We start from the raw sequence: 910,114 nt of genomic DNA, 5'->3' as shown, positions 1-910,114 counted from the left end.
TCTTGAGGTCGTACAGCCCGGCCGCGGAGGTGCCGATCAGCACCAGCTTGCCGGCGATCTTGCTCGGCGAGATGCTGTTGTCGAGCACGTCGGCGGCCGACACATAGATTGAAGGGTCCTGGCGGGCATAGTGCACCCAGAGCTGGCCGTTCTTGTCGGTCGGGATCTCCATGCCTTTGAGGCGGATCGCCCGAATCCCGGTCTTATCGGTCCTCACCAGCAGCGTCGGCGTGCCGGTGATGACCCGCAGGATCTCGAGGCTGAGCGAGGGCATGATGTTGCCCTGGGCACGCATGATCATCGGCACACGGCGGATAAAGCCGTCGCGCTCGGTCTTGATGGAGAACAGGCCACGACCGGCGGCGACCTTCTCGATGACGGGCACGTTGCGCAGCAGGCCGGGGAATTCGAACAGAAACTTTTCGGCGTTCTCTTCGCCGACCGTCGCGACGCCGGTGAAGGGAAGCGTCTTGTCGAGCTCGGAGCCGACCTTCGGCTGCCCGGTTTCGCCCAGCACCACGAGCGAGCGCTTGATCGCATCCGAGAGGATCTGGTCGTTGCTCGGCAACTCGCGCAGCCTTGTGCGGGTGGCGTCGTCAAGATAGCGCATTTGGCTCGCGACCAAATCCGGATTGAGCCGGTCGGGCTCTGAAAACACCACGTCGAAGCCGATCGCCACCGCACCGTTGTTGGTGAGGTTGATGATCATGTCCGCGATCCGTGTCCGCGACCACGGCCATTGGCCAAACTTGGCGAGGCTCCTGTCGTCGATGTCGACGATGGTGACCGGCCGCACCCCCTTCTTGTCGCGCGGGTCGATCAGCTGGAACATGTCGAAAGTGCGCAGCCGTATTTCCTGGACCGGCGGCGGATCCCAGAGGCGCAAGCCGGCGAAGACGACGAGCAGCCCGAGGCAGACCATCCGCGCAAAGCCGAACTTTCGCGCAAACCACCGGCGCAGGATTTTGAGACGTTTCATTCAGATCGGATATCACGCTTTGACGATGAATGGCAGTTCCGGCCGGGTATGCAGGCGACCGGTAACGTCCAAAATCCTCAGGTATGAACGATGAAGTCGCTCGCGTGGAGACTGCTGGCGGTGACACCCTTCAGGAGGATGGTGTCTGCCGCATCAATCGTGATCAGGGTATCCGCCGAATTCATCGGCGAGGCCGCCACGTGCTGACTCATCCAGACGGAAACGTCGTGGGTCGTGACGACTGCCGACAGGTCGATATGGTCGTGACCGGGCCCGAAGTTCACGATCGTGTCGCGGTTCGAGTTGGCTGCGAACACAAACTGGTCGCGCCCAACCGTTCCGAAGAACACGTCCTTTCCGGTCGTCCCGGTAAGGGCGACATTGTTCTCCTGCCCCTCTTCACGGAGATTGAAGATCAAATTGAGCGTGTCGGTCGCACCGTGACCATCGGCCACCGTCAGCGTGACCTTGTCGGTCGAAGGTTCCCCGCGGCCTTCATTGTAGGTCAGGGTGCCCAGCTTCGTATTGATGTTGGCAAGAGAACCCGCACCCGACGACGGGCTGACATTGCTGCCCCAAGCCGCGGTGGCCGCGTGAAGCGTGAAGGTTTCACCCGCAGCAGCGTCGGCATCGGTGATCTTGAGGCCGTGAACGACGATTTGCTCGTCGTCACGCTGGATCACGCTGATATTGTCGACATTGAGCACGGGCGCATCGTCCGCACCGGTCACGCCCACCGTGAGCGTCGCCGTGCCCACGGCGCCGTGGACGTCCGTGGTCTGGACGGTAAAGGTGTCCGAATAGTTGCCTGCCGGCAGCGCGTCGATGGCTTCGGCATCCGCAGCGTAGCTGTAGGTGCCGTCGGAGTTGACCGTCAGCGAGCCATACTGGCCCGCAACCGTCGTTACCGCATGGTGCGCCGTATTGACCGCGGCGTAGGTCAACGTCGCCGTCTCGCCGGCGTCGGCATCAGTTCCGGCCAGCTTTCCGGTGAGAGCGGCGAAATGATCGGGCGCCGCCGTGTCCGTGAGCGTGCCCGCGTCGACATTGGTCAAGGTCGGGGCGTCGTTGGCGCCGTGGATCGTGACGGTGACGTCCTGCGTGACCGACGCATGGTGATTGTCGGTGAAGGTGACCGTGTAGATTTCAGTGATGGACTGGCCCTGAGCCAGCGATTGCAGCACGGGATTGCTGTTGTCGAGGCTGAAGTGCCAGCCCAGCGTCGCACCGTTGTTGGAGTCGGTGTTGACCTCGGTCACCGCCGAATCAATCGTGAAGGTGCCGAGAGACGTGCCGTCGGTGAACCCGGGCAGATGCGCAGTCGATGTCGACGACTTGAAGACCGATGTTGCCGTGTGCGTGTCGATCAGATCGAGATCCTTGATCGCCAGCGTGCCGCCGGTCGACAATGTCGGCGTGGCCGCATCCTCGGTCACCCCGCCCTTCGCGGCCGCTGCATCGCTCGTGACGGTCGGTGCGTCGTTGGCGCCGTTGATGGTGACCGTGACGTCCTGCGACACCTGTGCACCGTGATTGTCGGTGAAGGTGACGGTGTAGACCTCGGTGATGGACTGGCCGTAGGCCAGCGATTGCAGCACCGGATTGCTATTGTCGAGGCTGAAATGCCAGCCGAGCGTCGCACCATTGCCCGTGTCGGTGTTCAGCTCGGTCACTGCCGGGTCGATCGTAAAGGTCCCCAGCGGCGTATTGTCGTCGAAGCCGGGCAGATGTGCGCTCGAGGCCGACGACTTGAACACCGCCGCGGCCGTGTGCGTGTCGATCAGATCGATATCCTTGATCGCCAGCGTGCCGCCGGTCGACAATGTCGGCGTGGCCGTATCCTCGGTCACCCCGCCCTTCGCGGCCGCTGCATCGCTCGTGACGGTCGGTGCGTCGTTGGCGCCGTTGATGGTGACCGTGACGTCCTGCGACACCTGTGCACCGTGGTTGTCGGTGAAGGTGACGGTGTAGACCTCGGTAATGGACTGGCCGTAGGCCAGCGATTGCAGCACGGGATTGCTGTTGTCGAGGCTGAAATGCCAGCTGAGCGTCGCACCATTGCCCGTGTCGGTGTTCAGCTCCGTCACTGCCGGGTCGATCGTGAAGGTCCCGAGCGCCGTACCGTCGCTGAAGCCAGGCAGATGCGCGGCCGACGTCGACGACTTGAACACCGCCGCGGCGGTGTGAGTATCGATCAGATCGAGGTCCTGGATCGCCAGCGTGCCGCCGGTCGACAATGTCGGCGTGGCCGCATCCTCGGTCACCCCGCCCTTCGCGGCCGCTGCATCGCTCGTGACGGTCGGTGCGTCGTTGGCGCCGTTGATGGTGACCGTGACGTCCTGCGACACCTGTGCACCGTGGTTGTCGGTGAAGGTGACGGTGTAGACCTCGGTAATGGACTGGCCGTAGGCCAGCGATTGCAGCACGGGATTGCTGTTGTCGAGGCTGAAATGCCAGCCCAGCGTGGCACCGGTGTTGGTGTCGGCGTTCAACTCGGTCACGGCCGGGTCGATCGTGAAGGTCCCGAGCGCCGTACCGTCGCTGAAGCCAGGCAGATGCGCGGCCGACGTCGACGACTTGAACACCGCCGCGGCGGTGTGAGTGTCGATCAGGTCGAGGTCCTGGATAACCAGCATACCACCGACCAGCAGCGTCAGCCCCGCATCCTCGGTCACCCCGCCCTTGGCGGCGGCTGCATCGCTTGTGATCGTCGGGGCGTCGTTGGTGCCGGTGATGACGACCGTGACGTCCTGGGTGACCTGCGCGCCGTGATTGTCGGTGAAGGTGACGGTGTAGATCTGGGTGATGGTCTGGCCTTCGGCCAGCGACTGCAGCACCGGGTCGTTGTCGTCGAGGCTGAAGTGCCAGCCCAGCGTCGCGCCATTGTCGGTGTCGCTGTTCGATTCCATCACCGACGGATCGATCGTGAAGCTGCCGATATGGCCCGTGCCCTCGCTGAAACCGGGCAGATGCGCGCTCGAGGCCGACGACTTGAACACCGCCGCGGCAGTGTGGGTGTCGATCAGGTCAAGGTCCTGAATGGTCAGCGTGCCGCTGGTCGACAGCGTCGGCGTGGCCGCATCCTCGGTCACCCCGCCCTTGGCGGCCGCTGCATCGCTCGTGATCGTCGGCGCATCATTGGTGCCGGTGATGACGACCGTGACGTCCTGGGTGACCGTCGCGCCATTGTTGTCGGTGAAGGTCACGGTGTAGACCTGGGTGATGGTTTGGCCTTCGGCCAGCGACTGCAGCACCGGGTCGTTGTCGTCGAGAGTAAAGTGCCAGCCCAGCGTCGCACCGTTGTCGGTGTCGCTGTTCGATTCCGTCACCGACGGATCGATCGTGAAGCTGCCGATATGGCCCGTGCCCTCGCTGAAGCCGGGCAAATGCGCGCTTGATGTAGAGGATTTGAACACCGCCGCGGCGTTGTGAGTGTCGATCAGGTCGAGATCCTGAATGGCCAGCGTGCCGCCGGTCGACAGCGTCGGCGTGGCCGCATCCTCGGTCACCCCGCCCTTGGCGGCGGCCGCATCGCTCGTGATGGTCGGCGCATCATTGGTGCCGGTGATGACGACCGTGACGTCCTGGGTCACCTGCGCACCGTGATTGTCGGTGAAGGTGACGGTGTAGATCTGGGTGATGGTCTGGCCTTCGGCCAGCGACTGCAGCACCGGGTCGTTGTCGTCGAGGGTAAAGTGCCAGCCCAGCGTCGCACCGTTGTCGGTGTCGCTGTTCGATTCCGTCACCGACGGATCGATCGTGAAGCTGCCGATATGGCCCGTGCCCTCGCTGAAGCCGGGCAGATGCGCGCTCGAGGCCGACGACTTGAACACCGCCGCGGCGGTGTGGGTGTCGATCAGGTCAAGGTCCTGGATCGCCAGCGTGCCGCCGGTCGACAGCGTCGGCGTGGCCGCATCCTCGGTCACCCCGCCCTTGGCGGCGGCTGCATCGCTGGTGATGGTCGGGGCGTCGTTGGTGCCGGTGATCGTGACCGTGACGTCCTGGGTGACTGTGCCGCCATGATGATCGTCGATCGTGACGGTGTAGATCTGGGTGATGGTCTGGCCTTCGGCCAGTGACTGCAGCGCCGGATCCTTGTCGTCGAGCGTAAAGCTCCAGCCAACCGACCCGACTGTGCTGACGCCGGGATTCTCGCGCACCGCCGCGAGCGCGAACGTGCCAATTTGAGAAGCGTTGTCGTTGAAGCCGGGCAGATGCGCGCTCGAGGCCGTCGATTTCAGAGCGAAGCTCGCGGTGTGAGTGTCCGTCAGATCGGGATCGTTGAAAGTGATGGTGCCGCCAGCCGACAAGGTCGCCGCCGCGTCCTCCTTGACTGCGCCGGTCGGAGTGGTCGACGTCGCCACAATCGTCGGCACGTCGTTGGTGCCCTTGACGCTGACATCGGCACCATTGATGGACACTGTGATCGGCGTGCTGACGACGCCGCCGTGCCCGTCGTCGACCTGAACCACGTAATTGAGGACCAGCGTCTCACCGTCGGCGAGGAAATCGAACAAGTGGTCGGGAACACTGTATGTCCAGGTCGCGGAACCATTGTTGCTGTTTCCCGCGCCCTGCACCACCGTCAAGGGCACCTCGACGGCGACGACTGCGGCAAGCTGCTCCGGCGTCAGCGATGCCGTGATATCGTGGCCATGCGCATCGAGATATTTGAACGGCTGGGTGGTCGAAAGCGCCGCGCCGACGATCGGGCGATCTGTCAGGTCGACGTCGGTGAAGGTGACTGCACCGGTAATGGTGTCCAGCGCAGTGTTGCCGGTCCCGATCTTCTCGATGACGGTGCCGCCCGACGTCGCCAGGGTGGGCTTGTCGTTGGTACCCGCGATCGTAATCGTGATCGGAATGTCGGTCGATTCGGGGTGGACTGCGAAATTGTCGTTGACGTGGACCATGTAAGTCAACGTCAGCGTCTCGCCCGCCGCGAGAAAGTCGAAGGTGTGATCGGGGATCGTGTAGGTCAGGGTCGCAGAGCCGTTATTGTTGTTGCCTCCGTCGGCGGCCACGTTGATCTGGATCTGCGTTGCCGCGATGTCCTGTTTCTGGAGAGCGCTGAGCGAGCCGGTGACGTCGTGATGGCCGGCGTCCATGTAGACGTAGTTCGGTGCGTCAGCGAGGTTCACCGACACCGTCGGCCGGTCGCCCAGGTTTTGGTCGACGAAGTTGATCCGGAAGATGAGGATGTCGGGCCCGACGGTGTCGCCGGTTGCATCCAAGTGATCGGCGGTCGCGTTCGCATGCTCGGTCAGCTTGAACGACGACGTCACATTGCCGTCGGCATCGAGGCTACGCGCCTGCGGCGGGCCGGGAAAGCGGTCGCCCCCCTTGTCCGTCCCACCTTGCCCAGGACCGGTGCCATTGTTGACGGTGTTGGTAAAGGTCGCGGTCGCTGTGGCACCGGTGTCGGTCTTGATAAAGACGATGTTGCCGTTCTGCGTGATGGTGTCGGTGAAGTTCGTGGTCAACTTGGTGTTGGTGTTGTTGTCCGTGAACTTCAGCGTGAACACGTCGGTGATCAGCTTCTGCACGTCCGGCGACAGCAGCGCATTGGTGACCGAGACGTTGCCGCCGCTGATCTGGATCATCTGGCCGGCCTGGTTGACCGTCGCGATCGGCAGCAGCGTCAGCTTGTCGAACAGGATGTAGGAGCCGGTGGTGCCGTTCGGCTCGACCAGCACCTGGAAGTTCGCCTGCGGCTGCGGATCGCCGCCGCCGGAGGGAACGACGAAATTGATCTCGGTCAGCACCGCTGTGCCGCGAATGCCCATGGTGGCGACCGGCGTGTCGATCTTCATGTCGCCGTGCTTGGCGGTCTCGCCGGCGACGAAGGTGATGGTGCCCGCGACCAGGCTGAGCAGCGAGGAATTGTTCGACCCGTTGGGGTCGTAGACCATCTCGTTCAGCACCATCCGCGCGTTGGAGGACAGGCCGAACACGGTGCCGTCGATGAAGGTGACGCCGAGCGTCGAATCCGAGCCGGTCGAGACCACGTCGCCCTTCTCGACATTGTCGCCGTTGTTCAGGATGACCGAGACGCCGTTGCGGATCGCGGTCGCGCTGCCGGTCAGCTTGGTGACGTGGCCAATCACCTGCGCCGCGGCAGCGCCGGGCGCGGCCTGCGCGTATTGAACATAACCCGTGAGCGCGCTGACGATATCGCCGGTGAGATGGGCGCCATCAGGCGAGGCGATCGCCGCGCGCTTGTCGCCCCTGAAATAGTCGTGAACGACGACCTCATGGCCGTCGTGCGACAGCACGAGATCGACACCCGTGCGCTTGAACTCACCGTGAAAGATCAGATTGGGGTCGGCAACGACGACCGCGCCGTCGGGCACGTGGCCATGCGCCTTGGCGGTAAAGGAATCGACATGGTCTGAGGCAGCCGGGCGGGAACCCGGGCCAACCAAAGAGAGCGCGGCGTCAAATTTGCCAGCGTAATTCAATCAAGCACCGAAAAAGGTTAATTATTAAGAAGTAATCCACCGCCTAAGCTTGCATATCATTACCAAGTCCTTAGCGAAACCATCTATTGCTTGTGTGATTTCGCATCACTTGGCCGCCCATGACTATGCCTATAGCGACATCCATAGATAAGCTCAGGTATTTTTCCGAATATTTTGGGGTCAAATCCGGCTTATTGCGCACATTTTCAGTCGTCTAAAGTAATCAGCCGCACTGATCTGGCGACAGATACTTGCGTCATCTTTCCTTCGTGGTTCCCCGCAGCATCCTGCGGCAAATACGGAGTTAAATCTGTGATCCAGCTAACAGAACCCGTGAAATAGCCGGTCGTTAGCCATAGACGTAGAATCGGCGCGCCCACAACTTCTGCCTCCAATTGGCGCCATTTCGCGGCGGCGCGGCCTCTCCTAGCCAGCGAATCGTAAAATTTTACGCAATTTGCGCAGGCCCGGTTCAGCCTGCCCAGCGGTTTTGGCGCCCCGCCCAAGCGCGTTAAGCAGAACAAAACGGCCCACCTCGCACTATCTCCGCGAAAGCAACAAGCCCGGCACGTCAAGGTCGAAGGGGACCTGGCGAAGCCGGATAAGGGGATGTCAGATGGAGACCGCTGCTCGCTCGCGCGCCTGGCGCGCTGTCCTTGTCCTGTGCGGATTGATCCTGGTCGGATCGGCCGCCGACCTTCGTGCCGGCACATTGCTGTCGCCGGGCGCTGGCGTGCTCGTGCGCAAATCGGCCGAGCCGTTCGGCGTGTTCGCCTTCGCCATTTCCACCGGCGGCCTGCGGCAGAAATGGTTCGCGCTGAAAGAGAGGCTCGACGGCGACATGGTGCAGCTGGCGCTGTGCGATGGCGACCGCGACAATTGCGCCTCGCCTGCGGCGCTGAAACTGCTCGCCATCGTCGACCAGGCCCGCAGCCACGACGGCCGTGCGCTGCTCGGCGAAACCAACCGTGCCATCAACCTCGCCATCCGCGCCGAAAATGACGGTGCCGAAGACATCTGGAGCTCGCCGCTCGAGACCTTCCAGCGCGGCGCCGGCGATTGCGAAGATTACGCCATCGCCAAGCTGGCCGCGTTGCGGCTTGCCGGTGTCGCCGCGGAGGACCTTCGCCTCGTCGTGGTGCGCGATACCCGCAACGGCGAAGGCCATGCGGTTGCCTCGGCAAAGCTCGACGGCCACTGGCTGATGCTGGATAACCGCCGCATGGCGATGGTCGAGGATGACGACGCGCGCAACTACCAGCCGCTGTACGTGCTCTACCAATCCGCCGTGCTGAAATATGTCGGCGAACCCGTGCGCGGCGAAAGCCAGCGGGTGTCGATGGTGTCGGCCGAGGCCGAGGCGCGCTGACCTCGCCGCAACCACCCGCCACAAACCCATTTCGCCGCACGATCCGGGACGCTAGCATGGCCATGGCCATGCTGGGGGCAATTGGAATGCGGTTGATCGTGCTGACTGTGCTTGCGCTGCTGGCGTTACCGGTAGTGCTGGGTTGGCCTGCGGCACCAGGCTTCGCGCAATCCGGCACATCCGATCGCTCCGTGGCCGACAGGCTGCCGCTGTTCGCCGGGAACAACTGCCAACAGATCCGCGACCCCGGCAATCAATTGTTCTGCGGTGATCCCGAGCTGTCTGTCGCCGCCGAAAAGCTCAGCACCGCTGTCGAGGCGCGGCTCGCCCGGCTGCCGGATCGCCTGCCTGGCATCGAAGAGAACGCGATCTGGATCCGCCAACGCAATCTCGGCTGCGGCATCGTCGGCCAGACCGCGATCCGCGCTGAGGATTTTGACCGGGTGAAGGCCTGCCTTCTCAAGGTGACCGAGGATCGCGCCGCGATCGTGCGCGATCCGGATTTCGACTGTCTCGCGGCCAACACCGCGGCCGGCGCGCTGATCTGCGCAGACCCGTCGCTGGCGCTCACCGAGACCGAGCTCAACAGCCAGGTGCTCGGCCTGATCGGCAAGCTGGACCCGACCGCGGCGCGCTTTGCCTTCGCCGAATACGGCCGCTGGACGCGAGAGCGCGATCGCAAGTGCAATCTGGTCGGCAAGGAGAACGTGCCGCTTCAGGAGCTTGGCTCCGCGGAAGATTGCCTCGCCGATTATCTGAAGCGCAAGACCGACGAGATCGCGGCCGCCAAGGGCGATCCGAAGAAAGTGTTCGGCCGGCAGGTCGCGGCCAAGGAGCCCGACACCGATGCCGTCGACTTCTGCGCCGCGCGCATCCACGCCGCCAATTCGTGCGGCAATTTCCTCCGCATCAACCGCGTCTACGCGCTCGACAGCCAGGTGACGGATCAGGAGGCGCAGGTCACCGGCGAGATCGAGATGGTCGTGCTGGCACCGTTCACCGCCTGCAGCAAGGTCGCCTCGACCTGCACCGGCACCTGCTGGGACCCCAGCACCGGCCGGCCGCAACCGGGAGCCGGCAACAAGGAGCGCGCCGCAGCCGCCTTCAACGTCACGCGCCGCCTGCGGATCCAGCGGACCTTTGCTTTCGTGAAAGCCGCCGACGGCTGGCGTTGCCGCGAAGACGCGCTGGCGCCGGTGAACTCGGGCACCGCTGGCGGGGGGTCGTGAGGTTCTTCTTCCTTCTCCCCTTGTGGGAGAAGGTGGCGCGCGTGAGCGCGCCGGATGAGGGGTTCTTTCCATTCGCTCTACTGCTCGTGAGGATAGAGACCTCTCACCCGGCTTCGCTATGGCGAAGCCACCCTCTCCCACAACAAGGGGAGAGGGTACACTGAGCAGGCGGCGAGAGCCGCGAAGCCATCAAAACATCAGATTGTCCTTCACCAGCACCCAGCGGCCGCCCTTGACCTGCTGCACCTGGGTGATGGTGTTGGCGAGGTGGTCGGTCTTGGAGAATTTGGTCGGCGGCGAGTTGAAGATGTCGAGGAATTTCTCGCCTGCCTCGAGCGAGTCCAGCATCTTCTGCCCGGTCAGATCCTTGCCGGCCTTGTCCGCGTAGAACGCAAACGTCATCACCGCGTTGTAGCCGATGATCGCCTGCGTGTTGGCGTCGGTGTTGAACATCTTCTTGTAGTTGATCAGCCAGTCGTGGACCTTGCCCTTGGCGGTGTCCTCGTAAGGAATCTCGAAGCCTGATGCCGCATAGAGACCCTCGACCGCCTCCTTGCCCAGCGTCGGCACCTCCAGCACATTGGTCGGCGTGGCGCCGAGGAAGGTGACCTCCCAGCCGAGCTTCTTCGCCTCGCCCATCGCGCCGATGGTCTCGCGGATCACGGTGCCGAGCACGACCAGATCGCAGCCGTCGGACTTCATCTTGGCCACTTGCGCGCTGAAATCGGATGCGCCGCGCTTGTAGCTCGTGATCGAGGCGGGCTGCACCTTCATCGCGGCAAGCTGCTGGTTGAAGCCGTCGAGCACGTTCTTTCCGTACTCGTCGTCCTGATGCATGATGCAGGGCTTCTGAAAACCTTTCCACTCCATCATGTATTTCAGCGCGGCACGGGTGCTTTCGACGTAGGGCAGCAAATTGTTGAACTTCAGCCGCTCCTGCGGCTTGGCCGGGTCGAACTTGAAGGTGAACTCGGCCGCCGTCAGCGGAAACAGCTGGAGCACGCCGGCGTCGAACAGGATATCCTGGGCGGCAAGCACCGTGGGCGAACCCATTGGTCCGATCATCGCGAAGATCTTGTCGCGCTCGACCATCTTCTGCGAGGCCAGCACCGCCCTCTTCGGATCGTAGCCATTGTCCTCCAGGATCATCCTGATCTTGCGCCCCTGGATGCCGCCGGCCGCATTGATCTCCTCGACCGCCATCTTCATGCCGTTGGAAACCGGCACGCCCCAGACCTTGATCGGACCCGACAGATCCTGATGGGTGCCGATGACGATCTCGCTGGCCGAGATGCCTTCATTGGTGACCTTGGTTTGCGCTAGGGACGGCTGACAGGTGAGCGCCACCGCACCCACAGCAAGGCCGAACGCTCTCAACGATCTCGACATTGACGTCTCCTCTCCTTGGGGCCCGTATGATGCGAAGGGCGGGGCCGTCACCGCTTCGCTGTTTGCTTGCGCCTCACGCCACCGCGCGCGCGAGATACATCGCATCGATCTCCGCCGCGTAGCGCTTGTTCACGAAATTGCGCTTCAGCTTCATGGTCGGCGTCAGCTCCTCGTCCTCCGGGGTGAGCTGGCGCTCGATCAGGTAGAATTTCTTGATGGTCTCGACGCGGGCGAAGTTGGCGTTGACGCCTTCGATCTCGCGCCAGATCAGGTCCTGGATCTCCCTGGCCCGGCACAGGCTGGCGTAATTGGTGAAGGGGATGTCGTGGTCCTGGGCGAATTTCTCGACATTCTCCTGATCGATCATCACGAGACAGGTGAGATAGGGCCGCTTGTCGCCGATCACGACGGCATCCGAAATATAGGGCGAGAATTTGAGCTGGTTCTCGATCTCCGACGGCGTGATGTTCTTGCCGCCGGAGGTAATGATGATGTCCTTCATCCGGTCGGTGACGCGGACGAACCCCTCATTGTCGATGGTGCCGACGTCGCCGGTTCGCAGCCAGCCGCGAGGATCGATGGTCTCCGCCGTCTTCTCGGGCTGGTTCAGATAGCCCATGAACAGGAAGTCGCCCTTGATCAGGATCTCGCCGTCGGGCGAGAGCGCGACCTCGCCCCAGGGCACCGCCCTGCCGACCGAGCCGAGCTTGATGCGCGACGCGGGCATCATGGTCGCGACGCCACAGTTCTCGGTCTGGCCGTAGACCTCGTGAATGTCGATGCCGAGCGCGAGATACCAGCGGATCAGGTCCGGCGCGATCGGCGCCGCGCCGGTGAAGGCAATGCGACAGCGGTCGAGCCCGATCATGCGGCGGATGTTGCGGAAGGCCAACTGATAGGCGACGCGGTTGGCGATACGCAATGCCAGCGACGGCGCCTTGCCCTCGATCCGGCAGTCGACCATGCGATAACCGATCTTGATTGCATGGCGGTAGACCCATTGCTGAAGCGGCGTCGCATCCTTCAGCGCGATCGTGATGCCGGAATAGAATTTTTCCCAGATGCGCGGCACCGCGAGGAACACGGTCGGCTGGACCTCGCGCAGATTGTCCGGCACGGTCTCGGGACTCTCGGCAAAGTTCATCACCGAGCCGAGCGCGACCGAGATGTAGTAGCCGCCGACGCGCTCGGCGACATGACAGAGCGGCAGGAAGATCAGCCGGTCCTCGTCCTCCCGCGCCGGGATGAAGTCGTTGGCGTGCCCCATCTGGTGCGTGACGCTGCGGTTGGCATGCATGGCTCCCTTGGGCGGGCCTGTGGTGCCGGAGGTATAGACGAGAATTGCGAGATCACCGGCGCTGCGGCTGTTGATCATCTCCTGCCACAGTGCTTGGCGGCCGACCATATGGTTGCGGCCGAGCGCGCGAAACTCGTCCAGCGACATCACCATGTCGTCGGAGAAGCCAGAGAGGCCCTCCATGTCGAACACGACGATCCGTTGCAGGCTGGCACAGCGCGCGCGGCAAGCCAGGATCTTGTCGAGCTGCTCCTCGTCCTCGGCGAAGACCACCCGTGTCGCGGAATCATTGATGAGATATTCGACCTGGGCCGACGCGTCGGTCGGATAGATGCCGGACGAGACGCCTCCGGCGCACAGGATACCCATGTCGGAGAAGATCCATTCGGGCACGGCGTTGGCGATGATGGACGCGACGTCGCCGGGCACGAAGCCGGTGGCACGAAGACCGTAGGCGATCTCCTTCGAGATTTGCAGCCAGTCGCGCCAGCTCGTGGGCTGCCAGATGCCGAACTTCTTCTCGCGGATCGCAGGCCTGTCGCCGCGCACCTCTGCGGCGCGCAGGAAACTTCTCGCGATCGTGTCGGCGACCGTCAACACCGCCGGTCGGGCCATGCGTGTCTCCTCGTTGCCGCTTCGCGCCAACTCTTCATCGCCAAGTCTTCATCGCCACGTCTTCTTCTTTTTCCAGCGCCGCTCGCCTCGCGCGCCGGCTTCCTTGGCGCCAAGGTAAAATTCCTGGATGTCCTGCGAATGCATCAAGCGAGCGCAGCTATCGTTCATCACGACACGGCCGATCTCGAGCACATAGCCATAATGCGCGGTCTCCAGCGCCACGCGCGCATTTTGCTCGACCAGCAGGATCGACATGCCCTGCTCCTCGTTGACCCGGCGGATGATCGTAAAGATCTCCTTCACCAGGATTGGCGACAGGCCGAGTGAGGGCTCGTCGAGCAGCAGCAGCGTCGGCCGGTTCATCAGCGCGCGGCCGATCGCGAGCATCTGCTGCTCGCCACCGGAGAGCTGGCCGGCCGGCTGATTGATGCGCTCCTTCAATCGCGGGAAATAGCCGTAGACGCGCTCCAGATCGTCCGCGACACCGACGCGGTCGCTGCGCGGATAGGCGCCCATCATCAGGTTTTCGCGCACCGAGAGGAACGGGAACACCTCGCGTCCCTCCGGCACATGGCTGAGGCCCAGCCGCACGATGCGGTCGGCCTCCATGCGCTGAATCGGCTTGCCCATGAACTCGATCGCGCCCTTTTGCGGATCGAGAATGCCCGAGATGGTCTTCAGCACCGTGGTCTTGCCGGCACCGTTGGCGCCCAGCAGCGTGACGATGCGGCCGCGCGGCACCTCCAGCGAGATGCCGCGGATCGCCATGATCGGCCCGTAATAGCTCTCGATGTTGGAGAGTTTCAAGATCATCTCGGGCGCCGGGGTCGCATCCATGTATCACGCTCCCAGATACGCGGCGACGACATCGGGGTGCTGCTGCACTTCGGCCGGCGAGCCCACGGCGAGCACGCGGCCATAGTTCAGCGCGATGACACGGTCCGAGACGCGATTGACCAGCGACATGTCGTGCTCGACCATCAGCACGGTGACACCGAGCTCGCTCTTCATGTCGCGGATCCAGAACGACATGTCGTCGGTCTCCTCGACGTTGAGGCCGGAGGACGGCTCGTCGAGCAGGATCAGCTTCGGCTCCGAGCAGAGCGCGCGCGCGAGCTCGATCACCTTGCGCACGCCGTAGGGCAGGCCCGAGATCAATTTATCACGATACGGCTCGAGATCGAGGAACTCGATCACCTGCTCGACCCGGCGTCGATGCACCTTCTCGTTGGCGCGCACGCTCGGCAGAAACAGCAATTCCTGCCAGAGCTGCGTGGTGGAATGCCGATGGCGCCCGACCAGGAGGTTGGACAGCACCGTCGCATTCTCGAACAGCTCGATGTTCTGGAAGGTGCGGGCGATGCCGAGCCTGGCGATGTCGTAAGGCGGCTCTTCCGTGATGTCCTGGTCCTCGAAGAAGATGCGGCCCGAGGTCGGCCGGTAGATGCGCGAGATCAGATTGAAGATCGAGCTCTTGCCCGCGCCGTTCGGCCCGATGATCGAGAGGATCTCGCCCTTCTCGACCGCAAAGGACACCGCATCGACGGCCTTGAGGCCCCCAAAATGCAGTGACAGGTTCTCGGCGCGGAAATAGCTCATCGGTTCCGCTCCGACTTGACATAGATCTTCTGCCGCTTGAAGGTCGCGCGCTTGTAGAGCGGGAACAGCTGGAAAAAGAGCTTGATCTTCAGCCAGCGGCCGTAGATGCCGCGCGGCTCGAACAGCACGAACAGCATGATGATGATTCCGTAGATCGCGCCCTTCAGCCCGTTCAGCGAGGCAAAGGCCGCGACCTTGGACTGGATGTTTGCCGCGGTCGCCGTGCCCGCGCCGAACGTCGCGGCGATACCGGCGATGATGCCGGGCATGTCGTCCTTGAGATACGTCAGGAACGGATCGATCATCACGATGAAGATCGCGCCCAGCACGGCGCCGTGCAGGCTGAATGTGCCGCCGATCAGGATCACGATGATGAACTCGATCGAGAGCTGCAGCGTGAACATCTCCGGCGAGATGAAGGAGAGCTTGTGCGCGAACAGCACACCGGCAAAGCCGGTGATCGCGGCCGAGATCGCAAAGGATTTCACCTTGTAGAGCGCGACATTGACGCCCATGCTGCGCGCCGCGGTCTCCGAGTCCCGGATCGCGACGAAGGCGCGGCCCGTCGGCGAGCGCAACAGATTGAGCGTGCCGACGATGGTCAGCACCAGCACGGCAAGGCAGAGGAAATAGAAAGTCGGGCTGTCGCGCGAGACCGTCACGCCAAGCAGCGACAGCGCCTTGACCCGCAGGCCCTCGTTGCCGTTGGTGACGCTCTCCCAGCGCGCCAGAATCTCCTCGACGATGAAGGCGAACGCGATCGTGGCGATGACGAGATAGATGCCCTGCAGCCGCAGAGCCGGAAAGCCGACCAGCGCGCCGATGCAGCCGGTCAGGACGCCGGCGGCAAGGAAGTAGACCGGGAACGGGACATTGTATTTTTGCAAGTAGGCGGCCGTGTAGGCGCCGATCGCGAGGAACGCGGCGTGCCCGAGCGAGGCCTGTCCCGTAAAGCCGGTCAGGATCATCAGCGCCACGCCGACGGTGGCATAGATGCAGACGAAGACCAGCTGGCTCATCAGATAGCTGGAGAGCACGTAAGGCGCGATCAGCAGCACCGCGAGCAAGAGGCCATAGGAGACGACATGGCCTGAATGCGGGAAGAGCTTGATGTCGTCCTCATAGTCGGTCTTGAACAGGAAGCGCATGCGCTCAGACCTTCTTGCGGGCGTGCAGGCCGAACAGGCCTTCGGGCTTCAGCAGCAGCACGGCCAGCAGCACGATATAGGGCGCGACGTCCTTCCAGCCTTCCGCCAGATAGAACCCGGCCATGCTCTCGATCACGCCGATCAGCACGCCGCCGACGACGGCGCCCGGGATCGAGCCGAAGCCGCCGAGCACGGCGGCCGGAAACGCCTTCAAGCCGAGCACGAGGCCGACATTGGAGTGGATGAAAGTGATCGGCGCCAGCAGCACACCGGCGCAGGTCGCGACCGCTGCGCTGATGGCCCAGACGATCGACACCACGCGCTTGACCGGAATGCCCATGTAGTAGGCCGCCAGCATGTTCTCGGAACTGGCGCGCATCGCGGTGCCGAGCGTGGTCTTGTTGAAGAACAGCCAGAGCAGCGCGCAGAGAATGACGGTCGCCGCGATCACCGAGAGCTTGTCATGGGCGAGCACCAGCGATCCGATGCGCAGCACGCCCTGGCTGAACGGCGTCTCGATCTTGAAATCGTCGGTGCCCCAGATCATGCCGGCGACCGAGCGCAGGAAATAGCCGAGGCCGATGGTGGCCATGATGATGGAGAATTGCGGATAACCGAGGATCGGCCGCACCACGATCCGCTCCGCCAGCATGCCGAACAGCGCCATCGCGGCCACCGCACCGGCAAAGCCGATCCAGTAGTTCAGGCCCATCATGCCGATGAAGGTGAAGGCGAAGAAGCCGCCGAGCATCATCAGATCGCCCTGGGCGAAATTGACGACCTCGGTGGCCTTGTAGACGAGCACGAAGCCGAGTGCGATCAGGCCGTAGACACAGCCGAGCGCAACACCGCTGACCAGCTGCTGAACGAAATCCAGCATCGCCGCGTCCTCCGGATGCAACCTGCGGTTCTTGACGACCGCCTTGCCGCATCTTGTGTCCAGCCCCTACGCGGTCGTTTCACCGCGTGAGCTGCCCTTTGTCCCGGCGCCAATTCAGCCTGAACCGCCAAGCCCTGTCAACAAACGGTGACTTGCCTTTAGTCCAAGGCGCAGTCGAAGTCGGAAGCGGAATTTGCGGCAGCGCGATTCACGGTGCCGAAACATCTTCAAGTCATGGTCGCGACCGATGCAAAACCGGATGGTGTGGCCGTCATGAAGCCGGACAGCTCGGCGCTGGAAGTCCGAGGGTTAACGAAGCGTTTTGACCGTTTGGCGGTCGACAGCCTCGATCTCACCATCCATGCCGGCGAATTCTATGCGCTGGTCGGCCCCAATGGCGCCGGCAAGACCACCACTTTGCGCATGGTTGCAGGCCTGCTGCGACCCGACGATGGCGGCGTTTCGATCTTCGGCATCGACGCGCTTCAAAATCCGGTCGCCGCCAAGCAGGTGATGGCGTGGGTCTCCGACGAGCCCATGATCTATGACAAGCTCACTCCGCTCGAATATCTCGAATTCGTCGCCGGCCTCTGGGGCATCGCACCGTCCGCTTCGAAACCGGTCGCCGAGGAGCTCCTGAGCTCGCTCGGGCTTGAATCGCACCGCCACGAACGCTGCGAAGGGTTCTCCAAGGGCATGCGCCAGAAGGTGGCGCTTGCCGGCGCGCTGGTGCACGATCCCCGCCTCATCATTCTCGACGAGCCGCTGACCGGGCTCGACGCCATCTCCGCCCGCCATGTGAAGGGCCTGCTGAGCGAGCGCGTTCAGGCCGGCTGCACGATTATCATGACCACGCATATTCTCGAGGTGGCCGAGCGCATGGCCGACCGCATCGGCGTGATCGCCTCGGGCCGTCTGGTCGCGGAGGGCACGCTGAGCGAGCTGCGTCAGCAGAACGGCCATGCCGACACCAGCCTGGAAGATCTCTTCATCGCATTGGTGACGCTCCAGGAAGCTGCATGAGTTCGGCGACCGCGCTCTCCTGGTTTGCACGTCACGAGCTTCGGCTCGCCTGGCGCGAATGGTTCGCCATGATGACGGGCGGCCGGCGCAGGCGCGCCCGTGCCGCTGTGATCGGCCTGCTGTTTTTCGCCGCGCTGCTGCATGTGCCGGCCTGGGCCGTGATCGGCCGTTTCGCCAATCTGCAACTGCCGCTCGACAAATCCTCGCTGATCGTGATCTCGGCGACGATCTTTCTCGCCTGGACCTTGATGCTGTCGCAAGCGATCGAATCCGTAACGCGGGTGTTCTATGCCCGCGCCGATCTCGACCTCATCATGTCCTCGCCGGCGCGGCTCGCCAATCTGTTCTCGGTGCGCATCGCCGCGATCGCGCTTACCGTTACCGTGATGGCGCTGCTGTTCTCGACGCCCTTCATCGACGTGCTGGTGATCGGCGGCGGCGCGCGGTGGCTTGCCGCCTTCGGCGTCGTCATTGCGATGGGCCTGTCGGCCGCGGCGATCGCGATTGCCGTCACCATCCTGCTGTTTGGCCTGATCGGTCCGGCGCGCACGCGGTTCGTGGCTCAGATCCTGGCCGCGATCATCGGCGCGGGCTTCGTGATCGCGCTCCAGGTCGCCGCGATCATCTCCTACGGCACGCTGTCGCGCTTCACCATCCTGACGTCAGGCACCCTCGCCGCCCATGCACCCGACGTCGACAGCATCTGGTGGTGGCCGGCGCGGGCGACCATGGGTGACAGCGAGGCGCTGCTGCTGCTGCTCGCGCTCGGGCTTGTGCTGCTCGGATGCGTCATGGCGATCTTCTCGGGCCGCTTCGCCGACACCGCGATCGACGCCGCCGCCTATGGCACGTCCGGCCGCAAGCGCGCGAAGGAACGTCCGTTCCGCGGCGGGTCGCGGCAGCAGGCGTTGCGGCGCAAGGAATTCGTGCTGCTCTGTCGCGATCCCTGGCTGATCTCGCAGACCCTGATGCAGCTGCTCTATCTGGTGCCGCCGGCGCTGCTGCTGTGGCGCAGCTTTGCCGACAGCTCTGCCGCGCTGACGCTGATCTCGCCGGTCATCGTGATGGCCGCGGGCCAGCTCGCCGGCGGGCTCGCCTGGCTGACGATCTCCGGCGAAGACGCGCCTGATCTGGTCGCGACAGCGCCGCTGACGCCCACGAGCGTCATCCGCGCCAAGATCGAGGTGGTGCTGATCGCGATCGCCATCATCTTCAGCCCGCTGGTGGCCGCGCTGGCTTTCGCCTCGCCATTCCAGGCTGCGGTTACGGCAGCCATGATCATCATCAGCGCCGCCTCAGCCACAGCGATCCAGCTCTGGTTCCGGGTCCAGGCCCGGCGCAGCCAATTCCGCCGCCGCCAGACCTCGTCACGGCTTGCCACCTTCGCCGAAGCCTTCTCCTCGATTGGCTGGGCCGCCACCGCTGCCTTGCTGCTCACGCTCCCGATCGCCGGCATCGTCAGCGGCCTGATCACCGCGGGCCTGGTTGCCATCACCTGGAGGTTCAGCCCAAGACGGGAATGAGGGCAGCGCTCATTTGTCTCTTTAAGGCCAGTCCATTCTGCGTTATTGATGGGAAATGCAGACATTCAAGGTGACCGCTGAAGGGCAGGTGACGCTGACCGCCGAGTTGCTCAAGCACCTTGGTGTGCAGCCGGGCGATATGCTCGTCGCAAGTGAACTTCCGAACGGAAGCGTTGAATTGAGAGCGCCATCAAAGGGCAAGATTTCAGACGCTTTTGGCTTCTTGCGCACGCAGAGGAAAGGCCCTCCTCTCTCGATCGAGGAAATGAATGAAATCGTCGCTGCGGCTTGGGCAGGCGAACGGTAGACCTGCGGCACTGACGCGCTGTTGATCGCGTCCTGTTGGCCACGCGCGGCATTGCACGCTAGACTTTCCCTGACGTCATCGGGGACTGGACATGTGGCGATTAGTTTCGGCGGCATTTGCGCTGTTGAGCGCATGTCTCTCCCCTGCCCTCGCCCAACAGCCGCCACAGCGCAGCGAATGCCTGGCGATGGCGAATGCGGCGCCCCGCGCCATGCCGGTCGCGTTCCGGCAGGCGGCGGTCGCGGCCGAGGTCGAGATCACCTATGCCGGTCACTCCACCTATTTCATCGACACGCCGGGCGGTGTGCGCATCGCGACCGATTACAGCGGCGCCTATCAGGTCGGCCGGCTGCCCGATGTCGTCACCATGAACCGGGCCCACAGCACCCACTATTCTCTCAATCCCGACAAGCGCATTCCCCATGTGCTGCACGGCTGGGCGAGGACGGCAAGCCGGCTATCGTGTCGGAACGCATCGGCGACACTTTCATCCGCAACGTCACCACCGACATCCGCCGCTACTTTGGTGACGATTCCGGCGCCGACATGATCCGCGACGGCAATTCGATCTTCATCTTCGAGGTTGCGGGCCTCTGCATCGGCCATCTCGGCCATTTGCATCATAAGCTCGACGAGAGCCATTTCGCCCAGATCGGGCGGCTCGACATCGTGATGGTGCCGATCGACGGCACCTACACCATGTCGCTCGACGGCGTCTCGGAGATCACCAAGCGCTTACGCGCCTCGGTGGTGCTGCCGATGCACCGCTTCGCCGCCCCGCTCGACGAGTTCATGCGCCGCATCGGCCAGCAGTTCGAGATCGACCGCCGCACCGAGCGCTCTCTGCTGATATCGCGGGATACGCTCCCGTCGACGCCGACGGTGATCATTCTCGACGGGGTTTGACGCGCAATTTTCTCCAAGTCAGCCGCCGACCGGTCGTGCTGATCTCCGGACAACAGGAGATCGACATGACCGACTTTGCGAGATTACTGCACGCGAACGGACCCAACCCCGAGCATGCGGCGGCGCTTCAGCTCTATGGCCGCTTCGTCGGCGATTGGGATGCCGAGATCACCGCCCACGGCGCTGACGGAACGAAGCACACCGCACCCGGCGAAATCCATTTCGGCTGGGTGCTGGAAGGGCGCGCCATCCAGGACGTCTGGATCATTCCCCGTCCCGCCGGCGCGCCCGCCTTCCCGATCGCCGGCAATTGGTACGGCACGACGTTGCGGGTTTACGATTCCTCCATGTCCGCGTGGCGGATTTCCTGGTTCGACCCTGGGCGCGCGGTGTTCCGTCAGCAGATCGGCCGTCCGCGCGGCGACGACATCGTGCAGGAAGGCACGACCGAAGCCGGCGACCTGACGCGCTGGAGTTTCGTTGAAATCACAGACGATTCCTTTCACTGGCTTGGCGAGGTCAAGCCGGCGACGGCCGCCGATTGGCGGCTGGTGGTGGATGTCAGGGCAAAGCGACGCAAAGGCTGACGAGAACGTCGCCAGAGAGCGAACGACCATCATGACGCGAAAGAGGGGCCGGGATATTGGTCCCGCCCCCTCTTCCGTCGTGGCCGCTGGGAAGCGTCCTTGAAAAAGATTAGCCGGCACCCATGAGGGTGCGGGACGGCCGCTCGCCGGGCGAGACGAACATCCGCTTGAGCTTGTTGACGACGCGGATCATGAAGCCGATGACGGCCGGGTTGGTCTTGCGGCAGAAGGCGATCTTCTTGACGTGGCCTTCGACATGCCATTTGGCATGCGCGCCATCGCGGAAGAAAATGACGTCGCCGATACCGTAGCGCTTCGGCGGCATGCCGTCGCTCTCCAACACGATCGATCCTTCGAGGATCATGATCGTCTCGTCGAAATCATAGTACCAGTTGAAGCGGCCTTCGGTGCAGGACCAAATGATGGTCGAGGAGGTGCCATCCGAGCTGGTCGACAGGATGTGCGAACGCGAGACCGGGTTTCCCTCGATGATCCAGGCCGGCTCGATCGGCCGCAGCTCCAGATCCACGTTACAACTACCGATTTCAATCAATGCCGGCGACATCTGCTTCCCCAGAAGGTACAATGTGATTAACCGGGCTTAATCCCGGATTGCTTCGAAAGATGTTGAGAACGCTAGTGACCGGTTTTTAATTCTTCCTTACGCCGGCCCCCGACAATCAGCCGCAAGTTGCAGATGCGAAGCGGTTAACGTCGAGATTTCGCTGCAAATTCGTGCACATGAACCGATCTTTTCCGGGGTGCGACAAAGTGCGCGGAACGACTAGAAGGAGCCCCGTCGATGCCCCTGACCCCAGAGGTCCTGATAGCCCAAGGCGAGGTCGTGGCATGGCTTGGCAGCCTCGACGTCTCGTTCGCGCCGGACGAGGAGCCCTGGTTCACCATCGACGGCGTCGAAAGCCCACGGCAGATCGGTAGTGACGGCTCAGGCGGCGCTTTCGTACTGCTGCCGTCGCAGAATGTGCTCTATGTCTCACCGGATGGACGCGCGGGCATTATCGCCGAGAGCTTCGAAGCATTCATCCAGATCGTGGTCGCCCGCCCCTATTGGCTCGACATCCTCAAATTCTCCGCCGGCGGCGACCTCCAGGAGATGCGGCGCGCGGCGGATGCGCTGGAGGCGACGCTCGACGACGAGGACGACGTCAACGAGGCGAGAGAGGAGATCCGCACGCAGCTCGACCTGTCGGAGGGGGACGATCCGGTCGGCGCGCTCTATGAGGCGGTCGCGGCTTCAGACGCCATCGTGCGGGCCACCGACGGCAGCCCGTTCACGACACTGTTCAATCGCTTCAGCATCGACAACAACCCGATGCTGCGCAACGCGGCGGCGTGAGACACAAGAAAGACTGTCGCGAGGGACGTTCACCTCTCCCCAGCGGGGAGAGCTGAAGAACTCGCGGGCACGATCGTGGGTTACTTCGCCCACTCGCCCTTGCGGAATACCGGCACCTTGCTGCCGTCGGCCAGAATGCCGTCGATGTCAGTCTCGGCCGAGCCGATCATCCAGTCGATATGAATCAGGCTCTGGTTGCCGCCCTGCGCGGCGATCTGCTGCGGGGTGAGCTGCGCGCCGTTGATGAAGCACTTCGAGTAGCACTGGCCGAGCGCGATGTGGGACGCTGCGTTCTCGTCGAACAGCGTGTTGTAGAACAACAGCCCGCTCTGCGAGATCGGCGAGGAATGCGGCACCAGCGCCACCTCGCCGAGCCGGCGCGCGCCCTCGTCGGTGTCGAGCACCTTGTTCAGCACCTCCGCGCCGCGCGAAGCCTTGGCATCGACGATCCTGCCGTCCTCGAAACGCACCGCGATGTCGTCGATCAGTGTGCCCTGGTAGGACAGCGGCTTCGAGCTCACGACATGGCCATAGACCCGCCGGCAATGCGGCGTGGTGAAGACCTCTTCGGTCGGGATGTTGGCATTGCAGCTGATGCCGTTCTTGGAGAGCGAGGCGCCGCCTTCCCATTCATGGCCATCAGCCAAGCCGATGGTGAGGTCGGTGCCGGGACCTGAATATTGCAGCGCGCGGAAGCGCTGGCCGTTGAGCCAGTTGGTGCGCTCGCGCAGCACCGCATTGTGGCTCGCCCAATTGGCCGTGGCGTCCTCGCGATCGACGCGGGACGCGGCGAAGATCGCGTCCGCGAGCTTGCCGACCGCGACATCTTCGGGATCATTCGGGAAGACCTGCTTCGCCCAGGACGCGCTCGGATAGGCAATGATGTTCCAGTTGGTGTCGAAATTGACGATCTTTTCCAGCGCCGGCTGATAGGCCATGGAATTGGCCTTGCTGGCGCGCGCCACCTTGGAAGCATCTTCGCCCGACAGCAGCATCGGATTGTCGCCAACGATGGCGAGACGCGCGGTGTTGTTCGAGAACGCCTTCGCCATGCCCTCGTAGAGCCAGTTGGCGGCGCGATCAAAGCTGTTGTCGTGGCCGTGGCGATAGCGCGCCAGCGTCATCTCCTCGTCGGAGAGGATCGGCGTCACGATGCCGGCACCGGCTTTATAGGCGTGGACGGCGATCCGCCGCACCAGCGGCAGCGCCATCGCCGGCGCCGTCAGAAGAAGGTCCTGTCCCGGCCGCAAGCCCAATCCCACCTTCACCGCCACCTCGGCCAATCGGTCGAGCTTCACGGGATCGATGGACGTAGCGGAATTGCGTTGATCGGTCATGCCGGGTCCTCTGTCGGAATCTCTCGTTCAATCTAAGTCTAGCATCACGAGACACAAGTGCGCGAGCGTCTTGCGGGACGTGAAGATACGGAGTTTCACGCAGTTTGGTTTTCAGCGCGTTGCCGATTTCAGCACCCGGTCGACCATGGCGGGCGCAAGACCGAGGTAATTTTTCGGTGAAGTGAGGGCCTCGATGGTAGCGCGATCGATTTGGGCCGCGACGCGCGGATCGGCCGACAGCGCGTCGGCGAGGCTGATGCCTTTCTCGTTGGCGAGCCGGCAGGCGTCGTAGACCACGTCGTGCGCATCCTGCCGGCCGATCTGCGCCGCGAGCCCCATCATGACCGCTTCGGCCACAATCAGACCGCGACTAAGGGCGAGGTTGTCGTTCATCTTGTTCTCGTTCACGATGAGGCCCGCGAGCGCGAACTTCGCCTGGTGCAGGGAGCCTGCGGTCAGCACGAAACTCTCGGGGATCGCCATCCATTCGGCGTGCCACGGACCGGTGGCGCGCTCGAAATCCTGCACCATGGCATCGAGCATCAGGCCCGCCTGCTGGCGCACCGCCTTGGATGCTGCGAGCATCAGCTCGGACGAGATCGGGTTGCGCTTCTGCGGCATGGTCGAGGAGGCGCCGCGCCCCTTGACGAAGGGCTCGTAAACCTCGGCGAATTCGGTCGAGGCCATGAGCATGATGTCGAGCGCGATCTTGCCGAGCGAGCCGGTGACGAGGGCGAGGAAGTTGACGGCTTCGGCAAAGCCGTCGCGCGCGACGTGCCAGGTGGAAACGGGAACGCCCAGCTTCAACTCGGCGCAGAGCGCCTCCTGCACCTCGAAACCCTTGTCGCCGAGCGAGGCCAGTGTGCCGGCGGCGCCGGCAAACTGCCCGACGAGAACCCGCGGCTTCAGTTGCTCAAGACGCTCGGCATGGCGGTCGAACATCGCAAGCCAGATCGCAGTCTTGTAGCCGAAGGTCACCGGCAGCGCCTGCTGGAGATGGGTGCGGCCGGCCATCGGCGTGTCGCGATGACGCTGCGAGAGATCGGCGAGGATTTTTCGAAGCTCGGCGATATCGCGCTCGATGATCTCGAAGCCGGCGCGCAGCTGCAGCACCACGGCGGTGTCCATGATGTCCTGCGTGGTTGCGCCCCAATGCACGTAGCGGCCGGCCTCGCCGCACTGCTTCACCATCTGATGCACCAGCGGCAAAATCGGGTAGCCGACAATGTCGGTCTCCTGCCGCAGCAGATCGAAATCGAGCGCAGCGATGTCGGTCCGCGCCGCGATCTGGTCGGCGGCTGCCAGCGGGATCACGCCGCATCGCGCCTCCGCTTTCGCCAGCGCCACCTCGATTTCGGCATAGCGCGCAAGCAGCGCGACGTCGGAAAACACCTCGCGCATCGCAGGCGTGCCGAAGGCATCGCGAAACAGCAGGGAGTCGAGCACCGTGGTCGAGGCGGAAAAGGCGGGCATGGGCGTTTCTTTGCGGCCGTTGTTATGTGTGGGAGGGAACTTACGCGGGTTATTGAGCCGAACAATCAACATTCACTGTCGACACACAGCCAATGTCGCGCGCTCTCAGCCCCGTCGTCACGCGGCAGGGCGCATCCGGATATCTGCCCGGATGCCGCGACAATGTATTCCCCCCGCAAATGACATAGCAGCCATCCAGTGGTTCCAGTGAACCGGACAGACCTCCCGCCGGACTCACTAAGCTCAAGGCGAAATCCATTTTTTGATTTCATCATTGCCTGAAGTCGTTGTGAGGTCCGAGTTTTCGACGTGCAGTTTCTGTTCCGGGACCACCTTCTCGACACCGACCTGCGCGAGCTGAGCCGCGAGCAGGTTCCCGTGTCCGTGGAACCGCAAGTTTTCGACCTCGTCGTCCATCTCATGGAAAACCGCGACCGGGTCGTCAGCAAGGACGAGCTGATCGACAAGATCTGGCACGGCCGCAGCGTCTCCGAATCGACCTTGACCAGCCGGATCAATGCCGCGCGCAAGGCGATCGGCGACAGTGGCGCGAACCAGGCCCTGATCCGCACCATCGCGCGCAAAGGCTTTCGCTTCGTCGGCAACGTCGAGGCCAAGTCCGGGCCGGCGACGGCGGCGGAACCGGGCCGCAGCGTCACAACGCCGCACGCTTTGCTCGCCCTGCCCGACCGGCCCGCGATCGCCGTGCTGCCCTTCACCAATATGAGCGGCGACCGCGAGCAGGATTATTTCTCCGATGGCATCAGCGAAGACATCATCACCGCATTGTCGAAGCTGCGCTGGTTCTTCGTGATCGCGCGCAACTCCTCCTTTGTCTACAAGGGCCGCGCCGTGCATCTCAACGAGATCGCGCGCGAGCTCGGCGTCCGCTATGTGCTCGAAGGCAGCGTGCGGCGAAGCGGCGATCGCGTCCGCATCTCGGCCCAGCTCAACGACGTCTCGACCGGCGGCCACCTCTGGGCCGAGCGCTACGACCGCGAACTGGCCGATATCTTCGCCGTGCAGGACGAGATCACCGAAGCCATCGTCGCTGCGATCGAGCCGCAGCTCTACGCAGCCGAGAGTTTTCGCGCCCAGCAGAAGCCGCCGGGCAGCCTCGATGCCTGGGATTTCCTGATGCGCGCGCTGTCGCATTACTGGCGTATCACACGCGAGGACAATGCGTCGGCGCAGACGCTGCTCGAGCAGGCGATCACGATCGACCCCGCCTATGGCAAGGCGCTGGGCCTGCTCGCCACCAGCCACATCTTCGGCGCTCACATGGGCTGGGCTGATATGGCCGCGACCGTTCCCGTCGCAGAAGCCGCAGCACTTGCCGCCGTAGAGGCCGATCGCGACGATGCGTGGGCCCATCACGGCCTCGCCTATACTTACCTGTTTCGCCGCCGCTTCGACGACGCGCTGGCGGAGTTCAAGCTGGCTTTGAAGCTCAATCCGAATTTTGCAATGGCGCACGCCTTCTATGGTGTCACGCTGTGCTATACCGGACGATGGCAGGACGGCGATGCGGCTGCACGCCGCGCGCTGCAGCTCAGCCCGCGCGATCCGCTCGCGGCGATCTATTGCGGTGTTGCCGGCTACGCCCAGTTCATCGGCCGCAATTACGAGGACGCCATGCAGATGGCACGGGAATCGATGCGGCAGCGAGCCGATTTCGTTGGCGCGCACCGCGTGCTCACGGCGGCCGCCGGCATGTCCGGCGATCCCACACTTGCCGCTTCCGCGCTGGAAGGATTGCGACGCACTCAGCCCGGCATCTCCCTCGCCTGGATCACGCAGGAGCTACCGATGCTGCGCGAAGAGGACCGCGCGCATTATCTCGAAGGATTTCGGCGCGCGGGGATGAGGTAACCTCGCCACGTTGTCGGTGCACCCTCTCGCCTTGTGGAAGCCGGGTGAGGGGTTTCTGTCCTCACGAACGGTCTCGCGAGTGGATAGAACCCCTCATCCGGCGCTTCGCGCGACCTTCTCCCACAAGGGGAGAAGGAAGAGCAGTGCCTCTTACTCCTGCATCATCTCGCCGCTGCCGCCGAACTCGGCGGGAAAATCCTTCAGCTTGGGCAGGCCGTCGCGCATCGGCAGCACCGTCTCGGAATAGTTGACGTGGACGCCGGGGGTGAAAGCGAGCGTCGGGATGGTGGCGGTGAAGACGTCGATCAGATCGAGCGGCGGGTGATTGGTCATGAGATGACCGCCGCACTTCTTGCAGTATTTGCGCTGGCTGAGTGGCGTCTTGACAAAGGTCTCGACGTGCTGCGCGCCCTCGGTGATGCGGACGGCCTCCGGCTTCCACAGGCTGAAGGCGTTCACGGGTCCGCCCGACCACGAGCGGCAGGAACGGCAATGGCAATAGCCCATCGCCGCTGGTTCGCCCGTGACCTCGATCGTGACCGCGCCGCAGAAGCAGTGTCCGACATGTTTCATCTTGGTAGTCTCCTGAGATGGAAATTGGGATTGAAATCCTTGGATTACAAATGAAGTCCGGCTGCGCGTCCTCCGATTGGCGGACGCGCGAGCGAACACGCGGCGGCTAGACTGACCGGCGCCAGGGAATAAGCATCGACACCCGTTGTTTGTACTGCTGGTATTCGTCGCCGAAGAGGTCGACGAGATCGTGCTCCTCCAGCGCGATGCCGACGAAGATGTAGGCCGTGGTCACGGCCGCAAACAGCAGATGGCCTGCGGTCATGGTCGGCGCCGCCCAGAAGGCGATGATGAAGCCGAGATAGATCGGATGACGAATGAATTTGTAGAGCAGCGGCGTCTTGAACTGCGGCGGCGAGGCCTCTTTGCCGACGAGATGGTTGGTCACCTGATGCAATCCGAACAATTCGAAATGATTGATGATGAAGGTCGAGGTGAGCACCAGCACCCAGCCCGCGAACGACAGCGTGACCAGGGTCACTGCAAGATCCGGATTGGCGACGTCCCATATGACCGACGGCAACGGGCGCCACTGCCAGAACAGGAGGAGCAATGACAGGCTCGCGAACAGCACATAGGTCGAGCGCTCGACCGGCTTGGGGACGAATTGCGTCCACCACGCCTTGAAGCGCTGGCGCGCCATCACGCTGTGTTGAACGGCGAACAGCGTCATCAGCAGCAGATTGATGATCACGGCTTCGGCGGTCGGCGTGTCGGGCCCGGTGTCGATGGTCTTCGGCACCACCAGCCCCATCACAAAGCCGATCGCGTAGACAATCGTAACGAAAAAAACGAGATACGCCGCAATTCCGTAAAGAAAGGCGATGAACTTGAAAATGCGTGAGCCCGCAACCTCCGGGCCAATGGAATGAACCTGATGATCGAGTTGGGTCATAGAAAGCTCCGTTGTGCCGAGGCATCGACACCGTTTGGTCTCTGCACCATGCCGGACCGGACGGCGGAAGACTTTCGCGGACGGTTGATTTTCGCCTGAGACGACTTTGATTTTTGCTTGAGACGACAGAAACGTGCGATTTCTCTTTGAAAACAACGTGCTCGACGGCGACCTGCGCGAACTGACCTGCGCCGGGACGACCGTGCCGCTGCAGCCGCAGGTGTTCGACCTGCTGCTTTATCTCGTCGCGGAGCGCGCCCGTGTGGTCAGCAAGGATGACCTGATCAGCCAGATCTGGAGCGATCGCATCGTCTCGGATTCCGCGCTGAACAGCCGGATCAACGCCGCGCGCAAGGCCCTCGGCGACGACGGCGCGACGCAGCGGATGATCAAGACGATTCCGCGCAAGGGCTTTCGCTTCGTCGGCGAAGTCCGGGAAGACGTGACAGCCAAGACTGTTCCGGCCGAGGTCGCACGGGGTTCCCCGCGCGCCGCAACCGACCGGCCGGGCATCGCGGTGCTCGCCTTCGAGAACATGAGCGGCGATCCCGCCCAGGAATATTTCGGCGACGGGATCAGCGAGGACATCCTCACCGCGCTGTCGAAGCAGCGCTGGTTCATCGTGATCGCCCGCAACTCGTCCTTCACCTACAAGGGACGCGCGGTCCACCTCAAGCAGATCGCCGAGGAGCTCGGCGTCCGCTACGTCGTCGAGGGCAGCGTGCGCAAGGTGGACAACCGCGTGCGCATCACCGCGCAGCTCAACGACGCCACCACCGGCGGTCATCTCTGGGCCGAGCGCTACGACCGCGAGCTGGTCGACGTCTTCGCCGTACAGGACGAGATCACCGAGCGCATCGTCGCGGCGATCGAGCCGCAGATCCACGCCGCGGAGAATTTTCGCACGCATCGCAAGCCACCGTCGAGCCTGGATGCCTGGGACCTATTGATGCAGGCGCTGTCGCATTACTGGCGGATCACGCCGCAGGACCACGCCGCGGCGCAGAAACTGCTCGAGCGCGCCATCGCGATCGATCCGGATTACGGCCAGGCGCTGGCGGTGCTGGCGGCAAGCCACATGTTCGGCGTGCATCTGGGCTGGGCCGAGCTCGCCACGACGGCGCCGATCGCGGAGAGCGCCGCGCTCGCCGCAATGCGCTGCGATCACGAGAATGCCTGGGCCCATGCCGCGCTCGGCAGCGTCTGCTTCTCGACCAGCCGGCTTGCGGACGCGCTGTCCGAATTCGAGCAGGCGCTCGCGCTCAATCCGAACTTTTCGCTGGCGCAGGGCTATTACGCACTGGCGCTGTCCTATGCCGGGCGCCCCGGCGATTCGTTCGAGGCGGCGCAAAAGGCGATCAGGCTCTCACCGCGCGATCCGTCGCTGGCGATCTATTACGGCATCGCCGGCTATGCGCGCTTCACCGAGCGGCAATATGACGAGGCCGTCGCGCTGGCGCGCGAGGCAATCCGCCATCGCGGCGATCTCACCGGCGCCTATCGCGTGCTCGCCGTCTCCGCCGGCATGACCGGCGACAGCGCGCTTGCGGACATGGCGCTGGGAGAGCTCCGCCGCACCCAGCCCAATATCTCACTGGACTGGATCGCAACGCAGCTGCCATGGGCCAATGACGCGGACCGCGAGCACTATCTGGAAGGATTTCGGCGCGCTGGCCTGAGATGAAGGAATTCGGCGTGGCGCCCCTATTTCGCCTTGGCCTGGATCGCCTTCGGCGGCGGCACTTGCGCCCATTCCTTGTCGGCGCGGGGACCATTGAGATCGCCGGTGAGGCCGATGAGCTGGCCGGGCTGGGCGTCAAGGGTCTGGTGCCAGGTCTGGGTCTGGCACAACAGCTTGATCAGACAACCCTTGAGCTTGAGGCGGTCGGCGGATTCGCGCCACAGCGAGACCGAATAGAACTTGCCGTCCTCGGCATTGTAGATATCGCCGGCGAACCGACCATCGGTCGTCGCCTGCAGGCCCATGATCAACTGGTGGCCGAGCAGGGCGCGGGCGCGCTTGTCGGGGTCGGGATTTTCCTTGTCGCGATGAGGCTGGCCGCGCTTGTCGGCCGGCTCCTTCATCCAGACGATGAAGCCGCAGATGCGGTCGCGCGTCGGCCCGCAGCGCTCGAGCCGAATGCGTGCGCGGCCGTCCTCGACGAGCCAGGTGCCGCTCGGATCGTTGGGCGTGACGGCGCCGGCGCGGCCACCCAAAATCATCATCACGACGGTGATGGCGACGCGCAGCACGAAGCGAAGGACAAAGTTCATCAGCGGCTCCTTTCGTTGGGAGGATTGCGGCGTCAGTTCAGTTGCGCCATCAGCGCATCGGCGCCCTTATCGACGCCGGCATTGGCGGCCGCGAGCGCGCCGACGCTGGCCTTGATGTCGTAGGCGCCGGGGTATTGCTTGGTGACGTAGGCGGAGAGCAGGCGCGCGGTCGCAGCGTCGAAGATCTCGACGCCGTAAATGACCGAGCCGGTCAAGGTGCCCTCGCCGTCGCGCGCGGCCTGCACGCCGTTGTAGACGGCGCCCGCCATGTCGAAGCGGGAGAGCGTGCCGAGCACCGGGGTATTGGTGACGGCACCGGTCAGCGTCAGCCTGATCCGCAGCGTCTCCGGTCCGCGCTCGCGCACGAGTGCGAAGCGTCCGCGCAGCCGCTCGGCAAAACGGGTTTGCATATAAGCGGCCAGCGTCGCCTTGTCCTTGTCGGACATGTCGCCGAACTGGTGATCCTTGCCGCGGTAGACCACGACCGGATCGAGGATCACTTTATTATAGGCGCGCCAGTCGACTGGCGTGGAATAGCGGTAGGGCACGCGGCCGGAGGCATCCGACTTGTCGGGCACCATGTAGGCGGACGACGCCATCTCCGAATAGGGCACGGGCACAACCGAGGCGCAGCCGGCCACGGCCGTGCCAAGCATCAGCGTTCCCAGACCGCGCAGAGCGATCGAGCGATCCATTTCAGAACTCCTCTTGCGACTTGTCGAACGGCAAGGGCGGCCGCAGCCGCGTTTGGGACCAGACGCGGCTGCGGCGTTCACCTTTGCCAGCCCAAGGCTTCGTCCGGGGCCATGTCAGTTGCCTTGGGCCGCCTCAGTGTTTCCGTTTATAAACCGACCAGGCGGTTTGTAAAGTGCAAAATTGACCGCTGGCGCATTTGGCCGCAGACGCGGTTTTAGGCAGCGATTGGTTGGAGGTTGTTAACGTTGAATCAGGCGCGCTTGCGCGGCGTTGCGGCCTTTGCCGCCGGCGCCGCCTTGACGGCACGCTGCCTGACGGGCTTCTCCAGCGTATTCCACTGGCTGTCGTCCATTAGACGCTTGAACAGCCGCTGATGCTCGTCCTTGCCAAGCGGCGACATCCCGAACAGTCCGCTCAACAGCAATCCCCTCGCCGCCGCCCAGCGCAACAAGGCGAGATCCGGATCACTCGCCTCGGCCTTGATGGCCTTGATGATCTCGACATCAGCCGCACGCGGCAGTTCCATCAGGCTGGGATCCTCGACCATCGCCGCGAGCACGCCAAGCGCTGCCGAATTCGGCTGGACGCTCGCCTCACGCACTGTCGCGAGTTGCGCAGCCAGCTCGGGCTGTTCCGAAACTTCGCGTGCCGTCGCCATGTAGCGACTAGTGAACTCCGCGAAATGCGTCATCTGCCGCTCCAGCAGCGCCTTCAGCACCGCCTGCTTGGTGCGGAATTGATGCATCACGCCGCCCTTGCTTAGGCCGCTCTCGCGCGCGATCGCGTCGAGCGTTAGCCGGCCGGGTCCGTCGCGCGCAATGATCGCAAGCGCCGCATCGAGTGCAGCATTGCGGGATCGTTCGGAGCGTGTGGCGTTGTCCATGAGCCGACTTGTCTCCGTGACAAGACAATGAATCAAGTGAAAACAGGACGCGCTGTACATTTTTTGTGCGAACACTGTCGAGACTTTCATCTTGCGGCGCGGAATGGGACTGTGTGAGCCTCAATGGTGGATGGGGACTGGGATGAGCCGGCCGCCGCTTCGCGCGCGAGAACGTTGCGAAGCGCTGACGGCTGGTCTCGCTTGAGAAAGATACGAGATGTCGAAACGAGTGTTGCTTGGTCTCCTCCTGGCTTGCGGCCTCACGGCCTCGGCGCTGGCGCAAGAGCCGAAGACAGGGGGTGTGATCAATGCGGTGATCCAGCCCGAGCCGCCCGGCCTGATGCTTGCGATGATCCAGAACGGTCCGACCCAGATGGTGTCGGGCAACATCTTCGAGGGCTTGCTGCGTTATAGCCCCAAGCTCGAGCCGCTTCCGGAGCTCGCCGAGAGCTGGAACGTCAGCGAGGACGCCAAGACCTACACCTTCAAGCTCAGGAAGGGCGTCACCTGGCATGACGGCAAGCCCTTCACCGCGGCTGACGTGCTGTTCTCGGTCGAGATGCTGAAGCAGACCCATGCGCGTGCCCGCAACAACCTCGCGCAGGTCGACAAGGTCGAGGCGCCCGACGATTACACTGTTGTCTTCACGCTGAAGCAGCCGTTCGGCCCGTTCCTGGGCATCTTCGAGGTCGGCTCGATGCCGATGGTGCCGAAGCATCTCTATGACGGCACCGACTGGAAGACCAACCCCTACAACAACGCGCCTGTCGGCACCGGCCCCTTCATGTTCAAGGAATGGCAGAAGGGCTCGTTCATCCGGCTGGTCAAGAACCCGAACTATTACGAGAAGGGCAAACCCTATATCGACGAGATCTACTGGCAGATCATCCCCGACGCCGCAGCGCGTTCGGTGGCCTATGAGACCGGCAAGGTCGACGTGCTGCCCGGCGGCTCGGTCGAGAATTTCGACGTGCCGCGGCTGTCCAAGCTGAAGGACACCTGCGTCACCGGTGCCGGCTGGGAGTTCTTCTCGCCGCTGGCCTGGCTGTGGCTGAACAACCGCCAGGGGCCGCTCGCGGACAAGCGGGTGCGGCAGGCGGTGATGTATGCGATCGACCGCGACTTCGCCAAGGACGTGATCTGGAACGGGCTCGGCAAGGTCGCAACCGGTCCGTCGGCCTCGACCATCAAGTACTACACCGACGACGTGCCGAAATACGCTTACGATCCGGCCAAGGCCAAAGCGCTGCTGAAGGAAGCCGGCTACAAGGGCGAGAAGATCCGCATCCTGCCGCTCGCCTATGGCGAGACCTGGCAGCGCTGGGGTGAAGCCGTGAAGCAGAACCTCGTGGACGTCGGCATGAACATCGAGACGATCTCGACCGACGTCGCCGGCGGCAACCAGAAGATCGGCGACTGGGATTACGACATCGCCTTCACCTATCTCTACCAGTACGGCGATCCCGCGCTCGGGGTGGGGCGCAACTACGTCTCCAGCGCCATCGCCAAGGGCCAGGTGTTCAACAACGTCGAGGGCTACTCCAACCCCGAGATCGACAAGCTGTTTGCCGACGGCGCGGTCGCAACGCCGGACTCCAAGCGCAAGGAGATCTACGAGAAGGCGCAGAAGATCCTGGTCGAGGACGTGCCGGTGGCCTGGATGCTCGAGCTGCAATTCCCGACCATCACCCGCTGCAAGGTCAAGAACCTGATCACCACGGGGATCGGGGTCAATGACGGCTTCAAGGACGCATGGCTCGACAAGTGACCGCGGGCGCCGCTGACCTCTCCCGCTTGCGGGAGAGGTCGGTACGCGCGAAGCGCGTAGCGGGTGAGGGCTCTCTCCTCTTGGCGTCCTCTCTGCGGAAATACCCTCTCCCCTGCCCTCTCCCGCAAGCGGGAGAGGGAGCGCACCGCGATTGTCGCTGCGTTCAACCTGATCTGATCGCCATCTAAAATGCTCTCCTTCATCTCCCAGCGTGTCGTGAAGGGCGTGATCGTCCTGCTTGCGATCGTCGTCCTCAATTTCTTCCTGATCCGGCTTGCGCCCGGCGATCCCGCCGTCGTGATGGCGGGCGAGGCCGGCGCCAGCGACCAGGTCTTCGTCCAGCAGCTGCGTGAAAAATTCGGCCTCGACAAGCCGCTGCCCGAGCAGCTGTTCATCTACGTCAAGGGCATCGCGACCTTCGACCTTGGCTTCTCCTTCCGTCAGCAGGCACCGGTGTCGAAGCTGATCCTCGAACGGCTGCCGGCGACGCTGCTGCTGACGCTGACGGCATTCGCGATCTCGCTCGCGCTCGGTGTCCTGTTCGGCACCTTCGCCGCGCGCTTTGCCGGAACTTTCCTCGACACGGCCATCACCGTCTTGGTGCTGATCTTCTACGCCATGCCGATCTTCTGGGTGGCGCTGATGGGAATCCTGCTGTTCTCGGTCACGGTCGACTGGCTGCCGAGCTTCGGCTACGAGACGGTCGGCGCCAACCTCACCGGCTTTGCCCATGTGGTCGACGTCGCCAAGCACCTGATCATGCCGGCGATGACGCTCGGCCTGTTCTTCATGGCGACCTACACCCGCATGACGCGCGCCTCGATGCTGGAGGTGAAGCGGCTCGACTTCGTCAAGACCGCACGCGCCAAGGGCCTCTCGGACGCCGTGATCCAGCGCCGCCATGTGCTGCGCAACGCGCTGCTGCCGGTCGTGACGCTCGCCGGCGTGCATGCCGGCACGCTGATCGGCGGCGCCGTCATCACCGAGACCGTGTTCGCCTGGCCCGGCATCGGGCGGTTGATGTACGACGCGCTGCTGCAGCGCGACTACAATCTGCTGCTCGGCGTCTTCGTGACCTGCTCGGTCATGGTGCTGATCTTCAACCTCATCACCGACCTCGTCTATCGCCTGGTCGACCCACGCATCGAATTCGCCGCATGAAACAGTTCTGGACATCGATGCTGAAGAGCCCGAGCGGCGTCGTCGGGCTCGTCATCCTTCTGCTTGCCATCTCGGTTGCAGTGTTCGGGCCGTTGCTGTTCCCGAATTCGCCCTGGCGCATGGTGCAGCGGCCGTTCCTGCCGCCCTTCACGCTCTCGACCGTACCGCTCGGCACCGACGCACTCGGCCGCGACGTGTTCGCCGGCATGATTTTTGGCGCACGCGTCTCGCTGCTGGTCGGCCTCGTCTCGACGCTGGTCGCACTTGTCGTCGGCGTTCCGATCGGCGCCATGGCCGGCTATTTCGGCGGCAAGGTCGACGACGCCCTGATGCGCTTCACCGAATTCTTCCAGACCATTCCAAGTTTTGCGCTCGCGATCGTGCTGGTGGCGATCCTGCAGCCGTCGATCTATTCGATCGTGGCATCAATTGCAGTGGTGAGCTGGCCGCCGGTCGCGCGCCTCGTCCGCGGCGAGGTGCTGTCGCTACGCACGCGCGAATATGTCCAGGCCGCCGTCGTCACCGGACAGAGCAACACCTGGATCATCCTGCGGGAGATCCTGCCCAACGCGCTGTCGCCAGTGATCGTGCTGGCCTCGCTGATGGTCGCAACCGCGATCCTGCTGGAATCCTCGCTGTCCTTCCTCGGCCTCGGCGATCCCAATCTGATCTCCTGGGGCTACATGGTCGGCGCCGGCCGCACTGTGATCCGCCAGGCCTGGTGGATCACGGTGTTTCCCGGCGTCGCGATCCTGATCTCGGTGCTCGGACTGAACCTGATCGGCGAGGGCCTCAACGACGCGCTCAATCCGCGCCTCTCGCGGGAGGGACGCTGATGATGACCGCCCCGCCCGCCGTCTCCATCAAGGACTTGCGGATCGCGCTGCCCAAGGGCGCCGAGCGCCCCTTCGCCGTCGATGGCGTCTCGCTCGAGTTGCGGCCCGGCAAGATCGTCTGCGTCGTCGGCGAATCCGGCTCCGGCAAATCGATGTGCGCGCATGCGCTGATGGGCCTGTTGCCCGATACGGTGTCGGTCACATCAGGCGAGATCCAGTTCGACGGCCACGATCTGCTCAAGCTCGATGACGACGGCTGGCGCGATTTGCGCGGCCGCCGTCTCGCGATGATCTTCCAGGAGCCGATGACCGCGCTCAATCCGTTGATGCGGATCGGCGACCAGATGGCGGAGATGTTCGAGGCCCACGGCCTGCTCACGCCCAGGGAGCGGCGCGCGAAAGCGCTGTCGCTGGCGCGCGAGGTCGGCCTGCCCGACCCTGAACGCATCGTGCGCGCCTATCCGCACCAGCTCTCGGGCGGCCAGCGCCAGCGCGCCATGATCGCGATGGCGCTCGCGCTCGAGCCGGCCGTGCTGGTCGCCGACGAGCCGACCACCGCGCTCGACGTCACCACGCAGGCGCAGATCCTGAAGCTGATCCGCAACCTCCAGCGCAATCGCAACATGGCGGTGATGTTCATCACCCATGACTTTGGTGTCGTCGCAGATATCGCCGACCAGGTCGTGGTGCTCAGGCACGGCAAGGTCGTCGAGGAAGGCCCCGCTAGCTCCGTCTTCAACGCGCCGCAGCACGATTACACCAAGGCGCTGCTCGCCGCCGTGCCGTCGATGCACCCGCCGGCGCGCGCGCCGCTGGACGATCAGGCCAGAGCCGTCGAGGTGATCGGGCTGGACAAGACCTACGTCACCTCGGGCGGCTGGTTTCGCGAGGACCGCCGCGTCGATGCCGCGCGCGCGGTCAATTTCAACATCCGCAAGGGCGAGACGCTCGGCCTCGTTGGCGAATCCGGCTCCGGCAAATCGTCGGTGGCGCGGCTGGTGATGCGGCTGATCGAGGCCGATCGCGGCACGGTACGGATCGGCGACACCGATCTCACACAGCTCTCAGGCAAGGCGCTGCGCGTCGAGCGTCATCGCATCCAGATGATCTTTCAGGATCCGTTCGCCTCGCTCAATCCGCGCCGCAAGATCGGCCATATCATCGCCGATGGCCCGATCGCGGCCGGCACCGAGCCGAAAGTGGCATTCGACCGCGCCCGCGATCTCCTGAAGATGGTCGGACTCGACGCTGGCGCGCTCGAACGCTATCCGCATGAATTCTCCGGCGGTCAGCGTCAGCGCATCGGCATTGCGCGCGCGCTCGCGCTCGAGCCCGAGATCATCGTCGCCGACGAAGCCGTCTCCGCGCTCGACGTCTCCGTGCAGGCACAGGTGCTGAGATTGCTTGAAGACCTCAAGGCGCGCCTTGGCTTGTCGATGCTGTTCATCACCCATGACCTGCGCGTCGCCGCGCAAATCTGCGACCGTATCGCGGTGATGCAGCGTGGCGCCATCGTCGAGCTGCAGCCGACCGCGCAGCTCTTCGCCGCGCCGGAACATCCCTACACGCGCGAATTGCTCGCGGCCGTGCCGGGACAGAAGGAACGTGCGCCGGCGGCGTGAGGTCGTCGAGCGGTTACTGCTTGGCCGGAGGATTCGTGTTTTTCCAGGTGGGGACTGAGTTGGTCACACCGACGGAGGGCTGGTTGGATGTTCCGATCGACGGCGCGGTAACCGTCCCGGCAGTCTGTCCGGAACTTCCATATGTGCCTTGCTGTGCCGGTACTCCGGGGCGCACGCTCGTGCTGCTTTGTGGACCCGTCCCGGACGACTGTGCGCTCACAGCTCTCACAGCTAATGGCGTTGCCGCAAATCCGAGAGCGACAAGTGCGACAATGGAGCGTCTCGTTCTCGTCATGGCTGATCCTTTTGGTCGCTATCCCTAAAGCCGCGTCGACCGTCGCTGGTCGAACCGCCCGTGAACTGAGCCAACTGACAACGCCACGCGCGCGAAAATGTGCCGTAACACGCACATACTGCAGGTCCTGACAATTCATCACGATGCTGCGACGAGCGGCTCGGGCCGGGCACCGGTGAGCGCGCCGGCGGCATGAAGCGGGACGCTTCACTCCGGCATCCCGTTCCGCCCCGCAACGGAGCAGTCACGGGCTTTTTATCCCGCGTGACTGAGCTCCTGGCTTCAAACCTGAATTCTGCCCCCCACATCCGGATGGAATGATTGTTATCATCTGATGACGGATCACCGATCCAGCGGAGCCGACATGGGCCAGGTTATTCAGTTTGTCTCGAAGTCCGAGCGCGAGCGCGTTCGCCTCATCCAGGAGGCGCGCGCGATCTATGACAGCATCTTCCCGCCGGCTGATCCGGCTGGCGAGCGGCACGACAAGGCTGCCACTGCCCGCGGCGACGTGGGAAATCTGGCGTGATCAAGATCATCGCCGTGCTCTGCAGTCTCTCGTCTCCGGGAAATTGCCACGAGCAGATCGTCACCACATCGGACTTCGCCGAGGTCTCGATGCAGTCCTGCATGATGGGCGCGCCGCAGCTTGCCGAATGGATGAACCAGCATCCGGCCGAGCGGCTGGCCGGGTGGCGCTGCGTGATCGGCCAACAGACCGGCCGGGGCGCCTGAGACCACGGGTCGCCTGATCGGGGGCGGCGCGGTCCGGTTGAACCGTGACGAGCATGCATCGCCAAGCTAGGATGGCGAGGCTGCTTGGCACAGGGGGACGCCGGATGGAGATCGCCAGTCTCGTTCTTCCCGTATTCGCGATCATCGTCACCGGCTGGCTCGCCGGCGAGTTCGGTTATCTCTCCCGCTCGCTCGCCGACGCGCTGGTGCATTTCGCCTACAACGTCGCGATGCCGGCGCTGCTGATCGTCACGATCGCGCAGGAGCCGGCACGCAATCTGCTGGAATGGCGCTTCCTGCTCGCCTTCGGCGGCGGCTCACTTATCTGTTTCGCGCTGGTCTTCCTGGCGGTTCGCGCCGGCGGAAAACACGATCTCGCCAGCAGCACGATCCACGGCATGGCGGCGGCGATGACCAATACCGGCTTCGTGGCACTGCCAATCCTGCATGCGATCTACGGCCAGCCCGCGGTCTTGCCCGCGGCGGTCGCGACGGTGTTCGTGGCCGCCGTGATGTTTCCGATCACGGTCATCCTACTGGAACGGGATGCACGCGGGCCTGTGCAGTCGGCGAGACTGGCGAAGCAGATCCTGCTCAATCCGATGGTCCTGTCGACGCTCATTGGCCTCGTCTGGGCGATCACGGGCCTGCCGATTCCCGCGGCCGTCGCGGCCTATCTGAACATGATCGCCGCGGCGCTCACGCCTTGCGCGCTGTTTGCCATCGGCCTGTCGGTCGAAGGCCTGAGGTCAAACTTTGGGGCATCGTTAGCGCTCGCGGCCGTGAAGCTGGTGGTGATGCCGCTGATCGTCTACGGACTTTGCGTGGTCACGGGCCTCAATCCGCTCTACACGGTCGCCGCGGTCATCTGCGCAGCGGTGCCGACAGCGAAAACCGTCTACGTGCTCGCGCACGAACACAAGGTCGAGGAGAGGCTTGTTGCGGCCACGGTCTCAATCACGACGATGCTATCGGTCGCGACCTTGCTGGTTGCGCTCTATCTGCTGTCGGGACTGGCGACCGGGGCGCGTTGAAGCGCACGTCAGATTGATCCCTATTTCGGGTTGGTGTTGCTCCAGGTCGGGACCGAATTGGTCACGCCGACCGAGGGCCAATTATACGTTCCGATCGACGGCGCCGTGACCGTGCCGACCGTCTGCCCGGACGTCCCGTAAGACGGCCCCGGCTGCGTCGCGGTCACTCCGGCGCCACTATAGGTCGGAGCCACCACACCCGTGCTGTAATGTCGGCTCGCCCGGACCTTCTTCGCCTCAGCCGCGAACGGCGCGGCAAGCAGTCCGGTCGTGATGAGTGCGGCAAGAGCGAGTTTGATGGTTGTCATGGCTGATCCCTTCGTCGCTAGGGCCCCTTACGCCATCTGTTCATTGATCAGGAGATTTCCATAGGCATGAGTTCATAACTCCGTGCACAAGCGAATGTGCCGGACCGCGATTGCGGCCCAGATCGATGCCGAACGTCCTGCGCAAGCCAATTTGCCCGGCCGGCGTGACGCGCACGACCCGGGTTTCGGGGTCGCGCCTCAGCCAGCCTCGCTTCAGACAGCACCGCTGAATCTCTGCGCCGACGTGCCCCGCGATGTGATAGCGGCGTTCGCTCCAATCCAGGCACGGGCGGCAAAAGAAGCGCCTGCTTCCGGATATTGGCGTCAGCTCGGCGCCAAAATTGGACAGGAACCGCGCGCCCGATGGCGTCACCTCGCCGCCGTCATCCGTGAGGACGACGTGTCCCTTGGCGATGAGAGCGTCGGCGATGGCGACACCGAGACAGCCCGCCAGATGATCGTAGCAGGTGCGCGCAAAACGAAGCCGGTCATCGGCAATCGAGCGCGGCTGGTGGCGTTGCGGAACCTCGATCGCGGCGACCGCCTTGATGCTTTCAAGCATTCGGGCAACCAGGGGCGACGCGATACGGTAATAGCGGTTGCGACGCTTCTGCGTCACACTGAGCAGCCGCGCACCGACCAGCTTGCCGAGATGTCCACTTGCCGTCGATCTGGTGATCCGTGCGCGCGACGCGAGCTCGCTCGCGGTCAGCGCCTGTCCGCCCATCAGCGCCGCCAGCATCGTGGCCCGCGCAGTGTCGCCGACCAGCGCCGCGACTTCGACCATGTTTGCCGCTGCGACCATGGTGCAATCCTATCGCCGCCAACACGGTCCGACAACATCAATGGTTTGGCGACGGCCGAACCATCGGATGCCGACCGTGCTCTACCGTGGACTCCACAAACCCGGGAGCAGCCCCATGAAAAGAATCCGCGTGGAGCCGATATCGAGCTATCTGGAACGTCGTCGCAAAGGCCCGATCTATCCGGTGATCGTCGCTAGAGGCCTCGTCTATCTGTCCGGTCTGCCGCCATTCGATCCCGATACAGGCGAGGTCAGGCCGATGCCCTTCGAACGGCAAGCCGAGATCGTGCTGGACCAGATGAAACGATGCCTGGAAGCGGCGGGATCATCACTGGCAGAGGTGATCAAGTGCAATGTCTATTGCACGCCCGATCCCGCGCATTTTGCCGCGTTCAACGAGGTCTACGCCCGCTACTTCGGGGATGAATCGCCTGCGCGCATCTTCCTGCACGTTCCATCATGGCCCGGACCGTTTGACGTCGAGGTCGATTGCGTCGCACTCACGGGGCACCGCGGATGAGATGGGAGTCCGGACAGCACTGCCTTCGGATGGACCCGAATCAGCGCTAGTGCATTGCTCCAGTGCCCCCTGGACGCAAGCAGCATGACCGGCCCCGAACTGAAGCAACTCCGCGCCGACCTCTCCGACGCCATCGAGCGCAAGCTCACCGCGGCCGACATGGCGAAACTGTGTGCATTGCCGGAGCAGGGCGGTGCCGACACGATCCGGCGCTGGGAGGTGAGCGGGCCGACGCTGGCCGCGACCAAGGTGCTGCGCGTGCTCGCGATGGCGAGCGAGCGCTATCCGATCCTGGAGAAGTTCGACATCTTCGATCGCCACGACGTGCGCGTGGAGGACCGGCCAGCGAGGCGCGCGGCCTTCCGCGCGCAGATGCGCGACGAGGTGCTGCGGCGTCTTGGTTAACGAAACGCGCGCGCAGGTTACCGGACGGCGCTCGAATTAAGCCTTCCTTCACCACTTCTTAAGCCGGCATTAATCACGAAAATCATTTAGCGCCCAATAAGTTAGGTTGGGCGCCGCTGTGCCACGCATGTGACAGCATTTTCGTCAAAAGCGAGCTATCTGCAAAACCAACGCGGCGCGGACAGCGCGCTTGCTGGGGACCTTAGTGTTGGAGTTAGGACTATGAAGAAGATTCTGTTTGCGACCGTTGCGCTGCTCGCGGTGAGCGCGGCTGCGCCGGCCCTCGGTGCCGATCTCGGCGCCCGCCCCTATTACAACAAGGCGCCGGCCTATGCCGCGCCGATCTACAACTGGACCGGCTTCTATATCGGCGCACATCTCGGCGGCGCGTTCTCGAGCGACAACAATTTCAACGGCCTCTCCACCGGCAACAACGGCAACGGCCGTTTCCTCGGTGGTCTGCAGGCTGGCGCAGACTGGCAGTTCCACCCGAACTTCTTGGTCGGTGCTGAAGCTCAGTATTCCTGGCTCTCCGGCAGTGTCGGCGCGGTATTCCCGGGCGGTGTGGCCTACACCAACGACCAGCGCGGCCTCGGCTCGATCACCGGTCGCGTCGGCTACACCTGGGGCCCGGGCCTGGTCTATGTGAAGGGCGGCTACGCCTATTCCGACAACAACGAGAAGGTGACGGTCGGCGGCGTGCCGACCGGCTTCATCATCACCGGCGATCACCGCAACGGCTACACCGTCGGCGCCGGCCTCGAGTACATGTTCGCGCCGAACTGGTCGGCCAAGGCCGAGTACCAGTACTACAATTTCGGCGACGCGCACTTCACCGCGGGTCCGCTGGTCGGCACCGGCAACTTCACCACCGACGACCACACCTTCAAGGCGGGCCTCAACTACCGCTTCAACTGGGCGAGCCCGATGGCCGCGCGCTACTGATCGCGTCTGACAAGTCCCTTCGCTATCAAGGGCCGGCAGCACTGCCGGCCCTTTCTTTTTCGCTCTGCGGAACTGGCCAAGCAATTGTGCAACTTGCGATTTTTTAACCCGCGCCAAGGATACTCCGTAGCGAAAATATAAGATTACGGGTGTGGGGGAATTTCGATGGCGATCCGTCTCAGTGTCGGCCGTTTCAAACCTCGTTTCAAAATGCCGAAATGGGGCCTGCGCGGCAGCCTGTTTGCGGCGTTCGCGGTGATCGCAGGCATGGGCCTCGTGATCGCCGGCGGCGCCGGCTTCGTGTTCAAGCATCTCGGCTCGACCATGATGGACCTGAGCGGCCGCGACATCCCGCGCCTGTCCGCCAGCCTGCAGCTCTCCTCGCAGAGCGCGACACTGGCAGCGCAAGGACCCGGCCTGCTCGCCTCGTCCTCAGACGAGGCGCTGGCTGAGCGCACCAAGAAGGTTCAGGAAATCCAGCAACAGGCCATGGCAAAGCTCGGCGAGATCATCGAGCTCGGCGCCGACAAGCAGGTCGCCAGCGCGCTCGGCGAGACCGTCAAGAGCATCGATGAAGCCACCAAGAGCCTGGTGTCGGCGGCGAAGGAGCGCCTCGACACGATTGCGCTGCATGACAAGCAGTACGAGGCGCTGCGCAAGGCGCAGCTCGCCTTCGTCGGCGCAGCCAACCCTGCAATGCTGGATACCCAGACACGGCTGAGCGCAATCATGGCATCGACGAACGTGTCGCCAGACGACGCCATGGAGGCGGTCCGCTCCGTTGGTCAGATCAGCACGGTGCTTGCCAACGGAAATTTGATGGCCGCAGACATGATGGCCGCGTTGTCCGCCAATTCCAGCGATACCCTGGAGACAATCGAACACGAATTCAAGGCGGTCCGCGACCGCGTCAAGTGGAACCTGGAGGACCTGCCCGACAATCCCGCAACCACTGCGGTGAAGGACGCAATGCAGAAATTGCAGACGTTCGGCGAAGGCAAGATGGGCGTCTTCAAGATCCGCCAGAAGGAGCTCGACGCGATCGACTACGGCCAGACCATCCTGGACGAAACGCGCAAGCTCAACGTCGGTCTCGGCATCAGCGTGCAGGCGCTCGTCGACGGCGTGCAGAAGGAGACCAACGCGTCGACCTTCCAGGCGCGCCAGGAGATCTCGTTCGCCACCACCGCAATGCTGGCGCTCGGCGGGCTCACCTTGATCGGCTCGGCGCTGTTCGTCTGGCTTTATGTCGGCCGCAACATCCTGCGCCGCATCCGTGAGCTTCAGCGCGCCATGCAGCTGCTCTCGGCCGGCGATCTCGACACCGAGATCGTCCGCTCCCGTCAAAACGACGAGATCGGCGCAATGAAGGAAACGCTGACGGTGTTCCGCGACAGCATGATCGAAGCCCGCGCGCTTGCGAGCGAGCAGGACAAGGATCGTATCGTCAAGGCCGAGCGTGCGGCGCATATGGAAGCCAAGATCGCGGAGTTCGAGGGCACGGTGCGCACCGCGCTCGACAATCTCGCGCAATCGGCCAATTCGATGCAGACGACGGCGCAAAGCATGTCGACCACCGCGGACCAGTCCAGTGCGCTGGTGAACGCGGTCGCTTCCGCCGCGGAGGAGACTTCGGTCAACGTGCAGACCGTGTCGTCAGGCACCGAACAACTGTCGTCCTCGATCGAGGAGATCAGCAGGCAGGTGGTCACCTCGGCCGCGATCGCCAAGAAGGCGGTGGACGAGGCCGGCGCCACCGACACCACCGTGCAGAGCCTCGCCGACAGCGCGAGCCGCATCAGCGTCGTGGTCGATCTGATCCAGACGATTGCGTCGCAGACCAATCTGCTCGCGCTCAACGCCACCATCGAGGCGGCGCGCGCGGGCGAAGCCGGCCGCGGCTTTGCGGTGGTCGCCTCCGAGGTGAAGAGCCTCGCCAGCCAGACCGCGAAGGCGACGGAGGAGATCCGAACCCAGATCGCCAGCATGCAGCAGATCACGACCTCGGCCGTCGGCGCCATCCAGGGCATCGGCCGGATCATCGGCGAGATCGACAACGTCACGACGACGATCGCGGCGGCAGTCGAGGAGCAGGGCGCGGCCACCCGCGAGATCGCCCGCAACATCCAGCATGCGGCCGGCGGCACCAGCGAGGTCTCCAGCAACATCGTCGGCGTTTCCACGGCTTCGGCCGAAGCCGGTGCTGCAGCGACCGAAGTTCTGAGTGCGTCGGATTCCCTCCGCCGCGAGGCCGACATGCTGCGCGGAGAGATCGACGCGTTCCTCAACAACATGCGGGCGGCCTGATTGTCATTCCGGGGCGGCGCATCGCGCCGAACCCGTAATCTCGCACTACAATCTCGGGATTCCGGGTTCGCGCTCACGCGCGCCCCGGAATGACGCTGTTTTTGACAGAGGCCAACCGTGACACGGAAAAACACCGCCCGGAATGACCGCCATGCGGGCCGGCCGCGCGTCCTTTTTCGGCTGGCGCCCTGCCCGCGCTGGGTTTAAGCCGGTAGCATGAACGCAAAAACCGACACCGTGCAGTCCTCCGCCGAGGCCCTGCGCTATCCCTGGGACCAGCATCCCGGCCCCGAAGAGGTCGTGGAGATCAGGCCCGGCGTGTTGTGGGCGCGGCTGAAGCTGCCGTTCCGCCTCAACCATGTGAACGTCTATCTGCTCGCCGATGGCGACGGCTATGCGATGGTCGATGCCGGCTTCGGCAACGAGGAGACGATCGAGGCCTGGACAAAGCTGTTCGAAGGGCCGCTGAAGGGCGTCAACATCACGCGCCTGATCGTCACCCATTCGCACCCCGATCATGTCGGCCTTGCCGGCTGGATCGTCGAGCGGTTCAGCTGTCCGCTTGTGATGTCGCAGGTCGAATATCTGCAATCGGTCTATCATCAGAACCGCGGCACCGAGGAGCGGCGCGAGGCGCAGCGGCTGTTCTTCCGCCGCCACGGCATGGACGAGTCGCTCACCGAAAAGCTGCTCGGCCGCGGCCAGGATTATCTCAAGCGCGTCTCGGTCCTGCCGCCGTCCTACCGCCGCATCTCGCATGGCGACGAGGTCGTGATCGGCCCGCGCCGCTTCAAGGTGATCACCGGCGGCGGCCATGCGCTCGACCAGGTGATGCTCTATTGCGCCGACGACAAGCTGTTCCTGTCCGCCGACCAGGTCCTGAGCAAGATCTCGCCGAACGTCAGCGTGTGGGCGGTCGAGCCCGACCAGAACTCGCTCGGCGAATATCTGGCTTCGCTCGCGAGCCTCACCACCACCCTGCCCTACGATCTCCTGGTGCTGCCCGGCCACGGCGTACCGTTCTACGGCCTGAAGACCCGCATCAAGCAGCTCGCCGACCATCACGAGGAGCGCTGCCGCCTGATCGCGGAAGCCTGCCGCGAGGTGCCGCAGACCTCGCGCGCGCTCGTGCCGGTCGTGTTCAACAAGCACGTGCTGGACGAGCACCAGATGGGTTTTGCCGCCGGCGAACTCGTGGCCCACGTCAACTACATGATTGTCGAGGGACGGCTGACCGCCGAAACCAAGGACGGCGTGCTCCAGTTCAGTACGACGTGAGGCGTTGTCTTCGCCTCGCCCCATTTGGGGAGCGAGGGAGCGGATAGATGGTGCAGAGCAGCATTAAGAGTCGCGCGGACTTGATCGGGATCAAGTTTCAAATCGCACGATAGGGCATTTTGCCCAAATGCCCCTCACGGCCAAATGTGGGATAGCGCATAGACATTAGAGCTGGAAACGCTCTAAAACGAACGCCCTTTTGGTCAGTTCCGTCTCAGGTTGCACCGATGGATTACGCCCAGTTCTTCAATTCAGCCCTCGATCGCCTCCATGCCGAGCGCCGCTATCGCGTGTTCGCCGATCTGGAGCGCACGGCCGGCCGGTTCCCGCATGCGGTCTGGCACTCGCCGAAGGGCAAGCGCGACGTCGTGATCTGGTGCTCCAACGATTATCTCGGCATGGGCCAGCACCCCAAGGTGGTCGGCGCCATGGTCGAGACCGCGACCCGCGTCGGCACCGGCGCGGGCGGCACCCGCAACATCGCCGGCACGCATCATCCGCTGGTGCAGCTCGAGGCCGAGCTCGCCGACCTCCACGGCAAGGAATCCGCGCTGCTGTTCACCTCGGGTTACGTCTCGAACCAGACCGGCATCGCCACCATCGCAAAGCTCGTTCCGAACTGTCTGATCCTGTCGGACGAGCTCAACCACAATTCGATGATCGAGGGCATCCGGCAGTCCGGCTGCGAGCGGCAAGTGTTCCGCCACAACGATCTCGCCGATCTCGAAGCGCTGTTGAAGGCTGCCGGTCCGACGCGGCCGAAGCTGATCGCGTGCGAGAGCCTCTATTCGATGGACGGCGACGTCGCCCCGCTCGCCAGGATCTGCGACCTCGCCGAAAAATATAATGCGATGACCTATGTCGACGAGGTTCATGCCGTCGGCATGTACGGCCCGCGCGGCGGCGGCATTGCCGAGCGTGACGGCGTCATGCATCGCATCGATATCCTCGAAGGCACGCTGGCGAAGGCGTTCGGCTGCCTCGGCGGCTATATCGCCGCCAATGGCCAGATCATCGATGCCGTGCGCTCCTATGCCCCGGGCTTCATCTTCACCACCGCGCTGCCGCCGGCGATCTGCTCGGCCGCGACCGCCGCGATCAAGCATCTGAAGACCTCGAGCTGGGAGCGCGAGCGCCACCAGGACCGCGCCGCCCGCGTCAAGGCGATCCTCAACGCCGCCGGCCTCCCGGTGATGTCGAACGACACGCACATCGTGCCGCTGTTCGTCGGCAATCCCGAGAAGTGCAAGCAGGCTTCGGACATGCTGCTCGAGGATCACGGCATCTACATCCAGCCGATCAACTACCCGACCGTCGCCAAGGGCACCGAGCGCCTGCGCATCACGCCCTCGCCCTATCACGACGACGGCCTGATCGATCAGCTCGCCGAAGCGCTGCTGCAAGTGTGGGATCGTTTGGGTCTGCCGCTGCGGGAAAAGTCGCTGGCGGCGGAGTAGGTCACGGCCGTCGTCCTGGCGAAAGCCAGGACCCATTACCCCAACTGCGAGTTGTTGCGGCATGCTGTGGCCACGGCGTGCCCTTAACCACGTCCTGTGGCTATAGGTCCTGGCTTTCGCCAGGACGACGCTGGGCCTGCACCTTAACGACAACCCCAGTTCCCGCCCCGGCCCGGCATTTCGCTGTCGCCTCCACCCGCCCAACGCGCTAGATTTGCAGCGAAAATGAGATCGGGCGCTACCGCGCCTTGGGAAGATCGGGCGCTACCGCGCCATGGGAGAAGCACGCTCGCCATGCTGCACGACTGGGGCGTGATCGCTGCCGCCTTCGGCTATATCGGCTTCCTGTTCCTGGTGGCGAGCCATGGCGACCGCCGCTCGCCGGCCGGGCGCGGCCGCGCGTCCGGGCTGATCTACCCGCTGTCGCTGGCAATCTACTGCACGTCCTGGACCTTCTTCGGCTCGGTCGGCTTTGCCACCCGCACCTCGACCGACTTCCTCGCGATCTATGTCGGCCCGATCCTGATGATCGGCCTTGGCGCAGGCGTGCTCCGCCGCGTGATCCAGCTCGCGAAAGCGCACAACATCACCTCGATCGCCGACTTCATCGGCGCGCGCTACGGCAAGAGCCAGGCGGTGGCGGCAACCGTGGCGCTGATCGCGATCATCGGCTCGGTGCCCTACATCGCCCTGCAGCTGAAGGCGGTCGCCTCCTCGCTCGAGGTCATCCTGAGCGAGGACCAGGCGTTCTCCCACATCCCGATCCTCGGCGACATGGCGCTGATGGTGACGCTGGCGATGGCCGCCTTCGCGGTGCTGTTCGGCACGCGACAGACCGACGCCACCGAGCATCAGCACGGCCTGATGCTGGCGGTCGCGACCGAATCCATCGTCAAGCTGGTCGCGTTCCTCACTGCCGGCATCTTCGTCACCTTCTGGATGTTCTCGCCGCATGAATTGATCGAGCGCGCGATGAAGACGCCGGAGGCGGTGCGCGCCATCGATTATTCGCCGTCGATCGGCAACTTTCTCACGATGACGCTGCTGTCGCTGTGCGCGATCATGCTGCTGCCGCGCCAGTTTCATGTCAGCGTGGTGGAGAATTCCTCGGATGCCGAGGTCAGCCGCGCGCGCTGGCTGTTCCCGCTCTATCTCGTCGCCATCAACGTGTTCGTGATCCCGATCGCGCTCGCCGGCCTCGTCATTTTCCCGTTCGGCGCGGTCGACCCCGATATGTACGTGCTGGCTCTGCCAATGGAGGGCGGTGCGGGACTTCTGAGTGTCGTCGTCTTCGTCGGCGGCCTGTCGGCGGCCACCGCGATGGTGATCGTCGAATGCGTCGCACTCTCCATCATGGTCTCGAACGACCTCGTGATGCCGCTGGTGCTGCAACGGTGCCCGGACGGCCGCGCCGGCGCCACCGATTTCGGCGATTTCCTGCTGCGCTCGCGGCGGCTTGCGATCTTCGCCATCATGGTGATGGCCTATTTCTACTACCGTGCGCTCGGCAACACCCAGCTCGCGGCGATCGGCCTGTTGTCCTTTGCTGCCATCGCGCAGCTCGCGCCCGCCTTCTTCGGCGGCCTGTTGTGGCGGCGCGCCACCGCGCGCGGCGCCATCGGCGGCATGATGGTCGGCTTCGCCGTATGGCTCTATACGCTGTTCATCCCGAGCTTCATGGATTCCTCGACCACGGGGATCCTGCTGCTCCAGCACGGCCCGTTCGGCATCGAGGCGCTGCGGCCGCAGGCACTGTTCGGTGCCGACCTGCCGCCGCTGATGCACGGCGTGGTCTGGTCGCTCTCGCTCAACATCCTCACTTACGTGCTGCTGTCGCTGGCGCGGCGGCCCTCGTCGATCGAGCTGGTGCAGGCCGATCTGTTTGTGCCCAACACGCTCGCGCCCATTGCCCCGAATTTCCGCCGCTGGCGCACCACCATCACGGTGCAGGACATCCAGACCACGGTCGCACAATATCTCGGGCCCGATCGCGCCCGGCATTCGTTCGAAGCCTTCTCGGCGCGGCGCAACATGCGGCTGGAGTCCGGAGCTCCCGCCGATTTCGAGCTGCTGCAGCACGCCGAGCACCTGATCGCCTCGTCGATCGGGGCTGCGTCCTCACGCCTCGTGATGTCGCTGCTGCTGCGCAAGCGTACGGTTTCCGCGAGGGCCGCGCTGAAGCTGCTCGACGATTCTCATGCAGCACTGCATTTCAACCGCGAGATCCTTCAGACCGCGCTCAACCATGTGCGCCAGGGCATCGCGGTGTTCGACGCCGATTTGCAGCTGATCTGCTCCAATCGGCAGTTCGGCGATCTGCTCAACGTGCCGCCGCATTTCATCCAGTTCGGCACGCCGCTCCGCGAGATCTTGGAGTTCATGGGCGTCAGCGATCCAGCCGGTGAGGCTGACCGCGAGGCGATGATCGAGCAGCGCCTCGTGGCCTACACCACCGACAGCGAGCCCTATCTCGAACGCCTGCCGGAACGGCACATGGTGATCGAGGTGCTCACCAACCGCATGCCCGGCGGCGGCTTCGTCATCACCTTCACCGACGTCACGCCGACCTTCGAGGCGGCGGAAGCGTTGGAGCGCGCCAATGCGACGCTGGAGAAGCGCGTGCGCGATCGTACCGAGGAGCTGACCCGGCTGAACTCCGAGCTGGCCCTGGCCAAGAGCAGCGCAGAGGACGCCAGCATTTCCAAGACGCGCTTCCTCGCAGCCGCCAGCCACGACATTCTGCAGCCGCTCAACGCGGCGCGGCTCTACGTTACGAGCCTGGTCGAGCGCCAGCACAATGGCGAGGAGACGCGGCTGGTCGAGAACATCGACGAATCGCTGCAAGCCATCGAGGAAATCCTCGGCGCGCTGCTCGACATCTCCAGGCTCGATGCCGGCGCGATGACGACTTCGATCTCGAGCTTCAAGATGGCCGATCTGATGCGTTCGCTGGAGATCGAGTTTGCACCGATCGCACGCGCCAAGGGTCTCGACCTCACCTTCGTGCCCTGCTCGCTGCCGGTCGAGTCGGACCGGCTGCTGCTGCGGCGGCTGTTGCAGAACCTGATCTCGAACGCAATCAAATACACTCCGCGCGGACGCGTGCTGGTCGGTTGCCGCCGCCGCGGCGCCGCGCTCAAGATCTGCGTCTACGACACCGGTGTCGGCATCCCCACGGTCAAACGCAGCGAGATCTTCAAGGAATTCCACCGCCTCGAGCAGGGCGCGCGGATCGCGCGCGGCCTGGGGCTCGGACTCTCGATCGTCGAGCGGCTGGCGCGCGTGCTCAACCACGGCATCGCCATCGACGCCAACGCCGGCGGCGGCTCGCTGTTCTCCGTGACGGTTCCGACGGCGAAGGCCGTGACGCTCACCGCGGCGGTGACGAGTGCAACGCCACTCGCGCGTGCGCCGATTTCCGGCGCGCTGATCGTCTGCATCGAGAACGACGCCGCAATCCTCGACGGCATGCGCACGCTGTTGAAGGCCTGGGGCGCCGAGGTGATCGCGGTCGCCGATCCCGAAGGCGCGATATCAGCGATCGAAGCCGCCGGTCGACGCGTCACCGGCCTGCTCGTCGACTATCACCTCGACCGCGGCAACGGCATCGCCGCCATCCGCGAGATCCGCCGCCGCTTCGGCGACACCATTCCCGCGATCCTGATTACCGCAGATCGCAGCCCCGCCGTGCAGATGGCGGCCCGCGACGAGAAGATCGCGGTGCTGAACAAGCCGGTGAAGCCGGCGTCATTGCGCGCCTTGCTCGGGCAATGGCGGACGCAGCAGATGGTGGCCGCGGAGTGAAGCGGCCTTGCTGGCGAAGGCCGGGTCGGTCTTCGGAGCTCAGGGCGCAAGCCGCGTGAAGACGTAGTCGTGGGCCTTGGCACGGGCCTCATGGCAGGCAAAGCAGGTGCGGTGCTGCGCCTCGTCCACCGGCTTGCCGTTGACGAAACGGCCAAAGCCCCAGCCGCCGGTGGCCGCATATTTCTTGGAATCCTTGACCATGACCTGGACTGTGGTGGCAGCGCCCGGAATGGTCGCCGATGCGAAGTCGGGAGACTGCGTACGCTTCCAGGCGCGCTTCACCAGAATGGTGCCGTCAGGGAATGGCAGCTTGCCGTCCTGATAGGCATCGATTGCGGCCTGGTTGCCGATGACCGCGCGCAGCTCGTTCAGGGGCGCCGCCTCCTCGGCCGGCGCGATCAGCTCCCACTGCTTGTAGCCTGCGGGAATCGTGACGCCGAAGATCGGCGAGGCCGTTGCTGCCGTCGCAGGACCTTCCGCAAGCGCGATCGAGATCAGATAGGGCACGCACGTCAGTAGGACGACGAGCAGGAGCACGGCCAGCGTGATGACCGCGATAGTGGAGGATTTTTGCTTTTGGGATTCGATGGGCGTCATGACGTTTCATCAAGCGGGGATCGCGGCGTAGCCCTCGGTCCGCATGCGCCGGACCGAGGTCTTGAACGAGCGCTCAGGCGCCGCCCTCGGCCTCGATGACGGCCTTGGCAAAGGCTTGCGGCGCCTCCTGCGGCAAATTGTGACCGATGCCGCCGGTGATCAGACGATAGTCGTAGCGGCCGGAGAATCTCTTGGCGTAGGCGCTGGGATCGGGATGCGGCGCGCCGTTGGCGTCGCCTTCCATCGTGATGGTCGGCACGTCGATGACCGGCGTTGCCGCGAGCTTCTTCTCGATCTCCTCGTATTTCGCCTCGCCCTTTGCGAGGCCGAGCCGCCAGCGATAATTGTGGATCGTGATCGCGACATGATCCTTGTTCTCGAAGGCCTTGGCACTGCGATCGAAAGTGGCGTCGTCGAACTTCCACTGCGGCGAGGCCAGCTTCCAGATCAGCTTTGCGAAATCATGCGTGTACTTCTCGTAGCCGGCGCGGCCGCGCTCGGTCGCGAAATAGAACTGGTACCACCATTGCAGCTCGGCCGCCGGCGGCAGCGGCGCGTTGCCGGCAGCCTGGCTGGAGATCAGATAGCCGCTGACCGACACCAGGGCGCGGCAGCGCTCCGGCCACAGCGCCGCGATGATATCGGCGGTGCGCGCGCCCCAGTCGAAGCCGGCAATCACGGCCTTCTTGATGTCGAGCGCATCCATCAGCGCGATGATATCGGTCGCCAGCGCGGCCGGCTCACCGTTGCGCAGCGTTTCGCTGGAGAGGAAGTGCGTCGAGCCATAGCCGCGCAAATAGGGGATGATGACGCGGTAGCCGGCCTGCGCCAGGATCGGCGCGACGTCGACGAAGCTATGGATGTCGTAGGGCCAGCCGTGGAGGAGGATTGCCACCGGGCCGGTCGCGGGGCCGACTTCGGCGTAGCCGACATTCAGCACACCGGCATCGATCTGCTTGATCGTGCCGAACGACGCATTGGTTGCGGACGATCGCGGCGTCTCTGTTTCGCCGCGCACGAGGCCGGTCACGCCGAGCCCGACGGCGACGGTCCCGGCTGCGACACCGAGAAATTGGCGGCGATGCTGGTCGAGAATCTGTTTCATGATCTTGGTACCTTGTTGATGGTTGTCGAAGTTGTCAGATCAGATCGATGGTGACGTCGATGTTGCCGCGAACGGCCCTGGAATAGGGGCAGGTCTGGTGCGCCTCATCGATGAGATCGCGCGCGACGTCGCGATCGAGGCCGGGCAGGCTGACACCGAGGCGCGCTCTGAGCGCGTAGGCTCCCGCATCGAGGACAAGATCGATTTCTGCGTCGATCGCGCTTTTGCTTGGAAGCACGATTTTCCGCTTGCGGGCTGCGATTTCCATCGCGCCTTCGAAGCAGGCGGACCAGCCAGCCGCGAACAATTGCTCGGGATTGGTGCCGATGCCCGCGCCGCCCGGTGGCGACAGTCGCACGTCGAGGCGGCCGTCAGAACTGCGGGACATGCCGTCCTGGCGCCCACCGGTGGTGTGGGTCCGCGCCGTGTAGAGCAATTCTTCCGTATGGCTCATGAGAGTCTCCTTGCCGTTACGCAACTGAATATCAGCGTGCTACTCAGGGCACCCGTTTAGTGTTGTGAGAAGTTGTGAGGCCCGCCGGGAACCGTGTTACGAGGCCTGCAAACGCGGCTTGATGCCGCTGCAAGGGCGGACTTGCCGGATCGCCGCGCGCTGGTTATCCGGTTCTGCAAATGAGCAAGATTTCGTGATGACCGAGCCTGCAGCAACAACACTCTCGTTCGGACCATTCACCGTGACGCCGCATGAAAGATTGGTGACGCGCGACGGCGTCGCGCTGCCGATGGGCGCCAAGAGCTTCGATACGCTGATCGCGCTGATGTCGCGACCGAACGAAGTCATCAGCAAATGGGATTTGATGGGCCTGGTCTGGCCCGGCATGCGCGTCGAAGAGACCAATCTGCGCTTCCATATCGCAGCGCTACGAAAAGCGCTCGGCGACGGCAAGGACGGCGCCCGCTACATCACCACGCTGTCGGGCCGTGGCTATTGCTTCGTGGCGCCGATCTCGCAGATCGGTATCCGAACAGAGCGCCGTCTCGCGCCCCAGGTGGAATTGCCGCCCGTCAAGCTGCCCAACCGATTGCAGCGGATGGTCGGACGTGCCGACACGATCGCCAATGTGTCGGACAAGCTCGTCACATCCCGCTTCGTCACGATCGTGGGGCCGGGCGGCGTCGGCAAGACGGCCGTTGCGGTCGCCATCGCGCACGATCTGCTCGCGACATTCGACGATGCTGCGCACTTTGTTGATCTTGCCGCCCTCAGCGATCCCGATCTCGTGATCACCTCGCTTCTGTTGATGCTCGGACTGCCGGCCCAGGCCGACGATCCGATGCCCGCCTTGCTCGCGCATCTGCAAGACAAGCGCATGCTGCTGGTTCTGGACAATTGCGAACATGTGATCGCGGCGGCAGCGCCGCTCGCCGCCGAGATCTTTCAGGCCGCGCCGCAGGTCCACATCCTGGCGACGAGCCGCGAGGCGCTGCGCGTCGAGGGCGAGCAGGTCTATCGGCTGGCCCCGCTTGCCGTTCCGCCCGATGGGTCCGGGCTGACGGCCGCCGTTGCCCGGACCTATCCGGCCCTCGAGCTCTTCCTCGAACGCGCAACCGCTGGAGGCGCCCGGATCGCGCTCGACGATTCCAATGCCGCCATCGCCGCCAGAATCTGCCGCAAGCTCAACGGCATGGCGCTCGCGATCGAGCTCGCCGCCGCGCGGGTCGAAGCCTACGGCCTGGAGCAGACGGCAACGCTGCTCGACGAGCGTCTCAATCTGCTCTGGCAGGGGCAGCGGACCGCACCGCCGCGGCAGAAGACGCTGCAGGCGACGCTGGACTGGAGCTACGGGCTGCTGTCCGAGCTTGAACGCCTCGTGCTGCGCAGGCTTGCGGTTTTCGCCGGTCATTTCACCATCGACGCCGCGCTCGAGGTCGTGCCCGACCAGCAGGTCGACCGCTCGCTTCTGTTCGAGGCCATCGACAGCCTCGTCGCCAAATCGATGGTCGTACCGCGCCCGATCGGCGCAATGATGCGCTACCGTCTGCTCGACACCACGCGCGCCTATCTGCTTGGGATCGAGGACGACGGATCGGCCCTCGCCGCCTGCCATGCCACCTATTACCGGCGCTGGCTCGGGCAGGCGGGCACCAAATGGGCGACGCTACCGAGCGCCGACGAGCGCGCGATCCATTTCTCGGCGCTTCACAACGTGCGCGCCGCGCTCGACTGGAGCTTTGGCCCAAGCGGCAATGTCGGCATCGGCATTGCGCTCGCCGCTGCGGCAGCCCCTATCTTCCTGGCGATGTCGCTGCTGACCGAATGCCGGCGGTGGTCCGAGCGGGCGCTGCTGGCGATCGATCCCGCCTCGCGCGGCAGCACCGACGAGATGCACCTCCAGGCCGCGCTCGGATTGACCTTGATGTTCACGCGCGGCGGCAGCGAAGCCGCGCGCAGCGCCCTGACCCGGGCCCTTGCCATCGCGGGAGCGCTCGGCGATGCGCCGAACCAGCTCCAATTGTTCGGCCGCATGCACATCTTCCATGAGCGGATCGGTCAGTTCGAGGCCGCGCTTGGTTACGCGCAACAGAGCCTCATCGTCGCCGAAGCACTTGGCGATCCTGCCTCGCTCGCACTCGCGCAGTCCCTGCTCGGCGTCTCGCTGCACCTCGGTGGCGAGCATCGCGATGCGCTGAAGATGCTGGAGGCCGCCTGGCGTGGTCCCGGCACGGAGCGGATCAGCACGGTCTATGGCTTCGACCATCGCAATCGGGCCGGCATCTCGCTGGCGCGCGAACTGTGGTTGCAGGGCCGCCCCGAGCAGGCGCGGCAGCTGGCGCAGCAGACGGTCGGTGAGGCCGCGCAGATGGATCATCCGATCACGCTGTGCATCGCCCTGATCTGGGCGGTCTCGATCGATCTCTGGAGCGGCGACCTCGATGCCGCGGAAGCGAACATCGACCGCTTCATCGCTCACGCCGAGTCACGCTCGATGGGGCCTTATCTCGCCGTCGGCCGAGGCGTCAAAGGCGAGCTCGCGATCCGGCGCGGGGACGCGGCGAGCGGCGTCGCGACGATCGAGCGCTGCCTGCAGGAGCTCCACGATTCCGGCTACGAGCTGCTCACCACCACGTTCAACATCGCGCTGGTTCAGGGGCATCTGGCGCTTGGACAGGTCGAGCGAAGCGCGCAGTTGATCGACGATGCGATCCGTCTCGTCGAGCAAAGTGGCGATCGTCTGTACATGCCCGAGCTGCTGCGGATGAAGGGCAAGGTGCTGTTGTCGCTTCCCGAGCCGAACATCGAGCATGCGGAGGCCAGTCTTTTGCAATCGCTGGAGCTGGGCCGCCGCACGGGGGCGAAAGCCTGGGAATTGCGCACCGCGATCGATCTGGCAAGACTCGTTGCCGACCGCGGGGAAGCGAAGCAATTGCTCCAATCGGCGCTCGAGAGTTTTGCCGATGGCTCCGAGACGGAGTATATCGAGGCGGCCAATGAGTTGTTGGAAGGCCTCGAAAGGCGGCGGGGATAGAGTGGGGCTCGGCGACATCGCCATCCTCCATGGATATTTCAACCGCAGACACGCGTTCTCACTCTCGCGGCTTATTCCGCCCGAGTTTTGCTCTCCTCATCACGCCCTCAACAGAAAGGGCGCGGGGAAGGCCGGGTGCCGGCTGGCACCCACGGTCCGCTGTGCGCATGTAGCGCAAAAAGAACTGCACAGCGGCATACAGGTGTAGCCGAACACACGGCCTTCCCTGCGCAATGGTTGGACGGCTTATGCCGTGCTCTCCCGGGAGCCGAATTCCTTCTGGCCTCCCTCGCCTCGCGAAATTCGCCGACACCGCGCCGGTTGGCGCCAATGCCGCATTCGCAAAGAGCTTGACCGTAGCGACGACGGCCAGGACCACACGGTTTTGCCGTACGCAGGCTTCCGGCTTCGCCAAAAGGCTTCGCCGGACATGCCCTGCTCCGCCCAAGGGCGTCACAGGCATTGAGCGCCGTTCGTACAACGCGGCTTGCAAGTCGCTCACGGGGCTCGGCTCAATCCACTGCCCCACCCTGCCACTCACATCCGCGACGGCGCCGCTCGCGTCCACCGCAGCCCGATCCGCGGCTCGTGACGACGTACGACCGCCCCTTTTCGCCGGATCAGGATGGGCGATACATACGACAAAACCGAATTTCGGTAAAGTGGAATATTTTTATGCGGGTTGATTGACCCAGCCGCTGCTGTTTTGCCCAAGGTGCAACACAAGAGCTTGGGGTGGCCCGGGGCCCGAACTCATAAAAGCAGTTGTTTTGAAGAACGCGAATTTCTCGATGTCAGCTTGTCAACCAACAGCGGCGCAAAAGGCGACATCGTTGAACTTCCGGAATGGGCCAAAACCGGACTCATGCATCGCAACAAATTGCGGCGTGTTCGATCAGTTCGTCGGGCACAAGGCGCGCCGGGCTCACTCGGGCAGTCTCGCTTTCCGAAGGCCCTCAATTAGCAGCTTCGAGTGTGATTGCCCGCCACGAGCGATGAACGCAGATATCGAGCCATGTGCTGTCGTCGCTCGAAAGGCGCCGCGCCGCCAAGAGCGTCGCGCCGATCGAGCAGGTTGCAAAATTCGTCTTGCAGACGTCAGGGCCAAGGGGCCGAAGCCTTGACGGGCGGCTCCGGAGTCCGATGCGGCCGGTCAGCGCTTCGTGGTCACCCAGGCCATGAACGCACCGGTCGCGTCCGCCCCGTTGGCAATGCGCCCGAAATCGGGGACGTCGAACGGCTGCCGGACGATCCTGCCGCCATTTCTCTCGATCTCGGCAACGCGCCGGTCGACATCGTCGACTTCGAGATAGCTCAGCCAGTGCGGCGGATCGCCATCGGGAACGATTCCGCGCATGTCGAGGATGCCGGCCACCGGCTTGCCCTCCGCCTTGGCGATCCAGTAGGTGCGGTCCCGGTCCGGCATCGGCATGCCCTCGAACGTCCAGCCGACAGTCGCGGCATAGAACCCCTTGGCCGCCTCGACATCCCGCGTATAGAGCTCATTCCAGACGAAGATTCCGTGAGTCATGGCGTCCTCCGTGTCATTGGGCTTGACCAGCGCCGCCGGCGAAATCGACCCGGAGCCAACTCGGCAGCGCCCACCCAGAGGACGAACGAGACCTCGCAAGCCCGACAGCGGGCGTCAAAATCTTGCCCTTCGCCCAAGCTCTATCTAATCGCGCAGGCGAGCGCGGCAATAAGCGCCAGGTCAGCTCTGGGTCAAAACCGGCAGTGCTCTTTACGAGCGAAATCATTCCGCTCAGCCCTCAAGGCCGGACATCTGCGACTTCTAGAGCAAGCCGTCTCACCCCGTCGGCGTGCCTTGCTTCCATTGGCCGCCGGCGATCTTCGCGGCCGCGATCACCGCCTGGGTCCGGCTCTCGACGCCGAGCTTTTGCAGGATGGCCGAGACATGCGCCTTGATGGTCGCCTCGGAGACGCCGAGCTCGTAGGCGATCTGCTTGTTCAGCAATCCCTCCGACAGCATCATCAGCACCCGCACCTGCTGCGGCGTCAGCGTCACCAGACGGTCGCGCAGCCGCGTCATGTCGGGATCGGCGGCGGCCGACAGGTCGGTGTCGGCGGGAACCCAGACGTCGCCCTCCATGACCTTGAGGATGGCGTCGCGCAGCGTCTCGACACCGAATCGCTTGGGGATGAAGCCGGAGGCGCCGAAATCGAGCGAGCGGCGGATCGTGGCATTGTCGTCGGAGGCCGAGACGATCACCACCGGGATCGCCGGGTATTGCGCGCGCAAATAAATCAGGCCGGAGAAGCCGGAGATGCCGGGCATCGAGAGGTCGAGCAGGACCAGGTCGACGTCGGAGGTCTGCTCCAGGAGTTTCGTCAGATCCTCGAACGACCCGGCCTCGTCGATTTTCGCCGTGCTCAGGACGCCGGCCACCGCCTGCCGCAGCGCATCGCGGAACAGCGGATGGTCATCGGCAATGACGAGATGGGGGGGAGGAGCGCTCATCGATCTCTTGCTGTCATTCACGTCAGGGCCAGTAGTCCGGACCGGCGCAATGGTCAATTCTTCCCCGACCGGCCGTGGCATGCAAGGGCACATTATTCCTTTGCGGAAAAGGGGTTAATCCACAAGCCGTCTGCTGCGCCGCGGCACTATAGATCCACACCGTCAGTTGCGCGTCAGTGCGAAAGGCCGAAAGTCGTATTGGGGCAGGTTTCACGCCGATGTTACCTTGGGGGCAAGACCTGGGTTGATCCGGCAGGGCCGGACAGCCGGGACGTGAGGAAACGAAATTCGGGGAGCGAACGCAACATGTCGACAATGGCTGTCTCTCAGACACGCGCAGGAGGTATGACGAAGGACGAACGTTTCGTCATTCTGGCCTCCTCGCTCGGTACCGTCTTCGAATGGTACGACTTCTATCTCTACGGATCGCTTGCCTCGATCATCGGCGCGCAGTTCTTCTCAGCTTATCCGCCGGCCACGCGCGACATCTTCGCGTTGCTGGCATTCGCGGCGGGCTTCCTGGTGCGTCCGTTCGGCGCCATCGTGTTCGGCCGCATCGGCGACATCGTGGGCCGAAAATACACCTTCCTCGTCACCATCCTGATTATGGGTCTTTCGACCTTCATCGTCGGCTTGCTGCCGAGTGCCGCGACGATCGGCTTCGCCGCGCCCGTCATCCTGATCGCGCTGCGTCTCGCGCAGGGCCTTGCGCTCGGCGGTGAGTATGGCGGTGCGGCGACCTACGTCGCCGAGCATGCGCCCAACGGCAAGCGCGGCTACTACACGTCCTTCATCCAGACCACGGCGACGCTGGGCCTGTTCCTGTCGCTGCTGGTGATCCTGTTCACCCGCACCGCGACCGGCGAAGCTGACTTCGCGGCATGGGGCTGGCGTATCCCGTTCCTGGTCTCGGTGCTCCTGCTCGGCGTCTCGGTCTGGATCCGGCTGCGCCTCAATGAATCGCCGATCTTCCAGAAGATGAAGGACGAGGGAAAGAGCTCCAAGGCGCCCCTGACGGAAGCCTTCGCCAACTGGCAGAACGGCAAGCTGGTGCTGCTGGCCCTGCTCGGCGGCACCATGGGCCAGGGCGTGGTCTGGTACACCGGCCAGTTCTACGCGCTGTTCTTCCTGCAATCGATCCTGAAGGTCGACGGCTACACCGCCAACCTGCTGATCGCCTGGTCACTGTTGTTTGGAACCGGCTTCTTCATCGTGTTCGGCATCCTGTCCGACAGGATCGGCCGCAAGCCGATCATCCTCGGCGGCTGCCTGATCGCGGCGCTGACCTTCTTCCCGATCTTCAAGATGATCACCAGCAACGCCAATCCGGCGCTGGAGAAGGCGATCGAGCAGACCAAGGTCGAGGTGGTGGCCGATCCCGCAGGCTGCGGCGATCTGTTCAACCCGGTCGGCACCCGCGTCTTCACCTCGCCTTGCGACACCGCACGCGCGTTCCTGTCGCAGTCGTCGGTCAAGTACTCGACCGCCAGCGGCCCGGCCGGCTCGGGCGTCAAGGTCGTCGTCAACGGCAAGGAGGTGGCCTACGCCACCGCCAAGGACAGCAACCCGGCGTTACTCGCCGCGGTGCAGGCGGCCGGCTATCCGAAGGCGGGTGACACCGGGATTGTGAAGATGTCGAATCCGTTCGACATCTTCCGCCCACAAGTCGCGGCGATCATCGGCCTGCTGTTCATCCTGGTGATCTTCGTCACCATGGTCTACGGGCCGATCGCGGCGATGCTGGTCGAACTGTTCCCGACCAAGATCCGCTACACCTCGATGTCGCTGCCCTATCACATCGGCAACGGCTGGTTCGGTGGCCTGCTGCCGGCGACCGCATTCGCGATCGTGGCATCGACCGGCGATATCTATGCCGGTCTCTGGTATCCGATCATCTTCGCGGTGATCACCGCCGTGGTCGGCTTCCTGTTCCTGCCCGAGACCAAGGACGTCGACATCAAGTCGACCTGATCGGAAGCAACGATCCGTCATCACGAACGGCCGCGGATTCCCGCGGCCGTTTTGTTTATGACGTCGCGCCGATGAATTGCAGCACGATCTCGCGCCGGTGCGGACGCTCACGGTGCTCGACCAGATAGATCGCCTGCCAGGTGCCGAGCGCGAGCTTGCCGTTGAGCACCGGCACGTGCAGCGACGTCTGCGTCAGCATGGTCTTGACGTGCGCCGGCATGTCGTCGGGTCCTTCGGTATCATGCGTCCACGGCACATTTTCCGGCGCGAGCCGTGACAGCGCCGTGGTGAGATCGACGAGGACGGAGGGATCGGCGTTTTCCTGGATCGTCAGCGAGGCCGAGGTGTGGCGGACGAACAGCGTCAACGCGCCGTCGCCCGCGTGGGCCTCGTTGATAAACTTGGCGGCTTCGCTGGTGAGATCGGTGAAGCCACGACCTGATGTCTGCACGGTCAGCAGCGACGATACGATCGTGGTGGCTTGCACGGACGATGGCGCCGAGCGCGTGACGGATTTGGCCGATGTCATGAAAACTCTCTCAACTCCGAAGCCGCCGTAGGGTGGGCAAAGGAACGAAGCGACGTGCCCACCATCTCGGTCCCGATGCGTGAATTGGTGGGCACGCTTCGCTTTGCCCACCCTACGGCAGCTCAACGCGTGGATAAGGCGAACGGGTCCTCAAATCCTCCCCGACACGTCCTTTTGCACGCGATTGGCCATGTCGATCAGCCGGCGCCACGCCTTTTCCAGGAAGGACATCACGCGGTCCAGGTCCTGGTCGCTGGGCAGCGGGATCTCGAGCTTGCGGTCGCCTTCGGCGGCCTTTGGCTCGCCCTTCTTCAGGGAATCGGATTTCGGCAGCGCCTCGTCGATCTTGCCGGAGACGGGCGGACCGGCGGCGACCTGCCCCTTCAGCGTCTCGACCTCGGCCCGGAGCCGGCCGATCTCGGCGTCGAGCGCGGAGCGCTCGTCGGGCACGGCGTAGCAGGCCCAGCCGGCGCCATTCCTGGTGCAGGTCGAGACCGTGCCGGTGCGGGTATCGAGCCGCAGCACGCCCTCGGGGATCGGCGTCATGCTGTAGCGGCCGTTGTCGCCGTCGGGCGCGGATTGCGCGGCAACCAACGTGCCGCTGACCGTCGTCACCGCAACGATCGCCGCAGCACACCATGATGTCGTGAATGATTTCGCCGGTCTCATCGCGCTCTCCGCCACGCCGCGAAAGCTGGCACATCCCGCAATTCTACACCCGGGCGGACGACGGCGCACCGCTTGCTCGCACGAATCCGCCGCCAAAAACCGCATCTGCAAAATCAACGATGGCGGCGGCCTGTTTGATCCCGGGAGCCGCGGCGAAATGTCGGCCATATCTGCAGATCGCGCGGAGAGCTGCTGCGGTGCGGCGTCACGCTGTGTGCAGCGCTGGCGTACAAGGCGATATCATCAATTAAATCAAACGCATAACCGAACACGACGCGATCGTGACTTGGCTTGACTTGATTATGTGCGGTCAGTATGGTCCGCGCGGCTTTTGAGGGTGGCGGGCGTAGTTTCCATTCAACCGCAGCGTTTCGGGTCTTCGTGGCATGGCTCAGGACACGGGACACGGCGAGAATGGAGATCGCGATAGATCGCCCGAGGAAGCTGCGCTTTCCGAACGGCTCGGAAAACTTGATCAGCGGTTGTCCGAACTTCGCGGCCGCCACGTCAAGACCGAGCAACCCGCAGGTGACGGAGAAGACAGAGCGGCCAGAGCCTCGGCGATGGCGCTTGGTTTCCGATTATCCTCCGAGTTGGTCGCCGGGGTCGTTGTCGGAGCGGGGATTGGCTGGGGTTTCGACCGCTTGCTGTCGACGTCGCCTTTCGGATTTATCGTGTTCCTGCTGCTGGGCTTCGTGGCCGGCGTGGTGAATGTGGTGAGAACGGCGGGCGCGGGTCAAAGGCGCGGTGGTTCGTAGGCTGATCCGACACGATGACAGGAATTTTCGCGCCGGCTTCGCCGGTGCGGGCCGGCCCGGCCGGCAGACCGAGACCAGCCGGCATCGCCCGGCAGACCAAGAGATGCCGCGCCGATGAAAATCGATCCGATCCACCAGTTCAACATCGAGCCTCTCTTCACGATCGGCCATATCGGCAATCACACGATCGCCTTCACCAATTCATCGCTCTACATGCTGGTGGCGGTTGCGATCATCTCGATCCTGATGCTTGCCAGCGGCACGCAGCTGGTTCCCGGGCGCCTCCAGTCGGTCGCCGAGATCTCCTACGAATTCGTCGCCTCGACCATTCGTTCGACGGCCGGCTCGGAAGGCATGAAGTTCTTCCCGCTGATCTTCTCGCTGTTCATGTTCCTGTGCGTTTCGAACCTGGTCGGCATCATTCCTTACACGTTCACGATCTCGAGCCACCTGATCGTGACGGCAGCGCTTGCGCTCCTGGTCTTCTTCACCGTGCTGATCTACGGCGTCGCCAAGAACGGCCTGAAATTCTTCTCGATCTTCGTGCCCCACGGCGTCCCCGGCTACATCCTGCCGCTGGTGATGTTCATCGAGATCCTGTCGTTCTTCCTGCGGCCGGTCTCCCACAGCGTCCGTCTGTTCGCCAACATGCTGGCCGGCCACATCGCGCTGAAGGTGTTCGCGGGCTTCGTCGCCATGCTCGGCTTCTCGCTCGGCGCCCTCGGCTGGGTCGGCGGCGTGCTGCCGCTGGCGCTCACGATCGCGCTGTACGCTCTCGAGATTCTGGTCGCGTTCCTGCAAGCCTATGTGTTTGCGATCCTGACCTGCATCTACCTCAACGACGCCATTCATCCGGGACACTAACCGGTCCGGGGAATTTCCACCCAAAACCCAATCTTTCCTCCAAGGAGTCTAAAATGGATCCGGCAGCAGCAAAACTTATCGGCGCGGGCATCGCATGCATCGGCATGGGCGGCGCGGGCGTCGGCGTGGGCGTGATCTTCGGCAACTACCTCGCCGCAGCCGTCCGCAACCCGTCGGCTGCTCAGGGCCAGTTCGGCAACCTGATCTTCGGCTTCGCCGTGACCGAAGCGCTCGGCATTTTCTCGCTGCTGATCGCGCTGCTGCTGCTGTTCGTTCCGCTCTGAGGACGACGTTTCGCGCCGCTTCAACCGAAGCGGCGCGCATGACAGCAACAGGAGATCTCCATGGCTGAGAGTCATGGCGGCGCAAAAGGTCCCGCGGCGGGCGCCCATACCGAGACCGAAGGTGGTCACGGTGGCGGCTTTCCGCCGTTCGAGAGCAGCACCTTCGCTTCACAGCTGGTGTCGCTCGCGATCTTCTTCGTCGTTCTTTACGTGATCGTGTCCAAGCTCGCTCTGCCGAAGGTCGGCGGTGCGATCGAAGCGCGTCAGAACAAGATCGAGGGTGACCTCGCCGAGGCGCAGAAGCTGAAGGACCAGTCCGACGCGGCGCTGAAGGCCTATGAAGGCGAGCTCGCTTCGGCACGTTCGCGGGCGCAGGCGATCGGCAACGAATCCCGCGACAAGGCGAATGCGCAGGCGGAAGCCGAGCGCAAGGCGCTGGAAGAGCAGCTGGCGGCCAAGCTCGCCGAGGCGGAAAAGACCATCGCCTCGACCCGTGCGACCGCCATGACCAACGTCCGCGGTATCGCAGCCGATGCGGCAGGCACCATCGTGCAGCGGCTCACCGGCGTCGTTCCGGACGGCGCAGCGGTCAATGCCGCCGTTGACGCGTCCTTGAAGGGTTAGTCGATATGTTCTTCGATCCTGAAACTTGGGTCGCCGTCGCCTTCGTGATTCTGATGGTCGTGTTCGGCTATCTCGGGGTCTTCAACAAGGCGATGGCTGCGCTCGACCATCGCGCCGACCGCATCAAGGCCGAGCTCGACGACGCGACGCGCCTCAAGCAGGAAGCCGCCAAGGTGCTCGCCGACTACAAGGCGCGCAGTGCCACGGCCGAACGCGAGGCCGCCGACATCATCGCCAACGCCAAGTCCGAAGCCGAGCGCATCGCGACCGAGGCCAAGGCGAAGATGGAAGACTTCGTCGCCCGCCGCACCAAGACCGCGGAGAGCAAGATCGCGCTCGCCGAGGCCCAGGCGCTGGCCGATGTCCGCGCCGCAGCCGCGGAAGCTGCCGTCCAGGCCGCCTCCACGATCCTGTCGCAGTCGGTCAAGGGCCAGGTCGCCGACGATCTGCTCGCCAAGGGCATCACCGAGGTTCGCCAGAAGCTGAACTGAGGGCAGACGCCTCACCAATCAAAAAGCCGGCGCGATGAGCGCCGGCTTTTTTGTTTGGGGTCGGTAGTGCAACCACGATTGAAACTGCGGCGCCTTACTTCTTCTTCCGCGCCTTCGGCTCGGGCGACAGCGCCTGCGGGTCGAAGCCGACATAGAAGATGTAGGAGTCGGCGACTGCGGCTGACGGCACCGGATAGGACAGGTCCTCGGCGACGAAGGTAAAGGGCACGCTGCCGCCTTCGGACATCTCGACCGTGGTCCGGTAGGCCTTCGAGGCGATCACCTTCTCGCCGACGCCGCCCTGCACCACGGCGACGCGCAGGGGGACCTCGACCGTGTTGGGCGCGCCGGCAGGGCCTGCGATGACGCGGCCCTGGATGCCGATGCGCGCGGTGATCTCGCCGCCGTTGCGGACGCATTCGCGCGCCATCTTGGTGATCGAGGCCTGGAAGCGCACGTCGTTGCCGACGGCCGGCTTGCCTGTCGCCCCGACCCCGTAGGTGGAGGCTCCGGCGCGCACCGTGACCTGCGGGCAATCGATGTCGTCATCGGCCGCCGGCTGGCCCGGCGCGGGCGCCGGCTTGGGCTGGGTGGGCTCGTCGGACTTGCCGCCGAACAGGCTCTTGAAACGGTCAGTCAGCGACTGCGCCGCGACCGGTGACACGGAAGCAAATGACACCGTCAGCGCCAGCGCGATCACCGGACCCCGCCGCAGCGCATTCCGCAATGATCGAAGCTCGTTCATCAACGCCCGTACTCCATGACAAATCCCGGCCGATCGCCGGTTGGCCTGCGGGTTATATCGCCAAAATCGGCGATCCCAAGGCGAGAAAACAAGGCAGGAAAAATGCTGAGCTCTGTGCGCGAGATCACCCGGCTCAGCCGCGGAAATCCTCGTGCAGCAGGCCGAACAGCAGATGGTCCTGCCAGATCCCGTTGATGCAGAGATAGCGGCGCGCCAGTCCCTCGCGCGAGAAGCCGCACTTCTCCAGCACCCGGATCGACGGCGCATTGGTGGGGATGCAGGCGGCCTCGACCCGGTGCAGGTTGAGCTCGCCGAACAGCGTCGGTAGCAGTACCCGCAGCGCCGCGGTCATGTAGCCGCGATGGGCGTGGGGCTGGCCGACCCAATAGCCGATGGTGCCGGCCTGGACGATGCCGCGCCGGACATTGGCGAGCGTGATGCCGCCAACCATAGCGCCGTCGAGCTCGCGGAAGATCAGAAAGGGATAGGAGCGGTCGGCGGCGATATCCTCGGAATAGCGGCGCAGGCGGCGGCGGAAGCCAGACCGGGACAAATCGTCCGATGGCCAGATCGGCTCCCACGGCGTCAGGTAATCGCGGCTGGTCTCGCGTAAGTGCGCCCATTGCAGGAAATCCGACATCTGCGGCGCGCGCAGCAACAGGCCGTTGCCGCGGGGGGCGAGAGCAGCAGGTCCACTGGATGGCAGGCGAAACAGGGCCATGGTGATGCTTCCCGAAGCGGGGCGCCCCTGCGCGGCTCCTAATGCAGCCGGGCCTTGGCGCGCGCCTTGGTCAATCCTTCCGCAAAAGACACCGCCGTGTCCAGACCCCTGCCGCTGCCCAATGCAACGACCGCAGGGCGGCTGCGCGAAAGCAGTGCACGCGCTGCATCGCGGGTTGATTCGACGCTGACGGCGTCGATCCGGGCCACCAGCTCCTGCGCCGTCTGCGGCCGGCCATAGGCCAGCACGTGCCGGGCGAGCTGCTCGGCACGCGACGAGCAGCTTTCCAACGCCATCAGGAGGCCCGCCTTCATCTGCGCCTTGGCGCGGGCGATCTCCGCCTCGGTCAGGGTCTCGACCGAATCATTCATGATGTCGACCACGACCTCCATCATCTCCGGCGCGTCGGCGGGATCGGTGCCGGTATAGAGGCCGAAGAAACCGGTGTCGGTATAGGGGGCATGAAAGGTATAGATTGAGTAGCAGAGGCCGCGCTTTTCGCGCACCTCCTGGAACAGCCGCGACGACATTCCGCCGCCGAGGATGTTGGTGAAGACCTGGAGCGAGAACAGCGACAGGTCCGTCTGCGGCACGCCCTCCAGCGCCAGCGTCAGATGCGCCTGCTCGAGCTCGCGATGCACCACCTTGGCGCCGCCCTTGCCGAACATCGCTGCCTGCGGCTTCGGCCCCGGCGTCGCCTCAAAGCTTGCAAAGCGCTTCTCGGCCTCGGCGACGACCTGCTTGTGATCGACGGCGCCGGCCGCCGCCACCACCATGTCGGGCCCGCGATAATGTGTCGACAGATAGCCGCGCAATGAATCGCGGTTGAACGCGCGCAAGGTCTTGGCGGTGCCGAGCAGCGAACGGCCCATCGGCTGGTCGGGATAGCAGAGCTCGTTGAGATGCTCGAACACGACGTCGTCGGGCGTGTCCTGGGCCGCGCCGATCTCCTGCACGATGACGTTCTTCTCGCGCTCGAGCTCGTCGGGCTCGAAGGCGGGATTGGCCAGGATGTCGGCGAGCACGTCGAGCGCCAGCGGCACGTCGGCCTTCATCACCCGGGCATAATAGGACGTGGTCTCGGTCGAGGTGCCGGCATTGAGATCGCCGCCGACCGCCTCGATCTCCTCGACGATCTCGCGCGAGGAGCGCCCGGTCGTGCCCTTGAACGCCATGTGCTCGAGCAGATGCGAGATGCCATGCTCGTTCGGCTTCTCGTCGCGGCCGCCGACGCCGGCCCAGACGCCGAGCGCGGCGGTCTCGAGGTGAGGCATGTTGTCGGTGACGACGGTCAGGCCGGAGGCAAGCTTGGATATCTCGACGCTCATCCGGCAACTCCCTGTTTTGCGGCACGGCTGACCGACAGCACGAACCGCTCGACCTCGGCCTGATCGTTCTTCATGACCTTCATATGTTCGGATTTGGTCATCAGACCGTCGAGCCAAGCCGGCAGTTGCGGCCGCTGGCCGCAGGCCGCATCCACGGCATCAGGGAATTTGGCGGGATGCGCGGTCGAGAGCACGATGTTGGGCACGGTCGTATCGGTGGTGTCGCGATCGGCGACCGCGAGCGCGACGGCGGTGTGGGGATCGACGAGCTCGCCGGCCTCGCGCCAGGCAGCGCGGATCGCAGCCGCAGTTTCGGTCTCGTCGGCGCGGCCGGCGTCGAATTCTTCGCGGATCGCAGCCAGCGTGGCGTCGGGCAGGACGAAGCGGCCCGACTGTTTCAGCGAATCCATCAGCCGGCGCACGCCGGCCGCATCGCGCTTGCCGGCTTCGAACAGCAACCGCTCGAAATTCGAGGAGATCTGGATGTCCATCGATGGCGAGGCGGTGGCGTGCACCTCGCGCACCTCGTAGATGCCGGTCTTGAGCGTGCGGGCGAGGATGTCGTTGACGTTGGCGGCGATGCGCAGGGTCCGCACGGGAAGCCCCATGCGCTTGGCGACATAGCCTGCAAAAATATCGCCGAAATTTCCGGTCGGCACGATGAAATCCACCGCGCGCGCCGGCGCGCCGGCGGCGACTGCGGAGGTGAAATAATAGACCACCTGCGCAACGATGCGGGCCCAGTTGATGGAATTGACGCCGGACAACGAGGTGGCATCGCGGAAGCGATGGTTGTTGAACATCCCTTTCACGAGCGCCTGGCAGTCGTCGAAATTGCCCTCGATGGCGAGCGCGTGGACGTTGGCGGCGCCCGTCGTCGTCATCATGCGCTGCTGCACCTCGGAGATGCGCTTGTGCGGGAACAGCACGATGAGATCGACATTCTCCAGACCCGCGAAGGCCTCGACCGCGGCACCGCCGGTGTCGCCGGAGGTCGCGACCACGATGGTGGTGCGCTGGCCGCGCTTGGCGAGCACATGGTCCATCAGCCGCGAGATCAGCTGCATCGCCACGTCCTTGAAGGCGAGCGTCGGACCGTGGAACAGCTCCAGCACGAATTGATGCGGCGACAGCTGGCGCAGCGGCACCACCGCCGGATGACGGAAGGTGGCGTAGGCCTCGTTCGCCATGCGGCCGAGCTCGGCGTCCGAAATCTCGCCGCCGACGAACGGATGGATGACGTCGACCGCGACCTCCCAATAGGGCCGGCCAAAGAAACCCGCGATGGTCTCGACCGAGAGCTGCGGCCAGGTCACCGGCACATACAGCCCGCCGTCGCGGGCAAGCCCGGTCAGCATCACGTCGCAGAAGCCAAGCTCAGGGGCCTCGCCCCGGGTCGAGATATAACGAGTCAAACTGCCCTCCAAAGGCCGGCCCGATTTGAATCCGGGCCTTAAGCCTTTGATTTCACGATGTTCCTAGTTCACAGCCAGAGGCTTTGCGGCACCATAGAGCGTTTTGAAGGGCCGCACCATGCCCAACGAAAAAGGGCTGCGGCGATGCCGCAGCCCTTCTCTTGGAAGGTCTGTCGTTGATGTGTGCAGACCCGGTTTTCCGCGTTGGGACGCCTGCCCCAAAAAACGTTCGTTCGAGCTATCGTCACCTGTCACGAGATCGTCAAGGAGAAAAACGGCGCGCAACGCCGAATGTTCCTGTTTTTCCCGATACGCCCCGGCGAAGCCGGCGAGCGGACTGCGCGGAGCCAGATCCTGCTGCCACTTTTTCCCGACGCGATGCGCCGGATAAGGAACGAACGCCTGATCGGTCCATTGTGTCGGCGGATGGTGTCAGCCGTCGTCCACGCATTGCCCGGACGCGCGGCGGTCCCGATCCGTCGGCCGAGCCGGCTGCATCCTGGTGCAGCCGGTTCGGTCCCTGGGGGTGTCAGTTCATCCCGATTTCCACCGCGATCCGGATCAGGTCGGAGTGGTTCTTGGCCCCGAGCTTCTGCTTGAGCAGGGACGTGGTGTTGGCGACGGTCTTGTAGGAGATGCCGAGCGCCTCGGCGACCTCGACAATCTTGTTGCCGCGCCCGAGCAGGCGGAGAATCTCGAGCTCCCGCGGCGTCATCTGCGAGGCCGGGTTGGCCTTGATCGCCGCGCCGGAGAACGTCACGGCCTCCGCGAGCTGCGGCGAAATGAAGTTGTCGCCCGCGACCACTTTGCGCACGGCCTTGAGCAGGATCCGGGGGTCGTCGCCTTTGGAGACATAACCCTGCGCCCCGAGCTCCACGGCGCGCACCACAAAGGCTGGATCATCGTTCATGCTAAACATGATGATCTTGGCGTCCGGGTCGTCCTTGCGGATCCGGCGCATCAGCTCGAAGCCGGAGACATCGGGCAGGCTGATGTCGATCACGGTCACGTCGGGCCGCTTGCTGACATAGGCGCGATGGCCTGATTTCGCGTCGGTCGCCTCATCAATCCGGATCGAGTGGTCCGACGCAAAAAGGGTGCGACATCCTGACAGCACCACAGGATGGTCGTCGACGATCAGGACCCTGGTCGCCGGCTTGGCGGTATCTTGCATCGCGCGCTCTCTTGTTTTCTGGACTCATAGACCGGCGGGAACAAATGGAAAGAGAAAATCCCGCCAATGCGCGTTAGAATTGACCTAATGTGGCAACGACTCTCGTTCAGGACCCAGCTGTTTCTCCCGCTCGGCTTGAGCTTTCTCGCCGCGCTGGCAATGGGTGGTTTGCTGCTCCAGACCTTCGCGACCGGCCAACTGGCTGACGAGAATGAGCCCGGTCGACGCTCGACCCGGATCGTCGCTTTCGCACTCAACAGCGCTCTCGGCGCCACGGACAATCCACGGAAGGTGCTTGACGCATTTGTCAATTCTTTGGGCACCTCCTCTGATATTCAATTCCGCCCCGTGGAGGCGGGTCCTTTGCCCCCTGGGAAGGACGGTCTGCGGGACCTGCATGGCGTGCCGCGATGGTTCGCGGATCTGATCGCCATCCCGGACATGGACGCGGCATCCCCTGTCATCATCGACGGCAGGCACATTGGCGACATCCTGTTCACGCCCGACCTCTCGGCCGATCTGTTCGAAAAGTGGATTGGCTTTCTGGCACTGATGAGCCTCATTGCGGTGCTGATGGTATTGACCGGAACGATCGCCTATCTCTTCGCAAGATCGGCGCTGCGGCCTCTGCAAGATCTCGGCGCAGGCCTGACACGAATGCGGCGCGGCGACTATGCGACGCCGATCCCGGTCGGGGGACCGCCGGAAATCCGGCAGAGCTGCGAGGAAGCCAATGCCCTTGCAGCGACCCTCGCGCAATTGAGCCAGGACAATCGCGATCTCTTGCACCGCCTGGTGTCGCTCCAGGACAATGAGCGGCGCGATCTCGCCCGCGAGCTGCATGACGAGCTGGGCCCGCTGCTCTTCAGCATCCGCGCCGCCGCGATCGCGCTGAGCGAGGCCGCCCCGCAGGCGGGAAATCTCGGAAACTCCGTGCAGGAGGTCATGAGGTCCGTCGAGGCGCTTCAGCAGACCAACCGCCGCATCCTCGACCGGTTGCGGCCGCTCTACATCGAGGAATTGGGGCTCGAGGCCAGCGTGCAGACGCTGCTCCGGAATTTTCGCAGGCAGGCGCCGCATATCGGCCTCACCGCAACGATCGATCCTGATCTCAACGACCTCGACGGGCCGCTGGCCCAAACCGTCTATCGCGTCATCCAGGAAGCGCTGACCAACGTGCTGCGGCACGCCGGAGCCCGCAATGCGCATGTCCAGGCGGCGATTGCCGGCGACGCGCTCGCGGTCGAGGTCTCCGATGACGGCGGCGGCTTTCCCGCCGAGAATGTTTTCGGCCGCGGCCTGACCGGCATGCACGAGCGCGTGCGCGCACTCAGCGGATCGCTGTCACTGCTGCGCGCGGACGACCGAACCTATGTGCGCTGCCGCCTTCCGCTGGGCGAAGTTCGCGACGCCCCGATCTCCGCCTAGCACGCGGCGCAATCGTGCGCGCCCTGCTGCGCCGGCTCGCACAGGGTGCTGTGGATCTTGCCTTCGGCACTGAAGCGAAACGAGGCACGGACGCGGAGCGCGCCCGCGATGGAATATTCGAGATCGATGCCGTTCTGCCCGGGATGGATTTCCTCCAGGCCGAAGCCCGCCGAGGAGAACGCGCTGAGCTTCGGCCCCCAATAGGTTTCCAGTTCGTGCCGGCCGCGATAGAGATGGGTGCCATTGCAGCTACATTCCACCTTGCCATCGTCGGCATAGAGATCGAGCAGCGTCGCGAGGTCGCCCTTGCGACAGGCATCCATCCAATCGACGATTATTCCCATCTGATCGAAATCGCGCACGCCAAGAATCCTGTTTGCCGCGAAAAAACTTTCAGTGCGGCTTACGGCCACCCTCGTGAATATGCGCTGAATAATAAAGCCCGGGCGATTCCGGGTTCCCACCGGGAACCTACGGGTTTGCTCCGCTCTGCCGTCGTCCCCGCAGCCAGACCGCGAATGCGATCAGCACGGCCCCGGCAAGCGCGAACCAGGTGACGGCGTATTGCAGATGGTCGTCCTTTAGATGCACGTCGAGCGGACCGGGACGCGGAATGCCGTTCTCGGGCGCCGGCTGTTCGAGATCGATATAGAACGGCGCGACCGTGCCCCAGCCGAGCGCGCTCGCGATCGCCAGATGATCACGCGCGAACCACAGCCGCTTGTCGTGCTCTGCGTCAGGCATGAGCACGCTGGCCGCTTCGGGGAAACGGATGTAGCCGGTCAACATCGCCGGCTTGTTGGTAACGAGCCGCTCGACCGCCTGATCCTGCAGGGCGCGGTCCTGTTTGGTGTTCGGCACGAAGCCCGCGTTGACCGCGACGATATCGCCGCCGGCCAGCCGTGCAGGAAGGAAAGCCCAAGTGCCGGGACCGGAAACGTCGGGGCGGATGGCGGAGCCGGAACTGTAGACCATCGCATCCAGACGGGACTCGTAGGTCGCCGCAAAAGTGACCCGGCGGAATTCGTCCCGCTCCGGCGTCAGCGTGCTCCATTGCGACGGCGGCAGCAACGCAACAGGTGCCGCAGCGAGGCGCTCGGTCAATGCTGCGATCAACTGATGTTTCGCGACACGGCGCTGCAATTGCCAGACGCCGAGGGCAACGAAGACGGCCGTCAGGAGGAGCGTGAACAGCGCGAAGCCGGCCACGCGGGGCTTGCGGATAGTCTCGTTCATTTCGCGCGGTCGACCAGCCGGCCAGGTGCTGCCTTGTGGTGAAATTGCAGCCCGATCAGCAGCGATTTCATCGCGCGGAGCGGCAGAAGCGTGGTGGCAAGGATCAATGGCAGCCAGAGCACCGCATGCACCCAGTACGGCGGCTGGTATTTGACCTCGACGATGAGCGCGCAGCCGACCACGATCGCGCCGGCCAGCATGATGATGAAGATCGCCGGACCGTCGCCGGAGTCGATGAAGGCATAGTCGAGGCCGCATTTCTCGCAAGCCGGCGCCAGCGTGAGGAAGCCCGCATAGAGCTTGCCTTGGCCGCAGCGCGGGCATTTGCACGCGAGCCCGCGCAGTGCGCTTTGCAGGACGGTGGGCTGGGACTCAGGAGTACCGACAGGTTCGTTCATGACGCGCAAGTCTATCACAGTTTGAGCCGAAGCCTGGCCGGTGGAAAGCGAAAGGGCGGCCCTACGGCCGCCCTTTCCCAGTTGATCTGTCGCGGCTCAGTGCGCGCCGTGGGCCATGGTCTCGGCGCCGTGTCCCCAGACATAGATGCAGAGGAACAGGAACAGCCACACCACGTCGACGAAGTGCCAGTACCAGGCGGCGAACTCGAAGCCGAGATGCTGCGTCGGCGAGAAATGGCCGGCATAGGCGCGCGCCAGGCAGACGATCAGGAAGATGGTGCCGACCAGCACGTGGAAGCCGTGGAAGCCCGTCGCCATGAAGAAGGTTGCGCCATAGACGTTGCCGCCGAACGAGAACGCCGCATGGCTATACTCATAGGCCTGCACGCAGGTAAAGGTCGCACCCAAGAGGACGGTGAGGATCAGGCCATACTTCAGGCCCTGGCGATCGTTCTCCAGCAGCGCATGGTGCGCCCAGGTCACGGTGGTGCCGGAGGTGAGCAGGATCAGCGTGTTGAGCAGCGGCAGATGCCAGGGATCGAAGGTCTCGATGCCATGGGGCGGCCAGGTGCCCGGCACCGAGCAGGCGCCGGCGGCGGTGCCGAGGCCGCAGCCGAACACGGCGTCGCGGGTGGCATGGACGGCGTCGGCCGGGAACAGCGCCGCGTTGAAATAGGCCCAGAACCAGGCGACGAAGAACATCACCTCGGAGGCGATGAACAGGATCATGCCATAGCGATGGCTGATCTGCACGACGCGGGTGTGGTCGCCCTTGTACTGCGCTTCCTTGATCACGTCGCCCCACCAGCTCGCCATGGTGTAGAGCACGCCGACGGTGCCGATACCGAAGATGATCGGCGCCGCAGAGAGCATGTGGTGCATCCAGGTGATCGCGCCGACCGCCATGATGAAGGCCGAGATGGACCCGACCACCGGCCACGGAGAAGGATCGACCAGATGGTAGTCGTGGTGCTTGCCTTGCGCGGTTGCCATTTGCGGTCTCTCTCCTCAATCCCGTGCCTGTCCGGCACTTATCCCCTTATTCCAACCCCTGAGCGTCAACCCGGCGGCTGGAGATTTCTCTTGCGTTTGTCGTCCTCGCCGGATGCGATCGGCTTTACCACCGGATCGCGCACCGGATAGAACGTGTAGGACAGCGTGATCGTGCCGAGCCCGTCATTGTCGTGATCATTGACGATCGACGGATCGACGTAGAACACCACGGGCATCTCGCGCTTCTCGCCGGGCGCCATGGTCTGCTCGGTGAAGCAGAAGCAGTTGATCTTCTGGAAATAGGACCCGACCGTCAGCGGTGCGACGTTGTAGGCGGCTTGCCCTGAGGTCGTGCGCGCGGCCTGGTTGGTCACAGTGTAATAGATGGTGGTGACCTGGCCGATATTGACCTCGACCTCGGTCTGCTCCGGCTCGAACTTCCAGGGCAGGCCGGGCGCGACGTTGGAATCGAAACGCACCGTGATCTTGCGTGCGATCGGGCCGGTGGCGGGCGCCGAGGTCGCGACCTGGGTCGTGCCGTTGAAGCCGGTGGCGCGGCAGAACCAGTTGTAGAACGGCACCGCCGCGTAGGACGCGCCGACCATCAGCGCAACCACGCCGCCGCAGATCGAGGCGACCAGCACATCACGCCCCAAGCCCCCTGAACGGCCTTTCCTGGCCGTTCGGCTCTGATCCCGCGATATGGTCGGCTCTCGATCCATCTCTCTCACATTGGGCGAACTAGAACCGCCGGTCCCTTGACCATGGTGACGGCGAAAAACAGCACGACGAGGACACCGAGCGCGAGCGCGATCGCAATCGAGCGCTGACGACGGCTCTTCTTCTGCGCCTCGGTGAGGACGATTCCATCTGGCTCGGGTTTGTCAGCCATTCCTGCCTCATGCGCTCCCAACCATCGGAGCAAGCGCCCGATAGACGACCTCGGCCAGCAGGGTCGCGAACAGCGCGAACAGATACAGGATCGAGAAGGCAAACAGCTTGCGGGTCGCACGCAGGGACGCAGCTCGCGTCCGACGCACATAGACGTTGATGGCGAGCACCAGCATGCCGGCGCCGAGCACCAGCGAGGTGACACCATAGATGGCGTCGAAATAGCCGAGCGCCCAGGGCGCTGCGGCCACTGCGATCAGCACGATGGTGTAGAGCAGGATCTGGAGACGGGTCGCGTCGGGGCCGGCGACATTGGGCAGCATCGGAATGCCGGCGCGGGCATAGTCGTCGGAACGGAACAGCGCCAGCGCCCAGAAGTGCGGCGGCGTCCAGAAGAAGATAATGGCAAACAGCAGCAGCGGCTCGACGTCGACCGTCCCGGTCACGGAAGCCCAGGCCACCACCGGCGGCAGCGCGCCGGCGGCACCGCCGATCACGATGTTCTGCGCGGTCCAGCGCTTCAGGACCATCGTGTAGATCACGACGTAGAAAAAGATGGTGAAGGCAAGCAGCGCGCCCGCGATCCAGTTGACGAGTATGCCGAGCGTCATCACCGAGAAGAAGGCGAGCGTCATGCCGAACGCCATCGCCTCGGGCCGGGTGATGCGGCCGCGCGGAATCGGGCGGTTCGCGGTGCGCGACATCTTGGCGTCGATGTCGCCCTCGAGCGCCATGTTGAGCGCGCCGGAAGCGCCGGCGCCGACTGCGATGCAGAGCAGCGAGGTGATCGCGAGCACCCAGTGGAAGTGTCCCGGCGCCATCGCCATCCCGACCAGCGCGGTGAAGATCACGAGCGACATCACCCGCGGCTTGAGCAGCGCGAGATAGTCGGCAACCTCCGCCTCGGAGATGCGGGGATTGATGTCGACGGCGTTGTGGTCGAGGACGGACACTAATTTAACTCGCTTCGTTCTAAAGCCGCGGCGCCCGTCTCGGGCGCCGCGGGAGTTGGCTTACTGCACGCGGGGCAGCACTTCGAACTGGTGGAAGGGCGGCGGCGAGGGCAGCGTCCACTCCAGCGTGGTGGCGCCTGCACCCCAGGGATTGTCACCCGCCGGGACCTTCTTCATGAAGGCGTCGAGCACGCAGTACAGGAAGATCAGCACGCCGAAGCCGGAGATGTAGGAGCCGATCGACGAGATCAGGTTCCAGCCGGCGAACGCATCCGGGTAGTCGACGTAGCGGCGCGGCATGCCCGACAGGCCGAGGAAGTGCTGCGGGAAGAACACCAGGTTGACGCCGACGAAGGTGAACCAGAAGTGCGCTTTCGCCAGCGTCTCGTTGTACATGTAGCCCGACATCTTCGGGAACCAGTAGTACCAGCCGGCGAAGATCGCGAACACCGCGCCGAGCGACAGCACGTAGTGGAAGTGCGCGACGACGTAGTAGGTCTCCTGCAGCACGCGGTCGACGCCCGCATTCGCCAGCACGACGCCGGTAACGCCACCGACCGTGAACAGGAAGATGAAGCCCACCGCCCAGATCATCGGGGCGCGGAATTCGATCGAGCCGCCCCACATCGTGGCGATCCAGGAGAAGATTTTTACGCCGGTCGGAACCGCGATCACCATGGTCGCGGCAACGAAATAGGCCTGCGTCGCCGAGGACATGCCGACCGTGTACATGTGGTGCGCCCACACCACGAAGCCGATGCCGCCGATCGCAACCATGGCGTAGGCCATGCCGAGATAGCCGAACACCGGCTTGCGCGAGAAGGTCGAGACGATCTGGCTGATCATGCCGAAGCCGGGCAGGATCAGGATGTACACCTCGGGGTGACCAAAGAACCAGAACAGGTGCTGGAACAGCACGGGATCGCCACCGCCGTCGGGCGCGAAGAACGTCGTGCCGAAATTGCGGTCGGTCAGCAGCATGGTGATCGCGCCGGCGAGCACCGGCAGCGACAACAGCAGCAGGAACACCGTCACCAGGATCGACCACACGAACAACGGCATCTTGTGCAGGGTCATGCCCGGCGCGCGCATGTTGAAGATCGTGGTGATGAAGTTGATGGCGCCGAGGATCGACGAGGCGCCCGCCAGATGAAGCGAGAGGATCGCGAAGTCGACGGCCGGGCCCGGGTGACCGGTGCTCGACAGCGGCACATACATGGTCCAGCCGGCGCCGACGCCGTTGGCGCCGGGCTCGCCCTCGACGAAGGTCGACATCAAGAGCAAGGCGAAGGAGGCCGGCAGCAGCCAGAACGAAATGTTGTTCATGCGCGGGAACGCCATATCAGGCGCACCGATCATCAGCGGCACGAACCAGTTGCCGAAGCCGCCGATCATCGCGGGCATGACCATGAAGAAGATCATGATCAGGCCGTGCGAGGTCACGAAGACGTTATAGGTGTGCGTTTCGTGGAATATCTGCACGCCCGGATACATCAACTCGGCACGGATCGCGATCGACATCGCGGCACCGATGATGCCGGCGATGACCGCGAAGATCAGGTACATCGTGCCGATGTCCTTGTGGTTGGTCGAATAGACGTAGCGCCGCCATCCGGTCGGATGGGCGTGCTCGCCATGTCCGTGGTCTTGCGCGTGATCGCCGTGTGCCGCTGCGCTGGTTGCCATTTTCAAATCCTGCCTTGCGTCCCATTCGGACCTTTGGAGGTCCCGCCCTTTATGTCGCTTTCAGTCCCTCAAGCCGTCGCCCGGCGCTTACTGCGTCGGGCCGGCTGCGGAGGCGAAGGTGCTGGTGCCGCCGCTCGCATATTTCTTCTTCGCCGTTTCAACCCAGGAGGCGAACTCCTGGTCGTTCACGACGCGAATCGCGATCGGCATGAAGGCGTGGTCCTTGCCGCACAATTCCGAGCACTGGCCGTAGAACATGCCGGTCTTGGTGGCCTTGAACCAGGTCTCGTTCAGCCGGCCCGGAATGGCGTCGATCTTGACGCCGAACGCCGGCAGCGCAAAGGCGTGGATGACGTCTGCGCCGGTGACCTGAACGCGAATCACCTTGTTGATGGGCACCACCATCTCGTTGTCGACGCCGAGCAGCCGGGGCTGCTTGTCCTGGGCCATCAGCGAATCGAACTCGAACTTGCCGTTATCGGGATAGGCGTAGGACCAGTACCACTGCTTGCCGGTGGCCTTGATGGTCAGATCGGCCTTCGGCACGTCGAGCTCGAGGAACAGCAGGCGGAACGACGGCACCGCGATGGCGACCAGGATCAGCACCGGGACCAGGGTCCACACCACCTCGATCAGCGTGTTGTGGGTGGTCCGCGATGGCACCGGATTGGCCTTCGAATTGAACTTCACCACCACGACCACGAGCAGCGCCAGCACGAACAACGTGATCACGATGATCAGCACGGACAGGAAGTCGTGGAACCAGACGATATTGTCCATCACCGGAGACCCGGAGGCCTGGAGGTGCCATTCCCACGGCGCCGGCTGTCCGAGCTCGGCAAATGCCGCGCCGCCCGTCGCCAGCGTGATGCCAGCCGCCACCAAGGCGATGGTGGCCAATCCCAGCAAATGCCGGCCCACCCGACTCTTGGACATCCTCATGCCGCTCGCGCTCCCCTTACGAAATCACCCCAAGTGCATTCCCCTATTTCCGGGAAATGCTTATTCGACCCGCCCGTCCGACAAACCGCCGCGCAAGAATACCTCTAAGAGGAATTGGGGCCAGATCGCTCAAACGCCGAAATCAAGCCTCTCAAACCATAATTCTTGATCTATCGCAATGCAGTCTTGAGCCCCCTCTGTCAGCCATCACCCGCAAGATATTTCCCAGCAACATCAGACAAAAATACCGTTTCCCGGGATGCCGCGGCTTGACAGCTGAATTGCCCGCGGTAGGCACTGGCGGACAGTTGCGCAGGAACCTGATTCGTGCCGGCGATGGCAGGCTAAGGCGGCGCGGGATTTGCTTGGGAATTGCCTTCAAGACGCCGTCATTGCCGTATCAGTCCACCAGCGCGAGCGACCCAAGCGAGCAGAGGGACCCACCCCGATGGGGCATTCGAGATGCATGGCAAGATCGGCTATTTGGCCGGCTGATGGCCTCAAGGCGCTGATCGGCCTCCTGGCCGCGGCCCTCTTCCTTGCATTGCCGAGCCTTTTCCTGCCCAGCCTCGCCCATGCGCAGGGCGCGGTGCGCTCCGTCCATGGCGACTGGCAGATTCGCTGCGACACCCCGCCGGGCGCCCAGGCCGAGCAATGCGCCCTGATCCAGAGCGTGGTGGCGGAAGACCGCTCCAATGCCGGCCTCACCGTAATCGTGCTCAAGACCGCCGACCAGAAGAGCCGCCTGATGCGCGTGGTCGCCCCCCTGGGCGTGCTGCTGCCCTCCGGCCTCGGGCTCAAGCTCGACAACCAGGACGTCGGCCGCGCCGGCTTCGTCCGCTGCCTCCCCAATGGCTGCGTCGCCGAGGTCGTCATGGACGACAAGCTGCTCGGCCAGCTTCGCAGCGCCAAGACCGCGACCTTCATCATCTTCGAGACGCCCGAAGAAGGCATCGGCTTCCCGCTCAGCCTGAACGGGCTCGGCGAGGGCTATGACAAGCTGCCGTAGGGGCGCTCAAGCCCCATCGACGCGATAAAGCTCGGTCTCGCACCAGCCGCAGCGATAGATGCGGCCTCGGCCGGCCACGGGCCCTTCCAGCGCTCTCTGCCGGCACGTCGCGCAAACGATGCCGTCAGCGGTCTCGCAGCCAGGATGTGCGGCGAGATAGGCCTCGCGAGTGGGATAGGATGTCCAGAAGCGGCGATAGATCAGCTGATTGGCGAGCAGCACCAGCGCCAAGACGGCGAAGCCAATGATCAGGCCGTGATACTGATCCCAGAACACAAGCAAGGAATTCCACATGCTTTTGCCGCGGCTCTCGCCCAGAGTGACGCTGTCATACCCGCAAAGCTTGAAAGCCGGCTTAAAGCAGAGTCGCACCTATCGTTTCTGTAATGTGACGGCCCGCCCCTCGCGGAACCGTTCCGAAACCATTATCTTGCCCCACATCCCCCGGTAATGGACGGACGCATGACCAACCCTGCCACAAGCTCCCTGCTCGACCGTGCCAATCTCGACCGCGACCAGGTTCGCCACGAGGTCGCGCGCGGCCTTGCCGGTGCCGACGACGGCGAATTGTTCCTGGAATACAGCCAGACCGAAGCGCTGATGTTCGACAATGGGCGGCTGAAGCAGGCGACCTACGACACCTCGCAGGGATTCGGCCTGCGCGCGGTGAAGGACGATGCGGTCGGCTATGCGCATTCCTCCGACGTGTCGCTGCCGGCGCTGATTCGGGCCGCCGACGCGGTGGCCGCCGTCCGCGGCGGCTATTCCGGCAGCTTTGCCGCCCCACCGGCGCATACCAACGTGCGGCTGTACTCCGACGACAATCCGCTGGACGCGCCGGGCTTCGAGATCAAGGTCAAGCTGCTGGCCGAAATCGACGCCTACTTGCGCGACAAGGATCCGCGGGTGCGGCAGGTCAGCGTCAGCCTGGGTGCGACATGGCAGGTCGTCGAGATCCTGCGGCCGGACGGCGAGAGCTATCGCGACATCCGTCCGCTGGTGCGCGTCAACGTCTCCGTCGTCGCCGGCCAGGGCGATCGCCAGGAAAGCGGCAGCAAGGGTTATGGCGGCCGCGCCGGCTATGCCGAATTCATCGAGACTCAGTCCTGGCGCGACGCCGCCGACGGCGCGCTGCGCGAGGCGCTGGTCAATCTGGAATCGATTCCCGCCCCCGCCGGCGAGATGGACGTGGTGCTCGGCGCCGGCTGGCCCGGCGTGATGCTGCATGAAGCGGTCGGTCATGGCCTCGAGGGCGACTTCAACCGCAAGAAGACGTCTGCATTTGCCGGTCTGATGGGCCAGCAGGTCGCGGCCAAGGGCGTCACCGTGGTCGACGACGGCACCATCGCCTCAAGGCGTGGCTCGCTCTCGATCGACGACGAAGGCACGCCGACCAATCGCACCGTGCTGATCGAGGACGGCATCCTGGTCGGCTACATGCAGGACCGCCAGAACGCGCGGCTGATGAACATGAAGCCGACCGGCAACGGCCGCCGCCAGGGCTATGCCCATGTGCCAATGCCGCGCATGACCAACACCTACATGCTCGCGGGCGACCGCGACCCGGCCGAGATTCTCGCGTCGGTGAAGAACGGCGTGTTCGCCGCGAATTTCGGCGGCGGGCAGGTCGACATCACCTCGGGCAAATACGTCTTCCAGTGCACCGAGGCCTACAAGATCGAGAACGGCAAGATCGGCGCGCCGCTGAAGGGCGCCATGCTGATCGGCAACGGGCCGACCGACCTGCATCGCATCCGCATGATCGGCAACGATCTCGCGCTCGATACCGGCATCGGCACCTGCGGCAAGAACGGCCAAGGCGTGCCTGTCGGCGTCGGCCAGCCGTCGCTGCTGATGGAACGCATTACGGTGGGTGGAACGGGCGCATGAGCGTTGAAAAAGTAACTGTCAGCACCAAGCGGAAGAGCAGCGGCTGGGGCGGCCAGCTCGTGCAGCTCGCCGGCATCGTCGCCGCCGTCTTCATCGCCAAGGGCGCGCTGGCCGAGCCGTTCTACGTGCCGTCGGGCTCGATGGAGCCGACGCTCTTGATCGGCGACGCGCTGCTCGCCTCGAAATTCCCCTATGGCTACGGCACCTCGTCGCTGCCGATCCAGATCAACCTGCCGGAAACCGGCCGCGTGTTCGCGGAGACGCCCAAGGCAGGCGATGTCGTGGTGTTCCGCTGGCCCGGCGACCGCTCGCAGGCCTGGGTCAAGCGCGTAGTCGGTCTGCCCGGCGACCGCATCCAGATGCGACAGGGTCAGCTCTTCATCAACGATCGCCCCGCCGAGCTCAAGCCTGATGGCGTCGGTGCCGCCGAGGACGACAATGGCGGCAGCGAGCCCGCCTATCGCTACGTCGAGACGCTGCCGAACGGCGTCAAGCACCTGATCTTCAAGATGCGCGACAACGGTCCGCTCGACAACACGCAGGAAGTGACGGTTCCGCCCGGACATCTGTTCGTGCTCGGCGACAACCGCGACAATTCGGCCGACAGCCGCGTGCCGCTGCGCTCTGGCGGCGTCGGCCTGCTGCCGATCGACAATCTGGTCGGCCGTGCCGATGCCGTGCTCGGCTCCTGGGATCTCGGCATGCGCGGCCAGCCGGTCTGGACCTGGCTCTCCGGCTTCCGCCTCGCGCGGTTCTTCACCGCCGTGCACTGATTGATCGCAGGGTGGGCAAGGACGAATTTCTTGCCCTCGCGCTGCAGAATCCAGTCAACGGTGCGATCCTCGATGAACTACCTCGGCTCGCGCTGCCGGATGCATGGCTGGTGGCGGGCTGCCTGGCTCAGACGGTCTGGAACGTGCTGACGGGCCGTGCGATCGATCACGGCATCTCCGATTATGACGCGTTCTATTTTGACCCCGATACGTCGTGGGAAGCCGAGGACACCGTGATCCGCACGCTGCACGAACGGCTCGGGCATCTCGGCGCCAAGATCGAGATCCGCAATCAGGCCCGCGTGCATCTTTGGTATCCGGCCAAGCACGGCCTGCCCTATCCGCCCTTGACGCGCGCGACTGACGGCATCGACCGCTTCCTCACGCAGAACACGCAAATCGGCGTGAGGCGCTTGGATAATGGTCATGAGGTCTACGCACCGCATGGGTTCGACGACGTCGAGAGATTGATCGTGCGGCCCAACCCAGCCCTGAATTTTTCTGCGGCGAACTACGCGACCAAGGCAGCGCGATGGAAAGCGCTATGGCCGGAGCTTACGGTGATAGCAGCGGAGTAATCCGAGCCTATCTCACCACGCCCGACGTGAACCCGGCCTTTCGCCGCGGCGGCTTGATGTCCTTTTTCAGGAAGCAGCGCGCTTCGCGGCCCGTATAGCCGGGACGGGCATAGGTGAAGGCGCGGCATTTGTTGTCGGCAGTGCAGGCGGCCTTGCAGACGTCCTCCCCTTCGCCGTCCTTGAGCTCGAAATTGCGCAAATCGCCGCCGGGGCGGTCGATCGAGGTCTCCACGCCCTCGACGCGCGGCTCGATCACGCCGGCGCCGCGCACGCCGGAGATGCAGCAATTGGCGGGCTGCCGCGGCGGCACCGTATTCTTGAGCCAGCACACCGCCGCGGCGCCGTCGATGTCGGGATAGCTGAAGCTCCAGGAGCGACAGCGGCGATCGCGCTCACAGAGCAGCGCGCAATCTTCGGGATCGCCCGACGGCATCGGCGTGCTGGAATAATCGCCGCCGGGCCGATCGAACGCCGTCTGGGCGCGCGCGGGCCCACTCGCAGGCACGAGCAACAGCAGCGTGATGCAGGCCACGACGCTTGCCAAAACCTTTGCCAAGACCTTTGCCATGACGGCAGGCAGGCGGCCCTTCCCCATCAGATCAGCTTTCGAGTTATTGACGGCGCTCAGGTTTTTCGGCCGGTCATTTGATCGCCGCAAACCTGTATGGGCGATGAACAGGCTAAATCCTGCTCGTAGCCCTAACGCATGATCCGGCCCCGAAGGGCCGCGTTCGCGCAAAGTGTGACGCGGTTTTCCGAGCTCTAGAACGCGTATTCCGTGTAGGCCGGTTCCACCGAGCCTTTCCAGGCGCCGTTGAACTTCTCGAGCATCTCCTCGGCCGGGGTGCGGCCGGAATCGATGATGCGGTCGAGCGGCTCCAGATGCCGCGTTTCGTCGCGGCCGATCGCATCGATGCGGCCGCGGCGACGCAGGCCCGCATGGGCCAGGACGAGGCACTCCTTGGCGATCTCAAAGAGATAGCGGTCCTTGATCCGCGCCTTGAAGCCGAAGCGCGGCACGTCGTCGCGCAGGGCCTGACGCTCAGGCGTGGTCCAGTGCTTCACGAGGTCCCAGGCGGCGTCGAGCGACACATCGTCATAGAGCAGCCCGGCCCAGAACGCCGACAGCGCCGGCAGACGGCCCCACGGGCCGCCATCGGAGCCCCGCATCTCGAGATAGCGCTTGAGCCGCACTTCCGGGAAGATCGTCGAGAGATGGTTGGCCCAGTCCGACAGGGTCGGACGCTCGCCGGGCAGATTGTTGTTGCGGCCGTCGAAGAAGGCGCGGAACGAGGAGCCCGACACGTCGATGTAATCTTCGCCGCGCTTGACGAAATACATGGGCACGTCGAGCGCATAGTCGACATAGCGCTCAAAACCCATGCCGTCCTCGAACGCCCACGGCATCATGCCGGCGCGCGCATTGTCGGTGTCACGCCAGATCTCGGAGCGGAAGGAGAGGAAGCCGTTCGGTTTGCCTTCGGTGAACGGCGAATTGGCGAACAGAGCGGTCGCGACCGGCTGCAGCGCCAGCGAGACGCGCAGCTTCTTGACCATGTCGGCTTCCGACGAGAAGTCGAGATTGGTCTGCACCGTGCAGGTCCGGTACATCATGTCGAGGCCGTACTGTCCGACCTTCGGCATGTAATTGGTCATGATCTTGTAGCGACCCTTGGGCATCACCGGAATGTCGGCGCGCGACCAGGACGGCGTCATGCCGAGACCGAGAAAGCCGATGCCGAGCGGGGTCGCAATCTCGCGCACCTGCGCCAGATGCGCCATCAGCTCGCTCTGGGTCTGGTGCACATTCTCGACCGGTGCGCCGGAGAGCTCGAACTGTCCGCCGGGCTCGAGTGAGATCGCGCCGCCGCCGGTGACGTCGTAGAGACCGATGATGCTGCCCTTCTCCATGATCGGCTCCCAGCCGAGCAGGAGCTTCATGCCTTCGAGCAGCGCGCCGATGCCGCGCGCGCCCTCATAAGGCACCGGACGATGGCCTTCGAGCGTGAACGGCGTCTTCTCGTGCTCGGTGCCCATGCGGAATTCGGACGGGTCCTTGCAGCCGGCCTCGAACCACGCAACGAGCTCGTCGCGCGATTGCAGCGGCGTCATATCGATCTGGTCTCGCGCCATATCAAACTCTAATCAGAAGCGCTTCGATCGAATGCGCGCGGGGTGACGGGGATGGTCCGCGAACCCACCGGGCGCGCGGACTGTTGGTTTGCCGCGCGGTCATCGCGACGGCGAAGTTTCGTTGACGTTGACGACGGGCGGCAGCTTCATCTCGCCGCACGAGCAGCCTAACCGGTCGAGCAGACCGCTGAGCTTGACGGCATCGGCATCGGACAATTTCGAGCCGACATATTTCTCGATCGCAGCCGAGTAGGCGCCCCACATCCGCTTCTGCAATTCGCGGCCGGCCTCCGTGATCTCGACGAATTGGCCGCGCTTGTCGATCTTGCATTCGCGCCGGGAGGCGAGGCCTTCGTCGACCAGGCGGTCGATCAGCCGCGAGGTGGAGTATTGCGGGATCAGCATCTGCCGCTCGAGTTCCACCGGGCGCAGCTCTCCGCTCGGCGCGCGCGACAATTCGAGCAGCGCGTCGTACCATGCCAGCGGTGGGAAACCGGCCTTCTTCAGGTCCTGCTCGACGCAGTCGAGCACACGGCTCTGCACCCGCATCAGGCGGATCCAGGCACTGGTTGCCTCGGTCGATGGTTTGCGTTTCATGGTCCCGCTCAAACTCGTCGTCCGCTTCTTACCCCACTCGATGCACCTGCATCAATCTTGACTATTGCATGCAGGTGCATGTAGGCGTTCCTTCGCCCCAACCAAGCGTCAAGAGGAGGAAATTCCATGAAACTGTATTACTCGCCCGGCGCCTGCTCGCTGTCCCCCCATATCGCGCTCCTGGAGGCCGACCTGCCCTATGAGCTGGTCAAGGTCGATATCCGGGCCAAGAAGCTCGAGAACGGTGAAGACTATCTGAAGGTCAATCCGAAGGGTCAGGTCCCCGCGCTGGGCCTCGACAGCGGCGAGATCGTGACCGAAGGGCCGGTCATTGTCCAGATGATCGCCGACAAGGTCCCGGCCAAGGCGCTGGCGCCCGCGCGCGACAGTTCCGAGCGCTACAAGCTGCTCGAATGGCTGAACTTCCTCACCTCCGAGGTGCACAAGAGCTTTGGCCCGCTGTTCGCACCGGCGCTGAATGACGACGCCAAGGCGTTCTTCAAGGACCGCGTCATGGGCAAGCTGAAGCACATCGACAGCGAGCTCGCCGGCCGCGACTACCTCATGGGCAAGCAGTTCTCGGTCGCCGACGGCTATCTCTTCACGATGCTGACCTGGGGCGATCGGATGAAGTTCGACCTCTCGGCGATGCCGAACCTCGCCGCCTACAAGGCCCGCGTCGCGGCGCGGCCGAAGGTGCAGGAGGCCTTGAAGAAGGAAGGGCTGATCCAGGCCGCCTGAGCCGCGAGGGCGATCAATCTCCCAGGGGCCGGGTCGACGATCCGGCCCCTTTATATTTGCCGCTGGATCGGCATCGGCGCGAACCCGCTTCGCCGGATCATCGTACCTTAGTTAGACTTATGAACTACTGTTCGCCGAATGTAAGTAGTGCTGTCTTGTCAGTACCCGCGAAGAGGGCGAACTTGGCAGAATTGTTGAAGATTATTTCGGAGTCTCATCGGAGTTGAACTTGACGATTGCCTTCGTCCTGATCGTGGCAAGTGCGTTGGTGGGAATAGCGACAGGTTACCTTTTCCGGATCTGGGCGCTGGTTATAATCTCGCCGCTAATCGCAGTTCTCTCGGCGATCATTCTTCGCACCTATGAATTCGGGATGATGGCCGGTGTGATCGTCATCGCCATCTGTCTCGTCGTCTGCCAGCTCGCCTATCTTGCCGCAGCCTATTTTCTACACGCGCGCGATGTCTCAGCCCATGACGAAGTCGACGGCGAGCCAGGCAAGGCGAGCGAGCAAAAGATCCGCCGAGAGCACAAGTAGCGCCAAAGCGACCCAGACCACCGGCCCCTTGCGACGCAGACGCGCCGGCTTTGACGCCGGCGAGACGCGGCCCAGCGCAGGCGTAACAGCGTATTTCGCAGCGAGATCGCGACCAAGCGCGGTCTTCCGCAACACCAAAGAGTTCATCAAGGATACTTTCTTATTTCGTCTTCAACTTGCCGATGGAGCGGCAAGTGTCCCACCAGGGTTCGTACCCGACTGGTCAAGAGTGATGCCAAGGCCGAGCAAAAGAACGGCGCTGTTTTGACGCGCCTATGACAATTGCGCGACAGAAGGGCCCCGCAATTCTGGCACGGTTCCTACGCGGAATCTGTGCCGGGTTCCACAAGTGGGGAACGTCTTGACGTAACCGTGATGATCGGGCGCGAACGTGAAAAAGGCCGGATCGATGATCCGGCCTTTGTATTCTCCATTCCCGGCTACGAGATCACACGATCAGGCAGCAGCCGCCTTCTTCGGCGCGAAGCGGCCGTAGAAAGTTTCACCCTTCGCCGCCATCTCCTCGAGAAGCTTCGGTGGGGTGAAGCGCGAGCCGTATTTCGCCTCCAGCTTGTGGCAGAGCTCGACGAATGTCTTCGTGCCCATGAAGTCGATGTAGGACAGCGTGCCGCCGGTGAACGGCGCAAAGCCGAAGCCGAGGATCGAGCCGACATCCGCCTCGCGCGGATCGGTGATGACGTGATCCTCCACCGTGCGCGCGGCCTCCACCGCCTGCACCACCAGGAAGCGCTGCTTCAGCTCCTCGACATCGAGCGTGTCAGGATCGAGCTGCTTCGGCTGCAGCGCGGACAGGCCCGGCCACAGGCTCTTCTGACCCTTGCCCTTCTCGGGATAGTCGTAGAAGCCCTTGCTGTTCTTGCGGCCGAGGCGGCCCTGGTTCTCGACCATCTCGACCATCAGCTTCTTCTGATCGGGGTTGATGGCGTTGGGGCCGAGATCGGCTTCGGTCGCCTTCATGATCTTGAGGCCGAGGTCGAGCGCGACTTCGTCCGAGAGCGAGAGCGGGCCGACCGGCATGCCGGCCATCTTGGCGCAGTTCTCGATCATCGCCGGCGGCACGCCTTCGAGGAACATCTCGTTGCCTTCGGCGACGTAGCGGCCGACGCAGCGATTGGCGAAGAAGCCGCGGCTGTCGTTGACGACGATCGGCGTCTTGCCGATCTGGCGGACGTAGTCGAGCGCGGTCGCGAGCGCGAGATCGCCAGTGTTCTTGCCCTTGATGATCTCGACCAGCATCATCTTCTCGACCGGCGAGAAGAAGTGGATGCCGACGAACTTGCCCTGGTCCTTGAAGCTCTCGGCCAGCGAGGTGATCGGCAGCGTCGAGGTGTTGGACGCGAAGATTACATCGGGCTTCATGTGCTCCTGCGCCTTGGCAAAGGTATCAGCCTTGACCTTGCGGTCTTCGAACACGGCCTCGATGACAAGGTCGACGTCCTTCAGGGCGGCGTAGTCGGCGGTCGGCGTGATGCGCGCGAGCATCGCTTCGGCGTCGGTCGGCTTGGCGCGGCCCTTCTTGATCTGGTCCTCGATCGCCTTCTGCGCATGCGCCTTGCCCTTGTCGGCGCTTTCCTGGTCGCGATCGATCAGGACGACGTCGAGGCCGGCGCGGGCCGAGACGTAGCCGACGCTCGCGCCCATGAAGCCGGCTCCGATCACGGCGATCCTCTTCACCTTGGTCGCGGGCACGTCCTTCGGACGGCGCGCGCCCTTGTTCAGCTCCTGCATCGAGAGGAACAGGCTGCGGATCATCGCGGCCGCTTCCTTCGAGCGCAGCACCGAGGTGAAGTAGCGCGATTCCACACGAAGCGCCGCGTCGATCGGCAGCTGCAGGCCCTCATAGACGCAGCTCATGATCGCGCGCGCGGCCGGATAGTTGTCGTAGGTCTCGCGACGATAGATCGCGTTGCCGGCCGGGAACATCATCATCCCGGCCTTGGAGAACACCGGACCGCCGGGCAGCTTGAAGCCCTTCTCATCCCAGGGCGCCACAGCCTTGCCGCCGCCCTTGATCCAGTCCTTCGCGGCCTTGACGAGGTCGGCAACGGGCACGATGGCGTGAATCAAATTCAGCGCCTTCGCCTTGTCGACCGTGACCGGATCGCCCTTGAGCAGAATGGTCATCGCGTCCTGCGGCGGCACCAGACGCGGCACGCGCTGCGTGCCGCCGGCGCCGGGGAACAGGCCGACCTTGACCTCGGGCAGGCCGAGGCGAGTCTTGGGATTCTCCGCCGCCACGCGATAGTGACAGCACAGCGTGATCTCGAAGCCACCGCCGAGTGCGAGGCCGTTGATCGCAGCAGCCCACGGCTTGCCGGAGGTCTCGATCGAGCGCAGCACCTGCGAGAAGCGGCGGCTCTGCTCGAACAGCATCTGGTTCGCGGCGGTCTCGCCCTGCTCCTTCAGAACTTTCGCGTAGGCCTGGTTCATGCCTTCGAGCATGGAGAGATCAGCGCCGGCGCAGAACGCTTCCTTGGCGGAGGTGATGACGACGCCCTTCACCGCGGCGTCAGCCGTGGTTGCCTTGACGATCGCGTCGAGCTCGCTGGTCGAGGTCTCGTCGAGCACGTTCATCGAGCGGCTCGGGATGTCCCAGGTGACGAGCGCGATGCCGTCGGAATCGGTCTCAACCCTGAAGTTCTTGTAAGCCATGTTGGTTGCTCCCCTACCCTTAGACGCGCTCGATGATGGTCGCGGTGCCCATGCCGCCGCCGATGCACAGCGTGACGAGAGCGGTGGACTTGTTGGTACGCTCGAGCTCGTCGAGCACGGTGCCCAAAATCATCGCGCCGGTGGCACCGAGCGGATGGCCGAGCGCGATTGCGCCGCCATTGACGTTGATCTTGGCGTTGTCGATGTCGAAAGCCTGGATGTAGCGCAGCACCACCGAGGCGAAGGCCTCGTTGAGTTCGAACAGATCGATGTCCGACTTCTTCATGCCGGAGCGCGCGAACAGCTTTTCGGTGACGTCGACCGGGCCGGTCAGCATCATCGCCGGCTCGGAGCCGATATTCGCAAAGGCGCGGATTTTTGCGCGCGGCTTGAGGCCGTACTTCGCGCCCGCGTCCTTGCTGCCGAGCAGCACGGCGCCGGCGCCGTCGACGATGCCCGACGAGTTGCCGGCGTGGTGCACGTAATTGACGCGCTCGATCTCGGGATGCGACTGCACCGCGACGCCATCGAAGCCGCCCATCTGCGCCATCATCGTGAACGACGGCTGCAGCTGCGCGAGCGACTGCATCGTCGTCGTCGGACGCATGTGCTCGTCCTTGGCGAGAATGGTGAGGCCGTTGATGTCCTTCACCGGCACCACGGACTTGTCGAAGCGGCCTTCTTCCCAGGACTTCGCCGCGCGCTGCTGGCTCTGCACCGCATAGGCATCGACGTCGTCGCGCGAGAAGCCGTACTTCGTGGCGATCAGATCGGCCGAGACGCCTTGCGGCATGAAATAGGCCGGCACGGCCATCGACGGATCCATCGGCCAGGCACCGCCGGAGGCGCCGATGCCGACGCGGCTCATCGATTCGGCGCCACCACCGATCACGAGCTCGTGCTGGCCGGCCATGATCTGCGCGGCCGCGAAATTCACGGCGTCGAGGCCGGAGGCACAGAAGCGGCTGATCTGCACGCCGGGCACGGCTTCGCCGAGACCTGCCTTCAGTGCGGCAAAGCGCGCGATGTCGCTGCCGGCTTCGCCGACCGGATCGACCACGCCGAGCACGACGTCGTCGACGGAATCTTCCGGCAGGTTGTTGCGGTCCTTCAGCGCCTTCAGCGGCACGGTGGCGAGCGCCAGCGCGGTGACTTCGTGCAGCGCGCCGTCTGCCTTGCCGCGGCCGCGGGGGGTGCGAACGTGATCGTAGATGAATGCCTCAGGCATGACGCCCTCCTGATCTGGTGTTCGAGTTTTGATCGCGCGGAAGCAGGCTCAGAACGCTTCCGCCGGCAGTTCCATGATGGTGGCGCAACCGGACTGGATGCGCGCGAGATTGGCCGCGGTCTCCGGCAACATCCGCTCCATGAAGAAGCGGCCGGTCACGAGCTTAGTCGAGAGATAGGGCGTCGCCCCGCTGGCGGCAATCTTGGCCTGCGTGACCTTGGCCATCTTCGCCCACATGTAGCCGAGCGCGACGAAGCCGAAGAGATGAAGATAGTCGGTTGCGGCTGCTCCCGCATTGTCGGGCTTCGCCATCGCGTTCTGCATCAGCCACGTGGTGGCCTGCTGGAGATGGCCGAGCGAGGCCGAGAGCGGGTTGATGAAAGGCTTGAGCGCCTCGTCGCCGCCGTTCTCCTTGGCGAAGGCCATGACCTCGCCGAAGAACGCCATGATGGCGCGGCCGCCGTCGCGCGGCAGCTTGCGGCCGACGAGGTCGAGCGCCTGGATGCCGTTGGCGCCTTCATAGATCATGGCGATGCGGGCATCGCGCACGAACTGCTCCATGCCCTGCTCGGCGATGTAGCCGTGGCCGCCATACATCTGCTGCGCCTGCACCGCGTTGGCAAAACCGTAGTCGGTGAGGAAGCCCTTCAGCACCGGCGTCATCAGGCCCATGTGATCATCGGCGGCCTGACGGTCCTTCGGGTCTTCGGAGCGATGGGCGACGTCGCTCTTCAGCGCGGTCCACATCACGAAAGCGCGCGCGGCCTCATTGAAGGCGCGGATCGACAGCAGCGTGCGGCGGACGTCGGGATGCACGATGATCGGGTCGGCCGGCTTGTCCGGCGCCTTCACGCCGGTGAGCGAACGGCCCTGGATGCGCTCGCGCGCGTAAGCGACCGCGTTCTGATAGGCGACCTCGGACTGCGCGAGGCCCTGAACGGCGACGCCGAGGCGGGCCTCGTTCATCATCACGAACATGCCCTGCATGCCCTTGTTCTCTTCGCCGATCAGCCAGCCGGTGGCGCTGTCGTAATTCATCACGCAGGTGGAATTGCCGTGGATGCCCATCTTGTGCTCGATCGAGCCGCAGACCACGCCGTTGCGGGCGCCGACCGAACCATCGGCATTCACCAGGAATTTCGGCACCACGAACAGCGAGACGCCCTTGATGCCGGCGGGTGCGCCCTCGATCCGGGCGAGCACGAGGTGGATGATGTTGGGAGCGAGGTCATGCTCACCGGCCGAGATGAAGATCTTGGTGCCGGTGATCTTGAAGCTGCCGTCGGCCTGGCGCACCGCCTTGGTGCGGAGCATGCCGAGATCGGTGCCGCAATGCGGCTCGGTCAGGTTCATGGTGCCGGTCCATTCGCCGGCGACCATCTTCGGCACATAGGTCTGCTTCTGCTCCGGCGTGCCGTGAACGATCAGCGCGGCGGTCGCGCCCATGGTGAGGCCGCCATACATCGAGAACGCCATGTTGGCGGAGATCTGGAATTCGTTGACCGCTTGCGAGAGCGTCACCGGCAGGCCCTGGCCGCCGAACTCGGTCGGTGCCGACAGGCCGAGCCAGCCGCCCTCGGCGACCTGCTTGAAGGCGTCCTTAAAACCCTTCGGCGTGGTGACGCTGCCGTCCTCAGTGCGCTTGCAGCCTTCGAGATCGCCGACGCGATTGAGCGGCTGCAGCACCTCTTCGGCGAGCTTGGCGGCTTCGCCCAGGATCGCCTCGCGCACGTCGCTCGATGCATCGGAGAAGCCGGCGAGATTGTCGTAGCGATCGATCTGGAAGACGTCGTTGAGCAGGAAGTTCACGTCTTCGACGGGGGCTTTGTAGATCGGCATGGTGGTCTCCCGGCAAGCCTTGAAGTGATGAGCCTTGAAGTGATGGATTCCCTACGATTGGGCGGCGAGCTGCTCCGCCATCAGGCGGTGCAGCATGTTGATGGCCTTGAGCGGGCGCACCATCACCTTGAAATGTGTGATGCGACCCTCGGCATCGAAGCCGATGATGTCGACGCCGTTGATCTCGATGCCGTCGATCATAGTCTTGAATTCGAGCACGGCGCCGTCAGCGCTGGTCCACTCGCCGACATAGCTGAAGCCGGGACCGCCCAGCACCTTCTCGGCGCTGGCAAGATATTTGAAGGTGATGTCGCGCCCGCGCTGCGAGGAGTGCACGACCGGGCTTTCGAACACGGCGTCAGGATGGAGCAGGTCCCACAGCGCCTCGTGATCGTGGGACTTCATGAAGCTGTACCAGGAATCGAGGCCGGTCATGGTCAGGATGCCTCCCTTGATCGAACGTTTTGAATCGAACGCCTTGAATCCAACGTCTTGGCAAAGACGCGAAAACAACCCCATGCACAGTAGCGTGGGGTTGATTTCGCTGGGCTTTCCGGTCGGTTCTGAGCCCCGAACCGGGTCGCCTCATATGCACATTGACGCATATGCGCCGATACGCATAAAGTCAAGCTGCTTGGTTAAGGTCACAGGGAGGCAGGTCACATGGCGCTGGGCGACGCGATCCTCGCATGCCTGACGGAACGTCCGATGACGGGCTATGAGCTCGCCAAGACATTCGACTCCTCGGTCGGCTTCTTCTGGAAGGCCGACCACCAGCAGATCTACCGTGAGCTCTCCAAGCTGCGCGACCGTGGCTACATCCAGGGCCGCGAGGTCGTGCAATCCGGCAAGCCCAATAAGCTCATCTATACGCTGACTCCGGAAGGCCGAACAGCGCTGCGGCACTGGGCCGCGCGACCGAGCACCCCGCCCTCGATCAAGGACGACCTGCTGGTCCGGCTGCATGCCCTCGACAGCATCGACATCGAGCCCATCCGTACCGACCTGATGGACCGCCTGGAGCATCACCGCGACCGGCACGAGAACTACGAACGGATTCTGAAAAAGCGTTTTCCTGAAGGGACGGCATCTGATGTGCTCGACCTCGGCAATCTGCTGCTGCTCCGCCTCGGCGCGCGGCACGAGCAGATGGTGGCCGATTTCTGCGAGGAAGCGCTCGAGGCGCTGTCGGCGATGAGCGGCAAGGCCACAGTGGTCCCGCTGGACGACGGCAAGCGCGAGGGCAAGGGTTAGGCGCCGCCTCGACACCTAGAACTTCGTCACGACGGGCTTATCACCCCAATTGAACCGGACGTTGATACCAGCGCGGACGATATCGTCGGTGAGCCTGACATCGCGCGTGGCAACCGCTGCTGGCCCGAGAAGAGGCCGCGTCTCGAAATATCGCTTACTGCCGAAATCGGTGTGAACATATTCGAGCTTGAAGCTCACGGCGCCCCAAGTGTCGGTCCAGGCTGCCCACTCGCCGCCCAGTCCGGCCGCAAGACCGGTTCGCGTTCTGGATTCGGTCACGGCCCCGGCAGGATCGGACACAGTGACGGCGGTGCCGGCGAAGGCAATGCCAGCAGTGCCATAGATCAGAAACTGATCGAGCGCGTAGCCGACGCGGCCGCGGAACATATCGATCCATCTCTCGCGCGTGGTGCTCGTCGCCGTGACGTTGAACGGCGGCATGTCGGGCGCGGAGCCGTGCTTGTTGGTCCATGAGGCGTCGTTCTCGAAGCCGAGCACCGTGTTCTCGATCTGGAAATCACAGCCGAATGCCCCGCCCGCGACGCCGCCGGTGAGATTGAAGGTGCCGGAAATCGTGGGGCCGACAGCGTCGCCGGCACGCGCGACGTCCTCGCTCTTGCCCCAGGAGCCGCCACCCTGGACGCCGACATAGCAACTCGTCCAGTTGAAGCCTGCGGGTACTGGCGCCTTGACCACGGGCCTTGCCGCCGGGGCATCGGCGGCAAAGGCGGGCGACGTCAGTCCGGCCGCCAGCGCGGCCACGAGCAACCATTTCATGTCGGCAACAATCTGCTCAGGCAGAGCACCGACCGCGGCGCTCTCTATCCCTGAGACGGGTCGGGCGGGCCTGCCGCGAAATTTTTCGTCGGCGGGGGCGCATTCCGCTTTCATCGCCCGCCTTGTGCGCACCTGCGCACTGGAGCGGGCGATCCAGTATTCCAGAGGTTGCGCGGCTAGAATCGAGAAGCCGCGGCGTACTGGATGCCCCGCCTTCGCGGAGCATGACACCGGTTCGGGCGGGCTCTTCGATCCAATGAACACGCCCCCGGTTCCCGCCGCCCAACTTTAAGACACCGGCGCCGCATTCCTTAACCCGTTATTTACCGTAACAGGAAAAAGTCGGATTTCGAGGCAGACGACCCGCGCCGAATTCGATTGTCTTGCAACCGGCACGCGTGGGGAGACTGGAGGCGCCGGGTGGGGCGCCGGAGTCGGAACCGGACAGAGTCATGAATTCGCGCGTATCGTGGAGTGTTGACGGTATCGATCCATCCGTCAGGGAGCGGGCCGAAGCTGCTGCGCGTCGCGCCGGCATGTCACTCAACGATTGGCTGAACTCCACGCTCGGCGAGACTGCCCCGCCGAACTTTCGCGGATCTTACGAACAACGTCAGGAGTTGCGTCCCGATCCGCGCGCTCCGCAAATGCCGAGTCAGGGACTAAGTCAGGAAAGTCGCGAGGTCGCCGACATCCATCAGCGGCTCGACGCGATCACCCAGCAAATCGAGCGGATTTCAAAGCCCGCCGCACCGCGCCAAGACGCTTCTCGTGAAAGGGACGTCTCGCGCGAGCAGGGCGTTGCCCGCCAGCTCAACGACGCGATCTCGCGGCTCGATGCCCGCCTGTCGCAGATCTCGCGGCCCCAGCAACCTCAAGCACCGCAGCAGCCGCAGGCACAGCGCCCCGCGCCGGTCGAGACGCGCCAGCGCCAGGCCGATGCGGTCGAGCGTGCGGCCGCGCAAGTCTATCGCAACTCGCCTCCCCTGAGCCCCGCGTCGTTCGACGTTGCCGTCGCCGAGATCACCGCACGTCAGAGCGAGCTCGACGGATTCGCACCGCGGCAGGTGCCGCCGCGCGCCGCGCCGTCGATCGCGCCCTCGGCAGCTCCCTATGCTCCCCCGATGGCGCCGCCCGCGCCTGCCTACGCCGCGCCGCCACCGCAGCCGGGGCCGGATTTCTCGTCGCTCGAACGCCATCTGCTCAAGATCACGAGCCAGATCGAGTCGCTCCAGCGTCCTGACCATACCGAGCAGGCGATCAACGGCTTCCGCGCCGAGCTCGCCGAGATCCGCAACGCCATCACCGAGGCGATGCCGCGCCGCGCGATCGAGTCGATCGAGAACGAGATCCGCTCGCTGCACCGTCGCATCGACGAGACCCGCTCCAATGGCACCGACGGCCAGGTGCTCTCAGGCATCGAGCGCGCGCTGGCCGACATCAAGCAGGTGCTGCGCACGCTGACGCCGGCCGAGCAGCTCGCCGGCTATGACGAGGCGATCCGCAATCTCGGCGCCAAGCTCGATCTGATCCTGCGCGCCAATGACGACCCCTCGACCGTGCGCCAGCTCGAAGGCGCGATCTCGGCATTGCGGGGCATCGTCTCGAACGTCGCCTCCAACGAAGCGCTGGCACGGCTCTCCGAGGACGTGCAGCTGCTGTCGTCCAAGGTCGACCAGGTCAACCGCTCGACAGACCGCGGCGACAGCTTCGCCGTGCTGGAGCAGCGCATCGCCGCGCTCACCGCTGCGCTGGAAACGCGCGAGCGGCCGCAACCGGCCGAGAGCACCGAACATCTGGAAAGCGCAATCCGCGCGCTGTCCGACCGTTTCGATCGCATGCAGGTCGGCAACGATTCGGCCTCGACCTTTGCGCATCTCGAGCAGCGGGTCTCCTATCTCTTGGAGCGGATCGAAGCCGCCTCCGATTCGCGCGGTGGCAATTTCAGCCGCGTCGAGGACGGGCTGCACGACATCCTGCGGCATCTGGAGCGCCAGCAGGCGACCTATTCCGCGCTCGCCGAGAGCCGGAGCTCGGCGCCATCTCCCGATTCCGGAATGGTCGATCTGGTCAAGCGCGAGCTGTCCGACATCCGGTACAGCCAGGCCGAGACCAACCGCAGCACGCAGGATTCGCTGGAGGCCGTGCACAACACGCTCGGCCATGTCGTCGATCGTCTCTCCATGATCGAGGGCGATCTGCGCGCCGTGCGTACCGCTCCGCCGGCCCCTGCGCCGATGCCGATGGCTGCACCCATGCCGCCGGTCGAGCCGGCGCCGATGGCGCGCGAGCAACGGCCGCCGCCGCCTCAGCAACCGAAATACGACCCGAAGCCCGAGCTGCCGAATCCGGCCGCCGCGCAACAGTCGGCGCACTCCGCCTTCGTGGCCGCGCCGCGCGAATTTCATGCTGCCGCGCCCGCAGCGCCGCCCCCGGTGCCAACGGCGCCGGTTCCGCCGCGTGCGATCAGCGAGATTCTCGAGCCGCACACGGCGCCCGCCCGCGCCGCGATCGCGCCCGAACTGCCGCCGGATCACCCGCTCGAGCCCGGCACGCGTCCGAACGGCCGCCCCGCCACGCCGTCGGAGCGCATTGCCGCGTCCGAAAGCGCGATCAGCGAAATCCCCGCCGCTCCGAAGGAGCCGGTGTCGTCGTCGAGCTTCATCGCGGCCGCGCGCCGTGCCGCGCAAGCGGCCGCCGCGCAACCGCCGGAGAAGCCCGCCCGCGGCGTCAAGGCCGCGCTCGCGGCCCGCACCAAGGACAAGGGCCAGGCACAGGGGCAGCAAGCCGCCTCGACCATCACCTCGAAGATCCGCTCGTTGCTGGTCGGCGCGAGCGTGGTCGTGATCGTGCTCGGCACCTTCAAGATGGCCATGAACCTGCTCGATGGCGGCAGCGCACCGCCGGCGCCGCAGGCGATGGAAAATACGTCGAGCCAGCCCACACCGCTGGCGCCGCCGCCGGTCGAGAACAAGCCCGCCGCGCCCGAGCAGGTCACGCCGTCGATGACCTCGCCGACGCCGATCGGCAAGCAGTCGCTGAACAATGCCGCACCGGCGCCCGCGACGAGCTCCGGCAACACGGCGTCGGTCGAAATTGCGCCCGCGCCGCCCGCGGCCTCCAGCGACGTGACCGGTGCGCTGACGGGCACGAGCCGCGCACGACTCGGCATGGTCCAGGTGCCGCCGAGCGAGAAACTGCCTGACGGCATCGGCGGTCCGGGCTTGCGCACCGCCGCGATGAGGGGCGATGCGACCGCGGCCTACGAGATCGGCGTGCGCTTTGCCGAAGGCAAGGGCGTGGCTGCCAATTACGACGAAGCGGCAAAGTGGTACGACCGCGCGGCGCAGGCCGGCGTAGTGCCCGCGACCTTCCGCCTCGGCACGCTCTACGAAAAGGGCCTCGGCGTGAAGAAGGACGCCGACATCGCCCGCCGCTACTACACGCAGGCCGCCGAGCGCGGCAACGCCAAGGCGATGCACAATCTTGCGGTGCTCGACGCCGACGGCGGCGGACGCGGCGCTAACTACAAGAGCGCGGCACAGTGGTTCCGAAAGGCGGCCGATCGCGGCGTCGCCGACAGCCAGTTCAATCTCGGCATCCTCTATGCCCGCGGCATCGGCGTCGAACAGAACCTCGCCGAATCCTACAAATGGTTCACCCTCGCGGCCGGACAGGGCGACGCGGACGCCGCGACCAAGCGCGACGACGTCGCCAAGCGTCTCGATCCGCAATCGCTCGCCGCCGCCAAGCTCGCGATCCAGACCTTCAGCGCCGAGCCGCAGCCCGACGACGCCGTCAACGTCCAGGCCCCCGCCGGCGGCTGGGACAGCGCACCGCAGGCGACCGTCAAGCCCGCACCGAAGCCGGTTGCGACGAAGAAGTCGGCGTCGGCGGCGCATTAGAGCGGTCGCTCAGCAGGCTCTGACGGCAAATCTCTCCGAGTCGTCCTGGCGAAAGCCAGGACCCATTACCACAAGCACTCGTTGTTGAAGGACGCTGTGGCCAAAGCTTGCCGCGATAACAAGCAGTCGGGATAATGGGTCCTGGCTTTTCGCCAGGACGACGTTGGAGAGCTAGCGCGCCTCGACCACCCTCGTCACGTTCATTCACCACGCCCAAATTTCCTGATCCGCCCCGCACCAAATTCCGCTATTGAAGGACGCGGCAATCGTTCTGCGCCTCCTGCGAGCATTCCGCGAAATCGATCCGTCTCGCCGGAGCGTGGGTCCGATGCAGCTCTACCTTCCGATCGCCGATCTTCCGGTCAACGTGTTCCTGGTGCTGGCGATGGGCGCGGCCGTCGGCTTCGTCTCCGGCATGTTCGGGATCGGCGGCGGCTTCCTGATGACGCCGCTGTTGATCTTCATCGGCATCACGCCGGCGGTCGCGGTTGCCTCTGTCGCGAGCCATATCGCGGCCTCGTCGTTTTCCGGCGCCCTCACCTATTGGCGACGGCGCGCGATCGATCCGACACTGGCGAGCGTGTTGTTGTGCGGCGGCGTGACCGGAACGTCGCTGGGCGTGTGGACTTTCACGCAGCTCCGTGCGCTCGGCCAACTCGATCTGATGATCGCGCTCTCTTACGTGGTGTTGCTCACCACGGTCGGCAGCCTGATGTTCTCCGAGGGCCTGCGCGCACTGATGCGGACCCGGCGCGGCGCCGTGCCGCCACGGCGCATGCACAACTGGATTCACGGCCTGCCGCTGAAAATGCGGTTCAAGCGCTCGAAGATCTATCTGTCAGTCATCCCGGTGGTCGTCATCGGCATCATGATCGGCTTCATCGGCGCGGTCATGGGCATCGGCGGCGGCTTCATCCTGGTGCCGATCATGATTTACATCCTGAGGGTGCCGACCTCGACGGTGATCGGGACCTCGATGGTGCTGACGCTGGTCACCATGTTGTTCGCGACCATGCTGCATGCAGTGACCAATCACCTCGTCGACGCCGTGCTGGCGCTGATCCTGATGGTTGGCGGCGTCACCGGTGCGCAATTCGGCGCCCGTGCCGGCCAGAAGATCCGCGGCGAGCAGCTGCGGCTGCTGCTGGGCTTGCTGATCCTTTCGGTCGGCGTTCGCTTCGCGGTCGAGCTGGTGATCCGTCCCGAAGACCTCTTCACCATCCGTGAGCTCGGAGTGAGCGGATGATACGCGCGCTTGTTGCGGCTCTCCTCGTCCTGCTATTCGGTGCGTCCGCGCGGGCGGAGCGGTTGATCGTGTCGGTCTCCAACCATCGCGTCACGGTGACGCCGAACTATTCCGGCGAGGAGTTGGTGCTGTTCGGCTCGGTGGAGAAGGACGCGACCACGCCCGCCGAGCGCACGGCTTACGACCTCGTGGTCACCGTGATGGGCCCGCGCGCCGATATGGTGACGCGGCGCAAGGAACGCAAATTCGGCATCTGGATCAACACCGACTACCGGCAGTTCCTGCAGGTGCCGAGCTATCTGGCGCTGTTCGCCAATCGCCCGTTCGACCGCATCACCTCGCCCGAGATTGCACGGCGGCAGCAGATCGGGCTCAACAACGTGCTGTTGACCCAACGCGTCGGCGGCGATTACGCCGACGTGGTGCCGAACGACGCGTTCCGCTCCGCCTTCATTCGCCTGCGCACCGAGCGCGGGCTCTATCGCGAGGATGCGAGCGCGGTGACATTCCTGACGGCGACGCTGTTCCGCACCGGCATCCCGCTGCCGGCGGAGGTGCCGATCGGCACCTATGAGGTCGAGATCAAATTGTTCGCGAATGGCGCCTTCATCGGCAAGACCGAGACCGCGTTCGAGATCGTCAAGGTCGGCTTCGAGCAGTTCGTCGCGACGAACGCGCGGCAGAACGGGCTGGTGTACGGCCTCGTCACCGCGGTGATGGCGCTGATGACGGGATGGATGGCGTCGATCGTGTTTCGGAAGGACTAGCCGCGTACTCCGTCATTGCGAGCGCAGCGAAGCAATCCAGACTGCCTCCGCGGAACGATTCTGGATTGCTTCGTCGCAAGAGCTCCTCGCAATGACGGCTGCAGCAGCTACGGCGCCTCAATCACCGTCGGCACACCGGGCTCCAGCAGCCGCAGCCGCGTCCCGAAGCCCAGCGTATCAAACGTCTTGCGCAAATCCTCGCTGTTCTGGCGGAAATGCGCCCAGCCTTCGGTGTGCACGGGGACGATCATCGCATCGGGGAAGGCGCGCGCGGTCTCGATGGTGTCGTTGGTGTCCATGGTGAGGTGGAACGGCCCGCGCGTCTGCGCGGCGCCGGCGAAGGGCAGCACCACGCCGCATTTGAAGCGGCGCGCGACTTCGGCAACGCCGTCGAACCAGGTGGTGTCGCCGCTGATATAGATGGGGCGCGTATCCTTGCGGCTCGACTGCACCACGAAGCCGATGACATCGCCGGACAGCGGCTCGATGCCGGCCGGGCCGTGACGCGCGGGCGTCGCGGTAATCGTCAGCGCGTTGCCGTCATCGTCCTTCAGATGCGCGGTCGCCCAGGGCGCGAGGCCCTCGACATGGCCGCCGAGGCGTTTTGCGCCGGCCTCCGTCGTCAGCGCGCGCGGCGCTTTCAGTACAAAGTCGCGACCGGAATTGTCGAGATTGTCCGAATGCTGGTCATGGCTGAGCAGCACGGCATCGATCGGACCGATGGCGTCGGCCTTCACTGCCGGACCGATGGTCTTCTCGAGCTTCACATGCGGCAGCTGATAGGCACCGGGGGCATCGAAGGTCGGATCGGTGAGCAGGCGAAAGCCGTCGATCTCGATCAGCGCGGTGGGGCCGCCGATCAGGGTGATGAAAACAGGCATGAGGGGAACTCCTCTTACACGACGGGCTTTGCGGGGCGCGTCACCAGGTAAATGCCGAGCGCCACCGGAATGATCCCCAGCAAGTCACGCGCTTCGACGTGTTCGCCGAGCACGAGATACGCGAACAGCATGCCGAGCGGCGGCATCAGGAAATGATAGGCACTCGCAGCCGTCGCGCCACACACTTTCAGGAGATGAAACCAGAGCCAGTAAGCCAGGATCGAGCCGCCGAGCACGAGGAAGGCGAAGGCGCCGATCAGGCTTGGGGTGAAATCGATCGCATGAATGTCGGCGAAGGTCAGCGCGACCGGCGTCAGCACGATGCCGGCGGCGAGGTTCTGCACGCCGTTGCCGATCCACAGCGAACCCCTGGGCGAGAGCAGCTTGAACAGGATGGTGCCGGCGACGATCGAAGCGAGCGAGGCCAGCGTGAAGATGATGCCGTGCAGGCTATCGGTGCCGACCGAGAGACGGTGCCAGACGATCAGGGTGACGCCGATGATTCCCAGCAGGAGGCCGCTCGCCTTGCGCCAGGTCATGCCCTCGCCAAGGAGTAACGCGGCGAGCGCGGCCGTGAACACCGGATTGGCCGAGACGATCAGGCCACCGAGGCCGGCGGACACCGATTGCAGGCCGGTGTAGCCGAGCCCGAGATAGAGCGCGTTGTTGGCGATGCCGAGCACGGCAAAGATCATGACATCGCGCCATGACAACGACCAGTCGCCGCGGACCAAGGTGGCACCGAGGATCAAAATGCCGGCGAGCGAAAAGCGCGCGGCGAGCAGGATTAGCGGCGGACAGTGGGTGACGCCGATCTTGCCAGCGACGAAGGCGTAGCTCCAGAGCAGGCAAAACAGGCCGATGGCAAAGGGCAGCGCGTTGAAGCGGCTGCGGGGGACGGACATCGAGGCGGCGAGCGACATGAGGGCATTCTCCTGAGCCCTCGATCTAGGGACTGGCCTTGTCATTTGGAAATTAAATGATTAACTGCCAATCAGTGGATTTTCGAATGGAGGCAGGCATGCTCGACCTGGAGCTTCTGCGCAGTTTCGTCTCGGTGGTCGAGGCCGGCGGCTTTACCCGCGCGAGCAAGCGCGTCCATCGCACGCAATCGACCGTCAGCCAGCAGATCAAGCGGCTGGAAGAGGATGTTGGCCAGGTGCTGCTGCACCGTGACGGCAAGGACGTGCGCCCGACCGAGGCCGGCGAGCGGCTGCTGTCCTATGCGCGGCGGCTGCTGACGCTTGCGGAAGAGGCGCGCGACGTGCTGCGCGAGCCCGATGGCGACGGCGCGATCCGGCTCGGCATCCCCGAGGATTTTGCCGCCTATCGTCTGGCAAAATTGCTGGGCGCCTTCTCGCGCTCGCATCCGAGCCTGCGGCTCGACGTGCGTGCCGACCAGAGCAAGAACCTCAGCCGCGACCTCGAACGCGGCGAGCTCGACCTTGCGCTGTTCAAGCGCGAGGCCGGCGCGAAAGGTGCGATCGCGGTGTGGCCGGAGCGGGTGCACTGGGTCACCAGCAAGAGCCATCCGATCGATGTCAACGCGTCGTCGGTGCCGCTGATCGGATTTCCGCCCGGCTGCCTCTATCGCGCCGGCGCCATTCACGCGCTGGAAAGCGCCGGCCGCACCTGGCACATGTCGTACTCGTCATCGAGCCTCGCCGGCATCCAGGCCGCGGTTGCCGCCGGCATGGGCCTGAGCATTCTGTCGGAAATGTCGATCCAGTCCGACCATCGCGTGCTGACAGCGAAGGACGGCTTTGCGCCGATCAACCGCACCGAGGTGGCGCTGATGGCCGCGCCCAACGCGACGTCCGCGACGCTGCGGCTCGCCGATCGGCTCGCGGAGTTTTGCGAGAACGTGCAGGCGAAGGCGGCTTAATAGCACCGCGACGCTGCGATCGCATGCACCCTGCGGTCGCCGAGCAGATGCGCGACAAAGCCGTTCGTCGGAAAAATCTTTGCGAACGCCGCATCGCGGATGCTGAGACCGCCGGCATAGGCGCCAAACGCCGGCATCACGGCGCGCATGCCGTCGCTGGCGAAACAACGTCGCTCCATCGAGCGGCCGCGCGCGGAGACGCGCGCCTTGGGATGGAGATGGCCGGCGATCTCGCCATGCGCGCCGGTCGGCTCGTGACGGAAGGTGATCGGGCCGATCGCGATTTCATCGGCGACGGTGCCGCCGAGATCGCGCGGCAACATCGGATCGTGATTGCCCGAGATCCAGATCCAGTCGCGGCCGGTCCGGAGCGCCGCAACGGTGTCGCGGTCGTCCGCGGACAGGCGCTCATGCGCGGAGCGATCGTGAAAGCTGTCGCCGAGCGCGATGACGATTTTGGGGTTATGGCGGGAGATGACAGCAGCGAGCCGGCTCAGCGTTGCCAGCGTGTCGTAGGGCGGCAGCAGCACGCCGCGCGTGGCGAAGCTGGAACCCTTTTCGAGATGCAGATCGGAAACGACGAGCAGGCGCTGCTCTTCCCAGAACAGGGCGCCGGAGAGATCGGCGGCGAAGGTCACATCGCTGATGGTGACATTCGAAACGCGCATGTCCTCGACATCCCCTGAAACCAGCGCGCCCAACGTCACGTCAAAACCTTGCTTCTATCCCATCGCCTCTTTGACCAGCTCGTCGGCGGCCTCGGCCAACAGCTCGTCTCCAGCTTCGCCATAAACTGACTCGCGGCCGATTTCCAGCATCACGGGGACGGCGAGCGGGGAGACGTGGTCGAGTTCCCGGTGGGTGATGCGGCCCTGGATGCGGATGAGCATGTCGCTGAGACGGCGCAAATCGAGCAGGCCGGTGGCGGCATCGGCGCGCGCGGCGCGCAGCAGCACGTGATCGGCCTGGTGTTTCCGCAAGACATCGTAGACGAGGTCGGTCGAGAACAGCACCTGACGGCGGCTCTTCTCTTCGCCGGTGTGGCGGCGCGCGATCAGGCCGGAGATGATCGCGCAATTGCGGAAGGTGCGCTTCATCAAGGCGGATTCGGCGAGCCAAGCCTCAAGGTCGTCGCCGAGCATGTCTGGATCGAACAGCGCGTTGAGGTCGAGCTTGCCGTTTCGGATCATGAACGACATGTCGCCAAGCGCCCAGATCGCCACCGCATATTCGTTGGCGACGAAGCCGAGCGGCCTTGCGCGGGCGCGCTCCAGCCGGCGCGTCAGCAGCATGCCGAGCGTCTGGTGTGCGAGGCGGCCTTCGAAGGGATAGCAGACGATGTAATGCTTGTTGGCGCGCGGAAAACTTTCCACCAGCAGCTCACGCACCGCGGGCACGCGCGACACGTCCTTTTGCAGCGACAGCCAGTCGCGCACCTGTTCTGGCAGGCCACCCCATGCGCGGCCGTCATCGAGCAGCCGGCGGACGCGCTCGGCGAGATAGGTCGAGAGCGGGAACTTGCCGCCCATATAGGACGGCACTTTCGGGTCCTTGTCATGCGCGCGCGACACGTAGACCTGGTCCTCGACCAGGGTTTCGTATCGCACCACCTCACCGCTGAACACAAAAGTGTCGCCGGGGCTCAGGCCCTCGATGAAGGCCTCTTCGATCTCGCCGAGCAAGCGGCCGCCGCGCGCGATCACGCCGGTCGATCCGCTTGCTTTTCCTTGGCCGCCGCCGCGCGAGCGCACCAGCCGCACCTTCAGCATGTCGTCCTCGACAATGGTGCCGACATTCATCCGGTAGCTCTGCCGCACCTTGGGATTGGCGACGCGCCAGCGGCCCTCCTTGTCCTGCTTGATGCGGGCGAAGCGCTCATAGGTTTTTAGCGCATAGCCGCCCGAGGCGACGAAATCGACGACGTCGTCGAAATCCTGCCGCGACAGATCCGCGTAGGGCGCGGCGGTGCGGACTTCGGCATAGAGTTCGTCCGAGAGAAACGGCTCGCCGCAGGCGCAGCCGAGCACGTGCTGGGCCAGCACGTCGAGCGCCCCTAGGCGCAGGGGCGGCGTGTCCTGCGCATTCTCGGCAATCGCATCGATCGCGACGCGACATTCCAGCACCTCGAAACGATTGGCCGGCACCAGCACGGCGCGCGAGGCTTCATCGAGGCGGTGGTTGGCGCGGCCGATGCGCTGCATCAGCCGCGACGATCCCTTGGGCGCGCCGATATTGACGACGAGGTCGACGTCGCCCCAGTCGACGCCGAGGTCGAGCGAGGAGGTGCAGACCACGCCGCGCAGTTTTCCCGCCGACATGGCGTCCTCGACCTTGCGCCGCTGCGCGACGTCGAGCGAGCCGTGATGCAGTGCGATCGAAAGGTTGTCGTCGTTCATGCTCCAGAGGTTCTGGAACAGCATCTCGGCCTGGCTGCGGGTGTTGACGAAGACCAGCGTGGTCTTATTCGCCTTGATCAGCTGGTAGATTTCGGGAAGCGCGTGGCGAGCGCTATGGCCGGCCCAGGGCAGCCGTTCGCGCGTGTCGAGCATCTCGACCTGCGGCGGCGCCGCGCCGCCGGCGATGACGATGTCGGCCGCCGCTTCCCGGCCGCCGGGCTGAGGCACCAGGAAGCGCGCGAGTTGCTCCGGCTCCGCCACCGTCGCCGACAGGCCGATTGCGCGCATCTGCGGCGCCAGCCGCCATAGCCGCGCGAGGCCCAGCGACAAGAGATCGCCGCGCTTGGACGTCACCAGCGCGTGCAGCTCGTCAAGCACGATGCGCTTGAGCGAGGAAAACAAGAACGGCGCGTCGTCGGAGGAGAGCAGCAGCGCGAGCTGCTCGGGCGTCGTCAGCAGAATGTCCGGCGGATAGCGCCGCTGCCGCTGCCGCCGCGACACCGGCGTATCGCCGGTGCGGGTCTCGACCTTGATCGGCAGGCTCATCTCGGCGATCGGCCGTTCGAGGTTGCGTGCGATGTCGACCGCGAGCGCCTTGAGCGGCGAGATGTAGAGCGTGTGCAGGCCGGCGCTGCGTTGGACAGTACGGCCGGTGGACACGACGGATTTCGTCGGAGTCGCCGGTGCCGAGCTCAGCTCCACCAGCGTCGGCAGAAACCCCGCCAGCGTCTTGCCGGCGCCGGTCGGCGCGATCAGCAAGGCGCTAGCGTCCGCGCGCGCCTTCTCCAGCAGCGCGAGCTGATGCTCGCGCGGCGACCAGCCGCGGGCCGCGAACCACCCCTGGAAGCGGTCGGGCAGCAGCGCGGCCGGCTCGGCCGGAATTTTGAGGATGCGGGGCGGCACGGCATCACAGGTAAGCCGTGGCGATGGGTTCGTCGAGGGGTGAAGGTCTCGTAGGCTGGGCAAAGCGAAGCGTGCCCACCGCAGTCGTCGTCAGGGAAAATGGTGGGCACGGCGCAAGAGCGCCTTTGCCCACCCTACGGCAGCTCGATCGCGGAGAGACCGCCTACTCCGACATCGGCTTGTCGGAGATGTCCCAGTCCTTGCCGCTGAAGATCGAGATGAACAGCGTCTTCATCGGCGTGTAGTCCTCGGGCGTGTAGTCGTAGGTGACGCCGTCGAGGAAATAGGGCGAGTGGAAGCCTTTGAGCGTGGACGCCTGCTTCAGCACATTGGCACGGGTGAGCTCGTCGCCGCAGCGGCGCAGGATCTCGCCCATGGTCACGGCCTGGCCGTAGCCGGCAAGGGCGATGGTGTTGTCGGGGTCGATGGTCGGGATGTACTTCTTGCGCAGCTCCTCGAACGCCATCACATCCGGGTCCTTCTCCCATTTCGGCAGGCCGACCTCCTTGTTGTAGCGGATGGCGACGATGCCGGCGGCGTTCTCGAGGCCCGCGGCGTTGAGGATCGAGCGGCCGGTCGAGCCCGCCGACAACAGCTGCAGCGGCTTCCAGCCGAGCTCGGCGACTTTGCGGATCGACTGCGACGACGCCTTGCCGGTGGAGATGTTGTAGAACACGTCGGCGCCCGACTTGGAGAGATTGATGAGCTGGGAATCGACCGTGGGATCGGTGAGATCGTAGGTCTGCTCCATGATGACAGATGCGGTGCCACCGGCGTCGGCCAGCACCTTCTTGAACGGACCCAGGAAGTCGCGGCCGAAATCGTCGTTCTGGTAGAGGATGCCGACTTTGGCGTTCGGCTTCACGCTGACGACGTGCCGCGCCAGGATGCGCGCCTCGGTCGGATAGAGCGGCAGGCCCGCCATCGTCCACTTGAACTCCTTCGGGTTATTCCATTTCGACGCGCCGGTGTTGAGCAGCAACTGCGGCACGCCCTTGGAGTTCAGGTATTTGTGCACGGCGGTCTGCGGCGCGGTGCCGAGCGAGCCGTAGAGCGCGAGCACCTCTTCCTGCTCGACGAGGCGCCGCGTCGCCTCGACGCATTTCGGCGCGCTGTAGGCGTCGTCCATGGTGAGAAACTTGATCTTGCGCCCGTTGATGCCGCCCTTCTCGTTCAGCATCTGGAAATAGGCCTCGCCGATCCGCCCGAGCACGCCGTAGAGCGAGCCGGGGCCGGAATGCGGCACGGTCTGCCCGATCTTGATCTCGGTGTCGCTGGCGCCGGCATCGTATTTCTTCTCCGCGGCCCAGACATAGGGCGCGGGCAAGACGGATGCGGCCATAGTGGCGAGCGCGGCGGCGCTGACATCGCGCCGCGAAGGATTCTTCGTCATCGTGGTTTCTCTCCCTGCTGCGCGCATTGTGCTGGCTTCACACCACGTGTCGCAAGTAGGAAGTTCGTCGCTGAGCGACACAATGACGCGCAAATTGCCGGTGTTTAGCGCCTAGACTCAAGATTTCTCGGCAACGACGACGAGACCGCGCACCGGCTCGTTGTTCTCGATGCGCGGAGACGCCGGCTCGAGAGTCAGCAGCTCCAGTCCGGCCTTGGCGATCGCGCCGCGCACATATTCCGCCGCGTGGGCATAGCGCAGGCCTTCACCGAGAACGATGCCGCTGCCGTCATGCGTCTCCAGCGTGAAGGCGAGCACGCCGCCTGATACGAGCACGCGCCTGGCCTCGATCAGCACAGGCGCGAGATCGGAGAGATAGACGAACGCATCCGCAGCGACGACGAGGTTCGCACTCGCGTCCGCCTTGCCGCGCAGGCCCTCGATCATGTCGGCGACCTCGAGCTCGGCGTAGAGCTCGGTGGCGCGCGCCTCCTTGATCATCCCTGGCGACAGATCGATGCCGATGAAGTGGTCGACCTGCTTGGCGAAGGCGGCTGCCGCGAGGCCGGTGCCGCAGCCGAGATCGATGGTGCGCTTGAAGAACGCCGGCTTCTTCGCCGCGACGCGCGCGGCCAGCACCGCCTTGAAGATCAGCGCGGGGGCGCGATAGCCGAGATCGTTGATCAGCGCGTGCTCGAAGCGCGGCGCGTATTGATCGAACAGCGCCTGCACATAGGCTTTTGGCATCTCCGCCATCTCAGTGTCGCCAAGCCGCATCAGATGCAGGCCGGCGCCGTGCTGGTCCCCAGGATCGGACTCGCGCGCTTTGCGAAACGCCGCGATCGCCTTGTCGCGCTCGCCGAGCTGCTGACGGATTTCGCCGAGCGTGAACCAGGCCGAGGTAAAATTCGGTGCAAGCTCGATCGCCTGTTCGATGAGATCGGCGGCGGCGGGCAGATCGCCCTTGAGCTGGAGGTCGCGTGCGAACTCGAAACGGCGGTCAGCCATGAGATCGCCGGAGGTCAGAAACAGGCGGAGCGGCATTGGGAACCAGGAAGCGAAGCGTGTGAAGCGGGTGGTGACTCGAAGACGCGGTGGAGCGACCTATATATCAGGCATGCGCCCGCAAGACATCCTGTTGCCAACTGCTGACGGCCTGTGCTGCAAGCCCGGCGGCTTCCATATCGATCCTATCCGACCGGTCGACCGGGCCGTGATCACCCACGGGCATTCCGACCACGCCCGCGCCGGCCATGGCGCCGTGCTGGCGACGCAGGAAACGCTGGACATGATGCGGCTACGCTACGGCGAGAACTTTGCCGGCTCGACGCAAGTCATCAGCTATGGCGAGGAGATCCGGCTCGGCGACGTCAAGGTCAAGTTTCACCCGGCCGGCCACGTGCTGGGCTCGGCGCAGATCGCGGTCACAGCCGAGGACACCTGCATCGTCGCCTCCGGCGATTACAAGGACGCGCCCGACCCGACCTGCGTCCCGTTCGAACTCGTGCCCTGCGATGTCTTCATCACCGAGGCGACGTTTGGCCTGCCGGTGTTTCGCCACGGCGATGCGGCCTTCGAGGTGAAGAAGCTGCTGGCCTCGGTCGCGCTGTTTCCCGAGCGCGCGCATCTCGTCGGCGCCTATTCGCTCGGCAAGGCGCAGCGCGTGATCGCGTTGCTGCGCCAGACCGGCTATGACGCGCCGATCTACCTGCATGGCGCGATGGAAGCGATCACGCACTACTACCAGAGCCGCGGCATCGACCTCGGCGAGCTCAGGCCGGCAATGGGCGTGAAGAAGGCGGCGCTTGCCGGCACCATCACGCTCGCACCGCCCTCGGCGACCTCCGATCTCTGGACGCGGCGCTTTCCTGATCCCGTCACCGCCTTCGCATCGGGATGGGTGCGCGTGCGCGCCCGCGCGCGGCAGCGCGGCATCGAATTGCCACTGGTGATCTCCGACCACGCCGATTGGGACGGCCTCACCGCAACGATCGCTGCTACCGGCGCCGGCGAGATCTGGGTCACCCACGGCCAGGAAGATGCACTGGTGCATTGGTGCAGGTCGCGTGGCTTGCGAGCGCAACCGCTGGATCTCGTCGGCTATGGCGAGGAGGAGGAGAGCGAGCCGCCGGTTCAAGACGAGGCCGAGGCATGAACCGCTTCGCCGAACTCTTGGACCGCCTCGCCTACGAGCCCGGCCGCAACAACAAGCTGCGGCTGCTCATCAGCTATTTTCGCGAGGTCGGCGATCCCGACCGCGGCTACGCACTGGCCGCGCTCACCGGCGCGCTGAGCTTCAAGCATGCAAAACCGGCGCTGATCCGCGATCTCATTGCGTCGCGCACCGATGAGGTGCTGTTCGGGCTGAGCTACGATTATGTTGGCGATCTCTCGGAGACGGTGGCGCTGATGTGGCCGAAGGCGGCCATGGCGGCCCACAACAACCCGCCGCCCCCAACGCTGACCGAAGTCGTCACCACGCTGCGCATGCTCGGCAAGACCGAGCTGCCAAAGCAGCTCGAACGCTGGCTCGACGAGCTCGACGAGACCGGCCGCTGGGCACTGTTGAAGCTCGTCACCGGCGCGTTGCGCATCGGCATCTCCGCGCGGCTGGCGAAGACCGCAGCCGCGACGCTCGGCGATAAGGACCCGCACGAGGTCGAGCTGATCTGGCCGGGCTTGGCGCCACCCTATCTCGACCTGTTCGCCTGGCTGGAAGGCCGCGCCGAAAAACCGGTCAATCGCGATCCCGCACCGTTCCGCCCGGTGATGCTGGCGCATGCGATCGAGGACACCGATTTCGCCGCGCTCGATCCTGCCGACTACGTCGCCGAATGGAAATGGGACGGCATCCGCGTGCAGGCGGTAGCGGGCCGCGACGAACTCGGACAGATCACCGCGCGGCTCTATTCGCGCACCGGCGAGGACATCACGGGAAGCTTTCCGGACCTCGTGCCGGCGCTGAGCCTCCCCGGCGCCATCGACGGCGAGCTTCTGATCCTGCGCGAGGGCCGCGTGCAAAGCTTCAACGTCCTGCAACAGCGCCTCAACCGCAAGGTGGTCTCGCCGAAGCTGATCAAGGAGTTTCCGATCCACCTCCGCGCCTACGATCTGCTTGGCGACGACGAGAACGATCTTCGCGAGCTGCCGTTCGCGGAGCGGCGCGAGCGACTGGAGACGTTCATCACCAAGCTAGGTGATCCCCGGATCGATTTATCGCCCACAGTTCCCTTCGCGAGCTGGGAGGCACTCACCGCCGCGCGCGCCGATCCCGCGAGTGCCGGCGCGGGCGAAGATGCCGACGCCGTCGAGGGCGTGATGCTGAAGCGGCGCGATGCGCCTTATCTGCCAGGACGGCCAAAGGGCCAATGGTGGAAGTGGAAGCGCGATCCGCACATCATCGACGCCGTGCTGATGTATGCGCAGCGCGGCCACGGCAAGCGCTCGTCCTATTATTCCGACTACACCTTTGGCGTCTGGACCGAGAGCGAGAACGGCGACGAGCTGGTGCCGGTCGGAAAGGCCTATTTCGGCTTCACCGACGAGGAGCTGTTGCAGATCGACCGCTTCGTGCGCCGCAACACCACGGAAAAGTTCGGCCCCGTCCGTCACGTCATACATGAGGGCGACAAGGGACTGGTGCTGGAGGTCGCCTTCGAGGGCCTGCAGCGCTCGCCGCGGCACAAATCCGGCGTCGCCATGCGCTTCCCCCGCATCAGCCGGCTCCGCTGGGACAAGCCGCCGCGGGAGGCCGACCGGCTGGAAACGCTGGAAAAGATGCTGAAAGCGGAGGCGGCGGAGATTGAGGTATGAATTGCCGCCACGAAGGTAGTGCGCTCCCTCTCCCGCTTTCGGGAGAGGGTTGGGGAGAGAGGGTACTCCGCATCGGGATTCCCCCAGAGGAAAGAACCCTCACCCGGCGCTCCGCGCCGACCTCTCCCGCAAGCGGGAGAGGTGACCGAGCTCGCTGCCGGCAGCGGACCCAAATCTGAGGCCGCTCCCGCCTGCCCGAATTAAAATGCGGTAAGCTGATTGACGGCCCATTGCGGGTTCCCCATGTCCCCCGCCGTGACCTATAATCCGGGCGAATCCGCCCAAGGAGTTTGAGATGGCCCACGACGTCAGAGATTTGCCGGCCGGCCGCAGCGATGGCCTGCACCGCTTTCTCGGCGGCTCGCCGCTGGCGGTCGCGTTTCGCCTGGTGCTGCTCTCGATCCTGGTCGGCGTGGTTCTGGCCGCGATCGGCTTTGATCCCTGGAATATCCTCATCAGCATTCGTCTGCTGTTCCAGCGTCTCTGGGATCTTGGCTTCGATGCCGTGAACTGGCTGTGGCGCTACTTCCTGCTCGGCGCGGTCATCGTGATCCCGATCTGGCTGTTGTCGCGCCTGTTCGGCTCCCCGCGCCGCTAGAGTCTTTCCCGTTCCGATGAAGTCGGAACGGGGCTCTAGATTCTTGCTTTGACGCGTTTTCTTGACGCGAACCGGTATCCACTTCGCTCGAAAACGCTCTAACGCCTTCCGGACTGCGCGGCCGGTGCAGGCACGCCATGCCGGCCGCGATGGTGCATTCGGCGCAGGGCTCAGATACACGCACCTGACATGAACGCACCGCTTCATCCCAGGATCGGCAGCCGCCAGGTGTTCGCCATCGCAGGCCCCGCGATGGTCGCGAACCTCACCACGCCGCTGATCGGCGTGGTCTCGACCACCGCGATCGGACGGCTCGACGATGCCGCCCTGCTCGGCGGCGTCGCAATGGCCTCGGTGATCTTCGACTGCCTGTTCTGGCTGTTCGGCTTCCTGCGGATGAGCACGCTCGCCTTCACTGCGCAGGCGCTCGGCGCGGGCGAGACGCGCGAGCAGACCGTAATCCTGGTGCGCGGCTTCATCGTCGCCGGCCTGATCGGCGCCGCGCTGATTGCGCTGCAATTGCCGCTCGCAGGCGCGCTGTTCGACCTGATGGGCGGCAGCGAGGGCGTGACGCGCGCGGCAAAGACCTATTTCATGATCCGGATCTGGTCGGCGCCGCTGGCGCTGGCCAATTACGTGATCCTTGGCTGGCTGGTGGGCCAGGCCCGCGCCAGTTCGGCGCTATGGCTCCAGATTGCGATCAACCTCATCAACACCGCGGCGACCCTGTTGCTGGTGCTGGTTTACGACACCGGTATCGCGGGAGCGGCGATCGCGGCGCTGCTGTCGGAGGCTGTCGGCTTCGTCCTCGGCGTGATCGTCTGCCGGCGCTACGCGGACGGCGGCTTTGCCGTTCCCCGCGCGCGCCTGTTCGACCGGACGAAGCTGATGCGGCTGCTGTCGGTGAACTCCGACATCCTGATCCGCACCGCGGCGCTGATCGCCGTGTTCCTGTTCTTCACCGCCAAGGGCGCGCGCGCCGGCGACGTGACGCTGGCGGCAAACTCCGTGCTCAACAACTTCCTGCTGGTCAGCGCCTTCTTCCTCGACGGCCTTGCCAACGCCGCGCAGCAGCTTTGTGGCCGTACCTTTGGCGCGCGCGATGCCAAAGGCTTTTCCGATTCGACCCGGCTCGTGCTGCTGTGGGGCCTTGGCTTTGCAATGGTCGTCGCGACGCTGTTCGCCCTGTTCGGTCCGGCCCTGATCGATGTCATGACGGCGAGCGAAGACGTGCGCCGTGCGGCGCGCGATTTCCTGCCGTTCGTGGTGATGGCGCCGATCCCTGGCGTGTTCGCCTTCGGCTTCGATGGGATCTATGTCGGCGCGACCTGGGCGCGCGAGATGCGCAATCTGATGCTGGTTTCGCTCGCGATCTTCCTGGTTACCTGGTGGGCGCTGCAATCGCTCGGCAATGCCGGGCTGTGGTGGGCGCTGATCGCCTCCTACGTCGCGCGCGGAGGCTTGCAGGGCGCGCGCTACCCGGCGCAGTTCAGGGCGACGTTTTCAAAGCCGTAGTAGATCGTAGCCCGGATGGAGCGAAGCGCAATCCGGGGCCTTTGAGCACGCGGATAGAATCCCGGATTACGCTGCGCTTCATCCGGGCTACGGGCGGTGGCTACATCCCCGGCCAGTCTTCCGCCGTGAGCGTGGCAGCATCGGCGCCGACGATCTCGGAGAGCGAGTCCCGGCCCGTGCGCAGCAGCGTCGAGGTGAGGTCGCGCTTGATCTCGTCGACGAGGCTGAGGCCCTTGTAGACCAGCGACGAATAGAGCTGGATCAGGCTCGCACCGGCGCGGATTTTTGTCAGCGCCGCGCCGCCTGAGTCCACACCGCCGACACCGATCAGCGGGAATGCGCCCTCGACGCGCACATAGGTCTCCGCGACCATGCGCGTCGACAAGCGAAACAGCGGCCGGCCGGACAGGCCGCCTTGCTCCTTCGACCGCATCTCCTCGCGCAGCGTGCTCGGCCGCGCGATGGTCGTGTTCGACACGATCATGCCGTCGACTTTGCGCGCGCGCGCGACCTGCACGACGTCGTCGAGCTGGGCGAGGCTGAGGTCGGGCGCGATCTTCAGCAGCACCGGCGTGTCGCCCGCCTTCTGCCGCACCCGCTCGCGCGCATCGATCACGCGTCCGAGCAGATCGTCGAGCAGCGCGCCCTCCTGAAGGTTGCGCAGTCCCGGGGTGTTGGGCGAGGAGACGTTGATGGTGAAATAGCTCGCGACCGGCGCAAAGGTCTCGATCAGCTTGACGTAGTCGGCGACGCGATCCGGCGAATCCTTGTTGGCACCGACATTGACGCCGACGATGCCGCCATTCGCCGCACGCGCCGCGAGCCGGCGCAGCGCGACCTCGGCACCGTCATTGTTAAAGCCCATGCGGTTGATGACGGCTTCGTCGCGCTCGAGACGAAACAGCCGCGGCCGCGGATTGCCGGCTTGCGGCTTCGGTGTCACCGAGCCGATCTCGGCGAAGCCGAAGCCGAGCCGCAGTAGTGCATCGGGCACCTCCGCGCTCTTGTCGAAGCCGGCGGCCATGCCGATCGGGTTGGGAAAGTTGAGTCCAAAGGCGCGCACGGCGAGCTTGGGATCGTCCGGCCGCGGCTTCACCGGCGGCAGGAAGCGCAGGCCCTGGATCGCAAGGCGGTGCGCGTCCTCGGGATCGAGCCAGCGCAACACCGGCAGCGAGAATGCATCGAAAGCGCGGATCACGGGGTAAGCTCCGGGGTGTCGTGGCCGCCATCGGAGCGTATGTTGAGGTTCATCACCGAGAGCACCGCGCCGAGATCGAGCTCGCCATAGAGATGCGGAAACAGCTCGTCGTTGCGCGAGCGCTCCCAACGCAGCTCGGGGCCGAGTGCCTCGTCGTCGACCTCGACCAGGAACAGCGCACGCTGCCCGACATAATGCTTGCGCAAGGTCTCGGGAACCTGAGCGGCGGTCGAGAAATGGATGAATCCGTCGCGCGCATCATCTGCGCTGCCCCGGTACACGCCCTGCCGTTCCGCCTCGCGCCAGGCCGAGGCTGGACAGATTTTGTAGATCTTGACCACCTGTTGCGGCGCCCTGTTTGCCCTTCGACTCAGCTCTTTGAGTCTCTTGGGTTTTTCGTCTCTTGTGGGCCCTTAAAACCCGGGCGCGACCGTAAAGGCCACACCTCCTGAACTCAAGAGTGAGAGCCTATTCCGTTCCGATTTCATCGGGACGGGGCTCTAGATTCTTGTTTTGACGCGTTTTCTTGACGCGAACCGGTACCCACTTCGCTTGAAAACGCTTTGCTCACCACCCCTTGCGCGAAAAACGGAAAACCGGTTGATTTGAGGATAGTTTTCCTGAGTTGCGACGGGCTGGACCTTCCATGGTCAAACAGGCCAAAGCGCAGAGGATGCTGACCCACGACCAGATCTGGGCCGCGCTGGACCGACTGGCCGCGCGCGCCGGGCTGTCATCGTCCGGCCTTGCCAAGCGGGCCGGGCTCGACCCCACCACCTTCAACAAGTCCAAGCGCGTCACCTCCGACGGCCGCGAACGCTGGCCCTCGACCGAATCGATCGCAAAGGCGCTGGCGGCCGCGGAGTCCTCGATCGAGATTTTTGCCAGGCTGATCGGCGACGATCCCGGCGACGGCCGCGCCGTGCCGCTGCTCGGCTTCGCGCAGGCCGGCTTGAGCGGCGCGTTCGACGACTCCGGCTTTCCATCCGGCAAGGACTGGAGGGAGATCGCATTACCGAGCGCCGAGGACGACCGCGCCTTTGCGCTGGAGATTTCCGGCGACGCGCTGATGCCGGCCTATCGCGACGGCGACGTCATCCTGGTCTTGCCCAGCGCGCCGATCCGCAAGGGCGATCGCGTGGTGGTGAAGGCGAAGGCGGGCGAGGTGACGGTCGCGATGCTCAAGCGCCGCACGGCGAAGGCGCTGGAATTACAGCCCCTCAATGCGACGCAGGCGGAGCGGACGATGGCGGCTGGCGAGGTGGCGTGGATTGCAAGGATTGTGTGGGCGAGCCAGTGAAACTTGCTCTGCTGTCATTCCCCGCGAAAGCGGGGAATCCAGTACGCCGCAGCGTCTCGGCTCTATAACGCCTGGCCTCTGGAATACTGGATCGTCCGCTCCAGTGCGCAATTGCGCACAAGGCGGACGATGACACTGAGGGTGCGGCTACGCACTCCGTGCCAGCGCGCCGTCGATCATGTTGACCGCGTTCTGCACGCCGTACACGGCGACGAACGAGCCGAAGCGCGGGCCTTTCTCCTGGCCGAGCAGCACCTGGTAGAGCATGTTGAACCAGTCGAGCGTGACGCCGGGGCGACCATCCTTGCCCTTCTTGACCTGGTCGAGGAACGGCTCGCGGCGGCCGATCTCGTAGACGACGTTCTGGATGTCTTCGGCCGAGGCGTCCTGCGGCAGCTGCGACAGCGCGTCGCGCAGATCCTGCAGCGCGGCCCGCTCCGTGTCGGTGGGCACGCGGAACTGCTTCGTCGGCGCGACGAAATCGCGGTAGTAGTTGATGGCGTAGCCGACCATCGCGTCGAGCTTCGGATGCGTCTGCGGACTCACGCCGGGACGATAGCGACCGATAAATCCCCACAGCGTCTCGGCGTTTTCCGCATTCGACGACGACACCAGCGTGAGCAGAAGCTGGAACGTCACGGGCATATCGCCCTTCGGCGGATGGCCGTAGTGGATGTGCCAGACGGGATTGCCGAGCTGCTGCTTGTCATCCTGCCTGGCAAAGCCGTCGCTGAATTGCTGGTAGTCGTCGACATTGCGCGGGATGACGTCGAAATACAGCCGCTTCGCCGCTTTCGGCTCGCGATACATGAACAGCGTCAGCGATTCCGGCGAGGCATAGCGCAGCCATTCGTCGATGGTGAGGCCGTTGCCCTTCGACTTCGAGATCTTCTGGCCCTTCTCGTCGAGGAAGAGCTCGTAGTTGAAGCCTTCGGGCGGCGTGCCGCCGAGCGCCTTGGCGATGGCGCCGGAGAGCTTCACGGAATCGATCAGATCCTTGCCGGCCATCTCATAGTCGACGCCGAGCGCGACCCAGCGCATCGCCCAGTCGGCCTTCCACTGACATTTTACATTTCCGCCGGTCACCGGCGTCTCAACTTCCTCGTTCGTATCGGGATCGACATAAGTCACCGTGCCGGCCGCGACGTCGCGGCGGACCATCGGCACCTGGAGCACGATTCCGGTGGTCTTGCTGATCGGCAGGAACGGCGAATAGGTCGCGCGGCGATCGGGCCCGAGCGTCGGCAGGATGATCGCCATGACCTGGTCGTAGGCAGCGAGCATCTTGAGCAGCGTCGCGTCGAAGCGGCCTTCTGTGTAGTAGTCGGTCGAGCTCGCGAACTCGTAGTCGAAGCCGAAATGATCGAGGAAAGCACGCAGCCGCGCGTTGTTGTGCGCGCCAAAACTGTCATGCGTGCCGAACGGATCGGGCACGCGCGTCAGCGGCTTGCCAAGATTGGCTTCGAGCGGCGCCCTGTTCTTCACGTTGTCCGGCACCTTGCGCAGGCCGTCCATGTCGTCGGAGAAGGCGAGCAGGCGCGTCTTGATCTTGTCCTCGGTCAGCACACGGAAGGCATGGCGCACCATCGAGGTGCGCGCGACCTCGCCGAACGTGCCGATATGCGGCAGGCCGGACGGCCCGTAGCCGGTCTCGAACAGGACCTCGTCCTTCGGACTTTTCTTCAGCCGCGCGACAATGGCCTTCGCCTGCTCGAACGGCCAGGCGTTGGATTGTTCGGCGAGCTCGCGAAGATCGCTCGGGCTCATGTTGGGATCGATAACGGACATCAAGGGGCCTCCGGGCCGCGGAAAATAGCGATTTCCGGGCAGAATGCAATTTTGCGGGGCGGTGCCACTGCACACGCCGTCATTGCGAGGAGCGTAGCGACGAAGCAATCCAGACTGCTTCCGCAGAGAAAGTCTGGATTGCTTCGCTTCGCTCGCAATGACGGCTGAGGGAGTAGCGACCGGGTCAGAACGGGCTCACCGAAAAATACCGCAGCCACAAATCCGTGTAGCGGCCTTTTTCCCAGACGCGGAACAGGGCCCAATTCAGGGCCTGGCGCAGCACGTCGTTGCCCTTGCGCACGGCGATGCCGATGCCCTCGCCGAAGAAGCGGCTCTCGACGAACGGGCCGCCGGAGAAGGCGCAGCAATCGCCGGAATCGGTGCCGTTGATCCAGAACGCCAGCGAGATGGCGTCGCCGAAGATGAAATCGACCTCGCCCTTGCGGAGCGCGGCACGCAAGCTCTCGTCATTGGGATAGCCGTGCAGCTCGGCGTCGGTGAACATCGCCTTGAGATAGGCCTCATGCGCGGAGCCCGCGATGACGCCGACCTTCTTGCCTTCGAGATATTCGGGCCGGATCTCCGGCATCACCGCATCCTTGCGCGAGGCGAAACGCGCCGGCACGCGGTAATAGGGATCGGTGAAATCGACACGCGCGCGCAACTGCGGGCTCACCGCCATAGACGCAATGATCGCATCGCCCCGGTTTGAGGTGAGCGCGTCGACCAGCGTCTCGAAGCGGCGCATCTGCACGGTGCAGGTGACCTTGATCTCTTCACAAAGCGAACGCGCGAGATCGACGTTGAAGCCGGCCGGATTGCCGTCGGCGCCGGTATAGTTGAACGGCGGATAGTCGGTTTCGGTCAGGAAGCGGATCACAGTCAGGCGCGACAGGTCCGGCCGCTCCGGGCGCCGCCGCGGGTCCCAGAAGCCGGGCACCGCCTGCGGGGCCGCCTGGGCCGTCGTTTGCGGCGTGGCTTGAGGCGCCGCTGGAGGCTGCTTGGCCGGAGCCTGCGCCCATGCGCCGGACAGACCCTCCAGCAGGCACGCAGCGATCGCCAGCCCCGTCAGCAAGCCTCGGGCAGATTTGGACGATTTCGCCTGTTGCGATGGAGCCATCGGCCGGAAATGAACGAATTTCATCGGGATCGGAAGGCCTTATAGACCATCCGGCCGGGAACGCGAGCGCCGATTGTGGCTACAGTGAAAGCGCGCCCCCTCTCCCGCTTGCGGGAGAGGGTGTCTCCGCTGGGCGAGAGCCGCAACGAGGAGAGAGCCCTCACCCGCGCCTGCGGCGCGACCTCTCCCGCAAGCGGGAGAGGTGAACATCAAAGATACCGCTTCAGCTCGGTCGCGGCCTCTTCCGGGCTCCGCTTCAGGTTGAACGGCGAGACGAAACGGCCCTCGCGGTCCATCAGGTAGATCAGCGCAGTGTGGTCCATGGTGTAGTCGCCGTCCTTGGTCGGCACCTTCTTGGCATAGACCCGGTAGGAGGTGATCACCTTGGCGGTCTCGGCAGGATCGCCGCTCAGCCCCTCGAGATGCGGATCGAAGCTCGAGAGATAGTCCTTCATGGTCGCGGGCGTGTCGCGCTCGGGATCGACCGAGATGAAGACGGCGTTGACCTTGTCGGCATCCTTGCCCATCGCGCGCAGCACTTCCGACATCTCGAACAGCGAGGTCGGGCAGACATCGGGGCAATGGGTGTAGCCGAAGAAGATCAGGGTCGGCTTGCCCTTGAGGTTTTTGTCGGTGACGGCCTTGCCGTTCTGGTCGGTGAGCTGGAACGGGCCGCCGATCGCGGCCGGTTGCGCCACCTTGCTGACCCCCCCCATGGCCCAGAACAGCACCAGCAGACCGACGACGAGGCTTGAAGCGAAGGCGGTCGCGATCACCAGCGGACGGGCAGTTGAGCTCATGAGCGGAAAACTTCCTGTCGCGGATCAGAAGCAGGCGGCAAAGCCGGTCCTGATCATTTCGAAGAACACTTGGCTGCCGTAATGGAACCAGAGCACGAGCGCGCCAAGCACGACCAGCCCGCCGACGCCAGCACCGGCCAACAGCAGCACGGATGGCAGCCGACCGGGAGTGGGCGAATTGTCCGATACAGGATGTGCCGGGTGCACGGGTTGAGCCATGGCAATGATCTGGGCAATGATCGGGGCGAAGGTGCCGGTTCCTAGGCCTCCAGATAAGCTTTGGCCCGCCTGCGGGCAAGACGCCGCCGACGGGCCAGGACGATCCGGTCAGGACGATCCGGTCAGGCCGAGGATGTCAGTGCAGGAGCTGGCCCCGGGCGGATTCGAGCTGGTCCGACTGCGGCAGAGACCGGCGCGACGGCTTGCTGGTCGAAGCCTGCGCGTCCAGGTAGCAGGGCTTGTACATCGCCTGGAGCTGCCTGCCCCTCAGAAACAGCATGTGCGGGGTGAGGCCGCCGCGCTGGTTGATCCAGCGCTTCACCTGCGAGGGATACATCGCATAGAGCATCTGGGTCGCTTCGGCATTGGTGACGGCGCGGCCATTGGCGCCGAAATCCCAGGCGGCGTGGAAGCCGAGCGTCGCGCTGGAGGTCACGCAGATGCGGTTGTGCGGGATGGCGCCAAGGACGATGGTGCAGGCGGAGGCACAGAGGCCGTCGATAATGACGGTATCGCCGGACTGGCGCAGGTCCTGGTACCTGTCGACGTAGGTTCCGATCCGGCCGCCGCGGTCATCCGCGATCCGAACCACCGCGTGAGACGCCCCCATGCAAGCGATCAGGAGAACCGCCGCAAGCAACCCCGTCAGAAACTTCATTGGCCCCCGCCCCAGTCGTTTTCGAATCTGTGTGTCAGGTGGTGATGCGCGCTCAGCGTCTGTCGACTCTGCGGCTTTGTCTAGGCACACCGGCTCACTCAAAACAAATTCAAATCCAGTGTTGCGTCCGCGCTGCACTCAGGCCCGCCCTCAATCCCAAAGTGGAACAAGTTAATGTTGTCTTACGCGACAAGCCCTTGATCTCAGTTGCTACCGCTGGCTTCAATCCCGGACAACTACAGGGGGGAACTCATGGCCGAGCATTCGACCGAGCAGGCTGACGTCATTGTCGTCGGCGGAGGACTATCGGGACTGGTCGCGGCTACCGAGGTTGCCGACGCCGGCAAGCGCGTGATCGTGGTCGACCAGGAAGGCGAGCAGTCGCTCGGCGGCCAGGCGTTCTGGTCGTTCGGCGGATTGTTCCTGGTCGATTCGCCGGAACAGCGCCGGCTCGGCATCAAGGACTCCTTCGACCTCGCGATGCAGGACTGGCTCGGCACCGCCGGCTTCGACCGCGACGAGGACTTTTGGCCGCGCCAATGGGCCGAGGCTTATGTGGCGTTCGCGGCCGGCGAGAAGCGCGACTGGCTGCGCGCGATGGGGCATCGCATCTTCCCCGTGGTCGGCTGGGCCGAGCGCGGCGGCTATGACGCGATGGGCCACGGCAATTCGGTGCCGCGCTTTCACGTCACCTGGGGCACCGGCCCCGGCATCGTCGAGCCGTTCGAGCGCCGCGCGCGCGAGGCGACGAAGAGCGGCCGGCTGATCTTCAGGTTCCGTCATCGCGTCGATGCACTCTCCATCACCAATGGCACGGTGGACGGCGTCAGCGGCGCCATCCTCGCACCCGACACGATCGAACGCGGCAAGAGCTCGTCGCGCACTATCGTCGGCGAGTTTGCGCTGAAGGCACAGGCCGTGATCGTCGCCTCCGGCGGCATCGGTGGCAATCATGATCTGGTGCGCGCAAACTGGCCGACGCGGCTCGGCGAGCCGCCAAAATTCATGATCTCCGGCGTGCCCGAGCATGTCGACGGCCGCATGATCGGCATTACGGAAAAGACCGGCGCGCGGCTGATCAACCGCGACCGCATGTGGCATTATGTCGAGGGCATCCAGAACTGGTCACCGATCTGGCCGCGCCACGGCATCCGCATCCTGCCCGGCCCGTCCTCGATGTGGTTCGACGCAACGGGCACGCGGCTGCCGGCGCCGCTGTTCCCGGGGTCCGACACGCTCGGCCAGCTCAAATACATCATGTCGACCGGCTATGATTATTCCTGGTTCATTCTGACCCAGAGCATCATCAAGAAGGAATTTGCGCTGTCGGGCTCGGAGCAGAATCCGGATCTCACGGGCAAGAGCTGGCGCATGACCTTGCGCCGCGCCATCAACAAAGGCGCGCCGGCGCCGGTCGAGGCGTTCAAGAAACATGGTGTCGACTTCATCGTGCGCGACAAGATCGAGGACCTCGTCGCAGCCATGAACAAGCTTGCCGGCAACGATTTGCTCAAGCTCGACGAGATCAGGATGCAGATCGAGGCGCGCGACCGCGAGATTGCCAATCCCTACGTCAAGGATGCGCAGGTGATGAACATCCACAATGCGCGACGCTATATCGGTGACAAGCTGATTCGCACGGCGTCGCCGCACCGCATCCTCGATCCGGCGCAGGGGCCGCTGATCGCGGTCAAGCTCAACATTCTCACCCGCAAGACGCTCGGCGGCTTCGAGACCGATCTCGACTCACGCGTGTTCGGCAGCGAGGGGCAGATCATTCCCGGCCTCTATGCGGTCGGCGAAGCCGCCGGCTTCGGCGGCGGCGGCGTGCACGGCTATCGCTCGCTGGAGGGCACTTTCCTCGGCGGCTGCCTGTTCTCGGGCCGCAATGCCGGCCGCGCCGCGGCGAAAGCGGTGGGATAATGCGACGGTGGATATGCATCGGGACGTTCGTTGCGCTGCTCGCCGCCGCCCCGGCTGCGTCCGCGGATACCAGCCGGTTTCGTTGAACGAACGCATGCGTTGCTGGCAACACATGCGTGCCCGGGGTGGCTCGACCCAAGCCTCTGCGCTAGACAGGGCCGCCATTCCCACCAGGAGATCCCCCAATGAGCATTCAGCGTTTTGAAACCGGCCCGCGCATGAGCCAGGTCGTCGTGCACGGCAACACCGTCTATCTTGCCGGAGTCGTCGCCAACAATGCCGCCGGCGAAAGCGTGACCAAGCAGACCCAGGACATCCTGAAGACCATCGACGGCCATCTCGCCAAGGCCGGCACCGACAAGTCGAAGCTGCTGTCGGCCACGATCTACATCACCGACATGAAGACGTTCCAGGAAATGAACGCCGTGTGGGACGGCTGGGTGTCGGCCGGCAACACACCGGCCCGCGCCACCGTCGAAGCCAAGCTGGCCGCGCCGCAGTACACCGTCGAGATCATGGTCACCGCTGCGAAGTAAACTCGAAAAAACTTCACGCGCGCTGATGACCTCCGAGGTAATCGATCAGCGCGCGTGAACCTTCGATAGTGACGGTCAGCCGAACCACGGCGCCATCGAAGGAGAAGATCATGACCGACCACATCACCATCGCCCGCCGCTACATCGATCTCTGGAACGAGCGCGCACAACATCGCCGCAGCGAATTGCTCAACGAGAACTGGACGGCGGATGCGAGCTATGTGGATCCGATAATGAAGGGTGACGGCCGGGACGGCATCGATGCCCTGATCGCCGGCGTCCAGCAGCGCTTTCCCGACTTCAAATTCACATTGATAGGCGAGCCCAACGGCTACGGCGACCATGTCCGCTTCAGCTGGGGTCTCGGTCCCGACGGCGTCGACAGCCCGATCAAGGGAACTGATTTCGCCGTGCTCAAGGATGGACGGATCAAGAGCATCACGGGATTTCTGGATCAGGTGCCCGCGGGCGCGTGAGGGATGTTAATTGCTGCACCTTCTCCGACAAGGGGAGAAGGTGCAGCGAGTTCCCGGCTCAGCCAATCGCCAGTCGATACGCGGCCTTCGCATTCACCCCGAACGCCTTATCGCGGACGCTCGCACCCAGCTTCGCCAGGCACGCGTCCAGCGCGCCCTTGATCTCGCCGTAGCTCCCCGCCAGCAGACACACAGGCCAGTCCGAGCCGAAGATCAGGCGGTCCTCGCCAAAGCAAGTCGCGACGTGCTGGACGAACGGAAACAGCCGCTCCGCATCCCAATCGGTCCATTTCGCCTCCGTCGCGAGACCCGAGACCTTGCACCAGACGTTGCCGCAAGTCGCAAGCGCAGCGATGTGGTCGGACCATTCGGCGCTGCCGCCATCGGCGATCGGAGGTTTTGCGGCGTGATCGAGCACGAAGCGTGCCTGCGGAAAGGCTTTTGCGGTCGCGATTGCGGCGGGAAGCTCGCGGGTGCGGACGAGCAAGTCGTAGCCGAGATCGTGGGCGAACACGGCCGCAAGTCCGCGCTGGACGTCGGCGCGCAACAGCCAGTCGGGATCGGCCTCGTCGTGGACCTGGTGGCGGATACCAATCAGCTTTGCGCCGCCCGGCAGCGCGCGTAGCCGATCAAGCGTGTCGCCGAGCGCGGCATCGGTCAGATCGGCCCAGCCAACGACACCGATGACGGAGGGCGTGGCATGCGCGACCCGCAAGAATTCCTCGGTCTCCTCCAGCGCGGAGCGGCATTGCACCACGACGCTTGCGTCGATGCCGTTCGCCTTCAGCAGCGGTGAGAGATCGGCCGGCCCGAAGGCGCGGCGAATCGGCGTGAGCTCAGGCGCGTTCATCCAGGGATAGTCGGCGCGCGCGGGATCCCAGAAATGCTGATGCGCATCGATGAGCATGTCTCACGCTCCGCCCGGCAGCGGCGCCCGCGCGTCGACCAGGTTTTTCGCGCGTAGCTCCTGCCAGAAAGCCGGCGGTACCGCGCGTTCCGACATCGCGATGTTGTCGGCGACCTCCGCGGCGTTGCGCGCGCCCATCACGGCGACCGTCACGGCCGGATGGGCCATGCAGAACTGGAGCGCGGCAGCCTTCAGCTCGGTGCCGTGCTTGCGGCAGAGCGCGTCGAGCGCAAGCGCGCGCCCCACGAGCGCTGCGTCGGCGTCCTGATAATTGAACTTCGCGCCGGTGTGCGGATTGGCCAGAATGCCGCTGTTGTAGATGCCGCCGAGCAGGATGCCGATGTTCTTCGCAGCACAGACCGGAAACAGCGCATCCAGCGCGTCCTGGTCGAGCAGCGTGTAACGGCCGGCGAGCAGGAAGCAGTCGACCGGCACGGCTTCGGCGAAACGCGTGAGCATCTCGGACTGGTTCATGCCGGAACCGATCGCCTTGACCGTGCCGTCATCGCGCAGGCGCATCAGCGCGCGGAAGGCACCGTTAACGGCTGCGTCATAGTGATCGTCGGGATCGTGCACGAGCAGAACATCGACGCGGTCGAGCCCGAGGCGAACGAGGCTCTCTTCGACCGAACGCATCACACCGTCATAGCTGAAATCGAATTGCGGCCGCAACGCAGGCACGCCCTTGTAATGGTCGTCCTCAGCCGAATTGGCCTCGGGGCGCAGCAACCGGCCGACCTTGGTCGAGATCGCGAACGAGTCGCGCTTCTGCTGTCGCAGGAAGCCGCCGACACGGCGCTCGGCCAGGCCAAAGCCGTAGAGCGGCGCGGTGTCGTAGAAACGGATGCCGGCGGACCACCCGGCCGCAAGAGTCGCCTCCGCATCTGCATCGCTGACCGCCGAGAACAATCCGCCGAGCGGCGCCGATCCAAGGCCAATCGAAGTGACGTCGAGGCCGTCAGCAAGCCGGGTACGCTTCATTGCAATTTCCTTCCAAAGCAGCACTCCCTCCCCCGCGGATGGGAGAGGGAGTGTAGCGCAGGAACGTCGGGGCTGGGAGACGTTCCTACTTGACGTCCCTACTTCAAGAGTTGAGCGACGTTGTCCTTGGTCACGAGATCGAGGCCGGTGTAGATCACTTCCGGCACCTTCCCGCCCTTCTTGATCGCGAGCAGGGCGTCCATCGACTTTTCACCCATCTCGAACGGACGCTGACCGGTGAGTGCGTTGGAGTAGCCGTCGCGCAGCAGCTCAAGCTGCATTTTGAGCGTGTCGGCGACAACGAGCGTCAGCTTGCCGGAGTCGATGTCCTTCTTGTTCTTGTTGACGAAAGCCTTGAAGCCTTCGGGTGCAAACATCGGCCAGCCGCCGACCGGCACGATCGCCGCGAGGTCCGGTGTCGCGGTGCGCAGGTCCGTCATCTGCTGGATCGCGAGCGTGGAATCGTCATTGCAGAAGGTCGGCGAACCCTGGACCTCGACCCATTTCGAGCCTTTGAGCGCTTCGCGGACACCGTCGACACGTTCGGCAAGGTTCTTCGCACCCGGGCCGCCGGAGACCATGGCATATTTGCCGCCATCGGGCCGGAGCTGGAGCAACTGCTTGCCGAGCGCGAGGCCGAAGTCCTTGTTGTTGGTGCCGATATAGGCAAGCCGCTTGGAACCCGGCGCGTCCGCGTCAAACGTGATGACGGGGATGCCGGCTGCAGTCGCTGCGTCGATCGACTTGGTCATCGCCGCGACGTCGGCAACCGAGATTGCCAGTCCATCCACCTTCTGGGTGATGAAGTCCTGGATGATCTGCGCCTGCGTCGCCGGTTCGTGCTCGATCGGCCCCTTGTAGATGCACTCGACATTGCCGAGCTCCTTGGCGCGCTTCATGCAGCCGTCACGCGCCACGTCGAAGAACGGATTGTTCATCGCCTTGGGCACGACGGCGAATTTGTAGGTCTGGGCAAATGCCGGGGTTGCCATCATGGCGATGGTGACGCCGGCCAACAGAAGCTTCTTCATTTCTTCCCTCCAAACTTTGTTGCCTATCCATTTGTGATGTGATGCCCCGGCAGGCGGATAGACGATCTTTCGTTGTCCTTCCGGAGTAACAGGTTAAGTCATGCGCGAGCGGATACGGTCGACCAGCACGGCAAGGATGATGATCACGCCCACCAGCGTCTGCTGCCAGTAGGAGTTGACCTGCGCGAGCACGAGGCCGTTGCGGATCACCTCGAGCAACACACAGCCGACGATGGCACCGAGCGGACCGCCGATGCCGCCGGCCAGATTGGCGCCACCGATCACGGCGGCCGCAATCACGTTGAGCTCGTAGGAGGTCGCCATGTTGGCCGGCGCCGAGCCGAGCCAACCGGAGATGATGATGCCCTGGAGCCCCGCGGCGAGCGCGCAGATCACATAGACCTCGATCTTCACCCGCACCACCGGGATGCCGGTCAGCTCCGCCGCCTTCTCGTTGCCGCCGAGCGCGAAGACGTGGCGGCCGAAGGCGCTGTGGTGCAGGACCACGGCCATGGCGAGAGCGAGGATCACCAGATAGATGAACGGCGCGGGCACGCCGAGCACGTCACCCGATGTCAGCGCATAGAAATAATCGGCGTCTGGCCCGCCGGGAAAGCTGCCGCGGCCGTTGGAGACGACATAGGCGAGCCCACGCACGATCGAGAGCATGCCGAGCGTGGTGACGAAGGGCGACAGCCCGAGCACCGCAATGCAGAAGCCGTTGATGAGCCCGACGATCAACGCGGCGCACAGTCCTGCAAGCACCGAGATCAGAAAGATCAATCCCGGCACATTGGCGACGACGGTCTTGCCGTCGGCGGCCAGATGGACGAACGCCGATCCCGGCGCCGACAGCTCGACCATGACCATCGAGGTGATCATCGCAGAAAAACACATCATAGAGCCGACGGAGAGATCAATGCCGCCGGTGATGATGACGAAGGTGATTCCGAGCGTGGCAATGGCGATGAAGGAGAAGTTCTTCGCCACGTTCTGCATATTGCCCTCCGTGAAGAAATACGGGCTGGCAAACTGCATCACGACCATCAGCGCCAGGAGCGCCAGGATGACGTAGCCGGTCTGGGACGCGAAGATGCCGCGCCGCCACCATTTGACCTTGCCGACGTTCGAGAACGTGACGGGAGATTCCAGGGGCATAGCCATTACGCCGCCTCCTTCGCGCCGGTGATGAGGGCGGTGACTTCCTCGGGGGAGGTCTCGTGGATCGGCTTGTCGGCCCGCTTCTCGCCGCGGCGCATGACGATGACGCGGTCGCACACCGCGAAGACGTCGGGCATGCGGTGCGAGATCAGCATCACGGCGACGCCCTGCTCCTTCAGCCGGTGGATCAGGCCCAGCACCTGCTCGACCTGACGGACCGAGATCGCGGCCGTCGGCTCATCCATCATGACGAGCCTCGCATTTGAGAGCCGCGTCCGCGCGATCGCGACTGCCTGGCGCTGGCCGCCCGACATCTGCTTGACGAGATCGTAGGGGCGCGTCTCCGAGCGCAGCTCGCCGAACAGCTCCAGCGCACGCGACGCCATCGCCTTGTGGTCGAGCAAAGCGATGGGGCCGAACTTGCGCTTGAGCTCGCGGCCGAGAAACACGTTGGCGGCAGCGGTCAGATTGTCGGCGAGCGCGAGGTCCTGATAGACAACCTCGATCCCGACCGCGCGGGCATCGACCGGGCGGCCAAAGTGGACTGCACTGCCGCCAAAGCGGATCTCGCCATGGCTGGGGCGGAAATTGCCGGCGATGATCTTGACCAGCGTCGACTTGCCGGCACCGTTGTCGCCCATCAGGCCGACCACTTCGCCCGGGTGGACATGCATATCGACATCATGCAGCGCGCGGATGGCGCCGAACTCCTTGCCGATGCCGGTCAGTTCGAGGACCGGTGTTGTGTCAGCACTTGCCATCAGCGACCTCAGACGTAACGGTTGACGAGAGATTCCAGATATTCCTGCCGTCCCGAGCGCGGCTGCGGGTCGAAGCCCGCACCCAGTGCGCGATCGGAGAGATCGGCGAGCGAACGCTGGCCGCCGAGAATGGCACGTCCCTCGGCTCCCGCCCAGCCGCCGTAGCGATCGGCGAGCGGCGTCGTGAGGGCACCGGCATCGAGCATGTCGGCAGCGGCGAGAAGCGCCCGCGCGCACGCATCCATCGAGCCGACATGGGCATGGATGAGATCGTCGGGATCGATCGACTGGCGGCGGATCTTGGCGTCGAAATTGAGCCCGCCCGAGGTGAAGCCGCCACGGTTCAGGATCTCGTGGAACACCAGCGCCAGCTCACCCACATTCATCGCGAACTGGTCGGTGTCCCAGCCGAGCAGATCGTCGCCGCGGTTGATGTCGAGCGAGCCGAACACGCCGAGCGCCTCAGCCAGCGCGACCTCGTGATGGAAGGAATGGCCGGCGAGGATGGCGTGATTCTGCTCGATGTTGAGCTTGACGTCCTTGAGCAGATCGTAGCGCGCGAGGAAGCCGTAACAGGTGGCGACGTCGAAATCATATTGATGCTTGGTCGGCTCCTTCGGCTTCGGCTCGATCAGGATCGGGCCCTTGAAGCCGATTTTGTGCTTGTGCTCGACCACCAGCGAAACGAAGCGGCCGAGCTGGTCGAGCTCGCGCTTGAGATCGGTGTTGAGCAGCGTCTCGTAGCCCTCGCGGCCGCCCCACAGCACATAATTCTGGCCGCCAAGCCGGTGCGTTACCTCCAGCGCGGCGCGGACCTGGCCGGCGGCATAGGTGAAGATTTCGGGGTCCGGATTGGTCGCTGCGCCCGCCATGTAGCGGCGATGCGTGAACAGGTTTGCGGTGCCCCAGAGCAGGCGGACCTTGCTTGATGCCATCTTCGCTTCGAACAGATCGGCGATGGCGTTGAGGTTGGCGACCGATTCGCTGAGCGAGGCGCCTTCCGGCGCCGCATCGACGTCGTGGAAGGTGAAGAAGGGCACGTCCAGCAGGCGGAACAGCTCGAAGGCGACATCGGCCTTGGCGCGCGCCATCGCCATCGCATCGCTGCCGTGGTGCCAGGGCCGCAAAAACGTCTCGCCGCCGAAGGGATCGGCGCCCGGCCAGCAGAACGAATGCCAGTAGCAGACCGCAAAGCGCAAATGATCTTCCAGCCTGCGGCCGTGAACCATGCGATCCTTGTCGTACCAGCGGAAGGCGGGCGCATTTCCCGCATCCTTGCCGGCAAAGGCGACGGGTGCGCTGGCATCGAAGAACTTGGCTGACGCGTTCACTTAAGTGGTCTCCTTCAACGCAGGATAAAGTTCACGCCAGCGGCGATAGGCCTCATCATAGGCGGACGCTGCGGAGGCGCGGGGCACGAAACTGGCGAGCCGTCGCGGACGGGTGCAGATTTGCATGGGATCGTCGCCGGTGGCCGCGAGACGTCCGAGCCGCGCGGCGCCGAGCGCCGCACCGACCTCGCCCTCCTCGACGCGGTGCACGGCAATGCCGAGCACGTCGGCGCAGATCTGCGCCCACAACGGAGAGCGCGAGCCGCCGCCGACCAGATCGAGCTCGGTGATCGCGCCGCCCGCCGCGCTCAGCGCCGCCAGATTATCGCGCGCGGCAAAGGCGACGCCTTCGAGCACGGCCTGGACGACCTGGCTGCGGCCGGTCGCAGCGCGTAGGCCCACGAAGGCGCCGCTCGCGGCGGCATCGTTGTGCGGGGTGCGCTCGCCGTCGAGATAGGGCAGGAATTTGACCGGGCTTGGCCCGTCGACGCGCTCGCCGAGCGGCGCCAACAGGACCGCTGCAGGAGTTTCCATCACTCCGGCAAGCCAGGCGAGCGAGGCGGCCGCCGACAGCATCACGCCCATCTGGTGCCAGAGACCGGGCAGCGCGTGGCAGAACGCATGCACCGCCGAGGCCGGCGCCGGCGCAAAGCGATCGGTGACGCGGAACACCACACCTGAGGTTCCCAGTGACAGAAACGCGTCGCCAGGCGCGATCGCGCCGAGCCCGATCGCGCTGGCGGCATTGTCACCGGCGCCGCCGGCGACCACGACGTCCTTCGCCATGCCCCAACGCTGTGCGAATTCGGGCGCAAGCACCGCACTCGCCGCGCTGCCTTCGACGAGGCGCGGCATGTGATGCAGGTCGAGCCCGGTGGCATGCAGCAGCAGGGGGGACCAGCGGCGCAAACCAACGTCGAGCCACAGCGTGCCGGCCGCGTCGGACATCTCCTCGACCATCTCGCCGGTGAGGCGGTAGCGGACATAGGCTTTCGGGAGCAGCACCTTTGCCACGCGATCGAAGATGTCTGGCTCATGCCGTGCGACCCAGAGCAGCTTCGGTGCCGTGAAGCCGGGCATCGCGAGATTACCCGCGATCCCGTGGAGGGACGGGCAGCGCCGCTCCAGCACGGTGCATTCGGCATGCGAGCGGCCGTCGTTCCAGAGAATGGCCGGGCGCAGCGGCCGGCCGTCGCCATCCAGCAGCGTCGCGCCATGCATCTGGCCTGACAGCCCAATGCCCGCTACCCGCGCGACCTCGCGCGGATGCTGGCGCGCGAGATCGTCGACCGCGCCGATCGCCGCATCGACCCAGGCGTCGGGATCCTGCTCGGACCACAACGGCGCGGGGTGCGACAGCGCAAGCTCGCGCGCTGCCGTCGCGACGACCGCGCCGGCTTCGCTCACGAGCACCGCCTTCACGCCGGACGTGCCGATGTCAATTCCGAGATACAAGCTCGTCCCTCCCTCTTCGTTTGGGCGCGATCTGTTCTGAAAACCGATGCACGCTTTTCCGGATCACACTGCCGCGGTGCACGAACTGACGTCGCGCTTTCCGCACTCACTCACTTCAAAACACACAGCACCGCGCGCCTTGCGGCTACGGCAGATTGTCCCGCATCAAGATGTCGATGCGGATATTCTCCTGTTCACTCAAGATCGGCTCGTTACGCGCAAGCGACAGCAGCACACGCACCGCGGCGCGCGCCTCGTGCCCCGGGTTCTGCGAGATCGCGACATCCAGCGTGCCTTGCAGCAACAGCTTTCGCGTCATCGCCGTGAGATCATGGGCGATGAACAAGATCTGCTTCTCGCGGCCCCCCTCGGTCAGGGCCTTGGCCACGCCTTGCGTGCCGGCGCCCACGTTGTAGAGGCCGATGATGTCAGGATGCTTGCCGAGCAGCCGCGATATCAGCTGCTCGGAGCGGTCGTCCTCGTCGCGCCCCTCGAGCAGAGGCAATATGTCGAGGTGCGAAAATTCCGACGCCATCACCTGATTGAAGCCAAAAATGCGCTCGGCATGGTCGCGCAGGCCCTGCGATCCCGCGATGATGGCGATCTTGCCTGACTTTTGGCCGACCAGCCGCCCGACCAGCGCGCCGGCGGTGCGGCCCGCGGCGATGTTGTCGATGCCGACATAATGGTGGCGGCGCGACGACGGCACATCCGAGACCAGCGTCACCACCTTGGTGCCGGCATCGACGAGATCGTTGATCGCAGCGCGAACGCCGGGATGATCCAGCGCCACCACGGCAACGCCGTCGTAGTCGCCCGAGAGCGTCTCGAGCGATGCAGCGAGCACAGATGGATCGAACACATCCGTACTGACCATCTCGACGCTGAGACGGCGGGCCGAAAGCCAAGCCGACATCTCGCCGAGATAGGCCTCGATCTGTTGCATGAACGGGTTCGCCCCCGACGGCATGACGAAGGCAAACCGGCGGGTGCGGCCACGGGCGAGCTCGGCTGCGGCCACATGCGGCTGAAAGGCATTGCGCGCGATCGTCTCCTGGACGCGCCGGACCGTATCCGGCCGCACACCGGGGCGCTTGTGCAGGACGCGATCGACCGTCGCGAGGCTGACACCCGCCTCGCGCGCGATGTCCTTCAGCGTCAGCGCGGCGGAGACGGTGTCCTCACTCATGACTGAAGGCTAGCAGAGGTGTTTTGAGGTACGCAACTCATTTTGAGGGGCAAGCCGATATTTTCGAGCCCCGGTCGCGCCCGGCCTTAGCGGCGGCTCAGATCGAGTGTCAGAAACAGGCTGTTGGGGTCCTCGACATAGCCCTCGAACGGGCCACACGGCACGAAGCCGTGCGCCTGATAGAGCGCATGCGCCGGCTTGAAATAGTCCCACGAGCCGGTCTCGAGGCTCAGGCGCTTGAAGTCGCGCTTGCGCGCCTCGGCGATGATGTGGCGGAGCATCAGACCGCCGAAGCCGCGGCGGCGCGTGGTCTGGAGCGTGTGCATCGACTTCACCTCGCCGTGGTCAACCGAGAGCGTCTTCAGCGCGCCGGTCGCAACCAGCGTCTCGCCGTCCCAGCCGGTCCAGAACGCGACGTCGCCGGCGCGAAGGCCTGCGAGATCGAGCGCATGCGCGCTGCCCGGTGCGGTCTGCGCCCGCGCCGCCGTGACGTGGTGATCGAGCAACGCGACGACGCGCGGATCGAAGGTGTCGCCGGTGCGGATCTGCATCGTCACGGCCTCACGCTACCTGCAAGCTGCTTCTGCATGAAGACGAGATCGAGCCAGCGGCCGAACTTGCAGCCGACCTCCGGCATGCGGGCGACCTCGATGAAGCCGAGCGAGGCGTGCAGGCCGATCGAGCCGGCATTGAGGGCCTCGATGCCGGCGATCATGGCATGCTTGTTGAGCGCCGTGGCGCGCTCGATCAGCGCGGCCACCAGGCTGCGGCCGATGCCCGCGCGATGATGCCGCTCGTCGACATAGACCGAATTCTCCACGGTGTGGCGATAGCCGGGAAAGGGACGGAAATCGCCGAACGAGGCGAAGCCGACGACGTCCCTGCCCTTCATCGCGACCAGCACGGGATAGCCCGCCTGCTGCCGCGCGCGAATCCAGTCGCGCCGCGAGGCGAGATCGGCCGGCCCGTCGGTCCAGACCGCCGTGGTGTTGATCGCGGCGAAATTGTAGATGGCGAGGATGTCATCGGCATCCTCGAGCGTTGCGTCCCGTACGATCAGCGACATCACATTTTCCCGTAAGAGGCGCCGCGCCTGATGATGATGACGTAGCGGGCATCCTGTTTGGTTTCGTTCTCGAAGGTCACCGCGCGCATCACGTCGAAATCGAGACAGTCGCCGTCGCGCAGGCGCACCGTCTTGGCGTCGATATGCACGCAGACCGCCCCCTCCAGCATCAGGAGTTGCTGGGTGAAGGCGTTGCGGCCCCAGGGGCTGTAGGACACGCGCGCGCCGGCCGGCAGATCGACGACGATGATCTCGATACCGCTTGCCGCATCGGCCGGCGAGGCGTGACGCCGCCGGTAGCCGCTGTCGGGATCGCGCCATTGCGGCTGGTCGGCGAGCCGCGTCAGCCGCTCCGGCGGCTTCTCCGAGAGCGCGACCACGTCGCTGAGCGAGACGTCGAGCGCCGCGCAGAGCTTGTTGAGCAGCGCCGCCGTGGCACTGCTCTGCGCCCGCTCCACCCGCCCGATCATGGCCCGGCTGACGCCGGAGCGGCTAGCGAGTTCGTTCAAGGTCATGCCGGCCTGCGTCCTCAGAATCTTCAAGCGGCGACCGATCGCCCTGTCGAGTTTTTGCTGGTCCATGGCCTCTGATCCGAGCATCGCCCGGCACGTGGACCGCATCCGCCGGGCGGGAAGAGCTTAGGCCGGAGGAGCGGCGCGTGCCGGGAGCGAGGGGCTAATATATTGGAATCTTTGCGTGGCGCGCGAGCACGCGATTGGGCAGATCAAATGGAAATGCGATCTCTGGTAGCCAGCCGGACGCTCCGCTAGCTGCCCTCGTCATCGAAAAAAATCGCCTCGATATCCTGCCTGCCATCCAGCACCCGCACGATCTCGGGCCGATCATCCTTCAACCGATAGAACACAATCTGTGGAGCAGCCGCCAGCGAACGCAGACCGGTCCGGATTTCGTCGCGTGCCCGACCGGCGAAGGGAAAGTCGTCAATGACCGCGACGGCCTTCGCGATCTCGCGCAGGATTCTGTCAGCCGTTCCAGCTCCAGCCGCTTTGGTGTAGTGGTCCCAAAGGCGGTCGACATCGTCGAGAGCTTCCGGCGACCAAATAACCGGAGGCTTATGCTCCGCCACGTCGCGAATTCTTCTCGCGAAGAAAATCTTCTATATTCAGGGTGTCGCCCCTGCCCGCATCAAGCGAATGGATGCCCCTGTCTATTTCAGTACGAAGCGCGTTGAGCCTTTCGATATGCGAGAGCAATTTCCGACCGATCTCTTCCTGATCGGCGTCCGGCAGGCGGGAAATTTGCGCAATGGCTTGTTCGAGCGTTCTGACCATGAACCCAGTCTAGCACATTCGCTACGTAGCAAGATTCAAATACTTGGAGCGGGCGAAGGGAATCGAACCCTCGTATGCAGCTTGGGAAGCTGCCGTTCTACCATTGAACTACGCCCGCGGAGCGCGTGTCCTGCGCCCGTCCTGATTAGCCGAGACGGTGTCCGGCGCCAAGCGCTTTGGCGCGTCAGGCCGGACGGTTATTAACGTCTCGGTAAGATTCCAGGTGCGCCGAATTGTGGCGGTGTTATGATCTCATGTCTGGGGAGAGACGTGCACTGAGTGGGGCGTGTGCATGGTGGGGCGTGGCTACGCGATATTCGACACGACGATAGGGCGCTGCGGCATCATCTGGAGCAGCACCGGCGTGGTGGCCGTGCAATTGCCCGAAGCGCGGGAGATCGACACCCGCCGCCGGATTTTTCAAGCCCATCCCGAGGCGCGCGAGCAGGCGGTGCCGCTCAACACCGAGCTGGCGATCGAGGGCATCGTCACCTTGCTGCAGGGCAGCGATCCCGATTTCTCCGGCGTCAGCCTCGACGCCGGCGACGTGCCCGCCTTCAACCGGCGGGTCTACGAATATGCCTGCACCATCCCGCGTGGGGAGACGCGCACCGATCACGACATCGCCAAGGCGCTAGGCGCATCCGGCGCCGCACATTCGGTGGCGCAGGCGATCTCGCGAAATCCCTACATGATCATCGTGCCTTGCCACCGGGCGCTGGAGGCCGGCGGCTATGCCGACCGGATCTCGCCTTACGGCGGGGTGATCTCCAAGCGGCGGCTGCTGGCGCTCGAGGGCGCCCATCCGATCGCCAGCAAGACGCTGTTCGAGGTGCTGCTGCCCGTTGCCCCGCCGCGCTCGGGCTAGAGCGCGATCAAGATCGCGCTCTAGCCTTGTATTTTTGTGCATGATCTTTTCGGAGAACCGCTACACACTTCTCCGGATCATGCCTAAATATCCGGGATGGATGCGACCACGCTGCTGACGTCACAAGCGATGACGGTCTCCGAGTTTCGCTGCGACGCGGGCCCCGGCGACAAGCCGTTTGCCGAGTGCCGCAGCGGTCATTCCATCGCCTATGTCCGCTCGGGCAGCTTTGGCTGCCATTGCCGCGCCGGCTTCTTCGAGCTGGTGGCGGGCTCGCTGCTGGTCGGCGCGCCCGGCGACGAATACACCTGCACGCATGAGCATGTCTGCGGCGACGTCTGCCTGTCGTTCTTCCTCAGCGAGGACCTGGTCGAGGCGCTCGGCGGGCGGCGCGAGACGTGGCAGGTCGGCGCGACGCCGCCGCTGCCCGAGCTGATGGTGCTGGGCGAGCTCGCCCAGACGGCGGCAGATGGCAACAGCGATCTGGGTCTCGACGAGGTCGGTCAGATCTTCGCGAGCCGCTTCGTCGATGTGGTCTCGGGCAAGCCGCGCAAGCCAGCTATGCCGACGGCGCGCGACCGCCGCCGCGCGGTCGAGGCCGCGTTGTGGATCGACGACAATTCGCACGCCGAGATCGACCTTGAACAGGCCGCACGTCTGGCGGGTTTGAGCCCGTTCCATTTCCTGCGGCTGTTTTCCAACGTGCTCGGCGTCACCCCGCATCAATATCTGGTGCGCTCACGGCTGCGACACGCCGCGCGCCTGCTCACTGACGACGACATCGCGGTCACCGACGTCGCCTATGACGTCGGCTTCGGCGACCTCTCCAACTTCGTCCGCACCTTCCACCGCGCCGCCGGCATGTCGCCAACGAAGTTCCGGCAGGCCTCGAAGGGCGAGCGCAAGATTCTCCAAGAGCAGCCCGCCCTCAACTGAGTAGGGTCGGCTCCGGCGCGCGCCTCGCGTGGTGCGCTTTGCAACGGAGACGACCATGTATGACCATATCGGATTGCGTGTTGGCGACCTCGACGCTGCCACGCGTTTCTACACCGCGGCGCTGGCGCCGCTCGGTTACGTCCTGTGCTCGAGCGGCGACGGCTATTCCGGCTTCGGCCCGAAGGGCGAGCCGGCGCTCTGGCTGCATCTCAACAAGGGCCGCAAGGCGGACGGCGCGCACATCGCGTTTCGCGCCAAGGACCACGACGCGGTGAGGGCGTTTCACAGCGAGGGGCTGAAGAGCGGCGGCCATGACAATGGCGGTGCCGGGCCACGCAAGGATTACAGCCCGACGTATTTTGCGGCGTTTTTGATCGATCCCGACGGCAACAATGTCGAGGCGGTTTGTACGTAAGCTTTAGCCGCCGACTCCGTCATTGCGAGGAGCCCGCGGTGCTTGTGGTGACGACCTGACCTAATCAAGGATACCTTCATGGCCTCCATCCACAACGACGTCTCCCTCCCCGCCCCGGCCCGCGACGTCTGGGACGCGGTGCGGGATTTCGGCGCGCTGCATCAGCGGCTGGTGCCGGGCTTCGTCACCGCATGCCAGCTCGACGGCGACGCACGCATCGTCACCTTCGCCAATGGCTCGGTGGCGCGCGAAATCCTGGTCGATTGCGACGACGCGCGGCAGCGGCTGGTCTACGCGATCAACAACGAGCGGCTGACGCATTACAGCGCCTCGGTGCAGGTGATCGCCGACGGCGAAGCGAAATGCCACCTGGTCTGGATCATCGACATGCTGCCGAACGAGCTTGCGGCTTATGTGCAAGAGCAGACGAAGTCGGCCGTGATTGCGCTGCACAGGGCCTTCCCGCCTCCTTCGTGATCTTTCTCACAGAGCGCTGCCCCCATCGGCCGTAACCGTGGCCGCGTGCGTCCGGTTGGCGTCGCTCCTCCGGCGGCGCCACGCACGCGAGGAGCATGCCATGAGAGGTGCGGACAAGGTGATCTGCCAGGCAGCCGCCGTGCTGCTGCTGTTTTCGATTTCGAGCGTACCGGCCAAGGCGCAGTTCGCGGGCCTCGGTGGTGCCGGCGGCGAGGACATAATTACCCAGATGGCGCCGATGCTGGAGATGATGAAGGCGAAGATGGGCAAGCGCCGCTTCGCCATGCTGATGCAGACCATGGGCCCGATGATGAGCCGCATGATGGAAAATGGCGGCGGCGGTATGGGCGGCCTCGCCGGCGGCAATTACGGTGGCTATGCGCCGATGGGCGGCGGCAACATCCCGACCGGGATTGGCGGCATGGGCGGCGGCGATATCATGGGCATGCTCGGCGGCGCCGGCGGCGGCGACATGATGGCGATGATCCCGCAATTGATGCGGCTCGCCAATGTCGGCGGCGGTGGCCGTCGCCGCCACAGGCATCGCTAGTCCGCAACTGAAAGCGCCGGACGGACCGCCGGCTTCGTCTCCCGCGGCCCCCAGCGTGTCAGCACCACGCTGGAGCATGACAGCAGGCCGAGCACGACCATCGAGCTCGCGGCGAGCCAGAAGAAGTTTTGCGCCGTCGCATCGTGCGTCGACAGCCACCAGCCGCAGCTCGCGATGTAGATCAGTCGCGCGGTCTGCGCCAGCACCGGGCCGATCACCTTGGCCGCGCCTTGCGACGAGAAGTACATCGTCGAGGCGAGGCCGATGAAGGCGTAGAACGGCGCCACCGTCGAGAGATATTGGTGGCTGGTCGCGCGCACCGTGGCGCTGTCGGTGAAGATGTTGACCCAGAGGTCGGGGAACAGCGCGACGAGGCAGGCCGGCGCACCAACGGCAACAAAAGCACTCGCGCCTGCGATCCAGGCGACGCGCCGCGCGCGGGCGATGCGACCGGCGCCCACCGCCATGCCGATCATTGGCACCGACGCGATGCCGAACGAGAATGCGATCGAGGTCAGCAGGAATTCGAGCCGCGCGCCGATACCGTAGCCGGCCAGGATCGCGGTGCCGAACTTCGCCAGCATGTGGGTGAAGATCGAGATCGTCAGCACCGATTGCAGCGGCGAGAAGCAGGCGATCGCGCCGACCTTCAGGATGTCGAAGAACATCGCCCATTGGATGCGCAGGCCGCGCAGTTTTGGGACGACCCGCGCGCGGCCCGAAAATAGATACCAACCCATCACGCAGATGTTCATGGAGTAGGCGATCAGCGCGCCGGCGGCGACGCCGCGCATGCCGAGTTGCGGCATGGGCCCGAGCCCGAGACCGAGCGAGCCACCGAGCACGATCTGCCAGACCGCGGAGTTGAGAATGAGAAGCGACGGCAGCTTCATGTTGCCGGTGCCGCGCAGCACGCCCGCCATGGTGTTGAGCAACCAGGGCAGCACCGCGCCGCCGAAAAACACCTGCGTATAGGCGATCGCATGCGCCAGCACATCGCCGCGGCCGCCGAGCATCGTGAGCACCTGGGGCCCGAAGATCAGCATGCCCAGCATGAACACGAGGCCGAAGGTGATGCCGATCAGGAGCGCATGCGCGGCGAGCGTCCCGGCGCGCTCGCGATCGCCGGCGCCGAGCGCACGGGCGATGGCCGAGGCCACGGCGCCACCCATGGCGCCGCCCGACATGGTCATGGTCAGGATCACTGTCGGAAACACCAGCGCTATCGCAGCCAGCGCTTCCACGCCGAGACGCCCGATATAGGAGGTCTCCGCGATCACCACGCAGGTGCCGGCGGACAGCGCGACCACGTTCGGCCAGGCAAGGGAGAGCAGGGTGCGCAGGATCGGCCCGTCGGTCAGCGCGCTCCGTGCGGGGCGCGGCGGCGGCGGCAGCGGACGTTCCTGCTCATCGACCGGGATCTCGGCGATGTCCGTCATTTCCTCTCCCGGGCAACAGCGCCATTTGCGGCGCGGCAATGCATACGTGTGTTAATCAATTTCCTCGCGCGGAAAGCGCGGTGAGCCTTGTTAGCACGGCAGGCCCCGATTCCTCCTGCGCTAGCTGCAGGCGTGCATTGCGGCAGCGCATTTCAAGCGGTGGAATTACCCAACCGTCCAGACCAGCGGCGGTCGGCCGCCCGCCGTCGGGCGCAGGTGCACGCCGATGTGCCGGCCGCATCCGGCAGCGAGCCCTTCGAACAGCCCCTCCAGCACCTTGGCGCAAGCGCGGTGAGAGTCGGCGACGTCATCCATCAGCTTCCAACTCTGCTGACGGATTTCGAACGTGCCTTCGGATTGCGTGGTCTCGGCCGCATCGTCCTGCGCGGCGAACAGCGCGTTGAGGAAGGACGCGAATTCGTTGGCGCCACCGCGTGTCGTCAACAGTGCGGCTGCGACCTCATCGTAATACTGCATGCCGATCAGCTTGCCGGTGAGGTGCAGCAGATAGCCGGCATCTTCCGGCCCGAACAGCTGCACCATCACCGGTGCCGCCGTGCGCACGTACTCCATCGCGTAGTTGCGATAGGCCTTTTCGAGGCGCGGTTTCGGCCAGCTCGACACCGGCAAAGCCGGTGCGGTCTTCGCGTCGAACGTAGGGGCTTCGAGATGCCGCGCGAACACCAGGCGCTGGTCGAGCTCGAGCGGATGGTCGTATTGATGGTAATAGCCTTCGAGCCCGTCCTGGCCATCAACGCTCTGCTTGGTGCAGACGAAGCCGAGGCGGAGATCGCCGAGCGCGACGCCGTTATTGGCGTGCCAGCCGCGCAGCATCGCACGCGAGACCTCGCCGGGCACGCCGCAGATCGCGGCGCCCTTCCAGATCCAGCGCGGCGGCGGATAGCGGATCCAGGCCTTGGTGTCGCTCTCATACATGTATTCGACATGCACGCCGCCGATCCAGTTGGAGAGGTAGTGATATTGCGCCGCCGCCACCGCCGGCGGCAGATGGCTGAGGCCGAGCTTTTGCAAGCCCGGCAGGAAGCGCTCCTGCTGCTGTCGGCGGAACACGCGAAAGACGAACTCAGCGGCACCCGCCGTGCCGCGCCGCGTGACCACGGTGAGGATGAGGCCGGTGAAGTAAGCGTGATAGAGGTCGGCGACCGCGCGCCAGCGTTTCCATTGCACGTCCTGCGCGGTGTCCGCTGCGGTCATGTTCGCTCCCCGGCTTGTTGTTTTGCGGGAGTGTGTCATCGGCCGTGAGGCGACGCAACGGGGCACTCATTCGCTGTCATCGCCCGGCGAAGACCGGGCGATCCAGTATTCCAGAGACGATCGTGATCGAATCGAGAAGCCGCGGCGTACCGGACTCCCCGCCTTCGCGGGGAATGACAGCTTGGGGTGTGGCGGCTACCTACACCCGGAAATGCTTGCTCAGCTTCAACCCCTGCGCCTGGTAGTTGGAGCCGATGCGCTGGCCGTACATGGCGTCGGGGCGGGCGAGCATCTTCTCATAGACGAGACGGCCGACGATCTGGCCGTGCTCGAGGATGAACGGCACCTCGCGCGAGCGCACCTCCAGCACGGCGCGCGCGCCTTGGCCGCCGGCGCCGGCATAGCCGAAGCCGGGATCGAAGAATCCGGCATAGTGCACGCGGAATTCGCCGACCAAGGGATCGAACGGCACCATCTCCGCGGCGTAATCGGGCGGCACCTGCACGGCTTCCTTGGAGGCGAGGATATAGAACTCACCGGGATCGAGGATCAGGCTGCCGTCGGGACGGGCCGAGATCGGCTCCCAGAAATCTTCCACCGCATAGCCGGAGCGGCGATCGACATCGACCACACCTGTGTGGCGCTTGGCGCGGTAGCCGACGAAGCCCGAGCCCTTCTCGCCGGAGAGATCGACGGAGACGGCGACGCCGCCGGCGAGATCGGCATCGTCGATATCGACGAGACGCTCGGCGCCATGCAGCGCATCGAGTTCGTCGGCATTGAGGATGGCATCACCGGTGCGGAAGCGCACCTGCGACAGGCGCGAGCCTTCGCGCACCAGCACCGGAAATGTCTTCGGGCTGATCTCGGCATAGAGCGGGCCGTGATAGCCGGCACCGATCATGTCGAAGCGGCGGGTGCCGTCGGCGATCACGCGGGTGAAGACGTCGAGCCGACCGGTCGAGCTTTTCGGATTGGCTGCCGCGACGATCTCCGGCGGCAGCGCGAGGCTTTCCAGCAGCGGCACGATATAGACGCAGTTGGTCTCCAGCACCGCGCCGTCGGCGAGGCTGAACTCGTGCAGCTTCAACTGGTCGATGCGCTCGGCGACGGTGGCGCCAGGGCCCGGCAGGAAGCTCGCGCGTACGCGATAGGCGATGTCGCCGAGGCGCAAATCGAGGCTCGCCGGCTGGATCTGACTTTCGACGAAATCGTATGCGGGCAGGATGAGGCCTGCCTCCGCCATCGCCGCGATCATGCGGTCGGGCAGGATACCATTGGCGTCGGCGGCGATCGTGAAACTCAACCGGGGGTCCTCATCAGGGGGCAAGCGCATCCGGACATGCCGGAAATACGAGCCTTTTACGGCTATCCGATGGACGCCTTGACGGAAAGGCCATTGCGGAATATGAGCATCACTTATCCCGTGGTGATTTGAGCCGGCCGGCTTGCAGCCACGTTAAATAAGTCGCTAAACAGGCCGGGGACCTCTGTGATCCCGGCCCGTGGATATTTCCAGGCCGGTTTTTTTGTGACCATTTTCGATGGTCACGCAGAGGAGATCCTATGTCGAAGTCCCCGGCGTCCACCACGCACTACCGTCCCGAAACCCGCCTGGTCCATTCCGGCACCCTGCGCTCGCAATATGGCGAGACGTCGGAGGCGCTGTTTCTGACCCAGGGCTATGTCTACAACAGCGCCGAGGAGTGCGAGGCGCGGTTCAAGGGCGAGGACCCCGGCTTCATCTACTCGCGCTACTCGAACCCGACGATCGCGATGTTCGAGCGCCGCATGATCGAACTCGAAGGCGCCGAAGCCGCACGCTCGGCGGCGACCGGCATGGCCGCGGTGACGACCGCGATCCTGGCGCCGCTGAAGGCCGGCGATCACGTCGTCGCGTCTCGCGCGCTGTTCGGCTCGTGCCTCTATGTCATTCAGGACCTGCTGCCGCGCTACGGCATCGAGACCACGCTGGTTGACGGAGCCGATCTCGACCAGTGGCAGCGTGCGCTCAAGCCCAACACCAAGACGTTCTTCCTGGAGAGCCCGACCAATCCGACGCTCGACGTGCTCGACATTCCCGGGATCGCCGAGATCGCGCACGGCGGCGGCGCACGGCTCGTCGTCGACAACGTGTTCGCAACCCCGATCTGGCAGAGTCCGCTCGCCCTCGGCGCCGACGTCGTGGTGTATTCCGCGACCAAGCACATCGACGGCCAGGGCCGCTGCCTCGGCGGCATCATCCTGTCCTCGGAAGCCTTCATCGCCGAGCACATCCACAATTTCATGCGCCAGACCGGCCCGTCGATCTCGCCGTTCAACGCCTGGGTCCTGCTCAAGGGCCTGGAGACGCTCGGCGTGCGCGTGCGTGCGCAGACCGACACCGCGGCGCGCATCGCCGACGTGCTGGCGAGCCATCCCAAGATTGCGCGACTGGTCTATCCCGGCCGCGCCGATCATCCGCAGGCGGCGCTGGTGAAGAAGCAGATGCGCGGCGGCTCGACGCTGGTCGGCTTCGAGGTCAAGGGCGGCAAGGCGGCTGCGTTCCGCGTGCTCAACGAGCTCAAGCTTGCAAAAATCTCGAACAATCTCGGCGATGCCAAGAGCCTGGTGACGCATCCGGCCACGACGACGCATCAGCGCCTGAAGCCGGAGGACCGTGCCGCGCTCGGGATCGGCGAAGGCTTTATCCGCTTCTCGGCCGGGCTCGAGCATGCCGATGATCTGCTCGAGGATCTGACCGCGGCGTTGGAGAAGGCGTAACAGGCGAATGGCGAATAGTGAGTGGCGAATAGATCGAGCCCTATTCGCCTACTCGCCATTCCCTATTCGCTTCTACATCGGCCGGTACGTCCGCACGTCCGCGGGCACGTTCACGCCGAGCTTGACCTGGCCGACGGAGCGGATGATGTCGTCGCCGAGCAGCTGGGCGAAGCAGGCATAGCCCCAATCGTTCATGTGCAGGCCGTCGGCGATGACAAAGCTCTCGACCGGGAGCGACTGCTTCTCGTGCCAGTCGCGCATCACCTCGAAACGCGGGAAGATGCCGACGTGACGAAGCTCGGCGACCTTGCCGAGCAGCTTCACCATCTTGCTTGCGCTTTCGGGACGCTCGGTGACGCGCGGTGAATATTGCGGGTCGACCAGCACGATGTCGGCATCGCCGGCGGCCTGGATGCGGGTGATGCCGTCCTCGACTATCCTGGCGGTCTCGCCGGGATCGAGATTGCGCAGCACGGCGTTGGTGCCGACCTGCCAGATCACGAGATCCGGATGCACGTCGATCACCTCCGTCTGGAGGCGCTTCATCATCTCGGGCGCGTCCTCGCCGCCGACACCGGCATTGATGACGGTGATGTTGGCGGTGGGATACTGCCGGCGCAGCTGCGCGGCGAGACGGTTCGGATAGTTGAAGTCCGGCGAGCTCGCGCCGTAGCCCGCCGTCGACGACGAGCCGAATGCGACGATCACGACGGGCTGGCCGGCGACGAGCTTGTTGGCGACATGCGGCAGCGAGCCCATCGCCTTCGAGCCGCCCTTCGGCGCGTGACACGGCACGCGGCTGAAAATGTCGGTGGCGGATTTCGCGACCTGCTTCACCTTGTCGATGGCGCGCGAGGTGAGCCCGCGCTGTTCGGCGGGCGACGTCGCGGCGACGGTCGTCTGGGATGGTGATGCCGGTGCGGGATTAGCGGCCTGCGGCGGGGCGGGTGTCGCTTGGGCGGCTTGAGCGTGAGCAGGTGCCTGCACCACAGGCGTCAGCATCAGCAGCGCCGCCGCTGCGGGCACGACCAGCCATGTCGACAGGCCAAAAGGGCGGAGAGAACTCATTAACGCTAGACCTCAATTTTGCTGCTGGCCCGGCCCCAGATGGGCAGCGTCGATCACGAACTGCGCCAACGCCCGGCCGATGCAATCATGGACCTGTTTCGCGAGCTCAGGGCCGCGGGAGGGGCTGAACAGGTCGAACTGACCCTGATCATTCCACTGCCGCATCATTGCGAAACGGTCGAACAGCGGGATGTCATGCTCCTGCGCCACCACCCGCATATTATCGAGATAAGGCGGTGCCGAGATCATGGTTTCGGTACGCGGGCTGTACTGCAAATTCATCAAGACGACGTCGGCCCCTGCATTTTGCAGCGCAGCGACCCCTTCGGTCACGGCGCCGCGGAAATCATCGGGATCGATGGAGCGGATAGCATCCACGGTCCCGGTCTGCCAGATGACCAAAGTAGGTGTTTTTGCTTCCATCAGCTTAACGAAGGTTCCGGCGGCTTCCCCCGCAGTCTTCTTGCTCTGTATTTCTACGGATACGTGCACGGTCTCGGAAGGCGGCAGCTTTTCCTTCAAAATGGCCTGCATGCGCGCCGGATAAGAGCTGTCCTCCGAGGATGGAATGGTGGTGGAGCGGCTGCCGATGACGAGGATCTCGAGCGGCTTGCCTGATTTGACGGTCTCCGCGACCTTGTGGAGCTGGCTGTCGGTGGCGAGCAGATAGGGCGGTAATTCGCAGGCTGCGGGCGCGGCAGGCACGGCATCGTCCGCGCGCGCCAAAGGCGCGGCGAGGCTACCGCATAGCAGGATCAGGCTCAGGAGAACCTTCGCCTTCATCAGCCCCCTCCCGCCAGATCGGCGTTGCCGACGGCGTTTTTGGTTTTCGCACCGCTCTTGTCAGCTACGCGCTTGTACCACGAAATCACCCAGGCAACGCCCCACATGATCAGGATTCCGGAGAGACTAATTAGCGCATGCATGCCGGGGCCGCCGGAGACCTCGGCCAGGATGAAATGGCCGGCAAAGGCCAGGAAGACGCCGAGGCAGAAGATCTCCAGGGAGTGCTGCCCGCACAGGATCAGCGGCCGCAACCACGGCGATTTCAGGCCCGGCCACTCCCGCGGCAGGAAGCGCACAGTGAGCGCGGCCAGTGCCAGGAAATGCGTGAAGCGCAGCACGTCGAGGTCGGTCTTGTCGATCGGATACATCCACTGCTCGATCCGCTTCGGCATGAATTGCGAGAGCTGCGGCACGTACCAGGTCAGCGTCACGTAGAACGCAGCGACGAGATAGGCGATCGAGATCCACATCGTCACCGGTGATGCCAGAATGCGCGACATGCGTCGCGCACCTCCGAGCGCGCACCAGGCCCCGAACACGAAGAGCAATTGCCAGGCCAGCGGATTGAACGCCCAGAAGCCGTTCGGATAGGCCGAGAAGTAGAGATCGAAATCCCAGGTCACCGCATAGAGGATGGTCGAGAGCGCGAGCGTGACGTCGGGCCGCCACTTCATCGACCACAGGATCAGCGGCAGCGCCAGCATCAAGACGATATACAGCGGCAGCACGTCCATGTTGACGGGCCGGAAGCGCAAGAGCAGCGCCTGCACAATGGTGACGTCGGGCTGCTTGAGGAAATCCATGATCCCCATCTCTTCGGTGTAGAGCGGGTTCTCGAAGCTGGTCGCGACGTAGGAGATCTCGGCAAGGAAGATCGTGAACAGGAAGACGTGGGCGACATAGATCTGCCAGACCCGGCGCAGGATGCGCGCGGTGGCAATGACGAAGCCGCTCTCCAGCATGGCGCGGCCATAGACGAAGGCGGCGGTGTATCCGGAGATGAAGATGAATATCTCAGTGGCGTCGCTGAAGCCGTAATTGCGGATCGTGAACCAGGTCAGAAGATTCGGCGGCAAATGGTCGATGAAGATCAGCCACAGCGCCAGCCCGCGGAACAGGTCGAGCCTGAGCTCGCGCTCGCCGATGGCGGGCAGCGTGATCGCCGGCGCACGCGGCTTCGCTGCCACGGCTTTGGCCTCCGCAGGTTTGGCCCCCGCGGTTCCCGCGATCGTCGATCCCGTCACTTGATCGGCAATGGTCATCGGGGCCCAAAAACCCTTCCGCAAATCGCGACGTTCAAAGGAGTGTATCGGTCCAGTCGCCGCCTCGCAAAGCGGCCGGATCACATTGGGGTCTACTTCTTCGTGAATTCTGGCGGGACGATGTCGCCAGGGCCACCTGCGGCGTTTGGTTCCCGGCGGGGTTTTCGTTATGATGACGGCCATGTACCGCGCCGTGACCCGCCAGATCGAAGTGACCGTCGAGCCGAACTTTGTTCCGGAGCAGTCGTCGGCCGACCGCTCGCGCTATTTCTGGTCCTACACCATCGTCATCACCAATTCGGGTGACGAGACCGTGCAGCTCAAGACGCGGCACTGGATCATCACCGACGCCTCCGGCCGGCAGCAGGAGGTCAAGGGCGAAGGCGTGGTCGGCGAGCAGCCGACCCTGGCCCCCGGCGAGCGCTTCGAATACACCTCCGGCGTGCCCCTCTCGACGGCCTCCGGCTTCATGACCGGCCGCTACCAGATGGTCAGCGCAAGCGGCGAACGTTTCGAGATCGACGTGCCGACGTTCTCGCTCGACAGCCCGGATAACAAGCGGGTGCTGAATTAGCGCGGGTTATGGCGGTGCTACGCGTCCTCCACTCCCGCCTCATCCGGCGTGAACTCGTACACCGATGAGCAGAACTCGCAGGTCACGACGACCTTGTCGTCCTTGACCATCGCCGAACGATCGTCCGGCGAGAAGCTCTTCAGCATCGACGCAACCGCGTCGCGCGAGCAGGAGCATTGCGCTTTCAGGACAAGCGGATTGAACACGCGCACGCCGCGCTCGTGGAAGAGGCGATAGAGCAGCCGCTCGCCGGAGAGATCGGGATCAATCAGCTCGACGTCCTCGACCGTCTCGATCAACGAGCGCGCCTCGACCCAGGCATCGTCTTCAGCAACACTGTGCACCTCGACGCCATCGGGCGCGTCACCGGGATGCAGATCGGCCTGCCGCGCGCGCTCCGGCGCCTTCGGCAAAAACTGCATCAGCATGCCACCGGCGCGCCAGCGATGCTTGCCACCGTCGCTACTGCGCCACTCCTCGCCGACCGCGAGGCGCACGCGCGTCGGGATCTGCTCGGAGCGCTGGAAATATTCGTGGGCGGCGTCTTCCAGGCTGCCGCCGTCGAGCGCGACCAGACCCTGGTAGCGGCTCATATCGGGCCCCTGATCGATGGTCATGGCGAGATGGCCGCGGCCGAGCAACGCACCCGAATGCATGCCAGCATCCTTGGCGTCACCGAGGCGCTCGGCGTCAAAGCGTGCATAGGCGCGCAGGCGATCCGGCGCCTGATAGTCCACCACCAGAAACGACACCGGCCCGTCGGTCTGGGCCTGCAGGATGAAGCGGCCCTCGAATTTCAGCGCCGAGCCGAGCAGCGTCGTCAGCACGATGGCCTCGCCGAGCAGCTTGCCCACGGGCGCGGGATAATCGTGCTTGGTCAGGATCTCATCGAGTGCGGGGCCGAGCCGCACCAGCCGCCCGCGCACATCGAGCGCGTCGACCTCGTAAGGCAGCACGGCGTCGTCAATGGGAACCGCGGATGGCGCGCGAACCGGGCCTTCGGGCCCGGTTTTCATGTCAGGGGATTGGAAAACCATGGCGCTTTATCTGGGGTCGGAGAGTGGAAATGGAAGGGGGTACGAGGGCACCTCGGACGTGCGTTAGACCGCACGAATGAAGCACAAACTCAGTGTCGTCCTGGCGGAAAGCCAGGACGACACCAACACCGTGCCGAACCTACTTCACCGCGTCAAAACACCAGGCCAAAATGCCCTTCTGCGCGTGCAGGCGATTTTCGGCCTCGTCGAACACGACCGATTGCGGGCCGTCGATCACGTCGTCGGTGACCTCCTCGCCGCGATGGGCCGGCAGGCAGTGCATGAACAGCGCGTCGGGCTTCGCCAGCGACATCAGCTTCGAATTGACCTGGTAGGGCTTGAGCACGTTGTGACGGTGCTCGCCTTCCTTGTCGCCCATCGACACCCAGGTGTCGGTGACGACGCAATCGGCACCCTTCACGGCGGCCTCGGGATCGGTGCCGAGCATGATCGGCGCGCCGTTGGCCTTGATGAAATCGCGCATCACCTTCTTCGGAGCGAGCTCCGGCGGGGTTGCGACATTGAGCTGGAACTTGAAGCGCTCGGCCGCGTGCGCCCAGGACGCCAGCACGTTGTTGTCGTCGCCGGTCCAGGCCACCGTCTTGCCCTCGATCGGGCCGCGATGTTCCTCAAAGGTCATGAGGTCGGCCATCACCTGGCAGGGATGCGACCGCCGCGTCAGGCCATTGATGACGGGCACGGTCGCGTTCGCCGCGAGCTCCAGCAGCGCCTCGTGATTGAGGATGCGGATCATGATGGCGTCAACATAGCGCGACAGCACGCGCGCGGTATCAGCAATGGTCTCGCCGCGGCCGAGCTGCATCTCGGCGCCGGTAAGCATGATGGGCTCGCCGCCGAGCTGGCGCATGGCGACATCGAACGACACGCGGGTTCGGGTCGACGGACGCTCGAAGATCATCGCCAGCGTCTTGCCTTCGAGCGGCCTGACCGGCTGATGCGCCTTCTGCTTCGCCTTCATGGCGGAGGAGGCCGCGAGCATGTTCTTGAGCTCCGACAGCGGCAGCTCGTTGATATCGAGAAAGTGCTTGGGACCCTTGCTCATCAGCTTGCCGCCCGCTTGCTACCGGACAGCGCAGCGCAGGCGCGTTCGAGCCGTCCGACGCTGTCCTCGATCTCGGCTTCGGTGACGATCAAGGGCGGCAGGAAGCGCACGACATTGTCGCCGGCGCCGACGGTGAGCAGCTTTTCGTTGCGCAGCGCTGCGACCAGGTCACCCGACGGCACCACGGCCTTGATGCCGATCAGGAGCCCCTCGCCGCGGACCTCGCTGACGACATCGGAATGGCGGTCGATCACCGAGGCGAGCTTCTGCTTGAGCAGCAGCGACATCTTTTGCACGTGGTCGAAGAAGCCGGGCTTGAGCATGACGTCGAGCACGGCGTTCGCAGCCGAGATCGCCAGCGGATTGCCGCCAAAGGTCGAGCCGTGCGAGCCGGGCCCCATGCCGGAGGCCGCGTCCGCGGTCGCCAGCACCGCGCCGATCGGGAAGCCGCCGCCGAGCGCCTTCGCCAGCGACATCACGTCAGGCGTGACGCCGGTGCGGCGATGGGCGAAGAGATCGCCGGTGCGGCCCATGCCGGTCTGCACCTCGTCGAAGGCGAGCAGCAGGCCCTTCTCGTCGCAGAGCTGGCGCAACGCCTTGAGGAAAGAAGGCGTCGCCGAGCGCACGCCGCCTTCGCCCTGGATCGGCTCGATCAGGATGCCGGCGGTCTGCGGACCGATCGCCTTCTTCACGGCCTCGATGTCGCCATGCGGGATCTGGTCGAAGCCGTCCATCGGCGGACCAAAGCCTTCGAGATATTTTGCAGAGCCAGTCGCAGCCAGCGTCGCCAGCGTGCGGCCGTGGAAGGCACCTTCGAAGGTGATGATGCGATAGCGCTCCGGATGCCCCTTGGAGAAGTGATGGTGGCGGACCAGCTTGATCACGCCCTCCAGCGCCTCGGCGCCGGAATTGCAGAAGAACACCAAGTCCGCAAAACTCTCGTTGCACAGGCGCGCGGCAAGCTTCTCGCCGTCCGGGCTCTGGAACAGGTTCGACATGTGCCAGAGTTTTGTGGCCTGCTCCTGAAGGGCTTTCACCAGCGCGGGATGGGCATGGCCGAGCGCATTCACCGCCACGCCCGAAGTGAAATCGAGATAGCGATCGCCATTGGTTGCGATCAACCAGACGCCTTCACCGCGCTCAAAACCGATGTCGGTCCTGGCGAAAACGGGGAGCAAATGCGGCGCTACGCTGTTGGCCATGATGATCTCTTTGGATGTTTCGGACGGCCTGAACGTGCGTTGCGCAGCGCATCATTGGTCCGGAAAACGAAACGTGCCGCCTTTTAAGGGCGGCACGCGTGACTATCTTATGCTTGGCGCCACGAGTGTCAATGCCGCCCGGAAAGCCCCGCGAAACGCTGATTCCGTAGTCTTGCGGTGCCAGATTTGCGGAGTTTTGGCCACGGAACATGTGGAAGCGAGTCGGCGGACTCTTGCGCGTGACTCACGCCATATTGTAGCGTTTGGCTTGTCAGATACGACATCTCGTGCAGCGGTTCTGATCCCAAGAGTCCTCATGTACCGGCGTAAACGTTCGGGCGTCTCATTGCGCCCGGCGAGCCTTAAGGGATTCTGGCGGCACGGGTTTTTCGAGGCTTAGGCATTCGTTGTGCGGCCCCAGGATGGTAGGCGCGCGACGAAGGAAAGGGTGCAATGACCGTTTTGACCTGGTCGGATGATCGCGTCGAGCAGCTGAAAAAGCTCTGGGAGGCCGGACTTTCGGCCAGCCAGATCGCCGCTGAGCTTGGAAATGTCACCCGCAACGCCGTGATCGGCAAGGTGCACAGGCTCGGCCTGTCCGGCCGCGCCAAGAGCCCGTCTTCGGCAGCTCCGCGGCCGCGCAAGGCACGTCCCGCGCAGCACATGATGCGGGTGAGCAGGCCCATCGCGCGCGGCAACACCGCGCTGGCGCAGGCCTTCGAGGTCGAGGTCGAGGCTGAACCGGTCACCTACGACAACGTGGTGCCGATGAGCCAGCGGCTGTCGCTGCTCGAATTGAACGAGGCGACCTGCCACTGGCCGGTCGGCGATCCCTCGAGCCCGGATTTCTTCTTCTGCGGCGGCAAGGCGCTCTCCGGGCTGCCCTACTGCGCGCAGCACTCACGGGTGGCGTATCAGCCGGCAGCGGATCGCAGGCGTGCGCCGGCGAAGCCGGGCCCGCGCTGAGTTAGCTGATCTGGCTGATTGCATCCGTTACATGATGACGGCTCAACACGTCCGATGTCGTCCCGGACAAGCGCGCCAACAGCGCGCGCAGATCCGGGACCCACAACCGCCGCAAGATGTGGTTACGGGGACTCGGAGCTACCTTTTTCACGCAACAAGTCCTGTGGTTATGGGTCCCGGATCTACGCTTACGCTTGTCCGGGACGACACCGATGTTGCGGCAATAGCTCGCTAAATCAACTACGCCTGCTCGGCCTTCGCGAATCGATCATCGAGCGCATAACCCGCGCCGCGGACGGTGCGGATCGGGTCCTGCTCGCGGCCGAGATTGAGCAGCTTGCGCAAACGGCCGATATGGACGTCGACAGTGCGCTCGTCGATATAGATGTCGCGGCCCCAGACGCTGTCGAGCAGCTGCTCACGCGAGAACACGCGGCCGGGGTGCTCCAGGAAGAACTCCAGCAGGCGATATTCGGTCGGGCCGAGATCGATCGGCCGGCCCGAGCGCGCCACGCGGCGCTTTTCGCGGTCGAGCTCGATGTCGCCGAAAGCCAAAACGGTAGCGAGCCGCTCGGGGCTCGCCCGCCGCAGCAGGCCCTTCACGCGCGCCAGCAGCTCGGGCACCGAGAACGGCTTGACGATGTAATCGTCGGCGCCGGTCGCAAGGCCCCGCACCCGCTCGCTCTCCTCGCCACGCGCGGTGAGCATGATGATCGGCAGCTGCTTGGTGTCGGACCTCGCGCGCAGCCGGCGACACAGCTCGATGCCTGACAGGCCCGGCAGCATCCAGTCGAGCACGATCAGATCGGGGATGTGCTCCTTGAGGCGGGTGTCGGCGTCGTCGCCGCGCATCACCGTCTCGACGTCATAGCCGTCGCCTTCGAGGTTGTAGCGGAGAAGCTCGGTCAGAGCTTCCTCGTCCTCAACCACCATAATGCGTGCGCCCATGGGGTCGTCGCTCCTTAAGGATTCAAGTATTTCAAGTATTGGGGACCGTCGTAGCGAAGGTCGTCATGTCGCCCTTCGGTCGCTTGTCGGTGATGGCCTGGCCTTCGATCATGTAGAACACGGTCTCGGCAATGTTGGTGGCGTGGTCGCCGATCCGCTCGATGTTCTTGGCGCAGAACATCAGATGGATGCAGAACGAGATGTTGCGCGGATCCTCCATCATGTAGGTGAGGAGTTCGCGGAACAGCGAGGTGCAGATGGCGTCGACTTCCTCGTCGCCCTTCCACACCGCCATCGCCGCCGGCAGATCATGCGCGGCATAGGCGTCCAGCACCGACTTGACCTGCTGCTGTACGAGGTCGGTCATGTGCTCGAGGCCGCGGAACAGCTTGAGCGGATGGAAATCCGTCTCCAGCGCCGCGACGCGCTTGCCCATGTTCTTGGCGAGGTCGCCGATGCGCTCGAGATCGGTCGCGACGCGCATGGCGCCGACGATTTCGCGCAAGTCCACCGCCATCGGCTGGCGGCGGGCGATCGTGAGCACGGCGCGCTCCTCGATCTTCTTCTGGAGCGCGTCGAGCTCGGCGTCGATGGTGACGACGCGCTGGCCGAGCGCGACGTCGCGGCGGATCAGCGCGTCGACGGAATCGACGATCATGCGCTCGGCGATGCCGCCCATCTCGGCGACCAGGCGAGTGAGTTCCTGGAGGTCGGTGTCGAAGGCCTTTGCGGTATGTTCAGAACCCATGTCCCGTCTCCTCAGCCGAACCGGCCGGTAATGTAATCCTGCGTACGCCGGTCGGTCGGCGACGTGAAGATCTTGCTGGTGTCGTCGAACTCGATCAACTCGCCGAGATACATAAAGGCGGTCTTGTCGGAGACGCGCGCCGCCTGCTGCATGTTGTGGGTCACGATCGCGATCGTGTAGTTCTCGGACAGCTCCTGGATCAGCTCCTCAACCTTGGCGGTCGAGATCGGGTCCAGCGCCGAGCAGGGCTCGTCGAACAGGATCACCTCGGGCCGCACCGCGACCGTGCGGGCGATGCAGAGGCGTTGCTGCTGGCCGCCGGAGAGCGACAGGCCGGAGGCGTTGAGCTTGTCCTTGACCTCGTTCCACAGCGCGCCGCCGCGCAGCGCCTTCTCGACGCGGTCGTCCATCTCCGATTTCGAGATCTTCTCGTAGAGACGGATGCCGAACGCGATATTCTCGTAGATCGTCATCGGGAACGGCGTCGGCTTCTGGAACACCATGCCGACGCGGGCGCGCAGCAAATTGAGGTCGAGCCTGGGGTCGAGGATGTTGGTCTGGTCGAGCATCAGCTGACCGGTGACGCGCTGGCCCGGATAGAGGTCGTACATCCGGTTGAAGATACGCAGCAGGGTCGACTTGCCGCAGCCCGACGGGCCGATGAAGGCCGTAACGCGGTTGGTGCCGAGCGCCAGATTGATGTTCTTCAGCGCGTGGTGCTCGCCGTAATAGAAGTTGAGGTTGCGCACCGTCACCTTGGCGGGCGCCTCCGGCAGAACCGGCGCCTGCGGCAGTCCACCGGCCGCGCTCATCGATACGGAAAGATCACTCATTTTGCGGTCCTCTCGGCGCCAAGAATGCGCGCGCCAATGTTCAGGGCAAGCACGGTCAGCGTAATCAGCAGCGCGCCGCTCCAGGCGAGCTGCTTCCAATAAGCATAGGGGCTCTGGACGAAGTTGTTGATGGTGACCGGCAGGTTCGCCATAGTCTTGTTCAGGCCGAGGCTGAAAAACTGGTTCGACAGCGCGGTGAAGAGCAGCGGCGCGGTTTCGCCGGCGACGCGGGCGGTGGCGAGCAGCACGCCGGTGATGAGACCGGAGCGCGCGGCACGATAGGCGATCCGCTTGATCACCAACGAGCGCGGCAGGCCAAGGGCGGACGCCGCCTCACGCAGCGCGTTCGGCACCAGCAGCAGCATGTCCTCGGTCGTGCGCAGCACCACCGGGATCACGATGACGGCGAGCGCGAGCGAGCCTGCGATCGCCGAGAAGCCGCGCATCGGCACCACCACCGCGCCGTAGATGAAGAGGCCGATGATGATCGAGGGCGCCGACAGCAGGATGTCGTTGATGAAGCGGATCACCGAGGTCAGCTTGTCGTTGCGGCCGTACTCGGCGAGGTAGGTGCCGGCGAACAGGCCGAGCGGCGCGCCGATGCCGACGCCGATCACGGTCATGATCAGCGAGCCGACGATGGCGTTGCGCAGGCCGCCTTCAGTCGAGCCCGGAGGCGGCGTGTCCGTGACGAACAGATCGAGGTTGAGACCTGCCACGCCGTTGTAGAGCAGCGTGATCAGGATCAGCGCGAGCCAGGTGACGCCGAAGGCGGCGGCACCAAAGCAAAGCCCGCGGATCACGATGTCCTTGCGGCGGCGGCGTGCGTAAATCGGGTTCATGTCAGTTCCCCGCCTTCTTTTCCAGACGCATCAGCATCAGCCTGGCGCCTGCGAGCACGAAGAACGTCAGCACGAACAGCAGCAGGCCGAGCAGGATCAGGCCGGATTGGTGCAGGCCGTCGCTCTCGGCGAATTCGGATGCGATCGCCGCCGAGATCGTAGTGCCCGGCGAGAAGATCGATGACGAGATGCGGAACGAGTTGCCGATGATGAAGGTCACCGCCATGGTCTCGCCGAGCGCGCGGCCCAGCGCCAGCATGACGCCGCCGATGATGCCGACGCGGGTGTAGGGGATCACCACGCTGCGAACGACCTCCCAGGTGGTGCAGCCGACGCCATAGGCGGCCTCTTTCAGCACCGGCGGCACAGTCTTGAACACGTCGACCGAGATTGAGGTGATGAAGGGCAGCACCATGATCGCGAGGATCAGTGCGGCGTTGAACAGGCTGAGATAGGACGGCGGACCAGCGAAGATCGCGCCCAGCACGGGAACGCCGTCAAAAATCTTGATCATGAAGGGCTGGAAGGTGTTGGCCAGGAACGGACCCAACACGAAGAAGCCCCACATGCCGTAGATGATCGAGGGAATGCCGGCGAGGAGCTCGATCGCCATGCCGATCGGCCGGCGCAGCCATTGCGGGCAGAGCTCGGTGAGGAAGATCGCAATGCCGAGACCGACCGGAATGGCGATCAGCATCGCGATGAAGGAGGTGACGAGCGTGCCGTACATCGGTCCGAGCGCACCGAGCACGGGCGGATCGGCCGACGGCGCCCAACGCTGGGTCCACAGGAACGCGAAGCCGTATTCCTTCATCGCCGGGAAGGCGCCGACGATCAGCGACAGAATGATGCCGCCGAGAATGAGGAGCACCGAGATCGCGCTGAGCCGCGTGATCCAGTAGAAGGTGACATCGCCGAGCTTGAACGCGCTCAAGGCCTTGGCGCGATCATATGGTCCGGCGTCGTCGACGATATCGCTCTGAACGGCCATCTCTGCCACGCCGATCCCCTGTACCCGTTTGTATACGCTTGTTGTCGGTTTCGCGCCCCGGACGCAGCGCGATGCTGATCCGGGCCGAAAAGTCGTGCGGTCCGCGATGCGGCCGTTGGAGGCCGCAGCGCGTCCGGAGAGAAAGAGCTTAGCTCTTGATCTCGGCAGCCCAGGTCTTCTCGATCAGCTGGACGACGCTGTCGGGCATCGGGATGTAGTCGAGCTCTTCAGCCGCCTTGCCGCCGTTCTTGAAGGCCCAGCGGAAGAACTTGATGGCTTCCTGCGAGGCCGCCTTGTCGGTGGCTTCCTTGTGCATGAGGATGAAGGTCGCAGCCGTGATCGGCCAGGACTTGTCGCCGGGCTGGTCGGTCAAGATGACGTAGTAGCCGGGAGCCTTGGCCCAGTCGGCGTTGGAAGCGGCCGCCTGGAAGGCTTCGACGGTCGGCTGCACCGACTTGCCAGCCTTGTTGATGAGGCCGGTGTAGGTCAGCTTGTTCTGCTTGGCATAGGCGTACTCGACGTAACCGATCGAGTTCTTGGTCTGGCTGATGTTGCCCGACACGCCTTCGTTGCCCTTGGCGCCGACGCCAACCGGCCACTCGACGGCGGTGCCCTCGCCGACCTTGCTCTTCCAGTCCGCGCTGGCCTTGGAGAGGTAGTTGGTGAAGTTGAAGGTGGTGCCCGAACCGTCCGAGCGGCGGACCACGGTAATCGCGTCCGACGGCAGCTTCACGTTCGGATTGAGCTTCTTGATCGCGGCGTCGTCCCACTTGGTGATCTTGCCGAGATAGATGTTGGCAAGGGTCTCGCCGTTGAACACCAACTCGCCGGGCTTGACGCCCTCAAGGTTGACGACGGGAACGATGGCGCCCATCACCATCGGCCACTGCGCGAGGCCGTCCTTCTCGAGCTGCTCGGCCTTGAGCGGCGCATCGCTGGCGCCGAAGGTCACGGTCTTGGCCTGGATCTGCTTGATGCCGCCGCCGGACCCGATCGACTGGTAGTTCAGGCCGTTGCCGGTCTCCTTCTTGTAGGCGTCAGCCCACTTCGAATAGATCGGGAACGGGAAGGTCGCGCCGGCACCGGTAATGTCGGCAGCAAAGGCCGCCGTCGTCGTTGCGGCGACCAAGCCAGCAGCGACGATCGTTTTGATGAAATTCATGCTGGTCTCCATACAGGGGAGCGAAGCGCCATCAGCGCCCGATCGCGCTCCCCGCGCCGCCCCTTTAGGAGCGGTCGGCTGTGCTTTTACGAAGGTTTCGTGACAGTCGGATGACACCGTCAAGCGACTGAAATCGCTTGGTTTTTTGGTCTAAACTAAAGTCTTAGCCTGGGGAAAACAGGCGGTAAAAGTGGCGCCCTGCTTGGGCACGCTTTCGATCAAAAGACGGCCGCGGTGACGGTTAAGAATATGTTTCACCAGCGATAATCCCAATCCGGTTCCACCCTGCGAGCGGCTGTCGCCGACGTCCACCCGGTAGAACCGCTCGGTCAGGCGCGGCAGATGCTCGGGCGCGATGCCGGGGCCGAAATCGCGCACCATGACCCGGATTTCCTGAGTTCCATCAATCGCCGGCGTCGCGTTCAGCGACACGATGACGCGGCCACCGGAGGCGCCGTATTTGAGCGCGTTCTCGATCAGGTTTTCGAACAGGCGCAGCAGCTCCTCGCGGTCGCCCGCGATCATCACCGGGGTCTCAGGCAGATGGGTCTCGACCTCGACCTGGCGTTCCCGGGCCAGCGGCTCCAGCCCGTCGGCGACCTGGAAGATGATCGGCAGCAGGTCGACCAGGGTATCCGGCCTGACATGGGCCGACAATTCCACCCGCGACAGCGACAGCAAATCGTCGATCAGGCGCGCCATGCGGGTGGCCTGATTGTGCATGATGCCGAGGAAGCGCTCACGGGCCTTGGGATCGTCCTTGGCCTGGCCCTGCAGCGTGTCGATGAAGCCGGAGAGCGCGGCCAGCGGCGTGCGCAATTCGTGGCTGGCATTGGCGACGAAGTCGGCGCGCATCTCCTCGACCCGGCGCAGCGGCGTCTGGTCGTGGAAGGTCATCAGCATGCATTTGTCGGCGCCGCCGAAATTGGTCGGCACCGGCACCGGCGTGATCATCAGCTCCATCCAGCGATCGACCGGGACATGATCGAGATAGGTCGCGCGCCGCGGCTCGGTGGTCGCAATGGACTCGCGCAGCGCCGTGATGATCTCCGGCGAGCGCAGCGCGAACTGGGCGAGCTCGTTCTTGCGCAGCGCCGGCGCGAGCTGGGCGGCGGCGGCATTGAGATGGATGACGCGGCCGGCGCGGTCGAGCAGCACGGCCGGATCCGGCATGCCGGCGACGACCGCGGCCACTGCCGCGCTCTCGACCGGATTGACGCGGCGGGTGTCCTCGCGGGAGGCTGCGGTATCATGCAGCCGCCAGGGGATCAGCGCGGCGGCTGCGATGCACAGGAACACCGTCGCGGCCCGCATCACCGACAATTCGCCGAGCGAGACCACGACCGACAGCGCCAGCGCGGCGGCGATCAGGATGATGGTCGAGTGCCGCAACCGGTCGGACCAGGGCTGCACCGTGGGAGACGAGGGAGCGTCGATCGCCATCGGGGCGGGCTTCTCCTTTTTGCCTTTGCGTTCGCCTTCGCGTTCGCCTTTGCGGTCCCTTGGCGCCGATCAGGCGCCGCTGTCGCTGCGCTTTCTCACATAAGCGGCTTCAGGCGGTGGGCCTGGATCGAGCTTGAGCGCCGCCTGTTGCAGGCGCTTGGATCGAGCGCCGATGATAACCTCGCGAAACGTCAGCAAGATTACAGAGATGACGAAGGGCGAGAGATAATACAGGACCCGGAACAGCAGCATGCCGCCGAGCAGTTCCTCGCGGTCCATCTGCCAGAGGCCGACCAGCATGGCGGCGTCGAACACCCCGAGCCCACCAGGCGAATGGCTGGCGAAGCCGAGCAACGTCGCCGAGACGAAGATGACCGCGACCACGACGAAGCCGAGATTGGGTTCGTCGGGGACCAGCACGTACATCGCGAGCGCGCAGAAGCCGAGATCGATGATGCCGATGGCGATCTGCAGCAGCGTCAGCGGGCCGCCCGGCAGCACCACGGTCCAGGGGCCGCGCCCGACCGCCCGCGGCTGGGTCCAGACCCAGACCACGTAGCCGACCAGTGCGGCGAGGATCATCATCGCAAACGTCCGGTTCAGCCAGGGCGGAAGCTGGTCGATCGAGGCGGCTGCCTCCGGATGATAGGAGATGCCGAGGCCGAGCACGGCGGCATTGCCGAGCCAGAAGGTGAGACCGGCGAGGAAGCAGATTTTTGCGACGTCGATCGCGTTCAGGCCATGAGCCGAATAGATGCGGTAGCGCACCGCGCCGCCGGTGAAGACGCTCGCGCCGACATTGTGGCCGATCGAATAGCTGGTGAAAGCCGCGAGCGCATTGATGCGATAGGGCACGTGGGAATGGCCGATCGCGCGCACGGCGAACAGATCGTAGAACGTCAGTGTGAAATAGCCCGCGGCGACGAACAGCGCGGCCATCGCAATCTGCCGCGGCTCGGTGCTCTTGATCGCCTCGATCACCTCGTTCGTGTCGATGCCGCGCAGCATGTGGTAGAGCACATAGCAAGCGATGCCGATGACCGCGACGCTGATCACAACTCCAAGCTTATGCAGGATTTGCTTCTGGCGCAGCAACGTCATCGCCCTGCGTATGGCTTCCAGCATCTAGACCTCGAACAACGCTTCAGCGGCCAGGGTGGCCGGCGAACAGGCGGACGACGCACAGGCACTCAACGAACCCTCACCGCCGGCTCCGGTCTCGCGCATGCCCCCCACCCCTCCACTAGCGCGTTTTGAGGCGGAGTGGAATTCGCCAATGTGAACAAAATCACGTGCCTTCAATATTTTAGGCAGGTTTGCGGGTTCAGGGTGCACGGTTTGGCGCTTTCGGCGGCAAGCTAGAGGCGAATCTCCATGGCAATCCTGCGCAGGGGCCGTGAAGTTTTGATGATTTCGACCGGACAATGTTCCGCCACGCCTTAAGTCGAAATCAATCTATGGACCGCACCCGCCTGTTGTAAGAGGGGGACGCGCCGGCGCTGGCCGCGGCCAAGAGGAGGCCCAAGGGCAGTCAACGGGCAGCTAAGGATCACCTAAGGTGCGGTCAGGTAGCCGCGCTGATACGCGCTGGCCTGGTCGTCGAAAATCGCCATGGCCGTCGTCATATGCCGGAATCCGAGGCGTTCGTAGAAGCGCTCCTTGCCCGGCACCGCATAGAGGATGATCTTGCGACGTCCGCGGCATCGCGCCAGCAGCCGCGCGACGAGTTCGCGGCCGAGGCCTTGCCCCTGATAGTCAGGGTGCACCGCGACATCACAGAGATGAGCGCAGTCGCGGCCATCGGCCAGCGCTCGGCCGGCACCGACAAGGCGGCCTTCGTCATGGGCGAAGGCGAGAAACATGCTGTTGCCGAACACGAGCGCGAGATCGGCCGGCGCCTTGTTGCCGAGCGGGGCAATGCGGTAGAGCGCGGAGAGCTCGTCCCAGCTGACGCCGACGGGATCGTCGGTCCAGACAATTGACATCGGCAACCTCTCCCGCCTCAGCGCCGCGCAGCGGTGACGGCAGCCACGATTTCGTCGCTGTCCGGGAAGTGGCCCTTGCTGCGGCTTGCGACAATCCGCTCGCCAAGCTTGACCTGGAAGACGCCCCCCTTGCCCGGCACGAGATCCGACTCCAATGCCAATTGCCGGCGTATCGCCGCGGCCGCGTCTTTTGCACGCTTCTCGTAGCCGCACGGGCGGCAATAGATGATAGTCACATCAGACATCTCGTCCTCCTTCAAGCTGCAAGCTGCGGGCGCACTGCTTCGATGCCGGCGATCCAGCCCGCGACGGAGCGGCCGATCGCTTCGGGATGATCTTCCTGGAGAAAGTGCAGCCCGGGTCCAAGATGCAGCAGCGCGCAATGCGTCAGCGAGGCTGCGAACCCCTCGGCGAACTCGGGCGAGACGACAGCGCCCGGCGAACCCGAGAACAGCAGCTTGGGATAGGACGACGCGGCGAGCGCTGCATGCGCCGATTGAAGCGCCGCGTAAACATCGGCGGGCTCACCCGCGATCGGCAATTCGCGGGGAAGGGCCAGGACCGGACGACGGCTTTCCGGTGTCGGAAACGGCGCGCGATAGGGCGCTATCTCGTCGTCGCTGAGTTTGCGCACGATGCCACCGGGCAGTATGCGCTCGACGAAGGCATTGGCCTCGAGGATCATGGCCTCGCCCACGCTCGGCGTCCTGAATTTCTTGAAGGTCTCGCGCGCGGCGTCGGCTTGATGAAAATCCTGCCAGGTCGGCATCGGACGGATGAACTCCATGAAGGCAAGACCGCGCACGAGATCCGGCCGGCGCGCGGCGAGATGAAACGCGAGCGCGGTGCCCCAGTCCTGCGCGACGAGATAGGCGCTCGTAATGCCGCACTGTTCGATGAAGGCATCCAGATAGCGCACGTGGTCGAGAAAGCGATAGGCGATGTCGGGCTTGTCGGACTGACCGAAGCCGATCAGGTCGGGCGCGATGCAATGGGCGACCGGCGACACCAGCGGCAATATGTTGCGCCAGATGTGCGACGAGGTGGGATTGCCGTGCAGGAACAGCGCGACGGGCGCGCCCTCCGCGCCTGTCTCGCGATAGGCCATGCTGCTTCCGAGGACGGACGCTTTGCGGATCTCGATCTGCTTGGTCATGTCAGCTCCTTGAACACGGTTTGGAATGCGATGGTCTTGAAACGCTCGAGCGCTTTGGGATTGCGGTCGACCTTCATGCGCAGGATCGCGCCCTGCCAGCACGCGAGGAGGAAGTCGGCAAGCTCATCGGGCTCGAAGTCGGATGCGATCTCGCCGCAGGTCTGGGCGTCCCTGATGCAGGCGGCGAACGGCGTGCGCCATTCGGCAAAGATCTGCGCGAGGCGCGCGCGCAACAGCTCGCTGCTTCCGCTCGCCTCCAGGCTGAGATCGCCGATCAGGCAGCCGCGGCCGTAGCCGTCGGCTTCGAGCCGACCGGTGATGATGTCGAGATAGCGCCTGAGCCGCGCCCGCGGCGTCAGCGACGCGTCGTCGAGGGCCTCGGCGACCAGCCCTCTGGTGAGGTCGAAATAGCGGTCGAGCACCTCGGACGCGAACGCCTCCTTGGAGCGGAAATGGTTGGTGAAGGACCCCTGTGGCGCACCCGCCGCAGCGGTGACGTCGCGCACGCTGGTGCCGTGATAGCCGGTCCTGAACATGACCTTGAGGCCGGCGTCGAGAATGGCGTCTTTGAGTGAGGGCTTTGGCATGGACATCATAATACGTACGTACGTATTATTGTCAAGCGCCGATTTGTTGCTTCGGCAATCTCCTTGCCGATCAGTTCGTTATGGCGATTTGCGACGACAGATCGCCTGACCGGCGATGGCAAGTCCGGCGATGGGGAGTCAGGCCGCGGGCTGGCTGCGCGAGACCACCCAATAGCGCAGCCACGCACCGATGGTGCAGCCGACGAGATAGCAGGCGAACATGACCAGCCCGAGGTCGAGCCAGTAGCCGAAGCGGCCCGGGACCACATGCGCGAGCGAGGCCGCGACCAGGCCCGCGACCAGCGCGGCAAGCCAGCGCGCGGTCACCTTCGAGGTGCCGTTGCCACGCTGGACCACCGAGATCCAGCCCATGCAGAAGCCCAGCAGCACCGAGCCGATCAGCCAGCCCATATGGAACGAGACGAGATAGGGCATCGTCACCTCACCAGAAATTCGATGCGGCGGTTTTGCGCCTTGCCGTCGTCGGTGTTGTTGCCGGCGACGGGCTGTGTGCTGCCATAGCCGACCGCGGTGAAGCGGTCAGCGGGAAGCCCGGCCTTGACCAGAAAATCGATCACCATCTGTGCGCGTTTCTCGGAGAGCGCCTGGTTGAAGGCATCCTCGCCGTCGGAATCGGTGTGGCCTGCGACTTCGATATTGGTGGTCGGACAACGCAGCGCCGTCTCGATCAGATGATCGAGAATGCCTGCCGAATCAGGATCGATGTCGGCGCGCTTGGCTGCGAAGCGGATCTTGCCCTTGGTCAGTAGCTCCGAGAACAACTGCTGGCAGACGGTGCCGTCGACCGGCCCCGCCGCGGGCTTCACCGTGATTTCGGGCTTGTATTGCCAGTTTTTTGGAAAGTCCTTGCCGAGCCCTGTGCGAATGTCGTTGGCCGCACCTTCGTACAGCGCGTCACCCGACAGCTTCACCTCGCGATCGGACACGACGAGCGTGCCGGTCGACAGCCGCGACAGCGCGCCGAGCGCTGCGACCACGGCGGTGTTGAAGGAGCCGGGCGCACCGACGCTGGCCTTGAGATTGTCGACGACCTTCTCGGTGAAGAATTTTCGCGACGCGCTGGTCGCGATCGCGGCGTGCACGTTGTTGTCGGGCACGTAGCCGGTCAGCGTCACGGTGGCCGCGACTGGATCCTTGTAGGCCTGGAAGATGTAGGGCGGCGCCTGGATCTCGTTGGCGGCGATCGCAAAGCCTTCGGGCAGGTTCTTCAGCGCGGCGGCGATGGCCTCGCGGCCGCCGAGGTCGCGCGCCATGCCTGACAGATTGACCTTGGTGTCGGAGATCGTGATCTTGCCGTCCTTCAGCTTGCCGATCTGGTCGAGCAGCAGCATCGCGGCCGCCTCGAACCGCAGCGGCGCGCCACGGGCGAGCCCCATCTGATCGGCGACCTCGGTCCCGTTGACCTCCTTGCGCGCGGCCTCGGTCAGGCGCGCTTTCATCGACGGCAGCGGCGCGGAGCCCGACAGCGTCACGCGCACGACGTCGCGTTCGGCGTTCCAGACGAAGGGTTTGGCTTCGGGAGCCAGGCGGGTCTGGTCGTCGACCAGCCGTACGCCGGGAGCCATCTCGACCGAGGTCACGGCGTCGCGGCGCCCCTCCTCGGAGAAGGCATCTGCGGCCAGTCTGACGTCACGGCCGTCCACCGCGATCCGGGTCTTGTCCAGGACGGTGTCCTTGAGCGCGGCCGAGGTGCGGGCCGACAAATCGGCCTCGACCGGCAAGGTGTTATTCCAGGCCGCAAATCCCCACATGACGGCCAGGGGAATCAGCCCCGGCCACCATTTGCTGGCCCACCTGAAAAGCATCTGCATTCGACGACCCGAACTCTGGAACCGGAGACAAAACAAACCCTTGGCAGGCTGTCAAACCGGAAATGGGGCCCTTTCGGGGACCACGCGTGGACAATTGGAATAACTTTTTCTTCAAGGGTCACACCCTAAGTTGTAGGCGGAATGCCCAGGGGCGGCCTGCCGGTCATGAAACAACTCCGTAACAACGTCATTCGCGCCGGACTGGGAGCGCTCTATTTCAGCGGCGCGCACCATCTGCTGCGCCCGCTGCTGTCGGGCGTCGGCGCCATTTTCATGCTGCACCATGTGCGGCCGGCCCGTGAGGGCGCGTTCCAGCCGAACCGGCATCTTGAGGTCACCCCCGATTTCCTGCGTGCGACGCTGTGCCATTTGCGCTCGCGCGAGATCGACATCGTCAGCATGGACGAGCTGCACGAACGGCTGGTTCAGGGCCGCTTCGACCGCCGCATCGCCGCCTTCACCCTCGACGACGGCTATCGCGACAACCGGGAGCACGCCCTGCCGGTGCTGCGCGAATTTGACGCGCCCGCGACCATCTATGTCACCAGCAACTTCGCCGAGGGCACCGGACGGCTGTGGTGGGTTGCGCTCGAGGCCGTCATCGCCAAGGCGGAGCAGGTCGACGTGCAGATCGGCCATTCCGCGCTTCGGCTCGATGCGAGCACGCCTGCCGCGAAGCGGGCGGCGTTCGATCGCCTGCACGGCTGGCTGCGCGCATTGCCGGACGAGCCCGATTTGAAGCGCGAGATCGAAGCGCTCTGCACGGCGCATGGTGTCGACATGGAAGCGTTGTGCCGCAGCCTCTGCTTGTCCTGGGACGAGGTGAAACGGCTCGCGGCCGACCCGCTGGTCACGATCGGCGCCCACACCGTCAGCCATTGCAATCTCGCCAAGCAGAGCGAGGAGATCGCCGCGCAGGAGATGGCCGTAAGCCGGGAGCAGATCGAGAATGCGCTGGAGCGCCCGGTGCGGCATCTCGCCTACCCCTATGGCGACCGCGAGGCGGCGGGGATGCGCGAATTCGCGCTGGCCGCATCCGCAGGCTTCAAGACCGCGGTGACGACACGTCCCGGCATGCTGTTCGCAGAGAATGCCGGCCACATGACCGCGCTGCCGCGCGTCTCGCTCAACGGCAACTACCAGGACGCGCGAATCTTGCCGGTGCTGACATCGGGCGCCGCGACCGCGATGTGGAACGGCTTTCGCCGCTTTGCTGCGGCGTGAGTGTTGTCCCGGCCTTCGCCGGAACAACACTGAGTTGACTCCCCTCCCCGCGGCGCTCAAAACGGCGCCAACCCAAGGGAGGCACCATGTCCAACGATCTGTTTTCGCTCAAAGGCCGCATCGCTCTCGTGACCGGCGGCTCACGCGGCATCGGCAAGATGATCGCGGCCGGTTATCTCGGTGCGGGAGCTGCGAAGGTCTACATCACCGCGCGCAAGGCCGGTCCGTGCGAAGCCACGGCGAAAGAGCTCTCGGCGCAATATGACGGCGAATGCATCGCGCTGCCGATCGACATCTCGACCGTCGAAGGCTGCAACAAGCTGGCTTCCGAAATCATCAAGCTCGAGCCGAAGCTCGACATCCTCGTCAACAATGCGGGTGCGGCCTGGGGCGCGGAGTTCGACGAATTCCCCGAAAGCGGCTGGGACAAGGTGATGGACCTCAACGTCAAATCGCTGTTCTTCCTGACCAAGGCGCTGGCCACGCCGCTGCGCGCGGCGGCCTCGCACGAGCGGCCCGCCAAGGTCATCAACATCGCCTCCGTCGACGGCATCTTCGTCAATCCGAGCGAGACCTATTCCTACGCTGCGAGCAAGGCTGCGGTGATCCATCTGACGCGGCGCATGGCGACGAAGCTGATCAAGGACAACATCAACGTCACCGCGATCGCGCCGGGCGCCTTCAAGTCCGATATGAACCGCGCCGCGCGAGACCACTCGGATGAAGTTGCCAAGCGCATTCCGTCGCGGCGCATCGGCACCGACGAGGACATGGCGGGCGTTGCGATCTACCTCGCCTCGCGTGCGGGCGACTATGTGGTCGGCAACACCATCGCGGTCGATGGCGGCGTGGTGTATGCGAATGCGGGACTGGAGATTGCGGGGTAGGCGGCGCGGTTCGGTAAAGACCGCACCTCACACTCCGCTGTCATGCCCCGCGGAGGCGGGCATCCAGTACGCCGCGGCCCTTCGGCTTAATCACTACTGCCTCGGAGTACTGGATCACCCGCTTTCGCGGGTGATGACAGTCTTCGTAAGGCGCGGCCGTCGCGTCTCGCGAGCAGCCCTTACGACTCGATCTTCACGTATTCAAAATCACCCGGCTTGTTGTCGATACCGACTTTCGGCGGCGAAATCCACGAGGCGAATTTGCCGGTCTCGGTGACGGGCTGCATCAGCGAGGTAATGAAGTCGCCGTCGGCGGTCGAGGGCAGCCATTCGTCCTTGCGCTTGGCCCAGGTGGCATCGTCGATCAGAATGCCGTCGGGCGTCGCGTGCACGTCCTTGAACTCACCGATGTGGCGGTGGAAGGCGACGTTGGGCAGCGTCAGCTTGAAGTCGTAGCCCGCGGTCGAGATCACCTTGTTCCAGCGCAGCATGCCCTTGACGCAATCCTGGCTGTAGTCGTCGCGCAGGCGCATGTTGAGCGCGGTCAGCGCCGGCTCGTCGACCAGCTTGATCTCGCCGTTGATGAACTTCAGCACCGGATAGGTGGCGTTCTTGAGCTGATGATCGTCGTCGATCTGGGTCTCGTGATAGCGGCCCTTGATGCCGGTGTTGAAGGCGTTGGCCGCGTTGGTCGAGACCTCCGAGCCGAACAGATCAAGCGACAGCGTGTAGTGCAGGTTCAGCTTCTTCTGGATGGTCGGAAGGTCGATCACGCCGAGCGCGCGGACCTTTGCGATCTCGGTCGGATCGGTGATGCCGGCTTCCCTCATCGCGTCGCAAGTGCGCTGCACGACGCGGGTGATGCCGGTCTCGCCGACGAACATGTGGTGCGCTTCTTCGGTCAGCATGAAGCGGCAGGTGCGCGACAGCGGATCGAAGCCCGATTGCGCGAGGCTGTGCAGCTGCATCTTGCCGTCGCGGTCGGTGAAATAGGTGAACATGAAGAAGGACAGCCAGTCCGGCGTCGCCTCGTTGAAGGCGCCGAGCATGCGTGGGCTATCGGCATCGCCGGAGCGGCGGCGGAGCAAATCGTCGGCTTCCTCGCGACCGTCGCGGCCAAAGTACTTCTGCAGCAAGTAGACCATCGCCCAGAGGTGGCGGCCTTCCTCGACGTTGACCTGGAACAGATTGCGCATGTCGTAGAGCGAGGGCGCGGTCTTGCCGAGATGGCGCTGCTGCTCGACCGAGGCCGGCTCGGTGTCGCCCTGAATGACGATCAGGCGGCGCAGCATGGCGCGATATTCGCCAGGGACTTCCTGCCACGCCGGTTCGCCAAAATGCTCACCGAAGGGAACGACGCGGTTCTCTTCCTGCGGCGCGAGCAAGATGCCCCAGCGATAGTCGGGCATGCGGACGTAATCGAACTTGGCCCAGCCGCGCGGATCGACCGAATAGGCGGTGCGGAGATACACCAGCGATTCCTGGAAACCTTCCGGCCCCATGTCGCTCCACCAATCCATATAGCCGGGATGCCAGCCTTCGAGCGCCTTCAACACCTGACGGTCTTCGGCGAGATTCACGTTGTTCGGAATCTTGGTCGAGTAGTCGACGTTCATGATGTTCATGGTGGACCTCCCGTGGGGCACTTACTCGTTTGAAGGGTCACGAATGGCGAATGGCGAGTAGCGAATGAGATCCCTGTTCGCCATTCGCCACTCCCTATTCGCTACACTCTCGTCATATCGAATTTCGGCTTCTGGCCGCTGCCGTAGCGGCGGAGCGCGCCTTCTTCGCCGACGGCGTTCGGACGTTGGAAGATCCAGTTCTGCCACGCGGTGAGCCGCGAGAAGATTTTCGATTCCATCGTCTCCGGGCCGACGAAGCGCAGGCTCGCTTCCATGCCGGTGAGGCTGTCGGGCGAGAAGCTCGCGCGTTCCTCCAGGAAGACGCGAACCTCGTCGTCCCAATCGATGTCGTCGAGTGCGAAGGTGACGAGGCCGAGCTCCTCGGCCTGCTCGGCGTCGAGCGCGGTGCCGAGCGTGGCTTCCGCTCGCTCCACATCCGCCGGATCGGCCTGGAAGCGCGACTCCAGCCGCGTCAGGCCGTGGCTCATCGGATACGGACCGAAATTCATCGCCGACAGCTCGATCGACGGCGGCGGCTGGTTGTCGCCCTGGCGCGTGCCGATCAGCATGTAGGAGCGGTCGGCGGCGAAGACGAGCTCGGCGAGCGTGCCGGCGAAGCAGGAGCCGGGCTCGACCAGCGTCACCAGCGTGCGCGAGGTCACGTCGATGCGCTTGAGCACGCGCTTCCAGTAATGGCGGATCTCGTTGACCAGCCAGTGCGCCTTGTGAGTTTCGAGGAAAGCATCGGATGCGAGCACCTGGGCGCGATCGCCATGGCTCTTGAACACCAGCATGGCGATCTCGAGCTCGTTGATGCGCAGATGCAGGATGGCATCGTCGAGCTCGCGCGCGACCTGCAGCGGCCAGAACGACGCGCCCTGTGCCATCATGCCGTCGATGTCGGCAGGCGGCGCCGTCTCCGGCGCCTTGATCGAGATGGAGGCGATGCGCGCGGCGCGGTCGACATCGACCATGACGAAGCCGTAGCGGATGCTGGTTTGGTCGATGACGCGCTTGAGCGGCGTCAGCGCAACGCCCTTGCCGCTGCCCTTGCGCTTGGAAGCTGCCGCGAATTCCTTGGCGCGCTCGGCGATCTTTGATTCCAACTTGGAGTTCGGCGCGATCTCGTCAACGAGACGCCACTGCACGGCGCGCTTGCCCTTGACGCCTTCCTCGATGGTGCAGAAGAAATCGGCGTGGTCGCGGCGCACCTTGCGCTTGTCGACGACGCGGGTGAGACCGCCGGTGCCGGGCAGCACTGCGAGCAGCGGCACTTCGGGCAGCGCGACAGCAGAGGCGCCATCGTCGGCGAGGATGATGTGATCGGTCGCGAGCGCCAGCTCATAGCCGCCGCCGGCGGCGGAGCCGTTCACCACGGTGATGAAGCGCTGGCCGGAATTCTCGCTGGAATCCTCCATGCCGTTGCGGGTCTCGTTGGTGAACTTGCAAAAGTTCACCTTGTGGGCGTGGGTCGAGCCCGCGAGCATGCGGATGTTGGCGCCGGCGCAGAACACACGGTTCTTGGCCGAGCGCATCACCACGACCTTCACCTCGGGATGCTCGAAGCGCAGCCGCTGGACCACGTCCGCGAGCTCGATGTCGACGCCGAGATCGTAGGAATTGAGCTTGAGCAGATAGCCCTCGAACAGGCCGCCATTCTCGTCGACGTCCATGGTCAGCGTCGCGACGTCCCCGTCGACCGCCAGCTTCCAGTGCTTGTAGCGGGACGGTTCGGTCTGGAAATCGATGAATGTCGCGCCGCCTGCGAGGCGCCGATCTTCCCCGGCCATGGGCCACCCTTGAGCTTGTCTTGGTTTTACCGTTAGATGCACAATAGTGCATATTTTTGGGCGCGTCTAGTCATTAACGGATGCGGTATGCACTTTGTTTCATGAAGATTGGGACGGCCGCAAGCTCACGCGGCGCGTCCCTGCAGCCCTTGATCGTCGCGCAGAGCCGCCCTTGCGAATTGCTCGATCGCGTCAAGCGTCGCTGCGGGCGCGTCACGATGCGGGGAATGCCCCGCGCCTGAAATGACTTCCACGTCGACTGGGCAGTAACATTCCTCCCGCGCAATCTCGACCTGACGCAGAGTGCCATATTGGTCGTCCACGCCTTGCACGACCATGACGGGGACGCGGATATAGGCGAGGTATTCGGAGATGTCCCAGTCTCGGAATTTTGGATCGAGCCAGGCGCCGTTCCAGCCGTAGAAGGCGTTGTCGACGTCCTTGTGCCAGCGCGCGAGCTTTGGCTTGAGGTCGGTGGTCTCATACGTCGTTTTGATCGCGGCGATCGATGTCACCGAGATGTCCTCGACGATGAAATGCGGCGCGATCAGCGCGATGCCTTGCAGGCGATGATCCTGATGCGCGCCGGCATAGATCGCAGCGATCGAGCCGCCGTCGGAATGGCCGAGCAGGAGGCCGCGCTTGAAGCCAATCGCATCCAGCACTTTCGGCAGCACGTCGAGCGCCTCGCGCTGCATGTAGTCGAGCGGCCGCGGCAGCGCGACCGGGCTCGACTGGCCATAACCTGCGCGCGAATAGACGAAGATGCCGGTGCCGGTGGCCTGCTGCAGTTTCTCCGGAAAGTCGTTCCACAGACCGACGGAGCCGAGGCCTTCATGCAACATGACGATGGTCGGCGCGTCGGGGACTAGCGGCGCCAGCCATTTGTATTCGAGGCTGGCCGTGCCAATGCTGAGGAAGCCGGTGGGGGCGAGGTTGGTCATGCTGTCATTTCCATCCATTCCGTCATTCCGGACAGCTCGCAACGCGAGCTGATCCGGAATCTCGACATTGCAGTCTTTAGCTCGAGATTCCGGGTTCGCGCTTCGCGCGCCCCGGAATGACGGATCCGCTCAATTCGCCCCTTCCCGCAGCTTGAACCGCTGGATCTTCCCCGTCGCGGTCTTCGGCAGCGACTCCACCACGTCGATCCAGCGCGGATATTTCCACGGGCCGATCTTCTGCTTGACGTGCTCCTTCAGCATCTCCTGCAGATTCGCCGTCTTCACGCCCGGACGAAGCACGACGAACGCTTTCGGCTTCAGCAACCCTTCCGGATCGGCCTCGGGCACGACGGCGGCTTCCAGCACGGCCGGATGCGTGATCAGCGCGCTCTCGACCTCGAAGGGCGAGACCCAGATGCCGGAGACCTTGAACATGTCGTCGGCGCGACCGCAGAAGGTGTAACGGCCGTCAGCGTCGCGGACATATTTGTCGCCGGTGCGGGTCCACGGTCCCTCAAAGGTGCGGCGGCTCTTATGGCGCTGGTTCCAGTAACCTTCGCCGGCCGAGGGCGCATCGACCAGGAGCTCGCCGACCTCCCCGTCGGCCACATCCTGCCCAGCCTCGTTGACGAGCCGCACCGCATAGCCCGGCACCGGCTTGCCGGACGAGCCGTATTTGATGTCGCCCGGCGCATTCGAGAGAAAGATGTGCAGCAGTTCAGTCGACCCGACGCCGTCGAGAATGTCGACGCCGAAGCGTGATTTCCAACTATTGCCGACGGACTCCGGCAGCGCCTCGCCGGCCGAGGTGCAGATGCGCAAGGCGCCGCCGCCACGCTCGCTCTTCATCGCCTCGTCGTTGAGCATCGCCGCAAACAGCGTCGGCACGCCGTAAAAGATCGACGGCTTGTACTTGTTCATCAGGTCGAACATGCGCGCCGGGGTCGGCCGCTCGCTGTTCAGGATCGTGGTGGCGCCGACCGACATCGGGAAGGTCAGCGCATTGCCAAGGCCATAGGCGAAGAACAGCTTTGCCGCGGAGAGGCCGATGTCGTTCTCGCGGATGCCGAGCACCTGCTTCGCATAAGTGTCCGCCGTCGCCTGCAGATTCGAATGGATGTGGCGCACGCCTTTGGGCATGCCGGTCGAGCCGGACGAATAGAGCCAGAACGCCGGCTCGTCCGGATGCGTGGCAGCGGTGGCGAACTGATCGCTCTCGCCCGAGATCTCCTCGGCGAGCTGCCTGTGGCCGTTCTGCTTGGCGCCGGACACGACGACATGCTCGAGATCCGGCATGCGGCCAACCACGTCCTTGATGACGGGATAGAGCGCTTCCGAGACGAACAGCACGCGCGCGCGGCAGTCGGCGAGGATGTAGGCGTACTGGTCCGCAGTCAGCAGCGTGTTGAGAGGCACCGGCACGATGCCGGCGCGGATCGCGCCCAGAAACACGATCGGGAAATCGACCGTATCCAGCATGATCATCGCCACGCGCTCTTCGCGGCGGACGCCGAGACGGCGCAGCATGTTGGCGGCGCGGCGGGTCTCACGCTGGAGCTCGCCATAGGTGAGCCGCGAGACGGTGTCGTCGAACACGATCTTGTTGCCACGGCCCTCCTCGACGTTACGGTCGAGCAGCCAGGTCACCGCGTTATAGGATCCCTCGCTCACGGTCGTCTCCCCCGAATTTAGAATTATAATTCATAGAAAGACACTGTGACAGCTTGCTGTCAATGCCAGCAGGCATTATGTTTCATTAAAACGCGCCGCAGGACCTCCTTTAAAGAAGGCATCCGCTAAAGAAGGCTCATGACCGACAGTCCCGACGCCGAATCCCGCTTTCTCGAACAGCTCGGCCAGCGCGTGCGCACCATGCGCGCGCTGCGCGGCATGTCGCGCAAGGTGCTCGCCAAGGTATCAGGAATTTCGGAGCGCTACATCGCGCAACTCGAGAGCGGCAAGGGCAACGTCTCGATCGTGCTGCTGCGCCGCGTCTCCGACGCGATGGGCGCGCATCTGGAAGACCTGCTTCCCTCCGCCGATCCGACGCCGGACTGGCAGATGTTTCGCGACCTGCTGCGCAAGGCAACGCCGGCGCAAATCGCGCAAGCCAAGGATCTGCTTGCCGGGGGCAGTGCCTCCGCGCCCCGACGCGCCCCGTTCTGCGGTATCGCACTGATCGGCCTGCGCGGCGCCGGCAAATCGACGCTGGGAAGAATGCTGGCGAAAAAGATCGGCTGGAGCTTTGTCGAGCTCAACAAGGAGGTCGAGCAGCAGAACGGCCTCTCGGTCGCCGAGATCATCGCACTCTACGGCCAGGAAGGCTTTCGCCGCATGGAGCAGGCCGCGCTGCAACAGCTGCTCGCACGCAACGAGCTGATGGTGCTCGCAACCGGCGGCGGCATCGTCTCCGAGCCGCTGACCTTCGACCAGATCCTGTCGTCGTTCTACACGATCTGGCTGAAGGCCGAGCCCGAAGAGCACATGGCCCGCGTCCGCCGCCAGGGCGATCTCCGCCCGATGGCGGATGACCGCTCCGCGATGGCCGAGCTGCGCAACATCTTGCTCAGCCGCGAGCCGCTCTATGCACGCGCGACGGCGGTGGTAGATACGGCGGGGCTGTCGGTCGACGCAGCAGCAGCCCGGCTGATCGACGCGGTGCGCCCGGTGCTGCAGAACGAGGCCCGCAGCTTCGGCTTGCGCAGCGTGGCGCTGTAGTGCAATTGCTCTCGCCTCGTCGGGATCGCTGAAGCAGCGTTGCGCTGCGTGCCCTTGGTCACGCGCGCCCGCATCGCTATGTTACGCGCCAAAGCAGTGAGACATGCGATGGACGCAAGCGTAGTTCCCGATGTCATCCGCCGGCCGGCCACGCCGGACCTTGCGCATCTGGTGTCCAGCATATCGTTCTACCGCGAACGTGGACTTGGCTTGGCCGGCTTCCGGCACGCGGCGCCGCTCGCGTTGCCCTTACTCGTGAACCTGGGAACACCATTCCGCATTGCGCTTGGCCGCCGGCCGAAGAGTGAAGACGGTCGACCGAGCTTTGCGGCCGGGCTTTTTCCCGGACCCGTCCTGATCGAGTCGGACGGCCGCGCCGAGTGCGTCCAGGTTGATTTCACTCCGCTCGGCGCCTACCGCTTCTATGGCGGAGCGGTGCCCGATCTGACCGCGCGCATCGTCGGCCTCGACGACGTCCTGGGGCGTGCTGGAGAAAGCCTTGCCGCCCAGGTGGCCGAGGCTGCGGGATGGCAGCGGCGATTCGAGATCGTGGAAGACTTCGTGCTGCGTCGGGCCGTGCATGAGCCGTCGCCGGCAATTGCCTCGGCGCTCGACATGTTGTGGCGGAGCGCGGGCTCGACGCGGATCGCTGACATCGCCGCCGACATCGGCTGGAGCCGCAAGCATTTCACCCGCCGCTTTCACAACGAGATCGGCGTGGCGCCCAAGATGCTGGCGCAGATGCTGCGCTTTCACCGCGCCTGCCGGCTCGCCCGCTCCGAGGCCGTGGACGGCTGGGCCGCCATCGCCGCGGACGCAGGCTATGCCGACCAGGCGCATCTTGCCCGCGACTTCCGCGTGTTTTGTGGCGAAACCCCGACCGGATGGGCGGCGCGGCTGGAACGCGCAGACCCACGACTGCTGCGCGACGCCGGCGGATAGAGCGTTTTCGAGCGAAGTGGACGCTGGTTCGCGTGAAGAAAACGCGTCAAAACAAAAAAATCTAGAGGTTCGGTTCTGATTTAATCAGAACCGAAGCTCTAGGTCCCATTTGTTCAAGCCGGCCGATGCGAACGGGACTAGCTTGGTCGCGCAAACGATCTGGAGAGTTTCATGAACCAGCAGAATGGCAACGAACCGCCGCGCCTCTACCACACCATGCGTTGCAGGGACGCCGAGGCCATGATCACCTGGCTGAAGGACGTGCTCGGCTTCACCGAGCGCGTGATCTATCGGAGGGACGGCAAGGTCATCCACGGCGAGCTGATGTTCGGCTCGTCGATCCTCATGCTCGGCCAGGATCGGGACAACGAGTACACCAAGCTCGTGGGCGATCTCGGCGGGCGACGGACCGATGCAGTCTATCTTGCGGTCGACGATCCCGACGCGCTCCACGACAAGGTCAAAGCCTCCGGCGCTCGGATCGAGATGGAATTGCGCAACACCGAGTATGGCAGCCGCGATTTCGCGGCCCGCGATCCCGAGGGCGGACTTTGGAGTTTTGGCACCTATTGGCCCAAGGTCGCCGAAGAGCCGCTGCCGGGCTGAGCCGCACCCCCGACTAGACCGACCAGTAGTTCGGATGCGGGTAGGGCTGCGAGCGGTCGCCCCAGTCGAATGCGTCGCCGTCGAACTCGCACGGGCCGCTGCTGAGTTCCTCCAGCGTCAGCGCGACCTGGAAGGCCTGATGGCTGGGGTCGTATTTCAGCGCACCCCACTGCACCGGATAATGATGGCGAGTGCCGAGCAGCCCGCCGGTCTTGATGACCGCGTAAGTGACCGTTCCGCTCACCTTGTCGAGCATCAATCGCTCGATCGTGCCGAGCTTGCTGCCGTCGCGTCCGTAAACGGCGACGCGCTCGACGCGATCACTGGGAACCATGGTGTGTTGCATGGCGTCCTCCTCGATTTCTGGTATTTTCCGCATTATAGCGCTTTCGCTCGGATCAGCGAAGCCGGTTGTAGGGTGAGCTACAGCAATTGCGACCGCACCGCCTCGGCGCCCTCGCGCAGCAGCGGCAGGAAGCGATCGAGCAGTTCCTGCGCCGGCACGCGATCGACATGGGCGCCCATGTTGATGGCGGCGACGATCACGTCGTCATAGCGGCGCACCGGCACCGAGATCGAGCGGAAATGCGGCTCAGCCTCGCGGTCGACCAGCGAATAGCCCTGCGCGCGGTCGGCGGCGATGCGCGCGAGCAGCGTCTTGGCATCGGTCACGGTCTCCAGCGTCAGCGCCTCGCGCTTCATCTTCTTCAGGCGCGCGAGACAATCGGCGTCACCGAGCTGGCCGAGCATAGCGCGGCCGACCGAGGTGCAGAACGCCGGCAGCCGATAGCCGATTTCCAATCCGCCGGCGAACATCCGGGCCGGGCTGCTGCGGGCGACGAACACGACGTCGTCGCCGTCGAGCACCGCGAGCGAGGAGATCTCGTTGGCCGCAATCGCGACGCGATCGAGCACTGGCTGCAGCACCGTGACCAGCTGGTTGGAGCGCAGATAGGACGCCGCCAGGGTCAGCACATGCGGCGTCAGCGAGAACAGTTTGCCGTCGCCACTGACGAAGCCGCCGCGCTGGAGCGTGAACAGCATGCGCCGCGCGGTGGCGCGCGGCAGCTCGGCGGCGCGAGCGAGATCGCTCAATGTCATCGGACCCGCGTTGGTGCCGAAGCATTGCAGCAGCCGCAGGCCGCGATCGAGGGCTTCGACGAAATCTGTCTTGCGCTCGTCAGTCTCGCTCGGCTTCAGCTTGGGCATGGCGTCGGGGTTCCTGCAAAATAGTGCTTGCTGCCGGTCCAAGGCATGTCATAATTCGCCCATTCGTTCAATAGGCGAACAAAACGCCCCTCGAGAAAAAGGACGCGACCGCCATGATGAGCCAGGAGCAGAACGACCTGATCACCCGCACCGGGCCGAAAGATCCGTGCGGCAAGCTGATGCGGAGCTACTGGCAGCCGGCAGCCCTGGTCGACGAGCTCGAGGGCGAGCGGCCGATCCGTCCCGTCAAATTGCTCGGCGAGAACCTGGTGCTGTTTCGCGACGAGACCGGACGCTACGGCCTGATCGATCGCCACTGCGCCCATCGCGGCGCCGACCTCGCCTTCGGACGGCTCGAGCATGGCGGCCTGCGCTGCGCCTTCCATGGCTGGCTGTTCGACGCCACCGGCCAGTGCATCGAGACGCCGGCCGAGCCGAAAGATTCAAAACTCTGCCAGAACATCCGCCAGCGCTCGTATCCCGTGGTGGAGAAGAGCGGCATCCTCTGGGCCTATCTCGGCGAGGGCGAGCCGCCGGCATTCCCGGAGCTCGACTGCTTCGTCGCGCCGGGCACGCACACTTTTGCCTTCAAGGGCCACATGGCCTGCAACTGGCTGCAGGCGCTCGAGGTCGGCATCGACCCCGCGCATGCCTCCTATCTGCATCGTTTCTTCGAGGACGAGGACACGTCAACGGCCTACGGCAAGCAGTTCCGCGGTGCCTCCGCAGGAAGCGACCTGCCGATGACGAAGATCCTGCGCGAATACGACAGCCCCATCATCAATGTCGAGCACACCGAATACGGCCTCCGGCTGATCGCGCTGCGCGAGATCGACGAGGAGCGGACGCATGTGCGCGTCACCAACCAGCTTTTTCCGCATGGCTTCGTTATCCCCATGAGCACGGAGATGACGATCACGCAGTGGCACGTGCCGGTCGACGACGAGAACTGCTACTGGTACGCGATCTTCACCAGCTATTCGAACCCGGTCGACAAGAAGAAAATGCGCGACCAGCGGCTCGAGCTCTACGAGCTGCCCGACTACGTCTCGCGCAAGAACCGCAGCAACGATTACGGCTTCGATCCGCACGAGCAGCAGACCGCGACCTTTACCGGCATGGGCAACGACATCAACGTCCACGACCAGTGGGCGGTGGAATCGATGGGCGCGATCCAGGACCGCACCAGGGAGCATCTCGGCTCGAGCGACAAGGCGATCGTGCAGTACCGCCGCCTGCTGCGGCAGGAGATCGAAAAGGTCGGCGGCGGCGAGAAGCCGATGCTGTTTTTGGACGAGGCCAATGCACGCAGCATCCAGGGCCCGGCGACGATGGACGGCATCGGGCCGACGCGCGGCTGGGAGAACTACTGGATGGAAGTCGACGTCAAGCGCCGCCGCGGCGCGCCGTGGACCGCGCCGGTGCCGAAAGAGATCGCCGACAACGTGCACCGGCTGACGGCGGCGGAGTGATTTTGGGACATCGTCATTCCGGGGCGATGCGATAGCATCGAGCCCGGAATCTCGAGGTTCCGGGTCTGGTCCTTCGGACCATCCCGGAACGACAGCTATCGGGGAGTAGCACAGTGACTTTCGTCGCGCGTCATGCGCTGTGGTCGGATGAACAGAACGACGCCGCGGCGCGCATGCGCCGTGTCGTCGAGGACAAGAACCTCGAGGTCATCCGCCTCGCCTTCCCGGACCAGCACGGCATTTTGCGCGGCAAGACCATCATCGCCTCCGAGGCGATCGCCTCGCTGGAGAACGGCTGCTCCATCACCACCACCATGCTCGCCAAGGACACCTCGCACCGCACGGTGTTTCCGGTGTTCACATCAGGCGGCGGCTTCGGCATGAAGGAGATGGAGGGCGCGGCCGACGTGCTGATGGTCGCCGATCCTACCACGTTCCGCGTGCTGCCCTGGGCGCCCGCCACGGGTTGGGTGTTGTGCGATCTCTACTTCAATGACGGCCGCCCGGTGCCGTTCGCGACGCGTGTGCTCTATCGCAAGGTGCTCGACGAGCTCGGCCGCCGCGGCCACGATTTTGTCGCGGGGCTCGAAGTTGAATTCCACATCTTCAGGCTCGACGACCCGCACATGCGCCCGGAAGACGCGGGACAGCCGGGCACGCCGCCGTCGGTGAGCCTGCTCTCTCACGGCTATCAATACCTCACCGAGCAGCGCTTCGATCAGATGGAGCCCGTGCTGGAGATCCTGCGCCGCGACATCGTCGCGCTCGGGCTGCCGTTGCGCTCGGTCGAGGTCGAGTTCGGGCCGAGCCAGTGCGAATTCACCTTCGCGCCGAAGAAGGGCCTGGAGCCGGCCGACAACATGGTGCTGTTTCGCAGTGCCGTGAAGCAGATCGCACGCCGGCACGGCTATCACGCCACCTTCATGTGCCGGCCAAAGCTCCCGAACCTGTTTGCGAGCGGCTGGCACCTGCATCAATCGGTCGTGTCGCGCGCAAGCGGCGAAAACCAGTTCATGGCCAAGCAAACAGCAAAGGACGGCGAGCCGCTCAGCGCCTTTGGCAAGGCCTGGCTCGCCGGCCTGCTCGACCACGCCCGTGCGGCCACCGTGTTCACCACGCCGACCATCAACGGCTACAAGCGCTACCGCTCCTATTCGCTGGCGCCGGACCGCGCGATCTGGGGCCGTGACAACCGCGGCGTGATGATCCGCGTGCTCGGCGGCGCCGGCGATGCCGCGACGCGCCTGGAAAATCGCGTCGGCGAGCCCGCCGCCAATCCCTATCTCTACATGGCCGCCCAGATCCTCGCAGGCCTCGACGGCGTCGACCGCAAGCTCGATCCCGGCCCTTCCGCCGACATGCCCTACGAGACCAAGGCGCCGCTGCTGCCGAAGAGTCTGCGCGATGCGGTCTCCGCGCTGAAGGATGATCCGTTCTTCCGCGAAAAGTTCGGCGCCGAGTTCGTGGATTATTACACCCACATCAAGAACGCCGAGATCGACCGCTTCCTGTCGGAGGTGACCGACTGGGAACACCGCGAATATTTCGAGATGTTTTGAGGGGAGAACCGCCTCACGGCCCCGTGAGGCGATTTCGTCCCGTCTGTTCCGACGACACCACTCCGTGCTGCGACGAAGCCGTTTTCCCTGCGCCGCGACAATCGCGTGAAATGCACAAGGTCTATTGTTGCGTTGGTGTTCAACACTGGAGTGCGACCATGTTGAGTCAATTGTTCAGCCTGATCTATCGCCTGTCCTGCCGGACCACCCTGATCGAAATCGGCGTGCATCATCTCGCCCGCTAAGCACGCGAGCAAGTCAGGTCAGACGAGTTGACCAATTCAAGGAGGCTTCCATGCGCAAGCTGATCCTGATTGCGACGATGTCGCTCCTGGTGACCCAAGCCTATGCTGGCGGTTCCCGGAGCCTCAGTCTGGCTGCGACCAACGCGAGCCAGGCGACCGAGCAGCCGGCAACTCAGCCACAGGCCAACCAGGCCCCGACAGCAACGCCGCCAGCGAGTGTGCAGACGGCGACGACGACACCAGCTTCAACTTCGCCGGCCGCACCGGCGCAGACCGTGACAGCGGCACAACCAGCTGCTGCGCCCGTTGCCGAGACGGCCAAGCCGAAGCACCGCCAGCCGTCCACCGAAGCGCGCGTGATCCGCGAATTGCATCGGCACGGGATTTATTGGTGAGGGCTCTCGCCCGCTCCTCCGTCATTGCGAGGAGCCCTTGCGACGATGCTGGTCCCAACTCGCAATGACGGCGAGAGAACGGGGCTAAATCCCCAAATACTTGTGCTGCAGATCCGGCTCGGCCATCAGCTCGTCCGACGTGCCGCTCCATACAGTCTTGCCGCGCTCGATGATGAAGTGGCGGTCGCAGATGCGGGCGAGGTGGTCGACGTTCTTGTCGACGACCAGGATCGACTGGCCACGGCTCTTCAGCAGCGACAGGCAGTTCCAGATCTCTTCGCGGATCAGCGGCGCCAGCCCCTCGGTCGCTTCGTCCAGGATCAGGAGTTTTGGATTGGTCATCAGCGCACGGCCGATCGCGAGCATCTGCTGCTCGCCGCCGGAGAGCTGGTTGCCCATGTTGGCGGCGCGCTCGGCGAGCCGCGGGAACAGCACGTAGATCGCGGCGAGCGTCCAGGGATTGGCGCTGTTGAAGCGATCAGCTGCGGCAGCAACCAGGTTTTCGCGCACGGTGAGGTTCGGGAAGATCTGGCGTCCCTCAGGCACCAGCCCGATGCCGAGCTTGGCGATCCGGTACGACGGAAGCTGCCGGACTTCGGTACCCGCAAAGCGGATTGCGCCCGATCGCGCCGGCGTCAGGCCCATGATCGCTCGGATCGTCGTGGTTTTGCCCATGCCGTTGCGGCCCATCAGCGAGACCATCTCGCCGGGCTTGATCGACAGCGACAGGCCGAACAGCACTTGGCTGAGGCCGTAGCAGGTCTCGATGCCGTCGACGTCGAGTAGCGCGTCAGCCATGGTGCGTCACCACATGCTGGTCGCCGAGATAGGCGCGCTTGACGTCCTCGTTGGCGCGGATCGCGGCGGGATCGCCGGAGGCGATGACGCGACCATAGACCAGCACCGAGATGCGGTCGGCAAGCGCGAACACAGCGGGCATGTCGTGCTCGACCAGCACGATCGAGACCTCTTTGCGCAACTCCTGGAGCAGCTGCACCATGCGCTGGGATTCGGTGACGCCAAGACCCGCCATCGGCTCGTCGAGCAACAAAAGCTTTGGCTTGCTCGCAAGTGCGACTGCAAACTCGATCTGGCGCCGCTCGCCATGGCTGAGCCTGGACACCACGACATCGGCGCGATGCAATAGGCCGACGCGGTCGAGCGCGGCATGCGCGGCATCGCGCAGGCCCTTCTCTTTGCGCGCATTGGCGAAGAAGCGGAACGAATGGCCGGCCTGCGCCTGGGCTGCCAGCGCCACATTGTCGGCAGCGGTGAAGTCGAGCAGCAGCGAGGTGATCTGGAACGAACGCGCGAGGCCCAGCGCGCAGCGGCGATAGGCCGGTAGAAAAGTGATGTCGCGGCCACCGAGCGAGACGCTGCCGGAATGGGGTTCGAGATGCCCGGTGAGCTGGCTGATCAGCGTGGTCTTGCCAGCGCCGTTCGGGCCGATGATGGCGTGCAGCTCGCCGCTCGCAACGTCGAGCGAGACGTTGTCCGTCGCGGTGATGCCGCCGAAGCGGCGCACCAGCTTTTCGACGCGGAGCAGCGGTTCAGCCACGATTGAGCCTCCCCAGCAGGCCCATGATGCCGCCACGACCGAACAGCACGATCAGCAGCAGCAGCGGGCCCATGATCAGCGCCCAATATTCGGTGAGCTGCGACAGAAACTCTTCCAGCAGCAGATAGACCACCGCGCCCATGACAGGGCCGAACAGCGTGCCCATGCCGCCCAGGATCACCATCACCATGAGATCGCCGGAGCGAGTCCAGTACATCACGGCCGGGCTGACGAAATCGGTGTTGTTGGCGAGCAGCGCGCCGGCGAGCCCGCACATGGTGCCGGAGATGACGAAGCAGACCAGCTGGTAGCGCTTTGCCGGGAAGCCGATCGCCTGCATGCGCTGCTCGTTGGAACGCAGGCCCTGCACGACGAGACCGAAGCGCGAATTGACGATGCGCCAGATCAGGAAGATGACGCCGAACAGGCAGGCAAGGCAGAGATAATAGAACTGCGTGCGGTTCGACAGGTTGATCAGGCCGGAGAAGTCGCTGCGTTTGTAGACGGTGAGGCCGTCATCGCCGCCGTAGCGCGCGAGGCCCGAGGCGACGTAATAGGCCATCTGCGCGAAGGCGAGCGTGATCATAATGAAATAGACGCCGCGGGTGCGCAAAGAGAGCGCGCCGATCACCAGCGCATAGATCGCAGACGCTGCAAGCGCGACGGGAAGCTGGATGAAGCCGGAGCCGACACCCTCTTGCGCCAGCATGCCGACGGCGTAGCCGCCGATGCCGAGATAGGCGGCGTGACCAAAGCTCATCATGCCGCCAAACCCCATGATGAGGTTGAGGCTTGCCGCCGCCAGCGCCAGGATGACGATGCGGGTGAAAAGCGTCAGGATGAAGATGTTGCCGGACAGATACGAATAGAGCGGCAGCAGCACGAGTCCCGCCAGCATCAGGGCCGTGACGGCCTTGCTCGCCGAGAAAGTCTTCATCGACGGTTGGCCGGAAACAGCCCCTCCGGCCGCACCACCAGCACGATCGCCATCAGCAGATAGATCAGCATGGACGACAGCGCGGGCGCGGCGGTGGAGGCGGCGGCGCCGCTCAGCACCTGCCGCAGCAGATTGGGCAGGAAGGCGCGGCCGAGCGTGTCGACCATGCCGACGAAGATCGCAGCGAGGAACGCACCACGGATCGAGCCGATGCCGCCGATCACGATGATGACGAAGGCGAGGATGAGGATGTTCTCACCCATGCCGATCTGCACCGTGAGGATCGGCGCCTGCATCATGCCGGCCAACCCTGCGAGCGCCGCACCGAGCCCGAACACCAGCGTGTAGAGCAGCTTGATGTTGATGCCGAGCGCGCCGATCATCTCGCGGTTGGAGGCGCCGGCGCGGATCAGCATGCCGACACGGGTGCGCATCACGCCAAGATAAAGCAGCAGCGCCACCAGCAGCGCGACGACGATGATGGCGAGGCGGTACGCAGGATAGTGAATGCCGGGCAGGATCGGCACCGGCACCGTGAGCCAGGCCGGCAGCGGCAGCGCGAGGCCCGCCGGGCCCCAGATCAGCCGCACGGCCTCGTTGAAGAACAGAATCAGGCCGAAGGTCGCGAGCACATGGTCGAGATGGTCGCGCCCATAGAGATGCCGCAGTGCGCTCATTTCCAGCACGATACCGAGCACAAGTGTCGCGCCGAGCGCCAGCAACGCGCCGAGCAGGAAGCTGCCGGTCCACGCCGCGAAGGTCGCGGCGAAATAGGCGCCCATCATGTAGAGCGAGCCGTGCGCGAGGTTGACGAGATCCATGATCCCGAACACCAGCGTCAGGCCGGCGGCGAGCAGGAACAGCAGCAGGCCGAACTGCAATCCGTTCAAGAACTGTTCGACGACGAGCAGCATCAAAACTCTTTCAGACGCATACGGACGCGCGCCGATGTTCGGACACAGTCGCCATCAGTGAAAGAGCTCCCCCTGCCTCTACAAGGCGGAAAAATGGGTAATGGCAGTATCGTTCCGAGGCAAGAGCGATTCGACACCAAACATGCACTTTGTTGCATGCCGATGCATGCGATCCAAATCTACCTTGCAGAAATCTGCCCTGCAAAAAGGCTGCCGCGCTGGGTGGGTCAGCCTGCCGCACCCAAACGATCACCCTCCCCCCCGGCCTGAACATTGCCGGGGAGAGGGTGCGATTGAGATCGGAATAAGAGAGTGACGTCTAGTGCGACGTGACCTGGCGAGGAAGATCGTCCGTGTCGTTGAGCTCGCTGTTGGCCGTCGAGGCCTCCAGCGCCGCCATGCGGAACAAATAGGCCAGCGTCGCCAGCCCGGTGTCTTCGGCCATCTGCGCCAGCTCGAACGCCATGTCGGACATGTAGCCGAGATTCTCGTCCTTGGTTTGCGCCATGATCTGGCTATCTCGTATCATATTCGACATCTCAGGCGCTCTTTCGTTGGGCGGCGGTGCGGCCGCAGAGGTTGGCACGGGCGACAGCGTCCAGACGCGGGCCGTCCTGTTGAACGATCGAAGTCATGCCGATGCGACCATGCAGGGCATCGACCGTCTGCTGACGAATGTCGATGGTTGCTGCCATAGTCCAGGCGTTCTCCACCAGCGCCGGCAGGCCGAGCGGAGTCACGACGAAGCCGGACTCGTGAAAGCGCGGCAGCCACCAGGTTTCCATGATTGCGCTGACTTGTGCGATGCCCTGGCCGAGACAAAACTCCTGTACCGCCGCCATCAGTTGAAGGTTGAGCGCGCCGTCGCGGCGATCACGGACGACGAAGTAACGCGACCATTCCCAGATCAGCGGATCCGAAGGGCAACCGCGAACCGACGCCAGATGCGGGAAGACCTCGCTCATCATCGAGGGCTTGGTGGTGGGGTAGAGACGGTGGCCGCCGACGACGCGCCGGCCCTCCAGCGCAAGGAGATAGACGGTATCCTCGTCATCGTAGGAATCGATCTCGCGGCAATCAGCCCTGCGCAAGGTCTCCCAGTGCCGCTCCTCGACGAAGACGTCGTGGCGCAGCCGGAAGTGCTGTTCGAGTACGTCTTCGTAAAGGTGACGATTGACGGCGGAAATTGCGTGAATCATGCCCCCCCATTCAGCCTCAATGGAGGTCAGCCTCTGCGAAAAGAGGCGGGTTCGATATTGGGAAATTTCCCAATACGTCGCCTAGGGATTGATGATCTTGTGCCTGATCGCCAGCGCGACCGCATGCGTACGGTTGACGGCGCCGAGCTTGCGCGCGGCAGTTGCAAGATGCTCTTCGGCCGTGCGCTGCGTGATGTGCAGGATTTCGCCAATCTCCCAGGCTGACTTGCCCTGCGAAGCCCAGGAGATCACCTCGCGCTCGCGCGGGGTGAGACGCGTCGCTGAATAAGGTGTCGGCGCGAGCAGGCGGCGAATTTGGTCAAAGCCGTACATCGCCATCAGGTGCAACGCCGGCTTGCTGCGAGGATTGAGGTCCAAATGAACGCCACCGAGTGACACCGCGGCTTCATAGCCCGTGAGTCCGTGGATCGGCACGATGAAACCGCGCGACATGCGAAAATCAGTGGCGCGGTTCATCACCTCGGCTGCGGTCGGCTCGAGCTCGGCATTGTAGGGCGCTTCCGACCACTCGAACGGGTTAACCGATTGCCGGCACAGCCGCACCACGGGATCGGCGCGATCGTAGTTATTCTGGGTGTAGAGGCTGAACCATCCCGCCGGCCAGCGCTTGGCGAGTACCATCTGCGCAAACCGCTGATCGGGATTCGGCAAGCCGGTCACGATGATGGTCTCGAAGCCGAAACGACCGAAGGCCGTTTCAAGCGCATTCATAGCGTCCGGGACCCTGCCATAGGCTCCCAGCCCTTCGATGAAGTCCAGCGCTTCCCGGCCATAATCCACGGCGGACATCGGTGCGTTTCCTGACGCTCGCCGGTCCGTATAGCACGTCTTTGGGGGCTGCCTCTATTTACCGCTTCCGTAGTTCTCCGGTGAGTCCTTAACGCGAAGATTTAATCTACTTGTGGAGAAGTGACGCCAAGTTACACCTAAGGCGTCTAAAGCGGGAAAGCCACGATGGAAGACGAGAACATTGCCCTCAACAGCGTGCTCGGCCTGGAATTGAACCGCGTGTTTTTCGCCGTGCGCGATACGGCCAACAAGCAGAAGATCATCGAGTTCGCGCGCGACGTGCTGCAAAGCGAGCGTCCCAAGCTCGTCGACAGCGCTTCGCCGGAGAGTCCGGCGGGCTAGGACACAGGTCGCATCAGACCGCGCCGATGCAACAGATCGCGCGACGATGCCCTTCGATTTGAACGCGCGGATTTTGGTCGACACACCCTGACTGCGAAGTCATCCGGCCTTCTGCTCCCACTAAAGCCCCGCTTGAAAGCCCTACTTGCCGCTGGATGACGTCACGGCTCTCGTGAGATGATCGCCGCCGCGATCTCTTTCGGATGCCAGGGACATTTCAAGACCATGATGACGCTGCGCCAGGTTGAAGTGATCCGTGCCGTGATGGTGACGGGCACCATTGGCGGCGCGGCGAAGCTGTTGAACGTGTCGGCGCCGGGGATCAGCCGGCTGGTCAAATACACCGAGCGCTCGCTCGGCATCCGCTTCTTCCAGCGCCAGAACGGCCGCTACTTCCCGACGCCCGAAGCCGAGAACATTTTCGAGCAGATCAACGGCGTCTACAAGAAGGTTGACGATCTCTCCGAGATCATCTCCAAGATCGGCCGCGGCGGATTGTCGGAACTGCGCATCGGCTCGGTGCCGAGCATCTCGCAGGTGATGGTGCCGCGCGCGATCGAGCGCGTCCGCCGCCGCTATCCCGATCTCGGCATCGACATCAACATCCTCAAGATCGAGGAAGCGATCGACTATCTCATGCTCGGCCGCGGCGAGTGCGTGGCGATGAGCTACCGGCTGGAACACTCCGGCCTCGACTTCATGCCGCTCGCCTCGGGCGAGCTCTATTGCATCGTGCCGCCCGGCCACGAGCTTGCCGGCCGCAAGCAGGTCTCCGCCGCCGAGATCACCCGCTATCCGCTGATCGGCATCGATCCCAACGACCCTTACGGCCGGATCATGGCCGAGATTTTTGCGCGCAACCGGCTGGAGTACAACATCACCATCCGCGCGCGGTTCGGCACCACGGTCTGCGCGCTGGTGAAGGCCGGCCTCGGCATCGCCATCATCGACCAGTTCACGGTCGCCCATGGCGGCTATCCCGGCATCGAGCTGTTGAAGATCACCGAGCCGACCCGGTTCGACACCTACATCGCAGTCAAGCGCGGCGCGCCGCTGTCGCTCCACGTCGAGCATTTCATCGAGTCCCTGCGCGCCGAGATGCGCGCGGTCGAGCCGTCCCGCGGCAACGGCAAGGCCGGCTCGGCGCGTGGACGCAAAAAATAACATAATGTTAGGTTTGCCGGATAAATGGGTAATTGTGTTAGGCAAGGGAAAGACTATCGTCCCTCTTGGAATGGCGCGGATTTCCCCGCTAATGGCCGGACATCAACGCGCCCTCAAGACGATAATGGATCATGTCTAGCCGCGGACCTGCTGCCCCCAAAAAACTGCTGACGGGCCTGATCGGCGCGCCGATCGCCCATTCCGCCTCCCCTGCCATGCATGAGTGCGCCGCCGAGGCACGCGGCCTGCGCGGCCATTACCAGCTCATCGAAGTCGCCGGCGCGGATGCGAGCGGTCTCAGCATGATGCTCGAGGGCGTGCGGCGGCTCGGCTTTGCAGGCGTCAACGTCACCTTTCCCTACAAGGAGGCGGTGGTCCCGCTGCTCGACGAGCTGGCCACGACTGCGGCCACGATGGCGGCGGTCAACACCGTCGTCGTCAAGGACGGCCGCCTGATCGGCCACAATACCGACACCACCGGCTTCGCGCGCGCCGTCAAGCCGCTGCTGGCTCCTGCCGGGAATGCAGTGGCCGTCATCGGCACCGGCGGCGTCGGCAAGGCGATTGCCTTTGCGCTGGCAAGCCTTGATGTGGCTGAGCTTCGCATCTTCGATAGCGAGCCGGCGCGGGCCGAAAAACTCGCCGCGCTGCTGGCCGGGCATGGCGGCGCGCGGGTGGCCAAGAGCGTCGAGGACGCGCTCGACGGCGCAACCGGCCTCGTCAACGGCACGCCGGTCGGCATGCTGCCGAACCGGGACACCCCGGTCGCGCCGGCGCTGCTGCGCCAGAGCCTGTGGGTCGCCGACGCCGTCTATTCGCCGCTGATCACGCCGCTCCTTGCCGCAGCGCAAGCGATGGGCGCGCGAATCATGACCGGGCGCGAGCTTGCGATCTACCAGGCTGCCGACGCCTTCGAACTGTTCACAGGCCTTGCCCCGTCGACCGAAGTCATGGGAGAGGCTTTTGACGCCGTGATGGCCGCGCGCAGCGCCGCCTATCAGGCAGCTTGAGGCGAAGCGGCCGGACACAAGGCCGCTTGCGAAATTGAAACGGGAGGAGAGGACGATGAAATCAACGCTACTGGTGGGCGCGCTGCTCACCGCAATCACGACATCGGGCGCCTTGGCACAGGCGATCAAGCTTGCCGACGTCGCCGAACTCTCCGGCGGCGGCGCCACCGTCGGCACTAACTGGAAGAACGGCATCGACCTCGCGATCGAGGAGATCAACGCCAAGGGCGGCGTGCTCGGACGCAAACTTGAAGTCAGCCATGCCGACTCGCAGTCCAACCCCGGCGTGGCGCGCGCGCAGGTGCAGAAGGCGCTCGACGCCGAGCCCTATGTGCTGCTCGGACCCGGCTATTCCGGCTCGGTGAAGGTCACCGCCCCGCTCGCCGCAGAAGCCGGCATCGCGCAGATCATGGGCGGTGAAGCCGCCGAGCTGACGCAGGCCGGCAACAAGTTCCTGTTCCGCACCTCGTTCGGCCAGCAGTCCTCGATGCCGAAGGTCGCAAAGTACATCCACGACGACATGAAGGCGAAGTCGGTCGCGGTGATCTGGGTCAACAATGACTTCGGCCGCGGCGGACGCGACGTCGTGGTCAAGGAGCTGGAGCGGCTCGGCTCCAAGGTCGTCGCCGATCTCTCCACCGAAGCTGGGCAGGCCGATTTCGCCGCCGACGTCGGCAAGATCAAGGCCGCCAATCCCGACGCCGTGTTCGTCTATCTGAACGAGGAAGAGAGCGCGCGTATTCTCAAGGAGCTCAAGCGCCAGGGCGTCACCGCACCGCTGATGGGCGAGACCACGCTGATCGGCCAGAAGGTGATCGAGCTCGCCGGCGATGCCGCCAACGGCGCGCGCGGCCATGTCGGCCTCACCACCGATGCCCCGGTCGATTTGATCAAGGGATTCCGCGATCGCTTCTCGAAGAAGTACAATTACGTTCCTGACCATAACGGCCTGAAGGGCTACCTCGCCGTCTACATGGTGAAGGCAACCACCGAGAAGATGGGCAAGGTCGATTCCAAGGCCTTCGCCGACACGCTGCATGGCTTGACCATCAAGGCCACGGACGAGCCGGGCATTTTGATGGACGTCACCTTCAACGAGACCGGCGACATCGACCGGCAGAGTTTTCTGGTCGAGGTGGTCGAAGGCAAGCAGGTCGTGAAGCAGGTGCTGCCGAAGGTGAAGTGAGGTTCTTCGCCTCTCCCGCTTGCGGGGAGAGGCCGGAATTTGCGCAGCAAATTCCGGGTGAGGGGAGCCTCCGCGAGTCCAACTGTCACCATTCTCGCGGAGGCTTCCCCTCACCCAACCTCTCCCCGAGCGGGGCGAGGGAGAGGAGAGAGGGGAAAATGTCCAATCTGTTCGATCTTCTGGTCGCGGGACTTGCCACTGGCGCGATCTATGCGCTGGTCGCGGTCGGGTTCACGCTGCTGTGGCAGACGTCGCAGACCATCAATTTCGCGCAAGGCGAGTTCGTCATGCTGCCCGCGTTTTTGATGCTGGCGGCGATGCATGCCGGCGCGCCGTTCTGGCTCGCGATCATCCTTGGCATCCTGCTCTCGATGATCCTGCTTGGGCTGGGCTTCAAGATGCTGCTGGTCGATCCGATGATGCGCCATGGCGTGCTGCCGCTCGCCATCGCGACCATGGCGCTGGCGATCGGCATCAAGGAGGCCGTCAAGCAATTCTTCAGCGCGGAGGCTTCGCCGTTTCCGTCGATCGTGCCGACCGGCGACATCTACATCCTCGGCCACGCCGTCTCGCTGCAAAGCATCGGCGTGCTCGTCGTCGCCATTGTTGCCGTGTTTGGCCTGACCACGCTGCTCAACCGCACTTCGCTCGGCCACCAGATGCAGGCGGCTGCCCAAAACCCGACGGTTGCGCGCATCATCGGCGTGCCCGTCGAGCGCATGATCCTGCTGACCTTCCTGATCAACGCTTTCCTGGTCGCGCTGGCCTCGCTGCTGATCACGCCGATCTATCTCGCCAAGTTCTCGTCCGGAGAGGTGCTCGGCCAGGCTGCCTTCGTCGCTGCGATCGTCGGCGGCTTCAACCAGGTGCGCGGCGCCATCGCCGGCGGCCTCCTGATCGGCGTGCTCGACAATCTCGCGGCCGCCTATGTCTCGACGCAGTACCGCGCCGCCGTGCCGATGATCTTCCTGATCGTCGTCATCCTGTTCCGGCCGCAAGGACTGCTCGGCCGCGCCGAGGAGCGCACGGTATGAGCAGCTTCGCCAAACCCCTGAAGATCGCGCTCGGCCTCATCGTCATTGCCGGCCTGATCGTCATTCCCATGAACTTCAACCGCTACGGCCTGTTCATCCTGAGCCAGTGGGCCGTGATGACGATCGCCGCGATGGGGCTCAACCTCACGCTCGGCTATGCCGGCCAGGTGTCGCTGGCGCAGGGCGCCTTCGTCGGCATCGGCGCCTATGCTTCTGCGATCATGACGAGCCATGGCTGGCCGCTGCCGGCCGCCATCGTGGTCGCGGTCGTGCTCGCCTTCGCGGTCGGCTGGGTGCTTGGCTATCCCGCATTGCGCGTGCAGCACCACTACCTTGCCTTCGTCACGCTCGCCTTCTCGACGCTGGCGTTCCTGGTGTTTCGCAACGAGAGCTGGCTCACCGGCGGCATCTACGGCATTTCCAATATTCCGCGGCCGCACTTCTTCGGCATCGCGACCAACAAGCCGCTCCCTTTCTATTATGTCTGCCTAGGCTCGCTCGCGATCGTGTCCGTCGCGGTCTGGTGGCTGATCCGCTCGCCCTGGGGACGGGCCTTCATGGCGCTGCGCGAGAACCCGCTGCGCGCCCAGTCGCTCGGCATCGATACCCGCCGCTACACGCTGATGGCCTTCGCGATCGGCTCGGCTCTCGGCGGCGTGGCTGGCGCGCTCTATGCGCCGCTGACGCAATATATCGATCCCGTGCCGTTCAACCTGTCGCTCTCGCTCGATCTCCTGATGATGGTGATCGTCGGCGGCGCCGGCTTTTACTTCGGTCCTTTCCTGGGGGCGATGATCGCGGTGCTGCTGCCGGAATGGCTGCGCTTCACGGAAGGCTATTATCTGATGCTCTACGCGATCGCGGTGATGGGGCTTCTGATCTGGTCGCCGACGGGCATCTTGGGAATCCTCGACCGTTATATGGCCGCGCGGCGCACCAAGGCGGCCTCCGCGCTGCGCGCCGTCGCAAAATCCCGACTGGAGACGGCGCAATGAGTGCGGTCCTCGAAGTCACCGACATCAAGAAGAGCTTTGGCGGCATCACCGCGGTCGACGGCGTCTCGTTCGATGTGCGTGAGGGCGAGATCCTCGGCCTGATCGGCCCGAACGGCTGCGGCAAGTCGACCTTGTTCAACTGCATTCTCGGCCAGCTCACGCCATCAGGCGGCGAGGTCAAGCTCGACGGCAAGGTCGTCACCGGCCTACGTCCCTCCGAGCTCAACAAGCTCGGCGTCAGCCGCACCTTCCAGCTCCTGCAGGTGTTTCCAAAACTCTCGGTGCGCGAGAATTTGATCCTCGCAGGCCAGGAGCATCAGGGCAACATGGCCTCGCGCTTGGCCGGCCGCTCCGATGCCGGACTGACGGATACCGCCAACCAGATGATCGGCTTCTTCAAGCTCGATCATCTCGCAGCGGAACCCGCCGGCGGTCTCTCCTACGGCCAGCAAAAGCTGCTCGATGCCGCCATGGCGTTCATGGGCGGCCCGCGGCTGGTACTGCTCGACGAGCCCGCCGGCGGCGTCAATCCGACGATGCTGTCGGATTTGAAGGAACGGCTGGTTGCGATCAACCGCGAGAAGAACGCGACCTTCGTCGTGATCGAGCACAACATGGAGTTCGTGATGTCGCTGTGCTCACGGGTGATGGTGATGGCGGAAGGCAAGGTGCTGGCGATGGGGCGGCCCGACGAGGTCCGGAAAAACCCCGCCGTGATCGAAGCCTATCTCGGACATTAGGGAAAGCGAGCCATGAGCGATCCGATCCTCTCGGTTCAAAATCTCGTCGGCGGCTACGGCAAGATGACGATCCTGAACGGCACGACATTCTCGGTGCCGCCGGCGACCATTACCACCATCATCGGCCCGAACGGCGCCGGCAAGTCCACCGTGTTCAAGGCGATCTTCGGCCTGCTGAAGCTGCGCGAGGGCAAGATCAGTTTTGCCGGTCGCGACGTCACCAGCTTGGGCCAGCGCGCGCTGCTCAATGCCGGCATCTGCTACGTGCCGCAGGGCCGTAACATCTTTCCCGAGCTCTCAGTCCGCAGCAACGTCGAGCTCGGCGGAGTCTCAGCCGGAAAAGGCATCGACCTGCCCACGCGGATCGAAGCGGCGCTCGACCTGTTTCCCGCGCTGCGCCGCAAGTCGACGCAGCAGGCCTCGACCCTCTCGGGCGGCGAGCAGAAGCAACTCGAGATCGCCCGCTCGCTGCTGCTCGAGCCAAAGCTCGTGCTGATCGACGAGCCCTCGATCGGCCTATCGCCGCTGATGGTGCAGCAGACTTTCGACATCCTCAAAAGCCTGCGCGACCGCGGCGTCACCATCCTGATGATCGAGCAGAACGCGCGCTCGGCGCTGGAGATATCGGATATCGGCGTCGTGCTCGAACTCGGCCAGACCCGCATGGTCGACAAGGCGGAACCCATTTTGAATGATCCGCGCATCGGACAATTGTTCCTTGGGGGCGCGATGGAGGACAACGCAGCATGAACAAGCGCTCGATCGCGACCGTTTCCCTCTCAGGCGCACTCGACGAAAAGCTTCGCGCCATCGCATCCGCCGGCTTCGAGGCGGTCGAGATCTTCGAGAACGACCTGCTGTCGTTCGGTTCGAGCCCGCGCGACATCGCAAATCTCTGCAAGGACCTCAATCTCGAGATCTGCGCATTCCAGCCGTTCCGCGACTTCGAGGGCATGCCGGAGCCGCAGCGCTCGCGCAATTTTGCCCGCGCCGAGCGCAAGTTCGATCTGATGCAGGAGCTCGGCACCGATCTGCTGCTGATCTGCTCCAACGTCTCGCCGGCCTCGCTCGGCGGCATCGATCGCGCCGCCGATGATTTCCGCGAGCTCGGCGACCGCGCCGCCGAGCGGTCTTTGCGCGTCGGCTACGAGGCGCTGGCCTGGGGGCGGCATGTCAACGACTATCGCGATGCCTGGGAGATCGTGCGCCGCGCCGATCATTCCGCGATCGGCGTCATCCTCGACAGCTTTCACGCGCTGGCGCCCGGCTTCCCGGTCCGCGCGATGGCCTCGATCCCCGGCGACAAGATCTTTCTGGTGCAGTTGGCCGACGCACCGAAGCTCGAGCTCGACATCCTGTCGTGGAGCCGACACTTCCGCTCCTTTCCCGGCCAGGGCGACCTGCCGGTCGTCGAGTTCATGCAGGCGATCGCGGCGACCGGCTATTCCGGTCCGTGGTCGCTGGAGATCTTCAACGACCAGTTCCGCGCCGGCTCGGCGGCGCAGACAGCCGTCGATGGCCTGCGCTCGCTGATCCTGTTGCAGGACCAGCTCGCCCCGGATTGGCCAAAGCTCGTCGGCGAGCCCTTGGCACCGAAGGCCAAGAGCAGCGGCACGGGCTTCATCGAGTTTGCCGTCAACGAGACCAAGGCCGGTGAGCTCGCGCATCTATTCTCGCGGCTCGGCTTCCGCAAGACCGGCAAGCACCGCAGCAAGGCGGTGGAGCGCTGGTCGCAGGGCGAGGTCGAGCTCGTGATCAACTCAGAGACCGACGGCTTTGCGCATTCGCACTATGTCACGCATGGCCCGGGCGTCTGCGCCATCGCGCTCGACGTCGACAATGCCGGCCTCGCCATGCAGCGAGCCGAAACGCTGAAGGCACGCACCTTCTATCAGCCGGTCGGGCCGGGCGAGCTGGAGATCCCCGCGATCCACGGCGTCGGCGGCAGCCTGCTTTATTTCCTCGACCAGGCCGGCAAGAACTGGGACACGGATTTTGCGCCGGTTGCGAGCGAAGCAAGCGCGGATGCGCTGCTCGCCATCGACCACATCGCGCAGTCGATGCCTTATGACGAGATGCTGTCCTGGCTGCTGTTTTACACCGGCATCCTCGACCTCAAGCGCCTGCCGCAGATGGAGATCGCCGACCCCCGAGGCCTCGTGCAGAGCCAGGCCGTCATCAACGGTGACCAGAGCCTGTGCTTCGTGCTCAACGGCTCCTCGGCCAACCGCACGCTGCCGGCGCGCTTCATCTCGGAATTTTTCGGCTCAGGCGTGCAGCACGTCGCGTTTGCGTGCAAAGACATCTTCGCGACCGTCGCCGTGATGCGCGCCCGCGGCGCGGATTTTCTCGATATCCCTGACAACTATTACGACGACATCGAAGCCAAGTACGACCTCGCGCCCGACATCATGGCAAAACTCCGCGCCAACCACATCCTCTACGACCACGAGGGCGACGGCGAGTTCTTCCAGGTCTACACCCACATCTTTGATGAGCGCTTCTTCTTTGAGATCGTGGAGCGACGGAGCTACCAGGGATTTGGCGCCGCAAACGCAGGGATCAGGCTCGCAGCGCAGGCTCGTGAGGTGCGCCCCGCGAGCATGCCAAGGGTGTAGGCTCCATCCACGCCGTCATTGCGAGCGGAGCGAAGCAACCCCGAGTATTTCCACGGAGGGATTCTGGATTGCTTCGCTACGCTCGCGATGACGGAGGAGAGTGCTGAGAGCTCCCTCCCCGCATCCGCCTTCGCTAAAGCTTCGGCGGGACAAGCGCGGGGAGAGAGGCAAAGCCTCACTTCATCTTACACTTGTCGTGGAAGCGATCCTGGTCGTTCTCGACGATGGTGGCAACCGTCTTCAGCGAGAGCTGGCCGTCGCCGTCCTTGACGACGTCCTGCAGATAGAAGCTCTGCACCGGGATATGGTTGTTGCCGTATTTGAACGAGCCGCGCAGCGACTTGATGTTGGCCTTCTCCATCTCGGCCTTCATCGCGTCCTTCTTGCTGGTATCGCCTTTCACCGCGACCACAGCGCTGTTGATCAGCTGGGCCGCGTCATAGGCTTGCGCACCGTAATAGGTCGGGCGCAGGCCGGTGTACTTCTTGCGATAGTCGGCGACGAAGCGCTTGTTCTGCTCGTTGGGGAGGTCGTTGACCCATTCCTGCGCCCCGGGAACGCCGAGCGCGTTCTCCTTCTGCAGCGGCAGCGAGAGCTCGTCGACGGTGAACGCCGTGTAGAGCGGCATCGTGCTCTTCAGGCCCGCCTGCGCATATTGATTGAGGAACTGCACGCCGGCCGGACCGGGATAGAATACGAAGATCGATTCCGCGCCCGAGGCGCGCGCCTTGGAGAGTTCGGCAGAGAAGTCGAGCTGGCTCGGCCAGACCGTGTATTCCTCGCCTTTGACCTCACCCTTGAACGTGCTCTTCACGCCCGCGAGCATGTCCTTGCCGGCCGCGTAGTTCGGCCCGATCAGGAACACGCTCTTGACGCCCTTCTGGTTCATGTAGAGGCCCATCGCGGCCGGCGTCTGGTCGTTCTGCCAGGAGGTCGAGAACACGTAAGGGCTGCACAGCTCGCCCGCGAGCTGCGACGGGCCGGCGTTGGCCGAGATCAGGAAGGTCTGCGAGTCCACCGCGGTCTTGAGCGAGGCGAGCAGCACGTTCGACCAGATGTAGCCGGCGAGGAAATCGACCTTGTCGGACTGCACCAGCTTTTCGGTCTTCTGCTTGCCAACATCGGGCTTCTGGCCGTCGTCCTCGTAGATCACCTCGACTGGCTTGCCGTCCATCTTGCGGCCCATGTGATCGAGCGCGAGCTCGAAGGAGTTGCGCATGTCGTTGCCGATCACGGCGCCCGGGCCGCTGAAGGTCGAAACGAAACCGATCTTGATGGTGTCGCCGGCGAATGCTGGGCTCGCCAGCGCGAGCGCAGCCGCACCCGCCAGCCAGAATGCTGTCTTCATAACCACTCCCCTCCTTATTATTGATCCCGGAAACATTATTGATCCCGGAAACGGGGTGATCGCCGCCCCGGGTCTGTCGCTATTGAACGCAAAATCTGTCGCGCCGCCAATGGCTCAGCGCCCGCCCCTGCACCATATTTCGCCCCAATCGGGGATGGCAAGAAATATAATTCTACTCACTTCGACCAAGGCTGCGGCGCTTTTTCGCGGGATCGATACATCAGGCCTATCCTCCGATTGATAACGGCTATTGGACCACGGAGGCCAATCCGCACTTAAATGAGAGAGTAGAGCAGCGAGATTCGAGGGTACATCATGACCACGACACCGCATCGCGTCGTCATCGTCGGCGCCGGCTTCGGCGGACTGGAGACGACCTACCGGCTGGCGGGCGCGCCGGTCGAGATCACGCTGATTGACCGCCGCAACCATCATTTGTTTCAGCCGCTGCTCTACCAGGTCGCGACCGCCTCGCTCTCGACCAGCGAGATCGCTTGGCCGGTTCGCCACCTGATGCGCGACCGGCGCGAAGTGACGACGCTGTTTGCGACCGTCAGCGGCGTCGATGCCAGCAGGCGCTGCGTGCTGATCGACGACGGCAGCGAGGTGCCCTACGACACGCTGGTGCTCGCCACCGGCGCGCGCCACGCCTATTTCGGCCACGACGAGTGGGAGACGTGGGCGCCCGGCCTGAAGACGCTGGAAGACGCGACCACACTGCGCCGTCACATCCTGGTGGCGTTCGAGCGCGCCGAGCGCGAGACCGATCCGGCGAAGCGCGCGGCGCGGCTGACCTTCGTCATCGTCGGCGCCGGCCCGACCGGCGTCGAGCTCGCGGGCACCATCGCCGAGATGGCGCACCACACCCTGCCCGCCGATTTCCGTAACATCGACACGACCAAGGCGCGCGTCGTGCTGATCGAGGCCGGCCCGCGCGTGCTCGCGGGCTTTCCAGACGACCTCTCGGCCTATGCGCAAGCCTCGCTGGAGAAGATCGGCGTCGAGGTCGTGCTCGGGCAGGCCGTCACCGAGATCAACCGCGACGGCGTGGTGTTCGGCGGCGAGCTGCTCGAGGCCAAGACCAGGATCTGGGCCGCCGGCGTGCGGGCCTCGCCCGCTGCGGAGTGGCTGGGCGCCCCGGCCGATCGCGCCGGACGCGTGCAGGTCGAGGACGACCTGACCATTCCCGGCCATCCCGAAATCTTCGCGATCGGCGACACCATCAACATCAATGCCTGGGAGGGCAAGCCGGTGCCTGGCATCGCACCGGCGGCGAAGCAGCAGGGCCGCCATGTCGCCGAGACGATCAAGGCCCGCCTGCGCGGCGAGAGCAAGGGAGCGTTCCGCTACAAGCATTCCGGCAGCCTTGCGCAAATCGGCAAGCGGCTCGCGGTGATCGACTTCGGCAGGATAAAACTGCGCGGCACCATCGCCTGGTGGATCTGGGGCATCGCCCACATCTACTTCCTGATCGGCCTCCGCCACCGCCTCAGCGTCGCGCTGAGCTGGCTCTGGATCTACGCCCGCGACCAGCGCGCGGCACGGTTGATCACACAGGGGAGCAGCAAGGTGGTGTAGCTTCTTTCTTCCTTCTCCCCTTGCGGGAGAAAGTGGCATAGGCGGCCTTCGGCCGCCGTCCTTAAGAACGCCGAAGCTTAGCTTCGGCTATGGCGCCGGATGAGGGGTTCTCTCCACTAGCAAGACCATTCGTGAGGAGAGGACGCTCACCCGGCTTCGCTTCGCGAAGCTGAGCAACCGCCGACATAGGTGACGGTTCAGACCGACGACGTGGATAACACAATTCTCGTTTCGTTCAGGTCGGTTGCCGCCGGCAGCGTCAGGCCGGCGTGATTGTCACCGGCAGGGTGTCGGCGACAGCACCTTTGACAGCACCGCGCGGGTGCGGGTGTGCTCGGGCGGATCGGCCTCGAGGATCAGGCTCGGCGGCCGCCACGGCGTCTCCTTCTTGAAGTCGGACAGGCCGACGCCGCGGCTGGAGCAGAACGTCGCGGGATCGTTCAGAACCGCATGAACCTCGGCATAGCGCGCCACACCATAAAGCTTCCATTTGTCGAGATAGACGACCGGCCCTGTCTCGCGCAGCAGCTCATGCGTGGGATAGGGGTCGGCAAAAAAATTCAAATCGAAGGGGTCGACGTCGAGATGCGGGACGCCTGATGCGGTCGAGCCGGGTGCGCTCATAAAGATCCTCCCTCATTTTGATCTTGTGAAAGGGCGGCGCTTGCCCTTAGGTCGTTGGGCCCGCCGCGAGACAGATTCCCGATATGCCGCCTTCGACCAGATCCCGCCAAAAACCTGCGCCCGCCGACGTCGGGCCGACGCTCGATCTCGATCGTTACGTCCCGGCGTTCATCACCTTTATCGCCAACAAGCTCTCGAACAGCGCGACTGCGCGTTATCAACGGCAGTTCGGCGTCAACGTCACGGAATGGCGGATCATGTCGCTGCTGGCGATCGAGCCCGGCATCCCCGCCTCGCGCATCTGCCACGTCATCGGCTTCGACAAGGGCCCGGTGAGCCGCACGCTCGCCGGCCTCGAGAAGCGCGGGCATGTGTCGATCCGCACCGATCCGAACGACGGCCGGACTCATTCGATCTCGCTGACCGCGAAGGGCCGCGCCACCCATGACAAGGTGATCGTTGCTGCGTTCGAACGGGAGCGGCGCCTGCTGTCCTGTCTGAGCAAGGACGAGCGCGAGGTGCTGATCGACCTGCTGCGCCGGTTGCACGAAAATCTCGGCGCAGTGACCGGCGGCAGCGGGGCCTGACGGGCCACGCGCCGGGCGCAATTCGCCTCCAGGCATGCGCTGGCATTTGCCCGCGGCACCCTCTCTGCCGAGCATCGTTTCCTCCGATCAGACGCAGCGGTTCCTGCGCCGTCATCCCTGTCCGGAACGGTTCGCACGAAATAGTTGCTTCGGCAACAAAAGAAGCATGCAGGATATTGCCGCAGAATGGCTGGCGTGTTTGGGCGAGCTGCTGCTCCATCCCCCGTCATTGCGAGCGAAGCGAAGCAATCCAGAGTCTTTCCGCGGCGGGATTCTGGATTGCTTCGCTGCGCTCGCAATGACGATGGGGGACGAGCCTGCCTAACACCGGGTTGATCAGCAACTAGCTACAACCCGATCCACTCACCCGACGCGTCATCATTCAACCGCGCCACGGCATCCGCGCGCCGCGTCAACACCGCGCGCTGGTTGATGTAGCCCTTGTCGGTGATCTCGCCGCCATCGACCGACGGCGGCTCGGCGAGCAGCAGCGCGCGCGTGGCGTGGCCGGAGGAATTGGCCCCCTGCTGCTTCAGTCTTGAGAGCCCCCGCACGATGGCAGTCCTGACCTTGTCATGGGCCAACACATCACTGACGCCTGCCGCCTCCGGCAGACCGGAATGAGCGCGACAGGCGCCGATGTTCGGAAACACCAGAAACCGCACCTCGTCGCCGCCGTGACCGGTGACGACGATGTCCTGCGCCAGAGGCGCAAGGGCTGCGATGCCCGCGACACGCAAGGTGCCGACGCTGACCCAGGTGCCGGAATTGAGCTTGAAATCCTCCGCAACACGGCCGTCGAAGAACAGGCCGCGCTCGGGCCGGCCGACGTCCGCAAGCTTCACGGCATCGCCGATGAGATAAAAGCCTTCCTCATCAAAAGCCTGCCTGGTCAGCTCGGGCGCCTTCCAGTAGCCGGGCGTGACATTGGGGCCGCGCACGCGCACCTCCAGCTTGTCGCCGGAGGTAACGAGCTTGAGCTCCGTTCCGGGAATCGGCACGCCGATATTGCCGGAACGCTCAGCAAGGAAATGGCAGTCGGTCGCCAGCGGCGAAGTCTCGGTCGAGCCCCAGGCCGAGACCATCGGCAGCGCACGGCCGACAGTCTCGATCGAAAGCTCTGCGAGTGCGTCCCACAGATTTTGCGGCAGCGCGGCGCCGGCATAGAAGGCAAACTTCACCTCGCCGAAGAAACGCCGGCGCAGCTCCTCGTCGGCACGGAGCGCGGCAATCAGCATGTCGAAGCCACGCGGCACGTTGAAATAGACCGTCGGCATCACGCTTTTCAGGTTCGCAAGCGACGTCGCAAACAGTCCGGGCGCGGGCTTGCCGCCGTCGATATAGAGTGCGCCGCCGTTGCGCAGCACCAGATTGAAATTGTGGTTGGCGCCGAAGGTGTGGCTCCAGGGCAGCCAGTCGAGGATGACGAGATCGCCGCGCCCCTGTTCCAGAAAGGTCCAGGTCTGCGCCTTGGCCTGCTGGCTCGAGGTCAGCATGCGCTGGGTGTTGATGACCGCCTTGGGCGTGCCGGTCGAGCCCGAGGTGAACAGGAATTTTGCGACCGTGTCAGGCGTGACTGTGGCAAAGGCCGTTGCGACATCGGGAGTTTCGGGCGTTGCCGCGACGGTGCGGAAGGCGAGCGCATCGACGTCGCCAGCATTTCCGCTGATGATCTGCGCCTTGTGCAGCGGCTTGATCGCGGCCAGCGCCGCCGCAAACGGCTTTGTCGCGGAAACATAGATCGCGCCCGGCTCCAGCAGCGCGATCATGCTCTTGAGCTTGTCGAAATCCTTCGACATCAGCGAATAGGCCGGCGATATCGCGGCCGTGGGAACGCCGACGTGCTGGGCGGCCAGCGCGAGCAACGCATGATCGATACTGTTGTCGGAGAGGATGACAATGGGGCGCTCGACGCTGAGCCCTTGCGCCAGAATCCAGGTTGCCGCCGCGCGTACCCGCCGTAGGGCACCCGCGTAGGTCACGGTGGCCCACGGCGTATCGGCGCTGTCACGCTCGGCGAGGAAGATCTTGTCTGGCGTCTGCCGCGCAAAATGCTCCAGCCAGTCGCCGATGCAGCGCGCGCAGTCGCCCAAGGGCTCCGGCGAGCGCAGCACGATACTGCCGTCGGCGCGATGCTCGGCGACGGTCTTTGGCATTGCGAACAGGCTCGAAGCGTCACCGCGAGTGGCTGACGTCATGGTTTCCTCCTCGCCCCGGGAAACGTCCGGCTCGGCGACAGCCTCGTTCCGGGCTGCTTTGGCCATAATGTTGGGTACGGCAATTGTTGTCGTCAACAACAATCTTCCGCTGGCACCGTCGAGGCGCTAAGGTCGCCCGGCAGGAGACACGATGTGACAGCCAGCGCAGTCCAGACTTCTTTCCGCAAGCACACCGGCAACGGCACGACGCCGCGGATCGACGCGGACGAGATCGGCCTTGATGCGCTGCTCGGTCACGCCGGGTACGCGGTGCGGCGCTTCCAGATCTGGATTTTTCAGGATTTCATCAAGACGCTCGGCGACGTCGACATCCGGCCGACGCAATATTCGGTGCTGACGGTGATCGGCGCCAACCCCGGGCTTTCGCAGATGGCAGTGGCAAAACGCCTCGGGATAGAGCGGGCCCGTTTGGTGCATCTGCTCGACAGCCTCGAACAGCGCAAGCTGGTGAAGCGGATCAAGTCGAAATCGGACCGGCGCGCGCACGCGCTGCATCTCACGGGCCAGGGTGAGACGGCGCTGGCCAAATTCAAGCGGCTCGCCGCCGAGCACGAGCGGCATGTCGAGGAGAAGATCGGGAAGGCGAACCGGGAGCGGCTGCTCCAGATTCTCGCTGGCTTCACCTGATCCGGACTGCTCATGATTTGGGCAAATGCCCGCAACAGGGCCTTGGCATGCCCGCCCAATCGATCATCGAGACATCCCACAAGCTGCTGATCTTTCGATAATATCCGGAGCGACCGCGCTGCCCGGATAATGTACACAATGGCACATCGCTTGCTTCATTCCGGGTGAAGACAAGTTGCCGGAGTTTTATCGCCATGGGGGCTGAATTGGGGGCTGAGCAGCCTGAAACGATCGCCGCGATTGTGGCCGCGCATCGCGCTGGCACGGTCACGCCGGCGCAGACGGTCGCGCGGACCTATCAGCGCATCCGCGACCACAACGACCCCGCCATCTTCATCAGCCTGCGCGACGAGAAGGACGCGATCGCGGATGCAGAGAAGCTCGCCTCGAAGGATGCCGGCAGCCTGCCGCTCTACGGCGTGCCGGTCGCCGTGAAGGACAATATCGACGCGCTGGGCTTTCCGACCACGGCGGCCTGCCCGGCCTTCTCCTATACGCCCACGCACGACTCGACTGCGGTGGAGCGGCTGCGCGCGGCCGGCGCCATCATCATCGGAAAAACCAATCTCGACCAGTTCGCAACCGGCCTGGTCGGCGTGCGCTCGCCCTATGGCATTCCCAAAAATGCGATTCGTGAGGACCTCATTCCCGGCGGATCGAGCTCGGGCTCGGCTGTGGCGGTCGGCGCTGGCCTCGTGCCGCTATCGCTCGGCACCGACACGGCCGGCAGCGGGCGCGTGCCGGCGATGCTCAACAACATCGTCGGGCTGAAGCCGAGCCTCGGCATGATCTCGACCGCGGGCCTGGTTCCGGCCTGTCGCACGCTCGACTGCATCTCGGTGTTTGCGCTGACGGTGGATGATGCCGCGCTCGCGCTGTCGGTGATGACGGGGCCTGATCAGGCCGATCCGTTCTCACGCGACCGGCCGCTGGGCACGATCACGCCGTTCCCTATAAATCTGCGCTTGGGCGTGCCGCGCAACGGGCAGCTGATCTTTTTCGGCGACAAGAAGGCGGAGGCCGCTTACGGCGAAGCCTTGAAGCGCTGGACCGCACTCGGCGCCGAGCTGGTCGAGTTCGACCTCGAGCCTTTCTACGAGACGGCGCGGCTGCTCTATGAGGGGCCGTGGGTTGCCGAGCGCTATCTCGTGATCAAGAATCTGCTGGCCTCAGCGCCTGATTCGATTCATCCGGTGACGCGCGAGATCACCGCGGCGGGCGCACGGCTGACGGCGGCGGAGACCTTCTCTGCACTCTATCGCTTGCAGGGCCTGCGCAAGATCGCCGAGCGGACGTTTGCGAATATCGACGCATTGGTGCTACCGACGGCACCGACGGCCTATACGACCGCGCAGGTGATGGCCAATCCGATCGAGCTCAACAGCCGGCTCGGGACCTACACCAACTTTGTGAACTTGCTCGATCTCTGCGGTCTCGCCGTGCCGGCGGCGATGCGCGCGGACGGCATTCCGTTCGGCATCACGCTGCTGGCGCCGACGGGACGCGATGCGCAGCTCGCGAGCATCGGCCGCGTGTTCCATGCGGATACGAAGCTCACTGTCGGCGCCAAGGGTGTTGCGCAAGCACCGCTCGCGCCGCTTCCCGCAAACAGCGGCGACGAGATCCCGATCGCCGTGGTCGGCGCGCATCTCTCCGGCATGGCGCTGAACGGCGAGTTGAAGACGCTGAACGCAACGCTGATCGAGGCGACCAGGACCGCGCCGGACTACAAGCTCTACGCGCTGAAGACTACGCCGCCGAAGCCTGGCCTGCTGCGCGTCGAAGCCGGCACGGGTGCGCCGATCGAGCTGGAGATCTGGTCGCTGTCGTCATCGGCCTTCGGCAAGTTCGTCAACGCGATTCCCGCGCCGATGGCGATTGGCACGATCCGGCTTGCGGATGGCCGCAGCGTGAAGGGGTTTCTCGTCGAGCCGGAAGTGCTGGGCGAAGCGCGGGATATCACGGCGTATGGCGGCTGGCGCGCGTATATGAAGGAAGCCGCGACAGCATAGGCCGTATCACACCGACACCGCGTAGATCTCATACTCCCCGCGCACCAGCTCGATATGCGCGCGCATCGCCGCCGTAGCGCCCTGCTTGTCGCCGCGCATGATGGCGACGACGACGCGGTCGTGCTCGGCCTGCGATTTTGCGAGACGGCCGAGATTGCGGAACTGGGCGCGGCGGAACGGCTGCACGCGGACCCGCGTCGCCAGCGTGATCTCGGCGATGTAGCCGTTCTGCGATCCCGCATAGATCGCGTTGTGGAAACGCTCGTTGACCTCGTGGAAGCGGTCGGGATTGCCGGCGTAGCTGAGCACGCGCAGCTCTTCGTGGATGGCTTCGAGACCGTGACGCTCGGCAGCCGACATGCGCTCGGCGGCAAGACCGGCGCACAGCGCCTCCAGCTCCGCCATCGCCTCGAACATGCTTGTCAGCCGCTCGACCGAGGGTTGCGCCACCACCGCACCGCGATGGGCCCGCGATTCGACGAGGCCGCTCGCGACGAGCTGGCGCAAGGCTTCGCGCACGGGCGTGCGGGAAACGCTGAAGCGCCGCGCGATGTCGGTCTCGTCCAGCGGCGCGCCGGGTGCGAGAGTTCCACGCACGATCTCGTCGGCAAGCTGGAGACGCAGTTCCTCGGCGCGCGTGACCTTCTGCACCGATGGCGAGGCACGGTCGACGCGCGGCACCACCGGCTCGGCCGGCAGTGTCCCGGGCGGAAAATCGTCAAGCGTCATACGGTCAGGTCTCTTTCGACTCGTCGATGATGCTGACATGGGCCGCGACGACGCGCCAGCCCTCCGGGAAGCGAATCCAGGTCTGCATCTGCCGGCCGACCCTGCCGGGAGCCGTGTCGCGATAGAACAGAGTGGAGGCAACGGCCGTGTCGCGACCATAACTCGAAATCACGGTCTTGGCGGTGCGTCGGTTGAGGCCGACCGGCGAGCGGCCCGCGCGGAAGCCGGAGATCGCCTCATAGCCGTAGAGGTTCTCGCCGATGCCGTAGCGCAGCGTGCGGGGATCGTTGCGAAGCAGCTCGCCGAGCACGGCGACGTCATTGCTGACGAGGGCCTGCTCATAGCGCTCGAACGCGGCTTTGACTTCCGCGATCACGTCGGGGAGATCGATCTCCATCTCAAATTCCTCTTAAAGTCCCCTTGGCGACGGCGCGGCGGCAACGCCCATCTTTTCCAAAGCGTAGGCGACGCGCAGCGCGATGTCCTCGCGCCAGGGCGCAGCAATGATCTGCACGCCGATCGGCAGTGGCTCGAGCGGCACCGGCACGGCAACCACGGGCAAGCCGATGAACGAGATCGGCTGGGTGTGGATGCCGATATTGGCGCGCACCGGCAACTCGACGCCGTCGAGGTTGAAGTTGACCTGGCCGAGTTTTGGCGCGGTGCAGGGCGTCGCCGGTGCGATCAGCACGTCGACGGACTTGAAGATCTCTGCGAATTGCGCGCGATACCAGCGGCGGAATTTTTGCGCGCGATCGACCAGCGGCGCGGGCACCATGGCGCCGGCGATCAGCCGGTCGCGCACGGCCGGATCGAAATCGTTCGGGCGCCTGCGCAGGCGATCAAGATGCAGCGAGGCACCTTCCGTGGTGGTGATGACGTAGGCTGCTGCGCGGGCGCGCGCGGCTTCGGGCACATCGACCACTTTCGTCGCGCCAAGCGCCTTGGCGATACGGCCGATGGCTTCGACAGCTTCCGGAAACACGTTCTTCTGAAAATAGCCCCCGGCGATTGCGATGCGCAAATCCGAAACCGGATTGGCGATCAGCGGCAGCGTCGGTTCCAGGCCACGCGTGGTGCAGGCGGCATCGTCGGCATCCGGGCCCTGCATCGCGTCATAGGCGAGCGCGAGATCGGTGACGGATCGGGCGAACGGGCCGAGATGATCGAGGCTTGCCACGAACGGGAACGAGCGCGCCCGCGACAGCCGCCCATAGGTCGGCTTCAGGCCGAAGATGCCGCAGAACGAGGACGGCACGCGGATCGAACCGTTGGTGTCCGAGCCGAGCGCGATCGGCACCAGCGCGCCGCCGACGGCGCTCCCCGAGCCGCCGGAGGAGCCACCGGTCATGCGCGTGGTGTCATGCGGGTTGCACGAGGGACCGTCATGGACGTTCTCGCCGGTGAAGTCGTAGGCGTATTCGCCCATGTTGAGCGCACCGACCAACACGGCGCCGGCGGCTTCCATGCGCTCGATCAGCGTGGCGTCGCGCTTGGCGGGCGCAAGATCGCGGTTGATCTTCGAGCCGGCCCGCGTGGGCAGACCCGCGACGTCGAACAGGTTCTTCACGGCAAAAGGCACGCCGGCGAGCGGGCCGACGGTCTTTTCGGCCGCGATATCGGCATCGATCGCGCGCGCCTTCGCACGCGCGCGGTCGGCGGTGACGTCGGTGAAGGAATTGAGAATGCCGTCGTGCTGCTTGATGCGCGCGAGCGCCGCTTCAGTGGCATCGAGCGCCGACATCTTGCCGCCCGCAACCGCGGTCGCAATCTCGGAGGCCGTCATCTCTGGCTTGGTGGTCATGGCAGCGTCAGACCGTGAAGATCGGCGCCGGCTCGGTCTCGTCCGGCAGCACGAATTCGTCGACCATGCGGCCAAGCCGCAGCGACACTTCGAGATTGGCGCGCACCGCGGGCCGCCAGGCCTCCTTGACCGGCAGCGCCAGCGCTTTCGATACGGCGTCGATATAATCGTCCAGCGGCTCGGCCATCACGCTCCCAAACAATCAGTGCACTCTCAGTGTACCTGCAACGGCGGATGCGGGATCGCCGTCAGCAGCTCCTTGGTGTAGTCGTCCTGCGGATCGCTCAAGACCTTCTCGGAACAGCCCTCTTCGACGATCCGCCCCGTCCGCATCACAATGACACGATCGCACAACAAGCGCACTACATTCAAATCATGCGAGACGAACAGATAGCTCATACCTAGCCGCGCCTTCAGGTCCTGAAGCAGATTCAGGACGACAGCCTGCACCGAGACGTCGAGCGCCGCCGTCGGCTCGTCCAGGATGACGAGCTTTGGATGCAGCGCGATGGCGCGGGCGATGCCGACGCGGGCCTTCTGGCCGCCGGAGAGCTGGTGCGGGAAGCGATCGAGCAGATTGTGCGGCAGGCCGACCATGGTGGCCAGGTCCTCGCAGCGGGTGCGGAGCCCGTCGCGGCCCCTGATGCCGCCGAGCTGCATGATCGGATCGACAATGGCGCGCGCGGCGGTGAAGCGCGGGTTGAGGCTGTCGGTCGGATCCTGGAACACCATCTGGATGCGGCTGCGCTGCGGCAGCCGGGCAAACGAAGTTGGCGCGATGCCGCCGATGTCCTCGCCGTCGAACTGGATCAGGCCGGAGGTCTGGTCCAGGAGCCGCATCAGCATCATCGACGTGGTCGATTTGCCGCAGCCGGATTCGCCGACCAGGCCGACGCTCTCGCCATGGCCGATCGCGAAGCTGATGCCGTCGACGGCACGGAACACATCCGGCTCCACAGGCGGCTTGCGGCCGAACAGTTTTCCGAGCGTGGCGGTGGCGCCCTGGCGGGGGTATTCCTTGACGAGCTTTTCGATGCGCAGGAGGGGTGTCTTCTCCCTCGCCCCGCTTTGCGCGTCGGCCTCTTCCCGCACGCGGGGAGAGGCGAAGGCAGCGCCCTCCTCTTCGGGCAGCAAATCCCGCAACGACACACCAAGCCGCGGTGTCGCGCGCATGAGCTTCTTGGTGTAGGGGTGCTGCGGATTGGCAAAAATGTCGGCGGCCTTGGCGGTCTCGACCACCCGGCCCTTCTCCATCACCACGACGCGGTCGCAATAGGCAGCGGCGAGGCCAAGATCGTGGGTGATCAGGATGGTCGACATCGCCTTGCGCTTGGTCAGCTCGACGATCAGATCCATCACCGCCTTCTGGGTGGTGACGTCGAGGCCGGTGGTCGGCTCGTCCGCGATCAGCAATTGCGGATTGCAGGCGAGCGCGAGCGCGATGACGACGCGCTGGCACATGCCGCCGGACAGCTCGAACGGATAGGCGTGATAGCGCTCGCGCGGGCGGGCGATCTTGACCTGCTCCAGCGCCTCGATCGCCTTCTCGCCGCGATCTGTGACCTGGGCCTGCTGCACATGGGTGCGCAGCACGTCCTCGATCTGGTCGCCGACCTTGCGGATCGGGTTGAGCGCCGCGCGCGGGTTCTGGAAGATCATCGAGACTTCACGGCCGCGCAGGTCGCGCATCTGGTCTTCGGTCGCGGCCTTGACGTCGATGCCGGAAAACATCACCGAGCCCTCGGCGATCCTGCCGGCGCGGTCGAGGATGCGCATCACCGCGTAAGACGTCACCGACTTGCCGGAGCCGGACTCGCCGACGATGGCAAGCGTCTCGCCCTTGGCCACGGAGATGTTGACGTGCTGCACGGCCTTGACGATGCCGCGGCGGGTGGTGAATTCGACCGTGAGGTCCTGGACGTCGAGCAGTGGCTGGGCGGTCATGGATACCTCCCCTCGCCCAAGACGCTCAAAAACAACCCCATGCACAGTAGAGCGGCATTGGAATCATTGAAGAATCTTCGCGGAAAATCGACCATCACGTCCTCCGCTGGGGATCGACGATATCGCGCAGGCCGTCGCCGAGGAGATTGAAGCAGAACACGGCGATCATCAGCGCGAGGCCGGGGAACAGCGCGATCCACCATTCACCGGAGACCATGAAGCCCGCCCCTTCCGCGACCATGATGCCCCATTCGGCGGTCGGCGGCCGGACACCGAGGCCGATGAAAGACAGGCCGGCGGCATTCAAAATGGCGTAACCCATGGTCAGCGACATCTGCACGATCATGATCGGCATGATGTTCGGCAGGATATGCACCAGCAGGATGCGGAATTCGCCGTTGCCCGACAGCCGCGCGGCTTGCACAAAGCCGGCATTGCGGCGGACGTTGGCTTCGGCGCGCGCGACGCGGGCATAGAGCGGGAAGTTGACGATGGCCGTGGCCAGAATGATGTTCTGCACAGTGTTGCCGAGCGCCGCGACGATGCCCATCGCCAGCACGAACAGCGGGAACGCCATGATGGTGTCGGCGATGCGGCCGACGATACGGTCGGTCCAGCCGCCGAAATAGCCCGCCGCGATGCCGGCAAGCCCGCCCATCAGGAACACCAGCACGACGGAGGCGACCGCGATGAAGGTATCGAGCCGCGTCGCCACCACGACACGGCTGAAGATGTCGCGGCCGAGCTGATCGGTGCCGAACCAGTGCGCGGCCGACGGTGCTTTCAGCGCCGCCGCCGTGTCCGAGGCGAGCGGATCGTACGGCACGACATACGGGCCGAAGACCGCGGCAAGCAGAATCACGATCAGCAGGGCGAAGGAAAAGCCCGTGACCTTGTTCTCGCCGAGAACGTAGCGGGTCTGGTCGAGGATCGCGACCAGACCCGAAGTTCGCGCGGGACCGGCGGGTTCGACGGCGGGTGCAACAGAGCTCATGGTTCAGCCCTCAAGCCTGACGCGTGGATCGATCACGCCATAGAGAATGTCGATCACGAGATTGAGCAGCACGTACATCACCGCCATGGTCAGCACGAAGCCCTGCACCGGCGCGAAGTCCGACGAGATCAGCGCTTCCACCGCGTAGGAGCCGATGCCGGGCCAGGCGAAGACTTTTTCCACCAGCACGTTGGCGCCAAGCAGGAAGGAGAACACCATGCTGAGCGTGGTGATCACAGGCAGCATTGCGTTGCGGAACGCGTAGGTGACGATGACGGTCGCCGGCGACAGGCCGCTGGCGCGCGCGGTGCGGACGAATTCGGATGACAGCACCGCCAGCATCGAGGCGCGCGTCATGCGCGCGATCGGCGCCAGCGAGAAGATCGCAAGCGTCGTCGCCGGCAGGATGAGCTGGCTCAGCGCCGAGCGGAACGCCTCGAGGTCACGCGCGATCAGCGTGTCGATCAGATAGAAGCCGGTGACCGTCGACGGCGCGCTGTAGAATACATCGAGCCGGCCGAGCGGCGCGGGCGACCAGCCGAGCTGGAAGTAAAAGACATAGACCAGCACCAGGCCGGTGAAGAACACCGGCAACGACACGCCGGCCGTTGTCGTGACGCGACATAAATGGTCGATCCATGACCCCGGCCGCGTTGCTGCGAGCACGCCAAGCGGGATGGCGATGACAATCGAGACGATCAGGCCGAGCAGCGTCAGCTCGGCGGAAGCCGGAAGGCGGTTGCGAATTTCGGCAGCGACGGGCTGGCCTGTCGTGAGCGAGTTGCCGAAATCGCCATGCGCGAGGTCGTTGGTGTAGCGGAAGAACTGCTCGATCAGCGGCTTGTCGAGGCCGAGCTTCTTGCGGATCTGCTCGACCGCTTCCTTGGTCGCGGCAGGCCCCGCAAAATACGCGGCCGGATCACCCGGCAGCGCGCGCGTCAGCAGGAAGGTGACGATGACGACGCCGATGAGCGAGGGGATCGCGAACATCAGGCGCTTGCCGATCATGGTGAGCATGGGGCTCGCTCCGCTCGCGCGAATAGCGAATGGCGAATGGCGAGTAGGCGCTGGTGGCGGCTCCTGATCACTGTTCGCTACTCCCTATTCGCCATTCGCTATTCGCCCCTCTCACCCCTTCGCCATCGCGCGATAGTCGAGGCGGCGGTGGAACCAGTATTGGTAGCCCGAGATGTTCTTCTGCATCGCGACGTTGACGAAGGGCTGGTACAGCGGGATGCGCGGGATGTCGGTGTAGGCGAGATCGACGAAGCCTTTCACGTCGGTGTCGTAGGTCGCGATGTCGCCGATCGCGGCGGCGTTGCGCGCGCCGTCGATGAGCTTGTCCATCTCCGCCGACTTGTAGCTCATGGTGTTGAAGACGGAATTGTTGCCGTGATAGCACCAATAGAAGAAGTATTCGGGGTAATCGAGCCAGCCCGAGAACACGTTGGTGAAGAGCGGCATCTCCTTCTTGTTCAACTCGGTGCGCCAGTTGGCGCCGGGCACCTTGTTGATGGTGGTCTTGATGCCGATCTGCGCGAGACTCTCCTGCACCAGCACGCAAAGCGGCTCGTTGACGCCGCCGAAATTGAGGTCGAACGAGATCGTGGTCTCGAAGCCGCCCGCGAGGCCGGCTTCCGCCATCAGTGCCTTCGCCTTCTCGATGTCGGTGTTGTATTTGTGCGGCTGCGGCCAGGCGACTTCGGTCGGCTTGTCCTTTGCCGCGCCGAACATCGGGTTCGCCAGCCCGAACATCACGGCGTCCATGATCTTCTGATAGGGCAGCGCGTAGGCGACTGCCTGACGAACTTTTGGATTGTCGAAGGGCGGCTTGGTGACGTTCATGCCGATATACTGGATCCCGTTGGAGAACGGCAGCGACACCACGTTGAGCTTGCCGCTGGCCTTCATCTCCTGGAAATCCTTGTTCGGGAGCTCGTAGGAGATATCGGCGTCACCGCGCTCGAGCAGCGCGCGGCGGTTGCCGGCCTGCGGCACCATGCGCCAGATCACGCGCTTGATCTTCGGCAGCGGACCGCAGACCCAATCCTCGTTGCGCTCCATGATCACTTCGGTGCCGGCCGTCCACTTCGTCACCTTGTAGGCGCCGGAGCCCGCGGTCTGCTGTTTGGTAAATTCGAGACCCCAGGGATCCTTCTCGTTGGCGTTCTTCTTCACCAGCTCGGAGTTGACGATGCAGGGCACGATCACGGCGAGATCGGGGATCGTCAGCCTGTCCTTCTTCAGGAAATCGACGCGCACGGTATAGTCGTCGATCACGACGAACTGCTCAGGCTTGGTCAGCGAGCCCGCACTCATCTGGAAGGTCGGGAAGCCGCCGACGCTGACCGCGCGATCGAGCGACCACTTCACGTCCTTGGCGGTAACCGGCGTGCCGTCGTGGAATTTGGCGTTCTTGCGCAGCTTGAAGGTGACCGACATCTCGTCGATCTTGAACTCCTCGGCGAGCTCGCCCTTGAACTTGTCGCGGTCGTAATAGGGCACCCCGCCGGGGCCGACCTTCATCTCGTGGCTGATCAGCCGGTCGTAGCAATTCCAGGACACTTCATAGCCGGGCACGTTGGTGCCGACGCCGTGGATGTCGAGATTGTTCGGGCCGCCTTCCGAGACGATCAGCAGCGTCTCCGAGCGCGCGTCGGCATAGGCCGAGGACATGACCTGCGGCATCGCCGGAAGCGCCGCGCCGGCGGCCAATCCGGACACGGACTTGAGAAAATCGCGACGCTTCATGAAACGGCTCCAACTCAAAGTTTTTGGTTGGAACCGGATTCGCAAGGTTCGTGCCAAGGCTTAATGGGATCTTAAGCCTGATATAACGCATTGATATTATGCAGTTAATGGCGGATTTGCGGCATGATGCCTCGACACCCAAGCCTTTCTTCTTGCATACAAAGAGGATCAGAGTGCTCAAAAATTAGGCTCAAATCTACATCGGCTTATTTGATAGGCGACATATCTCACTCCGCCCAGATCAAATCCTGCAGCGCGACCAGATCGTCCGCCTTGTCTTGCCAGCCCTCGATGCAGATGTGGCTGTTGAGGTCGCTGGCCGAGTGCAGCAGCATCAGGGCCATCAGGCGCCGCTTGAGCGCGTAGTCCGGCTTCGCATAGCCAAAACCTTCGAGCAGGCTGCGGACCCTCCCCGGCCAGCCCGCCGACATGAACGCGCTCGGGCCGAGCAGATCGTAATCGCGCCAGCCCGCCCGGACGTCGCCGAAGTCGAACAGGCCGGCGAGCGACCAATCGCCATTGTGGCAGGCGAGCAGAAAGTTCTCCGGAATGTATTCGCCGATCAGGATCACCGGCGGCGCGTCCTTCGGAATCAGCGTCGCGGCGTCGCGCAGCAGATCGTCGAGGCCTTCAAGGAATTTCGGGGCAAGGCCGAGACGGGTGTGCCGCGCGCGACAGCCCTGCATCTGCGTGTGCATGAACGCATCCCACCGCGGCTCGATGTGCGCGAGCGGGCCGAGCGGCGCGCGCTGCACGGCAACAATGGTCTCGCCGATCTGGCGCAACACGCGCTCCTTTTGCGCTTCCGGCAGTTGCTGCCAGACTTCCGAGCCGAGCGTGCCGGCGAGGCGCGTGATGATCAGATAGGGCCAGCCGTCGCGCTCGCCCTCCGCGACGATCTCGGGGATTGACAGATGAAGCCGGCCCCTCAGCTGCATCAGCGAGCCGCGTTCCGAGACGAATTGCGCGCGCAGCAGCGGCGGGAAGATCTTCAGGATCAGCTTCTCGCCGAAGCCGACCACGAGATTGGTGCCGGTCGCGAACACATGTGGCGAGCTGGTATCGATGCCATGGCTGCGCGCGATATCGAGCGCGATCGGCAGCCATTGCGGGGGCTGGGAGCGCCAGACGCGAAAGCCCTTCGCGTCGGCGAAAGCTGGTAGCGACGGAACGTTGATCATCCGCCCTGGCTCATCCGAACAAGCTTCGTGGAGTCGATGCAAGCCGAGCAGACAGTGCACCTCTCCCGCTTGCGGGAGAGGTCGTGCCGAAGGCACGGGGGAGGGAGCGCACCTCGTTCGTGGCTACAACGAGTTCTAATCCCACGGCCACTACCGCTCCGGGCTGGCGCGCTCGAACTGGCGCAGCAGCTTGTTGCCGCGCTCGACCGCGGCATCCAGCGCGGCTGGCGCGCTCTTCTGGCCGGCGAAGGCCTGCTCCAGCTCCTCCTCGATCGCGCCGCGGATCAGGTTGAAGGAGCCAAGCCTTATGCCCTTCGAATTCTCGGTCGGTGGATGCAGCGTGATCTCCTCGAACGAGATCGCCGAGCCCGGATTGCGCTCGTAAAAACCCTGCGCGCGCGTCAGCTCGAAGGCAGCGCGGGTGATCGGCAGGTAGCCGGTGTTCTGGTGCCAGGCCGCCTGCACGCCGGGCTGCGACAGATAGGCGAAGAACCGCGCTACGCCCTTGTATTCCTCGCGCGGGCGGTCGCGCAGCACCCACAGCGTGGCGCCGCCAATGATGGAATTCTGCGGCGCGCCGTTCACGTCGGGCCAGTACGGCATCATGCCGTAGCCGATCTCGAACTTCGAATTGGCCTTGATGTCGGCGCGCGTCGCCGAGGAGCCGATGAAGATGCCGCACTCGCCGTTCTGGAAGCGCGGCTCGGCCGCTTGCCCGCGGCCGCTATAGTCGAACAGTTTTGTCTTCTGCCATTCGGCAAGCTGGGCGATGTGCTTGACCACGACCGGATTGTTGATGGTCAGCTCGGCATCCAGGCCGGCAAAGCCATTGGCGCGCGTAGCCAACGGCAGATTGTGAAATGCCGAAAGATTCTCGACATGGATCCAGGACGGCCAGGACGTGGTGAAGCCGCAGACGGCACCGCGGTCACGCAGGCGCTTTGCAGCGGCGCCCAGCTCGGGCCACGTCTTCGGCGGCGTCTCGGGATCGAGGCCGGCGTCGCGAAACATGGTCTTGTTGTAATAGAGGATCGGCGTCGACGAGTTGAACGGGAACGACAGCAAATTGCCGCTCGCATCGGTGTAATAGCCGGAGACCGCCGGAAGATAGTCGTTGAGCGAGAACGGCTCGCCCATGTCGCGCATCATGCTGTAGACCGGATAGATCGCGCCCTTGGCCGCGGTCATGGTCGCCGTGGCGACCTCGTTGACCTGGACGATCGCGGGCTGGCTGCGCGAGCGGAAGGCGAAGATCGCGGCCGTCACCGTCTCGGTGTAGCTGCCCTTGTAGCTCGGCACGATGCGGTAGTCCGACTGCGAGGCGTTGAAGTCGGAGGTGAGCTTTTCGAGCTGCTTGCCGAGCTCACCCGACATGGCGTGCCACAGCGCGATGTCGGTGGCGGCATGCGCCTGCGAACTCAGGATGAGAGCCAGGGTGGCGGCGGCGACCTGCAAAAAGCGCAATGCTGAAGTCACGATGGCTCTTCCCGGATCAAGCGCCAAAAGGCGACCGCACCCTGCTTAAGGCGCGCGACCATCGGTTTCAACCGGGAATGAAAGCGGGCCGCAGCGCACAATCGCCCCGGCGACCCTGCCCGGGATGGCCTTCCCTCTACCATCTGCTAGATTGCATTGAACCTTTTGCTCCCGCCATAGACTCCACCACTGAGGGGCTGAGTGTGCCAGTGTTGAGCCGTGCCGAACTCTCGCGGACCGGGGTGATCTTCGTCGCGCTTCTATTCGCCATTTGCGCGACGAGCGCCGCTGCGCGCGAATTCCGCGCCGCCGACACCCAGACCGAGGATTACCCAACCGTGCAGGCGCTGCGCTACATGAGCGCCCTGATCGCGGAGCGCACCGGCGGACGCCACGAGATCAAGGTATTTCACTCCCGCCAGCTCGGCGAGGAGAAGGAGACGATCGAGCAGACCCGCGCCGGCGCGATCGACCTCAACCGGACCAATGTGGCTCTGATCGGCAATTTCGTCCCGGCGATGAACGTGCTGGCGATGCCGTTCCTGTTCCGGTCCATCGAGCACATGCAGAAGGTGCTGGACGGGCCGATCGGCAACGAAATCCTCGGCAGCTTCGAGCCCTACGGCTTCGTCGGGCTCGCCTTCTACGATTCCGGGGCACGCTCGATCTACAATGCGATCCGCCCCGTGAAGAGCATCGCGGATCTCAGGGGATTGCGGATCCGGGTGCAGCAATCGGAGTTGATGAGCCAGATGATCCGCTCGCTCGGTGCCGAGCCGGTCGAATTGCCCTATGCGCAGGTGCTCACGGGGCTTGCGACCCATCTGATCGACGGCGCTGAAAACAACTGGCCATCCTTCGTGACCACAGACCATTACAAATATGCCGGCTACCTTGCGCTGACCGAGCACACGATGAGCCCGGAGGTGCTGGTGATCTCGCTCAAGGCCTGGCGCAGCCTGTCGACCGACGACCAGATCATCTTCAGGGAGGCCGCGGTGCGCTCCAGCCAGTTCATGCGCGAGAAGTGGCGTGACCTCGAGGAGCAGTCGCAGCTCAAAGCGGAGGCCGCCGGCATCACCGTCATCAAGGATATCGACCGCAAGCCGTTCGAGGATGCGATGGCGCCGATCTACGCCAAGGCCGCGAAGGATCCCGCCGCCGCCGCGCTGATCGACCGCATTCGCAAGGTGGAGTGACCCTTCTGGCCGCGCCAGGACACAGCGAACTCGCAGAGCGGCCACCGGGCCCGATCGGGCGGCTGCGCGCGCGCCTTGTCGGCGCGCTGCGGGCGGTGCCGATCCGCTGGCGCATCCTGTCGATCGCGGCGCTGAACTCCGCCGTCGTGATCGTGCTGGTGGCGATGATCTGGAACGGCGCGCAGGTGCTGTCCTCGGCCTGGGACGACGTCCGCCAGGTCCGCGAATCCGACCGGATCCTGGCGCTGCTCGAAAGCGAGACCGGGCGCCTCCAGAACCTGATCCACCGCTACATCAATCAGCCGAGCCCGGACCTGTTCGCCGAGATCCTGCTGCTGCGCGAGGCCGTGCTGGGCACGCTGACCGACCGCGCCGCCAAGGACCCGATGCTGTCGGGCTCGGTCGAGGAGCTGGAGCGCACCACCGACCGCTTCCTCAACGGCTTTGGCGAGCTGCGCAGCGTGCAGTCCACCATCGCCAGGACCTATGAGGAGCAGGTACAGGGCCCGGCCAGGGACATGGCGGGCCTGTACTCCATCATCGAGGGCGCCACCGGCCATCGCGACGCGCTGATCTGGCCCTCGCTCGGCAAGTCGCGCGAGGCCTTCACCGCGATGCTGGTCGCGGCCAATTCCTATTACCTGTCGCTGTCGCCCGGCGCCGCCGACGATGCGCGCCGCAACACCGAGACGATCGAGAAGACCATTCCGGTCATGATCGATCTGGCCGACAACGATCTCCAGCGCATGGCGCTGCAAAAGCTCGGCGCCCGCACCACGGCGCTGCGCGAGGGCTTTGCAAAGCTGTCCGAGCAGCTGACCAGCCGCACTGAACTCCTGCGCAACACCATCGATGCCAGCCAGGCCGAGGCGATCGGCGCCATCGACGATCTCTCGACAAAGATGCGCCAGCGCGAGCAGAAGGCCCAGGCGACGTTTGACCGCACGCTGGCGGATATCTCGCGCCGTGTGCTGTCGATCGCCGTGATCTTCCTCGGCATCATCCTCAGCGCCGGCGTGCTGATCGCGCTGTCGATCCGGCTGCCGCTGCAGCAGATCATGGCGGCGATGCGCGCGATCACGCTCGGCGATCTCGGCCGCGAGGTGCAGGGCACCAAGGCCCGCGACGAGGTCGGCGCCATGGCGCGCGCGGTGGAGGTGTTCCGCGAGAACGCGATCGCGAAACGCGAGACCGAGGACGAGCTGCGGGCGTCGAAGGAAAAGGCCGAGAGCGCGCTGCTCGAGCTCAACACGGCGCAGCAGAATCTGATCGACGCAGAGCGGCTCGCTGCACTCGGCGGCCTCGTCGCCGGCGTCGCGCATGAGGTCAACAACCCGATCGGCATCAGCCTGACGGTTGCCTCCAGCTTTGCCCGGCGCAGCGAGATCTTTGAGGCCCAGCTCAAGGGCGATGGGGGCTTGCGCCGCTCGCAGCTGGAAGAGTTCGTGCAGTCCTCGCGCGACGCCTCGCAGCAGCTGGTCGCCAACCTCACCCGCGCCGGCGAGCTGATCCAGTCGTTCAAGCAGGTTGCGGTCGACCGTTCGCACGCCGAGCGGCGGCAATTCTCATTGAGCGAAGCCACCGACCAGATCATCGCGAGCCTGCGCCCGGTACTGAAGCGCTCGCCGATCACGCTCCAGGTCGACGTGCCCGAGGGGCTCTTGCTCGACGGCTATCCCGGCTCCTACGGCCAGATCCTGACCAATCTGTTCCTCAACGCCGCCAACCACGCCTTTGCCGACGGCCGCGCCGGCACCATCACGATCTCGGCGCGGCCGCGCGGCACCGATGATATCGAGATCATCTTCGCCGATGACGGGGCCGGCATGACCCCCGACGTGCAGCGCCAGGCCTTTGATCCATTCTTTACCACCCGGCGCAATGAAGGTGGCACGGGACTGGGCTTGCATATCGTCTATAACCTTGTCACCCAGCAGCTCGGTGGGCGGATGATGCTGGAATCCAAGCTGGGACAAGGCACTACTTTTCGGATTATCATGCCGCGGATCGCCAAGGGCGGCGCGGAAAGCACAGAAAGCGACGGGACTTCTCAATGGCCGAACAGGACGATGTCCTCCACCTGATCGACGACACCGGTACCGCGTCGGAGGATATGGACGCGCGGAAATGGAAGATCGCCGTGATCGACGACGATCCGGCCGTGCATGACGGCACCCGCTTCGCGCTGTCCGACTACAGCCTGAACGGCCAGGGGCTGGAAATCCTCTCCGCCCATTCCGCGGCGGAAGGTCGCAAGCTGATGGCCGCGCACAACGACATCGCCGCCGTGCTGCTCGATGTCATCATGGAGACCGACGTCGCCGGCCTCGACCTGGTCGAATACATCCGCAACGAGCTCAAGAACGAGACCGTGCGTATCATCTTGCGCACCGGCCAGCCCGGCCAAGCGCCGGAGCGCCGCGTAATCGTGCAGTACGACATCAACGACTACAAGGCCAAGACCGAGCTCACGGCCGACAAGCTGTTCACCTCGCTGACCGCGGCGCTGCGCTCCTACCAGCAGCTCGAGCGCATGGTGCAGACCAGGCGCGGGCTCGAGATCATCATCGATGCGGCGTCGACGCTGTACGACTTCAAGTCGATGCAGCGGCTCGCCGAGGGCGTGCTGACCCAGCTTGCCTCGCTGCTCAATGTCGATTGCGCCGGCATCCTGGTTTTGCGCGACAATGGCGGCGTCGATCCCGAGCTCTCGGTGCTCGCCGGCAGCGGCTGCTACAGCCGCTTCATCGGCACGACCTCGTCGAAGGCGCTCGACCCCGATCTGCGTCAGATGGTGGAGGACGCCTTCCAGCGTCGCAAGAACGAGTTCGCCGACCACCGCAGCGTGATCTATCTGCGCACCGGATCTGGCCGCGAGGTCGTGGTGCTGCTGCAGGCCGAGCGCGAGCTGTCGGAGACCGACCGCTCGCTGGTCGAGATCTTCTCCAGCCGGCTCTCGATCGCGTTCGACAACGTCATCCTCTACCAGCAGCTCCAGGACGCCAACACCCAGCTGGAAGACCGCGTCGCCCAGCGCACCCGCGCGCTGATGCAGGCCAACCGGCGGCTGTCGGCACAATGGCTGCGGCTGCAGCGCGCCAACGGCTTCAAGAACGAGATCCTGGGCACGGTCGCGCACGATCTGAAGAACCCGCTCGGCGTCATTCTCGGCCGCACCGAGATGCTGAAGGAGCTGATCTCGACCGGCGCCTCGTCGAGCGGCGTGGTCGCCCAGGTCGATCACATCCGCGATGCCACCAAGCGCCTGACCACGATGGTCGACCATCTGATCTCGGACGCGATGGCTGACGCCTTCGACATCACCATCCGCCGCGAGCCGGTCGACGTCGCAGCCCTGGTGAAGGAGGTCGCCGAGGCCAACCAGCCGCTCGCGGTCAACAAGCAGCAGGCCATCCACCTCACGGCGCCGGCCAATATCGTCACCATGTGCGACACCGACCGCATCCGCGAGGCGATCGACAATCTCATCAGCAACGCCATCAAATACTCACCGATCGGCGGCAAGATCACGGTTGCGGTCAGCCATGAAGGCCACGACACCATCATTCGCGTCAGCGACGAGGGCGCCGGCCTGTCGCCGGAGGATCTCGGCCGCCTGTTCGGCCGGTTCCAGCGGCTATCCGCAAAACCGACGGCAGGTGAGAGCTCGACGGGGCTTGGGTTGTCCATCGTCAAGCGTATTATCGACATGCATGGCGGCGAGGTCACCGCCGAGAGCGACGGCCCGGGCAAGGGTTCGACCTTCACCATCACCCTGCCCGCGACCGAGATGGCGTGATTTGAGCACCGAGATCTGCAAGATTCCGAAGTGACATGACACAAAGCCAGCACATCATGATCGTCGACGATGAGGCCCCGGCCCGGGAGATGGTCGGCGATTACCTCAAGATGCACGGCTTCACCGTGACGCTGTGCGACGGCGGAAAGTCGCTCCGCGCCGCGATCGACGGCGGCATGCCCGACCTCGTCGTGCTCGACCTCAACATGCCCGAGGAAGACGGCCTCTCGATCATCCGCGACCTCAAGAGCCGCATCAACGTTCCCGTCATCATGCTCACGGCGACGGCGAGCCCGATCGACCGCGTCGTCGGTCTCGAGCTCGGCGCCGACGATTACGTGGCAAAACCCTGCGAGCTGCGCGAGCTGATGGCGCGCATCCGCTCGGTGCTGCGGCGAAGCACGCCGGCGAAAGCCGCTGGCGCCGACGCGACGCCCGCGAAATCGGACAAGGACCAATTGGTGCGCTTCGGCACCAAATGGCTCGACCTCGAAGCCCAGGCCCTGCGCGATGACGAAGGCAACGAGCATCCGCTGACCGCGTCCGAATTCGGGCTCTTAAAAGTGTTCGCGGCGAATCCGAAGCGCGTGCTGTCGCGCGAGCGCCTGCTGGAGCTGGCCAATGCGCGCGACGCCGAAGCGTTCGACCGCGCCGTCGACCTCCGCATCATGCGCATCCGCCGCAAGATCGAGCCCGACCCGACCAAGCCTGCCGTGATCCGCACCATCCGCGGCGGCGGCTATCTGTTCTCGCCGGCGGGCGAGAAGGCGTAAGGGGCGAGCGGCACCAAACGCAAGCCCCAAAAATTCGTTCCCCCCAGTCCAACTCCGCAGTACCGCATTTTCCAACCGTTGAAATTGCACGCTTTTTTGGTCCGAATGTTTCGTCGCGATTTGTTTGACGAAACAATTTGACGGCGCACGAAACCATTTTCCGCTTTTCGTGCAGACGTCCCGAAACGTTGGCTCATTAACACTTTGGTCCAAGGAAACGCCGCTCGGTTGCGGCGCACCGGGGAGCCAAGTCAATGCCGAACGTCATCGCCATCAACGCCCAAGCCAGCCAGAGCATCATTGCCGCTCAGGCGACCTCGGACGATATGCTTCTCGAAAGCATTGCCGACGGCAACCGGACGTCCATGCACATCCTTTATTGCCGTCACAATGTGCGTGTGTACCGCTTCATTCTGCGCATCGTCCGCGACGCCACCACGGCGGAAGATCTGGTCAGTCAGGTATTTCTGGACGTGTGGCGGACCGCCGGCCAGTTCCAGGGCCGCTCGCAGGTCTCGACCTGGCTGCTGTCGATCGCCCGCTTCAAGGCGCTGACCGCGATGCGCCAGCGCCGGTTCGAGGACATCGACCAGGAAGACGTGCGCCAGATCCCAGATGGTTGCGACACGCCCGAGACTTCGCTCGACCGCAGCGACACCAGCGCCATCCTGCGCGCCTGCGTCGCAAAGCTGTCGCCCGCACATCGCGAGATCATCACCCTCGTCTACTACCATGAGAAGTCGGTGGAGGAGGTCGGGCAGATCATCGGCATCCCCCAGAGCACGGTGAAGACCCGGATGTTCTACGCCCGCAAGCAGCTCGCCGATTTGCTTAAGGGTTGCGGCGTCGACCGTTTCGCCGCCTAAGGTCAAGGATTTCAATCGGATAGGGCCGGATTTCCAGCCCCGTCCCGGGACACGAAAGCGTTACCGCCGACGAAACAAATGAAACAAAGCACAACATCAGGCGGAAAAACTTGGTCCCTATAAAGACCAATACGGTTTTGCTTAAGCCTCCCAAGACCTCCAACGACCCGGACGGGATGCCCCCCTCCGGGTCGTTTTTATTTGGGGGCTGTCGCCGCGGGCCCCCGCCCGCCCCCTGTCACGAGCGCGTGACATCGCGTAACGACCGCAGCCTCCATCCCGAACTGCCCTCGTGAACTCCATCACGAGTGCCCCATGCTCGAACTCCTCTTCGCCATCCTCGCCGGTGTCCTTACCATCGCCGCGCCCTGCACGCTGCCGATGTTGCCGATCCTGCTCGGCGCCTCGATCGGGCGCTCCTCGCATCTGCGCCCCGCGATGATCGCGCTCGGTTTCGTCGCCTCTTTCTCTGCGGTCGCGCTGCTGCTCGGCGCGCTGACGCGGCTGTTCGATTTCGATCCGAATGTGCTGCGCGAGGCGGCGGCGATCCTGCTGCTCGGCTTTGGCCTGTTGATGCTGTGGCCGGCGCCGTTCGAGTGGCTGTCGATCCGGCTCAATGGCTGGCTCAATCTCGGCGCTGCCGGCGGCGTGCAGCACGAGGGCGCGCTCGGCGGCCTCGTGCTCGGCACCACGCTCGGCCTGGTCTGGACGCCATGCGCCGGCCCCGTGCTCGGCTCGATCCTGACACTGGTCGCGACCTCGAAGAACCTGGCCTGGGCCGGCACGCTGCTGGTCGCCTACGCGATCGGTGCGGCGATCCCGATGCTGGCGATCGCCTATGGCGGGCAGGCCGCGACCACGCGCGTGCGCAGCCTCGCCCGCATCTCGCCGCGGCTGCAGCAGGGCTTCGGCGTGATCGTGATCGCCTTCGCGCTCGCCGCCTACTTCCAATACGACACGCTGATCGTGGCGTGGCTCACCGGCTTCTATCCCACCGGCCAGGTCGGCCTGTGATCGCTTCATATCTCAACGGAGGACGCTTCCATGACTTTCAAACTGCTCGCCGTCTCCGCCGCACTGATTGGCTTCGCCGCGACCGGCGCCGTCATCCCCGGCATCTGCGACGAGGCCACGCCCGCGGCGCCGGTCAAGGTTGCGGCCGCCAGCCAAGCGGCGACCGCACCCGACTTCGCCGGTATCAGCAACTGGTTCAACTCGAAGCCACTCAACATCGCCGATTTGCGCGGCAAGGTCGTGCTGGTCGACTTCTGGACCTATGGCTGCGTCAACTGCGTCAACACGCTGCCGCACGTCACCGACCTCTATGCCAAGTACAAGGATAAGGGCCTCGTCGTGGTCGGCGTGCACACGCCGGAATTCCCGTTCGAGCGCTCGGCGTCCAACGTGCAGGCCGCGCTGAAGCGGCACGGCATCACCTATCCGGTGGCGCAGGACAATGATTCCAAGACCTGGAACGCCTACCGCAACCAATATTGGCCGGCGCAATACATCATCGACCAGAGCGGCAAGATCGTGTTCCAGCACGAAGGCGAAGGCCGCTACGACGAGATCGACCGCACCGTGGCCAAGCTGCTGAACGCCAACAGTTGATTGCACATCCGGCGGCGTTACCGTTGTTGCTTGACTCCACGGACCCGTCCGTGGAGTTTCGCAGCCTCGAAATCAGCCGCCGCAATGGACGACGCGACCACCAGCAACGACATCCGCCTTCGCGAAGGCTCCTCGATCGCGCAGCGGCTCGTCGTGGCCGGCTCTGCGGCGGCCGTCGCGCTTTGCTTCACGCCGGGCCTGTTCACGCACGATGCGCTGGAGGTGATGATCTCCGTGGTCGCGCTGCTGGCGGGCGCAGCGTTCGTCGGCGTCGTCATGCTGACCCCGGCCGTGGTGTGGATCATCACGCCCGACGAAATCTTGATCGGACGGCAACGTCCGTTCGGGAAGCTCCAGACCAGGATCGTCGCGAAAGACGACATCACAGGACTTCAGGTTCCCGGCAGCAAAACCGCAAAAGCCCGCTTCCAGCTGGCCTTCACGCTCGCCTCAGGCGAGCGCCTGATCTCCCCGCCCCTCGCAGACGTCACGCATGTTCGCGACACCGTGGCGCGGATCGCCGCGCAATTCGACGTTCCCGACGTCGAGGCGCCGGTCAATCCGCTCGATGCCAGCAATCCCGAGATGCGTCTTGGCGAACCGGTCGAGCCGTTTTCGCAGCGAGACATCCGGATCGCGGCCCTGATCGCCGTCGCGCTGAGTGTCGCACCCTATGCCTACAAGCTCTGGCGGGGATTGCCGCCCAATCTGATCGACATCATGCTGCTGCCGCTTGGCGTGATCGCAGCTTTCGCGGTCTACCGATTCGCCAATCTCGTGACCGGCGCCTTCTGGATCATTCGCGAGGGCGATATCCGCGTCGAGCGCCTGTGGGGCAACGGCCAGCCGCGCGCGGACCATATCGAGGGGCACGACGTGAAGGCGATCGCGGTCGAACGCCGCGGCCGGTCCGAGGATGAGCACTGCATCGTGACGATCCGATTGCAGTCCGGACGCCGGTTTGGCAGCCCCCGGATCGGCTCGCGCAACGAAGCCCGCGCCGTGGGCGCCGAAATCGTCCGGCGGCTCGGGATCGGGCCGAAGGCCAGCCAGATCTGATATCGGTGCATGTTGACACGAGTGGTCTGGCCGCGGGCTCGATCACCTCTCCCGCAGGCGACCGTCAGAACGGAGAGAGGGACTAGAGCCATTTCCGTTCCGATGGAATCGGAACGGGGCTCTAGATTCTTGTTTTGACGCGTTTTCTTGACGCGAACCGGTATCCACTTCGCTCGAAAACGCTCTAGATCAACCGCACACCTGAGATCGCCGACTTCAGCCAGCGCAGGGCTTGCGGTGGCTGCGCGGCGAGCGGGGCGGTCGCAACCTTCTCAGTACGGCACTTCTCCAGCCCCGCGACGAAATCCGACGACCATTGCTGGATAGTGTGGCCGCGCAACGTCTTCATCATCGCGTCCCAGCGCATCTTGCGCTCGGTGAGCGGCATCGCGGCGGCGACCGCAATGGCGCGGGCCATGCCGTCGATGTCGTGCGGATTGACCAGCAGCGCGGTCTCGAGCTCGTTGGCGGCACCGGCGAATTTCGACAGCACCAGCACGCCGGGATCGGCCGGGTTTTGCGCGGCGATATATTCCTTGGCGACAAGGTTCATGCCGTCATGCAGCGGCGTCACCACGCCGACCTGCGCGGTGCGATAGAGGCCTGCCAGCACGGTCTGGCTAAAACCCTTGTTGAGATAGCGGATCGGCGTCCAGTCGACCTCGCCGTGGCGGCCGTTGACGTCGGTGACGAGGCGCGCGACCTCGTTCTGGAGATTGCCATACGCTTCGATCGCGCCACGCGACGGGTTGGCGATCTGCAGCAGCGAGATGCTGCGCGCAAACTGCGGCTGGTCGGTCCAGAGACGGTCGAACGCGCTGATGCGGTTGACGAGGCCCTTGGAATAGTCGAGCCGGTCGACGCCGATCGCGAGCCGCTCGCCGTTGAGGCTGCGGCGCAGGCGCGAGACGTCCGGATGCGACGCCGACTTCGCGGCATAGGCTGCGAACTTCTCCGCATCGATGCCGATCGGGAACACTTCGCAGCGCGTTCGTCCGTGCTGCGAGAGCACGATGCCGTCCTCGACGATGAGGCCGAGCTCGCCACCGGCATAGCCGAGAAAGTTCTGGCAATCTTCGTCGGTCTGAAAACCGATCAAGTCATAAGCCAGCATCGCGGTGATCAACTCGCGATGATTGGGCACGCCCTGCATCACCGCAGCGACCGGCCACGGCGTGTGCAGGAAGAAGCCGATCGGATCATCGACGCCGAGATCGCGCAGCTCCGCGCCGAGCGCGACGAAATGATAATCTTGCACCCAGAATGCGGTTCGCGGCTTGCGGAATCGCATCAAGGCACGCGCCATGAACGCGTTGACCTCGCGATAGCTGACATAGTCGTCGCGCGAGACGCGGATCAGGTCGCTGCGCGAATGCAGTGCCGGCCACAGCGCCGAATTGGCGAAGCCTTCATAGTAACCGCCGTAATGCGCCGCCGGCAGATCCAGCGTCGCAATTGCACCCGATCCCAGCGCCTCGATCTCGGCGAACGGTTCCTTCTGATGGCCGTCGCGCACGCGGCCGGAGGAACCCACCCAGATGGCACCCGAATGCTCCACGACAGGAAGCAATGCCGCAGCAAGGCCGCCCGTCATGGGCTCGTTGGGTTTACCGCGCGCAACTCGATTCGAAACGACGACTAAATTCACAGGTCGTCCCCTCCTGTTCATTCCACCCCGTTTAACTGCCGTTCATCAATATGGTTCCTGTCATCATTTCTACGAAATGAAACCAAAGTCAGGCGCGCGCGTTGGAACTCGTTTTCTTCGAGGGAACCCGGCGTTTTTCACTTGGGAAAGAAAGTCTTGGCGTCAGTTCACGAAGCACAAGCTACGCCCGCAATGGGACTGCGCGCGCGTAACAATGTGGCTCTGCGATGACGGTGCCTTATTCCAACCTTGTATCGTCTTCCAACCTTGGATCGTCTTCCAGCCTTGTATCGTCGAGCAGGCGCGCGAGGAACGCACGCACGTCGTTCGGCGCATCAAAGTGACCGTTGACGCCGATGGCGCGACGGCCGACCGAGAAGGAAAGCCCGTTCATGTCGGGCATGATCGCGAACACGGTTTCGTCGGTGACGTCGTCGCCGATGAAGATCGGACGGCGCCCCTTGAAGGGCTCATGCTTCATCAGCTCGCGCACGCCGGTCGCCTTGGTGAAACCGGAATGCTTGATCTCGCAGACGAACTTGCCGGGCAGCACCTCGATCGGCGCATTGGGCAGATCGGCGCGGATCAGCGAAACGGCTTCGTAGATCGCCTTCTCCGCATGCGGCGCGAGGCGGTAATGCAGCGCCAGCGAATAGCCCTTGTCCTCGAGCAGAATGCCGGGGCTGAGCTTTGCGATTGCGGCCAGGCGCCGCTTCAGCTCCTTATCCATCGGCGGCGCGTGCACGTCGTCGGCTTCATTGCCGATCGACAGCCGCATTTCCGCACCGTGACCAGCGACGGCGCGAAACACATCGGGCGCAAAGATCAAATCGATGTCGTTGAGCGAGCGGCCGCTGACCATGGCCAACGCGCCCGAGGTGCGCTCGGTCAACCGGTTCAGCGTTTCCGACAAGCCCGGCGGCACCCACACCTCGCGCGGCGTCGGCATCAAATCGAGCAGCGTGCCGTCGATATCGAGCAGGATCGCGGTCTCGTCGAGATGCGGCACGAGTGCATGCGGCACTGGCACGGCGTCGGGCGTTTCATCGACGGACATGGTGTGTTTCTGGTCCAGTTCAGCGAGTTCCGAGTTCATAGTCTACTCCATAAAGGCGAGCGGCCGCGCGACTTGTTCGAGCGATTGACGCTCCGCGGAGATGGCATAGCGCCACGCCACGATCGCAGCCGCGATCATCAGGAAGGCCCCCAGCAAATAGCCGGCGAACACGCTGTTGCGTGATCCCGTGTCGATCAGGACGCCGAACAGCGCCGGGCCTACGACGCCGCCGATGCCGGTGCCCACCGCATAAAACACGGCGATCGCCAGCGCGCGAACTTCGAGCGGGAATGTTTCGCTCACCGTGAGATAGGCGGCACTCGCCGCAGGCGAGGCAAAGAAGAAGATCACCATCCAGGCGATGGTCTGCCCCTGCGCGCTCAGCGCGCCGATCGAGAACAGATAACCCGACACCGCCAGCAGCAGGCCCGAGACGCCATAGGTGAACATGATCATGGCGCGGCGGCCCAACGTGTCGAACAGACGGCCGAGCAGCAGCGGCCCGAGGAAGTTTCCGGCCGCGAACGGCAGTAGGTACCAGCCGACATGATCGGCGCTGATGCCGTAGAAATCGGTCAGCACCAGCGCGAAAGTGAAGAAGATCGCGTTGTAGAAGAAGGCCTGCGCGACCATCAGCACGAGGCCGACCAGCGCGCGCTGACGATAGGTGAAGAACAGCGTGTGCACGACCTCGCTGATCGGGGTGTGATCGCGCATCTTCAGGCGCACCTTGGGGAATCGAGTGCCGCCCACGTCCTGGTCGTGTCCGATCACAGAGCGCTCAATGTCGTCGACGATCTTGTGGGCCTGGTCCGGGCGGCCATGGATCATCAGCCAGCGCGGGCTTTCCGGGATCCACATCCGCATCAAAAGCACGACGAGACCGATGGTTGCGCCGATGAGATAGGCAAGACGCCAGCCGAGGTCGGGGTCGATCACCGCGGGGTCAAGCAGCACGATGGCTGCGACCGCGCCCATCGCCGCGCCGATCCAGAAACTGCCGTTAATGACCAAATCAGTCCAGCCGCGGTAGCGTGCGGGTACCAGTTCCTGGATGGTCGAGTTGATCGCGGTGTATTCGCCGCCGATGCCGGCACCCGTCAGGAATCGGAACAGCGCATAGCTTGCGATATCCCAGGACAGTGCGGTCGCAGCCGTCGCGGAGAGATAGAGTGCGAGCGTGATGAAGAACAGTTTTTTGCGGCCGATGCGATCGGTCAGCCAGCCAAAGCCGAGCGCGCCAAGGACGGCGCCTGCAAGGTAGGCGGAGTTGGCGATACCGAGATCCAGATTGGAAAAGTGCAGCGTCGGGCTCTGCTTCAGCGCGCCCGAGAGCGCCCCGGCCAACGTCACCTCAAGCCCGTCGAGAATCCAGGTGATCCCAAGCGCCAGCACCACACGGGTGTGAAAGCCGCTCCAGGACAGCGCGTCGAGCCGCGCGGGGATGCTGGTCTCGACGATGCGATCGGTCGCAGCCGCCGGCGAGACTGCAGGTCCATCATTCAGCGCTGGGCTCTGCTGCAATTCCATTGCGTTGCTGGGTCATGGGGTGCGGCATTCCGCCTGCCACCTGCGACAACGTCCGCGGCAAGGGCTGGTTCCCTTAGGAACGGCGCCGAATGCCGGCCGTTTCTGCTGGAGCCGCAAGGAGTTGACGCATGGCTCATGTCAGAAAGACGACACATTCGCGCAAAACCGCGAGCCGCAAGAAGACCAGCGCAAGGCGCAGCACCACACGCAAGAGCACAAAGCGCGCCACGCCAAAACGCTGGTCGCAGCGTGTGACAAAGGAGAGCGACGCGCTCGACCTCAAGCGCGGCGTGTTCAAGCTTACGAGCCCGAAACGGATCGCGGCCTCGCTGAAGCGCTCCGCCGAGCACAGCACGCGCCGCAAGACCGGCGCCTATCGCTCGGCGCTGTCGATGCTGACGTTCTATATCAATCGCGCCGGCAAGACGTTGCCGAAGACGCAGCGTGAGCGGCTGGAGAAGGCGAAGGTGGAGTTGAAGCGGGCGTTCGGGAGGGAGTGAGACGATCCGTTCGCCAGGACGACAATGGAGAGAACCTACGCCGCCCGGATGTTCGCCATGAAGCGGTCGAGTTCGGCACGCAACCGGGTACTTTCGCTCGACAGCGTCTTCGCCGAGTTCAGCACCTCTTCCGAGGCCGAGCCGGTTTCGGCGGCGCCGCGGTTGACTTGGCCGATGTCGGTGGCAGCGGTCTGGGTGCCCAGGGCGACGGTCTGGACGCTGCGGGCGATCTCCTGCGTCGCGGCGCCCTGCTGCTCGACGGCACTCGCAATCGAGGTCGAGATCGACGAGATCTGGCCGATGGTGGCGCCGATCTCCTTGATCGCGGCGACCGATTCGGCAGTGGCGCCCTGCATCCCTGTGATGTGCGACGAAATCTCGTCGGTGGCTTTCGCCGTCTGGCTCGCCAGCGACTTCACTTCGCTCGCGACCACCGCAAAGCCGCGGCCGGCTTCACCAGCGCGGGCCGCTTCGATGGTGGCGTTGAGTGCCAGAAGATTGGTCTGCTCGGCGATCGCCGTGATCAACTTGACCACCTCGCCGATCTGCTGGGCGGCATGCGACAGTTTGCCGATGCGGCTGTCGGTTTCCTTGGCCTGCGTGACGGCGGCTTCGGCGATCCGGCTGGAATCGCGGACCTGACGACCGATCTCCTCGACCGAGGCCGAGAGCTCTTCCGTGGCGGTTGCCACCGACTGCATGTTGCTCGAGGCCTGCTCGGAGACGCCGGCGACCTGGCTCGACAGCGTCTGCGTGGTCTCAGCGGTGCGGGTCAGCGTGGAAGCCGAAGATTCGAGCTGCACGGCGGAGGCCGAGACATTCGACACGATGGCACCGACGGCGCTCTCGAAATCATCGGCAAAGCGGATCAGCTCGCCGCGGCGGCTGGCTGCCTGCTCCTTGTTCTGGGCTTCGCTGGCGGCGGCATCGCGCTCGGCCTTGGCCACGGCCTGAACCTTGAACTCCTCGACCGCACCGGCCATTTCGCCGATCTCGTCCTTGCGGCCGAGGCCCGGCAGCACGACGTCGAAATTGCCCGAGGCCAGCTCGCGCATCGCCTTGCACATCGCGATCATCGGCCGCGAGATGCCATTGCCGAGCATCAGGGCCAGCACCGCGCCGACAGCAAGACCACCCAGCGCCAGCATCAGCATCAGCCGCTCGGTCTCCCCGATCGTCACGTTGGCGCTCGCCTCGATGCGCTGCTGATCGGCCGACAGGTCCGACCGCAACTCGCCCGAGAGCTTGAGGATGGACGCGGCCGTCTTGGTCATCTCGCCGTTCGACTTGACGATGATTTTCACGTTGTCTGAGAGCTTTGCAAACGACGTGCGATATTGCTTCAGCAGACCACCGATCTCGGTGACACGGTCGGTAATCTTCTGGTCGTTGGCATAGATCGAGACCAGCAGCGTCTCCAGGAACTTGATGCGGGCGACCACGCCGTCGGCGGTTTTCGGCTCCGGCTTGGCGACGAAGGAGCTGACCGAGGTGGAGACCGCGAGATATTGCGAGGTGATGTCCTTGGCCGTGGTCTGGACCGATGCGAGCCCGGCAAGCGCCGCGGTATCCGCGAGGTCGTCGAACTTGAAGCGGATCTTGTTGCCGACGCTGTTGAGCTCGTCGGTCGCAATTTTGTTGTTCTCACGCGTCAGCGTGATGATCTCGCCGAAAACCTTTGCGAAGCGCTGGAACTCGGCCTCGAGCTTGCTGACCTGCTCGCGACGCGCCGCGCCTGTCGTGGCCGACATCGACTTGGCGATCGCTGCCTTGAGATTCTCCTCGGCCGTTTTCGCCGCCGTTTCGTCGTCTGCGGCGCCGGTCAGCGTGTAGGCCCGGGTCAGCCCCTGATAGCCGATCAATTCGCGATCGATGGTCCGCGCCAGGTCTGCTTCCGCCACGCTGGTCCGGTAGGAGGCGACGGCGCCTGCGATTCGCTCGAAGCCGAAATAGGCAAATGCCATGCTGACGGCGAGGATGGCCAGCACCGCCACGAAGCCGAGGATGATTTTTGCACGAAAACGCAAGGTGAAGAGCTTCGATGAGCTCGGCTTCGACGTCACGGACATTCCCCCACCCCATTCCATTCGCGGAAAACCAGGCGCAGCCGGGAAGCAGCCCGCTCCCCGACTCAAATGCACGGTAAATGGCAAAGGATAAGCTGCGGTAAATTTACCGCGCCGCAACTTGCGGGCCCGACCCGGTCCCTATGCCGCCCGGATATTCGCCATGAACCGATCGAGCTCGGCGCGGAGACGGGTGCTTTCGCTGGAGAGCGTCTTCGCCGAGTTCAGCACCTCTTCCGAGGCCGAGCCGGTTTCGGCGGCGCCGCGGTTGACCTGGCCGATGTCGGTGGCGGCGGTCTGGGTACCCTGGGCGACGTTCTGGACGCTGCGGGCGATCTCCTGGGTCGCGGCGCCCTGCTCTTCCACCGCGCTGGCGATGGAGGTCGAGATCGACGAGATCTTGCCGATGGTCGCGCCGATCTCCTTGATCGCGGCAACCGACTCGGCGGTCGCGCCCTGCATGCCTGTGATGTGCGAGGAAATCTCGTCCGTCGCTTTGGCGGTCTGGCTCGCCAACGACTTCACTTCGCTCGCGACCACGGCAAAGCCGCGGCCGGCTTCACCAGCGCGCGCCGCCTCGATGGTGGCGTTGAGTGCCAGAAGATTGGTCTGCTCAGCGATCGCCGTGATCAGCTTGACGACCTCGCCGATCTGCTGGGCGGCATGCGACAATTTTCCGATGCGGCCATCAGTCTCCTTGGCCTGCACCACGGCGGCTTCGGCGATCCGGCTGGAATCGCGGACCTGACGACCGATCTCTTCGACCGAGGCCGAGAGCTCTTCCGTGGCGGTTGCGACCGACTGCATGTTGCTCGAGGCCTGCTCGGAGACGCCGGCGACCTGGCTCGACAGCGTCTGCGTGGTCTCAGCGGTACGGGTCAGCGTGGAGGCCGAGGATTCGAGCTGCACGGCGGAGGCCGAGACGTTCGAGACGATGGCACCGACGGCGCTCTCGAAATCATCGGCAAAGCGGATCAGCTCGCCGCGGCGGGCAGAGCTCGCCTCCCTGTTCTGGGCTTCGCTGGCGGCGGCATCCCGCTCGGCCTTGGCGACCGCCTGAACCTTGAACTCCTCGACCGCACCGGCCATCTCGCCGATCTCGTCCTTGCGGCCGAGGCCCGGCAGCACGACGTCGAAATTGCCCGAGGCCAGTTCACGCATCGCCTTGCACATCGCGATCATCGGCCGTGAGATGCCGGTGCCGAGCAGGAAAGCGAGGATCGCGCCGAGCAGCGTGCCGCCGACGGCGAGCATCAGCACCAGTTGCTCGGTCTTCCCGATGGTCGCTTCCGACTCCGAATCCAGCCGCTGCTGTTCGGCGACCAGGTCCGCCTTCATGGCAGAGGCGCCCCGAAGGATCGCGCCCGCCGAGCCGCTCATCTCGGTGACGAGGTCATCGACCAACTTGGCGTTGGCGATCAGCTTTTCAAGCGCGTCGCGATAGGCGACGAGGATGGTCTTGGCGTCCTTCAGGCCGGCGACGATCTTGTCGTCCATGGAATAGACCGCGCCGAGCGAATTCTCGACGAATTTCAGCCGCGCCAGTGCGCTGGTCGCGGTCGCCTGGTCGGACGTCAGCACGAAATTGGTCGCCGCCGCGCTTGCGGTCTGGAACTGGGCGTTGACCTGCTTGGTGCCGAATTCGATGGCCTGGGCCTCGGAGTCGGAGGCGTTGTTGCCGATATCGTCGAGCTTGTATTTCAGGAGATTGGCGTTGCGCGACAGCTGGTTCTGCACCAGCAGCGTGCTGTCGCGCTTGGCCTGGAGGACCTTGGCGAAGGTCGCGGAGAAATTCGCAAACTCCTTGGCGAGCTTGTCGAGGCTGTCCTGCCGTGCCGGGGCCTTGGCGCTCTTGACGGCCTGGTCGATCGCGCTCTTCAGGCTGGCTTCGGCATCGAGCGCCGCCTTGGCGTCATCTTCCTTGCCGGTGACGACGAAATATTTGACGGCCGAACGGTAGCCGAGCAGCTCGCGGTCGATGTTGCGGGCGAGATCGGCCTCCGAGACGCTCGAGCGATAGGACCCGACGTCGGATGAGACCCGCTCGAAGCCGAAATAGGCGAAGGCCATGCTGCCGGCGGAGATCACCAGCACGGCGGCAAAGCCGAGGACGATCTTGGCACGGAACCGGAGGGTCGGAAACATGCTGCGCTTGGACGGCGACGCGATACGCCCGGACATTCCCAACCCCCATTTATGCTCTTCAGCCGCAATCCGGAGGCGCCCCGCCCCCAGATCCGGATGCGTAAAACTAAGGCACAATGGATAAAGGGCGGTAAATTCGTCGCGCTGGCGCAATCCAGGGCGTTGTCGGCCAAAGGCCGACCGGACCGGCCGGGGCGGCCAAAATCCTAGTTGCCAAGTCCGGGGGGCGCGGTCTCTAATTAGAAACAATCAAAATCAATCCCGGGAGGTACTTTCTGTGTCTACAGTCAAACTGACGGTGAACGGCAAGGCCGTTGCTGTCGACGTCGAGGACCGCACGCTGCTGGTCCATCTCCTGCGCGACCATCTTAACCTCACCGGAACCCATGTCGGCTGCGACACCAGCCAGTGCGGCGCTTGCGTCGTGCATATGGACGGCAAGGCGGTGAAGTCCTGCACCATGCTGGCGGGTCAGGCTGACGGCGCCAACGTCACCACGATCGAAGGCATCGCCAAGGGCGACGAGTTGCATCCGATGCAGGCTGCCTTCCGCGACAATCACGGCCTGCAGTGCGGCTATTGCACGCCGGGCATGATCATGTCGGCGATCGACATCGTGCACCGCCATGGTGGCGAGCTCGACGAGACCACGGTCCGCCACGAGCTCGAAGGCAATATCTGCCGCTGCACCGGCTACCACAACATCGTCAAAGCCGTGCTGGACGCAGCCGGACGCATGAAGGTCTCGCAGGCGGCCGAGTAAAACGGCGCGCCTCGAAAGACGAACCACCGCTGCAGCTTTCGAGGGAAAGCGCAGTCAAAGCAATTCCGGTCGGGAGGACCAGACATGGGTGTTGAAGGCATCGGCGCGCGCGTCGTGCGCAAGGAAGACAAGCGTTTCATTACCGGCAAGGGCCGGTACGTCGACGACATCAAATTGCTGGGCATGACCCATGCCCATTTCATCCGCAGCCCGCACGCGCACGCCAAGGTGAAGAAGATCGACTCTTCCGCCGCGCTGAAGATGCCGGGCGTGGTCGCGGTGCTCACCGGGCAAGAGCTGGTCGACGACAAGGTCGGCAACCTCATCTGCGGCTGGGCCATCACCTCCAAGGACGGCAGCCCGATGAAGATGGGCGCATGGCCGGCGATGGCGCCGGAGACCGTGCGCTTCGTCGGCCAGGCCGTCGCGGTCGTGATCGCCGACAGCAAAAATCTCGCGCGCGACGCGGCCGAGGCCGTGGTCGTGGATTATGAAGAGCTTCCGGTGGTCGCCGACATTCACGCTGCGATCAAGGCCGGCGCGCCGCAGCTCCATCCCGAAGCCCCCGGCAACCAGGTTTATGACTGGGTGATCGGCGACGAGGGTGCAACGGACGCCGCCTTCGCCAAGGCCGCCAACGTCGTGAAGCTCGACGTCACCAACAACCGTCTCGCGCCGAACGCGATGGAGCCGCGCGCGGCGATTGCCGATTACGACGCGGCGGAAGAGCACTTCACGCTCTATACGACGTCGCAGAACCCGCACGTCGCCCGTCTCGTGCTGTCGGCGTTCTACAACATCGCCCCCGAGCACAAGCTGCGCGTGATCGCGCCCGACGTCGGCGGCGGCTTCGGCTCGAAGATCTTCATCTATCCGGAAGAGATGGTGGCCCTGTGGGCCTCGAAGAAAGTCGGCCGCCCCGTGAAATGGACCGGCGACCGCACCGAAGCCTTCCTCACCGACGCACATGGCCGCGACCACGTGACCCATGCCGAGATGGCGTTCGACGCCAACAACAAGATCACCGGCTTGAAGGTGAAGACCTACGCGAATTTCGGCGCCTATATGTCGCTGTTCTCGTCGTCGGTGCCGACCTATCTCTACGCAACGCTGCTGTCGGGCCAGTACAACATCCCGGCGATCCATGCCGAGGTGGTCGGGGTCTACACCAACACCACGCCGGTCGACGCCTATCGCGGCGCGGGCCGCCCCGAGGCGAGCTATCTGATCGAACGGTTGATGGAGACGGCGGCGCGGCAGCTCAAGGTCGATCCGGCCCAGCTGCGCCGGACCAACTTCATCACCCAGTTCCCGCACCAGACGCCGGTGATCATGGCCTATGACACCGGCGACTTTAATGCCTCTCTCGACGCCGTGATGAAGGCGATCGACTATGCCGGCTTCGCCGCCCGCAAGGCGCAAGCCAAGTCGCAAGGCAAGCTGCGCGGCATCGGCGTATCCTGCTACATCGAGGCCTGCGGCATCGCGCCGTCAAAGGCCGTCGGTAGTCTCGGCGCCGGCGTCGGCCTGTGGGAATCGGCCGAAGTGCGCGTCAACCCGGTCGGTACCATCGAGATCCTCACGGGCTCGCACAGCCACGGCCAGGGTCACGAGACCACCTTCTGCCAGCTCGTTGCGGAGCGCTTGGGCGTTCCCATCAGCCAGATCTCGATCGTCCATGGCGACACCGACAAGGTGCAGTTCGGCATGGGCACCTACGGCTCGCGCTCCGCGGCCGTCGGTCTCACCGCGATTCTGAAGGCCATGGAGAAGATGGAATCCAAGGCCAAGAAGATCGCCGCGCATGCGCTGGAGGCCTCCGAGGCCGACATCGTCATCGAGAACGGCGAGTTCAAGGTGACGGGCACCGACAAGGCGATCGCCCTGCCGATGGTCGCGCTCGCAGCCTACACCGCGCACAATCTGCCTGACGGGATGGAGCCGGGCCTGAAGGAGAGCGCCTTCTACGACCCCTCCAACTTCACCTTCCCCGCCGGCGCCTATATCTGCGAGCTCGAGGTCGATCCCGGCACGGGCAAGACCTCCTTCGTCAACTTCGTCGCAGCCGACGATTTCGGCCGGCTGATCAACCCGATGATCGTCGAAGGCCAGGTCCATGGCGGCCTTGCCCAGGGCATCGGACAAGCACTGCTCGAGCACGCCATCTACGATGCCAACGGCCAGCCGGTCACGGCTTCGTTCATGGACTACTCCATGCCGCGCGCCGACGACCTGCCCTCGTTCAACCTCTCGCACACCACGACGCTGTGCCCGGGCAATCCGCTCGGCATCAAGGGTTGCGGTGAGGCCGGCGCAATCGGCGCCTCCGCGGCCGTGATCAACGCGATCACGGACGCGATCGGCAAGAACAACCTGGAAATGCCCGCAACCCCGGATCGGGTGTGGCGCACGATCCACGCGGCTTGAGAGGAGAGAAAGATGTATCAGACCACTTATCATCGCGCCTCGTCAGTCGATGAGGCTGCCTCTCTCTTCGCAAAGGGCAGCGAAGCACAGTTCATCGCTGGCGGCCAGACGCTGCTGCCGGTGATGAAGCAGCGGCTCGCGAGCCCCTCCGACGTCATCGACCTCGGCAACATCAAGGAACTGATCGGCGTCGAGGCCTCCGGCGATACGCTGACCATCAAGGCCGCCACGCCGCATTACGACGTCGCGACCAGCGAGGCCGCGAAGAAGGCGATCCCCGCGCTCGCCTATCTGGCATCGCTGATCGGCGATCCCGCCGTGCGCTACCGCGGCACGATCGGCGGCTCGATCGCCAACAACGATCCGGCCGCGGATTATCCGGCCGCGCTGCTCGCGCTCGGCGCCACCGTGAAGACCAACAAGCGGTCGATCTTGGCCGAGGACTTCTTCAAGGGCCTGTTCACGACGGCGCTTGAAGACGGCGAGATCATCACCGCCGTGTCGTTCCCGGTTCCGGCGAAAGCGGGCTATGCCAAGATGCGGCATCCCGCTTCGCGCTTCGCGCTGACCGCCGTGTTCGTCGCGCAGACGAAGTCGGGCGAGATCCGCGTCGCCGCGACCGGCGCTTCGCAGAGCGGCGTGATGCGCGTGGGCGCCATTGAGGCTGCGTTGAAAGCGAATTGGTCGCCGTCGGCACTGGACAACGTCAGCATTCCCGCAAGTGGATTGCTGGCCGACATCCACGGCACGGCCGAGTACCGCGCCAACCTCGTCAAGGTAATGGCGCAGCGCGCGGTGGCTGCCGCCGGCTGACATCGCAGCGCCTCAACACAAATCTTCCGCGGCGCGCAGCAATGCGCGCCGCTTTTTTGATGCGCCGATGCATGAAAACCGCTTGCCTCGCCGGCGCGAAGGCGAGAAAAGTTAATCAGCCAATTAACTCGCTCCAGAGAGGAACGTCCGACGCGCCTGCCGAACCGTCGGCATCCGCCCGCGACCCGAGGAACAACAACGTGCTCGACAAACCAGCCCAGAACACGTCCGTCCGCACCACCGGCCCGCTCGCGGGCTTCCGCGTCGTCGAATTCGCCGGCATCGGACCGGGCCCGTTCGCCTGCATGATGCTGGCCGACATGGGCGCCGATGTCGTCACGCTCGACCGCGTCGGCGCGAAGAAGAGCATGAAGTCGGTGGCGGGCCGCGGTCGCAAGGTGATCGAGCTCGATCTCAAGGACAAGACCGCAATCGCGCAGGTGCTCGACCTGCTCGCCAGCGCCGACGCGCTGGTCGAAGGTTTTCGTCCCGGCGTGATGGAACGCCTCGGCCTCGGCCCCGATGTCGTGCTCGCGCGCAATCCAAAGCTCGTCTACGGCCGCATGACCGGCTGGGGCCAGGAAGGCCCGCTGGCGAATGCCGCCGGCCATGACATCAACTACATCTCGATCACCGGTGCGCTCGCCGCGATCGGACCTAAGGAAGCGCCAGTGCCGCCGCTCAATCTGGTCGGCGACTTCGGCGGCGGCGCGCTCTATCTCGTCGTCGGCGTGCTCGCTGCACTGCTGGAAGCATCAAAGTCCGGCAAGGGCCAGGTGGTCGACGCCGCGATGTGCGACGGCGCGGCATCGCTGATGTCGTTCTTCTTCGACATGAAAACGATCGGCCGCTGGACCGAGGGCCGCAACCGGAATTTCCTCGACGGCGGCGCCCACTTCTACGGCGTCTATGAATGCGCCTGCGGCCATTTCGTCTCGATCGGCTCGATCGAACCGCAGTTCTACGCGCTGCTGCGCGAGCACGCGGGCCTGCTAGATGCCGACTTCGACGCGCAGATGGACCCCAGTGCCTGGCCCGCGCTGAAGGAGAAGCTCAAGGCCGTGTTCAAGCGCAAGACGCGCGAGGACTGGTGCAAGATCATGGAAGGCAGCGACATCTGCTTCGCGCCGGTGCTGACCATGTCGGAAGCAACCGAGCATCCGCACATGGTCGCCCGCGATGTCTTCATCGAGCGCCACGGCGTGAAACAGCCCGCGCCGGCGCCGCGCTTCTCGCGTACGCCGTCAGCGGTGCGCGAGCCGGAAGGCGCGGAGATCGGCGCGGTGATGAACGCGTGGAAGCGCTGATGTCATTCCGGGGCGCTCGCGACGCGAGCGAACCCGGAATCTGGAGATTGCGAGGTCGAGATTCCGGGTTCGCGCTGGCGCGCGCCCGGAATGACGGTTCAGGCCGCATCCTCCACCTTCAACACCCCGCGCCGGATCTGGTCTTCCTCGATCGACTCGAACAGGGCCTTGAAGTTGCCCTCGCCAAAGCCGTCGTCACCCTTGCGCTGGATGAACTCGAAGAAGATCGGGCCGATCGCATTGGCCGAGAAGATCTGCAGCAGCACCTTGGTCTGACCGCCGTCAACGACGCCTTCACCGTCGATCAGGATGCCGTTCTTCTGCAAGCGCGCGACGTCCTCGCCGTGCTTGGGCAGGCGCGCGTCGATCCGCTCGAAATAGGTGTTCGGCGGCGACGGCATGAAGGGCAGCCCGGCCTCGCGCAGGCCCTCGATGGTGCGGTGGATGTCGCGGCAGCCGCAGGCGATGTGCTGAATGCCCTCGCCGCGATAGATCGTCAGATATTCCTCGATCTGGCCGGAATCGCCGGCGTCCTCGTTGATGGGAATCCGGATCTTGCCGTCCGGGCTCGTCAGCGCGCGCGAAAATAGGCCGGAGGCGCGGCCCTCGATGTCGAAGAAGCGGATCTGCCGGAAGTTGAAGAGCTTCTCGTAAAAGCCGGTCCAGACATCCATGCGGCCGCGATGGACGTTGTGGGTGAGGTGATCGAGATAGAACAGACCGGCGCCGGCAGGACACGGATCACGCGCGCCGAGCCATTCGAACTCGGCATCATAGGCCGAGCCCTTGGCCCCATAGCGATCGACGAAATAGAGCAGGCTGCCGCCGATTCCCTTGATCGCGGGGACATCGAGCGTCTTCTGTGCGGATAACGCCTCCGCAGGCTCCGCACCGAGCGAGATCGCCCGGTCATAGGCCACCTTCGCATCGACCACGCGGAACGCCATCGACGGCGCGCAGGGACCGTGCGCGGCAACGAAGTCGTAGCCGTGGGTGCCGGGCTCCTCGTTGACGAGATAGTTGATGTCGCCCTGACGATAGACCGTGATCTTCTTAGTTCTGTGGCGCGCGACGGGCGCATAGCCCATCAGCTTGAACAGGTCATGCAGCTCTTGCGGATTGGGATGGGCATATTCGACGAACTCGAAGCCGTCGGTGCCCATCGGATTGTCGGCGGTGATCGTGGCCGGCGGTGCATCGTGCGGAAACGGACCCATGGTGCTCTCCCAAGTTTGCTGCTGGGATGAACTATCCTTCAGGGGACGCACAATGAGCGTGCAAATAGGACGCGTTTTGACTATCCTATGCACGATCCGTGCATGGAATGGGCAAATAGCGCATGATTTCTCTGGATGCCTTCGACCTCAAGATCCTGGGCGCACTCCAGGACGACGGTCGCCTCACCAACCAGGAGCTTGCCGAGCTGGCCGGCCTCTCGGCCTCGCAATGCTCGCGCCGGCGAATGCGGCTGGAGGAAGAGCAGGTCATCGCCGGCTATCACGCCGACCTCTCCAGCGAGGCGCTCGGCTTCGGCGTGATCGCTTTCATCCAGGTCGGGCTTGCGACCCACTCGCCGGACAACTCAAAACGCTTTCGCGCGCTGGTGAACCGGATCGACGAGATCCAGGAAGCCTATTCGCTCACGGGCGACGCCGACTACGTGCTGAAGGCCGTGCTGCGCGACCTCAAGGGGCTCTCCAACCTCGTCAACGACGTGCTGATGCCGCACCAGAGCGTGGCGCATGTGCGCTCCTCGATCGTGCTCGACCGGCTCAAGGAAAGCTCGCGGCTACCGCTCAAGGAAATCAAGGCTGGCTGAAATCGAGGGAACTACGCCATTCGCGCTGTGCACACGGTCTGCGATGATCCCGGCCAGCTTTCGGAGATTCAACCATGGCCCTCCAGCTTCGACCGAACTGCGAATATTGCGACCGCGACCTGCCGCCTCATGCGACGGATGCGCGGATCTGCTCCTATGAATGCACGTTCTGTGCGGACTGCGTGGAGACAAAACTCTTCAACGTCTGCCCGAATTGCGGCGGCGGTTTTGCCCCACGCCCGATCAGGCCAGCGCAGGAATGGAGACCGGGCGTGTGCACGAGCAAGCAGGCGCCGTCCGACAAGCGGGTACATTTGAAATACAGCGTCGAAGACGTCGCTGCACATTGCGCGAGGGTCAGGGACGTGCCGCCGGAGAGGCGGTAGGCTCTCTCCACACCGTCATTGCGAGGAGCCCTTGCGACGAAGCAATCCAGCATCCCTCCGTGGAGAGATTCTGGATTGCTTCGCTGCGCTAAGAAGAAAGTGGGTGAGTTCCAGCCGACTCCGTCAGGAGCAATCACCCATTTTCATCCAGAGGGGTCGGCCGTCTGGCCGGTGCTCAACTCGCAATGACGGAGTATGTGGCAGCGACGGAGCCTACTCCGCCGCCAAAATCGTCCCCTCGACCTCGCCGAACCCGACGCGGTAGCCGTTGCCCTGGCACCAGCCACGCATGACAAGGCTGTCGCCATCTTCCACGAATGAGCGCTTTACCCCACCGGGCAGCTCGACCGGCTCAGTGCCGTTCCAGCTGATCTCCAGCAAACTGCCGCGCTGGTTCTTCTGCGGACCGGAGATGGTGCCGCTCCCCAAGAGATCGCCGACATTCATCGCGCATCCTGAGGAAGCGTGGTGGATCAGCTGCTGCACCGACGACCAGTACATGTATTTGAAGTTGGTCCGGCTGATGCCGGCGGGCGCGTTGACGCCGGCGCTGCGCAAGGAGACGTCGAGCTCGACATCGTAGTTATGCGGCCTCGCCTGCTTGAGATAATCCAGCGGCACCGGCTCCTGCTCCGGCCCGTTCAAGCGGAACGGCTCCAGCGCCTCGCGCGTCACCACCCAGGGACTGATCGAGGTCGCGAACGCTTTCGCCAGGAACGGGCCGAGCGGCACATATTCCCATTGCTGGATGTCGCGCGCGCTCCAGTCGTTGAGCAGCACGAAGCCGAAGATCATCTCTTCGGCCTGGCTCTCCGTCAGCATGCCGCCCATCGGCGAGGGCTGGCCGACCACCACACCCATCTCCAGCTCGAAATCGAGCCGCTTGCACGGTCCGAAGCTCGGCACGTCCACATTCGGCGGCTTCAACTGCCCGCGTGGACGCTTCACTTTCGTACCCGAGACCACGACGGTGGAGGCACGGCCGTTATAGGCGATCGGCATATGCAGCCAGTTCGGCTGCAGCGCGTTGTCCTTGCCGCGGAACATCACGCCGACATTGGTGGCGTGCTCCCTAGACGAATAGAAGTCGGTGTAGCCGGAAACCGCGAACGGCAGATGCAGCTTGGCGTCGCGCACCGGCACCAGCGCCTGCTTGCGCAGCTCCTCATTGTCGCGCAGCTCCGGATGATCGTGGCGCAGCAGCTCGCTGATCCGCGCCCGCGTCCTGGTCCAGACTTTCGGCCCGAGCGCCATGAAGGGATTGAGCGAGGGGCCGGAGAACACGCCGAGCGGGCCGACATCGAGCCGGGAGTCCTGCTCAAGCTCCCAGAGATCGAGCACGTAATTGCCGATCGCAACGCCGACCCGCGGCGTCGGATCGGCCGCGGTCGAGAACACGCCATAGGGCAGGTTCTGGATCGGGAAGTCGGAGGCAGGATCGATGTCGATGAAGGAGCGGAGGCTGGGGTCGTTGGGGTGCGTTGACACTTTCGGCTCGATTCTTTCTTCCTTCTCCCCCTGCGGGAGAAGGTGGCGCGAAGCGCCGGATGAGGGGTTTGCATCTGCGAGTCGTACTGCGAGAGGCTCTCGCGGGGAGAGAAACCCCTCACCCGTCTCGCCGCTACACGGCGAGCCACCCTCTCCCACAAGAAGGGGAGAGGGAAAGAACATTACGGCCTGTTCGGATCGAACCGCTTCTCCAGTCCCTTCCAGCAATCCGCGTAATCGTCCTGCAGCGTCGACGCATTCGCCGCATGCGCTGTCACGCGCTGCGGGTAGCGGGTCTCGAACATGAAGGCCATGGTGCCGGTCAGCTTCACCGGCTTCAGCTCGCCGTTGCTGGCGTGCTCGAAGGCATCGCGATCGGGGCCGTGCGGCAGCATGCAATTGTGCAGGCTGATGCCACCGGGGACAAAGCCCTGCGGCTTGGCGTCGTAGACGCCGTAGATCAGCCCCATGAACTCGCTCATGATGTTCATGTGATACCAGGGCGGCCGGAAGGTATTGTCGGCCACCAGCCAGCGCTCGGGGAAGATGACGAAGTCGATATTCGCGGTGCCCGCGGTCTCCGAGGGCGAGGTCAGCACCGTGAAGATCGAGGGATCGGGATGGTCGAACCCGATCGCGCCGACCGGCGAGAAGGTGCGCAGATCGTATTTGTAAGGCGCGTAATTGCCGTGCCAGGCGACGACGTCGATCGGCGAATGGCCGAGCTGCGTCTTGAACAATGACCCGCCCCATTTCACGAACAACTCGGTCGGCGTGTCCTTGTCCTCGTAGCAAGCAACGGGCGTCAGGAAGTCCCGCGCGTTGGCAAGGCAGTTGGCGCCGATCGGCCCGCGCTCCGGCAGCGTGAAGGCGCCGCCATAGTTTTCGCAGAGATAGCCGCGCGCCGGACCATTTGAAATCTCGACACGGAATTTCACGCCACGCGGGATCACAACGATCTCGCCGGGCTCGGCGTCGATGCGGCCGAACTCAGTGACGACGCGCAGATTGCCCTGCTGCAGCACGAAGATCATCTCGCCGTCGGCATTGTAGAAGTGCTGGTCCACCATCGACTTGGTGATGAGATAGACATGCGCGGCCATGCCGGCCTGGGTGTTGACGTCACCCGCCGTCGTCATGGTCTGCACGCCCTGCAGGAAAGTCATGTCCTCCTTCGGGATCGGCGCCGGATCCCAGCGCAGCTGCGCGATGGGGAGATCGGATTCATGGCACGGCGCCGAGCGCCACAGGCCGGCATCCGCCTTCTCGAAGCGACCGGAATGCTTCACCGAGGGACGAATACGATAGAGCCAGGAACGCTCATTGGTCCCGCGCGGCGCGGTGAAGGGCGAGCCCGAGAGCTGCTCGGCATAAAGCCCGTAGGCGCAGCGCTGCGGCGAGTTGCGGCCGATCGGCAACGCGCCGGGCAGCGCTTCGGTCTCAAAGCTGTTGCCGAAGCCGGACATGTAGCCTGGCGTCACCTGGGCCGTACTTCGGATGATCTGATCAGGCGAGGTATTGATGTTCATGACTATCCTCCTCCTTGCAGGGCCGCCCACATTTCCTGGTCGCGCTTGTCGGTCCAGATCACGGGATCGTCGATCCCCGATGCCTCGTCATAGGCACGCGACACGTTGAACGGCAGGCAGTGCTCGTAGATGGCGAAGCTGTGGAATTTCGGATCCATCACCTCGCGCGTCGCGGCCATCGATTCCTTCAGCGTGCGGCCCCTGGCGACGGAGACCTCAGCCGCGCCATAGAGCGACGTGACGAAGTCGCGCGTCATCGCGATGGCTTCGCGCACGGTGGCTGTGCCCTTGAGCGCATCGCCGCGACCCGGCGCGATCGCCTTGGGGTTGAAGTTGCGAATCTCGTTCAGCGTCAGCGGCCATTCGCGCAAATGCGCGTCGCCGCAATAGCAGGCCGAGTGGTATTCGATGAGATCGCCGGAAAACATGACTTCGGCATCCGGCACCCAGGCGACGATATCGCCGGAGGTGTGGCCGGCGCCGAGTTGCATCAGCCGCACCTCACGCTTGCCGAGATAGATCGACATCTCGCCTTCGAAGGTCAGCGTCGGCCAGGTCAGACCGGGAATGCTTTGGGCATCCTGGAACAGGCGAGGAAAACGGCCATACTCGGAATCCCAGTCCTGCTGGCCGCGCTCCTCGATCAGACGATAGGTCTCCTGCGAGGCAACGATGCCTTGCGCCTTGTAGGCGGAGGCGCCGAGCACGCGCACGGCGTGATAATGCGACAGCACCACATATTTGATCGGCTTGTCGGTGACGGCTTTGACGCGCTCGATCACCTTGTTCGCCATCGCCGGCGTCGCCTGCGCGTCGAACACGAGGCAGCCGTCGTCGCCGACGATGATGGCCGTGTTCGGATCGCCCTCGGCGGTGAAGGCGTAGAGATCGGTGCCGATCTCGGAGAAGGTGATCTTCTTCTCGGAGAGATCGCCGGTGGATGCGAAGTTCTTCGCCATCTGTTCATCCTTATTGTTGTTGCTGTTGTTGCTGCTGGGCATCGACCATGCGGCGCTTCGCCAGCACGAGCGCTTCCCGCAGCACGTCGGTATCGCCGATATGGTTGGCGAGGATCAGCACCAGCGCCGCGTCGAAATCGGCGCTCTGCTCGTCGGTGAGGCCGCGGTGCGCTTCGACGATGGCGCGAAAGGCATCGTCGGGCCGCGCGAAGTTGGAGCTGGTGGAAAGCGGCATACGAAACCTCAATTTAAGCCTTGAGCCCGCGACAGCGCGGCCGCGATCGCCCCACGCGTCGGATGGCGGAAGCGCGCCGCGACGTAGCCGTCTGGCCTGAGTAGATAGGCGGAGCCCGGCTCGGCGTCATAGCGCTTGGCGACGAGGCCCTGGGGATCGGCAAGCCCGCTCTCGCCGCCGATACGGATATCCTTCACACCATCGGGCATATCGACCGCCGCGCCATTGCCGAACGACAGCAGGGTAAAATCCGTTCCACCCTTGCGGAAGGCATCTGTCAGATAGGCCTGCTCGCCCGCGCGCGTCGCAACCGGCGCATCGAGCATGGAGCAGCCCGGCGATGGTCCACCGCGCCAGGCATCCGCATCGCGCGATGACAGCGCCGAATCATAGCTGCATGGCACCGACAGCCTTCCGCCATTGACCATGCGCTTGCCGAACTCGGTCTCCTTGGCGAGCGACAGCACCGCCTGGCGCAGCCGGGCTTCCTGATGCGAGTTCGGCGCCATGAAATCGGTCGAGCGGGTGGATTCGCGGATATTCTCGTCCGCCGCCGCGCTGCGCTCGACCTGATAGCTTTCGAGCAGGCTCGCGGGCGAGGTGCCGCGCAGCACGCGGTCAAGTTTCCACGAGAGATTTTCGGCGTCTTCGAGCCCGGAATTGGCGCCACGCGCGCCGAAGGGCGAGACCTGGTGGGCGGAATCGCCCGCAAAGATCACGCGGCCGTGGATGAAGCGATCCATGCGCCGGCACTGGAATTTGTAGAGCGAGATCCATTCGAACTCGAACTTGTCATGGCCGAGCATCCGCGCGATCCGCGGCCGCACATTTTCGGGCTTCTTCTCGACCACGGGATCGGCGTAACGATTGAGCTGGAGATCGATGCGCCAAACGTCATCAGGCTGCCGGTGCAGCAGCGCCGAACGTCCCGCATGAAACGGCGGGTCGAACCAGAACCACCGCTCGGTCGGGAATTCCGCGGTCATCTTGACGTCGGCGATCAGGAACTGGTCCTCGAACACCTGGCCAGCGAATTCAGCGCCGACCATCTGTCGCAGCGAAGAGCGCGCGCCGTCGCAGGCAACGATATATTGCGCATGCAGGCGGTAGGCGCCCTCAGGCGTCTCGATCGTCAGCGCAACGGAATCATTGCGTTGCTCCAGCGCCGTCACCTTGTTCCGCCAGCGCAAGTCGATCGCGGTCAGGTCGCTGATGCGATCGACCAGATAGGCCTCGGCGTAATATTGCTGGATGTTGATAAAGGCCGGCCGCTTGTGGCCCTCCTCCGGCAGTAGATTGAACTGGTAGAGCTGGGACTCGCCGTGAAAAATGCGGCCAACGCTCCACACCACGCCCTTGTCGACCATGCGGTCGGCAACGCCGAGCCGGTCCCAATATTCCAGCGAGCGCTTCGAGAAGCAGATCGCGCGCGAGCCTTCGCCGATGCGGTCGGCATCATCCAGAAGGACGACGCGCTGGCCGCGCTGAGCGAGATCGATCGCCAGCGAGAGCCCGACGGGCCCTGCGCCGACGACCACGACCGGGTGCTCGGCCGGACTTTGCCCGGGGCGATCCTGGTCGGCGTGGCGGCGATAGCCGAACTGGGTTTTGGCCTGATGGGTATTGGCGCCCGCCATACACTAACCTCGGCTCTGGTCAGGAGAGGACTGATCTGCTAGATAGTCTCACGTGCAACTATTTTGGACCGGAGCCGGCCGGCCGTCAACTGGAATTCGGAGCGCTCTCCTTGGCGAGGACATCCAGCGACATCGCGCTGAAGACACGCGAAGCCGATGAGGCTTCACCGCGGCCCAAATCGCGGCTCGATCTGTTCAAGTTCGTGCCGTTCCGGCTCAACCGGCTCGCGGCGGAGGTCAGTTCCGCGCTCGCGGTCGAATATCAGGAACGTCACGGCCTCGACATTCCGGCCTGGCGCGTCATTGCCACGCTCGGCTTCCGTAACGATGCCTGCAGCGCGCAGTACATCTCGCAATGCACCCGCACGCACAAATCCACCATCAGCCGCGCGGTGACGACGCTGCTGCATGATGGCCGGATCGAGCGGGTCGAGAACGAGGCCGACCGCCGCGAATTCCGCCTGCAACTGACCGACAAGGGCCGCGCGCTTTACGAGGAGTTGTTCCCACAATTGCTGCGGCGGGAAGACGAGATCCTCACCTGCCTGTCCGCACAGGAGCGCAAGCAGCTGTCGGCTTTGCTCGGCAAGATCGAGGGCAGTCTCGACCTGATCCAGACCAGCGAAGAGGCCGACGCCAAGCAGGCGTATTAGCTCCTCTGTCATTCCGGGGCGCGCGTAGCGCGAACCCGGAATGACGGCTTCGCCGTCACTTCGCAAACGACCGCGTCGGCGGCAAATGCAGCGCCCAGGCGTCGACCTTGTCGCTCGCACGCGGATAGATCTCGGTCACAACAGGATCGTGTCCGGGAATATAGCGATCGGGGTGGCCGGCGAGACGTTCGATCGTCTCCCAGCCCACGGCCATGTCGCCGACATTGTAGACGATCGGAAATGGACTCCTGCGCTGGAGATTGGCGTAGTAATGCGCGGCGTCGGACGCCAGCACCACCGGACCGCGCGCGGTCTCGACCTTGACCACCTGCAAGCCGTCCGAATGGCCGCCGACACGGTGCACGGTGACACCGGGCGCGACCTCGCCGTCGCCGGAATAGAAATTGACGCGCTCGCCATAGACATGGCGCACCATCTGGGTGACGTGCTCGACCGAGAATGGATGTCGCAGCAGTCCGTTGCACATGCAGCGGCCCGTGGCATAAGCCATCTCGCGCTCCTGGAGATGGAAGCGCGCATTCGGGAAGCGATCGAGATTGCCCGCGTGATCGTAATGCAGATGCGTCACGATAATGTCGCGAATGCTCGATGCAGCGACGCCAAAGCGCTCCAGCGCATCGACGGGATTGAGCGTCAGCTTGCGCGCACGCGAGGTGGCCTCCTCGGCATTGAAGCCGGTATCGACCAGAATATCGCGGCCCTGGCCTCGGATCAGCCAAACGAAGTAGTCGAGATCCTGCGCGGCGCTGTCATGCGGGTCGGGCGCCAGAAAATTCATGCTGGGGGTGCGCGGCGACATCGTCGCATAGCGCAGGGCGTAGATTTCGTAGGCGTTTCCCATGGCTTCGATCCCGGCTCTTGCTTTTTCTGGTTGGACCTGCCGCGCACCAAGCCATCGCCCATCGCAAAGGTCAAACGGCTGAGCCTGCAGCGGACGCAAGGCGCAATGTGAGACCAATCACATTTTCGTCGCTTGTGCCGGCCTAACATGACCGCCGGAACCGCAAACGAGAACGCGTCGAGTAAAGCCGTGACCGCCAAATTATTCCCCTCGCAGCCAGCCTGTGCGTCGCGGTCAATTGTCGCGATTGCGCCGAATCTCCAAGCGGTTGACGCCCCCACTCCCGGGTTTGATAATGCACATTGCGTAAGTTAAGGTCGCCGCGGCGCAAGCTGGGAACGGCGCCTTTTTGGCTGGACCGCGCTGATTATGAAAATTCGCTTCCTTTTTCTTCTGCCCTTGCTTGCCTCGTTGATCCCGACCGCGCCGTCGCATGCGGCCGGCGACCGCTTCGCGCTGGTCATCGGCAATGCCAAATATCCGGACGCGGACAGCCCGCTGAAAGAGCCGATCAACGACACCCGCGACGTCGCCGACGAGCTCAAGCGCGACGGCTTTTCGGTCGAGGTCGGCGAGAACCTGACCGGCGATGCGATGCGCCGTGCCTTCGACAAGCTCTACGGCAAGATCAAGCCGGGCTCCGTGGCGCTGGTGTTCTACAGCGGGTTCGGTATCCAGTCGGCACGCCAGAGCTACATGATCCCGGTCGACGCGCAGATCTGGACCGAGTCCGACGTCCGCCGCGACGGTTTCAGCATCGAAGCGATTCTCGGCGAGCTCAACACCCGCGGCGCCGGCGTCAAGATCGCGCTGATCGATGCGAGCAGGCGCAATCCCTTCGAACGGCGGTTCCGGAGCTTCTCGGCGGGTCTGACCCCGGTCATCGCGCCGAACGGCACGCTGGTGATGTATTCGGCGGCGCTGGCATCGGTGGTGTCGGACGCCGGCGGCGACCATAGCCTGTTCGTCCAGGAACTGCTGAAGGAAATCCGTGTCCCCGACCTGATGGCGGAGGAAACGCTGAACCGCACCAAGATGGGCGTCACCCGCGCCTCGCGCGGCGAGCAGGTGCCGTGGATATCGTCCTCGCTCGCCGAGGATTTCTCGTTCATTCCAGGTGCCGCTGGATCGCGCCCGACGGCGACGACCCCGCCGGCACCTCCCGCACCGCCGCCGGCGGTCGCCACCAACAACCCGCCTCCGGCTCCGCCCGCCCCGCCAGCACCACCTGTAGCTGCGAACAATCCTCCGGCGCCGCCCGCACCTCCGTCACCGCCCCCGCCGGCACCGAAGCCGCAGGTTGAGGCCGTGCTGCCTCCGCCGCAACCGCCGGTCAAATCGGCCGAGCCGGCGCCGAACGCGGATGGCGGGCCGAGCGCGGCCGCGCTGGCTGAGGATCCCACCATCAAGGGCCTGACGGCCAAGATCGCCGCCAATCCGGACGACGTGAACGCGCTGTACCGGCGTGGCCAGGTCTATGCCAGCAAGGGGGCCTACAGCCTCGCCATCAAGGATTTTGACGACACGCTCCGGATCAATGCGAAGGACGTCGAGGCCCTGAACAACCGCTGCTGGACCCGTGCCGTGGTCGGCGACCTCCAGGCCGCGCTGAAGGATTGCAACGAGGCGCTGCGGCTGCGGCCGAACTTCGTCGATGCGCTGGACAGCCGTGGGCTGGTGAACCTCAAATCCGGGACGGTGAAGAACGCCATCGCCGATTTCGACGCGGCGCTGAGGATCAACCCGCGACTGACCTCCTCGCTCTTTGGGCGGGGGATCGCGAAGCAGCGCAATGGCTCGGCGCAGGAGGGCGCGCTCGACATCGCCAATGCCAAGGCGATGGACCCGAACATCGTGCAGGAATTCGCAAGTTACGGAGTGCGTTGATATTTTTTGATTTGAGGCCCGCCGCCTCGAACCCATGGCGGCCCGGCCAAGACTAACGAACGGATGCCGCAGGCGGCCTTGCCGTCGGGCCTATCGCAGGAATTTTGGAACGGCGCGGGCGCGCGCGCAGGAGGGACTGGCAATGAGATTGGCTGCAAAGGGACTGACCGCAATCCTGTCCATCATCACCATCAGTGCCGCGCTGTCACTGACGCTCCCGCCCGCCTTTGCCGGCGATGACGGCAACAGCAAGAACGTCACCGAGGACGAGATCCTCCGCGCGCTGGCACCGCCGCCGAAGAAGCCCCTGACCCGCGGCCTCTCGATCGCTCCGCAGGCCGATCCGGCGCCGAACCCGGCGGAAACCAAGCTGATCCAGTCCGTCCGCGGCCGCGCCACCCGCTCGCTATCATCGACCGAGCGCGAGGAGATCGCCTCCGCCGCCAAGGACAAGCCGAACATCGATCTCGAGATCACCTTCGACTACAACTCGGCCGACATCAGCACCAAGTCGCTGCCTTCGGTGCAGGCGCTGGGCCGCGCCCTGACCAGCCCCGACCTGAAGGGCTCGACCTTCGTGGTCGCCGGCCACACCGACGCCGCCGGCAGCGAGGGCTACAATCAGGAGCTGTCGGAACGCCGCGCGGATTCGATCAAGCGCTACCTCGTCGAGAAGTACAGCATTGCCGCGACCGACCTCGTCACCGTCGGCTACGGCAAGAGCAAGCTGAAGGATCCGAACCAGCCGATGGCGGAAGTGAACCGCCGCGTGCAGGTCGTGAATATGGAAAACAAGACCACCGCATCGAAGTGACCACGACGTAATCCTTTGCAGTGACACGTCGTGATGTGGTGTAAAGTCTTGCTCCCGGCGCGCGTCCCGCAGCCCTGCGGGACGCCGCTTCGTTTCAGGGAAACGTTCCCAGCAACCCCGAGCCAGGCCAGGATGATCCGGCGATGAACATCTCCGAATATCTCAAGCCTGCGGGAACCGTGGCGTTCATCGTTGCGCTCGGCATCGGCTATTACTGGTTCGAGCATCGGCATCGCCCCGAAGCGAAGGAGACGCCGGGCGAGGCGCTCGTCATCGTGACGAAGTCCACCAATGCCTGCTTCTCCGATCTGGTGCGGGTCACCGGCTTCTTCGTGCCGCGGCGCGAGGCCGTGGTCATGGCCGACCAGGAAGGATCGAAGGTCACTGATCTCTTCGTCACCGAAGGCGCCGTCGTCACTGACAACCAGGAGCTCGCGCGCCTGACGGCGCCGCCGCAGATCCCGGGCCAGCCGCAACGGCCCGGCCCGCAGGGTCCGATCTCGCTGAAGGCGCCCGCGCCGGGTCTCATCACGGAAGTGCGCACCATTGTCGGCGCGCCGGCCTCGCCGCAGGCGGGACCGATGTTCCGCATCGCCGTCAACAACGAGATCGAGCTGGATGCGCAGGTCCCGGCCGTGCACATGCCGAAGCTGAGCCCCGGCGCGACGGTACGGATCAGCCGCGATGACGCCGCCGATTTGATCGGCCGGGTCCGGCTGGTTGCGCCCGAGATCGACCGCGCCACGCAGCTCGGCCGCGTCCGCATCAGCGTCACCAACAATCCATCGCTGAAGGTCGGCGTATTTGCCCGCGCCTCGATCGACGCCAAGCGAAGCTGCGGCGTCGCGGTGCCCAAGACCGCGATCGACCATCTCACCGTGCAGGTGGTTAAAGGCAACACCGTCGAGACACGCCGGGTGCGCGTCGGGCTGACGTCCGACAGCCAAACCGAAATCCTTGAGGGGGTCGACGTCGGCGAAATCGTCGTGGCCGACGCCGGCTCTTCGCTGCATGACGGCGACCAGATCAAGACCATGTTCGCCGATGAACTCGATCGCACGCGGGTACGCTAATGGCTCTCAATATCTCGGCATGGTCGATCCGTAATCCACTGCCGTCGGTGGTGTTTTCGATCATCCTCCTGATCCTCGGCTGGACCTCCTTCAACAAGCTCGCGATCACGCGACTGCCCTCTGCGGACATTCCCGTGATCTCGGTCGCGGTGGCGCAGTTCGGCGCCGCGCCAGCGGAGCTCGAATCCCAGGTCACCAAGACGGTTGAAGACGCCGTCTCGGGTGTGGAGGGCGTGCGGCACATCACGTCCTCGATTACCGACGGCGTGTCGGTCACCACCATCCAGTTCGCGCTGGAGACCAACACCGACCGCGCACTCAATGACGTCAAGGACGCGGTGACGCGCGTGCGCTCGAACCTGCCGCAGAACGTCACCGAGCCGCTGATCCAGCGCGTCGACGTGATCGGCCTGCCGATCGTCACCTATGCCGCGATCTCGCCCGGCAAGACGCCGGAGCAGCTCTCCTATTTCGTCGACGACGTGGTCAAGCGCGCACTGCAAGGCGTGCGCGGCGTCGCCCAGGTCGAGCGCATCGGCGGTGTCGAGCGCGAGATCCTGGTCTCGCTCGATCCCGACCGCCTGCAGGCGATGGGGCTGACCGCCGTCAATGTGAGCCAGAGCCTGCGCGGCACCAATGTCGACGTCGCCGGCGGCCGCGCCGAGATCGGCAAGAACGACCAGGCGATCCGGACGCTGGCCGGCGCCAAGACGCTGAGCGATCTCGCCGGCACCATGGTCCCGCTGTTCGGCGGCGGCGAGGTCCGGCTCGACGATCTCGGCACCGTGACCGACACCATCGCCGACCGGCGCACCTTCGCACGCTTCAACGGTGAGCCGGTGGTCGCGCTCGGCATCAAGCGCTCCAAGGGCGCCAGCGACGTGAAGGTCGCCGAAGCCGTGCAGAAGCGCATCGACGCGCTCAAGGCCGCCTATCCCGACGTCGACCTCAAGCTGATCGACACCTCCGTCGAATACACCAACGGCAATTACGAAGCGGCGATCTCGACCCTGTTCGAGGGCGCCATCCTCGCCGTCGTCATCGTTCTGTTGTTCCTGCGCGACCTGCGCGCCACCGTCATTGCCGCAGTCTCGCTGCCGCTGTCGATCTTCCCGGCGTTCTGGGCGATGGACATTCTCGGTTTCTCGCTCAACCTCGTCAGCTTCCTCGCCATCACGCTGTCGACAGGTATTCTGGTCGACGACGCCATCGTCGAGATCGAGAACATCGTACGGCACATGAACATGGGCAAATCGCCCTATCGTGCCGCGCTCGAAGCCGCCGACGAGATCGGCCTCGCCGTGATCGCGATCTCGCTGACCATCATCGCGATCTTCGCGCCCGCGAGCTTCATGTCGGGCATCGCCGGACAGTTCTTCAAGCAGTTCGGCATCACCGTCTCGGTGCAGGTGTTCTTCTCGCTGCTCGCGGCACGGTTCGTGACGCCGATGCTGGCCGCCTACTTCCTCAAGCACGGCAATCACGAAGAGCCGCCGCCGGGCCGCATTCTGCGGAGCTACCACAGAATCGTATCTTGGTCGGTGAAACACTATTTCATCACCGTGCTGATCGGCTTCGGCATCTTCGCGGCCTCGATCTGGAGCATCACGCTGCTGCCGCAGGGCTTCCTGCCGGCGCAGGACAGCGCCCGCTCGCTGCTGGCCCTCGAGCTGCCCCCGGGTACGCAGCTCGCCTACACCGAAAAGGTCACCGAGGACATCGTCGCGCGCCTGCGCAAGCGGCCCGAGGTGAAGAGCATCTTCGTCGACGGCGGGCGCGTTCCTCCGGGCACCCAGGAAGTCCGGCGTGCCGCCCTGATCATCAATTACACGCCCAAGAACGACCGCAGCATCACCCAGCGTGAGCTCGAATTCTCGATCAGCCAGGAGCTGGAGAACGTTCCCGATATCCGCTTCTGGTTCCTGGACGAGAACGGACTGCGGGCGATCTCGCTGGTCGTGACCGGCGTCGATGCCAACATCGTCAACAACGTCGCCAGCGAGCTCGCGACGCAGATGAAGCGGATTCCGACCATCGCCAACGTCATCTCGGAAACCTCGCTGGAACGGCCCGAGCTGCGCATCGAGCCGCGCGCCGATCTCGCCGCGCGGCTGGGCGTCTCGACCGAAAGCCTGTCGCAGACCATCCGTGTCGCGACGATTGGCGACGTCGGTCCGGCGCTTGCCAAATTCGACGTCGGCGACCGCCTGGTTCCGATCCGCGTGCAGCTCGAGGATGCCGCGCGCGGCAATCTCAAGACGCTGGAGCAGCTGCGCGTGCCGCTCGGCGAGCACGGCGAGAAGGGCGGCGTGCCGCTCTCGGTCATCGCCGACGTCAAGCTCGATCAGGGCCCGACCAGCATCAACCGCTACGACCGCGAGCGGCAGGCTACCGTCGCCGCCGACCTCGTCGGCTCCGCTGCGCTCGGCGACGCGACCAAGAAGATCTACGACCTGCCTGTCATGAAGAGCCTGCCGAAGGGCGTGAAGGTCTCACCCTCGGGCGATGCCGAAAGCCTCAACGAGCTCTCCGACGGCTTCGCCACCGCGATCACGGCCGGCCTGATGATGGTCTATGCGGTGCTGGTGCTGCTGTTCGGCACCTTCCTGCAGCCGATCACCATCCTGTTCTCGCTGCCGCTCTCGATCGGCGGCGCGATCGCGGCCCTGCTCATCACCGGCAAGCAGCTCACCACGCCGGTGTGGATCGGCATCCTGATGCTGATGGGTATCGTCACCAAGAATGCGATCATGCTGGTGGAATTCGCGATCGAGGCAATTCACGCCGGCAAGCCGCGCGACGAGGCGATGATCGACGCAGGCATGAAACGCGCCCGCCCGATCGTGATGACCACGATCGCGATGGCCGCAGGCATGATGCCGAGCGCGCTCGCGGTCGGCGCCGGCGGCGAGTTCCGCTCGCCGATGGCGCTCGCGGTGATCGGCGGCCTGATCTTCTCGACCATCCTGTCGCTGGTGTTCGTGCCCGCGATGTTCATGGTGATGGACGATTTCGGCGCCCTGATCTGGCGCTTCGGCAAGCGGCTGATCGTGCACAGCGAGGATACCGAGACCGGCGATCATCATGAGGCTGCGGATGCGGGACCAGCGCCGAAGAGAGTCGTGCACCCTGCGGCGGAGTAATCTCCCTCAGTCTCGGCTCAGGCAAACACACAGGCGGAAGCCGTCGCAGCGACGTGAAATACCTCGCCGCGATCGCCTGATCCTACTCGTTCCGCGCGATCGCCGTCAGCTTGGTCATGTTCCTCAGCAGGATGCGGCCACGCTGGAGATCGAGGATCGCCTCTTTCCGCCAGGCCTGAAGCTGGCGGTTGACGCTCTCGCGGGCGGCGCCGACGAAGACGCCGAGCTGCTCCTGCGAGATGTGCACCTCGGAGCCGAAATCGGCAGCGAGTGCGCAGAGCCGCCGCGCCAGCCGCACCGGCAGCGGCTGCAGCATGGATTCCTCCATGCGCTCGCTCTGCCAGCGGATGCGCTGGCACAGAAGCGCGATGATCTTGATGGCGACCTTCGGCTCACGCTCGAGGAAGGCGAGGAAGTCTTCGCGCCGCAGCACGAACAATTCGCTCACCTCGCCGGCGGTCGCGTCTGCGGTGCGGCTCTGGCCGTCCAGCACCGCGACCTCGCCGAACAGATCGCCCGGCCCCATGAAGTTGAGCGTCAGCCGGCTGCCGTCGGAGGCGCCGGTCTCGATGCGGACCTGGCCGCGGCGCACGCCGAACAGTGCGTCGCCCGGATCCCCTTTCTGGAACAGCACCTCGCCGTTCCCGAGATGCTGGGTGTGGCAGAGATTGGACAAACGCTGGAGTTCGTCCGCACCAAGATCGGCGAACATGGCATTCATTTTCAGAATGACCGCAAATTCGGCCTGCTTGCTCATTTCAACGTCCTTGTGAATTCTTTGGCAAATCGCTTGGAAGCATCAACGTCAGAATCGCGTAAAACCGCGCCGGAGAAGTGTGTCATAAGTCACATAACTTTGCAGCACCTCCCGACTATTTTTAGTCGCTTGGAGCGGCTTCCCGTCCCGGGATAAACTCAGGCGTGAAGGACGGGCGCAAAGGACGGGCAATCTGCCGGATCCGACACCGCTCGTCCGTCGTTGGAAAGTCGACATGAGAGCAGTGAAATTCGCCGGCGCGGCGGTGGCCGCAATCATCGTCGTGATCGCCCTCCTGCTGGTGATCGGGATCCCTTCGGGCTTCCTGACCGCGACGATCGCCTCGCGCGTCGAGCAGGCGAGCGGCTATCGCCTGACGATCGACGGCACCACCAAGATCAGCCTGTGGCCGACGCTGAACGTCACGCTGAACGACCTCACGCTCCAGGACCCCAAGGACCGCAGCGGCATCACGCGCCTGACGATCGACAGCGTGCAGGCCGACATGTCGCTCGCAAGCGTGTGGTCGGGCCGCCCTGACATCAGCGAGATCGTCGTCACCCATCCCGTGATGTACCAGCCGCTGCTGCGTGAGCGCCGGCCCAACGCCGATGCATCGCCGAAGCCGCTCGCGCTCGACATGGATGGCGCGAGCATCGACCGCGTCAAGATCACCAACGGCGAAATCGCATTCTCGCGCCTGCGCGATCGCATCGACGGCCGCATCAGCGCGATCAATGCCGAAGCGATCATGGGCCGCGACCGCAAGGTCAATATCGCCGGCACCGCGCGCGTTGGCGAGCACCCGACCAAGTTCGACATCAAGGCGACCACGCCGGCGCCGCCGATCGAGCGGCAGGCCATGCCGGTGGATTTCACCATCGACATGCCTGACGTGCTGAAGTCTCAGCTCGCCGGCCACGCGGAGCTGCGGCTCAATGGCGCGGTCGTGATGGTCAACGGCGTCAACGGCACGCTCGGCGATGGCGCCTTCAACGGCTGGGCCTCGGTCGACATCGCGAGCAAGCCGCTGGTGAAGGTCGATCTCGACTTCCAGCGGCTCGCAATCCCGCTGGCGAAATCGCCTGACGGCACGACCGGGCGGCCTTGGAGCGATGCGCCGATCGACGTGTCCGGGCTCAACTATGTCGACGCGCAGATCAGGATCTCGGCGAACGAAGCCGTCATCGGCGATGCCCGTCTTGCGCCGCTGGCGCTCGATGCGAAACTCGCCGGCGGCATCTTGAAGGCGGGCACCGCCAATCTCGGCGCCTATGGCGGCCAGGTCTCGGGCGAGGTGATCCTCGATGCGACCAGCGGCGCGCCGAGCTTTGCGATGCATTCCGACCTCGTCGGTGTGCGTGCGCTGCCGCTGCTGCAGGGCCTTGCCGAATTCGACCGGATCGACGGCAAGCTGCAAGCCAAGCTCGCGCTGCGCAGCGCCGGCACCAGCCAGCGTGCGCTGATGGCGAACATGCAGGGCACGGCCTTCGTCAGTTTCCAGGACGGCGCCATCCGCGGCATCAATGTCGCGCAGATGATCCGCTCGCTGACGTCGGGCACGCTGTCGGGCTGGCAGGACAACCAGAACAACAGCCAGGAGCAGAGCACCGACCTGTCGCAGCTCTCGGCGTCCTTCCGCATCGACAAGGGCCAGGCGGTGACGACCGATCTCAATCTGATCGGGCCGCTGGTGCGCGTCACCGGCGCCGGCACCATCGCGCTCGACACCAAGATGATGGGCTTTCGCGTCGAGCCGAAACTGGTGATGACGACCGAAGGCCAGGGCCGCGCCTCCGATCCGGTCGGCTTCGGCATTCCCGTGATGATTACCGGCGCGTGGTCGCAACCGCGGATCTATCCTGATATGGCCGGCGTGCTCGACAATCCGGATGCCGCCTATGCCAGGCTGCGTGAGATGGGCAAGGGCCTGTTCGGCCCCGATGGTGCCGGGCTCGGCAACATCCTGAACAGCTTCGGCCTCGGCGGCGCCGCCACACCGGGTGGCGGCAACGCGGCGGGCAATGCCAATCCGCAGACGCAGCAGCAGGGCCAAGGACAGGGGCAAGGGCAGAACAATCCGCTCGGCGGCCAGCTGGGGGAAGCGATCGGCAATCTGATCCAGCAGGGGCTCTCGAGCGGCGCGGGAAACAACGGCACCGGCCGAAGCCGCAGCCTGCCCGGCGCGCCGACCACCCCGGCACCCCAGGCTTCGCCGACCCCTCCGACCCAGGACGCGCCTGAGGCGCAGCAGGATAGCCAGCCGATGAACGACGTGATGCGGCAGCTGTTTAATCGGTGATTGGCGGACCAAGGCGTCGAGCTCCGCGCGCAGCCTTACGCCGCCTCGTCACACAGTTCTTCCTCCGAACGGAGGAGACGGCCTGTCGGCTCCGGCAATTCACCGCCCCGCCAGCCGTCCCGGCATTCCCCGGCGGTAACCACACCCGCCCTTGACTGGCCCCTTACCGGCCCCTTGCTAGTCCCTTGCCGGTCCAAAAGCCCAAATTGTGGTAGAACGGCCGTGGGGCCTGTACGGCCCATAGCGCCGGCGTCGGTCGCGGCGCGAGAGGATCCGGATGGCGGGAGCGAAAGACAAGACCTGGTTTCTGCGCGAGGGCCTGTTCGCCAAATATGTCGTCTCCCTCGTCGGCCTCGTCGTGTTCGTGCTCGCCGTCAACGGCGCGATGGAGACCTGGATCTCCTATCGCGCCATCAAGGCCTCGCTGACCGACGGGCTCGAGGACAAGGCGCAGGCCGCGGCCCGGCGCATCGAGCAATCCGTCTCCGAGCTCGAGCGCCAGATCAGCTGGGTGACGACGGCGAGCCGGGACACGCTGGAGAAACGTCGCGCCGACTACGCCCAGCTGCTGCAGCAGGTCTCGGTCGTCTCCCAGCTGTTCCAGCTCAATGGCGAGGGCCGCGAGGTGCTGCGCGTCTCGCGCCAGTCGACCACGACCGGCAGCAATGCCGACCTCTCCCGCGACATGCGCTTCACCGACACGGTTGCCCGTGGCGTCAGCTACTCGGCCGTCAATTTCGTCGATGAGAAGCCCGTGATGTCGATCTCGGTGGCGCATTCCGGCTTCAACGCCGGCGTCACCGTGGCCGAGATCGATCTCGGCTTCCTCTCCGACTTCCTGTCCGACGCCCAGGTCGGCAAGGCGGCGTTTGCCTATGTGGTCGACGCACGCGGCCGCGTGCTGGCGGCCTCGTCGAAGGGACCCGATGTCGGCAAGGATTTGTCGAAACTGCCGCAGGTCGCGGCTGCGATCGCACCCGGCCGTGAGCCGGATACGTCAGGCACCGACTTCAACGGCCATGCGGTGCTATCGGCCGCGAGCACGGTGCCGAAGCTCGGCTGGAGCGTGTTGTTCGAGCAGCCGACCGTGCAAGCGCTGACGCCGATCCGCGACCAGCTCGTGCGCATCGCGCTATTGATCGGCATGGGCCTCCTAGTCGCGATCCTCGCCGGCACGCTGCTCGCACGCCGCATGATCATCCCGATCACGGCGCTGCGCGACGGCGCGCACAAGCTCGGCGAAGGCGATTTCAGCCACCGCATCGACGTGCACACCTCCGACGAGCTGGAAGAGCTCGCCGGCCAGTTCAACCGTATGGCCGGCCAGCTCCAGGAGACCTATTCGGATCTCGAAACAAAGGTCGAAGAGCGCACCCGCGACCTCGCGCAGTCGATCAACGAGCTGAAGGTGCTGGAAGAGGTCGGCCGCGCGGTCGCCTCCTCGCTCGACCTCAACGCCGTGCTGCCGACCATCGCCGCCCGCGCGCTGGAGATCAGCCACGCCGACGCGGTGGTGATCTACGGCTATGATGCGCAGCGACGGCGCTTCAATCTGGTCGAGGCCGACGGCATCGACCAATCGGCTGACGGCGCCCATGTCACGATCGACGAAGGCGAGAACATTTTGAGCGATGCCGCCAGGAGCGGCGAGCCGATCGCGATTGCCGATCTCGATCACGCCGCCGCGCAGCCGCTGCGCGATGTCGCGATCAATGCCGGCTTCCACGCGGTGCTGGTGGTGCCACTGGTCGACCAGCAGGGCACGCTCGGCTCGCTGGTGGTGCTGCGGCGCTTAAGCGGCGCGTTCGAGGGCAGCCTCACCGGCTTGATGCGCACCTTCGCCAACCAGGCGGTGCTGGCGATGCGCAACGCGCGCCTGTTCACCGAGGTCGACCACAAGAGCCACGCGCTGGAGACGGCGAACGAGACCGTGCGCGCCCAGGCCGACAAGCTGCGCGAGCAGACCGAGCAGCTCAAGAACTGGAACAAGTCGCTGGAGGAGCGCGTCGAGACCCAGCTCGGCGAGATCGAGCGCATCCGCAAGCTCGAGCGTTTCCTGGCGCCGCAGGTGGCGCAGCTGATCGCCTCCTCCGACAGTCCCGAGGGGCTGCTCACCAGCCAGCGCCGCGAGGTGACGGTGGTGTTCTGCGACCTGCGCGGCTTCACCGCGTTCACGGAAGCGACCGAGCCGGAAGAGGCGATGAACGTGCTGCGCGAATATCACGCGGCGCTCGGCAAGCTGATCTTCAAATATGAGGGTACGCTCGACAAATATGCCGGCGACGGCGTGATGATCCTGTTCAACGCGCCGATCCAGTTCGAGGACCACACCACACGCGCCGTGAAGATGGCGGTGGAGATGCGCGACACGATCGGCCCGCTGACCGAGCGCTGGCGCAACCGCGGCCACAGCCTCGGCTTCGGCATCGGCATCGCGCTCGGCTATGCCACGCTCGGCCAGGTCGGCTTCGAGCAGCGGCTGGAATATGCCGCGATCGGCAGCGTCACCAACCTCGCCTCCCGCCTCTGCGGCGAGGCCCTGGCCAACCAGATCGTGGTGAGCCGCCGCGTCTACGGCATGGTCGAGCAATCCGTCGAAGCCCGCGCGCTCGACGATCTCCAGCTCAAGGGGTTTAACCACCCCGTGCTGGCGATGGAGATTCTTGGCTGGCGCGAGGACGAGGAGAGTGTCGTGGACGCCTCGGCTGCGCGGCGGAGAGGGTAACCTCCAACACAAAAGTCGAAAACAACCCCATGCACAGTAGACGGGGGCTGAGGGATCAATGGGTTACGCGGGTGCCAGGGCGCTTGTGGCTAGGGGACGCACCGACGAACAAAACTCCGGGTGCCAGGCCCTTTGACACGTCGGGCAAAACACCGGCATGATGGCATCATCGGGCGGTTGCGCCGAATTCACCTCACATGGTCTATCTGGCCGGCGGATCAGCTGATCCGGCTGGACGCTATCCTGTTATGATCTAAGCAAAAAAGATAGTGCGCAAGGGTTTCCTCGTAGCGTAATACTGGACGCACGTTTGACGGGAAAAGACTGGAAGACATGGCACGAGGTCCGGGGAAGAGCCGAGGGACAAAAGTCGATCGCAGCACTGAGGCCAATGGCAATGGCGCCTTCGAGGCGAAGCTATGGGCGGCGGCGGACGCCTTGCGCAACAACATGGATGCGGCCGAGTACAAGCATGTGGTGCTCGGGCTGATCTTCCTCAAATACATCTCCGACGCCTTCGAGGCGAAGCACGCGGAACTCGACGCGCAGCGCGCCCAGGGCGCCGATCCCGAGGATCCCGACGAGTATCGCGCCCGGAATATCTTCTGGGTTCCACCCGAAGCGCGCTGGAGCTACCTCAAGTCGATGGCGCCGCAGCCGACCATCGGCCAGCTCGTCGACGACGCCATGACCGCGATTGAGCGGGACAACACCTCGCTCAAGAGCGTGCTGCCGAAGGACTTTGCTCGGCCCGGCCTCGACAAGCAGCGGCTCAGTCAGATCATCAACCTCGTCAGCGACATCGCGCTCGGCGCACCCGCCGACCGTTCCAAGGACACGCTCGGCCGTGTCTACGAATATTTCCTATCGCGCTTCGCGAGCGCGGAAGGCAAGAGCGGCGGCCAGTTCTATACGCCGTCCCATGTCGTCCGCGTGCTGGTCGAGATGCTCGCGCCCTACAAGGGCCGCGTCTACGATCCCTGCTGCGGCTCCGGCGGCATGTTCGTGCAGAGCGAAAAGTTCATCGAGGCTCATGCCGGCAAGCTCGGCGACATCTCGATCTATGGTCAGGAATCGAACTATACGACCTGGCGCCTCGCCAAGATGAATCTCGCCATCCGCGGCATCGACGCCCAGATCGGTCATGGCGACACTTTCCACAATGACCGCCATCCTGACCTCAAGGCCGACTATGTGCTGGCCAATCCACCGTTCAATGATTCCGACTGGCGCGGCGATCTGTTGAAGGACGACAAGCGCTGGGCCTATGGCACGCCTCCCGCCGGCAACGCCAACTTCGCCTGGGTGCAGCATTTCATTCATCATCTCAGTCCCACAGGGCTTGCGGGCTTCGTGCTCGCCAACGGCTCGATGTCGTCGAATACGTCGGGCGAGGGAGAGATTCGCAAAGCGATCATCGAAGCCGATCTGGTCGACTGCATGGTGGCGCTGCCGGGACAGCTGTTCTACTCGACGCAAATTCCGGTCTGCCTCTGGTTCCTGGCGCGTAACAAGAAGAACGGCCGCTTCCGCGACCGTCGCGGCGAGACGCTGTTCATCGACGCGCGCAAGATGGGCACGTTGACTGACCGCGTGCATCGCGAGTTGACTGACGAAGACATTGCGAAGATCGCCGGCACCTACCACGCGTGGCGCGGCGACAAAGACGCCGGCGACTACGCCGACGTGCCGAGCTTCTGCAAGGCCACAGCGCTGGAAGACATCCGCAAACACGGCCACGTGCTCACGCCGGGGCGCTATGTCGGCGCGGCAGCAGCCGAGGAAGACGACGAGCCCTTCGAAGACAAAATGGCTAGGCTAGCCGCAACGCTATGGGAGCAGCAAAAAGAAGCGGCGAAGCTGGACCTTGCTATTGCGGCAAACCTGAGGGAGCTCGGGCATGGCGGCTGATTGGCAAATTAGTTCGTTGGGGGAGCTAATCGAGGTAAAGCATGGCTTTGCGTTCAGTGGTGCGTTTATTCAGGAAGATGCTCGCGGCGACATCCTCTTAACTCCTGGCAACTTCGCTATCGGTGGTGGATTTAAAGGCGACAAGCTGAAGTACTACGACGGCCCAGTTTCGAAGGATTTCGTTCTGCGGCAGGGCGACCTTTTGGTCTCAATGACTGATCTCAGCAAGCAAGCTGACACACTTGGCTACCCGGCCATTGTGCCTCAATGCCGATCTGGCAGTCGGTATCTACACAATCAACGGCTTGGCAAGGTTCAGATCAAGGCCCCGGACGCGATTGATCTAAAGTTTCTAAATTATCTCTTCCGTACCAGTGAGTACCGTCACGAAGTACTGGCAAGCGCGACGGGGACAACGGTAAAGCACACATCTCCAGAACGGATAAAGCGGTTCAAGTTCTTCCGTCCACCCTTGGATGAGCAGCGCGCGATCGCCCACATTCTCGGTACCCTTGACGACAAAATCGAACTCAATTGGCGAATGAACGAGACGCTGGCGGCAATGTCGCGAGCGCTGTTTAAATCGTGGTTCGTGGACTTCGATCCTGTTCGGGTGAAGGTAGAAGGTCGTAATGGTCCGTTGCCAGAGACCATAGGAGCGCACTTCCCGCATCGATTCAGCAAGGGAAAGGAGGGGCGTATCCCGGAAGGATGGTTCAACAGGGAGCTAGGCGAACTCGTCGACCTGCAACGAGGAACAACATATAAGAGCGGTCTCAAGCACCTGCCGGGGCCAGTCTTGCTTGGCCTAGCCTCCATCGAGAGAAACGGAGGATTTAGAGACCGGAATTTGTCAACTTACGGCGGACCATCTCCAGCCAATTTGATTCTTAGGCCAGGCGATATGTACGCTTCCCTAAAGGACGTGACCCAATCTGCCGATTTGCTTGGCGCCGTTGCCAAGGTTCCGCCATACATTGAGCAGGGTCGTCTCACCCAGGACACCGTCAAGTTGATCTTCAAGTCGGCTAAGACGTCCCGGCACATTGTCTATCAGACATTGCTGTCAGATGACTATCGAGTCTACTGCAGGGCACATGCTACAGGGACGACCAATCTCGGATTAAGCCGAGACGATTTCTTGGCTTTTCCCATTCTGCAGCCAAGCGAGAAAGTCCAACGCTTGTTCGATGATGCGATTGAACAGTTAGAATGTCGGATGGCGATCGCTGTTGGGGAATCCCGTACCCTCGCCGCTCTCCGCGACACCCTCCTCCCCAAGCTCATCTCCGGCGAACTCCGGGTGAAAGCCGCCGAGAAAATGCTCGAGGCCGTTGCGTGAGCGACGCCCCGTCCCGCGGCGAGTTGATCCTCTACCGCACCGAGGATGGGCGGGACACGATCCGGCTGCGAGCGGTGGACGGCACGGTTTGGGGGACTTCAACTGAGAGCGAGATTTCCTATGGCTCAGTTGTCAAGGAATCCTTGACGACTGTCGGCGAACAGGACGAACTCGCAACCTGTAAGGATTTCTTACAAGTTCAACCCAAACGCCTGACCAGGCCGGAGGCGGACCCATGACCGCCTTCACCGAATCCATCGTCGAGGAGGCTGCGCTCGATTGGTTGGCGCGGCTCGGCTATGCCGTGCTGCACGGCCCGGATATCGCCGATGGCGGAGCAGCCGCGGAACGGGTCGGGTCCGGATATCGCGATGTGATTCTGGACCGGCGATTGCGCTCAGCGTTGGCTCGGATCAATCCCGACTTGCCGGCCGAAGCGCTGGAGGACGCCCACCGCAAGCTGGCGCGGCTCGATGCGCCGTCGCTGATCGAGCGCAACCGCTCTGTCCACCGCATGCTGGTCGACGGAATCAATGTCGAGTTTCGTCGCAAGGATGGCTCGATCGGTGGCGCGCAGGCGCGCCTGATCGATTTCGACGATCCCGCGCAGAATGACTGGCTCGCCGTCAACCAGTTCACGATGGCGGAGGGGCAGCACCTTCGCCGGCCCGACGTCGTGCTGTTCGTCAACGGCCTGCCGCTCGCCGTGATCGAATTGAAGAACGCCGCCGACGAGGGCGCGGACGTCTGGGCGGCATTCCGCCAGCTCCAGACCTACCAGGCGCAAATTCCGGCGCTGTTTTCGACCAATGTGGCTCTGCTCGCGTCTGACGGCGCGCAGGCCCGGATTGGCTCGATCGGCGCTGGGCGGGAATGGTTCAAGCCCTGGCGCACCATCACCGGACGCGACGAAGCGATCAAGCTCGCCGAGTTGCAGGTGGTGCTGGAGGGTGTGTTCGAGCACCGGCGCTTCCTCGATCTGATCCGCTACTTCGTCGTGTTCGAGGCGCTTGAGGGCGGCAAGCTGGTCAAGAAGATGGCCGGCTATCACCAGTTCCACGCCGTCAACGTTGCGCTGGAGGAAACCTTGCGCGCGGCGATCCCGGCGGAGAGCTGGCACAAGTCGCAGGGCTTTACCGACGAGGAAGGCCGCTATGACGCCGGGCCGATGGCGGGTGGCGAGGATGGCGATCGACGCGTCGGCGTCGTCTGGCATACGCAAGGCTCAGGCAAGAGCCTGACCATGGCGTTCTATGCCGGCCGGGTGATCCTGGCGCCCGAGATGGGAAATCCTACCATCGTGGTGCTGACCGACCGCAACGATCTCGACGACCAGTTGTTCGGCACCTTCGCACGGTGCCGCGACCTGCTGCGCCAACCGCCGGTGCAGGCGGAGGACCGCGCCGACCTGCGCGCAAAACTGTCGGTCGCGGGCGGCGGCGTGGTGTTCACCACCATCCAGAAATTCTTTCCGGAGGAGCGTGGCGACCGCCATCCCGTTCTGTCGGAGCGACGCAACATCGTCGTGATCGCCGACGAAGCGCATCGCAGCCAATACGATTTCATCGACGGCTTTGCGCGACACATGCGCGACGCGATGCCGCGGGCGTCGTTCATCGGCTTCACGGGAACACCGATCGAGCAGACTGATGCCAATACGCGAGCCGTGTTCGGCGATTACATCAGCGTCTACGACATCCAGCGCGCGGTGATCGATGGCGCCACGGTGCCGATCTATTACGAGAGCCGGCTAGCCAAACTGGAATTGAAGGCGTCCGAGCGACCGAACATCGACCCCGACTTCGAGGATGCGACCGAAGGCGAGGAGGTCGAGCGCAAGGAAAAGCTCAAGAGCAAATGGGCGCAACTCGAAGCGGTGGTCGGCTCCGACAGCCGGATCACGCTGATCGCGCGCGATATGGTCGAGCATTTCGAGACCCGGCTCGGCGCTATGGACGGCAAAGCGATGGTGGTGGTTATGAGCCGGCGTATCGCCGTCGCGCTCTACGACGAGATCGTCAAGCTGCGGCCGGCCTGGCACGGCGAGGATGACGACAAAGGCACGCTCAAGATCATCATGACGGGCTCGGCGTCTGATCCACTGGAATGGCAGCCGCACATTCGCAGCAAGTCGCGCCGCGAAGACATGGCCGAGCGGTTCCGCGACGCCAAGGACCCGTTCAAGATCGTGATCGTGCGCGACATGTGGTTGACCGGCTTTGACGCACCCAGCCTTTCGACCATGTATGTCGACAAACCGATGCGCGGCCATGGGCTGATGCAGGCGATCGCGCGGGTCAATCGCGTGTTCAGGGATAAGCCGGGCGGACTGGTGGTCGACTATCTCGGCCTCGCCGACGAGCTGCGGCAAGCGCTCGTGACCTACACTGAAGCCGGCGGCACGGGGCGGACTGCGCTTGACCAGGCAGAAGCGGTTGCCGTGATGCTGGAGAAATACGAGGTCTGCCGTGGCTTGTTTCATGGCTTCGACTGGTCGCATTGGTTGACGGGGACCGCTGGGCAGAAGGTCTCGCTCTTGCCCGAAGCCCAGGAGCACATCCTCGCACAGGAGGATGGAAAGAGCCGCCTGATGCAGGCGGTCAACGAGTTGTCGAAGGCGTTCGCTTTGGCCGTCCCGCACGCCGAGGCGTTACGAATCCGTGACGACGTGGGTTTCTTCCAGGCGGTGAGAGCCGTGCTGGCCAAGAACGAGCCAGGCGAGCGCAAGAGCAGCGAAGACCTCGACCACGCCATTCGACAGATCATCTCGAATGCCATGGTCTCGGACGAGGTGGTCGATATCTTCGCTGCTGCAGGGCTGAAGAAGCCGGACATCTCGATCCTTTCTGACGAATTCCTGGCCGAGGTCCGCGGCATGCCGCAGCGGAATCTGGCCGTCGAGCTGCTGCAGAAGCTGCTGAAGGGTGAGATCAAGGTCCGTTCACGCCGCAATGTCGTGCAGGCGCGGGCTTTCTCCGAGATGCTTGAGCAGGCGCTTCGTCGCTATCAGAACCGTGCGATCGAGACGGCGAAGGTGATCGAGGAGCTCATCCAACTCGCCAAAGATATGCGTCAGGCCGCGCAACGCGGTGAAGACCTCGGGTTGAGCGATGATGAAGTCGCCTTCTATGACGCGCTAGAGACCAACGACAGTGCGGTGAAGGTTCTGGGGGATGACGCGCTTCGGACTATTGCTCGCGAGCTGGTCGCTACGGTTCGCGCCAACGTCACGATCGACTGGACCGTGCGCGACAACGTTCGCGCACAGCTCCGCGTGCTGGTGAAGCGGATCCTCCGTAAATATGGCTATCCGCCGGACCTTCAGGAGAAAGCGACCCAAACGGTGCTCGAACAAGCCGAAGCGCTTTCGGAGGGATGGGCTACGATTTGATCTCTCCTCCTGGTCATCCCGGCGAAGGCCGGGACGACCATGGATTTTGTGGCGACGGCGTCCGTCAAAAACAATATTGTCGAAATTGACCTTGTCGCCGATGAGCAGGATTGCGAGCGTTTGGGCCTCACGGCACGCTTCCCAGAAATGGATTGACGATGGCGAGCCCGCCGATGCTGCGGCCGTGCTGCATGTCCTCGCTATAGAGTGTGTCACAGCCGGCATCGATCGCGCAGGTAACGATCAGAGCATCATAGAAGGCGAGACCGTGATCCCGAGCGAGCACGAGCGCCGCGGCGTGCGTGTCTGATGTCAGCGGCACGATATCCGGAAAACGAAAACGGATGGACTGTACCGCCGCCTCGATGATGGACCAGTCCTGCTTCTGCTTCTTGCGCAGCACATTGGTGAATTCGTTCAGCACCTGCGCGCTGATGACGCCGCCGCCGGCAATCGTGGTCAGCGCACGCTGGCGCCGGATGTCGGTCGAATAGGCATAGATCAGGATATTGCTGTCGAAGAACGCGCTCACCGCTCATTCGCCTCGTCGCGGTCGAACTTGTAGCCGTCGGGCAGCGGAAACCGGAACTGCTCCACCTGCCTGAGAAACTCGGCCCGCTTGTCAACCTTCTCGACCGCGATCCGACCCTTCGAGGCCTCGACCACGTCGAGCTCATCGCCGGGCGAGAGTTTCAAGGCTTCTACCAGCGCCTTGGGCAGGCGCACAGCGAGGCTGTTACCCCATTTGGAGACCTGCATTGGAACCTCCATGATATACATTATATCTGTATATCATAGTGAGGATATCATGGCCGTTCAACCTGTTTTTCGAACCGCCGGGCACCTCCGAGTGGAGGGAACACACCTCCGGGGCGCTAGGCGAGGCTCATCCTCGGCGTAGGGCTCATGCCCTCCGCTCACATCCCCCGCTTCGGTCCGATCGCCTCGAACCCTGCCTTCTGCTCGTCGCTCAGATCCGCCTCGAAATCGTCGAGCGCATCGCCGACGCCGCCCACCGCCTGCAGCATCGTCTGCAGCCGTGCCTTCACGGCGGCGAGGCGGGCTTGCGGTGTGGCGGCTGCTTTTGTCAGGCAGGGACTGAGCGTCTCCATGGTGCGCAGCGTGGTGTCCTGGAGCACGTCGAGCCGGGCGCGGCCGGTGTCGTCGAGCTTGAGCGTATTGGCAATATCCTCGGCGGGCCATTGCTGTTGCACGAGCTGCTCGTATTGACGCTGCGCCTGCACATCGTAGCGGGGATCGTAGTTCGGATCGCAGGCCGAAGCCGCCTGCGCGTCCTTGTGCTGGGCTGAGGCGAGCGCCGCGCGGCGTTCGTTGGCCAGCGAATCGAGCTTTGCTTTCTGGCTGTCATCGAGGAGGTCGACAAATTTTGCCAGCGGCGCCGCGATGGCGTCGGTGGCCTTGATCATCGCATCGAGTCGGCTCTGCATCACGCCGAGGCGCTCCGGCGCCGTCATCGGCGCCTGCGCCGGACACGAGGCGCGGATGGTATCGCGCGCCGAGGCCCAGGCGGCGCTGAGCTCGTCGAGCGCGGTGCGCTGCACCTCGTTCGGCTGCACGGCGGCAGCGATGCGGTCGACCGGCAACCCGCCGGTGTCGCTGCCGTCACAGACCGCCTCCACCGACGGCACGCGTCGCGCACGACGCCCTTGCGGCGCGGTGTAGGCAGCGAGCTCCGGTGCCGCATAGGGCGCGAAGATCGCCGCATAGATATCGCCATAGCCATAGAGCGAGAGGCTGGTCGTATCACCGAGGATGATTGCCGTGGTGAGATCGTCATGGGCGAACGGCCAGAACACGGGACCGATCCAGCCATAGCTGCCGTCGGGATGCCGCCACCAACCCTGCGGACGGCGGCCGCCGTGCCAGCCGGACAGTGCGGCCTGCGCTGTGAGCGCCGCGCGAATGACGTAGGGGTTGGCGGGCTGGCCGCGCTCGGCTGCGTTTGGACTCTGGCGCGGATCCTGCGACCTCAGCGCAGCGGAGCGATAACGGCTGCCCCGCACCGCCATGCGGGCATGGCGCAACCGCGACAGGCCGATGACGTGGCCGACGGCGAAGCGCGCAACACCGAGCGGTCCGCCGCGCAATCCAAACTGCGCTTCCGCGCGATTCGGCAACAGCACGGTCAGGATTGCGAGCACCGCGCCGGCCAGCGCTGGTCCCATGCGGGATCTCGACATGATCACCGAGCCGACCACTGAGCCGACCACTTCCTGGCCCTCCTCCAGCGCCAAGCGCACATCGCGCCGCAGGGAGAAGACGCGCCGGGGAACCAAATGTTCCGCTTACAGTCTGTCATTCCGGGGCGCGCCTCTTAGCGCGAGCCCGGAATGACGGCCGGGGGATTAGCCAAGCTGTTCGAACTTCAGCGCGCCCTTTGCGGCAGCACGACGGTCTGGCCGGGGTAGATCAGATTGGGATTGTGGATCTTTTCGCGGTTGGCGTTGAAGATCACCGCGTAGCGGTTGCCGTCGCCGTAAGCGAGACGGCTCAGCGCCCAGAGGCTGTCGCCGCGCGAAATCACCCGGCTGCCGCCGGCCTCAGCCGGCGCGGTGTTGAAGACCTCCGCGGGCGAGGCCGATGCGACCGTTGCACCCGCCGCCGGCACCCGTGCCATGGCCTTGGGCTTGGGCGTGCCCATCAATCTCGGCCGAGCCGCGGACGTCGAGGCCAGACGCGACGCCGGCAGCGACGCGACGACGTCCGATCTGTCGTCGGTTTTTTCAGGCGACTTGGCCTCCGGCTTCGCTGCCGCCGTGACGCGCGCGGGCGGCGGCGCGGTTTCGGCGATCGTCACCGGCATGGTGCGGCTGGATTGCGTGACGGTGCCATCGGGCGCCTTGGCGCGCAGCGCCAGCTCGTAGCTGCCGGCGGGAAGTTTTGGCGGGGTCATCACGAACTGGCCCGACGCATCGGCGACCACACTGTCGAGCGGCTGGCCATCGCGCATCAGCTCGACCTTCGAACCCGGTGCGGCCTGGCCCGCGATCACCGCCGCCTCGCCGTGATCGTCGACGCGGGCGACGTCGAAACGGGGACCGTTATCCGCAACGGCCGGCTGCGACTTGGTCGGCGGCGCGATATCGGCCAGCGCCGTGACCTGCTTCTCCGTCTCGGCCAAGGCGCCCGCCTTCGGCGCATCGGCCGGTGCCGGCGACGCGGACAGTTCGTCAGCCTTCGGCTCGGTCTTGGATTCGACCTTGGCTTGGGCTTGGGCCTCAGCCTTCACCTCAGGCTTGACCTCAGGTTTGGCGGCGACCGCGACCCCGGTGCTCGCCCCGCCCGGCAGCAGCCGGCGCAGCTCGGTCGGGCCGATCACCAGCACGGTACCGGCCACCGCGAGCAGACAGAATGCGATAAAGGCCTTGGATGCGGTGATCATCAGTTTTCAAACCTTACGTCGCAAATCGACCCCGGCAAATTGCGCCGTTTTGGCTACGGCAGCAAGACGTTCAAAGGGATGAACCCGCACGCCCCCTCCGCGTCAAATGAGCGAGGCCGCACTGCGGCAATTTTTTTAGGGTTCCACCGTGACCGCATTTTATCGCGCCGCGCCATGGCTGGCGCTTGCCCTGACGCTCGCTGCCGCCCCCGCGCTCGCCGCCTCCGGCCCGCCGGCGGGCTTCGTCCTCACCAGCAATGCCGATCTCGCCTTCACCTCGCCCGACGGCGCCACCAGGCTCGAGCAATATATGAAGGACAGCGAAGACCTTTTCGGCGTCAAATGGCAGGTCTGGGCGCGGCACGGCGATCGGGTGACGGAGCTGAAGCCTGAGCAGGGCTTTGCCGCCTTCTTCCGCTTCACCGCGGACTAAGAAGAAAGTGGGTGAGTTCCAGCCGACTCCGTCAGGAGCAATCACCCATTTTCATCCAGCGGGGTCGGCCGTCTGGCCGGTGCTCAACTCGCAATGGCTGGTGCGGATGCAGAAGACCGGCTCGGGCGAGCAGGAACTGTTTCTCTATCATGTCGAGAACGGCGTCTTCGTCAACGCGACCAGGAAATCGCTCGGCGATCTCGCCTGGGCTTATTTCTACAGCCGGCCGGAAACCAGGCACTTCGCCAAGCTCGACTTCCACATCACGGCCAATCTCTTGAAGGGCACGGATGAGGCCTATCAGGAGCTGGGCATGAACTGGCCCAACAACCGCTACCTCGTCATCGGGCTCGGCGGCGAATACGACAAGCACCCGAAAAACACCATCATGAAGGGGCTGGGCGGCTGGCGATGCCGCTATGACCTCCAGACCGGCAAGTTCGACGTGCCTGATATTTTCGCCAAGAAGAATGCCGAAGCGCTGAAATGGGAAGTGAAGCGGGAGTGAGACGGCTCCCGGAACCGCATCCGGTTTTGTGCCCCTCAGGTGTCGCGCCAACTCCCTGATTTTGTTCCGATTCATACTTCCCTAACCCTCGCTGGTAACGGGGTCTTGTCGGTTTTGGTGCATCTTGCATCCCACGGGAGGGCTGGATGGGCGCATCAATTCGATGGACCGCGCGACTGCGCGCGCTGCTTCGCCAATGGCGGGGCGCGCCGTTGACGTGGCTGATCGTCGGCGGCTTCGTGTTGATGGCGGCGATGGCCATCGGCACCGGGCTCACCGTCGACCGCTTTCGCCAGAACGCGATCGAGAGCGGCCGCGACAGCCTGGAAAGCTCTGTCCGTCTGCTCGCCCGCCATTTCGACCGCGAGTTCGAGGATTTTACGGTACTCCAGAAGAGCGTCACCGCGGAACTCGAAGGTCATGGCATCGATTCCGCCGACGTGTTCCGCAGCGAGATGGCGACGCTTGCCATGCACGAGGTGCTGCGCACCAAGGCCAGCGGCTGGTCCGACGTTGCCGGCGCCAACGTGTTCGATTCCAACGGCGTGCTGATCAACTCGTCGAAGCGTTGGCCGGTCGCCGATATCTCGGTGTCCGATCGCTTCTATTTCAACCGGCTCAAGAACGATCCTTCCTTGCAGGAGGAGATCGAGGTCGTGCCCGGCCGGCTCGGCAATGGTCCGGCGATCGTGTTCGCGCGGCGCGTGTCGGGCCCGCATGGCGAATTCCTCGGCCTGGTGTCGCGGGCCATTACGCCGGAGCAGCTTGAATCCTTCTTTGCCTCGACCGGACTTGGCGAAGAATCCTCGATCGCGATGCACCACCGGAACGGCCAGCTGCTGGCGCGCGTTCCGCATGTCGACGCCATGATCGGGCAAAACTACCGCACCGGCTCGCCCGAGCAGAAGGCCGTGTTCGAGCGCAGCTTCGTCACGACCGAGCTCACCAGCCCGATCGACGGCAAGGACCGCATCGTTTCTTCGCGCATGCTGACCGGCGAACCGCTGGTCGTGGTTGCCACCAAATCGCTGGACGCGACGCTCGCAACCTGGCGCACGCAAACCAAGTTCTTCGTCACTGTCGCTGTGCTGTCGATCGGCCTGCTCGTGCTCACGCTGTTCCTGATCTTCCGCCAGGTCACGCACCGCGTCTCGCTCGAGAAGCAGCGGCTCGACACCGCGATGAACACGATGACGCAGGGCCTGCTCATGTTCGACCAGGACGAGCGGCTCATCGTCTGCAACCGCCGCTACATCGACATGTACAAGCTCTCGACCGCGGTGGTGAAACCCGGCGCCTATTTCCGCGACGTGATCCAGCATCGCGCCGACACCGGCTCGTTCGACGGCGACGTCGATTCCTATTGCGACGACATCCTGAACAGCGTCGGGCGCATCCAGAGCACCATCGTCGAGACCTCCGACGGCCGCCTGATCGAGATCAAGAACCAGCCCGGCGCGGCCGGCGGCTGGCTTGCCACGCATGACGACGTCACCGAGCGCATCCGCGCCGACGAGCGCATCGCGCATATGGCGCATTACGACGCGCTGACCGACCTGCCCAACCGCGTCCTGATGCGCGGGCATCTGGAACGGCGCGTGGCGGAGCTCAGCCAGGGCAAGCCCTTTGCGATCCTCTATATCGACGTCGACGAGTTCAAGGGCGTCAACGATTCGCTCGGGCACGAGGTCGGCGACGAGTTGCTGCGCCAGGTCGCCAACCGCCTGCGCGCCTGCGTCAGCGGCAATGATCTGGTGGCGCGGCTCGGCGGCGACGAGTTCGCGATCATCAAGGCCGGGACCTGCGACCAGGCCGAGCTGGCGACGCTGGCCGAACAGATTCTGACGTCGCTGCGCCTGCCGGTGGACTGCAAGGGCCAGGAGATCCCGACCGATGCCAGCATCGGCATCGCGATCGCGCCCGACCATGGCGACAATCTCGACGACCTGCTCAAGCGCGCCGATCTGGCGATGTACGCCGCGAAATCGGAGGGACGCGGCACTTTCCGCATCTTCGTGAGCGAATACGACGCCAAGGCCAGGCTGCGCCGCCAGCTCGAGCTCGATTTGCGCCAGGCGCTCGCCCGCGGCGAATTCGAGGTGCACTATCAGCCGCTGGTCGATCTGTCCGCCAATGTCGTCACCGGCTGCGAGGCGCTGCTCCGCTGGCGCCATCCCGAGCGCGGCATGGTCTCGCCCGCGGACTTCATTCCGGTCGCGGAAGACACCGGCCTGATCGGCGAGATCGGCGAATGGGTGCTGAAGCAGGCCTGCACCGAGGCCGCCACCTGGCCCGGCGACATCCACATCGCGGTCAACGTCTCGCCGGTGCAGTTCCGATCCAAGACGCTGGCGCTGAAGGTCGCAGCCGCGCTGGCCGAGTCAGGCCTGGCGCCCGGACGGCTCGAGCTCGAGATCACCGAAACCGTGCTGATCCGCGACGACGCGGAGGCGCTGACCATCCTGCAGCAGCTGCGCGAGCTCGGCGTGCGCATCGCGCTCGACGATTTCGGCACCGGCTATTCATCGCTGAGCTATCTGCACCGCTTCCCCTTCGACAAGATCAAGATCGACCGCAGCTTCATCAGCGACATCGGCCAGTCCGACGATTCCTCGCCGATCGTCCAGGCCGTGGTGCACATGGCCGCCGCCCGCCACATGGCGACGACGGCGGAAGGCGTCGAGACCGAGGCCCAGCGCGACGTGCTGCGAGCGCTCGGATGCAGCCAGATGCAGGGCTGGCTGTTCAGCCCGGCGGTGCCGGCGGCGAAGCTGAAGCAATTGCTGTCGAAGCAGGCGGCCGCGGCGTAAGCCGCGCGCATAGGCGGATCAGGACATCCAGCCAAACGCGCTCATTCCGGGAGGCTCGTTCAGCGTCCGCTCAGACAGGTGCTGTTACGTTCGTCTCGAACTTCTGCACCTTGTATTCGCGCGGCGTTTCCATATCTCATCGGCATGATGAAGCTCTCACTCATTCAGGACCAGGCGATCCAGGCGCTGATGGCAGGTGCCGTCGGCGCCGAGACGTTCGATCGCCTCTTTGCGGGCATCCGTTTCGACAAGCTCGACGGCACCATGCTCTACGCCTTCGCCAAGGACGAGGAGATCGCCTCCGACATCGAGGACGGCTATTCGATCTATATCGCCGCCGTCGCATCGCGTGTGCTGAAGCGACAGGTCGATGTCGTCGTCGTCATGCCAAAGGTTCTGCAATAGGTGCGACGATCTCCTGGGCTCAGTCGATGAAGGCGGCAAGCTCTTCGGGTGTTCCGGAGGGAAACGCCTCCTTGAGACAGTCGAGGAAGGCGGATACGCGCGCACTCAGCAGCCGGCGGGATGGATAGAGCGTCCAGAGAGCGATCTCGGGTCCATCGACATCACCCCAGTGCACGAGCTTGCCGGCCGCCAGGTCGTGAATCACGAGCGACACCGGAAGCCGAGCGGCGCCGACGCCGGCTCGGACCGCATCGCGGACCATGATCAGCGATGATAGGCAAAGCACTGGTTCGGCCGTGATCCGCAGGTTTCCACCCGGCGCGACCACATCCCAGCTGGTCGTCGGATCACCCGTCTCGCGCACCACGGCTGAAACGGCACGATCGCCGGTAGGACGACCCAGGCTCGGGCTCGCCACGACCACCAGCCGATCGCGCAGAAAGATTCGTCCGACCAGACTTTCGTCCGGATCCGGATTGACGCGGATCACCAGGTCATAGCCTTCCTCGATCATGTCGACGGCACGATCTTCCGTCGTGACCTCGAGCCGGACCTCCGGATATTTCAGCGCGAATTTTGCGGCCAGCTTTCCCATCGCGGTTTGCGAGAACAGGAGCGGAGCGCTGATCCGCAGCCTGCCGCGCGGCCTGTCGCCGCCAGAAGTGATTGCGGCTGCGGCCTCCTCGAGCTCGGCGAGCAACGTCCCCGTCCGCTCATACAGCGCCCTCCCTTCCTGGGTGAGCTTCAGCATGCGCGTCCCCCGCTCGAACAGGCGCAGTTCGAGGCTGCTCTCCAGGTCAGCGACCCGGCGGGACAGCGTCGCTTTGGGGCGGCCGGTGGCCCGGGCGGCCCGTCCAAAACCGCCGTGACGGGCAACCAGATTGAAATCGGCGAGAGCAAGCAGGTCCATTCGTTCCACCAGCAAGACAGTATGTCTAGATATACCGCCTATCGGCTCGAATATGGATCACTATTTTGCGGGGTGTCTCTTAACCCCCAAACAGGAGTGACCCCATGACTATCCTCGTTACCGGCGCCACCGGCCGTGTCGGCCGCCACGTCGTCCAGCAGCTCGTCAAGCGCGGCGCCGACGTACGCGTGCTGTCCCGCGATCCCGCAAAGGCGGATTTCCAAAGCGGTGTGAAGGTCGCGAAAGGCGACCTGCTCGATATCGACTCGCTGCGCGCCGCGTTCAGCGGCGTCAACACGCTGTTCCTGCTCAATGCGGTGACGGGCGAGGAATTCACCCAGGCGCTCATTACCTTGAACATCGCGCGCGAGTCGGGCGTCGATCGGGTCGTCTATCTCTCGGTGATCAACGCCGATCGCTTCGTGAACGTGCCGCACTTCGCGGTGAAGTTCGGCGCCGAGCGGATGATCGAACAGATGGGCTTCAACGCCACGATCCTGCGTCCGTCCTACTTCATCGACAATGATCTCACGATCAAGGAGGTCATCCTCAACCACGGCGTCTACCCGATGCCTATCGGCAGCAAGGGTGTCGCCATGGTCGATACCCTCGACATCGCCGAGATCGCGGCGATCGAGTTGATCCGGCGGGAGCAGGCTCCGGGCAAGCTGCCGATCGAAACCATCAATCTGGTCGGCCCCGACACGCTGACCGGTCCGGACGTGGCCGCGATCTGGTCGGACGTCCTGGGTCGCCCGATCGCCTATGGCGGCGATGATCCCACCGGCTTCGAGCAGAATCTCGCGGGTTTCATGCCGAAGTGGATGGCCTACGAAATGCGGCTCATGGTCGAGCGTTTTGTCAGCGACGGAATGATCCCTGAGGATGGCGACGTTGCGCGTCTGACCAAGATGCTGGGACGTCCGCTGCACTCCTACCGTAGCTTCGCGACCCGGATCGCGGCGAGTGCCGCGAAGCCGGTCTGACAGTAACGGCAGTCCGAACCCACGCCGCTTTGAATCGCTCCCGGACGTCGCCGCGACGCGACGTCCGGATCGAACGGCGGCGGCTTGGCATGTCCACATCAAAGCCCGCGATGCTGCAGTGGTTTCGTCAGCTTCGTAGGGTGGGTTAGCACCGTGGCGCGCGCAGCGCAGTCCACGGGGCGTAACCCACCACTTCTGTTTCTGCGGATAGAGCCAGCGGTGGGTTACGCCTAGCGAATCGCGCTTCGCGCAATTCGCGGGGCTAACCCAACCTACCGACTTCAATCACGCCGCCCTGAGATCGCCCACGAAGCGGTCGACGTCGCGCTTGAGATCGTCCGACAGGCGCGCCAGCATCTTGGCGGAATCCAGCACTTCACCGGCGGCTGCACCGGTCTGACCTGCAGCCTGCGACACGCCCGAAATGTGCCGCGAGACTTCGTTGGTGCCTTGCGAGGCCTGCTGCACGTTGCGCGCGATCTCGCGCGTTGCGGCGCCCTGCTCCTCGACGGCGGCCGCGATCGCCGCCGCGATCTCGTTGACGCGCTGGATGGTGGTGCCGATCGACTGGATTGCGGTCACCGACGACTTGGTCGCGCCCTGGATCGCGGCGACCTGACCGGTGATTTCTTCGGTCGCCTTCGCGGTCTGCGTGGCGAGGTTCTTCACTTCGGAAGCGACCACCGCAAAGCCACGGCCGGCTTCGCCCGCGCGCGCCGCCTCGATGGTGGCGTTGAGCGCGAGCAGATTGGTCTGCTCGGCAATGCCGGTGATGAGCGCGACGACGTCGCCGATGCGCTGGGCGGCATCAGCCAGCGCCTGCACCTCGGCGTTGGTGCGGTCGGCTTCGCCGGCGGCGGCACCCGCAATGCTGGAGGATTCCGCGACCTGACGGCTGATCTCGCTGATCGAGGCCGAGAGCTCTTCCGTGGCCGCCGCAACCGTCTGCACATTGGAGGAGGCATCGCCGGACAAGCTCGCGACCGAAGCCGCCTTGGACGAGCCCTGCTCGGCGGTCGACGACATCGACTGCGCGGTAGCGTTGAGCTCGCCGGAAGCCGAGGCCAACGTGTGCAGCGATTCCGTGACGGTCTTCTCGAACTGTTCGATAAGGCCATCGACGGCAAGCTGGCGCCGCTCTTTCCGGCCCTGCTCCGCCGACTGCTCCTCGGCGAGGCGATCGCCCGTGATCATGTTCTCCCTGAACACGGACACCGCACGCGACATTTCCCCGATCTCGTCGCCGCGCTCGATGCCCGCGAGCTCGATCGCATAGTTGCGCTCGGCAAGCGATCGCATCGCCTGCGTCAGCTTGCGGATCGGCGCGCTGACGCGGCGGTTCACCAGGATGAAGCCGAACAATGTAATGGCGAGCGCGACCAGCATCATCCCGCCGTGGAGCGCGAGGCTCCATGTCGCCGCCGTCATCTGCCGACCGGCACGGGAGACCATTTCGGCCAGCGCGACCTGGCCGGCCTCGACGCTGTAGTTGAGGATCGCGGTGTTGAGCTTGGAGAGATCCTCGACCTTGATGTCGATGGTCTGGTTGTTGCTCAGCGCCTTGATGAAGCCCTGCTGGCGCTCGGTCATGGCGGCGGCCTCGCCCTGCTTCGAGCGCGCGATCACGTCGGTGAGACTTGCCGGCGCATCAGGACGGCCGGCGACATCCAGCACCTGGCTCCAGGCCTGCTTGGAACGGCCGGTATCTTCGGCAGCGCCGACCATGTCGGCGGCGCTCCAGGGCTTGCCCGCTGCAGCCGCGGCTTCGAGACGGATGGCGACCAGACCACCGAAATTGCGCGCGGACCAGGCCGATTGCTTCACGCCGAGGACATGATCGACCACGGGGTCGGTGAGCTTGAGCGCGTTCTCGAGCTCACCGGTCAGCGCCAGGATGGCGTCGAGATAATCCTGCGCGGCCTTGCGGAATTCGTCGCCGACCTTGGGGTCACGCTGCGCCTTGGCTTGATGGATGGCACTTTCCGCCTTGGACCGCATCGGCACGAGCGCATCGTGGATCGCGACCAACTTGCTGGTGGCGGCGGCCAGACGGGTGTCGCTCACGCCCGCGAGACGTTCGAGCACGTTCTTGTAAGCGGCTTCCGACAATCCCCTGTTGGTGGCGATGCGGTCGTCGGCATTGGCGTTGGCCGGGGCGTCCGCGACCAGCGCCGAGAGGAAGGTGCCGCGCTCGAGCCGGAAGCCGAGCAAGGTCGCAAACAGCTGCTGGTCGGTGCTGGCGAAGCGCTCGACCTTCTGCGCGGCGCTGTTGCGCTCGATGGCGCCAAACAGCCCGGTCGAGAGCTGCCCGACCAGGAACAGGCCGAGGACGCCGATGATGGCGCCGAGAACCGAACGAATGGAGGGATTGCCGAACAATGCCATAGGGAGCGCCGGATCTCTGAATCAGAAAAAGATGCAGAAAACTACCGGCCCGCCCCTAAGATTTGGTTCACCACATGCGCCCACGCCCGCGGGCACACGCGAACCAGGCCCAATTTGGAGCTGGGGAGGTTTAGCTACCTCAGGTCGCGCGGCTCATTTCGCCCGTCTAGCGGCCTGGATCTCGACGAACTCGGCGTCCGGATGGGTGACGATGGTGGTGAACATGATGCCGCTGATGATGAGCGACCAGGCGGTGTCCCAATAAATCCAAAACACTTTCCAGCCTCCGTTTTGCCAGCCTCCGTTCTGCCAGCCTCGGTTTTCGGCGTCCTCCGCCCGCGAGACCGAGGTAACGGCGGGCCGCGGCTGCCGTTCCCACGCGATCATGCGGCCCGGGTGCCTGCGGCTTGAGCAGGCAAAGTGCAAACGTCTCCTGAGTTTGTCAGCGAGACCTTGCGATCGGTTTAACCAGTGTGGCGCTTTGCCACGACATTGCCATACCGAAGGTCCCTGTGAACGAGTTCATAGGGTCGTCGCCGTTTGCAGTGCACGATGGCCGAACCTTCGGCGGACGGATCTGGCCTGATGCGCAAACAACTGGTCGCCTGGACCATCCTGACCTCGGCTTTGCTGGCCGTCGCCGTGTGGACCGTGCTTGGTCCGCCCGACCATCCGGCCGGCCCGCATCTGCCCTCGCGCGACCTGACGGCGTCGGTGAGGTAGATTCTTGTTTTGACGCGTTTTCTTGACGCGAACCGGCATCCCCTTCGCTCGAAAACGCTTTGGTCCAATCGATACAATTTCGGTATCAATCAATCCCCATTGGAATTTGGTGCAACGGAACACGAGCGGCTATCCTCTGGCGCAAAACGACAACGCCATACCGGCAGGAGGACGCCCATGATCAGACCGACACGCACCGCATCCCGCGCTGCGATTGCCGCCACCCTCTTCACCTGTCTTGCCCTCGTTTCCGGAGTCCGTGCCGGCATGGCCGAAACCTTCGCCTATGTCGGCAATGCCGACTCCAACGACATCAGCGTGTTCAAGATCGCCGAAAGCGGCGAGATGATGCCGGTGCAGACCGCCGCGTTCACCGGCGTCGAAAAGGCCGGCGCCTCGACGCCACTCGCGATCACGCCCGATCATCGCGTGCTGATCGCAGGCGTCCGCTCGCAGCCGTTCCTCGCGGTGAGCTTTGCGATCGACCCCAAGACCGGCCTCCTCAGCCATATCGGCAACGGACCGCTCGCCGACAGCATGGCCAACATCGCTATCGACCGCGGCGGCAAGGTGCTGTTCAGCGCCTCCTATGGCGGCAACAAGGTCGCGCTGAATCCGCTTCAAGCCAACGGCGTCGTCGCCGAGCCGAAGCAGGTGATCCCGACCGGGCTGAACGCACACGCCTTCCTGCCCTCACCCGACAACCGTTTTGTCTTCGCGACCAATCTCGGCTCCGACCAGGTGCTGAGCTTTGCGTTCGACGCCGCCGCCGCCACGCTGACGCCGAGCGATCCGCCTTCGATCAAGACGCCGGAGAAATCCGGGCCGCGGCACTTCGTGTTCCATCCCAACGGCAAGTTCGTCTATCTCATCCACGAGCTGAACGGCGACGTCGCGGCGTACAGCTATGAAGCCAAGAGCGGGGCCTGGGGCGAGATCCAGCGCACCACCGCGCTGCCGGAAGGCTTCAACGGCAAACCTTGGGCCGCCGACATCCACATTACCCCGGATGGCCGCTTCCTCTACGCCTCCGAGCGCACCACCAACACGCTCACCGCCTACAAGGTCGATGCGACCAGCGGCAAGCTGACCACAGTCGGCAGCGTGCCGACCGAGAAGCAGCCGCGCGGCTTCAACATCGATCCGACCGGCCGCTACCTCGCCGCGGTCGGCGAGCTGTCCGACGGCATGACGGTCTACGCCATCGACCAGACCAGCGGTGCGCTCAGCAAGCTGAAATCCTACGCCACCGGCAAGAAGCCGAACTGGGTGGAGTTTTTGAAGCTGCAGTGAAGGCTTCCTCTTACCCTCCCCTGGAGGCCCCCCAGGGGAGGGTGAAAGACGGCGAACCTTAGCTCCGGTCCGAAAGACTAAATCAACAGGCGGCATCGCGCCGCCTGCGCTGCGGCATTTCTCATGCGGTCAGCCCATGGCCCGCTGTTGCCGCTTCTGCTATCCATCGAAGCCTTATCGATGAAGCCTTGCGACCAACCGGAATGACCGATGCGTTCATTGCCTGCGCGTTCCTTTTCCAAGTCTCTCATCGCCCTGAGCGGACTGCTGTTGCTGTCCCAGCCCGTGCTCGCGGCCGATGACGACGCGCCCAAGGGGCCGGCGGTCACGGTGCTGAAGGCGGCAAAATCCTGCTTCTCCGACATCGTCGAGGCCACCGGCTCGATCGTCGCGCGCGAGGAGACCTCGGTGCGACCCGAACGTCCGGGGCTGAAGGTGACCGAGGTGCTGGCCGAAGCCGGCGACACCACGACAGCCGGCCAGGTCATGGCGCGGCTGGCGCTGCCCGAAGGCGGCACGCTGCAGGTCACCGCCCCCGTCGCCGGCGTCATTGCCACCTCGACCGCGCAGATCGGTGCGCCCGCCTCGGCCAAGGGCGAGGCGCTGTTCACCATCGTGGCGCGCAGCGAATACGACCTCGTCGGCCTGGTCGCGACCAACGATGTCAGGAAGCTTGCGGTCAATCAGCCGGCCACCGTGCGGATTGCCGGTGCCGGCGATCTCGATGGCAAGGTGCGTCGCATCGGTCCGACCGTCGAGCCGAACATCCAGCAGGGCATGGTCTATATCGGCATCTCCTCGCAGAAGCGGCTGCTGCTGAATGCGAGCGGGCGCGCGCTGATCAAGACCGGGCAGAGCTGCAACGTCGCGGTGCCGCTGACGTCGGTGCAATATTCATCCGCAGGCACCGTGGTGCAGGTGATCCGCCGCAATCGCGTCGAGACCAAGCGCGTCGAGACCGGCTTGATGTCGGGCGGCAATATCGAGGTCCGCGACGGCCTCAGCGAAGGCGATATCGTCGTCGCCCGCGCCGGTGCGCTCTTGCGCGAAGGCGATCCCGTGCGTCCGGTGATGGCGAGCGAAGCGGCGAAGTAGCAGACGGTGTCGTAGGGTGGGTTAGCCGAAGGCGTAACCCACCTTTTTTAGTTTCCGCGGATGCAGACGTGGTGGGTTACGCTGCGCTAACCCACCCTACGAAGCTGTCGCGTGAAACTAGCCGCCGGCTTCGTTGAGGCGGACGTCCTCGAGCAGCGAGGAGGAGACGGTCGGGACCTGGTCGCCTTCGGAGGCGCGGGAGATGGCGACGCGGGTCTTGTTGAAGACGCTTTCGGCGCTGCTACCCTGCTGCGCATTGAGATTGTTGAGGAGCTCGCTGACCAGCGTAGAGTGCTCGCCCTTGCCGTCGTCGACGACCTTGCCGGGCGAGGCCGAGGACAGGATCAGCGCGTTGTCAGGCGTGCCGATCGGCGCGAGACCGTGCGAGTAGGAGCGGAAGCGGCGCTCATAGGGATTGCGGCGGGACGCATCGACGACGACGAGCTTGGCCTTGGCGCCCTGCTCCTTCATCATGTTGAGCACGCCCTCGATCGAGACGCCCTGGCGGCGGACGTCGCTTTCCTTCCAGATCACGGCATCGACCGGCAGCATGTAGCTCTCGCGGCCGGCTTGCACGCCGTAGCCGCCGAAGAACAGCATGACGACGGTGTCGTGCTTGATGCGGGACTTGAGGCGGTTGACGGCGCGGACCATGTCGTCCTTGCTCGCGTCTTCCACCATGTCGACGTCAAAACCGTTCTTGCGCAGCGTCGAGGATAGCGCGCGCGCGTCGTTGATCGACTGCGTCAGCGGGGCGCTGGCGTCGGGATAATGACCATTCCCGATGACGAGCGCGAGACGTGAGGTCTGGCCCACCGAGCCCGTGACCTGGTCGGTCGTGACGGCCTTGGCGGCGTCGAGCGCGCGCATGTTGAGGGCAGCATGGGCGCCGATCACCAGCGACACCGTGCCGATGAGGGCTGCGGCGAGCGCAATCGAGCGTCGGGAAATGTCGAGCTGCCGTACATTCATCTCGGTTCATTCCTGTCAGTGCCAAAGACCGGCCAAGCGCGCGCACACTGTTTGAGTAGCGCGATGGCGTCTTTAGGTTTGAGGGATTGGCCGGGGGAGTGCCCCCGAATTGCGCGCAATTTGCGGCACCGCACCAAACAAACCCTTAACCGGATATCTCCGGCTCGGCAATAGATCGCTCTAAATTCGATCTAAGCCACTGAATATATTGGTTAATTATACAGCCCTCATTCCTCCATTCTTTGGCTCCCCCGTAGCCTTCCGGGGGTCGATCATGCAGCCCTTGTGCCGGATTTTTCCGTGACGTCAGTCACATTTGTATTTGCCGCGAATCCGGGTAGCTTTTTCAAAGACTTGCGGGGGCCAGGTCGCCGCCTGGCCCCCGCGAAAGTCCCCCGCCACCAGGTATTTCATGAGCTTTCATTATTTTGCAGGTGCCGCGTGCCGGGCGCTGACGGCGCGGAAAGACGGCCCGTCCCTTTATGACGTCTGCGATCCCGTATTGTCAGGTCCTTCCAGCGGCGATCCGCATCTGGCCAAATTCTACAAGACCGCGCTCGGCAATCCGGCGTTGCGGGTGCTGCTGCGCCGGGCCGGCTTGAGCGAGCTGCGTGACGAGGCCAGGCTCGCCCGGCTGCGCGAGGCTTTGGTCCGCGCCCGCGACGATGCCGAGCCCGACTGGGCGGCGGTCGGCCAACCCATCGCCGAACTGGTCGACACCATCAAGCTCGACCATCCCAGGCCACCGCCGGCCATGTTCGCCGGCGCCATGCCGGAGCAAACACAAATCGACGGCGCGATCCGCGATTGCGCGCAGCATCTGCTCGGCTCGTATCGCAAGAACGGTTTCCTGCCAACCTATGCCGCGTTCAACCTGATCGGCGATCCAGACTTGCGCGGGCGCGAGCTGATCATGGCGCTCACCGGGCTGAATGCGCGCGGCTACAAGAATTCGTCGCTGCTGTTCAACCTCGCCCGCGTCTTCATCGCGCGCTCGGAGGCCCGCGCCGTGGTCAATCCGCCCTGGCGCGGGATTGCCGAGCCGATGTGGGAGCCGGTGCAGATCCGACACCGCTCGGCCTATTACGACGCGTTCTTCATCGAAGCATTGCTCAGCTATGTCGAGACCGGGCTCGCCTCGCCGGCAGACAAGACCGCAGCCGAGCGCGCGATCGCCGACATGGTCGATTTCTGTGTCAACATCAGCCGCGAGGAGGCCGAGGGCATCGGCGGTCAGCGCTTCAACGTCATCACCGCGCTCGCACCCCCGCCGCATCCGCGCTTCTCCCACTATTTTGCGCAGATCAAGCAGGACCTCGGCTTCGGCGTCTATGTGCCGGATTGCGACACCACGGCGTGCTCGATTTCCGCGGCGACGCAGGCCGGCTGCACCGATCCGATCATCGACCAGCCGCTGCTGGATTTCTACGCGGGCTACCAGGTGCATGCCGGCGTCAACGAGCCGCGCGTGACGGTCCCGATCAACGACAATATCGATTACGAGGGCGGCGTTGCGACCTGGATCGACAACCTCAAAGGCGAACGGCCCTACGGCAACGATCTCGATCCGACGCTCAATCTCGACATTCTCGAGGTGAGCTTTCGCAACCTGGCGCGTTGGAAGATTCTGGAGACGCCGGCGCGGCTTGCGACCGTGCACCGGATCATCGGCTTCCAGAAGCGCTTGGCGGCAAGCGGCGCCTTCGCCAATCCGCGCTCGCACATCTATTATCTGCCGGAGCTCTACAGCGCCTATTTCGGCCGCTGCTACGCGGCCTTCCTGGCGTTGCCGCTGGCAGCCCAGGCCGCGGTCGATCCCGACGGCGATTTCGACTTCATCCGTCATCGCGTGCTCGCCTACGTCAAGGGCGAGCTGATGGCCGCCGAGATGAACGTGTTCGACGCCGCGCTGGCGCTGATTGCGCTCGGTCATCTCGGCGCCGACCCGCGCGCCTTTGCACCCGCGCTCAACGTGATCGTCGATGCCATCGGTGAGGGCGGCCGCCGCGGCCCATTCCGCGCCTATGAATGGAACAAGATGAAGACCCCGACGCGGATTCTGGTCGGCGGCCCGGAGGTGACGTCGGCGTTTGTGTTGATGGGGCTGGCGGTGGCGCGCAGGCGAATTGTGAATGGCGAATAGTGCAGTGCGCGCACTATTCGCCGCTCCCCACTCGCCGCTCGCCCGGTAATGACGGGAAGTTGAAAGCCTATCCGTTAGGCATAAGCTGGCCGCGCGGCCCAAAGCCGACCACAATTGCGCGGCTTATCAAGGTGTTCCCAAGTCAATGCAGATAAGGCAATGCGGACGACAATGCGGACCGGCATGTTGCGAAAACTCCTGATTGTGCTGTCTTTGCTCGGCTTACCCTTGCTCGGCTTGCCATCGCTGGCGCAGGCGGCCGACGTCACCGGCATCGCCAAGGTCCGCGATGGCGATTCCGTCCTGATCGGCAGCACGCGGATCCGGCTTGGCGGCATCGACGCGCCCTCCGCCGACCAGCTCTGCCTCAACACCAAGGCCGAGCGCTGGACCTGCGGCGCTGCGGCGCGTGACGAGCTCGCCAAATACACCGAGGGCAAGAGCTGGGTGTGCCATGCCCGCGCGATCGACCGGCGCGGCCGCACCGTGGCGCACTGCGAGGTCGGCGGCGAGGACATCCAGAAATGGCTGGTGCGCAACGGCTGGGCGCTGGCCTACACCCGCATGTCCCACGATTACGATGCCGACGAGGCTGCCGCGCGTGAGGCAAAAGCCGGGATGTGGCAGGGCGCCTTCATCGCCCCCTGGGACTGGCGCGTGCGCAACAAGAAGACGGCGATCCTGGGCGCGACCAAGCCGCCCGAAGGGGCGCATTCGGTGCTGCTCGCCTCGGCCTCGGGGCCGGTCGCGCCGTCGCCGGACTGTACCATCAAGGGCAACGTCAACACCGCCGGCGAATGCATTTACCACACCCCGACCAGCCGCTGGTACACCCAGATCAAGATGAAGATCAGCAAGGGCACCCGCTGGTTCTGTTCGGTCGAGGAGGCCGAGGCCGCCGGCTGCCGCGAGACCAAGCGATAGGCGCATCTGGCGTGCGTTTTACGTGCTTTTCTCGGGCCGCCCCGCCGCGTAAGACTATGAATCAGCGACCCACCAGACAATCTTCACGACACAAGGAAGATAGCAATGACCGTTCGCGCGGGCCGGGAATTTCTGGCCATCCCCGGGCCCACCACGATACCCGACGCTGTGCTGCAGGCAATGCATCGTCCGGCGATCGACATCTACTCCAAGGAGATGCTCGACCTGACTGAAAGCCTGCTCCGCGACATCTCGAATCTGTTTGCGACCAAGGGCAAGTCCTACATCTACATCGCCAACGGCCACGGTGCCTGGGAAGCCGCGCTGAGCAACGTGCTGTCGCGCGGCGACAAGGTGCTGGTGCTGGAGAGCGGACGGTTTGCGATCGGCTGGGGCAATGCGGCGGCGCTGATGGGCGCCGAGGTCGAGGTGCTCAAAGGCGACTGGCGCCGCGCGGTGCGGCCGCACGAGGTCGAGGAGCGGCTGCGCCGCGACACCGAGCACAAGATCAAGGCCGTGGTCGTCGTCCAGATCGATACGGCCTCGGGCGTGCAGAACGACATCGAGGCGATCGGCAAGGCCATCAAGGCGGCCGACCATCCCGCGCTGTACATGGTCGATACCGTCGCCTCGCTCGGCTGCATGCCGTTCGAGATGGACAAATGGGGTGTCGACGTCGCGATGTCGGGCTCGCAGAAGGGCCTGATGACACCGCCCGGTCTTGGCTTCGTGTCGGCCAGCGCACGCGCGCAGGACGCGCACAGGCGCGCCAACATGGCGACGCCCTATTGGAGCTGGAGCGAGCGCGAGGGCACCGAGAACTATCGCAAATATGCCGGCACCGCCCCGGTGCATCTGTTGTTCGCGCTGCGCCAGGCGATCGACCTTATTCACGAGGAAGGCCTGGAGAACGCGTTCCGCCGCCACGCGCTGCTCGCCGAAGCCGCCCGGCGTGCGGTCGGCGCTTGGACGGAGGGCCAGGTGCTCGGCTTCAACGTTGCCGAACCCCACGAGCGCTCCAACACCGTGACCACGGTGACCATGACCACCGGCCATGATCCCGCGGTGCTGCAGCGCTATTGCAAGGAAAAGTGCGGCGTCGTGCTCGGCACCGGCATCGGCGACCTCTCGGGCCAAGCCTTCCGCATCGCCCATATGGGCCATGTCAATGCGCCGATGCTGCTCGGCACGCTCGGGGTCATCGAGGTCGGATTGAACGCGCTGAAGATCCCACATGGCAAGGGCGGGCTGGAGGCGGCGGTCGCATATCTGGGTGAGCAGGTGGCGGTGTAAGCTTCGCCTCTCCCCGCGTGCGGGGAGAGGGAGCCAACCGCCGGCGCAAGCGGCCTTCTTTAAATCCCCCACATTCGATCTGATATAGGGACGAGACACATCTCTTCCCCGAGGATCGATTTGCCCAAATCCGCCAGCACGACCCCGACCGCTCCCGTCGCTCCGCGCCGGCCGCATTCCTTTGGCCATCACGGCATCACCGTGACCGACGACTATGCCTGGCTGAAGGACGCGAAATGGCAGGAGGTGCTGCGCGATCCAAAGGTGCTCGATCCCGACATCCGCAAATATCTGGATGAAGAGAACGGCTACACCGAGAGCCTGCTCGGCCACACCGCGAGCCTGCAGAAAATGCTGGTGCGCGAGATGCGCGGCCGCATCAAGGAGGACGATTCCAGCGTGCCGTCGCCGGACGGACCGTTCGCGTACTTCCGCAAATTCCGCGAGGGCGGCCAGCACGAGCTGTTCGGCCGCATGCCCCGCGACGGCGGCGAGGGCCATATCGTGCTCGACGGCGATGCGCTCGCCAAGGACCACAAATATTTCAAGTTCGGCGGCAGCCGGCACTCGGACGATCACAAGCTGCAGGCCTGGAGCGCCGACACCAAGGGGTCGGAATATTTTACGATCCGCGTGCGCGACTGGGCGAGTGGCAAAGACGTCGACGACGTCGTCGAGGAGACCGACGGCGGCGTGGTCTGGAGCAAGGATGCGAAGTCGTTCTTCTATGTGAAGCTCGACGACAATCACCGGCCGATGCAGGTGTGGCGGCACAAGCTCGGCACCAAACAGGCCGACGACACGCTGGTCTACGAGGAGCAGGATTCCGGCTGGTTCACCCATCTGCATGAGAGCACCAGCGGCCGTTTCTGCGTGATCGCCGGCGGCGACCACGAAACCTCCGAGCAGCGGCTGATCGATCTGACCCATCCGGAAGCGCCGCCGCGTCTCGTCGCGGCGCGCGAGGAGGGCGTGCAATATTCGCTCGCCGATCGCGGCGACGAGCTCTTCATCCTTACCAATGCCGATGATGCCATCGACTTCAAGATCGTCACCGCGCCGCTGAGCCAGCCCGAGCGCAAGAACTGGCGCGACCTGATCCCCTATCGTCCCGGCATCTACATCATCGACCTCGATCTCTATGCCGGCCATCTGGTGCGGCTGGAGCGTGCCAACGCGCTGCCGGCGATCGTGATCCGCGACCTCACGACCAGGGAGGAGCACGCGATCGCCTTCGACGAGGCCGCGTATTCGCTGGACACGATGGGCTCCTACGAATTCGACACGACGAATTTGCGCTTTGCCTATTCGTCGATGACGACGCCGTCGGAAGTCTACGACTACGACATGACCAAGCGCACGCGCACCTTGCGCAAGCGCCAGGAGATTCCGTCTGGCCACAATGCGGCCGATTACGTCACCACCCGCATCATGGCGAAAGCCCATGACGGCGCCGAGGTACCGGTGTCGATCCTCTATCGCCGCGGACTGAAGCTGGACGGCGCGGCGCCGCTGTTGCTCTACGGTTATGGCTCCTACGGCATGGCGATGCCGGCCTCGTTCAACGCCAACCGCCTGTCGCTGGTCGACCGCGGCTTCGTCTACGCCATCGCCCATATCCGCGGCGGCTCCGACAAGGGCTGGGGCTGGTATCTCGACGGCAAGCGCGAGAAGAAGACCAATTCGTTCGACGATTTTGCGGCCAGCGCCCGCGCGCTGATCGATGCGAAATACACGAGCCGCAAGCGTATCGTCGGCCATGGCGGCTCGGCCGGCGGCATGCTGATGGGCGCGGTCGCAAACCGTGCCGGCGAATTGTTCGCCGGCATCGTCGCCGAAGTGCCGTTCGTCGACGTGCTCAACACCATGCTCGACGACACGCTGCCGCTGACGCCACCGGAATGGCCGGAATGGGGCAACCCAATCGAGAGCGAAAAGGATTTTCGCACCATCCTGTCGTACTCGCCCTACGACAATGTCGCGGCCAAGGACTATCCGGCAATCCTGGCGATGGGCGGCTTGACCGATCCGCGCGTGACTTATTGGGAGCCCGCCAAATGGATCGCCCGCCTGCGCGCGACCATGACGGGCGGCGGTCCGGTCCTGCTCCGCACCAACATGGGCGCCGGCCACGGCGGCGCCTCGGGACGCTTTGACCGGCTCGATGAAATCGCGATCGTCTATGCGTTTGCGCTATGGGCGGCCGGGATGGCGGAGGCGTAATCTTCTCCCTCTCCCCGCAAGCGGCCGCAAGCGGGGAGAGGCGAAGACTCACACCGCGCCGTGCGCCTCCACATAGAGCGCGTAGATGGAATGGCAGCTCGCCATATAAAGGCGGTTGTTCTTTGGCCCGCCGAAGCAGAGATTTTCGCAGCGTTCGGGCAGCTTGATGAACGCGAGCGGCTTGCCTTCGGGGTTGAACACCATGACGCCGTCGAGATCTTCCGACTTGCCCTTGAGCTGATAGACCTTGCGGCCGCCGACGTCGGTTGGCTCGGACTGCAATGCGCCGTTCGAGCCCCAGCCGCACCAGAGATTGCCGTCGCGATCGACGCGAAAGCCGTCGAGCGAGCCTTGGTCGGCGGCATCGATCAGCTTGGTCTTGCCGCTGAGGCTACCGTCGTCGCCGACATTGTAGCTCCAGATGCTGCGATTGGGCGTGCCCTTCCACTCGACGACATAGAGCTTCTTCTCGTCCGGCGAGAAGGCGATGCCGTTCGGATTGACGAGGTCGGTGAGCACGGCGGTGAGCTTGCCGTCCTTGGCGATGCGATAGACGTTGGTGGTGGCCTGTTCGGGCTTCTCCTTCTTGCCTTCCCATTCGCCGTTGATGCCGAACACGGGATCGGTAAACCAGATGCTGTCGTCGGACTTGACCACGATGTCGTTCGGCGCGTTCAACCGCTTGCCCTCGAACTTGTCGGCGAGCACGGTGATCTTGCCGTCCTTCTCGGTGCGCGTGATGCGGCGCGTGACCGAGTGCTCGCAGGTGACGAGGCGGCCCTGACGGTCGCGCGCATTGCCGTTGGCGTAGTTGGCGTTGGCGCGGAACACGCTGGTTTGCCCGGTCTTCTCGTCGAACTTCATGATCCGGTTGTTGGGAATGTCGGAGAACAGCAGATAGCCGCCTTCCGGGAAATAGACCGGACCTTCGGCCCAGCGCAGGCCGGTCGCGACCTGTTCGAGCGTCGAGGAATAGAGGCGGTATTTTGCAAAGCTCGGATCCAGGATCTGGACGGCCGGGTCCGGATAGCGCTGGGCCGGCGTGAACGGAAACGACTGTGCGCCGGACGCGCGGGCCAGCAGCGTCGAAGCCGCCGCCGCGCCGGCGCCGGACAAGAGATTGCGTCGGGTGAAAGTCATAAGAGTCCTCTCTGCTTGATCAAAGGCCGGCACTTGATGTGGCCGGCCTGTTTCTTGAAGTGGTCGTGATGCGTAACCTTACCGGCCGTTCTTCTTCCGCCATTCCGCAAAATCGGTGAGCGTGTGCGGATCGGTCGCCGGATAGAGGCCAAAGATACCGCGGCCTTTGCCGACTTCCTCGGTGACGAAATCCTCGAAGGCGGTCATCTCGAAGGTCTCGTTCGCGATCTCATCCGCGAGGTGTGCGGGGATGACGATGACGCCGTCGGCATCACCCAGAATGACGTCGCCGGGAAACACCGGCGCATCGCCGCAACCGATGGGAACGTTGATCTCGATGGCCTGATGCAGCGTCAAATTGGTCGGCGCTGAGGGACGATGGTGATAAGCGGGAATGCCGAGCTTTGCGATCTCGGCAGAATCGCGAAAACCGCCGTCAGTGACGACGCCGGCGACGCCGCGCTTCATCAACCGCGTCACCAGGATCGCGCCGGCCGAGGCCGCGCGCGCGTCCTTGCGGCTGTCCATCACCAGCACGCTGCCAGCCGGGCAATCCTCGACCGCCTTGCGCTGCGGATGCGAGCGATCCCTGAACACGTCGATGGTGTTGAGGTCCTCGCGCGCCGGCATGTAGCGCAGCGTGAAGGCCTCGCCGACCATGGTCGGCTGGTCGGCGCCGAGGGGATGCACATCCTGGATCATCTGGATGCGCAGGCCGCGCTTGAACAGCGCGGTCGCGACGGTGGCCGTGGAGACGGACTTGAGCTTGTTGCGGGTGGCTTCGCTGAGTTTTGACATGGGGCTATCACTCTCTCTTTCGTCATTCCGGGGCGCGCGCAGCGCGAACTACGGTGCGCAATTGCGCACCTGAGAATCTCGAGGTTCCGGGTTCGCCTCTTCGAGGCGCCCAGGAACGACGGGGGTGGGGTCAGTAAATCGACGGCTCGCCGATCGGCGCACCAAAGTCGGTCTCGAGGAAGTCGAAGTCGCAGCCGTCATTGGCCTGCTTGATGTGCTTGGTGAACATCCACCCATAGCCACGCTCGAAGCGGCGCTCGGGCTGCTTCCAGGCGGCGCGGCGCTTTGCGAGCTCGGCCTCGGGGACATCGAGATTGATGGTACGCGCGGCGACGTCGAGCGTGATGCGATCGCCGTTCTGCACCAGCGCCAGCGGACCGCCGATGTAGGACTCCGGTGAAACGTGCAGGATGCAGGCGCCGTAGCTGGTGCCGCTCATGCGCGCATCCGAGATGCGCACCATGTCGCGCACGCCCTGCTTCACGAGCTTGGTCGGGATCGGCAGCATGCCCCATTCTGGCATGCCCGGTCCGCCCTGCGGCCCCGCATTGCGCAGGATCAGAATGTGATCCTCAGTGACATCGAGATTGGGATCGTCGACCGCCTTCTTCATCGAGGGATAGTCGTCGAACACCAGCGCAGGCCCGGTGTGCTTGAGGAAGCGCGGCGCGCAGGCCGAGGGTTTGATGACGGAGCCGTCGGGCGCGAGATTGCCCTTGAGCACGGCGAGCGCGCCCTCCTTGTAGATGGGATTGTCCACGCCGCGGATGACATCGGCATTGTGAACCTCGGCGCCGTCGATGTTCTCGCCGAGGGTCTTGCCGCTCACCGTGATGCAGTCGAGGTGCAGATGCTGCCTGATCTGGCCCATCAGCGCCGGCAGGCCGCCGGCATAGAAGAAATCTTCCATCAGATAGGTATCGCCGCTCGGACGGACATTCGCGATCACGGGCACCTTGCGGCTCGCGATCTCGAAATCGTCGAGGCCGATATCCTGGCCGGCGCGGCGGGCCTGCGCGATCAGATGGATGATCGCGTTGGTCGAGCAGCCCATCGCCATCGCCACCGCAATCGCGTTCTCGAACGCTCTGCGGGTCTGGACGATCTTCGGCGTCAGATCCTCCCACACCATCTCGACGATGCGGCGGCCGCATTCACTGGCCATGCGGATGTGGTTGGCGTCGGCTGCGGGAATCGAGGAGGCGCCCGGCAGCGTCATGCCGATCGCTTCCGCGATCGCGGTCATGGTCGAGGCCGTCCCCATGGTCATGCAGGTGCCGTAGCTGCGCGCGATGCCGGCTTCGATGTCGAGCCAGTCCTTGTCGGAGATTTTGCCGGCGCGGCGCTCGTCCCAATATTTCCAGCCGTCGGAGCCGGAGCCGAGCGTCTTGCCCTTCCAGTTGCCGCGCAGCATCGGGCCGGCCGGCAGATAGATCGCCGGAATGTTCATCGAGGTCGCACCCAAGAGCAGCGCCGGCGTGGTCTTGTCGCAACCGCCCATCAGCACCGCGCCATCAACGGGATGGCTGCGCAACAGCTCTTCGGCCTCCATCGCCAGCAGATTGCGATAGAGCATCGTGGTCGGCTTCAGCAGCGATTCCGACAGCGACAGCGCCGGCAATTCCACCGGCAGGCCGCCGGCCATCAGGATGCCGCGCTTGACGTCGTCGACGCGCGACTTGAAGTGCATGTGGCACGGCTGCGCATCCGACCAGGTGTTGATGATCGCGATGCACGGACGGTCCTTCCACTCCTCCGGAGCGTAGCCCATCTGCATGGCGCGGGAGCGGTGGCCGAACGAGCGGAGATCGTCGGGCGCGAACCAGCGCGCACTGCGGAGCTGGTCGGGTGTTTTCTTCTTGGTCATGATTGGGTGCCCCATTTCTGGACCGTGTTCCGCTCGATGGCGCGGAAGATCAGGTTCTCGACAAAGAGCCCGATGATAATCACCGTCAAGAGGCCCGCGAACACTGCGGGTATGTCGAGCAGGTTGCGGTTCTCGAAGATGAACCAACCGAGCCCGCCCTGGCCCGAGGACACGCCGAACACCAGCTCGGCCGCGATCAGCGTACGCCAGGCAAAGGCCCAGCCGATCTTGAGGCCGGTCAGGATCGAGCCGAAGGCCGCCGGGATCAGGATCTTTGCCACATAGGGCAGTCCGCGCAGGCCGTAATTGCGGCCGACCATGCGCAGCGTGTTGGACACGCTCTTGAAGCCGGAATGGGTGTTGAGCGCGACCGGCCACAGCACCGAATGGATCAGCACGAAGACGAGGCTGCCATTGCCGAGGCCGAACCAGATCAGCGCCAACGGCAGCAGAGCGATCGCCGGCAACGGGTTGAACATCGCCGTCACCGTCTCCAGGAAATCCGTGCCGATGCGGGTGGAAATCGCGAGCACGGTGAAGATCGCGGCCAGCACGATGCCGGCCGAATAGCCCATGAACAGCACCTTTAGCGAGGTCCACGCCCGCATCGGAATGGTGCCGTCCTTGACGCGATCGTACATCGTGAGGAGCGTGTCGTGCAGCGTGGGAAACAGGAGGGGATTGTCGAGTGAGAGGCCGTAGGCTTCCCAAACTGCCGCCAAAAACAGGATGATGACGGTCTTGCGAACAAAGCCGTCGTTCCATAACAGCTCAAGCACGCTCAGCTTGCGCTCGACCTCGTCCGCACCGCCGGTGGCGGCGACCGGCGCGTCGCGCAACAGGATTCTCGCTTCGCCCATGAGCGGCTCCTTCAATGCGCCGTGGCTTCGCGGGCGAACAGGAGATCGTGGATCTCATTCTCCAGCCGGCCGGCGCTGCCGTCGTCATTGCTGACCTTGTCGACGTCGACCACCTCGGCCTTGACCCGGCCGGGATGCGGCGACAGCAACAGAATGCGGTTGCCGATGCGGATGGCTTCCGCGATCGAATGCGTCACGAACAGCACGGTGAACTTGGTTTCGCTCCAGAGCTGCAGCAGCTCGTCCTGACAGGTCCGGCGCGTCAGCGCGTCGAGTGCTGCGAACGGCTCGTCCATCAGCAGGATGTCGGGCTCCATCGCCATGCCGCGCGCGATCGCGACGCGCTGCTTCATGCCGCCGGAGAGCGTGTGCGGATAGGCGTCGACGACGCGGGTGAGGCCGACCTTCTCGATATAGGCCCGCGCGCGTGCCTCGGCGTCCTTGCGCGACAGCTTTCGCGCGGTCAGCAGCGGGAACATTACATTGGCGAGCACGCTTTTCCAGGGCAGGAGCTGGTCGAATTCCTGGAAGATCATCATGCGGCCGGCGCCGGGGCCGCGGATCTCGCGATCGCCGATGGTCATGCGGCCTTCGCTCGGTGACATGTAGCCGCCGACGGCCTTGAGCAGGGTCGACTTGCCGCAGCCGGACGGTCCGAGCAACACGAAGCGATCGGACTTGTCGACCGCAAAACTCACCCTCTCGGTGGCGGTGACGACGGCGCTGGAGGTCTTGTAGCGCAGCGTCACCCCACTGACGTCGAGCAGCGCCATCAGTTGCCCTTCAGATCGTGCGCGACGGGGAGATAGTAATCGGTCCACGCCTTGGGCTGGGTCTTCAGCGTGCCGGTCCTGTAGAGGTGGGCGGCGAACTTCATTGTGCCCTGCGGCTCGAGATTCCATTCCATCATGCCGGGCTGCTTGAGCAGATCGAGCAGCTCTTCCACCGAGGTCTTGTCGCCGGTGATCTCCTTGTAGATCTCGACCGCCTGCTTGGTGTCGCTGCGGATCAGATCCTGCGCTTCCTTGGTGGCATCGCGCACCGCCTGGATGATCTTTGGATTGGCGTCGGCAAATTTGGTCGTGGTGAAGAACTGCGCCTGGCTGAGCGGGCCACCCATGACGTCGGGCGAGTTCAGCACGACGTGCGCGCCCGGCACGTTCTTCAGCTCCAGGAACGTGAACGGTGGGATCGAGAAATGGGTGTGCACCTCGTGCTTGGGATTGGACAGCGCCGCATAGGCGTCGGGATGACCAAGCTGCACGGTGTTGGCGTCGAGCTTCGACCATTGGTCGGCGCCGAAGGCTTCCGCCGCCGCAATCTGGAGTACGATCGCTTGCGTCGAGACTTTCACCGTCGGCACCGCGATCTTGTCGCTCGGGCCAAAATCCTTGATCGACTTGATGTTGGCGTCGCGGCTGATCAGCGTCATCGGCTGCGCCGAGGTCGCGACGATGCCCTTCACGCCGCCGCGGGTCCGGTCCCACAGCAACAGAAGATTGCCGGTGCCGGTGTTGAGAATGTCGACACCACCCGCGAGCAGCGCATCAGTCTGCGCGCCACCGCCGGAGAAGGTCACCCATTTGGTGGTGACGCCGGGCGCGCCGAGCGCGGCCGCATGCTTCTCGATCAGCTTCTGCTTCTCCATGATGTGGCTCGGCATGTAGAAAATGCCGGGCTGCCGCGACAGGGAGATCTCGGATTTCTGCTGCGCCTGCGCGGGCGAGGCCGACAGGACGGCCGCGGCGATCAGGGCGAGGACTGCACAGCCACGCTGGAATTGCTTGATCATTGTTGTTCGTTTCCTCCGGTCGGCATTGACGCGCGGCCGCGCTGATGCACTAATGCATTAGTGCATCAAAGGCAAGCCGGCCGGAGCAGCCGCCATGGAATCAGCCCATCCCGCGCCGCGCGCGGCCGCCCGGCTCGACCGAGCCCGGCAGGCCGCGCCGCAGGTGTTCGAGCGGCTGCGCAACGCGATCATTGCGTTGGAATTGCCGCCGGGCGCGCCGCTGTCGCGGGCAGAGCTGGCCGGCCAGTTCGGCGTCAGCTCGACGCCGGTGCGCGACGCGCTGATGCGGCTCGAGGAAGAAGGCCTGGTCGACGTATTTCCGCAGCATGCGACCGTGGTCAGCCAGATCGACGTCGACCGGGCGCAACAGGCGCATTTCCTGCGGCAGGCGCTGGAGCTGGAGATCGTCCGGCTCCTCGCAGAGGATCCCGATCCGGCCCTGATCATTCGGCTGGATCACGCCATCGCGCTGCAACAGCAATTCACGAAGGCCGGCGACTTCGAGGCCTTCATCGCCGCTGACAACGACTTCCATGCCGAGCTCTATACCGCCGCCGGAAAGCAGGACCTCTGGATGCTGGTGCGCAGCCGCAGCGGACATATCGACCGGCTGCGCCGGCTGCATCTGCCCTCGCCCGGCAAGGCCCAGAACATCGTGCGCCACCACAAGCTGATCACGCGCGCGATCGAGGCGAAAGACGCCGAAGCTGCGCAGCAGCATCTGCGCAAACATCTGTCAGGCACGCTGAGCGAGCTGGATCGGATCCGGCAGCACTATCCCGAATATCTCTCCGATTAGGCGCGGCCACCGCGGTCATCTGCACGCAAACATGCATATGGCCTGCACTCAACTAATGGCCCGGCGACCCACTTCGCCGCAGCCGCGAAGCCTTGCAGACAGGGCACAATCCGCGCAACAATTTCGCATTTGTTGCTTTGATTTGGGTCGCAGGGAACCCACCTGCCCGATCCGGAGGTCTTTGACGTGGCCAACATCCTGATCGTGGATGACGACCCGGCCGTCCAGCTAACGATCCGGCTGCTCCTGGAGCGGGCCGGTCATCACGTGACGGTCGCAGGCGACGGCCGCAAGGGGCTCGCCCTGTTCGGGGGCAGCCGGTTCGACATGCTATTCCTCGACATCTTCATGCCCGGCATGGACGGGCTGGAAACAATGCGCCACGTCCGGGCGCTGCAGCCGAAGATCCCGATCGTCGTGATTTCGGGCCGGTCGACCACGCCGGACGCCCATGCCGACCCGGACTTCCTGAAGATGGCGACCAGGCTTGGCGCGGTCGCGAGCCTGCAGAAGCCGTTCCGGGCCGACGCGCTGCTGGCGGCGGTCGACGGCTGCCTGAAGACGGGCGAGTCGGAGGAGCCCGATGTCAGCACCGGCCGCCGATGACAAGGATCTTCGTTCCGTTCCGGGCCAGACCAGGCGCGGCCGTTCGGGACGCGGTGCGAATGTTCCCATGACGCTCGCAACTCGGCTCACGATCGCGATGATCCTGCTGGTGGCGGTGACCGTGGCCGCAGTCGGTTGGTTGGGCTATCGCAACACCACCCAAGCCGTCATTCCGCGGGTCCTGGAACGCGTCGAAGCCCAGTCACGCCTGCTGGCGACCAATCTTGAATCCTACGTTGCCGGAGCCCGCGGCGATCTGCTCGGCTATCGCTCCGCCGCAGCCATCAATGGCCTGATCCGCGCCCACATCGGAGGCGGCGTCGACGCTCTCGACGGCGTTTCGGAGCAGACCTGGCGCGAGCGCATCGCAGCGCGGCTCGCGGCCGAGATCGACGCCAAACCCGGCTACGGGCAGTTTCGAATCATCGGCGTTGACGACGGCCAGCGCGAGCTGGTCCGCGTCGAGCGTTCCGGCCCGACTGGAGCAGCACGGATCGTCCCCAATAGCGAACTGGAGCGCAGGAGCGAGCGAACCTACTTTCAGGACACGATTCGACTGGCGCCGGGCGAGATCTATGTTTCTCCGATCGATCTCGCCAGCCGCCAAGGGGGGACCACGGACCTTCACATTCCGACGTTGCGGGTCGCGACGCCGCTGTTCACGCCGGACGGCAAGCCGTTCGGCATCATCATCGCCAATATCGACATGCGCGCGGCACTGGACGGCGTCCGCTCGACCGCGGGCGCCGGGAGCGAAATCTACGTCGTAAATGCGCGCGGCGACTATCTCGTCCATCCCGATCGCGCGCAGGAATTCGGCTCATTGCACGGCCACGCCACCGACTGGCGCCAGGACTTTCCATTTTTTGCAGCCCTGGCCGGCAAGCTCGAAGGGTCCACGCATCTGACGGCCGACAAGTCGGGCCGGCCGAGCGGCGCGGCGATCGCGCCGGCGCTGCTTGCGGGCAAGGAGTGGTTCGCGATCATCGAAACGATCCCCCCGCCCGTGTTCGGCCGCGTGCCGGCGGCCATTCAAAGGACCTCCTTGCTCGTCGGCTTACTTGCCGTGTTCGCCGCGGCTGCGCTCGCGGTGCTGCTGGCGCGCTCTTTGACGCGCCCGATCGGGCGCCTGACCAAAGCCGTGGAGGCTATCGGCAGCGGACGGCCGGCGGACATACCCGTCGATGCCAGTGGCGAGACCGGCGCGCTGGCGCGGGCCTTTGCCCGGATGGTCGAAGAAACGCGATCGAAAGCCGCCGCGCTCGAACGCGAGGTGCAGGAGCATCGTCGCACCGAAGCCGCGCGAAGCCATCATGCGGCGCGCGAGCTCTTGTTCAGCGCCGCCGTCGAATCATCCGACGATGCGATCGTGATGCAGTCCCTCGACGCCATCATCACGGGCTGGAATCCGGCCGCCGAGCGCCTTTATGGCTATTCGGCGAATGAAGCGATCGGGAAATCCACCTCGATCATTGTCCCGCCCGAGCGCCGCGAGCAGGGCAAGGACTATTTGAAGAGGATCGCCCGGAGCGAGCCGATCGAACGCTTCGAGACGGTGCGGCTGCGCAAGGACGGCACGCCGGTCGAAATCTCGCTCAGCCTGTCGCCGATCAGGGGGCCTTCGGGCGAGATCATCGGCGCCTCCGGTTCCGCGCGCAGTCTGACCGAAGCGCGACGCGCGGAGCGGGCGCTACAGCAGCAATTGGAGGAGCGGCGGCAGCTTTTCGACACCTCGCAGGATCTGATCATGATCATGAGCTCGCACGGCGAGATCGCGCAGATCAGTCCGAGCAGCGAGACCATTCTCGGCTACAAGCCGGACGAAATGATCGGCCGCAGCGGCGTCGATTTCATCCATCCCGCTCACCTCGATCAATCCCGCGAGGAGATGCGCGCGCTCCGGCGCGGCGGACATCCGAAGCTCGCCGATACCCGCTGCTTACACAAGGACGGCCGCGAAGTCTGGCTGTCCTGGCTCGGCAACTGGTCGGATCAGGCCAAGCGCTTCTTCTTCGTCGGGCGCGACATGACCGAGGCGAGGCACGCCGCCGAATCCTTGCGTGACAGCGAGCAGCTTGCGCGCAACATCGTCGAGACCGCGCTCGACGCCTTCGTCCAGACCGACGATCGCAGCACCATCCAGAACTGGAGCTCGCGGGCCGAGGAGCTGTTCGGCTGGCGGCGCGACGAGGCGTTGGGCAAGAACGCGGTCGACCTGATCGTTGCGGAAAGCGAGCGCGACAGGGTCAAGGCCGGCCTCGCCCGCTTCCTCGAATCCGCGGACGGCCGGACCCTCAACCGCCGCCGCGAACTCATGGTTCGCCGCCGCGACGGCAAGGAGTTCAAGGCTGAACTCAGCGTCACGGCGCTGAGGCGCCGCGAGGGCATCCTGTTCAACGTGTTCTACCGCGACCTCACCGACAAGATCGCCTCCGAGGAGCGCATCCGCCACGCCGAGAAGATGGAGGCGGTGGGCCAGCTCACCGGCGGCGTGGCGCACGATTTCAACAACATCCTCACCGTCATCACCGGAACGATCGAGATCCTCGCAGAGGCCGTGGCCAAGGATCCGGGGCTTGCCGCGATCACGAAGATGATCGACGAGGCCGCCGGCCGCGGCGCCGAGCTGACCCAGCATCTGCTCGCCTTCGCACGCAAGCAGCCGCTCCAGCCGCGCGAGATCGACATCAATTCGCTGATCGTCGACACGGCAAAGCTGTTGCGGCCGACGCTGGGCGAGCAGATCCAGATCGAATCCGTGTTCGAGGACGAAAGCTGCGTCGCGGTCGTCGATCCAAACCAGCTCACCACGGCGATCCTCAACCTCGCGCTCAACGCGCGCGACGCGATGCCGGGCGGCGGCAAGCTGATCGTGGAGACGGGCGGCGCCTATCTCGACGAGGTCTATGCCAGCGTCAACGACGTCCGGCCGGGGCACTACATGCTGATCGCGGTGAGCGACACCGGCACCGGCATTCCAGCCAACATGCTGGCGCGGGTGTTTGACCCCTTCTTCACCTCGAAGGGCCCGGGCAAGGGCACCGGCCTCGGTCTCTCGATGGTCTACGGCTTCATCAAGCAGTCCGCGGGCCACATCAAGATCTACAGCGAGGAAGGCCACGGCACCACGATCAAGATGTATCTGCCGCCTGGCAAGACACCGACGGCCGTCGCCGATGGCGTGATGCCGGCCTCGATCGAGGGCGGACACGAGACCATCCTCGTGGTCGAGGACGACCGGCTGGTGCGCGACTACGTGCTGGCCCAGCTGCATTCACTCGGCTACGTCACCCTGCAGGCCGCCAATGCCGCGGAGGCGCTCACCATCGTCGCGAGCGACAAGCCGTTCGACCTGCTGTTCACCGACGTGATCATGCCCGGCAAGATGAACGGACGGCAGCTTGCCGACGAGGTGTTGAAGTCACGCCCCGATCTCAGGGTGGTCTACACCTCAGGCTATACCGAGAACGCGATCATCCACCACGGCCGGCTGGATACAGGCGTGCTGCTGCTGGCGAAGCCCTATCGCAAGTCCGATCTGGCGCGGATCATCCGCAAGGCGCTGAACGGGTGACATTTGGGAGTCATTCCGGACGCACCTAGTGCGATCCGGAATCTCGAGATTCTCAGGTGCGCAATCGCGCACCATAGTTCGATGCTCCGCATCGCCCAGGAATGACGAAAGAAATGTCCGCGATGCAACCGAGCCTTACGACGCGCGCTGGGCCGCGGTCATCACGATCCGGATCAGGTCGGCGGCATTGCGGGCGCCGAGCTTCTTCATGATGTTGGCGCGGTGATCCTCGATGGTGCGCGGGCTGATGCCGAGGGTACGACCGGCCTCCTTGTTGGAGGCACCGGCAGCGAACTGCTCGAGCACCTCGCGCTCCCTGCGGGTCAGCGGCTCACGTCCGGGGAAATGCAGCGAGCCGAATTTCGGCGACGCATTCTCCGACTGCCGGCGTGCATAAGCGCCGATCGCCTCGTCCAGCCGGCCGACGATCTCGCTGCCGCGGAACGGCTTCTCGATGAAATCGAGCGCGCCGCTCTTGATGGCGCCCACCGCCATCGCAATGTCGCCCTGGCCGGAGATCATGAAGATCGGCGCAGGATAGTCTTCGCCGTGCAGCTCCTTGAGAATATCGAGGCCCGACTTTCCCGGAATGTGCACGTCGAGCAGAACGGCGGCCGGCGTGCGGCTTCGCGCAACGGAGAGCAGTGCTGCGCCGTCCGCAAAACAGATCACCTCATAACCCGCCGCCTTCAACACCATCGACAGGGTGTCGCGAACAGCCGGGTCGTCATCGACCACGAAGATCTCACCACGGGAGGTTTGTTCGACCATGTGCCATGTCCATTCGCCAAGTCGATTGCCAAGTACGTCCGGCATTCAAGGACTCGCGTCCGCGCCTAACGTTATGGCTTTCGGCCCACCGCATTTGTACGGGACATGAACTTAACGCACAAGTAGCGCTGAGGTGCCTTATTGCGGGGGAGGGAAAATATCCATGCTAAATTATGCCGGCACACCCCCACTCGCCGCGATGGCTGAAACCGACAGCCGTCAGCTGATCGCAGCCGAACTTCGTTCCCTGATCGCGCGCATCGAGATCAGTGTACGTCTGATCGACGCTGCCATGACCTCGAAAGATATGGAGCCGGACGACGATAGCGCTATCTTGAGTGCTATCTCGGGTTCCACCGAGATCGTCGTGCTCGACGACGTCACGCCCCGTTATGCCATGGCGAGTGCTGCCCTCAACACCTGCCGGGCGGAGCTCGGCCACGCCCTTCAAAAGCTGTCGGAATCTGGCGACGCCGCGTAGGCCGCAATCGGCGCGGCCGATTTGCCTCAGCCGATTGCATGGCAGCTCCGCGCCTCAGGCGCGGTGCCGCTCCACGATCGCGTCAGTCGCGACGCCGCCCCAGGTATGGATCGTCGGCAGGCCCATCGCCGTCTTGCCGAGATTGGCGAGGCTGATGCGCAGCGCAGCAAGATCCAGCGGCTTCGGCAGGCTCTGAAGTTCGATCCCGACGGAGCGGGCGAAGCTGCGGGCGGCACTGCGGCGCTTGCCGTCCATGCCGCTGATCACGATCACGGAGCCGGTGAATTTCGCCGCCGCCATCTCGCGCAGCACGTCGACGCCGTCGCCATCCTCCAGCACGAGATCGAGCGTCACGCAGTCGAAACGCGCCGCGCGCAGCTTTTCGATGGCTTCCGCAACCGATGGTGCGACGGCGACTTCGTGGCCGGCCTGCTTGGCGGCAACCGTGATCAGGCTGCGCTGCGTGGCGTCGTCATCGACCACCAGGAGCTGAAGCGCGCGCCGCTCGGCGACGTCGGGCAGGTTTGACGGGATGGGGGAGAGAGAGCTTCTTGGCATGGCCGGACCCTGAAATTGCGACCGGCCATTGATACACGGTACGCGCTTAGGCCACGTAAAGCGGCTGAAGCAAATTCACCCGGTTGTTTCAGCAAATATAAAGCAACGCGTCCGGAGCGGCGATCGCAGCTGCGCGCGGATCAGGCCGCGGCATCATGGCCGCCGGCCGCGCCGCGCTTCTTGCGGTTCTTGCCGCGCAGGAACTGGATGTCCATCTCGGCGCCGTTGACGCGCACCAGCTCGCAGCGGCGATAGGCAAGGCCGGTGGACGACAGCAGCAGGAAGAACTCCTTGAGGTTCAACCCCTGGATCGAGCCTTCCACCGTGAGGATGGCATCGGTGTCGGAAATCGCATTGAGGGTGCAGTCGCGCCGCCACGTGCCGTCGATGGCCATGATGCAGACATCATAACCCCGACTGAATGTGACGCGCTCTGCGCCCTTGCCATCCTCGGCCATTCTTATCGTCCTGCCATCGCCGCCAACCGCGGCGCCGGGGCGACGGCCGCCGCCGCACGTGGATCGTTCGGCTTGTAGAGGCCACGGCGATCCACAATCGGCTTGAACGTATCTGTCAGTCCGACCACGGTTTCGGCCGCGCCGAGCACCAGGAAGCCGTCGGGCTCGATCTGGCGGGCCAAGCGGTTGAAGATGTTGATCTTGGTTTCCTGGTCGAAATAGATCAACACGTTGCGGCAGAAGATGACGTCGAACGTGCCGAGGTGGGAGAAATCCTGCAGCAGATTGAGCTGCCGGTGCTGGATCATCGCCCTCAGCTCGGGGTTGATCTGCCAGGTTTCGCCATTCGGCTTGAAGTACTTCACCAGATGCTGAATCGGCAGGCCGCGCTGCACCTCGAACTGGCTGTAGACGCCGGCCTTTGCCTTCTCCAGCACTTCCTGTGAGAGATCGGTCGCGATGATCTCGACGCGCCAGCCGGTCAGCGCCGCGCCCATCTCCTTCAGGGTCATCGCAAGCGAATAGGGCTCCTGCCCGGTCGAGCCTGCGGCGCACCAGATCCGCACGCTGCGGCGGCCGGCACGGGCCTTGAGGACTTCCGGCATGATGGTGTCGCGGAAATGGTCGAACGGGACCTTGTCGCGGAAGAAGAAGGTCTCGTTCGTGGTCATGGCTTCGACCACGCTGGTGATCAGCGCGATCGAGCCGCCTTGCAGCTTCTGCACGAGCTCGGGGATACCGGACAGCCCGGCCTTGCGCGCCAGCGGCAGCAGGCGGCTTTCGATCAGATATTGCTTGTCGGAGGACAGGTCGAGACCGGAGCGCTCTTTCAACAACTTACGCAGATACTCGTAGTCGGGCGAATTCACAGGGTACCTCTTGACGCTACTGGCAGGTGTATTTTCAGACAGCTGTCTCTTCTTCGCGTTCGATCAGCCCGACTTCCTGGAATTTCGCCATCACGATGTCCTTGTCGAATGGCTTCATGATGTACTCGTTGGCACCGCCGCCCATCGCCTTGGTGATGTGGTCGATGCCGGTCTCGGTGGTGCAGAACACGACCTTGGGCTCTTCGCCGCCGGGCATGCGGCGCAGCGTGCCCAGGAACTGGAAGCCGTCCATGACAGGCATGTTCCAGTCGAGCAGGATGGCTTCCGGCATTGCCTTCTTGCAATGGACCAGCGCCTCGACGCCGTCTTCCGCTTCAATGACTTGAAAGCCCAGCGACTCGACGATGCGACGGGCGACCTTGCGAACGATGCTGGAATCGTCAACCACCAAACAGGTCTTCATCTTGGTTCTCCGGCTTTAAATCTCTTTCGTGGAAGTTCAGGCCGCCATCATCTCGGGCGCGAGCTCGAGGACGCGATCGACATCGAGGACGACCATGAGCTGACCGTCGAGACGGTGGACGCCGCCGGCGAGCTTGGCCATGCGGGGGTCGAGGTTGACCGGGTTGTCTTCCTTGCCGTCTTCGGACAGGCGCAGCACTTCGCCGATCTGGTCGATCAGGAGGCCATAGGATTCACCGCGCATGTCGACGCCGACCGCCATCGCCGTCTTGCCGTCTTCCGGCTTGGGCAGGCCGAGCCGGGCGCGCATGTCGACCACGGTGACGATGCGGCCGCGCAGGTTCAACACGCCCGCGATCTCGCGCGAGGACAGGGGGACGCGGGTGACGCGCTCGGGCATGAACACGTCCTGGACGCGGGAGATCGGCAGGCCGAACAGCTGGCCGCCGATCATCGCGGTGACGTACTCGACCATGGCGCCTTCGCCGGTTTGCATCTTCTTGCTCATATCGTGTCTCCTCAGGTCCGGCTCAGGCCGCTGCCCGGCTCAGATCGGAGGCGCCGGCGGCGCCCGCGGTCTGTTCCTTCAGCGCCGCGATCAGACCGGGACGGTCGAACTTGGCGACATAGTCGTGGAAGCCGGCCTGACGGCCGCGCTCGATCGCGGCCGGCGACACCAGCGCCGAGAGGCCGATGATCGGCATCGCGCCCAGATTGCTGTCGGAGCGGATCACTTCCGCAAACTCGAACCCGTTCATGTCGGGCATCTCGATGTCGGTCAGGACCACGTCGAAGCTCTGGGCGCGGAGCGCTGCCAGGCCCTCCTGCGCGGTCGGCGCGGTGCGGACGCGGTAGCCGGCGGCCTTGAGCACCGGCGCCAGCATGTTGCGGAAGAAGGCTGAGTCGTCGACCAGCAGCACCGCCTGCGAGTGCATCGACGGCTTCATCTCCTTGCGGGTGAACCAGTCGGCGAACGCCATCGGCAGGAAGTGGCCGACGTCGATCACCTCGGTGGCCTGGCCCTTGATCACGGCCGAGCCCAGGATGCCGCTAGCCGAGCCGCCGACCTCGATGTTGAGCCGCTCCTCGACGATGTCGATGATCTCGTCGACGACGAGACCCATGGAGCGGCCGTCATCGGCGAACACCAGGATCGGTTGCGCGCCCTGGGACGCGATGGTGACGCTCTCCATCGCCACCAGCGGCATCAGCTGCTCGCGGTACTGCACCATGTAGCGGCCGTTGGAGAACTCGATCTTGTCGGCCGGAAGCTCTTCCAGACGGGTGACGAGCCCGAGCGGAACCGCCTTGGGCTGGGACGAGCCGGCGCGGAACACCAGCAGCGAGGTGGTCTGCTCGCCACTTCCGATGTGGTGCGCACCATTGTCGTCGGCCATGTCATGGGCCGAGGAGCCGGCGGCGCCGAGCGCCTTGGCAATGCCGTTGGGGTCGATGATCATGATGACCGCGCCATCGCCCAAAATGGTATTGCCCGAGAACATGTCGATGTGACGGAGCTTCGTCGACATCGGCTTGACCACGATCTCTTCGGTGTGGAACACGCCGTCGACGACGATGCCAAAAGTCTGGCTGCCGACCTGCGTGACCACGATGAAGCCGTTCTCGGGATCGGAGGCGGCACCGTCGTCGATCTTGAGGAGCTTCTTCAGATGGATCAGCGGCAAGAGCTTGTTGCGCAACCTGAGGACGGCCGTGTCCTTGATCCGCTCGATGCGGTGCTCCGAGTTGGCGCGGGCGCGCACCAGCTCGACCACCGAGAGCTGCGGGATCGCAAAACGGTCGCCGGCGGCCTCCACGATCAGCGCCGAGACGATCGCCAAGGTCAGCGGGATCTTGATGGTGACGGAGGAGCCCTCGCCGGCGACCGACTTGATGTCGATGGTGCCGCCGATCTGGTCGATATTGGTGCGGACCACGTCCATGCCGACGCCGCGCCCCGACACCGAGGTGATGGCGGCCGCGGTCGAGAAGCCCGGGGCGAAGATGAACTTGTGGATCTGGGCTTCCGACATCTTCTCCAGCTCAGCCTCGGTGACGAGACCTGAGGAGATCGCCTTGGCCTTGATCCTCTCGGTGTTGAGGCCGCGGCCGTTGTCGGCGATGCAGATGATGATGTGGCCGCCCTCGTGATAGGCGGAGAGACGGATGGTGCCCTGCTCGCCCTTGCCGGAGGCCAGACGCTCGGCGGGGGTCTCCAGGCCATGATCGGCGGAGTTGCGCACCATGTGGGTGAGCGGGTCCTTGATCAGATCGAGCACCTGGCGGTCGAGCTCGGTGTCGGCGCCGTGCATCTCCAGATCGATCTGCTTGCCGAGCTCGCTCGAGAGGTCGCGGACGATGCGGGGCAGCTTCTGCCAGGCATTGCCGATCGGCTGCATGCGCGTCTTCATGACGCCTTCCTGCAGCTCGGCGGTGACGTTGGAGAGACGCTGCAACGGCACCTTGAACTCGGTGTCCTCGTTGCGCCGTGAGATCTCCAGCAGCTGGTTGCGGGTCAGCACCAGCTCGGAGACCATGGTCATCAGATGCTCCAGCGTATCCACGTTGACGCGGATCGACTGGTTGGCGACGCGGTCGCCTTCGGCGGCCCCCTCGTCGGCCATCGACTTCTTCGGCGCGGCCTTCTCCTTGGGCGCCTTCGCAGCTTCCTTGGCAGTTTCCTTCACAGCTTCCTTGGCAGCGGGGGCCGGCGCTTCAGCAGCCGGCGCGGGCTGAGCCTTCACTTCAACCTTGGCGACCGGCGCGGGCACCGGCGCTTCGATCGCGGTCTCGCGGAAGGCGCGCTCGAGATCGTCGAGCGAGACCTCGCCCGGACGCAGCGGACGCTCCAGGGTCTGGTCGATCAGCGTGCCCGTGCTCATCGCTTTGGCGGGCGCGGGCGCCGCGGCGGCGGGCGCTTCCGGCACCAGCGGCGGCGCTTCCGCAACGGGCGCGGCGGCACCGGCTGAGGCGATCGGCTGCGCCGAGCCTGAGGCGATCGGCTGCGCCGACGCTGACGGCATCGGCTGCGCCGAGCCTGACGGCATCGGCTGCGCCGAGCCTGAGGCGATCGGCTGCGCCGACGCTGACATAGCCGCCATGCCCTGCTCGACCATCGCTTCGAGCTTGTCGATGAGATCGCGGTCGTTGCCTTCGGGCTCGGCTTCGGTCGCCTCGAGCCCTGCGAGAATTTCCTTGATGCGGTCGATCGAGGACAGGATCAGCGTCACCGCCGGTCCCGTCACCGGCATGCCGTCGCGGAACTTGCCCATCAGCGTCTCGCCGGCATGCGCCAGCGCTTCAAGCCGCGGCAGCCCGAGGAAGCCGCACGTACCCTTGATGGTGTGGACCAGGCGGAAGATGTTATCCAGGATCTTGGCGTTGTTCGGCTCCTGCTCGAACTTCACCAGCTGATTGTCGACGGTGTCCAGGCTCTCGCTGGTCTCCGTCAGAAACTCCCGCAACAGATCATCCATGAACTACGCCTTGACTGAGCTGGACCTCGACGCCTGCGCCGCGCTTGGAGTCGGCGGAAGTCCGCTCCCTAGATCGTTAGACAACCCATTTCACGGTCCCGTTAATTTCATCCTCCGTGCTAATACGGATATTGAAGCGAAGTTTGCTGTTCGACCGCGCGAGGCTGCGGTTGTCGGCAAATCCCGCGCGCGGCATCGGGCCGGATTCGCAACAGGTAAACGCGCCGATAACAGCGGCATGACATGCGCAAAAAAATCCCGCCAAAATGGGGAGATATGCACGGTTCGCGCGAATTGACTCAAATCACGCGCGATCGGAATCGCGTGTGCGACCGTCTCTCGATGTTGTGCTGAGGCTCACAAGGACTGCGCTCGCGGTAAACGGACTCTTACCTCACGAGCGTCGCGGACAATAACGCCGTGTTCGTACGAATTTCTCGTTTCCGCGATTCCGCGCGCACAGTCGGCCGTGCGAACGGGACGAACGCAAGATCTGCGGCCAGGCTACGCAATGGCGCGAAGCGATTGCTGATGGCTGAAAAGGATCGACGAAGAAGCAAAATGATGCGGATCGGCGGACGACCGACGGACATGCGGATGCAATGTCTGCGATCGATTGCGCGCTTCCAGCTCATGAAGTCCCCCTTGCCGCTCATTCCCGGCCAATGACACAGGACTGGCACGCCGGTCGCACGCACGAATCAGCACGCAGTTCCTTTTTCTATTTCCGCCGCAAATGCGGCAAGCTGTCTGCCCCTCAACGGGTATATGGACAACAACACAACCATTAAGATAGATTTATTTTGGCGGGCAAACCAGATGTCGGCGCCGACGTCCCGTCGAACGCTGGATGATCCTGCATGATCGCAAGCGGACCACCGCCCAACCGATTGCTGCAAATGCTCGACGCTGCCGACTTCGACATGTTGCGTCCTCATCTCATCACGATTGAATTGGTCAGAGAGGCTGTCTTGGGTGAAGCAGGCGCAGCGCTGCGACACGTCTACTTTCCGCACGATGTTACTTTCCGCACGATGTGCCGACTGCATGCCGGTGTGCACACCAATCGGCATCAAGCGATGGGGGGACCGCAGCCGTGACCAATGAACCAATTGCCAAAATATCCCGCCGCGAACATGATGGAACTTACCCGTGCAGGAAATAGCGGATTCGGTGGCGGGCGTTCCACCGGCGGGATGAGACGGGAGGCAGATTTGGAAACGATGGTACGCCCATCCAACGGTTTCCTGTCGGCACTGTCGGCAGACGATTATGAATTGATCCATGCACATCTGCGCACGGTCGACCTGCCGCACGACGCCGTGCTGGTCGAAACCGGTGAGACGCTCGAGCGCGCCTATTTCCCGCACCGTGGCGTGATCTCGCTGGTCGTGAAACTTGCCAAGGGCGAGCATGTGCAGGTGGCCATGGTCGGCCGCGGCAGCCTGCTCGGGACACTCTCGACCATGGGCGATGCCGAAGCGCTGAACACCGCGGTCGTGCTGGTTCCCGGCGTCGCGTCGGTAATGGACCTCGACCGGCTGCGCATCGCGGCCGAACAGAGCTCCACCCTGCGGACGCTGCTGACGCGCCACGGGCTCGCGGTCTACGCGCAGGTGCAGCAGACGGCGGGCTGCAACGCGGCGCATCCGGTGGAGGCGCGGCTGTCACGCTGCCTGCTGCACACCCATGATCTGTCGGGCGACTACCGGTTGCTGCTGACCCAGGAGGCCATGGCGCAGATGATCGGGGCGCGGCGCAACAGCGTGTCGCTGGTCGCCAATACCTTGCAGCAAGCCGATTTCATCCACTACAGCCGCGGACACATCCAGATCCTCAATCTGGATGGGCTGCGCCAGACGGCGTGCGAATGCTATGCCACGGTCAAGGCCCAGTACGACCGGCTGCTTGGGCCCTGAGGCGCGCGCGGGCGGTCGGATGGTAAAGCAAGTGCTTAATCCCGCCTGCAAACACCGCACATCTCGTGACCAGAACCGAAATCGAAATGGCGTAGGTGTCCCGGACGCCTCGCACCCGCGACGCGCAGCACGGGGACCGGAACGCCATGTTCGACGCCGCTTTCGCGCCCGCGCAGGGCGCGCTCGATACCGCGCCCCTGCGCGAGCCCGGCGCGTTCAACGTGCTGGTGCGCGAGATCGGCGAGGACGGCGCCCGTGAAGTGCGCGCGGTGTTCTGGAGCGAGACGAGCGCGCGGCTCGAGCTGTTTCATACGCTCGGGCTCGGCCAGCATCGTGGCCGGATCGCGCGCGAGGCGCATTCGCTGAAGAGCACGGCCACGACGTTCGGCTATGTCAGGCTCGCGACGCTGGCGCTGCGGCTCGAGAGCACCGCCGACACCCTCGACGACGCCGAATTCAGCGATCTGCTGCGGCAGATGGATGAGGCCTTCACCGCCGCGAAGGCGCAGGAATCGCTGGGCTGACCATCCCCACCTGCACCCCGCCGTACTTATACGGTTTGCAATTTTCACCGATGACTAATCATAGGTGGCGATAGTCGCCGGAAACCAGGAGGGTTTCCATGTTCACCTATGAGACTGCGGATCAGAAAGAGGTCCGTCGCTTCCGCATCGCACAGTTCAACGGCCGGATGGCCACGGTGAAGGCGGGCGAATCCACGGTGACGGGTTTTGTCCGCTCGGTGCTGGAGCAGGATTCGACGATCCCGCCGCGCTGGACCATCACCATCATCCCGAATGCGCCGAAGGAAGAGCCGAAGGCATTGCGGCCCAATTCGCGCGTGCGCCCCTTTGCCGAAGACTATTTTTAGGCACGACCGCGCCGCCGCGAAGGCGCCGCGAGACCACAGCCTCAATCGATCGAATGCAGCAGCGCCGCGCGGACGAGGTCCGCGGTGTTGCGCGCGCCGAGCTTGCGCATCGCTTCGGCCCGATGACTCTCGAAGGTGCGCGGGCTGATCTGCATCCGCAGCGCCCCCTGCTTGTTCGAAAAACCTTCGCTGATCAGCCGCAGCACTTCACGCTCACGCCTGGTCAGCCGCTTGCCCGACAGGCTCGACAGTTCGGAGCCCGTCCCGCGCGGCGCCGGCAGCGCGCGGCCGGCCTTCATCTCGGCATCCTCGGTCGTGGGCGGCGCAGGCAACGCGCCCTTGTGGGAGCCGGCGAGCTGCTTGACCAGGCCGCAGACGCGCTCGGTCTGCGCCAGTGCATTCTGCACCACCTGCTGCAAATAGGCGCGGTCAGCCGAAACAGGCGCGAGCTGGTCGCTGTGGTGCTTGATCTCGCCCATGTAGAGCAGGAGTGCGGTCAGCGGACCGTTGAGCTCGCGGGCGATGGCCGCGGCCATCTCGTCGGCCGCCTTGGCACGGGCGGCGTTCAGCCGGACGAAATCCAGCTCTTCGGCCGGAGCAGTGCTGCTTTCGAACCATTCCGACGGCCGCGAATCAGCAACCGTATCGTTCTGTGACCCCATGTGACTCGTTTAGCGGAACCGGGGGCGATCTGTGATTAACTTTCTGCTCCGTAAGACTACGGTAATTTTGTCAGTTCTGTGCCGAAAAGCCGGCATCGGCACAATTTGTGCTTGCATCCCCGCATGGTTGGCTCTGTCAGGGTTGATATTCCTGCCTAAATCGCAGGCAGAACGGCAAACGCCTTCTTAACGATCGCTGCCGCGCCCGCCCGCGGCGCCCCCGGATTTTACCGATAAATTAACGGCGACCTGCTTCTCTTTGTCACAATTGAGAGCGCGCAAATGCCTCCATGCATTGGGCCGGAAGGCCTGCTGGAATCGTTGCGAGAGATTGCGTGCCATGGACGAGGTCGACGAGCTTTCGGAGTTCCTGCAGAAGCTGACGCCGCTGTCGCGCAGCTGTCTGCTCAGCGAACTCGAGCGCCTCGAACTGTGCGGCATCGACATGCCGGGCTCGGCCAGCGTCCAGGCCAAGCTGCGCGCCGAGTTCCGCAAGGACGGATCGGCCCAGGCGCGCGCCACCAGCCCTTCGCGCTACTTCTTCGCACCGCTCGAGCTGCTGCTGATCGACGGCGCGCCCGAGCACGCCAATGCGGGACGCATCTCGCGCAACACGCTCACCCCGATCTGGGAATGGATCTGCCGTGATCTGCTGCCGACCATGGCCCGCGACTACGTCAAGGCGATCAACGACCAGGTCACCGCCAACAATCCCAAGGAAGCGCTGAAGATCGCGACGACCTTTCAGGTCAAGGTCGTCAAGGTGCTCGAGAACACGCTCGCTTCGGCCGAGAGCACCGAATTCGCGCGCGGCAAGCTCGCGCAATACACGGCTTCGCGCACCGCCTTCGACGACGTGAAGAAGATGCAGCAAGTGCTGCGCGCCGGCAGCGCGCTGCCCAAGTTCAACGAGAAGCTGCCCGAGACCATCACGAAATTCGACGACGGCCAGGTCGCCCAGATCACCGCGCAGCTCGACGCCTTCAGGAGGGCCAATGCCGATGCGCTGCCCTTTGCACTGACGCTGGTGGCGAGGCGCCTGAAGACATTCTGGCAACTCATATACCTTGCGACCAAGGCGGCCGCGAGCAAGAGCGCTGCCGAGGTTGCCGCGGCGCCCTATGCCTGCGTCGTTCCCATGGTGCTCGACCGGCTCGACGACAAGCGCATCGCCCTGCGGATCGCACTCCGCCACAACCGTTTCCTCGTCGCACGCGACCTGCTCACCGAAATCTACGACGCCGAACATGCGCTCAAGCTTCGCATCGACGGCATCGAGCAGAGCCAATGGGGCGTCCGGCTTCAGCAACTGATGGACGCCATTGCGGCGCTCGTGTCGGCCGAGGTCAGCCGCTTCCCCGCCAATGTCGGTCACATCCTGGGATCACGCCGGCTGCGCAGCCAAGAGACGCTGGGCGGCAAGCTGAGCTATCTGGCCTGGAAGGGCCGCGACGCCGTGCAGGACGGCGCGGCGGCGCTCCGCAAATTGATCGGGGCCACCTGATTCTCCTTGGGGCTATTCGGGCGCGTGCGGCAGGCACAGGAAGCGATCGAGAAATCGCCCTGACATGACGAACCTGAACCACCAATAGATCATCCGCCGCGTCGTCATAGCTGCAATCCCTAACAGCCCACCACCGGCTAGTCGGACCAATAGCGCAGGTGTCGCAATACGCATGTGAGGTGCTTCACACTTGTCGGCTCGGCAGCCGGGCGAGTTGTCGCATAACTGTCACGCGCGACGCCGGAACATGCGCGCATCGCGCGAAAATGAATTCGTGGACGGAACCTGTCGCCCCTATTCTCCGATGCATCGCATGCTGCATTGAAAAAGGACACTGGCGATGGGATCGATCCGACTGATGTTGACGGTGATGGCGTGGCTCATGGGAGCGTACGTGCTCACTTCGCCAGCGATGGCGCAGACGGCGCCGCCTCCGGGCAACGCCGCGCCGACCGCCGACAATGCCGTCCTGCTCACCGTATTCTTCAAGCACGACCAGTCGCGTCCGCTCAGTGAGCTGAATGCGCAACTCGACAAGCAGGGCTTCCGCAAAGCCTTTCCACCGGCGGGCGTAGAGGTCGTAAGCTGGTACGTGATGATGGGCATCGGCCAGGTGGTCACGCTGCGGCTGCCGGCCTCGCGGCTGCGCGAGGTCAACCGCATCATCGAGGACACGGCGTGGGGCCCGTACCGCACCGAGTTCTATCCGACCTATGACTACAAGCCGGTCGGCATGGCCGAGCACGACAAAGCCGCAGCCAATTGAGGCGTCCATTATTCAATTGGGCGAAGCGCGCGCAGCTTCGTCCAATTACAGGACACGGCCGCGCCCGCTGCCGAACTTCACGTTCGGGAAAATCTTGCATGATTGTCGCACGCGGATGCGCAGTGCGCCGACAGACGTAAAAACTTCTCGAACGAGATCCGAACAATTTTAGAAATGATGGGGGCTTTAACGTTACCCAGATAATTCAACAATCGACCGAAGCCCTCCTTATTTGAAACTGCTCCCATCGCTAACACCGGTCGCGGAACGGGAGTGGTTTGCGATGAACGATGAAATTGTAGAGCTCGCCGGACGAAGGCCCAAAACCTTCGGACGGCGAAAAGTAACGCCGCGCGCATGTGTCGCCGACGGCAAGCGCCATCTGCGCGCGTTTCTCGCCGAGGTGCTGGAGGATCTTGGCTTCGTCACCAGCGAATGTGCCAGCGCCGACGAGCTGAAGACCGTGCTCGCCGGCGAGCTGCCGGATCTGATTCTTTTCGGAGTCGCCGCAGACGGCATCGAGCCCGGCACATTTCTGGAAACGCTGGTGCGCGAGGCCTTCGACGGCAAGGTCCTGACCGTCGGCGCCCGCGAGTCGATCATCGTGAAGGCCGTGCAGCAGGTCGGGGAGGAATATGGCCTCGCGATGCTGCCGCCGCTCACCACGCCCTTTGCCGCGGAGACGCTGCGCGATCGCGTCGCGATGCTGCTGCCGGACGAGCCGGCGCCGAGCCCGGCCGTGCACGTCGGCGAGGCCCTGCATGCCGGCTGGCTCGAGCTCTGGTACCAGCCCAAGATCGACGCGCGCACGCTGATCCGCTGCGGCGCCGAGGCACTGGTGCGGATGCGCCATCCGACCTGGGGCGTGGTGCCGCCGGCCTATTTCATCCCCGAAGAGCACGATCCGCATCTGCGCGATCTCTCGGAGTTCGTGATCGAACGCGCGGTGCAGGACTGGCACTATCTGCTGGAGCGGCAAAGCCAGGTCGATCTCTCGATCCACCTGCCCACATCGTATCTGAAGGAACCGCAGGCCGTGCGCGACCTCTGCCGCCGCGTGCCGACGCATCCTGCGTTCGGCGGATTGACGATCGAGATCAACAGCGAGGAAGCGATCCGCGATCTCGAGCTCCTGACCGAAATCTCGCGCGAGATGCGCCTGCACAATATTGGCCTGTCGATCGACAATCTCGGCGCCAATTGGCCGTCGCTGATGGATCTCGACAAGATCCCCTTTATCAAGCTGAAGGCCGACCGCCACTTCGTGACCGGCAGCGCCAACGACCGTCTCAAGCGCACGGTGTGCCGTCACATCGTCGAGCTCGCTCAAGGCTATGGCGCACGCGCTGCCGCCCAGGGCATCGAGAGCCGCGCCGACCTCGTCGCAGCGAATGAGCTCGGCTTCGATCTTGTGCAAGGCTTCCTGTTCGGAAAGCCGATGCCGCTCAAGAAATTTGCGCGGAGCTCGCTGACGCGGACGGTGATGGATCAGGCGTGATGCGCGAAAGCCTCAGGCATACCGCCGCGCGAAGAAGACGCAGACGACCACGAGCGCGGTCGCGACGATCATGCTCCATGCGACCGGCTCGTGCAGCAGGAAGCCGGCCAGTGCGAGGCCGAAGAAGGGCTGCAGCTGTTGCAACTGGCCGACGCGCGCGATGCCGCCGATTGCGAGGCCGCGATACCAGAAGATGAACCCGACGAACATGCTGAAGATCGAGACATAAGCGAGCCCGATCCAGGCCGGCGCACCGACGCTGCTCCATGTCGACGGCCAGGACCAGATCATGACGGGCAGCATCAGCGGCAGCGCCAGCAGCAACGCCCAGGAGATCACCTGCCAGCCGCCGATCCGGCGCGACAGCGCAGCACCCTCGGCATAGCCGAGCCCGCACAGCACGATCGCGGCCACCATCAGGAGATCGCCGGTGACTGATGCGGTGCCGTCATTCGAGAGGGCAAAGCCTGCCACCGTGGCGCTGCCGAGAATTGCGAACAGCCAGAACAGCGGCTGCGGCCGTTCGCCGCCACGCAGCACGGCGAAGACCGCGGTCGACAGCGGCAGCAGGCCGATGAACACGATCGAATGCGCCGAGGTGATGTGCTGGAGCGCCAGCGCCGTCAGCAAGGGGAAGCCGACCACGACGCCGATGGAGACGATGGTCAGCGAGGCGAGATGCCTGCGTTCCGGCCAAGCCTGGCGCAGCAGGCCGAGCACGGCCGCGCCGATCAGCGCCGCAATGATTGCTCGCGCCGACGTCAAGAACAGCGCCGAGAAGCCGCCGACCGCGACGCGCGTCGCCGGTAGCGATCCGCTGAAGATGATGACGCCAAGAAGCCCGTTGCCCCAGCCGCTGCCCGCAGGTTGCATGTCCGTCCCACTTCCTTGAGTTGCGATCTTCGGGCTCCGGCGGTGGCGAGACCAGTGACAATCCAGTACAATCTGGCGAAACTGTATGGGTTCAGAAGGTCGTACACTTTGGACAGCGAGGCGCATTCGAAGGGTCGCGGCGGCACCCGGACCATCGACGTGATGAGCGCGATCCGCGCCAAGATCGCCGGACGCGCGCTCGGTGCCGGCGACCGCCTGCCGTCGATCCGCAGCCTTGCCGCCGTGATGGGGGTCTCGCCGTCCACGGTGGTGGAAGCCTATGATCGCCTCGCCGCCGAGGGGCTGATCCGCGCTCGCCGCGGTTCCGGCTTCTATGTGTCACCGACGGTCACGCCGCCGTTCGCCTTGACCGAGGTCGAGCCGCGCCGCGACCGGGCGGTCGATCCGTTCTGGGTCTCCAGGCAATCGCTTGATGCTGACGCGGCCGTGCCCAAACCCGGTTGCGGCTGGCTGCCACCGGAGTGGATGCCGGAAGCGGCGCTGCGGCGCGGCACCCGCGCGCTTGCCCGCACCGACGCGAGCGTGCTGACCAATTACGGCTCGACATCCGGCTCGCTCGCGCTGCGCCGGCTGCTGCTCGCGCGCCTCGCCGAAGACGAGATCGAGGCCTCGATCAGCCAGCTGATGCTGACGGGTTCGGGCACGCAGGCAAGCGACCTGATTTGCCGCTTCCTGCTTCGTCCCGGCGACACCGTGCTGGTCGACGATCCCTGCTACTTCAATTTCCGTGCGCTGCTGCGCGCGCATCAGGCGAAAATCGTAAGCGTACCCTACACGCCGTCGGGCCCCGATGTCGCGCGCTTCGAGCAGATTCTTGGCAGCGAGCGGCCACGGCTCTACATCACCAATTCAGCGCTGCACAATCCGACCGGCGCGACGCTCTCGCTTCAGACCGCGCACCGGCTGTTGACCGCGGCCGCCGCGCACGATCTCACCATCATCGAGGACGACATTTTTGGCGACTTCGAGCCGGAGCGATCGCCGCGCTTGGCCGCGCTGGATGGACTGAACCGCGTGATCCGGATCGGCAGCTTCTCCAAGACGCTGTCGGCCTCGGTGCGCTGCGGCTACATCGCCGCGCGCGCCGATTGGGTCGAGCATCTCGTCGATCTCCAGGTCGCGACCAGTTTTGGTGGCCCGAGCCCGGTCGCAACCGAGATCATCGCGAAAGTCCTGGCCGGCGGCGGCTACCGCAAGCACATGGACGAGCTCAGGCAAAAGCTCACGCGGACTCGTCGAGAGATCGCGCGAAAACTCGGGGCGTTGGGCATCGAGCCATGGCTGATACCGCGCGGCGGCTTCTTCCTCTGGTGCCGCCTCGCCGACGGGCAGGATGCCACAGCGGTTGCGCGCGCCGCGCTCGAACAGGACGTGGTACTCGCGCCGGGCAATGTGTTCAGCGTGTCGCAATCGGCGTCGAATGCCATGCGGTTCAACGTGGCGCATATGAGCGATCCGCGGATGTGGGACGTGCTGCGACGGGCGTTGAAGGCGCGGCCCAGCCGCTAGTACCACGGCTCTTCATAGACCGGCTCGCCGTCGAGCAGCAACCGCTTGATGGCGGCGCGGCCCGAGGGCAGCACGGCGGCGACGACGCGCAGCTTCTGCTGGTTGCGGGCCTGCTCGAGCTTCTTGCCCTCGCCTTCCGGCACGAAATAGCTTTCGAGGCCGTATCTGATCTGCAGCTTGTCGCAGAAGGTGCGGCTGGTCGAGCCGCAGGAGTAAACGATGCGGCCCCGGATCAGCACCTCAGGCGCCGTGACCGTCACAGGCTCCGCATGCACGGAAACGGCCTGATAGAGGCCGTTGGCATCAGGCGCGAGCTTGACGAACATGACGGGATTGCGCTCGGCCGTCGGCTGCCCCGCGAGCGCACCTGCCGCCACTTGCGAAATGTCGTAGCCGAGCACGACATAGTCGCCGCGCAAGAGATCGCGGGGATCGACGGGCCGGGTCTGCAAGGTCACCTCGGTACCCTCGCGCAGGATCCGTACGCGATCGGCGACCATCAGAACCAATATCGCGCATTGAAGCAGGATGGCGGCACCGAACAGCACGGCTTTCGGGAGGCGGGCCCAGAATTTTGTGATCGACCCGATCATCGCGTGGCCCTCGGCAGCGCGCGATTGAGCGCGGTTGCGAATGCGACGGCGACGACGCCAGTCACCGCCAGGAAGGCCGAGCGGCGCAGCAGCGAGCCCTTCACCGCCCAGGTGATCGCAGCGATGACGCCGGCGATCCCGAGCCAGCCAGCAACGATCCTTGGACGCACATCATCGAGCACGCCGGAGACGACGAGGCACAGCATGGCGCAGAGCAGCGCGGCATAAGCGAACCATGGATCACCGGTTCGGCCTGCAGGCCAGAGCGGAGCCGCGAGCAGCACGAGCCCGATCGCACATGCGGCCAGGACTTCGCCGGGACGCCTGGTGATGCCGGCGGACGCGAGCGCAAGCATCACGCCTGCGATCCCGCACAGAATTGCCCATAGCGGCTGAGCCGGCGCCGTGCCGGTCCGAAACCGGAAGAGGTCAACGACCGTTGTCACCTCCAGGAAGGCGACGACGGCCAGCGAGAACGCGCCGTAGGCCGCCAGGACGGACCCAAGCCGGAGCGCCCGCGGCGACGGCGCCGCGGCGATCGCGAGCCCGGCGCCGAACAGCAGGGCCGCGCCGTTCGCCAGCACGAAGGTTGGCTGGGCAGCGTCGAAGTCGTAGCGAAGCGACGTCGCGATCCACCATGGAAGCACCGCGATCGCAACGAGGTGAGCGGCGACCCGAGAATTCCACGCGAACGCGACAGCGGCGGCAATGAGCCAGAGCACCGCGAACTGAAGGTGAAGGGCGTCCGGCGCATCATAGACGCGCATGCAGGTCCAAATGCAGGCGGCGGCAAGCCCGACTGCGAGTGCGCCGCGCGAGCCGGTCAGCAGCGCTGCGGCGAAGGCGCCGATCGACCACAACAGCATGCCGCCGGCAAAATCGTCGCCGAGATGATACATCTGGCCGACCAGAGCGATGCCCGCGCCGAAGATGATGGCGCCGATGCTCGCGCAGAGATCGGCGAGAACAATCCGGCCTGTCGCGGCGAACCACGCGCCAAGACCGCCGGCGACGATCATGCCGGCAAGCAGAATCGCAAAGCGCAGCAGCCGCGCAATCTCGGTCCAGTGCGCCGCGACGAAGGCGAGGAATGCGGCCGCGATCAACAGGCCGCCGACGATGGCAACGACAACCGCGATGTTGATGCCCGGCGAAAGCGGCGGCAGCGCATTGCGAATGGACGCGGCGGCCGCCGGCGCAATCACGCCATCGGCCTCCCACTGCGCAAGATCAGTTTCGAGGCGCTGTCGGTAAGTTTTATCGAACATCGTCGTTGAATCACTGGCTCCCTGCCGGCCGCGGAAGATTGGTCGGACCGCGCCGGTGACAGGTTCAACCTATCACCGCTCCGGTACATATCCACAATTCCAGGAATATTCCGCCAGGATCTGAGGCGATCTGGAGAAGCCGGATTGACGTGAGCTCGGGGCTAGTTCGCCTTGATGCCGGCCTCGCTGATGAGCTTGCCCCATTTCGTGCTTTCGCTCTGAATGAAGCGGCCGAACTCTTCCGGCGATGTCGGTGCGGGCTCTGCGCCGAGGGTCCGGATCTTCTCGGCCACCGACGGGTCCTTCAGGGCCTTTACGAAGGCCTCATTCAACCTGGCAACGATGCCGGGAGGCGTGCCTGAAGGAGCGACCAGCCCGAACCAACCGACGGATTCGAAGCCGGCAATGCCGCTCTCGGCGAGCGTCGGCACCTTGGGCAGGGATGGAACGCGGCGTGCCGACGACACGCCGATCGCGTTGAGCTTGCCGTCTAGGATCAATTGCATTGACGCGGGGATATCCAGCACCGCGAAGGGCACGTGCCCGGCGAGAACGTCGACCGTCGCCGGCGCCGTCCCGCGATACGGCACCAGCTCCATGTCGATGCCAGCCTTCTGCGTGAACAGGGCGGCCGTCAGATGCATCGCGGTCGAGTTGCCGCCATGGCCGATCGACAGCGCGCCGGGCTTTGCCTTGGCAAGCGCGATCGCCTCCGCAACATTGTGCGCTGGAATGTCGGCCGACGAGACGAGCACGAAGGGAATTTCCGCAAGCAGCGTGATCGGCGCGAGATCCTTCGGATCGAACGGCATCGACGAATTGAGGTGCGGGTTCACCGTCAGCGCGCCCGCCGGCGCAATGCCGAGCGTGTAACCATCCGGCTTGGCCTGCGCGACAGCGGCCATGCCGATGTTGCCCCCGGCGCCGGCGCGGTTCTCGATCACCAGGCTCTGCTTGAGCTCGGCGGTAACCAGCGGCTCGAGCGCGCGGATGACGATGTCGGCGCTGCCGCCGGGCGGAAAGGTCACGATGATCTTGATCAACTGCTCGGGATAGGCCGCATCGACTGCCTGCAGCGGGAACGCCACGAGAACCGCAACGGACAGCACGGCCAGAATGCAGCGGCTTGCAACGTGAAACACATTCTCCTCCTGGGTTCTTTTTATGAGTTGCTTACGCCGCCACGCCGGAGAGACGCGCCAACAATGCCTGCGGATTTTCAGGCGCCGCCTGCCCGCGCCAAGCGATGTGCTGGTCGGGCCGCACCAGCACGAGCTTCTCGGCATAGGCGCCGTCGGCCTCGTCCGGCGCGATGTCGATCAGTGCGAGCGGAACGCCACGCGCTTCCGCGGCGGACTGCAATCGCGCCACATCGATCGCCGGATCGAACCGCAGCAGATTGTATCCCGCCCCGAATGCGTCATAGAGCGATCGCCCGTCGCGCAAGAAAACGTGCGGCGCGCGGGCGCCCGGCACGGTGGAGGGCGTGAAGCTGCCCATCGCATAAGCCGGCGGCGTCTCGCCATCATAGGCGATGATCGGCGAAGCGTCGTAGTAATAGCCGAAGTTCAATCCGGCGCAGCAATATTGCTGCACGTTGAGATCATAGGCCGCTCTCGCCAGCGCCGCGCGCGCCGCGTGGCCACGCGGCGTGTCGTCCTCGATCTCCGCCGACACACCGCCGCGCTGCGCCATCATCTTCATCGCGTGGTCCATCGCAAAGCGCGACACCTGGTCGGTGATGGGTTGGCGCTCCGCCTCGTAGGCGTCGAGGATCGACGCCTGCGCCCAGCCGTTCAGATGCGCCGCCAGTTGCCAGCAGAGATCGACGGCGTCGGCGATGCCGGCATTCATGCCATAGCCCGCATATGGCATCCACAGATGCGCGGCGTCGCCGCAGATGAACACCCTGCGGTCGCGGAAGCGATCGGCCACCAGCCGGCGCCCGACCCAGTCTTCCTTGCTGAGGACTTTGTACTCGAAACGCTCGTCAACGCCGAGGATGGCGCGGATCGACCAGTCGCGATCGACCGAATCGAACTCCGGCTCGTCGGGTTTGAGATGATTATGGATCAGCCAGCGGTCGTGACCGTCGATCGCCACCGTCGTGCCCGAGCGTCGCGGGTTGAGCGAGAGCACCATCCAGGCCGGCTTGTGCGCGCCCATCAACTCCTTCAATTGCGGCGCTTCGATAAAGGTCGATTGCACACGCTGGATCACCGGCGTTCCGGACAGGCTTGCCCCGATCGACCTGCGAACAAGCGAACGGCTGCCGTCGCACCCGATGACAAAACTGGCTTCGATGCGAAGCGTCTCTCCACTGCCGAGATTGCGCGCACGCGCGACGACGTGGTCATCGTCCTGCTCGATCTCGGTGATTTCCGTGCGCGCCAGAATGGTGATACGCGGCTGGGTGGCGGCATGAGCGAACAGGATCGGCTCGAGATAGACCTGATTGATCCGGTGCGGCGGTTCGGGCGTCGGCCACCAGGTGTCGGGGCCGCCGGTGGCGCTGTAGCGGCGCGCGCGGGAGGGGATGTCGATGCGGCAGAGCTCGATGCCGGTCGCCGTGGTCCGGTAGGAGCAATCGTTCGGGAAGTCCGCGGGCAGACCCGCGTCGCGCAGCTTTGCCGCGACGCCGAGCCTTCGGAAGACCTCCATCGAGCGCGCCGACACGTGATTGCATTTGACGTTGGGCGGATCGCCGGCGTGGCGGATCTCCGCGACGACGACGTCGACCCCGCGCGAGGCCAGATCCATGGCCGCGGTCAATCCAACGGGGCCGGCGCCCACGATCAGGACCTGTGTCCTCATGCTCATCTCCATCCCAAGGCCGCGGACTTTGCCCGCTTGCGCAGCATGCATTTTATTGCAGGCCCGCTTATAAGATTAGCCGGAAAGAACTCATCAATTCATGAGGTTTGCCTATGAACGTCACCTTGCGGCAACTGCGGGCCTTCACCGGCGTATATCGCACGCGCAGCATCACGCGGGCGGCGCGCGAGCTGGGAATTACGCAATCCGCCGCGAGCCTCCTGATCCAGCAGCTCGAGGTCCAGCTCGGCGTCAGACTGTTTGACCGCTCCACGCGCTCGGTGCAGCCGACGCCGGCGGCCGACGAGGCTTATCACGCCGCCGAACGAATGCTGGGCGATGCGCTGGGCCTGCTACGGCGCATGCGCGACCTCGCACAGGCGCGCGCGGGCCGCGTCGCGTTTCTGGCGTCGGCCGGCACCGCATCGGCGCTGCTGCCGCCGGTACTGGCAAAATTCCGCGCAAGCTTTCCCGACATCGAAATCAACATGCGCGACATGGCGGCCGACGATCTCGTTCCACGCATGATGTCGACGGACGCAGAATTCGCGATCGGCAGTGTGGAAGGTGAATTCGCCGAGATGACGATCGAGACCCTGACCCGCGGGCGCTTAAGCGCCATCGGCCGGCGCACGGCCGACTTCGCCGCGCGGCGTTCCCTGACATGGGACGAGCTTGCGGCGTGGCCGACGATCGCGATGCGGCGCGAGACACGTATCCGCATGCAGATCGATCAGGCGCTGAGCGCGCAGGGCAAGCGCCTCACACCCACCCATGAAGTCACGCTGATCAACACCGCGCTCGCCATGACGGCGCAGGGACTGGGACTTGCCATACTTCCCGCAACGATGCTGCCGGCCGATCAGTTTCCGACCCTGATCGCGAGGCCTCTGGTGCGGCCGGCGATCACGCGACCCGTGTCGCTGCTGCAGCGGCAGGGCCGATCACTGTCGCCGGCGGCACAGGCGTTCGTGGCTACGGCACGGAGGGTGCTGGCGGCGCGAGCGGCATCAGGCTGATTTTACGGAAGTTTCTGAGCGGCCCGAGACATAGGTGACAAAACGTACCGGACACATGGGTTACACTTTCCGCTTTTGTTCTGCGGGAGGTGTGGATGCCGTGGAAAGCGAGTTCGGTGATGGAGGAGCGCCTGCGGTTTGTTGCCCGGCTGTTGGATGGCGAGGCAATGACGGACGTATGCCGGGATTTCGGCATATCGCGGAAGACCGGCTACAAGATCTTTGGTCGGTACAAGGAGCACGGGCTTGAGGCCCTGACGGACCGGTCGCGGCGGCCGGTCCGCTACGCCAACCAGCTGCCGCAGCAGCTCGAAAGCCTGATCGTACGCCTGAAAACCGAGAAGCCACATTGGGGAGCCCGCAAAATCCGCGAGCTCCTGGTCCGGCGGCTGGATGGTGACGTCAGGGTGCCGGCCAAGAGCACCATCCATGCCGTGCTCGACCGCCAGGGCCTGGTCAAGCGCGCCCGTGAACGGAAGACCCCGGCGCAGGGCACGCGGTTGTCGGCCGCGGTTGCGCCCAATGACCTCTGGTGCGCCGACTTCAAGGGCGAGTTCAAGCTCGGCAATGGGCGCTATTGCTACCCACTCACCGTGACCGATCAGGCTTCGCGGTTCTTGCTCATGTGCGAAGCTCTGGAGTCGACGCGAGAGGAACTGGCAGTTACGGCGTTCGAGCGGCTGTTTGCCGAACGCGGGCTGCCGCTGTCGATCCGCTCCGACAATGGCGTACCGTTCGCCAGCCCCAATGCGCTGTTCAACCTGTCAAGGCTCTCGGTCTGGTGGCTTCGTCTCGGCATCGCCATCGAACGCATCAAGCCTGGCCATCCGCAGCAGAATGGCCGTCACGAGCGCATGCACCTGACGCTGAAGAAGGAGGCGACCCGGCCGCCAGGCTCGAATATTCTGCAACAACAAGACCGCTTCGATGCCTTCGTTCACGAATTCAACACGGAAAGACCGCACGAGGCGCTCGACATGAAGTGTCCGGCGGAATTGTATGCGGCTTCACCGCGCCACTATGACGGCTTGCCCGAACTGTCCTATCCATTCCATGACCGCGACGTCCTCGTCACGGCCTGCGGACGGCTCTGCCTGCATCGCAAGAGGATCAACATCTCGAGCGTGCTGGCCGGCCAGAAGCTCGGCATCAAGGAAGTCGACGATGGCATTTGGCTCGTCAGCTTCATGCACTACGATCTGGGATACTTCGACCTCGAGCAAAAGACCTTGCAACCCCTCGACAATCCATTCGGCCCGAAGCCCGTCACCGATGTTCCCGGTACGACATTGTCGCTCTGACCGAGATGCACTCTTGCTCATTCTTGGCATGGCAGCCACCGGCTTGGCCGCGCTGAGCCGTCAACCCCCGAAGCCCCGTAGGGGGCGCGCCCTTGGCGCGCGGGCTTGACGGCGAAAGTGCGGGCCGAGCAATAATGGCCATGCCAACGAATGCGTGGAGTGAGTGACCCTGCAACCCTTCGACAACCCGTTCGGCACGAGGTTGTCACCCATGTCTTAGGTACGACCTGTTACCTATGTCTCCGGGCTGGACATTCGAGATTTGGCGGAGAGGGAGGGATTCGAACCCCCGATAGGCTTGCACCTATGCCGCATTTCGAGTGCGGTGCATTCAACCACTCTGCCACCTCTCCTGAAGGCGCCATAGTAGGAGCAGGGCCCCTGTGGTTGGGGGCGTTAATAGGCGAGGATGGCGGGCCAGACAAGGCGCGAAAGGGGAAAATCCGCTGCCTCTTTCATCCACCCCTCCTCGAGTCCCGTTCCGATAGAATCGGAACGGCACTGGGGATTCTTGTTTTGACGCGTTTTCTTGACGCGAACCGGCGTCCACTTCGCTTGAAAACGCTCTCAATTTGGGAAGGAACTGCCATGGAGCACCTGACGATCTCCGCCAATGGCGCCAAATTCCATGTGGTCCGCGCCGGGGCCGGAAAACCGCTGCTTTTGCTGCATGGTTGGCCGGAATTCTGGTTGACCTGGGAGCCGGTGATCTCCAGGCTTTCGGACCGTTTCATGCTGATCGCGCCGGATCTGCGCGGCTTTGGCGACAGCGACAAGCCGGACGGGGCTTTTGGGCCGGACGGCCATGCGGCCGACATGCTGGGACTGATGGACGGGCTCGGCATCGACCGATTCGCCGTGGTTGGCCACGACGTCGGCGGCGCGGCGATGCAGCCGCTGGCCCGGCGGGCGCCGGAGCGGCTCGCGGGGCTGTTCTTCTTCGATTTCGTCTATCCCGGCATCGGGCCGCGGATGGCGGCGCCGGACCGGCTCAACCACATCTGGTATCAATCCTTTCACCAGATGGAGATGGCGCCCGCGCTCGTCGGCGCGAGCCGCGAGAGCTGCCGGCTCTATATCGCGCACTTCCTGCAGAATTGGGCCCACCGCAAGAACGTGTTCGACGACGTCCTTGACCTCTTCGGCGACAATTTCTTTAGGGATGGCAACCTTGCCGGCGGCTTTGCGCATTATCGGGCGTCGCATTCGGCGCGCGTCGCGATGATGAAGGGCGAAGCGCCGCTTTTGCCGCCGATCGATGTGCCGACTTGCGTGCGCTGGGCCGAGCACGATCCGCTGTTTCCCTATGCCTGGACCGACCGACTGGGAGAGACGTTTGCCGAACTCGATCTCGCGATGTTCCCGGGCGTCGGACACTTCCCCCACCGTGAGGATCCGGATCGCGCGGCGACGGAGATCGCGGCGTTCTTTCAGCGCATCGGCTGGAGTTGAATCCTAGAAGCCCAGGAGAACGGGTGGGACCGCCAGACGCGGTAAACACTGGCGGTCCCGTGCCGCTTCATCGAAATGCTGGTCAGGAAGGGCGGCTTCGCAGACCTGCGTGAGGCGACGATTCGACCCTAGCGTGCAGGCAGCTTCCCGCAACGCAATCCATCCCTTAACCTAACCAGTCAAGGTTACTCCTTGTCGGCCTTCTAGCCGTTCTTGTTGTTTTCCTTGGCTTTCTTCTTCCCATTGTCCGTAGTATCGCGGTCCTTGCCGTTGCCACCATTCTTGTCGTTGCGGCGATTGGTGAAGCGCGCATTGCCGAGGCCGGTGCCGATGGTGAGCACGCCCCAGCGCTCGACATGCTGCATGAACGGCACCTCGGAGAGGCCCTGAACCACGCCGTCATTGTGCATCACGACCGCGGTGTCGTGCTCGCCGATCCGCGGGATAGCCGCGACCAGGCTCGCCGGCAGGTTGAATTTGCTGCTCTCCCAATTGCCCGGCAGGTTCTGCGCGCCTTTTTCGATGGAGCCGTCCTCGTTGATCACGCCGGGACAGGCGATGCCGATGAAGGGCGCGAGCTTGAAGCCCTCGGCTTCGGCGTCCTCGATGAGGCCTTCGAGCATCTTGACCAGCCGCTTCACCGCGGCCTCGCGGCTCGGCTCATCGCTGGCATGGCGCCACAGATCGGATTTGAAGACGATCGCCTTGGACAGATCCGGCGCCTTCTTCCAGCGGGTCTCGACGATCCCGCAGCGGATGTTGGTTCCGCCGATATCGACCGCGAGGATGCTGTCATAGGCCTCGAAAATCCAGGACGGCGCGAGATGCACGGCTCCGATCAGGCCGGCATCATCCGGATCGGTGCGGATCGGCACCAGATCGACCTTGAAGCCCTCCGATTTGAGGATGATCTCGGCCCGGGCAATGGCAATTTCGCCGAGCCGGCTGGCGCGAAAGCCGCCGCCGACCACGATGCACTCGGTTTTGGCCCATGCCTTGGTCTTGAGGAATCGCCGTGTGACGTAAGCGAGCTCCTGCGCGAAGTCTTCGATCGCGCTGTGCACGACGGCCGTGGCCTCCGTATCGTCGCCGACCAGAACGGCGTCGAGCGCCTTCTTGCTGATCTTGTCGGATGGCTCGTCGCCGAAGGGGTCCTCGCCGCTCTTGCGGAGCGGCTTGCGCCACTCTTCGAGGATTTCGCGAAACGCGCCCTTGCTGGCGCGGTCGCCGAGAAAGCCCTCGTCGTCCTTGATCTCGATGTTGAAGCTGTCGACATCGACCGACGGCAGCCGGCTCGCCCCGTGCTGGGCGATGCCCGTCGTCTTGACCAATTCGTCCGTTGCCATGGAAAACCCTTGCCCGAATGCGAATTCGCGAGGACAACGGCGGGGGAACCTGTTGGTTGCTGCGCGGAGCGAGATTCATGGCTCGCGTGGAAATGGCCCAAATCCTTCAAATCCGGGCCTTTTCGCCCGCTTTTCCTTGACTCCCAGCGGCTGGCGGCTATAAGTCCCACAACCGGCGCGGGGCGTTTCTCGCGCCGCCTGTTTTTGCGTGGGTTTTCAAAGGGATAACTCCCGCCCGCACAAAACGCGCATAAACCCATAGCGACTGACAAAAAGCCGGCCCCGACGATCTCGTCGCGAGGCCGGGATTGAACACGAAGGAAAACAACGATGTTCGCAGTCATCAAAACCGGCGGCCGGCAGTATCGCGTCGTTCCGGATGATGTTCTGGAAGTAGGCAAGATCGAAGGCGAAGTCGGCACGATCGTGCAGCTGAGCGAAGTCCTGGTGGTCGGCGGTGATACGCCGGTGCTGGGTCTGCCCACGGTTGCCGGCGCATCCGTCGCCGTCGAGGTGCTCGACCACAAGCGCGGGCCGAAGGTCATCGCCTTCAAAAAGCGCCGCCGCAAGAATTCGCGCCGCAAGCGCGGCTACCGCGACGAGATCACGGTCGTGCGCGTCAGCGAGATCCTGACTGACAACGCCAAGCCCACCAAGGGCCCGCGTCCGAAGAGGGAAAAGGTCGCAAAGGAAGCGGCCAAGGAAGCCGACGCCGCATAAACCGATCACGCCAATTCACGAATTGATGCGTGAGACGTTTTGAAATGATTCCGTCAAGGAATTGACCTAGACATACGCAGGATTTCGGAGACGAGCCATGGCTCACAAAAAAGCAGGCGGTTCATCGCGCAACGGTCGCGATTCAAAGGGTAAGCGCCTTGGCGTCAAGGTGTTCGGCGGGGAGCACGTGATTCCCGGCAACATTATTGCACGTCAGCGCGGCACCACCTGGCATCCCGGCCTTAATGTCGGCATGGGCACTGACCACACTCTGTTCGCCAAGATCGAGGGTCGTGTTGAATTCCAGGCCAAAGCCAACGGACGCACCTTTGTAGCGGTGCTCCCGCTCGCAGAGGCTGCTGAATAGACGGTGGATCATTTGGAGTCCGCCGGGTCCTTGACCGAACCGGCGGAGTCCAGAGATCAAAAGAGATCGAAGGCTCCAGGGGAGGCAGGGAAACCGGCCTCCCCTTTCGTTTGTCGCGTTCACTTTCCACTTAGTGACTTTGACGGAGCCGGACATGTTGCAGGATTTCTCGAGCGTGACCTTGCGAGAGGCGAGACCCAGCGTCGTCGCCACCGAGCGGCTGACCTTGCGGCGGCCGACCCTCGCCGACGTCAGGACCATCGCCCGCCTCGCCAACGACCGCCGAGTCGCGGAAAATACCCGCCGCCTCCCGCATCCCTATTCGCAGGACGACGCCGTCGAATTCATCCGCGCCACGTCCGCGCTCGGCAGCGAGACCGTGTTCCTGATCGAGCACGACAGCGGCCCGGTCGGCATGGTCGGTATCGACCGCTCCACGCCCGACAATGCCGAGCTCGGCTACTGGCTCGGCGTCGAGCATTGGGGCCAGGGCTTTGCCACCGAGGCCGCGCGCGGCGCCATCGACTTCTTCTTCGAGGAGTTCGAGGACGACCATCTCTATGCGGGCGCGCGCGTCACCAATCCGGCCTCGCGCAACGTGCTGGAGAAGTGCGGCTTCCAGTGGAGCGGCGTGCAGCTGCACCGCTTCCTGGCGCTGGGCTCGTCGACGCCGGTCGACTGCTTCCGCTTGTCGCGCGGGGTGTGGTCGTCGCTGAAGAGCTGGAGCAGTGCGCGGCGGATGAGGTAGGGGCGGAAGACGTCGCTACACCGGCGGATTCACCTCTTCGCCGGCACGGCCGAGATCGCGCTCTCGAAGATAAATGTAGAACCCGGCGCCGATGATGATCACGGCACCGACAATCGTCGCCACCTGTGGCACATCGCCAAACACTGCGAAGCCGAAGATCACGGCCCAGACGATCATCGAATATTGGTAGGGCACCACCACGCTCGCCGGCGCGAGCTTCAGCGACCGGTTGACGCAGAACAGCGCCGTCACCGAGATGCATCCCGCCAGCGCGAAGAACACGAGGCTGCCAGGGGTCGGCGGCACCCAGTGGTAGGCCGACAGCACCGCGCCCAGCGAAAACGTGCCGATGAATTGCGAGGACGCCATCACGATATCGGGCGTCTTGCGCAGGCTGCGCGTGATCAGCATCAGGGTTGCAAACGACAGGCTGCCGCCGAGCGCGATCAGCGCCGGCAGGCTCACCGTCTGCGCCGATGGGCGCAGCGCGATCAGCACGCCGGAGAAGCCGATCAGAATCGCCGTCCACCGCCGCCAGCCGACCTTCTCGCCCAGAAAGATCGCCGACATCGCGGTGACGAAGATGGGGCCGGCGAGGTAATAGGTGATGACGTCGGCGAGCGGCAGATAGACCGTCGCGAGGAAGAAGGCGGCCACTTCCAGCGTTGACAGCACGACGCGAAACAGCTGCAGGCGCGGCCGCTCCAGCTGCAGGAACTGATGACGCTGCCGCCAGATCAGCGGCGACAACAGCAGCAGCGCCGCGCAGGCGCGCAGGAACAAGAGCTGCCCCACCGAATAGGTGCCCACCAGGAACTTGCCCATGGCATCGCCGAACGAGAACATGAAGATCGACAGCACCATGAGGGCGATGCCGGCCAGCCGTGCCGAACGGTCGTCATAGGCGGAGAGATTCTTGAAGAAGGGCATTGGCGCCGTTTTAATGAAGCAGGCGCGCGCGACAAGCCCGCGGCAGCCGAATTGAACGGATTGTCGCACGCTTCGCGCCGCGGTAGCGATGGGCGGTAACACTCAAGAACACCGTGTTCAACCAGCGCAAGGAGCTGGTGCTGGAAGGCATGCAGAAATTCCTGATCCGGTGCCGGCCGACTGGTTAAGCAAGGGGCCAAAATCGCGGAAATTCGGCCGATTTGCGGGTCAATCCGGGTTGCCGCGGGGGACCGGCTGGCCTACCTATGGCCCATGAAATTCCTCGACGAAGCAAAGGTCTATATCCGCTCCGGTGACGGCGGGAACGGCTGCGTGGCGTTCCGCCGCGAGAAGTTCATTGAATTCGGCGGTCCCTCCGGCGGCAATGGCGGCCGCGGCGGCAACGTCATCCTCGAGGTCGCCGACGGCCTCAACACGCTGATCGACTACCGCTACCAGCAGCACTTCAAGGCCCAGAAGGGCGAGAACGGCTCTGGCTCCGACCGCCATGGCGCCAACGGCAAGAACATCGTGCTGAAGGTCCCCGTGGGTACGCAGATCTTCGACGAAGATCGCGAGACCCTGATCCACGACTTCACCAATGTCGGCGAAAAGTTCGTGCTGGCCGAGGGCGGCAATGGCGGCTTCGGCAACGCGCATTTCAAGACCTCGACCAACCGCGCGCCGCGCAACGCCAATCCCGGCCAGACCGGCGAGGAACGCTGGATCTGGCTGCGGCTGAAGCTGATCGCCGATGCCGGTCTCGTCGGCATGCCCAATGCCGGCAAGTCGACCTTCCTCTCCAAGGTCAGTGCGGCGCGGCCGAAGATCGCCGACTATCCCTTCACCACGCTGCATCCGCAGCTCGGCGTCGTGAACGCCGACGGCCGCGAATTCGTGCTCGCCGACATTCCCGGCCTGATCGAAGGCGCCCATGAAGGTACCGGCCTCGGCGACCGCTTCCTTGGCCATGTCGAGCGCTGCCGCGTGCTGTTGCATCTGATCGACGCGACCTGCGAGCATGCCGGCAAGGCGTACAAGACCGTGCGCAAGGAGCTCGACGCCTATGGCGGGCTGCTCACCGACAAGATCGAGATCGTCGCGCTGAACAAGATCGATGCAGTCGAGCCGGACGAGCTGAAGAAGCAGAAGGACCGGCTGAAGCGTGCCGCGAAGAAGACACCGCTGCTGCTCTCCGGCATCACCGGCGACGGCGTCAAGGAAGCGTTGCGCGCACTTGTGGATGTGATCGGCGAGGCCCCGGTGTCAGCCAAGGCCAAGAGCGCGGCCGAAGCGGAGCCGTGGTCGGCTTAATCCCGTCCCGCTTATCTTCGCGCCCTCGATAGCGCAGCATCCAGCAATCAAGAAGCGGCAGGGATGACGCATGGCGCGCGCAAAAAACGTTCTCTGGATCATGTGCGACCAGCTTCGCTATGATTATCTCGGCTGCACCGGCCATCCCACGCTGAAGACGCCGAACATCGACGCCATGGCCAGGCGTGGCGTGCTGTTCTCGAAGGCTTATGTGCAGTCGCCGATCTGCGGCCCGTCGCGGATGTCGTTCTACACCGGCCGCTACATGCGCTCGCACGGCTCGCACTGGAACGGCTGGCCGCTGCGCGTCGGTGAGCCCACGCTCGGCGATCACCTCAAGACAATCGGCGTGCGCAACGTGCTGGTCGGCAAGACCCACATGGCGCCCGACCTCGAAGGCATGAAGGCGCTCGGCATCCCGCCGGAATCGATGATCGGCGTGCATGTCGCCGAGTGCGGCTTCGAGCCTTATGAGCGCGACGACGGCCTGCACCCGACCGGCCGGCCGCGCCCGAAATACGACGAATATCTGCGCCAGCAGGGTTTTGAAGCCACGAACCCGTGGGAGCACTGGGCCAATTCAGGCGCAGCCGAAGACGGCTCGTTGCAGAACGGCTGGCTGCTGGTGCATGCCGACAAGCCCGCGCGCGTGCCGGACGAGCATTCCGAGACGCCCTACATGACGCGGCGCGCGATGGACTTCATCAGCGAGGCCGAGACCGACGGCCGGCCGTGGTGCCTGCATCTGTCTTACATCAAGCCGCACTGGCCCTACATCGCGCCAGAACCCTATGCGAGCATGTACTCGACATCAGACATGATCCCGGTGATCCGCTCCGAGCGCGAGCGGCAGAATCCGCATCCGGTGTTCGGCGCCTACATGGACATGCGCTACTCCCGCAACATGGCCCGCGATGATGCCCGCGAGAAGGTGATCCCGACCTATATGGGCCTGATCACGCAGATCGACGACCAGATGGGCGTGCTGATGAAGTTCCTGGAGGAACGCGACCTGCTGGAAACGACGATGATCGTGTTCACCTCCGATCACGGCGATTATCTCGGCGATCACTGGATGGGCGAGAAGGATCTGTTCCACGAGCAGTCGGCAAAGATCCCGCTGATCATCATCGATCCCTCCAAGGAAGCCGACGCGACGCGCGGCACGCGCAGCGACGCGCTGGTGGAAAGCATCGATCTCGCGCCGACCTTCGTCGATTATTTCGGCGGCAAGGTGCCGGGCCACATCCTGGAAGGGCGCTCGCTGCTGCCGCTGATGCGCGGCCCGACGCCGGGCGATTGGCGCAAGGTCGCATTCTCCGAATACGACTACGCCATGCAGGATGTCCGGCTGAAGCTGAACCAGCCGATCGAGCGCTGCCGCCTGTTCATGGTGTTCGACGGTCGCTGGAAATATATCCACGCCTCCGGCTTCCGCCCGATGCTGTACGACCTCGAAACCGATCCGGAAGAGTTTTTGGATCGCGGCGACGACCCCGAATGCGCCGGCATCATCGCGCGGTTGCAGGCCGAGCTATTCGACTGGGTCCTGCATCCGAACGACCACATCACCACGCCGCGCGAGAAGATCGCGAATTATGCCGATAGCCAGCTCCAGGTGAAGGGCGGGATTTTGATCGGCGTTTGGGATGAGAAAGAGCTGGCGTCGATCAAGGACGGCATCGCCCAGCGCGCGAAGATGTGAGGCGCTCCTTCTCCCTCTCCCCGCGCGCGGGGAGAGGGAGAAGACCTCAATTCTCGATCTTGTACCCCGTCGCCTTCACGATCGGTTGCCACAACGCGATGTTCGCTGCGAGCTCCTTGGTCAGTCCATCTGCGTTGCTGCCGACTGGAATCAGTCCGATCGCGGTGAGCTTCTCCTTCACCTCGGCCTTGGCCAACGCTGCGCTCGCGGCCGCGCCGAGCTTGCTTGCGAATTCCGGCGGACTGCCGGCGGGAAGCCACATGCCGTACCAGGCATCCGCAACGAGATCGATGCCGCTCTCCTTGAGCGTCGGAACGTCGGGAGCGAACGGCGACCGCTCGGCGCTCGCGACCGCAATGATCTTCACGCCCTTGGCGCGATGCTGCGGCAGCGCATCCGCCAGCGTGGTGATCCCAAAGGAAATGTGGCCGCCAATGATATCGTTGAGGATCGGCGCGCTGCCGCGATAAGGCACGCGCGTCAGCGGAATGCCGAGATCCTTCTCGAGCTTGGAGCCCATGAAATGCGGAATGGTGCCGTTGCTCGGCACTCCGAACGACGTCTTGTCAGCATGTGCTTTCAGCCATGCGACGAATCCCTTGAAATCGGAGGCATCGATCCCCGGACCGATCACGAGCGCGAACTCGAACCGCGCCAGCAGGGACACCGGCATGAAATCCTTCGCCGTATCGAAGCTCGGCGTCGTCTCCACCATCGGCAGCAGATACATGGTCGGCCCCGTCGTCACCAGCACCATGCTGCCGTCGGGGCTTGCCCCTTTCACCGATTTGATGCCGATCAGGCCGTCGCCGCCGGTGCGGTTCTCGACCACGACGGTCCGTTGCAACACCGGCGCGATCTCCTGCGCGATCAACCGGCACAGCGTGTCGCCGCCCGCTCCCGCCGCGAACGGGAAGATAACTTTGCTCAGCCCGGCCTGCGCCCGGGCCTCACCGACCTGTGCCAGCAGCGGCAACCCAAGACCTCCTCCAAGCCCTCCTGCAAGACATCTGGCCATGAATTTGCGGCGATCCATTCGCTTCCTCTTTCAGCCCGTTATTGGTTGGCGGCATTAGAACCAGGCTGGCCGGCAAGACAAGGCCGACCTTCGCGTTTACCATCGCGCCCGCCTTGCGCCGGCCATCGTCCTGCTGCAAAAGCAGGCCTCAAGCGGCGGCGCTCTCCGCTCCGCCGTTTCCAAAGCAATTCGCAGCAACGCGCCAGAACATACACACATGGCCAGCCCCGAACTCAGTCAATTCCGCCGCATCGTCGTCAAGGTCGGCTCCGCGCTGCTGGTCGATTCCGACAGGGGTGAAGTGCGTGCATCCTGGCTCGCCGCGCTCGCGGACGACATGGCTAAGCTGCACCAGGAAGGGCGTGACGTCCTCGTCGTCTCCTCCGGCTCGATCGCGCTCGGCCGCAGCCGGCTCAAGCTGCCGCGCGGGCCGCTGAAGCTGGAGGAGAGTCAGGCCGCCGCGGCCGTCGGCCAGATCGCGCTGGCGCGGATCTGGTCCGAGGTCCTTGGCGCGCACGGCATCGGCGCCGGCCAGATTTTGGTGACGCTGCAGGACACCGAGGAGCGCCGCCGCTATCTCAACGCCCGCTCCACCATCGGCAAGCTCCTGGAGTGGCGCGCGATCCCTGTGATCAACGAGAACGACACGGTCGCCACCAACGAAATCCGTTACGGTGACAACGACCGTCTCGCCGCCCGCGTCGCCACCATGGCGAGCGCCGATTTGCTGGTGCTGTTGTCCGACATCGACGGGCTCTACGACGCGCCGCCGAAGAACAATCCGAACGCCAGGCTCATTCCTGTCGTCGACAGCATCTCCTCGGAGATCGAGGCGGTGGCGGGAGACGCCGAGTCCGAACTGTCGCGTGGCGGCATGCGCACCAAGGTCGAGGCGGCCAAGATCGCCACCACCGGCGGCACGCATATGCTGATTGCGTCCGGCAAGATCGAGCATCCGCTGCAGGCGATCGCCAATGGCGGCCGCTGCACCTGGTTCCTGACGCCGGCCAATCCCATCACCTCGCGCAAGCGCTGGATCGCGGGCACGCTGGAACCGAAGGGCACGCTGACCATCGACGCCGGTGCGGTAACGGCGCTGCGCGCCGGCGCCAGCCTGCTGCCGGCCGGCGTGATCAAGGTCGAGGGCCAGTTCGCCCGCGGTGACGCCGTGATCGTCCGCGGCCCCGACGCCAGCGAGGTCGGCCGCGGCCTGATCGCCTATGACGCCGAGGTCGCCGAGCGGATCAAGGGCCGCTCGTCCCCGGACGTGATGGCCATCCTTGGCATCAGCGGGAGATCGGAGATGATCCACCGCGACGATCTCGTGGTGGGTGGGTAAGGGTCAGCCGAGCGTCGGCTACTGCATGTCGTCGGCGCCGATATCCTGACGGCCGTGCATGACGCGGACGACCTCGACACCGTCTGGTGTTGGAACGTAGAAAATCACGTAGTTGCCGACCGGAAAGCTGCGCAACCCTGTTCGCAATTCGCTTCGTTCGCGACCGGCAAACGGCGTCTCGGCAAGCATGTCGAATGTTGCTTCGACACGGACGAGCAGCGTATCGGCCGCTCTCGGACTATCTGCGGCGATGTAGTCCCAGATCGTCGTAAGGTCGATCTCGGTCCGCGGACTCTTAAGCGGTCTTTTTGCCATTTTTGGCCGCCAGTCGCTTCCGACCTTCTGACTTGATCCGCTCGAACATGTCGCCGACCTCTTCCATCGGCCCGCTGTCAAAGCCCTTCTGGATTTCCTCTCGCAGCGCCTCCAACTTGACCTGACGCCGCTCCTCGCGCTCCTCGACCAGGCGAAGGCCTTCGCGCATGACCTCGCTCGCGGTGGCGTAGCGGCCGCTCTCGACCAGATTGTCGATCAGGTCCTCGAAATGCTTGCCAATGCTGTAACTGCTCGCCATGGGGAAGCTCCGTATCAAATAATGATATTTATTGATATTTGGGCAATCCGCAAGGATTCAGCCGACGCTGGCAAGACCATTGGCGGACCTAGGACGCAACCCGGGGTACCTGCCATACCCTCCCCGCGCTTCGCAAAAGCGGGATTTCCGTGCTAGGACACTGCCTTAGCAGAAGGTTGAACTCCCCATGGCCGCCTCCCTCAAAGCCGTCGACGGCAATGCCGATCTTCAGGCGCTGATGTCCGATCTCGCCGCCCGTGCCCGCGCCGCGGCGCGCGTGCTGGCGCTGGCGCCGCCGGAGCAGAAGAACCGGGCGCTGGAAGCCATGGAGCGGGCGATCCGCGCGCATGCTGCAGCGATCCTCGCCGCCAATGCCGAGGACGTCGCGGAGGCGCGCGCCTCCGGCAATGCCACGTCCTCCTTCATCGACCGCCTGACGCTGACGCCGGCGCGGGTCGAAGGCATCGCCGAAGGCATCGCCGTCGTGCGCGGGATCGCCGATCCCATCGGCATCGTCACCGAGAGCTGGCAGCGGCCGAACGGCATGACCATCGAGCGCGTGCGCGTGCCACTCGGCGTCGTCGGCGTGATTTTTGAAAGCCGGCCGAATGTTGCGGCGGACGCCGGCGTGCTCTGTTTGAAGTCCGGCAATGTCGTGATCCTGCGCGGCGGCTCCGACAGTTTCCGCTCGTGCCGCGCCATCCATGAGTGCCTGGTGCAGGGCCTGCGCGAAGCCGGTCTGCCCGAAGCCGCGATCACGCTGGTGCCGACGCGCGACCGCGCGGCGGTCGGCATGATGCTGTCCGGCCTCAACGGCGCCGTTGACGTGATCGTGCCGCGCGGCGGCAAGAGCCTCGTCGCGCGTGTCGAGCAGGAAGCGCGCGTGCCGGTGTTCGCGCATCTCGAAGGCGTCAATCACGTCTACATCGACGGCAGCGCCGATCTCGCGATGGCGAAGTCGATCGTCCTCAATGCCAAGATGCGCCGCACCGGCGTCTGCGGCGCGGCCGAGACGCTGCTGGTCGATCGCGCCGCTGTGGCATCGAGCCTGAAGCCGCTGGTCGAGATGCTGCTCGAGGCCGGCTGCGAGGTGCGCGGTGACGAGATGGTGCAAGGGACCCATGCGCGCGTAAAACCGGCCAGCGAGGACGATTGGGACACCGAATATCTCGACGCGATCATCGCGGCGAAGGTGGTCGACGGCGTCGACGGCGCGATCGCGCACATCCAGAACCACGGCTCGCACCACACCGATGCGATCGTGAGCGAGAACGATTTGGCTGCGAAGAAATTCCTGAGCGAAGTCGATTCCGCGATCGTGCTGCACAACGCCTCGACGCAGTTCGCCGATGGCGGCGAGTTCGGCTTCGGCGCCGAGATCGGCATCGCCACCGGCCGCTTCCATGCCCGTGGTCCTGTTGGTGCCGAGCAGCTGACCAGCTTCAAATATCGCGTTCACGGCACAGGGCAGACGCGGCCGTAAGGCATGGCGCGAGGCGTGGAGCATTGAGTAACAATTTCGTCGCGCCACGTTTCTTCGCGCAGGCCATACCGCCCTACACCGAAGGCATGCGCATCGGCCTGCTCGGAGGCTCGTTCAATCCGCCGCACCAGGCCCATCGCACGATCAGCCAGTTCGCGCTGAAGCGCCTTCAGCTCGATCGCGTGTGGTGGCTGGTCACGCCGGGCAATCCGCTGAAGGAGAACGGCAATTTGCATGAGCTCGGCAAGCGCATGCAGGCGGCGCGCGAGGTCGCCAACGACTCCAGGATCGAAGTGAGCTGTCTCGAATCCGTCATTCGCACCCGCTATACTATCGACACGATCAACACCTTGCGCCGCCGTCTCAGTGGCTTGCGCTTTGTCTGGATTATGGGCGCCGACAACCTCGCTCAATTCCATCGTTGGCAGCACTGGCGGCGCATCGCCGACCTGGTGCCGATGGCGGTCATCGATCGCCCGCCGCAGAGTTTTCGTGCCCTTGCCTCACCCGCCGCCCAGGCGCTTGCGCGCTATCGCCTGCCCGAGAATAAGGCAGCCTTACTTGCGGATCAGCCGGCGCCAGCCTGGGTCTTCCTGACCGGATTGAAGCTCAACGTCTCCTCGACCCGGTTACGGAACCCGGATGGGAGCTGGAAAGGTACGAAGTGAGACAAAGGTACAAAGTGAGACAGAGTGTGCGATTGAGGGGCTCTCTGGCATATTGAAACCCTTAACCCCACATGATGTAGTGTAACCCGTGAGGGGCGGATTCGGCCCTCGCGATACAGTGAAAGGAATGGTCCCTGGCCACGTCTGTATTGTCCAAGTCAGCTTCAACGAAGTCTGTTTTACCCAAGGCTACGAAACCGACGCGTAAAACATCGACCAAAGCTGCAGCCTTGAAGGCGCAACCCGACGCCGACAAGACGCTGAACCTGATCCTCTCCCGCCTCGACGACATGAAGGCGGAAGAGACGGTCACCATCGACCTTCGCGGCAAATCGGCATACTCCGACTACATGATCGTCACCACGGGCCGTGTGAACCGGCACGTTGGCGCGATCGCGGAGAACGTCGCAAAGAGCCTCAAGGAAACCGGCATCAGGAACATCCACGTCGAGGGTTTGCCCAATTGCGACTGGGTGCTGATCGATTCCGGCGATGTGATCGTACACGTGTTCAGACCCGAGGTCCGTGAGTTCTACAATCTCGAGAGATTGTACACGCAAGGCCCAGGGGCGGCGAAGGCGATCTAAACGACCTGGCCGATTTCGAATCGGCTGACGCGCATGGTAGCGTCGTGCGCGCGCGGATTGCGCGCGGTCTGGAAACGCGACCCTAAAACCTCATGCGTGTTGCTGTCATTGCTGTGGGCCGGCTGAAGCAAGGCCCCGAGCGGGAGCTTGCCGACCGCTATTTCGAGCGGTTCGACGAGGCCGGCCGCAAGCTCGGATTCCGCGAGCTCGTCATCCACGAAATTCCTGAGAGCCGCGCGCGCGACACCGCGACGCGAATGACCGAGGAGGCCGCGGCGATCGCCGCACATATTTCCGAAAAATCGATTCTGGTGGCGATGGACGAGCGCGGACAAAACCTCGATTCCACCGTATTCGCACGGCATCTCGGGCGCTGGCGCGACGATGGCGCCGGTCATACTATCTTCGTGATCGGAGGGGCGGACGGACTTTCGCCCGAATTGCGCCGTAAGGCCAAGCTCGCGATCGCGTTCGGCTCTGCGACCTGGCCGCATCAAATGGTCCGCGTCATGCTTCTGGAACAGCTGTATCGGGCCGCCACCATTCTGGCCGGCCACCCCTATCACCGCGCGTGATTCGCGCCACAACGAGCACATTGCCGACGAGATGCGCGCGCCGATCCTCAATCTCCTGCTGATTGCGAGTTGCGCCGGCGCAAGCCTCTTCGCTGGAGAAAGCCTCGCGCAAGCCCAGACGGCGGCACCGGCGCCACAGACCGCAGCCATCTCGCCCGACGCCATCAAGCAGCGTGAGCAGGAGCTGGAAGCCGCGCGCGCAAGCAAGAAGAGCGCGGAAGAGGCGCAGGCCAAGCTGAAGGCCGAGATCACCTCGCTCGGCCAGGACCGCACCCAGCTCAATCAGCAATTGATCGACACCGCCGCCAATGTCCGAACCGTCGAGACCAAGATCGACGAGGCCGAAGCGCGGCTAAGGACGCTGAACGGCCGCGAGCAGCAGGCGCGCACCTCGCTGGATTCGCGCCGCGCCGATATTGTCGAGGTGCTGGCGGCCCTGCAGCGCGCCGGACGACGCACCCCGCCGGCGCTGCTGGTGCGGCCCGAAGACGCGCTGCAATCGCTGCGCACGGCGATGCTGCTCGGCGCCGTCGTGCCGGAATTGCGCGGCCGCGCCGAGAAGATCGCGAGCGAGCTCGGCGAGCTCGTGGCCCTGCGCAAGAGCATCGCGAGCGAGCGCGACCAGCTCGCCTCCGACCGCGACAAGATCCGCAACGACCAGACCCGGCTCGCGGCCCTGGTCGACGAACGGCAGCGCCAGCAGTCCTCGCGCGAAAAGGACCTCGACGCCGAGAATTCGCGCGCCATCACGCTGTCGAAGCAGGTCGGCGATCTCCAGGGGCTGATCGCCAAGATGGAGCAGGATCTGCAAAGCGCGGCCAAGGCGGCTGAGAAGGCGGCCGAGGCCGCCAAGCAGGCCGAGGCCAAGGAGGCCAAAGCAGCTGCGGCAAACGCGGCCGCCAACGCCAAACCCGGCCCGGCCGTGTTCAAGGATCGCTCCCGGACCAGCCCGGCCATCCTGTTCGCCTCAGCCAAGGGGCTCCTGCCGTTGCCGGTTAACGGTAACAAGATCAGGGACTTTGGCGGTTCCGACGGGGTCGGCGGGGTCCAGAAGGGCATTTCGCTGGCAACCAAGCCCGGTTCGCAAATCACAACGCCGTGCGACGGCTGGGTGGTTTATGCCGGTCCGTTCCGCAGCTATGGACAACTCTTGATCCTCAACGCCGGTGGCGGGTATCATGTCCTGATCGCCGGGATGGAGCGCATTTCGGTCAACATCGGCCAGTTTGTGCTCACGGGGGAGCCGGTCGCGACGATGGGGTCGACCTCTCAAGTCGCCTCCATTCTCGCCACGAACGCGAGTCAACCTGTGCTGTATGTCGAGTTCCGCAAAGACGGCACTCCAATCGATCCAGGCCCATGGTGGGCCGCAAATGAAGGCGAGAAGGTTCGCGGATGATGCGCAAGACTTCAGTTATCCTCCTCAGCGCGGCCACCGGCGCGGCGCTGACGCTGTTCGTGACCCAGCCGCGCGCGGTGTTCATGGGCTCCAGCGCGCGAGCCGCGACCGCCGACACCTATCGCCAGCTCAATCTGTTCGGCGACGTCTTCGAGCGCGTGCGCTCCGACTATGTCGAGAAGCCCGACGACACCAAGCTGATCGAATCCGCCATCAGCGGCATGCTCACGGGTCTCGATCCGCATTCGAGCTACATGGACGCCAAGAGCTTCCGTGACATGCAGGTGCAGACCCGCGGCGAGTTCGGCGGCCTGGGCATCGAGGTCACGATGGAAGACGGCCTGATCAAGGTGGTCTCTCCGATCGACGATACGCCCGCCTCGCGTGCCGGCGTCATGGCCAACGACATCATCACCAATCTCGACGATGAAGCGGTGCAGGGCCTGACCCTGAACCAGGCGGTCGAGAAAATGCGCGGCCCCGTCAACACCAAGATCAAGATCAAGATCATTCGCAAGGGCCAGGACAATCCGATCGACGTCACGCTGGTGCGCGACAACATCCGTGTCCGTTCGGTGCGCGCGCGCGTCGAGGCCGACGACATCGCCTATATCCGCATCACCACCTTCAACGAGCAGACTACCGAGGGCCTGAAGAAGGAGGTCGCCAACCTCTCGACCCAGATCGGCGACAAGCTCAAGGGCTACGTTATCGACCTCCGCAACAATCCGGGCGGCCTGCTCGAGGAGGCCGTCACCGTCTCCGACTCGTTCCTGGAGAAGGGCGAGATCGTCTCGACCCGCGGCCGCAATGCCGAGGAGACCCAGCGCCGCACCGCGCATGCGGGCGACCTCACCAAGGGCAAGCCGGTCATCGTGCTCGTCAACGGCGGTTCGGCCTCGGCGTCTGAAATCGTCGCCGGCGCGCTGCAGGACCACAAGCGCGCGACCATCGTCGGCACGCGCTCGTTCGGCAAGGGTTCGGTGCAGACCATCATCCCGCTCGGCTCGGGCAATGGCGCGCTGCGTCTGACCACTGCGCGCTACTACACGCCGTCGGGCAAGTCGATCCAGGCCAAGGGCATCGTGCCCGACATCGAAGTGCTGCAGGACGTGCCGGACGAGTTGAAGTCCCGCACCGACACCAAGGGCGAAGCTTCGCTGCGCGGCCATCTCAAGAACGACGGCGACGAGAAGACCGGCTCGCAGTCCTACGTTCCGCCGGATGCCAAGGACGACAAGGCGCTCAAGCTCGCCGACGACCTGCTCCACGGCATCAAGAACAGCGCCTCCGCGGCGCCGACGCCGGGCAGCGACAACAAGGGTACGCCGACGGCCGACAGGCCCAAAGCGGCGAACTAGGCGCGATCAACGAGATCTCACGAAAGGGCGGCTCCGGGAGCCGCCCTTTTTGCTTGGATCTCCTGACATCCCGGGCCTATCCCGACCTGCCGCCGCTTGACCTCGGCGTGGTATCGTCGGTGGAGTGATTCGGGATCTCGCATGACTGAAACGGCCGATGATCTGAGCGCCCCGCTCGGACAGGACCAGCCGCGCCGGAAACGGCGGTTGCGGCTGCCGTTCACGGCCATGCAGCTACTGGCGGTCATGCTCGGCCTGTTCCTGGTCGCCTTTGCCGGCTTCGCCATTTTCAACAAGGATCCGCTCGGCGGCGAGCCGATGACGCGGATCGCGATCCGCGATCCGAAAGCTGCCGAGGAGAAGCCCGCGGCCGGCCATGGCGAGCAGCCCCCTCAGGAGAGCAAGCCCGCGACCAAGGAGGCGCCGAAAGAGGCCGCCTCCAGCGAGCACAAGACTGTCACCATGATCGACGGCTCAACCGGCGCGCGCCACGACGTGGTGATCGGCGCAGGCGACGTCGCCGACAAGGGCGAGGCGGCTTCCGCGCCGCCGCCCGTCATGGCCGGGATCGATCCAAAACTGCTGGAGAAATCCCGCTACGGCATGATTCCCGTGATGTCAGGCGATCTCAAGCCGTTCAACGTCTACGCCGCCGAGGCCGACCGCGCCAAGGCCGCGAAAATGCCTGTGGTGGCGATCGTGATCGGCGGCCTCGGCGTTGGCGCCGCCAAGACCACCGATGCGATCATGAAGCTGCCGGGCGCGGTGACGCTGGCCTTCACGCCCTATGGCGCCGACCCCGGCAAGCTCGCCGAACGCGCCCGCGCCCAGCGCCACGAGATCTTCCTGCAGATCCCGATGGAGCCCTACGACTTCCCGGACAACGATCCCGGGCCGCAGACGCTGCTGACCTCGCTCACCGCCGACCAGAACACCGACCGCCTGTACTGGCACCTGAGCCGGATGCAGGGCTATGTCGGCATCACCAATTTCATGGGCGCCCGCTTCGTCGCGACGGAGCCGGCGATGCAGCCGATCATCCGCGAGGCCTCCAAGCGCGGCCTCGGCTTCTTCGACGACGGTTCCTCGCCCCGCAGCATCGCGCCGCAGGCCGCAGGAAGCCTGGGTGTTCCCTTCGGCAAGGGCGACATCGCGCTCGACGCGGTGCCAACGCCGACCGAGATCGACCGTGCCCTGAACAAGCTGGAAGCGGTCGCCCGGGAACGCGGCGTCGCCGTCGGCACCGCCTCTGCGCTACCCGTCTCGATCGAGCGGGTCGGCGTCTGGATCAAGACATTGAGTGACCGGGGTATCCTTTTGGTGCCATTGACAACCGCGATGCTGAAATCAAAATCCAGCTAAATCAACAAATTGGTACGCTACGGGCCCGAGCGCCCAAAGGGCGTTCCGGCAGCACGCGAGGGGTTTGGCGGAATGGCGCGTTATGAGGATCTGCCCTACCGAACCTGCGTCGGAGTGATGCTGATCAATGCGAAGGGTCTGGTGTTCATCGGTCGTCGTGCCGGCGGCATCGAGCATGTCGACGACAGCCACGTCTGGCAGATGCCCCAAGGCGGCGTCGATCCCGGCGAGGACAATTGGGCCGCCGCGAAGCGCGAGCTCTATGAAGAGACAAGCGTGCGCTCGATCGAGCGGCTCGGCGAGGTTGCGGACTGGCTGATCTACGACATCCCGCGCACGGTGGCGGGGCGCGCCTGGAAAGGCCGGTTCCGCGGCCAGCGCCAGAAATGGTTCGCGGTACGCTTCACCGGCAAGGACAGCGAGATCAACGTCGAGAAGCCCGGCGGCGGCGGCCACAAGGCCGAGTTCGTCAGCTGGCGCTGGGAACCGATGAAAAACCTCCCGCAGCTGATCATCCCGTTCAAGCGCCCGGTCTACGAGCGCGTGGTGAAGGAATTTTCCGCACTCGCCGATGACTAAATCAAATTGTCATCCCGGCTTTGGTGCTAAGGCATCGCCGGACTGACAATGAAAGATCCCCGCGTGACGAACGAAAAACCCTACCGCCCCAACGTGGGCATCGCGCTGTTCAATGCCGACGGCCGTGTGCTGATCGGGCACCGCTTCAAGGGCGATGGCCCCGAGATCATTTTGCCGGGGCTCGACTGGCAGATGCCGCAGGGCGGTGTCGACGAGGGCGAGGTCTTGCGCGATGCCGCCATGCGCGAGCTCTGGGAGGAGACCAGCGTCGTCAGCGCCGACTATCTCGGCGAGACCGACTGGCTCACCTACGAATTCCCGCCCTATGACGGCCCGCAGACGCATCGGCTGGCCAAATTTCGCGGCCAGCGCCAAAAATGGTTCGCACTGCGTTTCACCGGCAAGGATGACGAGATCGATCCGCTGACGCCGCGCAACGACCAGCCTGCGGAATTCGACGCCTGGCGCTGGGAGCGGCTCGACCGTGTCGCCGAGATCGTGGTGCCGTTCCGCCGCGAGGTCTATCGCGCCGTGGCCGAGCGGTTTGCGCCCTTCGCAAACTGAAACCGCGAAAACAACCCCATGCACAGTAGCCGGCGGTTGCCGGCGTGATCCGCGGTGGTCTTTACGAAGCAACTGATAGGTCAGCCGAAATCAGCGAAAGCGCGCAACGATCGCCCTAGTTCGTCGGCCCGACCGTGAACGGGCCGATCGCGATCACGTGGCAGTCGCTGTCGTGTTTGACGCAATCGGCCAGCGCGCCGTTGACGGCGGTTTGCTCGTCCGCGGCCTTCAGGCCGAGGCCGGGACGGCCCGCGGTGCCGACGGCGACCGCGTTCCAGCCCATGCCGTCGCCGAGCTTGCGCGCGACGTCGTCGCGCGCATCGGCCACGATCGAGGAATTGGTCGCGGCGTGGAAGAAGCCGTTGGGCTTGAGCAAGGTCGGGATCGGCACGACGAAATTGTCGTCGACCGCCACGATCATGCAGGCCGTGTTGGCGATCGCGCCGCAGGACTCCAGCGAGCGCCGCGTCGTTTCGTCGACCGAGGCCGCGCCCAGCACCATGAAATATTGTCCGTTCGGCCCGAGCGCGACCGAACGCGATTTTGCCGCCGGCGCGTAGATGTTCTCGACGCGAGTTCTGGCCTGATCGCGCAGCATCGGAAAGTCTTTCGACACGAACGGGCGCTCGGTCATGGCGTCGTGCCGCACCCAGGGCTGCTGCGGCATCGGCGGACTGCCGTGGCTGTACACGACCTTGTTGCCGACCGCATAGAGCTCGCAGCGCCGCGGCGATTGCGCGGCGTCCGCGCGCTTCTGGCACTGGTCGAGCGCCGCATTGCGCGCGGCCTCCTCGTTCGGCTGATTGAGCGCGGAGCCATTGAAGCCGCCGATGTTCAGGGCGAAGGCCTTGTAATCGCCGCCGGCGGCATATTCGTTGCTGAGATAGGCACGCTGGCGCTCGCCGATGAACGGCACCGCGTCCACGGCGATCTTGCCGCCTGATGCAGCCGGCGGCGACAAGCTCGGCGTCGCGCCCGCCGCGGCAATCTGCGTCGGCGTCGGCGAGGGCTCCGGCGCCTTTGTCGCGATCGTCGGGGTCGGGCTCGGCGCGGGCGCTGTGACCGGGCTCGACGAAGGCGCAGCCGCAGTCGACGACAGCTGCGTGGTCTCGAGCTTGGTGAAATAGAGGAAGCCGCCGACGCCGATGGCGACGACGGAGACCACGCCGACCACCAGCGGCCACATCCAGTTCGGCGCGGGCTCCGCCTTGGCGGCCTTCTTCAGCTGCGGCGTCGCATAAGTCCCGTCCTCGCGCCGCATCGCCACCATATAGGCGTGCACCGGCGTCGGGATGTTCTTCACTTCCTGCGCGCCGATGTCGGCGAACTGCACCGACAGCTTGTTGGCGACCTGCTCATGCACGGCACGGGAGACGCAGATGCCACCGACCTCGGCCAGCCCTTCGAGCCGGGCTGCGATGTTGACGCCGTCGCCGAGGAGATCACCGTCGCGCTCGACCACGTCGCCGATGGTGATGCCGATGCGGAACGACATCTGCCGGCTCGGAGGATAGGCCATGTTGCGGGTTCGCAAGCTTTCCTGGATGTCGATCGCGCAGCGCACCGCGTCGACCGCGCTCGGGAATTCCGCGAGCACGGCATCGCCTGCGGTGTTGAAGATCCGGCCGTTCGCTTTTGCGATGAAATCGTCAACGACAGAGCGATAGGACGCCAGACGCCGCAGCGTCTCTTCCTCGTCTTCGGCGACCAGCCTCGAGTAACCGGCAATATCGGCTGCAAAGATCGCTGCGATCTTGCGTTTCATCTGCTACCCGCCCCGGAACAAAATTCGCTGGCGCAGAATGCCGCCATCTCCGGCGCAGTGCAACAAAGTTTCAGCGCCCGCCACTTTCGTGACGAGCGCTGAACTTGTTCAGGAATTTCTGGTGAGCCCCGAAGCGGTGCCCCGGGGCTTAGTGCATAGCCGTCGTGTTGAGCTGCTGCTGGATGCTCTTGAAGTGATCGAGCCGCTCGATGGCCTGATCGAGCTCGCTGCCTTCGTGCTCCTTCAGCCCCTCTTCCATCTCCGAGATGGTCTCGGCGAACCGGGCGCGGTCGAGCTCAGCCAGCGACGTCGCGACGTCGGCGAGCACGGTCAGGCCCTTCTCGGAGACTTCGGCAAGACCGCCGAGCACGATGATCTTCTCGTGCCTGCCGCCGGAGGTGACGGTGAGAATGCCGGGGCGGATCGCTGCCACAACCGGCGCATGACCCGCCAGCACACCGAAATCACCCTCGACGCCGGGAATGTCGACCTGATCGACTTCGCCGGAGAACGCGAGCTTTTCCGGAGAGACGAGATCGAAGTGGAAGGTGGCCATGGTGTACCTGCGAGTAGCGAATAGCGAATGGCGAGTAGCGAACTGAGTGGGAGCGCGTGTCTATTCGCTACTCCCTATTCGCCATTCGCCCCTCAGGCGGCTTCCGCCGCCAGCTTCTTGCCCTTCTCGACCGCCTCTTCGATGGTGCCGACCATGTAGAAGGCGGCTTCCGGCAGGTGGTCATACTTGCCTTCGCAGAGGCCACGGAAGCCCTTGATGGTGTCCGCGAGGTCGACGAACTTGCCGGGCGAGCCGGTGAAGACTTCGGCGACGTGGAACGGCTGCGACAGGAAGCGCTCGATCTTGCGGGCGCGGGCCACCGTCAGCTTGTCCTCTTCCGAAAGCTCGTCCATGCCGAGAATGGCGATGATGTCCTGCAACGACTTGTAGCGCTGCAGCACCTGCTGGACCTGACGCGCGGTGTCGTAGTGCTCCTGACCGACGACGAGCGGCGAAAGCATGCGCGAGGTCGAGTCGAGCGGGTCCACCGCGGGGTAGATGCCCTTTTCCGAGATCGCACGGTTCAGCACGGTGGTGGCGTCCAAATGCGCGAACGAGGTCGCGGGCGCCGGGTCGGTCAAGTCGTCGGCCGGAACGTAGATGGCCTGCACCGAGGTGATCGAGCCCTTCTGCGTGGTGGTGATGCGCTCCTGCAGCGCGCCCATGTCGGTGGCGAGCGTCGGCTGATAACCCACCGCCGACGGAATACGGCCGAGCAGCGCCGACACTTCCGAGCCGGCCTGCGTGAAGCGGAAGATGTTGTCGACGAAGAACAGCACGTCCTGGCCCTGGTCGCGGAAGTGCTCGGCGACGGTCAGGCCGGTGAGGCCGACACGGGCGCGCGCACCCGGCGGCTCGTTCATCTGGCCGAACACCAGCGCGCACTTCGATTTCACGCTCGGATCCGGATTGTGCGGATCGGCGTTGACCTTGGACTCGATGAACTCGTGATAGAGGTCGTTGCCCTCGCGGGTACGCTCGCCGACGCCGGCGAACACGGAATAACCGCCGTGCGCCTTGGCGACGTTGTTGATCAGCTCCTGAATCAGCACGGTCTTGCCGACGCCGGCGCCACCGAACAGGCCGATCTTGCCGCCCTTCGCATACGGGGCAAGAAGATCGACGACCTTGATGCCGGTGACGAGAATTTCAGCTTCGGTCGACTGGTCGGTGTAGGTCGGCGCTTCCTGGTGGATGGCGCGGTTGCCTTCGGACTGGATCGGACCCGCTTCGTCGATCGGCTCGCCGATGACGTTCATGATGCGGCCGAGCGTACCGGCGCCGACCGGAACCGAGATCGGCTGACCGGTGTCGGTCACTTCCTGGCCGCGCACCAGACCCTCAGTCACATCCATCGCGATCGTGCGCACGGTGGACTCACCGAGATGCTGCGCAACTTCCAGCACGAGGCGGATATTGCCGTTCTTGGTTTCCAGCGAATTGAGAATGGCCGGAAGATGGCCCTCGAACTGAACGTCGACGACGGCGCCCATGACCTGGGTGACGCGACCGACCGGGTTAGCTGCTGTAGCCATGAAGCTCTCCTTCGAAATTCTGTACTTGAACGACCGTCGTTTGGTTCGTGCGTCAGACCGCCTCGGCGCCGGAGATGATCTCGATCAGCTCCTTGGTGATCTGGGCTTGACGGGTTCGGTTGTAGATCTGGGTTTGCTTGCGGATCATTTCGCCGGCGTTGCGGGTGGCGTTGTCCATCGAGCTCATCTGCGCGCCGTAGAACGAGGCGTTGTTTTCCAGCAGCGCGCGGAAGATCTGGACCGCGAGGTTGCGCGGCAGCAGGCCGGCGAGAATCTCGTCCTCTTCCGGCTCGTATTCGTAGGACGTGATGTTGGCGGCGGCGCCCGCCTCGACGACCAGCGGGATGACCTGCTGGGCGGTCGGGATCTGCGCGATCACCGAGCGGAAGCGCGAATAGAACAGCGTGCAGACGTCGAACTCGCCGGCGTCGAAGCGCGCCAGAACCTTCTTGGCAATGTCCTCGGCGTTGACGAAGCCGAGCTGGCGAACGCCGCGCAGGTCGAGGTGCTCGACGATCTGCTTGTCGAACAGGCGGCGGAGCTGCTCATAACCCTTGCGGCCGACGCAGAAGAATTTCACTTCCTTGCCCTGCGCGATCAGCGCCTGCGCGCGCTCGCGGGCGAGACGCACGATCGAGGAGTTGAAAGCGCCGGACAGGCCGCGCTCGCCGGTGCAGACCAGCAGCAGGTGAACCTGGTCGCGGCCGGTGCCGGCCAGCAGCGGCGGCGCGCCGGGCGAGCCCGCAGCAGCGCTGGCGATATTGGAAATCACCGCGCTCATCTTGTCGGCATAGGGCCGCGCCGCCTCGGCCGCCTGCTGCGCGCGGCGCAATCTGGACGCCGCGACCATCTGCATGGCCTTGGTGATCTTCTGCGTCGCCTTGGTCGAGGCGATGCGAACCCGCATGTCTTTAAGTGACGCCATTCTTCGTTCACCCCGGCGATCAGCCTGTGGCTGGACCGCGACCCTATCCTGTCGTCATGTCCGGGCTCGTCCCGGGCATCCACGTCTTTGTCATCCACGCACTAAGGCGTGGATGGCCGGGACATCAAATGCGAAGACGCGCTTCGCGCTTTAGCCCGGCCATGACGCTTCTTTATTACACGAAGCTCTTCGCGAAGCCTTCGACCACCGACTTCAGCTTGGCGGCACTGTCGTCGGAGAGGTCACGGCTGTCGCGGATCGCATTGAGGATCTCGACGTTCTTGCCGCGCAGCAGCGACAACAGACCGTCTTCGAACGCGCGCACCTTGTTGACGGGCAGCGGATCGAGATAGCCGTTGGTGCCAGCCCAGATCACGCAGACCTGCTCTTCCATCTTCAGCGGCGAGAATTGCGGCTGCTTCAGCAGCTCGGTGAGGCGCGAGCCGCGATTGAGCAGGCGCTGCGTCGAGGCGTCGAGGTCGGAGCCGAACTGCGCGAACGCCGCCATTTCGCGGTACTGCGCCAGCTCGCCCTTGATCTTGCCGGCGACCTTCTTGGTGGCCTTGGTCTGCGCCGAGGAGCCGACGCGCGACACCGACAGACCGACGTTCACCGCGGGACGGATGCCCTGGAAGAACAGGTCGGTTTCCAGGAAGATCTGGCCGTCGGTGATCGAGATGACGTTGGTCGGGATGTAGGCCGACACGTCGTTGGCCTGGGTTTCGATGACCGGCAGCGCCGTCAGCGAGCCCGAGCCCTGGTCCTTGTTCAGCTTCGCCGCGCGCTCGAGCAGGCGGGAGTGCAGATAGAACACGTCGCCGGGATAAGCTTCGCGGCCCGGCGGGCGGCGCAGCAGCAGCGACATCTGGCGGTAGGCGACGGCCTGCTTGGACAGATCGTCATAGATGATGACGGCGTGCATGCCGTTGTCGCGGAAATACTCGCCCATGGTGCAGCCGGTGAAGGGCGCGATGTACTGCATCGGCGCGGGATCCGACGCGGTCGCGGCGACGATGATCGAATATTCCAGCGCGCCCTGCTCTTCCAGCACCTTGACGAACTGGGCAACGGTCGAACGCTTCTGGCCGATCGCGACATAGACGCAGTACAGCTTGATGTTCTCGTCGGGCTGCGCGTTGAGCGGCTTCTGGTTCAGGATGGTGTCGAGCGCGATCGCGGTCTTGCCGGTCTGGCGGTCGCCGATGATCAGCTCGCGCTGACCGCGGCCGATCGGGATCAGGGCGTCGATCGCCTTGAGGCCGGTCGCCATCGGCTCGTTCACCGACTTGCGCGGGATGATGCCGGGCGCCTTGACGTCGACGCGCATGCGCTTGTCGGCCTGGATCGGGCCCTTGCCGTCGATCGGGTTGCCGAGCGCGTCGACGACGCGGCCGAGCAGGCCCTTGCCGACCGGCGCGTCCACGATGGCGCGGGTGCGCTTGACGGTCTGGCCTTCCTTGATCTCGCGGTCGGCACCGAAAATAACGACGCCGACGTTGTCGGTTTCGAGGTTCAGCGCCATGCCGCGGGTGCCGTTCTCGAACTCGACCATTTCACCGGCCTGGACGTTGTCCAGACCGTAGACGCGGGCGATACCGTCGCCGACGGACAGCACCTGTCCGACTTCGGAGACTTCAGCTTCCTGGCCGAAATTCTTGATCTGGTCCTTGAGGATCGCGGAAATTTCCGCGGCGCGGATGTCCATCAGCCTGCCTCTTTCATCGCGTGCTTGATCGAATTGAGTTTGGTGCGAAGCGAACTATCGATCATGCGGCTGCCAAGCTTCACGACGAGGCCACCGATGATCGAGGGATCGATCTTCACGTTGAGCGCGACGTCCTTGCCGGTCACCGACTTCAGGGCAACCTTGAGGGCGTCGAGATTCTTGTCCGAGAGCGCTTCCGCGACCGTGACATCCGCCGTCGCCTCGCCCTTGAACCTGGCGACAAGGGCGCGGTAGGCGCGGATGACGTCACCCACCACGAACAGGCGGCGGTTGGCGGTCAGCACTTTCAGGAAATTGGCGGAGATGCCGGCGATGCCCGCCTTGTCCAGGACGGCCGAGAGGGCCTTGGACTGGGCGTCAGCCGCGAAAACCGGACTGCGGACGAGGCGCTTGAGATCAGCGCTTTCGTTCAGCAGCCCCTCGAACTTGTCGAGATCGGCTTTGACCTCGTCGACCACCTTCTGGTCGCGGGCCAGTTCAAACAAGGCCGTTGCATAACGGCCGGACACACCTGAAACGGACGTATCTTCTGCAGCCACAGACGCGCTCTTTTAGCTGTCAAATTCGCAAGGGAAAAACCGTCGCCACAACGCGGCGCCTAGCGATCCAAGCCCTTGGAATTCAAGCGGGACTTTGATTCTCGGCCGACACGGGACGTGCCGGGTCCGTTAAAATCGCGGCTTTGCTAACATAGCAGGCGCGCACGTGCAACATGACGGCAACTTAAAGGCTCGGCTGTTGCTCGCCAGTTCGTCGCACGCCGGGATGATCAATGGCTGACCTGCCGGGGACTGCCAAAACTTGCAAGGCACGCTATCGAGCGGAGCGTCCCCCTTGGGCGATAGCGTGTGACTATCGTTTGGGGCTCCTGCCACGTCACGGAATTGCCGCGAGTGTTACGGCCCTAACACGGCCATTCGTTCCTGCCCTCAGCGCATAGCGGCCATGAACACGGCTCGCTGAGCCGTGACCTTGAGCTCGCCGACCACGTCCCCCGAATACTTACCGAATTCTAAACAGCGAGAAAAACGACTTCGTTTTACAGTATTCGAAAATAATAACTTCGTTAACAAATCGTTAAAGCGAAAGATTACGAGATATCCCGGGAATATCCCCACGGGTCACAAGATATTTCAACGCGACACATAGCGGAACTACTGCCCAATTCATGCCTCATTGCGAAAGGAAACGCCAACCCGCTCACAAACTGATGGGGGCTCCACTAGCCACATATGTGGCAATACTAGCGTAGGGACCACTAAATGCTGTCTTTGAAGACGCTGGGCACTGTGACCCGGCCGCGTACGGCGATTGCTTTCGTCGCCGCAACTCTCGTCATCGGTGGAACTGCCACCGAAGCTTCCGCAAAATCCAGGCATCACCACCGCTATTCTCACCATCACCGCCACCACACCCAGGAGGATGCCAACGCGACCTCCGATTGGCGCAATGCCAATGCGTCGATGACGCCGTCGTCGGGCACCGGCCGCTCCTTCTCCGGCATGGCCTCGTTCTATGGCAACGAGTCCGGCAGCCGCACCGCGTCGGGCCAGCGCTTCAACCAGAACGCCATGACCGCGGCGCACCGTTCGCTGCCGTTCGGCACCAAGCTGCGCGTCACCCATGGCGGCTCGAGCGTCATCGTCACCATCAATGACCGTGGCCCGTTCGTGCGCGGCCGCGTGCTCGACCTCTCCACCGGCGCTGCCCGCGCCATCGGCCTCACCGGTGCCGGCGTCGGCCGTGTCACCGCGGAAGTCGTCTCCTAACGGCGTTCGACGCGCCTTATCCCGCACGCGCAGTTTTCATCATCGTCCGCAGGGACATGAGCAGTTTGATGCGCGCGTGAAACAGGCCCGTGGTCTTGGGGGACCACGGGCTTTTTGCGTTCTGTCATTCCGGGGCACGCCAAGCGTGAACCCGGAATCTCGAGATTCTCTGGTGCGCAAGTGCGCACCACAGTTCGATGCTGCGCATCGCCCCGGAATGACAGCGGAGGCCTACAAAAAACTCTGCGGATCGACGTCGACCTCGAGCTTCTGATTCCCCTTCGGCTTCGGGCATACCGCGAGCCAGTTCCGCAGATAATCCGACAGGTCGAAACCGCGCGCCGATTTCACCAGGATGCGGAAGCGGTAGCGGCCCTTGATCACGGCGAGCGGGGCTTCCGCCGGGCCCAGCACCACCACACGCTCGTCGCGCGGCGCCAGCGCAACGAGACGGCGGCCCAGGCCCTCCGCGCTCGGACGATCGCCCGCGGAAATGATCAGGCTCGCAAGGCGCCCGAATGGCGGATAGAGCGTGCGCTCGCGCAGGTCGATCTCGCTGTCGTAGAAGGCCTCGCGGTCGCAGGCGATCAGCGCCTTCATCACGGGATGATCCGGCTGATGGGTCTGGAGATAGCCGACGCCGCGGCCCTGCTCGCGTCCGGCGCGGCCGATCACCTGGTTGAGCAATTGCCAGGTGCGTTCCGCCGCGCGCGGATCGCCATTGCTTAAGCCCAGATCCGCATCGACCACGCCAACCAGATTGAGCCGCGGGAAATTGTGGCCCTTGGCGACGAGCTGCGTGCCGATGATGATATCGACACGGCCCTCCGCGATCTCGGCTAGCTCGCTGCGCATCGTCTCGATCGAGGTGATGAGGTCGCTCGACAGCACCATGGTGCGCGCGTCCGGGAACAGCGCGGCCGCCTCCTCCTGCAAGCGCTCGACGCCGGGGCCGACCGCAACCAGCGATTCCTCCGCCGCGCAATGCGGGCACGTGTGCGGACGCGGCATCGAGAAGCCGCAATGATGGCAGACCAGGCGCTGGCGAAAGCGATGATCCACCAGCCAGGCGTCGCAGATGGTGCAGGCGAAGCGATGGCCGCAGGCGCGGCAGAGTGTCAGCGGCGCATAGCCGCGGCGATTGAGGAACAGCAGCGCCTGCTCGCGCTTTTCGATCGCCTTTCTGATCTCGCCGGCCAACCGCGGCGAGATGAACCGGCCGCGCGCCGGCGGCTCGCGGCGCATGTCGATCGCCTCGATATGCGGCATGTGCTGACCGCCGAAGCGCGACGGCAGCGCGATGCGCTGATAGCGGTTCTTGCGCGCATTGACCTCGGACTCGACCGACGGCGTTGCGGACGCCAGCACGATCGGGATCTTGGCGATATGCGCGCGCACCACCGCCATGTCGCGGGCGTGATAATGCACGCCTTCGTCCTGCTTGTAGGCTTGGTCGTGCTCTTCATCGACCACGATGAGGCCGAGATTGGCATAGGGCAGAAACAGCGCCGAACGCGCGCCGACCACGACCGGCGCGGTGCCTTCCGAGATCGCCGCCCAATTGCGCGCGCGGGTGCGCGGCGTGAGCTCTGAGTGCCACTCGATCGGCCGCACGCCAAAACGCTGCGCGAAGCGGTCGAGGAACTGGCCGGTCAGCGCGATCTCCGGCATCAGGATCAGCGTCTGCTTGCCGCGGCGGATCGATTCCGCAATCGCCTCGAAATAGACCTCGGTCTTGCCTGAGCCGGTGACACCGTCGAGCAACGCGACGTGGAAGCTGCCGTTGGCCGCGAGCGCGCGCATCGCATCGACGCCGGCACGCTGCTGCGGCGAAAAATCCGGCCGGCCGAAATCCGGATCGGGCGCCGGTGGCGGAGGCGGCGGCGGCATCGGCTCGACCGTCAGCGTGCCTTCATCGACGAGGCCGTCGATCACGCCGGCCGAGACGCCCGCTTCCTTAGCGGCCTCCGATTTGCCGTGCAGCAGCCGATCCGACAGCACCTCCATCAGGCGCTGGCGCGCCGGCGTCAGTCGTTTCGGGGGATCTCCGACCAGGCGCACACCGGCACGGACCCGCTCGGGACCGAGGTTCTCGCCCATGCGCAGGCACATGCGCAGCACCATGCCGCGCGGGCTCAGCGTGTAATTGGCGACCCAGTCCACGACCGCGCGCAGCTCATCCTTCAGCGGCGGAAGATCGAGCTTTTCGTTGACCTCCTTGAGGCGGTTGTGCAGGCGCGGATCGGGATTGGCGTTTTCCGCCCAGACCACGGCGAGCACCTCGCGGGGCCCGAGCGGCACGCCGACGAGATCGCCGGCCTTCAGCTCCATGCCGCGCGGCACCTTGTAGGAATAGGTCTGGTCGAGCGCGACCGGCACCAGCACGTCGACCATGCGGGTCGCGTTGGCGAGGGCGGTCGTGGTGCGCGACGAATGATCCATGAGGGGAGAATCGGAACCTTGGGGCTTTGAGGCTAGCGCCCCGGGGCGGCCTTAGCGAACAGTAAACCGGTGTGATGCGATATACTGTGCGGAATCATTACGTCCAGAGCGCATGAGCAAAGCGGCCGCCCCTCCAATCGAGCTCGCCAGCGCCGATCCCTCGATCGCGCAGGAGATGGCGCGCTGGCTGGCGCATCTCGGCGCCGAGCGGCGGCTGTCGCCGAAGACTCTGGAGGCCTATGGCCGCGACTTGCGGCAGTGCCTAGATTTCCTCTGCCGTCATTGGGGCGAACGCGTCACGCTAGCCCGTTTTGCGTCACTGGAAGCCACCGATGTCCGCGCCTTCATGGCGATGCGCCGTGCCGACGATATTGCCGGCCGTTCCCTGATGCGCGCGCTGGCGGGCCTGCGCTCGTTCGGCCGCTTCCTCGAGCGCGAAGGCAAAGGCAAGGTCGGAGCACTCTCCGCAATCCGCGCGCCGAAAGTCGCAAAAACCTTGCCGAAGCCGTTGCCGATGGCATCGGCAAAACGCCTGGCCGACGCCGACGAGCGCGCCGGTGAAGACCGCGAGACCTGGATTTTGGCACGCGACGCCGCCGTGATGGCCCTGCTCTATGGCTCGGGCTTGCGCATCTCCGAGGCCCTCGGCCTGAAGCGCCGCGAGGTGCCGAAGGCAGGCGAAGGCGACGTGCTCATCGTCACCGGCAAAGGCAACAAGACGCGCATGGTGCCGGTGCTGCAAAACGTGCTCGCGCTGGTGCAGGAATATGTCGCGATGTGCCCGCACGCGCTGCCGCCGGAAGGACCGATCTTCGTCGGCGCGCGCGGCGGTCCGCTCAGCCCGCGCATCATCCAGCTCGCAATGGAGCGTCTGCGCGGCGCGCTCGGGCTACCCGACAGCGCTACGCCGCATGCGCTGCGACACTCTTTCGCCACGCATCTGCTGTCGCGCGGCGGCGATCTGCGCGCGATCCAGGAATTGCTCGGCCATTCCTCACTCTCGACCACGCAGATCTATACCGGCATCGATTCCGAACGGCTGCTGGAAGTCTATGCAAGCGCGCATCCGCGCCGTTGATTCCTGACATCAAGCTGTCATAGCCGGCTCCTGCCCCGCATGCCTCTTGCGTAGGCCGCGCGGTTCGGTCAAATCGTTGCGGAACCGACACAGGAGGGGACTCATGAGCGCACACGAAAGCATGGAGCACGCCGAGCATGCCGAGCATGCATCCGGCGAGAACAAGAAGATCGCCCTTCTGATCGCGGTGCTGGCGCTGTTCCTGGCGATCTCGGAAACGCTCGGCAAGGGCGCCCAGACCGAGTCGATCAGCAAGAACGTCGAGGCCTCCAATCTCTGGGCATTCTTCCAGGCCAAGAGCATTCGCCGCACGGTGGTCCAGACCGCCGCCGACCAGGGCAAGCTGACATTGGGCGCCGCCACCGACGACGCCATGAAGGCCGCCGTGCAGAAGCAGATCGACGACTGGCAGAAGACGGCGGCGCGCTACCGCTCCGAGCCCGAGACCGGCGAAGGCACCGAGCAGCTCGCCGAGAAGGCCAAGGAAGCCGAGCACGTGCGCGACGAGGCGACCGCGAAATATCATCACTTCGAGCTGGCGTCGGCCGCGTTCCAGATCGGCATCGTGCTGGCGTCGGCCACCATCATCACCGGCATGCTGCCGCTCGCCTGGGTCGCCGGCCTGTTGACGCTCGCCGGACTCGGCATGACCGTGCTCGGCGCATGGTGGCCGCATTTGTTGCATCTGCACGGGTAGGTGAGTTCGGCATCCATTTCAATTCCGTCATCCTGAGGTGCAAGGAGCGCAGTGCGTTAGCACTGTGCTCGGAGCCTCGAAGGATGAACGGCCGAGATGCAGCCGGGCCGTCGCCCTTCGAGGCTCGCCGAAGGGGCGAGCACCTCAGGATGACGGTGAGACATAATCACCGCGCCTCGTGCACGCTTTTGCGAAAGCGCTGGATCAGACGCAGCGTGCGCGAGGACCAGCCTTCGCCGTTGCCCGTGATCAGCTCGCGAATGCGCCGCTTGACAGGCTCGACCAGCTCGGTCGCCTTGGCGCGCACTTTCAGCACCAGCTCGTAGAGCCGCTCGAACCAGCGCATCTCCAGCAGCTTGTCGCGCGTGACGTCGAACACGAAGGCGGTGACACCGACGCCGAGCATCTTTGCGAACAGGATCGTGAAGAGCGCGCTGGTCCAGTATTCATGTGTGAGCAGCCACAGGCCGACCAGCTTGAGCGGAAACAGCGGGATGATCGGGACGGCGAAGACGATCAACGTCATCGCCGGAGAAAGTGCGTCGACGCGCTCCGACAGCCATGACTTGAACCGGGCAAGCGGGATCAGTGCGACCACCCGCGCGACGATCGGTTCGAGGTGGTCCCACAGCCAGGCTTCGATCAGAAAGATGATCGCCAGCAGGACCCAGACCGGTTGAAGAAGGCGGCGCAGCATATGTTTCCCGCCCGATTCGGCCCTGGGCAAACCTACATATGGATGGCCCGCTTGCCGACTGCAAGCGCGGCTTCCTTGATCGCTTCCGAGCGGGTCGGATGCGCATGGCAGGTGCGGGCGAGATCTTCCGCACTGCCCCCGAACTCCATGAGAACGCAGGCTTCATGGATCATTTCGCCGGCCTCAACGCCGATAATGTGCACTCCGAGCACGCGATCGGTCTTCGCATCTGCGAGAATCTTCACGAAGCCATCGGTGGTCTGGTTGACCTTGGAGCGGCCGTTGGCGGTAAAGGGAAACTTCCCGACGGTATAAGCGATGCCCGCCTGCTTCAGCTCCTCCTCGGTCTTGCCGACGGAGGACACTTCCGGGGTGGTATACACCACGCCTGGGATAACGTCGTAATTCACGTGGCCGGCCTGGCCCGCGATGATCTCCGCAACGGCCACGCCTTCATCCTCGGCCTTGTGCGCGAGCATCGGGCCCGCGACGACGTCGCCGATGGCATAAACGCCCTTGAGGCTGGTGGCGAAATGCGGATCGATCTGCACACGACCACGGGGATCGAGCGCGACGCCGGCTTCCTTCAGACCCAGGCCATCGGTGTACGGCACGCGGCCGATGCAGACGAGCACGACGTCGGCTTCGATGGTCTCGGCCGCACCGCCCGCAGCCGGTTCGATTTTCGCAAGCAGTGCCTTGCCGTTCGCTTCGACGCCGGTGACCTTCGAACCAAGCTTGAACGCAAATCCCTGCTTTTCGAGGATGCGCTGGAACTGCTTCGCGATCTCGCCGTCCATGCCGGGCAGGATGCGATCGAGGAATTCGACGACCATGACTTCGGACCCGAGTCTGCGCCACACCGAGCCAAGCTCGAGGCCGATCACACCGGCGCCGATGACCAGCAATCTGCCTGGCACCTTGTCCAGCGACAGCGCGCCGGTCGACGACACGATGCGCTTCTCGTCGATCTCGATGCCTTTGAGGCGCGCGATGTCCGAGCCCGTGGCAATCACGATGTTCCTGGTCTCGATCACCTGCGACTTGCCGTCGGCGGAGACTTCGACCTTGCCGGTGCCGAGAATCTTGCCGGTACCCTTGAGCACGTCGACCTTGTTCTTCTTCATCAGGAACTCGACGCCCTTGACGTTGCCGTCGATGCCCTGCTGCTTGAAGTTCATCATCGCCGGCAATTCGAGCTTCGGCGCGGAGACGCTGACGCCCATCTTGGCGAAGGAGTGGCCGGCTTCCTCGAACATCTCGGAGGCGTGCAGCAGCGCCTTCGACGGCATGCAGCCGACATTGAGGCAGGTGCCGCCGAGCGTGGCGTTCTTTTCGACCACGGCGACTTTCATGCCGAGCTGGCTTGCGCGCACCGCGCAGACATAACCGCCAGGTCCGGTGCCGATGACGACGAGATCGTAGGTAGCCATGAGAGAAAGTCCCGTAAGTTTAGCGTGGTGAGGATGTGTCAGCGTCCGCGCGGCGCGTCAGCGTCCGCCGGACACATCGAGAATGGCTGAGGTGACGTAAGAGGCATCGTCCGACATCAGCCAGACGATGGCATTGGCGATTTCATCCGCAGTGCCGACGCGCTTCATCGGCACCAGATGGGCCAGGCGATGGTGCCGGTCGGGCTCACCACCGGAGGCGTGGATTTCGGTGTCGATCAGGCCGGGGCGGATGCCCGCGACGCGAATGCCCTCGCCGGCAACCTCGTAACCGAGGCCGATGGTGAAGGAATCGATCGCGCCCTTGGACGCGGCATAGTCGACATAGGTGTTCGGTGCGCCGAGCTTGGCAGCAACCGATGACAGATTGACGATGACGCCGCCTTGGCCGCCGTGCTTGGTCGACATCCGCTTGACGGCTTCGCGCGCGCAGAGAATGGAGCCGGTGACGTTGACTGCCATCACGCGCTGGATGCGCTCGGCCGACATCTCGTCGACGCGCACGCCGCTTTTGCCGACGATGCCGCCATTGTTGACGAGCGCGCCGAGCGTGCCGAACTTGTCGGCTTGCTTGAACAGGTCGATGATGTCGCTTTCCTCGGCGACGTCGCACTTCACCGCGATCGCCTTGCCATTGCTGGCCTCGATCTCGGCGACAGCCTCGTCGGCGGCCGTCTTGTTGCTGGCATAGCCGACGACGACACGGTAGCCGCGCGCGGCCGCCGCAATCGCGGTCGCACGACCAATGCCGCGACTGCCGCCGGTGATGACAACGACCTTATCCGTCACGCGCGCCTCCATGGTTCGACACGCGCCGTCGCGCGAGAGGGCGACAGCGCTCGCAAAGCATCGGGGATCAGAGATCGAGCACCAGGCGCGCCGGATCTTCCAGGCTCTCCTTGACGCGAACCAGGAAAGTGACGGCTTCCTTGCCGTCGATCACGCGGTGATCGTAGGACAGCGCCAGATACATCATCGGGCGCACCTCGACCTTGCCGCCGACCACCATCGGCCGCTCCTGGATCTTGTGCATGCCGAGGATGCCGGACTGTGGCGCATTCAGGATCGGGGTCGACATCAGCGAGCCGTAGATGCCGCCATTGGTGATGGTGAAGGTGCCGCCCTGCATCTCGTCGATCTTGAGCTGGCCGTCACGGGCGCGGCGACCGAAATCGGCGATGCCCTTCTCGATGTCGGCGATCGACTTGTTGTCGCAGTCGCGCACCACGGGCACGACGAGGCCCTTGTCGGTGCCGACGGCGACGCCGATGTGGTAGTAGTTCTTGTAGATCAGGTCGGTGCCGTCGATCTCGGCGTTGACGGCGGGGATGTCCTTCAGCGCCTGCACCACGGCCTTGGTGAAGAAGCCCATGAAGCCGAGCTTCGAGCCGTGCTTCTTCTCGAACGCGTCCTTGTAGTGCGCCCGCAACGCCATGACGTTGGTCATGTCGACCTCGTTGAAGGTCGTGAGCATGGCCGCGGTGTTCTGCACGTCCTTGAGGCGGCGCGCGATGGTCTGGCGCAGGCGGGTCATCTTGACGCGCTCTTCGCGGGCGGCGTCATCGGCCGGCGAGGGCGCGCGAACCTGGACGGCGGCGGCGGGCTGGTTGACCGGGGTCGGGGCAGAGGCCGCGCGCTCGATCGCGGCGAGCATGTCGCCCTTGGTGACGCGGCCGTCCTTGCCGGAGCCCGGAACGGTCGAGGCGTCGATGCCGGTCTCGGCGGAAAGTTTTCGCACGGAAGGCGCGAGCGGTGCGTCGGCCGGCGGCGCCTTCGGCGCGGCGGGAGCAGCAGCCGGAGCCGCGGCGGCAGGCGCCGGCGCAGCAGCAGCGGGCTTGGCGGCCGGCTTGGCGCCGGCGGCACCGTCGGTGATCTGGCCGAGCAGCGCACCAACGGCAACCGTCGTGCCATCGGCGGCGATGATTTCGCTCAGCGTGCCCGCGGACGGCGCCGGGACTTCGATGGTGACCTTGTCGGTCTCGAGCTCCACCAAGGGCTCGTCGACGGCGACGGCGTCGCCAGCCTTCTTGAACCAGCGGCCGATGGTGGCCTCGGTGACGGATTCGCCGAGCGTCGGCACACGAATTTCAGTCATGGTCTTTTCCTTAATCGTTTTTTGGCCGTCATCGTCCGCCTTGTGCGCAGTTGCGCACTGGGGCGGACGATCCAGTACTCCGTGACGATCGTGGATCAGAACGGACGCCGCGGCGTACTGGATGCCCCGCCCTTGTGCGCGATTGCGCACTGGGCGGGGCATGACAATTGGAATTTCGGTTAGCTCAGTGCTTCGTCCAGGAACGCCTTCAACTGCGCCTGATGCTTGGACATCAGACCAGTGGCGGTCGCGGCGGAAGCGGCGCGGCCGACATAACGCGGACGCCGGCTCACGCCGTTCACCTGGTTCAGCACCCATTCCAGATAGGGCTCGATGAAGTGCCAGGCACCCATGTTGCGGGGCTCTTCCTGGCACCAGATCACTTCCGCCTTCTTGAAGCGGGACAGCTCGGCCACCAGCGCCTTCAGCGGCACCGGATAGAGCTGCTCGACGCGCATCAGGTAGATGTCGTCGATGCCGCGCTTCTCGCGCTCCTCGTAGAGGTCGTAATAGACCTTGCCCGAGCACAGCACGATGCGGCGGATCTTGTCGTCCGGAACGAGCTTGATCGCCTCGTTCGGCAGCATCTGGGCATCATCATAGAGGATGCGGTGGAAGGTCGTATCCTTGGCGAGCTCCTCCAGACGCGACACGGCCCGCTTGTGACGCAGCAGCGATTTCGGCGTCATCACGATCAGCGGCTTGCGGATCTCGCGATGCAGCTGGCGGCGCAGCACGTGGAAGTAGTTCGCCGGCGTGGTCGGGTAGACCACCTGCATGTTGTCTTCCGCGCACATCTGCAGGTAACGCTCCAGACGCGCCGAAGAGTGCTCCGGTCCCTGGCCCTCATAGCCGTGTGGCAGCAGGCAGACGAGGCCGGACATGCGCAGCCATTTGCGCTCGCCTGAGGAGATGAACTGGTCGAACACGACCTGCGCGCCGTTGGCGAAGTCGCCGAACTGGGCTTCCCACAGGGTCAGCGTGTTCGGCTCGGCGAGCGAGTAGCCGTATTCGAAGCCGAGCACGGCCTCTTCCGACAGCAACGAGTTGATGACCTCGTAGTGGCCCTGCTCGTGGCCGAGATGGTTGAACGGCGTGTAGCGGCTCTCGTCCTCCTGGTCGATCAGGACCGAGTGACGCTGCGAGAAGGTGCCGCGCTCCGAATCCTGTCCGGACAGACGGACGTGATGGTTCTCGTTCAGCAGCGTGCAGAACGCCAGCGCCTCGCCGGTCGCCCAGTCGATGCCCACGCCGGTGTCGATCGCCTTGGCGCGGTTGTCGAGGAAGCGCTGGATGGTGCGGTGAACGCGGAAACCGTCCGGGACCTTGGTGATCTTGCGGCCGATTTCCTTGAGCTCAGCCGTGCCGACCCCGGTGACGCCGCGCCGTGCATCTTCTTCCTGATCGGCGATCTTGAAGCCAGACCACTTGCCGTCGAGCCAGTCAGCCTTGTTCGGCTTGTAGGAGGTGCCGGCCTCGAACTCGGCATCGAGCCGCGCGCGCCAGTCGGCCTTGGCCTTGTCGACCTCGCCCTCGGTCATCACGCCTTCGCTGATCAGGCGGCGGGCGTAGAGCTCGAGCGTCGTCGGATGAGCCGCGATCCTCTTGTACATCACCGGCTGGGTGAAGGCCGGCTCGTCGCCCTCGTTATGGCCATGCCTGCGGTAGCAGAACATGTCGATGACGACGGGCTTGTGGAATTTCTGCCGGAATTCGGTCGCGACCTTGGCCGCGAACACCACGGCTTCCGGATCGTCGCCGTTCACGTGGAAAATCGGCGCGTCGATCATCTTCGCCACGTCAGACGGATAGGGCGAGGAGCGCGAGTAGCGCGGATAGGTGGTGAAGCCGATCTGGTTGTTGACGATGAAGTGCACGGAGCCGCCGGTGCGGTAGCCCTTCAGGTCCGACAGACCGAAGCATTCCGCGACCACGCCCTGGCCGGCGAACGCCGCGTCGCCATGCATGAGCAGCGGCATCACCGAGATGCGCTGGTCCGGCGGATCGCCATGCTGGTCCTGCTTGGCGCGGACTTTTCCGAGCACGACGGGATCGACGATCTCGAGATGCGAGGGGTTCGCGGTCAGCGACAGATGGATACGATTGCCGTCGAACTCGCGGTCCGAGGACGCACCGAGGTGATATTTGACGTCGCCCGAGCCTTCGACCGCGTCGGGATTGGCCGAGCCACCCTTGAATTCGTGGAACAGCGCCCGATGCGCCTTGCCCATCACCTGCGTCAGCACGTTGAGGCGGCCGCGATGCGGCATGCCGACCACGACTTCCTTCACGCCGAGATTGCCGCCGCGCTTGATGATCTGCTCGAGCGCCGGGATCAGCGATTCACCGCCATCGAGGCCGAAGCGCTTCGTGCCGGTGAACTTGGTGTCGCAGAACTTCTCGAAGCCTTCGGCTTCGACCAGCTTCATCAGGATCGCGCGCCGGCCTTCGCGGGTGAACGAGATCTCCTTGTCCGGACCCTCGATGCGCTCCTGGATCCAGGCCTTCTGCGCGGCGTTGCTGATGTGCATGAATTCGACGCCGAGCGTCTGGCAGTAGGTGCGCTCGCAGATCGCGGTGATTTCGCGCAAGTTGGCGTATTCAAGCCCGAGCACGTGATCGAGGAAGATCTTGCGGTCGAAATCGGCTTCGCCGAAGCCGTAGGTGCGCGGGTCGAGCTCTTCGCGGTTGCGCGGGGCTTCGATGCCGAGCGGATCGAGCTTGGCGTGGAAGTGGCCGCGCATGCGATAGGAGCGGATCAGCATCAGGGCGCGGACGGAGTCGCGCGTGGCCTGGAGCACGTCGGCTGAGGAAATGTCAGCGCCCTTGTCGCCGCCCTTGGCCTGCGCCTTGGCGGCGATTTTGGCACCGACCGCCTTCTCCACCTCGGCCCAGTTGCCGTCGAGGGCGGAGGTCAGATCGTCCGTCGGGGCCAGCGGCCAGTTGGCGCGCTCCCAGGACGGGCCCTCGGCGTTCTTCCGGACGTCGGCGGGCTGGTCGTTGAGGCTCTTGAAGAACTCCTGCCACTCGGCGTCGACCGAGGACGGGTCCTTCTCGTAGCGGGCGTAGATTTCGTCGATGTAGGTGGCGTTGATGCCCTGCAAAAAGGAGGAGAGGGCAAAGGCTGCGTTCGCGTCTTGGCGAGACATACTTGAGTTCCTGGCGATTTTGGTTCGCGCATAACAAACGGCGCTGGCGCTGAGCTCCCGGCAGAGGCTCAGCGCGACAGGCACCATTTATCCTATTTGCTGCGAAACTTCGCCCGGAAAAGTACGAAGGAGTGAATTAGCCCTTCAATTTTTCGGCAAGCGTATGGCCGAGGCGGGCGGGAGACGGCGACACTGTAATCCCTGCGGATTTCATGGCGTCGGTCTTGGAACCGGCGTCGCCCTTGCCACCCGAAATGATCGCACCGGCGTGGCCCATGCGGCGGCCGGGAGGTGCGGTGACGCCGGCGATGAAACCGACCATCGGCTTCTTGCGGCCGCGCTTGGCCTCGTCCTTGAGGAACTGGGCGGCGTCTTCCTCGGCGGAACCGCCGATCTCGCCGATCATGATGATCGATTCGGTCTTGCGGTCGGCCAACAGCATTTCCAGCACGTCGATGAACTCGGTGCCCTTGACCGGATCGCCGCCGATGCCGACCGCGGTGGTCTGGCCGAGGCCTTCCTGGGAGGTCTGGAACACGGCTTCGTAAGTGAGCGTGCCGGAGCGGGAGACGATGCCGACGGAGCCGGTCTTGAAGATGTTGGCCGGCATGATGCCGATCTTGCACTCGCCGGCGGTCATGACGCCCGGGCAGTTCGGTCCGATCAGGCGCGACTTGGAGGCGGCGAGCGAGCGCTTCACGCGCACCATGTCGATAACGGGGATGCCTTCGGTGATGCAGACGATTAGCGGGACCTCGGCGTCGATGGCTTCGCAGATCGCATCGGCCGCGCCCGGCGGCGGCACATAGATCACCGACGCATCGGCGCCGGTCTTCTCGCGCGCCTCGCGCACGGTGTCGAACACCGGCAGGCCCAGATGCGTCGCGCCGCCTTTGCCCGGCGAGGTGCCGCCGACCATCTTGGTGCCATAGGCAATCGCGGCCTCCGAATGGAAGGTGCCGTTCTTGCCGGTAAAGCCCTGGCAGATGACCTTGGTGTTCTTGTCGATCAGGATGGACATGGAGGTCTGCTTTCGCGAAACTAACGAGTGAGAGGTCAGTGGATGCGGCGGTAGACGCCGGTGAGCACGTCAGCCCAGCCTTCCGCGTCCGGCGAGAACTGGATCTTCAACGAGTAGGAATTGTCGTCGATGATCTCGTAGACGTGGCGCGCATTGCCGCGGAGCGAGCCGCGCACCAGCGTCAGGGTCTTGCCGACCCAGCCGCCGGAGGCGGGCGAGGGCGGCGTGTAGCCAAGCGAGTCGTACCAGAACAATTTGTAGGTCCGGTCGTCGCGGTCGTAGGTGAAGATGCCGTGGGTGGCGAAGATCTGCTTGCCGTCGCGCATCTGCACCGAATCCTGGATCAGGTAGAAGCCGTTGAGATCCATGCGCGCGACAACGTGCGAGGTGGCCGGCCCGCCCGCGGTCCAGCGCGACGGGAAGACCACCTCTTCGCCATCCCATTCGCCGGCGAACGCGGCGAGGCGCGTGTGCTCTACAAGCGGAGATGATGCGGCGAGATGGTCCTGGGCCATGGCGTTAGCCTCCCTTGACGGCCTTCACGATCTTCTGCGCGGCGTCGTCGAGATTGTCGGCGGGCACCACGTTCAGCCCGGATTCACGGATGATCTTCTTGCCGAGCTCGACATTGGTGCCTTCGAGGCGAACCACCAGCGGCACGCTGAGGCCGACCTCGCGCACGGCGGCGGTGACGCCCTCGGCGATCACGTCGCACTTCATGATACCACCGAAGATGTTGACCAGGATGCCCTTCACGTTGGGATCGGCGGTGATGATCTTGAACGCGGCCGCGACCTTTTCCTTGCTGGCGCTGCCGCCGACGTCGAGGAAGTTCGCTGGCGCCATGCCGTAGAGCTTGATGATGTCCATCGTCGCCATGGCGAGACCGGCGCCATTGACCATGCAGCCGATATTGCCGTCGAGGGTGACGTAGTTGAGATCGTATTTCGACGCTTCGATTTCCTTGGCGTCTTCCTCGGTCTCGTCGCGCAGCGCGAGCACCTCGGGATGACGGAACAGCGCGTTGTCATCGAACGACACCTTGGCGTCGAGCACGCGGAGCTGACCCTGCTTGGTCGCGACCAGCGGGTTGATCTCCAGCATCGACATGTCCTTGGCGACAAAGGCCGCGTAGAGCTGCGCGGTGAGCTTCTCGGCCTGCTTGGCGAGATCACCGGAGAGCTTTAGCGCGTTGGCGACGGTGCGGCCGTGATGACCCATGATGCCGGTCGCCGGATCGACCGAGAAGGTCACGATCTTCTCTGGGCTGTTGTGCGCGACGTCCTCGATGTTCACGCCGCCTTCGGTCGAGACGACGAAGGAGACGCGGGAGGTCTCGCGATCGACCAGGATCGAGAGGTAGAATTCCTTGTCGATGTCGGAGCCGTCCTCGATGTAGAGGCGGTTGACCTGCTTGCCGGCGGGACCGGTCTGGATCGTCACGAGGGTGGCACCGAGCATCTGCTTGGCGAATTCGGACACCTCAGCGGCCGACTTGGCGATGCGGACGCCGCCCTTGTCGCCGGCACTGGCTTCCTTGAACTTGCCCTTGCCGCGGCCGCCGGCGTGGATCTGGCTCTTCACCACCCAGACCGGGCCGGGCAGCGCCATGGCCGCCGCGTCTGCGTCGGTGGCACTCAGGACCGGAACGCCCTTGGAGATCGCTACGCCGAACTCGCTCAGCAGCGCTTTGGCCTGATATTCGTGGATATTCATATGGTCGCTCCCTGAACCCGCGGGCGGTGACCTCTAAAGGCCCACCTCAGTCTTGTGGCTGGCATACCATATACCACAGGAACTGCAACCCGGATTCTTTGACATCAAAATCGCTGATCCGGAACCCGCCCAGCCTTCAAAAAGGGTTGCAGCCGGGGTCCGGAAATGAAACCGCCGAAGACCGGGTTTCGATCTTCGGCGAGGATTGTTTTTCTTAACGGCCGAGAAGATCGGGTGCGATCTTCTTGCAGGCATCGACGAGGCCCTGCACCGCGCCGACCGACTTGTCGAAGGCCTCGCGGTCCTTGCCGGCGAGCTCGATCTCGACGACGCGCTCGACGCCCTTGGAGCCGATCACGACGGGCACGCCGACATACATGTCCTTCACGCCGTATTCGCCGTTGAGGTAGGCCGCGCTGGCCAGCACGCGCTTCTTGTCGCGCAGATAGCTCTCGGCCATCGCGATCGCCGACGCCGCCGGCGCGTAGAAGGCCGAGCCGGTCTTGAGCAAATTGACGATCTCGGCGCCGCCGTTGCGGGTGCGGTCGACGATCTCGTCGAGGCGCGCCTGCGAGGTCCAGCCCATCTTGACGAGGTCGGGCAGCGGGATGCCGGCGACGGTGGAGTACTTCACCAGCGGCACCATGGTATCGCCATGGCCGCCGAGCACGAAGGCGGTGACGTCTTCAACGGAGACATTGAACTCGTCGGCCAGGAAGTAGCGGAAGCGCGACGAATCCAGCACGCCGGCCATGCCGACGACCTTCTTGTGCGGCAGGCCGGAGGCCTTCTGCAGCGCCCAGACCATCGCGTCGAGCGGGTTGGTGATGCAGATGACGAACGCATCGGGCGCGTACTTCTTGATGCCGGCGCCGACCTGCTCCATGACCTTGAGGTTGATGGAGAGGAGGTCGTCGCGGCTCATGCCGGGCTTGCGCGGCACGCCGGCGGTGACGATGCAGACCTTGGCGTTGTCGAGGGCTTCGTAGGAGTTCGCGCCGGTGTAGTGCGCATCAAAACCGTCGACTGGCGAGGACTGTGCGATGTCGAGCGCCTTACCCTGCGGCACGCCCTCGGCGATGTCGAACATCACGACGTCGCCCAGTTCTTTCAGGCCGATGAGGTGAGCCAGCGTTCCGCCGATCTGGCCGGAGCCAATCAAAGCAATCTTGTCGCGCGCCATGTGAACCTGTCCTTTAGACACGTGAGGAGGGAAAAACTGAATGGGTGGTTATCCCTTTCGCTTCCCCCGTTCAAGTCGGTGGATGCCCAATTGTCGGGCTCGCCGCGATTCCGGCCAGCAAACCCCAAGCCGTCATTCCGGGGCGTCCGCGCCATTGCGCGGGTGGATGCGGAAGCTCGAAACTCGCGCGCGAGATTCCGGGTTCGCGCTGACGCGCGCCCCGGAATGACGACTTGGCAGCAAATAGGACTTAAGTCTCCACCAGCCCCTTGGTGGAGCCGCTGGCGGTGGAATCCTTGCGGCCGTGAGGCAGCGCCAGATAGGATTTCGAACTCATCTCGATCAGGCGCGACGAGGTCCGCTTGAACTCCATGGCCTCGCTGCCCTCATCGGCGAGGTAGAGCGAGATCGGGTTGGCATCGGCCGAGGCCATCAGCTTCACGGCATTGTCATAGAGCGTGTCGATCAACGTGATGAAGCGCTTGGCGGCGTTGCGCTGGGAGAGGTCCATCACTGGAATATGGTCGACCAGGATGGTGTGATAGTCGTGCGCCAGCCTGAGATAGTCGGATGCGCCGAGCGGCTTCTCGCAAAGATCGGCGAAGGCGAAGCGCGCGACGCCATGCGCCGAGCACGGCACGTGCAGGGTGCGGCCCTTGATCGAAATGTCGCGCGACTTGCATTTGGCGCCACCGGTCATCTTCGACCACGCGCGGCCGAGCGCGGCGTCGGCATCGCCGTCCGCCGGCGTCAGCCACATCGGCACGCCCTGAAGTTTTTCCAGCCGGAAGTCGGTGCGCGCATCGAGCCGCCGCACATCCATGTGGTCGGTGATCTGCTTGATGAAGGGCACGAACAGCGCGCGGTTCAAGCCGCCTTTGTAGAGATCGTCGGGCGCGACGTTGGAGGTCGCGACCACGACGGTGCCGAGATCGAACAGCTTTGCGAACAGGCGGCCGAGGATCATTGCGTCGGCGATATCGGTGACGTGGAATTCGTCGAAGCAGAGCAGCCAGCTCTCCTCGAAGATCGCATGCGCGGTCAGCGCGATGACGTCGCCGTCGGCGGTCTCGCCGCGCGCGATGCTCTGGCGGTAGTCGTAGATGCGCTCGTGTACATCCGCCATGAATTCGTGGAAATGCGCGCGCCGTTTGTGCTCGACGGTGGAGTGCTGGAAGAACAGATCCATCAGCATGGTCTTGCCGCGGCCGACCTCGCCATGGACATAGAGCCCGCGCGGCGCCTCGTCCTTGTCGCCACCGTTGAACAGGCGGCTGAGCAGCCCCTGCTTGCGCTGCGGCTTGTAGTTGGCAAGCCGCAGGTCGAGCGCGGCATAGGCCTCGGCGATTTCGGCTTGCGCGGCATCGGGCTCGATCGCGCCGGAGGCGATCTGGGCCTGATACGCTTCGCTGAAGGAGGAGTTTGGAGTGGAGAGCATCGCTCTTTACCGCCAGAGACCGGCGGAAATTGCAAGCCGTCAATTGGTGGACGGGGTATGCGGATTCGTGCCCCCCGACGCTGCAGAGCCGGGGCACGAGAGCTACACTACTCACACAGCTCGTAGGCGTCCTCGACCACATACGGCCCACCACCGGTGGACGCGCGCGACGAGAACAAGACAAAACGCTCCGCCATGAAGGCCTTGCTCGGGAAGTAGCCGCGCAGCGAGAGATAGTCGGCGACGTCGCGGTCGGTGGCGTCGTGCAGACGGGCCAGCGTGACATGCGGGATGAATTTGCGCCCCTCCGGATCGAGGCCGATCCGCTGCATCATACGTTCGAGCTCGGCCTGCAAATCCATCAGCGGCTTGCTCGGCGCGATGGTGGCGACCACCGCGCGCGGCTTGCGGCCGCCGAAGCTTGTGAGCCCCTGCACCTTCACCTCGAATGGTTTGCGGTCGACACGAAACAGCATCGATGCGATCTCGTTAGCGGAGATGCCGTCGATGTCGCCGATGAAGCGCAGCGTGACGTGATAATTTTCGGGATCGATCCACCGGGCGCCGGGAAGGCCACCTCTCAAATTGGAAAGCGTCTGGCTGACTTCAGCCGGGATTTCCAGACCAGTGAACAAACGCGGCATCGTTTCGCACTCCCGATGCTTGGGTATGATCCCTTAGGAAAGATCATATCCAAATTTTAGAGCCAGCGACGAATCACCGGTACCCTGATTCCTATCGCAGTTGTGTGACTCTGCGAAGAGTGCCCAGGCTACCCAGGGGAAAACCCTGGGTGTTAGGGTTAGCGCTGCCTGCTTTTCAACGGCGTTGCTCGCCGATCGTGCGCAGGAATGCCTCTGCCGTGGGCAGCATGTTGTTGACGATGATGTTGACGCCTTCAGCGGTCGGGTGAATGCCGTCGGCCTGGTTGAGCTTCGCATCGGCGGCGACACCGTCGAGGAAAAACGGATAGAGCGGCACGTCGAACTGTTTCGCCAGATCCGGATAAATCGAATTGAAGCGCGCGCCATAGTCCGCGCCGAAGTTCGGCGGCGCCAGCATGCCACACAGCATCACGGCGATCTTGCGCGCCCTGAGACGTCGAACGATGTCGGTCAGCGCCGCGCGCGTCAAGTCGGGATCGATGCCGCGCATCGCGTCGTTGGCGCCGAGCTCGAGAACGACGCCCTCGGTTCCCTCGGGCACCGACCAATCGAGCCGGTCGCGCCCCCCCGATGAGGTGTCGCCGGACACGCCGGCGTTGGTCATGTCCACCGCTATACCTTTGGCCTGCAAGGCTTTTTGCAGCTTGGTCGGAAACGCGTCCTGGGCCGGAAGGCCGAGACCGGCACTCAACGAATCGCCTAAAATGACAAGCTTGATCGGCTTTGTCGCGTCCGCCCAAGCCGGATTGGCGACCGTCATCAAAGCGAGCATCAACACGGCTATGTGCATGAAGAATCCGTAACGCCTCTCGACCGCGCGTGCGGAGTTGCCATATGACCGGACCATGGACAGTCGCATCTATCCCTCTTCGCTCGCCGGCACTGCGCCGGACACCATCGCCATCTCCAACGTCAATCTCTCATTGGGGTCGGGGGCGGCACGCGTTCACATCCTCAAGGATATCAGCTTGCGCGTCGGCTCGGGGGAGACGATCGGCCTGATCGGCCCGTCAGGCTCGGGCAAATCCACGCTGCTGATGGTGATGGCGGGGCTGGAGCGTCCTGATAGCGGAGAGGTGGTGGTGTCAGGCACGCCTTTCAATGCCCTCGACGAGGACGCGCTGGCCCGCTTCCGCGGCCGCCAGGTCGGCATCGTCTTCCAGTCCTTCCATCTGATCCCGACCATGACGGCGCTGGAGAATGTCGCCGTGCCGCTCGAGCTCGCCGGCAATCCCGATGCGAACAAGCGCGCAGCCGAGGAGCTGCAATCGGTCGGACTCGGCGACCGCCTGCATCATTATCCGACGCAGCTCTCCGGCGGCGAGCAGCAGCGCGTGGCGCTGGCGCGCGCGCTGGCACCCGATCCCGCCATTCTCGTCGCTGACGAGCCGACCGGCAATCTCGACGAGACCACCGGCAAGCAGATCGTCGACCTGCTGTTCAACAAGCATTCCGAGCGCGGGATGACGCTGGTGCTGGTGACGCACGATTCCTCGCTCGCGCATCGCTGCGATCGCGTGATCCGCCTGCGCTCGGGCCGCATCGACACGCAGACGACCAAAGCATGAGCACAGCTGTCGAACCGTTTGCGAAGCCCAACGGCGTCGCATTATCGCTGCGCTATGCGCTGCGCGAATTGCGCGGGGGCCTGCGCGGTTTCTACGTCTTCATCGCCTGCATCGCGCTCGGCGTGATGGCGATCGCCGGCGTCGGCTCGGTGTCGGCGAGCCTGAGCGACGGCCTCGCGCGCGAGGGGCGCACGCTGCTCGGCGGCGACGTCTCCTTCGTGCTGTTCCAGCGCGAAGCGAAGCCCGAGGAAGTTGCCTTCCTGCGCTCGCGCGGCACCGTCTCCGTTGCCTCGACCTTGCGCGGCATGGCGCGCTCGGCCGACGGTAAGCTGGCGCTGGTCGAGATGAAGGCGGTCGACGACACCTATCCGATGCTCGGCCAACTCACGCTGGCGCCGCAGCTGCCGCTGACCGATCTGCTCGCGGAGCGCGACGGTGCATTCGGCGCCGCCGCCGATCCGACGCTGCTGGCACGGCTCTCCCTCAAGATCGGCGACCGCGTCACCATTGGCTCTGCGACCTTCCAGATCCGCAGCAGCGTCGAGGCCGAGCCCGACAAGCTCGCCGGCGGCATCGGGTTTGGTCCGCGCTTCCTGATCAGCGAGGCGGCCCTGCGCGCCACCAACCTGATCCAGCCCGGCAGCCTGGTGCGCTGGGTCTATCGCGTAAAACTGCCTGACGCCGCCAACAGCGACCGTGCCACCGATGCCTTCATCGCGGATGCGCGCAACGCCGCGCCGCAGGCCGGCTGGGAAGTCCGTAGCCGTTCCAATGCCTCGCCGCAGCTCGAGCGCAATATCGGCCGCTTCACGCAGTTCCTGACCTTGGTCGGCCTCGCCGCACTGCTGGTCGGCGGCGTCGGCGTCGCCAACGCCGTGAAGAGCCATATCGACCGCAGGCTCGAGGTGATCGCGGCCTTCAAGGCGGTCGGCGCCACGGGGCGCGACGTATTCGGGATTTATCTGGCGCAAGTCGTCCTGCTCGCCGGGATCGGCTCGGTGATCGGGCTCGCGCTCGGCGCGGCGATGCCGTTTGCCATCGTCGGCCTGTTTGGAAAATTGTTGCCGCTGCCGGTGGTGCCGGCCGTGCACGCCGACGAGCTCGCGCTATCTTTTGTCTACGGTCTTTTGACCGCGCTCGCCTTCGGCCTGTGGCCGCTCGGCCGCGTGCACGATGTGCCGGTCGCAGCGCTGTTCCGCGACACCATCAGCTCGGAATGGCACCGGCCGCGCTGGAGCTATCTCGTGTTCATGGCCGTGGTCGTCGCCCTGCTGGTCGCGGTGGTGATCGGCCTGTCGTTCGACAAGCGCATCGCCGCGGTGTTCGTGGTCTCCTCGGTCGTCGTATTCGCAGTGCTGCGCGGCGTCGCCGCCGTGCTGATGGCGATCGCGCGCCGGCTGCCACGCACGCGCTTCACCATGCTGCGGCTGGCGATCGCCAACATCCACCGGCCGGGCGCGCTGACGCCCTCCGTCGTGCTCTCGCTCGGGCTCGGCCTCGCCGTGCTGGTCACCATCACCCAGATCGACGGCAATCTGCGCCGACAGTTCCTGGCAGCGTTGCCCGATCGCGCGCCGGCGTTCTACTTCATCGACATTCCGAGCACCCAGGCCGCCCCATTCGACGATTATTTGCGCCAGATCGCGCCGGGCGCGAAGGTCGAGGACGTGCCGATGCTGCGGGGGCGCATCGTCGGCGCCCGCGGCGTCCGCGCCGAGGACCTCAAGCCCACCACCGATTCCGAATGGGTGCTGCAGAGCGACCGCGGCCTGACCTATACCGGCGAGTTGCCGAAGGGCTCCAAGGTGGTCGACGGCGAATGGTGGGGCGCCGACTATTCCGGCCCGCCGCTGGTCTCGATGGAGAAGAAGATCGCCGACGGACTGGGCCTCAAGCTCGGCGATGAAGTCGTGGTCAACGTGCTCGGCCGCGACATCCCGGCGAAAATCGGCAATCTGCGCACCATCGACTGGCAGGGGCTTGGCATCAATTTCGTGCTGGTGTTCTCGCCGAACGCCTTCAAGGGCGCCCCACATACCCATATCGCCACGCTGACGGAAGCCGGCGGCGACGCGACCGGCGACGGCAAGGTCATCAAGCAGGTGGCAGATGCCTATCCGATGGTGACGAGCGTGCGCGTGCGCGAGGTGATGGAGACAGTCGGCGCGGTCGTGACCAATCTCGCGCTCGCGATCCGCGGCGCCAGCGCCGTGACGCTGATCTCGGCGATCCTGGTGCTGGGCGGCGCCCTGGCCGCCGGCCATCGCCATCGGGTCTACGATGCCGTGATCCTGAAGACGCTCGGCGCCACGCGGCTGCGGCTGCTCGGCGCCTATGCGCTCGAATATCTCCTGATCGGACTCGCCACCGCGGTGTTCGGCGTGATCGCCGGCACCATCGCCGCCTGGATGATCGTGACGCGGCTGATGACGCTGACCTTCGTCTGGCAGGCCGGCAGTGCGGCCGGCGTGGTCGTGGCCGCCCTGGTCGTCACCGTCGGGCTCGGGCTCGCCGGCACGCTCTTGGCGTTGAACAAAAAGCCCGCCACGGTGTTGCGCAATTTGTGACAAAAGGTAGCGGGTGGCCGCGTGGGAGCCAAATCGCACGATTCCTGCGATTAACCACGTCCGCTCGTCAGGTTCACGTCAGGTTGCGCGCCAAGGGCGACATTCAGCCGCGCGTGAACGGTTGCAGCGAATGTGTTAGTTTCCCACATATCGAATGGGTTCGGAGCCCCGATTGTTAGCCAAATTTAATGTCGGCAGACATCGGTATCCGAGATAGAAAGTGACGAACCGGCGGCATGGCGACCCTCATGCCGGACCGGCCAACCAACGGGAATTCGACCATGTCGGACCTAGACCGCAATTACGCTTCTCCTTTCGGCAGGGCCGCCGGGCGTGTTGACGCCGCGACGGTCGACGCCGGCCTGCGCGCCTACATGCTGCGCATCTACAATTACATGAGCATTGGCCTCGCCATCACCGGCCTGGCCGCGCTCGGCGTTTACATGGCTGCCGTGACTGACGTTCCGACCGCGGAAGCGGTCCGCGTCGGCAAGCTGTTCCTGACGCCGTTCGGCTACGCGATGTTCGTGAGCCCGCTGAAGTATCTGTTCATGCTGGCGCCGCTCGCCATGGTGTTCGTGATCTCGGCCGGCATCAACCGTCTCGCCCCCTCGACCGCCCAGATCCTGTTCTGGGTGTTCTCGGCGCTGATGGGCATCTCGCTGTCCTCGATCTTCCTGGTGTACACGCACACCTCGATCGTGCGGGTGTTCTTCATCACCGCGGCGACCTTCGGCGCGCTGAGCCTCTACGGCTACACCACCAAGCGTGACATGAGCGGCATGGGCTCGTTCCTGTTCATGGGCCTGATCGGCCTCATCATCGCGAGCCTGGTGAACTTGTTCCTGGCCAGCACGGCGCTGCAGTTCATCGTGTCGGTGGTCGGCGTGCTGGTGTTTGCGGGCCTCACCGCCTGGGACACCCAGCGGCTGAAGAACGATTACATCTACGGCTATGCCTCGGCAGGCGGTGACATCGCCGAGCGTGCGGCGATCTCCGGTGCGCTGTCGCTGTACTTGAACTTCATCAACCTGTTCACCCTGCTGCTGCAGCTCCTCGGCCAGCGCGACTAAGCGCCAGACCTGAGGGAACTGACACGAACCCCGGCCGCGAGGCCGGGGTTTTTGTTTGGCCCCACTCACCGTCATTCCGGGTTCGATGCTTCGCATCGCCCCGGAATGACGGTGATGTGTTCGGGACTAGCCCAGCCATGACGCATGCGGAAACGCCGTTGCTCATAGCAACGCCCCTGCTATCTTCCTCCCATGTCCGCACCCGAAATCAGGCCCACCCTTGAGGCCGACCTCCCCGACATCACCGCCATCTACCAGCAGGCCGTCCGCGAGGGCACCGCGACGTTCGAGATCGAGCCGCCCGACCTCGCCGAGATGACGCGCCGCTATCGAACGCTGGTCGATGGCGGCTATCCCTATTTCGTCGCCATGCTCGATGGCCGCGTCGCCGGATACGCCTATGCCGGCGCCTACCGGCCCCGCCCCGCCTACCGCTTCACGGTCGAGAACTCGATCTATCTCGATCCCAGCTTCCACCGCCGCGGCATCGGCTCGCTGCTGCTGGAGCGGCTGATCACTGAATGCGAGGCGCGCGGCTTCCGGCAGATGATCGCGGTAATCGGCGATTCCGCCAATGCCGGCTCGATCGGCGTGCACACCCGCGGCGGCTTCAAGATGATCGGCACGCATCCGAATGTCGGCCTGAAATTCGGCCGCTGGCTGGATACGGTGATGATGCAGCGCGACCTCGGCGAGGGCGCGAAGAGCGTGCCGACAAGGTAAGGTCTCGTAGGGTGGGCAAAGGCGCAAAGCGCCGTGCCCACCGCCTCTCCTCATTGCCGACCATGGTGGGCACGCTTCGCTTTGCCCATCCTACGGCACCGTTGGTGCCCCTACACCACCGCCAGTTTCCGGTCGATCACCAGCAGCACGCGGTCGAGCTCGTGGCCGCGGCGCAGGATCAGGCCGGTCGCCGAGATCACGCTGTACATGCCCTGCTTGCGGGCCAGCCGCGGATCCTTCTCGATGCGGTAGATCGGCACTTCGGAGGCGCGGCGATAGACCGAGAACACCGCGCGGTCCTTCAGGAAATCGATCGCGTAGTCCCGCCACTCGCCGTCGGCGACCATGCGGCCATAGAGGTTGAGAATTCGGTTCAGCTCGAGCCGGTTGAACGTCACCCGGCTCAGCTGGGCATTCGCAGCGGCGGGGCGCGCCACCGCGCGCTGCTCGCTCGGATCGGCATCCTCCGGCGTCAAACTCACCCAGCGCCTCCTGTCGCATCAGCACGACCCACCTCCGCGAAGACCGTCCCCGGAGCCGCGGATCATGACAATTGCATGATTGCGCCAACCGTTCCCGGCCGCAAGGGGCTCTTGGAGGGCTCCGGTTCACCTCGCCAAATGGTTGCGAATCATGACACACGCAACGGTGGAACTTCTCAGCGGCAAACCGTCACGGGATCGTTAGCAGGAATCACAGGATCGCCGCTTTTCCGCCAACCGCCCGCCGCCCTGCACTGCGAAAAGATGCGTGTGCGTTGACCCGGTCCTTTCGGTTCCGGATTCCTCAGCCCCCAGCCCCCCGGGGTCGAACAGGATCGGGTCTGTACGCGCGACAAGGAGGGCCAACGCAAGTTGGTCCTTTTTTGTTTGTGTCGGGGTGTTGCTGCCGCGCAGTCATTCCGGAGCCCGCGAAGCGCGAGCTATGGTGCGCAATTGCGCATCATAGCTCGCGCCCAAGGGGCGCGCCCCGGAATGACAAGCACTAAATTTTGAGAGACGATCTACGCGCTCAGTGCAGCGACGTGTACGCCGCGCCCAGCATGGGGCCGGGCTTCTCGCGGCTGCCGTCCTGGACATAGACCACCGCGCCGTCGACGCCGTCGCGCGTGAGATTTTCGAGCGGGACGGTCCAGCTTTCCGGATGTCCGTTCCAGTCACCGACCTTGAGCAGATTGCGCACGACGTTGTGGTAGGTGATCTGCTGTCCGCGATTCTCGCCGCGGCTGATTTCGATCGGCACCGATTTCGCGATCGAGCAGATCCAGACCTCGCCATGCGAGATCGCCGGCTCCTTGCTCTCGGCGACCGACACGCTGATCTGCTTGCCCGCGAGCGACATCGTCACCGGCACGCTCATCACGCCGGTGCCCGTGTCGGTCTTGTCGATTGCGTTTTCGATGCCGGACCGGTCGCTGCCGATGACATGCACGGCGCCATTGACCACGACCTGCGGCGTATAAACTTCGCGGTCACCGCGCATGCGCGAATAGGCGCGCTGCCGCGCCGAGAAACGCGAATCTGCCAGCGTGTCCTTCCAGCCGAGATAATCCCAATAGTCGATCGGCATGCTCAGCGCGATGATCGAGGGATCCTTGGCGAGATCGCCGATGACCTTGTCGGCGGGCGGGCAGGAGGAGCAGCCCTGCGAGGTGAAGAGCTCGACCACGGCGCGGGGATCAGCCTCGGCAGGACGGATAACGGCGACGATCGCGCAGATGCCGAGTGCTCCCGACCAGAGTGCCCCGGACCAGCGCGAAACGAGATTAGAAGCCATCATTCCAGTCATGTCGGACGTCACACACGGTCATTCGTTGAGGGAGATCTTATCGCCTGATGGTCACCGTAGTCTTACGGGCGCAGCACATTCAACCGTCCGGGACGCGTTTCTGCCGGACGGCCCATCCAAAGCCTTAACGCAACAAAGGCGGCCCTGTGATAGGCCGCCTTTGTTTAACCTTCTACTCACGTCGCAGTGAGCCACCGTTCACAAATTCGCGCTTAGGCCGCGAGCTTGCGCAGCACATAGTGCAGAATGCCGCCATTCCGGTAGTAATCGAGCTCGTCCAGCGTATCGATGCGGCAAAGCAGCGAAACGCGCTGCAACGAACCGTCGCCGGACACGATCTCCGCAGTCAGCTTCTGGCGCGGCTTGAGATCGCCGACCAGGCCACGCAGCGTGACCTTCTCGTCGCCCTTCAGACCAAGCGATGACCACGAGGTGCCGTCCTCGAAGGTCAGCGGCAGCACGCCCATGCCGACCAGGTTGGAGCGATGGATGCGCTCGAAGCTCTGGCAGATCACGGCGCGCACGCCGAGCAGCCGGGTGCCCTTCGCAGCCCAGTCGCGTGAGGAGCCGTTGCCGTACTCGGCGCCGGCGAACACGACGAGCGGTACCTGCTCCTGCTGGTACTTCATCGCGGCGTCGTAGATCGACATCTGCTCGCCGTCGGGCCAGTGCTTGGTCAGACCGCCCTCGGGGATATTTCCATCCGCGCCCTTGAGCATGAAGTTCTTGATGCGGATGTTGGCGAAGGTGCCGCGCATCATGACCTCATGGTTGCCGCGACGCGTGCCGTACTGGTTGAAGTCGGCGGGACGCACCTGGTGCTCGCTGAGATATTTGCCAGCGGGCGAGGTGAGCTTGATCGAGCCGGCCGGCGAGATGTGGTCGGTGGTGATCTTGTCGCCGAACATGGCGAGGATGCGCGCCTCGACGATATCGGTGACCGGCTCCGGCTCCTTCTTCATGCCGTCGAAATAGGGCGGGTTCTGCACATAGGTCGAAGACATGTTCCAGCGATAGGTTTCGCTCTCGACCGTCTTGATCTTGCGCCAGTTGGTGTCGCCCTTGAACACGTCGGCATACTTCTTCTTGAAGATCGACGCGGTCACGAACTTCTTCATGAAGGCATTGATCTCCTTCGTCGTCGGCCAGATGTCCTTGAGGTACACTGGCTTGCCGTCCTTGCCTTCGCCGAGCGGCTCGACGGCGAGGTTCTTGGTGACGCTGCCGGCGAGCGCATGCGCGACGACAAGCGGCGGCGAGGCGAGATAGTTCGCCTGCACGTCCGGCGAGACGCGGCCTTCGAAGTTGCGGTTACCGGAGAGCACGGCGGCGGCGACGATGCCGTTGTCGTTGATCGACTTCGAAATCTCCTCAGGCAGCGGGCCGGAATTGCCGATGCAGGTGGTGCAGCCGAAGCCGACGAGGTTGAAGCCGACCTTGTCGAGATCAGCCTGCAGACCGGAATCGGCGAGATAGCCCGCGACCACCTGGCTGCCCGGAGCGAGCGAGGTCTTCACCCACGGCTTTGCCTTGAGACCCTTGGCCGCGGCGTTGCGCGCGAGCAGACCGGCGCCGATCAAGACGCTCGGGTTCGAGGTGTTGGTGCAGGAGGTGATGGCGGCGATGACGACGTCGCCATGGCCGATCTCGTAGTTCTTGCCTTCGACGGCGAAACGCTTCGTCGGATCTTCAGCCTTCTTGTACTCGGTACCGAGTGCGAGTGAAAATCCTTCGGCGACCGACGGCAGCGCGATGCGGCCTTCGGGACGCTTCGGGCCGGCCATCGACGGCACGACGTCGGCGAGATCGAGCGTCAGCGTTTCCGTGAACACCGGATCGGCCGACTTGGCGGTGCGGAACAGGCCCTGCGCCTTGGCATAGGCCTGCACCAGCGCGACGCGCGGTGCGGCGCGGCCGGAGGTCTTGAGGTAATCGATCGCGGCAGCGTCGACCGGGAAGAAGCCGCAGGTGGCGCCATATTCCGGCGCCATGTTGGCGATGGTCGCCTTGTCGGCAACGGAGAGATTGTCGAGGCCGGGTCCGAAGAACTCGACGAACTTGCCGACCACGCCGAGCTTGCGCAGCATCTGCGTGACGGTGAGCACGAGGTCGGTCGCGGTGACGCCTTCCTTCATCGCGCCCTTCAGCTTGAAGCCGACGACGTTGGGCAGCAGCATCGACAGCGGCTGGCCGAGCATGCAAGCCTCCGCCTCGATGCCGCCGACGCCCCAGCCGAGCACGGCGAGACCGTTGACCATGGTGGTGTGGGAGTCGGTGCCGACGAGCGAGTCGGGATAGGCGACCTCGAAGGTGCCGGTCTTCTTGCCGACCGTCATCTTCTCCTTCTTGGTCCAGACCGTCTGGGAGAGATATTCGAGATTGACCTGGTGGCAGATGCCGGTGCCGGGCGGCACGACGGAGAAGTTCGAGAACGCCTTCTGGCCCCACTTCAGGAACTCGTAGCGCTCCTGGTTCTGCTTGTACTCCTCGGTGACGTTCTTGCCGAAAGCCTTGTTGTCACCGAAGAAGTTCACGATCACGGAGTGGTCGATGACGAGATCGACCGGCACCAGCGGGTTGATCTTCTCGGCATTGCCGCCGAGCTTCTGCATCGCGTTGCGCATTGCGGCGAGGTCGACCACCGCCGGCACGCCGGTGAAATCCTGCATCAGCACGCGGGCCGGGCGGAACGCGATCTCATGCTCCAGCGACTTCTTGCGCAGCCACTTCGAGACCGCGACGATGTCTTCCTTCTTGACCGAGCGGCCGTCCTCGTTGCGGAGGAGGTTCTCGAGCAGGACTTTCATCGAATAGGGAAGTTTCGAAATTCCCTTCAGACCATTCTTCTCGGCGGTGGGCAGGCTGTAATACACATAGGTCTTGGAGCCGACCATGAGGGTCTTTTTGCATTTGAAGCTGTCGAGCGAGGTCATGTAGGAAATCCCAATTGTTAGTTATACCCGGCAAGGGGTATTTTAACACCGTCAGCGTAGCAGGCTGGGTCGCTTGCAGGGGCAGGTTGAGTTGCTGCATCAAGTAGTTCCGGGCTTATAGAAGCTTTCTAACCGCGCCGCCACCGCCACAATCGAACCCAGCAAGTCGCGAGCCAAAAATTCTGATGCGCTACCCCAAGATTTCCTGAGGCCCGGCTTTGAACGGGTTGATAGCAAGCCAGATGCAGCTGTCCGGACGCGGGGTGATTTGCGTGCGGGGCGGCCGCGAGGTGTTTTCCGGGCTCGATTTCGAGGCGGTCTCCGGCGAAGCCGTGGCGGTCGTCGGCCGCAACGGCTCGGGCAAAACCTCACTGCTGCGGCTGATCGCCGGCCTGCTCATTCCGGCTGGCGGCACAATCGTACTGGACGGGGGCGACGCCGACATGACGCTGCCCGAGCAATGCCACTATCTCGGCCATCGCGATGCCCTGAAGCCAGCACTGAGCGTGGCGGAAAACCTGGCATTCTGGGCTGATTTTCTGGGCGGCGAGCGCGGCGACGCCGCTGAAAGCCTTGCCACCGTCGGCCTCGACCACGCCACCCATCTGCCCGCGGCCTTCCTGTCGGCCGGTCAGCGCCGCCGACTATCGCTGGCCCGGCTGCTGATGGTCCGTCGCCCGGTCTGGCTGCTGGACGAGCCGACCAATGCGCTGGATGTCGCCGGCCAGGACATGTTCGGCAGCCTGATGCGCGACCATCTGGCACGCGGCGGCCTGATCATCGCGGCGACCCATGCGCCGCTCGGCATCGAATCGCGCGAGCTGCAGATCGGGGGGACGACATGAAGCGGCCCGACCCTCAGCTTTTGTCGCGGGGAGCCCCATGACCGCCCTGTCCGCCCTCATTCGCCGGGACATCCGGATCGCGCTCCGCGTTGGCGGCGGGGCCTTGATTGGCGTGCTGTTTTTCCTGACCGTCGTTGTCCTGATGCCGTTCGCGGTGGGGCCGGACCTGGCGCTGCTATCGCGGCTCGGGCCCGCCATCCTCTGGCTCGGCGCCCTGCTGGCGAGCCTGCTGACGCTGGACCGGCTGTTCATGGCCGACCATGAGGACGGCTCGCTCGATTTAATCACGATGAGCCGGACCCCGCTGGAACTGGCCTGCGCCGCCAAGGCGCTGGCGCATTGGCTGGCCGCGGGCCTGCCGCTGATTGTCGCAACCCCGGTGCTGGGCCTGCTGCTCAACCTCGACATGGTCGCGACCAGTGCGGTGGCGCTGACGCTGCTGGCGGGCACGCCTGCGCTGACCTTTACAGGCATGATCGGCGCGGCGCTGGCGGTGACGCTGCATCGGGGCGGGCTGCTGATGGCCGTGCTGGTGCTGCCGCTGTCGATCCCGGTGCTGATCTTCGGGGTTGCGGCCTCGCAGGCCGCGATCACCGGGCCGTTGTCATTCGGCGCGCCGTTCTCGATCCTTTGCGCACTGTCGCTGGTCAGCCTCGTGATCGGCCCGTTTGCGGCAGCCGCGAGCCTGAAACATGGACTGGATTGACCTTGACCCCGATCAACTTTCGCTGCGTGCTTTCATGCTGATTGCATGAGCGCTGCCCTGTGATTATCACGATACCATGTCGCTGATCGACCTCGCCAATCCCACAAGGTTCCTCGCGCTCTCGGCGCGGGTGCTGCCGTGGCTCGCGGCCGCGACCGTCATCCTGCTCACGATCGGCCTTTATCAATCGGCCACCGCGCCCGACGATTATCAGCAGGGCGCGACCGTGAAGATCATGTTCATCCACGTGCCGAATGCGTGGCTGTCGATGTTCGTGTGGGGCGTGATGAGTGTCGCCTCGCTCGGCACGCTGGTGTGGCGGCATCCGCTCGCCGACGTCGCCGCCAAAGCCGCCGCACCGATCGGTGCCAGCTTCACCTTCCTGGCGTTGCTCACGGGCTCGCTGTGGGGGCGTCCGATGTGGGGCACCTATTGGGAATGGGACGCGCGGCTGACGTCGGTGCTGATCCTGTTCCTGATGTATCTCGGCCTGATGGCGCTGTGGCGCGCGGTGGAAGATCCCTCGCGCGCGGCACGCGCCGCGGCCGTGCTGACGCTGGTCGGCGCAATCAATCTTCCCATCATCAAGTTCTCGGTCGACTGGTGGAACACGCTGCACCAGCCAGCCTCGGTGATGCGCATAGGCGGCTCGACGCTCGACAAATCGTTCCTGATTCCGCTGCTGGTGATGGCCATCGCATTCACGCTGCTGTTCGTCACGCTGCACTTGGCTGCGATGCGCAACGAGATTTTGCGCCGGCGCGTGCGCGCGCTGCAGATGATGCAGGCGAGCCGCGTCGCGTTTTCAAGCGAAGTGAGCACCGGTTCGCGTCAAGAAAACGCGTCAAAAGGGGCAGCATGACAATGTCACTCGGTCCCTATGCATCCTTCATCGTGACGTCCTATGCGGCGGCGGCTGTCGTGGTCGCGATCCTGATCGGCTGGGTCGTGCTCGACTATCGCAACCAGACGCAGCGTCTGCGCGAGCTCGACCGCGGTGGCGTCACGCGCCGCTCGGGCCGCAGTGCTTTGGACACACCATGAGCGGGCAATCGACCTCGGCACCGCCGCAGCGCCGCACCTTCCTGATGGTGCTGCCGCTGCTCGCCTTCGCCGCGCTTGCCGTGCTGTTCTGGCTTCGGCTCGGCAGCGGCGACCCTTCGCGAATTCCCTCCGCGCTGATCGGCCGGCCCGCGCCCCAGACCACGCTGCCGCCGCTCGAGGGATTGCAGGCCGACAATGCTCAGGTGCCAGGCTTCGATCCGTCCGCCTTCAAGGGCAAGGTCAGCCTCGTCAATGTCTGGGCCTCCTGGTGCGTGCCCTGTCACGACGAGGCGCCGTTGCTGACGGAGCTTGCCAAGGACAAGCGCTTCCAGCTCGTCGGCATCAACTACAAGGATGCGCCCGACAACGCGCGGCGCTTCCTCGGGCGCTACGGCAACCCGTTCGGCCGCGTCGGCACCGACGCCAACGGCCGCGCCTCGATCGAATGGGGCGTCTATGGCGTGCCCGAGAGTTTCGTCGTCGGCCGCGAAGGCACCATCGTCTACAAGCTGGTCGGCCCGATCACGCCGGAGAATTTTCGGAGCGTGTTGCTGCCGCAGATGGAGAAGGCGCTGCGGGCGGGGAGCTGATCGCGATCGTCAGTGTGAGCGAGCAAGACAGCCACAAGCATCGCTGTCATGCCCCTGGCTTGACCGGGGCATCAGTACGCCGCGGCTTCTCCGTATCTCACAACTTTCTCTGGAATACTGATCGCCCGGTCAAGCCGGACGATGACAGTTGCGTGTGTGGCTGCCCCTCAGTTCGCAATGACGAATTGAGGGAGCGCTACCCCTTCCGCACGTCCCCGGCCTCGGCCTCGCTGGTCTCCAGCGAGACCGGATCAACGCCGTAGCGTTTGGTCAGCGGCATCTGGGCGATGGCGAAGACCATGGTCAGCGGGGTGACGCCAAAGACCTTGAAGTTCACCCAGAAGTCGGTGCTCTGGGTGCGCCAGACGATCTCGTTCAGCACGGCCATGCCCGCAAAGAACAGCGCCCAGCGCAGCGTCAGAATGCGCCAGCCGTGCGGCGTCAGGTTGAACATCTGATCGAACATCACGGCGATGAAGGAGCGGCCGAACAGCAGGCCGCCGCCAAGGATCGCAGCGAACAGGCCGTAGATGATGGTCGGCTTGACCTTGATGAAGGTCTCGTCGTGCAGCACCAGGGTCAGCGTGCCGAACACCAGCACGATCACGCCTGTGACGATCGCCATGATCGGGATGTGGCGCGTCACCACATAGGAGGCGATCATTGCCGCCACGATCGCGACCATGAAGGCGCCGGTTGCGGCGAACAGATTGAACTTCGCATTGACGAAGAAGAACACGAGCAGCGGACCGAGCTCGGTCGCAAGCTTGAACAGCGGATGCGGCTGAGTCTTGTCCATTCTCTAGCTTTCGATTCCGGCGATCGCGCGGGCGAAATCGCGCGCGGTGAACGGCGCAAGATCGTCGACGCTTTCGCCGACGCCGATGAAATGCACCGGCAGTTTGAATTTTTCCGCGAGCGCGACCAGAATGCCTCCGCGCGCGGTGCCGTCGAGCTTGGTCATCACCAGGCCCGTCACCCCTGCGGTGCGGTGGAAGGCCTCGACCTGCGACAGCGCGTTCTGGCCGACGGTGGCGTCGAGCACGAGCAGCACCGCATGCGGCGCCGAGGCGTCAATCTTTCGGATGACGCGCACGACCTTCTCGAGCTCGTTCATCAGCTCGGCCTTGTTCTGCAGGCGGCCGGCGGTGTCGATCAGGAGCACATCGACGGTCTGCTCCTTCGCCGCCGTCAGTGCATTGAAGGCGAGGCTCGCCGAATCCGAGCCCTGCGCGCCTGATATGACCGGCGTCTTGGTGCGCTCGCCCCAGATCTTGAGCTGCTCAATGGCCGCCGCGCGAAACGTGTCGCCGGCGGCCAGCATCACCTTGCGGCCTTCGGACGCAAACTTTTGCGAGAGCTTGCCGATGGTGGTGGTCTTGCCGGAGCCGTTGACGCCGACCACGAGGATCACGAACGGCTTGTGGGCGGCATCGATCTCGAGTGGCTTCGCGACCGGCGCCAGCACCTTCTCGACCTCGGTCGCGACCACGTCCTTGACCTCGTCGGCCGAGATCGCCTTGTCATAGCGCCCGGTGCCGACCGCATCCGCAATCCGCACCGCGACCGAGGTGCCGAGATCGGCGCGCAGCAGCACGTCCTCGATGTCGTCGAGCATGGCGCGGTCGAGCTTGCGCTTGGTGACGAGGTCGGCGACCGCGGTCCCGAGCGAGGACGAGGTGCGCTTCAGCCCGTTGGACAGGCGGCGCCACCAGCTCAGCTTGGGGGTCTCGGAGGTGGTATCGTTCATGGTGGCGGTGTGTTAGCCGTTCCGGCCCATAAACGAAAGTCTTGCAATTGCTCGATGTTCCCGAATTGACCGCTGACGAGATCCAGTCGCGCGTGCTCCATCGCGACGGGCTGATGCTGGTCATCGACAAGCCCTCGGGCCTGCCGGTGCATCGCGGCCCCAAGGGCGGCGCCAATCTGGAAGCCTCATTCGACGCGCTCTGTTTCGGCCTGCCGCGACCGCCGGTGCTGGCCCACCGGCTGGACAAGGACACCTCCGGCTGCCTCGTGCTCGGCCGCCATCGCAAGGCGACCGCCTCGCTCGGCCTGCTGTTCAAGCACGGCAAGATCGGCAAGACCTATTGGACCGTGGTCGAGGGCGGCCCTGCCGAGGGCGAAGGCACCATCGACATGCCGCTCGGCCGGCTCAATGCCGAGCGCGGCTGGTGGCAGAAGCCCGATCCGGAGGGGCAGAAGGCGGTCACGAACTGGAAGGTGATGGGCCGCGGCGACGGGCTGACCTGGCTCGCCATGGAACCCGTCACCGGGCGGACCCATCAATTGCGGGTGCATTCGTCCGCGACCGGCTGGCCGATCTTCGGCGATAACATTTACGGCAACGGCCCGCGCTTCGGCGAGCCGCGGCTGCACCTGCATTCCCGCGAGATCGTGGTGCCGATCTCCCGGAACAAGGAGCCGGTCCGCGTGGTCGCGCCGGCCCCGCCCCACATGCATGAGAAGCTCCGCGCCTGCGGCTGGAACGGGGAATGACGCCTTCTCCGAGGCATGGTTTACGAAACGTTCAGTGCTCGTCTCTAATGATAGCGGTTGCTTAGAACAAGCTTCCGTCATCCGCTCAGGACGAGCAACGCGTCATGTCCACGGCCGAACTATCGATCATCGACGAGGTCGAATCCGCGATTCGACTAGGCTCAGCGGAAAAGGGCCTCGAAACAGCCCGGCGCGTCACCGACCTGTTCCTGTCCTCCGCCGGAAGTTTTGACGACGAGCAGATCGCGCTGTTCGATGACGTGCTCGAGCGCCTGATCGGCACCATCGAGCTGCGCGCCATCGCCGACATTGGCGCGCGCGTTGCGCTCGCCGAAATCAGCGCCCAGCTTGCGCCGATCGCGCAGGCACCGCCCTCCGTCATCCGGCGCCTCGCCAACAATGACGAGATCCGCATCGCCGGTCCCGTGCTGCAGGAATCCGCGCGCCTCGACGATGGCGACTTGGTGAAGATCGCATCGTCCAAAGGCGAGCCGCATCTGCTCGCGGTCGCCGGCCGCTGGTGGCTGAAGGAGATCGTCACCGACGCACTGCTGGCGCGCCGCTATCCCAGCGTCAGCCGGCGTCTCGCCGCCAATCCCGGTGCGCGCGTCTCGGGTAACGGCTTTGCCGTCATCGTCGGACAGGCCGAGTCCGATCCCGAGCTCGCCGTCAGCGTCGGCGTCCGCGTCGACCTGCCGTCGGCCCTGCGCCGCCAGTTGCTGCGCTCGGCGACGGACACGGTTCGCACGCGCTTGCTGTCGCGCGCGCCGCCCGATCTGTTCGAGGAGATCCAGAACGCGATCGCCGCCGTCACCGTCGGCGTCGAGCGCGAGATGTCGGGTGTCCGCGATTTCGAGGGCGCCAAGCGGGCGATTGCGAATCTCAAAGCGTCCGGCCAGCTCAATGAGGCGACGCTGCTCGGCTTCGCCAGGCAGCGGCGCTACGAAGAGGCCGTGGCCGCGCTGGCGGTGCTGTCCGGATCGACGGTCGAGGTCATTCGTCCGCTGATGCAGAGCCTGCGTGAGGACGGTCTGCTGGTACCGTGCAAGGCGGCGCAGCTGAGCTGGGAAACGACTGCCGCCGTCCTCGAAAGCCGCTTTGCGACAGGTGCGATGAAGCCGGCGGATGTTGCGAGGGCGCAGAGCAATTTTGCGCGCATGTCGCCGGAGAATGCACGACGCACGCTGCGCTTCTGGCAGGTGCGGGCGTCGTAGTTTCCCTCTCCCCTTGTGGGACCCACAAGGGGAGAGGGTGGCTCGCCGCGTAGCGCCGAGACGGGTGAGGGGTCTCTCTCCGCGCGTGAGTCTCTCGCAATCGAGCTTGCTGAAGCAACCCCTCATCCGGCGCTTCGCGCCACCTTCTCCCGCAGGGGGAGAAGGAAGAAGGTTGCGGATTATGGTGTCAGCCGTTCGCCATCGTTGCCGGCGATCCTGAGCGGCACGACACTGCCGACGCGCTCGCCCGCGATCGCCACCGGCAGGTAGTGCTCGGTGCGCCCCTGCCCCTCGCTCTCGATCAGCACGTCGCGCGTTGCGCCGATCTCGGCTTGCAGCCGCCGGCGCAACGCTGCCTCGCCGGCCGCACGAAGCTGCTTTGCACGCGCCTTGACCGCACCACCCGCGACCTGCGGCATCCGCGCGGCCGGGGTGCCGGGGCGTGGGGAATACGGGAAGACATGGAGAAACGTCAGGCCGCATTCCTCGACCAGATCGAGTGAGCGCGAGAACATCTCGTTGGTCTCGGTCGGAAAACCCGCGATGATGTCGGCGCCAAAGACGATGTCGGGGCGCAAGCGGCGCACCTGATCGCAGAATGCAATCGCATCCTGCCGCGAATGCCGCCGCTTCATGCGCTTCAGGATCATGTCGTCGCCGGATTGCAGCGACAGATGCAGATGCGGCATCAGCCGCGCATCGTCGGCGATGGCATCAAGCAGATCGCGATCTGCCTCGATCGAATCGATCGAGGAGATGCGCAGCCGCTTCAGCTCCGGCACATGGCGCAGGATCTGCCTGGTCAGCATCCCGAGTTTTGGCGCGCCCGGCAGATCGGCGCCGTAGCTGGTGAGATCGACGCCGGTCAGCACGATCTCGGCATGGCCGCGCGCGACCAGCGCCCGCACCTGATCGATCACCGCGCCCATCGGCACCGAGCGTGAATTGCCTCGGCCGTAAGGGATGATGCAGAAGGTGCAGCGATGGTCGCAGCCGTTCTGCACCTGCACGAACACGCGCGGCAGGCCGCTCGCATAGCCGTCGATCAGATGCGGCGCCATCTCCTTCACGGCCATGATGTCGCTGACCGCGATCTTCTCGCTGGCGCCGATATCGAAGGCGTCGCGCGCCTGGCGCCACGCATCGCCGCGCATCTTGTCGTCATTGCCGACGACGCGATCGACCTCAGTCATCTCGGCGAACATGCCGCTCTGCGTTTGCGCCGCGCAGCCGGTGACGACGATGCGCGCGCCGGGCCGCTCGCGCTTCAACTTGCGGATCGACTGCCGCGCCTGCGCCACCGCCTCGTTGGTGACAGCGCAGCTGTTGATGACGATGGTATCGGACAGGCCGGCACTCTCCGCCTCACGGCGGATCACCTCGGCCTCGAAAGCGTTGAGGCGGCAGCCGAAGGTGACGACGTCGACGGCCATCAGCCGACCGGCGCGAACAGCGCCGGATCGAAATTGCCTTCGTATTCGAAGGTCGCCGTGCCCGTCATCAGCACGTGGTCGTCGCGCTCGCGCCATTCGATGCCGAGCTTGCCACCGGGCAGCGTCATCTCAACCTTGCGCTCGGTGCGCTTCAGGCGCGCGGCCGCAACCGCGGTCGCGCAGGCCGCCGAGCCGCAGGCCCTGGTCAGCCCTGCGCCGCGCTCCCAGGTGCGCATGGTGATGTGCTCGCGATCGACGATATGCGCGAGCGTGATGTTGGCGCGGTCGGGGAAGATCGGGTGATTTTCCAGCAGCGGCCCAAAGCGCTCGAGATCATAGGCATTGACGTCGTCGACCCAGAAGATCGCGTGCGGATTGCCCATGCTGACCACCGACGGCGAATGCAGGATCGGCTTGTCGATCGGGCCGATCTGCAATTCGATGTAGCGGGTGTCGCGAAACTCTTCCGCCAGCGGAATGTCCTGCCATCCGAACTTCGGCGCACCCATGTCGACGGTGTAGAGATCGGGCGCCGGGCCCTGCCAGGCGTTGAGCAGGCCGGCCGCGGTCTCGAAGGTCGCCGTGGTCTGTCCACTCTTCTCGAAGATGCGGCGCACCACGCAGCGCATGCCGTTGCCGCAGGCGCCGGCTTCCGAGCCGTCATTGTTGTAGATGCTGATGAAGGCCTCGGTGCCGTCGAGCCGCGGCTTCTGCAGCACCATGAGCTGGTCATAGGGCACGCCGCCGTCCGCGGCGGCCACCGCGCGGGCGTCATCCGGCGTGATCCGGCCGGCGGAATCGCGCATGTCGACAACGACGATCTCGTTGCCGATGCCGTTCATCTTGGCAAATGCGTGGTTGGCCAGCGCGCTCATGAAAATTCCCGAATTTCGCCTGCCTTATATGGCGATCCTTGCCGGCTTGGCCAGTGATTTGGCTTCGGCAGCCAAGGTGGACCCATGACGCATCTGTCATGGGACGAATTTGGCGCTCGCGTGTTAGAACGGCGCAATTCGCGCGAACCGGGATGCGCGCCCGGGCGCAAAGCCGGATTTGGGCCTTGGTGGGCAAGGCCTTGGGGAGATTAGAATGATTAGGTTTCGTCGTCTCGCTCTGGCCGCGCTGATCCCGGCAGCGGCCTTGTCGCTTGGCCTGTCCGGCGCTCTCGCGCAGGCCCCGAGCCCGGCACCCGCCGCGTCGGCAAGCCCCTCGCCGGCGTCGCCAGCCGCCCCCTCCTCGGCCGCGAGCGCTTCGCCCGCGCCAGTAGCAACGCCGTCTCCGGCGGCCAGTGCCTCGCCCTCCCCTGCAGCATCGCCGTCCCCCGCAGCCAGCGCCTCACCGAGCCCGGCGGCACCGCCGCCAGCCGCGGCCGTCGCCCCCGCCCCGGTTCAGACCGCCGATCCCTTCGGTCTGGAGACCACGCTCGAGCCCAAGAAGGTCGTGATGGTCAAGGGCACTGCCAATTGGGACTCGGCCTTCGACACCCTGGTCGACGCCTTCAAGGCGCTGAACGCGCTGCTCGACAAGCAGGGGATCAAGCACGCCGGCAATTCGATGATCGTCTACACCTCGACCGACGACACCGGCTTCACCTTCCTCGCCGAAATCCCGGTCGAGCAGGATCCGAAGAACCTGACCAAGGACATGAGCATCGGCAAATCGCCCGAGGGCAAGGCGCTGAAATTCGTCCATCGCGGCTCCTACGACAACATGGACAACACCTATGAGGCGATCACCAATCACCTCGACGACAAGAAGCTCGAAGCCAAGGACACGTTCATCGAGGAGTACCTCACCGATCCCCTGAAGACGGCTGAGGACAAGCTCGTGATCAATGTGTTCGTGCCGCTGAAGTGAGACCGATGAAAAAGCCTGTCGCCCTCGCCGCCATTTTCGCCGCCACGCTGCTGGCAGCGCCCGCGCTTGCCGACGATTTTCCGTCCGCCATCACCGTGAGCGGCGAGGCGACCGTCTCGGCGGCGCCCGATCTCGCGCAGATCGATGCAGGCGTTGCCAATGACGCCAAGACGGCGAAGGAAGCGTCCGACGTCAACAACGCCGCGATGGGCAAGGTGCTGCTGGCCCTGAAGGGCGCCGGCATTGACGAGAAGGATTATCAGACCTCGCGGCTGTCCTTGCAGCCGCAATATGGCCAGAACAAATCCACCGGCACCTCCCCCGTGGTCGGCTTCCGTGCCTCTAACCGCGTCACCGTCAAAATTCGCGACGTGACCAAGGTCGCCGGCATCATCGACACGCTGGTCACCGCGGGCGCGAACGACATCGGCAATATTTCCTTCGAGGTGACGCAGGCCTCTAAGCTGCTCGACAGTGCGCGGGAGCAGGCGGTCGCCGATGCCCGCCGCAAGGCCGAGATCTACGCCAAGGCGACCGGCGTCACGCTGGGAGCACCGCTCAGCGTCTCCGAAGGCAGCGCCCCGGTGCCGCTGTTCAAGGGCCGCATGGCCACTGCCCCGATGGCCGCACCAGCTGCCGTTGCGCCGGGCGAGGAAAAGCTGTCGGTGACGGTGAATGTGAGCTGGGCGATCAAGCCGAAAGAGCAATAGGTCTCGTGTCCCGGACGCGCTGCAGCGCGTAGCGATGCTGCGCAGAGCCGGGACCCAGCAAGCAGCACGGCGCTGCGTCCGGGGCACGAGCGGTGCGCCTGGAGATAGCTAAATCTCCACCACCTGCCCCGGCTTCATCGCCACGAACCGCTCCTGAGGAATCTTCGCTGCATCCAGCGCCTCGACCAGCGCCTTGGCCGGCGCGTCGATGGCTTCATCCGTCAGCTGGAACGTGCCGTGATGATGCCCGAGCGCGGCTTGCGCGCCGCAATCATCGAGCGCCTTCACGGCGTCTTCCGGGTTCATGTGCTGGTCGCGCATGAACCAGCGCGGCTCGTAAGCACCGATGGGAAGGATCGCGAGACGCAGCGGCCCGTGCTTGTCGGCGACGCGGCGGAAGTGCCCGCCATCGCCATAGCCGGAATCGCAGACGACGTAGATTTTTCCCGCCGGCGTCTCCAGCACAAAACTCGCCCACAGCGCCTTGTTGCGATCGAACATGCCGCGTGCCGACCAGTGCCGGGTCGGCACCAGCGTGACGGCGATGCCGTTGCCGAGCTCGACGCGATCATGCCAGTCGAAGCCCTCGGCCTTGATCGTGGAATCAGCGCTCCGCATCGTCACGTCGTTGCCGAGCGGGGTGACCACGCGCGGGGCAAAATTCTTGGCGAGCCGCGATAGTGTCGCGACGTCGAGATGATCGTAGTGCCCGTGCGAGACCAGCACGACGTCGATCTTCGGCAGCTTCTCGAAGGCGATGCCGGGATCGTTGTGCCGCTTCGGCCCGGCCCACCCCACCGGCGAGACCCGCATCGACCAGACGGGATCGACGAGAATGTTGAGGCCGCCGGTCTGGATCAGCCAGCTGGCATGGCCGACGAAGGAGAGCCGCAGCTTGTCGTCGACGCGCGCCGGCGGGGTGTCGGCATGGGAGTTCGGCACCCAGTCCGGCCAGGTCTCGCGCTTCCGCCCGCCGCCGAACTGCCAGCGGAACACCTCGCCGAGCGATCTCGGCGGCGCGCCATCGGGATCAAAGAAGTGCAGACCGTCGAAATGGTCTGAGGCGGGTCCGTCGTAGGTTTTCATGCGGGCGATCCAAAGGGACGGGACACCGGCCAATGCGGCTCCGCCTGCGAGCAGTCCAAAGATGCGGCGGCGGGTGATCGACACGAGCGGGCTTCAGCGATGGGCGGGCGGCAAGGCATCACCGCCTATATGGGCGGCACGATGAGAAAAGGAACCCGTCGCCGAAAATGTCGTGCTTTCAAGGCTTTGCCTTTAGAAGTGGTCGCGGCCACCCTAACTTTCCTTGACTTTCGGGCGCCAGCGGCGTTTAACCCGGCCACTTTCTCGGAAAGGCTTTCTTTTCGACCCGCCCACTGGCCCTGGAGGCCAGAGGCCAACGCCCGACAGCGCTGTGCGCCCTCGGGCGTAAAGGTGTTTGGAAGATCGCTTCCCGAAGGAAGTGGAACGCGGCAACCCTGCGCGAGCAGGACAAGGGACAACGGCATTGTTCGACAATCTGTCGGAACGGCTTGGCGGCATTCTCGATCGTCTGACGGGGCGCGGTGCGCTGACCGAAAAGGACGTCGACGCCGCGATGCGCGAGGTGCGCCGCGCGCTGCTCGAAGCCGACGTCGCGCTCGAGGTCGTGAGCAGCTTCACCGAACGCGTCCGCGAGCAGGCGATCGGCGCCACCGTCGTCAAGTCGGTCACCCCCGGCCAGATGGTGGTCAAGATCGTCCATGACGAGCTGATCAACACGCTCGGCGCGGAAAGCCAGACCATCGACGTCAATTCCGTGCCGCCCGTGCCGATCATGATGGTCGGCCTGCAAGGCTCGGGTAAGACGACCACCACCGCAAAGCTCGCCCGCCGCCTGGTCCAGCGCGACAAGCGCAAGGTGCTGATGGCCTCGCTCGACGTCTATCGCCCGGCGGCGATGGAGCAACTGGCCGTGCTCGGCCGCGATCTCGACATTCCGACGCTGCCGATCGTCGCCGGCCAGCAGCCGCCGCAGATCGCAAAGCGCGCGCTCGAAGCCGGCAAGCTTGGCGGCTACGACATCGTGCTGCTCGACACCGCCGGCCGCACCACGCTCGACGAAGAGATGATGGCGGAAGCAGCCGCGATCAAAGCGGCTGCGAACCCGCATGAAGTGTTGCTGGTCGCGGACAGCCTCACCGGCCAGGACGCCGTCAATCTGGCGCGCGCGTTCGATCAGCGCGTCGGCCTCACCGGCATCGTGCTGACACGCGTCGACGGCGACGGCCGCGGTGGCGCTGCATTGTCGATGCGCGCGGTCACCGGGAAGCCGATCAAGCTGATCGGCACCGGTGAAAAGACCGACGCACTGGAAGATTTCCATCCCGATCGTATCGCCGGCCGCATCCTCGGCATGGGCGACGTCGTCTCCCTGGTCGAACGTGCCGCCGCCAATATCGACGCCGAAAAGGCCGCGCGCACCGCCGAGCGTATGCGCAAGGGTCAGTTCGACCTCAACGACATGCGCGAGCAGCTGCTGCAGATGGCGAACATGGGCGGCATCAGCGGCCTGATGGGCATGATGCCGGGCATCGCCAAGATGAAGAACCAGATCGCGGCCGCCGGGATCGACGACAAGATCCTGAAGCGCCAGGTCGCGGTGATCGATTCCATGACGCGCGATGAGCGCCGTCACCCGGACCTGCTCAAGGCCAGCCGCAAGAAGCGCATTGCCGCGGGCTCCGGCCAGAGCGTCGAGCAGGTCAACAAGCTGCTCAAGATGCACCGGAACATGGCCGACGTGATGAAGGCGATGGGCTCGGGCAAGCGCGGCCCGCTTGCCGGCATCGCGCAGGCGATGGGCTTTGGCGGCGGCATGAAGATGCCGTCTCCGGACGAGATGAAGGCGCTGCAAGAGAAGATGCAGGGCGGCGGCGGACAGGGTCTGCCCAGCCTGCCGAAGGATTTGCCGGCCGGCCTGCGCACCGGTCTGCCGAACGTTCCCGGACTGACCGGGCTGAGCGGCAAGCCGACGCTGCCGGGCCTCGGCGGTTTTCCAGGCAAGAAGAAATGAGGAATTCGTCGCGAGGGATCGCATCGGTCTCGCGCAACGCGGAATACCAATCAACCGAACAAAACGTATTTTGAAGGAGAACTGAATGTCCGTCGTTATCCGCCTCGCCCGCGCAGGCACCAAGAAGCGTCCCGTCTATCACGTCGTCGTCGCCGACTCGCGCTTCCCCCGCGATGGCCGCTTCATCGAGCGTCTCGGCTATTTCAATCCGCTGCTGCCGAAGGACAACGAGACCCGCCTGAAGCTCGACATGGACAAGGTGAAGGCCTGGCTCGCCAAGGGCGCGCAGCCGTCGGACCGCGTGTCCCGCTTCCTCGACGCCGCCGGCGTCAAGAAGCGCGAACCGCGCAACAACCCCGAGAAGGCCGTGCCGCGCAAGGAGCGCAAGGCGCAGGCCGAAGCCGCTGCGAAGGGCTAAGGCTCATCCATGTCGGCGCTGATCTGCGTCGCGCGGATCGGCGCCGCGCATGGTGTGCGCGGCGCGGTCAAATTGTGGACCTTCACCGAAGATCCCTTTGCCGTGAAGCGCTACGGTCCGCTTCTCTCCAAGGACGGCAAGCGCCAGTTCGAGCTGGCGCAGGCCCGCGAAGCCAAGGACCATCTGGTCGCGACCTTCAAGGGCGTCACGACCCGCGATGAGGCCGAGCGCCTCAACGGAATCGAACTCTATGTCGCGCGCGAAAAACTGCCCGCGACCGATGAGGACGAATATTACCACGCCGATCTGATCGGGCTCGCCGCCGTCACCGCTGATGGCGATGCGCTCGGTCGCGTGCTCGCGATCCATAATTTCGGTGCCGGCGACATCATCGAGATCGCGCCCCTCAAGGGCACGACCATGCTGCTGCCGTTTACCAACGCAGTTGTGCCGGAAGTTGACGTTGCCGGCGGCCGCGTCGTGATCGCGCTGCCGCAGGAGATCGAGGGCGATGACGAGGCCTCGTCATCATGACAGAGCGGTAACGGCTCGCTCATAAATCTCGCGAAATCTTCACTTGCATTGGGCATCCGGCTGGATCACGCTTGGGTTGTATCGCCCTCCATGCGTCTTCCAAACACCGGAGCTTCAGATGTTGTGCCGCTGTCTTCTGGCAACGATCGGCCTGCTCATGTCTGCGACTGTGCTAGCGGCGCAGACGCCGCCGAGCCAACCGCCCGCGACCACGGAGACGCCGGAGCAGCAAGAGCCGCAGACGGGCGATCGCTGGACCTTCGAAGTTCGCGACGAGATCACGGGCGAGCTGAAATCTACGGTCACCCAAACAATAACCGATGTATCCCCCACCGAAATCGGCATCCGCCTGACCTTTCTCGGAAAGCCGGGCGTGGGATTCCAGACGTTCGATCATTCGTGGAATGTCGTCGACAATGGTACGTGGAAATTTACCCCAAACGACGGCTCGGGCATCAAGGCCCCACTTCAGGTCGGCAAGTCCTGGTCAGCCAGCTCGAGTGACTTCAATAGCAGTAGCGGTGCCAGTCTGAAGCGCTCGGTCAAATCGAAAGTTATCAGTCAAGAAAGCATCACGACGCGCGCCGGCACGTTCGAGACGTACAAGATTGAGACGTCGCTCGAGATGCGAAACGCGAATGATCCGACCAAGAAGTTTCAGACCGAGCAGCAGACGTGGTACGCGCCGGCACTCAATCATTGGGTAAAGCGCGCTTGGGTCAACAAGTCGGCTGGCAAGGTCAACGACAAGGGCTCGGTCGAGCTGATCGAATATGGCCGCCGCTAGTCGCTGGTCGACGGATTCCGATCACTATGGATCCCGCTGGAGGCACCTAATGTCTCGTTGCGCCACCGCGGCGATGATTTGCCTGCTCGCGGGCGTCCCCGCGGCACAAGCCGCCGAGAGAGACGCCCTGCCTGGTGCTTCAAGTGGGGTCGAAACAAAGTCGCCCGCTTCAATGGAAGAGCCGATGCCGGGCGACTTCTGGACATACGAGGTGCGAGACGAAATCGGCGGGAGCACTGAAGTCCGCAAATCGATCGTCACCGAAGTGAACCCTGGCGACATCCGCGTTGATATCACTGGAGGCAAGAGCGGTGATCGGCTCAATATCTATGACCGGTCATGGAACTTGAAGAGCACAGGCCCATGGAAATATCAGCCGATTGATGGGTCGGGCATTCGTATGCCGCTGAAGGTTGGCGCCGCCTGGAATGTCACCGCAGACGATGTCAACTCGCAGAACGGCAACATTTTCAGACGGTCCGTCAATTCAAAAGTTGTCGGTCAGGAAACCATCACCACCAAGGCCGGCAGGTTCGACACATTCAAGATCCGAAACGATCGTCTCCAGACACTCGATCAACGATCCGTCCAAGAAGGGAGAGATCACGGCGCAGACTTGGTATGCACCAGCGATCGATCATTGGGTCAAGCGCAGCTTCGTGTCTCGGGCCGACAATCATTTGGTGAACAGCAGCACAAGCGAGCTCGTCGAATACGGTCGTAAGAAATAGGCTGCGCACTACGAATGACCTGGCCTAGAAGGCCGCGGCCCGTTCAGGCCTCGACCTCCCGGCCGCAATGCCCTAACCAGCGGCCATGACCGATCCCTCACCCTGGCGCGCGACGGTGCTGACGCTGTTTCCGGAGATGTTTCCGGGACCGCTCGGCGTGAGCCTGGCCGGCCGGGCGCTGGCATCCGGGCTCTGGGAAATCGAGGCGCGGGACATCCGTGCCTCCGCCACGGACCGTCATCGCAGCGTCGACGACACCCCCGCCGGCGGCGGCCCGGGCATGGTGCTGCGGGCGGATGTTCTCGCGGCGGCGATCGATGCCGCCGCGATCAAACCGGACCGGCCGAAACTGCTGATGAGCCCGCGCGGTCGGCCATTGACCCAGGCCCGTGTCGCCGAGCTCGCCCAGGGCCCCGGCCCCCTGATCGTCTGCGGGCGGTTCGAGGGGATCGACCAGCGGGTGATTGACGGGCGCGACCTGGAGGAGGTTTCGATCGGCGATTACGTGCTGTCCGGGGGCGAAATCGCCGCGTTAGCCCTGATCGACGCCTGCGTTCGTCTGTTGCCGGGCGTCATGGGAAAGGAAGCCTCGGGAACCGAGGAGAGTTTTTCGGACGGCCTGCTCGAATACCCCCAGTACACCCGCCCACAGCTGTTCGAGGGGGTCCCGATTCCGGACATTCTGACCTCGGGCGACCATGCCAAGGTTGCGGCCTGGCGGCGGGCGCAATCCGAGGCCCTGACGGCGGCACGGCGGCCCGATTTATGGGCCCAAATCCCGCCCAAAGCCCCGAATCGGCCCCGGCGCCAAAAAACGCCAAAAACCAAGACAGACGGGTGACAAACGCTCCGGCTTGCCTTATAGGAGCGGCCACATCCGCAATGGCTGGATAAACGAATTTCGCGCAGCCCCCGTTTCGCAAGGCTGGGCGCGCCGATGGAGATTTACCCATGAACCTGATCCAACAGCTCGAAAAAGAGCAATTCGACAAGCTGTCCGCCGGCAAGGACATTCCGGAATTCGGTCCCGGCGACACCGTGATCGTCAACGTGAAGGTCGTCGAAGGCGACCGCACCCGCGTGCAGGCCTATGAAGGCGTCTGCATCGGCCGTTCCGGCGCTGGCCTCAACGAGAGCTTCACCGTGCGCAAGATTTCGTACGGCGAAGGTGTCGAGCGCGTGTTCCCGGTGATGTCGCCGATGATCGACTCGATCAAGGTGGTGCGCCGCGGCAAGGTGCGTCGCGCCAAGCTCTATTACCTCCGCAACCTCCGCGGCAAGTCGGCCCGCATCGTCGAGAAGACTGAGCACGCCAAGGCCGTCAACGAGTAAGCTCCGCTTACAGACGAATTCCAGTGAGCGCGGGGCCAAACGCCCCGCGCTTTTTTGTTGCGTCAGCCGTGCGCGTCAAAGCCCTCGCGCTTCCAAATCTCCCTGCTATATATTCTTGGAATGTTTCCAGATCTGACCAGCCTCGTAACCCCCCAGCGCGTCGTCATCGACGATCGCTCGCGGTTGCCTGGCCGGTTCTTCGGACGCTTCGCGACCTCGGCAACGTCAGAGCTTAGTCCCGCAGCTTAAAGCTGCGCTGAAGACTGCCCTGTTGCCCGCGCGTGACCGCGCATATCCGCCGACACAACATTCCCGGAGCTGAAGCTCATGTCCAAGCCGACCACATTGTACGACAAGATCTGGAACGACCATCTGGTGCACGAAGCCGACGACGGCACCTGCCTGCTCTATATCGACCGCCATCTGGTGCACGAGGTGACCTCGCCGCAGGCGTTCGAAGGTCTGCGCGCCACCGGCCGCAAGGTCCACGCGCCCGAGAAGACGCTCGCCGTCGTCGACCACAACGTGCCGACCACCGATCGCACCAAGCCGAATCCGGATCCTGAAAGCATCGAGCAGATCAAGGCGCTCGCCGACAACGCCAAGGAATTCGGCATCGAATATTACAACGAATTCGACAAGCGCCAGGGCATCGTCCACGTCATCGGCCCGGAGCAGGGCTTTACCCTGCCCGGCACCACGATCGTCTGCGGTGACAGCCACACCTCGACGCATGGCGCATTCGGCGCGCTCGCGCACGGCATCGGCACTAGCGAGGTCGAGCACGTGCTGGCGACGCAGACGCTGATCCAGAAGAAGGCAAAGAACATGCGCGTCACCGTCGACGGCAAATTGCCGGACGGCGTGACGGGCAAGGACATCATCCTGGCCATCATCGGCGAGATCGGCACCGCCGGTGGCACCGGCTACGTGCTGGAATACGCCGGCGACGCGATCCGTTCGCTCTCGATGGAAGGTCGCATGACGGTCTGCAACATGTCGATCGAAGGCGGCGCCCGCGCCGGCCTCGTTGCGCCCGACCAGAAGGCCTACGATTTCCTGCGTGACCGTCCGAAGTCGCCGAAGGGCGCGGCCTGGGACGCAGCGATGCGCTACTGGGAGAACCTGCGTTCTGATGAAGGCGCGCATTTCGACCACGAACTGCGCCTCGACGCCGCAAAACTGCCGCCGATCGTGACGTGGGGCACGAGCCCTGAGGACGTGATCTCCGTGACGGGCATCGTGCCCGATCCCGACAAGATCGCGGACGAGGCCAAGCGTCTCTCCAAGCATCGCGCGCTGAAGTATATGGGGCTGACTGCGGGAACGAAGATCACCGACATCAAGCTCGACCGCGTCTTTATCGGCTCCTGCACCAATGGCCGCATCGAAGACTTGCGCGCTGCCGCGAAGATCGCGGAAGGCAAGCAGGTCGCAGGCAGCGTCAACGCCATGGTCGTGCCGGGCTCCGGCATCGTGAAGGAGCAGGCCGAAGCTGAGGGCCTCGACAAGATCTTCATCAAGGCCGGCTTCGAATGGCGCGAGCCCGGTTGCTCGATGTGCCTCGCGATGAACCCGGACAAGCTGGCCCCGGAAGAGCGCTGCGCCTCGACCTCGAACCGCAACTTCGAGGGACGCCAGGGTTTCAAGGGCCGCACCCATCTGGTGTCGCCCGCGATGGCGGCGGCGGCTGCAATCGCTGGTCACTTCGTCGACGTCAGGGAGTGGCGCTGAGCCACTCGCTGCAATTGTAGCGATCGCGGCAAACGGCCGTTAAGCGGCTCGCCCACATTCTCGTCCTCGCGGCGGTTTCGCGAGGACGCCTCATGGCCAACAAGCCCGAATATGTCGACCTGATCAGCGAGGCGACCCGCCAGCACCGGCGGCGCGCAACGCGGCTGCGCATCGTCGCCAAGCCCGAGGTCGAGGAGACCTCAAGGCTCAGCCGCTGGCCGCCGGCGATATTTCGGCAGTGGAAACTCGAGAACCTGTTGCCATGGAAGTCCGCGTCGTGGAGGCCGAAGGATTAGCTTTGAGCCAAAGGGCTTTCGTTACCCGCCGTCATTCCGGGCGCCGCAGGGCGAACCCGGAAGCTCGAGATTCCGGGCTCTCGCTTCGCGAGCCCCGGAATGACGGTGGCTGGCGTTACCAATAGCGGTACGGATAGTGCCAGCGGTGCCAATGATGCCAGCGGCAGATGCGGCGCGGGGGACGGCGACGTGAACGCGTCATGAATGAACGAATTGCTGGCGTCACCAAAACGGCCCGTAGCCGAACGCGAAGGGCGCGGGCACGGCGTAGGGATAGGGACGGTAATAGACGGGCCGCGCATAATAGTGCGGATCGGGACGCGGAGAGTACCGCGCGATGTTGTCGTATCGCAGATGTCGTCGCGCATCGAACACCGCGCGCCCGGCGGAGGCATCCGGCAGCTTCGTCACTCTCTGAGTCGCGGAAGCCTGAGGCAGGCCAGCGGTGAGCGCAACAACAACAGCGAGAGCAATCCATTTCGCCATGACGACCGCGGCCCTCAACACTCGGCTCAGCCGCGACGCCAGTAGCAGCTCATATGCGGCACGATCACCGTGCCGCTCGGCCGGAATTCCTGCACATAGGTGGCGTTGCACTCGCGGACCGCATCCGGGCCCGGGTAGTAGCGCGGATAGACGCCGTCCGGGGTGTAATAGGGCGTGACGCGCAAGCGGGTCTGGGGCCGCCTGCGCGGCGGCGGGACGTCATCGGGCGAGACCGCCTGGGCCACACGGACTTCGGTGCCGGCCGTCTGGGCAAGGGGCTGGGCCTCTGCGCCAACGCAAAACGGCGAAAACAACCCCATGCACAGTAGCGTCAGCGCTGTTTTTGCTCGCATTTTGCTGCCCACCTGAACCATCCCCATCGAGGCCCCAAGCTCCCCGTTTTGGCGGCGCCCGTCAACCTCACGCGCTTATAAAGCCGGATGCATCGCCGCGGAACCCACGCTAAGAGAGACGCATGTGGATCGACCTGAAAGCGCCCTCGCTGGCCGAGATGGAAGTGACGGCGCACGACATTTTCGAGCGCCTGCCGGCGGAATTCCGCGGCCTCTGCGAAGGCCTGATCATCCGCGTCGACGACTTTCCCACCGAGGAGGTCCTGGACGAGATGGAATGCGAGAGCGAATTCGACCTGCTCGGCCTGTTCCAGGGCGTCGGCCTGCCCCAGCAGAGCTTTGGCGACGTGGCGCGGCTGCCCAACATGGTCTGGCTCTACCGCCGGCCGATCCTGGACTACTGGGCCGAGCACGACGAGAGCCTCGGCCATATCGTCCGCCACGTCCTGATTCACGAGATCGGCCACCATTTCGGCCTGTCGGACGACGATATGGCGGCGATTGAGGCCAAGGCAGACTAGATCTGCCGAAATCGGCCTAGGATTCGCCCGCCGATCGCGATAAATACGCGGTCCCTAACCACCCTCGGGAAGCGCAACCATGGACAAGTTCACTACGCTGGAAGGCGTCGCGGCGCCGCTGAAGATCATCAATGTCGACACCGACATGATCATTCCGAAGCAGTACCTCAAGACCATCAAGCGCACCGGGCTTGGCAAGGGGCTTTTCTCCGAGCAGCGTTACCAGGACGACGGTAGCGAGAACCGGGATTTCGTCCTCAACCAGTCCGCCTATCGCAATGCGAAGGTGCTGGTCGCCGGCGACAATTTCGGCTGCGGCTCGAGCCGCGAGCACGCGCCCTGGGCGCTGCTCGACTTCGGCATCCGCTGCGTGATCTCGACCTCGTTCGGCGACATCTTCTACAACAACTGCTTCAAGAACGGCATTCTGCCGATCCGCGTGTCGCAGGAAGACCTCGACAAGCTGTTCGACGACGCCGAGCGCGGCGCCAACGCGACACTGACGATCGACCTGCCGAACCAGGAGATCCGCGGTCCTGATGGCGGCAAGGTCAAGTTCGAGATCGACCCGTTCCGCAAGCACTGCCTGATCAACGGCCTCGACGACATCGGTCTCACGATGGAGAAGAAGTCCTCGATCGACACCTACGAGGATAAGCTCAAGCGCGAACGCGCCTGGGCCTGATCTCATATTTTTGAGCATGATCTTTTCGGAAAACCGCTGCACACTTTTCCGGATCATGCTCAGATTTTCGTTCGAGCCCCGGCGCGTCATCCGCGCCGGGGCTTTTTCTTTGCCTTCGTTATCCCGTATAGCTTTGCCTCATGCTGCCCGAGATCGTCACCTTCTGGCATGGCCCGATGGACGCGCTGCGCCAGACCTGTCTGCGCTCGCAGCTTGCGGCCGGCCACAAGGTCACGGTCTACAGCTTTGACACCATTCCTGGTCTTCCCGCCGGCGTCGGCAATGCCGATGCCGAAGCGATCCTGCCGCATGCGTTCTCCGAACGGCTGCGGCCGCCGCAGCCGGACGGCAGCTGGCGCGACTGGACCACGCTGCAGTTCAGCGACTTCTTCCGCATGAAGCTGATGGCGAAGGGTCTTGGCCTCTGGCTCGATGCCGACGTGCTGCTGCTCAAGCCCGCCACGATCGATCCGGCAAAACCTTATTTCGCCTGGGAGCGGCCGCGCCAGCTCGGCAACTCCGTGCTCTATCTGCCGCCCGAGCACGGCATCGTCGCCGCGTTCGAGGAGCTGATGGAGCAGGAGGAGCTGACGCCGAACTGGTTGTCGGTGCGCCACCGCATCACCTTCCTGATGCGCCGCCTGCGCGGCGGCTCGAACCGTCTTTCCGATATTCGCGTCGCGATCTTCGGACCGGCGGCGCTGACCGCGCTCGCCCGCCGCACCGACGCGTTGCAGAATGCGCTGCCGAAGCAGTCGTTCTACGCCGTGCACGCCGAACCCAAACTGTTCTTCGATCCCTCGAGCTATCTCGGCCTCGTCACCAACCCCGAGATCATCGGCCTGCACATCTCGCCCAAGGGCCGCGGTGGCGAGAATCCGATCCCCGGCAGCCTGTATGCGTGGGCGGCGGAGCGGTTTAGATAACTGCCCCGCGAAAGGTGCGCTCCCTCTCCCGTTTGCGGGAGAGGTTAGGGAGCCCGATCTTCCAATTTGATCCAGCGCAACGCGCCTCTACACCATTGTGCCTAGTCTCGCTCCCATCGCCCAATGGAGCTTCGCAATGAGCACCGCAAGCAGGCCCTATCCCATCGTCCAGGACCTCATCGAGTCCTTCGCGAATTGGCTGAAGCATCGCCGCGAGCTGAACGAGTTGCGGCAGCTCGATCGCTCCGATTTCGACCGGATCGCGAACGATCTCAGGATCGCCCCGGACGACCTCGAAGACCTCGTCCGTCACGGCCACCACGCCGCTGACGAGCTGCCGAAAATGCTGGAGCAGCTCGGCATCAGCGAAGAGCGGCTCGGCCGCGCCCAGCCGCTGTTGTTGCGCGACATGGAGCGGGTGTGCGCGCTCTGCAATCACAAAGCGCAGTGCGACCGCGATCTCGCCAGCGGCACCGCCGCGGAGAACTACCCCGGCTATTGCGGCAACGCCTCGACGCTGGAGTCGCTCGATCGCGCCGACCTCGCGCCGCGCTAACACGCGCGGATAATTCCACTCGCCGCGCACCTCATCAACCCTGTCTTGGATGGGCATGGATCTCCGCTCTACCGCTGATAGCGGCGGTTGGCAGATATCCCTCGGAGGTACGCGCCAGCACCAAGGAAAGACTCACGCGCTGCATCAACCGTCACCGGTCGATCACCTCGTGCACAGCTCGCCGAGCGGCAAAAATCGTAAATAGTATGATGTATGCAAGGTCCTGTTTGCGCAGCGAGGATGCCGGTCAGGTTTCCGCAATAGTCCGTGCTTGATCTCAACCTATGGCTCTGTTTGGATGATTGCCGTTCGGCAATTCGAATTTCGGATGATCATGATAAATGAAACAGATGGATTCCGTGGTTCATCGGGTGCCCGTTCACAAGCAGGCATCGTGACCGCCCACCGCGCTGGTATCGGAAATCGGCTGCTGGCAGCGTTGCCGCCGGCGGACCTCGGCCTGCTCACGCCCTACTTCCAGAAAGTCGCGTTCGAGCCCGATGCCGTCCTGGTGCGATCGGGCGATGAGCTCGACCCGGTTTATTTTCCCCATAGCGGCGCGATCGCCTTCATGCTCGATATGCCGGACGGGCAAACGGTCGCAACCACCTTGATGGGACGGGAAGGCGCTTTGGCCTCATTCTCCGTGCTCGGCCCGTCGCTTTCGTCCGTGACCGCGATTGCTCGCATGGCCGGCACAGCATCGCTGATCTCCGCCGCCAAATTTCGGGCTGCCTTTGCGCAAAGCGCAGCCATCAGGAACGTCGTGCAGGTCCACGCCCGCTCGGTGTTATTGCAGCTCCAGCATGTCGCCGCTTGCAACGCGCTGCACCGGGTGGATGGCCGCATGGCGCGGTGGCTCCTGCAGCTTCACGACCGCGTTCCCGATAACCTGCTTCCCGTGACGCACGAGGTGCTTGCGCAATTGCTCGGAGTGCGACGGACGACAGTGACCCTGACGATGAGCAAGCTACGCGAGGCCGGCGCCATTCCGTCCGACCGGCGCGGGGTTGTAGAGATCGATCGGGCGCGGCTCGAGAAGGTCGCATGCGATTGTTATGCGCTCATGCAGCGCAAGATCGATCGGATGTATTGTGAGGAATTGGTGGCGCCGCAGCCGACCCATGCAACGTTCAGGGAAAGCGCCATCGTCGCCTCCGACGGAGTGGTGGTGAATCCAGAGCCGTTTCGCCGGCGGGAAAATAAAAAGCAAAGCCTGGAATCGCGGTGACGATTGCCGCTCGGCGCGGAAAAGCGGATATCGCTTTTCCGCGTTGATGCCTCAGCCCTTGCTCATCGCTGCAATCGCATCCGCGATCTCGATCGTGCGCTTTGCCATGTCGGCGTGCAGCCGCTCCACCATCGCACCATCGAGACGGATCGCGCCGCGCGAGACGTTCTCCGGCAGCTCGAACGCGGCGATGATCTTGCGGGCGCGGGCGATCTCTTCCTCGGGTGGCGTGAAGATCGCGTTGCAGGCTTCGATCTGCGAGGGATGGATCAGCGTCTTGCCGTCGAAACCGAGGTCGCGCGCCTGCGCGCACTCGGTGGCAAAGCCGTCGGCATTGGCGATATCACTATAGGGACCGTCGAGGATCTCGAGACCGTGGGCGCGCGTCGCCAGGATGCAATGGGTGATCATCGGGATCATCGCGGCGCGGCCGGGCATCATCTTGATCCGCGTCTCGCGCGAGATGTCGTTCGGGCCGAACACGAAACCTGACAGGCGGCTCGATGAATCGCGGCCGGCCGCGGCAAGCTCCTCGGCATGCAGCACCGCGCGCGCAGTCTCGATCATGGCCCAGACCTTCACCGTCGGCGCGGCGCCGAGCTCGGCGAGGTGGCGCCCGATGGTCTGCAGATCCTCGATGCTCGACACCTTCGGAACCAGGATGCCATCAGGCGATGCCTTGGCGGCCATCGCAACGTCATCGGCCCACCATTGCGTGTCGAGGCCGTTGGTCCGGATCAGGATCTCGCGCTTGCCGAACCCTTTTGCAGCGATCGCGGCGGCGATGCCGTCGCGCGCCACGGCCTTGGCGTCGGGGGCGACGGAATCCTCGAGATCGAGGATCAGGCCGTCGGCGGCGAGATTCCGCGCCTTTTCCAGGGCGCGAGGATTGGAGCCGGGCATGAACAGATGGCTGCGGCGCGGACGGGTCATGCTGGCATTCCTTCCAGTTTCCTCGGGCGAGCGATAGCACTTGGCCTGCCTATTCGAAAGGCTTGTTCGCGTTACCGGTATATGATTAGGCATAGGCCATGATCACATTCCCGAAGCATTTGCTGGAAGGCTACAACGCCTTCGCCACCCAGCGGCTGCCGGCCGAGCAGAACCGCTATCGCGAGCTGTCGGTGAAGGGACAGTTCCCGGAAGTGATGGTGATCGGCTGCTGCGATAGCCGTGTCGCACCGGAAACCATTTTTGACGTCGGCCCCGGCGCATTGTTCGTGGTCCGCAACATCGCCAACCTGGTGCCGGTGTATCAGCCCGACGGCAACGCGCACGGCGTTTCGGCCGCGCTCGAATATGCCGTCACCGTGCTGAAGGTGAAGCACATCGTCGTGCTCGGCCACGCGCAATGCGGCGGCATCCGCGCCTTCGTCGACAAGATCGAGCCGCTGACGCCGGGCGATTTCATCGGCAAATGGATGCAGATGTTCATCAAGCCGGGCGAAGTGGTCGAACAGCGCACCCACGAGACCATGGCGCAATTCGTCGAGCGCATCGAGAAGGCGGCGGTGTTCCGCAGCCTCGAAAACCTGATGACGTTCCCGTTCGTGCGCAAGGCGGTGGAAGCCGGCCAGATGCAATTGCACGGCGCCTATTTCGGCGTCGCGGAGGGAACGCTGTTCGTGCTGGACCAGGGCAGCAAGGAATTCAAGAGCGCGCGGAGCGTGGTCTGAATCGTAGGGTGGGTTAGTACTACTGAGTCAGTTGGTCGCGGCGATTTGGTCTGAGAATCAAGTATCTGTTGAGATTCATATATTGGCGCGCGGAGAGCCAGATGAGTGTCAACAATCACCGGGAAGCCGAAGAGCGTTTTGGGGCTTACGTAGACGGTCTTTCGAGCGTGATCGGTCATCCGAGACGTAGGCGACAGTTGCGCGATTATTGCACTGGGTTGGTGCTCCCCGGCGAACGCAAGAGCGTGGAACCGTTGGCGGCGCGAACGGATCCGGCGCGGACGGCTGCTCAGCACCAGTCGTTGCTGCACTTTGTGGGGAATGCATGCTGGTCCGACGAGGACGTGCTGGCGAAGGTCCGCCAGATGGTGCTGCCGGCGCTGGAGAAGGACGGGCCAATCGAGGCCTGGATCATCGACGACACCTCGTTTCCCAAGCAGGGCAAGCATTCGGTCGGCGTGCATCACCAATATTGCGGTCAACTCGGCAAGCAGGCCAACTGCCAGGTGGCGGTGTCGCTGTCGATCGCCAGTCGTACCGGCAGCCTTCCGGTCGACTACCGGCTGTACCTTCCGGAGACCTGGGCCAAGGATCGTGCACGGCGAAAGAAGGCAGGCATTCCGAAGGAGATCAAGTTCAAGACCAAGCCGGAGATCGCACTCGATCAGATACGACGGGCATGCGAGGCCAGCCTGCCGCGCGGCGTTGCCTTGATGGATGCCGCTTACGGCAGGGACGCGCGGCTGCGTGCAGGCATGTCGGAGTTGAACGTGTCTTACGTGGCCGGCATTGTGCCAACTATTTTGATGTGGGGGCCTGGCGCCGGCCCGCGGCGCATGGACAAGCCGATGAACAATACCGGCCGGCGCGACGAGCCTGAGTTGGTCACGGCCAAGACACTGGCCCTCGGTCTGCCCAAGCTTGAATGGTGCACGGTGAAGTGGCGGGAGGGCTCGGCCGAGCAGCTCACCTCGCGCTTTGCTCGTGTTCGCGTGCGTGTTGGGTCCAACAAGCTCATCCCGGAGAAATCGTCGGCGGAGTGGCTGTTGATCGAATGGCCGAAGAGCGAAGCTGAGCCGACCAGATACTGGCTCTCCACGCTGCCGGAGACCATCAGCTTCACGCGGCTCGTCGATCTGGCGAAACTGCGCTGGCGCATCGAGCGCGATTACCAGGAGCTCAAGCAAGAGGTCGGGCTGGGTCACTACGAGGGGCGCGGCTGGCGGGGCTTCCATCATCACGCGACCCTGTGCATCGCCGCTTACGGCTTCCTGGTCGCCGAGCGGGCGACGATTCCCCCCTCAGGACCTCGTTGCGCCCCGCCGCTCCCGGCACCTCGCTTACCCGACGACTATCGACCCCGCGGATCCGCCCTGGCGGCCTGAGCGCCACGTCCCAAACTCGATTGCAACTGTGCGCGCGCGCTTGATCCGGGCGCTGAGCAGAATAATCATGCGATGCCCGTGCTGTGGCGCCGTCCGTCGAGACCGCCCAAAACTCCTCTTGTGACGCAGTAAAATTAGCCCGCGGATTGCGCGAAGCGCAAACCGCTCGGCGTAACCCACCACTGTAAATCTCCGCGGTGAAAGAGCTGGTGGGTTACGCCGAGCGGTTTGCGCTTCGCGCAATCCGCGGGGCTAACCCACCCTACGGCAGCTCGGCTTACGCCGCCTTCTTCTTCGCGGCTATCAGCTTGCGGTTGATCAGCACTTCCGCGATCTGGATCGCGTTGAGGGCTGCGCCCTTGCGCAGATTGTCCGACACGCACCAGAGCACGAGGCCGTTCTCCACCGTCGCGTCCTCGCGGATGCGGCTGACGTAGGTGGCGTCCTCGCCGGCCGCTTCGTACGGCGTGGCGTAGCCGCCGGGCTCCTGCTTGTCGATGACGAGGCAGCCGGGCGACTTGCGCAGGATCTCGCGCGCTTCATCCGCGCTGATCGGATTCTCGAACTCGATGTTGACGGCCTCGGAATGGCCGACGAACACCGGCACGCGCACGCAGGTCGCGGAGAGCTTGATCTTGGGATCAAGAATCTTCTTGGTCTCCGCCATCATCTTCCACTCTTCCTTGGTGTAGCCGTCCTCCATGAAGACGTCGATGTGGGGAATGACGTTGAAGGCGATGCGCTTGGGGAATTTCTTCGCGATCAGCTCGCTATTGGTATAGACGGCCTTGGTCTGCGAGAACAATTCATCCATGCCGTCCTTGCCGGCACCCGACACCGATTGATAGGTCGACACCACGACGCGCTTGATGTTGGCCTTGTCATGCAGCGGCTTGAGCGCGACCACGAGCTGCGCGGTCGAGCAATTCGGGTTGGCGATGATGTTCTTGCTCTTGAAGCCGGCGGTCGCATCCGCATTCACCTCCGGCACGATCAGCGGCACGTCCGGATCCATGCGCCAGGCCGAGGAATTGTCGATCACGACCGCGCCGGCCGCGCCGATCTTCGGCGACCATTCCTTCGACACCTCGCCGCCCGCCGACATCAGGCAGATGTCGACATCGGAGAAATCATAGTGCTCGAGCGCCTTGCACTTCAGGGTGCGGTCGCCATAGGAGACCTCGACGCCGACGCTGCGGCGTGACGCCAGGGCCACGACCTCATCCGCGGGGAATTTGCGCTCATCCAGAATGCTGAGCATTTCCCGTCCGACATTGCCGGTCGCGCCGACGACTGCGACTTTGTAACCCATCGTTCACTCTCCGATGAAAAAGCCCGTTCCTGAAGCTGACGCTTAAACAGGAAGAGCAGCGCTTCTATGCGAGAACCGGCCTCAAGACAACGTTGGACCCTGCCTGAAGGCCGTGGATGCAGTCGCCTGAGGCCGGCACGGCCGCAACCCCCACCCAGATCCATCTGGCGCTCGCCAATTTCGCCGACGAGGTCGTCGGCACGCTGGCGCGCCTGTTCGCCTATGTGGGGGCGCTCGCGCTGTTTGCCATCCTTGCGCTTGCCGGGCTCGGCCAGTTGCCGGATTTGCGCGTCGACGAGCCCGCGGAGAAGCCCACTTGGTCCGATGCCTCCCGCTCGCATCCGGCCTTCGCCCTCAGCAAGCTCGATTCATCAGAGAAACCAGCCTCTTACACCATTTTTAGGCACCCCGAAGGCGGCCGCAGGGACGTGATGCGCTGGACCGGCGACGCCGACAAGCCCGTGGCCGAGCTCGAGATCTACCGGGAAGGCAGCGAATTCGACGTGACGCGGCCGGCGACCGCGGGCCTGGCCGTCCAGATGGGCCTGGGTGCAGCCTCCACGCTCGAGCAGGCCGGGCTGATCGACACCAAATTCGGTCCCGTCGCCCTGTTCCGGCCAACCGGTACAGCGGATGGGACGCAATCCTGCCTGGGCTACCTCAAGCGCAACGAGGAGCCCGGCTTGCAGATCTCCGGCTTCTCTTGCCAGGGCGACACCATGCCGGCCCGGCGCGCGGCGATCGCCTGCACCCTGAACCGGCTGACGCAGCTCGCCTCCGGCAACGAGCCGAAGCTGGCGGAATTCTTCGCCCATGCGGAGCTGAAGCGCCGCTCCTGCGACGCCGGCGGCCCGGCGGACTGGCTGCTGGGCGCCGCGAACGCGCAATTGCGCGGCGCGCTTTGACCGGCATCAAGCTCAAGTAGCTGGTATCCATGCAACTTTTGCCGGCGCGCACGATTATTCCGGCGCGGTGTGACTGAATTGACCTAGTTGCCGCCACCCCGGCCGGGCTAGTATGGGCGTGAAATCGACTGGCGGCCTGCCGCCTGAAGGGGACGTGATGAGCTCGAATTTTTTTGCCGCGAACAAACTGGCTGCGTGGCTTGCGGCGGGCGCCGTGGTTGCCGTGGCCTTCGCTGCGCCGGCATCGGCCGACACCAAGACCAAGCAGCGCTATGACGATCGCGGCCGGCCCGTCTACGGCCCGAGCGGCCCCAATGCGGTCTACCAGCAGGGCCGCACCCGTATTTACGTGAGCAAGCGCTCCTGGCTCGACGGGGGCACCGAGGTCAATCCGGGCGACCGCAAGTTTTCCGACTACGCCTTCCCGCCGGCGGTGGGCTATCCGTCCTTCGCGCGCGAAAACCTCAACCGCCCGATCGATCGCCAGCCGCTCTCGACGCCGGCCGACGTCGGCGGCTATCCGCAGAATTTCCCGCTGTACTGAGCGGATGTGACGACCGAATCAAAAGGCCGGGCTCACGCCCGGCTTTTTTGTTGATGCGAGACGCGTCCGCTTCACGCGTTGGCCGCGGGGTCGTAGCGCCTGCAAAATTCGTCGATCGCCTCGGAGCGGAAATCGGCGAGGCGTTCGAAGATGAGCTCATCCGGCCAGTCCCACCAGGCGATGCGGCGCAGGCTTTCCGCGACGGAATCCTCAAATCGCTTGCGGATGGGACGCGCGGGGACGCCACCGACGATGGTGTAGGGCGCGACATCGCGGCTGACGACCGCGCCCGCGGCGATCACCGCGCCGTCGCCGACGGTCACGCCAGGCAGCAAGATCGCGGCGTGACCGATCCAGACATCATTGCCGACGATGACGCGATCTCCGCGCCGGTCCGCGAAGAAGTCGCGGTCGCGGCTCGCCGTCGCGTCGTAATATTCGGGGCAATAGGTGAAGCGATGCTGCGACGGCCGGCCCATCGGATGGTTCGGCGCGCCGATCCGCACCGAATTGGCGATGGCGGTGAACTTGCCGATCACGGCATCGGCGACGTCGCAATTCTCGCCGAGATAGGAGTAGTCGCCGAGCACGGCATATTCGATGCGCGTATGGCTGAGGATCTCGCAGCGCCGCCCGATCTGCGCCTCGCGCTGGCGCACCGTTTCATGGATGATGGTTTCCGCGATCTTCGGACGGGGTGATGCATCCATGAGGTCACTCCGAGCAGGTGCGTAGGGTGGGTTAGTACTACTGAGTCAGTTGGTCGCGGCGATTTGGTCTGAGAATCAAGTATCTGTTGAGATTCATATATTGGCGCGCGGAGAGCCAGATGAGTGTCAACAATCACCGGGAAGCCGAAGAGCGTTTTGGGGCTTACGTAGACGGTCTTTCGAGCGTGATCGGTCATCCGAGACGTAGGCGACAGTTGCGCGATTATTGCACTGGGTTGGTGCTCCCCGGCGAACGCAAGAGCGTGGAACCGTTGGCGGCGCGAACGGATCCGGCGCGGACGGCTGCTCAGCACCAGTCGTTGCTGCACTTTGTGGGGAATGCATGCTGGTCCGACGAGGACGTGCTGGCGAAGGTCCGCCAGATGGTGCTGCCGGCGCTGGAGAAGGACGGGCCAATCGAGGCCTGGATCATCGACGACACCTCGTTTCCCAAGCAGGGCAAGCATTCGGTCGGCGTGCATCACCAATATTGCGGTCAACTCGGCAAGCAGGCCAACTGCCAGGTGGCGGTGTCGCTGTCGATCGCCAGTCGTACCGGCAGCCTTCCGGTCGACTACCGGCTGTACCTTCCGGAGACCTGGGCCAAGGATCGTGCACGGCGAAAGAAGGCAGGCATTCCGAAGGAGATCAAGTTCAAGACCAAGCCGGAGATCGCACTCGATCAGATACGACGGGCATGCGAGGCCAGCCTGCCGCGCGGCGTTGCCTTGATGGATGCCGCTTACGGCAGGGACGCGCGGCTGCGTGCAGGCATGTCGGAGTTGAACGTGTCTTACGTGGCCGGCATTGTGCCAACTATTTTGATGTGGGGGCCTGGCGCCGGCCCGCGGCGCATGGACAAGCCGATGAACAATACCGGCCGGCGCGACGAGCCTGAGTTGGTCACGGCCAAGACACTGGCCCTCGGTCTGCCCAAGCTTGAATGGTGCACGGTGAAGTGGCGGGAGGGCTCGGCCGAGCAGCTCACCTCGCGCTTTGCTCGTGTTCGCGTGCGTGTTGGGTCCAACAAGCTCATCCCGGAGAAATCGTCGGCGGAGTGGCTGTTGATCGAATGGCCGAAGAGCGAAGCTGAGCCGACCAGATACTGGCTCTCCACGCTGCCGGAGACCATCAGCTTCACGCGGCTCGTCGATCTGGCGAAACTGCGCTGGCGCATCGAGCGCGATTACCAGGAGCTCAAGCAAGAGGTCGGGCTGGGTCACTACGAGGGGCGCGGCTGGCGGGGCTTCCATCATCACGCGACCCTGTGCATCGCCGCTTACGGCTTCCTGGTCGCCGAGCGGGCGACGATTCCCCCCTCAGGACCTCGTTGCGCCCCGCCGCTCCCGGCACCTCGCTTACCCGACGACTATCGACCCCGCGGATCCGCCCTGGCGGCCTGAGCGCCACGTCCCAAACTCGATTGCAACTGTGCGCGCGCGCTTGATCCGGGCGCTGAGCAGAATAATCATGCGATGCCCGTGCTGTGGCGCCGTCCGTCGAGACCGCCCAAAACTCCTCTTGTGACGCAGTAAAATTAGCCGAAGGCGTAACCCACCACTTTGGTTTCCGCGGAGACAGAAGCGGTGGGTTACGCCCAGCGAACCGCGCTTCGCGCGGTCCGCAGGGCTAACCCACCCTACGAGTGCTGTGCTTGTCGTCAGGCGTGCAGCTTCTGCAGTTCCTTCAGGATCGCTTCGCCCATCTGCGTGGTCGAGGCGGCGGTGGTGCCTTCCGACTTGATGTCGGCGGTGCGCAGGCCACTGGCGAGCACCGCGGCGATCGCGGCGTCGACCTTGTCGGCGAGCGCGCCCATGTCGAAGGAATAACGCAGCGCCATGCCGAAGGACGAGATCATCGCGATCGGATTGGCGAGACCCTGGCCTGCGATATCAGGCGCCGAACCGTGCACGGGCTCGTACAGGGCCTTGCGCTTCTTGGTCTTGACGTCGACCTCGCCGAGCGAGGCCGAGGGCAGCATGCCGAGCGAGCCGGTGAGCATCGCGGCGATGTCGGACAGCATGTCGCCGAACAGATTGTCGGTAACGATGACGTCGAACTGCTTCGGCCATTTCACCAGCATCATGCCGCCGGAATCAGCAAGCTGGTGCTCGAGCATGACATCGGGATATTCGCGCTTGTGGACCTGGGTCGTGACCTCGTTCCAGAGCACGCCCGACTTCATGACGTTGCGTTTCTCCATCGACGTCACCTTGTTCTTGCGCTTCCTGGCAAGCTCGAAGGCGACGCGGCCGATGCGCTCGATCTCATAGGTGTCGTAGACCTGGGTATCGATGGCGCGCTTCTGGCCGTTGCCGAGATCGGTGATGGTCTTGGGCTCGCCGAAATAGACGCCACCGGTGAGCTCGCGCACGATGACGATGTCGAGACCCTCGACCGCCTCGCGCTTCAGGCTGGAAGCATCGGCCAGCGCCGGATAGCAGACCGCCGGGCGGAGGTTGGCGAACAAAGCGAGATCCTTGCGCAGGCGCAACAAGCCGGCTTCGGGGCGCACCTCGTAAGGAACGGCATCCCACTTCGGGCCGCCGACCGCGCCGAAGATGATGGCGTCGGCTTCCATCGCCTTGGCCATGTCGCCCTCGGAGATCGACACCTTGTGGGCGTCATAGGCGGAGCCGCCGACCAGGCCGGTATCGGTCTCGAATTTGGCGATCCCGGCCGAATTGAGCCAATCGATCAGCCGCTTCACCTCGCCCATCACCTCGGGGCCGATACCGTCGCCGGGGAGCAGCAGCAATTTGTGGGTCGCCATGGTCGTTTCCTCTGAGATCGATTTCGGCCGGAGTGCTAGAGCGGCGTTGCGCGCTTGGCAAGACACCATTGCCGCCGCGCGGCTGTGCAAGGCGGGCAGGGCCTGCCACACTGCGGGACGCCGGAGTACCCCTTGCACGCCCCAGACCGTCTCCCACCCGACGCACATCCCGCGCGGCTGATCTTGACCCTGTCGCTGGCCGCCACCGTCGGGCTCGGCATCGGCCGCTTTGCCTATGCGCTGGTGCTGCCTGACATGCGGGAGGACCTCGGCTGGTCTTACTCGGCGGCGGGTTTCATGAACACCATCAACGCCGTCGGCTACCTCGTGGGCGCGCTGGTGGCGTCCCGACTGATCCAGCGTGTCGGCTGGTCGGCGGCGATCCGCGGCGGAACCGTGGCCTGCGTCGCCGCGCTCGCCACCTGCGCGCTGACAGGCAATTTCATCGCGCTCAGCCTGGCGCGCCTCGTGCTGGGCCTCGGGGCCGCGGCCGGCTTCGTTGCCGGCGGCGCGCTGGCCGCAACCATCGCGCAATCGCGCCCGGAGCGGGCCAATTTCCTGCTCAGCCTGTTCTATGCCGGCCCGGGTGTCGGCATTCTCTCCTCGGGGCTGATCGCACCGTTCACGCTGCAGCATTTCGGCCCCGGCTCGTGGTGGATGGTGTGGTGGGCGATGACACTGCTCTCGGCCGCGATGACGGTGCCGCTGTTTTTGGTGCGCATCGAGAGCGGCGCGCGCTTCACCGAAGGCGGCCACGCCGCCTTCGCGATCCGTCCCGTGCTGATCTATCTCGCCTCCTACTTCCTGTTCGGCGCCGGCTACATCGCCTACATGACCTTCATGATCGCCTATGTGCGCGACGGCGGTGGCGGGGCTGCGGCGCAGGCGAGATTCTGGGGCTTGATCGGCGTGAGTGCGTTCGTGACGCCCTGGGTCTGGCGTCGCGTGCTCGCGCTCGATCGCGGCGGTCTCGCCACCGCCATCATCCTCGGCACCAACGCGATCGGCGCCAGCCTGCCGATGCTGGGACATTCGACCGCGTGGCTTGGGACCTCGGCGGTGGTGTTCGGCGTCGCCTTCTTCGCCGTCGTCGGCTCGACCACGGCCTTCGTGCGCTTCAACTATCCGCATGAGGAGTGGCCGACCGCGATCGCGGCGATGACGATCTCGTTCGGCATCGGCCAGACGCTCGGCCCGATCGTGGTCGGCGCGATCACGGATGCGCTGGGGAGCTTGAGCTACGCGCTGAATGTCTCGGCGGCGCTGCTGGCGCTGGGCGCGGTGGCGGCGTTGTGTCAGCGGAAGGTGGGGCCAAAAGCTGCGAATGGCGAGTAGCGAGTGGCGAATTGTGAGCCGCAAGCGCGGTTACGACTCGCTATTCGCCCTCTCAGCTCCCGCTGAACGAATTATACCCCTGGTCTTCCCAATAGCCGCCTTTGTAGTCGTTGGTGACTTCCATCGAGACGACGTATTTCGGGTTCTTGAAGCCGAGTTTTGTCGGCACGCGGATCTTCATCGGGAAGCCGTAGGCGCGCGGCAGAATCTCGTTGGCGTATTTGAACGTCATCTGGGTCTGCGGATGCAGCGCGGAGCGCATGTCCAACGGCGAGTTGTAGCCGTCCTTGTCGGCGCACTGGAACCAGACGTATTTCGCGCGCGTGTCGGCGCCGACGAGTTTCAGGAAATCGCGCAAGGGCGTGCCGGTCCAGCTGCCGATCGCGCTCCAGCCTTCGACGCAGATGTGGCGAGTGATTTGCGTGACCTGCGGCAGCTTGTAGAGCTCCGGCAGCGTCCACGACTTCTTGTTGTCGACGAGGCCGCGCACCTCGAGCTTCCAGTCGTCGGCCGCGATCTCCGGCGCGTCGTCGAGATCGTAATAGGCGTTGAACGGGAACGGCTTTGTAATCGCGCTCTCGGGAAACGTCGGGGCCAGTGCGTCGGGATTAAAAATGAAATCCTGCACGGCGTCGTTGAATTTCGAGACTTTTGTCAGAAACGCCTCGGCCGACGAGGAGTCGACCACGTCGCAGCCGGTGAGCAGCGTCAGCGCGCCGAGGCTGGCGCCGCCTGCGATGAAGCGGCGGCGGGTGACATCGGGCATCGTCTTGAGGGAGTCCTTGATCAGCAGCCGCTTGTCGACGCCGGGGATCAGGAATGAACGCTTGGCCATCATCTCCTCCCTTAGCGACCGATGATCATGGCGCGCAGGCTCTTCGGCACCAGCAGCGCAAGCAGGACGTGAATGACGAGGAAAGCGCAGATCGCGGACATGCAGAAGAAATGGACATAGCGCGCGGTCGGATAATCGCCGAACAGCATCACCAGCCAGTGCAATTGCACCGGCTTCCACATCGACAGGCCCGACAGCACGATCAGCACGCCGACGACGATGATGCCGGCATAGAGCGTGCGCTGCACGTAATTGTAGACGGTGAGATCGTCGTGGCCGAGCTTGAAGGTCAGCGCTGCCCTGACGTCGTGGAGCACGCCCGACGGCGTGATGGGCAGTAGCTTTTTGCGGAAGCGACCGGTGGCGAACCCGGTGACGAGATAGGCGAGTCCGTTGATCATCAGCAGCCACATCGCCGCAAAATGCCAAAGCAGGCCGCCACCGAGCCAGCCGCCGAGCGTGTAGTCGCGCGGGAAACTGAAACTGAACAGCGGCGAAGCATTGTAGATCTGCCAGCCCGACAGGATCATCAGGATCATGGCGACGGCGTTGGTCCAGTGCATCACGCGGACCCAGACCGGCTGGATCACCTTGGCGGGCTTGGCGCTGACATGCTCGTCGGTGACTGTGAGGCTCGACATGGTGGTTCCGTCCTGGAAATCGTGTCAGCGATTATACGCCGATCGGGCCGCCTTCGTTACGCCAGACCGCGAATCGAATCGCTGGCTGTGGTGGTCACAATAAAGCGAGCCGGATCTCCCCGGCTCGCCGTTTCGCCGCACCCTGTAGGGGATGAAACAGGGTTGCGCGGTGTTACGTTGCCGGCATCAGCACGGTATCGACCACATGGATCACGCCATTCGACTGGTTGACGTTGGAAATCGTCACCATCGAGGTGCCGCCCTTGGCGTCGACGATCCAGACCTTGCCGTCCTGCTTCTTCACTGTGAGTTCCTCACCCTCGACGGTCTTCAGCTTCTTGCCGTCGGTGAGGTCGGAGGCTTCGAGCTTGCCCGCCACCACATGGTAGGTGAGGATCTTGGTCAGCGCCGCCTTGTTCTCGGGCTTGACCAGGGTGTCGACGGTGCCGGCCGGCAGCTTGCCGAAGGCGGTGTTGGTCGGCGCGAACACCGTGAACGGACCCTTGCCTTCCAGCGTCGGGACGAGGCCGGCCGCCTTCACCGCCGCCACCAGCGTGGTGTGATCCTTCGAGTTGACGGCATTCTGGACGATGTTCTTCGACGGGAACATCGCGGCGCCGCCGACCATGACGGTCTTTTCCTCGGCGCGGGCAGGCGCGATGACGGTCGCGGTGATGGCCAGCGCGCTGAAGGCAGCGGCGGTGAGATAGGAAATGCGCTTCGACATGGAGAAACTCCCGTTTGGATTGTGACCGGCAATGCGCCGGCGTTTGCGTTGGGGCAACAACGGCGGCTGCGACAGTTTGACGTGAGGCAGTAGCGCGTCGTTGGTCCGAACTACGGGAGGGTTTGCGAAGTGGTTTCGAACAATAATTTATCGTGATGCATGAAACTAAGGGGCGTTGAGCCCGTGTGGTCGATCCACCGTCATTGCGAGGAGCCCGCGACAAAATTGCGTAGCAATTTTGCGCTGGTGCGACGAAGCAATCCGGACTGTCTCTGCGGACGCATTCCTGGATTGCTTCGCTTCGCTCGCAATGACGGGCACCTCAATCCCTGTTGTGCGGCGTCTGAATGAACCCGCGATTATGCGTCGGGCTGATCAGGAGCTCGTTGATGCAGACGCGCGGTGGCATCGATGCGATGAACGCGATGGTGCGGCCGAGATCTTCCGACTGCAGCATCTTCGCCTGCTCCTCCTCGCTCGGCACCACCGGGCGCAGCTTCAGGATCGGAGTCGCCACCTCGCCCGGCATCAGGCAGCAGGCGCGCAAGCCATTGACGCATTCGTCCATGTTGAAGGAATGGGTCAGCGCCAGCACCGCATGCTTGGTCGTGGTGTAGGCTGGGCCCGGCATCTTCGAGACGTGGCGGCCGGCCCAGGACGAGACGTTGATGATCGAGCCGTCCTGTTGCTTGCGCATCGTCGGCAGCACCGCGCGCATGCAATAGAGCACGCCGTTGAGATTGACCTGGACCAGCCGGTCCCAGCCCTCCAGTTCCATGTCCTTCCAGTTGCGCTTGGGGACATTGATGCCGGCATTGTTCACGAGCAGGTCGATCCGGCCGTGCTTCGCGACGATGAGATCGGCCGCCTTCTGGGTGTCAGCCGCGACCGCCACGTCCAGCGCGAGCGCCTCGGCGGTCCCGCCGGCCTTGGCGATCTTCGCGACCACGGTCTCCAGGGCGTCCTTGCGGCGGCCGGAGACCACGACGGTCCAGCCGTCGGCCGCGAGCGCCTCGGCGCCGGCCTCACCGATCCCGCTGCCGCCGCCCGTGACCCAGGCCACGCGTTTCCCGTTTTTTGCCATGCCAACTGTCTCCGTTGCTTCATTGGGGCGGTTTTTGCTAATCCAGCCCTCGGTTTTGACCGGCCTTGTCAGTCTTGCGGTCGAGGAAATCTTGCATGAAGCACGCAGCCAACGCCAACCTGTTTTCCCGCCTGTTCGACGGCCTCGATACCCCTGCGCGTCTCGCGATCGAAACGCAGGACGGCGTCCATATCAGCTATGGCGAATTGATCGCGCGGGCCGGGCAAATGGCGAATGTGCTGGTCGCGCGCGGCGTGAGGCCCGGCGACCGCGTCGCGGTGCAGGTGGAAAAATCCGTCGCCAACATCGTGCTGTACCTCGCCACGGTGCGGGCCGGGGCGGTCTATCTGCCGCTCAACACCGCCTATACGCTGAACGAGCTCGATTACTTCATCGGCGATGCCGAGCCGTCGCTGGTGGTCTGTGATCCCGCCAAAGCCGAAGGCCTCGCCCCGATCGCAGCCAAGGTGAGGGCCAAGGTCGAGACGCTCGGAGCTGACGGCAAGGGTTCGCTGACCGACGCAGCCGAGACGGCCAGCAGCGAATTCACGACGGTCCCGCGGACGAACGACGATCTCGCCGCGATCCTCTACACGTCGGGCACCACCGGCCGCTCCAAGGGTGCGATGCTGACGCATGACAATCTCGCGTCGAACTCGCTCTCGCTGGTCGCCTACTGGCGTTTCACCGACAAGGACGTGCTGATCCACGCGCTGCCGATCTACCATACCCACGGCCTGTTCGTGGCGACCAACGTGACGCTGTTCTCGCGGGCATCGATGATCTTCCTGCCGAAGCTCGATCCTGATCTCATCATCAAGCTGATGGCGCGCGCGACCGTGCTGATGGGCGTGCCGACCTTCTATACCCGCCTGCTCCAGAATTCCGCGCTGTCGCGCGAAACCACGAAACATATGCGGCTGTTCATTTCGGGCTCGGCGCCGCTGCTGGCCGAGACCCATCGCGAATGGTCGGCGCGCACGGGCCATGCGGTGCTCGAGCGCTACGGCATGACCGAGACCAACATGAACACGTCGAACCCCTATGACGGCGAGCGCGTGCCTGGCGCGGTCGGCTTTCCCTTGCCCGGCGTCTCCGTGCGCGTGACCGAGCCTGAGACCGGCAAGGAACTGCCGCGCGAGGAGATCGGCATGATCGAGGTCAAGGGCCCGAACGTCTTCAAGGGCTATTGGCGCATGCCGGAGAAGACCAAGTCGGAATTCCGTCCCGACGGTTTCTTCATCACCGGCGACCTCGGCAAGATCGACGACAAGGGCTACGTCCACATTCTCGGCCGCGGCAAGGACCTCGTGATCTCCGGCGGCTTCAACGTCTATCCGAAGGAAATCGAGAGCGAGATCGACGCCATGCCCGGCGTGATCGAATCCGCCGTGATCGGCGTGCCCCATGCCGATTTCGGCGAGGGTGTCACGGCCGTGCTGGTTTGCAACAAGGGCGCCGATATCACCGAAGGCGCGGTGCTGAAGGCGCTCGACGGAAGGCTCGCCAAATTCAAGATGCCCAAGCGCGTCTTCGTCGTCGACGAACTACCGCGCAACACCATGGGCAAGGTGCAAAAGAACGTGCTGCGGGATACGTACAAGGATATTTACGCGAAGAAGTGAGGGGCGCCGCTCTCTCGCTCCGTCATTGCGAGGAGCCCTTGCGACGAAGCAATCCAGGCTGCCTCCGCGGAGATTCTGGATTGCTTCGCTTCGCTCGCAATGACGGAGTTTGTGGCCGCTACTGGCCGCCCAACAGGCTCATCACGAACCTGCTGCCGACGATGAACAGATAACAGCCGAATGCCACTTCGAGGGTGCGCTTCGACATCGCATGCGCGGCTGTTACACCGAGCGGCGCAGTGACAAGGCTCATCGGCATCACCAGCACGGCACCGATCAGTGAGACGTAACCAAGCGCGAACGGGATTTGCAGCGCCGCGACGCTCGGATAAGTCGCAGCCGCGGGCCAGCCCGCATAGATGTAGCCGAGCGCGCCGGGGATCGAGATCAGCACGGCGAGCGCGGATGACGTCGCCACCGCCTGATGGATCGGCCGGCCGTAGAAGGTCATCAGCAGGTTCGAGAACAATCCGCCGCCGATGCCCATCAAGGTCGAGAGAATGCCGACGCAGAAGCCGTAGATGCGCATCAACGGGCCTTCCGGCAGGTCGTCGCCGAGCTTCCAGGTTTCGCGTGCGAAGATGAGACGCGTTGCGGCCGAATAGGCGACGCAGACGAACACGATCTTGAACAGCCGCTCCGGCGCGTAGCGCGCGGCCACGCTGCCGGCGACGACGCCGATCAGGATCGGCAGCCACCACACGCGCAGGATCGACATGTCGACGGCGCCGCGCTTGTAATGTGCCTGGAACGAACGGATCGAGGTCGGGATGATCACCGCAAGCGAGGTGCCGACGCACAGCGGCATGCGCACCTCGAGCGGCACACCGGCAATGCGGAAGCATTCGTAAAACACCGGCACGAGGATCGCGCCGCCGCCGATGCCGAACACGCCGGCGAGGATTCCCGAGAGCGCGCCGACCGCGATCAGCAGCAGCGCGAGCTCGACCAGCTCCTTGATATCAAGACCTGCAATCACCCCTGACCTGCCCCGGCGACTGGTCGCAACATCTCCGAGATGCACGTTCGGATTCGGCTGCGCGCCAAGCTGTAGGCGATCTGATTCCCGCGGTCGACACGCTGCCTCTTCCGGCTGGGGTGGGATGCAGGCTGCGCATATCCGCCGTCGCGCGGAAAATCGATGCGCATGACGAAAATTGGTAACGGGGCATCGGCCAATCGCGCCGACATCGGCGTCATGAACTGACTGGTTCGTACCGTGATTGTCGACCGGCGGGTTAGAGCCGTTCCAATAGTAATTTCAATGCGTCTCGGCGCCGCTCCAAGAGGTGAATGTTCGTTCCGATCTTGGTCGGTGCGCCACCGCGCTGGTATACCAAGCCCCTGATTGGGCTTGGTTCATCAACGCCGTAGCGCTGAACCCCGGTTCGATTTATGGCGATTTGGTGATTGCGCGGGCCAAATCGACTACGTAAATAGAGCCGAACCTTCGCGATCCCCGCGCGCCCCCTGCTGGGCCGCCTAAACATCAAAAGCCCATGACCGCACGGATCGAACGACCGCTTTCACCACACATGCAAGTGTACCGCTGGACGCTCACGATGGCGCTGTCCATCGTCCATCGCGCCACCGGTATCGCCCTCTATGTCGGAACCCTGCTGCTGGCCTGGTGGCTGGTTGCGGCGGCCTCGGGCCCGGCCGCTTACGCCAACGTCCAGGCCTTCACTGGCAGCATCATCGGCCGCCTCATCGTGTTCGGCTACACCTGGGCGTTGATGCACCATATGCTGAGCGGCATCCGGCACCTAGTGTGGGACCTCGGCTACGGCTTCAAGGCCAATGAGCGCGAGGCCCTGACCTGGGGCGCGCTGATCGGCGGTATCGCGCTGACGGTGCTGATCTGGATCATCGCCTACGCGACCGGAGGTGGACGATGAGCACATCCGATACGCCGAAGCGCAGCATGCGCACCCCACTCGGCCGCGTCCGCAATCTGGGCGCTGCGCATTCCGGCACATCCGACTTCTGGCGCCAGCGCCTCACCGCCGTCGCCATGACGCTGCTGATGATCCCGGTGCTGGTGATCATCATGATGCTGCTCGGCCGCAACCAGGCCGGCGCCAAGCAGATCCTCGGCTCGCTGCCGGTCGCCATCATCATGGTGCTCTTCATCGTCGCCAGCGCCTGGCACATGAAGATCGGCATGCAGGTCGTGATCGAGGACTACGTCCACAACGAGAAGCTGAAGCTGGTCTCGATCATGCTCAACAATTTCTTCGCGGCCGCGGTTGCGCTCGCCTCGATCTACGCGATTCTCCAACTTTCATCCGGAGTGTAAGCCATGGCCCCTGAGACGAATGGCAAGGGCAACGGCGCTCCCGCCACCAACGGCAAAGCCTATCCGATCGAAGACCACACCTATGACGTCGTCGTGGTCGGCGCCGGCGGCGCGGGCCTGCGCGCCGTGGTCGGCTGCAGCGAGGCCGGTCTTCGCACCGCCTGCATCACCAAAGTGTTTCCGACCCGCTCGCACACGGTTGCGGCGCAGGGCGGCATCTCCGCTTCGCTCGGCAACATGCACAAGGACGACTGGCGCTGGCACATGTACGACACCGTGAAGGGGTCGGACTGGCTCGGCGACCAGGACGCGATCGAATACATGGTGCGCAACGCGCCCGACGCGGTCTACGAGCTCGAGCATTGGGGCGTGCCGTTCTCGCGCACCGAGGACGGCAAGATCTATCAACGCCCGTTCGGCGGCATGACCATGGACTACGGCAAGGGCCAGGCGCAGCGCACCTGCGCCGCCGCCGACCGCACCGGCCACGCCATGCTGCACACGATGTACGGCCAGTCGCTGCGCCACGCGGCCGAGTTCTTCATCGAGTTCTTCGCGATCGACCTGATCATGGACGACCAGGGCACCTGCCGCGGCGTCATCGCGCTCAAGCTCGACGACGGCACACTGCACCGCTTCCGCGCCCAGACCGTGATCCTCGCGACCGGCGGCTACGGCCGCGCCTACGCCTCCTGCACCTCGGCGCACACCTGCACCGGCGACGGCGGCGGCATGGTGCTGCGCGCCGGCCTGCCGATGCAGGACATGGAGTTCGTTCAGTTCCACCCGACCGGCATCTACGGTTCGGGCTGCCTCGTCACCGAAGGTGCGCGCGGCGAAGGCGGCTATCTCGTCAACTCCGAGGGCGAGCGCTTCATGGAGCGCTACGCACCGTCCGCAAAGGATCTGGCGTCACGCGACGTCGTCTCGCGCGCGATGACCATCGAGATCCGGGAGGGGCGCGGCGTCGGCAAGAAGAAGGACCACATCTTCCTTCATCTCGACCATCTCGATCCCGCGGTGCTCGCCGAGCGCTTGCCGGGCATCTCCGAATCCGCAAAGATCTTCGCCAATGTCGACGTGACGCGCGAACCGATCCCGATCGTGCCGACCGTGCACTACAACATGGGCGGCATCCCCACGAACTATCACGGCGAAGTCCTGACCAAGAAGGACGGCGACGACAACGCCATCATCCCCGGCCTGATGGCGATCGGCGAAGCCGCGTGCGTCTCCGTGCACGGCGCCAACCGCCTCGGCTCCAACTCGCTGATCGACCTCGTCGTGTTCGGCCGCGCCGCGGCGCTACGCCTCGCCGACAAGCTGACGCCGAACGCCAAGCAGCCCGAGCTGCCGGCGAACTCGGCCGAGCTCGCGCTCGGCCGTCTCGACCATTACCGCTACGCCTCAGGCGGCACGCCGACCGCAAAGCTGCGCGAAGGCATGCAGCACGTGATGCAGAACAACTGCGCGGTGTTCCGCACCGGCGATATCCTGAGCGAAGGCCAGAACCTGATCGAGAAGGTCCACAACGGCATCACCGACATCGCGGTGTCCGATCGTTCGCTGGTGTGGAATTCGGATCTCGTCGAGACGCTGGAGTTCGACAACCTGATCTCGCAGGCGGTGGTGACGATGAATTCGGCCGCCAACCGCACCGAGAGCCGCGGCGCCCATGCCCGCGAGGACTTCTCCGCGCGCGACGACAAGAACTGGATGAAGCACACGCTGGCCTGGCTGGACGATTCCGGCAAGGTCAAGATCGAGTACCGTCCGGTTCACGACTACACCATGACCAACGACGTGCAGTATATCCCGCCCAAAGCTCGCGTGTACTAAACGGCGCGCGTGTACTGAGCGAACAGCGAAAGCCTTAATCGAATGGTTGAATTCGCACTTCCGAAGAACTCGAAGATCACCGGCGGCAAGACCTGGCCGAAGCCCGCGGGCGCGACCGACGTTCGCGAATTCCGCGTCTATCGCTGGAATCCGGACGACGGCAAGAATCCGAGCGTCGACACCTATTACGTCGACACCAACGACTGCGGTCCGATGGTGCTGGACGGCCTGATCTGGATCAAGAACCACATCGATCCGTCGCTGACCTTCCGCCGCTCCTGCCGCGAAGGCGTCTGCGGTTCCTGCGCGATGAACATCGACGGCCAGAACACGCTGGCCTGCACACGTTCGATGCATGACGTGAAGGACGGCGCGGTGAAGATCAATCCGCTGCCCCACCAGCCGGTGGTGAAGGACCTGGTCCCCGACCTCACCAATTTCTATGCGCAGTACGCCTCCATCGAACCGTGGCTGAAGACGACCTCGCCGACGCCGCAGAAGGAATGGCGCCAGAGCCACGAGGACCGCGAGAAGCTCGACGGTCTTTACGAGTGCATTCTCTGCGCCTGCTGCTCGACCTCGTGCCCGAGCTATTGGTGGAACAGCGACCGCTATCTCGGTCCTGCGGCCCTGCTCCAGGCCAACCGCTGGGTGTCCGATTCGCGCGACGAGGCCACCGGCGAACGGCTCGACAATCTCGAGGATCCGTTCCGACTCTACCGCTGCCACACCATCATGAACTGCGCCAAGGCCTGCCCGAAGGGCCTGAACCCGGCCGAAGCCATCGCCGAGCTCAAGCTCAAGATGGTCGAGCGCCAGATCTAGGCGCGGCTCACACTGTACCCCGGCCGAGACGGCCGGGGCATTCTACAACCGGGGCTATTTTGGGTAAAATTGACCCCATCCCGCGCCGCGGGCGAATCAGCGAACTACAACCTCCGGTTCCAACTACAAGTCGCTTCCTTCTCAGCGTAAGATTCAAGTAAGCTCTCCGGTCGGGGGACCGGAGCGACCGTGCAGGGCGCGCAACGCAATTCGCTGAGACTCTTGCAGTGGATGATGGCCGCATCCCTGGCGCTGCCGATTGCGCTGTTCGCCATCGCCTCAACGATTTCCCACAATTCGACGCTCGACATCGCCGACCGTGAGATCGAGCGCACGCTCGATGTGGCGCATGAGCATGCGCTCAAGGTGTTCGAGACCATCGATCGCAGCCTGGCCGAGATCAACGAAGTCGTACGCGACCTTCCCGATAACATCATCCGGGCGCGGGAACCTGCGCTGCACCGGCGCCTGAAGCAGCTGACCGACGCCCTTCCGCAACTCAAATCGGCCTGGATCTTCGACACGAACGGAAAACCGCTGGTCAACAGTCTGGTATCACCGCCGTCGGATCAGAGCTTTGCGGACCGCGATTACTTCTATGCCCATGTCGACCAGAGCATCGGCACCTTCATCGGCGCCTCGCTGACGCCGCGGCCTCCCTACCAGGGCGCGCGCTTCTTCGGCGTCAGCCGCCGCCGCTCCTCCGACGACGGCAGCTTCATCGGCGTGATCCAGGCGTCCGTGCTGCCGGAATATTTCGAGAGTTTTTACGCCCGGATCGGCACCGATCCCGGCAGCTTCTTTGCGATGGGGCGCGCCGACGGCGTGCTGCTGACGCATTTCCCGCGACTCGATCGCGATTTCCGGCTCGACCCCAGCGGTCCGGTCGGCCGGCACATCGCAACCCATCCCGATCACGGGCTGATGACCATCGCCTGGCCCTCGGACGGGATTGAGCGGCGCATCGGCTACCGGCGTGTCGCCGAATATCCGATCTATGTCAGCGCCGGCCTCGAAACGTCGGCGATCCGCGCGCGCTGGCTCGCCACCATGAGCCAGCATCTGGTGTTCGGCGCGCCCGCGACCGCGCTGCTGTTCATTCTGCTGGCCTTCGCCTTCCGCCGCACCCAGCATCTCCAGACCGAAGCTGCCAAGCGGCGCGAAGCCGAGGAGGCGCTCAAGCACAGCCAGCGACTGGAGGCACTGGGCCAGCTCACCGGCGGCGTCGCGCACGACTTCAACAACCTCCTGACCGTGATCCGTGCCTCCGTCGATCTCTTGAACCGCCCGCAACTGAGCGAGGAGCGGCGGCAGCGCTACATCACGGCGATTGCGGAGGCGGTCGCGCGCGCGGCCAAGCTGACCTCGCAGCTCCTGGCCTTCGCGCGGCGCCAGACCTTGAAGCCCGAAGTGTTCGACATCGGCGATCGCATGCAGTTGCTGCGCGACATGCTCGCCACGCTGCTCGGACCAGGCATCGAAATCGTCACGAAGCTGCCGGCCGAGCCCTGCCTCGTCAACGCCGATGCCGGGCAGTTCGAGACGGCCATCATCAACATGGCGACCAACGCGCGCGACGCCATGCTGGGCAAGGGCCGTATCGTCTTCACGGTCAACGCGGCCACGACCGTTCCCGATACACTGGCGCACCTTTCGGGCAGCCAGACCTCAAAAAATATTGGATTCGTCTGCATCACTGTCAGCGATACCGGCATCGGCATTCCCGCTGCGCAACTGGGGCGCATCTTCGAGCCGTTCTTCACCACCAAGCAGGTCGGCCAGGGCACCGGCCTCGGCCTGTCGCAGGTGTTCGGCTTCGCCCGCCAATCCGGCGGCGAGGTGACGGTCATGAGCGAGGTCGGCCAGGGCAGCACGTTCTCGCTCTATCTACCGCGCGTACCGGCGGCTCTGCTGCCCCGGAGCCAGGCGCCGACCACCGCACCGGCCGTCGCCGGCAGCGGCATGTCGGTGCTGGTCGTCGAGGACAATATCGAGCTTGGCAATTTCGCCGCCGACGGGCTGACCGGGCTCGGCTACAGCATCACGCTGGTGGACAACGCCGCCGACGCGCTCACCGAGCTGGTCGGCGACCCCGATCGCTTCGACGTCGTGTTCTCCGACGTCGTCATGCCGGGGATGACCGGGCTCGATCTCGCGCAGGCAATCCGCGATCACTGCATCGGCGTGCCGATCGTGCTGACCACAGGCTACAGCCACGCTTTGTCCCAGGACGGCGTCGTCGGCTTCGAGCTCGTGCAAAAGCCCTATTCGATCGAGGAATTGTCTCGGGTCCTGCACAACGCGGCGCGGCTGAAACGGGTGCGCGACGGCGCCGCCGAGTGATCGGGCCGGCGGAACCCAAGGGAACCGACTGATTTCTCTTGCGTTATCCGGCCATGCAAAGGCCAGCCGCAAAGCGCGACCAGGGCAAGAAGCCGCCCATCATCGACCCCGAGGGCGAGGGCGGCGACGAGATCGCGCCGCCGCCGCCCGAAGTGCTCGAGCCTGATCCGGACCTCTCGCCCGAGGAGATCGAGCAGGCGCGCAAGGATTATCTGCTGACGCGGTTCTGGATCAGCGCGCGCGGCTTCTGGAGCCGCACGGGCGACCGCCTCGCCTGGCCGTTCTCGATTGGTCTCGTCGTCCTCATTGTCCTGACCGTCGGCTTCCAATACGGCATCAACGTCTGGAATCGCGCGATCTTCGACGCCATCGAGACGCGCGACGCGACCACGGTCTTTCACCTCACCGCATTGTTCTTCCCGCTCGCGATCGGCAGCATCGTGCTCGGCGTCGCGCAGGTATTTGCGCGCATGGGCATCCAGCGGCGCTGGCGCGCCTGGCTCACCAACAGCGTGCTGACGCGCTGGCTCGCCAACGGGCGCTACTACCAGCTCAATCTCGTTGGCGGCGATCACAAGAATCCGGAATACCGGATCGCCGAAGACTTGCGCGTCGCAACGGATTCGCCGGTCGACTTCCTCGCCGGCGTAACCTCCGCCCTGCTGTCGGCCGCCACATTCATCGTCGTGCTCTGGACCATCGGGGGCGCGCTCACCGTCACGCTCGGAGGATCGAGCATCACGATTCCCGCTTTCCTCGTGGTCGCCGCGATGCTTTATGCGGGAATCGCTTCGGGCTCGATCGTGGTGATCGGCCGTCAATTCGTGCAGGTCTCCGAGGACAAGAACCAGGCCGAAGCCGATTTCCGCTACACGCTGACGCGCGTGCGCGAGAATGGCGAGAGCATCGCGCTGCTCGGCGGTGAAGAAGAAGAACGCAGCGGCCTCGACCGCAATTTTAGCAGCGTGCTCAGGCAGTGGGCGCGGCTCGCAGGGCAGCACATGCGGACCACGCTGGTGTCGCAGGGCTCGAGCCTCGTTGCCCCCGTGGTGCCGCTTTTGCTCTGCGCACCAAAGTTTCTCGACGGCAGCATGACGCTCGGACAGGTGATGCAGGCGGCCTCCGCCTTCACCATCGTGCAGAGCGCGTTCGGCTGGCTGGTTGACAATTATCCGCGGCTGGCCGACTGGAATGCCTGCGCCCACCGCATCGCCTCGCTGATGATGTCGCTCGACGGCCTCGAGCGCGCCGAGCAGGGCGACGGCCTCGGCCGCATCAAGCGCGGCGAGACCGGCAATGACGCCATGCTGGAGCTGAAGGATCTCTCCGTCACGCTCGACGACGGCACTGCCGTGGTCGGCGAGACCGAGGTCGTGATCGAGCCCGGCGAGCGGCTGCTGGTCGCCGGCGAATCCGGCACCGGCAAGAGCACGCTGGTGCGCGCCATCGCCGGCCTCTGGCCATGGGGCGGCGGCAGCGTCAATTTCCATCCCGACCGGCGGCTGTTCATGCTGCCGCAGCGGCCCTACGTGCCCTCAGGCAGCTTGCGCCGCGCGGTCGCCTATCCCGGCGCCGAGGACGACTGGACCCTCGAGGAGATCGGCGAAGCCCTGCACAAGGTCGGCCTCGATCATCTCAAGGAGAAGATCGAGGAAGAGGGGCCGTGGGATCAGACGTTGTCAGGTGGCGAGAAGCAGCGCCTCGCCTTCGCGCGGCTCTTGCTGCACAGCCCCGATATCGTCGTGCTCGATGAAGCGACTTCCGCGCTCGACGAGAAGAGCCAGGACAAGATGATGAAGATGGTCACCGACGAGCTGCCGAAGGCGACCATCGTCAGCGTCGCGCATCGCGTCGAGCTGGAGGCCTTCCACAGCCGCAAGATCGTGCTGGAGCGCCGCAAGGGCGGCGCGAAACTCGTCAGCGACATCGACCTGATCCCGCGCAAGGGCAGGCGCAAGCTGCTCGGCCGCCTCCTGCGCCAGCGCAAGCCGACGGTGAAAAAGGCGGCCTAAGCGCCGTTGGAGTCCCCGGCAAAACCGGCTATGCATGCGCCGCCTGCAACGAGGATCGCCTGCTTGACGCCCGACAATGCCCTTTCATCCGCGCCGTTCGGCGCGTTTGCGCCGAACGCTGCGCAGGCCACAATCATTCGCCTCGTGCAAGGATCGGGGCTGAAGCGCGGCGCGTTTCGGCCCTGGATGTCGCGGCTGGTCAATCTGCTGCGCAGCGGCCCGATCGACGTGCAATATCAGGGCGCCTCGTTCCGCTTCTATCACCAGGGCAGCGCGACCGAACGCGGCGCGTTGTTCAATCCCGACTACAATCTCGACGAGCTCGATTTCCTGCGCCAGCACACGCAGGCCGGCGGCACGTTCGTCGATGTCGGCGCCAATGTCGGCACCTTCGCATTGGTGATGGCGCGGCATGTCGGCACCAATGGCAAGGTGATCGCGATCGAGCCGCATCCGCTGACCTTTGGCCGGCTCTCGTTCAACCATGCCGCATCGGACGCGATGCAGGTGCGCCTGGTGCAGGCCGCCGCGGGCGACAGCGACGGCGAGCTGATGATCGAGAGCGGCGGCGGCAATCTCGGCGCCACCCACGTCGTCACCGGTGCGGCCAGCGCCGAGGCGATCAAGGTGCCGTCGCTGCGGCTGACTCGCATTCTGGATGAAGCCGGCGTCACCCAGGTCGACACGCTCAAGATCGACGTCGAGGGTTTTGAGGACCGCGTGCTGATCGGCTTCTTCCGCGACGCGCCGCAAGCGCTGTGGCCCCGCGCGGTCGTGATCGAGCATCTGTCACAAAACGAATGGCAGCAGGATTGTATCGCCGACATGGTCGCGCGCGGCTTTACCATCGCGCGCAAAACACGGAGCAACACGCTCCTGTCACGCTGACGACGAACCACGGAGGTTGCGATGATCGATCACTTGGGCCTCTCCGTCTCCGATTACGAGGCCGCGAAAGCATTCTACAGCAAGGCACTGGCGCCGCTCGACTACAGCCTGATCATGGAAGTCACGGCAGAGCAGACCGGTCACGCCGCGGCAGCCGGATTCGGCGCCGGCGGCAAGCCCGACTTCTGGATCGGCGGCGAGGGCGCGATGAACAAGCCGGTGCATGTCGCGATCCTCGCCAAGGACCGCGCGACGGTCGACGCGTTCTACAAGGCTGCGATGGCCGCCGGTGGCCGCGACAACGGGCCGCCCGGCCTTCGCCTGCATTATCACGCGAACTATTATGGCGCCTTCGTGCTGGACCCCGACGGCCACAACATCGAGGCGGTCTGTCACGCACCGGAATAGCGCGGCGCGCCGGGGAACATCGGCGCGGCATTATCGTTGTCGTTTTCCGATAACTGATCTTTGTGATGCCGATGCCGATTGAACCGCCCGAGATACCGCCATCGACACCCGGCACGCCGACCGAGCCGCCGCCCGGAATTCCGCCGGGCAATCCGCAGCCTGAAATCACGCCGCCGGTGCACGAGCCCGGCGAGTCACCGCGGCCCGATGAATTGCCGGGTCGCATGCCTGAAGAGATTCCATCGCGCGGACCGAACGGTCCGCTCGCGCCGAATCCCGCGACGGATGCCAATTCGTCGCAGGGGCACATGTGAGACGAGAGCGATCACATGTGAGGCGATTGCAACCAGCGTCTGAATGCGCAATGAACGTCGCCATAGTGACGTGATTTGCGTGCAGAAATAAATCGGGCCGCGACCACTTCGCCCGCCACAATGCGGCCTAACGCGTAGCCGTTCATTCCAACACTTCGTTGAACCAAGACTTCAAACCAACGCTTCGTCAAAGAACCTTCCGGGGAAGTTGAACCACATGACCAGCCTTCGTTTCGTGCTGCTTGCCACGACCGCTCTGACCGCGATGCAATTTGCAAGCTCCGCATCGCATGCGCAAAGCGCGCCGCCGCTCGTGGTCGCCCAGGCCCAGCCAGAATTGGGCCCTGACGGAAAACCGAAGCAGCCTCCGAAGGAAGCGCCAAAGGCACCGCCGCCCGCTGCGCGCCCGGCAGCGCCGCCTCCGCCGCCACCTGCTGCGCCGCCACCTGCCGCGCCCAAGGCACCGGCCGCACCGCCGCCGGCGGCTGCACCGCCACATCCCCCCGCCGCGCCTCCGCCGGCTGCCGCACCGGCCCGCCCGACGCCGCCGCCACCGCCGGCTGCGCCGCCCGCGACCCGTCAGGCTCCTCCGCCACCCCCGCCGCCGCCGGCTGCACCCAAGGCGCCGACACCGCCTCCGGCCGCGGCTCCGCAGCAACATGCCCCGACACCGCCGCCTCCGGCAGCAGCCCCACAGCAGCACGCACCGACACCGACTCCGCCACCGCCCGCGGCAGCACCGGCGCGTCCGACTCCTCCGCCACCTCCGCCTGCTGCAGCCACGCCACCTTCTGCGGCACGGCCTGCGCCGGCGGCGACGCCCGCTCCGACCGCAACGCCCACTCCGTCGCCCGCAGCACCGGCAGCTCGCCCGGCCACGACACCTGCTGCCCCGACAACCACGCCCACACCCACCCCCTCCGCGACGCCATCGCCTGGCAGCACGCCGCCCGGACGCCCCGGTGCTCCCCCGGCTGCAGGGTCACCGGCTCCGGGCGCCACGCCAGCGCCAGGTGGCACCCCGACGACGCCGCCCGGACGTCCCGGCGCTCCTCCCGCTGCAGGAACACCGGCTCCAGGCGCCACGCCGACGCCAAATGTCACCCCAACGACGCCGCCCGGACGTCCCGGTGCCCCTCCGGCTGCAGGAACACCGGCTCCAGGTGCCACCCCGGCGCCAAGTGGCACCCCGACGACGCCGCCCGGACGTCCCGGCGCGCCTCCGGCTGCGGGAACACCGGCTCCAGGTGCCACCCCGGCCCCGACAGCAACGCCGGCTCCCGGTGGCGCGGTGACGACCCCGCCCGGACGTCAGGGTGGGACGCCGCCTGCCGGCGCGCCGGCTGCCGGAACTCCGCCTGCGGCACCGCAGGCGGGCGTCCCGACCCGACCCGCGCCGCCCGCCGGCGCCGCAGCGCCGTCTGTCGTCCCTGGTTCGGCGGCGGCCACGGCACCGCCCGACAGGGCGCAGAACGCGCCGCCGACAGTTACTCCGGCCTTCCGCGCCGCGCCGACGGTCGCGGCACCCTTGCCGCCGGCGCCGCGTCCGCAGCAGCGTGACCTGACGCCGCTGGCGTTCGGCGCGGGCGTGGTGGCCGGTGCCGTGATCGGCGCCACCATCGCCGACTATGCCAATCAGCGCCAGGAGGTCGTCGAAGGCGGCCGCACCATCTACACCGAGCCGGATCGCATCATCATCCGCGACCCCGGCGGGCAGGAATATGTCCGCGGCAACGATCTCTATCGCTTCCGCTATGGCGCCCGCGACATCCGCACCGAGACCTTCGGCGGCGAAACCCGCACCGTCGTGATCCGCCCTGATGGCAGCGAGGTGATCACCGTGGTCGGCCCGGACGGCTCGCTGCTGCGTCGAATCCGCAGGGACCCCCGCGGGCAAGAGCTCGTCATCATCGACAACAGCTATCGCGATCCGCGCGCGGTCGGCGGCTTCTATGTCGACGTGCCGCCGCCGGTAGTGAACATTCCCTACGATCGCTACATCGTCGATGCCCAGGAAGCGACGCCGGACGTGATCTACGAGACCATGGAGGCACCGCCGGTCCAACGGATCGAACGGCGCTATTCGCTCGACGAGATTCGCTACTCGCCGAACGTCCGCATGGCGATGCCGAGCATCGACGTCAACACGATCAACTTCGAAACCGGATCGTGGGTCATCCCGCCGGACCAGGCGGCGCGGTTGCAGACGATTGCCGACGGCCTCAACCGTGCGATTCAGCGCAACCCGCGCGAGGTGTTCCTGATCGAGGGACACACCGACGCGGTCGGCAACGACGTCGACAATCTGTCGCTGTCGGATCGCCGCGCGCAGTCCGCAGCCGAATTGCTGACCCAGCAGTTCGGTGTGCCGGCGGAGAACCTGACGTCGCAGGGCTACGGCAAGCAGTACCTGAAGGAGCAGACCGACGGTCCGAGTCGCATCAACCGGCGCGTCACCGTGCGTCGCATCACGCCGCTGCTCAACGGCGGTCAGGCCTCGCTGCCGCCGCCCCCGCCCGGCACCACGCCGCCGCGCTAAGGCGAAGCACAAACGCAAAAATGGCCGGGAGCGATCCCGGCCATTTTATTTTGGTCATTGCGAGGAGCACTTGCGACGAAGCAATCCAGACTGTCACCGTCGAAAGATTCTGGATTGCTTCGCTTCGCTCGCAATGACCAGTGAAGTCCCCGGCGACAACTAACCCTTGTCGCTCTCCAGCCGGAAAATCTGCGAGCCTTCGCTGCCAGACAGCAGGCCGGTCTTCGAATAGAGACCGAGCTTCGTCCGCGTGTCCGCGATGTCGAGATTGCGCATGGTGAGCTGGCCGATGCGATGCTCCGGCGTGAACGCGGCGTCCTCGACCTTCTCCATGCTGAGCCTTTCAGGCGCATAGGTGAGGTTCGGACTTTCCGTGTTCAAAATCGAATAGTCGTTGCCGCGACGCAGCTCCAGCGTGACCTCGCCGGTGACGGCGCGCGCGACCCAGCGCTGCGCGGTCTCGCGCAGCATCAGCGCCTGCGAGTCGAACCAGCGGCCCTGATAGAGCAGGCGTCCCAAGCGCATGCCGCTGATGCGGTACTGCTCGATCGTATCCTCGTTGTGGATGCCGGTGACGAGACGCTCGTAGGCGATGTGCAGCAGCGCCATGCCGGGCGCCTCGTAGATGCCGCGGCTCTTGGCCTCGATGATGCGGTTCTCGATCTGATCGCTCATGCCGAGGCCGTGGCGGCCGCCGATGGCATTGGCTTCGAGGAACAGCGCGACGGGATCGCCAAAAGTCTGGCCGTTCAGCGCGACCGGCTGGCCTTCCTCAAAACGCACGACGACCTTCTCGGCCTTGACGTTGCAGTCGTCGCGCCAGAACGGCACGCCCATGATCGGGTTGACGATCTTGATGCCGCTGTCGAGGCTTTCGAGATCCTTCGCCTCGTGCGTGGCGCCGAGCAGATTGCTGTCGGTCGAATACGCCTTCTCGGCGCTCATCTTGTAGGCAAAGCCCTGGGCGGTCATGAACGCCGACATCTCGGCACGGCCGCCGAGCTCGTCGATGAACTGCTGGTCGAGCCAGGGCTTGTAGATGCGCAGGCTCGGATTGGTCAGAAGGCCGTAACGATAGAAGCGCTCGATGTCGTTGCCCTTGAAGGTCGAACCGTCGCCCCAGATGTTGACGCCGTCCTCCTTCATCGCCGCGACCAGCATCGTGCCGGTGACCGCGCGCCCGAGCGGCGTGGTGTTGAAATAGGCGGTGCCCCCGGTCGAGATGTGGAACGCGCCCGATTGGATCGCGGCGATGCCTTCGTGGACGAGCTGCGTGCGGCAATCAACCAGCACGGCCTTCTCGGCGCCGAACGCTTCCGCCTTGCGTGGGATCTCGTTGTAGTCGGCTTCGTCTGGCTGGCCGAGGTTGGCGGTATAGGCGTAGCAGCGCGCGCCCTTCTGCTTCATCCAGAGCAGCGCCGCTGACGTGTCGAGGCCGCCCGAAAACGCGATGCCGACTTTCTCACCCTTGGGCAGGCTTTTCAGGATCGTGGTCATGGCGCTTCCAATCGGGGCTTCAGGGGCTGATGGCAAGGGGCTGATGGCTAGTGGTTTGACCGCGCGAATATCAAATTTCGCTGACCTGGGCACGCATTTAATGGCTCAAATCGACGGTGCGGGGCCCGCCTTGCCGCCGAACAGGCGCTTGCGGAGCCGGTAGAGGGGCATGTTCAGCCGGGTCAGGGCGGCATCGACCGCCTCGTCCGAAAACCGGGTCCGCGGCCAGCGGTAGATCAGCGCGTAGCCGAACCAGATCACGATGAAGGTGACGAGGCCGGCGGTCGCGACATCGGTGAAGAAGTGGCCGCCGAAGGCCATGCGGAGACCGCTGGTCGTGGCGCCGAACACCACCGCGCCGGCATAAGCGAGCGGCCGCCATGCCGGTGGTGCGAGCGCAGCCGGCGCCAACGTCCAGAATGCTGTCGCCCCCTCGCCCGAGAAGAACGAGCAATTGCGCGCGCAATCGCCGCGCGGATCCCACCACGCCACGAACTGCTGATCGCCGGCGAACTCGGTCACCACCACCGGCCGCGGCCGGCCCCAATAGGTCTTGAAGGTGAGGTTGGCGAGAAGGACGGCCGACAGGATGATCGTGACCAGCAGGAACACGATCGCACGCCCCGACACCATCAAGGGACGATCGGGCCTGATCATCTTGACCACGAGTGCGACCAGCGCAGGCAGTACGAAGGCCCAGGAGACCCACATCGCAGCGTCTCGCGCGATGCCGGCCCAGCCGTTCAGCTTGAGCGGAAATGTCTTTGTCTCAGGGTCAAAGAACAGCGCGGCGAGCTTGAGATCGAGCTCGGGGTAGAGGCCGAAAACGACGCCGATCACAAGCCACAGCGCCAGGGCGATGAAGAGTCCAGTCCGGTTCATGGCGCGCGGTTTAGCGGAGTGGGGCGGGGATGAAAACCCTTGCGGAAGGGCCCATCCTCCACTGGAGGGTCACTGGAGGGGGAGGATCGGTTCGCATGTAGCAAAGCGAAATGCGAACCGAGGTGGGGTGAAGCCACACGCACCGCCGTCCCGGATAGTCTGTCACCCCACCCCGGATCGCATCTAGCGATGCGATCCGGGGTTGCCCCTCCAGGGGAGGGTAAGAAACTCACCGCGTATCCGGCCTTGAATTCAACGGCAGCGGCGGAGGCGGCTTGCGTGGGGCCGGCGGGATGCGCCAGGCGCCGGCGTTGCGGCCGGCGATCAGCCAGTAGACGACGCCGGCGACGATGCCCGCACCGGTCATGATCTCCAGATGCCGGCGCACGATGCCTTCGAACTCCAACGTGTCAGAGTGGAAGGGAACGAGGCCGAGATAGCAGGCGAGTCCGACCAGGCCGCCGCCGACGGCATAGGCCAGCGCGCTGCGGATATAGAGCGCTTCGGTGATCGTGACGATCACGGCCGCCGGAACCAGAGCAAAACCCGAGACGAAGATGAAGCCGAAACCGAGCAGGATGTCGATCGTGCCCTGGTCGACCGGACCGGCGCCGAGATCGGAAAATTCCGGAAACAGGAGCGCGCCGACGACGATCATGCCGCCGACGAAACAGGCGGCGAGAAAGCCGATGAAGATGACGATGAGGCGGCCGATCAGGGACATGCGAGAAAAGCCACCGTAGTCGTCATTGCGAGCAGAGCGAAGCAATCCAGAAATGCGTCCGCGGAGACAGTTTGGATTGCTTCGTCGCTGCGCTCCTCGCAATGACGAGGAAGCAAGAGCGCGCACATATCCGACTAGTCCGTCATCGCCATGGCGCGCAACGCCTGGCGTTCGCGGGCGGAGAGTTTTTCGGTCTCCGACTTGAGCTGGCCGCAAGCAGCGAGGATGTCGCGGCCGCGCGGGGTGCGCACCGGCGAGGAATAGCCGGCGTTGAAAATATATTCGGAGAACTTTTCGATCTGGTCCCAGTCCGAGCATTCATAGGCCGTGCCGGGCCAGGGATTGAACGGGATCAGATTGATTTTTGCGTGAATGCCCTTGAGCAGCTTCACCAGCAGTTTTGCATCGTCGAGCGAATCGTTGACGCCCTTGAGCATCACATATTCGAAGGTGATGCGGCGCGCATTCGAGGCGCCGGGATAGTCGCGGCAGGCCTGCAGCAGCTCCTTGATCGGATATTTGCGGTTGAGCGGCACCAGCTCGTTGCGCAACTCGTCACGCACCGCATGCAGCGAAATCGCGAGCATCACGCCGATCTCTTCGCCGGCGCGCACGATGTTCGGCACCACGCCTGACGTCGACAGCGTGATGCGGCGGCGGGAGATGCCGATGCCTTCATTGTCGCCGACGATGAGGAGCGCATCGCGGACCGCATCGAAATTGTACAGCGGCTCGCCCATGCCCATCATCACGATGTTGGTGACGCGGCGCGTGCCGTCCTCGCGATCGGCCCAATCATTCAGGCGATCGCGCGCGACCATGATCTGGCCCACGATCTCGCCGGCGGTGAGGTTGCGCACCAGGCGCTGCGTGCCGGTGTGGCAGAACGAGCAGTTCAAGGTGCAGCCGACCTGCGAGGAGACGCAGAGCGTGCCGCGATCGGTCTCGGGGATGTAGACGCACTCGACTTCATGCGCCTTCTCGACATTGTCGCCGCTCGGCAGACGCAGCAGCCATTTGCGGGTGCCATCGTTGGAGATCTGCTCGGCCACGACGTCGGGCCGGTCGACGGTGAAGTGTTGCGCGAGCTCGGCGCGAATGCCCTTCGAGACCGAGGTCATGTCGTCGAAGCTTTGAGCGCCGCGGAAATACATCCAGTGCCACAGCTGCTGCACGCGCATCTTGCGCTGCGAAGGCTGAACGCCGATCTCGCCGAGGCGATCGGCAAGCTCAGTGCGCGACAGACCAATCAGCGATGGCTTCGCCGGCGGCACATAGGTTTCGAGTGGAGTCTTCTCCACCAGGATTGCGTCGCGCGGCTCGGTCGTCGGTTGCATCGGTTGCCTGATATCTCTCGTCATGCCCGGGCATCCACGTTCTTTTTCGCCCGTTGCCAGCGCGTGGATGGCCGGGACAAGCCCGGCCATGACGGCAGCACCTTTGGGATACCCCTATATAGCAACCGGAACCGCCGATTGCGACCGTGGCTATTGCTTAGCCCTAAAGGCCTAAGCCCGCAGCCTTAACGCCTGCAGTCCTGCGAAATCCGGTCGAGCGCCTGGGCGAGGCCCTTCAGCGAGAACGTGTCGGTCGTCTCCGTCCCCTTGGCCGAGACGCCCTTGACCACGAGATCGGCGGATTTGCGCATGGCTTCCACCATCCGCTCCTCCTCGGCCGCGTTCTTGATCCAGAGGCCGTCGCCCTGCGTGTACATCGCAAACGCAGCGCCGCCGACCTCGACCGAGGATTCCGAGCCCGGCTTCAGCGCATAGCCGATCATGACCGAGACTTCATTGTTCACCTTCTCGGCCGGGCGGGTCGCGACGAAGGCATAGGCGGGATCGCGGGGCCGGTTCGGCGGATTGGTCTTCGACGACGAGGGTTTTGCCAGCGCAAAGCAGACCTTCTTGCCGTTGGGTGTCGCCGAATAGGCACCCCAGGTGCCGAACTGCCCGATCAGGGTCGGCTCCGCACCACCCGCAGCCGCCGCGGGAGGGGCGACCGGCTTGCTCTCGGGCTTGGCCGCCGTCTTGGCGGCAGCGGCTGGCTTGGCCGCAGCCTTCGGCGCCGGTTGCGCCGTCTGCGCCCGCGCGGAATCGGCGATCCCACCGGCCGTCACGCCCGTCATCAAAGCTAAAATCAGCACCCGCCACATGCTGGAGTGGTTCCCTCAATATTGTGACTGGAAGATGGCCCGGCCGCGCTTTGTCCCCGTCGCAGGGATAACCGGAAAAGTCCAATTTGGGAAGGCAGTTAGCGGGTGACTGGCCTAGCTCTTGGTGCGTGCCGCACGCTGGTCCGCCCATTGCGCATCAGTCCATCGCAACAGGTCCTCGACGCCGGAACTGCGCAAATGCGCACCGCCGTCGATCACCACCATCTCCCCGTTGATGTAGCCGGCGCGGTCCGAGACCAGGAAGCTGGCGAGATCGGCGAGCTCACTGTGCTCGCCGGTGCGTCCCATCGGGTTTCGCGAGGTCCAGTCGTCGTCACGGCCCTCGGGGCGGAGCTGGCCCGATGCGCCAGCGGTCGGGAACGGCCCCGGCGCGATCGCAACAGCGCGAATGCCTTTCGGGCCCCACTCCACCGCGAGGCTTTTGGTCATCGCCAGCACCGCCGATTTCGCCATCGCGGAGGGAACCGTGAAGGCGCGGCCGGTGATGGTCGAGGTCGAGAGGATCGAAAGCACGACGCCATTGTGCTCGCCATCGATCCAGCGCTTGCCGGCGGCGAGCGTGCAGTACATCGCGCCATGCAGCGTCGGTGCCAGAACCGCGTCCGCCGCACGGAACGACAAATGCTCGCTCTGCGCGATGAAGGTCGCGGCAGCATTGTTGACGAGGATGTCGAGCGGCGCCTCGCGCCAGATTGCATTCATCATGTCGTCGACGGCCGCACCGTCGCGAATGTCGCATGCGATTGTCGTGACCTTGCCGCCAGTTTGCGCGCGCATTTCCGTCGCGGTTGCTTCGAGACGGTCAAGCTTGCGGCCGCAGATCACGAGCTCGGCGCCGAGTGCGAGAAAGCGGCGTCCCATCGCGGCGCCGAGGCCCGAGCCGCCACCGGTGACGAGAATGCGCTTTCGCCTAAGCAGACCTGTTTCAAACATCGTTTGAATCCCTTCTCCGCGGATTTCGTCATTGCGAGCGAAGCGAAGCAATCCAGACTATTTCCGCGGCACGGTTTCTGGATTGCTTCGCTTCGCTCGCAATGACGCAAGGATAGGCCTTCGTGCTGCTCTGGACAAAGAAATCAGATTGTCGGACCACGTTAAATCCGGCAGAAACAGCCAACTGTAATTCTGCCTCGAAACGCTTAGGTGTCGCCATGAAAGCCATCCTCTGCTCGCAATATTGCCAGCCCGACGATCTCGTGCTCGCCGATGTGCCGGATCCGGTGGCTGGTCCCGGCGAAGCCGTGATCGCGATCAAGGCGGCGGCGCTGAACTTCTTCGACATCCTGATGATTCAGGGCAAGTACCAGATCAAGCCGCCGTTCCCGTTCTCGCCGGCTGCCGAAGTCTCGGGCGTGATCGAGAGCATCGGCCCTGGTGTCACTGACCTCAAGGTCGGCGATCGTGTGGTCGCCTCCTGCGGCCACAACGGCGCGCGCGAAAAGATCGCGCTGCCGGCGGCAGCGATCGTGAAGATTCCCGACAATCTCGACTATGACCGCGCGGCCGGCATTATCATCATCTACGGCACCGCGCTGCATGCGCTGGAGGATCGCGCGAGCCCGAAGCCGGGCGAGACGCTCGCGGTGCTCGGTGCGGCCGGCGGCACAGGCTTAGCGGCCTGCGAGCTCGGCAAGCTGATGGGCTTGAAGGTAATCGCCTGCGCGTCGTCAGACGAGAAGCTCGAATTCGCCAAAGCGCATGGCGCCGAGCTGACGCTGAACTACGGCAAGGAAGATTTGAAGGAGGGCCTGCGCAAGCTCACCGGTGGCAATGGCGTCGACATCATCTTCGATCCCGTGGGTGGTGCGTATGCGGAAGCCGCGCTGCGCTCGATCGCCTGGGAAGGTCGCTTCCTCGTGATCGGCTTTGCCGCCGGCGACATTCCGAAGATGCCGCTGAACCTCGCGCTCTTGAAGGGCTGCGACATTCGGGGCGTGTTCTGGGGCGCCTGGACCCGGCAGAATCCGGAGAAGAATCGCGCCAATCTCGAGAAGCTCGTGAAGTGGACGGCGGAAGGAAAGATTTCTTCGCATGTCGACCGTATCTTCCCCTTGGCGCAGACCGCCGACGCATTGAAGGTGCTCGCGGGTCGTCAGGCCATGGGCAAGGTGATCTTGCATCCGTGAGGGTGCTGGCGCCGCTGTCGCCACATACGCAACCGTCATCGCGCGAATCGCCGGCGTCGCTGAAGCTGCGCCGGCTTTTCGTGCGGCGCCGTCTGGTTGAACCTTCCTCAACCATCACCGCTGAAATTGCGGTGCATTCCCTCGGCTCGCCCTAATCAAACCCAACTATTTCCCAATTCGCACAAACCGCGGTCGTTTTTTGGGCGGATTCAAACGGCGTTTTACCGGTTCCATTTGCGGGACACTTCTGGACAAAAGCAAGAAGACTGAAGCCGGGAATGCCCCTGCGTTGCGTTAGTATGGGGAGCATCACCATGGAGACGACGGCGCATCGCCCGTCGACGGAGTCGAGGGCGCTCGACTCCAATCGAGCAGCATCACATTCGCCGACCGCGTCCTTTATCCGTGCGCGCGCCGCACGGGCCGATCTATCGCAGGACGATCCAATTCCGCTCTTCCTGTCCGATCCGCTCGGTGCGCCGGACCCGCACGAATATGCGCCGGTGGAAGTGCGCTCCAGAATTATCCCGCGTGTTCTCGCGGGAGTTCTGGCGGCATCCACGCTGGCTGTTCTGGCCGCGCTGTTGCAGTCCGACCTTCGCGGCCTCTTTGCCGCCAACGCCGGTAGCTGGATGAGCATCGCGGCGGACCAGGCCATGGCATCGACCAATACGCCGGCCGTACCGCAGGCTCCGCGCAAGGATCCGGCGCTCGTGACCGACGCGAGGCTGGCGAGTGCCGACACGCAGGATCTCGCTGCACCGTCAACGCCGAGCCGCGAGGCGATCGCAACTGCCTATCAGAGTGCGCTACAGGCGCAGGCACCAGCACCTGTACCGGCAGCCGTAGCGACACCGCCCGAGCCACCACCTCCGCCCGCCAAACCGCTTCCGCCCGCCAAGACGCTCGACGCGGACACGCTGGCGGGGCTGATGGCGCGCGCCAGGAGCCTGATGACCGTCGGCGACATCGCCGCGGCGCGGCTCCTGCTCGAACGCGCGGCCAATGCACAAGACGCGACAGCGGCGTTCGTGCTGGCGCAGACCTATGATCCAGCCGTGCTGGGCACCAAGGACACGCGGAGCATCACTGCGGACGCCGCAGCCGCGCGCGACTGGTACCGGAAAGCCGCGCAGCTTGGATCGGCGGAGGCGCAGCAGCGCCTCACCCAACTCCAGAACTAGAGCCAGCAGGGAACATCATGCGTTACGCTTTGAAAATGGCGCTCGTCGCCATAATGACGGTCTTTGGCCTATCGGCACGGGCCGAGCAGACCGAATACGATCCAGCCAAGGTCTCGGACGGCCTGAAGGCTATCTTCCAGTTCGGCTCGACCTCGACCAAACAGGCACTGAACGCCAACACCGTCACGCTGATCACCGGCACGATCGGCGGCACCTATGTGCAGTTCGGCGCCGACCTCGCCTCCGTGCTCGATGACGGCAACAAGATCCGCGTGCTGCCGATCGTCGGCCGCGGTTCGGTGCAGAGCGTCGCCGACATCCTGTTCCTGCAAGGCGTCGATCTCGGCGTCGTGCGGGCCGACACGCTCGACTATCTCGAGCGCAAGAGCTTCGCCAAGGACATCAAGAAGCAGTTCACCTATGTGACCAAGCTCTACAATGAAGAGATGCAGGTGATCGCGCCGAAATCGATCGCGACCCTCAAAGACCTCGAAGGCAAGACGGTGAGCGTCGACTTGCCCAACGGCGGCACCTTCGTCACCGCACTCACCGTGTTCGAGCGGCTCGGCATCAAGGCGAAGTTCGTCTATGTCGAGCAGCGCATCGCGATGGAGAAGCTGAAAGCGGGTGAGATCGACGCCGTCGTCGTGGTCGGCGGCAAGCCGTACAAGTCGGTCTCGGCCTTCGGCAATGACGGCCGCTTCCATCTCGCGACCGTCGACTATGCAAAACCCTTGCAGAGCGACTATCTGCCGGCGACGCTGACGGCTAAGGACTATCCGAACCTGATCAAGGACGGCGAGAGCGTGGACACAATCGCGGTGCCCGCGGTGCTCGCGGCCTACAACTGGGCGCCGAACACCGAGCGCTATCGCAAGCTCGCGCTGTTCGTCGATGCGTTCTTCACGAAATTCCCCGCACTGCAGAACCCGCCGTTCCATCCCAAGTGGAAGGAGGTTTCGCTCGCGGCGCCCCTGGCGGGTTGGAACAGGTTGCCGGTGGCGCAGCAATGGCTCGACCGGCACGGCGTCGAGCCGGTGACGCGGCAGCGCTTCGAGGCCTTTTTGAAACAGAACCCTGCGGCTGCGAAAGTGTCCGACGCGGACAAGGAGACGCTGTTTAGGCAATTCCAGGCGTGGGATGCGGAGAAGGCGCGCGCAGAGAAGAAGTAGCAAGCGGCCACACACTCGCTGTCATCGCCCGGCTCAACCGGGCGATCCAGTACGCCGTGACGCCAGTGATTGAACCGAGAAGCCGCGGCGTACTGATTCTCCGCCTTCGCGGGGAATGACAGCAGTGTGTGCGGCTGAACCGCCCCTAAACCGCCTCCGCCTCGTCCACGCCGCGTTTCAGCGCGGCGCGGGCGGCTTCACGGTGGTCATTCGTGATGTGGCTGGCGACCATGCGAATCGCGGTGGCGAGAATGGCGGCGTCATCGGTGAAGCCGAGGACCGGCATCACGTCGGGGATGAAGTCGAACGGCAGGATGAAATAGGCGATCGCACCCAGCAGCGACGCCTGGACATGGCGCGGTGTCTGCCGGTCGAACGCGCAGTAATAGGCGGCGAGCAGATCTTCGGCGAACGGCAGATGGGCGACGACGCGTTTCAGCTTGCGCCAGAAGCGGCGGCGCACGCTTTCACGATCTTCCGCGAGCCGGTCGGCCGGCTCGAAGCCGACGCTGTGTTCGGCAGCCATGTTCGACGAACTCCCGCTCAGCCCGACGCGGCGGATGGCCGCATTCCGTGCTAATCACAACATGGGGATGCGGATCCTGCCTGCAAGATGTCAGCCCGGCGTCAGCTTTGCGATGGCGTTCATCGCCGCAGCGAGCTCGACGTCGAGCTTGGTGACGCCGCCGGCGTCGTGGGTCGACAGCGCCACCTCGACCGTCTTGTAGACATTGCGCCATTCGGGGTGGTGATCCATCTTCTCGGCGACCAGCGCCGCGCGGGTCATGAAGCCGAAGGCCTCGTTGAAATCCTTGAAGACAAAGGTCTTCCCGATGGCCTCCCGCCCCTGGACCTCGGTCCAGCCCGGGATAGCGCCCAGCGCCTGCTTACGTGCGTCCGCCGATAGCCGTTCTGCCATGATGACCTCCGTTTTCAGGGGAACTTTACCCTAACACCGTGCCGACGGCCGGGTTCATACGGGATTTGGCCGATCCGCTAACCATGACGGAGATGTAACCCCGCCGGACAAGAAATTTGCTACAATTGCGGGCGTAAATCGCCGGCCAAGATGAAACTGAGCCTGAAGCGCTTGTTTGGGAGATCGATGACCGGGGACTCCGACCTGGCCGAAACGCCCTCTCCGCCTTCGCCGCGATCCGCGGCGCGGAAGACTGCTCTCGTGTCTCTGGCACTGGTGCTGGCCATCGTCGGTGCGCTCGCCGGCGGCTACTATTTCGCGATGCGACCGGTGACGCTGAAGATCGCGGTCGGTCCCGCCAACAGCGATGACGTCAAGGTGGTGCAGACACTGACGCAGGCCTTTGCGCAGAGCAAAGGCATTGTGCGGTTGCGCCCGATCCAGACCGACGGCGCCACTGCCAGCGCGGATCTGCTCGCTGAGGGCAAGGCCGATCTCGCCATCGTGCGCGGCGATCTCAATGTCCCCAAGAACGCGCAAGCCGTCGCCACGCTGCGCAAGAACGTCGTGGTGCTGTGGTCCGTGCCCGGCAAGGGCAAGAAGAAGGGCGCGAAGATCACCAAGATCGCGCAGCTGGCCGGCCATCGTGTCGGCGTGGTCGGCAAGACGCAGGCCAACGTCAATCTGCTCAAGGTGATCCTGCAGCAATACGGCGTCGATCCGGCCAAGGTCGAGATCGTGCAATTCCCGGCGAGCGAAGTCGCCGAAGCGATCAAGGCTCAGAAAGCCGACGTCTATCTTGCGGCGGGCCCCGTCAACAGCAAGATCACGTCGGATGCGATCGCCGCCTCCGCTAGGGATGGCGGCACGCCGACCTTCCTCGCAATCGATTCGGCGGACGCGATCGCGCAGAACCATCCGGTCTACGAGGCGTCCGAGATTCCCGCCGGCACCTATGGCGGGTCGCCCGACCGTCCCGAGGACGAGGTCAAGACCATCAGCTTCTCGCACCACATCGTGGCGCGCAAAGGTCTGTCGGATACTACCGTCGCGGCCTTCACGCGGCAGCTGTTCGCCGTGCGCCAGCAACTGGTGACGGAATTCCCGCTGGCCGCGAAGATCGAAACGCCCGATACCGACAAGGACGCAGTGATCCCCGTGCATCCGGGCGCGGCCGCCTTCGTCGACGGCGAGGAGAAGACCTTCCTCGACAAGTACAGCGATTACATCTGGTGGAGCCTGATGGCACTCTCGGCCACGGGCTCGCTCGGCGCGTGGTTCGCGGGCTACCTGAAAAAGGACGAGCGCAACAACAACAGCCATCTGCGCGAGCGCCTGCTCGACATGCTTGCCGCCGCGCGCAAGAGCGAGACGGCCGACGAGCTCGACCAGATGCAGGCCGAGGCCGATGAGATCTTGCGCGACACGCTACGCTGCTTCGATCACGGCGCGATCGAGGAAGGTGCGCTGACCGCCTTCAACATCGCACTCGACCAATTCCACGCCGCGGTTGCCGACCGCAAGGCTGTGCTGTTCGCGTTGCCGCAGAATCTGCAACGCACCGGCGCGCAGTTCCGCGCCGCCGGCAACGCATAAACGCTTGCGCGCGTAATCGCCGCGTCACATTGTCTCAATATAGCTCCTGCTGTCATTCCGAAGCGCGCGAAGCGCGAATCCGAAATCTCGAGATTCCGGGTCTGGTCCTCCGGACCATCCCGGAATGACGGCGCAAGTTGCGCGCAAGATAGCTAGCTAGCGAGCCATCCCATGAAGATCAAGTTCTCCCGCCGCAACTTCCTGACCACCAGCGCTGGTGCGCTCGGCGCGATCGCGATGCCCCATCTGTCGCGCGCGGCCGACCGGCCTGCGGTCACCCACGGCGTGCAGTCCGGCGACGTCACCGTCGACGGTGGCGTGGTCTGGGCGCGTACCGACCGGCCCGCGCAGATGCTGGTCGAGGTGGCAACGACGGAATCGTTCAAGGACGCCCGCGCGCTGCCGCCGATCGCGGCGCTGCCCGAGAGCGACTTCACCGCGAAGATGCTGGTGGACAATCTCCCTGCTAGCCAGGACATCTTCTACCGAATCCGCTTCCGCGATCTCTCCCACACCGCGATCGAAGGCGAGCCGGTGGTCGGCCGCTTCCGCACCGCGCCCGCCGACCGCCGCGACGTCAGCTTCGTCTGGGGCGGCGACGTCGCAGGCCAGGGCTGGGGCATCAACCCGGACGATGGCGGCATGTTGACCTTCTCGGCCATGCGAAAACACCGGCCGGATTTCCTGCTACATTCCGGCGACACCATCTACGCCGACGGCGTGATCCCCGCCGAGGTCAAGCTTGCCGACGGCAAGATCTGGAAGAACGTCACGATCCCCGAAAAGGCCAAGGTCGCCGAGACGCTGGACGAGTACCGCGCCGCGCACAAATACAATTTCACCGACGACAACGTTCGCGCCTTCAATGCAGAGGTGCCGATCTTCGTGCAGTGGGACGATCACGAGGTGACCAACAACTGGTCGCTGTCGAAGGATCTGCCGGCGACCTACAAGGTGCGCGACATCTCGCTGCTCGCAGCGCGCGCGGGCCGTGCCTTCCATGAGATGTATCCGATGCGCGAGAGCATCGTCGAGCCGGGCCGGGTCTATCGCCAGATCTCCTACGGCCCGCATCTCGACGTGTTCGTGCTCGACGAGCGCAGCTATCGCGGCCCGAACGGTGCCAATCTCGAGACGGAGTACGGCCCGGCCAGCTATTTCCTCGGGCCGGAGCAGATGGCCTGGTTGAAGCGTGGCCTGCTCAACTCGCGCGCGACATGGAAGGTGATTGCCTCCGACATGCCGCTCAGCCTGATCGTCTATGACGATGCGACCAACAAGAAGGGTTCGGAAGCTTTCGCGCAAGGCGACGGCCCGGCGCGCGGCCGCGAGCTCGAGATCGCCGACATCCTACGCTTCATCAAGATGGCGCCGATCAAGAATACGGTGTGGCTGACGGCGGACGTGCATTACGCCGCTGCGCATTATTACGATCCGAACAAGGCGCAATTCCAGGATTTCGAGCCGTTCTGGGAATTCGTCTCGGGTCCGCTGCACGCGGGAACATTCGGTCCGAACGAGCTGGACAACACGTTCGGCCCCGATGTGCGCTTCATCAAAGCGCCGGGCAGCGACAAGCAGAACCTGCCGCCGTCCGCCGGCATGCAGTTCTTCGGTCACGTCAAGATCGATGGCGCCTCGGGCCAGATGACGGTGACGTTGCGCGACCGTGCCGACGTCGCGCTGTGGTCGACCACGCTCGATCCGAAATTCGCCTGAAGCTGACGCGGACGGGGGGTCTATCCGACCGAGGAAGCGGACCGAAGCTCGGCGCGGGGCCAGTTGGGGCGGCCGTCCCGCGAATAAAGGGGCCGGTTTGGCCCGGGATCGCTTAAACTCCGGGGATTCCCGGACAAAATTCAGTCCACCAACCTCGAAAGAACGCATTGTTTTTTGGCGTTTTTTCCCTATATTGCGCCGCAAACGTGTAAGGCGCCCGGTCGATATGGCCGGGTTTCCTTTTTGGGCGTAGCAGGCCCCGTTTTTCACGTTTCCAGCGTTATCCGTGAAGAGGTCCCGGCTTGACCGGCGAGATCGCGCTTAACCCATTGTCCGACCGCAAAGAAGCTCACTCATGAATCTTCGTAACGTCGCCATCATCGCCCACGTCGACCACGGCAAGACGACCCTTGTCGACAAACTCCTCCAGCAATCCGGCACGTTCCGCGAGAACCAGAAGGTGACGGATCGCGCCATGGACTCCAACGACCTGGAGCGTGAGCGCGGCATTACCATTCTGGCCAAGGCGGCCTCGGTGCAGTGGAAGGATACCCGCGTCAACATCGTCGACACCCCCGGCCACGCCGATTTCGGCGGTGAGGTCGAGCGCATCCTGAACATGGTGGACGGCGCGCTGGTGCTGGTCGACGCGGCCGAAGGCCCGCTGCCGCAGACCAAGTTCGTGGTCTCCAAGGCGCTCAAGGTCGGCCTCAAGCCGATCGTCGTCATCAACAAGGTCGACCGTCCCGACGCGCGCCCGACCGAAGTCATCAACGAAGTGTTCGACCTGTTCGCGGCGCTCGACGCCAGCGAGGAGCAGCTCGACTTCCCGATCCTGTACGGGTCGGCCAAGCAGGGCTGGATGGCCGAAAGCCCCGAGGGTCCGCAGGACAAGGGCATGGAGCCGCTGTTCGACCTGATCCTGCGCCACGTCGCGCCGCCGACGGTCGAGGAAGGTCCGTTCAAGATGATCGGCACCATCCTGGAGGCCAACCCCTATCTCGGCCGCATCATCACCGGCCGCATCTCGTCAGGCGTTCTCAAGCCGAACCAGCAGGTCAAGGTGCTGCATGCCGACGGCAAGCTGGTTGAGACCGGGCGCATCACCAAGATCCTGGCATTCCGCGGTCTCGAGCGCACCCCGCTCGATGAAGCCGAAGCCGGCGACATCGTCGCCATCGCCGGCCTGACCAAGGGCACCGTCGCCGATACATTCTGCGATCCGAGCGTCGAGGTGCCGCTCCCGGCGCAGCCGATCGACCCGCCGACCGTGTCGATGTCGTTCATCGTCAACAACTCCCCGCTCGCCGGCACTGAAGGCGACAAGGTGACGAGCCGCATGATCCGCGACCGTCTGCTGCGCGAAGCCGAGGGTAATGTCGCGTTGCGCGTTGTCGAGGCCACCGACAAGGATGCGATGGAAGTGTCCGGCCGCGGCGAATTGCAGCTCGCGATCCTGATCGAGACCATGCGCCGCGAAGGCTTTGAGCTCTCGGTGTCGCGCCCGCGCGTCGTGTACCAGAAGGACGAAGCCACCGGCGCCACCATGGAGCCGATCGAGGAAGTCGTGATCGACGTCGACGAGGAGCATTCCGGCGTCGTCGTGCAGAAGATGAGCGAGCGCAAGTCCGAGTTGATCGAGATGAAGCCGTCCGGCGGCAACCGCCAGCGCCTGGTGTTCTACTCGCCGACCCGTGGCCTGATCGGCTACCAGGGCGAACTGCTCACCGACACCCGCGGCACCGCGATCATGAACCGCCTGTTCCACGGCTATGCCCCGTACAAGGGCGAGATCCAGGGCCGCCGCAACGGCGTCCTGATCTCCAACGACCAGGGCGAGGCCGTGGCTTACGCCATGTTCAAGCTGGAAGACCGCGGCCCCATGATGATCGAGCCGGGCTGGAAGGTCTACAAGGGCATGATCGTCGGTGAGCACACCCGCGACAACGATCTCGAGATCAACGTGCTCAAGGGCAAGCAGCTCACCAACATCCGCACGACGTCGAAGGACGAAGCCGTGCGCCTGACCCCGCCGATCCGCATGACACTCGAAAAGGCGCTCGCCTATATCGAGGACGACGAGCTCGTCGAGGTCACCCCGAAGTCGATCCGCCTGCGCAAGAAGCACCTCGACCCGAACGAGCGCAAGCGCGCGGAAAAGTCCAAGGAGGCGGTGGCGTAAGCCGTCGCTCTCGTTCGCTGTCATGCCCCGGCTTGACCGGGGCATCCAGGGCGCGGCTTCTCGGTTCTAGCCTCGGCGTCTCTGGAATACGATCACCCGCTCCAGTGCGCAATTGCGCACAAGGCGGGTGATGACACCTCACCTTGTGGTGCCTTTAGCGCGTACCAGAGACGTGCTAGAGCCCACCCATGTCCTTCCCCTCTCCCGTCGATGTCGCGATCATCGGTGCCGGCGCAGCCGGCCTCGGCGCGGCGCACGCACTGGCAGGCTCCGGCCTCTCCGTGATCGTGCTGGAGGCGCGCAACCGGCTCGGCGGCCGCGCCTGGACCGTGCAGGCCTCGCCTGAAGTCACCTTCGACGTCGGCTGCGGCTGGCTGCACTCGGCCGACACGAACTCGTTCGTTCCCATTGCACGCGCGCTCGCATTCGAGCTCAACAAGGATCTGCCGCCCTGGCGCGAGCGCGCCTATGGCAATGCCTTTCCGCAAGGCGAGCGCAACGATTTCGTGCGCGCGATGGACGCATTCTACGAGCGCCTCTGGCAAGCCGCGCAGAACGGCAAGGACGAGCCGGCGAGCCTGAGCCTCGAGCCCGGCAATCGCTGGAATCCCATGATCGACGCGATCTCGACCTACATCAACGGCTGCGAACTCAAGGACATGTCGACGCTCGACTGGGACGCCTATGAGGACAGCGAGCTCAACTGGCGCGTCCGCCGTGGCTATGGCGCGCTCATCGCGGCCTATGGCGCGCCCTGCCCGGTGGCGCTGAACTGCAACGTCACGCTGATCGATCATTCCGGCAAGCGCGTCCGCATCGAGACGTCACAGAGCGCGCTGACGGCGGACAGGGTGATCATCACCGTGCCGACGAACCTGATCGCCGATGAAGCAATCCGCTTCTCGCCGCCGTTGCCAGCCAAAGTCGACGCCGCGCGCGGCCTGCCGCTCGGTGTCAACGACAAGGTGACGCTGGCGCTTGAAGGTGCAGAAGCTTTTCCGAAGGAAGGAAACCTGCGCGGCGCCAGCATGCGCACCGAAATGGGCACCTATCACATCCGCCCGTTCGGCCAGCCGTGCATCGAAGGTTTTTTCGGCGGCAGCTTTGCATGCCAGCTGGAAGATGCCGGCGAAGGCGCCATCGCCGCACACAGCATCGACGAGATCGCGAGCTTCCTCGGCAACGATATCCGCCGCAAGCTGAAGCCGCTGTACGAGTCGCGCTGGGGGCACGATCCGTTTGCGAGAGGGTCCTATTCGCACGCGCTGCCGGGGCACGCCGGCGACCGTGCCGTGCTGGCAGCGCCGGTGGATGGGCGGTTGTTCTTCGCAGGCGAAGCGACGTCGCCGACGTTTTTCACGACGGCCCACGGGGCGAAGGACAGCGGAGAGCGCGCGGCGAAGGAAGTGCTGGCGGTTCGGGGCAAGCCGTAACCGAGCACTCCGTCATTGCGAGCGCAGCGAAGCAATCCAGAATTTGTCCGTAGAGGCAGGCTGGATTGACGAGGAGTTACTCCTCAATCACGCGCGCCCTCAAATCCGCATCCGGCACGAAGCACGCATCGTACTTGCCGAAAATGCGATAGCGGTTGTGCGCGATGAGATTGTAGATGGGGTCGCGCAGCAGCTTCGGCACGGCGAACAACGCGCGCACCCAGCCCCAGCCGGGAAGCAGCGAGAGTACGGTCAGCGCGGCGTCGGACTTCATAAAGACCTCGCCGCCATGGACCACCGCATTGGTATCTGGACCATCCGGGTCGATGCCGAAGGTCCGCGCGAGCCTGGCGCCATAATCCGACTGGATCGGCGTGAAGCGAAATCGCTTCGCCGTATCGCGCTGCGCGACGAAGCGCACCCAGCGTGAGCAGAAGATGCAGACGCCGTCGAACAGGATCACGTCGTCATCCGGCCATTTACTCATCAACGATTATCCAGCATCAGAAGCGCCACCAGCATCAGCACGATCGCCGGTCCTGTTTTGACCAGCGCGCCGAGCGGCTCGATCCAGAGGTCGGGCGTCAGGATCGCCGCGCCGAACATGTAGCCGAGTGAGGCGACAATACCCGCAACGAGCCCGATCGCTGTCGTGCGGCGGAAGGCGATCAGCACGCCGATGCTCATGTCCATCAGGCTGGTGCCGATGGTGATCGGATCGACCAGCGCGGGCGGCAGGTTGTGGGCGGTCAAGATGCCGGCGGCGGCGCGGTAGGACACGAACAGCGCAATGTAGCCGGAGACGAGCCAGAACGCGACCAGACTCGCGACAATCAGCGCCTTGATCAGGAACAGCCGCGCGAACCATTTGTCCTGGATGGTGGCGGGATGACGCCCGATCGTCTCAGCCAGCGTCTTCGGCGCGATGCCGGTGGCCGCGATCCACGCCGAGGGATCACCGCTCACGCCGCGGCGGAGCTCGGCGATGGCGGTGGAGCGCATCGGCGGCATCCAGCCGAGAGTGTTGGCGAGATCGCCGATTTTCGCGCCGAGATCGAGCGTGAAGGACGGCATCGCGACATGCGGCCATCCAGCGGTGCCGAATGCAAGGCGAAACTTCTTGATGACACCGGCGATCGTGATCGGCTCGAATTGCATCAGGTCCCAGCTCACCGCTTTCACGGATGCATCGTCGATATCGCGTGCGGCGAGCCAGGCGATGGTCGCGGAGATATCCTCGACCGCGACGGGCTGGAATGGCCTTGCCATCTCCTCTGCCGGAAGATCAAGCGGAAAGGCGGCGAGCGCGCGCAGCATGGCGCTGCCGCCATAGGCTGATGGTGCGACCACGAAGCCGGGCCGCAGGATGGCGTGGGGAATGTCGGAGGCCGCGATCAGCCGTTCCGCCTCGCGCTTGGTCGTGGCGAAGGCGGTGCGATCGGCTTGCGCCGTCCCCGGAATCGAGATGTGCACCAGCCGGATCGCACGTCCGCTGCTGGCAATCGCCTGAAGCAGGCGCGCGACAAAATCGCGATGCACGGCATTGGTGTCGCTGCCGGGGCCATCCTGGAGCACGCCGAGGCAGTTCACGACGACGTCCACGGCATGCTCGCTCAGCAAGCCTGTCAGCGCGAGCGTATCGAGCGACAGGATCGGCAGCTCGATATCGAGCGCGCTCATCGTCTGCGCCGGCGACAGGCTGCGCGCGAGACCGACCACGTCAAAACCTCGCGCGCGCAGGTCGTCGGTGACAAAGCGGCCGATCAGGCCGGAGGCGCCGAGCACCAAAATGGTTCGCCAGTTCATCGCGTCCTTCAAAACGGTTTTGCGATCATCAACCAGAGGATCAGCATCGTGGCGCCGAAGCCGGGGAAGCCGAACGCGAACCAGCGGCGGAACAGAGTGAAGTAGCGCTCCGGCAGCGCGACGCGCTGCTCGGCGGCCTTGCGCGCGATGTCGCGCATCTCGATCTGGATGAAGACGACAGGGACCCAGAACAGGCCCGCAAGGACGTACAGCCCGAGCGAGGCCAACAGCCAACGTTCGGTGATTGGCGTCGCCGAGAGCATCATCAGCAGGCCGCCGGTGAGCGGCTGCAGGATCACGGCTGACAGCGTGAAGATCGCATCCGCAATCACTACCACAGACGCCGTGCGCGCGATGAACACCGCGTCGTGCGTGCGATGTGCCATCAGCATGAAGAAGGCGATGCCGGTTCCGGTGCCGAGGATGACGGCGGCACCGAGCACGTGCAGATATTTGACCAGGAAGTACAGCGTCATGGCCTCTTGGTCGCCACAGGTTTTGGCAGGTACAGCGCACGCGCGAGCTCTCCGCTTGCGGCCTGGACCCCAGCCTCGGTCTCGATCATCCAATGGCCCTCGCTGCCGACGGCCGGCAGCGTCCGAAAATCGTCCTTGCCGCCGCCACTGCGAAACGCATCCGCCAAGCCCAGCGAGAACGCCGGTGCAAAATAGCTGTCATTGGCTGCGACCAGTGAAGTCACGGGAATGCGCGCCGCCTTGCCGAATTCGGCCGCGGCCACGAGAAGCGTATGTGGCGCGCAGACCTTGTTCGGTTCGTCATTGGCGTGGCCGCCACGTCCGGGCGCAAATACTGTGATCGCGGAGATCTGTTTCGGATCGGCGTTCGCAAGCGCCAGTGCACCCCAGCCGCCTGCGGAGTGTCCGATCACGACCGCGGCATCCTTGCGGATAAAATCCTGCTTTTGCAGATAGTCCAGCGCGAGCGAAATTTCCTCCGCGGTGGCGCGCCCCGCGCGTGCGTAGTCCGCTTCGTCGCAGCCGCCCTGATCCTCGACATAGCGGCCACCAGTCGCACCATGGCCGAGCCGCTCCGGCACCAGCACGGCAAAGCCGCGCGCGACGAGAAACGCTGCGAGTGCGCGGTATTCCGGCTGCGGCATTTGCGCGCGACGCAACACGTTCTGCGTCGACGCATGCGCAATCACCGCAAGCCGAAACGGCCCGGCGCCGGCGGGGCGAAACAGCAGCGCACGCGCGGCAATGTCGGTATCCGGCGACGGCACGCGCCATTCCTGGCGGCGCAACGGCTCGCTCTCTGCGCCCGATGCCCCGAACGTGACCTGAGCGCACAGAGGCTGCGCCGCCAGCAGGGACAGCAGGAGCAGAAGGGCAAGGGTGTCGAGGAGCCGCATGAATGGCCGAGGGCGAACACGGATAGCGCAGGCCAGATTAGTCGGAACGAATCACTCTGGGCGGACTTTCTGCGTTGCCATCCGCGTTCATTCGTTGAGACCGCGGAGTTTTGCACCGGCGCATGGCACACCACTGCCGCTCGAAATGGCGTCTTGTCTTTTTTCGGTACAACATGGTTAAAATACTGATGCAGAAAGTCCACAGGTTAACCGATAATTAACGATAGGTCTTGCCGCCGACGCGGCGACTTGGTTTGATCGCCTCCATGAGCACAACCCTGATCGAGGTCCGGCCGGCCAAAGCTGCAGATGCAACTGCGGTGGCGTCCACCCATGACGAAGCCTGGCGTTCCGCCTATCAGGGCATCATTCCCGGCGCCGAGCTGGAGAAGCTGATCAATCGTCGCGGTCCGCAGTGGTGGGACAGCGCGATCCGCAAGGGCAGCCGCGTCAGCGTGCTGGTGTTCGGCGACAAGATCGCAGGCTATGCCAACTACGGCCGCAACCGCGCCCGCAGCCTGCATTTCGACGGCGAGATCTACGAGCTGTACCTGCGCCCCGAGTTTCAAGGCCTCGGCTTCGGCCGCCGCCTGTTCACCGCCGCCCGCCGCGACCTCATGCAGAGCAATCTGAAGAGCATGGTGGTGTGGGCGCTCTCGGACAACGATCCGGCGACCGAGTTCTATCGTGCCTTGGGCGGCCGCATGGTGGCGCGCTCCTCGGAGCGGTTCGGGCCGAAGTCGCTCGACAAGGTTGCCTTCGCTTGGACCAATTGAGCTGCTGAAAGCTTAATCGGCAGCGCTTCCTATCCGTCGATACCGTTGCTTTTTGCGCCGGTGATCGCTGGATTCATTATTTCACAAAAACACCATGGATCGGCGGGCCAAGCCCGCGTATGACAGCGCCAAAATCGCTGCCGGGCGAGATTTAACTTCGGCAATAACGGAGCCTTTCTAATGCGTATCGATGCGGTCTCGATCGGAAAAAACGTCCCTGAGGACGTCAACGTCATCATTGAAGTCCCCGTGGGCGGCGAACCGATCAAATACGAGATGGATAAGGAAGCCGGCACGCTGGTGGTTGACCGCTTCCTCTACACGCCGATGCGTTACCCCGGTAACTACGGTTTCATCCCGCACACCCTGTCCGATGACGGCGATCCCTGCGACGTGCTGATCATCAACACCCGCGCCATCATCCCCGGCGCCGTCATGAGCGTGCGCCCGGTTGGCGTGTTGTTCATGGAGGACGAGGCCGGCGGCGACGAGAAGATTCTGGCGGTGCCGTCGTCCAAGCTGACGCAGCGCTACGACAAGGTGAGGTCGTATTCCGACCTGCCCGATATCACGCTGCAGCAGATCCAGCACTTCTTTGAGCACTACAAGGATCTCGAGAAGGGCAAGTGGGTGAAGATCACGCGCTGGGGCGGTCCCGAGGAAGCGCAGAAGCTGATCCTCGAAGGCATCGAGCGCGAGAAGAAAAACAAGGCGTAATCGTCATTCCGGGGCGCGCCTTGGCGCGAACCCGGAATCCAGAGATTATGGCGCTAGATTCCGGGTTCGATGCTCGGCATCGCTCCGGAATGACGACCAATTACACCGCGGGCTTCGGCAAACCTGCGATCGCACAAGCCGCGCGCAGCGTGTTCACGAGCAGGCAGGCGACCGTCATCTGGCCGACGCCACCGGGCACCGGCGTTACCGCACCGGCAACGCCGAGCGCTTCCTGATAGGCGACATCGCCGACGAGGCGGGTCTTGCCGTCATCCTTCGGAATGCGATTGATACCGACGTCGATCACGGTCGCACCCGGCTTCAGCCAGTCACCACGCACCATCTCAGCTCTGCCGACCGCGGCAAAGACGAGGTCGGCCTGCTTCACGAGCCCGGGCAGGTCGCGCGAGCGCGAATGCGCGATCGTCACCGTGGCGTTCTCGTTCAGCAGCAATTGCACCAGCGGGCGGCCGACCAGATTGGAGCGGCCGATCACGATGGCGTTCATGCCCTCGAGGGAAGGGTGCACGGTCTTGGTCAGGATGATGCAGCCGAGCGGCGTGCAGGGCGACAGCGCCGCGAAACCACCGGCAAGCCGGCCGGCATTGTTCGGATGCAGGCCGTCAACATCCTTGGCAGCATCGATGGCATTGATCACGGCCTCCGTGTCGAGGCCCTTGGGCAGCGGCAGCTGCACGAGAATGCCGTGCACGGCGGGATCGCGATTGAGCTTTGCGATCACCGCCAGCAGATCGGCTTGCGAGACGTCGGCCGGCAGCTTGTGCTCGAACGAGGCCATGCCAGCAGCTTGCGTCTGCGTATGCTTGGAGCGGACATAGACTTCGCTGGCGGGATCATGGCCTACCAGAACCACCGCAAGACCGGGCACCAGATTGTGCTCGCGCTTGACGCGGGCGACCTCGTCCGCGACGCGGGCACGAAGGTCCGCCGCGATGACTTTTCCATCGATAATCTTGGCCGTCATGTCAGTTCCTTATGCCTGTCGATTTGACTGAAGCGAGCTCGCGCAACGCCTCGGTAAGCCGCGCCGGATCGCCCGCAATGGCGACCTGCTTCAGCCGCGACGTCGCCCCCGACAGGAGACTGACGCTGGCCTTGGGCACCCCAAGCGATTTCGCCAGCAGCACCAGCACCGCGCGATTGGCCTCGCCGCCATCGGCGATGGCACGCACCCGCACCTTCAAGACGCTGCGGCCGTCGGAGAGCTGCTCGATCCCGTCGACGCCGTCGCGTCCGCCACGCGGCGTCACGCGCAACGCGATGCTAACGCCCGTGGTCGAGGTGCGCCAAGGAACCATCAAGGCTCCGTCAGCCTACGGCACGTTCGGATAGACGTACTCGGCAAGATAGAGCTGGATCAACCACAACACGAAGAAGGCGACGATCGGAGACAGATCGAGACCGCCCATCGCCGGCAGCCTGCGCCTGATGGGGCCGAGGACCGGCTCGGTAATCCGATAGAGAAACTCCCACACCGCGCCGACGAACCCGTTGCGGGTATTCACGACGTTGAACGCGATCAACCAGGACAGGATTGCCGATGCGATCAGCAGGTAGATGTAGAGATTGATGATCTGGATCAGAATGAAGACTATCGGGCGCATCAGCGAAACACTCTCTGGGCCTGTGTCATTGGGGCAGCGTTTGGGGCGGTCATGGCTAGATATCGGTTCCCCCCGACCCAAACAAGGGAAGTCGGCGTCCGGATGGCTAAAACCGGGTTACACCTGTCCTTGACTTGACCTTTGCGGGGACTTAAATGGCGCCCGGTTGTCGGCCGCGTTTACCAGAGCGGCCAGCAAAGGGGCCATAGCTCAGCTGGGAGAGCGCGTCGTTCGCAATGACGAGGTCGGCGGTTCGATCCCGCCTGGCTCCACCAGCCTTCGCAGGCTGCGCCTGCTTCGGCTCGGCAAGCCGCTTCATAGCGAAGGCTGCCGCGCCATAGCCGAAGGGCGACGGCGGGCTTCCTCCACAAAGTCTCCCCTACTTCCCCGTAAACCGCGGCGGCCGCTTCTCCATGAAGCTCGCGACGCACGGCCCGCACCGGTGAGCACGATGACGCGGACATTGTCATCGGCACTGGACGCTTCCATCGCGTCGCGCACCATGACCGGCGTCCACGCGTTCATGCGATCGGGGCGATTGAGCGTGATGGTCGCGATCCGGTCGCTCACCTCATAGAGAATATGCTCATAGGCCATCACGCTCTCCCTTTGTTGGCCGGCACGCGTTCGCGCGCGCTCGTTGGCAACGAGCCTAGCATATTCAGGATTGCGGCACGGACCTGCGCCGATCACTCGGCGGCTTGCGCCAGCACCGGCCGGCGCGCCAGCCAGCCACTGATGAAATGATCGAGCCAGGCACGTTCCGCGGCGTCATAAACCGCGCGGTCCGCAAAGTGATGATGCCGCTCGCGCGCGCCAGGCGCGCTGAGACCGTCATAGCCGCGCGTGGTCCAGCAATGCATCATTGCGTAGGTCACGTCGGGATGAAACTGCACGCCGAAGGCATTGCCGGTGCGGAACGCCTGGATCGGAAAATCATCGCCCTCGGCAAGCAGTTGAGCGCCGACCGGCAGTTCAAAACCTTCGCGATGCCAGTGATACACCTGCGCCGGCCAATCCGGGTAGAGCACGTGGCCCGCCGCGGTCGGGCGAATCGGATAGTAGCCGATCTGGGTCAGTGCCTGCGCATGCGGCGCGACGCGTGCACCTAACTGCTTCGCCAGCATCTGCGCGCCCAGGCAGATGCCGAGGAACGGCCGCTGTTCGCGGAGCGGAATTTCGATCCAATCGATCTCGCGACGGACGTAGTCGTCGGCATCATTGGCGCTCATCGGGCCGCCGAAGACCACGGCGCCGGCATGCTGGTCGAGCGTGTCGGGCAGGGGATCGCCGAAGCGCGGCCTGCGAATGTCGAGACGATGGCCGAGCGCGCGCAGCGCATTGCCGACGCGGCCGGGCGTCGAGGATTCCTGGTGCAGGACGATCAGAACCGGCAGAAGGTGTTCGGAGGCGGCCGCGCTCGGCGTCCTTCTGGGGAAGGGCACCACCTCTGCTCCACCAAACCTGTCCGTCCGAAACGACATGGCCTCTGCGAGTGCTATCGGTTCAAGCCCCCAGCATAGCTAAGCTGTGGTTAACATCGTGTGAGTTTGCGCACACGCGCCCCGATATTGAAGCAAGCTCCGGGCCACTACGGGTGCTTCGAGCGTTCGTTAGTGCCTTTGTCGCTGGAACCGGCTGGTGGCGGACAGGATGAAGCCGCGCGGGAAGAAGCGCAGTGCGAATGGCACAATCTTGATGCCGAGCCCGGGCAGCACTGCCCGTTTGTTCGCCATCAGGCCACGATAGGCCTGTCGTGCAACGTCGGCGGCAGAAACATTGAGAAGGGCCGTATCATGCCCGGAGCCAACACCCGCGCGCCCCTGGAATTCGGTTGGCACCGGACCCGGGCAGAGCACCGTGACGCGAACACCGCGTGGCGCGAGCTCCGCCCGCAAGGCCTCGGTGAGCGAAATCACATAGGCCTTGGACGCGTAGTAGACGGCCATGCCGGGGCCCGGCAGGAAGCCCGCGACGGAGCCGACATTGAGCAGGCCGCCCTTGTTCCTGATGAGCTGGTCGGCAAAGCGCAGCGACAGATCGGTCAGCGCCCGCACGTTGACGTCGACAATGCCGACCTGCTCGTCGCGGTCGCGCTCGATGGCATCGCCAAACACGCCGAAGCCGGCATTGTTGACGAGATTGTCGAGCTCGACCGCTTCGGCAGCGAGCGCGGCGGCGATTCTTTCGCCGGCATCGGCTTGCTGCAGATCGCAGGCGATCACGATCGGCTTCTTGCCGCACGTGGAGGTGAGCTCGTTCGCGAGCGCCTCGAGTCGGTCCGCACGTCGCGCCGTCAGCGCGAGCCGGTGTCCGTTCGCAGCAAACACACGCGCCAGCTCCGTGCCGATGCCCGCCGAGGCACCGGTGATCAACGTTACCCGCTCAGTCACGATCGCAGTCTCTTGAATTGAAGTTTTTTGGCCCCTAATGGCGGAACTGGAGCATAGGCCACCCGCGACAGGCAAGCGGCGCTGGCAGCATGGCGGCCTGAGCCGCCAACAGGGAAAGCGGAAAACCGCGGATTTGCAGAGGAATCCGGACCTCGGGGGCGGCGCGACGCTACATTAAAGTTTCGTCATGTGAGCCGCACAACCGGAAATCATGCCGCGATAGCTCAGCCGCCGACAGCGTTGTCCTTGACCTGATCGCCGGCGCGGTCCGCGACGGCGTGCTTGAGATCGATCCGGTCGCGCTGGGAAATCCCGAGCAGGTCGGAGGCACGCCAGACGACGTTGTCCTCGAACTCGGTGACCTGGCCATCGGCATAGACCAGCTCCCACATCATCTGGACGATGCGCTTGCGGCCCTCTTCGTCGAGCGAACGCATGATGACGCTGGTAAAGTGATAAAGATCGACCGCCTCGCCCTCGACCTGGGTCGCATCCGCAATCAGCCGGTCCGCCGTGCCCCGGTCGAGCCCGAAATGGCTTTCGATCAAGGTGTGCAGCTTGCCCTGCTCGGCCGGCGTCGGCTGGCCGTCCAGCGAAACCACGTGGACCAGTAGCGCGGTGGCAGCCAGCCGATAATCGCTCTCGCCGAAGGCGCGGTCCTGGGCATGAGGAGCAACAATGTCGGCGATGAATTGGCGCAGGCCGTCGAGCATAAGATCCTACCGAAATCGATGACGCCGCGAAGGCGCGGCGTTACCAGCCTTATATGAGCGGGAAACTCAGCCGGCGCAACGTGCGTCAGTTCCGCGCGCTGATTACGTTTCGGCAATCTGTTCACTGTCATTCCGGGGCGCGCAAAGCGCGAACCCGAAATCTCGCGCAATCATCTCGAGATTCCGGGTCTGGCCCTACGGGCCATCCCGGAATGACGAATGACGCCTCACGGTATCTCGTACACCACCATCTTGTCGGCGATGCCGCGCAGCGCCGCCTGCTTCTGGATCGGCTTGATCTCGCGCTGCTTGAGGACTTCGGCGACCGCGGGTGCGTCGAGCACCGGGCCGGTGATATGGATCTCCCGTTCGGTCGACAGGCTCTGAACACGCGCGGCAATGTTGACGGTCTGGCCGAAATAATCCTGCCGCTCGTTGAGCATCACCGCAAGGCACGGCCCCTCGTGGATGCCGATCTTGACGATGAGATCGTCCGTGCCGCGCTGCTTGTTGAGCTCGTCCATCGCCGCGCGCATCCGCAGGCCTGCGACGATCGCATGCTCGGGACGGACGAAGGTCGCCATCACGGCATCGCCGATGGTCTTCACCACCGCGCCCTTCTCGGACGAGATGATCTCCAGCAGCGCGTGGAAATGCGCGCGCACGAGATCGAAAGCGGCGAGATCGCCGACGCGCTCGTAGAGCGCTGTCGAGCCCTTCAGATCGGTGAACAGGAAGGTCAGCGAGGTGATCTGGAGTCGCTGGTCGAGGCTGAGATTGTCCGCCTTGAAGACATCGCGAAACGTTTGGTTCGACAGCATGCGCTTGGCGGTAAGGAACGGCTTGCGCTTGCCGATGAGGTGATGAAGCGCTTCGGCCGCGATGAACACCGACGGAAGCACCCGCACGCCGGCCTGGTTCTCAAGCGACAGCCGCAGCGGCCCCGGCCGCATCGTCGTGGTCCCCGTCGGCGCCTGCACCTTGTTGTACATGATGGCGAGCTGCTGGCGGTCCTTGGTCGGCTCGCCCTGGACGTCGATGAATTGGGCGGCGTGCGTCACCGGCTCGAAGATGATGATGAAGTCGTTCGGGAGTTGCAGCGACATCGTCGCCTTCTCGCCGGCCGGCAGCTCCATCGTATCCAGCGTCACCTCGTTGGCCAGCGTCGCAAACGATTCCTTGTTGAAGTCGACCCCGGAACTCCAGAACACTTGCTTGAAATACTCCCACACCGGAAGCGTATCGGGATCGTGCGCGGCGATCCGCCGGACGCGCGGATTCACGGTGAAGGAGACCTCGACCTGATCGTCGACCGACGCCTTGTAGCCGCAGGCGCAGAGCGCGCAGTGATAATCGTCCGGCTTGAGCGCCTTCAGCGTCGAATGGGCGCCAAGCACGCCGCCGCAGCCGGGGCACAGCACGTTCCAGCCGAGATCGAACAACCCGAGCCGCGCCGAATGCAGAAAGGCTGAGATCGCGTGCTCTTCATCGACGCCGTGCTGTCTGGCGAAGTCGAGGACATTGACGCGGTTGAGTTCATGATCCTCGCCGTCCTTGATGAGACACGCGATCGCATCGACTACCTTCGCGTCGGCGGTCTGCTTCAGAACGGAAAACTGGGCCTGGGTGTCGCTCATGACGCAACTCTATCTAGGGCGGATCACGCCGACGGCCAGAGCCTGTCACCGGCGCGTGATGCGGAACAGGGGTGAGTGGTCCGGCTGGGTCGTGACGACGCCGCACGGAATGACTGGCGTCGCATCCGCCAGCTCGACGCGGAACGCGCCGATCAGCCGGGCCAGCGCCAGCACGGACTCGGCCTGCGCGAACGCGGCGCCGACGCAGACACGCGGGCCCGCGCCGAACGGCAGATAGGCGAAGCGATCGGGCGCCTCTTTCGACATGAAGCGCTTTGGAATGAACGCGTTCGGTTGATCCCACAGCTTCTCGTGCCGGTGCAGCAGCCAGGGTGCGATCATGATGATGTCGCCCTTGCTGACCTCAGCACCGGCCACAATGTCCTTGTCGCGCGCGGCCCGGGCGACAAGGAAGGCCGGCGGATAAAGCCGCATGGTCTCGTCAACCACGGCGCGGGTGAATTTTTGCCGGTCAATATCGGCCATGCTGTCGAGATGCTCGCCGCGTGTCTCGGAGGCGACCTCCTCCTGCGTATCAGGATCGAGCGCCAGCAGATAGAGCGCCCAGAACAGCGCAGTCGCGGTCGTCTCATGACCCGCCAGGATCATGGTCGCGACCTCGTCGACGAGCTGCTCGTCTGAAAAGCCCTTGCCCGTTTCAGGATCGCGGGCGTCGTCCATGAGATCGAACAGATCGCGCGGCGGCGCGCCGTCCTTCTTGCCCGCGGCCCGCCGCTCGGCGATCAGCATCGCCACGAACTCGGTCCAGCGCGTGCGGAAGCGGGCACGGGCCCGATCCATGGGCGTCCGCCAGGACACCGGCAGCACCATGTCGAGGAAGTAGGCCCGCCCGAGCCGCTCGGCATATTCCATGACGAAACTCCGCAAGGTCGGACCGTGCCGGTCCATCCCGAACGAGAACATCGTGCGCCCGGCGATCTCGAGCGTCATGCGCTGCATGACCTCGCGCAGATCGATCGGCTCGTTCGTGCGCGCATCCAGCTTCGCGATGGTCTCGTCGAGCACCGCCGTCATGTGCGGGACGAGATTGGCGGTAGCGCGTGGCGTGAAGGCGGGTGCGAGCGTCCGGCGCTGATGCGTCCAGGCATGACCCTCGGCGAGCAGGAGGCCTTCGCCGAGCACGGGACGTAGCATGCGGATCCCCGCCGGCGTCCGCGTGTAGTTCTCGTAGTTGCTGAGCAGGACGTGCCGGATCGCATCCGGCTGGTTCAGGATGAAGCTCTTGTGCAGCAAGAAGCGGCCCTGGATGATTTCTTCCTCATAGGCGCGCTGTCCCCAGGTCGCGATCATATTCTGCCTGATGACCGCAAGCCGGCCGAAGAACGACAAATTGTCCGGCGCGCGCGGCGGGGTCGGGGGGATGATGGGCCGACGCACGCTGGCGATGTTCATGGCTCTCTCCCGCAGATCTCGTCGCAGTAAAGGCTTGCGCAGGCAATTAGCTAGTAAGTCAGTTCGGCAACCGCAATCCTGTTCTCGGAGGCGGGCCAGGCACGTGCCACAATTCGCTCTTCGTTGAACTGGGCCACGATTTTACGCCCGATCTCGCTGGCCGGAAGGCGCAGGGTTGCTGCCGCATCCGTGGGCACGCCCGAATGGACGTCGGCGGGCTCCTGGCCGTCGAACAGGACGGTGTCGCGCGGCAGGCCGAAATAGCCGCGCGGGCGCGACATGATCACCACCGCACCGGCATCCTTGTCCGCGGGAATGAACGGGCGCGCGGCGCGCAAATGCACGACGTCGGAGGAGCGCGGGAAGGGCGAGCGGTAGAAATGCGTCGTCGGGGCGTCGGGTGAGGTCAGGACGAGCTCGAGCGGCAAGGTGGAATCGACCGCGGCCGGCCCCCAACGGCCGTCGGCGCCCGTCGTCGAGCGATGCACCACGCCCCTGCGCTCTCCGCTCTCGCCGTCGACATAGTTGACCTCTACCACCGCCCCGGCCACCGGGCGATTGGTCGGCATGCCATCCACCGCGCCTGTGACCAATCCGCTGAGGCGGACGGTGCGCTCCGGCGTGATCGCGATGCGCGCAGGCTCGCGGCCGGCGATGAACTTGTAGATCTCACGGAAAGCTCGCGGGTGATACGCCGTCTCCCGATGGTCGATCGTGCCGAGCACGAGATTGGTCGCACCCTTCAGCTCCGGTCCCTCGGCGGTGACATTGGTCGGCACGCCCGGCTTGCCTATGAAGCGTCCATCGGGTTGCGCATATTTGTCCATGCCGTCGCTGCGCAGGGTGAGGAAGGCTGTGCCCGGCGTCACCTCGCTGTCGCCGTCGTTCAGGCCGCGCAGGAAGGTGCCGCGTCCGTTGAACTCGCTGCCGAGCAGATCATCGAGCGCAAACACGCCATGATTGGGCGTGCCGCACAGGACCGCGTGACTGACATCGCCGGCGCCGCCGTTCTTGATGACGTTGCGGATGGAGTTACCGCCGCGCGAGTTGCCGACCAGCGCCACGCGCGCCGCGCCCGTGCGGCGCTTCAGCTCGGCGATGGCAGTGGCCAGTTCGCGGCGCTGATCCTCGGTCGAGGAGCGGTTGGCCTCCTCGACCGTATCGTCGGCGCGCGCTGTTGGATTGGTGAAATTGATCGCCATCATGCGGTCGCGCGCGATGCCATTGGACTCCATCCGCCACAGCGTCGTCATCCAGAGCGCGTCGTAGTCGCCATTGCCATGGACGAACAGGATCGGCGACACCTCAGTGCTCTGGGCCGCTGACGGCGCTTGCGCCAGCGCATCGGTGCGGAAGTTCGCAACCGCGAACGCCAGGCTACCCGCACCCTGCAAGATCGTCCGTCGCGACAGCTTCATCTGCTCCTCCCCCGGGCAAAACGATGTCTTTGCACTGCTTATAGCGGCCTAACCACTGGACAGCGAAGGACTTTCGCGGGCATCACTGAAGATGCCGGAATCATTGGAGCCATTTCTGCCAGACGATTTGGAAGAGGATATGACCGAGCAGACGAACCACCAGAGACGTCCCGCCGACGGCATTACGGCTCCCCTGCGGTATACCGTGTTCCGGCGCATCTGGCTCGCGAGCCTGCTCTCCAATCTCGGCCTCCTGATCCAGGGCGTGGGCGCGGCGTGGGCGATGACGCAAATGGCGGCCTCCGCCGACAAGGTGGCGCTGGTGCAGACCGCCCTGATGCTGCCGATCATGTTGATCTCGATGCCGGCCGGCGCCATCGCCGACATGTATGACCGCCGCATCGTGACGCTGGTCGCACTCTTGATCGCACTGGCGGGCGCAGCAGCGCTCACGATCCTCGCCGGGCTGCAGCTCATCGCCCCGGAATCGCTGCTGGCCTTCTGCTTCGTCGTCGGCAGCGGCAATGCGCTGTTCGGTCCCGCCTGGCAGTCCTCGGTCAGCGAGCAGGTGCCGCCGGAGGCGCTGCCGTCGGCGGTGGCGCTGAACGGCATCAGCTACAATATCGCACGCAGCTTCGGTCCCGCTGTGGGCGGCGTCATCGTGGCCGCCCTTGGCGCGGTCGCAGCGTTTGCATGCAATGCGATCCTCTATCTGCCGCTGCTGGTGGTGCTGCTGCTCTGGCGGCGGACCACCGAGCCATCGCGGCTGCCGCGGGAGAAGCTCAACCGCGCCATGGTCTCGGGCTTCCGCTACATCACCAACTCGCCACCGATCAAGATCGTGCTGCTGCGCACGCTGGTGATGGGCCTGATCGGCGGCGCCGTGATGGCGCTGATGCCGCTGGTCGCACGCGACCTGCTGCACGGCGGCGCGCAGACCTACGGCATCATGCTGGGCGCCTTCGGCATGGGCGCCGTGGTCGGCGCGCTCAACATCCACGAGCTGCGCAAGCGCATGAGCGGCGACTCCGCGATCCGCGTCTGCACGATCTCGATGGCCTTTGCGATGGCGGCCCTTGCGCTCTCGAGCGAGCCGGTGCTGACCGCGGCCGCGCTGGTGCTGGCGGGAGCTGTCTGGATGGCGGCTGTCGCGCTCTTCAACATCGGCGTGCAACTCTCCGCGCCGCGCTGGGTCGCGGGGCGATCGCTCGCGGCGTTCCAGGCCTCGATCTCCGGCGGCATCGCAATCGGCGCCTGGGGCTGGGGTCATCTCACCGACTATGCCGGGGTCGAGGTCGCGCTGCTGACTGCCGCCGGGTTGATGCTGATCTCGCCCGTTCTCGGCATCTGGCTTGCGATGCCGCGCGTCGGCGCCCGCAACGAGGACGCCGATGTGCTGGCCGATCCCGAAGTGAAGCTGTCGCTGACCGGGCGCAGCGGACCGCTGGTGGTCGAGATCGAATATCGCGTCGCCCAAGAGAACGCCCGCGCCTTCCACAATGTGATGCAGGATGTGCAGCTCTCAAGGCAGCGCAACGGCGCCTATGGCTGGTCGATCGCGCGCGACATCGCAGACCCGGAATTGTGGACCGAGCGCTATCACTGTCCGACCTGGTTCGACTATCTGCGCCAGCGCAACCGATCGACGCAATCCGAACGCGCGCTGCACCAGCAGGCGATCGATTTTCACGTCGGCCCCGAGCCGGTGCGGATCCGCCGTATGCTGGAGCGGCCGTTCGGCTCGGTGCGTTGGAACGAGGCGACGCCGGACCGCGCGAGTGCCGAGGTGTTGCCGGTGGTCGCGACCGCGGCGGGCAGCAGCACGTAGTCCTTACTGCCCGTGCTCCGTCAGCACCTTGTCGCAGGCTTTGCTCAGCTTGGCGCGATTTTGCTTCAGGCAGGCGAGCACGGCGCTATCGCCATTATTCATCACGGCGCGGCAATGACGCGTGACGTCGCGCGCGCAGGCGTCGTGGCCGGGCTGCTGCTGCGCTGACGCGCCAGATCCGCACAGAACCAAAGAAACAATGAAAAAGAATCTGGTCATCGCGTAATGCCTCGTACCCCGAAGATGTGCGGGCGAAGCTAGTGCGACGATCCCTTAGCCGCAACGGCTTTATTGGCAGGCTGACTTTGCATTCTGATTGGCGCCGCCGCGTGGCCCCGGCTCGACGCCGGGGCACATCGCGAGGGGAGCTCACCGACGCAACGATGCACTCGCTGCGCTCTTATTGACCGTCCTGGGCGTCAGCGACCTTGCGTGAGGCGCCCTTGGCGAGGTCCTTGTCCATCACCGCGCGACAGCCGGCGCTCAGATCCGAGCGATGCTTCATCATGCACGTGGTGATCTTCGGGATGTTGGGGATCTCCGACGAGCACAGGCGGAAGGCATCGCCGGTGCACATCTGCTGCGCTTCGGCCGAGAAGGCGAAGCTCGAGGTCGTCGAGATGATCGAGACGATGGCGGCAAAGCCCAGAGCCAGGCTTGTGTCGCGGATCTTGGCGGTCAAGGACTTGGTGTTCAGAGAGGTGGTCATTTGAAGCTCCCATTGGCGCCGCGGGAAGCGGGCCCGTTGTTGATGGGAATGACCATGCTCCGCCAAAATCCTTTCCACTGTGATCACCGTCACGGGCGGCCTAGCTTTTGTGACATCGGTCACTTTGGCGCAGCCAGCTGAAATTCCACCACAACCGCTGTCGTGTTGGTGTCACGTTAACTGTTCCTTCGCATTAATGGCCGGGCACGCGGGAAATTCCGCTGGTTTGGTTGCGTATTTGGAAAGATTAGCGATGCGTAATGCGTTGGGCCTGATGCTGGCCAGTGTCCTTGCGGCGGTCGTGATCGCCGGAGGTTGGTACTTTTATTCCTCGCGCGCCGACCAGGGCGCCCCCAAGACAACGGCCGCCCGCGCCGCCGATCCTCTGCCGGCGCCGGCCAAGCTTGCCGCCAAGGATGACGTCGAGACCACTGCGGCGCTCGCGGGCAAGCCCGCCGCTCCTGCCGCCGCGCCCGCGCCTGCACCGGCGCCGGTTCAGCAGACGGCGACCTGCACCAATCCGAATGCTTTGGGCGTCTCCCGCGTGGTCGAGATCGACACCACCGGCGGCCCCGGCTTCGGCTTCGATCATTTCAAGCAGTTCGACTTCCTCACCGACAAGGAGGTCGTGTTGACCTTCGACGACGGTCCCTGGCCGGTGAACACGCCCGCAGTGCTGAAGGCGCTCGCGGATGAATGCACCAAGGGCCTGTTCTTCTCGGTCGGCAAGCATGCGACCTATCATCCGGAAATCCTGCGCCAGGTGCTGGCCCAGGGCCACACGGTCGGCACGCACACCTGGTCGCACGTCAACCTGAACGGCAAGAAGATGACCGAGCAGATGGCGAAGGACGAGGTCGAAAAGGGCATTAGCGCGGTGAAATGGGCGCTCGGCACCAATCCGTCGCCGTTCTTCCGCTTCCCGCAGCTTCAGCACAATCCGGCGATCGTGAGCTATTTCGGCACCCGCAACGTCGCGATGTTCTCGACCGACATCGACTCCTTCGATTTCCGGAAGGGCGCGACGCCGGAGAAGATCATCGAGACGGTGATGACGCGACTCGACAAGCTCGGCAAGGGCATCATCCTGATGCACGATTTCCAGAAGCACACCGGCGAAGCAATGCCGGCGCTGCTCGCGCGGCTCAAGGCCGGCGGCTACAAGGTCGTGCAGATGAAAGCGAAGACGACGCTTCAGACGCTGCCGGAATATGACGAAGCGCTGATGAAGGACATGAAGGTGCCGACCGCCAGCACGACCACGCGTCCGATCTCGAGCGTGGTGCAGACAGTCTCGCAGCGCTAAGCGCCTCAGGTTTCGGCAAGCATGATGGCCGGGCTCAGCAGCCCGGCCATTTTCATTTTGGGAGCGACACGCCGCCGCTTACCAATAGACGCCGTGACTGTGCAGCTCGGCGATGATGCGGCCTTCGGTCCACCGCTTGTGCCTGGGCTTGTCGGCCTTCGCCGTCGTCTTTGCTACAGGCCTGGTCGCGACGGGCGCTGACGTCGTTGCCGCAGCCGGCGCGGTGGCCGAAACCGCCGGCGGCCGGTCGACATATTTCGGCGCGTCGGGGACTGGTGCGACTTCACTCACCTGAATCGTTGCGGTGGTCGGCGCAGCCGCTTGCGCAGCCGGTACCCGCTCATTGGCCGTGGCCAGCGAAAGACTGCGTGAGCCACCTGCCTGGGCAGATGCGGAAGCCAGAACCATGGCGGCGACCAAAATGATCTTGCGCATGTGAAATCTCCCCGTGTTTGCGTGACCGGGACACTAGGCGAGAGGTGCGCGAGGTTATGTGATGGAAATCACGCAGATGGATGGCACGAGATCAGCCAGTTGACCTCGTGCGGCAAAGCGCAGTCCAAATGTCAGATGATAGTGCTTGGCTGGACATTTTTGAGCGGCCCGAGACATAGGTGACAAAACGTACCGGACACATGGGTTACACTTTCCGCTTTTGTTCTGCGGGAGGTGTGGATGCCGTGGAAAGCGAGTTCGGTGATGGAGGAGCGCCTGCGGTTTGTTGCCCGGCTGTTGGATGGCGAGGCAATGACGGACGTATGCCGGGATTTCGGCATATCGCGGAAGACCGGCTACAAGATCTTTGGTCGGTACAAGGAGCACGGGCTTGAGGCCCTGACGGACCGGTCGCGGCGGCCGGTCCGCTACGCCAACCAGCTGCCGCAGCAGCTCGAAAGCCTGATCGTACGCCTGAAAACCGAGAAGCCACATTGGGGAGCCCGCAAAATCCGCGAGCTCCTGGTCCGGCGGCTGGATGGTGACGTCAGGGTGCCGGCCAAGAGCACCATCCATGCCGTGCTCGACCGCCAGGGCCTGGTCAAGCGCGCCCGTGAACGGAAGACCCCGGCGCAGGGCACGCGGTTGTCGGCCGCGGTTGCGCCCAATGACCTCTGGTGCGCCGACTTCAAGGGCGAGTTCAAGCTCGGCAATGGGCGCTATTGCTACCCACTCACCGTGACCGATCAGGCTTCGCGGTTCTTGCTCATGTGCGAAGCTCTGGAGTCGACGCGAGAGGAACTGGCAGTTACGGCGTTCGAGCGGCTGTTTGCCGAACGCGGGCTGCCGCTGTCGATCCGCTCCGACAATGGCGTACCGTTCGCCAGCCCCAATGCGCTGTTCAACCTGTCAAGGCTCTCGGTCTGGTGGCTTCGTCTCGGCATCGCCATCGAACGCATCAAGCCTGGCCATCCGCAGCAGAATGGCCGTCACGAGCGCATGCACCTGACGCTGAAGAAGGAGGCGACCCGGCCGCCAGGCTCGAATATTCTGCAACAACAAGACCGCTTCGATGCCTTCGTTCACGAATTCAACACGGAAAGACCGCACGAGGCGCTCGACATGAAGTGTCCGGCGGAATTGTATGCGGCTTCACCGCGCCACTATGACGGCTTGCCCGAACTGTCCTATCCATTCCATGACCGCGACGTCCTCGTCACGGCCTGCGGACGGCTCTGCCTGCATCGCAAGAGGATCAACATCTCGAGCGTGCTGGCCGGCCAGAAGCTCGGCATCAAGGAAGTCGACGATGGCATTTGGCTCGTCAGCTTCATGCACTACGATCTGGGATACTTCGACCTCGAGCAAAAGACCTTGCAACCCCTCGACAATCCATTCGGCCCGAAGCCCGTCACCGATGTTCCCGGTACGACATTGTCGCTCTGACCGAGATGCACTCTTGCTCATTCTTGGCATGGCAGCCACCGGCTTGGCCGCGCTGAGCCGTCAACCCCCGAAGCCCCGTAGGGGGCGCGCCCTTGGCGCGCGGGCTTGACGGCGAAAGTGCGGGCCGAGCAATAATGGCCATGCCAACGAATGCGTGGAGTGAGTGACCCTGCAACCCTTCGACAACCCGTTCGGCACGAGGTTGTCACCCATGTCTTAGGTACGACCTGTTACCTATGTCTCCGGGCTGGACATTTTGAGCGCTGGTGCCGCAAGAGGGACTCGAACCCCCGACCCCGTCATTACGAATTGTGTGTTCTAGCCTACCGCGCGGTTCCGCCGACTTCCGCTTCAGACCAGCGGTGCTGCTTTCCGTTGATATATTAACAATTTCTGCTTCCGCTTGTTTCCCTTCGTTTCTGTACCTATTCTCTACGAGTGCTGACCCGGTGCTGACCCGAGGAGCGCCAGCGGACGGTGGGAATCGAATCCGAATTCCGCACTTCCTCCCTTAAGCTACTCCCCGCGTCAAAAACGGCCCCCGTCGTGTACGAGCGAGCAAAAAAACGACTTGGCCGCGCGGGACGGGCTCCGCTGGTACGTTTTGAAGCCGGGCCGCCCTGAGACGGTTTTGGATGAAGCAAACGCATGCGCCAGAAGCTGACACCCGCGTTCGTGACCGAAGCCACCGCTACGCCCGGCGCCGGACGAACCACCTATTGGGACGAGGGGCTACCCGGCTTCGGCCTGATGGTCACGCGCAATGGCCACCGCAGCTACGTAGTGCAGTATCGTGCTGGCGGGCGCTCCAGACGCATGCACCTTAAGAACGGCCTGACGCTGACTGCGGCCCGCAAAGAAGCGAGGGCGATCCTCGGTGACGTTGCCAGAAACCGCGACCCGCTTGGCGAGCGGCGCAAGGCCGAGCGTGCCGAGAGCAGCACGGTCAAGGCGATTGTCGAGGAATATCTAACACGCGAGGGTAAGCGGCTGCGCAGCATCAACGAGCGCCGGGCGACGCTGCAACGCCACGTGTTGCCGAGACTCGGCGCCCGGCTGATCGGCGACATCACACGGACCGACATCGTCCGCCTGCTCGATCGCGTCGCTGACACGGCTGGCGCGCCCATGGCAGATCACGTGCTGGCACATCTGCGCCGCGTGATGAGTTGGCATGCCTCGCGCAGCGATGATTTTCGCAGTCCGATCGTGCGCGGCATGGCCCGGACCAGCCCGAGCCAGAGGCGGCGGCAACGCATCCTGACCGATGCCGAATTGCGGGCGGTGTGGCAGGCCGCAGAAGCCCCAGAGACAGCGTTTGGCTACCTCGTGCAGTTCTTAATCCTGACCGCTGCGCGGCGCAATGAGGCGGCTTCTATGCAACGCAGCGAGGTCTCCGGCGACGAATGGACCATCCCGCAAGAGCGCTACAAGACGGGGCTCGAATTGGTAGTTCCACTGTCGTCAGCCGCTCAAGCCATCCTTACCGCCGTGCCGAAGATCGGCAAAAGCGGACTGGTGTTCACCACTGACGGCAAGCACCCACTCAGCGGCTTTTCCAAGTTCAAGCGTGCCTTCGATGACAAGGTACTTGCGAAATTACGCGAGCACGACCTCGACGCGACGCTGCCGCGCTGGACGCTGCACGATCTGCGGCGCACCGCGCGGTCGCTGATGTCGCGCGCTGGCGTACCGAGCGACCATGCCGAGCGCTGCTTAGGCCACGTGATTGGCGGCGTGCGCGGTGTATACGACCGACACCAATACTTGCCCGAAAAGCGCCGTGCGTTCGAGGCTCTCGCGGCGCTAGTCGAGCGCATCCTCAATCCGCCGGCCGACAATGTCGTGCTGCTGGCTAGGGCCGAGCCGTGACACCCCCCAGATACTCTAGGGCGGCAAAACGTGGGCGGCCCCCTCGGCGATGTACCGGCAAAAATTTCATGCCCCCCTATGACATCAGATAAACTGTGCGGTGGAGGACCAAATGAGCAGTATGTTGACCGACGATAGGATCAAAGAGATTGCGAGCGAAGCTGCGCGGGAAAACCACATCGGCTTTACCAATGTAACAACCGCACCCGCGATCGACTCCAAGGGCGGTGAGGCGATCGAAATCACCATCGAACTTACGGCCGGATCGTCAGCGGCGATCATGGGAAAGCCTTCGGCGCTCACGGTATCCGAGGTTATCCGGCGACTGGCGGACGCCGGTGAGGGCCGCTTTCCCATCGTACGTTACATCGAAGCGCGTCCCTGACGATGTCGCCTCCTGATCCTTTTGCGTTTGTTCGATCAGGCAGATGCGTTGCTAGCCACAGGCCAGCCCCTGCAAACCGACCTACGCCGCGCGATCTCCGCAGCATATTACGGATTGTACCATTTCACGCTGACGGCTGCGGCCGACATGGTTGTTCCATCGAGCAATCGGGCAACGCCACGGTATAGCTTGGTGTATCGGAGCGTTGATCACGCTCGCTTGATGACGCTTTGCGGACAGTTGAGTCGCCCCGCTGCCTCCCGTGGCACCATATGTGCCGTCGGGCGGCGTTGGTCCGGTCGCCGACTTTGCACGGATACTGTGCGAACTCCACGAGCTGAGAAATATCGCGGCTATGATCCGTCGCGTGATTTCACCATTGATGAGGCAAAAATTACGGTTCGCAATGCGCGCGAGGCTGTCGAATTTTTCATGAACGGTACTGACGCCCAACGCGAAGCATTCTTGACCTTGGTGCTTTTTAAGCCGCGCGGTTAATATCGCCAAGCGGCAGCTAGGCTAACGGGCCGAACGCGTGCCGCCGTTCCTCTTCTTTGCGGAGGCGCGATGCCTAACAAGACGCGACGGCGTAGGCCACGACAGAGCACCGCTCAGCGGCGCCGACAGGCCTCTGCGCCGAAGAGCCAACCAACCACCATCGCGTGGTTTCAACCTTTGTCGGAGCCTGTGCGTCCTCCCACACGCGAGGACGTGGACAAGATACGGCGTGACGAACGGCACAAGGCCCTAGCCGATCAAGCCGGACGTGCGCGGGCCGCGAAAGATCGAGACAAAAGACGCCTACTCGCTCTAATCCATGAGGAGGCGCGCGCTGGTGATCCGGCGAAAGTCCGGCTGGGTTGGGTGAACGATCGTCTGCGCGAGCTTGGGCGTCCAACTATATCGCTCTCGACGCTCTATCGCTGGCTCAACGAGCCAATGAAGTAAACCACCAGTAGAATTTCTCGCATTCTTGAAGAATGCGAATCTAGCCCCCTCCCCAGTATCCGCTCACCTGTTCTAGCGTTCGGCATCGTGATCAAACGTCAGAGGACGTGGTGCCATGGACATAGACGAGAAACTCATCGTCGGATACGCGCCGCTCGCGAGTTTTCTGACAGAGGCCGGATTTCAGATATCGAAAAGCACGGTCTCGAAGTACTGCTCCCCAGCCATCAATATCGGTCCGCCGGTCGAGGGTTACTGGGGAAGACTTCCGGCGTTCAAGCCGAGTCAGGCAATCGCATGGGCCAGAGCCAGACTTAAGCCGGTGGGCGCCGTGCGAACGAGGTCACGGCCGGAACAGGTTGAGGCCCGCTCATGATCGCCACCGCCGAGCGCCGCATCCCGGCGGACAAGATCATCAAGGCGCGCGGGGTGCCGATTGCGGACGAACTCGAACGCCACGGCATCGAGCTGCGCCGCGTCGGGCGTGAACTTATCGGTCCATGTCCGGTGTGCGGCGGCTGCGATCGGTTTGGCGTGAACGTCGCGAAGGGCGTCTGGAATTGCCGCCGTTGTCAGCGCGGCGGCGATGTGATCGGCCTTCTTCAACACCTCGATGGCTGCGACTTTACTGAGGCAGTGCAGCGACTTGCAGGCGACGGGGGGAGACCTGCGCCCCCGATTAGGATACGAGATGCAGTAAGACCAGATCGCGCCGACGAAGATCGCAAATGCGCGGAAAACCGAGATAGTGCCTTCGCGATCTGGTTCGAGGCGCGGCCTATCAGGGGCACGCTTGCTGCGCGCTATCTCACCGCTACTCGCTGTCTCGAATTGCCGCCACGGGTCGATGAGGTCCTACGCTTTCATCCATTGTGCCCTTTCGGCCCCGGTGTCCGACACCCGTGTTTGTTGGCCTTGTATCGGTGCGTGATCACCAATGAGCCCCGCGCAATTCATCGGACGGCCCTGACCCCTACTGGCTCCAAAATTAATCGCCTCACACTCGGGCCCACGAGTGGTGCCGCGATCAAGCTTTCGGCCGACGATGAGATTGAGCACGGGCTTTTTGTTGGCGAGGGCGTTGAAACTACTCTGAGCGCAATGACATTTGGCCTACGCCCGGCATGGGCGCTCGGCTGCGCGGGCGCTATCAAGAAATTCCCCGTCCTTACTGGCATCGAGGTACTAACAATTCTCGCCGATAACGATGCGAACAGTACCGGCCAAGACGCGGCGCGTCACTGCGCAAAAACATGGAGTGCGGCGGGCCGTGAGGTGCGGCTGATCACGCCGAACCTCGAAGACACCGACATCGCCGACATTTTGAGCGAGAGGGCGCGATGAGTAATTTCCGCAGTCAGGCGTTTTCCGATTCGGTCGCTCGCGACGCTGCGTGGAAGAAGGTCGTGGGGCACTGGCAAGCGACTGGCGAATGGAGCGAGGCCAACGGCCCACGGCCCGGCGAATCCGATTGTCGCGTGCCAGCCTATCTGTTGACGAATGGAGTGCGTGTCGCCGATGCGCACAGTATCGCCCCGGACTTCCCGCCGGGAGTAGCCACCGTGGAAACCATCGCGCCGCGATCATCAACAGACGACGCGCCCCACGAGGACAACGCCGCGCGTACCACCGAGGCAAAATCCGAAGCGCCGCGAGCACTCATGCGCGAGCCGCCGGCGGCTGATCCGTTCCCTGTCGATGCGCTTGGCCCACTTCTTGGGTCAGCGGCCCGTGCGATCAATGACCGCGTGCAGGCGCCGATCGCAATTTGCGGGCAGGCTGTGCTCGCCGCAGCCACCCTCACCGTTCAAGGTCACGCTGATGTCGAATTGCCGACGGGGCACGCAAGGCCAACGTCTGGATTCTTCATCAGCATTGCTGCCACTGGCGAGCGCAAGAGTGCTGTTGACCGCGAGGCGTTATGGCCCATTCACAAGCGTGAGGCCGCCCTGCGTGCGGCGTTTGTTGACGAAATGCTGCAATTCGAGAACGCGGAGGCCGCATGGAAGAAGGCCCGTGAAGTTGCGATGAAAAGTGCGCGCGGCGACCGCGCGCGCATCAAAACGGCGCTGGATGCGCTTGGCGCCGCACCCATCCGGCCGTTGACGCCGGTGCTCACCTGCAACGAGCCCACATTCGAGGGTCTCTGCAAGCTGCTGGCCGTGGGGCAGCCGAGCGTTGGAATTTTCGCAGCCGAAGGCGGTCAATTTATCGGCGGGCACGGGATGAGCGACGATGCCAAGCTGCGGACCGCCACTGGTCTATCCGCTGTATGGGATGGCGAACCACTCAAGCGCGTGCGCGCGCTAGACGGCGTGACGATATTGCCCGGAAGGCGGGTGGCTTTGCATTTGATGGCGCAGCCGGATGTCGGCAGCATCTGGCTCGGGGATCGACTGCTTCTCGAGCAAGGCCTTCTGTCGCGAGTCCTGCTAACCGCGCCTGAACCAGCGAGCGGCACCCGCATCTGGCGCGAGGCATCGGCAAAAAGTGACAGCTCAATGTTGGCATATGGGCGAGCGCTCCTCGACATCTTGGAGTCGCCGATGGCAATGGCTGACGGAAGGCAAAACGAGTTGACCCCCCGCAGTGTGCCGCTGTCAATGACCGCGCGGCGTTTATGGATTGCCTTCCATGATCACATAGAAGCGCGATTGGGAATTGGCGGCGAACTCGAGCCGATACGCGGGCTTGCTAACAAATTGCCCGAACACGCTGCGCGAATCGCCGCTGTACTGACGTTGTTCGGCAACATTGACGCAAGTGAGGTCGGCTCGACCGAGATGGAGGCTGGAATAGCGCTCGCGCAACACTACGCGGCCGAGGCAATCCGGCTCTTTGGTGCAAGTCGCGCGAGTAGCGATCTGCATGAGGCGCAGGCCCTTCTGACTTGGCTCCGCACGGTCTGGCTAAAGCAAAGCACGCTCGTGTCCCTGCCTGACATCTACCAGCGCGGCCCGAACTCCATCCGCGATAAGGCCCATGCTCGCCGTGCAGTTAACCTGCTCATCGGCCATGGCTGGCTTGTCGCCGCTCCAGCCGGAGAGGTTGCAGGCTCCTTCCGTCGGGAGGTTTGGGAAATCGTGGGGGGCTGACGGCCATGACTTTCGCCTTCACCAAGTTTGATCCCCACGCCTTTCTTGAAAATGCGATTCAAGAGGCGGGCCCATCTAAACCCGCTAAACCTGCTAAAGCGCTGGAACGGCAACCCGAAACTTTAGCAACTCTAGCTGGTTTTAGCGGGTGGGCACCCTTACGCGCGCATTTTTGCTGCGCTCTGCGAACGCTGCCCCGACTACATCGAAGCCGATCGTTGGCAGCAAGCCGTCCACGACAGCCGCTGTTTTCTGGCCAAGTGGGGTGACAAAGCCGCCGCGCTCGGCTGGACGCCGCAGGACCTATTCGGCCTGCACACCCCGCCAGAGCAACCGCATCCATCTTATGACCGGCTGGGCCGTTACGACCAAATTGGCCTTGTCTGGTTGCTAAACGGCCGGTTGGTAGTCGCACTCACCGAGACGAGTGCGGCCGTCCAAACCAGCGGTGGCACCAGTCTCGTCTATCGGAGGGCCAGATGAGCGCCCTCACACGCAACAGCGACGGTACGCCGCAATCAATCGATGGGCGTTGTACTCGATGAGATGTGTAAAACAACCGTTGGGGCTTATTGCCAATGACAAAGGGCCGACAAATGGCTGACAGATACTACGACGAGCCGTGCTTTTGTAACATCGTGCACGACTCGCTTGAGCGCGAACTCAAGCGCTCAGTGCCGAAATATTCTGAGGATAAAGGTCCCACGGTGATATTGGAAAGCCGTTACGGCGAGCCGGATGAACTCCAATGCATGGCCACGGTTCTCGATGCGCTTGGGATGCCGCTACGGCCCGCGGTTGAACAGATGTACTGCGATTCCCAGTGCGGGCATATCAGGGTAACCATATGTTTCGAGTGACATCCTTCTGGCCAAGATTATCGCCGGCCGACTTGGTCATATGCTGGATGCCTACACCGTCGCACACCATGGTCTGAAGCGCCATGCCGGACTGCGTGTGACTTACGGCGACAAGCATTTGGCCTGCGTGTAGGGGAAAAGTGAGCGCCTTAGTCGCTCGCCAGGTTGCAGGCAGTGCTACCTCGTGTGGACTACCCCTGTGATAGTCACGAGCACAATTGAACGGTTCGATACAATTTATCGATACAGCGGCGGTCGGCGGACACTTCGTCGAGATCATGGCAGGATCGCCCGCTGTGCGATAAAGTCGCACAATGCGAAGGCAGGCTTTCCGCCGGGGCGGAGCGCCCAAGACTCAGAGAGTCTCGTCAGAGGAAGCAACCATGAAACGGTTGATCCTAGCTCTCATATTGCTGGCCACCCCGGTACATGCATCCCAAATTACCGCGAGTAACGGCATTGTCTACCTGACTGGCAAGATCGATTCCGGAGATGAGAGAATCTTTGATGCTCGCACGGCGAACATGCCGGCAGGCACCATCGTCAAGCTCGGAAGCAACGGCGGGAACCTCTTGAGCGCCATGAAGATCGGCACCATCGTAAGCAACCGTGGGTTTGATACGTGGGCGAGCACTTGGGCACCATGTGCATCGGCCTGCACATTGATTTGGTTTTCTGGTCGGCACGCGATTGTCCAGCGCAACACGCTGCTTGTGTTCCATATGCCCTACGACTCTAGAACTGGGGTTGCTTCGCCAGAAGGCGCCGTGTTGATGAGCGCCTATTTGCAGAGCCTCGGCCTTACTCAGACACAAGCAGACTTTCTGGCTACGACGCCATCAGAGGGTTGGCCGGCAACGGAGGCGGCTGCCCGACGGCTCGGATTCCGGTGGCAGTTGATTGTGAACATCTTGGGTAACGGTCTGCACTCCTGCCAACAGAAGATTTGCCTGACCATTCCATAACGAAGTTCTAGTGGTCTGCACCAAGCAAGTGATTACCAGATTCGACCGCATGGCTTTGGTGCTTGCATAGCTGGTCAGTGGTTGCGGTCATCCGATCGAGCATCGAATTTGCGATCCTGACGCAAAGCCGCTGCTTGAAACGGAGATGAATCGGATCAATCACCAACAGGGCCTGCGGCCTCGACGGTGCATGCACGAACATGGTTGAGGATCAGCTCCTATCGCCGGCTGACCGCCCCGCTCTTGCGGTGAGACCTGTAACCAGCCGCGAGAGGGCCCCAGCCGACTTGCAGGGGGCGCGCCCGCCATTAAGATTCACAGACAGTTTTCGGGTGGTCAGGAGAGGACGGTTAGAACAGTCACTTAGGCTACATACACTTGGACATACACCCTGCGAGCGTTCAGTCGATGCGGGGTGGACTGATCTCTTGAAGACTACCCAGATGTACGCTCGCTTCCAGAATGAGGGCGGGATATCGCTCAAGGCCCATATGGTCTTCCAATATTCAGCCAGTTGCTTTGGAGTTCTCATATTTCCCCAACCGCGATGCTGGCGTCACTCAGGAGCCTGCCAACCATCCTCCCCTACTCTCGTGCGGCACATACCTTCATCTCCGTGTCGCCCGAATTGCCTCCCGCAGCAGCAAATCGCTTGATCCAAGGCGCATCGTTCTTCTTGAGATAATCATCGTCGCCTGAATTCGGCGTGTATTGCATGGCGCTTGTGATCTCAAACGCGCCGATCTTCCGTTTCAATTGTCGTTCGTTGGCGAAAGTCTGGAAGACTTTGACCATTGCAATCGGAACGTTCTCGTCAAACGCTATTTTCAAGCAGCCTTGCGCAACTCTTGCTCAAATTTCACAGCTTCGCGGACCTGTCGCTCCGGCACAGGGCCCCGTTTTTTGACCTCATAGCCGAGGGGGTGGCCACCTTTTTTTTCGGCGGTAGGTGGACCCAAGGGGAGGTACAGAAAAAATAGCAGTCTTTGCGCTGCGCTTCGATGCCCAAGCCGCTCTTGCCTTGGCGAGATCGGTTGTTACGCGATATTAGGCAGACGCCTTCTGCCGCGCCTCAACGGCTCGAAACCCCGCCCTGCACAACTGCGCAATGGCCGCCTCGATCGCCCTATCATTGGTGCGCTGATCCTCCGCGAGCACGCCGATCTTTATGAACGCGTCGAGCGCCTCGGCCCAATCCACGACCTCGATGCGCACACAGCGCGCACCAGCCTGCTTGCGCTTCCGGCACCGCTGCACCCGCTGCACGTTCTGCCGCTTCCGTTTGGCGATGCGCTCGACGAGCAGCTCGTTCGGTGTCGCATCCATCTCAGTCACCGGATCGCATCTTCCGCACCAAGCCGATCATGAGGCGCAGATATGTGGCCGGGTCCTCCTGGCAGACTTGTCGGAGCGCCCGCCGACCATGCCGCTTCCAAGCTGCGAACAAGTCGTCGACATAAGCTTCCCGCAAGAGGTCGCGCGACGGCCGACCTGGACCACCAACCCAGCCTTTGAGAAAACGACCGTAGCTATCGCGCAAGGCAACCGGCCGCTCAGACGACGGAGCCACCCGCTCGCTGGCGGCATCACTCGGTGCCGCAATACGCCGCCTGATCCGAGCCTTGCCGGCGATCTCCAGCGCTCGAGTGAGCTTCACGCTGGCCTCCATGGCCTTCCTGGTTAATGCATTAATGGAAACAGGCTGAGAACCCGGATGCAAAATCCCATCTCAGCGACAGCCACTCTAACATTTCCAAAGCCTTAGCGCTAACTGGCGTCGATTTAGGGGGCGCTGCGGGGACTCAAGCACAGGGCCCCGCTTTTTTGACCTCATAGCCGAGGGGGTGGCCACCTTTTTTTTCGGCGGTAGGTGGACCCAAGGGGAGGTACAGAAAAAATAGCAGTCTTTGCGCTGCGCTTCGATGCCCAAGCCGCTCTTGCCTTGGCGAGATCGGTTGTTACGCGATATTAGGCAGACGCCTTCTGCCGCGCCTCAACGGCTCGACTCAAGGACCAAGGTGTCTACCGGCTACGCTCGCGGGCGGCTCCCAGAGGCTCGAGAACACAAGGATGGAGCAGATGGCTGATGTGACCTACTACGTCGCTCTACCGTTCGTTTTCTCCGACGACGGCCTAGCCGCCGGTGAGGCGGCGGAATGCCTCAGCGCCAACGCCGCCGTCATGCGAGCCGAGGCGCTGTCGCGCAAACCCGGCTGCGCCGGCGCGCTGGCCTTCAGCCGAACCGGAGATCCTGCCACCGGCGACTTCGGCGACGCCAAGCTGATCCGGAAGTTCGGGGACGTGCCGGACGACCTGAGCGCGCTGTGACAGGGCAAACTAAGTTCACTCGTCGCTCGGACTGGCGGCCTCTCCCGGTTCGAGCAGACTCAGCGCGGTCTCGATCTTCGCGAGCAGTCTTTCGATTTCAGCGCGCTCGTTCGGCCCGGGATCGCTCTCAAGCTGCTCCATGAGCCGTTCCTTCCGCGCAAGCAAATTCGCGACCGTCGACATCGACTTCCCCCGGGGTTTTGAGCGGCATCTTCCAGAGACTTGGTACGCCGGTGACGATCCCGCCAGTCCTGTCGTCCCGACCGGCGGCCCATGCCGAGCGCTACTTCGCCGGCGGCCGCAGCGGGCTCTCGACCCACTTCAAGGCGGCGGGGTCGTGCAGCGGGTCCTCCTCGCAGGCGTGGCAGACGTATCGCTCGTCGCCCCGGCCCGTCGGCTCGGGCACAAGCTTCATCGCTCTCCCGCAGTGCGGACACCGCTTTCGGATCAGGCGCAGCTCGGACATCTGGATTTCCCCCTGCCGCGAACAGCTTAGTTCCGCAACGGTCGCTCGCTCAATAGGAATCGCAGAGCACACCGCAGCGAGCGGATGGCACTTGACGTCACCGGCCGATTTACTCAACTTCTCGCTTCGGTAGCGTTGGTGGGGTGACGGGTCATGGCGCTGGAGCAGGAATTCTACCGGACGATGGCGCATCGCGTGCGCGAACTCGCCGGAAGGGCCGACCCATTTACCCGAAGACGATTGCTGGCGCTGGCGGAGCGATACGACGCCAACGGCGGCAAGCCTTCACCGGTTTCCCGCTCCACCGAGCGTCCACTACCGCCGCTGCGTGTCGTCCCACCGGTCGCGGCCCTATCCGCGTCGGGCGAGGCCTGACGGAAGAGCTCACCCGTTCCGGCCCTTTGCGGTTGCGAAGCGTTGGCACGCCGTTCGTATTCGTCGGCCAGCGCATTGAGCCGCGCGATGTTCGGATCGTTGATCGAGGCCGCCAGGCGCCGGCACCTCTGGGCCTCATCGAGCAATCGAGTCCTCTCGTCTTCCATGGCAACTCAGCCCGCTTCTCGCGGCGGCGAGGAGTTCGCGCTGCTGCTGCCGAACACGGACGCGGAGGGCTGCGAGCTCGTCGGCGAGAATGTCCGCCGGGCGCTGCGCGACCTCGGCATGCTGCACGCGCTGAACCTGCCGTCCAAGATCGTCACGGTGAGTCTCGGTGGCGCGACCAACATGCCCTCGCAGGGTGCGCTGGAATGCGGCTCCCTGGTGGCGGCGGCCGACCGCGCGCTCTATGCCGCCAAGGACGGCGGCCGCGACCGTCTCGTCATGTCGGGACAAGTGGTCGCATGGCCCGGCGCCAAGAGCGCCTGAGCCCGCGTTTGGGCACCTCGAGAGCGCGATCGAAAGGATGGCGGCGAGATCAGTGACTGGACCTTGCGTTCGTTGGCCACCGCCGCGCGCGTTGCGAAACCTACCGAAGAGGAACTCATTCTCCGCGGTGCGATTGAATTCCGCGGAGGAATTCGATGGTCAAGATGCCGGAGCCGGATACCCGGCGTACGGAGCGCGGCGGGTGGAGCCTCGCGGCAGCACTGGGACTTCTTGCGGTCGCCTTCCTGTGGGATCGCCTGTCTCCGCCTGAGAACGTGGCCCGGTCCGACAAAGAAGAAGCTCTTCCCCGCAAGGAGGCGCCCGATCGCGACGCCTCGGCGATCGGTCTGGCGACCGAAGGCGCCGATCGGGGCCGGGAGGCGGAATCGCCGTCCGAGATTCCGGCGAAGGGATGGAAGGATATCCTGCTGCGGGTCTACGGCAACATCTCCGAGCACCGCGTCCTCGCGCTCGCCGCCGGCATGACCTACTACAGCCTGCTCGCGATCTTCCCGGCGCTGGCAGCCCTCGTCGCGATCTACGGCCTCTTCTCGGATCCGGGCAGCATCGCCAAGCATCTCGACCAGGTCTCCGGATTCATTCCGGGCGGCGCGATCGATGTCGCCAGAGATCAGCTCACGCGCGTCGCCTCGAAGGGCAACCAGACGCTCGGTCTCACCTTCACGATCGGCTTGGGGGTCTCGCTCTGGAGCGCGAACGCGGCGATGAAGTCGCTGTTCGACACGCTCAACATCGTCTACGGCGAGAAGGAGAAGCGCGGCTTCGTGAAGTTGAACGCGGCGTCGCTCTCCTTCACGCTCGCCGGCATCGTCTTCGTCCTGATCGCGCTCGGCGCCGTCGTCGTGCTGCCGGTGGTGCTGAACTTCGTCGGGCTTTCGGACGCCGCCGATCTCCTCATTCGCCTCGCCCGATGGCCCGCGATGTTCGTCGCGGTCGCATTGGGGCTCGCGCTCATCTATCGCTTCGGCCCCAGCCGCGAGGCGCCGCGCTGGCGCTGGATCACCTGGGGCAGCGTGGTTGCGACCGTGCTGTGGCTTGGCGCCTCCGCGTTGTTCTCATGGTATGCCGCCAGTTTCGGCAAGTTCAACGAGACCTACGGCTCGCTCGGCGCCGCGATCGGCTTCATGACCTGGCTCTGGATCTCAGCGATCGTGATCCTGCTCGGAGCCGAGCTCGACGCCGAGATGGAGCACCAGACAGTGCGCGACACGACAACTGGATCCGAGAAGCCGATGGGCGCGCGTGGTGCGAGGATGGCCGATACGGTGGGCGCGGCCCGCAGCGGCTGATCCTCCGGCCCCGTCGACAACAGCGATCCGCCGCATTCCGGGGGCCGCATGCAAAATGGCCGCAGACGAACCGCCTGCGGCCCACCGGCAAAAATATCAATAGCGATGAAAACGCCAGCCCCGGTGCTGTGGAATACATAAGGCCATCCGCCGCGCATTTTGGATTCTGTGAGTCTACGGACAGCCAGCAGGCACGATGGCCCAGCTACCCAGGCGGGTTTCGGTCCACTTTTAATACTTCTACGGGAACCCGAATGGGCCCCGCTGCGTAGAATCGCCGGTACTTCGCAAGGGGGCATCGAGTTGACCGACTCTCTCACCGTGCTGGTCGCGGAGGACGACTACCAGATCCAGGAGATGCTGGAGGAGGCATTGAGCGAAGCCGGCTTCCGGCCGCAAATCCTGTCCTCGGCCGAGGAGGCGGCGACCGTCCTGCGGAGCGGTATCTATGAGTTTCGCGCGCTTGTGACGGACGTCGGCCTGAAGGGTGCGACGACCGGCTGGGATCTCGCTCGCCTGGTCAGAGAGCGCGCCGCCGACTTCCCCGTCGTCTACGTGACCGGGACCCCCCCCGGCGACTGGGCCAGGCTCGGAGTGCCGAACAGCATCCTTCTCACCAAACCATTCGCGCCGGCGCAACTCGTCACCGCGGTCGCGCAGCTTCTCAATACTGGCGGCGCCAAAGGATAAAGGATGACGCCGTCCCGCGTCCTGATCGCGCGCGCAGATGGCGTTTCACTACAGGTTCCGTAGGACTGGTCCGCAACCTTCCGCCGATCGGTGAATTGACCTCTCAAGGCTTCGGGGCTTCGCAATGCGCGAGGCATTTCATGAATTCCTTGTCGACAGGCGACGCGATCGTCACGGTTGCCATCATGACCAGCGCCTTCCTGATCGAGGTCGCCGTCTTCGCCTTGGTCGGCATGTTCTGAGGCTATTCCACGCACAACGAAAATCGCGAACGGCTCGCGACGCGGCGAAGTGCTTCGGACCGGCGCGATCACCCTTGCTTCAGCGCGTTCTTGACCTCACGCACGGGCCAGCTTTCGCCGGCTGGTATGACGCGGACCTTTACGCCGCCGCCGACCAGCGCGTGCGAGGCCACCTCGTCGTCGGCCACGGCGACCGCTAAATCGGTTTCGGGTTTCCAGGCGAGCGTGAGATCCAGATCGCCTGGAAACACCTGCCATTTCGAGCCGTCTTCGAGCTCGACGATGTGGCTTTCAGAATGGGACCGGATCTTCATCTTTAGGCCGCGTCCAGATTCTGCTCCGGGCCGCGCTGCACGAACGGGCGACGCAGCCGGCCCGCCTCGTCACTATGGCATCTTGGACACCTGAACCGGATATCCGGCTGCGCGGATGACGTCCGCTGCAGGTTCGCGGCCATGGGCCAGGCGCCGCAGCGGGGACATTTCTCCCAAAAGCGTATCGGTTTCGATCATCTGATGGCTCCTTCCAGGCAAGTCCCATGGCTGCGAACGGCTTGAACTTGCGGAGGTTCCGTCTCGGCACCTTCCAGACCTGGACGCCGTCGACGTGGCGCCAGGCAAGGATCTGCGCCCGAACCAACGACTGCTCTTCCCGTTATGTCCGTTATGTGCTGCATCGTGACGCCGCCACCACGTGCGCCAGAGGAAATCCATGAGAACCGACTCGCCCCAGCATCTCGATCCCGGCAGCGAGGGGGACCCGAGCTATCTCGAGTCGCTGATCCGCGACGATTACGGGCAATGCCATCCGGGCGAGACCTTGGACGATCTCAAGCGGCGCGCGTCCTTTTCGAAAGAGGACAGAGGACTGCTGCGGGACTGGATGGCCGTAGCGGCCGCTCGGGCGACCATGGGGCGTCCTCGATGAAGCTGCAGATCGGAGCTTCATCCTTTACTACCAGCACACGAACGGCCTTGCCGATTTCCCTATCCCTCGCGTTGCGCCGAGGCCGCTTGAGCCCTCCAGTCCCGCTCACGCCAGGAACGACGACGCAATTGGGCAGTTCGACATGCGTTGCGAACGCTATCCCAAGTGAGCCGCCAGTGAGCGTACTTCTCGTCGAGGACGACCCCCTTATCCGTGAATTCGTTGTCGAAGCGCTGCGCGATGCGGGCTACCACGTCATCCACGCGAGCAACGGGGAAGAGGCGCTGGACTGGTGCAAGCGCCACGTCGCGGACGTGCTGGTCACCGACGTCAGGCTGCCCGGGAACATCGACGGCTGGCAGATCGCGGAGCGCTGCCGCGAAAGCGATCCGGAATTGCCGGTCATCTACGCGACGGGCTTTTCGCCCGCCACACCACGCCCCGTCCCGGGCAGCCGGATCGTCCAGAAGCCCTTCCATCCGGAGGAGATCGTCCGCATGATCAAGGAGCTCGGCGAGGAAAAGGAAGCGCCGCCGGGTTAGCTGCTCTCGCGGCCGAGCCTTGCGATCGCCGTAGCCTGGACCGCCGTCGGATCCGTCGCTTGGGTGCACCACGCCCTTCCCGCGGAATCAACCTTTTGGCAGCGTAATTTCGTCAGGCCCAAGATGCGAGTTTTGAAGTATTCGGTAGATGTTCGACCCGGGCCCGTCTCCGATGTGCTGGCGATGGTTCGTCGGCGTGCTTGCGGGCATCGAAGGCTTCGCGCTACCGGCTCGCGCGATCAACCTTGCTTCAGCGCGTGCTTGCCCTTCTGAGCTCCCGCGCGGTCGCCTTGAAATCTCCAGTATCGAAGAAGCGGCGCGCCAAGGTCTAAAGCTACCTATCGTCTTTCGCGAAAGCCTTTGCCGCATCCTTGATGGCCTGCACCGCAGCCTTAGGTCCCTTCCAGCCGATGATGTTGAGCTTCTTGTCTTCAAGTTCGTCGGTCGCCTTGAAGAACTTTTCAAGCTCCTCACGGATCGGCTTCGTTAGATCATCGATGTCCTTCAAAGCCTGCTCGGAGTGCGAGCGCCGTGGCACGGCAAAGAGACGGTCATTGCGCTCGGCTTTGCTTTTGCTCTTCTGCGCGATCTGGAGGATTCCGATGACCCGGCAGGTAACGACCAGGCCGGGGAAGGTCGCCGCATCATGGATCACCATGACGTCCAGCGGGTCGCCATCATCGGCTTTGGTCGAGGGCACGAAGCCCCAGTCGTGTGGATACGTAAGGCCGGTCAGCAGCGATTTGCTGAGCGCGAAGCATTCAAGCTTCGGGTCGTACGCGAACTTGGTGCGGCTGCCGCGCGGTGTTTCGACGACGACGTGCACGTCGCCGTCTTCTGTGAAGGGTGGCAGGTTGAAGAAATTGGGCATAGCGCACTGTTTCTCGGATAGATGAGATGCAAGCAACCAGGCGTTGGATTCCAATTGTAGAGACCGGGGCGGCCCCGCCGCCCACTCACGGCAACGGGGCCAGACGGGGATGAGCCTTTCTTCAAGCCGCTTGGGCGTGTTGATTGACCTCACTCTCGGCGAGCTTCGTCAAGGTCTCATCCGTCTTCTTTTCTTCGGCAAGGGTTGCTTCCAGCAGCTTCACGGACTGTTTCAGCCCTAGCTCGGCGGCCCAGGTCTTCAGCGTCCCATAGCGGGCGATCTCATAATGTTCGACCGCCTGCGCCGCCGCAAGGAGACCGGCATCGAGGGCGGGCGCGCCCTTGAATTCCTTCATAACCTCTTGGCCCTCCTCGATGATGCCCATGATGGCATCGCAAGTCTTGCCTCGCGGCGTTTCGCCGATTTCCTCAAACACCTGTTCGAGTCGAGCCACGTGCTCTTCGGTCTCGGTCTCATGTTTTTGGAAGGCGGCGTTGAGATCCTTGGACTGGGCCGCCTTCGCCATTTTCGGCAAGGTCGACAGGATCTTCTTTTCCGCAAAATAGATGTCTTTCAGCGTGTCATGAAACAGCTCCTTCAAATTCTTCCCGCTTGCCATGGGATCGCTCCTCTCTTGAATTGGTACGGGCGAGAAACCGGCCAGCAAAATGTTGGTTCCAAGCCCGCCGGGGGGCTTTGCTTTGCGTTGAAAAAATCATTCCCGCGGTCGGGCCGCTCGCTCGAGAGGCCTCTCCAAATACGCTTTCGAACGACATTGACCCGATCCCCATCGCCTTCCTTCCGGCCGCGCCGGCGATGAAGTTCCGCTGGCGATCAATGCGCTTGAATCGAAAGGCCGGCCGTGGCCCAATGTGCATCTCGCCGAAGGAGGCTCGGTTCCAGTTGGCCCAGTCGAATGGAATGAAGCACTGCATCGCGCGCTCGCTTTTCATTCTTGGTCTGCTTGTGGCCACCCCCGCGCTTGCGCAGGAGGACAAAAAAACCGACGAGGACAAGCCGGCCGACCCCGACACCGGCGAAAGCACGATCGAGGAAAAGACGCTCGGTTTGCTGCCTAACCCGCTGCAGAAAAATGGAGTGAAGTTCGCGGCGACCTATATCGGCGAGGTGCTCGGCAACGCCTCCGGTGGATTGAAGCAAGGGGCGGTGTACGAAGGTCGACTGAACCTCGCCGTAGATCTCGATCTGCAGAAGCTCGTCGGGATCGATAAACTCACGTTTCACGCCAACATGTTCCAGATTCACGGCGATGGACTATCGCGCATCAATCTCCAGAACTTCTTCGTCGTGAGCGGTATCGAGGCGCTGCCGTCGACCCGGCTATATGAGGCCTATTTCGAGAAGCAGTGGGGCGCGAAAAAGGTATCGCTCAAATTCGGCCAGCTCGCGGCTGATAGCGAGTTCTTCAACACGAAGTACACCGATGTCTTTACCAACTCTTCCATGGGCTGGCCCGCGATCACTTCACTCGACCTGCCCAGCGGCGGCCCCTCGCCACCTTTGGCGGCGGTGGGAGCGCGACTCCTCGTCAACATCACCGACCAATGGTCCATCCTTGGGGGAATATTCGACGGCAACCAGGCAGGGCCTGGTCCCAGCGACCCACAAGAACGCAATCGCTATGGCGTGAACTTCCGCGTCAATGATCCGCCGCTCTTGCTCGGGCAGATCCAGTATGCGTGGAACAACAAGAAGGGCGACCCCGATCTGGCCGGTCAGATCAAGTTCGGTGGCTGGCGTCACTTCGGATCTTTCGCCGATCAGCGTCTCGCATCCAATGGCGTCTCGCTCGCGTCGCCCGCCAGCAGCGGGGAACCCTTGCTGCTCTCGGGCGATATCGGCGGCTGGATGGTCTTTGAACAGCAGATCTATCGACTGCCACGCAGTGACGATCGCGGCGTCGGCGTCTTCGCCCGCGTTGCCGGGGCGCCTGCCGACCGCAATCTGATCGACCTCTATGCCGATGCGGGTCTCGAGTTCATCGGTCTCAGCGACACCCGCCCGGATGACAAGTTTGGGATCGCAGCAGGCTATGCACACGTGTCCAAGGGGGCGCAGGCGCTGGATGCGGATTATCGAGCCTTCGTCGGTCCCGACTGGCCGCTCCGGGGCTTCGAAGGTCTGCTGACCGCGGTCTATCAGTATCAGATCAGAGACGGTTGGACAGTGCAGCCCAACGTCCAGTACGTCATCCATCCAGGGGGCGGCGCGCCCCTGCCCTCCGGACCCTTTGCCGGAAAGCAGCTTAAAAATGCATCGATCTTCGGACTGAGAACGACTCTGAAATTCTAGGACGAGTTGAGGACCACGGCGACCCGCGGCCATCGAGGCCGCAACGAACAAAGAGATTAATATCATCGAGCTCTCTTCGAGTGAGAGCGGGATCTTCATCGAAAGGCGCCGTCTGCGTTCGCCTGCTGCGGGAGCGCCCGACGGTCGCGGGTAGCCGTTCACTAAGCAGGGTTTCCGTTTCGATCTCTTCGTAGCTGCGTCTCAAGTTTGGAGCAGCGAAGAGCTGGCGGACGGCTTCGAAGTGGGATCATCCGCCTCGATCGACTGTGAATAGAGCGCGGAGACGCGACAGTGCCTGCAAGACGCGCTCTGTTCCATTTCAGAACTGCAACTATATTTGTCAGGCCGCACTCGTTGAAAGGTGGTTAGCTGTAACCACTCCGGGCGGAGGACGTTTGATCCCGATCTATTTTGGCCCGGCGCTTAACTGAAGAGACCGCCTTCGGGCGGTCTTTTTCCGTCTAGTTGGAATGACGCCTGCCTATCAAAAGCGTCGCTGATTTGCGGCACTGAAGGCCACGGTGCTGCGCGCGACTGGTCCGCGGCCCACCTCAAGCGAGTTCGCGCGCTCGCGGCGTGCGGCTCGATCAAGACGGTCTGCACAAGAGCCGCAGCGTGATTGGCGCCAAGGAAGTTCTACCGTGCTCTCGGCCTGCGCTTCATCGAGCCAGAGTTGCGAGGAGCGCGATGAGATCGACCTCGGGCTGAATGGAGCTGCCAAAACTGGTCACTGATCAGGACCTCCGCGGAGACTGCACTGCCGTACCGACGCCACCTTCATCGGCATTAGCAACTCCTCCGCCGGCTGAGCGGCATTTTGGACGGGTCGAGGCGTTGCGCGGCCTTGACACGGGTGGTGGCGCGATCGCTTTGCCCAGTCTCCCGCTCCTGCGTCGATCCTTCCGCCGTTGCGACGAACTCTTGATATTCTGTGACGTCGGTCGGATACTCGATTGAGGTCCTTGGTCACCAGCAATCCGAGGAGGACGATCATGGCAATTCAGATCGTTATGGACCGTAGCGGCGACAGCCGGCATTATTTCAACGCGGATAACGCACCAGAACTGGCAAGAGCGGAACAGCGGTTCTACGAACTCACCAATAACGGCTTCACCGCGGCGGTCCGCACGGGCCAAGGTCAGGTTTCGCAGATCAGATCGTTCGACCCGACTGCGAAGGAAACTGTCTTCTTCCCCAGATTGGTCGGCGGGTAGCGGGCAATCATGTTCGGCTATCAACCTTCGCGGGGCGGCCGCTCCCGAATGAAGGCGGCGAGAGCGCTCTTCATCAGGCACGGCGCCGAGGGCACGGCGGAGGGCCGGTCGCTGCGGCTCTTGCGGGAATGGCTATCGCCGGCGCAGCGGGAGCAGTTCGTGAGGAAGGGCTATTTCGAGGTGATCGGGAGCGACAGCGGAATGCGTTACAGGATCCACGCCGGGGCCTCGGTTAACGTGTGCGAGCTCGACGAGACAGGTCGCCGACAGGTGGGATTGTGTTTCATGCCCATCGGCAGTCTGCCGATCGGTGACGTCATGCTCGCACAGAAGATCGCGCTGGAAACGTGCGAGGGTGAAGTGCTCAGTTTGGCCCGGAGGTTCGCGCCTAACGGTTTCCATTTCAGGCAAGCACGGCCGCTCGGGTGAGGACTCATGTCGCCCGTTCTGGCGCAGGCTTCTTTGCGGCCACTTGGCCGTGGAGCTTCTGGCGGTGCAGCGCACGGAGCTGGTATGCCATCGTAATAGTCGTCGACCGAGCGCGCACGGCGTTGGCGAAGCTTGCCGCGCGGATGGCTGCGCCGGCTGCCTGGACAGGTCGATGGATGGCAGATCGCGAAGCGCTGCTGAGAGCAGGATCCGGAGCTGCCGGTCATCTACGCGACGGGCTTTTCGCCCGCCCCACCACGCTTTGTCCCCGGCAGCAGCCGGATTGTGCGGAAGCCCTTCCATCCGGAGGAGATCGTCCGCATGATCAGGGAGCTCGGCGAGGAAAAGGGGCCGCCGTCGGGTTAGCTGCTCTACTCGCGGCCGAACCTTAGCCGCGATCGCCGTAGCCCGGACCGCCGTCGGATCCGTCCCTTGGGTGCACGCCTCCGCGGAATCAACCTTTCGGCAGGCCTAATTCCTCGACGGCCCGTCCGCAGATCGCAGCGGAGTCCTTGAGGCCGGTCTGACCGATCTCGATGATCTTCTTGGCAATCAGTTCGGTGAGGGGGTCGTTGCGATCCTGTACGCCAATCGTACGCAGGGCCTGTTCATAAGCCGTCGAAAGGCGCGTGATCTCTTCAGGCTCAAGAGGCGAGTTTTGAAGTATTCGGTAGATGGCCATTGTTGCCCCCAGCAGGGCGCATCGTAGCGCTGATCTGCTGAGGGAGCATTGCTTCTTAGCGGCCAATTTTAACTTTCGCAGACTGCCCCCGCTCGCGTCCTGCGAGCGTGCAGGCGGCGGGCGGCGACGAAAATCGTCGCAGACGCGGACGGGACCTCCGCGTCTTTCCTGGCGACCCGATCCGAAACTTCGCAGCGCGAAGAAGAGGAACGAAAGCGCGAGTGCCAAGTTTTCCCGAGGCCCCTGCCCCAAGGGGCGACCCCGTACTGGCCCCAGCTCATAGCCCCCTGCCCCCCGGAGCTGGGGCCTTCGTCCGCCAATCCTGGGAAGCGCCGCGAGGCGAAGGCTTCGGTGAAGCTTTCGCCTTCTCAATCCTGTGCTCCCCAAGGACTATTGATCTTCGCCCGTAGCGGCGGAATCCCGGGTACCAAGCAACTTCAGCGCGGTCTCGATCTTGGCGAGGAGCGTCTGGATTTCGGCGCGCTCGTTCGCGCCAGGATCGGCTTCGAGCCGCGCCAGCAATTGCTCCTTCCGGCTGAAGAGCTTCAGCGGACATCTCATCACCGAGAAAACGTAATCCATGTCGCAAGGGCCACTCAGAGAGCGGCCCTTTCCTTTAGTTCACCAGCTCCGGGTGCCGAAGCTGAAACCGATGCTTGGGCCACCGCCGTAATAGCCGTAGCCGCGATCGTAGTAGCCGGGCCCGCCATAGGAGCCGTAGCTCCGGCGCACCACATAGCCGTCGTCTCCGCCGTAGTACCGCTGGACGTAGCGGGGGCCGCGGGTGCGGTAGCAGCGGCCATACTCATTGCAGACCAGGCGAACCTGATCGACGTTGGCCACCTCCGCCGACCCGAGCGAGGCCGGATTGAGCGGAGCGGCCGAGGCAGCCGACGCCAACAAGGCCGTCGCGAAAGCACCGAGCACAATTGTCTTCATGTTCGTCTTCCTCCGTTTGGCGCGATCAGTCGATTTCTTCGATGACGCGACGTTCCTGCGGCTCGACGATGTAGGTGCGGCTATCCCGGTGAATGTACCGGTACTCCCGCAGACTCGGCGCCTCGCGATAGACCTCGTCGGGGAAGGCGTCGATTTCGACGCCCTCCGGCACGCGCTCGCCCCGGCGGATCTCGGTTCGGACCGTGCTGCCGGTCGTTTGTCGCTCGCGCTCGACGGGACGTGCCTTGGCGTGCTTGCGGATCACCTCGCGGTCCCTATCGGTGAACGTCGTCTTGCGCTGCTCGGCGGGCGCCGGAGCGGCCGCCGTGGAGCGGCCCGAGTACGGCAGGACCGCGACGATCTTGTAGCTGGAGGGCTCCACGATCACGATCTCGTCCTTCACCAGCACGAAGTTGTAGCCCCGGTACTGCGGCACGATCTCGACGACCTCCGCAGGCAGCGGCTGTAGACGCACATCGCGCGGCACGGCCGTGCCGACCGACAACGAGAAATTCACGTTGTTGAGCGGCTGCACGTTCAGGTGCGAAATCGACGTGCTGATCCGCGTCCGCTGCTGATCGTTGATATTTACAGACGCATCCACGTTCGTGTTCGAGCGATCGGCCGTGTTCGCCGGCTGCTGGGCCGTGGTGGTCGAATTGCTACCCGTCGGGGACTGCGCCTGAGTGGTGCCCGAAGCCGGTGGGTTCGCGCTCTGCGTCTGATTGTTCGCAGGCGGATTGGTCTGCGCCTGGTTCGAAGGCGGATTGGTCTGGCTGGAGGGCTGGCTGGTCTGCGCCTGGTTGGTAGAGTTGTTCGACGTGGGCGCCTGCGTGGTGTTGGTGCCCGTACCGGAGGTTTGGCCTGCAGCGCTCTGGCCGGTCGATGACGGAGGCTGCGTCTGGGCCGAATTCGAAGGATTGGTCTGCGCGGATCCCGAAGAGGAGTTGGACAACGGTGTCGACGTCGAAGAGGACGGCGGCGGCGCCGATGTTGAATCCTGCTGACGCTGCGTAGCTGACGGAATGGAGCTCGACGTGCTCGGAGAAGATTGCGCGAGAGCCGAAGTTGCGAGCGCGACTGCGGCGGTCGTGGCCAAGAATAAACGCTTGTTCATCTGAATCCTCCTAATTGGTCGCCGAACAACACCGGACAAAGCGCCGGGTTCCTGATCGGGAAGTTTCGGTAAATCGTCTGAAACGGCGCAGCCGAAAATTCTTCCGGTCGGCAGAGGAATCATTCTCGCATTGGGGCGGCGCGCCGCATCGGGAACAAACGGAACTTCGCGCGAGCCCTCTCGTTGGCAGTAACTACTTAGAAGCCATTGGAGGAGACACCATGACGAAGCTGATCGTATGCGGCGCTCTCGCCGCCTTCGCCCTCGGCACCCAGGCCGCCAGCGCCGCCGAGTTCTACATCGTGCGCGACGCGACTACCAAGAAGTGCACCGTCGTTGACACCAAGCCGACGACGACCACCACGACGGTCGTGGGCGACGGCGTCTACAAGACCAAGACGGAAGCCGAGTCCGCCGTGAAGACCACCAAGGTCTGCACCGAACAGTAAACGGCTATCGCGGGGCCGAGCCGACCTCGCGAAAACGGCAATTGGAGGAGAAGATGCCTGTCCTGATTTTATGGGCCGTTCCCGCCGTGCTCGTTGTTGGCGGCGTCGGCTATTGGATAGTTCACATGCACTAAGCGATTGCCCGCGCGCGTGAACGGCCTGCCCGGTAATTCGGGCGGGCCGTTTTTTTCGTGCAGGATCGCTTCGCCGGGCCCCTGAGGACAGAAAAAGGGCCCCGCGGTGGGGGCCCTAATCTCCAAGAACGCTCGTCCTGTTAGTTGTAGTCCGAGTATTTGAACTGCGGGAGCGCCTTCAATTGCTCCTTGTTGCCACTCATGACGGCGTGGTCGGGTACCCAATCGTTTGCGTTGCGGTTCGTGGTCGTCGTCGACGCGGCGCCGGTGGTGGTGTCGCGCGAGGTGGTCGAGGTGCTGCTCGAGCTGGTCCGGACAGGCTCTTCCGCAAATTTCAGCTTGTCGATCGAGACGGCGATGTCGTGCTCGCCCATTCCCAGGAAGCCGCCGATGCCGATCACCACCGCGTTGATCTTGCCGCTCTTGTCGACGAGCAGCTCGTTGATGTCGCCGAGCTTCTCGTTGGCTTCGTTGTAGACGTTCAGCCCCATGAGCTTCGAGGCGCGCCAGTTGCCCTTCAGCGCCATCTTCGCATCGGCTGGGTGGGCGGTGGCCGCCGGGGCGCCGCGATCGGCTGGCTGAGTGGATTGGGCGAACGCGGCGCCGCCGATCACGGCAGTGCCAAGCAGAGCAACGGCGAGAAAGCTTTTCATCGATTATCTCCTCCAACGTGAACCAGCACCCTTTCAGATGCCCGGCCCAACGCCCGCGATTGCCACTCGTTCCTGGTCACTCTTCAGCTCGGAATGGTGGTCTGAAAGGATTCGATCAAGACTTCGCGGCGTCCGGACCAGTCCACTACCGATGTTCGATGGTCACAAGCCGCACGGCAATCCCCTAGCCTTCGGGGCGGAGGCAAGCCTGCGAAAAATGCGGCCAAACCTGCTTCGAACAGTCTTCCGTTTGTTTCGCAGGGTCGTCGTTCTGCTGGACCTTCGGCTGCGGAGGAGGTACTTCGTCCGCAAGTGCCGCCGTCGCGAAAACAACAAAAGCCGCCGTCGCGGAAAGAATGGTTTTCATGCGAGCCTCCCGATCGGCAACTCAACGAAGAGACTCAGAAGCTGTTCCGACTGCGGAAAGAGATATGGCTGCCCCCTTCTCGAATCCTTCGCGTCCTCCGCGACCGAGCAGCTCGCGATATCGGCGTTCGTATTCCTTCGCCATCCGGCTCGCGGCAAAGCGCTCCTCGAACCGGGCGCGGACCACTCTTCTGTCCAGCCGGCCCAGTTCGTTCACCGCCCTGATCGCCTGCTCCTCGTTATCCACGATAAAGCCGGTGGCGCCGTCTTCCACCACTTCGGGCACCGAACCCGCTCGGTAGGCAATCACGGGCGTCCCGCACGCCATCGCTTCGATCATGACGAGACCGAACGGCTCCGGCCACCCGATCGGAAACAGCAAGGCGGCGGCCCCGGCGAGGAACGGCTGCTTCCTGATTTCGTCCACTTCGCCGACAAGTTGGATCTCCCCGCCATCGATGTTCGGCTCGAGCTTCTTCTTGAAGTAGGCCGTCTCCGCGCGAGGTATTTTGGCCGCTATCCGCAGCGGCATCCGCGCGGCGCGTGCGATGCGTATGGCGGCTTCCGGTCCCTTGTCCGCCGTCAGCCGCCCAAGAAAGGCCAGATACGAACCCGGTTCGTAGGAGGGCCGTAGCAGATCCTTGGGCAGACCGTGCTGGATCGTCGCGATCCAGTTCGCGTCGGGAAGCGGTCGACGCTGGTTGTCGGAAATCGAGACGAATGGCGCGTTCGGGAAAGCCCCGATCACGTCGGACAGGCCGGGAAGATCGAGGCGGCCGTGCATCGTCGTGAGGAACGGCATGCCGGTCCGGCTCAGCACCGGAAGAGGCAGCCAGTCGACGTGGGAGTGGATTACGTCGAAGTCGCCCGCGCGCTCGGCGATGGCTTCGATCAGCAGCGCGCATGCGGCGTTCGGATCCGCACCCCTCCGCCCCAGGCGTAGCGCGCGCGGCCAGACGGGATGGAGCTTTCCCTTCGTCTTCGAATCCCCGCTCGCGAACAGGGTGACGTCGTGTCCGAGCTCGACCAGTTCGTCGACAAGCCACGCGATCACGCGCTCCGTGCCGCCATAAAGCTTCGGCGGAACGCTCTCGGCCAACGGAGCAAGCTGGGCGATCCGCATCGGCTAGGCCCCGACCACGGACCGCAGGGCAATCACGATGACCGCAGAAAGGAGGTATGAAATCGCAAGCAGCGTCCAACTGGGCCTTGTGCTCTCGCGAACCACGCGCCCGACGAACATCTTCATGCCCGTCAACATTCGTCTTCGGGAAGCTGGTACAGGTAGGCTATCCCGAAGCTGGTGAGTTCTTCGGCATCGCTCTCTCGCTCTTCCCGTCTCCTGTGCAGATAGCGCTCGAGCAGGCAGCGGCGGCTGTCCTGAACGTCGACGTCAGGGTGCGCCGCCCGGTACATGGTCCAGGCTGTCTCTGCCGCCCTTCTCACCGTGACTTCGTCGACCATCCTCACGCTCCAAACGACCGCATCCAGTCGCTGCCAACTCAGCGCGATGGCGAAAGTTTCTAGTTTTTCCCGAAGCTTCGACCTTTGGCGGAGAAGCGCTCGACAGGTCGATCAGGAAGCTTTCGCCCGCGTGCGGTCGCGGGCGGCTCGGCGGCGTTGCCGGCGTTGGGCTCGCTCAAGCCGTGCTGAGTCGTGAAGACGAGGCGCCGGCAACGGTTCAGCTATGGGTGGTTCGCTTGCCGGATCCGGCTGGCCAGGCCGGGCTTCGAACTCCAGCAGTCCGCGGCCCTTCTCGGTGATACGCCAACCGCCGTTCAGGCGCTCGACCAGTCCTTGCGAGAAGATGTCCAGATCCGGCACGCGCGCGGCCAGGCACTTGGTCCGCTCGGCCCAGTCACGTCCGCTCGTCGCCAGGATTGCCATGTCGCGCTTGAGGTCCGCCATGAGGGCGAAACCGTCGGGATAGCTCACCAGGATCTTCAGCACTGTGACCTGGAAATTCACCTCCCGCTCTCCTCCGCCTATCGCCACATCGTTGGCGCATCGTGGAGAGCCTCGCGGCCGACCTGCTTCAGCCTGTCGCGCGAAGTGTCGCTCTTGGTGGCGGCTTCCAGAATCCTGGACGCCACGTGGGTGCGGGCGCCGGTCTCATAGCGCGAGACGTCTTCGCAGACTTCGTCGAGGACGGCGCGCAGAAGCGCGGTCGTTGCCGGACCGAAACATGGGAAACCCCCAAAGGAAAAACAATCGTAGCGCAATCGCACGGGCGCCGAATTCAAGAATGTTAAGCGCCCCAATATCCTGCCGAGTCTACACGCGAAGTCCAACTCGGCAAGCTCCGAAAGTCGCCGCACCGCACGCGGATTGAACCCCCTCTTCGGTCGAAATGTTTGTGTCCAAGCTCGAAATTTTCGAGTGACTGCCGCAGCGGCGCCGTGCACCCCATTGCCCCTCGGCACTTGGGCAAAAAGCAACCATTGCCTGTTTTTCCCGTTGGCTGGCCGGGCGAGAAACGTGCAAAGGAGTGATCCGATGAAGAAGATTGCAATGGTGGCCGCGACGATCGGCGCTCTCGGTCTCGGCTCGATCGCAGCGCCGTCGCCGGCTGAAGCTCATTGGCGAGGGGGCTGGGGACCCGGCATCGCCGGGGGCCTGATCGCCGGCGCGGTGATCGGCGGGCTTGCCTCCTCGGCGTATGCCTGGGGACCGGGCTACTACGACTACGGTCCCGGCTACTACGGCGCCGGGTATTATGGCGGACCCTACGCCTACGATGCGCCCTATCGATGGGGCGGCGGCTACGCCACGACCTACTACACGGCACCGGTGTCCTATGGTTATCGGTACCGTCGCATCGTCCGGCCCGCCTACGCCTATTACGGCGGCGCCTATCCGGTCGTGCGGCACCGCTGGCATCATCACCACTGGTGAGGCGGCACCCTCGCTCTCGGCCCGTCAGGCCGCGTTCGGAACGAGCGCGGCCTTCTCGTTGCGTGAAGAGGGATATTGCAGATCACCACCATCCGCCGGTGAAGAAATCGTGCCGGTCGAACGCCAGCCGTGGTTCGGCTGGTCTTCTCGCGGATTTCGCCCACCGCTTCGCCTGCGGACGAGCTTCCGCGCGTTTGCGCTCAGGCGGCTCTTTCTTGGCGTCGGGAGGCGGTGCCGCAGGCATCGAGGCCATCGCCTCTCGCGCCGATTGCTGCGGTTCTTCCGGCATCGAATAAGCCTGCGCCATCTTCGGAACATCGGCGCGCGGCCGCGTGTCGAAGACGATCTTCTCCGGAAGGTTCTTCGCCGACCGGATCCTGATGGTCGTCCTGCCGGTATCGGTCGCGTCGGTACGCTCGACCGGCGCCGGCAGGTAGCGGTCCGCGGCGAAGAGCAGCGCCAGCAGCAGCCCGCCCACGAATACGAAGTATCGGATGATCGGCATGGACCGCACTCGCAGTTCAGGAGTCGCTTCTCGGCGGGTGCCGAACGCCGGCTTGCAGCGGGCCGCCTCCTCCCGCGACCCGCCGCGGTGGACTTAGTCCACCTCTTGGACCACGGTGCGCGTCGACGGATCGACCAGCATCACGCGTTCGCCGGAGTAGACGTAGCGGTATTTGGTGAGCGACGGACCCCAGTCGGCGGGCACCGCCTCGAGTTCGACATCGCGCGGAACGGGCTGACCTACGACGATCTTCTCGCGCGTCTCGACCGGGCGGATCTTGTGCTCGGTCACGTAGGTGCGGATCTTGGTGCGGTATTCCGGCTCGATCTGCACGGCGGCATGACCGGCGCCTGTGGTGGTGACCACCGTCGACTGAGCCATCGCGCCCGTCGAGACGAGCGCGGCGGCCGCAGACATCAGCAGCAGCTTCTTCATGAGTCTCTCCTGGCCGCTGGATGCGGCGCTGCGAGAACCCGTGAATGATGGCAATCGTTCCGGGAGAGCGGCAGGACTTCCTCTTTTTCCCGAGGGGTGGTCGGAACCAATTGCCACACGGCTACCGGAGCTGCATGCCCGGCGCCTATTCGAGAGCTTACGTCTGCGCGGTGCGAGCCGGTCATCCCGATGCGAGCGGGTGCGCTCTTGATCGACCGCTTCTGTGCGACGTTTCCTATAGGGCGAATGCTTCTGGGGCGTCACGGACGATGCCTTGGCGGAGATCCGACGGCAGCGTCGCGTGACGTGGTCGGTCACCAGCTTTTGCGGTTTAGAAAAGTCGGAAGAGCAAGCTTCCGGGGACAGATTTATTTGGCCTGACGTGACTATCAAGGGTCTCCGCCACCGGTCCTGAATCGTGCCGCCAGCGCGCCGTTTCAAATTTTTTTGGCGGCATCTTGAAACGCTTTTGCGCTTTTCTAGTTTTTTTGTTGCCGCGAGAGCGGTGTGCCGGATGCCAGCTCGGGTCCGGCGCGGGCGCCGGTCTGGAAACTTCGGACCCTTCTGGATTTCCGCCCTGCGCTCCTTCGTACCCATCTTGCTCTTTTGGAGGACTTGGTTATGAGGACCACGTTTGACTTCGCGCCCCTGTGGCGCTCCACCATCGGCTTCGACCATCTGGCCGACCTCGTCGACAGCACGCTGCGGCAGACGAACGAGGACAACTATCCCCCCTACAACATCGAACGCTCCAGCGAGGATCACTACCGGATCACGTTGGCCGTCGCAGGCTTCGGCGCGGACGACATCGCGGTGACGGCCGAGCAGAATGCGCTCACCATCGAGGGCAGGAAGCCCGAGAAGCCGGCCGGCGAATATCTCTTCCAGGGGATCGCGGCACGTCCGTTCCGGCGCGTGTTCAACCTCGCCGACTACGTCCAGGTCAAGCAAGCGTCGTTCCAGGACGGGCTGCTGATCATCGACCTCGTCCGCGAGGTGCCGGAAGCCATGAAGCCGCGCCGGATCCAGATTGGCGGCGGCGCTTCTTCCTCGGCGCAGATCGAGCAGAAAAAGGCAGCCTGACGCCAATTCGAAGTTCGTCGGGAACGCGGCGTGCGCAAGCGCGACCGCGCACCCTGCCGCACCTGATGAAGGAGAACAATCAAATGGCAATTCGTGATCTCATCCCCCGGTCGAGAAACCAGGAGCTCGCGCCGGCGCGCGGTAGCTACGATCCATTCATGACGCTGCATCGCGAGATGAACCGTCTGTTCGACGATGTCTTCCGCGGCTTCGGCGGTACGGGTCTGTCACCGCTGATGGAAGGGCAATTCGGCTGGCCCAAGATCGAGCTCAGCGAGACCGACAAGGCGCTCACCATCACGGCCGAACTGCCCGGCATGACGGAGAACGACGTCCAGATCGAGATCGCCGGCGGCGTCCTGACTCTCCGAGGCGAGAAGAAGAACGAGCGCAAGGACGAAGGCAGATACTTCACAGAGCGGACTTACGGCGCCTTCGAGCGGCGGATCCCGCTCGAAGACGTCGAGGAGGACAAGGCGGAGGCTTCGTTCAAGAACGGCGTCCTAACCGTGTCTCTGCCGAAGTCCGAGAACCCGCGGGCGGGCGTCAAGCGCATCGCCATCAACACCCAGTAGCGACAGCCGGACGGCGGCCCCGCCGCCGTCCGGCTACTAATCGAAGCAGTCCCGAAAGGAGCGCAGGGAGCCAACAGATGAGCAATGCCAACACGATCACCGGCAATCTCGATCCCCTTTTCCATCCGGCCGCGCACTATGCGTCTCCGGACGATGTCCTGAACGACGGCGAACTCTCCATCCCGGAGAAGAGGATCATCCTCTCGTCCTGGGCATCCGAGATGTTCGCGGTCGAATCCTGTCCCGCCCTGCGAGAAATCCCGGGCATGGGCTACACCCTTCGCCTGGCCGATATTCTCGCCGCGTTGCGGCGGCTGGACGGAGAGGACGACGATCCGCCCCGACCGGGCGGCGTCCCCATGCGGCTGCGGCGGCCTTGGGCCGCCGCGCAGCGGCAGTCCGCATGATGGTGGCGCTCTATCGGTCCTTCGTTGCACCCGAGCTCCGATTGCGAGAGGCAATCTTCGATCTTTTGCGGTTTCAAAACTTTTTTCGTGAACTCTTGAACCCTGCGTAACGCACCGAGGACGACGAAGTATATTGCCGACAAAAAGGCCATGCCCGATCACCTGCCGCTCTTCGAAATCAATCTGAGGCAGCGCCGCCGGACATTCAGGTGGTATCTCTGCACGTCCAATGGCCGACTGCTCATGCAGGGGTCGGAAACCAGCAGAGCCGCCGCCAGATACCGGGCAAATCGCGCACTGTTCCTGATGTTACTGGCGTCGGCGCTCTGCAAGCGCGCCGATATCCTACGGGTCGAAGCCGCTCAGCGGCCAAATAAGACCGTCGGTCAGCTCATGCAGGCAAATCCCAGTTCGGAAATCCGCAACCATCGATGCCGCTAATCGGTGACGACTATTATAGGGTGCCGGTCCCCTGGCGAGGCGGTCGGAAGCCGCGAGTCGCGCACAGGAACGAAGCCGCCGCGTCACCGTTGGTCGGAATTGGTGTGCGAGGCCCATGAGAACGGTTTTAGCGCGTCGCCGGCGAGCGCACGGACTTGCCGAGTTATCGGTTGAAAGGGTCCTGATCGCGCTTGTCGCCGGCCTTCTGCTGGTATGCGCCGCCTCGCGTAGCGCGGCGGAGAGCTGAGGGGCGGAGGCCGATGCGGATCGTCCAGATCGCTCCGTTGGCCGAAAGCGTTCCCCCGAAACTTTACGGCGGTACGGAAAGGGTTGTGGCTTGGCTGGTCGACGAGCTGGTCGAGCTCGGCCATGAGGTGACCCTGTTCGCGAGCGGCGATTCCAGGACGCGCGGAGAGCTGCATGCGGTGTGGCCGCGCGCCTTGCGTCTCGGGCGCCCGCGCGTCGACCCGAACACGGCCTGTACGCTGTTGATCGAAGCGGTCTCGCGTCGCGCCCGCGAGTTCGACGTTATTCATGCACACATCGACTGGCTGCACCTGCCGGCGCTCAGCCGGTGCGGGATCCCGTTCCTCACCACCCTGCACGGACGCCTCGACCTGCCTGGCATCGGCGAGGTGGTTCGGCAGTTTCGCGAGAAGTGCTTCGTCTCGATTTCCGACAACCAGCGCTCTCCGCTCGAGGATGCGAACTGGTCCGGGACGGTGCATCACGGCTTGCCGGCCGGTTTCGGCCGTCCTACGCTCCCGGATCGTACCTCGCCTTCCTCGGACGGCTCACGCCGGACAAGGGGCCGGAGGGCGCCATCCGGATCGCGCGGGCGGCCGGCATGCCGCTGCGGATCGCCGCGAAGGTGCCTCGCGGCGAAACCGGCTACTTCGAGAAGCACATCCAGCCGGAGATCGACGGCACTCGGGTCGAGCTCGTCGGCGAGGTGGACAACGCGGCAAGCAGCACGTTTCTGTCGGCCGCTGCGGCCTGCTGTTTCCAATCAAGTGGCCGGAGCCGTTCGGCCTGGTGATGATCGAGGCGATGGCCCGCGGGACGCCCGTGATCGCCTATCGGGCCGGATCGGTGCCGGAGGTCGTCGACGAAGGAGTGACCATCGTCGAGAACGAAGCGGAGGCGGTCCGGGCGGTGAAAAAGCTGGCCCGGATCGACCGGCGTAAAGTCCGGGTGCGGTTCGAAGAGCGCTCCACCTCGGACCGGATGGCACGGACCTACGAGACTCACTATCGACGGCTTCTCGCCGCCAGGCCCGCCCACCTCTCGGCCGGCTCCGAACACCTCGGCACGCCCGCGTCTCCGATCGTCCCGTGAGCAGCGTTGTTCAGGGCGTTTGGTTACGGTTCGATAGAAGGAGGATTGCATGCGCCATCAGCAAAGCGAGCGGCATCCGCGGCGGTTGTTCGCGTCCATCGCAAACAAGGCCTCGCAGGCGGCAGGCCGGGCATCGGCCTTTGTCTTGGCCTGCGCAGTGATCATGATCTGGGCCGTTACGGGACCTCTGTTCCGATTCTCCGATACGTGGCAGCTCGTCATCAACACAGGTACGACCATCGTGACCTTTCTGATGGTCTTCCTAATCCAGAACTCACAGAACCGGGACAGCGCAGCGATCCAGGTCAAGTTGGATGAGCTCATCCGAACCGGTAGCGTCCAGAATTCTTTCGTCGGCATCGAGCATCTCTCGGCGGACGAGTTGGAGGAGCTTCGCGCCCGCTGCGAGGAGCGCGCCAAGGCGGTCGCAGCGGAGAGAAGAGGCGCAGCCAGAGGCCGCGCACGCAGATCCCAGGACGATACTGACGGTTAGGCTCGTACTCATAAGGTCCGTTTCTGGGGACAAAGCGATCGTTACTCGGCTCGGCCGTCATCGACGGCACGGTCGGCGGTGGGGTGTCAGCGGCGGCAGTGTTGCAGCGCTCAATCTGAGGCCCGAGGAGGCCTCGAAGCTGAAGCTGCACCATGACAGTCCATATAGGTCCGGTACATTTGGGCTCGAATGCGGAGGCCTCTGTTCAAAGGAACAGTTGCGCTTTGCTCTTCGTTTGTATGCCGGAGGACAAATGCCATGAACGTGCTGGATGAGGATACCAAATCGCTTTGGATGGAGGCGTTCATTCCGGCGGCTGCGCGCTATTTGGGGCAGGCACGTGCCGACGTCGGCGTGGTCGGTGCCGGCATCGCCGGTCTGTCGGTGGCCTATGAACTGGCCGCGCGCGGGCGCTCGGTCATCGTGCTCGACCGCGGTCGTATCGGCAGCGGAATGACGGCGCGCACCACTGCGCATTTGGCAACAGCCTTGGACGACGACTACAAGGAGCTGATCAGGGTCCGCGGTGAGGATTGCGCCCGGCTGTATTACCAGAGCGTCGCCGCCGCGATCGACCGCGCGCAGGCGATCCAGTCCGCCGAGGGAATTGATTGTGATTTCCGCCGCGTCGATGGCTTTTGGGTGTTGGCGCCGGAGACCCTGCCATCGCATCTGGATGAGGAATTCGAAAGCTGTAGGAAGCTTGGAATTCCCGTCGAGCTTTGCAGCGATCCGACACCCATCCATGACGGCGGTCTTGCGCGCTCGCTTCGTTTCCCCCAACAGGCGCGCTTTCATCCGACCAAATACCTTGCCGGATTGGCGAAAGCGCTGCATCGGCGCGGCGCTAGGCTTTACGGTGACACCTGCGTCGAGACGATCGAGCGCGGTCGCGGAGAAATCGTTCTCAAGACTTCAAGCGGCGAGGTGCGGGTCACGGACGTTGTCGTCGCGACGAACTCGCCGGTCAATCTGCGGGCCGCGATCCATACCAAGCAGGCACCCTATCGCACCTATGTGATTGCGGCCAAGGTCCCGGCCGGCTCGCTGCCGGATGCGCTGTATTGGGACACGCTCGATCCCTATCACTATGTCCGCCTGCAGCCGGCTTCGGCGGATGAGGACATCGTGATCGTCGGCGGTGAAGACCACAAGTCCGGCGAGGTCGACGATGGCCAGGCGCGCTTTTCCGCACTCGAACGGTGGACGCGAACGCGGTTGCCAAATATCGGCCAGATCACCCATCGTTGGTCTGGCCAAGTGCTCGAACCCATGGACTTCACCGGCTTCGTTGGACGCAGCCCGGACGAAGAGCATGTTTTCCTCGTCAGCGGCGATTCCGGACAGGGCATAACCAATGGTCTCGTGGCAGGCCTTCTGATTGCGGATCTGATTACGGTCGGCGGCAATAGCTGGGAGGCCGTCTATTTGCCCGAGCGCAAGATCTTCAAGAACATCACCACCTTCATCAGTGAGAACATCACGCCGCTGAAGAACTTTGCGGAATATCTCGGCGCCGATGCGCTTGCCTCGGTGGAGCGGCTTCGCTTGGGAGAGGGCCGGCTGGTTCGGAACGGATTGAAGAAGATTGCCGCCAGCCGCGATCGCCAGGGCGAGTTGCGCCTGCTGTCGGCAAGCTGCACCCATCTTGGCTGTGTCGTGCATTGGAATTCGCTAGAACAATGCTGGGACTGCCCCTGCCACGGTTCTCAATTCGCGCCGGATGGTACCGCGCTCAATGGGCCTGCCGTATCTCCGCTCGCGCCGGTGGAAATTCCGCCGAGTGTCCAGGCCGCGGAATAGCGACAGATGACAGCCGCGGAGGAAGCCACATCGTCTGCTTCGGCGGCTTCCCGTTCATGCGGCATGACATCGACTCGCGTCCGACGGATCTCCGAGGGAGTTCTATCCCGCAATGGGCCGCAAGATTGGTTCCGAGCATTCGCTTGCGTTGGGCGATATCACAAGCTTTCCGGTACCGTCCGGCCGACCAAAGCGGATGTGGCCGCACGCTTCATCGCGCGCAACACTGCGCCGGCTCCGGAGATGGGAGCCCGCGCCCTGACTTGGGGCGCCGGCGAGAAGGTCCTTCTGGTTCTGGCGGCGGCTGGCTGGCTGGCGTCGCGCGGGCAGGGCGAGCCGCTGCGGCGCGCGGGCAATCATGCTCTGCTGGTCACCGTGGCGGCGTCGCTGCTGCCCATGGTTTGAAACGTCCGTTCGACCAGACCCGACCGGACCGCAGAACGGAGATCAGGCACCTCCACGGTGTCCCATTTTCCAGGATACGAGAGGACGCCTTTCCTTCCGGCCACGCGCTGCACATTGGGGCCTTGGCATCGGCGGCCGGCGCCTTGCCGGCCGGCCCGCGTCTTGCGATCCGCGCCGTCGCGGTCGGCATCTCGCTGACGCGCTTAGTCGTCCTGGCGCACTGGGCGAGCAATGTCGTCGCAAGGTTTTGCACTGGGAGCGGTTCTTGTACAGTTCGTGCGGCTGTGCACCGGTTACCCGCTCGACGCTTCGACGGAGAACGATCATGCCGACCCTTGAGGATCTAAAGGGGTATGCGGAACGCGCCACCGGTTTGCGGCGCCCCGGCAAGCGGAAAGCGATGGACTTCGCGCAAGCGCGAAAGCCGCACACCGTTCGGTTCAAGGATGACGGTCTCATCCCCAATCATCCGCGATGGCCGCTGGTCATTTATCGCCATGCAGTCAGTTTCGATGAGCGCCACGACCCGGCGGCCGAGATCGAAGACCTGTTCGAGGCGAATGGGTGGGGTGATACCTGGCGCAACGGCATCTACGACTACGTTCACTATCACTCCCAAATCCATGAGGTGCTCGGCATTGCGCGCGGAAAAGGGCGCGTTCGTTTCGGCGGCAGTAAGGGGCGGATCTTCACGTTGAAGGCCGGCGACGTCGCCGTTCTTCCCGCCGGCACGGGCCATCAGTGCCTAGGCGCAGACAATGACTTCCTCGTCATCGGCGCCTACCCGCCGACAGGGACGTACGACGAATGCACGACGGTTGAGGATCGTCCGCGCGCGCTCAAGTCCATCCCGAAGGTGTCTGTGCCACGCAAGGATCCGGTCTACGGTATCGGCGGTCCGCTCTTGAAAATGTGGAGGAAAGTGAAATGACCGAGTACGTCATCCGCTTCCTCGCCGGGGGCGCCGTCGTGTCGGCCCTCGCGATGCTGGGAGATCTATTGCGTCCCAAGAGCTTCGCCGCTGGCGAAACGATCACGACCACCGGCATTGCCGCTCACGGCGCCTCCCACCTCCCGTCAGTGGAGGTCGACAGCTTCAATATTGAGCTGAAGGATGAGGAAGGATTTCTGGGGAATCGCGCCAGCAAGACCGCCTTCCGGGACACTCTCGAAAAGTGGCGGAAGCCGCTGCGTAAGTCCGGCGAAGACCCGTTCGGCAAGGAGCTTGCCGAAGACATTCAGCAAGAAGGAACTTGACGCCATCCTGGTCGGCGACGACACCGAGGCTTGGGCGGTCGTGCAGAGCGCTATAGAGGACTTCGCACAGGAGCTTGCCCACGTGACGCGTCGCTTCCTCAAGACCAAAGCCTGGGAGAAGACCGAGCGCATTGTGGTGGGTGGCGGCTTGAGCAATAGTCGGCTCGGCGAACTCGCCATCGCGCGCGCTGAAATCATCCTGAAGGCCCAGAACTTCAAGATCGAGATGCTGCCGATTCATCAGAACCCGGACGATGCAGGCCTGATTGGCGCGCTCCATCTCGCTCCGTCCTGGATCTTCGAAGCTCATGATTTCCATTCTTGCCGTCGACATTGGAGGCACGAATATCCGCTGTGGCGTCGTGGAAACACGTCGCAAGAAGGCACCTGATCTCTCCAAGGCGTGCATGTGGAAATCCGAGCTGTGGCGTCATGCCGACGACGAACCGAGCCGAGAGGAAGCGGTTAAGTGTCTCGTCAAAATGCTCAAGGACCTGACCACGAAGGCGGAGAACGAGGGATTCAAGCTCGCGCCGTTCATTGGCATCGCGTGTCCTGGCGTCATCGAGAGCGACGGCTCGATCGTAAAGGGCGCGCAGAACCTGCCCGGCAACTGGGAGAGCAGCAAGTTCAATCTGCCGGCAACTCTGGTCGAAGCCATCCCTCAGATCGGAGAACACGACACGACCATCGTCATGCGTAACGACGGCGTGGTGCAGGGCCTGTCCGAGGTCCCGTTCATGAAGGACGTGAAACGGTGGGGCGTGCTGACGATCGGAACCGGCCTCGGTAACGCCCGCTTCACCAATCGCAACGGCAAGGGCGGACGTTGAGGCTAACCCCTTCGATGCAGGCCACCGCAGCAAGAACATTGGGGATCGAGGAACGTCGCGTCCAACCAGTTGTTTGCTCAATCATCGCGGAGCACAGGAGGTGCATCCATGCCTACGCAGAACATGGCCGCGAACGTCCACTAGCTCGACGGGCGCGGGAACGGCGAGGAGCGGTTGGTGTCTTGTCTGCCGGCGAGGTGATGGTCGCGCAGAAGATTGCGCTCGAAACTAACAAGAATGCCGCGCTCTCTGGCGAACGCGCTTCCGCTGCGGACGCCATTGATGGTCGTAGGAGAATGCTATGCTAGATTATCCGCGCCCCCCCTATCCCAGCCAAAAGCAACCGATGCCCGGCTCGACATCGGCGATGAAGCCACGTCCGGACCATGGCGAGGAAAGCTACAGGGGATCGGACCGTCTTGCAGGAAAGAAGGCCGTCATTACCGGCGGAGACAGCGGGATCGGGCGAGCGGTGGCGATTGCATATGCCCGCGAGGGGGCCGACGTGCTTATTTCTTATCTCGATGAGCATCAAGATGCCGAGGAGGTGAAGGCTCTCGTCGAGAAGGAGGGCCGCAAGGCTATCTTGTTTTCCGGAGACCTGCGAAAGCCGGATTACTGCCGTGCCGTCATTCAACGCGCCGTCGATGAGCTCGGCGGGATCGATATCCTCGTCAACAATGCGGCCCATCAGGCTATGTTCAAGGATATCGCGGATATCAGTGATGACGAATGGCAGAGCACGTTCGAGGTCAACATCCATGCAATGTTCTATCTCTCCAAGGCGGCCGTTGCGCATATGAAGTCCGGGTCCGCCATCATCAACACCGCTTCCGTGAATGCCGACATGCCAAACCCCATCCTGCTGGCGTATGCGGCCACCAAGGGGGCGATCCAGAACTTCACGGGCGGTCTTGCCCAGATGCTTGCCGAAAAGGGCATACGCGTGAACGCCGTCGCGCCGGGCCCGATCTGGACGCCGCTGATCCCGTCAACCATGCCGCCGGACACAGTAAAGAACTTCGGCAAGCAGGTGCCGATGAAACGAGCCGGGCAGCCGGCTGAGCTCGCAACTGCCTATGTCATGCTCGCCGATCCGCTCTCGAGCTATACGTCCGGTGCGACGCTCGCTGTAACAGGCGGGAAACCTTTCATCTGATCGTGAGAGCGACGAGACGGAAGCCGGTGTGGCGTAGCACCTAGCGCGCGCACGGGCGGTTCTCGTCCTGCTTGTTTACTTCTCCGGTTTGCCGGTCACGGACCGCGAACCCCGCCATTGAAACCCGCCACCTCTGCCCGGCAGCTTTTGAGCGCCGAGGCGGTCGATTGCTGGCTAACGCCAGAACAGTGCCAGCAGCAGGATTACCGGAATCGGAATGCCCAGCAGCCACAATAATGCGCCTCGGCCAAATGTCATGGCGCCTATCCTCCTGTTGTTTCCCCGAAAACCAAGTCCGGAAGCCATCCGAAGTTCCTGCAACAGGAACGGACGACTCAACCACGCGTTTCGAACCGGAGCATAGGCTGTTGGAGGATTTCGCCATGGCTACACGCACCGTTCCCAATTTGTTTTTTGGCTGGACTTGGTCAGCCGTACTGGCCGGCGTGTTCACTTCGTTGGTTGTCCAGATCCTGCTGACCATGCTGGGGTTCGGCATCGGTCTGCTCGCGATCGACATTCCCACCGCTTCATCGGCGCCTGCTGGCGCAGGCTGGGCGGCATTCGTGTGGTGGGCGGTCTCAGGCATCATCGCCGCATTTCTGGGTGGCGCCGTGGCGGCAGCCAATTCGCCGGATCAGACCGGCCTCGGTCGGGTCGGGCATGCGATGGCCGCCTGGGCGGTCGCAACCGTCGTGGTGGTCGGTGCGGCGGCGATGTTGCCGGCGTCGGCGACCAGCATCGCCAGCAACCTCGTCGGGCCGTCATATTCCGCCAGCACGCGCATCGCGTACTGGTCGAACAACACGGGACGGGAAACCGTCGGCGCGACGACGCGAATTGCAACACCCGCTCAAATTGATGCGGCCCGGAAGCACTTCGCATATGCGATGTTTGCAAGCTTCTGCGCCCTTCTTCTCGGCGCGGGAGCGGCCTACGCCGCCGGAATGGCGACCACGGGCCAGGTTGTCAAGGAAGCGGCGCGACCCGTGACATGATGGGTCCTAAATGGTGCAGAGCTCCACGCAGTTGACAACGTGACCGTGTCGTGAGGTCCATCTTGGGACGGGAGCGGCGGTTTGGGTTGGCGAAATCCCCCACCGCCCAACCGATGTATCTCGATTCTTTCCGTCCTGCTCACTACTTAGTACCAGCCATCACGCATCTGGGAGTCGACCGCAGCTACTGGAACCAATGAAGATACGCACCTACGCCCATCAGCTCTGGGAAAAGGCCGAGCGGCCTGAAGGCCGCGACAAGGAATCTTGGGAATTGGCCCAACAAGAGTTGCGGAATCAAAGCAAATCTTCTCCGGTGCGCACTCCCGATAACCTCTAGATGAGCAACACTGTCCAATCTGTGCATCTGCGGGCTTTGTGAAAACCATCCGCAGCTGGTTTGGACCCAAGACCCAATCAGTTGGTCATGGTGGTCAGCACGGAGGGCGTGATCCTGGCGTCGCCTTAGAGGCAGACGATGTAAACGCCGAGCCCAACAAGTCCTAGCGATGTGAACGCCTCTTCGTTGCGCGCCGGTTGTAGGGCGAACGGTTGATGGGTTTCAGGGAAATCCCTTCGCGTTGCGCCTTGCTGCGGATAGCCGCGACGGGACGTTGAAGTTTGACGCTCATGACTCCGGTCGGCGTGTTGCCCTTCGCGAGCTGCTTGAGCATTTTCACATCGGCGCTCGACCACAGTTCACGCGTACGACGCTTATATGACGGATTTGCCTTGCGCGGGCCCTTCTTGCCGATCGGCGAGCCGGGTCGCTTCCATGATGCTCTTGCCATTAAAGTCCTCCTGTAAGTCGTTCTTGAACGAAGGAATCAGCAATTCGGTTCCGATGAACAGGAACGGCAGGATCGGCGGGAAGTTCTTCGTTGATCAGGGTCAACGGAGGTGTCAGTGCGCGTCCGACTAGCATCGATATGTCTTGTGCTGTCCGCTGGTTTGGCGATAGCACAGCCTGCCAAGCCGGCGGACGACCTTGCCGCGCCGAGCGGGCGTTCGGCGCCCGAAGACAAGGGTCAATTGCAGCCGCAGGGCTGGACCGGGCCTACCAACACCGGTTCAGGTGGTGCGCCTCCGGAAAGTCCCCAAGGGCAAAGCCCGCCACGGATGCAGCCGGCGCCCGACGGATCGACAAAAACTACGGTCGAGCCTCCCAAGTAGCCTCATGGGGCTATTGCGCGTCAGCGTGAGTAACGCCGGCGCGGCGCGAAGGGAGGAACAAACGATTCACGTTGCCGTTTCAAAGGCCAGACAACGCAGCGCCTGCAGACCCATGACGAACCTGAGCAAGCTCCCGACGTGGGCCGACGAGAAAAACATCTACGCCGTGATCGAAAGGCCCCGTGGAAGCACCTGCAAATTAGAGTTCGATCCGGAGCTGAAGGTGTTCACGCTTGCGAAGCCCCTAAATGGCGGGGCTCACCTATCCGTATGATTGGGGCTTCATTCCCTCGACACAAGCCGAAGACGGGGACCCGTTGGACGTCCTCATCATCCACGTATCCCAGACGTATCCGGGCGTCGTGCTCCGATGCCGGCCGATCGGAATCCTCGAAATCCTCCAGAAGCGCCAGCTTGTGAGAGAAACCAATCTTCGGTTCCTACCGTGTTGCAACAAGTTCTTCTTTGCGTAAGTCAGAGGCGCCGATCGCAGGAACAAAAGGGAACATCCGGCCGTAATTAAGGTGAGCTGAGCAGAACCGAAACCGAGCCTTTGAGATATGCCGGGCCCATCCCGTCAGTGGACCTTGCCTGGAATCCACATCGCGAGCCCTCTGTTGCCTGCGGTGGTCGCGAGCAATCTCTTCATCGGCCTGGCCCTTGTGGCATTGCTCTATTTCGGGCGTGAGCTCTTTGTGCCGGTTGTCCTTGCGTTGCTGTTGAGCTTCGTGCTCGCTCCGGTTGCCCGGCTTTTTCGTCGCTTACATGCCGGCCGCGTGGGCTCAGTTCTTGCCGCGGTGGCGCTTGCATTTCTGCTGATTTTCGGGCTCGGCGCCATTATGACCCAGCAGGTCGCACAACTCGCCGAGAACCTGCCCCGCTACCAGCTGACGATCAGCGATAAGATTCATTCGGTCCAAGACGTCGCGCTCAGTCCGAGGATCTACAATCGGCTAAAGGATATGCTCGGAGATCTCCGCCAGGAAATCTCCAAGCCGCAGGAGCAAGGACGAAAGAATGCAAGCTCTCCTCAGCCCGCCCAGACTTCTGCAGGAGAACCCCAGGTTAAGCCACTGCCGGTGGAAATCCAACAGCCGCCGCCTAAACCGTTCGATGTAGTGCAAGCAATCGTCGGGCCGCTGTTGGCGCCTCTGGCGACGACGGGCATTGTTATCGTTTTCGTGATTTTTATGCTGCTTTTTCGCGAAGATCTGCGGGGCCGTTTTGTCCGACTCGCAGGCGCGCAGGACTTGGGGCGCACGTCCGAAGCAATCGACGATGCCGGTCGGCGACTGAGCCGGTATTTCCTGACGCAAACCTGCATCAACGCAACGTTCGGGATTGTCATCGGGATCAGTCTTGCGATGATCGGCATTCCCAACCCAGTGTTGTGGGGCATCTTCGCGGCTCTGATGCGCTTCGTTCCTTATATCGGCGCATTCATCGCTGCCGCAGTCCCTGCGGCGCTTGCCATCGCGGTTGATCCGGGGTGGTCCATGTTCTTATGGACGGTGGCCTTGTTCGTGATCGTAGAACCGATCCTCAGCCAAATTGTGGAACCCATGCTGTATGGCCACAACACAGGGCTCTCGCCGGTAGCTGTGGTGGTGGCTGCAGCCTTCTGGACCTGGTTATGGGGGCCAATTGGACTTCTGCTTTCGACACCCCTGACGGTGTGCCTGGTGGTATTGGGGCGTCACGTCGAACGATTGGAGTTCTTGGATGTGATCCTAGGTGATCAGCCGGCGCTCACGCCAGAACAGAATTTTTTTCAACGTATGCTGGCCGGTGATCCCGACGAGGCCGCGGACCAAGCCGAGAAGTTCATGAAGGAGAAATCCCTCTGCGCCTACTACGACGAGATTGCAATCCCTGGGTTACTGCTGGCGCGCTCTGACGCGCGACGCGGCGCTCTGGACCTGGAGCGCCTCCACCGGATTAAGGAAGCTGTCGACGGCGTTATCGACGATCTTTCCGATCACGATGACTGCGCTCCACCTGTCAAAAGCAGTAAGGACCTCCATGACTCCAACACACTTGAAATCGAAGTAGTCGACACTCCCGATCTATCGCTGCCCGTTGTACCGACTGCGCCGTTAAGGTCCGATTGGCGAGACGGAAAGCCTGTATTGTGCATCGGCGCGCGAGATCTTCTTGACGAAGCGACGGCGAACATGATCGCGCAGCTTCTCGAAAAACATGGCATCGGCGCCCGCATCGAGCCTTCGACGGCTGCCTCGGCTTCCAGCATCTTTGGGCTTGATACAGCCAATATAAGGATGGTGTGCGTGTCTTGCCTTGGAAGCGCAAGTCCGGTGCATCTACGCTTCCTTCTTCGGCGTCTGCGTCGCAAAATGCCACACGCCACGCTCCTCGTCGGCCTATGGGGATCGACCAAAGACTCAGAGGATGAAGAGAGTCTGGATGACGAGCCGATCGGCGCGGATTTCTATGCGAAGTCGCTCCGCAAGGCAGTAGAACTTTGCATCGAAGAGGCACATCGCTCGACCGCCCCACCCGAAGGAGAAGCAAAACGAACCGAAGCGCACCGATCTCGAGCACCGCGATCTGCTGGTAGGAGAAGGGGGCGCAATTATTGAGGACGCCTCTGCCTGCCAGCAGTGGGGACGATTAGATTGGGAAAATGCGCGTTTGCATGCAGCGTTCTGCCCGATTGGACCCGTCTCCCGTTCTCGAGTGTTCCTGTAGCGGCGGCAAGTTTCAAATGCCAGCCTCGATGCGATGCCAACCGGCGACTTAGAGTTCGGCGTAGGAGCGAATGGCGGCGAATTCAAACGAGGCGCTTCTTCTCGGCGACGATGTTTGCGGCTTGGATTTTTCCGTGAAACTTGACTCCACCGGCGACGGCCGCAAAAGCATGTGGATCGGCCGTCCTCGTTTTGCGCTGGCAACCGGCCGCCCTCCCACATTGTCATCAGTCCGTGAAGGCCAATTGCCGGCTGTACGCCCGGAAATCGTCCTCGGCGCATTGGCACGCTGCTTTCAAATGCAGCGCGGACAGTCTCGAGATCGGCGGCGCCGTCAGCGCCATTAGCGCAAAGTCGACACTCGGACTGACCCGCATGTCCCAGAAGGGCCAAATCGAGCATTGCGGAATGCGCATCGTTGAACAGCGACCGCTCGCTCAAAAAGACTGGGGCGCGCGTTCTGAAATGTTCTCCCAAGCTAGGAACGCCCACGTAGCGGCCGAGTTAAGCCGACAAAATCCACTTGTGAGGGAGACGAAGCCATGGCCCGCGCAACAGCCCATCCGGATCATCAATGCATCTCAAGCGAAGACATTCAAGGAACCGAGGTTTATGGAGCAGACGGGAAGAATATCGGTGAGATAGATCACCTCATCATCGACAAGGTGTCAGGTCGCGTGGCTTATGCCGTCATGAGCTTTGGCGGATTTGTCGGGTTAGGCCACAGCCATTACCCCATTCCCTGGGGCGCTCTGACATATGATACGTCGCGTAGTGGTTTTCGAACCAATATCACCGAGCAACAGCTGAGAGATGCGCCTGAGTTCAGTGATGACTCGTGGCAAGATCGAGACTGGGAAACGCGCACCCACCAGTATTACGGAACGCCTATGTACTGGGAGGCGCGACCAGGTGGTCTATAACGGTAGGCAGCTCACCTGGCATCCCGCTGCCTTAGAATATACGTGACACTTGGCGCATTGGTCGCGAGCCAAAAACTAACGTAGCGCACCAGCTGACACCTTATCGTCTCGTCAGCGGCAGCTAATAATTCCTATCCCGGAATTGGCTGTAAACAGATAGGTGCTTCAGCCGCGCCTGGCGGAATAGCGTCGGCCACGGCGACCGCTAAATCGGTTTCGGGTTTCCAGGCGAGCGTGAGATCCAGATCGCCTGGAAACACCTGCCATTTCGAGCCGTCTTCGAGCTCGACGATGTGGCTTTCAGAATGGGACCGGATCTTCATCTTTAGGCCGCGTCCAGATTCTGCTCCGGGCCGCGCTGCACGAACGGGCGACGCAGCCGGCCCGCCTCGTCACTATGGCACCTTGGACACCTGAACCGGATATCCGGCTGCGCGGATGACGTCCGCTGCAGGTTCGCGGCCATGGGCCAGGCGCCGCAGCGGGGACATTTCTCCAAAAGCGTATCGGTTTCGATCATCTGATGGCTCCTTCCAGGCAAGTCCCATGGCTGCGAACGGCCTGGACTTGCACAGGTTCCCGCCTCGGTGCCTCTCCCTCAAGAACCTCTGCGAATCCGTCCTCGACGGACAGATCCATTCGTGAACCAACAATCACTCCTGCCGTTGTGCCGGCATCCGGACCGCCCTCGACGGCGTGCATCGAAACGACAACCATGAAGACCTACTCGCACCAGTATCTCGATCCAGCCGGCGCGTGGGAGCGGACCTACCTCGAGTCGCTGATCCGCGAGGATTTCGAGCGATGCCATCCCGGTGAGACGCTGGACGATCTCAAGCGGCGAGCGTCCTTTTCGAGAGAGGACATAGGCCTGCTGCGGGACTGGATGGCGGTCGAGGGGCGCGCGCCGCGGCCGCAACGCGTGGCTAAAGAATGGCGCGTGCGAGCGACGATCCGCTGCCACCCTTACGGGCTCGATCGAAGGATCGGAAACTCTGGCGCTCGTCATGTAGACCACAGGAAAGCCAGGCGTGATTTCCCTGATCTGCCGCGCCAGCTCCCAGCCGCTGATGCCGGCACCCAGGTTGATGTCCGTCAGCAGCACCCGACATCCCTCGCGGCCATCGCAAAAAGTGGACATGGCTTCCTCCCCCGAATGGACCGAGCAGGCCTCGAAACCGACGTCGGACAAGGCGTCCTCGACGAAGCTTGCGATGAGAGCCTCATCCTCCACGACCAGAACACGAACGGCATCACTCACTTTCAAGTCTCCTCGGCGACCGGGCCGGGTCGTCTCGCGTGCGGCGGTGCGTTGGCCCGCGGTCCGGCGGAAGAGCGACCTCCGCCGTCAGGCAGCCGGGCACCAGAGTGCGCCGTGTCAAGCCACTGGCACACCGTAATAGGCGTTCACGGAGCGCGTCCTCGCCGGGTCGCTCCAATTCCAACTGCTCTCGTCGGCGTATTTGGGGGCGCCGCGGAGCTGGTCCTGGGTGATGCCGGTGACGTAGCCGCCGAGGTTGGTGTCGTATTTCAGGGCCTGCCAGGGCAGCGGATAGTGATCGTCGCCGATGCCGAGCAAGCCGCCGAAGCTGAGCACCGCGTACGACACCTTGCCGCTGACCTTGTCGATCATGACGCGCTCGATGTAACCGACCTTTTCGCCGTCGGCCCCGTACACGTTCGTGCCCTCGACCTTGTCGCTTCCGATGAGGCTAAACGTCTCGCGATCTTCCATAGTGGCCATGGTGGCCCCTCCTGGATGTTGCCTTGGAAGTCAACGGGGCCACTATGGCTCCGTTCCTGGCAGATGCCGCGGCTAAACGTTGATCTCCCGGGCATCGGATGAGGTGGCCGCGATACCGGTGCGGAAGAGATGGCAGAGGGCGCGAAGATGGAACTGACCGATCTGGAGCGCGATTTTCTGAGGAAGCTCCTCGGCGAATCCTGGGTTAGCCCGCCGACGTTCGACCACGAAATCGTGGCGCGACTCGTTGAGCTGGGTCTGGTGGAAACCGAACCGCTTCCGTCCGGAGATATCGAGTACCGCGTCACCGACGCCGGTCGGGCGGCGGCGACCGCGTAAAACACAGATCGGCCGGTCCAGCGATTTCGCAATTGAAGTTCGGGACGAGCACTGGCCGCTATTCCAAGCTGCCGTTGTTTTCGCGTTCCATGAGGTAAGGCCGTCTGCACTCTGCCCGACGGACCAGCAGAAATCGGGATAGGGGGGAGTCTCGCGGCTCCGCCCCTCCCACACCACCGTACGTACGGGTCCGTATACGGCGGTTCGGCGGATTATGCAGGCCGCTGTGCCGCGACGGAAGCCAAGCCGAGTGCGGCGAAGAAGCTGTTTGGCAGAGCAATGGTCAGCGCGGGGCTATTCGCGAGCCGCCAAGGGCCATGTGGGGCGCCGGCAGTTTTCGCTGCCAGGTCCCGGCCGACGCCGCGGCGTCGCAGCTCGGCGAAACGAGCGGGTCCATACTTCCATTGCTTCCAGACGATGGCGCGCAACCGCCGCCTGATCCACCGGTCAAGCACGCGCAACACCGAAGGAGTTTGACAGAAGCCGAAGTAGCCGCGCCACCCGATCAGGTAGGCCGACAGCTTCTTGGCAATCTGCGCGATGCTTCGGCCGCATGTGCGTCGCGTAAGCTCCCGAACCTTGGCCTTGAAGCGGGCGAGCGCCTGCGGCGCGATGCGCCGTCGCGGTGGTTCGCTTCCGCCGGTAAAGCTGAAGCCCAGGAACTTGCGGACACTCGGTTTGGCGACCGCACTCTTGGCCTTGTTGATCTTGAGCTTGAGGCGCCTTTCGAGGAACCGTTCGATGCCGGCCAACACCCGTTCGCCCGCCTCCTGACTGCGCACATAGATGTCGCAGTCGTCGGCGTAACGCACGAAGCGGTGACCGCGCTTCTCCAATTCCTTATCCAGCACGTCCAGCATCAGGTTCGACAACAGCGGCGAGAGCGGACCGCCCTGCGGCGTACCCTCTTCCGTCGGGCTGACCAGCCCCCCTTCCATCGCACCTGCGGTTAGAAAGCCGCGGATGAGCTTCAGGAGACGCTTGTCGGCAACCCGCTTGGCAACGAGCCCCATCAGGATGTCGTGGTTGACCCGGTCGAAGAACTTTTCCAGGTCGATGTCCACGACGACGGCGTGTCCGGACGCAATATACGCCTGCGCCTGCTCCACCGCCTGATGCGCCGAGTGCTTCGGTCGGAAGCCGTAGCTCGTCTCGGAGAACGTTCCGTCCCAGTCAGCTTGCAGCACCTGCATCACCGCCTGCTGGGTCAGACGGTCGAGCACCGTCGGAATGCCGAGCAGCCGCACGCCGCCCGACGCCTTCGGTATCTTCACCCGCCGCACCGGCTGCGGCCTGTAAGTGCCATCAAGCAACTGAGCCCGGATCGCAGGCCAATGCTCCTTCAGGTAGACCGGCAAGTCATCGACGCTCATGCCGTCGATGCCTGCCGCTCCCTTGTTACGCTTCACTTGCGCCAACGCTGTCTTCAGATTCTCACGCTCGACAACGTCTTCCATCGACGGCCCCGCGACCGCCGGGCGTTCGAGGCTGGTTCTCGCCGTGCAGGCTTCAGTCTCTTGGGCGGCGGCGCTTGGGGCTTCACCCCTCGTTCCGGTGCCCAAGTTCAGTTCGATCTGATTCTTCTGCCGCATGGCTTGCACGAGATCGCCGCTCTACTAACCACTTCCACCGTTCAGGCCTTCGGCGGCGCGCTGCCGCCTACTATGCCCTCGGCTGACTTCTGCGCTGCGGTCAGGCCGCCTTGCGACGACCTCGGTCCCGAGTCCGGGACACAGCGCAGACCTCCCGAGGTAAGACCGACTGCCTTCACCGCACCCCCGCCGGATTTGCCACCCCGACCTTTGATGACCGTGGACTTCGCGATCAGTTGCTCGCTCGTCCGGCCGGGTAGGCCTCGTTATCCGGTGTTTGTCCATCGGGCCGCGGCTTTGTTCCACGCTTTCTTCAGACCCCACCTCGCGATGACGCCCTTGCGCTTCGCTAATCCTTCGCCGTCATCAGGCTGGATAGAGGACTTCCACCTCCAAGCTGTCGTTCATACTCGGCACACAACAAAAAGGCCGCCCGGAGGCGGCCAGCTTTTGATCTTCCGTCTTCTGCTTATTTCTTGAGGGCGTCTGCGGCGTCCCGCGCTGCATCCTTGACATCTCCCGCAGCGTTGCGGGCGGATCCCTTGGCCTTATCGATCTTGCCCTCAGTTTCCAGGTCCTTGTCGCCAGTGAGCTTGCCGGCACCTTCTTTGATGGCGCCTTTTGCCTTGTCGGCAGCGCCCTTCACGTGTTCTCGGTCCATGATCATGTTCCTTTGCTGTCCGGACAACCATTACACAACGAAAGCCGTTGCGCAGACGTTCCTCGGAGACCATCGGCGAGATAACGCCCCCTCGAATTGACGTCCGCTCGGTGAGGCATAGCGGACTAGATCTGCTCATCTTCAGTCTTCGGACATGCGCGGGACCAAGGCCGAGGGCCTGCTTTAGACGTCTAGGCAGAGGGGCAGATGCTACGGGGTTGATCTCGGCTATTCAGGCGGCGACAATGGAGCAGGCCCCGAGGTCCGCTGGATGACTGACTTCAAGCTGCCAGAGACGCGGTATGCCCAGAGCGGCGACGTTAGCATCGCCTATCAAGTAATGGGCGACGGGCCGATCGACCTGATTTTGGTTCCCGGCTTCATCTCACACATCGAATTTCAGCACGAATTGCCAGGATATACCGCTTTTCTGCGACGGCTCGCGGGATTCGCCCGGGTCGTGACCTTCGACAAGCGCGGACAAGGGATGTCGGACCGGATATCGGGTGCGCCGTCGCTCGAAGTGCGTATGGACGATGTCCGTGCCGTCATGGATACCATCGGCTCCAGGCGCGCGGCGCTGGTCGGGTTCTCCGAAGGTGGTTGCATGAGTGTCATGTTCGGCGCGACATACCCCGAGCGCGTGTCGCACCTAGTTCTGACGGGATGTTTCAGCCGATCCGCGGACCGTCTCTCAGATGAGGCGTGGGAAGCACGCTTCGAGCAGATCCTAAGGCTGTGGGGTACCGGCGATCTGACAAAGACCATCGCTCCGAGCGAGGCCGTCGATCCAGCTGTGATCGCGCAATATGCTAAGTGGGAGCGGTTGGCGAGTAGTCCCGGCGCGCTGCGAACACTCCTACGACTCAACCGCCAGATCGACGTCACCGCGATCCTGCCGACGTTGCAGGTGCCGACGCTGGTGTTGCACAGCAAAGCCGATCTCCAAGTGCCGGTCGATCTCGGCCGAAAGCTCGCCGCCGCGATTTCGGGCGCCAGATACATCGAATATCCCATTGGGGACCACGCGGTCTGGACCGCCAACAATGAGGCCGTGCCCGGAGATATCGAGGAGTTCGTCACCGGCCGCCGCGATCATGGCACGGTTGAGTTCGAGCGAGTGCTCGCGACCGTGCTATTCACCGATATTGTTGACTCCACCCGCAGAGCGACTGCGATGGGCGACGAGCGCTGGCTTCGGGTGCTCGGCAATCACGATCAGATTGCAAGAGAAATTGTCGGTAAGCACCGCGGCAATCTGGTGAAGAGCACTGGTGATGGCGTTCTCGCGACCTTCGACGGTCCTGGACGAGCGGTGCGCTGCGCCCTCGCCTTTGGCTCGGCGGCGAAACAGATCGGGCTCTCCGTTCGCGCCGGCCTGCACACCGGGGAAATCGAGATTAGAGGCAACGACATTGGTGGCATCGCCGTGCATGGGGCCGCGCGTGTGATGTCGCATTGCGGATCCGACGAAGTTCTGGTGTCGCGCGTCGTCACGGACCTCGTCGCCGGAGCCGGGCTGAAATTCGCAGAGCGCGGTTCTTACGAACTCAAAGGACTGCCCGGGAAGTGGGATCTGTTTGCGGCGAGCGGATAGTATCGAAACCGCAAGCCGCTTTTTGGCTCCTTAGCAGGCATGGGTGCTGGGTGCTCCGGACGTCAGCTTCTCGCCCGTTTGAGTTTTCGGCGGCAACTGGGGCAGATTGGAGGAACGACAATCGTGGCCCCGCATTGACCTGCAGGGACCGTCGCCCGCCGTTGAACTACGGCGCCTGTCGCGGATAGCCAAAGGTCTCACGACCCGCTATTCAGAACTAGCGCTCGCGAGGATAGCCAAAGGCGGCGGCCTCTCCGTAACCTCGGTGTTCTCGCAGCCACGCGCCTTGGCGCGAGTCATCCCGCACCCGAGTTATCTGCCCCTCAGCGAGAGGCTGATCCGCGTTACGATGTCGTCCCACTCGCGCTCTTCGCTCGCGGGGTAGTTGATCAGGACGCAGTGAATCAATCCACTCGAGAAGTTGCACCGGTTGTACCAGACCTTATCGCCCTTATAACTGGACACCGCGAAAAGCCGAGGCGTCGTTCGCTTTGTCCTGAATGCGCGCGGGCGGATGCTTCTTTGCGAGAAATGCAGCGGGTACCTGGAGCCGAAGACGCCGCGTCGTCGCCAAGGCGGAGTGGACACAAGGCGAGGCCAATCCGCGCTTCGTCGTCACCTCGCTCAAGCCGACCGAGGCGGGCGCGCGGCAGCTCTATGAGGACATCTACTGCGCCCGCGGCGACATGGAGAACCGCATCAAGGAGTGCCAGCTCGACCTCTACGCCGACCGCACTTCCGCAGCGACCATGCGCGCCAATCAGCTCAGGCTGTGGTTCGCCTCGATGGCCTATGTGCTGATCTGTGCCCTACGGCGCGTCGGCCTGGCTGAAACTACCTTCGCGGATGCCACCTGCGGCACCATCCGCCTCAAGCTCCTGAAGATCGGGGCGCTGGTGCGCATCAGCGTCCGCCGCATCAAGATCGCCATGGCGTCCGCCTGCCCAGCCGCCGAAGAATGGGGACACGCGGCTCGCCGCCTGACCGAAGCCGCCAAGGCTCGCGCCTCGCCGGCCTGACACGCGCCGCCGCGACGCGCCCAATCGGCGGCATCACCAACAAGGCCCAACGGAGACACTCAAAACCAAATCATCGCCCGCGCTTTCGGCGCCACGGCTCCTCGTTGCCTGGGCCATATCCTCCCGTCCCCATCACAGAGCAATTGGCCGTGTGAGAAATGCGGGCTAGCTCGTATTCGAGTGTGCCAGCGCGCTTCAGAACTTCGCGGTCCGACAAGCCCACCTCTGGCGTCACGTCAACGGCAAATGGGGTTTGATATTCGATACCCGCCGCGCTGAGCTGCGCTGCAATGCTTTGAAACAACGGCTCGGACCCAGTGCCCTCGCGGCGTTCCCCCTCGTCATTCGCCAACCGAGCCGCGTAATAAGTTTCGGCCATGCGCTTTATTTGCGCATCGTTCAGCGATGGGGATGACAGGGCGGTCCTTCAGCAGCGCCTCAGCATCCGCAAGCGTCCGGTCGAAATCCGCGAGGACGTGTGTGACCGCCACGTTGGCCGCCTTTAGGTGCTTGGTGCCGAGTGACTTCTTGAGGAACACCTGTCGGTCCCGGCCGGTGTTGAGCACACGCGCAACAGCCTCTTGGAGGCGCTCAGTCACCTTCCGCTGGGCGTAGTACGTCCCGTTTTTGTCCTTAATCAGTCCCATCAACGCGCGCATCAAAGCTACGACCGAGTGCTGCCCCCTGAGCGCAGTCAAAGCCATGATTTGCGTGATGTTTTTGAAATCTCAGTGCTTCTAGAGCCGCTGGCGCGCCGGTCAGAATAAAACTACGAACTCTTATATCATTGAAATAGCTAGATAATCTTAAACTGATTTGTCGACTTTGACGGGGCCACGACAGCAACACGCGAGAACGGCTGATTTGTGCCTTGGACCTGCGCGACCTGGATGATTTCGCATACCTTGCTCGAAGCAGGCGCGGCTTGTGTTTCGCATTGCAGGACCCAGTCGTTGTAGGTTGCGGTCGTGCGTTGCGGAGCGCCGCCTTGCGGGGTCTGCGCCGGAGAAGGCGCGGGCGTTGCCGGCGCATTTGGTGCGGCTTGCGCGGGCGGTGAACGTGAAGGCACGGGCCGCGGGCTTCCTTGCTGGGCTGTCGCAGTTGCTACCGAGAAGAGCACGATAAAGATACCCAGGGGCCAACGCTTAATATGATTCACGGTTTTTCGCACGATAGATCTTCCGCTGGGTTGGGCACGCGCCGTGCTATCTTGAAGGGCCAGTCACCGCCATCGCCCCGCTTACCACACAATGCGGAATCCACCTGTACCTTTGTAGCTATGGCTGTCGCCGCTATTGGCGAGACTGGCATTGTAGGAGACCTCTCCGAAGATCGCGTAACGGCCATTCGCCCAGCTATAGGTGCCGCCGGCACCGATGCTGCCCCACAGCCGGTCATTGGCGCTCGCAAAGCTCGTGCCTGACACGTCCACCTTGGTGCCGTTCAGGAATTCATAATAGACATTTCCGATCGCGTAGACGTCGGAGCGGACGATACCGGAGTCGTTGTTCCAGGTTTTCTGGTGATTGAGCGACAAACCGGCGCGTCCGAGCAGGCTGTCGGCGTTGCCGATCGAGACCAGCGCGTTGAAGCGATCGGCGAAGCTGTCGAAGCTCACCTTCGAATAGGCAAGCTGCGCCTGCGGCGTCAGCCACCAGCCATTGCCGATCCCGAACCGCTTGCCGCTCTCCACGCTGAAGCCGTAGCCAAAACCTTGATTGCCGTGCGTCATGGTCCCGACCAGCGCCGAGAATATGTCGCTGTGATAGAACATGCTCTGCGCCTGGGCATCGACGTAAAAGCCGTTATTGCCGTACCAGGTCAGCGTGCCGCCCACGCCGCTGCCGTCGGCGCGGATGCGGCCATTGCCGAAGAACGAGGCGATGTTGGCGGTCGACTGGACGTATTGTGCGGTGATGCCGACGATCAGCCTGCCGCGCTCGTTGTCGAGCACCGCGCCATCCAGCCCGGTCTGGAATCTCATTTGATCGTACTTGTAGGTCGAGCCGGTGGTGGTGGACGGGTTCAGGTCGGCATGTTTGCCGTCGATGCGGCCCCACCACGCCGATTGCATCCATGAACCATCGGTCGGCGCGGTGCCGAGATTCGTGCTCGCCATCGCGTCCGCCCCGCCCCAGTAGCGATTGCCGACGCGCTGCTGCAGCGAGGGCATTTCGTTCATGCCGAGCAGCACCTGCGCGTAGTTCTCGTAGAGAGGCACCCCAGGCTGGTACAGCGGGCCGGCTGGAGTAGCCGGCGGCGGATTGGCCAGGGCGGACTTCAGGTACCAGTCGCCGTCGCCTGTGTTCTGCTGCAGCGTGTAGGCGTAGGCACCGCCGACGACCGCCTGCTGGCCCTGGAAAACATAGTCGCCGAGCAGATTAAACGTGCCGTTGGAAGCGCCGGCGACATCGATGATCTTGATGCCCTGGTTGGTCGGCGCTCCGGCTCCTCCGACATTGGTCACCTTCACCGCGCTTGTGCCTGATGTGCTGCCTCCAACCACGAGCTTGTCGGTTGCCGAGGCATCGTCGCCAAGCGCGGTATTGACGTTGAGCAGGCCGCCGGCGCCGACGTAGTTGCCGGTGACAGTCAGCGTCGTGCCCGGTGCGCCGTTGAGGCTGACAGTGCCCGCATTGCCGAGCGACGCGACAGTTTGGCTCTGGCCATTGAGATCGAGCGTCGCGCCACCCAACACCGTGAAGGCCGAAGCCGAACTGAGGACATTGGCCGCACCCGCGCGCAAGATCCCCGAGGCCACCACGGTCGCGCCTGCGTTGCTCGCCGCGCCATTCAGGAGCAGCGTGCCGGCACCATCCTTGACCACATCGCCGGCGCCCGAAATGGTGCCGTTGAGGGTCAAGGTGGTGCCGGCATTGGTCAGGAAGGTGCCGGTCGAGGGCACAGTGACGTTGCGGTCCGTCGCGATGTCGGCGGTGGTCTGCAGCGTGCCGGTGTCGAGCGTGATGCCGGTGCCGGCGGCGCCGAGATTGGCGTCGCTCGAGATCGAGAGCGTGCCGCCATTGACGGAAGTACCGCCGGTGTAGGTATTGACGCCGTTCAGGACCAGCGTGCCAAGATCGGTCTTCACCAGCTGGGTGTTGCCGCTCAGCACGCTGTCGATAGTCGCGACGAAGCTCGCACCGGCCGCCGTGCCATCGCCGACCCGAATGGTCGAGGTCGGCGTACCGGCAAGCGCGATCTCGCCGCCGACGATGTGATAGCCGTTGCTTGCGAACTGCATTCCCGAGGCCATGACCTGCCCGAGGCTGTTATCGACGGTCACCGTGCCCGGCGCGGCCGAGAAGATCGCGAAGGCCGCGTTCGTGAACGGCGCGTTGATGGCGCCCGTGTCATTCGTCCAGTTATCGTTGCCCGCGGAGTTCTGCCAGACGCCGTTGCCACCGTTGATGACGTTGTCGAACTTCGGACCGGCCGCGCCGTCCCAGTAATTCAGCGTCAGGCCCACCGCGTTGACCAGATTGACCTGGTGCGCGATTGAGGTCTGGACGAACGAGCCGCTCGCTGGAATTGTGCCGAGCGCCAGACCATTGTCGATCAGCGAGCCATCGTAGTTGATCACGCGATAGATGCCGGGGCCGAAGGTGCCACCGGCAGGGACGCTGACGTTCAGCGTGCCATCAAGCGTGAGACTACCGTGCACGTTGACGAGGTCGTTCAGCGCACCGCCGACTACATTGGCCTGCCCGAACCGGTAGTTCAGCACTGAGCCCGAGCTGAGGGCGAGGTCGCCATTGACTGTCAGCGTTCCCGGCGTGCCGATATTGCCTGGATTGATGGCGCCGCCGCTGGCTACTGTGAGGCTGCCGCCGAGTGTACCTGTGCCAGCGAGAATCGCGCCGTTGCTGACGGTGGTGAGCCCCGTTGCCGCGGACTGATCGCCGCTAACGATCAGCGTGCCGGCCGAGATGGTGGTGGGGCCGGCGTAGGCGTTGTTGCCGTTGAGGACGAGGGTGGCATTGCCGGTCTTGGTCAGCGAGCCCGCGCCCGAGATCAGGCTGGAGAGCGTGAGATCCGCATCGGTCTGGAACGTGCCGCCGGCGGCGCCGATGGTCACTCCGCGTGCGCTGGTGAACTCGGCCGTGTTCTGCAGCGTGCCGCCGTCGAGAGCGAGGCCACCACTCGCCGCGCCGAGATTGGCATCCTGCGAGATGCGCAAGGTACCGCCGTTGATTGCGGCGCCGTTCGTGTAGGTGTTGATCCCGTTCAGAACCAGCGTGCCGAGATCGGTCTTGACCAGCTGCGTGTTGCCGCTCAGCACGTTGTCGATGGTGGCGACGTAGCTTGCGCCGGGCGCCGTGCCGTCGCCGACGCGGATGATCGAGGACGGCGAGCCCGCCAGCGCGATCTCGCCGCCGACCAGATGATAGCCATTGGAGGCGAACTGCATGCCGGAAGCCGAGACCTGGCCGAGGCTGTTGTCGACCGTGACGGTGCCGGGCGTGGCAGCGAAGATCGCAAACGCCGCATTCGTGAACGGCGCGTTGATGTCGCCTGCGATCGTCGTCCAGTTGTCATTGCCCGCGGAATTTTGCCAGACGCCGTTGCCGCCGTTGACAGCATTGTTGAACTTCGGCCCGGCATTGCCGTCCCAGAAATTCAACGTCAGGCCTGCGGTATTGACCAGGTTGACCTGGTTGGCGACCGAGGTCTGGACGAAGTAGTTTGGCGACGGGATCGTGCCCGTTTGCAGGCCATTATCCGTCAGGCCGCCGCTGTAGCTGATGACGCGGTAGATGCCTGCGTCGAAGCTGCTGCCGGCGGTGGCCGTCACGTTGATCGTGCCGTCAAGCGTCAGGTTGCCCTTGACGATGGTGAGGTCGTTCAACGCCCCGCCCACCACGTTGGCCTGACCGAAATTGTAGTTCAGGGTCGAATTGCTGGCGAGCGACAGGTTGTTCTGGATGGTCAGGGTGCCCGGGACGTTGCCCGGGTTACCCGGATTGATCGCGCCATCCGCGACCGCGACGCTGCCGCCGATCGTGCCGATGCCGCCCAGCGTGCCGCCGCTGCCGACGAACGTCGGCCCTGTGGCCGCGCTCTGGTCGCCGTTGACGATGAGCGTCCCAGTAGAGACCGTGGTCGGGCCGGTATAGCTGTTGTTGGCGGTCAGGATGGTGGTGCCGCTGCCGATCTGGTTCACCGCGCCGGTGCCGGAAATCAGGCCGGCGAAGGTGAGGCTGTCGGAGCGGTTGAAGGCGAGCACGGCGTTGTTGAGCACATTGCCGGCAATCGAGCCGGAGGTGCCGCCATTGCCGAGTTGCAGCGTGCCGGCGGAAATGGTCGTGCCGCCGCTATAGGTGCTGTTGCCGGTCAGAACCGTGTTGCCGCTGCCGATCTGCGACACCGCGCCGGTGCCGGAGATGGCGCCGGGCAGAGTGAACGTATCGGAGCGGTTGAAGGCCAGCGCGCTGTTGTTGACGATGTCGCCGAGGACCGAGCCCGAGGTGCCGCCGTTACCGAGTTGCAGCGTGCCGGCCGAGATGGTGGTGCCGCCGGTATAGGTGCCGTCGCCGGTCAGCGTCAGTGTGGCCACACCGGTCTTGGTCAGCCCGCCGGCGCCGCCGATCGCGGTCGACACCGAAAGGTCGCCGTCGGTCTGGAAGGTGCCGCCTCCGCCGTTGAGGGTGACCGCACGTGCCGTGCTCATCGCAGCCGTGTTCCGCAGCGTGCCGCCATCAAAGGACAGCCCCGCCCCGGCCGCACCGAGATTGGCATCGTTCGAAACTTGCACGGTGCCGCCGTTCATCGCGGTGCCGCCGGTGTAGGTGTTGGCGCCGTTCAGCACCAGGGTGCCGAGGTCGGTCTTGACCAGCCGGGTGTTGCCATCAAGCACATTGTCGATGGTCGCGATGAAGCTTGCGCCCGCCGCCGTGCCGTCGCCGACCCGGATGACCGAGTCAGGGGCGCCGGCCAGCAGGATTGAACCGCCGGAGAGATGATAGCCATTGGCCGCGAACTGCATGCCTGAAGCGCTGACCTGGCCAAGGCTGTTGTCGACCGTGACGTTGCCGCCGGTCCCGGCAAACACCGCAAACGCCGCGTCGGTGAACGGTGCGTTCGGCGATCCCGAGATCGTGGTCCAGTTGTCGTTGCCCGCAGAGTTCTGCCAGACGCCGTTACCCCCGTTGATCACACCGTCGTTCTTCGGACCGGCATTGCCGTCCCAGAAGTTCAGCGTCAGGCCCGACGTGTTGACCAGGTTGACCTGGTTCGCCACCGAGGTCTGCAGGAAGAAGTTCGGCGATGGTATCGTCCCGATCGCAAGGCCGTTGTTCGTCAGGATGCCGTTGTAGCTCATGACCCGGTAGAGACCGGGGCTGAACGAGCCGCCGGGCGTCGTCGAGACGTTGAGCGTGCCGGCGAGAGTCAGGTTGCCACCGACAATGATATGGTCGTTCAAGGGTCCGCCGACCACGTTCGCCTGACCGAAATTGACGTTTGTGACCGAGCCGCTGTTCAGCGTCAGATTCTGCTTGATTGTGAGCGTTCCCGGCGCGTTGCCGACGTCGCCGGGCGCTAGCGTCGCGCCGTTCGCGATCGTGACACCGCCGCCGATGATGCCGCTGCCGCCGAGCGTTGCCCCGCTCGCGACTGTCGTGGCCCCGGTCGCCGCGGTCTGGTCGCCGTTGACGATGAGCGTGCCGGCCGCGACGGTGGTCGCGCCGGTGTAGCTGTTATTGCCGGACAGGATGGTCGTGCCGCCGCCGATCTGGTTCACCGCACCGCCGCCGGAGATCGCGCCGGTCATCGTGAGCGTGCCGGTGCGGTTGAAGACGAGTGCACCGTTGTTAAGCACGTCGCCGCTGCCGAGCGTGCCGGACGCGCCGCCATTGCCGATCTGCAGGGTGCCGGCCTGGATGGTGGTGCCCGCGGAGAAATTGTTGTTGCCGGTCAGCGTCAGCGTGCCGTTGTTCTGCTTGATTAGTATCTGGAACGAATTGATTTGCGATGCATCGAGCGTGCGCGCCGCGGCGTTGTTCACCTGCAACGTGTTGGTGCCGGCGCCGCTGTCGACGCCGGTACCGCTGAGCACCGCGGGATCATTGAGCACGACGGTGTCGTTGCCGGCGCCCATGTTGAGAGTGCCGGCGCCGGTGTCCAGCGTGCCGGTGAGATTGAGCGTATCATTGCCATCGCCGAGATTGCCGTTGGCGCGCAGGATTCCTCCCGCAGCGATATTGATCGTGCTGGCGCCGCCATCGCCGGTCAAGGCCGCCGGTGCAGCACCTGTCGCCTGCACCGTGCCGTTGACCGTCAGCGTCGAGGTGCCGGTCATGCCGATCGTAGCCGTGGTAAGGCCGCCGTTGACCTGCAGCGTGCCGGCGCTGATGCTGGTATTGCCGATGTTGTTGCTGGCGGAGGTGAGCACGGTGGTGCCGGTGCCGATCTGCGCGATCGAGCCGGGTCCGCTCAGCGTGCCGTTGAAATTGAAGGTGTCGCTGCGATTGAACGACAGCGTCGAGGTGGCGGAGTTGACGATGACGTTGCCGGCACCGGCATTGCCGCTGGTCCCGCCATTGCCGATCATCAGATTGCCGTCGTTGATGACGGTGTTGCCGGTGTAGGTGTTGTTCCCGGTCAAGACCCAGGTGCCGGTGCCGCTCTTGGACAGCGTGGTGGCGCCGCCTGGACCGTCGGTGATCGTCGCACCCATGGTGTTGAAGGAGGTATTGGTGCCGCCCAAGCCGATCGTGCGCGTGCCGCTGCCCGAATAGGTGATCGCCGCGGTGTTGGTGAAATTGATCGCTCCGGTGCCGGAGGATTCGATCGCGGAGGTGCCGGCCGCGAGCGTGAACAGGCGATCAGTGCTGTCGCCGGTGCCGGTGTAGCGCAGCACCGAATTGTTGCCGATGACGAGGTTGGAGGCGGCACTTGACGAGGCGCCGATCGAGCTGGCCTGACCGCCGTTGGCGAGATGGCTGACGCCGAGCACACCGCCGTTGATGCTGGTCACGCCGGTGTAGGTGCTGTTCGCGTTATTGAGGATCCAAGTTCCTATCCCGGCTTTGATGAGCGACGTCTTGCCGGTGCCATTGTCGGTGATCTGCGCGGCGAGGCCGTTATTGCCGGTATTTGTACCGGTCAATGTCAGCATTTGCGCGGTGTTGGCGCTGCTGAACGCGATCGGGCCGGCCCCGGTGAAGGTCACCGCTCCGGTGCCGGAAGCGTCAAGTGTGCCGCCGGACGGGCCGAGCGTGAACGACCGATCGGTCGTGCCGGCGGCTCCGCCCGCGCCCGTGTACGTCAGCGTGCCGTTATTCAGCACGAGATTGCCCGCCACTGCGCCGGAGGCGCCGAGGCCGCTGTTGCTGCCGCCATTGGCGAGACAGTCGACGCTCAGCGTCCCGCCGCCACTGATCGTGGTCGCCCCGGTATAGCTGTTGTTGCAACCGGTCAGAATCTGTGTCCCGCCGCCAGTCTTCGTCAGTCCGCCGGTGCCGCTGATCGCGCCGCTGAATGTTCCCCCGCCGCCGTTGATGGTCAACGTGCCAGAGCCCAGCGTCACGTTGCCGGCCCCGAAAAGCGCGGAAACCGTGTTGCTGAACCCGTTGAGATCAAGCGTCGCGCCGGAAGCTACCGCCATGGTTGCGGCGCCGATCGCCTGCGTGGAGCCGGCTCGCAGCGTGCCGGCGCTCACGGTCGTGTGACTGTAGGTGTTGGTGCCGGACAGCGCCAGCGTATCGGAACCTTGTTTGATCAGGCTTCCGCCGCCGACCACGTTGCCCGTGAATTCGAGGACGGAGGTCGTGGAGCTGTTGCCATCGTCTACGATGATTGCGCTAGTCCCCTGGAGCGTGATCCCGCGGTCGGTGGTCACGCTGCCGCCGGTGTACTTCAGCGTGGCAGAGTTGAGAACGAGGTTGGCGGAGGCATTGGTTGACGCGCCGATCGCGCTCGGCTGCCCGCCATTCGCCAGGCAGTCGACGCTCAGAACGGTGCTGCCGCTGATGGTGGTCGCGCCGGTATAGGTGCTATTGCAGCCGCTCAGGATCTGCGTCCCGCCACCAGTCTTCGCCAGTCCGCCGGTGCCGCTGATGGCGCCCGAGAAGCTGCCGCCATTGCTGCTGATCGTCAGCGTCGCCGCGCCCAACGTCACGTTTCCGGCGCCGCTCAGCGAAGTCAGCGTGTTGTTGAAGCCGTTGAGGTCCAGCGTGGCACCGCTCGCGACCGTCGTTCCGTTCGAGGTCGGATCGCCGAATGCCTGGGTCGAGCCGGCGCGCAGCGTGCCGCCGCTCACGTTCGTACCGCCGGTATAGGTATTGGTGCCCGACAGCACCAGCGCGCCAGCGCCCTGCTTGTTCAGACTGCCGGAGCCGAGCGCGGTACCGCTCAGAGTCAGAATGCTGGCGACGTTGCTGACGTCGATCGCTCCCACACCGCCACTGAGCGTGAAGCCGCGGTCGCTGCTCGCGGTGGTGCCGGTATATTGCAGCGTGCCGCCGGTCCCGAGGACCAGGTTGCTTGAGTTGCTGCTGGAGGCGCCGATGCCGCTGACACTTCCGCCATTGGCCAGCGTATTGACCGAGAGAACACCGCCGCTGACTGTGGTCGCGCCGACATAGTTGTTGCCGCCGTTGGCGAGCGTCAGGGTGCCGGTGTTGGTCTTGGTGAGGCCGGCGTCGTCCGGGCTGGTGACCAAACCTGTGAAGGTCAGGTTGGTCGCGCCTGCGACGTCGATCGCCCGCGAGGCGCCGCCATTGACGAGCGTGAAGCCGCGGTTGGTGGTGGCGGTCGCGCCGTTATAGCTCAGCGTGCCGCTTTCGATCACCAGGTTGGAAGACGCCGCGGAGGAGGCGCCGATGGCGCTGTTCGTTCCGCCATTGCCGATGCTGGTGACCGACAGCGTGCCGCCGCTCACGGTCGTAACGCCGGTGTAGCTGTTGTTGTTGTTCAGTGTCACCAGCCCGGTGCCGGCCTTGGTGAAGCCGACCGCGCCGCCATTGTCGGTGATGGTCGAGGAAATGGTGAAGTTGCCGGTGCCGTTCTGCAGCACGCCAAGCGTGCCGCCGCCGGCAGCGCCGGTCAGCGATCCGCCGGTGATGGTCTGGTTCGAACTGCCGACCGAGGGCGCCACGATGATGGTGCCGTCGACGCCGAGCGTGTTGCCGGCGGCGATCGTCACGGTAGAATTGGCGTTGGCTGTGTACTTCAGTCCGCCGAGCTGCACATTGCTGCTGACCGTGCCGAAATAGGGCGTGTTGGCGGCGCCGCCGGCGTCGCTGACGACGTCGCCGCCCACCCAGGTGGCGGCGTTATCTTTGTTCGCATACGCCGTGAACGCCGTGATGTTGCCGCCGACGACCTGCGCATAATCCGTGCTGTTGACCGTAGCCCAGCCGCCCAGCGTCGCATTGCTGGTGGTGATGTTGCCGCTGCCGGGCAGGATGAAGTTGACGAGACCGCCGGTGTGACTGATGGGGCCGAGATTGACGGTGACGCTGCCGCCCCCGCCTGAGGTCGCGCTGATCGTGTTGTTGCCGGCGGTAATATTGGAGCCGTTGAAGGTTTGCGTGTCCGCTTCGCCCGCCGCGCCAGTTACGTTGAGCGTGCCGCCGCTCATGTTCAGCGCCGACGAGGCCGATAGGATGTTGCTGGTGGCGCCGCCGGCCGGAGAGAAGTCGAGCTTCAGCGTGCCGCCATTGACCGTGGTGTTGCCGGTATACGTGCTCTGGCCGGCCAACGTCAGGGTGCCGGTGCCGCCTTTGACGAAGCCGCCATTGCCGGTCAGGCTGCCGGCGTAGCTGGTGCTCGTGGTGCCGTTCAGCGTGAGATTGGCGCCGTTCAGCGCCACGCTGCCGCCGGTGCCCGCGAGCGTGGTCGCGGTCAGGTTGATGCCGCTAAGGTCGAGCGTTCCGCCATTGACTGCAAGGGCCTGCGGCACCAGGCCGAGCGCCTGGGCATTGCCGAGCTGCAGCGTGCCGCCGTTCACGGTGGTGGTGCCGGTGAAGTTGTTGGTGGCGGTCAGGAGCCAGGTATTCCCAGCAGCGCCGTTCATGGCGAGGTTGGTGGTGCCGGTGAGCGCGCCGGACAGGGTGCTCACGCCTGCAAAAGTCCCACCCAGCGTCAGGGTATTGCCTGTCCCCGTGAAGGTCATCGCGCCACTGAGGGTGAGACCGCCAGTGCCGCTATCGCCAAGGCCGACGCTGCCCGCAAGCGTCATCGCGCGGTTGCTGCTGCCGCCGGTGCCGACATACGTCAGGCTGCCGTTGGTGATGGTGATCCCGCCGCTGGTTCCGGTGCCAAGCGAGCTTACAGTCCCGGTATCAGCGAGAGAATTGGCCTTGACCGTGACGTTCTGGATTGTGGTGGCGCCGGCATAGGTATTGTTGCCGCCGAGCGTGATGCTGCGCGCCGCGCTCGAGCCGTTGAACAGCACGGTTTGCGTGCTGCTGCTGCTGATGATGCCGAGCAGCCCGATATCCGCGGTCTGTGCGTTGAATTGGATCGAAACGATGCCGCTGGCGGCGATATTGCCGGTGATCGTCAGCGTACCTGTGCCGGAGTTCGTCAGGACGGCCTGACCCTGGCCGTCGGAGGTCATTTGCCAGTTGCGGTTGGACGTGTTTCCGCTCCCGGTATAGACGGCCAGCCCGTTGCCGCCTGCGAAGGCGCTGACGCCAACCGTGCCATTCGCGACCGTGGTCGGCGCGCCGAGCGAGCTCGCAACGCCGAGATCGCCGATCGAGGTGAAGGAAACCGTGCCGCCATTCGACGTCGTGGTCTGGCCGGTATAGTCATTGTTATTGTTATTGAGTGTCACGCCACCTTGAACGGCAAGCCCTCCCGCGCCAGTATATCGCACCGAGCCGACCCCGGCACCGGACACCGTGACCGTGCCACCGCTGAGCGTAACGAGCCGGCCGGCGTTCAATGCGCCGGTGCTGGAGAGGGTCGTTCCGCCGGCCATCGTCAGGCCGTTGGCAGCATTGCCAAGCGCCGCGTCGCCATTGACGACGAGTGTGCCCCCGGTGACGTTGATGCCGCCGCTGAACGTGTTGGCGCCGTTCAGGGTCAGCGTACTGTTGGCATTGCCCCCCGCCACGGTTAGGCCACCGGTACCGGCGAGCATGGAGTTGATGGTCGCGGTCACGTTGGAGTTGACGGTGATCGTCGGTGTCGCGCCGGACAGCGTCAGCGTGTTGTTGTTGAGCGTGTAGCCGGCCGTTTCAAAGACGAGGCTGTTTGCGGTGATGGCCGTGTTGAGGGTAACGATGCCGCCCGCGGCGCCACCAAGGAAGGCGCGGTCGACTGACGCATTGTTCCATGTCGTGTAGGGGCCGCTGACGCCGTCGCCGTTCGGACTCCAGAATAACGACGTCGTATCCCACGCTCCGGCGCCGCCGCGCCCTGCGGTCGTGCCGCTCGGATCCCAAAAGCGATCCGCGGCGCCGGCCGGTCCGGCGGCCAGACCGACCAGCAGCAGTCCGCCGCATACGGCGATACGGCCAATTCCGATCGCGCCAAGTCCTTGCCGGTCGCGTTTCAGGCCCAGTGTGCGGTGCGCTTGTCGCAAAACCCTCATCAAGCGCCGGCGAAGCTGATATCCGCAGTGCGCGCTGCCAATGATCCAATGTTCGGCAAAGGAGCAAGACCGCCTGGCCGCAAGACGCAGGGTGCCGCTCACGGCGTCACCGGGCACGTCGTCTCAGTTCTGGACTGGAGAGGAAAGGTTCCCGTTTGTATGGCGCGCCTGGAGTTCAGTCGCACGCATTCCGCATTCCCCTTGCCCGGCGTGAGCCAAGGCAAAGCTCCGGCGCATTCGCGCATAGGGAGCCCCCATTCCTATTCATCACCCGGACGTCGGCGCGCTCAACTAGATCGCTGATCGGCTGGTCAGAAACCCGGGACACAGGCAGCAACGCTAGGTGACTCATCCGGAAACGGTCAATGAGTTATGCAGTTTCAAGTTGTGGAACCGGTGTCGCTGTGCTGTACGCGCAACACGTCGCTAAAAGTGTCGATGAATTTTAACCGGCCTTTTTTGCACAGATGCGATTGAGGTTCCCCTCCATCCGTTGACCGCTGAGGATTTGATCAGACTGGAGCGTGCCCAGTGTCGTCACGGCCGGGCCTCTAAGCGAGAGAAGGTCTACAGCATCGTCTTCGCTGCGCCCTGAGCCGAAGCCGCGTGAGCCCGGCCCAGTCCCCGGTTATCCTAATTTGCACCCGAGGCCATGGAAGCCGGGTGAGAGCGGCAATCCCAACGGTGGGCGGCGGCGACGGTTGACCGAAGCCTTCATTTCGGATTTCCATACCATCTGGGAAACCGAAGGAATCGCCGCGATCCAGCGTGTCGCGCGCAATGATCCCTCCACGTTTATCCGCGTCGCCGCGAGCCTGATGCCCAAAGATATTAACGTCAATGCCACGCTCGATGTTGATGCCACGACTTTTGTCGCGAACTTCAGGCAGGCTGTCGAGCTGTTGGGCAACGAGTTGCCGCCATCTAGCCGCCGACGCATGAAAGCGATCGATGTCGATGATACCGATCATCACTGATGCTGAGCAGCACGATCAGCGTGATGGTTATGATCTTTCTGGGATCATGACGCTCGCAGAGTTGATCGGATATCTGGTCGCGGTGTCGCGCGAGCGGAGTTGGGATGAGGTCGCGGTCGTTGAACGGTTCGTCATGGAAGCGAAGCCTCACCGCGAGTGGGTTGAGGAAGCAGAGCCGTTGCTGCGGGCGCTCGGCTATGTCGCCGTGGCCGATCACTTGCGGAAGCTGCGGCGCGGCCTGAAGGCGAAACCGCCCAGCCGGTCGCAACGCAAATGAACAGGAAGCAGAAAGCGCTCCAGAGGCGGCTAGAGAGGCTACCTGATATTCCGCACATCTCTGATAAGGACATGCAGCGCCTCGCGCACCACCGGATGATTGTTCGCGACTGTCAGCGTCGTCATCGCCAGCGTCAGCGGAATGGCGCTCGCTGTTTGCGCATTGTGATCTCGCACGCCGATCAGACGCTCGACGCTTTTGTGAAAATCGGCGTGCTCGCGGAGGATCAGCGCAACGACTACCGGGCCATCGAAGCTGCGGTTTCGGTCCTCTGCCAGCGGGGTTATCGCGCCATCAAAGCCGAACGAGAGACCGGATCGAAATGAGAATCGTCCTGCGTCCTCGCGGAAGATCAGCAACGACGACGCGGCGATCGAGGCGGCCATTGCGCGGATCTGCCTTGAAGCCCTTAACGCCAAACTGAAATCGCATTCGGTGTGCTCTTCCGGCTACAGTCTACGGAATTCCGCCGGGGCTGTCGCGGTTTGCCGCAATTGCGGCTGGCGCATTTGCTAGATTAGGTCGCATCGAGAAATGTCTATGAATGCCACGGTGGTGACCCCTCGGTCCCCATCGGGAAGAGTGCAGCCCCTCAGGCAATGCGGTAAACGCGCTCTAGCTGCTGATCGCAGCACTCGATCACTGTGCCGCGCGGCCAGACGGCAAGCCGAACCGCATTTTAATGCGACGTTTGGAGGCACATCATGACACCCATCACCCTGACGACCTTCCTCGCCCGATTGACCGTTGGCACACTGCTCGCGGCGTCACCGCTTTTGGCCATCGCTTACCCGGAGCCGAATCACGGGTTTCTCTTTAATTGGGTGGGTTGGCTGCTGATCTTTTTCGTCTACCTCCCGCTGTTCGTTACCTTTGTGGTTGTCGGCGCAGTCGCTGCTGCCGTAGCTCATCCCTTGGGTCTAGTTGTTGTGGGACTTTTTGGATTTGGCTACTGGCGCTTTGTGCGAACGCTGCGCGGCGACCGCGAGCGCCCGATGGACTTGCCCGCCGCCGAGACCGCTCCTGAGCGGGGTGCGCCACGCCTCATCACCTACCGACCGCGAGACTGATCCACCGCGCTGCCACATAGGAATGGGGAAAGGGAGGGTTGGCGCGACCTGCATGACATCGGGGACGATGGCCGCCGCCGCAGGGGCTGCCGCTGCCGCCCCGTGTCCAATTGGCGGCTGGCCCTTTAGCGACCAGCTAATCTTCCTGACAAAGCGGATCAACCACAGCGAAGCCTATTCAGACAGCGAGGACCTGCACCAACCAAGCGGAGTCTTTTTCTCTCGCCTGCGCCGTGCCGAGATCGGCATCCATCACCACGTTGCCGGTCCCTATCTAGCGGCCTACGCGAGCGAAATGGCTTGGCGGGAAAACAACCGCCGTATTAGCAACGGCGAGCAGTATCTGATGACCTGCGACGCTGCTTTGCAGCACCCGGTTTCGCGCGAGTGGAAGGGCTACCGGCAGCGATCGGCAAAGATTTGATGGGCCCTAAAACGAAAAGGCCCTGCCGGGGCTTGTTATCGCCTAGGCAGGGTTGCCCTTTCGGGTCTTGAGGCTCAACGTGCTTGGGAGTCGAACCCAATGCCACTAAGTATAGCCATAGGCAGCGCCTGCGCTCGCGAGCAATCGAATCTAATGTTGGTATTTGCTGGTTAATGTCAAGTTACATGCCAATGGCCTTGAGCACGCAAGCACGCACACGCGCAATGTCTTCGGCAACCATTTTTGGGTGAAGATACTTACGCATACCGCCCTGATCGCGGCTGGTATGAAACAGATCGAGTCTCTCAAAAGAGACCGTAGCTATCATGTCACACTTGGCCCAAAACACTTTGTAAGGGAACGGGTGTGGGAGGGGTTCGGAAAATTCGACCCGAGCAACATAGGGTAATTCTCGCTCTGGCTCGTCTTGAGAGAGAGCGATCACGGTGCATAGACCATCGCGATAAGGAAGGCGCGGGGAAATGACCACAGCTGGTCGCTTCTTGATCATCTCCGGAGGCTGGAAGCCCCCACGGCTATAGTCGCAAAGCAATATCGTTCCAACGCCGACCGGAAACTTGATTCCCATACAAGGTAGTTAGCGCTTCGACGCGCAGGTAGAAACCAGAAGTTCCCACTACTCAACCTAATTGAAGGCCTTTAGGGCCAACCCACCGCTCGCTCAAAGTCTGCATGCCACAGTAATTCGGGGGCAACTCGATGATCCGGCATAGAAGCCAAGATGACTTGCAGTCCCCTGATGCGACAATTCTTCATGGCCGGCACACAATCCGTGTCTCCGGTCACGAGGATGATTCTATCGACAGTGCGGTCGGCCGCGAAATTCGCCATGTCCAAGCCGATCCGCATATCCACGCCCTTCTGCTCGAAGTCGGGGCTAAAATCCTCGTCCTTAAGTTCGGCAGCGGCTACAGGGATTTTCTTCGGCTTGAAGCCTCGAAATTTCAGAACGCCTTTTCTAATGGCAAAAAGGTCCTTAGCTGCGAGGTCGTTGAGCCATTTGTCAGACCCGGAAAATGCGGTCATTTTGCCAGATACTGGGAGTTTCACTTCGCCATTGAACGGCGGGCAGTCATAATACAGGACGCGAAGCAAAGTTTCCTGCTCATGGACGCAAGCATGAGCAACTTTCTCAATGAAATCAGGTATATACTTATGGCCGCCCCTTCGGGCTTGGACACGCAGGTGCCCGCCGTCGATCAGCACAGCCACTTTCAAAATAAAAACCCCCACGGCTAGGCCGCAGGGGTTTGATACGTAGCCCGCCTACGGGCGTAGCGGATAAGCAGGCACCATAAGTGGCGACCCGCGAGGCATTGTCAATCGGAATTATTAAGGAAGGTTCCCGTTTGCAGGCCGCTATCGAGCAATTTCCCAAAGCATGTACTGCCCCGGCCCCTGTTCGCACCGGACAACGCCGTTTTCGCGCTGGGTTCGGAGCGCCACGCCAACCCGCTTAGACATGATCCGCAAAAGCCGCTGATCGTGCTTGTCCAAGGCTCGCTCCACCAGAAGCTCCAAGGCGATATCGCGACTGGTAAGCGGCTCTGCGGCTTGGCGGAGGATGCTGAGAACGATCCGGGACATCTGGCCCCCGGTTGCTCCAATCCTTGGGTGGCCGGAAAGCCTTTGGCTTGATGGTCTCGACCTGAAAATCTGGATCGAATTGGACGATGGTGGCATCCAGAGCCTCTAGGTCCAAAGACCATCTTCCGCAACCCTTCGTGCATCCGCTCTATATATCCCCGGCCAATTCAGCGCGACGCCTTACCAATCCGCTAACCACCAATTTCAGTCATTTTCGCTCTCCGTGCAGGTGCCTGCACGGATGGTAGCGAGGCAGGCAGCGTCATCGCCAGCCGTGGCTTGGTGAGTTTGCTACCTAATGCCGTTGCTGTCCTTAAAAAACATGGTCGGCAGGCGATCAGGCAATTGTGCGAAGAGAATCCGGCAGCATATCTGCGGCTCGTAGCTAGCCTCGCGCGTCGGGTGAGTAATAGAGACGGCACCATCAACTGCCGGCGATCACGAGGCCGGCGTTTTATCGGCGGGGGCGGAAGGGCGGAGTTAGACAAATGACCCGATCGATACCCAAGCTGGCGCCTGACGACGTCATTGAATGGCGTGATGGCGAGCGCGCACGCGTCAATTGGGTCTCGGAAGACGGCAGCAGATTCCGCGTCCATGGCCTGCCGACGCTATCGCGCGCGACGGACGCCTTCGCGGTGGTCAGCAAGCGAGTGGACGTTCCGGATTGAGTTTCGCCCGCGCGGATTTTGTGACTGCTGCTGACCCGGCGCTGACCCGAGGCGCAAATGACCCGAAATCAACGGCACCCAAAATTAGCGAATTCTGTTGTTATTTCAAGGTGGTGCCGCAAGAGGGATTCGAACCCCCGACCCCGTCATTACGAATGACGTGCTCTACCAGCTGAGCTATTGCGGCGAACCCTGGGGGGCCCGGGCGATGCCGGCCCCGATACGCGCGCTCGTGATATCGGGCATGGCCCGAATTGGCAAGGACAAGCGGCAGGCGAAATGCGGCTCACGCGCCCCAGCGGGACCAGAATCCGCGCCAACCGCCGGCCTGGGCCTTTGCCTGGGCCTTGGGCGTACCGATTTGTTCCGTAAATTCATCGCTCGGGCCGTCATCATCGATACCGGGATCATCCGGCGCGCGAATGATCGGGATAACGGTCTGGATCGGCGCCTGCGTGGGCTTGCCGAGGTCGGCACGGGTCCGGAACACCGGCGTTGCCGCCACCGGCGATGATTCGGCGGCCTCAGAGGCCGGCTTGACCGGCTCGGCGGGCGTCACCGCCGGTTCTTCCTTGGCCGCCGGGGGCGCGTTGTCCTGCGCGGCCGGAGGAGCAGGGGCCGGGGTCGGGACCGGCGCGATCACGGCCGGTTCCGCCGGCGCCTCGCTGGCCGCCGTCACCCGCTTCGGCGGCGGGGCGGCAAGCATGGCTTCCTCGAAGGCCGAGGACTCGATCGTCGTGCCCTTGTCTGAAGGCAGGCTCGCTACCGGCGTCTGCCACTGGAAGGCGTCGAGCCGGCCGGTAACGGGGGAGACTGGACGCCAGCGGTCGCTGACATAGCCGTCCGCGGTCCAGGCCGGGTCGTGGCGGGCGCGCACCGCACGCAAGGTCCAGGCACGGGCACGGCCGCCGTCGCCGTGCTCAGTGCGTTCGAGCTCGGCCATCAACAGCGCCACGCGTTGGGTCGGATCGTTGACATAGGGCGCCAGCACTTCGCGCGCACGGGCGAACTCGGAGGCATCGATCGCGGCGCGCGCGATCGCAAGCTGTCCCTCGACATGGCCGGCCTTGTCCGCCGGCGTTTTCGCCGCGAGCGTCTCGACCCGCTGCAGGCGCTGGCGCGCGGCATCGCCGAGTTTGACATGCGCATAGGCGTCGGCGAGATCGGGATGCGGATTGGCGAGCCAGGCGGCCTCGACCAGCTTCATGGCGCGACGCACCTGATGCGCTTCACTCTCGAATTTCGCGGCGAGCACCGCCGCCGGCACCAGGGTCGGCGCGAGCTTGACGGCTTCCATCACGCTCTCGCGCGCGACATCGCGGTCCATCGTCTCCAATTCCAGCGCGCGCGCCGTCAGCAGCACGCCGCGCTGCCGGCGGTAGCCCTGCTTGTCGATCAGGCCCGCAGACAGGTTCGAATCCAGGATCGCGAGCGCGCCGCTCCAGTCGCCGCGCGCACAGCGGAAGCCGAGCACCGCATGCGAGGCCCAGGTCGAGGATGGCGACAGCTTGATCGCTTCCTCCGCGATCATCACGGCGCCAACCGCATCGTCGGCGCGCTGCGCCTCGATGAACAGGCCGCGCAGGCCGAGCAGCCGCGTATCCTCGCGCTCGGCCATGGCGCGGAAAGCGCGCTGCGCCTCGTCGCGATTGCCGTCGAGCTGGGCCGATTGCGCGTGCAGGAGAAGCGCGAGCGGATCGTTCGGCGCGTGCCGCCGCGCCGCTTCGGCGTGACGGCGGGCAAGCGCAGTGTCGCCATGGCCGATCGCGAGCAGGCCGTGGGTGATGGCGTGACGGCCACGGGCATGACGCTTGTCATGGCGGCGGCGGCGCATCCGTCCGGGCATACGCCAGATCACGGTCAGGGTGCTCCAGAGCAAGACGATCAGGACGGCGAATATGCCGAGGCAGAGCACGAACACCGGAATGCTCGGTGAGGCCCTAAAACCGCCCCAGGTCAGCACGACATCGCCGGGCTGATCGGCAACCCAGGCCGCGCCGGCGCCTGCGAGCGCAATCAGAACAAGGAAGAGGACGATGCGAAGCATGACTATCCCTATACGCGCGGATTGTTGCGCGAATCTTATTGAGCAGGCTTATTGAACAGGCTTGGCGAGACCAGCCAGAGCGTCGTCGGCGAATTTGCGGGAGGCCGCGAGCGCGGCATCGCGCGCATCGGCCTTGTCGAGCCAGGCTTGCGCGGGCGCACGATCGGCCTCGGGCAGCGTCTTCAGCTCGCGGCGCGCCTCGACGAAATCGTTGCGCAGCGCTGCGGCCGTGACCCGCGTAACAATGGCGCCGCGGTCGTTGCCGACGCCGTCGGTGCGTTCGATGCGGACAAGCTTTGACGCGCCGGCCTGAAGGCGCTCGACGATGCCGGCACCGTTGCTCGGCGCCTCCGGCGGCGGCGACAATTTCGGCACGATGTTGAGGAGCTCGCGGCTCAGCGCGACCGGCGTCGGAATGCCTGACGCAGCGAATGTATCGAGCGGTTTCAGCACCTCGGGCTTGGCGGCAAGCGACCGCGCCGCGGTGAGCTGCGCCTCAAAGGGATCGTTATGGCGAACAGCGACGTCGAGCAGGGTGGCGGCGACCACGTAGCGCAACGGCTTGTCGTCCATCACCTTGGCATCGGCGATCTTTTCGCCCTGCTGCGCGAGCTCGGCGCGCGCGGTGGTGCTGGCGCGCTCGAGCCGGGAGATGCGGTCGTCGAGGGCGGCGAGGCCGGACGAGGCCGCCGCATCGCGCGGCGCGGATTTCGCATCGTTCAATGCGCTCGCGGTCTTGTCGGATTGCGCGCGCAAACCGGCGATGTCGCCGCGCAAGGTGCCGACGGACTTCTCCAGCGCATCGAGCCGTGCGACGATGGCCGGATCGGCGGCGGGCTTGCCCACTTTGGCTTCGATTGCGGCGACACGCCCGCTCAGCGCGTCGACCGTGGCACTCGTCACTTGCGGCGCGGCCGGCGGCGCCTGCACTGCGGGCCAGCCCAGCACCCAGCCAACCGCGATCACGACCGCAGCTGCAACGGCGCCGGAAAATGGCGCGATGACCCAGGGAGAAATGGCGCCCGATGCAACAGCGCCCTGCGCTTCGTTACGCTCCGGCTCGGGCTTGGCGGTTTCAACCTTGGCTGTCTCGACCTTGGCCGCCTCGACCTTGGCGTCTTCGGCACCAGCCTGGTCGGCGTTTGCCTGCTCGGCCAAAGGCTGCGCCTCCGGCTCACCCGCCACGTCCTGCGGCTGGGTGGAGACTTCGGTCGCCTCGAGGTCGATGGTGGGCGGGGTGCGCTTGGCACGGCCGGACTCGGGGGCCAATCCTGCGTCTTCAGGCTTGTCGTCGGCCATCGTGACGGTTCCTCACACTTTCATACCAGAGACGAGCCCGATTGCCTCGGATTCGGCCCGTCCTCTTACGCCAAACGGGTCCGCAAAGCACGCTCCAAGGCGTCAAACAGGGCATTTTCGTCCGGGGTCGCGGCCACCAGGACCTGCGATGCCCCGGCATCACGCAGCACGCTGGCGACCATCTCGGACAGGCAGCATTGCGGGATCGCCAGCGCCGAGATTTCGACGCCTTCGTCCCGGGCCGCGTCCAGGAAGGCCCGCGCGCTGCGCCGGGAGTAGTGCAACACCGCCTCGATGCCATGCGCGGCAAAGCCGTCGCAGACGTCGCGCGGCAGAAGCTTGACCGGGGCCATGCGGTAGGTCGTCTGAGTGACCACGCTAAACCCTTCCGTGCCCAGCTCGCCGCCGAGATCCCGCGACAGGTCGGCGCCCGCGAGATAAAGTAGCGTGCTCTTTTTCTTCAGCACCTTGTCGCGCGCACTCTGCATCACCTTGTCGCGCAGGGAAGCGGCATCGCCGCCGGCGACGATCACTTCCGCGAAGCCGAATTCGCGCGCCACGGAAGCCGTGTGCTCGCCGACCGCGAACAGCGGCAGCTCCGAGAGGCCGAGGTCCCGCAATTGCGGCGCGACGGCGCGGATTGCATTGGCCGATGTCACGATGATGGCGCTATAGCCCGCCTCACTCTCGTCATGGAAAGCGACCGGCTCGAACTTGAGCACTGGCGCAAGCAGCACCGCATGTCCCCGCGCGCGCAGATTTTCCGCCGTCGCCTCATTGTCGGGATGCGGCCGTGTGACAAGAATGGACATCGCGTGTGTTCCCGGACCACGTGGCGGTGACGCATTGACGAATGCTGCCGGACGTACCAGAACTCTGCTTTACGGATGAGCGCAAGGGCGCAAATTGGATAACAATTCGCCAATGCTGGTACTGGGCATCGAGACTACCTGCGACGAGACCGCGGCGGCCGTGATCGAGCGCGCGCCTGACGGGAGCGGCAGGATCTTGTCCAATATCGTGCGGTCGCAGGTCGAGGAGCATGCCCGCTTCGGCGGCGTCGTGCCGGAGATCGCGGCGCGCGCCCATGTCGACCTGCTCGACGGCATCATCGACCGTGCCATGCACGAAGCTGGCATCGGCTTTGCCCAGCTCGACGGTGTCGCAGCCGCTGCGGGACCGGGATTGATCGGCGGCGTCATTGTCGGGCTCACCACCGCGAAGGCGATCGCGATGGTGCATGACACGCCGCTGGTCGCAGTCAACCATCTCGAGGCGCATGCACTGACGCCGCGCCTGACCGACGGCATCGAATTTCCTTATTGCCTGTTCCTCGCCTCCGGCGGCCACACCCAGATCGTCGCGGTCACCGGGGTCGGCCAATATGTGCGGCTTGGCACCACCGTCGATGACGCGATCGGCGAGGCCTTCGACAAGGTCGCGAAGATGCTGGGCCTGCCCTATCCGGGCGGCCCGCAGGTCGAACGCGCGGCCGCGAACGGCGATGCGACGCGCTTCGCCTTCCCGCGGCCGATGCAGGGACGTCCCGATGCCAATTTCTCGCTGTCGGGATTGAAGACGGCAGTCCGCACCGAAGCGAGCCGGCTAACTGAGATCACGCCACAGGACGTCAACGATCTCTGCGCGAGTTTTCAGGCCGCGGTGCTGGACTCGACGGCCAACCGGCTGAGCGTTGGCCTGAAGCTTTTCCGCGAACAGTTCGGCGCGCCGCGCGCGCTGGTCGCGGCCGGTGGCGTCGCCGCCAATCAGGCGATCCGCGGCGCACTGTTTGACGTTGCCAGGGAAGCGCAGACGCAGCTGATCATGCCGCCGCCAGAGCTCTGCACCGACAACGGCGCGATGATCGCCTGGGCCGGCGCCGAACGCCTCGCGCTCGGCATCACCGATACGATGGAGGCGCAGCCGCGCGCGCGCTGGCTGCTCGACGCCAACGCGACCGCGCCGGTAGGCTACGGCAAGACGCGGGCGGGATACTAGCAATGGCCGCGTTCCAGTCCGTCGCGGTGATCGGCGCGGGTGCCTGGGGTACGGCGCTGGCGACAGTGGCCGCACGCGCTGGACGGAACGTGACGCTATGGGCGCGCAACGCCGAACATGCAGCGCGGATCGCGTCAAGTCGTGGCAATCCGCGGCTGCCGGGCGTGCGGCTCGCGCCGGAGATCGTGGTGACAAGCGAGCTGTCGCTCGCCGCACGCGCCGATATGCTGCTGATCGCGACACCGGCGCAGCATCTGCGCGGCGCGGTCAACACGCTGGCCTCGCACCTCACGAAACCCGTGCCGGTTATCGCCTGCGCCAAGGGCATCGAGCACGGCACCCACAAATTCATGACCGACGTGATCGCGGAAGCCGCGCCCCATACGCAGCCCGCGATCTTGTCGGGCCCGAGCTTTGCCGACGATGTCGCGCGTGGCCTGCCGACAGCGGTGACGCTGGCGGCAAAGGACGAGGCCTTGGCGAGCGCACTGGTCCAGGCACTGGGCTCGGCGACCTTCCGGCCCTATCACACCACGGATATCCGCGGCGTCGAGATCGGCGGCGCGGCCAAGAACGTACTCGCGATCGCGGTCGGTATTGCGGTCGGACGTAAGCTCGGTGCCTCTGCCCAAGCCGCACTCACGACCCGCGGCTTTGCCGAACTGACACGTTTGGGTCGCGCGCTTGGCGCGCGCGGTGAGACGCTCACGGGCTTGTCCGGCCTTGGCGATTTAATCCTGACCTGTTCGAGCCCGCAATCGCGCAACTACGCGTTGGGGTTGGCGCTCGGACGCGGCGAACAGCCGCCCATGGGCAAACTGGCCGAAGGCGAATTCACGGCGCCGGTGTTGATCGAACTCGCAGCTTCGCAGAACATCGAGATGCCGGTATCAGAAGCGGTCGCTTCGATCCTGAGCGGCCGAAGCACGATCGATGGTGCGATTTCAGGACTTTTGACGCGCCCCTTCAAGGCAGAGGAATAAACATGGCGTACTGGCTGGTGAAATCCGAACCATCGGTGTGGTCCTGGGACCAGCAGGTCGCGAAGGGCGCCAGGGGCGAGGCCTGGACCGGCGTGCGCAATTACACCGCACGCATCAATCTCGTGAACATGAAGAAGGGCGACAAGGCGTTCTTCTATCATTCCAACGAGGGCAAGGAAATCGTCGGCATCGCGGAAGTTATCAAGGAGGCCTATCCGGATCCGACCGACAAGACCGAAAAGTTCGTCTGCGTCGACATCAAGGCCGACAAGCCGCTGAAGACACCGGTGACGATGGCGGCGATCAAGGCCGAGAAGAAACTCGCCGACATGGCGCTGGTGAAATATTCGCGCCTGTCGGTGCAGCCGGTGACGGCGGAGGAGTGGAAGCTCGTCTGCAAGATGGGCAGGCTGTAAGAGCGCCAAGGCCGATGTGACAGCTTTGTGATAGCGCGTCAGCCTTGTCACAACCATTGATATCGGCCGACAGAATTCCTAAATTCGGGCGAGGAATGGACGTTCAACAGGTCTTCTCGCGTCATGGCGATGCAGGAAAGGGACGGCGGCGAGCAATCACCAGGGTCCACAGATGGCCCCACAGGGGCCTTTCCATTCCGTCCCCGAAAAGATGTTTCATCGATGCTGGCGATGCTGCTGGCCGGCGCGGCGATGATCGGGGCCATCATGGGATGGTTCTTGACCACGCGCGCGGAGCCTGACGCACCCGTCATCGCGCTGGTGCCGCAGGAGCAGGTGGCCGATGCCATCCCGACCCTGACACCGGATGGCCAGCGGGTCGCGCAATCCGACACTCGGCAATGCCGTTATCCCATCGCATTCATCACGGTGTCGACGCCGGGCAATCCTGCCGGCGGGACCGTCACGTTTCGCACCAGCAAATACCGCTCGCCTTCGTTCCGCGTCACCGACCAGCCGCAAAGAATTGCCCTGCCAAACCCGCTGCCTGACAGCGGCGGGCTCGACCCGCTGACCGCGGACGGCGACGCCAAGGGTTTGCTCGTATCCCTTTATCCGACGGCACGGATGGACCCGGTCAGCGGCTCGACCACCGTCACGGTGCGATGGCCTGCGCGCCCGCCGTGCGGGTGAGATTTACAAGTGAGACTTGAATGCAGAATTTTCTGAACGCGCGCTTCATCCTCGCCTTCATCCTGATCGGCGTGGCGACGGCAGGGGTCAGCGCGCTGCTGTTCAATCCGCAGGTCGGCTTTTTCGGCTGGATCGGCTCGCTCTTCTCCGAGATGACCGCGCTACGCTTCGTCGGCGTCGCGCTGGCGATCGTCTCTGCGACCGGCGTCGGCTACATCGCTTCCCGCCTCGGAGCCGATCCCACGGCATCAGGCTTCGTCCCGATCGGAAGCGGCTACACCTACGGCCGCAGGCTGGCGACCGATTCCGCGACCGGCGAGACCCGGATGGTGACACGCACCGCGGACGATGCACTTGACGACCTCGACATGATGGTCGGGCTCGCCTCGGTCAAGGCCGAGATCAACAAGCTGCTCGCGAGCCTGGAGGTCGAGCGCCGGCGGCGCGAACAGGGCCTGCCGGTGTTCGCCACGAGCCGGCACATGGTATTCACCGGACCTCCCGGCGTCGGCAAGACCGTGGTGGCGCGCGCCATCGGCGACGTCTATCGCTCGCTCGGCGTGCTGCGCAAAGGCCACCTGATCGAAGCCGACCGCAGCCAGCTCGTCGCGAGCTATGTCGGCCAAACCGCGCCGAAAACGCTCGACGTCTGTCGCTCCGCGCTCGACGGCGTCCTGTTCATCGACGAGGCCTACAGCCTGAGTGCGGCGGAATGGAAGGGTGATTTCGGCCGCGAGGCCATCGAGGCGCTGCTGAAATACATGGAAGATCACCGGGATCGCCTGGTCGTGATCGTTGCCGGCTATCCCGCCGAGATGCACCGGTTCATCGCCAGCAACCCCGGACTTGCCAGCCGCTTCACCAAGACGATCGACTTCCCGCCCTACGACGCGATCGAGCTCTGCGAGATATTTCGTGCCATGGCAGCCGAGCAGCAATATCTGCTGCCGATCGGCTTCGAGGCGGCGCTCGCACCATGGATCGACTCGCAACGCGACGATCCGCAATGGGGCAACGCGCGCTCGATTCGAACGCTGCTCGAAAAGACTCGCGAGGCGCATGCCCTGCGCACGTCGCGAGATCCCAATGCGAGCGTCGCCGAGTTCGAGCTCAGTGACATTCGATCAGCAGTCCGGGACAGCTGACCATGAAGACGACCGCCCGCATCGTCGCATTGCACGGCGCATTGTGGAGCATCGATCCCTGGTATCGATGGTCGTGGTACGCATGGCCCTCCGCAATGGCCGTGCTGATCACAGGCTGGATCCTCGTCAGCAAGCCGGTCAATACCGGCGCCTGGGGCAACGCCGGAACCTGGGCCAAGCCGATCGCGCAGAAGGCTACGACAACGACCCCCGCAACGCCCGTCAAGACGACGACCATCAATCCGGTCGACCTCGAGGTGATGAGTTGCTTTGCCAATCGCGGCACATCCTCGGAAACCGCCTGCACCAGTTTGATCAATGGCGGCAAGATATCCGGCGCGAAGCTGGCGTCGGTCTATACCCAGCGGGGCTTCATGCAGCGCGACAGAGAGCCGGACAGCGCGATGTCCGACTTCAGTGCCGCGCTGAAGATTCAGCCCGATTACGCCGCGGCCCTCAACGACCGCGCCTGGATCTACATGACTCGCGGAGATTACGACGCAGCGCTTCAGGACCTGAACAAAACGGCCAGCCCGACGACGCCGTGGCTGACAGCAGCCGTTGCTTACTACTATCGGGGCTTTGCTTACCTGCAGCTGAAAGATTATGCGAAGGCGGTCGCGGATCTGAACGAAGCGATCCGGCGGCAGGCCAACAACGCCGACTACTATCTGGCGCGCGGCGAGGCCCAGCAGGCTCAGGAGAGCTATGACGCCGCCTTGCGCGATTTCGACGAGTTCGGCAAGCGCGCTCCGAAAGATCCGCGCGGCCTGCTGGCGCGTGCCGTGATCTTCGAAACCAAGGGCAAGCCGCGCGATGCCCTGGCGGCACTGGAAAGCGCGGTCACGCTGGCGCCCGACAACGATTTCGCCAAGTCGGAACGCAACCGGCTGCGCGGGCAGGTGAAAGACAATGATCCTGCGAAGAGCAATCCCGGCGAGCTGCCGCCGACCTGATTTCCAGACCGCCGCGGTTGCGACGACCTGCTGCAAAAGCTGCTCCGTCCCGGCTACGATGTCCGTCCCTGCGTCTCCGGTAGCGCAAGCACCTCGCAGGGCGAGGCAATGCCACGCAGCTTGTGCAGTCCGAGCGCGATCAGAGGCATGTCCGTTTCGGCGGCAAGCGCGCCCGACACCAGCACAGTCCGGCCGAGCGGCTTGCACAAGCCTTCGAGCCGGCTGGCGAGATTGACGGCTGGGCCGATCGCCGTGAAATCGAGCCGGTTGGCGGCGCCGATATTGCCCCAGAGCATCTCACCGAGATGAAGCGCGGCACCGAATGCGAGCAGCGGTAGTCCCCGAGCGGCGCGCTCCGCGTTGAGATACGCCATCCCGGCTTCGGCTGCGCCTGCGGCACGCAGAGCAGCATCGCACGCGCGGCGCGGCGATGCTTCGACGACCGGAAAAATCGCGAGCACGCCGTCGCCGATGAATTTCAGCACCTCGCCGCCGAAGGCGTGAACCGCACCGGCGATGCGATCGAACCAGGCGTCGAGCGCGGCGATGACATCGGCCGGCGGACTGGTCTCCGACAAGGTGGTGAAGCCGCGCAAATCCGCATAAAGCAGCGCAGCCTGAATGGTCTCGCCGAGGTCGCGCCGCAGCGGCGCCGCCAGCACCCGTTCGGCGCTGCGCTTGCCGAGATAGGCGTCCAATGTCGCGCGCAACGTGGCGCGCGCAGCGAGCAGGGCAAGGGGCGTTGCGGCAAATCGCGCCGCCTGGCGCAATTGCTCGATCTCGTCTGCGGTGAACCGGCGCGGCCCGATCCAGCCGAGGAGCGGCCCATCGGGCCTTCCGACGCTGTCTTCGTGCACCTCACCACCCGCGATGTCGCGTAGCCAGCGGCGCCCGGCATCGGTTGGCAGATCCGGTGCGAGTCCGCCCGGCGCGAAGCCAAGCGCTTCGATCACCCGGCCGCCCTCTGCGCGCCACAGCCAGGTCCGCTTCGCGATCAGTGGGTGCGGCACCTCCAGGGTCAGGCTGCCTGCCGTAAGCGGCACCCCGTCGGCGAGCAGGTGCGCGCCGAGTTCCGCGAGCAGGCGATCGGCGCCGGGACTATCGGAGGCGGCATCGACAAGCCAGGCGAGGGTCCGGGAGAGTTGCATGATCCGATGATGGCGAATGAGGGCGGTCTTTGTCACGGGCAATCCTTGACGGGCTGCTTTGGCGCCGCCATGTGCGAGTATCAGCACAGGGATCATCGCCGATGACCGAGCCATTCGTATTGCGACGCGAGACCCAAATCGCAGCCCCGCGGGCCACCGTCTTCGCCTATTTGACGGACCCTGAGAAAATCCTGAGCTGGATGGGCTCGGATACGACCACCGAGCCGCATCCTGGCGGGCTCTATCTGGTCAAGGGCATCGGCCCACGTGGCGGTGTCGCCCGCGGCGCCTTCCGCGAGGTCGTGCCGGTGCATCGTCTGGCGTACACGTTCGGCTGGGACGGCGGCCAGGAAGTGCCGCCCGGCTCGAGCTTGATCGAGATCGACCTGATCGAGCGCGACGGCGGCACGTTGCTGCGCATGACCCATAGCGGGCTGCCCACCGAGGAACAGGTGGCCGCGCACGCGAAAGGGTGGGCGCACTATTTGGGGCGGCTCACGAGTGCCGCCGCGGGCCGCGATCCCGGCCCCGACAAGGGACCTTCGGACAATATGTAGTGATGCGAGCTGGTTACACCGCCGCGGTCGCGACGACCTGCAGCAAAAGCTGCTCGCGCCTCGCCTGCGAACGCTGCCCCTTCATGGTCGCGGCAAAACGCTCGAGGATACCGTCCTCGAAGGCGGTGACGATGGTGTCGTGGACATAGCTCTTGCGGCAGATCGCCGGCGTGTTGGAGAGCTTGTCGGCCGCGGCGCGGATCGCGTCCAGCACCTGCTTCTTGCGACCGCGCTGGCTGGTCGCCGGCGTGATCCGCGACAGCGATTCCACCACGACGGCCGAGGCCATCAGCGTGCGAAAATCCTTCAGCGAAATCTTGATGCCGGCGATTTCGCGCAGAAATGCGTTCACCTGTGTGGTGCTGACCGCGCGCACGATGCCGTAGGCATCGCGATACTGGAACATGCGCTTGCCGGGAACGCCGTTGAGGATGCCGATGGCGCGCACCAGCTTGGCGGCATCGCACTCCTTGCGCACGGCCTTCCCGCCCTTCGCCTTGAAGGTCAGCACGAAGCAGTCGTCCTCGAGCGTGACGTTCGACTTCAGCATCGTGGTGGCGCCGCGGGTGCCGTTGAGGCGGGCGTAGGATTCATTGCCGGGGCGAATCGCGGTGCGCGCGATCAGCTCGATCACCGCCGACAGCGCGAATTCGCGCGTCGGCTCGTCGCCCGACAGGAACGCCGAGACCTTGCGCCGGATTTTGGGCAGCGCGCCGACGAGCTTTTCCAGGCGGTGCGCCTTGCGGTGCTCGCGGACCTTTTCCCAATCGGCGTGATAGCGATATTGCAGCCGGCCCGCGGCATCGCGTCCCACCGCCTGGAGATGCGTGCTCGGATCGGCCGAGTAGCGCACCTCGCGATAGGCCGGCGGCACCGCCATGGCGTGCAGCCGGCGGATGGTGCGGGCGTCGCGGATATGCGCACCGTTGGGGCGGACGAAGGAATAGCCCTTGCCGCGGCGGACGCGGCGGATGGTCAGCTCGTTCTGGTCGCCGAGCCGCAGGCCCAGCTCCCTGGCCAGCGCCTCAACCGTCGCCGCGGGCGCCGAATCGAATATTTTTTTCGGGCTAAGACGGGTGGAGCCGGCCGGTTTCGGCCATTGTCCGAGAGCTTTGGCCAGCGCAATGGCAGCAGGATCGGCCGAAGCGGGCCGCATCATCCCGAGATTCTGCTGATCCATCATAGTCTTAAGCCTTAGCCCTGTCTGTTACCGGTCAATGCCGCTGTTCTGATTTTTGTTCCGAGGGGTCTCTCTGGACCCGGGTTGGCCATTTAGGGTGTTCCGAGCGGCATTGCGAGTCCCGAATCAGTGAAAAAGCGGTTTCTAAATACCGCCTGCGACGCATGGGCGCCCTGCATAGGCCTATTCCGGAGATTTGGGTAAAGGTCCGAAAGCCGCCGCCCGGCCTGTTTCAGATTTGCGACAGCCGGCCTTTGCGGCTTGATTCTCCGCATGGCCGGCTGCTCACCGAAGGTCCAGCTTGTGCACCTTGTCGGGTCCGGTTAGCCCGACGCATAATCGGTTCAACGATCAAGTCGGCTAGCGCGTTGCCAGCGTTTGGCTTGCCGTATGTGGAGGGAAGCATGTCCGAGAAGATTTACGACGTCCCCGCGGAATGGGCCAAGCGCGCCTGGGTCGACCAGGCCAAGTACAAGGACATGTACGCCCGCTCGATCGCGGACCCGAACGCCTTCTGGGCCGAGCAGGCCAAGCGCATCGACTGGATGCACGCCCCCACCAAAATCGAGAACGTCTCCTTCGCGCCCGGCAACATCTCGATCAAATGGTTCGAGGACGGAATCCTCAACGTCGCCCATAATTGCATCGACCGGCATCTCGCCAAGCGCGCCAACCAGACCGCGATCATCTGGGAAGGCGACGATCCCTCGCAGTCCAGGCACATCACCTATAAGGAGCTGCACGACGAGGTCTGCCGGATGGCCAACATCCTGCGCACCCGCAACGTCAAGAAAGGCGACCGCGTCACCATCTATCTGCCGATGATCCCGGAAGCGGCCTATGCGATGCTGGCCTGCGCGCGGATCGGCGCGGTTCACTCGGTGGTGTTCGCGGGCTTCTCGCCGGACTCACTCGCCCAGCGCATCAACGATTGCCAGTCCAAGGTCATCATCACCGCGGACGAAGGCCTGCGCGGCGGCAAGAAGGTGCCGCTGAAGGCCAATGTCGACGCGGCGCTCGCCAAGGCCGACGGCGTCGACTGGGTCGTCGTGGTCAAGCGCACCGGCGGCGCGGTCGACATGAGTCCGTCCCGCGATCTCTGGTATCACGAGGCGGCGGCGATGGTGACCACGGAATGCCCGACCGAGCACATGCACGCCGAGGACCCGCTGTTCATCCTCTACACCTCGGGCTCGACCGGTCAGCCCAAGGGCGTACTGCACACCTCGGCCGGCTATCTCGTGTTCGCCTCGATGACGCATCAATACGTCTTCGACTATCACGACGGCGACATCTACTGGTGCACCGCCGACGTCGGTTGGGTCACGGGCCACAGCTACATTCTCTACGGGCCGCTCGCCAACGGCGCGACCACGCTGATGTTCGAAGGCGTGCCGAATTACCCGGATAATTCGCGATTCTGGAACGTCATCGACAAGCACAAGGTCAACATCTTCTACACCGCACCGACCGCGATCCGCGCCCTGATGCAGTCGGGCGACGAACCCGTGAAGAAGACCTCGCGCGCCTCGCTGCGCCTGCTCGGCTCGGTCGGCGAGCCCATCAATCCGGAAGCCTGGGAGTGGTATCACCGCGTCGTCGGCGACGACCGCTGCCCGATCGTCGACACCTGGTGGCAGACCGAGACAGGCGGCATTCTGATCACGCCGCTGCCGGGCGCGACAAAACTCAAGCCGGGCTCGGCGACGCAGCCGTTCTTCGGCGTGGCGCCGGAAATTGTCGACGCGGACGGCAAGGTGCTGGAGGGTGAGACATCAGGCAATCTCTGCCTGACCCGGTCATGGCCGGGCATGATGCGCACGGTCTATGGCGATCACGCCCGCTTCGAGCAGACCTATTTCTCGACCTACAAGGGCAAATACTTCACCGGCGACGGCTGCCGGCGCGACGCCGACGGCTATTACTGGATCACCGGCCGCGTCGACGACGTGATCAACGTCTCCGGCCATCGCATGGGCACCGCGGAAGTCGAGAGCGCGCTGGTCGCGCATGAGAAGGTGTCGGAAGCCGCCGTGGTCGGTTTCCCGCACGACATCAAGGGCCAGGGCATCTACGCGTATGTCACCCTGATGGCCGGCGTCGAGCCGACCGACGATCTGCGGAAAGAGCTCGTCACCTGGGTGCGCAAGGAGATCGGCCCGATCGCCTCGCCCGACCAGATCCAGTTCGCGCCGGGTCTGCCCAAGACCCGCTCCGGCAAGATCATGCGCCGCATCCTGCGCAAGATCGCCGAGGACGAGCCGGGCAGCCTGGGCGACACCTCGACGTTGGCCGATCCCGCGGTCGTCGATGATCTCGTGAAGAACCGGCAGAACAAGAAGGGCGCGTAAGGCCAACGACCCATCGTCATTCCGGGGCGGTCCGCAGGACCGAACCCGGAATCTCGAGATTCCGGGTCGCGCTATTGCGCGCCCGGAATGACGGCCGTTCACGTCAGGGTGCTGGCGTTCACACCCGCATCTTTCCCGCCGAGTGTTGTTTTCAAGTCATTTACTTTATTTCGAACATTTCCTTTGTTCCCCCCGCTGGCTCGCCCTTGGCGGCCGTGCTTGGAAACCATCCGGTTAACAGGCGCGGTTAAGAATGTCCGGGCGAGCGGGCAATTGCCGGTTTCGCGTAAATTTGGACGATCCGTTCGGGCAGGGGAAAATTGATGTCGATGAAGATTGCATTGGCGCTGGCCGCCGCCATCGGGGCAGGGGTCGTGATGTCGACGGCGGCCGAGGCGCGGCCGGAAATGGTGGGGACGCCCGTCGCCAACTATTCGCCCGGCACCATCGTGGTCAAAACCAGCGAGCGGCGGCTCTATCTCATTCTCGATGATGGCCACGCCGTGCGCTATCCGGTCGGCGTCGGCAAATCCGGCAAACAATGGGCCGGTACCACCCGCATCGACGGCAAGTACCGCAATCCGGCCTGGTCGCCGCCCGCCGAGGTGAAGCGCGACAAGCCGCAGCTTCCCGACGTCATCCCGGGCGGTTCGCCGCGCAACCCGATGGGCGTTGCGGCGATGACACTGGCTGGCGGTGAATATGCCATCCACGGCACCAACGTGCCGGGCTCGGTCGGCGGCTTCGTCTCCTATGGCTGCATCCGCATGCTCAACGACGACATCACCGATCTCTACAGCCGCGTCTCCGTCGGCACGACGGTGGTCGTGGCGCGCTGATCGTCGCAACCAAAACAGAGATTGCAAAACAGAGATTGAAAGAGCCGCGTTTCGACGCGGCTTTTTTGCTACCAGAAGCGCCAGCCGCGCGCGCACCAGCCGTTGCGGTGGCCGCCATTGTAGCTGCGCGCGTAGCCGCCCGCGAGCATCGCCGCCGAAACGTTGGTGGTCCGCCTGGTCGCGACATCGGCGAGAACGCGTCCGTATTTCTCCGAGCCGAGATTGTAGATGGTGACGCCGCCCTGGCCGAGCAGATTGCGCAGCGCCCCGGTGGCGGCTTCCGCCTTGTCCAGCTCGTCCTGACAGGACGCCTTCATCTCCGGCGCATCGATGCCGCGCAGACGAACCCGCGCCACGAGATCGCGCCCGTCGCGTTGATGCACGCGCGCAAGAAAGGTGTCGCCGTCGATGGTGCGGATGACGTCGACCGGCTGACGGACGTCGGGATTGCCGGACTGCTGCAGGATGATCTCGGCGTCCTGCGTGCGCTCGTCGGCCGGATAGGGAACCGGCCAGTTCGTCCCGTGCCGGAAGGTGAGCACGACCGCCACGACGACTCCGACCACGAACATCCACGGTGCCAGTCCGGAGAAGCGACGGCCAAATGGCGAGCCGCCGTACGACGGCCGATACGAGCTATCTGGGTCGAATCGCGACATCCGCGCACGCTATGGCTGAGTCGGCCAGATCGGCAAGTGAGCTCGAAAAAGCTGAGCTTGAAAACCCGAGCCTCAAAAATCCGAGGCGATGCCCTTGCGCTCCCAATCGCCGTAGCGGGTGGGCTCGGGACCCTTCGGCCCCTGCAATTCCTTCGGTGCCGCCTTTGCGTCGTTCTTGGCATTGGCCGCGGCGGCCTGCCGGCGCGCCGCGGCTTCGGCCAGCGCGCGCTGGGCGGCCGGCGGCAGGGGCTTGCGATCGGGAACGCGAGGCTGGTCACTCATCGTCTGGGCTCCTAGCGCAGGATCGCCATCCGCGCGACGTCCAATTGCGCATTGCTGAAATGGCCGCGACGGGCTGAAATCGCCAGAGGCCATTCTTACATTTGGCATATTCGCATGTCACAGCTGGTGTTCTTAAGGCATGCGCCCATATTGGCGGAACTGCCGCTCGCTCAGAACCTTACGTCCGCATGCCATCTCAACGTTTTGCCCCTCCATCCGAAGTGCCCGGTCTCGCGGCGCGGCGGATCGCTGCCGACATCGTCGACGGCGTCCTGCACAAGCACCGCACGCTCGATGACCAGCTCGATGGCTCCGGTGCCCATCCCGGACTGAAGACGCTCGCTGACCGTGACCGTGCGCTGATGCGGCGGCTGGTCGCAACCATCCTTCGCCGCCTCGGCACGCTCGGCCATGTGCTGTCGCGCCTGCTCGACAAGGGCATTCCCTCCGACGCCCCGCGCGCGCAGAGCGCGCTCCTGATCGGCGCCGCCCAGATCCTCTGGATGGACGTGCCCGATCACGCCGCGGTCGATCTCTCCGTTCGCCTGGTGCAATCCGACCGGCGCGCCGCGCGCTATGCCGGCCTCGTCAACGCCGTGCTGCGCCGCTGCGCGCGCGAAGGCCAGGCGCTGGTCGAGGAGGTCGCAACGCAATCGCTGGACCTGCCGCCCTGGCTGCTGGCGCGCTGGAGCGCGCATTACGGCGAGGCGACTGCACGGAACATGGCGCTCGCGCTCGGCCACGAACCGTCGCTCGATCTCACCGTGAAGTCCGACGCCGCACAATGGGCGAGCCGGCTGCATGGCGAAGTGCTGCCGACCGGATCGGTGCGCACGGTCCTGCACGGTGCGGTGACCATGCTGCCCGGCTTCACCGAAGGACAATGGTGGGTGCAGGACGCCGCCGCCGCGCTGCCGGTCCGGCTGTTCGGCGATATCGCGGGCAAATCCATCGCGGATCTCTGTGCTGCGCCCGGCGGCAAGACCGCGCAGCTGGCGCAGGCCGGCGCGCATGTCACCGCGATCGACCGTTCGCCCGCCCGAGTGGCGCGTCTGCGCGAAAACCTGAACCGGCTGTCGCTCCAGGCCGAGAGTGTCGTCGCCGACGCCGTAGAGTGGGCGGGCCCAACGGATGGCCTCGATGGAATCCTGATCGATGCGCCATGCACCTCGACCGGGACGATCCGCCGGCACCCCGATGTTGCATGGCTGCGCCAGGACTCCGACGTCGCTGCGATGACCGTCCTCCAGCAACGGCTGCTGCGCAAATCCGTCTCGCTGCTCAAGCCCGGCGGGACTTTGGTCTACTGCACCTGTTCGCTGGAACCCGAAGAAGGCGAGCAGGCCGTCGCCACGCTGCTGGCCGCAGAGCCTGCGCTTCGCCGCGTGCCGATCGAGGCCAGCGAGGTCTCCGGGCTCAGTGAGGTCATCACCACCGAGGGCGATCTCCGGACCCTGCCGAGCCACCTGCCGCACGCCGACCCGAAGCTCGGCGGGCTCGACGGATTTTTCGCGGCCCGGCTCGTTAAATCCTGATTTTGCACCGGATTTTGCTACCGCTGGACTGATTCGGGGCCATTCAAGGTGGTGTCCGCGGTCCGATTTTGGGATTAATAAGGATTCGTCGGAATCCTCTCCCCCTTCAAGGCAAGGCGTGTCGGTCGCTCAACGCAGACGTATCTCGACGCTGGTGATGAACCGCTTCGCGCGGAACATGCTCGCGCGCGCGAGCGGCGGTTCGGTTGCGCTGTCGCGGGTCTGGCCCGGCCGTACCGATCGGCTGATCATTGCGCCGCATGATCTGCGCACCGCGGACGCGACGCGCGCCGCCGAGATCTATGCCGGGCGCTTTGTCTTCGCCGGCAAGATCGTCAACTGCCACGGCCGCTCGATCTTCGATCTCGATCCGCCCTCGGAGGATTGGGAGGTCGCGCTGCTCGGGTTCGGCTGGCTGCGGCACCTGCGCGCCGCCGACACCGCGCTGACCCGGGCGAATGCGCGCGCGCTGGTCGAGGACTGGATCAGCAACCCCGCCAACAAGCGCCGGCCCGTCGCCCGCCGCGCCGACGTGCTGGCGCGGCGCGTGATCTCGCTGCTGTCGCAGGCGCCGCTGGTGCTCAACGACACCGACAACAAGTTCTACCGCCGCTATCTGCGGGCGCTGGCGCGCGAGATCCGCTTCCTGCGCTACACCATGGTCAACATTCCCGACGGGGTGCCGAAGCTCCAGGTGCTGATCGCGCTGTGCTACACGACGCTCTGCCTCGCCAACCAGGCCCGTCACATCCGCACCGCGTCGAAAAAACTCTCCGACGAATTGCAGCGGCAGATTCTCCCCGACGGCGGCCACATTTCCCGCAATCCGGGCGCGCTGATCGAGGTCCTGATCGACCTGTTGCCGCTGCGGCAGACTTTTGCCGCGCGCAACATCGCGCCGCCGGCGGCGCTGCTCAATGCGATCGACCGCATGATGCCGATGCTGCGCTTCTTCCGGCACGGCGATGGCAATTTTGCGCTGTTCAACGGCATGAGCGCGACGCCGTCGGATCAGCTTGCAACACTGCTCGCCTATGATGACGCCCACGGCGCGCCGATGGCGAACATGCCGCACACCGGCTTCCAGCGCCTCGATGCCGGCCCGACCACGCTGATCATCGACACCGGCCCGCCGCCGCCGCCCGGCGTCAGCCACGACGCACATGCCGGCTGCCTGTCGTTCGAGCTGTCCTCCGGCATCAGCCGCATCGTGACCAATTGCGGGATGCCGACCACGGGCCGCGACAATTGGCGGCCGTTCGCGCGCGGCACCGCGGCGCATTCGACGCTGACCTATCACGAGAGGTCGTCCTGCCAGTTCGTCGAGATGTCGGCGATGAAGCGGCTGCTGCGCGGCGCGCCGATCACCAGCGGTCCCCACGAGGTCGAGAGCTATCGCGAAATCGTGCAGGACGGCACGCTGCTCACGACCTCGCATGACGGCTATCTCGCCAAGTTCGGCGCGGTCCATCGCCGCGTGCTGATGATCGCCAATGACGGCGCGCGGATCGACGGCGAGGACACGCTATCGCCGCCGCAGGGCGCGCGCCTCAAGGGCGCCGACGCCGATTTCGCGCTGCGCTTCCATCTGCATCCGGCAGTGAAGGCAAGCCGGCTGTCGGATGCCCGCGGCGTCATGCTGGTGCTGCCGAACCGCGATGTCTGGACCTTCGAAGCCCTCGACGACAAGGTCGATCTCGAGGACAGCGTGTTCCTGGCGGGCAATGACGGCCCCCGCCGCACCGCCCAGATCGTGATCCGCCAGGATGCGCGCCAGGCGTCCTCGATCCGCTGGAGTTTTGTGCGTTCCACGGCCTCGCCGGCGGTCACCAATGCGCGCCGGAATGCGCGGCGCGAGCCGGAACTTCCGCTGTAAACGGGCGCGATTCGGCCCCATCTGGTCGTTGTGAAGGGCGTCGAAAACTGCTATCGAGCACTCGTTCGCGCGACTGGCGACCTTGGATGGAGCACCATCGGGAAGCGCGAGACATATAAGCCGCGCGCCTGGGCATAGACACTCCCTTAGCAGAGGATCTTGCTCATGACTGACCATCCCCGCCGCGTCACCCGCGCGCTTCTTTCCGTCTCCGACAAAACCGGCCTGATCGAATTCGCCAAGGCGCTTGCCGCCCATGACGTCGAGCTGGTCTCGACCGGCGGTACCGCCAAGGCCATCGCCTCTGCAGGCCTCAAGGTGAAGGACGTCTCCGACCTCACCGGCTTCCCCGAGATGATGGACGGCCGTGTCAAGACACTGCATCCGAAGGTGCATGGCGGCCTGCTTGCGATCCGCGACAACAAGGAACACGCCGAGGCGATGAAGGCGCACGGCATCGCGCCGATCGATCTGCTCGTCGTCAATCTCTATCCGTTCGAAGCGACCGTCGACAAAGGCGCGGGCTTCGAGGACTGCATCGAGAACATCGACATCGGCGGTCCCGCGATGATCCGCGCCGCCGCCAAGAACCATGACGACGTCGCCGTCGTGGTCGAACCCGACGATTACAAGGCCGTGCTCGACGAGCTCGCGGCCAACAACGGGGCGACGACGCTGAAGCTGCGCCGGCGGCTTGCCGCAAAGGCCTATGCGCGCACCGCAGCTTATGACGCCGCGATCTCGAACTGGTTCAACCGCCAGCTCGAAATCGACGCACCCGATTTCCGCGCCTTCGGCGGCAGATTGATCCAGTCGCTGCGCTACGGCGAGAACCCGCACCAGACCGCGGCGTTCTATGCGACACCCGACAAGCGTCCCGGCGTCTCGACCGCACGGCAGCTGCAGGGCAAGGAGCTCTCCTACAACAACATCAACGACACCGATGCCGCCTATGAATGCATCGGAGAGTTCGACACCAAGCGCACCGCGGCCTGCGTCATCGTCAAGCATGCCAACCCCTGCGGCGTCGCCGAAGGCTCGAACCTCGTCGACGCCTATCGCAAGGCGCTCGCCTGTGACTCGACCTCGGCCTTCGGCGGCATCATCGCGATGAACCGCGCGCTCGACGCCGACACCGCGCGCGAGATCACAAAAATCTTCACCGAGGTGATCATCGCGCCCGACGCCAGCGAAGAGGCGATCGCCATCATCGGTGCGCGCAAGAATTTGCGCCTGCTGCTCGCCGGCAGCCTGCCCGATCCGCGCGCGCCGGGCCTCACGGCCAAGACGGTGGCCGGTGGCCTCCTCGTGCAGAGCCGCGACAATGCCGTGGTCGACGACATGACGTTCAAGGTCGTGACCAAGCGTGCGCCCAGCGATGCGGAGATGCGCGACCTGAAATTCGCCTTCCGCGTGGCAAAACACGTCAAATCGAACACCATCATCTACGCCAAGGATCTCGCCACTGTCGGCATCGGCGCGGGCCAGATGAGCCGCGTGGATTCAGCGCGGATCGCTGCCCGCAAGGCGCAGGATGCGGCCAATGAGCTGAAGCTCGCCGCGCCGCTGACCAAGGGTTCGGTCGTGGCCTCGGATGCGTTCTTCCCGTTCGCCGACGGCATGCTCGCCTGCATCGAAGCCGGCGCCACCGCCGTGGTGCAGCCCGGCGGCTCGATGCGCGATGACGAGGTGATCAAGGCCGCCGACGAGCACGGCATCGCCATGGTGTTCACCGGCACGCGGCATTTCAGGCACTAGGGCGATCCGCGTAGCGGCTGCAAGAGCGGCTACGATTCCATCGACTCGTCATTGCGAGTTGGGACCAGCATTGAGGGGCTGACGCGCGCTGGATGAAACTTTTCGGGGGTGGAGAGAGGCGGTAGATTGGGGCGCCGTCGGCAAAGAGGTCGATTACTCTCTGGTGCGTGAGAGCCCGGTTGCGAGTTGGACCCGGGTTGCCTGGATGACCCACACTGGCGCGGAGGGGCAACATGGCCCTGGAGCACGCTTCCTAGCATTCTTTTCTGACAGGCGCCTATGCCGCCGGCGCGAACTGTTGAGGAGAGCAGCATGGATATTCTGTACGAGCGGGTGGCTGGCCTGGATGTGCACAAGGACACGGTCGTGGCCTGTGTGCGGATCATGGTCGACGGCAAGGCGCAGCGGGAGTGCCGGACCTTTGCAGCCGCGACTGAACAGCTTGGGGAGCTGCGAAGGTGGCTGGAAGAAAGCCGGTGCACGCATGTGGCGATGGAGGCGACGGGCGTCTACTGGATGCCAGTGTTCCGAATCCTGGGCGAAGGCGCCTTTGAACTGATCGTCGCCAATGCCGCGCACATCAAGAATGTGCCGGGACGCAAGACCGACATGAACGATGCGATGTGGATCGCCGATCTGTTGGCCTGCGGGCTGATCAAGGGCAGCTTCATTCCGGAGGAGGAGGTTCAGGAGTTGCGCGCGCTGACGCGGACGCGCAAGCAGCTGGTTCGCGAGCAGACGCGGCACGTGCAGCGGATCGAGAAGACGCTGGCAGAAGCCAACATCAAGCTTGGCTCAGTGATCTCCGACATCATGGGCGCGAGCGGCCGGCGGATCATCCAGGCGATGATTGAGGGCGTGCGGCAGCCCAACAAGCTGGCCGAGCTAGCCGGCAAGCAGATCAAGGCCTCGCCGAAGGAGCTCTACGACGCGTTGCACGGGCGGCTGACGGATCACCACCGCTTTCTGCTCGCGCTTCATCTGCAGCAGCGGGATGGCCTGGATGAGACGATTCGCAAGCTTGATGTCGAAATCGCTCAGCGGATCGAGTGCATGGAAGCGGAGGTCAACGGTGGCAAGATCCCCTTTCGCCACTTGATCGGATTGTTGACCACCATTCCCGGGGTCAGCGCGGTGGCGGCGCCGGCCATTCTGTCCGAGATCGGCGCCGACATGAGCCGCTTCCAGACCGCTGGCCATCTCGTCGCCTGGACCGGACTGTGTCCCGGACAGAACGAGAGCGCCGGCAAGCGCAAGTCCTCGCGCCTGCGCAAGGGCGCGCCGTGGCTCAAGACGATGCTCATTCAATGTGCCTGGGCTGCCAAGCGCACAAAGAACAGCTACTACCGGGCGCAGTTCTTCCGCTTGCAGGCCAAGCGCGGGCCGCAAAAGGCTATCTGCGCCGTCGCTGCCTCGATCCTCACCGCAATCTACCACATCCTCAAAGACGGCACGGAGCACCGCGACCTCGGCGCTGCTTACTTCGACCGCCGGCCCACGGAGGTCCAAGCAAGCCGCCTCGTCGCGCGCCTCAAAAAGCTGGGCTTCACCGTCCAACTCCAGCCCATCGCGGAGGCCGCCTGACGCTAAACCATCAGCCGTTTCTTCCTAGCGGAGCGAAGCAATCCAGCCTGTTTCCGCGGAGAAGATCTGGATTGCTTCGTCGCTTCGCTCCTCGCAATGACGGCGGCGGGATTGCCTTGCGCAGCTACTCCCGCACCCGCATCAGCAGCGCGAACCCCGTGACGAAAAACACCACCAGCACGGCCATGCCGGCCTTCTGGCTCGCGGTTGCCGCGGTGATCACGCCGATCAGCAGCGGTCCGATGAAGGACGTCACCTTCCCGGTCAGCGCAAACAGACCAAAATACTGCGCGATGCGATCCTTCGGCGCGAGGCGGATCAGCAGCGTGCGCGAGGCGGCCTGAAGCGGACCGCCAGCCGCGCCGATCAGACAGCCCAGCACGATATAGGCCCGCTCAGCCGCGGCAGCGAACAGCGGGCCGCCCGGCTGCGGCGGCGCGACCTTGACGAACAGCACGCTGTCCTTGTCGACGAGCAGGATCGCCGCCACCGCGAACAGCAGGATAAGCATGCTGCCGGCGATGACGCGCTTCGGGCCGAGGAAGTCGTCGAGCTTGCCGCCGAGCCACGCGCCGAAAGTGCCGGCGATGGCGAGGATGATGCCGAATGTGCCGATCTGGATTGTGTGCCAGCCGAAGGTGCCTGCGGCATAGATGCCACCGAACGCGAACAGCGAGACCAGGCCGTCGGTGTAGATCATATTGGCGAGCAGAAACGCGGCGAGCGATTTCTGCTGCGGCAGATCCTTCAGCGATCGCTTCAGATCCGCCAGGCCTTCATGCAGCGCCTCACGCACCGGACGCTTTGCCGGATAATCCGGCGTGAACAAAAACATCGGCGTCACGAAGATGATGAACCACAACCCTGTCAACGGTCCCGCCGCACGATCGCCCTCATGCGTGGCGGGATCGAGCCCGAACAGCGGCGTGAAGCCGAGCAGCGTGCGACCGGTCTCTGGATTGGCGGCGAGGAAGCCAAGCACGATGATCAGGCTGACGATGCCACCGATATAACCCGTGGCCCAGCCGGTGCCGGAGAGACGGCCGATGCGCTCCGGCGGCACCAGGGTCGGCATCATCGCATTGTTGAAGACGGTGGCGAACTCCGCGCCGACGCTCGCAAGCGCGACCGCGAAGAGCAGCGGTGGAATGATGGCTTGATCGCCGGGCTTGCCGATCCACAGTGCGCAGGACGCCAGCACCAGCACCGCGCCGAACGCGGCGATCCACGGCTTGCGGCGACCCGAGGCATCCGCGATGGCACCAAGCACGGGCGACAACAGCCCGATCGCCATGCCAGCTGCTGCCATCGCAAAACCCCAGAGCGACTGGCCCGTGGCGGGATCAGGCGCGATGCTGGTGGCGAAATAAGGCGCGAACACGAAGGTCGTGATCAGCGTGAAATAGGGCTGCGCGGCCCAATCGAAGAAGATCCAGCTGACGACGGCGGCGCGCGGCGGATAGGTCCGCGGGGCAACGGCCATGAGCGCATCCGGGGCGATCGTCGTCATCACGCAGTCCTCATCACAAACAGTTTTGCCTCTCCTAGCGCAAACCGTATAGCATTACTGCGACGCGTTTGAATTGGCCTGAAGGTCTGGCGGAAATTTGATGATGGCGTCATTTTCGACACGGCGGGCTTTTTTCGCATTCATCGCCATTCTGGCGTTTGGTCTTGTATCAGCAACCGCGCAGGATGCGCGGCGGGCTTATGTCCCGCCGGCGCTCGATACCGTGCACGCGATCCCCGCCGAGCACGGCATGGTGGTGGCACAGGAGAAAATATCCGCGCAGGTCGGCGCCGACATCCTCCGACGTGGCGGCAATGCCGTCGACGCGGCCGTCGCGACCGGCTTTGCGATGGCAGTGACCTATCCGCGCGCCGGCAATATCGGCGGCGGCGGCTTCATGGTGATCCATTCCACTGATCGCAATGAAGACATCACGATCGACTATCGCGAGACCGCGCCGGCGGCGACCACGGCGCAGATATTCCTTGGAGCCGACGGCAAGCCTGATCCCGCCAAGTCGCGCGATTCCGGACTTGGCATCGGCGTGCCCGGCACGGTCGCAGGCCTGGCGCTCGCGCTCGAGAAATACGGCTCGGGCAAGTTCACGCTGGCGCAATTGCTCGAACCTGCGATCGTGCTCGCGCGTGACGGATTTGTCGTCACCGACGACATCGCCGATACCCTGCCGGGCTGGTACCCGCGGCTGGCACGCTGGCCGTCCTCGGCTAAAATCTTCGCGAAGCCCAACGGCACGCCGTTTGGCGAAGGCGACAGGCTGGTGCAGAGCGATCTCGCCGACACGCTGGCGAGCGTCGCAACGCAAGGACCCCGCGGCTTCTACGAGGGCCCCGTGGCGGAGAGGCTCGCCAAGGCCGTATCCGACGCCGGCGGCATCATGACCGCGGCTGATCTGAAGGCCTATCAGGCCGTGATCCGTTCGCCGGTGCGCGGCACCTATCGCGGCTATGACATCGTCTCGATGCCGCTGCCATCGTCCGGCGGCGTCGTGCTGGTGGAATCGCTCAATATCCTCGAAGGCTTTCAGCTCGCCGATCTGAAGCAGGGCTCACCGGCATCGCTGCATCTGCTGATCGAAGCCATGAAGCGCGCCTATGCGGATCGTGCGCGCTATCTCGGCGATCCCGCCTTCGTCAACGCGCCGATCGATACGCTTACGGCGAAAGACTATGCGGCCAAGTTGCGTGCGAACATCTCGACCAATCGCGCGACGCCGTCGAATGAGATCATTTCCGCCCCGCCGGCGCCGCGTGAAGGCAGCAACACCACGCATTTCTCTGTCGTCGACAGCAGCGGCAATGCCGTCAGCAACACCTATACGCTGAACTTCAGCTACGGCGTCGGCCTCGTCGCCGACGGCACCGGCGTGCTGCTCAACAACGAGCTTGACGATTTCACCGCCGCCGTCGGCGCCTCCAATGCCTATGGCCTCGTCGGCTACGAGCCCAATCTGCCCGGGCCCGGCAAGCGGCCGCTGTCCTCGATGTCGCCGACCATCGTGCTCCGGGGCGGCAAGCCGGTGCTGGTGACGGGCTCGCCCGGCGGCAGCCGCATCATCTCGACCGTACTGCAGGTGATCGTGAACGTTCTCGACTACAAGATGGACGTGGCGGCCGCGGTGGCCGCGCCGCGGCTGCATCATCAGTGGCTGCCGGACGAAGTGCGCGTCGAGCGCGGCTTTCCCGACGACGTGCTGTTCGAGCTGAAGGCAATGGACCATCTCATCGTCGAGCCGATGGGACAGACCTCGGCCAACTCGATTCTCGTGACGCCGAACGGCCCCCTCGGCGCGCCAGACCCGCGCTCGCGCGGCGCGGAAGCAGCAGGACAGTAACGCTGCCCCTGCATGGCGCAACCGCGCGCGGATTAGTCTTCGATCGTCATCCCGGGGCACGCGAAGCGTGAACCCGGGATCTCGAGATTCCGGATCTGGTGCTTCGCACCATCCCGGAATGACAACGAATGTGACTACCGCCCCACTTGATACGGCCCGCCTTTCTCGAGAGCTCGCGCATAGGCCGGCCGCGCGTGAATGCGCTCCAGGAACGCCATCGCCTTGGGGTGGCCTTGCTCGAGCCCGCCGCGCGCTTGCGCAGCCTCAAGCGGAAAGCTCATCTGGATATCGGCCGCGGTGAACTCGCTGCCGGCGAACCACTCACTTTTTGCGAGCTCACCTTCCCAATAATCCATGTGCTGCTTGAGCTGCGGATTGACCAGCGCGGTGAGCGCCTGGTTCGAGACCTTGCGCACCAGCGGACGAAGCAGCGCCGGCGCGCGCTTCGGCATCAGCGTGAACAGCAGTTTTAATAGCAGCGGCGACATTGCCGAGCCTTCGGCATAATGCAGCCAATAGGTGAAGCGCAGCCGCTCCGGCGTATTCGGCGGCGGGATCAGACGGCCATTGCCGTAGGTCGCGATGAGATATTCGATAATCGCGCCTGATTCGGCGATGGTGTTGCCGTTGTCGGTGATGACGGGCGACTTGCCGAGCGGATGGATCGCGCGCAGCTCTTTCGGCGCACGCATATCGGGCTGGCGCTGATAGCGCACGATCTCGTAGGGCACGCCCAACTCCTCAAGCAGCCACAGCACGCGCTGCGAGCGAGAATTGTTGAGGTGGTGAACGGTCAGCATCGCAGGGCCCCCGGAATAGGCGTGGTCGGTCGGGCGTTCGTGCCAGCCCGGCACCGCAATGTCGAGCTATCCGGACGGATAATTTCGTCCGGGTATATTGACGTCGCTAATTTACCCGGGTATTAAATCGATCAACGCGCTCAATTTGGCAACGATTCCAATGCAAAAAACTTTCACCGCCTTCCAAGGCCCGCGCCGCCTGGCGTCAGGGCAGGCCGGAGAGGTCGCGCTGGTCGTCAAGCGGGTGGCGGCACGGCCGGACGAGCCCATCATCATCTTCGAGGACGCCACGGGCCGATCGATCGACTTCGATCTGCGCGGCGGCGATCGAGAGGTGCTGGCACGTCTGACGAAGCTGATCCCGCCGCCGGTTGAGGAGACCGCTTCACCAACCGAACCGCGCGGCCGCGGACGGCCAAAACTCGGCGTGGTCGCGCGCGAGGTGACGCTGCTGCCGCGACACTGGGAGTGGCTCGGCGCACAGCCCGGCGGCGCTTCGGTCGCGCTCAGAAAACTTGTCGACGAGGCGCGGCGCGCGAGCGGCGACAAGGATCGCGAGCGGCAGGCGCGAGATGCGGCCTATCACTTCATGTCGACCATGGCCGGCAATCTGGCGCAGTTCGAGGAAGCGTCGCGGGCGCTGTTTGCAGATGACCGGCGGCGCTTCACCGGACTGATCGCCGACTGGCCGGCCGACATCCGCGACCACATCGTCAAGCTCGCCTACAGCGACCGCGCTTAAAGCGCGCCGCTCTCACACAACCCATCGACGGCCAAGCCGCACGTGCTTCGCGCGGCAACGGTTTTGCTCGCCCTGATGAAAGGCCCATCCATGTCCGCTCCAAAATCGCTCTGGAAAAGTTTTCTGCGTTTCCTTGCACCGCTCATGCTGAGCAACGCGCTGCAATCGTTGTTTGGCACCGTCAGCAATGTCTATCTCGGCCAGATGATCGGCGTGGATGCACTCGCGGCGGTCTCGACATTCTTCCCGGTGTTTTTCTTTCTGTTCGCCTTCGTGGCGCTTGCGACGCCCGCGGACATTCTCGAGCAGGCAAGCCGCTATGCCCGCATCATGCTGCTGACGATGCCGCTCGGCTTCGTCTTCCTGTTGATGACGGCGATGATCCGCGGCGTCGGCGACGCGGTGACACCGCTGCTGGCGCTGGCATTGTCGACTGCGATCGGCCTGATCCTGACGCCAATGCTGATCCGCGGCGCGTTCGGTCTACCGGCGCTCGGCATCACCAGCCCGGCCTGGGCGGCTGCGATCTCCAATGCAGTGACGCTGATCGTGCTGGCCGTCTACTTGTTGCGGAAGAAGCACGCGCTCGCGCCGGATGTTCCATTGCTGCGGCATCTGCGGCTCAATCGCGCCGTGATCGGACATATCCTTGGCGTTGGATTGCCGAGTGCGGTCGGCATGGTCGTGATGGCGATCGCCGAGCTGGTTTTGCTCGGCCTCGTCAACGGCTTCGGCTCTGACGCCACCGCGGCCTACGGCGCGGTCAATCAGGTGATGGGCTACACGCAGTTCACGGCGATGTCGATTTCGATCGCGGTCTCGATCCTCGGCGCGCAAGCCATCGGTGGCGGCGACAGGGCGCGGCTCGACGGCATCGTCCGTACTGGCCTTGCGTTCAATCTCGTGCTGACCGGCGGGTTGGTCGCACTGATTTACCTGATGCCGCGCGCCGTGCTCGGCATCTTCATCACCGACAGCGCCGTGCTCGATCTGGCGAAAGGATTACTCTTTGTCGCCTTGTGGAGCTCGGTGCCGTTCGGCCTTGCGACCACGTTTTCCGGCGCGATGCGCGCCGCCGGCGTGGCGCTGACGCCGATGCTGCTGTCCGCGGTGATCCTCAGCCGCACGATCGGCCTCGAGGGCGTATGGGCGGCCTATCCGATCGTGTTCTGCGCCATGTTCGTTTTGCAGATGGGCTATTACCTCATGGTGTGGCGCAAGCGGGCAATCCGGCGTCTGATCTGACTGAATGATCAAGGTATTATGACCATCATTAAACGGTGGACCTGTGGCGCGCCCTGCGCCACAATGGATGAAAAGCCAGATCAGAAAGCTCGGTCAGGGAGAACGAATTTGACCCGCACAGCCCCGCAATTCCTGTTCGACTTCGGCAGCCCGAACGCATACCTCAGCCACCTGGCGATTCCAGCGATCGAGCAGCGCATCGGCGTCAAATTTGAATATGTGCCGATCCTGCTGGGCGGCATCTTCAAGTTGACCAACAACAGGTCGCCGGCCGAGACGCTCGCCGGCATCAAGAACAAGCGCGAATTCCAGCAGGTCGAAACCGAGCGCTTCATCAAGCGCTTCAAGGTCCAGCCTTACGTCTTCAATCCCAACTTCCCCGTCAACACGCTGAACCTGATGCGTACCGCGATCGCGGCACAGCTCGAGGGCGTGTTCGAGAAATATGTCAACGCCGCCTTCCACCACATGTGGCGCGAGCCGAAGAAGATGGACGACCTTGAGGTTGCGGCGAAGGCGCTGGCGTCCTCCGGTCTCGATGCCCAAAAGCTGTTCACCCGCGCCCAGGAGCCCGAGGTGAAGGGCAAGCTGATCAAGAACACCGAGGAGGCGGTCGCGCGCGGCGCGTTCGGCTCGCCGACCTTCTTCGTCGACCACGAGATGTTTTTCGGCAAGGAGCAGCTGCGCGAGGTCGAAGAGATGGTAATCGAGAAGGGCGAGTAGTGAATGGCGAATAGCGAGTAGTGGAAACGTTACTCGCATTTTACCGCTTGCTGACCTATTCGCTACTCCCCATTCGCGATTCGCCCGTCCGAATAGCAACAACGGAGTTTTCCCATGCGTATCCTCGTGGTCGGCGCCGGCGCCATCGGCGGCTATTTCGGTGGCAGGCTTTTGCAGGCCGGCCGCGACGTCACCTTCCTGGTTCGGCCGCGCCGCGCCAGCGAGCTCGCGAGCGACGGCCTCGTCATCAAGAGCCCGAATGGCGATGTGACGCTGAAGAATCCGCCGACCGTGCAGGCCGACGCGCTCAAGGACAAATTCGACGTCGTGCTGCTCAGCTGCAAGGCGTTCGACCTCGACGACGCCATCAAATCGTTCGCCGCCGCCGTCGGCCCGAACACCGCGATCATCCCGATGCTCAACGGCATGAAGCATCTCGACACGCTCGATGCCAAATTCGGCAAGGAGCGCATGCTCGGCGGTCTCTGCGCCATCGCCGCTACCCTGAACGAAAAGCGCGAGGTGGTGCAGCTGCAGCCGATGCAGTCGATCAATTACGGCGAGCGCGATGGCAAATCGTCGGATCGCGTCAAGGCGATCGACGAGGCCTTCAAGAGCGGCATCGTTGGTGCCGCCGCCAGCCAGAACATCATGCAGGACATGTGGGAGAAGTGGGTGTTCCTGTCCTCGCTCGCTGCAAGCACCAGCCTGATGCGCACCTCCGTCGGCAACATCCTCGCCGCGCCCGGCGGCCGCGACTTTTTGCTCGGCATGCTGGACGAGACCAGCTCGATCGCCACAGCGTCGGGCTACACGCCGGGCGGCCCGTTCTTCGAGCGCGTGAAGGGCAACCTCACCACCGAGGGCTCGCCGCTGACGGCCTCGATGTTCCGCGACATCAAGGCGGGCCTCCCGGTCGAAGCCGATCACGTGATCGGCGACCTCATCGCACGCGCCGATGCCGCCAAGGTCCCGGTGCCGAAACTGCGCATCGCCTACACGCATCTGAAGGCGTATGAGAAGCAGCGGGGAGGCTGACTGCGAACTCCGCATTCGGCCGTCGTCCCGGCGAAGGCGGAGCTTGTAGCTACACTTCGACTACTTGAAATACGCGAGGTAGTGCGAGACGGCGATGATTTCCTCATCGCTCATGTGATAGGCGACATCGGCCATCGCGGCACCGCCGCCGCCGACGCGCTGGCTGCCCTTGTAGTCTTGCAGCGCCTTGACCAAATATTCCTCGCGCTGACCCGCGAGCCGCGCGACGGCCTTGGTGCCGGCGAAGCTATCCGTGTGACAAGAGGCGCAGCGGCGGCCGACGGCAACTTGCGCGCCTTTTTTCGACAGGTCCGGATCCTTGTCCTCGGCCGGCTTCGGCGGCGTCATGGCCGCGAAATAGGCACCGAGACTGCGGACATCCTCGTTGGTGATCTCTGCGGCAATCGGCTGCATCTGCTCATTCTTGCGCGAGCCGGCGCGGAAGTACACGAGCTGCCATTGCAGGAATTGGTCGGGCTGACCGGCCAGCGAGGGGATGTTCTCGGTCTGCGAGATACCGTTCTCGCCATGACAGCCGGAGCAGACGGCAGCCTTCTCCTGGACGGCATTATCTGCAGCGCTCGCGGAGAGGGCGCCGAGCGTGAGGAGCGCAGCCGCGCTGATTGCGTGCGAAATGAACTGCCGGCGCATGGTAGGAATTCCGATCTATCGAACCTGTCATTCCGGGGCGTGCGGAGCACGCGTCCATAACCACTGGTCGGGGTTAGGGGTTCCGGACTGGCGCTGGCGCGCAATCCGGAACGATGTTGAAAGTACAAGGCTGCAGCGGCTCTCGGCCACCGCAGCCTCTTGATCATGTCGCGCTACTTCTTGCTGTAGCTGATGCGATAGATCGCGCCGGCCCAATCGTCGGCGACGAGGATCGAACCGTCCTTGGCGAGGATGATGTCATCAGGGCGGCCGAGATAACCCTGGTCACCCTCGATCCAGCCGGAGGCGAACACCTCCTTCTTTGCGTTCTTGCCGTCGGGCCCGACGATCACGCGCGTGATATTGCCGCCCTGGTACTTGTGGCGATTCCAGGAGCCGTGCTCGGCGATAAAGATGTTGTTCTTGTACTCGGCGGGGAACTGGTCGCCGGTGTAGAACTTCATGCCGAGCGGAGCGACGTGGGCGCCGAGGTTCAGCACGGGTGCCGTGAACTCGGAGCATTTGTGGCCCATCGCGAACTTCGGATCGGGCAGGTCGCCCTGGTGGCAGTAGGGATAGCCGAAATGCTCGCCCATCTTCGAGATCATGTTCAGCTTGTCGGAGGGCAGATCGTCGCTGACCCAGTCGCGGGCATTCTCGGTGAACCAGTACTTGCCGGTGCGCGGATCGACGTCGCCACCGACCGAGTTGCGGACGCCGAGCGCCACGGTTTCGGCGTTGCCGGTCTTGGGGTCGACGCGCCGGATCTGCGACACGCTGGTCGGCGGGATGCCGACGTTGAAGGGCGGTCCGAACGGAATGTAGAACCAGCCGTCCTTGTCGGCCGCGAGGTACTTCCAGCCGTGCGCGGCGTAGGACGGCATGTCGTCATAGACGACCTTGCCCTCGCCGAGATTGTCGAGCTTGTTTTCGACGTCGTCATAGCGGATCAGCTTGTCGACCGCGATGACGTAGAGCGCACCGTCCTTGACGGCCAGACCCGTGGGCATGTTCAGCCCCTTGAGGATGGTCTTGACCTCTTTCTTTCCGTTGTTGTCCTTGATGGCATAGACGTTGCCGAGGCCGAACGAGCCGACGAACAGCGTGCCCTTGTCACCCCAGGCCATCTGTCGCGCGGCCAGCACGCCGGAGGCATAGACCTCCATCTTGAAGCCCGCTGGCAGCTTCACCTTCTTGATGATATTGGCGAGCTCGGCATCAGAGGCGCCGGTCGGCGGACCCGAGGGCGGCGCGAGGCCCTTCTGTGCCTCGGTCTCGTCGCCGAGGAACCAGTCATCCGGCGGATGGGTCCAGAATTCCTTGGTGCCGGATTCGTACTTCTTCAGCGCCCGGTCCTTGTCCTGCTGCTGCGCATTGACAACACTGGTCCCGGCAAGAAGGGCCACGGCCGCAAGCGCCAACACGGATCGACGGATCATCGATGTCATCGCGTCACTCCCCTAAGGCAGCCGTGATGGCTGCGCGTTCTTTGTTTTGCTGTTCGAGTAGGTGAAGTTCGGAGTCTGTCGAAGTGGCAGACGCAAAAAGGTTAGCACATCTGCGAGCCGTGAGAAGCGCATCGCGTGTGCTGCAGTTGCGCGCAATAAGAATTGAGACGGATGTTCTTTCGCCGCATTGGTGGCGATAGCAACACTCTCGCTGCAACGCGGAATCGCATGACGCGCCTCATTTGCGGGCAGCAGAATGGTCGACCAATCCAAAACCGCGAAAACAACCCCATGCACCGTAGAACGGTCGAGGCCGGATGGTGCGCAGTGACACCGGCCACACATCTGAAACATCGTGCGAATTGACAAAAGCAGCGACTATTTGGCGACGGGATACGGTCCATCGTCAAAGAGCGTGTCGTGATAGCCTTTCGAGCCCACCTCGCGCGCCAGCGCGCTGCGGAAATCGGAGCCGTCGCGCAGGCTGCGCAGCACATGGGCGAAATCGAATTCCGGATGCCAGCCGAGCTCGCGCCGTGCGCGGGCGTTGACATAGACGCGGTCGATCTCGGGGAATAACCGCCAGCCGCGCGCCGCATAGAGCTGCTCACAATCCGGATAGATCTCGCGCACGACACCAGTCGCGTCACGGGCAAGCGCCACGAGGTGGTGTTGCGCGAACGGACTCGTCGCCGAGACGATGTAGCGGCCAAAGCCGATCTCCGGCGCGCGGTCGACGGCGAGCAAATGGGCGCTCACCGCGTCCGCTATATCCAGCCGTCTATAAAGGAGCTCGTTGGCCTGCGCATTGTCCAGCGGGTAGGCCGACCGCATCGCAAGATCATCATCGTCCTCCGGAAAGAAGCGCGAGGTCCGCAACACCACGACCGGCAAGCCCCGCTCGCGAAAGAACAGCTCGCACAGATTTTCCGCCATCAACTTTGTGGTGCCGTAAATGTTTTTGGGCACCGGCGGCAGCTCCTCGGTGACCCACACCGCCGCCTGTCCGGCCCCGGGGCGGAGCTGCGAGCCGAACGCGCTCGTGGTGCCGGTGAAAACAAAACTCTTCACGCCGGCCGCCGTAGCCGACTCGAGCAGATTGAGCGTGCCGGTGACGTTGGTGTCGATGAAGGCCTGCTTGCTGTGGGTCGCCACATGCGGCTTGTGCAGCGTCGCGGTGTGGATGACGGCGGCGACGCCGTCCATCTGCGCCCGGACGAAGCCGGGATCGACGATCGAGCCCACGGCATCGGTGAAGGGCGACGACTTCAGATCGACCCCACGCGCAGAGGAACCGCGACGCTGGAGCGTCCGCAGGATGGCTTCCCCGAGGTGGCCTGCGCTGCCGGTAACCAGAATTGTCATGTGAGGCCCAAGCCAGCCGCCGGCGTGGAAAACCGCCGCCCGACCTGATTTGGCTGGATGCTCTGGGAAAAATTGGAGCGGGCGAAGGGGCTCGAACCCTCGACCCCGACCTTGGCAAGGTCGTGAGCAGCGTCAATTAAGCTCATGCTGCGGGCCCTTAGCATTGTTTTTTCTAAGGTTTTTCTTTTCGAGCACGCGGCCGTAGCGTACGATTGCTACAAAGGGGTCAGCAGGGACTATACTTTCTTGGGTACTGAGAGCAAATGTTCTGATTTTGTTCTTTACAAAGTCGTGAGGTTCTGGCTTCAGTATGTCGATACGTCCGATGGTCGCTGTTACCTCCAAAACTACTGCCGCGCGCGATTTCACCGGGAAGCCCATGCTCATTTACCGGCGTACAAGCCTCCTGGAGTCCACTGCCCAGACCCTGGTCAACACGGTCAACTGTGTTGGGGTCATGGGTAAGGGCATCGCAAAGGATTTCAGGGAACGCGAGCCCGAGATGTTCGCGGCCTACAAGCGCATCTGCGATCAGAAGCTTCTGTCGCCCGGGAAACTGTGGCTGTGGAAGGGCGCGACCTCTTGGGTCCTTAACTTCCCAACTAAGCAGCATTGGCGTTATCCGTCTAAGATTCAGTGGATCGACGCGGGCTTGGAAAAATTTGTCGGACACTATGAGAACTTAGGAATAACGGAGATTTCGTTCCCACGTCTTGGATGTGGGAACGGCGGCCTCAAATGGGACAACGTGCGTCCAGTGATGGAACGCCACCTCAAAGACTTACCTATTCAAGTCTTCATCCACGACTACACGGTAGATATCGGTTTGCCGGAGCATATGGAATCCGTGGCAAGCCAGCTCAAGGACGAGGCTGTCGACTCGTCGTCATTTGACTCGTTCATCGGAGCCCTTCGACGCGCCATAGAATTGGGCGACGAGAAGTTCGTCCTATTTGACAATCAGCAGCCTGTTCAGGCCTCTATCGGAGAAGACAAAGTTCTTAAGCTTCAGACCAACGATGCAGAATGGAATTTAGAGACTGAGGACTTGTGGGGTGTTTGGGTCGGGCTCCAGAAGGGATTGCTGACGCAGGATAAGGCTGCATGGACCCAAAAGGGCGCGGGCGAGCCTCTGTTGTCTGTGTTGAGCGTCCTGCCTCACGTACGTCCCGTTCAAATTCAAGGTATAAAGCGGGACGCAGAAGTCGCTCTTGAATATCGCCCAGGCGAACGCGGGAGCGACGTCGCCCCTTCGTCAAAGCCCCAACTTGAACTCGCCTATGGCGCTGACGACTGATTTCATCACAGCGCACATTCTCAAATGGGAAACGGCTCTAACAAGTCCGTTTCGTCCCTACCGTAGCAAGTGGCCCAGCCGTCTTTTTCATCACGCGCCAATAGAAAATGCAGTCAAGATTCTGCTAGACGGCAAGCTTCGTTCGCGTGATGACCCTGCTAACAAAAAAGCGAAGGACGTTGCGGCGCCGGGAGTGATCGATGGGCGAAGTCACGCTCACGGCTCAGCCCGTCTCTACTTTCGGCCACGAACCCCAACGCAGTATCACATTGAAGGCATCCGCAAGAAGGGAGAGTGTCAGTACGGCGACGACACTCACGCCCCCGTCCTCATTATGATGGTTTTCAACGCAAGCAATATTCTTGCATTGCCCAGCGTCAAATTCTGCGATCGCAATATGCAGCTGGGCAACGCGGAGCCGGGCGATTCGGAAGACTACTTTTCAAAGATTCCGTTTGAAAAGGTCTTCCACGAAGGCGGTATTGGCGGCGATAGAAGCATCATCGAACATCGCTGCGCAGAGATACTGGCCGAGTCGCCGCTGCCGCTAGCTAACAATCTTCAGTGGGTCTTTTGTCGCACGGCAGCCGAGCGTGACACGCTGCTTTACTTGCTTGGCAACAAGGCGGCCGAATGGGCGTCGCGCATTGTTATATCTGACGATTTGTTGCTCTTTGAACGTCGCTTTGTGTTCGTTGAATCGGTCTTCCTGACTTCCAACGGAATAAATTTTCAGCTTAGTCCTCGCGCCGATCTGAAAAACATTTCAGCTAGCGTATTCGCTTGGGATATCAATGGGGCGTTGATAAAGAACTTCTACAACTCAGACATTGCCGCCCGTCCTCCAGCGCCGAGCACGAACACGCGTTGGCGTGTGGAAATCAATTTGGCAAACGGCACATATCTCGTTCAAATCGATCTAGAGGGGCATCTAGCCTTCAAGAGTTATCTGACATTGGGCGAGCGCCTCGTTTAGCAAACAGCGGAGCGCTCCTTAGACCATTCGTCTGGCCCGCGCGCTACGCTGGCCGCCAACGACCTCCGCACTGGTTCGTCCGTACTGAACGAACATCACCGCTGCACCAAGGGTGTAGACATCGTTGGCAGCGGTTTTCAACTCGGCGCGAGTGTTAAGCAGCGCGGCATAAGCCGATCGACAACTTCACCGAATTGTCCTGCGCATCGTCGGCCAATCCCGCCGAAGACCGGATAGCCAAAATGTCGGGACTGGTATTCCCGCGGATTACCCCAACGAGGATCGCATATGTCGTGGCTGGATGCTCTGGGAAAAATTGGAGCGGGCGAAGGGGCTCGAACCCTCGACCCCGACCTTGGCAAGGTCGTGCTCTACCACTGAGCTACACCCGCATCCTGTGTCGGTCGCGCGACGCGCCGGCAACGGCTGTCGTATGCCAAAAGCGGGCGGCGAATGCAACAGCTACCGGCGGCATCAATTCGCTTTCGGAGCCCCAATATGAGCCCGAACCCGGTCGAATCGCCCCAAAACACCCCGGAACCGCCGAATCGATGCCGGTGGATTGAAATTCGGCCGTCCCGGCCCAATTTTAGGGCCTGAAACGAAGCATATGTGATGGCGACGTGCTAAAGACCCGCCATTCCAGACATCAGACGAGGGGATCCCGTGACGATCATCGACCAGGGTAACGGAGCGGCGGGCCCGGCTGCGGCCAACCTGATCAAGGACACCACCACCCAGACCTTCGTGAAGGACGTCATCGAGGAATCGAAGCGCCAGCCGGTGCTGATCGACTTCTGGGCGGAGTGGTGCGGCCCCTGCAAGCAGCTCACCCCCCTGCTGGAAAAGGCGGTCAGGGCGGCCAAGGGCAAGGTCAAGCTGGTCAAGATGAACATCGACCAGCATCCGGCGATTCCGGGCCAGATGGGCATCCAGTCGATCCCGGCCGTGATCGCCTTCGTCAACGGCCAGCCCGCCGACGGCTTCATGGGCGCGGTGCCGGAGAGCCAGCTCAACGCCTTCATCGAGAAGCTGACCAAGGGCGTCACCGCACCGGGCGAGCCCAACATCGCCGAGATCCTGCAGGAGGCCGAGGCCGTGCTCGCCGAGGGCGATGCCGCCGCGGCCGCGCAGATCTACGCTGAGGTTCTCCAACACGAAGCGACCAACATCGCCGCGCTTGCCGGGCTGGCAAAATGCTACGCCATCTCCGGCGCGATGGAGCAGGCCAAGCAGACGCTGGCCATGGTGCCGGAATCCAAGCGCAACGATCCCGCGGTGAAGGCCGTGCAGACCGCGATCGACCTCGCCGAACAGGCTGAATCGCTCGGGCCGGTCACTGAACTGGAACAGAAAGTCGCCGCAAATCCGCTCGATCATCAGGCCCGGTTCGACCTTGCGACCGCGCTGAACGCGCAGGGCAACCGGGCCGCCGCCACCGAGCAGCTGCTCGCGATCGTCAAGCGCGACCGCAAATGGAACGACGACGGCGCCCGCAAGCAGCTGGTGCAGTTCTTCGAGGCCTGGGGCGGGGCGGACGAAGCGACCGTCGAAGGGCGCAAGCGCTTGTCGACGATCCTGTTTTCATAAGCGCGATGATTTGTTTGAGCATGATCTAATCGGAAGACCGCTGCACACTTTTCCGGATCATGCTCTATCGACGCGGGGACCAGATGCCGATCAACATCGAATATCGCGGCCCCGCCGACCTTCCGGAGATCATCCCGGTGTTTCCGCTGCCGGGCGCGCTGCTGCTGCCGCGCGGCCAGATGCCGCTCAACATCTTCGAGCCGCGCTATCTCGCGATGGTCGACGACAGTTTTCGCGACGGCCATCGCCTGATCGGCATGATCCAGCCCGACATCGCGCATTCGCCGAAGAACTCCGACAAGCCGACGCTGTTCCGCGTCGGCTGCGTCGGCCGCATCACCCAGCTCGCCGAATCCGGTGACGGCCGCTACATCCTCGAGCTCACCGGCGTCGCGCGCTTCAAGGTGATCGAGGAGCTCGAGGTGCTGACCGCCTACAGGCAGTGCAAGGTCGACTTCTTCGCCTTCGTCGACGACTTCACCGCGCGCATGGGCGAGGAGGCGGTCGATCGCGAGGCGCTGCTGACGGTGCTCGCGGACTTTTTGAAGGCCAACAATCTCAAGGTCGACTGGGAAGGCGTCGAGAGCGCGCCCAACGAGGCGTTGGTCAATGCGCTGGCGATGATGTCGCCCTATGGTCCGGCCGAGAAGCAGGCGATGTTGGAAGCGCCTGATCTGAAGACCCGTGCCGAGATCCTGATCGCGGTCACGGAGATGGACCTCGCCAAGAAGCGCACCAGCGGCGATCCGCCGTTGCAGTGACGGCAATCGACTGAACGCTAGCTTCGCTCGCGCCGGCCAAGCCAGATATGAAACGGAAACAGCAAGGCCAGCGAGAAACCGCTGCCCAAGTGGATCCAGCTCATCCAGGGCCGAACCGCGTCCGATCCCAGATAATAGAGACCGAATGCGGTCACGATCAGTACGGCATTGAACGCCGCCATGATCGATCCCGACACCAGATTCTTGCCGCTCCGCCACGATCGCCGGAGGTGCAGCGGAATGAGGGCGCCCAACAGCAGCAGCGTCAGCATCGCGGTGCCGCCATGCACCATTAGCACGTTGGCAGCGATCTGCTGCCAGAGCGCATCGCCGGCGACGTCCTTCTGCCAGTCGGCTAGAAGCCAACCGGCGCCGGTGAGAACCAGCGCAGCGAACGCCGTGTAGAGCGAATAGCGAAACGATGTCCTAAGCCGCAAGGTGCACCGCGTGATGCCAGTCTGACGTGATCTGAACGTTGCCGTCGGCGGAGATCAACAGGGCACCCGCCTTATAGGATTCGAGCAGTTCGCCTGCATCGGTCCCGGAGATCATGACGACCTTGGTCAAGGCGTCCGCAACCATGCAGGAGCGCGCGCGAACCGTGGCGCCGTCGATCAGGCTCACCGGCCTCTGAGTTGCAGGATCAATGACCGCCGAACTGCCCGACTCGTCACCGTCGACGAGGTCGACGCGGCGCGCCGTTGAGGCCAACGCTTCATCTGTCACCTCGATACTGCAGACCGATCGGCTCGGATGGCGGGGATCGCGGATGTGAACCGTGCGCGTCTGTGCGCCAAAGGCCCGAAGGTCGCCGCCGGCGTTCACCATGCCGCAGGGAATGCCGAGGTCGCGCAGGACGGCCACCGCGCGGTCGACGGCAAAACCCTTGGCGAGGCCGCCAAGATCAATCATGACATCGGTCGAACGAAAGCGAACCTCCCGGTCCGGAAGCAGCTCAATCGCGTCGGGAGAGCGCAGAGCCGGCGCCGACTTGTCCTTCAGCGCCGGCAACAGGCCGATTGCCTGCAACGCCGGTGCGATGGTGATATCAAAACACCCGCCAGAGCGTCGATGCAGTTCGACGGCCGTCTCGAGCACCCGAAAGGTCCACGCATGAACGCTCACGGGGCGAGTGCCGGCTTCGCTGTTGAGCCGACCGACATCGCTATCCGGCTCATGAAAGCTCATCAGTCGATGTACCTGCGCGACCGCATCGAATGCAGTGTCGATGGCGCCGTCCATTTCGGATCTGGGAGCGCCGGCAATCTCGATCTCCACGAAGGTGCCGAGCAGCGGCCTCGCGCGACGGATGCTATCGGAGACGATTGCCATAAGCCGCCAAGATTCTTTTCACACCTTCGGTGACATGGGTCGACGACAGCGTCGCCCCGGCGATATTCCTGATGTCACCGTTGATCTTGAGCGCGCTGCCGGCGGTCTTGCCGACGAACTGCGCGAGCCAGCTCGGGCTCCTGATGTCGCCGCCATACGATTCCCGATATTCCAGGATCTCGACCTTGTGGACGGCCCCCGCCGGCGTCAGCGCCACCGCGTAGTCAATGAAAAGGTGCTTGCCGACGACCCGGTCGAACACGAAGAAGCCGACGACCTTGCCGCCGGCTTCGGCCTTCCAGACGCGGCTCGCCTGGACCTCGGAAAAATGTGTCGCGGAGGGAAAAGCCTCCTTCTGGGCTTCCTCGATCGACAGATACCGAACAGCATAAGCGGGAGAGGCGGCAGACAAGATCGCTGCCGCCGGCAGGGTATATCGAACCCAGTTCATAGTCACCTCGCTCCTTGGTCCTGTATCAGGTCTTGCAACGTTGTCCCAGGGACCCCCGTCGGCATTAAAAGAAGAACCCGACGCCGCCAAGGAACGAATCCGAGAGCGCGCCGGTGGCGCTCTTGTCGATCACATGCTGATAGGTCGCCTTCAGCACGATCTTCGGGGACGGGAAAACCGCAAACCCGGCCGTATGGTACTGCCGCTGGCCCTGACCGGTTGGCAGGTTCGCGTCCGTGCCGGCGAAGCCGCCTGTCTGCAGGTTCTGATAGGTGTAGCGATAGAACGGCACGGCCTCCCACTCGCTGTTGAGAATTGTACCGAGCGGCACGTGGTAGGCAATCTCGCCGGAGTAGCCGTACATCGACTTGCCGACGTTGTTGGTCGGATCGGAGTCGTTGTTCGCGCGCAGATTTTCCGGATGCCCGAACTGAGCGCGGACATATTCGCCGCGAAGCTCAAGACCTGTGTCGGGTACCCTGTAGCGGAATTCGGCGTCAAACATCGCGAGACTGGATCTGCCGAGGAAGTTACCGAGATCGTCATGAGCGCCGCGCGGCGTCGTGTTCGGCGAGTAATACGTGCTGACGCTTCCGGCGAATCCTGGCCAGAATGTCGGCGTGAAGTCGAGCCGACCGGACACGGCCGTGGCGTTGTTGAGTTGCTGGAAGTCGCCGAGCGGGGGCCTCGAGAAGCCGAGCGCATTTACGCCATCAATGCCTGCGGCGTAGGCGGTGCCGGGAAGCGGGACGGTCTTTGCCTCAGTGCGATTGTCGAAGGAGTCGCCGAAATCCTCGTTGCTGGTGCTGACCATCACCTGATATTTGAGGTCCTCGGTGATCGTCCCGTAGATGCTGGTGGATGGGACCTTCCACGTCGACGGAATCAGGCCGTTGTAGAGTTCGGGCCGGCCAACACTATAAAATTGGGTCGGCTCATGGTGCTGGTTGATATAGCCGATTGGCACGAGATCGACGCCGGGCGAGCGCCAGTTGAACTGATCGATGATCTTGAAGTCGATCCAGACTTGCTCGATCTCGGCGGTGCCGTGCAGCTTGTCGTCATTGTCGAATCCAGAGCCGGCGTGCTCGAATTCGATCTCGGCGTTGAAGATGATATTCGGGGTGATCGCGTAGGTCGGCAGGAGCACGAACCTCTGCGCATCGAACCCTTTCTGCCACTGGCCGCCGGCAGCGGGATTTTGCATCGTACCGAACTTGATCTCTCCATACGCTCCGATGCTGAGACCGGGGACCGGAGAATCGGCTACGCCGAGGATGGGTTTGTCCGACGCTGACGGGAGGGGCGGCAGGGCGATGAAGTCTTTCGATTTCGACTTGGCCGATTTCTCGGACGGTTGGGCTTCGGGCTTGGCTGGCGCGTCCTTTGGTTCAGCGGATGGCACAGCCGCGTTGGCGCTTGTCAGCGACGCCGATTTTGCTGCCCGCTTTGTGTCTGCATCGGCTGTCGGGCGATCTTGTTTCTGCTTCAACTCGGCTTCGAGCTGCTGGATGCGCAGCTCCATCTTCTCAAGCTTCTTCAGCAACAATCCATTGGCGTCGCCGTCCGCTGCCGAAGCCGCGCCAGAACTCACGATCGATATCGCGGTCGCCGCGAGCAGGACCGATCTACTGCAATGCCGACGGCGTTCGGATCGTAACGTGAATGAACCCGCGGAAACATCCGATGACATGTGAGCCCCCAAAGCGTTGCGACATCCGGCCGCAGCAAAAGCTGGCAAGTGCGCTCTTGGGAAGCAGAAACATTCAGAAACGCTTCTAGAATCGCTCCATATTAGAATTAGAATAAGTCAAAGGATCTCATATCGCCCGTGTGGCCCACGAGCAGGTGACCGAGATGGACCTCGCCAAGAAGCGAACCAGCGGCGATCCGCCACTGCAGTGACGGCCCGAATGCTCACGCCGCGCGGACGGCTGCCTTGGCAGTTCGCAGCATTTTCGCGAAGCTGGATGCAGGCATCGGCCGGCTGAAATAGTAGCCCTGGGTTTCGATGCATCCCTCGTCGCGGAGAATGTCCAGCTGCTCCCTGGTTTCGACGCCTTCGGCGGTCGTCGTCTTGCCGAGACTGACCGCGAAACGAACCACGGCTCGCGCGAGATGGCGCGCCTCTTCCCTCGCGCTGGACAACTCGTTGACGAAGCTGCGGTCGATCTTGATTTTGTCGAACGGGAACCTTTGCAGAAAGCTCAGCGACGAATAGCCGGTGCCGAAATCGTCGAGCGCGATCCGGACGCCGAGCTCGCGCAGTTGCCCCAGTGCTGCGAATACGGCTTCGCTGTCGTGCATGATGACCGTCTCGGTGACTTCGAGCTCGAGCCTGTGCGGCGCAATGCCCGAACTCGCCAGTGCGCCGATAACGACCTGGACAAGCTCCTTGCTGCGGAATTGAGCGGGAGACAGGTTGATCGCGATCCTGAGATGGGCGGGCCATTTGGCGGCTTCGCTGCATGCGGCCCTCAGGACCCATTCTCCCAAAGGCACGATCAGGCCGGTCTCCTCCGCAAGCGGGATGAAGTCACCGGGCATGACCAGACCTCGCTTCGGGTGGTGCCAGCGTAGCAAGGCCTCGAAGCCGCTCGTCTCGCCAGTCGCGGCGTCGACGAACGGCTGATAGTGGAGCTCGAATTCACCGTCCGTCAGCGCAGCACGCATGTCGCGCTCCAGATTGCGTCGCGCGTGCATGAGCTCGTCGAGTTCGGGCTCGAAGAAGCGGAATGCACCACGACCGCCACTCTTGGCGGAGTAGAGGGCGAGATCGGCGCTCTTCATGAGCACGTCGGAATCGTCGCCATCGCGCGGCGCGATGGCAATGCCGATGCTGGTGCCCACCGTGACCCGGTGATCGCCGAGATCGAAGGGTTCGCAAAGCGCCTTCCTGATGTTCTCGGCGAGGGCGGCGGCCTCCACGGCCGGGTTGGTCATGTAGTCGATCACCGCGAACTCGTCGCCGCCCAGCCGGGCGATCAACGCGGTTTCAGTGGTGCATTCGCGCAAACGCGCAGCCACGGCGCGCAACAGGGAATCGCCTGTCGGATGTCCCAGCGTGTCGTTGACGTCCTTGAAGCGATCGAGATCGAGCATGAGCACGGCCAGATCGAGGCCGCCATTGCGCGTGACCGCAATGGCATGCTCCATCCGCTCCCTGAGCAGCACACGATTTGGCAGATCGGTCAACGCATCGTGCTGCGCCATGTGAATGATCTTGGCCTCGGATCGGCGTTGCTCGGTGACGTCAAGATGGGTGGCTACCCACCCGCCGCCGGCCATTGGTTGTCGCGTCACGCAGATCAGGCGGCCGTCCGCGAACTCGTCGATTCTGCTCGAGACCGCGTTGAACGGCAATGCGGCCAATTTCGAGATGAATTGCCCGGCGGCGCCCTCGCTCGTGTCACCCTTGAGGATGCCGTTCACGACGCGATGCTTGATGATGTCGGTGTGCGGCGTCCCCGTCCTCAGCAATTCCGGCGGCAGCCGATAGAGTTGGGCGTAACGCTCGTTACAGACGACAAGTCGCTTTTCCGCGTCGAACATGCAAAGTGCCTCGACCATGTTGTTGATGGCCGTATCCAGCCTGAGTGTCTGGTCCTAGAGTTCCTTTTGCGAATCCTCCACCTGCTGCCTTGCGAGCGAAAGCTCACTGATGATTTCCTCGAATCTGCTGGTTCGGGTCGCAAGGTGCCGATCCGCCAGCACGCCGACGAGACTCATCCCGAGCACCGACAGCGCCACACCCGCAATGGCCACGGCGAGGAAGGTGGGAGAAAGCGACAATGCGTCGTTGTCCAGCGTCGGGTCTGGAACGATCTGCACGGCCCCCATGGCCGTGAAATGGTGCGACATGATTGCGAGCGTCAGCAGCAGCGCCGCAGCGAAAGCGCCCCACTTGTCCTTGCGGCTCAGGGCAGTCGCCAGTGCAGCGTAGCCCAAGACCATACCGAGGACGATCGAGATGAACACCAGCCCCGGCGACCAGGTCACGTGACCCGGCACTTCGAGGGCCCACATGCCGAGATAGTGCATGCTCGCAATACCGGCGCCGATGATGCCGCCGCCGGCAGCCGCGCGCCACCGGCCGGAATTGCTGACGGCAACGCCAAAACCCACCGACGTCAGGATCATCGCCGCGGCGAGCGACAGCCCCGTCAGAGCAATGCTGTAACCGGTCGAGACGCCGGGCTCGTAGGCGAGCATGGCGACAAAATGCGTTGCCCAGATTCCGTAGCCGATGGCGGCGCCGGCGATCGCAATCCAGATCAGCCGCGCCCAGGCGCGCGACGCGATCGCGCGATGAAAGATGCTGACAGCGACAATGCCCGCCGCGAGGCAAACGAGACCAGCGAGCATGACAAGCCGCCAATCATGCTCTGCCGTGAGGCAGGTAAAAACGCGGAACATTCGCAATCGCTCCCTCGTCAATATCTTGACGATGATTCCGATTGCACTTTCTGCACGTTAATCTTTTGCAGTTCCCGGTTGCATGCCTATCATGGGGTAAACGCCACCTCGACAATTGCGCCTCGCGCGGTAATCCGTGCTCGATTTCCGTAGAACTATGTGGCGCGCCCCGAAATTTTTCACGCCTTAGGAGTGACCGCGGATGCGCTTGCGGCCAGTGATCATCGCACGCACCAGGTTCTGGCGCTGAAGCATGCCCATCAGCACCACGCCCACGATGTGCAGCACGACCAGGACGATCACGGCATCCGATGCGTAAGCATGAGTATCCTCGATCCACCAGACGCCGAAGAAGGTGACGGTCACCGACAGCGCGCCCGTGATCGCCGAGACGGCGAGAGCCACAAGCAGCGCCACCAGCATCAGGGTGCCGGCGGGATTGAGCCCGATATAGCGGCCGGTGATGCCGCGGCGCAGATTCCAGAGATAGAAGGGCGCAGCACGAAGCCTGACGCCGATCATGCGAAAGCGCGAATAGCGGCTGCCCCAAAATCCCCAGACCAGGCGGAAGGCCAACAGCCCGATGACCGTATAGCCGACGATGCGGTGAAGGCTGTCGTAGACGGTGGGCGTGAACCACGCGGCCAGGACGCTGGCCGCGAGGGCCCAGTGCCAGAGCCGCAGCGGAAGGTCCCAGACCGCAATCGTCCGATCCGCGGGGGTCCGATCGGACACCCCGCGCGTATCTCGCATCGCTTTGTCGTTCAAACCTAGCCTTTACTTCGCAATCGTGTGCTTCAGGCTGAGATCTTCCGGGCTGTAGAACAGCTCGTAGACCTTGCCTTCCTTGACGCCGTAGACCTCATAGCACGAGCCTTCGATCTTGGAGCGGCGGACTTCATAGCCGGCCGCCTTGGCTTTGGCTTCGGCATCGCCCGCTGTCTTCCACGACGCCTTGTCGAGCTTGGTGCAGTTCTTGAAACCGTCGGCCATCGCCGTCGACCCCATGCCGATCCCAACCGTCAGTGCAATGGCAAGAACACGAATGACTCTCACGAATGTCTCCTCCTCTGTCGTGTGCGCGAAGCGCGCCCGAAGGAAGCAAAAGAGGAGGTGAAGTCAATTGCGGTCGGGATACAAGCGGTCTTAGAGATATTCTAACGGTCGCCAAAACATCAGTGCGGTCCGCATGCAGCACGCATTTCGCGGCTCGCTGCGGCCTTAAGCCTCACGGGTTCGACGGCGCGCACTTTTTCATCCGCCTTCAGTAGCCGGCGACCGCCATCGCCACGACCACGCTCAGCGCCATCCAGCCGAAATGCCGGCCACGCGTCGCCCAGGCGTTGGCGCAGGCGGAGAAGCCGAACACGCAGACCATGGTGATGACGATCCAGCGGCGCGCCGGCGCCGAATCCATCCAGGGCGTTGCGATCAGCAGCACACCGCAGCCGATCCAGGCGACGGTCGAGGCCTGCCAGACCAGGCGGATCAGGGTGCGGAGCCGTTCCGGCTCGATGGTGGCGCGGGCAAAGACCTTGGTCTCGCCGAGGATGCCATGGATGAGGGCCACCACGATGGCGAGGATTCCGGCGCACTGGAGCAAGAGATCACGCATCATCAAAGCTCCTTGTTTTGTCCATACATGTGTGTATGGTGAGATAGACGCTGGCCAGCCGCCTGTCAATACACTAGTGTATGGTTGGATTTCGGAACCCGCCATGACCGAACAGCTTTCCGCCGACGACTGGATCCGCCAGGGCGTCAAGGCGCTCACCAGGAGCGGCTTCACCGCGCTGAAGGCCGATCCATTGGCGAAGGCCATGGGCGTCTCCCGCGGCAGCTTCTACTGGCATTTTGCCGATCTCGGCGCGTTCCACGCGGCCGTGCTGAAACGCTGGCGCGAGATCGCGGCCGAGGAGATCATCGCCGGTGTCGAGGCCGACAGCGACGAGCCGCTGACGGCGCTGCTGCGCAGGACCTTTGGCGCCCGACTCGATCTGGAGCGCGCGGTGCGCAACTGGGCGGCGTTCGATCCGGCGGCGCAAGCGGCCGTCCGCGCCATCGACCGGCGCAGGCTCGACTATATCGAAGGCCTGCTGCAACGACGCGGATTCTCCGCTACAATTGCGCAGGCGCGTGCGCAGATCCTGTACTGGACGTTTCTGGGATTTGCGCTGTCAGGCACGCCGGTGCCGCCCGCGCGGCTCCAGGGCCTGCTCGACGAAATCCAGAAGATGGTGGCGCCCTAGCGGGCCGCGATGGGCGGCCGCAATTTTCTATGCTACAGGCGGCCGATCGCAGGAGACCACGATGAACGCGCCCACCGAACGCACCGAAGCCAGCGTCGATCCCAAATTGCTGGAGATTTTGGTCTGCCCGCTGACCAAAGGCCCGCTGGAATTCGATTCCACCAGGCATGAGTTGATCTCCCGCAGCGCAAAACTCGCATATCCGATCCGCGACGGCATCCCGATCATGCTGCCGGAAGAGGCGCGCAAGATCGATTGATCCTAGCGAGTAGGGAGTGGCGAATGGACACCACTCGCTATTCGCCACTCCCCATTCGCTCCTACAGCGCCTCGCCCTTCAACAGCTTCGGGATCTCACCCGTCAGACCCGCGGCCTGGCGGATGAAGAGATTCTTCAGCGGCGGGGTGCGGTCGACGATGCCGAGGCCGATGTCGCGCACCGTGCGCAGCAAGCTCGACTGGTTCGAGAACAGGAAGTTCAGCGAGTTGGTGGCGACGCCCATCGCCATGGTGTCGAAACGGCGCCAGCGCTGGTAGCGCTCGAGCACATCGGCGCCGCCGAGATCCATGCCGAGCCGCGCGGCATCGACCACGACCTCGGCCAGTGCGGCGACATCCTTCAGTCCCATGTTGAGACCCTGCCCGGCAATGGGGTGAATGACGTGGGCGGAATCGCCGACCAGCGCGAGGCGCTCGGCGACGAAGGAGCGTGCCACGAAATAGGACAGTGGGAACGCACGCGGCTTGTCGAGCGCTTTCACTTCGCCGAGATGCAAACCAAAACGCTGCTCGAGCTCGCCGTGAAATTCTTCTTCGCTCAAGCCGATGATGCGCGCGGCCTCTGCGCGGCGCTCGGTCCACACCAGTGACGATCGCTTGCCGGTCAGCGGCAGGATCGCGAACGGACCCGCGGGCAAGAAGTGCTCTTCGGCGCGGCCCTCGTGATCGCGCTCGTGGCCGACGGTGACGACGATGCCGGATTGATCGTATTCCCAGCCATGAGTGACGATGCCGGCGCGCTCGCGCAGTTTTGACCGCGCGCCATCGGCGGCGACCAACAGGCTCGCCGCGATAACGCTGCCATCGCCGAGCGTCACGTCGATTCCCTCGGCGCGCGCATCGTAAGACGACACGGCCATCGCGCGCAGATTAATGCCCTCGGCTTCGGCGCGCACCACCAGTGCATCGATCAGGCGGCGGTTCTCGACCATATGCGCAAAGGGCTCGCCCGGCGCGACATCGCCGGCGAAATTCAGAAACGCCGGACGCGTGGCGTCCTCGAGCTTGGAATCGGTGACGACCATGTCGAGGATCGGCTGCGCCTCAGCCTTGACGTCGTCCCAGGCGCCGAGCGCCTCGAACAGGCGGCGGCAGGCCGCGACGATCGCGGTCGCGCGGGGATCGCGGCTCGGCCGAATGCTAAGTGCGGGATCGGCGACGATGACGGGAATCTCGGGTCCCAGCCCCTGGCGCAGCGCCAGCGCGAGCGCCAGGCCCGCAAACGCGCCGCCGCCAATGACAATGCTACCCTGTACCGACATATCCAAATTCCCGGCCAATTCTGGGTCTTGCTAGCAGACTTGAGGTGGGCGAAACAGTGCGGTGAAGCAAGGGCGGAACGGCCTCTTTCGGTCATTCCGGGCGCGCAATGCGCGAACCCGGAATCCAGAGGTTATCAGCTCGAGATTCCGGGTTCGCACTGCGTGCGCCCCGGAATGACAAGGCACCAGGAAACACTACCATGTCCAAAAGCCTGATCGACCTGATTTCGATCCTCGATCTCGAGCAGCTCGAGGTGAACCTCTTCCGCGGCAACAGCCCGAAGACGAGCTGGCAGCGGGTATTCGGCGGGCAGGTGATCGGACAGGCCATGGTGGCGGCCTGCCGCACCGTCGAGGGCCGGCTGCCGCATTCACTGCATTGCTATTTCATCCTGCCTGGCGATCCGCAGATCCCGATCATCTACCAGGTCGAGCGCCTGCGCGACGGCAAGAGCTATTCGACCCGCCGCGTCACCGCGATCCAGCACGGCAATGCGATCTTCTCCATCATGGTGTCGTTCCATGCCGAGGAAGAGAGCGCATTCGATCACCAGGAGAAAATGCCTGAGGTGCCGCCGCCGGAAAAGCTCACGGGGGAGGAGGTGGCCAAGCAGCCGATGTTCCGCGAGATGCCGGACTTCATCCGCCGCTACTACGAGTCGGATCGCCCGATCGAGCTACGCCCGGTCGAGCTCGGCCGTTACTTCGGCCAGAAGATCGAGGACGGCCGCATCCATGTCTGGATCAAGACGGCGGCAACGCTGCCGGACGATCCGGCGCTGCACATGTGCGCGCTCGCCTATGCCTCGGACTTCTCGCTGCTCGATGCGATCATGGCGCGCTATGGCCGCACGCTGTTCGACAAGCGCATGATGCCGGCGAGCCTCGACCACGCGATGTGGTTTCACCGCCCGTTCCGCGCCGACGAATGGCTGCTCTACGCGCAGGATTCACCGAGCGCGCAAGGCGGCCGCGGCCTGACCCGCGGCTCGATCTTCAAGCCCGACGGCACCCTGGTCGCCTCCGTCGCGCAGGAAGGCTCCGTGCGCGAGCGGAGGAGCTGATCGTCCCTTACATCGAGCCGCGCGGCGCGAGCTCGGTCTGCGACGCGAACCAGTTCATGATCCAGCGATAAACCCACGGGATCGGGATGATGAAGCTGCACAGGATCGCAGCCACGATTCCGCGCCAGAGAATCCCGAGCCCGCTACCCCGGAAGATGATCTCTCGCCGCGTGCCCTGGATGTTGCGATAGGTCCAGCGCAGCTGGGCTGCGGCGACCCAGGCCCATCCGATGATGGTGATGATGGAGATCGCAAACAGCAGGTTCCAGCCGATATAGCCCAGCACCGAGCCGGTGAAGTTGAGGCCGAGCGGCTCTCCGTTGGAGGCGATGTTCGCGACCATCCATTTCAGCAGCATCCAGTAGAGAACGATTTGAACAATGTAGAGCGCGGTGCTCAAAACCTGGATGCCGGTGTAGCCGACGACAATCGCCAGAACGATGAACCCGAAGAACCAGGGCACGATCGCCATGGCGTTGCCGGTGAAGGAGAGGTTCGGCCGCCCCGGAACCTTCACGCAGGACACGATCCATTGCGTGTACCAGACGAACAGCCACGGAATCGGGATGATGAAGCACGAGCCGATCAGCATCACCAGCGTTCGCCAGGTGAAGTCGAGGATACCGAAATCGACCGACAGTGATCCGCCGGCCGCGCTACCGGCACCGGTGTAGCCACCGCTGCCCCTCATCGGCGGCCCACCGGCCGGAATGATCGGCGACGCGCCGCCGCCTGTCATCAGACCGGGAATTTCGGTGGCCTTCTGCCAGCCCGCCATGCCCTCGGACCACACCAGCGTATCGCCGCGTACAACACCCTGGGCGATCAGGTCGCGGAATTGTCCCTCCGGATAGGGCCCCTGCTGCTTGCCCTCGGATGCGTAGAACCAACTCGCCATGACGCGTCCCCCAAAATACTTATGTACCGCTCGACAGGTGCGGGTTCACCGCATCCATGCCAAAAATGCATTGTGAGGGATGAACACTTGCCCTGTACAGAGGCGGCCGTTCACATGGCCAAACGTTTTTCCGCTTCAATCTGCAAGTTTTTTGTGCCATTTGCCCGGAAAGATGCCAGATTGACGCAGCGCCGGGGACATGCGGCGCGGCGCATCCCGGGAAATAGGCCTGACCATGAAACTCGTCGTCGCGATCATCAAACCTTTCAAGCTCGATGAGGTCCGCCAGGCCCTGACGGCGATCGGCGTCCACGGCATGACCGTGACCGAGGTGAAGGGCTACGGCCGCCAGAAGGGTCACACCGAGATCTATCGCGGCGCGGAATATGTCGTGAACTTCCTGCCGAAGCTGCGGATCGAGATCGCGGTCGCCTCCGACGTCGCCGACAAGGCGGTCGCCGTGATCACCGCGACCGCCCGCACCGGGCAGATCGGCGACGGCAAGATCTTCGTCACGCCGATTGACCACGCGCTGCGGATCCGCACCGGCGAGACCGACAGCGACGCGCTCTAAACTTCTTGTCTTGACGCGTTTTCTTCACGCGAACCGGTATCCACTTCGCTCGAAAACGCTCTGATACAGCCTTCTTCGATCGCACCGGGCAACGACGCCGTAGCGTGCGACGCCAATTGATGCTGGGGGAAATGACATGGCGGGATTGTTGCGCCGCGCAGCTGCTATGGCTGCGCCGATCGGATTTGCGTTGGTCATGGCCGCGCCGGCGCGCGCCGCGACGGGCGAGATCAACACCGCCGACACCGCCTGGATGATCGTCGCCACCGCGCTGGTGCTGATGATGACGATCCCCGGGCTTGCGCTGTTCTATTCCGGCATGGTGCGCAAGAAGAACGTGCTCGCGACCATGGCGCAGAGCCTTGCCGCGGTGACGATCATCTCCATTCTCTGGGTCGCGTTCGGCTATTCGCTCTGCTTCGTCGGCGACGGCCCGTGGATCGGTTCGCTCGACCGCTGGTTCCTCGCCGGCATGACCATGGACAGCGTGAACCCGGCCGCGAAGACGATCCCGGAAGCGCTGTTCATGCTGTACCAGATGACGTTTGCGATCATCACGGTGGCGCTGGTCGCGGGGTCGGTCGCCGACCGGATGCGGTTCTCCGCTTATCTCCTGTTCTCGGTGGCCTGGTTCATCTTCGTCTACATTCCGCTGGCGCATTGGGTGTGGGGCGGCGGCTTCCTCAACAGCATGGGCGTGCTGGATTTCGCCGGCGGTCTCGTCGTGCATCTGTCGGCCGGCACTGGCGGCCTCGTCGCCGCCAAGGTGATGGGGCGCCGTCACGGCTACGGCATTGAAAATCTGTCGCCGTTCGATCTGTCGCTTGCGGTGATGGGCACCGGCCTGTTGTGGGTCGGCTGGTTCGGCTTCAACGGCGGCTCGGCGGGCGCGGCCAATTCGCGCGCAGTGATGGCGATCATCGCAACGCATCTTGCGGCCTGCTCCGGCGCGCTGACCTGGGGCGCGATCGAATGGTCGACGCGGCGCAAGCCCTCCGTTCTCGGCATGATCTCAGGCGCGGTCGCAGGCCTCGGCACCATCACGCCGGCTTCCGGCTTCGTCGCACCGTGGCACGGCATCGTCATCGGCATCGCCGCGGGCGCAATTTGCTACTGGGCCTGCACCTGGCTGAAGCACCGCTTCAATTACGACGATTCGCTCGACGTGTTCGGCGTCCACGGCATCGGCGGACTGACCGGCACGCTGCTCGCGGGCGTGTTCGCGACCAGCGCGATCGGCGGCACGGCCGGCCTGCTCGAGGGCCATCCGCAGCAATTGCTGATCCAGCTTTACGGCGTCGCCGTCACCTTCGTCTGGTCGGCGGGCGTGAGCTTTGTCCTGCTCAAGCTGGTCGGCCTGTTCGTGCCCTTGCGGGTCTCGCGCGAGCACGAGCTCGAGGGGCTCGATATCTCGCAGCACGGTGAAGCGCTTCAGTAATCGGGGCTTGCGCAATACATAAGTACGTGCTTATGTGTTGGCATGATCGAAGCCGACATCTTCAAGGCGCTGGCCGACCCGACGCGCCGAAAAGTCTTTGAGAAGCTCGCTGGCGGAAGCCTGAATGCCAGCGCCTTGCGCGACGGCTTGGAGATCAGCCAGCCGGCGATGTCGCAGCATCTTTCGGTGCTGCGCGCGGCAGGCCTCGTGCGCGAACAGCGTCAGGGCCGCTTTGTGAATTACGAGGTCGACCCGGACGGAATTGTCGCCATCGGGTCATGGCTCGCGCGCTATCGCGCCTACTGGCCGAAGCGCATGGAGGCACTCGCCGATCTTTTGAAGGATATGGATCAATGAGCGACGCAGCGAAGCCTGATCCCGCCGATGCAGAACTGGTGCTCGAATATGAATTCGATGCGCCGCCGGCAAAGGTCTGGCGCGCCGTGACCATCCCCGCGTTGCGCGAGCGCTGGCTGCCGGATTGCGACCTTGCGGGCGCCGAGCCGGAATCAACGATCGCTGGTGAAGAGGTGCGCTACCGGCTTCGCGATTCAGAGCCGCCGTTTCGCGAGAGCCATGTCATCTTCCGGATCGAGCCGAACGAGGACGGCGGCACCCGCTTTCGCATCATCCAGCAAGCCTGCGACGACCTCGCGAAACTGCCGCAGCCGGCCAACAGCAATTGCTGCCTGATGCGCGCGGCGGCCTAACACCAACAAGACTTCATCACCAGCAGACATGGAGGTCGCCGATGCGCGACATGCTTCAGCTCGTCCCTATGGTTGTCGAACAATCCGCCCGCGGCGAACGATCCTTCGACATCTATTCGCGGCTCCTGCGCGAGCGCATCATCTTCCTCAACGGCGAGGTCAATGATGCGATGTCTGGACTGGTGTGCGCACAATTGCTGTTCCTGGAGGCTGAGAATCCGAACAGGCCGATCAATCTCTACATCAACTCCTATGGCGGCGTGGTCACCAGTGGGCTCGCCATGTACGACACCATGCAGTTCATCAAGGCGCCGGTTCACACGCTGTGCATGGGCACCGCGCGCTCGATGGGCTCGTTCCTGCTGATGGCCGGTGAGCCCGGTCACCGCGCCGCGCTGCCCAATGCCAGCCTTCACGTGCATCAGCCGCTCGGCGGCTTCCAGGGCCAGGCCTCCGACATCCTGATCCACGCCAACGAAATGCAGGAGACCAAGCGGCGCATCACCCGGCTCTACGCCCAGCATTGCGGGCGCACCGAGGCGGAGGTGGAACGGACCCTCGACCGCGACCACTTCATGACTGCGCAGCAAGGGGTCGAATGGGGGTTGATCGATCGCGTCTTTGCGGTGCGCGAGGCCGCCTGATGGTTGAGGTCGGTTGCGCGTATCCCGTGAGCACGCCGCGAGCCACTTCGATATTTCGCAGCGCGGCTAGGCCATTCAGCTAGCATCCTCTGTAACGAAATACCTCCCTGCTGCCCGGCGCGTGAGCAGTAAATGTGTCGGCAGCCTGTCATGCCTGCTTTTTGGTCAGGCCTGACCACGGATTGAGCGCGACGTAATAGCGCACTGCACCGCAATACCCGTCAAACGCGAAAACCTCCGTTTTCATAGTCCGTTAGGCAAGCCGCCCGATCTGGCACGGCATTTGATTCTAAGGGTCCCGGCTGTGCCCGCGTAGTGAACTTCTCCCTCGTGGCGAACCAGTCGAGAAACGCCCGGCCACGTCCGGACCGGGCCAAGCGGGGATAGGACCCATGAAAATTGTTATGGCGATTATCAAGCCATTCAAGCTGGAAGAAGTCCGTGACGCCCTGACCGCCATTGGCGTTCACGGTCTCACGGTGACGGAAGTCAAGGGATATGGCCGTCAGAAAGGCCATACGGAAATCTACCGCGGCGCCGAATATGCCGTGAGCTTCCTGCCCAAGATCAAGATCGAAGTCGCCGTCGCCTCCGAGCAGGTCGATAAGACCATCGAAGCCATCACGTCCGCCGCCAAAACCGGACAGATCGGCGACGGCAAGATCTTCGTCATCAACCTCGACCATGCGGTTCGCATCCGCACCGGTGAGGCCGACGCCGCGGCCCTTTGATTTCGCGCTCAACCAAAATCCAATCAGGAGTAAATGAAATGACGTTTAAGCGTCCCTATGGCGCGGGATTGGCGGCTCTCGCAGTCGGCCTGTTCGCTGCGACCGCAGCCTATGCCGAGCCAACGGTCAACAAGGGAGACAACGCCTGGATGCTGACATCGACAGTGCTCGTGCTGTTGATGACGATCCCGGGTCTTGCGCTGTTCTACGGCGGCCTCGTCCGCTCCAAGAACATGCTCTCGGTCCTGATGCAGGTCTTCTACACCGTCTGCGTCGTCACCGTGATCTGGGCCGTGTACGGCTACAGCCTCGCCTTCACCGGCGGCTCCGACTTCATCGGCGGCTTCTCCAAGGCCTTCATGATGGGCGTCACCACCGACTCGAAGGCCGCGACCTTCTCGGTCGACGCCAACATCTCGGAGCTCGTCTATGTCTGCTTCCAGATGACCTTCGCGGCGATCACGCCCGCCCTTATCGTTGGCGCCTTCGCCGAGCGCATGAAGTTCTCGGCGATCGCCCTGTTCATCCCGCTCTGGGTGACGCTGATCTACTTCCCGATCGCGCACATGGTCTGGTACTGGCCCGGCCCGGACGCGATCCAGGATGCGGCCAAGGCTCTGGCTGCTGCGGCTGATGGAGCGGCGAAGACTGCGGCTCAGGCCAAGCTCGACGAGATCAACGCCGACGCCGGCTGGATCTTCAAGAAGGGCGCGATTGACTTCGCTGGCGGCACCGTGGTGCACATCAACGCCGGCATCGCAGGTCTCGTCGGCGCTCTCTTGATCGGCAAGCGCACCGGCTACGGCAAGGACCTGATGGCTCCGCACTCGCTGACCATGTCGATGATCGGCGCCTCGCTGCTCTGGGTCGGCTGGTTCGGCTTCAACGCCGGCTCCAACCTGGAGGCCAACGGCGGCGCAGCCCTCGCCATGACCAACTCCTTCGTCGCCACCGCAGCCGCCGCGCTGTCGTGGATGTTCGCGGAGTGGATCGTGAAGGGTCATCCGTCGGTGCTCGGCGTCATCTCCGGCGCTGTCGCGGGCCTCGTGGCCGTCACGCCTGCCGCCGGCTTCTCCGGCGTGATGGGTGCGATCGTCCTCGGCCTCGTGGTCGGCGTGGTCTGCCTGTTCTTCTGCACCGTCGTGAAGAACGCGCTCGGCTACGATGACTCGCTCGACGTGTTCGGCGTGCACTGCATCGGCGGCATCGTTGGCGCCCTCGGCACCGGCATCCTGGTCAATCCGGCTCTCGGTGGTGCGGGCATCATCGACTACACCGCGATCCCGCCCAAGGTTGCCGATTACGACTTCGCCGCGCAGATGATCTCTCAGGTCGAAGCCGTCTGCACCACGCTGGTGTGGTCGGGCGTCGGTTCGGCGATCCTCTACAAGGTCGTCGATGTGATCGTTGGCCTCCGCGCCAATGTCGAGAGCGAGCGTGAAGGTCTCGACATCACCGACCACACCGAGCGCGCCTACAACATGTAACCTCTCCTCCCGGGCGCGATCTCTCCTCGGGGATCACGTCCACAACTACGGTTTGGGCACATACCCGGCAATGCCCCGACCGTTGAGGGGCTCCAGCGCAAGTTGGAGCCCCTTTCTTTTTGGCGGGATTTCTTTTGGCTGTGCAAAGAAGAAAAGGATTGCCATTCCAGATTGCCGGCGCAGAAATAACGACCACAACGAATAACAAAACGGGAGGTCGTCATGCGTTTGGAAGGCGGATGCTATTGCGGCGAAGTGCGCTATGTGGCCGAGGGCGATCCGATAATGCAGGCCCAATGTCACTGCCGCGAGTGCCAGTACATCTCGGGCGGCGCGCCCAACACCTTCATCGCGATGCCGGCGGCGGGCTTCACCTACATCACCGGGCAACCCAAGCAGTTCACCCGCAAGGACCTCGCCCGCGCCGTCACGCGGGAGTTCTGCGCCGAATGCGGCACCCATCTGGTGACCAAGGTTCCGGGACTGCCGGCTGCCGTCCTGAAGGTCGGCACGCTGGACGAACCGGCCCAGTTCCATCCGCAGATGGCGATCTTTACCTGCGACAAGCAGGAGTTCCACGCGATTCCCGAGGGTATCGCGACGTTCGAGAAGCTACCGGCGCACTGAACGGCACCGGCCATCAGCGGATCAGCACGCGGCAGCGATCGCGTCATCGACGCGATCGCGCCGCAACGACGCAAATAAGCCATGCATCCCATTGTTATCCGGCCTCATTATTCCTGCTCTGGACGGGTCGGCCTGCCGATGGTTAATCGCGTCTTAACCTCGCCCTATCTATGGTGAACTGAACCGCTTTCCCGCCGGCGTATCCATGCGCCGGCCGTTCCAAGAGTGCTGGCGCCCAGAATGGCTATGACCGCTTCATCCCGTGCGCCGCTAGCCGGTGGAAGCTCCGACAACGAACGCTCGCCCTTCGTCCGGCTGAACGAGCTGTTGGCGCCGCATCAAACCGGCAAGCCTTTGATTTCGCTCGCGGTCGGCGAGCCGCAGCATCCGGTGCCGGACTTCGTCGGTCCGGTGCTCGCCAAGCACATCGCTGATTTCGGCCGCTACCCGATGAACCAGGGCACCGAGCCATTCCGCCAGGCAGCGAGCGCCTGGTTGTCGTCGCGCTTCAAGCTGCCGCGATCGCTCGACCCCAAGACCGAGATTCTCGTCCTCAATGGCAGCCGGGAGGGGCTATTCCTCGCCGCGATCGCAGCAGCGCGCTATGTCGGCCCGCGTTCCGGCAAGCCCGCCATCCTGATGCCGAACCCGTTCTATCCGGTCTATGGCGCCGGGGCCGGCGCTGCAGCCTGCGAGCCGGTCTATCTGCCGACCACCGTCGAAAACGGCTTCCTGCCCGATCTCGACGCCATCGACGAAGCGACGCTGGCACGTACGGTGGCGTTCTATCTGGCGTCACCCGCCAATCCGCAGGGCTCGGTCGCCTCGCGCGATTATTTCACGCGCCTGAAGAGCCTCGCCGATCGCTACAACTTCGTGATCCTGAGCGACGAGTGCTACTCCGAGATCTACACCCGCGAAGCGCCGGGCAGCGCGCTCGAATGTGCAGGCCCCGATTTCACCCGCGTGGTTGCGTTCCAGTCGCTGTCGAAGCGCTCCAACCTGCCGGGCCTGCGCGTCGGCTTCGCCGCCGGCGATAAGAAGCTCATCGGCATGTTCCTGGAGCTGCGCAACATCGCAGCGCCGCAGGTGCCGGTGCCGCTCCAGCATGTCGCGACCGTTGCCTATGGCGACGAGGCGCACGTCGAGGAGAACCGCAGGCTTTACCGGATCAAGTTCGATCTCGCCGATCAGATCATCGGCAATCGTTACGGCTATCGCCGGCCCGACGCCGGCTTCTGCGTCTGGCTCAATACGTCCGAGATCGGCGACGATGTCTCCGTGACCCTCAAGCTTTTCAAGGAAGCCGGCGTGCGCGTGGTGCCCGGTTCCTATCTGGCGCGGCGTCAGCCCGACGGCTTCAATCCCGGTGCCGGCTATATTCGCCTGGCGCTGGTACAGGATAGTGAGACCACGGCGCAGGCGCTGCACCGGCTGGTCGAAACTCTGGGTTAGGCGGGCCCATGAGCATGTCGGCAATCGAACGTGTGATTCCTCTGGTCGGCCATCTGCCGCCCTCGATCCGCGAGGCGCTGAGCCGCCGCGTGCGCGAGCTCACCGGTCTCGGCCTGATTACGCTGTCCGGCGTCGCGTCCGCCGCGCTGATGACCTGGTCGGTGCAGGACCCGAGCCTCAGCCACGCGACATCGCGTCCGATCCGCAACATTCTCGGCTATGCCGGCGCCATCGGCGCCGACCTCGCGATGCAGATCCTCGGGCTCGGCGCGATCATGCTGATCCTGACGGTCGCGGTGTGGGGCTGGCGCATGATGACCCATCGCCCGTTCGATCGCGAGGCGCTGCGGCTCGGCTCGTGGATTCTCTGCACCGTGATCGCGGCGGGCTTTGTCAGCTGCTGGCCGCATGGCGGCGCCTGGCCGCTGCCGACCGGGCTCGGCGGCGTAGTCGGCGATGCGCTGGTGCGTGCGCCCGCGGTGATTTTCGGGCCGCCCGGCGTGATCTATCGCATGGTGCTCGGCATCATCCTGTTCGTCGCGCTGGCTGCGACCTTCCTGATCGCTTGCGGGCTTGGCGCACGCGAGCATGACGAAGAGCTCGCGGAGATCGAGGACGACGACAAGCCGCTCGACGAAGACGAGGAGAGCGATCGTGGCTCGGTGTCGCTGGGCTGGCTGTTCCACGCGCTGATGAGCACCAAGGCGCGGCTGATCTGGCTGTTCGGCGCGGCCTACCGCTCGCTGGTCTCGAGCGGATCGAAGACCAAGGCAGTTTCCTTCAGCCGGCAGGAACCCAATCTCGGCGGCCGTGCCGCGCCCTCGATCTCACCGCAGTCCGAGGACGAGGACTACGAAGACGAGCACGGGGCAGAAGAGGACGACGAGGAGGAGGAAGAGGAAGAGCCTGCCGCGCGCGCACCGCGCAAGAAGGCTGCACCGAAGACTCCGTCCAAGAAATCCTCCGACAAGTTCGAGCTTCCCTCCGTGTCCGTGCTGGCCGCACCCAAGGCCGGCGATCGCCAGCCGCTCAGCAAGGCTGAGCTGGAAGCCAATTCGCGCTCGCTCGAAGGCGTGCTGCAGGATTTCGGCGTGCGCGGCGAGATCGTGAAGGCCAATCCGGGTCCCGTCGTCACGCTGTACGAGCTGGAGCCGGCACCCGGCATCAAATCGTCGCGCGTGATCGGGCTTGCCGACGACATCGCGCGTTCGATGAGCGCGCTGTCGGCGCGCGTCGCCGTCGTCCCCGGCCGCAATGCCATCGGCATCGAACTGCCGAACGCGCATCGTGAAAAGGTCTATCTGCGCGAGCTGCTGGTCGCCAAGGAGACCGTCGACTCTGTCGCCAAACTGCCGCTCTGCCTCGGCAAGACCATCGGCGGCGATCCTGTCATCATCGACCTCGCCCGCACGCCGCACATGCTGATCGCCGGTACCACCGGCTCCGGCAAGTCGGTCGCCATCAACACCATGATCCTCAGCCTGGTCTATCGGCTCCGCCCGGACCAGTGCCGGCTGATCATGGTCGATCCGAAGATGCTCGAACTCTCCGTCTATGACGGCATTCCTCATCTGCTCACCCCCGTCGTGACCGATCCGAAGAAGGCGGTGGTCGCGCTGAAATGGGCCGTGCGGGAGATGGAAGAGCGCTACAAGAACATGGCCAAGCTCGGTGTCCGCAACATCGACGGCTACAACACGCGCCTCGGCGAATTGAAAGCAAAGGGCGAAGAGCCGACGCGCACCGTGCATACCGGCTTCGACAAGGAAACCGGCAAGGCGATCTACGAGGAAGAAAAGCTCTCGCTCGACCCGCTACCCTACATCGTCATCATCGTCGACGAAATGGCCGACCTGATGATGGTTGCCGGCAAGGACATCGAAGGCGCCGTTCAGCGTCTCGCGCAGATGGCGCGCGCCGCCGGCCTGCATGTGATCCTCGCGACGCAGCGTCCGTCGGTCGACGTCATCACCGGCACCATCAAGGCGAACTTCCCGACCCGCATCGCCTTCCAGGTCACCTCGAAGATCGACAGCCGCACGATTCTCGGCGAGATGGGCGCCGAGCAGCTGCTCGGCCAGGGCGACATGCTCTATATGGCCGGCGGCGGCCGCATCAGCCGCGTGCATGGTCCCTTCGCCTCGGACGATGAAGTCGAGAAGGTGGTGCGCCACCTCAAGACGCAGGGCCAGCCCGAATATCTCGAGGCCGTCACCGCCGAAGAGCCGACCGAGGACGAGGACGGCGCGGTGTTCGATGCCACCGGAATGGGCGGGGATGGCGGCGGCGACCTGTTTCAGCAGGCCGTCGCCATCGTCAAACGCGACCGCAAGGCCTCGACCAGCTACATCCAGCGCCGCCTGCAGATCGGCTATAACCGCGCCGCATCGCTGATGGAGCGCATGGAACTGGAAGGCATTGTCGGACCTGCCAACCACGCCGGCAAGCGCGAGATTCTGGTCGAGGAAGAAGACAGCCATATGTGAGGCGAGCCGCCTCAAAGTCCTATTTCACGCAAAAACGTTATCTGCTTTTGCCCGAAATCACGCTAAAACGACGCCCAGCCACACAGGACGACGCGTTGACCCAACATCCGGACATTCGATTCGCAGCCTCTTTCGCTGCGCGCGTGGCGGGCGTGCTGCTCGTCACCGCCGCGATGGTGACCGCTGCGTCATTTGCGCAGAACGTGCCCGTGCCGAAGCCTGCGCCGAAGGGCCGCGACGCTGCTCCACCTTCGGGCGGACCGTCGATCACGGGCGCAACGCAGGCGCCGCCGAATCCGATCATTCCCGATCCGCGCCGCAACGTGCCGAGCAGCATCTTCCAGACCTTCGATGCGAACCAGAAGGCGCAGGCCGCCAAGGTCAGCGCCTATCTGTCCTCGCTGTCGACGCTGGTCGGAAACTTCGTCCAGGTCGGCCCCGACGGCAGCAAAACGCAGGGCGATTTCTACATCCAGAAGCCCGGCAAGATGCGCGTCGAATATGATCCGCCGAGCCCGATCGACATCGTTGCCGACGGCTCGTCGGTCGTGGTGCGCGATCGCAAGCTCGCGACGCAGGACGTCTATCCGCTGTCACAGACGCCGCTCCGCTTCCTGCTGTCCGATCGCATCGACCTGATGAAGGACACCAACGTCGTCAGCGTCACGGCCGACGACCTCTTCATCAGCGTCACCATCGAGGAGAAGCAGGCGCTGGTCGGCACCAGTCGCCTCTTGCTGATGCTCGGCGCCAAGGACGGCCAGTTGAAGCAATGGACGGTGACCGATCCTCAGGGCTACGACACCACATTCGCAGTTTATAATCTGGACACGAGCAAGAAGCTCGATCCCAATATGTTCAAGATCGATTTCACCAATTACAGCGTGCCGTCACCGGGATAGGTCCGTAGGGTGGGTTAGCCGAAGGCGTAACCCACCACTTATTCCTCCGCGGAAAGCAAGTCGGTGGATTACGCTTCGCTAATCCACCCTACAAACTGCCACTTACGCCAATCCATGCTAAGACGCAATTCCCATGCGTCTTTCCCTGACAACCTGGAACATCAATTCGGTGCGGCTGCGCATCGATCTGGTCGCGAAGTTTCTCAAGAGCGCGCGGCCGGACGTGCTGTGTCTCCAGGAGACCAAGTGCATCGACGACGCCTTTCCGCTGAAGCGCTTCAAGCGGCTCGGCTACGAGCACGTCGCGCTGAACGGGCAGAAGGGCTATCACGGCGTCGCCATCGTCTCGAAGATTCCGTTCGAAACCATGGACATCCGTACCTTCTGCGACAAGCTGGATTCGCGTCATATCTCGGTATCGTTTGGCGAGAAGGCCAACATCGCAAAGCCGCTGGTGCTGCATAATTTCTACGTGCCCGCCGGCGGCGACATTCCCGATCCCGCGCTGAACGAGAAATTCGACCACAAGCTCCGCTTTCTCGACGAGATGAAGGCGTGCGAGCCGCTGCATCCGCGCGGCGAAGACCGCCACATCCTGGTCGGCGATCTCAACGTCGCGCCGCACGAGAACGACGTGTGGTCGCACAGGCAGCTTCTGAAAATCGTCTCGCACACGCCGATCGAAACAGAAAAGTTGCAGGCCGCGCTCAGCGCCGGCGAATGGATCGACGTCGCGCGCGACCGTATTCCGATGTCGGAGAAGGTCTACACGTGGTGGAGCTACCGCTCCGCCGACTGGACCGTCGGCGACCGCGGCCGCAGGCTCGACCATATCTGGGTCTCGCGCGCGCTGAAAGACGCGGTCCAGGATTTCAAGATTTTGCGCGATGCCCGCAGTTGGGAGCGACCGTCGGATCACGTGCCGGTGACGGTGACGCTCGACGTTTAAGCCTCCGGAGAGATGATGCGCACACAAGCGCCGTCAGACGCCACAGAACCACCCGTTCGCGCGTGGTGGAATTCCCGTTTCGTCGTGCCGGGATTGATGTTGCTGAGCACGATACCGTTCTGGTTCGTGCATACGCCGCCGCTGATCGATTTCCTGGCCCATATCGGCCGCTACCATGTGCAACTGCATCTGGCGGAGTCGCCGGCGCTGCAGCAGAACTGGGATTTTCACTGGCAGCTGGTCGGCAATCTGGGCGTTGAATTGCTCGTCGCTCCGCTGGCACCGATGCTCGGTCTCGAACGCGCCGCCTGGCTGATTGCGCTGGCGCTTTCGCTCCTCATGATCTCTGCGATCGGACGGATCAGCCGGGCGCTGCATGGTGAGCTCACGCCCTTTGCCGTCGTGGCCGCATGGTTCGCGATGTCCTATCCGTTCCAGCTTGGCTTCGTGAATTATTGGCTTGGCTGTGCGCTCGCGTTTCACGTTTTCGCATCCTGGGTCGAGACGGCAGGAAAGAAAGACTCGGTGATGATGCGGGCCGCGCTGTTCGCGGCGGCCGCCTGCCTGGTCTGGCTCGCGCACGCCTATGGCTGGGTCGTTCTGGTTGTCCTCGTCGGTGCCTTTGAGCTCTGCCGCAGCTGGAATCGCGCGCCAGCAGCGTGGCCTTCCATGGTGCTCGTCATTCTGCGACGCACGTGGCCCGTCATGATTCCCGCCGGGCTCATGATCATCTGGCGGCAAGGCAATGGCGCCGCCTCGACGGATCATTTCTTCGACATCGGCGCCAAGATCCTCGGACTGGTATGGACGCTGCGCGACCAGAGTATCTGGCTGGACACGCTGAGCCTGCTGCTCGCCATCGGCCTGCTGTATTTTGGCATCCGCAGCCGTGACGTCAGGCGCAATCCAGCACTGCTGGTCGGAGCAGCGAGCTTTCTCGTTCTGATCCTGCTGATGCCAGGCGAGATGTTCGGCGCGGTCTATGCCGATGTCCGGCTATGGCCGGTCTTCTTCATCATCGGCCTCACCGCCATCGCGCCCACCGACCGCATGCAGCGCGGCTCGGCGATCATTGCCGGCATGGCGCTGGCTGTTTTTGCGATTCGGATCGTCGCCATGGCCGTCGGGTTCGCGGCCTATGATGCCGGTTACGCGCAACATTTGCAGGCCCTGAAGGACGTCCCGCGCGGCGCAAGCATCGCCGTGCTGACACGGCCGCCAAGCTGCGAGCAATGGCGAGCACCGCGTGTCGCGCATCTGGGGTCGCTCGCCATCGTCCGGCGGGACGCCTTCGTCAATTCGCAGTGGGATGTATCGGGTGGCCAGCAACTGCTGACGCCGCTCCGTGCACGCGGCACCGCGTTCAATGCAGATGCGTCTCAGTACATCGAGATCGTCCCGGGCGACTGCGACGGCGATCTGAGCGCCACGCTCGCGCAAAGGATCGCGCAGATTCCGCGCGATCGCTTCGACTATGTCTGGCTGCTCGACGTCGATGCGCCGCATCTGGCGGTCATGCCGGGACTGCGGCGGCTTTACCAGGACGACCGCAGCGCGCTGTATGCGTTCAACAAAGGATGAGGTCTGAAGAGACCGGAACGATCTCAGGTGCTCAGCTTCGCACCGGCCATCAGGATGTCGCTCGCGATCTGGCTGGAGCGAACCGCGAATTCGTCGCGGAGGCGGACCGCGGCAGCGGGATCGCTTTCGAGCACACGCTGAAACAGGCTGCGCGCGACGCGGATGACGGAGGAATGCTCCAGCGCAACCGCGCCCGAGGGGCGCTTCATGGGCACGACCAGCGCGAGCTCGCCAATCAACGTGCCGGGACCTGCGATCATCTCGGCGCCGGCGCCGTCATCGACGCGAAAGGCGCCGCGCTGGACCACGAAGCCGGCGTCGGCATCGTCGCCGAGATTGAACAAGATGTCGCCGCGGACGAAGTCACGCTGCTCGGAGCCGATCGCCAGCATGCGCAGCGAGGCGTCTCCCAACAGGCGCAGTGTCGGGACACGCTCGAGCAGCGCTACGTCGTCGTCGATTGACATTCCGGTCCGAGGCTCGTGGAACGCGCTAATTTACGACGAATCGCGCGCTCCTGGAACGTATCACGGCACCAGCTTGTAGCCACCGGCTTCCGTCACCAGGATTTCCGGGTTGGCGGCGTCCTTCTCGATCTTCTGGCGAAGGCGGTAGATGTGGGTTTCCAGCGTGTGGGTGGTGACGCCGGAATTGTAGCCCCAGACCTCCTGGAGCAGGGTCTCGCGCGAGACCGGCATCTGACCGGCCCGGTAGAGGAAGCGCAGGATCGCGGTTTCCTTCTCGGTGAGGCGGACCTTGCGCGCATTGGCGGCGGTCAGCATCTTGGAGCCGGGACGGAAGGAATAGGGGCCGACCGAGAACACCGCGTCCTCGCTGGCCTCGTGCTGGCGGAGCTGGGCACGGATGCGGGCCAGCAGCACGGCGAAACGGAAGGGCTTGGCGACATAGTCGTTGGCGCCGGATTCCAGGCCCAAAATCGTGTCGGAATCGGTGTCATGCCCCGTCAGCATGATGATCGGCGCCTTGAAGCCGCCCTTGCGGAGAGAGCGGACCACTTCGCGACCGTCGGTGTCGGGAAGGCCGACATCCATCAGCACGAGATCGGGAGCGTTGGCCTTTGCGGCGCTCGCGCCCTTGGCGCCAGTATCGACGGCGGAGGCCTCAAATTCTTCGTGCAGCGATAATTGCTCCACCAACGTGTCGCGCAGATCGGTATCGTCATCCACGATCAGGATCTTGCGGGCATTGGCCATAGGGGATCATCCTTTTGGGGTCGACCAGGCGCGCATGCATGCCGCACCCAGCCGTGATGGGAAGTTTGAGGGGTCTCTGTTTTTATTGTTGTTCGTGTTGAAGTAGTGGGCTGTTACCGATTCACAAGCCGGAATTACTCTAACCCAGAATAGCAGGGCGATTTGATGAATGTCCTGTAATGAATTCGACACCGCGCGTTCACATGAAAAATAACGTCAATTCAAACGCTTATCCCATGAATCGACGCTTCCAGCAGCTCTCCGCGATCCGCGTTAGGCCTGCCGCCGGCAATCCGCGCCGGGGCTGGCTGACAGCCGGACAGTTGACGATTCCGGTTGCGCTGGGGCGCGGCGGCATTCTGGCCAACAAGCGCGAGGGCGACGGCGGCACCCCCAGGGGCAGCTTTCGCCCCCGACGCTTGTGGTGGCGGGGCGACCGCCACAGCCGTCCCAAGACGCTTCTGCCGGCCCGGATCATCACCGGCGCGGACGCTTGGTGCGAGGATCCCGGTGATCGCCATTACAACCAGTGGATCCGGCGCGGGGAGGGCGAAGGCGGCGACCGGCTCAAGCGCGCCGACCAGCTCTACGATTTCATCATCGAAATCGACCACAACACCAGGCCGCGCATTGCCGGCCGCGGCAGCGCGGTGTTTCTGCATCTGGCGCGCGACAATTTCGGCCCAACCGCGGGCTGCGTCTCCATGACCAAGGCCGCGATGCTACAATTGCTGCGGCTGATAGGACCAAGAACAAAAATCATCATCGGGTGACGACACATGCTCGACAAGGATCAGATCGCCGCCGCCTCGCAGGTCCTCGTTCGACATTGGCGCGACGGCAGCAAGCTTGACGTCGCATCATGTGCGACACGGCTGATGGGAAGGTGTCGATGAGGTTCGTAAACCTCGCCGTCATTGCGAGCGCATCTCTCTCCACATGTCATTGCGAGCACAGCGAAGCAATCCAGAGTCCCGCTGCGGAAAGATTCTGGATTGCTTCGCTGCGCTCGCAATGACGAACTCAAAAGCCGCTTCTGGGCGCGGCCCTCGCCGACGGCGATCACCGATGCCCGAAGATCGCGCTGCCCACGCGCACATGGGTGGCACCGAGCATGATGGCGGTCGCATAATCCGCGCTCATGCCCATCGACAGATTCTGTAATCCGTTACGCGCCGCGATCTTGGCCGTCAGCGCGAAATGCGCCGCCGGCGGCTCGTCCACTGGCGGGATGCACATCAGGCCGGAGATCGTCAGCCCGTAGGTATCGCGGCAGCTCGCGAGGAAGGCGTCGGCCTCGCCGGGCGCGACGCCGGCCTTCTGCGGCTCCTCGCCGGTGTTGATCTGGACGAAAAGTTGCGGGTGCTTGTTCTGAGATTCGATTTCTTTGGCTAACGCCTGGCAAATGCTCGGACGGTCGACCGAATGGATGGCATCGAACAGCGCCACCGCCTCTTTCGCCTTGTTGGATTGCAGCGGCCCGATCAGATGCAGCGCGATCTCTGGGTAAACAGAGGTTAACGCCGGCCACTTGCCTTTGGCTTCCTGCACGCGATTTTCGCCGAACACGCGCTGTCCGGCGCCAATAACCGGGATAATTGCGTCCGCTGCGAAAGTCTTGGACACCGCGATCAGCGTCACGGAGGCACGATCGCGCCGCGCATCCCTGCAGGCGCGTGCAATCTCCGCTTCGACCGCGGCGAGCGCGTTTGGTGAATCGCCGGTTACCGGCGCGGCATTGGCTTCTGTCATGGCGTCGATCGATTGCAGGAGTAACGGAGCTAGTTCCAATTTTACCGAGTTCAAGAAAGAGTTTTTGAACCCTTCGCTTTACCTTGCCCGTGGGGTGGGTAGCGAAGATGGCAAACGTCAGTTTCAACCGCAAACGAGCAAAACTCAAGCAGGTCCTCGGCATCAGGGCCCGGCTTGCGTTGCTCGCGGTGCTTCTGGTCGCGCCCTTGATGCTCGAGCGGATTCGCTCGCTCGAGGACACCCGCACAAAACAAATCGCGCAAGCCACGGCCGAGTTCACCACGGTCGCAAGGCACAGTGCGGACGCGCAGCGCGAGGTGATCTCGTCGGTCGAGACCATCCTGAAATCGGAAGCCTTCATCCGCGCCTCCGTCGGCGGCGTCAGCAAGAGCTGCGACGTGCTGCGTGCGAGCCTGCCGACGAGCCTTCCCTGGATCCGCACGCTCCTGATCGCCGGCCAGGACGGCCGCATCCAGTGCGCGACCAACAACATGTATGTCGGCCTCGATCTTTCCGACCGACCCTATTTCCAGCAGGCGCAGGAGACCGGCCGCTTCGTATTGTCCGACTTCATCCTGTCAAAGCCCGTGCAGTCGCCGACCGTCATGGCGGTCTATCCAGTCTCCGCGTTCAGCGGCGTTGCCGATGCCGTCGTGCTCGCGACCGTCAACCTCGACTGGATGTCGAAGGTCATGAACAATCTGGGCGGCCGCGCCGGCATCACGGCGGTGCTGGTCGACAGCGCCGGCACCGTGCTGGCTGCGCCCGCCGACCAGCACAGCGCGGTCGGACGTCCGCTCGACAACATGCCGCTGATGTCGGCAATCGCCGACAAGGCCTTGCGCTCCGACCAGGACGAAGGCTCGCTGTCGTTCCTCGCCGCCGACGGATCGCGGCGCGCGGTCAGCTTCATCCGTATCGCCGGCACCAATTCCCGCCTGATCGCCAGCATCGACGAGGACAAGGTGTCCGCGGCGGTCAGCCGCGACATCCGCACAGCCTATCTTCAGCTCGCCTTCGTCGTCGTGTTCGTGCTGCTCGGCGCGCTGATCGCCGCCGAGAAGCTCGTGATCAAGCCGATCGAAATGCTCGCGGACATGGCCAAGCGTCTCGGCGAGGGCGACCTGTCGGCCCGCGCCGCGCGCAACCGGCTGCCCTCCGAATTCGTCCCGCTGGCGCGCGCCTTCAACGCGATGGCCGCGCAGCTCAGCCAGCGCGAGCGCGAGCTGATCGCGAGCAATGACCGGCTGACGGTGATGGCGTCGATCGACATGCTGTCGGGGCTTGCGAACCGCCGCGGCTTCCAGAGCCGTCTCGATTTCGAATGGATGCGCGCGCAGCAATATGGCAGCGAGCTCGCGCTTCTGATGATCGACGTCGATCATTTCAAGCTGTTCAACGACACCTACGGCCATCTCGAAGGCGATTCCTGCCTGACCCGGCTCGGCGAATCACTGTCCGGCATCGCGGCCGACACGATGGGCTTTGCGGCGCGCTATGGCGGCGAAGAATTCTGCCTGCTGCTGCCGAACACCGACGTGCACCGCGCCGTCGAGATCGGCGAGCTGGTGCGCGCAGCCGTGCTGAAGCTGTGCCTGCCGCACATCACCTCGGCCCATATGGTGGTCACGGTGTCGATCGGCGTTGCTGCGACCCGGCCGAACGAGACTTTGCGTCCGGGCGACCTGATCGAAGCCGCCGACGCCGCGCTCTACGCTGCCAAACACCGCGGCCGCAACAAGGTCGTCGAGCACGGCGTTATGCGGATCGAGGGCAGCACCGCCGAAATCGCGATGGCGGGCTAGCGTTATTGTTTGAGTATGATCTGCCTGGCGCGGGTGCTGTTGGCGGCCAACCTCGCACCGCCCCTTCATCCGATCCCAACGCCCTCATCCGTACTTTTGCGGAACAGCATTGCAGGGTGCCGTCGGCAGCGGCAACCCATTGACCCCCCGAGGACTTCTATGGCCTAGTCCGGCCTCTTCAGCCGGCCGAAACCACGAAAACCCAACGATTCCATGACCTCCGAACGCTATAACGCCCGTGACGCCGAACCGCGCTGGCAACGCCAGTGGGACGAACAGGCGATCTTCGTCTCGAAGAACGACGATTCCCGGCCGAAATACTATGTGCTGGAGATGTTCCCCTACCCGTCCGGGCGCATCCATATCGGCCACGTCCGCAACTACACGCTCGGCGACGTGCTGGCCCGCTTCATGCGCGCCAAGGGCTTCAACGTGCTGCACCCGATGGGCTGGGACGCCTTCGGCCTCCCGGCCGAGAACGCCGCCATCGAGCGCAAGGTCGCGCCGAAAGCCTGGACCTACGACAACATCGCCGCGATGAAGAAGCAGCTCCGCTCGATCGGGCTGTCGCTGGACTGGTCGCGCGAATTCGCAACCTGCGACCCCAGCTACTACAAGCATCAGCAGAAGATGTTTTTGGACATGCTCGCCGCGGGCCTCGCCGAGCGCGAGAAGCGCAAGCTGAACTGGGATCCGGTCGACATGACCGTGCTCGCCAACGAGCAGGTGATCGACGGCCGCGGCTGGCGTTCGGGTGCCGTCGTCGAGCAGCGCGAAATGAGCCAGTGGGTCTTCAAGATCACGAAGTACTCGCAGGAATTGCTGTCCGCGTTGGACGGGCTCGACCGCTGGCCCGACAAGGTGCGGCTGATGCAGCGCAACTGGATCGGCCGCTCCGAGGGTCTGCTGATTCGCTTCGCGCTGGATCAGGCGACCACGCCGGCCGGCGAGAGCGAGCTGAAGATTTTTACGACGCGCCCGGACACGCTGTTCGGCGCGAAATTCATGGCGATCTCGTCGGATCATCCGCTGGCGCAAGCAGCTGCCGCGAAGAATCCTGAGCTTGCCAAGTTCATTGCCGACATCAAGAAGATCGGCACCGCGCAGGAGATCATCGATACCGCGGAGAAGCAGGGTTTTGACACCGGCATCTGCGCGGTCCATCCGTTCGACCCGAGCTGGAAGCTGCCGGTCTATGTCGCCAACTTCGTGCTGATGGAATACGGCACCGGCGCGATCTTCGGCTGCCCCGCACACGACCAGCGCGACCTCGACTTCGTCAACAAGTACAATCTCGGCAACACGCCGGTGGTGTGCCCCGAGGGCCAGGATCCCAAGACGTTCGTCATCACCGACACCGCCTATGACGGTGACGGTCGTATGATCAACTCGCGCTTCCTCGACGGCATGACCATCGATCAGGCCAAGGACGAAGTCGCAAAACGTCTTGAGAACGAGTTGCGCGGCAACGCACCGGTCGGCGAGCGCCAAGTCAATTTCCGCCTGCGCGACTGGGGCATTTCGCGCCAGCGCTATTGGGGCTGCCCGATTCCCGTCATCCACTGTCCGACGTGCGACGTGGTGCCAGTGCCGGATGCCGACCTGCCGGTGACGCTGCCCGACGATGCGACCTTCGACAAGCCGGGCAACGCGCTCGACCATCATCCGACCTGGAAGCACGTGACTTGCCCGAAATGCGGCGGCAAGGCCCAGCGCGAAACCGACACCATGGACACCTTCGTGGACTCGTCGTGGTATTTTGCGCGCTTCACCGATCCCTGGAACGAGAACGCCCCGACGACGCCTGCGGTCGCCAACCGGATGCTGCCGGTCGACCAGTATATCGGCGGCGTCGAGCACGCGATCCTGCATCTGCTCTACAGCCGCTTCTTCACCCGCGCCATGAAGGCGACCGGGCACATCGCGCTGGACGAGCCGTTCGCCGGCATGTTCACGCAAGGCATGGTGGTGCACGAGACCTACCAGAAGGCCGACGGCAGCTGGGTGCAGCCGGCCGAGGTGAAGGTCGAAGTCGGCGGCAACGGACGCCGCGCGACGCTGCTGGCGACCGGCGAGGACGTCCAGATCGGCGCGATCGAGAAGATGTCGAAGTCGAAGAAGAATACCGTCGACCCCGACGACATCATCGCGACCTACGGCGCCGACGTCGCCCGCTGGTTCATGCTGTCGGACTCCCCGCCCGACCGCGACGTGATCTGGAGCGATGAGCGCGTCCAGGGCGCCTCGCGCTTCGTGCAGCGGCTGTGGCGGCTGGTGAACGATGCGGAAGAACTCGGCAAGGGTGCCCCCGCGGCTCGGCCGGCCAGCTTCGGCCCGGATGCCACAACCTTGCGCAAGGCCGCCCACGGCGCGCTCGACAAGGTCACGACCGGCGTCGAGCGGCTGCACTTCAACGTCTGCCTCGCCCATATCCGTGAATTCACCAACACGTTTTCGGAGGTGCTGCAGCGCCCCGGCCAGCCGGCCGCCGATCTGGCTCCAGATTTGGCTTGGGCGATCCGGGAGGCCAGCCAGATCCTGGTCCAGCTGTTCTCCCCGATGATGCCGCACCTGGCCGAGGAGTGCTGGCAGGTTCTGGGCCAGCCCGGGCTGGTTTCCGAGGCCAACTGGCCGCAAATCGAACGCGATTTGCTGGTTGAAGACAGCGTGACCCTGGTGGTCCAGGTCAACGGCAAGAAGCGGGGTGATGTCACAGTTGCAACAGCGGCCCAGAATCCGGAAATCGAGGCTGCCGTTTTGGCCCTCGATGCGGTAAAACTGGCTCTGGATGGCAAGCCCGTCCGCAAGGTGATCATCGTTCCCAAGAGGATCGTGAATGTTGTCGGCTAGGATCCGTATCGCAGCCCGCTTGCTGGCGGTTGCCGCATTGGCGGCGCTGACGGCCGGCTGCTTCCAGCCGATGTATGCCGAGCATACCGACGGCACCCCCGGCTTGCGCGAGAAGCTGATGGGGGTCGATCTTCCGCCGATCGACAAGGCGAATGCCTCCCGCGAGGCCCGCGTCGGCGTCGAGGTCCGCAACGCGTTAGCGTTCAAGCTCTACGGCTCGGCGACAGGCATGCCGCCGACCCACCGTCTGGTGATCCGCTTCAACTCCAGCAAGACGTCCCTGATCGTCGACCCCAACACCGGCCTGCCGAACACCGAGAACTACGGCATCGACTGCCAGTACAATCTGATCGAGGTCGCGACCGGAAAATCGGTGATGACGGGCACGACGTTCTCGCGCGTGTCCTACGACATGCCCGGCTCCTACCAGCGTTTCAGCCGCAACCGCGCGGTGCGTGACGCCGAGGATCGCGCCGCCAACGAGATCGCCGAGAACATCAACACCCGGCTCGCCGCGTTCTTCACCGCAGGCACTTGACGTTCTTGGTCGCGCTGCGCGGAAAGGAGATAGACGCCTTCCTCGCCCGCCCCGACGCGGGCCGTCCGATCATCCTGCTCTATGGTCCCGATGCCGGCCTCGTGCGCGAGCGCGCCGACGCGCTGATTGCGTCCGCCGTCGACGATCCCAACGATCCCTTCTCGCTCGTCAAACTCGACGGCGACGAGCTTTCCGCCGAGCCGTCGCGCCTGGTCGACGAAGCCATGACCGTGCCGCTGTTCGGCGGCCGGCGCGCCATTCGCATCCGCGCTGGCTCGCGCAGCTTTGCCAGCGGCGTCGACACGCTGGCCGAGATGCCGGTGAAGGATTGCCGTATCGTGATCGAAGCCGGCGAGCTGCGCCCGGAATCGCCGCTGCGCAAGGCCTGCGAGAAGGCCAAGGCCGCGGTGGCGATCGGCTGCTATCCCGACACTGAGCGCGACCTGGCGAAATTGATAGAGGACGAGCTCCGCATCGCGAATCTGCGCATCGCGCAGGATGCCCGCGGCGCGCTGATGTCGTTCCTCGGCGGCGATCGCCAGGCCTCGCGCAACGAGCTGCGCAAGCTCACGCTGTACGCCCACGGCAAGGGCGAGATCACGCTGGATGACGTGATGTCCGTCGTCGCGGATGCGTCGGAGCTGAAGCTCGATCCGATCGTCGACGGCGCCTTCGCCGGCCGGCCCGATATCGTCGAGACCGAATTCGCAAAGGCCATGATCGCCGGCACCTATCCCGGCGTGATCATCTCGGCCGCGCAGCGCCAGGCCGCGTGGCTGCATAAATCCGCGCTCGCGATCGCCGACGGCACGCCGGCCTCCGCCGTGCTCGACGGCGGATTTCCGCGGCTGCATTTTTCACGAAAGTCCGCGGTCGAAACCGCGCTGCGCAATTTCAGCGTGGCAAGGCTCGCCGCAATCATCGAGCAGCTTGCGACCGCCGCGCTCGACACCCGCAAGCAATCGACGCTGGCCGCCGCCATCGCCCAGCGCACGCTGATGGCGATCGCCGCGAATGCAAAGCGGCGGGGCTGAGCGCGCCTACTCTCTTCACGTCATTCCAAGCGCAACTCCCTCCATGCGTCATTGCAAGGAGCCCTTGCGACGAAGCAATGACGGGTGGATAGAGCAATGCCTTGAACGTCCTCCCGGCTTTCGCCAGGACGACATCGGTGACCTACAGAGCGCCCTTCGCCAACCGCTTCATCACCTCGTCGAGCTGATCGAGGTTGCGGTAGTTGATCTGGACCGAGCCGCCGGGATCGCGATGATTGACGGTGACCTTGAGGCCGAGCGCGTCGCTGACACGCTTCTCAAGATCGATCGTATCAGGATCCTTTTCCTTGCCACCGGTGGCCCGCGCCTTTTGCGGCTTGCGCTCCGGCACGCCCTCCTCATGCGCGAGCGCCTCAGTCTGGCGGACGTTGAGGCCCTCCGCGACGATGCGCTTGGCGGCGGCCAGCGGATCGGGCACGCCGATCAGCGCACGGGCGTGCCCGGCGGTCAGCTCGCCGCTCGCGATGAAGGCCTGCACCTCGGCCGGGAGCTTTGTCAGCCGCATCATGTTGGCGACGTGGCTGCGGCTCTTGCCGACGACTTTTGCGATGTCGTCCTGGCTGCGTTTGAACTCGTTGGCGAGCGCGTGATAGCCCTGCGCCTCTTCCATCGGGTTGAGGTCTTCGCGCTGCACGTTCTCGACGATCGCGAATTCCAGCGCATCGCTGTCGCTGATGTCGACCGGGACGATCGGCACTTCATGCAGGCCGGCCATTTGCGAGGCACGCCAGCGGCGCTCACCAGCAATGATCTCGAAGCGGTCCTGCGCCCCCTTCACGGGGCGCACCACGATCGGCTGGATCACGCCGTGCTGCTTGATGGACTCGGAGAGCTCCTTGAGCTCGATGTCCGAAAAGGTGCGGCGCGGATTGCGCGGATTGGCCTTGATGAATTCGATCGGCACCTTGCGCTGCGCGCGCGGACGATCGACGTGCTGGGCCTCGCCGCCGACGTCACCGATCAGACTCGCAAGACCTCGGCCCAGTCGCGAACGCGCTTCGTCGGCCATCGCCAGCTCCCTTGGATTCACGCTGCAGCACTCCAGAACTGAATTTCGAATCGTAGGGTGGGTTAGCGAAGCGTAACCCACCTCTTCTGCTTCGGCGGAGATAGACAGTGGTGGGTTACGCCTTCGGCTAACCCACCCTACGGCCCTACGGCATCGTCAATGCGTGACGCGCAGCTCGCGCTCGCGCTGGATCACTTCGGTGGCGAGCCGCAGATAAGCTTCGCTGCCGACGCATTTGAGATCGTAGACCAGCACCGGCTTGCCGTAGGACGGCGCTTCCGAGATGCGCACGTTGCGCGGGATCATGGTCTTGTAGACCTTCTCGCCCATGAACTGGCGGACGTCGGCGACGACCTGGTTCGAGAGATTGTTGCGCGAGTCGAACATGGTCAGCACGATGCCGTGGATCGACAGATTCGGATTGAGCGTCGAGCGCACCTGCTCCACCGTCTGCAGCAATTGCGACAGACCTTCGAGCGCGAAGAACTCGCACTGCAGCGGCACCAGGATCGCATCCGACGCGGCCATCGCGTTGACCGTGAGCAGGTTGAGCGACGGCGGGCAGTCGATCAGCACATAGGTGTAATCGGCGTCCGGCGAGACGTTGTTGTTGAGCGCGGCGATCGCGTCGCGCAGCTTGAAGGCGCGGCCGGGCGTGGTGCCGAGCTCGAGCTCAAGGCCGGAGAGATCCATGGTCGAGGGCGCGATGTGCAGCCGCGGCACCGCAGTCGAGACCACGGCTTCACGCAGAGGGGCTTCGCCGATCAACACGTCGTAGGTCGAGCAGGAGCGGTTGCGGCGATCGATGCCGAGGCCGGTCGAGGCGTTGCCCTGCGGATCGAGATCGACGATCAAAACGCGCTCGCCAATCGCTGCGAGTGCCGTGCCTAGATTAATCGCCGTGGTTGTCTTTCCCACGCCGCCCTTCTGATTCGCCAGCGCCAGGATGCGCGGGTGGCCATGCGGGACTTCAGCCTTTTCTTGGTCGGTCTGGTCTAGCTGCGGTTCGTCAATCACGGTCATCCGAATTTCCCCACTCGACCCCTGAACGTTCACCCGCGCCGTTCAACTGAAGTTAGCTCGACGATCCACCCGTCACCCGTCCGACTTTGGTGGAGCTGCGACTGAATATTCCAATATTTAGCGGCTTCGGTCAATTCAGCCTCTACATCTTGACCCTTGAGAAACAGCGCTTTTGCGCCCTGGCGCATCAGCGGCTCTGCAAAGCCGATGAGTTGATGTAGCGGAGCCAGCGCGCGGGCGGTGACGCAATCGACGGGGCCGGTGATTCTATCCACATTATCCCCGATCTCAGCGAGATGTACGACTCCGGGAGATGTGGTGACGCGAATTGCTTCGCGCAAAAACGCGGCCTTCTTGGCGATTCGCTCGACGAGATGGACGCTGGCGCCCGGTGTCCGGGCCATGGCGCAAGCCAGCACGACCCCGGGAAAACCACCGCCGCTGCCGAGGTCGGCCCAGCGCTTTGCGGTCGGTGCGAGATCGACGAGCTGAAGCGAATCGGCAATGTGGCGGGTCCAGAGGTTTGGCAAGGTCGACGGCGCGACCAGATTGGTCTTGGCCTGCCATTCCCGGAGCAGCGCGATGTAGCGATCGAGCCGCCCCTCTGTTTCATGTGAAACGGGCGCGAGCTTCAGCGCTTGGCGCTTGTCGGCGGCGATGACGGAGTCGAGCGCCTGGTCGTTGGCGCTGGCTTTGTCGATCTTCGGCTTGGCCGGCGGCGGCTCGGATCGACGACCACCGCCCTCACCTGCTCCGGGCTGTCGGGTTAGCGGCCTGTCGCCGCCGGGTCCGCGCTGTTTCACGTGAAACGCCTATGCAATTGCCTTGGAAGTCCTGCGCGCCTCACGGCGAAGATAGGCCGCGAGGATGCCGAGTGCCGCCGGCGTCATGCCATCGATCCGGCCGGCCTGACCGACCGTGAACGGCCGCGACTTCTCCAGCTTGGCGCGGACTTCATTGGAGAGACCCGGGACCTGCTGGTAGTCGACCTCCGACAGCACCATCCCCTCGTCGCGCCGGAAGGCTTCGACGTCGGCGCTCTGGCGCTCGAGATAAACATCGTATTTGGCGTCGATCTCGAGATGGGTGGCGATGACGGGATCAATGGCGGACAGCTCCGGCCAGATCGCGCGGACCTGGCCCCAGCCGATATCCGGATAGGCCATCAACTCAAAGGCTGAGCGGCGTTGGCCGTCCCGGTTCAGGGACAGCCCGTGCTTGATCGCTTCGTTCGGAGTGATGGCTAGCGACTTCGACAGTGTCCGCGCCGCGTTCAGGGCGTCCATCTTGGCACGATGATGCTGGGTCCGGGCACTGCCGACACAGCCCAGCGCGATCCCCTTCTCGGTCAGGCGCTGATCGGCATTGTCCGCTCGCAAGGTCAGCCGGTACTCGGCTCGCGATGTGAACATCCGATAGGGCTCGCTGATCCCGCGGGTGACGAGGTCGTCGATCATCACGCCGAGATAGCCGTCGGCACGATCGAACACAGTCAGCGCGGCGCCGCTGGCAGAGAGCGCGGCATTGAGGCCGGCGACGATGCCCTGGCCGGCCGCTTCCTCGTATCCGGTGGTGCCGTTGATCTGTCCGGCCAGGAACAGACCGCGCAGACGCTTGGTCTGCAGGGTCGGATCGAGCTCACGGGGATCGATGTGGTCGTACTCGATGGCATAGCCCGGACGGACCATCTTCACCCGCTCCAGGCCGGGGATGCTGGCGAGGATTGCGAGCTGGACTTCCTCCGGAAGCGAGGTCGAGATGCCGTTGGGATAGACCGTGGTGTCGTCGAGCCCTTCCGGCTCAAGGAAGATCTGATGGCCATCGCGATCGCCGAACCGGACGATCTTGTCCTCGATCGAGGGGCAATAGCGCGGTCCCGAGCTCTTGATCTGGCCGGAATACATCGGGGAGCGATGGACATTGGCCCGGATCACCTCGTGGGTGGCGGCCGTGGTCCGGGTGATCCCGCACTGGATCCGAGGGGTCGTGATCCGTTCTGTCATCACAGAGAACGGCTCCGGCGGCTCGTCTCCGGGCTGCATCTCGACCGCGGACCAGTCAATCGTCGAGCCATCCAGACGCGGCGGCGTCCCGGTCTTCAACCGTCCCAGGGTGAAGCCGGCCCGCTCAAAGGAGCCCGAAAGACCCATCGCCGTGGCCTCGCCGACGCGGCCGGCGGGCCAGTTCTTCTCGCCGAGATGGATCAGGCCACGGAGAAAGGTGCCGGTGGTGATGACGACCGCCCCTGCCCGGAGCACCCGTCCGTCCGTCAGGCGCAGCCCGGTGACCCGGTCCTCGACCACGATCAGCTCGTCGGCCTCACCTTCGATGACGGAAAGACCTTCGGTCTCCCCGATCGCAGCCTGCATCGCAGCGGCATAGAGTTTCCGGTCGGCCTGGGCCCTGGGGCCACGGACAGCGGGGCCCTTGCGACGATTGAGCACACGAAACTGGATGCCGCCGGCATCACCGGCCCGGCCCATCAGACCATCGAGGGCATCGACTTCGCGCACCAGATGGCCCTTGCCCAGACCGCCGATGGCCGGATTGCAGGACATCGCGCCGACAGTGGAGAAACGGTGCGTCACCAGAGCGGTCGTCGCACCCATCCGAGCGGAAGCAGCCGCGGCCTCACAGCCGGCGTGGCCGCCGCCAATCACGATGACGTCGAAACTCTCTCGCTCTGTTCGCATGGACCGACTTCTAGCTCAGCGGCCGGAAAGCCGGAAGTGGAAACTCGGTGAGGCCCAGTGTTTCACGTGAAACGATGTCGTCGGGGGCCGGGGCAATTTCGCAAAAGCAACCCCATGCACAGTAGGAACAGCGTTGGGATAGTTGCTGTTTCACGTGAAACAGGGTGGAACCCGTCCACGCACAAGCAATGGAAACAAGCGCTAGTTTTACATTGAAGAACTAGCGCTACTTTCCGATGCAGAATTTTTGGAAAATGGCCCCGAGGACGTCCTCGACATCCACCCGGCCAAGCAGCCGACCCAAGGCATAAGCGGCGGCGCGCAGTTCCTCGGCGGCGAGCTCTTCGCCCTCTTCTACAAGCTCCAGACTTCGGCGCAAGCTGTCGGCGGCCCGAGCCAACAGATCTCGCTGCCGGGCCCGGGTCACCAACGCGCCCTCGGTGGTTCCGAAAAAATCAGCCGCGAATTTGACGAGGGCCTCGACCAGCTCGGGGATGCCATCGCCCCGGCTCGCCGAGATCCCGAAATCGCCGGGCGGCCGGGCCGTTGCGGCTCCGCCGAGATCGATTTTGTTTCTCACAATCCAGACCGAGCCGCTTGACCGCTGACCCTCGCCGGCGGTCCGGAGCGACCGCGTCGCGTCCGGATCAGCGGGTCGCTCTCCCTCCACCAGCCACAGCACGAGGTCGGCGTCTTCGGCCCGCGCCCGCGCCCGGCGCACGCCTTCCTGCTCGACGGGATCATCGGTCTCGCGAATGCCGGCCGTGTCGATCACCGTGACGGGATAGCCGTCGAGATCGAGCTGCACCTCGATCACGTCACGCGTGGTGCCGGCGTGCGGCGAAACGATCGCAACCTCGCGGCGGGCGAGCTGATTCATCAGCGTCGACTTGCCGACATTCGGCTCGCCAGCGATCGCGACCACCAGGCCGTCGCGCAGGCGTTCAGAATGTCCCTGTGCCGCAAGGACTTTTACAATTTCATCATGCAGCGCTTTGATCGCTTTCACGGCCGGCGCCATCAATTCCGCGGGCACGTCGCCCTCGTCGGAAAAATCGATGCCGGCCTCGATCAGCGCCGATGCCTCGATGATGCGCTCGCGCCAATCACGCGCGCGGTTGCCGAGCATGCCCTGCAACAGGCGCAGCGCCTGGCGACGTTGGCGATCCGTGTCGGCGTGGATCAGATCGTCGAGACCCTCGGCCTCGGTGAGGTCGAGCTTGCCGTTCTCAAACGCGCGCCGGGTGAACTCGCCTGGCTCGGCGGCGCGTGTATTCGGAATTAGCGAAATCTCCGCGAGGAGCGCGGCTAGCACGGCGCGTCCGCCATGAACGTGGAATTCGGCGACGTCCTCGCCGGTCGGACTCCTCGGCCCCGGAAACCAGAGCACGACCGCATCGTCGATCGGCTGGCCCGCGCCGTCCCGAAGCAACCGGCGGCTGGCTCGCCGCGGCGTGGGCAGCTTACCTGCGAGCGTCGTCAGCACCAGGCCGGCTTGCGGGCCCGAGACGCGCACCAATGCGATCGCGCTCGGCGGACGGCCTGACGACAGCGCAAAGATGGTCTGGTCTCGCGGGTGCATGGCCTATTTGTCCGGCTGGCGGGGAAAAGGCAATCGGCCCTCTCATGGGCGTACGTGACTGCTTTGCCGCGCTCCAATCCGCCAGCAAAGTCCATATTGCGATGCAACATAGAGCACAGAATTCTGCTGCAGGAACCCGTCACACTCGCCAGGATAGGCTCGACCTAGGTCTAATATTGTTTAGATATATCAACAGACTAAGCGAAGCTCGACTCTAACCGCGAAATCCACCCTGAATGCTGCACCTTCGCTGCAGCAAAGCCGCACAACGAAAAAGGGCGCCCGAAGGCGCCCTCAAAACTCTTGCTGTACCCAGGCTCAGGTGTTCATGGAGTCGAAGAACTCCGAATTGCTCTTGGTCGAGCGCAGCTTGTCGAGCAGGAAGTCGATCGCGTCCATGGTGCCCATCGGGTTCAGGATGCGGCGGAGCACGTACATCTTCTTCAGCACCTGATTGTCGGTGATGAGCTCCTCCTTGCGGGTGCCGGAGCGCGAGATGTCGATGGCCGGGAAGGTGCGCTTGTCCGAGACCTTGCGATCCAGGATCAGTTCCGAGTTACCGGTGCCCTTGAACTCTTCGAAGATGACTTCGTCCATGCGGCTGCCGGTATCGACCAGCGCGGTTGCGATGATGGTCAGCGAGCCGCCCTCCTCGATGTTGCGGGCGGCACCGAAGAAGCGCTTCGGGCGCTGCAAGGCGTTGGCGTCGACACCGCCGGTCAGCACCTTGCCGGATGACGGCACCACGGTGTTGTAGGCGCGGCCCAGACGCGTGATCGAGTCGAGCAGGATGACGACGTCGCGGCCGTGCTCGACGAGACGCTTGGCTTTCTCGATCACCATTTCGGCGACCTGGACGTGACGCACCGCCGGCTCGTCGAAGGTCGACGACACGACCTCGCCCTTCACCGAGCGCTGCATGTCCGTGACTTCTTCCGGACGCTCGTCGATCAGAAGCACGATCAGATAGCATTCGGGATGGTTGTGCGTGATCGAGTGCGCGATGTTCTGCATCAGCACGGTTTTACCGGTGCGCGGCGGCGCGACGATCAGCGCGCGCTGGCCCTTGCCGATCGGCGCGACGATGTCGATCACCCGTGCAGACAGGTCTTTTCGCGTCGGATCGTCGATTTCCATGCGGAAGCGCTGATTCGGAAACAGCGGCGTGAGGTTGTCGAAATTGACCTTGTGCTTGGCCTTTTCCGGGTCCTCGAAATTGAGCGTGTTGACCTTCAGCAGCGCAAAATAGCGCTCGCCCTCTTTCGGGCTGCGGATGTGGCCTTCGATGGTGTCGCCGGTACGCAGGCCGAAACGGCGGATCTGCGAGGGCGAGACATAGATGTCGTCCGGGCCCGGCAGATAATTCGCATCGGGCGAGCGGAGGAAGCCGAAACCGTCGGAGAGCACCTCGACGACGCCCTCGCCGACGATGTCGGTTTCCGCGAGCGCAAGCTGCTTGAGGATGGCGAACAGCAGCTCCTGCTTGCGCATGGTGCTGGCATTCTCGACCCCGTTCTCTTCCGCGAACGAGACGAGCTCGGCCGGCGTCTTCGACTTGAGGTCCTGGAGTTTAATTTCCCGCATTGGGGTGGTCCTGTGGGGTAACCTTGGGAGGGGGTGCGAGGAGGCTCTGAAATGCGGACGCGAGAAGGTAAGGTCCGCAGGTCTGGCAAGGTGAGTGCCGGTGGAGGCTTCAAACCTGATGCGGTGTCCGGCTTTTAAAAAGCTCGGACACAACCACATCCGCCTGCGTTGGGTGGGATATCGCTAATATAGAAAATCGCTTCCCACTCCGCAAGCCGAAGCGATGAGCGATCGTTCGCGTTTCCTGCCTAGAACGGCTTCACGATCACCATGATGACGATGATGATCATCAGAACGGTCGGCACCTCATTGATAATCCGGAAGAATTTCTGGCTGTGCGGGCGCTTGTCGGCGGCGAAGTCCTTGAGCCAGCGGGAAAAAAAGCCGTGGACCGCGGACATCGCCAGGACCAGTGCCAGTTTTACGTGCAGCCAGCCGAACGTGAACCAATGGCCGGCCCAGGCGAGATAGAGCCCGGCAAGCCAGGTGACGATCATGGCGGGGTTGATGATCGCCTTGAGCAGCCGGCGTTCCATGACTTTGAAGGTTTCGGACTGTTTCGAGCCGATCTCGGCCTCGCAGTGATAGACGAACAGCCGCGGCAGATAGAGCATGCCGGCCATCCAGGAGATGACCGCGATCACATGCAGCGCCTTGATCCAGAGATAGATGTCTTCAAACATGTTTTGCTTCCGGCTCCGCCCAGCTCAGCTCAGAGAACGCTGGGGATAGTAAGTACTCGTTAAGGTCTTACCTGCACACATATCCGTCCGTAGCGCTCCTCTTAAATCTAAGAATCTTAGATTCTTAAGGTTTGAGTCTATGTGACCGTGGATTGGACTCATGCAATTCCATCCGCTGGTTGAGCTGCGCTTGTTCACATCCATCAACATATCCCGGATAGCTCTGGCGGCTCGCGATAAGTCAGCCAGCTTCAAAGGCTTGCGCGTTTCTGTCGGCAGCTTATCAAGGGGGTTGTCCGCGCAATCCCGTTTTCCGCTCGGCGGGGCGCCGGACTTGTTCCGATGGGCAGTGGTGTGAAGAAAATTGGCACTTGTCCCGCCCCTGGTGTCGCGCAACCCTTTCCGAGGGGTTAAGGTCCACAGAAATCCACAAACCACACCGCCCCCATACAAAGAGTTTTTGTGCCGACCTCGAACAATTATTTCCACCTGCACCTCGTCTCCGACTCCACCGGCGAGACCCTGATCACGGTCGCGCGTGCGGTCGCAGCCCAATACGCAAACGTCACCCCGGTCGAGCATGTCTATCCGCTAGTGCGCAGCCAGAAGCAGCTCGATCGCGTGCTCGATGAGATCGAGGAAGCGCCAGGCATCGTGCTGTTCACGCTGCTGGAGAAAGATCTGGTCTCGAGGCTCGAGGACAAGTGCAAGACTATCAATGTGCCGAGCCTCTCGATCATCGGCCCGGTCATGCAGTTGTTCGAAGCCTATCTTGGCGCTGCGACGACGGGTCGCGTCGGCGCGCAACACGTGCTCAACGCGGAATATTTCAAACGCATCGACGCGCTGAACTATACGATGATCCATGACGACGGCCAGCATGTCGATGGGCTCGAGGAAGCCGACGTCGTGCTGGTCGGCGTGTCCCGCACCTCGAAAACGCCGACGTCGATCTATCTCGCCAACCGTGGCATCCGTACCGCCAACGTGCCTCTGGTGCCGGGCATCCCCGTGCCGGCGCAATTGGGGACACTGACCCGGCCGCTGGTCGTCAGCCTGCACGCGACGCCGGAGCGTCTGATCCAGATCCGCCAGAACCGCCTGCTCTCCATGGGCGCCGAAGCCGGCAGCGACACCTATACCGATAGGCAGTCGGTCACCGAGGAGGTCGCGTTTGCGCGCAAGCTGAGCGCCAAGCACGACTGGCCGCTGCTGGACGTCACGCGGCGCTCGATCGAGGAAACTGCGGCCGCGATCATGAAGCTCTACAGCGATCGCCAGCGCAACCGGCCCTCGGAATAGTTTTTGCGATGGGCCTGTGGCGCGGCACATCTCCGTTGGTCCTGGCCTCGCAGAGCGGCGCGCGCAAAGTGCTGCTGGCGAACGCCGGGCTCGAATTCGAGGCCGTTACCGCTGACATCGACGAGCGCGGTATTCAGGCTGCGTCCAAACTTTCGAACGCGCGCGAGATCGGCCTGTTGCTGGCGCGCGAGAAAGCCAAGGCGGTCTCGGCGAATCGTCCCGGAAGCTATGTGATTGGGGCCGACCAGACGCTGACGCTGGGGAATCGGCTCCTCAACAAGCCCACCGGTCGTTCGCAGGCGCTGGCGCAGTTGCGTGATCTCGCCGGGCATAGCCACGAGCTGAATTCCGCCGTCGCCGTGGTGCATGACGGCAAGGTCGTCTTCGAGGATGTGTCGGTCGCCCGCATGACCATGCGGCAGATGACCGAGGCCGAGCTTTCAGCCTATCTCGATGCCGCCGGCGATGCCGTCACCACCAGCGTCGGCGCCTATCAGCTCGAAGGTCTCGGCATCCATCTGTTCGAGCGCATCGAGGGTGACCATTTCACCATTCTCGGCCTGCCGCTGCTGCCGCTGCTTGCGTTCCTGCGGGGCGAGCGGCTCATTACGGTGTGATTGACAGGGATGGCTTGGCGCTGATGCGGATTCTCGGACTGACCGGCTCGATCGGAATGGGCAAATCCACCACCGCGAAATTGTTCGCGGAGGCCGGTGTGCCCGTCTACGACGCCGATGCTGCCGTCCATCAGCTCTATCAAGGCGAGGCCGCACCCGCGATCGAGGCCGCCTTTCCCGGCACCACCGCGAACGGAAAGGTCGATCGTTCCAAACTGTCTGCGCGCGTGGTGCACGATCCCGCCGCGATCAAGCAGCTCGAGCAGATCGTTCACCCCATGCTCGGCGCCTCCCGGCAAAAATTCTTTGCCGATGCCGAAGCCGCCAAGGCACCGGTCGTGGTCCTGGATATTCCCCTGCTGTTCGAAACCGGCGGTGAGAAGCGGGTCGACGCCGTGGTCGTGGTCTCGACCTCGCCGGAAATCCAGCGCGAACGTGTGCTGGCGCGGGGAACCATGGACGAAGCAAAACTGGACGCCATCATCGCCAAGCAGACGCCTGATGCCGAAAAGCGCAAACGGGCCGATTTCGTCGTGGATACCTCACACGGACTTGAGCCGGTGCGCGCGCAAATCACGCACATCCTGGCCGAGGTCGTTAAGATGCCGCAGCGGCGAGCCTGATTCGCCGCCTCATACGGCACCACACATCATGCGCGAAATCGTTCTCGATACCGAAACCACCGGCCTCGATCCGCTCCGCGGCGATCGCCTGGTCGAAATCGGCTGCGTCGAGATCTTCAACCGCATGCCGACGGGACAGACGTACCACGTCTATATCAATCCTGAACGGGACATGCCGGCGGAAGCCTTTGCCGTGCATGGGCTGTCGGCCGAGTTTCTCTCGACCAAGCCGCTGTTCCACGAGGTCGTCGACGAATTTCTGGCGTTCGTCGGCGATGCGCCGCTGGTGATCCACAACGCTTCGTTCGACATCAGCTTCATCAATGCCGAGCTCGACCGGATCAAGCGTGCCGCGATCCCGCGCGAGCGGCTGGTCGATACGCTGCTGCTGGCGCGGCGCAAGCATCCCGGTGTGTCGAACCGGCTCGACGATCTCTGCTCGCGCTACTCGATCGACAATTCACGCCGCACCAAGCACGGCGCGCTGCTCGATTCCGAACTGCTCGCGGAGGTCTATGTCGATCTGGTCGGGGCGCGGCAGTCGCAGCTGCTGCTGGCGTCAGACGCCCAGGAGATTCGCGTCAATGCCGCTGGCGATGCGCCGCGGCGGCAGCGGTCTGTGCCGCTCGCGCCGCGGGTTTCAGACGCCGAGCGCGAAGCCCACCGGGCTTTCATCGCAACGCTCGGCGACAAGGTGATCTGGAACGAGTTTTTGGCCGCTCCAGTTGCCGTCACTCCGGCTGGTTAGGCCTGACCGGTCTGACCACCAGCGGCCATTTGCCGCTCCATGTTCTGGCGATAGAGACCGACGAAATCGACCGGGTCCAGCATCAGCGGCGGGAACCCGCCGTCGCGCACGGCGGTCGCGATGATCTCGCGGGCGAACGGGAATAGCAGGCGCGGGCATTCGATCATGACCAGCGGATGCAGGTTCTCCTTCGGCACGTTGACGATCCGGAACACGCCGGCATAGGCGAGCTCGAACGAGAACATCACCTTGCCCGCGTTCTCGGCCTTGCCTTCGACCGACAGCGTCACCTCGAACTCGGATTCGCTGAGGTTGTTGGCGCTGACATTGATCTGGATGTTGATCTGGGGCGCCTGGCTTTGCGGCTGGAGCGAGGTCGGCGCGTTCGGATTTTCGAACGAAAGGTCCTTGGTATATTGCGCCAGCACGTTGAGCTGGGGAGCAGCCTGGGCCGCCTCGGGAGGGGTGCCGTTACCGTTGGTCATCAGAGTGTCTCCTTACCCGATTTGGGCTGAATTTCGCGGCGGTTGGCTAACATAGGGCCGCCTCATTCCACAAGGACGAACGGCTCCGGACGGTCGATCCGGGCCACGCCTACAACTGTGACGTTCCGCCCGCCCCGGACCCGAAATCGCACGTTAAACGCTTGAAGATGCGCGATTTCCGGCCAGGATCGGGTTTCCCCTTAAGCATAAAACGCGCTACACTTGATGCTGTGCCAAAAGGCGCCATTGGCCGGGCATGATTTCGTGCCTACATCCGACGGACGCGACGCGCAGGCCCAAAACCGGTCCTAAAATGGTGATGTAGCCTTGCCGTTCCGGTATGGAACGGTCTACTGGCCGGATTGATTTTCCCGGCAGCGACCCCAAAGAAGACCTGAGAAAAGACCAGAAAGCGATACGACGTGGACATCTACACCATCATCTTCCTTGCGCTGGCGGTCTTTATTTTCCTGCGGCTGCGCAGCGTGCTGGGGCAACGGACCGGCAATGAGCGGCCGCCGTTCGACCGCACGGCTCGTAATGCGCTTGGGGGTGCCCCGGACAAGAATGTCGTGACCATGCCGGGCAAGGTGATCGACCAGGCGCCGCTGGCGCCGACGGCCGAGCCCGCTCCGCCCTCCGACCGCTGGAAGGGGCTGACCGAGCCGGGCACCGCGCTCGCCCAGGGCCTCGATGCCATCGTCGACAGGGATTCCACCTTCGATCCGCGCCACTTCATCTCGGGCGCCCGCGGCGCCTATGAGATGATCGTGCTGGCCTTCGCCAATGGCGATCGCCGCGCGCTGCGCGACCTGTTGTCGTCCGAGGTCTATGAAAGCTTCGACGCCGCAATCAAGGACCGCGAGAAGAACGAGCAGAAGACCGAGACGCGCTTCGTCTCGATCGACAAGGCCGAGCTGGTCGGCGCCGAGCTGCGCGATCGCACGGCCCAGCTCACGATCCGGTTCGTCTCCCAGATGATCTCGGCCACCCGCGACAAGGCCGGCAACATCGTCGACGGCAACCCTGACACGGTCGCCGACATTACCGACATCTGGACTTTCGCCCGCGATATCACCTCTCGCGATCCGAACTGGAAGCTGGTTGGCACCGGAAGCGCGAATTAAGAGTTTCCTGAAGAACAGCGCGACGGCGCTTTGCGCAGGTGTCGTCGTGCTGGCTTCGTTTTCGCTTGGCGCCGAGGCTGCGCGGCGCCACTACCGCAGCCATTACCATCATCTTCCCGACGTGGCCGCGATTCCTCCGCGGGCGTTGCCCTATCCGCAGCTCCCTCTCCCGTTCGAAATTCCCGGCGCACAATATTTGCCGCTGGTCTGGGCGGACGTGAAGGGCTGGAGCGATGACGATCATCTCGCGGCGTACAAGACCTTTCGCGCCAGCTGCCGCTCGATCAATGCACAGACCGGCGCTCCTGAACAGAAGGCTCTCGGCGGCTCGTTGAGCGAACCCTGCCGTGCCGCCAAATCGCTCGAGCTGACCGACGACGCGAAAGCCAAGACCTTCTTCGAGGAGAATTTCTCGCCGCTGCGGATCTCGCGCCTCGGCGAGCCCGACGGTTTCGTCACCGGTTATTACGAGCCAGTGCTGGAGGGATCGCGCACCCAGACCGATGTCTACAACGTCCCGGTCTATCGGCGCCCCTCGAACCTGTTCGTGCGCGGCTACAATCAGGCCTCCGTCAGCCTGCCCAACAAGGGATCGGTCTACCGCAAGATCGGCCGCCGCAAGCTCGTGCCCTATTACGATCGCGGCGAGATCGAGGACGGCAAGATCGCCGGCCGCGGACTCGAGATCGCCTGGCTGAAGGACCCGACCGATCTGTTGTTCGCCCAGATCCAGGGCTCGGCGCGCATCAAGTTCGACGACGGCGGCACCATAAGGCTCAACTACGATTCCTATAACGGCTATCCCTACACCGCCGTGGGACGTGTGCTGATCGAGCGCGGCATCATTCCGAAGGAAGAGATGTCGATGCAGAAGATCCGGGAATGGATGGCGCAGAATCCTGACGGCGCCAAGGAGCTGCGGCGCCAGAACCGCTCCTACATCTTCTTCCGCGAGGTCAATCTGTCCGACAAGGACGAGGCGGTCGGTGCGCAAGGCATCCCATTGACCGCCGGCCGTTCGATCGCGGTCGACAAATCGCTCCATGTCTACGGCACGCCGTTCTTCATCGAGGGCGGGCTGCCGATTGAGTCCGAACGCGCCAAAACGCCGTTCCATCGCCTGATGATCGCGCAGGACACCGGCTCGGCCATCGTCGGCCCCGCGCGCGCCGATCTCTATTTTGGCGCCGGCGCTGACGCTGGCCGCGTCTCGGGCCGGCTGCGTCACCCCATGCATTTCGTTATGCTGGTGCCGAAGAGCCTCGATCCGGCCGTGCGCGCCGCGCGGCTGCCGGTACCGGATCCGCGGCCGTCGGAGAAGATCGCAAAGCTGTTTCCGCAGACCGATCCCAAGGACCCGGCGAAGGGCGAGACCGTCGCAATTGCCGGCCCGGTGCCGCTGCCGGCGCCGCGTCCCGTGATAGAACCTGTCCGCGAACCGCGCAGGCACATCAAAAGTCGTTCCCACCAGCAATGAAGCGATCGTCCCGTCCGCCCGTGCTGGATCCTCCGCGTCCCTCGTCGCGTCGTCGTGGGTTGACCGAGGAAGATCGCGAGCTGTGGGAGCTCGTCGCAAAGCAAGTCAAGCCACTGCGGAAGCATCGCGCAACGAAGGTGCACACCACGCCGCGCGCTGAGCCGTCGCTGGTAGCGCCGGCCGCAAAGCCTGCGCCGTCGCCGCGACCTTTGGCTCAAGCGCCAACCCCGCGTCCAGCCAAGCCGGCGATACCGCCGCTCGCCCCGCTCGGCAAGCGCGAGCGGACAAAACTGTCGCGCGGCCGCAGCGAGATCGAGGCGCGGCTTGATCTGCACGGCATGACCCAGATACGCGCGCACCGCGCCTTGAGCGGCTTCCTCCACCGCGCCCATCACGATGGCCTGACCTTTGTGCTCGTCATCACCGGGAAAGGCCGCAGCGGCGGCGAAAGCGGCGTGCTGCGTCGGCAGGTGCCGGAATGGCTGAGCCTGCCGGAATTCCGCGCCTTCGTTGTGGGCTTCGAGGAGGCCGCTATCAGCCATGGCGGCGAGGGCGCGCTTTATGTTCGGATCCGGCGGGCGAGGTCTTAGAACGGCCGGACGATTCCGACCCGCGGGATCAAAGTGATGATCAGGCCGAAGATGTTGGTCTTCTGGTCCTCGGCCGGAATCAATGGCGTCTCTTTATCGGCCGGCAGCATCTTTACTGCATGCAGGATAAGGAACATGCAGACCGCCCAGTTCGAGATCCAGCGCGAATAGTCGAACACCATCGCGAACATCACGAGATAGGCAAGGCTGACGCCGATCAGCGCCGTGATCACCAGCCGGCGATGCGTCTCGTTCGCGAGCCCGCCGATCAGCTTCGCAAAGTAGCGCCACAGCGGCGTGTGCAGCCAGATCAGCAGGGCGAAGAGGGGCACGCCGAGGATGTTGTGCGGCAGGCGGCCCCAGGTGTCCGAGATCTCCTTCGCCAGCGGCTGATACCAGATGTAGCTGAATTGCAGCAGATCCGTGCGCGAGGGATCGACCATCCGGGTTTTCAGATACGCAACGAAATCCGCCTCGGGGATCGGCATCGTTCCCAGGAACTGCGCGGCGAAGAACAGCATGATCACGGAAAGCAGCGTGACCAGACCGAACGCGACGTTCGTCCGGGTGATGCCGTGAGCGAGATAGTGCCTGGTCACGACGATGGTGATTATGGTCGGCACATACATCAGCAAATGGATGTGGTGGATCAGGACGAGAATGATCGCGAACAGCGCCGCCGTCGCCACGAACAGCAATGAGCCCGCCGGCATCAGCAGCAGGATGAGCGCCAGCGCGCAGCCATAGATGTCGAAATGGCCGAGCGTGTGCATGAAGTTCTTCAGGAAGAACGGCGAGCCCGCGATGAAGACGAACAGCGGCAGCGTCTTCGCGGTGAAGCCGAACGTCCTCTGAAACAGTTTTGCGTAAAGCCCCAGCGTCAGCAGCCACGTCGCCCCGCCGAGCGCGAACACCAGCCAAACCGGCACCTTGGCCGAGAACAGCGCGACGATCGCGCCGATCAGCGCACGCTTGATGAAGCCGAAATGATAGTCGACGAGGAGATGGACGTAGGGGACGTAAGGCGGCAGCTGGATCTTGTGAACGAACACGCCGACGATGACCGCCGCGTTGATCGCGAGCAGAAATCGCCAGGGGTTTTGCAGGATGCGCGCGGTCACGCCGCATCCATAGCGTGCCAGAGCCGAATTACAAAATGAACCGGCTCAGGTCGGCATTCTTGGCGAGGTCGCCGACGTGCTTCTGCACGAAATCGGCGTCGACCCGGACGGTCTCGCCGTTGCGGTCGGGGGCTGTGAAGGAGATCTCGTCCAGCACGCGCTCCATCACGGTCTGGAGCCTGCGCGCGCCGATGTTCTCGACGGTCGAATTGACGGCGACCGCGATGTCGGCGAGCGCGTCGATGGCGCTGTCGGTGATGTCGAGCGTCACGCCCTCGGTCTGCATCAAGGCAACATATTGCTTGATCAGCGAGGCCTCGGGCTCGGTCAGGATGCGGCGCATGTCGTCGCGGCTCAGCGCCTGCAATTCGACGCGGATCGGCAGGCGGCCCTGCAATTCCGGCAGCAGGTCGGACGGCTTTGCGACGTGGAAGGCGCCAGAGGCGATGAACAGGATGTGGTCGGTCTTCACCGCGCCATGCTTGGTCGAGACCGTGGTGCCCTCGATCAGCGGCAGCAGGTCGCGCTGCACGCCTTCGCGCGAGACGTCGCCGCCGACGCGGCCCTCACGCGCGCAGATCTTGTCGATCTCGTCGAGGAACACGATGCCGTTGTTCTCGACCGCGCTGATCGCCTCCAGCGTCAGCTGGTCGGTATCCAGCAGCTTGTCGGACTCTTCGTTGACCAGGATTTCGTGCGAGCCCTCGACTGTCAGCCGCCGCGTCTTGCGGCCTCCGCCAAGCTTGCCAAAGATATCGCCGATCGAGATCGCGCCCATCTGTGCGCCCGGCATGCCCGGGATCTCGAACATCGGCATGCCGCTGCCGCCGCCTTGCGTCTCGATCTCGATTTCCTTGTCGTTGAGCTCACCGGCGCGCAGCTTCTTGCGGAAGGATTCCCGCGTCGCCGCGCTGGAATTGGCGCCGACCAGCGCATCGAGCACGCGCTCCTCGGCGGCGAGCTGGGCCCGCGCCTGCACGTCCTTGCGCTTGCGCTCGCGCACCTGGGAAATCGCGACCTCGACGAGATCACGCACGATCTGCTCGACGTCGCGGCCGACATAGCCGACCTCGGTGAATTTTGTCGCTTCCACCTTCAGGAACGGCGCATTGGCGAGCTTTGCCAGTCGCCGCGCGATCTCCGTTTTGCCGACGCCGGTGGGTCCGATCATCAGGATGTTCTTCGGCAGCACCTCCTCGCGCAAGGAACCGGTGAGCTGCTGCCGGCGCCAGCGATTGCGTAGCGCGATCGAGACGGCGCGCTTGGCATCGGCCTGGCCGACGATGAAACGGTCGAGTTCGGAAACGATTTCGCGGGGAGAGAAGTCTGTCATGGGGACCTTAGCTAGGGTCAGAAACGGGCCGGGACAAGCCGCTTTTTTGGCCGTCAGATGATCTGAGGATCGGACGAGCTTCAGAACGGTGAGCGTCAGATTGTCGCGAATGTGCAGCGCCCTTGCTGTCGTGCGTGCTTGTCGGCGTCACGGCTCGCGCACCATCAACAGTGCGGCCCCATCCGGGGTATCGACCATGCCGTCGCGGACGAAGCCTGCTTTCTCATAAGCGCGCACGGCACGCGCATTGAGCGGATCTGGATCGGTGACCATGCGCGGCAGGCCCTGCCGGAAGCTCTCATCGACGAATTGGCGGATGAACGCCGATCCATGGCCGCACCCGATCATTGCACTCTCACCAATGAACTGGTCGATCCCACGCGTGCGCTCAGGTTGCAGCCCGAAGCCCGTATTCCAGGCGGTCAGGCGATAGCACTGAAGATAGCCGAAGGGCTCGCGGCCGGCCAACACGATGAACTGGTCCATCGCCGGCTCGTCGAGGTCGCCGCTGACGAGCGCAATCTGCTCGTCCGGATCGCCCCACCATTCCCGCACATGCGCCTCGCCCAGCCACCGCCGGATCAGCGGAAGATCGGCCGCCATCATCGGGCGGAAGGCGTAGGGGGGCACCATGACCTAGCCGGCCGCCAGGCTTTCGATGGTGACGTTGCGGTTGGTGTAGACGCAGATGTCGGCGGCGATGTCGAGCGAGCGGCGGACGATGGTCTCGGCGTCCTTGTCGGTGTCGATCAGGGCGCGGGCCGCGGCCAGCGCATAATTGCCGCCGGAGCCGATCGCCATGACGCCGGCCTCGGGCTCGAGCACGTCGCCGGTCCCGGTCAGGACCAGGGAGACGTCCTTGTCGGCCACGATCATCATGGCCTCCAGCCGCCGCAAATAGCGGTCGGTGCGCCAGTCCTTGGCGAGCTCCACGGCGGCCCGGGTCAACTGCCCCGGATATTGCTCGAGCTTGCTCTCCAGCCGCTCGAACAGGGTGAAAGCGTCGGCCGTGGCGCCGGCAAAGCCGCCGATGACATCGCCCTTGCCAAGTTTCCGGACCTTTTTGGCGTTGGACTTGATCACGGTCTGGCCGATCGAGACCTGGCCGTCGCCGCCGACCACCACCTTGCCGCCCTTACGGACCGTCAAAATCGTGGTGCCGTGCCAGACCGGCGAGCTGTTCTGGGAATCCTGCATCATAATCCTCGTTGTCTGCGCTGATTTAGGCGGTCAGGAGCAAAGGGACAACCGGCCCACAACGGGCCGTTCCGGCCTCAAATTCGCTCACCATAGGCAGAAGTAGAAGCCCGGCCAGCCGTTCCCGCAGTAGCGAAGGCGTCATTTGGCTGTTAATAGACTGGCGTTTTCGGCTCAAAGCTAGAATGGAAACCGATTTTCCATGCGCACCGCGACGATCAAGCGCAAGACCAAGGAAACCGACATCGAGGTCACCGTGAACCTCGATGGCACCGGCGTGGCCAATATCGCGACCGGCATCGGCTTTTTCGACCATATGCTCGATCTCCTCGCCCGCCATTCCCGCATCGACCTCACGGTCAAGGCGGTGGGCGACCTGCACATTGATCATCACCATACCACCGAAGACACCGGCATCGCGCTCGGCCAGGCGGTCAGGCAGGCGCTCGGCAACATGGCGGGCATCACCCGCTATGCCGGCGTGCACATGCCCATGGACGAGACGCTGTCGCGCGTGGTCATCGACATTTCGGGCCGCCCGTTCCTGGTGTTCAAGGCCGACTTCCCCCGCGACAAGATCGGTGAGTTCGACACCGAGCTGGTGCGCGAGTGGTTCCAGGCCTTCGCCATCAACGCCGGCGTGACTCTCCACGTCGAGACCCTATATGGCGATAACAGCCACCATATCGCCGAGTCCTGTTTCAAGGGGCTGGCGCGGGCGCTGCGCACCGCGGTTGCGATCGATCCCAAGGCGGCGGGCGAAATCCCGTCCACCAAGGGCTCGCTCGGCGGCTGACGTCTTCGTCTCGGTGGCGAACGCTGCCGGCGGTATCAATGAATTCTCGAGAACGGGGCATCGAAAATGCCTGTCTACACAGTTCATGCTCCCACCCCAGGCGGGGCCGATCTGCGCGCGACCGACAGATTCGTGTTCGTGCGCGACGGCTTCCATTTCTGGGCGATGGTATTCGGCCCGTTCTGGCTGGCCTGGAACAGGCTTTGGCTGGCCCTGATCGGCTGGATCGTCTTCCTCGCCGCGTTCGATGCCGGGCTGCACAGCCTCGGCGTCGGCCGTAGCTCGATCTTCTTCGCCAACATCATCGTCGCGCTGCTGATGGGGTTCGAGGCCTCGAGCCTGCGCCGCTGGACGTTGTCGCGCGGCAAGTGGCGCCAGCTCGACGTCGTCGTCGCTGACGACGAGGACACCGCCGAGCGGCGCTTCTTCGAGCGCTGGAGCCAGAAGCAACGCGGCATCGTCAATGATCAATGGGCCGTCGATCGCGGCGGCCCGCCGCCGACCCGCAACGTGCCGGGTCAGCAATTCTCCAACCCGCCGCCGATTCCGGCCGGCGGCATCATTGGATCGTTTCCAGAGCCGGGAGGGTCAAGATGAGCGTCGCCATCATCGATTACGGTTCCGGGAATCTGCATTCCGCCGCCAAGGCGTTTGAGCGCGCCGCGCGCAGCATGGAGAATCCACAGACAGTCTTCGTGACCAGCGATCCGGATCAGGCCTATGGCGCCGACCGTCTGGTGCTGCCGGGTGTCGGCGCCTTTGCCGATTGTCGGCGCGGGCTCGATGCCGTCAACGGCATGGTCGAGGCGATCACCGAAGCCGTTCGCGTCAAGGCGCGGCCGTTCTTCGGCATTTGTGTCGGCATGCAGTTGATGGCCAGTCGGGGCAAGGAGCATGTCATCACCGAAGGCCTGAACTGGATCGGCGGCGATGTCGAGAAGATCACGCCGCGCGACGAGAGCCTGAAGATCCCGCATATGGGCTGGAACACGCTCGATGTGTTGGGCGAGCATCCGGTGCTGAACAAGCTGCCGCTCGGCCCCAAGGGCCAGCACGCTTATTTCGTGCACTCCTACCACCTCAACGCCGCCAACGAGGCGGACGTGCTCGCGCGCGCCGATTACGGCGGGCCTGTCACCGCGATCGTCGCGAAGGACACAGCCATCGGCACGCAGTTTCACCCCGAGAAGAGCCAGCGTTTCGGCTTGGCCCTGATCTCGAACTTTTTGCGATGGAAACCGTGATTCTTTTTCCTGCCATCGACCTCAAGAACGGCCAGTGCGTGCGCCTCGAGCAAGGCGACATGGCGCGCGCGACCGTGTTCAATCTCGATCCTGCAGCCCAGGCGCAGAGCTTTGTCACGCAGGGTTTTGAATATCTCCACGTCGTCGACCTCGACGGTGCGTTCGCCGGCAAGCCGGTGAATGCGCAGGCGGTCGAGGCGATGCTGAAAACGATCAAGATCCCGGTGCAGCTCGGCGGCGGCATTCGCGATCTCGCGACCGTCGAAGCCTGGCTCGAAAAGGGCATCACCCGCGTCATCATCGGCACCGCTGCCGTGCGCGATCCGGAGCTGGTGAAGGCGGCTGCGAAAAAATTCCCCGGCCGCGTCGCGGTCGGGTTGGACGCGCGCGACGGCAAGGTCGCGGTCGAAGGCTGGGCCGAGACCTCGCAGGTCACGGTGCTGGAGATCGCGCAGCGTTTCGAGGATGCCGGCGTTGCCGCCATCATCTTCACCGACATCGCGCGCGACGGCCTGCTCAAGGGCCTCAACCTCGACGCGACCATTGCGCTTGCCGACGCGATCTCGATTCCCGTGATTGCGTCGGGCGGCCTCGCCTCGATCGAGGACGTCAAGGCCATGCTGACGCCGCGCGCGAAGAAACTCGCCGGCGCGATCGCCGGCCGCGCGCTCTATGACGGCCGGCTCGATCCCACCGCCGCCCTCACTTTGATCCGCAACGCGCCCGGGAGCTGACACATGTTCAAGGTGCGCGTGATCCCCTGCCTCGACGTCAAGGACGGCCGCGTCGTCAAGGGCGTCAACTTCGTCGATCTGCGCGATGCCGGCGATCCCGTCGAAGCCGCGATCGCCTATGACGCCGCCGGTGCCGACGAGCTCACGTTCCTCGACATCACCGCGACCCACGAGAACCGCGGCATCATGCTGGACGTGGTCCGGCGCACCGCGGAGGCCTGCTTCATGCCGCTGACCGTCGGCGGCGGCGTGCGCGAGGTCAACGACATCAAGACGCTGCTGCGCGCCGGGGCCGACAAGGTGTCGATCAACAGCGCTGCGGTGTCACGGCGCGAGTTCGTCAAGGAAGCTGCCGAGAAGTTCGGCGAGCAGTGCGTCGTGGTCGCGATCGACGCCAAGCGGGTCAAGCGCGCGGGCGGCTCCGAGCGCTGGGAGATTTTTACCCATGGCGGGCGCAACTCGACCGGCATCGACGCCATCGAATATGCCCAGGAAGTGGTCTCGCTCGGCGCTGGTGAAATCTTGCTCACCTCGATGGACCGCGACGGCACGCGGCAGGGCTTTGACATCCCGCTGACCCGAGCGATCGCCGACAGCGTTCCCGTTCCCGTGATCGCCTCGGGCGGCGTCGGCAATCTCGACCACCTCGTCGACGGTATCCGCGACGGGCGCGCCACCGCCGTGCTGGCCGCCTCGATCTTCCACTTCGGGGAATTCACCATCCGTGAAGCCAAGGAGCACATGGCCCGGCGCGGACTACCGATGCGCCTGGATGCCTGACGACTCCCGTTCATAAAAGTGCTACATCAACCGGCGAGGACTGGCTCAACCGGCCAGGCGCGCGTTTCGAGTATGCAGTATGCCGCGTTTCACGATCCACGATCTCGCCGTCACCATCGATGCCCGCGCGGCCTCCGGTGGCGAGGGCTCCTATACCCGCAAGCTGCTCGACAAGGGCGCCGAACATTGCGCCAAGAAGTTCGGTGAGGAAGCAGTCGAAACCGTAATCGCAGCAGTCGAAAACGATCGCGATCATCTGATCGCCGAGAGTGCCGACCTGCTCTATCACTTCCTTGTGCTGCTCAAGGCGCGCGGCGTAAAATTGGAAGAGGTGGAAGCGGCACTGGACAAGCGTACGAATATGTCCGGGTTGGAAGAGAAAGCGTCTCGCAAGAGCGGCAGCTAGCCGAACTCTTTACGGAGAAGGTCGCGTCATGGATATCCGCGCACCCGAGCAGCAATATAATCCATACCGCGTCTATTCGCGCGAAGAATGGGCGCGGCTGCGCGACGATACGCCGATGACGCTGGAGCCGGGCGAGTTCGACCGGCTGCGTTCGCTGCACGACCGCCTCGACCTCAAGGAGGTCGAGGACATCTATCTGCCGCTGTCGCGCCTGCTCTCGATCTATGTCGATGCGACACAGCGCCTGTATTACGCCGAACGCCAGTTCCTCAACATCCGCGACCGCAAGGTCCCATACATCATCGGCGTCGCCGGCTCGGTTGCGGTCGGTAAATCCACCACGGCCCGCGTGCTCCAGGCCTTGTTGGCGCGCTGGTCGCCGCGTCCGAAGGTCGACCTGATTACCACGGACGGATTCCTTTACCCGAAAGCGCTGCTCGAGCAGCAGGGCATTTTGCAGAAGAAGGGCTTTCCGGAGAGCTATGACCTGCCGCTGCTGCTCAACTTCCTGTCCGACATCAAGTCGGGCCGCCGCCATGTGCGCTCGCCGGTCTATTCGCATCTGACCTACGACATCGTGCCGAACGAATGGGCCGAGATCGACCAGCCCGACATCCTGATCGTCGAGGGCGTCAACGTGCTGCAGACCGGGAAGCTGCCGCGCGACGGCAAGGCGGTGCCCGTGGTCTCCGACTTTTTCGACTTCTCGGTCTATATCGATGCCGACGAGGCGGCGCTGCGGCGCTGGTACATCAAGCGCTTCCTGGCGCTGCGCGACACCGCGTTCACCGATCCAAAATCCTATTTCCACCGCTATGCGCTGCTGTCCGACGAGGAGGCCACCGCCACCGCCACCGCGATCTGGGAGCGCACCAACCTCGCCAATCTCGAGGACAACATCCTGCCGACCCGCCCGCGTGCGACGCTGATCCTGAAGAAGGGCGCGGATCACGCGGTGGAGAGCGTGGCGCTCAGGCGGCTGTGAGCCACACACTCGTCATTGCGAGTTGAGCACCGGCCAGACGGCCGACCCCGCTGGATGAAAATGGGTGATTGCTCCTGACGGAGTCTGCTGGAACTCACACACTTTCTTCTTAGCGCAGCGAAGCAATCCAGAATCCCTCCATGGAGGCAATCTGGATTGCTTCGTCGCAAGGGCTCCTCGCAATGACGACGGAGAGACTTCGCTACACCGCCAGCTGCCGCGCTGCCGTCAGGCCGGCCAGCGCCTCGTCCAGCTTCTCGCGATCGAGCGGCTTGATCAGAAATCCGTTCATGCCCGCCTCGAAGCAGGCGTAGCGATCGTCCACCAGCGTGTTTGCGGTGAGCGCGAGGATCGGCGTGTGGTGGCCGCCTGTTGTGGCCTCGTGGGCGCGGATACGCTTGGTCGCTTCGATGCCGTCGAGCTGTGGCATCTGGATGTCCATCAAGACCAGATCATAGGGCGTGCCGGCTGAGCTGGCCGCGAGCCAGGATTCCAGCGCTGCCTCGCCATGGACCGCGATGACGACGCGATGACCGAGCTTTGTGAGAAGCGATCGCATCAAGAGCGCGTTGATCTCGTTGTCTTCGGCGACGAGGATCGTAAGACCTTTCGCGGGCGTTGTGATCGCGGCCGGCTCGACGGGTTCGGGCGCGAGATCGGGCGAGGCGACTTCCGACGTCAGCGCGAGCCGGGCGGCGAGGGACGCTGCGCGCAGTGGCTTGACCAGGAAGCCGGTGAAGGCCGGCGAGAGCTTTTCATGACGCGAGGTCGGCGTCAGCAGCACGAGCCGCTGCGCCGCATGAGTGCGGGCGGCTTCGCCCAGGCGATCAGCGACGGCCGGACCGAGTGCGCGGTCGATCATCACCGCATGCCATGAGCGTTCCGGCAGCAGCGCCTCGGCTACGGCCGCATCCGCGACCAGGCAGGTCTGGCCGCCCCAGCGTTCCAGCCGCCGCGCGATCAGGGACGCTTCGATGCCGTCGGCCACCAGCAGGATCGACTTGCCGGCGAGGTCGGGACTCGGGAACGCCGTTTGTCCGGCGTCGCCTTGCGATGGCGCGAGCGGGATCGCGACCTCGAAGGTCGCACCCTGAGCCGGCGCACTCTCCAGCGTGATGCGACCGCCCATGCGCTTGACGATGCGCTCGCTGATGGCGAGGCCAAGCCCCGTGCCGCCATAGGTGCGGGCGACGCGGTCGTCGGCCTGCTCGAATTCGCGGAAGATGTGCTGCTGCGCGTCCGGCGCGATGCCAATGCCGGTATCGCGGACCAGAAAACTGATCTCGTTCGGCCAGATGCCGGGTTCGACGATCAGCGCCACGCCGCCGTGAGCTGTAAATTTGATGGCGTTGCCGGCGAGGTTGAGCAGCACCTGGCGCAGCCGTGCGGCATCGCCAACGACTTCCAGCGGAAGCCGCTCGTCGACATAGGCCGCGATCTCGAGGTCTTTCGCCTGCGCGCGCGGGGCCAGCAGCTCGGTGATCTCCTCGATCAAGATCGAGAGCGCAAAGGGACGCTGGTCGAGATCGAGCTTGCCGGCTTCGATCTTGGAATAGTCGAGCAGCTCCTCGATCAGCGCCATCAGCGCTTCGCCCGAAGTCTTCACCGCCCGGGCGTAAGTCGTCTGCTCCGGCGTCAGCGTGGTGTCGAGCAAGAGGCCGCCCATGCCGATGATGCCGTTCAGGGGGTTACGGATCTCGTGCGAGGCCATCGCGAGGAAGCGCGATTTGGCGCGGTTGGCGGCGTCGGCCTGGTCGCGGGCATCGGACAGCGCGCGTTCGGTCTCGGTGCGGTCGGTGACGTCGCGGCCGACACTCTGCAGTTCGGCGGGCTGGCCGGCATCGAGCCGCACGAACCCTTCGCGCCAGGCGATCCAGCGTGCGCCGAGCGGAGTGGAAATTCCCTGGTCGTGAATGCGCGTGCCGTTGCTTTCGCGCGCACTGTCGCCCTGCTCCAGCACGTCGAAATCAAAACGCGTGCCGACCAGCGCGCTGCGCGCCTGCCCGGCCAGCGCGCAATAGGCGTCGTTGGCGAAGGTGATGCGGCCCTGATGGTCGCGCAGCACGATCAGATCGCCCTGCGATTCGAACAGGCTGCGGGCGCGCTCTTCGGCTTCCTTCAGCTCCCAATTGCGATCGATCAGCGCCTCGTTGTGGGCGGCGAGCTTGCGCATCCGCTTGGCGACGAAACGCAGCCGCATGCTAAGCGTCGCCAAGCCAAGGCAGGCCAGCGCGAACAGGAAGCTCGCGCCGATCGCAAAGGTGTTGGGATCGTAGCCGGAATTCGGCGTGCGGCTTCCGGTGACGAAGCCATAGGCGCCGCCAAACGTCGCCGAGAAGATCATGAAGGAGCGGATCGCGAAGGCAATTCGGGGGTGCTGCCGCCTGAAGCGGCGCATGCGCACCTTGATCCGGAACATCCCACCCATTGCCACCGACCCTGAATTCTTAACCGAGACCCCGTCACCGCCGTTGCGACGATGTCTCGCCGACCTTGCGAACAGCTTGAGGCTTTGCGGCGGCCTCCAAACAGGGTTGACGAGGTGTTAACGCCTCAGAGCATGATCCGGAAAAGTGTGGAGCGGTTTTCCAGAGAGATCATGCTCAAACTTCAAAGCGAGGCGGCCTGGAGAGGCAGCGGGGGATGGCCGCCATGTGCGCCGACGATCAGCGCCGCGGCCTCGCGCTGCGAGAACGTCTTCGAGCGCACATAGATCCGGTAATCGGCCGGGCCATCAGCGGAAAGATAGACCACCGGGCCGCCATCAACCGGCTGCGCGGCGATCGTGATGAGGCGCGTCGCCGGATTGGCCTGGCAGGACTCGGTCTCGGATCCGAGGCCGTCGTCCACGACGGCGAAGTCCGCGGCATCCGCATCGTCGGTGATCTGGACCCGCACCGTGGCCCGCGACAGATCGTCGGTGAAGGCGACATGGACGCCGGCCGTCCAGAACAGGGATGTCAGCTCGACCGAGGTGTCGCCGAGGGCGATGCAGGGATGCGAGACCGATCCGATCTCGTTGCGAGCGAACACCGCGGCCGCCAACAGGGGGAACCACTGAGGCCAGGATCTTGAAACGCAACATGACACTCTACTCGCCGGGCCCGGACTGGAACTGATGGGCCTTATGGTTTGCAGAGCGTAAAGGAAACTCGTTACCGCCGGGTTGATGCGCGGAATGATCACGCCAGCTGGCGTACATCCTCCGCGAGTGCGCGGTAGGACAGCGCTTCGGCGAGATGCAGCCGGCCGATCTTGTCGGCGCCATCGAGGTCGGCGAGCGTGCGCGCCACTCGCAGCACGCGGTGATAGCCGCGCGCCGACAGCCGCATGGTTTCGGCGGCATCGCGCAGCAGCTTTTGTCCCTGCGCGTCGGGCTTGGCGACGTCTTCGAGGACCGAGGCCGGCGCCTCGGCATTGGTGCGGACCTGCGGCAGGCCGGCATCCGCATAGCGCGCGAGCTGGATGTCCCGCGCCGCCGCCACGCGCGCGGCGACCTCAGCGGAGCCTTCGGCCGGCGGCGGCAGGATCAGATCGGCCGCGGTCACGGCCGGGACCTCGATGCGCAGATCGATGCGGTCCATCAGCGGGCCGGAGATGCGTGCCTGGTAGTCGCCGCTGCAGCGGTCGATGCGTCCGCGCTTGCAGGCATAGCCGGGCTCGAACGCGTTGCCGCAGCGGCACGGGTTCATCGCCGCGATCAGCATGAAGCGCGCGGGGTAAGTCACGCGGTGATTGGCGCGGGAGACCGAGACCTCGCCGTTCTCCAGCGGCTGGCGCAGCGAATCCAGCACGCGCGGATCGAATTCCGGCAGCTCGTCGAGGAACAGCACGCCCTGATGTGCGAGCGAGATCTCGCCGGGCTTTGCCCGCGCGCCGCCGCCGGTGAGTGCGGCCATGCTGGCGGAATGATGCGGTGAGCGGAACGGCCGCTGCGATGTCAGCGCGCCACCCTCGATCTCGCCGGCGACGGAGGCGATCATCGAGACCTCGAGCAATTCGCCAGGCGACAGCGGCGGCAGGATCGAAGGCAGGCGCGCCGCCAGCATCGATTTGCCGGCACCGGGCGCGCCGATCATCAGGAGGTGATGCCCACCCGCGGCTGCGATCTCCAGCGCGCGCTTGGCGCTCTCCTGGCCTTTGATGTCGCGCAAATCGAGCGGCGAGGCGGCGGCTTCGTGGACTTTCGGCACGGGCCGCGACAACACCTGCGTGCCCTTGAAATGATTGGCGATCTGAATCAGCGAGTGTGCGGCGACGATCTGGATATCCGGGCTCGCCCATGCGGCTTCCGAGCCGCAGGCCGCCGGACAGATCAGACCTTCCTCGCGCACATTGGCGCCGATCGCGGCGGGCAAAACGCCGGCCACCGGCGCGATCGAGCCGTCGAGGCCAAGCTCGCCGAGCACGGTAAAGCCGGTCAGCGCATCCGGCGGGATTGCGCCGATCGCCGCCATTAGCCCGAGGGCGATCGGCAGGTCGTAATGGCTGCCTTCCTTGGGCAGGTCGGCCGGCGCGAGATTGACGATGATCCGTCGCGCCGGCAGCGCCAGGCCCGAGGCGATCAGCGCCGAGCGGACCCGCTCGCGCGCCTCCGACACGGCCTTGTCGGGAAGGCCGACGATGGCGAACGCCGGCAGGCCCGGCGCGACCTGCACCTGCACGTCGACCGCGCGGGCCTCGATCCCTTCAAAGGCGACTGTCGAAACCCGCTGGACCATGCTGCCCCCTCGCACAATCGAGGGTAGCAGAGGTCGATGGCCCTGACAAGAACAATGCAAGAACAAAGGCGAGGCGCCGCAATCCCTACCGACCGGTAAACGGGACGAAGACACTAAGCTTCGACTACGCCTCGAATGCGAGCGGCTACGCTCAGCACATTCCAACGAATGTCCGCTACTCCTAGGGCTGCGGGATGGGCCGTGGTCTAACGGGTGAACAATTCAAATGCTTGCAAATCGCCGCAGAAGCGAACGTCGGGTATGTACCCGGCTTGCCAAGATTCATTTTGGCGCGGGCTCGCTGCCACGGGACTGCACGATCACCGATATCTCGGATGGCGGCGTGAAGGTCGTGGCGGAGTTTCTGGAAGTGCCGCCGCAATTCACCATCATCTTCGCGCCTGATTATTCCCGCCAATGCCGCCTGCGCTGGCGCATCGGCTGCGAATTTGGTGCTGAATTCACGGACTAGACGCGCATGATCCGGAAAAGTGTGAAGCGGTTTTCCGAAAAGATCATGCGCAAACATTAAAGTCACACAGGCGCGTTTCCTTAACGGGAATTTAGCGTTAATCGGCAAAGCATCTCTGATCAGTCCGCCGGCGGTGATCAGAGTATGTCCAAGCGTTCGTCCCTCGTCTCTCCCCCGGCGAGATTGCTGTTGCCTGCACTCCTGGTGCTCGTCCTCGGCGGTTGCCAGACCACGAGCCTGGAGGATGTGACCGGCGCGCTCGGCGTCGGCGGGAAATCGGAACCTGCCGCTACGGCGGACGCCAAGCCCGACATGGACGGCTTGCGCGAGCGCTATCGCGCCAGGCCCAGCGATCCCAACATCGCCCTCGCCTACGGCAAGGCGCTGCGCGAGACCGGCCAGCGTGCCCAGGCCGTCGCGGTGATGGAGCAGGCCGTGCTCGCCCATCCCAGCAACAAGGCGCTGCTTGCCGGCTACGGCCGCGCGCTCGCCGACAACGGCAATTTCCAACAGGCCTTCGACGTGCTCAGCCGCGCGCATACGCCCGAGGATCCCGATTGGCACATCCTGTCGGCGCAGGGCGCCGCGCTCGATCAGCTCGGCCGCAACGAGGAAGCGCAGCAATATTATGCCTCGGCGCTGAAGATCGTGCCGGACGAGCCGCAGGTCTTGTCCAATCTCGGCCTGTCCTACATGCTCCAGAACAATCTGCCGCGGGCCGAGGACACCATGCGCCGCGCCTATCAGCGCAACCCGGCCGATTCCCGCGTGCGAGCCAATCTCGCGCTGGTGCTGGGGCTGGAAGGCAAGCAGGCCGAGGCCGAGACCATCGTGAAGGCCGATCTGCCGCCGGATCAGGCTGCGGCAAAGGTCACGGCGCTGCGCCAGCTGCTGTCGAAGAAGCAGCAGCAGCGGGCGGAGAAGTAATCCGCCGCCGCTGAGAGTCTTGCTCGCTCGACAACGCGCTCGCGCTTACGACGCCTTGCGATGCGGCGCCGATCCGCGTCCCGTCTTGCCCTTCAGCTTCTTCAGCAGCGGTCCGAGCAGCGAACGCTTCGGCTTCTTCACCTCGCCGCGCCCGGCGAGGCGGTTGGCCATGTTCTGGAACAGCTCGGTGGTGCGGTGGCTCTTGGAGACCTCCGCGATCATCTGGCCGTTATTGGCGGCGGTCGAGAACAGCTTTGAATCGAACGGGATCACCGCGAGCGGCTGGCTCTCCATCGTCTTGGCGAACGATTTGACGTCGATCTCGGCGCGCTTGTGCATGCCGACCTGGTTGATGCAGTAGAGCGGCGGCCGGTCGTTCGGCCGCGCCGCCTTGAGCACGCTCAGCATGTTCTTGGTGTTGCGCAAGTTCGCGAGATCCGGCTCGGCCACGATGACGATGTCGTCGGCATTGACCAGCGCGCGCTTGGTCCAGGCCGACCATTGATGCGGCACGTCGAGCACGATGCAGGGCGTGGTCATGCGCAGCGTATCGAAGATCGCGTCGAACGCCTCGGCGCCGAAATCATAGACGCGATCAAGGGTGGCCGGTGCAGCGAGGAGGCTGAGGCGCTCGGTGCATTTGGCGAGCAGGCGCTCCATCAGCGCCGTGTCCGGCCGGTCCTGCGACAGCACCGCGTTGGCAATGCCCTGCGGCGGATCCTGGTTGTAGTCGAGGCCGGCGGTGCCGAAGGCGAGGTCGAGATCGATCACCACGGAATCGAGCGCGAGGTCGCGCGCGATGGTCCAGGCCACGTTGTGCGCGACGGTGGAGGCGCCGACGCCGCCCTTGGCACCGACGACGGCGATGACGCGGCCGGTGATGATGGCCTCTGAGGCCGAGAACAGGCTGCAGATCGAGCGCACGACGTCGAGGGTTTCGACCGGCCCGACCACGTAGTCGTTGACGCCGCGACGCACCAGCTCGCGATAGGGCGCGGTGTCGTTGGGGTTGCCGATCACGACCACGCGGGTGCCGGGGTCGCAGACGCCGGCGAGGTCGTCGAGACCCTCGAGGATGTCGCGCGTGCCGTCGGATTCGATCACAATCACATTCGGCGTCGGCATCGTGTCATAGACTTCGATCGCCGCGGCGAGGCCGCCGCTCCTGGCGGTGAGATGCGCCTTGCCGAGACGGCGGTCCTCCCCGGCCGCGGTCACCGCGGCGAGCGTCTGCTCGGTCTCGCAAAAGGCCTGCACAGAGATCCGGGGAACCGGCGCAATGTGTTCTTCGGGATGCCGCGGATCGTCCGCCTCTTCGTCGTGGATGCCCGTCATTTGCCTGTATCGCTGAGTTTGGCCTTGTCAGCCTCGGGATAAGTGGTCGTGGTCGAGGTGCCCTTGCGGTAGCGCTCGAAGGCGATGTCGCGCCGTGCGGTATAGGCCGGCGTCTCCGCGCGCGGCTGCTCGAGGTCGGCGGGGTTGTCGATCATCGCGGCAAGATTGCGCTGGGTGGCGCAGCCGAGATTGAAGTAGGGCTGGTTCTCGTTGTAGCCGGGGTCGAGGATCGACGGTCCGATGTCCTCCGGCCACAGCCCGCAGGGGCCGGCGACCGCGGCGATCTTGGAATAGCTCAGCCGGATGGTCGGCAGCAGGGCGGGATCCTCAGGACTATAGGGATGCTGGACGATGGCGCGCGACGGCACGCCGCCGCTGCCGAGCACGGTGCGGATTTCCTGGTAGGTGGCAGCAGCCGCGCGCGAATTCGCGGTGTCTTTTGGCACGTCGACGACGACGGAGCCGGTGCCTTCGCGCACCCAGTCCTGGGCAATGCCCATCACGTCGGCGTGCTGCGCGGCCGAAAGCCCGCCGCGCGCCTTGCCGACGAAGATCACGATCGAGCGCTTGCCTTCCTGCACCGCGATCGGGTGGCGCATGCGGTAGTCGGTCGGCACTGTCTGGGTGGTGACGACGTCGCCGGTCGTGTTGCAGGCTCCCAGCATGACGGAGAGCCCCGTCAGCGCGAGCGCGATGCGCAAATTGCGACGTCGATCGGTTGTCTTCGTCATCGCTATCCCCTCTTGCCCGTGTCTTGCCCCGGTTCCCAAACCGTTCGCGTCAGTCGATGATGAAGCCGAAATCGCCCTGGTTGCCGTCCATCGGATCGGTGCGGCGCGCGATGCCGTAGAGGCGGTTCATGCGGCCGAGCAGCGCCGACTGCGCATCCGAGGAGGGCGCGAAGCCGTCATCGGGCCGCGACAATTCCTTCTGGGCGACCGCGCGCACCACATAAGGGGTCACGATCACCATCAGCTCGGTCTCGTTGTTGACGAAGTCCTGGCTGCGGAACAGCGCGCCGAGGATCGGTACCTGGTCGACGCCGGGCAGGCCGTTGATGGCTTGCTTGGTCTGCTGCTGGATCAGGCCGGCCATCGCCATCGAGCCGCCCGAGGGAATCTCGAGCGTGGTCTCGGCGCGGCGGGTCTGGATCGAGGGAATGGTGATGGAGTTGTTCGCGGTCGACGACACCGCCTGCGTCACCGTGATCGCCTGCTGGTTCGACAGCTCCGAGACCTCGGTCATCACGCGCAGGCTGATCCGGCCCTCGCTGAGCACGACCGGCGTGAAGTTGAGGGAGATACCGAACTTCTTGTAGGAGATCTGGGTGGTACAGACATGCGTGACCGGATCGCAGGAATAGCCTGCGGGGATAGGGAATTCGCCGCCCGCGATGAAAGTCGCGGATTCACCGGAGATCGCGGTCAGGCTCGGCTCGGCCAGTGTCCGCATCACGCCTGCGCTTTCCATTGCGCGCATGGTCGCGCTGACGGTGGCGACGCCCTTGGCGAGGCCAGCGACGCCGAGCCCGTTGCTGGAGACCAGCGGGCCGCCAGAGACCGAGAACGGGTTGGAATTGTTGAAATTCACCACCGCGGTGCCGGCATTCAGGCTGGCGCTGAGATCGACGCCCAATTGCTTGACGATGTCGCGGCGGACTTCGCCGACGACGACCTTCAGCATCACCTGGTCGCGGCCGCGCACGATGATGTTGTTGACGACCTTGTCGGCGCCGCCGACGAGTTTTGCGGCGACTTCGCCGGCCTGCTGGGCCTCGACCGGGCTCGACACCGAGCCGGTCAGCATCACGCTGTCGCCGATGCCCTCGATCTGCACGCCCGGCAGCGACTGACGCAGTGCCGTGCGCATGCCGTTGAGGTCGCGCTTGACCGCGATGTCGTAGGACGCGACCTGCTGGCCGTCGGCGGTGAAGAACACCACGTTGGTCTGGCCGACCTGGCCGCCGATGATATAGGCGCGCTGCGCCGAGCGGATCACCGCATTGGCGATCTTGGGATCGGCCACGAGCACGTCCTTGACCTCGCGCGGCAGGTCGATGACGACCGACTTGCCGATGCCGAGCGACAGCGAACGCGTTCGCGCCGGCGCGATCGTTGCAACCGGCGACACGCCGAGATCTGGCGCCTGCATCGGCGCCTGGTCTCCGACCGGCGCATCCGCAGCGCGGACGAGATCGGAGGCTGCGACCAGCCCCAATATCAGCATTGCCCCAGCCCAGAACGAGCCAGCGCGCTTCCCCCGAATGCGCAGGCCCGTCCGATTATCCCCGTAGTTCATTCATGTCCCCATCACTTCTGTGACGTCAGTTGTCGCGCCTGCACGCCGTAGCGGATCACGTTCACGCCGCTCGAACGCTGCTTGAACGTCTGGTCCTCGAGCCCACCGTCGGAGGCGCTGGCATCGGCGATGCTGCGCAATGCAAGTGTCAGCGAGCCGCCCTGGCGCGAGGCCGAGAGCGTCGCGACCTGGTCGGGCCGGAGCTCGAGCGTGACCGTCTTGCCGACCACGGCGTTCTGGCCGTCCTTCTCCTTCGGCGCCTGATCGATCGCGAGCACGCGGATGTTGGTTAGGATGACCTCCGACAGGATCAAATCATTGCCGCCGGTCGAGCCGTTATTGTTGGCCCCGTCGGGATTCTTCAGGCGTCGTGTCAGGACGATGTCGACGCGGTCGTTCGGCAGGATGAAGCCGCCGGCCGCGGTCTCGGCTGAAATCTCGGTGGACACGGCCCGCATGCCGCTCGGCAGGATCGCGGCCATGAAGCCGGAGCCGTCGGCCCTCACCAGCTTCTGCTCGCGGATCGGCTCGCCCTGCATCAACGGCACGCGTGCGATCGAGCCGGCGATCTGGGTCTGTGCGTCGGGCCTGCTGTCGCGGCGGATGAAGGCGCTGCTTGCGGTCGCTTGCGGCCAGGTCTGCCATTGCAGATCCTCGGCCTTCACGGCCTGGCCGAGCTGAATGTCGGATTTGGCGACGAGCACCTCGACCGTCGGCAGCTTCTCGGCCACCGGGAGCGCGGGCGCGGGCTTGTTGTCGTAGCCGCTCGCCAGAAACGCAGCGACGCCGCCGGCGCCCAGTGCGATGACGAGAACGACAATGCGTGCGGTGTTCATACGCTTCTACTCTTACGCGGGGCACTCGAACCGCACCTGGCGGGTTCCCCGGCATCGATGAGTAGGGAGTAAAAGTATAAGGGGTGTTGCGGGGCCGAGTGTGATGGTCCGTGACGGCGCGGGTTTTGGGCAGATGGTGAATGCCGCGTTAGCCGCTTGGCCAGGGGCTCCGTAGATTCACGCAGGCGCGCTCATGCGTTCGCACGAGGCGCGGGGCGCATAGTGAATGGTTGGTTAGTGAGGCGTAGTGCTGATGAGACCGAAGCGACGCACCACATCATCAGTGTCGTCCTGGCTTTGCACCAGGACGACGAGGTCGGAGTACGGCTACTTCGCCCGCTTCTGCTCGATCGCGTCCCAGATCCTGGCCGCAACGTCGGGGCCGCCGAGCCGCGCGATGGCGCGGATGCCGGTGGGCGAGGTCACGTTGATTTCGGTGAGGTTGCCGTTGATGACGTCGATGCCGACGAACAGCAGTCCGCGCTCGCGTAGCGCCGGGCCGACGGTGGCGCAGATCTCGCGCTCGCGCGGGGTCAGCTCGGTCTCCTTTGCCGCGCCGCCGCGCACCATGTTGGAGCGGAGGTCGTCGGTGGCCGGCACGCGGTTCACTGCGCCGGCGAACTCGCCATTGACCAGGATGATGCGCTTGTCGCCGAGCTTCACCTCGGGGATGAACTGCTGGATCACCCAGGCCTCTTTGAAGGTGACCGAGAACATGTCGAACAGCGAGCCGAAATTCATGTCCTGCGGCATCACACGGAATACCGCGGCGCCGCCATGGCCGTGCAGCGGCTTCATCACGACGGCACCGTACTTGTCGCGGAACGCATTGATCTCATCGAGGTCGCGCGAGATCAGGGTCGGCGGCATCAGCTGCGGAAAATTCATCACGAACAGCTTTTCGGGCGCGTTGCGCACCGAGGCGGGATCGTTGACGACCAGCGTCTTCGGGTGAATGCGCTCGAGCAGGTGCGTCGAGGTGATGTAGGCGAGATCGAACGGCGGATCCTGGCGCAACAGCACCACGTCAAAGCCGTTCAGCGCCTCGCGCCTGGGCTCGCCGAGGGTGAAATGATCGCCGGGCTCGTCGCGCACCGTCAGGAGCTGGACCGGCGCGACGATCTCATCGCCGACCATCGAGAGCTTGTCGGGCGTGTAATAGGACAGGCCGTGGCCGCGCTTCTGCGCCTCCAGGAGCAGCGCAAAGGTGGAATCGCCCTTGATGTTGATGCGGGCGATGGGGTCCATCTGGACGGCGACGTTCAGTTTCATGGTCTGCCTTTCAGGTCGAGGCGTCGAATGCCGCCAACACATGGCGTGGAAGTGATCGCGGCGCAATCAGCATGGCGTCGAATCGCAATTCGAATTCCGCATGCTCGGGATGCGTGGCCAGCCAGCCTTGCGCGGCGTCGATGATGCGCTGCTGCTGGCGTGGCGTCACCGCGTAGGCGGCCTCATCGAGGCTGGCGCGCGCCTTGACCTCGACGAAGGCGATCAGGTTGCGGCGGCGCGCCACGAGGTCGATCTCGCCATGCGGGGTGCGATAGCGCTTGGCCAGTATGCGATAGCCCTTCGCCATGAGATAGGCGGCGGCGCGGCTTTCGGCAGAGATGCCGGTGCGGAACGCGGCGACGCGCTGGGGTGAGGCGATCTTCGGTTCCTGTTTCGGTTCCGCCGCGTCCTCAGTCTTCGCCATCGCCGCCCCGCAAATCTTTGGCGAGCTCGAGCGCGCGGGCATAGACCTCGCGGCGCGGCCGCCCCGAAAGCGCGACCGCATGCGCCACGGCATCCTTGACGCTGTGGACAGCGAGCTGCTCGCGCAGGACCTCGTCCAGCGCGTCCGCTGTCAGCACGTCGGCATCGGCGGCAGGCGGAGCGATCACCAGCACGAATTCGCCGCGCGTCTCCAGCGAATCCGCCTCGCGCGCCAGCTCATCGAGCGTCGCGCGCGAAATCTCCTCGTGCAGTTTTGTCAGCTCGCGGCAGATCGCGGCCTCGCGTGTGCCCATGATCTCGGCGAGTTCGGCAAGCGTATCTTGCACCCGGTTGCCGGATTCGAACATCACCAGCGTTGCGTCGATGCGGGCAAGTTCGGTGAGGCGCGACCGCCGCGCGGCGGATTTCGACGGCAAAAATCCCTCGAAGAAGAAGCGGTCGGTCGGCAGGGCCGCAACCGACAGTGCCGCCAGCACCGAGGACGGGCCCGGCAGTGCATAGACCGCATGGCCGGCGGCGCAGACCTCGCGCACCAGCTTGTAACCGGGATCGGAGATCAGCGGCGTGCCGGCATCCGAGACCAGCGCGACCGAGCCGCCTGCGGCCAGCGCCTCCAGGATCCTTGGGCGGGCGGCCTCGGCATTGTGCTCGTGATATTGCTTGAGCTGCGCCGAGATGTCGTAGCGCTCGGTCAGGCGCCGCGTGATCCGGGTGTCCTCGCAGGCGATGACGTCGACCCCGGCCAGTGTCTGGAGCGCGCGTAGCGTGATGTCGCCGAGATTGCCGATCGGGGTCGCGACCAGATAGAGGCCGGCCGCCGGCTTCGGCGCCGCGAGCCGATGGGCGTCGATGGAGAAACCGCGCGGGGCGGCGTCCGTAGCTTCAGTCGTATTTGTTGGGGCCGGCTTTGCGCGCATAATGATTCGAACTTAGGCATGATCCCCGGGGCTGGGAACCGCTCCTTCGAAAAAGATCGTGCCGAGCCAACATACTGAACGGGACGAGGAAGGACTGGAATGTGATCCATCCGGCATCACATTCCCTCGGGAATGAAGCGTCAGCGCCATATTCGCGGCGGAAACCCCGCCTTGATGTTGGATGACGGACGGCGAGCAGCCAGCCAGGAATGGAAGATTGCCGCGTTAAGCGGTCATTATCCTTTTGTTTTGGTTAACTATTTGCCGACAATATGCCTGAATCCGCGGCTTGTGTCGTGGACAAGAGTGTTGTGATTGGCTGGCCAACGGCCGGTCAGAAGAGAAGCTGCCATGGTCGGCCCGCATGATCTGAAGTCTTCCGTTCAGGGGCCCCGTTTCTCGGGGGCGACCCGGCGGAGTGCGCTTGGCCTGCTGCTCGGCGCGCCCCTGCTGTCGGCCTGCGCCGGCGTGCAGCAGAGCCTCAGCCAGTTTTCCAATCCGTTCTCGAGCTCCTCGCCGCCGCCGGCCCAGCCAGCCGGGCCGCCACAGCAGGCGACGACCGCCGGCACCGGCGGGGTGAAGGTGGCCGTGATCCTGCCGCTCTCGGCCGCCGGCAATGCCGGGCTCGCCGCGCAGTCCATGCGTAACGCCGCCGAGATGGCGCTGGCCGAGTTTCAGAACCCGAACATCCAGCTCCTGATCAAGGATGACAATGGCAGCCCGCAGGGCGCGCAGGCCGGCGCGCAGCAGGCGCTCGACGAAGGCGCCGAGATCATTCTGGGGCCGCTGTTCGCACAGTCGGTCCCGGCCGTGGCGCAGGTCGCGCGCACGCGCGGCATCTCGGTGATGGCGTTCTCGACGGATTCGAGCATCGCCGGCCGCGGCGTCTATCTCTTGAGCTTCCTGCCGGAGTCCGACGTCAATCGCATCATCGAATATTCTTCCAGCATCGGAAAACGCTCCGTCGCCGTGCTCGTGCCCGACAACGCCTATGGCAATGTGGTCGAAGCCGCGGTGAAGGCCGCGGTGCCCCGGCGCGGCGGACGCATCGTCGCGTTCGAGAAATATGGCGCCGATCGCGCCACGCCGGCACGCACTGTGGCGCAGCAGCTCGGCAGCGCGGATGCGCTGTTCATTGCCGACGACGGCGATGCCGTCGTCACGGTGGCGGATGCGATGACCGCGGCGGGCGCGAATCTGCGCAACATCCAGCTGCTCGGCACCGGCCTGTGGGACAGCCCGCGTGTCTATGCCAGCCCGGCGCTGCAAGGCGGCCTCTACGCCGCGCCGGATCCGGCCGGCTTCCGCGCCTTCGCCGGCCGCTATCGCACCAAATACGGCGCCGAGCCGATCCGCACCGCGACACTCGCCTACGACGCGGTCGCGCTCGTCGCAGCGCTCGCGCGCACGCAGGGCACCACGCGCTTCTCGTCCGACGTGCTCACCAACCCCTCCGGTTTCGCTGGCATCGACGGCCTGTTCCGCTTCCGCGCCGACGGCACCAATGAGCGCGGGCTCGCGGTGATGAAGGTGACGACGGGCGGCGGTGTGGCGGTGGCCGGTTCGCCGAAGAGCTTTGGGGCGTAACGAGATCTCGTAGGGTGGGCAAAGACGCGCGCTTGCGCGCCGTTGCCCACCATCTCTCAACGAATCCGCATGAAATTGGTGGGCACGCTTCGCTTTGCCCACCCTACGAGATCTCGTTACGCCGCGAGATCCGCGACCACGGCGTCCAGCACCGGGAATCCGCTGCTCGTGACGCGCAAGCGGCCGCTGGTGTCGACGGTGATGGCGCCTTCCTCGCGCAACAGCGCGATACGCTTGGGATCGAGCGGGCGGCCGGAGAGGGCTCTGTAGCGCTCGGGGTCGATGCCTTCGGCGAGGCGCAATCCCATCAGCAAGAATTCGTCGGCGCGTTCTTCGCTGTTGAGGAGGTCGTCGGTGACGACACCATGGCCGCTGCTTTCGACGCGCATCAGCCAGGCTTCGGGACGCTTCTCGGTGGCTGTGGCGTGCCTGATACCGTCGATGTCGAGGCGGCCGTGCGCGCCGGGACCGATGCCGGCATATTCCTCGCCGCGCCAGTACACGAGATTGTGCCGGCACTCGGCGCCGCGCCGCGCGTGATTTGAAATCTCGTAAGCGGGCAGGCCGAGCTTGTCGCAGGTTTCCTGCGTCACGTCATAGAGCGCGCGTGCGACCGCTTCGTCCGGCGTCTTCAGCTTGCCGGCCTGGTGCAGGCCGAAGAACGGTGTGCCTTCTTCGATGGTCAGTTGATAGAGCGACAGATGCTCGGCCGCCTCATCGATCGCGAGGCGCAGCTCATCGGCCCACATCGCCGGCATCTGGTCGGGACGGGCGTAGATCAGATCGAACGAGTAACGATCGAACGAGCGGCGCGCGATCGCGACCGCATCGAGCGCCTCGCGCGCGCTGTGCATGCGGCCCAGCGCCTTCAGCGAGGCGTCGTCGAGCGCCTGCACGCCGAGCGAGACGCGGTTGACGCCGGCGGCGCGATAGCCGGCAAAGCGCGTGGCTTCGACGCTGGTCGGGTTCGCCTCGAGCGTCACTTCGACGTCGTTGGCAACACGCCAGTGCTTGCCGATGGAGTCGAGCACAGCGCCGACGGTTGCCGGCTGCATCAACGACGGCGTGCCGCCGCCGAGGAAGATCGAGGTGACCTCTCGGCCGGGCGAGCGCTGTGCGGTCGTTTCGATCTCGCGGGCGAAGGCGGATGCAAATCGCGCCTCGTCGATCGCGGCGTGGCGGACATGGCTGTTGAAGTCGCAATAGGGGCACTTCGACAGGCAGAACGGCCAGTGCACGTAGACGCCAAAGGCTTCCTTAGCGCGGCTCAAGGCAGATCTCCGCCAGTTTTACGAAGGCGCGGGCGCGGTGCGACAGGCCGAGTCCGAGCGGCGGCAGGCCGTGCTTCTCGATGCTTTCCATCTCGCCGAAGCTGCGGTCGTAACCATCAGGCAAAAACATCGGATCGTAGCCGAAACCGGAAGCGCCGCGCGGCGGCCAGACCAGCGTGCCGTCGACGCGCGCATCGACCTCTTCGAGATGACCGTCAGGCCAGGCGACGCAGAGCGCGGAGACGAAATGCGCTTTGCGCCTGTCCGGCGTGGTGGCGCCACGCTCCTGCAACAGCCGCTCGATCTGCGCCATCGCCGCGGCGAAATCCTTGGACGGTCCGGCCCAGCGCGCGCTGTAGATGCCGGGCGCGCCGTCAAGCGCGTCGACCACGATGCCGGAATCATCGGCGAAAGCGGGCAACTTCGTCGCCTGCGCCGCCGCGATCGCCTTGATCGCGGCATTGCTGCGGAAATCGTTGCCGGTTTCTTCGGGCTCGGGCAAATCGAGCTCACCGGCCGACACCACCTCGATGCCGTGAGGCGCGAGCAGCTCCTTCATCTCGGCGAGCTTGCCGGGATTGTGGGTCGCGATGACGAGCTTTCCGGTGATTCGGCGGTGCATGGGCCTATTGACTACGCGACAGCGAGTTTCTGCAAGTCCACGAGACGCGCGATGCCTTTTTGCGCCAAGGCGATCAGCGCCAGGAACTCGTCCTGCGTGAACGGCTCGCGTTCCGCGGTGCCCTGCACTTCGATGATACGGCCATCGCCGGTCATGACGAAATTGGCGTCGGTCTCGGCTTCCGAATCCTCGGCATAGTCGAGGTCCAGCACCGGTGCGCCCTTGTAGATGCCACAGGAGATCGCGGCGACGTTGTCGCGCATCACGTTGGCCTTGATCATGTTGCGCGTCTTCATCCAGTTGATGCAGTCGGCGAGCGCGACCCAGGCGCCAGTGATCGAGGCAGTGCGGGTGCCGCCGTCGGCCTGGAGCACGTCGCAATCGACCGTGATCTGGCGCTCACCGAGTGCTTCGAGATCGACGATGGTGCGCAACGAACGCCCGATCAGGCGCTGAATCTCGACGGTGCGGCCGCTCTGCTTGCCGGCGGCGGCTTCGCGGCGGGTGCGTTCGGAGGTCGCGCGCGGCAGCATGCCGTATTCGGCAGTGACCCAGCCGCGGCCCTGGCCCTTCAGCCAAGGCGGCAGGCGGTCTTCCAGCGTGGCGGTGACCAGCACATGGGTGTCGCCGAATTTCACGAGGCAGGACCCTTCCGCATATTTGACCACGCCACGCTCAAGCGTCACGGGGCGCAATTCGTCGGGCGCACGGCGGCTCGGCCGCATGGGAAATCCTCCAAAACTCACGGAAAAGGGCTATTCGCGGTGCTTGTAGGTGGGGTGAGGGTGGGCGGCAAGGGGGAAGATCAGGCCTTATTCACCCCTCGATTTCATCTCCGCAAAAGCCACGCTTGTCAGAACGGTCCGGGATGGACAAATTATGAGTATCTGAGAGGAGTTATCCTGTGGCCCATCACGATCCGATCCATCTGATCGCGCCGCGCGCAGGCCTCGCCCAGCTCAACGAGCGTTCCCGCGACATCTTTCGTCAAATTGTCGAAAGCTACCTCGCGACCGGCGAGCCGGTGGGCTCGCGCAATATTTCGCGGCTGATCGCGATGCCGCTGTCGCCGGCCTCGGTCCGCAATGTCATGGCCGATCTGGAACAGCTTGGCCTGATCTATGCTCCGCACACGTCCGCCGGCCGGCTGCCGACGGAACTCGGCCTGCGCTTCTTCGTCGACGCCCTGATGCAGGTCGGCGATCTCACCGAGGCCGAACGGCAGTCGATCCAGAGCCAGCTCGCCAGCGTCGGTCACGCCCAATCGGTGGAGGCGGCGCTGGATCAGGCGTTGACCCGGCTCTCCGGCCTGACGCGCGCTGCTGCGGTGGTGTTGACGCCGAAGTCCAATGCGCGGCTGAAGCACATCGAATTCGTCCGGCTAGAACCCGAGAAGGCGCTGGTGATCCTGGTCGGCGAGGACGGTCAGGTCGAAAATCGCGTGCTGACGCTGCCGCCGGGAGTTCCCTCCTCGGCCATCATCGAAGCCGGCAATTTCCTCAATGCGCGGATTCGCGGCCGGACGCTCGCCGAGGCGCGGCTCGAGCTGGAAACCGCGCTCGGAGAAGCCCGTGCCGAGCTCGATCAATTGGCCCAAAAGGTGATCTCGGCCGGGATCGCGAGCTGGTCGGGCGGCGAGAACGAGGACCGCCAGCTCATCGTCCGCGGCCACGCCAATCTGCTGGAGGATCTGCACGCGCTGGAGGATCTCGAGCGTGTTCGCTTGTTGTTCGACGATCTCGAGACCAAGCGCGGCGTGATCGACCTGCTGGGGCGCGCCGAAACTGCCGAAGGGGTGCGGATCTTCATTGGCAGCGAGAACAAGCTGTTCTCGCTGTCGGGCTCCTCCACCATCATCTCGCCCTATCAGGATGCGGCCGGCCGTATCGTCGGCGTTTTGGGCGTGATCGGACCGACGCGGCTGAATTATGCCCGCGTCATCCCGACTGTGGACTACGCCGCCCGCATCGTCAGCCGCCTGCTGGGGGGCTGACCGGCATTTCAGCCGATCACGGGCGCTTGATTTTCAGCGCCCGAAGCACGATATCCGGGCCAGCAAAATCCCGTAAGACCAGTTCGAAAAGAGAGCCGATGACCGATCGAGACCGGCAACCCGAAGACACGAGTGCTGAGACCGGCGAGCCCGTGGTGTCGAAACCCTACATCATGCCCGACGATCCCGAGCCCGATTCTGTGGAATTGCTGCAGAAGGAAGCCGCCGAGGCGCGCGACCGCATGCTGCGGACGCTGGCCGAGATGGAAAATCTGCGCAAGCGCACCGCCAAGGAGGTCGCGGACTCCAAGCTCTACGGCGTCACCGGCTTTGCCCGCGACGTGCTCGACATCGCCGACAATCTTCAGCGCGCGCTCGACGCCGTTCCGGCCGAAGCGCGTGCCGCGGCCGATCCCGGCCTGATCGCGCTGATCGAGGGCGTCGAGCTGACCGAGCGCTCGCTGCTCAACGCGCTGGAAAAGCACGGCGTGAAGAAGTTTGATCCGCAGGGCCAGAAGTTCGATCCGAACTTCCAGCAGGCGATGTACGAGGTGCCGGACGCGTCGGTGCCCGCAGGCACCGTCGTGCAGGTCATGCAGGCCGGTTACACCATCGGCGACCGCGTGCTGCGTCCGGCGCTGGTTGGCGTCGCCAAGGGTGGCGCGAAGCCCGCGCCCGCGGCGAACAGCAACGAAGCGAACTGAGCGGCGTCAGCCGCGTTCTGCAATTGAGATGTCATTCCGGGTCCGGTCCTTCGGACCGTCCCGGAATGACTGCGCGAAAACCTTACGCGCTCGCCGTGATATCCGCAGACTGGATCCGCTTCACGCCGGCCTTGGCCATGTCGGCCCAGGCCTTGGCGAGCGAGCCCTGATTGTCGATGCCGCGGCAGGCGTCTTCCACGACATAGACCTCAAAACCCGCCTTGCGCGCATCGAGTGCGGTCCAGGCGACGCAGAAATCCGTCGCGAGACCCGCAACGAAGACGCGCTTGATCTTGCGGCCCTTGAGGTAGCCGGCAAGTCCGGTCGAGGTCTTGCCGTCGGCTTCGAGGAACGCCGAATAGCTGTCGACGTCCTTGTGAAAGCCCTTGCGGATGATCAGCTCGGCCTGCGGGATCGAGAGGTCCTTCGACAGCGAGGCGCCGTCAGTGCCTTGCACGCAATGGTCGGGCCACAGCACCTGCTTGCCATAGGGCAGGTCGATGGTCTCGAACGGCTTCTTGCCGGAATGCACTGACGCGAACGAGACGTGGCCGGGCGTGTGCCAGTCCTGCGTCATCACCACGTTCGAAAACGCTTTCGCGATTCTGTTGATGACAGGCACGACCTGCTCGCCTTCCTTCACCGCGAGGCTGCCGCCCGGCAGGAAGCAGTTCTGCACGTCGATCACGAGCAGCGCGGAGGTGTCATCCGGCTTGATCGTGGCCGCTGCGAAAAGTGCGGTTGGAGCGAGGCTCGCGAGCGCCGTGGTCCCCAGCGCCGCCAAGATTTGTCGTCGATCAAGCATTGTCCGCCTCCCTCCAGGATGATCTCAAAGTTGATCCAATGGAGGGGAGCCTAATTCCGTTCGTGTACGAACAGAAGCCCGAAAATGCAGCCGGTTTTGATGAGCGCTTGGGCTACTGACCGACATCGTCGTCCCGGCGAAGGCCGGGACCCATACGCCGCAGCAATAGTTTTACGAAGACTCCGGGTTACCAGCTCGCGCCAAACCGCTCCCTGTGGTTATGGCTCCCGGCCTTCGCCGGGACGACACCGGGTGTGTCGGAAGGCTGGCGCCTAACCCTTCGGCTGGATGCCGTCGCGCACGGCGCGGAAGCGGGTGAAGGCGTCCGACCATTGATCGCGCGGCGCGCTGGCGATGATGCGGAGCGAAGCGCCGCCGGGCGCGAAGCGGATCCACTGCACCACGGTCACCGGGGTCTTGTCCTTGCCGCTGATGCCGTCGATCCGGGTCTCGAAGCCCGGCTGGCCGTTGATGCGGATCGGCTCGGACATGGTGACGCGGGACTCGCGCACGCCGGGGATCTGGAGCGCGGCTTCCTGGGCGAAGCGGGCGCGGTCGTCGGCCTGCTGCGGGGTGGCGCCGATCAGGCCGAGGATGATGAACGGCTTCGATTCATAGCCTGAGCTCTCGCTGCCGTCGGCCAGGATGAGGCTCGAGCCCGGCACCAGCGTACGGATGTCCTTGAAGCCGGCGAGATCGGTGATCTTGAACGGCATCAGCCCGATCTGCTCGTCAGCCGACACCTCCTTGCGGGTCACGGCGGTCGCAAACATCTGCCGCACCGCGTCGTCGGTGTAGATCTTCGACGCGTTCTCGGGCACCTGCACCGCCACGTAGCCGGAAAAGCCGGTGCCCGGCACGATCATCGAATAGCGCTTCACCAGGGTCGTGCCGGCCTTGCCACTCTCGGTGGTGAAATAGGCAAGGCCCGCTTGTGTCTCGATCTTGTCCGGCTTGACGCCGTTGTTGCCGGCCGGATTGGCATTGAGGGCGCCCACGACCTCGCCATAAGCCGCCGGCGGCAGCTCGGTGATCAGCACCTTGACGCTGCCGTCCTCGCTCTCGAAGCCCGGAAAGGTCTTGGCCGTGTTCAGCCCGACCAGCGGCACCATGCCGAGACGTAAGCCGGGCGGGTAGACGGCATCGGCAGCAAGCGCCGGAGTTGCCGAGGCAACGAGGAGGGCGAGCGCGGCGAGGGGGCGGGTCAGCTTCATGGGCACTCTGATTGGTTCACATTGAGGCCGTTCGATGGTCGGCCACCGGGCCGCTTTGTCGCGCGAAGCAGCCTTGCGGCGGCGATCCGGCCGCCCGCCTTTTAGCGGGTTTGGCGCGCCGGTAACAGGGCGGGGTCAATCACGGTGGCGGGCCCGGCTGAAGCCTGAACCTGTTAATAATTCCTCACCCGCAAGGGCGGCGAAGCCCGGATATGATCTTCCAAAACCCAATGTTTTCACGGCCGAAACTTGCGTTCGGTCCTTGCGGCCCCCTCCCCCCCTCCTATATGAGCCTCAATCATCGCAATATCGCGGATGTTTGATCTTAGGGGGTTCGGTTCGGGTGCCTTCTGGGCCTAGCCAACCTGCCGCAAAAACAAGGATATCAGGACCATGGGAAAGGTCATTGGGATCGACCTCGGCACCACGAATTCGTGCGTCGCCGTGATGGATGGAAAGAACGCCAAAGTTATCGAGAATTCCGAAGGCATGCGCACGACGCCTTCGATCGTCGCCGTGACGGACGACGGTGAGCGCCTCGTCGGCCAGCCTGCCAAGCGCCAGGCCGTGACCAATCCAGAGCGTACGTTCTTCGCAGTGAAGCGCCTCATCGGCCGCCGCTACGACGACCCGATGGTCGAGAAGGACAAGAAGCTCGTTCCGTACAAGATCGTGAAGGCTTCCAACGGCGACGCCTGGGTCGAGGCCGACGGCCAGACCTACTCGCCCTCGCAGGTCTCGGCGTTCATCTTGCAGAAGATGAAGGAGACCGCGGAAGCCCATCTCGGCCAGAAGGTCGACCAGGCGGTCATCACCGTTCCCGCTTACTTCAACGACGCCCAGCGCCAGGCCACCAAGGATGCCGGCAAGATCGCTGGCCTTGAAGTGCTGCGCATCATCAACGAGCCGACCGCGGCGGCGCTCGCCTATGGTCTGGACAAGACCAAGGCCGGCACGATCGCCGTGTACGATCTCGGCGGCGGCACGTTCGATATTTCCATTCTTGAAATCGGCGACGGCGTGTTCGAGGTGAAGTCGACCAACGGCGACACCTTCCTCGGCGGCGAAGACTTCGACATGCGCCTCGTGGGCTATCTGGCCGACGAGTTCCAGAAGGAGCAGGGCATCAACCTGCGCAACGACAAGCTCGCGTTGCAGCGCCTGAAGGAAGCCGCTGAAAAGGCCAAGATCGAGCTGTCGTCGACGACGCAGACAGAGATCAACCTGCCCTTCATCACCGCGGACCAGACCGGCCCGAAGCATCTGACGATGAAGCTCACCCGCGCCAAGTTCGAAGCGCTGGTCGACGACCTCGTCCAGAAGACCGTCGAGCCCTGCCGCAAGGCGCTGAAGGATGCCGGCGTCACCGCCGGTGAGATCGGCGAAGTCGTGCTGGTCGGCGGCATGTCCCGCATGCCGAAGGTCCAGGAAGTCGTAAAGCAGCTGTTCGGCAAGGAGCCGCACAAGGGCGTCAACCCGGACGAAGTCGTGGCGATCGGTGCCGCGATCCAGGCCGGCGTGCTCCAGGGCGACGTCAAGGACGTGCTGCTGCTCGACGTGACCCCGCTGTCGCTGGGCATCGAGACGCTGGGCGGCGTGTTCACCCGCATCATCGACCGCAACACCACGATCCCGACCAAGAAGAGCCAGGTATTCTCGACCGCCGAGGACAACCAGAACGCAGTCACCATCCGCGTCTTCCAGGGCGAACGTGAAATGGCGGCCGACAACAAGATGCTCGGACAGTTCGACCTGATGGGCATTCCGCCGGCCCCGCGCGGCATGCCGCAGATCGAGGTGACCTTCGACATCGACGCCAACGGCATCGTCAACGTCTCGGCCAAGGACAAGGCGACTGCGAAGGAACAGCAGATCCGCATCCAGGCCTCCGGCGGTCTGTCGGAAGCCGACATCGACAAGATGGTCAAGGACGCCGAGGCCAATGCCGCGGCCGACAAGCAGCGCCGCGAGGCGGTCGACGCCAAGAACCACGCCGATGCGCTGGTGCATTCCACCGAGAAGGCGCTGGCCGAGCATGGTTCGAAGGTCGGCGAGACCGAGCGCCGCGCCATCGAGGATGCCGTCAGCGACCTCAAGGAAGCGCTGAAGGGCAGCGATGCCGAGGCGATCAAGGCCAAGACCAACACGCTGGCCCAGGCTTCGATGAAGCTCGGCGAAGCCATGTACACGCAGCAGGCCGAGGCCGACGCCAAAAGGGATGCGGCCAAGGACGACGTCGTCGATGCGGAATTCACCGAAGTCGACGACGACAAGAACAACAAGAAGTCTGCATAAGCCCGAGAGGGTCATGATGCGGACGGCTTGGACCCCACACGCTCTCAAGGCCTCCCCCTTCAAGGGGGAGGCTTTCGTGTCGGGCTCGACGGGCGGTTTGCCCGTTACGATCGATCAATTCCCTATAGCTATGCTCAACGCTGCCATGCAGCCCTCTGCCGTAACGCGGAAGGCTGCCTATATCGTCGCGTGGCGACGTTGTTTCGCTCCGACTTGAAATCGCGATTGGATAGACCGAGTCCGACATGTCCACGTCCACCAAGCGCTGCTATTACGAAACCCTCGAAGTTGGACGAGACGCTGACGAGTCCGTCCTGAAGTCGTCGTTCCGCAAGCTGGCGATGAAGTTTCACCCCGACCGCAATCCGGGGGACGACACCAGCGAGGTCAAGTTCAAGGAAATCAACGAGGCCTACGAGGTCCTGAAAGACAAGGACAAGCGCGCGGCCTATGACCGCTTCGGCCATGCGGCTTTCGAGCAGGGCGGTCCTGGCGGCGGCGCCGGTTTCGGCGCGGGCTTCGCCTCCTCTTTCTCCGATATCTTCGAGGATTTGTTCGGCATGGCCGGACAGCGCGGCCGTGGCGGCCGCGAGCGTGGCGCCGATTTGCGCTACAACATGGAAATCACTCTCGAGGAAGCCTTTGGCGGCAAGACCGCGCAGATCGAGATTCCGGTCTCGGTCACCTGCGAGGCCTGCTCGGGCATCGGCGCCAAGGCCGGCACCAAGCCCAAGACCTGCTCGACCTGCGGAGGCGCCGGCCGCGTGCGGCAGTCGCAGGGCTTCTTCACCCTCGAGCGCACCTGCCCCGGCTGCCAGGGCCGCGGCCAGATGATCGAGGACGCCTGCCCGTCCTGCTCGGGCCAGGGCCGCGTCACCCGCGAGCGGAATCTGTCGGTCAACATTCCCCAAGGCGTCGAGGACGGCACCAGGATCAGGCTCGCCGGCGAAGGCGAGGCCGGGGTCCGTGGCGGCCCACCCGGCGACCTCTACATCTTCCTGTCGCTGGCCCAGCACCAGCTGTTCCAGCGCGACGGCGCCGATCTGCATTGCCGGGTGCCGATCTCGATGGTGACGGCCGCCCTTGGCGGCGAATTCGAGGTACCCACCATCGACAAGGGCAAGACCAAGGTGAAGGTCCCCGCTGGGACCCAGTCGGGCCGCCGATTCCGCATTGCATCAAAAGGCATGCCGGTGCTGCGCTCACGCCAGATGGGCGACATGTACGTCCAGGTCGCGGTCGAAACCCCGCAAAACCTCACCAAAAAGCAGCAGGAATTGCTTGCCGAGTTCGAAAAGCTCTCCTCGGGCAATACCCAGCCGGAATCCGTTGGCTTCTTCGCCAAGGTCAAGGATCTATTCAGTAATCGGGCGAACTGACTCGTCTTGACCGTACCGCTTCCGGCCTATACCTCTTTATGACTATTTTCTGACACACCGCGTTCCTGCGGTCCCGTCCGGTCCAGACATGCCATTGCCGTCGTCCGCGCGTGCGTTGAAGAAGCCCCGTCTTGATGACGAGGTGCGCTTTCTCAGATCGTGGATCGAAAAGCCACTCCACATGGGCGCGGTGATGCCGTCGGGCAAGCTGCTCGCCCGAACCATGGCTCATTACGTCGACGTCGATTCGGATGCTCCGGTGGTCGAGCTTGGGCCCGGCACCGGCGCCATCACCTCGGCGCTGGTGGAGCGTGGCGTCGACCAGAAGCGCCTCGTCCTCGTTGAGTACAATCCCGGCTTCTGCGCGCTTTTGCGCGACCGCTATCCGCACGCCAAGGTGGTGCAGGGCGATGCCTATCGCCTGCGCGACACGCTCTGGAACGTCCTGAGCGCGCCCGCCTCCGCCGTCGTGTCCGGCCTTCCGCTGGTCACAAAACCGATGCTGACGCGCCTTCGGCTCATTCGTGACGCCTTCACGGCGCTCGCGCCCGGTGCGCCCTTCGTCCAATTCACCTATGCGGTGGTGCCGCCGATCCCGAAATCGCTGCCCGGCGTGTCCACAGAGGCCTCGGAACGGATCTGGATGAACCTTCCGCCGGCCCGCGTCTGGGTGTATCGCAAGGACTAATTCCGCCGGCTTCCTCTCATGCGCGGCGGGCTCGTTTCGCCGAACGTATTGGATTGGATGTCAGCCCCGAAAATCCTGGTCATTCCCGGCTCGCTGCGCACCGGCTCGCACAACGCGAAGCTGGCCGCGGTCGCCGCCTATGAATTCGCCCAGGCCGGCGTCGACGTCACCCGCATCTCGCTCGCCGATTTTCCGCTGCCGATCTATGACGGCGATCTCCAGGCCAAGTCCGGCGTGCCCAAGCACGCGATCAATCTCAAGCGCATGATCGGCGCGCATCATGGCGTGCTGATCGTCTCGCCCGAATACAACGCCTCGGTGCCACCGCTGCTGAAGAACGCGATCGACTGGGTCAGCCGCGTGCATGAGCTGCACGAGGCGCGGGGCGACGTCTTCCGCAACCGCGCCTTCGCACTCGCCGGTGCTTCGCAGAGCCGGCTCGGCGCCGCCCGCGCGCTGCAGGCGTTGCGGCTGATCCTGACCTCCTGCCACGCCAATGTGATTGCCAGCCAGCTGTCCCTCGCCTTTGCCGACCAGGCCTATGACGATATGGACAGGCTCAGGAACCAGGGCGATATCGACGCCATCAAGGAGATGGTGCAGCACTTGATCGACATTTCCCAACGCATGATGTGAGGTGACATGACGCCAGCCGAAATCGCCCCGAAGGACCGCCTGATCGTTGCGCTCGATTTGCCCAGCGTCGATGCCGCGGAGGCGATGATCGCAAGGCTTGGCGACAGCGTCAGCTTCTACAAGATCGGCTACCGCCTCGCTTATGCCGGCGGATTGCCGCTGGTCGCCAGGCTTGCCGACAAGGGCAAGAAGGTCTTTCTCGATCTCAAGCTGCACGACATCGGCAACACCGTCACGCAGGGCGTCGAGAGCATCACCAAGTTGGGTGCGACCTTTCTGACCGTGCACGCCTATCCGCAGACCATGAAGGGCGCCGTCGAAGGCCGCGGCAGCTCGAAGCTGAAGATCCTCGCCGTCACGGTGCTGACCTCGTACAACGAGGACGATCTGCATGCGGCCGGCTACCGGCTTGGCGTCTCCGAGCTCGTCGAAGCGCGCGCGCAGCAGGCGCAGGTGCTTGGCATCGACGGACTGGTGTCCTCGCCTGAGGAAGTCGGAGCCTTGCGCAAGGTCGTCGGTCACCAGATGCATCTCGTCACGCCCGGCATTCGCCCGGCGGGTTCGGCAACCGGCGACCAGAAGCGCATCATGACGCCCGGTCGCGCGATTGCCGCAGGCGCGGACTATCTCGTCGTCGGGCGGCCAGTGGTGGAAGCCACTGACCCCAAGGCGATCGCTGAAGCCATCCAGGCCGAGATCGCGCGGGCGCTCGGCTGATCAAGCTAATCAAAAAGGGAGAAGAACAATGGCAAAAGGCTACTGGATCGGGCGCGTCGACGTAAGCAATGACGAGGGCTACAAGCCCTACGCCGTCGCCAACGGTCCCATCTTCAAGAAATGGGGCGGCCGCTTCGTCGTCCGCGCCGGCAAGTTCACCACTGTCGAGGGCGCCAGCCGCACCCGCAACGTCGTGATCGAATTCCCGAACTACGAGGCCGCAATCGCCTGCTACAACTCGCCGGAATACCAGGCCAACATCAAGGTGCGCCAGCCGCACTCCATCGCCGACCTCATCATCATCGAGGGCTATGACGGCCCGCAGCCGTCGGACGGTTGAGGCGCATCGTCATTCCGGGATGGTCCGAAGGACCAGACCCGGAATCTCGAGATTCCGGGTTCGCCCTCCGGGCGCCCCGGAATGACGATGGTGCGCATTCTCCCTCGGTTGCTGGAACTGCATCCCGCCGCTACAACGGCGCTGAGAGGATCACATCATGTCAGACATGCGCTTGATTGTTGCTGGAGCCGGCGGCCGGATGGGCCGTGCCCTGACGCGGGCGATTGCCGACAGCAAGGGCGCGGTGCTGGCGGGCGCCCTGGAGGCGCCGGGCTCGGAGCTGCTCGGCAAGGATGCCGGCGTGCTCGCAGGCCTCCCGGCCAATGGCATCAAGGTGTCCGCTGACCTCTGGGCGATGTCGAAAGAGGCCGATGGCATCCTCGATTTCACCGTGCCGGCCGCGACCATCGCCAACGTCGCGATCGCGGCCGAGCGTGGCATCGTGCACGTCGTCGGCACCACTGGCCTGTCGGCCTCCGATAACGCCGTGATCAAGAGCGTCACCAATCGCGCCGTCGTCGTGCAATCAGGCAATATGAGCCTGGGCGTCAATCTGCTTGCCGCGGTGGTCAAGCGCGTCGCCAAGGCGCTTGACGAGAATTTCGACATCGAGATCGTCGAAACCCATCACCGCATGAAGGTCGATGCGCCCTCCGGTACCGCGCTGATGCTGGGCCAGGCTGCCGCGGCCGGTCGTGGAATCTCGCTCGAGGGCAATGCGGAACGTGGCCGCGACGGCATCACCGGCGCGCGCAAGCCGGGCGCGATCGGCTTTGCGTCCTTGCGCGGCGGCACCGTTGCCGGGGAGCACAGCGTGACCTTCCTCGGCCCGTTCGAGCGCCTGACGCTGTCACATCTCGCCGAGGACCGCATGCTGTTCGCGCACGGCGCGCTGAAGGCGGCGCTGTGGGCACACGGCAGGAAGCCGGGGCATTACTCCATGGCCGACGTGCTCGGCCTCACTGACATCTGAACCAAGCAAGCAACGGAATTAGTCAATGAGCGAACGTCTTCTCGTGCTGGTGCGGCACGGCCAGAGCGACTGGAATCTGAAGAACCTGTTCACGGGCTGGAAGGATCCTGATCTCACCGAGCTCGGCGTGAAGGAAGCCTCGGAAGCCGGCCACAAGCTGAAGGCACAGGGCCTCGTGTTCGACGTCGCCTACACCTCGGTGCTCACGCGCGCGCAGCACACGCTCGACATCATTCTTGGCGAGCTCGGCCAGAAGGGCCTGCCGACATCGAAGGACCTCGCCCTGAACGAGCGCGACTATGGCGATCTCTCCGGCCTCAACAAGGACGACGCGCGCAAGAAATGGGGCGAGGACCAGGTGCTGATCTGGCGCCGCTCCTACGACGTGCCGCCGCCCGGCGGCGAAAGCCTGAAGGACACGCTGGCGCGGGCGCTGCCGTATTACGTTCAGGAGATTCTGCCTGGCGTGCTCAACGGCAAACGCACGCTTGTCGCCGCTCACGGCAACTCGCTGCGCGCGCTGATCATGGTGCTGGAAAAGCTGTCGCCCGAAGGCATTTTGAAGCGCGAGCTCGCCACCGGCGTGCCGATCATCTATCGGCTCAACGCGGATTCGACCGTGGCGTCGAAGCTGGATCTGGCGGGCTAGGTTTTCGCCGCAAGGGCGGAGCTGTAGGTGGGCAAGGCGAAGCGTGCCCACCAAGCGTCAGCGGTTTAGAAAGATGGTGGGCACGGCGCTTTACGCCTTTGCCCACCCTACTGCAGAGGTCCTTACTGCACCCCCAGCTGCCCGGCTTCCCAGCCCAGCATCGCCTGCTTGCGGGTGATGCCCCAGTGATAGCCGGTGAGCGTGCCGCTCTTGCCGAGTGCGCGGTGGCAGGGCACGACGAAGGAGACCGGGTTCTTGCCGACGGCTGCGCCGACCGCGCGCGAGGCCTTCGGATTGTTGATGTTGCAGGCGATGTCGGAATAGGACACCGCGCGTCCCATCGGGATCTTCAACAGCGTCTCCCACACCCGCACCTCGAAATCGGTGCCGATCATCACCACCCGCAACGGCTGGTCCGGCCGCCACAGCTTTGTGTCGAAGATGCGCTGCGCCAGCGGCGCGGTGCCTTCGTGATCCTCGACGTACGTGGCCTTCGGCCAGCGCCGCGTCATGTCGGCCAGCGCGGCCTTCTCTTCGCCGGGATCGGCGAAGGCAAGCCCCGAGAGACCGCGATCGGTCGCGATCACGATCGCGGTGCCGAACGGCGAGGGATGGAAGCCGTAGCGCAAGGTCAAGCCCGCGCCGCCGTTCTTCCACTCGCCCGGTGACATCGCTTCATGGGTGACGAAGAGATCGTGCAGCCGGCCCGGGCCCGAGAGGCCGGAGTCGAGCGCCGCGTCGAGGATGCTGGCGGAGTCCCGCAGCAGACCCTTGGCGTGGTCAAGCGTCAGTGCCTGCATAAAGGCCTTCGGCGTGATCGAGGCCCAGCGGCGGAACAGGTGGTGCAGCTCATCCGGCGTGACGCCGGCCGCATCCGCCATCGCCTCGATGGTCGGCTGCGCGCGCCACTTTTCCGAGATGAAAGCGATTGCCCGGCGCACGGAATCATAATCGCGCAGCGCGGCGTTCTGGTGGCCCGGCCTGGCCAGGCGCTGGTCATGTATGGCGAGTGTCATCATGATCGGAAATGTAGGCGCGGCAGGGGTGTGAAACCACCCGATTTCTGACTGGGCTCAGGTCACCGGATTGTAGGTCGGGCCGCGCTTGGCGGCGTTTAGGGCCTCAACCAACCCTTTGTGAAAGCTAGACTTTTCCTCCGGTCCGAGGAACCTTGCGATCTGGATCTGATGGCCGCGCGAAATTAAATAGAGATGATCGATGCCAAAATCCTCGTCGACTTCCATGTCGAGGCGGACCCAGAGCGGATTGAAGGTCCATTCGGCGACCTGGCCGCGATGGCTGACGCGCCGCACGCGCAACTCGGACGTCGTGACCGTGATCTCCTCGCGCGCCCGCGCGGTGCGGAAATTGGCCTTGAAAGCCCACCAGACGACGAGAACGTCGAGGCCAAAAAAGCCGAGCACCGGCCAGGCGCCCTTCATCAGGAAGACAATTCCGGTGACGAAACTGACGACGCTCAGGAACAGCATCACGGCAAGGAAGCCGGTGCGGTTCAGCGAGCGGTGCGGCGTCAGCAGCGCGGAGAAGATCTGCTGCTCTGCATGACCTTCGCAATCTTGGCGCTCAATTTCATTGCCTGTGCTCATCGTCCCTCAGTATATCCCGATCATGGCGAAAATCACCCGCAAGCCGGCCCCGCGCAAAGCGGCGATGCCGAAGAAAAAGGCAAAGGCGGCCACGGCAAAGCCTTCCGCTAAGAAATCGGCGCCGGCCAAGAAATCACCCAAGACCATAAAACCTTGGACCCCCGCTGAGATCCACGAAGTCTTCAGCCGTTTCCGCAAAGCCAATCCCCAGCCGAAGGGCGAGCTCGAACACCTCAATCCCTTCACGCTGCTGGTCGCCGTGGTGCTGTCGGCACAGGCAACCGATGCCGGCGTCAACAAGGCGACGCGCGCATTGTTCGAGATCGCCGATACGCCGCAGAAGATGCTCGACCTCGGCGAAGAACGCTTGCGCGAGTACATCAAGACCATCGGTCTCTACCGCGCCAAGGCCAAGAACGTGATCGCGCTGTCGGCCAAAGTGCTCAGCGATTTCGGCGGCGAGGTGCCGCGCACGCGTGCCGAGATCGAGTCGCTGCCGGGCGCGGGACGCAAGACCGCCAACGTCGTGCTCAACATGGCTTTCGGGGAGCACACCATGGCGGTCGACACGCACGTGTTCCGCGTCGGCAATCGCACCGGGCTCGCACCCGGCAAGACGCCGCTCGAAGTGGAGCTTGGTCTCGAAAAGGTGATCCCGGCCGAATTCATGCTGCACGCCCATCATTGGCTGATCTTGCACGGCCGCTATACTTGCCTCGCGCGCAAGCCGCGCTGCGAGGTTTGCCTGATCAACGATCTCTGCCGATGGCCGGAGAAGACGGTGTGATGGCAATGTCCGTCATTCCGGGGCGCCTCGAAGAGGCGAACTATGGTGCGCAGTTGCGCACCTGAGAATCTCGAGGTTCCGGGTCTGGTCCTTCGGACCATCCCGGAACGACAGGGGTGAGAGCGGAGCGTTTTGGGGGCCTATCGTGAGTCAGCAGGAACAAATTTCGTCGCCACCGCCCGCAGCCACACCGGCCCCGCCGCCCAAGCCGACGCAGCGGCCGGCGAGCTCGCTCTGGAGCCGGCTCGCGATCCCGCTGTTTGCCGTGATCGTCGCGCTCGCCTTCGTCGCGCTGGCCACGCTCCGTTTTGATGAATGGGTCGGCAATGCCGTGGTCCAGACCACCAACGACGCCTATGTCCGTGCCGAGCTGACACGGCTTGCGAGCCGCGTCTCCGGCGAGGTGCTGACTGTCGCGGTGACCGACTTCCAGCGCGTCAAGGCCGGCGATCTCCTGATCCAGATCGATCCCGCCGATTACGAGGCTCAGGTCGCGCAGTCCGAGGCGGCGGTCGCCGCCGCGCAAGCCGTGCTCGATAATCTGGCCAACCAGATCGAGCTGCAATATGCGACCATCGCGCAGGCCGAGGCCTCGCGGCTGTCGGCCGAAGCACTGGAGGTCGAGGCCAAGCAGGAGCAGGAGCGCCAGCAATCGCTGACGCAGACCGAAGCCGGCACGCGGCAGCGACTCGAGCAGGCGGTCGCGGGCCTTGCCAAGGCGCAGGCCGACGTGCGCGCGAGCCGCGCCGTGATCGCTGCCCAGCAGCATCAGCTCGAGGTCCTGCAGGGCACCAAGAAGCAGCGCGCCGCCGATCTCGACGCCACCAAGGCGACGCTGGCGAGCGCCAAGCTCAAGCTCGGCTACACCCAAATCACGGCGCCGTTCGACGGCGTCGTCGGCGAGCGCCAGGTGCAGCCCGGCGATTACGTCAATATCGGCACCAACCTCATCAACGTGGTGCCGCTGCCGAAGGTCTATGTGATCGCGAACTACAAGGAGACCCAGCTCACGCACGTCGCGCCGGGTCAGCCGGTCGAGATCACCGTCGACAGTTTTCCGCGCGAAAGGCTGCGCGGCAGGGTCGAGCGCATCGCGCCCGCGACCGGCGCGCAGGTCGCGCTGCTGCCGCCTGACAATGCGACCGGCAATTTCACCAAGGTCGTGCAGCGCATTCCCGTGCGCATCCAGCTCGACGACAACCAGCCGCTGTTGGCGCGGCTCGTGCCGGGCATGTCGGTCGTCACCAGGATCGACACAAAGGGCGCAGATGGCGGAAAATGACGATGCCGGCCACGGACCCGTCTCGCGCGGTGGCGTCGCGGCGCAGCCGCTGTTTGCGGTCGCCGCCGTGCTGCTCGGCTCATTCCTCGCCAATTTCGACAGCCGGCTGACCACGGTCGGCCTGCCCGATCTACGGGGTGCGTTCGGACTCAGCTTCGATGAAGGCGCCTGGCTCTCCACCGCCGGCATCGGCTCGCAGATTTTTATCGCGCCGGCCGTGGCGTGGCTTGCGACCGTGTTCGGCTTGCGCCGCGTGCTCGGCATTCCGAGCCTCGTCTATGCAATCGTCTCGCTGATCGTTCCCTTCGTGCGCGACTATCCGACGCTGATCGCGCTCAGCGTCGTGCATGGCCTGCTGCTCGGCACCTTCGTGCCGGCCACGCTGATGATCGTGTTCCGCAATCTGCCGATCCGCTGGTGGCTGCCGGCGATCGCGCTCTATTCGATCCGCGTCGGCTTTGCATTGGACAGCTCGACCTCACTGGTCGGCTTCTACGTCGATCATCTCGGCTGGCAATGGCTGTATTGGCAGAGCGTCGTGATCGCGCCGCTGATGGGCCTGATGGTCTATCTGGGAACGCCGAGCGAGCCGGTCAATCGCGCGCTGCTGCGCGAGGCCGATTGGGGCGGCATGCTGCTGCTCGGCGCGGGAGTCGGCATGATTTATGCCGGCCTCGACCAGGGCAATCGTCTGGACTGGCTCGGCTCCGGCACCGTGATGGCGCTGCTGGCCGGCGGCGGTGTGCTGTTTGTCGCATTCCTGATCAACGAGTCGCTGGTGCCGCAGCCCTGGGCGCATGTGAACGTGCTGTTCTCGCGCAACATCGGGCTGTCGCTGGTGGCAATCCTGCTCTACACGCTGACCTCGCTCTCCAACTCGTCGCTGGTGCCGAACTTCCTCGGTAACGTCGTTCTGCTGAGGCCGGAGCAGAGCGGGCTGCTGCTGCTCACCTATGGCGCGCTGCCGATGTTCGTGCTGGTGCCTGTTTCGATCCGGCTACTCCGCTATTTCGATGCGCGCGCGGTGACGGTGGTGGGATTTGCCTGCTTCGCGGCCGCCAATCTCTGGGGCACCCAGCTCACCCATGACTGGGCGCGCGAGGATTTTGTCGGCATCGTCCTGCTGCAGGCGGTCGGCCAGTCGACCACGCTGTTGCCGCTCATCATCATCGCGCTGTCCAATTCCGATCCGAGCCGCGCGACGTCGTTTGCCGCCTATATCCAGATCATGCGGCTTGGCGGCGCCGAGATCGGCGTGGCGCTGATGGGAACGTGGCTGCGCGTCCGCGAGCAGGTCCATTCCTTCTATCTCGGCCAGAACCTCGAAGTCGGCGACGCCAATGTGGTGCGCGCGCTGAAACAGCTCGCCGATCACTTCGCCGCTCATGGCGCCGGCTCGGCGCAGGCGCGGGCGGTCGGCACGCTTGCGAGTTTCGTGCGGCGCGAGGCCAACGTGCTCGCTTATATCGATGGCTTCTGGCTCTGTTTCTGGTTGGCGATGGCCGCGCTCGGCTTCATCGCCCTGATCACCCGCGCGCCACCGGGACCGTTCACCCCGGCGCCGTTCGGCTTCGCCAAGATGCTGCTGAGAAAATGCGGGGTGCGGGTGACTTAGGAAACGTCACCGCATCTGCCGCGCCGGCTCGATCAACTCGGGCCGCGATCCCGATAGCCGCTTGTGCATGTGAACCATGAAGGCCATGCCGAAGATCGGCGTCGCCAAATTGACGATCGGGATCGAGACGAAGGCCGCAATGAACAGGCCCGCGGTGAAGATCGTCGCGGCATTGTCGCGCCGCATTGCCTTGGCGTCCTCCGGCGAGCGGAAGCGCATCGCGGCGAGCTCGAAATATTCGCGGCCCAATAGCCAGGCGGCGGCGAGGAAGAAGATCAGGAAACCGGCGCCGGCCAGAAACACCAGCGGCAACGCGACGAGATAGACCAATATGGTCAGCAGCGCGGTTTTGATGCCCTCGAAGATCGCTTGGCTGAACGGCAGTGCCGTGCCCGGCCGCTCCGCCGGATAATATTCGCGTTCGACGACGTCGGCGACGTCGTCGACGAAGAAGCTCGCTACCAGCGAGGTGATTGCGGGCATCAGGAACACGCTGCCGAACACGACGCCGAGGCCGGCCGCAATCGAGATGATCCAGGCCAGCACCTCCAGGGACGAGTGCCAGCTCGGCCCGAGCAGGCCCTCCAGCCAGACCTCGCCATAGGTCGCGAACCAGCTCAGCAGCCGCTGCAACCCGATCGCCAGCACGACGATCAGCACCAGCGCAAGCCCGATCGATCGCCACAGGATCGAGCGCATCGGCGGCGACATCATTTGCGACAGCGCCTTCACGGCGGCATCCAGCATGGGAACCCTCTCACGAAACCACCCGCGAGAGGTAGACACACCAGGCGGCTTCGGCAAGGGAGGCTGACCCGCTGGCGGCCGCGGCTTTATGCTTTGGGCATGATCTTGTCGGAAAACCGCGTCACATTTTTCTTTCCAGATCATGCCCTAACGCTCGGCCACAATGCTCGCCCAGCAGGTGATGGCGCTGCAGACCGTGCTCCAGCGGCCGAACCCCTTGTAGATCTGGGCAGCGACCTGTTCCTGCTGCTTCAGCGTGCCCTCGGCCTTGATCTGGGGTCGGAGACGTTGCGGATCGCAAGCCAGCGCGGCGCCTTGACACCCATCTGCTGGGCGACGAGGCCGAGAATGGCATCGCCCATCTCTGAGACGTCGCCGAGCCCCTGAAGCTTGAAATGATTGTCCGAGGTGTCGAAGCCAAAGAAATCGGTGGTCACCACGGAGGATGACAGGCCGCTCGGCGCGACGACGAAGATTTTGGGAGCCTTGTGTTTGTCTTCGGCAGTTGCCCGGCATTGGCCCTGAACAGCATCTTGGCCTGCGCGAACTTCTTCTTCACCGCCGGCTTGCTGGAGAAATGCGCCTGCCCAAAGGGCTGTCTCTTGAACTTCGAGATGCAGTCGAAGCGCACGATCGGGCTGACGATGACGTCGCCGACCTCGACCTGCTTGCCGATGCCACCGGCGGTGCCCGTCGTGATTACGAGCGCGGACCTCGGTGATGATCTGGCGCCAGACGTCGATGTTCGGCAGCTGCGGGCCGTCCTGCGACATGTGCGAATCGGATTTGAACACCACGACCTTCTTCTTGCCGATCGTCGTGGTCCAGAAGGCGCCGAGCCGCTTGAGCTCCTTGGCTGGGCAGCCGTTGCGCATCTTCTTCGAGACGGTCGCGTAGTTGTGGGTGTAGGGCACGTAGTCGTTGTGCGAGTCCTTGCCCGGCGTCAGCACGCGGCTGAGCGCGTGGCCCTCGTCAACGGTCCAGGTCACGACCAGCACATCGGCGCGCGGCAGCGGGCCCTTGCCGTTGCCTGCGGGCTTCGGTCCGGTTTGCGGCGCAAGCCCCTTGGGCCAGGAAATGTCGGTGAAGCGCGACAGCCCGGTCGCGGTCGAGAAGGCCATGAACGCGCGGCCTTCGGTCGATTCGGAATCGAAATCGATGATCTCGCGCTGAAAGTCTTCTGGCACGACCTTCGCGGTCTTCTTCACGGCGGCATCCGCGATGCGCTTGACCACGAAGGTCTGGCGCGGCGGCGGCGTGGTGATTGGATCGAATCCGAGATTTTTCTCAACCCATTTGCGGTCAGCAGGCATCACGCGATCTCCGCCAATTGCTTTTGACAAGCATCTGTTGTCGGCAAACGTCCTTCACTGGTCGGCCAAGCCAGACGACGGTTGCAATCTTAGATCGAAAATGTAGGCATCGAATGGTCCGGACTATTGACCGATTTCGTGCCGATTTGGAGCAGCGAAGCTTTACTCTGCGAAACAAGACTTCTTTTGAAAAAATCGATCAATTGCCTGCACCAATCCGCCGCTGAGATTACACCTATAGTTGAGAAGCGACAATCCGCCTTCCAATCACAAACGGAGGAAGTCATGGCAAGCTCGACCAAGAAAGTCGCGTTGGTGAACAGCGCCCGGAAATTGCCGAAGGGAGCCAAGCTCGTCGGCGCGGCCGATCCCAAGCAGGAAATCGAGATCAGCGTTCGCCTGCGCGCCAAGCGCGCCGACGATGAGCAGGTGATGGCGCTCGGCGCGCAACCGCCGCGCGAGCGGGAATAGCTTTCCCGCACCGAATTCGCGGAGCAGATGGGCGCGGATACGGCCGACGTCGCCAAGATCGATGAATTCGCGCATCACCACGAGCTCAACGTCAAGAGCGTGCACCTGGCCTCCCGCACGGTGAAGCTCACCGGCACGGTGAAGGCGATGTCCGCGGCCTTCGGCGTCAAGCTCAACAAGGTCAAGCACGACGGCGCGACCTATCGCATGCGCAAGGGCAACGTGCAAATCCCGGCCGAGCTCGAGGGCATCGTGGTCGGCGTGCATGGCCTGGACAACCGGCCGGTGGCGCAGCCGCATTTCCGGCGCAAGCTGGCCAAGAAAGGGTCGACCAAGGGCGCGACCGCGCGCGCAGGCCAGGGTGGCAGTTTCTCGGTCAAGCAGATCGCAAAGCTCTACGATTTCCCGGGCGGCGAGACCGGCGCCGGGCAGTGCATCGCCATCATCGAGCTCAACGACATCGACCAGAAGGGTCATCCCACGGGCGCCGGCTACAAGACCTCGGATTTGAAAACCTTCTTCAAGAAGGCGGGCATCCCGATGCCGCAGATCGCACCGGCGAGCGTCGATGGCGGCGCCAACAAGCCTGGCCATTCCGAAGCCGACGGCGAGGTCGTGCTCGACATCGAGGTCGCCGGCGCGATCGCGCCCGGTGCCAGGATCGTGGTCTATTTCGCGCCCAACACCACCAATGGCTTCATCGACGCGGTGAAGGCCGCCGTCCACGACACCGCGCGAAAACCCTCGGTGATCTCGATCAGCTGGGGCGGACCGGAAGATCCCGCGGGCTCACAGCAATTCGTCGATGGCCTCAACGAGGCCATCCGTGATGCCGCCGCGATGGGCGTTACCGTCTGTGTGGCGTCCGGCGACAACGGCTCCGCTGACATGGCCGACGGATGGGACGGCAAGCCGCACGCCGATTTCCCGGCCTCGAGCCCGTTTGCACTGGCCTGTGGCGGGACCAATCTGAAGGCCTCGAATGGCACGATCACCGAGAGCGTCTGGAACGGTGGTGCGCAGGATGGCGCGGGTGGCGGCGGCGTCAGCATCGTATTCCCCAGGCCGCAATACCAGGCCAACGCGCATGTGCCGAAATCACCGTCGCATTCGGTCGGACGCGGCGTGCCCGACGTTTCCGGCGATGCGGATCCCGCGACCGGCTACCAGATCTTCCTCAATGGTGTCATGACCACGATCGGCGGCACCAGCGCAGTTGCGCCGCTGATGGCCGGACTGATCGCCCGCATCAACGAGGCCACGACCAAGAAATTCGGCAAGACGGTCGGCTTCATCAATCCGCTGATCTACGCCTCGCATGCGCATGGCGTGTTCCGGGACATCACGGTCGGCAACAACGATATCACCGGCGATCTTCACGGCATGTACAAGGCCGGTCCCGGCTGGGATGCCTGCTCCGGCCTCGGCGTCCCCAACGGCGCGGCGTTGAAGGATTTTCTCGCGGCGTAGGCGCAGACGCTCCGTCTTCTTCCCGCCGTTGCGGGGGAGAGGCTTTCTCCTCCGTCATTGCGAGGAGCTCTTGCGACGAAGCAATCCAGACTGACTCCGCGGTGGGATTCTGGATTGCTTCGCTTCGCTCGCAATGACGAGGAGGGGCCTGGGTCACACCGTATCCAGCGCCTTGCCGCGCACGTTCGGGCCGAACAGCGCCATCGCGATCACCACGATCAGCATTGCCACGGTGATCAGGCCGAACACGCCGGTGACGCCGGCCTCCCTCAGCATGTAGGCGACGATGAATCCGGAGAACGTCGCGCTCAGCCGGCTCATGGAATAAACAAGGCCGGACGCCTGCGCGCGGATCTGGGTCGGGAACACCTCGGTCTGGTAGGCGTGATAGGCGTAGGACATCGTCGTGTTGCAGGCCGTCAGCAGCACGCCGCAGACGATCAGCAGGGGAGGCTCGGTCAATTGCGCGAACGCCATGCCGAACACGATGATGGCGATGCAGGCGCCGGCGATGATCCAGCGGCGCTCGAATTTGTCGGCGAAGCTTGCGGCCAGCAGCGGCGCGATCGGATAGGCGAAGGCGACGATGAAGGAATATTGCAGGCTCTTGGTGACGGTGATGCCCTTCTCCACCAGCAGCGTCGGTACCCAATTGGCAAAGCCGTAGAAGCCGAAGGCCTGGCAGAGATTGAACACCATGAACAGGACGACCAGCGAGAGATAGGGCGGGCGGAACAGATCGGCGAAGTTGATGCGGGCGGCTGTTTGCGCTGCTGGCCGCGCCAGCGAAGCTGAGGGGCCCGGCGCTGCACCTCCGCCTCGGGCTTCCAGCGTTGCAAGGATGCGGAACGCCTCTTCGGTGCGGCCATGACGTGCCAGCCAGAGCGGGCTTTCGGGCAGGAACAGCCTGAGCACCCAGATGATCATGCTGGCGGCGGCGCCGATCAGCACCACCCAGCGCCAGCCCTCGACGCCGTAAGGCGCGAGCGGCACTAGCCACCAAGCGAGGAAGGCGACGATCGGCACGGCGATGAACATGATCGACTGGTTCACCGCAAAGGCGCGTCCACGCATCCGGCTCGGCACGAGCTCGGTGATGTAGGCATCGATGGTGATGACCTCGACGCCGATGCCGATCCCGGCGAGGAAGCGCCAGAGCAACAGGCCTTCCGAAGAGGTCTGGCAGGCCATGATCACCGACGCCGCCGTGTAGCCGAGCAGGGCATAGGTGAAGATCGCGCGGCGGCCAAAACGGTCTGCGAGGAAGCCGAGAAAGAAGGTGCCGACGAACAGGCCGGCAAAGGTCGCGGCGACGAAGGCGCCGATGCCGGAGAAGCCGAAGAAGGCCGTTGTCGTCGTGGAGAGCAATCCGCTGCGGCTGAGACCCGGCGCGATGTAGCCGGTCAGGAACAGATCGTAGATCTCGAAACAGCCGCCGAGCGAGAGCAGGACGACGAGGCGCCAGACATAGCCCGTCGCCGGCATTGCCTCGAGCCGCCGCGAGATCTCGTCCGGTCCGGATGGTGCAGCGCCGAGCTCAAAGCCCGTGTCGATGCCGACAACGCTCATGATGGCCTCCCCGTGGCGCGCCGATCGCGCGCGGTTCCCGGCGGCTCATCTCGGTTGTTTGTCGCAAGCTCTGCCGGACCGCGCCATGTTGGCCGGTCGAAGCCAGAAATCCAGACGAACATATCGATCGGAGCGTTCGAGATTTTCGAACGAAGCTATCCGCGCGTGAGCTCACTCCACCAGCTCCGCCTGCCAGGCCCCAGCGCGCACCTGTTCCGCGATCAGCGCCAGCATCAACCGGCGCATCTCTTCCATCGCGTAAGTCATCGGGCGATTGCGCAGGCGGCAGAGATAGAGCGTGCGAGTGAGCTTCGGGGCGATCACTTCGCGCGCGACCAGGCGACCGGCGGCGAGCTCCTCCCGCGCGAACAGCTTTGTCGCGATGGTGCAGCCGAGCCCCTCCACCAGCGCACCGGTCATGCCCGTAATCGAATTGGCGTGCAGGATCGCGCTGCCTTCCAGCCGCTTGAGCAGGACCGGATCGTCCAGCAGCGCGCGCGAGGACAGGCCAAGGCCGTAACGCAGCAGGATCAGCGGCAGCCGGCTCAGCTCCTCGAAGCGGATCGGGGTTTTGCTCTTGCCGACCAGCTTTGGAATGCCGACCAGGAACATCTCCTCTTCCAGCACGGCTTCCGTGATCAGCTCCTTCTCCGACGGCGGATTGTAGACCAGCGCCAGATCGACATTGGAGATCATCAAATGCATCAGCGTCGCGCCGGACAGGCTCTCGGTCAGTGACAGCTTCAGCTTGGGATATTTGGTCAGCACCGTGCGCATCAGCTCCACGCCGATCGCCTTGACGCCGGAATGGGCCATGCCGATCGAGATCTCGCCGGCAATGACGCGGGCGCCTTCGCGCACCTCGGTCTCGGCTTCCGCCATCGCGCGCAGGATGATGCGGGCGTGCTCGTAGAGCCGCTCGCCGGCCGCGGTCGGGTCCATGCCACGCGACTTGCGCTCGAACAGCGGCGTTGCGAATTCGGCCTCCAGATTCGAGATATGATGGCTGAGCGCGGATTGGGCGACATTCACCTGGTCAGCCGCGCGCGACAGGTTCCGCTGCTCGTAGACGGCGATGAAATAGCGGAGCTGGCGTGAATCCATGGCGGTGAAGCGTTCTATAAGCGCGAAGGCAATCTTCGACAGATTATATTTTTAAGAAGGCTTGTGAAGGCCTAGTCTTCGAGCCGAACGGACAGGGAGTGACGGATGGCTGAGACCGGATTGCCGCTCGAAGGCGTGCGGGTCGTCGAGATGACCCACATGGTCATGGGCCCGACCTGCGGCATGATCCTCGCGCAACTCGGCGCCGAGGTGATCAAGGTCGAGCCGCCCGCCGGCGACAAGACGCGGAGCCTTGGCGGTATGGGCACGGCGTTTTTCCCGCTGTTCAACCGCGGCAAGCGCAGTGTCGTGCTGGACTTCGAGAAGGTCGAGGACCGCGACACCATGCACCGGCTGCTGGAAACGGCCGATGTGTTCCTCGAAAACTTTCGCGACGGCCAGCTCGAGAAGCAGGGGCTAGGTGCCGACGAATTGCGGCGTCTTCATCCGCATCTGATTATCGCCGGCCACAAGGGCTTTCTGTCCGGCCCCTATGAGCATCGTCCCGCACTTGACGAGGTCGTGCAGATGATGTCGGGGCTGGCCACCATGACCGGCACCAAGGAGAAGCCGCAGCGCGTCGGCTCCTCCGCCAACGACATCATGGGCGGCATGTTCGGCGTGATCGCGATCCTCGCTGCGCTCTATCAGAAGCGCGGGGGCAAGCGCGACGGCGCCGACATTCGTATCGGCCTGTTCGAGAACTGCCTGTTCCTGGTCGCGCAGCACATGGTCGAATACGAGATGACCGGCAACAAGCCGCGCTCGATGCCGGAGCGCGAGCATGCCTGGCCGATCTACGATATTTTCGATGCCGCCGGCGACGGCCGCATCTTCATCGGCGTGGTGACCGAAGGCCACTGGCAGGCGTTCTGCCGCGAGTTCGGCCTGGCCGAGTTTCTCGACGACCCGAGTTTGCGCACCACGACCGATCGCATCCTGGCGCGGCCGCGGATCCTGCCGCGTGTGGCCGAGATCATCCGGCAACGGAACGTCGTGGACCTGTCGCAAAAGCTCGACGCGCTCAACATCTGCTTTTCGCCGATCAACCGGCCTGAGGATCTCCTGACCGACCCGCACGTGCTGCGGCCGGGCGGGCTCGTGACCAACACCGCCGCCGACGGCAAACCGTTTCATGTGCCGACGCTGCCGCTCGAATGGAACGGCAGCCACTTTGGTGAAGGCCTGAAGGTCGCGCCGCTCGGCGCCGATACGCAGGCCCTCCGCGCCGAGATCGATAACAACGACGTCACGTCAAAAGCCGCTGGGAGGCGCGCATGAGCCGGATCGAGACCATCTACCCCGCTGACCGCGTCAGCCTGCGCGAGGTCGGCTTGCGCGACGGGCTGCAGCTCGTGGAGAAGTTTCCATCAACCGAGGCCAAGCAGCACTGGGTGCGCGAGGAATATGCCGCCGGCGTCAGGCATTTCGAGGTCGGCTCGTTCCTGCCGGCAAAGACCTTTCCGCAATTCGTCGATGTCCGCGATGTCATCGCAGCGGTGGCGAGCCTGCGTGGGGCCCATGGCATCGCGCTTGCGCTCAACGAGCGCGGGGTGAACGATGCGCTGGAATCCGGCGTCGGTGAGATCGCCTCGGTGGTTTCGGCCACGGAGGAGCACAGCCAGGCCAATGCACATCGCTCGCGCGACTCCGCGATTGCCAATGTGAAACGCCTCTGCGAGATGCGCGATGCCAGCGCGCACAAGCCGCTGGTGAACGCCGCGATCTCGATGGCGCTGGGCTGCTCGATCACCGGCGCGGTCGATCCAAAGGAGGTGCTGCGGCTCGTCGACAAATGCCTGGAGGCCGGCGTCGATTTCGTCGCGATCGCCGACACTGTTGGTTACGCCGGGCCGAAGCAGGTCGGTGAACTGTTGCGCGCCGCGGTGAAGCTCGCTGGGCAAAAGCCGATCTGCATCCATCTCCACGACACCCGCGGCATGGGCATCGCCAACGCCGCCACCGCGCTCGACGAAGGCGTCCGCATCCTCGACGGCTCGCTCGGTGGCCTCGGCGGCTGCCCCTTCGCGCCCGGCGCGACCGGCAATGTCGTGTTTGAGGACCTCGTGTTCCTGTGCGAGAGCAAAGGTTTTGCGACGGGCATCGATCTCGACAGGCTGATCGCGGTGCGCAAGATTTTGCGCGAGGAAATGCCGAACGAGCAGCTCTACGGCGGTTTGGCGCGGGCGGGATCGCCGGGCGGGAGCGCTGCGAAGGCGGCGTAGGTGCTGCTGTCCCTTCTCCCCTTGCGGGAGAAGGTGGCGCGAAGCGCCGGATGAGGGGTTCTATCCGCGAGCTCCAAGAGGAGTAGTCGCGGAGACAGACCCCTCACCTGTCTCGCCGCTGCGCGGCGATCCACCCTCTCCCGCAAGGGGACCCGCAAGGGGAGAGGGCTTTGCACCGTCTATGTGGCAAAGCTACTCCTGCCGATGCCCGTGCTTCCGCACCTTGGCCGGCTTCCCTTCCCCCGTCGGGATCATCACCACACGCCCATAGCGCACGCCACGCTCTGCGATGATGTGATCTGCAAATTGCCTGACCTCGGCGGCATCGCCGCGCAGCGCTGTCATCTCCATACAATTGTTGTCGTCGAGATGGACATGCAGGGTCGCGAGCGCGAGGTCGTGATGGCCGTGGAATTCCTGCACCAGGCGCTTTGAAAGATCGCGCGCGGCGTGGTCGTAGACATAGACGAGGCCGGCGACGCAAGCGCCGGTTTGCGCGCCGTCCTCGGTGCTCTGTTGCAGGCCGGCCCGCGCGAGATCGCGGATGATCTCGCTGCGGTTCTGGTAGCCGCGCGCTTCGGCCGCGGCATCGATCTCCGCCAAAAGATCGTCCTCGATCGTGATGGTAATCCGCTGCATCAGGTCCTCTCCGCGACACCGCCGAATGGACCTGTTCTACACCGATTCCGTCACCATCACAGCCGAGCCGCCCGCAGCCGCAGCGCGTTGCCGACCACGCTCACCGACGACAGCGCCATCGCCGCCGCGGCGATGATCGGCGACAGCAGCAGGCCGAAGGCCGGATAGAGGATGCCGGCGGCGATCGGAATGCCGGCGGCGTTATAGATGAAGGCGAAGAACAGGTTTTGGCGGATGTTGCTCATCGTCGCCTGCGACAGTTTTCGTGCACGCACGATGCCGGTGAGATCGCCCTTGAGCAGGGTGATGCCCGCGCTTTCCATCGCCACATCCGTCCCGGTGCCCATGGCGATGCCGACCTCGGCCGCCGCCAGCGCCGGCGCGTCGTTGACGCCGTCGCCGGCCATCGCGACGCTGCGGCCGGCCTTTTGCAGCTTTGTCACCACCGCGCTCTTCTGGTCCGGCAGCACCTCGGCTTCGACGTCGGCGATGCCGAGCCGGCGCGCGACTGCTTCGGCCGTGGTGCGGTTGTCGCCGGTCAGCATGATGACCTTGATGCCTTCGGCGGCGAGCGCCTTCAGCGCCTCGGGCGTCGAAGCCTTGACCGGATCGGCGATGGCGAACAGCCCGGCGAGCTTGCCGTCGATCGCCATGTTGATCACGGTCGCGCCGTCGCCACGCAGGCGCTCAGCCTCGGCGTCAAGCGCGTTGGTGTCGATTCCGATCGATGCGAGATACTTTGCGTTGCCGAGAACGATGGTCTTGCCATCGACCTTGCCGGTCGCGCCCTTCCCTGTCGGCGAATCGAATTGCTCGACCTGGCCGAGCGTCAGCTGTTTCTCCTTCGCCGCGCGCATGATGGCGTCGGCGAGCGGATGCTCGCTGGCGCGTTCGACGCTGGCCGCGAGCCGAAGGATGTCATCCTCGGCAAAGCCGGACGCCACCACGATCGCGACCACTTTTGGCTTGCCCTCGGTCAGCGTGCCGGTCTTGTCGACCACCAGCGTGTCGATCTTCTCCATCCGCTCCAGCGCCTCGGCGTTCTTGATCAGGACGCCGGCGTGCGCGCCACGGCCGACGCCGACCATGATCGACATCGGCGTCGCCAGGCCCAGCGCGCAGGGGCAGGCGATGATCAGCACGCTGACGGCGGCGACAAGGCCGAAGGCCAGCCGCGGCTCCGGGCCGAACCAGGCCCACGCAGCGAAGGCTGCGATGGCGACGGCGATGACGGTCGGCACGAACCAGCCCGCGACCTGATCAGCCAGCCGCTGGATTGGCGCGCGCGAGCGCTGCGCGTCCGCGACCATCTGCACGATCTGCGACAGCAGCGTCTCGCGGCCGACCTTGTCGGCGCGCATGATGAAGCTGCCGGACTGGTTCAGTGTGCCGGCAATCACCTTGGCGTCAACCTCCTTGGTGACAGGCATGGATTCGCCGGTCACAAGCGATTCATCGAGCGAGGAGCGGCCTTCGAGAATGACGCCGTCGACCGGCACTTTTTCGCCGGGGCGGACGCGCAAGGAATCGCCGGCGTGCAGCGAGTCGATCTCGACCTCATGCTCATTGCCATCAGGCTCGACGCGGCGCGCGGTCTTTGGCGCGAGCTGGAGCAGTGCCTTGATCGCGCCCGACGTGGCATCGCGGGCGCGCAGCTCCAGCACCTGGCCGAGCAAAACCAAGACGGTGATGACGGCAGCCGCTTCGAAATAGACGGCGACCGCGCCTTCATGGCCGCGGAACGTGTCGGGGAAAATCTGCGGCGCGATGGTGCCGATCAGGCTGTAGACATAGGCTACTCCCGTGCCCATCGCGATCAGCGTGAACATGTTGAGGTTCCGCGTCAGCAGCGACCGCCAGCCGCGGACGAAGAACGGCCAGCCGGCCCAGATCACCACGGGCGTGGCGAAGACGAGCTGGATCCAGTTCGACAGCGTCGGGTCGACCCAGTTGTGGGACCCTGCGAGATGGCCGCCCATCTCCAGCACCACAGGCGGCAGCGCCAGCGCGCCGCCGATCCAGAACCGCCGCGTCATGTCGGCGAGTTCCGGGTTGGGCCCGGTCTCGAGGCTCGCGAGCTCCGGCTCCAGCGCCATGCCGCAGATCGGGCAGCTGCCGGGTCCGACCTGGCGGATCTCCGGATGCATCGGGCAAGTGTAGATCGTGCCCGCCGGCATCTCCGGCTCGGGCGCCTTGTCCCTGGCGAGATATTTTGTGGGATCGGCGGCGAATTTGGTGCGGCAGCCGGTCGAGCAGAAATGGAAGGTCTCGCCGTGATGCTCAAAGCGGTGCTTCGAGGTCGCGGGATCAATCGTCATGCCACAGACGGGATCGAGGACCTTTGTCGCGGCTGCGCCGAGGTCATGAGCATGATGATGCGCGTGACCGGCATGATCGCCATGGCCGCCGCAGCAGGACGAGGCCTCGGACTTGGGAGCGGGCGGCGCGGTCTTCGCGGAGCAGCCACATCCGGAATTCGTGTCCCCGTCGTGATGATGCTTGTGGTTCGCGTCGTTCATTCCAGCACTCCGGCCTTGTAACCTATACCCGGTAGGGGTATATAGGCTTCATGCGGAAGGACATCAAGGCATCCGTCGGAAAACGTCTCGGCCGGATCGAGGGCCAGGTTCGCGGCCTGTCGAAAATGGTCGAGGAGGACCGCTACTGCATCGACATCGTCACGCAGATCTCGGCGGTGCGCGCCGCGCTGCGTCGGGTCGAGGAAGAGGTCTTGAAGGACCACGTCGCCCATTGCGTCGAGCATGCCATTGCGAGCGGCGACAAGTCGGATCAACGCGAGAAGATTGCTGAGTTGATGGCGGTGATTGGACGGGCAGAGCGGTAGGCTCTTCCCGTCGTTGCGAGCGCAGCGAAGCAATCCAGAATCCCACCGCGGTGGCAGTCTGGATTGCTTCGTCGCTTCGCTCCTCGCACTGACGGTGGAGGGAGCGATGCATTACGCCGCCATCTCCCGCGCGTGCCCTTGCGCGCGATACCTCGCGAGCTCTTTCAGCATCACAAAGTGCTCGGAGAAGGTAGCACCCATCTCGGCGGACTGCGCGCTCACTTGCTCAGCCGAAACCTCACCCGGCGCCTCTTCGTCAATCGCTTCAGGAACGATCGGCGGCGCACTGATCGTTTCTGGAAACACACCGAATGAGCCCGCTACCTCCTCGAGCGGCTTTTGCTTGTCGGCCCAGTGCAAGGCTGTGTAGTCGAAGCCGTGCACGATGGTGGGTTTGACCACTTCGAAATAGGGCGAGATATCGAAGTCGCGGGGCATGTAGAGCGAGGAATCGCGGATGTGCAGGATCTCGCGGCGGGCGGCGCGGCTGCCGGCCTTGGTGATTTTCGGCAGGATCGGATAGCGCACGGCGTCGAAGGCCTGCGCGATCAGCGCCGAGCAGATGATCTTGGTCGGATCGCCCGACCCGATCGCAATCATGCGCCGCCGCCATCGCTGCGGTATCGGCAGCGGAAACAGGAAGCGCATCAGATCGATGATGTTCTTGGTGTCGTATCCGAAGCCGATCCGGTTGATCGCATAGCGGCAGACCGTGGTGCGGTCTTCATGGGACAGCCCGACCGGACGGCAGAGGCGGGTGTGGTAGGGGAAATATTTCGACAGCGGCGCGGATGTGACGCCCTCGCCGATATTCGCCTCGATCAGCACATGCGGCTCGCCGTTAGGCTCTGTCGCGCCCTCGATGGGACCGACATAGAGCGCGGCATGCGACCAGGTCGACTGCGTCAGATATTTGATGATGCCGGAGATGCGGTTGTTGCCTTCGACCAGCATCACGTCGCCGGGCTGGATGACGCCGCGCAGGTGCTCGGGGTCGCTCGGCGTGAAGGGCTCGTAGCCCGGCACCTCCTTCGAGAGGTACGCGGCAATCACCTTGCCAACTGAATCTAGGACCGTCCCCATGAACTCTCCCCGGGCCTTTCTGGCCGTCTTTTTTCCATCTGTATCATGGTCCAAACCTGTTGCAATTCGGTTCATGGCTTTGTGAGCTCAAGCACGATTGATTCACCATGATGGTTGCTGCGCAACATCAGATGCGGCAAAGTTCGCCTGGTGTTCCCGTTCGCCGCAAGTTTCCGGAAACCATGACATGACAATCACGCGCCGCAGCTTCCTATCGGCGTCGGCAGCCTTTGCCGCGATGCCGGTCCTGGGCGCCACCGGCGCGCCCTTGCCGCGCGAAGCTGACATTGTCGTGATCGGTGCGGGAGCGGCCGGTATCGCTGCAGCGCGGCGTGTCCTGGCGGCCAATCGCAGGGTCGTGGTGGTGGAGGCGGCGTCGCAAATCGGCGGGCGCTGCATCACCGACGGCACAACCTTCGACGTGCCGTTCGATCGTGGCGCGCGCTGGATGCACAATCCCGACACCAACCCGATGATCCGGCTTGTGCGCAGTGCCGGGCTCGATGTTTCGCCTGCACCGTCGGGCCAGAAGATGCGCATCGGCCGCCGCAACGCGCGCGCCGGCGAGACCGAGGAGTATCTCGCGGCGCTGGTGCGCGCCAATCGTTCCATCGACGAGGCCGCGCGCGGCAAGCTCGATTCCTCATGCGCGTCGGTCCTGCCAAAAGATCTCGGCGACTGGGCGGGCGCGGCCGAATTCGTGCTCGGTGCGAGTTTTGCCGGCAAGGATCTCAAAGAGCTGTCGGCGATCGACAAGGCGCGTGCGCAGGATCGCAATGCGCCGATCGCCTGCCGCCAGGGTCTGGGCACGCTGATCGCCAAGCTTGGCGAGCAGGCACCGGTCGTACTCTCGGCGCCGGCCAGCCGGATCGTCTGGAGCAATCGCGACGTCAGCGTGGAGACGCAGGGTGGGAAGATCGCCGCGCGCGCCGCCATCATCACGGTCTCGACCAATGTGCTCACGAGCGGGGCGATCAAGTTCGCGCCCGATATCCCCAAGCGCACGCTCGACGCGGCGTCAAAGCTCACGCTTGGCAGCTACGATCACATCGTGCTGCAACTGCCGGGAAATCCGCTCGGGCTTTCACGCGACGACATCCTGATCGAACAGAGCAACTCGACGCGCACCGCGCTGATGTTTGCCAATATCGGTGGCTCGTCGCTGTGCTCGATCGACGTCTGCGGCTCGTTCGGCCGCGATCTCTCGGGGCAGGGCGAGAAGGCGATGGCGGCCTTCGCGAAAGAATGGATATCGAAATTGTTCGGCAGCGAGGCGGCGGCCAATGTGCAAAAGACCGCTGCGACGCGCTGGAACGCCTCGCCTTATGTCATGGGCGCGATGTCGGCGGCCTCGCCAGGCGGGCAGCTCTCGCGAAAAGTCTTGACCGAGCCGGTCGGCAACATGTTCCTCGCCGGCGAAGCCACGCACGAGACGCTTTGGGGCACGGTCGATGGCGCCTGGGAAAGCGGCGAGCGCGCCGCGGACGCCGCGCTCCGCAAGATCGGAGCGCTTAAGGATGAGCCGGCCGAGGTGCCGACGCAATCGACTAAGAAGCGCCGCGCGCCGCGGCAGTGAGGCAACTAAGTCTTCTCGTCGTCCTGGACAAGCGCAGCGAAGCGGAGCGTAGATCCAGGACCCATTACCCCAGGAAGTAGTCTGGCGACGATTCGTGGTTGTAGCCTCGCGCTACAATAGCTGACCGGGGTAATGGGTCCTGGCTTTCGCCAGGACGACTCGGGACGGTTCAGCGTAACACTCCGTCCAGCACCGGCAGCCCCGCGATCACCGCCATCGCGATCAGCGCGTAGCAGATGCCGCGGAATATCGTTTCGCTGGCGCGGCCGAACAGCGATACGCCGAAAGCGACCCCGATCGCATAGACCGGGCCGACGATCAGCGACAGCAAGAGCGATTCGCGGGAAATCAATCCGGTGGTGGCATAGCTGACCATCGAGAAGCAGTCCGACGCGCCGAAAAACAAGACGATGTTGGCGCGCGCCACGATCGGGGCGATGGGGCGGCCAAGCCAGTAGCCGACGATCGGCGGCCCGCCGGTCTGCGCCAGACCGCTGCAGAAGCCGGAGAGGCCGCCGATGCCGACCGAGAGCCAGGCATGGTCCTTGCCGCGATAACGCCAGCCCGACAGCAGCAACAGAAGCAGCGCGGTTACGAAGCAGGAGATGATCCAGCGCGTGGTGACGGGCTCGAGCACGCTCAAAAAATAAGTGCCGACGGGCACCCCGACCAGCGCGCCCAGCACGATCACGGCGGTGGCCTTGCGGTCCGCCTTCCGCCACGCGTCAGGCAAAAGCGGCGCGGCCGCGACGAAATCGATGACGAGGAGCAGTGCCGCAACCAGCCGCGGCGCCGCGACGCTGCTCGCCAACGGCATGAAGATCAGCGCTGAGCCAAAGCCGGAAAAGCCGCGCGCGGTCCCCGAAACGAAAGCGATGGCGCAAAGCGCCATCGCAATTGTGAGACTGACGTCCTTCGGAAGGAAATCCGCGAAGGTCATGCTTGATGATTCTGGAGCATGATGCTGTCCGAAAACCGCTTCACGCTTTTCGGCATCATGCTCTCAACGTGCCGCCGGTCTTCTTCGTGACCTCCGCCACGATCTTTGCAGCGACGGCCTCGATCTCCTGATCGGTCAGCGTCTTCTCGCGCGGCTGGATCGTCACCGCGATGCCGATCGACTTCCTGCCGTCGTCGATGCCCTTGCCTTCATAGACGTCGAAGACGTTGACACCGGTGATCAGCTTCTTGTCGACGCTTACCGCCGCGCGCACGATGTCGCCGGCCTTCACGGTGCGATCGACGATGAAGGCGAAGTCGCGCGACACCGGCTGGAATGCCGACAGCTCAATGAGCGGCTTGGCACGGGTCGGCTTCTTCTTGGCCTCCGGAATCCGGTCGAGAATCACCTCGAACACAACAAGCGGGCCGTCGGCGCCGAGCGCCTCCAGCGCGCGCGGATGCATCTCGCCGAAATGGCCGAGCACGTTCTGCGGTCCGATCTGGATCGTGCCGGAGCGGCCTGGATGCAGCCAGGCGGGACCGCCGGCGACGATCTGGAGCGCCTGCATCGGCGCGCCGGCGGCGGCCAGCACCGCGAGCGCATCGGCCTTGGCGTCGAAGACATTGGCCTGCGCCGAGGCCGACCAGTGCCGTCCCAATCCGTCCGACGACGCAAGGCCGCGGCGCACGCCGCTCGCGGCCATGAACTGATCCTGCGGGCGATCGCCCCTGAACACCTGACCGACCTCGAACAGCACGACGTCGCCAAAACCGCGATCGGCGTTGGCCTGTGCGGCTGCGACCAGGCCCGGCAACAGGCTCGGCCGCATGTCGGAAAGATCAGCGGCGATCGGATTGGCGACCTCGAGCTCACGCCGGCCACCGCCGAACAATTGTGCCGCAGGTTTTGTGATGAACGACCACGTCACCGCCTCGACCATGCCGCGGCTCGCGAGCGAGCGCCGCGCGCGGCGGCTGCGAAGCTGCAGCGGCGTCAGCACGGCCTTGCGCGCGTCCTCGCCGCGCTCGAACGGCGTCATCGGCACCTTGTCGACGCCGTAGATGCGGACGACCTCCTCGACGATGTCGGCCTTGCCGTGCACGTCGGAGCGCCACGACGGCACCGCGACCTTCACCACAGGGCCGGGCCCCGCCATCATGAAGCCGAGACGGGTCAGGATGAGCTTCATCTCGACCTGCGGCACCTCGATGCCGGAGAGACGCTTGACCTCGGTGAGTGGGAAATCGATCACGCGATCGTCGCCGAACGTTTTGCCCACGACGACGTTCTCGGACGGCGTACCGCCGCACAGCTCCATCACCAGCTTGGTGGCGAGCTCCAGCCCGGGCACCATGAAGGCCGGATCGACGCCGCGTTCGAAGCGGTAGCGCGCATCCGAATTGATGCCGAGCTTGCGGCCGGTCTGGGCGATGTTGATCTCGTTCCACAGCGCCGATTCGATCAGCACGTCGGTGGTGTTCTCGTCGCAGCCCGAGGCTTCGCCGCCCATGATGCCGGCGAGCGATTCGACGCCGTGCTGGTCCGCGATCACGCAGATCGAGGGATCGAGATTGTAGGCGCGGCCGTCGAGCGCGAGTAGCGCCTCGCCGTCGCGGGCGCGGCGCACCACGAGATTGCCCACCACCTTCTTGGCGTCGAACACGTGCAGCGGACGCGCGCGGTCGTAGGTCATGAAGTTGGTGATGTCGACCAGCGCGTTGATCGGACGCAGCCCGATCGCGGTCAGCCGCTTTTGCAGCCATTCCGGCGACGGGCCGTTCTTCACGCCGCGCACGAGGCGCAGCGCAAAACCAGGACACAGCGCAGCGTCCTCGACCGTGACCTTCACGGGACACGGGAATTCGCCCTTGATCGGCTTGATCGAGGGGTCTTTGAACTTGCCCATGTCGGCGGCGGCGAGGTCGCGCGCGATGCCGTGCACGCCGGTGCAATCCTGCCGGTTCGGCGTCAGGTTGATCTCGATCACGGGATCGCCAAGCGCGGCCCATTCGGCATAACCGGCGCCAACAGGTGCGTCCCCCGGCAATTCCATGATGCCGTCATGGTCGTTGGAGATCTGAAGCTCGGCCGCCGAGCATAGCATGCCGCGGCTCTCGACGCCGCGGATGGTGCCGACACCGAGCGTGATGTCCTTGCCGGGAATGTAGGTGCCGGGCGGCGAGAACACGCTCACGAGCCCTGCGCGCGCATTCGGCGCGCCGCACACGACCTGCACCGGCGCGCCACCGTCACCGGTGTCGACCATGCAGACGCGCAGGCGATCCGCGTTCGGATGCTGCTCGGCCGAAATCACCTTCGCGATGGTGAAAGGCTTGAGCGCCTTCGCCTTGTCCTCGATGTTCTCAACCTCGAGCCCAATCATGGTGAGCTTGTCGGCAAGCTTTTCCAACGGCTCGTCGGTCTCGAGATGATCCTTCAGCCAGGAGAGGGTGAATTTCATGGCTGCTTTTTCTCCACGGAGACGGTCTGCTCCCTCTCCCGCTTGCGGGGGAGGGCTGGGGTGGGGGCTCTCTCCGCGACGGCAGTCGCGATTGTTTCGAGAACACCGCCACGATTGGTCATGACATCGCGATTGCTGAAGCGGAGCACCTTGAAGCCCTTTGCTTCGATTGCAGCAGAGCGACGCGCATCGGCGCGCTCGCCTTCGTCCGAGAAGTGTTGGCCGCCATCGAGTTCGATGACGAGCTTGGCCGCATGGCAGATGAAATCGGCGACGTAGCGCTCGATCGGCACTTGGCGGCGGAAAACCATGCCGCTCAATTGGCCTGCGCGGAGCTCCGACCAGAGGATACGCTCGGCGTCGGTTGAGTTGCGCCTCAGCGCGCGCGCATTGGCTCGTAGCTTAGCCGGCACTTTCCAGTCTGGATGCTTGGGATCGACCATCGGCAGCCCCATTGCGGAGGAACCCTCACCCCAACCCTCCCCCGCAGGCGGGGGAGGGAGTCCGACCTGTCGGGCGGCTAGAGAATAGGTGCCCATGACATCAACGCCATGCAGTCGCTCCATCCATTCCCTCCCCCGCTTGCGGGGGAGGGTCAGGGAGAGGGTTCTCTCCACGAAGGGAACAGAGAGAGCTTTCGCAAGCCCTTCATTGAGAGCGAGCATCACGAGCTCAGCCCTCCCGCGAGTGTCGGCACTTCGAGCGGCTTGAAGCCGTAATGGTTGAGCCAGCGGACGTCGCTGTCGAACAGCTGGCGCAGATCGGCGATGCCGTATTTCAGCATGGCGATGCGGTCGATGCCCATGCCCCAGGCAAAGCCCTGGTACTCGTCGGGATCGATGCCGCAGGCGCGCAGCACGTTCGGGTGCACCATGCCGCAGCCGAGAATCTCCATCCAATCCTCGCCCTCGCCGAAGCGGATCTCGTTCTTGTCGCGGCGGCACTGCAAGTCGACTTCCAGCGACGGCTCGGTGAACGGGAAGAACGAGGGACGGAAACGCATGTTGATGTGGTCGACCTCGAAGAACGCCTTGCAGAACTCGTGCAGGATCCATTTGAGGTGGCCGAGATGCGAATGCTTGTCGATGACGAGCCCTTCGACCTGGTGGAATTGCGGCGTGTGGGTCGCGTCCGAATCGATGCGGTAGGTGCGGCCCGGGCAGATCACGCGGATCGGCGGCTTCTGGCTCAGCATGGTGCGCACCTGCACCGGCGAGGTGTGGGTTCGCAGCAGCATGCGCGAGCCGTCCTCCTTCGGATGGAAGAAGAACGTGTCGTGCATCTCGCGCGCCGGATGGCCTTCCGGGAAGTTGAGCTTGGTGAAGTTGTAGTCGTCGGTCTCGATGTCGGGGCCTTCGGCGACCGAGAATCCCATGTCGGCGAAGATCGTGGTCAGCTCGTCCCACACCTGGCTCAGCGGATGGATACGGCCGGCCTCCGCCTGCGCATCGCGCAGCGGCAAGGTGACGTCGATGGTCTCGGACGCCAGCCGCGCATCGAGCGCTGCGGACTTCAGCAGATCGCGACGTGCGGCGAGCGCCTCGGCGACCTTGTCCTTGGCCTGGTTGATCGCCGCGCCTTGCGACTTGCGCTCGTCGGGCGACATCTTGCCGAGCGTGGCAAGCAGCGCCGAGATCGAGCCCTTCTTGCCGAGGGCCGCGACGCGCACCGCTTCGAGCGCGGCTTCATCGCCGGCGGCGGCGATCTGGTCGAGGATCGATGTTTCGAGCGTTGCGAGGTCGGACACAGTCAAATCCTTGCTGCCAAATTCGGCTGGGTTGTCGCCGCCCGAAGGCGGTAGCGTCAAGCAAAAAGCCGGTCATTTCGGGCATAGGACCAGCTGGGTTGAACCTCGCGCGGGGGCCGGGCACCAAGGGGGATACGAGGAGACCTTTGCGATGCTTTCGAAATGCTGCCTGGCCGTTGTCGCGGTCGTGCTGTCGGTCAGAGGCCACCCGGCGCGCGCCATGGTCTGCATGGACAAATCCATGGCGTTGAACGAGGTCGCCGACACCATCAGCGCCCAGAAGGGCTGCGAAAGCGCGATGAAGGTCTTCAGGGATTGCGAACTGACCGCGAGCGGCGATGTCGAGCTCGGTGCTGCCGTCGAAAAGAAATGCGAGGCGGACTTCAAGTCCCGCCTCAACGCCGCGCAGACGCAAGCCTACAAACGCGAGATGCGCGTATGCGATGGCAAGTACCGGAACAAGTCCGGCACCATGTATCTCTCGTTCACGGCATTCTGCCGGGCGGAGGTCGCCCAGCGTTACTCGCAACGCGCGCTGAGGGCTGCGGGCCAGAAGGCCCGCTAGCGCAAGCCTTAGGCTGCGAGCGCAGCTTTGGCCTTCTCGGCGATCGCCTGGAACGACGCGGGCTCGTGGATCGCGAGATCCGACAGCACCTTGCGGTCCACGGTAATGCCCGACTTGGCGAGACCGTCGATAAATCGGCTGTAGGTCAGGCCGAACGGACGGACGGCAGCGTTGAGACGCTGGATCCAGAGCGCGCGGAAGGTGCGCTTCTTACGCTTGCGGTCACGGAAAGCGTATTGCTGGGCCTTCTCCACGGCCGGCTTGGCGGCGCGGATGGTGTTCTTGCGGCGGCCATAGAAGCCCTTGGCGGCCTTGTAGACTTTCTTGTGCTTGGCGTGGGCGGTCACACCGCGTTTGACGCGAGACATGACAAATATCCTTCAGAGATGACTTAGGTTTAGGATTGCCGCGAACGTCGCGGCAGAGATGGCAATGATCGTGGACGCGATCAGGCGTTCGGCAAGAAGTACTTCTTGACGTTGTCGCCGTCGGTCTTGAACAGCACAGCGGTGCCGCGAAGCTGACGGATTTGCTTCTTCGTCCGCTTGATCATGCCGTGACGCTTGCTGCGATGAGCGAACATCACTTTGCCGGTGGCAGTCACCTTGAAGCGCTTTTTAGCGCCCGATTTGGTCTTCAGCTTGGGCATTTTGCTCTCCTCTGGCCACAACAGAATGCCGCCTGCGAAGGCGGCCGGCCGTCTAAAATGCTCGTTAGAGCGTTGATTGTGCTCAGGTTTTTGCAAACTAGCGCGAAACCCGCACGAAACACCGCCACGGCAGCCCTTAATCAGCCGGGCGATGAAGGTCGGCCTTATGACAGAGGACGTGCGAATTGGCAACGATGAACCGTCGGAACGTGGCCGCCGACTATTCGGTTGTTACCATGTCCGTCCAAATCGTGTCGCCGAAGCAGGACCAAAATGGCCCATTTCTCCCTATCGTCCTCCCCTTTGTCCATCATCACCCACCCATACCGTCTGGCGCTGCTGGCGGCGCTTGCCACGGCCGCGCTGCCTTCCACCGCCGATGCCCGCATCGGCGGCTATGACGGCGTCTGGAACGTCACCTTCGCCACCACCCGCGGCAATTGCAGCTCGGGCTACAGCGTTCCCTTCACTGTCACTGGCGGTCGGGTGTCGTCCGCCGGCGGTGGCCGGGTGTCGGGCAGAGTCAATCGCCGCGGAGCTGTTGCGGTCCAGGTGTCGGTCGGCGCCTCCCATGCCAGCGGCGGCGGCCGGCTCGGCAGCGCGGCGGGTGGAGGCTCCTGGAGGGGCATCATCTCCGGCGACCAGTGCAGCGGCACCTGGCAGGCGACACGGAGCTGAAAACGAAACGGCCCGCCGGACAATCCGGACGGGCCGTTGAATTCTTAAGTCCCGCAGTGACCCGGTGTCAGCGCGGCGCCAGCACCATGACGACCTGACGGCCCTCGAACCGGGCGTCCTGCTCGACCTTGGCGAGCTCGGCGACGTCGGTCTTGATCTTGTCCAGCAGCTTGGTGCCGATCTCCTGGTGCGCCATTTCGCGGCCTCGATAGCGCAGGGTGATCTTGACCTTGTCGCCCTCTTCGAAAAACCGCAACATCGCGCGCATCTTCACGTCATAGTCGTGATCGTCGATCATCGGGCGGAGCTTGATCTCCTTGATCTCGACGGTCTTCTGACGCTTGCGGGCTTCGGCGGCTTTCTTCTGGGCGGAATACTTATACTTCCCGTAGTCCATGATCTTGCAGACGGGAGGGCTGACATTTGGCGAAATCTCGACGAGATCCATGCCAGCGTCCTGCGCCATCTTGATGGCAAGCATCGTCTCGACGGTGCCTTTGTTGTCACCGGTCTGATCGATCAGCTGGATCTGCGCATTTCGAATATCATCATTGATGCGCGGCCCGTCTTTGGCGGCAGGGGCCGGGGCTCTATTGGGACGGCGAATGGGTGGTTCTCCAAAGTTGTGAAAAGAAGCGGCTATTTTGAAGGAAGATGCGAGTGCCGGCAAGCAAGTCGCTCGTGCGAGAGGCGAAAAACCCTCAAATGCGAGACATTTTGGCCACGCCCATCGCCACGGTGCTCGACATAGACACCTTGCCCCTGTTCCGCAAGCGTCCCAAAGGGACAATGCCAATATAGGGTTGCTTCACGGACCGCGCCCGAACAGGTCAAACCACACAGCCAGAGTAAACGTTCCATGACCCCAGCAATTCCCGATGCCGTGCTCGACTTTATCGATGTGGGTGAGGGCCCGTCAGCGCGCCGGATCGCGGTCCGCCGCCGCGACGGCCAAGGGCCCGGCCTGGTCTGGCTCGGTGGCTTCAAGTCGGACATGCAGGGCGGCAAGGCGGTGGCACTGGACGGCTGGGCTGGCGAGCACGGCCGTGCCGCGGTCCGGTTCGATTATTCCGGCCATGGTGAATCCGGCGGCGATTTCGCCGACGGAACCATCGGAAGCTGGCTCGAGGATAGCGTCGCGGTGTTCGAGCGATTCTGCACGGGTCCGCAAATCCTGATCGGTTCCTCGATGGGCGGCTGGATGGCGCTGCTGCTTGCGCGCGAGATCAAGAAGCGTTCGGGACAGGCATCGCTCGCGGGCCTGGTGCTGATCGCACCGGCGCCCGACTTCACGGAAGAGCTGATGTGGAAGAACTTTTCACGCGAGGTGAAGAAAGAGATCGAGACCAAAGGTTTTTGGTTGCGGCCATCCGAATATGGCGACGGCACGCCCTATCCGATCACGCGGAAGCTGATCGAGGAGGGGCGCAACCATCTCGTGCTCGGCAGCGCCATCGATCTCGGCTGTCCCGTCCGCATTCTGCAAGGCGCGCAGGATCCCGACGTGCCGTGGCAACATGCCTTTGCGCTGACGCATCGCCTGCCGGCCGACGATGTCGTGCTCACCATGATCCAGGACGGCGACCACCGCCTGTCGCGCCCGCAGGACATCGCGCGCATTCTTGCCGCGGTGGCGGAGATCGGGTGAAGGTGTAGTGCTCGCAGTCATTGCCGCCTTGTGCGCAATTGCGCACTGGGGCGGGCAATCCAGTATTCCAGAGAGAGCAGTGATAGAATCGAGAAGCCGCGGCGTACTGGATGCCCCTTCGGTTCACGATGCAAGTGCAACATCTGCTAAGGTGTTGTAGCGGTGGGCAAGGAGGCGGCTCGCCACTCCTCGCGGACGCTGTCGTCAGACTCTCTGTCCAACCCAGCGCTCTTCATCGCCTCAAATGCGTCTCGCTCCACCAACTGCCCCAAAGCCCACACCGCAGCCCCACGCACCAGCGGGCTCGCATCCTCAAGCAATCGCCGCGCCTCCTCTGCCAGCGTCACATCGCCGGAGTTGCCGATCGCAATCAGCACATTCCGCAAGAACCGGTCGCGACCGATCCGCTTCACCGGCGACTTCGTGAACAGCGCGCGGAACGCGGTGTCGTTGAGCCGTGAAAGTTCAGCAAGACCAGGCGCGCGCAATTCATCACGCGCAGCTAGCTTCGTTTCATGCCCCTCCTGCGCAAACTTGTTCCAGGGGCACGCCGCAAGGCAGTCATCACAGCCATAGATGCGGTTGCCGATGGCCTTGCGAAATTCGTGCGGGATCGGTCCCTTGTTCTCGATGGTGAGGTAGGAGATGCAGCGCCTCGCATCGAGCTTGTAGGGGGCGGGAAACGCCGCTGTCGGGCAGATGTCGAGGCAGGCCTGACACGAGCCGCAATGATCGATCTCCGCATCGTCGCGCGGCAGCTCCAACGTGGTGTAGATCGCGCCGAGAAACAGCCACGAGCCGAATTCGCGCGAGACCAGATTGGTGTGCTTGCCCTGCCAGCCGAGATGCGCAGCCTGCGCGAGCGGTTTCTCCATCACGGCCGCGGTGTCGACGAATACCTTCACTTCGCTCGGCGCTGTCGCGACCAGCCAGCGCGCCAGCGCCTTCAGCCGCTTCTTGATCAGGTCGTGATAATCATCGCCCTGCGCATAGACCGAGATCGCCGCGCGGGTGCGCTGTTGCAAGATCGCGAGCGGATCCTGGTCCGGGCCGTAATTGACGCCGAGCATGATCACCGAGCGCACGTCCTGCCACAGCCCGCGCGGATCGACGCGGCGCTCCGGCTGGTTCGCGAGCCAGTCCATGTCGCCATGGCCGCCCGAGGCGATGAATTCGAGGAAATGCTTTCCGGCGTGCTCGATCGTGCCCGGCTCGGTGATGCCGATGCAGTCGAAGCCGAGCGCCTGCGCTTCGCGCGCCAGCGCGGCTTTCAGTTCAGTCGGATCGGAGTTCAGAAATCCAGGTCCACGTAGGTCCGCGACGCCGGCACGCCCGCCAGCCATTCGCTCAGCAGCGGACGGAACGACGGGCGGGACTTTACCCGCGCGTACCACGCCTTTGCTGCGTCGTCCTCGCTCCATGGCACGTCGCCCAGATAGTCGATCGCCGAAAGATGCGCCGCGGCGGCGAGATCCGCGTAGGTGGGCCGGTCGCCGGCGAGGAAGTTACGCGTCTGCGCCAGCCAGCCGATATAGGCCAGATGATAGCGCACATTGGCCTTGGCGGCGCGCATCACGTCGGGTGAGGGCGGTCCGCCGCCATTGTCCTCGCTCATGAAGCGCTTATAGATGCGCTCGGTGACGAGCGGGTGCGAGACTTCCTCGAAGAATTTTTCGTTGAACCAGGCCATCAGCCGGCGCACCTCGACGCGCTCGGCGATCGTCTCCGGCATCAGGCGCTTGGCGCCCATCTCGGCGCCATAGGCCTCGTCGAGATACTCCGCGATGATGGCCGCGCCCGGGATCGGCGGCTGTTCGTCGTCCACCATAACAGGCGTTGTGCCGGCCGCATTGAGCAGCAGAAAAGCCTCGCGCCGTTCCCAGCTGCGCTCCTCGGCCAGCTTCAGTTCGAGCCCGTATTCGCCCGCGATCAGGCGAATGAAGCGCGAATGCGGACAGAACGGATGATGAAACAGCGTAAACATGAAGCCTTTGACTATTTGATGGTGATTAAGAATCCATCAATGTTTGTGCGGCGCCACACTAGTCCTTCAAAACCGCGAGGCAAGGCCGCGATAGCGCATTTTGCGATTGCGAGCGAGGGACGAATAGGCGAGAAGAACCCCGCTTTTCCAGCGGAAATGGACCGTAAATATGTCAGATACAATACGGGCAGTGATCCTCGGCATCATCGAGGGTGTGACCGAGTTCCTTCCCGTTTCCTCGACCGGCCACCTGCTGCTTGCTGAGCGCTTCTTCGGCCTCGGCGAGGGCGCCTTCTGGGATTCGTTTACGGTTCTGATCCAGCTCGGCGCGATCCTCGCGATCGTCGTGCTGTACTTCAGGAAGCTGTGGGACGTCGCAATCGGCATGTTCACGGGCGATGCCTATGCGCGCCGCTTCGTGATCGGCGTGCTGGTCGCGTTCCTGCCTGCTGTGGTCGTCGGCCTCGTCGCCGGCAAATACATCAAGAGCATGCTGTTCAATCCATGGGTGGTCTGCTTCTCGCTGATCGTCGGCGGCGCCATCCTGTTGTGGGTCGATCGGCTTTATCTCAAGGCGCGCGAGCATGACGCCACCAAGTTCCCGCTGCCGATGTATCTCTATATCGGCATCGCGCAGTGCGTCGCGATGATCCCGGGCGTGTCGCGCTCCGGCGCCAGCATCGTCGCCGCGATGTTTTTGGGGGCCGACAAGCGGGCCGCGGCGGAGTTCTCGTTCTTCCTCGCCATCCCCACCATGATCGGCGCGTTCGCCTACGATTTCTACAAGAACCGCTCCGAGATGACGACGGACCACATGGGCATCGTCGCGATCGGCTTCGTGGTGTCGTTCATCACCGCGATCATCGTGGTGAAGGCGTTCCTCGGATACGTCACCCGCCACGGCTTCGTGGTGTTCGCCTGGTGGCGCGTCATCGTCGGCACCCTCGGCCTGATCGCGCTGGCGCTCGGCCATTAGGCTGGAGCGTTCCGTTTCACCTCTCCCCGCGGGGGAGAGGTGGACGCTGGCGGTAACTGCAGCAAACTCGCTGACAAACCTCAACGCAATATCAGCTTTTGACCGCTAGGCAGTGTCCGGAGCGGGGTGGCCCGCAGGCGGAGCTGAACGATGACCCTCGTCAGCGGCTGGGGGCGCTTCCCGGTCGTCGATAGCGAAGTGCTGCGGCCGCGGTCGTTCGAGGCCGTGGGTGCGGCTGTCGCTGATGTGAGCGGCTCCGTGGCCCGGGGCAACGGCCGCGCCTACGGCGATGCCGCGATCGGCGCCGTCAGGACCATCGCCATGACCGGGTTCGACCGGGTCAGGTCGTTCGACCCGGCGACCGGCCGCATCCGCCTCGAAGCCGGCGTGCTGCTGTCCGACCTCATCGACACCTTTGGCCCGCGCGGCTTCCTGCCGTTTGTCGTACCCGGCACGCGGTTCGTCTCGGTCGGCGGCGCGATCGCTGCCGACGTGCACGGCAAGAACCATCATGGCGAGGGCGGTTTTGGCCGCTATGTCGACAGCATCCTGCTGCGCACCGGACAGGGCGAGACGATCGAAGTCTCCCGCGAACAAAATTCCGATGCCTTCTTCGCGACTGTCGGCGGCATGGGCCTCACCGGAATCATCCTCGAAGCCACGATGCGGCTGCGTCCCGTCGAGACCGGCTGGATCCGCGAGCGGGTGATCTCCGCATCCGATCTCGACGCCGCGATGCGCGCGCTCGAGGCGAGTGATTCCGCGACCTATTCGGTGGCGTGGATCGATTGCGTGGCGCGAGGGCGCGATCTCGGCCGCTCGCTGATCTATCTCGGTGAGCACGCAAGCGCCGACGAGCTCGCCGAAGGCGCCGATCGATTTCCAATCGGCAAGAACCCCGGGCTCGCCGTGCCCCTCGACCTGCCGTCGATGACCCTGAACCGCTACACCATCCGTGCCTTCAACGAGCTCTATTACCGCATGGGCGCGCGGCGCGCCGGCGGCGACCATGTGGTCTCGCTCTATCCGTATTTCTTCCCGCTCGACAGCCTCAGTGACTGGAATCGCATCTACGGACGGCGCGGCTTCCTGCAGCATCAATGCGTGATTCCGGAACAAGGCGCGCGCGCCGTTCTCGGCGACATCCTCGATCGTGTCTCGAAGCGCGGCGATGCGTCGTTCCTCGCGGTGCTGAAGAAGCTCGGCCATGGCGATGGCCTGCTGTCGTTTCCGCTGCCCGGCTACACGCTGGCGCTGGATTTTCCGGTGAAGGGTGACATCCTGAATTTCCTCGACGAAATCGATCGCCTCGTCGTCGCCGCCGGCGGCCGGCTTTATCTCGCGAAGGATGCGCGCCAGTCGCGCGCGACGTTCGAGGCCGGTTATCCCGCTCTGCCGCGCTTCAAGGCGATCCGCAAATCGCTCGATCCCGCGGGCAACATCCGCTCCAAACTTTCACAACGCCTGTTCGATGAGGTTTAAGCCGTGACGTCACGCAAGACCGTTCTGGTGCTCGGTGGCTCCTCCGATATCGGCCGCGCCGCGGCGCGCGCCTTTGCCAAGGCCGGATACGATGTCGGCCTCGCAGGCCGCGATGCCGCTGCGCTGGAGCCTGACGCGGTGGATCTTCATGCGCGCTACAATGTCGAAGCGAGCACGTGGACATTCGACGTGCTCGACACCGCCTCGTTCGATGGCTTTGTCGCCGGCCTTCCCGTGCTGCCTGATGTTGTCGTCTCGATTATCGGCCTGCTGGGCGTCCAGCAAAATGCCGAGAGTGATCTCGCGCATGCCACGACGATCATGCGCTCGAACTACGAGGGACCGTCGCTGATCCTCGGCCTGTTCGCCGAAAAGTTTTTGGCGCGCGGCCATGGCACGATTGTTGGCGTGTCGTCGGTCGCAGGCGATCGCGGCCGCGCCTCGAACTATGTCTACGGTTCGGCGAAAGCGGGCTTCTCCGCCTTCCTGTCGGGCCTGCGCGCCCGTGCCAGCCGCGGTGGCGTGCACGTCGTCACCGTGAAACCCGGTTTCGTCCGCACCAAGATGACGGAAGGCATGAAGCTGATCGGCCCACTGACCGTCGATGCGCCTGTCGTCAGTGATGCGATCCTCAATGCTGTCGAGAAAAAGACCGACGTCGTCTATGTCAGCGGCAAATGGCGTCTCGTGATGCTCATCATCAAGACGCTGCCGGAGGCGGTGTTCAAGAAGCTGAAGTTCTGAGCTTTGTAGGAGTGGCGCTGTCGCGGCGCTGAAGCTGTGCTCCCTCGCCCGCTTGCGGGAGAGGGTCGGGGAGAGGGTGTCTCCGCTGAAAGGCTCCCGACGAGGAGAGAGCCCTCACCCGCCGCTACGCGGCGACCTCTCCCGCAAGCGGGAGAGGTTAAGAGGGACCGCCGTCGACGCGCGACTACGCGCCGTTGCGCTGGAACTGGCCGGCCGGGCGAAAACGCCAGAGATATTGCGGGGCGATCGCTTCGAGCGAATCAGGGGTGATACCGAGTCCTTCCAGTGTCAGCCCTGCGGCCTTGGCCGCATCCGACACGACATTGTCGCGCTCGAGCAGCGTGACCTGGTCCGGCGTCAGCTTCAGCGCACCCGGCGCGAATTGCAGGAAGGCGGCCTGGAGGCGGGCGAGGCCGAACGACAGCGGCACCAGCATCGGCTTGCGATTGGCAATCTTGACGATGGCCTCGATGATCTCGCGCATGGTCAGCACTTCCGGCCCGCCGAGCTCGTAGGTCGCGCCCGCCTTGGCCTTGCCGTCGACGGCATCCGCGATCGCTGTGGCGACGTCGCCGACATAGACCGGCTGCATCCGGGTACTCCCGCCGATCAGCGGCAGCACCGGCGACAGCCGCGCCAGCGCCGCGAAGCGATTGGTGAACTGGTCCTCGGGACCGAACATCACCGAGGGACGGAAGATCGTGGCCGAAGGCACTGCTGCCATCACAGCCGCCTCGCCGGCCGCCTTGGCCCTGGCGTAGCGCGAGGGCGATTCGGCATCGGCGCCGATCGCGGAGACATGGATCATGCGCGCGCCGACGGCGGCCGCCGCCTTGGCGACGGTTTCGGCGCCCTTGGCCTGAACGGCGTCGAAGGTCTGCCCGCCGCCCTCGGCGAGGATGCCGACCAGATTGATCACGGCATCCGAATCACGCACCGCCGCCTCGACCGAGGCCGGATAGCGCAGATTGGCCTGCACGATGTGGACCTGGCCGACCTTGCCGGAGGGCTGGAGGTATCCGGCGAGTTCCGGCCGCCGCACCGCGACCCGGATCCGGTAATCGCGCTTGCACAGCGCCCGGACGACATTCCGGCCCAAAAACCCCGATCCGCCGAAAATCGTGACCAGCGTGTCCAGATTCGATGCCATGGGTCCATTCCTGCGGGTGAAGTAGCGTCTCGTCAGGCTTGTATCGGGCCGGTTTGCGATGCGCAATCGGCAAGCCGAACCATGAATTGACAACGGCGTCACTGAACCGTAGTAACCGCCTCCGTGCCCCAAACGGCATGCCCAGGTGGTGGAATTGGTAGACGCGCTGGCTTCAGGTGCCAGTGGCTTAACGGCCGTGAAGGTTCGAGTCCTTTCCTGGGCACCATCGCTCTTCTAAGAGCGTGAAATCCAAGGCAAATTAGCAAATTCAACGGCTTACCCGCTCCTCAGTGGCACAGGAGAGTGGTACAATGCCGTTAGCTATGTCGCGTCCGTGGAAGCATCCCAAAACTGGAATCTATCAGCTCCGGAAGGCCGTTCCGGAGGATTTGCGCAAGATCGTCGGCAAGCGCGAGGAGAAGGTAAGCCTTCAAACCCGCGATCCCGGCGAGGCCAAACAGCGCTTCGCGAAGGCGCTTGCTGAGCTCGAGGCCCGGTGGGCCAACTTGCGCACAGGGCCAAAACTGCTGACTGAACGTGAGGCGCATCAACTTGCCGTCGTCGCCTACGATCAGTGGCTGCAGAGATACAAGGATAATCCAAGCCAACAGACCGGTTGGGATGTCGCGGCCGGAGATCGGCTGTTTGGCCCCCCACAGACACGGGAGCAGAAACTTGCTGCGTCTCAGCGAACGTTGGATGGCGCCCCGGAGTTGCCGGAGGACAAGATCTTCCGGATGGAACAAGCGTGTTTGGAGGCCGCTGACGGCTATTTGACGGCCAACGGGATCTTTATCAATTTTGAGAACCGCCGAACCATGGCCCGCGCACTCGGCGCGGCCATGCAGCGTGCCAGCGTACTTTTGGCAAAATTGGCAAGAGGTGAAGGCGACTACTCGCCCGATTCCCAGGCAATTCCATTCCCGCGTAGGAACGCTGCGGCAGAACGAGGAAAGGCAGGCTTAGAGCCTGGCGCCTCGAACGGGTCGCTATCGGCATTGGTCGAGAATTGGTGGAAGGAAGCGAAGGCCGCCGGTCGCAAGCAGAGTACCTATGAGAGCTATCAGAAGACGATGATGAAGCTGGTGGCCTTCCTGAAGCATGACGAGGCGGGCCGCGTAACGCCGGAGGACATAGTCCGCTTCAAGGATTATCGGCTGCAGGGCGGCGCGAGTGCTAAGACCGTGAAGGATAGTGACTTAGCCGGCCTAAAGACGGTGTTTGGCTGGGCAGTCATGAACCGCCGCATGCACTCCAATCCTGCCGAAGGACTTACCATCAAGGTCGGTAAATCGCGCAAACTTAGGTCAAAGGGATTTTACGACCGAGAAGCATCCGCCATTCTCAAGCACGCCCGGAATTCTGTTGCTGGGAGGGCTGCTCCGAAGCTGGCGTTGGCCAAACGATGGGTGCCGTGGTTGTGTGCCTTCACGGGAGCGCGGGTAGGCGAGATGCTTCAGCTTCGCAAAGAGGACGTTCGCCGTGAAGGCAAAGATTGGGTCGTGCACGTGACGCCCGAGGCGGGCCCCGTGAAGACTGACGAAGCCAGAGACGTGGTGCTGCATCGGCAGATCATCGAGGAAGGTTTTCCGGAGTTCTATGCTAGGTCATCAGCCGGCTACCTCTTCATCGACCCCGTAGCTGGCGATCTTGGCGTTCGCAAAGCGGTGAAGACGGCACGGAATAAGGTCAACGCCTTCGTGCGGGAAGTTGTAAAGGACCCGAACGTTGATCCCAGCCACGGCTGGCGCCATCGGTTTAAGACTGTTGGCATTGAGCAGGAGGTGGCCATGCGAGTGCTCGATGCCATACAGGGCCACGCACCAAGGACTGCCTCGGAGGATTACGGGGACGTAACTATTACTGCGAAGGCGAAGGCCCTCGAACGGTTTCCAGATATAGATGTCGACTAAGGCCTGTTGCCGAGCTTTTTGCCGGCGCGCTTTGGCTTGCGAAGAGGAGTGCCCCAGCAGGACGCGCTTGGCGATTGCCGGGTCTGTGGACGAGAGCTCGCGTCTCAAGGAAGACCGCTTCGGTCCGGTGTCCTTGCCCGCCGCGGGAAATACGTAGAGCACGATCCGTCGCCGCGCCGTCGGACCGAGGCGGGCAAGCAGGCGGGTGAATCAGGTAAGCCGGTCGGATCTTCTAGAATACATAGTTCAAGCTCTGAGAGCTCGACGTTGATCATATCGCTGAATCTACAGTTGCCAGCTCTCCGCAACACAAGTTGAGCTGCTGGACTTTAGACGAAACAGAGGCTTAAGTGGGAAGCGGAGCCAAGCGCCCGCGCATCTGCGCGGGCGCTTGGCTGTGGATGCCTCGGACGATATTCTCTACCGGGCTCGAATCGGCGTGGGAGCTAAATGGGGACGAGCGTGCAGAAGAGCCGTCGGCAGCCTGTCTTCATCGATGCCTTTGCAGGTTGCGGCGGCCTCAGCCTGGGCCTGCTTCGGTCTGGGTGGCGGGGCATGTTTGCGATCGAGAAGGATGCGTTCGCTTTCGACACGCTGAAATCCAACTTGATCGACCCCGGCGCGCGGCTTCGCTACGACTGGCCCAAATGGCTTGAACAGCAGCCGTGGACCATCGAGTCCTTAATGCATGCGCATGGGCGGAGGCTCTCGGCGCTCCGTGGCCAAGTCGATCTCCTTGCGGGAGGGCCACCTTGCCAGGGCTTCTCCAGCGCAGGCCGCCGACGCCAAGGAGATCCCCGGAACGAGCTCGTGGAACGCTATTTGGAGTTCGTTGAACTTGTGCTCCCCAAAATGGTGCTGATCGAGAATGTGCGTGGAATTACGTATGACTTTGTTGATGACAACGACCGCGCCCCACCCCGAAATTTTGCGGCAGAACTGATTGCCCGACTCGGCCGGCGCTACCATGTCTACAAGGACACAGTTCGCTGCTCAGAATATGGGGTACCTCAGCAACGGCCCCGTTTCTTCCTAATCGGCATGCTGAAAACTGAAATGAGGGAGCTCCCAAGTCGAGACGCCCCATTCGCTCGGCTTCGGTCCGCAAAAGTTCGCTTCCTCTCGGAACGAGGACTTCGCGCAACGGTGAGTTCCAAGCAGGCGATTTCCGACCTAGAGCGCACGCATGCCGGCGTTGGTCCTTGTCCGGATTCCGAGGGATACGATGCGCTACTGACAGTTCGCCCGAGGACTGCCTACCAGCGCTTGATGCGCGATGGATTTGCTGGCGCCGTCGCCGATACCAGGCTCGCTAAGCACCGCCCTCATATCGTTGAGCGCTTTGCGAACATCATTGCAGAATGCAAGGAAGTGGGCCGGCTCAGCGTGCAGCTGAATCGCGAGATGCGGGACCGCTATGGGATAAAGAAAATGGCGACGCGTGTGCTCGACGCAGACAAGGCTGCCCCGACCATAACCAGCATGCCTGACGACCTGTTGCATTATTCGGAACCCAGGACGCTGACCGTCCGAGAGAACGCGCGGTTGCAAACGTTTCCTGACTGGTTTTCGTTCCGGGGGAAATACACGACTGGAGGCGAACGTCGAGCACGCGAGGTACCCAGATTCACCCAGGTGGCTAACGCGGTTCCCCCGCTCATAGCGGAAATGTGGGGAGAGGTGCTTCTGAAATATCTAACCACCGCAAGCTCTGACAGGTTGGCGGCATAGAATGGCTGACACCAAAAGCATAGCTGATCAATTTGGATAAGTCCGTGGAGCACGAGAGCTCGGCGTTCTATCCAGTGGGCCTCCTCGACTGGGCAGGCCACCGCGGGGGTGGCGTGCGGCGGCTGTTCGACCCGAGCAGCGGGCGTCCAGGCAAAGCCGTATTCGAGACAAATCTTCTCACCCGGCTTCGAGATTGGGCACGACGCATTGCGGTAGCAGACAAGGCAGCGCCCCGTGTGGTGCTGCTAGTCGGCGGACCGGGCAACGGAAAGACCGAGGCTGTAGAGGCAACAATCGGGGAACTCGACGAGGCTCTCGATTGCGATGGGGCTCTCATTGAGGAGTTGGCCAAATCCTATCACCCGCCCGAGGGCAAAGCTGTTCCGCGGCTTGTCGCGGTGGACGCCGGCGCCGCAAGCCGGCCGGCGCGAAATCTTCGCATCGAGGTGGTGCAAGACGCATCGGTCGGAGGGCAAGGCAGTCGCAGCCCCGCGGTCTTGCTCGTGGAGGAATTGGAAGCGGCGCTGCGGTCGCCGACGGGGGCATACATCTGCTGTGTGAATCGCGGGGTGCTCGACGACGCGTTGATTCACTCGATCGACACCGGGCTCAGCAGTTCGCAGGATCTGCTTGAGGCGGTTGTGCGCGCGGTGAGCCTCGCACCTGACGCGCCATCGTGCTGGCCTCTGGAAGAATACCCGGTAATCGCAGCATGGCCCATGGACGCGGAGTCGTTGGTCGAGCCAACCGACAGGGGCGAAGATGCGCCCGCGGCGGCGATACTAGGCCGGGCTCTCGACCCGGCACGGTGGCGAGAAGGCGGGGATTGTCAGGCTGGCAACGCCTGTCCTTTCTGCGGCAGCCGAAAGGTACTGGCCGGACGGAGGGAGACGGAGTCTTTTCTCCGTATGCTGCGTTGGTTCGAACTTGGGACCAGTAAACGTTGGGCTTTTCGGGATCTCTTTTCCCTGACTTCCTACCTGTTGGCCGGTAACGGGACTGGACACCGCGGTGCTTCCGTTGAACCGTGTGAATGGGCCGCGAGCATGGTCGAAGGCGACAAGCAGGCCCAATTGCGAGGACGGCCGAAGAGGGACACATCGGCGGCGTTGTTTTGGCTGGTGTCCGCGCAATACCAGCAAGCACTTTTCCATCGCTGGGACCGCGGCCTTGCATCCTCCTTGCTCCAGGACATCCGCGAACTCGGATTGCAGGAAGACAACACGGCAATGGGATTGCACTACTTTTTGCAGTCACGGATAACAGGCTACGTCCCGGCGACTATTGCCGCATCGCTAGACGCCTTCGTGGAACTGCTGGATCCCGCAATGTCATCGCCGGATGCCGAAGTGACACTATGGGGCGGCTCGGTTCGACTGGCTGAGTTCGACTCCAGGTTCAGCAGGTCCGTTCGCGAAGGCTTGGATTATGCGGTGGGCTGCCGGGCGTTGTCGCACAACGAGCGGATGCTGCTTGAGCGGCTTGCTGGCCTTGATGAGCTCCTCGCTATTCCGCGACTGCGGCTCAAACGGCCAGCCGCGGCCAATCGCATCCAACGCGCCGTGAGGGACTTTGCTTGCAGGATAACGCGCCGCAGCGTGGGCGCAAGAAACGCTGCAGTGCCCGATGCGGCGACTTTGGACGCCTTCAAGCGCGTTGTCGCTGACGCAGATGGACAGGGCCACGACCTCCGGGAGATCGCGAATCAGGTCGAGGATCTCCTCAACGACGACCACGACTTCAATGTCTCGCTGACGACGACGTTTGGCCAGCCCCTGCCGCCGTCTCGCCGCCGAGCGACGCTGGTGGTGTCACGCCGGCGTGTCTTCCCGCGCGACGTGGCCCACATAGGACGTCCGCGGCCGTCGATCTGCTTCCTAGACGTGGAAGTTGGGTCAACACCGCAACCGATCGCCCTGACCTATGATCTCTTCAAGGCCGTGACCGACCTCGACAATGGGCTGTCCCCAGCTTCGCTCCCGCGCAGCGTACTTGCCCTTCTGGACACGACTAGGGCTCGGATAGCTGGTTCGATCGTCCGTGATCGTGATGTGCGCGAGCGGCCGACTATCATCCTGGGGGAAACAGTCACTGTCGAACGATACAGGGGCCGGTTCGAGGTCGGGAAGCGCGGTGGACGTCGATGAGCCTTGCGGAATTCAAGGCCTCGCCATGGGCGAAGTCTCATCCGCTGTACAAGGCAGCGGCGCTTTCAGTCACTCCGGCGCCGGAATATGCCAATTCTGAAGTCCTCGTTGCGGGCCTTTATCGAACGATAGGACTGAATGGACTCAGCGAGGGAATGGTCCCTATCAAGGGAAGGGACCTCGATCGCACCATCGGCATCCGGCGCGACAGGCGGACTAAACCTGACGGCGCATCGCTGGAAGGTGATGCACTCCATGCGCTCTTGCACGATGTACTCGAGAGCCCCAAGCTTCCCAACCAATCGACGAAGCGCTTCGTGCAGGTGACGCCGCTCGTGGGAGAGACGGCGTCATTCTCCGGGTCTGCGCGCCTAGCCGGCAATCCGTGGCCGGCTGGCGCTCTTGTCCGCAGGATGGTTTGGCTTGGCTCCATCAGTGACGAGGCTGCGAAAGCACGTTGGGAGAGCCTGTTCGATGCACTAATGGTGCACGACGATGACGACGTTTTTGCCCGCTTTCTCCGGGATGAGCTTTCCGCTTGGACCGGGATCACGTGGGGCCCGGGATGCGTGCTACCCGATGCGAATGACGTGGAGTCCCTCCCGCCAGACGAATTCGAAGGGTATGCATTTCCAGCGCGGCAGTTCGTTCGGGACCTTGACGCGGTCGTTGCCGCAAAGCCTCTGATGACGCGCCGCCAGTGGACAAGCCTCCTGGAAGCCCTGGTGCGGGTCGCGGCCGTGGCGCATGTGGCGTGGCTCTGCGAAGTGCAGAAGATGACTTGGGACCGCGTGCAGCTTTCGATGGACGGCCAGACGGTCCCAGATGATTCCCGGAGGCTGTTTTACCCTCGCGTGCTGAGCTACCTCAGTTACGGCACCGGTGCGGTTTCGGAGCTTAAGGACCGTACCTCGAAGTACCTACGCTCACGCCTCGGAATGAATGCCGTGCTCTGGAGCCTTGAGGAGGCAGGCGTAGCCTACGCGGGGAAACTTTCCTCTGCTGACGACCTAGGCGCCTTTTGCCGTCACGTCGGTGAAAATCGGCCGAAGCTGCTCGAGGTCATGAGCCTGGTTGACGATCTTGCCGATAGGGAGGCTCGGGCGCTTCTATGTCGCAAGGGCGTGGGAGCGAATCTCATGGAGTTCGGGCGGCACGTTCTCTACCAGCGTCAGGCCGCGAACCCAATCTTGCGCGGTTATGACCAAGGCTATGTCTTGCGCAAACGAGGAGCGGCAAAGTCGAGTCCATGGGTATGCGCTCCCGGTCCGGTGGCTGTGCTTGCCTTGGTACACTGTTCGCTGGCGGGCCTTGCTGGCCCTCGATCCGTGCATAGGCTTGCCCAGCATATGGCCGCCTACGGGATTGCCGTGGACCATCGCGACATTGCTCAAAACGACTTGGGCCACCAGTTACGCATGTTAGGCCTCGTGCTAGATAGTCCCGACGCGGAGAGCGGAATGCTTCTGGTTCCGCCATTTGCTGTAGTTCGACAGGACCACACGGGTGGGGCGCGATGAGCAAGCTCGCTGTCTGGCTTTCCGACGAGATTCGGTCACGCGTAGTTGAAACATTCGCCGGGGGCGTCAGCGGCGGCGAGTCGAGGCTGATCTTTCACGGACCTCCGCTGGAAATCCTTAGCGAAGTTTACGACCTTCTCACGGGCCAAACCAATAGCCTCGGGTTGCCGATCCTCCTTCAAGTCGCGAAGCACGAGCCCGGCGCCGCTAATCCACCGATCGGGGCCTCCGGGCGATGCGACGAAACTCATTTACTGGATTTGCGGAATTCGCCAACCGCTTCAAGTTACCTTGCCTTAGTCCCACCTCGGCAACACGCGATCCGGTCGGTATCATCGACGACTGACGAATTCGGCGTCTCCGGGACGAGCAACGGCGCCAACGTGCCATTCGACGAGTGGTGGGCGGACACCTTTGTTCAGCGCGCGGTTACCGCGTCCCTCACGGCGGCTGGCGCCTCAGCCGAACAGTGGGACAGCGCTGCCGAGCTTGTGCAACGCGCTATGCGAGCGGTCGACGACGTTGACCAGGACAAGGATAGTCGTCAAGCCGCGTGGCGGCTTATGTCCCGTATATTCGCAGTCAGCGACTCCCTCCTGACTCCTTCGCGTGGTATCAGCCTCGCCTGCGGCGTGCCGCCAATGTCTGACAACAAGCTTTCGTCAAGCGAGCAGCACGCTAGTCTCGATGGCGTTGCTGCGGCGCTGTCCGATGGCTTCAGGTCTGGGCTCGCAACTGCGATCGACGCAGCAACGGCAGACCAAAAGCCGTTACTTGAAGCCTTCCTCCAGCACATTCGGTCGACGTGTGACGTTGCCACGGCTCTAGAGCGAGCCCCGGAAGCATTCTACGCACCAGCTGTAGGCCTGAGCCTCGTTGATCCGCCGGTCTGGTGGCTGGGCCTGACGACCGAGCTATGGGCCGAACTACTAAGCGACGAACCAGAGATTACGGGTGACATCCGGCTGGAGTGCCTCAATCCTTTGTTGCCGGCCTCGAAGGGAGTCCCATTGCTGGTGGAGGCCGAGGTCCAATTCGCCATCCGAGCAGGAGTGGATGGCGAGGAACCTATTGCGGTGACAGTCGAGCGCTCGCCCGGTAAAAACGCGGGCGGATTTCCTGGCGCCATCGACGTTCAAGGCGAGGCCGAATTCACGGACGCTGCTCCCCCCCAGCACCGGTCGCCCATACAGTACAAGGCCAGCGCTGAGAACCACAGGCCGGGTTCTGTAAAGGTGATATCGCTGGCAACTTGGCTTCCTGGCATCTTTGTGGCGTGCCGGCTCGCTAGGAAAATCGCAGCGCCAAAAGCGCCCGCTAGGCGAACGCGAGGCGCGAACTGGGAGACCAGTGTCTCGCTTCCGGGGTCTGGTCGATACGAGCTGCTGGTATTTGTTTCGCCCGGCTTAACGCTTGGCGACCGTGCGAGCGGGACAGCGGGCGGCGATGACAATGGCGGCGACGGCTCCCAAGAGCTTTCGCTAAAGGAGATCCGGCCGGGCCTCCATCAGCTCGAGGTTGAGGCCGACGGCTCGTATCAGGTCGACATCGCGTTCGATCGCACCTTGCCAAACGGGAAGGTCGCTTCTGAGACGTGCCGCGTATTCCTTTCTTGCGAAGACGTTGTCGAGGATGGCTGCAGAAGCGAGTTCGAGCGGTTGATCAAGCTGAACCGCAGACATGTCGATCAGCTGGGTTCGAAGCCGGTTGTGCAGCTGAATCGGAGCGCACGGACGAGCAGCTTGCAGGGATGGATGCTCCAGGACGAGGATGTCTCTCTATCCCACCTGCCACTTGTTCTCGCTGAAGACTACGGCGAGCAGTGGGTGCAACCGAAGTGGGGGGAGGATACCGGACGTATTTTGTCTGCTGGCCGGTTTCTCCAGGATCCGCGCCCACCGGCAAGCCACTTTGATCCGCCCAGCGCCTTCGTCGACGCGCGGCGAGCGATTGCCGCCCTAATCCGAGGGCCAGACGATCAATCTGGCCTCGTTGAAGCTGCCCCGCTGGGAGAGTGGTTGGGCCGCCACGAATCCTTTCCGGAGCTCATTGAGCAATACCTCGATGCCTACGCAGCGTGGCTGAAGGCGAGCCCCGAGGTGGCGACGTGGTCCGATGTCGTCGCGATAGCGTCGCTTGAGCCGGGCGGTCGCACATTGTCTCGCGTGCCTGACGCTATCCTTCTTTCGCCCCTGCATCCCTTGCGCTTGGCTTGGCATGCCGTGGCCCAAGGCGTGCTGGAGGCATCGGCCTCAAGTGGTCGGCCTTGCCCGGCCGTAGGCGTGCTCGATCCTGGCATGGTGCCGGATATCCTGCGAATGCCGGTTGTCTCTCCCGAGGGAATTGAGCACGTGCCGTTCGTGGCCGTCGAGTCAAACTCTGACTACTGGTCGGTGCTCTGGAACGGGATGCGCTTGCGCACTTTGCCCGAGAGATCCAAGCACGCGCCTTTCGGGCCGGCGCTTGGCCTTTCGGTTGGTGGAATTTCCACGGGCTTTAGTGCGAGCCAGGTCGAGCGCGCGCTGGACGACGTCTCGAACGTGCTCTGCGCCAAGCCAGTCATAAGCGTCGTTGTTACTAGCGCAGGCGGCGCGACCGATTCCTGCAACGAAGGCCTCGTTGCTTGGTCAGGCGCCCGCTACGCTGAAGGAGGCAAGCTGGCCCGGCGCCACGCATCTGGTCCCCGGCGCCTTGACGTATTCGACACCAGAACGGAGGCGGCGAGGCCGGACGAAGCAACGATCGCCAACCTCTCGGAGGACACCCGGAATCATGTCAGGTGGTTCTCCGGCCACCAGGGAGGGACGGGCCTGGACCTGGGCATTATCGCACAGCTCGACTCATCCGAGCCGGAAGTTTCGGAAACGCCGTCACTGTCTGCCCTGGGGGCAGGGGGGCTCATCCGTCATAGGGTGCGCCGCCAGCTTCCAGGTTTTTTCTTGAGCGAATCGCGGCAGGCGCGACCCGCAGGCACTTCGGGCGATCCACTAGCAGACAAGGTCGCCGCCTGCATTGGGGCCCTGGAGAACACGGGCGACCAGTTGGCGGGTCTTCGCTTCGCCCCAAACGTCCACGCAATCGGCGATATGCTCGAGGAGAAAAAGACCGATTTCGTAGCCGTTTCGTCGTCTGCTGTGGACCCGGCGTGCTTTCTTGGAGGCTGGCTCCCGCAATCGTACCTTTGGGACTACGACCTCCCCTCCTATTCGCACCGCGCCGGGGACACCAACGGCTATTACTTGCTCTCACGAGTAAAGGCCTCGGACCGCGACGGCCTCAGGAAGGTGCTATCTCGTCTGCCCAGTTGTGAAGCCTTGGACGATGCACGCGTGGAAGACATCCTCCTTGAAGTTGCACGCCGCGGAATCCCGACGATTCGCGGACTCGCCGGCGACGATACGGGAGCGACAGGCGATCTTGGTCTTTTCGTTGCCGCCCGTCTGCTGCAGGATCGGTTCCGACTAGGATCAAGCGCCAATAGCCTGTTGCCCGTGATCGGTGGGAGTAGCGACCAACCAACTATCTCCTTGGTGATCCCGGTCGATCCATTCCGGGGATATCTTGATGACCTATCGCGAGCGTTGAGCAAGGATCGGCCCGACGCGACTTTGGCGCGACCGGACCTACTGGTTGTTGGTATCACCTTGGGCTCCGAGAACACTCGCATCCACTTGACTCCAATCGAGGTGAAGTGCCGACTTGGCTCTGTGTTCCCGACAGCCGATGTCAAGGATGCCCTCGGGCAGGCAAGGTCATTGGCGGATCTGCTCTGCACACTGGCGAAGGAAGAGGAGGCCCTGTCGGCTTGGCGTCTCGTCTACCAGCATCTTCTGCTCTCGATCATCGGCTTCGGAATGAGGGTATACAGTGCACATCAGGATCTGGCCGGCGCCTCGGCGGACTGGGCTGGATTCCACGAGAGGATCGCCCGCGCAGTCCTCGGCGCGAACCAGAACGTTACTGTCGACGGCCGCGGTCGCCTCATAGTCGTCGATGACAACCCAATAAGCGATGCGACGGATCGCGATGGCGACGGTTTTGAGGAAACCATGGTCATTGGGGCCCGCGACGCCGGACGGATTGTCGCGGGAGACGCGCAGGCCTTTTACGATAGTGTCCGGGCAAAGGTTGCAGATTGGTCGATGGGAGCAAAGAGCGCGGGCCATGCGGACGAGGCTGCCGACACGGCCATAGGCGGTCCATCGGAACTTGTCGCCGAACCGATCATCCTTGCCGATCCCAACCCCGCCGAGGTGGGCGCTGACGCTGCTTCGCCCGACGCGACGCCTGAGCTTATCGCTGAGGAGATGCCTCCCCATCCGCAAGCCGATGTCGTCGGGAGTGGCGTGGAGCTCGCGCTCGGCATGACGGTCGACGGGTTCGAGCACCGTGACGTTTCGCTACTGCTATCCGATACGAGGCTCAATCAGCTCAACATGGGCGTGGTCGGAGATCTCGGCACAGGAAAAACCCAACTCTTAAAATCCCTGGTCTTCCAGATCACTTCTTCTGGACCGAGTAACAGGGGGATAAAGCCCCGCATTCTGATTTTCGACTACAAGCGCGACTACAGCAGCGACGACTTCGTCAAGGCCACTGGGGCGAGGGTGGTGAAGCCTTATCATCTTCCACTCAATCTTTTCGATACGACTGGGATGGAAGAGTCGATGGTGCCTTGGCTCGACCGTTTCCGGTTCTTTGCCGACGTGCTCGACAAGATCTATTCAGGGATCGGGCCGGTCCAGCGGGATAAGCTGAAGCGCGCCGTGAGAAACGCCTACGAAAATCATGCTGCGCGAGCCCCGACTATTTATGACGTCCATGCCGCATATGCTGACCTGTTGGATGGCAAATCGGATTCCCCGATGTCGATCATCGACGACTTGGTGGACATGGAGATCTTTGAGCCCGATCCGGCAAAGACGAAGCCATTCGCCGACTTCCTTGATGGCGCGGTGGTAATTTCGCTTGATGCACTAGGCCAGGACGACCGAAGCAAAAACATGCTCGTCGCCGTAATGCTGAACATGTTTTACGAGAGCATGCTCCGGACGCCGAAGCGACCGTTCGTTGGAACGAGCCCCCAACTTCGCGCCATCGACTCTTATTTGCTGGTCGACGAAGCTGATAACATCATGCGCTATGAGTTTGACGTCCTTCGCAAGTTGCTCCTGCAGGGGCGAGAATTCGGCTGTGGTGTAATTCTCGCCTCACAATACCTCCGGCATTTCAAAGTAAACGCAACCGATTACAGGGAACCGCTGTTGACTTGGTTCGTGCACAAGGTTCCCAACGTGACGGCTGCAGAACTAAGTGCGTTGGGTCTGGCGAGCTCCGCAGGCGAAATTGCAGAGCGGATCAAAGTCTTGCCCAACCATCATTGTCTCTACAAGTCTTTCGACGTCGCGGGTCAGGCGATCAAGGGCCTGCCTTTCTACGAACTGATGGCGAACAGGGCCAAGGGCTAGGATATGGCCGACTTCCTCTCGCCCGCGGAGCGCTCCGCTAGAATGGCGCGAATCCGATCTAACGACACCGCGCCGGAGGTCACTCTCCGAAGGGCGCTCCACCGTTTGGGCCTTCGCTACGTGCTTCACAAGAAGGGCCTTCCCGGCAAACCCGACTTGGTTTTTCCAAAGCATCGCACAGTCGTATTTGTTCACGGTTGCTTCTGGCATCGACACGAGGGCTGCAAGGTTGCCTCTACGCCGAAGAGCAACACGCAGTTCTGGACGGATAAGTTTGACCGAAACGTCGCGCGAGATGCACAGGTCCAAGATGCGTTGCTAGCCCAAGGATGGCACGTTTTCGTGGTATGGGAGTGCGACCTTCAGTCGAAGACGCGGGCCAACTTAAGAGCGGAAACGTTAGCAGCCGATATCAGGCGTGAGCCGGACATAGAAAAAGTTAGGTCGAAAGATTTTCGGTTTCGACAGGCTCATAGGCGGGCTTCCGTCCAGAAGCAAAAAGGCCGCCGCCATGCGCGGCGCATTCCGACTTCGGCCTCGGCCAATATTAAGTAGGACTGCTCAAGGCGATGCCCGCGGCGGAGAAGGAGGCTGGATGTACGTCAACTTTCTCGTTTCGAAGTTGAAGGCTCAGGTGGGTTGTACTCAAAGTGCTGCCGATGACCTCGCTGGTGACCATGTCGGTGAGGCCGTCGCTGCACAGGAGCAGGGTCAGTCCGCGATCATCACGATCCGCGTTTCGGCGCGGCGCTGGGCCGACGGTTCGATGTCGCGCTGGAACTCCATGAGGATCTCGCACGCTCGTTGGTAGTGCTTGCGCGAGGAGCGGCGCAAACCGTCGAGGTCTTTCGAAAAGCTGGGACGTAACGTGATGCGAGGCATGGGGCAGCTCACAGGATGGAAAGAGGAGTAACGATTGGCAATTGTTCGTCGGTTTTGGCGTCAAAGTCCGATTTGACGGATAGGTCGAATGCCAGAGCCTTTGCGGCGGCAGCCGGCAGCGGTATTCGCTCCGCAGCCTTTTCCGTGAAGGGCTCGTCGGTTCGGTAGTCGGCGCCCATTAATACCTGGAACCAGCGCTCCCGATCCATGACGACGCGAAATTGCTTTTCGTCCTGTGTACCTCCCACATACGGAAGGAACACCTCAATCGGTTTGCCGACGGTCTCGGCTATGGCGCCGATCCGATCGACACGGCCGGTCCGTTGCTCAAGGGTGCTGGGGTTCCAGCTCAAATCATGATGGATCACATGGCGGCAGCTTAGGTGGAGATCGACACCTTCGGCGAGAACGCTTGAGGCGACGAGGACTTCCGGAAAGAACGGGGTGTTGAACGCGAGCATTAGTCGTTGCCGTGTTTCCTGCTTCACGAGGCCGTTCGCGAGCCGAATGTTGGGCATCACATTGACACCCTTCATCTGGCTCAAATCATCGTCGTTCTCGCGCTGTGTCTCCCCGCGAATCCCGGGCTGCATTCGGCTTAAAGCGACGAGATAATCATGGCGCTCAAGCGGCGAGCACCGCCGAGCAATGAACTTCAAAAAGGTATCAATCTTCTCCCCGAGGGTGATGCCTGACAAGTCGCGGGTATCGAATGCCTCCTGCAACGTGGATTCGCCTGAGCGCTCGCGAATGTCGAAATAGCGGGCGACGAACAGCGGCGTCCGGACGAAGCGGCGGACGACGTCGTGTATCCGCTCCTGCTCGTCGTTGCTCAATTCGACGTAAGGCGCAAGGCGGCGGGCCAGCTCGTCGTTTAAAGGCTGACGCATACCCCCGTCCCTGTCGAAGCGCGCCCCAAAATCGGTCACGGCTTTTCGAACGCTTTCATGCTCCAGCTCAAACCTCTGTGCGGCGTCGCTCCAAAGCTGTCGCTCTAGTGCGGCGGAAAGGTGCCTTACGATCGCTCGGCCGGTCTCGCGGTAGTGGCAGAAGACCACCACCTTCTCGCGGTGCCGCCAAAGATCGAGAACCCGCGCGACTAACGGAGCGATCTTCGGATGCTGCGCATAGGCGGCCTCGTCGGGAAGCGCAGCCGCCAGCTTCGCGACGTAGCGATTCACGAGCTGATCGGATGAAGCGGCCTTTGCCTCCGCTTCTTCATCTTCGCAGGACGATCCGTTGCGGCGCGTCTCAAGGAAGGCTTCGTAACTCGACGCCAAACCTTCCGCAAACGTGGCTCGTCCGGCTTGGATCCCTTCACGCATCACCACGGCCTGGGCGCGTGCGGCAAGCAGGAAGGGGAGCAAAGCGCCATCTCCGACCGGCAGGCCACCATCGCCGTCGGCTGTTAGAGAAATAGCCCGGCCGATCCGGCGCGAACGCCGCGGTACGTTAGCGCCCGGAAGCAGCGGATCGCGCAAATGCCGGATAACCCACGTGCGCAGCGGCACCTCGGCTTCATTCATGGCTTCCCGCGCTTGCTGGAAGGATCGCATGACCATCTGAATGCGTTCAGGTCGGTCTTCGGTACTGGCGGCGGTGCGTTCCCACCAATCTTCGACGGACAGTTCTCGGCCTCTTATGTCGACGAGATCCTTCCGATGAAGCGAAGACCAACGCTTGTCGAGTTCGGCCGCGCGGTGCTGCGCACGGTCCAGTGTCTTGCCGAGCGATGCCAGTTCCGCCTCAAACTGCTCCTTGGTGCATCGGGACAACGTTTTCCAGGCGATGCCTCGAAAACGACCAATCACGTTCAGCAATTCATGGTGGCCGAGTTGAAACGGTGTGGCCGTCAAGAACATCATCCGCTCGAACGAACCATCCAACGCGCCTGTAATCGTGCCGGCGTCCTCCCGCGCGTCATCGGTAACGAACAGCGACGCCAGACGGGTCGCCGGGTTTTTCAGATGATGAGCTTCGTCGAGAATCAGAAGCGGTGAACGAAACCGGGCTTTCGCGAGAGTCGATGGCCACATCGTTCGCAGCGCATCGTTGACCGCACGGCGCGCGCGCTCCAGGCGGTCCTCGATCGAAACGGATTCCCGGGCCGGCAACTCCCGCAAGCAGTTACGCAAGGCGGCGATGTCGATATCGCTCGAGTCGAGCACTCTTTGGATAGCGTCGGGAATCGGCGTGTGGGTGAGCTGAAGTTCGGTGCGGTCCCGGTAGTGGTCGTTGATGACATGGCGCCATTCCCGGTTCGAAACGCGCAGCAGCTTGGCGAAGAGATTCGGATCATTGTAGGAGGACTTGGTGCGCAGCAAGGCTGCGGCAAAGCGAGGCAGCGCGTCTCGTCTTTCGCCCAGGTGCATGCCGCCGATTGCCCGCTTGATCAGTGCGAGTCGCACCCACTGGTCGATATTCTGCACATGGAAGGCGCCGTGCTTGAGAAAGATGATCTGAGGTCGGCTCGTCGCGCCGTTATCGATGAGTCGAAAAAAGTCCAACGCGGACGCAACAGGGACGGCGCGAAGCCCCTTCTCGCCCGAGCGTTTAATCGCGCGCTCCGCGAACACGGCAAAATCGCGGGGCCATTTTTCGTGGAGCGATGAAGGCACCATAATGACGACGGGCCGCCTTCCGCGATCAGCGAGAGCGGCGAGCATGGCGACGCCGAGAGCGACAAATGTCTTTCCCATGCCCACTTCATCGGCCAGCACGATGCCCGGCTGATTGCCGAGCCGGCGCAGAATTTCGGCGATCGTTCGCTGCTGCCGAAGCGCATCGGAATTGCTGACGCGATCGTTTCTGAGATCAAGTCGGTCGCCGAGATCGCCGATATCGATGGGCCAGGTCACGATAGCAGTTCCTCAAACACGGCTGTGACGTATGAGGCCAGACTGGGCGGCGCGGGCGCTTGACGGGCGAGGTCCTGCAATGAGCGCGTGATTTCGATAACCTCCGGATCGATGGCATCGCGACGGAGTGTCCCCAAAGAATTCCATGCGATGCTGCGTAGTGTGGCGGCGACCTCGGCGATCATGAACGCGGCCCCGTCCGGGTCTTCGGCCGAGAGCCTCTTTGCCAAGGCAACAGGCCCGATTGGTCCCCGCAAGCGCCAGCGGAGGGCGTCGAGTGAGCTTACGGGCTGCTGTAGGCGCTCACGCATGCCTTCCAGCGCCTGGGCAACGCGCCGCATGCGGCGCAGCAAGAATTGACTGGTGTCCACCTTTTTGTGCGGGTCGACCTCAAGAGTTGCTCCGGATGGCTTCTGGCTTTCTCGGCGCTGAAGAATACGAAGGACAACTTCATGAAGTGGCCGGGCGGAAGTGAGAATGTCGATCAGTTCCGAAAGCGAAAGGCTTCCGAGTTCGTCGGGGGGCGGCAAGACCGACATATCGGCAACATTGACGACCCATGGCGCGCTCCATTCGTTTTTTGCATCGTCTTGCCAGCGGACGTCGAGCGAGCTGGGAGGTCGTTTGGTGTCCCACGGAAGAACGACGCTATGGGGGCTTCCGCTGCGAACCCAGCCCTGACTGTCCAGGAATGCACCGTGCTCCTTGGAGAGAACGGAAAAGACGGGCGGCGCGTCAGCCGCGATCTCGAGTTCGAGGCGTGCGCCCCGCTCGTCCAGGCAGAAGAGGGCCAGACCGAACGCGGCCGGCAAGGGAGGCGCGTCCGCGTCATCAGCCGAGTCGGGCGATCCGCCGAGAAAGTGGACGCCCTCGATGTCGTCGAGTTCATGCTCCTGCGGCCATGACTGCGCACAGAGTTTTCCGAAGCGCGACCCTCGATCCCGGATGATGTAGGCAAGGTTCAATTCGATATTGTGCCGAGGGTGGAGGCCAAGGCCTGCGGCCGTGAAGTTGCTCGATCCAAGCATGTAGAGCGCGCGGTCGTCCTTCTCCAGCCAGACGGATTTCGCGTGAAGAGGCCGGTCCTCCTGTTTGCCTTCGATTTCGATGCTCTGTTCAACGATCGCAAACGCATGCCGTAGGGATGGATGCGACGACTCCTTGAGCGCGGCCGGTGCATCAATCTGCACGGTGCCGTCCGGCAAGGTCCGTCCGGGTCCGACAAAACTCAAAGAGCGTTTGCCGCGCGTGGTGAGAATGCCCGCAAAAGCCGCGGCGGTAGCTCCAACGCGAGCGTCCTCGTCGAAAAACGGGCTCAAGACCCATGCCCGATCCGGCCGTGGTCCAACCCATCGGGCGTTGAGTTGTTGAACCACCGTGTCGCCGCCGGGAACGAGGGGAATCAGCGCGCATTCGGCATCGTCACGGTCGGCGGGTGGCAAAGAGCGAGCCCGTCGCTCAACTGACGCGAGGAAGCTGGCCAAAGCGGCCTGCGGCCCAACATCGGCACGGTCGAACCCAGGAGCGAACCTTCGCACGCGATGGAGGAACGCGACACACTCGCTCAGCAATTCGGGTGGCGAATTTCCCTGCTCACCGAAATCGAGAGCGGCCATGACCTCCTGATTGCGGCGGTAAGCGGGCTCAGTCAGGTTGGCGGACCCGATCAGAATCCGGATGAAGTTCTCCCACACAAGTAACGTCAGCTTGGCATGCAGCACGCCGCCGCCCGGTACTCTGACCGGCAACATGTGCCAGCGCAAGCTGCGGTTGGCTGCGGCATGTGCGCTATCGACGAGAACGCAGGCAAAGCATTGTGCAAGTTTTTCCTCCCGTTCGATGAGATAGGCTTTCGCGGTTTCATTGGGATTGCTCTGAATCGACAAGAAGCGCGCGAGGCACTGTTCCTCGAAAAGTTCGGAATCGAACGTAAAGCTTGTCGTGACGCAGCCGACCGGTCGGCCAAAAGCTTCCTCGCCGGTCCACAGATCGAGCAGGCGCGCACGCGTTTGATCGGAGGTCGACGAACGACGGCCGCTCATCGGAGGACTCCGAGGTCAGATAGAAATCCGGAAAAGGTCGGAACACGATATTCGTGAACATAGCCGCCCTTACCGGAGGGCGGTTCATGCACGGTATAGCCGGCACGCAAGGCTACCCGTCCGCGCGTGCCGCGCTCGAACCAGGTGCGTTTCCCATGCGGGGGTTTCTCGCGCTGAACCTGCTCATGATGATGGAGGATTGCCTCAAAGAGGTCGGCGGCGGTTCGAACGCCATCGAACCGTTCGACCGCTTGTGCGATGCCCTTCTGGTCACGCTCCCATTCCAGCAGCGTTGGGTGGGAGCGAACACGCGCGAGGCTCGGCGCCAGCAGCGCGAGAGCGGATTTGGCGGGCTTCGTCACGGCAAAGCTCTGAGCGTCCACCGGCGCGCCGCCATTGCTAGATGCACAATAGCGCAAACCATCGAACGCATCGGTGATCGCACGCCCGAACGTTTCATAAGCGTCGATCGCGGTGAGCAATTGTCGAAGCTCGGCCGGAGCCTTTCGGCTCAGCCTGCGGAGAAAAGGCGCCTCATGGTCGCGCCCGATCACGCCGCCTCGCGCAATCAGCGCGTCCTTCATGTGCGCGATCATCTCGGCTTGGCCGGCGCGGGACAGAATGCGTTGGGCCAGGATCGTTTTTTCTCGGCGGCCGGGCGCTATCGGATCGAGTCGGCTGGCGAGCTCGCGCCAAAAGTCTCCAGACTGGTACGTGGTGTGTCCCTTCTCCATCCCTTGAGCGACCGCGCGCCGAAGCCGCTCGCGAAACGCAGGCCCGGCGCCGCCAGACCGATCAAGGAATCCGTCGAGCCCTTGATCCTTTGCCCACGCGGAAACCAATTCGTACCCCCCGTCGTCGAGCGTTCCATCGTCGGTAATGATCCCGATGCCGCGGGCGAGACGGCGAAACACGCCGGTGAAGCCAAACGCATTGGGAGTCTTGAGATAGGCGGTCGCACATACGGGGCGTTGGTTGCGTAGGGCTCGCCGAACCTTCTGAATGCCGGGTACGCCGGACGTCGCCGAGGGTGACTCCTCCGCGCGCACAAACGCCTCGACGACAAACCATTCCCACACAAGCCAGGGAGGCGTTAGGCCGTCCGCAGCAATCGCGTCGGCGTCCCAATCGTCGCAGATGCGTGCGCCGATCGCGATTGCCGTTACAAAGCGCGGATGGCCCATCCGTACGGTCACGGCCGGCAGCAAACGGTCGGCGAGGCGTTCGTAGCCGGGGAACAGTCCGAGAGGGTCGGAACTACCTTCGGCTTCCTCGGAGGGATCAAACTCGGAACTGAAAGGTGCTCTCAACATATTTTCCAACTTAAAAGCAATGACTCAGGGCCGGTGCAGCGCGACGGACTCGGCGTGGGCAAACAGATTCAGGCGGCGAAGGTCGTCGATCTTCGTCCACGCGCCTTCAAGTAGGCGGCCGCCATGAATAACGACGGCGAGACATTGCGCGCGGCTGACGGCCACGTTGAAGCGGTTGGGATTGAATAGAAATTCGGTGCCGCGCGGCGCCTCGACGCCTTTCGATGTGGTCATCGAGACGATTACAATGGCGGCCTCCTGCCCCTGAAACTTGTCGACCGTGCCGACCTGGGCACCCGGTGGCAATAGCTGCTTCATCAGGTTCACTTGCAGATTATAGGGGGCGACAATCAGAATATCCTCAAGCCTAAGCGGCGATGCCCTGCCATCCCGAACGACTTCCTGGGTCAGCAAGTCTTGAACAAGCTGCGCAATCGCTTCGGCTTCGGCACGGCTCGACTGCGTGCAACCGTCATGCGCAATTGGAACGAAAGAAAGTCCCGCCGGCCGAAGCGCGCTGTGCGCTCCATCGTGCAGCCGCAGATACCTCGCTGCCGTCGATGGGTGCGCGTCGAGGCGCCCGTCATAGATCGCCTCGGAGATGAACTTGCAAAGATCCGGATGCAGGCGGCGGCTCTCGTTCAAAAGGATGCCGCGATCCTCCGGCACGGTTGCCCGGTCCGCCAGAAGGTACTCAAGGCTTGAGAGGCCTGTTTCGCCCGGATGCACGCCCTGTACGGGCTGGGGAAGCTGCATCTGATCGCCGACCAGCACGACGTTGGCTGCGGCGGCTCCCATCGCCACAATATTGCCGAGCGATACCTGTCCTGCCTCATCGACAAACAAATAGTCATACGTTGCACGCTGATCGTCGCGGCAGAAATGAAACACCGTCCCGCCGACAAGGCGGTGCTGCCGCGTCACGTCCTCCGAATTGATGACCGTGACGATATTGGGGCTGTCGTATTCCGTCTCGGGTTTGCCGTCATTGCCCTTCTTGGCGCCGCTGAAACGGAAGTGTGCCTCGGCGGCGCGCGCGTCAACCTCCGCAAGCAGCTTATTGATCGCCTTATGTGAATTCGACGAAACGCCGACGCGCTTGCCAGCCCGGAGCAACGCGACGATCGTCTGCGCGGCCGTATAGGTCTTGCCCGTTCCGGGCGGCCCTTGGATGAAGAGATAGCTATGGTCGAGGTCGGTAACGGCACGGATCACGGCCTCGGTCATAGGCTCGTCCGCGGCGCGGATCGGCAATCCGGCCGTCCGGCCCCTTAGACGCGGCGCGCGGCGCATCAGCATATCGAGTAACGCCTGATCGATCTGGTTTGCCCCGCTGGAGAAGCGACCGGCAAACGCCTGCACGGCATCCGGGACGCCCTGCAGATTGATCGGCGCGGGAACGAGGCTGAAACGCTCCGGCATGGCCGGAGCTTTGGCGCCACGGCGAAGCACGACGCGGCCATCCTCCGCGGAAATGTCAACGATGGTGCCGGCGTTGCCGAGAGTTTCGGCAACACGTGGCGTGTCGCCAACCTTGAGCTTGGTGTCCTGCGGCGGAAAGACGAACGCCGTGTCGAATGACCGCTTGACCGGCACCGGCGCCGCCGAGGTGTCACGTTGAAGCCCGCCGAGGCTTTCAGCGTCGTCGACGAGTTCGTCCTCGGACCAGGCCTGCCGTTCGAACAGCGCCCACCAGCCGGGCTTCTGCGACCGCTGGTGGAACCACAACAGCTCGGCAATAAGGTCGCGCACGCCCGCATCGCCGTGCGGAGAGGCCCGAACGGCGGCTGCGAGAGCTTGCTTGCGGGCTTCAAGCTGGGCGCGCTCCGCCGACTGCTCGCGCTTCTCGCCGGCCGTATCGTCGACAATCTCAAGATTGACGCCGGCCGGGCGCAGCTTCTCAAGCCAGGCATGCAGCTGCGCCGTCGAAACGCAATCGTCCTTGTTGTAGGCGGCAATTGAATCGAGGATGGCGTTGTCCTTCGTGAGGCACCAGCGCTCATATTGGACTATGCTATCGGACGCAGTGCGGACCTCGCCGCTGCGCTCGCGCCAATAAAGGGCCTCCAGGTCTTTGATCGAGTAGCTCTCGGTCGATGCGCGTAACGCCTGCACCACGACCCGATAGAGATCGACGAAACGGCGTTCGCGCAGGAGCTGATCAAGCTCTGCCTCCATCGTTGCGTAACGCATGGCGAGCCGCTTGAGGGCGGTCGTCTCGTAGGCGGCGTAGTGATAGATGTGCGAGTTGGGATGGTGCCGCATTTGTTCGAGCAAGAGGCGCATCAGATTTTCAAACGCCAGCTTCTCCTCGGCGGGATTATGCGCCCAGATCGGCCGGAAAGTCGGCTCGCGTTCGCCGTTCAAACGGCCGTAGACGCCGAAGAGATATTCAAGCCCTTCGCCTGCGAGAGGATCGCCCTCCATGTCAAAATAGAGATCGCCGTCGTCGGGAGCCGGGAGCATCGCGAAGCCGCGCCCCCGGGCGTAGGGCAAGAGTTCGAAATTGTGTTGGCCGCTCGTCCGGGCAGCGCCTTGAAGTCGGGCCTGCGCCGACAATTTCGTCAGCGTTTCCGCGCTCATGCCATCAACTTTGGCGCTCGTGGGCAACGCCGCCAATTGCGCGAGCGTGGTAACGCCGGCCGCCCCGAGCTTGGCGACCTGAGCCCCGCTGACGCCTGCCACGAAGAACGGGCTGTCGGCCTCGCGCCACTCGGACTCGCAGCGCGCCTTGTAGTCACATTGCGCGCAGGCAGCGCACGGTTGCGGTTTAGTGGCGCGTTTCTCGTCGGCGGCGAAGCGTTCGAAGCTGCGCATCAGCCGCCGGAGAATAAATCGCGTGCGCCGCAGATCGAAAGGCTCCGGTTCGCCGGCCGCGACGTGGATCACGCCACCTTGCACGGGGATGCCGAAAAGCTCTTCCAGCAATTCGGCATAGATTCCGAGTTGCAGCACGTATTCGCCTTTGGCCGACCGCGAAAGCTTCGCGTCCTCGGGCTCGAAGGTGGTCGCGCCGGGGTCACCGTTGCGCACCAGAAAATCGGGATAGCCGAGCCACGCATCCTTGGTCAGTGCGGCCTGATAGATCAGTTTCGCGCCGCGCGCGATGGCTTCCCGCGTCAGGCGGGTCCGGTCGGCGAGACTGCCGCGCGAAGGGATGCGCTCGGCGGGACCAAAAAGCCCTTCAAGCCGCGCCAGCACGGCGGCCTCATGTTCGAATCCTTTGTCGCGAATGAGTTGCAGGGTCGCATCTGCGTCCTCGGCTGGCTTGATGCCGGCAAGCCAGAGGGCGGCCTGATGCGGACAGCCGAGATAATCATTGAGGCGTGAGGCGGAAAGCGGATGCATAATGCCAAACAATAGGAATGGGGTACGACAAAATTGGACGTAGGCCTTCGGCTAGGATGCTTTTTTCGAGTCAAGGACGTAGGTGAAACGCAAAGGTTCTTCGTGATGCGCCAGCGCGGCGCGCAATTCGGTGGTGATCTGCTGGCGTAACGAGACCGGCTCGACGATCTCGATCTTGTTGCCCCAGGTGAAGAGATGCCACGCCAACTCTAGCATGCCGCTCGCGCGGAAACGCACGATGACGCCGCCTTCGGGATGCGCTTCGACGGTCTGGCTCGCATGAAAGCGGTGGTTCTTGAAATCTTCCATGCCGCCGGGGAGGACGTGCAAGACGACGTCTTCCTGCTCGCCCTCGAAATAGGCGAAGGACGTGTTGCCGAACGCCGCAAGGTCGAATTCCGCCGGAGGCGTCGCAGCCTCGTCGAGGCATTCGAGCCGTTCGATCCGGTCGAGCCGCCAGTGCTTCGGCTTGGTCGCGCCGGCATCCGCGCCGATCAGGTAATTCATGCGGCCAAAAATGATGCCGTAAGGCACGACGTCGCGCGAAGCTCCCGGCTTTGAGCCACCGTGATAGATGAAGCGCAACCGTTTCATCTCCAGGAGCGCACGGCGAAGTATCATAAGGACGGCCGGGTTCTCCGTCGGCCGTGGTCCCGCCTGTACCGCGATGCGTTCGGCGCGCAGCAAAGCCTCAACGTCGGTCTCTGTGGCGCGGCGGCGCCCGTGCCGCATCGCCGCACGGATTTTCTTCTCAAGCCCGGCGAGCGACGTAGCGCGCGCGGTCGCGCCGGATTCGCTTAGCTCGGCTACAACGACGCCAAGGTCGCTCAACTCTTCCGTCGTCGGGTCCTGAAAGAAGCCATCGAGCCCCTTCGGGATATGGAAACGCTTCGTCGGGTGATCCGGGATTTCTTCCATTTGCGGGAACACCGTGCGGATGGTGTCCCGCATGCGCTCAACGGTGCGGCGCTCGCATCCCGTCACCTGGCACATCTCGTCCAGCGTCAGGCCCTCGGCGCTGCTCGCCAGGGCGCGCGCCAATTCCAGGATGTTCCGTGTCCCGTCGTAGCGCATCGCGTGTGCGTCCAAATCTGACGCAGCACGGTAGCAAAGTACATGCTCGCGGTCATCTCGACCAAAAACAACGTTAAAACAAATAGATACGGAGAATACAATGAGCCACGAAAACGATCCCCATTCGCACGGCGAAGGTGAAGAGCCGAATCGCCACCCTCACGAGGGGAGCCATGGCGATCATTACCATGGCGAGCACGAGCATCATCATCCGCATCACGAGGTGTGGAAGCTCAATGTTCAAGGCGTCATCATCGAGCCGCGGAAGCCCGAGATTGTCGTCCGGGAAGCGATCCAGCGAGCCGGCTTCAATCCTGATACGCCGTGGATTATCGTGCTCAAGGTGGCGGGCGAGCCGAAGCGGGAGGTGGATCTCTCCTTTGTTATCGACCTGCGCCACAAGGGCATCGAGAAACTCCGCCTTACCCCGCGGCAGATCAACAACGGCGAGATGTGTGGTCAGCGTCGCGTTGCTTTCGCGATGGTGCCGCAGGATGAGGCGCTCCTCGATCGCCTCGGCTTCGAGTGGGAAACCCTGGTCGATGCCGGCCGCCGCTGGCTGATCATCCGCAACTATCCGCTTCCGCCGGGGTATCAGGTTGCGACGGCCACCATCGGCATCGAGGTGCCGGTCAGCTACCCTGGCGCCCAGCTCGACATGTTTTACTGCCATCCGCCGCTCGCGCTTTCCTCGGGCGCGGCGATCCCGCAGACCCAGCAGATCGAGACGGTCATCGGCTTGACGTTTCAGCGTTGGTCGCGCCACCGCCAGTGGGACCCGGCGCGCGACACGCTGGCGACGCACCTCACTCTCGTCGATGAATCTTTGCACCGTGAGGTTGGGCAATGAAGCGGAGTCACACCTTGGTGCTGCCTGCGAAGCAGGCGGACGAACTTCGGGCGCATCTCTTTCCCGGCGACGGTCTCGAAGCCGCCGCGCTCTTGCTCTGCGCGGCGACGGGCCAACGTCGCCAAAAATGGCTCGGACGCGAAGTAATTTGCGTTCCTCACGAGCACTGCACGCGCCGGCCCGACTTCATCACTTGGCCCGGCGAATATGTGGAGACCGCGATCGACCGGGCGTCGGTATGCGGCGACGCCGTGATCGCCGTCCATGCACATCCGGGTGGGCTCTTTACCTTCTCGAATGCCGACGACGAAAGCGACCGCGTTCTTATGAGCTCCATCCGGCACGGCACCGATCAGGCGGCGGGCTCAGCGATCATGATCGCGAGCGGGGCGATGCGGGCGCGTGTCTATGAGGACAACCACGCCACGCCGGTCGACCTCGTGATGAAAGCTGGAGTGGACATCGAAACCTGGTGGAGCGACGGAGCGACGGCCTCAGGCCCGATGAAACCTCCGATGGCATTCACCGGCGACATGCGGGCGTCGCTCGGCCGTCTTAGCGTTTGTATAATTGGCGTGTCGGGGACCGGATCGATCGTTGCGGAACAGCTAGCCCGCCTCGGAGTCGGCGAAATCATTCTCATCGATTTCGACAAGATCGAGGAGCGCAACCTCAACCGCATCCTGAACGCGACGCTCGCCGACGTCGGATCTCTGAAGGTCGAGATGTTCGCCGACGCCATCCGGCGCTATCGGTCCGATGGCGAGATAATCAGCGTGCCGCGTTCCGTCGCTACGCGCGAGGCGGTTCTGGCGGCATGCGAGGCCGACATCCTCTTCTCCTGCGTCGACTCAGCGGAAGGCCGCCATATCGCCGACCGGCTAGCCGCCTATTTCGCGATGCCATTGTTCGACGTCGGCGTTGCGATCCCGACCGAACCTATGCCGGACGGCAGACGCCGCGTTGCCGAGGTCTACGGTCGGGTGGATTACGTCTATCCGGGCGGCTCAAGCCTAATGGATCGCGGCGTTTACGACGCGGCGCTTCTCGAAGCGGAGTATCTCGCGCGGATGGCGCCCCATGCGCTCGCCAGGAAGATCGCCGACGGCTATTTGCGCGGGATGGCGGAGGAGGCGCCGGGGGTCATCACACTCAACATGCGCGCGGCCTCGGCCTGTGTCGTCGAATTGATCGCGCGGCTGTTTCCCTTTGGCGGGTTCGCGAACGAAACGCGGGCTCGCACCATCTTCATGCTCGCCGAGGGCGACGAGGACGTTTTTTCCGAAAGCCAGTTCCAAAATCGGCACTGCTTTCCGGTGTCCGAAGGCGCGGCCGAGCCACTCCTCGGAGTGCCAGCGCTGGCGTTGCAGCGGAGGGTCGCATGACAACGAAGCCGCTTTGGTGGCGTCGGCTCGTCGCCGCCCTTACGCCCCGCCGGAAGCTCAAGATCGTCGATGGCGACATGCTGCCGGAAAAGCTGCCACTTTTGGCTCTTGTCGTGGCTCGCGATGACGGCGACGACTGGTCAGTCGGCATGCGGTGCCCCTGCGGCTGCGGCAAGCGTTTAGAAATGATGTTGCTGAGAGAGGTGAAGCCGCGGTGGGACGTTTCTGTCGATTCTCGTGGCCACGTATCGTTGCATCCCTCCGTCTGGCTGCGCGAAGGATGTAAGTCGCATTTTTGGGTGCAATCAGGCAAGATCACTTGGTGCGACTGACGCTATTCAGCGCCGAGCTGCATCTGGCAGGAATAATCGACTGATGACCGCTGTGGAAAACGCTCTGACCGGATGGGCGTCTACCCTTTTGCTTACCCGCCAGCGGACGCCGTCGATCAGCGACGGTTCGAGAGTTTGGACGTGATGTAACGACATGGATGATTTGGAACAATTACCGGAAGAGTTGGCGGCCCAGCTAGTGGTCTTTCCCGCGCCGTCGACCGCAGCCGACACGATAGACGCCCTGACGCGCTCGCTACTGGAACATGCGCTCGACGCGCACCATCGTAAGCTCAAGACATACGAGAGCCTGAAGAGCCTTAACGACGTGATCGGCGCCCAGTATGGTGACCGTGTTCTCTTCGAGCTTCTACAGAATGCACATGACGCGCACCGCCCCGACGAAGAGGGCGAGATTGCAATTCGTCTTGTCATCGATGGTCCCGACCGCGGCGAGCTTCTCGTCGCGAACAAGGGTCGTCCGTTCACGGCCTCGAACTTGGAGGCGATTCGCAACATCGGTACGAGCGACAAAGAGATTGGCGAAGGTATTGGCAATAAGGGGCTGGGCTTCCGCAGCGTTGAGGCGCTGACAGATGATGTCCACATCTTCTCGGTCGGTCGGCGCGCAGCCGACCACGAGTTCGACGGCTACTGCTTCCGCTTTGCCACGACCAACGAAATAGAGGACCGGCTGGTTCACCTTGGGGCATCCACAGAAATAGCGGCTAAGGTTGCGTCAAATGTGTCGCGCTATCTCGTCCCCGTTACGGTTCGAGAGCAGTCTACCGAAGTGCGCCGGCTTTGTAAGGAAGGATATGCCACGGTGGTTGCCCTTCCGCTCGCCACGGCCCGGGCGGTCGAGCTGGCCCGCAAGCAGGTGGCGGCGGTCCTCGACGCCCCGGCGCCCGTCCTACTTTTCCTCGACCGGTTGTCGTCGCTGGAAGCCACCGTCCTAGTATCTGGGCAGCCGCCCAGGCACACACAACTGACGCGCAAGGTTGCACCGATCGAGGCCAAGCTTCCCCAGGGCTTCCAGATGGAGCGCGTGACACTGGACCGGACGAACGCTTTCCTCGTCGTCCGGCAAGTTCTACCAAAGCCGGCAGTCCTTGATGCGGTTAGCGCCAGCATCTCTGTCGCGCCGCCGTTGAAGCGTTGGCTTTCCTGGAAGGGGGACGCCGTGGTGTCGGTTGCGGTCCCGCTCGGCTCCCCGATGCTCGTGGCGCCACGGCTATTCAATTTCCTGCCAATGGACGATCGCGCCGTGTCGCCGATGACGGGGCATATCGACGCACCGTTCTTCGCAGACATCGACCGCCGTTCGATTAAGCCGGACCTACCGCTCAACAATTATCTGTTGGAGGCGGCGGCGAGGACCGCCGCGCAAGCTGTACTATCGATCGTCGATGGTGACCTGAGATTACCACAGAGCGCCGTGGTCGACCTTGCCACGTGGTCAGCCCCCCATACGTCGAAGATTATAGAGGCCTTTGCTGCTCTCGAGCGCCCCTTGGCGGATGCCGGGATCTGGCCCGTGGTACCGGGTGGCCCTGCGCGCTGGGTCAGCTTCAATGAACTGTATGCATGGCCCGACGTCCGCGCGCATCAGCTAACGCCGGCGAAGCTTGCCAGTGTCGCCAATGCCGCGATTTTGTCCCTCACGATCGGCGAGGGGCGCATCGTGCGCGTCCGCGCGCTCGCCGCCGCCATGTCGCTGCCACTTGCACCGAACGAGGACATACTCTCGCAGTGGAGTGAAGCGATCGCCGCGCATCTCGCCGCCAAAGCTCGGCAATCTCCTCGCAGATGGCGCGACTTTTATGAAGACATCGTCGCGGTCTACACGGCCACCTCTCTCCGGCTCTCGACTCTTGAGGGCAAGAAGTTGTTCCCGGACAACAACGACAAGTTACTCGGCGCCACCGCCGGGGGCCTCGATGGAGTCCCACCGGTGTTCCATCGCATTGGCAAAGAGCGCGGGAGGCGCAACGAGGGACCGCCCAGCCCGCCTTCCTCACTTTTCCGGAAGTTCCGTTTCTTAAAGCAATCGATCGAGATTTCTGAGGCCAGTTTGCGTGCCTTCGAGAAGGCGGGTTTGCTGAGGCGTTACGATCCGCTGGAGGTACTCAACGGCCTTGAGGGCAGCCTTGGTCGCTCGCCGACCGAAAACCAACGGCGCGAAGTTTTGATTTGGGCGTATCGGGTTTGGCGAAGTACAGGCGGGAAGGCGGTCGAAGACAGTCTTCGCACCGCAGGCTTGTTCGTTCCTTGTCTCGGAGGCTGGTTCGCCGCGTCCGACACGTCCTTATCGGCATCGTGGAGCACGCTTGGCCGAATCCTCGAACAGTATCTGCACGAAGCGGCGCCACAGTCTACGGACGCCAACGACCAGAAGGGCAAGCTAGTCATCAGTTTTGCTAATTGGCCGCGCACCGGATCCGACGACCGGCGTGAGGACTGGTTGCGCTTTCTTGGTTTGCTAGGTGTCCGTGATGGGTTGCAGCCGATCACTGGCGAGATTCGCCGAGTCGGAACGCCCTCGAATTTTTGGAACGGCCTCTTATTCTCGGGCCTGCCGAAGCTGGGCCTCGATGCTCATTGGACCGCGCATGCCAGGAAAGTGAGCCTCTCTTATCCATATACCGAATATCAGCTCCAGGGTGAGGTCTGGCGCTTGCCCGGACAGCTTGAGCACTCGTCGCTGTCCCTCGCCGCACGGGAGGCGCTTTCCGACTTAATCATCGCCTATCTTCGCGAGAATGGCGCAGCGCATTTCACTTTCAGAATCAGTCATTGGCGTGGGTATCAGAGCATCGAGTTGCCAACGCCGCTCCAGGTTTTCCTTCGGGAAGGTCGCTGGCCAGCGGGCCTGCGCCGCGATGAGGCCAGCTTCGAGGCGCCTAGTCAGAGTTGGTCGACGACGGTCATGCGCCAGATGCCGCCCCGGTTTGTCCCGCGATTTTCCGCGGAACCCGGCAGCCGTAACGCGCTTCCCGCAATCCTCTTCGATGAAAGAATCGGGCTTCGCGACTGGGCTGCGGCTGAGTCCGCCCCTGGTCGCCTGGTGTCCCTCGCGACTGCGCTCTCCGATTTGTCAGCAGCGGAGCGGCGTGAGATGCGCGAGCAACTTCGGCGCGCATGGAATGATGTTGCGGAGCAGCGGCCGACGCTCGGGACGTCACTGGTGATCGTCGTCGAGCGCTCGGGTGGGCTCGAACTGCTTTCGCCAGATCCTGAAACGCCGCCTATTGTTCATGTGACCACCGAACGCCAGGGTTTCGCTGCGCGGGCGCTTGCCGACCGCGGTGAAGCCATCCTCGACGTGGGCGAGACAGACGGCGCGATCCTCCGGGACCTGCTGGTCGCCACCGGCGGCTTTGCGCCAAGGCTCGCCGATTCGGGAGACGTCCAGCTGCAAGTCGACGGACAGACGTTCCAACCTAACCCGACCGATCCCCACTTCGCTGCTGGGAGCCTCGCGTGGCTGAGCGACGTTGCAATCCTTGCCCACGAATATCTCGGCGATGCACTAGAGTTCCGCACCTTGCGGACCGACGAGCTCGACCACCGCCTACGACAAATACGGCTGAGGCGATGCGAGCGCTTCGCGCTTCTGATCGACGACCAGGAAATCACAGCTCATGGCGACGATCGCGTCCAGGCGGTCCCGCACGCCCGATTTCCCACGTTGTTGGTCACCGGCGACGAGCCGATCAGCGTCGATCTCTTACTTGAGGCTGCACCAGCGATTACCAAGCTCGTGGGCTCGCGCAGAAACACTTTGGAGCCTATGTTAGGACGCCTGGTGCGGGAGGGTTACTCGGATGCTTCTGTCGCGCCGAGCGAGGATATGCTCGCGCGAGCCATACGTCGTGACGTCAGTGTTGTCCGGGACCACTTCGCCGCAACTCGCGGTGGCGTGGAGCGACTGGTGCGCGCAGTGTTGCCGATCGTCTGCTTTATACGAGGGAGGAGCACAGCCGATAGCCTAGTGCAACGGCAGGACAGGCTTGGCCCAGCGCTGAAGTTGCGCGACTGGTTGATCACCGAACTAGGAGCGGACACGGCAAGCGAAGCGCTTGCAGCGATCGACACCACAGATGACCAAGTCCTGATACGCCGGCGAATGGGTTTCGACTTCCAGGCCTACGGCCGGACGCTTGCCGAGTTAGGCTATCCACCCCTCAACAGCGAGGCGGACTTTCGTCGCCTGTTCGGCGTGTTCATGGCGGAGCTTACGCCCTCGCTGGTTGATCGCGTACGCCGGCGGTTTGCCGGCAACTGGCGCGAGGGTAGGGACCTCGGCGATTATGTTGCGCTCCGCAAGCTTGAGTTTGTCGCGTTCGACCCAGCGTGGCCGATCGAGTACGAAACGATTGACCGAGATTTTGTCGCGGGAATCGCCGCTACTGCAGCTCAGGCCAACCTCGGTGCCGACGACCCATCGATCACGTTGCCCGATTTCGAAACCGTCGTCGCAGCTAACCGAAAGCTAATCGCGTCGAATCACGCGCGGCTCGCGAGCCTCATACGCGTCTGGTGTCGAAAGAAGGGCATTGGCCGCCCCCCGCTGATGGACACGGCGGACCCCCAGCTGGTAGTGCGCGCCCTCTACGACAAGGGGTTTATCGACTTTGAAGCGGCCAGACGGGAATCTCTTCCCGCTTTGCTGTCAAGGGTCGAGGCGTGGCCACTTGACATGCCGCAAACCGATGCGATTGAGGATCTTGAGCTGACCGAGACCGATCTCCAGCACGAAGAGCGCGAGACACACGAGGCGCGTCGCAAGGCGGACGTCGAGAAGCGCACGGTCAAGTTTGGCGACCAGCCGCTCGATACCGGTGGAGACGGCTTCGTCGCGCTGTTCGAGCAGCTCGCCGAAGCTACGCTCGCCCAAGGTTCCGATTGGTTCAATCGAAGCCGGCCACCGCGTCTTGCTGTCCAGGAGCAATCAGGTGGAGAGCGCCGGCACCCGGGGCCAGGCGGTGGGAGAGGCCAAGCTTGGCGCAACCAACCTCCAGATTCCGTTCGCCAGGCGATGGGTATCGCCAGCGAATGGCTTGCTCGTGAATATCTGCGCCGGCGTCACCCCAAGGAAATGACCGACGATTGTTGGGTATCCTCGAACCGAGCATCCTTTTGTACCGGCAGCGAGGGAGACGACAGCCTTGGCTATGACTTCCGCATCGAAACCGCCAGACACGAGTATCTCTATGAGGTGAAGTCGGCGCTTGACGAAGGTGGCGAATTCGAATTGAGCGCCCGGGAGCTCGAGATCGCAGGTAGTGCCAGCCTTGAACGCAAGCGACGATTCAGGATCTTGTATGTGCCGTTCGTATTCGATCCCTCCCGCTGGCGTGTTCTGCCATTGAGCAACCCGGTTAGCGCCGATACGAGGAATAGGTTCCGGCTCGTACGAAGCGGCTCGGTACGGTATCGGTTCGAGAGGCGGTGATAGTGACGCGCAACCGTGTTCGTCTTCTCACCGCTACTTGCGTCACGCGACGGTGAGCTCACGCCAGCGAGCTATTCAGTTGCAACCGAGTTCAACCTTCCGCCGAACGTTTTCGCCCACACTCGGGCCCATACTTGTGTGAAGATTGCACGCGAATTGCGATGGACGAGCCTGATGTCCGGCGCACTGGTCACGCCTGCGGTGCAGGGCGTTTGTTGTACCTCGGCGAACCAGCGCGCATGAGGGCGTATACACCATTTTGGACAGTCTCTTCGCCATACAGGTCGAAAAGTCTCTATTTTTTAGAGCCTCCTGAAATTGGCTGTTCTACAGCCCATATCTCGGACCACACTTTCGGCAAGCTGAGCGCCTTCCCATTCGATCCCGTCGCGTGAGTTATCCGGCGACGCCTTTTACGTACCGCGAGTGAACCCAACCGTGGTGGCACGGTCCGGTGTAGGGTTGTTGTGTTGACCAGCTCGTGCTGACACCGCACTCGCGACCAATGCCTCTATCCGCGGTGTAGACCACCGAATACCAGGCGCCGCTTTGGCCACAGATGTAGATCTGATTGCCGTTGAACAAACGATCTATCTCTCTGTATGGGCGCCCCCCTGGGCCACTGCGCACGGACAAGAATCCGTCACCCTTCGGATCCAGTCCAACAATCTCGCCATTTGCACAAGCATCTCCACCACCGGGCGTGATCATGACCGGCACGTCGATTCTCGATGACTGACTTGTCGCTGTAGTCGGGAACAGAGCCATAATCATTGCTCCGCCTCTACCTAAAGCAGCATATTTATCGAACGTCATTCCGTCATCCTTTCAGCGAGCGCTATTCAGCATCGAGGTCTGCCTCGGCTTTTCATTGGAAGTACTCAAGCACGGTAAGACAAAGGATCGCAGTCCGTCTGTGCGTTTGCAGTATGCCCTTCATTTGTCCTGAAGAAAGCTGCATGAGGCGCGTATCTCCCCGACCGGCCTTTGACCGTTCAGCATGGTCTCCGTGTAAGCGAACAAGTTCGGGCGGCCGGTTTGAAGCAGGTCGGCTCTCACGCTCCACGCCCGGCCATCTGCCGGAACGAACCGCGGACTTGTTCCGAGCCAGGAAACTTTATTGGCCGTCAAACCACCCTGGAATTTTACGGTGTTGAAAAGCTCAGTTGGCTTTGACTGCCTGCCGTCGTTGTAATTGTGGACGATGGTTGCAGGGACGTTCAGTCCGCCACCGTTGTTGAACGATGCGCAGATCGTTATGGACCTGATTTCCCTGAAAGTGATGGTTCGGAAATCGCTGGGGTCAGCGGCAAAGGTGTTCTTGTCGATCTTGCACGTCAGATTCCAGTCTTCGAATGCGTCATGCGCGCAAGCTTCTTTGTAAACGATAACTTCTGCTCGGCTGTTTGTGCAGTTGATTGCGATACAGATCGCTGCAACGCAGCAAGTTTTGAAAGAGTGCTCCAACCCCATAAAACGGTTCCTTTCGCTACAATTCAGGCGTCCAAACAGCGTGCGATCAGCAAGGAGACGTTGTCTCGTGCTCCGGCGCCAAATGCCTTTGCAGCGAGACGCTTCGCGGCCTGAAGCGGGTCCTGGGCGGTTCCTAATGCGTCACTGATAGCTTGGTCGCTGACCATGTCGGTAAGGCCGTCGCTGCAAAGGAGCAGGGTTTCGCCTGGCGCAAGCGGCGCGTCGATGGAGATGTGAGGTTCGACGGCAAGGTGAAATGTGGAGCCGCCCAGAGCCTGAGTGAGAGCATGGGACCGGCGGGGCCCGAAGGGACTGCTCGCGCCTTCGAGTACATCGTCGTAGCTGAGCTTCACCAATTGGCCCGAGCTGAACAGGTAGCCGCGGCTGTCGCCAATGTTGAATGTGAGTAGGTTACCGGCCGTCAGAACGGCTCCAACGAGTGTCGAACCCATGCCGAGCGCTTCCTCGTGCTCCCGCATGAGTTCATAGAGATGCCCATTGGCTTCCTCGACTACCTCGGCACAGGACGCGGGACTTGAAAGCCGATCGACCGTAGCAACCAGATAATCGAGCACGGCTCGGCTGGCCATCGCGCCGTGCGCGTGGCCACCCATGCCATCCGCGATCATCAGGAGGCAGGAACCGTTCGGTGACGTCATGACTATAGGCGCGTCCATGTCACCGGTGAGGACACGATTGTCGATCGCGATAGCATCCTCGTTGTTCGGGCGCACTCGACCGCGATGGGTAAAGGCAGCAATGGTCCATCTCGTCATGTGGTCGCTCAAGCCTCGATGAGGGGCGCCGTCATTATCGTGACGAAGCGCCACCTAACAGCCTCGCCTTCACGCCGTCGAATTCGATCTGGGAAATCGCTCCCCGGACGAGAAGATCATGAAGGCGCTCCAGTTCCTGCACAGGAGACGTGGCGGGCAGAGGCGTAGGATCGACGACCTGAATCTTTTTCATGTCGTTGACGAAGAGGTTGAGGCCTGACTCCCCGCCGCTGCTCACAGCGCCTATTCGGTGAGCCGCCCGCATCGCCCACACCATCGCAATCCCCCACCCGATGATCGTGCCGCCGAAGGCGACATTGGTCACCATGATGATCCAGCGGTTCGGTGGTTGCGCCTGAAGGCAACAAAAGTGGGGGCGATGTAGATTGCGCCGATAATCAAGAAAAACACGCCGATGAAGACGAGATCGTCGAAATGGTCCATGTCAGACTTCCGCGGGATGTTGCTGGAACGTCGAAATCTAGTGGGGGGTCGACAGGAGAATGCTGATGATGAAGGACGCCACCCAGGCGTAGCCATAGGCAGGCGTTTGGCGCAGGCGCTTCGCTCTCAGGAACAAGTAGACGGGCGCCAGAAGAATACCGAAGAGCGTGAGCCATCTATCGGCGTAACCCGCGCGTTTCAGTTGCTGCTCGTCTACGAGGCACAGTGTGGCGTTGAGCAGTAAAGGAAGACCCAGAGCGACGAACTGTGCGAAGGAGTGATCTCCGAGGGGATCCTCCATAATTTGCATGTCGCGCCATCCCGCGAGGAAAGCATAGCCGATCGGTGCGATGGCGAGAGTCCAGACAAGGCTGTTGTTCACAAAGTTGGACGCGACTGGGGGAGGTGTATCCCGAAGATGCCCAGCCAACTCCGTATTTCGGAGCGGCTGCCAGTCGGCAAGACCCTTGCGCCAAACGGGCGTGTCGCCGCTGATTTTCTCTGCTTCCAACAGCTCCAATAGGTCGGTCGCGGTTATCGGGCCTTTGCGCTGGCCGTTCTCGGTGAAGTACCAATTGCTGGCGCTTGCGCCACCCGCCTCAATTGTATCGCTCATTACCGCCCCAGCTTCCTCGTTCTCTTAGGCATCCCAAGGATGTCGCCGGAGGGGTTCATCCAAAGGCCGCCTATGTTTCGCTTCAGCCCGAAGCGAATGTTGAAATAGGAGCAGTATAATCCGTGTTTTAAAGGACCGCAAAGCCGTCTCTTCTGCCTATGAAGGCGAAGGCTTTGGTGGCTTGGAATCTTAGGCGGCTTCGCGTGAGGCGCGGGTTGTCTCAGGAGGCATTGGCGGTGGACGCCGGTGTTGACCGCTCCTACGTCGGGCGGATTGAGCGCGGGGTCGAAAACCCGACGGTCGAAACTCTGGACCGGCTCGCGGCTGCTTTGGAGGTTGCGGTAAGTGAATTGCTGCTAGTGCCCAAGCACGGTGAAAAGCCTCCGGCGACCCTTAGAAAGGGACGCAAGAAGAAGTGAGGTTTTTCGTGGGCACCATCGGCGGAGTTAGAAAAAGAGCCCCCGGTTGGGGGCTCTTTGAGCTTCGCACCTTGCAAGTCATCAGGCTACGTCACGCTTCCGAGTCCCTTACGTGCCGGTACCCCTCGTCGCTGCTCTGGGAAGATTCGCACGAAGCATCGCAGTTGATTCGTTTCGTAGGTCAGAATGTTTCGGCATTCGTCGGACTCGTCTAGGTGTTGTAAAAGCAATGGCACAAGGGCGACGCAATCGTTGCGGGTTAATCCGATGAAGATCCGTTAGCTTTGAAGGCCGATCCTATGCGGCCAATTCTATTTTGGAGGCGCCGTCTTGAGGAGGCGCGGACGAAGGACTGGGAGCGGATCGCGCAGTCGCCTTCGATACTGGTAAGGCGCCTAATCAGAGAGGCGGCGTTCTCAAAGGGCCCAATCGGACACACCCGTTGCAGATCCTCATCCGAGGATGCACGACGGATGGGTCGCCGGCCGGGTCACGTCGAGCCCAGTGAACGGGTCGTAAGCCACGCGACCGAGGCTGAGCGCCCGGGATGAAGCTTGGCATAGCGCGAAAATCCGGTGATGTGGAATCAGCAAGCCGACTTCGGGGCTGTGCAATGGGGGCGGGTCGTCTGGTGGTACTCACCTCTCTCCTTTACCCTTTGCGCTGAAGTGCAAAGGGAAGGGGAGGGTAGGGGTGGGGAGGTGGGTGGGCGGATCGGCGGGGCAAAAATATAGTGGGATGAGCAGCGCCTGCCGGCTGATTTTTTTGCGCCATAGGCGGAGCGATGGCCAACCAGCGCTATTTAGACAAATAAGCGGCTCGTGCGAGAGGCGTCAGGACATTGTCCGGCGAGGGCCCAGACGTTGCGGCGAAGGCGAGATTGATGACCATAATCACTCAATGCCTCGGGCGAGCAGCCCAGGTTGCTCCTCGCGGACCGCTGCTCCTTCGGGCCGGTCCTTCTGTCATTACGGGGACTACGCGGCGAGTTTGTCCGGCCGCATGCGAACGAACCTCGGATGGCGAAACATGCCATCCGGGGTGAGCATCATGCAACTCACCTCGATCATCTGCCCGACCAGCGTTCCGGCCTCAGCCTCAGCCCAGAGGGCCACTCGTTCCTCCTCGGAGAAGCCGCTGCCCACGTCGCCCTGCGTGGTGGTGACGAACCCCAACCGTCCGACGTGCTTGCCCCCGCCCTCGCAGAATCCGGTGATCACTACGTCGTGCGTCTCCTCCGGCTTGACCTTGATCCAGCGGTCTTTCTGCCGAAGGACGACGCCCTCGTAACCCAATGATTGGGCGCGGCTGAGCTGGTCGAGGATGTCGTTCACGCTAGGATCGGTCAGCCTGCCCTGGTTGAGCCGAGCGTCGAGCGGATCGAGCCCATAGAGGTGCTCGCGCAGGATCGGTGGGGTGCCGGGCTTGAGATGTTTCGTGCGGGTCGCCCTGATGGTGTCGCGAAAGGTGCCAACGTACACCTCGCAGTCGCGCGGGCCACCCTTCCACGGCGGGATGTTGTAGAGCTGCTTGTCCGCCCGGCTCAGCCAGCCGTGCTCGTCGTGCCAGATGGCGCGGACGCCATCGATCTTCAGCGTTAACAGCCAATCGCCGTTCAGCGCCTTGCCGTTCCATGAACTTGGCTTGTTGATCTCGCGGTCTCTCATCCGCTCTCCACCGGTGTTGTCATCGATCCGGTCTCACCTACTGCGGTGCGCCCGGTCTATGCTGCCAGTCGCGGGATGGTGGGGCAGATGAAGGGAGACGTTCCGCACGCCCATCACATCGTCGGCTGCGGGCCTTGGAATTCCTGCTTGCATCGTCAGTGCCCGAGATAGTCGCAGGCGCAAGGAGCTATTTTTTGAGAGCGACTCGGGCTTGTATCAACTCGACAGTTCGGACATTCGTCGTCGCAGCCGCAGGACCAGATGTCCTCCCAGACTGCCCCGCAGCCACCGCATTCGTAGTGATTGACGAAGGCGGGTTGGCAGCGGGGCTCGTGCTCCCATTGATGAGGGCATTGTTTCCTTTTACTAGGCAACGATGCGGCCCCTGGCTCGGGCTTCCGCGGCGTATGCGGAAATCGGCTTGTCCGCGATGAAATGAAGATCTCGCTCCACCGGAAGACCGAGAGGTCCCCTGACCTTCATGATTTCCGCGAGGCTGACCCAACCGAGCTCTGGATAGCCAAGGCCAAGGTCGCACAAGCCGAATAGTCGGTCTGGTTCGTCCGGATCTGATTCAGTGAGCAACCAGGTCGCGCCTGCATCGGGAGAGAATATTTTGACCGCTGGCATTGGATTTCGATCGTCGGCCAAAGCGTTGACCAAGAGTCGAACCCGATCTTCGACGGTGAGCAGATCTATCTCAACCATGAGAGACCTCCGCAGGGTCGGAGACAGCGGCCTGGCCGTCCGGTTGAGTGCGTCTGGTGCGGGAGCCCGCTTTGCGAGGCCGCGTCTTCCTCTTGGCGTCGGCCGCGGGTGTAGCCATCGCAGAATTCGGTGGCTCGCTGCACGGTGCCTTTGGAGCGACGACGGCGAGCGCGGCATCATAGACGCGCTGGAAGTCGCAGTAGCGTTTCCAAAGCTGGTCCGCCGTCTCCTGGTCGCCTGCCACGTCGATGGCGTCGATCAATGTCTCCAGGGTGAAATGACGGAAATGGACCCTGGTGGGATCATCATCCGCGACCGGGAGCAGCTCGTTGGCGTAGACGCGGAAGGCGGCATTGGCGCGCCGATTAAGGCGAGGTCCGATGCCGATGAACATCGCTCGCGGTGTGATGCCGTGGTCGACCGAGAGCTGAGCGAGCATATGTTCGCGCATCAATTGTTCAATCGGTGGCGATCGGAGGATGGTACTGTCGGGATTCTTGTAGAGATGAACCTCTTTCAACGCCTGATCATAGCGCTCTCTCCATCGGGCTACTGGTCCGGCCATCTCCTCAGAATACTTGACCTCGGCGTAGACGATGCCGGCTTCACCCTCGGGCGTCGTGATATGAACGGCGACGTCGAACGCTGAGCGGTCCGCAAGGAAGCGGTGGTCGCGGCGGCCGGGACTATGCTCGAAGGCGATTCGTTCGACGGAGTGGACGAATTCGGGCAACATTTGGCGGAAGACAGCTGTCGCCAGCTTCGTGTCCAGCGCTAGTGGACCGAACGCATTGAAAACGAGCGGCATAGAACTCAACGCATTGCCGATGAGGCGATCCTCATCGATTGCCGCGTCCTCCTCACGAAGCAGAAGTTCACGGAGGGCAAGTAAGTGAATCTGGGGGGAGATGAAGTTCCGCCCGGATTCGGCCGCGTCGGCTCGAAGGTAGGAGCCAAGGTGGCCGCCGCGCTCTTCCACCGCAGCGTTCGGAATGCCTTGATCGCGCATCCACAAAATCTGGAGGAGGCGTGCCGCCCGCCGGAAGCGCGAGTCGATCTCGCACATGCCTCCCAACTGCTGGAGCAGCCGTTCCGGCACCCATGGTGTGCGCGCGAGCTGTCGATATTTGGATAGTCGCCCTCGGATACCTGATGAAGTGTAGGCCGGCGTCGTTGCTTCTGTGTTGGTCAAGGTGTCTCTCTCTTTGCTGTGGCCGTTGTGGCGAGAGAGATTCGGCGAGAAGACGACGATGTTGACGACTAGGAGATTGTGCTGCGATTAAGCTGGCCACAGATACGAGGGCTCGTTTGGCGCCGGATCATACACCTGAGTTTACGGTTCCTTGAGGACCTCGACACCGTCATCTCGCTCGATTGCTTTGCTGATGTCGAAAGCTTCGGGCTTCTCCTCTTCGGTCCAGTCGACGTTGTCCAGACCGGCGAGTATTCTCCAAAGCCGGTCCAATTCCAAGCCTTGATCGGGTGACGAATGCAAAGGAGTTGCGCAAGTCGATTTCCGGCGGCGCGGCTTGGTAATCGCGGTTGTTCCTCTCTCGAAATTGGTGAGGATCGTGAAAAGCCAGCTCGCCTGATCGTCGCTGACGAAAGCTCGATCCCGATAGAGTTCGATTTTACGAAGTATGTTCTGCAGGAATCCCGCCTCTTTCGCACTGAGTCGTCCGTCGTATAGGGCAGTAGTGACGCGTTGTTCCAGCCTCTTAAAGCCGTTCCCGATAATCATGCGGTGCGCTCCATTTGGTTCGATTAGACGTGATTTGCGATATAGAAACTTGGAGCCGCGTCGCTGATGTTCCAATCACCGTGGGCGGGACGGTAATTGACCGAGGGGTGTACGGTTCTGAGATTTCAGATACGCGTCCCTGCGGCTTCTCGAAACCTGGTGGACGTCGGAGGGAGGTTTCTGTGCCCGGAGGGCACAGCTTCGCCTGCGAGGGCGAAGCTGCTGTCGATGGGGTGTCCGAAACCCGGAGCCACGCCGTCGGTCAGTCTTCGGATAAGCGCACCCTGTTACGGGGAGGCCGGGGTCAGCCGGTCGGCCTTTACGCGCCGCTTCATCTGGCGGGGCTGTTACGCAACATGTCCGTCAATTGCGCAACTGCTGTGGGTCGGGAGTCACCGGAGCCCACTCCTGCATTCAACTTGCGTTGATTGCTTGTGTCGATGCCTTTCGACGTTTCACCGCTTGATCCCCGCGGCCTCGATAGCCGGAAGAGCGGGGCCCACTGGGGGCTGCTATGTTCGCCGTCTAAGCGCGGCGCTTGCGCGGTTTCGGCAGAATCTGAATCCCACGTGCGCGGTGCCGGAGGCAGCGGTTGTGGCGCCGAGGTCTTGTCGAGCGAATGACATCGATGATTTTCAAGTTTGATCAGCCGTCAATGTGACAAATGAAAATGTGAGGCCGTTTGGGTCGGCCCCCGCCTTGTCGGCGGGGGCCATTGGATGCATCAATGAAGGGCGGCGAGAGCGGAGGTCTCGACGTAATCAGCGCACGCGGATTTCACGATAAGAAGATGTTTGCTGATCGCGATCTCGGCGTCCGGGGTTCGGATGCTGAGCAACACTCGGTGCAGGTCGGCGAGATTGACGTTAAGCTCAAGTTTCGAGCCGGGCGCGAGGCTGCACTGGCGCAAGGTCCCCCGTAAGGCGACATCATATCGGGCTGCCGGCGAGATCGACAGAAGCGAGAGCGCGTGATCGGAGTCGGTTGTTTCAAGGACAATCCGACCTCGGTCGGAGGCGATCCTGGCGATGGTTGCGCTGTCCAGCGCCTCGGCGACGGCCACGTCGAACGTTGCCGTCATGGCAGTGTCGAAGATGCCATCGATTGCGCGGCACCGGCCGGTCTTGCTCCAAGATAATTCGGTGCTGCCGGATTTAATGAAGATCGCATCGTCGGTCTCGGCAACGACCACCGCGCCCTGCATCTTGCCGATCGCCGCGCGCGCGTTGGTAACGTTCCGCTTAGGCAAGACGAAACTCACCGCGTCGGGCAGGGCGGTGGACCGGTACAGCGAGACGCCGCCCAAATAGCCACTCCTCGCGCCGCCGCCGCTGATCTGGAGGCCGTCAAACGCCTGGGTGCCGGCCGTGCGCTTCTCGATCAGCAGCGCGGCATAGCCGATCGCATCGTAGAGGGTCCGGGCGTCGATCCCTGCGAGATGTCGAGGCTCTTCCGCGCTGGTCTTAGCGTCAACGAATCGAACGGGCGCCCTCATATGAAACGAGCGTCCCGATCCTCGCCACGCCAGTGCGTCCTGGTTCTTGTCCAGCTCGAACGACAGCTCGCAGTCATAGTGATGGCCTAATGAGGCCAGGAGCTGCTTTGGAAGCTCAAAGCCGATGGTTTCGTCGTCGGCAAGATTCGAGCGAGTGAGATCGAGAGTGGTGGCGACTGAAAGGCCGTTGTCCGAGGTCGGTTCGCTAAGCCGTAACGTGCTGACCGACAGCATCATCGTGATCGTGCCGCTCGACCGGCTGGGCAGGCTGATCGCCCGCGCAGCCGATTTCAGCTGGTCACTGTGGACTACGAATTTCCTGACGGGCGCGGGGACGAGAACTTGGTCTTGAAGCATTGTGGAAAACTCCGGGAAGGGTGGCATCACGCGAGCGCGGATGCGAGGTGGAAACCCGCCTTTCTAGTTCGAGCCCCAGGTTTTCGCTGGGGCCTGAGCCGATGCGGCTCAGGCCCTCGATCGATGGCTTAATGCCTGCTGTCATCGGAGGTTGCGCACGCGGGCGTTTGGAAAATTCAAGTGACTGATCTTGCAATCAAATATCGTCCCCGGCGGTTCTCTGAAATCGTCGGGCAGGATCCCCTGGTGAGCTGGATGCGGGAGCAGATCCGCTCGGGGGCCGGGCGATCGGTGCTGGTGGCCGGACCCGTCGGCACCGGCAAGACCACGTCCGGATTGATCTACGCGAAGGCCCTGCTGTGCGGCAGGCCGCTCGACGGCGAGGCCTGCGGTGCGTGCGATGAATGCCGGGAGTTCGGCGAGAACGGGCGCTACATGCCCAGCTTTCACGCGCTGGAATGCGGCGAGCATTCAACCGTCGAGGAGGTCAAGGATCTGCTTGAGGCTGCCCGGCACGCGCCGTTCCTCGCGCCGCGCCGCGTCTTGTTGCTCGATGAAGTTCACAATCTTTCGCGGCGGGCCTCGGACGCCTTGTTGCGCATCCTGGAAGAACCGCCGCAGTGGACCAGCTTCATTCTCCTGACCTACAGATTGAACCTAATCTCGGGGGCGCTACGCAGCAGGCTTTCCAGTTTTGAACTCAGCACCTTGAACGAGGCCGAGGCGTTTCGGTTGCTCGCGGGTGTTTGCGATCGTGAGGGTCTACCGTACGACCAGGACGGATTTCGTCTCATTTTCAAGGCGGCGTCCGGCGGCCCCCGCGAAATGCTGCGCGCGGTGGAAAAGACCAGCCAGTTTGGTCCCATTGATGGCGCCCATGTGCGTCTTGCGCTCAATCTCAATTTTGAGGACCGTCTGACGGCGTTCGCGCGAGCCTTGATGGCTGGCGACCTGGAGGGCCAGTTGCGGGAGATCGAGGACTGGCCCGATACCGCCGAACGCAAGCTCGATTTTCTTCACCAGTTTTTCGTGTTCCAGTATTTTGAGGGATGCCGGCGTCTTCGCCGCGAAGATCCTCTCATGCGCAGTGTCGGCGCGGAAACTCAGGAACAGTTGGTCGCGGCGTTCGCTGCGCGCGCCGGCGCGTCAGGGTGCGAGCCAGAGGCTTATTGGGAAAGCATCATCGCTACCCTGACCTCGAACACGAAGGTCACCGAACATAGCCTTGCAATGATCGTGAGCAGAGTGAACCGGCTGATCAAGCCGGTGTCTCCGATCGGAGAAGAGGTCGGAAAACCGCGGACCATATCTGCGAAACCGGTCCTGCGCGTGCGATTGTCGGGATCAGCAGCCGAAGATCGGACGTTTCTGTCCTGGGACGAGATACGTCCTCATTGGCAGGCAGCCTCGCTCCTGCCGCAACGATACGGCGTGCTGTTCAACCTTCGGCTGACCATGAGCCGCTCGGAATTGGACCGGCCAGATTCAGACGGGAATGCTCAACTTGTGTCCAAGCTCACCCACGAGCTCGGCATGCGCGTCAAGGACTGGTGCGGCGCGGCCTCGCCGGTTCTGCATTGGATGTATCGTCATGAATGGGACGGCGAGACGGGACAGAGAACGCGAATTCTTCTGTCCGTTCCCGATGATCATGTCGCGGCTGCACTGGCGTGGCTCCGCTTGAAGTTTGTGCCAAGGGTCTCCCGGACGAGTGATCTCAAGGTTCAGATGGCTTGTCGACCCGGAATGTCGCAGGAAGACCGGGTGCGCTTTCATTGGCAGGGCGTTCGCGCGTTGAGCCGGAGCCTGGGCCCAAGGTTCACTGCCCGCGCCGATCTGGGCCCTATCTGCCCTCTGGTGGATCTCCTGAAGATTCCGCTGCGGTGGCGCGCGCAGGTTCGTCGCATCTCGAATGTGCAGGCTCGCGGGATGTCGGCCTCGCTGACAGGTGGGGCTAAGCGGAACGACGAGAGCGGCATGGCGTGGCTCTCCGCGCTGAGCGATGGTGCTTGGCGGGTGCTCGATACAGGATGGGAATTGCGAGAGTACGAGGCGCGCAAGGCGGAAAGGGAGCGTCGCGACGTCGCTCTCGCCAAGCTCGCCGCGCTGCTTCCGGGCGCGGACGATGCGCGCCGCGAAAGCATTCGGCTGGAAATGGAGATTCTGAAGTCGAGCTGGAGTTCAGACCCAAGGAATTGGCGGCGAGGCTGGTCTGGCTGGTGGCTGCCGGAGACGAGGGTCAAACCCGGCTAGTTCGGGGGTCAGGCGACTGGTCGGTTGAAAAATAATAATAAATTCAATAGGATGCGCCAGTCGCCGGAGTTTGCCGCGTCCCCCTTCCTTTCAAGCTGATGCTCTTACGAATTCAATCTGATTGCTCATCAGAATGAATGTCGTCGGGGTTGGCGTGTGTGGTGTCGAGACCGGAGGCGAACACTTGGGGTGGGCTGGTCGCGGCTTTCAACAACTCCCGAAAGCCAAAGCTGCCTGCGTCCGATTCATACAGCCGGAAGAGCCTCTTGACGTGCTCAGGCTCCACGCTGAACTCCTGCGCTACGATCTCATAGATGGCTTCCAGCGATTTGAGCGCCGGGAGCTTGCCGGCGATCCGTTGGAGGATGATCTCTCCGGTCCTGCGCACGATGTCGCGTTCCTTTTCGATGTTTTGAAAGGATCGAAACTCGCCGCGCCCGCCGTCTTCGCTAGTTGTGCCCAACACGAGGTTCGAGATGGATCGACTTGCCTGCTTCTCGCCGTCGCGGGCGAAGCCGATTAGCTTTTGCGAGATATCCAGGAAGAAGTCGCTCACCTTGTCCGGGACGGGAACCTTGTTCTCAAGGCAGATTGCGAGAACATTCCAAAGCGATAGCGCATTTCGGTTGCGATTGTAGTTCGCGATCTCGGCGTTGAGCCGGCCTGCCAGCTCTGCTGTTATTTCATAGTGACGCGGAGCGGTCGTCGCTTCCACCGGGGGATACTGGCGCTCGCGGTCCTCAGGACGCTTCGACCGTTCGAGATTTTCCCGCCACTGTAGCGTTCGCTTTGTTACATCGACCATGAGGCAAGTCCTGGCGTCAAGAAGTCCTAATCGGTGCCGATGTTGCCCTCAGCCGATCGTTTTGCAAGCCGGACATCGGAGCAATGTGTCCGGAAACTTTGCTCGCCTAGGCCTCAAGCGCTACCTTCATCGACGGCGCCGCGATCGCGAGATCATAGAAGCCCAGCGACGTCTGAAATGTCTTGAGCTTCCTTGCCATTGATGTCGGTAGCCCTGCGGCTTGGTCCTAGCGCCGGCGCGCGACCCAGGTGCCGAGTAGGAACGCGACGAAGAGCGAGGACAAGGGGGCCTGCACCGTCACCTTGCGCAGCCGCTCGGCCCAGCGCAGCGCCGCCTCGTTTGAAGGCTGGCGCAGCGACCTTTGGGGCCCGGCCGACTCGGCCTGGCCGCTCGGCTGCGGTGCGCCGATGGCGTCCTGATCATCGACCAGGCCAGAGGCTTCGGTCATCGCGGAAGCTTCTTTCATGTCCATGCAGTCCTCCTCTTCCGACCTCAGGCTGACTTCCGCTGCGGCTTGGCCGCCGGCTTCTTCGCTGCCGTCTCCTTCGGCTTCTTGCCCTCGATGGGCATCAGCATCTCTTTTTGACCACTCGATGCCTTGCGCGGTTTCTTGGCTGGCTTTGCGGCCTTCGCCGGCGCGGCCTCCCGGCCGACGCTCCGCCGCAGCGCCTCCATCAGGTCGACCACGTTGGTCGCCGCGGGCCGCTCTTTCGGCGTGATTGGCTTGCCGGCGCGCTTCCTGTTGATCAGGTCAATGAGCGCGGTCTCGTAGTGGTCCTCGAACTTCTCGGGCTCGAAACGTCCCGCCTTCTGGTTCACGATGTGCTTGGCGAGATCGAGCATGTCCTTCGTGACCTTCACGTTTTGGATCTCGTCGAAATACTCCTGCTCGCCGCGCACTTCGTAGGGGTAGCGGAGCAGCGTGCCGACAAGACCCTTGTCGAGCGGTTCGAGCGCGATGATGTGCTCGCGGTTCGTCAGCACCACGCGGCCGATCGCGACCTTGTCCATCTCGCGGATGGTCTCTCGGATCACTGCGAAGGCGTCGTGGCCGACCTTGCCGTCGGGGCGCAGGTAGTACGGGCGGATCAGGTAGCGCGGATCGATGTCGGACTTGTCGACGAACTCGTCGATCTCGATCGTGCGCGTGGACTCCAGCGCGACCTCCTCGAGTTCCTCCTTCGTGACCTCGATATACTGCCCCTTGTCCAACTCATATCCTTTGACGATGTCCTCGTTCGGCACCTCGTCGCCGGTGTCGGCGTCGACCTTCAGGTACTTGATGCGATGGCCCGTTTGCCGGTTGAGCTGGTTGAAGCTGATCTTCTCTGACTCGGAGGTGGCCGGATAGAGCGCCACAGGGCACGTCACGAGCGACAAACGCAGGAAGCCTTTCCAGTTGGCACGGGGGGCCATGTACGCAGAACTCCGGTTCGAGACGGCCTGGATTCAAGACGAACGGCAGACCATGGTTCCGACAACGGCTGCCTCGCCATAAGGCAATTTTTCGGCCGGGGACTCGACTCCTTTGTTCTTGTTATGTTCTAATTGGACATGACCGATCGACCCGCGAGCTGGCGCATGCCGACCCCCAAGCAAATGGAAAAGATGGCATCTCTCGTCCGCAGAAACGTGCCTCGGGAGCTAGGATTGGCTCCGGACGATGATCTGCCGCAGGAGTACTGGCAGGCGCTCCTGGACGACCCGCGCGCCGAGGCTCGGTCGGCCCCTTCCGGAGCGGCGCTGCGGCTGAGCCAAATTCCTCAGCATGTTTTGAGGGTGGGCTGCCGCCGCTGCGCCAGGGTCGTCGAGATCCAGAAGGCAGATGCCGCTCGTCTCTATGGTCCGGACGCGCTCTGGAAGGATGTCGGGCAGCGGCTGTTGGACAATACCTGCACCCAGCGCACCGGGCGCCATGAGGAGGACGGCTGCTGGCCTGTGTTCGAGTAGTCGCCGGCGCGGCTGGAACTGGATGCTGCAATGGCACCGAAGCATCACCCGACGCCCCTCTCTGGAGGAGATCGCAAGGCGCTCACCAAGGAGCTCGGCCGAGCACGCGCGATGACGACGATCCTCGCAGCACAGGCCGCCGAAGCCCGGACCAAAGGCGAGGCCCTCATCCGCGAGGCAGACAATTTGCTCTGCGAATCCTGGAACGAGCGCATGTGGGCGGATGGCGGGCCAATCGACCCATCGCCGACGGTTGACCAAGCTATCAACGGGGGCTTCGCCTCGCTTGAGATCGAATGCTCGCGATGCAAGACCCGACGGGACGTGGATCTGGCGGCGCTACGACATCCGCCGACCACATTTGTCCACGACTTGGCCAGCCGGCTCCGCTGCAGCAAATGTGCTAAGGCCGGGCGTCGGCCGTCCGCCACGCTGCTGCAACTGATGTCGCGCCCCCGCCTGGCTGCTCCGGAGATTTGATCGTGTGCAATCTCTACTCGATGACAAAAAACGTCGACGCGATCCGTCGCCTGTTCGGCGCGCTGAACAGCGATGTCGGCAACCTGCCATCGATGCCAGGCATTTTTCCCGACTATCCTGCACCGATCGTACGCAATGGTGCGGGGGGACGCGAGATCGTCATGGCACGCTGGGGCATGCCGAGCTCGCAGCGGGCTCTGATGGATGCGACGAAAAAGCGCGCGGAGAAGCTACAGGCCAAGGGCAAGACCGTCGATTTCAAGGAGTTGCTCCGGATGGAGCCGGACGGCGGCACGACGAACATCAGGAATGTTAGCAGCGCCCACTGGAAGCGATGGCTCGGACCGGAGCATCGCTGCCTGATGCCGTTCACGTCCTTTTCTGAGTACGACACGATCGATGGCAAGAAAGTGCCGGTCTGGTTCGCTCTGGACGAGGCGCGGCCTCTGATCGCATTTGCCGGGCTATGGACAAATTGGACCAGTGTGCGGAAGGCGAAGGAAGGCGAGATCACCACCGACGTCTTCGCCTTCCTCACCTGCGAGCCGAACGCCGAGGTCAAGCGCGTCCACCCCAAGGCGATGCCGGTGATCCTGGTGACGGCGGAGGAATACGAGGTCTGGCTCCGCGCCCCTTGGGACGAGGCGAAGTCGCTGCAGCGGCCCCTCCCGGACGGCGCGCTGCGGATCGTCGCCACGGGCGAGAAGGAAGATCCGGCACTGGCCGCGTGAGCGAGACAATTTGGCGGCAAGCTGGTGCCAGTTCGCGGCTGTGCACAGGACGGTGGAACACGTGGACAAGCGGCGGCCCCAGCGATTTCGAATCCCCGGCCTGTGCTAACCGCCGGGAACGACGTGGGCGGCGCAAGGATTCGTCCCGGCGGGAGCGCTCGCGATGCTGATGGCGAAACAGAGACGACCGGCGATCCAGACCCTGCGCGGCTGGGCAACCTCCGTGCTGCAGGAAGCCGGCGCTATCCGCGAATGCGAGGAGCACGGCTGGATGCAGGATCGCGCCGACCCGCACGCCCGCGATCGCGCCTATGATATCGCTCGTCGGGATCCGCCGGCAGGCGTTTCTCCCGACGAAGCCACAGATGCGATCACAGAGTTCTTGGATTCGGTCGGCGATACCTGCCCCGAGTGTCCGCCCAAGGACTTGGTCTAAGCTGCGACGGCTGGACGGCGAACGTCTATAATCTAGGTCCGGTCCGATTCAGAGCAAGGCGACTCGAACGCGCCCCACCGCAAGATCATCCATATCGACATGGATGCGTTCTATGCGTCAGTGGAACAGCGCGATAATCCGGACCTGCGCGGAAAGCCGGTCGCGGTCGGCGGCTCGGCAGAGCGCGGGGTCGTGGCGGCCGCGAGCTACGAAGCCCGCAAATTTGGGGTTCGCTCCGCGATGCCCTCGGTGACCGCGAAGCGACAATGTCCCGACCTGATCTTCGTCAAGCCCCGCTTCGAGGTCTACAAGGCGATCAGCCGGCAAATACGCGAGATCTTCGCCGAGCACACAACGATCATCGAACCTCTGTCGCTCGACGAGGCCTATCTCGACGTGACCGAAAATCTTCAAGGCATCCCGCTCGCCAGGGACATTGCGTTGCGCATCCGCGAGAAGATCAAGGCGGAGACCGGCCTCAACGCCTCGGCCGGCATCTCCTACAACAAATTTCTGGCGAAGCTCGCTTCCGATCACCGCAAGCCCAATGGTCAGTTCGTCATCTCGCCTGAGATGGGGCCGGCCTTCGTGGAGACGCTCCCCGTAGGCAAATTTCACGGGATAGGCCCCGCAACGAGCACTAAGATGAACGCCTTGGGCATATTCACCGGTCTCGACATGCGCAACCAGACGCTGCAGTTCATGAACGCGAACTTCGGCAAGTCGGGCGGCTACTACTATTGGATTTCGCGCGGCGTCGACGAACGGCCTGTTCGAGCCAACCGCACCCGGAAATCCGTCGGCGCGGAGAATACGTTCTCGACCGACCTTGCCGAAGCCGAGGCCATGATCGCCGAGCTTGAACCGCTGATCGACAAGGTCTGGCGACATTGCGAATCGGCCGGCACGCGTGGGCGAACGGTGACACTCAAAGTGAAGTTTGCCGACTTCGAGATCATCACGCGCAGCCGATCCGCCTCTTCGGCTGTGGCCAACCGCGATGGCCTCGCCGAAGTGGCCATCGGCCTGCTGCAGGATAACATGCCTTTTTCGAAGCCGGTTCGGCTTTTGGGGGTGTCACTGTCTTCCTTGCAGGTCGGAAATGGTGCGGAGCCGCAACTGGATTTCGGGCTTTGATCCGGAATAGATTCACGGCGGTCGCCAAACCCGCTGCGCAGGTATGCGAGGGGCAGTAAGAATCAAATGCTCGAAGCTGATTTAACTTTGGCCGCGATGGCCGAAAGGTTGGCCAAATCCGCCGACTACCGCGTCCTTCGGCGCCTGGTTCACCGCGAGACTTCCACTTGGATCACAGGTCAAAGCACCAAGACAGCCATCCTGCTCGACGTGGAGACGACCGGCCTAGACCAGCACAAGGACAAGATCATCGAGCTCGGAATGGTCAAGGTAGACTACCTACCCGACGGTCGTATCGCAGGGCTCCGGGATATCTTCTCCTCATTCAACGAGCCGTCCGAGCCGATCCCGCCGGATGTAATCGCGCTCACCGGGATCACGAACGAGATGGTCGCGGGCCATCGGATAGACGAGGCGGCGGTATCATCGTTCGCAGAAGATGCCGTGATCGTAATCGCCCACAATGCCGGATTCGACCGCAAATTCGCCGAGCGCTACTGGCCGATATTTCAGCGCAAAGCTTGGGGGTGTTCGGCGACCGACATCGAATGGCGAAAGCACGGTTTCGAGGGCTCGCGCCTCGGCTACCTGCTGAACGGGGCCGGTTTCTTTCACCAGGCTCACAGGGCGGTTGACGATTGCCACGCTCTCCTCGAGATCCTTGCTTTGGAACTGCCGACAGCCGGCGCACCGGCGCTTGGCATCCTGCTCGAGCGGGCTCGCAAAAAGAAGATGCGAGTGTGGGCCGAGCAGTCGCCGTTCGAGCTCAAAGACGCGCTCAAGCGCCGCGGCTATCGTTGGAGCGACGGCAGCGATGGCAGACCGAGGTCATGGTACGTCGACCTCGACGAAAGCAAGCTCGACGACGAAATCGCATTTCTCAAGGCCGAGATTTACCTTGGTGAAGTGGAGCCGCGCCTGCAGACCTTGACCGCCTTCGATCGATTTTCCGTCAGGGCGTAGAGCGACCGCATGGCGTCGGGCACAAACACTGGGAAGAAAATCAAAGGACCGGAAGCGTGTTCATCCCGGAGGCCAACGGCAAGCTCAGGCCGCTGGGTATCGCGCGAATATTGGTCGATGGCGGGCGATCCCGAATACTAGCTGCGGCCGTTGGCGCGTCGGCCGCCGCGTCCGTCCCGTTGACCCGCACTCGAAGATCCAGCAATCGCTTTCTTGTGGAGAGCGAGTTTCCTGTCTGGACTCGCGCTTCCGTTGCGCGCTGGCTACGTGGTTGGTTTTGCAGCGAGTCGGGGTGCCGTGAAGAAGATCTCCGAGCAGCAGAGGATCGGTCAGCAGGGCGTCCACCTTCTGGCCGCTCGGCTGCTGTCAGTCGGTCTGAGCTTCCAACCGAACGGCCCGCTGGACGCCGGCATCGACGGCTTTCTCGAATTGAGGGATCCGGAGTCGGGCGAAGTGAAAGCGCAGTGGATCACAGCGCAGCTCAAGACCCAGAAGGAAGGACGTCTCGCCGAGGAAACTGACCAAAGCTTCAGCTACACCTGCCGGCAACAGGACCTCGAATACTGGCTCGGCTCTAACGTGCCGGTCGTCCTCTTCTTCGCCAGACTGAGCGACGAACGGATCTGGTGGAAGGCCATCCACACCTGGTTCGCGGACGACGCCCGCCGACGCACGCGGAAAATCGTCTTCGACAAGACGAGGGATACGCTGAACGAAGTGTCTCTGCCGGGGTTTGCAGCGACGGTCTCCGGCTTTTCCGCCCCTGGGCGGATCGTGCCGTCGGCCCGCATCGTGGAGATGCTCAACACCAACCTTTTGAAGGTCGCCTTCCCGGCGAAAACGCACGTAGCCGAGACGATGTCGAGCTATTCCGAGGTCCGGGAGGCGCTTGTCGAACGGTACGGAAGCCCTCCCATCGACTGGATTCTCCATGGCAAGCGCATCTACAGCTTCCGCGACATCTCAATCCCGCCGTTCCGCGACGTAATCGAGGAAGGCAGCGAGGACACGATCGATACGTCGACCTGGATCGAGTCGGACGGCGAGGTAACTCGGCGCCTATTTGTGCAGTTGCTCCATCGGGCGCTCGGCGAGATGGTACACGAAAGCCTGGCCTACTGGCGAGACCGGCGCTATCTGTTCTGGAAGATCGGCAAGGGGAAGGAAACGAGGACCTACTCCTACCGCTCGTTCGAGAACAAGACGTCGCGCAAGGTCGTGAAGTCCTACAAGCGCGATGGCGAAACCACGCCATCCTATTTCCGACACGACGCCTTCCACGCCAACTTCGTCCGGATCGCCGGCGAGTGGTACCTGGCCCTCGAGCCGACCTATCACTTCACATCGGACGGCTACCACGAATTCCGCTACGCCTCGGACCGCATGAGCGGAATCAAACGGCTCGAAACCAACCAGAGCGTCCGCGGCCACATCGGCATGTGGAGTGCCTTCCTGGTCCCGTCAGCCAGACCTATTGCGCAAGGATCCGCTCGTTTTCAGCGCGTTGCCGGCGCTATCGCTGCCGTACGGTGTACTGGACGATCTGTGGCGGGAGAACGAGGACGACGAGGAAAAAACGCGAATGGAGAAGGCACAGCTTGAGCTCCTTTGACCTTTCGCATCTTCCCGAGCCGCTGCTCGAATTCGCGGCCAACGGTCGCCACATCGACGTGCGCTTCGGCCTGATGGACTATGGCCCCGTCGATTTTTCGACCGAAAGGACCAAGGAGATCCGCCTGGGTGTAGTCGGCTCGTCCCAGACGGTCGGAAAGCTCGGCGATTGGCTGCGCCGCTGCGAAGGAGGCATCCCCGCAAAGAACAGCCGCCAGCCGAACCTTTTCCCGGCGTTCCCCGGGAGCACGATCCTGGGGCCGTTCCGCTGCAGCTTCGACGTCGGGACCCGCCACGTCCGGATCCTATCGCAGTCCGTGATCTCGCGCATTGTGTCCGAGAGGGACGACGACACAGCGGTCTCGCTCGCCGTTGAGGCATTCACGAACGAGGTCAAAGATCTCGCTGAACAGGATCAGCCGCCCCAGGTCGTCATCTGCGCCCTTCCGGTGGAGATCATCGAGCGGGTGAGCAACATGAGGAGCCAGCCGTCCGACGACGATCAGGAGGAACTTCCTGCCGACGAGAGCGAGCCCGAGGACGTGCCCGTGGTCGACAGGGAGATAGAGAACTTCCGGGGCGCGCTGAAGGCCGCCACGCTCGCGCTGCGAGTCCCGATTCAGATCGTGTGGCCGACAACCTATGACAATGATGCCGTCGTGAAGCGCAAGCTCGCCGAATTCTCCACGCGCAAGGTACAGGACGAGGCGACGCGCGCCTGGAACTTTTTCTGCGCGCTGTACTACAAATCCGGCGGCACGCCGTGGCGCATGGTGCGCGACCAGCGGGAATACTCGGCCACGTTCATGGGCGTGAGCTTCTTCGAAGGCCTCGATGGGACGTCGCTCCAGACGAGTTCGGCTCAACTATTCGACGAGCGCGGTGAGGGCTTGATTCTGAAGGGCGGACCGGGCCTGAAGGACAAGACCGATCGGCAGCCGTACCTGTCGGCGCTCGATGCCTTCAACCTGACGCGGACGGCGCTGCAGAGCTACAAGAAGGAGCACGGTAACTATCCCGCCCGCCTGGTCGTCCACAAGACGTCGCGTTTCCATCCAGAGGAGCGGGAGGGCTTTCAAAGGGCCATTGAGCAGTCCGAGATCGAGATTGCCGACTTCATCTGGATGCCCCGCCGGTCTCCGGTCCGGCTCTTCCGGAACAGCGTCTATCCACCGCTTCGTGGGACCGCGATGCGTCTCGACGACGCTCAAACCATTCTCTACACGCGCGGAAGCGTCGATTTCTTCCGAACCTATCCCGGTCTCTACGTGCCCAATCCGCTGGTGCTGCACGCGCAGCGCCGCGACACGCCGGATTGGAATCTGTTGCTGAAGGAGACGCTGGCCCTGACCAAGATGAACTGGAATGGGACGCAGTTCGACGGAGCGCTTCCGATCACCTTGAAGGCTGCGCGACAGGTCGGCGACATCCTCAAATACGTTCCGGACGGTACCACGCCGGACCCGCGTTATCGCTTCTATATGTGACGGAGAGCCCATGCAGCGCAAGCGAGCCTGCCTAGGATCAACGCGGCTCGTGATCTCATCCATCGATCGGCCTGAACGGGCTATCGGTTCTGCGCTAGTGCCGCTCCGGCTCTATAGTGTGGACTGTTTCGAACGGCGGCGCGGCTGGCACAACCTAGGGCCATTCGAGTTTTGTCTTGAACCAAAGCGGGCCTTCATTGGTCTGACAGACCTCAAACAGAAAGCCGTCTTCAACCGTCTTAGTTTGCCGGCCAATGAATCGTAATTTTTCCTGTTCGATATATCGATAGATCATCTCGACCGCCTCACCGTGTGTGCGGACTTTGGTAAATTGTATCGCAGTTTCCTGGCATTTCCCGTCGCCAAGATGTGACAGCCCCTTCTTGCTAAAGACAGTCGACGGTCGCTCTCCATCGCGACTCGCTATTTCAACAAAGTTATCAAGTTTGATTAGCTGACGTGAGCCTTCCAGTTCGTATCCATTCGCGAGCGTCAGGCACTTTATGGCGCATGCATTTGCAAGTTCAATTTGCGCTTGGAATGCTGATGGCGGTTGGCTGAGAACACCTTCGCCAAGCTTTCCAGACGAAACCAACGAATTGCTTCCATAGTTCGGATGAACATAATCGCATAGCGTTGCGTAAACGACGTTTTGGTCCGGGTAATCGTTCTCCAGCACCTTTCTAAAATCGTTCACATGGAACGGCTTCGGGTGGCCACTTCCGCCGTGTATGTCTTGCCCGTAGTACATCCTTTCTAGGGTTGAATGATGTTTGTGCATGGTACCAATCAGTTTTCCGAGGTCACTTTGGCGCGAAAGATTATTAGAAATCTTGCTGAGTTCGTCGACCTGAAAAGAAAAAGCCGAAAGGTGCTCGAATAGAGCTCTTGTCAAAGAGATGTGGATGGTGGGATTCCCGGCTTGAGACGCCCAAAGTATCCCACGAGAAATTTCGGCCAGCTTAAGGCTTTGAACTCGCATCATAAAGAAATGCCTCTTGCACAAGTCATAGAGGCGCCACGCCAACTGAGCCGTTGGAGAGTCCAATTCCCGAGCGGGCAATCGTTGCTCACGTCCCCGCATGGCCTCGTCGAAATTGTTTATAAACGTCAGGTTGCCCTGCTGTTCCAAGTATTGCTCGATTACTGGAACGATCAATTCGCTAGAGTTCTTCATCAAGCTCTCGCTTTACCCCCGACCTTCGGGCTTACCCAGAGGAGAGATGGACGCTAAACCACGCATTCTCGGCATGGATCGGATCAACATGAACGCCAAGCGATTTCTACCGCCACCCACAGCGACGATCTTAGTACGCTGTGAGCTCGCCCTCGCTGAACTTCTCAGAAATCGACAGACAGCAGAAGCTCTACGCCATCGTCGGCGACGATGGCCACCTCGTCACTGCGGCTCATAAGAGCTCGCGGTTTCTTCGCTGATTTGCTCGCCTCGGAGAACGATGACACATGGATATGGCTCTCGCAACGACCTCAACCCTTCCTCCGCATGGCCGCATCGCGTGCCGACGCTGCTTCAGCGGCGCTGAATCGACGCAGACAATCGGCAAGTGGCAGATGGTCAACGATCCAGCGGCTTGGGGATCGGCGACGCCGCGCATACTGATACTTGGATTCTCAAAGGGCTTTACCCAGGCGAACGCATTTCGGTCCGGCCGTTTCGAGGATATCCCCTTCAAGGACATGCGCACCCGTCTAACTGAAGAGCTGCGTTTGCTCGGCGTGATCGGAAGCTCGGAAGCCGTTGACCAGAAGATGGTAGCTTCGGAGACTGAGATCGGCTTCGGATCGTTGGTGCGTTGTAGCCTGTCGCGCATCAACAAGAAGGGGGTGTTAGCTTGCACCGGTGAAGTCATGCCGAAGGCATTCACCGAAGAAATTGCCAAAAACCTGCGGATTTGCGCAGAAACCTTTCTTGCCGACCTTCCGTCCTCTGTTCGGTTGGTTCTGCTGCTCGGCACGACCGACAGCTATATAAAGGGCTGTCGCGGAGTGGTCCGCTCCCTCTATGGGTCGCACTTCTCGGACATCAACGAGGTCAGTTATCGTACTGGTGAAGTGGTTTGGGTTCACGTCAGTCATCCATCTGGGCTGAATGGCCACCATCCTGTCTGGATGACAGGCAATCCTTCGACGAAGCCCGGGCGCAAGCGCGGGCTTGCGATACAAGCAATCCATCTAAGCGGAGCGATTCGGGAGAGCTGAAATGGGATATCCTGTCGGGCCACTCTTGGCGGCACTAGCTGACCGAATCTTGCATAACCTCGATCTGATCGAGTCGTTGGCGCCGAAATGGGGCAGTCCTGATCAAAACCAACCGCCCTTTTCAGACACGCAACTGCTTATGTCGCTCCTTGGCGTGCTGGTGTTTCCACACGAGAAGGCGCCGGGTGCCCTGGGCGAGATCATGAGGGGATATAAGCCAATGGACCGTGTTCTGAACGTCATCTATTCGCGACACGGTGGCGGTCGGATCGAGATGACCGGCGCGGAGGGCGAAGCGGTGATGGTGGACCCCACCCGACTGACCAATCTACCGAAATTGCTTCGCAACAGTTTGGCTCATTTCAACGTCCTTCCAATCAACAAGGAGGGGCGCTTCGGCGGTATTCGTATCTGGAACCGTGATTGGGACGAGCAGATCACATTCGTCGCGGACGTCGACTTCGACGAAATGCGGTCATTGGCACGCCATGTGCTGAGTGTGCTTCGGGAGCAGCAATCTGACCTTAACCTGCAGGATCCTGAAGACCCTATGGCCGAGATCGAGGCCAAGCGCGGGAAAATAAGGGGGCATTCGCGCAAGGTGCCGCGTCTCAATCGCGACATTTGGGAGCGCCTCCTCGATGCCCATGGTGGAGACGCCGACAAAGCAAAAACGGCACTGGATCGTCTGTTGAAGCGGGAAGCCGACAGGTTGCTTGCGACTGCCAAATGATGCGAGCCGCAGCGCGGCAGATCATGCAAATGGTCGCCGCCCATTGCGGGCTCGAAAGCAGTTCGGACCGTCCATTTCTCCACGCGCCCGACCAACATCACCGCTTTCGATCGGCGCCTCTTGCTTAGTGGGGGAGGCGACCTCCTGGCTGGCGGGAAGGATCTGGAGACGCGGTGCTCCGTTCGGACCTCGATCCGTTCAGGTTGGCCCTATTCCTGCGGGCCCAGTGCGACTTCCGGATCTTCGTCTTCCTCGAACTTCGTGCCTAGGCTGTAGCTATGCAGACGAGCGCTCCGGTAGCGGAATTTCGATCCTCGCATGACGACAAATTTCAGGCGCCCGGCGATCAGCATCTGGAGAATTGGCGTGAGCGCGTCCGACGGGATGCTTAGGGTCGCATCCAATCGTTCCGGATAGGCCTCGATCGTTCCGAGGGCAATCGGTTTTAGGTCCTTCCGACGCTCCTCCTCGAGGCTGATTGACGGAATCAGCGACACCTCGATGCGGTCGCTCTCGAGCCGGGTCGGCCGCAGCAGCCGGCCCCTGATCTCCACGAGCCGGTGCTCGTGATAGGGATCGAGCGCGCTGCGAAGGGAGTTGAGCGCCAGCCAGTAGGTGAAATCCCAGTTTTCGATCTCGACGATATAGTCAATGATCTCCTCCGTCGGCCTACTCCGGCGTTTAGTTTTTCTGGACGCTTTGTGCTTCGGCTCGGTGACCATCGCGGTTTGTCGCATCGCGGAAGACGAAGCGAGACTACGCGTTTTCAGTTGATGACCAGATTATTTACGTTGGTGAGGCTTCTGGATCCATCTGGATTGCGGGACCGGATTTGCCGGAAACACGTTTCCGACGATGAAAGCCACGCTTTGCAGAAGGAATTCCAGAGCCGGTTTCCAGATCGGCTACAACGCAGGGCATTCAGACGATATCGGTTCAGTGGGTCGAGATTCCCGACCTTCCAACGATCAATTCGCATTGCAATTTTAACGAGAACAGCATAAGGTAGTAAAATAAATTACTGCGATCTGAAGCCTTCTTACAATAAAGAGCGCCTGAAGGCGCCGCGATCATACGCGCCCAATTATGGGAGGATTTTGTATGGCAAGAGATAAGAAGGAAAAGGAAGAATCGGAGAAAGCATCCGATTCATCTTCTGAACGTCAAAATCCGAACGCCACCGATAGATCGACCGCGGCTCCATCGGGCTGGCGGCCGCCCAGAACGAACCGTCAGGAAGGAGCAGCTGAGGTCGACTGGTCGCGGACCTATCATGTTGACACACCCCAGGCGTTCATAAGCGGATTGTTCGGATTGTACTCCGACGTGTTTTCCGCCTTCCTCGAAGACGCGGGCGGGGCCGCTGGCATCGGCGACACCGTACTCTACCAAGTCAGACAGCCGCCGCATCTGCGCTTTGAAATCAAGAAAATCGGTCCCAACGAATTCGAGGTCAGGGGTGCGCATTTCGCTGCGCCTGGTGGCAGCAACATTTGTTTGGGTATGAATCCGCTGGACGGTTTTTCACCAGGAGTAGGGCAGATGTACTTCTACAATCCCTTTACGACCACAGGAACGCCGACGACAACAACTGGCTGGCCGACGACGACAACTGGATGGCCGACGACGACAACCGGTTGGCCGACGACGACCACAGGAACGCCGACGACAACAACTGGCTGGCCGACGACGACAACTGGATGGCCGACGACGACAACCGGTTGGCCGACGACGACCACAGGAACCCCGACGACAACAACTGGATGGCCGACGACGACAACTGGATGGCCGACGACGACAACCGGTTGGCCGACGACGACCACAGGAACGCCGACGACAACAACTGGCTGGCCGACCACGACCACAGGAACGCCGACGACCACAACTGGTTGGCCGACGACGACCACAGGAACGCCGACGACAACAACTGGCTGGCCGACGACGACCACTGGCTGGCCGACCACGACCACCGGGACACCAACGACCACAACTGGTGGAGCTACATCGACAGCGAAGGCAGGGGTCGAGGAGTTTTTGGCGGCGGGGGGTCGCGAAGTGGTCAACCTTGCCCAAGAACTGCGCGCACAGGCGGCGGACGATGAACGCTTCACCGAAGTGAGAGAGAAACTGAACAAGCTCGCTGGTCTGCTGAACAACTATCGCCTTTAATGGCCCTTCTGCCCCGCCTACTCCGTGGGCGGGGCACCCAGTGTTCGGGCCGCTCTACCGGAGAGACCCGTGACGAATGTCTTAATTCCAGCGGCACCACAAGCTGACGCAGCGCGGGCCGAGCTAGCCATTAGGCTCGAGCTCGATGGCATTGCGCTGGATTCCCTTTCGGAACGAGAGCCCTCGGGGGTTCTGCGGCAGATCGATGGCGAGAATTTAATCGCGAGTGGCCCCAGTTCTTCTTTTACAACCCCGCTGCTGAACGCGATGGTTGAATGGTCCCTGACAAAGGGTGATCGAATCTGCAGCCTGCAACTTTCGGATACGACAGTGGCACGCGCCTGTACCCCGAGAGACAGCAGCTTCATTGTTGCGCGTTGCAACAGCGTGGCAGAGGAATTCGACAAGCTAGACAGACGCGAGGTGCCCCTCGGACAATTTCTAATGCGCCTCAGGGGCGCAGAGCCCTATTTTGCTGTTTGTATGACCGGCCACGGGGCGGAGCATTGCCTTGCGTTGGGGTCATCATGGTTGACCGCGGCTACAGCATACGGGCTAGCCGGCGAGAGCATCGATGTTCGTGCGGTAGCGAGCAGCCTCATTCTTCTCAATGGTTGCAGTACACTGCGCCTCGCGGACTCGCTCGTGCCGTCGAGCCTAAGGCTCTCGACCATAATGACCTCTGCCGGGATTTCGGTCGCTGGACCATACCGCAACATCCGCGGATCCAGCAGTATAGAGCACACTTTTATCGAGCTAGTGCTCGCAGGCTGGCCGGCGGGGCGCATCGTCCGCGAGTTGAACGTCTTGCTGCGCGATGAAGTGGGGGAAAAGCCGTGTATCGTCCTAGCTGGCGACCCACAGCTCTCGTTGCCAGAAGAGTATCGACGCGTGCCGCAGCCTCGAGTAGTGAATTCGTCGGCGAAGGCGCGGTCGACGGCGTTGGCCGGACTACGTGCCGCGACTGAGGAGTTGCGCAAGGTACGTGAGCTGCATACCGATCTGCAGATCTGGAATTGGCCCTTTCAAAGGTCCGATGCAACGGCAAAGGAGAGCATAAGCTGTCTGCGAAGCGCTAGCACAGCGCTTGCTCTCGAAAGTGGTGCGCCCTTGCTACTAAGCGATCTTGCGATCTTGACGGAGATGGTAGAGGCCGGTCGTCTCGCACTTCTGGACGCGATTTCGGATGATGCCACAGACTGGATCCGTTCCGGACAATGGCTACAAGCCGCGTACTCTTCGGTTTTGGAACCAACGATCCTCTCAACGCGCCGCTGCGATGGGGCCGTTGGCTGTTGCAACGGCGAAGGCGAACTGGTGGACTACCTTTTTCGGAGTACCGCCCTTTGTGGTACGGACGTGCTCGCACGAGAATGCGATCGGTGCGGGAGCTGCGCCGAGTGGACCGTCCGAGCTCAGCCTCCAATCGTACCCCACGTACGTCTGAGTAACGATGCTCTGACCGTTGCTATCGGTCCACTGAACCCGCGCGAACGCGGCCGTATCGTCGTGCATCGATGCGCTCGCACAGCGCCTGTGTCTTGGCCGCCGGCCGGCGGCGAGATCCGCTTTGACTTGAGTGCCTCGGAAGTCCGGGGCCGTCTGTCCGTCGTGGCACTACGCGCCGGAAGTAGCCACATCTCGGCTGCGTATGCGCATGTCTTTCGACCGCCGCGAATTGGGACGAAAGTCGCAAGAATAGAGGACATGGATGCACTATGAGACAGTTAGAGCCTAAGCCTGCGGCGCGCCAGCTACCACAGCCTTCAGGCGTCCCTTCATCAGAATGGGACAGCCTGATGGATGTTCGCTTGAGCGTGTCTGATGGCTCGATCTTCTTGAAACTGTTCGTACCACCGCTGTTTGACGGAGCTTACTTGGCGTTTAACGGGGAAGGGCGTCCAAGTGGGGTTGTCACGGCCGAGGGCGCCTCGCTGCTCGAACGGTGTTGTGCGACCCCGGTGCGAGCCTTGGTCTGCGACGAAGTTGGGACAATCGTCCCCTCAGCCTTGGATCGGGTTATCGAGCTGATCGAAGCGGGGTTTTTGTCGCCCTCATCGAAGTCCAGCATGGCTCACTGGATTCGACCCGATAAGGCCGACAAGACGCGGCACATTGGTCAGAGCGGCGAGCGTTTCATAAGGGCGTTTTACGACTACTTCGGAAACGTCTTTTTGGACGGGAGCCAGCTCATCGATAGTCACGGGGATTTTCTTCAAGCTGTCGCACGGTACTTTCCAATGCAAGCTGGGAAGGTTTGTATAGATCTAGGATGCGGATCTGGTCACTACACAGCCGCACTGGCTCGACTAGGGCACAAAGTGTATGCAGCCGATATTAGTCAGGCGCGAACCAATGCAGCGGCAGCAAAGCCATGCTCGCCTGGAGAGATTGTGCCGCTGCTCACGAACATCGAGGATATCGCGCTTCCGGATTCCAGTCTCGACTTCGCGATGTGCAATTTCGTGCTTGAGCACGTGGCGGATCCTTTTGCGGTCATCGACGAGATACTCCGCCTGCTGCGACCGGGAGGCGCCATGGTCCTGGCTGTTCCAAGCCTAAATGTACGCGACACTATTGCCTACTGGTTCTACGGCGAGACGCCCAGTCTCAACTTCGAACACCTTCGCTCCTATGGACTTGTGCCGGGGACCCACCCCTGGTGTGCAGTTACTGCTGATACGCTGTCCTACCTGACCCAAGGGGGCGCCGACGTAGTGACGGTCGAGGGTGTGAGTATTCTCGATGGTCTATGGTCGCCTTGGCTGGAGGAGTTCGCGGCCATTGCCGCTCGGCTGGGGCCGGCCTTTGCTACCACTTGGCCCTGGAGCGCTCTCGGTAGGCAAACAGTTATTTTCGCTCGTAGGAGACAGTGATGTCAGCCACATCGGCGTACGTATCGCTCCGAGACTTTTGGTCCCAATATTTCGAGCTGACGAGCCGCGCCAATCCTCCTCCCAGGGAAGCGGTTGTTCTTCAAAGATATGTTGGTTCAGTATTCGGCGATTTGACTGAACACCGCTTTGACCATCTAGATACTTTGCCGATAACGGTTCAGTGCAGCGCGTGCCAGAATAACACCGCGCAGAGGAAGGAAGCTGTCTGTGAGACTCACGTTGGCGTATTGATTGGCATCCTCGAAGCCATGACTCACGTGCCCATCGAGGCAAGCTATGTGCCGACGCCGGACCGCGATTGCGTTGTCACATTGCAGCTGTCGCCAGTGAACGGGCGACCAGCCGCAGCGGTCGCTGCTCGGCGCGAGCATGTCGACATCTATAACTCGGGCCAGGTTGTCTACCTGCTCGACAGGCATGCTGGAGTATTCCACGCGCTGCCGGATGCGCCAGCCTCCGTGATGGCGGCTCTTGACCGCCCCAGAACTCCGGCGGAACTGGCGAGCCTAACGCGGCTCGCTGAAGTCGGGGTCCGGTCGATTCTTGACCAGTTCTACGCCTGGGGCTGGATTTCGTGCCATTTTGACGCAGCGGGGTGATGCAATCATGGAGCCTTGTTCCTGGCTTCTCGTGTTTCCGCCCCTGATCCACTCTAACTGGGGCAATTACTACCCCTCCACGGCGCTGCTATCGGCGGCATTGGAGCAGTTGGGCTGTTCGGTCCAGCAGATCGATCTCAACGACCTATTCGTCGACTATCTTCTGGAGCCAGAGCGTCTGCGGCAACTTGCGTCTGGCGCGTCCGTCGGGCCGCTTGACATTATCGAGAGCCTACCCATCCGGGCCGCCGCAAATTTGCTCCTGAAGTCGCCGCACGGGATGGTCGACGAGCGCGGTCAACGACTGCCGCCCGAAAGAAACCCCGAGTTGGAGCTGGCAACGGAGCTGGCGCGGCCCTATCACGTCGACCTACCCGTGCCGGAGTTGGTCTCGGATCAATTTGCGACGTCTGCGGTGGCCCGCGCTTACGATGACTTTTTCACCGCGTGCAGCGTGGATAGAGCGATTTGTGCGACCCGTGACGCGGTAGGAATCAGCGTGCCCATGGGCCCGCAGCTAGCTCCCGCTTTACTGCTTGCACGCCGGGTCAAACGTCTGAGGCCCGACCTGAAGATCGTGCTGGGCGGTCCCACCTTGACGCTCATGGCCGACAGTTGGCTGGAAGCACTGCTTGCCAGTGCGCCGGACATTGACGCCGTGGTCCGTTTCGACGGTGAGGAACCCATTCAGCATCTTGCCACCCAAATAAAGGCTGGCCAATGGGATCCCCCGTCGATTGCCAACGTCTACGCGAAGGGCGCCGTGAAGGCGCGGGAACGCACTACCCATCGTTTGCGCAACGCGTTGTCCCCAAGCTTTGCGGATGAGCTTATGGCGCGCCTCGCCGAACCGAGGCTGTCTTTGCAGCAAGCGAGAGGATGCTACTGGGGTGCGTGCGCCTATTGCGACTTCATCGAACTTCACAATTCCGGACGAAGATACGACGGAAGATCCGTGAGTGCGCTCATCAATGAGATCCAGCAGTTTACCGCCAGGTACGGCACCCGCAGCTACTGGCTGGTCACGGAAGCGTTGCCACCGCACGTGGCGATGAAGTTCGCCGAAGCGCTGATTCAGGAGGCTATCGATATCGATTGGCGATCGTTCGCTATGGTCGATCCGGGCTTCACGCGCGATGTACTGACGACTCTTCGGCGCTCAGGGTGTAGCAGCCTAACGATTGGCCTAGAATCGATGACCACACGGGTGCTCCAAAACGTTAGGAAAATGGCTGGTGCGGAGGCCAACCTAAATTTCTTGGAGGCTGTCCAAGGCGCACGACTTCAGATCGATGTAAACCTGATTCCTAATTTACCCACGACAACCAAGGCCGAGGCCATGACGGGTCTCGCCCTGCTTGAGCGCTACGAAGATGCCTTTCGCACTGTGTCTATCTTTCCATTCGAGGCAACCCAGTCTTCGGCGATCGGCCGTGATCCGGGCCGCTACGGCCTGAGAGTGGCCGAGCCCAACTCGGATGCCCTTCATCCGAAAGGCCAAGCGCAATTCTCGACCAACAGGCTCGTCTGCCAGGACGAGGCGATGACACCTGATGAGCTTGCTAGCGTCTTTCGCGCCTACAGGGCCTTCGCCCGACGGGTCGCCACAAAGCGACAATCTACTTCCGCGAGCGCACGTCCAGGCTATCAAGTCGTTTCTCCGCGGACTGTGGTTTTCCCGGATGGCGATCAGGCGCTCGTATATGATTGGGATAGCGACCGCGCTTGGCGCCTTCCGACGAAGGTCGCGCATCTATTGGACTGGATGCAGGACCTCGGCCGACCGGTCCGTCGGGGGGAAGTCGCCACGTTCCTGCACACGAGCATGAGCGCTCCGGAGGCTGGGCTCTTTCAGCTTACAGAGGATATTCTATCATCCCTTACTGCAATTGAGATTCTGAAGCGCGTGCCGGAGATTGCGCCGTCGTGACTGCTGTTGGCCGATCAAACTCCTTCAACGTGCTCTGGGTGCTGGGCGACGCGGTGGGCTTTGGGCCCCGTTTCGATCTCTTTACGACCAGAGCTCTTATGATCGCCGGCCTTGCCGAACCCCGCATATCACAATTCTTGACTACTTTAGGCAGGATAGCCACTGCGGCCGGCACACCCACGGCGGCGTGTGTCCCCGTGTATCGACAGATGTTGGATTCCGATCTCTTATCACTCGCTGATAGCGTGCGCTGCCCGGTCGCAGATTTCGATGCCGTGTTCGTGCGCGCGGACCCGCCGATTACGCAGCGATTCCGCCATGCGCTCATTCAGCTCGCACTTGAAGAGACGCGGGTGTGGTTCGTGAATAGCCCGACTGCCATCCTCGCGTTGGGCTCCAAAATATTCAACCAACGTTTTCATGACCGGTTGGCGCCGGGTGTGGTGGCTGCGGAGCTTGAACCATTGCTCGCGGAAATGCGCCGTTCGCCGGAATCGGACTTCGTAGCGAAGCCCCTCGATCTGGCCGGTGGTCGTGACGTGCTTCGCTTGCAGTGCGGCGACGCCGATTCCGCTGCTACGTTGCAGCGACTGATCGACGCCCATGGTTTCATCCATCTTCAACGCTTCGTCGAGCAGGTCCAGACCGAGGGCGAAATACGCTACCTGGTATTCCATGGGAGCATCCTTGCGGCATGGCGCAAACGGCCTGCGCCTGGCGATTACCGCGCGAACCTCGACCAGGGAGCAACCATCGAGCGCCTTCCGCAAGGACACGACTTCTCAGATGCCGAAGCTATTGTCAGCCGCGTCACCGCGGTGGCACCGGGTTTCGTCTTCTATTCGATCGACACTATCGGACCTTTTGTGAACGAGCTGAATGTCGAAAATATTGGCGGCCTGCCAAGCGCCGACGCGCTTTATGGCCGGGATCACGCTGGCATCGTGATAGACCGCCTATGCGCAGAGCTTGAACGTCGTCGCGCCTTTCGCGGCGTTCGGCCGTTGCGGCAGGTGCTTATATGAAGGGTAAGCCTACCATCAACGAGATGACGGTCGAGCGTTACGAACTGCCGGACGCTGCAGCTTGCTATGCCGCGCGCGATCGCCTCAATTCACACGTTCTTCGCACGCCCGTAAGGGAGCTTCCTTGGCTGTCACAACGTCTGGGACGGCTGGTGGTCGTCAAATTGGAACACCTCCAACGATCTGGCTCATTCAAGTTTAGGGGCGCGCTCAACGCGCTGCTTTCGACCCCGCGCGAGCAGACGGTCATAACCGGTTCAGCTGGAAACCATAGCCTAGCACTGGCCGAGGCGGCACTCGTGACCGGCCACAGGATCGTAGTCTGCCTTCCGCTCACCGCGAGCCCCCTGAAGCGCGAACGGCTCGCCAACTACGGGGTAGCGGTGATCGAGTGTGGAGCGACTCTCGATGGAGCGATTGAGCATGCCCGCACGGTGGCTCGACAGCATGGCTTCTCCTTCATCTCGCCCTACAATGACGCCGCAGTTATAAGCGGAGCTGCCACGATCGCGCTTGATCTTGTGGACCAAGTGCCTGGGCTCGAAGCCGTAATAGCTCCAGTAGGTGGAGGCGGCCTTGTGACGGGGCTAGCCTTAGGTCTGGCCGCGGCTGGTCGGGACGCGCAATTTGTGGGCGTGCAGCCCGCTCGCTTTGCTGGATTAGCGTGGGCCATCGAAGGCAGAACGGACCCTCTTCCGTACCGACCGACGCTCGCCGACGGTCTTATGGTCAATCCTGATCCCGACTGTCCGACCATCGGATTTGCGCGCGAACGCGTCGATGAGCTGGTGCAGCTGGACGAAGAGACTATCGCGGCGGGCTGCCTAGCGCTACTTGCGCGCGAGTCCTTGCTCTGCGAGCCCTCTGGAGCAATCGGAATAGCGGCAGCATTGGCCGGACGGCTTGATGGTCTGGCGGGCAATGGGCCATTGGTAATTGTTCTGTCCGGCGGCAATCTGGCACTGGCAACCCTTGCAAAAATTCTCGCCTATCCGTTCCGGCGCCCCGAATTTCAGGCGCTGCTGGAACTGCGCCACCGTACCGCCGAAGAGGAGACGCGGCTTGTACCCCTGGGCGGGCTTGCGCAAAGAGATGGAAATTTCGACTGGGATCGGAAGGCGACGTCTGCTCTGGCGCGCGACGCCCTAGACCGAGGAGTTCGACAACTGAAGCAATTCTTGGAAGTGTGCGACGCTGATCGTCTGCCGATCGGCGAACGGGAGGTGGCCTTTCTGCATACACTATCGCATGCGACCGACGGGCTGCTCTCGGATATCATGGAACGCACGTCCGACGCTATCGCGCGCGAGCGGATGACACGGTTGGCAGGCCGCGCCGCCGCGTTCATCGATCAGGCGCTCGCCTGGCAGGCGCCGGCGTACGACCAGGCTGGCGTTGCAGCTTTCAGCATGCCCGAGAGCCAGCAAAGTCCGCTCGTGAATTACACGCGCTACGGCTCTCGAAACGTTATGGAACTGGAGCGCGATCTAACGGCCGCATTGGGCTTCGACCTAAACAGGTGCACCATCCTTGCGACCTCTTCTGGGATGGCCGCGTATACGCTCGTAGAAGCTTACCTACTCCGACATGTTCTAGAGCCTGGCGATTCGGTCGTGTGCCAACCGGGCCTCTACTTTGAAACGCTGGAGCAACTCTCATCCAACCGCGCCATTTGCGTGGAAGTTGCCAAAGATGATGCAGCCGGGTCGTTGATTGACGCGGTCCGGCGGTGCAAGGCCCGAGCGGTCTTCGTCGAGCCGTTGACGAACACCCCCGATCTTCGGGTGCTTGACCTTAGGGATCTGCTTCGGCGTCTTGACACCGTTGATGATGGTCCCTTGTTAGTTGTGGTCGACGGTACCTTGCTTTCGGGCGCGTTTGATCCGTTTGATGTTGCCGCCGGACTCCGCCGAATTGAAGTGATCTATACCGAAAGTGGCTCCAAGTACTTACAAGCCGGACTAGATCTGACGACCTTGGGTTTGGTGGCCGCCCGACCCGATCGACGAGCCGTATTCGAGCGCCTCCGCCGTAACACAGGAACCATTCTCTATGATTCAGGTGCAGTACTGACGCCGCGCCTCACGCGCGCAATGCATCTAGGGCGCATGCGTCTAATGACAGCAAATGCGATGACGATCTGCGGTTGTCTTGAGGAACGGTTTGGAGACCGCCGCGCAAGCGAAATAAGTACCGTGTTTCCCGGCAAGTACGACCACCCGGATTGGCTTTCCGGACGCGGCTATGCCCATCTTGGTGGCGTCATGACGCTGCGATTCGCTGCAGATGGGCTCAATAATCGGTGGATGCTCGACGCAGCCATTGAGCATGTTCTTGCCGCAGCAACCGACCGTGGCGTACCGATCACCAAGGGCGTGAGTTTCGGCTTCTCTGTTCCTAGGATTTCGGCGGCTTGGTCTATGTCTGAGCGGTCGCAGCCGTTTCTAAGGCTTAGCGTGGGCGACGGCGACCGGGCCGCGACCGAGACGTTTGCCGAAGTCCTGGTCGAAGGCATTTCCCGTTTTCTGCAAATGAACAGGCAACTGGCCGCAGAATGAATCAGCACGAGTGAGCTGATCCTTCATCGGCTTACTGATAACACGTGAGTTCGCCACAATTGGCGCGGTCCTTCTGCAAGCAGGAATTGTTGCACACCCGCTGATCACCTGAGGTTCAAAGCCTCGATGCGGCGGCGTGCGGCCGTAGCGACCGCGAACTGAGCTGGCATGCCCCGAACGCGCGCTCGCGACCGTGAATAAGCGTCCAACATTGATCCCGCTACTACCAAGTTAATCAACCGCCGACTACGGGTAGATATCGGCTATCCGCAACCTGACGGGCGTGTCAGCTGGTCCTGAACTCGATTATCGAATGTCATGAGTAGTCCCCTGCCGCGCGGCAGGTATCGCCGTTGTCGGCTGGGAGAAAGTTATTGACACATGCCCCGCGTCGATGGGAGGGGACGGACGTTCGGTAGCTTAGCTGCTGATGTGGTTCCAAAGGTAGTGGGCGGTTACTTTCCAGCCCTTCCGCTCAAGCCACCTGACAAATTCAACATTCTTTTCGTAGTTCCACTCGCTCTTCTTTACTAGTCGTCCTATTTCCTTCACGACGCAATCTCCGTCCTCGTTCCTGTTTACCAAACTCTTTATGTAGCTCCGGCCCGCTTCATTCAAACCTCGACCCATGTCGTCCCCCAACAATATGGAGATTGGAATCAACCAGCGCACTCCGGCGCTCGGTACGCCCTTCCCGTCAAGGATTGAGAGCGATGGTGCTAGTTTCGCTACCATTGCACTCATAGCAGCAGGTTGAACATCCTCTATTACGACGAAACCCGACTCCCCAACCACCAGCTCTGGGGTTATCTTTTACCCACGCCCCGTAGCAAATCATCTCACCGAAGTTGCACGTCAAAGTGAAAGACTGCTTTTGCGCAGAAGGCAGAACATACGCTTGTTCGGAGCTTGGCCAAACGTGCGGCCGGAGTTGGGAGTAGAAAGCAAGTGCGGCAGTTGCGTAGTGGTTGTTTTGAAATGTGAAAGTAATAGTTGGCGGGTTAAATGCTGCTTCAGAGGTTCGTAGCTCGACTACACGCGGCGCGTATGCCGGGCAGGTTAAGCAGCAGCCCACACATCTCTTTTGCCCATTTCTGCCTGCCCCCCAGAATGGTCCAAGGTTGCTATCAGGAGACCAAGCGCCGAAGCAGATCTTCTCGCCAGGGATGCAGCCTAGATTGTTAGAAGAGACCGAGTTTGGTGACAGTTGCCCTCCGGCCCATTGCCTAGTGGAATCTGATGCGGAAAAGAATGCGAACGACACTTGGTTTGAATGGCCGTTCTTCAGCGTGAACCGGGCTACTGGCTCGGATAACCGATCCGGCAACTCTGGCGTATCCCCATGGACCGTGGGAGACGGGTGGTTTCGCTCGGCGGCCGTGTCGGAGCTGCGTGGGGTTGGAGGATTATCCTGATTCTGATTGACGAGACGATTTGCCGGTTGGCTCCGACCCCTATCCTCGTTGTTGAAAATTGCAGCCCCAATCGCAACCAAGCCAGCTAGGCAAAGCACGACAACCAAAGCTCTGATGTAGCTGGAGTCCGAGCTCTCTCCTCTACCTGAGTTGCGCGACCGCTCAGCGCGGCGTTCCTCGGCAACCGCTTGAGATGCGTCGTCCAAACCGCGGGAGACTTGATCGCGCAAATTATGCAGATCTGGCCGCACCATCAGCTGATTAGGTGGTCTAGAGATGTTCTCGCAAGGCTCGGAGTTATTGCTTCGAAGGGGTCTTCTTGCTCGGACTGTCCGCAGACCTCACAAGCTTCGTCATGTCTCGCTGAGAGCCACACTGACTGGTACGCGTACTGGTTTGGAACGCCCGAAAACACGCGCGGGTAGAACCAGTAGTCCGGCTCCATGCTCATCGTGAGGTAGTGGAAACCTTTGGCTAACACATCAGCCGTGAACGATCCGAGTGGCACTGGATCGCTGGACACTAGTAATGAGACGGCTAGCTTTAGGGCCGCTGTACAAACGTGGTGAATATCACACCCGAGTGCGATTTCGCCCTGCAAGCGCCCCGTTCCGTAGTCGGTGTCGGCTACAACATCATGCTCGCGGGCGAGCCTCATATGCGGTTTGACCTGACACTCGAAGCATGGCGTGATCGTGGGAATGGCGACTGCAACCTCGCCACCTTTCGCCCCCCGGTAAAGCGCAATAAAAAGAGCCGGTCTTTTGAGAAAGAAAGCACAGCGATTGATTAATATCTGTGTTTCAGGATCATCAGTGGCGCCTATCACTAGATCCGCTTCGCCGAATATCTGCCTTAGAGTCTCCTTTCCAACATCTCTGAACTTGGAAGGAAACACCTGGACCTGTGTGATGGGATTGATTTGATGGACTATTTCGCCGATCGCGGTTGCCTTGTACTGACCGACCTGGTCGATGCGATATGAGCTTCTAGAGAGATTGCTAAGTTCGACTCTGTCGTGATCGACACAAATCAATTTGCCAACACCAGACCGAGCAAGGTGCTCCGCAACGAAGGAACCCACAGAACCAAGCCCTACAACCAGAATGGCTGATGTTCTGAGCGATGCCGCCACCTTCGGCTCGATTCTCGCTTGGATCGACGACATCAGATCTCCAGACCTGTGGTCTGCGCTAATTAGGAACCGGCGCCACCCGTGTGCACGTCCAAATTCTGCACTCGACGTCAATGCTGAGCGGACGTTAGCTCCCCAAGCAGGTCCAAATGGTCCGGGAGGTCTGATGAATTCCCTTAGAGATTCGAGCAAACGCTGGTCAAGAGGCAATGACCGAGTCCACACCAGCGAGATGAACTCCGCATCAGTGCCATCCCCCCAGTTCATTACTGCAAAGGGCGGAGTTTCGGGGAACGTTTCCGATGGGATAAGATATAGCTCCGCTCGCGGAGCAAACTGCAAACAGAGCGCGTCAACGTCTAGCGCGCCGAGAGGCATCTTTAGATAGGTGATATCCCCTGCGCCGAGTTCGATCTTCGCCAGGATGGCCGCATTTTGAAGCTTCTGAATAGGTGTGGGAAGCGACATGCTAAGCCGCGTCAGATCTATTGTTAGCAGAGAAGGGAAATTGGCCCCCGCCGTGGCGAGCTACTGAGATGCCGTTCGCCCACAAAACAGACTTAGCGAAAGCTTCTCGAAGAGTAGGCTGGCCGTTACCAAATTCGCTGCCGAAGCAAATCCGGCCGTCCGGATAGATATGGCCTGTGTGAGGATTGCTCCAGTAGTCCTCCAGCTTCGGGGAGATTACGTAGACCTGATAAAAAGCGCCGTCGAAATATAAGAACATGCAGTAGCGTTCTTGCAACTCGCACGTTATTTCATATACCCAACCGCGAATGCCTTCAGCAGTCGTAATTTCTCTTGCGGTTTGCGGCAGGAACGTTCTGACGATCTCACGATCTCGATCTGCTCGGCTTGCGAACGTATCTTGTCGAACTTCGGACAGCGGCTGCGCCGCAGTATTGTCTGCCTCGACAATCTTACCTTCTCGGTTGACAAAGATTTTTTGACTTTGCTCAGCCGGTTGCGTTGTACCGAGGTCCTGATTCTGCAGCACTCGGTCGCGCAGCCTATTTAGATCGAGGGTCATCACCTAGCTCCGTAAAGGCATTTTGATCTTGCTTGGTAGGATTGGGCTTCACGTGATTGGTCGCGCTTAGCAATGCTTCGCCAATGGCTTTCCAAAGGTTGAAACAGCCCGAAGCCAGGAAACGCCATTGAAAGGGCACTTCCTCAGTGTCCGGATTTCCATGGTTGAGTGACGTTAGGAGCGCAATCGGTTTGGAGAACGGATAAGTAGGTGGAAACATCAAGATCAGATCGAAACTGGAGCTTGAGATAGTCTCCGTCTGGAAAAGCAATCCACCAACGGAAAGAAATCCCCGATTTCGCTTCACTTCGATGGATCTGGTTTTGAGCTCATGGACAACTGTTTCGACGCTCGCCTCTAGCGGCATTACTGAACAATCCATTTGCCTCACGATGGCGTGTTCAGCTGCTTTGAAGAGGTTGTGACGCCGCAGGTACCAATCTGTCGGCCTGGGTTCTGGGGTCCTCTTCGGCCGGTACGCAACGTATGATGTCAAGCGGCCTTGTGTAGGCAGACTAATCTCGCTGTGATTGGCTTCATCCGCAGGCCGGTCGAGAGTCACGATCGGGCCGATGAACTGAGCTAGGTGTGGGTTCACGTCCAGAGAGTTTTGGAAGGCAATGTGATCTTGGGATGAGGGCTGATCAAAATAGCCAGGATGCGAATGAACGATACCGAAAAACTGTAGACCGTCCCGCCGTTCCCGCTCTCGGACTATTTCCTGCAGCGTAGCTGACGGGGTGTATGTGCTGCCCGTGACATCAGCCCTCGGATCCGGAAGAAATCGGCAGATCACATTTGTAAAGGGAATGCCTAGAAGGGCGCCTCCTGTCTCAGGCTCCCGAACTCCTATGTAGCTACCGATTTCCGACAATACCTGGTCCGTATAGATGATCATGGATATGACCAATTCAGAACCGCCGCCTAAAGATGTGATAGTGATAAATGCGTCGTGACCGGATCGGCCCGAATAAAAGAGAGCGCAAAATCGCCGCGGCACCTATCAGAAAAACCACCCCGATGACGATGCTAATCAGCCCATGCCGTATGGGGTACTGAGAAGCAGTCAGTCCATCGAAGGTCAACTGCAGTCCAGTTATGGTGCAAACTAGCGCAACGCCAAACCGAACAAGGAAGCGCCCCATCGAGACTTTCCTCTCAGGCTAGCACCTACGCACCAGCACCCTTCAAATCTGATCCTGACGTTAAATTAGATTAAAGTATAGTTCCGACGATCGACAGTAGCAAGGACCAGACGAATGGTGCCTAGGAACGACCACTAGGCGCATGTTGGAAGTATGCTGGCGGCGGATTGAACCTGAAAGCGGGTTTATTGTCTGTGCTACAGTGAGCCCCAATTCGAGAGGCTCGATCTAGGGAACGTCCACCCCGTTCTGTTGGTCAGCTTATCTTACCTTTACTCGCCATGAGCTAGATGAAATCAGAGAAGCCGCTGACTGGTGTCTCTTCCGAGCTAAAGGGGGCGCTCTATAGAGGTAAGAGTCCAACCACGATCGAGTTTTAGTGTGGCAAGCTGAGTGAATATCCCGGGCCAGTCAACGAGGCCAATGCAACTGATCAACGCACAGGAGGATATTGATGCCAACCAGAGCATGTGCGGCTTGCGGAGAAAAGAAAGAGATCGAGGGCGGCATGATCTGCGAAAGGGGGCACTTCATTTGCCGTGCATGCTCGGGAAAATCGAAAGGGATCATCTTTGATCACACGCTTTCACGTTGCCCGGTATGCAAAAGCAAACTTACTTAGGATCAGCAGCAAATCAGCCATCACGCAGGGGTTGAGGGTCTAGGTCGCAGCGCGCGTCAGAAAGATAAACCAGCGCTTATGTTTTGCCTGGCCCGAACCGGAGGTGCACACCCAAGCGGTCGCTCAACGCATCGTTTCAGGAACTCGTCGATGTGAGCTACATCGCAGCAAGGCGAGTCTTCGAAATGCGTCGACCGGGAGTGGTGAGTGCCGCGAAGTGACTTTTTCGTTCAGGCTGCCGGCGGCGCGAACTCGGCCGGGGCGCGTCCTGCGGGCACCGAGGCCAAGACCGCGCCGGAGCCGGAGTAACAAGCGAAACTGGGAGGGCTCAGGTGGCGGTCGGCTTCCATGGCGAGGATTCCGAGAGGATCGCCGAGCTGCTGGAGGGTGCGGGCGCGAGGCCGTTCGGACGAAGTGGGCCGAGCGTCGTCATGCCAAACTTCCCAAGCCGCTCTTCCAGGCGCAGTCTCGCTGCCTCGGCAGTGCGTGTGGTTCGGTGATCAGAGCAGGGTCGACACGAGCACAGTCCAGTGGTACAAGCGTCGGACTTAGCGCAGAGGTAAGTGGCTGTTTTTGCTGCAGTTTGACGGATCTGGCCCCAATCCTTTCCTGGGCACCATTTTGCAGGATTTGGTTCCCAAATCGGGCTGCTTCCAATCAGTGGAGATCGCCGCGCGGTGATCCAGCGATTGCCCGCCGCGACGGTCCCCGGTCGGACAAATCGAGCCCGCCCCTCAGACCACGCTCCTCCCCGCCACCGATTTCTGCACAAAATACATCGCGACCAGCGTGATGATCGTCGTCGTGACGACGACGTAGCCGATCCGCTCGAAATGGAGCAGCGAACCGTCGGGTTGTTGCGAGATGATCGCAGCCGCAAGCACCGAGCCGAGCCCGCCGGAGAATTGCTGCAGCGAGGCACTGACCGCGCTGAACGAGCCGCGCTGGCTCTGATCGGGAATCGCCGAGATCAGCGCCTGCGACGGGATCATGCGCGAGAAGATGCCGACGAACAGCAGCACGTTGACGGTGATCGCGGTCACCAGCGAGACGTGGCCGAGATGGGTGTAGATCAGCACCATGACGGCGGTCATCGCGCAGCCGAACACGAAGGTCGGATATTTGCCGAAGGCGTCGCTGGCGCGGCCGACCAGCGGTCCCGTGACGATGCTGAACAGGCCGGAGACCAGATAGATCGTCGGCAGATGCACGGTATCGATGCCGATATTGTTGACGGTGAAGGCGCTGGAATACGGCATCAGCATGTAGCCGCCCGTCGCCAGCAATGTCGTGACCGCGAAAGCCAGCGTGTAGCGCGGTTCTCCGATCGTCGCGATGAGATGATGGAACGGGTTCTTGTCCTGCTTCAGTTTCAGATGCGCGTCGACCGGCTCCATGGCGAAGGCGATGACGGCGATCGCCAGGATCGACAGGCCGATGATCGCAAAAAAGCAGACATGCCAGCTCCAGTGATTGGCGAGAAACAGCCCGGCCGGAACGCCCAGCACCTGGCTCGCGGCAAACGCCGTCTGCACGAATCCCATCACGCGGCCGCGCAGATGCAGCGCGAACAAATCGGTGACGATGGCCAGCACGATCGAGCCGATCACGCCGCCGAACAATCCGGTCACGATCCGGCCGAGCAGCAGCACGTGATAGTTCTGCGCCAGCGCGCAGAGCAACGTTCCGAGCGCGAAGCCGACATAGAAGAACAGCAGCAGCCGCTTGCGGTCGAACCGGTCGGCAAAGCCGGCGGCGAGGATGCCGGACAATCCGGCGCTGAACGCGTAGGCCGACACCGCGACGCCGAATTGCCCGGCGGTGATGTCGAGCGAGGGCATCAGGATGGCGCCGAGCGGTGACATGATGATGAAATCGAGGATGATGGTGAACTGCGCGAACGCAAGCAATGCCACGAGGAGTGACTGGTAGCGCGTAAAGCCGCGCTGGCGTTGCTGTTGATCGTCGATCGGCGCGGCGAGCGTCTGGTCTGTCATGACACCTGCATGGTGAACGGGGCGCGGGGAGCTGGGCTCAGATAGGGTGGACGTGGGCGATTTCCACCGGAGCCGGCCTCAAGTTCCGCTGATATATCGAGCGCGCGCCGGATTGTGGGATCCCTGCAACAGCCTGGCGGCGGCCCCTCTCGGCCGCCCTTCGCCCAGCCGAATTAAGCCGACCTTAGCGAATGCCCCCTAGACTCGCGGCCGTCCATTTTCCTGCTCCCCGGCCTTCCCAGCCCTTGGGCCGGCCGTGTCGCGGTCAGTCAGAGCGTTTTCGGATGGAGCAGCCCGTCAGGCAGTACGATCGGAGCGAGGCCGCGCCGCAGGCCATGTCTGCGCCGGGGCGCACCCTCGTCATCGATCTCGAAGGCGCGCTGCTGCGCTCTGAGCTGCTGATGGAGGCGCTATTCTCCAGCCCCGCGCATTTGCTGGCCCGCTTCGGCGCGGGCGGTCGCGCAGGCATGGCGGCGCTCACGGCTATTCTGGCACGCGCCGAGCTCGACTACGCCCAGCTTCCCTATGATGCCGACGTGCTGAACCAGGCGCTGGCGGCGCGGGCGCGCGGCGCGAAGATTTATCTCGCCGCCGGCCGCTTCGCCGATCATGCAGCCGGCATCGCCGCGCATCTCGGTTTTGATGGCGTCGTTGCGCCGGCCGATCTCGCTGCGGGTGATCATCTGCCGTTCGATCGCGCTTCGATCGAGCGCATCGACGCGCGCGGCAGAAGCAGGGCTAGCCTGAACACCTGGGCGAAGGCGCTGCGGGTCTATCAATACGCCAAGAACACGCTGGTGTTCGTTCCCGTTATCACCGCGCATCAGCTGAATGTCGCGGCGCTCGGCTTGACGCTGCTGGCGTTCCTGGCGTTCTCGGCCTGTGCGTCGGGCGCCTATCTGATGAACGATCTGCTCGACCTCGCCGCCGACCGCCAGCATCCGACCAAGCGCCATCGCGCGCTTGCGGCGGGTGACTTGCCGATCTCCTCGGCGCTATCAGCGATCCCCGCGCTGTGGCTGTTCGCGGTCGCCGCGAGCCTCTGCATCTCTCCCGCCTTCCTCGGCGTGCTTGCCGTCTATCTCGCCACCACCATCGCCTATTCGCTCGTGCTCAAGCGCAAGATGCTGGTCGACGTCGTCACGCTCGCCGGCCTCTACTCCCTGCGCATCGGCGCCGGCGCGGTCGCGGCCGGCGTCGTGCTGTCGGAATGGCTGATGGTGTTCTCGCTGTTCGTGTTCACCTCGCTCGCGCTGATCAAGCGCTTCAGCGAGCTCAGCATGCGTCAGGGCGAAGGCCTCGCCGATCCCTCCAACCGCGACTACCGCATCAGCGATCTGCACATCATCGCCGCGATGGCGGCCGCGAGCGCCATGAATGCGGTGACGGTGTTCACGCTCTACGTCTCGTCCTCCGCGGTGACGCCGCTCTACAGCCGGCCCTGGATGCTGTGGCTGCTTGCGCCCTTGCTGCTGTATTGGTTCGGCCGCGCCCTGATGATCGCGCATCGCCGCGAGATGCCCGACGATCCCATCATCTACGCCTTCCGGGACGGCGCCAGCCGCACCACCGTGGCGGCGATGGTCTGCATCATGCTGGCGGCGATCTGATGAGCCTGGCGACATCGAGCCTGGGTGCGGCGAGCCGGAACAGCTTGCGGGCGCTCTCGCCTGCGACGGTCGACACGCTGGTGATTGCGGCGTTCGCTGCCGTGGTGTCCCTGCTGCGCACCGGCTTCGTCTTCGGCGTCTGGAACAACCTATTCCATCTTCCGATCGTCGCCGGGCTCGGCAACGAGCCGCAGTTTCACGATGACGCCTTCATCCAGTCCCTGCGCTATTTCGCCTCCGGCGTCTGGATCCTCCTGAACGACACGCAGAGGGACGTGGGGCAGACGGAAGTGCTGTTCTTCGTCCTGAACTATCTGTCGCGCCTGTTGTCTTTCGTCGGCTTCCTGTGCTGCGCCTCGCTGCTCGGCGTCGTCACGCGGCGCGACAAGATCGTCTTCAGCCTGATCCTGTGCGCGATCGCGTTCCTCGACGGTTACGCCCGGGCCGGCATGGGCGGACTGTTCGTGAACTATTTCACGCATTCCGAGATCGCCAACGGTACCGTCCTGCTCGCAATCTATTTCGCGGCGCGACGATGGTTCATGTCGGCGGCCGTTGCCTGCGGTGTCACCTTCTTCGTCAATGCCTTCGTTGCCGTCTGGCTCGCGCCGCTGCTGGTTATCGTCGCGGTCACCTCAATGCTTCGAGGCGAGACGACGCTGCGGACCGTCTGCTGGCGGACCCTCGCCGGGCTCGTGATCTCGCTCCCCATGGCCTATCCGGTCCTGCACGCCGTGCTCGGCAATCCCGAGTTCGGCAAGCCGCCCGGCTTCGACTATCCGGCCTATCTCCGTGAATATTATGCCGGCCATTCGCTGATCACGGCGGTCGATCTCGACAGCATCCTCGCGATGGTCGCGGTGATCGCTGCCGGCGCCGCAGCGTTTGCGTGGTTCGGCGCCCGGGCGCGCGCGTTGCAGGCGGTCTATCTCGGCGCGATCCTGGTCTATGCGGTCGGTATCGTCATTCCGTTCGTCTCCGGCGCGAATCTCGTTCTCAATCTTCAACTGCTGCGTTCGGGGACGCAGATCTACCTGTTGGCCGGACTTGCCGTGGCGGCGCTCGCGACCAACTGGCTGAGCCGTGGCCGTGCGATCGCCTTCTTGCCGGGGTGCCTGATGGTGCTTTGCCTTGGCATCAACGGCATCGCAATCGCGCTCGTCGTTCCGCTGGTTGTGGGCGTGGTCGTGGCCACGGGCGTCACGGACGACGCGCCCGCCTCGCATCGCCGGTTCGGCTATGCGGCGTTGGCGCTGGCGGGTCTGGTACTATGGCCGTTCGCGGCTTGGCAGAACCTCGCCGCCGGCCGCATCTTCAACGATGCGGTCGGTGAGTGGCAGGACGTCGGCAATTGGGCGAGGGGTGCGACACGGACCGATGCGATCTTCCTGCCGCTACCCCATCGCGCGGAAACCGCGACGGTGCAACCCGGGGACCTCGCGCTCGCGCGGGTGACCATCTTCGAATTCGTGGCGCATCGCCGCATCTGGGTCGACTACAAGCGCGGCGCCGCCGCGATGTGGACGCCGTCCTACTACTGGATCTGGCACGAGCGGATGACCGAGACGGAGGCGCTGGAGTCCCACGCCGCACGATTGGCCTATGCCGCGGGGCACGGCATCGATTACGTCGTCGATCGCTGCGAGACATTGTCCTCGCAGCGTGACGTGGTGTTCCGGACCAGACGGCTCTGCGTCTCGGCCGCCGAACGCGCGCCAGCCGGTTGAAATACGGCCCCGATGCTTGCGCCGACCGTGGCCAGCGGCTACATCGCGGCGCGCAAGGCTGCTGGCGGATCTTCGACCCGGCCGGCCCTCGCCAGTTGCCGCTTCAGGCATTAATTTGATCTAGCGCCGATTCGATTGAGGGTTTGAAACGCCATGACCGTACGCCTGCATCGCGGCGACCTGCCAGACCTCACCCGCTACACCGGTGCGGTGGCGATCGACACCGAGACCATGGGCCTCAATCCGCATCGCGACCGTCTCTGCGTGGTGCAGCTTTCGCCCGGCGACGGCAGCGCCGACGTGGTGCAGATCCCGAAGGGCCATACCGATGCGCCGAACCTGAAGGCGCTGCTGACCAATCCCGCCATCACGAAGATCTTCCATTTCGCGCGGTTCGACGTTGCGGTGCTGTACCAGACCTTTGGCGTGATGACCGGGCCAATCTACTGCACCAAGATCGCCTCCCGCCTGACCCGCACCTATACCGATCGCCATGGCCTCAAGGACCTCGTGCGCGAGGTGCTCAATGTCGACCTCTCCAAGCAACAGCAGTCCAGCGACTGGGGTTCCGACAGCCTGACAGAGCCACAGCTGGCCTACGCCGCCTCCGACGTGCTGCATCTCCATGCCCTGCGCGAGCGGCTCGACGCCATGCTGGTCCGGGAGGGCCGCACCGCGCTGGCCAAGGCCTGTTTCGATTTCCTGCCGACCCGCGCCGTGCTCGACCTCCATGGCTGGGCGGAAGAGGACATTTTCGCGCATTCCTGAGCCTTCTGCAGGAGGCTAAGCTCGGGCGGTCGCCCCGTTTCGGACACTTTCGTAACGGCCTGTTCAAAGCTGATATGCCCAAGGCTGCCTACTACAAAGGCTGCCTATTCCAAAGGCTGCATATTCCTGAGGTCGCGGGTACAATGGGGCGTCCTCGATTGGAGCCTTCTGACCAGGCAAGCGATGCCCCCGGAGCAGCGGTGAACTCGGCCCAGTTTTCCACCTACGACGCCGCGCTTGCGGCGAAGTTCGCCCGCGCGGCGCGCCACAGCCGCCTGGTGCGGATTCTGCGCATCGCCGTGCCGGTGACCGTGGTTCTGGCCATGGCCTCGATCGTCGCGGTCTCGACCTTCCTCAACCCGTTCACCATGATCCCCGTGAAGGTCGATTCCGGAAATCTGGTGGTGACGGGCACCAAGATCACGATGGAATCGCCGCACCTGTCCGGCTTCACGCCGGATCAGCGGCCCTACGAGCTCTGGGCCAAGACCGCGACGCAGGACATCACCGATCCTGATCATGTCGACCTCAATGACCTCAAGGCGAAGGTGCTGATGGAAGACCAATCGACCCTGCTGCTCGATGCCCGCACCGGCCGCTTCGACAACAAGCAGCAGCAGCTCGATTTGCACAAGGACATCTTCCTGCGCACCTCGACCGGCTACGAAGCGCGGTTGAACTCGGCTTTCGTCGACATGGGCAAAGGCACGGTCTCCTCCGATGAACATGTCGACGTCAAGCTGACCAACGGCACGCTGACCGCCGATCGCTTGCGCATCACGGAAGGCGGTGACGTCATCCGCTTCGAAGGCAATGTCGTGATGCACCTGGACAAGATCAGCACGGATGACGCGACGCCGGCGCCGGTCGAGCCGCCCGCGCCGCCGCCGGCGAAGTCCAAGAACAGGTCTGCGAACTCAAAGTGATTTTCATGGCTCATGTTTTTCCGCGCAACGTCAGCAAGCGTCGCGCCATCGTCGCAGCAGTCGCGCTTGGCGGCGCTGCGCTGATTGCGACCGGTGCGGCCGTCGCACAAAGCACGATGCAAGGCGTGCCCAATGCGATGCAGGGCTTTTCGCAGAACCGCGATCAGCCGATCCAGATCGAGGCCGCCTCCCTCGAGATGCGCGACAAGAAAAAGGAAGCGACCTTCGCGGGCAATGTGAAGGTGGTGCAGGGCGACACCACCATGACCTCGAAGACGCTGGTGGTGTTCTACGAATCGAGCAGCGACAAGGCGGCCGCGCCGCAAGCGGCACCTGCGAAGGGAACGAAATCGGCGCCCGCGCAGTCGGCCCCGATGCAATCGGCGACGCCGGGGCCGGGCGGCGCCTCCTCGATCAAGCGGCTGGAAGCGCGCGGCAATGTCGTCGTCACCCAGAAGGACCAGGTGGTGACCGGCGAGACCGCGGTGTTCGATACCAAGACCAACCTCATCACCATGCTCGGCGGCGTGGTGCTGACGCAGTGCCAGAACGTGCTGCGCGGCGACCGCCTCATGGTCGACATGACCACGGGCGTCTCTCGGGTGGAATCCGACAGCGGCAAGGTGCAGGGCCTGTTCATCCAGTCCCAGGGCGGCTCAAACGGCAAATGCGGAACGCCCGTAGCTCCGGGCGCAGGCTCGCCTTTGCAATTGCCCGGCGGAAGTAAACAAAAGTAAATTCCAAAAGTAAACTCAATGGCTTGGCCTTGATGCGGCCGATCCGAGGTTGAAGCTTGCCCGGCGAGACTGTATCTAGCGCGCAGGGCTTTCGAAGCGGGGTCCGCCGCTTTTCGGGCGTGTTTCACTGGGCATGAGATATCCCTTCATTCATGCTGCGTCGGCGAAGCGAGAGGCCGGCGCGGCAGACCGCGCGAGCGCCGCGCAGGATCCGTAGAAGGCTGGAAGACGGGGATGGTCGATCTATTCAGCATGTTCCGTCGGCGCCCCGCCAAGCGCGGCCGGCCAGGATTTGCCCGTCAGGACATCACCGCGCTCGGTGACAGCGTCGGCGGCCTGGTGGCGAGTCCGGTGCGGGACGTGCCGCCGCTTGCCCGCGACCAGCCGATGCAGGCCTCGGACCCCTATGGCGTCGAGGCCCGACCGCGGCCGCGGCCGGCGGCCCAGCCTCCCAAAGCCAGGCCCGCCGCCAAGACCAATGCGAAGTCCAACGGCTCGGGCGCACCGCAGCTGTTGCGGCGCCCGGGCTTCCTGGCTGTGCATAGCGTGGAAAAGAGCTTTGGCAGCCGCCAGGTGGTGCGGGGCGTCAGCATCTATGTGCGGCGCGGCGAAGCCGTCGGCCTGCTCGGCCCGAACGGCGCCGGCAAGACCACCGTGTTCTACATGATCACCGGCCTGATCAAGGCCGATCGCGGCGCGATCGAGCTCGACGGCCACGACGTCACCAAGCTGCCGATGTATCAGCGCGCGCGGCTCGGCATCGGCTATCTGCCGCAGGAAGCCTCGATCTTCCGCGGCCTCACCGTCGAGCAGAACATCCGCGCCGTGCTCGAAGTGGTCGAGCCCTCGCGCAAGAAGCGCGAGCAGCAGCTCGACTCCCTGCTCGATGAATTCAACATCACGCGCCTGCGGAAATCACCGTCGATCGCGCTGTCCGGCGGCGAGCGTCGCCGCGTCGAGATCGCGCGCGCGCTGGCGACGCGTCCGAACTACATGCTGCTCGACGAGCCCTTTGCCGGCATCGATCCGATCGCGGTCGGCGACATTCAGGACCTGGTCCGCCATCTCACCAATCGCGGCATCGGCGTGCTGATCACCGACCACAATGTGCGCGAGACGCTCGGTCTCACCGACCGCGCCTATATCGTCTATGCCGGTGAAATCCTGACGGAGGGGAGCCCGGACGAGATCGTCGCGGATCCGGATGTTCGGCGCCTTTACCTTGGCGAGGAATTCCGCCTCTAGCCCTTTTTTCCATTTCGTCAAGGCGTGTACATCGGGTCAGGACTAAGATAAGCAAGAATCGGACCAATTTTCGGGAACGGTTCTTGTTAGATGGCGCTTTCGCAGAGATTAGAGTTCCGGCAATCGCAGTCGCTGGTCATGACGCCGCAGCTGATGCAGGCGATCAAGCTGCTGCAATTGTCCAATCTCGATCTCACGACCTTCGTGGAGGAGGAGCTCGAGCGTAATCCCCTGCTGGAGCGGGCCAATGACGAGGCCCCCGGCGAAGCCCCGGCCGAGGCCGGCCAGTTCAGCGACCACGATGGTGATGATTCAGGCAATCAGGGTGCCGATGACGGCTTTGGCGGCAGCGGCAACGCCTTCGAGCCCGGCCAGGAAGAATGGATGAGCAAGGATCTCGGCACCCGCGCCGAGATCGAGCAGACCCTGGACACGGGCCTGGACAATGTCTTCTCCGAGGAGCCGGCCGAGGCGGCTGCGCGCAATGCGCAGGACGTCGCGCCGACCACCTATACCGAATGGGGCGGCGGTGCCTCCGGTGACGAGGACTACAATCTCGAGGCCTTTGTCGCGGCAGAGATGACGCTCGGCGATCATCTGGCCGAGCAGCTCTCGGTTGCCTTCGCCGGGCCGGCGCAGCGCATGATCGGGCAGTACCTGATCGACCTCGTCGACGAGGCCGGCTATCTGCCGCCCGATCTCGGCCAGGCGGCCGAGCGGCTTGGCGCAACGCAAGCCGATGTCGAGGGCGTTCTTGCCGTGCTGCAAAAATTCGATCCGCCCGGCGTCTGCGCGCGCAATTTGAGCGAATGCCTGGCAATCCAGCTCCGCGAGCTCGACCGCTACGATCCGGCGATGCAGGCGCTCGTCGAGCATCTCGATCTCCTCGCCAAGCGCGACATCGCCGCCTTGCGCAAGCTTTGCGGCGTCGACGATGAAGATATCGGCGACATGATCGGCGAGATCCGCCGCCTCAATCCCAAGCCCGGCATGAAATTCGGCTCGGCGCGGCTGCAGACCATGGTGCCCGACGTCTATGTCCGCCCGGGTCCGGACGGCGGCTGGCATGTCGAGCTCAACAGCGACACCTTGCCGCGCGTGCTGGTGAACCAGACCTACTATTCCGAGCTGTCGAAGAAAAAAGGCAAGGACGGCGACAAGTCGTATTTCACCGACGCGCTGCAGAATGCGACCTGGCTGGTGCGCGCACTCGACCAGCGCGCCCGCACGATCCTGAAAGTTGCGACCGAGATCGTGCGCCAGCAGGACGGCTTCTTCACCCATGGTGTCGCGCATCTGCGACCGCTGAATCTCAAGGCGGTGGCGGACGCGATCCAGATGCATGAATCCACGGTGTCGCGCGTCACCGCCAATAAATACATGGCGACAAATCGCGGCACATTCGAGTTGAAATATTTCTTCACGGCGTCGATCGCTTCGGCCGACGGCGGCGAGGCGCATTCCGCCGAAGCCGTGCGCCACCACATCAAGCAGCTGATTGATTCGGAGGCGCCCTCCGCGATCCTGTCGGATGATACCATCGTGGAACGCTTGCGCGCTTCGGGCATTGATATTGCCCGCCGCACGGTCGCGAAGTACCGCGAAGCCATGCGCATTCCGTCCTCGGTGCAACGCCGTCGCGACAAGCAGAGCGCTCTTGGTAACATCCTTTCCACCGCAATGTCCGATCGCTCCCGCAACACCGAACCGGCCTGATTGCGCTGGCGCGAAATCGCGCTACTCTCATCCCCCCATCGCGACCGATCCAAGCTGGGCAGTCAAACCAAGCGAGGCATCACATGACTCTTCGGATTTCGGGCAAGAGCGTCAGCGTCGGCGAGGCCCTGCGCGGCCGCGTGACCGACCGGACCGAAGAGGTCCTCCGTAAATATTTCGACGGCAATTATTCCGGACATATCACGCTCAGCAAGGACGGCTTCGGCTTCCGCACCGATTGTGCGCTGCATCTTGATTCCGGCATTACGCTGGAAGCCGATTCGAATGCGCCGGACGCCTATGCCAGCGCCGACCAGGCGCTGATCATGATCGAGAAGCGGCTCAAGCGCTACAAGAGCCGGCTCAAGGACCGCTCCGCCCGCAAGGCCCATGTCGCCTCCGCGGCGCTGGCTGCGCTAAACGCGACTGCTTACGTGCTGGAGGCGCCGGGCGAGGATGGCGAAGAGGATGAGGTCACCGGCTACAGCCCCGTGATCATCGCCGAGGCGACGACGTCGCTGAAGCAGATGTCGGTCAGTGAGGCCGTCATGGAACTCGACCTCAGCGGAGCACCCTGCCTGGTATTCCAGCACGGTTCCTCAGGCCGGGTGAACATCATCTACCGCCGGGCTGACGGCAATGTCGGCTGGATCGACCCGCCGGGTGCCAAATCGGACGGCTAGGGCGGCCCCGTATCAACCACAGCCTCAACAATGACCGGGGCAAAGCCGCACGCGGCAGTTGGCACCGGGATTGCGTTGGAGTAGAAGCGCCCCACATCAGGACTTACCGAACCTTGGCTAAGTCCGCCTCCTGCTTCACCTTCTTGACGCCGGCCGGGCTCGATCTGATCGAGCCGGCCAATTCGGAACCTGACGGTTTAATTCACCTCGGAACACTTCCATGCCGATTACCGATCTGGTCGCGCCCGAGGCGATACTTCCGGCATTGAAGGTCAACAGCAAGAAACAGGCGCTCCAGGAACTCGCGGCCAAGGCCGCCGAGTTGACCGGCCAGAACGAGCGTTCGGTGTTCGAGGTGCTGCTTCAGCGCGAGAAGCTCGGCACCACCGCGGTCGGCTACGGCGTCGCCATTCCCCACGGCAAGCTACCCAAGCTGGAAAAGATCTTTGGCCTGTTCGCCCGGCTCGATCGCCCGATCGATTTCGAGGCGATGGACGCCCAGCCGGTCGATCTGGTCTTCCTGCTGCTCGCCCCCGAAGGTGCCGGCGCCGATCACCTCAAGGCCCTCGCCCGCATCGCCCGCCTGCTGCGCGACCAGGACATCGCCAAAAAACTCCGCGCCTCGCGCGATGCGCAAGCGATCTATTCGGTGCTCGCCCTGCCGCCGGCGACCGCGGCTTAATAAACCGGTCTCCAACCGTTCAGATGAATCCTGACCTTGCCCACGCAAGTGCCAGCAAAGTCTGACATGCCGGCGAGCCACTTGATGTAAGGGTTTAAAAAGTGGTGCGCAGGAAAGGATTGGCTGTGCCGATCTGCAAGATGCTGATCTTTATAGCATTTTCTTGAGCTCGTCGAGACGTTGTTACACAGTCCTGTTGCGCACTTGGGGGCAAGTTCCGGCTTCGGTGCCGGAGCGCGGCTAGCACCTTCGTCTTGTGGACGAGCGTCAGTATCCGCTTCAACACCTCTCAACCGGCAGTTGCTTCGGCAGGCGGGATCGTGTTTCGTCAGCGGTTGGGAGGGGCGCTCATCATGTATGCCGGCTTTAAGCTCGTTGACCTTCAGCTCGAAGATATCGATCTGGATGACAAGAATCCACGGATCGTCTCGCAGACCGCATTAAGCACGCAGGCGGCTATTCTGGCTTATCTCTACGAGAACGAGGAGCTAGAGGCCTTCATCAAGCGGATTGCATCGGAAGGCCACAACATCGGGGCGGAGCGACCTTACGTCGTCAAGAAGGGTTCCCGCTATGTCGTCATCGAGGGCAATACGCGCATAGCGGCCTACAAAGTCCTCACCGGCCTTTTGAAGCCGCCCAAAGACTATGCCGATTCTGTGCCGCACGTCTCCGAGGCCCTGAAGAAAGTCCTCCAGACAGTCGCATGCACGCTTGCTCCGGACCGCGACGCATTGATGCCCGTGATGGCAGGCGCCCATTTTGGCAGAGGCGACAAATCCCAGTGGGGCTATCTCGGCAGCAGGCAGGCGATCTACAATGAGTGGAAGTCCGATAAGTCGCTTGCGAAGATCGCCAAGGTTTTCAGACTCACGCAAGGAGAGGTGAAAGACCTCATTCTTGAGTATCAGCTGTATCTAAAGGCGCTGTCCCTCAATTGGACGCCGAAAGAAAAAGACGTTCTCCTCAAACCGAACGTTGCCTTCAATCCTCCTGTCCGCTTCTTGCAGACCAGCGGCCACAAAGCCAAAATGGGCATCACCTACGATGCTGCCAATCTGAAGGTCGTGTTTGCATCTGGCGCTGACAAGAAATTCAAGCACCTCATCAAGAAGCTTGTCGTAAATCCCGAACGTGGATTGGGCGCGACCGCATCATACGACAGCGTTTTCTCGGACTACGATGAATCCGGCACCGGTTCAAAAGCGTCCAAGAAGAAGGGTGGCGAAAAGAAGACGGGAGGCACAGGCGGAACGGGAGCGGGTTCATCTGGCGGGGGCTCTGGAGGCGGCACGGGTGGAGGGGCGACCGGCGGAAAGACCACGCTCAAGCCCGGCACTCTCTTCGGCTATCATCCCAAGAAGATGAATAGCGGCCTGATTACGCAGCTCCTCAAAGAAGCCAAAGACATCAATTATAAAAAACTTCCCGCTGCGGCGACTTTCTTGCTGCGCAACATCGTCGAGTCCATTCTGAAACACATCATTGATGACCAAGGCGGCAACAAGCTCGGAAAGTCGCACGACTTGGAAAGCGCTCTCAATCTCATTGCGAGCAATGCAATCACGCTTCCGTCTGGCGATAAGAAAATATTAGCGGAGTTCAAGAAGGATCACCTCGCGTATTTGAACCTTGGGGCGCATGGAAACGTGATCCCAAACGAGACGCGTCTGGCGGCCGCTCGGGATTCCATTGATCAGTTTGTAAAGAAGTATGTGTGATGATTGGCTCGCCACTTCGATATCCGGGCGGGAAGGCGAAGCTTTTCCCATTTTTCGTCGAGTTGATCAGAGAGAATAAGCTTTTCGGCCGCGACTATTGCGAACCGTATGCGGGCGGGGCTGGCTTGGCGATTCGGCTCCTCACGACCGGCTTCGTCGACAAGGTCTCAATCAACGACATAGATCCGTCGATCTACGCATTTTGGATGTCGGCCCTGTTTGACACTGAGAAGTTCTGCCGCCTGATCGCCAAGACGCCTATCACCATTGACCAATGGCATGAGCAGCAAGAGGTCTGGCAAAATGGTGACCTCGACAACAAGCTCGCGCTTGGCTTCTCCGCTTACTTCCTCAATCGAACGAACCGCTCGGGCATCATTGAGGGCGCAGGTCCGATTGGTGGGTTCGAACAAAAAGGGAAGTGGAAGATCGACGTTCGTTTGGTCAAAGACCGGCAAATCGAGAACTTGAAGGCCCTGGCCCGCTACTCGAATCAGATCGAAGTAACGAATCTAGACGCGATGGATTTCCTTCAGAAGGTTCTGAGCAATCCGAACGCCCTGACCTATCTGGACCCGCCCTATTACGTCAAAGGGCACAAGCTCTACAAAAACTTCTATCAACCGAAAGACCACGAGGAAATTGCTCAGGCGCTCCGCAAGAAGCGCTGCGTTAATTGGGTAGTCTCATATGACGACGTGCCGGCGATTCGGTCTATCTATTCCACGTTCGACCCAATTACCTATTTGCTGAACTACAGCGCGGGCGAAAAGTCTGAAGGCCCAGAGGTCATCTTCCTGAGCGACAGCCTCAAAGCACCAACGATAACTGGCTTTGACGCTCATCACGCTCGACGGCCTGCCCTGAAAAAGCGAGCCACAATTGGCAAGAAGGTCTCGGCCTCAAAGGTCCGCAACCGGCCGAAAACTGTGCGAGGGTCGAAAATCTAAGAGGTCACCTCGTAGCATCGGCTGCGACCTTTCCCCCCATCCCCCTCATCAATTTCTAAGACATCGTTCAGCGCCGCGTCCCGGAGTTCGGCTCTTCTGCGCTCCTTGCGGCCATTGGCAGGTCCCCCACTCAAAAAGCGCGCGCTATCACCGCCCGTGCGTGAGTCGTTTTGACTCAGGCGGCCCCTCTTGCCGATCGATTCCTCCGAAAAATATGGTGACAACGCTCTTCGACTAAGGTTTTCGCGGGCCACCATCGAGAGAGAAATAGCTGTGAAGCGCTTCGCGCCTACCTCTTTCGCAACCGGCAGAGGCAAGGGCCCGCGGCTCGATCGAGGCAATCTGAAGCGACCTCGGTTCTGGAAAAGGTGCGTGTCAAAAACAAGCGGGCACGCCTTCCTGCGAAGGCATGCCCGCCAAAATCCTATTCGTGCGACTCACGTGCGCTCAGTGCACGCTCACCGCAGCTCGTTGCTCCAGGCGTTGGCGAATGCGGCTTCGCGGCTGTCGGTCAGCATGATCGGCGGGTCGCTTCTATCGATCCGTTCCGAGACGATCGGCTATTTGAGACGTGCACTGATCTTGTCGATGCCGGCTTTGGCGCAAGTTTCGTCATCATCGATGCCGGGCCCGCCCGAGACGCCGATGCCACCGATGACTTCGTTGCCAACCTTGATACGAAGACCGCCGACAATGAGCGAGACGCGCGGTAGCTTGCCCAGGCCGCCGGCATTGGCCAAGCCCCAGAAGGCGGTTGGATTTGCTCCCATCCGCTTCACCATGGCGCTGATGCTGTCGTCGTTGTGGGTCGCGCCGATCGTGACCACGGTATACGCCTTGTCACTGGCCAGATCGAACGAGGCCGCGTGAGCCCCATCACCGCGCAACATGGCCTGCGTCAGGCCATCGACGTCGACGACGGCCGCGCTGACTCGGAAACCCTGCTTCGCGCAACTCGCAACCGCCTCGGTTACGACTTCCGCTGCCAGAGCCGCCGATAGCCTGTGCGTCGTGACGATGTCGTCGGAACGGGCCGGGGATGCCGCCGCAACAAGCATGAGGACGAGCGCGGTTGCGAGCCGCGTCGCAAGCGAGATTTTGCCGCGCGGGGTGGAGAGCAGCATCAAGACATGGGTCATTAAGAATTGGGTCATCTGGACGGGTCCTCGACGTAGGGGTTGGACATCACGGCGTGCCATCGGCCGCGCCGGGGATTCGGTAGACGATTGCTATCCCCAAAGAAATTGATGAAGTTTAGCTCATCTTGATCTATAAATTAGAACATGGACGCCTTGACCCTCGACCAGATTCAGATCTTCCTCGCCATTGTCGACGAGGGCAGTTTCTCGAAGGCAGCCAAGAAGCTGAAGCGCGCCCAATCGGCGGTGACCTACGGCATTCAAAAGCTGGAGGTGCAGATCGACATGACGCTGTTCGATCGCGCCGCTTACCGGCCAACCCTGACCGAGGCGGGGCGCACGCTCCTGCTCCGCGCGCGACGGATTACCGAAGAGACGAACGCCTTCCGCGATTCCGCGCGAAGTCTTGCCAGCGGGCTCGAAGCCGAATTGACCATTGTGCTGGATTCAATGTTCCCGATGCACGCCGTCGTGGATGCGCTGAAGGCCTTTACGGAGAGGTTTCCGACCGTTCCTCCGCGCGTCTACGTACAGCCGCTCGGGGCTGCAACGGAGCTCCTGCTCGACGGCACCTGTATGATCGGGCTTCTGCAATTCATCTTCACCGATCTTCCCGTCCTGAGGCGCTTCCACTTGCTGACCGTCGATTTGATCCCGGTGGTGGCCCCGCATCATCCGCTGGCCGCATGCGATGGCCCGATCGAGACACATGTCTTGCAACGATATGTTCAGCTCGTGTTGACGGACCGATCGGCCATGACGGCCGGCCGCGATTACGGCGTCCTGTCCGGTCAGACCTGGCGGCTCGCCGATCTCGGCGCAAAACATTCAATGCTGTTGGCCGGCCTCGGATGGGGAAACATGCCCGCGCATCTGGTCGAGGACGATATTGTGCGGGGTCGTTTGAAGATCATACGTCCAACCGCATTCGATGCGCGTGCCACCCGACTCGTCATGGGTGGCGCGTATCGCGCCGATCAGCGACTGGGCCCCGCGGGTCAATGGATGATCGAGTATTTGTCGGCGACGGCCGAACGCTAAGCATGTCGGCATATGCGCCGCTTCTCGCGGGTCTGTCTTCCCCTGCGGATGAGCGGCAGATCGTCGACTAAGGAAGCACAGGGATAAGACAAAACGGGCACGCCTTCATCTGAAGGCATGCCCGCTTGAAACTCTATTCGTGCGACGCGTGCGCTCAGTGCACGCTCACCGCTTGCAGCTCGTTGCTCCAGGCGTTGGCGACCGCGGCTTCGCGGCTGTCGGTCAGCATGATCGGCGTGCCGTCGGCGGAGTGGAGCGCGAACAGCTTGAGGCCGGGCGCAATCTTCGGGGCTTCAGGGAACAGGCCGGGCACATCCTCGGAGCGGATCTGCTTCACATAGGCGATATGGCCTTCGCCGAGGGTTGCCAGCGTCTCCGGCGAGACAGCCTTGGCTTCGTATTCGAACGCAACGTGACCTTCACTCATGGTCTCGACTCCTTCACAGAAACTAAGCGGTCGAGTCCGCTACTCGTTCCATTATTCGTGCTCATTGATAGCGATTGTCTTAACGATCCTCTCCGGTTCAGGCCGGGCCAGGTCGACCGACAACAACCCGTTCTTCAGATCCGCACCCAGCACCAGCATCCCCTCTGCCAGCACGAAAGTGCGCTGGAAGTGGCGCGCGGCAATGCCGCGATGGATGTATTGCCGGGACTTGTCGTCCTGCTGCCGGCCGCGGATCACGAGCTGGTTTTCCTCAATGGTTACATCGAGTTGGTCGCGGGTGAATCCGGCGACCGCCAGCGTGATGCGCAAACGCTCGGGCTGGCCGTCCGACCGGTCGCACCTCTCGATATTGTAGGGAGGATAACCGTCGGCGCCTTTGACGACGCGATCGAGCACGCGCTCAATCTCGTCGAAGCCCAGAAGGAACGGACTGGAAAGCGTGGGAACACGAGACATAGTTTACAAAGTCCTCTCGAAGCGACTTTGGCATTTCAGGGCCCGGAAGCGGCGCCCCTTGGTCAGCAATATGGGCATATCCCCGTGGGGGTTCAAGGACGTAGCGGGAGGCTATGGATTCACTGCTTCAGCCGTGGCCCGGCCGTGACGAATCTAACCTGCGATTTATCCCAATGAAAACAGACCTCCGGCTACTGTGCATGGGGTTGTTTTCGCGCTTTTGGCTCGCCCGCCCTTCGGAACCGCTCAGACTTCGATCCGCGTCCGGCCGTCGCCGCTGAACAGGTGCAGTTTCGGCCGCACCGCCGCGACTCGGATTTTTTGGCCGATCGGCGGCGCCTCGGAGCCGGGGATGCGGACGATGACCTCGCCGGGCGGCAGTTCGCCCGGATTGGCGGCGATGCGCTGCTCGTCCTGCGCGCGTGCGCCGTAAATAAAAGTCTCGGCGCCGACGCGCTCGATCGCTTCCACAGTGAGCGGGAGCGCAACACCGCCGGCCGGCGTCTGGTCGGTGATGACAAAATCTTCCGGCCGGATGCCGAGGATGCCGGCGTCGCCTGCGTTGCCGAGCTGCGATTTGATTTCATCGGTGCGCGTCGACATCAGATTCATCGGCGGTGCGCCGATGAAGGAGGCGACGAAGGTCGTCGCCGGCTTCTCGTAGATCGCAAGGGGATTACCGACCTGCTCGACCTGGCCGCCATTCATCACCACGAGAACGTCGGCGAGCGTCATCGCCTCGAGCTGGTCGTGGGTGACGTAGATCGATGTCGTGTTGAGCCGGCGCTGCAATTTGCGGATCTCGACGCGCATCGCGATGCGCAGCTTGGCGTCGAGGTTGGAGAGCGGCTCGTCGAACAGGAACACCTTCGGCTGGCGCACGATGGCGCGGCCCATGGCGACGCGCTGGCGCTGGCCGCCGGAGAGCTGGCGCGGCTTGCGCTCCAGCATCGGCGCAAGCTCGAGCACGCGCGCGGCTTCCTCGACGCGGGTCCTGATCTCGGCTTCCTTCATGCCGCGATTGCGCAGGCCGTAGGCCATGTTGTTGAAGACGCTCATATGCGGATAGAGCGCGTAATTCTGGAACACCATCGCGATGTCGCGATCGGCGGGCTCGACCTGGTTGACGACGCGGCCGCCGATGTCGATCTCGCCGCCGGTGACGGTCTCGAGCCCTGCGACCATGCGGAGCAGGGTCGACTTGCCGCAGCCGGACGGCCCCACCAGCACGCAGAACTGCCCGTCGCCGACATCGACGTTGACGCCCTTGATGGCCTCGAAGCCGCCGGGATAGGTCTTGCGGACGTTGCGCAGGGTGACGTTGGCCATAACTCTCTACTTCTCCGTCTCGACCAGGCCGCGCACGAACAATTTCTGCATGGCAACGACGACGAACACCGGCGGCAGCATGGCCAGCACGGCGGTCGCCATCACAATCGGCCATTCGGTCAGCGCATCGTTGGTGGTCATCATCTTGCGAATGCCGATCTGGATGGTCTGCATGTCGTCGCGTGTGGTGATCAGCAGCGGCCAGAGATACTGATTCCAGCCGAGAATGAAGAGGATCACGAACAGCGCGGCCATGTTGGTGCGCGACAGCGGCAGCAGCGTATCCCAGAAGAAGCGCAAGGGTCCGGCGCCGTCGATGCGCGACGCCTCCAGCAATTCATCCGGCACGGTCATGAAGAATTGGCGGAACAGCAGCGTCGCCGTGGCCGAGGCGATCAGCGGCAGCGCGAGGCCGGCATAGCTATCGAGCATGTGCAGGTCGGCGACGATCTTGTAGGTCGGATAGATGCGGACCTCGACCGGCAGCATCAAGGTGATGAAGATGATCCAGAAGATCGGCATCCGGAAGGGAAAGCGGAAATACACGATCGCATAGGCGGAGATGATCGAGATCGCGATCTTGCCGACCGCGATCAGGAGTGCCATCACCAGCGAGTTCAGCATCATGTTGCCGACCGGCTCGCGGGTCGAGCCGCTCGTGCCGACGAAGATCGTCTGGTAGTAGACCTCGAAGAAATGTCCGCCCGGCAACAGCGACATCTGCCCGTTGGCGATCAGCGCGTTGTCCTGCGTCGAGGCGACGATGGCGACGTAGACCGGGAAGGCGACGATCGCGATCCCGATCCAGAGGACGATGTGGGCGACGTAGCGTCGAAAGCCCTCCTGCTCGACCATCAGTAGGTCACCTTGCGTTCGACGAAGCGGAACTGGATTCCGGTCAGCACGATGACCATGACCATCAGGATCACCGACTGCGCCGCCGAGCCGCCGAGGTTTCCGCCGATCAGGCCGTCGTTATAGACCTTGTAGACCAGCGTCACCGTTGACGTGCCGGGACCGCCGCGGGTCATGGTGTCGATGATGCCGAAGGTGTCGAAGAAGGCGTAGACGATGTTGACGACCAGCAGGAAGAAGATGGTCGGCGACAGCAGCGGGAAGGTCACGGTCCAGAACCGGCGCATCGGGCGCGCGCCGTCGATCGCGGCGGCCTCGAGCACGCTCTTCGGAATGCTCGCGAGCCCCGCGAGGAAGAACAGGAAATTATAGGAGATCTGCTTCCAGGCGGCGGCGAGGATGACCAGCGTCGCGGCCTGGTCGCCGTCGAGCAGCGGATTCCATTCGATGCCGGCAGCGCGCAGATAGCGCGAGAGCACGCCGAGCGAGGGGTGCAGCATGAAGACCCAGAGCACGCCGACCACGGGCGGCGCCACGGCATAGGGCCAGATCAGCAGCGTGCGGTAGACCGCGCCGCCGCGCAGCGGCTTGTCCGCCATCACCGCGAGCAGCAAAGCCACCGAGAGCGAGGAGGCAGCGATCGCAAACGAGAAGACGAAGGTTCGGACGATCGTCTCGAAATAGGCGGGGTCACCGAACAGTTCGACGTAATTCTCGAACCAGACGAAGCTCGTCGAGAGGCCGAAGGCGTCCTGCAGCAGGAAGGACTGGATGACGGCCTGCACGGCCGGCCAGTAGAAGAAAATCAGAACGATCGCGAGTTGCGGCGCAACCAGCGCATAAGGCAGCAGCTTTGATTGGAAAATCGCTTGCTTTTGCATGATGGGGTGGCGCCGGCGGGCCGCTCGTCGTGCGGCCCACCGGAGCCTTCGCCTTATTTCACGGCGGTCTTTTCGAACTGGCGCAGCATCGTGTTGCCGCGCTCGACGGAGGCATCCAGCGCCTGCTTGGCGGTCTTCTTGCCGGCCAGCGCCTGCTCGATCTCTTCCGCCCAGACGTCACGCAGCTGAACCATGTTGCCGAGGCGCAGGCCGCGCGAGTTCTCGGTCGGCTCCTTGTTGGTCAGCTCGAGCAGCGGGGTCTCCAGATAGGGCTGGTCCTTGTAGAAGCCCTCGGCCTTGGCCTTTTCATAGGCCGCCTTGGTGATCGGCAGATAGCCCGAGGCCTTGTGGATGTAGACCTGACGATCGGTGTCCGAGAGGAAGGTCAGGAATTTGGCGACGCCCTTGTATTCGTCGGCCGACTTGCCGCCCATGACCCAGAGCGAAGCACCGCCGATGATCGAGTTCTGCGGCGCGCCCTTGACGTCGGGATAATACGGCATCGGCGCGGCGGTGAAGTTGAACTTGGCCTGTGCCTTGACGTTGCCGAAGAAGGCCGACGAGGTCAGGTAGATCGCGCACTCACCCGAGGTGAAGCGGCCTTCGCCCTGGTTGGTGCGGCCGGCGTAGTCATAGGTCTTGTCCTTCTGCAGCTCGACCAGCTTCTCGAGATGCTTCTCTTGCAGCGGCGCGTTGAACTCGAGCTTGGTGTCGAAGCCGTCAAGGCCGTTCGCCTTGCTCGCGAGCGGCACGTTGTGCCAGGCGGAGAGCTGCTCGAGATTGACCCAGGTGACCCAGGAGTTGGAGAAGCCGCAGGTCGGATGGCCGTTGTCGTGCAGCTTCTTGGCGACCGCGAACACTTCGGGCCAGGTCTTCGGGATCTCGGCGTTGACCTTCTTGAGCTCGTCGAGGTTGACCCACATCACGGTCGACGACGAGTTGAAGGGAAAGGACAGCATCTCGCCCTTCGAGGTCGAATAGTAGCCGGTGATCGCGGACAGGTAGTTCTTCGGATCGAACTTCTCGCCGGCGTCCGCCATCAGCTTGTAGACCGGCTTCACGGCGCCGGTCGCGGCCATCATGGTCGCGGTGCCGACTTCGAACACCTGCATGATGTGCGGGGCGTTGCCGGCGCGGAAGGCCGCGATGCCGGCGTTCATGGTGTCGGGATAGCTGCCCTTGTAGGTCGGGATGACCTTGTAGTCGCTCTGCGACGCATTGAAGTCGTTGGCGAGCTTGACGATGACGTCGTTGTTGGCGCCCGTCATCGCGTGCCACCACTGGATTTCAGTCACGGCCAGTGCCGGCGAAGCCGTCATGCCAACCGCGATTGCAACAGCGGCAGCCGCCCCAAAATGTCGAAGAGCCATCAAGTAAACCTCCCTTAGCCGTCCCTTAGCCGTCCCTTGGCCGTCAAAAAGATCGCTTGCGCTAGCAGCGCCATATGACGTTCACATGACTGTGTATGCGGCCGAAACGAAAGCAGCAAGCGCTGCTAAAAGGGAAGTCGTCAAATAGGCGAAGGCGCGCTGGGGCAGCTTCCCCGTTCGCAGTGCACATGCGCACATGCGTGCCCGCGCCGCACTGCGGCATTGGCCGACCTCACTAAACCTCTCCCGCAGGCGGCAGAGGGAGCGCACCACCTAGCGCTTGCGCTCGGGCCCGCAGACCACGCCCTTTTCGACCATCGCGTCGATCTCCGCCTTTGAGTAGCCGAACTCGCCCAGCACCTCCTGGGAGTGCTGGCTGAACTTCGGCGGCAGGCGGCGCAGGCTCGGCTTGCTGCGATCGAGTCGGATCGGCGAGGCTACGCCCTTGTACCAGTCCTTCTCGATGACGTCGCCGCGCGCGATCGTGTGCGGGTTGGTCAACGCCTGGTCGATCTTCTGCACGGGGCCTGCGGGCAGGCCCGCGGCGAGCAGCCGATTGCACAACGGCTCGGCCTCGTGCTGGCTGAACACCGCGGCAAGCTCGGCGCGCAGCGCGTCGCGATTGGCGATGCGGTCCTTGTTGCGGGCAAAGCGCGGATCGGTGCCGAGCTCGGGCTTGCCGATCTCCTTGGCGAGCTTGCGGAAGGTGCCGTCATTGCCGACGCCGATGAAGATGTTGTCGGTCTTGGTCGGGAAGATCGCGTAGGGCACGAGGTTGGGATGCTCGTTGCCGGTGAGCCCCGGCGGCTTGCCATGCATGAAATAATTCGCGGTGTGCGGATGCATGATGGCAAGCCCGGTCTCGTATAGCGTCGTCTCCAGGAACTGGCCAAGCCCTGAGCGCTGCCGCTCCGACAGCGCCATCAGGATGCCGATCGCCGCGTAAAGACCGGTGGTGATGTCGACCAGCGGCACGCCGATCCGCATCGGACCGCTCTCGGGCGAACCGGTCGCCGCGATCATGCCGGTCATGGCCTGGATGATGGCGTCATAGCCGGGATTGCCGCCGCGCGGACCGTCGGCGCCGAAGCCGCAGATCCGGCAATGCACGAGGCGCGGATATTTCTGGCTGAGCGCATCGTTGCCGATGCCCCATTTCTCCAGCGTGCCCGGCTTGAAATTCTCGATCAGGACGTCGGCCGTCTCCAGCATCTTGAGCAGCACGACACGGCCGCCCTCGGAGGCGAGGTCGAGGCCGATCGAGCGCTTGTTGCGGTTGATGCCGACGAAATAGGCCGCGTCTTCCTCGTGGAAGGGAGGACCCCAGTCGCGCACCTCGTCGCCGGCCGGCGGCTCGACCTTGATGATGTCGGCGCCATGGTCGGCGAGGATCTGGGTGCAGTAGGGGCCGCCGAGCACGCGCGTGAGATCGATGACGCGCAGTCCGCTCATTGCGCCGGTTGCGGCTTCAGTCATGCCTTCGCTTCCCCTGTGTCGATATTTGACCACAGGCCTAGCGAGGTTCGTCCAAGCCAGCAATGGCTTGTCGCGTAGAGCGTCATGCAGCGCAGGCGGCAATCCCGCAGCATGGCAAATCGAGCGGAAGCGGCCGGCCCAAGGGGGATCCCGGGCCAGCCAATCCACCGTCAGATCAGACGACCGTCAGGCGAACGTCGACATTGCCGCGCGTCGCGTTGGAGTACGGGCACACCTGGTGCGCCTTCTCGACCAGCGCCTCGGCGTCGGCGCGGGACAGGCCCGGCAGCGAGACGGCGAGATCGATGTCGAGACCGAAACCGCCGGCCGAGCGCGGGCCGATGCCGACGGTCGAGGTCACGGAGGCGTCGGCGGGGACCTTCGGGCCGCCCTGCGAGGACACGAACTTCATCGCGCCGATGAAGCAGGCGGCATAGCCGGCCGCAAACAGCTGCTCGGGATTGTTGCCGGCGCCGCCGCCACCGCCGAGCTCTTTCGGCGTGGTGAGCTTGACGTCGAGCGCGCCGTCGAGGGTCGCAGCACGGCCGTCACGGCCGCCGGTGGCTTTTGCGCTGGTCTTGTAGAGGACGTTCACGGACATTTTCGTCTCCTCAGGGGTCTTCGGGTTGGGGTGAAATCTCTATCGCAACAATTAGATTGCGCGCAATCGAATTTTGCATGCCTCACATTTAATTGTTCGCAATTGAATGTCGGCCCGCCCGGTCCCACAATGCGGGTCAATCTCGTGAGATTTCTCTATGGCCCGGAAATTATCGACCCTGGATCCGCAACGTCTCGACAACCAGATCTGTTTCGCCGTCTATTCAGCCGCGCACGCCTTCAACCGCGTCTACAAGCCGCTGCTCGATCGGTTCGGCCTGACCTATCCGCAATATCTGGTAATGCTGGTGCTGTGGGAGCGCGACGACGTGCCGCTTAGGGATATCGGCGAAAAGCTGTTTCTCGATTCGGGCACGCTGACGCCGCTGCTCAAGCGGCTCGAAGCCGCGCACCTCGTCAAGCGCACGCGCTCCAGCGAGGACGAGCGTCAGGTCCTGATCGCGCTGACGCCGCAGGGGCACGCGCTGAAAGACAAGGCACGCACCGTCCCGCAGTCGATCCTGGCCGCGTCGGATTGCTCGGTGTCGGAGCTGGTCGCGATGAAGGACGAGATCGTCGCGCTGCGCGACCGGTTGAATGCGGTGATTGGGGAGTAGGGGGATCAGCAGAGCCGCTTCTTCGAGAAAGCGCGGCCCGAGTGTGACTTGAGATAAGTCTCGAACGCCAAGGCCTTCATTTTATCAGGGAAGGCGCAGTACCAAACCAGCTTCCATGGCTTGAACTTTGCGGTGTGAGCGGACTTGCCGGCGTTGTGCTCCGGAAGCCGTCGCTTCAGATCTTCCGTGGCGCCGATGTATTCCTGGTCGGGGAACTCGATGCTGCGAATGATGTAGACGTACCACATCGACGGCTCGCGCGGGGGAAGGAAGGGGTGGGAGTATCAAACCGTCCGTCTTCGCCCTACGGGCTTCGCCGGACACCACGCTTCGCCCTTCAGGCTCCCCGTGGCTGCGCCACGCGTAGCCCGAAGGGCGAAGCGTGGTGGAGCCAGGCGGGATCGAACCGCCGACCTCTTGCATGCCATGCAAGCGCTCTCCCAGCTGAGCTATGGCCCCTTAAGTCCTGGGACGATCCTTTCGGATCAGTCCCGACCGGCGAGCCTGGTGACTCGCGCGGTGCACCCTTTTTCACAGATCAGGGCTGATCTCAAGTCTCTTCATCGCCTCCGACATCACCAATGATGTCGGTCACGTCCTCATCGCCTTCTTCTTCGTCGGCAATGAAGGTCGAATCATCGTCATCGTCGCCGTCGAGGGTCTCGTCGACCTCGATATCGTCCTCGGATTCGGGGACGACGGCCTTGACCTTGCCGGTGTTCTCCTCGGCATCGGCCTCCTCCAGCGAGACCTCCTCGACCTCCGCCGGCTCCGGCGTGGTGTCGGCGGCTGCTGCAGCGTGGCGGGCTTCGGCGCCGCGCGGCATACGCGCCGGCGCCACGGGTGCGATCGGCACAACTTCGCCGGTATAGGGCGAGATCACCGGGTTCTTGTTGAGATCATAGAATTTCTTGCCCGTCGTCGGGCAAATACGTTTGGTTCCGAGTTCGGACTTGGCCACGGCAGAGGAATCCTGGAATGTCTGAAAAGCGGTGTTTCACTTGGCTAGTTGGCGGCCCGCTGTCAATAGCGCATTACGAGAGAAAGACATGCCGGTGACGGCGGGGAGACCATGTGGTACCTGCCCCCAGCCCTGCAAGGCGCATTCGAGGACACAATCTTGACCTATTCCGACAAGCCCACGCCGCTGCAGTCGCGCGCCAGCGGCCCCCTGACCGGGAAAGTACGGGTGCCCGGGGACAAGTCGATTTCCCACCGTGCCCTGATCCTGGGGGCGCTCGCCGTTGGCGAGACCCGGATTTCGGGCCTCCTCGAGGGTGAAGACGTCCTCAACACCGCCAAATCCATGCAGGCCCTTGGCGCCAAGGTCGAGCGCACCGGCGATTTTGCCTGGAAGGTTAACGGCGTGGGCGTCGGAGGCTTCGCCGAGCCGAAGGCGGCGCTGGATTTCGGCAACTCCGGCACCGGTTGTCGGCTGGTCATGGGCGCCGTCGCAGGCTGCCCGATCTCGGCGGTGTTCGACGGCGATGCCTCGCTGCGCAGCCGCCCGATGCGCCGGATCCTCGATCCGCTTGAAAAGATGGGGGCGAAGGTTGTTTCCGGAGGCGAGGGCGGCCGGCTGCCGCTGACCGTCCAGGGCGCGCGCGATCCGCTGCCGATTACCTACAAGACCCCGGTTGCCTCGGCCCAGATCAAGTCGGCGGTGCTGCTGGCGGGCCTGTCGGCGCCGGGCACCACGACCGTGATCGAGAGCGAGGCCAGCCGCGACCACACCGAGCTGATGCTGAAGCATTTTGGCGCCGACATCACCTCGGTCGACGAGGGGGCTCACGGCCGCCGCATCACGCTGGTCGGCCAGCCCGAGCTGCATGGTGCCACCGTCATCGTGCCGGCCGATCCGTCTTCAGCGGCATTTCCGGTCGTTGCGGCACTGATCGTCGAGGGCTCCGATGTCGTTCTTTCCGACGTGATGACCAATCCGCTGCGCACCGGCCTTTTCACGACGCTGCGTGAAATGGGCGCTTCCATCGAGGAAAGCGAAGTGCGCGGTGACGCCGGTGAGCCGATGGCGCGCTTGCGCGTGCGCGCGTCAAAACTGCGCGGTGTCGAGGTGCCGCCGGAACGCGCGCCCTCGATGATCGACGAATATCTGGTGCTGGCGGTCGCGGCTTCGTTCGCCGAAGGCGCGACCATCATGCGCGGCCTGCAGGAGCTGCGCGTCAAGGAATCCGATCGGCTCGAGGCCACCGCGGACATGCTCCGCGTCAATGGCGTGAAGGTCACTGTTTCCGGCGACGATCTGATCGTCGAGGGTCGCGGCCACGTCCCCGGCGGCGCCACTGTCGCCACGCATATGGACCACCGCATCGCGATGTCGGCGCTGGTGATGGGCTGCGCGTCCGATCAGCCGGTGACGGTCGACGACACCGCCTTCATCGCCACCAGTTTCCCGGACTTCATTCCGATGATGCGGTCGCTGGGGGCCGATTTTTCATGAGGCCGCGGCCATGAGCGCAGCCTTCGATCGCGACGCCCTGCTGGATGCCTTCGATTCGATCGGCCGTGCTGCGGCCGATGCCGGAACCAAGCTTCAGATCGCGGTCTATGGCGGCTCCGCCCTCATGCTTGCCAGCAATTTCCGCTTCGCGACCGAGGATGTCGACGTCTCGAAGCTCGAGCGTCCGCTGCCGGACTGGTTGGAGAAGACAACAGCCGAAATAGCCGCAAGGAACGGTTGGAGTGCCGACTGGTTCAACGATCAGGTCGTATTCCATCTCAGTCCGCTCGCCGACCGCGCTGCAGATCATCTCGAATTTGGTACCTTCCCGCGCGATGGCACGCCGTCAGGGCTTGAGGTCTCGGTGCCCTCCGCTGCATATCTTCTTGCGTTGAAGCTGAAGGCATTCCGGATCACGGATCCCGTTCGCGGAGAGACGGAACGGTTGGATATCTTGAACTTGATGAAGGTGGTTGGAATCTCGACGGTGGAGGAAGCCATCGCGCTGCTCGGCCGGTATTTTCCGGTAAGCGCTGCTTCCTCGGAGAAGCAGCGCTTCTTGCTGAAGAACATGGACCTGGGGGGAGGAACCGATGCGCCCAAATACCCTCGCTGAAGCCGTCGATCGCATCTGCGCCGGTGCGCCGCAGGACTCGACGTTGGCTGAATTCCTCGACACGTTCGATCTCGCCGCGACGGACCGAGCTCAATACGAGACGATCGAGGACGAGCCCGCGCTAACGCAGAATGACCGGCTCGACGCCCTAGTCGGCGCAATCGCCGAATATCTGGCAAAGCAACGTCGCCTCGGCCGGGTGCCGGCGTGGGTCTGCGATCCGGCGCGGCGCCTTGCTGAACCATGGTTCACCACGTCTTCTCCGTCTGACGCGATGCGCGAATATCTGACATTCTCGAGTCCCGCCGAGTTCGCGTCTCGCAACATTTTTACCGAAGAGCAGCCGTTGCGGCGCGCCCGCGGACCCCACCCAGTCAAGGTTTGAGTGACATGATCATCGCCATCGATGGGCCCGCGGCCTCGGGCAAGGGCACGCTCGGCAAGCGCCTGGCCCATCATTACGGCTATCGTCACCTCGATACCGGCGTGATCTATCGTGCGGTTGCCTACGCCCTGATGGAGTCCGGCCATGATCTCCGGGACGAGGCGGCCGCAGTGCAGGCTGCGCTGGAACTCGATCCCGAAAAGTTCGGCAATCCGGCCCTCAAGACCCAGACGGCCGGCGAAGGCGCCTCCATCGTTTCGGCGATTCCCAGGGTTCGCGAGGTCCTGCTCAATTTCCAGCGGCAATTCGCCGCCGGTCCGCCCGGCGCGGTGCTGGATGGCCGGGACATTGGAACCGTGATCTGTCCCGATGCCGACGTGAAGATTTTCGTCGTGGCTGACCCAAGAGTCCGCGCCCGCCGCCGCACCATGGAGGCGAGGGCGCGGGGCGAGCAGGCGGATGAGGCGGCCGTCCTCGCCGACATCATCCAGCGCGACGAACGCGACAAGAACAGGCCGATTGCGCCTTTGAAACCGGCCCCGGATGCTTACTTGCTAGATAACTCCCAACTGGATATAGAAGGCGGAGTCCGGGCCGCCATCGACATTATCGAGGCTGTCCGAGCGGGCCGGTCGCGGGGTTAAGCCGCAGCCGTCATTGGAGGAAGTGCCCGCTCCCGCTCTTTGAGGTCGATACTCTCGGTCCCTGTTGGGGGCCGCTGCGATCCAGGCTCCGGACAACAGATTTTCCACGTATCGAACGTGCGGGCCTCAGCCGGCCCGCTTCCGCAATTCTGGTCGCAGACCGGAGCAGCGAGCGGTCGCTCGAAGGTTTTGTGGACCTTCCGACACTGCGCGTCCGATACGCCCAAAAACCCAACGGCCGGCAAGACATCCGCAACTGGAGAACAAATGGCTTCGATTTCCGCTGATACCTATAGCCCGTCGCGCGACGATTTCGCCGCGATGCTCGACGAGTCCTTCGCAGGTGGCAACCTGCAGGAGAGCTCGGTCGTCAAGGGCAAGGTGGTTGCAATTGAAAAGGACATGGCCGTCATCGACGTCGGCCTGAAGACCGAAGGCCGCGTTGCGCTGCGCGAATTTTCCGGCCCCGGCCGTGAGAGCGAGATCAAGGTTGGCGACGAGGTGGAAGTGTTCCTCGATCGCATCGAAAACGCCCTCGGCGAAGCCGTGCTGTCGCGCGACAAGGCGCGCCGCGAGGAGAGCTGGGGCAAGCTGGAGAAGGCGTTCCAGAACAACGAGAAGGTCACGGGCGTCATCTTCAACCAGGTCAAGGGCGGCTTCACCGTCGACCTCGACGGCGCCGTTGCCTTCCTGCCGCGTTCGCAGGTCGACATCCGTCCGATCCGCGACGTTGCGCCGCTGATGAACAACGCGCAGCCGTTCCAGATCCTCAAGATGGACCGTCGCCGCGGCAACATCGTCGTCTCCCGCCGCACGGTTCTCGAAGAGACCCGCGCCGAGCAGCGTCAGGAGCTGGTGCAGAACCTCGAAGAGGGTCAGGTCATCGACGGCGTGGTCAAGAACATCACCGATTACGGTGCGTTCGTTGACCTCGGCGGCATCGACGGCCTGCTGCACGTCACCGACATCGCGTGGCGCCGCGTCAACCACCCGACCGAAGTGCTCTCGATCGGCCAGACCGTGAAGGTCAAGATCATCAAGATCAACCACGAGACGCATCGCATCTCGCTGGGCATGAAGCAGCTGCTGGACGATCCGTGGCAGGGCATCGAAGCCAAGTACCCGCTGGGTGCCCGCTTCACCGGCCGCGTCACCAACATCACCGACTACGGTGCGTTCGTCGAGCTCGAGCCGGGCATCGAAGGCCTGATCCACGTCTCCGAGATGTCGTGGACCAAGAAGAACATGCACCCCGGCAAGATCGTGTCGACCTCGCAGGAAGTCGATGTGCAGGTGCTGGAAGTCGATTCCGTCAAGCGCCGCATCTCGCTCGGCCTCAAGCAGACCATGCGCAATCCTTGGGAGGTCTTCGTCGAAGGTCACCCGACCGGTTCGACGGTCGAGGGCGAAGTCAAGAACAAGACCGAGTTCGGTCTGTTCCTGGGCCTCGAGGGCGACGTCGACGGCATGGTCCATCTCTCCGACCTCGACTGGAAGCTTCCGGGCGAGCAGGTGATCGACAACTACAAGAAAGGCGACATGGTGAAGGCCGTGGTGCTCGATGTGGACGTCGAGAAGGAGCGTATCTCGCTCGGCATCAAGCAGCTCGAAGGCGACCCCTTCGCCGAGCCGGGCGATGTCAAGAAGGGCGCGGTCGTGACCTGCGAAGTGCTCGAAGTGAAGGAAAGCGGTATCGAGGTGAAGATCGCCGGTACCGACTTCACGACCTTCGTCAAGCGCTCGGAACTCGCGCGTGACCGCAACGACCAACGTGCCGAACGCTTCGCCGTCGGCGAGAAGGTCGATGCCCGCGTGATCCAGTTCGACAAGAAGGCCCGCAAGGTCCAGGTGTCGATCAAGGCGCTCGAAGTCGCCGAAGAGAAGGAAGCCATCGCGCAGTACGGCTCCTCGGATTCGGGTGCGACGCTCGGCGACATCCTGGGCACCGCGCTCAAGAACCGCGACAGCAAATAAGCGAAACGCTGGTTTTGCTGACATCGGAGCCCCGGCGCGAGCCGGGGCTTTTTTGTTGTGGCCCCATCCGGGCTGCGCGGGGCCTTGTTTTCTTCAAATTGCGCCGCAATTGATGTATCCAGACAAGCCAATGGTCACGTTGTGACGGCACAACGCCAGCGGCCTTTCATTTGGAGATATTCCGATGTCGCTCGATTCGGACATCATCGTCGATCGCCGCAGGATCCGCCGCAAGCTGACGTTCTGGCGCGTGATGGCCGCGCTGATCGCGATCGCTGCGATCGCGGGCTTCGCGCTGATCGCGACACCCGGCGCGCGCGGCAGCTTTGCTACCGCAGGCTCCATCGCGCGCGTGCAGATCGATGGCCTGATCCGCAGCGATTCCGAGCGCACGCGGGCGCTGGAGCGGCTGGAGAATTCGCAGGCCGCCGCCGTGATCGTTCACGTCAACTCGCCGGGCGGCACCACCGCCGGCTCCGAGCAGCTGTACGATTCACTGACGCGCCTGAAGGCGAAGAAGCCGCTGGTCGTCGTGGTCGAGGGGCTTGCCGCATCCGGCGGTTACATCACCGCAATTGCGAGCGACCACATCATCGCCCAGCAGAGCTCGCTGGTCGGCTCGATCGGCGTGCTGTTCCAGTTTCCCAACGTCTCGGAACTCTTGAAGACTATCGGCGTCAGGGTCGAGGAAGTGAAGTCCACGCCGCTGAAGGCCGCGCCCAACGGTTTTGAGCCGACCAGCCCCGAGGCCCGGGCCGCGCTGGATGCGCTGGTGAAGGATTCCTATGCCTGGTTCAAAGATCTGGTGAAGCAGCGCCGTGGCATGGATGACACGCAGCTCGAAAAAGTCGTCGATGGCCGGGTCTTCACCGGCCGCCAAGCGATCGATCTCAAGCTGATCGATCAGCTCGGCGACGAGAACACCGCCGTGACCTGGCTTGAGGAGCAGAAGGGCGTCAAGAAGGGTCTCAGCGTGCGCGATTACAAGCTCGAGCCGCGCTTCGGCGATCTCCCGTTCCTCAAGACGGCTGCCGCCGTGACGCTGGAAGCGCTTGGATTCGGCTCGATTGCGCACCAAATCGCGCAAACCGGCGTCGTGCAAGCGGTCGATCGCGTCGGGTTGGATGGAATGCTGGCCCTGTGGCAGCCGGCTGCGTCGAATTGACCGGGAACAAGCGGGAACAACGCGAGCTCAAGAGCTTTTTCCCGTCCGGCGAGTAGACGTGCAGCCCGCTTTTTCGGCATTTGTCACGCATTTTCACGACGCTCAACCTTCATTTAGCGTCTTGACAGATCAAGGCATTTTCACGGAAATGGTCATCCGCACGCTTCCGGGTCCTATCTCTCGATGATCAAATCCGAACTTGTTCAGCGTATCGCCGAGCACAACCCGCATCTGTACCAGCGGGATGTCGAGAACATTGTGAATGCGATTCTCGAGGAGATCGTAGCGGCACTCGCGCGCGGCGACCGCGTCGAGCTGCGCGGCTTCGGCGCCTTCTCGGTGAAGCACCGCCCTGCGCGCGCCGGCCGCAATCCGCGCACCGGCGCTCATGTCCCCGTCGATCAGAAGAGCGTTCCGTTCTTCAAGACCGGCAAGGAAATGCGCGAGCGGCTGAATCGCGATCATCCGGATCCCGGCGCGCCGGACTAAAGAAGCCGCTGTCGTCCGGGCTTTACCGACCGGCCGCATGATGCGGCAGCAAGCTTGATTCAAGACGAGCGCTCGCGATGCGAAAGTTCCTGACCGCGCTGATCGTGATTCCGCTGGCCCTGATCCTGGTGACCTTTGCGGTCGCCAACCGGCATGACGTCACGGTCTCGTTCGATCCCTTCATGGCGAACGATCCGGCCCTATCGCGCACAATGCCGCTGTTCCTGCTGCTGATCCTGGTGGCCGCTCTGGGCGTCATCGCCGGCGGTTGCGCCGTCTGGTTCGGCCAGCGGCACTGGCGGCGGGCCGCGCGCCGGCATGAGGCGGATGCGCGGGCCGCCCGGGTCGAGCTGGCCGATTTGCGGACCCAGACGGCCCCGCCAAGGCCGGAGCCCCAGCGCCTCCCGGTACCCTCCGGGGTGGGCCTTTACGGGGCCATCGGGCGAGACAAGCAGCGCGCGACGTTGTAGAAGCGGCCCGACCGAAAAACCCGTTTCCCGGCCGCCGCTTGCGGCCTCCATTTGCTTTGAGACCATGTCCCTGCTCGTCAAAATCTGTGGCCTATCCACGCGCGAGACGCTCGAAACGGCGCTCGACGCGGGCGCCGACATGGTGGGGTTCGTGTTCTTTCCGCCGTCGCCCCGGCATGTCTCGCTGGAGACGGGGCGCGATCTCGGGCGGCAGGTGGAGCGGCGCGCGCTCACGGTCGCGCTTACGGTCGATGCCGACGACGCCACGCTCGGCAACATCATGGACGCGCTGTCGCCGGACATTTTTCAGCTCCATGGCAAGGAGAGCGTGGCGCGGCTGCGCGACATCGAGCAGAAGTTCGGCCGCCCCGTGATGAAGGCCGTGCCGGTCGCGACATCGGCCGATCTCGCCGTGCTGCCCGGCTACGCCGCAGTTGCCGACCGCATCCTGTTCGATGCCCGGGCGCCGAAGGATGCGACCCGGCCCGGCGGCCTGGGGGCGCCGTTCGACTGGCACCTGCTCGAAAATCTCGATCTCAAACTGCCCTACATGGTCTCGGGCGGGCTTCATGTCGACAATGTCGCGGAAGCCCTCCGCGTCACCGGCGCCGGTGGCGCCGACGTGTCCTCGGGAGTCGAGTGCGCTCCCGGCGTCAAGGACCCGGAGCTGATCAAGGCCTTCATTCGCGCCGCGCGCGCCACCCAAGAGTTGAGCGTTCGATGAACATCGCCAAACCAAATTCCTATCGCAGCGGTCCCGACGAGCGCGGCCATTTCGGCATCTTTGGCGGACGCTTCGTCGCCGAAACCCTGATGCCGCTGATCCTCGATCTGGAGAAGGCCTACACCGCGGCCAAGGCCGATCCGGCCTTCCAGGCCGAGATGAACGGCTATCTCAAGAACTATGTCGGCCGGCCCTCGCCGCTCTATTTCGCCGAGCGTCTCACCGAGCATCTCGGCGGCGCCAAGATCTATCTGAAGCGCGAAGAGCTCAACCACACCGGTTCGCACAAGGTGAACAATGTGCTCGGCCAGATCATGCTGGCGCGACGCATGGGCAAGAAGCGCATCATCGCCGAGACCGGCGCCGGCCAGCACGGCGTCGCCACCGCGACTCTGTGCGCGCGCTTCGGCCTCGAATGCGTGGTCTATATGGGCGCCGTCGACGTCGAGCGGCAGCAGCCCAACGTGATCCGCATGGAGATGCTGGGCGCCAAGGTGATGCCGGTGCAGTCGGGCACGCGCACGCTGAAGGACGCGATGAACGAGGCGCTGCGCGACTGGGTCACCAACGTGCACGACACCTTCTACTGCATCGGCACGGTGGCGGGCCCGCATCCCTATCCGACGCTGGTGCGCGACTTCCAGTCCATCATCGGCAACGAGACCAGGACGCAGATGCAGGAGGTCGAGGGCCGCCTGCCGGATTCGCTGGTCGCCTGCATCGGCGGCGGCTCCAATGCGATGGGCCTATTCCATCCGTTCCTCGACGATCCCTCCGTCGAAATCTTTGGGGTCGAGGCCGCGGGCCATGGACTGACGCAGCTGCATGCGGCCTCGATCGCGGGCGGCCGTCCCGGCGTGCTCCACGGCAACCGCACTTATCTCTTGATGGATGCCGACGGCCAGATCCAGGACGCGCATTCGATCTCGGCCGGTCTCGACTATCCCGGCATCGGCCCCGAGCATTCGTGGCTGCACGAGATCGGCCGCGTCAATTATCTCTCCGCGACCGATGACGAGGCGCTCGCCGCGTTCCAGCTGCTCTCCAAGCTCGAAGGCATCATTCCCGCGCTCGAGCCCGCACACGCCATCGCCAAGGTGATGGAGCTCGCGCCGAAACGGCCGAGGGATCACCTGATGGTCGTCAATCTCTCCGGCCGCGGCGACAAGGACGTCCCGCAGGTCGGCGACATCCTGAAGGGCAAGACCAAGTGACCACGCGTATCGACACCCGTTTCGCCGAGCTGAAAAAAGTCGGCCGCTCGGCCTTCGTCACTTTTGTGATGGCTGGCGATCCCGATCCGGCGACGTCGCTCGAGATCATCAAGGCGCTGCCGAAGTCGGGCGCCGACGTGATCGAGCTCGGCATGCCCTTCACCGATCCGATGGCCGACGGTCCGTCGATCCAGGCGGCGGGCTTGCGCGCGCTCAAGGTCGGCATGACGCTGAAGAAGACGCTCGACCTCGTGCGCGACTTCCGCAAGGACGACAATGCGACGCCGATCGTGCTGATGGGCTATTACAATCCGATCTACATCTACGGCGTCGACAAATTCCCTGTCGATGCGAAGAGCGCCGGCATCGACGGCCTGATCATCGTCGATCTGCCGCCGGAGGAAGACGATGAGCTGTGCCTGCCCGCAATGAAGGCCGGCCTCAACTTCATCCGCCTGGCGACGCCGACGACCGACGACAAGCGCCTGCCGGCCGTGCTCGCCAACACCTCGGGCTTCGTCTACTACGTCGCCATCACCGGCATCACCGGTGCGGCGGCGGCCGACGCGACCGCTGTGAGCGGCGCGGTCGCCCGCATCAAGCGCCATACCAAGCTGCCGGTCTGCGTCGGCTTCGGCATCCGCACGCCGGAAAACGCCCAGGCCATTGCCTCGCATGCCAACGGTGCCGTGGTCGGCACCGCGCTGGTCGATGCGCTCAAGAACAGTCTCGATGCCGAAGGGCGCGCAACCGCCAAAACCGTTAACGCCGTGGCTGAGCTGACCGCGGCGCTGGCCCAGGGCGTCAAGGGCGCGAAACAAGCGGCCGAATAGGCCATAGTTCCGCTGCCAAGGCGGACGACACGGCAGCTTGCCGGGCAGGGGCCCGGCCGCCATATAGTCCTTCAGGCGATCCCCTGCGGGTTCGCACATCGGAGCAAACCATGAACTGGCTTACCAATGTGGTCCGGCCGAAAATCCGCAACATGCTGCGGCGGGAGACGCCGGAGAATCTGTGGATCAAGTGCCCGGATTCCGGGCAGCTGGTGTTCTACAAGGACGTCGAGGCCAACCAGTTCGTCATCCCCGGCTCGAACTACCACATGCGCATGGGCGCGGTGGCGCGGCTCAAGTCGATCTTCGACAACGAGACCTGGTTCGACGTGGCCTTGCCCGACGTCACGCCCGATCCGCTGAAGTTTCGCGACGAGAAGAAATACGTCGACCGCGTCAAGGACGCGCGCGCGCGCACCAATCTGAACGATGCGGTCAAGGTCGGCTACGGCAAGCTCGAAGGTGCCGGCGTCGTCATCGCCGTGCAGGATTTCGATTTCATGGGTGGTTCGCTCGGCATGGCTGCCGGTGAAGCCCTCGTGCGCGGGCTCGAGCTCGCGGTTGAGAAGAAGTCGCCGTTCATCGTGTTCGCCGCGTCCGGCGGCGCGCGCATGCAGGAAGGCATCTTGTCGCTGATGCAGATGCCGCGCACCACGGTCGGTGTCCAGATGCTGCGCGAAGCAAAACAGCCCTATATCGTCGTGCTGACCAACCCGACCACCGGCGGCGTCACCGCATCCTATGCGATGCTCGGCGACGTGCAGATCGCCGAGCCCGGCGCGCTGATCGGCTTTGCCGGCGCGCGCGTGATCGAGCAGACCATCCGTGAAAAGCTGCCTGAGGGCTTTCAGCGCGCCGAATATCTGAAAGAGCACGGCATGGTCGACATGGTCGTGCATCGCCACGAATTGCGTCCGACCCTGGCGCGGCTCTGCCGCCTCCTGACCAGGGCGCCGGCGCAGGAAGGCGCGTCGAAATCGGTGCAGCCTGTCGTCAGCCCGGCGCAGATCGTATCGGCCGCTGAGACGGCGCCGGCTGCGCCGCACGCGTGAACGCGTCCTCTGATAGCGCAAAGCCGTCGCTCGATGCATTGATCGGGCGGCTGTCGGCCCTGCATCAGAAACGTATCGATCTCGGGCTCGAGCGGATGCACCGTCTGCTCGAACGGCTCGATCATCCCGAGCGCAAGCTGCCGCCGGTGATCCACGTCGCCGGCACCAACGGCAAGGGCTCGACGGTTGCCTATCTGCGCGCGACGCTGGAGGCGGCCGGCCTGCGCGTCCACGCCTACACGTCGCCCTATCTCGTCCGCATCAACGAATGTTTCCGGCTCGGCCGCGTCGGCCGTGGCGTACTTGTCAGCGACGACGAGCTGCGCGCCGCGCTGGAAGAGGTCGAGCGCGTCAATGCCGGCGAGCCTGCGACTGTGTTCGAGCTCAAGACCGCGGCCGCCTTCCATCTGTTCGCGCAAAATCCAGCCGATGCGGTGCTGCTCGAAGTCGGCCTCGGCGGCCGGCTCGATTCGACCAATGTGGTCGATACCCCGGCGGCCTGCGTGATCACCCCTGTCAGCATGGACCACATGGAGTTTCTCGGCGAGACCCTGGCCTCGATCGCCGGCGAGAAGGCCGCGATCATCAAGCGCGGCGTGCCCGTGGTGTGCGCCGAGCAGGCGCCCGAGGCGATGGCGGCAATCGAGGCGCAGGCCAGGCGCATACACGCGCCGCTGTTTGCCGCGAACGAAAGCTGGCACGTCAATGTCGAGCATGGGCGGCTGGTCTATTCCGACGAGCGCGGCCTGATGGATTTGACGGCGCCGCGCCTGTTCGGTCGCCATCAGTTCGACAATGCCGGCCTCGCCATCGCGACGCTGCGCGCGATCCAGACTTTCAAGATCAACCAGGCGGCCTTCGAGGCCGGCATCCTCAGTGCCGAATGGCCGGCGCGGATGCAGCGCCTCACCTCGGGCGAGCTGCTTTCCTGGGGCCCGCAGGGGTCGGAGATCTGGCTCGACGGCGGGCATAATGCCGAAGGCGGCCGCGTCGCAGCCGCCGCGCTAGGCGACCTCGAAGAGCGGGTGTCGCGGCCGCTGGTCGTCATTGCCGGCATGATGGCCAACAAGGACGCGCAGGCATTTCTGGCCAATTTCGCCGGCCTCACTCGCCACATCATCGCGGTGCCGATTCCCGATACCGAGAACGCGATGCCGGTGGATCGTCTTGCGGACGCCGTGCGCAGCCTCGGCATGCGCGTCGAAATCGCCCCCGGCATCGAGGCCGCGCTGCGCGCTTTGTCGCGGCTCGCCTACGACGTGCCGCCGCGCATCCTCATCACCGGCTCGCTCTATCTCGCCGGCCACGTGCTCGGCCTCAACGGCACGCCTCCTGCATAGAAAGGGTCGTCGTTACGAGATTGGGAATGCCAAATGCGTTTTGCCGCGATTGCCGACGTCCACGGAAACTACCTCGCGCTGGAGGCGGTGATCGCCGATATCGGCGCGCAAGGGGTCACCGACATCGTCAATCTCGGCGACATGCTGAGTGGCCCGCTCGATGCACGGCGCACCATCGAGATTCTGATGAAACTCGACGCCGTGCATGTACTCGGCAACCACGACCGCTATCTGCTCGATCGTCCCCCGGAGAAGATGGGCTCGTGGGACCGCCCCGCGCATGCGCAGCTCAACGCCGCGCAGCTCGACTGGCTGCGCGCGCAGCCGATAACGCGCGTGTTTCGCGAGCAGGTGTTTCTCTGTCACGCGACACCCGACAACGACGAGGTCTATTGGCTCGACACCGTGCATCCCGACGGCACCGTGGCACTGTCGCCGCTCGATCGCATCGAGCAGCTCGCGCAGGGCGTGACGCAGTCGCTGATCCTCTGCGCTCACACCCATCTTGCCCGTGCCGTGCGGCTTCGCGACGGCCGCCTGATCGTCAATCCCGGCAGTGTCGGCAGCCCCGGGTATCGGGATGTGCATCCATTTCCGCATCTGGTCGAAGCCGGCACGCCGCACGCGCGCTATGCGATTCTCGAACTGACTGGCGGTGCATGGCAGGTGACGTTTCGTCACGTCGCGTACGATCATGAAGCGATGGCCGCTCTTGCACGCAGCAACAATCAGCCGGAGCTGGCGAACGCACTCGCGACGGGCTGGATCAGCCAGCCATCTACGGGCTACGCCTGTTTCAGCAGCTTCATGGGGTCCGCCACCTTCTGCTTCAACTGCTCGAACGTGCACCGCCGCGGCGCCTTGTCGGGACGCCAGCGCAGGATCGAGGTGCCGTGGCGGAAGCGCTCGCCGCTGAAGTGGTCGTAGCAGACTTCGACCACGAGCTTCGGCTTGAGCGGACACCATGTCGCCGAGCGCTCGGTGGACCAGCGGCTCGGTCCGCCCGGCGCATTACCGGTGAAGCCGGGCTCGCCGATCAATGCCTCCAGCCTGTCAGTCAGAGCGGACTTTTCTGCGGCTTTGATCGCCGAGGTGAAGCCGACATGGTGCAGCAGGCCCTCGCCGTCATAGAGCCCGAGGAGCAACGAGCCGACGACGTTCCGCTCCGAGATCTTGTTGGTCGCATAGCGGAAGCCACCGATGACGCAATCGGCGCTGCGGAACTTCTTGACCTTCTGCATGCCGTCGCGGTTTCCGGCCTGATAGGGCAGGTCGACGCGCTTGGCGATGATGCCGTCCGAGCCGCCGCCGGATTGCGCCAGCCATTTTTCGGCGGTGGCGTAGCTCGGCGTCGCTGGTGAGAGACGGAAGGTGCCGCCGCTCTTCAGATTGGCTTTTGCAAAAACCTCCAGCGCCGGCCGTCGTTCGCTGAGCGGCTTCTTGACAAGCTGCTTCTCCCTGGCCGTGGCGAGCAGATCGAAAGTGAGATAGAGCGCCGGCGTTTCCCGGGACAACCTCTGCACGCGGCTTGCAGCCGGATGGATCCGCTGCAGCAGTGCGTCGAAGGAAAAGCCCTTACCCTGCGGCACGACGATCTCGCCGTCGAGCGTGAAGCGATCCGCCTTCAGCTTGAGCGCAGCGGCAACGATTTCAGGGAAATAGCGCGCAAGGTCCTCGCCGGATTTCGAGCGGAGATCAATGCTGCTGCCGTCGCGCGACAGCAGGCAGCGAAAACCATCCCATTTCGGTTCGTACTGCCACTCGTTGCCGCGCGGGATGGTGTCGACGGAGCGCGCCTCCATGGCGGTCAACGCGGCAGGCTTTCGGTTGGTTGCTCGGCGAGGAGAGGGCACGGAGAACGCTCTTTGACTTCAAAACATGCCTTTCAACGCGAAGCGCGCGAATTGGCTCCTTCCAGGCGCCTTGACAACTTAATAAGTGCGCTTATTATAAGTTCGCATATTAAAGCGGGAGCCGACCATGAGCGACGAAAATACCTGGCGCGGCGAATACGCCATCGAGACGACGGCCACCGCAGCGACGATCTGGAGCATCTTTCGCGATGTCGCCGCGTGGAAGAACTGGAACGCGGGCATCGAGCAGATCGACATTGACGGGCCGTTCGCGACCGGCACCTGGTTCACCATGAAGCCGCCCGGCGAGGAGGCGCTGCGCTCGCAACTGGTCGATGTTCGCGAGAACGTCTGCTTCATCGACGAAACGCGGGTCGGCGATCTCGCCATCAAGGTCGCCCATCGCATCGAGCCGCTTGGACCGGCGCGCACGCGGATCGTTTACGCCGTCGACGCCGATGGGCCGCAGGCCTCCGAGATCGGCCCAGCTGTTTCCGCCGATTTTCCCGAGGTGCTGGCGAGCCTCGCCAAGCTTGCGGAAGCGATGCGATGAAGCACCCGCCGCTCCCGACCCGTCTATCCGGTCCTGCCGAAAGCCCGGGCTTCCTGCTCTGGAAAATATCGAACGCCTGGCAGCGTCGCTTGCGCGTCGCACTCCAGCCTTACGAGCTGACGCATTCCCAGTTCGTGTTGCTGGCGACTGCGACCTGGTTCGGCGCTGAGGAAACGCTTACGCAGGCGCGGCTCTCGCAGCTCTCGGGTATCGATCCAATGACAACGTCGCAGGTGCTGCGCGCGCTGGAAGCGGCGCTCTTGATCCAGCGGGTCGATCATCCCCAGGACCCGCGCGCCAAGGCCATCACGGTCACAAAGGCCGGGCGCGATCTCGCCCGCAAGGCGGTGGTCGCGGTCGAGGATGCCGATGCCGCGTTCTTCAAGCCGGTGGCATCCGACACCAAACGGCTGGTCGCGATGTTCCAGAGGCTCGTCGAGGGCAATGAGGCCGACCAAAAATAAAACGGCCGGCGATCGGCCGGCCGTTTCGAAAAAATCTTCTGCGGCGTGGCTTAGACCGCGGAGGTGATCCACTGCTGGAGCTTCGCCTTCGGTGCCGCGCCGACCTGGCGGGAAGCCATCTCGCCGCCCTTGAAGATCATCAGGGTCGGGATCGACATCACGCCGTACTTCGACGCGGTCTTCGGGCTCTCGTCGACGTTGAGCTTCACGATCTTGACCTTGTCGCCCATCGCGCCGGCGATCTCGTCCAGCGCGGGTGCGATCATGCGGCAGGGGCCGCACCATTCGGCCCAGAAATCGACGACGACGGGGCCGTTCGCCTTGAGCACTTCGGCTTCGAAATCGGTGTCGGAAACCTTGCCAACGGCCATTGGAGTACCTCACTCGGTTGAAAGAGAATCGGCGCGACGTGGAATCGCGCCCGGGATCATGGCGTCAACCTATGAACGGCCCCTTGCCGGGTCAAGGACGCTCACGCCGACATGAAGGGATGCCAGCGCCGCGTCCAGCGCGGGGGCCGAAATCTCCATATATTCAAGGGTGTCGGTCCAGAGCAAAACGGCTCTGACAGGCTTTTGGGGATAAAGCCGGGCCAGCACTGCCCGGTACAGCGCAAGCTGCCGGACATAGGCGGCGGGGGCCTCCGCGGCACTTTTGGGGGCGGTCTGGTTGGTCTTGAAATCGACGATCAGCACCTCGTCCGGACGGACGACCAGCCGGTCGATCTGCCCCGACACCAGCGCCGGCGGGCGGCCCGGCCGGTCGAGTTTCCCGACGATGGCGACCTCCGCCCGGCTGCCCTCGGCAAACACCGGGGCAAAGCGCGGTTCGGCGATCAACGCGAGCACCTTGTCGACCAGCGTGCCGCGATCGGCCTCAGCCCAGTCGCCGGCATTGCGGGTCATGAAGCCAAGCGCGGCCTCACGCCGGCGCTCGGTGGCGATGTCGGGCAGCGACTGAAGCAACCGGTGCACCAGCGTGCCGCGCTGGAGCGCCAGGGCGCGTGACTGGACTGATTCGCCTGATCGCACCGTGCGGCCTTCCTCGGCGGACTGGCCGGACGGGCGCACCAGATCGTCGTCGATGGTCTCGCGCGGCGCTGGCGTCCGCAGCCAGTCCGGCAGCGCGATCGTCTGGTCCACGCTTGTCGCCGGCGTGCCCAGCGCCGTGACATCCTCGGGGCGGGCGAATCGCGTTACCTTGCCGAGCGGCGTTTCTATCGTCTGCTTGTCCAGGCCGGAGCCGGTCAGCCCGGTGTCGATGAGATCGTACCAGCTCAGCTTGCGGACGGTTCTCATGTTGCCGGGCAGGCAGCCGCCGACGACCAGCCGATCGGCCGCGCGCGTCATCGCGACATAGAGCAGGCGACGATATTCGTCCTCGGTCTCCTCGAGCATTGCCTTGCGTGCGTCGGCGACCGGCTTGGGATCGTCCGCCTTGCGCCCGGCCCAGACCACGACCTCGCCGCCATTGCCGCGCGGCACGTGGATCAGCCGGACCCGCTGCGAGTCCGCAGGCGACGATGTGGTGTCGACCATGAACACGACCGAAGCTTCGAGACCCTTGGCGCCATGCACGGTCATCACCCGCACCTCGTCGCGGGTGATTTCCATGTCGCGCTTTACCTCGGTGTCAGCCGAGCGCAGCCAGGCCATGAAGCCCTGCAGCGAGGCCGGCGCCTTGCGCTCGCAGTTCAGCGCCAGCTCCAAAAATTCGTCGAGCGCGTCATTGGCCTCATGGCCGAGCCGGCGCAAGATACGCGCGCGGCCGCCGTCACCGCCGAGCAGCCAGGCATAGAAGGCAAATGGTGTCTCCTCGCGGGCGCGCGTCTCGCAGGCCTCGAGGCGCCGCAGCACGGTCGCGAACTTCTCGCTTCCAGCTGCATGCTCGCCGAGCGCACGGCGCAGCGATCCCTTGCGGTCGTGGGCAAGCGCGAAGAGATCGTCGTCATCGAGACCGAACAACGGACTCTTCAACGCGACCGCAAGCGCGAGATCGTCCTGCGGCAGCAGCAGCGCGTCCGCAAGGTTCATCAGATCGATGATCGCAATGTGCTCGGTCAGCTTCAGCCGGTCGGCGCCGGCGACCGGAACGTTGGCGTGCTTCAGCGCCTGGATCACGGCGTCGAACGCATTGCCGCGCCGGCGCACCAGGATCAGCATGTCGCCGTAACGCAGTGGCCGCCGCTCGCCTTCGTGGCCTGTCAGCGTGCCGCTCTCGACCAGCCGCTTGATCTCGGCCTGGATGCGGCGGGCAAGCTTCACCTCGGGGCTGGTGACAGCGACGCCGTCGAACGGCGCGCGCCAGCCCTCGATCTCCTGCCGGTCATCGGCTTCGGCAAGATCCCACAGCTCGATCACGCTGGGGCCCGCATCGGCGAGCGCGTTGTGCAGGGGATGGCCGATCTCGACCGAATGGATGCTCTTGTAGATCGCGGGCTCGCGGAAGACGTGGTCGACCGAGTGCAGGATCGCCGCTCCCGAGCGGAATGAATAGGTGAAGGCGACGGGGTCAAATTTCAGCCCGGCTGCGGTGAATTTGCGGTACAGCTCGCGCCGGCGCGCGTCGAATTCGTGGGGTGCTGCGCCCTGGAACGAGAAGATCGACTGCTTCTCGTCGCCGACCGCAAAAACCGTGCGGTTCAGCCCCTCGCGCGCGCCTTCGCCGGCCGTGAATTCCGAGATGATGTGCGCGACGATGTCCCATTGCCGCGGGCTGGTGTCCTGCGCTTCGTCGATCAGCACGTGATCGACGCCGCGGTCGAGCTTGTAATGCACCCATCCAGAGGAGATGCGGTTGAGCATCGCCAGCGTCTTGTCGATGAGATCGTCGTAGTCGAGCAGGCCGCGTTCCTGTTTTTCGCGGCGGTAATTTGCGGCGGCGGCCGTGGCGATATGCAACAGGGCGGCCGTGCGATCGCGCATGGTGACCGCGCGGCGCTTCTCGATCAATTCGCCGAGGCGAGACGCTTCGTTCTCGAACAGGCGCGCGACGGACGGATTGTGCTCGCCAAACTTCTTGGTCAGCACGGCCTTGCGCGGCAGCTTTTCATCGGTGAGGAAGACGCCGAGATAGGCATCGACCTGTGCGGCGCCGGAAAACGCCTTTGCCTCGCGGAGCCGGCTGGCCTGGTCGTTGTCGGACTTGCTGCCGTCGTCCAGCGCGTAGGCGATGTCGTCCCAGCGCGACCGCGGTAGGAATGGGCCATCGAGAATCTCCGTCTCGACGTCCTCGATGCGGTCGTTTGCATCCACGCCCAGCACGGCCGCCAACTGCTCGGCCGCCGCCCCGGCGTTGCCGGCATCGTCAGTCCAGGCCATGAAATGGTCGCGGCTCAGGCAAGCTTCGCGCACGACCTCCTTGAAGGTGACGTCGGCGGCACTCGCCATCGCGGTCAGCAGCGCGCGGCCGGTGACGGTCTCCGGATCACGCGCGGCCTCCAGCAACACCTTCAGATTGGCGCGCTCCATCATGTCGGTCTGGTCGCGCTCGTCGATCACGGAAAAGCGCGCAGGCACGTTGGCCTCGAACGGGAACTGCTGGAGCAGGCGGGTACAGAGCGCGTGGATGGTCTGCACTTTCAGCCCGCCCGGCGTCTCCAGCGCGCAGGCAAACAGCTTTCGCGCTTCGCGGCGCAATTTTCGGTCGGGATGGGGGATGCCGACTGCCTTGATCGCTCCGTCGAGCGCCGCATCATCCAGCGTCACCCAATGTCCAAGCGTGGTGAACACGCGCTCGGCCATGTTGGCCGCGGCCGCCTTGGTAAAGGTGATGCAAAGGATCTTTTCCGGCGGCACGCCCGATAGCAGCAGGCGGATCACCCGCTGCACCAGCACATGGGTCTTGCCCGAGCCGGCATTCGCCGACACGAATGCCGACGCGGCCGGATCGGACGCACGGGCCTGTCGCGCGCGCACTTCATCCGGGATGGGGCGGGGAGCTTTCACCATTCCTCGATCCCCAGGCCGCCGGCCGCGGACCATTCCTTGATCCGGGCGAGATCGTCATAGGCGCCGTAGCGGTTTGTCCACATCGGCAGGTTCAGCGAGGTGTAGGGCTGGTTCTCGTCCTCGAAGGCGCGGATCAGCGCTTCCAGCTTGGCCCGCGCTTCGGCGGCAGCCGTATCCGGCGGCTGCGGCTCGTCGCCTTGCTTGTATTTCAGCTCGAGGATGCGCTCCTCGCCCGGCGGATTGTTGCCGCTCAGGCGGACATAGACGAGCTGGCTCACGGACGCACCGGCGTCGATGTCAGGGAATCCACCCTCGCGCAAGATCGCGGCTTCCAATGTGAGTTGCGGCGACAGGCCCATGCGGACCTGCTTGCCGGTCGGCGGCTGGCCGGTCTTGTAGTCGAGGATGGCGTAGCCGCCGCCCTGGCGACGTTCGATGCGGTCGGCGCGGGCCGTGAGAACGAAGCTGCGCTCATGGTCGAGTTTGATCGAGATTTCGCCGCGGGTCTCCGCCGTGATGGCCTCGATCGCACCGCGCCGCGCCGTCTCCCATTCGCCGAACCAGCGCGCGATGCGCTGGAAGCGCGGCCACCACAGCGCGCGTGCCTCGGGTCGCTCCATCAGCGGCGCAAAATGTTTTTCGCCGATCGCGCGCAACACGCGGGCGGGATCGTCGGGCAGGCGCGTCGCATAGTTTTCCGTGAATTCACCGATCGCATCGTGGATCGCCGAGCCGCGGTCGGCGGCGGAAAGCGGCATGTCGACGGGATCGAGTGCGTCGAGCTTCAGGATCCGCTTGGCGTAGATCGTATAGGGATCGCGCAGCCAGTCTTCGATCGCAGTCACCGACATTTTCAGCGGCCGCGTCGCGCGCGGTGGCCGCGGCTCCGGCTGCTTGATCGGCGTGACCTCGGCGGGCTGGTCCAACGCGCTCGCGAACTGCACATATTTTTCGCCGGCGCGAATCGCGGTCTTCCAGAGTTCGTCGCCCGCGACGGCTTCAAACCGGTGCAGGAATCGCGAGGCCACCGCCGGCGCGCCGCCGGCCTTGGCGGAATGGGTGAGGATCACCTCGTCGCCGCCGAGCAGCTGCGCAAAGTCATGCGCCGACAGGCCGATGCGGCGTTCCGGCAGATCGAGGCCAAGTTCATGCCGCATCGGCCGGCTCAGCCAGGGATCGATCCGCGGCGCCGGCGGCCAGACGCCCTCGATCAGGCCACTGACGATGATGCGGTCGGCCTGCATCAGGCGCGATTCCAGCGGGCCGTAAATCTGCAGGCGCGCGCCGGGCTTATCCCGTCGCCGCACCGCGCGATCGGCGAACGCGGTCTGGAACACATCGGCATAGTCGGATAGCGGCACCATCAATCCGCTGGTCGTGCCGCCGCGCAGGAGATCGTCGAACGCGCCGGCGAGCGCGAGGCCCTCGCGTTCCTCGAAAGCGAGCGGAATGCCATGCTCGTCGCGCGACAGCTCGATCATGATCTCGCGGTGGCGATGCGCGAGCTCGGCGAAGTCAAACGGCTTTGACGATGCCAGGCTCTCGATCGGTGCCAAGGCTTTTTGCAGGGTATCGATCAGCGCCTGGATGCGGTCGAGATCTTCCGGCTTGAGGCGCGCCCGAGGCTCGGCGTGGTGCAACGCGGAGACCTCGCTGCGCCACAGCTTGGCCAGCTCCTCGCGAAGGCGGTTGAACTCGCGCAACAGACCGGCCGTGCCTGCCGGCGGCCGCGTGCCGCGCAGCACCGCAAGCTCCAGCCGCTCGATCGCCGTCTTCCATGCACCAGGCAGCCGGCCGAGCCGGCACAGCGGATGCTTCAGCATCGCCAGCAGCGTCGGCGGCTCCAACCCCTTGGTGGCCGCCTCCGCCGCGAGGCGGGCAAACACGCCGGCGGAGGTTTCCATCAAGACGTCGCCGCCGGAATCATCGAAGGCGAGATCCCATCGGGTCAGCGCAGCCATCACCCGCCGCGCCAGCGCGCGATCGGGCGTCACGAGTGCTGCCGATTTGTCGAGATGCCGCGCCTCGCGCATCGCAATTGCGATGGCGAGCGCTTCCATTTCGGGGTTGGGCGCTTCGACCACCGCGAGATGCTTCATGCCGCCGGCGATTTTTGCTGCGACATCCGGCTGCTTCAGCCGATCATGCCAGACTTCCGTCTTGGCGGATGGCCGCATCGATTCGGAGGCGAGCAGATCGCGGCCGCCGTCCGCCGGCGGCTGGAGGATCTCGACGTCGCTGCGCTTGATACCAAAACGCTCCAGCAGCGCATGCATCGCATATTGCGGATGGTTCGAGGCTGGATGCTCCGCGAACTTGCCGAGCGAATCGCGTACGCCGCCGATGGTCCGCCAGGCGTCGTCGTCGAGATCGGTGTCGAGCCCCGGCAGCACCACGGCGCCATGCGGCAGCGAGGCGACCGCATGCAGGAATTTTGCGGTGGCCGGCATCGAGCCGGTCGAACCGGCCGCGATCACTGGGCCATGGGGATGCGCGGTCAATCGTTTGGCTTCGGCGGCGATCAGGAGATCGCGCCGCGCTGCCGGTTCGATCCGGTTGATCTCGGCGAGATGGCCAGGCCAGGCGATGCGGGCGATGCGCAAGAATTCGAGCGAGTGCTGCCAGTAGCGATCGAGGTTATCAGGCACGAGGCCATCGAGCGCGCTCCAGTCGACGCCGCGCGTCACCATGTCGTCGATCAGGCGGGCGAGGTCGCCGGCCAGCGCCAGCGTCGAGGCGGGGCCGCCGACCACCAGCGGCGCCAGCACCGGACCCTTGGCCCAAGCGGCGACGAGCTGCGCCAGCGTCAGCCGCCGTTCGAGCTCGCCGAGCCGCGGCGGAATCTCGAGCGGCGTTGCGCCCGAAAACTGCTCGCCCTCGTCGGCGAACGCGAGCTCGTCCTCGTCGATGTCGCCGAGCGCGACGATGCGCGGCAGCACCACGGCGTCCGCCTTCATCTCGTCGAGGAATATCTCGCGCACGACGCGCATGGCGCGCCGTGTCGGCAGGTACAGCGTGGCGTCGGCCAGGCGCGCCGGTTCCTTGCGCGCCTCGAATCCGTCGACCAGCCGGCCGTCGAGCAGAGCCGAGACGATCGTGCGCAGGAACGGAACTGAGACTGGAACGCTGAAAACGCGCATGGGCTGCCTGATTCGGGGATCAGGCGCCAATATAGGGAGACGGATTCAAATGGATATGGGGAGAGGCAAGTCGTCCCCGCTGTCCCACGGTCATTCCGGGGCGATGCAAAGCATCGAACCCGGAATCTCGAGATTCCGGGTTCGCGCTTACGCGCGTCCCGGAATGACGGGAATCTCTACGCCACGCTCTCCAAAAACGCCTCTTCCGCGGCGTGGACCGCATCCGGCGTGCCGACATGCATCCAGACGCCATCGAGCCGGAGGCCGAACAGGCGCTCCTGCTCATTGGCGCGATCGAACATTTTTGTCAGCGAGAACTCGCCCTGCGGCGCGTCGGCGAAGATCGTCGGCGACAGGATGGCCGCGCCCGCATAGACGAACGGGACGATCTCTTTTTCCTTGCGCTTGCGCAGTGCACCGTCGGGCAGCATGCCGTAGTCGCCGCGGCCGCTATAGCCGATGCTGGTGGCGGTCGGCGCCATCAGCAGCAGGATGTCCATGCGCGCGGGGTCGAAGTTTTCCGCAAGCCGCGCCAGATTGGAGCGCACGCCGTCGATCCACAGCGTGTCGGCATTGACATGGAAGAATGGCGCATCCCCGAGCAGCGGCAATGCCTTGACCACGCCACCGCCGGTGCCGAGCACGTGGTCGCGCTCGTCCGAGATGGTCACGCGCGGATGCTGGCGCGTTGCGGTGTGGTCGATGATCTGGTCCGGCAGATAGTGCACGTTGACCACCGCCTCGGTCACGCCGGCCTGGCCGAGCTTGTCGAGGACGTGGTCGAGCAGCGGTTGGCCTGCGACCGGCACCATCGGCTTCGGCATCTGATCCGTCAGTGGACGCATGCGCAGGCCGAGCCCAGCGGCGAGCACCATGGCTTTGGTCGGTTTGACGGACATGCTTCGCTTTCTCGAACCTCTGAAATTCGCGTTTGCAGGAATCCTAGCACGGACCGGACTCGACCGCACCGCATCTCAACGGCCTTAACCACCCGCCGTGACGGTTGTGCGACGTGTGTTGCCGTTACGCCCCGACGGCTGTGGAACGCGCCTTTTTCTTTTTGTCGCCTTGCTTGAGGAAATTGACGCCGATCTGGTCGCCATTCATCCAGGCCAGTTCGCAGCGCCGGTACGCAAGTCCGGTGGACGACAATACGAGAAAGAATTCCTTCAGATGCAGACCTTCGACCGAGCCGTCGATGGTCAGCTTGGCGCCGCTCTCGGAGACGTCCTCCATGGTGCATTCGCGCCGCCAGGTGCCGTCGATCCCCATCATCTGGGCCGGCACCCCACGTTCGAAAACAACTCGACTGTTCCCGCGCTGGTCCGTCTTGACCGCCATCTGCCTTTGCTCCAGCCCCTATTCGTGCGGCTGCCTGCGGGCGATGATACTGGCGCGATGGCTAACAGCCGGTAAACCGGCCGCCGTTCAGGATTGGGGCGGCGGGACGTTCGCGAGATACCAGTCGCGCAAGGAGCCAAGCGCCGGATGCGCCAGCGAACGCTGGAGGTAGGTCCAGATCCGCGGCTGGTGGCGCAGATAATGCGGCTTGCCGTCGCGGCGGTTGAGCCGGGCGAAGGTGCCGAGCAGGCGCGTGTTGCGCTGCGCCGACATGATGGCATAGAGCTCGGCAAAACCGGCCGGATCGAAGCTCGCATCCTCGGTGCGGCGCGCCTTGATGTAGCGCGACAGCAGCGTCAGCTCGAGGGCTTCGGGCACGTCGATGCGGGCATCCTGCAGCAGCGACACCACGTCGTACGAGCGCGGTCCGAGCACGGTGTCCTGGAAGTCGATCACGCCGACGCGTGCCATGCCGGTGCGACCCGCAAGCCAGATCAGATTGGGCGAGTGGTAGTCGCGGATGATCCACGTCTTCGGCGCGGCCAGCGGCTTCTTCAGCAGTTCGCGCCACATCGCAAAGAATTCCGCGCGCTTCTCGTCGCTCAAGGGCGCGTCGCGATCGGGCAGATACCATTCCGGCATCAGGCCGATTTCAATCAGCAGTGCGTCGGTGTCGAAAGCGGGAATGGCATAGGTCTGCCCGTTCAGCGGCAGTGTCTCCGGCAGAGACCTGCCATGCAACACCGCCAGCACGTCGGTCGCGGCTTCATAGCGCTCGATGATCGGGCGTGGCGGATCGCCTTCGATCACGCCTTCGTTGCCGAAATCTTCCGAGATCAGAAAGCCATGGTCGAGATCGAAATGGTGGATCGCGGGTGCCGAAATTCCTGCCGCGCGCAGGCCTTCGCCGATGGCGACGAACGGCTTGATGTTCTCCGCAAGATGCACCGCGGCGCTGTAGGATTTGCCGCTGTAGATCGCGGCGCCATCGGGGCGCTGCTGCGAGTTCATCAGGATGACGACGCCGTCGTCGCGGATCAGCCGCGCATAGGAACGTGTCGAGGCGTCGCCGGGCATGCGCTTGCGGCCTGCGTCGACATAGCCGGATGCGTCGAGGAATTCCCGCAGCGCCTTTAGTCGCGCCACAGTGGCGGCGGCCTTGCCATAACCGGTGATGTCGGCGGCCCTCGCATTCGAGCCCAGCGCCGGGCGATGCGTCAGCGCGATGTCGATGCGGTCCGCGGGCATCGCCGACGGCGCACGCTCGGGCCATTCGATCAGCACCAGCGTCGCATCCGGCAGCGGTGACAGCCCGATCTCCTCGAGCTCGCTCTCATCCTCGACGCGATAGAGGTCCGCATGCATCACGGCAAATGCCGGCAGCTCGTAACCCTGCACCAGCGTGAAGGTCGGGCTTGGCACTTCCAGCTCTTCGTCGTCGGCGAGGTAGCGAATCAGGCTGCGCGCCGCGGCAGTCTTGCCGGCACCGAGATCGCCGGTGAGCGTGATGACATCGCCGGGGCCGACCAGCAGCGCCAAATCGGCCATCAGTTGCGCGGTGGCCGTCTCGTTGTAGAGCGCGACGGAAAATGTAGCCGGTGCGGTCATTCGGCGGCGTCGCGATGCGCCGCCTGGTCGGTCGGGAAGTCGCAGATCACGACCGTGCCTTTGCCGACGACCGAATCCACCTGCACCTTGCCGCCATGTAGCTCGACGAAGGATCGCACCAGCGACAGCCCGAGCCCGGCGCCGCGATGACGCGAGCCCTGCGAGCGGCTTTCGAACCAGTTGAACACCTTGTCCTTCATGTCGGCGGGTATTCCAGGTCCGGAATCTGTCACAATAAAGACCACGCTGCGCTCGGTGCGGCGCGCGCTGATCCCGACGGTGGAATCCTGCGGCGAGAAGCCGACGGCGTTGGCGAGGAGGTTATAGAGCACCTGCACCACGCGCTTCTCGTCGCCGACGAAGCTGCCGACATCGGGCGCGATCTCGACCTTGAGGCGGATGCGGTCGGTGGCGAGCCGGTCCTGGATGCCCTCGGCGGCGAGCTCGATGGTCTTGCTGACGTCGACCGGGCCGAGTTCCAGCTTCATGGCGCCGGCGTCGATGGTGGCGAGATCCAGGATGTTGTTGGTGAGCGCGAGCAGCGCATTGGTCGATTTGGTGACGTAGTCGAGATATTCCGCCTGCTTCGGCGTCAGCGGGCCGGTCGAGGGGTCGCTGAGGAAATGCGCGAAGCCGATGATGGTGGTGAGCGGCGAGCGCAGTTCGTAGGAGACGTGGTGGACGAAATCCACCTTCATCTGGTCGGCGGTCTCCAGCGCCTCGTTACGCTCGCGCAGCGCGCGCTCGACATTCTCGGTGTCGGTGATGTCGAGAAAGGTCAGCATGGTCGCGCCGTCAGGCAGCGGACGGATCATGCCGTCGAGCACGCTGCCGTCCTTGCGCTCCAGCTTGATCGGCACGTCGGCACGGTTCTCGATCGAGGTGATGGCCTCGCGGATCTGGCGCCAGACCACGGGTTCGTCGAACAGCTGGTGGCACCAGCCCTCGACGGTCTGGATATGCGGCTCCTCGCGCATGGCGTCGTTCGACAGCTTCCACATCCGCAGGAACGCCGGATTGAACAGCTGCGCTCTGCCGTTGCTGCCGAACACCGCGACGCCCTCGGCGAGGCTGTCCAGGGTCTCGCGCTGGACCCGGATCATGCCGTCGAAGCGGCGGGCGAGCTCGAGACTCTCGGTGACGTCGTCGAACAGATAGGTGACGCCGCCTTCGGGATTGGGCGTGGTGACGACCGACAGCGCGCGCCCGTCAGGCAGGTACCAGGTGTCCTTGGCGGCCTCGACCGCGCGATAGGCCTCGTGCAGCTTGGCCTTCCAGGCGCGGAAGTCCGGCTGCTCCTGCAATTTGCGCGCGGCGCGGAGCTGGTCGAGCACGCTGGAATCGTCGGGTTGGGCGTCGAGGAAGGTGCGGTCGAGGTCCCACAGCCGCCGGTAGGAATCGTTGTAGAAGGCGAGCCGGCGATGGCCGTCGAACACGGCAACGCCGGACGAGAGCTGGTCGAGCGTGCGGCGATGCGCCTCCGCCATCCGCACCAGGGCTGCGCTCAGCGCATCCGCCTCGCTGGCGTCGATCGCGACACCGACACTGCTGTTGCCGACATTGACTGCGCGCACGTCGTACATGCGCCGCTCGCCGCCGATCACGATCGGCAGCCGCGAGGTAAAGCTCGCGGCGTCCTTCAGGCCGCGCTCCATGGCGGTGCGGTCGGCGCTGTCGAGCAGCTCGAGCTTGCGCTGCTGGGCGTCAATGATGCTGGTCGCTTCCGTCGCGCGCACATAGGCCGGATTGGCGAAGGTCAGCGCGCCGTTCTCGCCCTTGGCCCAGATCGGCCATGGCGCAGCACTGGCGAAGCCGCGCAGCATCTCGGTCTCGTCGGAGAGCGCTCTGTAGCGCAGATGGGTCTCGGCCAGATCGCGCCGCAGGCCGGAGAGTTCGCGAATCCGGACAATGGCTTGGCCGCCGATGGCGCGGCCAATCGCTTCCAGCGTGTGGCCATTGGCAGTCGTCAGCGTGAGCTGGAAGCCGTCACCGCGCTCACGCAGCGCATCGACGGCGTGATCCATCTGCAGCGCCGGTTCCGGCGGCAGCCAGGTTCCGAAGGCGAGCACGCGGTGTGGCGACGAATCGCGCGGCAACACCATCGAGATGTCGCCTGAGACTTGTGCGCGATCATCGCCGGCCGGCCAGGAGATCAGAACCTGCGGTTCGGCGAACAGCAGCGCGCCGAAGCGATCGGACTGAAGCTGGAGTTCCCGGATTCGTGCGCGCAGCCCCGCCTCGTTCTTGGCCGTGCGCACGCGCGTGCGCATCAGCAGGATCGCGGCCACGACTGAGAAGCCGAGCAAAGCCAGCGCGGTGGCCAGCACCGCGAGTTCCTGCCGGTTGAAGTCCAGCAATATCGAGAGTGTGTCGACGAGGTCGGCGGCCTCCGCCGGCTCAGCCGGCAGCAGCGCTGCGAGAGCGCCTCCCAACAAGCCGTTGCGCGCCAACGAAGTGCACGACAACAGCGTCCGACGCATCGACACGATCACGCCTGACATAGTTGCCCCGAGACCGCACAGATTTACGCGCGGCGACCCCCGCCGCACGCGAATCAAACGACAATACCCTCACCGTGACTCCACCGGTAAGAGTCCAGACCGTGAACGCAAAGGCGGTCCCACAAAAATGCCGGGCTCGGGGTTCCGGTCCACGTAGTTCTTCGGGTGATTCGGCTGGAGTTGCCGCACGTTAGTGGCCAGTCGAGCCGAAGCCGCCGGCGCCGCGATCGGTCGAGGACAGCGTCGCTACCGGAACCAGTGCGGCCTGGACCACGGGCGCGATCACCATCTGCGCGATGCGCTCGCCGCGCTTGATCACGAACGGCGCTGTGCCGTGGTTGATCAGGATCACCTTGATCTCACCGCGATAGTCGGCGTCGATCGTGCCGGGCGAGTTCAGCACGGTGACGCCGTGCTTGGCCGCAAGCCCGGAGCGCGGCCGCACCTGGGCCTCGTGTCCGGGCGGCAAGGCGATCGCAAGCCCCGTCGGCACCAGCGCGTATTGGCCGGGCGAAAGCGTCATCGGCTCGCTGTCTGCCACCGCCGCCATCAGGTCGAGGCCGGCGGCTTCCGTCGTCTGATAGGCCGGCAGCGGCAGGCCTTCCGAATGGGGCAGGCGCTGCAGTTCGACCGTGATTGTCGTGCTCAAGATGCCGGCTCCCGGGATTTGTCGGTCACGCTTTTCACGATATGCGCGACCAGTTCGATGGCGACCTGTTCCTTGGTCATCACCGGCCAGGAATCAACTGTGATCTCGCCGTTGTTCTCAGCATTCTTGCTGATGAGGTGGACGGTGTTGCGGTCGCCGCCCATCACCCCGGTGGCGGGCGAGACGTCGTTGGCGACGATCCAGTCGCAGCCCTTGCGGGCGAGTTTTGTCTTGGCGTTGTCGATCAGGTGTTCGGTCTCGGCGGCAAAGCCGATCACCAGCGGCGGGCGCTTGTCGGCGAGCTTGGAGATCGTGGCGAGGATATCAGGGTTCTCGACCAATTGAAGCGGCGGCATGCCGGCCGAGGTCTTCTTCAGCTTCTGCCCGCCTTCATTGGCGACGCGCCAGTCGGCGACGGCGGCGGCGAAGATCGCGATGTCGGCGGGAAGTGCTGCCTGCACCTGCTCCAGCATCTGCCGCGCCGATTCCACGCGCTTCACCGTGACGCCAGCGGGGTCGTCGAGATCGACCGGGCCGCTCACCAGAATCACGTCGGCCCCGGCGGCCCGCGCCGCCGCGGCTATGGCAAAGCCCTGCTTGCCCGAAGAGCGATTGGCGATATAGCGCACCGGATCGATCGGCTCGTGGGTCGGACCCGCGGTGATCAGCACGCGCTTGCCGGCGAGCCGGCGCGGCACCGGCGGCCGCAGCAGCCGCTCGGCGGCAGTCGCGATTTCGATCGCCTCGGACATGCGGCCGACGCCGGCCTCGCCCGCTTCGGCCATCTCGCCGGAGTTGGGGCCGATCAGCAGGATGCCGTCGCGTTGAAGCTGTGCGACGTTGCGTCGCGTCGCCGGATTGTTCCACATCAGCGGGTTCATCGCCGGCGCCAGCAGGATTTTTCGATTGGTCGCGAGCAGGATGGCGCTGGCGAGATCGTCGGCATGGCCGTTGGCCATCTTGGCCATCAGGTCGGCGGTCGCCGGGGCCACCACGATCAGATCGCAGTCGCGCGCGAGGCGAATATGGCCGGCGTCGAACTCGCTCCGGGGATCGAACAGGTCGGTGTAGACGCGCTCATGGGAAAGGGCGCTGACCGAGAGCGGCGTGACGAATTGCTCTGCCGCCTTGGTGAGCACGCAGCGGATCTCGATGCGGCGCTCCTTCAGCCTGCGGATCAGGTCGAGCGACTTGAAGGCTGCGATGCCGCCGCCGATGATCAGGGTGACGCTGGCCTCGGGGACGGCGCTGGTGCGCGCCGACGCAGCCGCAGGGGATGCCTCGGGCGGTACCGCAAACGGCGTCAGCGGCTCTTCGCGGCCCTCGATCAGCTCCCGCAGGATGACCCGGACCTCTTCCTCGACCGACCTGTGGTTCTTGGCCGAGCGCAGGCGCAGATAGGTTTTAACGCCCTCGTCGAGCTTGCGGATGGTCAAGCTTGCCATGACGCCCCTCCAGCACGGAATGATAGCGATGCTATCACCAACGTGATTGCAGTGCAATCACAAATTCCGGACGGCGATCAGGATGCCGATGAAGGTCGCGGCAATGATCCAGAGCGCCACGGTACGCCAGCGGTTCTTGCGGCCCTCGCTGCGGCCCATCGCGGCGATGCTCTCCGGCGACAGCCGCAGGCCCTCGCGCGTCATGGTCTCGAACTGCTCGAGCACCGCGACCGAACGCGCGGCAAGATCCGGGAGACGCATCAGGATGCGGGCGAGGTCGCCGCCACCGGCGAGCGCGCCCTGCACCCGGCCGATCGGCCCGAGATTGCGCTCGATCCATTCGCGCACCACGGGATCGGCGACCTTCCAGATGTCGAGCCTGGGATCGAAGCCGCGCGCCACGCCCTCGACTACGACCATGGTCTTTTGCAGCAGAATCAGCTCGGGCCGCGTCGTCATGTCGAACAGGCCGGTGACTTCGAGCAGCAGGGTCAGCAGCCGCGCCATCGAAATTTCCTCGGCGGTGCGATTGTGGATCGGTTCGCCGATGGCGCGGATGGCCTGCGCAAAATTCTCGACCGAGTGATGCGCGGGCACGTACCCCGCCTCGAAATGCACTTCGGCGACGCGGCGATAGTCGCGGGTGATGAAGCCGAGCAGGATTTCGGCGAGGAAGCGCCGCTCCTTCATGCCGAGCCGCCCCATGATGCCGAAATCGACCGCGACGAGACGACCGGCATCGTCCAGGAACAGATTGCCCGGATGCATGTCGGCGTGGAAGAAGCCGTCGCGCAGCGCGTGGCGCAGAAAACTCTGGATTACCTTGCGGCCGAGATCGGGCAAATCGACCTGCGCCTCCTCCAGGCGCTTGTGATCGTTCAGCGCAATGCCGTCGATCCACTCCATCGTCAGCACGTTGTGCGTGGTGCGGTCCCAGTCGACGGTCGGAATGCGGAAATCAGGATCGTCGCGCGTGTTCTCCGCCATCTCGGACAGCGCGGCCGCCTCGAGCCGCAAATCCATCTCCATCGCGACCGAGCGCGACATGGTGTTGATGACTTCGATCAGGCGCAGGCGCCGGGCCTCGGATGAATAGGCCTCGGCCTTGTGGGCGACGAAGAAGAAATCGGAAAGGTCGCGGCGGAAGCGCGACGCCACGTTCGGCCTGAGCACCTTGACCGCAACCGGCTTGCGGACGCCATCGCGTTCGACCTCACCGCGATGCACCTGCGCGATCGAGGCGGCCGCCACCGGCGGGCCGAAACTCACGAATACATCCTTCAGCGGCCGTTCCAGCGATGTCGAGATTGTCGTTTCGGCCTCCGCTTGCGAAAACGGCGGCAGGCGGTCCTGAAGGCTTTCGAGGTCGCGCGCCATGTTGAAGCCGACGACATCGGGACGCGTCGCCAGGAACTGACCGAGCTTGAGATAGGCCGGGCCCATCCGTGTCAGCGCGCGCGAGATCCGTGGTCCCTGCTTGTCGCCACGGCGTTCGATGATACGCGCGAGTTTCAGCGCAAGCTGTCCAGGCGGCGGCACCAGGCTCGGGTCGACGGCGCCGAACACGCCCTCGCGCGCAAAGACGAACGCGGCGCGGATCAGGCGCGAAATGTGGGTGATGGCAGAGATCACAAACGCCAGCCCGAATGCAGTGCGACGATGCCGCCGGTCAGGGTCTGAAAGCTCACGCGCGAGAAGCCGGCGTCGCGGATCATATCGGCGAACACATTTGGCTTCGGAAACTTGCGGATCGATTCGACGAGATATTGGTAGGATTCGGCGTCGCCCGTCACCATGCGGCCGAGCGGCGGGATCACCTTGAACGAGAACAGATCATAGATCTTGTCGAGGCCGGGCATCTCGACGGTGGAGAATTCCAGGCACAGGAAGCGGCTACCCGGCTTTAGCACGCGATAGGCCTCGCGCAGCGCCTTGTCGATCTCAGGCACATTGCGAATGCCGAAGGCGATCGTATATGCGTCGAAGCTGCGGTCGGCGAAGGCGAGCGCTTCGGCATTGCCCTCGACGAAATCGACCTGAGTCTCGAGGTGGCGCTTGGCGGCACGCTCGCGGCCGACCGCCAGCATGGCGGAATTGATGTCGCAGACGGTGGCATGGAAGCCCGGACCTGCGGCCTTGGCGGCGCGGAACGAGATGTCGCCGGTGCCGCCGGCAACGTCGAGCAATGCAAACGGCCGGTCGCCGCGCGGCGGATCCAGCGCGTTGATCATGATGTCCTTCCAGACCCGATGCAGGCCGCCGGACATCAAATCGTTCATCAAGTCATAGCGCGACGCCACGCTGTGAAACACATCGTTGACCAGCGTCTGCTTGTCCCCCAGGGGAACGTCTTTGAAGCCAAAATGCGTGGTTTCGCCCGGCCGATCCATTACTCTACTCCACGACGCCGACCATAGCGCGGCCGGCGCAATGGCGCTATCACACCGCCCTCATAAGGTGAATGCCCGACCATGCCTGAATTGCCCGAAGTCGAGACCGTCCGCCGTGGCCTTCAGCCCGTCATGGAGGGTGCGAAAATCGTCGTCGCGGAGGCCCGCCGGCCGGATCTGCGGTTTCCGTTCCAGCCCGACTTCGTGGCCCGGCTCCAGGGGCAGATCGTCACGGGGCTCGGCCGCCGTGCAAAATATCTCATGGCCGATCTCGCCTCCGGCGACGTGCTGTTGATGCATCTGGGCATGTCGGGCTCGTTCCGCGTCATCAAGCCGGACAACGAGGCTGCGCCCGGCGAGTTTCACTATCCTAGGGGCAAGGATTCCACGCACGACCACGTGCTGTTTCGGATGTCCTCCGGCGCGGACATCGTCTTCAACGATCCGCGCCGTTTCGGTTACATGAAAGTGATCGCGCGCAGCGCGCTCGACGACGAGCCGTTGCTGCGCGACCTCGGCCCCGAGCCGCTCGGCAACGAGTTCGATGCGGCGATGCTGGCGAGCTCCTGCCAAGACAAGACCACCAGCCTGAAGGCCGCACTGCTCGACCAGCGCGTGGTCGCGGGTCTCGGCAACATCTATGTCTGCGAAGCCCTGCACCGCTCGCATCTGTCGCCGCGCCGGATCGCCGCGACGCTCTCGACCAAGAAGGGTGAGTCGACCGATCACGCAAAGCGGTTGGTCGGTGCGATCCACACCGTGCTGAACGACGCCATCAAGGCCGGCGGCTCGTCCCTGCGCGACCATCGCCAGACCTCGGGCGAGCTCGGCTATTTCCAGCATTCGTTCAAGGTTTACGACCGCGAGGGCGAAGTCTGCAAGACACCGCGTTGCGGCGGCACGATCAAGCGCTTCACCCAGAACGGCCGGTCGACGTTCTGGTGTCCGAAATGCCAGAAGTGACGTAGCACAGCTACAAAATCTGGCGCAGCGCCATTTCGCCCGACAGGTCAAATGCCTGCGTGCCGCCACCGGGTCGTGCTGGCCGGCAGCGGTTCACTGTGCATGGGGTTGTTTTCGAGATTCTTGTTCGAGGGCGCGTTCGCCCTCGAACAAAAACGCGAAGCGAAGCAATCCGGCCGGGCTGGTGGCCGGATTGCTTCGTCGCTTGGGCTCATTCACCGGATAGCGAAGAGCTCGTCTGCGTCCTGAGCGATCGCCCGCTCAGGATGCCAGAGCGTTGGTCTCGTCCGCCAGAAGGCCGGCAGCGGCATGCAGCATCCCATCTGCCGCCGACATGACCTGATCGATCAGCAGATTGCCGGCGGAGAGCTCGAGCCGGGTCTCGATCCACTGCCAGAGCCCGCGGATTTCCTCGGTCGACTTGCCGTTCGGCGCGAATTCGCTGACGGCGAGACCGTTGGCGAGCGAGTCCTGGTGATCGTTGCGCATCACGATCATGGGCGTGCGAGCACGTCGACGAGATCGAGCGCCGCTTCTTCGGCGAGCGCGTTGGCCGCGTTGTCGATGCGCTGGCCGCGGATCGGCGTCTGGTTCAGCACGAAGCTGTAGGGCCGCTTCCAGGCGCGCGCGACGCTCAGCGTCGAGACAGTGGCCTCGATATCGGCGACGCTCGGGCGGGCCGGGATCAGGCAGAGGTCGGAATGGCGGATCGCGGCGGTGGTCGCGGCGCTGAGGCCGGCCGCGGTGTCGACGATCGCGAGCTGGAGGCCGCTGTCGGCCAGCATCTTCAGCCGCGGCGCGACATCTGCGGCGTGATAGATCGGTTCGACGACGACATCGTCGTTGTTGCGGCGGCGCTGCCAGTTGGACAGGGTGCCCTGCGGGTCGGTCTCGATCAGGCGGACGGTGAAGCCGGCCCGCTTGGCGGCCAGCGCGAGGCCGATGGCGAGCGTGCTCTTGCCACTGCCGCCCTTTTGGGTGGCCAGTACGATCGTGTGCATGGAAAGTTGAATCCTTTGGAGTGCCTGGGTCGTTGGGGTGACGCCACGCGAACGTGCATCGCCACTGGATGCTGAGCTCTTCTCGCTCAGGACGTGCCCTGCCCGATCCAAAGGGGACCGCGGATGTCCGAATCGACGGGTAGGATGATGGCAGAATCGGGAATGCCAGCTAATCCGTACCATTACTGGACCCGTAATCCTGCGTGTGATGTGCTCGCCGCAGTGAATAAGAAGGGCAAGGGACATGGGCGGAAATTGGCGCGACAGGACGGCAACGAGCTTTGAGTGTCAGAAGATGCCGGCGGTCGCGAGCCGCGGCATGGTGGTGAGCAACCATCCCCTGGCCTCCAGCGCCGGCGCCGAGATGCTGGCCGCCGGCGGCAACGCCATCGATGCTGCGATCGCCACCCTGTTCACGCTGACCGTGGTCGAGCCCATGATGGTCGGCATCATCGGCGGCGGCATGGCGCATATCCGCCTCGCCGACGGCAGCCACCGCTTCATCGACGGCCAGAGCACGGTGCCGGCGGCGGTCCGCGACACCACCTACACCTCCAGGCCGGGCTCGGCCCACGACGTGTTCGACACCGTTGGCAACGAGAACCTGAACGGCCCGAAGGCGGTTGCCACGCCGGGCTCGCTGAAAGCCTGGTGCGAGACGCTGCGCCGGTTCGGCACCATGAGCCTCGCCGAAATCATGCAGCCCGCAATCAAGCATGCCGCGCGCGGCTACGCCGCGACGCCGTACTTGCATGAATGCATCCGCGAGAGCGCCGTCGCGATGCGCAAGGACAAGCCGATCGCGGCGATCTATTTGCCTGATGGAGAGCAACTCAAGGTTGGCGACCGCGTGGTGCAGGCTGAATATGCCGAGACACTTCGTTATATCGCCGACCACGGCGAGAAAGCGCTCTACGAGGGGCCGCTCGGCGACATTCTCGTCGACTACATGGAGAAGGCCGGCGGCTTCATCCGCCGCAACGATCTGACGAGCTACAAGACCGTCGAGCGCCAGCCAATCCGCGCCGACTATCGCGGCTGGACCATTTTGGGGCCACCGCCGCCCGCGGCCTCCGGCGTGCACATCGCACAGATGCTGAACATCCTGGAAGGCTACGACATCGGCGGGCTCGGCTTCGGCACATCAGAGACCATCCACTACCTCGCCGAAGTCCTGAAGATCGCCTTCGCCGACCGCGCCGCCGCCAGCGGCGACCCAGACTATGTCGGCGTGCCCGTGGAGAAGCTGACGTCAAAAGCCTACGCCGAGGAGCGCCGCCGCGCCATCGATCCGGCGCGGGCGCAGGCTTTTGGCGCCGGCGTGACGCAGCTCGAAAGCGCGCACACCACGCACATGACGGCGGCAGACAGCTTCGGCAACGTGGTCGCGACCACGCAGACCATCAACAATCTGTTCGGCGCCAAGATCATGATTCCGGGTCTCGGCGCCATCGCCAACAATTACATGAACCTGTTCGATCCGCGGCCGGGCCATGCGCTGTCGCTGGCGCCGGGCAAGCGCGTGACGACCTCGATGTCGCCGATGATGGCGCTTCGTGACGGCAAGCTGCGCTACGCGTTGGGCCTCCCCGGCGGAAAGCGCATCTTCCCAAGCGCGATGCAGGCGCTGGTCAATCTGATCGACCACGGCATGAGCCTGCAGGAAGCGGTCGAAGCGCCGCGGGTCTGGACCGAGGGCAACGCGCTCGAGGTCGAGCAAGCCGTTCCAGAGAGCGTCCGTGCGAGGCTCGCGGCGTTGGGCCACAAGGTGCAGCCGGTCGCGACGGTCGCCGGCGGCATGAACGGGATCGCCTTCCACGACGACGGCACCATGACCGGCGCCGCCTGCTGGCGCGCGGACGGCACGCCGGTCGGGATCTCCGGCGGCCTTGCGAAGAGCGGGATCAGGTTCAGGCTGAATTGATCATTACTTCCGCACGCAGATCACGCGCACGACCGCTGCCTGAGCATCCGTCGACGTGCCGTTGGCGGCGACGCCGTTCGCTTTCAGGAAATCGCGCACAGCATCAGGGGAAACCATCACCGCCTGTGATGCCGGCACCGTTGTCGCCGGCCCCGCAACCATTGCCGGCTTCAACAGCACAAGGCCGGCGAACTTGCCCTCGCCATCAACCGCCGGCCCGCCGGAAAATCCAACGGCTGGTGGCGGCGACAGTGCGGCATCACCGCCACCGACCGATGCCAGCGCGGCCTTGACGGTCGACACGCCGGCCGCGCCGCCCTGGCTCTGCGGATCGGCGACGCCGACGAGATCGACGCTTGTTTTGGCCGCTCCGCCGGCGAGGCTGAGCGGCTTCAAGCCACGTGCGCCATAGATGTGCAGCAGCGCGAGGTCGTGCTCCCCGTCCTCGGCGAGACGATCCGCATTGCCGTAGCCGCCGATGGTGATGGCGAGACAGGAATCCGTGACGAGGCGATCGGTGATGATCGCGCCGTCATCGCTGACGACGATGCCGGTGCCGTATTCGACGGCTTTGCGCGGCGGCGGTCCAGCCTGCGGCCCTGACGGGAATGCATTGAACGCACTCGACATCGCGATCACGACCGGCTCGACCGTGTTCTCGGTCGCCTGGTCGTACAAGATCGTCATGATGCGGACTTCGTCGCCCTTGAAGGTGCCGCGCACGTAAAATTTCTTCAGGCCCTGCAATCCCGACAGCACGAAGAAGTCGGGCTTCACCACGGTGTAGTCGACCTTGCGTCCGGCCGGTTCCTTCTTCTCGGCGTCCGCGAGCTTTGCGGTCGTGGGGTTCGCCTCCTTACGGCGGCTCAGCAGCACCTGCACCGTTCCCGTCGGCGAGCTCCATTTCGAGCCGTTGGCGTCTGTGGCCTGCTGCGGCACCAGCTTTGAGGGAATGCCGAGCCGCGCGCCGCTGGTCATCTCCGTCACGATTTTCCAGCCGACGCTGTCCTGCTTGCGCCGCGCGGTCTCGGCGAGCGCGGCGCGCTCCTGCGGATTGAGCACGCCGGTTGGCTTGCCGCCCTTGGCTTTCTGGTACTCCTTGATGGCGTCGACCATGCGGGAGCTGACGTCGCCGGTGATGGCGCCGTTATATTCGCCGACCCAGGCGAGGTCGGACTGCAGCGATAGCCGCTCGGTTTGCGCCATCGCGTCCGCGGTTTCCGACGCCGTCTGCAGGGCGGGCGGCTTGATCGGAACCGTCTGGACCACCTTCGGCTTGGCGCCGGGGACCTGCGGGGTCGTCATCTGGGCGCTGGTGCCTGTGGCGGACGCCAACATCAGTGTTGCCGCAAGCATCGATCTCATGACAAATCCAGCCAGCCCATTGAACGCGCCGCCATTGAAGCACATCTCGTTGGTCGCGAACAATGTTGCGGTGGTTCAGGAGTAGAAGAGCTTGCTCAGCCCGGACGAACTCGAACGCTATGCCCGCCATATCGTCTTGCGCGATGTCGGCGGTCCCGGCCAGGCTGCGCTGAAGCGGGCCTCCGCGCTGGTGATCGGCGCTGGCGGGCTCGGCGCGCCGGCTCTGATGTATCTGGCTGCGGCCGGCATCGGCACGCTCGGCGTGGTCGACGACGACGTCGTGTCGCTGTCCAACCTGCAGCGCCAAGTGATCCACACGACGCCCGACATCGGCCGGCACAAGGTCGAGAGCGCGGCCGAGCGGATCGCGGCGCTCAATCCGCATGTCCGCTTCGTTGGCCACGCCACCTGGCTCAATGCCGACAATGCGCTGAGCCTGATCGGCGACTACGATCTCGTGCTCGACGGCTCCGACAATTTCTCGACGCGCTATCTGGTCTCGGATGCCTGCTTCTTCGCGAAGCGGCCGCTGATCACCGCGGCGCTCGGCACGTTCGACGGCTCGCTCACCACCATCCGCGCGCATGAGACAAACGAGCAGGGCCTGTTCAACCCGACCTATCGCTGCCTGTTTCCCGAGGCGCCGCCGCCCGGTACCGTGCCGGCCTGCGCCGAGGCCGGCGTCATGGGCGCGCTTGCGGGCGTCATGGGCTCGATGATGGCAATGGAGGCGATCCGCGAGATCGTCGGCTTTGGCGACGGCCTGGTCGGCCGCCTCCTGATGATCGATGCACGCGCGATGCGCTTCGAGACGCTGCGCTATGCGCGCGATCCGGCCAATCCGCTCAACGGCGATGGGCCGGTCATGACTGACCTCAGCGCCCATCGCACCTGATCGAAGCCGCTACTTCGTCGCCGGTTTTTCGCTGTCGAGATGCGCCATCTGCTCGGCCGCATAGCGCGTGCCGGCGGCAACGTTTGGCGGGAAGGCTTTTGCCAGGGCGGCGAGATGTGCCGGCGTCAGCGTCACCCTGGTCGCGCCGAGCGCCTCGGAAAGACGGTTGCGGGTGCGGGCGCCGACCAGCGGCACGATCTCCTTGCCCTGCGCGGCGACCCAGGCGATCGCGACCTGTGCCGGCGTTGCGCCGATCTCGGCGGCAATAGTGCGCAGCTGCTCCACCAGCGCGAGATTGGCGTCGAGATTCGCGCCCTGGAAGCGTGGTGTCATCAGCCGGTAATCCCTGCCGGTCTTGCCGGACTCCTTCGACCAATGGCCGCTGATCAGGCCGCGCGCCAGCACGCCATAGGCGGTGATGGCGATGCCGAGCTCGCGGCAGGTTTTCAGGATGTCGCGCTCAATGCCACGCTCGATCAGCGAATATTCGATCTGGAGATCGGCGATCGGATGCACCGCATGTGCGCGGCGGATGGTGTCGGAGCCAACCTCGGACAGACCGATATGCCTGACATAGCCTGCCTTCACGAGATCAGCGATGCCGCCGATCGTCTCCTCGATCGGCACAGAGGGATCGAGACGCGCCGGGCGATAGACATCGATGTAGTCGGTGCCGAGGCGTTGCAGCGAATAGGCCAAGAAATTCCTGGTTGCGGCTGGCCGCGTGTCCATTCCGACAAATTCGCCAGCCGGACCGCGCAGCGCGCCGAACTTCACGCTGATCTGCACTTTTTCGCGCGCGACATTTTTCAGCGCCTCGCGCACCAGCATCTCATTGTGACCCATGGCGTAGAAATCGCCGGTGTCGAGCAGCGTGATGCCGGCATCGAGCGCGGCGTGAATGGTGGCGATGGCTTCGCCACGATCGGCGGCGCCGTAGACTTCGGACATGCCCATGCAGCCGAGGCCAAGGGCGGAGACGTTGGGGCCGGTCGAACCGAGTTTGCGCTGTTCCATAATGGCTCTCCTCGAAAGGCGGCGGCCGACGGCGCCGCGTGACGAGGCCAGATATGCGCCCTGTCCATTACGGCGATAAGCTGGACAATCTGGAATAGCTTGTTCATCTTACCGAACAATGGCCGATCCCGACCTGCGCGATCTCGACGCCTTCGTGGCGGTCGCCCGCACCCGCAATTTCCGGCGGGCGGCGGTCGAAATTCGCGTGTCTGTGTCGAGCCTTAGCCAGCGGTTACGGGATCTGGAGGAGCGTCTCGGCGTCCGCCTGATGAACCGCACCACCCGCAGCGTCGCGCTGACGGAGGCAGGCGAGCTGTTGCTGTCGCGGGTTGGCCCGGCCTTGCGCGAGGTCGGCGATGCCCTGGATCAGGTGCGAGGCCTGCGCGAGGTTGCCTCGGGCCGCCTGCGCATCAACGCGCCGCCGCCGGCGGTGGATCTCGTGCTCACGCCGATGGTCGGGCCTTTTCTCGCGGCCTATCCGCAGGTCGACCTCGATGTCGTCTCCGAAAGCGGCTTCGTCGACATCGTCAGCGCGGGCTATGATGCCGGCGTGCGCTATGGCGAACACCTCGCGCAGGACATGGTGGCGATTCCGCTGAGCGGTCCGCAGCATTATGTCGTGGTCGCGTCGCCGGCTTACGTCGCGCGCCGCGGCCGACCGAAACATCCAAAGGATCTGCTCGATCACGATTGCATCCGCGCGCGCTACTCGAGCGGCGTCATGCATGATTGGGAGTTCGAGAAAGCCGGCCAGATCATGAAGGTCGATCCGCCTGCAAAACTGATATCGACGAACATGAGTCTTGCGATGCGCGCCGCGCTCGACGGCGTCGGCATCTGGGCAAGCCTCGATGGCTATGTCGGCGACGCCGTGAAGTCCGGTGCGCTGGTCGGCTTGATGGAAGATTGGTGCGAGCCGTTCCCGGGTCCGTTCCTGTATTATCCGAGCCGGCGCCAGGTGCCGCCGGCGCTGCGCGCCTTCATCGATTTTGTCGCCGATTGGCGCAAGCGCAGCAAATAAACCTCAGAGCATGCTCGGCAGCACGCGATCCGGCGGCTTGTGCGCGTCGAGGAAGGTGCGGATGTTGATGATCACCTTCTCGCCCATCTCGACGCGGCCTTCGATCGTGGCCGAGCCCATATGCGGCATCAGCGTCACCTTGCCGGCTTTGGCGAGCCGCACCAGCTTTGGGTTGACCGCCGGCTCGTGCTCATAGACGTCGAGACCGGCGCCGCCGATTTCGCCGCCTTCGATCAGCTTGATCAGCGTGTCCTCGTCGGTAACTCCGCCGCGTGCGGTGTTGACGATGTAGGCGTCCTTGCGGATCAGCTTCAGCCGGCGCGCCGACAGCAGATGATAGGTCGCCGGCGTGTGCGGACAGTTCACCGAGATGATGTCCATCCGCGCCAGCATCTGGTCGAGGCTTTCCCAATAGGTCGCACCAAGCTCTTCGGCGATCTTCGGCGCGACGGGACGGCGGTTGTGATAGTGGATCTGCAAGCCGAAGGCGCGGGCGCGGCGCGCGACCGCCTGGCCGATGCGGCCCATGCCGATGATGCCGAGGCGCTTGCCGCCGATGCGGTGGCCGAGCATCCAGGTCGGCGACCAGCCCGCCCAGGGCTTTCCTTCCGTCAGCACCGAGGCGCCTTCGATCATCCGGCGCGGCACCGCCAGGATCAGCGCCATGGTCATGTCGGCGGTGTCTTCGGTCAGAACCTTCGGCGTGTTGGTGACGGTGATGCCGCGGGCATGCGCGGCCTCGACGTCGATATTGTCGACGCCGTTGCCGAAATTCGCGATCAGACGGAGCTTGCAGTCGGGCTGATTGACGATGTCGGCGCTGATGTGATCGGTGACGGTCGGAACCAGGATGTCGGCGGTGCGCGCGGCTTCGGCGAGCTGCTCCGCCGACATTGGCGCGTCGTCGAGATTGATGCGTGCATCGAACAGCTCGCGCATCCGGGTCTCGATCGAGTCCGGCAGCTTGCGCGTCACCACGACGAGGGGCTTTTTCTTCACCGACATGTCTTGCCCTCATGAGGCGTTGCAGGCCGCCTCTGTCGCCAAAGGCCGGCCGTTGAGGCCTCATTAACCCGGTTGTTCGACACTGCCTTAGCCGTGTCGTCCCCGGCGTTTCCTTCAAGCTTTCCCCCCACTTTCCGGCTGGAAAATCGGGGCAAACTGGTTGTTCAGATGTCCGTCCTCTCTAGCAGAAGGCCGGGCCAAGACAAGAACCACGGGTTTGGCTTGGCGGAACATCCGCGCAGGGGCGGGAGAGGGGTTTCACGGCAGGTTTTGGAATTTGGGGTGAGGACCTGGTCTGGCCGGGTCTTCGACAGGAGACGGGTTGATGGCGTTGGGGCGTTTTTGTTCGGTAATGGCGCTCGTTTGCACCTGGTTGAGCGCCTCGGTCAGCCCCGGGCACTCGGCCAAGGACAACACCCCCCAGACGGCCAGCGGCCTTCCGGTGCCGCGCTATGTCAGCCTCAAATCGGATCATGTGAACGTCCGCGCCGGCCCGACCAAGGACAATGACGTGGCCTGGGTCTACACCCGTTCCGGCCTGCCGGTCGAAATCACCGCCGAGTTCGAGAACTGGCGCCGGGTGCGCGATTCCGAGGGCGCCGAGGGCTGGGTCTATCATTCGCTGCTGTCGGGTCGCCGCACTGCCGTGGTCACCATGAAGCACAAGGACGATCTGGTGCCGATCTATGACCGCGCCGATCCCGACAGCGCGGTGGCCGCAAAGCTTCAGGCCGGCGTCGTCACGCAGGTGAAAAAGTGCACCACCAGCTGGTGCCACGTCACCGGCAACGGCTTCGACGGCTGGATCCAGCAGGAGCGGCTTTGGGGCGTCTACGCCGACGAGCAGGTCAACTGACCCCGAAGGGTCATCCCAGGGCGATGCGCAGCATCGAGCCCGGGATCTCGAGATTCCCCGGTGCGCAATTGCGCACCTGAGGTCTGGTGCTTCGCGCCATCCCGGAACGACCGGGTAAAACGACAATGGCCGGACAAGCCCGGCCATGACGATCAAATTAACAGTTTAAGACGATCTCAGCGCTTCTTGCGCAGGCGTACGACCATGTCGATGCGCGCGATCTCGTAGCCTTCCGGCACCTCCGGCATCTTGGACAGCGCCAGATGCGGATCCTCGATATCGACCAGCTCGTGGCTGTTCTCGAGGTAGTAGTGATGGTGCGTGGTGACGTTGGTGTCGAAATAGGTCTTGGTGCCGTCGACGCTGATCTGGCGCAGCAGGCCGGCATCGGTCAACTGGTTCAGCGTGTTGTAGACGGTTGCGAGCGAGACCGGGACCTTGGCCAGCGTCGCTTCCTCGTAGAGCATTTCGGCGGTGAGGTGGCGCGCACCCTTGCCGAACAACAGCCAGCCGAGAGCCATCCGCTGGCGCGTCGGGCGCAGGCCGGCAGACTGGAGCATTTCATTGACGTCGTGCCATGGGCAGCCGGTCAGGGCCGGCTGGCGGCCGGATAGAAGGGCCGCCGCGTGGGCGTCTTCGTCGTGATGAGTGGCGTTGTTTTCGCTCATTTCCAGAATTCGGGCACGCGTGAACACTATCTATCTGCAATATATGGACAGATAGATGCAGGTGCAAGTTTCTCGCAACTAGAGTGGTTCTAATCCGTAAAGGAACCGGGCCAGGTCCCGGTCATTTTACCTTCATGGGACCGCTTTGCTACCCGAAAAGGCCTGTGTTAGAGAGCGCGCGGTTCCGCCTAACCGATTTTGGCGCAGCCGGGTATTGAGGCCCGGCCCGCAGTCGATCCCGGCTCGGACTTGCGCCTGACGACGTCACTTGGCGTTGCTTTCCGAACGAAACGGGGCCCATTTTTGCCAGAAACGCCGCTCAATCGGGGTTCAAACAGAGGCTTCCGCATGCTGAACAGGCGCAACGGTTACGAATACGAAGATCTGCTGGCATGTGCCCGCGGTGAGATGTTCGGCCCGGGCAATGCCCAACTGCCGCTGCCGCCGATGCTCATGTTCGACCGCATCACGGAAATCAGCGACAATGGCGGCGAGTACGGCAAGGGCGTGGTGCGCGCCGAGCTCGACGTGAAATCCGACCTCTGGTTCTTCGGCTGCCACTTCAAGAACGATCCGGTGATGCCCGGCTGCCTCGGCCTCGATGCGCTGTGGCAAATGGTCGGCTTTTATCTGGGCTGGACCGGAGGCGAAGGTCGTGGCCGCGCGCTCGGCTTGAACGAATTAAAGTTCAGTGGCCAGGTGCTGCCCGAGGCCCGCAAGGTTGTGTACAACGTCGATATCAAGCGCGTGATGCGTTCAAAGCTCGTGCTCGGCATTGCCGACGGATGGCTTTCGGTCGACGACCAGATTATTTATCGCGCGAAGGATCTGAAGGTCGGCCTGTTCAAGCAGGGCACGAGCCTGGGCTAACGCGCATCACCGAGAAGACAACGATTAAGGCGAGGCTGTCATGAGGCGGGTTGTGGTCACCGGGATGGGTATTGTCTCGTCGATCGGAAACAACACCCAGGAAGTGCTTGCGAGCCTTCACGAGGCGAAGTCGGGCATTTCGCGGGCCGAGAAATATGCCGAACTCGGCTTCCGTTCGCAGGTGCAAGGTGCGCCGACACTCGATCCTTCGACGGTGGTCGACCGCCGTGCGATGCGCTTCCTCGGCCAGGGCGCGGCGTGGAATCACGTTGCGATGGAGCAGGCGATCCAGGACTCCGGCCTGTCGCCTGACGAAGTCTCCAACATCCGCACCGGCATCATCATGGGCTCCGGCGGTCCCTCGGCGCGCACCATCGTCGAGTCCGCCGATATCACCCGCACCAAGGGACCGAAGCGCGTCGGTCCGTTCGCCGTGCCGAAGGCGATGTCGTCCACGGCGTCCGCGACGCTCGCGACCTGGTTCAAGATCAAGGGTGTGAACTATTCGATCTCCTCGGCCTGCGCGACGTCGAACCATTGCGTCGGCAATGCCTATGAGACGATCCAGATCGGCAAGCAGGACGTGGTCTTCGCCGGCGGCTGCGAGGAGCTTGACTGGTCGCTGTCGGTGCTGTTCGACGCCATGGGCGCGATGTCGTCGAAATACAACGACACGCCCGCCACCGCTTCGCGTCCCTATGACGTCAACCGCGACGGCTTCGTCATCGCCGGCGGTGCCGGCGTGGTGGTGCTGGAAGAGCTCGAGCACGCCAAGGCGCGCGGCGCACGCGTCTACGGCGAGATCGTCGGCTATGGTGCGACCTCGGACGGTTACGACATGGTCGCGCCGTCGGGTGAAGGCGCCGAGCGCTGCATGCGCATGGCGATGTCGACGGTGAAGACCAAGGTCGACTACATCAATCCGCACGCCACCTCGACGCCGGCCGGCGATCCGCCGGAAATCGATGCGCTCCGCCGCGTGTTCGGCGCCGGCGAGAAGTGCCCGCCGATCTCGGCGACCAAGGCGCTGACCGGCCACTCGCTGGGCGCGACCGGCGTGCAGGAGGCAATCTACTCGTTGCTGATGATGAACAACGGTTTCATCTGCGAAAGCGCGCACATCCAGGAGCTCGACCCCGTGTTCGCCGACATGCCGATCGTGCGCAAGCGCATCGACAACGTCAAAATCGGCACCGTGCTGTCGAACTCGTTCGGCTTCGGCGGCACCAACGCCACCCTGGTGTTCAGCCGGCTGGATGTATGATTTCAGCGATGCTGTCATGCCCCGCCTAGTGCGCAATTGCGCACGGGGGGCGGGGCATCCAGTACGCCCTGGCTTCTCGATCTATCACATACGTCTCTGGAATATTGGATCGCCCGCCCCAGTGCGCGAGTGCGCACAAGGCGGGCGATGACCCGGGAATAGTGGGAGTAAAGAAGCAATGGACGGTTTGATGCAAGGCAAGCGCGGTCTGATCATGGGCATTGCCAATGATCATTCGATCGCCTGGGGCATGGCGAAGACGCTGCATGCCCACGGCGCCGAGCTCGCCTTCACCTTCCAGGGCGAGGCACTCGGCAAGCGCGTCAAGCCGCTCGCGGAGTCTCTCGGCGTCGAGTTGGTGCTGCCGTGCGACGTCGAGGACATCGCCAGCGTCGATGCCACGTTCGACGTCTTGCGCGAAAAGTGGGGCAAGCTCGACTTCGTCATCCACGCGATCGGCTTCGCCGACAAGAACGAGCTGAAGGGCCGCTACGCCGACACCAGCCGCGAGAACTTTTCGCGCACCATGGTGATTTCCTGCTTCTCGTTCACGGAGGTCGCAAAGCGCGCCGCCGAGCTGATGACGGAGGGCGGCAGCATGATCACGCTGACCTTCGGCGCCTCGGAGCGCTCGATGCCGAACTACAACGTGATGGGCGTGGCCAAGGCGGCGCTGGAAGCCTCGGTGCGCTATCTCGCCTCCGATTTCGGACCGCGCGGCATCCGCGTCAATGCGATCTCAGCCGGCCCCATCCGCACGCTCGCCGGCTCGGGCATCGGTGAGGCGCGCGCGATGTTCGCGTTCATGCAAAAGCACTCGCCGCTGCGCCGCGGTGTCACGCTCGACGAGCTCGGCGGCTCGGCGCTGTATCTGCTGTCAGATCTCTCGGGCGGCGTGACCGGTGAGATCCATTATGTCGATTCCGGCTACAACACCGTCCTGATGCCGAGGCCGGATGATTTGAAGGATTCGGAGTAGGCTTATAGCGCCGTAGGTGGGCAAAGGAGCGCAAGCGACGTGCCCACCATCTCGCTCAACGATTGCGAAACGGATGGTGGGCACGCTTCGCTTTGACCACCCTACGAGAGTTGGTTTATTCCGCCGCGATCTTCTCCGCACACTGGAATGCCAGCCGCGCCATGCAGCGCCGTCAGCACGCGCTCATGGGGCAGCCCGCTCTCTTCCATCAGCCAGAGCGTCGAGAACGAACGCGAGCGGGGTGACCAATAGAGCTTGATGATGGCGCATTTCCTTTGTTCTTCCAGTGGTAGTACTTCATCATGAACCCGTTCGACGGCTCGACCTCTTCCTTCTCGAACACAAAGCCCTCGCGCTCATACCAGCGCCAGGCCTTTTCGTTTTCGCGGACGCAGCGCAGATACATTTCATCCGGCATGTGCGTGCGCGTGAAGGCAAGTAACCTCCGCCCGAGCGATTGCCCCTGATAGGCGGGCCCGACGAACAGCATGTCGAGATAGAGCTTTGGCAGATGCAGCGCGAGCATGGCGGCGATCGTGCCGTTGTCGTCGGCGACGAACAGGCTCCAGCCGTTCTCCATCTCGCGCCGGATGCGCGCCCGCAAATTGGCCAGCAGGTATTCGCTGGCCTCGGCGAGCCCGGTCGAGACCCAGCTCTCCGTCCAGACGCGGCCGATCTCGTCATATTCGTCGGGACGGGCAGGGCGGATGATCAGATCAGGCATTGGCACTTCCAGTTCGATCTGCCGGCCGTATGCGGCAAGTCGCTTTTAATGATCCCGGTAGTCCAGGAAAATTCCCCTTAGGCCCGCTGGCTGCGTGCGGCCTGCCGCGGGCGCGCCTTGCCGGCCGACAGGCACACCACCTCGGAAATCTGGAGCAGCTGCCGCGCCAGCGGGCTGGTCTTGCGCCAGACCATGCCGATGGTGCGCGAGGGCTCGGGATCGCGGAATCGCGACAGCGAGACCGAGGCCGATCGCGTCTCCACCGACACCGCCATCTCCGGAATCAGCGTGACACCGATGCCGGCGCTGACCATCTGGACCAATGTCGACAGCGAATTCGCATCCAGCATCTCGCGCGGTGGCGCCGACTGCATGTTGCAGAACGACAGCGCCTGGTCGCGGAAACAATGGCCCTCCTCGAGCAGCAAGAGCCGCATCTCCCGCATCATCTCGCGCGACGGCACCGGCGTGCCCGCGTCCGTGCCTGGCCGCACCAGCAGGAATTTTTCCTCGAACAGGGCGACCTCGGTGAGCGAGGGTTCGGAGACCGGCAGCGCGACGATGGCGGTGTCGAGCCGGCCCTCGACCAGTTCCTGGATCAGCCGTGGCGTCATCGTCTCGCGCACGCGGATGTCGAGCTCCGGATGCAGACGCGTGAGGTTCTTTGTGATCTTGGGCAGCAGATAGGGCGCGATCGTCGGGATCATGCCGATGCGCAGGCGGCCCGCAAAGCGGTCCTGCGAGGCGCGGGCGAAATCGCCCAGTTCATCGACCGAGCGCAGGATGTCACGGACGCGTTGTGCGAGTTCTTCGCCGAACCGGGTCAGCGCGACCTGTCGGGCGCTACGCTCCAGCAGCAGCCCGCCGAGCGCTTCCTCGAGTTCCTTGATCTGCATCGACAGCGCCGGCTGCGAGATGGAGCAGGATTCCGCGGCGCGGCCGAAATGACCATGGCGCGCCAACGCGTCGAAATACCGCAGTTGGCGCAGCGTCACGTTGATCATCAGAAAATCCTATCGCAGCGATCATTAAAGTCAACTTCCCCTGATCGAACGCGACGCCTAGAGTGGTTGTACCTGGTCAATGGCGCGAGTGCGACGCCACCAGAGGAGGTATTCATGGACGACACTTCGAAGTGCCCGTTTTCGGGCGGAAAACCCACGCCGGTGAACCGCGACTGGTGGCCCACCCAGCTCAACATTGAGATGCTGCACAAGAATTCCAACCTGTCCGATCCGATGGGCGAGGCATTCGACTACGCCAAGGAGTTCAAGACGCTCGACCTGAACGCGGTCATCAAGGACCTGACCGCTCTGATGACGGACTCGCAGGAATGGTGGCCCGCCGACTTCGGTCACTACGGCGGTCTCATGATCCGCATGGCCTGGCATAGCGCGGGCACCTACCGCATCACGGACGGCCGCGGTGGCGCCGGTGCCGGTCAGCAGCGTTTCGCTCCGCTCAACAGCTGGCCCGACAACGCCAACCTCGACAAGGCGCGCCGGCTGCTCTGGCCGATCAAGCAGAAATACGGCCGCAAGATTTCCTGGGCCGATCTGATGGTGCTCGCCGGCAACGTCGCGTTGGAGTCGATGGGCTTCAAGACCTTCGGCTTTGCCGGTGGTCGCGCCGACGTCTGGGAGCCGGAAGAGCTCTATTGGGGTCCCGAAGGCACGTGGCTGGGCGATGAGCGCTACAGCGGCGAACGCCAGCTCGCCGAGCCGCTCGGCGCGGTGCAGATGGGTCTCATCTACGTGAATCCGGAAGGCCCGAACGGCAAGCCGGATCCGATCGCCGCGGCCAAGGACATCCGCGAGACCTTCTTCCGCATGGCGATGAACGACGAAGAGACCGTTGCGCTGATCGCGGGCGGCCACTCGTTCGGCAAGACCCACGGCGCCGGCGATCCGTCGCTGGTCGGTCCGGAGCCGGAAGCGGGCGCGCTGGAAGATCAGGGCCTCGGCTGGAAGAGCAAGCACGCGTCGGGCCTGGCGGGCGATTCGATCACCAGCGGTCTCGAGGTGACCTGGACGACGACGCCGACGAAGTGGAGCAACAATTTCTTCGAGAACCTGTTCAAGTACGAATGGGAGCTGACGAAGAGCCCGGGCGGTGCGAACCAGTGGACGGCCAAGGGTGCCGACGCGATCATTCCGGATCCGTTCGACAAGTCGAAGAAGCATCGCCCGACGATGCTGACGACCGACCTCTCGCTGCGCATGGATCCGGCCTATGAGAAGATCTCGCGCCGCTTCCTCGAAAACCCCGATCAGTTGGCGGACGCGTTCGCCCGCGCCTGGTTCAAGCTCACCCACCGCGACATGGGTCCGATTCAGCGCTACCTCGGCCCGCTGGTGCCGAAGGAGACGCTGATTTGGCAGGATCCGATTCCGAAGGTCGACCACGAGCTGGTCAACGATCAGGACGTGGCTGCACTGAAGACCAAGATCCTGGCTTCGGGCCTCTCGGTGTCGGAGCTGGTCTCGACCGCCTGGGCGTCGGCCTCGACGTTCCGTGGCTCGGACAAGCGCGGCGGCGCCAATGGCGCGCGCATCCGTCTTGCCCCGCAGAAGGACTGGGAAGTGAACCAGCCGGCCCAGCTCTCCAAGGTGCTCGGCAAGCTCGAAGCGATCCAGAAGGACTTCAACACGTCATCCAGCGCCAAGAAGGTCTCGATCGCGGACCTCATCGTGCTCGGCGGTTCTGCCGCGGTCGAGAAGGCCGCCAACGATGCCGGCGTCGACGTCAAGGTCGCGTTCACGCCGGGCCGCATGGATGCGACGCAGGATCAGACCGACGTCGAGTCCTTTGCTCCGCTCGAGCCGCGAGCCGATGGCTTCCGCAACTACGTCGGCAAGAAGCATCAGTTCCTGCAGCAGGAGGAAGCCCTCGTCGATCGCGCGCAGCTTCTGAAGCTCACCGGGCCGGAGATGACGGTGCTCGTCGGCGGCCTGCGGGTGCTCGGTGCCAATGCGAACGGTTCGAAGCACGGCGTCTTCACCGCCAAGGTGGGCACGCTCTCCAACGACTACTTCGTCAACCTGCTCGACATGAGCACGCAGTGGACGCCGGCCGCTGACGGCTCCTACGAGGGCCGTGACCGCAAGACCAATGCGGTGAAGTGGACCGGCACGCGCGCCGATCTCATCTTCGGCTCGCACTCGCAGCTCCGCGCCTTCGCCGAGGTCTATGCCTCGTCGGATGCGAAGCAGCAGTTCGTGCAGGATTTTGCCAAGGCCTGGACCAAGGTGATGAACCTCGATCGGTTCGACCTCGCGGCCTGATCCCTGAGCTCAGAGAACACAAACAAAAAGGGCGGCCGCGAGGCCGCCCTTCGTGTCTCTGACGTGGTGCCGAGCGATTACTCGCCGGCCGCTTCGCGCGGGGCCTTCTCGCCCTCGCCGCCCTTGCCTTCGAGGTCTTCGCCGGTGGTCTGGTCGACGACCTTCATCGACAGCCGGGTCTTGCCGCGGTCGTCGAAGCCGAGCAGCTTGACCTTGACCTTGTCGCCTTCCTTGACGACGTCGGAGGTCTTCTGCACGCGCGCAGAAGCGAGCTGGCTGATGTGGACGAGACCGTCCTTGGAGCCGAAGAAGTTCACGAAGGCGCCGAACTCCATCACCTTGACGACGGTGCCGTCATAGATCTGGCCGACTTCCGGATCGGATGCGATCGACTTGATCCACTTGATCGCGGCCTTCATCGCCTCGCCGTCAGCGGAGGCGACCTTCACGGTGCCGTCGTCCTCGATGTTGACCTTGGCGCCGGTCTTCTCGACGATCTCGCGGATCACCTTGCCGCCGGTGCCGATCACTTCGCGGATCTTGTCGGTGGCGATCTTGAAGGTCTCGATGCGCGGCGCGTATTCGCCGAGCTCGGCGCGGGCGTTGGTGAGCGCCTTGGCCATCTCGCCGAGGATGTGGATACGCCCATCCTTGGCCTGAGCGAGCGCCACCTTCATGATCTCTTCGGTGATGCCCTCGATCTTGATGTCCATCTGGAGCGAGGTGATGCCCGCTTCCGTACCGGCAACCTTGAAGTCCATGTCGCCGAGATGGTCTTCGTCACCGAGGATGTCCGAGAGAACCGCGAAGCGCTTGTCTTCGAGGATCAGGCCCATCGCGATGCCCGCGGTCGGCCGCTTCAACGGTACGCCGGCATCCATCAGCGCGAGCGAAGCGCCGCAGACCGAAGCCATCGAGGACGAGCCGTTCGATTCGGTGATCTCCGACACCACGCGCGTGGTGTAGGGGAACTCATGATGCGGCGGCAGCACCGGGTGGATCGCGCGCCAGGCGAGCTTGCCGTGGCCGATCTCGCGGCGCTTGGTGCCGCCGAGGCGACCGGTCTCACCGACCGAGTAGGGAGGGAAGTTGTAGTGCAGCAGGAACGTCTCTTTGTACGTTCCCGACAGCGCGTCGATGTACTGCTCGTCCTCGCCGGTGCCGAGCGTGGTCACGACCATCGCCTGGGTCTCGCCGCGGGTGAACAGCGCCGAGCCGTGCGCGCGGGGCAGCACGCCGACTTCGGCGACGATGTTGCGAACGGTCTTTGAGTCACGGCCGTCGATGCGCTTGCCGGTGTCGAGGATGTTCCAGCGAACGATCTTGGCTTCGAGCTCCTTGAACACGCCGCCGATGCGCAGCTTGTCGTATTTCGGCTCCTGCCCTTCGGGGAAGTAGTGGGCGATCACCTTTTCCTTGACCTTGCCGACCGCCGCGTAGCGATCCTGCTTGACCGGAATGGCGTAGGCGGAGCGCAGCTCCTGCTCGACGAGGCCGAGCATTTCCTTCTCAAGCGCGGAATTGTCGATGACGGTGACTTCGCGCGGCTCCTTGGCGGCCTTCTCGGCGAGCTCGATGATCGCGTTGATGACCGGCTGGAAGTGGCGGTGACCGAACATCACGGCGCCGAGCATGATGTCTTCGTTCAGCTCCTTGGCTTCCGACTCCACCATCAGCACGGCGTCGGCGGTGCCGGCGACGACCAGATCGAGCTGGGTGTCGACCATCTCGTCGAGCGTCGGGTTGAGGATGAACTCGTCATTGGCGAAGCCGACGCGGGCAGCGCCGATCGGGCCCTTGAAGGGCGCGCCGGACAGGGTCAGCGCGGCCGAGGAGGCCACCAGCGCGACGATGTCGGGATCGTTCTCCATGTCGTGCGACAGCACGGTGGCGATCACCTGGGTCTCGTTGCGCCAGCCGTCGACGAACAGCGGACGGATCGGACGGTCGATCAGGCGGGAGACCAGCGTCTCCTTCTCGGTCGGACGACCCTCGCGCTTGAAATAGCCGCCGGGAATGCGGCCAGCTGCGTAGGTCTTCTCCTGGTAGTCGACAGTCAGGGGCAGGAAGTCGACGCCTTCACGCGGCGCCTTCGCCGCGACGACGGTGGCGAGCACCACGGTCTCGCCATAGGTGGCGATGACTGCGCCGTCGGCCTGGCGTGCGATTTTGCCGGTTTCGAGCTTGAGAGGGCGTCCACCCCAGTCGATCTCGACTGAATGCTTGTTGAACATAGAGGTCTTCTTTCATGGTTTCTCGAAAGAAGGGACGGCTCGAAAAACAAAAACCATGTCAAGATTGCAGGACGCTGATCGGAGCGGGCGATCAGCGTCCTGCGATCCTGCCATGGTTTTTGGATGTCGGATGGCGTCCATCCTTTCGGGTCATACGGGCACCTTGCCCGTTGCGCCCAGCCGCCGGATTGCTGCTGGACTGTCAGTCGGCACGAGCGCGAACACCGAACCGCGGTCTTCGCCCATCATGCCCCCGGATGCGAAGCAGCATTGGCCCGCACCGGACATACGCGTGAGGCTCGATCAAAAACCTTAAAACAAGCGCTTTCGCTCGAAATCACGCGCAAAAACGCGCGCCGGTGGCGCGCGCAAGAACTCTTACCGACGAATGTTGTGCTTCTCGAGCAGCGCCTTGTACCGCGCCTCGTCCCGCTTCTTCAGGTAGTCGAGCAGCGAACGGCGGGTCGAGACCAGCTTCAAGAGGCCGCGACGCGAATGGTTGTCCTTCACGTGCGTCTTGAAATGGTTGGTCAGGTTGTTGATGCGTTCCGACAGGATCGCGACCTGAACCTCCGGCGAGCCGGTGTCGCCAACCTTGTTGGCATTCGTCTTGATGACTTCCGCTTTGCGTTCTGCGGCAATCGACATCGTCAATTTCTCTCGTTGCGACCGGTTGAGGCAGTCAAGCCGGTCAGGTTGAACACACGCTTGGGGATGATTTCGCCATTGCCAACTTCGGCAAGCGCCAAAAGACGGCCTGCCACCGTGACATAGACTGTGCCGCTACTTGTGGGCGCATCCCGTCCGCGCAACAAAACGGCTTGGCCCCGATGGAGCCTTGCCGCATCAGCCCGAGTGACGGCCAGTGCCGGGATGTCGTCCAGCGCGGTCTCAACGGGCATCAGCGCGTCGGCGAGGCTTCCCTCGCCGGACGCGGCTCTATCGCATAAAGCCTCCAGCTGATCCAGCGGAATCATGTCATTTTCGCCAAATGGGCCGACCAGGGTCCGCCGCAGCGCGCAGATATGGCCGAAAGTACCGAGAATCCGGCCCATATCGCGGGCGAGCGCCCGGACATAGGTGCCCTTGCCGCACTCGGCCTCGAACACGGCCCGGTCGTTATCAGGTTGATCCACAAGGTTTAAATGGTGAATCTCGACCGGGCGGGGCGCCAGTTCCACGACCTCGCCGTCGCGCGCGAGGTCATAGGCCCGCTCGCCCTGGACCTTGATCGCCGAATAGCGCGGCGGGACCTGCTCGATCACCCCGGTGAAACGGGGCAGCAGGGCCAGGATGGCGTCCCGGGTCGGGCGCTGGTCCGAGGTCGCGGTGACCTGGCCTTCGATGTCGTCGGTGTCGCGCTCCTCGCCCCAGCACACGGTGAAGCGGTAGCGCTTGCGGCCGTCCATGACGAAGGGAACGGTTTTGGTGGCTTCGCCGAGCGCGATCGGCAGGCCGCCGGAAGCGAGCGGGTCGAGGGTGCCGGCATGTCCCGCACGCTTGGCGTTGAACAGGCGCTTGAGGACGGCAACCGCCTGCGTCGACGTCATCCCGATCGGCTTGTCGAGCACGACCCAGCCGTGCACGTCGCGCCGGTCGCGGCGCGGCTGATTGCCCTTCTGCTTGTTGGCGCGCGGATCGTTGTTGACGCGACGCGCCTCCTGATGCGGCTGAACATCACCGCCGACGTCTGCAAAATTATTTTTCTGCATGTCGTGCATATCGGGCTCTTCGCTGCCGATCGTGCCGTGAGCCGGGTCCATCATCATTGCTCTTCTTCCCGATCCGAGTCCGGATCCTGTTCCAGGTCCTTCTGCACCGCAGGTGTTCGCAAAAGCTTCTCGATCCGTTCCGCTTCGTCGAATCGTTCGTCGACGCGGAAGCGAAGATCAGGTGCAAATTTCAGGTTAACGCGCCGCGCGACTTCGCCGCGCAGGAATTTCTTGTTGCGCTCGAGCGCAGCGATGATGATCTCGGTGTCGCGGCCACCGAGCGGCATCACGTAGACCGTCGCGAGCTTCAGGTCGGGCGACATCCGCACCTCCGGCACGGTGATGATGTGACCTTCGAGGTCCGCATCATGCACAGTCCCTTGCGCCAGAATATCGGCTATCGCGTGGCGAACCTGCTCGCCGACGCGCAGCTGACGCTGCGAGCCGCCGGGCGCGGAACTCTTTTTCTGATGATGGCGCGGCATAGTCGGAAATCACCTCGTCGTGCCCGCGTTTGGGACACGAGCATTGTCATTTGTCCTGTCGGAACGAATGAGGCGTGGATGGCCGGAAAAAATCCGGCCATCGCACTCCTGCAATTTCAGTTCAAAAAGATCCGGGCGCTTCGGTAAGATTTGGACTTACAGGGAGCGCTGGATCGTCTCCACGCGATAACACTCGATCACGTCACCGGCACGCATGTCGTGATAGTTCTCGAAGGCCATGCCGCATTCCTGACCGGACTGGACTTCCTTCACTTCGTCCTTGAAGCGCTTCAGCGTCGACAGCTTGCCTTCGTGCACGACGACGTTGTCGCGGATCAGGCGCACATTGGCGCCGCGTTCCACGGTGCCGTCGGTGACGCGGCAGCCGGCAACCTTGCCGACCTTGGAGATGTTGAAGATCTCCAGGATCGAAGCATTGCCCAGCATGGTTTCGCGCAAGGTCGGCGCGAGCAGGCCGCTCATCGCCTTCTTCACGTCGTCCACGAGGTCGTAGATGATGTTGTAGTAGCGGATCTCGATGCCGTTGCGCTTGGCGGCCGCAGCCGCCTCCTTGTTGGCACGAACCGAGAAGCCGATGATCGCGGCGTTGAAACCTTCCGCGAGCGTCACGTCGGACTCCGAGATGCCGCCGACGCCTGCATGCAGGATGCGGGCTGCGACTTCGTCGGTGCCGAGCTTCTCCAGCGAGCCGAGGATCGCTTCCAGCGAGCCCTGCACGTCGGCCTTGATGATCAGCGGGAATTCCTTGCGGCCCGCCGTCTTCAACTGCGACATCATCTGCTCGAGCGAGCCGCGCATGCCGGAGATCGAGGCAGCCGCGTTCTCGCGCTTCTGGTGCGCGCGGTAGCTCGTGACCTGACGGGCGCGGGCTTCGTTCTCGACCACCGCGAGGCGATCGCCGGCTTCCGGCGGACCGTTGAAGCCGAGCACTTCGACCGGCACCGAGGGACCGGCTTCCTGAACCGTCTCGCCCTGATCCGAGATCAGCGCGCGGACGCGGCCCATTTCGGCGCCGGCAACGATGATGTCGCCGACACGGAGCGTGCCGCGCTGGACCAGCACGGTCGCGACCGGACCACGGCCGCGATCGAGCTTGGCTTCGATCACGGTGCCTTCGGCCGGGCGCTCCGAATTGGTCTTCAGGTCGAGGATTTCGGCCTGGAGCGCGATCATCTCGAGCAGCTTGTCGAGGTTGGTCTTGTTCTTGGCGGACACCTCGACATCGACGACGTCGCCGCCGAAGGATTCCACCTGCACCTCGTGCTGGAGCAGCTCGGTGCGCACGCGCTCGGGCTTGGCATCGGGCTTGTCGATCTTGTTGATCGCAACAATGATCGGCACGCGTGCCGCCTTGGCGTGGTTGATGGCTTCGATCGTCTGCGGCATGACGCCGTCATCGGCAGCGACCACCAGCACGACGATGTCGGTGACCTTGGCGCCGCGGGCGCGCATCGCGGTGAAGGCGGCGTGGCCGGGCGTGTCGATGAAGGTGATCTTCTTGCCGCTCTCGGGCGACACCACCTGGTAGGCGCCGATATGCTGGGTGATGCCGCCGGCTTCGCCGGAGACAACGTTGGCATGCCGGAGCGCGTCGAGCAGCGAGGTCTTGCCGTGATCGACGTGGCCCATCACGGTCACGACCGGAGAACGCGTCTCGGTGTCGTTGGAATCGTCGACGGCGTCGAACAGGCCTTCTTCAACGTCGGACGCGGCGACGCGCTTGACGGTGTGACCGAGCTCTTCGGCGATCAGTTGCGCGGTGTCGGCGTCGATCACGTCGGTGATCTTGTGCATCGCGCCCTGCTTCATCAGCATGCGGATGACATCAACCGCGCGTTCGGCCATGCGGTTGGCGAGTTCCTGGATGGTGATCGCTTCCGGAATGATCACCTCGCGGATGAGCTTTTCCTTCGGCTCGTTGGCGGCGTGGCCCTTCAGGCGCTGGGTGCGGCGACGGAACGAGGCGATCGAGCGCTCGCGAACCTCGTCGGCATTGAGCGCAGTGACGACCGTCAGGCGGCCGCGCTCTTTCTGCGGGCCGGGCTTGTGGGTGGGCTTGGGAGCGACGACAGGACGCGCGGCGCCGCCGGGACCTCGGCGGATCTGGCGCGGACCATCGTCCTCGTCGGGACCGGCCGCAACGCCGGGGGCGCGCGCCGGCGGGCCGGCCGGCCGCGCCGTGGTGGTCCCCGGACGGGTGGTCGTCGCCGCAGGACGCGTCGTGGTCGTCGCGGAGCGCGGAGCGCTGGTTGCCGAAGCGGCTGCCGCGGGACGCGCGGCCGCTGCCGACTGCTCGCCTTCGCCAAAGCGCTTCTTGGCTTCAGTCTCGGCCTTGCGCTTGGCCTCGTCCTCGTGACGATGGCGCTCTTCCTCGGCCTTGCGGCGGGACTCGGCGGCTTCGCGCTCGGCGCGTTCGGCGGCCTCGCGAACGGAGCGGCGCTGGGCCTCTTCCTCGGCCTGGCGGCGCTCTTCGACTTCGCGCACCTTGGCATCGGCGAGCGCGCTGGCGCGGGCGGAGCGTTCATCCTCGGTCAGCGTACGCAGCACGACGCCGGAGCCGGCGTTACGCTGCGGCGCGGGGCGTGAAGGGGCGGGCGCAGGTGCAGCTGGCGCCGGCTTTGCAACAACCGTGGGTGCCTGCGGCTCAGGGCTGCCGTCGATACGGCGCTTGCCGCGCTTCTCGACCACGACCTGCTTGCTGCGGCCATGGCTGAAGCTCTGGCGCACAGTGCCCGTTTCGACGCGCGGCTTGAGCGATAGCGTCTTGCTCGGAACGCTCAGCTTCTTGTCGTCAGGGGTCTTGGTATCAACCATTCAGCAGTCCTAATCCTGATTTGTCAGTGTTGTGCGTTGCCGCACCGTCCAATCGGGTCGTCGTTGTCTCTCAGAAATCCTGGCCGGGCTTTTCGGCAGTCTTGTCAGCGTCCGCCATCCGGTATCGGACCAGCATCTGGCTACGTGACAGGAATGACTTGCTCGCCGGGCCCGCGAGCAGGGCAGCATGTATCACATTTGACCGGGTAAGTGCCAAATCCAATTCTATCGATTTCAATGCGGTGACGACGGGAATCGGCGGCTGAACACCGCGATTTCCGTCATTTTGCCGCGCCAGCATGTCCAATTTGCGGATTCCGTCCGCGGCCCCGTCGCTGGCATGGATCAGGACCTCGACCGTGCCTTCCCGCAGGGCGCTCTCGACCTTGCCGAAACCGGCGACGATCTGCCTCGCCTTGGCGGCGATCCCAAGGACTTCGGTCACGCTCCGAACCAGAAGCGCCTCGATGTCGGCGGGGAGCGTCGGGGGAATGCGCAGGTCGCGCTTGAAGGCTTTGGTAAATTGGTGACGCCGCACGGCTTCCGCAACCACCTGTCGCGATGCCGTGACCCACATGCCCCGTCCGGGCAGCTTGCGCTTGAGATCGGGAACTATGTCGCCTTGCGGCGATACGACGAAGCGGATCAGATCGTCGATCGGCCGGACCTCGCGGCTGACCGCGCACATACGCATGGTCGCGGACCTTTCGGTCCGCGGTCCATGGTCGAGTTCGGTGTCAGTATCGGTGAGCATCCGGGCGACATTCTCCTTTGCCCTTAAGCCGGCTGATCTTCGGTCGCCTCAGCCTCTTCGGCCGGCTTGGCGAGGTCAGCCTCGGTGATCCAGCCGGCCTTGACGCGGGCCTGCATGATCATGGCTTCCGCATCGTCGCGGGAGACGCCGAGACCGTCGAGCGCGCCGGCAAACTTGGTCTGCTCGCCGCCTTCCTTGCGCTCGGTCCAGCCGACCAGATCGTCGGTGGCGCAGCCGGCGAGGTCCTCGACCGACTTGATGTCGTTCTCGCCGAACTTCACCAGCATCTTCGAGGTGACGCCGGGGACCTCCTTCACGCCGTCCTCGACACCGAGTTCCTTGCGGCGGGCCTCGATCTCGGCTTCCTGCTGATCGAGATATTCGCGGGCCCGGTTCTGGAGCTCCTGTGCGGTCTCTTCGTCGAAACCCTCGATCCCGGCGAGTTCCTTGAGATCCACCATCGCGAGTTCCTCGACCGAGGTAAAGCCTTCGGACGCGAGCAACTGGCCGACCACCTCGTCGACATTGAGCGATTCCATGAAGACACGGGTGGAGTTCTCGAAGTCGGCCTGGCGGCGCTCCGATTCCTCCTGCTCGGTCAGGATGTCGATGTCCCAGCCGGTGAGCTGCGAGGCGAGGCGGACGTTCTGGCCGCGACGACCGATCGCCAGCGAGAGCTGGTTGTTGGTGTCGGGCACCACGACCTCGATGCGCTCGCGGTCTTCGTCGATGACGACCTTGGAGACTTCCGCCGGCGCCAGCGCGTTGACCACGAAGGTCGCGATGTCGGGCGACCACGGAATGATGTCGATCTTCTCGCCCTGCAGTTCGTTCACGACGGCCTGCACGCGCGAGCCGCGCATACCGACGCAGGCGCCGACCGGATCGACCGAGGAATCGCGGGAAATCACGCCGATTTTCGCGCGCGAGCCCGGATCGCGGGCGACCGCCTTGATCTCGACGATACCGTCGTAGATTTCAGGCACTTCCTGCGCGAACAGTTTTGCCATGAACTGCGGATGGGTGCGGGACAGGAAAATCTGCGGACCGCGGGTCTCGCGGCGGACGTCGAAGATGTAGGCGCGGACGCGGTCGCCGTTGCGGAACACTTCGCGCGGCAGCATCTCGTCGCGCCGGATGATGGCTTCACCGCGGCCAAGGTCGACGATCACGCTGCCATATTCGACGCGCTTGACGACGCCGTTGACGATGTCGCCGATGCGGTCCTTGAATTCCTGATATTGCCGGTCGCGCTCGGCTTCGCGCACCTTCTGCACGATCACCTGCTTGGCCGACTGCGCGGCGATGCGGCCGTATTCCAGCGGCGGCAGGGTGTCGGCGATGGTGTCGCCGACCTGGGCGCCGGGGTTGGCGCGCTGCGCATCGACCAGCGAGATCTGGTTGGAATGATTTTCGACCTTGTCGACCACCAGCATGTGACGCGACAGCCGCAGCTCGCCCTTCTTCGGGTCGATCTCGGCGTGAACGTCAGTCTCGCTGCCGTAACGGGCACGCGCCGCCTTGGCGATGGCATCTTCCATCGCCGCGATGACGATGCCGCGGTCGATCGATTTCTCGCGGGCGACGGCGTCGGCGATCTGGAGCAATTCAAGTCGATTGGCGCTGACTGCCATGGCTAGTCTCCTTCGTCAGGCTCGATCTCGCCGCGTCGCGCTCGTTCGGCGGCAAGGCGATGTTTCTTCGTATTGGTCGGGGCCGGCTTCTTTTTCGGCTTGGTGTTCTTGGTGGTCTTCGCACTGATCTCCGCGTGCGGTGCCTGCGGCGGCGCGATGCCGAGATCACGGCGCATCTGGCGCTCCTCGGCCTTGCCGCGCCGCATGGATTCCGCGATCAGCTCATCGGTCAGCACCAGCCGCGCCTCGGCGATATCTTCCATCGTCAGGAGCACGTCGGCATCGTCGTTCGCCTTGGCGTCGTCGCGGTGCAGATGCACGCGGTCGCCTTCGACGGCACCGAGCGTGCCACGGAACCGCTTGCGCCCTTCATGGGCGACTGCCATATCGATCTTGACCAGATGGCCGGAATAGCGCTCGAAATCGGAGCGGCGCACCAGCGGGCGGTCGATCCCCGGCGAGGAGATTTCCAGCCGGTAGGCGCGATCAATGGGGTCGGCGACGTCGAGCACGGGCGACAGGGCCCGCGAGATCGCCTCGCAATCCTCGAGCTGCATCGAGCCGTCCGGCCTCTCGGCCATGATCTGCACGGTGCAGCCGGCTTCCCCGGAAATGCGGATCCGCACCAGACGGTAACCCATGCCCTCGAGCACTGGCGCCGCGACCGCAGACACCCGTGCTGCCGCGCCTGGCTCGACCACGAGCCTCGGCTCGGCCAGCAACTCGGCATCGGTGGAACCAGTGTTCGGTTCGGTCATATCAGAGGTCAAGGCGCTCGATGGTTAAGGCTTGGTTAAAACGTCAAAGCCCGCTTCGGAACTTTCCCGACAGTCCGTCGGGCCGCACCTTCCGCCAAGCCGCGTTCAGGTAATAAAAAAGAGCGGGTCCTTTCGGGCCCACTCTCACTACGCGGATCGTATGAGAAGATGAATTGGCCCTGATATAGCCCTTTCCGCCCTCCCGGACAAGGCCCATCGCAGCCGGATGCGGGCTTTTTGCGCCCCGGCTGGCAGCGCCAGAGCAACGCTTCCTTCATGAAGCGGGCCTAATTTTCGCGGTTGTGGGGCGGCTTCAGCCTATGGCGCGCCCACGGCGTGCCATATTCGAGTTGCGTTTCATGACCGTTGCCACGTCGCTCATTCCCGGACTGGACGATATCGTCAAACGCGGCGATCCCCGGCGTCGTGGCGAGATCGCGAGCGCCATTGCTGCGCTGTTCTTTCAGGACGCGTCAAAACTCCGTCCCGAGCTCGTCGATCTCTTCGACAATCTTCTGATCGATCTCGTTCCGCATGCGGAGCTGGCCTCGCGCGTCGATCTCGCCGAGCGCTTCTCGCGGCTGGACAATGCACCGCCTCACTTGGTGGGGCAGTTCGCGCGTGAAAACGAAATCCTGGTGGCGGGCCCGGTGCTGCGCCGATCGCCCGTGCTCGATGAAGCTGCGCTGGTCGAGATCGCCCGGCTGAAGGGCCAGGGCCATCTGCTGGCGATGACGGATCGGCCGACCCTGTCGACTGAGATCACCGACGTGTTGGTCGATCGCGGCGATCGCGACGTGGTGCGCCGCGCCGCGGGCAATGCCGGTGCGGTCTTCTCAGCCGGTGGCTATTCGGAATTGATCAAGCGCGCGAGCCAGGATGGCGTGCTGACGCTCAAGATTGGCCAGCGCGAAGATCTCTCCGGCGAGCACCTCAAGGAACTCCTGGACGGCACGCTCGATGTCATTCGCCGTCGCCTGTCCATCGTGGTCAATCCGACGCGCCAGGTCGAGATCAAGCGCGCCATGGCGTCGATCGAGGAAGCCGCGCTGCCGCCCGGCCCGCGGCGCGATTTCTCCGCCGCGCAACGTACGGTGCTTGGCCTGCATCGCGGCGGCCATCTCGGCGAAAGCGCGCTGCTCGGTTTTGCCAAGGCACAAAAATACGAGGAATCGGTCGCCACGCTCGCGGCGATGGCCGGCGTCAGGCTTTCGATGCTCAATCGCCTGATCGCGGGCGACCGCTACGATCCGATCCTGATCCTCGGACGGGTCCTGAATCTCGGCTGGCCCACGGTGCGCGCGCTGATCCTGATGTGGTACGGGCCGCATCGCATGCCGGCCGATGCCGATCTTGAGCAAGCGCGCGTGAACTTCACGCGCCTGATGCCGACGACCGCAGAGCGCGTCGTGAAATTCTGGCGCAATCGGCAGACGATCTGAGATCATTTCTCCAGTCATTCCGGGGCGCGCGAGGCGCGAACTATGGTGCGCACTTGCGCACCTGAGAATCTCGAACTTCCGGGTTCGATGCTGCGCATCGCCCCGGAACGACAATCATTTCCGTTTGAATCGCAGATATGCCGCCTTGCGCCCTTCGCGCGCGGCTTTTCGTCCATAGCGCGTCATGGTGTAGCCGGCCCAGGGCTGACGAAAATCATCGGCGCGTTCCGCAAGCCACTGAAAATCCGGCGCGCGCGCAAGATGCGACAGCGTCCAGGCGCAGTAGTCGTCGATATCGCAGACGAAGCGGAATTCACCGCCCGGCTTCAGCACGCGCGCCATTGCGACGATCGTCCGGTCCTGAACGAAGCGGCGCTTCCAGTGTCGCCGCTTCGGCCAGGGATCGGGGTGGATCAGATCGATCCGCGACAGCGACGCGTCCGGCAGCCAGGCCAGCAGCTCGGCGGCGTCGCCGGCGAACAGGCGGATGTTGGCGATGTTGGCGGCCTCGATCTGCGCGAGGATCTTTGCCATGCCGTTGACATAGGGCTCGCAGCCGATGAAGCCCGTCGTCGCGAAGTTCTGTGCTTCCGCCGCCAGATGCTCGCCGCCGCCGAAGCCGATCTCGAGCCGTACGTCGTCGGCTGCTGGATCGAAGATCTCAGCGGCGCTCGCCGGCCGCTCCGTCGTGATGTCGAGCGCGAGATGCGGCAGCAGATGGTCGACCAGCTCGGCCTGGTGCTGCCTGAGCTTGTGGCCCTTGCGCCGTCCGAAGAAGGCGCGCTCGCCGTCCGCGCGATCGGGATCTGATTTGCGTTCGCTCATCGCAGCGTCTGGTACAGGCGATGGAGCAGCCGCGCGCGCGGCTCGAGCGAGGAGACGTAGAGCTGCTCATAATGGGTGTGTGCGCCCTTGCCGTCGACGCCGAGCCCGTCGAGCGTGCCGGTATAGGGCGCGGTGAAATTGCCGTCCGAGCCGCCGCCGGTGTTGGTGTCGATCAGCTCGAAGCCGATCTCCGCGGCCAGCGTCCTGGCGTGCTCGTACAGCGAGGCGCCCGCATTGCCCTTCTCATAGGGCGGACGGTTGAGCTCGCCGGTAACGGTGACGGTGACGCCGTCGGTCTTCGATGTCAGCCCAAGAATCTTGCCGACGAATTCTTCGGCATCGTTGAAGCCAGGCACGCGCAAATCGACTTCGGCAAAGGCCTCTTCCGGCGTGACGTTGGGCCGCGTGCCGCCGCGCACCACGCCGACATTAACGGTGACGCCGCGCTTGAGATCATTCATCCCTTCCAGCGTCTGGATGACATTGGCGAGCTCGCGCACGGCGCTGCGGCCGTCTTCGGGCCGCGAGCCGGCATGTGCGGGCACGCCCTTGATGTAAATCTTGAATCGCCCGACGCCCTTGCGTCCGGTGACGATCTTGCCGCCGTCGCGCGCCGGTTCCGTGACCAGCACGTACTTGGCCTTGCGCCCTTCCGCCTCGATGAGCGCGCGCGAGGTCGGGCTGCCGATCTCCTCGTCGGAGGTGAACATGTGGGTGATGCCGAGCGGCGGCCGCTCGGGTGCACCGCAAAGCTCGCGAAAGGCGTGATAGGCGATGTAGGCGCCGCCCTTCATGTCGTAGATGCCGGGACCGAACGCGCTGTCGCCTTCGACCTTGAACGGCAGGCGCGCAATGAAGCCCATGGGATGAACGGTATCGAGATGGCTGAGCACCAGGATACCGGGCCGGTCCTGGCCCCAGGCCGAACGCACCACGAGATGACCGCCGCAGCCATCGACGCCGGCGACGCGTTCGAGCGTGACGGGCAGATCGCGATAGTGGTCGGCAACCATCGAGGTCAGCTTGTTGACCTGTGCGGGCACTTCCGTCGGCGTCTCGATCTCCACCCAGCGGCGGATACCATCGAGAATAATTTGGGAATCGAACGAATTGGAGCTCGCCATGAACGTATCTGTGCCTTCGAATCGCATCATCTCGGCGGAGGCAGCGCAAAGCAGCACCCGCAAATGACGACATAGGCCAGATTTGGCGCAGCCTCAAATCGGAATGAGTTGGCGCGTCAGCGCTTGTCCGGGCCTTCGCGGGCGGCGATCTGCTCGACGAGATCGACGATTGAACGGCGCAGCTTCGAATCGGTGATTCGGGTGAACGCCTTGGTCAGCGCCAGCCCTTCCGATGTCGCCAGGAAGTCGGAGACATAAGAGGGAGATGCGCCTTCCGCGAAGCCGTCGGGGCCGGCCACACCACTCGGTCCGCCCTCGAACAGGAACGACACCGGCACCTGCAGAATCTCCGCAATCTGCTGGATTCGGCTTGCGCCGACGCGGTTCGTGCCCTTCTCGTACTTCTGAATCTGCTGGAAAGTCAGGCCTAAAGCTTCACCGAGCTTTTCCTGACTCATGCCCAACATGATGCGGCGCATGCGCACGCGACTGCCGACATATTTGTCAACAGGGTTGGGCGCTTTCGACATGTCCTCAGCCCTCCAAACACCACCGTCGGCGCAATGAAAGTATTGCCTCGGGTGACAGCGACGTCAAAACTTCACCCTGATTGGGGAAACATTGCGGAGAAATTTAGCAATGCACCGCTGTCTTGTGCAGCCGGTGCAGAATGGGGAGCCCGCGTGCAATCTGTCAACCGTGGGACTACGGTTGTCAAAGGTTTCCGGCCGCCTCGCTGGAAACCGCTAGCGACGGCGCGATCAGGGGTGCCGTTTGGCAACACGTCGTCGCACCGCCAAAATCACAGCCAGCGCGACGAGCATGGCTGCGGGGATGTCTCCGACTCTCGCATAGATGGTGGGCGGGATTGCGGTGGGCAGACCTGCGTCCAAAATGCCTTCGATTCCGAGACCGAGGCTGGCCACTGTGCGTCCCACCGGATCGATCACCGCCGAGATGCCGGTGTTCGCGGAGCGGACCAGCGGCAGTCCGAGCTCGATGGCGCGCATCCGCGCCTGCTCCAGATGCTGGTAAGGTCCGGTCGAGATGCCGAACCAGCCGTCATTGGTGAGGTTCACCATCCAGCCCGGGCGCTCGTCGCGCGTCCCGACCTCGCCGGGGAAGATCGCCTCGTAGCAGATCAACGGCAGCGCGGGCGGCGCCCCCGGTATCGGCAGCACACGGCGCACCGTGCCGGGAATGAAGCCGCCGCGTATCCGCGTCAGTTGTTCGAAGCCGAGCTTCTCCATCAAATTCTGGTAGGGAAGAAATTCGCCGAACGGAACGAGGTGCAGCTTGTCGTAGACCGCGAGCACGCTGCCATCGTGATCGATCACGTAGATCGAATTGTAGGCCCGCGTGATCGGCTTGCCCGGCGGCAGATCGGGGGCGCGGACCGATCCGGTGATCAGCACCGTGCCCTTGGGCAGCAGTTCGGCGATTTGCGCCATCGCGTCGGCTTCGCGGGTCAGGAAGAACGGAAAGGCGGATTCCGGCCAGATCAAGATCGTGGCGGCGCTCACGCCGGTCGATTGCGGTCCAGAGGCGCGATCCGACAGCGCGAGATATTTCTTCATCACCTCCGCCTTGGCGGAGTAGTTGAATTTTTGGTCCTGCTGGAGGTTCGGCTGCATCAGGCGCAGCTTGGCACCCGCAACCATTGTGGTCGGATGCAGCGCCATGCGGATGGCGCCGAAGATGCCCATCACGACCAGCAGCGCAACGGCCCCGGCCGGCACGCGCCATGCGAGGCTGCGGTCGCGCGTGCGGTCGATCAGCACCGCAGGTGCCGCGAAGATCGCAACCGTGAGGAACGTCATGCCCCACTGGCCAATCAGCGAGGCCGTCTGCGCCAGTGCGAGCGGCTCCGACAGCCCATAACCGAACGCGTTCCAGGGAAAGCCGGTCAGCACGTGCCCGCGCAACCACTCGCTGACCGTGAGGCTCGCGGCGAGCGCGAGAATGCGGGTGGCATCCTTGGTCCAGAGCAGGCGGGCCAGCGCGAAGCCGATCGCGGTGAAAATGGAGAGATAGGCCGGCAGGCCCAACACCGCGAACGGCGTCAGCCAGGCAAACACATCCGCGTCGACAAAAAAGGCGTAGCCGATCCAGTAGAGGCCGGGGACGAAATAGCCGAGCCCGAACCAGTAGCCGGTCAGCGCCGCGGCGGGGACGCCGCCATATCGTCCGGCGCCGGCGCCATCGATCAGCCAGACCATCACGGGGAAGGTGATAAACAGCACCGGCCAGGCATTGAACGGGGCCAGCGCCAGCACCGACAGCGCACCGCACGCCGTCGCAAGCAGCGCGCGCTTCCATCCCCAGGTCAGGATGATGGCAAGCGCAATTTGCCGAAGTCGCTGGAATGCGCTCACTGCGGGCCGGTCCCGTCGGCAGGCGGCGGGGTCGGTGTGTCGCCCGCCGGCGGCTGGCCGCTCTCGGGCGTGGTCTCGCGGCGGCGGCTTTCGCGCTGGGTCCGCGGCGCCGGGCGTTCCTTCCGCGTCGAGATGCGCAACCGCTTGACGCGGCGCGGATCGGCATCGAGCACCTCGACCTCGTAATGGCCGGGGCCCGAGATCACCTCGCCGCGCACCGGCAGGCGCCCGACGAAACTGACGAGGTAGCCGCCCAGCGTCTCGACTTCCTCGCCGGCCTCGCCGGTGACGAAGTCCTCGCCGATCACCGTGCGGACGTCGTCGAGGCTGGCGCGGGCATCGGCGATGAAAGCGTTGTCGGGCAGCCGTACGATCGACGGCGGCTCGTCGCTGTCATGCTCGTCGTCGATCTCGCCGACGATCTGCTCGACGATATCCTCGAGCGAAACCAGCCCGTCGCTGCCGCCATATTCGTCGACGACCAGCGCCAGGTGAATGCGCGTGGCCTGCATCTGCGCGAGCAGGTCGATCGCCCGCATCGACGGCGGCACGTAGAGCAGCTTGCGGATGATGCGCGCGTCCTGCAGCGGCATCGCGAGGTCGACGGTGCGCAAATCGAGCCCGGCCGGCAGCGGCTTCTTGCGCTTGGTCTTGGTGGCCTCCGACACGCGCGCCCGCGCGGTCATGAAAGCGAGCAGGTCGCGGATATGGACGATGCCGACGGGGTCATCGAGCGTCTCGTTGTAGACCACGAGGCGCGAATGGCCCGCGCTCTCGAACCGGTCCATCAATTCGCCGAGCGGGATGTCGCGCTTCACCGCGATGATGTCGGCACGATGCACCATGACGTCGGCGATGCGGCGCTCGTGCAGGCCGAGGATGTTGCGCAGCATGGTGCGCTCGACCGCGGAGAAGCCGGTATCGCCGGGCGTGGTCGCATCGAGCACGACCTGGAGATCGTCGCGCACCGATCCCGCCTTCCAGCCGAACAGCGTGCGGATGGCGCGCAGCAGCCAGCCGTCCGCCGTCGGGCGCGTGACCTCGCCGGGCGTGACCACGGCCGGCAGATTGGCCGTGTTGCGCGGATTGTCGTGAATAGGCTCTGAATCCGGCATCTCAGTGCGTCCCCGCGCGGTCTGCATAGGGATCGGGGATGCCGAGGTGAGCCAGGATCTCGGTTTCGAGCGCTTCCATCTCTTCCGCGTCGTCGTCGTTCTCGTGATCGTAGCCGATCAAATGCAGGAAACCATGCACGGCGAGATGACTCAAATGATGATCGAACGGCTTGTGTTCCTCGTCCGCCTCGCGCCGCATGGTCTCGTAGGCGATCGCGATGTCGCCGAGCATGCGCGGCGCATCGCCCGGCTTCCATTCGCCCTCCGGCTGGAGCGCGGGAAAAGACAGCACATTGGTCGGCTTGTCCATGCCGCGCCAGCTGCTGTTGAGCGTGCGGATGCCGGCATCATCGGTCAGCATCACGGCCACTTCTGCGTCCGCGACGTCCTCGTCGACAGATTCGGCGGCGGCGGCGACGGCGCGCTGGATCACGGTTTCGGCGTCAGGCTCGCTTTGCCAGCAATCGGCGACGACGAGGACCTCGGTCATGGGAAGGTTGGGATGTGACATGGCTTTGTTCGGAACGGTAAGGCGCTGGATCCGCGCCCGTGTGGTCCCGCTGTTGTCTCGTCAGGATTTGTTGCCGGCGGGCGGCCGCTGCGGCGACCCTTCATAGGCGGCGACGATTCTTGCCACGAGCTCGTGGCGGATCACGTCCTCGGCTTTGAAATGAACTTGCGCAATGCCTTCGACGCCGCTCAGCAATTTCGTCGCTTCCGCGAGCCCCGAGGTCTGGCCGTTCGGCAAATCGATCTGCGAGGGATCGCCGGTCACGATCATGCGGCTGTTCTCGCCGAGACGGGTCAGAAACATCTTCATCTGCATCGATGTCGTGTTCTGGGCCTCGTCGAGGATGATCGCGGCGTTGGTCAGCGTGCGGCCGCGCATGAAGGCGAGCGGCGCGATCTCGATCTCGCCGGTCTGCAGCGCGCGTTCGACGATGCGTGCGTCCATCAGATCGTAGAGCGCGTCGTAGATCGGGCGCAGATAAGGATCGACCTTCTCGCGGAGATCGCCGGGCAGGAAGCCGAGCCGCTCGCCGGCTTCGACTGCCGGACGTGACAGGATGATCTTGTCGACCTCCTTGCGCTCGAACAATTGTGCAGCATGCGCGACCGCGAGCCAGGTCTTGCCGGTGCCGGCCGGGCCGATGCCGAACACGAGCTCATGGCGCTTCAGCGCGCGAATATAAGAGTCCTGCGCGGCCGTGCGCGCGCGCACCGGGCGCTTGCGCAGATTGATGCTGTCGAAGGCCGACTTCGCCGATTTGGCGTCGAACTCGAACAGGGACCCTTGCGCGATCACCGCGCGGATCGCGCCCTCGACCTCGCCCTGGTCGACATCCTGCCCCTTCACGGCGTGGGCGTAGAGCGTCTCCAGCACACGGCGCGCCGCATCGCAGCCGTCGCGGGTGCCGCCGATGGTGATGTGGTTGCCCTTGGAGTCCACCACGACGCCGAGCCGCCGCTCGATCTGCGCCAGGTTCTGGCCATAGGGGCCGACCAGCGCCGATGCGGCGCGGTTGTCGTCGAAGTCGATGACGACCTGGGTCTCGGGCGGAACTTGCATATCGCGGTCAAATTTGCGGCTGGGAGCAATAGAAGACGAATCCGATGCGCTTTTTGGCAAGGGTTCAGGCTCCAGTGGCGATGGATGATAAAGCGGGCTCGCGCGCAATTCGCGGCGCGGCGAGCTCGCCGAGGAAACTGTAGCGCTCCAGGCTGTCGATTTTGACAGGCAGGATTTGTCCGATGATGTCGGGCGAGGCCATCACATGCGCAGGCTGGAGGAAGGCGGTGCGGCCGACGATCTGGCCGTCCTTGCGCGCCGGACGCTCGAACAGCACGTCGACCGTTGAGCCAATCGCAGCCTTGTTGAAGGCCGATTGCTGGCTGTCGATCAGTTCCTGGAGCCGCTCCAATCGCTGGTCCATCTCGGCGGGGGACACCGTCTCCTGCATGTCCGCGGCCGGCGTTCCCGGCCGGGCGGAGTATTTGAACGAATACGCAGCAGCGTAGCCGATTTGCGTGACAAGCGCGAGTGTGGTGAGAAAATCTTGCTCGCTTTCCCCGGGGAAGCCGACGATAAAATCTGATGAAAAAGCAATGTCTTGGCGCGCGGACCGGAAACGGTCGATGACGCGTCGATAATCATCGGCGGTATGTTTCCGGTTCATGGCGGCCAGGATTCGGTCCGAACCCGACTGCACCGGCAGGTGCACGAACGGCATCAGCGCATCGAGATCGCGATGGGCTGCAATCAGGCTGTCATCGACGTCGCGGGGATGGCTGGTCGAGTAGCGCAGCCGCGCGACGCCGGGAATCCCGGCCAGGCGCTCCAGCAATTGGCCAAGCCCCCAGGTTTTTCCGTCCGGCCCGTCGCCGTGATAGGCATTGACGTTCTGGCCGATCAGCGTGAGCTCGCGCACGCCGTTGTCGGCAAGGCGCTTCACGTCGTCGATGATCTTCGCCACCGGGCGCGAGACTTCCGCGCCGCGCGTATAGGGCACGACGCAGAAGGTGCAGAACTTGTCGCAGCCTTCCTGCACCGTGACGAAAGCGGAAATGCCGCGCGCGCGGATCGCATCGGGCTTGGGCTGGGCCAGGAAACCGAACTTGTCGGCCGCGGGAAACTCGGTCTCGATCGCGCGGCCTTCATGGCCGGCGCGCTTCAGCAGCTCGGGCAGGTGATGATAGCTCTGCGGGCCGACCACGACGTCGACCGTGGGGGCGCGACGCACGATCTCCTCGCCCTCGGCCTGCGCGACGCAGCCCGCCACGGCGATCTGCATGGCACGGCCCTCGCGCGCGGCGTCGTCCTTGGCGACGCGCAGGCGGCCGAGCTCGGAATAGACCTTTTCGGAAGCCTTTTCGCGGATGTGGCAGGTGTTGAGGATGACGAGATCGGCGTCCTCGGCGTTGGCCGTCTCCACGAATCCTTCCGGAGCCAGCGTGTCCACCATGCGCTGGGCATCGTAGACGTTCATCTGGCAGCCATATGATTTGATGTGCAGCTTGCGCGGCGGCTTCATGGAACCCGGAATTGTGGTGGAGAACGGCCCTCAGATATAGGCTGAGGGGCCGAAAATCCAGCGATTGGACGGGCAACGGTCATTCCGGGGCGCTCGCAGCGCGAGCGAACCCGGAATCCAGAGGTTTTGGGCACGAGATTCCGGGTTCACGCGCGCCGCGCGTGGCCCGGAATGACAAAAAGGGACGAAATCAGCCCGTCACGGCTTCCGCCGCCACCCGCCGGACCAGCTCAGGCAATTGATGCATGTCCGGGAAGGTCAGGTCGGCGCCGGCCTGGCGCAGGGTTTCGGCATGGCCAGCCCCGCAATGGCTGCCACCGTAAAAGCCGAACACTTTCATCCGGGCCGCCCGCGCGCCGGCGATGCCGGCAAGACTGTCCTCGATCACGACACAGCGCTCGGGCGGGACGCCCATTTGCTTCGCCGCAAACAGGAACAGGTCCGGTGCCGGCTTGCCGTTTGTCACCTGCGAGGACGAGAAGATGTTCGGCGCGAGGCGTTCATAGAGCCCCGTGCGTCCGAGACTCACCCGCATGCGCGGATGCGAACCGCTCGAGGCAACGCAGACACACTGCGTCACGACGTCGAGCACGTCGTGGATGCCGCGGATCGCTTCGAGGTCGGCTTCGAATGCGCGAAACAGCTCGTCCTGCAGATCGCCGTGATAGGCCTCGGGCAGCTTGCGGCCGAGCTCGGTTTCGATCTCGAAATTGGCCTGTTTCGTCGAGCGGCCAAGGAAGCGCTCTGACACCTGCTCTGATGTGATCGGATAGCCGTGCCGGGTCAGCACATCCGCATGCGCGCGACAGGAGATCACCTCGCTGTCCACGAGCACGCCGTCGCAATCGAAGATGATGAGATCGATGGGCACGAGATCAAGACGTTGGCTTGTCGTCGTCGAGCGGGACGCAATAGAGCTCGAGCCGGTGATCGACCAGCTTGTAGCCGAGCTTGCGGGCGATCTCGGCCTGGAGTTTTTCGATCTCTTCGGAGGTGAACTCGATCACCTTGCCGTCGCGCAGATTGATGAGGTGATCGTGATGGCTGTCGCGCATCGTCTCGTAGCGCGCGCGGCCCTCGCGGAAATCATGACGCTCGATGATGCCGGCATCCTCGAACAGTTTGACGGTGCGATAGACGGTCGAGATCGAGATCTTGTCGTCGACCGCGACACAGCGCCGGTACAATTCCTCGACGTCGGGGTGATCGACCGCTTCCGCAAGCACGCGGGCGATGACGCGGCGCTGCTCGGTCATGCGCATGCCGGTGGCGGCACAGCGCGCCTCGATGCCGGACGCCTTGGATGCGGAAGAAGGTTTAAGTCCAGTCATATGATGTCTGCCTGATGGGGCGCTTTCCGCCCTCAATGTTACGACAAGTCACGTCGCATCAGAAGTGCGTTCAATTGTTCCCCGTTGGCCTGCTTATAGTATCGTTCGCGGCGCCCGACCACCACGAATCCGCCTCTATCGTAGAGCCGCCGTGCCGGCAGATTGTTCTCCTCGACCTCCAGAAATATCGTGCGCACGCTTCGCCCTGCGAGGTGGCCGAGATGGGTCATCAGCAGCGTATGGGAGAGACCGCGGCCACGATAGGACGGGTCGACCGCGACCGAGAGGATTTCGGCTTCGTCCGCGCCGATCCGCGACACGGCAAAGCCGATGATCTTGCGCCCCACGCGCAAGCGATGGACGAGCGTGTTGCGCTCGGCGAGCATGGTCTCGAATTCGGCTTCGCCCCAGCCGTGCGCGAAGGAGGCGCCGTGCAGCTGTGCCAGCTGCGCCGCGTCGCGCGCGGACGCCGGTTCGACGGCGGCGGTGCCGCCGCGCCACCATTCCGAAAACCATCTCATCATGACGTTGCGGCTTGAGCTGCGAGCAGCGGCTGGGCCGCCGGCTTTGCATCGGGCGCCTTCAGGTATAACGGCCGCGCCGGATTGGTGTCGGGATTGGCCGCGGCGCCGAGCCAGGCGACCCAGCTGATATCAGGCGCGGGCTGCGCGTCGACCGAAACAGGTTGCGGCGCATCCTTCGGCCAGCGCTCGGCGAGAATCTTCGCGGCATTGCCGACCAGATGCGGCGCGCCGAATTGCGAGGCCGCGATCGCCTCGTCGATGGGAGCGACGGCCGGCCGCACCAGCAAACTGCCGTCACCGGCGACGATCTGGAAATAGACGTGGTCGTGCCGCGCATCGATCGCCGAAATCACCGGCGCCGGTCCGCTCTGGCCGACGATAGCGGCCGCATAGGCCGACAAGGTCGTCAGTCCGACGGCCGGCCGCTTGGCCGCGAGCGCAAGACCACGGGCCGCCGAAATGCCGACGCGCAAGCCGGTGAAGCTGCCGGGGCCGACCGTGACGGCGATGCGGTCGAGCGCCGTGAACGCGAGATCCGCCGACTGCATCACGCGCGCGATCATCGGCATCAGCGCCTCGGCATGGCCGCGCTTCATGAGCCGTTGCTCCTGCGCGAGAAGCTCACCGACGTCGGTGTCGAGAACGGCGGCCGCGCACGCCTCCAGCGCGGTGTCGATGGCAAGGATCAGCATGAGAACGCGAATTGCGAATGGCGAGTGGCGAATAGTCTAGCCGATCCCGGTTCCATTCGCCATTGGCTCCTCGCCATTCGCCTACCGCCTACATCTACCGCCTACATCGGCCGGACTTCGACGACGTCAGGCACAAAGTGCTTCAGCAGATTCTGGATGCCGTGCTGGAGCGTGGCGGTCGATGACGGGCAGCCGGAGCAGGCGCCCTTCATGTTGAGATAGACGATACCGTCCTTGAAGCCGCGGAAGGTGATGTCGCCGCCGTCATTGGCGACCGCCGGCCGCACGCGGGTCTCGATCAGATCCTTGATCATGTCGACCGTCTCGGCATCGGACTCGTCGAAGAACTCGTCCTCATCGTCGAGATCGACATCGGCTTGCGCCGCGCCGTCGGCGAGCAGCGGCGCGCCGGACATGTAGTGCTCCATGATGGCGCCGAGGATCGCGGGCTTGAGCTGCTGCCATTCACCGTTCGCCTTGGTGACGGTGATGAAATCCGATCCATAGAACACGCCGGTGACGCCGGGCACCTCGAACAGCTTTTCCGCGAGCGGCGAGCGCACAGCGGATTCGCGGCTCGAAAATTCCATCGGGCTGCCGTCGGTGACGACGCGGCCGGGAATGAATTTCAGCGTGGCCGGATTGGGGGTGGCTTCGGTTTGAATGAACATGGTTTTCTCCAGACGTCGCCGGTTCAAGGCCGGCGCGTGCTCCATCCAGTAGCAGATGGCGACGGGGAACGCACGATCAAGGGGATGTGGAGCATTAGTTCAAGATTTTCAGCGGGTTGCACTTGCCCTCCCCCTCCAGGGGAGGGTAAGCGCTACGACAGCGAATCCACGCTTCCGTCGCTCAGCGCACCTGAAATGACGGTCACCGGCACCGGGAACGTGCCGAGCGCATGCGAGAGCAGTGCCACCCATGGCCCTGGCCCTTCCGCGCCCGGGTTGGCGGCGAGCACGAGCATGGCGATGTCGGGGTCCTCGTCGATCACCGCGAGCAGCTGTTCCATCGCGGCGCCCTCGCGGATGAGCCGTTCCGGCGTGATCGCGGCAATGCCGTTGGCGCGGCCCGCGGCGCGGTCGAGCGCGGCTTCCGCCGCTTCATGCGCCTCGGCCCGCATGATGTCGGCGACACCGAGCCATTGCTGGTTCTGGTCCTCGATCTCGATGATGCGCAGCATCACCACGCCGCCGCCCGCGCGGATCGCCCAGCGGCTGGCGTAATAGACCGCGCGATCCCATTCGGCGGTATCGTCAACGATGACGAGACATTTGGGCTTGTGACCCGGCTCGAAGCAAAGTCGCTTGCTGGTCATGCCTATCCCGGAATGTGCACGGGCGACATGCTGCCATACTCGCCCACGCTTGGGGAGAGGCGAAGCGGCCCGCGCCGTGGCGCAGGCCCAAGTTGCGGCCGCAGGACTCAGCGACGGCGGATGAAGCCGACGATGTCCTTGGAGAGGTTCATGGTCTCCTCGGCGATGGCGCGGGCCCGGTCGGAACCATCGTTCAGGATGGTCTCGATATGGCCGGGGTCGGCGACCAGGCGCTTCATCTCGCCGGCGACCGGCGCAAGCTTGGTGACGCACAGCTCCGCCAGCGCGTTCTTGAAGCTGGAGAACTGGCCGCCGCCGAACTCGCCGAGCACGCTGGCTTTGGAACGGCCGGCGAGCGCGGCGAAAATGCCGACGAGATTGTCGGCCTCGGGGCGCGCTTCCAGGCCCTTCTCTTCGCTCGGCAGCGGCTCCGGATCGGTCTTCGCCTTGCGGATCTTCTGCGCGATGGTGTCGGCGTCGTCGGTCAGATTGATGCGCGAATTGTCGGACGCATCCGACTTGGACATCTTCTTGGTGCCGTCGCGCAAGCTCATCACGCGCGTTGCCGGGCCCGTGATGAACGGTTCCGGCAGCGGGAAGAACAGGCCGTCATTGGCGCCGTTGCTGCGAATGGAATCGCCGAAATCATTGTTGAACTTTTGCGCGATGTCGCGCGAGAGCTCGAGATGCTGCTTCTGGTCCTCACCGACCGGAACGTGGGTGGCGCGGTAGAGCAGAATGTCGGCGGCCATCAGCACGGGATAGTCGAACAGCCCGACCGAGGCGTTCTCGCGGTCCTTGCCGGCCTTCTCCTTGAACTGGGTCATGCGGCCGAGCCAGCCCATCCGCGCGACGCAGTTGAAGATCCAGGTGAGCTCGGCATGGCCGGAGACCTGGCTCTGGTTGAACACGATGTGCTTCTTCGGATCGATGCCGGCGGCGATGAACGCTGCGGTCACCTCTCGGGTGGTGCGCGCCAGCTGGGCGGGGCCACCCCAGACGTCCAGGCCTTGCGTGATCGCGTGCATGTCGACGACGCAATAGATGCAGTTGTGGGTTTCCTGCATCTTCACGAAGTTGACGATCGCACCGAGGTAATTGCCGAGGTGCAGATTGCCGGTCGGCTGGACGCCCGAAAAAACCCGTTCAACGAATGGCATGGCGAGTGTTCCCAAAGGTATTCGGGCCGTCGTTTCCAACAGCGGCGCTGCCCCGTCAAGGGTAATTCGATAGTTGCGTGGTCCGAGATCGCTCAGGCGGGCCGCTTCAGGGCGTTAACCGCCTCGCGCCAGGACGCTGCGCCGAGGATTTGCAGGAGCAGGCCGTAGACGGCGATTCCGGCGCCGATCTGCAAGCCCAGCACAATGAAGCGGATGAGGCCATGGGCTTCGACCGGCATCAGTCCCGTCGTCAGCCAGAGCAACGCACCCATGGCGGCGGCCGCGAGCACGATCCGCGGCAACCGCTTGCGGGCGGTGGCGTCGACCGAGAAGCCGAATTCGCTGGTGCCCTTGCGAAGTAACGAGACGGCACTGCTCCAGGCGCCGGTCGCGATGCTCGCGGCGATCCCGCTCGCGCCAAAAAAATGGCCGAGCACGACGGCGAGGGCGATCGCGACCACAATCCCTTTGGTCGTGGCGAGCAGCGGCGTCATCGTGTCGCCGCGGGCAAAGAAGGCCGGCGACAGCGCCTTGATCAGCACGTGCGCCGGCAGGCCCAGCGCCAGCCACATCAGCGCCTGTGCGGTGGCCGCGCTGTCCTCTGCGCCGAAGGCGCCGTGCTCGAACAACAGCCGTACGATCGGTTCGGCCAGCACCGCAAGGCCCAGCGTGGCGGGCAGCGCAAGCCCGGTCGCAAGCTCCAGCGCGCGCGATTCCGCATGCGCCACCGCGTCGCGATTGCCACTCCCGACCGCGCGCGTCAGCTCCGGCACCAGCACCGTGCCCATGGCGACGCCGACGATGCCGAGCGGCAGCTCGATCAAGCGGTTGGCGAAATAGAGCCATGACACGGCCGACGGCGTTGCGGAGGCGATGATCGCGCCGGCCACCATCAGCCATTGAGGACCGGAGCTTGCGATCATGCCGGGGATCGCCTTGCCGAAGAAGCCGCGCATCTCCTTGTCGAAACTCGCGCGCAACGGTGTCGCGAGATACGCACTTCGCTGCGACAGCAGCATCAGGAGCTGCAGCAGGCCGGCAATGCCGACGGTCGCCGCCAGCATCCACGCGGCGAGCGACGCATCGGCGTGCCACAGCAGCATCGCGGCGATTGTCGCGATCAGCGCGATGTTGAACAGCAGCGGCGAGAACGCCGTGAGCGCAAATCGTCCCTGCGCGTTCAATAGTCCCATCAGCACCGTGACCGGGCCGGCAAACGCGAGATAAGGCAGCATCAGCCGCGCATTCTCGACGGCGAGATCGAGCGATGGGCTGCCGACGAAGCCCGGCGCGATGATCATGATGATCAGCGGCATTGCGACAGCGATGCCGATCGAGATTACGATCAGGGCCGCGCTGACCGTGCCGAGCACGCGTCCCGCAAAGGCGGAGGCGGCCTCTTCGCCATCGCGGTCACGAACGCGCAGCCAGGCCGGGATCAGCGCCGCATTCAGTGCCCCCTCGCTGAGCAGGCGCCGTACCACGTTGACGAGCTGGAAAGCAGCCAGAAAGGCATCCGCCACCGCGCCGGTGCCGAGCAGCGCCGCGATCAGGGAATCGCGGGCAAAGCCCAGCAGCCGCGAGGCCAGTGTTCCCGTCGAAACGGTCAGGAAGGAGCGGATCATCGGCTGTTATAATACCGTTGCTTGCCCGTAGCGGCCCGGTCGTGATAGGCCGCGAGCCAGATTTCAGGCCGACAGGAAGCGGATTTCCTCAGGGTTCGCAATCCGGCAAACAGGATCAAGGTGAATGGCTGACGTGAAATATGACGTTCTCGGCATCGGTAATGCGCTGTTCGACGTGCTGGTCCGGACCGATGAAGCCTTTTTGGCCAAGCACGGCATGACCAAGGGCAGCATGTCCCTGATCGACGAGGCGCGGGCCGCCGCGATCTATGCCGACATGGGCCCGGCGACGGAAGTCTCGGGCGGCTCGGCCGCCAACACCATCGTCGGCATCGGCAGCCTGGGCGCGCGCGCCGCTTATGTCGGCAAGGTCAAGGACGACCAGATCGGCAAGCTCTACGTCCATGACATCCGCGCCGCCGGCGTCGCCTTCAATACGCCGGCCGCGAAGGACGGCCCTGCCACCGGCTGTTCCTACATCCTGGTGACGGGCGACGGCGAGCGCACCATGAACACCTATCTCGGCGCTGCGCAGGATCTCTCGCCGGCCGACATCGATCCGGCCGAGATCGCGGCCGCCAAAATCGTCTATCTCGAAGGCTATCTCTGGGATCCGCCGGGCGCCAAGGAAGCCTTCCTCAGGGCTTCCAAGATTGCCCACGAGGCCGGCCGCAAGGTGGCGCTGACGCTGTCGGACTCCTTCTGCGTCGGCCGCTATCGCGACGAATTTCTGGGGCTGATGCGCAACGGCACCGCCGACATCGTGTTCGCCAACGAGTCCGAGCTGCACTCGCTCTACGAGACCTCTGATTTCGACACCGCGCTCAAGCAGCTGCGCAACGACGTCAAGCTCGGCGTGGTCACGCGCAGCGAGAAGGGCTGCGTGGTGGTGACGCCGACCGATGCCGTCGCCGCACCGGCCTCGCCGATCAAGCAACTGGCCGACACCACCGGCGCCGGCGATCTGTTCGCCGCCGGCTTCCTGTACGGCCTCTCGCGCGATCTGTCGCACAAGCAGTGCGGCGAGCTCGGTGCGCTCGCGGCCGCCGAAGTCATCCAGCACATCGGCGCGCGTCCGCAGGTGTCGCTGAAGGAATTGGCGCAGCAGCGCGGGCTGACGGTTTAGGGAAGTCGCGCCCCAACCGCACTGTCATCACCCACTTTGACCGGGCGATCCAGTATTCCAGAGACCGCGATGGAATACGGAGAAGCCGCGGCGTACTGGATTCCCCGCTTTCGCAGGGAATGACAGTCTTCGTGGAGTGAGAACTGCGGCCGATAACAACGAAAGCCACCTCACGCCGTCTTCGCAGCCTTCAATCCCAGCCGCTGCTCCACCGCCTCGCGCATCACGAATTTCTGGATCTTTCCGGTCACGGTCATCGGAAATTCGTCGACGAACTCGACGTAGCGCGGGATCTTGTTGTGGGCGATCTGGCCATCGCAGAAAGCGCGGACTTCCTCGGCCGTCAGCGTCTCGCCGGACCGGACACGGATCCAGGCGCAGAGCTCCTCGCCATAGCGGGTGTCGGCCACGCCAAAAATCTGCACGTCCTGGATCTTGGGGTGACGGTACAAAAATTCCTCGATCTCGCGCGGATAGAGGTTCTCGCCGCCGCGGATCACCAGGTCCTTGATGCGGCCGACGATGTTGCAATAGCCCTCGTCGTCGATGGTGGCGAGATCGCCGGTGTGCATCCAACCGTTGGCGTCGAGCACGTCGCCGGTCTTTTCCTTCTCCTCCCAATAGCCCAGCATGACGCTGTAGCCGCGGGTGCAGAGCTCGCCGCGTTCGCCGCGCCTGACGATCCTGCCTTCGAGATCGACGACCTTCACCTCGACATGCGGATGAATCCGCCCGACCGTGGAGACGCGCCGCTCGAGCGGGTCGTCCGTCGCGCTCTGGAAGCTGACCGGGCTGGTCTCGGTCATGCCATAGGCGATGGTGACCTCACGCATGTTCATCTCGGTGTTGACGCGCTTCATCACCTCGATTGGGCAGGGCGCGCCGGCCATGATGCCGGTGCGCAGTGATTTCAGATTGAACGTTGCGAATTCAGGATGATCGAGCTCCGCGATGAACATGGTCGGCACGCCGTACAGCGTGGTGCATTTCTCCTGCTCGATCGCCCGCAGCGTCGCGAGCGGGTCAAAACCCTCGCCGGGATAGACCATCGTCGTGCCCAGCGTGACGGATGCGAGGTTGCCCATCACCATGCCGAAGCAATGGTAGAGCGGCACAGGAATGCAGATGCGGTCCTGCTCGGTCAGGCGCATCGCGCGTCCGGTGAAATAGCCGTTGTTGAGGATGTTGTGGTGGGTCAGCGTCACGCCTTTGGGTGAGCCGGTCGTGCCGCTGGTGAACTGGATGTTGACGGGATCGTCAAACTGAAGCGCCCCGCCGAGCGCGGCGAGCTGTTCGCGATGCTCCGCTCGACCCATCTCCGTGACTTCCTCGAAGGGGATCGTGCCCGATGCTGCAGGACCGCCGATCTGGATCACCATCCGCAAGGCGGGCAGCCGCGCTGCCTGCAACCGCCCGGACTTCGCGCTTGCCAGCTCCGGAAGCAGCGTGTTGAGCATCTCCATGTATTGGCTGGTCTTGAACGAAGTCGCGCTGACGATCGCGGCGCAGCCGACTTTCTTCAGCGCGAACTCCAGCTCGCTGAGCCGATAGGCGGGATTGATCGTGACCAGGATCAGGCCGGCCTTGGCCGCCGCAAACTGCGTCAGCGTCCATTCCGGCCGGTTCAACGACCAGATGCCGATCCGTTCACCGCGTTCGAGGCCGAGCGCGAGAAATCCTGCGGCGAGCGCATCGACCCGCTCGGCGAATTCGGTCCAGGTCCATCGCACGCCGTGGCTGGGCGAGACCAGCGCCTCATGCTTGCCCCAGCGTCGCACTGCATGGTCGAGGCTGCGGCCGATGGTCTCGCCGAGCAGCGGCGCGTCGGAGATGCCACAAACGTAACTGTCGGCCTTGTCTGCCATGGTCGCGTCCTCCAGCTCGGTCGTTTTCGCCTCATGCCCCGAGGGGCAGGCCTTCGGGGCACGAGGGTACATCCTGCTGTGAGCACGCGCGACAATGCGCGCATCATACTAAGGGGCTAGGCCGCCTTCTGTCCGCTCCCTGCATCGAGCCCGGCATAGACGCCGCGCTCGAAGCCGGCGAAGGCCTCGAGGCACTTGGCGTCGACGAACGGCAAGACCTGCATCAGGATCACGCCGCAAACATCGCGCGCCGGGTCGATCCAGAAATACGTATTAGCGAGACCAGCCCAGGCGAGGCTGCCGGCGCTGCGGCCTTCCGGCGTCTTCGCGTTATTGATCAGGAAGGAGAGCCCCCACTTCTTCACGATGTCGGGGAAGAGATCGACGTCGTTGGTGTACATGGGCGCCACTGTCGTCATCTTGCCAATCGTGAGATCGCCGATGTGGTTCTGGCCCATCAGCGCGACCGTCTCGGGCTTCAGCACCTGGTTGCCGTTGCCTCGGCCCTTGTTGAGGATCATCTGGGTGAACTTGATGTAGTCGCCGGCAGTGCTGTAAAGGCCGCCGCCGCCCATGTGGAATTCCGGGTTCTGTTCGATCTCGAACGGGATCGGTGCCAGCGATCCATCCTCGCCGCGTGCATGCGTGGCGACCAGCCGCTGGCGCATGTCGTCGGTGATCTTGAAGGCGGTGTCGTTCATGCCGAGCGGCCCGAACATGTGATCGCGCAGATAGGCATCGAGGCGCTTGCCGCTCGCTGCTTCCACCGCCTTGCCGACGAAGTCGATGTTGATGCCATATTCCCAGCGCGTGCCAGGGTCGGACATGATCGGCGTCTTCAGCGCGACGTTCTGACAGGAGAAGATGTTCGGGGTTCCGGTCTTCTCCAGATATTGCGCGCAATCGCCGTTCCATATGTTGTAAGCAAAACCGGCGGTGTGGGTCATGAGGTGACGTAGCGTGATCGGCTTGCTGGCAGGCCGCAGCTTCGGCTCGCCGCTCTCGCCAAAACCTTCGAGCACCTGCGGCGCGGCGAGATCGGGTAACACCTCGCCGATCGGCGCATCGAGCGAGAGCTTGCCCTGCTCGACCAGCTGCATCGCGCCGGCAGCCGTCACCGCCTTGGTCATGGAGGCAATCCAGAACACGCTGTCCAATGTCATCGCATCGGGCTTGGATAAATCGCGCTTGCCGAACGCGCCCTGATACAGCACGTCGTTACCGCTTGCGGCGATCGCAACGACGCCGGGAATCTCCTTGGCGTCGCTTGTCTTGCGCAGAGTCTCGTCGATCTGAGCTTTGCTTTGCATACGCGTTTCCTCCGGTTTGATTATTGTTGGAAGTGATTGGATTGTCCTCCCGCGGGTCGCGCTCGGCAAGCGCGTCAACCTTAACGCACGGTCGCGATGTCGTGACTTGACGCTTCCCGCTCTGCGCGGGACGACTGAACTGCAACACTTCTTCACCATCTGCGGTGGATGGCCGCAGATCGCCGTAACCGCGGATCGGCTCAGGCGATATGTTTCGAGTGTTTGAAGCACTTGAAACATTTTGTGCGTTGCGGCGCTCGGCTTGCGGGCTGATCGGCGGTTGACGTTAAGACTTGAAGCAAATTTGGCGGCCGCCCACCGGCCGCGAGGGGGCCTAAGATGATTTCGACCTGGAGCGAATGGAAGCGCTATCCCCGTCCCGGACGGGGCGACAATCTGGAAGCGCCGATTTCGCCAGGTATTTACGAGGTCCGCATCGCCGGCACCGGCGCACTCTATTCCTTCGGCGCGGTTGACAATCTGGCGCAGTCGCTGGCGCTATTGCCGGTCGGTTCGAAATCCTGGTTCGGCCGCCGCGACACCTCGGACGCGCCCGATCTCGAATATCGCACTTGCGCGACCTCCTCGAAGGCCGACGCCAAGGCCGCCGCCGAGCGCATGATCGGCCGGCGCGAGACCTATATGAGCGGCGCGGCGTAATCACGCCGCTCCCAGCTTAACTCCCGGCAGATGTGCGTTGCGGGACGGTGCATAGCGCACCTGATGTCCCTATATTCCGGGCGAACCTGAAAGCCCTCCAGGGAGTAATGCCATGACTCCGACCACCGCCGCACGCGCCCAGCACGCCACCGCCACCCTGCGTGACCGGTTGAAGGACCCGTCGCTCCTGAAGGAGGCCTGCTATATCGACGGCGCCTGGGTCGGCACGCCGGTCTTTGCCGTGAACAATCCCGCGACCGGTGTCGAGATCGCAAAGGTCCCACAGCTCGGTGCGGACGATACCACCAAGGCCGTCGAAGCCGCCCAGCGCGCGTTTCCGGCCTGGGCCAAGCATACCGCCAAGCAGCGCTCCAACATTTTGCGCAGATGGTTCGAGCTGATCACCGCCAACCGCGAGGATCTCGCGCTGATCCTCACCTCCGAGCAGGGCAAGCCGCTGTCGGAAGCGCTCGGCGAGGTCGACATCGGCGCCGCCTATATCGAGTTCTTCGCCGAGGAAGCGCGCCGCGTCTATGGCGAGACCATCCCGACGCAGCGACCCGATGCGCGGCTGCTGGCGATCAAGCAGCCGATCGGCGTCTGCGGCGCGATTACGCCGTGGAATTTTCCGAACTCGATGATCACGCGCAAGGTGTCGCCGGCGCTGGCCGCGGGCTGCACCGTGGTGCTGAAGCCCGCCAACGAGACGCCGCTCTCGGCCCTGGCGCTGGCCGTGCTCGCCGAGAAGGCCGGTATCCCCAAGGGCGTGCTCAACATCATCACCGGTGATGCGCCGCCGATCGGCAAGGTGCTGTGCGAGCATCCGGCGGTGCGCTTCGTCGGCTTCACCGGCTCGACCGCGGTCGGCAAGATTCTCTACCAGCAGGCTTCCGTCGGCGTGAAGCGGCTCGGCCTCGAGCTCGGCGGCAACGCGCCGTTCGTGGTGTTCGACGATGCCGACATCGACGCGGCGGTCGAGGGCGCGATCGTTTCGAAATACCGCAACATGGGCCAGACCTGCGTCTGCGCCAACCGTCTCTATGCCCAGGACAAGATCTACGACGAGTTCGTCAAGAAGCTGTCGGCCAAGGTCGCGGCGATGAAGATCGGCGATGGTACCGAGAGCGGCGTCACCCAGGGGCCGCTGATCAACATGAAGGCGATCGACAAGGTCGAGCGCCACGTTGCGGACGCCGTCAAGCGCGGCGCCAAGGTCGTGACCGGCGGCAAGCGCAGCGAGCTTGGACGTTCCTTCTTCGAGCCGACGGTGCTGGCCGATGTGAAGCCGGATTCGCTGGTGTCGCAGGAGGAGACCTTCGGCCCGCTCGCGGCGGTGATCCGCTTCAAGGACGAGGCCGACGTGATCGCGATGTGCAACGCCTCGCCGTTTGGTCTCGCCTCGTACTTCTATTCCCGCGATCTCGGCCGCGTCTGGCGCGTCGCCGAAGCGCTGGAGTCCGGCATGGTCGGCGTCAACACCGGTCTCATCACGACGGAGGTCGCGCCCTTCGGCGGCGTCAAGGAAAGCGGCCTGGGGCGTGAAGGCTCACGTCATGGCATGGAAGAATATGTCGAGATCAAATACGTGATGATGGCGGGGGTGTGAGGCCCCAATCAGTTCTTGCTTCGACGCAACTGACCAGGACTGCGCCCGAACTCGCGGCGCATCCATTTGGCCAAGTGAGATTGATGGGAAAAGCCTGCTTCCAAGGCGATATCGCTGAGCTTGCGATCGCCTTGGAGGAGTAGCTGCCGTGCGTGCTCCACCTTTCTTCTCAGGATGTAGCGATGAATCGTGACGTCCATGGCCGCTTTGAACCAGGTCCGCAGATGTGAGCTGCTGACGCCGGCCTCGCGGCAGAGAATGTCGATCGTGAGCGGCTGGTCGAGATTTGCATCGATATAGGCCAGAACTCTCTGAAGTTGCGCGTCCGAGAGGCGAATGGCCTGCGCCGGCGGATCATTCGCAAGGCTGAGCAACTCGACCGCCAGGGCCATTCCAACGTTTTCGGCAAACAAGGGGCCGCTTGGCGAGCCGGCTTTCACGTCGCTTTCGAGAGCTTGTCCGAGCAAAATGATGCGATCATTCCGCAGCATATGATGATGCGTGAGCCGGGCGGCCGCCAATTGTCGACTCCTGGCGGCCGCATGATCCAGCATGCTCGGTGCGAGCCGGATCTGAAGCGATTGGTAGGGCGTTTCCGCGACGAACCCGCCGGAGGCACCGGACGGGATCACATCGATATCGCCGGCCTGACGCAAGTACGGCGCCCCGGTCTCGAGACAAAGTGAGCGCGTCGCAGGGCTAAGGTGGATGATGATCCGGTGATCGCCGATCGGCTCCAGTGCGACGGAATCGGGCTCGATTCGCCTGGCCGCAGCGGTGCTGCCAGTCGATGTGGGCGCCGAACTCGATCTCGCATGCATCGTCCGGACCCTCCGGTGCTTGGCGGAACGTGATCGATATTTGGCGCATCGTGCGCGATTTTCAACGGCTCAGGCGTCAAGAATTCATCTCTCGTTTCGTGGCAAATGAGGATGCAAGGTGAGTCATTACGTGATTGTCGGAGCCGGTCCTGTCGGACGCGAGACGGCTCGCCTTCTGGCAGAGGAAGAGCACAGCGTCATCCTGACGAGCAGGAATGCCGGGTCGCTCGATGCTGGAGATGTGCGCACGGTTTCGTCGGATGCCACTGACGCTGCGCAGCTGGCCGGATTAGCCAAGGGCGCGGATGCGATCTTCATGTGCGCCATGGCGGCCTACCATCGATGGCCAACCGACTTCTTTCCGATCATGGACGGAACGGTCAAGGCGGCCGAGCAGGTTGGCGCGAAGCTGCTCGTGGTCGGGAATGTCTATGGCTATGGCGCGGGAGCTGTGAGCCCTCTTACTCCGGACCTGGAGCCGGACCCGACCAGCCGAAAGGGTACCACCCGGCACATCATGTGGCAGCGCGCACTGCGATCGAGCGTTCCCGCCATCGAGGTCCGCGCAAGCGACTATCTGGGCAAGGGTGCGGTCGCGTATTTCTCGCTGCTGGCCCTGCCATCGCTGCTCAAGAGCGAGCCGGTATCGTTCCTCGGCGATCCCGACGTCGCGCATGCCTGGTCCTTCACCAAGGATACCGCGAAGACGCTGGTCGCAGCGTCACGCTTCACCGGAGAATGGGGCCGCGCCTTTCATGTACCGTCGCAGTCAGCGTCTGTGCGCGAACTGGTGCGAAGATTTGCGGTCGCGCTGAAGATCGATGTTCCGAATCTGTCTCGCCTCACCGCGGCCGATCTGGAAGGTATCGGCTTCAGCGAAGGGATCGAGATGGCCTATCTGTTCGAAAAGCCGCTTCTGCTCGACGCCAGCGAGACGGAGAAACTGCTGGGGGTCACCGCGACCAGCCTGGACACGATGATTCGTGACACCCTGTCGTAGTTGACAGACACGGATGCGGCAGTGTCGGTAGAAGGCCCGCGTGTCTCCTACCGCCTCAACACCGCGATCGTCCGATTGGCAAACGTCAGCCGCTCGGCCATCACCGACACGAAGTACGTCAGCAGCTTGTGGCTGAGTGCGGGGTCTTCTTGCCGGATCGCGTCGAACTGGTGCGTGTTCAGCACGTAGAGCACGCTGTCGACCTCGGCCTGGATGGTGGCGCTGCGCGGGGTCTGTGACACCAGGCCCATCTCGCCGATGGTGGTATAGCGGCCGAGGCTGCGCACGCGCGTGGTACGGTCGTCGTCGGCGGGGACCATGATGCCGACGCGGCCGTCGAGAATAAAATGCATGGAATCGGCGGAATCGCCGGCCTGCACGATGACCTCGCCGGCTTCGACCTCAATGCGCTGGCAGCGGCGGATCAGCTCGTCGGCGTCGTCCTCGCTGTCGAGAATCCCCGTGAACCAATCTCGCAGGCTGGCCGTTTCCTGCGCCAGTCCCTGATGCTGCGAGATCAGCTCGTTCTCGCACCATTCCAGCGCGTGATCGAGCTCGCCGATGATGGTGACGCCTTCGCCGACGAAATCGCTGGAGCGCAGCACCTTCTCGGCTGCGGCCGGCAGATGCACCAGGATGAGCTCGACGCCGAGATCGGCCGCGCTGCGCTTGATCTGGGCGAAGCTGTAAGCGGCCGAGGAGTCGACGCCGGTGACGAGCTTGAAGTCGAACAGCAGGTAGCGGCACTCCGGGCGCTCCTGGAGCAGCTGTTTGACATGCTGGTAGAGCCGGTTGGCGGAGCCGAAGAACAGATAGCTCTGGAGATTGAGGCCCTGGATCTTGCCGCCATGGGCCAGCAGCACCTCCTGGTCGTCGCGCGAGCGATCGAGCGAGGAGCGATATTCGGAGCCGTCAAAACTGTACTTGATCGATTCGACCCGCGCCGCGCTGAACGCAAAGGTCGCGCAGCCGATGATCACGCCGATCAGAATGCCGGGCACGAAGCCCCAAGCCACGATGATGACGATGATGGCGACCAGCGACAGATATTCAAGCTTCGATAGCCGCTTGCGCGACTCGATGATCCATTTGTGCAGCTGGTCGGCACCGAGATAGAGCAGCAGGCCGCCGAGCACGAATTTCGGAATGAAGCCGAGCAGCTCGGGCGCGATCGCGAGCATCAGCAGGGACAGTGCCGAGGCGGTGAGACCCGACAGCCGCCCGCGGCCGCCGCTGGAGAGGTTGAGCATCGAGCGGCTGATCGAGCTGCAGCCGGTGTAGCCGCCGAGCACGCCGGTGAGGATGTTGGCGGCCCCCGTGACGTTCAGCTCGCGCTCCAGATTGGCTTCGCGGTGCGCGGCGACCTCGATGCCGGTGGTGTTGAACAGCGTGCTCGACGCCGTGACGAAGATGACGGCGACGAGATTGCCGAGCAGGTCCGGCACGGCAAACCAGGGATATTGGGCGAGCTCGCCGGTGTGCCAGGGCAGCATGAACGCGGCCTGCGGCGGCGGCTGAAACGTCCAGCCCAGGGAATGGGCCTGGTCGAGCGAGACGCCCGAGATCCAGAATGCCAGATGTGCCGTGATCACGCCGCCGACCAGGATGATCGGCAGACCGAATGGATTGCGCGAGCGATGCCAGGTCAGATACAGCACCAGCGCCATGGCGCAGGCGGCGCCGAGCTCCAGAAGCGTTGTGCCGTTGGCGAAGCGCGGCAGGGTCGCGAATTGCACCGGGGTATTGGTGATGACCCTGATCGCACCGAGGGCGATAAGAAGTCCGGTGGCACCGAGGAAGCCGCCGACCACGGGATAGGGTACGTAGCGGATGGCGCGGCCCATCCGCGTCAGGCCCAGTCCGCACAGCACGATCCCTGTCAGCACGGTCGACAGGCCGAGCGTGATCATGACCGGCGAGAGCAGCGGTGCCGATAGATTGGCCGATTCGATGTGCTCGACCAGCGAGGCCGCCAGAATTCCTGTTACGGCGGCGGTCGAGCTGTCCGGAGCGGCGATTGCGAAAGGCAGGGAGCTGCCGAGCCCGATCACGGCGGCAAGCACCGCCGAGCTGATGAAGGTCGCCGCGATGCCGTAAGACAGATAGGGCGAGAGCGGGCCGGTGAAGATCAGCAGCGAATAGGACAATCCGAACGTCAGGGTGAGGATGCTCGCGGCACCTCCCCCCAGCATATCATTCAGCGCACGCTTGACGGACGGGCTGACCCCGGTGACCGGTTCGAAGCCAATTGCAGGGTCTGTCACGCCGTGACACTCGCTCATGAAAATACCTGTCCGGAGAGGTAGACGACTGCGAGCCTAGCGCAACAGAATTCTTGCAAATATGAAGTATCCGACAGTTTTGCTGCGGCGCCCCACCGCTGTCATTCCCGCGAAAGCGGGGAATCCAGTACCCCGCAGCCTCTCCGTATTCCATTGGTGCCTCTGGAATACTGGGCGCCCGGTCAAGCCGGGCGATGACAGAGCGAGTGGCAACAGCGCGGCTAAATCTTCAGCTCTGTCCCCGTCACCCGCCGATACGCTTCCAGATACCGCTTGCTGGTTGCATCCACCACGCTCGCCGGCAGCGGCGGCGGCGGGGCGTCGCCGTTCCAGCGGCCGGCGCGACGCTCGACGTCGAGATAGTCGCGCAGCGGCTGCTTGTCGAAACTCGCCTGCGGCTGGCCGGGCTTGTAGGCATCGACCGCCCAGAAGCGCGACGAATCCGGCGTCATGACTTCGTCGATCAGGATGATGCGGCCGTCCTTGTCGCGGCCGAACTCGAACTTGGTGTCGGCGATGATGATGCCCTGCTCGCGCGCCAACTCCTCGCCGAGCGTGTAGATCGCCCGCGTCATGATCTCGAGCGTGTAGGCGACCTCGTCGCCGACGACCTCGCGCATCTTGGCGATGGTGATGTTCTCGTCATGGCCGGTCTCGGCCTTGGTCGCCGGGCTGAAGATCGACGGCTCGAGCTTCTCGCTCTCGACGAGGCCGGCTTTCAGCTTTTCGCCGGCCAGCGTGCCGGAGCCAGCATATTCCTTCCAGGCCGAGCCCGAGAGATAGCCGCGGATCACGCATTCGATCGGAAACACGGTGGTGCGGCGGGACAGCATCGAGCGGCCGAGAATCTCGCCGCGATGCGGTTTCAGCGCCGGCACGGCTGCGATGATCTCGTCGGTGTCGGCGCTGATCATGTGATGCGGCACCACGCCTTCGAGCTTGTTGAACCAGAACGCGCTGATCTGGGTCAGCACCGCGCCCTTCATCGGGATGGTCTCGCCCATCACGACGTCGAAGGCGCTGATGCGGTCGGTGGTGAGGAGCAGCAGGCGGTCGTCGTCGACGGCGTAGATATCGCGCACCTTGCCGCGCCCGATCTTGGTCAGGGGCAGGTCGCTGGAGAGCATCGTGGTCATCGCAAGGCTTTCGTAGACTTGGCTTTCGGGCAGAAGGCTTCAAGACAGGACATCCGGCCGCGCCTGATGGCACGGCCGAAAACCGGATTAGCCTATTCCGGCAGCGGAATGAACTCATGTTCCTGCGGAACCGCGGCGAAGCGGCCGGTTTTCCAGTCCTGCTTGGCCTGCTCGATCCGCTCCTTGCTGGAGGAGACGAAATTCCACCAGATGTGGCGCGGGCCTTCCAAAGCATCGCCGCCGAGAAACATCATCCGCGTCGCCTTGAGCGCCTTCACCGTGATGCGGTCGCCGGGGCGGAAGATCAGGAGCCGCGGCCCTTCGTAACGTTCGTTCGCGATCTCGACCTCGCCCTCGACGATGTAGATCGCGCGCTCCTCATGGTCAGGGTCGAGCGGCACGGTTGCGCGGGCGACCGCCGTAACCTCGGTGTAGAACCAGGGCGAGACCATTTTCACCGGTGAGGTGATGCCGAAGGTGGATCCGGCGATCACCCGCGCGGTAAAATCGCGCTCGGAGATCATCGGCAGATCGCCCGCCGCATAATGCTGGAACGAGGGATCGATCTCTTCGGAGCCGGCCGGCAGCGCGATCCAGCTTTGCAGGCCGAGCATCTGCTGGCCCGAGGCGCGCTGCGCATCCGGCGTGCGCTCGGAATGCGCGATGCCGCGCCCGGCCGTCATCAAGTTCATTGCGCCGGGCGCGATCTCCTGCACGTTGCCCTCGCTGTCGCGATGCATGATGGACCCGTCGAACAGATAGGTGACGGTGGCAAGCCCGATATGCGGATGGGGCCGCACGTCCATGCCCTTGCCGGAGACGAACTGCACCGGGCCGAAATGATCGAAGAAGATGAACGGCCCGACCATCTGCCGCTTCCCATGCGGCAGCGCGCGCCGCACTGCGAATCCGTCGCCGAGATCGCGGGTGCGCGGCACGATGACGAGATCGAGCGCGTCGCAGGACATGGGATCGCCGAGCACGGGATCGTTGGAGGGCTGCCAGCTCATGGTGGACTCCTTCTAAATTTCTTGGGCCGATCGTAGCAGGATTTTGCATTGTCGTCGCGACAAAGGCCGATCTCATGCTCCGCTGTCATGCCCCGCTCCGCTGTCATGCTCCGCGAAGGCGGGGCATCCAGTACGCCGCAGCCCATCGGTTCAATCACTGCCGTCTCGGCGTACTGGATCGCCCGGGCGATGACAGCGGAGAATGAGACGCCGCTAACCCTGCTGCACGGATGGTCCTTGAAAAAGCCGGCGCAACGAACGATGTTCGGCTGATTGCAACCGCGACCGATCGCATCGCCCGATGACATTTGCCGCAACGGAACTTGCCCTGCGTGCCGCGACCGTGGCCCTGCTGCTGATGCTGGCGGCCTCGCTATTGCGCGACTTCCGCCATAGCGTGGCGGGACGCCTCACCATCGCGCTGGCGCTGGGGACGATCGCGCACGCCGTCACCTCGGAGATCGGCTCGACCGCGCCGGTTTCGATATGGCGTGCGCCGCTGATCGCGCTGTCGACTGGCGATGCCGTGGTGCTGTGGCTGTTCACGCGCGCGTTGCTCGACGATTCATTCGTGCCGCGCTGGTGGCACGCGCTGATCTGGGCGGCGGTCTCGGCCTACAGTTTTGTCAGTTGCCTGTGGATCGCCCCGGCGGTCCACGGCCGGCCGGCTATTATCGCGGTCAATCTGCTGGCGCTTTGCTTTATCGTGCTGGCGATAGCCCAGACCATGACCTCCTGGTCGGCCGATCTGGTCGAGCGCCGGCGTAATTTGCGGGTTTTCATCGTCAGCGCAGCCTTGCTCTATGGCGGCGTCAATGTGCTGCTGCAGATATCGATATGGGGCAGGGATAACGCCGCGATCGCCAATGTCGCGAACGCGGTCGTTCTCGCCGGTATCGTCGCCGCGATCTGCTATGCGATGATGCAGGTCAATGCCGCGGATCTGTTTCCGGCGCCCGTCGAAGCCGCGGCAAACCTTCCCGCCCCGACCGCCGTTGCCGGGGATTCCAGCGCGGATCAGAAACTGGTCGATGCGCTGATGCGGCTGATGGCCGACGAGCGCATCTATCGCCACGACAATATCAGCATCGGCACGCTCGCCACAAAGCTCGGAATCCCCGAATACCGGCTGCGGCGGCTGATCAACCAGCGGCTGGGCTACCGCAACTTCAATGTCTTTCTCAACAACCACCGGATCGAGGAAGCCAAGGCGGCGTTGGCCGATCCGTCGCAGGCCGAAGTTCCCGTCATCACCATCGCGATGGATGCCGGCTTCCAGTCGCTCGGCCCCTTCAACCGCGCCTTCAAGGCGGTGACCGGCGTGACGCCGACGGAATATCGGCGGCTCAACGCCGACGCGGTCTAGATTTTTTAGGCTATTGAAATCACAGGATAATTTTGGAATCGGCTAACCCCGATCAGTTTCGACGAGGCGGATTTCCAAATCCGGCGAGCGTGGATCGCTCGCATCCGGCTTCCTCTCGGCATACGCCCCGAAGCCGGAGAAAGCCCGTGACCCGCCGCCGCAAGATCATCCTCCTCACCACCGCCATCGCCTGTGCCGGTCTCGCGCTCGGCGTAGCGCGGGCCCGCGATGTGCCGAAGGTTGCCACCGGATTCATCGCCGACACGCTCTGCGCGGAGACGTTCGTCTCCGGCCTCGATCCCAGCCGCAACCTCGCCGAGACCACCGATGCGATGCCGGGCGTGGGCCTCCTGACCTGGGCGATGGATTTTCAGGTCGATCGCGCCCGCAAGGATGTCACGGTGACGCTGTTCGGCATTGGCCGCAGCCATGCGGTCTATCGCGAGGGGCTCGGCTGTACGCTCGAGCACGGCGCCGCGTTTGCTGACGTGGCGTTGCCATCCGATGACAAGCAGCCCGCGTTGCTCCCCGAGATCGCCGGCCCGGGGCTCGTGCCGCCGCAAAGCGAGGGACTGTCCGCCGCGCTCGACCGTGCCTTCACCGAGCCCGCGCGGCCGCCCTATCGGCGCACCCGCGCGATCGTCGTCATGAAGGCCGGCCGCATCATCGCCGAGCGCTATGCCGATGGCGTCGGGCCGGAGACGCAGCTGCTCGGCTTCTCCATGACGAAGTCGGTGATGTCGGCGCTGACAGGCATTCTCGTGCGCCAGGGCAAGTTGAAGCTCGACGGGCCGGCGCCAATTGCCGCCTGGCAAAATCCTGATGATCCGCGTCATGCCATCACCGTCGATCAGTTGCTGCGTCACACCGCAGGCATCGCGCTCGGAAGCTCGTTGCAGGCCTCGCTCGGCTCCGCGCTCGAGCCGGTCAATGTCATGAAATTCGCCGAGGACGACATGGCCGCCTATGCCGAAACCGTGCCGCTCGCGACCGCGCCGGGCACGGTGTGGAATTATCACGACGGCAACACCATCATGCTCGCGCATCTGATCCGCAATGCCGCCGGCGGCAAACCCGAGGATGCACTGCGCTTTGCGCACCGCGAGTTGTTCGCGCCGCTCGGCATGCGCCACGTCACGCTCCAGCTCGACGGCGCCGGCACGATCGAGGGCTCCAGCAAGATGCTCGCATCTGCGCGCGACTGGGCGCGCTTCGGCCAGCTCTATCTCAATGACGGAATCGCCGGCGGCAAGCGCATCCTGCCCGAAGGCTGGGTGAATTATTCGGCGACAGCGACGCCAAATGCCTGGGTCGGCATCGGCGCCGGCTTCTGGACCAACCAGGGCGACAGCTTTGGCGCAAAATTTCGCGTCGACCACGGCTGGCCGCGCGACGCCTTCTTCGCCAAGGGCACGATCGGCCAGTACACGATCATCATCCCGTCAGAGCGCCTGGTGATCGTGCGCCTCGGCCGCTCACCAAACGTGCCGCCGCAGGCCGATGGCGTATTCGATCTTGTCCGAGATGTCGTTGCGACAACGCACGAGAAGGGGAAGCTCGCGGGGGCGAATTAAGCGGCTACTGGCGCCCCAGCTCCGTCGCATTCGCCACGCGATCGAACCGCTCCAGCGTCATGATCGCATCGGCGAACTTGTCGGCCCGCGCGTTCAGCACGGGCCGCGCCAGCGTCAGAAATTTCTGCTGCATCGCCTGCGCATCTGGGAACGAGGTCGGCTCGCCCGAGGGATCAGCATAGAGTCGCTCATGCACGCCATCATCGGTGGTGATGCTGACGCGGGCGCCGAACGGGTGGGTGCGGCCGACCTCGAGCCGGTCATCCTGGACGACGTCGAATTTGTCGGCGAGCGCGTCGATCGCGGCGTCGCCCAAGCGGTTGTAGTCGTCCCAGCCGAACGAGCCCTGGTCGAGCGCGAGCGCACCGGTGAAGAACATCGAGAACTGGCCGCCGACGATCGAGGTCGGATGCCGCTTGGTGGCGGCATCGCCGGTCAGCGTGATGCCGTTGCGGTGCAACCCGATCTCGACGCGCTTGATCTGGTCGGGCGTCAGATTGTGCTCGCGCCGCATCGCGATCAGCGCATCGATCGCGGCATGGGTGTAGCGGCAGCTCGGATAAGGCTTCACGCCGATCTTCATGGTCTCGTAGGTCTTGCCGAGCCCGGCCACCGCCTTGTCGGGATGGGGGTCGTCGGTGTACCCGGTGAGCAGGCCGTGCTTGCCCTCGACAGATTCCGTCGCGCCGACGAAATCGTTGCGCGCCAGCGTCGCGGCGATCACGCCGTTCATCGCGGCGGCGCCGACCTGATAACGCTTGTTCCAGGCACCGTTCATCAGAAATTGCAGCGAGCCCGCGGCCTGGCTGCCGGCGACGCCGAAGGCGGCGATGATCTGCGTCTCGGACAGACCGAACAGTTTTGCCGCCGCCGCGGCCGCGCCATAGGTGCCGGCGGTCGCGGTCGGATGGAAGCCGCGCGCATAATGCGAGGTCGGATCGAGCGCGTTGCCGAGCCGGCAGCAGACCTCATAGCCCGCGACGATCGCGGTCAGCACGTCGCGCCCGGAGGCACTGACCATCTCGCCGACGGCAAACGCAGCCGGAACCACCGGCGCGCTCGGATGCAGCGAGGAATCCGCGTGCGTATCGTCGAAATCGAGGGAATGGCCGAGCGCCCCGTTGAGCAGGGCGGCCACCGCCGGTGTCCAGGTCTTGGCATCGCCGAACACGGTGGAGTCGCCCTTGGTGTCGAGCGCGAGCGCTTCCAGCATCTTCAGGATCGACGGGGTCGATTCCGCCTCACGCCGCGCCCGGATGGCGCTGCCGAGGAAATCCAGCGTCAGCACCTTGGCGCGATCCAGCACCTCCGCCGGAATATCGGCGAATTTCAGGTTGGCGACATAGGCGGCGAGCGTTGCGGTTTCGTGAGCCATCGTGTTTCCTCGTTTTGGCCGGCAAATTAGGCGGGGTGATTTTGCCTTTCAAGCGGCCCTGGGGCCGCGGGCATCAGCTATGCTTTTGGCCGGTTACGAGGACTGGACCAGGACGATTGACGATGGCACTCGCAAGACAGCTGTTCGACCGGGTCTGGTCGCGAAAAACGCAATTGGGGCTGGCGGTTCGGGTCACGGTGGCGGCTACCGGGGCCTATGCACTTGCTACCGCTCTGCACCTGTTGTTGCCGCTCTGGGCGGTCCTCACCTCCATCATCGTGACCCAGATGAGTGTCGGGCGCTCGCTCAAAGCGACGCGCGACTACATGCTCGGCACGATAGGCGGCGCGATCTATGGTGGCGCGATCGCAATCCTGATTCCCTATTCCGGCGAACTGGGTCTTCTGGGCTTGCTGGTGCTAGCCGTCGCGCCGCTTGCCTTTGTCGCTGCGATCTATCCGAACCTGAGCTCTGCAACGGTGACGGCCGTGATCGTGCTCGTGCTTCCGAGCATGCATCATGCCGATCCCATGGCCTCGGCGATCGACCGCGTCAGCGAGGTCTCCGTCGGCGCCATCACCGGGCTCTTGGTCTCGTTCCTGGTGCTGCCGTCGCGCGCGGTGCGGCAGATCCGCGCCAGCGCGGCGAAGCTGCTCGAGCTGATCGCGGAGGCGTTTTCCGAACTGCTCGCCGGCCTCACCCGCGGCCGCGACAACGATGCGCTGCACCGGATCCAGGACGGCATCGGCACTGCCATGGTGGGCATGAATGCGATCGGTGCGGAGGCCGAGCGCGAGCGTTCAGCGCGGCTGTCGAGCGGTCCCGACACCGGTCCGCTGCTGCGCACGATTCTGCGGCTGCGCCACGACGTCGTGATGATCGGCCGCGCCACCGTGGTGCCGCTGCCGGTCGAGGTGCAGGTCAGGCTCGCCGGCCCGCTGGCGGAAGTCAGCGCGGCGATCCTGCGCTTCCTCAAATCCGCGGCCGAAGCCTTGCGCGAGGGCGGCGGCGCGCCGCCGATCCATCCCGTGCACGTCGCGCTTCAGCACTATTCCGAGGCGGTCGCGGCGGTGCGCCAGGATGGATTGATCCGCGGCCATCCCGGCGACACCGCGGAGCGCTTCTTCGCGCTCGGCTTCTCGCTGGAGCAGATGCACCAGAATCTCTGCGATCTCGACCGCGTTGTCGGCGAATGGTCGGAGGCCGTAGCCGACAAGTCTGTGCGCGTGGCGGAGTAACGCAGGGCGTGTACTCGGATAAACTGGCCTCCGACAGCACGTCCCACACATTCGGCAACGTCCAGTGCCCGCAAGAGACGGAAACGAGCTTAACGAAGAAAGGTGAGAGCATGCTAGGGAACGCGAAGGTGGCAACCCGGCTTCCGGCCAAAGACCTGAACCGCGCGCGAGCGTTTTACTCCGAGAAACTTGGACTGGAGCCGGTTGAAGAGCGTGCGGGCGGACTCCGCTATGTCTGCGCCGGCGGCGAGTTTGCGCTATTCGTCTCAGCCGGAATGCAATCCGGCACGCACACGCAGATGGGTTGGGAGGTCGAGGATATCGAGGCAACCGTGCGTGAGCTTCGCGCCCGGGGAGTCAAGTTCGAGGAGTACGACCTGCCCGGCTTAAAGACGGTCGACGGAATTGCGGACATTGCCGGGAATTATCCCAGCAAGGGCATTGGTGAGCGAGGCGTCTGGTTCCGCGATAGCGAAGGCAACTTGCTGGGGATCGGGCAGCCGGTGCGGACTTGACGGACGATCGCGTCGCCTGTGCGGAAGTTCATGCTCGTCATCGCGCCGGCTCCGCGATGTCTCCCATCATGCTGCGGGCCACGAGCTTGTGGAACGGTACGATCAGCGTGAGATAGGCGCGCCCGAGCAGATTGTTGGTCCGCACCAACGTCGTCAATGTCACCCGCCGGTCCGCCGCGTCGCCGGCGACGTCAACCACGACGCGGAAATCGAGATGGTAGTCGTCAAAACCGGCGATCAGCCGCTCCGGTGTTTCGCTCAGCACTGGAAACAGCCCGATCATCCCGTGCGGAGCCGGAGCACCTTCGCCCGATGTCTTCAGTCCCAAGGGTTTCACCAGGATGTTGCGCAAGCGCGTCAGCGCATCGATCCAGCGTGGCCCGTGCAGCATCATTCGGGTGCAGGCCTCGCGGGCACTCAATTGCGTCGTGCCGACCTTCACACGAAACGCGTCGATGAACTGGGCGCCTGATAGCACCGTGCCGGCATCGACATCAGGGGTGATTTCGCGAACGGGTCCTGTCATCCCGACAGTCTGCGCGTCAGCATCCGGAAGCGCAAGATCAATAGGCCGGCATAGACGAACGATCCGATCGATAGTCCGGTCCAGACGCCGACAGCGCCGAGGCCGGCGTGGAAAGCCAGCGCCCAGGCAATGGGGAAGCCGACGCACCAATAGCCGATCGCCGCGAACGCCAGTGTCATCCTTGTGTCATTGATGCCGCGCAGCGCACCGCCCATGATGGTCTGCAGTGCATCGGCGATGAAGAAGGTTGCGCCGACCAGCAAAAGTGCTGCGGTCAGCTCGACGGTCGGCGCGCTGGCCTCGCTGCGGCCGAAGAACAGCCGCCCGAGCTCATAGCGGCCGAGGATGATGGCAACCGTCAGGCCTGCGACGAACGCGATCCCGAGCACCGCTGCGACGAGGCCCGCGCGCCGGACGCCGGCCGGCTCGTTACGGCCGAAGGCATGGCCGACCCGCACCGTCGCGGCCATGCCGATGCCGAGCGGGACCATGAACAGAACGGCCGTGACCTGGAGCGCGATCTGGTGCGCGGCCAACGCGGTGGTCGAGATCAGCCCCATCAACAGCGCGGCCGAAGAGAACAGACCGTATTCCAGCAGGAGCGAGAACGAGATCGGCGCGCCGATCGCGATCAGCTGCCGCATCAAGGGCCAGTCGATCCGCCACAGATGGGCCAGCGGATGATAGTCGGCGAACGGCTTGCGCCACGCCGCGATGACGAGCGCGGCGATGAAGGTGCCGAGATTGACGAGCGTCGTCGCCAGCCCCGCGCCGAACAGACCGAGCTCCGGCAGGCCGAACAGGCCATGAATCAGGCAGTAGACCAGCGCGAAATTCGCCGGGATCGCCGCGAGCGTGATCCACAGCGGCGCGGCCGGTTCACGGCGCTCATCATGCTGCGCAGCGCGATGAAGCCGAGTGCCGGCGCGATGCCCCAGGCGAGGCCGTTCAGGTAGCGTTGCGCGAGCGCGGCCGAATGCGGCGCCTGCCCGAGCGCCATCAGTATGTGCTCGCCGTAGAGCGGCGAGGCCATCATCGGCAGCGAGATCAGCAGCGCGACCCACAGGCCGACGCGCAAGGAAAGGCGGATGCGTCTGACGTCGCCGGCGCCGAACGCTTGGGCCGCCAGCGGCGACACCGCAGCCATCAATCCAAGCCCGAAGGTGAAGCTGACGAAATAGACGGTGTGCGCAAGTGCCGCAGCGGCGACCGCATCCTCGCCGAGCCTTCCGATCAGGACGAGATCGCTCGTGATCATCGCGATCTGCCCGAGCTGCGTCAGCATCATCGGCACGGCCAGCCGCAGCGTCTCGACGAACTCTTGCGCGAGATGGCTTTGCGGCACGCCGGTTTGCGGCGGCGGATGAGGTTGGACAGTGTCGAGCATGGCGGCGTCAATAGCACGGCCGCACGTCGAAAACATGGCTCTCGTGTCCTCGACGCGGCGCAGCGCGCAGAATCGTAGAGTGGGCAAAGGCGCACTTGCGCCGTGCCCACCATCTACCCAACTCCGCAACAAAAGCGGTGGGCACGCGGAGCCTGTCATCGGGCGCGCATTCGCGCGACCCGGTGGCTTTGCCCACCCTACGATACTGTGGTCGCGGAGAGATGCCCCGCTAAGCGCGCCACCTTCCCCCACAAGGGGAGAAGGAAGGAAAGAACCTCACCCCTTCCGTTCCGGCACGCGCCGGATCTTCGCACCCAGTGCGTTGAGCCTTTCGTCGATACGCTCATAGCCACGCTCGATCTGGTCGGCGTTGTTGATGGTGGAGGTGCCCTCGGCGCAGACCGCGGCGAGCAGCATCGCCATGCCGGCGCGGATGTCGGGCGAGCTCAGCGTCGCGCCATGCAGCCGGCTGGGGCCTGCGATGATGGCGCGATGCGGATCGCACAGCACGATGCGCGCGCCCATCCCGATCAGCTTGTCGACGAAGAACATCCGCGATTCGAACATCTTCTCGAACATCAGGATCACGCCTTCGCACTGCGTGGCGGTGACGATCGCGATCGACATCAGATCGGCCGGGAAGGCCGGCCAGGGCTGGTCCTCCAGCTTCGGCACGTGGCCGCCAAAGTCATCCTGGATCTTCAGCGTCTGGTTCGACGGCACGATGAGGTCGTCGCCCTCGACGCGGCAGACGATGCCGAGCCGCTCGAAACCCATGCGGATCGAGCGCAGATGCTCGACGCCGGCGCGCACGACGCGCAAGGGCGAGCGCGTCACGGCGGAAAGGCCGATCAGCGAGCCGACCTCGATATGGTCGGGCTGAATCCTGTAGGTCGTTTCCCCCAGCGTCGCCGGTCCATGCACGATCATGGTGTTGGTGCCGATGCCCTCGATCTTCGCACCGAGCGCGACCAGGAAATTGGCGAGGTCCTGCACATGCGGCTCGGAGGCCACGTTGCGTAGATGGGTGACGCCGTCGGCGGCAACCGCCGCGACCAGCGCGTTCTCGGTCGCAGTGACGCTCGGCTCGTCCAGGAACACGTCGGCACCGGTGAGTTTTGGCGCACGGAATTCGAGGCGGTCGGTTGCCGTGACTTTGGCTCCTAACTGCTCCAGCGCGAGCACATGGGTGTCGAGCCGGCGCCGGCCGATGACGTCGCCGCCGGGCGGCGGCAGCATCACCTCGCCGCAACGCGCGAGCAGAGGGCCCGCGAGCAGGATCGAGGCGCGGATGCGGACGCAGAGCTCGGGATCGAGATCGGCGGCGCGAATGCTCTTGGCGTGGATGTGAAGCGTGTTGCGGGCGGTCCATTCGGCCGACGCGCCGACCGAGCGGATCAGCTCGACCAGCGTCTCGGTGTCGCGGATCCGCGGCACGTTCTCCAGCGTCACCGGATGCTCGGTGAGCAGCGCGGCCGCGATGATCGGCAGCGCCGAGTTCTTGTTGCCGGCCGGCTCAATCGAGCCCGAGAGCCGCTGACCGCCCTCGACGATGTATTGGATGGGCGCCACTGAGATTTCTCGCTGTCTTTGGTGTGGGGGCGGGGCTGCTTTGGAGGCGGAAACTACCGAGAATTGGGCGCGGTAGCAATTCGGGCTTGCTGGCTGCCACGAAGGAGGTGCGCTCCCTCCCTCGCTTGCGGGGGAGGGCTGGGGAGAGGGTCTCTCCGCAGTGGGATTATCGAAATCTACGGCGAATATCCCCGCGAGAAGAAAGCCCTCACCCGCCGCGCTCTGCGAGCGCGGCGGCCTCTCCCGCAAGCGGGAGAGGCGCAGCAAGCCTCAGATATCGATCGTCGCGCTGAGCGAATGTTCTTGGATGAAGTCGCGGCGCGGCTCGACGACGTCGCCCATCAGCTTGGTGAAGATGTCGTCGGCCTCGTCGACCTCCTTGACCTTCACCTGGAGCAGTGAGCGCGCATTGACATCCAGCGTCGTCTCCCAGAGCTGTTCCGGGTTCATCTCGCCCAGCCCTTTGTAGCGCTGTAGCGCAACGCCCTTGCGGCCCGCGTCGGTGACGGCCTCGAACAAATCAACCGGCCCGTAGACCATGTGCTCCACGTCCTTGCGCCGCAGATTGCCGGGGCGGGCATAAACGTCCTGGAGCTTCACCGTGTACTCGTCGAGCTTGCGGGCTTCGACCGAACCCAGGAAAGCGTCGTCGATCAAGGCGACTTCCTTGACGCCGCGCACCGTGCGCTCGAACAGGAAGCCCTGACCTTCCACGTACTGACCGCCCCAGCCGCGCTCGACCTCCTCGGCCTGGTTGTCCAGCCGACCGGCGATGTATTGCGCCGCTGCTGCGGCCTTCCCAGGATCGCCGTAGATCGCCTTGTTGAGCACGCCGGTGATGGCGGCCTGCTCGATCACCTTGCGATTGTAGCGGCTGTGGAGGTTGCGCAGGATGCTGCGGACGACGCGGGCGTCGTCGACCAGTGAACGCAAATCGCGGCCGGTGCGATCGCCGCCGTTGCCGGGAATGAACACGCAGTCGTCGAGCCCGGTGTCGATCAGATAGTCTTCCAGCGCCCGCTCGTCCTTCAGATACTGCTCGGACTTGCCACGGTTGACCTTATAAAGCGGCGGCTGCGCGATATAGAGATAGCCGCCGTCGATGATGTCGCGCATCTGCCTGTAGAAGAATGTCAGCAGCAGCGTGCGGATGTGGGCGCCGTCGACGTCGGCGTCCGTCATCACGATGATCTTGTGATAGCGCAGCTTCTCGATCGAGAACTCGTCGCTGATGCCGGTGCCGAGCGCGGTGATCAGCGTGCCGATCTGCTCGCTTCCCAGCATCTTGTCGGGGCGCACGCGTTCCACGTTGAGGATCTTGCCGCGCAGCGGCAGCACCGCCTGGAATTCGCGGTTGCGGCCCTGCTTGGCGCTGCCGCCTGCCGAGTCACCCTCGACGATGAAGAGTTCGGACTTGGCCGGATCCTTTTCCTGGCAGTCGGCGAGCTTGCCGGGCAGCGAGGAGACCGACAGCGGGCTCTTGCGCGTGAGCTCGCGCGCTTTTCGCGCCGCTTCGCGGGCGGCGGCGGCCTGGATCACCTTGCCGACGATCATCTTGGCTTCCGAGGGATGCTCCTCGAACCAGGCCTGGAGCGCCTCGTTGAGGACGTTCTCGACCACGGGGCGCACTTCCGAGGACACCAGCTTGTCCTTGGTCTGCGACGAGAATTTCGGGTCGGGCACCTTCACCGAGAGTACGGCGGTGAGGCCTTCACGGCAGTCGTCGCCGGTCAGCGCGATCTTTTCCCTTTTCGCATTAGCCTCGGCATAGCCGTTGACCTGGCGTGTCAGCGCGCCCCGGAAGCCGGCGAGATGGGTGCCGCCGTCACGCTGCGGGATGTTGTTGGTGAAGCACAGCACGTTCTCATGGTAGCTGTCGTTCCACCACAATGCGGCCTCGACGCCGATGCCATTGGCCTCTGCGCGCACCATGATCGGTGCCGGCACGATCGCCTTTTTGTTGCGGTCGAGATATTTGACGAATTCCTCGACGCCGCCGGAATAGTGCATCTCCTCGCGCTTCTCGACCGCATGACGCATGTCGGAGAGCGCGATGTTGACGCCGGAATTGAGGAAGGCAAGCTCGCGCAGCCGGTGCTCCAGCGTGGCGAAATCATACTCGATGTTCTTGAAGGTTTCGGTCGAGGCCTGGAACGTCACCTCGGTGCCGCGCCGGCCCGGCGCATCGCCGACGACCTTCAGCGGTGCAACGGCATCGCCATGGGCGAACTCGATGTAGTGCTCCTTGTCATCGCGCCAGATGCGCAAGCCCAGCTTGCTCGACAGCGCGTTGACGACGGAGACGCCGACGCCGTGCAGGCCGCCGGAAACCTTGTAGGAGTTCTGGTCGAATTTTCCGCCGGCATGGAGCTGGGTCATGATGACCTCGGCCGCCGAAATGCCTTCGCCCTTGTGGATGTCGACCGGAATGCCGCGGCCGTCGTCGCGCACGGTGACGGAATTGTCGGCGTTGAGCACGACGTCGACGCGCGAGGCGTGGCCCGCCAGCGCTTCGTCGATCGCGTTGTCGACGACCTCGTAGACCATGTGGTGCAGGCCCGAGCCGTCATCGGTGTCGCCGATATACATGCCCGGACGCTTGCGGACGGCATCGAGCCCCTTGAGCACGCGGATCGATTCCGCCCCGTAATCGCTCGGATTTGAGGGCTCGTTTTCGGCAGGCGTCTGCCGAGCAGGTTCTGTCATGAGAGGCCTTCGAGATGTCGTCCGAATCAGCCGCGCAAAAGGCGCTGATTGGATGCTATTTGTGCCATGAAAGAGGGGTTGCGCCTAGCGCAAAGTGTCCTCTAGCAACCCTTTGAGCAGATAGGGTTTTTTGGCCGGTTTTCAAGCCGCGCGAAGGCCGGTTTTGGAGCTCGCGAAAAGCCCGATTCGAGGGGTGTTTTCAGGCTCCAAAGGCGTGGATTTTGCGGGGGCGGGCAAGGCGTTCCGGAGCGCTGTTTCGGAAGAGTGCGAGGCCGCACACGGACAGCCGCCATCGTGCCGAGACTTTCGCCCCGTGCCTTACCGTCGTCATGGTCTCTCTCCAAGGATGTCGCGCGTTTCGATTGCGCGATTGCAACGGCTGCGACACCGCCGGCGCGGCCTCATTGAGCTAGTCGCGACCTGAACAAGGCAGGTTCAATGACGACGCCTAGCGTCGGGCGGAAACGCGTCCGCTCTCGACGTCAAACACCTCGCCGCCGGCGCCGATCTCGGCAAAGGCGGCCGGGTCCGCGCCGGTCAGCCACACCTGCGCGCCGAGCTTGCGCAGCTCGTCGAACAGCGCGGCGCGGCGGTTCGGGTCGAGATGGGCGACGACCTCGTCGAGCAAGAGCAGCGGCACGATGCCGGTCATCTCGGCGACCAGCGTTGCATGCGCCAGCACCAGCCCGATCAGCAGCGCCTTCTGCTCGCCGGTCGAGGCGTCGCGCGCCGGCATGCTCTTCGGCGCGTAAATCACCTGGAGATCGGTGAGATGCGGGCCGTCGGTGGTGCGGCCGGCGATGGCGTCGCGAGGGCGGTTGTCACGCAGGATCTGGCGGTAGCGATCCTCGACCGACGTCGCGGTCTCGGTCAGCAACGCATTCTCCATCCAGCCGTCGAGCGCAATTTGAGCGGAGGGAAATGCGGATTGCTGTGCGCGCGCGTTGAGCATGCCGGTCAGGCGTGCCGCGGTCTGGCCGCGCGTTGCGGCGACCGCGACCGCGAGCTCGGCGGTCTCGCGTTCGATCGCGTCACACCAATGGTCGTCGTAATTGCGCGTCTCGAGCAGGCGATTGCGCGACCGCAGCGAACGTTCGAGCGCGTTGATGCGGCTGGAATGCTCGCTGTCGAGCGCGAGCACCAGGCGGTCGAAGAAGCGCCGCCGCTCGGAAGCCGCGCCCATGAACAGCCCGTCCATCGCCGGCGTCAGCCACACCATGCGGATATGGTCGCCGAAAGCGGCCGCCGAATTCACCGGCTCGCGGTCGATGCGGACGCGCCGGCTGACCGGGCTATCTGCGCCCGGCGGCTCGATGCCGGTGCCGAGCGTGGCAAGTCCCAGCGCGCCCTCGACCTGCGCCGACACGGCCCAGGAACCATCGCCCTGGTTGTCGGCGACGTCCTCGAGCGTGGCGCGCCTCAAGCCCCGCCCCGGCGATAGGAACGAGATCGCCTCGATGCAATTGGTCTTGCCCGCCCCGTTCGGCCCGACCAGCGCCACCATGTCAGCCGTCGTCTCGAGCCCCGCCGCCCGATAATTGCGAAAATGCGTCAGCGTCAGGCGATGAATGCGGGAGGGGGTCATCAGTTCTTCGTCATGGGCGCGCGTTAGCGGCGCCGCTCTTCGGACGGCTATGCCCGGCCATGACAGATGTAGTCAATGCGTGGAGAGGCCGGTAGCCCCTCACACCCGCATCGGCATCAGCACATACAGCGCGCTCTTGTCGTCGCGGTCTTGCACCAGGGTCGGCGAGCCGGGGTCGGCGAGCTTCAGCGTGGCGACGTCGCCTTCGATCTGGGCGGCGATGTCGAGCAAATAGCGGGAGTTGAAGCCGATATCGAGCGCGTCGGAGGCGTATTCGACCTCGATCTCTTCGGTGGCGCTGCCGGAGTCCGGATTGGTTACCGACAGCACCAGCTTGCCCGGCGACAGCGACAATTTCACCGCGCGGCCGCGCTCGCTCGAGATCGTCGAGACGCGGTCGACCGCGTTCTCGAAATCCTTCTTGTCGACCACGAGCTCCTTGTCGTTGCCTTGCGGAATGACGCGGCCGTAATCGGGGAAGGTGCCGTCGATCAGCTTCGAGGTCAGCACCACATTGCCGATGGTGAAGCGGATTTTTGCCTGCGACAGCTCGATCGTGACCTCGGCCTCGTTGTCCTCGATCAGGCGCTGCACCTCGCCGACGGTCTTGCGCGGCACGATCACGCCCGGCATGCCCTCGGCGCCCTTGGGCTGGACCAGGTCGAGCTGGGCGAGGCGGTGGCCGTCGGTGGCGACGCCGCGCAAGGTCGCGGCTGTCGCCGTGCCGGCGGCGTGAAGATAGATGCCGTTGAGATAATAGCGCGTCTCTTCGGTCGAGATCGCGAACTGGGTGCGGTCGATCAGCCGCTTGACGTCCTTGGCGGCGAGGTTGAACGCGTGCGACAGATCGCCGGTGGCGAGATCCGGGAAATCGTTCTCCGGCAGGGTCTGCAGCGTGAAGCGCGAGCGGCCGGCGCGGATCGCCAGCACGGCGCGGTCGCCGTCGGCTTCCAGCACGATCTGCGAGCCGTCCGGCAGCTTGCGCACGATGTCGTAGAACATGTGCGCCGGCACGGTGGTGGAGCCGGCCGTGGCGGTTTCCGCCGCCAGCGTCTCTGTCACCTCGAGGTCGAGGTCGGTCGCCTTCAGCGACAATTTCGCGTTCTCGGCGCGGACCAGCACGTTGCCCAGGATCGGAATCGTGTTGCGGCGCTCGACCACGCGGTGGACATGGCCCAGCGATTTCAGGAGTTGCGCGCGTTCGACCGTAACCTTCATTGCACTACTCGCCCGATCCCCAAGAGAACACATCGTTGAGAGAGCCGGGCGGCGGGAAGCGCGCCACGGCACCGAAGACCCCGAAAGACCGGATCATCCAGCCGATATGACCAAAGCCGTCAGGGTCGCGCAAGGTGGCGCGGAAAGCCATCCGTTTCAAGGGATTGAGCGCTGGTTCCCCACGATTTACAGCCAGAAATCCAGGCCGCCCGTCCGGGCAAACGAAGACCGCCGCCCAGGGCATGGCCCGGGCGGCGGGAGGTGGGAGAGGGAACGCCTAGGCGTTTATTCCTGCAGCTGGCGCTTGAGCGACTCGACCTCCTCGGACAGCGCATTGTCCTTGGAAACCAGTGCCTCGATCTTGCGCACGGCGTGCAGCACCGTGGTGTGGTCGCGGCCACCGAAGCGGCGGCCGATTTCGGGGAGCGAGCGCAAGGTCAGCGTCTTGGCGAGGTACATCGCCACCTGGCGTGGACGCACCACATTGGCGGTCCGGCGCGAGGACAGGAGGTCGGAGCGGCTGACATTATACTGCCGTGCCACCACGCGCTGGATGTCCTCGATCTTGATCCGCTTCGGCTCCTGCGGCCGGATCAGGTCGCGCACCTCGTGCTCCGCCATTTCCAGCGTCACCGGCCGGTTGTTGAGCTTGGAATGCGCCAGCAGACGGTTGATCGCGCCTTCGAGGTCGCGGCCGTTATGGGTGATGGCGCGGGCCAGATAGGTCAGCACCTCCTCCGGCACCTCGAAGGTCGCATGATGGGTGCGGGCGGCTGCGACGCGCGACTTGAGAATGCCGTGGCGCAGCTCTTCGCCGAGCGAGCCCATCTCGACCACGAGGCCGCCAGCGAGGCGCGAGCGGACGCGATCATCCAGGCTTTCGAGATCGGATGGCGGACGGTCGGCCGCGATCACGACCTGGCGGCCGGCATCGATCAGCGCGTTGAGCGTGTGACAGAACTCGGCCTGCGTCGACTTGCCCTGCAGGAACTGGAGATCGTCGATGACGAGCACGTCGATGCCGCGCAGCGCTTCCTTGAAGGCGAGCGCCGTCTGCGTCTTCAGCGCGGCGACGAAGCCGTACATGAATTTTTCCGCGGTGAGATAAAGCACCTTGCGCTCATTGCCGGAATTGCCGGCCCAGGTCACCGCCTGGAGCAGATGTGTCTTGCCGAGGCCGACGCCGGCATGGATGTAGAGCGGGTTGAACATCACGGGGTCGCCGCGGCGACCTTCGGCGACCTGACGCGCGGCGGCATGCGCCAGCGTGTTGGAGCGGCCGACGACGAAGCTCGCAAAGGTCAGGCGCGGATCGAGCGGCGAGCCGCCGAGCGCATCATGATTGGCCGAGACCGGCGCGGTCGCGGTCGAGCGCAGCTCGGGCGCCGGCGCGCGGCGCGTCTCGACCTGTGCCGGGGCTTCCTTCGGCTGCACCACCGGGCGCACCGCAGAGCGAACGGTGAGGTCGATGCGATGCACTTCCGGCATCTCGGCCTGCCAGCACGACAGCACGCGCTCGGCATAATGGGCCTGGATCCAGCTCTTCAGGAAGCGGGTCGGCACCGAGAGCCGCACGCTCTCATCCTGCACGCCTTCGAGATCCATGCGCGCAAACCAGCTCGTATAGACGTCTTCGCCAACGTTCGAGCGCAGCCGACTCTTCACGCGTGACCAGCGATCCTGTTCCGATGTCGTCAT

General features: G+C 63.8%; 827 protein-coding genes, 7 tRNA genes, 18 pseudogenes and 2 riboswitches (1 of these 854 cut by a window edge). Of the genes and pseudogenes, 414 read left to right on the top strand and 438 right to left on the bottom strand.

From position 1 onward, the window contains the following. Both JJC00_RS04200 and JJC00_RS04195 read right to left on the bottom strand, forming a co-directional pair. Positions 1-979 carry the 5' end (the start) of a CHASE2 domain-containing protein gene (locus tag JJC00_RS04200; protein ID WP_200471491.1) on the bottom strand. Its footprint begins 1,256 nt before the window's first position, so only the first 979 of its 2,235 coding nucleotides appear in the window; it begins with the start codon at positions 977-979; its stop codon lies off the left edge, out of view. Positions 980-1,056: 77 nt separating this feature from the next. Continuing rightward, the gene (locus JJC00_RS04195; protein WP_433996482.1) at positions 1,057-7,440 is read right to left on the bottom strand and encodes a VCBS domain-containing protein; all 6,384 of its coding nucleotides are present in this window, start codon (positions 7,438-7,440) and stop codon (positions 1,057-1,059) included. A gap of 616 nt (positions 7,441-8,056) precedes the next feature. Here JJC00_RS04195 and JJC00_RS04190 point away from each other — a divergent pair. Then, positions 8,057-8,809, top strand: coding sequence for a transglutaminase-like cysteine peptidase (locus JJC00_RS04190; protein ID WP_200471489.1), 753 nt, complete (start codon positions 8,057-8,059; stop codon positions 8,807-8,809). Between the two features lie 86 nt (positions 8,810-8,895). Next, positions 8,896-10,038 (top strand): lysozyme inhibitor LprI family protein, encoded by a 1,143-nt coding sequence (locus tag JJC00_RS04185; protein WP_200473975.1) that lies wholly within the window; start codon positions 8,896-8,898, stop codon positions 10,036-10,038. A 189-nt stretch (positions 10,039-10,227) separates the two neighbouring features. On the opposite strand, the gene JJC00_RS04180 is transcribed toward JJC00_RS04185, so the two are convergent. The 6 genes from JJC00_RS04180 to JJC00_RS04155 form a co-directional block, all read right to left on the bottom strand. Beyond that, on the bottom strand, positions 10,228-11,427 hold the full coding sequence (locus JJC00_RS04180) for an ABC transporter substrate-binding protein (protein ID WP_200471488.1): 1,200 nt from the start codon (positions 11,425-11,427) through the stop codon (positions 10,228-10,230). Positions 11,428-11,500: 73 nt separating this feature from the next. Further along, positions 11,501-13,339: an AMP-dependent synthetase/ligase gene (locus JJC00_RS04175; RefSeq protein WP_200471487.1), complete on the bottom strand. Its 1,839-nt coding sequence runs from the start codon at positions 13,337-13,339 to the stop codon at positions 11,501-11,503. Positions 13,340-13,387: 48 nt separating this feature from the next. Continuing rightward, positions 13,388-14,176, bottom strand: a complete 789-nt coding sequence (locus tag JJC00_RS04170; protein WP_200471486.1) for an ABC transporter ATP-binding protein — start codon at positions 14,174-14,176, stop codon at positions 13,388-13,390. A gap of 3 nt (positions 14,177-14,179) precedes the next feature. Beyond that, entirely contained in the window at positions 14,180-14,938 is a 759-nt protein-coding gene (locus JJC00_RS04165) for an ABC transporter ATP-binding protein (protein WP_200471485.1), read from the bottom strand. Further along, complete coding sequence (locus JJC00_RS04160; protein WP_200471484.1) at positions 14,935-16,086, bottom strand: branched-chain amino acid ABC transporter permease; 1,152 nt, start codon at positions 16,084-16,086, stop codon at positions 14,935-14,937. Before JJC00_RS04160 ends, JJC00_RS04165 begins: the two co-directional genes overlap by 4 nt. Positions 16,087-16,090: 4 nt before the next feature. Beyond that, complete coding sequence (locus JJC00_RS04155; RefSeq protein ID WP_200471483.1) at positions 16,091-16,966, bottom strand: branched-chain amino acid ABC transporter permease; 876 nt, start codon at positions 16,964-16,966, stop codon at positions 16,091-16,093. A 273-nt stretch (positions 16,967-17,239) separates the two neighbouring features. On the opposite strand from JJC00_RS04155, the gene JJC00_RS04150 reads away from it, so the two are divergent. From JJC00_RS04150 to JJC00_RS04130, 5 genes and pseudogenes are all read left to right on the top strand, one after another. Beyond that, a complete protein-coding gene (locus JJC00_RS04150) occupies positions 17,240-17,989 on the top strand; it encodes an ABC transporter ATP-binding protein (protein ID WP_200473974.1) in 750 nt (249 codons plus the stop codon). Then, positions 17,986-19,512 carry a permease gene (locus JJC00_RS04145; RefSeq protein ID WP_200471482.1) on the top strand — a complete coding sequence of 509 codons (1,527 nt, stop codon included), beginning with the start codon at positions 17,986-17,988 and terminating at the stop codon, positions 19,510-19,512. Before JJC00_RS04150 ends, JJC00_RS04145 begins: the two co-directional genes overlap by 4 nt. 55 nt (positions 19,513-19,567) lie before the next feature. After that, the gene (locus tag JJC00_RS04140) at positions 19,568-19,819 is read left to right on the top strand and encodes an AbrB/MazE/SpoVT family DNA-binding domain-containing protein (RefSeq protein ID WP_200471481.1); all 252 of its coding nucleotides are present in this window, start codon (positions 19,568-19,570) and stop codon (positions 19,817-19,819) included. 91 nt (positions 19,820-19,910) lie between these two features. Continuing rightward, positions 19,911-20,725 (top strand): annotated as a pseudogene (locus tag JJC00_RS04135) (MBL fold metallo-hydrolase). 65 nt (positions 20,726-20,790) lie between these two features. Then, positions 20,791-21,312, top strand: a complete 522-nt coding sequence (locus JJC00_RS04130; RefSeq protein WP_200471480.1) for a hypothetical protein — start codon at positions 20,791-20,793, stop codon at positions 21,310-21,312. Positions 21,313-21,421: 109 nt separating this feature from the next. On the opposite strand, the gene JJC00_RS04125 is transcribed toward JJC00_RS04130, so the two are convergent. Continuing rightward, positions 21,422-21,877 (bottom strand): cupin domain-containing protein, encoded by a 456-nt coding sequence (locus JJC00_RS04125; protein ID WP_200471479.1) that lies wholly within the window; start codon positions 21,875-21,877, stop codon positions 21,422-21,424. Positions 21,878-22,114: 237 nt separating this feature from the next. On the opposite strand from JJC00_RS04125, the gene JJC00_RS04120 reads away from it, so the two are divergent. After that, a complete protein-coding gene (locus tag JJC00_RS04120; RefSeq protein WP_200471478.1) occupies positions 22,115-22,669 on the top strand; it encodes a hypothetical protein in 555 nt (184 codons plus the stop codon). A gap of 80 nt (positions 22,670-22,749) precedes the next feature. On the opposite strand, the gene JJC00_RS04115 is transcribed toward JJC00_RS04120, so the two are convergent. Then, positions 22,750-24,006, bottom strand: a complete 1,257-nt coding sequence (locus tag JJC00_RS04115; RefSeq protein WP_200471477.1) for an aminopeptidase — start codon at positions 24,004-24,006, stop codon at positions 22,750-22,752. A 111-nt stretch (positions 24,007-24,117) separates the two neighbouring features. Continuing rightward, complete coding sequence (gene pcaB / locus JJC00_RS04110; RefSeq protein WP_200471476.1) at positions 24,118-25,479, bottom strand: 3-carboxy-cis,cis-muconate cycloisomerase; 1,362 nt, start codon at positions 25,477-25,479, stop codon at positions 24,118-24,120. A gap of 309 nt (positions 25,480-25,788) precedes the next feature. Between pcaB and JJC00_RS04105 the strand changes: the two genes are divergently transcribed. After that, positions 25,789-27,351: a winged helix-turn-helix domain-containing protein gene (locus JJC00_RS04105; protein ID WP_200471475.1), complete on the top strand. Its 1,563-nt coding sequence runs from the start codon at positions 25,789-25,791 to the stop codon at positions 27,349-27,351. Between the two features lie 150 nt (positions 27,352-27,501). On the opposite strand, the gene JJC00_RS04100 is transcribed toward JJC00_RS04105, so the two are convergent. Further along, the gene (locus tag JJC00_RS04100) at positions 27,502-27,924 is read right to left on the bottom strand and encodes a GFA family protein (RefSeq protein WP_200471474.1); all 423 of its coding nucleotides are present in this window, start codon (positions 27,922-27,924) and stop codon (positions 27,502-27,504) included. 106 nt (positions 27,925-28,030) lie between these two features. Beyond that, the gene (mddA, locus tag JJC00_RS04095; RefSeq protein ID WP_200471473.1) at positions 28,031-28,819 is read right to left on the bottom strand and encodes a methanethiol S-methyltransferase; all 789 of its coding nucleotides are present in this window, start codon (positions 28,817-28,819) and stop codon (positions 28,031-28,033) included. Positions 28,820-28,952: 133 nt separating this feature from the next. Here mddA and JJC00_RS04090 point away from each other — a divergent pair, with 133 nt between their 5' ends. Then, a complete protein-coding gene (locus JJC00_RS04090; protein ID WP_200471472.1) occupies positions 28,953-30,503 on the top strand; it encodes a winged helix-turn-helix domain-containing tetratricopeptide repeat protein in 1,551 nt (516 codons plus the stop codon). A gap of 20 nt (positions 30,504-30,523) precedes the next feature. On the opposite strand, the gene JJC00_RS04085 is transcribed toward JJC00_RS04090, so the two are convergent. From JJC00_RS04085 to JJC00_RS04075, 3 genes are all read right to left on the bottom strand, one after another. Further along, positions 30,524-31,093, bottom strand: a complete 570-nt coding sequence (locus JJC00_RS04085) for a DUF2147 domain-containing protein (protein WP_200471471.1) — start codon at positions 31,091-31,093, stop codon at positions 30,524-30,526. A gap of 32 nt (positions 31,094-31,125) precedes the next feature. Further along, positions 31,126-31,788, bottom strand: a complete 663-nt coding sequence (locus JJC00_RS04080; protein WP_200471470.1) for a DUF3313 domain-containing protein — start codon at positions 31,786-31,788, stop codon at positions 31,126-31,128. Positions 31,789-32,039: 251 nt separating this feature from the next. After that, on the bottom strand, positions 32,040-32,672 hold the full coding sequence (locus JJC00_RS04075) for a TetR/AcrR family transcriptional regulator (RefSeq protein WP_200471469.1): 633 nt from the start codon (positions 32,670-32,672) through the stop codon (positions 32,040-32,042). 217 nt (positions 32,673-32,889) lie between these two features. On the opposite strand from JJC00_RS04075, the gene JJC00_RS04070 reads away from it, so the two are divergent. The 4 genes from JJC00_RS04070 to JJC00_RS04055 all read left to right on the top strand — a co-directional run bounded on the left by JJC00_RS04070 (position 32,890) and on the right by JJC00_RS04055 (position 38,059). After that, positions 32,890-34,440, top strand: coding sequence for an ABC transporter substrate-binding protein (locus JJC00_RS04070; protein ID WP_200471468.1), 1,551 nt, complete (start codon positions 32,890-32,892; stop codon positions 34,438-34,440). A 189-nt stretch (positions 34,441-34,629) separates the two neighbouring features. After that, positions 34,630-35,601 carry an ABC transporter permease gene (locus JJC00_RS04065; protein WP_200471467.1) on the top strand — a complete coding sequence of 324 codons (972 nt, stop codon included), beginning with the start codon at positions 34,630-34,632 and terminating at the stop codon, positions 35,599-35,601. Next, positions 35,598-36,437, top strand: coding sequence for an ABC transporter permease (locus tag JJC00_RS04060; RefSeq protein WP_200471466.1), 840 nt, complete (start codon positions 35,598-35,600; stop codon positions 36,435-36,437). The genes JJC00_RS04065 and JJC00_RS04060 overlap by 4 nt, the downstream gene beginning before the upstream one ends. Positions 36,438-36,439: 2 nt before the next feature. Next, positions 36,440-38,059, top strand: coding sequence for an ABC transporter ATP-binding protein (locus JJC00_RS04055; RefSeq protein ID WP_200473973.1), 1,620 nt, complete (start codon positions 36,440-36,442; stop codon positions 38,057-38,059). Positions 38,060-38,072: 13 nt separating this feature from the next. Here the strand turns inward: JJC00_RS04055 and JJC00_RS38845 are convergent, their stop codons facing one another. Further along, the gene (locus JJC00_RS38845; RefSeq protein WP_246774080.1) at positions 38,073-38,354 is read right to left on the bottom strand and encodes a hypothetical protein; all 282 of its coding nucleotides are present in this window, start codon (positions 38,352-38,354) and stop codon (positions 38,073-38,075) included. Between the two features lie 364 nt (positions 38,355-38,718). On the opposite strand from JJC00_RS38845, the gene JJC00_RS04050 reads away from it, so the two are divergent. From JJC00_RS04050 to JJC00_RS04040, 3 genes are all read left to right on the top strand, one after another. Continuing rightward, the gene (locus JJC00_RS04050) at positions 38,719-38,883 is read left to right on the top strand and encodes a hypothetical protein (RefSeq protein ID WP_200471465.1); all 165 of its coding nucleotides are present in this window, start codon (positions 38,719-38,721) and stop codon (positions 38,881-38,883) included. Beyond that, positions 38,880-39,089: a hypothetical protein gene (locus JJC00_RS04045; protein ID WP_200471464.1), complete on the top strand. Its 210-nt coding sequence runs from the start codon at positions 38,880-38,882 to the stop codon at positions 39,087-39,089. The genes JJC00_RS04050 and JJC00_RS04045 overlap by 4 nt, the downstream gene beginning before the upstream one ends. Positions 39,090-39,193: 104 nt before the next feature. Further along, positions 39,194-40,123, top strand: coding sequence for an AEC family transporter (locus JJC00_RS04040; RefSeq protein WP_200471463.1), 930 nt, complete (start codon positions 39,194-39,196; stop codon positions 40,121-40,123). A 20-nt stretch (positions 40,124-40,143) separates the two neighbouring features. On the opposite strand, the gene JJC00_RS04035 is transcribed toward JJC00_RS04040, so the two are convergent. Both JJC00_RS04035 and JJC00_RS04030 read right to left on the bottom strand, forming a co-directional pair. Beyond that, the gene (locus JJC00_RS04035; RefSeq protein ID WP_200471462.1) at positions 40,144-40,431 is read right to left on the bottom strand and encodes a hypothetical protein; all 288 of its coding nucleotides are present in this window, start codon (positions 40,429-40,431) and stop codon (positions 40,144-40,146) included. Between the two features lie 40 nt (positions 40,432-40,471). Continuing rightward, on the bottom strand, positions 40,472-41,173 hold the full coding sequence (locus JJC00_RS04030) for an ArsR/SmtB family transcription factor (protein WP_246774079.1): 702 nt from the start codon (positions 41,171-41,173) through the stop codon (positions 40,472-40,474). Between the two features lie 178 nt (positions 41,174-41,351). Here JJC00_RS04030 and JJC00_RS04025 point away from each other — a divergent pair, with 178 nt between their 5' ends. From JJC00_RS04025 to JJC00_RS03995, 7 genes are all read left to right on the top strand, one after another. Beyond that, a complete protein-coding gene (locus JJC00_RS04025; RefSeq protein WP_200471460.1) occupies positions 41,352-41,756 on the top strand; it encodes a RidA family protein in 405 nt (134 codons plus the stop codon). A gap of 84 nt (positions 41,757-41,840) precedes the next feature. Further along, positions 41,841-42,161 (top strand): hypothetical protein, encoded by a 321-nt coding sequence (locus JJC00_RS04020; protein ID WP_200471459.1) that lies wholly within the window; start codon positions 41,841-41,843, stop codon positions 42,159-42,161. A 222-nt stretch (positions 42,162-42,383) separates the two neighbouring features. Then, positions 42,384-43,106 (top strand): outer membrane protein, encoded by a 723-nt coding sequence (locus tag JJC00_RS04015; RefSeq protein WP_200471458.1) that lies wholly within the window; start codon positions 42,384-42,386, stop codon positions 43,104-43,106. 165 nt (positions 43,107-43,271) lie between these two features. Beyond that, entirely contained in the window at positions 43,272-45,413 is a 2,142-nt protein-coding gene (locus tag JJC00_RS04010) for a methyl-accepting chemotaxis protein (protein ID WP_200471457.1), read from the top strand. Positions 45,414-45,629: 216 nt separating this feature from the next. After that, complete coding sequence (locus JJC00_RS04005; RefSeq protein WP_200471456.1) at positions 45,630-46,691, top strand: MBL fold metallo-hydrolase; 1,062 nt, start codon at positions 45,630-45,632, stop codon at positions 46,689-46,691. A 227-nt stretch (positions 46,692-46,918) separates the two neighbouring features. After that, positions 46,919-48,148, top strand: a complete 1,230-nt coding sequence (gene hemA, locus JJC00_RS04000; RefSeq protein ID WP_200471455.1) for a 5-aminolevulinate synthase — start codon at positions 46,919-46,921, stop codon at positions 48,146-48,148. A gap of 294 nt (positions 48,149-48,442) precedes the next feature. Then, on the top strand, positions 48,443-51,952 hold the full coding sequence (locus JJC00_RS03995) for a PAS domain-containing hybrid sensor histidine kinase/response regulator (RefSeq protein WP_200471454.1): 3,510 nt from the start codon (positions 48,443-48,445) through the stop codon (positions 51,950-51,952). A gap of 39 nt (positions 51,953-51,991) precedes the next feature. Here JJC00_RS03995 and JJC00_RS03990 read toward each other — a convergent pair whose 3' ends face one another. From JJC00_RS03990 to JJC00_RS03980, 3 genes are all read right to left on the bottom strand, one after another. Further along, a complete protein-coding gene (locus JJC00_RS03990; protein WP_200471453.1) occupies positions 51,992-52,549 on the bottom strand; it encodes a cytochrome P460 family protein in 558 nt (185 codons plus the stop codon). 73 nt (positions 52,550-52,622) lie between these two features. Further along, positions 52,623-53,654: an alpha/beta fold hydrolase gene (locus JJC00_RS03985; RefSeq protein WP_200471452.1), complete on the bottom strand. Its 1,032-nt coding sequence runs from the start codon at positions 53,652-53,654 to the stop codon at positions 52,623-52,625. Between the two features lie 34 nt (positions 53,655-53,688). After that, positions 53,689-54,108, bottom strand: coding sequence for an organic hydroperoxide resistance protein (locus tag JJC00_RS03980; RefSeq protein WP_200471451.1), 420 nt, complete (start codon positions 54,106-54,108; stop codon positions 53,689-53,691). Positions 54,109-54,304: 196 nt separating this feature from the next. Between JJC00_RS03980 and JJC00_RS03975 the strand changes: the two genes are divergently transcribed. After that, positions 54,305-57,142, top strand: coding sequence for an ATP-binding protein (locus JJC00_RS03975; protein WP_200471450.1), 2,838 nt, complete (start codon positions 54,305-54,307; stop codon positions 57,140-57,142). A 1,153-nt stretch (positions 57,143-58,295) separates the two neighbouring features. Here the strand turns inward: JJC00_RS03975 and JJC00_RS03970 are convergent. Next, positions 58,296-58,673: a VOC family protein gene (locus JJC00_RS03970; protein WP_200471449.1), complete on the bottom strand. Its 378-nt coding sequence runs from the start codon at positions 58,671-58,673 to the stop codon at positions 58,296-58,298. Positions 58,674-58,949: 276 nt separating this feature from the next. Beyond that, complete coding sequence (locus tag JJC00_RS03965) at positions 58,950-59,621, bottom strand: response regulator (RefSeq protein WP_200471448.1); 672 nt, start codon at positions 59,619-59,621, stop codon at positions 58,950-58,952. A 345-nt stretch (positions 59,622-59,966) separates the two neighbouring features. On the opposite strand from JJC00_RS03965, the gene JJC00_RS03960 reads away from it, so the two are divergent. Next, positions 59,967-61,592, top strand: a complete 1,626-nt coding sequence (locus tag JJC00_RS03960; RefSeq protein WP_200471447.1) for an MFS transporter — start codon at positions 59,967-59,969, stop codon at positions 61,590-61,592. A gap of 55 nt (positions 61,593-61,647) precedes the next feature. Here JJC00_RS03960 and JJC00_RS03955 read toward each other — a convergent pair whose 3' ends face one another. Beyond that, the gene (locus JJC00_RS03955) at positions 61,648-62,121 is read right to left on the bottom strand and encodes a secondary thiamine-phosphate synthase enzyme YjbQ (RefSeq protein WP_200471446.1); all 474 of its coding nucleotides are present in this window, start codon (positions 62,119-62,121) and stop codon (positions 61,648-61,650) included. Between the two features lie 150 nt (positions 62,122-62,271). Further along, on the bottom strand, positions 62,272-62,790 hold the full coding sequence (locus JJC00_RS03950; protein ID WP_200471445.1) for a hypothetical protein: 519 nt from the start codon (positions 62,788-62,790) through the stop codon (positions 62,272-62,274). Positions 62,791-63,176: 386 nt separating this feature from the next. Here JJC00_RS03950 and JJC00_RS03945 point away from each other — a divergent pair, with 386 nt between their 5' ends. From JJC00_RS03945 to JJC00_RS03925, 5 genes are all read left to right on the top strand, one after another. Then, complete coding sequence (locus JJC00_RS03945; RefSeq protein ID WP_200471444.1) at positions 63,177-63,548, top strand: AtpZ/AtpI family protein; 372 nt, start codon at positions 63,177-63,179, stop codon at positions 63,546-63,548. A 114-nt stretch (positions 63,549-63,662) separates the two neighbouring features. Further along, positions 63,663-64,412, top strand: a complete 750-nt coding sequence (locus tag JJC00_RS03940) for a F0F1 ATP synthase subunit A (protein ID WP_027533045.1) — start codon at positions 63,663-63,665, stop codon at positions 64,410-64,412. A 53-nt stretch (positions 64,413-64,465) separates the two neighbouring features. Further along, the gene (locus JJC00_RS03935) at positions 64,466-64,696 is read left to right on the top strand and encodes a F0F1 ATP synthase subunit C (RefSeq protein ID WP_007599451.1); all 231 of its coding nucleotides are present in this window, start codon (positions 64,466-64,468) and stop codon (positions 64,694-64,696) included. Between the two features lie 60 nt (positions 64,697-64,756). Further along, on the top strand, positions 64,757-65,320 hold the full coding sequence (locus tag JJC00_RS03930) for a F0F1 ATP synthase subunit B' (RefSeq protein ID WP_200471443.1): 564 nt from the start codon (positions 64,757-64,759) through the stop codon (positions 65,318-65,320). A 5-nt stretch (positions 65,321-65,325) separates the two neighbouring features. Then, positions 65,326-65,811: an ATP F0F1 synthase subunit B gene (locus JJC00_RS03925; protein ID WP_200471442.1), complete on the top strand. Its 486-nt coding sequence runs from the start codon at positions 65,326-65,328 to the stop codon at positions 65,809-65,811. A 94-nt stretch (positions 65,812-65,905) separates the two neighbouring features. Here the strand turns inward: JJC00_RS03925 and JJC00_RS03920 are convergent, their stop codons facing one another. The 5 genes from JJC00_RS03920 to JJC00_RS03900 all read right to left on the bottom strand — a co-directional run bounded on the left by JJC00_RS03920 (position 65,906) and on the right by JJC00_RS03900 (position 71,194). Further along, on the bottom strand, positions 65,906-66,559 hold the full coding sequence (locus JJC00_RS03920; RefSeq protein WP_200471441.1) for a hypothetical protein: 654 nt from the start codon (positions 66,557-66,559) through the stop codon (positions 65,906-65,908). Positions 66,560-66,689: 130 nt separating this feature from the next. Then, positions 66,690-67,277 carry a GNAT family N-acetyltransferase gene (locus JJC00_RS03915; protein ID WP_200471440.1) on the bottom strand — a complete coding sequence of 196 codons (588 nt, stop codon included), beginning with the start codon at positions 67,275-67,277 and terminating at the stop codon, positions 66,690-66,692. Positions 67,278-67,315: 38 nt separating this feature from the next. After that, a complete protein-coding gene (locus tag JJC00_RS03910) occupies positions 67,316-68,605 on the bottom strand; it encodes a M16 family metallopeptidase (protein ID WP_200471439.1) in 1,290 nt (429 codons plus the stop codon). Next, positions 68,602-70,020, bottom strand: coding sequence for a threonine synthase (gene thrC / locus JJC00_RS03905; RefSeq protein WP_200471438.1), 1,419 nt, complete (start codon positions 70,018-70,020; stop codon positions 68,602-68,604). Before thrC ends, JJC00_RS03910 begins: the two co-directional genes overlap by 4 nt. A gap of 529 nt (positions 70,021-70,549) precedes the next feature. Continuing rightward, positions 70,550-71,194: a response regulator transcription factor gene (locus JJC00_RS03900; RefSeq protein ID WP_148770108.1), complete on the bottom strand. Its 645-nt coding sequence runs from the start codon at positions 71,192-71,194 to the stop codon at positions 70,550-70,552. An 87-nt stretch (positions 71,195-71,281) separates the two neighbouring features. Here JJC00_RS03900 and JJC00_RS03895 point away from each other — a divergent pair, with 87 nt between their 5' ends. Next, positions 71,282-72,622 (top strand): histidine kinase, encoded by a 1,341-nt coding sequence (locus JJC00_RS03895; protein ID WP_200471437.1) that lies wholly within the window; start codon positions 71,282-71,284, stop codon positions 72,620-72,622. Here the strand turns inward: JJC00_RS03895 and JJC00_RS03890 are convergent. From JJC00_RS03890 to coxB, 9 genes are all read right to left on the bottom strand, one after another. After that, positions 72,619-72,984, bottom strand: a complete 366-nt coding sequence (locus JJC00_RS03890; protein ID WP_200471436.1) for a nuclear transport factor 2 family protein — start codon at positions 72,982-72,984, stop codon at positions 72,619-72,621. The two genes, JJC00_RS03895 and JJC00_RS03890, sit on opposite strands and share 4 nt — an antisense overlap. A 109-nt stretch (positions 72,985-73,093) precedes the next feature. After that, complete coding sequence (locus JJC00_RS03885; RefSeq protein WP_200471435.1) at positions 73,094-73,858, bottom strand: SURF1 family protein; 765 nt, start codon at positions 73,856-73,858, stop codon at positions 73,094-73,096. Then, positions 73,855-74,256 (bottom strand): DUF983 domain-containing protein, encoded by a 402-nt coding sequence (locus JJC00_RS03880; protein ID WP_200471434.1) that lies wholly within the window; start codon positions 74,254-74,256, stop codon positions 73,855-73,857. Before JJC00_RS03880 ends, JJC00_RS03885 begins: the two co-directional genes overlap by 4 nt. 96 nt (positions 74,257-74,352) lie before the next feature. Next, positions 74,353-75,249: a cytochrome c oxidase subunit 3 gene (locus JJC00_RS03875; protein ID WP_200471433.1), complete on the bottom strand. Its 897-nt coding sequence runs from the start codon at positions 75,247-75,249 to the stop codon at positions 74,353-74,355. A 65-nt stretch (positions 75,250-75,314) separates the two neighbouring features. Further along, a complete protein-coding gene (locus JJC00_RS03870; protein ID WP_200471432.1) occupies positions 75,315-75,971 on the bottom strand; it encodes a cytochrome c oxidase assembly protein in 657 nt (218 codons plus the stop codon). Between the two features lie 5 nt (positions 75,972-75,976). Beyond that, a complete protein-coding gene (locus JJC00_RS03865; RefSeq protein WP_018644977.1) occupies positions 75,977-76,141 on the bottom strand; it encodes a hypothetical protein in 165 nt (54 codons plus the stop codon). 7 nt (positions 76,142-76,148) lie between these two features. Beyond that, a complete protein-coding gene (locus tag JJC00_RS03860) occupies positions 76,149-77,093 on the bottom strand; it encodes a heme o synthase (RefSeq protein WP_200471431.1) in 945 nt (314 codons plus the stop codon). 60 nt (positions 77,094-77,153) lie between these two features. Then, positions 77,154-78,779, bottom strand: a complete 1,626-nt coding sequence (gene ctaD, locus JJC00_RS03855; protein WP_200471430.1) for a cytochrome c oxidase subunit I — start codon at positions 78,777-78,779, stop codon at positions 77,154-77,156. Between the two features lie 87 nt (positions 78,780-78,866). Beyond that, positions 78,867-79,721 (bottom strand): cytochrome c oxidase subunit II, encoded by an 855-nt coding sequence (coxB, locus tag JJC00_RS03850; RefSeq protein WP_200471429.1) that lies wholly within the window; start codon positions 79,719-79,721, stop codon positions 78,867-78,869. 448 nt (positions 79,722-80,169) lie between these two features. On the opposite strand from coxB, the gene JJC00_RS03845 reads away from it, so the two are divergent. Continuing rightward, positions 80,170-80,730, top strand: a complete 561-nt coding sequence (locus JJC00_RS03845) for an invasion associated locus B family protein (RefSeq protein ID WP_200471428.1) — start codon at positions 80,170-80,172, stop codon at positions 80,728-80,730. Positions 80,731-80,736: 6 nt separating this feature from the next. Here JJC00_RS03845 and JJC00_RS03840 read toward each other — a convergent pair whose 3' ends face one another. Further along, a complete protein-coding gene (locus JJC00_RS03840) occupies positions 80,737-81,024 on the bottom strand; it encodes a hypothetical protein (RefSeq protein ID WP_246774078.1) in 288 nt (95 codons plus the stop codon). 168 nt (positions 81,025-81,192) lie between these two features. On the opposite strand from JJC00_RS03840, the gene tldD reads away from it, so the two are divergent. From tldD to JJC00_RS03825, 3 genes are read left to right on the top strand one after another with little or no spacing between them, the layout of a single operon-like run. Continuing rightward, positions 81,193-82,620 (top strand): metalloprotease TldD, encoded by a 1,428-nt coding sequence (tldD, locus tag JJC00_RS03835; RefSeq protein ID WP_200471427.1) that lies wholly within the window; start codon positions 81,193-81,195, stop codon positions 82,618-82,620. Further along, on the top strand, positions 82,617-83,393 hold the full coding sequence (gene lepB, locus JJC00_RS03830) for a signal peptidase I (RefSeq protein WP_200471426.1): 777 nt from the start codon (positions 82,617-82,619) through the stop codon (positions 83,391-83,393). The genes tldD and lepB overlap by 4 nt, the downstream gene beginning before the upstream one ends. An 11-nt stretch (positions 83,394-83,404) precedes the next feature. Further along, positions 83,405-83,971, top strand: coding sequence for a nucleotidyltransferase family protein (locus JJC00_RS03825; RefSeq protein ID WP_200471425.1), 567 nt, complete (start codon positions 83,405-83,407; stop codon positions 83,969-83,971). Positions 83,972-83,978: 7 nt separating this feature from the next. Here JJC00_RS03825 and JJC00_RS03820 read toward each other — a convergent pair whose 3' ends face one another. From JJC00_RS03820 to JJC00_RS03810, 3 genes are all read right to left on the bottom strand, one after another. Beyond that, positions 83,979-84,566, bottom strand: coding sequence for a PAN domain-containing protein (locus JJC00_RS03820; protein WP_200471424.1), 588 nt, complete (start codon positions 84,564-84,566; stop codon positions 83,979-83,981). A gap of 167 nt (positions 84,567-84,733) precedes the next feature. Beyond that, the gene (locus tag JJC00_RS03815) at positions 84,734-86,104 is read right to left on the bottom strand and encodes a glutamate--cysteine ligase (RefSeq protein ID WP_200471423.1); all 1,371 of its coding nucleotides are present in this window, start codon (positions 86,102-86,104) and stop codon (positions 84,734-84,736) included. Positions 86,105-86,203: 99 nt separating this feature from the next. After that, the gene (locus JJC00_RS03810; RefSeq protein WP_027533069.1) at positions 86,204-86,701 is read right to left on the bottom strand and encodes a MarR family winged helix-turn-helix transcriptional regulator; all 498 of its coding nucleotides are present in this window, start codon (positions 86,699-86,701) and stop codon (positions 86,204-86,206) included. 126 nt (positions 86,702-86,827) lie between these two features. Here JJC00_RS03810 and gstA point away from each other — a divergent pair, with 126 nt between their 5' ends. Together gstA and JJC00_RS03800 are read left to right on the top strand one after the other, a co-directional pair. Then, positions 86,828-87,442, top strand: a complete 615-nt coding sequence (gene gstA, locus JJC00_RS03805; protein WP_200471422.1) for a glutathione transferase GstA — start codon at positions 86,828-86,830, stop codon at positions 87,440-87,442. 229 nt (positions 87,443-87,671) lie between these two features. Then, positions 87,672-87,980: a hypothetical protein gene (locus JJC00_RS03800; protein ID WP_200471421.1), complete on the top strand. Its 309-nt coding sequence runs from the start codon at positions 87,672-87,674 to the stop codon at positions 87,978-87,980. Between the two features lie 456 nt (positions 87,981-88,436). Here JJC00_RS03800 and JJC00_RS03795 read toward each other — a convergent pair whose 3' ends face one another. Genes JJC00_RS03795 through JJC00_RS03780 form a run of 4 tightly spaced genes read right to left on the bottom strand, consistent with a single transcriptional unit; the run spans position 88,437 to position 94,155 of the window. Next, positions 88,437-90,653, bottom strand: coding sequence for an FAD-dependent oxidoreductase (locus tag JJC00_RS03795; protein WP_200471420.1), 2,217 nt, complete (start codon positions 90,651-90,653; stop codon positions 88,437-88,439). 19 nt (positions 90,654-90,672) lie between these two features. Further along, a complete protein-coding gene (locus JJC00_RS03790; RefSeq protein WP_200471419.1) occupies positions 90,673-91,881 on the bottom strand; it encodes an acetyl-CoA C-acetyltransferase in 1,209 nt (402 codons plus the stop codon). 48 nt (positions 91,882-91,929) lie between these two features. Further along, on the bottom strand, positions 91,930-93,720 hold the full coding sequence (locus JJC00_RS03785; protein ID WP_200471418.1) for an acyl-CoA dehydrogenase C-terminal domain-containing protein: 1,791 nt from the start codon (positions 93,718-93,720) through the stop codon (positions 91,930-91,932). Between the two features lie 51 nt (positions 93,721-93,771). Beyond that, on the bottom strand, positions 93,772-94,155 hold the full coding sequence (locus JJC00_RS03780; protein WP_200471417.1) for a nuclear transport factor 2 family protein: 384 nt from the start codon (positions 94,153-94,155) through the stop codon (positions 93,772-93,774). A 228-nt stretch (positions 94,156-94,383) separates the two neighbouring features. Here JJC00_RS03780 and JJC00_RS03775 point away from each other — a divergent pair, with 228 nt between their 5' ends. Beyond that, positions 94,384-94,974: a PadR family transcriptional regulator gene (locus JJC00_RS03775; RefSeq protein WP_200471416.1), complete on the top strand. Its 591-nt coding sequence runs from the start codon at positions 94,384-94,386 to the stop codon at positions 94,972-94,974. A 15-nt stretch (positions 94,975-94,989) separates the two neighbouring features. Here JJC00_RS03775 and JJC00_RS03770 read toward each other — a convergent pair whose 3' ends face one another. Continuing rightward, a complete protein-coding gene (locus JJC00_RS03770) occupies positions 94,990-95,751 on the bottom strand; it encodes an outer membrane protein (protein WP_200471415.1) in 762 nt (253 codons plus the stop codon). A 452-nt stretch (positions 95,752-96,203) separates the two neighbouring features. Here JJC00_RS03770 and JJC00_RS03765 point away from each other — a divergent pair, with 452 nt between their 5' ends. From JJC00_RS03765 to JJC00_RS03755, 3 genes are all read left to right on the top strand, one after another. Beyond that, positions 96,204-99,656 carry a tetratricopeptide repeat protein gene (locus JJC00_RS03765; RefSeq protein WP_200471414.1) on the top strand — a complete coding sequence of 1,151 codons (3,453 nt, stop codon included), beginning with the start codon at positions 96,204-96,206 and terminating at the stop codon, positions 99,654-99,656. Between the two features lie 328 nt (positions 99,657-99,984). Further along, the gene (locus JJC00_RS03760; protein ID WP_200471413.1) at positions 99,985-100,902 is read left to right on the top strand and encodes a sulfite exporter TauE/SafE family protein; all 918 of its coding nucleotides are present in this window, start codon (positions 99,985-99,987) and stop codon (positions 100,900-100,902) included. Then, positions 100,899-101,669: a TIGR02186 family protein gene (locus JJC00_RS03755; RefSeq protein ID WP_200471412.1), complete on the top strand. Its 771-nt coding sequence runs from the start codon at positions 100,899-100,901 to the stop codon at positions 101,667-101,669. The genes JJC00_RS03760 and JJC00_RS03755 overlap by 4 nt, the downstream gene beginning before the upstream one ends. A gap of 107 nt (positions 101,670-101,776) precedes the next feature. Here JJC00_RS03755 and JJC00_RS03750 read toward each other — a convergent pair whose 3' ends face one another. Beyond that, a complete protein-coding gene (locus JJC00_RS03750; RefSeq protein ID WP_200471411.1) occupies positions 101,777-102,550 on the bottom strand; it encodes an MBL fold metallo-hydrolase in 774 nt (257 codons plus the stop codon). Positions 102,551-102,564: 14 nt separating this feature from the next. Next, entirely contained in the window at positions 102,565-103,473 is a 909-nt protein-coding gene (locus JJC00_RS03745) for a DMT family transporter (RefSeq protein WP_200471410.1), read from the bottom strand. Between the two features lie 98 nt (positions 103,474-103,571). On the opposite strand from JJC00_RS03745, the gene JJC00_RS03740 reads away from it, so the two are divergent. Further along, entirely contained in the window at positions 103,572-104,435 is an 864-nt protein-coding gene (locus JJC00_RS03740) for a LysR family transcriptional regulator (protein WP_200471409.1), read from the top strand. On the opposite strand, the gene pdeM is transcribed toward JJC00_RS03740, so the two are convergent. From pdeM to JJC00_RS03720, 4 genes are all read right to left on the bottom strand, one after another. After that, positions 104,432-105,103, bottom strand: coding sequence for a ligase-associated DNA damage response endonuclease PdeM (gene pdeM / locus JJC00_RS03735; protein WP_200471408.1), 672 nt, complete (start codon positions 105,101-105,103; stop codon positions 104,432-104,434). The two genes, JJC00_RS03740 and pdeM, sit on opposite strands and share 4 nt — an antisense overlap. A gap of 54 nt (positions 105,104-105,157) precedes the next feature. Beyond that, on the bottom strand, positions 105,158-107,734 hold the full coding sequence (locus JJC00_RS03730) for a ligase-associated DNA damage response DEXH box helicase (RefSeq protein ID WP_200471407.1): 2,577 nt from the start codon (positions 107,732-107,734) through the stop codon (positions 105,158-105,160). 163 nt (positions 107,735-107,897) lie between these two features. Further along, positions 107,898-109,127: an ABC transporter substrate-binding protein gene (locus JJC00_RS03725; protein WP_200471406.1), complete on the bottom strand. Its 1,230-nt coding sequence runs from the start codon at positions 109,125-109,127 to the stop codon at positions 107,898-107,900. Between the two features lie 117 nt (positions 109,128-109,244). Beyond that, positions 109,245-110,171 (bottom strand): class I SAM-dependent DNA methyltransferase, encoded by a 927-nt coding sequence (locus JJC00_RS03720; protein ID WP_200471405.1) that lies wholly within the window; start codon positions 110,169-110,171, stop codon positions 109,245-109,247. A 73-nt stretch (positions 110,172-110,244) separates the two neighbouring features. Here JJC00_RS03720 and JJC00_RS03715 point away from each other — a divergent pair, with 73 nt between their 5' ends. The 4 genes from JJC00_RS03715 (at position 110,245) to JJC00_RS03700 (ending at position 115,053) form a co-directional block, all read left to right on the top strand. Next, positions 110,245-111,282 (top strand): ligase-associated DNA damage response exonuclease, encoded by a 1,038-nt coding sequence (locus JJC00_RS03715; RefSeq protein WP_200473971.1) that lies wholly within the window; start codon positions 110,245-110,247, stop codon positions 111,280-111,282. Next, positions 111,279-112,940, top strand: a complete 1,662-nt coding sequence (locus JJC00_RS03710; protein WP_200471404.1) for a cisplatin damage response ATP-dependent DNA ligase — start codon at positions 111,279-111,281, stop codon at positions 112,938-112,940. Before JJC00_RS03715 ends, JJC00_RS03710 begins: the two co-directional genes overlap by 4 nt. A 295-nt stretch (positions 112,941-113,235) precedes the next feature. After that, positions 113,236-113,538 carry a DUF6460 domain-containing protein gene (locus JJC00_RS03705; protein ID WP_200471403.1) on the top strand — a complete coding sequence of 101 codons (303 nt, stop codon included), beginning with the start codon at positions 113,236-113,238 and terminating at the stop codon, positions 113,536-113,538. Between the two features lie 189 nt (positions 113,539-113,727). Beyond that, on the top strand, positions 113,728-115,053 hold the full coding sequence (locus JJC00_RS03700; RefSeq protein ID WP_200471402.1) for an MATE family efflux transporter: 1,326 nt from the start codon (positions 113,728-113,730) through the stop codon (positions 115,051-115,053). Between the two features lie 100 nt (positions 115,054-115,153). Here the strand turns inward: JJC00_RS03700 and JJC00_RS03695 are convergent, their stop codons facing one another. Both JJC00_RS03695 and JJC00_RS03690 read right to left on the bottom strand, forming a co-directional pair. Next, the gene (locus tag JJC00_RS03695; protein ID WP_200471401.1) at positions 115,154-116,251 is read right to left on the bottom strand and encodes a quinone-dependent dihydroorotate dehydrogenase; all 1,098 of its coding nucleotides are present in this window, start codon (positions 116,249-116,251) and stop codon (positions 115,154-115,156) included. Next, positions 116,248-116,592, bottom strand: coding sequence for a DUF952 domain-containing protein (locus JJC00_RS03690; protein ID WP_200471400.1), 345 nt, complete (start codon positions 116,590-116,592; stop codon positions 116,248-116,250). Before JJC00_RS03690 ends, JJC00_RS03695 begins: the two co-directional genes overlap by 4 nt. Positions 116,593-116,897: 305 nt before the next feature. On the opposite strand from JJC00_RS03690, the gene JJC00_RS03685 reads away from it, so the two are divergent. Next, positions 116,898-117,551: a S24 family peptidase gene (locus JJC00_RS03685; RefSeq protein WP_200471399.1), complete on the top strand. Its 654-nt coding sequence runs from the start codon at positions 116,898-116,900 to the stop codon at positions 117,549-117,551. 147 nt (positions 117,552-117,698) lie between these two features. Here the strand turns inward: JJC00_RS03685 and JJC00_RS03680 are convergent, their stop codons facing one another. The 5 genes from JJC00_RS03680 to JJC00_RS03660 form a co-directional block, all read right to left on the bottom strand. Further along, positions 117,699-119,339 carry a lysine--tRNA ligase gene (locus JJC00_RS03680; protein ID WP_200471398.1) on the bottom strand — a complete coding sequence of 547 codons (1,641 nt, stop codon included), beginning with the start codon at positions 119,337-119,339 and terminating at the stop codon, positions 117,699-117,701. Positions 119,340-119,523: 184 nt separating this feature from the next. Next, complete coding sequence (locus tag JJC00_RS03675; RefSeq protein WP_200473970.1) at positions 119,524-120,459, bottom strand: transporter substrate-binding domain-containing protein; 936 nt, start codon at positions 120,457-120,459, stop codon at positions 119,524-119,526. 209 nt (positions 120,460-120,668) lie between these two features. Further along, positions 120,669-121,259 carry an SCO family protein gene (locus tag JJC00_RS03670; RefSeq protein ID WP_200471397.1) on the bottom strand — a complete coding sequence of 197 codons (591 nt, stop codon included), beginning with the start codon at positions 121,257-121,259 and terminating at the stop codon, positions 120,669-120,671. Positions 121,260-121,283: 24 nt separating this feature from the next. Next, positions 121,284-121,478 carry a hypothetical protein gene (locus tag JJC00_RS03665; RefSeq protein WP_200471396.1) on the bottom strand — a complete coding sequence of 65 codons (195 nt, stop codon included), beginning with the start codon at positions 121,476-121,478 and terminating at the stop codon, positions 121,284-121,286. 136 nt (positions 121,479-121,614) lie between these two features. Continuing rightward, positions 121,615-122,136 (bottom strand): hypothetical protein, encoded by a 522-nt coding sequence (locus JJC00_RS03660; RefSeq protein WP_200471395.1) that lies wholly within the window; start codon positions 122,134-122,136, stop codon positions 121,615-121,617. A 252-nt stretch (positions 122,137-122,388) separates the two neighbouring features. Here JJC00_RS03660 and JJC00_RS03655 point away from each other — a divergent pair, with 252 nt between their 5' ends. The 3 genes from JJC00_RS03655 (at position 122,389) to JJC00_RS03645 (ending at position 125,071) form a co-directional block, all read left to right on the top strand. Further along, the gene (locus tag JJC00_RS03655) at positions 122,389-124,059 is read left to right on the top strand and encodes an FAD-binding dehydrogenase (RefSeq protein ID WP_200471394.1); all 1,671 of its coding nucleotides are present in this window, start codon (positions 122,389-122,391) and stop codon (positions 124,057-124,059) included. 185 nt (positions 124,060-124,244) lie between these two features. After that, on the top strand, positions 124,245-124,595 hold the full coding sequence (locus JJC00_RS03650) for a RidA family protein (RefSeq protein ID WP_200471393.1): 351 nt from the start codon (positions 124,245-124,247) through the stop codon (positions 124,593-124,595). A 110-nt stretch (positions 124,596-124,705) separates the two neighbouring features. Beyond that, positions 124,706-125,071 (top strand): nuclear transport factor 2 family protein, encoded by a 366-nt coding sequence (locus JJC00_RS03645; RefSeq protein WP_200471392.1) that lies wholly within the window; start codon positions 124,706-124,708, stop codon positions 125,069-125,071. Between the two features lie 58 nt (positions 125,072-125,129). Here JJC00_RS03645 and JJC00_RS03640 read toward each other — a convergent pair whose 3' ends face one another. The 14 genes from JJC00_RS03640 to JJC00_RS03575 all read right to left on the bottom strand — a co-directional run bounded on the left by JJC00_RS03640 (position 125,130) and on the right by JJC00_RS03575 (position 136,363). Next, a complete protein-coding gene (locus tag JJC00_RS03640) occupies positions 125,130-125,978 on the bottom strand; it encodes an amidohydrolase family protein (RefSeq protein ID WP_200471391.1) in 849 nt (282 codons plus the stop codon). A gap of 3 nt (positions 125,979-125,981) precedes the next feature. After that, positions 125,982-126,959, bottom strand: coding sequence for an aldo/keto reductase (locus JJC00_RS03635; protein WP_200471390.1), 978 nt, complete (start codon positions 126,957-126,959; stop codon positions 125,982-125,984). A 98-nt stretch (positions 126,960-127,057) separates the two neighbouring features. Beyond that, complete coding sequence (locus JJC00_RS03630; RefSeq protein ID WP_200471389.1) at positions 127,058-127,990, bottom strand: sugar-binding protein; 933 nt, start codon at positions 127,988-127,990, stop codon at positions 127,058-127,060. 93 nt (positions 127,991-128,083) lie between these two features. Then, the gene (locus tag JJC00_RS03625) at positions 128,084-129,154 is read right to left on the bottom strand and encodes an ABC transporter permease (protein WP_200471388.1); all 1,071 of its coding nucleotides are present in this window, start codon (positions 129,152-129,154) and stop codon (positions 128,084-128,086) included. Then, on the bottom strand, positions 129,154-129,912 hold the full coding sequence (locus JJC00_RS03620) for an ATP-binding cassette domain-containing protein (protein WP_200471387.1): 759 nt from the start codon (positions 129,910-129,912) through the stop codon (positions 129,154-129,156). Before JJC00_RS03620 ends, JJC00_RS03625 begins: the two co-directional genes overlap by 1 nt. An 8-nt stretch (positions 129,913-129,920) precedes the next feature. Further along, the gene (gene xylA, locus JJC00_RS03615) at positions 129,921-131,243 is read right to left on the bottom strand and encodes a xylose isomerase (RefSeq protein ID WP_200471386.1); all 1,323 of its coding nucleotides are present in this window, start codon (positions 131,241-131,243) and stop codon (positions 129,921-129,923) included. Beyond that, positions 131,244-132,698 (bottom strand): xylulokinase, encoded by a 1,455-nt coding sequence (xylB, locus tag JJC00_RS03610; protein ID WP_200471385.1) that lies wholly within the window; start codon positions 132,696-132,698, stop codon positions 131,244-131,246. A 145-nt stretch (positions 132,699-132,843) separates the two neighbouring features. Continuing rightward, complete coding sequence (locus JJC00_RS03605; protein WP_200471384.1) at positions 132,844-133,887, bottom strand: LacI family DNA-binding transcriptional regulator; 1,044 nt, start codon at positions 133,885-133,887, stop codon at positions 132,844-132,846. Positions 133,888-133,973: 86 nt separating this feature from the next. Next, a complete protein-coding gene (locus JJC00_RS03600) occupies positions 133,974-134,438 on the bottom strand; it encodes a GNAT family N-acetyltransferase (protein ID WP_200471383.1) in 465 nt (154 codons plus the stop codon). 2 nt (positions 134,439-134,440) lie between these two features. After that, complete coding sequence (locus tag JJC00_RS03595; RefSeq protein WP_200471382.1) at positions 134,441-134,953, bottom strand: GNAT family N-acetyltransferase; 513 nt, start codon at positions 134,951-134,953, stop codon at positions 134,441-134,443. Beyond that, a complete protein-coding gene (locus JJC00_RS03590) occupies positions 134,953-135,534 on the bottom strand; it encodes a helix-turn-helix domain-containing protein (protein ID WP_200471381.1) in 582 nt (193 codons plus the stop codon). The genes JJC00_RS03595 and JJC00_RS03590 overlap by 1 nt, the downstream gene beginning before the upstream one ends. A 185-nt stretch (positions 135,535-135,719) precedes the next feature. Beyond that, positions 135,720-136,040 carry a type II toxin-antitoxin system RelE/ParE family toxin gene (locus JJC00_RS03585; RefSeq protein ID WP_246774077.1) on the bottom strand — a complete coding sequence of 107 codons (321 nt, stop codon included), beginning with the start codon at positions 136,038-136,040 and terminating at the stop codon, positions 135,720-135,722. Beyond that, positions 136,027-136,245 (bottom strand): hypothetical protein, encoded by a 219-nt coding sequence (locus tag JJC00_RS03580; RefSeq protein ID WP_200471380.1) that lies wholly within the window; start codon positions 136,243-136,245, stop codon positions 136,027-136,029. Before JJC00_RS03580 ends, JJC00_RS03585 begins: the two co-directional genes overlap by 14 nt. Before the next feature lie 44 nt (positions 136,246-136,289). Continuing rightward, positions 136,290-136,363: transfer RNA gene (locus JJC00_RS03575), tRNA-Gly, on the bottom strand. Between the two features lie 174 nt (positions 136,364-136,537). On the opposite strand from JJC00_RS03575, the gene JJC00_RS03570 reads away from it, so the two are divergent. The 5 genes from JJC00_RS03570 to JJC00_RS03550 all read left to right on the top strand — a co-directional run bounded on the left by JJC00_RS03570 (position 136,538) and on the right by JJC00_RS03550 (position 139,491). After that, positions 136,538-137,113, top strand: a complete 576-nt coding sequence (locus tag JJC00_RS03570) for a methylated-DNA--[protein]-cysteine S-methyltransferase (RefSeq protein ID WP_200471379.1) — start codon at positions 136,538-136,540, stop codon at positions 137,111-137,113. A gap of 96 nt (positions 137,114-137,209) precedes the next feature. Then, on the top strand, positions 137,210-138,049 hold the full coding sequence (locus tag JJC00_RS03565; protein WP_200471378.1) for a helix-turn-helix transcriptional regulator: 840 nt from the start codon (positions 137,210-137,212) through the stop codon (positions 138,047-138,049). A 55-nt stretch (positions 138,050-138,104) separates the two neighbouring features. Beyond that, positions 138,105-138,464, top strand: coding sequence for a VOC family protein (locus tag JJC00_RS03560; RefSeq protein WP_200471377.1), 360 nt, complete (start codon positions 138,105-138,107; stop codon positions 138,462-138,464). Between the two features lie 78 nt (positions 138,465-138,542). Continuing rightward, positions 138,543-138,941 carry an SRPBCC family protein gene (locus JJC00_RS03555; RefSeq protein WP_200471376.1) on the top strand — a complete coding sequence of 133 codons (399 nt, stop codon included), beginning with the start codon at positions 138,543-138,545 and terminating at the stop codon, positions 138,939-138,941. A gap of 100 nt (positions 138,942-139,041) precedes the next feature. Further along, positions 139,042-139,491, top strand: coding sequence for a hypothetical protein (locus JJC00_RS03550; RefSeq protein WP_200471375.1), 450 nt, complete (start codon positions 139,042-139,044; stop codon positions 139,489-139,491). Here the strand turns inward: JJC00_RS03550 and JJC00_RS03545 are convergent. The 3 genes from JJC00_RS03545 to JJC00_RS03535 all read right to left on the bottom strand — a co-directional run bounded on the left by JJC00_RS03545 (position 139,488) and on the right by JJC00_RS03535 (position 143,481). Continuing rightward, positions 139,488-140,930, bottom strand: a complete 1,443-nt coding sequence (locus JJC00_RS03545; protein ID WP_200471374.1) for an MATE family efflux transporter — start codon at positions 140,928-140,930, stop codon at positions 139,488-139,490. The two genes, JJC00_RS03550 and JJC00_RS03545, sit on opposite strands and share 4 nt — an antisense overlap. Positions 140,931-141,095: 165 nt before the next feature. After that, the gene (locus JJC00_RS03540; protein ID WP_200471373.1) at positions 141,096-142,145 is read right to left on the bottom strand and encodes a hypothetical protein; all 1,050 of its coding nucleotides are present in this window, start codon (positions 142,143-142,145) and stop codon (positions 141,096-141,098) included. 199 nt (positions 142,146-142,344) lie between these two features. Next, complete coding sequence (locus JJC00_RS03535) at positions 142,345-143,481, bottom strand: 2'-deoxycytidine 5'-triphosphate deaminase (RefSeq protein WP_433996481.1); 1,137 nt, start codon at positions 143,479-143,481, stop codon at positions 142,345-142,347. 80 nt (positions 143,482-143,561) lie between these two features. Continuing rightward, positions 143,562-143,641: riboswitch (SAM riboswitch) on the top strand. A gap of 70 nt (positions 143,642-143,711) precedes the next feature. Between JJC00_RS03535 and JJC00_RS03530 the strand changes: the two genes are divergently transcribed. Continuing rightward, positions 143,712-144,908, top strand: coding sequence for an O-succinylhomoserine sulfhydrylase (locus JJC00_RS03530; RefSeq protein WP_200471371.1), 1,197 nt, complete (start codon positions 143,712-143,714; stop codon positions 144,906-144,908). Positions 144,909-144,980: 72 nt separating this feature from the next. Here JJC00_RS03530 and JJC00_RS03525 read toward each other — a convergent pair whose 3' ends face one another. The 3 genes from JJC00_RS03525 to JJC00_RS03515 are packed head-to-tail and all read right to left on the bottom strand — an operon-like array spanning position 144,981 to position 148,024. Further along, the gene (locus tag JJC00_RS03525; RefSeq protein WP_200471370.1) at positions 144,981-145,976 is read right to left on the bottom strand and encodes an SGNH/GDSL hydrolase family protein; all 996 of its coding nucleotides are present in this window, start codon (positions 145,974-145,976) and stop codon (positions 144,981-144,983) included. A gap of 12 nt (positions 145,977-145,988) precedes the next feature. After that, positions 145,989-146,759, bottom strand: coding sequence for an SGNH/GDSL hydrolase family protein (locus JJC00_RS03520; protein ID WP_200471369.1), 771 nt, complete (start codon positions 146,757-146,759; stop codon positions 145,989-145,991). Continuing rightward, positions 146,759-148,024, bottom strand: coding sequence for an OpgC domain-containing protein (locus tag JJC00_RS03515; protein WP_200471368.1), 1,266 nt, complete (start codon positions 148,022-148,024; stop codon positions 146,759-146,761). The genes JJC00_RS03520 and JJC00_RS03515 overlap by 1 nt, the downstream gene beginning before the upstream one ends. A gap of 181 nt (positions 148,025-148,205) precedes the next feature. Between JJC00_RS03515 and apaG the strand changes: the two genes are divergently transcribed. After that, positions 148,206-148,598 carry a Co2+/Mg2+ efflux protein ApaG gene (gene apaG, locus JJC00_RS03510; protein ID WP_187437084.1) on the top strand — a complete coding sequence of 131 codons (393 nt, stop codon included), beginning with the start codon at positions 148,206-148,208 and terminating at the stop codon, positions 148,596-148,598. Positions 148,599-148,615: 17 nt separating this feature from the next. Here apaG and JJC00_RS03505 read toward each other — a convergent pair whose 3' ends face one another. The 3 genes from JJC00_RS03505 to JJC00_RS03495 form a co-directional block, all read right to left on the bottom strand. After that, positions 148,616-149,635 (bottom strand): Hsp33 family molecular chaperone, encoded by a 1,020-nt coding sequence (locus JJC00_RS03505; protein ID WP_200471367.1) that lies wholly within the window; start codon positions 149,633-149,635, stop codon positions 148,616-148,618. 139 nt (positions 149,636-149,774) lie between these two features. Continuing rightward, positions 149,775-150,698, bottom strand: coding sequence for an ornithine carbamoyltransferase (argF, locus tag JJC00_RS03500; protein ID WP_200471366.1), 924 nt, complete (start codon positions 150,696-150,698; stop codon positions 149,775-149,777). Beyond that, positions 150,698-151,900, bottom strand: coding sequence for an aspartate aminotransferase family protein (locus JJC00_RS03495; RefSeq protein ID WP_200471365.1), 1,203 nt, complete (start codon positions 151,898-151,900; stop codon positions 150,698-150,700). Before JJC00_RS03495 ends, argF begins: the two co-directional genes overlap by 1 nt. 453 nt (positions 151,901-152,353) lie before the next feature. Here JJC00_RS03495 and JJC00_RS03490 point away from each other — a divergent pair, with 453 nt between their 5' ends. Further along, positions 152,354-152,866 carry a GcrA family cell cycle regulator gene (locus JJC00_RS03490; RefSeq protein ID WP_015689154.1) on the top strand — a complete coding sequence of 171 codons (513 nt, stop codon included), beginning with the start codon at positions 152,354-152,356 and terminating at the stop codon, positions 152,864-152,866. A 240-nt stretch (positions 152,867-153,106) separates the two neighbouring features. Here the strand turns inward: JJC00_RS03490 and phoB are convergent, their stop codons facing one another. The 14 genes from phoB to JJC00_RS03420 all read right to left on the bottom strand — a co-directional run bounded on the left by phoB (position 153,107) and on the right by JJC00_RS03420 (position 165,393). Then, a complete protein-coding gene (phoB, locus tag JJC00_RS03485) occupies positions 153,107-153,814 on the bottom strand; it encodes a phosphate regulon transcriptional regulator PhoB (RefSeq protein WP_027533133.1) in 708 nt (235 codons plus the stop codon). 31 nt (positions 153,815-153,845) lie between these two features. Continuing rightward, positions 153,846-154,562 (bottom strand): phosphate signaling complex protein PhoU, encoded by a 717-nt coding sequence (gene phoU / locus JJC00_RS03480; RefSeq protein ID WP_028155152.1) that lies wholly within the window; start codon positions 154,560-154,562, stop codon positions 153,846-153,848. 11 nt (positions 154,563-154,573) lie between these two features. Next, positions 154,574-155,395: a phosphate ABC transporter ATP-binding protein PstB gene (gene pstB / locus JJC00_RS03475; RefSeq protein WP_200471364.1), complete on the bottom strand. Its 822-nt coding sequence runs from the start codon at positions 155,393-155,395 to the stop codon at positions 154,574-154,576. Continuing rightward, positions 155,392-156,237, bottom strand: a complete 846-nt coding sequence (pstA, locus tag JJC00_RS03470) for a phosphate ABC transporter permease PstA (protein WP_200471363.1) — start codon at positions 156,235-156,237, stop codon at positions 155,392-155,394. The genes pstB and pstA overlap by 4 nt, the downstream gene beginning before the upstream one ends. 1 nt (position 156,238) lies before the next feature. Beyond that, positions 156,239-157,228, bottom strand: coding sequence for a phosphate ABC transporter permease subunit PstC (gene pstC / locus JJC00_RS03465; protein ID WP_200473968.1), 990 nt, complete (start codon positions 157,226-157,228; stop codon positions 156,239-156,241). A 148-nt stretch (positions 157,229-157,376) separates the two neighbouring features. Further along, positions 157,377-158,390, bottom strand: coding sequence for a phosphate ABC transporter substrate-binding protein PstS (gene pstS, locus JJC00_RS03460; RefSeq protein WP_200471362.1), 1,014 nt, complete (start codon positions 158,388-158,390; stop codon positions 157,377-157,379). A 150-nt stretch (positions 158,391-158,540) separates the two neighbouring features. Beyond that, the gene (locus JJC00_RS03455; RefSeq protein ID WP_200471361.1) at positions 158,541-159,833 is read right to left on the bottom strand and encodes an ATP-binding protein; all 1,293 of its coding nucleotides are present in this window, start codon (positions 159,831-159,833) and stop codon (positions 158,541-158,543) included. A 69-nt stretch (positions 159,834-159,902) separates the two neighbouring features. Then, the gene (locus tag JJC00_RS03450) at positions 159,903-160,958 is read right to left on the bottom strand and encodes a lysylphosphatidylglycerol synthase domain-containing protein (protein ID WP_200471360.1); all 1,056 of its coding nucleotides are present in this window, start codon (positions 160,956-160,958) and stop codon (positions 159,903-159,905) included. Positions 160,959-161,386: 428 nt separating this feature from the next. Continuing rightward, the gene (locus JJC00_RS03445; RefSeq protein WP_200471359.1) at positions 161,387-161,818 is read right to left on the bottom strand and encodes a GNAT family N-acetyltransferase; all 432 of its coding nucleotides are present in this window, start codon (positions 161,816-161,818) and stop codon (positions 161,387-161,389) included. Positions 161,819-161,835: 17 nt separating this feature from the next. After that, positions 161,836-162,063 (bottom strand): Rdx family protein, encoded by a 228-nt coding sequence (locus JJC00_RS03440; protein ID WP_200471358.1) that lies wholly within the window; start codon positions 162,061-162,063, stop codon positions 161,836-161,838. An 11-nt stretch (positions 162,064-162,074) separates the two neighbouring features. Beyond that, entirely contained in the window at positions 162,075-162,974 is a 900-nt protein-coding gene (locus tag JJC00_RS03435; RefSeq protein WP_200471357.1) for a haloalkane dehalogenase, read from the bottom strand. Continuing rightward, positions 162,971-163,561 (bottom strand): TetR/AcrR family transcriptional regulator, encoded by a 591-nt coding sequence (locus tag JJC00_RS03430; protein ID WP_200471356.1) that lies wholly within the window; start codon positions 163,559-163,561, stop codon positions 162,971-162,973. The genes JJC00_RS03435 and JJC00_RS03430 overlap by 4 nt, the downstream gene beginning before the upstream one ends. 138 nt (positions 163,562-163,699) lie before the next feature. Beyond that, entirely contained in the window at positions 163,700-163,996 is a 297-nt protein-coding gene (locus JJC00_RS03425) for a hypothetical protein (protein WP_200471355.1), read from the bottom strand. Between the two features lie 2 nt (positions 163,997-163,998). Then, positions 163,999-165,393 carry an OmpA family protein gene (locus JJC00_RS03420; protein ID WP_200471354.1) on the bottom strand — a complete coding sequence of 465 codons (1,395 nt, stop codon included), beginning with the start codon at positions 165,391-165,393 and terminating at the stop codon, positions 163,999-164,001. 165 nt (positions 165,394-165,558) lie between these two features. Between JJC00_RS03420 and JJC00_RS03415 the strand changes: the two genes are divergently transcribed. Together JJC00_RS03415 and JJC00_RS03410 are read left to right on the top strand one after the other, a co-directional pair. After that, positions 165,559-166,617, top strand: coding sequence for a polysaccharide deacetylase family protein (locus tag JJC00_RS03415; RefSeq protein WP_200471353.1), 1,059 nt, complete (start codon positions 165,559-165,561; stop codon positions 166,615-166,617). 86 nt (positions 166,618-166,703) lie between these two features. Next, positions 166,704-167,504, top strand: a complete 801-nt coding sequence (locus JJC00_RS03410) for an SDR family NAD(P)-dependent oxidoreductase (RefSeq protein ID WP_200471352.1) — start codon at positions 166,704-166,706, stop codon at positions 167,502-167,504. Positions 167,505-167,683: 179 nt separating this feature from the next. On the opposite strand, the gene boxB is transcribed toward JJC00_RS03410, so the two are convergent. The 4 genes from boxB to JJC00_RS03390 all read right to left on the bottom strand — a co-directional run bounded on the left by boxB (position 167,684) and on the right by JJC00_RS03390 (position 173,534). Continuing rightward, positions 167,684-169,120: a benzoyl-CoA 2,3-epoxidase subunit BoxB gene (gene boxB, locus JJC00_RS03405; protein ID WP_200473967.1), complete on the bottom strand. Its 1,437-nt coding sequence runs from the start codon at positions 169,118-169,120 to the stop codon at positions 167,684-167,686. Between the two features lie 110 nt (positions 169,121-169,230). Beyond that, positions 169,231-170,919, bottom strand: a complete 1,689-nt coding sequence (gene boxC, locus JJC00_RS03400; protein ID WP_200471351.1) for a 2,3-epoxybenzoyl-CoA dihydrolase — start codon at positions 170,917-170,919, stop codon at positions 169,231-169,233. 125 nt (positions 170,920-171,044) lie between these two features. Continuing rightward, positions 171,045-171,863 (bottom strand): alpha/beta fold hydrolase, encoded by an 819-nt coding sequence (locus JJC00_RS03395; protein ID WP_200471350.1) that lies wholly within the window; start codon positions 171,861-171,863, stop codon positions 171,045-171,047. Between the two features lie 129 nt (positions 171,864-171,992). After that, the gene (locus tag JJC00_RS03390; protein WP_200471349.1) at positions 171,993-173,534 is read right to left on the bottom strand and encodes a benzoate-CoA ligase family protein; all 1,542 of its coding nucleotides are present in this window, start codon (positions 173,532-173,534) and stop codon (positions 171,993-171,995) included. 138 nt (positions 173,535-173,672) lie between these two features. Here JJC00_RS03390 and JJC00_RS03385 point away from each other — a divergent pair, with 138 nt between their 5' ends. The 3 genes from JJC00_RS03385 (at position 173,673) to JJC00_RS03375 (ending at position 176,129) form a co-directional block, all read left to right on the top strand. After that, positions 173,673-174,581, top strand: coding sequence for a helix-turn-helix transcriptional regulator (locus tag JJC00_RS03385; protein WP_200471348.1), 909 nt, complete (start codon positions 173,673-173,675; stop codon positions 174,579-174,581). A gap of 54 nt (positions 174,582-174,635) precedes the next feature. Further along, the gene (locus JJC00_RS03380) at positions 174,636-175,523 is read left to right on the top strand and encodes a helix-turn-helix domain-containing protein (protein WP_246774076.1); all 888 of its coding nucleotides are present in this window, start codon (positions 174,636-174,638) and stop codon (positions 175,521-175,523) included. A gap of 171 nt (positions 175,524-175,694) precedes the next feature. Further along, entirely contained in the window at positions 175,695-176,129 is a 435-nt protein-coding gene (locus JJC00_RS03375) for a VOC family protein (protein WP_200471347.1), read from the top strand. 13 nt (positions 176,130-176,142) lie between these two features. Here the strand turns inward: JJC00_RS03375 and JJC00_RS03370 are convergent, their stop codons facing one another. Beyond that, positions 176,143-176,475, bottom strand: coding sequence for a PRC-barrel domain-containing protein (locus JJC00_RS03370; protein ID WP_027533153.1), 333 nt, complete (start codon positions 176,473-176,475; stop codon positions 176,143-176,145). Between the two features lie 77 nt (positions 176,476-176,552). Beyond that, the gene (locus JJC00_RS03365; RefSeq protein ID WP_200471346.1) at positions 176,553-177,338 is read right to left on the bottom strand and encodes an IclR family transcriptional regulator domain-containing protein; all 786 of its coding nucleotides are present in this window, start codon (positions 177,336-177,338) and stop codon (positions 176,553-176,555) included. A gap of 113 nt (positions 177,339-177,451) precedes the next feature. Between JJC00_RS03365 and JJC00_RS03360 the strand changes: the two genes are divergently transcribed. From JJC00_RS03360 to JJC00_RS03350, 3 genes are all read left to right on the top strand, one after another. Beyond that, the gene (locus tag JJC00_RS03360) at positions 177,452-178,810 is read left to right on the top strand and encodes an aromatic ring-hydroxylating dioxygenase subunit alpha (protein ID WP_200471345.1); all 1,359 of its coding nucleotides are present in this window, start codon (positions 177,452-177,454) and stop codon (positions 178,808-178,810) included. A 113-nt stretch (positions 178,811-178,923) separates the two neighbouring features. Then, entirely contained in the window at positions 178,924-180,369 is a 1,446-nt protein-coding gene (locus JJC00_RS03355) for a glutamine synthetase family protein (RefSeq protein WP_200471344.1), read from the top strand. A 295-nt stretch (positions 180,370-180,664) separates the two neighbouring features. Beyond that, the gene (locus tag JJC00_RS03350; RefSeq protein ID WP_200471343.1) at positions 180,665-181,009 is read left to right on the top strand and encodes a hypothetical protein; all 345 of its coding nucleotides are present in this window, start codon (positions 180,665-180,667) and stop codon (positions 181,007-181,009) included. A gap of 84 nt (positions 181,010-181,093) precedes the next feature. On the opposite strand, the gene JJC00_RS03345 is transcribed toward JJC00_RS03350, so the two are convergent. The 7 genes from JJC00_RS03345 to JJC00_RS03315 all read right to left on the bottom strand — a co-directional run bounded on the left by JJC00_RS03345 (position 181,094) and on the right by JJC00_RS03315 (position 186,427). After that, on the bottom strand, positions 181,094-181,807 hold the full coding sequence (locus JJC00_RS03345; protein ID WP_200471342.1) for an ABC transporter ATP-binding protein: 714 nt from the start codon (positions 181,805-181,807) through the stop codon (positions 181,094-181,096). Then, positions 181,800-182,567, bottom strand: a complete 768-nt coding sequence (locus tag JJC00_RS03340; RefSeq protein WP_200471341.1) for an ABC transporter ATP-binding protein — start codon at positions 182,565-182,567, stop codon at positions 181,800-181,802. The genes JJC00_RS03345 and JJC00_RS03340 overlap by 8 nt, the downstream gene beginning before the upstream one ends. Beyond that, entirely contained in the window at positions 182,560-183,504 is a 945-nt protein-coding gene (locus JJC00_RS03335; RefSeq protein ID WP_200471340.1) for a branched-chain amino acid ABC transporter permease, read from the bottom strand. The genes JJC00_RS03340 and JJC00_RS03335 overlap by 8 nt, the downstream gene beginning before the upstream one ends. Continuing rightward, positions 183,501-184,418 carry a branched-chain amino acid ABC transporter permease gene (locus JJC00_RS03330; protein WP_200471339.1) on the bottom strand — a complete coding sequence of 306 codons (918 nt, stop codon included), beginning with the start codon at positions 184,416-184,418 and terminating at the stop codon, positions 183,501-183,503. The genes JJC00_RS03335 and JJC00_RS03330 overlap by 4 nt, the downstream gene beginning before the upstream one ends. Before the next feature lie 319 nt (positions 184,419-184,737). After that, the gene (locus tag JJC00_RS03325) at positions 184,738-184,956 is read right to left on the bottom strand and encodes a hypothetical protein (protein ID WP_200471338.1); all 219 of its coding nucleotides are present in this window, start codon (positions 184,954-184,956) and stop codon (positions 184,738-184,740) included. A 1-nt stretch (position 184,957) separates the two neighbouring features. Next, entirely contained in the window at positions 184,958-185,617 is a 660-nt protein-coding gene (locus JJC00_RS03320) for an acyl-homoserine-lactone synthase (protein WP_200471337.1), read from the bottom strand. An 81-nt stretch (positions 185,618-185,698) separates the two neighbouring features. Further along, positions 185,699-186,427 (bottom strand): helix-turn-helix transcriptional regulator, encoded by a 729-nt coding sequence (locus JJC00_RS03315; RefSeq protein WP_200471336.1) that lies wholly within the window; start codon positions 186,425-186,427, stop codon positions 185,699-185,701. A 165-nt stretch (positions 186,428-186,592) separates the two neighbouring features. Here JJC00_RS03315 and JJC00_RS03310 point away from each other — a divergent pair, with 165 nt between their 5' ends. The 9 genes from JJC00_RS03310 (at position 186,593) to JJC00_RS03270 (ending at position 195,516) form a co-directional block, all read left to right on the top strand. Further along, positions 186,593-186,769 carry a hypothetical protein gene (locus tag JJC00_RS03310; RefSeq protein ID WP_200471335.1) on the top strand — a complete coding sequence of 59 codons (177 nt, stop codon included), beginning with the start codon at positions 186,593-186,595 and terminating at the stop codon, positions 186,767-186,769. Positions 186,770-186,994: 225 nt separating this feature from the next. After that, complete coding sequence (locus tag JJC00_RS03305) at positions 186,995-187,933, top strand: LysR family transcriptional regulator (protein WP_200473965.1); 939 nt, start codon at positions 186,995-186,997, stop codon at positions 187,931-187,933. Between the two features lie 131 nt (positions 187,934-188,064). Then, positions 188,065-188,943 (top strand): shikimate dehydrogenase, encoded by an 879-nt coding sequence (locus tag JJC00_RS03300; RefSeq protein WP_200471334.1) that lies wholly within the window; start codon positions 188,065-188,067, stop codon positions 188,941-188,943. A gap of 55 nt (positions 188,944-188,998) precedes the next feature. Then, positions 188,999-190,129: an ABC transporter substrate-binding protein gene (locus tag JJC00_RS03295; protein WP_200471333.1), complete on the top strand. Its 1,131-nt coding sequence runs from the start codon at positions 188,999-189,001 to the stop codon at positions 190,127-190,129. 158 nt (positions 190,130-190,287) lie between these two features. Continuing rightward, on the top strand, positions 190,288-191,163 hold the full coding sequence (locus tag JJC00_RS03290; RefSeq protein ID WP_200471332.1) for a branched-chain amino acid ABC transporter permease: 876 nt from the start codon (positions 190,288-190,290) through the stop codon (positions 191,161-191,163). After that, entirely contained in the window at positions 191,160-192,158 is a 999-nt protein-coding gene (locus JJC00_RS03285) for a branched-chain amino acid ABC transporter permease (RefSeq protein WP_200471331.1), read from the top strand. Before JJC00_RS03290 ends, JJC00_RS03285 begins: the two co-directional genes overlap by 4 nt. Continuing rightward, a complete protein-coding gene (locus tag JJC00_RS03280) occupies positions 192,155-192,898 on the top strand; it encodes an ABC transporter ATP-binding protein (protein ID WP_200471330.1) in 744 nt (247 codons plus the stop codon). The genes JJC00_RS03285 and JJC00_RS03280 overlap by 4 nt, the downstream gene beginning before the upstream one ends. A 12-nt stretch (positions 192,899-192,910) precedes the next feature. After that, positions 192,911-193,648, top strand: coding sequence for an ABC transporter ATP-binding protein (locus JJC00_RS03275; RefSeq protein ID WP_200471329.1), 738 nt, complete (start codon positions 192,911-192,913; stop codon positions 193,646-193,648). Next, positions 193,645-195,516 carry a bifunctional sugar phosphate isomerase/epimerase/4-hydroxyphenylpyruvate dioxygenase family protein gene (locus JJC00_RS03270; RefSeq protein ID WP_200471328.1) on the top strand — a complete coding sequence of 624 codons (1,872 nt, stop codon included), beginning with the start codon at positions 193,645-193,647 and terminating at the stop codon, positions 195,514-195,516. Before JJC00_RS03275 ends, JJC00_RS03270 begins: the two co-directional genes overlap by 4 nt. 175 nt (positions 195,517-195,691) lie before the next feature. Here the strand turns inward: JJC00_RS03270 and JJC00_RS03265 are convergent, their stop codons facing one another. Then, complete coding sequence (locus JJC00_RS03265) at positions 195,692-196,864, bottom strand: ABC transporter substrate-binding protein (protein WP_200471327.1); 1,173 nt, start codon at positions 196,862-196,864, stop codon at positions 195,692-195,694. 315 nt (positions 196,865-197,179) lie between these two features. Between JJC00_RS03265 and JJC00_RS03260 the strand changes: the two genes are divergently transcribed. Further along, complete coding sequence (locus JJC00_RS03260; RefSeq protein WP_200471326.1) at positions 197,180-198,442, top strand: NAD(P)/FAD-dependent oxidoreductase; 1,263 nt, start codon at positions 197,180-197,182, stop codon at positions 198,440-198,442. Positions 198,443-198,730: 288 nt separating this feature from the next. Here JJC00_RS03260 and JJC00_RS03255 read toward each other — a convergent pair. After that, positions 198,731-199,066: pseudogene (locus tag JJC00_RS03255) on the bottom strand (cytochrome P450); the annotation flags it as partial. A gap of 83 nt (positions 199,067-199,149) precedes the next feature. Between JJC00_RS03255 and JJC00_RS03250 the strand changes: the two are divergent. Further along, positions 199,150-199,653, top strand: coding sequence for a MarR family winged helix-turn-helix transcriptional regulator (locus JJC00_RS03250; RefSeq protein ID WP_200471325.1), 504 nt, complete (start codon positions 199,150-199,152; stop codon positions 199,651-199,653). 347 nt (positions 199,654-200,000) lie between these two features. Here JJC00_RS03250 and JJC00_RS03245 read toward each other — a convergent pair whose 3' ends face one another. Further along, positions 200,001-201,851, bottom strand: coding sequence for a feruloyl-CoA synthase (locus JJC00_RS03245; RefSeq protein WP_200471324.1), 1,851 nt, complete (start codon positions 201,849-201,851; stop codon positions 200,001-200,003). A gap of 153 nt (positions 201,852-202,004) precedes the next feature. Here JJC00_RS03245 and JJC00_RS03240 point away from each other — a divergent pair, with 153 nt between their 5' ends. Both JJC00_RS03240 and atzF read left to right on the top strand, forming a co-directional pair. Then, positions 202,005-202,499, top strand: coding sequence for a MarR family winged helix-turn-helix transcriptional regulator (locus JJC00_RS03240; protein WP_200471323.1), 495 nt, complete (start codon positions 202,005-202,007; stop codon positions 202,497-202,499). A 194-nt stretch (positions 202,500-202,693) separates the two neighbouring features. After that, positions 202,694-204,511 (top strand): allophanate hydrolase, encoded by a 1,818-nt coding sequence (gene atzF / locus JJC00_RS03235; protein ID WP_200471322.1) that lies wholly within the window; start codon positions 202,694-202,696, stop codon positions 204,509-204,511. Between the two features lie 6 nt (positions 204,512-204,517). On the opposite strand, the gene JJC00_RS03230 is transcribed toward atzF, so the two are convergent. From JJC00_RS03230 to ugpB (JJC00_RS03185), 10 genes are all read right to left on the bottom strand, one after another. Continuing rightward, on the bottom strand, positions 204,518-205,240 hold the full coding sequence (locus JJC00_RS03230; RefSeq protein WP_200471321.1) for a GntR family transcriptional regulator: 723 nt from the start codon (positions 205,238-205,240) through the stop codon (positions 204,518-204,520). A 4-nt stretch (positions 205,241-205,244) separates the two neighbouring features. Continuing rightward, on the bottom strand, positions 205,245-205,637 hold the full coding sequence (gene hpxZ / locus JJC00_RS03225; RefSeq protein ID WP_200471320.1) for an oxalurate catabolism protein HpxZ: 393 nt from the start codon (positions 205,635-205,637) through the stop codon (positions 205,245-205,247). Positions 205,638-205,649: 12 nt separating this feature from the next. After that, positions 205,650-207,044, bottom strand: a complete 1,395-nt coding sequence (locus JJC00_RS03220) for an AtzE family amidohydrolase (protein WP_200471319.1) — start codon at positions 207,042-207,044, stop codon at positions 205,650-205,652. Between the two features lie 7 nt (positions 207,045-207,051). Continuing rightward, positions 207,052-207,231: a DUF4089 domain-containing protein gene (locus JJC00_RS03215; RefSeq protein WP_200471318.1), complete on the bottom strand. Its 180-nt coding sequence runs from the start codon at positions 207,229-207,231 to the stop codon at positions 207,052-207,054. Positions 207,232-207,257: 26 nt separating this feature from the next. Next, positions 207,258-208,988 (bottom strand): dipeptide ABC transporter ATP-binding protein, encoded by a 1,731-nt coding sequence (locus tag JJC00_RS03210; RefSeq protein WP_200471317.1) that lies wholly within the window; start codon positions 208,986-208,988, stop codon positions 207,258-207,260. A 94-nt stretch (positions 208,989-209,082) separates the two neighbouring features. Further along, on the bottom strand, positions 209,083-209,982 hold the full coding sequence (locus JJC00_RS03205; RefSeq protein ID WP_200471316.1) for an ABC transporter permease: 900 nt from the start codon (positions 209,980-209,982) through the stop codon (positions 209,083-209,085). A gap of 3 nt (positions 209,983-209,985) precedes the next feature. After that, positions 209,986-210,999 (bottom strand): ABC transporter permease, encoded by a 1,014-nt coding sequence (locus JJC00_RS03200; protein ID WP_200471315.1) that lies wholly within the window; start codon positions 210,997-210,999, stop codon positions 209,986-209,988. A gap of 111 nt (positions 211,000-211,110) precedes the next feature. Continuing rightward, positions 211,111-212,733, bottom strand: a complete 1,623-nt coding sequence (locus JJC00_RS03195) for an ABC transporter substrate-binding protein (protein WP_200471314.1) — start codon at positions 212,731-212,733, stop codon at positions 211,111-211,113. A gap of 227 nt (positions 212,734-212,960) precedes the next feature. Beyond that, positions 212,961-213,914 (bottom strand): aminoglycoside phosphotransferase family protein, encoded by a 954-nt coding sequence (locus tag JJC00_RS03190; RefSeq protein WP_200471313.1) that lies wholly within the window; start codon positions 213,912-213,914, stop codon positions 212,961-212,963. Between the two features lie 150 nt (positions 213,915-214,064). Further along, positions 214,065-215,390 carry a sn-glycerol-3-phosphate ABC transporter substrate-binding protein UgpB gene (gene ugpB, locus JJC00_RS03185; protein ID WP_246774075.1) on the bottom strand — a complete coding sequence of 442 codons (1,326 nt, stop codon included), beginning with the start codon at positions 215,388-215,390 and terminating at the stop codon, positions 214,065-214,067. 203 nt (positions 215,391-215,593) lie between these two features. On the opposite strand from ugpB (JJC00_RS03185), the gene JJC00_RS03180 reads away from it, so the two are divergent. From JJC00_RS03180 to JJC00_RS03145, 8 genes are all read left to right on the top strand, one after another. Continuing rightward, positions 215,594-216,589, top strand: coding sequence for a TRAP transporter substrate-binding protein (locus JJC00_RS03180; RefSeq protein WP_200471312.1), 996 nt, complete (start codon positions 215,594-215,596; stop codon positions 216,587-216,589). A gap of 5 nt (positions 216,590-216,594) precedes the next feature. After that, positions 216,595-218,673: a sensor histidine kinase gene (locus JJC00_RS03175; protein WP_246774328.1), complete on the top strand. Its 2,079-nt coding sequence runs from the start codon at positions 216,595-216,597 to the stop codon at positions 218,671-218,673. Next, positions 218,643-220,388, top strand: coding sequence for an ATP-binding response regulator (locus JJC00_RS03170; protein ID WP_200471311.1), 1,746 nt, complete (start codon positions 218,643-218,645; stop codon positions 220,386-220,388). Before JJC00_RS03175 ends, JJC00_RS03170 begins: the two co-directional genes overlap by 31 nt. A gap of 35 nt (positions 220,389-220,423) precedes the next feature. After that, positions 220,424-221,161, top strand: coding sequence for a response regulator (locus JJC00_RS03165; RefSeq protein WP_200471310.1), 738 nt, complete (start codon positions 220,424-220,426; stop codon positions 221,159-221,161). A gap of 254 nt (positions 221,162-221,415) precedes the next feature. Beyond that, a complete protein-coding gene (locus JJC00_RS03160) occupies positions 221,416-222,027 on the top strand; it encodes a sigma-70 family RNA polymerase sigma factor (protein WP_045005847.1) in 612 nt (203 codons plus the stop codon). Positions 222,028-222,342: 315 nt separating this feature from the next. Further along, the gene (locus JJC00_RS03155) at positions 222,343-223,041 is read left to right on the top strand and encodes a cytochrome c biogenesis CcdA family protein (protein ID WP_200471309.1); all 699 of its coding nucleotides are present in this window, start codon (positions 222,343-222,345) and stop codon (positions 223,039-223,041) included. Positions 223,042-223,071: 30 nt separating this feature from the next. Further along, positions 223,072-223,638, top strand: coding sequence for a thioredoxin family protein (locus JJC00_RS03150; protein ID WP_200471308.1), 567 nt, complete (start codon positions 223,072-223,074; stop codon positions 223,636-223,638). 84 nt (positions 223,639-223,722) lie between these two features. Beyond that, a complete protein-coding gene (locus JJC00_RS03145) occupies positions 223,723-224,697 on the top strand; it encodes a hypothetical protein (protein WP_200471307.1) in 975 nt (324 codons plus the stop codon). 184 nt (positions 224,698-224,881) lie between these two features. Here JJC00_RS03145 and JJC00_RS03140 read toward each other — a convergent pair whose 3' ends face one another. The 3 genes from JJC00_RS03140 to JJC00_RS03130 form a co-directional block, all read right to left on the bottom strand. Continuing rightward, positions 224,882-226,345, bottom strand: a complete 1,464-nt coding sequence (locus JJC00_RS03140) for a trehalose-6-phosphate synthase (protein WP_200471306.1) — start codon at positions 226,343-226,345, stop codon at positions 224,882-224,884. A 238-nt stretch (positions 226,346-226,583) separates the two neighbouring features. Next, the gene (otsB, locus tag JJC00_RS03135; protein WP_200471305.1) at positions 226,584-227,441 is read right to left on the bottom strand and encodes a trehalose-phosphatase; all 858 of its coding nucleotides are present in this window, start codon (positions 227,439-227,441) and stop codon (positions 226,584-226,586) included. Positions 227,442-227,444: 3 nt separating this feature from the next. After that, positions 227,445-228,932, bottom strand: a complete 1,488-nt coding sequence (locus JJC00_RS03130; protein ID WP_200471304.1) for an MFS transporter — start codon at positions 228,930-228,932, stop codon at positions 227,445-227,447. Between the two features lie 128 nt (positions 228,933-229,060). Between JJC00_RS03130 and JJC00_RS03125 the strand changes: the two genes are divergently transcribed. Then, complete coding sequence (locus JJC00_RS03125) at positions 229,061-229,432, top strand: DUF3175 domain-containing protein (RefSeq protein WP_200471303.1); 372 nt, start codon at positions 229,061-229,063, stop codon at positions 229,430-229,432. A 35-nt stretch (positions 229,433-229,467) separates the two neighbouring features. Here the strand turns inward: JJC00_RS03125 and JJC00_RS03120 are convergent, their stop codons facing one another. Both JJC00_RS03120 and JJC00_RS03115 read right to left on the bottom strand, forming a co-directional pair. Then, on the bottom strand, positions 229,468-231,501 hold the full coding sequence (locus JJC00_RS03120) for a methyl-accepting chemotaxis protein (RefSeq protein WP_246774074.1): 2,034 nt from the start codon (positions 231,499-231,501) through the stop codon (positions 229,468-229,470). Positions 231,502-231,639: 138 nt separating this feature from the next. After that, positions 231,640-233,679, bottom strand: coding sequence for a methyl-accepting chemotaxis protein (locus JJC00_RS03115; protein WP_200471301.1), 2,040 nt, complete (start codon positions 233,677-233,679; stop codon positions 231,640-231,642). Between the two features lie 241 nt (positions 233,680-233,920). Here JJC00_RS03115 and JJC00_RS03110 point away from each other — a divergent pair, with 241 nt between their 5' ends. From JJC00_RS03110 to JJC00_RS03095, 4 genes are all read left to right on the top strand, one after another. Next, the gene (locus JJC00_RS03110; RefSeq protein ID WP_200471300.1) at positions 233,921-234,406 is read left to right on the top strand and encodes a (2Fe-2S)-binding protein; all 486 of its coding nucleotides are present in this window, start codon (positions 233,921-233,923) and stop codon (positions 234,404-234,406) included. A gap of 84 nt (positions 234,407-234,490) precedes the next feature. Then, positions 234,491-236,833 carry a xanthine dehydrogenase family protein molybdopterin-binding subunit gene (locus tag JJC00_RS03105; RefSeq protein ID WP_200471299.1) on the top strand — a complete coding sequence of 781 codons (2,343 nt, stop codon included), beginning with the start codon at positions 234,491-234,493 and terminating at the stop codon, positions 236,831-236,833. A gap of 12 nt (positions 236,834-236,845) precedes the next feature. Next, positions 236,846-237,646, top strand: a complete 801-nt coding sequence (locus JJC00_RS03100) for an FAD binding domain-containing protein (RefSeq protein ID WP_200471298.1) — start codon at positions 236,846-236,848, stop codon at positions 237,644-237,646. A 200-nt stretch (positions 237,647-237,846) separates the two neighbouring features. Continuing rightward, complete coding sequence (locus tag JJC00_RS03095) at positions 237,847-238,953, top strand: CaiB/BaiF CoA transferase family protein (protein ID WP_200471297.1); 1,107 nt, start codon at positions 237,847-237,849, stop codon at positions 238,951-238,953. A 98-nt stretch (positions 238,954-239,051) separates the two neighbouring features. Here JJC00_RS03095 and hppD read toward each other — a convergent pair whose 3' ends face one another. Beyond that, entirely contained in the window at positions 239,052-240,170 is a 1,119-nt protein-coding gene (hppD, locus tag JJC00_RS03090) for a 4-hydroxyphenylpyruvate dioxygenase (RefSeq protein ID WP_200471296.1), read from the bottom strand. A gap of 122 nt (positions 240,171-240,292) precedes the next feature. Between hppD and JJC00_RS03085 the strand changes: the two genes are divergently transcribed. Continuing rightward, positions 240,293-240,772, top strand: coding sequence for an Lrp/AsnC family transcriptional regulator (locus JJC00_RS03085; protein ID WP_200471295.1), 480 nt, complete (start codon positions 240,293-240,295; stop codon positions 240,770-240,772). Positions 240,773-240,846: 74 nt separating this feature from the next. Continuing rightward, positions 240,847-241,158, top strand: coding sequence for a DUF1272 domain-containing protein (locus JJC00_RS03080; protein WP_200471294.1), 312 nt, complete (start codon positions 240,847-240,849; stop codon positions 241,156-241,158). 213 nt (positions 241,159-241,371) lie between these two features. Here the strand turns inward: JJC00_RS03080 and fahA are convergent, their stop codons facing one another. From fahA to JJC00_RS03055, 5 genes are all read right to left on the bottom strand, one after another. Then, the gene (gene fahA, locus JJC00_RS03075; protein WP_200471293.1) at positions 241,372-242,646 is read right to left on the bottom strand and encodes a fumarylacetoacetase; all 1,275 of its coding nucleotides are present in this window, start codon (positions 242,644-242,646) and stop codon (positions 241,372-241,374) included. 182 nt (positions 242,647-242,828) lie between these two features. Further along, on the bottom strand, positions 242,829-244,175 hold the full coding sequence (gene hmgA, locus JJC00_RS03070) for a homogentisate 1,2-dioxygenase (RefSeq protein ID WP_200471292.1): 1,347 nt from the start codon (positions 244,173-244,175) through the stop codon (positions 242,829-242,831). A gap of 2 nt (positions 244,176-244,177) precedes the next feature. Beyond that, positions 244,178-245,134 carry an MBL fold metallo-hydrolase gene (locus tag JJC00_RS03065; RefSeq protein WP_200471291.1) on the bottom strand — a complete coding sequence of 319 codons (957 nt, stop codon included), beginning with the start codon at positions 245,132-245,134 and terminating at the stop codon, positions 244,178-244,180. A 10-nt stretch (positions 245,135-245,144) separates the two neighbouring features. Beyond that, on the bottom strand, positions 245,145-245,369 hold the full coding sequence (locus tag JJC00_RS03060) for a DUF2783 domain-containing protein (RefSeq protein ID WP_200471290.1): 225 nt from the start codon (positions 245,367-245,369) through the stop codon (positions 245,145-245,147). A gap of 8 nt (positions 245,370-245,377) precedes the next feature. Continuing rightward, a complete protein-coding gene (locus tag JJC00_RS03055; protein ID WP_200471289.1) occupies positions 245,378-247,006 on the bottom strand; it encodes an FAD-dependent oxidoreductase in 1,629 nt (542 codons plus the stop codon). Between the two features lie 110 nt (positions 247,007-247,116). Here JJC00_RS03055 and JJC00_RS03050 point away from each other — a divergent pair, with 110 nt between their 5' ends. Continuing rightward, the gene (locus JJC00_RS03050; protein ID WP_200471288.1) at positions 247,117-247,659 is read left to right on the top strand and encodes a MarR family winged helix-turn-helix transcriptional regulator; all 543 of its coding nucleotides are present in this window, start codon (positions 247,117-247,119) and stop codon (positions 247,657-247,659) included. A gap of 55 nt (positions 247,660-247,714) precedes the next feature. Here JJC00_RS03050 and JJC00_RS03045 read toward each other — a convergent pair whose 3' ends face one another. Then, positions 247,715-248,521 carry an N-acyl homoserine lactonase family protein gene (locus JJC00_RS03045; protein WP_200471287.1) on the bottom strand — a complete coding sequence of 269 codons (807 nt, stop codon included), beginning with the start codon at positions 248,519-248,521 and terminating at the stop codon, positions 247,715-247,717. Between the two features lie 369 nt (positions 248,522-248,890). Here JJC00_RS03045 and JJC00_RS03040 point away from each other — a divergent pair, with 369 nt between their 5' ends. From JJC00_RS03040 to JJC00_RS03025, 4 genes are all read left to right on the top strand, one after another. Then, positions 248,891-250,408 carry a caspase family protein gene (locus tag JJC00_RS03040; RefSeq protein ID WP_200471286.1) on the top strand — a complete coding sequence of 506 codons (1,518 nt, stop codon included), beginning with the start codon at positions 248,891-248,893 and terminating at the stop codon, positions 250,406-250,408. 142 nt (positions 250,409-250,550) lie between these two features. Continuing rightward, positions 250,551-251,222: an OmpA family protein gene (locus JJC00_RS03035; RefSeq protein WP_200471285.1), complete on the top strand. Its 672-nt coding sequence runs from the start codon at positions 250,551-250,553 to the stop codon at positions 251,220-251,222. A 143-nt stretch (positions 251,223-251,365) separates the two neighbouring features. Then, entirely contained in the window at positions 251,366-252,295 is a 930-nt protein-coding gene (locus tag JJC00_RS03030) for an efflux RND transporter periplasmic adaptor subunit (RefSeq protein ID WP_200471284.1), read from the top strand. Then, positions 252,295-255,438: an efflux RND transporter permease subunit gene (locus tag JJC00_RS03025; protein ID WP_200471283.1), complete on the top strand. Its 3,144-nt coding sequence runs from the start codon at positions 252,295-252,297 to the stop codon at positions 255,436-255,438. Before JJC00_RS03030 ends, JJC00_RS03025 begins: the two co-directional genes overlap by 1 nt. A gap of 82 nt (positions 255,439-255,520) precedes the next feature. Here the strand turns inward: JJC00_RS03025 and JJC00_RS03020 are convergent, their stop codons facing one another. Further along, a complete protein-coding gene (locus JJC00_RS03020) occupies positions 255,521-256,195 on the bottom strand; it encodes a Crp/Fnr family transcriptional regulator (protein ID WP_200471282.1) in 675 nt (224 codons plus the stop codon). Between the two features lie 235 nt (positions 256,196-256,430). Here JJC00_RS03020 and JJC00_RS03015 point away from each other — a divergent pair, with 235 nt between their 5' ends. The 6 genes from JJC00_RS03015 (at position 256,431) to JJC00_RS02990 (ending at position 267,866) form a co-directional block, all read left to right on the top strand. Further along, positions 256,431-258,497 (top strand): AsmA family protein, encoded by a 2,067-nt coding sequence (locus tag JJC00_RS03015; protein ID WP_200471281.1) that lies wholly within the window; start codon positions 256,431-256,433, stop codon positions 258,495-258,497. A 277-nt stretch (positions 258,498-258,774) separates the two neighbouring features. After that, entirely contained in the window at positions 258,775-261,222 is a 2,448-nt protein-coding gene (locus JJC00_RS03010) for an adenylate/guanylate cyclase domain-containing protein (RefSeq protein ID WP_200471280.1), read from the top strand. Between the two features lie 333 nt (positions 261,223-261,555). Next, the gene (locus JJC00_RS03005) at positions 261,556-263,133 is read left to right on the top strand and encodes a type I restriction-modification system subunit M (RefSeq protein ID WP_200471279.1); all 1,578 of its coding nucleotides are present in this window, start codon (positions 261,556-261,558) and stop codon (positions 263,131-263,133) included. Beyond that, the gene (locus tag JJC00_RS03000; protein WP_200471278.1) at positions 263,123-264,475 is read left to right on the top strand and encodes a restriction endonuclease subunit S; all 1,353 of its coding nucleotides are present in this window, start codon (positions 263,123-263,125) and stop codon (positions 264,473-264,475) included. Before JJC00_RS03005 ends, JJC00_RS03000 begins: the two co-directional genes overlap by 11 nt. Continuing rightward, complete coding sequence (locus tag JJC00_RS02995; protein ID WP_200471277.1) at positions 264,472-264,714, top strand: hypothetical protein; 243 nt, start codon at positions 264,472-264,474, stop codon at positions 264,712-264,714. Before JJC00_RS03000 ends, JJC00_RS02995 begins: the two co-directional genes overlap by 4 nt. Continuing rightward, positions 264,711-267,866, top strand: coding sequence for a type I restriction endonuclease subunit R (locus tag JJC00_RS02990; protein WP_200471276.1), 3,156 nt, complete (start codon positions 264,711-264,713; stop codon positions 267,864-267,866). Before JJC00_RS02995 ends, JJC00_RS02990 begins: the two co-directional genes overlap by 4 nt. A 127-nt stretch (positions 267,867-267,993) precedes the next feature. Here JJC00_RS02990 and JJC00_RS02985 read toward each other — a convergent pair whose 3' ends face one another. From JJC00_RS02985 to JJC00_RS02970, 4 genes are all read right to left on the bottom strand, one after another. Then, the gene (locus JJC00_RS02985) at positions 267,994-268,398 is read right to left on the bottom strand and encodes a PIN domain-containing protein (RefSeq protein ID WP_200471275.1); all 405 of its coding nucleotides are present in this window, start codon (positions 268,396-268,398) and stop codon (positions 267,994-267,996) included. Further along, on the bottom strand, positions 268,395-268,625 hold the full coding sequence (locus JJC00_RS02980) for an AbrB/MazE/SpoVT family DNA-binding domain-containing protein (protein WP_200471274.1): 231 nt from the start codon (positions 268,623-268,625) through the stop codon (positions 268,395-268,397). Before JJC00_RS02980 ends, JJC00_RS02985 begins: the two co-directional genes overlap by 4 nt. Before the next feature lie 158 nt (positions 268,626-268,783). Beyond that, on the bottom strand, positions 268,784-270,067 hold the full coding sequence (locus tag JJC00_RS02975; protein WP_200473962.1) for a Spy/CpxP family protein refolding chaperone: 1,284 nt from the start codon (positions 270,065-270,067) through the stop codon (positions 268,784-268,786). A gap of 185 nt (positions 270,068-270,252) precedes the next feature. Further along, positions 270,253-271,269 (bottom strand): LysM peptidoglycan-binding domain-containing protein, encoded by a 1,017-nt coding sequence (locus JJC00_RS02970; RefSeq protein WP_200471273.1) that lies wholly within the window; start codon positions 271,267-271,269, stop codon positions 270,253-270,255. A 148-nt stretch (positions 271,270-271,417) separates the two neighbouring features. Between JJC00_RS02970 and JJC00_RS37760 the strand changes: the two genes are divergently transcribed. The 4 genes from JJC00_RS37760 to JJC00_RS02955 all read left to right on the top strand — a co-directional run bounded on the left by JJC00_RS37760 (position 271,418) and on the right by JJC00_RS02955 (position 275,425). Further along, positions 271,418-271,702 carry a hypothetical protein gene (locus tag JJC00_RS37760; protein WP_246774073.1) on the top strand — a complete coding sequence of 95 codons (285 nt, stop codon included), beginning with the start codon at positions 271,418-271,420 and terminating at the stop codon, positions 271,700-271,702. A 7-nt stretch (positions 271,703-271,709) separates the two neighbouring features. Beyond that, positions 271,710-272,210, top strand: a complete 501-nt coding sequence (locus tag JJC00_RS37755) for a hypothetical protein (protein ID WP_246774072.1) — start codon at positions 271,710-271,712, stop codon at positions 272,208-272,210. 146 nt (positions 272,211-272,356) lie between these two features. Next, the gene (locus JJC00_RS02960) at positions 272,357-275,020 is read left to right on the top strand and encodes a bifunctional diguanylate cyclase/phosphodiesterase (protein WP_200471272.1); all 2,664 of its coding nucleotides are present in this window, start codon (positions 272,357-272,359) and stop codon (positions 275,018-275,020) included. A 144-nt stretch (positions 275,021-275,164) separates the two neighbouring features. Beyond that, positions 275,165-275,425 (top strand): hypothetical protein, encoded by a 261-nt coding sequence (locus JJC00_RS02955; RefSeq protein ID WP_200471271.1) that lies wholly within the window; start codon positions 275,165-275,167, stop codon positions 275,423-275,425. A 19-nt stretch (positions 275,426-275,444) separates the two neighbouring features. Here JJC00_RS02955 and JJC00_RS02950 read toward each other — a convergent pair whose 3' ends face one another. Next, complete coding sequence (locus JJC00_RS02950) at positions 275,445-276,335, bottom strand: LysR family transcriptional regulator (protein WP_200471270.1); 891 nt, start codon at positions 276,333-276,335, stop codon at positions 275,445-275,447. 104 nt (positions 276,336-276,439) lie between these two features. Between JJC00_RS02950 and JJC00_RS02945 the strand changes: the two genes are divergently transcribed. Next, positions 276,440-277,321 carry an SDR family oxidoreductase gene (locus JJC00_RS02945; protein ID WP_200471269.1) on the top strand — a complete coding sequence of 294 codons (882 nt, stop codon included), beginning with the start codon at positions 276,440-276,442 and terminating at the stop codon, positions 277,319-277,321. Positions 277,322-277,606: 285 nt separating this feature from the next. On the opposite strand, the gene JJC00_RS02940 is transcribed toward JJC00_RS02945, so the two are convergent. Beyond that, positions 277,607-279,706, bottom strand: a complete 2,100-nt coding sequence (locus JJC00_RS02940; RefSeq protein WP_200471268.1) for a methyl-accepting chemotaxis protein — start codon at positions 279,704-279,706, stop codon at positions 277,607-277,609. 153 nt (positions 279,707-279,859) lie between these two features. Further along, positions 279,860-279,982 (bottom strand): hypothetical protein, encoded by a 123-nt coding sequence (locus JJC00_RS38545; protein ID WP_283048043.1) that lies wholly within the window; start codon positions 279,980-279,982, stop codon positions 279,860-279,862. Between the two features lie 309 nt (positions 279,983-280,291). On the opposite strand from JJC00_RS38545, the gene JJC00_RS02935 reads away from it, so the two are divergent. The 3 genes from JJC00_RS02935 (at position 280,292) to JJC00_RS02925 (ending at position 282,817) form a co-directional block, all read left to right on the top strand. Then, positions 280,292-280,429: a hypothetical protein gene (locus JJC00_RS02935; protein ID WP_200297610.1), complete on the top strand. Its 138-nt coding sequence runs from the start codon at positions 280,292-280,294 to the stop codon at positions 280,427-280,429. A gap of 177 nt (positions 280,430-280,606) precedes the next feature. Then, entirely contained in the window at positions 280,607-281,722 is a 1,116-nt protein-coding gene (locus JJC00_RS02930) for a lactonase family protein (protein WP_200471267.1), read from the top strand. Between the two features lie 210 nt (positions 281,723-281,932). After that, complete coding sequence (locus JJC00_RS02925; protein ID WP_200471266.1) at positions 281,933-282,817, top strand: efflux RND transporter periplasmic adaptor subunit; 885 nt, start codon at positions 281,933-281,935, stop codon at positions 282,815-282,817. Between the two features lie 117 nt (positions 282,818-282,934). Here JJC00_RS02925 and JJC00_RS02920 read toward each other — a convergent pair whose 3' ends face one another. Next, positions 282,935-283,789 (bottom strand): caspase family protein, encoded by an 855-nt coding sequence (locus tag JJC00_RS02920; protein ID WP_200471265.1) that lies wholly within the window; start codon positions 283,787-283,789, stop codon positions 282,935-282,937. 412 nt (positions 283,790-284,201) lie between these two features. Here JJC00_RS02920 and JJC00_RS02915 point away from each other — a divergent pair, with 412 nt between their 5' ends. The 4 genes from JJC00_RS02915 to JJC00_RS02900 all read left to right on the top strand — a co-directional run bounded on the left by JJC00_RS02915 (position 284,202) and on the right by JJC00_RS02900 (position 290,372). Continuing rightward, on the top strand, positions 284,202-285,932 hold the full coding sequence (locus JJC00_RS02915) for a hypothetical protein (RefSeq protein WP_200471264.1): 1,731 nt from the start codon (positions 284,202-284,204) through the stop codon (positions 285,930-285,932). Between the two features lie 183 nt (positions 285,933-286,115). Beyond that, a complete protein-coding gene (locus JJC00_RS02910; protein WP_200473961.1) occupies positions 286,116-286,856 on the top strand; it encodes a thermonuclease family protein in 741 nt (246 codons plus the stop codon). A gap of 105 nt (positions 286,857-286,961) precedes the next feature. Next, complete coding sequence (locus JJC00_RS02905; protein ID WP_200471263.1) at positions 286,962-288,149, top strand: pyridoxal-phosphate-dependent aminotransferase family protein; 1,188 nt, start codon at positions 286,962-286,964, stop codon at positions 288,147-288,149. A 120-nt stretch (positions 288,150-288,269) separates the two neighbouring features. Continuing rightward, a complete protein-coding gene (locus tag JJC00_RS02900; RefSeq protein WP_200471262.1) occupies positions 288,270-290,372 on the top strand; it encodes a S9 family peptidase in 2,103 nt (700 codons plus the stop codon). 48 nt (positions 290,373-290,420) lie between these two features. On the opposite strand, the gene JJC00_RS02895 is transcribed toward JJC00_RS02900, so the two are convergent. The 6 genes from JJC00_RS02895 to JJC00_RS02870 form a co-directional block, all read right to left on the bottom strand. After that, the gene (locus JJC00_RS02895) at positions 290,421-291,512 is read right to left on the bottom strand and encodes an SMP-30/gluconolactonase/LRE family protein (protein WP_200471261.1); all 1,092 of its coding nucleotides are present in this window, start codon (positions 291,510-291,512) and stop codon (positions 290,421-290,423) included. A 78-nt stretch (positions 291,513-291,590) separates the two neighbouring features. After that, the gene (locus JJC00_RS02890; RefSeq protein WP_200471260.1) at positions 291,591-292,310 is read right to left on the bottom strand and encodes a ribonuclease activity regulator RraA; all 720 of its coding nucleotides are present in this window, start codon (positions 292,308-292,310) and stop codon (positions 291,591-291,593) included. A 130-nt stretch (positions 292,311-292,440) separates the two neighbouring features. After that, a complete protein-coding gene (gene araD, locus JJC00_RS02885; protein ID WP_200471259.1) occupies positions 292,441-294,177 on the bottom strand; it encodes an L-arabinonate dehydratase in 1,737 nt (578 codons plus the stop codon). Next, on the bottom strand, positions 294,174-295,037 hold the full coding sequence (locus JJC00_RS02880; RefSeq protein WP_200471258.1) for an ABC transporter permease: 864 nt from the start codon (positions 295,035-295,037) through the stop codon (positions 294,174-294,176). The genes araD and JJC00_RS02880 overlap by 4 nt, the downstream gene beginning before the upstream one ends. 11 nt (positions 295,038-295,048) lie before the next feature. Then, positions 295,049-295,810, bottom strand: coding sequence for an ABC transporter ATP-binding protein (locus tag JJC00_RS02875; protein ID WP_200471257.1), 762 nt, complete (start codon positions 295,808-295,810; stop codon positions 295,049-295,051). Continuing rightward, complete coding sequence (locus tag JJC00_RS02870; RefSeq protein ID WP_200471256.1) at positions 295,810-296,829, bottom strand: ABC transporter substrate-binding protein; 1,020 nt, start codon at positions 296,827-296,829, stop codon at positions 295,810-295,812. Before JJC00_RS02870 ends, JJC00_RS02875 begins: the two co-directional genes overlap by 1 nt. Positions 296,830-296,923: 94 nt before the next feature. Between JJC00_RS02870 and JJC00_RS02865 the strand changes: the two genes are divergently transcribed. The 3 genes from JJC00_RS02865 to JJC00_RS02855 all read left to right on the top strand — a co-directional run bounded on the left by JJC00_RS02865 (position 296,924) and on the right by JJC00_RS02855 (position 301,808). Continuing rightward, positions 296,924-297,628 carry a GntR family transcriptional regulator gene (locus tag JJC00_RS02865; protein ID WP_200471255.1) on the top strand — a complete coding sequence of 235 codons (705 nt, stop codon included), beginning with the start codon at positions 296,924-296,926 and terminating at the stop codon, positions 297,626-297,628. 186 nt (positions 297,629-297,814) lie between these two features. After that, a complete protein-coding gene (locus tag JJC00_RS02860; protein ID WP_200471254.1) occupies positions 297,815-298,234 on the top strand; it encodes a response regulator in 420 nt (139 codons plus the stop codon). Continuing rightward, positions 298,212-301,808 (top strand): PAS domain S-box protein, encoded by a 3,597-nt coding sequence (locus tag JJC00_RS02855; protein WP_200471253.1) that lies wholly within the window; start codon positions 298,212-298,214, stop codon positions 301,806-301,808. The genes JJC00_RS02860 and JJC00_RS02855 overlap by 23 nt, the downstream gene beginning before the upstream one ends. Before the next feature lie 135 nt (positions 301,809-301,943). Here JJC00_RS02855 and JJC00_RS02850 read toward each other — a convergent pair whose 3' ends face one another. After that, on the bottom strand, positions 301,944-302,579 hold the full coding sequence (locus JJC00_RS02850) for a response regulator transcription factor (protein ID WP_027533503.1): 636 nt from the start codon (positions 302,577-302,579) through the stop codon (positions 301,944-301,946). Positions 302,580-302,742: 163 nt separating this feature from the next. Between JJC00_RS02850 and JJC00_RS02845 the strand changes: the two genes are divergently transcribed. Beyond that, positions 302,743-303,060 (top strand): hypothetical protein, encoded by a 318-nt coding sequence (locus tag JJC00_RS02845; protein ID WP_200471252.1) that lies wholly within the window; start codon positions 302,743-302,745, stop codon positions 303,058-303,060. Positions 303,061-303,114: 54 nt separating this feature from the next. Here JJC00_RS02845 and JJC00_RS02840 read toward each other — a convergent pair whose 3' ends face one another. The 6 genes from JJC00_RS02840 to JJC00_RS02815 form a co-directional block, all read right to left on the bottom strand. Beyond that, on the bottom strand, positions 303,115-303,618 hold the full coding sequence (locus JJC00_RS02840) for a response regulator (RefSeq protein ID WP_200471251.1): 504 nt from the start codon (positions 303,616-303,618) through the stop codon (positions 303,115-303,117). 140 nt (positions 303,619-303,758) lie between these two features. Then, entirely contained in the window at positions 303,759-304,076 is a 318-nt protein-coding gene (locus JJC00_RS02835; protein WP_200471250.1) for a PilZ domain-containing protein, read from the bottom strand. A gap of 2 nt (positions 304,077-304,078) precedes the next feature. Next, positions 304,079-304,945 carry a CheR family methyltransferase gene (locus tag JJC00_RS02830; protein WP_200471249.1) on the bottom strand — a complete coding sequence of 289 codons (867 nt, stop codon included), beginning with the start codon at positions 304,943-304,945 and terminating at the stop codon, positions 304,079-304,081. Positions 304,946-304,979: 34 nt separating this feature from the next. Then, a complete protein-coding gene (locus JJC00_RS02825; RefSeq protein ID WP_200471248.1) occupies positions 304,980-305,369 on the bottom strand; it encodes a response regulator in 390 nt (129 codons plus the stop codon). A 36-nt stretch (positions 305,370-305,405) separates the two neighbouring features. Next, positions 305,406-305,876 carry a chemotaxis protein CheW gene (locus JJC00_RS02820; RefSeq protein WP_200471247.1) on the bottom strand — a complete coding sequence of 157 codons (471 nt, stop codon included), beginning with the start codon at positions 305,874-305,876 and terminating at the stop codon, positions 305,406-305,408. A gap of 22 nt (positions 305,877-305,898) precedes the next feature. After that, positions 305,899-308,844, bottom strand: a complete 2,946-nt coding sequence (locus JJC00_RS02815) for a hybrid sensor histidine kinase/response regulator (RefSeq protein ID WP_200471246.1) — start codon at positions 308,842-308,844, stop codon at positions 305,899-305,901. Here JJC00_RS02815 and JJC00_RS02810 point away from each other — a divergent pair. The 5 genes from JJC00_RS02810 to JJC00_RS02790 all read left to right on the top strand — a co-directional run bounded on the left by JJC00_RS02810 (position 308,843) and on the right by JJC00_RS02790 (position 311,634). Continuing rightward, on the top strand, positions 308,843-309,142 hold the full coding sequence (locus JJC00_RS02810) for a hypothetical protein (RefSeq protein WP_200471245.1): 300 nt from the start codon (positions 308,843-308,845) through the stop codon (positions 309,140-309,142). The two genes, JJC00_RS02815 and JJC00_RS02810, sit on opposite strands and share 2 nt — an antisense overlap. 562 nt (positions 309,143-309,704) lie before the next feature. Further along, positions 309,705-309,944 (top strand): hypothetical protein, encoded by a 240-nt coding sequence (locus tag JJC00_RS02805; protein ID WP_349643529.1) that lies wholly within the window; start codon positions 309,705-309,707, stop codon positions 309,942-309,944. A 123-nt stretch (positions 309,945-310,067) separates the two neighbouring features. Continuing rightward, on the top strand, positions 310,068-310,763 hold the full coding sequence (locus JJC00_RS02800) for a Crp/Fnr family transcriptional regulator (RefSeq protein WP_200473960.1): 696 nt from the start codon (positions 310,068-310,070) through the stop codon (positions 310,761-310,763). A 146-nt stretch (positions 310,764-310,909) separates the two neighbouring features. Next, positions 310,910-311,287, top strand: a complete 378-nt coding sequence (locus JJC00_RS02795; protein WP_200471244.1) for an Hpt domain-containing protein — start codon at positions 310,910-310,912, stop codon at positions 311,285-311,287. 98 nt (positions 311,288-311,385) lie between these two features. Beyond that, on the top strand, positions 311,386-311,634 hold the full coding sequence (locus tag JJC00_RS02790) for a hypothetical protein (RefSeq protein WP_200471243.1): 249 nt from the start codon (positions 311,386-311,388) through the stop codon (positions 311,632-311,634). Between the two features lie 41 nt (positions 311,635-311,675). Here JJC00_RS02790 and JJC00_RS02785 read toward each other — a convergent pair whose 3' ends face one another. Continuing rightward, positions 311,676-312,296 carry a LuxR C-terminal-related transcriptional regulator gene (locus tag JJC00_RS02785; protein WP_200471242.1) on the bottom strand — a complete coding sequence of 207 codons (621 nt, stop codon included), beginning with the start codon at positions 312,294-312,296 and terminating at the stop codon, positions 311,676-311,678. A 340-nt stretch (positions 312,297-312,636) separates the two neighbouring features. On the opposite strand from JJC00_RS02785, the gene JJC00_RS02780 reads away from it, so the two are divergent. The 3 genes from JJC00_RS02780 to JJC00_RS02770 all read left to right on the top strand — a co-directional run bounded on the left by JJC00_RS02780 (position 312,637) and on the right by JJC00_RS02770 (position 316,064). Beyond that, positions 312,637-313,800 (top strand): hypothetical protein, encoded by a 1,164-nt coding sequence (locus JJC00_RS02780; RefSeq protein ID WP_200471241.1) that lies wholly within the window; start codon positions 312,637-312,639, stop codon positions 313,798-313,800. Between the two features lie 340 nt (positions 313,801-314,140). Then, a complete protein-coding gene (locus tag JJC00_RS02775) occupies positions 314,141-314,566 on the top strand; it encodes a hypothetical protein (RefSeq protein ID WP_433996480.1) in 426 nt (141 codons plus the stop codon). 283 nt (positions 314,567-314,849) lie between these two features. After that, a complete protein-coding gene (locus tag JJC00_RS02770) occupies positions 314,850-316,064 on the top strand; it encodes an EAL domain-containing response regulator (protein ID WP_200471240.1) in 1,215 nt (404 codons plus the stop codon). Between the two features lie 12 nt (positions 316,065-316,076). Here JJC00_RS02770 and JJC00_RS02765 read toward each other — a convergent pair whose 3' ends face one another. Continuing rightward, entirely contained in the window at positions 316,077-316,937 is an 861-nt protein-coding gene (locus JJC00_RS02765; protein WP_200471239.1) for a DMT family transporter, read from the bottom strand. 162 nt (positions 316,938-317,099) lie between these two features. On the opposite strand from JJC00_RS02765, the gene JJC00_RS02760 reads away from it, so the two are divergent. Continuing rightward, the gene (locus tag JJC00_RS02760) at positions 317,100-318,467 is read left to right on the top strand and encodes a PLP-dependent aminotransferase family protein (protein WP_433996540.1); all 1,368 of its coding nucleotides are present in this window, start codon (positions 317,100-317,102) and stop codon (positions 318,465-318,467) included. Here JJC00_RS02760 and JJC00_RS02755 read toward each other — a convergent pair. The 4 genes from JJC00_RS02755 to JJC00_RS02740 all read right to left on the bottom strand — a co-directional run bounded on the left by JJC00_RS02755 (position 318,464) and on the right by JJC00_RS02740 (position 323,142). Then, on the bottom strand, positions 318,464-319,060 hold the full coding sequence (locus JJC00_RS02755) for a GDYXXLXY domain-containing protein (protein ID WP_200471238.1): 597 nt from the start codon (positions 319,058-319,060) through the stop codon (positions 318,464-318,466). The two genes, JJC00_RS02760 and JJC00_RS02755, sit on opposite strands and share 4 nt — an antisense overlap. Next, positions 319,057-320,328, bottom strand: a complete 1,272-nt coding sequence (locus JJC00_RS02750; RefSeq protein ID WP_200471237.1) for a DUF2157 domain-containing protein — start codon at positions 320,326-320,328, stop codon at positions 319,057-319,059. The genes JJC00_RS02755 and JJC00_RS02750 overlap by 4 nt, the downstream gene beginning before the upstream one ends. 161 nt (positions 320,329-320,489) lie before the next feature. Next, the gene (locus JJC00_RS02745) at positions 320,490-321,470 is read right to left on the bottom strand and encodes a Bug family tripartite tricarboxylate transporter substrate binding protein (protein WP_200471236.1); all 981 of its coding nucleotides are present in this window, start codon (positions 321,468-321,470) and stop codon (positions 320,490-320,492) included. Positions 321,471-321,501: 31 nt separating this feature from the next. Next, positions 321,502-323,142 carry an FAD-dependent oxidoreductase gene (locus JJC00_RS02740; protein WP_246774071.1) on the bottom strand — a complete coding sequence of 547 codons (1,641 nt, stop codon included), beginning with the start codon at positions 323,140-323,142 and terminating at the stop codon, positions 321,502-321,504. A gap of 113 nt (positions 323,143-323,255) precedes the next feature. Here JJC00_RS02740 and JJC00_RS02735 point away from each other — a divergent pair, with 113 nt between their 5' ends. Further along, complete coding sequence (locus tag JJC00_RS02735) at positions 323,256-324,161, top strand: LysR family transcriptional regulator (RefSeq protein ID WP_200471234.1); 906 nt, start codon at positions 323,256-323,258, stop codon at positions 324,159-324,161. A 95-nt stretch (positions 324,162-324,256) separates the two neighbouring features. Next, complete coding sequence (locus JJC00_RS02730) at positions 324,257-325,462, top strand: IS481 family transposase (protein WP_200469653.1); 1,206 nt, start codon at positions 324,257-324,259, stop codon at positions 325,460-325,462. A 263-nt stretch (positions 325,463-325,725) separates the two neighbouring features. Here JJC00_RS02730 and JJC00_RS02725 read toward each other — a convergent pair. Then, positions 325,726-325,815: transfer RNA gene (locus tag JJC00_RS02725), tRNA-Ser, on the bottom strand. 235 nt (positions 325,816-326,050) lie between these two features. Here JJC00_RS02725 and JJC00_RS02720 point away from each other — a divergent pair. Beyond that, positions 326,051-326,914: an alpha/beta fold hydrolase gene (locus tag JJC00_RS02720; protein WP_200471233.1), complete on the top strand. Its 864-nt coding sequence runs from the start codon at positions 326,051-326,053 to the stop codon at positions 326,912-326,914. A 203-nt stretch (positions 326,915-327,117) separates the two neighbouring features. Here the strand turns inward: JJC00_RS02720 and JJC00_RS02715 are convergent, their stop codons facing one another. Next, on the bottom strand, positions 327,118-328,260 hold the full coding sequence (locus JJC00_RS02715; protein WP_200471232.1) for an ROK family protein: 1,143 nt from the start codon (positions 328,258-328,260) through the stop codon (positions 327,118-327,120). Positions 328,261-328,590: 330 nt separating this feature from the next. Here JJC00_RS02715 and rplU point away from each other — a divergent pair, with 330 nt between their 5' ends. The 3 genes from rplU to JJC00_RS02700 all read left to right on the top strand — a co-directional run bounded on the left by rplU (position 328,591) and on the right by JJC00_RS02700 (position 330,095). Next, positions 328,591-328,980, top strand: a complete 390-nt coding sequence (gene rplU, locus JJC00_RS02710) for a 50S ribosomal protein L21 (protein ID WP_200471231.1) — start codon at positions 328,591-328,593, stop codon at positions 328,978-328,980. 97 nt (positions 328,981-329,077) lie between these two features. Further along, a complete protein-coding gene (gene rpmA, locus JJC00_RS02705; RefSeq protein ID WP_128962840.1) occupies positions 329,078-329,347 on the top strand; it encodes a 50S ribosomal protein L27 in 270 nt (89 codons plus the stop codon). A 154-nt stretch (positions 329,348-329,501) separates the two neighbouring features. Continuing rightward, positions 329,502-330,095 (top strand): GNAT family N-acetyltransferase, encoded by a 594-nt coding sequence (locus JJC00_RS02700; protein WP_200471230.1) that lies wholly within the window; start codon positions 329,502-329,504, stop codon positions 330,093-330,095. A 15-nt stretch (positions 330,096-330,110) separates the two neighbouring features. Here JJC00_RS02700 and JJC00_RS02695 read toward each other — a convergent pair whose 3' ends face one another. Beyond that, entirely contained in the window at positions 330,111-331,025 is a 915-nt protein-coding gene (locus JJC00_RS02695) for a DMT family transporter (RefSeq protein WP_200471229.1), read from the bottom strand. Positions 331,026-331,120: 95 nt separating this feature from the next. Here JJC00_RS02695 and JJC00_RS37750 point away from each other — a divergent pair. The 3 genes and pseudogenes from JJC00_RS37750 to JJC00_RS02685 all read left to right on the top strand — a co-directional run. Beyond that, positions 331,121-331,213 (top strand): annotated as a pseudogene (locus tag JJC00_RS37750) (dehydratase); the annotation flags it as partial. Positions 331,214-331,298: 85 nt separating this feature from the next. Beyond that, positions 331,299-332,339, top strand: a complete 1,041-nt coding sequence (gene obgE / locus JJC00_RS02690) for a GTPase ObgE (RefSeq protein WP_200471228.1) — start codon at positions 331,299-331,301, stop codon at positions 332,337-332,339. A gap of 70 nt (positions 332,340-332,409) precedes the next feature. After that, a complete protein-coding gene (locus JJC00_RS02685; RefSeq protein WP_200471227.1) occupies positions 332,410-334,044 on the top strand; it encodes an alkaline phosphatase family protein in 1,635 nt (544 codons plus the stop codon). A 46-nt stretch (positions 334,045-334,090) separates the two neighbouring features. On the opposite strand, the gene JJC00_RS02680 is transcribed toward JJC00_RS02685, so the two are convergent. Beyond that, the gene (locus tag JJC00_RS02680) at positions 334,091-335,080 is read right to left on the bottom strand and encodes a Bug family tripartite tricarboxylate transporter substrate binding protein (RefSeq protein WP_200471226.1); all 990 of its coding nucleotides are present in this window, start codon (positions 335,078-335,080) and stop codon (positions 334,091-334,093) included. A gap of 199 nt (positions 335,081-335,279) precedes the next feature. Here JJC00_RS02680 and proB point away from each other — a divergent pair, with 199 nt between their 5' ends. Beyond that, entirely contained in the window at positions 335,280-336,401 is a 1,122-nt protein-coding gene (gene proB, locus JJC00_RS02675; protein WP_200471225.1) for a glutamate 5-kinase, read from the top strand. Positions 336,402-336,419: 18 nt separating this feature from the next. Here proB and JJC00_RS02670 read toward each other — a convergent pair whose 3' ends face one another. Further along, on the bottom strand, positions 336,420-336,716 hold the full coding sequence (locus tag JJC00_RS02670) for a type II toxin-antitoxin system RelE/ParE family toxin (protein ID WP_200471224.1): 297 nt from the start codon (positions 336,714-336,716) through the stop codon (positions 336,420-336,422). Then, positions 336,697-336,975: a type II toxin-antitoxin system ParD family antitoxin gene (locus JJC00_RS02665; RefSeq protein WP_200471223.1), complete on the bottom strand. Its 279-nt coding sequence runs from the start codon at positions 336,973-336,975 to the stop codon at positions 336,697-336,699. The genes JJC00_RS02670 and JJC00_RS02665 overlap by 20 nt, the downstream gene beginning before the upstream one ends. A 187-nt stretch (positions 336,976-337,162) precedes the next feature. On the opposite strand from JJC00_RS02665, the gene JJC00_RS02660 reads away from it, so the two are divergent. The 3 genes from JJC00_RS02660 (at position 337,163) to rsfS (ending at position 339,713) form a co-directional block, all read left to right on the top strand. Beyond that, the gene (locus JJC00_RS02660) at positions 337,163-338,458 is read left to right on the top strand and encodes a glutamate-5-semialdehyde dehydrogenase (protein WP_200471222.1); all 1,296 of its coding nucleotides are present in this window, start codon (positions 337,163-337,165) and stop codon (positions 338,456-338,458) included. A 23-nt stretch (positions 338,459-338,481) separates the two neighbouring features. Continuing rightward, positions 338,482-339,126, top strand: coding sequence for a nicotinate-nucleotide adenylyltransferase (locus JJC00_RS02655; protein ID WP_200471221.1), 645 nt, complete (start codon positions 338,482-338,484; stop codon positions 339,124-339,126). 230 nt (positions 339,127-339,356) lie between these two features. Next, on the top strand, positions 339,357-339,713 hold the full coding sequence (gene rsfS / locus JJC00_RS02650) for a ribosome silencing factor (RefSeq protein ID WP_200471220.1): 357 nt from the start codon (positions 339,357-339,359) through the stop codon (positions 339,711-339,713). Here the strand turns inward: rsfS and JJC00_RS37745 are convergent. Further along, on the bottom strand, positions 339,710-339,931 hold the full coding sequence (locus JJC00_RS37745; RefSeq protein WP_246774331.1) for a hypothetical protein: 222 nt from the start codon (positions 339,929-339,931) through the stop codon (positions 339,710-339,712). The two genes, rsfS and JJC00_RS37745, sit on opposite strands and share 4 nt — an antisense overlap. On the opposite strand from JJC00_RS37745, the gene rlmH reads away from it, so the two are divergent. The 6 genes and pseudogenes from rlmH (at position 339,827) to JJC00_RS02620 (ending at position 345,553) form a co-directional block, all read left to right on the top strand. Further along, positions 339,827-340,288: a 23S rRNA (pseudouridine(1915)-N(3))-methyltransferase RlmH gene (gene rlmH / locus JJC00_RS02645; RefSeq protein ID WP_246774327.1), complete on the top strand. Its 462-nt coding sequence runs from the start codon at positions 339,827-339,829 to the stop codon at positions 340,286-340,288. The two genes, JJC00_RS37745 and rlmH, sit on opposite strands and share 105 nt — an antisense overlap. A 31-nt stretch (positions 340,289-340,319) precedes the next feature. Then, positions 340,320-341,687, top strand: a complete 1,368-nt coding sequence (locus JJC00_RS02640; protein ID WP_200471218.1) for a murein hydrolase activator EnvC family protein — start codon at positions 340,320-340,322, stop codon at positions 341,685-341,687. Then, a pseudogene (locus JJC00_RS02635) lies at positions 341,684-342,742 on the top strand (S41 family peptidase); the annotation flags it as partial. The gene JJC00_RS02640 and the pseudogene JJC00_RS02635, both read left to right, overlap by 4 nt. A 447-nt stretch (positions 342,743-343,189) precedes the next feature. After that, on the top strand, positions 343,190-344,410 hold the full coding sequence (locus JJC00_RS02630) for a divergent polysaccharide deacetylase family protein (RefSeq protein ID WP_200471216.1): 1,221 nt from the start codon (positions 343,190-343,192) through the stop codon (positions 344,408-344,410). A 72-nt stretch (positions 344,411-344,482) separates the two neighbouring features. Beyond that, complete coding sequence (locus JJC00_RS02625) at positions 344,483-344,989, top strand: RNA pyrophosphohydrolase (RefSeq protein ID WP_200471215.1); 507 nt, start codon at positions 344,483-344,485, stop codon at positions 344,987-344,989. A 63-nt stretch (positions 344,990-345,052) separates the two neighbouring features. After that, positions 345,053-345,553, top strand: a complete 501-nt coding sequence (locus JJC00_RS02620; protein ID WP_200471214.1) for an RNA pyrophosphohydrolase — start codon at positions 345,053-345,055, stop codon at positions 345,551-345,553. 115 nt (positions 345,554-345,668) lie between these two features. Here JJC00_RS02620 and JJC00_RS02615 read toward each other — a convergent pair whose 3' ends face one another. The 6 genes from JJC00_RS02615 to JJC00_RS02590 form a co-directional block, all read right to left on the bottom strand. Further along, a complete protein-coding gene (locus tag JJC00_RS02615) occupies positions 345,669-347,318 on the bottom strand; it encodes an adenylate/guanylate cyclase domain-containing protein (RefSeq protein ID WP_200471213.1) in 1,650 nt (549 codons plus the stop codon). Positions 347,319-347,466: 148 nt separating this feature from the next. Further along, positions 347,467-347,874 (bottom strand): F0F1 ATP synthase subunit epsilon, encoded by a 408-nt coding sequence (locus JJC00_RS02610; RefSeq protein WP_200471212.1) that lies wholly within the window; start codon positions 347,872-347,874, stop codon positions 347,467-347,469. A 92-nt stretch (positions 347,875-347,966) separates the two neighbouring features. Beyond that, positions 347,967-349,409: a F0F1 ATP synthase subunit beta gene (gene atpD / locus JJC00_RS02605; RefSeq protein WP_200471211.1), complete on the bottom strand. Its 1,443-nt coding sequence runs from the start codon at positions 349,407-349,409 to the stop codon at positions 347,967-347,969. Positions 349,410-349,461: 52 nt separating this feature from the next. Further along, positions 349,462-350,334 carry a F0F1 ATP synthase subunit gamma gene (locus JJC00_RS02600; protein WP_200471210.1) on the bottom strand — a complete coding sequence of 291 codons (873 nt, stop codon included), beginning with the start codon at positions 350,332-350,334 and terminating at the stop codon, positions 349,462-349,464. A gap of 175 nt (positions 350,335-350,509) precedes the next feature. Continuing rightward, on the bottom strand, positions 350,510-352,039 hold the full coding sequence (gene atpA / locus JJC00_RS02595; protein WP_200471209.1) for a F0F1 ATP synthase subunit alpha: 1,530 nt from the start codon (positions 352,037-352,039) through the stop codon (positions 350,510-350,512). Next, the gene (locus JJC00_RS02590; RefSeq protein ID WP_200471208.1) at positions 352,039-352,599 is read right to left on the bottom strand and encodes a F0F1 ATP synthase subunit delta; all 561 of its coding nucleotides are present in this window, start codon (positions 352,597-352,599) and stop codon (positions 352,039-352,041) included. The genes atpA and JJC00_RS02590 overlap by 1 nt, the downstream gene beginning before the upstream one ends. Before the next feature lie 723 nt (positions 352,600-353,322). On the opposite strand from JJC00_RS02590, the gene JJC00_RS02585 reads away from it, so the two are divergent. Then, positions 353,323-353,829, top strand: coding sequence for a septal ring lytic transglycosylase RlpA family protein (locus JJC00_RS02585; protein WP_200471207.1), 507 nt, complete (start codon positions 353,323-353,325; stop codon positions 353,827-353,829). Between the two features lie 231 nt (positions 353,830-354,060). Here the strand turns inward: JJC00_RS02585 and JJC00_RS02580 are convergent, their stop codons facing one another. Continuing rightward, complete coding sequence (locus tag JJC00_RS02580; protein ID WP_200471206.1) at positions 354,061-356,271, bottom strand: primosomal protein N'; 2,211 nt, start codon at positions 356,269-356,271, stop codon at positions 354,061-354,063. Between the two features lie 112 nt (positions 356,272-356,383). Between JJC00_RS02580 and JJC00_RS02575 the strand changes: the two genes are divergently transcribed. After that, a complete protein-coding gene (locus tag JJC00_RS02575; protein WP_200471205.1) occupies positions 356,384-357,349 on the top strand; it encodes a tyrosine recombinase XerC in 966 nt (321 codons plus the stop codon). A gap of 103 nt (positions 357,350-357,452) precedes the next feature. Next, positions 357,453-358,046, top strand: coding sequence for a DUF4337 domain-containing protein (locus JJC00_RS02570; RefSeq protein ID WP_200471204.1), 594 nt, complete (start codon positions 357,453-357,455; stop codon positions 358,044-358,046). 166 nt (positions 358,047-358,212) lie between these two features. On the opposite strand, the gene JJC00_RS02565 is transcribed toward JJC00_RS02570, so the two are convergent. The 12 genes from JJC00_RS02565 to JJC00_RS02510 all read right to left on the bottom strand — a co-directional run bounded on the left by JJC00_RS02565 (position 358,213) and on the right by JJC00_RS02510 (position 372,251). Beyond that, a complete protein-coding gene (locus tag JJC00_RS02565) occupies positions 358,213-358,743 on the bottom strand; it encodes a hypothetical protein (protein ID WP_200471203.1) in 531 nt (176 codons plus the stop codon). A 32-nt stretch (positions 358,744-358,775) separates the two neighbouring features. Then, positions 358,776-360,176: a dihydrolipoyl dehydrogenase gene (gene lpdA / locus JJC00_RS02560; protein WP_200471202.1), complete on the bottom strand. Its 1,401-nt coding sequence runs from the start codon at positions 360,174-360,176 to the stop codon at positions 358,776-358,778. Between the two features lie 57 nt (positions 360,177-360,233). After that, on the bottom strand, positions 360,234-360,995 hold the full coding sequence (locus JJC00_RS02555) for an SDR family oxidoreductase (RefSeq protein ID WP_200471201.1): 762 nt from the start codon (positions 360,993-360,995) through the stop codon (positions 360,234-360,236). 55 nt (positions 360,996-361,050) lie between these two features. After that, positions 361,051-362,289, bottom strand: a complete 1,239-nt coding sequence (gene odhB, locus JJC00_RS02550; RefSeq protein ID WP_200471200.1) for a 2-oxoglutarate dehydrogenase complex dihydrolipoyllysine-residue succinyltransferase — start codon at positions 362,287-362,289, stop codon at positions 361,051-361,053. Between the two features lie 179 nt (positions 362,290-362,468). Continuing rightward, positions 362,469-365,438 carry a 2-oxoglutarate dehydrogenase E1 component gene (locus tag JJC00_RS02545; protein ID WP_200471199.1) on the bottom strand — a complete coding sequence of 990 codons (2,970 nt, stop codon included), beginning with the start codon at positions 365,436-365,438 and terminating at the stop codon, positions 362,469-362,471. A 136-nt stretch (positions 365,439-365,574) separates the two neighbouring features. Beyond that, positions 365,575-366,459, bottom strand: coding sequence for a succinate--CoA ligase subunit alpha (gene sucD / locus JJC00_RS02540; protein WP_200471198.1), 885 nt, complete (start codon positions 366,457-366,459; stop codon positions 365,575-365,577). Between the two features lie 35 nt (positions 366,460-366,494). Then, positions 366,495-366,974, bottom strand: a complete 480-nt coding sequence (locus JJC00_RS02535) for a DUF1579 family protein (protein WP_200471197.1) — start codon at positions 366,972-366,974, stop codon at positions 366,495-366,497. 4 nt (positions 366,975-366,978) lie between these two features. Further along, a complete protein-coding gene (sucC, locus tag JJC00_RS02530; protein ID WP_200471196.1) occupies positions 366,979-368,175 on the bottom strand; it encodes an ADP-forming succinate--CoA ligase subunit beta in 1,197 nt (398 codons plus the stop codon). A 214-nt stretch (positions 368,176-368,389) separates the two neighbouring features. Further along, the gene (mdh, locus tag JJC00_RS02525; RefSeq protein ID WP_027533317.1) at positions 368,390-369,358 is read right to left on the bottom strand and encodes a malate dehydrogenase; all 969 of its coding nucleotides are present in this window, start codon (positions 369,356-369,358) and stop codon (positions 368,390-368,392) included. Between the two features lie 250 nt (positions 369,359-369,608). Next, on the bottom strand, positions 369,609-370,796 hold the full coding sequence (zapE, locus tag JJC00_RS02520) for a cell division protein ZapE (RefSeq protein ID WP_200471195.1): 1,188 nt from the start codon (positions 370,794-370,796) through the stop codon (positions 369,609-369,611). A gap of 107 nt (positions 370,797-370,903) precedes the next feature. Next, the gene (thpR, locus tag JJC00_RS02515; RefSeq protein WP_200471194.1) at positions 370,904-371,440 is read right to left on the bottom strand and encodes an RNA 2',3'-cyclic phosphodiesterase; all 537 of its coding nucleotides are present in this window, start codon (positions 371,438-371,440) and stop codon (positions 370,904-370,906) included. A 175-nt stretch (positions 371,441-371,615) separates the two neighbouring features. Further along, on the bottom strand, positions 371,616-372,251 hold the full coding sequence (locus JJC00_RS02510; protein WP_200473957.1) for an arylesterase: 636 nt from the start codon (positions 372,249-372,251) through the stop codon (positions 371,616-371,618). A gap of 55 nt (positions 372,252-372,306) precedes the next feature. Here JJC00_RS02510 and JJC00_RS02505 point away from each other — a divergent pair, with 55 nt between their 5' ends. The 4 genes from JJC00_RS02505 (at position 372,307) to JJC00_RS02490 (ending at position 377,392) form a co-directional block, all read left to right on the top strand. Beyond that, entirely contained in the window at positions 372,307-373,029 is a 723-nt protein-coding gene (locus JJC00_RS02505; RefSeq protein ID WP_200471193.1) for an ABC transporter ATP-binding protein, read from the top strand. Next, entirely contained in the window at positions 373,026-375,596 is a 2,571-nt protein-coding gene (locus tag JJC00_RS02500) for an ABC transporter permease (RefSeq protein WP_200471192.1), read from the top strand. Before JJC00_RS02505 ends, JJC00_RS02500 begins: the two co-directional genes overlap by 4 nt. 281 nt (positions 375,597-375,877) lie before the next feature. After that, complete coding sequence (locus JJC00_RS02495) at positions 375,878-376,669, top strand: Bax inhibitor-1/YccA family protein (protein WP_200471191.1); 792 nt, start codon at positions 375,878-375,880, stop codon at positions 376,667-376,669. Positions 376,670-376,861: 192 nt separating this feature from the next. Continuing rightward, positions 376,862-377,392 (top strand): GNAT family N-acetyltransferase, encoded by a 531-nt coding sequence (locus JJC00_RS02490; RefSeq protein WP_200471190.1) that lies wholly within the window; start codon positions 376,862-376,864, stop codon positions 377,390-377,392. A gap of 110 nt (positions 377,393-377,502) precedes the next feature. On the opposite strand, the gene JJC00_RS02485 is transcribed toward JJC00_RS02490, so the two are convergent. From JJC00_RS02485 to acnA, 3 genes are all read right to left on the bottom strand, one after another. Beyond that, positions 377,503-377,874 (bottom strand): DUF2794 domain-containing protein, encoded by a 372-nt coding sequence (locus tag JJC00_RS02485; RefSeq protein WP_200471189.1) that lies wholly within the window; start codon positions 377,872-377,874, stop codon positions 377,503-377,505. A gap of 529 nt (positions 377,875-378,403) precedes the next feature. Further along, on the bottom strand, positions 378,404-379,180 hold the full coding sequence (locus JJC00_RS02480) for a DUF1223 domain-containing protein (RefSeq protein WP_200471188.1): 777 nt from the start codon (positions 379,178-379,180) through the stop codon (positions 378,404-378,406). A gap of 212 nt (positions 379,181-379,392) precedes the next feature. Beyond that, positions 379,393-382,113 (bottom strand): aconitate hydratase AcnA, encoded by a 2,721-nt coding sequence (gene acnA, locus JJC00_RS02475; RefSeq protein WP_200471187.1) that lies wholly within the window; start codon positions 382,111-382,113, stop codon positions 379,393-379,395. 242 nt (positions 382,114-382,355) lie between these two features. On the opposite strand from acnA, the gene ccmA reads away from it, so the two are divergent. From ccmA to JJC00_RS02450, 5 genes are all read left to right on the top strand, one after another. Further along, a complete protein-coding gene (gene ccmA, locus JJC00_RS02470; RefSeq protein WP_200471186.1) occupies positions 382,356-382,958 on the top strand; it encodes a heme ABC exporter ATP-binding protein CcmA in 603 nt (200 codons plus the stop codon). Between the two features lie 37 nt (positions 382,959-382,995). Further along, positions 382,996-383,664 (top strand): heme exporter protein CcmB, encoded by a 669-nt coding sequence (gene ccmB, locus JJC00_RS02465; protein WP_200471185.1) that lies wholly within the window; start codon positions 382,996-382,998, stop codon positions 383,662-383,664. Between the two features lie 76 nt (positions 383,665-383,740). Further along, positions 383,741-384,526 (top strand): heme ABC transporter permease, encoded by a 786-nt coding sequence (locus JJC00_RS02460; protein ID WP_200471184.1) that lies wholly within the window; start codon positions 383,741-383,743, stop codon positions 384,524-384,526. Then, the gene (gene ccmD / locus JJC00_RS02455; RefSeq protein ID WP_200471183.1) at positions 384,523-384,708 is read left to right on the top strand and encodes a heme exporter protein CcmD; all 186 of its coding nucleotides are present in this window, start codon (positions 384,523-384,525) and stop codon (positions 384,706-384,708) included. The genes JJC00_RS02460 and ccmD overlap by 4 nt, the downstream gene beginning before the upstream one ends. Beyond that, positions 384,705-385,298 carry a DsbE family thiol:disulfide interchange protein gene (locus JJC00_RS02450; protein WP_200471182.1) on the top strand — a complete coding sequence of 198 codons (594 nt, stop codon included), beginning with the start codon at positions 384,705-384,707 and terminating at the stop codon, positions 385,296-385,298. Before ccmD ends, JJC00_RS02450 begins: the two co-directional genes overlap by 4 nt. Before the next feature lie 196 nt (positions 385,299-385,494). On the opposite strand, the gene JJC00_RS02445 is transcribed toward JJC00_RS02450, so the two are convergent. Together JJC00_RS02445 and ftsY are read right to left on the bottom strand one after the other, a co-directional pair. Continuing rightward, positions 385,495-386,097, bottom strand: coding sequence for a septation protein A (locus JJC00_RS02445; protein ID WP_200471181.1), 603 nt, complete (start codon positions 386,095-386,097; stop codon positions 385,495-385,497). Positions 386,098-386,100: 3 nt separating this feature from the next. Continuing rightward, positions 386,101-387,048 (bottom strand): signal recognition particle-docking protein FtsY, encoded by a 948-nt coding sequence (gene ftsY, locus JJC00_RS02440; RefSeq protein WP_200471180.1) that lies wholly within the window; start codon positions 387,046-387,048, stop codon positions 386,101-386,103. 47 nt (positions 387,049-387,095) lie between these two features. On the opposite strand from ftsY, the gene JJC00_RS02435 reads away from it, so the two are divergent. Continuing rightward, on the top strand, positions 387,096-387,797 hold the full coding sequence (locus tag JJC00_RS02435; RefSeq protein WP_200471179.1) for an RluA family pseudouridine synthase: 702 nt from the start codon (positions 387,096-387,098) through the stop codon (positions 387,795-387,797). Between the two features lie 104 nt (positions 387,798-387,901). Continuing rightward, entirely contained in the window at positions 387,902-389,011 is a 1,110-nt protein-coding gene (locus JJC00_RS02430; RefSeq protein WP_200471178.1) for a DUF2336 domain-containing protein, read from the top strand. A 179-nt stretch (positions 389,012-389,190) separates the two neighbouring features. On the opposite strand, the gene mtaB is transcribed toward JJC00_RS02430, so the two are convergent. Beyond that, positions 389,191-390,444: a tRNA (N(6)-L-threonylcarbamoyladenosine(37)-C(2))-methylthiotransferase MtaB gene (mtaB, locus tag JJC00_RS02425; protein WP_200471177.1), complete on the bottom strand. Its 1,254-nt coding sequence runs from the start codon at positions 390,442-390,444 to the stop codon at positions 389,191-389,193. Continuing rightward, positions 390,444-391,319, bottom strand: a complete 876-nt coding sequence (gene dapF / locus JJC00_RS02420; RefSeq protein WP_200471176.1) for a diaminopimelate epimerase — start codon at positions 391,317-391,319, stop codon at positions 390,444-390,446. The genes mtaB and dapF overlap by 1 nt, the downstream gene beginning before the upstream one ends. Positions 391,320-391,533: 214 nt before the next feature. Between dapF and JJC00_RS02415 the strand changes: the two genes are divergently transcribed. Together JJC00_RS02415 and JJC00_RS02410 are read left to right on the top strand one after the other, a co-directional pair. After that, positions 391,534-392,301 (top strand): GyrI-like domain-containing protein, encoded by a 768-nt coding sequence (locus JJC00_RS02415; protein WP_200471175.1) that lies wholly within the window; start codon positions 391,534-391,536, stop codon positions 392,299-392,301. A 5-nt stretch (positions 392,302-392,306) separates the two neighbouring features. Continuing rightward, positions 392,307-393,011, top strand: a complete 705-nt coding sequence (locus JJC00_RS02410) for an SIMPL domain-containing protein (RefSeq protein WP_200471174.1) — start codon at positions 392,307-392,309, stop codon at positions 393,009-393,011. 108 nt (positions 393,012-393,119) lie between these two features. Here JJC00_RS02410 and JJC00_RS02405 read toward each other — a convergent pair whose 3' ends face one another. Continuing rightward, positions 393,120-394,181 carry an MBL fold metallo-hydrolase gene (locus JJC00_RS02405; protein ID WP_200471173.1) on the bottom strand — a complete coding sequence of 354 codons (1,062 nt, stop codon included), beginning with the start codon at positions 394,179-394,181 and terminating at the stop codon, positions 393,120-393,122. A gap of 340 nt (positions 394,182-394,521) precedes the next feature. Between JJC00_RS02405 and ffh the strand changes: the two genes are divergently transcribed. The 9 genes from ffh to JJC00_RS02360 all read left to right on the top strand — a co-directional run bounded on the left by ffh (position 394,522) and on the right by JJC00_RS02360 (position 401,901). After that, a complete protein-coding gene (gene ffh / locus JJC00_RS02400) occupies positions 394,522-396,069 on the top strand; it encodes a signal recognition particle protein (protein ID WP_200471172.1) in 1,548 nt (515 codons plus the stop codon). Between the two features lie 85 nt (positions 396,070-396,154). Next, positions 396,155-396,487 (top strand): 30S ribosomal protein S16, encoded by a 333-nt coding sequence (rpsP, locus tag JJC00_RS02395; protein ID WP_200471171.1) that lies wholly within the window; start codon positions 396,155-396,157, stop codon positions 396,485-396,487. Positions 396,488-396,496: 9 nt separating this feature from the next. Then, positions 396,497-397,021 carry a ribosome maturation factor RimM gene (gene rimM, locus JJC00_RS02390; RefSeq protein ID WP_200471170.1) on the top strand — a complete coding sequence of 175 codons (525 nt, stop codon included), beginning with the start codon at positions 396,497-396,499 and terminating at the stop codon, positions 397,019-397,021. A gap of 118 nt (positions 397,022-397,139) precedes the next feature. Further along, positions 397,140-397,808 (top strand): TapB family protein, encoded by a 669-nt coding sequence (locus JJC00_RS02385; RefSeq protein ID WP_200471169.1) that lies wholly within the window; start codon positions 397,140-397,142, stop codon positions 397,806-397,808. Between the two features lie 49 nt (positions 397,809-397,857). Further along, the gene (locus tag JJC00_RS02380; RefSeq protein ID WP_200471168.1) at positions 397,858-398,532 is read left to right on the top strand and encodes a hypothetical protein; all 675 of its coding nucleotides are present in this window, start codon (positions 397,858-397,860) and stop codon (positions 398,530-398,532) included. A 92-nt stretch (positions 398,533-398,624) separates the two neighbouring features. Continuing rightward, positions 398,625-399,380 carry a tRNA (guanosine(37)-N1)-methyltransferase TrmD gene (trmD, locus tag JJC00_RS02375; RefSeq protein WP_200471167.1) on the top strand — a complete coding sequence of 252 codons (756 nt, stop codon included), beginning with the start codon at positions 398,625-398,627 and terminating at the stop codon, positions 399,378-399,380. A 110-nt stretch (positions 399,381-399,490) separates the two neighbouring features. Continuing rightward, positions 399,491-399,871 carry a 50S ribosomal protein L19 gene (gene rplS, locus JJC00_RS02370; RefSeq protein ID WP_200471166.1) on the top strand — a complete coding sequence of 127 codons (381 nt, stop codon included), beginning with the start codon at positions 399,491-399,493 and terminating at the stop codon, positions 399,869-399,871. Between the two features lie 327 nt (positions 399,872-400,198). After that, on the top strand, positions 400,199-401,605 hold the full coding sequence (gene leuC / locus JJC00_RS02365; RefSeq protein ID WP_200471165.1) for a 3-isopropylmalate dehydratase large subunit: 1,407 nt from the start codon (positions 400,199-400,201) through the stop codon (positions 401,603-401,605). A gap of 92 nt (positions 401,606-401,697) precedes the next feature. Then, positions 401,698-401,901: a hypothetical protein gene (locus JJC00_RS02360; RefSeq protein WP_200471164.1), complete on the top strand. Its 204-nt coding sequence runs from the start codon at positions 401,698-401,700 to the stop codon at positions 401,899-401,901. Between the two features lie 222 nt (positions 401,902-402,123). Here JJC00_RS02360 and JJC00_RS02355 read toward each other — a convergent pair whose 3' ends face one another. Continuing rightward, on the bottom strand, positions 402,124-402,312 hold the full coding sequence (locus tag JJC00_RS02355; protein WP_349643528.1) for a hypothetical protein: 189 nt from the start codon (positions 402,310-402,312) through the stop codon (positions 402,124-402,126). Positions 402,313-402,413: 101 nt separating this feature from the next. Continuing rightward, the gene (locus JJC00_RS02350; RefSeq protein ID WP_200473956.1) at positions 402,414-402,707 is read right to left on the bottom strand and encodes a hypothetical protein; all 294 of its coding nucleotides are present in this window, start codon (positions 402,705-402,707) and stop codon (positions 402,414-402,416) included. Between the two features lie 155 nt (positions 402,708-402,862). Between JJC00_RS02350 and JJC00_RS02345 the strand changes: the two genes are divergently transcribed. From JJC00_RS02345 to JJC00_RS02325, 5 genes are all read left to right on the top strand, one after another. Next, on the top strand, positions 402,863-403,261 hold the full coding sequence (locus JJC00_RS02345) for a metallopeptidase family protein (RefSeq protein ID WP_200471162.1): 399 nt from the start codon (positions 402,863-402,865) through the stop codon (positions 403,259-403,261). A 79-nt stretch (positions 403,262-403,340) separates the two neighbouring features. Beyond that, on the top strand, positions 403,341-403,946 hold the full coding sequence (leuD, locus tag JJC00_RS02340) for a 3-isopropylmalate dehydratase small subunit (protein WP_200471161.1): 606 nt from the start codon (positions 403,341-403,343) through the stop codon (positions 403,944-403,946). A 140-nt stretch (positions 403,947-404,086) separates the two neighbouring features. After that, positions 404,087-404,872 carry a hypothetical protein gene (locus tag JJC00_RS02335; protein WP_200471160.1) on the top strand — a complete coding sequence of 262 codons (786 nt, stop codon included), beginning with the start codon at positions 404,087-404,089 and terminating at the stop codon, positions 404,870-404,872. 136 nt (positions 404,873-405,008) lie between these two features. Next, on the top strand, positions 405,009-405,428 hold the full coding sequence (locus JJC00_RS02330) for a DUF6455 family protein (RefSeq protein WP_200471159.1): 420 nt from the start codon (positions 405,009-405,011) through the stop codon (positions 405,426-405,428). 328 nt (positions 405,429-405,756) lie between these two features. After that, positions 405,757-406,659, top strand: a complete 903-nt coding sequence (locus JJC00_RS02325) for a Crp/Fnr family transcriptional regulator (RefSeq protein WP_433996479.1) — start codon at positions 405,757-405,759, stop codon at positions 406,657-406,659. Positions 406,660-406,710: 51 nt separating this feature from the next. On the opposite strand, the gene JJC00_RS02320 is transcribed toward JJC00_RS02325, so the two are convergent. Beyond that, positions 406,711-407,592, bottom strand: coding sequence for an HpcH/HpaI aldolase/citrate lyase family protein (locus tag JJC00_RS02320; RefSeq protein WP_200471158.1), 882 nt, complete (start codon positions 407,590-407,592; stop codon positions 406,711-406,713). Between the two features lie 98 nt (positions 407,593-407,690). Here JJC00_RS02320 and JJC00_RS02315 point away from each other — a divergent pair, with 98 nt between their 5' ends. Beyond that, positions 407,691-408,335 (top strand): carbonic anhydrase, encoded by a 645-nt coding sequence (locus JJC00_RS02315; RefSeq protein WP_200471157.1) that lies wholly within the window; start codon positions 407,691-407,693, stop codon positions 408,333-408,335. A gap of 101 nt (positions 408,336-408,436) precedes the next feature. Next, positions 408,437-409,720: an IS701 family transposase gene (locus JJC00_RS02310; RefSeq protein WP_200468305.1), complete on the top strand. Its 1,284-nt coding sequence runs from the start codon at positions 408,437-408,439 to the stop codon at positions 409,718-409,720. Positions 409,721-409,997: 277 nt separating this feature from the next. On the opposite strand, the gene JJC00_RS02305 is transcribed toward JJC00_RS02310, so the two are convergent. After that, positions 409,998-411,032 carry an aspartate-semialdehyde dehydrogenase gene (locus JJC00_RS02305; protein ID WP_200471156.1) on the bottom strand — a complete coding sequence of 345 codons (1,035 nt, stop codon included), beginning with the start codon at positions 411,030-411,032 and terminating at the stop codon, positions 409,998-410,000. A 116-nt stretch (positions 411,033-411,148) separates the two neighbouring features. Here JJC00_RS02305 and JJC00_RS02300 point away from each other — a divergent pair, with 116 nt between their 5' ends. Next, entirely contained in the window at positions 411,149-411,937 is a 789-nt protein-coding gene (locus JJC00_RS02300) for a hypothetical protein (protein WP_200471155.1), read from the top strand. 157 nt (positions 411,938-412,094) lie between these two features. Then, complete coding sequence (locus JJC00_RS02295; RefSeq protein ID WP_200471154.1) at positions 412,095-412,481, top strand: hypothetical protein; 387 nt, start codon at positions 412,095-412,097, stop codon at positions 412,479-412,481. 71 nt (positions 412,482-412,552) lie between these two features. Here JJC00_RS02295 and JJC00_RS02290 read toward each other — a convergent pair whose 3' ends face one another. After that, positions 412,553-413,191: a DapH/DapD/GlmU-related protein gene (locus JJC00_RS02290; protein WP_200471153.1), complete on the bottom strand. Its 639-nt coding sequence runs from the start codon at positions 413,189-413,191 to the stop codon at positions 412,553-412,555. A gap of 119 nt (positions 413,192-413,310) precedes the next feature. Here JJC00_RS02290 and JJC00_RS02285 point away from each other — a divergent pair, with 119 nt between their 5' ends. Then, positions 413,311-414,594: an IS701 family transposase gene (locus tag JJC00_RS02285; RefSeq protein ID WP_200468305.1), complete on the top strand. Its 1,284-nt coding sequence runs from the start codon at positions 413,311-413,313 to the stop codon at positions 414,592-414,594. Positions 414,595-414,851: 257 nt separating this feature from the next. Here JJC00_RS02285 and leuB read toward each other — a convergent pair whose 3' ends face one another. Beyond that, complete coding sequence (gene leuB / locus JJC00_RS02280) at positions 414,852-415,964, bottom strand: 3-isopropylmalate dehydrogenase (protein ID WP_200471152.1); 1,113 nt, start codon at positions 415,962-415,964, stop codon at positions 414,852-414,854. 132 nt (positions 415,965-416,096) lie between these two features. Between leuB and JJC00_RS02275 the strand changes: the two genes are divergently transcribed. Next, positions 416,097-417,299 (top strand): YbfB/YjiJ family MFS transporter, encoded by a 1,203-nt coding sequence (locus tag JJC00_RS02275; protein WP_200471151.1) that lies wholly within the window; start codon positions 416,097-416,099, stop codon positions 417,297-417,299. Positions 417,300-417,351: 52 nt separating this feature from the next. Here JJC00_RS02275 and JJC00_RS02270 read toward each other — a convergent pair whose 3' ends face one another. The 4 genes from JJC00_RS02270 to JJC00_RS02255 all read right to left on the bottom strand — a co-directional run bounded on the left by JJC00_RS02270 (position 417,352) and on the right by JJC00_RS02255 (position 420,586). Further along, positions 417,352-418,134: a molybdopterin-binding protein gene (locus tag JJC00_RS02270; RefSeq protein ID WP_200471150.1), complete on the bottom strand. Its 783-nt coding sequence runs from the start codon at positions 418,132-418,134 to the stop codon at positions 417,352-417,354. Between the two features lie 11 nt (positions 418,135-418,145). After that, positions 418,146-418,775, bottom strand: coding sequence for a cytochrome b/b6 domain-containing protein (locus JJC00_RS02265; protein ID WP_200471149.1), 630 nt, complete (start codon positions 418,773-418,775; stop codon positions 418,146-418,148). 172 nt (positions 418,776-418,947) lie between these two features. Further along, positions 418,948-419,502 carry a fasciclin domain-containing protein gene (locus JJC00_RS02260; protein WP_200471148.1) on the bottom strand — a complete coding sequence of 185 codons (555 nt, stop codon included), beginning with the start codon at positions 419,500-419,502 and terminating at the stop codon, positions 418,948-418,950. 322 nt (positions 419,503-419,824) lie between these two features. Further along, positions 419,825-420,586 carry an SDR family oxidoreductase gene (locus tag JJC00_RS02255; protein ID WP_200471147.1) on the bottom strand — a complete coding sequence of 254 codons (762 nt, stop codon included), beginning with the start codon at positions 420,584-420,586 and terminating at the stop codon, positions 419,825-419,827. A 95-nt stretch (positions 420,587-420,681) separates the two neighbouring features. Between JJC00_RS02255 and JJC00_RS02250 the strand changes: the two genes are divergently transcribed. Continuing rightward, the gene (locus JJC00_RS02250) at positions 420,682-422,211 is read left to right on the top strand and encodes a malonate--CoA ligase (RefSeq protein ID WP_200471146.1); all 1,530 of its coding nucleotides are present in this window, start codon (positions 420,682-420,684) and stop codon (positions 422,209-422,211) included. A gap of 118 nt (positions 422,212-422,329) precedes the next feature. Here JJC00_RS02250 and JJC00_RS02245 read toward each other — a convergent pair whose 3' ends face one another. Continuing rightward, the gene (locus tag JJC00_RS02245) at positions 422,330-423,190 is read right to left on the bottom strand and encodes a sulfite exporter TauE/SafE family protein (RefSeq protein WP_200471145.1); all 861 of its coding nucleotides are present in this window, start codon (positions 423,188-423,190) and stop codon (positions 422,330-422,332) included. Positions 423,191-423,710: 520 nt separating this feature from the next. On the opposite strand from JJC00_RS02245, the gene sdhC reads away from it, so the two are divergent. The 9 genes from sdhC (at position 423,711) to JJC00_RS02200 (ending at position 433,139) form a co-directional block, all read left to right on the top strand. Then, positions 423,711-424,109, top strand: a complete 399-nt coding sequence (sdhC, locus tag JJC00_RS02240) for a succinate dehydrogenase, cytochrome b556 subunit (RefSeq protein WP_200471144.1) — start codon at positions 423,711-423,713, stop codon at positions 424,107-424,109. Further along, positions 424,106-424,510 carry a succinate dehydrogenase, hydrophobic membrane anchor protein gene (sdhD, locus tag JJC00_RS02235; RefSeq protein WP_200471143.1) on the top strand — a complete coding sequence of 135 codons (405 nt, stop codon included), beginning with the start codon at positions 424,106-424,108 and terminating at the stop codon, positions 424,508-424,510. The genes sdhC and sdhD overlap by 4 nt, the downstream gene beginning before the upstream one ends. Before the next feature lie 3 nt (positions 424,511-424,513). Beyond that, a complete protein-coding gene (sdhA, locus tag JJC00_RS02230; RefSeq protein WP_200471142.1) occupies positions 424,514-426,349 on the top strand; it encodes a succinate dehydrogenase flavoprotein subunit in 1,836 nt (611 codons plus the stop codon). Between the two features lie 42 nt (positions 426,350-426,391). Next, a complete protein-coding gene (locus JJC00_RS02225; RefSeq protein WP_014438957.1) occupies positions 426,392-427,174 on the top strand; it encodes a succinate dehydrogenase iron-sulfur subunit in 783 nt (260 codons plus the stop codon). 189 nt (positions 427,175-427,363) lie between these two features. Further along, positions 427,364-429,517, top strand: coding sequence for a hybrid sensor histidine kinase/response regulator (locus JJC00_RS02220; RefSeq protein WP_200471141.1), 2,154 nt, complete (start codon positions 427,364-427,366; stop codon positions 429,515-429,517). A 53-nt stretch (positions 429,518-429,570) separates the two neighbouring features. Beyond that, positions 429,571-431,529 (top strand): ABC transporter ATP-binding protein/permease, encoded by a 1,959-nt coding sequence (locus tag JJC00_RS02215; protein WP_200471140.1) that lies wholly within the window; start codon positions 429,571-429,573, stop codon positions 431,527-431,529. Positions 431,530-431,592: 63 nt separating this feature from the next. Further along, complete coding sequence (locus JJC00_RS02210) at positions 431,593-432,417, top strand: FkbM family methyltransferase (protein ID WP_200471139.1); 825 nt, start codon at positions 431,593-431,595, stop codon at positions 432,415-432,417. Between the two features lie 21 nt (positions 432,418-432,438). Then, positions 432,439-432,825 carry a VOC family protein gene (locus JJC00_RS02205; RefSeq protein WP_200471138.1) on the top strand — a complete coding sequence of 129 codons (387 nt, stop codon included), beginning with the start codon at positions 432,439-432,441 and terminating at the stop codon, positions 432,823-432,825. Between the two features lie 71 nt (positions 432,826-432,896). Next, on the top strand, positions 432,897-433,139 hold the full coding sequence (locus JJC00_RS02200) for a hypothetical protein (RefSeq protein ID WP_200471137.1): 243 nt from the start codon (positions 432,897-432,899) through the stop codon (positions 433,137-433,139). Positions 433,140-433,150: 11 nt separating this feature from the next. Here the strand turns inward: JJC00_RS02200 and JJC00_RS38840 are convergent, their stop codons facing one another. Further along, on the bottom strand, positions 433,151-434,038 hold the full coding sequence (locus tag JJC00_RS38840; protein WP_433996478.1) for a hypothetical protein: 888 nt from the start codon (positions 434,036-434,038) through the stop codon (positions 433,151-433,153). Between the two features lie 392 nt (positions 434,039-434,430). Between JJC00_RS38840 and JJC00_RS38835 the strand changes: the two genes are divergently transcribed. Continuing rightward, positions 434,431-435,678 carry an OmpA family protein gene (locus JJC00_RS38835; RefSeq protein ID WP_433996477.1) on the top strand — a complete coding sequence of 416 codons (1,248 nt, stop codon included), beginning with the start codon at positions 434,431-434,433 and terminating at the stop codon, positions 435,676-435,678. A 159-nt stretch (positions 435,679-435,837) separates the two neighbouring features. Here JJC00_RS38835 and argG read toward each other — a convergent pair whose 3' ends face one another. The 7 genes from argG to JJC00_RS02160 all read right to left on the bottom strand — a co-directional run bounded on the left by argG (position 435,838) and on the right by JJC00_RS02160 (position 442,110). Further along, entirely contained in the window at positions 435,838-437,175 is a 1,338-nt protein-coding gene (argG, locus tag JJC00_RS02190; RefSeq protein WP_200471135.1) for an argininosuccinate synthase, read from the bottom strand. Positions 437,176-437,280: 105 nt separating this feature from the next. Beyond that, positions 437,281-438,057: a phosphatase PAP2 family protein gene (locus tag JJC00_RS02185; RefSeq protein WP_200471134.1), complete on the bottom strand. Its 777-nt coding sequence runs from the start codon at positions 438,055-438,057 to the stop codon at positions 437,281-437,283. A 229-nt stretch (positions 438,058-438,286) separates the two neighbouring features. Next, the gene (locus tag JJC00_RS02180) at positions 438,287-438,781 is read right to left on the bottom strand and encodes a hypothetical protein (RefSeq protein WP_200471133.1); all 495 of its coding nucleotides are present in this window, start codon (positions 438,779-438,781) and stop codon (positions 438,287-438,289) included. Positions 438,782-438,915: 134 nt separating this feature from the next. Next, positions 438,916-440,118, bottom strand: coding sequence for a 23S rRNA (adenine(2503)-C(2))-methyltransferase RlmN (gene rlmN, locus JJC00_RS02175; protein ID WP_200473955.1), 1,203 nt, complete (start codon positions 440,116-440,118; stop codon positions 438,916-438,918). A gap of 185 nt (positions 440,119-440,303) precedes the next feature. Beyond that, positions 440,304-440,936, bottom strand: coding sequence for an invasion associated locus B family protein (locus JJC00_RS02170; protein ID WP_200471132.1), 633 nt, complete (start codon positions 440,934-440,936; stop codon positions 440,304-440,306). Positions 440,937-441,050: 114 nt separating this feature from the next. Then, the gene (locus JJC00_RS02165; RefSeq protein WP_200471131.1) at positions 441,051-441,890 is read right to left on the bottom strand and encodes an SDR family oxidoreductase; all 840 of its coding nucleotides are present in this window, start codon (positions 441,888-441,890) and stop codon (positions 441,051-441,053) included. 28 nt (positions 441,891-441,918) lie between these two features. Continuing rightward, positions 441,919-442,110 (bottom strand): hypothetical protein, encoded by a 192-nt coding sequence (locus tag JJC00_RS02160; RefSeq protein WP_200471130.1) that lies wholly within the window; start codon positions 442,108-442,110, stop codon positions 441,919-441,921. Between JJC00_RS02160 and JJC00_RS02155 the strand changes: the two genes are divergently transcribed. The 3 genes from JJC00_RS02155 to JJC00_RS02145 all read left to right on the top strand — a co-directional run bounded on the left by JJC00_RS02155 (position 442,109) and on the right by JJC00_RS02145 (position 445,439). Then, on the top strand, positions 442,109-443,083 hold the full coding sequence (locus JJC00_RS02155; RefSeq protein WP_200471129.1) for an NADPH:quinone oxidoreductase family protein: 975 nt from the start codon (positions 442,109-442,111) through the stop codon (positions 443,081-443,083). The two genes, JJC00_RS02160 and JJC00_RS02155, sit on opposite strands and share 2 nt — an antisense overlap. 314 nt (positions 443,084-443,397) lie before the next feature. Beyond that, positions 443,398-444,267, top strand: coding sequence for a hypothetical protein (locus JJC00_RS02150; RefSeq protein WP_200471128.1), 870 nt, complete (start codon positions 443,398-443,400; stop codon positions 444,265-444,267). Between the two features lie 17 nt (positions 444,268-444,284). Continuing rightward, entirely contained in the window at positions 444,285-445,439 is a 1,155-nt protein-coding gene (locus JJC00_RS02145) for a TAXI family TRAP transporter solute-binding subunit (RefSeq protein ID WP_200471127.1), read from the top strand. Positions 445,440-445,584: 145 nt separating this feature from the next. On the opposite strand, the gene JJC00_RS02140 is transcribed toward JJC00_RS02145, so the two are convergent. Then, a complete protein-coding gene (locus JJC00_RS02140) occupies positions 445,585-445,965 on the bottom strand; it encodes a YkvA family protein (protein WP_200471126.1) in 381 nt (126 codons plus the stop codon). Between the two features lie 90 nt (positions 445,966-446,055). Beyond that, on the bottom strand, positions 446,056-446,358 hold the full coding sequence (locus tag JJC00_RS02135) for a 4a-hydroxytetrahydrobiopterin dehydratase (RefSeq protein ID WP_200471125.1): 303 nt from the start codon (positions 446,356-446,358) through the stop codon (positions 446,056-446,058). Between the two features lie 150 nt (positions 446,359-446,508). On the opposite strand from JJC00_RS02135, the gene JJC00_RS02130 reads away from it, so the two are divergent. The 4 genes from JJC00_RS02130 (at position 446,509) to JJC00_RS02115 (ending at position 453,288) form a co-directional block, all read left to right on the top strand. Next, positions 446,509-447,954 (top strand): TAXI family TRAP transporter solute-binding subunit, encoded by a 1,446-nt coding sequence (locus JJC00_RS02130; protein ID WP_200471124.1) that lies wholly within the window; start codon positions 446,509-446,511, stop codon positions 447,952-447,954. Between the two features lie 171 nt (positions 447,955-448,125). Continuing rightward, positions 448,126-449,673: an alkaline phosphatase D family protein gene (locus JJC00_RS02125; RefSeq protein WP_200471123.1), complete on the top strand. Its 1,548-nt coding sequence runs from the start codon at positions 448,126-448,128 to the stop codon at positions 449,671-449,673. A 355-nt stretch (positions 449,674-450,028) separates the two neighbouring features. Further along, the gene (gene typA, locus JJC00_RS02120) at positions 450,029-451,855 is read left to right on the top strand and encodes a translational GTPase TypA (RefSeq protein ID WP_200471122.1); all 1,827 of its coding nucleotides are present in this window, start codon (positions 450,029-450,031) and stop codon (positions 451,853-451,855) included. A gap of 188 nt (positions 451,856-452,043) precedes the next feature. After that, on the top strand, positions 452,044-453,288 hold the full coding sequence (locus JJC00_RS02115) for a flavin monoamine oxidase family protein (RefSeq protein WP_200471121.1): 1,245 nt from the start codon (positions 452,044-452,046) through the stop codon (positions 453,286-453,288). Positions 453,289-453,364: 76 nt separating this feature from the next. Here JJC00_RS02115 and JJC00_RS02110 read toward each other — a convergent pair whose 3' ends face one another. From JJC00_RS02110 to JJC00_RS02095, 4 genes are read right to left on the bottom strand one after another with little or no spacing between them, the layout of a single operon-like run. Continuing rightward, positions 453,365-453,775 (bottom strand): thiol-disulfide oxidoreductase DCC family protein, encoded by a 411-nt coding sequence (locus JJC00_RS02110; RefSeq protein ID WP_200471120.1) that lies wholly within the window; start codon positions 453,773-453,775, stop codon positions 453,365-453,367. Further along, the gene (locus JJC00_RS02105) at positions 453,775-455,094 is read right to left on the bottom strand and encodes an SDR family oxidoreductase (RefSeq protein WP_200471119.1); all 1,320 of its coding nucleotides are present in this window, start codon (positions 455,092-455,094) and stop codon (positions 453,775-453,777) included. Before JJC00_RS02105 ends, JJC00_RS02110 begins: the two co-directional genes overlap by 1 nt. Before the next feature lie 8 nt (positions 455,095-455,102). After that, positions 455,103-455,570, bottom strand: coding sequence for a DUF2269 family protein (locus JJC00_RS02100; protein WP_200471118.1), 468 nt, complete (start codon positions 455,568-455,570; stop codon positions 455,103-455,105). Further along, the gene (locus tag JJC00_RS02095; protein ID WP_200471117.1) at positions 455,567-456,466 is read right to left on the bottom strand and encodes a dienelactone hydrolase family protein; all 900 of its coding nucleotides are present in this window, start codon (positions 456,464-456,466) and stop codon (positions 455,567-455,569) included. Before JJC00_RS02095 ends, JJC00_RS02100 begins: the two co-directional genes overlap by 4 nt. 266 nt (positions 456,467-456,732) lie before the next feature. On the opposite strand from JJC00_RS02095, the gene JJC00_RS02090 reads away from it, so the two are divergent. Next, a complete protein-coding gene (locus JJC00_RS02090; RefSeq protein ID WP_027533231.1) occupies positions 456,733-457,242 on the top strand; it encodes a GNAT family N-acetyltransferase in 510 nt (169 codons plus the stop codon). Between the two features lie 180 nt (positions 457,243-457,422). Further along, positions 457,423-457,959, top strand: coding sequence for an inorganic diphosphatase (gene ppa, locus JJC00_RS02085; protein ID WP_200471116.1), 537 nt, complete (start codon positions 457,423-457,425; stop codon positions 457,957-457,959). Positions 457,960-458,059: 100 nt separating this feature from the next. Here the strand turns inward: ppa and JJC00_RS02080 are convergent, their stop codons facing one another. Genes JJC00_RS02080 through JJC00_RS02070 form a run of 3 tightly spaced genes read right to left on the bottom strand, consistent with a single transcriptional unit; the run spans position 458,060 to position 459,584 of the window. Continuing rightward, entirely contained in the window at positions 458,060-458,944 is an 885-nt protein-coding gene (locus JJC00_RS02080; RefSeq protein ID WP_200471115.1) for a bifunctional methylenetetrahydrofolate dehydrogenase/methenyltetrahydrofolate cyclohydrolase, read from the bottom strand. Between the two features lies 1 nt (position 458,945). After that, positions 458,946-459,278 carry a DUF167 domain-containing protein gene (locus JJC00_RS02075; protein ID WP_200471114.1) on the bottom strand — a complete coding sequence of 111 codons (333 nt, stop codon included), beginning with the start codon at positions 459,276-459,278 and terminating at the stop codon, positions 458,946-458,948. Positions 459,279-459,293: 15 nt separating this feature from the next. Beyond that, complete coding sequence (locus JJC00_RS02070) at positions 459,294-459,584, bottom strand: YggT family protein (protein ID WP_200471113.1); 291 nt, start codon at positions 459,582-459,584, stop codon at positions 459,294-459,296. Between the two features lie 199 nt (positions 459,585-459,783). Here JJC00_RS02070 and JJC00_RS02065 point away from each other — a divergent pair. Then, positions 459,784-459,859, top strand: a tRNA-Ala gene (locus JJC00_RS02065). A 151-nt stretch (positions 459,860-460,010) separates the two neighbouring features. On the opposite strand, the pseudogene JJC00_RS02060 reads toward JJC00_RS02065, so the two are convergent. The 7 genes and pseudogenes from JJC00_RS02060 to JJC00_RS02030 form a co-directional block, all read right to left on the bottom strand. Further along, positions 460,011-460,181 (bottom strand): annotated as a pseudogene (locus JJC00_RS02060) (enoyl-CoA hydratase-related protein); the annotation flags it as partial. 92 nt (positions 460,182-460,273) lie between these two features. Continuing rightward, positions 460,274-461,068, bottom strand: coding sequence for a glutamine amidotransferase (locus JJC00_RS02055; RefSeq protein ID WP_200471112.1), 795 nt, complete (start codon positions 461,066-461,068; stop codon positions 460,274-460,276). 129 nt (positions 461,069-461,197) lie between these two features. Then, the gene (locus JJC00_RS02050; protein WP_200471111.1) at positions 461,198-461,977 is read right to left on the bottom strand and encodes an SDR family NAD(P)-dependent oxidoreductase; all 780 of its coding nucleotides are present in this window, start codon (positions 461,975-461,977) and stop codon (positions 461,198-461,200) included. A gap of 224 nt (positions 461,978-462,201) precedes the next feature. Next, complete coding sequence (locus tag JJC00_RS02045) at positions 462,202-462,690, bottom strand: TerB family tellurite resistance protein (protein ID WP_200471110.1); 489 nt, start codon at positions 462,688-462,690, stop codon at positions 462,202-462,204. A gap of 227 nt (positions 462,691-462,917) precedes the next feature. Beyond that, positions 462,918-464,327 carry an adenylate/guanylate cyclase domain-containing protein gene (locus JJC00_RS02040; protein ID WP_200471109.1) on the bottom strand — a complete coding sequence of 470 codons (1,410 nt, stop codon included), beginning with the start codon at positions 464,325-464,327 and terminating at the stop codon, positions 462,918-462,920. A gap of 45 nt (positions 464,328-464,372) precedes the next feature. Continuing rightward, positions 464,373-465,740 (bottom strand): cytochrome P450, encoded by a 1,368-nt coding sequence (locus JJC00_RS02035; RefSeq protein ID WP_200471108.1) that lies wholly within the window; start codon positions 465,738-465,740, stop codon positions 464,373-464,375. Positions 465,741-465,790: 50 nt separating this feature from the next. Further along, a complete protein-coding gene (locus tag JJC00_RS02030) occupies positions 465,791-467,158 on the bottom strand; it encodes a hydrolase (protein WP_200471107.1) in 1,368 nt (455 codons plus the stop codon). Positions 467,159-467,297: 139 nt separating this feature from the next. Here JJC00_RS02030 and JJC00_RS02025 point away from each other — a divergent pair, with 139 nt between their 5' ends. Continuing rightward, positions 467,298-468,986: an MFS transporter gene (locus tag JJC00_RS02025; RefSeq protein WP_200471106.1), complete on the top strand. Its 1,689-nt coding sequence runs from the start codon at positions 467,298-467,300 to the stop codon at positions 468,984-468,986. A gap of 3 nt (positions 468,987-468,989) precedes the next feature. Here the strand turns inward: JJC00_RS02025 and JJC00_RS02020 are convergent, their stop codons facing one another. Further along, positions 468,990-469,205 carry a hypothetical protein gene (locus JJC00_RS02020; RefSeq protein WP_200471105.1) on the bottom strand — a complete coding sequence of 72 codons (216 nt, stop codon included), beginning with the start codon at positions 469,203-469,205 and terminating at the stop codon, positions 468,990-468,992. A 181-nt stretch (positions 469,206-469,386) separates the two neighbouring features. Then, on the bottom strand, positions 469,387-469,695 hold the full coding sequence (locus JJC00_RS02015) for a hypothetical protein (protein WP_200471104.1): 309 nt from the start codon (positions 469,693-469,695) through the stop codon (positions 469,387-469,389). Positions 469,696-469,948: 253 nt separating this feature from the next. Here JJC00_RS02015 and JJC00_RS02010 point away from each other — a divergent pair, with 253 nt between their 5' ends. Then, positions 469,949-471,001 carry a polysaccharide deacetylase family protein gene (locus tag JJC00_RS02010; RefSeq protein ID WP_200471103.1) on the top strand — a complete coding sequence of 351 codons (1,053 nt, stop codon included), beginning with the start codon at positions 469,949-469,951 and terminating at the stop codon, positions 470,999-471,001. Positions 471,002-471,079: 78 nt separating this feature from the next. Here the strand turns inward: JJC00_RS02010 and JJC00_RS02005 are convergent, their stop codons facing one another. Further along, positions 471,080-471,436 (bottom strand): hypothetical protein, encoded by a 357-nt coding sequence (locus JJC00_RS02005; RefSeq protein ID WP_200471102.1) that lies wholly within the window; start codon positions 471,434-471,436, stop codon positions 471,080-471,082. 240 nt (positions 471,437-471,676) lie between these two features. Here JJC00_RS02005 and JJC00_RS02000 point away from each other — a divergent pair, with 240 nt between their 5' ends. The 7 genes from JJC00_RS02000 (at position 471,677) to JJC00_RS01970 (ending at position 481,007) form a co-directional block, all read left to right on the top strand. Beyond that, positions 471,677-472,882: an IS481 family transposase gene (locus JJC00_RS02000; RefSeq protein WP_200469653.1), complete on the top strand. Its 1,206-nt coding sequence runs from the start codon at positions 471,677-471,679 to the stop codon at positions 472,880-472,882. 648 nt (positions 472,883-473,530) lie between these two features. Beyond that, entirely contained in the window at positions 473,531-474,754 is a 1,224-nt protein-coding gene (locus JJC00_RS01995; protein WP_200471101.1) for a tyrosine-type recombinase/integrase, read from the top strand. A 112-nt stretch (positions 474,755-474,866) separates the two neighbouring features. Next, positions 474,867-475,139, top strand: coding sequence for a hypothetical protein (locus JJC00_RS01990; protein WP_200471100.1), 273 nt, complete (start codon positions 474,867-474,869; stop codon positions 475,137-475,139). Positions 475,140-476,202: 1,063 nt separating this feature from the next. Beyond that, positions 476,203-476,463, top strand: coding sequence for a hypothetical protein (locus JJC00_RS01985; protein WP_200471099.1), 261 nt, complete (start codon positions 476,203-476,205; stop codon positions 476,461-476,463). After that, complete coding sequence (locus tag JJC00_RS01980; protein WP_200471098.1) at positions 476,460-477,431, top strand: DUF7146 domain-containing protein; 972 nt, start codon at positions 476,460-476,462, stop codon at positions 477,429-477,431. Before JJC00_RS01985 ends, JJC00_RS01980 begins: the two co-directional genes overlap by 4 nt. After that, positions 477,428-479,182: a YfjI family protein gene (locus JJC00_RS01975; protein ID WP_200471097.1), complete on the top strand. Its 1,755-nt coding sequence runs from the start codon at positions 477,428-477,430 to the stop codon at positions 479,180-479,182. Before JJC00_RS01980 ends, JJC00_RS01975 begins: the two co-directional genes overlap by 4 nt. Positions 479,183-480,425: 1,243 nt before the next feature. Further along, positions 480,426-481,007: a hypothetical protein gene (locus JJC00_RS01970; RefSeq protein WP_200471096.1), complete on the top strand. Its 582-nt coding sequence runs from the start codon at positions 480,426-480,428 to the stop codon at positions 481,005-481,007. Positions 481,008-481,592: 585 nt separating this feature from the next. Here JJC00_RS01970 and JJC00_RS01965 read toward each other — a convergent pair. Both JJC00_RS01965 and JJC00_RS01960 read right to left on the bottom strand, forming a co-directional pair. After that, complete coding sequence (locus JJC00_RS01965) at positions 481,593-481,802, bottom strand: hypothetical protein (protein ID WP_200471095.1); 210 nt, start codon at positions 481,800-481,802, stop codon at positions 481,593-481,595. Positions 481,803-482,054: 252 nt separating this feature from the next. Continuing rightward, entirely contained in the window at positions 482,055-482,333 is a 279-nt protein-coding gene (locus JJC00_RS01960) for a hypothetical protein (protein ID WP_200471094.1), read from the bottom strand. A 753-nt stretch (positions 482,334-483,086) separates the two neighbouring features. Between JJC00_RS01960 and JJC00_RS01955 the strand changes: the two genes are divergently transcribed. Then, complete coding sequence (locus tag JJC00_RS01955; RefSeq protein ID WP_200471093.1) at positions 483,087-483,335, top strand: hypothetical protein; 249 nt, start codon at positions 483,087-483,089, stop codon at positions 483,333-483,335. A 15-nt stretch (positions 483,336-483,350) separates the two neighbouring features. Here the strand turns inward: JJC00_RS01955 and JJC00_RS38540 are convergent, their stop codons facing one another. Beyond that, complete coding sequence (locus tag JJC00_RS38540) at positions 483,351-483,476, bottom strand: hypothetical protein (protein ID WP_283816830.1); 126 nt, start codon at positions 483,474-483,476, stop codon at positions 483,351-483,353. Positions 483,477-483,960: 484 nt separating this feature from the next. Here JJC00_RS38540 and JJC00_RS01950 point away from each other — a divergent pair, with 484 nt between their 5' ends. The 4 genes from JJC00_RS01950 (at position 483,961) to JJC00_RS01935 (ending at position 486,665) form a co-directional block, all read left to right on the top strand. Then, on the top strand, positions 483,961-484,176 hold the full coding sequence (locus JJC00_RS01950) for a hypothetical protein (protein WP_200473954.1): 216 nt from the start codon (positions 483,961-483,963) through the stop codon (positions 484,174-484,176). A 165-nt stretch (positions 484,177-484,341) separates the two neighbouring features. Then, on the top strand, positions 484,342-484,665 hold the full coding sequence (locus JJC00_RS01945; RefSeq protein ID WP_433996476.1) for a diguanylate cyclase domain-containing protein: 324 nt from the start codon (positions 484,342-484,344) through the stop codon (positions 484,663-484,665). Between the two features lie 155 nt (positions 484,666-484,820). Next, complete coding sequence (locus tag JJC00_RS01940) at positions 484,821-485,975, top strand: YihY/virulence factor BrkB family protein (protein ID WP_246774069.1); 1,155 nt, start codon at positions 484,821-484,823, stop codon at positions 485,973-485,975. A 303-nt stretch (positions 485,976-486,278) separates the two neighbouring features. After that, positions 486,279-486,665, top strand: a complete 387-nt coding sequence (locus JJC00_RS01935) for a response regulator (RefSeq protein WP_200471091.1) — start codon at positions 486,279-486,281, stop codon at positions 486,663-486,665. Positions 486,666-486,975: 310 nt separating this feature from the next. On the opposite strand, the gene JJC00_RS01930 is transcribed toward JJC00_RS01935, so the two are convergent. Both JJC00_RS01930 and JJC00_RS38535 read right to left on the bottom strand, forming a co-directional pair. Next, positions 486,976-487,221, bottom strand: coding sequence for a hypothetical protein (locus JJC00_RS01930; protein WP_200471090.1), 246 nt, complete (start codon positions 487,219-487,221; stop codon positions 486,976-486,978). Positions 487,222-487,293: 72 nt separating this feature from the next. Then, complete coding sequence (locus JJC00_RS38535; RefSeq protein WP_283816788.1) at positions 487,294-487,419, bottom strand: hypothetical protein; 126 nt, start codon at positions 487,417-487,419, stop codon at positions 487,294-487,296. A gap of 199 nt (positions 487,420-487,618) precedes the next feature. Here JJC00_RS38535 and JJC00_RS01925 point away from each other — a divergent pair, with 199 nt between their 5' ends. Together JJC00_RS01925 and JJC00_RS01920 are read left to right on the top strand one after the other, a co-directional pair. Continuing rightward, complete coding sequence (locus tag JJC00_RS01925; protein WP_200471089.1) at positions 487,619-487,834, top strand: hypothetical protein; 216 nt, start codon at positions 487,619-487,621, stop codon at positions 487,832-487,834. Positions 487,835-488,010: 176 nt separating this feature from the next. Then, positions 488,011-488,376, top strand: coding sequence for a response regulator (locus JJC00_RS01920; RefSeq protein WP_200471088.1), 366 nt, complete (start codon positions 488,011-488,013; stop codon positions 488,374-488,376). A gap of 334 nt (positions 488,377-488,710) precedes the next feature. Here the strand turns inward: JJC00_RS01920 and JJC00_RS01915 are convergent, their stop codons facing one another. From JJC00_RS01915 to JJC00_RS01905, 3 genes are all read right to left on the bottom strand, one after another. Next, on the bottom strand, positions 488,711-489,301 hold the full coding sequence (locus JJC00_RS01915; protein WP_246774068.1) for an inorganic diphosphatase: 591 nt from the start codon (positions 489,299-489,301) through the stop codon (positions 488,711-488,713). 67 nt (positions 489,302-489,368) lie between these two features. Continuing rightward, positions 489,369-489,866 carry a ferritin-like domain-containing protein gene (locus JJC00_RS01910; protein ID WP_200471087.1) on the bottom strand — a complete coding sequence of 166 codons (498 nt, stop codon included), beginning with the start codon at positions 489,864-489,866 and terminating at the stop codon, positions 489,369-489,371. Beyond that, positions 489,829-490,200 carry a hypothetical protein gene (locus JJC00_RS01905; RefSeq protein ID WP_200471086.1) on the bottom strand — a complete coding sequence of 124 codons (372 nt, stop codon included), beginning with the start codon at positions 490,198-490,200 and terminating at the stop codon, positions 489,829-489,831. Before JJC00_RS01905 ends, JJC00_RS01910 begins: the two co-directional genes overlap by 38 nt. Between JJC00_RS01905 and JJC00_RS01900 the strand changes: the two genes are divergently transcribed. From JJC00_RS01900 to JJC00_RS01890, 3 genes are all read left to right on the top strand, one after another. Next, positions 490,169-491,560 (top strand): carbohydrate porin, encoded by a 1,392-nt coding sequence (locus JJC00_RS01900; protein ID WP_200471085.1) that lies wholly within the window; start codon positions 490,169-490,171, stop codon positions 491,558-491,560. The genes JJC00_RS01905 and JJC00_RS01900 overlap by 32 nt on opposite strands. 992 nt (positions 491,561-492,552) lie before the next feature. Continuing rightward, entirely contained in the window at positions 492,553-492,774 is a 222-nt protein-coding gene (locus JJC00_RS01895) for a hypothetical protein (RefSeq protein WP_200471084.1), read from the top strand. Positions 492,775-492,783: 9 nt separating this feature from the next. Continuing rightward, positions 492,784-493,203 carry a hypothetical protein gene (locus JJC00_RS01890; protein ID WP_246774067.1) on the top strand — a complete coding sequence of 140 codons (420 nt, stop codon included), beginning with the start codon at positions 492,784-492,786 and terminating at the stop codon, positions 493,201-493,203. A gap of 454 nt (positions 493,204-493,657) precedes the next feature. Here JJC00_RS01890 and JJC00_RS01885 read toward each other — a convergent pair whose 3' ends face one another. From JJC00_RS01885 to JJC00_RS01870, 4 genes are all read right to left on the bottom strand, one after another. Continuing rightward, positions 493,658-493,885: a hypothetical protein gene (locus tag JJC00_RS01885; RefSeq protein ID WP_200471083.1), complete on the bottom strand. Its 228-nt coding sequence runs from the start codon at positions 493,883-493,885 to the stop codon at positions 493,658-493,660. A 390-nt stretch (positions 493,886-494,275) separates the two neighbouring features. After that, positions 494,276-494,467: a hypothetical protein gene (locus JJC00_RS01880; RefSeq protein WP_200474384.1), complete on the bottom strand. Its 192-nt coding sequence runs from the start codon at positions 494,465-494,467 to the stop codon at positions 494,276-494,278. A 39-nt stretch (positions 494,468-494,506) separates the two neighbouring features. Next, complete coding sequence (locus tag JJC00_RS01875; RefSeq protein WP_200471082.1) at positions 494,507-494,824, bottom strand: hypothetical protein; 318 nt, start codon at positions 494,822-494,824, stop codon at positions 494,507-494,509. 25 nt (positions 494,825-494,849) lie between these two features. Then, on the bottom strand, positions 494,850-495,941 hold the full coding sequence (locus JJC00_RS01870; RefSeq protein ID WP_200473950.1) for a DUF1236 domain-containing protein: 1,092 nt from the start codon (positions 495,939-495,941) through the stop codon (positions 494,850-494,852). A 221-nt stretch (positions 495,942-496,162) separates the two neighbouring features. Between JJC00_RS01870 and JJC00_RS01865 the strand changes: the two genes are divergently transcribed. Further along, complete coding sequence (locus JJC00_RS01865; protein ID WP_200471081.1) at positions 496,163-496,390, top strand: hypothetical protein; 228 nt, start codon at positions 496,163-496,165, stop codon at positions 496,388-496,390. Between the two features lie 274 nt (positions 496,391-496,664). Here the strand turns inward: JJC00_RS01865 and JJC00_RS01860 are convergent, their stop codons facing one another. The 5 genes from JJC00_RS01860 to JJC00_RS01840 form a co-directional block, all read right to left on the bottom strand. Continuing rightward, positions 496,665-497,177 (bottom strand): PRC-barrel domain-containing protein, encoded by a 513-nt coding sequence (locus JJC00_RS01860; RefSeq protein ID WP_200471080.1) that lies wholly within the window; start codon positions 497,175-497,177, stop codon positions 496,665-496,667. Positions 497,178-497,361: 184 nt separating this feature from the next. After that, positions 497,362-497,544, bottom strand: coding sequence for a hypothetical protein (locus JJC00_RS01855; protein ID WP_200471079.1), 183 nt, complete (start codon positions 497,542-497,544; stop codon positions 497,362-497,364). 21 nt (positions 497,545-497,565) lie between these two features. After that, complete coding sequence (locus JJC00_RS01850; RefSeq protein ID WP_200471078.1) at positions 497,566-498,666, bottom strand: glycosyltransferase family 4 protein; 1,101 nt, start codon at positions 498,664-498,666, stop codon at positions 497,566-497,568. A 131-nt stretch (positions 498,667-498,797) separates the two neighbouring features. Further along, complete coding sequence (locus JJC00_RS01845) at positions 498,798-499,007, bottom strand: hypothetical protein (protein ID WP_200471077.1); 210 nt, start codon at positions 499,005-499,007, stop codon at positions 498,798-498,800. Positions 499,008-499,118: 111 nt separating this feature from the next. Further along, entirely contained in the window at positions 499,119-499,511 is a 393-nt protein-coding gene (locus JJC00_RS01840) for a hypothetical protein (RefSeq protein WP_200471076.1), read from the bottom strand. A 528-nt stretch (positions 499,512-500,039) separates the two neighbouring features. On the opposite strand from JJC00_RS01840, the gene JJC00_RS01835 reads away from it, so the two are divergent. Continuing rightward, entirely contained in the window at positions 500,040-500,438 is a 399-nt protein-coding gene (locus tag JJC00_RS01835) for a hypothetical protein (protein ID WP_246774066.1), read from the top strand. A gap of 82 nt (positions 500,439-500,520) precedes the next feature. Here JJC00_RS01835 and JJC00_RS01830 read toward each other — a convergent pair whose 3' ends face one another. Both JJC00_RS01830 and JJC00_RS01825 read right to left on the bottom strand, forming a co-directional pair. After that, positions 500,521-500,943 (bottom strand): hypothetical protein, encoded by a 423-nt coding sequence (locus JJC00_RS01830; RefSeq protein WP_200471075.1) that lies wholly within the window; start codon positions 500,941-500,943, stop codon positions 500,521-500,523. A gap of 93 nt (positions 500,944-501,036) precedes the next feature. Further along, entirely contained in the window at positions 501,037-501,378 is a 342-nt protein-coding gene (locus tag JJC00_RS01825; RefSeq protein WP_200471074.1) for a DUF1236 domain-containing protein, read from the bottom strand. 621 nt (positions 501,379-501,999) lie between these two features. On the opposite strand from JJC00_RS01825, the gene JJC00_RS01820 reads away from it, so the two are divergent. The 14 genes and pseudogenes from JJC00_RS01820 (at position 502,000) to JJC00_RS38670 (ending at position 512,510) form a co-directional block, all read left to right on the top strand. Continuing rightward, positions 502,000-502,461 (top strand): Hsp20 family protein, encoded by a 462-nt coding sequence (locus JJC00_RS01820; protein WP_200471073.1) that lies wholly within the window; start codon positions 502,000-502,002, stop codon positions 502,459-502,461. An 83-nt stretch (positions 502,462-502,544) separates the two neighbouring features. Then, complete coding sequence (locus tag JJC00_RS01815) at positions 502,545-503,036, top strand: Hsp20/alpha crystallin family protein (protein ID WP_200471072.1); 492 nt, start codon at positions 502,545-502,547, stop codon at positions 503,034-503,036. A 77-nt stretch (positions 503,037-503,113) separates the two neighbouring features. Further along, a complete protein-coding gene (locus JJC00_RS01810; RefSeq protein ID WP_200471071.1) occupies positions 503,114-503,443 on the top strand; it encodes a hypothetical protein in 330 nt (109 codons plus the stop codon). 150 nt (positions 503,444-503,593) lie between these two features. Then, positions 503,594-503,884, top strand: coding sequence for a hypothetical protein (locus tag JJC00_RS01805; RefSeq protein WP_200471070.1), 291 nt, complete (start codon positions 503,594-503,596; stop codon positions 503,882-503,884). 260 nt (positions 503,885-504,144) lie between these two features. Then, positions 504,145-505,222 (top strand): annotated as a pseudogene (locus JJC00_RS01800) (glycosyltransferase family 4 protein). 49 nt (positions 505,223-505,271) lie between these two features. After that, entirely contained in the window at positions 505,272-505,715 is a 444-nt protein-coding gene (locus tag JJC00_RS01795; protein ID WP_200471069.1) for a low affinity iron permease family protein, read from the top strand. Between the two features lie 258 nt (positions 505,716-505,973). Then, a complete protein-coding gene (locus tag JJC00_RS01790; RefSeq protein ID WP_200471068.1) occupies positions 505,974-507,518 on the top strand; it encodes an FAD-dependent oxidoreductase in 1,545 nt (514 codons plus the stop codon). Between the two features lie 198 nt (positions 507,519-507,716). Beyond that, positions 507,717-507,923: a hypothetical protein gene (locus JJC00_RS37740; protein WP_246774065.1), complete on the top strand. Its 207-nt coding sequence runs from the start codon at positions 507,717-507,719 to the stop codon at positions 507,921-507,923. Beyond that, positions 507,920-508,270, top strand: a complete 351-nt coding sequence (locus JJC00_RS37735; protein WP_246774064.1) for a phosphatase PAP2 family protein — start codon at positions 507,920-507,922, stop codon at positions 508,268-508,270. Before JJC00_RS37740 ends, JJC00_RS37735 begins: the two co-directional genes overlap by 4 nt. After that, positions 508,249-508,854 carry a cupin domain-containing protein gene (locus tag JJC00_RS01780; protein ID WP_200471067.1) on the top strand — a complete coding sequence of 202 codons (606 nt, stop codon included), beginning with the start codon at positions 508,249-508,251 and terminating at the stop codon, positions 508,852-508,854. The genes JJC00_RS37735 and JJC00_RS01780 overlap by 22 nt, the downstream gene beginning before the upstream one ends. A 53-nt stretch (positions 508,855-508,907) precedes the next feature. Beyond that, a pseudogene (locus JJC00_RS01775) lies at positions 508,908-510,013 on the top strand (ROK family protein). 301 nt (positions 510,014-510,314) lie between these two features. Further along, complete coding sequence (locus JJC00_RS01770; RefSeq protein WP_200471066.1) at positions 510,315-511,172, top strand: SDR family oxidoreductase; 858 nt, start codon at positions 510,315-510,317, stop codon at positions 511,170-511,172. Between the two features lie 368 nt (positions 511,173-511,540). Continuing rightward, positions 511,541-512,170 carry a hypothetical protein gene (locus JJC00_RS01765; protein ID WP_200471065.1) on the top strand — a complete coding sequence of 210 codons (630 nt, stop codon included), beginning with the start codon at positions 511,541-511,543 and terminating at the stop codon, positions 512,168-512,170. Positions 512,171-512,366: 196 nt separating this feature from the next. Further along, positions 512,367-512,510 carry a DUF2934 domain-containing protein gene (locus JJC00_RS38670; RefSeq protein ID WP_200471064.1) on the top strand — a complete coding sequence of 48 codons (144 nt, stop codon included), beginning with the start codon at positions 512,367-512,369 and terminating at the stop codon, positions 512,508-512,510. A 163-nt stretch (positions 512,511-512,673) separates the two neighbouring features. On the opposite strand, the gene JJC00_RS37730 is transcribed toward JJC00_RS38670, so the two are convergent. After that, entirely contained in the window at positions 512,674-512,844 is a 171-nt protein-coding gene (locus tag JJC00_RS37730) for a hypothetical protein (protein WP_246774063.1), read from the bottom strand. A gap of 747 nt (positions 512,845-513,591) precedes the next feature. Here JJC00_RS37730 and JJC00_RS37725 point away from each other — a divergent pair. The 3 genes from JJC00_RS37725 (at position 513,592) to JJC00_RS01740 (ending at position 516,974) form a co-directional block, all read left to right on the top strand. Next, on the top strand, positions 513,592-513,816 hold the full coding sequence (locus JJC00_RS37725; protein WP_246774062.1) for an inorganic diphosphatase: 225 nt from the start codon (positions 513,592-513,594) through the stop codon (positions 513,814-513,816). Between the two features lie 153 nt (positions 513,817-513,969). Beyond that, the gene (locus JJC00_RS01745) at positions 513,970-515,943 is read left to right on the top strand and encodes an AI-2E family transporter (RefSeq protein WP_246774325.1); all 1,974 of its coding nucleotides are present in this window, start codon (positions 513,970-513,972) and stop codon (positions 515,941-515,943) included. 650 nt (positions 515,944-516,593) lie between these two features. Continuing rightward, positions 516,594-516,974, top strand: coding sequence for a PRC-barrel domain-containing protein (locus JJC00_RS01740; RefSeq protein ID WP_200471061.1), 381 nt, complete (start codon positions 516,594-516,596; stop codon positions 516,972-516,974). Between the two features lie 131 nt (positions 516,975-517,105). Here the strand turns inward: JJC00_RS01740 and JJC00_RS01735 are convergent, their stop codons facing one another. The 4 genes from JJC00_RS01735 to JJC00_RS01720 form a co-directional block, all read right to left on the bottom strand. Next, positions 517,106-517,297 (bottom strand): hypothetical protein, encoded by a 192-nt coding sequence (locus tag JJC00_RS01735; protein ID WP_200471060.1) that lies wholly within the window; start codon positions 517,295-517,297, stop codon positions 517,106-517,108. Positions 517,298-517,299: 2 nt separating this feature from the next. Beyond that, positions 517,300-517,494, bottom strand: coding sequence for a hypothetical protein (locus JJC00_RS01730; RefSeq protein ID WP_200471059.1), 195 nt, complete (start codon positions 517,492-517,494; stop codon positions 517,300-517,302). A 78-nt stretch (positions 517,495-517,572) separates the two neighbouring features. Further along, entirely contained in the window at positions 517,573-518,235 is a 663-nt protein-coding gene (locus JJC00_RS37720; protein ID WP_246774061.1) for a response regulator, read from the bottom strand. Between the two features lie 117 nt (positions 518,236-518,352). After that, positions 518,353-518,718: a PRC-barrel domain-containing protein gene (locus JJC00_RS01720; RefSeq protein ID WP_200471058.1), complete on the bottom strand. Its 366-nt coding sequence runs from the start codon at positions 518,716-518,718 to the stop codon at positions 518,353-518,355. Between the two features lie 147 nt (positions 518,719-518,865). Between JJC00_RS01720 and JJC00_RS01715 the strand changes: the two genes are divergently transcribed. After that, on the top strand, positions 518,866-519,057 hold the full coding sequence (locus JJC00_RS01715) for a hypothetical protein (RefSeq protein WP_200471057.1): 192 nt from the start codon (positions 518,866-518,868) through the stop codon (positions 519,055-519,057). Positions 519,058-519,269: 212 nt separating this feature from the next. On the opposite strand, the gene ltrA is transcribed toward JJC00_RS01715, so the two are convergent. Both ltrA and JJC00_RS01705 read right to left on the bottom strand, forming a co-directional pair. Then, positions 519,270-520,649, bottom strand: a complete 1,380-nt coding sequence (gene ltrA / locus JJC00_RS01710; RefSeq protein WP_200471056.1) for a group II intron reverse transcriptase/maturase — start codon at positions 520,647-520,649, stop codon at positions 519,270-519,272. A gap of 469 nt (positions 520,650-521,118) precedes the next feature. Beyond that, a complete protein-coding gene (locus JJC00_RS01705) occupies positions 521,119-521,310 on the bottom strand; it encodes a CsbD family protein (protein WP_200473948.1) in 192 nt (63 codons plus the stop codon). A gap of 271 nt (positions 521,311-521,581) precedes the next feature. On the opposite strand from JJC00_RS01705, the gene JJC00_RS01700 reads away from it, so the two are divergent. Further along, the gene (locus JJC00_RS01700; protein WP_200471055.1) at positions 521,582-522,907 is read left to right on the top strand and encodes an adenylate/guanylate cyclase domain-containing protein; all 1,326 of its coding nucleotides are present in this window, start codon (positions 521,582-521,584) and stop codon (positions 522,905-522,907) included. 312 nt (positions 522,908-523,219) lie between these two features. On the opposite strand, the pseudogene JJC00_RS37715 reads toward JJC00_RS01700, so the two are convergent. Continuing rightward, positions 523,220-523,448 (bottom strand): annotated as a pseudogene (locus JJC00_RS37715) (hypothetical protein); the annotation flags it as partial. On the opposite strand from JJC00_RS37715, the pseudogene JJC00_RS01695 reads away from it, so the two are divergent. Then, a pseudogene (locus JJC00_RS01695) lies at positions 523,429-523,926 on the top strand (transposase); the annotation flags it as partial. The pseudogenes JJC00_RS37715 and JJC00_RS01695 overlap by 20 nt on opposite strands. A gap of 341 nt (positions 523,927-524,267) precedes the next feature. Here JJC00_RS01695 and JJC00_RS01690 read toward each other — a convergent pair. Beyond that, the gene (locus JJC00_RS01690; RefSeq protein ID WP_200471054.1) at positions 524,268-524,573 is read right to left on the bottom strand and encodes a DUF6538 domain-containing protein; all 306 of its coding nucleotides are present in this window, start codon (positions 524,571-524,573) and stop codon (positions 524,268-524,270) included. Between the two features lie 656 nt (positions 524,574-525,229). Continuing rightward, positions 525,230-536,374 (bottom strand): annotated as a pseudogene (locus JJC00_RS01680) (autotransporter-associated beta strand repeat-containing protein); the annotation flags it as partial. Positions 536,375-537,174: 800 nt separating this feature from the next. On the opposite strand from JJC00_RS01680, the gene JJC00_RS01675 reads away from it, so the two are divergent. Both JJC00_RS01675 and JJC00_RS01670 read left to right on the top strand, forming a co-directional pair. Then, a complete protein-coding gene (locus JJC00_RS01675; RefSeq protein WP_200471051.1) occupies positions 537,175-537,450 on the top strand; it encodes a hypothetical protein in 276 nt (91 codons plus the stop codon). Next, positions 537,425-537,727, top strand: a complete 303-nt coding sequence (locus JJC00_RS01670; RefSeq protein WP_200471050.1) for a hypothetical protein — start codon at positions 537,425-537,427, stop codon at positions 537,725-537,727. Before JJC00_RS01675 ends, JJC00_RS01670 begins: the two co-directional genes overlap by 26 nt. Before the next feature lie 38 nt (positions 537,728-537,765). Here JJC00_RS01670 and JJC00_RS01665 read toward each other — a convergent pair whose 3' ends face one another. After that, the gene (locus JJC00_RS01665; protein ID WP_200471049.1) at positions 537,766-538,113 is read right to left on the bottom strand and encodes a hypothetical protein; all 348 of its coding nucleotides are present in this window, start codon (positions 538,111-538,113) and stop codon (positions 537,766-537,768) included. 318 nt (positions 538,114-538,431) lie between these two features. On the opposite strand from JJC00_RS01665, the gene JJC00_RS01660 reads away from it, so the two are divergent. Further along, positions 538,432-538,797: a hypothetical protein gene (locus JJC00_RS01660; protein ID WP_200471048.1), complete on the top strand. Its 366-nt coding sequence runs from the start codon at positions 538,432-538,434 to the stop codon at positions 538,795-538,797. A gap of 142 nt (positions 538,798-538,939) precedes the next feature. Continuing rightward, positions 538,940-539,221, top strand: a pseudogene (locus JJC00_RS01655) (transposase); the annotation flags it as partial. A 181-nt stretch (positions 539,222-539,402) separates the two neighbouring features. Here JJC00_RS01655 and JJC00_RS01650 read toward each other — a convergent pair. Both JJC00_RS01650 and JJC00_RS01645 read right to left on the bottom strand, forming a co-directional pair. After that, positions 539,403-539,732, bottom strand: coding sequence for a type II toxin-antitoxin system PemK/MazF family toxin (locus tag JJC00_RS01650; protein ID WP_246774060.1), 330 nt, complete (start codon positions 539,730-539,732; stop codon positions 539,403-539,405). A gap of 149 nt (positions 539,733-539,881) precedes the next feature. After that, complete coding sequence (locus JJC00_RS01645) at positions 539,882-540,454, bottom strand: NYN domain-containing protein (RefSeq protein WP_246774059.1); 573 nt, start codon at positions 540,452-540,454, stop codon at positions 539,882-539,884. Between the two features lie 863 nt (positions 540,455-541,317). Here JJC00_RS01645 and JJC00_RS01640 point away from each other — a divergent pair. Continuing rightward, the gene (locus JJC00_RS01640; RefSeq protein WP_200471046.1) at positions 541,318-541,500 is read left to right on the top strand and encodes a hypothetical protein; all 183 of its coding nucleotides are present in this window, start codon (positions 541,318-541,320) and stop codon (positions 541,498-541,500) included. A gap of 111 nt (positions 541,501-541,611) precedes the next feature. Here the strand turns inward: JJC00_RS01640 and JJC00_RS01635 are convergent. The 4 genes from JJC00_RS01635 to JJC00_RS01620 all read right to left on the bottom strand — a co-directional run bounded on the left by JJC00_RS01635 (position 541,612) and on the right by JJC00_RS01620 (position 545,658). Continuing rightward, positions 541,612-541,687: transfer RNA gene (locus JJC00_RS01635), tRNA-Thr, on the bottom strand. A 99-nt stretch (positions 541,688-541,786) separates the two neighbouring features. Further along, positions 541,787-543,547: a heme biosynthesis protein HemY gene (locus tag JJC00_RS01630; protein WP_200471045.1), complete on the bottom strand. Its 1,761-nt coding sequence runs from the start codon at positions 543,545-543,547 to the stop codon at positions 541,787-541,789. Between the two features lie 48 nt (positions 543,548-543,595). Next, positions 543,596-544,846, bottom strand: a complete 1,251-nt coding sequence (locus tag JJC00_RS01625) for a COG4223 family protein (RefSeq protein ID WP_200471044.1) — start codon at positions 544,844-544,846, stop codon at positions 543,596-543,598. A 65-nt stretch (positions 544,847-544,911) separates the two neighbouring features. Next, positions 544,912-545,658 carry a uroporphyrinogen-III synthase gene (locus JJC00_RS01620; protein ID WP_200471043.1) on the bottom strand — a complete coding sequence of 249 codons (747 nt, stop codon included), beginning with the start codon at positions 545,656-545,658 and terminating at the stop codon, positions 544,912-544,914. Between the two features lie 112 nt (positions 545,659-545,770). Between JJC00_RS01620 and tsaD the strand changes: the two genes are divergently transcribed. The 6 genes from tsaD (at position 545,771) to JJC00_RS01590 (ending at position 551,037) form a co-directional block, all read left to right on the top strand. Continuing rightward, complete coding sequence (tsaD, locus tag JJC00_RS01615) at positions 545,771-546,844, top strand: tRNA (adenosine(37)-N6)-threonylcarbamoyltransferase complex transferase subunit TsaD (RefSeq protein WP_200471042.1); 1,074 nt, start codon at positions 545,771-545,773, stop codon at positions 546,842-546,844. A gap of 2 nt (positions 546,845-546,846) precedes the next feature. Then, the gene (locus JJC00_RS01610; protein ID WP_200471041.1) at positions 546,847-547,827 is read left to right on the top strand and encodes an NAD(P)H-dependent glycerol-3-phosphate dehydrogenase; all 981 of its coding nucleotides are present in this window, start codon (positions 546,847-546,849) and stop codon (positions 547,825-547,827) included. Between the two features lie 2 nt (positions 547,828-547,829). Then, positions 547,830-548,243: an EVE domain-containing protein gene (locus JJC00_RS01605; protein WP_200471040.1), complete on the top strand. Its 414-nt coding sequence runs from the start codon at positions 547,830-547,832 to the stop codon at positions 548,241-548,243. Positions 548,244-548,465: 222 nt separating this feature from the next. Beyond that, positions 548,466-548,936, top strand: coding sequence for a hypothetical protein (locus JJC00_RS01600; RefSeq protein ID WP_200471039.1), 471 nt, complete (start codon positions 548,466-548,468; stop codon positions 548,934-548,936). A gap of 20 nt (positions 548,937-548,956) precedes the next feature. Continuing rightward, on the top strand, positions 548,957-550,081 hold the full coding sequence (locus JJC00_RS01595; protein WP_246774058.1) for an AAA family ATPase: 1,125 nt from the start codon (positions 548,957-548,959) through the stop codon (positions 550,079-550,081). Positions 550,082-550,083: 2 nt separating this feature from the next. Beyond that, positions 550,084-551,037 (top strand): tetratricopeptide repeat protein, encoded by a 954-nt coding sequence (locus JJC00_RS01590; RefSeq protein ID WP_200471038.1) that lies wholly within the window; start codon positions 550,084-550,086, stop codon positions 551,035-551,037. 53 nt (positions 551,038-551,090) lie between these two features. On the opposite strand, the gene JJC00_RS01585 is transcribed toward JJC00_RS01590, so the two are convergent. Continuing rightward, positions 551,091-552,185 (bottom strand): adenylate/guanylate cyclase domain-containing protein, encoded by a 1,095-nt coding sequence (locus tag JJC00_RS01585; protein WP_200473945.1) that lies wholly within the window; start codon positions 552,183-552,185, stop codon positions 551,091-551,093. A 101-nt stretch (positions 552,186-552,286) separates the two neighbouring features. Between JJC00_RS01585 and JJC00_RS01580 the strand changes: the two genes are divergently transcribed. Next, positions 552,287-552,742, top strand: coding sequence for an SRPBCC family protein (locus tag JJC00_RS01580; protein ID WP_200471037.1), 456 nt, complete (start codon positions 552,287-552,289; stop codon positions 552,740-552,742). Positions 552,743-552,755: 13 nt separating this feature from the next. Here the strand turns inward: JJC00_RS01580 and JJC00_RS01575 are convergent, their stop codons facing one another. Beyond that, positions 552,756-553,925 (bottom strand): DNA topoisomerase IB, encoded by a 1,170-nt coding sequence (locus JJC00_RS01575; protein WP_200471036.1) that lies wholly within the window; start codon positions 553,923-553,925, stop codon positions 552,756-552,758. A gap of 401 nt (positions 553,926-554,326) precedes the next feature. Between JJC00_RS01575 and acs the strand changes: the two genes are divergently transcribed. After that, complete coding sequence (gene acs, locus JJC00_RS01570) at positions 554,327-556,273, top strand: acetate--CoA ligase (RefSeq protein WP_200471035.1); 1,947 nt, start codon at positions 554,327-554,329, stop codon at positions 556,271-556,273. 323 nt (positions 556,274-556,596) lie between these two features. Continuing rightward, a complete protein-coding gene (locus JJC00_RS01565; RefSeq protein ID WP_200471034.1) occupies positions 556,597-557,112 on the top strand; it encodes a L,D-transpeptidase in 516 nt (171 codons plus the stop codon). 68 nt (positions 557,113-557,180) lie between these two features. Here JJC00_RS01565 and JJC00_RS01560 read toward each other — a convergent pair whose 3' ends face one another. Both JJC00_RS01560 and JJC00_RS01555 read right to left on the bottom strand, forming a co-directional pair. After that, positions 557,181-557,771 (bottom strand): thermonuclease family protein, encoded by a 591-nt coding sequence (locus tag JJC00_RS01560; protein WP_200471033.1) that lies wholly within the window; start codon positions 557,769-557,771, stop codon positions 557,181-557,183. Between the two features lie 72 nt (positions 557,772-557,843). After that, positions 557,844-558,053, bottom strand: coding sequence for a DUF1674 domain-containing protein (locus tag JJC00_RS01555; protein WP_200471032.1), 210 nt, complete (start codon positions 558,051-558,053; stop codon positions 557,844-557,846). Between the two features lie 188 nt (positions 558,054-558,241). On the opposite strand from JJC00_RS01555, the gene JJC00_RS01550 reads away from it, so the two are divergent. The 4 genes from JJC00_RS01550 (at position 558,242) to JJC00_RS01535 (ending at position 564,806) form a co-directional block, all read left to right on the top strand. Continuing rightward, positions 558,242-559,588 carry an RsmB/NOP family class I SAM-dependent RNA methyltransferase gene (locus JJC00_RS01550; protein ID WP_200471031.1) on the top strand — a complete coding sequence of 449 codons (1,347 nt, stop codon included), beginning with the start codon at positions 558,242-558,244 and terminating at the stop codon, positions 559,586-559,588. A gap of 157 nt (positions 559,589-559,745) precedes the next feature. Then, on the top strand, positions 559,746-561,464 hold the full coding sequence (locus tag JJC00_RS01545; RefSeq protein ID WP_200473944.1) for a heparinase II/III family protein: 1,719 nt from the start codon (positions 559,746-559,748) through the stop codon (positions 561,462-561,464). Positions 561,465-561,523: 59 nt separating this feature from the next. Beyond that, positions 561,524-561,605: riboswitch (ZMP/ZTP riboswitch) on the top strand. A gap of 24 nt (positions 561,606-561,629) precedes the next feature. Then, positions 561,630-563,222, top strand: coding sequence for a bifunctional phosphoribosylaminoimidazolecarboxamide formyltransferase/IMP cyclohydrolase (purH, locus tag JJC00_RS01540; RefSeq protein ID WP_200471030.1), 1,593 nt, complete (start codon positions 561,630-561,632; stop codon positions 563,220-563,222). Positions 563,223-563,534: 312 nt separating this feature from the next. After that, complete coding sequence (locus tag JJC00_RS01535; protein ID WP_200473943.1) at positions 563,535-564,806, top strand: IS110 family transposase; 1,272 nt, start codon at positions 563,535-563,537, stop codon at positions 564,804-564,806. Between the two features lie 124 nt (positions 564,807-564,930). On the opposite strand, the gene JJC00_RS01530 is transcribed toward JJC00_RS01535, so the two are convergent. Continuing rightward, positions 564,931-566,316 carry an MFS transporter gene (locus JJC00_RS01530; RefSeq protein WP_200471029.1) on the bottom strand — a complete coding sequence of 462 codons (1,386 nt, stop codon included), beginning with the start codon at positions 566,314-566,316 and terminating at the stop codon, positions 564,931-564,933. Positions 566,317-566,416: 100 nt separating this feature from the next. Between JJC00_RS01530 and ggt (JJC00_RS01525) the strand changes: the two genes are divergently transcribed. Further along, entirely contained in the window at positions 566,417-568,168 is a 1,752-nt protein-coding gene (gene ggt / locus JJC00_RS01525; protein ID WP_200471028.1) for a gamma-glutamyltransferase, read from the top strand. 134 nt (positions 568,169-568,302) lie between these two features. Here the strand turns inward: ggt (JJC00_RS01525) and JJC00_RS01520 are convergent, their stop codons facing one another. Then, complete coding sequence (locus JJC00_RS01520) at positions 568,303-568,968, bottom strand: glutathione S-transferase family protein (RefSeq protein ID WP_200471027.1); 666 nt, start codon at positions 568,966-568,968, stop codon at positions 568,303-568,305. Positions 568,969-569,128: 160 nt separating this feature from the next. Between JJC00_RS01520 and JJC00_RS01515 the strand changes: the two genes are divergently transcribed. The 4 genes from JJC00_RS01515 to panE all read left to right on the top strand — a co-directional run bounded on the left by JJC00_RS01515 (position 569,129) and on the right by panE (position 572,716). Next, positions 569,129-569,710: a DUF2239 family protein gene (locus JJC00_RS01515; RefSeq protein WP_200471026.1), complete on the top strand. Its 582-nt coding sequence runs from the start codon at positions 569,129-569,131 to the stop codon at positions 569,708-569,710. A gap of 90 nt (positions 569,711-569,800) precedes the next feature. Next, a complete protein-coding gene (locus tag JJC00_RS01510; protein WP_200471025.1) occupies positions 569,801-570,955 on the top strand; it encodes an MATE family efflux transporter in 1,155 nt (384 codons plus the stop codon). Positions 570,956-571,063: 108 nt separating this feature from the next. Next, complete coding sequence (locus JJC00_RS01505) at positions 571,064-571,678, top strand: 2-hydroxychromene-2-carboxylate isomerase (protein ID WP_200471024.1); 615 nt, start codon at positions 571,064-571,066, stop codon at positions 571,676-571,678. Positions 571,679-571,792: 114 nt separating this feature from the next. Further along, complete coding sequence (gene panE / locus JJC00_RS01500; protein ID WP_200471023.1) at positions 571,793-572,716, top strand: 2-dehydropantoate 2-reductase; 924 nt, start codon at positions 571,793-571,795, stop codon at positions 572,714-572,716. Positions 572,717-572,776: 60 nt separating this feature from the next. Here the strand turns inward: panE and JJC00_RS01495 are convergent, their stop codons facing one another. The 3 genes from JJC00_RS01495 to JJC00_RS01485 form a co-directional block, all read right to left on the bottom strand. Next, positions 572,777-573,367 carry a c-type cytochrome gene (locus JJC00_RS01495; RefSeq protein WP_200471022.1) on the bottom strand — a complete coding sequence of 197 codons (591 nt, stop codon included), beginning with the start codon at positions 573,365-573,367 and terminating at the stop codon, positions 572,777-572,779. Between the two features lie 173 nt (positions 573,368-573,540). Further along, positions 573,541-574,815 (bottom strand): PQQ-dependent sugar dehydrogenase, encoded by a 1,275-nt coding sequence (locus JJC00_RS01490; RefSeq protein ID WP_200471021.1) that lies wholly within the window; start codon positions 574,813-574,815, stop codon positions 573,541-573,543. A gap of 378 nt (positions 574,816-575,193) precedes the next feature. After that, positions 575,194-576,180, bottom strand: coding sequence for an NAD-dependent epimerase/dehydratase family protein (locus tag JJC00_RS01485; protein ID WP_200471020.1), 987 nt, complete (start codon positions 576,178-576,180; stop codon positions 575,194-575,196). A gap of 325 nt (positions 576,181-576,505) precedes the next feature. On the opposite strand from JJC00_RS01485, the gene JJC00_RS01480 reads away from it, so the two are divergent. Then, positions 576,506-577,477 (top strand): macro domain-containing protein, encoded by a 972-nt coding sequence (locus JJC00_RS01480; protein WP_246774057.1) that lies wholly within the window; start codon positions 576,506-576,508, stop codon positions 577,475-577,477. After that, a complete protein-coding gene (locus tag JJC00_RS01475) occupies positions 577,461-578,453 on the top strand; it encodes a DarT ssDNA thymidine ADP-ribosyltransferase family protein (RefSeq protein ID WP_200471019.1) in 993 nt (330 codons plus the stop codon). Before JJC00_RS01480 ends, JJC00_RS01475 begins: the two co-directional genes overlap by 17 nt. A gap of 317 nt (positions 578,454-578,770) precedes the next feature. Here the strand turns inward: JJC00_RS01475 and JJC00_RS01470 are convergent. After that, positions 578,771-578,845, bottom strand: a tRNA-Gly gene (locus JJC00_RS01470). Between the two features lie 274 nt (positions 578,846-579,119). Between JJC00_RS01470 and trxA (JJC00_RS01465) the strand changes: the two genes are divergently transcribed. After that, positions 579,120-580,043, top strand: a complete 924-nt coding sequence (trxA, locus tag JJC00_RS01465; protein ID WP_200471018.1) for a thioredoxin — start codon at positions 579,120-579,122, stop codon at positions 580,041-580,043. Between the two features lie 83 nt (positions 580,044-580,126). Further along, a complete protein-coding gene (locus JJC00_RS01460; RefSeq protein ID WP_200471017.1) occupies positions 580,127-580,804 on the top strand; it encodes an LON peptidase substrate-binding domain-containing protein in 678 nt (225 codons plus the stop codon). A gap of 17 nt (positions 580,805-580,821) precedes the next feature. Here the strand turns inward: JJC00_RS01460 and JJC00_RS01455 are convergent, their stop codons facing one another. The 8 genes and pseudogenes from JJC00_RS01455 to JJC00_RS01420 all read right to left on the bottom strand — a co-directional run bounded on the left by JJC00_RS01455 (position 580,822) and on the right by JJC00_RS01420 (position 588,618). Continuing rightward, the gene (locus JJC00_RS01455) at positions 580,822-581,241 is read right to left on the bottom strand and encodes a hypothetical protein (RefSeq protein WP_200471016.1); all 420 of its coding nucleotides are present in this window, start codon (positions 581,239-581,241) and stop codon (positions 580,822-580,824) included. Beyond that, the gene (locus JJC00_RS01450; protein ID WP_200471015.1) at positions 581,231-582,136 is read right to left on the bottom strand and encodes an FAD:protein FMN transferase; all 906 of its coding nucleotides are present in this window, start codon (positions 582,134-582,136) and stop codon (positions 581,231-581,233) included. The genes JJC00_RS01455 and JJC00_RS01450 overlap by 11 nt, the downstream gene beginning before the upstream one ends. Beyond that, the gene (locus tag JJC00_RS01445; protein WP_200471014.1) at positions 582,117-582,587 is read right to left on the bottom strand and encodes an FMN-binding protein; all 471 of its coding nucleotides are present in this window, start codon (positions 582,585-582,587) and stop codon (positions 582,117-582,119) included. Before JJC00_RS01445 ends, JJC00_RS01450 begins: the two co-directional genes overlap by 20 nt. Positions 582,588-582,651: 64 nt before the next feature. Next, a complete protein-coding gene (locus JJC00_RS01440) occupies positions 582,652-584,280 on the bottom strand; it encodes a hypothetical protein (RefSeq protein ID WP_246774056.1) in 1,629 nt (542 codons plus the stop codon). A gap of 224 nt (positions 584,281-584,504) precedes the next feature. Continuing rightward, a pseudogene (locus JJC00_RS01435) lies at positions 584,505-587,003 on the bottom strand (EAL domain-containing protein). Between the two features lie 186 nt (positions 587,004-587,189). Further along, the gene (locus tag JJC00_RS01430) at positions 587,190-587,756 is read right to left on the bottom strand and encodes a cytochrome b/b6 domain-containing protein (protein ID WP_200471013.1); all 567 of its coding nucleotides are present in this window, start codon (positions 587,754-587,756) and stop codon (positions 587,190-587,192) included. Between the two features lie 24 nt (positions 587,757-587,780). After that, on the bottom strand, positions 587,781-588,059 hold the full coding sequence (locus JJC00_RS01425) for a PepSY domain-containing protein (RefSeq protein ID WP_200471012.1): 279 nt from the start codon (positions 588,057-588,059) through the stop codon (positions 587,781-587,783). 208 nt (positions 588,060-588,267) lie between these two features. Further along, positions 588,268-588,618: a hypothetical protein gene (locus JJC00_RS01420; protein ID WP_200471011.1), complete on the bottom strand. Its 351-nt coding sequence runs from the start codon at positions 588,616-588,618 to the stop codon at positions 588,268-588,270. 103 nt (positions 588,619-588,721) lie between these two features. Between JJC00_RS01420 and JJC00_RS01415 the strand changes: the two genes are divergently transcribed. Then, a complete protein-coding gene (locus JJC00_RS01415) occupies positions 588,722-589,252 on the top strand; it encodes a TetR/AcrR family transcriptional regulator (protein WP_200471010.1) in 531 nt (176 codons plus the stop codon). Positions 589,253-589,313: 61 nt separating this feature from the next. Then, positions 589,314-589,511 (top strand): Trm112 family protein, encoded by a 198-nt coding sequence (locus JJC00_RS01410; RefSeq protein ID WP_200471009.1) that lies wholly within the window; start codon positions 589,314-589,316, stop codon positions 589,509-589,511. A 61-nt stretch (positions 589,512-589,572) separates the two neighbouring features. Here JJC00_RS01410 and JJC00_RS01405 read toward each other — a convergent pair whose 3' ends face one another. After that, positions 589,573-590,793 (bottom strand): ubiquinone biosynthesis hydroxylase, encoded by a 1,221-nt coding sequence (locus JJC00_RS01405; RefSeq protein ID WP_200471008.1) that lies wholly within the window; start codon positions 590,791-590,793, stop codon positions 589,573-589,575. A 200-nt stretch (positions 590,794-590,993) separates the two neighbouring features. Here JJC00_RS01405 and tesB point away from each other — a divergent pair, with 200 nt between their 5' ends. Then, entirely contained in the window at positions 590,994-591,857 is an 864-nt protein-coding gene (gene tesB, locus JJC00_RS01400) for an acyl-CoA thioesterase II (protein WP_200471007.1), read from the top strand. A 7-nt stretch (positions 591,858-591,864) separates the two neighbouring features. Here the strand turns inward: tesB and JJC00_RS01395 are convergent, their stop codons facing one another. Then, the gene (locus JJC00_RS01395) at positions 591,865-592,755 is read right to left on the bottom strand and encodes a DUF4339 domain-containing protein (RefSeq protein ID WP_200471006.1); all 891 of its coding nucleotides are present in this window, start codon (positions 592,753-592,755) and stop codon (positions 591,865-591,867) included. Between the two features lie 235 nt (positions 592,756-592,990). On the opposite strand from JJC00_RS01395, the gene JJC00_RS01390 reads away from it, so the two are divergent. The 13 genes from JJC00_RS01390 (at position 592,991) to JJC00_RS01330 (ending at position 606,339) form a co-directional block, all read left to right on the top strand. Then, positions 592,991-593,329, top strand: coding sequence for a P-II family nitrogen regulator (locus JJC00_RS01390; RefSeq protein ID WP_008142802.1), 339 nt, complete (start codon positions 592,991-592,993; stop codon positions 593,327-593,329). 136 nt (positions 593,330-593,465) lie between these two features. Then, a complete protein-coding gene (locus JJC00_RS01385; protein ID WP_200471005.1) occupies positions 593,466-594,767 on the top strand; it encodes an ammonium transporter in 1,302 nt (433 codons plus the stop codon). Between the two features lie 42 nt (positions 594,768-594,809). Next, positions 594,810-595,124, top strand: coding sequence for an ArsR/SmtB family transcription factor (locus JJC00_RS01380; protein WP_200471004.1), 315 nt, complete (start codon positions 594,810-594,812; stop codon positions 595,122-595,124). Continuing rightward, positions 595,121-595,477: an SRPBCC family protein gene (locus JJC00_RS01375; protein ID WP_200471003.1), complete on the top strand. Its 357-nt coding sequence runs from the start codon at positions 595,121-595,123 to the stop codon at positions 595,475-595,477. Before JJC00_RS01380 ends, JJC00_RS01375 begins: the two co-directional genes overlap by 4 nt. A 41-nt stretch (positions 595,478-595,518) precedes the next feature. Further along, positions 595,519-596,121 carry an ATP-dependent Clp protease proteolytic subunit gene (locus tag JJC00_RS01370; protein WP_200471002.1) on the top strand — a complete coding sequence of 201 codons (603 nt, stop codon included), beginning with the start codon at positions 595,519-595,521 and terminating at the stop codon, positions 596,119-596,121. Between the two features lie 392 nt (positions 596,122-596,513). Then, positions 596,514-596,852 carry a P-II family nitrogen regulator gene (locus JJC00_RS01365; protein WP_200471001.1) on the top strand — a complete coding sequence of 113 codons (339 nt, stop codon included), beginning with the start codon at positions 596,514-596,516 and terminating at the stop codon, positions 596,850-596,852. A 38-nt stretch (positions 596,853-596,890) separates the two neighbouring features. Continuing rightward, positions 596,891-598,339 (top strand): ammonium transporter, encoded by a 1,449-nt coding sequence (locus tag JJC00_RS01360; protein WP_200471000.1) that lies wholly within the window; start codon positions 596,891-596,893, stop codon positions 598,337-598,339. A 222-nt stretch (positions 598,340-598,561) separates the two neighbouring features. Next, the gene (locus tag JJC00_RS01355) at positions 598,562-598,966 is read left to right on the top strand and encodes a GFA family protein (protein ID WP_200470999.1); all 405 of its coding nucleotides are present in this window, start codon (positions 598,562-598,564) and stop codon (positions 598,964-598,966) included. A gap of 240 nt (positions 598,967-599,206) precedes the next feature. Then, on the top strand, positions 599,207-600,421 hold the full coding sequence (locus JJC00_RS01350; RefSeq protein ID WP_200470998.1) for an aminotransferase class I/II-fold pyridoxal phosphate-dependent enzyme: 1,215 nt from the start codon (positions 599,207-599,209) through the stop codon (positions 600,419-600,421). Positions 600,422-600,429: 8 nt separating this feature from the next. Next, complete coding sequence (locus tag JJC00_RS01345; RefSeq protein WP_200470997.1) at positions 600,430-602,907, top strand: DNA translocase FtsK; 2,478 nt, start codon at positions 600,430-600,432, stop codon at positions 602,905-602,907. 143 nt (positions 602,908-603,050) lie between these two features. Then, positions 603,051-603,809, top strand: a complete 759-nt coding sequence (locus JJC00_RS01340) for an outer membrane lipoprotein carrier protein LolA (protein WP_200473940.1) — start codon at positions 603,051-603,053, stop codon at positions 603,807-603,809. 133 nt (positions 603,810-603,942) lie between these two features. Next, entirely contained in the window at positions 603,943-604,758 is an 816-nt protein-coding gene (gene xth / locus JJC00_RS01335; protein ID WP_200470996.1) for an exodeoxyribonuclease III, read from the top strand. Between the two features lie 15 nt (positions 604,759-604,773). Continuing rightward, positions 604,774-606,339, top strand: a complete 1,566-nt coding sequence (locus tag JJC00_RS01330) for a hypothetical protein (RefSeq protein ID WP_200470995.1) — start codon at positions 604,774-604,776, stop codon at positions 606,337-606,339. Between the two features lie 23 nt (positions 606,340-606,362). Here JJC00_RS01330 and JJC00_RS01325 read toward each other — a convergent pair whose 3' ends face one another. Beyond that, positions 606,363-606,806, bottom strand: a complete 444-nt coding sequence (locus tag JJC00_RS01325; RefSeq protein ID WP_200470994.1) for a cyclic nucleotide-binding domain-containing protein — start codon at positions 606,804-606,806, stop codon at positions 606,363-606,365. A gap of 60 nt (positions 606,807-606,866) precedes the next feature. Beyond that, complete coding sequence (locus tag JJC00_RS01320; RefSeq protein ID WP_007598630.1) at positions 606,867-607,553, bottom strand: response regulator transcription factor; 687 nt, start codon at positions 607,551-607,553, stop codon at positions 606,867-606,869. A 236-nt stretch (positions 607,554-607,789) separates the two neighbouring features. Between JJC00_RS01320 and JJC00_RS01315 the strand changes: the two genes are divergently transcribed. After that, a complete protein-coding gene (locus JJC00_RS01315; RefSeq protein ID WP_349643527.1) occupies positions 607,790-608,326 on the top strand; it encodes a L,D-transpeptidase family protein in 537 nt (178 codons plus the stop codon). Positions 608,327-608,615: 289 nt separating this feature from the next. Here the strand turns inward: JJC00_RS01315 and JJC00_RS01310 are convergent, their stop codons facing one another. Further along, entirely contained in the window at positions 608,616-609,305 is a 690-nt protein-coding gene (locus tag JJC00_RS01310; RefSeq protein WP_200470992.1) for a YggS family pyridoxal phosphate-dependent enzyme, read from the bottom strand. 107 nt (positions 609,306-609,412) lie between these two features. On the opposite strand from JJC00_RS01310, the gene JJC00_RS01305 reads away from it, so the two are divergent. From JJC00_RS01305 to holA, 4 genes are all read left to right on the top strand, one after another. Next, positions 609,413-611,110, top strand: a complete 1,698-nt coding sequence (locus JJC00_RS01305) for a diguanylate cyclase domain-containing protein (RefSeq protein WP_200470991.1) — start codon at positions 609,413-609,415, stop codon at positions 611,108-611,110. A 213-nt stretch (positions 611,111-611,323) separates the two neighbouring features. Then, positions 611,324-613,960: a leucine--tRNA ligase gene (gene leuS / locus JJC00_RS01300; RefSeq protein WP_200470990.1), complete on the top strand. Its 2,637-nt coding sequence runs from the start codon at positions 611,324-611,326 to the stop codon at positions 613,958-613,960. After that, a complete protein-coding gene (lptE, locus tag JJC00_RS01295; protein WP_200470989.1) occupies positions 613,947-614,498 on the top strand; it encodes an LPS assembly lipoprotein LptE in 552 nt (183 codons plus the stop codon). Before leuS ends, lptE begins: the two co-directional genes overlap by 14 nt. Positions 614,499-614,503: 5 nt before the next feature. Next, entirely contained in the window at positions 614,504-615,532 is a 1,029-nt protein-coding gene (holA, locus tag JJC00_RS01290) for a DNA polymerase III subunit delta (RefSeq protein ID WP_200473939.1), read from the top strand. Positions 615,533-615,674: 142 nt separating this feature from the next. Here holA and JJC00_RS01285 read toward each other — a convergent pair whose 3' ends face one another. From JJC00_RS01285 to hemJ, 7 genes are all read right to left on the bottom strand, one after another. Continuing rightward, the gene (locus JJC00_RS01285; RefSeq protein WP_200470988.1) at positions 615,675-616,562 is read right to left on the bottom strand and encodes a ParB/RepB/Spo0J family partition protein; all 888 of its coding nucleotides are present in this window, start codon (positions 616,560-616,562) and stop codon (positions 615,675-615,677) included. Positions 616,563-616,718: 156 nt separating this feature from the next. Continuing rightward, positions 616,719-617,585, bottom strand: coding sequence for a ParA family protein (locus JJC00_RS01280; protein WP_200470987.1), 867 nt, complete (start codon positions 617,583-617,585; stop codon positions 616,719-616,721). Positions 617,586-617,614: 29 nt separating this feature from the next. Further along, a complete protein-coding gene (gene rsmG / locus JJC00_RS01275) occupies positions 617,615-618,388 on the bottom strand; it encodes a 16S rRNA (guanine(527)-N(7))-methyltransferase RsmG (RefSeq protein WP_433996475.1) in 774 nt (257 codons plus the stop codon). 9 nt (positions 618,389-618,397) lie between these two features. Next, positions 618,398-620,278, bottom strand: coding sequence for a tRNA uridine-5-carboxymethylaminomethyl(34) synthesis enzyme MnmG (mnmG, locus tag JJC00_RS01270; protein ID WP_200470986.1), 1,881 nt, complete (start codon positions 620,276-620,278; stop codon positions 618,398-618,400). Positions 620,279-620,504: 226 nt separating this feature from the next. After that, on the bottom strand, positions 620,505-621,860 hold the full coding sequence (gene mnmE / locus JJC00_RS01265) for a tRNA uridine-5-carboxymethylaminomethyl(34) synthesis GTPase MnmE (RefSeq protein WP_200470985.1): 1,356 nt from the start codon (positions 621,858-621,860) through the stop codon (positions 620,505-620,507). Positions 621,861-622,178: 318 nt separating this feature from the next. Continuing rightward, on the bottom strand, positions 622,179-623,444 hold the full coding sequence (rho, locus tag JJC00_RS01260) for a transcription termination factor Rho (protein ID WP_027535007.1): 1,266 nt from the start codon (positions 623,442-623,444) through the stop codon (positions 622,179-622,181). 248 nt (positions 623,445-623,692) lie between these two features. Further along, entirely contained in the window at positions 623,693-624,127 is a 435-nt protein-coding gene (hemJ, locus tag JJC00_RS01255) for a protoporphyrinogen oxidase HemJ (RefSeq protein ID WP_200470984.1), read from the bottom strand. Between the two features lie 462 nt (positions 624,128-624,589). On the opposite strand from hemJ, the gene JJC00_RS01250 reads away from it, so the two are divergent. From JJC00_RS01250 to dnaQ, 4 genes are read left to right on the top strand one after another with little or no spacing between them, the layout of a single operon-like run. Then, positions 624,590-625,429, top strand: a complete 840-nt coding sequence (locus JJC00_RS01250; RefSeq protein ID WP_200470983.1) for a pyruvate, water dikinase regulatory protein — start codon at positions 624,590-624,592, stop codon at positions 625,427-625,429. Between the two features lie 8 nt (positions 625,430-625,437). After that, a complete protein-coding gene (locus JJC00_RS01245; protein ID WP_200470982.1) occupies positions 625,438-626,046 on the top strand; it encodes a Maf family nucleotide pyrophosphatase in 609 nt (202 codons plus the stop codon). A gap of 23 nt (positions 626,047-626,069) precedes the next feature. Further along, positions 626,070-626,669 carry a dephospho-CoA kinase gene (gene coaE, locus JJC00_RS01240; RefSeq protein ID WP_200470981.1) on the top strand — a complete coding sequence of 200 codons (600 nt, stop codon included), beginning with the start codon at positions 626,070-626,072 and terminating at the stop codon, positions 626,667-626,669. Positions 626,670-626,697: 28 nt separating this feature from the next. Further along, the gene (gene dnaQ / locus JJC00_RS01235) at positions 626,698-627,417 is read left to right on the top strand and encodes a DNA polymerase III subunit epsilon (protein ID WP_200470980.1); all 720 of its coding nucleotides are present in this window, start codon (positions 626,698-626,700) and stop codon (positions 627,415-627,417) included. Here the strand turns inward: dnaQ and secB are convergent. Further along, positions 627,414-627,902 (bottom strand): protein-export chaperone SecB, encoded by a 489-nt coding sequence (secB, locus tag JJC00_RS01230; RefSeq protein WP_200470979.1) that lies wholly within the window; start codon positions 627,900-627,902, stop codon positions 627,414-627,416. The genes dnaQ and secB overlap by 4 nt on opposite strands. A 422-nt stretch (positions 627,903-628,324) precedes the next feature. Here secB and JJC00_RS01225 point away from each other — a divergent pair, with 422 nt between their 5' ends. Genes JJC00_RS01225 through JJC00_RS01215 form a run of 3 tightly spaced genes read left to right on the top strand, consistent with a single transcriptional unit; the run spans position 628,325 to position 631,096 of the window. Further along, positions 628,325-629,029: a Tim44/TimA family putative adaptor protein gene (locus tag JJC00_RS01225; RefSeq protein ID WP_200470978.1), complete on the top strand. Its 705-nt coding sequence runs from the start codon at positions 628,325-628,327 to the stop codon at positions 629,027-629,029. Further along, entirely contained in the window at positions 629,007-630,506 is a 1,500-nt protein-coding gene (gene mltA / locus JJC00_RS01220; protein WP_200470977.1) for a murein transglycosylase A, read from the top strand. Before JJC00_RS01225 ends, mltA begins: the two co-directional genes overlap by 23 nt. Next, positions 630,503-631,096 (top strand): Smr/MutS family protein, encoded by a 594-nt coding sequence (locus tag JJC00_RS01215; protein WP_200470976.1) that lies wholly within the window; start codon positions 630,503-630,505, stop codon positions 631,094-631,096. The genes mltA and JJC00_RS01215 overlap by 4 nt, the downstream gene beginning before the upstream one ends. Here JJC00_RS01215 and JJC00_RS01210 read toward each other — a convergent pair. From JJC00_RS01210 to hslV, 4 genes are all read right to left on the bottom strand, one after another. Then, positions 631,093-632,217 carry a hypothetical protein gene (locus JJC00_RS01210; protein WP_200470975.1) on the bottom strand — a complete coding sequence of 375 codons (1,125 nt, stop codon included), beginning with the start codon at positions 632,215-632,217 and terminating at the stop codon, positions 631,093-631,095. The genes JJC00_RS01215 and JJC00_RS01210 overlap by 4 nt on opposite strands. Positions 632,218-632,245: 28 nt before the next feature. After that, positions 632,246-633,550, bottom strand: a complete 1,305-nt coding sequence (hslU, locus tag JJC00_RS01205; protein ID WP_200470974.1) for an ATP-dependent protease ATPase subunit HslU — start codon at positions 633,548-633,550, stop codon at positions 632,246-632,248. Positions 633,551-633,697: 147 nt separating this feature from the next. Continuing rightward, positions 633,698-634,183, bottom strand: coding sequence for a GNAT family N-acetyltransferase (locus JJC00_RS01200; RefSeq protein ID WP_200470973.1), 486 nt, complete (start codon positions 634,181-634,183; stop codon positions 633,698-633,700). A gap of 3 nt (positions 634,184-634,186) precedes the next feature. Further along, the gene (gene hslV / locus JJC00_RS01195) at positions 634,187-634,747 is read right to left on the bottom strand and encodes an ATP-dependent protease subunit HslV (protein WP_200470972.1); all 561 of its coding nucleotides are present in this window, start codon (positions 634,745-634,747) and stop codon (positions 634,187-634,189) included. Between the two features lie 202 nt (positions 634,748-634,949). Between hslV and hisB the strand changes: the two genes are divergently transcribed. The 7 genes from hisB to coaA all read left to right on the top strand — a co-directional run bounded on the left by hisB (position 634,950) and on the right by coaA (position 639,692). Next, the gene (gene hisB / locus JJC00_RS01190; protein WP_200470971.1) at positions 634,950-635,543 is read left to right on the top strand and encodes an imidazoleglycerol-phosphate dehydratase HisB; all 594 of its coding nucleotides are present in this window, start codon (positions 634,950-634,952) and stop codon (positions 635,541-635,543) included. A 66-nt stretch (positions 635,544-635,609) separates the two neighbouring features. After that, on the top strand, positions 635,610-636,140 hold the full coding sequence (locus tag JJC00_RS01185; protein ID WP_200470970.1) for a DUF2628 domain-containing protein: 531 nt from the start codon (positions 635,610-635,612) through the stop codon (positions 636,138-636,140). Beyond that, positions 636,137-636,787 (top strand): imidazole glycerol phosphate synthase subunit HisH, encoded by a 651-nt coding sequence (hisH, locus tag JJC00_RS01180; RefSeq protein ID WP_200470969.1) that lies wholly within the window; start codon positions 636,137-636,139, stop codon positions 636,785-636,787. The genes JJC00_RS01185 and hisH overlap by 4 nt, the downstream gene beginning before the upstream one ends. Then, complete coding sequence (gene hisA / locus JJC00_RS01175; protein WP_200470968.1) at positions 636,784-637,521, top strand: 1-(5-phosphoribosyl)-5-[(5-phosphoribosylamino)methylideneamino]imidazole-4-carboxamide isomerase; 738 nt, start codon at positions 636,784-636,786, stop codon at positions 637,519-637,521. Before hisH ends, hisA begins: the two co-directional genes overlap by 4 nt. A 3-nt stretch (positions 637,522-637,524) precedes the next feature. Then, positions 637,525-638,301, top strand: a complete 777-nt coding sequence (gene hisF, locus JJC00_RS01170; RefSeq protein ID WP_200470967.1) for an imidazole glycerol phosphate synthase subunit HisF — start codon at positions 637,525-637,527, stop codon at positions 638,299-638,301. 79 nt (positions 638,302-638,380) lie between these two features. Continuing rightward, on the top strand, positions 638,381-638,707 hold the full coding sequence (locus JJC00_RS01165) for a phosphoribosyl-ATP diphosphatase (protein WP_200470966.1): 327 nt from the start codon (positions 638,381-638,383) through the stop codon (positions 638,705-638,707). 28 nt (positions 638,708-638,735) lie between these two features. Continuing rightward, complete coding sequence (gene coaA, locus JJC00_RS01160; RefSeq protein WP_200470965.1) at positions 638,736-639,692, top strand: type I pantothenate kinase; 957 nt, start codon at positions 638,736-638,738, stop codon at positions 639,690-639,692. A 202-nt stretch (positions 639,693-639,894) separates the two neighbouring features. Here the strand turns inward: coaA and JJC00_RS01155 are convergent, their stop codons facing one another. The 3 genes and pseudogenes from JJC00_RS01155 to JJC00_RS01145 form a co-directional block, all read right to left on the bottom strand. Continuing rightward, entirely contained in the window at positions 639,895-642,120 is a 2,226-nt protein-coding gene (locus JJC00_RS01155) for an ATP-binding protein (RefSeq protein ID WP_200470964.1), read from the bottom strand. Between the two features lie 182 nt (positions 642,121-642,302). Beyond that, a pseudogene (locus JJC00_RS01150) lies at positions 642,303-642,777 on the bottom strand (hypothetical protein). Positions 642,778-642,874: 97 nt separating this feature from the next. After that, positions 642,875-644,413, bottom strand: coding sequence for a YifB family Mg chelatase-like AAA ATPase (locus JJC00_RS01145; RefSeq protein WP_200470963.1), 1,539 nt, complete (start codon positions 644,411-644,413; stop codon positions 642,875-642,877). Positions 644,414-644,639: 226 nt separating this feature from the next. Here JJC00_RS01145 and JJC00_RS01140 point away from each other — a divergent pair, with 226 nt between their 5' ends. After that, positions 644,640-644,885 (top strand): PilZ domain-containing protein, encoded by a 246-nt coding sequence (locus tag JJC00_RS01140; protein ID WP_027534981.1) that lies wholly within the window; start codon positions 644,640-644,642, stop codon positions 644,883-644,885. A 144-nt stretch (positions 644,886-645,029) separates the two neighbouring features. Next, positions 645,030-645,812 (top strand): tetratricopeptide repeat protein, encoded by a 783-nt coding sequence (locus tag JJC00_RS01135; RefSeq protein ID WP_200470962.1) that lies wholly within the window; start codon positions 645,030-645,032, stop codon positions 645,810-645,812. Between the two features lie 45 nt (positions 645,813-645,857). Here JJC00_RS01135 and JJC00_RS01130 read toward each other — a convergent pair whose 3' ends face one another. From JJC00_RS01130 to rsmI, 7 genes are all read right to left on the bottom strand, one after another. Next, positions 645,858-647,147 carry an AAA family ATPase gene (locus tag JJC00_RS01130; protein ID WP_200470961.1) on the bottom strand — a complete coding sequence of 430 codons (1,290 nt, stop codon included), beginning with the start codon at positions 647,145-647,147 and terminating at the stop codon, positions 645,858-645,860. Further along, positions 647,144-647,878 (bottom strand): CpaD family pilus assembly protein, encoded by a 735-nt coding sequence (locus JJC00_RS01125; RefSeq protein ID WP_200470960.1) that lies wholly within the window; start codon positions 647,876-647,878, stop codon positions 647,144-647,146. The genes JJC00_RS01130 and JJC00_RS01125 overlap by 4 nt, the downstream gene beginning before the upstream one ends. A 49-nt stretch (positions 647,879-647,927) precedes the next feature. Then, the gene (locus JJC00_RS01120) at positions 647,928-649,445 is read right to left on the bottom strand and encodes a type II and III secretion system protein family protein (protein WP_200470959.1); all 1,518 of its coding nucleotides are present in this window, start codon (positions 649,443-649,445) and stop codon (positions 647,928-647,930) included. Positions 649,446-649,456: 11 nt separating this feature from the next. After that, complete coding sequence (cpaB, locus tag JJC00_RS01115; RefSeq protein WP_200470958.1) at positions 649,457-650,281, bottom strand: Flp pilus assembly protein CpaB; 825 nt, start codon at positions 650,279-650,281, stop codon at positions 649,457-649,459. Between the two features lie 327 nt (positions 650,282-650,608). After that, entirely contained in the window at positions 650,609-651,553 is a 945-nt protein-coding gene (gshB, locus tag JJC00_RS01110; protein ID WP_200470957.1) for a glutathione synthase, read from the bottom strand. A 10-nt stretch (positions 651,554-651,563) separates the two neighbouring features. Then, positions 651,564-651,977: a YraN family protein gene (locus JJC00_RS01105; RefSeq protein ID WP_200470956.1), complete on the bottom strand. Its 414-nt coding sequence runs from the start codon at positions 651,975-651,977 to the stop codon at positions 651,564-651,566. Further along, entirely contained in the window at positions 651,964-652,914 is a 951-nt protein-coding gene (gene rsmI / locus JJC00_RS01100) for a 16S rRNA (cytidine(1402)-2'-O)-methyltransferase (RefSeq protein WP_200470955.1), read from the bottom strand. The genes JJC00_RS01105 and rsmI overlap by 14 nt, the downstream gene beginning before the upstream one ends. Before the next feature lie 351 nt (positions 652,915-653,265). On the opposite strand from rsmI, the gene JJC00_RS01095 reads away from it, so the two are divergent. Next, positions 653,266-654,501 (top strand): penicillin-binding protein activator, encoded by a 1,236-nt coding sequence (locus JJC00_RS01095; RefSeq protein WP_200470954.1) that lies wholly within the window; start codon positions 653,266-653,268, stop codon positions 654,499-654,501. 116 nt (positions 654,502-654,617) lie between these two features. Here the strand turns inward: JJC00_RS01095 and hemW are convergent, their stop codons facing one another. Genes hemW through rph form a run of 3 tightly spaced genes read right to left on the bottom strand, consistent with a single transcriptional unit; the run spans position 654,618 to position 657,119 of the window. Beyond that, the gene (hemW, locus tag JJC00_RS01090; protein WP_200470953.1) at positions 654,618-655,772 is read right to left on the bottom strand and encodes a radical SAM family heme chaperone HemW; all 1,155 of its coding nucleotides are present in this window, start codon (positions 655,770-655,772) and stop codon (positions 654,618-654,620) included. Continuing rightward, on the bottom strand, positions 655,759-656,394 hold the full coding sequence (rdgB, locus tag JJC00_RS01085) for an RdgB/HAM1 family non-canonical purine NTP pyrophosphatase (RefSeq protein WP_200470952.1): 636 nt from the start codon (positions 656,392-656,394) through the stop codon (positions 655,759-655,761). The genes hemW and rdgB overlap by 14 nt, the downstream gene beginning before the upstream one ends. Positions 656,395-656,405: 11 nt before the next feature. Beyond that, a complete protein-coding gene (gene rph, locus JJC00_RS01080) occupies positions 656,406-657,119 on the bottom strand; it encodes a ribonuclease PH (protein ID WP_200470951.1) in 714 nt (237 codons plus the stop codon). Positions 657,120-657,298: 179 nt separating this feature from the next. On the opposite strand from rph, the gene hrcA reads away from it, so the two are divergent. Together hrcA and grpE are read left to right on the top strand one after the other, a co-directional pair. After that, positions 657,299-658,387, top strand: a complete 1,089-nt coding sequence (gene hrcA / locus JJC00_RS01075; protein ID WP_200470950.1) for a heat-inducible transcriptional repressor HrcA — start codon at positions 657,299-657,301, stop codon at positions 658,385-658,387. A gap of 98 nt (positions 658,388-658,485) precedes the next feature. Then, positions 658,486-659,091 (top strand): nucleotide exchange factor GrpE, encoded by a 606-nt coding sequence (gene grpE, locus JJC00_RS01070; protein ID WP_200470949.1) that lies wholly within the window; start codon positions 658,486-658,488, stop codon positions 659,089-659,091. A gap of 82 nt (positions 659,092-659,173) precedes the next feature. Here grpE and pncA read toward each other — a convergent pair whose 3' ends face one another. Both pncA and JJC00_RS01060 read right to left on the bottom strand, forming a co-directional pair. Continuing rightward, a complete protein-coding gene (gene pncA / locus JJC00_RS01065) occupies positions 659,174-659,896 on the bottom strand; it encodes a bifunctional nicotinamidase/pyrazinamidase (RefSeq protein ID WP_200470948.1) in 723 nt (240 codons plus the stop codon). Between the two features lie 272 nt (positions 659,897-660,168). Next, on the bottom strand, positions 660,169-661,110 hold the full coding sequence (locus JJC00_RS01060; protein WP_200470947.1) for a hypothetical protein: 942 nt from the start codon (positions 661,108-661,110) through the stop codon (positions 660,169-660,171). Between the two features lie 393 nt (positions 661,111-661,503). Between JJC00_RS01060 and dnaK the strand changes: the two genes are divergently transcribed. The 8 genes from dnaK to JJC00_RS01020 all read left to right on the top strand — a co-directional run bounded on the left by dnaK (position 661,504) and on the right by JJC00_RS01020 (position 668,787). Further along, on the top strand, positions 661,504-663,405 hold the full coding sequence (gene dnaK / locus JJC00_RS01055; protein ID WP_200470946.1) for a molecular chaperone DnaK: 1,902 nt from the start codon (positions 661,504-661,506) through the stop codon (positions 663,403-663,405). A 245-nt stretch (positions 663,406-663,650) separates the two neighbouring features. Further along, a complete protein-coding gene (gene dnaJ / locus JJC00_RS01050) occupies positions 663,651-664,784 on the top strand; it encodes a molecular chaperone DnaJ (RefSeq protein WP_200470945.1) in 1,134 nt (377 codons plus the stop codon). Positions 664,785-664,872: 88 nt separating this feature from the next. Further along, complete coding sequence (locus JJC00_RS01045; protein WP_200470944.1) at positions 664,873-665,472, top strand: class I SAM-dependent methyltransferase; 600 nt, start codon at positions 664,873-664,875, stop codon at positions 665,470-665,472. Positions 665,473-665,529: 57 nt separating this feature from the next. Next, positions 665,530-666,108 (top strand): NADPH-dependent FMN reductase, encoded by a 579-nt coding sequence (locus tag JJC00_RS01040; protein ID WP_200470943.1) that lies wholly within the window; start codon positions 665,530-665,532, stop codon positions 666,106-666,108. A gap of 6 nt (positions 666,109-666,114) precedes the next feature. After that, the gene (pyrF, locus tag JJC00_RS01035; protein ID WP_200470942.1) at positions 666,115-666,825 is read left to right on the top strand and encodes an orotidine-5'-phosphate decarboxylase; all 711 of its coding nucleotides are present in this window, start codon (positions 666,115-666,117) and stop codon (positions 666,823-666,825) included. 28 nt (positions 666,826-666,853) lie between these two features. Beyond that, positions 666,854-667,165, top strand: a complete 312-nt coding sequence (locus tag JJC00_RS01030; protein WP_200470941.1) for a DUF1330 domain-containing protein — start codon at positions 666,854-666,856, stop codon at positions 667,163-667,165. 157 nt (positions 667,166-667,322) lie between these two features. Further along, positions 667,323-668,138 carry a 4-hydroxy-tetrahydrodipicolinate reductase gene (gene dapB, locus JJC00_RS01025; RefSeq protein ID WP_200470940.1) on the top strand — a complete coding sequence of 272 codons (816 nt, stop codon included), beginning with the start codon at positions 667,323-667,325 and terminating at the stop codon, positions 668,136-668,138. A 25-nt stretch (positions 668,139-668,163) separates the two neighbouring features. Next, positions 668,164-668,787 carry a 2,3-bisphosphoglycerate-dependent phosphoglycerate mutase gene (locus JJC00_RS01020; RefSeq protein WP_200470939.1) on the top strand — a complete coding sequence of 208 codons (624 nt, stop codon included), beginning with the start codon at positions 668,164-668,166 and terminating at the stop codon, positions 668,785-668,787. Positions 668,788-668,909: 122 nt separating this feature from the next. On the opposite strand, the gene JJC00_RS01015 is transcribed toward JJC00_RS01020, so the two are convergent. Both JJC00_RS01015 and JJC00_RS01010 read right to left on the bottom strand, forming a co-directional pair. Beyond that, positions 668,910-669,806: a methylated-DNA--[protein]-cysteine S-methyltransferase gene (locus JJC00_RS01015; RefSeq protein WP_200470938.1), complete on the bottom strand. Its 897-nt coding sequence runs from the start codon at positions 669,804-669,806 to the stop codon at positions 668,910-668,912. Positions 669,807-669,860: 54 nt separating this feature from the next. Next, the gene (locus JJC00_RS01010) at positions 669,861-670,394 is read right to left on the bottom strand and encodes a DUF2244 domain-containing protein (RefSeq protein WP_200470937.1); all 534 of its coding nucleotides are present in this window, start codon (positions 670,392-670,394) and stop codon (positions 669,861-669,863) included. 22 nt (positions 670,395-670,416) lie between these two features. On the opposite strand from JJC00_RS01010, the gene nth reads away from it, so the two are divergent. From nth to JJC00_RS00995, 3 genes are all read left to right on the top strand, one after another. Continuing rightward, positions 670,417-671,181 (top strand): endonuclease III, encoded by a 765-nt coding sequence (gene nth, locus JJC00_RS01005; protein ID WP_200470936.1) that lies wholly within the window; start codon positions 670,417-670,419, stop codon positions 671,179-671,181. 145 nt (positions 671,182-671,326) lie between these two features. Then, complete coding sequence (locus tag JJC00_RS01000; protein ID WP_200470935.1) at positions 671,327-672,463, top strand: HlyD family secretion protein; 1,137 nt, start codon at positions 671,327-671,329, stop codon at positions 672,461-672,463. After that, a complete protein-coding gene (locus tag JJC00_RS00995; RefSeq protein ID WP_200470934.1) occupies positions 672,450-674,078 on the top strand; it encodes an MFS transporter in 1,629 nt (542 codons plus the stop codon). Before JJC00_RS01000 ends, JJC00_RS00995 begins: the two co-directional genes overlap by 14 nt. A gap of 6 nt (positions 674,079-674,084) precedes the next feature. Here JJC00_RS00995 and JJC00_RS00990 read toward each other — a convergent pair whose 3' ends face one another. Together JJC00_RS00990 and JJC00_RS00985 are read right to left on the bottom strand one after the other, a co-directional pair. Next, complete coding sequence (locus tag JJC00_RS00990; RefSeq protein ID WP_200470933.1) at positions 674,085-674,825, bottom strand: sulfate transporter family protein; 741 nt, start codon at positions 674,823-674,825, stop codon at positions 674,085-674,087. A 251-nt stretch (positions 674,826-675,076) separates the two neighbouring features. After that, positions 675,077-676,138 carry a hypothetical protein gene (locus JJC00_RS00985; protein ID WP_246774055.1) on the bottom strand — a complete coding sequence of 354 codons (1,062 nt, stop codon included), beginning with the start codon at positions 676,136-676,138 and terminating at the stop codon, positions 675,077-675,079. Positions 676,139-676,264: 126 nt separating this feature from the next. On the opposite strand from JJC00_RS00985, the gene JJC00_RS00980 reads away from it, so the two are divergent. Next, on the top strand, positions 676,265-676,609 hold the full coding sequence (locus JJC00_RS00980; RefSeq protein ID WP_200470932.1) for a hypothetical protein: 345 nt from the start codon (positions 676,265-676,267) through the stop codon (positions 676,607-676,609). Positions 676,610-676,636: 27 nt separating this feature from the next. Further along, the gene (locus tag JJC00_RS00975) at positions 676,637-678,079 is read left to right on the top strand and encodes a S53 family peptidase (RefSeq protein ID WP_200470931.1); all 1,443 of its coding nucleotides are present in this window, start codon (positions 676,637-676,639) and stop codon (positions 678,077-678,079) included. Positions 678,080-678,232: 153 nt separating this feature from the next. Here the strand turns inward: JJC00_RS00975 and JJC00_RS00970 are convergent, their stop codons facing one another. Beyond that, a complete protein-coding gene (locus JJC00_RS00970) occupies positions 678,233-679,648 on the bottom strand; it encodes an MFS transporter (protein WP_200470930.1) in 1,416 nt (471 codons plus the stop codon). Positions 679,649-679,819: 171 nt separating this feature from the next. Beyond that, entirely contained in the window at positions 679,820-680,752 is a 933-nt protein-coding gene (locus tag JJC00_RS00965; protein WP_200470929.1) for a LysR family transcriptional regulator, read from the bottom strand. Between the two features lie 105 nt (positions 680,753-680,857). Here JJC00_RS00965 and JJC00_RS00960 point away from each other — a divergent pair, with 105 nt between their 5' ends. Together JJC00_RS00960 and JJC00_RS00955 are read left to right on the top strand one after the other, a co-directional pair. Continuing rightward, positions 680,858-682,033 carry a CoA transferase gene (locus JJC00_RS00960; RefSeq protein WP_200470928.1) on the top strand — a complete coding sequence of 392 codons (1,176 nt, stop codon included), beginning with the start codon at positions 680,858-680,860 and terminating at the stop codon, positions 682,031-682,033. Beyond that, positions 682,030-682,977, top strand: a complete 948-nt coding sequence (locus JJC00_RS00955) for a hydroxymethylglutaryl-CoA lyase (RefSeq protein WP_200470927.1) — start codon at positions 682,030-682,032, stop codon at positions 682,975-682,977. Before JJC00_RS00960 ends, JJC00_RS00955 begins: the two co-directional genes overlap by 4 nt. 192 nt (positions 682,978-683,169) lie before the next feature. On the opposite strand, the gene nikR is transcribed toward JJC00_RS00955, so the two are convergent. Together nikR and JJC00_RS00945 are read right to left on the bottom strand one after the other, a co-directional pair. Then, positions 683,170-683,616, bottom strand: a complete 447-nt coding sequence (gene nikR / locus JJC00_RS00950; protein WP_200470926.1) for a nickel-responsive transcriptional regulator NikR — start codon at positions 683,614-683,616, stop codon at positions 683,170-683,172. Positions 683,617-683,672: 56 nt separating this feature from the next. Beyond that, positions 683,673-686,135 (bottom strand): heavy metal translocating P-type ATPase, encoded by a 2,463-nt coding sequence (locus JJC00_RS00945; protein WP_200470925.1) that lies wholly within the window; start codon positions 686,133-686,135, stop codon positions 683,673-683,675. A gap of 50 nt (positions 686,136-686,185) precedes the next feature. Here JJC00_RS00945 and JJC00_RS00940 point away from each other — a divergent pair, with 50 nt between their 5' ends. Then, entirely contained in the window at positions 686,186-686,461 is a 276-nt protein-coding gene (locus JJC00_RS00940; RefSeq protein ID WP_027535553.1) for a metal-sensitive transcriptional regulator, read from the top strand. Positions 686,462-686,572: 111 nt separating this feature from the next. On the opposite strand, the gene JJC00_RS00935 is transcribed toward JJC00_RS00940, so the two are convergent. After that, positions 686,573-687,544, bottom strand: coding sequence for a YiiX/YebB-like N1pC/P60 family cysteine hydrolase (locus tag JJC00_RS00935; protein WP_200470924.1), 972 nt, complete (start codon positions 687,542-687,544; stop codon positions 686,573-686,575). 187 nt (positions 687,545-687,731) lie between these two features. Between JJC00_RS00935 and JJC00_RS00930 the strand changes: the two genes are divergently transcribed. Beyond that, positions 687,732-689,120 (top strand): flavin monoamine oxidase family protein, encoded by a 1,389-nt coding sequence (locus JJC00_RS00930; protein WP_200470923.1) that lies wholly within the window; start codon positions 687,732-687,734, stop codon positions 689,118-689,120. A 169-nt stretch (positions 689,121-689,289) separates the two neighbouring features. On the opposite strand, the gene JJC00_RS00925 is transcribed toward JJC00_RS00930, so the two are convergent. From JJC00_RS00925 to pheS, 4 genes are all read right to left on the bottom strand, one after another. Beyond that, positions 689,290-690,060 (bottom strand): sulfite exporter TauE/SafE family protein, encoded by a 771-nt coding sequence (locus JJC00_RS00925; protein WP_200470922.1) that lies wholly within the window; start codon positions 690,058-690,060, stop codon positions 689,290-689,292. A 55-nt stretch (positions 690,061-690,115) separates the two neighbouring features. Further along, positions 690,116-692,524, bottom strand: a complete 2,409-nt coding sequence (pheT, locus tag JJC00_RS00920; RefSeq protein ID WP_200470921.1) for a phenylalanine--tRNA ligase subunit beta — start codon at positions 692,522-692,524, stop codon at positions 690,116-690,118. Then, the gene (locus JJC00_RS00915; RefSeq protein ID WP_200470920.1) at positions 692,521-692,967 is read right to left on the bottom strand and encodes an endonuclease domain-containing protein; all 447 of its coding nucleotides are present in this window, start codon (positions 692,965-692,967) and stop codon (positions 692,521-692,523) included. The genes pheT and JJC00_RS00915 overlap by 4 nt, the downstream gene beginning before the upstream one ends. A gap of 221 nt (positions 692,968-693,188) precedes the next feature. Beyond that, positions 693,189-694,271 carry a phenylalanine--tRNA ligase subunit alpha gene (gene pheS, locus JJC00_RS00910; RefSeq protein ID WP_200470919.1) on the bottom strand — a complete coding sequence of 361 codons (1,083 nt, stop codon included), beginning with the start codon at positions 694,269-694,271 and terminating at the stop codon, positions 693,189-693,191. A gap of 151 nt (positions 694,272-694,422) precedes the next feature. On the opposite strand from pheS, the gene JJC00_RS00905 reads away from it, so the two are divergent. Further along, on the top strand, positions 694,423-694,836 hold the full coding sequence (locus tag JJC00_RS00905) for a hypothetical protein (RefSeq protein WP_200470918.1): 414 nt from the start codon (positions 694,423-694,425) through the stop codon (positions 694,834-694,836). A gap of 8 nt (positions 694,837-694,844) precedes the next feature. Here JJC00_RS00905 and rplT read toward each other — a convergent pair whose 3' ends face one another. Then, positions 694,845-695,204: a 50S ribosomal protein L20 gene (gene rplT, locus JJC00_RS00900; RefSeq protein WP_014490867.1), complete on the bottom strand. Its 360-nt coding sequence runs from the start codon at positions 695,202-695,204 to the stop codon at positions 694,845-694,847. Between the two features lie 80 nt (positions 695,205-695,284). Beyond that, positions 695,285-695,485 carry a 50S ribosomal protein L35 gene (gene rpmI / locus JJC00_RS00895; protein ID WP_007598540.1) on the bottom strand — a complete coding sequence of 67 codons (201 nt, stop codon included), beginning with the start codon at positions 695,483-695,485 and terminating at the stop codon, positions 695,285-695,287. Between the two features lie 273 nt (positions 695,486-695,758). On the opposite strand from rpmI, the gene JJC00_RS00890 reads away from it, so the two are divergent. Then, the gene (locus JJC00_RS00890) at positions 695,759-696,163 is read left to right on the top strand and encodes a hypothetical protein (protein WP_200470917.1); all 405 of its coding nucleotides are present in this window, start codon (positions 695,759-695,761) and stop codon (positions 696,161-696,163) included. A 67-nt stretch (positions 696,164-696,230) separates the two neighbouring features. Here the strand turns inward: JJC00_RS00890 and infC are convergent, their stop codons facing one another. Beyond that, on the bottom strand, positions 696,231-696,770 hold the full coding sequence (infC, locus tag JJC00_RS00885; RefSeq protein ID WP_200473937.1) for a translation initiation factor IF-3: 540 nt from the start codon (positions 696,768-696,770) through the stop codon (positions 696,231-696,233). A gap of 252 nt (positions 696,771-697,022) precedes the next feature. Between infC and JJC00_RS00880 the strand changes: the two genes are divergently transcribed. Then, a complete protein-coding gene (locus JJC00_RS00880; protein ID WP_200470916.1) occupies positions 697,023-697,811 on the top strand; it encodes an alpha/beta hydrolase in 789 nt (262 codons plus the stop codon). 146 nt (positions 697,812-697,957) lie between these two features. Here the strand turns inward: JJC00_RS00880 and queG are convergent, their stop codons facing one another. Together queG and JJC00_RS00870 are read right to left on the bottom strand one after the other, a co-directional pair. After that, positions 697,958-699,154: a tRNA epoxyqueuosine(34) reductase QueG gene (queG, locus tag JJC00_RS00875; RefSeq protein WP_200470915.1), complete on the bottom strand. Its 1,197-nt coding sequence runs from the start codon at positions 699,152-699,154 to the stop codon at positions 697,958-697,960. Continuing rightward, the gene (locus JJC00_RS00870) at positions 699,103-699,795 is read right to left on the bottom strand and encodes a glutathione S-transferase family protein (RefSeq protein ID WP_200470914.1); all 693 of its coding nucleotides are present in this window, start codon (positions 699,793-699,795) and stop codon (positions 699,103-699,105) included. Before JJC00_RS00870 ends, queG begins: the two co-directional genes overlap by 52 nt. Before the next feature lie 169 nt (positions 699,796-699,964). Between JJC00_RS00870 and JJC00_RS00865 the strand changes: the two genes are divergently transcribed. The 3 genes from JJC00_RS00865 (at position 699,965) to JJC00_RS00855 (ending at position 702,997) form a co-directional block, all read left to right on the top strand. Next, complete coding sequence (locus tag JJC00_RS00865) at positions 699,965-700,771, top strand: undecaprenyl-diphosphate phosphatase (protein WP_200470913.1); 807 nt, start codon at positions 699,965-699,967, stop codon at positions 700,769-700,771. A 150-nt stretch (positions 700,772-700,921) separates the two neighbouring features. Further along, positions 700,922-702,253: an FAD-binding oxidoreductase gene (locus tag JJC00_RS00860; protein ID WP_200470912.1), complete on the top strand. Its 1,332-nt coding sequence runs from the start codon at positions 700,922-700,924 to the stop codon at positions 702,251-702,253. 3 nt (positions 702,254-702,256) lie between these two features. Beyond that, complete coding sequence (locus tag JJC00_RS00855; protein ID WP_200470911.1) at positions 702,257-702,997, top strand: SDR family oxidoreductase; 741 nt, start codon at positions 702,257-702,259, stop codon at positions 702,995-702,997. 184 nt (positions 702,998-703,181) lie between these two features. Here the strand turns inward: JJC00_RS00855 and JJC00_RS00850 are convergent, their stop codons facing one another. Further along, positions 703,182-704,147 (bottom strand): complex I NDUFA9 subunit family protein, encoded by a 966-nt coding sequence (locus JJC00_RS00850; RefSeq protein ID WP_200470910.1) that lies wholly within the window; start codon positions 704,145-704,147, stop codon positions 703,182-703,184. Positions 704,148-704,286: 139 nt separating this feature from the next. Here JJC00_RS00850 and JJC00_RS00845 point away from each other — a divergent pair. The 7 genes from JJC00_RS00845 to JJC00_RS00815 all read left to right on the top strand — a co-directional run bounded on the left by JJC00_RS00845 (position 704,287) and on the right by JJC00_RS00815 (position 717,481). Then, positions 704,287-704,373 (top strand) — tRNA-Leu (locus JJC00_RS00845). An 85-nt stretch (positions 704,374-704,458) separates the two neighbouring features. After that, positions 704,459-706,060 (top strand): DUF6538 domain-containing protein, encoded by a 1,602-nt coding sequence (locus JJC00_RS00840; protein WP_200470909.1) that lies wholly within the window; start codon positions 704,459-704,461, stop codon positions 706,058-706,060. A 450-nt stretch (positions 706,061-706,510) separates the two neighbouring features. Continuing rightward, positions 706,511-707,791, top strand: coding sequence for a DNA cytosine methyltransferase (locus JJC00_RS00835; protein ID WP_200470908.1), 1,281 nt, complete (start codon positions 706,511-706,513; stop codon positions 707,789-707,791). Between the two features lie 44 nt (positions 707,792-707,835). Beyond that, positions 707,836-709,938 (top strand): hypothetical protein, encoded by a 2,103-nt coding sequence (locus tag JJC00_RS00830; RefSeq protein WP_200470907.1) that lies wholly within the window; start codon positions 707,836-707,838, stop codon positions 709,936-709,938. Beyond that, the gene (locus tag JJC00_RS00825; protein WP_200470906.1) at positions 709,935-711,458 is read left to right on the top strand and encodes a hypothetical protein; all 1,524 of its coding nucleotides are present in this window, start codon (positions 709,935-709,937) and stop codon (positions 711,456-711,458) included. Before JJC00_RS00830 ends, JJC00_RS00825 begins: the two co-directional genes overlap by 4 nt. Then, positions 711,455-716,926, top strand: coding sequence for an ATP-binding protein (locus JJC00_RS00820; RefSeq protein WP_200470905.1), 5,472 nt, complete (start codon positions 711,455-711,457; stop codon positions 716,924-716,926). Before JJC00_RS00825 ends, JJC00_RS00820 begins: the two co-directional genes overlap by 4 nt. 3 nt (positions 716,927-716,929) lie before the next feature. Next, positions 716,930-717,481: a very short patch repair endonuclease gene (locus JJC00_RS00815; protein ID WP_200470904.1), complete on the top strand. Its 552-nt coding sequence runs from the start codon at positions 716,930-716,932 to the stop codon at positions 717,479-717,481. A 156-nt stretch (positions 717,482-717,637) separates the two neighbouring features. Here the strand turns inward: JJC00_RS00815 and JJC00_RS00810 are convergent, their stop codons facing one another. The 6 genes from JJC00_RS00810 to JJC00_RS00785 are packed head-to-tail and all read right to left on the bottom strand — an operon-like array spanning position 717,638 to position 728,443. Then, positions 717,638-717,808, bottom strand: a complete 171-nt coding sequence (locus JJC00_RS00810) for a hypothetical protein (protein WP_200470903.1) — start codon at positions 717,806-717,808, stop codon at positions 717,638-717,640. 8 nt (positions 717,809-717,816) lie between these two features. Further along, entirely contained in the window at positions 717,817-720,666 is a 2,850-nt protein-coding gene (locus JJC00_RS00805; protein ID WP_200470902.1) for a DEAD/DEAH box helicase, read from the bottom strand. Next, complete coding sequence (locus JJC00_RS00800; protein ID WP_200470901.1) at positions 720,663-722,708, bottom strand: hypothetical protein; 2,046 nt, start codon at positions 722,706-722,708, stop codon at positions 720,663-720,665. The genes JJC00_RS00805 and JJC00_RS00800 overlap by 4 nt, the downstream gene beginning before the upstream one ends. Further along, positions 722,705-724,018 (bottom strand): hypothetical protein, encoded by a 1,314-nt coding sequence (locus JJC00_RS00795; protein WP_200470900.1) that lies wholly within the window; start codon positions 724,016-724,018, stop codon positions 722,705-722,707. The genes JJC00_RS00800 and JJC00_RS00795 overlap by 4 nt, the downstream gene beginning before the upstream one ends. Before the next feature lie 27 nt (positions 724,019-724,045). Then, positions 724,046-727,369, bottom strand: a complete 3,324-nt coding sequence (locus tag JJC00_RS00790; protein ID WP_200470899.1) for a TM0106 family RecB-like putative nuclease — start codon at positions 727,367-727,369, stop codon at positions 724,046-724,048. Positions 727,370-727,420: 51 nt separating this feature from the next. Beyond that, positions 727,421-728,443, bottom strand: coding sequence for a helix-turn-helix transcriptional regulator (locus JJC00_RS00785; RefSeq protein ID WP_200470898.1), 1,023 nt, complete (start codon positions 728,441-728,443; stop codon positions 727,421-727,423). Between the two features lie 100 nt (positions 728,444-728,543). On the opposite strand from JJC00_RS00785, the gene JJC00_RS00780 reads away from it, so the two are divergent. From JJC00_RS00780 to JJC00_RS00765, 4 genes are all read left to right on the top strand, one after another. After that, positions 728,544-729,293, top strand: coding sequence for an E2/UBC family protein (locus JJC00_RS00780; RefSeq protein ID WP_200470897.1), 750 nt, complete (start codon positions 728,544-728,546; stop codon positions 729,291-729,293). A 17-nt stretch (positions 729,294-729,310) separates the two neighbouring features. Further along, a complete protein-coding gene (locus JJC00_RS00775; protein WP_246774324.1) occupies positions 729,311-730,678 on the top strand; it encodes a HesA/MoeB/ThiF family protein in 1,368 nt (455 codons plus the stop codon). After that, positions 730,675-731,010: a DUF6527 family protein gene (locus JJC00_RS00770; RefSeq protein ID WP_200470895.1), complete on the top strand. Its 336-nt coding sequence runs from the start codon at positions 730,675-730,677 to the stop codon at positions 731,008-731,010. The genes JJC00_RS00775 and JJC00_RS00770 overlap by 4 nt, the downstream gene beginning before the upstream one ends. Positions 731,011-731,164: 154 nt before the next feature. Further along, the gene (locus JJC00_RS00765) at positions 731,165-736,468 is read left to right on the top strand and encodes a sacsin N-terminal ATP-binding-like domain-containing protein (RefSeq protein ID WP_200470894.1); all 5,304 of its coding nucleotides are present in this window, start codon (positions 731,165-731,167) and stop codon (positions 736,466-736,468) included. Between the two features lie 936 nt (positions 736,469-737,404). Here the strand turns inward: JJC00_RS00765 and JJC00_RS00760 are convergent. Genes JJC00_RS00760 through JJC00_RS00745 form a run of 5 tightly spaced genes read right to left on the bottom strand, consistent with a single transcriptional unit; the run spans position 737,405 to position 739,777 of the window. Then, the gene (locus JJC00_RS00760) at positions 737,405-737,941 is read right to left on the bottom strand and encodes a hypothetical protein (protein WP_200470893.1); all 537 of its coding nucleotides are present in this window, start codon (positions 737,939-737,941) and stop codon (positions 737,405-737,407) included. Between the two features lie 23 nt (positions 737,942-737,964). Next, complete coding sequence (locus JJC00_RS00755) at positions 737,965-738,717, bottom strand: PP2C family protein-serine/threonine phosphatase (RefSeq protein WP_200470892.1); 753 nt, start codon at positions 738,715-738,717, stop codon at positions 737,965-737,967. Between the two features lie 34 nt (positions 738,718-738,751). Further along, on the bottom strand, positions 738,752-739,045 hold the full coding sequence (locus tag JJC00_RS00750) for a hypothetical protein (protein ID WP_200470891.1): 294 nt from the start codon (positions 739,043-739,045) through the stop codon (positions 738,752-738,754). Beyond that, a complete protein-coding gene (locus JJC00_RS38530) occupies positions 739,039-739,161 on the bottom strand; it encodes a hypothetical protein (protein WP_283816781.1) in 123 nt (40 codons plus the stop codon). Before JJC00_RS38530 ends, JJC00_RS00750 begins: the two co-directional genes overlap by 7 nt. A gap of 37 nt (positions 739,162-739,198) precedes the next feature. Beyond that, the gene (locus tag JJC00_RS00745; RefSeq protein WP_200470890.1) at positions 739,199-739,777 is read right to left on the bottom strand and encodes a DUF4339 domain-containing protein; all 579 of its coding nucleotides are present in this window, start codon (positions 739,775-739,777) and stop codon (positions 739,199-739,201) included. 158 nt (positions 739,778-739,935) lie between these two features. Here JJC00_RS00745 and JJC00_RS00740 point away from each other — a divergent pair, with 158 nt between their 5' ends. Beyond that, the gene (locus tag JJC00_RS00740; RefSeq protein WP_200470889.1) at positions 739,936-740,196 is read left to right on the top strand and encodes a helix-turn-helix domain-containing protein; all 261 of its coding nucleotides are present in this window, start codon (positions 739,936-739,938) and stop codon (positions 740,194-740,196) included. Positions 740,197-741,173: 977 nt separating this feature from the next. Here JJC00_RS00740 and JJC00_RS00735 read toward each other — a convergent pair. The 5 genes from JJC00_RS00735 to JJC00_RS00715 form a co-directional block, all read right to left on the bottom strand. Next, entirely contained in the window at positions 741,174-741,863 is a 690-nt protein-coding gene (locus JJC00_RS00735; RefSeq protein ID WP_200470888.1) for an ATP-dependent DNA ligase, read from the bottom strand. Positions 741,864-742,229: 366 nt separating this feature from the next. Next, positions 742,230-742,571: a DUF2958 domain-containing protein gene (locus tag JJC00_RS00730; protein ID WP_200470887.1), complete on the bottom strand. Its 342-nt coding sequence runs from the start codon at positions 742,569-742,571 to the stop codon at positions 742,230-742,232. Next, the gene (locus JJC00_RS00725) at positions 742,564-743,763 is read right to left on the bottom strand and encodes a PGN_0703 family putative restriction endonuclease (protein ID WP_200470886.1); all 1,200 of its coding nucleotides are present in this window, start codon (positions 743,761-743,763) and stop codon (positions 742,564-742,566) included. The genes JJC00_RS00730 and JJC00_RS00725 overlap by 8 nt, the downstream gene beginning before the upstream one ends. A 141-nt stretch (positions 743,764-743,904) precedes the next feature. Beyond that, complete coding sequence (locus JJC00_RS00720; protein WP_200470885.1) at positions 743,905-744,312, bottom strand: hypothetical protein; 408 nt, start codon at positions 744,310-744,312, stop codon at positions 743,905-743,907. A gap of 724 nt (positions 744,313-745,036) precedes the next feature. Beyond that, complete coding sequence (locus JJC00_RS00715; RefSeq protein ID WP_200470884.1) at positions 745,037-746,164, bottom strand: hypothetical protein; 1,128 nt, start codon at positions 746,162-746,164, stop codon at positions 745,037-745,039. 180 nt (positions 746,165-746,344) lie between these two features. Between JJC00_RS00715 and JJC00_RS00710 the strand changes: the two genes are divergently transcribed. Continuing rightward, positions 746,345-748,417, top strand: a complete 2,073-nt coding sequence (locus JJC00_RS00710) for an ATP-binding protein (protein WP_200470883.1) — start codon at positions 746,345-746,347, stop codon at positions 748,415-748,417. Between the two features lie 112 nt (positions 748,418-748,529). On the opposite strand, the gene JJC00_RS00705 is transcribed toward JJC00_RS00710, so the two are convergent. The 4 genes and pseudogenes from JJC00_RS00705 to JJC00_RS00695 all read right to left on the bottom strand — a co-directional run bounded on the left by JJC00_RS00705 (position 748,530) and on the right by JJC00_RS00695 (position 750,638). Continuing rightward, a complete protein-coding gene (locus JJC00_RS00705) occupies positions 748,530-749,222 on the bottom strand; it encodes a hypothetical protein (protein ID WP_200470882.1) in 693 nt (230 codons plus the stop codon). 109 nt (positions 749,223-749,331) lie between these two features. Beyond that, positions 749,332-749,421: pseudogene (locus JJC00_RS37710) on the bottom strand (cell envelope biogenesis protein TolA); the annotation flags it as partial. Positions 749,422-749,448: 27 nt separating this feature from the next. After that, positions 749,449-749,694 carry a hypothetical protein gene (locus JJC00_RS00700; RefSeq protein WP_200470881.1) on the bottom strand — a complete coding sequence of 82 codons (246 nt, stop codon included), beginning with the start codon at positions 749,692-749,694 and terminating at the stop codon, positions 749,449-749,451. Positions 749,695-749,714: 20 nt separating this feature from the next. Further along, on the bottom strand, positions 749,715-750,638 hold the full coding sequence (locus tag JJC00_RS00695) for a Ku protein (RefSeq protein ID WP_200470880.1): 924 nt from the start codon (positions 750,636-750,638) through the stop codon (positions 749,715-749,717). 138 nt (positions 750,639-750,776) lie between these two features. On the opposite strand from JJC00_RS00695, the gene JJC00_RS00690 reads away from it, so the two are divergent. The 8 genes from JJC00_RS00690 to JJC00_RS00655 all read left to right on the top strand — a co-directional run bounded on the left by JJC00_RS00690 (position 750,777) and on the right by JJC00_RS00655 (position 758,017). Beyond that, positions 750,777-751,172, top strand: coding sequence for a hypothetical protein (locus JJC00_RS00690; protein ID WP_200470879.1), 396 nt, complete (start codon positions 750,777-750,779; stop codon positions 751,170-751,172). Positions 751,173-751,202: 30 nt separating this feature from the next. After that, positions 751,203-751,652 carry a hypothetical protein gene (locus JJC00_RS00685; RefSeq protein ID WP_200470878.1) on the top strand — a complete coding sequence of 150 codons (450 nt, stop codon included), beginning with the start codon at positions 751,203-751,205 and terminating at the stop codon, positions 751,650-751,652. 2 nt (positions 751,653-751,654) lie between these two features. Then, complete coding sequence (locus JJC00_RS00680; RefSeq protein ID WP_200470877.1) at positions 751,655-752,383, top strand: SOS response-associated peptidase; 729 nt, start codon at positions 751,655-751,657, stop codon at positions 752,381-752,383. 163 nt (positions 752,384-752,546) lie between these two features. Continuing rightward, positions 752,547-752,819, top strand: a complete 273-nt coding sequence (locus tag JJC00_RS00675) for a hypothetical protein (protein ID WP_200470876.1) — start codon at positions 752,547-752,549, stop codon at positions 752,817-752,819. A gap of 99 nt (positions 752,820-752,918) precedes the next feature. Next, the gene (gene dinB, locus JJC00_RS00670; protein WP_200470875.1) at positions 752,919-753,956 is read left to right on the top strand and encodes a DNA polymerase IV; all 1,038 of its coding nucleotides are present in this window, start codon (positions 752,919-752,921) and stop codon (positions 753,954-753,956) included. A gap of 66 nt (positions 753,957-754,022) precedes the next feature. Further along, complete coding sequence (locus JJC00_RS00665) at positions 754,023-754,919, top strand: 3'-5' exonuclease (protein ID WP_200470874.1); 897 nt, start codon at positions 754,023-754,025, stop codon at positions 754,917-754,919. A gap of 297 nt (positions 754,920-755,216) precedes the next feature. Beyond that, positions 755,217-756,521, top strand: a complete 1,305-nt coding sequence (locus JJC00_RS00660; RefSeq protein ID WP_200470873.1) for a DUF4365 domain-containing protein — start codon at positions 755,217-755,219, stop codon at positions 756,519-756,521. Next, positions 756,518-758,017, top strand: coding sequence for an argonaute/piwi family protein (locus JJC00_RS00655; protein WP_200470872.1), 1,500 nt, complete (start codon positions 756,518-756,520; stop codon positions 758,015-758,017). Before JJC00_RS00660 ends, JJC00_RS00655 begins: the two co-directional genes overlap by 4 nt. A gap of 154 nt (positions 758,018-758,171) precedes the next feature. On the opposite strand, the gene JJC00_RS00650 is transcribed toward JJC00_RS00655, so the two are convergent. Next, positions 758,172-759,194, bottom strand: a complete 1,023-nt coding sequence (locus JJC00_RS00650; RefSeq protein ID WP_200470871.1) for a hypothetical protein — start codon at positions 759,192-759,194, stop codon at positions 758,172-758,174. Positions 759,195-759,481: 287 nt separating this feature from the next. Between JJC00_RS00650 and JJC00_RS00645 the strand changes: the two genes are divergently transcribed. Beyond that, entirely contained in the window at positions 759,482-760,237 is a 756-nt protein-coding gene (locus JJC00_RS00645; protein ID WP_200470870.1) for a hypothetical protein, read from the top strand. A 1-nt stretch (position 760,238) separates the two neighbouring features. Continuing rightward, positions 760,239-760,970, top strand: coding sequence for a HEPN family nuclease (locus tag JJC00_RS00640; protein WP_200470869.1), 732 nt, complete (start codon positions 760,239-760,241; stop codon positions 760,968-760,970). Between the two features lie 209 nt (positions 760,971-761,179). Here the strand turns inward: JJC00_RS00640 and JJC00_RS00635 are convergent, their stop codons facing one another. Beyond that, positions 761,180-761,692: a hypothetical protein gene (locus JJC00_RS00635; RefSeq protein WP_200470868.1), complete on the bottom strand. Its 513-nt coding sequence runs from the start codon at positions 761,690-761,692 to the stop codon at positions 761,180-761,182. 894 nt (positions 761,693-762,586) lie between these two features. Between JJC00_RS00635 and JJC00_RS00630 the strand changes: the two genes are divergently transcribed. The 6 genes from JJC00_RS00630 (at position 762,587) to JJC00_RS00605 (ending at position 772,148) form a co-directional block, all read left to right on the top strand. Further along, on the top strand, positions 762,587-763,072 hold the full coding sequence (locus JJC00_RS00630) for a hypothetical protein (protein ID WP_200470867.1): 486 nt from the start codon (positions 762,587-762,589) through the stop codon (positions 763,070-763,072). A 1,866-nt stretch (positions 763,073-764,938) separates the two neighbouring features. After that, positions 764,939-766,015, top strand: coding sequence for a class I SAM-dependent methyltransferase (locus JJC00_RS00625; protein ID WP_200470866.1), 1,077 nt, complete (start codon positions 764,939-764,941; stop codon positions 766,013-766,015). Beyond that, positions 766,015-766,635, top strand: a complete 621-nt coding sequence (locus tag JJC00_RS00620) for a hypothetical protein (protein WP_200470865.1) — start codon at positions 766,015-766,017, stop codon at positions 766,633-766,635. Before JJC00_RS00625 ends, JJC00_RS00620 begins: the two co-directional genes overlap by 1 nt. Positions 766,636-766,642: 7 nt before the next feature. Continuing rightward, entirely contained in the window at positions 766,643-768,565 is a 1,923-nt protein-coding gene (locus JJC00_RS00615; RefSeq protein ID WP_200470864.1) for a B12-binding domain-containing radical SAM protein, read from the top strand. 98 nt (positions 768,566-768,663) lie between these two features. Next, on the top strand, positions 768,664-769,590 hold the full coding sequence (locus JJC00_RS00610) for an ATP-grasp domain-containing protein (protein ID WP_246774323.1): 927 nt from the start codon (positions 768,664-768,666) through the stop codon (positions 769,588-769,590). Further along, positions 769,587-772,148 (top strand): pyridoxal-phosphate dependent enzyme, encoded by a 2,562-nt coding sequence (locus tag JJC00_RS00605; protein ID WP_200470862.1) that lies wholly within the window; start codon positions 769,587-769,589, stop codon positions 772,146-772,148. The genes JJC00_RS00610 and JJC00_RS00605 overlap by 4 nt, the downstream gene beginning before the upstream one ends. A 1,668-nt stretch (positions 772,149-773,816) precedes the next feature. On the opposite strand, the gene JJC00_RS00600 is transcribed toward JJC00_RS00605, so the two are convergent. The 4 genes from JJC00_RS00600 to JJC00_RS00585 all read right to left on the bottom strand — a co-directional run bounded on the left by JJC00_RS00600 (position 773,817) and on the right by JJC00_RS00585 (position 779,492). Further along, entirely contained in the window at positions 773,817-775,166 is a 1,350-nt protein-coding gene (locus JJC00_RS00600; protein ID WP_200470861.1) for a HesA/MoeB/ThiF family protein, read from the bottom strand. Position 775,167: 1 nt separating this feature from the next. After that, positions 775,168-775,728 (bottom strand): hypothetical protein, encoded by a 561-nt coding sequence (locus JJC00_RS00595; protein ID WP_200470860.1) that lies wholly within the window; start codon positions 775,726-775,728, stop codon positions 775,168-775,170. Continuing rightward, entirely contained in the window at positions 775,709-776,626 is a 918-nt protein-coding gene (locus JJC00_RS00590; protein WP_200470859.1) for a Mov34/MPN/PAD-1 family protein, read from the bottom strand. Before JJC00_RS00590 ends, JJC00_RS00595 begins: the two co-directional genes overlap by 20 nt. 1,603 nt (positions 776,627-778,229) lie before the next feature. Continuing rightward, positions 778,230-779,492: an MFS transporter gene (locus tag JJC00_RS00585; protein WP_200470858.1), complete on the bottom strand. Its 1,263-nt coding sequence runs from the start codon at positions 779,490-779,492 to the stop codon at positions 778,230-778,232. 284 nt (positions 779,493-779,776) lie between these two features. Between JJC00_RS00585 and JJC00_RS00580 the strand changes: the two genes are divergently transcribed. From JJC00_RS00580 to JJC00_RS00530, 11 genes are all read left to right on the top strand, one after another. Next, a complete protein-coding gene (locus JJC00_RS00580; protein WP_200470857.1) occupies positions 779,777-781,102 on the top strand; it encodes a UbiA family prenyltransferase in 1,326 nt (441 codons plus the stop codon). Beyond that, complete coding sequence (locus JJC00_RS00575; protein WP_200470856.1) at positions 781,102-782,829, top strand: hypothetical protein; 1,728 nt, start codon at positions 781,102-781,104, stop codon at positions 782,827-782,829. The genes JJC00_RS00580 and JJC00_RS00575 overlap by 1 nt, the downstream gene beginning before the upstream one ends. A 153-nt stretch (positions 782,830-782,982) precedes the next feature. Continuing rightward, positions 782,983-783,597 (top strand): ribonuclease D, encoded by a 615-nt coding sequence (locus JJC00_RS00570; protein WP_200470855.1) that lies wholly within the window; start codon positions 782,983-782,985, stop codon positions 783,595-783,597. Between the two features lie 200 nt (positions 783,598-783,797). Further along, positions 783,798-784,523, top strand: a complete 726-nt coding sequence (lptC, locus tag JJC00_RS00565; protein ID WP_200470854.1) for an LPS export ABC transporter periplasmic protein LptC — start codon at positions 783,798-783,800, stop codon at positions 784,521-784,523. Between the two features lie 5 nt (positions 784,524-784,528). Next, positions 784,529-785,260, top strand: coding sequence for an LptA/OstA family protein (locus tag JJC00_RS00560; RefSeq protein ID WP_200470853.1), 732 nt, complete (start codon positions 784,529-784,531; stop codon positions 785,258-785,260). A 234-nt stretch (positions 785,261-785,494) separates the two neighbouring features. Further along, positions 785,495-786,505 carry an LPS export ABC transporter ATP-binding protein gene (gene lptB, locus JJC00_RS00555; protein WP_200470852.1) on the top strand — a complete coding sequence of 337 codons (1,011 nt, stop codon included), beginning with the start codon at positions 785,495-785,497 and terminating at the stop codon, positions 786,503-786,505. A 90-nt stretch (positions 786,506-786,595) separates the two neighbouring features. Beyond that, positions 786,596-788,221: an RNA polymerase factor sigma-54 gene (gene rpoN / locus JJC00_RS00550; RefSeq protein WP_200470851.1), complete on the top strand. Its 1,626-nt coding sequence runs from the start codon at positions 786,596-786,598 to the stop codon at positions 788,219-788,221. An 83-nt stretch (positions 788,222-788,304) separates the two neighbouring features. Further along, on the top strand, positions 788,305-788,904 hold the full coding sequence (gene hpf / locus JJC00_RS00545) for a ribosome hibernation-promoting factor, HPF/YfiA family (RefSeq protein WP_200470850.1): 600 nt from the start codon (positions 788,305-788,307) through the stop codon (positions 788,902-788,904). Positions 788,905-789,124: 220 nt separating this feature from the next. After that, positions 789,125-789,586, top strand: a complete 462-nt coding sequence (gene ptsN / locus JJC00_RS00540; protein WP_200470849.1) for a PTS IIA-like nitrogen regulatory protein PtsN — start codon at positions 789,125-789,127, stop codon at positions 789,584-789,586. A 254-nt stretch (positions 789,587-789,840) separates the two neighbouring features. After that, positions 789,841-791,307 (top strand): hypothetical protein, encoded by a 1,467-nt coding sequence (locus tag JJC00_RS00535; RefSeq protein ID WP_200470848.1) that lies wholly within the window; start codon positions 789,841-789,843, stop codon positions 791,305-791,307. Then, on the top strand, positions 791,307-792,257 hold the full coding sequence (locus JJC00_RS00530) for a DNA adenine methylase (RefSeq protein ID WP_200470847.1): 951 nt from the start codon (positions 791,307-791,309) through the stop codon (positions 792,255-792,257). Before JJC00_RS00535 ends, JJC00_RS00530 begins: the two co-directional genes overlap by 1 nt. 560 nt (positions 792,258-792,817) lie before the next feature. Here JJC00_RS00530 and JJC00_RS00525 read toward each other — a convergent pair. Continuing rightward, positions 792,818-793,456, bottom strand: a complete 639-nt coding sequence (locus JJC00_RS00525) for a GlcG/HbpS family heme-binding protein (protein ID WP_200470846.1) — start codon at positions 793,454-793,456, stop codon at positions 792,818-792,820. 84 nt (positions 793,457-793,540) lie between these two features. On the opposite strand from JJC00_RS00525, the gene JJC00_RS00520 reads away from it, so the two are divergent. After that, positions 793,541-794,437, top strand: coding sequence for a LysR family transcriptional regulator (locus JJC00_RS00520; protein WP_200470845.1), 897 nt, complete (start codon positions 793,541-793,543; stop codon positions 794,435-794,437). A 154-nt stretch (positions 794,438-794,591) separates the two neighbouring features. On the opposite strand, the gene JJC00_RS00515 is transcribed toward JJC00_RS00520, so the two are convergent. From JJC00_RS00515 to JJC00_RS00480, 8 genes are all read right to left on the bottom strand, one after another. Then, positions 794,592-794,864, bottom strand: a complete 273-nt coding sequence (locus JJC00_RS00515) for a DUF1150 family protein (protein ID WP_200470844.1) — start codon at positions 794,862-794,864, stop codon at positions 794,592-794,594. A gap of 51 nt (positions 794,865-794,915) precedes the next feature. Further along, complete coding sequence (locus JJC00_RS00510; protein ID WP_018645065.1) at positions 794,916-795,341, bottom strand: Hsp20 family protein; 426 nt, start codon at positions 795,339-795,341, stop codon at positions 794,916-794,918. A gap of 246 nt (positions 795,342-795,587) precedes the next feature. Then, a complete protein-coding gene (locus JJC00_RS00505) occupies positions 795,588-796,670 on the bottom strand; it encodes a sn-glycerol-3-phosphate import ATP-binding protein UgpC (protein WP_200470843.1) in 1,083 nt (360 codons plus the stop codon). Between the two features lie 6 nt (positions 796,671-796,676). Beyond that, positions 796,677-797,525: a sn-glycerol-3-phosphate ABC transporter permease UgpE gene (gene ugpE, locus JJC00_RS00500; protein WP_200470842.1), complete on the bottom strand. Its 849-nt coding sequence runs from the start codon at positions 797,523-797,525 to the stop codon at positions 796,677-796,679. After that, positions 797,525-798,406: a sn-glycerol-3-phosphate ABC transporter permease UgpA gene (gene ugpA / locus JJC00_RS00495; RefSeq protein ID WP_200470841.1), complete on the bottom strand. Its 882-nt coding sequence runs from the start codon at positions 798,404-798,406 to the stop codon at positions 797,525-797,527. The genes ugpE and ugpA overlap by 1 nt, the downstream gene beginning before the upstream one ends. Positions 798,407-798,459: 53 nt before the next feature. After that, positions 798,460-799,776, bottom strand: a complete 1,317-nt coding sequence (ugpB, locus tag JJC00_RS00490; protein ID WP_200470840.1) for a sn-glycerol-3-phosphate ABC transporter substrate-binding protein UgpB — start codon at positions 799,774-799,776, stop codon at positions 798,460-798,462. Positions 799,777-800,049: 273 nt separating this feature from the next. Continuing rightward, a complete protein-coding gene (locus JJC00_RS00485; RefSeq protein WP_200470839.1) occupies positions 800,050-801,252 on the bottom strand; it encodes a CaiB/BaiF CoA transferase family protein in 1,203 nt (400 codons plus the stop codon). 175 nt (positions 801,253-801,427) lie between these two features. Continuing rightward, entirely contained in the window at positions 801,428-801,853 is a 426-nt protein-coding gene (locus JJC00_RS00480; protein WP_200470838.1) for an organic hydroperoxide resistance protein, read from the bottom strand. A 157-nt stretch (positions 801,854-802,010) separates the two neighbouring features. Here JJC00_RS00480 and JJC00_RS00475 point away from each other — a divergent pair, with 157 nt between their 5' ends. Beyond that, positions 802,011-802,469 (top strand): MarR family winged helix-turn-helix transcriptional regulator, encoded by a 459-nt coding sequence (locus JJC00_RS00475; protein ID WP_200470837.1) that lies wholly within the window; start codon positions 802,011-802,013, stop codon positions 802,467-802,469. A 5-nt stretch (positions 802,470-802,474) separates the two neighbouring features. On the opposite strand, the gene JJC00_RS00470 is transcribed toward JJC00_RS00475, so the two are convergent. From JJC00_RS00470 to JJC00_RS00460, 3 genes are all read right to left on the bottom strand, one after another. Then, positions 802,475-802,717 carry a GIY-YIG nuclease family protein gene (locus JJC00_RS00470; RefSeq protein ID WP_200470836.1) on the bottom strand — a complete coding sequence of 81 codons (243 nt, stop codon included), beginning with the start codon at positions 802,715-802,717 and terminating at the stop codon, positions 802,475-802,477. Between the two features lie 135 nt (positions 802,718-802,852). Continuing rightward, a tRNA-Ala gene (locus JJC00_RS00465) sits at positions 802,853-802,928 on the bottom strand. A 91-nt stretch (positions 802,929-803,019) separates the two neighbouring features. Next, on the bottom strand, positions 803,020-803,430 hold the full coding sequence (locus JJC00_RS00460; RefSeq protein ID WP_200470835.1) for a TIGR02300 family protein: 411 nt from the start codon (positions 803,428-803,430) through the stop codon (positions 803,020-803,022). A 111-nt stretch (positions 803,431-803,541) separates the two neighbouring features. On the opposite strand from JJC00_RS00460, the gene aroA reads away from it, so the two are divergent. From aroA to JJC00_RS00390, 14 genes and pseudogenes are all read left to right on the top strand, one after another. After that, a complete protein-coding gene (gene aroA / locus JJC00_RS00455) occupies positions 803,542-804,927 on the top strand; it encodes a 3-phosphoshikimate 1-carboxyvinyltransferase (protein WP_433996473.1) in 1,386 nt (461 codons plus the stop codon). 10 nt (positions 804,928-804,937) lie between these two features. Beyond that, the gene (locus tag JJC00_RS00450) at positions 804,938-805,543 is read left to right on the top strand and encodes a hypothetical protein (protein WP_200470833.1); all 606 of its coding nucleotides are present in this window, start codon (positions 804,938-804,940) and stop codon (positions 805,541-805,543) included. 43 nt (positions 805,544-805,586) lie between these two features. After that, positions 805,587-805,928 (top strand): hypothetical protein, encoded by a 342-nt coding sequence (locus JJC00_RS00445; RefSeq protein WP_246774054.1) that lies wholly within the window; start codon positions 805,587-805,589, stop codon positions 805,926-805,928. 5 nt (positions 805,929-805,933) lie between these two features. Next, complete coding sequence (cmk, locus tag JJC00_RS00440) at positions 805,934-806,572, top strand: (d)CMP kinase (protein WP_200470831.1); 639 nt, start codon at positions 805,934-805,936, stop codon at positions 806,570-806,572. Between the two features lie 267 nt (positions 806,573-806,839). After that, a complete protein-coding gene (rpsA, locus tag JJC00_RS00435) occupies positions 806,840-808,546 on the top strand; it encodes a 30S ribosomal protein S1 (RefSeq protein ID WP_027531594.1) in 1,707 nt (568 codons plus the stop codon). 184 nt (positions 808,547-808,730) lie between these two features. After that, a complete protein-coding gene (gene sppA / locus JJC00_RS00430; protein ID WP_200470830.1) occupies positions 808,731-809,711 on the top strand; it encodes a signal peptide peptidase SppA in 981 nt (326 codons plus the stop codon). 183 nt (positions 809,712-809,894) lie between these two features. After that, on the top strand, positions 809,895-810,200 hold the full coding sequence (locus JJC00_RS00425; RefSeq protein ID WP_007598410.1) for an integration host factor subunit beta: 306 nt from the start codon (positions 809,895-809,897) through the stop codon (positions 810,198-810,200). A gap of 77 nt (positions 810,201-810,277) precedes the next feature. Next, positions 810,278-810,670 carry a lipopolysaccharide assembly protein LapA domain-containing protein gene (locus tag JJC00_RS00420; protein ID WP_200470829.1) on the top strand — a complete coding sequence of 131 codons (393 nt, stop codon included), beginning with the start codon at positions 810,278-810,280 and terminating at the stop codon, positions 810,668-810,670. 64 nt (positions 810,671-810,734) lie between these two features. Then, entirely contained in the window at positions 810,735-811,394 is a 660-nt protein-coding gene (locus JJC00_RS00415) for a phosphoribosylanthranilate isomerase (protein WP_200470828.1), read from the top strand. Next, positions 811,391-812,608: a tryptophan synthase subunit beta gene (gene trpB, locus JJC00_RS00410; RefSeq protein WP_200470827.1), complete on the top strand. Its 1,218-nt coding sequence runs from the start codon at positions 811,391-811,393 to the stop codon at positions 812,606-812,608. Before JJC00_RS00415 ends, trpB begins: the two co-directional genes overlap by 4 nt. Further along, positions 812,605-813,441 carry a tryptophan synthase subunit alpha gene (gene trpA, locus JJC00_RS00405; protein ID WP_200470826.1) on the top strand — a complete coding sequence of 279 codons (837 nt, stop codon included), beginning with the start codon at positions 812,605-812,607 and terminating at the stop codon, positions 813,439-813,441. Before trpB ends, trpA begins: the two co-directional genes overlap by 4 nt. A gap of 110 nt (positions 813,442-813,551) precedes the next feature. Next, positions 813,552-814,493, top strand: a complete 942-nt coding sequence (accD, locus tag JJC00_RS00400) for an acetyl-CoA carboxylase, carboxyltransferase subunit beta (protein ID WP_200470825.1) — start codon at positions 813,552-813,554, stop codon at positions 814,491-814,493. Further along, on the top strand, positions 814,490-815,833 hold the full coding sequence (locus JJC00_RS00395) for a bifunctional folylpolyglutamate synthase/dihydrofolate synthase (RefSeq protein ID WP_200470824.1): 1,344 nt from the start codon (positions 814,490-814,492) through the stop codon (positions 815,831-815,833). The genes accD and JJC00_RS00395 overlap by 4 nt, the downstream gene beginning before the upstream one ends. Before the next feature lie 33 nt (positions 815,834-815,866). Further along, positions 815,867-816,601, top strand: a pseudogene (locus tag JJC00_RS00390) (metallophosphoesterase family protein); the annotation flags it as partial. Positions 816,602-816,618: 17 nt separating this feature from the next. Here JJC00_RS00390 and JJC00_RS00385 read toward each other — a convergent pair. Then, positions 816,619-817,635, bottom strand: coding sequence for an ATP-dependent DNA ligase (locus tag JJC00_RS00385; protein ID WP_200470823.1), 1,017 nt, complete (start codon positions 817,633-817,635; stop codon positions 816,619-816,621). A gap of 178 nt (positions 817,636-817,813) precedes the next feature. Between JJC00_RS00385 and JJC00_RS00380 the strand changes: the two genes are divergently transcribed. Together JJC00_RS00380 and JJC00_RS00375 are read left to right on the top strand one after the other, a co-directional pair. After that, complete coding sequence (locus JJC00_RS00380; RefSeq protein WP_200470822.1) at positions 817,814-818,239, top strand: SRPBCC family protein; 426 nt, start codon at positions 817,814-817,816, stop codon at positions 818,237-818,239. Next, complete coding sequence (locus JJC00_RS00375; protein ID WP_200470821.1) at positions 818,236-818,703, top strand: MarR family winged helix-turn-helix transcriptional regulator; 468 nt, start codon at positions 818,236-818,238, stop codon at positions 818,701-818,703. The genes JJC00_RS00380 and JJC00_RS00375 overlap by 4 nt, the downstream gene beginning before the upstream one ends. 50 nt (positions 818,704-818,753) lie before the next feature. Here the strand turns inward: JJC00_RS00375 and trxA (JJC00_RS00370) are convergent, their stop codons facing one another. The 11 genes from trxA (JJC00_RS00370) to ubiE form a co-directional block, all read right to left on the bottom strand. Next, entirely contained in the window at positions 818,754-819,074 is a 321-nt protein-coding gene (gene trxA, locus JJC00_RS00370; protein ID WP_007598398.1) for a thioredoxin, read from the bottom strand. Positions 819,075-819,143: 69 nt separating this feature from the next. After that, the gene (gene addA, locus JJC00_RS00365) at positions 819,144-822,653 is read right to left on the bottom strand and encodes a double-strand break repair helicase AddA (RefSeq protein WP_200470820.1); all 3,510 of its coding nucleotides are present in this window, start codon (positions 822,651-822,653) and stop codon (positions 819,144-819,146) included. Then, entirely contained in the window at positions 822,647-825,793 is a 3,147-nt protein-coding gene (addB, locus tag JJC00_RS00360; RefSeq protein WP_200470819.1) for a double-strand break repair protein AddB, read from the bottom strand. The genes addA and addB overlap by 7 nt, the downstream gene beginning before the upstream one ends. Positions 825,794-825,969: 176 nt before the next feature. Further along, a complete protein-coding gene (locus JJC00_RS00355; RefSeq protein WP_200470818.1) occupies positions 825,970-826,692 on the bottom strand; it encodes a nucleotidyltransferase family protein in 723 nt (240 codons plus the stop codon). 124 nt (positions 826,693-826,816) lie between these two features. After that, positions 826,817-827,134, bottom strand: a complete 318-nt coding sequence (locus JJC00_RS00350) for a PilZ domain-containing protein (protein WP_200470817.1) — start codon at positions 827,132-827,134, stop codon at positions 826,817-826,819. 87 nt (positions 827,135-827,221) lie between these two features. After that, positions 827,222-828,742 carry a tRNA (adenosine(37)-N6)-threonylcarbamoyltransferase complex ATPase subunit type 1 TsaE gene (gene tsaE, locus JJC00_RS00345; RefSeq protein WP_200470816.1) on the bottom strand — a complete coding sequence of 507 codons (1,521 nt, stop codon included), beginning with the start codon at positions 828,740-828,742 and terminating at the stop codon, positions 827,222-827,224. Next, positions 828,739-831,243 (bottom strand): sensor histidine kinase, encoded by a 2,505-nt coding sequence (locus JJC00_RS00340; RefSeq protein WP_200470815.1) that lies wholly within the window; start codon positions 831,241-831,243, stop codon positions 828,739-828,741. Before JJC00_RS00340 ends, tsaE begins: the two co-directional genes overlap by 4 nt. Positions 831,244-831,433: 190 nt before the next feature. After that, entirely contained in the window at positions 831,434-831,892 is a 459-nt protein-coding gene (gene dut, locus JJC00_RS00335; RefSeq protein WP_200470814.1) for a dUTP diphosphatase, read from the bottom strand. Then, complete coding sequence (gene coaBC / locus JJC00_RS00330) at positions 831,889-833,337, bottom strand: bifunctional phosphopantothenoylcysteine decarboxylase/phosphopantothenate--cysteine ligase CoaBC (RefSeq protein WP_200470813.1); 1,449 nt, start codon at positions 833,335-833,337, stop codon at positions 831,889-831,891. The genes dut and coaBC overlap by 4 nt, the downstream gene beginning before the upstream one ends. Before the next feature lie 57 nt (positions 833,338-833,394). Continuing rightward, positions 833,395-834,969 (bottom strand): 2-polyprenylphenol 6-hydroxylase, encoded by a 1,575-nt coding sequence (ubiB, locus tag JJC00_RS00325; RefSeq protein WP_200470812.1) that lies wholly within the window; start codon positions 834,967-834,969, stop codon positions 833,395-833,397. Then, positions 834,966-835,727, bottom strand: coding sequence for a bifunctional demethylmenaquinone methyltransferase/2-methoxy-6-polyprenyl-1,4-benzoquinol methylase UbiE (ubiE, locus tag JJC00_RS00320; RefSeq protein WP_200470811.1), 762 nt, complete (start codon positions 835,725-835,727; stop codon positions 834,966-834,968). The genes ubiB and ubiE overlap by 4 nt, the downstream gene beginning before the upstream one ends. 81 nt (positions 835,728-835,808) lie before the next feature. Here ubiE and mutM point away from each other — a divergent pair, with 81 nt between their 5' ends. Beyond that, a complete protein-coding gene (mutM, locus tag JJC00_RS00315; protein WP_200470810.1) occupies positions 835,809-836,690 on the top strand; it encodes a bifunctional DNA-formamidopyrimidine glycosylase/DNA-(apurinic or apyrimidinic site) lyase in 882 nt (293 codons plus the stop codon). Between the two features lie 261 nt (positions 836,691-836,951). Here mutM and JJC00_RS00310 read toward each other — a convergent pair. Further along, a pseudogene (locus JJC00_RS00310) lies at positions 836,952-837,691 on the bottom strand (AAA family ATPase). A 244-nt stretch (positions 837,692-837,935) separates the two neighbouring features. Here JJC00_RS00310 and ggt (JJC00_RS00305) point away from each other — a divergent pair. Next, complete coding sequence (gene ggt / locus JJC00_RS00305; protein ID WP_200470809.1) at positions 837,936-839,615, top strand: gamma-glutamyltransferase; 1,680 nt, start codon at positions 837,936-837,938, stop codon at positions 839,613-839,615. A gap of 3 nt (positions 839,616-839,618) precedes the next feature. Here ggt (JJC00_RS00305) and JJC00_RS00300 read toward each other — a convergent pair whose 3' ends face one another. Continuing rightward, positions 839,619-840,980, bottom strand: coding sequence for a serine protease (locus JJC00_RS00300; RefSeq protein ID WP_200470808.1), 1,362 nt, complete (start codon positions 840,978-840,980; stop codon positions 839,619-839,621). A 91-nt stretch (positions 840,981-841,071) separates the two neighbouring features. On the opposite strand from JJC00_RS00300, the gene JJC00_RS00295 reads away from it, so the two are divergent. Beyond that, entirely contained in the window at positions 841,072-841,875 is an 804-nt protein-coding gene (locus JJC00_RS00295; RefSeq protein ID WP_200470807.1) for a HesA/MoeB/ThiF family protein, read from the top strand. Positions 841,876-841,884: 9 nt separating this feature from the next. On the opposite strand, the gene JJC00_RS00290 is transcribed toward JJC00_RS00295, so the two are convergent. After that, positions 841,885-842,892, bottom strand: coding sequence for an aldo/keto reductase (locus JJC00_RS00290; protein ID WP_200470806.1), 1,008 nt, complete (start codon positions 842,890-842,892; stop codon positions 841,885-841,887). 118 nt (positions 842,893-843,010) lie between these two features. Between JJC00_RS00290 and JJC00_RS00285 the strand changes: the two genes are divergently transcribed. After that, positions 843,011-843,913, top strand: a complete 903-nt coding sequence (locus JJC00_RS00285) for a LysR family transcriptional regulator (protein WP_200470805.1) — start codon at positions 843,011-843,013, stop codon at positions 843,911-843,913. Positions 843,914-843,916: 3 nt separating this feature from the next. Here the strand turns inward: JJC00_RS00285 and JJC00_RS00280 are convergent, their stop codons facing one another. Continuing rightward, positions 843,917-844,918 carry a 2-hydroxyacid dehydrogenase gene (locus JJC00_RS00280; RefSeq protein ID WP_200470804.1) on the bottom strand — a complete coding sequence of 334 codons (1,002 nt, stop codon included), beginning with the start codon at positions 844,916-844,918 and terminating at the stop codon, positions 843,917-843,919. A gap of 325 nt (positions 844,919-845,243) precedes the next feature. On the opposite strand from JJC00_RS00280, the gene JJC00_RS00275 reads away from it, so the two are divergent. Continuing rightward, entirely contained in the window at positions 845,244-845,774 is a 531-nt protein-coding gene (locus tag JJC00_RS00275; protein WP_200470803.1) for an SH3 domain-containing protein, read from the top strand. A 176-nt stretch (positions 845,775-845,950) separates the two neighbouring features. Here the strand turns inward: JJC00_RS00275 and irrA are convergent, their stop codons facing one another. After that, positions 845,951-846,442, bottom strand: coding sequence for an iron response transcriptional regulator IrrA (irrA, locus tag JJC00_RS00270; RefSeq protein WP_200470802.1), 492 nt, complete (start codon positions 846,440-846,442; stop codon positions 845,951-845,953). Positions 846,443-846,790: 348 nt separating this feature from the next. Here irrA and fabA point away from each other — a divergent pair, with 348 nt between their 5' ends. From fabA to fabI, 3 genes are all read left to right on the top strand, one after another. Then, on the top strand, positions 846,791-847,312 hold the full coding sequence (gene fabA / locus JJC00_RS00265) for a bifunctional 3-hydroxydecanoyl-ACP dehydratase/trans-2-decenoyl-ACP isomerase (RefSeq protein ID WP_200473936.1): 522 nt from the start codon (positions 846,791-846,793) through the stop codon (positions 847,310-847,312). A 40-nt stretch (positions 847,313-847,352) separates the two neighbouring features. Beyond that, a complete protein-coding gene (gene fabB, locus JJC00_RS00260; protein WP_200470801.1) occupies positions 847,353-848,576 on the top strand; it encodes a beta-ketoacyl-ACP synthase I in 1,224 nt (407 codons plus the stop codon). A 178-nt stretch (positions 848,577-848,754) separates the two neighbouring features. Further along, a complete protein-coding gene (gene fabI / locus JJC00_RS00255; RefSeq protein WP_200470800.1) occupies positions 848,755-849,555 on the top strand; it encodes an enoyl-ACP reductase FabI in 801 nt (266 codons plus the stop codon). Positions 849,556-849,707: 152 nt separating this feature from the next. Here fabI and JJC00_RS38830 read toward each other — a convergent pair. The 3 genes and pseudogenes from JJC00_RS38830 to JJC00_RS00245 all read right to left on the bottom strand — a co-directional run. Then, positions 849,708-849,815: pseudogene (locus tag JJC00_RS38830) on the bottom strand (glutathione S-transferase family protein); the annotation flags it as partial. Then, positions 849,764-850,279 (bottom strand): GNAT family N-acetyltransferase, encoded by a 516-nt coding sequence (locus JJC00_RS00250; RefSeq protein ID WP_200470799.1) that lies wholly within the window; start codon positions 850,277-850,279, stop codon positions 849,764-849,766. The gene JJC00_RS00250 and the pseudogene JJC00_RS38830, both read right to left, overlap by 52 nt. A gap of 77 nt (positions 850,280-850,356) precedes the next feature. Further along, positions 850,357-851,283 carry a hydrogen peroxide-inducible genes activator gene (locus tag JJC00_RS00245; protein ID WP_200470798.1) on the bottom strand — a complete coding sequence of 309 codons (927 nt, stop codon included), beginning with the start codon at positions 851,281-851,283 and terminating at the stop codon, positions 850,357-850,359. Positions 851,284-851,397: 114 nt separating this feature from the next. Here JJC00_RS00245 and katG point away from each other — a divergent pair, with 114 nt between their 5' ends. Further along, positions 851,398-853,563, top strand: coding sequence for a catalase/peroxidase HPI (gene katG, locus JJC00_RS00240; protein WP_200470797.1), 2,166 nt, complete (start codon positions 851,398-851,400; stop codon positions 853,561-853,563). 77 nt (positions 853,564-853,640) lie between these two features. Here the strand turns inward: katG and pnp are convergent, their stop codons facing one another. From pnp to rimP, 8 genes are all read right to left on the bottom strand, one after another. Continuing rightward, positions 853,641-855,797, bottom strand: a complete 2,157-nt coding sequence (gene pnp, locus JJC00_RS00235; protein WP_200470796.1) for a polyribonucleotide nucleotidyltransferase — start codon at positions 855,795-855,797, stop codon at positions 853,641-853,643. Between the two features lie 378 nt (positions 855,798-856,175). Next, positions 856,176-856,445, bottom strand: coding sequence for a 30S ribosomal protein S15 (rpsO, locus tag JJC00_RS00230; RefSeq protein ID WP_027531556.1), 270 nt, complete (start codon positions 856,443-856,445; stop codon positions 856,176-856,178). A gap of 2 nt (positions 856,446-856,447) precedes the next feature. Continuing rightward, on the bottom strand, positions 856,448-857,566 hold the full coding sequence (truB, locus tag JJC00_RS00225; RefSeq protein WP_200470795.1) for a tRNA pseudouridine(55) synthase TruB: 1,119 nt from the start codon (positions 857,564-857,566) through the stop codon (positions 856,448-856,450). After that, positions 857,563-857,994: a 30S ribosome-binding factor RbfA gene (gene rbfA / locus JJC00_RS00220; protein ID WP_200470794.1), complete on the bottom strand. Its 432-nt coding sequence runs from the start codon at positions 857,992-857,994 to the stop codon at positions 857,563-857,565. Before rbfA ends, truB begins: the two co-directional genes overlap by 4 nt. Positions 857,995-858,150: 156 nt before the next feature. Continuing rightward, entirely contained in the window at positions 858,151-860,829 is a 2,679-nt protein-coding gene (gene infB / locus JJC00_RS00215) for a translation initiation factor IF-2 (protein WP_200470793.1), read from the bottom strand. A gap of 70 nt (positions 860,830-860,899) precedes the next feature. Continuing rightward, the gene (locus tag JJC00_RS00210; RefSeq protein WP_200470792.1) at positions 860,900-861,583 is read right to left on the bottom strand and encodes an RNA-binding protein; all 684 of its coding nucleotides are present in this window, start codon (positions 861,581-861,583) and stop codon (positions 860,900-860,902) included. Between the two features lie 23 nt (positions 861,584-861,606). Beyond that, positions 861,607-863,217, bottom strand: coding sequence for a transcription termination factor NusA (gene nusA, locus JJC00_RS00205; RefSeq protein WP_200470791.1), 1,611 nt, complete (start codon positions 863,215-863,217; stop codon positions 861,607-861,609). Positions 863,218-863,219: 2 nt separating this feature from the next. After that, positions 863,220-863,975 (bottom strand): ribosome maturation factor RimP, encoded by a 756-nt coding sequence (gene rimP, locus JJC00_RS00200; RefSeq protein ID WP_200470790.1) that lies wholly within the window; start codon positions 863,973-863,975, stop codon positions 863,220-863,222. A gap of 359 nt (positions 863,976-864,334) precedes the next feature. Between rimP and JJC00_RS00195 the strand changes: the two genes are divergently transcribed. Further along, on the top strand, positions 864,335-865,417 hold the full coding sequence (locus tag JJC00_RS00195; RefSeq protein ID WP_200470789.1) for a DUF2336 domain-containing protein: 1,083 nt from the start codon (positions 864,335-864,337) through the stop codon (positions 865,415-865,417). A 114-nt stretch (positions 865,418-865,531) separates the two neighbouring features. Here the strand turns inward: JJC00_RS00195 and trmB are convergent, their stop codons facing one another. The 16 genes from trmB to murJ all read right to left on the bottom strand — a co-directional run bounded on the left by trmB (position 865,532) and on the right by murJ (position 880,538). After that, positions 865,532-866,242 (bottom strand): tRNA (guanosine(46)-N7)-methyltransferase TrmB, encoded by a 711-nt coding sequence (gene trmB, locus JJC00_RS00190; RefSeq protein ID WP_200470788.1) that lies wholly within the window; start codon positions 866,240-866,242, stop codon positions 865,532-865,534. Beyond that, the gene (locus JJC00_RS00185; protein ID WP_200470787.1) at positions 866,239-867,396 is read right to left on the bottom strand and encodes a M20 family metallopeptidase; all 1,158 of its coding nucleotides are present in this window, start codon (positions 867,394-867,396) and stop codon (positions 866,239-866,241) included. Before JJC00_RS00185 ends, trmB begins: the two co-directional genes overlap by 4 nt. A gap of 86 nt (positions 867,397-867,482) precedes the next feature. Then, positions 867,483-867,896: a helix-turn-helix domain-containing protein gene (locus JJC00_RS00180; RefSeq protein WP_057746952.1), complete on the bottom strand. Its 414-nt coding sequence runs from the start codon at positions 867,894-867,896 to the stop codon at positions 867,483-867,485. A gap of 231 nt (positions 867,897-868,127) precedes the next feature. Next, positions 868,128-869,741 (bottom strand): apolipoprotein N-acyltransferase, encoded by a 1,614-nt coding sequence (lnt, locus tag JJC00_RS00175; protein WP_200470786.1) that lies wholly within the window; start codon positions 869,739-869,741, stop codon positions 868,128-868,130. Then, positions 869,738-870,856: a hemolysin family protein gene (locus JJC00_RS00170; protein ID WP_246774053.1), complete on the bottom strand. Its 1,119-nt coding sequence runs from the start codon at positions 870,854-870,856 to the stop codon at positions 869,738-869,740. The genes lnt and JJC00_RS00170 overlap by 4 nt, the downstream gene beginning before the upstream one ends. A gap of 1 nt (position 870,857) precedes the next feature. Further along, positions 870,858-871,367, bottom strand: coding sequence for an rRNA maturation RNase YbeY (gene ybeY, locus JJC00_RS00165; RefSeq protein ID WP_200470784.1), 510 nt, complete (start codon positions 871,365-871,367; stop codon positions 870,858-870,860). Between the two features lie 60 nt (positions 871,368-871,427). Then, the gene (locus tag JJC00_RS00160; RefSeq protein ID WP_200470783.1) at positions 871,428-872,426 is read right to left on the bottom strand and encodes a PhoH family protein; all 999 of its coding nucleotides are present in this window, start codon (positions 872,424-872,426) and stop codon (positions 871,428-871,430) included. Between the two features lie 64 nt (positions 872,427-872,490). Next, complete coding sequence (gene miaB / locus JJC00_RS00155) at positions 872,491-873,888, bottom strand: tRNA (N6-isopentenyl adenosine(37)-C2)-methylthiotransferase MiaB (protein ID WP_200470782.1); 1,398 nt, start codon at positions 873,886-873,888, stop codon at positions 872,491-872,493. A 190-nt stretch (positions 873,889-874,078) separates the two neighbouring features. After that, entirely contained in the window at positions 874,079-874,759 is a 681-nt protein-coding gene (locus tag JJC00_RS00150) for an HAD family hydrolase (protein ID WP_200470781.1), read from the bottom strand. A gap of 4 nt (positions 874,760-874,763) precedes the next feature. Then, positions 874,764-875,219 (bottom strand): Fur family transcriptional regulator, encoded by a 456-nt coding sequence (locus tag JJC00_RS00145; protein WP_200470780.1) that lies wholly within the window; start codon positions 875,217-875,219, stop codon positions 874,764-874,766. A gap of 38 nt (positions 875,220-875,257) precedes the next feature. Then, a complete protein-coding gene (gene rimI, locus JJC00_RS00140; protein WP_200470779.1) occupies positions 875,258-875,743 on the bottom strand; it encodes a ribosomal protein S18-alanine N-acetyltransferase in 486 nt (161 codons plus the stop codon). Beyond that, entirely contained in the window at positions 875,740-876,435 is a 696-nt protein-coding gene (gene tsaB, locus JJC00_RS00135) for a tRNA (adenosine(37)-N6)-threonylcarbamoyltransferase complex dimerization subunit type 1 TsaB (protein WP_200470778.1), read from the bottom strand. The genes rimI and tsaB overlap by 4 nt, the downstream gene beginning before the upstream one ends. Before the next feature lie 101 nt (positions 876,436-876,536). Then, positions 876,537-877,106, bottom strand: a complete 570-nt coding sequence (locus JJC00_RS00130; RefSeq protein WP_200470777.1) for a NifU family protein — start codon at positions 877,104-877,106, stop codon at positions 876,537-876,539. 152 nt (positions 877,107-877,258) lie between these two features. Further along, on the bottom strand, positions 877,259-877,753 hold the full coding sequence (locus JJC00_RS00125) for a universal stress protein (protein WP_200470776.1): 495 nt from the start codon (positions 877,751-877,753) through the stop codon (positions 877,259-877,261). Positions 877,754-877,860: 107 nt separating this feature from the next. Further along, positions 877,861-878,913, bottom strand: coding sequence for a tryptophan--tRNA ligase (trpS, locus tag JJC00_RS00120; protein ID WP_200470775.1), 1,053 nt, complete (start codon positions 878,911-878,913; stop codon positions 877,861-877,863). A 92-nt stretch (positions 878,914-879,005) separates the two neighbouring features. Continuing rightward, on the bottom strand, positions 879,006-880,538 hold the full coding sequence (murJ, locus tag JJC00_RS00115; protein WP_200470774.1) for a murein biosynthesis integral membrane protein MurJ: 1,533 nt from the start codon (positions 880,536-880,538) through the stop codon (positions 879,006-879,008). Positions 880,539-880,662: 124 nt separating this feature from the next. On the opposite strand from murJ, the gene JJC00_RS00110 reads away from it, so the two are divergent. Further along, positions 880,663-881,664, top strand: coding sequence for an adenosine kinase (locus tag JJC00_RS00110; RefSeq protein ID WP_200470773.1), 1,002 nt, complete (start codon positions 880,663-880,665; stop codon positions 881,662-881,664). 170 nt (positions 881,665-881,834) lie between these two features. On the opposite strand, the gene JJC00_RS00105 is transcribed toward JJC00_RS00110, so the two are convergent. Both JJC00_RS00105 and JJC00_RS00100 read right to left on the bottom strand, forming a co-directional pair. After that, positions 881,835-883,529: an AMP-binding protein gene (locus JJC00_RS00105; RefSeq protein ID WP_200470772.1), complete on the bottom strand. Its 1,695-nt coding sequence runs from the start codon at positions 883,527-883,529 to the stop codon at positions 881,835-881,837. A gap of 116 nt (positions 883,530-883,645) precedes the next feature. After that, positions 883,646-884,839 (bottom strand): serine hydrolase domain-containing protein, encoded by a 1,194-nt coding sequence (locus JJC00_RS00100; protein ID WP_200470771.1) that lies wholly within the window; start codon positions 884,837-884,839, stop codon positions 883,646-883,648. Between the two features lie 339 nt (positions 884,840-885,178). Here JJC00_RS00100 and JJC00_RS00095 point away from each other — a divergent pair, with 339 nt between their 5' ends. Beyond that, entirely contained in the window at positions 885,179-885,499 is a 321-nt protein-coding gene (locus JJC00_RS00095; RefSeq protein ID WP_200470770.1) for a hypothetical protein, read from the top strand. Positions 885,500-885,611: 112 nt separating this feature from the next. Beyond that, complete coding sequence (locus JJC00_RS00090; RefSeq protein WP_200470769.1) at positions 885,612-887,105, top strand: NAD-dependent succinate-semialdehyde dehydrogenase; 1,494 nt, start codon at positions 885,612-885,614, stop codon at positions 887,103-887,105. 8 nt (positions 887,106-887,113) lie between these two features. Here the strand turns inward: JJC00_RS00090 and JJC00_RS00085 are convergent, their stop codons facing one another. After that, positions 887,114-887,926, bottom strand: coding sequence for a helix-turn-helix transcriptional regulator (locus tag JJC00_RS00085; RefSeq protein WP_200470768.1), 813 nt, complete (start codon positions 887,924-887,926; stop codon positions 887,114-887,116). Between the two features lie 118 nt (positions 887,927-888,044). Here JJC00_RS00085 and JJC00_RS00080 point away from each other — a divergent pair, with 118 nt between their 5' ends. Beyond that, entirely contained in the window at positions 888,045-888,926 is an 882-nt protein-coding gene (locus JJC00_RS00080; RefSeq protein WP_200470767.1) for an NAD(P)H-binding protein, read from the top strand. Between the two features lie 47 nt (positions 888,927-888,973). On the opposite strand, the gene JJC00_RS00075 is transcribed toward JJC00_RS00080, so the two are convergent. The 3 genes from JJC00_RS00075 to JJC00_RS00065 form a co-directional block, all read right to left on the bottom strand. Then, positions 888,974-891,190 (bottom strand): SLC26A/SulP transporter family protein, encoded by a 2,217-nt coding sequence (locus JJC00_RS00075; RefSeq protein WP_200470766.1) that lies wholly within the window; start codon positions 891,188-891,190, stop codon positions 888,974-888,976. Positions 891,191-891,429: 239 nt separating this feature from the next. Beyond that, entirely contained in the window at positions 891,430-892,344 is a 915-nt protein-coding gene (locus JJC00_RS00070) for a phosphoribosylaminoimidazolesuccinocarboxamide synthase (RefSeq protein ID WP_200470765.1), read from the bottom strand. A 92-nt stretch (positions 892,345-892,436) separates the two neighbouring features. Continuing rightward, positions 892,437-893,354 carry a pirin family protein gene (locus JJC00_RS00065; RefSeq protein ID WP_200470764.1) on the bottom strand — a complete coding sequence of 306 codons (918 nt, stop codon included), beginning with the start codon at positions 893,352-893,354 and terminating at the stop codon, positions 892,437-892,439. A gap of 301 nt (positions 893,355-893,655) precedes the next feature. Here JJC00_RS00065 and JJC00_RS00060 point away from each other — a divergent pair, with 301 nt between their 5' ends. Then, complete coding sequence (locus JJC00_RS00060; RefSeq protein WP_200470763.1) at positions 893,656-894,720, top strand: AraC family transcriptional regulator; 1,065 nt, start codon at positions 893,656-893,658, stop codon at positions 894,718-894,720. A 146-nt stretch (positions 894,721-894,866) separates the two neighbouring features. Next, positions 894,867-896,294 carry a serine hydrolase domain-containing protein gene (locus JJC00_RS00055; RefSeq protein WP_200470762.1) on the top strand — a complete coding sequence of 476 codons (1,428 nt, stop codon included), beginning with the start codon at positions 894,867-894,869 and terminating at the stop codon, positions 896,292-896,294. A 4-nt stretch (positions 896,295-896,298) separates the two neighbouring features. Here JJC00_RS00055 and JJC00_RS00050 read toward each other — a convergent pair whose 3' ends face one another. Continuing rightward, entirely contained in the window at positions 896,299-897,669 is a 1,371-nt protein-coding gene (locus JJC00_RS00050) for an MmgE/PrpD family protein (protein WP_200470761.1), read from the bottom strand. 122 nt (positions 897,670-897,791) lie between these two features. Here JJC00_RS00050 and JJC00_RS00045 point away from each other — a divergent pair, with 122 nt between their 5' ends. Further along, positions 897,792-898,907, top strand: a complete 1,116-nt coding sequence (locus JJC00_RS00045; RefSeq protein ID WP_200470760.1) for an FUSC family protein — start codon at positions 897,792-897,794, stop codon at positions 898,905-898,907. 128 nt (positions 898,908-899,035) lie between these two features. Further along, positions 899,036-899,422, top strand: coding sequence for a VOC family protein (locus JJC00_RS00040; RefSeq protein WP_246774052.1), 387 nt, complete (start codon positions 899,036-899,038; stop codon positions 899,420-899,422). Between the two features lie 37 nt (positions 899,423-899,459). Here the strand turns inward: JJC00_RS00040 and JJC00_RS00035 are convergent, their stop codons facing one another. The 7 genes and pseudogenes from JJC00_RS00035 to dnaA form a co-directional block, all read right to left on the bottom strand. Continuing rightward, complete coding sequence (locus tag JJC00_RS00035) at positions 899,460-899,948, bottom strand: DUF2867 domain-containing protein (RefSeq protein WP_200470759.1); 489 nt, start codon at positions 899,946-899,948, stop codon at positions 899,460-899,462. Then, positions 899,945-901,335 (bottom strand): annotated as a pseudogene (locus JJC00_RS00030) (MATE family efflux transporter). The gene JJC00_RS00035 and the pseudogene JJC00_RS00030 overlap by 4 nt, the downstream one beginning before the upstream one ends. Before the next feature lie 276 nt (positions 901,336-901,611). Further along, a complete protein-coding gene (gene murA, locus JJC00_RS00025; RefSeq protein ID WP_200470758.1) occupies positions 901,612-902,907 on the bottom strand; it encodes a UDP-N-acetylglucosamine 1-carboxyvinyltransferase in 1,296 nt (431 codons plus the stop codon). 270 nt (positions 902,908-903,177) lie between these two features. After that, a complete protein-coding gene (gyrB, locus tag JJC00_RS00020) occupies positions 903,178-905,613 on the bottom strand; it encodes a DNA topoisomerase (ATP-hydrolyzing) subunit B (RefSeq protein WP_200470757.1) in 2,436 nt (811 codons plus the stop codon). A gap of 448 nt (positions 905,614-906,061) precedes the next feature. Then, positions 906,062-907,198: a DNA replication/repair protein RecF gene (gene recF, locus JJC00_RS00015; RefSeq protein ID WP_200470756.1), complete on the bottom strand. Its 1,137-nt coding sequence runs from the start codon at positions 907,196-907,198 to the stop codon at positions 906,062-906,064. A gap of 99 nt (positions 907,199-907,297) precedes the next feature. Next, positions 907,298-908,416: a DNA polymerase III subunit beta gene (gene dnaN / locus JJC00_RS00010; RefSeq protein ID WP_200470755.1), complete on the bottom strand. Its 1,119-nt coding sequence runs from the start codon at positions 908,414-908,416 to the stop codon at positions 907,298-907,300. A gap of 285 nt (positions 908,417-908,701) precedes the next feature. After that, the gene (dnaA, locus tag JJC00_RS00005; RefSeq protein ID WP_200470754.1) at positions 908,702-910,114 is read right to left on the bottom strand and encodes a chromosomal replication initiator protein DnaA; all 1,413 of its coding nucleotides are present in this window, start codon (positions 910,112-910,114) and stop codon (positions 908,702-908,704) included.

The organism is Bradyrhizobium diazoefficiens, from assembly GCF_016616885.1.
GTDB classification, from domain to species: domain Bacteria; phylum Pseudomonadota; class Alphaproteobacteria; order Rhizobiales; family Xanthobacteraceae; genus Bradyrhizobium; species Bradyrhizobium diazoefficiens_F.
This window is presented reverse-complemented; position numbering and strand designations above follow the sequence as displayed.

Excerpts from the sequence above, each read along its gene's own strand:
- JJC00_RS04190 (WP_200471489.1), top strand. The coding sequence starts at position 8,057 with ATGGAGACCGCTGCTCGCTCGCGCGCCTGGCGCGCTGTCCTTGTCCTG.
- JJC00_RS04185 (WP_200473975.1), top strand. The coding sequence starts at position 8,896 with ATGCGGTTGATCGTGCTGACTGTGCTTGCGCTGCTGGCGTTACCGGTA.
- JJC00_RS04180 (WP_200471488.1), bottom strand. The coding sequence starts at position 11,427 with ATGTCGAGATCGTTGAGAGCGTTCGGCCTTGCTGTGGGTGCGGTGGCG.
- JJC00_RS04175 (WP_200471487.1), bottom strand. The coding sequence starts at position 13,339 with ATGGCCCGACCGGCGGTGTTGACGGTCGCCGACACGATCGCGAGAAGT.
- JJC00_RS04170 (WP_200471486.1), bottom strand. The coding sequence starts at position 14,176 with ATGGATGCGACCCCGGCGCCCGAGATGATCTTGAAACTCTCCAACATC.
- JJC00_RS04165 (WP_200471485.1), bottom strand. The coding sequence starts at position 14,938 with ATGAGCTATTTCCGCGCCGAGAACCTGTCACTGCATTTTGGGGGCCTC.
- JJC00_RS04160 (WP_200471484.1), bottom strand. The coding sequence starts at position 16,086 with ATGCGCTTCCTGTTCAAGACCGACTATGAGGACGACATCAAGCTCTTC.
- JJC00_RS04155 (WP_200471483.1), bottom strand. The coding sequence starts at position 16,966 with ATGCTGGATTTCGTTCAGCAGCTGGTCAGCGGTGTTGCGCTCGGCTGT.
- JJC00_RS04150 (WP_200473974.1), top strand. The coding sequence starts at position 17,240 with ATGAAGCCGGACAGCTCGGCGCTGGAAGTCCGAGGGTTAACGAAGCGT.
- JJC00_RS04145 (WP_200471482.1), top strand. The coding sequence starts at position 17,986 with ATGAGTTCGGCGACCGCGCTCTCCTGGTTTGCACGTCACGAGCTTCGG.
- JJC00_RS04140 (WP_200471481.1), top strand. The coding sequence starts at position 19,568 with ATGCAGACATTCAAGGTGACCGCTGAAGGGCAGGTGACGCTGACCGCC.
- JJC00_RS04130 (WP_200471480.1), top strand. The coding sequence starts at position 20,791 with ATGACCGACTTTGCGAGATTACTGCACGCGAACGGACCCAACCCCGAG.
- JJC00_RS04125 (WP_200471479.1), bottom strand. The coding sequence starts at position 21,877 with ATGTCGCCGGCATTGATTGAAATCGGTAGTTGTAACGTGGATCTGGAG.
- JJC00_RS04120 (WP_200471478.1), top strand. The coding sequence starts at position 22,115 with ATGCCCCTGACCCCAGAGGTCCTGATAGCCCAAGGCGAGGTCGTGGCA.
- JJC00_RS04115 (WP_200471477.1), bottom strand. The coding sequence starts at position 24,006 with ATGACCGATCAACGCAATTCCGCTACGTCCATCGATCCCGTGAAGCTC.
- pcaB (WP_200471476.1), bottom strand. The coding sequence starts at position 25,479 with ATGCCCGCCTTTTCCGCCTCGACCACGGTGCTCGACTCCCTGCTGTTT.
- JJC00_RS04100 (WP_200471474.1), bottom strand. The coding sequence starts at position 27,924 with ATGAAACATGTCGGACACTGCTTCTGCGGCGCGGTCACGATCGAGGTC.
- mddA (WP_200471473.1), bottom strand. The coding sequence starts at position 28,819 with ATGACCCAACTCGATCATCAGGTTCATTCCATTGGCCCGGAGGTTGCG.
- JJC00_RS04085 (WP_200471471.1), bottom strand. The coding sequence starts at position 31,093 with ATGAACTTTGTCCTTCGCTTCGTGCTGCGCGTCGCCATCACCGTCGTG.
- JJC00_RS04080 (WP_200471470.1), bottom strand. The coding sequence starts at position 31,788 with ATGGATCGCTCGATCGCTCTGCGCGGTCTGGGAACGCTGATGCTTGGC.
- JJC00_RS04075 (WP_200471469.1), bottom strand. The coding sequence starts at position 32,672 with ATGGACAACGCCACACGCTCCGAACGATCCCGCAATGCTGCACTCGAT.
- JJC00_RS04070 (WP_200471468.1), top strand. The coding sequence starts at position 32,890 with ATGTCGAAACGAGTGTTGCTTGGTCTCCTCCTGGCTTGCGGCCTCACG.
- JJC00_RS04065 (WP_200471467.1), top strand. The coding sequence starts at position 34,630 with ATGCTCTCCTTCATCTCCCAGCGTGTCGTGAAGGGCGTGATCGTCCTG.
- JJC00_RS04060 (WP_200471466.1), top strand. The coding sequence starts at position 35,598 with ATGAAACAGTTCTGGACATCGATGCTGAAGAGCCCGAGCGGCGTCGTC.
- JJC00_RS04055 (WP_200473973.1), top strand. The coding sequence starts at position 36,440 with ATGACCGCCCCGCCCGCCGTCTCCATCAAGGACTTGCGGATCGCGCTG.
- JJC00_RS38845 (WP_246774080.1), bottom strand. The coding sequence starts at position 38,354 with ATGACGAGAACGAGACGCTCCATTGTCGCACTTGTCGCTCTCGGATTT.
- JJC00_RS04050 (WP_200471465.1), top strand. The coding sequence starts at position 38,719 with ATGGGCCAGGTTATTCAGTTTGTCTCGAAGTCCGAGCGCGAGCGCGTT.
- JJC00_RS04040 (WP_200471463.1), top strand. The coding sequence starts at position 39,194 with ATGGAGATCGCCAGTCTCGTTCTTCCCGTATTCGCGATCATCGTCACC.
- JJC00_RS04035 (WP_200471462.1), bottom strand. The coding sequence starts at position 40,431 with ATGACAACCATCAAACTCGCTCTTGCCGCACTCATCACGACCGGACTG.
- JJC00_RS04030 (WP_246774079.1), bottom strand. The coding sequence starts at position 41,173 with ATGCTGGCGGCGCTGATGGGCGGACAGGCGCTGACCGCGAGCGAGCTC.
- JJC00_RS04025 (WP_200471460.1), top strand. The coding sequence starts at position 41,352 with ATGAAAAGAATCCGCGTGGAGCCGATATCGAGCTATCTGGAACGTCGT.
- JJC00_RS04020 (WP_200471459.1), top strand. The coding sequence starts at position 41,841 with ATGACCGGCCCCGAACTGAAGCAACTCCGCGCCGACCTCTCCGACGCC.
- JJC00_RS04015 (WP_200471458.1), top strand. The coding sequence starts at position 42,384 with ATGAAGAAGATTCTGTTTGCGACCGTTGCGCTGCTCGCGGTGAGCGCG.
- JJC00_RS04010 (WP_200471457.1), top strand. The coding sequence starts at position 43,272 with ATGGCGATCCGTCTCAGTGTCGGCCGTTTCAAACCTCGTTTCAAAATG.
- JJC00_RS04005 (WP_200471456.1), top strand. The coding sequence starts at position 45,630 with ATGAACGCAAAAACCGACACCGTGCAGTCCTCCGCCGAGGCCCTGCGC.
- hemA (WP_200471455.1), top strand. The coding sequence starts at position 46,919 with ATGGATTACGCCCAGTTCTTCAATTCAGCCCTCGATCGCCTCCATGCC.
- JJC00_RS03995 (WP_200471454.1), top strand. The coding sequence starts at position 48,443 with ATGCTGCACGACTGGGGCGTGATCGCTGCCGCCTTCGGCTATATCGGC.
- JJC00_RS03990 (WP_200471453.1), bottom strand. The coding sequence starts at position 52,549 with ATGACGCCCATCGAATCCCAAAAGCAAAAATCCTCCACTATCGCGGTC.
- JJC00_RS03985 (WP_200471452.1), bottom strand. The coding sequence starts at position 53,654 with ATGAAACAGATTCTCGACCAGCATCGCCGCCAATTTCTCGGTGTCGCA.
- JJC00_RS03980 (WP_200471451.1), bottom strand. The coding sequence starts at position 54,108 with ATGAGCCATACGGAAGAATTGCTCTACACGGCGCGGACCCACACCACC.
- JJC00_RS03975 (WP_200471450.1), top strand. The coding sequence starts at position 54,305 with ATGACCGAGCCTGCAGCAACAACACTCTCGTTCGGACCATTCACCGTG.
- JJC00_RS03970 (WP_200471449.1), bottom strand. The coding sequence starts at position 58,673 with ATGACTCACGGAATCTTCGTCTGGAATGAGCTCTATACGCGGGATGTC.
- JJC00_RS03965 (WP_200471448.1), bottom strand. The coding sequence starts at position 59,621 with ATGAGCGCTCCTCCCCCCCATCTCGTCATTGCCGATGACCATCCGCTG.
- JJC00_RS03960 (WP_200471447.1), top strand. The coding sequence starts at position 59,967 with ATGACGAAGGACGAACGTTTCGTCATTCTGGCCTCCTCGCTCGGTACC.
- JJC00_RS03955 (WP_200471446.1), bottom strand. The coding sequence starts at position 62,121 with ATGACATCGGCCAAATCCGTCACGCGCTCGGCGCCATCGTCCGTGCAA.
- JJC00_RS03950 (WP_200471445.1), bottom strand. The coding sequence starts at position 62,790 with ATGAGACCGGCGAAATCATTCACGACATCATGGTGTGCTGCGGCGATC.
- JJC00_RS03945 (WP_200471444.1), top strand. The coding sequence starts at position 63,177 with ATGGCTCAGGACACGGGACACGGCGAGAATGGAGATCGCGATAGATCG.
- JJC00_RS03940 (WP_027533045.1), top strand. The coding sequence starts at position 63,663 with ATGAAAATCGATCCGATCCACCAGTTCAACATCGAGCCTCTCTTCACG.
- JJC00_RS03935 (WP_007599451.1), top strand. The coding sequence starts at position 64,466 with ATGGATCCGGCAGCAGCAAAACTTATCGGCGCGGGCATCGCATGCATC.
- JJC00_RS03930 (WP_200471443.1), top strand. The coding sequence starts at position 64,757 with ATGGCTGAGAGTCATGGCGGCGCAAAAGGTCCCGCGGCGGGCGCCCAT.
- JJC00_RS03925 (WP_200471442.1), top strand. The coding sequence starts at position 65,326 with ATGTTCTTCGATCCTGAAACTTGGGTCGCCGTCGCCTTCGTGATTCTG.
- JJC00_RS03915 (WP_200471440.1), bottom strand. The coding sequence starts at position 67,277 with ATGGCCCTGTTTCGCCTGCCATCCAGTGGACCTGCTGCTCTCGCCCCC.
- JJC00_RS03910 (WP_200471439.1), bottom strand. The coding sequence starts at position 68,605 with ATGAGCGTCGAGATATCCAAGCTTGCCTCCGGCCTGACCGTCGTCACC.
- JJC00_RS03900 (WP_148770108.1), bottom strand. The coding sequence starts at position 71,194 with ATGCAAGATACCGCCAAGCCGGCGACCAGGGTCCTGATCGTCGACGAC.
- JJC00_RS03895 (WP_200471437.1), top strand. The coding sequence starts at position 71,282 with ATGTGGCAACGACTCTCGTTCAGGACCCAGCTGTTTCTCCCGCTCGGC.
- JJC00_RS03885 (WP_200471435.1), bottom strand. The coding sequence starts at position 73,858 with ATGAACGAGACTATCCGCAAGCCCCGCGTGGCCGGCTTCGCGCTGTTC.
- JJC00_RS03880 (WP_200471434.1), bottom strand. The coding sequence starts at position 74,256 with ATGAACGAACCTGTCGGTACTCCTGAGTCCCAGCCCACCGTCCTGCAA.
- JJC00_RS03875 (WP_200471433.1), bottom strand. The coding sequence starts at position 75,249 with ATGGCAACCGCGCAAGGCAAGCACCACGACTACCATCTGGTCGATCCT.
- JJC00_RS03870 (WP_200471432.1), bottom strand. The coding sequence starts at position 75,971 with ATGGATCGAGAGCCGACCATATCGCGGGATCAGAGCCGAACGGCCAGG.
- JJC00_RS03865 (WP_018644977.1), bottom strand. The coding sequence starts at position 76,141 with ATGGCTGACAAACCCGAGCCAGATGGAATCGTCCTCACCGAGGCGCAG.
- ctaD (WP_200471430.1), bottom strand. The coding sequence starts at position 78,779 with ATGGCAACCAGCGCAGCGGCACACGGCGATCACGCGCAAGACCACGGA.
- coxB (WP_200471429.1), bottom strand. The coding sequence starts at position 79,721 with ATGAGGATGTCCAAGAGTCGGGTGGGCCGGCATTTGCTGGGATTGGCC.
- JJC00_RS03845 (WP_200471428.1), top strand. The coding sequence starts at position 80,170 with ATGGGGCATTCGAGATGCATGGCAAGATCGGCTATTTGGCCGGCTGAT.
- JJC00_RS03840 (WP_246774078.1), bottom strand. The coding sequence starts at position 81,024 with ATGTGGAATTCCTTGCTTGTGTTCTGGGATCAGTATCACGGCCTGATC.
- tldD (WP_200471427.1), top strand. The coding sequence starts at position 81,193 with ATGACCAACCCTGCCACAAGCTCCCTGCTCGACCGTGCCAATCTCGAC.
- lepB (WP_200471426.1), top strand. The coding sequence starts at position 82,617 with ATGAGCGTTGAAAAAGTAACTGTCAGCACCAAGCGGAAGAGCAGCGGC.
- JJC00_RS03820 (WP_200471424.1), bottom strand. The coding sequence starts at position 84,566 with ATGGGGAAGGGCCGCCTGCCTGCCGTCATGGCAAAGGTCTTGGCAAAG.
- JJC00_RS03815 (WP_200471423.1), bottom strand. The coding sequence starts at position 86,104 with ATGGCGCGAGACCAGATCGATATGACGCCGCTGCAATCGCGCGACGAG.
- JJC00_RS03810 (WP_027533069.1), bottom strand. The coding sequence starts at position 86,701 with ATGAAACGCAAACCATCGACCGAGGCAACCAGTGCCTGGATCCGCCTG.
- gstA (WP_200471422.1), top strand. The coding sequence starts at position 86,828 with ATGAAACTGTATTACTCGCCCGGCGCCTGCTCGCTGTCCCCCCATATC.
- JJC00_RS03795 (WP_200471420.1), bottom strand. The coding sequence starts at position 90,653 with ATGGCTTACAAGAACTTCAGGGTTGAGACCGATTCCGACGGCATCGCG.
- JJC00_RS03790 (WP_200471419.1), bottom strand. The coding sequence starts at position 91,881 with ATGCCTGAGGCATTCATCTACGATCACGTTCGCACCCCCCGCGGCCGC.
- JJC00_RS03785 (WP_200471418.1), bottom strand. The coding sequence starts at position 93,720 with ATGCCGATCTACAAAGCCCCCGTCGAAGACGTGAACTTCCTGCTCAAC.
- JJC00_RS03780 (WP_200471417.1), bottom strand. The coding sequence starts at position 94,155 with ATGACCGGCCTCGATTCCTGGTACAGCTTCATGAAGTCCCACGATCAC.
- JJC00_RS03775 (WP_200471416.1), top strand. The coding sequence starts at position 94,384 with ATGGCGCTGGGCGACGCGATCCTCGCATGCCTGACGGAACGTCCGATG.
- JJC00_RS03770 (WP_200471415.1), bottom strand. The coding sequence starts at position 95,751 with ATGAAATGGTTGCTCGTGGCCGCGCTGGCGGCCGGACTGACGTCGCCC.
- JJC00_RS03765 (WP_200471414.1), top strand. The coding sequence starts at position 96,204 with ATGAATTCGCGCGTATCGTGGAGTGTTGACGGTATCGATCCATCCGTC.
- JJC00_RS03760 (WP_200471413.1), top strand. The coding sequence starts at position 99,985 with ATGCAGCTCTACCTTCCGATCGCCGATCTTCCGGTCAACGTGTTCCTG.
- JJC00_RS03755 (WP_200471412.1), top strand. The coding sequence starts at position 100,899 with ATGATACGCGCGCTTGTTGCGGCTCTCCTCGTCCTGCTATTCGGTGCG.
- JJC00_RS03750 (WP_200471411.1), bottom strand. The coding sequence starts at position 102,550 with ATGCCTGTTTTCATCACCCTGATCGGCGGCCCCACCGCGCTGATCGAG.
- JJC00_RS03745 (WP_200471410.1), bottom strand. The coding sequence starts at position 103,473 with ATGTCGCTCGCCGCCTCGATGTCCGTCCCCCGCAGCCGCTTCAACGCG.
- JJC00_RS03740 (WP_200471409.1), top strand. The coding sequence starts at position 103,572 with ATGCTCGACCTGGAGCTTCTGCGCAGTTTCGTCTCGGTGGTCGAGGCC.
- pdeM (WP_200471408.1), bottom strand. The coding sequence starts at position 105,103 with ATGCGCGTTTCGAATGTCACCATCAGCGATGTGACCTTCGCCGCCGAT.
- JJC00_RS03725 (WP_200471406.1), bottom strand. The coding sequence starts at position 109,127 with ATGACGAAGAATCCTTCGCGGCGCGATGTCAGCGCCGCCGCGCTCGCC.
- JJC00_RS03720 (WP_200471405.1), bottom strand. The coding sequence starts at position 110,171 with ATGCCGCTCCGCCTGTTTCTGACCTCCGGCGATCTCATGGCTGACCGC.
- JJC00_RS03715 (WP_200473971.1), top strand. The coding sequence starts at position 110,245 with ATGCGCCCGCAAGACATCCTGTTGCCAACTGCTGACGGCCTGTGCTGC.
- JJC00_RS03710 (WP_200471404.1), top strand. The coding sequence starts at position 111,279 with ATGAACCGCTTCGCCGAACTCTTGGACCGCCTCGCCTACGAGCCCGGC.
- JJC00_RS03705 (WP_200471403.1), top strand. The coding sequence starts at position 113,236 with ATGGCCCACGACGTCAGAGATTTGCCGGCCGGCCGCAGCGATGGCCTG.
- JJC00_RS03700 (WP_200471402.1), top strand. The coding sequence starts at position 113,728 with ATGAACGCACCGCTTCATCCCAGGATCGGCAGCCGCCAGGTGTTCGCC.
- JJC00_RS03685 (WP_200471399.1), top strand. The coding sequence starts at position 116,898 with ATGGTCAAACAGGCCAAAGCGCAGAGGATGCTGACCCACGACCAGATC.
- JJC00_RS03680 (WP_200471398.1), bottom strand. The coding sequence starts at position 119,339 with ATGTCCGTTATCGATCCCAACATGAGCCCGAGCGATCTTCGCGAGCTC.
- JJC00_RS03675 (WP_200473970.1), bottom strand. The coding sequence starts at position 120,459 with ATGGCTCCATCGCAACAGGCGAAATCGTCCAAATCTGCCCGAGGCTTG.
- JJC00_RS03670 (WP_200471397.1), bottom strand. The coding sequence starts at position 121,259 with ATGAGCTCAACTGCCCGTCCGCTGGTGATCGCGACCGCCTTCGCTTCA.
- JJC00_RS03665 (WP_200471396.1), bottom strand. The coding sequence starts at position 121,478 with ATGGCTCAACCCGTGCACCCGGCACATCCTGTATCGGACAATTCGCCC.
- JJC00_RS03660 (WP_200471395.1), bottom strand. The coding sequence starts at position 122,136 with ATGAAGTTTCTGACGGGGTTGCTTGCGGCGGTTCTCCTGATCGCTTGC.
- JJC00_RS03655 (WP_200471394.1), top strand. The coding sequence starts at position 122,389 with ATGGCCGAGCATTCGACCGAGCAGGCTGACGTCATTGTCGTCGGCGGA.
- JJC00_RS03650 (WP_200471393.1), top strand. The coding sequence starts at position 124,245 with ATGAGCATTCAGCGTTTTGAAACCGGCCCGCGCATGAGCCAGGTCGTC.
- JJC00_RS03645 (WP_200471392.1), top strand. The coding sequence starts at position 124,706 with ATGACCGACCACATCACCATCGCCCGCCGCTACATCGATCTCTGGAAC.
- JJC00_RS03640 (WP_200471391.1), bottom strand. The coding sequence starts at position 125,978 with ATGCTCATCGATGCGCATCAGCATTTCTGGGATCCCGCGCGCGCCGAC.
- JJC00_RS03635 (WP_200471390.1), bottom strand. The coding sequence starts at position 126,959 with ATGAAGCGTACCCGGCTTGCTGACGGCCTCGACGTCACTTCGATTGGC.
- JJC00_RS03630 (WP_200471389.1), bottom strand. The coding sequence starts at position 127,990 with ATGAAGAAGCTTCTGTTGGCCGGCGTCACCATCGCCATGATGGCAACC.
- JJC00_RS03625 (WP_200471388.1), bottom strand. The coding sequence starts at position 129,154 with ATGGCTATGCCCCTGGAATCTCCCGTCACGTTCTCGAACGTCGGCAAG.
- JJC00_RS03620 (WP_200471387.1), bottom strand. The coding sequence starts at position 129,912 with ATGGCAAGTGCTGACACAACACCGGTCCTCGAACTGACCGGCATCGGC.
- JJC00_RS03605 (WP_200471384.1), bottom strand. The coding sequence starts at position 133,887 with ATGAGTGAGGACACCGTCTCCGCCGCGCTGACGCTGAAGGACATCGCG.
- JJC00_RS03600 (WP_200471383.1), bottom strand. The coding sequence starts at position 134,438 with ATGCAGATCCGCACCGGCGACACCTTCGATCCGCGCGTCGTCGCGTTG.
- JJC00_RS03595 (WP_200471382.1), bottom strand. The coding sequence starts at position 134,953 with ATGTCGCTGATCGTACGGGACGCAACGCTCGAGGATGCCGATGACATC.
- JJC00_RS03590 (WP_200471381.1), bottom strand. The coding sequence starts at position 135,534 with ATGGACCAGCAAAAACTCGACAGGGCGATCGGTCGCCGCTTGAAGATT.
- JJC00_RS03580 (WP_200471380.1), bottom strand. The coding sequence starts at position 136,245 with ATGGTCAGAACGCTCGAACAAGCCATTGCGCAAATTTCCCGCCTGCCG.
- JJC00_RS03570 (WP_200471379.1), top strand. The coding sequence starts at position 136,538 with ATGGTGGGGCGTGGCTACGCGATATTCGACACGACGATAGGGCGCTGC.
- JJC00_RS03565 (WP_200471378.1), top strand. The coding sequence starts at position 137,210 with ATGGATGCGACCACGCTGCTGACGTCACAAGCGATGACGGTCTCCGAG.
- JJC00_RS03560 (WP_200471377.1), top strand. The coding sequence starts at position 138,105 with ATGTATGACCATATCGGATTGCGTGTTGGCGACCTCGACGCTGCCACG.
- JJC00_RS03555 (WP_200471376.1), top strand. The coding sequence starts at position 138,543 with ATGGCCTCCATCCACAACGACGTCTCCCTCCCCGCCCCGGCCCGCGAC.
- JJC00_RS03550 (WP_200471375.1), top strand. The coding sequence starts at position 139,042 with ATGAGAGGTGCGGACAAGGTGATCTGCCAGGCAGCCGCCGTGCTGCTG.
- JJC00_RS03545 (WP_200471374.1), bottom strand. The coding sequence starts at position 140,930 with ATGACGGACATCGCCGAGATCCCGGTCGATGAGCAGGAACGTCCGCTG.
- JJC00_RS03540 (WP_200471373.1), bottom strand. The coding sequence starts at position 142,145 with ATGACCGCAGCGGACACCGCGCAGGACGTGCAATGGAAACGCTGGCGC.
- JJC00_RS03535 (WP_433996481.1), bottom strand. The coding sequence starts at position 143,481 with ATGCGCTTGCCCCCTGATGAGGACCCCCGGTTGAGTTTCACGATCGCC.
- JJC00_RS03530 (WP_200471371.1), top strand. The coding sequence starts at position 143,712 with ATGTCGAAGTCCCCGGCGTCCACCACGCACTACCGTCCCGAAACCCGC.
- JJC00_RS03525 (WP_200471370.1), bottom strand. The coding sequence starts at position 145,976 with ATGAGTTCTCTCCGCCCTTTTGGCCTGTCGACATGGCTGGTCGTGCCC.
- JJC00_RS03520 (WP_200471369.1), bottom strand. The coding sequence starts at position 146,759 with ATGAAGGCGAAGGTTCTCCTGAGCCTGATCCTGCTATGCGGTAGCCTC.
- JJC00_RS03515 (WP_200471368.1), bottom strand. The coding sequence starts at position 148,024 with ATGACCATTGCCGATCAAGTGACGGGATCGACGATCGCGGGAACCGCG.
- apaG (WP_187437084.1), top strand. The coding sequence starts at position 148,206 with ATGTACCGCGCCGTGACCCGCCAGATCGAAGTGACCGTCGAGCCGAAC.
- JJC00_RS03505 (WP_200471367.1), bottom strand. The coding sequence starts at position 149,635 with ATGGTTTTCCAATCCCCTGACATGAAAACCGGGCCCGAAGGCCCGGTT.
- argF (WP_200471366.1), bottom strand. The coding sequence starts at position 150,698 with ATGAGCAAGGGTCCCAAGCACTTTCTCGATATCAACGAGCTGCCGCTG.
- JJC00_RS03495 (WP_200471365.1), bottom strand. The coding sequence starts at position 151,900 with ATGGCCAACAGCGTAGCGCCGCATTTGCTCCCCGTTTTCGCCAGGACC.
- JJC00_RS03490 (WP_015689154.1), top strand. The coding sequence starts at position 152,354 with ATGACCGTTTTGACCTGGTCGGATGATCGCGTCGAGCAGCTGAAAAAG.
- phoB (WP_027533133.1), bottom strand. The coding sequence starts at position 153,814 with ATGGGCGCACGCATTATGGTGGTTGAGGACGAGGAAGCTCTGACCGAG.
- phoU (WP_028155152.1), bottom strand. The coding sequence starts at position 154,562 with ATGGGTTCTGAACATACCGCAAAGGCCTTCGACACCGACCTCCAGGAA.
- pstB (WP_200471364.1), bottom strand. The coding sequence starts at position 155,395 with ATGAGTGATCTTTCCGTATCGATGAGCGCGGCCGGTGGACTGCCGCAG.
- pstA (WP_200471363.1), bottom strand. The coding sequence starts at position 156,237 with ATGAACCCGATTTACGCACGCCGCCGCCGCAAGGACATCGTGATCCGC.
- pstC (WP_200473968.1), bottom strand. The coding sequence starts at position 157,228 with ATGGCCGTTCAGAGCGATATCGTCGACGACGCCGGACCATATGATCGC.
- pstS (WP_200471362.1), bottom strand. The coding sequence starts at position 158,390 with ATGAATTTCATCAAAACGATCGTCGCTGCTGGCTTGGTCGCCGCAACG.
- JJC00_RS03455 (WP_200471361.1), bottom strand. The coding sequence starts at position 159,833 with ATGGCGATCGACGCTCCCTCGTCTCCCACGGTGCAGCCCTGGTCCGAC.
- JJC00_RS03450 (WP_200471360.1), bottom strand. The coding sequence starts at position 160,958 with ATGCTGGAAGCCATACGCAGGGCGATGACGTTGCTGCGCCAGAAGCAA.
- JJC00_RS03445 (WP_200471359.1), bottom strand. The coding sequence starts at position 161,818 with ATGTCAATTGTCTGGACCGACGATCCCGTCGGCGTCAGCTGGGACGAG.
- JJC00_RS03440 (WP_200471358.1), bottom strand. The coding sequence starts at position 162,063 with ATGTCTGATGTGACTATCATCTATTGCCGCCCGTGCGGCTACGAGAAG.
- JJC00_RS03435 (WP_200471357.1), bottom strand. The coding sequence starts at position 162,974 with ATGACCAAGCAGATCGAGATCCGCAAAGCGTCCGTCCTCGGAAGCAGC.
- JJC00_RS03430 (WP_200471356.1), bottom strand. The coding sequence starts at position 163,561 with ATGCCAAAGCCCTCACTCAAAGACGCCATTCTCGACGCCGGCCTCAAG.
- JJC00_RS03425 (WP_200471355.1), bottom strand. The coding sequence starts at position 163,996 with ATGCCCTATCTCGTCTCGTTCCATATGGGCTGGCTGATCGGCTCGGTG.
- JJC00_RS03420 (WP_200471354.1), bottom strand. The coding sequence starts at position 165,393 with ATGCAGATGCTTTTCAGGTGGGCCAGCAAATGGTGGCCGGGGCTGATT.
- JJC00_RS03415 (WP_200471353.1), top strand. The coding sequence starts at position 165,559 with ATGAAACAACTCCGTAACAACGTCATTCGCGCCGGACTGGGAGCGCTC.
- JJC00_RS03410 (WP_200471352.1), top strand. The coding sequence starts at position 166,704 with ATGTCCAACGATCTGTTTTCGCTCAAAGGCCGCATCGCTCTCGTGACC.
- boxB (WP_200473967.1), bottom strand. The coding sequence starts at position 169,120 with ATGAACGTCGACTACTCGACCAAGATTCCGAACAACGTGAATCTCGCC.
- boxC (WP_200471351.1), bottom strand. The coding sequence starts at position 170,919 with ATGGCCGGGGAAGATCGGCGCCTCGCAGGCGGCGCGACATTCATCGAT.
- JJC00_RS03395 (WP_200471350.1), bottom strand. The coding sequence starts at position 171,863 with ATGACCAACCTCGCCCCCACCGGCTTCCTCAGCATTGGCACGGCCAGC.
- JJC00_RS03385 (WP_200471348.1), top strand. The coding sequence starts at position 173,673 with ATGACCGACAGTCCCGACGCCGAATCCCGCTTTCTCGAACAGCTCGGC.
- JJC00_RS03375 (WP_200471347.1), top strand. The coding sequence starts at position 175,695 with ATGAACCAGCAGAATGGCAACGAACCGCCGCGCCTCTACCACACCATG.
- JJC00_RS03370 (WP_027533153.1), bottom strand. The coding sequence starts at position 176,475 with ATGCAACACACCATGGTTCCCAGTGATCGCGTCGAGCGCGTCGCCGTT.
- JJC00_RS03365 (WP_200471346.1), bottom strand. The coding sequence starts at position 177,338 with ATGCCCAAGCTGAAGCCGAGCGAGACTGACGAGCGCAAGACAGATTTC.
- JJC00_RS03360 (WP_200471345.1), top strand. The coding sequence starts at position 177,452 with ATGATGAGCCAGGAGCAGAACGACCTGATCACCCGCACCGGGCCGAAA.
- JJC00_RS03350 (WP_200471343.1), top strand. The coding sequence starts at position 180,665 with ATGCGCAAGCTGATCCTGATTGCGACGATGTCGCTCCTGGTGACCCAA.
- JJC00_RS03345 (WP_200471342.1), bottom strand. The coding sequence starts at position 181,807 with ATGGCTGACGCGCTACTCGACGTCGACGGCATCGAGACCTGCTACGGC.
- JJC00_RS03335 (WP_200471340.1), bottom strand. The coding sequence starts at position 183,504 with ATGAAGACTTTCTCGGCGAGCAAGGCCGTCACGGCCCTGATGCTGGCG.
- JJC00_RS03330 (WP_200471339.1), bottom strand. The coding sequence starts at position 184,418 with ATGCTGCTCGTCGTCGAACAGTTCTTGAACGGATTGCAGTTCGGCCTG.
- JJC00_RS03325 (WP_200471338.1), bottom strand. The coding sequence starts at position 184,956 with ATGTCGAATATGATACGAGATAGCCAGATCATGGCGCAAACCAAGGAC.
- JJC00_RS03320 (WP_200471337.1), bottom strand. The coding sequence starts at position 185,617 with ATGATTCACGCAATTTCCGCCGTCAATCGTCACCTTTACGAAGACGTA.
- JJC00_RS03315 (WP_200471336.1), bottom strand. The coding sequence starts at position 186,427 with ATGTCCGCCGTGGATTATGGCCGGGAAGCGCTGGACTTCATCGAAGGG.
- JJC00_RS03310 (WP_200471335.1), top strand. The coding sequence starts at position 186,593 with ATGGAAGACGAGAACATTGCCCTCAACAGCGTGCTCGGCCTGGAATTG.
- JJC00_RS03305 (WP_200473965.1), top strand. The coding sequence starts at position 186,995 with ATGATGACGCTGCGCCAGGTTGAAGTGATCCGTGCCGTGATGGTGACG.
- JJC00_RS03300 (WP_200471334.1), top strand. The coding sequence starts at position 188,065 with ATGTCTAGCCGCGGACCTGCTGCCCCCAAAAAACTGCTGACGGGCCTG.
- JJC00_RS03295 (WP_200471333.1), top strand. The coding sequence starts at position 188,999 with ATGAAATCAACGCTACTGGTGGGCGCGCTGCTCACCGCAATCACGACA.
- JJC00_RS03290 (WP_200471332.1), top strand. The coding sequence starts at position 190,288 with ATGTCCAATCTGTTCGATCTTCTGGTCGCGGGACTTGCCACTGGCGCG.
- JJC00_RS03285 (WP_200471331.1), top strand. The coding sequence starts at position 191,160 with ATGAGCAGCTTCGCCAAACCCCTGAAGATCGCGCTCGGCCTCATCGTC.
- JJC00_RS03280 (WP_200471330.1), top strand. The coding sequence starts at position 192,155 with ATGAGTGCGGTCCTCGAAGTCACCGACATCAAGAAGAGCTTTGGCGGC.
- JJC00_RS03275 (WP_200471329.1), top strand. The coding sequence starts at position 192,911 with ATGAGCGATCCGATCCTCTCGGTTCAAAATCTCGTCGGCGGCTACGGC.
- JJC00_RS03270 (WP_200471328.1), top strand. The coding sequence starts at position 193,645 with ATGAACAAGCGCTCGATCGCGACCGTTTCCCTCTCAGGCGCACTCGAC.
- JJC00_RS03265 (WP_200471327.1), bottom strand. The coding sequence starts at position 196,864 with ATGAAGACAGCATTCTGGCTGGCGGGTGCGGCTGCGCTCGCGCTGGCG.
- JJC00_RS03260 (WP_200471326.1), top strand. The coding sequence starts at position 197,180 with ATGACCACGACACCGCATCGCGTCGTCATCGTCGGCGCCGGCTTCGGC.
- JJC00_RS03250 (WP_200471325.1), top strand. The coding sequence starts at position 199,150 with ATGCCGCCTTCGACCAGATCCCGCCAAAAACCTGCGCCCGCCGACGTC.
- JJC00_RS03245 (WP_200471324.1), bottom strand. The coding sequence starts at position 201,851 with ATGACGTCAGCCACTCGCGGTGACGCTTCGAGCCTGTTCGCAATGCCA.
- atzF (WP_200471322.1), top strand. The coding sequence starts at position 202,694 with ATGGGGGCTGAATTGGGGGCTGAGCAGCCTGAAACGATCGCCGCGATT.
- JJC00_RS03230 (WP_200471321.1), bottom strand. The coding sequence starts at position 205,240 with ATGACGCTTGACGATTTTCCGCCCGGGACACTGCCGGCCGAGCCGGTG.
- hpxZ (WP_200471320.1), bottom strand. The coding sequence starts at position 205,637 with ATGGAGATCGATCTCCCCGACGTGATCGCGGAAGTCAAAGCCGCGTTC.
- JJC00_RS03220 (WP_200471319.1), bottom strand. The coding sequence starts at position 207,044 with ATGACCACCAAGCCAGAGATGACGGCCTCCGAGATTGCGACCGCGGTT.
- JJC00_RS03215 (WP_200471318.1), bottom strand. The coding sequence starts at position 207,231 with ATGGCCGAGCCGCTGGACGATTATATCGACGCCGTATCGAAAGCGCTG.
- JJC00_RS03210 (WP_200471317.1), bottom strand. The coding sequence starts at position 208,988 with ATGACCGCCCAGCCACTGCTCGACGTCCAGGACCTCACGGTCGAATTC.
- JJC00_RS03205 (WP_200471316.1), bottom strand. The coding sequence starts at position 209,982 with ATGAGCTCTGTTGCACCCGCCGTCGAACCCGCCGGTCCCGCGCGAACT.
- JJC00_RS03200 (WP_200471315.1), bottom strand. The coding sequence starts at position 210,999 with ATGCTCACCATGATCGGCAAGCGCCTGATGTTCGCGATCCCCTCGCTC.
- JJC00_RS03195 (WP_200471314.1), bottom strand. The coding sequence starts at position 212,733 with ATGAAGCGTCGCGATTTTCTCAAGTCCGTGTCCGGATTGGCCGCCGGC.
- JJC00_RS03190 (WP_200471313.1), bottom strand. The coding sequence starts at position 213,914 with ATGATCAACGTTCCGTCGCTACCAGCTTTCGCCGACGCGAAGGGCTTT.
- JJC00_RS03170 (WP_200471311.1), top strand. The coding sequence starts at position 218,643 with ATGGCCGAACAGGACGATGTCCTCCACCTGATCGACGACACCGGTACC.
- JJC00_RS03165 (WP_200471310.1), top strand. The coding sequence starts at position 220,424 with ATGACACAAAGCCAGCACATCATGATCGTCGACGATGAGGCCCCGGCC.
- JJC00_RS03160 (WP_045005847.1), top strand. The coding sequence starts at position 221,416 with ATGCCGAACGTCATCGCCATCAACGCCCAAGCCAGCCAGAGCATCATT.
- JJC00_RS03155 (WP_200471309.1), top strand. The coding sequence starts at position 222,343 with ATGCTCGAACTCCTCTTCGCCATCCTCGCCGGTGTCCTTACCATCGCC.
- JJC00_RS03150 (WP_200471308.1), top strand. The coding sequence starts at position 223,072 with ATGACTTTCAAACTGCTCGCCGTCTCCGCCGCACTGATTGGCTTCGCC.
- JJC00_RS03145 (WP_200471307.1), top strand. The coding sequence starts at position 223,723 with ATGGACGACGCGACCACCAGCAACGACATCCGCCTTCGCGAAGGCTCC.
- otsB (WP_200471305.1), bottom strand. The coding sequence starts at position 227,441 with ATGAACTCGGAACTCGCTGAACTGGACCAGAAACACACCATGTCCGTC.
- JJC00_RS03130 (WP_200471304.1), bottom strand. The coding sequence starts at position 228,932 with ATGGAATTGCAGCAGAGCCCAGCGCTGAATGATGGACCTGCAGTCTCG.
- JJC00_RS03125 (WP_200471303.1), top strand. The coding sequence starts at position 229,061 with ATGGCTCATGTCAGAAAGACGACACATTCGCGCAAAACCGCGAGCCGC.
- JJC00_RS03120 (WP_246774074.1), bottom strand. The coding sequence starts at position 231,501 with ATGTCCGTGACGTCGAAGCCGAGCTCATCGAAGCTCTTCACCTTGCGT.
- JJC00_RS03115 (WP_200471301.1), bottom strand. The coding sequence starts at position 233,679 with ATGTCCGGGCGTATCGCGTCGCCGTCCAAGCGCAGCATGTTTCCGACC.
- JJC00_RS03105 (WP_200471299.1), top strand. The coding sequence starts at position 234,491 with ATGGGTGTTGAAGGCATCGGCGCGCGCGTCGTGCGCAAGGAAGACAAG.
- JJC00_RS03100 (WP_200471298.1), top strand. The coding sequence starts at position 236,846 with ATGTATCAGACCACTTATCATCGCGCCTCGTCAGTCGATGAGGCTGCC.
- hppD (WP_200471296.1), bottom strand. The coding sequence starts at position 240,170 with ATGGGTCCGTTTCCGCACGATGCACCGCCGGCCACGATCACCGCCGAC.
- JJC00_RS03085 (WP_200471295.1), top strand. The coding sequence starts at position 240,293 with ATGATTTCTCTGGATGCCTTCGACCTCAAGATCCTGGGCGCACTCCAG.
- JJC00_RS03080 (WP_200471294.1), top strand. The coding sequence starts at position 240,847 with ATGGCCCTCCAGCTTCGACCGAACTGCGAATATTGCGACCGCGACCTG.
- hmgA (WP_200471292.1), bottom strand. The coding sequence starts at position 244,175 with ATGAACATCAATACCTCGCCTGATCAGATCATCCGAAGTACGGCCCAG.
- JJC00_RS03065 (WP_200471291.1), bottom strand. The coding sequence starts at position 245,134 with ATGGCGAAGAACTTCGCATCCACCGGCGATCTCTCCGAGAAGAAGATC.
- JJC00_RS03060 (WP_200471290.1), bottom strand. The coding sequence starts at position 245,369 with ATGCCGCTTTCCACCAGCTCCAACTTCGCGCGGCCCGACGATGCCTTT.
- JJC00_RS03055 (WP_200471289.1), bottom strand. The coding sequence starts at position 247,006 with ATGGCGGGCGCCAATACCCATCAGGCCAAAACCCAGTTCGGCTATCGC.
- JJC00_RS03045 (WP_200471287.1), bottom strand. The coding sequence starts at position 248,521 with ATGGGAAACGCCTACGAAATCTACGCCCTGCGCTATGCGACGATGTCG.
- JJC00_RS03040 (WP_200471286.1), top strand. The coding sequence starts at position 248,891 with ATGAAAATTCGCTTCCTTTTTCTTCTGCCCTTGCTTGCCTCGTTGATC.
- JJC00_RS03035 (WP_200471285.1), top strand. The coding sequence starts at position 250,551 with ATGAGATTGGCTGCAAAGGGACTGACCGCAATCCTGTCCATCATCACC.
- JJC00_RS03030 (WP_200471284.1), top strand. The coding sequence starts at position 251,366 with ATGAACATCTCCGAATATCTCAAGCCTGCGGGAACCGTGGCGTTCATC.
- JJC00_RS03025 (WP_200471283.1), top strand. The coding sequence starts at position 252,295 with ATGGCTCTCAATATCTCGGCATGGTCGATCCGTAATCCACTGCCGTCG.
- JJC00_RS03020 (WP_200471282.1), bottom strand. The coding sequence starts at position 256,195 with ATGAGCAAGCAGGCCGAATTTGCGGTCATTCTGAAAATGAATGCCATG.
- JJC00_RS03015 (WP_200471281.1), top strand. The coding sequence starts at position 256,431 with ATGAGAGCAGTGAAATTCGCCGGCGCGGCGGTGGCCGCAATCATCGTC.
- JJC00_RS03010 (WP_200471280.1), top strand. The coding sequence starts at position 258,775 with ATGGCGGGAGCGAAAGACAAGACCTGGTTTCTGCGCGAGGGCCTGTTC.
- JJC00_RS03005 (WP_200471279.1), top strand. The coding sequence starts at position 261,556 with ATGGCACGAGGTCCGGGGAAGAGCCGAGGGACAAAAGTCGATCGCAGC.
- JJC00_RS03000 (WP_200471278.1), top strand. The coding sequence starts at position 263,123 with ATGGCGGCTGATTGGCAAATTAGTTCGTTGGGGGAGCTAATCGAGGTA.
- JJC00_RS02990 (WP_200471276.1), top strand. The coding sequence starts at position 264,711 with ATGACCGCCTTCACCGAATCCATCGTCGAGGAGGCTGCGCTCGATTGG.
- JJC00_RS02980 (WP_200471274.1), bottom strand. The coding sequence starts at position 268,625 with ATGCAGGTCTCCAAATGGGGTAACAGCCTCGCTGTGCGCCTGCCCAAG.
- JJC00_RS02975 (WP_200473962.1), bottom strand. The coding sequence starts at position 270,067 with ATGTCGAGATCCCGCATGGGACCAGCGCTGGCCGGCGCGGTGCTCGCA.
- JJC00_RS02970 (WP_200471273.1), bottom strand. The coding sequence starts at position 271,269 with ATGATCACCGCATCCAAGGCCTTTATCGCATTCTGTCTGCTCGCGGTG.
- JJC00_RS02960 (WP_200471272.1), top strand. The coding sequence starts at position 272,357 with ATGGGCGCATCAATTCGATGGACCGCGCGACTGCGCGCGCTGCTTCGC.
- JJC00_RS02955 (WP_200471271.1), top strand. The coding sequence starts at position 275,165 with ATGATGAAGCTCTCACTCATTCAGGACCAGGCGATCCAGGCGCTGATG.
- JJC00_RS02950 (WP_200471270.1), bottom strand. The coding sequence starts at position 276,335 with ATGGACCTGCTTGCTCTCGCCGATTTCAATCTGGTTGCCCGTCACGGC.
- JJC00_RS02945 (WP_200471269.1), top strand. The coding sequence starts at position 276,440 with ATGACTATCCTCGTTACCGGCGCCACCGGCCGTGTCGGCCGCCACGTC.
- JJC00_RS02940 (WP_200471268.1), bottom strand. The coding sequence starts at position 279,706 with ATGGCATTGTTCGGCAATCCCTCCATTCGTTCGGTTCTCGGCGCCATC.
- JJC00_RS02935 (WP_200297610.1), top strand. The coding sequence starts at position 280,292 with ATGCGCAAACAACTGGTCGCCTGGACCATCCTGACCTCGGCTTTGCTG.
- JJC00_RS02930 (WP_200471267.1), top strand. The coding sequence starts at position 280,607 with ATGATCAGACCGACACGCACCGCATCCCGCGCTGCGATTGCCGCCACC.
- JJC00_RS02925 (WP_200471266.1), top strand. The coding sequence starts at position 281,933 with ATGCGTTCATTGCCTGCGCGTTCCTTTTCCAAGTCTCTCATCGCCCTG.
- JJC00_RS02920 (WP_200471265.1), bottom strand. The coding sequence starts at position 283,789 with ATGAATGTACGGCAGCTCGACATTTCCCGACGCTCGATTGCGCTCGCC.
- JJC00_RS02915 (WP_200471264.1), top strand. The coding sequence starts at position 284,202 with ATGAGCTTTCATTATTTTGCAGGTGCCGCGTGCCGGGCGCTGACGGCG.
- JJC00_RS02910 (WP_200473961.1), top strand. The coding sequence starts at position 286,116 with ATGTTGCGAAAACTCCTGATTGTGCTGTCTTTGCTCGGCTTACCCTTG.
- JJC00_RS02905 (WP_200471263.1), top strand. The coding sequence starts at position 286,962 with ATGACCGTTCGCGCGGGCCGGGAATTTCTGGCCATCCCCGGGCCCACC.
- JJC00_RS02895 (WP_200471261.1), bottom strand. The coding sequence starts at position 291,512 with ATGACTTTCACCCGACGCAATCTCTTGTCCGGCGCCGGCGCGGCGGCG.
- JJC00_RS02890 (WP_200471260.1), bottom strand. The coding sequence starts at position 292,310 with ATGTCAAAACTCAGCGAAGCCACCCGCAACAAGCTCAAGTCCGTCTCC.
- araD (WP_200471259.1), bottom strand. The coding sequence starts at position 294,177 with ATGACCAAGAAGAAAACACCCGACCAGCTCCGCAGTGCGCGCTGGTTC.
- JJC00_RS02880 (WP_200471258.1), bottom strand. The coding sequence starts at position 295,037 with ATGGGCGAAGCGAGAATCCTGTTGCGCGACGCGCCGGTCGCCGCCACC.
- JJC00_RS02875 (WP_200471257.1), bottom strand. The coding sequence starts at position 295,810 with ATGGCGCTGCTCGACGTCAGTGGGGTGACGCTGCGCTACAAGACCTCC.
- JJC00_RS02870 (WP_200471256.1), bottom strand. The coding sequence starts at position 296,829 with ATGATCAAGCAATTCCAGCGTGGCTGTGCAGTCCTCGCCCTGATCGCC.
- JJC00_RS02865 (WP_200471255.1), top strand. The coding sequence starts at position 296,924 with ATGGAATCAGCCCATCCCGCGCCGCGCGCGGCCGCCCGGCTCGACCGA.
- JJC00_RS02855 (WP_200471253.1), top strand. The coding sequence starts at position 298,212 with ATGTCAGCACCGGCCGCCGATGACAAGGATCTTCGTTCCGTTCCGGGC.
- JJC00_RS02850 (WP_027533503.1), bottom strand. The coding sequence starts at position 302,579 with ATGGTCGAACAAACCTCCCGTGGTGAGATCTTCGTGGTCGATGACGAC.
- JJC00_RS02845 (WP_200471252.1), top strand. The coding sequence starts at position 302,743 with ATGCTAAATTATGCCGGCACACCCCCACTCGCCGCGATGGCTGAAACC.
- JJC00_RS02840 (WP_200471251.1), bottom strand. The coding sequence starts at position 303,618 with ATGCCAAGAAGCTCTCTCTCCCCCATCCCGTCAAACCTGCCCGACGTC.
- JJC00_RS02835 (WP_200471250.1), bottom strand. The coding sequence starts at position 304,076 with ATGGCCGAGGATGGCAAGGGCGCAGAGCGCGTCACATTCAGTCGGGGT.
- JJC00_RS02825 (WP_200471248.1), bottom strand. The coding sequence starts at position 305,369 with ATGAAGACCTGTTTGGTGGTTGACGATTCCAGCATCGTTCGCAAGGTC.
- JJC00_RS02820 (WP_200471247.1), bottom strand. The coding sequence starts at position 305,876 with ATGAGCAAGAAGATGCAAACCGGCGAAGGCGCCATGGTCGAGTACGTC.
- JJC00_RS02810 (WP_200471245.1), top strand. The coding sequence starts at position 308,843 with ATGAACTACGCCTTGACTGAGCTGGACCTCGACGCCTGCGCCGCGCTT.
- JJC00_RS02815 (WP_200471246.1), bottom strand. The coding sequence starts at position 308,844 with ATGGATGATCTGTTGCGGGAGTTTCTGACGGAGACCAGCGAGAGCCTG.
- JJC00_RS02805 (WP_349643529.1), top strand. The coding sequence starts at position 309,705 with ATGATCGCAAGCGGACCACCGCCCAACCGATTGCTGCAAATGCTCGAC.
- JJC00_RS02800 (WP_200473960.1), top strand. The coding sequence starts at position 310,068 with ATGGTACGCCCATCCAACGGTTTCCTGTCGGCACTGTCGGCAGACGAT.
- JJC00_RS02795 (WP_200471244.1), top strand. The coding sequence starts at position 310,910 with ATGTTCGACGCCGCTTTCGCGCCCGCGCAGGGCGCGCTCGATACCGCG.
- JJC00_RS02790 (WP_200471243.1), top strand. The coding sequence starts at position 311,386 with ATGTTCACCTATGAGACTGCGGATCAGAAAGAGGTCCGTCGCTTCCGC.
- JJC00_RS02785 (WP_200471242.1), bottom strand. The coding sequence starts at position 312,296 with ATGGGGTCACAGAACGATACGGTTGCTGATTCGCGGCCGTCGGAATGG.
- JJC00_RS02780 (WP_200471241.1), top strand. The coding sequence starts at position 312,637 with ATGGACGAGGTCGACGAGCTTTCGGAGTTCCTGCAGAAGCTGACGCCG.
- JJC00_RS02775 (WP_433996480.1), top strand. The coding sequence starts at position 314,141 with ATGGGATCGATCCGACTGATGTTGACGGTGATGGCGTGGCTCATGGGA.
- JJC00_RS02770 (WP_200471240.1), top strand. The coding sequence starts at position 314,850 with ATGAACGATGAAATTGTAGAGCTCGCCGGACGAAGGCCCAAAACCTTC.
- JJC00_RS02765 (WP_200471239.1), bottom strand. The coding sequence starts at position 316,937 with ATGCAACCTGCGGGCAGCGGCTGGGGCAACGGGCTTCTTGGCGTCATC.
- JJC00_RS02760 (WP_433996540.1), top strand. The coding sequence starts at position 317,100 with ATGAGCGCGATCCGCGCCAAGATCGCCGGACGCGCGCTCGGTGCCGGC.
- JJC00_RS02755 (WP_200471238.1), bottom strand. The coding sequence starts at position 319,060 with ATGATCGGGTCGATCACAAAATTCTGGGCCCGCCTCCCGAAAGCCGTG.
- JJC00_RS02750 (WP_200471237.1), bottom strand. The coding sequence starts at position 320,328 with ATGTTCGATAAAACTTACCGACAGCGCCTCGAAACTGATCTTGCGCAG.
- JJC00_RS02740 (WP_246774071.1), bottom strand. The coding sequence starts at position 323,142 with ATGAGGACACAGGTCCTGATCGTGGGCGCCGGCCCCGTTGGATTGACC.
- JJC00_RS02735 (WP_200471234.1), top strand. The coding sequence starts at position 323,256 with ATGAACGTCACCTTGCGGCAACTGCGGGCCTTCACCGGCGTATATCGC.
- JJC00_RS02730 (WP_200469653.1), top strand. The coding sequence starts at position 324,257 with ATGCCGTGGAAAGCGAGTTCGGTGATGGAGGAGCGCCTGCGGTTTGTT.
- JJC00_RS02720 (WP_200471233.1), top strand. The coding sequence starts at position 326,051 with ATGGAGCACCTGACGATCTCCGCCAATGGCGCCAAATTCCATGTGGTC.
- JJC00_RS02715 (WP_200471232.1), bottom strand. The coding sequence starts at position 328,260 with ATGGCAACGGACGAATTGGTCAAGACGACGGGCATCGCCCAGCACGGG.
- rplU (WP_200471231.1), top strand. The coding sequence starts at position 328,591 with ATGTTCGCAGTCATCAAAACCGGCGGCCGGCAGTATCGCGTCGTTCCG.
- rpmA (WP_128962840.1), top strand. The coding sequence starts at position 329,078 with ATGGCTCACAAAAAAGCAGGCGGTTCATCGCGCAACGGTCGCGATTCA.
- JJC00_RS02700 (WP_200471230.1), top strand. The coding sequence starts at position 329,502 with ATGTTGCAGGATTTCTCGAGCGTGACCTTGCGAGAGGCGAGACCCAGC.
- JJC00_RS02695 (WP_200471229.1), bottom strand. The coding sequence starts at position 331,025 with ATGCCCTTCTTCAAGAATCTCTCCGCCTATGACGACCGTTCGGCACGG.
- obgE (WP_200471228.1), top strand. The coding sequence starts at position 331,299 with ATGAAATTCCTCGACGAAGCAAAGGTCTATATCCGCTCCGGTGACGGC.
- JJC00_RS02685 (WP_200471227.1), top strand. The coding sequence starts at position 332,410 with ATGGCGCGCGCAAAAAACGTTCTCTGGATCATGTGCGACCAGCTTCGC.
- JJC00_RS02680 (WP_200471226.1), bottom strand. The coding sequence starts at position 335,080 with ATGGATCGCCGCAAATTCATGGCCAGATGTCTTGCAGGAGGGCTTGGA.
- proB (WP_200471225.1), top strand. The coding sequence starts at position 335,280 with ATGGCCAGCCCCGAACTCAGTCAATTCCGCCGCATCGTCGTCAAGGTC.
- JJC00_RS02670 (WP_200471224.1), bottom strand. The coding sequence starts at position 336,716 with ATGGCAAAAAGACCGCTTAAGAGTCCGCGGACCGAGATCGACCTTACG.
- JJC00_RS02665 (WP_200471223.1), bottom strand. The coding sequence starts at position 336,975 with ATGGCGAGCAGTTACAGCATTGGCAAGCATTTCGAGGACCTGATCGAC.
- JJC00_RS02660 (WP_200471222.1), top strand. The coding sequence starts at position 337,163 with ATGGCCGCCTCCCTCAAAGCCGTCGACGGCAATGCCGATCTTCAGGCG.
- JJC00_RS02640 (WP_200471218.1), top strand. The coding sequence starts at position 340,320 with ATGCGCGCGCCGATCCTCAATCTCCTGCTGATTGCGAGTTGCGCCGGC.
- JJC00_RS02630 (WP_200471216.1), top strand. The coding sequence starts at position 343,190 with ATGACTGAAACGGCCGATGATCTGAGCGCCCCGCTCGGACAGGACCAG.
- JJC00_RS02625 (WP_200471215.1), top strand. The coding sequence starts at position 344,483 with ATGGCGCGTTATGAGGATCTGCCCTACCGAACCTGCGTCGGAGTGATG.
- JJC00_RS02615 (WP_200471213.1), bottom strand. The coding sequence starts at position 347,318 with ATGAAACGCAAGATCGCAGCGATCTTTGCAGCCGATATTGCCGGTTAC.
- JJC00_RS02610 (WP_200471212.1), bottom strand. The coding sequence starts at position 347,874 with ATGGCCACCTTCCACTTCGATCTCGTCTCTCCGGAAAAGCTCGCGTTC.
- atpD (WP_200471211.1), bottom strand. The coding sequence starts at position 349,409 with ATGGCTACAGCAGCTAACCCGGTCGGTCGCGTCACCCAGGTCATGGGC.
- JJC00_RS02600 (WP_200471210.1), bottom strand. The coding sequence starts at position 350,334 with ATGGCGTCACTTAAAGACATGCGGGTTCGCATCGCCTCGACCAAGGCG.
- atpA (WP_200471209.1), bottom strand. The coding sequence starts at position 352,039 with ATGGACATCCGCGCCGCGGAAATTTCCGCGATCCTCAAGGACCAGATC.
- JJC00_RS02585 (WP_200471207.1), top strand. The coding sequence starts at position 353,323 with ATGCTGTCTTTGAAGACGCTGGGCACTGTGACCCGGCCGCGTACGGCG.
- JJC00_RS02580 (WP_200471206.1), bottom strand. The coding sequence starts at position 356,271 with ATGGATCATTCGTCGCGCACCACGACCGCCCTCGCCAACGCGACCCGC.
- JJC00_RS02575 (WP_200471205.1), top strand. The coding sequence starts at position 356,384 with ATGAGCAAAGCGGCCGCCCCTCCAATCGAGCTCGCCAGCGCCGATCCC.
- JJC00_RS02570 (WP_200471204.1), top strand. The coding sequence starts at position 357,453 with ATGAGCGCACACGAAAGCATGGAGCACGCCGAGCATGCCGAGCATGCA.
- JJC00_RS02565 (WP_200471203.1), bottom strand. The coding sequence starts at position 358,743 with ATGCTGCGCCGCCTTCTTCAACCGGTCTGGGTCCTGCTGGCGATCATC.
- lpdA (WP_200471202.1), bottom strand. The coding sequence starts at position 360,176 with ATGGCTACCTACGATCTCGTCGTCATCGGCACCGGACCTGGCGGTTAT.
- JJC00_RS02555 (WP_200471201.1), bottom strand. The coding sequence starts at position 360,995 with ATGGAGGCGCGCGTGACGGATAAGGTCGTTGTCATCACCGGCGGCAGT.
- odhB (WP_200471200.1), bottom strand. The coding sequence starts at position 362,289 with ATGACTGAAATTCGTGTGCCGACGCTCGGCGAATCCGTCACCGAGGCC.
- JJC00_RS02545 (WP_200471199.1), bottom strand. The coding sequence starts at position 365,438 with ATGTCTCGCCAAGACGCGAACGCAGCCTTTGCCCTCTCCTCCTTTTTG.
- sucD (WP_200471198.1), bottom strand. The coding sequence starts at position 366,459 with ATGTCCATCCTGATCGACAAGAACACCAAGGTCATCTGCCAGGGCTTT.
- JJC00_RS02535 (WP_200471197.1), bottom strand. The coding sequence starts at position 366,974 with ATGGCCCAGGACCATCTCGCCGCATCATCTCCGCTTGTAGAGCACACG.
- sucC (WP_200471196.1), bottom strand. The coding sequence starts at position 368,175 with ATGAATATCCACGAATATCAGGCCAAAGCGCTGCTGAGCGAGTTCGGC.
- mdh (WP_027533317.1), bottom strand. The coding sequence starts at position 369,358 with ATGGCGCGCGACAAGATTGCTTTGATTGGCTCCGGCCAGATCGGCGGA.
- zapE (WP_200471195.1), bottom strand. The coding sequence starts at position 370,796 with ATGCTCTCCACTCCAAACTCCTCCTTCAGCGAAGCGTATCAGGCCCAG.
- thpR (WP_200471194.1), bottom strand. The coding sequence starts at position 371,440 with ATGCCGCGTTTGTTCACTGGTCTGGAAATCCCGGCTGAAGTCAGCCAG.
- JJC00_RS02510 (WP_200473957.1), bottom strand. The coding sequence starts at position 372,251 with ATGCACATAGCCGTGTTGATGCTCGCTTTGATGACGGTCGCCAATCCG.
- JJC00_RS02505 (WP_200471193.1), top strand. The coding sequence starts at position 372,307 with ATGGACAGTCGCATCTATCCCTCTTCGCTCGCCGGCACTGCGCCGGAC.
- JJC00_RS02500 (WP_200471192.1), top strand. The coding sequence starts at position 373,026 with ATGAGCACAGCTGTCGAACCGTTTGCGAAGCCCAACGGCGTCGCATTA.
- JJC00_RS02495 (WP_200471191.1), top strand. The coding sequence starts at position 375,878 with ATGTCGGACCTAGACCGCAATTACGCTTCTCCTTTCGGCAGGGCCGCC.
- JJC00_RS02490 (WP_200471190.1), top strand. The coding sequence starts at position 376,862 with ATGTCCGCACCCGAAATCAGGCCCACCCTTGAGGCCGACCTCCCCGAC.
- JJC00_RS02480 (WP_200471188.1), bottom strand. The coding sequence starts at position 379,180 with ATGACTGGAATGATGGCTTCTAATCTCGTTTCGCGCTGGTCCGGGGCA.
- acnA (WP_200471187.1), bottom strand. The coding sequence starts at position 382,113 with ATGACCTCGCTCGACAGCTTCAAATGCAAAAAGACCCTCATGGTCGGC.
- ccmA (WP_200471186.1), top strand. The coding sequence starts at position 382,356 with ATGCAGCTGTCCGGACGCGGGGTGATTTGCGTGCGGGGCGGCCGCGAG.
- ccmB (WP_200471185.1), top strand. The coding sequence starts at position 382,996 with ATGACCGCCCTGTCCGCCCTCATTCGCCGGGACATCCGGATCGCGCTC.
- JJC00_RS02460 (WP_200471184.1), top strand. The coding sequence starts at position 383,741 with ATGTCGCTGATCGACCTCGCCAATCCCACAAGGTTCCTCGCGCTCTCG.
- ccmD (WP_200471183.1), top strand. The coding sequence starts at position 384,523 with ATGACAATGTCACTCGGTCCCTATGCATCCTTCATCGTGACGTCCTAT.
- JJC00_RS02450 (WP_200471182.1), top strand. The coding sequence starts at position 384,705 with ATGAGCGGGCAATCGACCTCGGCACCGCCGCAGCGCCGCACCTTCCTG.
- JJC00_RS02445 (WP_200471181.1), bottom strand. The coding sequence starts at position 386,097 with ATGGACAAGACTCAGCCGCATCCGCTGTTCAAGCTTGCGACCGAGCTC.
- ftsY (WP_200471180.1), bottom strand. The coding sequence starts at position 387,048 with ATGAACGATACCACCTCCGAGACCCCCAAGCTGAGCTGGTGGCGCCGC.
- JJC00_RS02430 (WP_200471178.1), top strand. The coding sequence starts at position 387,902 with ATGTCCACGGCCGAACTATCGATCATCGACGAGGTCGAATCCGCGATT.
- mtaB (WP_200471177.1), bottom strand. The coding sequence starts at position 390,444 with ATGGCCGTCGACGTCGTCACCTTCGGCTGCCGCCTCAACGCTTTCGAG.
- dapF (WP_200471176.1), bottom strand. The coding sequence starts at position 391,319 with ATGAGCGCGCTGGCCAACCACGCATTTGCCAAGATGAACGGCATCGGC.
- JJC00_RS02415 (WP_200471175.1), top strand. The coding sequence starts at position 391,534 with ATGATTAGGTTTCGTCGTCTCGCTCTGGCCGCGCTGATCCCGGCAGCG.
- JJC00_RS02410 (WP_200471174.1), top strand. The coding sequence starts at position 392,307 with ATGAAAAAGCCTGTCGCCCTCGCCGCCATTTTCGCCGCCACGCTGCTG.
- rpsP (WP_200471171.1), top strand. The coding sequence starts at position 396,155 with ATGTCCGTCGTTATCCGCCTCGCCCGCGCAGGCACCAAGAAGCGTCCC.
- rimM (WP_200471170.1), top strand. The coding sequence starts at position 396,497 with ATGTCGGCGCTGATCTGCGTCGCGCGGATCGGCGCCGCGCATGGTGTG.
- JJC00_RS02385 (WP_200471169.1), top strand. The coding sequence starts at position 397,140 with ATGTTGTGCCGCTGTCTTCTGGCAACGATCGGCCTGCTCATGTCTGCG.
- JJC00_RS02380 (WP_200471168.1), top strand. The coding sequence starts at position 397,858 with ATGTCTCGTTGCGCCACCGCGGCGATGATTTGCCTGCTCGCGGGCGTC.
- trmD (WP_200471167.1), top strand. The coding sequence starts at position 398,625 with ATGACCGATCCCTCACCCTGGCGCGCGACGGTGCTGACGCTGTTTCCG.
- rplS (WP_200471166.1), top strand. The coding sequence starts at position 399,491 with ATGAACCTGATCCAACAGCTCGAAAAAGAGCAATTCGACAAGCTGTCC.
- leuC (WP_200471165.1), top strand. The coding sequence starts at position 400,199 with ATGTCCAAGCCGACCACATTGTACGACAAGATCTGGAACGACCATCTG.
- JJC00_RS02360 (WP_200471164.1), top strand. The coding sequence starts at position 401,698 with ATGGCCAACAAGCCCGAATATGTCGACCTGATCAGCGAGGCGACCCGC.
- JJC00_RS02350 (WP_200473956.1), bottom strand. The coding sequence starts at position 402,707 with ATGGGGTTGTTTTCGCCGTTTTGCGTTGGCGCAGAGGCCCAGCCCCTT.
- JJC00_RS02345 (WP_200471162.1), top strand. The coding sequence starts at position 402,863 with ATGTGGATCGACCTGAAAGCGCCCTCGCTGGCCGAGATGGAAGTGACG.
- leuD (WP_200471161.1), top strand. The coding sequence starts at position 403,341 with ATGGACAAGTTCACTACGCTGGAAGGCGTCGCGGCGCCGCTGAAGATC.
- JJC00_RS02335 (WP_200471160.1), top strand. The coding sequence starts at position 404,087 with ATGCTGCCCGAGATCGTCACCTTCTGGCATGGCCCGATGGACGCGCTG.
- JJC00_RS02330 (WP_200471159.1), top strand. The coding sequence starts at position 405,009 with ATGAGCACCGCAAGCAGGCCCTATCCCATCGTCCAGGACCTCATCGAG.
- JJC00_RS02325 (WP_433996479.1), top strand. The coding sequence starts at position 405,757 with ATGATCATGATAAATGAAACAGATGGATTCCGTGGTTCATCGGGTGCC.
- JJC00_RS02320 (WP_200471158.1), bottom strand. The coding sequence starts at position 407,592 with ATGACCCGTCCGCGCCGCAGCCATCTGTTCATGCCCGGCTCCAATCCT.
- JJC00_RS02315 (WP_200471157.1), top strand. The coding sequence starts at position 407,691 with ATGATCACATTCCCGAAGCATTTGCTGGAAGGCTACAACGCCTTCGCC.
- JJC00_RS02310 (WP_200468305.1), top strand. The coding sequence starts at position 408,437 with ATGAGTGTCAACAATCACCGGGAAGCCGAAGAGCGTTTTGGGGCTTAC.
- JJC00_RS02305 (WP_200471156.1), bottom strand. The coding sequence starts at position 411,032 with ATGGGTTACAAAGTCGCAGTCGTCGGCGCGACCGGCAATGTCGGACGG.
- JJC00_RS02300 (WP_200471155.1), top strand. The coding sequence starts at position 411,149 with ATGCAGTCGCCTGAGGCCGGCACGGCCGCAACCCCCACCCAGATCCAT.
- JJC00_RS02295 (WP_200471154.1), top strand. The coding sequence starts at position 412,095 with ATGAGCTCGAATTTTTTTGCCGCGAACAAACTGGCTGCGTGGCTTGCG.
- JJC00_RS02290 (WP_200471153.1), bottom strand. The coding sequence starts at position 413,191 with ATGGATGCATCACCCCGTCCGAAGATCGCGGAAACCATCATCCATGAA.
- JJC00_RS02285 (WP_200468305.1), top strand. The coding sequence starts at position 413,311 with ATGAGTGTCAACAATCACCGGGAAGCCGAAGAGCGTTTTGGGGCTTAC.
- leuB (WP_200471152.1), bottom strand. The coding sequence starts at position 415,964 with ATGGCGACCCACAAATTGCTGCTGCTCCCCGGCGACGGTATCGGCCCC.
- JJC00_RS02270 (WP_200471150.1), bottom strand. The coding sequence starts at position 418,134 with ATGGCCAAGCGTTCATTCCTGATCCCCGGCGTCGACAAGCGGCTGCTG.
- JJC00_RS02265 (WP_200471149.1), bottom strand. The coding sequence starts at position 418,775 with ATGTCGAGCCTCACAGTCACCGACGAGCATGTCAGCGCCAAGCCCGCC.
- JJC00_RS02260 (WP_200471148.1), bottom strand. The coding sequence starts at position 419,502 with ATGTCGAAGCGCATTTCCTATCTCACCGCCGCTGCCTTCAGCGCGCTG.
- JJC00_RS02255 (WP_200471147.1), bottom strand. The coding sequence starts at position 420,586 with ATGGCAAAAAACGGGAAACGCGTGGCCTGGGTCACGGGCGGCGGCAGC.
- JJC00_RS02250 (WP_200471146.1), top strand. The coding sequence starts at position 420,682 with ATGAAGCACGCAGCCAACGCCAACCTGTTTTCCCGCCTGTTCGACGGC.
- sdhC (WP_200471144.1), top strand. The coding sequence starts at position 423,711 with ATGACCGCACGGATCGAACGACCGCTTTCACCACACATGCAAGTGTAC.
- sdhD (WP_200471143.1), top strand. The coding sequence starts at position 424,106 with ATGAGCACATCCGATACGCCGAAGCGCAGCATGCGCACCCCACTCGGC.
- sdhA (WP_200471142.1), top strand. The coding sequence starts at position 424,514 with ATGGCCCCTGAGACGAATGGCAAGGGCAACGGCGCTCCCGCCACCAAC.
- JJC00_RS02225 (WP_014438957.1), top strand. The coding sequence starts at position 426,392 with ATGGTTGAATTCGCACTTCCGAAGAACTCGAAGATCACCGGCGGCAAG.
- JJC00_RS02215 (WP_200471140.1), top strand. The coding sequence starts at position 429,571 with ATGCAAAGGCCAGCCGCAAAGCGCGACCAGGGCAAGAAGCCGCCCATC.
- JJC00_RS02205 (WP_200471138.1), top strand. The coding sequence starts at position 432,439 with ATGATCGATCACTTGGGCCTCTCCGTCTCCGATTACGAGGCCGCGAAA.
- JJC00_RS02200 (WP_200471137.1), top strand. The coding sequence starts at position 432,897 with ATGCCGATTGAACCGCCCGAGATACCGCCATCGACACCCGGCACGCCG.
- argG (WP_200471135.1), bottom strand. The coding sequence starts at position 437,175 with ATGACCACGATCCTGAAAAGCCTGCCCAAGGGTGAGAAAGTCGGCATC.
- JJC00_RS02185 (WP_200471134.1), bottom strand. The coding sequence starts at position 438,057 with ATGAACCGGACTGGACTCTTCATCGCCCTGGCGCTGTGGCTTGTGATC.
- JJC00_RS02180 (WP_200471133.1), bottom strand. The coding sequence starts at position 438,781 with ATGTCCCTGATCGGCCGCCTCATCGTCATCTTCATCGGCTTTCTCGCC.
- rlmN (WP_200473955.1), bottom strand. The coding sequence starts at position 440,118 with ATGCAACCGACGACCGAGCCGCGCGACGCAATCCTGGTGGAGAAGACT.
- JJC00_RS02170 (WP_200471132.1), bottom strand. The coding sequence starts at position 440,936 with ATGTGGCGGGTGCTGATTTTAGCTTTGATGACGGGCGTGACGGCCGGT.
- JJC00_RS02165 (WP_200471131.1), bottom strand. The coding sequence starts at position 441,890 with ATGTTTGAAACAGGTCTGCTTAGGCGAAAGCGCATTCTCGTCACCGGT.
- JJC00_RS02155 (WP_200471129.1), top strand. The coding sequence starts at position 442,109 with ATGAAAGCCATCCTCTGCTCGCAATATTGCCAGCCCGACGATCTCGTG.
- JJC00_RS02160 (WP_200471130.1), bottom strand. The coding sequence starts at position 442,110 with ATGGCGACACCTAAGCGTTTCGAGGCAGAATTACAGTTGGCTGTTTCT.
- JJC00_RS02150 (WP_200471128.1), top strand. The coding sequence starts at position 443,398 with ATGGAGACGACGGCGCATCGCCCGTCGACGGAGTCGAGGGCGCTCGAC.
- JJC00_RS02145 (WP_200471127.1), top strand. The coding sequence starts at position 444,285 with ATGCGTTACGCTTTGAAAATGGCGCTCGTCGCCATAATGACGGTCTTT.
- JJC00_RS02140 (WP_200471126.1), bottom strand. The coding sequence starts at position 445,965 with ATGGCTGCCGAACACAGCGTCGGCTTCGAGCCGGCCGACCGGCTCGCG.
- JJC00_RS02135 (WP_200471125.1), bottom strand. The coding sequence starts at position 446,358 with ATGGCAGAACGGCTATCGGCGGACGCACGTAAGCAGGCGCTGGGCGCT.
- JJC00_RS02130 (WP_200471124.1), top strand. The coding sequence starts at position 446,509 with ATGAAACTGAGCCTGAAGCGCTTGTTTGGGAGATCGATGACCGGGGAC.
- JJC00_RS02125 (WP_200471123.1), top strand. The coding sequence starts at position 448,126 with ATGAAGATCAAGTTCTCCCGCCGCAACTTCCTGACCACCAGCGCTGGT.
- typA (WP_200471122.1), top strand. The coding sequence starts at position 450,029 with ATGAATCTTCGTAACGTCGCCATCATCGCCCACGTCGACCACGGCAAG.
- JJC00_RS02115 (WP_200471121.1), top strand. The coding sequence starts at position 452,044 with ATGTCCTTCCCCTCTCCCGTCGATGTCGCGATCATCGGTGCCGGCGCA.
- JJC00_RS02110 (WP_200471120.1), bottom strand. The coding sequence starts at position 453,775 with ATGAGTAAATGGCCGGATGACGACGTGATCCTGTTCGACGGCGTCTGC.
- JJC00_RS02105 (WP_200471119.1), bottom strand. The coding sequence starts at position 455,094 with ATGAACTGGCGAACCATTTTGGTGCTCGGCGCCTCCGGCCTGATCGGC.
- JJC00_RS02100 (WP_200471118.1), bottom strand. The coding sequence starts at position 455,570 with ATGACGCTGTACTTCCTGGTCAAATATCTGCACGTGCTCGGTGCCGCC.
- JJC00_RS02095 (WP_200471117.1), bottom strand. The coding sequence starts at position 456,466 with ATGCGGCTCCTCGACACCCTTGCCCTTCTGCTCCTGCTGTCCCTGCTG.
- JJC00_RS02090 (WP_027533231.1), top strand. The coding sequence starts at position 456,733 with ATGAGCACAACCCTGATCGAGGTCCGGCCGGCCAAAGCTGCAGATGCA.
- ppa (WP_200471116.1), top strand. The coding sequence starts at position 457,423 with ATGCGTATCGATGCGGTCTCGATCGGAAAAAACGTCCCTGAGGACGTC.
- JJC00_RS02080 (WP_200471115.1), bottom strand. The coding sequence starts at position 458,944 with ATGACGGCCAAGATTATCGATGGAAAAGTCATCGCGGCGGACCTTCGT.
- JJC00_RS02075 (WP_200471114.1), bottom strand. The coding sequence starts at position 459,278 with ATGGTTCCTTGGCGCACCTCGACCACGGGCGTTAGCATCGCGTTGCGC.
- JJC00_RS02070 (WP_200471113.1), bottom strand. The coding sequence starts at position 459,584 with ATGCGCCCGATAGTCTTCATTCTGATCCAGATCATCAATCTCTACATC.
- JJC00_RS02055 (WP_200471112.1), bottom strand. The coding sequence starts at position 461,068 with ATGTCGTTTCGGACGGACAGGTTTGGTGGAGCAGAGGTGGTGCCCTTC.
- JJC00_RS02045 (WP_200471110.1), bottom strand. The coding sequence starts at position 462,690 with ATGCTCGACGGCCTGCGCCAATTCATCGCCGACATTGTTGCTCCTCAT.
- JJC00_RS02040 (WP_200471109.1), bottom strand. The coding sequence starts at position 464,327 with ATGAGCGACACCCAGGCCCAGTTTTCCGTTCTGAAGCAGACCGCCGAC.
- JJC00_RS02035 (WP_200471108.1), bottom strand. The coding sequence starts at position 465,740 with ATGAACATCGCCAGCGTGCGTCGGCCCATCATCCCCCCGACCCCGCCG.
- JJC00_RS02030 (WP_200471107.1), bottom strand. The coding sequence starts at position 467,158 with ATGAAGCTGTCGCGACGGACGATCTTGCAGGGTGCGGGTAGCCTGGCG.
- JJC00_RS02025 (WP_200471106.1), top strand. The coding sequence starts at position 467,298 with ATGACCGAGCAGACGAACCACCAGAGACGTCCCGCCGACGGCATTACG.
- JJC00_RS02020 (WP_200471105.1), bottom strand. The coding sequence starts at position 469,205 with ATGACCAGATTCTTTTTCATTGTTTCTTTGGTTCTGTGCGGATCTGGC.
- JJC00_RS02015 (WP_200471104.1), bottom strand. The coding sequence starts at position 469,695 with ATGACCACCTCTCTGAACACCAAGTCCTTGACCGCCAAGATCCGCGAC.
- JJC00_RS02010 (WP_200471103.1), top strand. The coding sequence starts at position 469,949 with ATGCGTAATGCGTTGGGCCTGATGCTGGCCAGTGTCCTTGCGGCGGTC.
- JJC00_RS02005 (WP_200471102.1), bottom strand. The coding sequence starts at position 471,436 with ATGCGCAAGATCATTTTGGTCGCCGCCATGGTTCTGGCTTCCGCATCT.
- JJC00_RS02000 (WP_200469653.1), top strand. The coding sequence starts at position 471,677 with ATGCCGTGGAAAGCGAGTTCGGTGATGGAGGAGCGCCTGCGGTTTGTT.
- JJC00_RS01995 (WP_200471101.1), top strand. The coding sequence starts at position 473,531 with ATGCGCCAGAAGCTGACACCCGCGTTCGTGACCGAAGCCACCGCTACG.
- JJC00_RS01990 (WP_200471100.1), top strand. The coding sequence starts at position 474,867 with ATGAGCAGTATGTTGACCGACGATAGGATCAAAGAGATTGCGAGCGAA.
- JJC00_RS01985 (WP_200471099.1), top strand. The coding sequence starts at position 476,203 with ATGGACATAGACGAGAAACTCATCGTCGGATACGCGCCGCTCGCGAGT.
- JJC00_RS01980 (WP_200471098.1), top strand. The coding sequence starts at position 476,460 with ATGATCGCCACCGCCGAGCGCCGCATCCCGGCGGACAAGATCATCAAG.
- JJC00_RS01975 (WP_200471097.1), top strand. The coding sequence starts at position 477,428 with ATGAGTAATTTCCGCAGTCAGGCGTTTTCCGATTCGGTCGCTCGCGAC.
- JJC00_RS01970 (WP_200471096.1), top strand. The coding sequence starts at position 480,426 with ATGAAACGGTTGATCCTAGCTCTCATATTGCTGGCCACCCCGGTACAT.
- JJC00_RS01965 (WP_200471095.1), bottom strand. The coding sequence starts at position 481,802 with ATGGTCAAAGTCTTCCAGACTTTCGCCAACGAACGACAATTGAAACGG.
- JJC00_RS01960 (WP_200471094.1), bottom strand. The coding sequence starts at position 482,333 with ATGGATGCGACACCGAACGAGCTGCTCGTCGAGCGCATCGCCAAACGG.
- JJC00_RS01955 (WP_200471093.1), top strand. The coding sequence starts at position 483,087 with ATGGCTGATGTGACCTACTACGTCGCTCTACCGTTCGTTTTCTCCGAC.
- JJC00_RS38540 (WP_283816830.1), bottom strand. The coding sequence starts at position 483,476 with ATGGAGCAGCTTGAGAGCGATCCCGGGCCGAACGAGCGCGCTGAAATC.
- JJC00_RS01945 (WP_433996476.1), top strand. The coding sequence starts at position 484,342 with ATGGCAACTCAGCCCGCTTCTCGCGGCGGCGAGGAGTTCGCGCTGCTG.
- JJC00_RS01940 (WP_246774069.1), top strand. The coding sequence starts at position 484,821 with ATGGTCAAGATGCCGGAGCCGGATACCCGGCGTACGGAGCGCGGCGGG.
- JJC00_RS01930 (WP_200471090.1), bottom strand. The coding sequence starts at position 487,221 with ATGAAGATCCGGTCCCATTCTGAAAGCCACATCGTCGAGCTCGAAGAC.
- JJC00_RS38535 (WP_283816788.1), bottom strand. The coding sequence starts at position 487,419 with ATGATCGAAACCGATACGCTTTTGGGAGAAATGTCCCCGCTGCGGCGC.
- JJC00_RS01925 (WP_200471089.1), top strand. The coding sequence starts at position 487,619 with ATGAGAACCGACTCGCCCCAGCATCTCGATCCCGGCAGCGAGGGGGAC.
- JJC00_RS01910 (WP_200471087.1), bottom strand. The coding sequence starts at position 489,866 with ATGGCAAGCGGGAAGAATTTGAAGGAGCTGTTTCATGACACGCTGAAA.
- JJC00_RS01900 (WP_200471085.1), top strand. The coding sequence starts at position 490,169 with ATGAAGCACTGCATCGCGCGCTCGCTTTTCATTCTTGGTCTGCTTGTG.
- JJC00_RS01905 (WP_200471086.1), bottom strand. The coding sequence starts at position 490,200 with ATGAAAAGCGAGCGCGCGATGCAGTGCTTCATTCCATTCGACTGGGCC.
- JJC00_RS01895 (WP_200471084.1), top strand. The coding sequence starts at position 492,553 with ATGGCAATTCAGATCGTTATGGACCGTAGCGGCGACAGCCGGCATTAT.
- JJC00_RS01890 (WP_246774067.1), top strand. The coding sequence starts at position 492,784 with ATGTTCGGCTATCAACCTTCGCGGGGCGGCCGCTCCCGAATGAAGGCG.
- JJC00_RS01885 (WP_200471083.1), bottom strand. The coding sequence starts at position 493,885 with ATGGCCATCTACCGAATACTTCAAAACTCGCCTCTTGAGCCTGAAGAG.
- JJC00_RS01880 (WP_200474384.1), bottom strand. The coding sequence starts at position 494,467 with ATGGATTACGTTTTCTCGGTGATGAGATGTCCGCTGAAGCTCTTCAGC.
- JJC00_RS01875 (WP_200471082.1), bottom strand. The coding sequence starts at position 494,824 with ATGAAGACAATTGTGCTCGGTGCTTTCGCGACGGCCTTGTTGGCGTCG.
- JJC00_RS01870 (WP_200473950.1), bottom strand. The coding sequence starts at position 495,941 with ATGAACAAGCGTTTATTCTTGGCCACGACCGCCGCAGTCGCGCTCGCA.
- JJC00_RS01865 (WP_200471081.1), top strand. The coding sequence starts at position 496,163 with ATGACGAAGCTGATCGTATGCGGCGCTCTCGCCGCCTTCGCCCTCGGC.
- JJC00_RS01860 (WP_200471080.1), bottom strand. The coding sequence starts at position 497,177 with ATGAAAAGCTTTCTCGCCGTTGCTCTGCTTGGCACTGCCGTGATCGGC.
- JJC00_RS01855 (WP_200471079.1), bottom strand. The coding sequence starts at position 497,544 with ATGAAAACCATTCTTTCCGCGACGGCGGCTTTTGTTGTTTTCGCGACG.
- JJC00_RS01850 (WP_200471078.1), bottom strand. The coding sequence starts at position 498,666 with ATGCGGATCGCCCAGCTTGCTCCGTTGGCCGAGAGCGTTCCGCCGAAG.
- JJC00_RS01845 (WP_200471077.1), bottom strand. The coding sequence starts at position 499,007 with ATGGTCGACGAAGTCACGGTGAGAAGGGCGGCAGAGACAGCCTGGACC.
- JJC00_RS01835 (WP_246774066.1), top strand. The coding sequence starts at position 500,040 with ATGAAGAAGATTGCAATGGTGGCCGCGACGATCGGCGCTCTCGGTCTC.
- JJC00_RS01830 (WP_200471075.1), bottom strand. The coding sequence starts at position 500,943 with ATGCCGATCATCCGATACTTCGTATTCGTGGGCGGGCTGCTGCTGGCG.
- JJC00_RS01825 (WP_200471074.1), bottom strand. The coding sequence starts at position 501,378 with ATGAAGAAGCTGCTGCTGATGTCTGCGGCCGCCGCGCTCGTCTCGACG.
- JJC00_RS01820 (WP_200471073.1), top strand. The coding sequence starts at position 502,000 with ATGAGGACCACGTTTGACTTCGCGCCCCTGTGGCGCTCCACCATCGGC.
- JJC00_RS01815 (WP_200471072.1), top strand. The coding sequence starts at position 502,545 with ATGGCAATTCGTGATCTCATCCCCCGGTCGAGAAACCAGGAGCTCGCG.
- JJC00_RS01810 (WP_200471071.1), top strand. The coding sequence starts at position 503,114 with ATGAGCAATGCCAACACGATCACCGGCAATCTCGATCCCCTTTTCCAT.
- JJC00_RS01805 (WP_200471070.1), top strand. The coding sequence starts at position 503,594 with ATGCCCGATCACCTGCCGCTCTTCGAAATCAATCTGAGGCAGCGCCGC.
- JJC00_RS01795 (WP_200471069.1), top strand. The coding sequence starts at position 505,272 with ATGCGCCATCAGCAAAGCGAGCGGCATCCGCGGCGGTTGTTCGCGTCC.
- JJC00_RS01790 (WP_200471068.1), top strand. The coding sequence starts at position 505,974 with ATGAACGTGCTGGATGAGGATACCAAATCGCTTTGGATGGAGGCGTTC.
- JJC00_RS01780 (WP_200471067.1), top strand. The coding sequence starts at position 508,249 with ATGCCGACCCTTGAGGATCTAAAGGGGTATGCGGAACGCGCCACCGGT.
- JJC00_RS01770 (WP_200471066.1), top strand. The coding sequence starts at position 510,315 with ATGCTAGATTATCCGCGCCCCCCCTATCCCAGCCAAAAGCAACCGATG.
- JJC00_RS38670 (WP_200471064.1), top strand. The coding sequence starts at position 512,367 with ATGAAGATACGCACCTACGCCCATCAGCTCTGGGAAAAGGCCGAGCGG.
- JJC00_RS37730 (WP_246774063.1), bottom strand. The coding sequence starts at position 512,844 with ATGCTCAAGCAGCTCGCGAAGGGCAACACGCCGACCGGAGTCATGAGC.
- JJC00_RS37725 (WP_246774062.1), top strand. The coding sequence starts at position 513,592 with ATGGCGGGGCTCACCTATCCGTATGATTGGGGCTTCATTCCCTCGACA.
- JJC00_RS01740 (WP_200471061.1), top strand. The coding sequence starts at position 516,594 with ATGGCCCGCGCAACAGCCCATCCGGATCATCAATGCATCTCAAGCGAA.
- JJC00_RS01735 (WP_200471060.1), bottom strand. The coding sequence starts at position 517,297 with ATGAAGATCCGGTCCCATTCTGAAAGCCACATCGTCGAGCTCGAAGAC.
- JJC00_RS01730 (WP_200471059.1), bottom strand. The coding sequence starts at position 517,494 with ATGATCGAAACCGATACGCTTTTGGAGAAATGTCCCCGCTGCGGCGCC.
- JJC00_RS01720 (WP_200471058.1), bottom strand. The coding sequence starts at position 518,718 with ATGGCCACTATGGAAGATCGCGAGACGTTTAGCCTCATCGGAAGCGAC.
- JJC00_RS01715 (WP_200471057.1), top strand. The coding sequence starts at position 518,866 with ATGGAACTGACCGATCTGGAGCGCGATTTTCTGAGGAAGCTCCTCGGC.
- ltrA (WP_200471056.1), bottom strand. The coding sequence starts at position 520,649 with ATGCGGCAGAAGAATCAGATCGAACTGAACTTGGGCACCGGAACGAGG.
- JJC00_RS01705 (WP_200473948.1), bottom strand. The coding sequence starts at position 521,310 with ATGGACCGAGAACACGTGAAGGGCGCTGCCGACAAGGCAAAAGGCGCC.
- JJC00_RS01700 (WP_200471055.1), top strand. The coding sequence starts at position 521,582 with ATGACTGACTTCAAGCTGCCAGAGACGCGGTATGCCCAGAGCGGCGAC.
- JJC00_RS01690 (WP_200471054.1), bottom strand. The coding sequence starts at position 524,573 with ATGGGACTGATTAAGGACAAAAACGGGACGTACTACGCCCAGCGGAAG.
- JJC00_RS01670 (WP_200471050.1), top strand. The coding sequence starts at position 537,425 with ATGTCGATGATACCGATCATCACTGATGCTGAGCAGCACGATCAGCGT.
- JJC00_RS01665 (WP_200471049.1), bottom strand. The coding sequence starts at position 538,113 with ATGGCCGCCTCGATCGCCGCGTCGTCGTTGCTGATCTTCCGCGAGGAC.
- JJC00_RS01660 (WP_200471048.1), top strand. The coding sequence starts at position 538,432 with ATGACACCCATCACCCTGACGACCTTCCTCGCCCGATTGACCGTTGGC.
- JJC00_RS01650 (WP_246774060.1), bottom strand. The coding sequence starts at position 539,732 with ATGATCAAGAAGCGACCAGCTGTGGTCATTTCCCCGCGCCTTCCTTAT.
- JJC00_RS01640 (WP_200471046.1), top strand. The coding sequence starts at position 541,318 with ATGACCCGATCGATACCCAAGCTGGCGCCTGACGACGTCATTGAATGG.
- JJC00_RS01630 (WP_200471045.1), bottom strand. The coding sequence starts at position 543,547 with ATGCTTCGCATCGTCCTCTTCCTTGTTCTGATTGCGCTCGCAGGCGCC.
- JJC00_RS01625 (WP_200471044.1), bottom strand. The coding sequence starts at position 544,846 with ATGGCCGACGACAAGCCTGAAGACGCAGGATTGGCCCCCGAGTCCGGC.
- JJC00_RS01620 (WP_200471043.1), bottom strand. The coding sequence starts at position 545,658 with ATGTCCATTCTTGTCACACGGCCGCATCCCGACAATGAGGCGACGGCG.
- tsaD (WP_200471042.1), top strand. The coding sequence starts at position 545,771 with ATGCTGGTACTGGGCATCGAGACTACCTGCGACGAGACCGCGGCGGCC.
- JJC00_RS01610 (WP_200471041.1), top strand. The coding sequence starts at position 546,847 with ATGGCCGCGTTCCAGTCCGTCGCGGTGATCGGCGCGGGTGCCTGGGGT.
- JJC00_RS01605 (WP_200471040.1), top strand. The coding sequence starts at position 547,830 with ATGGCGTACTGGCTGGTGAAATCCGAACCATCGGTGTGGTCCTGGGAC.
- JJC00_RS01600 (WP_200471039.1), top strand. The coding sequence starts at position 548,466 with ATGCTGGCGATGCTGCTGGCCGGCGCGGCGATGATCGGGGCCATCATG.
- JJC00_RS01595 (WP_246774058.1), top strand. The coding sequence starts at position 548,957 with ATGCAGAATTTTCTGAACGCGCGCTTCATCCTCGCCTTCATCCTGATC.
- JJC00_RS01590 (WP_200471038.1), top strand. The coding sequence starts at position 550,084 with ATGAAGACGACCGCCCGCATCGTCGCATTGCACGGCGCATTGTGGAGC.
- JJC00_RS01585 (WP_200473945.1), bottom strand. The coding sequence starts at position 552,185 with ATGCAACTCTCCCGGACCCTCGCCTGGCTTGTCGATGCCGCCTCCGAT.
- JJC00_RS01580 (WP_200471037.1), top strand. The coding sequence starts at position 552,287 with ATGACCGAGCCATTCGTATTGCGACGCGAGACCCAAATCGCAGCCCCG.
- JJC00_RS01575 (WP_200471036.1), bottom strand. The coding sequence starts at position 553,925 with ATGATGGATCAGCAGAATCTCGGGATGATGCGGCCCGCTTCGGCCGAT.
- acs (WP_200471035.1), top strand. The coding sequence starts at position 554,327 with ATGTCCGAGAAGATTTACGACGTCCCCGCGGAATGGGCCAAGCGCGCC.
- JJC00_RS01565 (WP_200471034.1), top strand. The coding sequence starts at position 556,597 with ATGTCGATGAAGATTGCATTGGCGCTGGCCGCCGCCATCGGGGCAGGG.
- JJC00_RS01560 (WP_200471033.1), bottom strand. The coding sequence starts at position 557,771 with ATGTCGCGATTCGACCCAGATAGCTCGTATCGGCCGTCGTACGGCGGC.
- JJC00_RS01555 (WP_200471032.1), bottom strand. The coding sequence starts at position 558,053 with ATGAGTGACCAGCCTCGCGTTCCCGATCGCAAGCCCCTGCCGCCGGCC.
- JJC00_RS01550 (WP_200471031.1), top strand. The coding sequence starts at position 558,242 with ATGCCATCTCAACGTTTTGCCCCTCCATCCGAAGTGCCCGGTCTCGCG.
- JJC00_RS01545 (WP_200473944.1), top strand. The coding sequence starts at position 559,746 with ATGAACCGCTTCGCGCGGAACATGCTCGCGCGCGCGAGCGGCGGTTCG.
- purH (WP_200471030.1), top strand. The coding sequence starts at position 561,630 with ATGACTGACCATCCCCGCCGCGTCACCCGCGCGCTTCTTTCCGTCTCC.
- JJC00_RS01535 (WP_200473943.1), top strand. The coding sequence starts at position 563,535 with ATGGATATTCTGTACGAGCGGGTGGCTGGCCTGGATGTGCACAAGGAC.
- JJC00_RS01530 (WP_200471029.1), bottom strand. The coding sequence starts at position 566,316 with ATGACGACGATCGCCCCGGATGCGCTCATGGCCGTTGCCCCGCGGACC.
- ggt (WP_200471028.1), top strand. The coding sequence starts at position 566,417 with ATGATGGCGTCATTTTCGACACGGCGGGCTTTTTTCGCATTCATCGCC.
- JJC00_RS01520 (WP_200471027.1), bottom strand. The coding sequence starts at position 568,968 with ATGCTGACCGTTCACCACCTCAACAATTCTCGCTCGCAGCGCGTGCTG.
- JJC00_RS01515 (WP_200471026.1), top strand. The coding sequence starts at position 569,129 with ATGCAAAAAACTTTCACCGCCTTCCAAGGCCCGCGCCGCCTGGCGTCA.
- JJC00_RS01510 (WP_200471025.1), top strand. The coding sequence starts at position 569,801 with ATGTCCGCTCCAAAATCGCTCTGGAAAAGTTTTCTGCGTTTCCTTGCA.
- panE (WP_200471023.1), top strand. The coding sequence starts at position 571,793 with ATGCGTATCCTCGTGGTCGGCGCCGGCGCCATCGGCGGCTATTTCGGT.
- JJC00_RS01495 (WP_200471022.1), bottom strand. The coding sequence starts at position 573,367 with ATGCGCCGGCAGTTCATTTCGCACGCAATCAGCGCGGCTGCGCTCCTC.
- JJC00_RS01490 (WP_200471021.1), bottom strand. The coding sequence starts at position 574,815 with ATGACATCGATGATCCGTCGATCCGTGTTGGCGCTTGCGGCCGTGGCC.
- JJC00_RS01485 (WP_200471020.1), bottom strand. The coding sequence starts at position 576,180 with ATGACAATTCTGGTTACCGGCAGCGCAGGCCACCTCGGGGAAGCCATC.
- JJC00_RS01480 (WP_246774057.1), top strand. The coding sequence starts at position 576,506 with ATGGTCGCTGTTACCTCCAAAACTACTGCCGCGCGCGATTTCACCGGG.
- JJC00_RS01475 (WP_200471019.1), top strand. The coding sequence starts at position 577,461 with ATGGCGCTGACGACTGATTTCATCACAGCGCACATTCTCAAATGGGAA.
- JJC00_RS01460 (WP_200471017.1), top strand. The coding sequence starts at position 580,127 with ATGCCGATCAACATCGAATATCGCGGCCCCGCCGACCTTCCGGAGATC.
- JJC00_RS01450 (WP_200471015.1), bottom strand. The coding sequence starts at position 582,136 with ATGGCAATCGTCTCCGATAGCATCCGTCGCGCGAGGCCGCTGCTCGGC.
- JJC00_RS01445 (WP_200471014.1), bottom strand. The coding sequence starts at position 582,587 with ATGAACTGGGTTCGATATACCCTGCCGGCGGCAGCGATCTTGTCTGCC.
- JJC00_RS01440 (WP_246774056.1), bottom strand. The coding sequence starts at position 584,280 with ATGTCATCGGATGTTTCCGCGGGTTCATTCACGTTACGATCCGAACGC.
- JJC00_RS01430 (WP_200471013.1), bottom strand. The coding sequence starts at position 587,756 with ATGCGAGATACGCGCGGGGTGTCCGATCGGACCCCCGCGGATCGGACG.
- JJC00_RS01420 (WP_200471011.1), bottom strand. The coding sequence starts at position 588,618 with ATGCGTGATCTCTTGCTCCAGTGCGCCGGAATCCTCGCCATCGTGGTG.
- JJC00_RS01415 (WP_200471010.1), top strand. The coding sequence starts at position 588,722 with ATGACCGAACAGCTTTCCGCCGACGACTGGATCCGCCAGGGCGTCAAG.
- JJC00_RS01410 (WP_200471009.1), top strand. The coding sequence starts at position 589,314 with ATGAACGCGCCCACCGAACGCACCGAAGCCAGCGTCGATCCCAAATTG.
- JJC00_RS01405 (WP_200471008.1), bottom strand. The coding sequence starts at position 590,793 with ATGTCGGTACAGGGTAGCATTGTCATTGGCGGCGGCGCGTTTGCGGGC.
- tesB (WP_200471007.1), top strand. The coding sequence starts at position 590,994 with ATGTCCAAAAGCCTGATCGACCTGATTTCGATCCTCGATCTCGAGCAG.
- JJC00_RS01395 (WP_200471006.1), bottom strand. The coding sequence starts at position 592,755 with ATGGCGAGTTGGTTCTACGCATCCGAGGGCAAGCAGCAGGGGCCCTAT.
- JJC00_RS01390 (WP_008142802.1), top strand. The coding sequence starts at position 592,991 with ATGAAACTCGTCGTCGCGATCATCAAACCTTTCAAGCTCGATGAGGTC.
- JJC00_RS01385 (WP_200471005.1), top strand. The coding sequence starts at position 593,466 with ATGGCGGGATTGTTGCGCCGCGCAGCTGCTATGGCTGCGCCGATCGGA.
- JJC00_RS01380 (WP_200471004.1), top strand. The coding sequence starts at position 594,810 with ATGATCGAAGCCGACATCTTCAAGGCGCTGGCCGACCCGACGCGCCGA.
- JJC00_RS01375 (WP_200471003.1), top strand. The coding sequence starts at position 595,121 with ATGAGCGACGCAGCGAAGCCTGATCCCGCCGATGCAGAACTGGTGCTC.
- JJC00_RS01370 (WP_200471002.1), top strand. The coding sequence starts at position 595,519 with ATGCGCGACATGCTTCAGCTCGTCCCTATGGTTGTCGAACAATCCGCC.
- JJC00_RS01365 (WP_200471001.1), top strand. The coding sequence starts at position 596,514 with ATGAAAATTGTTATGGCGATTATCAAGCCATTCAAGCTGGAAGAAGTC.
- JJC00_RS01360 (WP_200471000.1), top strand. The coding sequence starts at position 596,891 with ATGACGTTTAAGCGTCCCTATGGCGCGGGATTGGCGGCTCTCGCAGTC.
- JJC00_RS01355 (WP_200470999.1), top strand. The coding sequence starts at position 598,562 with ATGCGTTTGGAAGGCGGATGCTATTGCGGCGAAGTGCGCTATGTGGCC.
- JJC00_RS01350 (WP_200470998.1), top strand. The coding sequence starts at position 599,207 with ATGGCTATGACCGCTTCATCCCGTGCGCCGCTAGCCGGTGGAAGCTCC.
- JJC00_RS01345 (WP_200470997.1), top strand. The coding sequence starts at position 600,430 with ATGAGCATGTCGGCAATCGAACGTGTGATTCCTCTGGTCGGCCATCTG.
- xth (WP_200470996.1), top strand. The coding sequence starts at position 603,943 with ATGCGTCTTTCCCTGACAACCTGGAACATCAATTCGGTGCGGCTGCGC.
- JJC00_RS01330 (WP_200470995.1), top strand. The coding sequence starts at position 604,774 with ATGCGCACACAAGCGCCGTCAGACGCCACAGAACCACCCGTTCGCGCG.
- JJC00_RS01325 (WP_200470994.1), bottom strand. The coding sequence starts at position 606,806 with ATGTCAATCGACGACGACGTAGCGCTGCTCGAGCGTGTCCCGACACTG.
- JJC00_RS01320 (WP_007598630.1), bottom strand. The coding sequence starts at position 607,553 with ATGGCCAATGCCCGCAAGATCCTGATCGTGGATGACGATACCGATCTG.
- JJC00_RS01315 (WP_349643527.1), top strand. The coding sequence starts at position 607,790 with ATGAATCGACGCTTCCAGCAGCTCTCCGCGATCCGCGTTAGGCCTGCC.
- JJC00_RS01310 (WP_200470992.1), bottom strand. The coding sequence starts at position 609,305 with ATGACAGAAGCCAATGCCGCGCCGGTAACCGGCGATTCACCAAACGCG.
- JJC00_RS01305 (WP_200470991.1), top strand. The coding sequence starts at position 609,413 with ATGGCAAACGTCAGTTTCAACCGCAAACGAGCAAAACTCAAGCAGGTC.
- leuS (WP_200470990.1), top strand. The coding sequence starts at position 611,324 with ATGACCTCCGAACGCTATAACGCCCGTGACGCCGAACCGCGCTGGCAA.
- lptE (WP_200470989.1), top strand. The coding sequence starts at position 613,947 with ATGTTGTCGGCTAGGATCCGTATCGCAGCCCGCTTGCTGGCGGTTGCC.
- JJC00_RS01285 (WP_200470988.1), bottom strand. The coding sequence starts at position 616,562 with ATGGCCGACGAAGCGCGTTCGCGACTGGGCCGAGGTCTTGCGAGTCTG.
- JJC00_RS01280 (WP_200470987.1), bottom strand. The coding sequence starts at position 617,585 with ATGACCGTGATTGACGAACCGCAGCTAGACCAGACCGACCAAGAAAAG.
- mnmG (WP_200470986.1), bottom strand. The coding sequence starts at position 620,278 with ATGCGAACAGAGCGAGAGAGTTTCGACGTCATCGTGATTGGCGGCGGC.
- mnmE (WP_200470985.1), bottom strand. The coding sequence starts at position 621,860 with ATGCACCCGCGAGACCAGACCATCTTTGCGCTGTCGTCAGGCCGTCCG.
- rho (WP_027535007.1), bottom strand. The coding sequence starts at position 623,444 with ATGCGGGAAATTAAACTCCAGGACCTCAAGTCGAAGACGCCGGCCGAG.
- hemJ (WP_200470984.1), bottom strand. The coding sequence starts at position 624,127 with ATGTTTGAAGACATCTATCTCTGGATCAAGGCGCTGCATGTGATCGCG.
- JJC00_RS01245 (WP_200470982.1), top strand. The coding sequence starts at position 625,438 with ATGGGCCTGTGGCGCGGCACATCTCCGTTGGTCCTGGCCTCGCAGAGC.
- coaE (WP_200470981.1), top strand. The coding sequence starts at position 626,070 with ATGCGGATTCTCGGACTGACCGGCTCGATCGGAATGGGCAAATCCACC.
- dnaQ (WP_200470980.1), top strand. The coding sequence starts at position 626,698 with ATGCGCGAAATCGTTCTCGATACCGAAACCACCGGCCTCGATCCGCTC.
- secB (WP_200470979.1), bottom strand. The coding sequence starts at position 627,902 with ATGACCAACGGTAACGGCACCCCTCCCGAGGCGGCCCAGGCTGCTCCC.
- JJC00_RS01215 (WP_200470976.1), top strand. The coding sequence starts at position 630,503 with ATGAAGCGATCGTCCCGTCCGCCCGTGCTGGATCCTCCGCGTCCCTCG.
- hslU (WP_200470974.1), bottom strand. The coding sequence starts at position 633,550 with ATGACAGACTTCTCTCCCCGCGAAATCGTTTCCGAACTCGACCGTTTC.
- JJC00_RS01200 (WP_200470973.1), bottom strand. The coding sequence starts at position 634,183 with ATGGTGCCCCCCTACGCCTTCCGCCCGATGATGGCGGCCGATCTTCCG.
- hslV (WP_200470972.1), bottom strand. The coding sequence starts at position 634,747 with ATGCAGGATTCCCAGAACAGCTCGCCGGTCTGGCACGGCACCACGATT.
- hisB (WP_200470971.1), top strand. The coding sequence starts at position 634,950 with ATGCGCACCGCGACGATCAAGCGCAAGACCAAGGAAACCGACATCGAG.
- JJC00_RS01185 (WP_200470970.1), top strand. The coding sequence starts at position 635,610 with ATGCCTGTCTACACAGTTCATGCTCCCACCCCAGGCGGGGCCGATCTG.
- hisH (WP_200470969.1), top strand. The coding sequence starts at position 636,137 with ATGAGCGTCGCCATCATCGATTACGGTTCCGGGAATCTGCATTCCGCC.
- hisF (WP_200470967.1), top strand. The coding sequence starts at position 637,525 with ATGTTCAAGGTGCGCGTGATCCCCTGCCTCGACGTCAAGGACGGCCGC.
- JJC00_RS01165 (WP_200470966.1), top strand. The coding sequence starts at position 638,381 with ATGCCGCGTTTCACGATCCACGATCTCGCCGTCACCATCGATGCCCGC.
- coaA (WP_200470965.1), top strand. The coding sequence starts at position 638,736 with ATGGATATCCGCGCACCCGAGCAGCAATATAATCCATACCGCGTCTAT.
- JJC00_RS01155 (WP_200470964.1), bottom strand. The coding sequence starts at position 642,120 with ATGGGTGGGATGTTCCGGATCAAGGTGCGCATGCGCCGCTTCAGGCGG.
- JJC00_RS01145 (WP_200470963.1), bottom strand. The coding sequence starts at position 644,413 with ATGGTCCAGCGGGTTTCGACAGTCGCCTTTGAAGGGATCGAGGCCCGC.
- JJC00_RS01140 (WP_027534981.1), top strand. The coding sequence starts at position 644,640 with ATGCTTGCAAATCGCCGCAGAAGCGAACGTCGGGTATGTACCCGGCTT.
- JJC00_RS01135 (WP_200470962.1), top strand. The coding sequence starts at position 645,030 with ATGTCCAAGCGTTCGTCCCTCGTCTCTCCCCCGGCGAGATTGCTGTTG.
- JJC00_RS01130 (WP_200470961.1), bottom strand. The coding sequence starts at position 647,147 with ATGACGGGCATCCACGACGAAGAGGCGGACGATCCGCGGCATCCCGAA.
- JJC00_RS01125 (WP_200470960.1), bottom strand. The coding sequence starts at position 647,878 with ATGACGAAGACAACCGATCGACGTCGCAATTTGCGCATCGCGCTCGCG.
- JJC00_RS01120 (WP_200470959.1), bottom strand. The coding sequence starts at position 649,445 with ATGAACTACGGGGATAATCGGACGGGCCTGCGCATTCGGGGGAAGCGC.
- cpaB (WP_200470958.1), bottom strand. The coding sequence starts at position 650,281 with ATGAACACCGCACGCATTGTCGTTCTCGTCATCGCACTGGGCGCCGGC.
- gshB (WP_200470957.1), bottom strand. The coding sequence starts at position 651,553 with ATGAAACTGAACGTCGCCGTCCAGATGGACCCCATCGCCCGCATCAAC.
- JJC00_RS01105 (WP_200470956.1), bottom strand. The coding sequence starts at position 651,977 with ATGGCGAAGACTGAGGACGCGGCGGAACCGAAACAGGAACCGAAGATC.
- rsmI (WP_200470955.1), bottom strand. The coding sequence starts at position 652,914 with ATGCGCGCAAAGCCGGCCCCAACAAATACGACTGAAGCTACGGACGCC.
- JJC00_RS01095 (WP_200470954.1), top strand. The coding sequence starts at position 653,266 with ATGGTCGGCCCGCATGATCTGAAGTCTTCCGTTCAGGGGCCCCGTTTC.
- rdgB (WP_200470952.1), bottom strand. The coding sequence starts at position 656,394 with ATGCACCGCCGAATCACCGGAAAGCTCGTCATCGCGACCCACAATCCC.
- rph (WP_200470951.1), bottom strand. The coding sequence starts at position 657,119 with ATGCGGCCGAGCCGCCGTGCGCCCGACGAATTGCGCCCCGTGACGCTT.
- grpE (WP_200470949.1), top strand. The coding sequence starts at position 658,486 with ATGACCGATCGAGACCGGCAACCCGAAGACACGAGTGCTGAGACCGGC.
- pncA (WP_200470948.1), bottom strand. The coding sequence starts at position 659,896 with ATGCTTGATCGACGACAAATCTTGGCGGCGCTGGGGACCACGGCGCTC.
- JJC00_RS01060 (WP_200470947.1), bottom strand. The coding sequence starts at position 661,110 with ATGAAGCTGACCCGCCCCCTCGCCGCGCTCGCCCTCCTCGTTGCCTCG.
- dnaK (WP_200470946.1), top strand. The coding sequence starts at position 661,504 with ATGGGAAAGGTCATTGGGATCGACCTCGGCACCACGAATTCGTGCGTC.
- dnaJ (WP_200470945.1), top strand. The coding sequence starts at position 663,651 with ATGTCCACGTCCACCAAGCGCTGCTATTACGAAACCCTCGAAGTTGGA.
- JJC00_RS01045 (WP_200470944.1), top strand. The coding sequence starts at position 664,873 with ATGCCATTGCCGTCGTCCGCGCGTGCGTTGAAGAAGCCCCGTCTTGAT.
- JJC00_RS01040 (WP_200470943.1), top strand. The coding sequence starts at position 665,530 with ATGTCAGCCCCGAAAATCCTGGTCATTCCCGGCTCGCTGCGCACCGGC.
- pyrF (WP_200470942.1), top strand. The coding sequence starts at position 666,115 with ATGACGCCAGCCGAAATCGCCCCGAAGGACCGCCTGATCGTTGCGCTC.
- JJC00_RS01030 (WP_200470941.1), top strand. The coding sequence starts at position 666,854 with ATGGCAAAAGGCTACTGGATCGGGCGCGTCGACGTAAGCAATGACGAG.
- dapB (WP_200470940.1), top strand. The coding sequence starts at position 667,323 with ATGTCAGACATGCGCTTGATTGTTGCTGGAGCCGGCGGCCGGATGGGC.
- JJC00_RS01020 (WP_200470939.1), top strand. The coding sequence starts at position 668,164 with ATGAGCGAACGTCTTCTCGTGCTGGTGCGGCACGGCCAGAGCGACTGG.
- JJC00_RS01015 (WP_200470938.1), bottom strand. The coding sequence starts at position 669,806 with ATGATGACACTCGCCATACATGACCAGCGCCTGGCCAGGCCGGGCCAC.
- JJC00_RS01010 (WP_200470937.1), bottom strand. The coding sequence starts at position 670,394 with ATGAGCACAGGCAATGAAATTGAGCGCCAAGATTGCGAAGGTCATGCA.
- nth (WP_200470936.1), top strand. The coding sequence starts at position 670,417 with ATGGCGAAAATCACCCGCAAGCCGGCCCCGCGCAAAGCGGCGATGCCG.
- JJC00_RS00995 (WP_200470934.1), top strand. The coding sequence starts at position 672,450 with ATGGCGGAAAATGACGATGCCGGCCACGGACCCGTCTCGCGCGGTGGC.
- JJC00_RS00990 (WP_200470933.1), bottom strand. The coding sequence starts at position 674,825 with ATGCTGGATGCCGCCGTGAAGGCGCTGTCGCAAATGATGTCGCCGCCG.
- JJC00_RS00985 (WP_246774055.1), bottom strand. The coding sequence starts at position 676,138 with ATGCCTGCTGACCGCAAATGGGTTGAGAAAAATCTCGGATTCGATCCA.
- JJC00_RS00975 (WP_200470931.1), top strand. The coding sequence starts at position 676,637 with ATGGGCGCGGATACGGCCGACGTCGCCAAGATCGATGAATTCGCGCAT.
- JJC00_RS00970 (WP_200470930.1), bottom strand. The coding sequence starts at position 679,648 with ATGAGCGTTGTCGGCATCGACACGGGCTTTGAGCTCGGCGCTGCACCA.
- JJC00_RS00965 (WP_200470929.1), bottom strand. The coding sequence starts at position 680,752 with ATGGATTCACGCCAGCTCCGCTATTTCATCGCCGTCTACGAGCAGCGG.
- JJC00_RS00960 (WP_200470928.1), top strand. The coding sequence starts at position 680,858 with ATGGCTGAGACCGGATTGCCGCTCGAAGGCGTGCGGGTCGTCGAGATG.
- JJC00_RS00955 (WP_200470927.1), top strand. The coding sequence starts at position 682,030 with ATGAGCCGGATCGAGACCATCTACCCCGCTGACCGCGTCAGCCTGCGC.
- nikR (WP_200470926.1), bottom strand. The coding sequence starts at position 683,616 with ATGCAGCGGATTACCATCACGATCGAGGACGATCTTTTGGCGGAGATC.
- JJC00_RS00945 (WP_200470925.1), bottom strand. The coding sequence starts at position 686,135 with ATGAACGACGCGAACCACAAGCATCATCACGACGGGGACACGAATTCC.
- JJC00_RS00940 (WP_027535553.1), top strand. The coding sequence starts at position 686,186 with ATGCGGAAGGACATCAAGGCATCCGTCGGAAAACGTCTCGGCCGGATC.
- JJC00_RS00935 (WP_200470924.1), bottom strand. The coding sequence starts at position 687,544 with ATGGGGACGGTCCTAGATTCAGTTGGCAAGGTGATTGCCGCGTACCTC.
- JJC00_RS00930 (WP_200470923.1), top strand. The coding sequence starts at position 687,732 with ATGACAATCACGCGCCGCAGCTTCCTATCGGCGTCGGCAGCCTTTGCC.
- JJC00_RS00925 (WP_200470922.1), bottom strand. The coding sequence starts at position 690,060 with ATGACCTTCGCGGATTTCCTTCCGAAGGACGTCAGTCTCACAATTGCG.
- pheT (WP_200470921.1), bottom strand. The coding sequence starts at position 692,524 with ATGAAATTCACCCTCTCCTGGCTGAAGGATCATCTCGAGACCGACGAG.
- JJC00_RS00915 (WP_200470920.1), bottom strand. The coding sequence starts at position 692,967 with ATGGTCGATCCCAAGCATCCAGACTGGAAAGTGCCGGCTAAGCTACGA.
- JJC00_RS00905 (WP_200470918.1), top strand. The coding sequence starts at position 694,423 with ATGCTTTCGAAATGCTGCCTGGCCGTTGTCGCGGTCGTGCTGTCGGTC.
- rplT (WP_014490867.1), bottom strand. The coding sequence starts at position 695,204 with ATGTCTCGCGTCAAACGCGGTGTGACCGCCCACGCCAAGCACAAGAAA.
- rpmI (WP_007598540.1), bottom strand. The coding sequence starts at position 695,485 with ATGCCCAAGCTGAAGACCAAATCGGGCGCTAAAAAGCGCTTCAAGGTG.
- JJC00_RS00890 (WP_200470917.1), top strand. The coding sequence starts at position 695,759 with ATGGCCCATTTCTCCCTATCGTCCTCCCCTTTGTCCATCATCACCCAC.
- JJC00_RS00880 (WP_200470916.1), top strand. The coding sequence starts at position 697,023 with ATGACCCCAGCAATTCCCGATGCCGTGCTCGACTTTATCGATGTGGGT.
- queG (WP_200470915.1), bottom strand. The coding sequence starts at position 699,154 with ATGGCTGGCGGGCGTGCCGGCGTCGCGGACCTACGTGGACCTGGATTT.
- JJC00_RS00870 (WP_200470914.1), bottom strand. The coding sequence starts at position 699,795 with ATGTTTACGCTGTTTCATCATCCGTTCTGTCCGCATTCGCGCTTCATT.
- JJC00_RS00865 (WP_200470913.1), top strand. The coding sequence starts at position 699,965 with ATGTCAGATACAATACGGGCAGTGATCCTCGGCATCATCGAGGGTGTG.
- JJC00_RS00860 (WP_200470912.1), top strand. The coding sequence starts at position 700,922 with ATGACCCTCGTCAGCGGCTGGGGGCGCTTCCCGGTCGTCGATAGCGAA.
- JJC00_RS00850 (WP_200470910.1), bottom strand. The coding sequence starts at position 704,147 with ATGGCATCGAATCTGGACACGCTGGTCACGATTTTCGGCGGATCGGGG.
- JJC00_RS00840 (WP_200470909.1), top strand. The coding sequence starts at position 704,459 with ATGCCGTTAGCTATGTCGCGTCCGTGGAAGCATCCCAAAACTGGAATC.
- JJC00_RS00835 (WP_200470908.1), top strand. The coding sequence starts at position 706,511 with ATGGGGACGAGCGTGCAGAAGAGCCGTCGGCAGCCTGTCTTCATCGAT.
- JJC00_RS00825 (WP_200470906.1), top strand. The coding sequence starts at position 709,935 with ATGAGCCTTGCGGAATTCAAGGCCTCGCCATGGGCGAAGTCTCATCCG.
- JJC00_RS00820 (WP_200470905.1), top strand. The coding sequence starts at position 711,455 with ATGAGCAAGCTCGCTGTCTGGCTTTCCGACGAGATTCGGTCACGCGTA.
- JJC00_RS00815 (WP_200470904.1), top strand. The coding sequence starts at position 716,930 with ATGGCCGACTTCCTCTCGCCCGCGGAGCGCTCCGCTAGAATGGCGCGA.
- JJC00_RS00810 (WP_200470903.1), bottom strand. The coding sequence starts at position 717,808 with ATGCCTCGCATCACGTTACGTCCCAGCTTTTCGAAAGACCTCGACGGT.
- JJC00_RS00800 (WP_200470901.1), bottom strand. The coding sequence starts at position 722,708 with ATGAGCGGCCGTCGTTCGTCGACCTCCGATCAAACGCGTGCGCGCCTG.
- JJC00_RS00790 (WP_200470899.1), bottom strand. The coding sequence starts at position 727,369 with ATGCATCCGCTTTCCGCCTCACGCCTCAATGATTATCTCGGCTGTCCG.
- JJC00_RS00785 (WP_200470898.1), bottom strand. The coding sequence starts at position 728,443 with ATGCGCTACGACGGGACACGGAACATCCTGGAATTGGCGCGCGCCCTG.
- JJC00_RS00780 (WP_200470897.1), top strand. The coding sequence starts at position 728,544 with ATGAGCCACGAAAACGATCCCCATTCGCACGGCGAAGGTGAAGAGCCG.
- JJC00_RS00770 (WP_200470895.1), top strand. The coding sequence starts at position 730,675 with ATGACAACGAAGCCGCTTTGGTGGCGTCGGCTCGTCGCCGCCCTTACG.
- JJC00_RS00765 (WP_200470894.1), top strand. The coding sequence starts at position 731,165 with ATGGATGATTTGGAACAATTACCGGAAGAGTTGGCGGCCCAGCTAGTG.
- JJC00_RS00760 (WP_200470893.1), bottom strand. The coding sequence starts at position 737,941 with ATGGGGTTGGAGCACTCTTTCAAAACTTGCTGCGTTGCAGCGATCTGT.
- JJC00_RS00755 (WP_200470892.1), bottom strand. The coding sequence starts at position 738,717 with ATGACGAGATGGACCATTGCTGCCTTTACCCATCGCGGTCGAGTGCGC.
- JJC00_RS00750 (WP_200470891.1), bottom strand. The coding sequence starts at position 739,045 with ATGGTGACCAATGTCGCCTTCGGCGGCACGATCATCGGGTGGGGGATT.
- JJC00_RS38530 (WP_283816781.1), bottom strand. The coding sequence starts at position 739,161 with ATGGACCATTTCGACGATCTCGTCTTCATCGGCGTGTTTTTCTTGATT.
- JJC00_RS00745 (WP_200470890.1), bottom strand. The coding sequence starts at position 739,777 with ATGAGCGATACAATTGAGGCGGGTGGCGCAAGCGCCAGCAATTGGTAC.
- JJC00_RS00740 (WP_200470889.1), top strand. The coding sequence starts at position 739,936 with ATGAAGGCGAAGGCTTTGGTGGCTTGGAATCTTAGGCGGCTTCGCGTG.
- JJC00_RS00735 (WP_200470888.1), bottom strand. The coding sequence starts at position 741,863 with ATGAGAGACCGCGAGATCAACAAGCCAAGTTCATGGAACGGCAAGGCG.
- JJC00_RS00730 (WP_200470887.1), bottom strand. The coding sequence starts at position 742,571 with ATGGTTGAGATAGATCTGCTCACCGTCGAAGATCGGGTTCGACTCTTG.
- JJC00_RS00720 (WP_200470885.1), bottom strand. The coding sequence starts at position 744,312 with ATGATTATCGGGAACGGCTTTAAGAGGCTGGAACAACGCGTCACTACT.
- JJC00_RS00715 (WP_200470884.1), bottom strand. The coding sequence starts at position 746,164 with ATGCTTCAAGACCAAGTTCTCGTCCCCGCGCCCGTCAGGAAATTCGTA.
- JJC00_RS00705 (WP_200470882.1), bottom strand. The coding sequence starts at position 749,222 with ATGGTCGATGTAACAAAGCGAACGCTACAGTGGCGGGAAAATCTCGAA.
- JJC00_RS00700 (WP_200470881.1), bottom strand. The coding sequence starts at position 749,694 with ATGGACATGAAAGAAGCTTCCGCGATGACCGAAGCCTCTGGCCTGGTC.
- JJC00_RS00695 (WP_200470880.1), bottom strand. The coding sequence starts at position 750,638 with ATGGCCCCCCGTGCCAACTGGAAAGGCTTCCTGCGTTTGTCGCTCGTG.
- JJC00_RS00690 (WP_200470879.1), top strand. The coding sequence starts at position 750,777 with ATGACCGATCGACCCGCGAGCTGGCGCATGCCGACCCCCAAGCAAATG.
- JJC00_RS00685 (WP_200470878.1), top strand. The coding sequence starts at position 751,203 with ATGGCACCGAAGCATCACCCGACGCCCCTCTCTGGAGGAGATCGCAAG.
- JJC00_RS00675 (WP_200470876.1), top strand. The coding sequence starts at position 752,547 with ATGCTGATGGCGAAACAGAGACGACCGGCGATCCAGACCCTGCGCGGC.
- dinB (WP_200470875.1), top strand. The coding sequence starts at position 752,919 with ATGGATGCGTTCTATGCGTCAGTGGAACAGCGCGATAATCCGGACCTG.
- JJC00_RS00665 (WP_200470874.1), top strand. The coding sequence starts at position 754,023 with ATGCTCGAAGCTGATTTAACTTTGGCCGCGATGGCCGAAAGGTTGGCC.
- JJC00_RS00650 (WP_200470871.1), bottom strand. The coding sequence starts at position 759,194 with ATGAAGAACTCTAGCGAATTGATCGTTCCAGTAATCGAGCAATACTTG.
- JJC00_RS00645 (WP_200470870.1), top strand. The coding sequence starts at position 759,482 with ATGGATATGGCTCTCGCAACGACCTCAACCCTTCCTCCGCATGGCCGC.
- JJC00_RS00640 (WP_200470869.1), top strand. The coding sequence starts at position 760,239 with ATGGGATATCCTGTCGGGCCACTCTTGGCGGCACTAGCTGACCGAATC.
- JJC00_RS00635 (WP_200470868.1), bottom strand. The coding sequence starts at position 761,692 with ATGGTCACCGAGCCGAAGCACAAAGCGTCCAGAAAAACTAAACGCCGG.
- JJC00_RS00630 (WP_200470867.1), top strand. The coding sequence starts at position 762,587 with ATGGCCGACGACGACAACCGGTTGGCCGACGACGACCACAGGAACGCC.
- JJC00_RS00625 (WP_200470866.1), top strand. The coding sequence starts at position 764,939 with ATGGATGTTCGCTTGAGCGTGTCTGATGGCTCGATCTTCTTGAAACTG.
- JJC00_RS00620 (WP_200470865.1), top strand. The coding sequence starts at position 766,015 with ATGTCAGCCACATCGGCGTACGTATCGCTCCGAGACTTTTGGTCCCAA.
- JJC00_RS00615 (WP_200470864.1), top strand. The coding sequence starts at position 766,643 with ATGGAGCCTTGTTCCTGGCTTCTCGTGTTTCCGCCCCTGATCCACTCT.
- JJC00_RS00610 (WP_246774323.1), top strand. The coding sequence starts at position 768,664 with ATGATCGCCGGCCTTGCCGAACCCCGCATATCACAATTCTTGACTACT.
- JJC00_RS00605 (WP_200470862.1), top strand. The coding sequence starts at position 769,587 with ATGAAGGGTAAGCCTACCATCAACGAGATGACGGTCGAGCGTTACGAA.
- JJC00_RS00600 (WP_200470861.1), bottom strand. The coding sequence starts at position 775,166 with ATGTCGCTTCCCACACCTATTCAGAAGCTTCAAAATGCGGCCATCCTG.
- JJC00_RS00595 (WP_200470860.1), bottom strand. The coding sequence starts at position 775,728 with ATGACCCTCGATCTAAATAGGCTGCGCGACCGAGTGCTGCAGAATCAG.
- JJC00_RS00590 (WP_200470859.1), bottom strand. The coding sequence starts at position 776,626 with ATGATCATCTATACGGACCAGGTATTGTCGGAAATCGGTAGCTACATA.
- JJC00_RS00585 (WP_200470858.1), bottom strand. The coding sequence starts at position 779,492 with ATGACAGACCAGACGCTCGCCGCGCCGATCGACGATCAACAGCAACGC.
- JJC00_RS00580 (WP_200470857.1), top strand. The coding sequence starts at position 779,777 with ATGGAGCAGCCCGTCAGGCAGTACGATCGGAGCGAGGCCGCGCCGCAG.
- JJC00_RS00575 (WP_200470856.1), top strand. The coding sequence starts at position 781,102 with ATGAGCCTGGCGACATCGAGCCTGGGTGCGGCGAGCCGGAACAGCTTG.
- JJC00_RS00570 (WP_200470855.1), top strand. The coding sequence starts at position 782,983 with ATGACCGTACGCCTGCATCGCGGCGACCTGCCAGACCTCACCCGCTAC.
- JJC00_RS00560 (WP_200470853.1), top strand. The coding sequence starts at position 784,529 with ATGGCTCATGTTTTTCCGCGCAACGTCAGCAAGCGTCGCGCCATCGTC.
- lptB (WP_200470852.1), top strand. The coding sequence starts at position 785,495 with ATGGTCGATCTATTCAGCATGTTCCGTCGGCGCCCCGCCAAGCGCGGC.
- rpoN (WP_200470851.1), top strand. The coding sequence starts at position 786,596 with ATGGCGCTTTCGCAGAGATTAGAGTTCCGGCAATCGCAGTCGCTGGTC.
- hpf (WP_200470850.1), top strand. The coding sequence starts at position 788,305 with ATGACTCTTCGGATTTCGGGCAAGAGCGTCAGCGTCGGCGAGGCCCTG.
- ptsN (WP_200470849.1), top strand. The coding sequence starts at position 789,125 with ATGCCGATTACCGATCTGGTCGCGCCCGAGGCGATACTTCCGGCATTG.
- JJC00_RS00530 (WP_200470847.1), top strand. The coding sequence starts at position 791,307 with ATGATTGGCTCGCCACTTCGATATCCGGGCGGGAAGGCGAAGCTTTTC.
- JJC00_RS00525 (WP_200470846.1), bottom strand. The coding sequence starts at position 793,456 with ATGGCACGCCGTGATGTCCAACCCCTACGTCGAGGACCCGTCCAGATG.
- JJC00_RS00520 (WP_200470845.1), top strand. The coding sequence starts at position 793,541 with ATGGACGCCTTGACCCTCGACCAGATTCAGATCTTCCTCGCCATTGTC.
- JJC00_RS00515 (WP_200470844.1), bottom strand. The coding sequence starts at position 794,864 with ATGAGTGAAGGTCACGTTGCGTTCGAATACGAAGCCAAGGCTGTCTCG.
- JJC00_RS00510 (WP_018645065.1), bottom strand. The coding sequence starts at position 795,341 with ATGTCTCGTGTTCCCACGCTTTCCAGTCCGTTCCTTCTGGGCTTCGAC.
- JJC00_RS00505 (WP_200470843.1), bottom strand. The coding sequence starts at position 796,670 with ATGGCCAACGTCACCCTGCGCAACGTCCGCAAGACCTATCCCGGCGGC.
- ugpE (WP_200470842.1), bottom strand. The coding sequence starts at position 797,525 with ATGGTCGAGCAGGAGGGCTTTCGACGCTACGTCGCCCACATCGTCCTC.
- ugpA (WP_200470841.1), bottom strand. The coding sequence starts at position 798,406 with ATGCAAAAGCAAGCGATTTTCCAATCAAAGCTGCTGCCTTATGCGCTG.
- ugpB (WP_200470840.1), bottom strand. The coding sequence starts at position 799,776 with ATGGCTCTTCGACATTTTGGGGCGGCTGCCGCTGTTGCAATCGCGGTT.
- JJC00_RS00485 (WP_200470839.1), bottom strand. The coding sequence starts at position 801,252 with ATGACTGAAGCCGCAACCGGCGCAATGAGCGGACTGCGCGTCATCGAT.
- JJC00_RS00480 (WP_200470838.1), bottom strand. The coding sequence starts at position 801,853 with ATGTCCGTGAACGTCCTCTACAAGACCAGCGCAAAAGCCACCGGCGGC.
- JJC00_RS00475 (WP_200470837.1), top strand. The coding sequence starts at position 802,011 with ATGGCCCGGAAATTATCGACCCTGGATCCGCAACGTCTCGACAACCAG.
- JJC00_RS00470 (WP_200470836.1), bottom strand. The coding sequence starts at position 802,717 with ATGTGGTACGTCTACATCATTCGCAGCATCGAGTTCCCCGACCAGGAA.
- aroA (WP_433996473.1), top strand. The coding sequence starts at position 803,542 with ATGTGGTACCTGCCCCCAGCCCTGCAAGGCGCATTCGAGGACACAATC.
- JJC00_RS00450 (WP_200470833.1), top strand. The coding sequence starts at position 804,938 with ATGAGCGCAGCCTTCGATCGCGACGCCCTGCTGGATGCCTTCGATTCG.
- cmk (WP_200470831.1), top strand. The coding sequence starts at position 805,934 with ATGATCATCGCCATCGATGGGCCCGCGGCCTCGGGCAAGGGCACGCTC.
- rpsA (WP_027531594.1), top strand. The coding sequence starts at position 806,840 with ATGGCTTCGATTTCCGCTGATACCTATAGCCCGTCGCGCGACGATTTC.
- sppA (WP_200470830.1), top strand. The coding sequence starts at position 808,731 with ATGTCGCTCGATTCGGACATCATCGTCGATCGCCGCAGGATCCGCCGC.
- JJC00_RS00425 (WP_007598410.1), top strand. The coding sequence starts at position 809,895 with ATGATCAAATCCGAACTTGTTCAGCGTATCGCCGAGCACAACCCGCAT.
- JJC00_RS00420 (WP_200470829.1), top strand. The coding sequence starts at position 810,278 with ATGCGAAAGTTCCTGACCGCGCTGATCGTGATTCCGCTGGCCCTGATC.
- JJC00_RS00415 (WP_200470828.1), top strand. The coding sequence starts at position 810,735 with ATGTCCCTGCTCGTCAAAATCTGTGGCCTATCCACGCGCGAGACGCTC.
- trpB (WP_200470827.1), top strand. The coding sequence starts at position 811,391 with ATGAACATCGCCAAACCAAATTCCTATCGCAGCGGTCCCGACGAGCGC.
- accD (WP_200470825.1), top strand. The coding sequence starts at position 813,552 with ATGAACTGGCTTACCAATGTGGTCCGGCCGAAAATCCGCAACATGCTG.
- JJC00_RS00385 (WP_200470823.1), bottom strand. The coding sequence starts at position 817,635 with ATGGAGGCGCGCTCCGTCGACACCATCCCGCGCGGCAACGAGTGGCAG.
- JJC00_RS00380 (WP_200470822.1), top strand. The coding sequence starts at position 817,814 with ATGAGCGACGAAAATACCTGGCGCGGCGAATACGCCATCGAGACGACG.
- JJC00_RS00375 (WP_200470821.1), top strand. The coding sequence starts at position 818,236 with ATGAAGCACCCGCCGCTCCCGACCCGTCTATCCGGTCCTGCCGAAAGC.
- trxA (WP_007598398.1), bottom strand. The coding sequence starts at position 819,074 with ATGGCCGTTGGCAAGGTTTCCGACACCGATTTCGAAGCCGAAGTGCTC.
- addA (WP_200470820.1), bottom strand. The coding sequence starts at position 822,653 with ATGGTGAAAGCTCCCCGCCCCATCCCGGATGAAGTGCGCGCGCGACAG.
- addB (WP_200470819.1), bottom strand. The coding sequence starts at position 825,793 with ATGCGCGTTTTCAGCGTTCCAGTCTCAGTTCCGTTCCTGCGCACGATC.
- JJC00_RS00355 (WP_200470818.1), bottom strand. The coding sequence starts at position 826,692 with ATGTCCGTCAAACCGACCAAAGCCATGGTGCTCGCCGCTGGGCTCGGC.
- JJC00_RS00350 (WP_200470817.1), bottom strand. The coding sequence starts at position 827,134 with ATGGCGGTCAAGACGGACCAGCGCGGGAACAGTCGAGTTGTTTTCGAA.
- tsaE (WP_200470816.1), bottom strand. The coding sequence starts at position 828,742 with ATGACCGCACCGGCTACATTTTCCGTCGCGCTCTACAACGAGACGGCC.
- JJC00_RS00340 (WP_200470815.1), bottom strand. The coding sequence starts at position 831,243 with ATGTCAGGCGTGATCGTGTCGATGCGTCGGACGCTGTTGTCGTGCACT.
- coaBC (WP_200470813.1), bottom strand. The coding sequence starts at position 833,337 with ATGGCAAGCTTGACCATCCGCAAGCTCGACGAGGGCGTTAAAACCTAT.
- ubiE (WP_200470811.1), bottom strand. The coding sequence starts at position 835,727 with ATGGATCGGCCGGGCGAAACCACGCATTTTGGCTTCAAAGACGTTCCC.
- mutM (WP_200470810.1), top strand. The coding sequence starts at position 835,809 with ATGCCTGAATTGCCCGAAGTCGAGACCGTCCGCCGTGGCCTTCAGCCC.
- ggt (WP_200470809.1), top strand. The coding sequence starts at position 837,936 with ATGGGCGGAAATTGGCGCGACAGGACGGCAACGAGCTTTGAGTGTCAG.
- JJC00_RS00300 (WP_200470808.1), bottom strand. The coding sequence starts at position 840,980 with ATGAGATCGATGCTTGCGGCAACACTGATGTTGGCGTCCGCCACAGGC.
- JJC00_RS00290 (WP_200470806.1), bottom strand. The coding sequence starts at position 842,892 with ATGGAACAGCGCAAACTCGGTTCGACCGGCCCCAACGTCTCCGCCCTT.
- JJC00_RS00285 (WP_200470805.1), top strand. The coding sequence starts at position 843,011 with ATGGCCGATCCCGACCTGCGCGATCTCGACGCCTTCGTGGCGGTCGCC.
- JJC00_RS00280 (WP_200470804.1), bottom strand. The coding sequence starts at position 844,918 with ATGTCGGTGAAGAAAAAGCCCCTCGTCGTGGTGACGCGCAAGCTGCCG.
- JJC00_RS00275 (WP_200470803.1), top strand. The coding sequence starts at position 845,244 with ATGGCGTTGGGGCGTTTTTGTTCGGTAATGGCGCTCGTTTGCACCTGG.
- irrA (WP_200470802.1), bottom strand. The coding sequence starts at position 846,442 with ATGAGCGAAAACAACGCCACTCATCACGACGAAGACGCCCACGCGGCG.
- fabA (WP_200473936.1), top strand. The coding sequence starts at position 846,791 with ATGCTGAACAGGCGCAACGGTTACGAATACGAAGATCTGCTGGCATGT.
- fabB (WP_200470801.1), top strand. The coding sequence starts at position 847,353 with ATGAGGCGGGTTGTGGTCACCGGGATGGGTATTGTCTCGTCGATCGGA.
- fabI (WP_200470800.1), top strand. The coding sequence starts at position 848,755 with ATGGACGGTTTGATGCAAGGCAAGCGCGGTCTGATCATGGGCATTGCC.
- JJC00_RS00250 (WP_200470799.1), bottom strand. The coding sequence starts at position 850,279 with ATGCCTGATCTGATCATCCGCCCTGCCCGTCCCGACGAATATGACGAG.
- JJC00_RS00245 (WP_200470798.1), bottom strand. The coding sequence starts at position 851,283 with ATGATCAACGTGACGCTGCGCCAACTGCGGTATTTCGACGCGTTGGCG.
- katG (WP_200470797.1), top strand. The coding sequence starts at position 851,398 with ATGGACGACACTTCGAAGTGCCCGTTTTCGGGCGGAAAACCCACGCCG.
- pnp (WP_200470796.1), bottom strand. The coding sequence starts at position 855,797 with ATGTTCAACAAGCATTCAGTCGAGATCGACTGGGGTGGACGCCCTCTC.
- rpsO (WP_027531556.1), bottom strand. The coding sequence starts at position 856,445 with ATGTCGATTGCCGCAGAACGCAAAGCGGAAGTCATCAAGACGAATGCC.
- truB (WP_200470795.1), bottom strand. The coding sequence starts at position 857,566 with ATGATGATGGACCCGGCTCACGGCACGATCGGCAGCGAAGAGCCCGAT.
- rbfA (WP_200470794.1), bottom strand. The coding sequence starts at position 857,994 with ATGCCGCGCCATCATCAGAAAAAGAGTTCCGCGCCCGGCGGCTCGCAG.
- infB (WP_200470793.1), bottom strand. The coding sequence starts at position 860,829 with ATGGTTGATACCAAGACCCCTGACGACAAGAAGCTGAGCGTTCCGAGC.
- JJC00_RS00210 (WP_200470792.1), bottom strand. The coding sequence starts at position 861,583 with ATGCTCACCGATACTGACACCGAACTCGACCATGGACCGCGGACCGAA.
- nusA (WP_200470791.1), bottom strand. The coding sequence starts at position 863,217 with ATGGCAGTCAGCGCCAATCGACTTGAATTGCTCCAGATCGCCGACGCC.
- rimP (WP_200470790.1), bottom strand. The coding sequence starts at position 863,975 with ATGACCGAACCGAACACTGGTTCCACCGATGCCGAGTTGCTGGCCGAG.
- JJC00_RS00195 (WP_200470789.1), top strand. The coding sequence starts at position 864,335 with ATGACCGTTGCCACGTCGCTCATTCCCGGACTGGACGATATCGTCAAA.
- trmB (WP_200470788.1), bottom strand. The coding sequence starts at position 866,242 with ATGAGCGAACGCAAATCAGATCCCGATCGCGCGGACGGCGAGCGCGCC.
- JJC00_RS00185 (WP_200470787.1), bottom strand. The coding sequence starts at position 867,396 with ATGATGCGATTCGAAGGCACAGATACGTTCATGGCGAGCTCCAATTCG.
- JJC00_RS00180 (WP_057746952.1), bottom strand. The coding sequence starts at position 867,896 with ATGTCGAAAGCGCCCAACCCTGTTGACAAATATGTCGGCAGTCGCGTG.
- JJC00_RS00170 (WP_246774053.1), bottom strand. The coding sequence starts at position 870,856 with ATGCCGGATTCAGAGCCTATTCACGACAATCCGCGCAACACGGCCAAT.
- ybeY (WP_200470784.1), bottom strand. The coding sequence starts at position 871,367 with ATGTCACATCCCAACCTTCCCATGACCGAGGTCCTCGTCGTCGCCGAT.
- JJC00_RS00160 (WP_200470783.1), bottom strand. The coding sequence starts at position 872,426 with ATGCAAGTTCCGCCCGAGACCCAGGTCGTCATCGACTTCGACGACAAC.
- miaB (WP_200470782.1), bottom strand. The coding sequence starts at position 873,888 with ATGAAGCCGCCGCGCAAGCTGCACATCAAATCATATGGCTGCCAGATG.
- JJC00_RS00145 (WP_200470780.1), bottom strand. The coding sequence starts at position 875,219 with ATGACTGGACTTAAACCTTCTTCCGCATCCAAGGCGTCCGGCATCGAG.
- rimI (WP_200470779.1), bottom strand. The coding sequence starts at position 875,743 with ATGATGAGATGGTTTTCGGAATGGTGGCGCGGCGGCACCGCCGCCGTC.
- tsaB (WP_200470778.1), bottom strand. The coding sequence starts at position 876,435 with ATGCTGATCCTTGCCATCGACACCGCGCTGGAGGCGTGCGCGGCCGCC.
- JJC00_RS00130 (WP_200470777.1), bottom strand. The coding sequence starts at position 877,106 with ATGTTCATTCAAACCGAAGCCACCCCCAATCCGGCCACGCTGAAATTC.
- JJC00_RS00125 (WP_200470776.1), bottom strand. The coding sequence starts at position 877,753 with ATGACCAGCAAGCGACTTTGCTTCGAGCCGGGTCACAAGCCCAAATGT.
- trpS (WP_200470775.1), bottom strand. The coding sequence starts at position 878,913 with ATGCCATTCGTTGAACGGGTTTTTTCGGGCGTCCAGCCGACCGGCAAT.
- murJ (WP_200470774.1), bottom strand. The coding sequence starts at position 880,538 with ATGATCCGCTCCTTCCTGACCGTTTCGACGGGAACACTGGCCTCGCGG.
- JJC00_RS00110 (WP_200470773.1), top strand. The coding sequence starts at position 880,663 with ATGGCTGACGTGAAATATGACGTTCTCGGCATCGGTAATGCGCTGTTC.
- JJC00_RS00105 (WP_200470772.1), bottom strand. The coding sequence starts at position 883,529 with ATGGCAGACAAGGCCGACAGTTACGTTTGTGGCATCTCCGACGCGCCG.
- JJC00_RS00100 (WP_200470771.1), bottom strand. The coding sequence starts at position 884,839 with ATGCAAAGCAAAGCTCAGATCGACGAGACTCTGCGCAAGACAAGCGAC.
- JJC00_RS00095 (WP_200470770.1), top strand. The coding sequence starts at position 885,179 with ATGATTTCGACCTGGAGCGAATGGAAGCGCTATCCCCGTCCCGGACGG.
- JJC00_RS00090 (WP_200470769.1), top strand. The coding sequence starts at position 885,612 with ATGACTCCGACCACCGCCGCACGCGCCCAGCACGCCACCGCCACCCTG.
- JJC00_RS00085 (WP_200470768.1), bottom strand. The coding sequence starts at position 887,926 with ATGCATGCGAGATCGAGTTCGGCGCCCACATCGACTGGCAGCACCGCT.
- JJC00_RS00070 (WP_200470765.1), bottom strand. The coding sequence starts at position 892,344 with ATGACCACGATGCTCTCCAGCGACCTGCCCCTGACCAAGATCGGGCGC.
- JJC00_RS00065 (WP_200470764.1), bottom strand. The coding sequence starts at position 893,354 with ATGAGCTGGCAGCCCTCCAACGATCCCGTGCTCGGCGATCCCATGTCC.
- JJC00_RS00060 (WP_200470763.1), top strand. The coding sequence starts at position 893,656 with ATGACATTTGCCGCAACGGAACTTGCCCTGCGTGCCGCGACCGTGGCC.
- JJC00_RS00050 (WP_200470761.1), bottom strand. The coding sequence starts at position 897,669 with ATGGCTCACGAAACCGCAACGCTCGCCGCCTATGTCGCCAACCTGAAA.
- JJC00_RS00045 (WP_200470760.1), top strand. The coding sequence starts at position 897,792 with ATGGCACTCGCAAGACAGCTGTTCGACCGGGTCTGGTCGCGAAAAACG.
- JJC00_RS00035 (WP_200470759.1), bottom strand. The coding sequence starts at position 899,948 with ATGACAGGACCCGTTCGCGAAATCACCCCTGATGTCGATGCCGGCACG.
- gyrB (WP_200470757.1), bottom strand. The coding sequence starts at position 905,613 with ATGACAGAACCTGCTCGGCAGACGCCTGCCGAAAACGAGCCCTCAAAT.
- recF (WP_200470756.1), bottom strand. The coding sequence starts at position 907,198 with ATGACCCCCTCCCGCATTCATCGCCTGACGCTGACGCATTTTCGCAAT.
- dnaN (WP_200470755.1), bottom strand. The coding sequence starts at position 908,416 with ATGAAGGTTACGGTCGAACGCGCGCAACTCCTGAAATCGCTGGGCCAT.
- dnaA (WP_200470754.1), bottom strand. The coding sequence starts at position 910,114 with ATGACGACATCGGAACAGGATCGCTGGTCACGCGTGAAGAGTCGGCTG.